General features: G+C 58.4%; 732 protein-coding genes, 18 tRNA genes, 1 other RNA gene, 1 pseudogene, 1 riboswitch and 1 other annotated feature (1 of these 754 only partly in view). Of the genes and pseudogenes, 323 read left to right on the forward strand and 429 right to left on the reverse strand.

All coding sequences use genetic code 11. From position 1 onward, the window contains the following. From C1Y43_RS00780 to C1Y43_RS00800, 5 genes are all read left to right on the forward strand, one after another. Positions 1-1,423: the 3' portion of a glycerol-3-phosphate dehydrogenase/oxidase gene (locus tag C1Y43_RS00780; RefSeq protein WP_104186661.1), read on the forward strand. Its footprint begins 332 nt before the window's first position; 1,423 of the gene's 1,755 nt are visible here — the last part of the coding sequence; its start codon lies beyond the left edge, outside the window; the stop codon is at positions 1,421-1,423. Then, a complete protein-coding gene (locus tag C1Y43_RS00785; protein ID WP_021506060.1) occupies positions 1,407-2,246 on the forward strand; it encodes a class I fructose-bisphosphate aldolase in 840 nt (279 codons plus the stop codon). The genes C1Y43_RS00780 and C1Y43_RS00785 overlap by 17 nt, the downstream gene beginning before the upstream one ends. A 58-nt stretch (positions 2,247-2,304) precedes the next feature. After that, a complete protein-coding gene (locus C1Y43_RS00790) occupies positions 2,305-3,792 on the forward strand; it encodes an FGGY-family carbohydrate kinase (protein WP_104186663.1) in 1,488 nt (495 codons plus the stop codon). A gap of 95 nt (positions 3,793-3,887) precedes the next feature. After that, positions 3,888-4,370: an antitoxin Xre/MbcA/ParS toxin-binding domain-containing protein gene (locus tag C1Y43_RS00795; RefSeq protein ID WP_021506062.1), complete on the forward strand. Its 483-nt coding sequence runs from the start codon at positions 3,888-3,890 to the stop codon at positions 4,368-4,370. Beyond that, the gene (locus tag C1Y43_RS00800; protein WP_104186664.1) at positions 4,370-4,876 is read left to right on the forward strand and encodes an RES family NAD+ phosphorylase; all 507 of its coding nucleotides are present in this window, start codon (positions 4,370-4,372) and stop codon (positions 4,874-4,876) included. Before C1Y43_RS00795 ends, C1Y43_RS00800 begins: the two co-directional genes overlap by 1 nt. A 5-nt stretch (positions 4,877-4,881) precedes the next feature. Here the strand turns inward: C1Y43_RS00800 and C1Y43_RS00805 are convergent, their stop codons facing one another. Further along, entirely contained in the window at positions 4,882-5,124 is a 243-nt protein-coding gene (locus C1Y43_RS00805; protein ID WP_369974293.1) for a hypothetical protein, read from the reverse strand. 248 nt (positions 5,125-5,372) lie between these two features. On the opposite strand from C1Y43_RS00805, the gene hpxO reads away from it, so the two are divergent. Beyond that, on the forward strand, positions 5,373-6,530 hold the full coding sequence (hpxO, locus tag C1Y43_RS00810; RefSeq protein WP_058780578.1) for an FAD-dependent urate hydroxylase HpxO: 1,158 nt from the start codon (positions 5,373-5,375) through the stop codon (positions 6,528-6,530). A 51-nt stretch (positions 6,531-6,581) separates the two neighbouring features. Here the strand turns inward: hpxO and dcp are convergent, their stop codons facing one another. The 3 genes from dcp to C1Y43_RS23545 all read right to left on the reverse strand — a co-directional run bounded on the left by dcp (position 6,582) and on the right by C1Y43_RS23545 (position 10,349). Continuing rightward, the gene (gene dcp / locus C1Y43_RS00815; RefSeq protein WP_104186666.1) at positions 6,582-8,633 is read right to left on the reverse strand and encodes a peptidyl-dipeptidase Dcp; all 2,052 of its coding nucleotides are present in this window, start codon (positions 8,631-8,633) and stop codon (positions 6,582-6,584) included. A 50-nt stretch (positions 8,634-8,683) separates the two neighbouring features. Continuing rightward, positions 8,684-10,042: a guanine deaminase gene (guaD, locus tag C1Y43_RS00820; protein ID WP_104186668.1), complete on the reverse strand. Its 1,359-nt coding sequence runs from the start codon at positions 10,040-10,042 to the stop codon at positions 8,684-8,686. 124 nt (positions 10,043-10,166) lie between these two features. After that, positions 10,167-10,349 (reverse strand): hypothetical protein, encoded by a 183-nt coding sequence (locus tag C1Y43_RS23545; RefSeq protein ID WP_146068635.1) that lies wholly within the window; start codon positions 10,347-10,349, stop codon positions 10,167-10,169. Positions 10,350-10,415: 66 nt separating this feature from the next. Here C1Y43_RS23545 and ydfG point away from each other — a divergent pair, with 66 nt between their 5' ends. Beyond that, complete coding sequence (gene ydfG / locus C1Y43_RS00825; RefSeq protein ID WP_058774694.1) at positions 10,416-11,162, forward strand: bifunctional NADP-dependent 3-hydroxy acid dehydrogenase/3-hydroxypropionate dehydrogenase YdfG; 747 nt, start codon at positions 10,416-10,418, stop codon at positions 11,160-11,162. Positions 11,163-11,207: 45 nt separating this feature from the next. Here the strand turns inward: ydfG and C1Y43_RS00830 are convergent, their stop codons facing one another. Further along, positions 11,208-11,534: a YnfA family protein gene (locus tag C1Y43_RS00830; RefSeq protein WP_031279118.1), complete on the reverse strand. Its 327-nt coding sequence runs from the start codon at positions 11,532-11,534 to the stop codon at positions 11,208-11,210. A 133-nt stretch (positions 11,535-11,667) separates the two neighbouring features. Here C1Y43_RS00830 and C1Y43_RS00835 point away from each other — a divergent pair, with 133 nt between their 5' ends. Both C1Y43_RS00835 and C1Y43_RS00840 read left to right on the forward strand, forming a co-directional pair. Next, positions 11,668-12,003: a DUF1283 family protein gene (locus C1Y43_RS00835; protein ID WP_010618460.1), complete on the forward strand. Its 336-nt coding sequence runs from the start codon at positions 11,668-11,670 to the stop codon at positions 12,001-12,003. Between the two features lie 52 nt (positions 12,004-12,055). Continuing rightward, positions 12,056-12,352, forward strand: a complete 297-nt coding sequence (locus tag C1Y43_RS00840) for a DUF1161 domain-containing protein (protein WP_058769782.1) — start codon at positions 12,056-12,058, stop codon at positions 12,350-12,352. Between the two features lie 31 nt (positions 12,353-12,383). Here C1Y43_RS00840 and C1Y43_RS00845 read toward each other — a convergent pair whose 3' ends face one another. Together C1Y43_RS00845 and C1Y43_RS23550 are read right to left on the reverse strand one after the other, a co-directional pair. Beyond that, entirely contained in the window at positions 12,384-13,844 is a 1,461-nt protein-coding gene (locus C1Y43_RS00845; protein ID WP_058769781.1) for an MDR family MFS transporter, read from the reverse strand. A gap of 119 nt (positions 13,845-13,963) precedes the next feature. Then, the gene (locus tag C1Y43_RS23550; RefSeq protein ID WP_146068636.1) at positions 13,964-14,155 is read right to left on the reverse strand and encodes a hypothetical protein; all 192 of its coding nucleotides are present in this window, start codon (positions 14,153-14,155) and stop codon (positions 13,964-13,966) included. Positions 14,156-14,226: 71 nt separating this feature from the next. Here C1Y43_RS23550 and C1Y43_RS00850 point away from each other — a divergent pair, with 71 nt between their 5' ends. From C1Y43_RS00850 to osmV, 4 genes are read left to right on the forward strand one after another with little or no spacing between them, the layout of a single operon-like run. Continuing rightward, positions 14,227-14,943, forward strand: a complete 717-nt coding sequence (locus tag C1Y43_RS00850) for an ABC transporter permease (RefSeq protein WP_104186670.1) — start codon at positions 14,227-14,229, stop codon at positions 14,941-14,943. 16 nt (positions 14,944-14,959) lie between these two features. After that, entirely contained in the window at positions 14,960-15,886 is a 927-nt protein-coding gene (locus C1Y43_RS00855; protein WP_104186672.1) for a glycine betaine ABC transporter substrate-binding protein, read from the forward strand. 9 nt (positions 15,887-15,895) lie between these two features. After that, entirely contained in the window at positions 15,896-16,543 is a 648-nt protein-coding gene (gene osmW / locus C1Y43_RS00860; RefSeq protein WP_021506073.1) for an osmoprotectant ABC transporter permease OsmW, read from the forward strand. Further along, positions 16,543-17,679, forward strand: a complete 1,137-nt coding sequence (osmV, locus tag C1Y43_RS00865; protein ID WP_021506074.1) for an osmoprotectant ABC transporter ATP-binding protein OsmV — start codon at positions 16,543-16,545, stop codon at positions 17,677-17,679. Before osmW ends, osmV begins: the two co-directional genes overlap by 1 nt. Before the next feature lie 51 nt (positions 17,680-17,730). Here the strand turns inward: osmV and C1Y43_RS00870 are convergent, their stop codons facing one another. The 4 genes from C1Y43_RS00870 to C1Y43_RS00885 all read right to left on the reverse strand — a co-directional run bounded on the left by C1Y43_RS00870 (position 17,731) and on the right by C1Y43_RS00885 (position 22,344). Further along, positions 17,731-19,107, reverse strand: coding sequence for a nucleobase:cation symporter-2 family protein (locus C1Y43_RS00870; RefSeq protein ID WP_104186674.1), 1,377 nt, complete (start codon positions 19,105-19,107; stop codon positions 17,731-17,733). 180 nt (positions 19,108-19,287) lie between these two features. After that, the gene (gene bioD / locus C1Y43_RS00875; RefSeq protein WP_021506076.1) at positions 19,288-19,989 is read right to left on the reverse strand and encodes a dethiobiotin synthase; all 702 of its coding nucleotides are present in this window, start codon (positions 19,987-19,989) and stop codon (positions 19,288-19,290) included. A 105-nt stretch (positions 19,990-20,094) separates the two neighbouring features. Beyond that, positions 20,095-21,312, reverse strand: coding sequence for an ROK family transcriptional regulator (locus tag C1Y43_RS00880; protein ID WP_104186676.1), 1,218 nt, complete (start codon positions 21,310-21,312; stop codon positions 20,095-20,097). Between the two features lie 135 nt (positions 21,313-21,447). Then, positions 21,448-22,344, reverse strand: coding sequence for a LysR family transcriptional regulator (locus C1Y43_RS00885; protein WP_104186678.1), 897 nt, complete (start codon positions 22,342-22,344; stop codon positions 21,448-21,450). Between the two features lie 94 nt (positions 22,345-22,438). On the opposite strand from C1Y43_RS00885, the gene C1Y43_RS00890 reads away from it, so the two are divergent. The 3 genes from C1Y43_RS00890 (at position 22,439) to C1Y43_RS00900 (ending at position 25,626) form a co-directional block, all read left to right on the forward strand. After that, complete coding sequence (locus C1Y43_RS00890; RefSeq protein WP_104186680.1) at positions 22,439-23,695, forward strand: MFS transporter; 1,257 nt, start codon at positions 22,439-22,441, stop codon at positions 23,693-23,695. Positions 23,696-23,863: 168 nt separating this feature from the next. Next, positions 23,864-24,115: a hypothetical protein gene (locus C1Y43_RS00895; RefSeq protein ID WP_058758526.1), complete on the forward strand. Its 252-nt coding sequence runs from the start codon at positions 23,864-23,866 to the stop codon at positions 24,113-24,115. Between the two features lie 326 nt (positions 24,116-24,441). After that, entirely contained in the window at positions 24,442-25,626 is a 1,185-nt protein-coding gene (locus C1Y43_RS00900) for a sugar transporter (protein ID WP_031279126.1), read from the forward strand. 52 nt (positions 25,627-25,678) lie between these two features. Here the strand turns inward: C1Y43_RS00900 and rhaM are convergent, their stop codons facing one another. The 4 genes from rhaM to rhaB are packed head-to-tail and all read right to left on the reverse strand — an operon-like array spanning position 25,679 to position 29,558. Next, complete coding sequence (gene rhaM / locus C1Y43_RS00905) at positions 25,679-25,993, reverse strand: L-rhamnose mutarotase (protein ID WP_104186682.1); 315 nt, start codon at positions 25,991-25,993, stop codon at positions 25,679-25,681. Further along, positions 25,983-26,825 (reverse strand): rhamnulose-1-phosphate aldolase, encoded by an 843-nt coding sequence (gene rhaD / locus C1Y43_RS00910; RefSeq protein ID WP_088515799.1) that lies wholly within the window; start codon positions 26,823-26,825, stop codon positions 25,983-25,985. The genes rhaM and rhaD overlap by 11 nt, the downstream gene beginning before the upstream one ends. An 11-nt stretch (positions 26,826-26,836) precedes the next feature. Next, entirely contained in the window at positions 26,837-28,093 is a 1,257-nt protein-coding gene (locus C1Y43_RS00915; protein ID WP_104186683.1) for an L-rhamnose isomerase, read from the reverse strand. Continuing rightward, positions 28,077-29,558: a rhamnulokinase gene (gene rhaB / locus C1Y43_RS00920; protein ID WP_104186684.1), complete on the reverse strand. Its 1,482-nt coding sequence runs from the start codon at positions 29,556-29,558 to the stop codon at positions 28,077-28,079. Before rhaB ends, C1Y43_RS00915 begins: the two co-directional genes overlap by 17 nt. A gap of 289 nt (positions 29,559-29,847) precedes the next feature. Between rhaB and rhaS the strand changes: the two genes are divergently transcribed. After that, complete coding sequence (gene rhaS, locus C1Y43_RS00925; RefSeq protein ID WP_058769862.1) at positions 29,848-30,669, forward strand: HTH-type transcriptional activator RhaS; 822 nt, start codon at positions 29,848-29,850, stop codon at positions 30,667-30,669. A 13-nt stretch (positions 30,670-30,682) separates the two neighbouring features. Next, on the forward strand, positions 30,683-31,549 hold the full coding sequence (rhaR, locus tag C1Y43_RS00930) for an HTH-type transcriptional activator RhaR (protein ID WP_058758520.1): 867 nt from the start codon (positions 30,683-30,685) through the stop codon (positions 31,547-31,549). Positions 31,550-31,590: 41 nt separating this feature from the next. On the opposite strand, the gene rhaT is transcribed toward rhaR, so the two are convergent. Beyond that, positions 31,591-32,625 (reverse strand): L-rhamnose/proton symporter RhaT, encoded by a 1,035-nt coding sequence (rhaT, locus tag C1Y43_RS00935; protein ID WP_021506088.1) that lies wholly within the window; start codon positions 32,623-32,625, stop codon positions 31,591-31,593. A gap of 367 nt (positions 32,626-32,992) precedes the next feature. On the opposite strand from rhaT, the gene C1Y43_RS00940 reads away from it, so the two are divergent. The 3 genes from C1Y43_RS00940 to aldA all read left to right on the forward strand — a co-directional run bounded on the left by C1Y43_RS00940 (position 32,993) and on the right by aldA (position 35,025). Beyond that, positions 32,993-33,316 carry a hypothetical protein gene (locus C1Y43_RS00940; protein WP_058780589.1) on the forward strand — a complete coding sequence of 108 codons (324 nt, stop codon included), beginning with the start codon at positions 32,993-32,995 and terminating at the stop codon, positions 33,314-33,316. A gap of 14 nt (positions 33,317-33,330) precedes the next feature. After that, positions 33,331-33,429: a YoaK family small membrane protein gene (locus tag C1Y43_RS23555; RefSeq protein WP_021313714.1), complete on the forward strand. Its 99-nt coding sequence runs from the start codon at positions 33,331-33,333 to the stop codon at positions 33,427-33,429. Between the two features lie 159 nt (positions 33,430-33,588). Continuing rightward, positions 33,589-35,025, forward strand: a complete 1,437-nt coding sequence (gene aldA, locus C1Y43_RS00945; protein WP_104186686.1) for an aldehyde dehydrogenase — start codon at positions 33,589-33,591, stop codon at positions 35,023-35,025. Positions 35,026-35,063: 38 nt separating this feature from the next. Here the strand turns inward: aldA and C1Y43_RS00950 are convergent, their stop codons facing one another. Continuing rightward, complete coding sequence (locus tag C1Y43_RS00950) at positions 35,064-36,338, reverse strand: MFS transporter (RefSeq protein ID WP_104186687.1); 1,275 nt, start codon at positions 36,336-36,338, stop codon at positions 35,064-35,066. Further along, positions 36,335-37,756 (reverse strand): M20 family metallopeptidase, encoded by a 1,422-nt coding sequence (locus C1Y43_RS00955; protein ID WP_104186689.1) that lies wholly within the window; start codon positions 37,754-37,756, stop codon positions 36,335-36,337. The genes C1Y43_RS00950 and C1Y43_RS00955 overlap by 4 nt, the downstream gene beginning before the upstream one ends. Before the next feature lie 147 nt (positions 37,757-37,903). Between C1Y43_RS00955 and C1Y43_RS00960 the strand changes: the two genes are divergently transcribed. Continuing rightward, positions 37,904-38,818 carry a LysR family transcriptional regulator gene (locus C1Y43_RS00960; protein ID WP_104186690.1) on the forward strand — a complete coding sequence of 305 codons (915 nt, stop codon included), beginning with the start codon at positions 37,904-37,906 and terminating at the stop codon, positions 38,816-38,818. Here C1Y43_RS00960 and C1Y43_RS00965 read toward each other — a convergent pair. After that, positions 38,808-40,403, reverse strand: a complete 1,596-nt coding sequence (locus tag C1Y43_RS00965) for an ABC transporter substrate-binding protein (RefSeq protein ID WP_104186692.1) — start codon at positions 40,401-40,403, stop codon at positions 38,808-38,810. The two genes, C1Y43_RS00960 and C1Y43_RS00965, sit on opposite strands and share 11 nt — an antisense overlap. 114 nt (positions 40,404-40,517) lie before the next feature. On the opposite strand from C1Y43_RS00965, the gene pepT (C1Y43_RS00970) reads away from it, so the two are divergent. Next, complete coding sequence (gene pepT, locus C1Y43_RS00970; protein ID WP_104186693.1) at positions 40,518-41,744, forward strand: peptidase T; 1,227 nt, start codon at positions 40,518-40,520, stop codon at positions 41,742-41,744. Positions 41,745-41,807: 63 nt separating this feature from the next. Here the strand turns inward: pepT (C1Y43_RS00970) and C1Y43_RS00975 are convergent, their stop codons facing one another. Continuing rightward, a complete protein-coding gene (locus C1Y43_RS00975) occupies positions 41,808-42,587 on the reverse strand; it encodes a transporter substrate-binding domain-containing protein (protein WP_021506096.1) in 780 nt (259 codons plus the stop codon). 13 nt (positions 42,588-42,600) lie between these two features. Next, positions 42,601-43,767: a methionine aminotransferase gene (locus tag C1Y43_RS00980; protein ID WP_104186695.1), complete on the reverse strand. Its 1,167-nt coding sequence runs from the start codon at positions 43,765-43,767 to the stop codon at positions 42,601-42,603. A gap of 125 nt (positions 43,768-43,892) precedes the next feature. Between C1Y43_RS00980 and C1Y43_RS00985 the strand changes: the two genes are divergently transcribed. Next, positions 43,893-44,774 (forward strand): LysR substrate-binding domain-containing protein, encoded by an 882-nt coding sequence (locus C1Y43_RS00985; RefSeq protein WP_104186696.1) that lies wholly within the window; start codon positions 43,893-43,895, stop codon positions 44,772-44,774. On the opposite strand, the gene C1Y43_RS00990 is transcribed toward C1Y43_RS00985, so the two are convergent. Next, positions 44,732-46,408: a methyl-accepting chemotaxis protein gene (locus tag C1Y43_RS00990; RefSeq protein WP_104186698.1), complete on the reverse strand. Its 1,677-nt coding sequence runs from the start codon at positions 46,406-46,408 to the stop codon at positions 44,732-44,734. The genes C1Y43_RS00985 and C1Y43_RS00990 overlap by 43 nt on opposite strands. Before the next feature lie 212 nt (positions 46,409-46,620). Continuing rightward, positions 46,621-48,144 carry a carboxylesterase/lipase family protein gene (locus tag C1Y43_RS00995; protein ID WP_104186699.1) on the reverse strand — a complete coding sequence of 508 codons (1,524 nt, stop codon included), beginning with the start codon at positions 48,142-48,144 and terminating at the stop codon, positions 46,621-46,623. 191 nt (positions 48,145-48,335) lie between these two features. Between C1Y43_RS00995 and C1Y43_RS01000 the strand changes: the two genes are divergently transcribed. Further along, positions 48,336-48,770: a DoxX family protein gene (locus C1Y43_RS01000; protein WP_058769762.1), complete on the forward strand. Its 435-nt coding sequence runs from the start codon at positions 48,336-48,338 to the stop codon at positions 48,768-48,770. A gap of 68 nt (positions 48,771-48,838) precedes the next feature. On the opposite strand, the gene C1Y43_RS01005 is transcribed toward C1Y43_RS01000, so the two are convergent. Together C1Y43_RS01005 and C1Y43_RS01010 are read right to left on the reverse strand one after the other, a co-directional pair. Then, on the reverse strand, positions 48,839-50,179 hold the full coding sequence (locus tag C1Y43_RS01005; RefSeq protein WP_104186701.1) for a VOC family protein: 1,341 nt from the start codon (positions 50,177-50,179) through the stop codon (positions 48,839-48,841). A gap of 88 nt (positions 50,180-50,267) precedes the next feature. Then, positions 50,268-51,602, reverse strand: a complete 1,335-nt coding sequence (locus tag C1Y43_RS01010) for an aromatic acid/H+ symport family MFS transporter (protein WP_104186703.1) — start codon at positions 51,600-51,602, stop codon at positions 50,268-50,270. A 323-nt stretch (positions 51,603-51,925) separates the two neighbouring features. On the opposite strand from C1Y43_RS01010, the gene C1Y43_RS01015 reads away from it, so the two are divergent. Beyond that, on the forward strand, positions 51,926-52,846 hold the full coding sequence (locus C1Y43_RS01015) for a LysR substrate-binding domain-containing protein (RefSeq protein ID WP_021506104.1): 921 nt from the start codon (positions 51,926-51,928) through the stop codon (positions 52,844-52,846). Here the strand turns inward: C1Y43_RS01015 and smrA are convergent. Further along, on the reverse strand, positions 52,843-53,409 hold the full coding sequence (gene smrA / locus C1Y43_RS01020; protein ID WP_021506105.1) for a DNA endonuclease SmrA: 567 nt from the start codon (positions 53,407-53,409) through the stop codon (positions 52,843-52,845). The two genes, C1Y43_RS01015 and smrA, sit on opposite strands and share 4 nt — an antisense overlap. Before the next feature lie 297 nt (positions 53,410-53,706). Between smrA and C1Y43_RS01025 the strand changes: the two genes are divergently transcribed. Together C1Y43_RS01025 and uspE are read left to right on the forward strand one after the other, a co-directional pair. Continuing rightward, positions 53,707-54,459: an FNR family transcription factor gene (locus C1Y43_RS01025; RefSeq protein ID WP_031279133.1), complete on the forward strand. Its 753-nt coding sequence runs from the start codon at positions 53,707-53,709 to the stop codon at positions 54,457-54,459. Positions 54,460-54,578: 119 nt separating this feature from the next. Next, on the forward strand, positions 54,579-55,535 hold the full coding sequence (uspE, locus tag C1Y43_RS01030; protein WP_058769760.1) for a universal stress protein UspE: 957 nt from the start codon (positions 54,579-54,581) through the stop codon (positions 55,533-55,535). Between the two features lie 76 nt (positions 55,536-55,611). Here uspE and pntB read toward each other — a convergent pair whose 3' ends face one another. After that, the gene (gene pntB / locus C1Y43_RS01035) at positions 55,612-57,000 is read right to left on the reverse strand and encodes a Re/Si-specific NAD(P)(+) transhydrogenase subunit beta (RefSeq protein ID WP_104186706.1); all 1,389 of its coding nucleotides are present in this window, start codon (positions 56,998-57,000) and stop codon (positions 55,612-55,614) included. Between the two features lie 11 nt (positions 57,001-57,011). Beyond that, positions 57,012-58,544 (reverse strand): Re/Si-specific NAD(P)(+) transhydrogenase subunit alpha, encoded by a 1,533-nt coding sequence (gene pntA, locus C1Y43_RS01040; protein WP_104186707.1) that lies wholly within the window; start codon positions 58,542-58,544, stop codon positions 57,012-57,014. Positions 58,545-59,082: 538 nt separating this feature from the next. Between pntA and ydgH the strand changes: the two genes are divergently transcribed. Together ydgH and C1Y43_RS01050 are read left to right on the forward strand one after the other, a co-directional pair. Further along, a complete protein-coding gene (gene ydgH / locus C1Y43_RS01045; protein WP_021506110.1) occupies positions 59,083-60,039 on the forward strand; it encodes a DUF1471 family protein YdgH in 957 nt (318 codons plus the stop codon). Between the two features lie 206 nt (positions 60,040-60,245). Then, positions 60,246-61,637, forward strand: a complete 1,392-nt coding sequence (locus tag C1Y43_RS01050) for a basic amino acid/polyamine antiporter (RefSeq protein ID WP_021506111.1) — start codon at positions 60,246-60,248, stop codon at positions 61,635-61,637. On the opposite strand, the gene C1Y43_RS01055 is transcribed toward C1Y43_RS01050, so the two are convergent. Then, a complete protein-coding gene (locus tag C1Y43_RS01055; RefSeq protein WP_021506112.1) occupies positions 61,638-62,051 on the reverse strand; it encodes a hypothetical protein in 414 nt (137 codons plus the stop codon). A gap of 175 nt (positions 62,052-62,226) precedes the next feature. Here C1Y43_RS01055 and rstA point away from each other — a divergent pair, with 175 nt between their 5' ends. The 5 genes from rstA to C1Y43_RS01080 all read left to right on the forward strand — a co-directional run bounded on the left by rstA (position 62,227) and on the right by C1Y43_RS01080 (position 67,524). Further along, entirely contained in the window at positions 62,227-62,949 is a 723-nt protein-coding gene (gene rstA / locus C1Y43_RS01060; RefSeq protein WP_021506113.1) for a two-component system response regulator RstA, read from the forward strand. Then, entirely contained in the window at positions 62,949-64,259 is a 1,311-nt protein-coding gene (gene rstB, locus C1Y43_RS01065) for a two-component system sensor histidine kinase RstB (RefSeq protein WP_021506114.1), read from the forward strand. The genes rstA and rstB overlap by 1 nt, the downstream gene beginning before the upstream one ends. Positions 64,260-64,271: 12 nt before the next feature. Continuing rightward, complete coding sequence (locus tag C1Y43_RS01070; protein WP_104186709.1) at positions 64,272-65,759, forward strand: carboxypeptidase M32; 1,488 nt, start codon at positions 64,272-64,274, stop codon at positions 65,757-65,759. Between the two features lie 203 nt (positions 65,760-65,962). Next, positions 65,963-66,439, forward strand: a complete 477-nt coding sequence (gene asr, locus C1Y43_RS01075) for an acid resistance repetitive basic protein Asr (protein WP_071813568.1) — start codon at positions 65,963-65,965, stop codon at positions 66,437-66,439. A gap of 278 nt (positions 66,440-66,717) precedes the next feature. Then, entirely contained in the window at positions 66,718-67,524 is an 807-nt protein-coding gene (locus C1Y43_RS01080; RefSeq protein WP_104186710.1) for a serine protease, read from the forward strand. 1 nt (position 67,525) lies between these two features. Here C1Y43_RS01080 and hrpA read toward each other — a convergent pair whose 3' ends face one another. Next, on the reverse strand, positions 67,526-71,422 hold the full coding sequence (gene hrpA, locus C1Y43_RS01085; RefSeq protein ID WP_104186711.1) for an ATP-dependent RNA helicase HrpA: 3,897 nt from the start codon (positions 71,420-71,422) through the stop codon (positions 67,526-67,528). A gap of 254 nt (positions 71,423-71,676) precedes the next feature. On the opposite strand from hrpA, the gene azoR reads away from it, so the two are divergent. After that, a complete protein-coding gene (gene azoR / locus C1Y43_RS01090) occupies positions 71,677-72,276 on the forward strand; it encodes an FMN-dependent NADH-azoreductase (RefSeq protein WP_104186713.1) in 600 nt (199 codons plus the stop codon). A 78-nt stretch (positions 72,277-72,354) separates the two neighbouring features. Here the strand turns inward: azoR and C1Y43_RS01095 are convergent, their stop codons facing one another. The 3 genes from C1Y43_RS01095 to C1Y43_RS01105 are packed head-to-tail and all read right to left on the reverse strand — an operon-like array spanning position 72,355 to position 75,490. Next, on the reverse strand, positions 72,355-72,675 hold the full coding sequence (locus tag C1Y43_RS01095; RefSeq protein ID WP_021506121.1) for a YdbL family protein: 321 nt from the start codon (positions 72,673-72,675) through the stop codon (positions 72,355-72,357). Between the two features lie 11 nt (positions 72,676-72,686). Further along, positions 72,687-72,875: a YnbE family lipoprotein gene (locus C1Y43_RS01100; protein WP_010618431.1), complete on the reverse strand. Its 189-nt coding sequence runs from the start codon at positions 72,873-72,875 to the stop codon at positions 72,687-72,689. Further along, positions 72,872-75,490: a YdbH family protein gene (locus tag C1Y43_RS01105; protein ID WP_104186714.1), complete on the reverse strand. Its 2,619-nt coding sequence runs from the start codon at positions 75,488-75,490 to the stop codon at positions 72,872-72,874. Before C1Y43_RS01105 ends, C1Y43_RS01100 begins: the two co-directional genes overlap by 4 nt. A 165-nt stretch (positions 75,491-75,655) precedes the next feature. On the opposite strand from C1Y43_RS01105, the gene C1Y43_RS01110 reads away from it, so the two are divergent. Further along, positions 75,656-76,648 (forward strand): 2-hydroxyacid dehydrogenase, encoded by a 993-nt coding sequence (locus C1Y43_RS01110; protein ID WP_088515817.1) that lies wholly within the window; start codon positions 75,656-75,658, stop codon positions 76,646-76,648. Positions 76,649-76,663: 15 nt separating this feature from the next. Here C1Y43_RS01110 and C1Y43_RS01115 read toward each other — a convergent pair whose 3' ends face one another. After that, positions 76,664-76,936 carry a DUF333 domain-containing protein gene (locus C1Y43_RS01115; RefSeq protein ID WP_021506124.1) on the reverse strand — a complete coding sequence of 91 codons (273 nt, stop codon included), beginning with the start codon at positions 76,934-76,936 and terminating at the stop codon, positions 76,664-76,666. A gap of 189 nt (positions 76,937-77,125) precedes the next feature. Here C1Y43_RS01115 and C1Y43_RS01120 point away from each other — a divergent pair, with 189 nt between their 5' ends. After that, positions 77,126-77,782: an MgtC/SapB family protein gene (locus C1Y43_RS01120; RefSeq protein ID WP_021506125.1), complete on the forward strand. Its 657-nt coding sequence runs from the start codon at positions 77,126-77,128 to the stop codon at positions 77,780-77,782. A gap of 77 nt (positions 77,783-77,859) precedes the next feature. Here the strand turns inward: C1Y43_RS01120 and C1Y43_RS01125 are convergent, their stop codons facing one another. Then, positions 77,860-78,060 (reverse strand): DUF2767 family protein, encoded by a 201-nt coding sequence (locus C1Y43_RS01125; RefSeq protein WP_010618426.1) that lies wholly within the window; start codon positions 78,058-78,060, stop codon positions 77,860-77,862. 146 nt (positions 78,061-78,206) lie between these two features. Further along, positions 78,207-78,572 carry an anti-adapter protein IraP gene (iraP, locus tag C1Y43_RS01130; RefSeq protein ID WP_010618425.1) on the reverse strand — a complete coding sequence of 122 codons (366 nt, stop codon included), beginning with the start codon at positions 78,570-78,572 and terminating at the stop codon, positions 78,207-78,209. 325 nt (positions 78,573-78,897) lie between these two features. Here iraP and ttcA point away from each other — a divergent pair, with 325 nt between their 5' ends. Continuing rightward, positions 78,898-79,833, forward strand: a complete 936-nt coding sequence (gene ttcA, locus C1Y43_RS01135) for a tRNA 2-thiocytidine(32) synthetase TtcA (RefSeq protein WP_104186716.1) — start codon at positions 78,898-78,900, stop codon at positions 79,831-79,833. 53 nt (positions 79,834-79,886) lie between these two features. Here the strand turns inward: ttcA and C1Y43_RS23875 are convergent, their stop codons facing one another. The 3 genes from C1Y43_RS23875 to C1Y43_RS01150 form a co-directional block, all read right to left on the reverse strand. Continuing rightward, entirely contained in the window at positions 79,887-80,033 is a 147-nt protein-coding gene (locus C1Y43_RS23875) for a hypothetical protein (protein WP_021506127.1), read from the reverse strand. Between the two features lie 308 nt (positions 80,034-80,341). Further along, positions 80,342-81,325, reverse strand: coding sequence for a zinc transporter ZntB (gene zntB / locus C1Y43_RS01145; protein ID WP_021506128.1), 984 nt, complete (start codon positions 81,323-81,325; stop codon positions 80,342-80,344). Positions 81,326-81,453: 128 nt separating this feature from the next. Further along, on the reverse strand, positions 81,454-83,073 hold the full coding sequence (locus tag C1Y43_RS01150) for an ABC transporter substrate-binding protein (protein ID WP_021506129.1): 1,620 nt from the start codon (positions 83,071-83,073) through the stop codon (positions 81,454-81,456). A 188-nt stretch (positions 83,074-83,261) separates the two neighbouring features. On the opposite strand from C1Y43_RS01150, the gene mpaA reads away from it, so the two are divergent. Further along, positions 83,262-83,975 (forward strand): murein tripeptide amidase MpaA, encoded by a 714-nt coding sequence (gene mpaA, locus C1Y43_RS01155; RefSeq protein ID WP_104186717.1) that lies wholly within the window; start codon positions 83,262-83,264, stop codon positions 83,973-83,975. On the opposite strand, the gene ycjG is transcribed toward mpaA, so the two are convergent. Next, positions 83,944-84,930 (reverse strand): L-Ala-D/L-Glu epimerase, encoded by a 987-nt coding sequence (gene ycjG, locus C1Y43_RS01160; protein WP_021506131.1) that lies wholly within the window; start codon positions 84,928-84,930, stop codon positions 83,944-83,946. The genes mpaA and ycjG overlap by 32 nt on opposite strands. A gap of 151 nt (positions 84,931-85,081) precedes the next feature. Between ycjG and tpx the strand changes: the two genes are divergently transcribed. Next, the gene (gene tpx, locus C1Y43_RS01165) at positions 85,082-85,585 is read left to right on the forward strand and encodes a thiol peroxidase (RefSeq protein ID WP_058780606.1); all 504 of its coding nucleotides are present in this window, start codon (positions 85,082-85,084) and stop codon (positions 85,583-85,585) included. Positions 85,586-85,643: 58 nt separating this feature from the next. Here the strand turns inward: tpx and tyrR are convergent, their stop codons facing one another. The 7 genes from tyrR to pspA form a co-directional block, all read right to left on the reverse strand. Continuing rightward, positions 85,644-87,209, reverse strand: coding sequence for a transcriptional regulator TyrR (gene tyrR, locus C1Y43_RS01170; RefSeq protein ID WP_021506133.1), 1,566 nt, complete (start codon positions 87,207-87,209; stop codon positions 85,644-85,646). A gap of 213 nt (positions 87,210-87,422) precedes the next feature. Beyond that, on the reverse strand, positions 87,423-88,496 hold the full coding sequence (locus C1Y43_RS01175; RefSeq protein WP_104186719.1) for a YcjF family protein: 1,074 nt from the start codon (positions 88,494-88,496) through the stop codon (positions 87,423-87,425). Continuing rightward, positions 88,493-89,890 (reverse strand): YcjX family protein, encoded by a 1,398-nt coding sequence (locus tag C1Y43_RS01180; protein WP_058774727.1) that lies wholly within the window; start codon positions 89,888-89,890, stop codon positions 88,493-88,495. Before C1Y43_RS01180 ends, C1Y43_RS01175 begins: the two co-directional genes overlap by 4 nt. Then, positions 89,871-90,119 (reverse strand): phage shock protein PspD, encoded by a 249-nt coding sequence (gene pspD / locus C1Y43_RS01185; RefSeq protein ID WP_058769747.1) that lies wholly within the window; start codon positions 90,117-90,119, stop codon positions 89,871-89,873. Before pspD ends, C1Y43_RS01180 begins: the two co-directional genes overlap by 20 nt. Positions 90,120-90,167: 48 nt before the next feature. Further along, positions 90,168-90,515 (reverse strand): envelope stress response membrane protein PspC, encoded by a 348-nt coding sequence (gene pspC / locus C1Y43_RS01190; RefSeq protein ID WP_058758492.1) that lies wholly within the window; start codon positions 90,513-90,515, stop codon positions 90,168-90,170. Then, a complete protein-coding gene (gene pspB, locus C1Y43_RS01195; RefSeq protein ID WP_058769745.1) occupies positions 90,512-90,736 on the reverse strand; it encodes an envelope stress response membrane protein PspB in 225 nt (74 codons plus the stop codon). The genes pspC and pspB overlap by 4 nt, the downstream gene beginning before the upstream one ends. Positions 90,737-90,793: 57 nt before the next feature. After that, entirely contained in the window at positions 90,794-91,459 is a 666-nt protein-coding gene (gene pspA / locus C1Y43_RS01200) for a phage shock protein PspA (protein WP_058758491.1), read from the reverse strand. A gap of 156 nt (positions 91,460-91,615) precedes the next feature. On the opposite strand from pspA, the gene pspF reads away from it, so the two are divergent. Both pspF and leuA read left to right on the forward strand, forming a co-directional pair. Beyond that, positions 91,616-92,611 carry a phage shock protein operon transcriptional activator gene (pspF, locus tag C1Y43_RS01205; RefSeq protein WP_058769744.1) on the forward strand — a complete coding sequence of 332 codons (996 nt, stop codon included), beginning with the start codon at positions 91,616-91,618 and terminating at the stop codon, positions 92,609-92,611. Positions 92,612-92,730: 119 nt separating this feature from the next. Then, a complete protein-coding gene (leuA, locus tag C1Y43_RS01210; protein ID WP_104186720.1) occupies positions 92,731-94,416 on the forward strand; it encodes a 2-isopropylmalate synthase in 1,686 nt (561 codons plus the stop codon). Here the strand turns inward: leuA and C1Y43_RS01215 are convergent. Both C1Y43_RS01215 and C1Y43_RS01220 read right to left on the reverse strand, forming a co-directional pair. Next, positions 94,367-95,149 carry a helix-turn-helix transcriptional regulator gene (locus C1Y43_RS01215; protein WP_104186722.1) on the reverse strand — a complete coding sequence of 261 codons (783 nt, stop codon included), beginning with the start codon at positions 95,147-95,149 and terminating at the stop codon, positions 94,367-94,369. The genes leuA and C1Y43_RS01215 overlap by 50 nt on opposite strands. Next, positions 95,150-96,013, reverse strand: a complete 864-nt coding sequence (locus C1Y43_RS01220) for an NAD(P)-dependent oxidoreductase (protein ID WP_104186724.1) — start codon at positions 96,011-96,013, stop codon at positions 95,150-95,152. Positions 96,014-96,228: 215 nt separating this feature from the next. Here C1Y43_RS01220 and pqqU point away from each other — a divergent pair, with 215 nt between their 5' ends. Further along, complete coding sequence (pqqU, locus tag C1Y43_RS01225; RefSeq protein ID WP_199189132.1) at positions 96,229-98,352, forward strand: TonB-dependent receptor PqqU; 2,124 nt, start codon at positions 96,229-96,231, stop codon at positions 98,350-98,352. Between the two features lie 35 nt (positions 98,353-98,387). Here the strand turns inward: pqqU and C1Y43_RS01230 are convergent, their stop codons facing one another. The 4 genes from C1Y43_RS01230 to C1Y43_RS01245 all read right to left on the reverse strand — a co-directional run bounded on the left by C1Y43_RS01230 (position 98,388) and on the right by C1Y43_RS01245 (position 100,750). Beyond that, complete coding sequence (locus C1Y43_RS01230; RefSeq protein ID WP_021506145.1) at positions 98,388-98,867, reverse strand: DM13 domain-containing protein; 480 nt, start codon at positions 98,865-98,867, stop codon at positions 98,388-98,390. 243 nt (positions 98,868-99,110) lie between these two features. Then, entirely contained in the window at positions 99,111-99,665 is a 555-nt protein-coding gene (locus C1Y43_RS01235) for an isochorismatase family protein (RefSeq protein WP_058758482.1), read from the reverse strand. A gap of 16 nt (positions 99,666-99,681) precedes the next feature. Further along, the gene (locus tag C1Y43_RS01240) at positions 99,682-100,107 is read right to left on the reverse strand and encodes a MarR family winged helix-turn-helix transcriptional regulator (protein ID WP_104186727.1); all 426 of its coding nucleotides are present in this window, start codon (positions 100,105-100,107) and stop codon (positions 99,682-99,684) included. Positions 100,108-100,204: 97 nt separating this feature from the next. Further along, complete coding sequence (locus C1Y43_RS01245) at positions 100,205-100,750, reverse strand: helix-turn-helix domain-containing protein (protein ID WP_104186729.1); 546 nt, start codon at positions 100,748-100,750, stop codon at positions 100,205-100,207. A 97-nt stretch (positions 100,751-100,847) separates the two neighbouring features. Between C1Y43_RS01245 and C1Y43_RS01250 the strand changes: the two genes are divergently transcribed. The 4 genes from C1Y43_RS01250 to C1Y43_RS01265 all read left to right on the forward strand — a co-directional run bounded on the left by C1Y43_RS01250 (position 100,848) and on the right by C1Y43_RS01265 (position 108,843). Next, positions 100,848-102,026: a benzoate/H(+) symporter BenE family transporter gene (locus C1Y43_RS01250; protein WP_021506148.1), complete on the forward strand. Its 1,179-nt coding sequence runs from the start codon at positions 100,848-100,850 to the stop codon at positions 102,024-102,026. Between the two features lie 153 nt (positions 102,027-102,179). Further along, positions 102,180-103,499, forward strand: coding sequence for an SrfA family protein (locus tag C1Y43_RS01255; protein ID WP_104186731.1), 1,320 nt, complete (start codon positions 102,180-102,182; stop codon positions 103,497-103,499). 2 nt (positions 103,500-103,501) lie between these two features. Next, complete coding sequence (locus C1Y43_RS01260; protein ID WP_104186733.1) at positions 103,502-106,474, forward strand: virulence factor SrfB; 2,973 nt, start codon at positions 103,502-103,504, stop codon at positions 106,472-106,474. Continuing rightward, complete coding sequence (locus tag C1Y43_RS01265) at positions 106,471-108,843, forward strand: virulence factor SrfC family protein (protein ID WP_104186735.1); 2,373 nt, start codon at positions 106,471-106,473, stop codon at positions 108,841-108,843. The genes C1Y43_RS01260 and C1Y43_RS01265 overlap by 4 nt, the downstream gene beginning before the upstream one ends. On the opposite strand, the gene C1Y43_RS01270 is transcribed toward C1Y43_RS01265, so the two are convergent. The 3 genes from C1Y43_RS01270 to C1Y43_RS01280 all read right to left on the reverse strand — a co-directional run bounded on the left by C1Y43_RS01270 (position 108,844) and on the right by C1Y43_RS01280 (position 109,988). Then, on the reverse strand, positions 108,844-109,113 hold the full coding sequence (locus C1Y43_RS01270; RefSeq protein WP_021506152.1) for a barstar family protein: 270 nt from the start codon (positions 109,111-109,113) through the stop codon (positions 108,844-108,846). It lies immediately after the preceding gene. 2 nt (positions 109,114-109,115) lie between these two features. Beyond that, entirely contained in the window at positions 109,116-109,550 is a 435-nt protein-coding gene (locus tag C1Y43_RS01275) for a ribonuclease domain-containing protein (RefSeq protein WP_021506153.1), read from the reverse strand. A gap of 87 nt (positions 109,551-109,637) precedes the next feature. After that, positions 109,638-109,988, reverse strand: coding sequence for a helix-turn-helix domain-containing protein (locus tag C1Y43_RS01280; RefSeq protein ID WP_021506154.1), 351 nt, complete (start codon positions 109,986-109,988; stop codon positions 109,638-109,640). Between the two features lie 292 nt (positions 109,989-110,280). On the opposite strand from C1Y43_RS01280, the gene C1Y43_RS01285 reads away from it, so the two are divergent. Both C1Y43_RS01285 and oqxB read left to right on the forward strand, forming a co-directional pair. Continuing rightward, entirely contained in the window at positions 110,281-111,435 is a 1,155-nt protein-coding gene (locus C1Y43_RS01285) for an efflux RND transporter periplasmic adaptor subunit (RefSeq protein WP_031279145.1), read from the forward strand. An 18-nt stretch (positions 111,436-111,453) separates the two neighbouring features. Next, positions 111,454-114,609, forward strand: a complete 3,156-nt coding sequence (gene oqxB / locus C1Y43_RS01290; protein ID WP_058758475.1) for a multidrug efflux RND transporter permease subunit OqxB — start codon at positions 111,454-111,456, stop codon at positions 114,607-114,609. A gap of 192 nt (positions 114,610-114,801) precedes the next feature. On the opposite strand, the gene C1Y43_RS01295 is transcribed toward oqxB, so the two are convergent. Continuing rightward, a complete protein-coding gene (locus C1Y43_RS01295) occupies positions 114,802-115,287 on the reverse strand; it encodes an Rrf2 family transcriptional regulator (protein WP_031279147.1) in 486 nt (161 codons plus the stop codon). Between the two features lie 520 nt (positions 115,288-115,807). Between C1Y43_RS01295 and C1Y43_RS23560 the strand changes: the two genes are divergently transcribed. Continuing rightward, positions 115,808-116,020 carry a hypothetical protein gene (locus C1Y43_RS23560; RefSeq protein WP_088515833.1) on the forward strand — a complete coding sequence of 71 codons (213 nt, stop codon included), beginning with the start codon at positions 115,808-115,810 and terminating at the stop codon, positions 116,018-116,020. A 45-nt stretch (positions 116,021-116,065) separates the two neighbouring features. Here the strand turns inward: C1Y43_RS23560 and C1Y43_RS01300 are convergent, their stop codons facing one another. After that, positions 116,066-117,253, reverse strand: coding sequence for an MFS transporter (locus tag C1Y43_RS01300; protein ID WP_104186737.1), 1,188 nt, complete (start codon positions 117,251-117,253; stop codon positions 116,066-116,068). A gap of 210 nt (positions 117,254-117,463) precedes the next feature. On the opposite strand from C1Y43_RS01300, the gene tus reads away from it, so the two are divergent. Next, positions 117,464-118,390 (forward strand): DNA replication terminus site-binding protein, encoded by a 927-nt coding sequence (gene tus / locus C1Y43_RS01305; RefSeq protein ID WP_104186739.1) that lies wholly within the window; start codon positions 117,464-117,466, stop codon positions 118,388-118,390. Positions 118,391-118,438: 48 nt separating this feature from the next. Here tus and fumC read toward each other — a convergent pair whose 3' ends face one another. Further along, positions 118,439-119,836 (reverse strand): class II fumarate hydratase, encoded by a 1,398-nt coding sequence (gene fumC / locus C1Y43_RS01310; protein ID WP_058758471.1) that lies wholly within the window; start codon positions 119,834-119,836, stop codon positions 118,439-118,441. Positions 119,837-120,033: 197 nt separating this feature from the next. Between fumC and manA the strand changes: the two genes are divergently transcribed. The 7 genes from manA to C1Y43_RS01345 all read left to right on the forward strand — a co-directional run bounded on the left by manA (position 120,034) and on the right by C1Y43_RS01345 (position 126,914). Then, positions 120,034-121,209, forward strand: coding sequence for a mannose-6-phosphate isomerase (gene manA, locus C1Y43_RS01315; RefSeq protein WP_104186741.1), 1,176 nt, complete (start codon positions 120,034-120,036; stop codon positions 121,207-121,209). A gap of 129 nt (positions 121,210-121,338) precedes the next feature. After that, a complete protein-coding gene (locus C1Y43_RS01320; protein ID WP_058769727.1) occupies positions 121,339-122,838 on the forward strand; it encodes a YdgA family protein in 1,500 nt (499 codons plus the stop codon). Between the two features lie 133 nt (positions 122,839-122,971). Continuing rightward, the gene (locus tag C1Y43_RS01325; RefSeq protein WP_031279149.1) at positions 122,972-123,535 is read left to right on the forward strand and encodes a fasciclin domain-containing protein; all 564 of its coding nucleotides are present in this window, start codon (positions 122,972-122,974) and stop codon (positions 123,533-123,535) included. A 43-nt stretch (positions 123,536-123,578) separates the two neighbouring features. Continuing rightward, positions 123,579-124,133 carry a sigma-70 family RNA polymerase sigma factor gene (locus C1Y43_RS01330; protein WP_021506166.1) on the forward strand — a complete coding sequence of 185 codons (555 nt, stop codon included), beginning with the start codon at positions 123,579-123,581 and terminating at the stop codon, positions 124,131-124,133. Then, positions 124,130-124,777, forward strand: coding sequence for an anti-sigma factor domain-containing protein (locus C1Y43_RS01335; RefSeq protein WP_104186743.1), 648 nt, complete (start codon positions 124,130-124,132; stop codon positions 124,775-124,777). Before C1Y43_RS01330 ends, C1Y43_RS01335 begins: the two co-directional genes overlap by 4 nt. A 392-nt stretch (positions 124,778-125,169) precedes the next feature. Beyond that, positions 125,170-126,624 (forward strand): methyl-accepting chemotaxis protein, encoded by a 1,455-nt coding sequence (locus tag C1Y43_RS01340; protein ID WP_233209788.1) that lies wholly within the window; start codon positions 125,170-125,172, stop codon positions 126,622-126,624. 53 nt (positions 126,625-126,677) lie between these two features. Continuing rightward, positions 126,678-126,914 (forward strand): hypothetical protein, encoded by a 237-nt coding sequence (locus C1Y43_RS01345; protein WP_021506169.1) that lies wholly within the window; start codon positions 126,678-126,680, stop codon positions 126,912-126,914. Between the two features lie 80 nt (positions 126,915-126,994). Here C1Y43_RS01345 and C1Y43_RS01355 read toward each other — a convergent pair whose 3' ends face one another. Beyond that, on the reverse strand, positions 126,995-128,185 hold the full coding sequence (locus C1Y43_RS01355; protein ID WP_104186745.1) for a glycosyltransferase: 1,191 nt from the start codon (positions 128,183-128,185) through the stop codon (positions 126,995-126,997). Positions 128,186-128,587: 402 nt separating this feature from the next. Next, positions 128,588-129,613, reverse strand: a complete 1,026-nt coding sequence (gene malI, locus C1Y43_RS01360; RefSeq protein ID WP_031279152.1) for a Mal regulon transcriptional regulator MalI — start codon at positions 129,611-129,613, stop codon at positions 128,588-128,590. Between the two features lie 177 nt (positions 129,614-129,790). Between malI and malX the strand changes: the two genes are divergently transcribed. From malX to add, 3 genes are all read left to right on the forward strand, one after another. Further along, on the forward strand, positions 129,791-131,377 hold the full coding sequence (malX, locus tag C1Y43_RS01365) for a maltose/glucose-specific PTS transporter subunit IIBC (RefSeq protein ID WP_104186747.1): 1,587 nt from the start codon (positions 129,791-129,793) through the stop codon (positions 131,375-131,377). Between the two features lie 2 nt (positions 131,378-131,379). Further along, positions 131,380-132,555 carry a MalY/PatB family protein gene (locus C1Y43_RS01370; protein WP_104186749.1) on the forward strand — a complete coding sequence of 392 codons (1,176 nt, stop codon included), beginning with the start codon at positions 131,380-131,382 and terminating at the stop codon, positions 132,553-132,555. Between the two features lie 118 nt (positions 132,556-132,673). Continuing rightward, the gene (gene add / locus C1Y43_RS01375; protein ID WP_104186751.1) at positions 132,674-133,672 is read left to right on the forward strand and encodes an adenosine deaminase; all 999 of its coding nucleotides are present in this window, start codon (positions 132,674-132,676) and stop codon (positions 133,670-133,672) included. A 62-nt stretch (positions 133,673-133,734) separates the two neighbouring features. On the opposite strand, the gene C1Y43_RS01380 is transcribed toward add, so the two are convergent. The 5 genes from C1Y43_RS01380 to C1Y43_RS01405 form a co-directional block, all read right to left on the reverse strand. Further along, positions 133,735-134,775 (reverse strand): oxidoreductase, encoded by a 1,041-nt coding sequence (locus C1Y43_RS01380; RefSeq protein ID WP_021506175.1) that lies wholly within the window; start codon positions 134,773-134,775, stop codon positions 133,735-133,737. 77 nt (positions 134,776-134,852) lie between these two features. Further along, the gene (araC, locus tag C1Y43_RS01385; protein ID WP_021506176.1) at positions 134,853-135,770 is read right to left on the reverse strand and encodes an arabinose operon transcriptional regulator AraC; all 918 of its coding nucleotides are present in this window, start codon (positions 135,768-135,770) and stop codon (positions 134,853-134,855) included. A gap of 57 nt (positions 135,771-135,827) precedes the next feature. Beyond that, positions 135,828-136,814 carry an L-arabinose ABC transporter permease AraH gene (araH, locus tag C1Y43_RS01390; RefSeq protein ID WP_021506177.1) on the reverse strand — a complete coding sequence of 329 codons (987 nt, stop codon included), beginning with the start codon at positions 136,812-136,814 and terminating at the stop codon, positions 135,828-135,830. A gap of 17 nt (positions 136,815-136,831) precedes the next feature. Beyond that, the gene (araG, locus tag C1Y43_RS01395; RefSeq protein WP_104186753.1) at positions 136,832-138,352 is read right to left on the reverse strand and encodes an L-arabinose ABC transporter ATP-binding protein AraG; all 1,521 of its coding nucleotides are present in this window, start codon (positions 138,350-138,352) and stop codon (positions 136,832-136,834) included. Between the two features lie 174 nt (positions 138,353-138,526). Then, complete coding sequence (locus tag C1Y43_RS01405) at positions 138,527-139,510, reverse strand: arabinose ABC transporter substrate-binding protein (RefSeq protein ID WP_021506179.1); 984 nt, start codon at positions 139,508-139,510, stop codon at positions 138,527-138,529. A gap of 366 nt (positions 139,511-139,876) precedes the next feature. On the opposite strand from C1Y43_RS01405, the gene C1Y43_RS01410 reads away from it, so the two are divergent. Further along, positions 139,877-141,562: a ribulokinase gene (locus C1Y43_RS01410; protein WP_104186754.1), complete on the forward strand. Its 1,686-nt coding sequence runs from the start codon at positions 139,877-139,879 to the stop codon at positions 141,560-141,562. A gap of 11 nt (positions 141,563-141,573) precedes the next feature. Further along, positions 141,574-143,064, forward strand: coding sequence for an L-arabinose isomerase (gene araA / locus C1Y43_RS01415; protein ID WP_104186756.1), 1,491 nt, complete (start codon positions 141,574-141,576; stop codon positions 143,062-143,064). Between the two features lie 472 nt (positions 143,065-143,536). On the opposite strand, the gene yjfF is transcribed toward araA, so the two are convergent. The 4 genes from yjfF to ytfQ are packed head-to-tail and all read right to left on the reverse strand — an operon-like array spanning position 143,537 to position 148,060. Then, complete coding sequence (yjfF, locus tag C1Y43_RS01420; protein WP_021506182.1) at positions 143,537-144,523, reverse strand: galactofuranose ABC transporter, permease protein YjfF; 987 nt, start codon at positions 144,521-144,523, stop codon at positions 143,537-143,539. Beyond that, positions 144,520-145,536, reverse strand: coding sequence for a galactofuranose ABC transporter, ATP-binding protein YtfT (gene ytfT, locus C1Y43_RS01425; protein ID WP_104186758.1), 1,017 nt, complete (start codon positions 145,534-145,536; stop codon positions 144,520-144,522). The genes yjfF and ytfT overlap by 4 nt, the downstream gene beginning before the upstream one ends. After that, positions 145,529-147,049, reverse strand: coding sequence for a sugar ABC transporter ATP-binding protein (locus C1Y43_RS01430; RefSeq protein WP_058774750.1), 1,521 nt, complete (start codon positions 147,047-147,049; stop codon positions 145,529-145,531). Before C1Y43_RS01430 ends, ytfT begins: the two co-directional genes overlap by 8 nt. Before the next feature lie 54 nt (positions 147,050-147,103). Beyond that, positions 147,104-148,060, reverse strand: coding sequence for a galactofuranose ABC transporter, galactofuranose-binding protein YtfQ (gene ytfQ, locus C1Y43_RS01435; protein WP_021506185.1), 957 nt, complete (start codon positions 148,058-148,060; stop codon positions 147,104-147,106). A gap of 674 nt (positions 148,061-148,734) precedes the next feature. Between ytfQ and ydgT the strand changes: the two genes are divergently transcribed. The 9 genes from ydgT (at position 148,735) to nth (ending at position 156,217) form a co-directional block, all read left to right on the forward strand. Beyond that, positions 148,735-148,950 carry a transcription modulator YdgT gene (gene ydgT, locus C1Y43_RS01440; RefSeq protein ID WP_010618950.1) on the forward strand — a complete coding sequence of 72 codons (216 nt, stop codon included), beginning with the start codon at positions 148,735-148,737 and terminating at the stop codon, positions 148,948-148,950. A 110-nt stretch (positions 148,951-149,060) separates the two neighbouring features. Next, positions 149,061-149,504, forward strand: coding sequence for a DUF2569 domain-containing protein (locus C1Y43_RS01445; protein WP_058758460.1), 444 nt, complete (start codon positions 149,061-149,063; stop codon positions 149,502-149,504). A 123-nt stretch (positions 149,505-149,627) separates the two neighbouring features. Further along, positions 149,628-150,209, forward strand: coding sequence for an electron transport complex subunit RsxA (gene rsxA / locus C1Y43_RS01455; protein WP_010618951.1), 582 nt, complete (start codon positions 149,628-149,630; stop codon positions 150,207-150,209). Position 150,210: 1 nt separating this feature from the next. Beyond that, positions 150,211-150,789: an electron transport complex subunit RsxB gene (gene rsxB / locus C1Y43_RS01460; RefSeq protein WP_021506189.1), complete on the forward strand. Its 579-nt coding sequence runs from the start codon at positions 150,211-150,213 to the stop codon at positions 150,787-150,789. Then, positions 150,782-153,196, forward strand: a complete 2,415-nt coding sequence (rsxC, locus tag C1Y43_RS01465; RefSeq protein ID WP_104186761.1) for an electron transport complex subunit RsxC — start codon at positions 150,782-150,784, stop codon at positions 153,194-153,196. Before rsxB ends, rsxC begins: the two co-directional genes overlap by 8 nt. After that, complete coding sequence (gene rsxD, locus C1Y43_RS01470) at positions 153,197-154,255, forward strand: electron transport complex subunit RsxD (protein ID WP_058769716.1); 1,059 nt, start codon at positions 153,197-153,199, stop codon at positions 154,253-154,255. It begins immediately after the preceding gene. 2 nt (positions 154,256-154,257) lie between these two features. Next, complete coding sequence (gene rsxG / locus C1Y43_RS01475) at positions 154,258-154,890, forward strand: electron transport complex subunit RsxG (protein WP_104186762.1); 633 nt, start codon at positions 154,258-154,260, stop codon at positions 154,888-154,890. Next, positions 154,887-155,588, forward strand: coding sequence for an electron transport complex subunit E (locus C1Y43_RS01480; RefSeq protein WP_058757701.1), 702 nt, complete (start codon positions 154,887-154,889; stop codon positions 155,586-155,588). Before rsxG ends, C1Y43_RS01480 begins: the two co-directional genes overlap by 4 nt. Then, a complete protein-coding gene (gene nth / locus C1Y43_RS01485; protein ID WP_021506194.1) occupies positions 155,585-156,217 on the forward strand; it encodes an endonuclease III in 633 nt (210 codons plus the stop codon). The genes C1Y43_RS01480 and nth overlap by 4 nt, the downstream gene beginning before the upstream one ends. A gap of 45 nt (positions 156,218-156,262) precedes the next feature. Here nth and C1Y43_RS01490 read toward each other — a convergent pair whose 3' ends face one another. Continuing rightward, complete coding sequence (locus C1Y43_RS01490; protein ID WP_104186764.1) at positions 156,263-156,949, reverse strand: CTP synthase; 687 nt, start codon at positions 156,947-156,949, stop codon at positions 156,263-156,265. A 664-nt stretch (positions 156,950-157,613) separates the two neighbouring features. Here C1Y43_RS01490 and dtpA point away from each other — a divergent pair. The 3 genes from dtpA (at position 157,614) to gstA (ending at position 160,828) form a co-directional block, all read left to right on the forward strand. Then, a complete protein-coding gene (dtpA, locus tag C1Y43_RS01495) occupies positions 157,614-159,119 on the forward strand; it encodes a dipeptide/tripeptide permease DtpA (RefSeq protein WP_058757699.1) in 1,506 nt (501 codons plus the stop codon). Positions 159,120-159,240: 121 nt separating this feature from the next. Then, positions 159,241-160,149: a LysR family transcriptional regulator gene (locus tag C1Y43_RS01500; RefSeq protein WP_058776276.1), complete on the forward strand. Its 909-nt coding sequence runs from the start codon at positions 159,241-159,243 to the stop codon at positions 160,147-160,149. 73 nt (positions 160,150-160,222) lie between these two features. Beyond that, positions 160,223-160,828 (forward strand): glutathione transferase GstA, encoded by a 606-nt coding sequence (gene gstA, locus C1Y43_RS01505; RefSeq protein WP_181444756.1) that lies wholly within the window; start codon positions 160,223-160,225, stop codon positions 160,826-160,828. Positions 160,829-160,871: 43 nt separating this feature from the next. Here gstA and pdxY read toward each other — a convergent pair whose 3' ends face one another. From pdxY to anmK, 5 genes are all read right to left on the reverse strand, one after another. Continuing rightward, entirely contained in the window at positions 160,872-161,732 is an 861-nt protein-coding gene (gene pdxY / locus C1Y43_RS01510; protein WP_058776274.1) for a pyridoxal kinase PdxY, read from the reverse strand. 53 nt (positions 161,733-161,785) lie between these two features. Continuing rightward, positions 161,786-163,060 carry a tyrosine--tRNA ligase gene (gene tyrS / locus C1Y43_RS01515; RefSeq protein ID WP_059011053.1) on the reverse strand — a complete coding sequence of 425 codons (1,275 nt, stop codon included), beginning with the start codon at positions 163,058-163,060 and terminating at the stop codon, positions 161,786-161,788. A gap of 139 nt (positions 163,061-163,199) precedes the next feature. Next, positions 163,200-163,856 (reverse strand): pyridoxamine 5'-phosphate oxidase, encoded by a 657-nt coding sequence (gene pdxH / locus C1Y43_RS01520; protein WP_058769709.1) that lies wholly within the window; start codon positions 163,854-163,856, stop codon positions 163,200-163,202. 20 nt (positions 163,857-163,876) lie between these two features. Next, a complete protein-coding gene (locus C1Y43_RS01525) occupies positions 163,877-164,206 on the reverse strand; it encodes an MliC family protein (RefSeq protein WP_021506202.1) in 330 nt (109 codons plus the stop codon). Positions 164,207-164,215: 9 nt separating this feature from the next. Then, positions 164,216-165,337, reverse strand: coding sequence for an anhydro-N-acetylmuramic acid kinase (gene anmK / locus C1Y43_RS01530; protein ID WP_104186767.1), 1,122 nt, complete (start codon positions 165,335-165,337; stop codon positions 164,216-164,218). Between the two features lie 285 nt (positions 165,338-165,622). Here anmK and slyB point away from each other — a divergent pair, with 285 nt between their 5' ends. Beyond that, entirely contained in the window at positions 165,623-166,090 is a 468-nt protein-coding gene (slyB, locus tag C1Y43_RS01535; protein WP_021506204.1) for an outer membrane lipoprotein SlyB, read from the forward strand. Between the two features lie 41 nt (positions 166,091-166,131). On the opposite strand, the gene slyA is transcribed toward slyB, so the two are convergent. Further along, the gene (gene slyA / locus C1Y43_RS01540) at positions 166,132-166,569 is read right to left on the reverse strand and encodes a transcriptional regulator SlyA (protein WP_010618966.1); all 438 of its coding nucleotides are present in this window, start codon (positions 166,567-166,569) and stop codon (positions 166,132-166,134) included. Between the two features lie 150 nt (positions 166,570-166,719). On the opposite strand from slyA, the gene C1Y43_RS01545 reads away from it, so the two are divergent. From C1Y43_RS01545 to C1Y43_RS01555, 3 genes are read left to right on the forward strand one after another with little or no spacing between them, the layout of a single operon-like run. Continuing rightward, positions 166,720-166,956 carry a DUF1656 domain-containing protein gene (locus C1Y43_RS01545; protein WP_021506205.1) on the forward strand — a complete coding sequence of 79 codons (237 nt, stop codon included), beginning with the start codon at positions 166,720-166,722 and terminating at the stop codon, positions 166,954-166,956. A 6-nt stretch (positions 166,957-166,962) separates the two neighbouring features. Beyond that, positions 166,963-167,820, forward strand: coding sequence for an HlyD family secretion protein (locus C1Y43_RS01550; protein ID WP_104186769.1), 858 nt, complete (start codon positions 166,963-166,965; stop codon positions 167,818-167,820). 7 nt (positions 167,821-167,827) lie between these two features. After that, positions 167,828-169,828: an FUSC family protein gene (locus tag C1Y43_RS01555; RefSeq protein WP_104186771.1), complete on the forward strand. Its 2,001-nt coding sequence runs from the start codon at positions 167,828-167,830 to the stop codon at positions 169,826-169,828. Here the strand turns inward: C1Y43_RS01555 and C1Y43_RS01560 are convergent, their stop codons facing one another. The 4 genes from C1Y43_RS01560 to C1Y43_RS01575 form a co-directional block, all read right to left on the reverse strand. After that, positions 169,829-170,296 carry a hypothetical protein gene (locus C1Y43_RS01560; protein ID WP_021506208.1) on the reverse strand — a complete coding sequence of 156 codons (468 nt, stop codon included), beginning with the start codon at positions 170,294-170,296 and terminating at the stop codon, positions 169,829-169,831. Positions 170,297-170,421: 125 nt separating this feature from the next. Beyond that, positions 170,422-170,940, reverse strand: coding sequence for a superoxide dismutase family protein (sodC, locus tag C1Y43_RS01565; RefSeq protein WP_021506209.1), 519 nt, complete (start codon positions 170,938-170,940; stop codon positions 170,422-170,424). Positions 170,941-171,021: 81 nt separating this feature from the next. Then, complete coding sequence (locus tag C1Y43_RS01570; RefSeq protein WP_021506210.1) at positions 171,022-171,918, reverse strand: aldo/keto reductase family oxidoreductase; 897 nt, start codon at positions 171,916-171,918, stop codon at positions 171,022-171,024. Between the two features lie 65 nt (positions 171,919-171,983). Then, the gene (locus C1Y43_RS01575; protein WP_021506211.1) at positions 171,984-172,223 is read right to left on the reverse strand and encodes a DUF1289 domain-containing protein; all 240 of its coding nucleotides are present in this window, start codon (positions 172,221-172,223) and stop codon (positions 171,984-171,986) included. Between the two features lie 220 nt (positions 172,224-172,443). Between C1Y43_RS01575 and eptA the strand changes: the two genes are divergently transcribed. The 5 genes from eptA (at position 172,444) to rnt (ending at position 177,150) form a co-directional block, all read left to right on the forward strand. Continuing rightward, entirely contained in the window at positions 172,444-174,081 is a 1,638-nt protein-coding gene (eptA, locus tag C1Y43_RS01580; RefSeq protein ID WP_104186773.1) for a phosphoethanolamine transferase EptA, read from the forward strand. A 39-nt stretch (positions 174,082-174,120) separates the two neighbouring features. Continuing rightward, the gene (locus C1Y43_RS01585; protein WP_031279165.1) at positions 174,121-174,717 is read left to right on the forward strand and encodes a TetR/AcrR family transcriptional regulator; all 597 of its coding nucleotides are present in this window, start codon (positions 174,121-174,123) and stop codon (positions 174,715-174,717) included. Between the two features lie 49 nt (positions 174,718-174,766). Further along, a complete protein-coding gene (locus tag C1Y43_RS01590) occupies positions 174,767-175,864 on the forward strand; it encodes an alkene reductase (protein WP_104186775.1) in 1,098 nt (365 codons plus the stop codon). A gap of 101 nt (positions 175,865-175,965) precedes the next feature. After that, positions 175,966-176,373 carry a lactoylglutathione lyase gene (gloA, locus tag C1Y43_RS01595; RefSeq protein WP_021314698.1) on the forward strand — a complete coding sequence of 136 codons (408 nt, stop codon included), beginning with the start codon at positions 175,966-175,968 and terminating at the stop codon, positions 176,371-176,373. A gap of 108 nt (positions 176,374-176,481) precedes the next feature. Next, complete coding sequence (gene rnt, locus C1Y43_RS01600) at positions 176,482-177,150, forward strand: ribonuclease T (RefSeq protein WP_021506216.1); 669 nt, start codon at positions 176,482-176,484, stop codon at positions 177,148-177,150. 53 nt (positions 177,151-177,203) lie between these two features. Here rnt and C1Y43_RS01605 read toward each other — a convergent pair whose 3' ends face one another. Then, positions 177,204-177,536 (reverse strand): Grx4 family monothiol glutaredoxin, encoded by a 333-nt coding sequence (locus C1Y43_RS01605; RefSeq protein ID WP_021506217.1) that lies wholly within the window; start codon positions 177,534-177,536, stop codon positions 177,204-177,206. A gap of 366 nt (positions 177,537-177,902) precedes the next feature. Between C1Y43_RS01605 and C1Y43_RS01610 the strand changes: the two genes are divergently transcribed. Then, a complete protein-coding gene (locus C1Y43_RS01610; RefSeq protein ID WP_058757687.1) occupies positions 177,903-178,694 on the forward strand; it encodes a C40 family peptidase in 792 nt (263 codons plus the stop codon). Between the two features lie 56 nt (positions 178,695-178,750). Here C1Y43_RS01610 and C1Y43_RS01615 read toward each other — a convergent pair whose 3' ends face one another. After that, positions 178,751-178,840: a YnhF family membrane protein gene (locus tag C1Y43_RS01615; RefSeq protein WP_021506219.1), complete on the reverse strand. Its 90-nt coding sequence runs from the start codon at positions 178,838-178,840 to the stop codon at positions 178,751-178,753. Positions 178,841-179,113: 273 nt separating this feature from the next. Between C1Y43_RS01615 and purR the strand changes: the two genes are divergently transcribed. Further along, entirely contained in the window at positions 179,114-180,139 is a 1,026-nt protein-coding gene (purR, locus tag C1Y43_RS01620; protein WP_021506220.1) for an HTH-type transcriptional repressor PurR, read from the forward strand. On the opposite strand, the gene punR is transcribed toward purR, so the two are convergent. Continuing rightward, the gene (punR, locus tag C1Y43_RS01625) at positions 180,136-181,047 is read right to left on the reverse strand and encodes a DNA-binding transcriptional activator PunR (RefSeq protein WP_059011034.1); all 912 of its coding nucleotides are present in this window, start codon (positions 181,045-181,047) and stop codon (positions 180,136-180,138) included. The two genes, purR and punR, sit on opposite strands and share 4 nt — an antisense overlap. Positions 181,048-181,156: 109 nt before the next feature. Here punR and punC point away from each other — a divergent pair, with 109 nt between their 5' ends. Beyond that, entirely contained in the window at positions 181,157-182,359 is a 1,203-nt protein-coding gene (gene punC, locus C1Y43_RS01630) for a purine nucleoside transporter PunC (RefSeq protein ID WP_104186777.1), read from the forward strand. Between the two features lie 310 nt (positions 182,360-182,669). After that, a complete protein-coding gene (cfa, locus tag C1Y43_RS01635; RefSeq protein WP_088515859.1) occupies positions 182,670-183,818 on the forward strand; it encodes a cyclopropane fatty acyl phospholipid synthase in 1,149 nt (382 codons plus the stop codon). Positions 183,819-183,866: 48 nt separating this feature from the next. Here cfa and C1Y43_RS01640 read toward each other — a convergent pair whose 3' ends face one another. Beyond that, complete coding sequence (locus C1Y43_RS01640; RefSeq protein ID WP_021506224.1) at positions 183,867-184,520, reverse strand: riboflavin synthase; 654 nt, start codon at positions 184,518-184,520, stop codon at positions 183,867-183,869. Between the two features lie 198 nt (positions 184,521-184,718). Here C1Y43_RS01640 and C1Y43_RS01645 point away from each other — a divergent pair, with 198 nt between their 5' ends. The 6 genes from C1Y43_RS01645 (at position 184,719) to C1Y43_RS01670 (ending at position 188,790) form a co-directional block, all read left to right on the forward strand. Beyond that, a complete protein-coding gene (locus C1Y43_RS01645) occupies positions 184,719-186,092 on the forward strand; it encodes an MATE family efflux transporter (RefSeq protein ID WP_104186779.1) in 1,374 nt (457 codons plus the stop codon). Between the two features lie 153 nt (positions 186,093-186,245). Continuing rightward, positions 186,246-186,322: transfer RNA gene (locus tag C1Y43_RS01650), tRNA-Val, on the forward strand. Positions 186,323-186,325: 3 nt separating this feature from the next. Further along, positions 186,326-186,402 (forward strand) — tRNA-Val (locus C1Y43_RS01655). Between the two features lie 12 nt (positions 186,403-186,414). Then, positions 186,415-186,491: transfer RNA gene (locus C1Y43_RS01660), tRNA-Val, on the forward strand. Between the two features lie 344 nt (positions 186,492-186,835). Next, positions 186,836-188,248 carry a pyruvate kinase PykF gene (gene pykF / locus C1Y43_RS01665; RefSeq protein ID WP_021506226.1) on the forward strand — a complete coding sequence of 471 codons (1,413 nt, stop codon included), beginning with the start codon at positions 186,836-186,838 and terminating at the stop codon, positions 188,246-188,248. 305 nt (positions 188,249-188,553) lie between these two features. Beyond that, complete coding sequence (locus C1Y43_RS01670) at positions 188,554-188,790, forward strand: major outer membrane lipoprotein (protein ID WP_007374746.1); 237 nt, start codon at positions 188,554-188,556, stop codon at positions 188,788-188,790. Between the two features lie 75 nt (positions 188,791-188,865). Here the strand turns inward: C1Y43_RS01670 and C1Y43_RS01675 are convergent, their stop codons facing one another. The 7 genes from C1Y43_RS01675 to sufA form a co-directional block, all read right to left on the reverse strand. Further along, positions 188,866-189,903, reverse strand: a complete 1,038-nt coding sequence (locus tag C1Y43_RS01675) for a L,D-transpeptidase family protein (RefSeq protein ID WP_058757683.1) — start codon at positions 189,901-189,903, stop codon at positions 188,866-188,868. 62 nt (positions 189,904-189,965) lie between these two features. Beyond that, complete coding sequence (sufE, locus tag C1Y43_RS01680) at positions 189,966-190,382, reverse strand: cysteine desulfuration protein SufE (protein ID WP_021506228.1); 417 nt, start codon at positions 190,380-190,382, stop codon at positions 189,966-189,968. Positions 190,383-190,402: 20 nt separating this feature from the next. Beyond that, positions 190,403-191,626, reverse strand: coding sequence for a cysteine desulfurase SufS (gene sufS, locus C1Y43_RS01685; protein WP_021506229.1), 1,224 nt, complete (start codon positions 191,624-191,626; stop codon positions 190,403-190,405). Further along, positions 191,623-192,900 (reverse strand): Fe-S cluster assembly protein SufD, encoded by a 1,278-nt coding sequence (gene sufD / locus C1Y43_RS01690; protein WP_104186781.1) that lies wholly within the window; start codon positions 192,898-192,900, stop codon positions 191,623-191,625. The genes sufS and sufD overlap by 4 nt, the downstream gene beginning before the upstream one ends. Further along, the gene (sufC, locus tag C1Y43_RS01695; protein ID WP_021506231.1) at positions 192,875-193,621 is read right to left on the reverse strand and encodes a Fe-S cluster assembly ATPase SufC; all 747 of its coding nucleotides are present in this window, start codon (positions 193,619-193,621) and stop codon (positions 192,875-192,877) included. The genes sufD and sufC overlap by 26 nt, the downstream gene beginning before the upstream one ends. A gap of 39 nt (positions 193,622-193,660) precedes the next feature. Continuing rightward, positions 193,661-195,154 (reverse strand): Fe-S cluster assembly protein SufB, encoded by a 1,494-nt coding sequence (sufB, locus tag C1Y43_RS01700; protein ID WP_021506232.1) that lies wholly within the window; start codon positions 195,152-195,154, stop codon positions 193,661-193,663. Positions 195,155-195,161: 7 nt separating this feature from the next. Continuing rightward, positions 195,162-195,536: a Fe-S cluster assembly scaffold SufA gene (gene sufA / locus C1Y43_RS01705; protein ID WP_010616252.1), complete on the reverse strand. Its 375-nt coding sequence runs from the start codon at positions 195,534-195,536 to the stop codon at positions 195,162-195,164. A 390-nt stretch (positions 195,537-195,926) separates the two neighbouring features. Between sufA and C1Y43_RS01710 the strand changes: the two genes are divergently transcribed. Continuing rightward, positions 195,927-196,331 carry a hypothetical protein gene (locus C1Y43_RS01710; protein ID WP_021506233.1) on the forward strand — a complete coding sequence of 135 codons (405 nt, stop codon included), beginning with the start codon at positions 195,927-195,929 and terminating at the stop codon, positions 196,329-196,331. Between the two features lie 30 nt (positions 196,332-196,361). Here the strand turns inward: C1Y43_RS01710 and C1Y43_RS01715 are convergent, their stop codons facing one another. Beyond that, on the reverse strand, positions 196,362-199,415 hold the full coding sequence (locus C1Y43_RS01715) for an FAD-binding and (Fe-S)-binding domain-containing protein (RefSeq protein ID WP_104186783.1): 3,054 nt from the start codon (positions 199,413-199,415) through the stop codon (positions 196,362-196,364). Between the two features lie 204 nt (positions 199,416-199,619). Between C1Y43_RS01715 and ydiK the strand changes: the two genes are divergently transcribed. Next, positions 199,620-200,732: an AI-2E family transporter YdiK gene (gene ydiK, locus C1Y43_RS01720; protein WP_010616248.1), complete on the forward strand. Its 1,113-nt coding sequence runs from the start codon at positions 199,620-199,622 to the stop codon at positions 200,730-200,732. A 330-nt stretch (positions 200,733-201,062) separates the two neighbouring features. Continuing rightward, positions 201,063-201,170: antisense sRNA RprA (gene rprA, locus C1Y43_RS01725), an RNA gene on the forward strand. 140 nt (positions 201,171-201,310) lie between these two features. Here the strand turns inward: rprA and ppsA are convergent. Further along, positions 201,311-203,698, reverse strand: a complete 2,388-nt coding sequence (gene ppsA, locus C1Y43_RS01730) for a phosphoenolpyruvate synthase (protein WP_058757679.1) — start codon at positions 203,696-203,698, stop codon at positions 201,311-201,313. Between the two features lie 447 nt (positions 203,699-204,145). Between ppsA and C1Y43_RS01735 the strand changes: the two genes are divergently transcribed. Then, positions 204,146-204,973 carry a pyruvate, water dikinase regulatory protein gene (locus C1Y43_RS01735; protein WP_021506237.1) on the forward strand — a complete coding sequence of 276 codons (828 nt, stop codon included), beginning with the start codon at positions 204,146-204,148 and terminating at the stop codon, positions 204,971-204,973. Positions 204,974-205,122: 149 nt separating this feature from the next. Further along, entirely contained in the window at positions 205,123-206,169 is a 1,047-nt protein-coding gene (locus C1Y43_RS01740) for a 3-deoxy-7-phosphoheptulonate synthase (protein WP_058769694.1), read from the forward strand. Positions 206,170-206,175: 6 nt separating this feature from the next. Here the strand turns inward: C1Y43_RS01740 and C1Y43_RS01745 are convergent, their stop codons facing one another. From C1Y43_RS01745 to C1Y43_RS01810, 15 genes are all read right to left on the reverse strand, one after another. Then, entirely contained in the window at positions 206,176-207,615 is a 1,440-nt protein-coding gene (locus C1Y43_RS01745) for a YdiU family protein (RefSeq protein WP_104186785.1), read from the reverse strand. 97 nt (positions 207,616-207,712) lie between these two features. After that, entirely contained in the window at positions 207,713-208,456 is a 744-nt protein-coding gene (locus tag C1Y43_RS01750) for an EAL domain-containing protein (protein WP_021506240.1), read from the reverse strand. A gap of 316 nt (positions 208,457-208,772) precedes the next feature. Further along, positions 208,773-209,231, reverse strand: a complete 459-nt coding sequence (locus C1Y43_RS01755; protein WP_021506241.1) for an NlpC/P60 family protein — start codon at positions 209,229-209,231, stop codon at positions 208,773-208,775. Between the two features lie 64 nt (positions 209,232-209,295). Further along, positions 209,296-210,042: a vitamin B12 ABC transporter ATP-binding protein BtuD gene (gene btuD, locus C1Y43_RS01760; RefSeq protein ID WP_104186786.1), complete on the reverse strand. Its 747-nt coding sequence runs from the start codon at positions 210,040-210,042 to the stop codon at positions 209,296-209,298. Continuing rightward, on the reverse strand, positions 210,042-210,587 hold the full coding sequence (locus C1Y43_RS01765) for a glutathione peroxidase (protein ID WP_058769691.1): 546 nt from the start codon (positions 210,585-210,587) through the stop codon (positions 210,042-210,044). The genes btuD and C1Y43_RS01765 overlap by 1 nt, the downstream gene beginning before the upstream one ends. Before the next feature lie 39 nt (positions 210,588-210,626). Continuing rightward, on the reverse strand, positions 210,627-211,610 hold the full coding sequence (btuC, locus tag C1Y43_RS01770; RefSeq protein ID WP_104186788.1) for a vitamin B12 ABC transporter permease BtuC: 984 nt from the start codon (positions 211,608-211,610) through the stop codon (positions 210,627-210,629). Between the two features lie 133 nt (positions 211,611-211,743). After that, entirely contained in the window at positions 211,744-212,046 is a 303-nt protein-coding gene (ihfA, locus tag C1Y43_RS01775; protein ID WP_021506246.1) for an integration host factor subunit alpha, read from the reverse strand. Between the two features lie 4 nt (positions 212,047-212,050). After that, on the reverse strand, positions 212,051-214,438 hold the full coding sequence (pheT, locus tag C1Y43_RS01780; protein WP_104186790.1) for a phenylalanine--tRNA ligase subunit beta: 2,388 nt from the start codon (positions 214,436-214,438) through the stop codon (positions 212,051-212,053). A 14-nt stretch (positions 214,439-214,452) separates the two neighbouring features. Beyond that, positions 214,453-215,436, reverse strand: coding sequence for a phenylalanine--tRNA ligase subunit alpha (pheS, locus tag C1Y43_RS01785; protein WP_021506248.1), 984 nt, complete (start codon positions 215,434-215,436; stop codon positions 214,453-214,455). 71 nt (positions 215,437-215,507) lie between these two features. Further along, positions 215,508-215,633, reverse strand: a sequence feature (Phe leader region). Further along, positions 215,584-215,628, reverse strand: coding sequence for a pheST operon leader peptide PheM (gene pheM, locus C1Y43_RS23565; RefSeq protein ID WP_121626058.1), 45 nt, complete (start codon positions 215,626-215,628; stop codon positions 215,584-215,586). (Overlaps the previous feature by 45 nt.) A 115-nt stretch (positions 215,634-215,748) precedes the next feature. Then, positions 215,749-216,105, reverse strand: a complete 357-nt coding sequence (gene rplT, locus C1Y43_RS01790) for a 50S ribosomal protein L20 (protein WP_010616241.1) — start codon at positions 216,103-216,105, stop codon at positions 215,749-215,751. A 168-nt stretch (positions 216,106-216,273) separates the two neighbouring features. Further along, complete coding sequence (gene rpmI / locus C1Y43_RS01795; RefSeq protein WP_006118955.1) at positions 216,274-216,471, reverse strand: 50S ribosomal protein L35; 198 nt, start codon at positions 216,469-216,471, stop codon at positions 216,274-216,276. A gap of 99 nt (positions 216,472-216,570) precedes the next feature. Beyond that, positions 216,571-217,113: a translation initiation factor IF-3 gene (infC, locus tag C1Y43_RS01800; protein WP_058757673.1), complete on the reverse strand. Its 543-nt coding sequence runs from the start codon at positions 217,111-217,113 to the stop codon at positions 216,571-216,573. Between the two features lie 4 nt (positions 217,114-217,117). Continuing rightward, a complete protein-coding gene (gene thrS, locus C1Y43_RS01805) occupies positions 217,118-219,046 on the reverse strand; it encodes a threonine--tRNA ligase (RefSeq protein WP_104186792.1) in 1,929 nt (642 codons plus the stop codon). A 246-nt stretch (positions 219,047-219,292) separates the two neighbouring features. Beyond that, positions 219,293-220,054: a YdiY family protein gene (locus tag C1Y43_RS01810; protein WP_031279185.1), complete on the reverse strand. Its 762-nt coding sequence runs from the start codon at positions 220,052-220,054 to the stop codon at positions 219,293-219,295. Positions 220,055-220,386: 332 nt separating this feature from the next. Here C1Y43_RS01810 and ghoS point away from each other — a divergent pair, with 332 nt between their 5' ends. Both ghoS and C1Y43_RS01820 read left to right on the forward strand, forming a co-directional pair. Next, entirely contained in the window at positions 220,387-220,677 is a 291-nt protein-coding gene (gene ghoS / locus C1Y43_RS01815) for a type V toxin-antitoxin system endoribonuclease antitoxin GhoS (protein WP_058757672.1), read from the forward strand. A 90-nt stretch (positions 220,678-220,767) separates the two neighbouring features. After that, a complete protein-coding gene (locus C1Y43_RS01820; RefSeq protein WP_104186794.1) occupies positions 220,768-221,661 on the forward strand; it encodes a fructosamine kinase family protein in 894 nt (297 codons plus the stop codon). Between the two features lie 4 nt (positions 221,662-221,665). On the opposite strand, the gene C1Y43_RS01825 is transcribed toward C1Y43_RS01820, so the two are convergent. After that, on the reverse strand, positions 221,666-222,202 hold the full coding sequence (locus C1Y43_RS01825; protein ID WP_058776249.1) for a YniB family protein: 537 nt from the start codon (positions 222,200-222,202) through the stop codon (positions 221,666-221,668). A gap of 144 nt (positions 222,203-222,346) precedes the next feature. On the opposite strand from C1Y43_RS01825, the gene hxpB reads away from it, so the two are divergent. The 4 genes from hxpB (at position 222,347) to C1Y43_RS01845 (ending at position 225,964) form a co-directional block, all read left to right on the forward strand. After that, the gene (hxpB, locus tag C1Y43_RS01830) at positions 222,347-223,015 is read left to right on the forward strand and encodes a hexitol phosphatase HxpB (RefSeq protein ID WP_058757670.1); all 669 of its coding nucleotides are present in this window, start codon (positions 222,347-222,349) and stop codon (positions 223,013-223,015) included. A gap of 201 nt (positions 223,016-223,216) precedes the next feature. Then, positions 223,217-223,804, forward strand: a complete 588-nt coding sequence (locus tag C1Y43_RS01835) for a metal-dependent hydrolase (RefSeq protein ID WP_104186796.1) — start codon at positions 223,217-223,219, stop codon at positions 223,802-223,804. Between the two features lie 186 nt (positions 223,805-223,990). After that, positions 223,991-225,382: an L-cystine transporter gene (locus tag C1Y43_RS01840; protein WP_021506257.1), complete on the forward strand. Its 1,392-nt coding sequence runs from the start codon at positions 223,991-223,993 to the stop codon at positions 225,380-225,382. A gap of 195 nt (positions 225,383-225,577) precedes the next feature. Next, positions 225,578-225,964 (forward strand): DUF6515 family protein, encoded by a 387-nt coding sequence (locus C1Y43_RS01845; protein ID WP_031279187.1) that lies wholly within the window; start codon positions 225,578-225,580, stop codon positions 225,962-225,964. A gap of 54 nt (positions 225,965-226,018) precedes the next feature. Here the strand turns inward: C1Y43_RS01845 and osmE are convergent, their stop codons facing one another. Beyond that, entirely contained in the window at positions 226,019-226,354 is a 336-nt protein-coding gene (gene osmE / locus C1Y43_RS01850) for an osmotically-inducible lipoprotein OsmE (protein WP_021506259.1), read from the reverse strand. A gap of 192 nt (positions 226,355-226,546) precedes the next feature. Between osmE and C1Y43_RS01855 the strand changes: the two genes are divergently transcribed. From C1Y43_RS01855 to cho, 3 genes are all read left to right on the forward strand, one after another. Next, positions 226,547-227,737 carry a multidrug effflux MFS transporter gene (locus C1Y43_RS01855; RefSeq protein WP_104186798.1) on the forward strand — a complete coding sequence of 397 codons (1,191 nt, stop codon included), beginning with the start codon at positions 226,547-226,549 and terminating at the stop codon, positions 227,735-227,737. A gap of 117 nt (positions 227,738-227,854) precedes the next feature. Next, a complete protein-coding gene (gene nadE / locus C1Y43_RS01860) occupies positions 227,855-228,682 on the forward strand; it encodes an ammonia-dependent NAD(+) synthetase (protein ID WP_021506261.1) in 828 nt (275 codons plus the stop codon). A gap of 111 nt (positions 228,683-228,793) precedes the next feature. After that, positions 228,794-229,654: an excinuclease Cho gene (gene cho / locus C1Y43_RS01865; RefSeq protein ID WP_104186800.1), complete on the forward strand. Its 861-nt coding sequence runs from the start codon at positions 228,794-228,796 to the stop codon at positions 229,652-229,654. 78 nt (positions 229,655-229,732) lie between these two features. Here cho and spy read toward each other — a convergent pair whose 3' ends face one another. From spy to C1Y43_RS01895, 6 genes are all read right to left on the reverse strand, one after another. Next, entirely contained in the window at positions 229,733-230,227 is a 495-nt protein-coding gene (spy, locus tag C1Y43_RS01870; RefSeq protein WP_021506263.1) for an ATP-independent periplasmic protein-refolding chaperone Spy, read from the reverse strand. Positions 230,228-230,548: 321 nt separating this feature from the next. Next, complete coding sequence (astE, locus tag C1Y43_RS01875; RefSeq protein ID WP_104186802.1) at positions 230,549-231,544, reverse strand: succinylglutamate desuccinylase; 996 nt, start codon at positions 231,542-231,544, stop codon at positions 230,549-230,551. A 45-nt stretch (positions 231,545-231,589) separates the two neighbouring features. Next, positions 231,590-232,918, reverse strand: a complete 1,329-nt coding sequence (gene astB / locus C1Y43_RS01880) for an N-succinylarginine dihydrolase (RefSeq protein ID WP_104186804.1) — start codon at positions 232,916-232,918, stop codon at positions 231,590-231,592. After that, positions 232,915-234,384, reverse strand: coding sequence for a succinylglutamate-semialdehyde dehydrogenase (astD, locus tag C1Y43_RS01885; RefSeq protein ID WP_104186806.1), 1,470 nt, complete (start codon positions 234,382-234,384; stop codon positions 232,915-232,917). Before astD ends, astB begins: the two co-directional genes overlap by 4 nt. After that, positions 234,381-235,412 (reverse strand): arginine N-succinyltransferase, encoded by a 1,032-nt coding sequence (astA, locus tag C1Y43_RS01890; RefSeq protein WP_021506267.1) that lies wholly within the window; start codon positions 235,410-235,412, stop codon positions 234,381-234,383. The genes astD and astA overlap by 4 nt, the downstream gene beginning before the upstream one ends. Continuing rightward, positions 235,409-236,629: an aspartate aminotransferase family protein gene (locus C1Y43_RS01895; protein ID WP_058757664.1), complete on the reverse strand. Its 1,221-nt coding sequence runs from the start codon at positions 236,627-236,629 to the stop codon at positions 235,409-235,411. Before C1Y43_RS01895 ends, astA begins: the two co-directional genes overlap by 4 nt. 870 nt (positions 236,630-237,499) lie before the next feature. On the opposite strand from C1Y43_RS01895, the gene C1Y43_RS01900 reads away from it, so the two are divergent. Next, positions 237,500-238,588: a porin gene (locus tag C1Y43_RS01900; RefSeq protein WP_031279188.1), complete on the forward strand. Its 1,089-nt coding sequence runs from the start codon at positions 237,500-237,502 to the stop codon at positions 238,586-238,588. A 93-nt stretch (positions 238,589-238,681) separates the two neighbouring features. Here C1Y43_RS01900 and C1Y43_RS01905 read toward each other — a convergent pair whose 3' ends face one another. From C1Y43_RS01905 to otsB, 16 genes are all read right to left on the reverse strand, one after another. Further along, positions 238,682-240,121: a YchO/YchP family invasin gene (locus C1Y43_RS01905; RefSeq protein ID WP_104186807.1), complete on the reverse strand. Its 1,440-nt coding sequence runs from the start codon at positions 240,119-240,121 to the stop codon at positions 238,682-238,684. Between the two features lie 220 nt (positions 240,122-240,341). Beyond that, a complete protein-coding gene (gene cheZ, locus C1Y43_RS01910) occupies positions 240,342-240,983 on the reverse strand; it encodes a protein phosphatase CheZ (RefSeq protein ID WP_058757663.1) in 642 nt (213 codons plus the stop codon). 9 nt (positions 240,984-240,992) lie between these two features. Beyond that, on the reverse strand, positions 240,993-241,382 hold the full coding sequence (gene cheY / locus C1Y43_RS01915) for a chemotaxis response regulator CheY (RefSeq protein WP_021506272.1): 390 nt from the start codon (positions 241,380-241,382) through the stop codon (positions 240,993-240,995). Between the two features lie 39 nt (positions 241,383-241,421). Next, positions 241,422-242,471, reverse strand: a complete 1,050-nt coding sequence (locus C1Y43_RS01920) for a chemotaxis response regulator protein-glutamate methylesterase (protein WP_021506273.1) — start codon at positions 242,469-242,471, stop codon at positions 241,422-241,424. Continuing rightward, positions 242,468-243,343, reverse strand: a complete 876-nt coding sequence (cheR, locus tag C1Y43_RS01925) for a protein-glutamate O-methyltransferase CheR (RefSeq protein WP_031279190.1) — start codon at positions 243,341-243,343, stop codon at positions 242,468-242,470. The genes C1Y43_RS01920 and cheR overlap by 4 nt, the downstream gene beginning before the upstream one ends. A gap of 104 nt (positions 243,344-243,447) precedes the next feature. Beyond that, on the reverse strand, positions 243,448-245,127 hold the full coding sequence (locus tag C1Y43_RS01930) for a methyl-accepting chemotaxis protein (RefSeq protein ID WP_058769680.1): 1,680 nt from the start codon (positions 245,125-245,127) through the stop codon (positions 243,448-243,450). A 153-nt stretch (positions 245,128-245,280) separates the two neighbouring features. After that, positions 245,281-246,942 (reverse strand): methyl-accepting chemotaxis protein, encoded by a 1,662-nt coding sequence (locus C1Y43_RS01935; protein WP_104186809.1) that lies wholly within the window; start codon positions 246,940-246,942, stop codon positions 245,281-245,283. 172 nt (positions 246,943-247,114) lie between these two features. Beyond that, the gene (locus C1Y43_RS01940; RefSeq protein WP_104186810.1) at positions 247,115-248,788 is read right to left on the reverse strand and encodes a methyl-accepting chemotaxis protein; all 1,674 of its coding nucleotides are present in this window, start codon (positions 248,786-248,788) and stop codon (positions 247,115-247,117) included. A 172-nt stretch (positions 248,789-248,960) separates the two neighbouring features. Then, the gene (gene cheW, locus C1Y43_RS01945; RefSeq protein WP_021506278.1) at positions 248,961-249,458 is read right to left on the reverse strand and encodes a chemotaxis protein CheW; all 498 of its coding nucleotides are present in this window, start codon (positions 249,456-249,458) and stop codon (positions 248,961-248,963) included. 22 nt (positions 249,459-249,480) lie between these two features. Further along, complete coding sequence (cheA, locus tag C1Y43_RS01950; RefSeq protein WP_168714941.1) at positions 249,481-251,472, reverse strand: chemotaxis protein CheA; 1,992 nt, start codon at positions 251,470-251,472, stop codon at positions 249,481-249,483. A gap of 10 nt (positions 251,473-251,482) precedes the next feature. Next, positions 251,483-252,514 carry a flagellar motor protein MotB gene (gene motB, locus C1Y43_RS01955; protein ID WP_021506280.1) on the reverse strand — a complete coding sequence of 344 codons (1,032 nt, stop codon included), beginning with the start codon at positions 252,512-252,514 and terminating at the stop codon, positions 251,483-251,485. Next, positions 252,511-253,398 (reverse strand): flagellar motor stator protein MotA, encoded by an 888-nt coding sequence (gene motA, locus C1Y43_RS01960; protein ID WP_021506281.1) that lies wholly within the window; start codon positions 253,396-253,398, stop codon positions 252,511-252,513. The genes motB and motA overlap by 4 nt, the downstream gene beginning before the upstream one ends. Positions 253,399-253,531: 133 nt before the next feature. Further along, on the reverse strand, positions 253,532-254,110 hold the full coding sequence (flhC, locus tag C1Y43_RS01965) for a flagellar transcriptional regulator FlhC (protein ID WP_021506282.1): 579 nt from the start codon (positions 254,108-254,110) through the stop codon (positions 253,532-253,534). Continuing rightward, positions 254,110-254,460 (reverse strand): flagellar transcriptional regulator FlhD, encoded by a 351-nt coding sequence (flhD, locus tag C1Y43_RS01970; RefSeq protein WP_058769677.1) that lies wholly within the window; start codon positions 254,458-254,460, stop codon positions 254,110-254,112. Before flhD ends, flhC begins: the two co-directional genes overlap by 1 nt. 1,028 nt (positions 254,461-255,488) lie before the next feature. Then, positions 255,489-256,925, reverse strand: coding sequence for an alpha,alpha-trehalose-phosphate synthase (gene otsA / locus C1Y43_RS01975; RefSeq protein WP_021506284.1), 1,437 nt, complete (start codon positions 256,923-256,925; stop codon positions 255,489-255,491). Continuing rightward, positions 256,922-257,710 carry a trehalose-phosphatase gene (gene otsB, locus C1Y43_RS01980; protein ID WP_021506285.1) on the reverse strand — a complete coding sequence of 263 codons (789 nt, stop codon included), beginning with the start codon at positions 257,708-257,710 and terminating at the stop codon, positions 256,922-256,924. Before otsB ends, otsA begins: the two co-directional genes overlap by 4 nt. 358 nt (positions 257,711-258,068) lie before the next feature. On the opposite strand from otsB, the gene umuD reads away from it, so the two are divergent. Then, on the forward strand, positions 258,069-258,500 hold the full coding sequence (umuD, locus tag C1Y43_RS01985; protein ID WP_021506286.1) for a translesion error-prone DNA polymerase V autoproteolytic subunit: 432 nt from the start codon (positions 258,069-258,071) through the stop codon (positions 258,498-258,500). Here umuD and C1Y43_RS01990 read toward each other — a convergent pair. After that, a complete protein-coding gene (locus tag C1Y43_RS01990) occupies positions 258,497-259,402 on the reverse strand; it encodes a LysR family transcriptional regulator (RefSeq protein WP_058769675.1) in 906 nt (301 codons plus the stop codon). The two genes, umuD and C1Y43_RS01990, sit on opposite strands and share 4 nt — an antisense overlap. Positions 259,403-259,537: 135 nt before the next feature. Between C1Y43_RS01990 and C1Y43_RS01995 the strand changes: the two genes are divergently transcribed. Continuing rightward, positions 259,538-260,311: a DeoR/GlpR family DNA-binding transcription regulator gene (locus C1Y43_RS01995; protein WP_104187126.1), complete on the forward strand. Its 774-nt coding sequence runs from the start codon at positions 259,538-259,540 to the stop codon at positions 260,309-260,311. A gap of 105 nt (positions 260,312-260,416) precedes the next feature. Here the strand turns inward: C1Y43_RS01995 and C1Y43_RS02000 are convergent, their stop codons facing one another. After that, positions 260,417-261,070 carry a hypothetical protein gene (locus C1Y43_RS02000; RefSeq protein WP_199189133.1) on the reverse strand — a complete coding sequence of 218 codons (654 nt, stop codon included), beginning with the start codon at positions 261,068-261,070 and terminating at the stop codon, positions 260,417-260,419. 374 nt (positions 261,071-261,444) lie between these two features. Between C1Y43_RS02000 and C1Y43_RS02005 the strand changes: the two genes are divergently transcribed. Further along, the gene (locus C1Y43_RS02005) at positions 261,445-261,735 is read left to right on the forward strand and encodes a hypothetical protein (protein ID WP_031279201.1); all 291 of its coding nucleotides are present in this window, start codon (positions 261,445-261,447) and stop codon (positions 261,733-261,735) included. A 147-nt stretch (positions 261,736-261,882) separates the two neighbouring features. Here the strand turns inward: C1Y43_RS02005 and C1Y43_RS24225 are convergent, their stop codons facing one another. Continuing rightward, complete coding sequence (locus C1Y43_RS24225) at positions 261,883-262,011, reverse strand: hypothetical protein (RefSeq protein WP_021506291.1); 129 nt, start codon at positions 262,009-262,011, stop codon at positions 261,883-261,885. 444 nt (positions 262,012-262,455) lie between these two features. Here C1Y43_RS24225 and blaOXA point away from each other — a divergent pair, with 444 nt between their 5' ends. From blaOXA to C1Y43_RS02025, 3 genes and pseudogenes are all read left to right on the forward strand, one after another. Next, positions 262,456-263,259 carry a class D beta-lactamase gene (gene blaOXA / locus C1Y43_RS02010; protein WP_104186812.1) on the forward strand — a complete coding sequence of 268 codons (804 nt, stop codon included), beginning with the start codon at positions 262,456-262,458 and terminating at the stop codon, positions 263,257-263,259. Positions 263,260-263,470: 211 nt separating this feature from the next. After that, positions 263,471-263,566 (forward strand): annotated as a pseudogene (locus C1Y43_RS24035) (glutathione transferase GstA); the annotation flags it as partial. A gap of 179 nt (positions 263,567-263,745) precedes the next feature. Beyond that, the gene (locus C1Y43_RS02025) at positions 263,746-264,222 is read left to right on the forward strand and encodes a glutathione peroxidase (protein ID WP_104186813.1); all 477 of its coding nucleotides are present in this window, start codon (positions 263,746-263,748) and stop codon (positions 264,220-264,222) included. A gap of 87 nt (positions 264,223-264,309) precedes the next feature. Here the strand turns inward: C1Y43_RS02025 and C1Y43_RS02030 are convergent, their stop codons facing one another. Continuing rightward, on the reverse strand, positions 264,310-264,840 hold the full coding sequence (locus tag C1Y43_RS02030) for a GNAT family N-acetyltransferase (RefSeq protein ID WP_104186815.1): 531 nt from the start codon (positions 264,838-264,840) through the stop codon (positions 264,310-264,312). Between the two features lie 192 nt (positions 264,841-265,032). Further along, the gene (locus tag C1Y43_RS02035; protein WP_104186817.1) at positions 265,033-265,359 is read right to left on the reverse strand and encodes a helix-turn-helix domain-containing protein; all 327 of its coding nucleotides are present in this window, start codon (positions 265,357-265,359) and stop codon (positions 265,033-265,035) included. 205 nt (positions 265,360-265,564) lie between these two features. On the opposite strand from C1Y43_RS02035, the gene C1Y43_RS02040 reads away from it, so the two are divergent. Beyond that, positions 265,565-266,344 (forward strand): SDR family oxidoreductase, encoded by a 780-nt coding sequence (locus tag C1Y43_RS02040; protein WP_104186819.1) that lies wholly within the window; start codon positions 265,565-265,567, stop codon positions 266,342-266,344. Between the two features lie 265 nt (positions 266,345-266,609). Here C1Y43_RS02040 and C1Y43_RS02045 read toward each other — a convergent pair whose 3' ends face one another. After that, positions 266,610-267,212: a helix-turn-helix transcriptional regulator gene (locus tag C1Y43_RS02045; RefSeq protein WP_059010376.1), complete on the reverse strand. Its 603-nt coding sequence runs from the start codon at positions 267,210-267,212 to the stop codon at positions 266,610-266,612. A 43-nt stretch (positions 267,213-267,255) separates the two neighbouring features. On the opposite strand from C1Y43_RS02045, the gene C1Y43_RS02050 reads away from it, so the two are divergent. After that, positions 267,256-267,942, forward strand: coding sequence for a B3/4 domain-containing protein (locus C1Y43_RS02050; RefSeq protein WP_104186821.1), 687 nt, complete (start codon positions 267,256-267,258; stop codon positions 267,940-267,942). A gap of 29 nt (positions 267,943-267,971) precedes the next feature. Further along, complete coding sequence (locus tag C1Y43_RS02055) at positions 267,972-268,865, forward strand: dihydrodipicolinate synthase family protein (RefSeq protein ID WP_104186823.1); 894 nt, start codon at positions 267,972-267,974, stop codon at positions 268,863-268,865. Positions 268,866-269,006: 141 nt separating this feature from the next. Here the strand turns inward: C1Y43_RS02055 and C1Y43_RS02060 are convergent, their stop codons facing one another. Continuing rightward, positions 269,007-269,726, reverse strand: a complete 720-nt coding sequence (locus tag C1Y43_RS02060) for a type 1 glutamine amidotransferase (RefSeq protein ID WP_104186825.1) — start codon at positions 269,724-269,726, stop codon at positions 269,007-269,009. A 118-nt stretch (positions 269,727-269,844) separates the two neighbouring features. Here C1Y43_RS02060 and C1Y43_RS02065 point away from each other — a divergent pair, with 118 nt between their 5' ends. Then, positions 269,845-270,618, forward strand: coding sequence for a helix-turn-helix transcriptional regulator (locus C1Y43_RS02065; protein WP_104186827.1), 774 nt, complete (start codon positions 269,845-269,847; stop codon positions 270,616-270,618). Between the two features lie 285 nt (positions 270,619-270,903). Here the strand turns inward: C1Y43_RS02065 and C1Y43_RS02070 are convergent, their stop codons facing one another. After that, complete coding sequence (locus C1Y43_RS02070; RefSeq protein WP_146068637.1) at positions 270,904-272,265, reverse strand: esterase-like activity of phytase family protein; 1,362 nt, start codon at positions 272,263-272,265, stop codon at positions 270,904-270,906. Positions 272,266-272,552: 287 nt separating this feature from the next. Between C1Y43_RS02070 and C1Y43_RS02075 the strand changes: the two genes are divergently transcribed. The 6 genes from C1Y43_RS02075 to C1Y43_RS24230 all read left to right on the forward strand — a co-directional run bounded on the left by C1Y43_RS02075 (position 272,553) and on the right by C1Y43_RS24230 (position 275,688). Then, a complete protein-coding gene (locus C1Y43_RS02075) occupies positions 272,553-273,134 on the forward strand; it encodes a LuxR C-terminal-related transcriptional regulator (protein WP_104186831.1) in 582 nt (193 codons plus the stop codon). Between the two features lie 228 nt (positions 273,135-273,362). Continuing rightward, a complete protein-coding gene (locus tag C1Y43_RS02080) occupies positions 273,363-273,875 on the forward strand; it encodes a GNAT family N-acetyltransferase (RefSeq protein ID WP_021506315.1) in 513 nt (170 codons plus the stop codon). Positions 273,876-274,150: 275 nt separating this feature from the next. Beyond that, complete coding sequence (locus C1Y43_RS02085; RefSeq protein WP_021506316.1) at positions 274,151-274,318, forward strand: general stress protein; 168 nt, start codon at positions 274,151-274,153, stop codon at positions 274,316-274,318. A gap of 186 nt (positions 274,319-274,504) precedes the next feature. Continuing rightward, positions 274,505-274,702 (forward strand): hypothetical protein, encoded by a 198-nt coding sequence (locus C1Y43_RS02090; RefSeq protein ID WP_031279223.1) that lies wholly within the window; start codon positions 274,505-274,507, stop codon positions 274,700-274,702. Further along, positions 274,702-275,487 carry a hypothetical protein gene (locus tag C1Y43_RS02095; protein ID WP_058776510.1) on the forward strand — a complete coding sequence of 262 codons (786 nt, stop codon included), beginning with the start codon at positions 274,702-274,704 and terminating at the stop codon, positions 275,485-275,487. Before C1Y43_RS02090 ends, C1Y43_RS02095 begins: the two co-directional genes overlap by 1 nt. 78 nt (positions 275,488-275,565) lie before the next feature. After that, the gene (locus C1Y43_RS24230; RefSeq protein ID WP_255412066.1) at positions 275,566-275,688 is read left to right on the forward strand and encodes a hypothetical protein; all 123 of its coding nucleotides are present in this window, start codon (positions 275,566-275,568) and stop codon (positions 275,686-275,688) included. Positions 275,689-275,735: 47 nt separating this feature from the next. Here the strand turns inward: C1Y43_RS24230 and C1Y43_RS02100 are convergent, their stop codons facing one another. Beyond that, on the reverse strand, positions 275,736-278,087 hold the full coding sequence (locus C1Y43_RS02100) for a phosphoketolase (protein WP_104186833.1): 2,352 nt from the start codon (positions 278,085-278,087) through the stop codon (positions 275,736-275,738). 281 nt (positions 278,088-278,368) lie between these two features. On the opposite strand from C1Y43_RS02100, the gene C1Y43_RS02105 reads away from it, so the two are divergent. Together C1Y43_RS02105 and C1Y43_RS02110 are read left to right on the forward strand one after the other, a co-directional pair. Beyond that, positions 278,369-278,668, forward strand: coding sequence for a hypothetical protein (locus C1Y43_RS02105; RefSeq protein ID WP_021506321.1), 300 nt, complete (start codon positions 278,369-278,371; stop codon positions 278,666-278,668). 193 nt (positions 278,669-278,861) lie between these two features. Beyond that, on the forward strand, positions 278,862-279,062 hold the full coding sequence (locus C1Y43_RS02110; RefSeq protein ID WP_104186835.1) for a hypothetical protein: 201 nt from the start codon (positions 278,862-278,864) through the stop codon (positions 279,060-279,062). A 31-nt stretch (positions 279,063-279,093) separates the two neighbouring features. Here the strand turns inward: C1Y43_RS02110 and C1Y43_RS02115 are convergent, their stop codons facing one another. The 6 genes from C1Y43_RS02115 to C1Y43_RS02140 all read right to left on the reverse strand — a co-directional run bounded on the left by C1Y43_RS02115 (position 279,094) and on the right by C1Y43_RS02140 (position 282,033). Further along, a complete protein-coding gene (locus tag C1Y43_RS02115; RefSeq protein WP_058757637.1) occupies positions 279,094-279,360 on the reverse strand; it encodes a biofilm development regulator YmgB/AriR family protein in 267 nt (88 codons plus the stop codon). Between the two features lie 53 nt (positions 279,361-279,413). After that, a complete protein-coding gene (locus tag C1Y43_RS02120; RefSeq protein WP_021506324.1) occupies positions 279,414-279,704 on the reverse strand; it encodes a hypothetical protein in 291 nt (96 codons plus the stop codon). Between the two features lie 164 nt (positions 279,705-279,868). Next, a complete protein-coding gene (gene ycgZ / locus C1Y43_RS02125) occupies positions 279,869-280,114 on the reverse strand; it encodes a regulatory protein YcgZ (RefSeq protein ID WP_021506325.1) in 246 nt (81 codons plus the stop codon). Between the two features lie 476 nt (positions 280,115-280,590). After that, positions 280,591-280,776, reverse strand: a complete 186-nt coding sequence (locus tag C1Y43_RS02130) for a general stress protein (RefSeq protein ID WP_071813571.1) — start codon at positions 280,774-280,776, stop codon at positions 280,591-280,593. 276 nt (positions 280,777-281,052) lie between these two features. After that, positions 281,053-281,514 (reverse strand): DUF421 domain-containing protein, encoded by a 462-nt coding sequence (locus tag C1Y43_RS02135; protein ID WP_021506327.1) that lies wholly within the window; start codon positions 281,512-281,514, stop codon positions 281,053-281,055. A gap of 12 nt (positions 281,515-281,526) precedes the next feature. Further along, positions 281,527-282,033, reverse strand: a complete 507-nt coding sequence (locus tag C1Y43_RS02140) for a hypothetical protein (RefSeq protein ID WP_104186837.1) — start codon at positions 282,031-282,033, stop codon at positions 281,527-281,529. 232 nt (positions 282,034-282,265) lie between these two features. Between C1Y43_RS02140 and C1Y43_RS02145 the strand changes: the two genes are divergently transcribed. From C1Y43_RS02145 to dcuR, 10 genes are all read left to right on the forward strand, one after another. Further along, complete coding sequence (locus tag C1Y43_RS02145; protein WP_104186838.1) at positions 282,266-282,757, forward strand: nicotinamide-nucleotide amidohydrolase family protein; 492 nt, start codon at positions 282,266-282,268, stop codon at positions 282,755-282,757. A 317-nt stretch (positions 282,758-283,074) separates the two neighbouring features. After that, a complete protein-coding gene (locus tag C1Y43_RS02150) occupies positions 283,075-283,242 on the forward strand; it encodes a general stress protein (RefSeq protein ID WP_021506330.1) in 168 nt (55 codons plus the stop codon). A 157-nt stretch (positions 283,243-283,399) separates the two neighbouring features. Next, entirely contained in the window at positions 283,400-283,873 is a 474-nt protein-coding gene (locus C1Y43_RS02155) for a ferritin-like domain-containing protein (RefSeq protein WP_021506331.1), read from the forward strand. 27 nt (positions 283,874-283,900) lie between these two features. Then, positions 283,901-284,416, forward strand: coding sequence for a ferritin-like domain-containing protein (locus C1Y43_RS02160; RefSeq protein ID WP_021506332.1), 516 nt, complete (start codon positions 283,901-283,903; stop codon positions 284,414-284,416). 36 nt (positions 284,417-284,452) lie between these two features. Then, on the forward strand, positions 284,453-285,322 hold the full coding sequence (locus C1Y43_RS02165; protein WP_058757631.1) for a manganese catalase family protein: 870 nt from the start codon (positions 284,453-284,455) through the stop codon (positions 285,320-285,322). Between the two features lie 225 nt (positions 285,323-285,547). After that, entirely contained in the window at positions 285,548-286,816 is a 1,269-nt protein-coding gene (umuC, locus tag C1Y43_RS02170; RefSeq protein WP_104186840.1) for a translesion error-prone DNA polymerase V subunit UmuC, read from the forward strand. A gap of 388 nt (positions 286,817-287,204) precedes the next feature. Continuing rightward, positions 287,205-287,630 carry a hypothetical protein gene (locus tag C1Y43_RS02175; RefSeq protein ID WP_233209789.1) on the forward strand — a complete coding sequence of 142 codons (426 nt, stop codon included), beginning with the start codon at positions 287,205-287,207 and terminating at the stop codon, positions 287,628-287,630. Positions 287,631-287,976: 346 nt separating this feature from the next. Next, entirely contained in the window at positions 287,977-288,513 is a 537-nt protein-coding gene (gene msrA / locus C1Y43_RS02180; RefSeq protein WP_021506337.1) for a peptide-methionine (S)-S-oxide reductase MsrA, read from the forward strand. A gap of 114 nt (positions 288,514-288,627) precedes the next feature. Further along, positions 288,628-290,262 (forward strand): sensor histidine kinase, encoded by a 1,635-nt coding sequence (locus C1Y43_RS02185; RefSeq protein ID WP_058781845.1) that lies wholly within the window; start codon positions 288,628-288,630, stop codon positions 290,260-290,262. After that, positions 290,255-290,974: a two-component system response regulator DcuR gene (dcuR, locus tag C1Y43_RS02190; RefSeq protein ID WP_021506339.1), complete on the forward strand. Its 720-nt coding sequence runs from the start codon at positions 290,255-290,257 to the stop codon at positions 290,972-290,974. The genes C1Y43_RS02185 and dcuR overlap by 8 nt, the downstream gene beginning before the upstream one ends. Here dcuR and C1Y43_RS02195 read toward each other — a convergent pair. Both C1Y43_RS02195 and C1Y43_RS02200 read right to left on the reverse strand, forming a co-directional pair. Continuing rightward, entirely contained in the window at positions 290,968-291,933 is a 966-nt protein-coding gene (locus C1Y43_RS02195; protein WP_104186842.1) for an FAD:protein FMN transferase, read from the reverse strand. The two genes, dcuR and C1Y43_RS02195, sit on opposite strands and share 7 nt — an antisense overlap. Before the next feature lie 50 nt (positions 291,934-291,983). Next, entirely contained in the window at positions 291,984-294,764 is a 2,781-nt protein-coding gene (locus C1Y43_RS02200) for a flavocytochrome c (RefSeq protein WP_104186843.1), read from the reverse strand. A 605-nt stretch (positions 294,765-295,369) separates the two neighbouring features. On the opposite strand from C1Y43_RS02200, the gene C1Y43_RS02205 reads away from it, so the two are divergent. Together C1Y43_RS02205 and fumA are read left to right on the forward strand one after the other, a co-directional pair. Beyond that, positions 295,370-296,881: an anion permease gene (locus C1Y43_RS02205; RefSeq protein ID WP_058769656.1), complete on the forward strand. Its 1,512-nt coding sequence runs from the start codon at positions 295,370-295,372 to the stop codon at positions 296,879-296,881. A 164-nt stretch (positions 296,882-297,045) separates the two neighbouring features. After that, a complete protein-coding gene (gene fumA / locus C1Y43_RS02210) occupies positions 297,046-298,689 on the forward strand; it encodes a class I fumarate hydratase FumA (RefSeq protein ID WP_058769655.1) in 1,644 nt (547 codons plus the stop codon). A gap of 71 nt (positions 298,690-298,760) precedes the next feature. On the opposite strand, the gene C1Y43_RS23880 is transcribed toward fumA, so the two are convergent. Together C1Y43_RS23880 and C1Y43_RS02215 are read right to left on the reverse strand one after the other, a co-directional pair. Beyond that, positions 298,761-298,925 carry a hypothetical protein gene (locus C1Y43_RS23880; protein WP_021506344.1) on the reverse strand — a complete coding sequence of 55 codons (165 nt, stop codon included), beginning with the start codon at positions 298,923-298,925 and terminating at the stop codon, positions 298,761-298,763. Positions 298,926-299,092: 167 nt separating this feature from the next. Beyond that, a complete protein-coding gene (locus tag C1Y43_RS02215; RefSeq protein ID WP_021506345.1) occupies positions 299,093-300,613 on the reverse strand; it encodes an aldehyde dehydrogenase family protein in 1,521 nt (506 codons plus the stop codon). A gap of 272 nt (positions 300,614-300,885) precedes the next feature. Between C1Y43_RS02215 and C1Y43_RS02220 the strand changes: the two genes are divergently transcribed. Next, positions 300,886-301,449: a class I SAM-dependent methyltransferase gene (locus C1Y43_RS02220; protein WP_021506346.1), complete on the forward strand. Its 564-nt coding sequence runs from the start codon at positions 300,886-300,888 to the stop codon at positions 301,447-301,449. Here the strand turns inward: C1Y43_RS02220 and C1Y43_RS02225 are convergent. Continuing rightward, a complete protein-coding gene (locus C1Y43_RS02225) occupies positions 301,437-302,150 on the reverse strand; it encodes a glutamine amidotransferase (RefSeq protein WP_104186845.1) in 714 nt (237 codons plus the stop codon). The two genes, C1Y43_RS02220 and C1Y43_RS02225, sit on opposite strands and share 13 nt — an antisense overlap. 186 nt (positions 302,151-302,336) lie before the next feature. On the opposite strand from C1Y43_RS02225, the gene C1Y43_RS02230 reads away from it, so the two are divergent. Both C1Y43_RS02230 and C1Y43_RS02235 read left to right on the forward strand, forming a co-directional pair. Continuing rightward, on the forward strand, positions 302,337-303,221 hold the full coding sequence (locus C1Y43_RS02230; RefSeq protein ID WP_104187132.1) for a DMT family transporter: 885 nt from the start codon (positions 302,337-302,339) through the stop codon (positions 303,219-303,221). A gap of 46 nt (positions 303,222-303,267) precedes the next feature. Further along, complete coding sequence (locus C1Y43_RS02235; protein ID WP_104186846.1) at positions 303,268-304,629, forward strand: CoA transferase; 1,362 nt, start codon at positions 303,268-303,270, stop codon at positions 304,627-304,629. 4 nt (positions 304,630-304,633) lie between these two features. Here the strand turns inward: C1Y43_RS02235 and C1Y43_RS02240 are convergent, their stop codons facing one another. Genes C1Y43_RS02240 through ghrA form a run of 3 tightly spaced genes read right to left on the reverse strand, consistent with a single transcriptional unit; the run spans position 304,634 to position 306,914 of the window. After that, positions 304,634-305,191: a molecular chaperone gene (locus C1Y43_RS02240; RefSeq protein WP_021506350.1), complete on the reverse strand. Its 558-nt coding sequence runs from the start codon at positions 305,189-305,191 to the stop codon at positions 304,634-304,636. Between the two features lie 27 nt (positions 305,192-305,218). Further along, positions 305,219-305,956 (reverse strand): phosphatase, encoded by a 738-nt coding sequence (locus tag C1Y43_RS02245; RefSeq protein ID WP_021506351.1) that lies wholly within the window; start codon positions 305,954-305,956, stop codon positions 305,219-305,221. A 19-nt stretch (positions 305,957-305,975) separates the two neighbouring features. After that, a complete protein-coding gene (gene ghrA / locus C1Y43_RS02250) occupies positions 305,976-306,914 on the reverse strand; it encodes a glyoxylate/hydroxypyruvate reductase GhrA (protein ID WP_104186848.1) in 939 nt (312 codons plus the stop codon). 205 nt (positions 306,915-307,119) lie between these two features. On the opposite strand from ghrA, the gene treA reads away from it, so the two are divergent. Continuing rightward, positions 307,120-308,796 carry an alpha,alpha-trehalase TreA gene (gene treA, locus C1Y43_RS02255; protein ID WP_104186849.1) on the forward strand — a complete coding sequence of 559 codons (1,677 nt, stop codon included), beginning with the start codon at positions 307,120-307,122 and terminating at the stop codon, positions 308,794-308,796. Positions 308,797-309,039: 243 nt separating this feature from the next. Beyond that, a complete protein-coding gene (locus tag C1Y43_RS02260) occupies positions 309,040-311,136 on the forward strand; it encodes a TonB-dependent siderophore receptor (protein WP_104186851.1) in 2,097 nt (698 codons plus the stop codon). Between the two features lie 62 nt (positions 311,137-311,198). Here the strand turns inward: C1Y43_RS02260 and C1Y43_RS02265 are convergent, their stop codons facing one another. Beyond that, on the reverse strand, positions 311,199-311,447 hold the full coding sequence (locus C1Y43_RS02265) for a GlsB/YeaQ/YmgE family stress response membrane protein (RefSeq protein WP_021506355.1): 249 nt from the start codon (positions 311,445-311,447) through the stop codon (positions 311,199-311,201). A 184-nt stretch (positions 311,448-311,631) separates the two neighbouring features. On the opposite strand from C1Y43_RS02265, the gene C1Y43_RS02270 reads away from it, so the two are divergent. Next, positions 311,632-312,366 (forward strand): flagellar brake protein, encoded by a 735-nt coding sequence (locus tag C1Y43_RS02270; RefSeq protein WP_058757616.1) that lies wholly within the window; start codon positions 311,632-311,634, stop codon positions 312,364-312,366. An 89-nt stretch (positions 312,367-312,455) separates the two neighbouring features. Then, on the forward strand, positions 312,456-313,583 hold the full coding sequence (locus C1Y43_RS02275) for a mechanosensitive ion channel family protein (protein ID WP_088517699.1): 1,128 nt from the start codon (positions 312,456-312,458) through the stop codon (positions 313,581-313,583). Positions 313,584-313,598: 15 nt separating this feature from the next. On the opposite strand, the gene emtA is transcribed toward C1Y43_RS02275, so the two are convergent. After that, entirely contained in the window at positions 313,599-314,228 is a 630-nt protein-coding gene (emtA, locus tag C1Y43_RS02280) for a membrane-bound lytic murein transglycosylase EmtA (RefSeq protein WP_072208615.1), read from the reverse strand. 163 nt (positions 314,229-314,391) lie between these two features. Here emtA and ldcA point away from each other — a divergent pair, with 163 nt between their 5' ends. Next, positions 314,392-315,315 carry a muramoyltetrapeptide carboxypeptidase gene (ldcA, locus tag C1Y43_RS02285; protein ID WP_058776494.1) on the forward strand — a complete coding sequence of 308 codons (924 nt, stop codon included), beginning with the start codon at positions 314,392-314,394 and terminating at the stop codon, positions 315,313-315,315. 23 nt (positions 315,316-315,338) lie between these two features. Then, complete coding sequence (locus C1Y43_RS02290) at positions 315,339-316,001, forward strand: MBL fold metallo-hydrolase (protein ID WP_021506360.1); 663 nt, start codon at positions 315,339-315,341, stop codon at positions 315,999-316,001. On the opposite strand, the gene C1Y43_RS02295 is transcribed toward C1Y43_RS02290, so the two are convergent. Together C1Y43_RS02295 and C1Y43_RS02300 are read right to left on the reverse strand one after the other, a co-directional pair. Then, entirely contained in the window at positions 316,002-316,415 is a 414-nt protein-coding gene (locus tag C1Y43_RS02295) for a GNAT family N-acetyltransferase (RefSeq protein WP_058757613.1), read from the reverse strand. Between the two features lie 21 nt (positions 316,416-316,436). After that, positions 316,437-316,820 (reverse strand): hypothetical protein, encoded by a 384-nt coding sequence (locus C1Y43_RS02300; protein ID WP_058780734.1) that lies wholly within the window; start codon positions 316,818-316,820, stop codon positions 316,437-316,439. A gap of 219 nt (positions 316,821-317,039) precedes the next feature. Between C1Y43_RS02300 and C1Y43_RS02305 the strand changes: the two genes are divergently transcribed. Next, the gene (locus tag C1Y43_RS02305) at positions 317,040-317,396 is read left to right on the forward strand and encodes a DUF4186 domain-containing protein (RefSeq protein ID WP_010617204.1); all 357 of its coding nucleotides are present in this window, start codon (positions 317,040-317,042) and stop codon (positions 317,394-317,396) included. A gap of 18 nt (positions 317,397-317,414) precedes the next feature. On the opposite strand, the gene C1Y43_RS02310 is transcribed toward C1Y43_RS02305, so the two are convergent. Next, the gene (locus C1Y43_RS02310) at positions 317,415-317,594 is read right to left on the reverse strand and encodes a hypothetical protein (RefSeq protein ID WP_031279245.1); all 180 of its coding nucleotides are present in this window, start codon (positions 317,592-317,594) and stop codon (positions 317,415-317,417) included. A gap of 203 nt (positions 317,595-317,797) precedes the next feature. Here C1Y43_RS02310 and C1Y43_RS02315 point away from each other — a divergent pair, with 203 nt between their 5' ends. Both C1Y43_RS02315 and C1Y43_RS02320 read left to right on the forward strand, forming a co-directional pair. After that, positions 317,798-318,127, forward strand: a complete 330-nt coding sequence (locus C1Y43_RS02315) for a hypothetical protein (RefSeq protein WP_104186853.1) — start codon at positions 317,798-317,800, stop codon at positions 318,125-318,127. Between the two features lie 61 nt (positions 318,128-318,188). After that, entirely contained in the window at positions 318,189-318,737 is a 549-nt protein-coding gene (locus tag C1Y43_RS02320; RefSeq protein ID WP_104187134.1) for a hypothetical protein, read from the forward strand. Positions 318,738-318,761: 24 nt separating this feature from the next. On the opposite strand, the gene C1Y43_RS02325 is transcribed toward C1Y43_RS02320, so the two are convergent. Next, the gene (locus C1Y43_RS02325; RefSeq protein ID WP_021506367.1) at positions 318,762-318,968 is read right to left on the reverse strand and encodes a DUF2767 family protein; all 207 of its coding nucleotides are present in this window, start codon (positions 318,966-318,968) and stop codon (positions 318,762-318,764) included. A gap of 180 nt (positions 318,969-319,148) precedes the next feature. Here C1Y43_RS02325 and C1Y43_RS02330 point away from each other — a divergent pair, with 180 nt between their 5' ends. Continuing rightward, on the forward strand, positions 319,149-319,397 hold the full coding sequence (locus C1Y43_RS02330) for a DUF883 family protein (protein WP_021506368.1): 249 nt from the start codon (positions 319,149-319,151) through the stop codon (positions 319,395-319,397). 34 nt (positions 319,398-319,431) lie between these two features. Here the strand turns inward: C1Y43_RS02330 and C1Y43_RS23570 are convergent, their stop codons facing one another. Both C1Y43_RS23570 and C1Y43_RS02335 read right to left on the reverse strand, forming a co-directional pair. Beyond that, positions 319,432-319,629 carry a hypothetical protein gene (locus C1Y43_RS23570; RefSeq protein WP_146068638.1) on the reverse strand — a complete coding sequence of 66 codons (198 nt, stop codon included), beginning with the start codon at positions 319,627-319,629 and terminating at the stop codon, positions 319,432-319,434. A 100-nt stretch (positions 319,630-319,729) separates the two neighbouring features. Continuing rightward, on the reverse strand, positions 319,730-319,927 hold the full coding sequence (locus C1Y43_RS02335; RefSeq protein WP_021506369.1) for a DUF6404 family protein: 198 nt from the start codon (positions 319,925-319,927) through the stop codon (positions 319,730-319,732). 268 nt (positions 319,928-320,195) lie between these two features. Between C1Y43_RS02335 and C1Y43_RS02340 the strand changes: the two genes are divergently transcribed. The 3 genes from C1Y43_RS02340 (at position 320,196) to C1Y43_RS02350 (ending at position 322,151) form a co-directional block, all read left to right on the forward strand. Next, complete coding sequence (locus C1Y43_RS02340; RefSeq protein ID WP_058757609.1) at positions 320,196-320,378, forward strand: type II toxin-antitoxin system HicA family toxin; 183 nt, start codon at positions 320,196-320,198, stop codon at positions 320,376-320,378. Between the two features lie 39 nt (positions 320,379-320,417). Further along, entirely contained in the window at positions 320,418-320,810 is a 393-nt protein-coding gene (locus C1Y43_RS02345; RefSeq protein ID WP_022548759.1) for a type II toxin-antitoxin system HicB family antitoxin, read from the forward strand. An 84-nt stretch (positions 320,811-320,894) separates the two neighbouring features. Continuing rightward, the gene (locus C1Y43_RS02350) at positions 320,895-322,151 is read left to right on the forward strand and encodes a mechanosensitive ion channel family protein (RefSeq protein WP_021506372.1); all 1,257 of its coding nucleotides are present in this window, start codon (positions 320,895-320,897) and stop codon (positions 322,149-322,151) included. 121 nt (positions 322,152-322,272) lie between these two features. Here C1Y43_RS02350 and icd read toward each other — a convergent pair whose 3' ends face one another. Next, entirely contained in the window at positions 322,273-323,523 is a 1,251-nt protein-coding gene (icd, locus tag C1Y43_RS02355) for an NADP-dependent isocitrate dehydrogenase (RefSeq protein WP_010617214.1), read from the reverse strand. Between the two features lie 131 nt (positions 323,524-323,654). Here icd and rluE point away from each other — a divergent pair, with 131 nt between their 5' ends. The 8 genes from rluE to C1Y43_RS02395 all read left to right on the forward strand — a co-directional run bounded on the left by rluE (position 323,655) and on the right by C1Y43_RS02395 (position 331,541). After that, positions 323,655-324,293, forward strand: coding sequence for a 23S rRNA pseudouridine(2457) synthase RluE (gene rluE / locus C1Y43_RS02360; RefSeq protein ID WP_211077180.1), 639 nt, complete (start codon positions 323,655-323,657; stop codon positions 324,291-324,293). A 44-nt stretch (positions 324,294-324,337) separates the two neighbouring features. Continuing rightward, positions 324,338-324,811, forward strand: a complete 474-nt coding sequence (locus tag C1Y43_RS02365; protein WP_104186857.1) for an NUDIX domain-containing protein — start codon at positions 324,338-324,340, stop codon at positions 324,809-324,811. 41 nt (positions 324,812-324,852) lie between these two features. Further along, complete coding sequence (mnmA, locus tag C1Y43_RS02370) at positions 324,853-325,965, forward strand: tRNA 2-thiouridine(34) synthase MnmA (RefSeq protein WP_104186858.1); 1,113 nt, start codon at positions 324,853-324,855, stop codon at positions 325,963-325,965. Positions 325,966-325,999: 34 nt separating this feature from the next. After that, a complete protein-coding gene (hflD, locus tag C1Y43_RS02375) occupies positions 326,000-326,641 on the forward strand; it encodes a high frequency lysogenization protein HflD (RefSeq protein WP_021506376.1) in 642 nt (213 codons plus the stop codon). A gap of 44 nt (positions 326,642-326,685) precedes the next feature. After that, entirely contained in the window at positions 326,686-328,056 is a 1,371-nt protein-coding gene (gene purB, locus C1Y43_RS02380) for an adenylosuccinate lyase (protein ID WP_104186860.1), read from the forward strand. Positions 328,057-328,229: 173 nt separating this feature from the next. Then, positions 328,230-328,898 (forward strand): two-component system response regulator PhoP, encoded by a 669-nt coding sequence (gene phoP / locus C1Y43_RS02385; RefSeq protein ID WP_010617222.1) that lies wholly within the window; start codon positions 328,230-328,232, stop codon positions 328,896-328,898. A gap of 3 nt (positions 328,899-328,901) precedes the next feature. Beyond that, positions 328,902-330,362, forward strand: a complete 1,461-nt coding sequence (gene phoQ, locus C1Y43_RS02390) for a two-component system sensor histidine kinase PhoQ (protein ID WP_021506378.1) — start codon at positions 328,902-328,904, stop codon at positions 330,360-330,362. 57 nt (positions 330,363-330,419) lie between these two features. Further along, a complete protein-coding gene (locus C1Y43_RS02395) occupies positions 330,420-331,541 on the forward strand; it encodes a cupin domain-containing protein (RefSeq protein ID WP_104186862.1) in 1,122 nt (373 codons plus the stop codon). 300 nt (positions 331,542-331,841) lie between these two features. Here the strand turns inward: C1Y43_RS02395 and pepT (C1Y43_RS02400) are convergent, their stop codons facing one another. Further along, positions 331,842-333,068, reverse strand: a complete 1,227-nt coding sequence (gene pepT, locus C1Y43_RS02400) for a peptidase T (RefSeq protein ID WP_021506380.1) — start codon at positions 333,066-333,068, stop codon at positions 331,842-331,844. A gap of 300 nt (positions 333,069-333,368) precedes the next feature. Between pepT (C1Y43_RS02400) and potA the strand changes: the two genes are divergently transcribed. The 4 genes from potA to potD are packed head-to-tail and all read left to right on the forward strand — an operon-like array spanning position 333,369 to position 337,152. Next, entirely contained in the window at positions 333,369-334,484 is a 1,116-nt protein-coding gene (gene potA, locus C1Y43_RS02405) for a spermidine/putrescine ABC transporter ATP-binding protein PotA (RefSeq protein WP_104186863.1), read from the forward strand. Further along, positions 334,477-335,328 carry a spermidine/putrescine ABC transporter permease PotB gene (gene potB, locus C1Y43_RS02410; RefSeq protein ID WP_104186865.1) on the forward strand — a complete coding sequence of 284 codons (852 nt, stop codon included), beginning with the start codon at positions 334,477-334,479 and terminating at the stop codon, positions 335,326-335,328. The genes potA and potB overlap by 8 nt, the downstream gene beginning before the upstream one ends. Continuing rightward, a complete protein-coding gene (gene potC, locus C1Y43_RS02415; protein WP_088517712.1) occupies positions 335,325-336,098 on the forward strand; it encodes a spermidine/putrescine ABC transporter permease PotC in 774 nt (257 codons plus the stop codon). The genes potB and potC overlap by 4 nt, the downstream gene beginning before the upstream one ends. 10 nt (positions 336,099-336,108) lie before the next feature. After that, on the forward strand, positions 336,109-337,152 hold the full coding sequence (potD, locus tag C1Y43_RS02420; RefSeq protein ID WP_088517713.1) for a spermidine/putrescine ABC transporter substrate-binding protein PotD: 1,044 nt from the start codon (positions 336,109-336,111) through the stop codon (positions 337,150-337,152). A 222-nt stretch (positions 337,153-337,374) separates the two neighbouring features. Here potD and cobB read toward each other — a convergent pair whose 3' ends face one another. From cobB to lolC, 4 genes are all read right to left on the reverse strand, one after another. Continuing rightward, on the reverse strand, positions 337,375-338,208 hold the full coding sequence (gene cobB, locus C1Y43_RS02425; RefSeq protein ID WP_010617227.1) for a Sir2 family NAD+-dependent deacetylase: 834 nt from the start codon (positions 338,206-338,208) through the stop codon (positions 337,375-337,377). A gap of 147 nt (positions 338,209-338,355) precedes the next feature. Next, complete coding sequence (gene lolE, locus C1Y43_RS02430; RefSeq protein ID WP_021506385.1) at positions 338,356-339,600, reverse strand: lipoprotein-releasing ABC transporter permease subunit LolE; 1,245 nt, start codon at positions 339,598-339,600, stop codon at positions 338,356-338,358. Then, entirely contained in the window at positions 339,600-340,301 is a 702-nt protein-coding gene (lolD, locus tag C1Y43_RS02435; RefSeq protein ID WP_021506386.1) for a lipoprotein-releasing ABC transporter ATP-binding protein LolD, read from the reverse strand. The genes lolE and lolD overlap by 1 nt, the downstream gene beginning before the upstream one ends. Beyond that, positions 340,294-341,493 (reverse strand): lipoprotein-releasing ABC transporter permease subunit LolC, encoded by a 1,200-nt coding sequence (gene lolC / locus C1Y43_RS02440; RefSeq protein ID WP_021506387.1) that lies wholly within the window; start codon positions 341,491-341,493, stop codon positions 340,294-340,296. Before lolC ends, lolD begins: the two co-directional genes overlap by 8 nt. 248 nt (positions 341,494-341,741) lie before the next feature. Here lolC and C1Y43_RS02445 point away from each other — a divergent pair, with 248 nt between their 5' ends. Both C1Y43_RS02445 and mfd read left to right on the forward strand, forming a co-directional pair. Further along, complete coding sequence (locus C1Y43_RS02445) at positions 341,742-341,951, forward strand: hypothetical protein (RefSeq protein WP_021506388.1); 210 nt, start codon at positions 341,742-341,744, stop codon at positions 341,949-341,951. A gap of 186 nt (positions 341,952-342,137) precedes the next feature. Continuing rightward, complete coding sequence (mfd, locus tag C1Y43_RS02450; RefSeq protein ID WP_104186867.1) at positions 342,138-345,581, forward strand: transcription-repair coupling factor; 3,444 nt, start codon at positions 342,138-342,140, stop codon at positions 345,579-345,581. Positions 345,582-345,707: 126 nt separating this feature from the next. Here the strand turns inward: mfd and C1Y43_RS02455 are convergent, their stop codons facing one another. From C1Y43_RS02455 to yceD, 22 genes are all read right to left on the reverse strand, one after another. Beyond that, complete coding sequence (locus C1Y43_RS02455) at positions 345,708-346,250, reverse strand: glycine zipper 2TM domain-containing protein (protein WP_031279257.1); 543 nt, start codon at positions 346,248-346,250, stop codon at positions 345,708-345,710. Positions 346,251-346,544: 294 nt separating this feature from the next. Further along, positions 346,545-347,849 (reverse strand): NAD(P)/FAD-dependent oxidoreductase, encoded by a 1,305-nt coding sequence (locus C1Y43_RS02460; protein WP_031279261.1) that lies wholly within the window; start codon positions 347,847-347,849, stop codon positions 346,545-346,547. 212 nt (positions 347,850-348,061) lie between these two features. After that, positions 348,062-348,604, reverse strand: a complete 543-nt coding sequence (gene ycfP / locus C1Y43_RS02465) for an alpha/beta hydrolase YcfP (RefSeq protein WP_021506392.1) — start codon at positions 348,602-348,604, stop codon at positions 348,062-348,064. Between the two features lie 39 nt (positions 348,605-348,643). After that, positions 348,644-349,687 (reverse strand): beta-N-acetylhexosaminidase, encoded by a 1,044-nt coding sequence (nagZ, locus tag C1Y43_RS02470; protein ID WP_104186868.1) that lies wholly within the window; start codon positions 349,685-349,687, stop codon positions 348,644-348,646. A gap of 15 nt (positions 349,688-349,702) precedes the next feature. Beyond that, positions 349,703-350,518: a thiamine kinase gene (gene thiK, locus C1Y43_RS02475; RefSeq protein WP_104186870.1), complete on the reverse strand. Its 816-nt coding sequence runs from the start codon at positions 350,516-350,518 to the stop codon at positions 349,703-349,705. Then, complete coding sequence (gene lpoB / locus C1Y43_RS02480) at positions 350,505-351,101, reverse strand: penicillin-binding protein activator LpoB (protein WP_021506395.1); 597 nt, start codon at positions 351,099-351,101, stop codon at positions 350,505-350,507. Before lpoB ends, thiK begins: the two co-directional genes overlap by 14 nt. Before the next feature lie 10 nt (positions 351,102-351,111). After that, entirely contained in the window at positions 351,112-351,477 is a 366-nt protein-coding gene (locus C1Y43_RS02485) for a YcfL family protein (RefSeq protein WP_021506396.1), read from the reverse strand. A gap of 18 nt (positions 351,478-351,495) precedes the next feature. Beyond that, positions 351,496-351,846: a purine nucleoside phosphoramidase gene (hinT, locus tag C1Y43_RS02490; protein WP_058759480.1), complete on the reverse strand. Its 351-nt coding sequence runs from the start codon at positions 351,844-351,846 to the stop codon at positions 351,496-351,498. Between the two features lie 333 nt (positions 351,847-352,179). Next, positions 352,180-353,613: a PTS glucose transporter subunit IIBC gene (ptsG, locus tag C1Y43_RS02495; protein ID WP_021506398.1), complete on the reverse strand. Its 1,434-nt coding sequence runs from the start codon at positions 353,611-353,613 to the stop codon at positions 352,180-352,182. Positions 353,614-353,899: 286 nt separating this feature from the next. Beyond that, positions 353,900-354,691 carry a metal-dependent hydrolase gene (locus C1Y43_RS02500; RefSeq protein ID WP_104186872.1) on the reverse strand — a complete coding sequence of 264 codons (792 nt, stop codon included), beginning with the start codon at positions 354,689-354,691 and terminating at the stop codon, positions 353,900-353,902. 17 nt (positions 354,692-354,708) lie between these two features. Then, positions 354,709-355,698, reverse strand: a complete 990-nt coding sequence (gene holB, locus C1Y43_RS02505) for a DNA polymerase III subunit delta' (RefSeq protein WP_058769631.1) — start codon at positions 355,696-355,698, stop codon at positions 354,709-354,711. Beyond that, positions 355,695-356,330 carry a dTMP kinase gene (gene tmk, locus C1Y43_RS02510; protein WP_104186874.1) on the reverse strand — a complete coding sequence of 212 codons (636 nt, stop codon included), beginning with the start codon at positions 356,328-356,330 and terminating at the stop codon, positions 355,695-355,697. Before tmk ends, holB begins: the two co-directional genes overlap by 4 nt. Further along, a complete protein-coding gene (mltG, locus tag C1Y43_RS02515) occupies positions 356,320-357,339 on the reverse strand; it encodes an endolytic transglycosylase MltG (RefSeq protein ID WP_104186875.1) in 1,020 nt (339 codons plus the stop codon). Before mltG ends, tmk begins: the two co-directional genes overlap by 11 nt. Further along, the gene (gene pabC / locus C1Y43_RS02520; protein WP_104186877.1) at positions 357,336-358,148 is read right to left on the reverse strand and encodes an aminodeoxychorismate lyase; all 813 of its coding nucleotides are present in this window, start codon (positions 358,146-358,148) and stop codon (positions 357,336-357,338) included. Before pabC ends, mltG begins: the two co-directional genes overlap by 4 nt. A 123-nt stretch (positions 358,149-358,271) precedes the next feature. Continuing rightward, a complete protein-coding gene (fabF, locus tag C1Y43_RS02525; RefSeq protein WP_031279267.1) occupies positions 358,272-359,513 on the reverse strand; it encodes a beta-ketoacyl-ACP synthase II in 1,242 nt (413 codons plus the stop codon). Between the two features lie 85 nt (positions 359,514-359,598). After that, a complete protein-coding gene (gene acpP / locus C1Y43_RS02530) occupies positions 359,599-359,835 on the reverse strand; it encodes an acyl carrier protein (RefSeq protein WP_010617251.1) in 237 nt (78 codons plus the stop codon). Between the two features lie 153 nt (positions 359,836-359,988). After that, the gene (gene fabG / locus C1Y43_RS02535) at positions 359,989-360,723 is read right to left on the reverse strand and encodes a 3-oxoacyl-ACP reductase FabG (RefSeq protein WP_104186878.1); all 735 of its coding nucleotides are present in this window, start codon (positions 360,721-360,723) and stop codon (positions 359,989-359,991) included. Between the two features lie 10 nt (positions 360,724-360,733). Next, complete coding sequence (gene fabD / locus C1Y43_RS02540; protein ID WP_104186880.1) at positions 360,734-361,666, reverse strand: ACP S-malonyltransferase; 933 nt, start codon at positions 361,664-361,666, stop codon at positions 360,734-360,736. Positions 361,667-361,682: 16 nt separating this feature from the next. Next, the gene (locus C1Y43_RS02545) at positions 361,683-362,636 is read right to left on the reverse strand and encodes a beta-ketoacyl-ACP synthase III (protein ID WP_104186882.1); all 954 of its coding nucleotides are present in this window, start codon (positions 362,634-362,636) and stop codon (positions 361,683-361,685) included. Next, positions 362,637-363,677: a phosphate acyltransferase PlsX gene (gene plsX / locus C1Y43_RS02550; RefSeq protein ID WP_104186884.1), complete on the reverse strand. Its 1,041-nt coding sequence runs from the start codon at positions 363,675-363,677 to the stop codon at positions 362,637-362,639. 27 nt (positions 363,678-363,704) lie between these two features. Further along, complete coding sequence (rpmF, locus tag C1Y43_RS02555) at positions 363,705-363,875, reverse strand: 50S ribosomal protein L32 (RefSeq protein WP_016192161.1); 171 nt, start codon at positions 363,873-363,875, stop codon at positions 363,705-363,707. Positions 363,876-363,889: 14 nt separating this feature from the next. Continuing rightward, entirely contained in the window at positions 363,890-364,411 is a 522-nt protein-coding gene (gene yceD, locus C1Y43_RS02560) for a 23S rRNA accumulation protein YceD (RefSeq protein ID WP_058759469.1), read from the reverse strand. Positions 364,412-364,554: 143 nt separating this feature from the next. On the opposite strand from yceD, the gene C1Y43_RS02565 reads away from it, so the two are divergent. Then, entirely contained in the window at positions 364,555-365,136 is a 582-nt protein-coding gene (locus C1Y43_RS02565) for a nucleoside triphosphate pyrophosphatase (protein ID WP_199189136.1), read from the forward strand. A 10-nt stretch (positions 365,137-365,146) separates the two neighbouring features. Here the strand turns inward: C1Y43_RS02565 and rluC are convergent, their stop codons facing one another. After that, positions 365,147-366,106 carry a 23S rRNA pseudouridine(955/2504/2580) synthase RluC gene (gene rluC / locus C1Y43_RS02570; protein ID WP_104186888.1) on the reverse strand — a complete coding sequence of 320 codons (960 nt, stop codon included), beginning with the start codon at positions 366,104-366,106 and terminating at the stop codon, positions 365,147-365,149. A 573-nt stretch (positions 366,107-366,679) separates the two neighbouring features. Here rluC and rne point away from each other — a divergent pair. Continuing rightward, the gene (gene rne, locus C1Y43_RS02575; RefSeq protein ID WP_104186889.1) at positions 366,680-369,970 is read left to right on the forward strand and encodes a ribonuclease E; all 3,291 of its coding nucleotides are present in this window, start codon (positions 366,680-366,682) and stop codon (positions 369,968-369,970) included. Positions 369,971-370,150: 180 nt separating this feature from the next. Here rne and flgL read toward each other — a convergent pair whose 3' ends face one another. The 11 genes from flgL to flgB form a co-directional block, all read right to left on the reverse strand. Then, a complete protein-coding gene (gene flgL / locus C1Y43_RS02580) occupies positions 370,151-371,116 on the reverse strand; it encodes a flagellar hook-associated protein FlgL (RefSeq protein WP_058775424.1) in 966 nt (321 codons plus the stop codon). 17 nt (positions 371,117-371,133) lie between these two features. Continuing rightward, positions 371,134-372,777: a flagellar hook-associated protein FlgK gene (gene flgK, locus C1Y43_RS02585; RefSeq protein WP_021506414.1), complete on the reverse strand. Its 1,644-nt coding sequence runs from the start codon at positions 372,775-372,777 to the stop codon at positions 371,134-371,136. Positions 372,778-372,893: 116 nt separating this feature from the next. Further along, a complete protein-coding gene (gene flgJ / locus C1Y43_RS02590) occupies positions 372,894-373,835 on the reverse strand; it encodes a flagellar assembly peptidoglycan hydrolase FlgJ (RefSeq protein WP_021506415.1) in 942 nt (313 codons plus the stop codon). Beyond that, entirely contained in the window at positions 373,835-374,884 is a 1,050-nt protein-coding gene (locus C1Y43_RS02595; RefSeq protein ID WP_230201060.1) for a flagellar basal body P-ring protein FlgI, read from the reverse strand. Before C1Y43_RS02595 ends, flgJ begins: the two co-directional genes overlap by 1 nt. A gap of 69 nt (positions 374,885-374,953) precedes the next feature. Then, entirely contained in the window at positions 374,954-375,664 is a 711-nt protein-coding gene (locus tag C1Y43_RS02600) for a flagellar basal body L-ring protein FlgH (RefSeq protein ID WP_021506417.1), read from the reverse strand. A 62-nt stretch (positions 375,665-375,726) separates the two neighbouring features. Further along, on the reverse strand, positions 375,727-376,509 hold the full coding sequence (gene flgG / locus C1Y43_RS02605) for a flagellar basal-body rod protein FlgG (protein ID WP_021506418.1): 783 nt from the start codon (positions 376,507-376,509) through the stop codon (positions 375,727-375,729). A 17-nt stretch (positions 376,510-376,526) separates the two neighbouring features. After that, a complete protein-coding gene (locus C1Y43_RS02610; protein WP_058759464.1) occupies positions 376,527-377,285 on the reverse strand; it encodes a flagellar basal body rod protein FlgF in 759 nt (252 codons plus the stop codon). Positions 377,286-377,305: 20 nt separating this feature from the next. Next, positions 377,306-378,508: a flagellar hook protein FlgE gene (gene flgE, locus C1Y43_RS02615; RefSeq protein WP_021506420.1), complete on the reverse strand. Its 1,203-nt coding sequence runs from the start codon at positions 378,506-378,508 to the stop codon at positions 377,306-377,308. A 25-nt stretch (positions 378,509-378,533) separates the two neighbouring features. Next, positions 378,534-379,208, reverse strand: a complete 675-nt coding sequence (gene flgD, locus C1Y43_RS02620; RefSeq protein ID WP_021506421.1) for a flagellar hook assembly protein FlgD — start codon at positions 379,206-379,208, stop codon at positions 378,534-378,536. A 12-nt stretch (positions 379,209-379,220) separates the two neighbouring features. Continuing rightward, positions 379,221-379,625, reverse strand: a complete 405-nt coding sequence (gene flgC, locus C1Y43_RS02625) for a flagellar basal body rod protein FlgC (RefSeq protein ID WP_021506422.1) — start codon at positions 379,623-379,625, stop codon at positions 379,221-379,223. 2 nt (positions 379,626-379,627) lie between these two features. Then, a complete protein-coding gene (flgB, locus tag C1Y43_RS02630) occupies positions 379,628-380,041 on the reverse strand; it encodes a flagellar basal body rod protein FlgB (protein WP_021506423.1) in 414 nt (137 codons plus the stop codon). Positions 380,042-380,195: 154 nt separating this feature from the next. Here flgB and flgA point away from each other — a divergent pair, with 154 nt between their 5' ends. From flgA to flgN, 3 genes are all read left to right on the forward strand, one after another. Beyond that, positions 380,196-380,855, forward strand: a complete 660-nt coding sequence (flgA, locus tag C1Y43_RS02635) for a flagellar basal body P-ring formation chaperone FlgA (RefSeq protein ID WP_104186891.1) — start codon at positions 380,196-380,198, stop codon at positions 380,853-380,855. Between the two features lie 106 nt (positions 380,856-380,961). Beyond that, on the forward strand, positions 380,962-381,264 hold the full coding sequence (gene flgM / locus C1Y43_RS02640; RefSeq protein WP_104186892.1) for a flagellar biosynthesis anti-sigma factor FlgM: 303 nt from the start codon (positions 380,962-380,964) through the stop codon (positions 381,262-381,264). A gap of 5 nt (positions 381,265-381,269) precedes the next feature. Then, positions 381,270-381,701 carry a flagellar export chaperone FlgN gene (gene flgN, locus C1Y43_RS02645; protein ID WP_058769621.1) on the forward strand — a complete coding sequence of 144 codons (432 nt, stop codon included), beginning with the start codon at positions 381,270-381,272 and terminating at the stop codon, positions 381,699-381,701. Positions 381,702-381,767: 66 nt separating this feature from the next. Here flgN and murJ read toward each other — a convergent pair whose 3' ends face one another. The 4 genes from murJ to rimJ all read right to left on the reverse strand — a co-directional run bounded on the left by murJ (position 381,768) and on the right by rimJ (position 385,603). Then, positions 381,768-383,306, reverse strand: coding sequence for a murein biosynthesis integral membrane protein MurJ (gene murJ, locus C1Y43_RS02650; protein WP_058759461.1), 1,539 nt, complete (start codon positions 383,304-383,306; stop codon positions 381,768-381,770). Between the two features lie 121 nt (positions 383,307-383,427). Beyond that, positions 383,428-384,348: a Gfo/Idh/MocA family protein gene (locus C1Y43_RS02655; RefSeq protein WP_104186893.1), complete on the reverse strand. Its 921-nt coding sequence runs from the start codon at positions 384,346-384,348 to the stop codon at positions 383,428-383,430. Between the two features lies 1 nt (position 384,349). After that, entirely contained in the window at positions 384,350-384,994 is a 645-nt protein-coding gene (locus C1Y43_RS02660) for a DUF480 domain-containing protein (RefSeq protein ID WP_104186894.1), read from the reverse strand. Between the two features lie 15 nt (positions 384,995-385,009). Then, entirely contained in the window at positions 385,010-385,603 is a 594-nt protein-coding gene (gene rimJ / locus C1Y43_RS02665; RefSeq protein ID WP_021506430.1) for a ribosomal protein S5-alanine N-acetyltransferase, read from the reverse strand. 244 nt (positions 385,604-385,847) lie between these two features. Here rimJ and mdtH point away from each other — a divergent pair, with 244 nt between their 5' ends. From mdtH to C1Y43_RS02715, 10 genes are all read left to right on the forward strand, one after another. Then, positions 385,848-387,050: a multidrug efflux MFS transporter MdtH gene (gene mdtH / locus C1Y43_RS02670; protein WP_104186896.1), complete on the forward strand. Its 1,203-nt coding sequence runs from the start codon at positions 385,848-385,850 to the stop codon at positions 387,048-387,050. Positions 387,051-387,139: 89 nt separating this feature from the next. After that, positions 387,140-387,787, forward strand: a complete 648-nt coding sequence (grxB, locus tag C1Y43_RS02675; RefSeq protein ID WP_021506432.1) for a glutaredoxin 2 — start codon at positions 387,140-387,142, stop codon at positions 387,785-387,787. Between the two features lie 115 nt (positions 387,788-387,902). Then, positions 387,903-388,466 carry a lipoprotein gene (locus C1Y43_RS02680; RefSeq protein ID WP_021506433.1) on the forward strand — a complete coding sequence of 188 codons (564 nt, stop codon included), beginning with the start codon at positions 387,903-387,905 and terminating at the stop codon, positions 388,464-388,466. A 218-nt stretch (positions 388,467-388,684) separates the two neighbouring features. Then, the gene (gene pyrC, locus C1Y43_RS02685) at positions 388,685-389,731 is read left to right on the forward strand and encodes a dihydroorotase (protein ID WP_058759457.1); all 1,047 of its coding nucleotides are present in this window, start codon (positions 388,685-388,687) and stop codon (positions 389,729-389,731) included. A gap of 68 nt (positions 389,732-389,799) precedes the next feature. Then, positions 389,800-390,045: a DNA damage-inducible protein I gene (gene dinI / locus C1Y43_RS02690; RefSeq protein ID WP_021506435.1), complete on the forward strand. Its 246-nt coding sequence runs from the start codon at positions 389,800-389,802 to the stop codon at positions 390,043-390,045. Between the two features lie 144 nt (positions 390,046-390,189). After that, complete coding sequence (locus tag C1Y43_RS02695; RefSeq protein ID WP_010617279.1) at positions 390,190-390,459, forward strand: hypothetical protein; 270 nt, start codon at positions 390,190-390,192, stop codon at positions 390,457-390,459. Between the two features lie 287 nt (positions 390,460-390,746). Continuing rightward, positions 390,747-391,001 carry a biofilm formation regulator BssS gene (gene bssS / locus C1Y43_RS02700; RefSeq protein WP_021506436.1) on the forward strand — a complete coding sequence of 85 codons (255 nt, stop codon included), beginning with the start codon at positions 390,747-390,749 and terminating at the stop codon, positions 390,999-391,001. Positions 391,002-391,107: 106 nt separating this feature from the next. Further along, on the forward strand, positions 391,108-392,223 hold the full coding sequence (gene solA, locus C1Y43_RS02705) for an N-methyl-L-tryptophan oxidase (RefSeq protein ID WP_104186897.1): 1,116 nt from the start codon (positions 391,108-391,110) through the stop codon (positions 392,221-392,223). 284 nt (positions 392,224-392,507) lie between these two features. After that, complete coding sequence (locus tag C1Y43_RS02710; protein ID WP_104186899.1) at positions 392,508-393,080, forward strand: cytochrome b; 573 nt, start codon at positions 392,508-392,510, stop codon at positions 393,078-393,080. A gap of 1 nt (position 393,081) precedes the next feature. After that, positions 393,082-393,657 (forward strand): YceI family protein, encoded by a 576-nt coding sequence (locus tag C1Y43_RS02715; protein ID WP_104186901.1) that lies wholly within the window; start codon positions 393,082-393,084, stop codon positions 393,655-393,657. 44 nt (positions 393,658-393,701) lie between these two features. Here the strand turns inward: C1Y43_RS02715 and C1Y43_RS02720 are convergent, their stop codons facing one another. Further along, on the reverse strand, positions 393,702-394,757 hold the full coding sequence (locus C1Y43_RS02720; protein WP_104186902.1) for a rhodanese-related sulfurtransferase: 1,056 nt from the start codon (positions 394,755-394,757) through the stop codon (positions 393,702-393,704). A gap of 267 nt (positions 394,758-395,024) precedes the next feature. Here C1Y43_RS02720 and C1Y43_RS02725 point away from each other — a divergent pair, with 267 nt between their 5' ends. The 3 genes from C1Y43_RS02725 (at position 395,025) to C1Y43_RS02735 (ending at position 397,293) form a co-directional block, all read left to right on the forward strand. Next, positions 395,025-395,948 carry a Kdo(2)-lipid IV(A) acyltransferase gene (locus C1Y43_RS02725; protein ID WP_021506441.1) on the forward strand — a complete coding sequence of 308 codons (924 nt, stop codon included), beginning with the start codon at positions 395,025-395,027 and terminating at the stop codon, positions 395,946-395,948. Between the two features lie 558 nt (positions 395,949-396,506). Then, positions 396,507-396,773: a hypothetical protein gene (locus tag C1Y43_RS02730; RefSeq protein WP_021506442.1), complete on the forward strand. Its 267-nt coding sequence runs from the start codon at positions 396,507-396,509 to the stop codon at positions 396,771-396,773. Between the two features lie 121 nt (positions 396,774-396,894). Further along, complete coding sequence (locus tag C1Y43_RS02735; protein ID WP_021506443.1) at positions 396,895-397,293, forward strand: MysB family protein; 399 nt, start codon at positions 396,895-396,897, stop codon at positions 397,291-397,293. Position 397,294: 1 nt separating this feature from the next. Here C1Y43_RS02735 and C1Y43_RS02740 read toward each other — a convergent pair whose 3' ends face one another. From C1Y43_RS02740 to C1Y43_RS02750, 3 genes are all read right to left on the reverse strand, one after another. Then, positions 397,295-397,534, reverse strand: coding sequence for a YceK/YidQ family lipoprotein (locus C1Y43_RS02740; RefSeq protein WP_021506444.1), 240 nt, complete (start codon positions 397,532-397,534; stop codon positions 397,295-397,297). Between the two features lie 227 nt (positions 397,535-397,761). Continuing rightward, entirely contained in the window at positions 397,762-400,314 is a 2,553-nt protein-coding gene (gene mdoH / locus C1Y43_RS02745; protein WP_031279289.1) for a glucans biosynthesis glucosyltransferase MdoH, read from the reverse strand. Beyond that, positions 400,307-401,842: a glucan biosynthesis protein G gene (locus C1Y43_RS02750; RefSeq protein WP_182688977.1), complete on the reverse strand. Its 1,536-nt coding sequence runs from the start codon at positions 401,840-401,842 to the stop codon at positions 400,307-400,309. The genes mdoH and C1Y43_RS02750 overlap by 8 nt, the downstream gene beginning before the upstream one ends. Positions 401,843-402,120: 278 nt before the next feature. Between C1Y43_RS02750 and mdoC the strand changes: the two genes are divergently transcribed. Further along, positions 402,121-403,266 (forward strand): glucans biosynthesis protein MdoC, encoded by a 1,146-nt coding sequence (mdoC, locus tag C1Y43_RS02755; protein ID WP_021506447.1) that lies wholly within the window; start codon positions 402,121-402,123, stop codon positions 403,264-403,266. Between the two features lie 40 nt (positions 403,267-403,306). On the opposite strand, the gene C1Y43_RS02760 is transcribed toward mdoC, so the two are convergent. After that, positions 403,307-404,767 (reverse strand): phosphatidylserine/phosphatidylglycerophosphate/cardiolipin synthase family protein, encoded by a 1,461-nt coding sequence (locus C1Y43_RS02760; RefSeq protein ID WP_021506448.1) that lies wholly within the window; start codon positions 404,765-404,767, stop codon positions 403,307-403,309. A 152-nt stretch (positions 404,768-404,919) separates the two neighbouring features. Here C1Y43_RS02760 and C1Y43_RS02765 point away from each other — a divergent pair, with 152 nt between their 5' ends. Then, complete coding sequence (locus C1Y43_RS02765) at positions 404,920-406,059, forward strand: hypothetical protein (protein WP_031279291.1); 1,140 nt, start codon at positions 404,920-404,922, stop codon at positions 406,057-406,059. Here C1Y43_RS02765 and C1Y43_RS23885 read toward each other — a convergent pair. The 23 genes from C1Y43_RS23885 to C1Y43_RS02875 form a co-directional block, all read right to left on the reverse strand. After that, positions 406,056-406,232, reverse strand: a complete 177-nt coding sequence (locus C1Y43_RS23885; protein ID WP_021506450.1) for a hypothetical protein — start codon at positions 406,230-406,232, stop codon at positions 406,056-406,058. The genes C1Y43_RS02765 and C1Y43_RS23885 overlap by 4 nt on opposite strands. Before the next feature lie 313 nt (positions 406,233-406,545). After that, the gene (locus C1Y43_RS02770; RefSeq protein ID WP_031279293.1) at positions 406,546-408,747 is read right to left on the reverse strand and encodes a TonB-dependent siderophore receptor; all 2,202 of its coding nucleotides are present in this window, start codon (positions 408,745-408,747) and stop codon (positions 406,546-406,548) included. Between the two features lie 169 nt (positions 408,748-408,916). Continuing rightward, entirely contained in the window at positions 408,917-410,149 is a 1,233-nt protein-coding gene (locus C1Y43_RS02775; protein ID WP_058759684.1) for a beta-ketoacyl-ACP synthase, read from the reverse strand. Beyond that, complete coding sequence (locus tag C1Y43_RS02780) at positions 410,149-410,880, reverse strand: 3-ketoacyl-ACP reductase FabG2 (RefSeq protein ID WP_104186904.1); 732 nt, start codon at positions 410,878-410,880, stop codon at positions 410,149-410,151. Before C1Y43_RS02780 ends, C1Y43_RS02775 begins: the two co-directional genes overlap by 1 nt. Next, positions 410,880-411,353, reverse strand: a complete 474-nt coding sequence (locus C1Y43_RS02785) for a hotdog family protein (protein WP_021506454.1) — start codon at positions 411,351-411,353, stop codon at positions 410,880-410,882. The genes C1Y43_RS02780 and C1Y43_RS02785 overlap by 1 nt, the downstream gene beginning before the upstream one ends. Next, complete coding sequence (locus tag C1Y43_RS02790) at positions 411,346-412,503, reverse strand: beta-ketoacyl-[acyl-carrier-protein] synthase family protein (protein ID WP_104186905.1); 1,158 nt, start codon at positions 412,501-412,503, stop codon at positions 411,346-411,348. The genes C1Y43_RS02785 and C1Y43_RS02790 overlap by 8 nt, the downstream gene beginning before the upstream one ends. Beyond that, complete coding sequence (locus tag C1Y43_RS02795) at positions 412,500-413,075, reverse strand: DUF3261 domain-containing protein (RefSeq protein WP_058769605.1); 576 nt, start codon at positions 413,073-413,075, stop codon at positions 412,500-412,502. The genes C1Y43_RS02790 and C1Y43_RS02795 overlap by 4 nt, the downstream gene beginning before the upstream one ends. After that, positions 413,072-415,393, reverse strand: a complete 2,322-nt coding sequence (locus C1Y43_RS02800; protein ID WP_104186907.1) for an MMPL family transporter — start codon at positions 415,391-415,393, stop codon at positions 413,072-413,074. Before C1Y43_RS02800 ends, C1Y43_RS02795 begins: the two co-directional genes overlap by 4 nt. Next, a complete protein-coding gene (locus tag C1Y43_RS02805; RefSeq protein WP_104186908.1) occupies positions 415,359-415,970 on the reverse strand; it encodes an outer membrane lipoprotein carrier protein LolA in 612 nt (203 codons plus the stop codon). Before C1Y43_RS02805 ends, C1Y43_RS02800 begins: the two co-directional genes overlap by 35 nt. Further along, positions 415,967-416,383, reverse strand: a complete 417-nt coding sequence (locus C1Y43_RS02810) for a thioesterase family protein (RefSeq protein ID WP_021508257.1) — start codon at positions 416,381-416,383, stop codon at positions 415,967-415,969. The genes C1Y43_RS02805 and C1Y43_RS02810 overlap by 4 nt, the downstream gene beginning before the upstream one ends. Beyond that, the gene (locus tag C1Y43_RS02815; RefSeq protein ID WP_104186910.1) at positions 416,376-418,070 is read right to left on the reverse strand and encodes a glycosyltransferase; all 1,695 of its coding nucleotides are present in this window, start codon (positions 418,068-418,070) and stop codon (positions 416,376-416,378) included. Before C1Y43_RS02815 ends, C1Y43_RS02810 begins: the two co-directional genes overlap by 8 nt. After that, positions 418,064-418,411, reverse strand: a complete 348-nt coding sequence (locus C1Y43_RS02820; protein WP_058759692.1) for a hydroxymyristoyl-ACP dehydratase — start codon at positions 418,409-418,411, stop codon at positions 418,064-418,066. The genes C1Y43_RS02815 and C1Y43_RS02820 overlap by 7 nt, the downstream gene beginning before the upstream one ends. After that, positions 418,398-419,726, reverse strand: coding sequence for an AMP-binding protein (locus tag C1Y43_RS02825; RefSeq protein WP_104186911.1), 1,329 nt, complete (start codon positions 419,724-419,726; stop codon positions 418,398-418,400). The genes C1Y43_RS02820 and C1Y43_RS02825 overlap by 14 nt, the downstream gene beginning before the upstream one ends. Next, positions 419,723-420,283, reverse strand: coding sequence for a hypothetical protein (locus tag C1Y43_RS02830; RefSeq protein ID WP_104186913.1), 561 nt, complete (start codon positions 420,281-420,283; stop codon positions 419,723-419,725). The genes C1Y43_RS02825 and C1Y43_RS02830 overlap by 4 nt, the downstream gene beginning before the upstream one ends. Positions 420,284-420,291: 8 nt before the next feature. Further along, complete coding sequence (locus C1Y43_RS02835) at positions 420,292-420,543, reverse strand: acyl carrier protein (protein ID WP_021508262.1); 252 nt, start codon at positions 420,541-420,543, stop codon at positions 420,292-420,294. 11 nt (positions 420,544-420,554) lie between these two features. After that, positions 420,555-420,812 carry a phosphopantetheine-binding protein gene (locus tag C1Y43_RS02840; protein WP_021508263.1) on the reverse strand — a complete coding sequence of 86 codons (258 nt, stop codon included), beginning with the start codon at positions 420,810-420,812 and terminating at the stop codon, positions 420,555-420,557. 3 nt (positions 420,813-420,815) lie between these two features. Beyond that, on the reverse strand, positions 420,816-421,616 hold the full coding sequence (locus C1Y43_RS02845; protein ID WP_104186915.1) for a 1-acyl-sn-glycerol-3-phosphate acyltransferase: 801 nt from the start codon (positions 421,614-421,616) through the stop codon (positions 420,816-420,818). Then, positions 421,606-422,337, reverse strand: coding sequence for a beta-ketoacyl synthase chain length factor (locus C1Y43_RS02850; protein ID WP_104186917.1), 732 nt, complete (start codon positions 422,335-422,337; stop codon positions 421,606-421,608). Before C1Y43_RS02850 ends, C1Y43_RS02845 begins: the two co-directional genes overlap by 11 nt. Positions 422,338-422,530: 193 nt before the next feature. After that, positions 422,531-422,920 (reverse strand): hypothetical protein, encoded by a 390-nt coding sequence (locus tag C1Y43_RS02855; protein ID WP_369974295.1) that lies wholly within the window; start codon positions 422,918-422,920, stop codon positions 422,531-422,533. Between the two features lie 236 nt (positions 422,921-423,156). Continuing rightward, the gene (locus C1Y43_RS02860) at positions 423,157-424,527 is read right to left on the reverse strand and encodes an efflux transporter outer membrane subunit (RefSeq protein WP_104186920.1); all 1,371 of its coding nucleotides are present in this window, start codon (positions 424,525-424,527) and stop codon (positions 423,157-423,159) included. Continuing rightward, on the reverse strand, positions 424,524-425,615 hold the full coding sequence (locus C1Y43_RS02865; RefSeq protein ID WP_104186921.1) for an HlyD family secretion protein: 1,092 nt from the start codon (positions 425,613-425,615) through the stop codon (positions 424,524-424,526). Before C1Y43_RS02865 ends, C1Y43_RS02860 begins: the two co-directional genes overlap by 4 nt. Further along, the gene (locus C1Y43_RS02870; RefSeq protein ID WP_104186923.1) at positions 425,612-427,297 is read right to left on the reverse strand and encodes an MFS transporter; all 1,686 of its coding nucleotides are present in this window, start codon (positions 427,295-427,297) and stop codon (positions 425,612-425,614) included. The genes C1Y43_RS02865 and C1Y43_RS02870 overlap by 4 nt, the downstream gene beginning before the upstream one ends. 2 nt (positions 427,298-427,299) lie before the next feature. Further along, positions 427,300-427,731: a MarR family winged helix-turn-helix transcriptional regulator gene (locus C1Y43_RS02875; protein ID WP_058769594.1), complete on the reverse strand. Its 432-nt coding sequence runs from the start codon at positions 427,729-427,731 to the stop codon at positions 427,300-427,302. Positions 427,732-428,209: 478 nt separating this feature from the next. On the opposite strand from C1Y43_RS02875, the gene C1Y43_RS02880 reads away from it, so the two are divergent. Both C1Y43_RS02880 and C1Y43_RS02885 read left to right on the forward strand, forming a co-directional pair. Then, positions 428,210-428,467, forward strand: coding sequence for a biofilm/acid-resistance regulator YmgB/AriR (locus tag C1Y43_RS02880; RefSeq protein WP_021508271.1), 258 nt, complete (start codon positions 428,210-428,212; stop codon positions 428,465-428,467). A 151-nt stretch (positions 428,468-428,618) separates the two neighbouring features. Continuing rightward, positions 428,619-430,118 (forward strand): SulP family inorganic anion transporter, encoded by a 1,500-nt coding sequence (locus C1Y43_RS02885; protein WP_104186925.1) that lies wholly within the window; start codon positions 428,619-428,621, stop codon positions 430,116-430,118. A gap of 41 nt (positions 430,119-430,159) precedes the next feature. Here the strand turns inward: C1Y43_RS02885 and rclA are convergent, their stop codons facing one another. Further along, on the reverse strand, positions 430,160-431,485 hold the full coding sequence (gene rclA, locus C1Y43_RS02890) for a reactive chlorine resistance oxidoreductase RclA (RefSeq protein WP_104186927.1): 1,326 nt from the start codon (positions 431,483-431,485) through the stop codon (positions 430,160-430,162). A 138-nt stretch (positions 431,486-431,623) separates the two neighbouring features. On the opposite strand from rclA, the gene C1Y43_RS02895 reads away from it, so the two are divergent. Together C1Y43_RS02895 and C1Y43_RS23890 are read left to right on the forward strand one after the other, a co-directional pair. Beyond that, on the forward strand, positions 431,624-432,487 hold the full coding sequence (locus C1Y43_RS02895) for a helix-turn-helix domain-containing protein (protein ID WP_104186929.1): 864 nt from the start codon (positions 431,624-431,626) through the stop codon (positions 432,485-432,487). Positions 432,488-432,597: 110 nt separating this feature from the next. Beyond that, positions 432,598-432,768, forward strand: coding sequence for a hypothetical protein (locus C1Y43_RS23890; RefSeq protein WP_058769590.1), 171 nt, complete (start codon positions 432,598-432,600; stop codon positions 432,766-432,768). Positions 432,769-432,880: 112 nt separating this feature from the next. Here C1Y43_RS23890 and C1Y43_RS02900 read toward each other — a convergent pair. The 6 genes from C1Y43_RS02900 to uvrY form a co-directional block, all read right to left on the reverse strand. Further along, positions 432,881-432,966: transfer RNA gene (locus C1Y43_RS02900), tRNA-Leu, on the reverse strand. An 11-nt stretch (positions 432,967-432,977) separates the two neighbouring features. Then, positions 432,978-433,051, reverse strand: a tRNA-Cys gene (locus C1Y43_RS02905). A gap of 43 nt (positions 433,052-433,094) precedes the next feature. Next, positions 433,095-433,170: transfer RNA gene (locus tag C1Y43_RS02910), tRNA-Gly, on the reverse strand. A 151-nt stretch (positions 433,171-433,321) separates the two neighbouring features. Then, entirely contained in the window at positions 433,322-433,870 is a 549-nt protein-coding gene (gene pgsA / locus C1Y43_RS02915; RefSeq protein ID WP_021508275.1) for a CDP-diacylglycerol--glycerol-3-phosphate 3-phosphatidyltransferase, read from the reverse strand. 68 nt (positions 433,871-433,938) lie between these two features. Then, positions 433,939-435,771: an excinuclease ABC subunit UvrC gene (gene uvrC / locus C1Y43_RS02920; protein WP_104186931.1), complete on the reverse strand. Its 1,833-nt coding sequence runs from the start codon at positions 435,769-435,771 to the stop codon at positions 433,939-433,941. Further along, positions 435,764-436,423 carry a UvrY/SirA/GacA family response regulator transcription factor gene (uvrY, locus tag C1Y43_RS02925; RefSeq protein WP_021508277.1) on the reverse strand — a complete coding sequence of 220 codons (660 nt, stop codon included), beginning with the start codon at positions 436,421-436,423 and terminating at the stop codon, positions 435,764-435,766. The genes uvrC and uvrY overlap by 8 nt, the downstream gene beginning before the upstream one ends. Positions 436,424-436,856: 433 nt before the next feature. On the opposite strand from uvrY, the gene C1Y43_RS02930 reads away from it, so the two are divergent. Then, positions 436,857-437,084, forward strand: coding sequence for a DUF2594 family protein (locus tag C1Y43_RS02930; protein WP_010616664.1), 228 nt, complete (start codon positions 436,857-436,859; stop codon positions 437,082-437,084). 31 nt (positions 437,085-437,115) lie between these two features. Here the strand turns inward: C1Y43_RS02930 and C1Y43_RS02935 are convergent, their stop codons facing one another. Beyond that, positions 437,116-437,727 (reverse strand): acyl-homoserine-lactone synthase, encoded by a 612-nt coding sequence (locus C1Y43_RS02935; RefSeq protein ID WP_031279842.1) that lies wholly within the window; start codon positions 437,725-437,727, stop codon positions 437,116-437,118. A 124-nt stretch (positions 437,728-437,851) separates the two neighbouring features. After that, the gene (gene sdiA, locus C1Y43_RS02940; protein ID WP_021508278.1) at positions 437,852-438,574 is read right to left on the reverse strand and encodes a transcriptional regulator SdiA; all 723 of its coding nucleotides are present in this window, start codon (positions 438,572-438,574) and stop codon (positions 437,852-437,854) included. 539 nt (positions 438,575-439,113) lie between these two features. Here sdiA and C1Y43_RS02945 point away from each other — a divergent pair. Then, positions 439,114-439,788 (forward strand): DUF4396 domain-containing protein, encoded by a 675-nt coding sequence (locus C1Y43_RS02945; protein WP_059008910.1) that lies wholly within the window; start codon positions 439,114-439,116, stop codon positions 439,786-439,788. Position 439,789: 1 nt separating this feature from the next. On the opposite strand, the gene C1Y43_RS02950 is transcribed toward C1Y43_RS02945, so the two are convergent. After that, positions 439,790-440,488 (reverse strand): extensin family protein, encoded by a 699-nt coding sequence (locus C1Y43_RS02950; RefSeq protein WP_104186933.1) that lies wholly within the window; start codon positions 440,486-440,488, stop codon positions 439,790-439,792. Positions 440,489-440,774: 286 nt separating this feature from the next. Here C1Y43_RS02950 and cycA point away from each other — a divergent pair, with 286 nt between their 5' ends. Then, positions 440,775-442,166 (forward strand): D-serine/D-alanine/glycine transporter, encoded by a 1,392-nt coding sequence (gene cycA, locus C1Y43_RS02955; RefSeq protein ID WP_104186935.1) that lies wholly within the window; start codon positions 440,775-440,777, stop codon positions 442,164-442,166. Positions 442,167-442,207: 41 nt separating this feature from the next. Here the strand turns inward: cycA and C1Y43_RS02960 are convergent, their stop codons facing one another. Together C1Y43_RS02960 and rutR are read right to left on the reverse strand one after the other, a co-directional pair. Further along, a complete protein-coding gene (locus C1Y43_RS02960) occupies positions 442,208-443,182 on the reverse strand; it encodes a metal-dependent hydrolase (protein ID WP_104186937.1) in 975 nt (324 codons plus the stop codon). Positions 443,183-443,207: 25 nt separating this feature from the next. Further along, positions 443,208-443,843, reverse strand: a complete 636-nt coding sequence (gene rutR / locus C1Y43_RS02965; RefSeq protein ID WP_031279844.1) for an HTH-type transcriptional regulator RutR — start codon at positions 443,841-443,843, stop codon at positions 443,208-443,210. Positions 443,844-444,151: 308 nt separating this feature from the next. Between rutR and rutA the strand changes: the two genes are divergently transcribed. The 6 genes from rutA to rutG are packed head-to-tail and all read left to right on the forward strand — an operon-like array spanning position 444,152 to position 449,098. After that, entirely contained in the window at positions 444,152-445,243 is a 1,092-nt protein-coding gene (rutA, locus tag C1Y43_RS02970) for a pyrimidine utilization protein A (protein WP_104186939.1), read from the forward strand. Next, positions 445,243-445,953, forward strand: a complete 711-nt coding sequence (rutB, locus tag C1Y43_RS02975) for a pyrimidine utilization protein B (RefSeq protein ID WP_104092790.1) — start codon at positions 445,243-445,245, stop codon at positions 445,951-445,953. The genes rutA and rutB overlap by 1 nt, the downstream gene beginning before the upstream one ends. 42 nt (positions 445,954-445,995) lie before the next feature. Further along, positions 445,996-446,391: a pyrimidine utilization protein C gene (gene rutC, locus C1Y43_RS02980; RefSeq protein ID WP_021508286.1), complete on the forward strand. Its 396-nt coding sequence runs from the start codon at positions 445,996-445,998 to the stop codon at positions 446,389-446,391. Further along, on the forward strand, positions 446,391-447,191 hold the full coding sequence (gene rutD, locus C1Y43_RS02985; RefSeq protein ID WP_104186940.1) for a pyrimidine utilization protein D: 801 nt from the start codon (positions 446,391-446,393) through the stop codon (positions 447,189-447,191). The genes rutC and rutD overlap by 1 nt, the downstream gene beginning before the upstream one ends. 14 nt (positions 447,192-447,205) lie before the next feature. Next, positions 447,206-447,727 (forward strand): NADH-dependent FMN reductase RutF, encoded by a 522-nt coding sequence (rutF, locus tag C1Y43_RS02990; RefSeq protein WP_058769583.1) that lies wholly within the window; start codon positions 447,206-447,208, stop codon positions 447,725-447,727. Between the two features lie 45 nt (positions 447,728-447,772). Next, a complete protein-coding gene (gene rutG, locus C1Y43_RS02995) occupies positions 447,773-449,098 on the forward strand; it encodes a pyrimidine utilization transport protein G (protein ID WP_058769582.1) in 1,326 nt (441 codons plus the stop codon). Here the strand turns inward: rutG and C1Y43_RS03000 are convergent. Next, positions 449,095-450,009 carry a DMT family transporter gene (locus C1Y43_RS03000; protein WP_104092788.1) on the reverse strand — a complete coding sequence of 305 codons (915 nt, stop codon included), beginning with the start codon at positions 450,007-450,009 and terminating at the stop codon, positions 449,095-449,097. The genes rutG and C1Y43_RS03000 overlap by 4 nt on opposite strands. A 110-nt stretch (positions 450,010-450,119) precedes the next feature. Next, the gene (locus tag C1Y43_RS03005; protein WP_010616548.1) at positions 450,120-450,284 is read right to left on the reverse strand and encodes a general stress protein; all 165 of its coding nucleotides are present in this window, start codon (positions 450,282-450,284) and stop codon (positions 450,120-450,122) included. Positions 450,285-450,596: 312 nt separating this feature from the next. On the opposite strand from C1Y43_RS03005, the gene wrbA reads away from it, so the two are divergent. Genes wrbA through C1Y43_RS03020 form a run of 3 tightly spaced genes read left to right on the forward strand, consistent with a single transcriptional unit; the run spans position 450,597 to position 452,873 of the window. Continuing rightward, positions 450,597-451,196, forward strand: a complete 600-nt coding sequence (gene wrbA / locus C1Y43_RS03010) for an NAD(P)H:quinone oxidoreductase (RefSeq protein WP_104186942.1) — start codon at positions 450,597-450,599, stop codon at positions 451,194-451,196. 20 nt (positions 451,197-451,216) lie between these two features. Then, the gene (locus tag C1Y43_RS03015; protein WP_021508292.1) at positions 451,217-451,447 is read left to right on the forward strand and encodes a YccJ family protein; all 231 of its coding nucleotides are present in this window, start codon (positions 451,217-451,219) and stop codon (positions 451,445-451,447) included. Positions 451,448-451,499: 52 nt separating this feature from the next. Further along, a complete protein-coding gene (locus tag C1Y43_RS03020; protein WP_104186944.1) occupies positions 451,500-452,873 on the forward strand; it encodes an NAD-dependent succinate-semialdehyde dehydrogenase in 1,374 nt (457 codons plus the stop codon). 119 nt (positions 452,874-452,992) lie between these two features. Here the strand turns inward: C1Y43_RS03020 and agp are convergent, their stop codons facing one another. From agp to C1Y43_RS03035, 3 genes are all read right to left on the reverse strand, one after another. Beyond that, a complete protein-coding gene (gene agp, locus C1Y43_RS03025) occupies positions 452,993-454,615 on the reverse strand; it encodes a bifunctional glucose-1-phosphatase/inositol phosphatase (protein WP_199189134.1) in 1,623 nt (540 codons plus the stop codon). Positions 454,616-454,871: 256 nt separating this feature from the next. Continuing rightward, a tRNA-Ser gene (locus C1Y43_RS03030) sits at positions 454,872-454,959 on the reverse strand. Positions 454,960-454,998: 39 nt separating this feature from the next. Continuing rightward, a tRNA-Ser gene (locus C1Y43_RS03035) sits at positions 454,999-455,086 on the reverse strand. 223 nt (positions 455,087-455,309) lie between these two features. Between C1Y43_RS03035 and yccA the strand changes: the two genes are divergently transcribed. Continuing rightward, on the forward strand, positions 455,310-455,966 hold the full coding sequence (yccA, locus tag C1Y43_RS03040) for an FtsH protease modulator YccA (protein ID WP_021508295.1): 657 nt from the start codon (positions 455,310-455,312) through the stop codon (positions 455,964-455,966). A gap of 100 nt (positions 455,967-456,066) precedes the next feature. After that, a complete protein-coding gene (gene tusE, locus C1Y43_RS03045; RefSeq protein ID WP_104186948.1) occupies positions 456,067-456,393 on the forward strand; it encodes a sulfurtransferase TusE in 327 nt (108 codons plus the stop codon). On the opposite strand, the gene yccX is transcribed toward tusE, so the two are convergent. Then, the gene (yccX, locus tag C1Y43_RS03050) at positions 456,394-456,672 is read right to left on the reverse strand and encodes an acylphosphatase (RefSeq protein ID WP_104186950.1); all 279 of its coding nucleotides are present in this window, start codon (positions 456,670-456,672) and stop codon (positions 456,394-456,396) included. It abuts the gene before it with no gap. An 82-nt stretch (positions 456,673-456,754) separates the two neighbouring features. Between yccX and rlmI the strand changes: the two genes are divergently transcribed. Together rlmI and hspQ are read left to right on the forward strand one after the other, a co-directional pair. After that, entirely contained in the window at positions 456,755-457,945 is a 1,191-nt protein-coding gene (gene rlmI, locus C1Y43_RS03055; protein ID WP_031279846.1) for a 23S rRNA (cytosine(1962)-C(5))-methyltransferase RlmI, read from the forward strand. A gap of 59 nt (positions 457,946-458,004) precedes the next feature. Continuing rightward, positions 458,005-458,322 carry a heat shock protein HspQ gene (hspQ, locus tag C1Y43_RS03060; RefSeq protein WP_021508298.1) on the forward strand — a complete coding sequence of 106 codons (318 nt, stop codon included), beginning with the start codon at positions 458,005-458,007 and terminating at the stop codon, positions 458,320-458,322. A 31-nt stretch (positions 458,323-458,353) separates the two neighbouring features. On the opposite strand, the gene C1Y43_RS03065 is transcribed toward hspQ, so the two are convergent. Next, the gene (locus C1Y43_RS03065; RefSeq protein ID WP_104186952.1) at positions 458,354-458,767 is read right to left on the reverse strand and encodes a CoA-binding protein; all 414 of its coding nucleotides are present in this window, start codon (positions 458,765-458,767) and stop codon (positions 458,354-458,356) included. Between the two features lie 174 nt (positions 458,768-458,941). Between C1Y43_RS03065 and C1Y43_RS03070 the strand changes: the two genes are divergently transcribed. Further along, positions 458,942-459,568, forward strand: coding sequence for a DUF2057 family protein (locus C1Y43_RS03070; protein ID WP_104092785.1), 627 nt, complete (start codon positions 458,942-458,944; stop codon positions 459,566-459,568). A 68-nt stretch (positions 459,569-459,636) separates the two neighbouring features. After that, a complete protein-coding gene (locus C1Y43_RS03075) occupies positions 459,637-460,098 on the forward strand; it encodes a methylglyoxal synthase (protein WP_104186954.1) in 462 nt (153 codons plus the stop codon). Between the two features lie 4 nt (positions 460,099-460,102). Here C1Y43_RS03075 and helD read toward each other — a convergent pair whose 3' ends face one another. Continuing rightward, positions 460,103-462,157, reverse strand: coding sequence for a DNA helicase IV (gene helD, locus C1Y43_RS03080; RefSeq protein WP_104186956.1), 2,055 nt, complete (start codon positions 462,155-462,157; stop codon positions 460,103-460,105). A gap of 123 nt (positions 462,158-462,280) precedes the next feature. Here helD and C1Y43_RS03085 point away from each other — a divergent pair, with 123 nt between their 5' ends. Both C1Y43_RS03085 and yccS read left to right on the forward strand, forming a co-directional pair. Further along, positions 462,281-462,724, forward strand: coding sequence for a YccF domain-containing protein (locus C1Y43_RS03085; RefSeq protein ID WP_104186958.1), 444 nt, complete (start codon positions 462,281-462,283; stop codon positions 462,722-462,724). An 8-nt stretch (positions 462,725-462,732) separates the two neighbouring features. After that, positions 462,733-464,871, forward strand: a complete 2,139-nt coding sequence (gene yccS / locus C1Y43_RS03090; RefSeq protein ID WP_104186959.1) for a YccS family putative transporter — start codon at positions 462,733-462,735, stop codon at positions 464,869-464,871. On the opposite strand, the gene C1Y43_RS03095 is transcribed toward yccS, so the two are convergent. Further along, positions 464,868-465,497, reverse strand: a complete 630-nt coding sequence (locus C1Y43_RS03095) for a TfoX/Sxy family DNA transformation protein (RefSeq protein ID WP_058775389.1) — start codon at positions 465,495-465,497, stop codon at positions 464,868-464,870. The genes yccS and C1Y43_RS03095 overlap by 4 nt on opposite strands. 224 nt (positions 465,498-465,721) lie before the next feature. Between C1Y43_RS03095 and sulA the strand changes: the two genes are divergently transcribed. Both sulA and ompA read left to right on the forward strand, forming a co-directional pair. Continuing rightward, a complete protein-coding gene (sulA, locus tag C1Y43_RS03100) occupies positions 465,722-466,213 on the forward strand; it encodes an SOS-induced cell division inhibitor SulA (protein WP_104186961.1) in 492 nt (163 codons plus the stop codon). Between the two features lie 348 nt (positions 466,214-466,561). Next, positions 466,562-467,632, forward strand: a complete 1,071-nt coding sequence (gene ompA, locus C1Y43_RS03105; protein ID WP_058759727.1) for a porin OmpA — start codon at positions 466,562-466,564, stop codon at positions 467,630-467,632. 68 nt (positions 467,633-467,700) lie between these two features. On the opposite strand, the gene matP is transcribed toward ompA, so the two are convergent. Then, positions 467,701-468,168 carry a macrodomain Ter protein MatP gene (gene matP / locus C1Y43_RS03110; RefSeq protein ID WP_021508308.1) on the reverse strand — a complete coding sequence of 156 codons (468 nt, stop codon included), beginning with the start codon at positions 468,166-468,168 and terminating at the stop codon, positions 467,701-467,703. A gap of 53 nt (positions 468,169-468,221) precedes the next feature. Here matP and C1Y43_RS03115 point away from each other — a divergent pair, with 53 nt between their 5' ends. Next, the gene (locus C1Y43_RS03115; protein WP_104186963.1) at positions 468,222-470,084 is read left to right on the forward strand and encodes a Lon protease family protein; all 1,863 of its coding nucleotides are present in this window, start codon (positions 468,222-468,224) and stop codon (positions 470,082-470,084) included. A 67-nt stretch (positions 470,085-470,151) separates the two neighbouring features. Continuing rightward, positions 470,152-470,670 carry a bifunctional 3-hydroxydecanoyl-ACP dehydratase/trans-2-decenoyl-ACP isomerase gene (fabA, locus tag C1Y43_RS03120; RefSeq protein WP_010616565.1) on the forward strand — a complete coding sequence of 173 codons (519 nt, stop codon included), beginning with the start codon at positions 470,152-470,154 and terminating at the stop codon, positions 470,668-470,670. 66 nt (positions 470,671-470,736) lie between these two features. Here fabA and rmf read toward each other — a convergent pair whose 3' ends face one another. From rmf to rlmKL, 6 genes are all read right to left on the reverse strand, one after another. Continuing rightward, positions 470,737-470,904 (reverse strand): ribosome modulation factor, encoded by a 168-nt coding sequence (gene rmf / locus C1Y43_RS03125; RefSeq protein WP_013508548.1) that lies wholly within the window; start codon positions 470,902-470,904, stop codon positions 470,737-470,739. Positions 470,905-471,171: 267 nt separating this feature from the next. Continuing rightward, positions 471,172-471,738, reverse strand: coding sequence for a membrane integrity-associated transporter subunit PqiC (gene pqiC, locus C1Y43_RS03130; protein WP_021508310.1), 567 nt, complete (start codon positions 471,736-471,738; stop codon positions 471,172-471,174). After that, a complete protein-coding gene (gene pqiB / locus C1Y43_RS03135) occupies positions 471,735-473,378 on the reverse strand; it encodes an intermembrane transport protein PqiB (RefSeq protein WP_021508311.1) in 1,644 nt (547 codons plus the stop codon). The genes pqiC and pqiB overlap by 4 nt, the downstream gene beginning before the upstream one ends. After that, a complete protein-coding gene (gene pqiA, locus C1Y43_RS03140) occupies positions 473,350-474,633 on the reverse strand; it encodes a membrane integrity-associated transporter subunit PqiA (RefSeq protein WP_021508312.1) in 1,284 nt (427 codons plus the stop codon). The genes pqiB and pqiA overlap by 29 nt, the downstream gene beginning before the upstream one ends. Before the next feature lie 16 nt (positions 474,634-474,649). Then, positions 474,650-476,557, reverse strand: a complete 1,908-nt coding sequence (locus tag C1Y43_RS03145; protein ID WP_104186964.1) for an ABC transporter ATP-binding protein — start codon at positions 476,555-476,557, stop codon at positions 474,650-474,652. A 5-nt stretch (positions 476,558-476,562) separates the two neighbouring features. After that, positions 476,563-478,680, reverse strand: coding sequence for a bifunctional 23S rRNA (guanine(2069)-N(7))-methyltransferase RlmK/23S rRNA (guanine(2445)-N(2))-methyltransferase RlmL (gene rlmKL, locus C1Y43_RS03150; RefSeq protein ID WP_058769855.1), 2,118 nt, complete (start codon positions 478,678-478,680; stop codon positions 476,563-476,565). 96 nt (positions 478,681-478,776) lie between these two features. Here rlmKL and C1Y43_RS03155 point away from each other — a divergent pair, with 96 nt between their 5' ends. Further along, positions 478,777-479,886, forward strand: coding sequence for a YcbX family protein (locus C1Y43_RS03155; protein ID WP_104186966.1), 1,110 nt, complete (start codon positions 478,777-478,779; stop codon positions 479,884-479,886). A 3-nt stretch (positions 479,887-479,889) separates the two neighbouring features. Here C1Y43_RS03155 and C1Y43_RS03160 read toward each other — a convergent pair whose 3' ends face one another. The 5 genes from C1Y43_RS03160 to C1Y43_RS03180 form a co-directional block, all read right to left on the reverse strand. Continuing rightward, on the reverse strand, positions 479,890-480,432 hold the full coding sequence (locus tag C1Y43_RS03160) for a cell division protein ZapC (RefSeq protein WP_058759732.1): 543 nt from the start codon (positions 480,430-480,432) through the stop codon (positions 479,890-479,892). A 150-nt stretch (positions 480,433-480,582) separates the two neighbouring features. Next, positions 480,583-481,593: a quinone-dependent dihydroorotate dehydrogenase gene (gene pyrD, locus C1Y43_RS03165; protein WP_021508317.1), complete on the reverse strand. Its 1,011-nt coding sequence runs from the start codon at positions 481,591-481,593 to the stop codon at positions 480,583-480,585. 120 nt (positions 481,594-481,713) lie between these two features. Then, positions 481,714-482,718, reverse strand: coding sequence for a glycosyltransferase family A protein (locus tag C1Y43_RS03170; RefSeq protein WP_058780800.1), 1,005 nt, complete (start codon positions 482,716-482,718; stop codon positions 481,714-481,716). Continuing rightward, the gene (locus C1Y43_RS03175; RefSeq protein WP_021508319.1) at positions 482,715-484,232 is read right to left on the reverse strand and encodes a lipopolysaccharide biosynthesis protein; all 1,518 of its coding nucleotides are present in this window, start codon (positions 484,230-484,232) and stop codon (positions 482,715-482,717) included. Before C1Y43_RS03175 ends, C1Y43_RS03170 begins: the two co-directional genes overlap by 4 nt. A gap of 102 nt (positions 484,233-484,334) precedes the next feature. Further along, positions 484,335-485,129: a hypothetical protein gene (locus C1Y43_RS03180; protein ID WP_146068639.1), complete on the reverse strand. Its 795-nt coding sequence runs from the start codon at positions 485,127-485,129 to the stop codon at positions 484,335-484,337. Positions 485,130-485,860: 731 nt separating this feature from the next. Here C1Y43_RS03180 and ssuE point away from each other — a divergent pair. From ssuE to ssuB, 5 genes are read left to right on the forward strand one after another with little or no spacing between them, the layout of a single operon-like run. After that, complete coding sequence (gene ssuE / locus C1Y43_RS03185; RefSeq protein WP_021508321.1) at positions 485,861-486,412, forward strand: NADPH-dependent FMN reductase; 552 nt, start codon at positions 485,861-485,863, stop codon at positions 486,410-486,412. Between the two features lie 10 nt (positions 486,413-486,422). Next, on the forward strand, positions 486,423-487,382 hold the full coding sequence (locus tag C1Y43_RS03190) for a sulfonate ABC transporter substrate-binding protein (RefSeq protein WP_104186969.1): 960 nt from the start codon (positions 486,423-486,425) through the stop codon (positions 487,380-487,382). Positions 487,383-487,393: 11 nt separating this feature from the next. Beyond that, positions 487,394-488,539 carry an FMNH2-dependent alkanesulfonate monooxygenase gene (ssuD, locus tag C1Y43_RS03195; protein WP_058775379.1) on the forward strand — a complete coding sequence of 382 codons (1,146 nt, stop codon included), beginning with the start codon at positions 487,394-487,396 and terminating at the stop codon, positions 488,537-488,539. 10 nt (positions 488,540-488,549) lie between these two features. Continuing rightward, positions 488,550-489,341 carry an aliphatic sulfonate ABC transporter permease SsuC gene (gene ssuC, locus C1Y43_RS03200; protein ID WP_104186971.1) on the forward strand — a complete coding sequence of 264 codons (792 nt, stop codon included), beginning with the start codon at positions 488,550-488,552 and terminating at the stop codon, positions 489,339-489,341. Then, the gene (gene ssuB / locus C1Y43_RS03205) at positions 489,338-490,129 is read left to right on the forward strand and encodes an aliphatic sulfonates ABC transporter ATP-binding protein (RefSeq protein WP_021508325.1); all 792 of its coding nucleotides are present in this window, start codon (positions 489,338-489,340) and stop codon (positions 490,127-490,129) included. The genes ssuC and ssuB overlap by 4 nt, the downstream gene beginning before the upstream one ends. A 118-nt stretch (positions 490,130-490,247) precedes the next feature. Here the strand turns inward: ssuB and pepN are convergent, their stop codons facing one another. Then, complete coding sequence (gene pepN, locus C1Y43_RS03210; RefSeq protein ID WP_104186973.1) at positions 490,248-492,863, reverse strand: aminopeptidase N; 2,616 nt, start codon at positions 492,861-492,863, stop codon at positions 490,248-490,250. Between the two features lie 245 nt (positions 492,864-493,108). Between pepN and pncB the strand changes: the two genes are divergently transcribed. The 4 genes from pncB to C1Y43_RS03230 all read left to right on the forward strand — a co-directional run bounded on the left by pncB (position 493,109) and on the right by C1Y43_RS03230 (position 498,692). Beyond that, positions 493,109-494,314 carry a nicotinate phosphoribosyltransferase gene (gene pncB, locus C1Y43_RS03215; RefSeq protein WP_166718395.1) on the forward strand — a complete coding sequence of 402 codons (1,206 nt, stop codon included), beginning with the start codon at positions 493,109-493,111 and terminating at the stop codon, positions 494,312-494,314. A 155-nt stretch (positions 494,315-494,469) separates the two neighbouring features. Continuing rightward, complete coding sequence (asnS, locus tag C1Y43_RS03220; protein ID WP_104186976.1) at positions 494,470-495,870, forward strand: asparagine--tRNA ligase; 1,401 nt, start codon at positions 494,470-494,472, stop codon at positions 495,868-495,870. Between the two features lie 300 nt (positions 495,871-496,170). After that, positions 496,171-497,301, forward strand: a complete 1,131-nt coding sequence (ompC, locus tag C1Y43_RS03225; RefSeq protein WP_104186977.1) for a porin OmpC — start codon at positions 496,171-496,173, stop codon at positions 497,299-497,301. 200 nt (positions 497,302-497,501) lie between these two features. Then, entirely contained in the window at positions 497,502-498,692 is a 1,191-nt protein-coding gene (locus C1Y43_RS03230) for an amino acid aminotransferase (RefSeq protein WP_021508330.1), read from the forward strand. Between the two features lie 32 nt (positions 498,693-498,724). Here C1Y43_RS03230 and C1Y43_RS03235 read toward each other — a convergent pair whose 3' ends face one another. The 7 genes from C1Y43_RS03235 to cmoM all read right to left on the reverse strand — a co-directional run bounded on the left by C1Y43_RS03235 (position 498,725) and on the right by cmoM (position 509,366). Further along, positions 498,725-499,354: an MBL fold metallo-hydrolase gene (locus tag C1Y43_RS03235; RefSeq protein ID WP_058780806.1), complete on the reverse strand. Its 630-nt coding sequence runs from the start codon at positions 499,352-499,354 to the stop codon at positions 498,725-498,727. Between the two features lie 36 nt (positions 499,355-499,390). Next, positions 499,391-499,942, reverse strand: coding sequence for a YcbK family protein (locus tag C1Y43_RS03240; protein WP_031279855.1), 552 nt, complete (start codon positions 499,940-499,942; stop codon positions 499,391-499,393). 188 nt (positions 499,943-500,130) lie between these two features. Next, positions 500,131-501,933, reverse strand: a complete 1,803-nt coding sequence (gene ldtD, locus C1Y43_RS03245) for a L,D-transpeptidase (protein ID WP_104186979.1) — start codon at positions 501,931-501,933, stop codon at positions 500,131-500,133. A gap of 156 nt (positions 501,934-502,089) precedes the next feature. Next, entirely contained in the window at positions 502,090-506,556 is a 4,467-nt protein-coding gene (gene mukB / locus C1Y43_RS03250; RefSeq protein WP_104186980.1) for a chromosome partition protein MukB, read from the reverse strand. Beyond that, positions 506,553-507,281 carry a chromosome partition protein MukE gene (gene mukE, locus C1Y43_RS03255; protein ID WP_031279857.1) on the reverse strand — a complete coding sequence of 243 codons (729 nt, stop codon included), beginning with the start codon at positions 507,279-507,281 and terminating at the stop codon, positions 506,553-506,555. The genes mukB and mukE overlap by 4 nt, the downstream gene beginning before the upstream one ends. Then, positions 507,262-508,584 (reverse strand): chromosome partition protein MukF, encoded by a 1,323-nt coding sequence (gene mukF / locus C1Y43_RS03260; protein ID WP_058757757.1) that lies wholly within the window; start codon positions 508,582-508,584, stop codon positions 507,262-507,264. The genes mukE and mukF overlap by 20 nt, the downstream gene beginning before the upstream one ends. A gap of 11 nt (positions 508,585-508,595) precedes the next feature. Next, positions 508,596-509,366, reverse strand: coding sequence for a tRNA uridine 5-oxyacetic acid(34) methyltransferase CmoM (cmoM, locus tag C1Y43_RS03265; RefSeq protein ID WP_104186981.1), 771 nt, complete (start codon positions 509,364-509,366; stop codon positions 508,596-508,598). Positions 509,367-509,490: 124 nt separating this feature from the next. On the opposite strand from cmoM, the gene elyC reads away from it, so the two are divergent. Further along, the gene (gene elyC / locus C1Y43_RS03270) at positions 509,491-510,276 is read left to right on the forward strand and encodes an envelope biogenesis factor ElyC (RefSeq protein WP_104186983.1); all 786 of its coding nucleotides are present in this window, start codon (positions 509,491-509,493) and stop codon (positions 510,274-510,276) included. On the opposite strand, the gene C1Y43_RS03275 is transcribed toward elyC, so the two are convergent. The 12 genes from C1Y43_RS03275 to serC all read right to left on the reverse strand — a co-directional run bounded on the left by C1Y43_RS03275 (position 510,256) and on the right by serC (position 524,249). Next, positions 510,256-511,149, reverse strand: coding sequence for a YcbJ family phosphotransferase (locus C1Y43_RS03275; RefSeq protein ID WP_104186985.1), 894 nt, complete (start codon positions 511,147-511,149; stop codon positions 510,256-510,258). The genes elyC and C1Y43_RS03275 overlap by 21 nt on opposite strands. A 109-nt stretch (positions 511,150-511,258) precedes the next feature. After that, complete coding sequence (gene kdsB / locus C1Y43_RS03280; RefSeq protein WP_104186987.1) at positions 511,259-512,008, reverse strand: 3-deoxy-manno-octulosonate cytidylyltransferase; 750 nt, start codon at positions 512,006-512,008, stop codon at positions 511,259-511,261. Beyond that, the gene (locus tag C1Y43_RS03285; RefSeq protein ID WP_010618270.1) at positions 512,005-512,187 is read right to left on the reverse strand and encodes a Trm112 family protein; all 183 of its coding nucleotides are present in this window, start codon (positions 512,185-512,187) and stop codon (positions 512,005-512,007) included. Before C1Y43_RS03285 ends, kdsB begins: the two co-directional genes overlap by 4 nt. Before the next feature lie 78 nt (positions 512,188-512,265). Then, on the reverse strand, positions 512,266-513,483 hold the full coding sequence (locus tag C1Y43_RS03290; protein WP_104186989.1) for a winged helix-turn-helix domain-containing protein: 1,218 nt from the start codon (positions 513,481-513,483) through the stop codon (positions 512,266-512,268). 20 nt (positions 513,484-513,503) lie between these two features. Then, positions 513,504-514,505: a tetraacyldisaccharide 4'-kinase gene (gene lpxK / locus C1Y43_RS03295; RefSeq protein WP_104186991.1), complete on the reverse strand. Its 1,002-nt coding sequence runs from the start codon at positions 514,503-514,505 to the stop codon at positions 513,504-513,506. Further along, entirely contained in the window at positions 514,502-516,250 is a 1,749-nt protein-coding gene (gene msbA, locus C1Y43_RS03300; RefSeq protein ID WP_021508343.1) for a lipid A ABC transporter ATP-binding protein/permease MsbA, read from the reverse strand. The genes lpxK and msbA overlap by 4 nt, the downstream gene beginning before the upstream one ends. A gap of 34 nt (positions 516,251-516,284) precedes the next feature. Beyond that, on the reverse strand, positions 516,285-518,513 hold the full coding sequence (locus tag C1Y43_RS03305; RefSeq protein WP_233209790.1) for a DNA internalization-related competence protein ComEC/Rec2: 2,229 nt from the start codon (positions 518,511-518,513) through the stop codon (positions 516,285-516,287). Between the two features lie 232 nt (positions 518,514-518,745). After that, positions 518,746-519,030 carry an integration host factor subunit beta gene (ihfB, locus tag C1Y43_RS03310; protein WP_010618275.1) on the reverse strand — a complete coding sequence of 95 codons (285 nt, stop codon included), beginning with the start codon at positions 519,028-519,030 and terminating at the stop codon, positions 518,746-518,748. Positions 519,031-519,116: 86 nt separating this feature from the next. Then, a complete protein-coding gene (gene rpsA / locus C1Y43_RS03315) occupies positions 519,117-520,790 on the reverse strand; it encodes a 30S ribosomal protein S1 (RefSeq protein WP_021508345.1) in 1,674 nt (557 codons plus the stop codon). Positions 520,791-520,912: 122 nt separating this feature from the next. Continuing rightward, positions 520,913-521,593: a (d)CMP kinase gene (cmk, locus tag C1Y43_RS03320; protein ID WP_021508346.1), complete on the reverse strand. Its 681-nt coding sequence runs from the start codon at positions 521,591-521,593 to the stop codon at positions 520,913-520,915. Positions 521,594-521,791: 198 nt separating this feature from the next. Continuing rightward, on the reverse strand, positions 521,792-523,078 hold the full coding sequence (gene aroA / locus C1Y43_RS03325; RefSeq protein WP_104186995.1) for a 3-phosphoshikimate 1-carboxyvinyltransferase: 1,287 nt from the start codon (positions 523,076-523,078) through the stop codon (positions 521,792-521,794). Between the two features lie 85 nt (positions 523,079-523,163). Beyond that, the gene (gene serC, locus C1Y43_RS03330; RefSeq protein ID WP_021508348.1) at positions 523,164-524,249 is read right to left on the reverse strand and encodes a 3-phosphoserine/phosphohydroxythreonine transaminase; all 1,086 of its coding nucleotides are present in this window, start codon (positions 524,247-524,249) and stop codon (positions 523,164-523,166) included. A 311-nt stretch (positions 524,250-524,560) separates the two neighbouring features. Here serC and ycaO point away from each other — a divergent pair, with 311 nt between their 5' ends. From ycaO to pflA, 4 genes are all read left to right on the forward strand, one after another. Continuing rightward, positions 524,561-526,324, forward strand: coding sequence for a 30S ribosomal protein S12 methylthiotransferase accessory factor YcaO (gene ycaO, locus C1Y43_RS03335; protein ID WP_104186997.1), 1,764 nt, complete (start codon positions 524,561-524,563; stop codon positions 526,322-526,324). Between the two features lie 353 nt (positions 526,325-526,677). After that, positions 526,678-527,538: a formate transporter FocA gene (gene focA, locus C1Y43_RS03340; RefSeq protein WP_021508350.1), complete on the forward strand. Its 861-nt coding sequence runs from the start codon at positions 526,678-526,680 to the stop codon at positions 527,536-527,538. Positions 527,539-527,607: 69 nt separating this feature from the next. Continuing rightward, positions 527,608-529,890, forward strand: a complete 2,283-nt coding sequence (gene pflB / locus C1Y43_RS03345; protein WP_058769544.1) for a formate C-acetyltransferase — start codon at positions 527,608-527,610, stop codon at positions 529,888-529,890. A gap of 163 nt (positions 529,891-530,053) precedes the next feature. Then, positions 530,054-530,794 (forward strand): pyruvate formate lyase 1-activating protein, encoded by a 741-nt coding sequence (gene pflA, locus C1Y43_RS03350; protein ID WP_021508352.1) that lies wholly within the window; start codon positions 530,054-530,056, stop codon positions 530,792-530,794. Between the two features lie 99 nt (positions 530,795-530,893). Here the strand turns inward: pflA and C1Y43_RS03355 are convergent, their stop codons facing one another. The 6 genes from C1Y43_RS03355 to lrp form a co-directional block, all read right to left on the reverse strand. Then, positions 530,894-532,045 carry an MFS transporter gene (locus C1Y43_RS03355; RefSeq protein ID WP_058769542.1) on the reverse strand — a complete coding sequence of 384 codons (1,152 nt, stop codon included), beginning with the start codon at positions 532,043-532,045 and terminating at the stop codon, positions 530,894-530,896. Between the two features lie 313 nt (positions 532,046-532,358). Beyond that, positions 532,359-533,651, reverse strand: coding sequence for a serine--tRNA ligase (serS, locus tag C1Y43_RS03360; RefSeq protein ID WP_104186998.1), 1,293 nt, complete (start codon positions 533,649-533,651; stop codon positions 532,359-532,361). A gap of 97 nt (positions 533,652-533,748) precedes the next feature. Then, complete coding sequence (locus C1Y43_RS03365; protein ID WP_021508355.1) at positions 533,749-535,095, reverse strand: replication-associated recombination protein A; 1,347 nt, start codon at positions 535,093-535,095, stop codon at positions 533,749-533,751. A gap of 7 nt (positions 535,096-535,102) precedes the next feature. Next, positions 535,103-535,714 (reverse strand): outer membrane lipoprotein chaperone LolA, encoded by a 612-nt coding sequence (gene lolA, locus C1Y43_RS03370; protein WP_010618286.1) that lies wholly within the window; start codon positions 535,712-535,714, stop codon positions 535,103-535,105. 173 nt (positions 535,715-535,887) lie between these two features. Continuing rightward, positions 535,888-539,307 carry a DNA translocase FtsK 4TM domain-containing protein gene (locus tag C1Y43_RS03375; protein ID WP_104187000.1) on the reverse strand — a complete coding sequence of 1,140 codons (3,420 nt, stop codon included), beginning with the start codon at positions 539,305-539,307 and terminating at the stop codon, positions 535,888-535,890. 119 nt (positions 539,308-539,426) lie between these two features. Then, on the reverse strand, positions 539,427-539,921 hold the full coding sequence (lrp, locus tag C1Y43_RS03380; RefSeq protein ID WP_006118610.1) for a leucine-responsive transcriptional regulator Lrp: 495 nt from the start codon (positions 539,919-539,921) through the stop codon (positions 539,427-539,429). A 521-nt stretch (positions 539,922-540,442) separates the two neighbouring features. Between lrp and trxB the strand changes: the two genes are divergently transcribed. From trxB to infA, 5 genes are all read left to right on the forward strand, one after another. Continuing rightward, positions 540,443-541,408, forward strand: a complete 966-nt coding sequence (gene trxB, locus C1Y43_RS03385) for a thioredoxin-disulfide reductase (protein ID WP_058775366.1) — start codon at positions 540,443-540,445, stop codon at positions 541,406-541,408. Between the two features lie 145 nt (positions 541,409-541,553). Next, entirely contained in the window at positions 541,554-543,326 is a 1,773-nt protein-coding gene (gene cydD, locus C1Y43_RS03390) for a cysteine/glutathione ABC transporter permease/ATP-binding protein CydD (protein WP_104187001.1), read from the forward strand. Then, a complete protein-coding gene (gene cydC, locus C1Y43_RS03395) occupies positions 543,326-545,056 on the forward strand; it encodes a cysteine/glutathione ABC transporter ATP-binding protein/permease CydC (RefSeq protein WP_104187003.1) in 1,731 nt (576 codons plus the stop codon). The genes cydD and cydC overlap by 1 nt, the downstream gene beginning before the upstream one ends. 32 nt (positions 545,057-545,088) lie before the next feature. Then, positions 545,089-545,781, forward strand: a complete 693-nt coding sequence (gene aat / locus C1Y43_RS03400; RefSeq protein WP_031279861.1) for a leucyl/phenylalanyl-tRNA--protein transferase — start codon at positions 545,089-545,091, stop codon at positions 545,779-545,781. 346 nt (positions 545,782-546,127) lie between these two features. Next, positions 546,128-546,346, forward strand: coding sequence for a translation initiation factor IF-1 (gene infA / locus C1Y43_RS03405; RefSeq protein WP_002211347.1), 219 nt, complete (start codon positions 546,128-546,130; stop codon positions 546,344-546,346). 93 nt (positions 546,347-546,439) lie between these two features. Here the strand turns inward: infA and clpA are convergent, their stop codons facing one another. Next, entirely contained in the window at positions 546,440-548,719 is a 2,280-nt protein-coding gene (gene clpA, locus C1Y43_RS03410; RefSeq protein ID WP_021508362.1) for an ATP-dependent Clp protease ATP-binding subunit ClpA, read from the reverse strand. Positions 548,720-548,774: 55 nt separating this feature from the next. Continuing rightward, entirely contained in the window at positions 548,775-549,095 is a 321-nt protein-coding gene (clpS, locus tag C1Y43_RS03415; protein ID WP_021508363.1) for an ATP-dependent Clp protease adapter ClpS, read from the reverse strand. A gap of 323 nt (positions 549,096-549,418) precedes the next feature. Between clpS and cspD the strand changes: the two genes are divergently transcribed. Beyond that, on the forward strand, positions 549,419-549,640 hold the full coding sequence (gene cspD, locus C1Y43_RS03420; RefSeq protein WP_058757774.1) for a cold shock-like protein CspD: 222 nt from the start codon (positions 549,419-549,421) through the stop codon (positions 549,638-549,640). 90 nt (positions 549,641-549,730) lie between these two features. On the opposite strand, the gene C1Y43_RS03425 is transcribed toward cspD, so the two are convergent. Then, positions 549,731-551,371, reverse strand: a complete 1,641-nt coding sequence (locus C1Y43_RS03425; RefSeq protein WP_104187005.1) for an ATP-dependent endonuclease — start codon at positions 551,369-551,371, stop codon at positions 549,731-549,733. Positions 551,372-551,505: 134 nt separating this feature from the next. Here C1Y43_RS03425 and C1Y43_RS03430 point away from each other — a divergent pair, with 134 nt between their 5' ends. From C1Y43_RS03430 to ltaE, 3 genes are all read left to right on the forward strand, one after another. Beyond that, positions 551,506-552,405, forward strand: coding sequence for a lysine exporter LysO family protein (locus C1Y43_RS03430; RefSeq protein WP_021508365.1), 900 nt, complete (start codon positions 551,506-551,508; stop codon positions 552,403-552,405). Between the two features lie 109 nt (positions 552,406-552,514). Further along, on the forward strand, positions 552,515-554,236 hold the full coding sequence (gene poxB / locus C1Y43_RS03435) for a ubiquinone-dependent pyruvate dehydrogenase (protein ID WP_021508366.1): 1,722 nt from the start codon (positions 552,515-552,517) through the stop codon (positions 554,234-554,236). Between the two features lie 69 nt (positions 554,237-554,305). Further along, complete coding sequence (gene ltaE, locus C1Y43_RS03440; protein WP_021508367.1) at positions 554,306-555,307, forward strand: low-specificity L-threonine aldolase; 1,002 nt, start codon at positions 554,306-554,308, stop codon at positions 555,305-555,307. Positions 555,308-555,322: 15 nt separating this feature from the next. On the opposite strand, the gene C1Y43_RS03445 is transcribed toward ltaE, so the two are convergent. After that, positions 555,323-556,147 (reverse strand): N-acetylmuramoyl-L-alanine amidase, encoded by an 825-nt coding sequence (locus C1Y43_RS03445; protein WP_104187007.1) that lies wholly within the window; start codon positions 556,145-556,147, stop codon positions 555,323-555,325. Further along, positions 556,147-556,467: a heavy metal-binding domain-containing protein gene (locus C1Y43_RS03450; RefSeq protein WP_058757780.1), complete on the reverse strand. Its 321-nt coding sequence runs from the start codon at positions 556,465-556,467 to the stop codon at positions 556,147-556,149. Before C1Y43_RS03450 ends, C1Y43_RS03445 begins: the two co-directional genes overlap by 1 nt. A 108-nt stretch (positions 556,468-556,575) precedes the next feature. Here C1Y43_RS03450 and C1Y43_RS03455 point away from each other — a divergent pair, with 108 nt between their 5' ends. The 6 genes from C1Y43_RS03455 (at position 556,576) to C1Y43_RS03480 (ending at position 561,108) form a co-directional block, all read left to right on the forward strand. Next, positions 556,576-557,115: a lipoprotein gene (locus C1Y43_RS03455; RefSeq protein WP_021508370.1), complete on the forward strand. Its 540-nt coding sequence runs from the start codon at positions 556,576-556,578 to the stop codon at positions 557,113-557,115. Positions 557,116-557,354: 239 nt separating this feature from the next. After that, positions 557,355-558,083: an arginine ABC transporter ATP-binding protein ArtP gene (gene artP, locus C1Y43_RS03460; protein ID WP_058757781.1), complete on the forward strand. Its 729-nt coding sequence runs from the start codon at positions 557,355-557,357 to the stop codon at positions 558,081-558,083. Positions 558,084-558,098: 15 nt separating this feature from the next. After that, the gene (gene artJ / locus C1Y43_RS03465; protein ID WP_021508372.1) at positions 558,099-558,830 is read left to right on the forward strand and encodes an arginine ABC transporter substrate-binding protein; all 732 of its coding nucleotides are present in this window, start codon (positions 558,099-558,101) and stop codon (positions 558,828-558,830) included. Between the two features lie 6 nt (positions 558,831-558,836). After that, complete coding sequence (gene artQ / locus C1Y43_RS03470) at positions 558,837-559,550, forward strand: arginine ABC transporter permease ArtQ (RefSeq protein ID WP_021508373.1); 714 nt, start codon at positions 558,837-558,839, stop codon at positions 559,548-559,550. Between the two features lie 3 nt (positions 559,551-559,553). Then, the gene (gene artM / locus C1Y43_RS03475; protein WP_021508374.1) at positions 559,554-560,222 is read left to right on the forward strand and encodes an arginine ABC transporter permease ArtM; all 669 of its coding nucleotides are present in this window, start codon (positions 559,554-559,556) and stop codon (positions 560,220-560,222) included. A 154-nt stretch (positions 560,223-560,376) separates the two neighbouring features. After that, the gene (locus tag C1Y43_RS03480) at positions 560,377-561,108 is read left to right on the forward strand and encodes an arginine ABC transporter substrate-binding protein (protein WP_104187008.1); all 732 of its coding nucleotides are present in this window, start codon (positions 560,377-560,379) and stop codon (positions 561,106-561,108) included. Between the two features lie 63 nt (positions 561,109-561,171). Here the strand turns inward: C1Y43_RS03480 and rlmC are convergent, their stop codons facing one another. From rlmC to C1Y43_RS03530, 10 genes are all read right to left on the reverse strand, one after another. Continuing rightward, positions 561,172-562,308, reverse strand: coding sequence for a 23S rRNA (uracil(747)-C(5))-methyltransferase RlmC (rlmC, locus tag C1Y43_RS03485; protein WP_104187010.1), 1,137 nt, complete (start codon positions 562,306-562,308; stop codon positions 561,172-561,174). 48 nt (positions 562,309-562,356) lie between these two features. After that, on the reverse strand, positions 562,357-562,821 hold the full coding sequence (locus tag C1Y43_RS03490; protein WP_104092757.1) for a YbjO family protein: 465 nt from the start codon (positions 562,819-562,821) through the stop codon (positions 562,357-562,359). 66 nt (positions 562,822-562,887) lie between these two features. Beyond that, the gene (potI, locus tag C1Y43_RS03495) at positions 562,888-563,733 is read right to left on the reverse strand and encodes a putrescine ABC transporter permease PotI (protein WP_058757786.1); all 846 of its coding nucleotides are present in this window, start codon (positions 563,731-563,733) and stop codon (positions 562,888-562,890) included. Continuing rightward, the gene (gene potH, locus C1Y43_RS03500; protein WP_021508379.1) at positions 563,730-564,686 is read right to left on the reverse strand and encodes a putrescine ABC transporter permease PotH; all 957 of its coding nucleotides are present in this window, start codon (positions 564,684-564,686) and stop codon (positions 563,730-563,732) included. Before potH ends, potI begins: the two co-directional genes overlap by 4 nt. Before the next feature lie 9 nt (positions 564,687-564,695). Continuing rightward, positions 564,696-565,829, reverse strand: a complete 1,134-nt coding sequence (gene potG / locus C1Y43_RS03505; RefSeq protein ID WP_021508380.1) for a putrescine ABC transporter ATP-binding subunit PotG — start codon at positions 565,827-565,829, stop codon at positions 564,696-564,698. A gap of 119 nt (positions 565,830-565,948) precedes the next feature. Next, the gene (gene potF / locus C1Y43_RS03510; protein ID WP_104187011.1) at positions 565,949-567,058 is read right to left on the reverse strand and encodes a spermidine/putrescine ABC transporter substrate-binding protein PotF; all 1,110 of its coding nucleotides are present in this window, start codon (positions 567,056-567,058) and stop codon (positions 565,949-565,951) included. Between the two features lie 372 nt (positions 567,059-567,430). Continuing rightward, on the reverse strand, positions 567,431-567,910 hold the full coding sequence (locus tag C1Y43_RS03515) for a YbjN domain-containing protein (RefSeq protein ID WP_021508382.1): 480 nt from the start codon (positions 567,908-567,910) through the stop codon (positions 567,431-567,433). Between the two features lie 87 nt (positions 567,911-567,997). Continuing rightward, a complete protein-coding gene (gene rimK / locus C1Y43_RS03520) occupies positions 567,998-568,900 on the reverse strand; it encodes a 30S ribosomal protein S6--L-glutamate ligase (protein ID WP_021508383.1) in 903 nt (300 codons plus the stop codon). A 17-nt stretch (positions 568,901-568,917) separates the two neighbouring features. Continuing rightward, entirely contained in the window at positions 568,918-569,640 is a 723-nt protein-coding gene (gene nfsA, locus C1Y43_RS03525; RefSeq protein ID WP_058757789.1) for an oxygen-insensitive NADPH nitroreductase, read from the reverse strand. Positions 569,641-569,652: 12 nt separating this feature from the next. Beyond that, positions 569,653-569,904, reverse strand: a complete 252-nt coding sequence (locus C1Y43_RS03530) for a DUF1418 family protein (RefSeq protein ID WP_059008991.1) — start codon at positions 569,902-569,904, stop codon at positions 569,653-569,655. A gap of 208 nt (positions 569,905-570,112) precedes the next feature. Here C1Y43_RS03530 and C1Y43_RS03535 point away from each other — a divergent pair, with 208 nt between their 5' ends. Next, entirely contained in the window at positions 570,113-570,376 is a 264-nt protein-coding gene (locus C1Y43_RS03535; RefSeq protein ID WP_010618314.1) for a GrxA family glutaredoxin, read from the forward strand. A 33-nt stretch (positions 570,377-570,409) separates the two neighbouring features. On the opposite strand, the gene ybjM is transcribed toward C1Y43_RS03535, so the two are convergent. Then, positions 570,410-570,781, reverse strand: a complete 372-nt coding sequence (gene ybjM / locus C1Y43_RS03540) for an inner membrane protein YbjM (RefSeq protein ID WP_104187013.1) — start codon at positions 570,779-570,781, stop codon at positions 570,410-570,412. A 260-nt stretch (positions 570,782-571,041) separates the two neighbouring features. Between ybjM and C1Y43_RS03545 the strand changes: the two genes are divergently transcribed. The 3 genes from C1Y43_RS03545 (at position 571,042) to ybjG (ending at position 574,279) form a co-directional block, all read left to right on the forward strand. Continuing rightward, positions 571,042-572,730, forward strand: coding sequence for an aspartate:alanine antiporter (locus C1Y43_RS03545; RefSeq protein ID WP_021508387.1), 1,689 nt, complete (start codon positions 571,042-571,044; stop codon positions 572,728-572,730). Between the two features lie 201 nt (positions 572,731-572,931). Continuing rightward, entirely contained in the window at positions 572,932-573,687 is a 756-nt protein-coding gene (locus tag C1Y43_RS03550; protein ID WP_104187014.1) for a phosphatase PAP2 family protein, read from the forward strand. Continuing rightward, positions 573,674-574,279, forward strand: a complete 606-nt coding sequence (gene ybjG / locus C1Y43_RS03555) for an undecaprenyl-diphosphate phosphatase (RefSeq protein ID WP_021508389.1) — start codon at positions 573,674-573,676, stop codon at positions 574,277-574,279. Before C1Y43_RS03550 ends, ybjG begins: the two co-directional genes overlap by 14 nt. A 48-nt stretch (positions 574,280-574,327) precedes the next feature. Here ybjG and C1Y43_RS03560 read toward each other — a convergent pair whose 3' ends face one another. After that, a complete protein-coding gene (locus C1Y43_RS03560) occupies positions 574,328-575,533 on the reverse strand; it encodes a serine hydrolase (protein WP_104187016.1) in 1,206 nt (401 codons plus the stop codon). A gap of 274 nt (positions 575,534-575,807) precedes the next feature. On the opposite strand from C1Y43_RS03560, the gene C1Y43_RS03565 reads away from it, so the two are divergent. Further along, the gene (locus tag C1Y43_RS03565) at positions 575,808-576,464 is read left to right on the forward strand and encodes an HAD family phosphatase (protein WP_021508391.1); all 657 of its coding nucleotides are present in this window, start codon (positions 575,808-575,810) and stop codon (positions 576,462-576,464) included. A gap of 1 nt (position 576,465) precedes the next feature. Here C1Y43_RS03565 and C1Y43_RS03570 read toward each other — a convergent pair whose 3' ends face one another. Together C1Y43_RS03570 and C1Y43_RS03575 are read right to left on the reverse strand one after the other, a co-directional pair. Further along, positions 576,466-577,599, reverse strand: coding sequence for a PQQ-dependent sugar dehydrogenase (locus C1Y43_RS03570; protein ID WP_021508392.1), 1,134 nt, complete (start codon positions 577,597-577,599; stop codon positions 576,466-576,468). A gap of 113 nt (positions 577,600-577,712) precedes the next feature. Then, positions 577,713-578,348: a carbonic anhydrase gene (locus tag C1Y43_RS03575; protein ID WP_021508393.1), complete on the reverse strand. Its 636-nt coding sequence runs from the start codon at positions 578,346-578,348 to the stop codon at positions 577,713-577,715. A gap of 296 nt (positions 578,349-578,644) precedes the next feature. On the opposite strand from C1Y43_RS03575, the gene C1Y43_RS03580 reads away from it, so the two are divergent. The 3 genes from C1Y43_RS03580 to rimO all read left to right on the forward strand — a co-directional run bounded on the left by C1Y43_RS03580 (position 578,645) and on the right by rimO (position 580,796). Then, on the forward strand, positions 578,645-578,905 hold the full coding sequence (locus C1Y43_RS03580) for a type II toxin-antitoxin system RelE/ParE family toxin (RefSeq protein ID WP_031279864.1): 261 nt from the start codon (positions 578,645-578,647) through the stop codon (positions 578,903-578,905). Between the two features lie 73 nt (positions 578,906-578,978). Beyond that, the gene (locus C1Y43_RS03585) at positions 578,979-579,344 is read left to right on the forward strand and encodes a helix-turn-helix domain-containing protein (protein ID WP_021508395.1); all 366 of its coding nucleotides are present in this window, start codon (positions 578,979-578,981) and stop codon (positions 579,342-579,344) included. Positions 579,345-579,470: 126 nt separating this feature from the next. Beyond that, complete coding sequence (gene rimO, locus C1Y43_RS03590) at positions 579,471-580,796, forward strand: 30S ribosomal protein S12 methylthiotransferase RimO (protein WP_104187018.1); 1,326 nt, start codon at positions 579,471-579,473, stop codon at positions 580,794-580,796. Here the strand turns inward: rimO and C1Y43_RS03595 are convergent. Next, positions 580,793-581,242, reverse strand: a complete 450-nt coding sequence (locus tag C1Y43_RS03595; RefSeq protein ID WP_021508397.1) for a DUF4385 domain-containing protein — start codon at positions 581,240-581,242, stop codon at positions 580,793-580,795. The two genes, rimO and C1Y43_RS03595, sit on opposite strands and share 4 nt — an antisense overlap. A 116-nt stretch (positions 581,243-581,358) precedes the next feature. On the opposite strand from C1Y43_RS03595, the gene C1Y43_RS03600 reads away from it, so the two are divergent. Next, a complete protein-coding gene (locus C1Y43_RS03600) occupies positions 581,359-583,026 on the forward strand; it encodes a methyl-accepting chemotaxis protein (protein WP_104187019.1) in 1,668 nt (555 codons plus the stop codon). A 127-nt stretch (positions 583,027-583,153) separates the two neighbouring features. Here C1Y43_RS03600 and gsiD read toward each other — a convergent pair whose 3' ends face one another. The 5 genes from gsiD to C1Y43_RS03625 all read right to left on the reverse strand — a co-directional run bounded on the left by gsiD (position 583,154) and on the right by C1Y43_RS03625 (position 589,465). Further along, positions 583,154-584,059 carry a glutathione ABC transporter permease GsiD gene (gene gsiD, locus C1Y43_RS03605; protein WP_058757796.1) on the reverse strand — a complete coding sequence of 302 codons (906 nt, stop codon included), beginning with the start codon at positions 584,057-584,059 and terminating at the stop codon, positions 583,154-583,156. A gap of 10 nt (positions 584,060-584,069) precedes the next feature. After that, positions 584,070-584,990: a glutathione ABC transporter permease GsiC gene (gene gsiC / locus C1Y43_RS03610; RefSeq protein ID WP_058769519.1), complete on the reverse strand. Its 921-nt coding sequence runs from the start codon at positions 584,988-584,990 to the stop codon at positions 584,070-584,072. 49 nt (positions 584,991-585,039) lie between these two features. Beyond that, the gene (gene gsiB, locus C1Y43_RS03615) at positions 585,040-586,575 is read right to left on the reverse strand and encodes a glutathione ABC transporter substrate-binding protein GsiB (protein WP_104187021.1); all 1,536 of its coding nucleotides are present in this window, start codon (positions 586,573-586,575) and stop codon (positions 585,040-585,042) included. Positions 586,576-586,639: 64 nt separating this feature from the next. Next, positions 586,640-588,496, reverse strand: coding sequence for a glutathione ABC transporter ATP-binding protein GsiA (gene gsiA / locus C1Y43_RS03620; protein ID WP_104187022.1), 1,857 nt, complete (start codon positions 588,494-588,496; stop codon positions 586,640-586,642). Between the two features lie 9 nt (positions 588,497-588,505). Beyond that, a complete protein-coding gene (locus tag C1Y43_RS03625; RefSeq protein ID WP_058769516.1) occupies positions 588,506-589,465 on the reverse strand; it encodes an isoaspartyl peptidase/L-asparaginase family protein in 960 nt (319 codons plus the stop codon). 321 nt (positions 589,466-589,786) lie between these two features. On the opposite strand from C1Y43_RS03625, the gene C1Y43_RS03630 reads away from it, so the two are divergent. The 4 genes from C1Y43_RS03630 to moeB all read left to right on the forward strand — a co-directional run bounded on the left by C1Y43_RS03630 (position 589,787) and on the right by moeB (position 593,091). Then, positions 589,787-590,620 carry an RNase A-like domain-containing protein gene (locus tag C1Y43_RS03630; RefSeq protein WP_104187024.1) on the forward strand — a complete coding sequence of 278 codons (834 nt, stop codon included), beginning with the start codon at positions 589,787-589,789 and terminating at the stop codon, positions 590,618-590,620. Further along, positions 590,620-590,925: a contact-dependent growth inhibition system immunity protein gene (locus tag C1Y43_RS03635; protein WP_021508405.1), complete on the forward strand. Its 306-nt coding sequence runs from the start codon at positions 590,620-590,622 to the stop codon at positions 590,923-590,925. The genes C1Y43_RS03630 and C1Y43_RS03635 overlap by 1 nt, the downstream gene beginning before the upstream one ends. Positions 590,926-591,094: 169 nt before the next feature. After that, complete coding sequence (moeA, locus tag C1Y43_RS03640) at positions 591,095-592,330, forward strand: molybdopterin molybdotransferase MoeA (RefSeq protein WP_276557053.1); 1,236 nt, start codon at positions 591,095-591,097, stop codon at positions 592,328-592,330. Then, on the forward strand, positions 592,330-593,091 hold the full coding sequence (moeB, locus tag C1Y43_RS03645) for a molybdopterin-synthase adenylyltransferase MoeB (protein ID WP_104187027.1): 762 nt from the start codon (positions 592,330-592,332) through the stop codon (positions 593,089-593,091). The genes moeA and moeB overlap by 1 nt, the downstream gene beginning before the upstream one ends. Before the next feature lie 100 nt (positions 593,092-593,191). Here moeB and C1Y43_RS03650 read toward each other — a convergent pair whose 3' ends face one another. From C1Y43_RS03650 to mntR, 8 genes are all read right to left on the reverse strand, one after another. Continuing rightward, positions 593,192-594,784: an ABC-F family ATPase gene (locus C1Y43_RS03650; protein WP_104187028.1), complete on the reverse strand. Its 1,593-nt coding sequence runs from the start codon at positions 594,782-594,784 to the stop codon at positions 593,192-593,194. Between the two features lie 258 nt (positions 594,785-595,042). After that, a complete protein-coding gene (locus C1Y43_RS03655) occupies positions 595,043-595,444 on the reverse strand; it encodes an H-NS family nucleoid-associated regulatory protein (RefSeq protein ID WP_021508409.1) in 402 nt (133 codons plus the stop codon). 428 nt (positions 595,445-595,872) lie between these two features. Continuing rightward, a complete protein-coding gene (locus C1Y43_RS03660; RefSeq protein WP_104187030.1) occupies positions 595,873-597,351 on the reverse strand; it encodes a sugar porter family MFS transporter in 1,479 nt (492 codons plus the stop codon). A gap of 243 nt (positions 597,352-597,594) precedes the next feature. Next, positions 597,595-599,124 carry an efflux transporter outer membrane subunit gene (locus C1Y43_RS03665; RefSeq protein ID WP_021508411.1) on the reverse strand — a complete coding sequence of 510 codons (1,530 nt, stop codon included), beginning with the start codon at positions 599,122-599,124 and terminating at the stop codon, positions 597,595-597,597. A 1-nt stretch (position 599,125) separates the two neighbouring features. Continuing rightward, positions 599,126-600,694 (reverse strand): DHA2 family efflux MFS transporter permease subunit, encoded by a 1,569-nt coding sequence (locus C1Y43_RS03670; protein ID WP_058757803.1) that lies wholly within the window; start codon positions 600,692-600,694, stop codon positions 599,126-599,128. Continuing rightward, positions 600,691-601,818, reverse strand: a complete 1,128-nt coding sequence (locus C1Y43_RS03675) for an HlyD family secretion protein (protein ID WP_021508413.1) — start codon at positions 601,816-601,818, stop codon at positions 600,691-600,693. The genes C1Y43_RS03670 and C1Y43_RS03675 overlap by 4 nt, the downstream gene beginning before the upstream one ends. A gap of 182 nt (positions 601,819-602,000) precedes the next feature. Then, positions 602,001-603,110 (reverse strand): SLC13 family permease, encoded by a 1,110-nt coding sequence (locus C1Y43_RS03680; protein ID WP_058769512.1) that lies wholly within the window; start codon positions 603,108-603,110, stop codon positions 602,001-602,003. A gap of 21 nt (positions 603,111-603,131) precedes the next feature. After that, on the reverse strand, positions 603,132-603,590 hold the full coding sequence (gene mntR, locus C1Y43_RS03685; RefSeq protein ID WP_021508415.1) for a manganese-binding transcriptional regulator MntR: 459 nt from the start codon (positions 603,588-603,590) through the stop codon (positions 603,132-603,134). A gap of 264 nt (positions 603,591-603,854) precedes the next feature. Between mntR and C1Y43_RS03690 the strand changes: the two genes are divergently transcribed. After that, a complete protein-coding gene (locus C1Y43_RS03690) occupies positions 603,855-604,049 on the forward strand; it encodes a hypothetical protein (protein ID WP_021508417.1) in 195 nt (64 codons plus the stop codon). Between the two features lie 146 nt (positions 604,050-604,195). Here C1Y43_RS03690 and ompX read toward each other — a convergent pair whose 3' ends face one another. Beyond that, positions 604,196-604,708 carry an outer membrane protein OmpX gene (gene ompX / locus C1Y43_RS03695; RefSeq protein ID WP_031279869.1) on the reverse strand — a complete coding sequence of 171 codons (513 nt, stop codon included), beginning with the start codon at positions 604,706-604,708 and terminating at the stop codon, positions 604,196-604,198. A 502-nt stretch (positions 604,709-605,210) separates the two neighbouring features. On the opposite strand from ompX, the gene rhtA reads away from it, so the two are divergent. The 5 genes from rhtA (at position 605,211) to glnQ (ending at position 609,440) form a co-directional block, all read left to right on the forward strand. Next, entirely contained in the window at positions 605,211-606,119 is a 909-nt protein-coding gene (gene rhtA, locus C1Y43_RS03700; protein ID WP_031279870.1) for a threonine/homoserine exporter RhtA, read from the forward strand. Between the two features lie 294 nt (positions 606,120-606,413). After that, positions 606,414-606,917 carry a DNA starvation/stationary phase protection protein Dps gene (dps, locus tag C1Y43_RS03705; protein ID WP_021508421.1) on the forward strand — a complete coding sequence of 168 codons (504 nt, stop codon included), beginning with the start codon at positions 606,414-606,416 and terminating at the stop codon, positions 606,915-606,917. Positions 606,918-607,228: 311 nt separating this feature from the next. After that, positions 607,229-607,975, forward strand: coding sequence for a glutamine ABC transporter substrate-binding protein GlnH (glnH, locus tag C1Y43_RS03710; RefSeq protein ID WP_021508422.1), 747 nt, complete (start codon positions 607,229-607,231; stop codon positions 607,973-607,975). A gap of 86 nt (positions 607,976-608,061) precedes the next feature. Continuing rightward, positions 608,062-608,721: a glutamine ABC transporter permease GlnP gene (glnP, locus tag C1Y43_RS03715; RefSeq protein WP_021508423.1), complete on the forward strand. Its 660-nt coding sequence runs from the start codon at positions 608,062-608,064 to the stop codon at positions 608,719-608,721. Next, a complete protein-coding gene (glnQ, locus tag C1Y43_RS03720) occupies positions 608,718-609,440 on the forward strand; it encodes a glutamine ABC transporter ATP-binding protein GlnQ (RefSeq protein WP_021508424.1) in 723 nt (240 codons plus the stop codon). Before glnP ends, glnQ begins: the two co-directional genes overlap by 4 nt. A 66-nt stretch (positions 609,441-609,506) precedes the next feature. On the opposite strand, the gene rlmF is transcribed toward glnQ, so the two are convergent. After that, positions 609,507-610,433, reverse strand: coding sequence for a 23S rRNA (adenine(1618)-N(6))-methyltransferase RlmF (gene rlmF / locus C1Y43_RS03725; RefSeq protein WP_021508425.1), 927 nt, complete (start codon positions 610,431-610,433; stop codon positions 609,507-609,509). 179 nt (positions 610,434-610,612) lie between these two features. Between rlmF and C1Y43_RS03730 the strand changes: the two genes are divergently transcribed. Then, positions 610,613-611,242: a flavin reductase family protein gene (locus tag C1Y43_RS03730; RefSeq protein ID WP_104187031.1), complete on the forward strand. Its 630-nt coding sequence runs from the start codon at positions 610,613-610,615 to the stop codon at positions 611,240-611,242. Positions 611,243-611,275: 33 nt separating this feature from the next. Here the strand turns inward: C1Y43_RS03730 and hutH (C1Y43_RS03735) are convergent, their stop codons facing one another. From hutH (C1Y43_RS03735) to hutI, 7 genes are all read right to left on the reverse strand, one after another. Further along, a complete protein-coding gene (gene hutH / locus C1Y43_RS03735) occupies positions 611,276-612,760 on the reverse strand; it encodes a histidine ammonia-lyase (protein ID WP_104187032.1) in 1,485 nt (494 codons plus the stop codon). Beyond that, entirely contained in the window at positions 612,757-613,557 is an 801-nt protein-coding gene (locus tag C1Y43_RS03740; RefSeq protein ID WP_021508428.1) for an ABC transporter ATP-binding protein, read from the reverse strand. The genes hutH (C1Y43_RS03735) and C1Y43_RS03740 overlap by 4 nt, the downstream gene beginning before the upstream one ends. 1 nt (position 613,558) lies before the next feature. Next, on the reverse strand, positions 613,559-614,287 hold the full coding sequence (locus C1Y43_RS03745) for an ABC transporter permease (RefSeq protein WP_104187034.1): 729 nt from the start codon (positions 614,285-614,287) through the stop codon (positions 613,559-613,561). An 11-nt stretch (positions 614,288-614,298) separates the two neighbouring features. Then, positions 614,299-615,018, reverse strand: coding sequence for an ABC transporter permease (locus C1Y43_RS03750; RefSeq protein WP_031279871.1), 720 nt, complete (start codon positions 615,016-615,018; stop codon positions 614,299-614,301). 12 nt (positions 615,019-615,030) lie between these two features. Further along, positions 615,031-615,882: a transporter substrate-binding domain-containing protein gene (locus tag C1Y43_RS03755; protein WP_021508431.1), complete on the reverse strand. Its 852-nt coding sequence runs from the start codon at positions 615,880-615,882 to the stop codon at positions 615,031-615,033. Positions 615,883-616,230: 348 nt separating this feature from the next. Then, on the reverse strand, positions 616,231-617,022 hold the full coding sequence (hutG, locus tag C1Y43_RS03760) for an N-formylglutamate deformylase (protein ID WP_104187035.1): 792 nt from the start codon (positions 617,020-617,022) through the stop codon (positions 616,231-616,233). Then, a complete protein-coding gene (hutI, locus tag C1Y43_RS03765; protein ID WP_104092738.1) occupies positions 617,019-618,233 on the reverse strand; it encodes an imidazolonepropionase in 1,215 nt (404 codons plus the stop codon). Before hutI ends, hutG begins: the two co-directional genes overlap by 4 nt. A gap of 84 nt (positions 618,234-618,317) precedes the next feature. Here hutI and C1Y43_RS03770 point away from each other — a divergent pair, with 84 nt between their 5' ends. Both C1Y43_RS03770 and C1Y43_RS03775 read left to right on the forward strand, forming a co-directional pair. Then, the gene (locus tag C1Y43_RS03770) at positions 618,318-619,673 is read left to right on the forward strand and encodes a formimidoylglutamate deiminase (protein ID WP_104187037.1); all 1,356 of its coding nucleotides are present in this window, start codon (positions 618,318-618,320) and stop codon (positions 619,671-619,673) included. Further along, the gene (locus tag C1Y43_RS03775) at positions 619,670-620,209 is read left to right on the forward strand and encodes a HutD family protein (protein WP_104187038.1); all 540 of its coding nucleotides are present in this window, start codon (positions 619,670-619,672) and stop codon (positions 620,207-620,209) included. The genes C1Y43_RS03770 and C1Y43_RS03775 overlap by 4 nt, the downstream gene beginning before the upstream one ends. Here the strand turns inward: C1Y43_RS03775 and hutC are convergent. Next, on the reverse strand, positions 620,193-620,948 hold the full coding sequence (gene hutC / locus C1Y43_RS03780; protein ID WP_021508436.1) for a histidine utilization repressor: 756 nt from the start codon (positions 620,946-620,948) through the stop codon (positions 620,193-620,195). The genes C1Y43_RS03775 and hutC overlap by 17 nt on opposite strands. A 319-nt stretch (positions 620,949-621,267) precedes the next feature. Between hutC and hutH (C1Y43_RS03785) the strand changes: the two genes are divergently transcribed. The 3 genes from hutH (C1Y43_RS03785) to C1Y43_RS03795 all read left to right on the forward strand — a co-directional run bounded on the left by hutH (C1Y43_RS03785) (position 621,268) and on the right by C1Y43_RS03795 (position 625,957). Beyond that, positions 621,268-622,821, forward strand: a complete 1,554-nt coding sequence (gene hutH, locus C1Y43_RS03785) for a histidine ammonia-lyase (RefSeq protein WP_104187040.1) — start codon at positions 621,268-621,270, stop codon at positions 622,819-622,821. Positions 622,822-622,831: 10 nt separating this feature from the next. Then, a complete protein-coding gene (gene hutU / locus C1Y43_RS03790) occupies positions 622,832-624,517 on the forward strand; it encodes a urocanate hydratase (protein WP_104092735.1) in 1,686 nt (561 codons plus the stop codon). A gap of 282 nt (positions 624,518-624,799) precedes the next feature. After that, positions 624,800-625,957, forward strand: coding sequence for a M20 aminoacylase family protein (locus tag C1Y43_RS03795; protein ID WP_021508439.1), 1,158 nt, complete (start codon positions 624,800-624,802; stop codon positions 625,955-625,957). A 113-nt stretch (positions 625,958-626,070) separates the two neighbouring features. Here the strand turns inward: C1Y43_RS03795 and ybiB are convergent, their stop codons facing one another. The 3 genes from ybiB to C1Y43_RS03810 all read right to left on the reverse strand — a co-directional run bounded on the left by ybiB (position 626,071) and on the right by C1Y43_RS03810 (position 630,198). Beyond that, on the reverse strand, positions 626,071-627,039 hold the full coding sequence (ybiB, locus tag C1Y43_RS03800) for a DNA-binding protein YbiB (protein WP_104187042.1): 969 nt from the start codon (positions 627,037-627,039) through the stop codon (positions 626,071-626,073). A 72-nt stretch (positions 627,040-627,111) separates the two neighbouring features. Further along, entirely contained in the window at positions 627,112-629,247 is a 2,136-nt protein-coding gene (gene dinG, locus C1Y43_RS03805; protein ID WP_104187044.1) for an ATP-dependent DNA helicase DinG, read from the reverse strand. A gap of 54 nt (positions 629,248-629,301) precedes the next feature. Beyond that, positions 629,302-630,198, reverse strand: coding sequence for a LysR family transcriptional regulator (locus C1Y43_RS03810; RefSeq protein WP_104187046.1), 897 nt, complete (start codon positions 630,196-630,198; stop codon positions 629,302-629,304). 128 nt (positions 630,199-630,326) lie between these two features. Here C1Y43_RS03810 and C1Y43_RS03815 point away from each other — a divergent pair, with 128 nt between their 5' ends. Further along, positions 630,327-631,412, forward strand: a complete 1,086-nt coding sequence (locus C1Y43_RS03815) for an iron-containing alcohol dehydrogenase family protein (RefSeq protein WP_104187048.1) — start codon at positions 630,327-630,329, stop codon at positions 631,410-631,412. Between the two features lie 181 nt (positions 631,413-631,593). Here C1Y43_RS03815 and C1Y43_RS03820 read toward each other — a convergent pair whose 3' ends face one another. The 7 genes from C1Y43_RS03820 to argH are packed head-to-tail and all read right to left on the reverse strand — an operon-like array spanning position 631,594 to position 638,609. Beyond that, positions 631,594-632,955 carry an MmgE/PrpD family protein gene (locus tag C1Y43_RS03820; RefSeq protein ID WP_104187050.1) on the reverse strand — a complete coding sequence of 454 codons (1,362 nt, stop codon included), beginning with the start codon at positions 632,953-632,955 and terminating at the stop codon, positions 631,594-631,596. After that, positions 632,939-633,826 carry a polysaccharide deacetylase gene (locus C1Y43_RS03825; protein WP_104187052.1) on the reverse strand — a complete coding sequence of 296 codons (888 nt, stop codon included), beginning with the start codon at positions 633,824-633,826 and terminating at the stop codon, positions 632,939-632,941. The genes C1Y43_RS03820 and C1Y43_RS03825 overlap by 17 nt, the downstream gene beginning before the upstream one ends. Then, on the reverse strand, positions 633,819-634,664 hold the full coding sequence (locus C1Y43_RS03830) for a polysaccharide deacetylase (RefSeq protein WP_104187054.1): 846 nt from the start codon (positions 634,662-634,664) through the stop codon (positions 633,819-633,821). The genes C1Y43_RS03825 and C1Y43_RS03830 overlap by 8 nt, the downstream gene beginning before the upstream one ends. A gap of 11 nt (positions 634,665-634,675) precedes the next feature. After that, positions 634,676-635,497, reverse strand: a complete 822-nt coding sequence (locus C1Y43_RS03835) for an ABC transporter substrate-binding protein (RefSeq protein ID WP_021508447.1) — start codon at positions 635,495-635,497, stop codon at positions 634,676-634,678. Between the two features lie 18 nt (positions 635,498-635,515). Continuing rightward, positions 635,516-636,280 carry an amino acid ABC transporter ATP-binding protein gene (locus C1Y43_RS03840; RefSeq protein ID WP_021508448.1) on the reverse strand — a complete coding sequence of 255 codons (765 nt, stop codon included), beginning with the start codon at positions 636,278-636,280 and terminating at the stop codon, positions 635,516-635,518. A 13-nt stretch (positions 636,281-636,293) separates the two neighbouring features. Continuing rightward, positions 636,294-637,172 carry an amino acid ABC transporter permease gene (locus tag C1Y43_RS03845; RefSeq protein ID WP_021508449.1) on the reverse strand — a complete coding sequence of 293 codons (879 nt, stop codon included), beginning with the start codon at positions 637,170-637,172 and terminating at the stop codon, positions 636,294-636,296. 9 nt (positions 637,173-637,181) lie between these two features. Then, positions 637,182-638,609, reverse strand: a complete 1,428-nt coding sequence (argH, locus tag C1Y43_RS03850; RefSeq protein ID WP_058769494.1) for an argininosuccinate lyase — start codon at positions 638,607-638,609, stop codon at positions 637,182-637,184. Positions 638,610-638,765: 156 nt separating this feature from the next. Here argH and C1Y43_RS03855 point away from each other — a divergent pair, with 156 nt between their 5' ends. After that, positions 638,766-639,737 (forward strand): LysR family transcriptional regulator, encoded by a 972-nt coding sequence (locus C1Y43_RS03855; RefSeq protein WP_021508451.1) that lies wholly within the window; start codon positions 638,766-638,768, stop codon positions 639,735-639,737. Between the two features lie 144 nt (positions 639,738-639,881). Here the strand turns inward: C1Y43_RS03855 and C1Y43_RS03860 are convergent, their stop codons facing one another. Further along, a complete protein-coding gene (locus tag C1Y43_RS03860) occupies positions 639,882-640,400 on the reverse strand; it encodes a GNAT family N-acetyltransferase (protein WP_021508452.1) in 519 nt (172 codons plus the stop codon). Further along, entirely contained in the window at positions 640,397-640,960 is a 564-nt protein-coding gene (locus C1Y43_RS03865; protein ID WP_058757823.1) for a helix-turn-helix domain-containing protein, read from the reverse strand. The genes C1Y43_RS03860 and C1Y43_RS03865 overlap by 4 nt, the downstream gene beginning before the upstream one ends. Positions 640,961-641,112: 152 nt before the next feature. On the opposite strand from C1Y43_RS03865, the gene C1Y43_RS03870 reads away from it, so the two are divergent. Beyond that, positions 641,113-641,847, forward strand: a complete 735-nt coding sequence (locus tag C1Y43_RS03870) for a MerR family transcriptional regulator (protein WP_031279872.1) — start codon at positions 641,113-641,115, stop codon at positions 641,845-641,847. Positions 641,848-642,014: 167 nt separating this feature from the next. On the opposite strand, the gene C1Y43_RS03875 is transcribed toward C1Y43_RS03870, so the two are convergent. From C1Y43_RS03875 to C1Y43_RS03890, 4 genes are read right to left on the reverse strand one after another with little or no spacing between them, the layout of a single operon-like run. Continuing rightward, entirely contained in the window at positions 642,015-642,746 is a 732-nt protein-coding gene (locus C1Y43_RS03875; RefSeq protein WP_058757824.1) for an ABC transporter permease, read from the reverse strand. Continuing rightward, a complete protein-coding gene (locus tag C1Y43_RS03880; RefSeq protein ID WP_104187056.1) occupies positions 642,746-643,681 on the reverse strand; it encodes an ABC transporter ATP-binding protein in 936 nt (311 codons plus the stop codon). The genes C1Y43_RS03875 and C1Y43_RS03880 overlap by 1 nt, the downstream gene beginning before the upstream one ends. Then, the gene (locus tag C1Y43_RS03885; RefSeq protein ID WP_104187057.1) at positions 643,674-644,840 is read right to left on the reverse strand and encodes an ABC transporter permease; all 1,167 of its coding nucleotides are present in this window, start codon (positions 644,838-644,840) and stop codon (positions 643,674-643,676) included. Before C1Y43_RS03885 ends, C1Y43_RS03880 begins: the two co-directional genes overlap by 8 nt. Positions 644,841-644,843: 3 nt before the next feature. Further along, entirely contained in the window at positions 644,844-645,752 is a 909-nt protein-coding gene (locus C1Y43_RS03890) for an ABC transporter substrate-binding protein (protein ID WP_104187059.1), read from the reverse strand. 217 nt (positions 645,753-645,969) lie between these two features. Between C1Y43_RS03890 and C1Y43_RS03895 the strand changes: the two genes are divergently transcribed. Then, entirely contained in the window at positions 645,970-647,436 is a 1,467-nt protein-coding gene (locus C1Y43_RS03895) for an MFS transporter (RefSeq protein WP_104187061.1), read from the forward strand. A gap of 31 nt (positions 647,437-647,467) precedes the next feature. Here C1Y43_RS03895 and idi read toward each other — a convergent pair whose 3' ends face one another. Together idi and C1Y43_RS03905 are read right to left on the reverse strand one after the other, a co-directional pair. After that, positions 647,468-648,001, reverse strand: coding sequence for an isopentenyl-diphosphate Delta-isomerase (idi, locus tag C1Y43_RS03900; protein ID WP_021508461.1), 534 nt, complete (start codon positions 647,999-648,001; stop codon positions 647,468-647,470). Positions 648,002-648,194: 193 nt separating this feature from the next. Further along, a complete protein-coding gene (locus C1Y43_RS03905; protein ID WP_104187063.1) occupies positions 648,195-650,090 on the reverse strand; it encodes a methyl-accepting chemotaxis protein in 1,896 nt (631 codons plus the stop codon). Between the two features lie 397 nt (positions 650,091-650,487). On the opposite strand from C1Y43_RS03905, the gene C1Y43_RS03910 reads away from it, so the two are divergent. After that, a complete protein-coding gene (locus C1Y43_RS03910) occupies positions 650,488-651,900 on the forward strand; it encodes a hypothetical protein (protein ID WP_104187064.1) in 1,413 nt (470 codons plus the stop codon). A gap of 43 nt (positions 651,901-651,943) precedes the next feature. After that, complete coding sequence (locus C1Y43_RS03915) at positions 651,944-652,516, forward strand: hypothetical protein (RefSeq protein WP_104187066.1); 573 nt, start codon at positions 651,944-651,946, stop codon at positions 652,514-652,516. 158 nt (positions 652,517-652,674) lie between these two features. Here C1Y43_RS03915 and C1Y43_RS03920 read toward each other — a convergent pair whose 3' ends face one another. Continuing rightward, positions 652,675-653,409 (reverse strand): sulfite exporter TauE/SafE family protein, encoded by a 735-nt coding sequence (locus C1Y43_RS03920; RefSeq protein ID WP_104187068.1) that lies wholly within the window; start codon positions 653,407-653,409, stop codon positions 652,675-652,677. A gap of 100 nt (positions 653,410-653,509) precedes the next feature. On the opposite strand from C1Y43_RS03920, the gene C1Y43_RS03925 reads away from it, so the two are divergent. Next, entirely contained in the window at positions 653,510-654,403 is an 894-nt protein-coding gene (locus C1Y43_RS03925; RefSeq protein ID WP_104187070.1) for a LysR substrate-binding domain-containing protein, read from the forward strand. A 51-nt stretch (positions 654,404-654,454) separates the two neighbouring features. On the opposite strand, the gene C1Y43_RS03930 is transcribed toward C1Y43_RS03925, so the two are convergent. Then, the gene (locus C1Y43_RS03930) at positions 654,455-655,564 is read right to left on the reverse strand and encodes a suppressor of fused domain protein (protein ID WP_104187072.1); all 1,110 of its coding nucleotides are present in this window, start codon (positions 655,562-655,564) and stop codon (positions 654,455-654,457) included. 226 nt (positions 655,565-655,790) lie between these two features. Here C1Y43_RS03930 and C1Y43_RS03935 point away from each other — a divergent pair, with 226 nt between their 5' ends. Next, positions 655,791-656,084, forward strand: a complete 294-nt coding sequence (locus C1Y43_RS03935; RefSeq protein WP_021508469.1) for a hypothetical protein — start codon at positions 655,791-655,793, stop codon at positions 656,082-656,084. Here the strand turns inward: C1Y43_RS03935 and C1Y43_RS03940 are convergent. Together C1Y43_RS03940 and bglX are read right to left on the reverse strand one after the other, a co-directional pair. Then, on the reverse strand, positions 656,075-656,953 hold the full coding sequence (locus tag C1Y43_RS03940; RefSeq protein ID WP_058775313.1) for an oxygenase MpaB family protein: 879 nt from the start codon (positions 656,951-656,953) through the stop codon (positions 656,075-656,077). The genes C1Y43_RS03935 and C1Y43_RS03940 overlap by 10 nt on opposite strands. Before the next feature lie 181 nt (positions 656,954-657,134). Then, entirely contained in the window at positions 657,135-659,432 is a 2,298-nt protein-coding gene (gene bglX, locus C1Y43_RS03945; protein WP_104187074.1) for a beta-glucosidase BglX, read from the reverse strand. Between the two features lie 155 nt (positions 659,433-659,587). On the opposite strand from bglX, the gene dld reads away from it, so the two are divergent. Further along, complete coding sequence (dld, locus tag C1Y43_RS03950) at positions 659,588-661,297, forward strand: D-lactate dehydrogenase (RefSeq protein ID WP_104187076.1); 1,710 nt, start codon at positions 659,588-659,590, stop codon at positions 661,295-661,297. A 162-nt stretch (positions 661,298-661,459) separates the two neighbouring features. On the opposite strand, the gene C1Y43_RS03955 is transcribed toward dld, so the two are convergent. From C1Y43_RS03955 to C1Y43_RS03965, 3 genes are all read right to left on the reverse strand, one after another. Further along, positions 661,460-663,904 carry a DUF3772 domain-containing protein gene (locus C1Y43_RS03955; protein WP_104187078.1) on the reverse strand — a complete coding sequence of 815 codons (2,445 nt, stop codon included), beginning with the start codon at positions 663,902-663,904 and terminating at the stop codon, positions 661,460-661,462. A gap of 224 nt (positions 663,905-664,128) precedes the next feature. Continuing rightward, a complete protein-coding gene (pbpG, locus tag C1Y43_RS03960; RefSeq protein WP_104187136.1) occupies positions 664,129-665,067 on the reverse strand; it encodes a D-alanyl-D-alanine endopeptidase in 939 nt (312 codons plus the stop codon). A gap of 224 nt (positions 665,068-665,291) precedes the next feature. Beyond that, positions 665,292-665,879 carry a Yip1 family protein gene (locus C1Y43_RS03965; protein ID WP_021508475.1) on the reverse strand — a complete coding sequence of 196 codons (588 nt, stop codon included), beginning with the start codon at positions 665,877-665,879 and terminating at the stop codon, positions 665,292-665,294. 164 nt (positions 665,880-666,043) lie between these two features. Here C1Y43_RS03965 and C1Y43_RS03970 point away from each other — a divergent pair, with 164 nt between their 5' ends. Beyond that, complete coding sequence (locus tag C1Y43_RS03970) at positions 666,044-666,619, forward strand: DedA family protein (protein ID WP_104187080.1); 576 nt, start codon at positions 666,044-666,046, stop codon at positions 666,617-666,619. Here C1Y43_RS03970 and C1Y43_RS03975 read toward each other — a convergent pair. Then, positions 666,616-667,395 (reverse strand): SDR family oxidoreductase, encoded by a 780-nt coding sequence (locus C1Y43_RS03975; RefSeq protein ID WP_058769478.1) that lies wholly within the window; start codon positions 667,393-667,395, stop codon positions 666,616-666,618. The genes C1Y43_RS03970 and C1Y43_RS03975 overlap by 4 nt on opposite strands. A 118-nt stretch (positions 667,396-667,513) precedes the next feature. Here C1Y43_RS03975 and C1Y43_RS03980 point away from each other — a divergent pair, with 118 nt between their 5' ends. Further along, positions 667,514-669,328, forward strand: coding sequence for a glycoside hydrolase family 15 protein (locus C1Y43_RS03980; protein ID WP_058781285.1), 1,815 nt, complete (start codon positions 667,514-667,516; stop codon positions 669,326-669,328). Positions 669,329-669,527: 199 nt separating this feature from the next. Continuing rightward, positions 669,528-670,640, forward strand: a complete 1,113-nt coding sequence (locus tag C1Y43_RS03985; protein ID WP_058775308.1) for a L,D-transpeptidase family protein — start codon at positions 669,528-669,530, stop codon at positions 670,638-670,640. A gap of 98 nt (positions 670,641-670,738) precedes the next feature. Here the strand turns inward: C1Y43_RS03985 and C1Y43_RS03990 are convergent, their stop codons facing one another. Continuing rightward, positions 670,739-671,764, reverse strand: a complete 1,026-nt coding sequence (locus C1Y43_RS03990) for a transporter (RefSeq protein ID WP_021508480.1) — start codon at positions 671,762-671,764, stop codon at positions 670,739-670,741. Between the two features lie 166 nt (positions 671,765-671,930). Between C1Y43_RS03990 and C1Y43_RS03995 the strand changes: the two genes are divergently transcribed. Beyond that, the gene (locus C1Y43_RS03995) at positions 671,931-673,538 is read left to right on the forward strand and encodes an inorganic phosphate transporter (protein WP_104187082.1); all 1,608 of its coding nucleotides are present in this window, start codon (positions 671,931-671,933) and stop codon (positions 673,536-673,538) included. Here the strand turns inward: C1Y43_RS03995 and C1Y43_RS04000 are convergent. The 4 genes from C1Y43_RS04000 to C1Y43_RS04015 form a co-directional block, all read right to left on the reverse strand. Then, the gene (locus C1Y43_RS04000; RefSeq protein WP_104187084.1) at positions 673,522-674,721 is read right to left on the reverse strand and encodes an MFS transporter; all 1,200 of its coding nucleotides are present in this window, start codon (positions 674,719-674,721) and stop codon (positions 673,522-673,524) included. The genes C1Y43_RS03995 and C1Y43_RS04000 overlap by 17 nt on opposite strands. Before the next feature lie 174 nt (positions 674,722-674,895). Next, the gene (gene dusC, locus C1Y43_RS04005; RefSeq protein WP_031279875.1) at positions 674,896-675,858 is read right to left on the reverse strand and encodes a tRNA dihydrouridine(16) synthase DusC; all 963 of its coding nucleotides are present in this window, start codon (positions 675,856-675,858) and stop codon (positions 674,896-674,898) included. Between the two features lie 4 nt (positions 675,859-675,862). Continuing rightward, positions 675,863-677,269 (reverse strand): ATP-dependent RNA helicase RhlE, encoded by a 1,407-nt coding sequence (rhlE, locus tag C1Y43_RS04010; RefSeq protein WP_021508484.1) that lies wholly within the window; start codon positions 677,267-677,269, stop codon positions 675,863-675,865. A 239-nt stretch (positions 677,270-677,508) separates the two neighbouring features. Further along, a complete protein-coding gene (locus C1Y43_RS04015) occupies positions 677,509-677,901 on the reverse strand; it encodes a YbhQ family protein (protein ID WP_021508485.1) in 393 nt (130 codons plus the stop codon). Between the two features lie 176 nt (positions 677,902-678,077). Between C1Y43_RS04015 and C1Y43_RS04020 the strand changes: the two genes are divergently transcribed. From C1Y43_RS04020 to C1Y43_RS04030, 3 genes are read left to right on the forward strand one after another with little or no spacing between them, the layout of a single operon-like run. Next, entirely contained in the window at positions 678,078-678,839 is a 762-nt protein-coding gene (locus tag C1Y43_RS04020; RefSeq protein WP_021508486.1) for an endonuclease/exonuclease/phosphatase family protein, read from the forward strand. Next, positions 678,836-680,080, forward strand: coding sequence for a cardiolipin synthase ClsB (clsB, locus tag C1Y43_RS04025; RefSeq protein ID WP_104187086.1), 1,245 nt, complete (start codon positions 678,836-678,838; stop codon positions 680,078-680,080). The genes C1Y43_RS04020 and clsB overlap by 4 nt, the downstream gene beginning before the upstream one ends. Continuing rightward, positions 680,080-681,045 (forward strand): lysylphosphatidylglycerol synthase domain-containing protein, encoded by a 966-nt coding sequence (locus C1Y43_RS04030; protein WP_058757844.1) that lies wholly within the window; start codon positions 680,080-680,082, stop codon positions 681,043-681,045. The genes clsB and C1Y43_RS04030 overlap by 1 nt, the downstream gene beginning before the upstream one ends. Before the next feature lie 136 nt (positions 681,046-681,181). Here the strand turns inward: C1Y43_RS04030 and C1Y43_RS04035 are convergent, their stop codons facing one another. The 7 genes from C1Y43_RS04035 to moaA form a co-directional block, all read right to left on the reverse strand. Then, positions 681,182-681,889: a Bax inhibitor-1/YccA family protein gene (locus C1Y43_RS04035; protein WP_104187088.1), complete on the reverse strand. Its 708-nt coding sequence runs from the start codon at positions 681,887-681,889 to the stop codon at positions 681,182-681,184. A gap of 57 nt (positions 681,890-681,946) precedes the next feature. Beyond that, a complete protein-coding gene (locus C1Y43_RS04040; protein ID WP_104187090.1) occupies positions 681,947-683,041 on the reverse strand; it encodes a DUF1615 domain-containing protein in 1,095 nt (364 codons plus the stop codon). Between the two features lie 82 nt (positions 683,042-683,123). Then, positions 683,124-683,576 carry a molybdopterin synthase catalytic subunit MoaE gene (moaE, locus tag C1Y43_RS04045; protein WP_021508491.1) on the reverse strand — a complete coding sequence of 151 codons (453 nt, stop codon included), beginning with the start codon at positions 683,574-683,576 and terminating at the stop codon, positions 683,124-683,126. Positions 683,577-683,578: 2 nt separating this feature from the next. Beyond that, a complete protein-coding gene (moaD, locus tag C1Y43_RS04050; RefSeq protein WP_021508492.1) occupies positions 683,579-683,824 on the reverse strand; it encodes a molybdopterin synthase sulfur carrier subunit in 246 nt (81 codons plus the stop codon). Further along, positions 683,817-684,302, reverse strand: coding sequence for a cyclic pyranopterin monophosphate synthase MoaC (gene moaC, locus C1Y43_RS04055; RefSeq protein WP_104187092.1), 486 nt, complete (start codon positions 684,300-684,302; stop codon positions 683,817-683,819). Before moaC ends, moaD begins: the two co-directional genes overlap by 8 nt. Positions 684,303-684,304: 2 nt before the next feature. Further along, a complete protein-coding gene (gene moaB / locus C1Y43_RS04060; protein WP_021508494.1) occupies positions 684,305-684,820 on the reverse strand; it encodes a molybdenum cofactor biosynthesis protein B in 516 nt (171 codons plus the stop codon). Between the two features lie 17 nt (positions 684,821-684,837). Beyond that, positions 684,838-685,824, reverse strand: coding sequence for a GTP 3',8-cyclase MoaA (moaA, locus tag C1Y43_RS04065; protein ID WP_104187138.1), 987 nt, complete (start codon positions 685,822-685,824; stop codon positions 684,838-684,840). After that, positions 685,813-685,949: riboswitch (molybdenum cofactor riboswitch) on the reverse strand. (Overlaps the previous gene by 12 nt.) A gap of 195 nt (positions 685,950-686,144) precedes the next feature. Here moaA and yvcK point away from each other — a divergent pair. Beyond that, positions 686,145-687,047 (forward strand): uridine diphosphate-N-acetylglucosamine-binding protein YvcK, encoded by a 903-nt coding sequence (yvcK, locus tag C1Y43_RS04070; protein WP_021508496.1) that lies wholly within the window; start codon positions 686,145-686,147, stop codon positions 687,045-687,047. Between the two features lie 30 nt (positions 687,048-687,077). Here yvcK and uvrB read toward each other — a convergent pair whose 3' ends face one another. Beyond that, a complete protein-coding gene (gene uvrB, locus C1Y43_RS04075; protein WP_021508497.1) occupies positions 687,078-689,099 on the reverse strand; it encodes an excinuclease ABC subunit UvrB in 2,022 nt (673 codons plus the stop codon). A 918-nt stretch (positions 689,100-690,017) separates the two neighbouring features. On the opposite strand from uvrB, the gene C1Y43_RS04080 reads away from it, so the two are divergent. After that, positions 690,018-690,734, forward strand: a complete 717-nt coding sequence (locus tag C1Y43_RS04080; protein ID WP_021508499.1) for an ABC transporter ATP-binding protein — start codon at positions 690,018-690,020, stop codon at positions 690,732-690,734. A gap of 42 nt (positions 690,735-690,776) precedes the next feature. Here the strand turns inward: C1Y43_RS04080 and bioD (C1Y43_RS04085) are convergent, their stop codons facing one another. Genes bioD (C1Y43_RS04085) through bioB form a run of 4 tightly spaced genes read right to left on the reverse strand, consistent with a single transcriptional unit; the run spans position 690,777 to position 694,364 of the window. Continuing rightward, on the reverse strand, positions 690,777-691,448 hold the full coding sequence (bioD, locus tag C1Y43_RS04085) for a dethiobiotin synthase (protein WP_104187094.1): 672 nt from the start codon (positions 691,446-691,448) through the stop codon (positions 690,777-690,779). After that, a complete protein-coding gene (gene bioC, locus C1Y43_RS04090; RefSeq protein ID WP_058781278.1) occupies positions 691,445-692,200 on the reverse strand; it encodes a malonyl-ACP O-methyltransferase BioC in 756 nt (251 codons plus the stop codon). Before bioC ends, bioD (C1Y43_RS04085) begins: the two co-directional genes overlap by 4 nt. Next, the gene (gene bioF, locus C1Y43_RS04095) at positions 692,181-693,332 is read right to left on the reverse strand and encodes an 8-amino-7-oxononanoate synthase (RefSeq protein WP_058775299.1); all 1,152 of its coding nucleotides are present in this window, start codon (positions 693,330-693,332) and stop codon (positions 692,181-692,183) included. The genes bioC and bioF overlap by 20 nt, the downstream gene beginning before the upstream one ends. Further along, positions 693,333-694,364, reverse strand: coding sequence for a biotin synthase BioB (gene bioB, locus C1Y43_RS04100; RefSeq protein WP_058757850.1), 1,032 nt, complete (start codon positions 694,362-694,364; stop codon positions 693,333-693,335). An 87-nt stretch (positions 694,365-694,451) separates the two neighbouring features. On the opposite strand from bioB, the gene bioA reads away from it, so the two are divergent. Further along, a complete protein-coding gene (gene bioA / locus C1Y43_RS04105) occupies positions 694,452-695,744 on the forward strand; it encodes an adenosylmethionine--8-amino-7-oxononanoate transaminase (RefSeq protein ID WP_104187096.1) in 1,293 nt (430 codons plus the stop codon). A gap of 67 nt (positions 695,745-695,811) precedes the next feature. Then, entirely contained in the window at positions 695,812-696,288 is a 477-nt protein-coding gene (locus C1Y43_RS04110; protein ID WP_058781275.1) for a kinase inhibitor, read from the forward strand. A 78-nt stretch (positions 696,289-696,366) separates the two neighbouring features. Here C1Y43_RS04110 and pgl read toward each other — a convergent pair whose 3' ends face one another. Continuing rightward, complete coding sequence (gene pgl / locus C1Y43_RS04115; RefSeq protein WP_104187098.1) at positions 696,367-697,362, reverse strand: 6-phosphogluconolactonase; 996 nt, start codon at positions 697,360-697,362, stop codon at positions 696,367-696,369. Positions 697,363-697,510: 148 nt separating this feature from the next. Here pgl and C1Y43_RS04120 point away from each other — a divergent pair, with 148 nt between their 5' ends. Beyond that, positions 697,511-698,329, forward strand: a complete 819-nt coding sequence (locus C1Y43_RS04120) for a pyridoxal phosphatase (protein WP_058757854.1) — start codon at positions 697,511-697,513, stop codon at positions 698,327-698,329. Between the two features lie 107 nt (positions 698,330-698,436). Here the strand turns inward: C1Y43_RS04120 and modC are convergent, their stop codons facing one another. The 4 genes from modC to C1Y43_RS04140 all read right to left on the reverse strand — a co-directional run bounded on the left by modC (position 698,437) and on the right by C1Y43_RS04140 (position 701,243). Beyond that, entirely contained in the window at positions 698,437-699,495 is a 1,059-nt protein-coding gene (modC, locus tag C1Y43_RS04125) for a molybdenum ABC transporter ATP-binding protein ModC (protein ID WP_104092707.1), read from the reverse strand. Next, on the reverse strand, positions 699,495-700,187 hold the full coding sequence (modB, locus tag C1Y43_RS04130; protein WP_021508509.1) for a molybdate ABC transporter permease subunit: 693 nt from the start codon (positions 700,185-700,187) through the stop codon (positions 699,495-699,497). The genes modC and modB overlap by 1 nt, the downstream gene beginning before the upstream one ends. Beyond that, on the reverse strand, positions 700,184-700,957 hold the full coding sequence (gene modA, locus C1Y43_RS04135) for a molybdate ABC transporter substrate-binding protein (RefSeq protein WP_104187099.1): 774 nt from the start codon (positions 700,955-700,957) through the stop codon (positions 700,184-700,186). The genes modB and modA overlap by 4 nt, the downstream gene beginning before the upstream one ends. Positions 700,958-701,084: 127 nt before the next feature. Beyond that, the gene (locus C1Y43_RS04140) at positions 701,085-701,243 is read right to left on the reverse strand and encodes an AcrZ family multidrug efflux pump-associated protein (protein ID WP_021508511.1); all 159 of its coding nucleotides are present in this window, start codon (positions 701,241-701,243) and stop codon (positions 701,085-701,087) included. Between the two features lie 117 nt (positions 701,244-701,360). On the opposite strand from C1Y43_RS04140, the gene modE reads away from it, so the two are divergent. From modE to gpmA, 6 genes are all read left to right on the forward strand, one after another. Continuing rightward, on the forward strand, positions 701,361-702,143 hold the full coding sequence (gene modE, locus C1Y43_RS04145; protein WP_104187100.1) for a molybdenum-dependent transcriptional regulator: 783 nt from the start codon (positions 701,361-701,363) through the stop codon (positions 702,141-702,143). 76 nt (positions 702,144-702,219) lie between these two features. Beyond that, positions 702,220-703,692 carry a molybdate ABC transporter ATP-binding protein ModF gene (gene modF / locus C1Y43_RS04150; RefSeq protein WP_104187140.1) on the forward strand — a complete coding sequence of 491 codons (1,473 nt, stop codon included), beginning with the start codon at positions 702,220-702,222 and terminating at the stop codon, positions 703,690-703,692. 262 nt (positions 703,693-703,954) lie between these two features. Beyond that, positions 703,955-704,998 carry a galactose-1-phosphate uridylyltransferase gene (gene galT / locus C1Y43_RS04155; RefSeq protein WP_104187102.1) on the forward strand — a complete coding sequence of 348 codons (1,044 nt, stop codon included), beginning with the start codon at positions 703,955-703,957 and terminating at the stop codon, positions 704,996-704,998. Then, entirely contained in the window at positions 704,999-706,147 is a 1,149-nt protein-coding gene (gene galK, locus C1Y43_RS04160) for a galactokinase (protein ID WP_058781271.1), read from the forward strand. Further along, positions 706,141-707,175 carry a galactose-1-epimerase gene (galM, locus tag C1Y43_RS04165; RefSeq protein ID WP_058757860.1) on the forward strand — a complete coding sequence of 345 codons (1,035 nt, stop codon included), beginning with the start codon at positions 706,141-706,143 and terminating at the stop codon, positions 707,173-707,175. Before galK ends, galM begins: the two co-directional genes overlap by 7 nt. 152 nt (positions 707,176-707,327) lie before the next feature. Further along, the gene (gpmA, locus tag C1Y43_RS04170) at positions 707,328-708,080 is read left to right on the forward strand and encodes a 2,3-diphosphoglycerate-dependent phosphoglycerate mutase (protein ID WP_010616013.1); all 753 of its coding nucleotides are present in this window, start codon (positions 707,328-707,330) and stop codon (positions 708,078-708,080) included. Between the two features lie 63 nt (positions 708,081-708,143). Here gpmA and aroG read toward each other — a convergent pair whose 3' ends face one another. Next, complete coding sequence (gene aroG / locus C1Y43_RS04175; RefSeq protein ID WP_021508517.1) at positions 708,144-709,196, reverse strand: 3-deoxy-7-phosphoheptulonate synthase AroG; 1,053 nt, start codon at positions 709,194-709,196, stop codon at positions 708,144-708,146. Between the two features lie 297 nt (positions 709,197-709,493). Here aroG and C1Y43_RS04180 point away from each other — a divergent pair, with 297 nt between their 5' ends. The 4 genes from C1Y43_RS04180 (at position 709,494) to zitB (ending at position 714,531) form a co-directional block, all read left to right on the forward strand. Beyond that, complete coding sequence (locus tag C1Y43_RS04180; RefSeq protein WP_088516301.1) at positions 709,494-709,850, forward strand: YbgS-like family protein; 357 nt, start codon at positions 709,494-709,496, stop codon at positions 709,848-709,850. 103 nt (positions 709,851-709,953) lie between these two features. Then, a complete protein-coding gene (locus tag C1Y43_RS04185) occupies positions 709,954-710,538 on the forward strand; it encodes a response regulator transcription factor (RefSeq protein WP_021508519.1) in 585 nt (194 codons plus the stop codon). Continuing rightward, positions 710,520-713,600 (forward strand): ATP-binding protein, encoded by a 3,081-nt coding sequence (locus C1Y43_RS04190; RefSeq protein ID WP_166718397.1) that lies wholly within the window; start codon positions 710,520-710,522, stop codon positions 713,598-713,600. Before C1Y43_RS04185 ends, C1Y43_RS04190 begins: the two co-directional genes overlap by 19 nt. Further along, positions 713,575-714,531, forward strand: coding sequence for a CDF family zinc transporter ZitB (gene zitB, locus C1Y43_RS04195; protein ID WP_104187104.1), 957 nt, complete (start codon positions 713,575-713,577; stop codon positions 714,529-714,531). Before C1Y43_RS04190 ends, zitB begins: the two co-directional genes overlap by 26 nt. Here the strand turns inward: zitB and pnuC are convergent. The 3 genes from pnuC to C1Y43_RS04210 all read right to left on the reverse strand — a co-directional run bounded on the left by pnuC (position 714,528) and on the right by C1Y43_RS04210 (position 716,976). Beyond that, positions 714,528-715,247, reverse strand: coding sequence for a nicotinamide riboside transporter PnuC (pnuC, locus tag C1Y43_RS04200; protein ID WP_021508522.1), 720 nt, complete (start codon positions 715,245-715,247; stop codon positions 714,528-714,530). The two genes, zitB and pnuC, sit on opposite strands and share 4 nt — an antisense overlap. A 25-nt stretch (positions 715,248-715,272) precedes the next feature. Then, positions 715,273-716,334, reverse strand: coding sequence for a quinolinate synthase NadA (nadA, locus tag C1Y43_RS04205; RefSeq protein ID WP_031279878.1), 1,062 nt, complete (start codon positions 716,332-716,334; stop codon positions 715,273-715,275). A 126-nt stretch (positions 716,335-716,460) separates the two neighbouring features. After that, positions 716,461-716,976 carry a methylated-DNA--[protein]-cysteine S-methyltransferase gene (locus C1Y43_RS04210; RefSeq protein WP_021508524.1) on the reverse strand — a complete coding sequence of 172 codons (516 nt, stop codon included), beginning with the start codon at positions 716,974-716,976 and terminating at the stop codon, positions 716,461-716,463. 158 nt (positions 716,977-717,134) lie between these two features. Here C1Y43_RS04210 and C1Y43_RS04215 point away from each other — a divergent pair, with 158 nt between their 5' ends. Continuing rightward, entirely contained in the window at positions 717,135-718,595 is a 1,461-nt protein-coding gene (locus C1Y43_RS04215) for an AlkA N-terminal domain-containing protein (protein ID WP_104187143.1), read from the forward strand. Between the two features lie 495 nt (positions 718,596-719,090). Here the strand turns inward: C1Y43_RS04215 and C1Y43_RS04220 are convergent. From C1Y43_RS04220 to sdhC, 22 genes are all read right to left on the reverse strand, one after another. Next, a tRNA-Lys gene (locus C1Y43_RS04220) sits at positions 719,091-719,166 on the reverse strand. 32 nt (positions 719,167-719,198) lie between these two features. Further along, a tRNA-Lys gene (locus tag C1Y43_RS04225) sits at positions 719,199-719,274 on the reverse strand. Positions 719,275-719,324: 50 nt separating this feature from the next. Then, positions 719,325-719,400 (reverse strand) — tRNA-Lys (locus C1Y43_RS04230). A 166-nt stretch (positions 719,401-719,566) separates the two neighbouring features. Beyond that, positions 719,567-720,358 carry a cell division protein CpoB gene (gene cpoB / locus C1Y43_RS04235; protein ID WP_058757869.1) on the reverse strand — a complete coding sequence of 264 codons (792 nt, stop codon included), beginning with the start codon at positions 720,356-720,358 and terminating at the stop codon, positions 719,567-719,569. Positions 720,359-720,367: 9 nt separating this feature from the next. After that, positions 720,368-720,886, reverse strand: a complete 519-nt coding sequence (gene pal, locus C1Y43_RS04240; protein WP_021508527.1) for a peptidoglycan-associated lipoprotein Pal — start codon at positions 720,884-720,886, stop codon at positions 720,368-720,370. 64 nt (positions 720,887-720,950) lie between these two features. Then, positions 720,951-722,246 carry a Tol-Pal system beta propeller repeat protein TolB gene (tolB, locus tag C1Y43_RS04245; protein ID WP_021508528.1) on the reverse strand — a complete coding sequence of 432 codons (1,296 nt, stop codon included), beginning with the start codon at positions 722,244-722,246 and terminating at the stop codon, positions 720,951-720,953. 117 nt (positions 722,247-722,363) lie between these two features. Then, positions 722,364-723,626: a cell envelope integrity protein TolA gene (gene tolA, locus C1Y43_RS04250; RefSeq protein WP_104187105.1), complete on the reverse strand. Its 1,263-nt coding sequence runs from the start codon at positions 723,624-723,626 to the stop codon at positions 722,364-722,366. A gap of 25 nt (positions 723,627-723,651) precedes the next feature. Then, complete coding sequence (tolR, locus tag C1Y43_RS04255; RefSeq protein WP_021508530.1) at positions 723,652-724,080, reverse strand: colicin uptake protein TolR; 429 nt, start codon at positions 724,078-724,080, stop codon at positions 723,652-723,654. Between the two features lie 13 nt (positions 724,081-724,093). Continuing rightward, the gene (gene tolQ / locus C1Y43_RS04260; RefSeq protein WP_010616001.1) at positions 724,094-724,780 is read right to left on the reverse strand and encodes a Tol-Pal system protein TolQ; all 687 of its coding nucleotides are present in this window, start codon (positions 724,778-724,780) and stop codon (positions 724,094-724,096) included. Beyond that, on the reverse strand, positions 724,777-725,199 hold the full coding sequence (gene ybgC / locus C1Y43_RS04265) for a tol-pal system-associated acyl-CoA thioesterase (protein WP_168714917.1): 423 nt from the start codon (positions 725,197-725,199) through the stop codon (positions 724,777-724,779). Before ybgC ends, tolQ begins: the two co-directional genes overlap by 4 nt. A 177-nt stretch (positions 725,200-725,376) precedes the next feature. Continuing rightward, positions 725,377-725,670 (reverse strand): cyd operon protein YbgE, encoded by a 294-nt coding sequence (gene ybgE, locus C1Y43_RS04270; RefSeq protein ID WP_058775290.1) that lies wholly within the window; start codon positions 725,668-725,670, stop codon positions 725,377-725,379. Beyond that, positions 725,670-725,783: a cytochrome bd-I oxidase subunit CydX gene (cydX, locus tag C1Y43_RS04275; RefSeq protein WP_010615998.1), complete on the reverse strand. Its 114-nt coding sequence runs from the start codon at positions 725,781-725,783 to the stop codon at positions 725,670-725,672. Before cydX ends, ybgE begins: the two co-directional genes overlap by 1 nt. Positions 725,784-725,798: 15 nt before the next feature. Beyond that, positions 725,799-726,938, reverse strand: a complete 1,140-nt coding sequence (cydB, locus tag C1Y43_RS04280; RefSeq protein ID WP_021508533.1) for a cytochrome d ubiquinol oxidase subunit II — start codon at positions 726,936-726,938, stop codon at positions 725,799-725,801. Positions 726,939-726,949: 11 nt separating this feature from the next. Next, a complete protein-coding gene (cydA, locus tag C1Y43_RS04285; RefSeq protein ID WP_058757874.1) occupies positions 726,950-728,521 on the reverse strand; it encodes a cytochrome ubiquinol oxidase subunit I in 1,572 nt (523 codons plus the stop codon). 675 nt (positions 728,522-729,196) lie between these two features. Beyond that, positions 729,197-730,072 (reverse strand): succinate--CoA ligase subunit alpha, encoded by an 876-nt coding sequence (sucD, locus tag C1Y43_RS04290; RefSeq protein ID WP_021508535.1) that lies wholly within the window; start codon positions 730,070-730,072, stop codon positions 729,197-729,199. After that, the gene (gene sucC, locus C1Y43_RS04295; RefSeq protein ID WP_006118458.1) at positions 730,072-731,238 is read right to left on the reverse strand and encodes an ADP-forming succinate--CoA ligase subunit beta; all 1,167 of its coding nucleotides are present in this window, start codon (positions 731,236-731,238) and stop codon (positions 730,072-730,074) included. The genes sucD and sucC overlap by 1 nt, the downstream gene beginning before the upstream one ends. A gap of 70 nt (positions 731,239-731,308) precedes the next feature. Continuing rightward, entirely contained in the window at positions 731,309-732,523 is a 1,215-nt protein-coding gene (gene odhB, locus C1Y43_RS04300; protein ID WP_021508536.1) for a 2-oxoglutarate dehydrogenase complex dihydrolipoyllysine-residue succinyltransferase, read from the reverse strand. 15 nt (positions 732,524-732,538) lie between these two features. Continuing rightward, a complete protein-coding gene (gene sucA, locus C1Y43_RS04305) occupies positions 732,539-735,346 on the reverse strand; it encodes a 2-oxoglutarate dehydrogenase E1 component (protein WP_104187107.1) in 2,808 nt (935 codons plus the stop codon). Positions 735,347-735,552: 206 nt separating this feature from the next. Further along, the gene (locus C1Y43_RS04310) at positions 735,553-736,269 is read right to left on the reverse strand and encodes a succinate dehydrogenase iron-sulfur subunit (protein ID WP_021508538.1); all 717 of its coding nucleotides are present in this window, start codon (positions 736,267-736,269) and stop codon (positions 735,553-735,555) included. 14 nt (positions 736,270-736,283) lie between these two features. Beyond that, complete coding sequence (gene sdhA, locus C1Y43_RS04315; protein ID WP_021508539.1) at positions 736,284-738,050, reverse strand: succinate dehydrogenase flavoprotein subunit; 1,767 nt, start codon at positions 738,048-738,050, stop codon at positions 736,284-736,286. After that, positions 738,051-738,398: a succinate dehydrogenase membrane anchor subunit gene (gene sdhD / locus C1Y43_RS04320; RefSeq protein WP_021508540.1), complete on the reverse strand. Its 348-nt coding sequence runs from the start codon at positions 738,396-738,398 to the stop codon at positions 738,051-738,053. Beyond that, the gene (gene sdhC / locus C1Y43_RS04325; protein ID WP_021508541.1) at positions 738,392-738,781 is read right to left on the reverse strand and encodes a succinate dehydrogenase cytochrome b556 subunit; all 390 of its coding nucleotides are present in this window, start codon (positions 738,779-738,781) and stop codon (positions 738,392-738,394) included. The genes sdhD and sdhC overlap by 7 nt, the downstream gene beginning before the upstream one ends. 755 nt (positions 738,782-739,536) lie before the next feature. Between sdhC and C1Y43_RS04330 the strand changes: the two genes are divergently transcribed. Beyond that, positions 739,537-740,820 (forward strand): citrate synthase, encoded by a 1,284-nt coding sequence (locus C1Y43_RS04330; protein ID WP_021508542.1) that lies wholly within the window; start codon positions 739,537-739,539, stop codon positions 740,818-740,820. 350 nt (positions 740,821-741,170) lie between these two features. Here C1Y43_RS04330 and nei read toward each other — a convergent pair whose 3' ends face one another. From nei to C1Y43_RS04385, 11 genes are all read right to left on the reverse strand, one after another. Next, positions 741,171-741,959: an endonuclease VIII gene (gene nei / locus C1Y43_RS04335; RefSeq protein WP_058769449.1), complete on the reverse strand. Its 789-nt coding sequence runs from the start codon at positions 741,957-741,959 to the stop codon at positions 741,171-741,173. 12 nt (positions 741,960-741,971) lie between these two features. Continuing rightward, positions 741,972-742,619, reverse strand: coding sequence for a pyroglutamyl-peptidase I (pcp, locus tag C1Y43_RS04340; RefSeq protein WP_058775288.1), 648 nt, complete (start codon positions 742,617-742,619; stop codon positions 741,972-741,974). A 7-nt stretch (positions 742,620-742,626) separates the two neighbouring features. Continuing rightward, the gene (locus C1Y43_RS04345) at positions 742,627-743,643 is read right to left on the reverse strand and encodes a DUF979 domain-containing protein (protein WP_104187109.1); all 1,017 of its coding nucleotides are present in this window, start codon (positions 743,641-743,643) and stop codon (positions 742,627-742,629) included. Beyond that, positions 743,643-744,371, reverse strand: coding sequence for a DUF969 domain-containing protein (locus tag C1Y43_RS04350; protein ID WP_021508546.1), 729 nt, complete (start codon positions 744,369-744,371; stop codon positions 743,643-743,645). The genes C1Y43_RS04345 and C1Y43_RS04350 overlap by 1 nt, the downstream gene beginning before the upstream one ends. Positions 744,372-744,428: 57 nt before the next feature. Continuing rightward, positions 744,429-745,166, reverse strand: coding sequence for a 5-oxoprolinase subunit PxpA (gene pxpA / locus C1Y43_RS04355; protein ID WP_104092698.1), 738 nt, complete (start codon positions 745,164-745,166; stop codon positions 744,429-744,431). Further along, the gene (gene pxpC / locus C1Y43_RS04360) at positions 745,150-746,088 is read right to left on the reverse strand and encodes a 5-oxoprolinase subunit PxpC (protein WP_058757884.1); all 939 of its coding nucleotides are present in this window, start codon (positions 746,086-746,088) and stop codon (positions 745,150-745,152) included. Before pxpC ends, pxpA begins: the two co-directional genes overlap by 17 nt. Next, complete coding sequence (gene pxpB, locus C1Y43_RS04365) at positions 746,082-746,738, reverse strand: 5-oxoprolinase subunit PxpB (protein ID WP_058757885.1); 657 nt, start codon at positions 746,736-746,738, stop codon at positions 746,082-746,084. The genes pxpC and pxpB overlap by 7 nt, the downstream gene beginning before the upstream one ends. Before the next feature lie 160 nt (positions 746,739-746,898). Further along, a complete protein-coding gene (locus C1Y43_RS04370) occupies positions 746,899-747,642 on the reverse strand; it encodes a type 2 GTP cyclohydrolase I (protein ID WP_104187111.1) in 744 nt (247 codons plus the stop codon). Between the two features lie 18 nt (positions 747,643-747,660). Continuing rightward, positions 747,661-749,088: a deoxyribodipyrimidine photo-lyase gene (gene phrB / locus C1Y43_RS04375; RefSeq protein ID WP_104187113.1), complete on the reverse strand. Its 1,428-nt coding sequence runs from the start codon at positions 749,086-749,088 to the stop codon at positions 747,661-747,663. Positions 749,089-749,100: 12 nt separating this feature from the next. Then, positions 749,101-750,057 carry a 2-thiouracil desulfurase family protein gene (locus tag C1Y43_RS04380; protein ID WP_058757888.1) on the reverse strand — a complete coding sequence of 319 codons (957 nt, stop codon included), beginning with the start codon at positions 750,055-750,057 and terminating at the stop codon, positions 749,101-749,103. A 151-nt stretch (positions 750,058-750,208) separates the two neighbouring features. Beyond that, positions 750,209-750,409 (reverse strand): YbfA family protein, encoded by a 201-nt coding sequence (locus C1Y43_RS04385; protein WP_031279882.1) that lies wholly within the window; start codon positions 750,407-750,409, stop codon positions 750,209-750,211. 246 nt (positions 750,410-750,655) lie between these two features. Between C1Y43_RS04385 and kdpE the strand changes: the two genes are divergently transcribed. Beyond that, on the forward strand, positions 750,656-751,330 hold the full coding sequence (kdpE, locus tag C1Y43_RS04390) for a two-component system response regulator KdpE (RefSeq protein WP_021508554.1): 675 nt from the start codon (positions 750,656-750,658) through the stop codon (positions 751,328-751,330). Positions 751,331-751,372: 42 nt separating this feature from the next. Here kdpE and pgm read toward each other — a convergent pair whose 3' ends face one another. Continuing rightward, a complete protein-coding gene (gene pgm / locus C1Y43_RS04395; RefSeq protein ID WP_104187115.1) occupies positions 751,373-753,013 on the reverse strand; it encodes a phosphoglucomutase (alpha-D-glucose-1,6-bisphosphate-dependent) in 1,641 nt (546 codons plus the stop codon). Positions 753,014-753,038: 25 nt separating this feature from the next. After that, complete coding sequence (gene seqA, locus C1Y43_RS04400) at positions 753,039-753,578, reverse strand: replication initiation negative regulator SeqA (RefSeq protein WP_010616121.1); 540 nt, start codon at positions 753,576-753,578, stop codon at positions 753,039-753,041. A gap of 248 nt (positions 753,579-753,826) precedes the next feature. Between seqA and ybfF the strand changes: the two genes are divergently transcribed. The 4 genes from ybfF (at position 753,827) to fur (ending at position 756,506) form a co-directional block, all read left to right on the forward strand. Further along, complete coding sequence (gene ybfF / locus C1Y43_RS04405) at positions 753,827-754,591, forward strand: esterase (protein ID WP_021508556.1); 765 nt, start codon at positions 753,827-753,829, stop codon at positions 754,589-754,591. A gap of 169 nt (positions 754,592-754,760) precedes the next feature. Next, on the forward strand, positions 754,761-755,036 hold the full coding sequence (ybfE, locus tag C1Y43_RS04410) for a LexA regulated protein (protein ID WP_010616122.1): 276 nt from the start codon (positions 754,761-754,763) through the stop codon (positions 755,034-755,036). Between the two features lie 137 nt (positions 755,037-755,173). After that, positions 755,174-755,704: a flavodoxin FldA gene (gene fldA / locus C1Y43_RS04415; protein WP_021508557.1), complete on the forward strand. Its 531-nt coding sequence runs from the start codon at positions 755,174-755,176 to the stop codon at positions 755,702-755,704. Between the two features lie 352 nt (positions 755,705-756,056). Beyond that, entirely contained in the window at positions 756,057-756,506 is a 450-nt protein-coding gene (gene fur, locus C1Y43_RS04420; protein ID WP_021508558.1) for a ferric iron uptake transcriptional regulator, read from the forward strand. 61 nt (positions 756,507-756,567) lie between these two features. Here the strand turns inward: fur and C1Y43_RS04425 are convergent, their stop codons facing one another. The 3 genes from C1Y43_RS04425 to nagE all read right to left on the reverse strand — a co-directional run bounded on the left by C1Y43_RS04425 (position 756,568) and on the right by nagE (position 761,052). Continuing rightward, positions 756,568-756,963 carry a hypothetical protein gene (locus C1Y43_RS04425; RefSeq protein WP_021508559.1) on the reverse strand — a complete coding sequence of 132 codons (396 nt, stop codon included), beginning with the start codon at positions 756,961-756,963 and terminating at the stop codon, positions 756,568-756,570. Positions 756,964-757,199: 236 nt separating this feature from the next. Continuing rightward, positions 757,200-758,867, reverse strand: a complete 1,668-nt coding sequence (glnS, locus tag C1Y43_RS04430) for a glutamine--tRNA ligase (RefSeq protein ID WP_058757889.1) — start codon at positions 758,865-758,867, stop codon at positions 757,200-757,202. A gap of 151 nt (positions 758,868-759,018) precedes the next feature. Next, entirely contained in the window at positions 759,019-761,052 is a 2,034-nt protein-coding gene (nagE, locus tag C1Y43_RS04435) for an N-acetylglucosamine-specific PTS transporter subunit IIBC (protein WP_031279883.1), read from the reverse strand. 343 nt (positions 761,053-761,395) lie between these two features. On the opposite strand from nagE, the gene nagB reads away from it, so the two are divergent. The 12 genes from nagB (at position 761,396) to C1Y43_RS04495 (ending at position 768,313) form a co-directional block, all read left to right on the forward strand. Beyond that, complete coding sequence (nagB, locus tag C1Y43_RS04440) at positions 761,396-762,196, forward strand: glucosamine-6-phosphate deaminase (RefSeq protein WP_104187117.1); 801 nt, start codon at positions 761,396-761,398, stop codon at positions 762,194-762,196. A gap of 58 nt (positions 762,197-762,254) precedes the next feature. Further along, entirely contained in the window at positions 762,255-763,403 is a 1,149-nt protein-coding gene (gene nagA / locus C1Y43_RS04445) for an N-acetylglucosamine-6-phosphate deacetylase (RefSeq protein WP_104187145.1), read from the forward strand. 7 nt (positions 763,404-763,410) lie between these two features. Continuing rightward, on the forward strand, positions 763,411-764,631 hold the full coding sequence (locus C1Y43_RS04450; RefSeq protein ID WP_021508564.1) for an N-acetylglucosamine repressor: 1,221 nt from the start codon (positions 763,411-763,413) through the stop codon (positions 764,629-764,631). Between the two features lie 41 nt (positions 764,632-764,672). After that, complete coding sequence (locus tag C1Y43_RS04455; protein ID WP_021508565.1) at positions 764,673-765,425, forward strand: HAD-IIA family hydrolase; 753 nt, start codon at positions 764,673-764,675, stop codon at positions 765,423-765,425. A gap of 339 nt (positions 765,426-765,764) precedes the next feature. Continuing rightward, positions 765,765-767,432, forward strand: a complete 1,668-nt coding sequence (gene asnB, locus C1Y43_RS04460; RefSeq protein WP_021508566.1) for an asparagine synthase B — start codon at positions 765,765-765,767, stop codon at positions 767,430-767,432. Between the two features lie 216 nt (positions 767,433-767,648). After that, positions 767,649-767,725, forward strand: a tRNA-Met gene (locus C1Y43_RS04465). A gap of 7 nt (positions 767,726-767,732) precedes the next feature. After that, positions 767,733-767,817: transfer RNA gene (locus C1Y43_RS04470), tRNA-Leu, on the forward strand. 21 nt (positions 767,818-767,838) lie between these two features. Continuing rightward, a tRNA-Gln gene (locus tag C1Y43_RS04475) sits at positions 767,839-767,913 on the forward strand. Positions 767,914-767,947: 34 nt separating this feature from the next. Beyond that, positions 767,948-768,022: transfer RNA gene (locus tag C1Y43_RS04480), tRNA-Gln, on the forward strand. Between the two features lie 29 nt (positions 768,023-768,051). Next, positions 768,052-768,128 (forward strand) — tRNA-Met (locus C1Y43_RS04485). Positions 768,129-768,135: 7 nt separating this feature from the next. Beyond that, positions 768,136-768,210: transfer RNA gene (locus C1Y43_RS04490), tRNA-Gln, on the forward strand. A gap of 28 nt (positions 768,211-768,238) precedes the next feature. Further along, positions 768,239-768,313: transfer RNA gene (locus C1Y43_RS04495), tRNA-Gln, on the forward strand. 106 nt (positions 768,314-768,419) lie between these two features. Here C1Y43_RS04495 and ubiF read toward each other — a convergent pair. Then, positions 768,420-769,592 carry a 3-demethoxyubiquinol 3-hydroxylase gene (gene ubiF, locus C1Y43_RS04500; RefSeq protein ID WP_058781258.1) on the reverse strand — a complete coding sequence of 391 codons (1,173 nt, stop codon included), beginning with the start codon at positions 769,590-769,592 and terminating at the stop codon, positions 768,420-768,422. Positions 769,593-770,080 lie beyond the last annotated feature (488 nt).

Below are 770,080 nucleotides of genomic sequence, written 5' to 3' on the forward strand. Positions count from 1 at the left end.
CGGTGGACTGGTTAACGCCACGCGACGTTTCCTGCGCCTGAGCGATAAGCCCACCCGGCGCGGCGCGCTGCTGATCAAAACCGGCCTGAGCCTGTACGACCTCTACACGCGACAGTATGGCGCTATGCCGCGCCACCAGCTGCGTAACGAAGCCGCCACGCGCGATCGCTGGCCTGGCTTCGCGCCCTGGGTGAAATACAGCGCCAGCTACTACGATGCGTGGATCAGCGCGCCGGAGCGACTCGGGTTTGAGCTGATTGAAGATGCGGAACGCGCCTGCCCGGAGGCGCTGGCGCTCAATTATCTGCGGGTGGTCAGCGCCAGCGACGAGACGGTGCTGCTGGAAGATACGCTGAGCGGTGAGCGCTTTAGCCTGCAGCCGCACGTGCTGGTCAATGCCGGCGGCGCGTGGATCGACCAGCTGAATCAGCAGCTGGCCGTGCATTCGCAGCCGACCAGACTGATAGGCGGCACCAAAGGGTCGCATCTGATCCTCGATCATCCCCAGCTGTTACAGATGCTGGACGGTGAAATGGTCTATTTCGAAAACCAGGAAGGCCGGGTGTGCATCATGTTTCCCTGGTTTGGCAAAGTGCTGGTGGGCTCCACCGATATCCGCGTTGATGACCCTGATAGCGTGGTATGCGAAGCCGAAGAGCAGGCTTACATCCTTGAGTCGCTGCGCTTTGTGTTTCCTGACATTGTGGTGCCAGCATCCGCGGTGGTTTACACCTTCTGCGGCGTGCGCCCGCTGCCGGCCAGCGAGGCCAAAGTTAATGGTCAGATTTCGCGTAACCATTCGCTGGTGCTGCTGCCGCCAGACCACGCGCGCGCCTGGAGCACGCTGTGTCTGGTCGGCGGTAAATGGACTACCTTCCGCCGCTTCGGGGAAGAGGCCGCCGACCGCGTGTTGCGCCTGCTGGGAGAAAAGCGTCGCGTCTCCAGCAGCGACCTGCCGATTGGCGGCGGCCGGGATTTTCCGGCGCCGTCCGCCCAGCCCGCCTGGCTCAGTGCGCTGGCGCAGCAATATGACATTCCGCTGGCGCGCGTGACGCAACTGGCGAAACGCTACGGCAGCCGGGCCCTGCCGCTGCTGCAGCAGATTCAGCAGCACGGCGAACAGCCGCTGCAGCATCATGCCGGTTACAGTGCCACCGAACTGCGCTATCTGATTGAGCATGAACAGGTGTGCCAGCTGGAAGATGTGCTGGTGCGCCGCACGTCGCTGGCTATCTGCGGTGAATTAACGCCGCCGCTCATGCAGGAAATTTCGCAGCTGCTGGCCGACTCGCTCGGCTGGCAGGACAGCCAGCGCGCTGAACATCTGCAGCACACCGCAATCAGCCTGGCGCAGCGCCATGGGCTGCACGCGCTCGCATCCGCGTTTTCACAGGAGGAAGTTCAGGATGTCACTCACCCCTAAAGTTCGCCTCAACCGGTTATTTCACCACGGCAAGTGCCTGGATGTGGCGATCGACCATGGCATCGCCAACGAGCCCGATTTTCTGCTGGGGCTGGAAGATATTGAAAGCGTGATGCGCAACCTGATTGCCGCACAGCCGGATGCGATCCAGGTCAATTATGGTCAGGCCGATCTGCTGCAGCGCGTTGCCGGGCGCAAACCGGCGCTGGTGATGCGCACCGACGTCGGCAATGCCTATAACGCGGCGCGCCACCGCGAGATGTGGGCGGTACTGCATAATCCGGAGGCACCGATTCTTGCCGCGCTGCAGATGGATGCCGCCGCGGTGGTGGTCAATCTCTACCAGATCCCGGATGAACCGGGCATTTTTCGCATGTGCGTGGAGAACATTGGCCGCCTGCGCCATGCCTGCGATCGCTATGCCATGCCGCTAATGGTGGAGCCGCTGGTGATGGCCCCCGCCGGCCAGGGCGCGGCGTACGGCTCGCTCGGTGACGTCAGACAAATCGTGCCGCTGGTGCGTCTGGCGCGGGAGCTGGGCGCCGACATCATTAAAGCCGACCCCACGGACAACGTAGAGGATTTCCATCGCGTGGTGGAGGCGGCGCGCTGTCCGACGCTGGTGCGCGGCGGCGGCAAAGGGGAACTGGGCGCGGTGCTGGCGAAAAGCGCCGCGCTGATGGCGCAGGGTGCCAGCGGCATGGTGTATGGCCGCAACGTTTATCAACATGATAATCCATCACGCGTGGTCAGCGCGCTGATGGCGATTATTCATCAGGGTGTCAGCGGCGCGGATGCGCTGGACATCTACCAGCAGGGTTAAGCGTGACCTGCACCGGCGCTTAAGCGGTGCGCCGTCTTCGCCTGAAACGGAGTCGGATATGAGCCAGATTCTCGGCATCGATGCCGGAAATACCATGATCAAAGCGGTACTGTTTGACCTGAGCGGCCGCGTGCTGTCGGTAGCGGAGTGCGCAGGCGAAACGCATCAGCCGCAGGAAGGCTTTGCTGAACGGCCAGTTGAAGATATCTGGCGCGGCGTCAGCAACGCGGTGAGTCGCTGCCTGCAGCAAGCCGGCACGCGTGGCAGCGAAGTGATTGCCGTCGGGGCCGCCGGTCACGGCAACGGGTTGTATGCGCTGGATCGTCAGCAGCGCCCGCTGTTTGGCATCCAGTCGATTGATCATCGCGCCAGCGCCACGGTACAGGCGCTGGAATCCAGCGGTGCGGCGCAGCAGATTTACGCGCTGTCGTTGCAAAAACCGTGGCCCGCCGCCACGCCGGTGCTGATCAGCTGGATGCGTCAGCATCAGCCGGAACGCTGGGCGCAGATCGGCCATCTGCTGTGTGCCAAAGATGTCATCGCTCATTTTCTGTGCGGCAACGTCAGCGCGGACTATTCGGATGCCGCCGGTGCCGGGCTGATTGATTATCGCCAGCGCAGCTACAGTCGTGAATTGCTGGCGTTATATGGCATTGAAGAGGCGCTCGCCCTGCTGCCACCGCTGCGTGAATCCTGCGAGGTTACCGGCGTGGTCTCGGCCCGGGCGGCACAGCTCACCGGTTTACCCGCTGGCATCCCGGTGGTGGCCGGCATGTTTGACGTGGTTGCCAGCGCGGTCGGCTCGGGCGTAGTGAACTGCGGTGAGGCCTCCATTGTCGCCGGTACCTGGAGCATCAATCAGGTGGTGGTCGACAAACCTGATTATCTGCGCCCGGTGTTTATGAATTCGATCATCGAACGCGACCGCTACATGGCGATCGAGGCCAGCGCCACTTCTGCCGCCAATCTTGACTGGTTCCTGCGTGAATTTGATGATGGCCGCGCCGGCCAGGGCGCGGCGCGCAGCAGCGACAGCGTGGCACAGGTCAGGCCTGACGCGCAGCTGCCGCTGTATCACCCTTACCTCTATTCAGGGCGGAAAGCCGAACCCGCCAAAGCTGGCTTTTACGGCCTCGGCGGCTGGCATACGCGCGCTGACATGCTGTTTGCCCTGTTTGAAGGCGTGACCTTTGCCCACCGGGCGCACATTGACCGGCTGCGCGCGGCCGGCATTACGGTCAACCAGGCCACGCTCTCCGGCGGCGCGACGCGCAGCAGTGTCTGGCCGCAAATGTTTGCGGATGTGCTGGGGATGCCGATTCGCGTCGCAACCTGCCACGAAACCGGGGCGCTGGGTGCGGCTCTGTGTGCGGGCGTGGGCGTGGGTCAGTGGCCGAATCTGGCTGCCGCCGTGCAACAGGCGGTTACCCTTGCGCCGGAGGCGCTGCAGCCCCGCGCGGCGCGCTTCGCGTTCCATGACACCCGCTACCGGCTGTTTAAAAAACTTGAGCTGGCGATGAGCGACATCTGGCGCACCGCCAGTTAATGGCGGTGCGGCGTGAACAAACCATGACACCGGCGGGCAAATGCTGTACACTTGATGCATAAAAATGTTCACATGAACATTATCAGGAGGTTGTGATGTCCACCGCATCGGCTTTTAATCCCACCAGCGGATCGCGCATCTTTGATCCGTCGCTGATTCAGCACGCCCGCCCCTCTTTTATGGATCAGATGGGGCTGCCGCGTAACCGGCTTAAGGCGCATAAGTTGATCACCGACGGCATGGATGTCGGCATTGTCGAACGCGCCGCCACGATTCTGAAAGCGACGCCGATCGACATCGCGCAAATGGTCTCAATTGACCGCAATACCTACCGGCGCCGCGAGAAGTCCGGATCGCAGCTCTCAGTCGAACAGGGCGCGCGCATCTATCAGGTATTTGAAGTGCTGGATGCGGTGATCCAGCTGTTCGCTGGCGATCCGGAAGTGGCGATGCACTGGATGTATCAGCCTGCGCTGGCGCTCGACAACGCGCAGCCGATTAACATGCTCAGTACGCCCGCCGGCTGCGACGCGGTGCTGACGCTGATTGGCCGCCTGGAGCACGGAGTGATTGTCTGATGACACGACGGAAGGATCCGGCCACACCCGTCAGGGTGTTCTATCGTATTGTCAAAGCGGAGTACGCCAGCCAGGCGTTTAACGGTGCTGGCGCAGAAAAATGGGGTGGCCGCTGGAATCCGCCCGGGATGAAAGCGGTTTACCTCAGCAGCTCAAAAGCGCTGGCAACGCTGGAACTGGTGGTGCACGCCGGGAAAACGCTGCTGGAGCAAAGCCGCTTTGTGGTGTTTACCGTGGCGGTACCGGAGTCCGACATCATCGCCCTCGACAGCAGTAAACTGCCGGCTGGCTGGGAAAAATATCAGCAGCAGGAGGAGACGCAGGCCATCGGCGCGGCGTTTCTCGATCCGCACAACGGCTTTCCCCTGCTGATGACGGTGCCCAGCATCCTCACCGGCGAAGATAATGCGCTGTTTAACCCCGATCACCCGGCCGCGGCCGCGCTGATTGCCACAGCGACCTCCGCTCCCTTCGCCATCGATCGCCGCATCAAAGACGATCCGTAAACGGTCTAGCGGCACTGGCTGGCACAGTTTTGTACGCAAATCTGCGCCAGCGAGCCACAGCCGCCGCCGTTGTCATTCTTGCACTGCGATTGCTGCACGTAACAGTTCTGCTGACAGGAAGAGACATCACACTTCGCTGCTACCGGCGTGAGCTGCGGCAAATCCCCTTTTCTCTCCGGCTGCCACGGCGTTTGCGCCGCTGCGCTCAGGCTGCCCAGCAGCCATAACATCATTATCCACTTCATCATTCAGTCCTCGCAGGATGGATGTAGAGAGTATGAACGCTGGCCGGATGATTGCCAGCGTGAAACCTTTGGTTCACCTTCCGCCTGATGATGCCCTGTTGAGGTGCAGCATCTGCGCCCATTGCTGAAGCAGTGTCTGACCCAACCAAAATATAAGTCATTATTTTCAATGCTTTAATTCAGCATCACTCTGGCCCTGCAAGATGGTACAAAAGTTGCAGGGCTTAGGGTGCACAGTAAAGGAGACGGTAATGAAAGCGATTGTGATTGGAGCGGGTATCGGCGGCATGAGCGCGGCGCTGGCGCTGGAAAAAGCGGGTTTCAGCACCGCAGTGTATGAAGCGGTGAAAGAGATGAAACCGGTCGGCGCGGCCATCTCTATCTGGCCTAACGGCGTGAAGTGCCTCAATGCGCTGGGTCTCAAGGCACAGCTGCGCGCGCTCGGCGGCAATATGGCGTTTATGGCTTACAACGATGGCCACAGCGGCAGCACCCTGACCCGCTTCAGTTTGTCACCGCTAGTGCAGCAGGTCGGCGAGTATCCTTATCCGGTCGCACGCGCAGAGTTACAGGCGCTGCTGATCGACAGCTACGGCCGCGAACGCATCCGCTTTGGCAAACGCGTTGTGCGGGTGGAGCAGCATGCCAGCGGCGTGACCGCCTGGTTTGATGACGGCAGCCAGGCTGAAGGGGATTTTATGGTGGCCGCCGACGGCACCCACTCGGTGATTCGCCATCACGTGCTGGGCGAACACGTCGAGCGCCGCTACGCAGGCTACGTTAACTGGAATGGCCTGGTCACCATCGATGAGAGCATCGCGCCCGCCGATCAGTGGACCACGTTTGTCGGCGAGGGCAAGCGCGTCTCGCTGATGCCGGTGAGCGGTAACCGCTTCTACTTTTTCTTTGATGTCCCGCTGCCGAAAGGGCTGGCGCAGGATCGCGCAACGGTGAAAGACGATCTGCGCGGCTATTTTGCCGGCTGGGCCGAACCGGTCCAGCGGCTGATCGCCAGCATTGACGCACAAACCACCAATCGCGTGGAGATTCATGATATCGAACCCTTCAGCCGCTTTGTCAGAGGGCGTGTGGCGCTGCTGGGGGATGCGGCACACAGCACCACGCCGGATATTGGCCAGGGCGGCTGTGCGGCCATGGAAGATGCGGTGGTACTGGCGCAAACCCTGACTGCACATTCGCTGGGCATTGAGGACGGCCTGCTGCGCTATGAGGCGCGGCGCGTCGAGCGCACCCGTGATTTGGTGCTGAAAGCGCGCAAGCGTTGTGATGTCACCCACGCCAAAGATGCGGCGGTCACCGCGGAATGGTATGCCGGACTGAAAGAGGAAACCGGCGAGCGCGTGCTGGCCGGCATGTGTGACACCATTGAAGGCGGTCCGCTGGGATAAGCGTGCAGGCCAGCCAGCTGCACCGCTGGCTGGCCCTTCGGTTACGGCGCGTTACGCCTCGTCGAGGCCGCGGTGTTTCAGCATCGGCCCGATGTCCGGCGCTTTACCGCGCCAGGCCAGCCACAGATGCTGCAGATCGCTGCTGTTACCGCGCGACAAAATCTGCTCACGGAAGCGCTGACCATTTTCGCGCGTCAGACCGCCCCGCTCGACAAACGCCTGATAACCATCGTCGGCCAGCATCTGCGTCCAGATATAGGCGTAATACCCGGCCGCATAGCCGCCACCCCAGATATGACGGAAGTAGCTGGAGCGATAGCGCGGCGGCACGGCACTCAGGGCAATATTCTCCGCCGCCAGCGCCTGCTGCTCAAAATGGCTGACATCCTGCGGTTTATCGTGCGGTGACAGCGAGTGCCACTGCAAATCAAGCAATGCCGCCGCCAGCAGTTCGGTCATGTCATAGCCTTTGTTGAATTTCGCGGCGCGCACCATTTTGTCGCGCAGCGCGGCGGGCATCGCTTCACCGGTCTGATAATGACGTGCATAGTGGGCAAACACCTGATCCTGACTGGCCCAGTGTTCGTTGATTTGCGACGGAAATTCGACAAAATCTCGCGGCGTGGCGGTGCCGGACAGGCTGGCATAGCGCTGGGTGGCGAACAGGCCGTGCAGCGTGTGGCCAAACTCATGGAACAGCGTGATCACCTCATCCCAGCTGAGCAGTGCCGGCTGACCGGGCTGCGGCTTGCTGTAATTGCAGACGTTGTAAATCACCGGCCGGCTTTCCAGCAGCGTCGACTGGTCGACGAAATTGCCCATCCATGCGCCACCGCTCTTGTTATCCCGCGTGAAGAAATCGGTGTAGAACAGCGCTAACGGGGCATCGTCGGCATCAAAAATCTCATAAACATTGACGTCCGGATGGTAGACCGGCAGATCGTGGCGCTGTTCAAATCGAATGCCATACAGCTGGCTGGCACACCAGAACACGCCCTTTTCCAGTACAGTGTTGAGCTCAAAATAGGGGCGGATTTGCCCTTCGTCCAGCGCGTATTGCGCGGTGCGTACCTGCTCCGCGTAGTAATTCCAGTCCCAGGCGCGCAGCGGGAAGCTGTGGTTTTGGTCGGCGATCAGCTGCTGAATATCCGCCGCTTCTCGCCCGGCGCGCGCCGTCGCGGCGGGCACGATGTTGCGCATAAAGGACTGGGCGGCTTCCGGCGTTTTCGCCATCTGATCCTGCAGGCTCCATGCTGCGAAGCTGTCGAAGCCCAGCAGACTGGCCTGCTGCGCACGCAGTTGCGCCATGCGCGACACGATGGCGCGCGTGTCGTTGTCGTCACCCTGCTCGCTGCGCGTCAGCGCCTGCTGAAACAGCGCTTCGCGCGTGGCGCGCACCGTCAGCGACTGCAGCACCGGCTGCTGGGTGGTATTTTGCAGAGGGATTAGCCATGCGTCGTGCAGCCCGCGCGCCTCAGCGGCGTCCTTCGCCTGTGCCAGCGCCGCCGGCGACAGGCCGTCCAGCGCCGCCGCGCTGCTGACGGTATAAGCGGCGGCGTTAGTTGCCGCCAGCAGCCGGTTACCGAAACGCGTGCCCAGACTGGCCAGCTCCTGATTACAGGCGCGCAGTTGCGCTTTATCGCTCTCACTCAGGCTGGCGCCGGCCAGCTGGAAGCGCTGCCAGGTGACTTCCACCAGACGCATCGCTTCGGCATCCGGGCACTGCGAACCGCGCTGCTGATACACGCTGTCGAGCCGCGCAAACAGCGCCGGGTTAAGGTAGATTTCGTCATTGAGCGCCGTCAGCTGCGGGGTGATCAGCTCGTCAACCTGCTGGAGCCGCTCGCTGGTATTGGCTGAGGTCATCGCGGCAAAAACGGGGTACACCCGGTTTAGCAGACTACCGCTGCGCTCCAGCGCTTCATAGGTGTTAGCAAAGGTTACCGGCTCGGGGTTGCTGGCGATGGCCGCCACTTCCTGGCGCTTTTCGGCAATTCCGGCTTCCAGCGCCGGCAGGAAATGCGCTTCGTCGATCAGATCAAACGGCGGTGTCTGGTACGGCAACGGGCTGACGTTAAAAAACGGATTGGCACGTGAAGTCATTATCGCTCCTGATAATCAGCAACGCCGCAGCCACCTGCGGCGGGATGCTTTTATCCTGGCAGTTTCGTCGCCTGGCAACAACCTTGCGCGTGCGTATGGCTTTCCCGCTGCCACACGCACTTACCGTTGACCCAGGTTTGCGCGATGTTACGGTCATCACCCAGCGTCATCAGGACAAACAAACGCTGATGGATATCGTCGCTGTTGGCCATGCGCAGCTGCTGCAGCGGTGATACGGCAGGATCGATCACCACAAAATCCGCCTCTTTACCGGGGTTGAAGTTGCCGATTTTGTCATCAAGATCCAGCGCATGGGCGCCGCCCAGCGTAGCGTGGTAAATCGCTTCTGCGGCGCTGAGTTTGTACTGCTGCAGCTGCCCCACCTTATAGGCTTCACCCAGCGTCTGCAGCATATTGAAGGTGGTGCCGGCGCCGACATCGGTGCCCATGCCCATGCGCACGCGCTGCTGCCAGCGGCGTTTAAGATTGAACAGCCCGCTGCCGAGGAACAGGTTGGAGGTCGGACAGAAGGCCATCGCCGAGTCGGTGTCGTGCAGGCACTGCCATTCGCGATCCTCCAGATGCAGGCAGTGGGCAAATACGCTGCGTTTGCCGGTGAGCTGATGCTGGTGATACACATCAAGATAGCCATCATGGGCGGGAAACAGCGTTTTTACCCAGGCGATCTCCTGCTGATTTTCGCTGAGATGGGTATGCAGCCAGGTATCGGGAAACTCGTTTTTCAGCTGCTGCACTTTCTCCAGCAACTGCGGCGATGAGGTCGGCGCAAAGCGCGGCGTCAGCGCATAACCGAGACGCCCGCGCTGGTGCCAGCGCTGAATCAGCTCACGCGTCTGCTGATAACTTTGCGCCGGCGTTTCGGTCAGTTCCGGCGGTGCGTGGCGATCCATCATTACCTTGCCGGCAATCAGTCGCATCTCCAGCTGTTCGGCGGCGCTGAACAGCGCGTCTACCGATTGCGGATGCACCGTACCAAACACCAGCGCAGTCGTGGTGCCGTTGGCCAGCAGCTGTTGCAGGAAAAACGCTGACATGCGCGCCGCGTGTGCCGCACAGTGGTACTGGCTCTCGACCGGAAAAGTGTACTGATTGAGCCACTCCAGCAGCTGTTCACCGAATGCGCCGATCATTTCGGTCTGCGGATAGTGAATATGGGTATCCACAAACCCCGGCAGGATCAACTTGCCGCGCAGATCGATCACCTGCGTTGATTCCAGGTGTTGATGTGCCGACTGCCAGCGCTCCAGACTCACCACTTTGCCGTCGCGCAGCGTCAGCAGACCGTCTTCGAGGTAGCGTGCCTGGTCGGCGAGGCCATCGGGCTGGTCGGCCAGCGCGGGGAAATCAAAAAAACTGGCGCGCAGGCGGGTTACAACAGAGTCAGACATGACGCTTCCTTCAGGGTGTAATGCAGGTTTCAGATAGATATAGCAAAGATATTGCAAACCGCATGCCAGGCAAGCCCATCCAACAATCACTTTAAATTCAGATAAATACACAATTTCAGCGCGATTATCGTCGCAAAAATTGCAGGCAATCGTATGCGTAACCGATTGCCTGTTCGTGGTATTGCCCTTGCGCATTACGCTGGCGTTTTACGCCGGGAAAAGGTGCCTGATTGGGCACGCTCATGGTGCAGGACTGCACCGCAAACGTGCAGGAAAGATTCTGCAACACGCCGCCCACGCTTTTCATGAGCGCCGCTGCGGGGTTAATGCTAAGGTGTGGCAGAGAACCTGAAATCGTATAAGGAACAGTGAGATGATTATTTTTGTTACCGGTGCGACCGCCGGTTTTGGTCAAAGTATCACCCGCCGCTTCATTGCTACAGGTCACAAAGTGATCGCCAGCGGACGCCGTGCTGAGCGTTTACAGGAATTAAAACAGGAACTGGGCGACAACCTGTATACCGTGCAGCTGGATGTGCGTAATCGCGCGGCTATCGAAGAAGCCATCGCTGCCCTGCCCGCCGAATGGCGTGATATCGATGTGCTGGTTAACAATGCCGGGCTGGCGCTGGGCGTCGAACCGGCGCATAAAGCCAGTGTTGAAGACTGGGAAAATATGATCGACACCAACAACAAAGGGCTGGTGTATATGACGCGCGCCGTGCTGCCTGCCATGGTAGAGCGCAACGTCGGTCACATCGTCAACATTGGCTCGATAGCCGGCAGCTGGCCGTACGCCGGCGGCAACGTGTACGGGGCAACCAAGGCGTTTGTGCGCCAGTTCAGCCTCAACCTGCGCACCGACCTGCACGGCACCGCGCTGCGCGTCACCGATATCGAGCCTGGCCTGGTGGGCGGTACCGAGTTTTCGAACGTGCGCTTCAAAGGTGACGATGGCCGCGCGGATGCGGTGTATGAAGGCACCACCGCGCTGACGGCGGAAGACGTGACGGAAGCGGTCTATTGGGTGACCACGCTGCCGAAGCACGTCAACATCAACACGCTGGAAATCATGCCGGTGACGCAAACCACCGCCGGACTGAAGGTGTTCAAAGAATAAGCAAGTTTAGCGTGGCGGCCCGTCGGGTCGCCCTGCGCGGCCGGTTCAGGCCTTGCCCCAGCCGATAACGATAATCAGCATGCCGCTGAACGCCACCAGCGCACCGACCCAATCCCACGCACTCAGTTTGACGCCATCGACCAGCCGCAGCCAGATCAGCGCCGTTAACACATACACGCCGCCATAAGCCGCATACACCCGGCCGCTAGCTGCCGGATGCAGGGTCAGCAGCCAGACAAATAGCGCCAGGCTGGCTGCGGCCGGTAACAATAGCCAGGCGCTCATGCCGCGCTTCAGCCACAGCCACGGCAGAAAACAGCCGGTGATCTCGGCAATCGCAGTGATAAAAAACAGCAGCGCGGTTTTCACCAGCATACAAAGTCTCTCTGATCGTTAAACAAACCGCTCACCGCTGGTGAGCAAAGAAGCAGCGATGATATACTGGCAGACAGTGTTGTGACAGCCGCCCTGCGCGCTGTGCTGGAGTTAACGAAAGGAAATGACGATGAAAAAACTGTTTTCCGCCCTGCTGGCTACCACGCTGACCGCCAGCGTATTGCTGACTGCGCCGCTGGCTGTCGCTAAGACGGATCGCCTGATTATTGAAGATGGCAACAACGCGGCCAGCAACGAGGCGGCGCGTCAGAGCAAAGAGCAGTGGAACGATACGCGCAACCTGCGTAACAAGGTAAATACCCGCGTGGAGAAAGAGTTCGACAAGGCAGACCGGGCCTTTGATACCCGCGACGCCTGCGAAAAAAGCTACAACGTTAATGCGTACTGGGAACCGAACACCCTGCGCTGCCTCGATCGCCGCACCGGCCGTCCGCTGGCGCCGTAACGCGCGTCAGCTGCTATAGTTTTCACGGGAATGACGCAACAAGGAGTGAGTGATGAAAAAACGTAATGCAGTTGTGTTGCTAATGGCGCTGGCGTTACCGCTGGCGGTGCAGGCGTCCTGCGAAAGCGTGCGCGCCGACATCAGCAAAAAGATCATCAACAATGGCGTGGCGGAATCGGATTTTACGCTGGATATCGTGCCGAACGATCAGGTTGATCAGGCAGGCGGTCAGGTCGTTGGCCACTGTGAAAACGACACGCAGAAAATCGTTTACAAGAAAAACGGTCGCGATGCGGATAGCAGCGTGCCGGACAGCGCGGGCAGCTCGCAGGATGCTCCCGCACAGTAATCCCTTCGGGCGGCTGGTCGGCCGCCCTGCTTTATTCCGCTTCCGGCCGCTGACGCGGCATCAGCCACGCAATCCACAACGTCAGCAGCGCAATCAGCAATGCCACCACAAATACCCAGTGCAGCGAACTGGCAATCTGTCCGGTCCAAAAGTGTAACTGTTCCTGCGGCAGCGCCTGACGGCTCTCCGGTGCCATAATTTTCTGCATCGGATCGCTGGCCTGCGGCAGCCGCAGCGACAGGTTGAGATTGAGCACCGCGCCCATTATCGCCGTGCCGATGGCCGATCCCAGCATGCGGCTGAACATGATTGAGGCGGTGCAGATGCCGCGAATTTCATAGTGCGCATGATTTTGTACCGAAACCAGAAAGGTGGTGCTGGTCATGCCCATCCCGGTGCCAATAACAAACGCCGTCAGCCCGGCCTGCATGATGCTGCTGTCGGCGCGCAGCAGCAGTAACAGCGCGCTGCCGGCAATCAGTAAAAACGCGCCGAGCTGCGCGGTAAAACGATACGAGGTGATCAGCATCAGGCGCCCGCTGAGCGTACTGGCCAGCGGCCAGCCAATTGACATCATCGCCAGCGCGCTGCCCGCCTGCAGCGGCGTGCCGCCAGTAATGCCCTGAATCCACGTCGGCAGAAACGCGCTGATGCCCATCATGGTGGCCCCGATAATCAGGTTCCCGGCATTACCGGCCACAATCAGGCGGCTGCGCCACAGCGCCAGCGGAAACAGCGGCGCATCGGCCCGCTGCTCGTGATGTTTCAGCCGCCAGCCGGCCAGCAGCGCCAGCGCCAGGAACGGCACCAGCCAGAAACCCAGCGCTTCCGCCTGTAACAGCGCCACCAGCAGTGCGGTGACGCTGATCATCAACCAGCAGCTGCCGGTCAGATTCAGCGTTGCGCCCTGATGCTGTTCGCGCGCCGGCAAAAAACGCGCCAGCAGCAGCATGGAGAGCAGACCAATCGGCACGTTTACCCAGAAAATCACCGACCAGTTAAAGTGCTGAACCAGCCAGGCACCGCTGAGCGGACCGATGACGGCCGCGACGCCCCAGACGCTGGAGAGCCAGCCCTGCACGCTGGCGCGCTCGCGCGGCGAGTAAATGTCCGCCACGATGGTGGTGGTCAGCGGCATGATCGCCCCGGCCCCCAGGCCCTGAAAGGCACGAAACACAATCAGCCACGTCATGCTATGGGCAAAACCGCACAGCACCGAGCCCAGCAAAAACAGCGTTACGCCGATGAAAAATAATCGTTTGCGGCCCCAGATATCCGCCAGTCTGCCGTACAACGGGACGCTTACCGCCTGCGTCAGCAGATAAATAGAAAACACCCAGCCAAACTGCGCGAAACCGCCAAGATCGGCAATGATGGTTGGCATGGCCGTGGCCACAATGGTGACCTCAATGGCAGCCATAAACATCGCCAGCATGCAGGCAATCAGAATCCAGTGGCGATGTTCCGTTTGTAATTGTGCGCTTTCAGTCATACGTCTCCCTTTTTCTTACAAGGCTAGTCGAAATTTCGCCGACTCAGTTTCCTCTGTGTGCGCCTGCTTGTGACAATGTCACCTATCTTGATGAAAATTTTTTATTGTCGAACGACACCTTATTTCATGCGGGTTTCGCTTAGTTTTACTGCTTTTGTATCTACCTGATTTTGCCGTGAAAACTGGCAATGATCATTAAGCGTTGCTATAGCTCTAAAGGCAGTTTCTGGTTTTTCACTGTGAAAAAGCCGGGAAACAGTCATTTTAACTGCAATTTGACAGCGTGCTGGATTTTCGTCTGTGTATGGCATCGCATAACGCCGGTACGCTGAAAATAATGTCATAAAATCAATCGATTTTTTCAATCAGGGAGACGCACGCTATGCACAATGCATCGCTCGCCCGACGTGCCGGGCTGGCACTGCTCGCCATCGTGGTGGTGATAGCCCTGCTGGTGTGGGGATTAGGGCTGGATACGCTGCGCGACCGCAAGGTGGATTTACTTTACCTTGGGCAGCAACACCTGTACTTGGTGTTCTGGTCGATGTTATGCGCTTTACTGGTTGGCATCCCGAGCGGGATTTTGCTCAGCCGTCCCTTCGCCCGTCGCTGGGCTGAATATGTGATGCAAATCTTCAACGTCGGTAACACGCTGCCGCCGCTGGCCGTGCTGGCGCTGGCGATGGTGATTGTCGGCATTGGCGATCGCCCGGCGCTGATCGCCTTGTTCCTCGCCTCGCTGCTGCCAATTGTGCGCAACACCTATGCCGGTCTGAGCGCGGTGCCGCCGTCGCTGATTGAAGCTGCCAACGGTATCGGCATGACCAAACTGCAGCGGCTGCGCCGGGTTGAACTGCCGAATGCGCTGCCGCTGATCCTCGCCGGGGTACGAATCGCGACCGCGATTAACGTCGGCACCGCGCCGCTGGCCTTTCTAATTGGTGCCAGCAGCTATGGTGAGCTGATTTTCCCTGGTATTTATCTCAACGACTTCCCGACGCTGATCCTCGGCGCAGTGGCCACCGCCCTGTTTGCCCTGATCCTCGACATGCTGCTGGCAGCATTGGGACGCGTCCTCAGCCCGCACTCTGCGGCTTAACCCGGAGCATGTAATCATGGCCACTGCTAATCTGCTGGCGCGCTGGGTCAAACGCACCGCGCTGGCCCTGACCGCCACCTTAACCCTCAGTCACGGCGCGCTCGCCGCCGCGCCCATCGTGATGGCGACCAAAAGTTTTACCGAGCAGCATATCCTGTCTGCCATGACGGTGATGTGGCTGCAAAAGAAAGGTTTTCAGGTCATCCCGAAAACCAACATCGCCACCACCATCGGGCGTAACGCGATGATCAACAAGCAGATTGATATGACGTGGGAATATACCGGCACCTCGCTGATTATTTTCAACCATATCAATAAGCCAATGTCGTCTGAAGAGGCGTACAAAACCGTTAAACAGCTGGACGCGAAGCTGGGACTGGTGTGGCTCAATCCTGCCCCGATGAATAATACCTACGCGTTTGCCATGCAGCGCCAGCGCGCTGAGGCGGAAGGCATCAACACCATGTCGCAGCTGGTGGCGAAGCTGGAACAGGTGCGCAACACCGATCCGGATCATAACTGGAAACTCGGTCTCGATCTGGAATTTGCCGGCCGCTCGGATGGTCTGAAACCGCTGCAGAAAGCTTACAACATGCCGCTGGATCGCCCGCAGATACGTCAGATGGACCCCGGCCTGGTGTATAACGCGGTGCGCGACGGCTTTGTTGACGCCGGACTGATTTACACCACCGATGGCCGGGTAAAAGGCTTTGATTTGAAAGTACTGGAGGATGATAAGCACTTCTTCCCAAGTTACAACGTCACGCCGGTAGTGCGTCAGGATGTGCTGGAAAGCCATCCTGGCCTTGAGGCCGCGCTGAATGCGCTGTCGCCGCTGATCACCGATGAAGCCATCACCGAGATGAACAAGCGTGTCGATATCGATCACCAGTCGCCGCAGCAGGTGGCGCGTGATTTCCTCAAATCCAAAAACATGCTGTAAGGAGGCGCAATGGATACCCTGCATTACATCATGGATAACTGGAACACGCTGCTGGCGCTGACCTGGCAGCACACCTGGCTGGTGCTGGTGGCGGTAGGTTTTGCCATCCTCGTCGGCGTGCCGCTTGGCATTCTGATTGTCCGCTTCAAATGGCTGGCAACACCGGTGCTGGGCATCGCCACCATCGTGCTGACCATCCCGACCATTGCGCTATTTGGCCTGATGATTCCGCTGTTTTCACTGATCGGTCAGGGGATTGGCGCCCTGCCGGCGATTACCGCGGTGTTTCTCTATTCACTGCTGCCGATTGTGCGTAATACCCATACCGCGCTGGAAAATCTGCCGCCCGGGCTGCGCGAAGCCGGTCGCGGTATCGGCATGACCTTCTGGCAACGCCTGCGCTGGGTGGAAATACCAATGGCGCTGCCGGTGATTTTTGGCGGTATCCGTACCGCCGTGGTGATGAACGTCGGCGTGATGGCGATTGCGGCGGTGATCGGTGCCGGCGGCCTGGGCCTGCAACTGCTGGACGGCATCAGCGGCAGCGATGTGCGTATGCTGATAGCCGGCGCACTGATGATCTGTTTACTGGCGATTATTCTTGACTGGCTGCTGCACCGTCTGCAGTCGGCGCTGACTCCTAAGGGGATTCGATAATGATAAAACTGGAAAACCTGACGAAAACCTTTACGCAAAAAAACGGCACCACGTTCAATGCCGTTGACAACGTCAGCCTGGAAGTGCCTGCCGGGGAGATGTGTGTGCTGCTGGGCCCGTCCGGCTGCGGCAAAACCACCACGCTGAAGATGATTAACCGTTTGATCCCCGCCAGCAGCGGGCGGATTTTAATTAATGGCGAAGACACCAGCGGCCAGGATACCGTCACGCTGCGCCGTAACATCGGCTATGTGATTCAGCAGATTGGTCTGTTCCCGAACATGACCATTGAAGAGAACATTACCGTGGTGCCGCGCATGCTGGGCTGGGACAAAAAACGCTGTCGGGAACGGGCGACGGAGCTGATGAGCATGGTGGCGCTTGACCCGACGAAGTTTCTGCATCGCTACCCGCGTGAGATGTCGGGCGGCCAGCAGCAGCGCATCGGCGTGATCCGCGCGCTGGCGGCGGATCCACCGGTATTGCTGATGGATGAACCGTTCGGTGCCGTCGACCCGATTAACCGCGAGGTGATTCAGAACGAGTTCCTTGATATGCAGCGCCAGCTGAAGAAAACCGTGATGCTGGTGAGCCATGATATTGATGAGGCACTGAAGCTCGGTGACCGCATCGCGGTGTTTGGCCAGGGCAAAATCGTGCAGTGTGCCAGCCCGGACGAACTGCTGGCGCAGCCGGCCAACGAATTTGTCGGCTCGTTCGTCGGTCAGGACCGTACGCTGAAACGTCTGCTGCTGGTGCAGGCGGGCGACGTCACCGATCAGCAGCCGACCATCACCGTGCAGCGCAGTACCCCGCTGCAGGAGGCGTTCGCGACCATGGACGACAACGACATGCGTTCGGTCACGGTGGTCGACGAAGATGGCAAACCGCTGGGCTTTGTCAAACGTCGTGAAGCGCGCGGCGCCACCGGCCGCTGCGAGGAGATGCTGCACACCTTTAAGGTCACCGGCAAAGCGGAGGAGAACCTGCGCGTGGTGCTGTCGAAGCTGTATGAACACAACACGGTATGGATGCCGATTGTCGATGAGGAAGGTCGCTACAGCGGCGAAATTTCGCAGGATTACATCGCGGATTACCTCAGCTCCGGCCGCACGCGCCGTCGTCTCAACCCGTAACCCCGACCGAACCGCGCCACGGAGGGCGCGATTCTGAAGGTAAATTGTGCGTCAGTTGCTCTCTTCAACCGCGCCGACCGCCGCAACCGTTTTAGCTTCATTAGGCAGCACCACGTTCAGCAGCATAGCGAGAATCCCGCCGGTAGTGACTGCATGACCAAACAGATTGCTAACCAGCGGCGGGAACTGTTTCAGCACGTCCGGAACCGCTTCCACCCCGAGGCCAATGCCAAATGCCACCGCCACAATCAGCATCTCACGCCGCCCCAGTGGTGCCTGCGTCATCACGCGAATACCGGCGGCAACCACACTGCCAAACATCACCAGCGTTGCCCCGCCCAGCACCGGCGGCGGAATCTGCTGTAGCAGGTTGCCGACCAGCGGGAAGATGCCCAGCAGCACCAGCATCAGGCCAATCACCATCCCCACGTAGCGACTGGCGACGCCGGTCATCTGAATCACCCCGTTGTTCTGCGCAAAGGTGGTATTGGGAAACGCCGAGAACAGTGCCGCCAGCAGGCAGCTGAGGCCATCGGCCAGAATCCCGCCCTGCAGCCGGCGCTGAAACCCGTCGCCTTCCAGCGGCTGGCGTGAAATCAGACAGTTGGCGGTCAGATCGCCCACCGCCTCAATCACGCAGATCACCGAGACCAGCGCGATTGGTACAAACAGCGTCCAGCTAAAATCAAAGCCAAAATGCAGCAGCGAAGGCAGCACCAGCCAGTGCGTCTCCGCCATCGGCTTCAGCGGCAGATGACCGCTCAGCGCCGCCGCGATGCAGCCCGCACCAATGCCGGCGACCACCGCCACCAGCCGCGCCCAGCGCGAGTGGGAGCGGTTAAGCACGATAATCACCAGCAGGGTCAGCGCCCCCAGCGCCAGATTACCCGGCGCGCCAAAATCGCGGGCGTTATGCCCGCCCGCCCAGTCGGTAATACTGACTTTTATCAGGCTGATACCAATCAAGGTGATCACCGTACCGGTCACCACCGGGGTCAGCACTTTTCGCAGCGGTGTGATGCAGCGGCTAATCAGCATCGGAATCAGCGCCGCCACCAGGTTGCAGCCAAAGATCATGGCGAGGATCGCCTGCGGTGAACCGCCCTGCGCTTTCACCGTCATCCCCGCCGAGAGAATGACGCCGAGAAAGGCGAAGCTGGTGCCCTGCAGACAGATCATGCCTGCGCCAATGCCGCAGAAACGGCGCGCCTGCAGAAAGGTGCCGAGTCCGGAAACCAGCAGCGACATGCTGATGAGATACGGGATCCAGGCTTGTAACCCCAGTACGGAACCGATAATCAGCGGCGGCGTGATGATACCGACCACGCTGGCCAGCACGTGCTGCAGGGCGGCAAAGAACGCCGGTGCAGGACCGATGCGGGCATCCAGCCCGTACAACAAACCTTTCTCTTCTTCTGGGTGCGACATAGCAGGGCTCCGGCAAACGATTTATCAGTTTGCCTGATGCATGAAACGCGCCAGGGCGACAGCGGAAAGGGAAAATTCAGGACAGATGGTTGAATATAAACAGGTTTACGGCATAAAAAAAAAGCAGCCGCTCCTGAAACTCCGGATTCAGCTGCATACGATATGCCGCATTTTGTTTCATCAGGCGGCGGGCTTTGCACTCTCGCTGTGCAGCGCATCACCCCCGAGTAACGTAATATCCAGATAACCACTCAAATCACGCTGTTCGGCGCGCGGCAGATAAGGCAATTCGCCCAACAGCGGCGCGTTCAGCTTATCGCGCAGAACATCAATGATTTCAGCATAGTGCGCCAGTCCGGGATTGATGCGATTGGCGACCCAGCCCGCCAGCGTCAGGCCATCGGCGGCAATCGCTTCGGCGGTCAGTAAAGCGTGGCTAATGCAACCCTCTTTAATGCCCACCACCAGCACCACCGGCAGTTGCGCCTGCTGCACCCACTGCGACAGCGGCCGTAAGTCGTTCATCAGGCTGCGCCAGCCGCCCGTGCCTTCCACTACCACGCGTGCAGCGCGATCCTGTAAGCCAGCCAGTCCGCGATTGAGTAACGGATAATCGATGCGCTGCGCCGGGCTGGTGCTGATTTCATCCTCTTCCAGCGTCACGGGATTGACGTCGCTGTAGTTCAGCGTGAGGCCGGATGCCTGCTGCAGCAGTACGGCATCTTTATTACGGAGCCCTTCCGGCGTGTGCTGCGCGCTTTTGGCAACCGGCTTGTAGCCAGCGGCACACAGATTCGCTTTGGCAAAGCACTGTAACAGTGCGCGGGAAACCACGGTCTTACCCACCGCGGTGTCGGTACCGGTGACAAAAATCGTTTTCACCTTTCTCCTCCTTCATTAAAGCGATGTGTAACCTGCAAAGGAGGCAGTTTAAGGATTTGTCCCAGGCGAGAGCTTGCGTTAGCGCAAACTTAAGGCGGGCTGGCGTTAGCCCTGCAACAGTTTTATCAGTAAATGGCCGCTATAGAGCGCGTCTTTGATCAGCGCCGCGCCGCCCAGCGTGCCGGGATCGTTAAAGGCCGCGGGCGTCAGCTGAATAGCGTGACTGTACGCCGGCAGGGCCTGCTGGCGAATAGTGCTGCTGACTGCCGGGAACAGCACGTCCGCCGCCTGGTTAAGCGGTGAACCGATAAGAATTTGTTGAGGATTAAAGATGTTGACCATCATCGCCAGCATGCGCCCGATATGATGACCGACGCCGGCAATGACGTCCCGCGCCAGCCGGTCGCCCTGCTGCGCAGCAGCACACAACGAGGCCAGCGTCAGCGGCTGCTGGTGCAGCTGGCTGTCCGGCTGCGACGATAAGCGCTGTGCCGCCAGCTGCAGCAGGCTGCCGGTGCTGGCCACCGTTTCCAGGCAGCCATGGTTGCCGCAGTAACACTGCTGGCCGTAAGGATCGATCTGCGTATGACCGATCTCCACCAGCGCGCGTCCGCTTTTGTGCAGCAGCTGGCCAGCGCTGATCACCCCGGCGCCCACCGTTTCGTCAATAACAATCTGAATCACGTCCTGCGCACCCCGTGAGGCACCAAACAGCGCCTCTGCCAGCGTCCATGCGGAGATATCGTGCTGGACGAATACCGGCAGCCCGGTGCGCTGCGCCAGGGTTTCGCCCAGCGGCATATCCTGTACGTCATAGCCCGGCATACGGTGCACCACGCCGGAGGCGGCGTTGATCAGTCCCGGCAGGGTAATGGCGATAGCGGTCAGACGCTCAAGTTTTTGCTGATGGCGAATAAAAAAGGCGTTGACCAGCTCCTGCAGCGTCTGCAGTAGCGGCGTGTCGGCGCTGGCGGGCAGCGGCAGGCGATCTTCCTGTAGCGCGCGGCTGCTGAGATCGCGCAGCGTCAGGGTGATGAACCCCGGCTGAAGGCGAACAGCCAGATAGTGCCAGGCAAGGGTATCGAGGATCAGCCCTATCGCCGGCCGTCCGCGACTGCCTGGCTCCTGAAACTCGGTCTCCTGCACCAGATGCGCATCCAGCATTTCGCGCACAATTTTGGTGATGCTGGCCGGGGCCAGCTGGGCACGTTTCGACAGCTCAATCCGCGAAATCGGACCGTAATGGTCAATCAGACGATACACTGCACCGGCATTGGTCTGTTTTATTTGGTCAATATGGCCAGGCTGACTGTCCAGATTCACGCCCTGCTCCCGGATATTTTCGCGCTTCTAAATAAACAGCAGCTATGGTGATGCAGATTGGCGCGCAGCGTCAAATATTTGATTAGAAATGTGATTTATCGCACACAAAGAACGCGGTTTTCTGTACCCGCGGGTTCATTCCTCGGCATTGTGCAGCAGCAGCGCCATCATATTGCTCATCTGCGCACTCGGCTGGCGCAATGCTGACCACACCAGCCACACCTCAGAAATGGCATCGCTTTCCTGTAGCGGAATCCAGGCGACTTCCGCCAGTCGCGCGCGGGCAAACGAGGCGGGTAAAATCGACACGCCAAGGCCGGTTGCCACCAGGCCGAGTATCGTCATGGCTTCACCCACTTCCTGGGTAATGTAAGGTTTGATTTGGTAGCGATGCAGCAGCGCCAGAATTTCACCGTACAGGGCCGTGCCGCCCTGCGCATCAAAGAAAACAAAGGGTTCGCTGGCTAACGACCGGATGCTAATCGACGTGGTCTGTGCCAGCGGATGCGCGTAGTGCACCACCGCGCACAGCGGTTCACGCAGCAACAGGCGGTGCTGAAGATCCTCCGGCAGCGGCGTATTGCGCATGACGCCCAGATCGAGTCGCCCCTCGTGCAGCGGCGCCAGCTGCTGCCGCGTGTTGTACTCCTGCATCTGAATATGCACGTCCGGCCAGCGCTGCCGATAGTGATACAGCGCATCCGACACCAGTCCGGTAAACGGCGCCGAGGAGGTAAAGCCAATACGCAACTCTCCCTGCTGACCGTGATGAATGCGCGCCGCGCGCCCGGCCGCCTGTTCCACCTGCAATAAAACCGCGCGCGCATCCTGTAAAAACGACTGGCCAGCCGGCGTGAGCTGTACGCTGCGATTAGTGCGGGTGAACAGCTGCGCATCCAGCGCCTGTTCCAGTTGCAGAATCTGCTGACTGAGCGGCGGCTGAGAAATGTGCAGCCGCTGCGCGGCGCGGCCAAAGTGCAGCTCTTCCGCAACGGCAATAAAGTAGCGCAGATGGCGCAGCTCAATCATCATATCTTAAACGTCTCATTTGAGATTATTAATATATTGTACAACCTATTCAGCCTTTCCTACAGTATTCAGACATTTGCTGAATTGAGGATGTACTGTGAGTCGCTCTTCCCAGGCTGTGACGCTTGATGAGGACAGCTTGTCCACGAAGCCTGTTACCGCCGATACCGCTACTGAATGGATTGAACGTGGAACGCCGCAGTTTATGCGCGTGACGCTGGCGCTGTTCTCTGCCGGTCTTGCCACTTTCGCCCTGCTCTATTGCGTACAACCGATTCTGCCGGTGCTGTCACAGCAGTTTGGCGTGACGCCTGCCGAAAGCAGTATTTCGCTGTCGCTCTCCACCGGGCTGATGGCGCTGGGCCTGCTGTTCACCGGCCCGCTGTCAGATGCGATTGGGCGTAAATCGGTGATGGTGACCGCGCTGATGCTGGCGGCGATTTGTACGCTGATCTCCGCCACCATGAGCAGCTGGCAGGGGATTCTGCTGATGCGCGCGCTGACCGGTCTGTCGCTCAGTGGCGTCGCGGCGGTGGGCATGACTTACCTGAGCGAAGAGATGCACCCGCGGGTCATCGCCTTCTCCATGGGGCTGTACATCAGCGGTAACTCGATTGGCGGCATGAGCGGTCGTTTACTCTCCGGTGTACTGACCGACTTTTTCTCGTGGCGTATTGCCATTGGCGTCATTGGCTGCTGTGCGCTGGCTGGCGCGCTGATGTTCTGGAAAATTCTGCCCGCGTCGCGCCATTTTCGCCCTGCCTCGCTGCGGCCACGCAGTCTGCTGATCAACTTCCGCCTGCACTGGCGCGACAAAGGGTTGCCGCTGCTGTTTGCCGAAGGCTTTCTGCTGATGGGCGCGTTTGTCACGCTGTTTAACTACATCGGCTACCGTTTACTGAGCTCGCCGTGGTCACTGAGCCAGGCGGTGGTCGGGCTGCTGTCCGTGGTGTATCTCACCGGTTCGTGGAGCTCGCCGAAAGCCGGCGCGATGACCAGCCGCTTTGGTCGCGGTCCGGTGATGACGGGCGCCACGGCGATCATGCTGGCCGGTCTGCTGCTGACCGCCTTTAATTCGCTGTGGCTGATTCTGCCGGGCATGATGCTGTTCACTGCCGGCTTCTTTGCCGCCCATTCGGTGGCCAGCGGCTGGATTGGACCGCGCGCGCGCCGGGCGAAAGGCCAGGCATCATCACTTTACCTGTTCAGCTACTACGTGGGCTCCAGCGTGGCCGGCACCCTCGGCGGCGTATTCTGGCACCGCTACGGCTGGCCGGGCGTGACCCTGTTTATCAGCGCCCTGCTGGTGCTGGCACTGCTGGTTGGCCTGCGTTTACAGGGCCGCAAACTGTAATACCCTTCATCGTTAGCGCGGGACCTCAGCGTCCCGCCTGCTCCGCTGGATTCGAATAATCAGGCATTCGCGCCGTACCACTTAAAACAAAATAGCAATTCATCGCTATAATTCGTTCTATTCCAATAATACATAGACTTATTTTTTACACAGCAATGAGGTAGTCAGATGGAGCTTTACTATTATGTCGATAAGCATGCCGGTTATAACGACAATCATGTGGTGCATGCGAAGGGCTGTCCGTTCCTGCCATCCGACGGCGGTCGTCGTTTTCTCGGTACTTTTTACACGCCCGGGGCCGCAATCCAGCAGGCGCGTAAATTTTACGCCACTGCGTTGGGCTGCGAACACTGCTGCCCGGTGGGCGTAAAAAAAAATCCGAACCACAACTTTAGCGTGGCACTAAAGCATATGGCGTGACTCTGATAATCCTGGTCTGAACCGCACCCGTCTACACGATACCCGCACTCAGCACGGCTAAGCGATTTTTCTATTACAGAAACACCTGACTTAGCCTGTGCTGGTACGGCAGACTCGCGGGCCGGCAGCACGCTGGCGCAGCAGCTCCCCATAACCGCAGGCTATTTACCACGCTCAGCGCGATAAGAAATATTCAGTGATAAAACCCGGGTTAACGGTTTTCATCGGCTGACTAATGCTCCACAATAGCGGAAATTTGTGATCGAGGTCACTTTACCGGGTGCGTTCCTGCCCCCCTCACTCGTCGTTTAGCCGATTTGAATTCAATGCAATCAACAACCGTTTCCCGTAAAACAGCCTGGCTGCGCGTGGTGCTGCTGGCTATCGCTGCTTTTGTCTTCAATACCACCGAATTTGTGCCGGTTGGCCTGCTGTCGGACATCGCCAGCAGCTTTGCAATGAAAACCGCTGATGTCGGTATCATGCTGACCATCTATGCCTGGGTCGTGGCGCTGTTATCGCTGCCGTTAATGCTGCTGACGCGCAACGTCGAGCGCCGCCTGCTGCTGGCCATCCTGTTTATTCTGTTTGTTGCCAGCCACCTTTTATCGGCCGTGGCGTGGGATTTCACGTCGCTGGTGCTGTCGCGCATTGGTATTGCGCTGGCGCATGCGGTGTTCTGGTCGATCACCGCCTCGCTGGCGATTCGCGTTGCGCCGGCCGGCAAGAAAACCCAGGCGTTAAGTATGCTGGCCACGGGCACGGCGCTGGCGATGGTGCTGGGCGTACCGATTGGTCGTATTGTGGGTCAGTATCTGGGCTGGCGTACCACCTTTGGTATGATCGGCCTGTCAGCACTGGTACTGCTGATTATGCTGGTGCGGATACTGCCGCGCCTGCCGAGTGAGCACACCGGTTCACTCAGCAGCGTGCCGATGCTGTTTCGCCGCCCGGCGCTGGTGGCGATGTACATTCTGGTCACCGTCGTGGTGACCGCGCACTACACCGCTTACAGCTATATCGAGCCGTTTATGCAGGTAGTGGCCAGTGCCGATGAGAACTTCACCACCCTGTTACTGCTGCTGTTCGGCTCAGCCGGCATTCTGGGCAGCATTCTGTTCAGCACGCTGGGCAATAAATTCCCGTCCGCGCTGCTGATCGCCGCCATTGCGCTGATTACCCTGTGTATGGGTCTGCTGGTGTTTGCTGCGGTACGCCCGGCAGCGATTACCGTGCTGTGTATTATCTGGGGAATGGCAATGATGATGATCGGCCTGGCGATGCAGGTGCGCGTGCTATCGCTGGCACCGGACGCCACCGACGTCGCCATGTCGCTGTTTTCCGGTATTTATAACATCGGTATTGGCGCAGGCGCGCTACTCGGTAACCAGGTCAGTCTGCATCTGCAGATGGCAGACGTGGGCAACGTGGGCGCTATCATTGGCCTGGCGGGACTGTTCTGGTGTATCGCCATTTTCCGCCGTTATCCGCAGCTGCGCTCCAACGGCTAATGCGTTTCACAGGCAGCGGCGCCCCTGGCGGCACCGCTGCTGACATGGCCGGCTAAGGCAGGAAAAACATCGGCTGCAGGGCTTTGCTCACCGGGCTGTCGTCGGGATTTGATGGCATCAGGTCACGCATTGACGCCCACCAGCGCTGACACACCTCAGTTTGCGCTACAGCCTGCCAGCGCGCTTCGGATTCAATCTCGACGCTGGCAAACAGCAGGTTGCGTTCAGCATCCAGCCAGATCGCGTAGTTATGCGCGCCATGCGCTTTCAGCGTCCGTTCCAGCTCCGGCCAGATTGGCGTGTGACGGCGCTGATACTCCGCATGGCAGTGCGCATAGACCTGCATGACGAACGCTTTACGCAACATCACTGCGCTCCGCCTGCAGCGCCGCCGGCCACGGCTTCACGTTAAAGCGCTCGCCCAGCGCAATCAGCTGTTCGGTGGTGATGCTCTGACGAATGCCGCCCATCGACAGCGCCATGACCACCACCTGCGATGACTTCTCAGCGGTATCGATCAGACCAAAGGTTTCGTCGAGCGTCGGTCCGGCGCCAAAGATTCCGTGGAAAGGCCACATCACCAGGCTATGGCTGGCCATCGCTTCTGCCGTCGCCTGACCAATGCCATCGGTACCCGGTACCATCCAGGGCAAAATGCCGACGCCATCGGGGAACACCACCAGGCACTCGGTGCTGCCCTCCCACAGCAGGCGGGTAAAGCGCGCCGCATCCAGATCCACCACATAGCTGAGCGCCATAAAGTGGGTGGCGTGACAGTGCATAATCACCCGGTCCGCGCCGTGGCTCAGTGCCTTGCGTACGCTGTGTGACTGAAAGTGCGCCGCCAGCTCGGACGTTGGCAGCCCTCCGTTGCTGAGCCCCCAGTGAATTTTGTACGACAGCCCTTTGTCATCCACCTGCAGCAGCACCAGACTGTCTGCCGGATCGAGCTGCACGTTGCGAAAGAACTTCCCGGAGCCGGTCACCAGGAACCAGTCGTTGGCCAGCGCGGGGGCCGGCTTGCTCAGTTCAATACAGCGCGGTGCCGGATAAAAATCGCTGGCATACGCGCTGACCTCTTCCGGCAACAGACGCAGACTGACGTTGCCGCCGTTACGTTCATCCCAGCCTTTCAGCCACATGTCACTGGTGGCTTTAACCATGTCGCGCACAAACCACGCGGAGAGAATTGTTTGCATGAATCGATTCCTTAACGTTGACGCAGCACGTGTTGTTCGTAGTGACGGACTTCGCTCAGCCAGCTGGCATCGGCTGGCACATCGTGGCGCAGGCACCACGCTTCCCATACCGCCTGCCACGGCAGCGACTTCTGCTCTTCAAGCAGCGCCAGCCGGGCGGTGAAATCCCCATCACGCTCCCGCTGACGCAGCTGTTCGCCCGGCTCCAGCAGCGCCCGCAACAGGGCTTTTTGGGTATTGCGCGTGCCGATCACCCAGGCGGCAATGCGGTTGATCGAGGCATCGAAGAAGTCGAGACCGATGTGCACCCTGTCGAACAACTTTTGACGGGCGATCTCACTGGCAATCGCCTGGGTTTCATCATCCAGCAGCACCACGTGATCGCTGTCCCAGCGGACCGGACGGCTGACGTGCAACAGCAGGCGCGGCACAAACAGCATGGCGCTGGAGATTTTGTCGGAGATCACTTCGGTAGGATGGAAGTGGCCGGCATCCAGCGTCAGCGCGGTCTGGCGGCTGGTGGCGTAACCGAGGCAGAACTCACTGGAACCCACGGTGTAACTCTCCGCGCCAATGCCAAACAGTTTGCTTTCCACTGCATCAATGTGGTGCTGCGGATTCAGCGGTTCGCGGATGATCTCATCCAGCGCGCTGGCGAGACGCTGGCGCGGCGCGAGGCGATCGACGGTGAGATCTTTCATGCCGTCCGGCACCCAGATATTCATGACTGACGGCGTGCCCAGCTGCTCGCCAAACCAGGCGGAAATACGGCGGCTGGCGGTGCAGTGGTCGATCCAGAACTGGCGAATGCCCGGATCGGCATGCGACAGCGTAAACCCGTCTGCGCTGAGCGCATGAGAAAAACAGGTTGGGTTAAAATCCAGCCCCAGCTTTTTGCTTTTCGCCCATTCCAGCCAGTTGCTGAAGTGCTGCGGTTCAATCGCATCACGTTCCACCGGGCGGTCGCTCTCGAGGTAGATGGCATGCAGGTTGAGGCGTATGGCGCCGGGAATCAGCGACATCGCTTTGTCGAGATCGGCACGCAGTTCAACCGCGTTGCGCGCCCGCCCCGGATAGTTGCCGGTCGCCTGAATGCCGCCGGTGAGCGCCCCCTGCGGATTCTCAAACCCACGTACATCGTCGCCCTGCCAGCAGTGCATCGACACCGGAATGGTATCCAGTTGTGCCATCACCTGTTCCACATCCACCCCAATGGCGGCGTAGCGTTGTCTGGCCAGTTCAAAGGCCTGTTCAATCAGCTTTGTCATATGCAAGTTCCTTAGCAGGTAGGCTCAGCGCCGCAAAGCGAGCCTGATGGGCCGCAAAGACGCTGTGATTCAGCGGGATAAATTTTTCTAACGGGAAATTGTGGCGAATGCAGCGGCGTAAATCGGCCACGTCGCGCAACTCACCCAGCGCGATCAGCTGGCAGCCGATGTTGCCCAGCGTCGAGGCTTCCACCGGGCCGGCAAACACCGGCAGCTGGCAGGCATCGGCGCACAGCTGGTTAAGCAGCGGATTCTGGCAGCCGCCACCGACGATATGTAACTGACGCAGCGCAGTGCCGCGCAGGTGGCTAAGCTCCTGCAGCGTCTGCGAATAGAGCAGTGCCAGGCTGTCAAAGATGGTGCGCGCCAGCGCCGCCGGGCTGTGCGGCACGGGCATCGCCTGTTCGGCGCAGGCGTTCTGAATCTCCTGCACCATACTGGCCGGATTGATGAAGCGGTGATGATTAGGGTGAATCAGGGCGCGGCAGGCCGGTTCCCGCGCGGCGTTGTCGATCAGCGCAGTGAGATCGCTGATGTGCAGTTCGCTGCACACCCGCTGCAACAGCCACAGGCCCATGATGTTTTTCAGCACCCGATAACCTTCCGCACCGCCTTCATTGGTCAGATTAGCCTGCAGCGCCGCCTCGCTGACACAGGGCTGCAGGCTTTCGATGCCGATCAGCGACCAGGTGCCGGAGCTGAGGTAGGCAGTATCGTCCTGCTCCAGCGGCGTGGCCAGCACCGCGCTGGCGGTATCATGGGTGGCGACGGCGATCACCGGAATGTGCTGGCCGCTGGCGTTGCGCCAGTAACCGACGGTGTTGCCCGGTGCACGCGGCGTGCCGAACCAGCTGGCGTCGGCGCCCGCCCAGGCCAGCAGCTCGCGATCCCATTCGCCGCTGTGAATGTTGAGCAGTTGGGTGGTGGTGGCGTTGGTGTATTCCCAGTTGAGTTCACCGGTCAGGCGATGGTGCAGATAATCCGGAATCATCAGCGCGTGCTTTACCTGCACCTGCCAGTCCGGCTGCTGCAGATACAGTGCGCGCAGCTGATACAGCGTGTTGAACGGCAGAAACTGAATGCCGGTGCGCTGATAGAGCGCCGGTTTCCCGAGTTCACGCATCGCCTGGGCCATCAGGCCGTCGGTGCGTTTATCACGGTAGCTGACCGCTTCGCCTACCCGCTCGCCGTGCGCGTCCAGCAACACCAGATCCACGCCCCAGGTATCAATACCAAGGCTGTCCGGCACAATGCCCTCCTCATCCAGCTGCTGCAGTCCGGCGCGGATCTCCTGCTCCAGCCGGTCCAAATCCCAGCAGTCATAATCGCCGCGCTGCACGCGCGGGTTGGCGAAACGCCGCACTTCGCGCAGGCTGAGCTGCTTACGGTCAGCCTGCCAGCTGGCCAGCATGACGCGGCCACTGGATGCGCCTAAATCGATGGCAACAATATTACGCAGACTCATGGCGAGTACTCCCTGTGAAGACATGGCGACAGAGTAGAAATCCTGCGCCGCAGACACCTTCCCGCGAGTGCCAGCGGGTCATCACCGCTGGCAGGTTTGCAAAGGTGTTCGTGAGTGAGCTCACAGAACCGCATAACGGCAGAGTTGTGAGCCTTGCCGCAATTCCATCAATCACTTAGGCGATCTTGAATAATTGGCGATTTTCCTGCGCTGCCCGGTGCAAAATTCAAGGTAAGGTGGCAGGCGGCTGCGTAGACTCGGTTACGGTTTTGTTAACTGAGGGCGCATGATGACGGTATTACACAGTGCTGATTTCTTTCCGGCCGGCGATTACACGATAGCCATTGAGCCACGTGTGCCGCAGTCGGCGTTTCCGGAGCATCACCATGATTTTCATGAAATTGTGCTGGTGGAACAGGGCTCGGGCATCCACGTATTTAATGGTCAGCCGCAGGCACTCAGCGCCGGCTGCGTCTGTTTTGTACGCGATCACGATCGCCATCTGTACGAGCAAACCGACAATCTGTGCCTGACGAATGTGCTGTATCGCAGTCCGGCGGCGTTCCGCTTTCTGTCCGGCCTGCAGGCGCTGCTGCCGCGCGAACAGGACGGCCAGTACGTTTCACACTGGCGGATTAACCATAAAGTGATGGCGCAGGCGCTGCAGCTGGTGACGCAGATGAAGCAGCCGGCCAGCTGGTCGCTGGAACGTCAGGCGCAGCAGGAACAGCACTTTTTGCAGCTGCTGGTGCTGCTGCGCGAGGCGGCGCACAACGATCAGGCGCAGGATCAGGATGCCCGCCTGCACCGCTTGCTGGACTGGCTGAATGCGCACTACAGTGAGGAGATTGCGTGGGAAGCGCTGGCCGATCGCTTCTGTTTGTCGCTGCGTACCCTGCATCGCCAGATGAAGCAGCAGACCGGCAGCACGCCGCAGCGCTATCTCAATCGGCTGCGTTTATTGCAGGCGCGGCACCTGTTGCGCCACAGCGAGATGCGCATCACGGACATCGCCTATCAGTGTGGGTTTGGTGACAGTAATCACTTCTCCACCCTGTTCCGGCGGGAATTTGGCTGCGCGCCGCGCATGGCGCGCCAGCAGATGGGGTAACCGGAGGGCTGACATGCCGCTGTTACTGACGCGCGAGGATTACTTCCCGGCCAGCAATTTGCCCATAGCCGTGGCAGAACGCATGCCGCAGCCCTCTTTCCCACCGCACCGGCATGAGTTCAGCGAGATCGTGATTGTCTGGCGCGGTAATGGCCTGCATATCCTCAACGATCGGCCGTGGCTGATCACCTGTGGCGATGTGTTTTACATTCGCGACAGTGATTGCCACAGCTTTGATAGCGTCAACGATCTGGCGCTCGACAATATTCTCTACTGCCGCGATCGCTTCAGCCTGGCGCTCGACTGGCAGCAGCTGCTGCCGCCACAGGATGAAGAGACACCCGCCAGCTGGCGTCTGACCACGCGCGGCATGGCGCTGGCGCGCGGCGTCATCAGCCAGCTGGAGCGCGAAAGTCGCAAAAGCGATTCGCTATCGATTCAGCTGTCGGAAGCGCTGTTTTTGCAGCTGGCACTGATATTGCGCCGTCACGGCTATGCCGCCGATCGCCCGTGGGTGCTGCCGGAGGGCGAACAGCTCGATCTGCTGATGTCGGCGCTGCTCGGCGATATCAGCCGCCCCTTCGATCTGCCCCATTTCTGCCAGCAAAATCAGCTCAGCGAACGGTCGCTGAAACAGCTGTTCCGTCAGCAAACCGGCATGACCATCGGCCACTACCTGCGTCAGCTGCAGCTGTGTCAGGCAAAATATCTGTTGCGCACGCAGGCATGTCTGATTAGCGAAGTGGCGGCACGCTGCGGGTTTGATGACAGCAACTACTTTTCCGTGGTGTTTACGCGCGAAACCGGGTTAACACCCAGCGCGTGGCGTCAGCGTTTTTTGTCGCCGCGCGAACCGATGGCAGACAAAGAAAAAGCCTGACGCGCGCAGAGACGCGTCAGGCGGTGCGGAGTTAAGCGTTATCAGGCGGCCATACCGAGACCGACAATGTTTGCCGCGATAATGATTACCACGCAGCCAATCGACAACACGCTCACCGGTCGACGCCCCACCGATTTCCACTCCTTCAGCACCAGTCCCACCAGGCCGCCGCACAGCACATACAGGCTCATGTGCAGCATCCAGCTTACGAAGTCGTACTGCGGAGGAATTTTTGCGTGGCCCCAGGCATAAAAGAAGAACTGCAGATACCACATGGTTCCCCCCAGCACGGCGAAGGCGATGTTGGCGATCAGCAGCGGTTTTGCCACGGAAAAGTCGCGGCGCAGCGAAAGCTCCGGCTTCACCGCCAGGCGGATAAAGCAGTACGCGAGGTTGATCAGCGCGCCACCGCCCATAATCACCACGTAACTCGGCAACGCCACATACAGCGGATTGATGCCCAGACTGGCAGCGGCTTCATGCATCGGCTTCGCCGCATCCATGGCAAATGACATGCCGGCAGAGAAGATGCCGCACAGCACCGCCAGCACCAGGCCTTTCTTCAGGTTAAAATCTTCGGCGTTGATCCCCAGCGCCCGCTCCTTTAGCAGTCCGGCACGTGACACAATCGCCACACCCAGCAGCGCAACCAGCACGCCCAGCAGCGTCATCCGGCCACCGGCGGAGCTGAACAGTTCAACGAATCGGCCCTGCAACAGCGGCGTCATCAGCGTCCCCACCACCAGCGTAATGCCAATGGCGATGCCAATCCCCATCGACATCCCCAGATAGCGCATGGTGAGGCCATAGTTGATGTTGCCGATGCCCCACATGGCACCGAACAGAAACACCGGCAGCAGCTGCGATAAACTGAAACTGCTGTAGTACGCCCAGAAGTTTGGTAACAGCGCGGCACTGACTGCCCAGGGCAGAATCAGCCACGACATCACGCCGCCGACCGACCACATGGTTTCCCATGACCACTTTTTAACCTGTTTAAACGGAGCATAAAAACAGGCGGCGCTGGCGGCACCCACCAGATGCCAGAAGATACCTGCAAGAATGGCACTGTTCATTGTTATTCCTTCGTAAGGTTGAGGCCAGACGGAAACACCTGCGGTTTCCGATTAGTGGCAGTCTATGGCGCACTGCGTGGACTCAGCCTTTGGATGGTTGCCGTAAAGCCAGGCTGACTGGCAAAATCGGGGGGGTATGCAACATAAGGATCACAAATTCGCATTTGCTGCCGTTATGCCGGATGCGTTCTTTAAGTTGCTTATTATTCGGCATATTTTTGATTTATGTTGTGTTGATCGGCACAGTTTTTCCTCTGTTGCCAGCGCGCCGCTTAACATGGCACTCACACAAAGCTGCGCGAAGCACTTCCCCCGACGGGGTTAAATCCGTATAACGTGGGAAAAATCATCGGAACCAGGGATTGAGATGAAGAGCAAACGGTTAACGCTGGTGCTGTCGCAGGCGGTGAGCCGCGTGATGCTGGATGACATCCGCGCCATCGTGCCGCCCGAGGCGCTGAATGTGTTCATTAATGGCTTAGATACTACTCACTACGCCACGCTGGACTGCGTGCAGAGCGAAGAGAACTGCGCGCTGCTGGCGTCAGCCATTGTGGTGTGGCGTCAGCTCGGCCATGTGCATCAGATTCAGTATCAGAAAGGCGAACATCTGCGTCAGGTCGATGACGCGACACAATTTCAGCTATTCAGTATGATGAAAACCCACCGCGCGCTAATCCAGCTCGCCTAACGCTCAGGATGCATATGAAAATCGGTCTGCTGTTCCCCATCGCCATTATTGTTGCCGGTGTCAGTTTTCTGGTCTGGTTTATTGCCAGCGGCGCCATGATGCCCGGTTCCTGAAACGGTCCACTGACGCAGAATGCTGCGTCGGTCGCGTGATTCTTGCCGCTATTGCCAGCGCCCTGCCGGTGCTGGCAGTGATAAAAAGGTCGCCAGCGTTCATCTGCTTCACTCTTCCTTCACATCAGTTTAACAAAACCGAGCGTGGAGCCCCTGCACATGACCCTTCATCATCAACACTACATTAATGGCGCGTTTGTCGAGGCGCATAACGATAGCTGGATTGAAGTGATTAACCCGGCGACGGAGACCCTGCTGTCACGCGTGCCCCAGGGCAGCAAACAGCAGGCGGCGGCAGCCATTGCCGCCGCAGAAGCCGCTCAGCCCGGCTGGGAAGCGTTACCGGCGGTGACGCGCGGCGACTGGCTGCACCGCATCGCCACGGCAATTCGCCAGCGCGAGCCTGAGCTGAGCGCCACCCTCGTCGCGGAGGGCGGCAAAACCCAGGCGCTGGCGCAAACCGAAGTGCTGTTTACCGCTGACTACCTCGACTACATGGCGGAATGGGCGCGACGCTACGAAGGGGAAATCGTCAACAGCGATCGCCCAAACGAAAACATCTTTGTGTTTAAGAAAGCGATTGGTGTGACCACCGGTATTCTGCCGTGGAATTTTCCCTTCTTCCTGATTGCGCGCAAAGCGGCACCGGCGCTGATCACCGGCAACACTATCGTGCTGAAGCCGAGTGAGATCACCCCGAACAACGCCGCCCTGTTCGCCGCCATTATCGACGACATCGGCCTGCCGCCCGGGGTAATTAACATCGTTTACGGCTATGGCCCGGAGGTGGGACAGGAACTGGCCGCCAATCCTAAAGTCGGGTTAGTGAGCCTGACCGGCAGCGTCAACGCCGGCATCGCCACCATGGCCGCGGCGGCGCCGAATGTGACAAAAGTGTCGCTGGAGTTGGGCGGTAAAGCACCGGCAATTGTCATGGACGACGCCGACCTCGATCTGGCCGTCAGGGCTATCGTCAGTTCGCGCATTATTAACAGCGGTCAGGTGTGTAACTGCGCCGAGCGCGTGTATGTGCAAGACGGCATTTACGATCGCTTTATCAGCGCCCTGACCGGGGCGATGCAGCAGGTGAAATTTGGCGATCCGGCGCAGCAGGCCGATGTGGATATGGGGCCGCTGATTAGCGCAGCCGCGTGCGACCGCGTCGGGCAAAAGGTCGCCAGCGCCGTTGCGCAGGGCGGCAAGGTGGTGCTGGGCGGCAAACGCGCCGGTGAACGCGGCTTTTATTTTGAACCGACCATCATCACCGGGGTACGTCAGGAGATGGCGATCATGCGTGAGGAAATTTTTGGCCCGGTGCTGCCGGTGATGCGCTTTAACACGCTGGATGAAGCCATCGCGCTGGCTAACGACTGCGACTATGGCCTGACCTCATCGCTGTATACCCGCGATCTGAACACCGCGATGATCGCGCTGCGCCGGCTGAAATTCGGGGAAACCTACATTAATCGCGAAAATTTTGAAGCGATGCAGGGATTCCATGCCGGCTGGCGCAAATCCGGCATCGGCGGTGCCGATGGCCGCCACGGGCTGGAGGAGTATCTGCAAACGCACGTCGCCTATCTGCAGTTTGCCTGATGCGTAAACACCGGTGCGCAGCGCGCACCGGTTGCCACTTAGCGTATCCGTTTCTGACTGCGCAGCAGCGCTACCCCGCTACAGAGCGACATCGCCATCAGGTAGTAGCCCGGCGCCAGACTGGTGCCGGTGGCACTGATCAGCAGCGTGCAAATCAGCGGGGCAAAACCGCCAAATACCGTAACCGCAATGTTATAGCTGATGGCCATGCCGCTGGCGCGCGTACCAATCGGAAACAGATCCGCCATCACCGAGGGCACGGTAGAAAAATAGATCGATTTCAGCAGCGCCATCCAGCACACCAGCACAATCAGCGTGGCCGGCGTGGTGTGATTGACCACCAGCCGGAAAGCCGGATAGATGGTGACCATCAGCAGTATGAGCGATCCCCACATCAGCGGCAGGCGGCCAATGCGCTCCGCCCACCATCCCATCAGCGGCGTCACTACCGTCAGAATCACCCCGGCCAGCAGCGTGGCGGTGAAGGCCACCGAGCCCGGCAGATGCAGGTTCTTGGTTGCGTAGGTCGGCACGTAGTTGAGCATGTAGTTGACCGCCGTGGAGATCACCATCAGGCCAATCGCCAGCAGCATCAGCGCTTTTTGCCGGCCAAACAGCCGCTTCAGCGGGGCCGCTTCCGGCGTCTGCGCGGCAAAGCTGGCGGGCTCGTGCACGTGACGGCGGATATACAGCCCGAGCGGGCCAATCAGCAGGCCGAAGGCAAACGGAATACGCCAGCCCCATGCCTGAATCTGGCCTTCGCTCAGGATCTGCGTCAGACCGAGACCAAACGCCGAGGCCATCAGCGTGCTGGCACCCTGAGTGGCGAACTGCCAGCTGGCGATAAAGGCTTTGCGCTCGGGAAAATGCTCGACCAGAAACGCCGTAGAGCTGCCAAATTCGCCACCGGCAGAGAAGCCCTGCACCAGGCGCGCCAGCAGGATCAGCAGCGGTGCGAGCAGGCCGATGCTGTCGTAGCCCGGCATAAAAGTAATGATGGCTCCGCCAAGCATCATCAGATTGATTGACAGCAACAGCGCTTTTTTACGCCCGTGGCGATCGGCATAGTTGCCCAGCACCACCGCGCCCAGCGGGCGAATCAGAAAGGAGACGCCGAAGCTGCCAAAGGTCAGCAGCAGCGAGACCGACGCATCGCTGGTGGGAAAGAAGGCGTGGGCGATATAGCTGGCGAAAAAGCCATACACCGCAATGTCGAACCACTCCAGCGCATTACCGATGCAGGTCGCAAACAGCGTTTTGTGCAGGTTTGGCTTCACCCCGCTCAGCGGCGCGCTATGGCTGAGGCTGCTCATGCGCCACCTCCCGCATAAGCGCGGTGTTGCGCCAGCCATTCCGTGCCCTGCTCGCCCAGCTCCCACAGCAGCTGCGTCATGATCTGCAGCCCTTCGCGGGCAATCGATTTCAGCATGTGCTCATTCACGCCATGCTGACCACAGGCGGGATACGAATGCGGCACCCACAGCGTTGGCAGGCCCAGAATCTCCGCGAACACCTCATTTGGCAGCGATCCCCCAAGGTTGGGCAACAGCGCCGGTTTTTTGCCGCTGGTTGCCGCCATGCTGTTCAGCACCCAGTGCACCAGCGGATCGTCAGGATCGAGACGCGTGGCGGGTGAACCGCGCAAAAATTCAACCTCAACATCATGGAAGCCGTGCTGCGCCAGATGCGCGCTGACGTGCTGCGCCAGCCGCTGCCAGTCGGTACCGACCACAAAACGCAGCTGGCACACCGCCGTCGCGCTGCCGGGAATGGCATTCATCGGGCGCGCCGGATTACCGGTGAGAAACGACAGCACTTCCAGCGTGTTCCAGCCGTACAGGCGTTCGGCAGGCGTCAGGCCTGGCTCGCCCCAGTTGGTGTCAATCGCGGGATCGCCTGGCATGCCCCCCACTTCGATATCGCTGAGAATGGCGCGCACCTGCGGCGTTAACGAATCAGGTCGCAGCGCCTCAACCTGCAGCACGCCCTGGGCGTCCACCAGCGTGGCGATGGCGCTGGCCAGCCGGGTGCCGGGATTGCTTAGCAGTCCGCCCCAGTTGCCGGAGTGATAAGCATTGTCACGCGCGTTGATGGTCAGGCGGAAATTTATCGCACCGCGCGAACCGAGGAACAGCGTCGGCCGCACGGCGTTGAGCCGCGGCCCGTCGGAGGCAATGAACAGGTCAGCCTGCAACAGTTCCGCCTGCTGCTGACACAGCTGCGCCAGCCCCGGTGAGCTGATCTCTTCGCCCATCTCAAACAGCCATTTGCAGTTAAAGCCGAGACGGCCGCCGCGCGCCTGGTACACCTGCTCCAGCGCCGCAAGATTGACGCAGTGTTGACCTTTGTTGTCGGCGCTGCCACGCCCGTACCAGCGATCACCCTCTTCGGTCAGCTGCCACGGCGACAGCCCGCTGCGCCAGTTTTCGTCATCGCCGAATACCACATCACCGTGCCCGTAGCTCAGCAAGGTCGGTAAGGCGGGATCTTCCATGCGCACCGCCACGAGGAATGGCCGGCCGGCGGCGTGTGGGTTATCGATGAGCTGTAGCGTGAAGCCCAGCGCCTGCAGTTGCGGCGCAATCTCCTGCTGCAAATAGTCCTGTAGCGCCGCATCGCGATCGTCGCGCTGGCTCTCGGTGCGCCACGCCACGCGGCGCGCCAGGATACGTTGAAATTCCCCGCTGTCGAAATATGCGGTGGCCTGCTGAACCGCCTGTTGTGCTGTCATGTTTGCCCTGCCTGTTATAGGTCTGCTGTTTTTTCATCTTTGCGGAAAGGCAGCTTTGCCACAATTATCAATTTATCGAGTAAGATTTGCCTTTAAAGCAAAGCTGCGTTGCCCGATTTCGAGGCAGGCACAGACGGAGGCCATGGCATGTTAAGCACGGAAATGCGTTATTTTCTCGCGGTAGCCGATTGCGGTTCGCTCAGCGCGGCCAGCGCCCAGCTGTTTGTGGCGGTCTCTGCCATCAGCCGCCAGATCCAGCGGCTGGAGCAGCAGCTGGGCGTGACGCTGTTTGCGCGTCATGCGCGCGGCATGGTGCTGACCGAGGCCGGCGAGATTTTTGCCCATCACGTGCGCAAAAATTTGCTGGATATGGAGTATGCGCTGGCGGAGATCAAAGGCCTGAAGGCGGTGCGGCGCACGCTGATTCGTGTCGCCTGTACCGACGGGCTGGCGTTTACCCTGCTGCCCCGGCTGATTGCCGCCTTTCGCCGCGATCATCCCGGCGTGCTGTTTGACGTCCGGGTGGCTAGCGCGCAGGGCGTGGCTGAACTGCTGCGCAGCGGCGAGTGCGACGTGGCATTGCAGTTTAGCCTGCACGCGGAACGTGCGGTTGAGGTGGTGGGCTCATGGCCGGCGCCGGTGTTGCTGGTGGTGCATGACAGCCATCCGCTGGCGGGCGTGCCGCAGGTGGCGCTGGCCGATCTTAGCCACTATCCGCTGGCGCTACCGCAGCAAAACACCACGGTACGCCAGCTGTTTGAGCTGGCCAGCCACATGAGTGGCCACCTGATTGAACCGGTGCTGACCTGCGACAACTTCTCCACCCTGTTCCATTTTTTACTGCGCACGCCGCTGGCGGTGACCATTTGCAGCAGTTTTACCCTGGCGGAGGAAGCGCAGCAGCAGGGTCTGGTGATGCGCGCGGTCAATATCGATCAGCTGAGCCAGCGTACGCTGCAGCTGCAGACGCAGTCAGGGCGACCCCGCAGCGCCGCCCTGACTCTGTTTCTGACCTTTCTGCAACAGCAGCTCAGCGCGCTGTCCGCTGCGATTAAGGCGTGATATCCACCGGATAGAAGATGTGCTTGCCGAACGGATCCACCTGGTAGCCGCTGACCGATTTACGCACCGGCTCGAAAATCGTTGAGTGCGCAATCATGACTGCCGGCATCTGGTCATGCATCATCTGCTGCGCCTCGCGGTACAGCGCCACGCGCTTGTCGTGATTTTGCTCGGCGCGCGCCTGGGTGATGATTTTCTCAAACGGCGCATAGCACCATTTGGACGAGTTGGAGCCGCCGTTCGCCGAGGTGCAGCTGTACAATGGCCCGAAGAAGTTATCCGGATCGCCGGTGGCGGTGGTCCAGCCCATCAGCGCTGCCTGATGCTCGCCGCCCTTGACGCGCTTCAGGTATTCGCCCCACTCATAGCTGACGATGTTGGCTTTGATGCCCACTTTTGCCCAGTCGGCCTGAATCATCTCAGCCATGCGGCGGGCGTTGGGATTATACGGCCGCTGGACCGGCATCGCCCACAGCGAAATTTCGGTGCCCGGCTGAATGCCGGCCTGCTGCAGCAGCGCTTTGGCCTGTTGCGGATCGTAGGCGTAATCCTGCAGATCTTTATCAGCACTCCACACATCCGGCGGCAGAATATTCTTCGCCACCGTGCCGGTACCTTTGAAGATGGCATCAATGATCGCCTGCTTATTGATGGCCATCGCCAGCGCCTGGCGCACTTTCACGTTATCCAGCGGGGCTTTGGTGGTGTTGAACGACAGGAAACCGGTGTTGAGGCCAGATTTCTGTTCCAGCGTGATGTTCGGGTTGTGGCGCATGTTGTCGAGATCGGCCGGATTAGGGAACGGCATCACCTGGCACTCGTTTTTCTCCAGTTTGGCATAGCGCACCGAGGCGTCCGGGGTGATGGAAAACACCAGACGATCGATTTTAGCCTTGCCCTGCCAGTACTGCGGGAAGGCTTTGTAGAGAATGCGGGAATCTTTTTGATACTGCACCAGCTCAAACGGTCCGGTGCCAATCGGCTGCATGTCGACCTTTTCCGGCGTACCGGCTTTCAGCATCTGGTCGGCATATTCCGCCGAGTGAATCGAGGCGAAATACCACGCCAGATCGGCGAGAAACGGCGCTTCGGCATGGGCCAGCGTAATCCGCACCGTCAGATCATCCACCTTATCGATACGGGTGATCAGTTTTGCCAGCTCGAGGCTTTCAAAGTTGGCATAGTTACCGCCCGAAACGGTGTGATACGGGTTTTTCGTATCGAGCTGGCGCATAAACGAGAAGATCACGTCATCGGCGTTGAGATCGCGCGACGGCGTAAACAGTTTATTGCTCTGGAACTTAATCCCTTTGCGCAGATGGAAGGTATACACCTTGCCGTCCGGGCTGATCTCCCAGCGCTCCGCCAGGCTGGGCACCAGCTCGGTGGTGCCCGGTTTGAAATCCACCAGGCGGTTAAAAATCGGCACGGCGCTGGCGTCCACGCTGGTACCGGAGGTGTAGAGCTGCGGATTGAAGTTCTCCGGCGAGCCTTCAGAACAGTAAACCAGCGTCTTCGCCGAGACGCCGCCTGCAACCGCTAACCCCAGTGCGCTAAGCGCCAGTTTTCCCATCATCTTTTTCATCGTCTTCTCGCTTTTTATTGACTTCCATGAGCCAGCATCGGTATTTATTTCATAAATAACATGATTTAGCCGTCTGGCGTATCTCCAGTGGCGCAAAGCTAATAAGGAATTGTGATGACAGACCAACTTGCCCGTCAGCTGACCCAGCGTTTTTACCGTTATCTGGCAGTCTCCAGCCAGAGCGATGCCAAATCCAGCACGCTGCCCAGTACGCCGTCGCAACACGCCATGGCGGAACTGCTGGCGCAGGAGCTGCGCGATCTCGGTCTGCAGGATGTGGTGATTGATCAGCATGCCACGGTGACCGCCGTGAAACCGGGCAACCGGCCTGGCGCGCCGCGCGTGGGCTTTATCACCCATATTGATACCGTGGATGTCGGGCTATCCCCGGATATCCATCCGCAAACCCTGCGCTTTGAGGGCGCGGATCTGTGTCTGAATGCGCAGCAGGACATCTGGCTGCGGGTGGCGGAGCATCCGGAAATCCTGCCGTATGTCGGTCAGGAGATTGTGTTCAGCGACGGCACCAGCGTGCTGGGGGCCGACAACAAAGCGGCAGTCAGCGTGGTGATGACGCTGGTGGAGAACCTGCGTGGCGAGCACGGTGATGTGGTGGTGGCGTTTGTGCCGGATGAAGAGATCGGCCTGCGCGGCGCCAAGGCGCTGGACCTGGAGACGCGCTTTAACGTCGATTTCGCCTGGACCATCGACTGCTGCGAGCTGGGCGAAGTGGTGTATGAATGCTTCAACGGCGCCTCCGCTGAAATTACCTTCACCGGTGTGCCGGCGCATCCCATGTCGGGCAAAGGCGTGCTGGTGAATCCGCTGCTGATGGCGCACGACTTCATCGCCCGCTTCGACCGGCTTGCCACGCCTGAGCATACCGCCGGGCGCGAAGGTTATATCTGGTTCAATGATATGCAGGCCAATGCCAGCCAGGCGGTATTGAAAGCGTCGATTCGCGATTTCGATTTAAAGGAGTTTGATGCGAAGAAGCAGCAGCTGGTGGAAGTCGCCGATCAGATCGCCGCGCACTATCCGACTGGTCACGTCGCGCTGAAAATCAATGATATCTATAGCAACATCAGTAACGCGATAGGTGAGGACCGGCGGGCAATCGATCTGATTTTTGCTGCGCTGCAGCAGGTGGGTGTGGAACCTAAAGTGATTCCGATGCGCGGCGGCACCGATGGGTCTGCGCTGTCGGCCAAAGGGTTACTGACGCCGAATTTCTTCACCGGCGCGCACAATTTCCATTCGCGCTTTGAATTCCTGCCGATCCCGTCATTTGTGAAGTCGTATCAGGTGGCGGAAGCGCTGTGTTATCTGGCAGCCCGATAAGCGCGGTTGCAGAGAAATGTTGAAACTGCCTGACCGGCGACTGCCGGTCAGGCTGACACCCGCTTATTTGCTGACGCTGACGTCAATGCCCGGGAAGAATTTCGCCGCCAGTTTAGTGACGGTGCCGTCGGCCTGGACTTTGGCGATGGCCGCATCCAGTTCACCTTTCAGCTTGCTATCACCTTTGCGCAGACCGAAACCAATGCCGGAACCGAGAATGGTGTCGTCTTCCACCGGCTTACCGGCGAAGGCGAAACCTTTGCCCTGCGGCTTATCGAGGAAACCAGACTGACCGGCGGCGGACATCACCAGCGTACCGTCAAGACGGCCAGCGACCATGTCGTTGTACACCTGGTTCTGATCCTGATACGACGTCACCGTCACGCCCTGGGATTCCCAGTGCTTTTTAGCGTAGGTTTCCTGGATTGAGCCCTGCAGCACGCCGATGTTTTTTCCTTTCAGCGACGCCGCCGTCGGCTCGAGTTTCTCGCCCTGCTTCACAATCAGCATGGTAGGAATGCGGTAGATCGGGTTGGTGAAATCGATACTTTTCGCCCGCGCCTCGGTGATGTTCATCGCCGAGTTAATCGCATCAAATTTTTTCGCCTGCAGCGCCGGGATCAGCGCATCAAAGCTGCTCTCAACCCATTTGCAGTCAAAATGGCCGACCTGGCAGATGGCTTTGCCCAGTTCGATGTCAAAACCCTCCAGCTCGCCCTGCGCGTTGCGGCTTTCAAACGGTGGATATTGTGATTCCAGACCGTAGCGCAGGCTCTCCTGCGCCAGCGCCTGCACGGAAGTGATCATGCCCAGTGCGATAAACAGTGCGTTCAGTTTTTTCATTATTTTCCCCTAATTACCCTTTAACCCGGCACAGCGCCTGCGCGCCGGCTTCGAGCGTTGCGTCGTCTTTAGCAAAAGAAAGGCGGATTAATTTATTGTCAGTGCCATCCATATAAAACGCCGACAGCGGAATGGTGGCCACACCGTGATCGACGATGAGACGTTTTACCATTTCACTGTCGCTTTCGTCACTGAAATGTCCGTAGCTGGCCAACATAAAGAACGAACCGGCGCTCGGTAACAGCCTGAACGGTGAATCCTGCAGCAGCGTCTGCAGCCGGTCGCGCTTCGCCTGATAAAACGACGACAGCTGCAGATAGTTTTGCGGGTTCTGCAGATACTGCGCGAAGCCAACCTGCATCGGCGTATCGGCGGCGTACATCATGAACTGATGCACCTTGACGATCTCCGCCATCAGCGCAGCAGGCGCCAGCGCATAGCCGACGCGCCAGCCGGTGACGTGGAAGGTTTTGCCGAAGGAGGACACCACCACGCTACGCTGTGCCAGTTCCGCGTGCGTGGCCATGCCGCAGTGCGTCTGGCCGTCAAACACGATGTGTTCGTAGACTTCATCAGACAATACCACGATGTCGGTATTACGCGTCAGGGCCGCCAGCTGGTCGAGATCGGCGGCATTCAGTACCTGTCCGCTCGGGTTATGTGGCGTATTGATGATAATCATGCGCGTACGCGGCGTGATCGCGGCACGCAGTTCGTCCCAGTCAATCGCAAAATCCGGCACCTGCAGCTTGAGGCCGATCGGCGTCGCACCCTGCAACCGCACCACCGGCGCGTAGCTATCAAAGGCCGGCTCAAAGAAGATCACTTCATCACCCGGATGCACCAGCGCCGAAATCGCCATGTAGATGCCCTGACTGGCACTGCCGGTGATCAGGACTTCGCTGGCGGCATCGTACGGCTGGCCATACAGGCGGTGCACCTTCTCCGCCAGCGCTTCGCGCAGCGCCGGTAAACCGGTCATCGCGGCATACTGATTATGGCCGTCGCGCATCGCCTGGCTGACCAGCTCAACCAGGTGCGGGTCACACGGGAAATTGGGCGCGCCCTGGGACAGATTAACGGCCTGATGCTGTGCGGACAGCTGGCCGATCACGCTAAAAATGGTGGTGCCGACGTCCGGCTGTTTGGAGGAGAGCTTCACGCTGCTGTTCAGGGTCATCATTGCTCCACATGTTGCATAACCACGTATCGGAAGTAGATTTCTATTCAACGGCGCGACGCTTGAGTCGACAAGCGAATTGTTGTCATAATAGCCATGATAAAAAATCATAGCTTGAGGCCGTTATGTCCCGCTCTGCTCTGCCGCTCAACGCCATTCATGCCTTTCTGGTCACTGCCCGTCATCTCAACCTGACGCGCGCCGCCAGCGAACTGTGCATCACTCAGGGCGCGGTGAGCCGCAAAATTGCGGCGCTGGAGAGCTGGCTGGGATTTGCCCTGTTTGAACGCCACGCGCGCGGTCTGCATCTCACCGATCAGGGCGCGGCGCTGCTGCCGGAGCTGCAACAGGGATTCAATCTGCTGATAAATGCCACAGAGAAAGCCAGCCGCAGCAATGCCTCGATTCGGCTTAAAGCCCCGACCTGCGCCATGCGCTGGCTGGTGCCGCGTCTGGTGGCGCTGGAGCAGCAGCGGCCAGACATTCACGTGGCGCTGACCACCACGCTCGATCACGCGTCGCAGCTGGAAAACTTTGATGCGGCAATTGTATTCGGCACGCCGCCTGCCGGTGCCATTCCGCTGTTTGCCGAGCGCCTGACGCCGGTGCTGGCCAGCAGCGTGCCGGCACCGCGCCATGTCAGCGAACTGGCCAAATTCACCTTCCTGCACCCGACCGGCGATACGCGCGACTGGCAGCTGTGGCTGTCCGCCCAGGCGGAGCAGCTGCCGATGGCGCGCAATCAGCATTTCGCCACCATGGATTTGGCGATCAGCGCGGCGATTCAGGGATTTGGCGTGACGGTGGCGGATATTACGCTGGTGGAGAATGATTTAGCGAATGGGCGGTTAATCGCCCCGTTTGCCGCGAGTGTGGCAACCGGGGCGAGCTACAGCCTGTTACAGCGGGCGGAAAAAGATGCGCCACCGTTTTTGCCGCAGCTGGTGGCGTGGTTGTGTCAGCCTCAGAATGAAACCCACTCTTCACTGCTGGCGGGTTTACCCTGAGCGCCTGCGGCGGCAGATAACACCGGCCGGCGCAGCGCAGGCGCGGCAGCGGATGCTGCGGCCTGCGCGCGCGGCGCGCTGTCGGACAGACGGAACTTCGCCACCGACGCCTGCAGCTCTTCGGTCTGACGCTCCAGCGCGCTGGCCGCCGCTGACACCTGCTCCACCAGCGACGCGTTCTGCTGGGTGACGCTGTCCATTTCGGTGACGGCGGTACCGACCTGCGAAATCCCTTTGCTCTGCTCTTCCGACGCGGCAGCGATGTGCTTCATGATCTCGTTCACATCCTGCACCGACTTCAGAATGTCATGCATGGTGCTGCCAGCGCTGCTGACCAGCTCCGAGCCCTTTTCAACGCGTGATACCGAATCTTCAATCAGCGTGGCGATCTCTTTTGCGGCGCCGGCGCTGCGTTGCGCCAGGTTGCGCACTTCGCTGGCCACCACGGCAAAGCCGCGCCCCTGCTCACCGGCACGCGCCGCTTCGACTGCCGCGTTGAGCGCCAGGATGTTGGTCTGGAAGGCGATGCCGTTGATCACGCTTGTGATTTCGGCAATCTTTTTCGAACTGCCGGAAATGCCCTGCATGGTGGTCACCACTTCGCCAACCAGACGGCCGCCCTGCTGCGCGGTGCCGGTGGCGGTCTCCGCCAGCGCGCTGGCCTGACGTGCGTTGTCGGCGTTGAATTTCACCGTGGCGGTCAGTTGCTCCATGCTGGCTGCGGTCTGTTCCAGCGCGGCCGCCTGCTCTTCGGTGCGCGATGAAAGATCGTTATTGCCGGCTGAAATTTCTGCTGCGCCGCGGTAGATGTTCTCCGTGCCGCTGCGGATGGCGCTGACCGCTTCACGCAGGCTGTCCTGCATTGCCCGTAGCAGTGGCACCAGTTTGCCGACGCAGTTGCGGCCAAATTCTTCCACCGGCTGGCTGAGATCGCCCTGCGCAATCACGGTAAAATGGTTACGGATGCGATCCAGTGGTTTCACCAGCATCGTCACCAGGTAACGGTCAGTGAACAGCAGAATCAATAAGCCGAACACCACCGCCGACACAATAATCACTTTGGTCATGCTGGTAAGCGTGTCCACGGTCACGCGGGTCTCATCCAGCTTGCTGCTGGCGGCCTGATTAAACGCTTCTGCGCTGGCACCAAACGCCCGGCTCAGCGGCGGCGTGACATTGTTGGCCTGCGCGCGCCATGCATCCAGTGAAGCCTGCTGCGCCAGCGCCACCTGTGGCGCGATACCCTCATCCAGCAGTTTCTGCCAGCTGCTGATCACCTTGTTCACCGTCTCACTGTCCATCGGACCCGGCGCCATGGCTTTGAACTGGGTTAACTGCTGTTTCATGTTATCCAGTGCCTGCTGCACCGGCGCGAACGCTTCTGCGGTCGGCGCGTTACCGGCGGTTCGGCCTTCCATTACCCGCGACAGACGCGTGACCACGCGGAAATATTGATCGTTGCCTTTGCTGAGCACCGTCATCTGGTTTACCAGCTGACGATCAATCTCGTTACCCTCGCCGAGCGCATTCAGCGAGTGGACGCTGAACAGCCCTACGCCACACCATAACAGGCAGAAAAGCCCGAGAATGGTCAGCATAACGGCGCGAATCGTGAAGTTTTTTAACATACCCATACATAATCCCCTGGTGTGAACGCTGGCAGCCCGGATAAAACAGGGCTTAGGGTATTTATCGGCAGCGAACCGGGAAAAGATAAATGTTTTGTAAGCTAATTAATTGCAGGATGAGGTGCCGCGCGGAGCGGCTGAGCAGTCGTAAAATCAGGCAGATAGCGGCCAATTTGCCTTAAAAAAACATTGATGTTTTTACATGATTAGCAGGCTTATTAAAGTTTAACGTGGCTGCGCATCATCAGGCGGAACAGACGCAGACGGCCGCGCATAAATCGCGTCTTCAGCACCGATTCCGCTTTACCGTCGTGACCAAAAGCAAGAGTCAAATCTTCCCCCGGCCGCCACACCGGCCAGTCGGGTTCTCCGTCGAGCCGCAGCCGATGGCTGAACTCACTGGCATCCCGTGCAAAGGTTACCCACCAGGCGCTGACGCGGCCGGCAAAGGCGATATCGCTGGCGCTGTAATGCCAGTCACCCGGCGGCGGCAGCGTCGCGAGCGTATTGAAGACATAAGGAATTTCGTTGCCGTGCCAGGTGCCGTGCGGGTAGAGGTGACGCGCGTTTTCTGACACATAATCAAACCAGTAACGCCACGCAGGCATGCCGATGCTGTGCTGCGACTGTGCCACCAGCAGCGGCATGACGGTAAACGCCATGTCGCGCGCCACCGCGCGCCCCAGCAGGCTGTCATCATGGATATCGTACAGCCACTTCAGCAGGCGATAACTCAGGCGACTTTTGCTGCGCAGCTGCTGTAACACGCTGCGGGCATCCACGCCGAAGTAGTCGAGCACGCTGGCTTCGTCGCTGTTGCTGCCAATCATCAACGGCACGCGATGCTGTTTACCCGCCATAAAGGTGTCGAGCATCGGTCTGGGTAGCACCGCATCGCCGCTGATGGCCACCGGCCCCAGCGCCAGCGGTCGCTCCAGCGGCCAGAAACTGTCGGCCGGCAGTGCGCGCAGCTGTTCCGCACTGGCATCCGCGGCCAGATTGAAATGCGCTGCCACCTGCAGGCCGGTTTGCTGCGCCTGCTTATGCGGCACGTCCGGCAGGCTGTAGGCACTTTGCACGATGCCCTTATGAAACAGCCCTTCGGCCAGCGGCGAGCAGCACAGCGACAGCACGCTGCGCGCGCCGGACGATTCGCCAAACAGCGTGACGTTATGGCGATCGCCGCCAAACGCCGGGATGTTGCGCTGAATCCACTGCAGCGCGGCAATCTGATCCAGCAGCGCAAAATTATTGACCACCTTGCCCGGCGGATACTGGGCGTCGAGCGCCGGATGCGCGAAAAAGCCGAAATGGCCAAGGCGGTAATTGAGTGTCACCACCACCACGCCCTGCGCCGCCAGCGCTTTGCCGCGATAGGGATCAAGGCTGCCGGCGCCGATGCTGAAGCCACCGCCGTGCAGCCATACCATCACCGGTAACGGCGTAGCGGGTTCGACATCCGGCGTCCAGACATTCAGATAGAGGCAATCTTCGCTGAAGCGGCCCGGATCGCCGCCGCCGGCCGCCACGCAGTAGTCACGATTTTGCCAGCTGGCATCGCCCCACGCGGTGGCATCGCGCAGCGTTTGCCACGGTACCACCGGCTGCGGCGGACGCCAGCGCAGTGCGCCAACCGGCGGCGCTGCATAAGGTATTCCTTTAAAGGTAAACAGTTCATCATCCATCAGGCCTCTGAGTTCACCTTCTGCCGTCATGATCCTCAGACGTCGTTCATTTTTCATTGCGGGTTCCTGGTAAAGCCTGATTCCATTATTTGCAGGCCTCAGTGGAATGTCTATGTTCTGCAAGCATTTGCAGATTAAGCCGAATAAGCGACCGATTCATTGAACAACTTCATCAAATTTTTTGGTTAACTGCAGCGGCGCATTCTGTTTTATGGTTGCAAGTTAACCTGGCGTGACGGAGAGACGCGATGTTTGCTGGCATCAATCAACTGTTCACCCGGATGAGCGATCACCCGGATTTCGGTAAATTGCTGTTACGCTTAACCTTCGGCGGACTGTTGCTGTTTCATGGCGAGTTTAAGGCGATTCATGGCGTCGGCTGGATCGCCCATCTGCTCAGCGTCAAAGGCATGCCAGGTTTCATCGCTTACGGTGCTTACATCGGGGAAATTGTGGCACCCATTATGGTCATCGTTGGCCTGCTGACGCGCCCGGCGGCCTTTATCATTGCCGTTAACATGGTAGTCGCAACGCTGCTGGTGAAAATGGGCGCACTCTGGCATCGCACCGATGTCGGCGCCTGGTCGCTGGAAACGGAAGCGCTTTACCTGCTGGGCGCGCTGGCCATCCTGTTCCTGGGTGCCGGAAAATATACGCTGGTGCGCGACGCACGCCTGCAATAATCATTAGAAAGAAAACCAGCCGGCCTGTAAAAGTGATCCTGTCACTTTTCAGGCCGCTTTTTTACGCCCTACTCCTGCACGCCGCAGCGCGCCAGACTGCGCTGTTGCATCTGCTGATACAGCACCATCTCATCCTGCACGGCGGCACCGAGCGCGGCTTCAAAATCGGCACGACTGGCATTGCCGGCGCTGCGTGCCTGAGTCTGGTTGCCCAGATTAGACTGGAAAATCCCGGCCGCGCTCACCGGCAGAAAATCTTCGTAGACAATCGGTTCCGCCTGTAAACGTCCGGCGGCCAGCAGCTGCGCCACGGTTTCCCCGGCGCGCGGCGGCTGATGCTCGCCCTGCGGCGTCAGACGGTAGCGGAACCACGCCAGCTCCTGCTCGCGCAGCGTCTGTTCATCATCAGGAAAATCACGAAACACCGCGCTGAGGTGCTGCTGATGCTGCTGGTTATCGCTGCCGGTACCGGCCTGCGCCAGCAGCCGGTCGTACAGCGCGCGGCCTTTAGGCGTAAGCGCCGCGCCGCGCTGCTCAATTTCACCAAAGCGCGCGGTATGGGTGCCAGGCGTGCCATCATTAAAATGCACCGCCTCTTCCAGCGCTTTGAAGCTGGTCTGGCGCAGCAGAATCGGCACCGCGCGCGGCGGCGGCCCCTCAATCAGGATTTTCGGTTCGATGCCGCGCGAAGGCATCAGGGCCTGCACGCGATCGATGTCCAGCGTGCGTGGCGTCAGGTGATTGATGTGGCAGCCGCGGAAGCACACGACGTCGGCAATCAGGCGATGCTGCTGGCTCAGCGCGCGGTAGGTGGCGCTGTCTACCGTGGTGTGCGCATGCCAGCGAAAGGTTTCCAGCGCCTCCTGAACAAAGCGGGCGGCATCGGCAGCATTGAGACCGCCCTGCTGCTGATGCTGCGCGATCAGTGCCCGGCAGCCAGGCGTGAAGATGTCGCGCGCCGCCAGGATAGCCGCGGCTTTGTCGCGCAGTGCGGCATCGTCGATCAGATCCAGCCGCAGCAGCGAGGTGAAAACGCGGAAGGGATTGCGCCGCAGCGCGCTGTCGCTGACCGGGCGAAAGGCAGTAGAGTGCACCGGCACGCCCGCCTGTGACAGATCGTAATAGCCCACCGGCTCCATCCCCATCACGGCAAACATCTGCCGCAGCGTGCTGAGCTCTGCGGCAGTGCCGACGCGAATAGCACCGTGACGCTCCACGCCAAGCCGGCTCAGCTCATCGGCGGCGGCCAGACGGTTTTTCAGCGCCGGCTGCGCTTCTAAGGTGCGTTCGTTAACGGCGGTAACCAGCTGCGTCAGGGTACCATACTGCGGCACCTCCTGCTGGTACATGGCCGACATGGCCTGAGAGAACAGCGTGCGGATGGCATCGCGGGTGAGAAAGTTATCCATGGTCATCACCTTGGGCTAAAGGATTGCTGCTACTGTAGATCAACCCTTTAGCGGCGGGTAACATTTTCGCGGAACTGTGATCGCCCTGTCACTCGGTGGCGCGCGGCTGGTCACCAAAGCGACATTTCAGTACCAGCATCAGCGTGGTCAGCGCCGCCGGCAACGCCAGCAGCAGAAAGATCTCGCTAAACGACCAGCCGAGGGACAGCAGCTCAGCGCCGACGAAGGCGCTGATGATCGCGCCGATGCGGCCAACGCCATGCATCCAGCTGGAGCCGGTCGCGCGGGCATGAGTGGGATAGTAACTGGCCGAGAGTGCATTCATGCCGGTGTTGGCACCGTTAAAACAGAAGCCGCTGCAGAAGGCGATGGCGCTCATCAACCCGACCTGCGCCGGGGAAAACCCGAGCGCCACGATGGCGATGCCGCCGCAAAAGTAAATAATGGCCAGCGCCAGATTGGCGTTGATGCGGTCCATCAGCCAGCCGGCAAACAGTGAGCCAACGGTGCCGCCCGCCTGATACATGGCGGTGACGATAGCCGCTTCGGTGACAGACATGCCCAGCGTGTTGATCAGCGATGGCAGCCAGCTGCCAATCAGGTAGACCAGAAACAGCCCCATAAAGTAGCCGCCCCACAGCATCAGGCTGCCAAACAGATAGCGGGGTGAGACGACGGTGGCCACTGCACCGTGGCGCGCGGCCAGCGGTTCACTGCTTTGAAAATGGCTGTCAGGCCGGACGCTGCCCGGCAGCATGCGCGCCAGAATAGCGTGAATGCGCGCAGCGGGCGCGCGCTGGCTGATGAGAAAGCGCACCGACTCCGGCAGGCCGCGCAGCAGAAACGGCAGCACCAGCAGCGGCAGCACGCCGCCCATCAGCATCACCGAATGCCAGTCATAGCGCGGCAGCAGCCACGAGGCGGCAAAACCGCCGGAGGCCGCGCCAAAGGTGAAGCCGCAGAACACCACGGTGATAATAAACGAGCGACGCCGCTCGGGCGCGTATTCGGCCACCAGCGTGCCGACGTTGGGCATCGCCGCTCCCAGTCCCAGACCGGTGAGGAAGCGGAACAGCATCATCTGTTCGATGTTTTGCGCCATGGCGGTCGCCAGCGTCCAGAGGCCAAAAAACAGCACGCTGAGCAGAATCATCACGCGGCGGCCGTAGCGATCGGCCAGCGGTCCAGCCACCATGGCACCCAGCGCCAGCCCAATTAGCGCCGCGCTGATCACCATCCCCAACTGATGATTGGTCACGCCCCAGCTGGCTTTCAGCGTCGGCGCGATAAAGCCCATCAGCGCGATATCCATGCCATCCAGCGCCACCACGACAAAACACAGCGCAATTAAACGCTTCTGCCAGCTGCTTAACGCGCTCTGGTTGATGAGCTGGCGGACGTCAATGGCTTCAGCGCTGGTCACGGTACCACTCCTGCAGGATTATCACGAATAGGTCATCAGTTTTGGTAAAAAAAACGGCGCTTATGATAGCGCATCGTTAACAATAACGGGCAGGATTTTTAAGTGAAATTGAGAATTATTCAACATTTTACCCGCTAAGCTACTGATAACGCTGAGTACAGAAACGCGCCTGGATACCCGGTTATTTATAAAGCCAACCAATACAGCCACTTACTAAAACTTCTCACACTGACTGTTTTTGTTAATATAATTTTGCAGGTAAGTTAACAGAATCTCGGTCAGCCACTTGCCGCTGACCACTCTGACTCATTACGCTGGCGTTTATGGACAAAAATCATCTCTTTAATCAGCGCATTCGTCTGCGCCATTTACACACCTTTGTGGCAGTCGCGCAACAGGGCACGCTGGGCCGCGCGGCGGAAACCCTCAATCTGAGTCAGCCGGCGCTGTCTAAGACGCTGAATGAGCTGGAGGAACTGGCGGGTGCACGTCTGTTTGAGCGCGGTCGCCTCGGTGCTCAGCTGACGACACTGGGAGAACAGTTCCTGACCCACGCGGTGAAAGTACTGGATGCGCTTAACCACGCCGGACAAAGTTTCAACTCGCCGGTTTCCGGACGCCCGATCGTGATCCGCCTTGGCGCCCTCACCACCGCCGCCATGGGGATGCTGCCGCAGATCCTGGATCGCTTCCATGAACAGCAGCCGAACACCACGGTACAGGTAGCCACGCTGCACAATAATGTGCTGCTGGCTGGCCTGCGCGCCGGGGAGTTTGATATTGGCATTGGCCGTATGGCGGACAGCGAAATGATGACCGGCCTGACCTACGAATTGCTGTTTCTCGAATCGCTCAAGCTGGTGGTGCGACCGGAGCACCCGCTGTTAAGTGACAATGTCACACTTTCCCGCGCTATGCAGTGGCCGGTAGTGATTTCGCCTGAAGGCACCGCGCCGCGCCGCATTGCCCAGCACATGCTGGACGAACAAGGCTGCTCGCTGCCGGGCAACTGTGTCGAAACCTCTTCCACCTCGCTGGCCCGCCAGCTGGCGCTGCGTTATGACTATGTGTGGTTTGTGCCATCCGGCGCGGTGAAGGAAGATTTAAGTCACAATGCGCTCAGCGCGCTACCCATCGCATCGCCCGGCCCCGGCGAGCCGGTGGGCATTATTACCCGCAGCGGCCACTCGCTCTCGTTAAGCGCGGAAGTGCTGATGGCCACCATCCGCAAATTTCACAGTTAACGGCTGCGTTTGGCGTGGCGTTCGCGATTGTCGAGGCGCGCGCGATCGGTTTTGCGCAGCCCGACATAGACTGCGCCGCTGCCGCCGTGCTGCGGTTGCGCGCTGCAGAAGGTCTGAACGTCGTCAAATTGCCGCAGCCAGCGTGCCACGTAGCTGCGGACAATATTGGCGTGCGCTTCATCATCCCGCCCTTTGCCATGAATAATCAGCAGATTGCGCAGGCCCTGTTTGCGCGCTTCCAGCATAAAGCTAAACAGCGATTGCCGGCAGGTCTCTACCGGCTGGCGTAACAGATTAAGACTGGCGTCCAGCGTATATTTGCCCAGCCGCAGCTTGTCGAGCACGCCCTGCTGAATGCCATCGGCTTTATATTCCAGCGGCGTGTCGCGCGGGATAATCTCAAGGAAGCCGCGCGTCAGGAAGTTTTCCGGTGCGTCGTCATGCGGCTGCTGGCGCGGCGCTTTGGTAGACGGCGCGCGCAGCCACTGGGTGTTGGCGCAATCTTTTAACGGGGTTACATCACCCATGGCATCGCGGAAAAGGTCTTCATCATCAAGGTTCATGGTGTTTTCCTCACGCCTGGTGGTGAATCGGGCGCAACATGCCACCCGAAAGCAAAATAGTAGCAAAGGTTATCGGCTATCACATCCGTCACTTTCTGCGCGGGATCGGGTTGTGTCCGGATGTAAATATGGAAAGAAAACGTTCCAGATCAAAAACCGGCTTGTAATTTGCAGACATCAAAGCCGCGAATACCCAGCATTTGTGCGGTTTTGATCATTATTACTGCTCGGATGAGTTCACATGACAAAGAAAAATGTTAAAATTGACGACAGTCAATAATCATCGAGCGTACCTATATGATCCCGGAAAAACGCAGCATTCGACGTATTCAGTCTGGCGGTTGTGCCATCCACTGTCAGGATTGCAGTATCAGCCAGTTGTGTATTCCCTTCACGCTGAACGAACATGAACTGGATCAGCTGGACAATATTATTGAACGCAAAAAGCCGATTCAGAAAGGCCAGACGCTGTTCAAAGCCGGTGATGAACTGAAATCCCTTTATGCTATCCGCTCCGGCACCATTAAAAGTTACACCATTACCGAACAGGGTGATGAACAGATCACCGGTTTCCATCTGGCGGGCGATCTGGTGGGCTTTGACGCCATCGTCAGCGCGCACCATCCGAGCTTCGCTCAGGCGCTGGAAACGGCCATGGTATGTGAAATTCCGTTTGAAACCCTCGACGATCTGTCCGGTAAAATGCCGGCGCTGCGTCAGCAGATGATGCGTCTGATGAGCGGCGAGATCAAAGGCGATCAGGATATGATCCTGCTGTTATCGAAAAAGAACGCGGAAGAGCGTCTGGCGGCGTTTATCTGGAACCTGTCGCGCCGCTTCGGCCAGCGCGGTTTCTCACAGCGTGAATTCCGCCTGACCATGACGCGCGGCGACATCGGTAACTATCTGGGACTCACCGTCGAAACCATCAGCCGTCTGCTGGGACGTTTCCAGAAAAGCGGCATGCTGGCGGTGAAAGGCAAATATATCACCATCGAAAACCATGCGCTGCTGGCTGAACTGGCCGGCCAGACCGATCAGGCAGCGTAACCGCCTGCCGGGTCGATAAATGTTATTTTATTGATCCGGCAACAACTTTTCCGCTTCTGCCCTGCGCCATCTTAGGCTATCTTTAATCCAACTTCGCTTTGGTTTGAGGAGAGTGCCTTATGTCCCGGTATCAGCATATTCTGGTGGCGATTGATGCTCAGCAGGACGACCAGCCGGCGCTGCGGCGTGCGGTTTATCTCAATCAACGTATCGGCGGAAAAATCAAAGCCTTCCTGCCTATCTACGACTTCTCCTACGAAATGACCACCCTGCTGTCGCCCGACGAGCGCGTCAACATGCGCAAAGGGGTGATTAGCCAGCGTACCGAATGGATCCGCGAACAGGCGCAGGCCTATCTGGAAGCCGGCGTGGATATCGAGATCAAAGTGGTGTGGCATAACCGGCCGTACGAAGCCATCATTCAGGAAGTGCTGGCGCATCAGCATGATTTGGTCCTGAAGATGGCGCACCAGCACGATCGTCTGGAAGCAGTGATTTTCACCCCCACCGACTGGCACCTGCTGCGTAAGTGCCCGTGCCCGGTATGGATGGTCAAAGACCAGCCGTGGCCGGAAGGCGGCAAAGCGGTGGTGGCGGTAAATCTTGCCAGCGAGGAACCGCATCATGATGAGCTCAATCAAAAACTGATCCGCGAGACCACGCAGCTGGCTGAAATGGTGAATCACACCGAAGTGCATCTGGTGGGCGCTTATCCTGTCACGCCGATTAACATTGCCATCGAACTGCCGGATTTTGATCCCAGCGTCTATAACGATGCCATTCGCGGCCAGCACCTGGTGGCGATGAAAGCGCTGCGCCAGAAATTCTCCATCGGCGAGGAGTTTACCCACGTGGCGAAGGGCCTGCCGGAAGAAGTCATCCCTGATATCGCTTCGCATCTCGATGCCGGGATTGTGGTGCTGGGCACCATCGGTCGTACCGGTCTGTCAGCTGCGTTTCTCGGCAATACCGCTGAACAGGTGATCGATCATCTGCGTTGTGATTTGCTGGCGATTAAGCCGGATGATTTCAAATCGCCGATTGACCTCGACGATGAGGAAGATGAAGAGGATTAAATAACGCAGGGCGGCCATCCTGTGCCGCCCCGGTTTGAGCTTGTCAGGGCGGTGACATCACCGCCCTTTTCTGTTCCTACAGCGCGCGCAGAATGCCTTCGACGCTGGCTTTGGCATCGCCAAACAGCATTTGGGTGTTCTCTTTAAAGAACAGCGGGTTCTGCACCCCGGCATAGCCGGTGTTCATCGAGCGTTTGAACACGATGACGTTTTGCGCTTTCCACACTTCCAGCACCGGCATACCGGCAATCGGGCTGCGCGGATCGTCCTGGGCCGCCGGGTTGACGGTGTCGTTGGCGCCGATAACCAGCACGGTGTCGGTATCGCTGAAATCATCGTTGATCTCATCCATCTCCAGCACCACATCGTACGGCACTTTGGCTTCCGCCAGCAGCACGTTCATGTGCCCCGGCAAACGACCGGCGACCGGGTGAATACCGAAACGCACCTTAATACCGCGCGCGCGCAGCTTCTCGGTGATCTCTGCCACCGGATACTGCGCCTGAGCGACCGCCATACCGTAGCCCGGCGTGATGATCACCGAGGTCGAGTTTTTCAGCAGTTCTGCCGTCTCTTCCGCGTTGATTTCACGGTGTTCGCCCGCTTCTTCGCCCGCGTCGGCACCGCTCACGTCAGTGCCGAACCCGCCGGCAATCACGCTGATAAAGGAACGGTTCATCGCTTTACACATAATGTACGACAGGATGGCACCGGAGGAGCCCACCAGCGCACCGGTGACGATCAGCAGGTCATTGCTCAGCATAAAGCCCGCCGCCGCCGCCGCCCAGCCCGAATAGGAGTTGAGCATCGAGACCACCACCGGCATATCCGCACCGCCAATCGACGCCACCAGATGCCAGCCGAACACCAGCGCAATCACCGTCATCAGCAGCAGCGCAACGACCTGTGCAGCGGTGCTGTCGGTACGCACAAACCACAGCATCAGCAGGAATGAGACCACCAGCGCCGCCAGGTTCATTTTATGGCGATGCGGCAGCATCAGCGCTTTTGAGGAGATCTTGCCGCGCAGTTTGCCAAATGCCACCACCGAGCCGGTGAAGGTCACCGCACCGATAAAGATGCCGAGGAACACTTCGGTCAGATGGATATTTTCCATCACTGCCGACAGTCCTGGCGCGTGGTCAAGGTAGCTGTTGAACCCGACCAGCACCGCCGCCAGACCGACAAAGCTGTGCAAAATCGCCACCAGCTCCGGCATTTCGGTCATTTCGACTTTCTTCGCCAGACGCACGCCAATCGCACCGCCGATCACCATCGCCAGCAGAATCCACGCCACGTGGCCGCTGTGCGGACCAAAAATGGTGGCGAGCAGCGCCAGCGCCATGCCGCTGATACCAAAGATATTGCCCTGCTTTGAGGTCTCATGCTTCGAGAGCCCGGCCAGGCTGAAAATAAACAGAATTGCGGCAACAATGTATGCTGCAGTCACTAATCCGCCAGACATGTTGTTACCCCTTAATTCTTACGAAACATTTTCAGCATGCGCTGGGTGACGGTGAAACCACCGAAGATATTGATGCTGGCAATCAGGACGGCGATAAACGCCAGGAAGGTGACCCAGCCGCCATGGCCCATCTGCAGCACCGCGCCCACCACAATAATGCCGGAGATGGCGTTGGTGACGGACATTAACGGCGTATGCAGCGCGTGACTGACGTTCCACACCACGTAATACCCGACGACGCAGGCAAGCGCGAACACGGTGAAGTGCGACAGGAATTCCGCTGGTGCGACGTTGGCCAGGCAGCCGAACAGCACTACCGCCAGCGCCAGCAGCAGATATTTGCGCCACGGCGCAGCGGGCTTCTCTGCCGCTTTCACCTGCGGCTGTGCGGCAGGTTTTGCGGCCTGTGGCGCAGCAGAGACCTGAATCGGTGGCGCAGGCCAGGTCACTTCTCCGTCACGAATTACCGTGACGCCGCGCACCACGACATCGTCAAAATCAACCACGATCTCGCCGTTTTTCTCTTTACACAGCTGCTTCAGCAGGTTTACCAGGTTGGTGCCGTACAGCTGCGAGGACTGCGTTGGCAGCCGGCTCGGCAGATCGGTGTAGCCGATGATTTTGACGCCGTTGTCGCTCAGCGTGACGCGGTCGGCGACGGTCAGATCGCAGTTACCGCCGGTGGCTGCCGCGAGATCAACAATCACGCTGCCCGGCTTCATGCTGGCCACCATCTCTGCGGTGATCAGCTTCGGGGCCGGCTTGCCCGGGATCAGCGCGGTGGTGACGATAATGTCCACTTCCTGCGCCTGCGCCGCGAACAGCGCCATTTCCGCCTTGATAAAGGCCTCGGACATCACTTTGGCGTAACCGTCGCCGCTGCCCGCTTCCTCTTGAAAGTCGAGTTCAAGGAACTCGGCACCCATACTCTGCACCTGCTCCTTCACTTCCGGACGGGTGTCGAAGGCGCGCACGATGGCACCGAGGCTGCCCGCCGCGCCAATCGCCGCCAGACCTGCCACGCCAGCCCCGATGACCATCACTTTGGCCGGTGGCACTTTACCGGCGGCGGTGATTTGCCCGGTGAAGAAGCGGCCAAACTCATGGGCTGCTTCGACAATGGCACGGTAACCGGCGATGTTCGCCATCGAGCTGAGCGCATCCAGCGACTGCGCGCGTGAAATACGCGGTACGGAATCCATCGCCATTACGGTGATGTTGCGTGCGGCTAATTTCTCCAGCAGCGCCGGGTTCTGTGCTGGCCAGATAAAGCTCACCAGCGTACTGCCCGCGCGCATCAGGGCGATCTCGCTGTCGTCTGGCGCGTTCACCTTCAGCACGATGTCGGACTGCCAGACATCCTGCGGATGACTGATGCTGGCACCGGCGGCGATAAAACTGTCATCATCAAAGCTGGCGCGCAACCCGGCGCCCTGCTCAACGGTGACGCTGAATCCCAGCTTGATGAGCTGCTCAACGGTCTTTGGCGTCGCTGCGACGCGGGACTCATTGGCTAACCGCTCTTTGGGTATCCCAATTAACATACTGTTTCCTTTCCATGATTAAAGGATGAGGTTCTGTAAGGGGCACATGCTTAAAAGCCGAAACGCTGTTTCAGCTTTTTATGAGCGAAATGCACTATGTAACAAAGTCTTTATAACCTACTGAAAATGCCCAGGACGATCTAGCGCCATAACGCACACTTATGACATTCACACAGATATTCAGATGCCAGCGATGAATACCGCGGGATGCCACCAGGTTTGCGGCATTATGGAAAATAATCTGCTGTGCCTAATCGTGTCATGACGAATTAACTGTTTTTAAAAACCTATATTTAACAATGCTTTAACTATTATGGTACTAAGCGATACCGGTTAAAGCGGTAAGCTGACCAAAAAAAAGCCATAACAGCGAAAGATGACAGGCCGATGAATAAAATGCTGGGATTGTCAATGTTATGCGCATAAATTGGCTGAGACAGGCCGATTATTACATGCAATAATCAGCGGCTAATCTGTTATACATCAAGAGTCCAGCACGTTTTCGTACTCAATTTGCGTAAGGCGAAGGATCATTTTTATGAAGCTGAAGAACACCATTCTGGCGTCGACCCTGTTATCACTGCTGGCAGCCAATGCGTTTGCTGCCAAAGAGTTAACGCCAGAACAAGCGGCCGCGTTAAAACCATTCGAACGCATCAATATTAGCGGCCGTTTTAATGCAATTGGCGATGCAACAGACGCCGTGTCTAAAGCCGCCGACGCCAAAGGCGCGGACTCTTTCTACGTGCAGGGCATCAACGACAGCAACGGTAACGGTGGCAACTGGCGCGTTACCGCCGATCTGTACAAAGCCAATGCAGCGAAAGTGGAACAAAGCACGCAATACCGGATGTTCAACGGCGTGAAAGAGCTGCCGAAGGCCGAAGCGTATCGCCTTGAGCCGTTTGACACCGTCTCCGTCAGCGGCTTCTTCTCCAGCCAGCCGGACGTGAACGAAGCCATCGCCAAAGCGGCAAAAAACAAAGGCGCGGCCTCCTTCTTTATTGTGCGTCAGGTGGATGCTAACAACGGTGGCAACCAGTACGTGACCGCCTACGTGTATAAAGCCGATGCCAAAGCGCGCGTGGTGCAGGATACGTCTGACTCCATTCCTGCTGATTCAGAAGCCGGTAAAGCAGCCCTGGCTGCGGGCGGCGCAGCGGCGAAGAAAGTGGCGATCCCTGGCGTTGCTTCCTCAGATACGCCAAGCACCAGCGTGGGTCGTTTCTTTGAAACCCAAAGCTCTACCGGTCAGCGTTATACTGTGACGCAGCCGGATGGCCGCAGCGTGCAGGAAGTCAATGCGATCACTGCCGCACAGATGCAGCCGTTTGACACCATCTCCTTCTCCGATCATTTCGGCACGCCAACCGAGATCTCAGAAGCCGTGGGCAAACGCGCCATCGCTAAAGGCGCGAAGTACTATCACATTACGCGCCAGTGGCAGAACCAGAGCGGCGGCAACCTGACCGTCACCGCTGACCTGTTTAAATAATCCCCGCGCAGGGCGGCGCCCGTCGCCCTGCCGTTTGCATAATCCGTGTGCAAATCTGCATAGTCTTGCATTGCCTTCACCGTTCGCTCTCCGTAAAATCTGCCGCCTGTTTTCAGGGTATTCCGTTTTAAACGGGACTGATTGCCACGTTACACTCTGGCTGAACAACTACTACCCAGCACACTCTGCTGCTCAGGAATGGCGTTTTGGATAAAAAATTAGGTCTTAGCGCGCTCACTGCGCTGGTGCTCAGCTCGATGCTCGGCGCGGGCGTCTTTAGCCTGCCACAAAATATGGCGGCGGTTGCCGGTCCGGCAGCGCTGCTGATCGGCTGGCTGATCACCGGTGTCGGTATCCTCTTTCTGTCGCTGGCGATGTTGCTGCTGACGCGTCTGCGCCCGGAACTGGATGGCGGCATCTTCACCTACGCGCGCGCCGGCTTCGGCGAGCTGACCGGCTTCTGCTCGGCATGGGGGTACTGGCTGTGTGCGGTGATTGCCAACGTCTCGTATCTGGTGATTGTGTTTTCAGCGCTGAGCTTCTTTACCGATACGCCGGATCGCATCGTGTTTGGCGATGGCAACACCTGGCAGGCGATGCTTGGCGCTTCCGTGCTGCTGTGGCTGGTGCACTGGCTGGTGCTGCGCGGCGTACAGACGGCGGCCAGCATCAACCTGCTGGCGACGCTGGGCAAACTGGTGCCGCTGTTGCTGTTCGTGGTGCTGGCGCTGCTGGCGTTTAATTACGATCGCTTCCGTTTTGACTTTGACGGCGCAGCGCTCGGTCAGCCGCTGTGGCAGCAGGTCAAACAGACCATGCTGATTACTCTGTGGGTATTTATTGGCGTGGAAGGCGCGGTGGTAGTTTCTGCCCGCGCGCGCCACAAGAAAGATGTCGGGCGCGCCACCCTGCTGGCGGTGCTGGCCGCGCTGCTGGTCTATCTGCTGGTGACGCTGCTGTCGCTTGGCGTGGTGCCGCGTGCGGAACTGGCGCAGATGCGCAATCCGTCGATGGCCGGTCTGATGGAACGGCTGCTGGGTCACTGGGGCGATGCGGTGATTGCGGTTGGCCTGATTATTTCGGTATGCGGGGCCTATCTCAGCTGGACCATTATGGCGGCAGAAGTCCCGTTCCTCGCCGCGCAGCAGGGCGCGTTTCCGCGCAGCATTGCCCGGCAGAACCGTCATAACGCGCCGGCGGCGTCGCTGTGGCTGACTAACGGCAGCGTGCAGGTGTGCCTGATTCTGATTGCGGTTACCGGCGCGGATTACAACACGCTGCTGACTATCGCCTCAGAAATGATCCTCGTGCCCTATCTGCTGGTCGGTCTGTATCTGGTCAAAGTGGTACGCGGTCAGCACAAACCGCTGGCCCTGTTGACCGGTCTCGGTGCCAGCGCCTATGGGCTGTGGCTGCTGTACGCCTCGGGGCCGCTGCATCTGCTGTTGTCGGTGGTGCTTTACGCGCCGGGTCTTCTGCTGTTCCTGTATGCACGACGCGGTGGCCGCGGCGATCAACCGCTGTTTGCGCTGGAGCGCATCGCCATCGTGCTGTTAATTGCCGCCTCACTGCCCGCGCTGTGGCAGCTGACGCGCTAATCAGTGCGGTTGTAAGGGAATGGAAACGCACAGCAGATCGTTCTGCTGTGTCAGATTGAGCGGCTTGCGGTATTCCAGATGGATGGCGTCAAGCTGCTCAGCGGACAGCGGATAAGGCAGCTGAATATCGAAGCGGCTGATGTGCTGCTGTTCGGCCAGGGTAATCAGTCGGGCGATGTTAATTTCGTCGCTGACCTGGGTTGAAATGATTTGTAATGCTAATTCTTTCAGATGGTCGTCGCTGGCCTGTAAACTGTGCCCGGACTTGCGCGTCACCATGCCAAAAATTGGCATCACGCCGTAAATGGCATCGACAAAGCTCCAGCGTTTTTTGCAGGAAGCGGAAAGGAAGTCACTGTAGTTGAAGCAGATGCGGTCACTGTATCCGGCTGAAGCCAGCTCTTTATCAGACACCCTCGCACTCCTCCTGTTTTCAGTACGATTCCGAACCTTGCGCCAGAACGCGCCGGTAATAATGGCACATTTCACGGTGTACATACCAGTAAGACAAGGATAATTCGTGCGGTAGCGTAGAGCTCAGGACCAGGAAAAGCTATGCTGCTGACATTCTCAGCCATGACAGAGCATTATGAACAAAATTGTCTATGTGGAAGATGAGCCGGAAGTCGGCGAACTGATTGCGGCTTATCTTGGCCGCCACGATATTGAGGTACTGGTTGAGACGCGCGGCGATCGCGCGGAAGCAACCATTCTCGCCGCCGATCCGGATCTGGTGTTACTGGATATCATGCTGCCGGGCAAAGATGGCATGACGCTGTGCCGCGATTTGCGTGCGCACTGGCAGGGGCCGATTGTGCTGCTGACCTCGCTCGACAGCGACATGAACCACATTCTGGCGCTGGAGATGGGCGCCAATGACTATATTCTGAAAACCACGCCGCCGGCGGTGCTGCTGGCGCGTCTGCGCCTGCATCTGCGCCAGGCCCACGTGGCCAAACCGGAAGCCGCACCTGCCGTGCAGAGCTCGCAAAAGGTGCTGCGGTTTGGTTCGCTCACCATTGATGCGCTCAACCGCCAGGTGATCCTGTTCGACGAACCCATCACCCTTTCGACCGCCGATTTTGACCTGCTGTGGGAGCTGGCGAGCCACGCCGGAGAAATTCTCGACCGTGACGCGCTGCTGAAAACTCTGCGCGGCGTGAGCTATGACGGCATGGATCGCAGCATCGACGTCGCCATTTCACGCCTGCGCAAGAAACTGTACGACAGCGCCACCGAGCCGTTCCGCATCAAAACCATCCGTAACAAAGGCTATCTGTTCGCGCCGCAGGCCTGGGATACCCGCTCCTGATGAGAAAGCTCTTCATTCAGTTCTATCTGCTGCTGTTCGTCTGCTTCCTGGTGATGACGCTGCTGGTGGGTCTGGTGTACAAATTCACCGCCGAGCGCGCCGGACGCCAGTCGATGAACGACCTGATGGCCAGCTCGCTGTTTCTGATGCGCAGCGAACTGCGTGAGATCCCGCCGCGCGACTGGAATAAAACCATCCGCAACCTCGATCTCGATTTATCCTTTGAGCTGCACATCGAACCGATGAGCAAATATCAGCTGGACGAAGCCGACATGAAGCGGCTGCGCGCCGGTGAGATCGTCGCCCTCGACGATCAGTACACCTTCCTGCAGCACATCCCGCGCAGCCACTATGTGCTGTCGGTCGGACCGATTCCTTACCTGTTTTATCTGCACCAGATGCGCATCCTTGATATCGCCCTGCTGGCGTTTATTGGCATGTCGCTGGCGCTGCCGGTGTTCATCTGGCTGCGCCCGCACTGGCAGGAGATGCAGCGGCTGGAGAAAGCGGCTCAGCGCTTTGGTCGCGGCGAGCTTGACGTGCGCACTCATTTTGAAAACACCTCCAGCCTGCACAGCCTTGGCGTGGCGTTCAACCAGATGGCAGACAACATCAATACGCTGGTGGCGAGTAAAAAACAGCTGATTGACGGTATCGCGCACGAACTGCGCACGCCGCTGGTCCGGTTGCGATACCGGCTGGAGATGAGTGAAAACCTCAGCGCGGCAGAATCCGCGGCGCTGAACCGTGACGTCGGCCAGCTGGAGAGCCTGATTGAGGAGCTGCTGACCTATGCGCGCCTCGACCGGCCGCGCGTTGACCTCAATCTGCAATCTTTCGATCTGGCCCAGTGGCTGCGCGTGCACATCGCTGACGTGCAGACCATGAATCCGCAGACGCACATTACGCTGGATATTCCGCAGCTGGAAAACATTGGCGCGGCAGATACGCGCCTGATGGAGCGGGTGCTGGATAACCTCGTGAATAACGCCCTGCGCTATGCGCAGCAGCGGCTGCGTGTCAGCCTGTGGTTTGACGGCGCCATCGGCAATCTGCAGGTTGAAGATGATGGTCCGGGCATTCCGCCGGATGAACGCCAGCGGGTATTCGAGCCTTTCGTACGGCTCGATCCCAGCCGCGATCGCGCCACCGGCGGCTGCGGCCTCGGTCTGGCGATTGTGCACTCTATTGCGCAGGCGCTGCAGGGCCAGGTCTCGATTGAGAGCAGTCCGCTGGGCGGCGCCTGCGTACGCTTCTGCTGGCCGGTTGATCTCCCCCTGCGCGACGTAACGCCGCGCTTACCTTCATAAGGAGCTTGTTACATGACTGCAGCTTATCAGGAACTTAGCCGCACTTTTCAGCGCCTGGCGCGTTTTGGCCATCTGGGCGCGATTGCCGGCGTGGATATGCAAACCACCATGCCGCCGGGCGGCAGCCAGGCGCGTGGAGAAGCGATGGCAGAGCTGAGCGTATTTATGCACGAGCTGCTGACCGACAAGCGCCTCGGTGGGCTGTTTGACGCCGCCGGGCAGGAGTCGCTGAACGATGTGGAACAGGCCAATCTGGGCGAAATGCAGCGCGCGTGGCGCCAGGCAACGCTGCTGCCGGCCTCGCTGGTGGAAGCCAAATCGCTGGCCGGCTCGCGCTGTGAACACGCGTGGCGCAGTCAGCGTCCGGCCAATGACTGGCAGGGCTTCAGCGCTAACCTGAAAGAAGTGGTGAGGCTGAGCCGCGAAGAGGCTCAGCTGCGCGCCGATGCGCTCGGCGTATCACGCTACGATGCGCTGCTGGATGTGTTTGAGCCAGGCATGACCAGCGCGCAGCTCGACAGCACTTTTGGCGATCTGAAAAGCTGGCTGCCGGATCTGCTGCAAAAAGCGGTAGCCCGCCAGCAGGCAACGCCGATTGCCCAGCCGGTCGGCCCCTTCGCCATCGAATCACAAAAGCAGCTCGGCCTGAGCGTGATGGCAACGTTAGGGTTTGATTTTAATCACGGCCGGCTGGACGTGAGCGCGCACCCGTTCTGCGGCGGCGTACCGGAAGATGTGCGTATCACCACACGCTACAACGAAAACGATTTTCTCAGCGCGCTGATGGGCGTGATCCACGAAACCGGCCATGCGCGCTATGAACAGAATCTGCCACAGCAGTGGCGCGGACAGCCGGTAGCGCTGGCGCGCTCGACCGCGATGCATGAATCGCAGAGCCTGTTTATGGAGATGCAGCTGGGGCGCAGTCATGCCTTCCTGCAGCATATTCATCCCCAGGTGGTGGCGCTGATGGGCGACCAGCCGGCGCTGGAGCGCAACAACTTTATTCGGCTGACCCAGCGCGTGAAGCCGGGTTTCATTCGTGTCGATGCCGATGAGCTGAGCTATCCGGCCCATGTGATTTTACGTTACGAAATCGAGCGGGCGCTGATTGAAGGCGAGATTGAAGTCGAGGATATTCCGGCGCTGTGGGATGAAAAAATGCAGCAGTCGCTGGGTATCGATACGCGCGGCAACTACCGCGACGGCTGCATGCAGGATATTCACTGGACCGACGGCGCCTTCGGCTACTTCCCGACCTACACACTGGGCGCGATGTACGCCGCTCAGCTGTTCCAGGCGGTAAAACGCGCCATTCCACAGGTGGACGAATTGATTCAGCAGGGCGAACTGCAACCGGTGTTTGACTGGCTGCAGCAGAACATCTGGCAGCACGGCAGCCGCTTCCCGACGCAGCAGCTGCTGATCAATGCCACTGGCGAAGCGCTCAATCCACACTATTTCCGTCAGCATCTGGAACAGCGTTATCTCTCTGCCTGATCCGTGCGGCGGCCTGCCCGGCCGCCGTTTTTTGCGCGGAGAGTGATCCGCAACTATTCCCGCCCTGCCCGGTTTTCCTGCTTTGTACAATCCGTTACACGCCGATACCATTCCCTCACTGAAGGCGCGAATTGTTTTACATATAGTGCATTCACCGGCCCCGCAGTGGGCTACACATGAAAAAATAGTTCGAGGGTTTTGCAATGAAAAAATTATTTGCGCTGGTGATCGCCGCTGCTATGGGTCTGTCTTCTGTAGCCTTCGCTGCTGAGACAACAACTGCTGCTCCTGCTGCTGCTGCAACTACCGCTGCACCGGCTAAGCACAAAGCTGTTCACCACAAAAAAGCCGCTGCTCAGAAAGCGCAGGCTGCCAAAAAGCACAAGAAAGTAGAGAAGAAAGCACCAGCGGCTCAGAAAGCGCAGGCGGCTAAAAAGCACCACAAGAAAGCCACCAAACCAGCTGCTCAGAAAGCCCAGGCCGCTAAAAAGCACCACAAGAAAGCCACCAAGCCAGCGGCTCAGAAAGCCCAGGCTGCTAAAAAACACCACAAGGCCACCAAGCCAGCTGCACAGAAAGCTCAGGCGGCTAAAAAGCACCACAAAAAAGTAACCAAACCAGCTGCTCAGAAAGCTCAGGCTGCTAAAAAGCACCACAAAGCGAAAAAAGCTGCTAAATAAGGTTGCCTTGCGCGCCAACACCGCATTAATGATTGAAAACACCCGGTTCTGCCGGGTGTTTATTTACTGGAGTAGCGAAAAATGGTGCGTCGCTATCGCTTCGAAATTATCCTGATTGTCATGATTCTGTGCGGCATTATTGCGGCCAGCTTTTTTATCTAGTCGTTGTAGCGTGCTGATTACTCCAATATTTCTCCCTTTTTTACCGCTCACCGACTATAGTTATCGCTCAAGCGTGATGACCATAACCTCTATTTATTCTCGCCATTGAGAGAACTATGCGCCTGGCTATCCTGTTATTTGTAGGTCTTTTTAGCTTTAACCTCACAGCACATGCCGATGATGAAGACGGCCCCAGCCCGGAAGAGATTAAGACCCTGTTCTTCGGCAAAGATCATCGTAAAGCCATTACCGACGTCAGTGCGGCGCCGTGGGATGCCATTGGTCAGTTAGAGACGGAAAGCGGCAATCTGTGCAGTGCCACGTTGATTTCGGCCCATCTGGCACTGACGGCCGGACACTGCTTACTGACGCCCCCGGGCAAATTCGACAAGCCGGTCGCACTGCGCTTTATGGCGGGTGCCAAAGGCTGGCGCTACGAAATTCATGATATCGACGCGCGCGTGGAGCCTTCGCTGGCGCGGCGTCTGCAGGCGGATGGTGAAGGCTGGATCGTGCCGCCAGACGCGGCACCTTACGATTACGGCCTGGTGATTCTGCACAATCCGCCGTCCGGTATCGTGCCGATTCCGCTGTTTGACGGTTCGCGCAGCGATTTAACCGCCGCGCTGAAAACCACCCGCCGCAAAGTGACACAGGCCGGTTATCCCGCTGACCATCTGGATACACTCTACTCGCACAGCGATTGCCTGATCACCGGCTGGGCGCAGCGTGCCGTGCTGTCGCACCAGTGCGACACCCTGCCGGGCGACAGCGGTTCACCGCTGCTGCTGAAGCGCGACGGCGAGTGGCAGCTGATTGCGGTACAGAGCTCGGCACCGGCACCGGCCGATCGCTATCGCGCCGATAACCGCGCCATTGCCGTTACATCCTTTAAAGACAAGCTGGAAGCGCTGGCGCAATAAGTCAGCCCAGCTGCTCCATCGCCTGCAGAATACGTTTGTCGGAGATGGGATACGGCGTGCCCAGCTGCTGCGCAAAATAACTGATGCGCAGCTCCTCCAGCATCCAGCGAATCGCCTGTACCTCTTCATCGTCCTGACGCTGCGGCGGCAGCTTGTTACGCCAGCTTTGCCACGCCTGCTCTACCGCCTGCACTTTCAGCATCCGCGCCCGATCGCTGTGCGGATCGACCGGCAGCTTCTCCAGCCGGCGCTCAATACCGTGCAGATAGCGCAGTGTGTCACCCAGCCGCTGATAGCCGTTGCCGGTGACAAAACCGCGATACACCAGGCCGCTCAGCTGCGTTTTGATATCCGCCAGCGCCAGTGCCAGCGTCATATCCACCCGCCCCTTGAGGAACTTGTTGATGTTGAACACGCTGGTAAGAATCTGCTCGACCTGGCTGGCGATGGTCACCACCGTGTCGTTCAGTTCAGCGCGTACTTTATCGCGCAGCTGCTCGAAGTTTTCCTGCTGCCAAGCCGGCCCACCGGCGTCCGCCATCAGCTTATCCACGCCGCAGGCGATACAGTCATCAATCAGCTCCAGTACTTTGCCGTACGGATTGAAATAGAGTCCGAGCTTGGCTTTGTTTGGCAGCTTCTCGTGCAGATACTTGATCGGCGAAGGAATGTTCAGCAGCAATAACCGCCGCTGGCCACGCCACATCATCTTCTGCTGCTCGCGTTCACTGTCAAACAGGCGAATCGCGACGCTGTCTTTTTCATCCACCAGCGCCGGCCAGGCTTTGACCTGATAATTGCCGCGCTTCTGCTCGTAGCTTTGCGGCAGATCGCCGAAGCTCCACAGATGCAGCCCGCGCTGTTCCAGCCCGTCATCCGCCACGTTGGACAGCGTTTCCTGTACCTTGCCCTTCAGCACCTGCTTCAGCTGATGCAGGTCTTTGCCTTCCTGCAGCTTCCGGTTGTGCTCATCCACCACGCGGAAGGTCATTTTCAGGTGATCGGGCACCTGATCCCACTGCCAGACGTCGCGCTCAATGGTGACGCCAGACATGCGGCGGAACTCACGCTCCAGCGCATCCAGCAGCGGCTGCTCCAGCGCCGTCACGCGGCCAAGAAAGGCCTCGGCGTAATTGGGTGCCGGCACAAAGTTGCGTCGCACCGGCTTGGGCAGCGACTTGATTAGCGCGATGATCAGCTCGCGGCGCACGCCGGGGATCTGCCACTCGAAACCGGCTTCGTCGACCTGGTTGAGCAGCGGCAGCGGGATGTGCACCGTCACACCATCCGCATCGGCCCCCGGTTCGAACTGGTAGCTGAGCTTCAGTTTCAGGTTGCCCTGATGCCAGAAGTTCGGGTAATCCAGCTGGCTGACCTTCTCCGCGCCGTCTTTGATCAGCATTTGCTTATCAAAGCTCAGCAGATCCGGATTGTCCTTACTGGCCTGTTTCCACCAGCTGTCAAAATGCCGCGCTGAGACCACCTCGCTGCCAATGCGGCGATCGTAAAACGCAAACAGCGTCTCGTCATCGACTAAAATGTCGCGCCGCCGCGATTTGTGCTCCAGATCCTCGATTTCATTGCGCAGTTTCAGGTTGTTGCGGAAGAAGGCGTGACGCGTCTGCCAGTCGCCTTCCACCAGCGCATGACGGATAAACAGCTCCCGGCTGAGTTGCGGATCGATGCGGCTGTAATTGACCTTACGCGCCTGCACAATCGGCAGCCCGTACAGCGTAACTTTCTCGGTGGCCATGACTGCGCCCTGCGCTTTCTCCCAGTGCGGTTCACTGTAGCTGCGCTTCAGCAGATGCTGGGCCAGCGGTTCGATCCACTCCGGATCGATGCGCGCCGCAACGCGGCCCCACAGGCGGCTGGTTTCCACCAGTTCCGCCACCACGGTCCATTTAGGCGGCTTCTTAAACAGGCCGGAACCGGGGAAAATAGCGAAACGCGCGTTGCGTGCGCCGGTAAACTCCTGCTTTTCCGCATCTTTCTGACCGATGTGCGACAGCAAACCGGTGAGCAGCGCGCAGTGTACTTCACGGTACGGTGCCGGCTCGCTGTTGAGCGGCATGCCCAGTTCCCGCACCACCTGACGCAGCTGGGTGTAGATGTCCTGCCATTCGCGCACGCGCAGGTAATTGAGATAATCGCTTTTACACTGGCGGCGGAACTGATTGCCGGACAGCGCTTTCTGCTGTTCCTGCAGGTAGTTCCACAGATTAACGAAAGCGAGAAAGTCTGACTCTTTGTCGGCAAAACGCCGGTGTTTCTCGTCAGATGCCTGCTGTTTCTCCACCGGACGCTCGCGCGGATCCTGAATCGACAGCGCAGCGGCAATAATCATCACTTCGCGCACGCAGCCAAATTTCTGCGCTTCCAGCACCATGCGCGCCAGCCGCGGATCGACCGGCAGCTGCGCCAGGCTGCGCCCGGATGGCGTCAGTTTGTACGCACCTTCGTCGCTCAGGGTAATCGCGCCGAGCTCCTCCAGCAGGCGCACGCCGTCCTGAATATTGCGCTTATCCGGCGCTTCGACGAACGGGAATGCGGCGATGTCGCCCAGTCCAAGTGCCGTCATCTGCAAAATCACCGACGCCAGGTTGGTACGCAGAATTTCCGGGTCAGTAAACGCCGGGCGGCTGAGGAAATCATCCTCCGAATAGAGGCGAATACAGATCCCTTCCGACACGCGGCCGCAGCGCCCTTTGCGCTGGTTAGCCGACGCCTGCGAGATCGGCTCGATCGGCAGACGCTGCACTTTGGTGCGGTAGCTGTAACGGCTGATGCGCGCGGTGCCCGGATCGATGACATATTTAATGCCCGGCACGGTGAGCGAGGTCTCAGCGACGTTGGTCGCCAGCACAATGCGGCGGCCGCTGTGCGCCTGGAACACCCGGTTCTGTTCGGCGTTGGACAGGCGCGCATAGAGCGGCAGAATCTCGGTGTGCGGTAAATCGCGCTTCATCAGCGCATCGGCGGTATCGCGAATTTCGCGCTCGCCGCTCATGAAGATCAGGATATCGCCGCGCCCTTCGCTGCTCAGTTCGTCAACCGCATCGAAAATTGCCTGCAGCTGATCGCGTTCGGTGTCTTCGGCATCTTCCACCACCGGACGATAGCGCACATCGACCGGATACGTGCGGCCCGAAACCTCGATTACCGGGGCATTATTGAAGTGGCGCGAGAAGCGCTGCGGATCGATGGTCGCGGAGGTGATGATCACTTTCAGATCGGGGCGACGCGGCAGCAGTTCGCGCAGGTAACCCAGCAGGAAATCGATGTTCAGACTGCGTTCGTGCGCTTCATCGATGATGATGGTGTCATACTGCAGCAGCAGACGATCCTGCTGAATTTCCGCCAGCAGAATACCGTCGGTCATCAGTTTGACCTGAGTGGTTTCGCTGACCTGATCGTTAAACCGCACCTTGTAACCGACGGTGCCGCCGGGCGTGGTTTCCAGCTCTTCGGCAATGCGGTTCGCCACGGTGCGTGCCGCCAGACGACGCGGCTGCGTATGCCCAATCAGCCCTTTCACACCGCGCCCGAGCGCCAGACAGATCTTTGGCAACTGGGTGGTTTTACCTGAGCCGGTCTCACCGGCGACAATCACTACCTGATGATCGCGAATCGCGTCGGCGATGTCCTGCTGCTTCTGGCTGACCGGCAGATTGTCCGGAAACGTAATGCGCGGCGTCGCGGCGGCGCGCTGCGCCACGCGCTGTTCTGCCGCGGCGAACACCGGCTCCAGCTCAGCCATAATTTCCTGCTGCGCCGCGGGATTTTTCACTTTTGCCGCCCCGTGCAGACGTCGCTGCAGCGCTTTGCGGTCGCGCAGCATCAGGTTATCGAGCCGCGACCAGAGGGGGGCCAGAGATGACGTAACGGATGATGACATAGTGATGAATTACCTGTTGTTGCAGTGAGCCGGCACTTACGGCTCGGCGCCGGGCAGAATTTTCCGGCGGATTCAATCGATTAATGCCCGCCATCTTAGCACAGATTGGAACATCTCACCTGACCGGACGTGCCACCTTATTCAATAATTTCGAACATAGGCCTCGAAATATTGCGCTTTTACCTGCCGGACGAACTCCGTAGAGTGTAACGCATTGAGCGGTAAGCCAACCGCGTAACGTACAGGAAAATACCATGAGCAAAGTTTTAGTTCTGAAATCAAGCATCCTTGCCGGTTATTCACAGTCTAACCAGCTGGCAGACTTCTACGCTGATGAAGCCCGCGCCAAAGGCGACGAAGTCACGGTACGCGATCTGGCTGCCCAGCCGATTCCGATACTGGACGGTGAACTGGTTGGCGCCCTGCGTCCTTCAGACGCGCCGCTGTCGCCACGTCAGCAGGACGCGCTGGCCCTGTCCGATGAACTGATTGCTGAACTGCAGGCGCACGATACCGTGGTTATCGCCGCTCCGATGTACAACTTCAACATTCCTACTCAGTTGAAAAACTACTTTGACCTGATTGCCCGTGCCGGCGTCACCTTCCGCTACACCGAAGCAGGCCCGGAAGGTCTGGTGAAAGGCAAACGTGCGGTGATCCTCTCCAGCCGTGGCGGCATTCACAAAGACACCCCGACTGATCTGCTGACCCCGTACGTGAAACTGTTCCTCGGCTTCATCGGCATCACCGACGTTGACTTCGTGTTCGCCGAAGGCATTGCCTACGGTCCGGAAGTGGCAACCAAAGCCGCCAGCGATGCCAAAGACGCCATCAAACAGATTGTTGCTGCGTAATCATCATTAAAACGATGCTATCTGTCTTGCCGGGCCTGAGTGCCCGGCTTTTTTATGCCTGCGCAATCGTGGAAGCGGCTATTTCTGCACCCACTGGCCATTAATCCCGCGCACATATTCGCCGCTGCCGGCACGGTTAACCAGCTTCTCGCCGGCGATGCGCGCCACCTCGGCGGTGGTGAGATTGTTCTGCTGCGCCACGCGCTGATACTGCTGGCTGCGGCCGTCATTGATGCGCTTAACCAGTGCCAGCGTCTCGTCATCCTGCTGACGAGCGGCGATGTAACCGCTCAGCGTTTCGCCCACACGCCCCTGCTGGCGCGCCTGATCCAGCGTCAGCGCCCAGGCCGACGGCACCAGCAAAAACGCCAGCAACAGCGCTATCCCCTTGCGTTTCATCGGGCCTCTCCTCAAAACAGTCCGCTCTGATTCTTCAGCAGCGCTTCGACGTCTTTATCCACCTTGATGTGGATTTCATGTTCGATTTTTACGTTCATGTTGATGGTGATTGGCTCTTTGGGTGCGGCGACTTCGATGCGCGGCACACAGCCCAGCAGCGGCAGTCCCGCTGTCAGCACCAGTAATGCCCTCAGGCTCATGGTTTCGGGTCCTTGTTGGATGGCAGGGTGGCGTTTTGCTCCACCCAGGATTGCAAATTATCGCCAAAGCGCAGGCTGCGCCACAGCTGGAACAGGTTTTCCTGATGCCGGTAATTAAGATTGACGGACTGGCGGCGGTTACTGAACTGGCTGGTGCCTTTCACCTCGCTTTGCAGAATCAGGTTACCGAAGTTATCCAGATCCAGCGTCGCCCACGAACGGGCAATCTCCATGTAGCGCAGCCAGTCCATCGCCGCCCCGGCGGCCACGTTATTGCTGACAATCGCATCCGCCATGTCTTTATCCATGCGGAACGTCAGCGGGCCGCTGTTGGCGATCCAGCCCTTTTCAATCAGCCAGTGCGGATTGTTCACCCACAGCGGCAATTCGCCATTCACTTTACCTGACATGGCAAACTGCTTCGGTTTGAGCGCCGTCACCAGCCGGCTGAGATCAATGTCACGCAGCGAAATCCGCGCCGGCTGATGCTGCGGTAAACGCAATGCTGGCATGCTGACGTGCCCGCCGAGCAGATCGAGATTAACGTTGCTGAGCGTCAGCGGCTGGCGCTCCTGCCACGGATAGTGGCCCTGCAGATCCGCGGTAATGTTCTGCAGCGCAAACTGGTTTTTCACTTCGGCGATGCGCAGCGACACCGGCCCGCGGCGCCCCAGCTGCCACTGATGATCTTTCAGGCGGAACGGCAGGGTAAAATCGATGCCGTTGATTTCGCTGTCCGGCATCCACACGCTGCCCTGTTTCACCGCCCAGAACCCGCCCGCCTCAAACCCCTGGCCGCTGGCGGCGGAAAAGGCCATCTGCGCGCGCAGCTCGCCAGACTGGATACGCATCTTCAGATCGCTGCTCAGCAGCGGCTGAAATACGCTGAGCGACTGTGCCGGCCACCAGGCTTCGCCGCGCAGCCGCTCGCCGTCCCAGCGGCCATGCACGCGCAGCGGTCCGATGTCTTCCGCGGTGAGCTGACCGCGCCACAGAAAATGCCCTGGATCGCGGCCTTTGGCATCGAAACGCAGTTCGGACGGCGGCAGCCAGCCACCGTAGCTGAAGCGGGTCTGGCCGGAACGCAGCGCAAACCCGCCGTTAAACGCCGGCTGTGCCACATCGCGCTGCCAGCGCACCGGCGCGGTCAGCGTCAGGCGCGGCTTATCCACCTGCACCATGCCGTACGCCAGCTGATCGAACCCGGTGTTCAGCGTATCGAGGCTGATCAGGGTGTCGTGCCAGCTGCCGGTGCCCTTCACATCCCATTTGGCGCTAAGCGGCGCCATCACGCCTTCGCCCCAGTAACGCCAGTTCCAGCGTCCGCTGTCTGGCCAGAAGTCGCTGGCGCGCCCGTCGAGATGCAGCCTGAAGCGGCCGAAACTGGGGTCGTGCGCGTTGAGAATTGCCTGTAACCGGCCGTTGATGCCGCGCGAGGCCACGCTGACGCCGGCCAGCGGCCAGCGCGCTTCATCCACTTCCAGCGTCGAGAGTAAGCGTCCGCGCAGGCGCAGCAGTGCGCCCGGCTGCAGGCTGAGCTGCGGATCGCTGAGCATGCCATGTAATTGTCCGGGGATGGTGCCGTACAGCTGCAGGTCGGCAAACTTGCTTTCGCCGGTTAACTGGAACGGCAGTGCGCTGTCAGTCAGGCTCAGCTTGCCCGGCCCAACGCTCAGTACCAGGTTGCCTTTACCGCCGCGTCCGGCGGTCAGTAAATTGAAGCGGCCGCGGATCTGCGTCTGTTCCAGCCCCTGCTGCCAGTCATCCAGCGTCAGCGCCACGCCGCCCGACAGCGGTTGCGACCCGAACGGCCAGCGCCAGTGACCGGCAGTGATGCGGATTTGCTGCGCATCGACCTGCCACGGCAGCTGTAACAACGGCTGTGGTTCCTGTTGCTGGCGCACCACCAGTTCGCCCTGCTGCTGCTGCCAGTTAAGCGTCAGCGCCAGCGGCTGCGGCCACTGCATCAGGTTAAGCGCACCGCTGAGCTCACCCGCCACCGGCAGGCCATCGGCAAACGTTGGCAGCGTCAGATTGCCATGCAGTTCGACCGGTTGCGGCAGTATGGGATGGCTGAGCTGCAGCTGATCAATGTGCAGCTGCTGCCCCTGCAGGCGCGCGGCGATGCGCAGGTTGTCGCCCTGATAACGCAGTTGCTGAAGGTCTTTGTCTAAGGTCAGATCGAAGCGGCCGGCATATTGCTGCCATGGCAAAATACTGAGCTGTTGCAGATGGATATCCGCGCCGGGCAGCATCTGCTGCCACTCTGCGAGGCTGCGCGGCGCATCGCGCGTGGCACTGTGCGGCAGTGCCTGCAGACAATCGCTGTTGAGCGCCACCTCGCGCGCATCAAGCTGCCAGCGCTGTTGCGTCCGGCCAAGCCCCACGTCGGCGACCTGCGCCAGCAGGCAGTCACCGGCCAGATAGCGCACATCAGGAAACACCAGCCGGCCCTGCTGCCAGTGCGGCGCGCCGTGTAGCTCGACGCGGGTATTTTCCGGCAGCCAGATACCCGCCAGCCGCGGCAGCCAGTGCGTCAGCGTCAGCAGCAATCCCAGCAGCAGCAGTATCAGCGCCAGTAGCGCAGCAAGTAGTCGACGGAGGCCCCGCGTCATGGCTGTTAACGTTCCTGTTCTTTACCCAATCCTGACAGAGATGATGGCATGTTACGCCCGGCAAATGAAGGCGTTACCGCTTTAGTCTGGCTGAAGAACAGCAAAATGACGCGGAAAACGTTATCCTGATGTGATACCGACGTAGCATTTTTCAGGAGCGAAACAATGAAAGTTGCGGTTTACAGCACCAAGCATTACGACCAGAAATACCTCGAGCACGTTAACGAAGGCTACGGATTTGAGCTGCAGTTTTTTGACTTCCTACTGAGCGAAACCACGGCGAAAAACGCCGCTGGCTGTGACGCGGTCTGTATCTTCGTTAACGATGACGGGAGCAAAGCGGTGCTGGCGGAGCTGGCGGCGCTGGGCGTGAAATATATCGCGCTGCGCTGTGCTGGTTTCAATAACGTCGACCTCGACGCCGCCGCCGCGCTGGGACTGCAGGTGGTGCGCGTGCCCGCTTACTCGCCGGAAGCGGTAGCGGAACACGCGGTAGGTCTGATGATGACGCTCAACCGCCGTATTCACCGCGCTTACCAGCGCACGCGCGATGCCAACTTCTCGCTGGACGGCCTGACCGGTTTCAACATGCATAACAAAACCGCTGGCGTGGTCGGCACCGGCAAGATTGGTGTGGCGACGATGCGCATCCTGAAAGGTTTTGGCATGCGTCTGCTGGCGTACGATCCGTATCCAAGTGACGCCGCGCTGGCGCTCGGGGCAGAATATGTTGATTTGAAAACGCTACTGGCGGAGTCCGATGTCATCACCCTGCACTGTCCGCTGACGCCGGAAAACCACCATCTGCTCAACGCGCAGGCCTTCAGCCAGATGAAAGATGGCGTGATGATTATCAATACCAGCCGCGGTGGGCTGATTGATTCACAGGCGGCGATTGAAGCGCTGAAACAGCAGAAAATCGGCTCGCTCGGCATGGACGTGTATGAGAACGAACGCGACCTGTTTTTTGAAGACAAGTCGAATGACGTGATTCAGGACGACGTGTTCCGCCGCCTGTCGGCCTGTCACAACGTGTTGTTTACCGGCCATCAGGCCTTTCTCACCGCCGAAGCGCTGACGGCGATTTCAGAAACCACGCTCAGCAATTTACAGCAGCTGGCGCGCGGGGAAACCTGTTCAAATCAGGTTAAGGCGTAAGGTTCTGCGCCTGCGTTAGCGGGCGCAGGCACCGCCGATCAGCGCCTGTTCGTCGCAGCGCCGACCGTTAGCCAGCTGACACATCCCGATGCGTGAACCGTCTAACTGACGCGAGAACGCCAGCGTGCCGCCTGCGCTGTTGCAGTTGGCTTCTGCCATGGACGACATCACGACGTGCGGCTGCACGTGCGCGGCGGTGGCCTGTTGCGGCGGTTCATTGTCGCTGTTGCTGCTGCAGGCAGAGAGTAACAGCGCTGCGCCGGCCAGCAGTAAAGTTGCGGCTTTCATCGGTCGGGCTCCGGGAGTGTGAGCGGAAAAGTCGCACCAGCATATGTCAGCAGCGGTGCGCGATCGATAGGCGACACAGCTTTTTACAAAATTTAATATCGTCGTTGGCAAGCAGAATTATCCTGATTGCAGCGTTATCCCTCTTTTCTCTGCCTGTTCATACGAAACATCAATCAATAAGGAGGAAGGATGTTAGCCGACATGCTCATCCGCATCGCGTTAGCCGGAATACTGGGCGGACTGATTGGCCTGGAGCGCCAGATGCGCGCTAAAGAAGCGGGCCTGCGCACTCACATTCTGGTCGGGATTGGCAGCGCCATGTTCATGCTGGTGTCAAAATATGGCTTTGCCGATATGCTGACTAACGATCATGTGGCGCTGGATCCCAGCCGTATTGCGGCGCAGGTGGTCAGCGGCATGGGCTTCCTTGGCGCTGGCACCATCATCATACAAAAGCAGATTGTGAAAGGCCTGACGACCGCCGCTGGCCTGTGGGTGACCGCCGCGATTGGCCTGGTGATCGGTAGCGGCATGTACGAAATCGGTATTTACGGCACGGTGCTGGCGCTGGTGGTACTGGAAACGTTCCGCCGTATCAGCCACTGGCTGATTGGCCGCCATCACACCCTCATCGTCCATCTCAAAGCCAAAAGCGTACCGCTGGTGTTGCTGGTACTGCAGCGCGAAAATTTGCGCTATGGCCACATCGCTGTGGTCAATCGTAACGAAGAGAGCGGGCTGTGCGAGCTGAGCGTTGAGGTGACATTGTCACGCAGATTTCCGATGCACAGCATTTATGACAAAGTGATGGAAATCAAAGGCGTGCAGTCGCTGGAAATGGTTTGACTGCGCTGGCGCTTGCGGGTTAACCGCTACGGTGGATGGAAGATAAAAAGCCCGGCGCTGAAGGCCGGGCGGCTGGGTTAGCAGGGTTTGAGTTGTCCAATCGCCATTTCAACGGCGCGATTGGGCGCGCCGGTTAATTCCCGATAGCGCAGTTGCAGATTACGCAACTCGCTGGCCAGCACCTCTTTTTCGGTAGCGGCACCGCGCTGCGCCAGTTCCAGATAGCATTGCCCCACCAGCCGGCACGCCTCCTCAAACACCATATCGTACGTTTGCATTGTTCCTCTCCTCACCTTTAAAAACTAAAAAAAGCGCTGAATCCATCCTGTCAGCGCAGTGAGAAGAAATCTTTACCCAGATCAATAAATATGCAGTTACCGCTGGCAAAATGTGCGCAATGGTAGCCGACTGCGGCGCTGCGCGATTAGGACGGATCCTTTTTGTCGTCATCGCTGGCGCTGCTCACACCAGTAATACCTTCCAGCGCCTGCTGGTTGATGACATCATCGGCGCTGTCAACCGCACGCGAAATCGTCAACAGATCCTGAAACTCGCTCAGCAGAATAGCGGCGTCCGACTTAAGCATATCGTCAGCCTCGGCTGACTCAATCACCATGTTGATGGCTTTGTTGGCGCTTTCAATAACTTCAGTGACACCGCCTTTCTTACTGACGGCCAGTACCAGCGCACCGATCAGCAGCGACTGGGCCTCAACGCGCGCGGTCAACTGCTTGGTGGTGGCATCAATTTGTGAAATCTTCGCCAGCATGCTTAACACAACATTTTTCATCGCTTATTCCTCCCTGGGGAAGCTGGCAGTGTACCGCTTGCAAAATCCGCGACAAACTAAAAATTTTGAATAGCGCAACAGGTCTCTGACCACGATCGCGCGACGCACAGAGCGTATCACCGGCAAACCCATAAATCGTGCTGGAATTTGGCGCTGTAATCCGTACCATACGCCACAGACTTTTCCTGCTGACTGCGGTCAGCCGGCACCCATAAAGGCCAGCGCAGCGACCCGCAGCGTGCGCGGACACGGTTAATGCAGGCCTGGCGAGGGCCGCATCAACGCGACATCCGCAGCTGACCAGCGATCACCGAGACCGAAATTCATGTCTGAACATCAAGAAGTTAATAAAAAAGAGCAGTACAACCTGAACAAACTGCAGAAGCGCCTGCGCCGTAACGTCGGTGAAGCGATTGCGGATTTCAACATGATTGAGGAAGGCGATCGCATCATGGTGTGCCTGTCCGGCGGTAAAGACAGCTACACCATGCTGGAAATTCTGCGTAACCTGCAGCAGAGCGCGCCGGTCAACTTTTCGCTGGTGGCGGTGAATCTTGACCAGAAACAGCCGGGATTCCCGGCACACGTGCTGCCGGCTTATCTCGACACGCTGGGCGTGGAGTATCAGATCGTCAACGAAGACACTTACTCCATCGTTAAAGAAAAAATTCCGGAAGGCAAAACCACCTGCTCGCTCTGTTCACGCCTGCGTCGCGGTATTCTTTACCGTACCGCTACTGAACTGGGCTGCACCAAGATTGCCTTAGGTCACCACCGCGATGACATCCTGCAGACGCTGTTCCTCAACATGTTTTACGGCGGCAAGATGAAAGGCATGCCGCCAAAACTGATGAGCGACGACGGTAAACATATCGTGATTCGCCCGCTGGCCTACTGCCGCGAAAAAGATATCGTGCGGTTTGCCGAAGCGCGCCAGTACCCTATCATTCCGTGCAACCTGTGTGGTTCACAGCCGAACCTGCAGCGCCAGGTGGTTGCCGATATGCTGCGTGACTGGGACAAGCGCTATCCGGGCCGCATTGAAACCATGTTCAGCGCCATGCAGAACATCGTGCCATCACATATGGCTGATATTAATCTGTTTGATTTTAAAGGCATTAAGCATGGTGATACGGTGGTTGACGGCGGGGACATTGGTTTCGATCGCGAATCGCTGCCAGCGCAGCCGGTCGGCTGGCAGGCTGACGAGGACGATCAGCCGGACCTGAGCGCTCGCCTCGACGTGCTGGAAATTAAATAACGCGGTGACTTTGCAGCATAAAGGCGCGTCGCTCCGGCAACGCGCCTTTTTTATTAGCGGTGCGGCGGAGGATCGCTAATCGGCGGAAATTCAGGATCGTGCGGCGGCTCAGGCTCGGGGATCGGCTGCGGTTGCGGCACGGGTTCGGGAATCGGTGGCGGATCGGTCGGGATAGGTTCGCTGGCGTGAATCATGCGCATGCCGTTCTCCTGTTCGCTGAATGTCTGTTAAGCATAGGAAAGGATGCGGCAGCAAGCCAAACGGCAAAAAAAAAGCCGGCGGATAAGCCGGCGTCGTACGAATCAAATGTGCTATGCAGTAATTCAAAAAAAGGAAGTAAGACAATATGGAGCGCAACGCCCATCGCTTGACGTTGCATTCACCTGCGGGAGAGAGTTTGCCCCGGTTGGGCTATGCGCTTATTGATGTCGATCAGGTTTTTTCCGCTTTTCTCCCCTACACCGCCACAATTACCCGTTCATGACCTGCAGATAACTCCGTAGTAACATCACAGCCAGTTGCGGCGTTTCAGCCACAGCGCGACCCCCAGCACCATCACCAGTAACAACCCGCAGAACATGGTAAAGCCGTGCGGCCAGCTGCCACCGGGAATGCCTCCGAGATTGACGCCAAACAGCCCGGTGAGAAACGTGGCAGGCAGGAAAATCATCGCCATCAGCGACATGGTGTAAGTGCGCCGGTTCATGGATTCCGCCAGCAGCGAGGCCACTTCATCCGCCAGAATACCGGTACGCGCCACACCCGCATTGAGGTCATCCAGCCCGCGCCCCAGCCGGTCCGCAACATCCTGCATGCGGCGGCGATCGTCATCGCTCATCCACGGCAGTTTCTCGCTTGCCAGCCGCGCATAGACATCACGCTGCGGCGCCATATAGCGGCGCATCACGATCAGCTGTTTACGCAGCAGCGCCAGTTCACCGCGCGCCGGGACCTGCTGATCCATTAGCGCATCTTCCAGCGCGATAATTTTATCGTGCATCTCTTCAATGAATTCGCTGGCGTGATCGGTGAGCGCATCGCAGACGTCCACCAGCCAGCTGCCGCCGTCCACCGGGCCGTTGCCGTTTTGCAGATCGGTCAGCACTTCATCAATGGCATACACTTTGCGACGGCGGGTAGAAACAATCAGCTTGTCATTGATAAATACCCGCATCGCCACCAGCTGGTCCGGGCGCGAATCGGCGTTATGATTCACGCTGCGCAGCACAATCATAAAGCCGTCACCGAGGCGCGTCACGCGCGGTCGCATGCTGTCACCGGCCAGCGCATCCCGCACCGCATCGGGGATCAGCGGCGTGTGCTGCAACCAGTCGGCGCTTTGCCGCTGGGTGTAGTTCAGGTGCAGCCAGCAGTGACGCTCGCAGTTGATGACATCTTTATCTTCAATGGCGATAACGCCACCCTTGCCGTCGAACTGGCAGGCGACAATCGCATCCGACACCTGCAGCGCTTTTCCTTCAATGACGTTCACGTACTCGCCTCACTAACAAAAACAATACGATACAGTCTAGCGCGGCGCGGGACAGTTGCAATTACCAGGGTGTGAGTAAAAATGACAGCGCAACCGGGTCGTTCACCGCCCTCCGTGGCGGTTCAGCGTCAGTGCTTCTCAATCCACAATTCCCGGCTGTAGGCAACGTCTTCCGGATTGGTGATGGGATAGCCCTTAACCCACGGCTTGATCAGCCGCCCGTTGGTGTACTGGTAGATCGGCGCAATCGGTGCCTGGTCAGCGATGATCTGCTCGGCTTTGTTGTAATCGGCATTACGCGCCGCCACGCTGGTTTCATTGCTGGCCTTACTCAACACCGCATCATATTCCGCGTTGCTGAAGCGGGAAATATTGCCGCTGTGGCTGGCGGTCAGCAGGCTGAGGAAGGTCGACGGCTCATTGTAATCGCCCACCCAGGAAGCGCGGATCACATCGAAATTACCGCTGTTGCGGCTGTCGATATAGGTTTTCCACTCCTGGTTCTGCAATGTCACGTCAACGCCGAGATTCTTTTTCCACATCGAGGCCACCGCAATCGCAATCTTCTGGTGACTTTCAGAGGTGTTATACAGCAGCGTCAGGTGCAGCGGTTTAGCCGGGCCGTAACCGGCGGCGGTCAGCAGGGCTTTGGCCTGCGCATTCAGTTCCTGCTGGCTGTGCTGCTGCAGATAGCTCTGCTGCGGCGTGAAGCCGGCAGTGACGTCTGGTGTGAAGTGCCATGCCGGTTTCTCGCCGGTGCCCAGCACTTTTTCCGCGATAATGCGGCGGTCAATGCTCCATGACAGCGCCTTACGCACCCGCACATCCGCCGTCGGCCCTTTCTGCGTATTAAACGCGTAATAGTAGGTGCCAAGCTGATCCGGCGTATACACCTGCCCCGGCAGCTCTTTTTTCAGCAGGCCGTACATATTTTTCGGGAAGGATTCCGTGATATCGATATCCCCGGCGCGGTAACGCTTGGTGGCGCTGGATTCTTCATTGATGGGAATAAAGGTCACTTTCGTCAGTACCGAATGGGCGTTATCCCAGTAGTGCGGGTTACGCACCAGCACAATCTTTTCGTTAACTACGCGCTCCTGCAATTGATAAGCGCCGTTGCCCACCAGTTTACCCGGCGCAGTCCAGCCATCGCCGTTTTGCGCGATGACCTTTTGCGGCACCGGGAACATCGCCACGTTAGCCACCATGCTGGGGAACCACGGCAGTGGACGTGACAATGTCACCTTCAGATGCGTCTCATCGGTCGCCACGACGCCCAGCTTGTCCGGGCTCATCTGCCCTTTGGTGATGGCTTCAGCATTCTCAATGCCGCTCAGCGCGGCAAACCAGGCGAAAGGCGAGCTATTTTTGGGATCGACCAGACGTTGCCAGCTGTAGACAAAATCCTGTGCGGTCACCGGTTCACCGCTGGACCAGCGCGCATCTTTGCGCAGCGTAAACAGCCAGGTTTTGTTGTCGTTGCTGCTCCAGCTCTGCGCAACGCCCGGCACGATTTTGCCCTGCGCGTCCTGGTTAGTCAGCCCTTCAAACAGATCGCGTAGCACCTGAATCTCCGGCAGACCGACCGCTTTGAGCGGATCAAGCGAGGCCGGTTCATCTTTGATATGGCGCACGATTTCCTGGCTGCTGGCCAGTTGCGCCCCGGCAGGCACACTGGCGGCATAGGCGGATGAGAGAGCGCTGCTGATGATGAGCGCGGCCAGCGTGGTGCGGAAAGTTAGTTTCATCACGACTCCTTGACCCGAAAAAAGGGCGACGGCCAAACCAATGCGTCGCCAGCAACTTTTCGCACTTTATCGCAAATCGCTGATTGATAAATAGCTATTTCCCCGTCTGCTGTTTACCGTTATGTTGAGGCTGGATGGCAGCTCACAATTTTTGCGGCTGAACGCGATGCATGACAGAGAGGAAGGTTATGTCGACACACCACCCGCGCCCGCTGCGCGGTAAGCTGGACGCCGTCTGGCAACAGTATGGACAATCGGTGCTGGGTGCGCCGCTGCTGTGGTTTCCAGCACCGGCGGCCGACGAGGACAGCGGACTGATTATCGCCGGCACCCACGGCGATGAAAACGCGGCGGTGGCCACGCTCTCTGCCGCCATGCGCACGCTGCCGGACACGCTGCGGCGTCATCATGTGATTCTGGCGGTCAATCCGGACGGCTGCCAGCTCGGGCTGCGCGCCAATGTCAACGGTGTCGATCTCAACCGCAACTTCCCAGCCGCCAACTGGCAAGCGGGCGATACCGTCTATCGCTGGAACAGCGTGGCCGACGCGCGCGATGTGCTGCTCTCAACCGGAAACGCGCCGGCGTCAGAGCCGGAAACCGCCGCACTGTGCCAGCTGATTCATCGTATCCGGCCGCGCTGGGTCGTCTCCTGGCACGAACCGCTGGCCTGTATTGACGATCCGCACCACAGCCAGCTGGCCAGCTGGCTGGCGGAACAAACCGGTCTGCCGGTGGTGAGCAGCGTCGGCTACGCCACACCGGGCTCGTTTGGCAGCTGGTGCGCCGATCTCAGTCTGCCCTGCATCACCGCCGAAATGCCCGCCACCTCGGTGGACGAAGCCACCGAGGTGTATCTCGATGCGATGATCAACCTGCTGCGCTGGCAGCCGTCGTCTTAAGCACGCCGTGCGAGAAGTGCAGCGACGGTTCCACATCGGCCGCCAGCCACGTCGGACCGTCGAGGTCAGCAAACGTAGCCTGCGGCGTTAACGGTAGCGCGGCGCGAATGGCGCGCGAGGTACACAACATACAGCCCAGCATGATGGCAAATCCCTGCGCGCGCGCGGCCGTGGCCAGCGCCAGCGCTTCGGTCAGCCCACCGGTTTTATCCAGTTTGATATTCACCATGTCATAGCGCCCGTGCAGGGCTGCCAGACTGTCGCGCGTGTGGCAGCTCTCATCCGCACAGATCGGTAGCGGATGGATAAAATGGGCCAGCGCCGCATCCTGCGCGGCAGGCAGCGGCTGCTCCAGCATCGCCACCTGCAAATCCGCCAGCAGCTGGCAGCGCGCCGCCAGCCCTTCTGCCTGCCAGGATTCATTGGCATCGACGATCAGCGTGGCGTCCGGCACCGCACTGCGGATCGCCACCAGCCGTTCGCTGATCAGATGGTTATCCAGCTTAATTTTCAGCAGGCGCGCGCCGTGCTGCCACAGCGCCAGCGCGCTGCTGGCCATCGCTTCTGGCGTATCGATGCTGACGGTATGCGCCGTGACGATCTCCTGTGCCGGCACCGCCTCACACAGCGCCGCCAGGCTGGTGCGCTGCTGCTGGCGCTCCAGATCCCACAGCGCGCAATCAATCGCGTTGCGCGCGGCACCGGCCGGCAACGCCTGTTGCAGCGCCGCCCGCGTCATGCCGTTTTGTAACGCACCGAGCTGTGAAGCAATCTGCTGCAGCACCGAAGCCTCACTTTCGCCATAGCGCGCATAGGGCGTGGCCTCGCCAATCCCTTTGAGGCCATCCTGCTCAATCTCCACCACCACCACGTGCGCCTCGGTGCGGCTGCCGCGCGAAATCACAAACGGCGAGTGCAGCGGCCAGGCTTCCGGATAACTTTTCACTGTTCTCATACTGACTCCTCAAATCCATGACGTCATAACGTGCTGGTGCAGCTCCACGTTGAATTAGGCTCGTAAACCCTTAAAATTTATGTCATAAACAAACGCTATACCTGTTCTGGTGGGGTTAACGCCAGATTTTTCATCGTTAAAAGGAAATTGTATGTCGCAGAATGTTCACTTTCAGGGCAATCCGGTGCCGGTTGCCGGCCACTTCCCGCAGGCTGGCGAGCAGGCAAAACCGTTCAACCTGGTAGCGAAAGATCTCAGTGATGTGTCCCTTTCTCAGTATGCAGGCAAACGCAAAGTTCTGAACATTTTCCCAAGCATTGATACCGGCGTGTGCGCCGCGTCGGTGCGCAAATTCAACGAGCGTTCTGGCGAAGCTGACAACACCGTGGTGCTGTGCATCTCTGCCGATCTGCCGTTTGCGCAGTCGCGCTTCTGCGGCGCCGAGAACGTTAACAACGTAGTGACGCTGTCTACGCTGCGCGGTGCAGAATTTATTGAAAATTACGGCGTCGCGATCGCCGATGGCCCGCTGAAAGGCCTGACCGCCCGCGCGGTGGTGGTGCTGGATGAGAACGACAAGGTGCTGTACAGCGAGCTGGTGAATGAAATCACCGAAGAGCCGAACTATGAAGCGGCACTGGCAGCGCTGAAGTAAGGTCACTGCTGATAAAAAAGCCGTCTGTCACAGACGGCTTGTTGATGCAGAACGCGGATTATTCGCCTTCGCTGCGTTTCTGGCCGAGGCCATATTCGCGCAGCTTGTTGGCGATCGCGGTGTGTGACACCCCAAGGCGTTTCGCCAGTTTACGCGTGCTGGGATACGACAGATAGAGACGAGTCAGCACGGAACGCTCGAAACGGCTGGTGATTTCATCCAGCGACCCTTCCATTGCCTCTTCGCCCAGCGACACATCCAGCGCCTGCTCCGGCAGCACGATATCCTGCGGACGCAGTTCATAACCTTCCAGCTGCGTGAGCGCGCGATACAGCGCATTTTTCAACTGGCGCACGTTGCCCGGCCAGTTATAGCGCGTCAGGAACGGCGTCAGCTGCGGTGACAAACGTGGGCGCGGCAGCCCCTGCTCATCGGCGAAGCGCGCCACAAACATTTCGGTGAGCGGCAGAATATCCAGCGGACGTTCGCGCAGCGGCGGCAGATTCAGCGTCAGCACGTTCAGACGATAGAACAGGTCTTCGCGGAACTCGCCGCGCTGCACCAGCTCAATCAGGTTCTTTTGCGTGGCGCAGATCACGCGCACATCCACGTGCACTTCATGATCCTCGCCGACGCGGCGGAAGGTGCCATCGTTCAGGAAGCGCAGCAGTTTAGTCTGCATGCGCGGCGACATCTCGCCGATTTCATCCAGCAGCACCGAGCCGCCGTTCGCCTGCTCAAAGAAGCCCTTCTTCCCTTCCAGCGCGTTGGGATACGCGCCCGCCGCGTGACCAAACAACTCGCTCTCAGCGACGTCATCCGGGATCGATCCGCAGTTGAGCGCCAGGAACGGTTTTTTACCGCGTGCGCTGCGCAGATGGCAGGCGCGCGCCAGCATATCTTTACCGGTGCCGGTGTCGCCGACAATCAGCAGCGGCGCATCGTGCATCGCCAGCTTGCGCGCCTGGTCGATCACCTGACGCATTTTCGGCGTCACCGCCACGATGTGATCGAATTCGGAATCATCGGTAACGCTGAGGTTCTGCAACTGCCGCCCCATGCGTGCGGTGGATTTCAGGGTGATCATCGCGCCTACCGGCTGGTCGTTCTGCTCATCTTCCTGCGCCAGATAGATCGGGCGCGCTTCCATGAGGAAATCACGCCCCTGGATCACCACATGCTGCGCCTGCGCGTCAACACGTTCACTCTCCAGCCAGCGCTGGAAATTAAAGCCGGCAATCAGCGTGCCGGCGTTCTGATTACGGATCTTCTGTTCGTCGAGGTTAAACAGGTTCTGCGCCGCCGGATTCGCCAGTTCGACTTTACCTTTCAGGTCGAGGGAGAACACCGGCTCGGGCATCGCCACCAGCAGCGCGCTCAGCGCGCGATGTTCACGTTCAGACGGCATGAAAGACACGGTGCGAACGTCTGTCACGCCCGGTGTACGGCGAATCTCCGCCATCAGGTTGCTGAATGCGTCAAATTCCAGTGCAGAAAAGTTGAGGTAGATGCGGCCCAGCGAGGCAATTTCAATGCCGCGCAGGTCAATATTACGGGCAACCAGCAGGTCGAGTAGCTCGCGCGCCAGACCGATACGGTCCTGGCAGAAAACTTCCAAACGCATTGCGATGAGCCTTAGTCAGGTTTTGATTTTAGAGATAATACGCTAACTTGCAGCGCCTCAGAAGGGTTCTGTCATGAAAAGTTGACACTCTGATGCAGGTGACGAAGAGAAGTGTAGCGGAACAACCAACAATAATCCCGCCAGAAAACACCCTGAGCACAGATAATTTTACCTTTCACGCCATCGGCAGCGTGAAAGGCAGACAAGGTGAGATTATTTAGCAGCCTGACCTGCTTTATCACCGCTTTTGGCCAGCGATTCTTTAAGCTGTCCCACCAGTTCACGGCGGAAATCGCCGAGCCGCGGTTTGTCCTCCACCAGCCACGGCAGCGGACGGCATAATTCCATGGCTTTGATCCCCAGTCGGGCGGTGAGCAGCCCGGCACCGATGCCCTGCGCCGCACGCGCCGAGAGACGGGCGGCGATGTCCTGCGACATCCAGTCCATACCAACTTCGCGCACCAGCTCTGACGCCCCGGCAAACGCCATATTCAGTAATACCAGCCGGAACAGCCGGATGCGACTGAAGTAGCCGAGCTCAATGCCGTAGATGGCCGCGATGCGGTTCACCAGCCGCAGGTTACGCCAGGCGATAAACGCCATGTCCACCAGCGCCAGCGGGCTGACGGCAATCATCAGCGTCGATTCTGCCGCGTGGCGGCTGATTTCGCGCCGCGCCTGCCGGTCCAGCACCGGCTGCACCAGCTGGGCATACAGCGTGACAATTTCGCGGTCGTTATGGGTTTCGTGCAACGCCGCATGCCAGCGCTGCAGTGCCGGATGCGCCTGATCCAACTGCGCCTGGCGCGCCAGCTTTTCACAGAACGCCCGGCCTTTGCCGATACCGTGGCTGGCCAGGAGTTCACGGCCCACGTCCCGCTCTTCCGCCCGCTGACGCAGACGATACAGCCGACGCCATTCGCCAATCAGCGCGCCCGCGCCGGCGGCGACAATCAGCCCACCGGCCACGCCGCTGCCCAGCGCAAACCAGTCGCGCGTCAGCCAGGCATCGTGCAGCCACTGGGCGCCCTGCGCCACCACGCTAATGCCAAAGATACCCAGCCCGACGCCCACCATTTTGCGCCACAGGCTGCGCTTTGGCCGCAGCGCGGCTTCCACCACTTTCTCGCCGGCGCCCTCTTCCAGCGGCTCCGCGTCAGGCGTCACCAGAAACCCCTGTTGCGCGTCGCTGCTAAAGGTGTGCGCCGCGCGCAGGGTCGGCTCCACAGGCTCCTGCAACGGGCGGGCAAAATCTATCCGTGGTTTGAGTGGCGTTTCATCGCTCATCGCAATTTATCTCCCAGTAAAAATTCCAGCGCAGCATCCATGCGGATATGCGGCAACGGCCGATCGACATCCAGCTGCTGCGGCCGGAACTGTTCAAACTGAAACCCCTGCTGCTGCCAGAAGCTGTTGCCCGGCAGGCGCGGCGGTACTTCGCCCGGGTAAAAGGTCAGCGGTTCGCCGTCGGCAAGGCGATGACCGCGCAGCGCCGGTAATTTTTCTCCGCGATGATCCACCAGCCCGCTCTCGGTCGCCTGTACCGACGCCAGCCCCAGACAATCCATGCTGATGCCTTCAAACGCGGCGTTCTGCCACGCGTCCTGTACCAGCTGCTGCAGCAGCGACACCATATTGGCGTGCTGATCGGCGGTAATGTGATCGGCCTTGGTGGCGGCAAACAGCAACTTATCGATGACCGGCGAGAACAGACGGCGGAACAGCGTGCGCTGACCATAGTGAAAACTTTGCATCAGCTGGGTCAGCGCCAGCCGCATATCATTGAACGCCTGCGGTCCACTGTTGAGCGGCTGCAGGCAATCGACCAGCACGATCTGACGATCGAAGCGCAGGAAGTGATTTTTATAAAACCCTTTCACCACATGCTGACAGTAGTAGTGAAAACGCTGCTGCAGCATGGCGAAATTGCTGCCGGCCGGTGCCTGCAGCAGCTTACCGGCCTGCTGATCATCGACGTTGGGCCACGGGAAAAACTGCAGTGCCGGCGCGCCAGCCATGTCACCCGGCAACACAAAACGTCCCGGCTGGATGAAGTGCAATCCTTCGGTTTTGCACTGATGCAGGTAGTCGGTCCAGGCCGCGGCGATCTCCGCCAGGCGGTTTTCATCGGCGGGCGCGAACGGGTCGAGATCGGCGCTCAGGCTGTGCCAGCGCGCGGCCCACTGCTGACGATCGCCCTGCAGCAGGCCGACCATCTGGCGTGACCAGCTGAGATAATCCTGCGCCAGCATCGGCAGATCGAGCAGCCACTCGCCGGGATAATCGACAATTTCGAGGTAAAGGGTGGCGGTATCTTTGAAATGACGCAGCAGAGACTGATCCGGCCGGTAGCGCAGCGCCAGGCGCATCTCGCTGACGCCGCGCGTCGGGGTTGGCCACATCGGCGGTGTGCCGTACAGCTGGGCCAGCCCTTCGTCATAGGTAAAGCGCGGCGTACCCAGCTCACGCTGGGGCACGCGCTTCACGCCCAGCAGCCGCTCTTCGCGCACCACGGAAAACAGCGGCAGACGCGCGCCGCTGTGGACATTGAGCAGCTGGTTAACCAGCGAGGTGATAAAGGCGGTTTTGCCGCTGCGGCTCAGGCCGGTGACGGCGAGGCGCAGATGACGATCCACGCCACGGTTCATCAGCCCCATCAACTCATTTTGCAGTCTTTTCATCGCTCTCCCTGATGAAACGTGCCGACAGGCGGTTAAACGCCTTGCTCAGCAACGGTTCCAGGGCGGCCGCCAGCAACAGGCGCAGCGGACGGCGCGCCACCGATTTCACTGCCCAGCCGGCCAGGCCGCCGGGCGCATAAGTTACTGCACTGATGATGATGAATTTTCCCGCCGACTTCAACGCAGGCGTTGCGCGCCGGCGCAGAGCAGTAAAACGTTGCGTATGCATAGCGCCTCTCTTAGAGCAGCGGACCCGCTGACGGGCCCGCGACAGGGATTAAATCTGGCGGAAACGGCTGCGTACGCTGAAGGTTTCTGAGGTCACGTAACGCTCGATATCGCGTACGTTACGCTCATCCGCGGTAAGGGTGTTCTCCAGCTCATCCAGCAGTTCGCGCGCCGTTGGTGTGCGCTCAGAGGGTGCGTCCAGCGGTTTTTCATCCAGCACGTAGCCGAGGATAAAATAGGCGGTCACGGTGATCATAAACAGACCGAAAAACAGCGACAGCACCACAATCACACGCAGCAGCCGCACCGGAATATCCAGGTACTCGGCCAGCCCGGCACACACGCCGCGCACTTTGCCCTGCTGCGGAATACGCCACAGTTTGCGTCCGTTCATCATGGCTGCCTCCAGTTCGGGTGTTCGGCATCGAGAATCGCTTCCAGCGCTTCGACCCGGTCACGCATGCGGCGCGCTTCCTGCGTCAGCTGCTGCAGGCGCTGCAGGTCACCGGACGAAAGCGCCCCGCCGTTGCGTTTGTTGCTGTAGTGCAGCCATAACCAGATCGGTGCCACAAACAGCACGAAGATCGTTAACGGTATGGCCAGAAATAGTGCGCTCATTGACTCTCCTTTTTCAGTACACCCGGCAATCCGGGCCCGTTAGCAGGCCCGGGGCGATCACTCGCTGCGGTTCATTTTGGCTTTCAGCGCAGCCAGCTGCTGGCTGATTTCGTCATCGGCTTTCAGATCGGCAAACTGCTGGTCCAGCGTTTTGCTTTTACCGAAGCGCTGGCTTTCCGCTTCTGCTTCCATGTGATCGATGCGGCGCTCAAAAGATTCGAAGCGTGCCATTGCCTCATCCAGCTTGCCGCTGTCGAGCTGACGACGCACATCGCGTGACGATGAAGCCGCCTGATGACGCAGCGTCAGGGCCTGCTGGCGGGCGCGGGTTTCGCTGAGTTTTTTCTCCAGCTCGCCAATCTCGCCTTTCATGCGATCCAGCGTCTCTTCAACGTGGCTGGCTTCCTGCTGCAGCGCAGCGATCAGGTCGGTCAGCTTCTGTTTCTCAATCAGCGCCGAACGGGCTAAGTCTTCTTTCTCTTTACTCAGCGCCAGCTCAGCTTTTTCCTGCCATTCCGCCTGCTGAATTTCGGCCTGCTCAATACGGCGCAGCAACTGTTTCTTTTCTGCCAGCGCGCGGGCCGAGGTGGAACGCACCTCCACCAGCGTGTCTTCCATTTCCTGAATCATCAGGCGTACCAGTTTCTGCGGATCTTCGGCACGCTCCAGCAGCGAGTTGATGTTAGCGTTCACGATATCGGCGAAACGAGAAAAAATACCCATAATGATGTTCCTCTGGTTGTCATGTCTTTACGCTCATGACTAATACAAGATGCGTGCCAGTTTTTAATGTGCTGAATTTACTGGGTTTGACTGTTTTACACGCGCGGCGCAATCCGTTAAGGTAGTGAAATTAATTAATCAGTGGTGAATTTCATCATGGCAAACGGTAAAGACAATCTGCTGGGCGAGTCGAATAACTTTTTAGAGGTGCTGGAACAGGTATCGAAACTGGCGCCGCTGGAGAAACCGGTGCTGGTGACTGGCGAACGCGGTACCGGTAAAGAGCTGATTGCCAGCCGCCTGCACTACCTCTCCGACCGCTGGCAGGGGCCGTTTATTTCGCTCAACTGCGCCGCGCTGAATGAAAACCTGCTGGATTCCGAGCTGTTCGGCCATGAAGCCGGTGCCTTTACCGGCGCCCAGAAGCGCCACCTTGGCCGCTTTGAGCGCGCCGATGGTGGCACGCTGTTTCTGGATGAGCTTGCCACTGCGCCAATGCTGGTGCAGGAGAAACTGCTGCGCGTGATTGAGTATGGCCAGCTGGAACGCGTTGGCGGCAATCAGTCGCTGCAGGTTAACGTGCGGCTGGTGTGCGCCACCAACGAGGATCTGCCAGCATTGGCCGCCGCCGGCCGTTTTCGCGCCGACCTGCTCGATCGCCTGGCGTTCGATGTTGTCCAGCTGCCGCCGCTGCGCGAGCGCCGCAGCGATATCCTGGTGATGGCCGAGCATTTTGCCATTCAGATGTGCCGCGAGCTGGGCCTGGCGCTGTTTCCCGGCTTTAGCGAGCGCGCTCAGCTCACCCTGTTGCAGCACAGCTGGCCGGGCAACGTGCGTGAACTGAAAAACGTGGTGGAGCGCTCGGTGTACCGTCATCACAGCACCGAACAGGCGCTCGACACCATCATCATCAATCCGTTTGCGCCACGCAGTGCTCCTGCGGTAACCGAAGCGGAAGCAGAACAGCGTGAAAATGCCCTGCCGGCGCTGCCGCTGGATTTACGCCAGTGGCAAAACCAGCAGGAGTGCGCCCTGGTCGAAGCCAGTCTGCAACAGGCGCGATACAACCAGCGCCGCGCCGCTGAACTGTTGCGCGTCACTTATCATCAGCTGCGCGCGATGATGAAAAAACACGGGATTGAAGCACAGTAGGGTTTAACTGACGGGTATCGCTGCGGCAGCTGTCAGTTTTGCACGCCGGGTTGTCAGCTATGCGTGAGCCGCGTCCGGCAGGTTACTGCAGACTACAGGCAGACCTCAAGGAGACCCTCATGCTGACTCAACCTGCTGAAAAATATCGCCCGTGGCCTGTCATCAATCTGGCGGATCGCCAGTGGCCGTCACGCCAGATCACCCGCACGCCACGCTGGCTCTCAACCGATTTGCGCGATGGCAATCAGGCGCTGGCTACGCCGATGGACAGCGCGCGCAAATTAGCATTCTGGCAACTGCTGCTGCGCTGCGGCTTTAAAGAGATTGAAGTGGCGTTTCCCGCCGCCTCGCAAACCGATTATGACTTTGTGCGCCTGCTGATTGAACAGCAGCACATCCCTCACGACGTCACTATTCAGGTATTAACCCAGGCGCGCGGCGATTTAATCGATCGCACCTTTGCAGCGCTGCGTGACGCGCCGCAGGCGATTGTCCATCTGTATAACGCCACCGCCCCGCTGTTCCGTGAGCGCGTATTTCGTCAGAGCAAAGCTGAAATCGTCGAGCTGGCCTGCGCCGCCGCGCGGCAAATCCGCGCACGCTGTGCGGCGCAGCCCGCCACGCGCTGGACCTTTCAGTACTCGCCGGAAACTTTCTGCTTTACCGAGCCGGAGTTTGCGCTGGAAATCTGTGAAGCGGTCGCCGCCATCTGGCAGCCGGGACCGCAGCGGCCGATGATCATCAACCTGCCCGCCACGGTGGAAGTCAACACGCCCAACGTCTATGCCGACCAGATCGAGTATTTCTGTCGCCACTTCAGCCAGCGCTCGCAGGTGGCCATCAGCGTGCATCCGCATAACGATCGCGGTACCGGCATCGCCTGCGCCGAGCTGGCGCTGCTGGCCGGGGCCGATCGCGTTGAGGGCTGCCTGTTTGGTAACGGCGAGCGCACCGGCAATGTCGATCTGGTGACGCTGGCGCTGAACCTGTATACCCAGGGCGTGTCGCCTGAGCTGGACTTTAGCGACATGCACGCGGTGCTGGAAGTGGTGACGCGCTGTAACCAGCTGCCGGTGCATCCGCGCCATCCTTACGCCGGGGAACTGGTGTTTACCGCCTTCTCCGGCTCGCATCAGGATGCGATTCGCAAAGGCTTTGCCGAACGCAGTGCGCGTCACGAAGCGATCTGGCAGATGCCTTATCTGCCGCTCGATCCGCTGGACATCGGCTGCAGCTATGAAGCGGTGATCCGCGTGAATAGCCAGTCCGGCAAAGGCGGTGCCGCCTGGCTGCTGGAGCAAAATCACGGGTTGCAACTGCCGCGCGGGCTGCAGCAGGATTTCAGCCGCTGCGTGCAGCAGCAGACCGATGCTCACGGCCAGGAGATGACGCACCACGCGCTGTGGCAGCTGTTCTGTCATCAGTACGGCCTGCAGCAGCCGCTGTGCCGCCTGCTGCAGGCGGAGAGCCATAGCGATGATCAGGGCGAGACGCGGATCAAAGCGCACCTGCAGCACGGCGCGCGGCAACTGACGCTGGAAGGTCGCGGCAACGGGCTGCTGTCAGCGGCGGTGGCCGCGCTGCGCCAGCGCTACGATCTGGCGGTAACCATTGAGGATTATCATGAACACACGCTGGGCAAACGCAGCGACAGCCGTTCGGTGTGCTACATCAGCTGCGTTACGCCACGCGGCGAACGCGCCTGGGGCGTGGGTATTGATAATGACGTGACGCGCGCCTCGCTGCAGGCATTGCTTAACGCGGCGGGCGCTTTTCTGCCGCCGGAAAGTAGTTCGCCGGCGTAACGCCCAGCACGCGGCGGAACATGGCGCTGAAGGCGCTCGGGCTGTCATAGCCGAGATCGAGCGCCACGGCCAGCACCGTATCGCCCTGTGCCAGCCGGGTCAGCGCGACGCTCAGCCGGGCACGCCGCAGCCAGTCGCTAAACTGCAAACCGGTTTCGCGACTGAAATGGCGCGCCAGTGTCCGCTCCGCCACACACAGCTGCGCCGCCGCGCGCGCCAGCGTCCAGCTCTCGCCCGGCGTCCGCTGAATCTGCTGGCACAGCGCCAGCAACCGGTCGCTGTGCGGCAGTGGCAGGCCAAACGGCAGCACATCCATCACGCGAATTTCATCGAGAATCAGCTCGTAAATGCGCTCGGCGCGACTGCCAGACGCGTAATGCTCCGGCAGCGTGAGCGCGCTGACAATCAGCTCCCGCAGCAGCGGCGATATCTGCACCACCTGACAGCTGGCGGGCAGATCGGCGCGCGCCAGCGGATCGACAAACAGCGTGCGCGCCGCCACGCTGCCAACGATGTGCAGCGCATGACGCGTGCCGGCCGGCAGCCACACGCCGCGGCTCGGCGGCACAATCCAGCTGCCGTGTTGCGTTTCCACTTTCACCACGCCGCTCAGGGTATGGATCAGCTGCGCGCAGTGGTGATAGTGCCACGGCTCCGCATCGCCGTGCGCGTAATCATGCGCATACGGCACCAGCGGACGCTGCGCGAAGTCAAAGTCGAGCCGCTTGCTCATTTAGCGTTTCAGGTACTGATAAACCGCCGCCAGATCCTGCTCGCCGTAACCGGCATCGACCGCCTGCTGCCAGACATCGACGATGTTTTCCAGCGCCGGCAGAGAAGCGTCGCCGGCGGCGTCCAGCGCCAGCCGGGCATCTTTCAGCGCCCAGACCAGATGCATCTGCGGCGTAAAATCGCCGCTGGCAATCATGCCGAGTTTCATTTTGGCGTACGGCGCGGCCAGCGGACCGCCCTCCAGCACCTGCCAGAGATCGTCGGTAGTGAAACCGAACTGCTCTGCCAGCCGGGTGCTTTCGGCGAGGCTCTGCATCAGGCCAATCAGCCAGCTATTCACCACCAGCTTCATGCGCGAGCTGGCGCCGGCGGCACCCAGCCACTGCGTTCCTTTACCAATCGCGGCAAACACCTGCTCCGCCGCCTGGGCGCGCTGCCGGTCGCCGCTGGCCATCACCAGAATCTGCGCGTTCTCCGCCGGTGCTTTGGTACCGGAAACCGGCGCATCAATAAACACCACGTCCGGCCGTGCGGCGACCAGCCCGGCGATCAGCGCGTCGGTTTCTTCCACGCCGATGGTGCCCATCTGCGCCACGGTTGCGCCCTGCTGCAGCGCGTTTTTCACCTGGTTTAGCGTGGCGCGCGTGGTAGCGCCGTCCGCCAGCATGGCAATCACCACCTCTGCGCCTTCCACGGCCTGCGCGGCGCTGTCGCTCAGCGTCAGGCCTGCGGCCACCAAATCTTCCCCTTTGGCACGCGTGCGGTTCCAGCCGCGCACGGTAAAGCCCTTCTTCAACAGATTGGCGGCAAATGCGTGCCCCATCGCGCCTAATCCCAGTACCGCCACTACAGGTTGCTGACTCATGTTTTCTCCTTCTTCTTACCGCAGGCAAAACGATCACACTGACAGAAATTGGGGCTGACAGCCAGGCCAGAGGTGCGGTGAAAGGACATTTTTCACGCCACACTTAACAGGGTTCTGCCCTACTATTAACGCTTTTCAAACCCGCGCTAAAACGATTAACATACGCGCGATAAATGTCCCGATTGGTTCATTTCACGTCTTTTACGGTTATTAAAATGAAAATTGCTCTTTTGCGACAGGCGCCGTTGCTGATGCTGCCTGCACTCCTGCCGCTGCCGCTATTAGCGGCGGACAATGCCAGCAATACCCTGGTGGTGAGCGCCGCGCCTGCGGCCAGTGGACTCTCTGAGCTGGATACCCCGGCGGCGGTCAGCGTCGTCAGCGGCGACGATATGCGCCACGCCGCACCGCGCGTTAACCTGTCTGAAAACCTCACCAGCGTGCCGGGTCTGCAAATCCAGAACCGGCAGAATTATGCGCAGGACCTGCAGATTTCGGTGCGCGGCTTTGGCTCGCGTTCCACCTTCGGCGTGCGTGGCATCAGAATGTACGTCGATGGCATTCCGGCCAGCATGCCGGATGGCCAGGGGCAAACCTCGAATATCGATATCGGTTCCATCGATCGCGTGGAAGTGCTGCGCGGCCCTTTCTCTGCGCTGTACGGTAACGCATCGGGCGGCGTGATCAATGTGGAAACCCAGCGCGGCCAGCAGCCGACCACGCTGGAAGCCAGCAGCTGGTACGGCAGCTACGGCAGCTGGCGCAACAGCGTGAAAGCGAGCGGTGCCACCGGTGATGGCAGCCATGCCGGCGATGTTGACTATACGGTGTCGGCTTCGCGCTTCACCACGCACGGCTATCGTGACCACAGCGCCGCGCAGAAAAACCTCGGCAATGCCAGGCTTGGCGTGCGCATTGACGATGTCAGCACCCTGACGCTGCTGTTCAACAGCGTTCACGTTGAGGCGCAGGATCCGGGCGGCCTGACGCCGGATCAGTGGCGTGATAATCCGCGCCAGGTGGCCAGCAACGTCACGCTGTACAACGCGCGTAAAACCGTCGACCAGACCCAGGCGGGCCTGCACTACCAGCGCCAGATGAGCGACAACGACGATCTCAGCGTGATGCTCTATGCCGGTGAGCGCGAAACCACCCAGTATCAGTCCATCCCGCTGGCGACCCAGCTGAAAGCCGGCTATCCCGGTGGTGTCATTTCACTGGCGCGCCACTACCAGGGCATTGATACGCGCTGGACGCACCGCGCGACGCTGTTGACGCTGCCGGTGACCCTGACCGGCGGCCTTGACTATGAAACCATGAGCGAGAAGCGCAAAGGCTATCAGAACTTCACCCGCAGTGACGGCGCCACCGACTACGGCGTGCAGGGTGATCTGCGCCGCAACGAGCGCAACCTGATGTGGAACCTCGATCCCTATCTGCAGACCGCGTGGCAGCTGAGCGATCGCTGGTCGCTGGACGCCGGCGTGCGCTTCAGCACGGTCAATTTCGATGCTAACGACTATTACGTGACCGCCAGCGACCCGGATGACAGCGGCAATCGCCGCTATCACCGCTGGCTGCCTGCGGCCTCGCTCAAATACGCGATTGATGATGGCTGGAACGCCTATGTTTCCGCCGGTCGCGGCTTTGAAACGCCGACGCTCAATGAACTCTCCTACCGCGCGGCGGATCAGGCCGGGCTCAATCTCAACCTGCAGCCGGCCACCAGCAATACCGTTGAGCTCGGCAGCAAAAAACGCCTCGGCAACGGCCTGCTGACCGCTGCGCTGTTTCAGACCGATACCAAAAACGAGATCGTGTCAGACAGCAGTTACGAAGGCCGCACCAGCTACAAAAACGCCGGTGAGACGCGCCGCCGTGGCCTGGAACTCGGGCTCGATCAGCAGTTTGGCTATGACTGGCACCTGAAAGCCGCGTGGACACTGCTCGACGCGCGCTACCGCAGTAACGCCTGCGGCAGCGACAGCTGTGACGGCAAGCGCATCCCCGGTATTGCACGCAATATGGCCTACGCCGGACTGGCCTACGCGCCGGAGCAAGGCTGGTATGCCGGCGGCGACCTGCGCTACCTGAGCGACATTGCAGCCAACGACCAGAATGATGTCAAAGCGCCGGCGTATACGGTGGTGGGACTGAACAGCGGCTATAAATGGCTGGTGCAGAACTGGACGCTGGATCTGTTTGGTCGCATGGATAATCTGCTCGATCGCCACTATATCGGCTCGGTCATCGTTAATGAGAGCAATGGCCGGTATTACGAACCCGCACCGGGGCGTAATTACAGCGTCGGCCTGACGCTGAGCTACGCTTTCCAGTAATCTAAAGCGGGCACCGGCGCACGTCGGTGCCTTATTCAGGTGCGATAACGCGCTGAGCCGACAAATTTCGAAAATTGCTCACTCCAGATTTGCACGGCACAATATTCCTGCGGATCGATACCTTCCGGCAGCGATTTAATAAAATCACCAAAATTATTTAAATCGCCAATTAACGCCGACTGATGTTTTATTTGCAGAAATGAGTGCTGATCAAACGCCTGAGTTTTGGTGAGGTAAATTTTATAGTGTGGCCCGGGGGCAATTTCCCCCTCAAAGGCGATGACATTTTCATTGAGATAGACTTTACCGCTGGCCCAGTAAAGCGCATCACTGCCCGGCTGATGGCGATCAAACTCGCCGCTATATAGCGCCTGCTGTTTCGCCAGATCAACCTCCTTTTGCGTGGCATTCACTTCCGCGGTAATTAACGGTGACAACACCAGACCTAAGGTAATACCGGTGCCCAGAAAAAACAGGCTGGCGATGAGATAAAGCACGTTTAATTTTTTTAGCATCCCTACCTCCCTGCAGCAGAATATCGCTGTATTTCTCTACCCGATCCTGCTGCTCTCTGGTGTTAATAAAACGTAAAGTCAGGCTAAATATTGGTTATCGTGTTGCTGTGCATACTGTGACAGTAACCAGCGCTGTTACAACCAACTCTCAACGGCGGCAGGGAAAGCGAGGCGCAGCAGAATAACCAGTGGCAGCGAGCGGCAAAGATAAGGGCCGGCAGTACCAGCCCTGGAGGGAAAAGATCAGTTCAGCAGCGCGAGGATTTCGTCAGTGGTGCCGGTTTCGCCGAGGCGCGGGAAGATGCGCTCAATGCTGTTGTGGTGGGTTTCAGCGTTCAGGCAGCTCATCGCATCAGTCGCCAGCGTGACGTTGTAGCCCAGCTCGTACGCCTGACGCGCCGTGGATTCCACGCCGATACTGGTGGCAATCCCGCACACCACCACCTGCGTTACGCCACGCTGCTGCAGCTGCTGATGCAGATCGGTATTGTGGAACGCGCCCCAGGTTTTTTTCGTTACGCTGATATCGCCCGGCTGCGGTGTCATTTCCGGCACCAGCACCGCCCAGTCTGCCGGCAGAGCAGCATCGTGGCGCGGCTGCTGATTGCGGCCCGGGGCGCCGCCCGCCACGTTCACCAGCACCACCGGCAGCTGTTTCGCGCGAAACGCCTGCGTCAGCTGCGTGGCGCGTGCAATCACTTCATCCGGATGGCGCGGCGTAACCGGCAGGCGGACGATGCCGTGCTGCAGGTCGATGACAATCAGGGCGGTTTGGGCATCTAACGTGGTGACAGCCATGGTGAGTCCTCTCAAATTAGTGGTCAGCGAGTCGTTGCAGTAAGGGAATGGCGGCCAGCAGCGTTTGCTGCTCCTGCGGACTGAGCAGGCTGCTGATACTGTACAGCAGCCAGTCGTCACGCTGGGCGCGATTGCTGGCGATGAGCTGCAGGCAGGCAGCGGTAGGCTGATAACGGGTTTTGCGGCCATCCTGAGCATCGGCCACGCCCTGTACCAGGCCCAGCGTCTGCAGGCTGGCGACCGTGGCACTCATCGACTGGCTGCGCACCCCTTCGCGCGCGGCCAGCTCGGTCACCGTCATTGCGCCGTCGCGCACCAGATAACCCAGCACGGAAACCTGCGGCCAGGTGAGATCGCCCGGCGGGGCCGATTCACGCAGGCGGCGCATCAGTTTGCCATTAATGCTGCGTAACGCGGCAGCGGCGCTAATCAGCTCGCTCATCGCCCTTTTCCTTTACTGATGAGACCGCAGTATATAAATACGCAGGTAAACTGTGTAGTTTGCCTTCGTATCAATTTGTAATTGCGCATCCCGCCGCTCAGCTGCGCTGCAAATAGTGTATCAGGCTATGAAAGCGCAACGCGCTGGCCAGCGGATTGCGGTAGCTGTGCGGCTGATCGGCGGCGAACTGGCTGGCCTCGCCGGCCTGCAGGCGACGCCAGCTGCCCGCCATGCCCAGCAACAGCTCACCTTCCACCACCACCACCTGCTCAATCACCCCGCTTTCGTGCGCTGATGAATCGCTTTGCGCGCCCGCCGCCAGCGTCACTTCCAGCAGATCGAAGCGCAAACGCGCGTCATACGGCAGCAGCGGCTTCACCTGCATTTGTGCATTGGGCTGGCTGAAGGTCGCCACATCGCCCGACGGCTGCGCCCCGCTCTGCACAAAAAAAGAGAACGGCACATTAAAGCCGGTGGCGATTTTCCATAGCGTGGCGATCGTTGGACTCGACTCGCCGCGCTCAATCTGACCGAGCATGGCTTTACTCACGCCGGTGCGCGCCGCCGCCAGCGTCAGGCTCCAGCCATTGGCCTGACGCAGCTGCTTCAGCGCCTGGCTGAGATGTTGATGCAGATTTTCCATGAATTCTCCTGAAAAGCGGGCGCGCAGTGTACCACTTGTGCGCGCCATACCGCGCGTGCCACAATGTGCGTTATAACGCACAACAGGATGTGATTCCATGACCACTGCGACTGTTCGTCCGGCTTTTTCCTTTCCAATGTTGATTTCCGGCCTGATCGCCGTGCTGGTCGGCTACAGCAGCACCGCGGCGCTGATCTTCCAGGCGGCGCAGGCCGCAGGCGCCTCACCGGCGCAGATTGGCGGCTGGCTGTCGATGCTGGGCGTGGGCATGGGACTGGCGTCACTCGGCCTGTCGCTGTGGACGCGGATGCCGGTGCTCGCCGCCTGGTCGACGCCAGGTGCCGCGCTGCTGGCCACCAGCGTGCACGGCCTGACGCTGAATGAAGTGGTTGGGGTGTTTGTCGCTACCAATCTGCTGATTGTGCTGAGCGGCGTGACCGGCCTGTTTGCCCGGCTGATGAACCACATTCCCCAGTCGCTGGCGGCCGCGATGCTGGCGGGGATTCTGCTGCGATTTGGCATCGGCACTTTCAGCGGCTTACAGGATCATTTTGCCCTGTGCGGCAGCATGTGTCTGGTGTGGCTGCTGGGCCGCCGCTGGCTGCCGCGTTATGCCATTCTGCTGGCGCTGGTGACAGGTGTACTGGTGGCGCTGGGTCAGCGCGCCATCCACTTTCCGCCTCATGCGCTAACGCTGAGCGTGCCGGAATTTATCATGCCGCACTTTAATCCTGCCGCGCTGATTGGCGTCGGCTTGCCCTACTTCCTGGTGACCATGGCGTCGCAGAATGCGCCCGGTATTGCCACGCTGCAGGCGCATGGCTACCGGCCGCCGGTCTCCGCGCTCACCGGCTGGACCGGCCTGATCGCGCTGCTGCTGTCGCCGTTCGGCGGCTTCTCGGTGTGTATTGCGGCGATCACCGCCGCGATCTGCATGGGCGATGATGTCGATCCGGACCCGGCGCGCCGCTGGGTGGCTTCCGCGCTGGCGGGCGTGTTCTATCTGCTGACCGGCTTTACCGGCGCGCTGATCGCCGTGATGCTCAGCGCATTGCCGCCGGTGCTGATCGCCACGCTGGCCGGTCTGGCACTGCTGGCCACGCTGGCGGGCAGTCTGCAGCGCGCGCTGGCGGAACCGGCGCAGCGCGACAGCGCCATCGTGGCATTTCTGATCACCGCCAGCGGCATCTCCCTGCTCGGCGTCGGCTCGGCGTTCTGGGGCCTGATCGGGGGCGTCCTTACCCATTTGCTGCTCAGCCCGCGCCGGAACGGTTAACATTTCACCACCCCGCGTACCGTGGGGGGAATAACGCCCTGTTTCCCCCCCTTTTTCCCCCGTTTGATTGCGGCGCATTTGGCTTAAGATCACTACCATCGCCCATCACACCCGATGTTTGGCTTCAGATAACCACCGATAAGGGCCCAACGAGTGGCAAAAACTTTTCTGCGCAGCGGCAATCTCGACGCGTTACTGGCTCTGGGGGAGAACGGCCAGCCGGTCTGGGCTTCTGCCCTGCAAATTCGCGAAACATTACGTTTGCGCCGCCAGACGACTCTGGCCAACTGCCTCGCGATCCCGCAGGCCAACGAGCGCGGTGACCGCCTTGACTGGTACGCGCCATTCAGCGGCAAAGTGAAATCCTGGCTGGCGGCCAGCGATCGCGAAAAGCGTCAGGCGCTGGATCAGCTCACCCTTAATCAGCAGGATTTGCAGGCGCTCAGCCTGCGCGCCCGGGATGCCGACAATCCGGCGATGCGCCTGTTTGGGGCGCTGCTGGCAAAGACGCTGCAGTTTCCCGATCAGCAATACGTCTATCTGGTGGATGGCAAGCCGGTGATCACCTTCTGGGGCTTTGTCGACCCGCAGGCGCGCACGCGTGATGATGCGCTGGCCTGCCTGCGCGACAGCCTTGATGAAGAACTGCCGCCGCTGGTGGTGCCCGCGCCGGAGCCAGAAAGGGCTGCCGCGCCTGAACCGGTTGCGGCCCCCGTTGTGGCGGAGCCCGAGCCGGAACGGCTGGCGGAACCCGAACCACAGGCCGCACCCGAACCCGCACCGCTGAGCGTGGTCGCCGACGCGCCCGCGCGGAATAAATCCGCACTGCGCCCGCTGCTGCTGGTGCTGCCTCTGGCTGCCGCCGCAGCGGGCGTGGCCTTCTGGTTACACGACGCGCCGGTCCAGCCGGCAGAAACCGAAACCGCGCCTGTGGTCAGCGCCGCGCCCGCGCTGGCCCCGGCGATGCTGGCGAAAGCACAGACGCTGGCCGCCACGCTGCCGCACAGCAGTGCGACGGTGACGCCTGCGCCGGCACCGGCTACCCCACCGGCACCGCCGGAGGTCGTAGCGGAACATACCGAACCGGCCAAAGCGGACGATCTGGTGATGACGGCCGATGACGCGCGCCTCGGCTCGGTGAAATTTATCAATGGTACCTGGCGCGTGACGCTGCGTCAGACCAATCTGCCGACCGGCAAGCCGCCGAGCCTGCGCTATCAGATCCGCAACGGTAAAGGCAGCGCAGTGATTACCCAGGGCGACAATATTCGCTGTAAAGCCGATGTCACCGCCGCCATGACCAGCGCCGGCACCATGGTAGTGCGCAGCCGCTATACTGCCAGCTGCAGCGATAAATCACGCTATCGCATGCCGGAGCTGTTGTGCAAAGCCGGTGATGGCATTGCCAGCTGTACGGCGCAGTATGGCGCCGATCAGGTGTTCCCGTTGACGATTAAGCGTGAGAGTAAGTAACCATGTTGGCTCCCCTGATTGATGACAAACAGAAAATCACGCTGATCGAAGACAGCGGTGTGCAGTTTCTTGATTTTGGTCTGCGCCTGCCCGCGCTACAGGCGCGGCGGCAGTTTGTGCGCCAGACCGCCAACGGCCCGCTGCTGCGCCTCAACGTTGATGGCAACAGCGGCAAGTTTCTGCTCTATCCGCAGGATGGCGGTGCCGCTGAGGTAGTGCGCCCGGAGACCGATATCGCGCTGGCCGATTCCCTGACGCTGCTGGCCGGGCAGTGGCTGCCGCTGCCGGTGCTGCGCTGTTCCAGCGGCCGTCGTTTTATCGGTGGCCCGGATAACTGGGCGCGTCTGCGCCTTGCGCCGCTCAGCCAGCCCGACGCGGCGGGTAATACCCATCGCATCACCCTCGCCTTTGATACGCGCCTGGTGGCCGACGCGGACGGCGGTGAGCAGCTGGGGTTGAGCAAAGCCGATGCGCAGAACGGCGTCAGCTTTGCGCTGGCGTGGCACAACTATGAACTGGGCGAGTTCCTCGACCTTACCTGGGTTGACGGCTGGCTGCGCGAGACGTTCAGCCAGCAGGTGTATGCGCTGGAATCACGCCGCGAGCAGGAAGTGAACCAGGCGCTGCGCGAATTTGAATATCAGGCGCACTATCTCAACGTGCTGGAACTGCTGGGCGAACAGCTCGATCTGGCAGAAATCACTATCCAGGCGGCCTCACCGCAAACGCCGGCGGTCAACGTGGATATCATTCTCGACGTCGGCAACTCGCACACCTGCGGCATTCTGGTGGAAGATCACCCCGAAGAGAGCAACGGCCTGCGCCAGACCTATGAGCTGCAGCTGCGCGATCTGTCGCAGCCGCACCAGGTCTACAACGAGCTGTTCGACAGCCGACTGGAGTTTGCCGAAACGCACTTTGGCAAAGCCAACTTCTCGCTGGAGAGCGGCCGCGAAAACGCGTTTATGTGGCCCTCGCTGACCCGCGTCGGTCGCGAAGCCAGTCGTCTCGCGCTGCAGCGCGCCGGCACCGAGGGCAGCACCGGCCTCTCCAGCCCGCGCCGCTACTTATGGGACGAAGCGCGTTATCAGCCAGGCTGGCGCTTCAACGCCAGCGGCGGCAGCGACGAGCCGCAGGCCACTGCGCTGCCGTTTACGCTGTTGCTCAACGATGAGGGGCAGCCGCTGCATGCCCTGCCGGAAGATGACCGCCTGCCGGTGTTTTCTGCCAGCTACAGCCGCAGCTCGCTGATGACCTTTATGCTGTGTGAGCTGCTGGCGCAGGCCATGATGCAGATGAACAGCGTGGCCCAGCGCCAGCGTATGCCGCAAAGCCAGGCGCCGCGCCAGCTGCGTCATGTGATCCTGACGCTGCCGTCAGCCATGCCGAAGCCGGAGCGGGAAATTTTCCGTCGCCGCATGCAGGAAGCCATCGCGCTGGTGTGGAAAGCCGAAGGCTGGCATCCGGCCGACGCCGCGTTTGACGCCGCCAGCCAGGCGCACAGCCTGCGGCCGGTGCCGGATGTGCAGATGGAGTGGGATGAAGCCACCTGCGGTCAGATGGTGTGGCTGTTCAACGAAACCCAGGTGAACTTTGCCGGTCGGGCGGAAGATTTCTTCAGTAGCATGGCGCGTCCGGATCGCCCGCGCGAAGCGGATGAGCTGCCGGGCAAAAGCCTGCGCATCGCCTCGATTGATATCGGCGGCGGCACCACCGACCTCGCCATCACCCAGTATCGTCTGGATGATGGTCAGGGCAACAACGTGAAAATCACCCCGCGCCTGCTGTTCCGGGAAGGGTTTAAAGTGGCCGGCGATGACATTCTGCTGGACGTGATTCAGCTGTGGATCCTGCCCGCGCTACAGCAGAGTCTGCAAAAAGCCGGCCTGGCGCTGGCGGAACCGCTGATGAACAAGCTGTTTGGACACGACAGCCGCATGGACGGTCAGGCCACGCTGCGCCAGCAGGTCACCCTGCAGCTGTTTATTCCGCTGGCGCAGGCGGTGCTGGAGCGCTATGAAAACTGGAATCCACTCGACAGCCACAGCGAAATTAACGCGCTGTTTGGCGAGCTGGTGCCGCAGAAGCCAGCCAGCAGCGTGCTGGCGTTTGTCAACGGAGAGATTCAGCGCACGCTCGGCGGCGATAGCCGTTTCGATCTGCTTGACGTGCCGCTGGTGGTGAGCATGGCGCAGTTGCATGCTGAGTTCCTGCAGCACCGGATGGCGATCATCCCGGCGCTGCGCGCCATGTGCGAAGTGGTTTCCCTCTATCAGTGCGATGTGCTGCTGCTGACCGGTCGCCCGTCGCGCTTCCCCGGCATTCAGGCGCTGGTGCGTCATTTGCAGCCGCTGCCGGGTAGCCGCATTTTATCGCTGGAGGGGTATCACACCAGCGACTGGTATCCGTTCAACAAACAGGGACGCATTGATAACCCGAAATCCACCGCGGCGGTCGGTGCCATGCTGTGTCTGCTGGCACTCGATCTGCGTCTCAGCAGCTTCTGGTTCCGCGCCGGCGATTTTGAACCCTACTCGACCATTCGCTATCTTGGCGTGCTGGATGAAAACGCCACGCTGAGCGATGACAATCTGTGCTACAGCGAGATTGATCTCGACAGCCACAGCTTCGCGCTGGACCGTAAAAGCAGCTTCCGCATTCGCGGTAACGTCTGCCTCGGTTTCCGCCAGCTGGAGAACGACCGCTGGCCGGCGACACCGCTCTACAGCCTGAGCATTACCGATCCGCAGCTGGCGCGCCAGCTAGCGGGCGAAAGCGTGCTGCGCATCAGGCTGGCGGTACAACCGGGCCCGGATAACCTCGGCCCGGAGCGGCTGGTACTGAGCGAGGCGCGCATGGACGATGGCACGCGCGTGCCGCTGGAGCAACTGAGTCTGAAACTGAATACGCTGTCGGCCACCGGCAACGCCAATGCGCAATACTGGATCGACAGCGGGAGCGTGTGTAAACGATGAGAACTGCCAAAAAAGCCACGCCGGCGACACCTGCTAAACGCCTGGGTCTGCTGCAGGAGACGGTTGACGGCGCGCTGAACTGGGTGGAGAGCCACCAGGCGCACTCGCCGCGTCTGGCGCTGGAAGCCGATACGCTGCGGCTCCAGCTGCGGCGCGCCCGCGTTGAAAGCCACGCGCTGGCGCGACAGCTGGCGCGGCCGGTCACCCTGGCGCTGTTTGGTCAGTCGCAGGCGGGTAAAGCCTGGCTGCTGAGTGAAATGGTCGGCGACGCGCAGGGCCAGCTGATCGCCCGTCTCGGCGACAAAACCCTGAACTATTTTCAGCACATCAATCCCGGCAATCTCGATTTTGCCATCGCCACCCGTTTCAGCCATCAGCGTGAAGCGCAGTCTGGTGCGTGGCCGCTGGAGATGACGCTGCTGAGCGAAGCCGAGCTGATTCGTCTGATGCTGGCCGGCGCCAGCGCGGGCACCCAGCCGGACAGCGCGGCGATTGATGCCGCGCTGCAGCGCCTGCAGCGCCATCGCCAGAGCGAGATGCAGCCCGGCCTCGACAGCGACGCGCTGGTGACGCTGTGGGCGTGGCATCGCCGCCAGCCCGACCACGCCGAGGTGCTGGACCGCCATTTCTGGCCGCAGGCGATTGAGCTGGCACCGTGGCTCAACGTGGACGACCGCGTGCAGCTGTTTGCGCTGCTGTGGCCGCAGCGTCCGGCGCTGAATGAAACCCTGCGCAGCCTGCTGCATCTGCGCCATCAGCTGCGGCACGCGCCGCGCGTGCTGGCGCCGCTCAGCCTGCTGGTGGATGACGCCTCGCTGCCCGCTGAAAAGCTCATCGGCCATGACGCCGACCTGAACGAATTGATTGAAGTGTGTCCGGTTGTCGCCAACCGCGTGGGCAAACCGCAGTCGGTACCGCTCGGCTGGCTGGCGCTGCTGACGCTGGAAATCACCCTGCCGCTCAGTTCGACGCCGCGTCAGGCGCTGTATGACGAAGCCGATATGCTGGAACTGCCCGCGCCGGGCACGCCCGCCGACCGCGATCAGCAGGATGAGCGCGCAAGGCTGCAGGCGCGTGATGCGCTGCGCGCCAGTCTGCTGGAGCAGAAACGTGCCCTGCTGCCGGGCTTCTATGCCGCCCGTCAGGGCATCGATTTAATGCTGATTTGTACCGCCGCCAGCCAGCGTCAGGATGCGGATCTCGCCGCCAGCGCGCTGCGCGAGTGGCAACTGCAACAGAGCGCGACGGCCAGCGCAGACAAGCCGCGCCTGATTTGGGCGATTACGCCGCACGATGCGCGCTATCAGCAGTCGCAAATCAACGTCGATGAAGCGGTACAGCGGCAGATTGGTCAGCCTGGCCAGAGCTGGGGTTCCATGCTGGCGCGCGATCGCGCCGGCGTCGACCGCATGAGCAGTTGGCTGCAGGATGAGATGCAGCCGGAGGCACGGCGCGACCGGCTGGCGCTACAGCTCAGCACGCTGCAGCAGAAACTGGTGGAGCGTCTGCAGCCGTGGACCGAAGCCAGCGCCACGCCGGAACAGGCCGCGCGGAAACAGGCCATCGCCGATACGCTGCTGAAGTGTTTACAGCATCGCACCGGCCTGCATGGCGAGCTGCTTGAGCGTCTGCAGCCGTCGCGCGAAGCGGTGCGCCAGCTGTGGCTGAGTCAGAGCCACGGCAGCACGCCGTCCACCGGCGGTCAGCCGGCCGCGGTGGAGCAGAGCTATTTTGGTATTGGTTTTGAGTTTGACCTGTTTAACGATGAGCCGGTAACCACCGCCGAACCGCGCAGCAGCAGCGGCCAGCGCGATCAGCAGTTTCCTCAGCAGGTGTTCGCGCTGTGGCTGGCGCACCTGCGTCAGCTGCCGGAGAGCCAGAGCCTGCTGGCGCTGCTCAACGTTGATAAGCCAACGCTGGAACTGCTGGTGGAGGAGCTGATTACCGCCAGCTTCCGTCTGCAGGTGCTGAGCAAACTGCAAAGCGCGCTCAACGAAACAGAGACGCAGGTCAGTGCCCATGAAGCGCGCACCGATCGCCAGGTGTCGCGTGCCATGACGGTGCTGGGTGACTTTGTCGCCTGGCTCGGCTTCCTGCAGCGGGATGAACGTGAACGGCCGCAGAGTCGCGTCAATCGCGGCAGCCCGATTTTCGCCCGCCCGCCGGCGCCCAGCGTCAGCTTTTCGTCAGGCCAGCGTCTGACGCGGCTGTCTGCCGCGCCGGCTAACCACACCGCCTATTACATTTATGACTGGCTGGTGGGGTTAAATTCGCTGATCGTCGAGAATAACGGCTACACCGGCGGCGGCGATTTGCCGGCCAGCGCACGCCAGACGCTGGCGATTATGCTGCTGCCGCTGCACGCGTAGTCAGTGAGTAATCAGGCGCAGCTCGCCCGCCAGCTGCTGCGCCGCCTCTTCCAGCAGCGCCAGCACCGGGGCAAACTCCGCACTGGCGCTGACCTCGGCGACATGCTGCAGATGCAGCGTTGCCGGCAGCGCCATGCCGCCGGTTAGCCAGTCCCACAGCGCATCCAGATTGTAGCCAAAGCATTCACCGCAGCCGCTCTGTTCGACCAGCGCCTGATAAAAGGCCTGGCGCGTGCCCAGCGTGCGAAAATCAAAATGGAGTGTCAGCATAGTCAGGGTACCGGCGTGAAGCTGCGATAGTGATCGGTAGTGAGAAAGATCAGCCCATCAGAAGAGTAAAGCAGACGATCGGCATCGCGGTGGCCGCAGTCGTAATTGACGTCCGCTTCATACCACTGCCGTCCCGCCTGCATCGGCAGCCGCCGTTCGCGGTTACTGAAGCGATCGCCGCCAATCGCCCGTCCTGGCAACACCTCACACAGGTTACCCTGCGCCGGGTTCCAGCCCTGACGACGTGCCGCGCTTTTGGTGAGATAAAAATCAGGCAAACGGTGGTGCTGCTGGAGCCAGCGCGCCACGCGATGTGCATCGGTCAGTTGCGCAATATCCGTCTGTTTTTCTGGTGCAGTACCGCTCAGATGGGGCTTCAGCCCGATCCAGCAAACCACCAGCGCAAACAGTAATCCAATCCAGAGTTTTTTCGACATAGTGACATCCTGAAAAGCAGGACGCCGATAATAGCAGGTTTCAGGCGGGGAAAAACGCGGGCCAGCATGGCTGGCCCTGGCGGAGGTTTACTGCTGCATCGCGCTCGGGGTGTGCGCGGCGTGACGACGCCATGCGCCCGGAGCCACGCCATACTGGCGCTTGAAGCTGCGGTTAAACGACTGCTGTGAATCGAACCCCAGCGAAATGGCCACGTTAAGGATCGGTTCGTTGGTGGTGGTCAGGCGGTCGGCCGATTTTTTCAGCTTCTTAGCCCGGATGTACTCACCCAGCGGATAGCCGGTGTGCTCTTTGAACATACGCTGCAGGTGCCACTTCGAATAGCCGGCGCGCCCCGCTACGGTGTCCAGATCCAGACGTGCTTCAATGTTGTTATCAATCCAGTCGATCAGATCGTGAATAAAAGCGTCGCTCATCATCCCATTCTCTCCCGTCGCCATGGCGAACAGTATCAGTATCAGTTGCAATTACACTTTAAGGGTGACTGACTATCGCACTTAATGCAAGTTTTATTATTGCATTAAATGCCGCACTCGCCGTAGGGGCTTTCGCTACCTGTTACGAATTGATCAAAACCGCACATAAAGTGTATCAGATATTCTTGCAGATGCAGTTCGCCCAAGCCTACACTCCTGTGGTTTTAATGCAATCTTAAAAGTTGCAGATTTTTCGTACGTCTCCTTTCTTTTTCACCAACGCGGAATAACAACAATGCATCTGCAAACATATGGGGTTCGTCGGGCCGTAAGCCTGTCAGGAGTGATGTTGCTGGGAAGCCTGCTGGCCGGTTGTGATCGCGGTGTGGCGCAAAATGCGCCGCCGCCTCCGCCCGAAGTGAGTGTCGCGCAGGTGGTGCAACAAAAAGTCAGCCAGTGGGATAGCTTCAATGGCCGCATTGAAGCGGTGCAGAGCGTGCAGCTGCGTCCGCGCGTCTCGGGCTACATCGATCAGGTTAACTATCGCGAAGGCGATGAGGTGAAGAAAGGTCAGGTGCTGTTTACCATTGATGACCGCACCTACCGCGCCACGCTGGAGCAGGCGCAGGCCGAACTGGCCAGCGCGCGTAGCCAGGCGGCGCTGGCCCGCAGCGAGTCGGCCCGTACCGACAAGCTGATCGGCACCCAGGTGGTGTCGCGCGAAGAGTGGGAACAGCGGCGTTCGACCGCCAGTCAGGCGCAGGCCAGCGTGCTGGCCGCCCAGGCGGCAGTCGATATGGCGCAGCTGAACCTCGACTTTACCCGCGTCACCGCGCCAATTGATGGTCGCGCCAGTCGGGCGATGATCACCACCGGTAACCTGGTGACCGCCGGCGACAGCGCCAGCGTTCTCACCACGCTGGTTTCGCAGGACCGCATGTACGTCTACTTTGACGTCGACGAAGCGATTTATCTGCAGTACCAGGCGATGGCGCGTCAGGGCCAGAACCGCGGTTCGCTGCCGGTAGAGATTGCGCTGACCGGCGAACAGGGCTATCCGCACCGCGGCACCGTTGATTTTCTCGATAACCAGCTGACCGCCAGCACCGGCACCATTCGCATGCGCGCCACGCTCGACAATCAGCAGCGTCAGTTTACCCCAGGCCTGTTTGCCCGCGTGCGGCTGCCGGGCAGCGCAGAATTTAACGCGCTGCTGGTCGACGACCGCGCGGTGCTGACCGACCAGGATCGTAAATACGTTTACGTGGTTGATGCGCAGGGCAAAGCCGAACGCCGCGATGTTCAGCTGGGCGATCTGGCTAACGGCCTGCGTATTGTGCAGCAGGGTCTGAAGCCAGGCGACAAGGTGATTGTCAACGGTCTGCAGAAAGTGTTCATGCCCGGTATGCCGGTAAAAGCGCAGCCGGTGGCCATGCGCTCCGCTCAATAATAATCGAGACTGCCCGTTATGGATTTCTCCCGCTTTTTTATCGACCGACCGATTTTCGCCGCGGTCCTGTCGATTTTGATATTTACCACCGGACTGATCGCCATTCCGCTGTTGCCGATCAGTGAATACCCCAACGTGGTACCACCCAGCGTGCAGGTGCGCGCAGAATATCCCGGTGCCAACCCCAAAGTGATTGCTGATTCGGTGGCAACGCCGCTGGAAGAAGCGATCAACGGGGTGGAAAACATGATGTACATGAAGTCGGTGGCCGGCTCAGATGGCGTGCTGGTTACCACCGTGACCTTCCGCCCGGGGACCGATCCCGATCAGGCGCAGGTCCAGGTGCAAAACCGCGTGGCACAGGCTGAAGCGCGTCTGCCGGAAGAGGTGCGTCAGCTCGGCCTGACCACCCAGAAGCAGTCACCTACCCTGACGCTGGTGGTGCATCTGTTCTCGCCCCACGGCAAGTACGATTCGCTCTATCTGCGTAACTACGCCACGCTGAAGGTGAAAGATGAGCTGGCGCGTCTGCCGGGCGTCGGCCAGATTCAGATCTTCGGTGCCGGTGACTACGCGATGCGCGTCTGGCTCGACCCGAATAAAGTGGCGGCGCGCGGCATGACCGCCGGCGACGTGGTCAGCGCCATGCAGGAGCAGAACGTGCAGGTTTCTGCCGGGCAGCTGGGCGCAGAGCCGACGAAGAAAGAGAGCGATTTCCTGCTGTCGATCAACACCCAGGGGCGGCTGGAAGATGAGGCGCAGTTTGGCAACATCATCCTGAAAACCGCCGATGACGGCACGCTGGTGCGCCTGCGTGACGTGGCGCGCATCGAGATGGGCTCCGGCAGCTATGCCCTGCGTTCGCAGCTGAACAACAAGGATGCGGTTGGTATCGGTATCTTCCAGTCGCCGGGTGCAAACGCCATCGACCTGTCGAATGCGGTACGCGCCAAGATGGCCGAGCTGGCAACGCGCTTCCCGGATGACGTGCAGTGGGCCGCGCCTTATGACCCGACGGTTTTCGTGCGTGATTCGATCCGCGCCGTGGTCCAGACGCTGTTCGAAGCCATCGTGCTGGTGGTGCTGGTGGTGATTCTGTTCCTGCAGACGTGGCGCGCCTCGATCATCCCGCTGCTGGCCGTGCCGGTGTCGGTGGTCGGTACCTTCAGCGTGCTCTATCTGCTGGGCTTTTCGCTCAATACCCTGAGTCTGTTCGGGCTGGTGCTGGCGATTGGGATCGTGGTCGATGACGCCATCGTGGTGGTGGAGAACGTCGAGCGTAACATTGAACAGGGCTTAACACCGGTGGCGGCGGCTCACCAGGCGATGCGCGAGGTCTCCGGGCCGATTATCGCCATCGCGCTGGTGCTGTGTGCAGTATTTGTGCCGATGGCCTTCCTCTCGGGCGTAACCGGTCAGTTCTATAAACAGTTTGCCGTGACCATTGCCATTTCGACGGTGATTTCGGCGATTAACTCGCTGACGCTCTCTCCGGCGCTGGCGGCGAAACTGCTGAAGGCGCACGGTGCGCCGAAGGACCTGCCGACGCGCCTGATCGATCGTCTGCTGGGCTGGGTGTTCCGGCCGTTTAACCGCTTCTTCCAGCGCAGCTCAGACGGCTATGAATCGATGGTCGGCAAAACCCTGCGCCGGCGCGGTGCGGTGTTTGGCGTATACGTGCTACTGCTGGCCGGTGCCGGCTTCATGTTCCACACCGTGCCAGGCGGCTTTATTCCGACCCAGGATAAGCTGTACCTGATTGGTGGCGTGAAGATGCCGGAAGGCTCATCGCTGGCGCGTACCGATGAAGTGATTCGTAAGATGAGCGAAATCGGCATGAACACCGAAGGCGTGGCCTACTCCGTCGCCTTCCCCGGCCTGAATGCGCTGCAGTTCACCAATACGCCGAATACCGGCACGGTGTTCTTCGGTCTGAAACCATTCAGCGAGCGCAGCCGCACTGCGGCGGAAATTAATGCTGAGATCAACGCGAAAATTTCCAAAATTCAGCAGGGCTTCGGTTTCTCCATCATGCCACCGCCGATCCTCGGTCTGGGCCAGGGATCGGGCTATTCGCTGTATGTGCAGGACCGTGCGGGCCTGGGCTATGGTGCACTGCAAACCGCGATTAATACCCTGTCCGGTGCGGTGATGCAGACGCCTGGCATGATGTTCCCGATCTCCTCCTATCAGGCCAACGTGCCGCAGCTGGATGTGCAGGTCGATCGCGACAAAGCCAAAGCACAGGGGGTATCGCTGACCGATCTGTTCACGACGCTGCAGGTGTATCTGGGTTCGTCTTACGTCAACGACTTCAACAAGTTTGGTCGTACCTGGCGTGTGATGGCGCAGGCTGACGGGGATTTCCGCGACAGCGTGCAGGATATCGCGAACCTGCGCACCCGTAACGATCGCGGTGAGATGGTGCCGATTGGCAGCATGGTGAACATCACCACCACCTACGGTCCGGACCCGGTGATTCGCTATAACGGCTATCCGGCGGCCGACCTGATTGGCGATGCCGATCCGCGCGTGCTCTCTTCCGCGCAGGCGATGGAGAAACTCGAGGCGATGTCCAGCCAGGTGCTGCCGAACGGCATGAATATCGAATGGACCGACCTGAGCTATCAACAGGCAACCCAGGGCAACACCGCGTTTATCGTGTTCCCGGTGGCGGTGCTGCTGGCGTTCCTGGTACTGGCGGCGCTGTATGAGAGCTGGACGCTGCCGCTGGCAGTGATCCTGATCGTACCGGTGACGATGCTCTCCGCACTGGTTGGCGTGTGGCTGACCGGCGGCGATAACAACGTGTTTGTCCAGGTCGGTCTGGTGGTGCTGATGGGGCTGGCATGTAAGAACGCCATCCTGATCGTCGAGTTTGCCCGCGAACTGGAGATGCAGGGCAAAGGGATTGTGGAGTCGGCGCTGGAAGCCTGTCGCCTGCGTCTGCGCCCCATCGTCATGACCTCCATCGCCTTTATCGCCGGCACCGTGCCGCTGATTCTGGGCGAAGGTGCGGGCGCCGAAGTGCGTGGCGTCACCGGCATCACCGTGTTCTCGGGCATGCTGGGGGTTACGCTGTTTGGCCTGTTCCTGACGCCGGTGTTCTACGTGACGCTGCGTAAGCTGGTGACGCGCAAACAGCAGCCGGCGGTGGAAACGCAGACGGTGTAAACGCTAAGGAGTAAAACCCCTCCGGGCCATCGTGCCCGGATTTTTTTTGCCTGTCGCGGCATGACGATGTTACACAGCAACAGTGCGCCTCTGCGCCAGAGCACAGCAGCCGGATTTCACAGGATTTACAGGGGTAGATTGTGCGTACAGAAGCGGAATGGAAAAGTGCGCATCAGCGATGCGCACGGGAGGTTAGCGGTCTTTTTTGCAGAGTTCGGCGATTTCGAGGTCAGGCAGCGGTTCGCAGTTGCTGGTATCGTGCTTTTTCAGCTCGTTAAGGGCATCGGCGACGGTGCGGGTTTCCAGCACTTTAAGCGACGCCTCTTCCGCTTGCTCCGCGATCGATTTGAAGTACCAGCACAGGTTGGCGCTGACCAGGCAGCGCGGTGCGACATCGGGGCGCGACGCCCACAGTTTTTTGTCTTCAATCACTGAAGTGTAGATATCGCGCAGCGTGATCTCAGCGGCCGGACGACCCAGATGGATCGAGCCGGTACGGCCAAGCGTCGAGACAATGATGCCATCGCGCGTTAACGGAACCATGAGTTTCCGAATGAAACTGGGGTTCGCTTCAAGACCGTACGCCAGAATGGCACTGGTCGAGCGTTTCCCCAATTGCTCCGCCATCGCTACGCTCAAAACCATCTGCAAAGCTGTCGGGAAGCGGTAATCTAGCATTTCTGTTTCCTGAGTTGCGGCCTATTTTCTTGTTTTTATACCGCGGCAGTGAATAATCAATGAGCAATAAATATAACAAACACTGTTGCTTTTTAGAATACCGAAAATGCTTTCCGCCCGTGACTAACCTGCGCTATTACCCGCCTTGATATCGAATTAAAGTATTGAATTTAGATAAAAATATTTCAACATGACCTGCCGCTGACCGCTTTAGCACTCTGAGCCTTGCGCAACAATATGCGCGACGTGTCACTTTTTTGCCCCCACCGCTGTAGCTGCGGGCTGATGAAGGACGTTGTGACAAAGGGACGATTATTTCTGCACGGGTGTCGCGCCGTGTGCGCAACCGACCTTCAGACAAGCCATTGTTTCTGTGTAAGAAACAAAAACACACCGGCGAAGGGGCTACGTCAGGGTCGATTAACCGGTTTCTGAAAGGAATAATATTGATCAGGGTCATGATTCCCTTGCTATTTTTTGCACAAAATGCGCGCCGTTACTATTTTCGAGGCGCGAAATAATGTCTGTATTATCCCCGGTCGTCGGCGCGTTATTGCTGACCGTTCTCCCGCTGACGGTGGGCATCATCACGGCGGCAACCAGCTGCCTGAACGCGCCAACCTTATGGCAATGCGTACGAATGGCACCCCTGCCTTTCGTTGTCTCGGCTGGCTGCACTCTGCTGTTAAGCGCGTTGTGTTGCCTGCTGCAATATCTGACGGATCGCCACTAAAGCGCAGCAGCGGCCATCTCTGCCCGTTAGCCGTCAGTGGCGATTTCACCCTGCGGATTCCGGAGCGCCTGCCGGCAATTTCCGCTTCAGCACCACCACCAAAAGCACGTTGATGAGCGCCAGCCCGCATAACAGCCACAGCGTAGCCTGCGCGCCGGAATGCTGGAAAATATAGCCGCCAATCAGCGGCGTGAGCGCCTGACCAATCAGCGCCGGTCGCGCCATGCGGCCAACCACAATGGCGTACTCTTCCGGTTTTACCATCGCCAGCGGCAACGTACCGCGCACGATAGCCCGCAAGCCATTTCCTGCACCGTACAGCACCATACTCACCAGCGCCCACGCGGGATAACAGGCCAGCAGCAGTAATCCCAGCGCCACCAGTCCGACCGAGAAGAAAGTGGTCCAGATGGGATGGCCGCGTTTGAACGCCATATCGACAATGCGCGACGCCACCTGGCACGGCCCCAGCAGCGTGCTGATCGCCAGCGCGGCGCTCAGCGAATGCCCGCTCGCCTGCAGCAGAGTAATCAACTGCACCGATATCGCCGTCATGATCACCGACGCGAGGGTAAAGATGCTGCACAGCAGCCAGAACAGCGTGGGGGCCAGCGAATTCTGTGCGGTATGCTGTTGCGTGGCTTTTGGTATGGATGGCGTGCGCGGCGCCGGTAGCGCATACAGGTAAGCCGGCAGCACCGCCAGGCACAGCAGCGCGGCAATGGCCAGACAGGCGCCGCGCCACTCCAGCCAGTGGATCAGCAACGCGATGCCGGGCCACACCAGTGAGGTACAGAATCCTGAGATCAGCGTAATACCGGTAATCGCGCCACGCGCCTGGCCGCCATATAAGGTGCCCAGCGTGGCGAACAGCGCGTCATACAGGCCCATCGCCATGCCCGCGCCGATAATCAGCCAGGCGAACAGAAATAGCGGCAAATTGTGGCTCAGCGCCATGATAACCAGCCCTAGCGCCATCAGCGCCCCGCTCGCCGCCAGCAGCCGGCGACCCTGTGCGCGGGCAATCAGCCGGCCGCACAGCGGTGCCAGCAGGCCGGAGACCAGAATGCCGAGCGAAAGTGCGCCATACACCCACTGCTGCGACCAGCCGGTTTCCGCGATGATCGGGTTAGCCATCACGGCCATCAGATAAAACGATCCGCCCCATGACAGGATCTGCACGGCGCCGAGCGTGACGATAGCGGGCGCGCCCGGTTTTGGCTGATACTCCACAGCTAATATCCGTTAACAGGTAAATCACGGTTATAGCATGTTCATCCGGCAGGAAAAATGCCCGCGCGTCCTGTTGAGCCGAATTCCACGCCGGGGTTTCAGCGACTGGATGGATAAACCCTATTATAGTATGTTGTAACTAGAATGCCTGCTTGCTCGCCGCGTCATTCAGTGCCACCCTTAGGTATGTTGTAACTATGGAGAACCGCGATGGCTCGCTATGATTTGGTGGCTGATTTACACGAATGCGTGAATACGCTGGAGCGCGAACTTACTGCACTGCGGGCGTCGGTTGAACAGCAGCCGCTGTTGCTGGCGCGCGTATTCAGCCTGCCGGATATCGAGAAAGGCAAAGAGCATGATGAAATCAACCGCATCGCGGTGACCCAGCATCTCGGTAAACGCGCGCGCGAACTGGCCCTCGCCCACTATTGTCGCCTGTTTATGCAGCATCAGTCGGAAAAACTCAGCACCAAAGCGGCGGTGCGTCTGCCTGGCGCCCTCTGCATTGAGGCGGATGAGGCGGCCAGCCAGCGACTGGAGCAGCAGGTCACGACCATCAACACCCTTAAACAGCGGCTGGAGCAATTGATCACCGTCGACTCCGGCCTGCCGAGCGAGGCGCGTTTTGAGTTTGTGCACCAGCATCTGCGTGGCCTGATCACGCTCAACGCCTACCGCAGCGTCACGCTACTGCAGGCGCCGGATACGCTGCGTTTTGGCTGGGCGAATAAAAACATCATCAAGAAGGTGACGCGCGAGGCTATCGTCGGGCAGCTGGAGCGCAGCCTGAAGGCGAACCGCGCGCAGGCACCGTGGACGCGCGAACAGTGGGCAGAGAAAGTGCAGCAGGAGCTGGAGCGGGTGCGGTCATTGCCGGACGGCGCGCAACTGAAGATCAAGCGGCCGGTTAAAGTGCAACCTATCGCGCGGCTGTGGCGCGCCAGCGAGAAAAAACAGCTGCAGCTGGCCTGCCCTTCGCCGCTGCTGGTGTTGTGCCGCGATCGTACGCAGGTGCCGACGCTGGGTGAACTGCTGGATTACGATGCTGAAAACATCGCGCACCGTTACAAGCCGCTGGCGCAGCCGCTGCATCTGATCATCCCGCGGCTGCATTTATGGAGTGACCGTCTGTAAGGCAAAAAAACAGCGCGACAGGTCGCGCTGTAGTGTCCGGCAGTAAAGCTATTGCTTCATGCTGCCAACCATCTCTTCCGGCCGCACCCATTCGTCAAACTGCGCTTCGGTCAGGTAGCCGAGCTTCAGCGCCGAGGCTTTCAGCGTCAGCCCCTGCTTGTGCGCCTGCTTGGCAATTTCCGCCGCTTTGTCATAGCCGATATGAGTATTCAGCGCGGTAACCAGCATCAGCGACTCGTTGAGCAGCTGATCGATGCGCTCGCGGTTGGGCTCAATGCCCACCGCGCAATGGTGATTGAAGCTGTCCATGCCGTCGGCCAGCAGCCGTACCGACTGCAGGAAGTTGTGGATCACCATTGGCCGGTAGACGTTGAGTTCGAAGTTACCGGATGCACCGCCCATGTTCACCGCCACGTCATTGCCCATCACCTGGCAGCACAGCATGGTCAGCGCTTCACACTGGGTAGGATTGACTTTGCCTGGCATGATCGAGCTGCCGGGCTCATTTTCCGGGATGCTGATTTCACCGATACCGCAACGCGGACCGGACGACAGCCAGCGCACGTCGTTAGCGATTTTCATCAGCGAGGCGGCCAGGCCTTTCAGCGCGCCGTGCGCATGCACCAGCGCGTCGCAGGTCGCCAGCGCTTCAAACTTGTTGGGCGCGGTGACAAAAGGTTGCTGCGTCAGGTCGGCCAGCGCTTTCGCCACGCGCACCGCATATTCCGGATGGGTATTCAGGCCGGTACCGACCGCCGTGCCGCCCAGCGCCAGCTCGGCGACGTGCGGAATACTGTGTTCGATGTGCTTCAGATTGTGCTCCAGCATGGCAACCCAGCCGGAAATCTCCTGGCCGAGCGTCAGCGGTGTGGCGTCCTGCAGGTGGGTACGACCAATTTTAACGATGTCTTTAAACGCGGCGGACTTCTCGCTCAGGGTGTTTTTCAGCACCTCAATTTGCGGGATCAGCTGTTCGCGCAGCGCAATCACCGCGGCAACGTGCATCGCCGTCGGGAACACATCGTTGGAGCTCTGGCTCTTGTTAACATCATCATTCGGATGCACTTTGCGCGACATGCCGCGCTCGCCGCCCAGCAGTTCGCTGGCGCGGTTCGCCAGCACTTCATTCATGTTCATGTTGGTCTGGGTGCCGGAGCCGGTCTGCCAGATGGCCAGCGGGAACTCGTCGCTGTGCTGGTCGGCCAGCACCTCGTCAGCGGCGTCGATAATCGCCCCGGCCCGTTCAGCCGGCAGCAGCCCCAGATCGCGGTTAACCTGGGCGGCGGCGCGCTTGGTCAGCGCCAGCGCATGCACCAGCGCCACGGGCATCTTCTCGGTGGAGATGCGGAAGTGCTCCAGCGAACGCTGCGTTTGTGCGCCCCACAACTTATCTGCCGGAACTTCGATCGGACCCATTGAATCTTTTTCAATGCGGTTGGCTGCCATGACTACGTCTCCTTAGCTCAGATTTTGAGGTTTCCGCCTAAGTCGTCTTCCCGCGACGCCTTAGAGCGAGCAAGATTGTCACATACAAGAAATTAACATTATGCGAGCCCATCGCGTTTATTGCACTTGTTCGTGTATTTTCTATGGCACTTTCTGCTTTAATACGCTTATTTACTTACCGTTATTAAGGGTAAACGATGCAAAAATTGAACAATTCGCTGCAAAATTATGCATGGGGCAGCAAAACCGCGCTGACCGAACTCTACGGCATCGAAAACCCGCAGGGATTGCCGATGGCGGAATTATGGATGGGCGCGCACCCCAAAAGCCCCTCTACCGTTGAAGTGAATGGCGTCACCCGTTCGCTGCGTGACGTGATCAATGACGATCAGGTCGCGACGCTGGGCGCTGCGGTAGCGCAGCGTTTCGGTGAGCTGCCGTTTCTGTTTAAAGTGCTGTGCGCCGATCAGCCGTTATCGATTCAGGTGCATCCCAGTAAAACTGCCGCTGAAGCCGGTTTCGCGCGTGAAAACGCGGCGGGCATTCCGCTCAGCGCCGCCGAGCGCAACTATAAAGATGCTAACCACAAGCCCGAGCTGGTCTATGCCCTGACGCCGTTCCAGGCGATGAACGGCTTTCGCGAACTGCCGGAGATTGTCTCGCTGCTGGAGCCGGTCGCGGGCGCGCATCCGCAGATCGCCCATTTCCTCGAAAACGCCAGCGAAGCCGCGCTGGCTAAACTGTTCGCTACCCTGCTGTCGCTGAAAGACGAGAGCAAAACCCGCGCGCTCGGCGTGCTGAAATCCGCGCTGAACGCGCGCGAAGGCGAACCGTGGCAGACCATCAAAACCATCGCCAGCGACTATCCGGACGATAATGGCCTGTTCTCACCGCTGCTGCTGAATGTCATCACCCTGCAACCGGGTGAGGCGATGTTCCTGTTCGCCGAAACGCCGCATGCCTATCTGAAAGGCGTGGCGCTGGAAGTGATGGCCAATTCGGATAACGTGCTGCGCGCCGGCCTGACGCCGAAATTCATTGATATTCCGGAACTGCTGGCCAACCTGAAGTTCGAGGCCAAACCGGCGGCGACGCTGCTCACGCAGCCGCAGACGCAGGGCGACAGCCTGAACTTCCCGATTCCGGTAGAGGATTTTGCCTTCGCCATCCATACGCTCTCGGCCACGCCGCAAACGCTGGCACAGCACAGTGCCGCCCTGCTGTTCTGCATTGAAGGCCAGGCGGTGATTGAAAAGGCCGGACAGCAGCTGGTACTGCAACCGGGCGAATCCTGCTTTGTCGCAGCCAGCGAGTCGCCGGTGAGCGCGGCGGGGACCGGTCGTCTGGCGCGGGTGTACAACGCGCTGACGTGAGGCGGCTGACGCCTGCAGCATTAACTGCTATTATTTCAAACTATTAATTAAAAAACGCCTGCGGGCGTTTTTCTTCACCCGTCGCGCGGCCCAACGGTATGCGCACGCAAGGATAAGGACGACTCAGCGATGAAAAAGACCAAGGTTGCCGTAGGTGTGATTGTGGCGCTCGGCGTAATCTGGACTGGCGCAGCGTGGTTTACCGGTAAACAGCTGGAAAGCCACATGGATGAGATGCTGCAAAATGCCAACAGCCAGATCAACGCGTACGCGCCGAATAGCCGTCTGACGCTCAGCTATCAGGATTACCAGCGTGGCGTATTCAGCAGCAAAACCAAACTGGTGATTCAGGCCAGTTCGCAGACCGAAGACAATCCGCTGCTGAAGCCGGGTCAAAGCATCGTGCTCAACGAAACCATCGACCACGGTCCTTTCCCGTTTGCTCAGCTGAAACGCGGCAACCTGATCCCCAGCATGGCCTCGGTGCACACCGAACTGGAAAACACCGATGCGGTGAAGAAACTGTTTGAACTGACTCAGGGCAAATCGCTGGTTAATGCCGATACCCGCGTTGGTTACAGCGGCGCGACCGATACCGCGCTGCACCTGCTGCCGGTGGATTACAGCAATGCGCAGACCGGTGATCGCCTCGCCACCAACGGCGGCACGCTCAACGTCAGCGCGGACAGCAAAGGCGACAAAGTGAGTCTGCAGGGCGACTTCTCCAGCATCGCCGTCACCAGCAAAAACCAGCTGCAGCAGCCGGTGCTGTTTACCCTTAATGGTCTGAAGCTGGGCGGTGACACCCACCTGAGTCCGGAAGGCGTGCGCGTCGGCGACCAGACCATCACGCTGGATAAGCTCGATGCCAGCATTAACGGTCAGGAAGGCCTGACGCTGGAGAAGCTGGACGGGAAGTCCTCGTTCGACAACAAAGACGGTAAGATTGGCGGCCAGATTGATTATCAGGTTGATAGCATCAGCCTGCAGAAACAGCCGTTCGGCGAAGCCAAACTGGCGATGAAATTTGCGCAGTTTGATGCTCAGGCGGTGAAAACCTTCTCTGACCAGTACAATGCGCAGATGCAGGATCTGCTGAACCAGCCTGGCGTGGTGGACGATCCTATCCGCTACCAGGCCAGCGTGCAGACCATTCTGAGAAATAACCTGCCGACCCTGCTGAAAGGTTCACCGACCGTGAGCGTGGCACCGCTGAGCTGGAAAAATGACAAAGGCGAGAGCACGTTCAACCTTAACGTCGGTTTTAACGATCCGGCGACCGTCACCGGTGAACCGCAGAGTCTGGGTGCCGCCGTGGATCGCGTGCTGAAAACGCTCGACGGCAAGCTGAGCATCAATATGCCGATGGCGACCGAAGTGATGCGTCACGTCGGGCTGGCGGAAGGTTATCAGGGTGATGACGCGCAGAAGCTGGCCGATCAGCAGGTGAAAGGCCTGGCGGCGATGGGCCAGATGTTCCGCCTGACGCAGCAGCAGGACGATAACATCACCACCAGCCTGCAATACGCTAACGGTCAGGTCACCATGAATGGCGACAAAATGACGCTGGAGCAGTTCCTGTCGCGCTACATGTTAGGCGCGCCAACCAGCGAAGGCATGCCAGAGTAATCCCCGCGGCAGCCCGCTCCGGGCTGCCGTTTTCCCCCGGCAAAAAAATTTCACCCTTTTCTGCATCCGTTCAGCCGCACCGTACGTATATCCCTTTGTGAGCACCCTTCTGCTCCTTCAATGAGGATATATGATGAAAAAGTTAATCAGTTATGCCGTCCTGTCTGCCGCCCTGCTTGGCGCGAACGCTGCGATGGCGGCCATGCACGCCGATTCGGTGATGGTAGGCGGCGCGGCAATGTATCCACAAAAAAACATTATTGAAAACGCCCTGAACTCGAAGGACCACACTACGCTGGTCGCCGCCGTTAAAGCCGCGGGTCTGGTCGATACCTTACAGGGCAAAGGCCCGTTTACGGTGTTTGCGCCGACTAACGCCGCCTTTGCCAAACTGCCTGCCGGCACCGTTGATGCACTTCTCAAACCGGAAAACAAAGCCAAACTCACCAGCGTGCTGACCTACCATGTGGTCGCCGGTAAATATGATATGAAAGCGCTGGAGCAAAAAATTAAACAGGGTGGCGGTAAAGCCGAATTGAAAACGGTGAATGGTCAGCCGCTGTGGATTATGAGCAACGGGCCACACAATATTCAGCTGAAAGATGGTCAGGGTAATGTGGCAAATATCAGCACTTATGATGTAAACCAGAAAAATGGCGTCATTGACGTTATTGATACCGTCTTAATGCCTGAATAACTGTCTATACTCGGTAAGGTTAAACAAACCGGCCAGGAGTATTATGGACGCCTCTCAGGCTGAGCAACAAATAGCCTTAATACAGGCGGTCGCGAAGCGCGATCGCCTGGCTTTTGAACAGCTGTACCGGCTGACTTCCCCGCATCTGTTTGCGGTAGCGCTGCGCATGTTACGCCAGCGGGCGTGGGCGGAAGAGATTCTGCACGAATGCTACATCACGGTCTGGCACAACGCCGCGTCATTTAACAGCGCGCTCAGTTCTCCCCTGACCTGGATGACGCACATTGTACGCAACCGTTGTATTGACTGGCTGCGCAGCGGCTATGCCAGACAATTCCATGCAGATGAAGCCTGGCTCGACGATTTAAGCAGCACGCCGGGTGACGTCAGTCTGGATGAGCAGCACGATCGCGAGGTTGCCCGCCTGCACCACTGTCTGCAGCATTTGAGCAGTGAACAGCGCCAGTCGATCGCGCTGGCCTATTATCAGGGCTTATCACATAGCGACATTGCCGGGTGGCTGCAGCAGCCGGTCGGCTCGGTTAAAAGCTGGATTCGACGTGGCCTGGACCATCTGCGGGAGTGTGTTGGACGATGAGTGACAAGGTGCAGCGGGATGACGCCCTGGCGGCGGAGTACGCCCTCGGCACGCTGCGCGGCAGCGCGCGATTGCGCTTTCAGCGCAGACTGCAGGCCGAGCCGGTGCTGGCGGCGCAGGTCGCCCGCTGGCAGACGCTGCTGGCGGGTCTCGACCAGGTTCAGCCGCCCGTCACACCGCCGGAAAGGCTGTGGAAAAAAATTGCCCTTTCCCTGCCGCCCGACAAGCGCGTCGCGCCCGCACGCCGGACGCTGCCGTGGCTGGCTGCCGCCTGCGTCGCGCTGGGCTTCGCGCTGTCGGCTTACTGGCTGCGCGAGCCGGTGATGACACCGCTGGCGGTGCTGACCGATGCGCAACACAGTCAGCAATGGGTGGTGAGCGCCAGCCGCCGGCAGGACGTGATTAGTCTGGCGCCGCTGCAGGTCAGCGCGGTCAGGGCGGATCAGAGTCTGGAACTGTGGCTGATTCCGCCTGGCCGGGCGCCAGTTTCACTCGGTCTGGTCACCGGAAGTGCGCCGCAGCAGTATCCGATTGAGAAACAGCAGTCGCTGGTTAAGGCTACGCTGGCGATCAGTCTCGAGCCGCACGGCGGTTCGCCAACCGGACGTCCAACGGGTCCGGTGCTTTACAGTGTGAATTTATAATCGGTGATGGTCACGGGTGAAATTAGCGTTAACGCGGCAGCGTTTATTATTTGTTGACGCCCAGCGTGTTGCAGGCGGAGTGCTGTTAATCATTACGGCGTGACTTAAGCTAAATTAACGGGCACAGAACGCTCAATTTCAGCAAACGGCAAAAACAATGAATGTTTATTTATCCGCCGGCGAGCCTGACTGCCGCGGCCCGGCGAAATAACCCTTTTATAAATTAATCTGGCGTGTCTTCGGGAAAGAAATATTTTATCGACGATTCATTTTCTTTTTCAGAATTCCCTGCCATGCTTAAAACGCTAAACCATAGTACGCGATATTATCGCGAACAATAAATAATAACGCTCGACACCATTGTGTCTTAAACGACACCGGGGAAACTCACCATGCAATTTCTTAAAAACTTCACCATTCGCCGGGTTGTGCAGTGCATCCTGGTCGCGGCGCTGCTGATTGTGGCGCTGGCCGGGATCTATGGCAGCACAGTGCTGCGCGACATGCATCAGCGCGAACTGCATAACGCCACACTGACCAGCCAGCTGCTGTTTCTCAATCGCGCCAGTTTAGTGATGGCATCGGGAACCACGGCGGCAAAAGCGGCCGTAGCGGCCGATGCCCCGGTCGATAGCGACTGGGCGCCGCTGCGTACCGCCCTCACCGCATCGCCGGCTGACTTTGCGCTGCCTGCGGCTGAGCGCCTGCAGTTGCTGCAGCGCGACATCGCAGCGAATAACCATGCCGACCAGTCCGATCGCCAGCGTCTGCAAATGGCCTTTGGCATTGCTGCACTGCTGATGCTCGCGCTGCTGCTGTTCTGTGACCGTTTTCTGGTCACGCATCTTGTACGGCCGCTGGGGGCGCTGCGGGAACATTTCCGCGGCATTGCCGCTGGCGATCTTACGCGGGAACCGCAGGATTTTGGCCGCAACTGTGTGGGTCAGCTGATTCCGCTGGTCAGGCTGATGCAGCAGAGCCTGCTGACCACGGTGCGCGCCGTGCATGACAACACCGACGTGCTGCGCAAAGAGTCTGCGGATATCGCCAGCGGCAACGCCGATCTGTCCGACCGCACCACCCGCCAGGCGGCTGCGCTCGAGCAGACCTCGGCCAGCATGGAGCAGCTTAGCGCCACCGTAGAGAAAAATGCCCACAGCGCCGGCGAAGCGCGCGAGCTGGCTGAGGATGCGGCGCGCACCACGCGCGACGGCGAAGCGCTGGTGAAAAGCGTGTCAGCGATGATGGCCGATATCGCCGCCGAAGCCGATAAAATCCGTCAGTTCACCGCCACGGTTAACAGCATCGCGTTTCAGACCAATATTCTGGCACTGAACGCGGCTGTTGAAGCCGCCCGCGCCGGCGAGCAGGGACGCGGCTTTGCCGTGGTGGCAGCTGAAGTGCGCATGCTGGCACAACGCAGCGCCAGCGCCGCGAAGGAGATCGAAGGGCTGATTAATGGCACCGTGACGCGCGTTGGCGAGGGCGCGCAGACCGCGCAGCGCGCCGGCGCCATCATGGACAGCGCCACGCAAAGCGTTTCCGCAGTCACCTCGCTAATAGGCCAGATTGCGCTGGCGTCAGACGAACAGAGCAAAGGCATTGCCCAGGTTACGCTGGCCGTGACCGATCTGGATCGCGTTACCCAGCAGAATGCCGCCCTGGTGAAAGAGATTGCCGCCTCGGCCGGCAGCCTGAATGGCCGTACCGGAACGCTGGCTGCGGTGATCAGTCATTTTAACTTTTCTGACAGCCCGCAGCACAGCGCGCTGCTGGCCGGTCAGCGCCCCGTTTCAGCCATTGACAGCTTCGCGACAGAAAAGCTTGCCGTCTCTGACCCGGCATAGCTCGCAGCCGATAACCATACCGCCAGGGACAGGCCACAGAAAGAGAAGAACTTATGAGCCATCAATCATTGCAGCACATCGTTCCGGTTCAGACTGATGTGCGTGACTTACGCATCGCCACGGGCATGACCCAACTGCACGCGGCTGAACGCTTCGACCTCAGCCTGCGGGTCTGGCAGATGAAGGAGTCCGCAGCAAAACCGTCGCCGCTCAGTCAGGGAGAATATGAGTTTTTGCTGCTGCTGGCAGGAAAACATCCCTATTTTAGTCTGACGGCCAGAGCCCGCTAATGCCGTGCGCGCTGGCCGTTGCGTCAGCGCCACCGGCGATAACCGGGGATCCGCTTCCTCCACCCGGCGTGATTAATGCGTCAAATCTCTTTAGCGCTGACGCCCGGGGCACGATTCACCTGTGCTGTCTGCTGATAAAAGGCGTCGAGACGGGCGCGAAAGCGCGCCGGATCGTGCTGGTCTTTAATTCTTTGCAGCGCCCGCGCCGAGCGGGTGCTGATCGCCTCGCGCTGCGCCATCATCTGCGTGATGATCTGTTTGAGCTGCGCAATAATTCTGGCCCTGATCGCCTGTTTCTCCTGCGCTGAACCGATAGCGATTTCAAACATATCATTCAACGGACAATCAATAAGCCAGCCGGCCGAAGCCGGGTTTATTTCCGGCAGTGCGCGTACATTGGTGGTAATAACCGGACAGCCGCACGCCTGCATTTCCAGCACTGAAAAGCCGTAGGTATCCTGCCAGGTCGGTAATAATCCCACATCGGTCTGTTCGAGCATTTTCATCAGCCGATCATTTTGCAAAAATGTTTCATGCCTGAAGATTGCCTGCTGATTAATCAGGTCTTCAATCCGCTGATGAAATTGCGCGTCATCCTGCTGCGCGCCGTGCGCGATATTATAGCGATGCTTCAGGTTGCCCGTTAAATTCACCTGCACGCTGTCGGGTTGAATGATGCCTTCTGCCAGCAACTCGCTAAAGGCCAGCACCACTTCCGCACCACCTTTACGATAAAACTCATTGCCGACAAAGCTGAACGTCAGCTTCGCCTGATTCACCGGCCTGACCCGATCACAGATAATTGCCTGTGGCGGATGCAGGGTGTGCAGTTTGGGCAAAATGGCTGCAGCCTGCTGCGGAAACGCCTGTAACAGCTTGATTTGAATTTTTTTCGTCGCGTCGGAGATAGCCAGCAGCGCCGTACACTGCGGTGCCGCGATCAGTTTGAGTTGTTTCTGCAATTGTGGATTATGCAGTTTGGCCATGCCCGGCACCGGCAGCACGCGCGGAATTTCGGTTTCAAATGTCGCCATCCAGCGTTTTTTTGTGCAGGCCACTTCATTAAAAAGATGGATGATTTGCGCATCGTCCGGCACCGAGAACGGTAGCGGCGCGAAAATAAACAACTTATTGGCTTTGCGGATTTTCTGTCTGACGGCGTTACGATAAAACCAGATATTTTTATATTTCAGATTGAGATAATGGTGTGAATCGTTGACGATGATATTTCTCTTTTCCGGATAACCTTTCCCGTTTACGATTATTTTCATACGTGCCCCAGCACAGGAAAAATAAGCATAGCTCGCAGTATATTCCTCGCCTGTCACAAATCCAGTGAGCAAGTAAACCCGCGCTAAACAATAAGAAAATACACATTTTGTGACAGGTAATAACATCAGCCAGCCTGAATAAAATACAGGCGCGGCCGGTAAAGAATATTAATCAATACAAAATTCGCGTAATTCAGAAAAATGGCTAACGCGTTGATTTTTATTTAACGCTGACCATATTATGACAATTTCGTGTCAGGATTTGATGCCGAAGTTTAATCTTTATTTTCTGCTGGCCCGCCATGCATAAGCAAAACGATGATCACAGGCCGGCTGAAAATCGGCAAGCAGCGGTAACAGAAACGCGGCGAGTAATGATCTGACGCCGGGCGGGCGACAGGCTTAACGGCCCTGCACCAGCTGCGGCGGCACGATTAACGTCTGCACATCGGCCTGTGGCTGCGCCAGGCGCTGTAATATGCGTTCTGCCGCGCGCCGCCCGACGATGCGCGCTTCACTGCTGACAAACGTCAATGCCGGATCGTTCAGCTCAGGCTGCGGATCGTCGTTGAAGCCGACCAGCGCCAGCTGCTGGGTGTAGTAACTGTCCACGGCATCTTCCCCGAGGGTGCGGCCGCTGCGCAGCGCGCCGAAATAGCAGCCGAGCGTGGTGCTGGCATTGTGGGCCAGAATAGCAGTAATACGCGGATGCTGATGCAGCAGCGCCTGCGTCAGCGCGGAGACACTCTGCTGGCGATCGTCACATTCAATAATCCAGTCCGGGCGAAACGGCAAACCATACTGCAGCAGCGTGGCGCAATAGCCGCCGATACGTTCGGCGCGCGTCAGTGACGAACCCAGACCGCCCACCCAGGCTATGCGCTGATGTCCCTGTTTGATCAGATACTCGGTGGCCATCCGCGCCGCCTGGCTGTTATCCGGACGCAGCGAATCGACCTTTTCCAGACTGCTGGCGCGCGCGGCGCAGATCAGTGCAATATTTTGCTCCTGCGCCTGCAGCCGCAGCGATTCCGCCTGCGCCACCGCACCGCCCAGCACAATGCCATCGGCGCCCTGCGCCGCCAGCGAATCAAAACAGCGCTGCAGATGCTGGCCGTGCTGACCACTCTGCGTCAGCACCAGCACTTTGCCCTGCTGCTCCAGCACCTCACTCAGTCCCGCCGTCATTGCCGCATAAAAGGGCTGGCTGAGATCGCGCACGATCAGGCCAATCACCCCGCTCTCACCGCCGCGCAGCATGGAGGCCGAGCGGTTACGCACATAGCCGAGTTGCTCAATCGCCTGATTCACCCGCGCGGCGGTGGCGGGTGAAATACGCCCTTTGCCGGACAGCACCAGCGATACCGTGCTGACCGATACGCCAGCGGCCTGCGCGACATCATGGATGGTGATTTTTTGCTGGGACATAGTGTGACGCTATTCGTTGCCGGAAAATTTAAAGAGGTAAAACGTTACACTGATTCACATAAAAATAAAGCCTGATGCTCGTCACGCTTTGTGATTATCACCACAAAAAGCCGTGATAAAACGTTTTATCATCCCCCACCACTTTACCCGCTTGTTACTTTTTAGCCAGGAGAGACTATGCCTCACAGCCAACCCAAAATGTCGCTCTGGGAATTTTTCCAGAGCCTGGGGAAAACCTTCATGCTACCCGTGGCGCTGCTGTCGTTTTGCGGCATCATGCTGAGCATCGGCAGTTCACTCAGCAGCCATGATGTACTGACGTTGATCCCGCTGCTCGACCAGCCGTTCCTGCAATACCTGTTTATCTGGATGGCGAAAATCGGCTCCTTTGCCTTTAGCTATTTGCCGGTGATGTTTGCCATCGCCATCCCGCTGGGCATGGCGCGGGAAAACAAAGGCGTGGCGGCATTTGCCGGCTTCGTCGGCTTTGCGGTGCTCAATCTCAGCGTTAACTTCTGGCTGAACATCAACGGGATTCTGCCGACTACCGATGCGGCGGTGCTGAAAGCCAATAACGTGCAGAACATTCTCGGCATTCAGTCCATCGACACCGGTATTCTCGGCGCGGTGATTGTCGGCATTGTGGTGTTCTGGCTGCACGAGCGTTTCCACAATATTCGCCTGCCGGATGCGCTGGCATTCTTCGGCGGCACGCGCTTTGTGCCGATTATCACCACCGTGGTGATGGGCCTGCTGGGGCTGGTAGTACCGCTGATCTGGCCATTCTTTGCGCGCGCGATCACCGGTCTTGGCTGGATGATCAACAGCGCAGGCGAATTCGGCCCGATGATCTTCGGCACCGGTGAACGTCTGCTGCTGCCGTTTGGCCTGCAGCATATTCTGGTGGCGATTATTCGCTTCACCGATGCCGGTGGCACCATGGAGGTGTGTGGTCACAGCGTCAGCGGCGCGCTGACCATCTTCCAGGCGCAGCTGGCGTGTCCGGAAACTCACGGGTTCGCGGAAAGCGCCACCCGCTTTCTGTCGCAGGGTAAAATGCCGGCATTCCTTGGCGGCCTGCCAGGGGCAGCGCTGGCTATTTACCACTGCGCACGCCCGGAAAACCGTCACAAAATTAAAGGCCTGCTGATTTCAGGCGTGGTTGCCTGCGTGGTTGGCGGCACTACTGAACCGATCGAATTCCTGTTCCTGTTTGTCGCACCGGTGCTGTACCTGATCCACGCGCTGCTGACCGGTCTCGGCTTCACCGTGATGGCGATGCTTGGCGTGACCATCGGTAATACCGACGGTAACGTGATCGACTTCTTTGTGTTTGGCGTGCTGCACGGCCTTTCTACCAAATGGTACTGGGTGCCGGTGATTGCCGCCGTATGGTTTGTGGGTTACTACGCCATCTTCCGTTTCGCCATCACCCGCTTCAATATCAAAACACCAGGCCGCGAAGCAGAAACCAGCCGCGTTGAGCAGCAGGTCAGCCGCGCCGGCGTGGGCAAATCCGGCTACAACACGCCAGCGATTCTCGCGGCGCTGGGTGGCGTTGACAACATCACCTCGCTGGATAACTGCCTGACGCGCCTGCGCCTGTCGGTGGCCGACATGAGCAAGGTCGACGATGCCGCGCTGAAAGCCAACGGCGCCATCGGCGTGGTGCACCTCAATCAGACCAATCTGCAGGTAGTCATTGGCCCGCAGGTGCAGTCGGTCAAAGATGAAATGGCCCATCTGATGAGCGCGACGGTGTAAACATGCAGGCGTTTAATTTTAATCGGGTGGTGGATCGCCACGGCAGCTGGTGCACGCAGTGGGACTTTGTCGCCGACCGCTTTGGCGTGGCCGATCTGCTGCCCTTCACCATCTCGGACATGGATTTTGCCACCGCTCCCTGCATCATTGACGCGTTGCAGCAGCGGCTGAATCACGGCGTGCTGGGCTACAGCCGCTGGCAGCACGAGGATTTCCTCTCCGCCCTGCAGCACTGGATGCATAGCCGCTTTGCCAGCGAGATCGCGGCAGAGTCGCTGGTGTATGGCCCGTCGGTGATTTATATGGTGGCGCAGCTGCTGCGCCACTGGACGCAGGCGGAGGATGAAGTGCTGATTCATACGCCCGCCTATGATGCGTTTTACCAGACAATCATCGGGAATCAGCGCAGGGTGCTGGAACTGCCGTTGCAGCGCACTGGCGACACATGGCGCTGTGATATGGCTCAGCTGGAAACCCTGCTGGCGCGGCCGCGCTGTAAGGTGATGTTACTGTGCAGCCCGCACAATCCCACCGGCAAAGTGTGGCAGCGCGCAGAGCTGCAGCAGATGGCGGCACTGTGCGAACGGCATGGCGTGAGCGTGATCAGCGACGAAATCCATATGGATATGGTGCTGAGCGAGGCGCGCCACACGCCGTGGTGCGAGGTGGCACAAGGCCGCTGGGCGCTGTTTACCTCGGCCTCGAAGAGCTTCAATATTCCGGCGCTGACCGGCGCCTGGGGTATTATCCCGGACGCGGACGACCGCCAGGCGTGGTTTCACGCGCTGAAGCAGCAGGACGGGCTGTCGTCACCGGCAGTGATGGCGCTGGCTGCCACCATTGCCGCCTACCGTCACGGCGCACCCTGGCTCGACGCGCTGCGCGATTATCTGCGTGCCAATATGCAGCACATTGCGCAACGGCTCAACGCGGCGTTTGCCGGGCTTAACTGGCAACCGCCGCAGGCCACTTATCTGGCATGGATTGACACCGCGCCGCTGGCGATTGATGACGTCGCGCTGCAGCAGCGGCTGATCCAGCAGCATAAGGTGGCGATTATGCCAGGCAGCACTTACGGCAGCGCCAGCCGCAGCTATCTGCGTCTCAACGCTGGCTGCCCGCGCAGCAAGCTGGATGACGGGCTGGACCGGCTGATTGCCGCACTGCAATCGTTCTGAACCACAGCGGATGCTGATTAATTCAGCATCCGCTGCCCGCTTTGCGCAAATCACTGGCGCGGTTGCGCAAGATGTTTTTATAATGGTCTGCACTTTACGTTAATTCAGCGAGTGCGACATGATTGATGCGAAACTTCCCCTCACCGACCTTCACCGCCACCTCGATGGCAATATCCGCGCCCAGACCATCCTTGATTTAGGTCGTCAGTTCAATCTTGCGCTGCCCGCCGATACGCTGGATACGCTGCGTCCACACGTGCAGGTGACCGCCAACCAGCCGGACCTGGTGAGCTTCCTGCAGAAGCTTGACTGGGGCGTCAAAGTGCTGGGCGATCTCGACGCCTGCCGCCGCATTGCGCTGGAAAACGTCGCTGACGCCGCGCAGGCCGGTATCCATTACGCTGAGCTGCGCTTCTCACCGGGCTACATGGCGATGAACCATCACCTGCCGATTGCTGGCGTGGTGGAAGCGGTGATTGATGGCGTGCGCGCGGGCGTGCAGCAGTACGGCGTTGATGTGAAGCTGATTGGCATCATGAGCCGCACCTTCGGCGAAGAAGCCTGCCTGCGCGAGCTGGAAGGTCTGCTGGCACACCGCGACGGCATCACCGCGGTCGATCTGGCCGGTGACGAACTGGGCTTCCCGGGCAGCGAATTCCTTAGCCATTTTAACCGCGCCCGCGATGCCGGATTCCGCATCACCGTGCATGCCGGTGAAGCCGCCGGACCGGAGAGCATCTGGCAGGCGATCCGCGAGCTGGGCGCTGAGCGCATCGGTCACGGTGTCAAAGCGATTGAAGACCGCGCGCTGATGGATTTCCTCGCCGAACAGCGCATTGGCATTGAATCCTGCCTGACGTCGAACATTCAGACCAGTACCGTAGCCTCGCTGGCCAGCCATCCGCTGAAGGCGTTCCTGCAGCATGGCATTCTGGCAACCATCAACACTGACGATCCGGCGGTACAGGGCATTGAGCTGGCGCATGAATATGAGGTCGCTGCACCGCAGGCGGGCCTGAGCGCCACCGAGATCCGTCAGGCGCAGGAAAATGGTATTGCCATCGCCTTTTTAACCGAGGCGGAGAAAGCCGCGCTGCGCCAGCGCGTGGCGGCATAAGCCATAAAAAAGGAGCGCAGATTGCGCTCCTTGTTGATCGGCTGGCGATAACGCCGCCCGGTTTACTTCAGGGACAGGGTCTGGCGTTTCTCCGCCGACTGCAGGCCAAGCTCAATCAGCTCCATCACCTGAATCGCCTCTTCCGCCGTAACCGGGTTAGCACCGTTACCGGCAATGGCGTCGCGGATCGCCGCATAATAGGCCGGATAGTTCCCCGGCAGCGTCAGCAGCTCTTTCTCCACCATCACGTCGCCCTCGGCCAGCGTCAGCGTGCCGTTGCGCATGTCGTAGCCCCACTCTTCACGCGGCGGACGTTCACCCGCTTTCAGACGATCCTCCTGCGGATCGAGCCCGTACTTAACGTAGCTGCCGCGCGTGCCGTGCACCACAAAACGCGCCGATTCCGCCGCCACCAGCATGCTGGCGTGCAGCACCACGCGCCGGGTGGGATAAGTCAGCACCGCGTGGAAGTAATCGGTGGTTTGCGCGCCGGGACGCAGTTCAGCCATGTCGACGTTGATCGCCACCGGCGGTCCAAACAGCTGCAACGCCTGGTCCAGCACGTGCGGTCCAAGGTCGAACCAGATCCCGCTGCCCGGGCCTTTCATTTCGCGCCAGCGCTGACGCACTTCCGGACGGAAGCGGTCAAAGTGCGACTCCAGATAGCGCACCTCGCCCAGCGTGCCGTCGTTCAGCAGCGTTTTCAGCGTCAGGAAATCGCTGTCCCAGCGGCGGTTGTGGAACACTGAAAGCAGCAGCCCTTTGGCTTTGGCCAGCTGGTCGAGCTCACGCGCCTGTGACAGTGTCACGGTGAACGGTTTGTCGACTACCACATGCTTGCCGGCATTGAGTGCCGCTTTGGCGAGCGGGAAATGGGTGTCGTTCGGGGTAGGAATTACAATCAGGTGCAGCGTCGGGTCATCCAGCAGTGCCTGAGGATCGGCCACCACCTGCACCGACGGCCAGTCAGCGTGCACTTTACTGGCATCGCTGCTGGAGATCGCGGCCAGCTCAACGTCTGGCGTACCGGCGATCAGCGGCGCATGGAAGGTTTTGCTGGCAAATCCGTAGCCAATCAGGCCGACACGTAGTTTATCGCTCATTCTCATTCCTCTTGTTCGTGACCTGACTGATTTAAGACGAATCAGTCAGTAAGAACAAGGCGGAATCACCTGAAAGCTCAGGAGATCGCACTCCGTGCCGGTTGCCAACTCTCCTGGGCCACCAGTGCGTCGTGCGCATCCTGACTGCGGCGGCGGAAATCGCTCGGACTGACGCCCACCCGCTTGCGGAACACGCGCGAGAAGTAGAGCTGGTCGTCGTAGCCGACCTCGCGCCCCACCGAGGCGATCGGTTCCTGAGTGGTTTGCAGCAGCAGCTTGGCGCGGATCACCCGCTGATCTTCGCGCCAGCGCAACAGGTTGATTCCCATCTGCTCGCGGAACAGGTGGGCCAGACGCGACGGCGACAGACAGACGTGGCGCGCCACTTCCTCGATTTTCACCTCGCTGGCCAGATGATTGGTGACGTACTGGCAGGCTTCAATCACGCGCGGATCGCGAATTTGCTGATGGCTGCGCGGATCCTCTTCTACCGCACGCAGCAGCAGGCGTTCCAGCAGATTCATCGCCAGCTCTTCGGCGAAGCGGCGTCCGGAATTATGCGTCTGTTCGATGCTGGCAAACAGGCGGTCAAATTCGGCGCGCAGCGCATCCGGCAACCGCAGCCGGCCAACGCCCTGGTTCTGATCCTGCCACTGCAGCCAGTCGGTCCAGTAGGCGCGCGGACGGAAATAGACCCAGCGATGATGCCAGCACGGACTGTCCGGCGCGCGGCCATAATAGTGCGGCGTTTTCGGCTGAAACAGCAGCAGGTCGCCCGGCTCGCAGTCAAACGCTGACGCTCCGTCAAACACCCGTCCCTGACCTTTGATGGTCAGATTGAGGATGTAACCTTTCATGCCGTGCGGGCGATCGATAAAAAAATCGAGCTGATCGCCGGCGTTGATCGGCGTCAGCCCGGCCACCAGCCAGGCGTTAAACGGATAGCCCGGCAGTAAAGGATTTTGCTGTTCACTCGGCGCTTCGCGGTGGTACATAAGGATCTCCCGGTTCGCGTGACGTTGGGGCGCAGCGTTGCGGCTGCGCCCGCGGGATCAGGCGGTTCTGCTTTTCTGTTTGTAACGGTCAAAGATCACCGCCGCTAACAGTATCAAACCGCGCACCACATACTGTGAGAATGGCGAGATATTCAATAAATTCATCGCATTCTCGACGGTACCCAGAATCAACACCCCGGCGACCACGTAGGAAATCTTGCCGATACCGCCCTTCAGCGACACGCCACCCAGCACGCAGGCGGAGATAACGATGAGCTCATAGCCGAGCGAGGTCATCGGCTGACCGCTGGTCATGCGCGAAGCCAGGATAATGCCGGCGGCTGCTGATACCAGCCCGGAAAGGATAAAGATGATGATGCGCGTGCGCACCACCGGCACCCCGGCCAGCCGCGCCGCTTCCTCGTTGCCACCAATCGCCAGCGTGTTGCGGCCAAAGGTGGTTTTGTTCAGCAGGAAACCAAACACGATCATGGTGGCGATGGTCAGCCAGATCGGTGCCGGCACGCCCAGCCAGTTGGCGTAGCCGAGGGTGAAAAAGCGCTCATCCTCAATCCCCACCGCTTTACCGTCGGAGAAGATATAGGCCAGGCCGCGCACAATCTGCATGGTCGCCAGCGTGGTGATCAGCGCGTTAATTTTGAGGCGCGCAATCACGAAGCCGTTAACGAAACCGGTGGCCATACCGAGCAGCAGGCCGGCGGCGACGCCGATCCACAGGCTTTCGGTCATGTTGATTACCACGGCGGTGACGACGCCAGCGCAGGCAATCACCGACGCCACCGACAGGTCGAAATCGCCGGAGGCGAGGCAGAACAGCATGCCGCACGCCACCATGCCGGACATCGACATCGCCAGGCCCAGCCCTTTCATGTTGATAAAGGTGCCAAAATTAGGCACGAAGATGGCGCAGACGATAAACAGCAGCGCAAACACCACCAGCATGCCGAAGTTGTCCCAGATGCGCCCGAGCTGCAGGCCACTGCGCTGCACCGGTGGCGTATTGGACGTGGTAGATGAAGCCATTTTTACTCTCCTTTACCTCAGGCCACGGCGGCCGCTTGAGTGGTTTTCGGCATGGCCAGGCTCAGCGTCAGCTGCTCCGTGGCGGCGTCGTGGGGCAGTTCACCGGCAATCTCACCTTCGCGCATCACCACGATGCGGTCGGCCAGTCCCATCACTTCGGGCAGATCGCTGGAAGCAAACAGCACCGCGATCCCTTTGTTCGCCAGCTGATAAATCAGGTTATAGATTTCATGTTTGGCGCCGACATCAATGCCGCGCGTCGGTTCGTCGAGCAGGATCACGTTCATCTCCTCCGACAGCCAGCGGCCCAGAATTGCCTTCTGCTGGTTGCCACCGGACAGATTCATGATCAGCTGATGCGCACCCGGCGTTTTGATGTTCAGCGAGCGAATGTGGTGGTCCGCGTTTTTCGCTTCCCAGCCCGGCTTGATCAGACAGCCGGCACTCAGGTTGTGGCGGCGCGCGCTGATATTGATGTTCTCGCGCACCGAGTGCACCGGGATGATGCCTTCGGCTTTGCGATCTTCCGGGCACAGCATGATGCCGGCGCGGATGGCATCAATCGGTTCGCGGATGTTGAGCTGCTTACCGTCCAGCGTGACCGTGCCTGCGCGCAGCCGGGTGGCACCAAACAGCCCTTTCATCAGTTCGCTGCGGCCGGCACCGACCAGTCCAAACAGACCGACAATTTCTCCGGCGCGCACCGTCAGCGATATCGGCATCCGCACGCCTTTCGCTTCCACCTTGTCCAGCTGCAGACGCACGGGGCCCAGCTCACGTGGCGCGTAGCCATAGATATCTCCGAGGTTGCGTCCGACCATCGCCTCCACCAGATCGTCATGGTGGGTATTGGCCATGTCCGTGAAGGTGCGCACGTAGCGCCCATCCTTAAACACGGTAATGGCATCGCTTAGCGCGAAAATTTCTTCCATGCGATGCGACACGTACAGCACCACCCGGCCCTGCTCGCGCAGCTGGCGAATTACGCGGAACAGATGCTCAATTTCGCGCGCCGACAGCGAACTGGTCGGCTCATCAAAGGCGATGATGCGCGCGTTGCGCGCCAGCGCTTTGGCGATTTCGACCATCTGCCACTGACCGAGCGACAGGTATTTCAGCGGCATGTCGGGGTCGATATCCATGCCAAGATTTTTCAGCTGCAGACCGGCTTCGTAGCGCAGCAGCTTGCGGTTAACCAGCCCGCGCTTGTGCGGCAGCTGGCCAAGATAGATGTTCTCCGCCACGCTCATTTCCGGTACCAGATGCAGCTCCTGGTAAATGATCGCCACGCCGGCATCCAGCGCCTCAACGGTATTGCTGAAGCTTTTCGCTGCGCCTTTGATGCGGATTTCGCCGCCGCTAGGCTGATAGCTGCCGCTGAGGATTTTCAGCAGCGTGGATTTGCCCGCGCCGTTTTCTCCCATCAGCGCGTGCACTTCACCGGCGCGGCACTGAAAAGAGATATCCTGCAGCGCTTTCACGCCAGGGAAGGTTTTGCTGATGCCATGAAATGACAGAAATGCTGGATCCGTGTTCATGGGAACTCCTGAGCCTCCATGTTTCACACCGTAGCGGCGTTGGCTGCGCACATTTACCCCGGTCACTGACCTCAGTAAGCTCCCGGGGATAAACGTGCCTGCCGCCTTGCTAAAGCACGAACTATGCCGGCTGCCTGTTAATTAACATCACATTGAGGACGGCTTAAAACCGACTTACATCAGCCCTTTCTTCGCCAGCTCGGTTTTGAAGTTGTCGCGGGTGATCAGCACCACGTCGGTCACTTCGGTGAATTTCGCTGGCTCCTGGCCTTTGGTCACCCAGTTGTAGAGCATTTCGCTGCTCTTATAGCCGTGCACGTCCGGGCTCGGCAGCAGGGAACCGTAGAAGCCGGTTGGCGCGCCCTTCGACAGCTCGCTTACCGCGTCCACGCCGTTGATACCGATGCCGATCACGTCCGGCGCCTTGAAGCCCTGGCCTTCGGTTGCGCGCACGCCGCCCAGCACGGTGTTATCGTTCATGCCGACAATCAGCCAGTGCTTCACTTCCGGATGCTGCACCAGCAGCGAGTTACCGGCGTCAAACGCGCCCGGGATATCGTTGGATTTGGTCGGCACCTGATAAATCTGCTTCTCCGGGAAGCCGGCGGCTTTCAGCGCGGCCATCGAGCCACCGGTGCGGCGGCGCGCGGTATCCAGTTCGTTAGCAGTAATCGCCATCACGGCGGTTTGCTTCACATCCCAGCCGCGTTTCTGCATCTCTTTGTACAGCTCCTGGCCCTGACGCTCGCCGATTTTGGTCGCTGCCATCATCACCAGCGGTACGGTATCCATTGGCTTGCCTTTGGCGGTGACAAACTGGTCATCCACGGCAATCACTTTCAGGTCATAGCTGCGTGCTTTGGCGACGATGGCTGAGCCCAGCTTGGGATCCGGGGTACAGATGACAAAGCCTTTGGCGCCGCTCGCCGCCAGGCTATCGATAGCGTTCAGGGTTTTTTCACCGTCCGGCACGGCAATTTTGATCACTTCAAAGCCGAGATCTTTGCCGGCCTTATCGGCGAATTTCCACTCGGTCTGGAACCAGGGTTCCTCCGGCTGTTTGACGAGAAAACCGAGCTTCATGGTCTCGGCGATAGCGGATTGTGACATAAGCGCGGCGAGGCCTGCGGCCGCCAGTGCTTTAGTGAATTTATGCATGATGCTCTCCGGCACAATGGTGTTTTATCGCTGTTATCAACGAATCGGTGTAAACGCTACCAATCAGATTTCACGTTCGGGTACAGCGCAAAATCAGCGCGTTAGCTCAAAGGTTGTACAAAGGCTGTGCAAACGCTGGGCTAGTTGTAGCGGGAAAAGCGCGGAAAAATGTAGAGCGGTATCACATCCCAAAACGATGACTAAATCCTCCATATATTCAGCAAAATTAACCGGACATTAACTTTTGCTGTCGATCACACAACCCCGCCGATGACAGAAAAGTGCATATTCTCAGCCGCTGATGACTAACCGCCGCCCGCTCCCCATTCCAGGATAGAGCGAGACAACTCACACAGGAGAATCCCGATGAGCGCGGGTGCCATAACAATTGGGCTGGATTTCGGCAGTGACTCGGTACGAGCGCTGGCCGTGGAGTGCCACAGCGGTAAAGAGCTGGAAAAGGCGGTGGTCAACTATCCGCGCTGGGCAAAGGGTGAATTCTGCGATGCCCATGCCAACCGCTTTCGTCATCATCCTCAGGATTATATTGATGCGCTGGAACAGGCGATCGTCAGCGTGGTGCAGGCGTTAAGTCCGGCGCAGCGCGCCGCGGTGGTGGGTATTGGCGTCGATTCTACCGGCTCGACGCCGGCCCCCATCGATCGCGACGGCAACGTCCTCGCGCTGCGTCCGGAATTCGCCAGCAATCCCAACGCTATGTTTGTGCTGTGGAAAGATCACACCGCCATTGAAGAAGCCGAAGAGATCAACCGCCTGTGCCGCAGCGGCCAGTTCACCGACTATACCCGCTACATCGGCGGCGTTTACTCCTCCGAATGGTTCTGGGCCAAAATTTTGCACGTATCGCGTGCCGATGCCGCGGTGCGAGAGGCGGCGGTGTCGTGGGTAGAGCTGTGCGACTGGGTGCCCGCGCTGCTGAGCGGCACCACCGCACCGGCCGAACTGCGGCGCGGACGCTGCGCCGCCGGGCACAAATCATTGTGGCATCCGGAGTGGCAGGGTTTACCGCCGGCGGCGTTCTTTCGCGCGCTCGACCCCATGCTGGTGGAACAGCTCGATTCGCCGCTGTTCAGCGATACTTTTACCGCCGATGTGCCGGTCGGCACGCTGTCGGGCGAATGGGCGCAGCGCCTTGGGCTGTCAGAACAGGTGGTGCTGTCCGGTGGCGCCTTTGACTGCCACATGGGCGCGGTTGGCGCTGGCGCACAGCCGTTCACGCTGGTGAAAGTCATCGGCACCTCGACCTGCGACATCCTGATCGCCGATAGCGAACAGGTGGGCGATCGCGCGATCAAAGGCATCTGCGGTCAGGTCGACGGCAGCGTAATGCCGGGCGCCATCGGCTGTGAAGCCGGACAATCGGCGTTCGGCGACATCTATGCCTGGTTCAGTCGCCTGCTCGGCTGGCCTTTGCAGCAGGCGGCGCAGCGCCATCCTGAATTACAGCCGCAGCTGGCCGCGCTGCAGCAGGATTTGATCCGCCAGCTGACCGACGCCTGGGCGGCAAATCCGCAACTCGATCACCTGCCGGTGGTGCTGGACTGGTTTAACGGTCGCCGCACGCCGGACGCCAACCAGCGCCTGAAAGGCGTGATTACCGACCTCAACCTCGGCACCGATGCGCCGGCGCTGTTCGGTGGCCTGATTGCCGCCACCGCCTTTGGCGCACGCGCCATCATGGAGTGCTTCGAGCAGCAGCAGATTCCGGTGCAGAACATCCTGACGCTCGGCGGCATTGCGCGCAAATCCCCTGCCATCATGCAGGCCTGCTGCGATGTGATGAACCGGCCGCTGGACATTGTCGCTTCCGATGAGTGCTGCGCGCTGGGCGCGGCGATTTTTGCCGCCGTTGCCGCCGGCGTTTACCCCGATGTGCCGGCGGCGCAGCAGGTGATGGCCAGTCCGATTGCCGTCACCCTGCAGCCGGACAGCCAGCGCGTGGCGACTTATCAGCAGCTTTATCAACGTTATCAACACTGGTGCCAGGCGGCTGAACCGCAGTACGCCGCGCGCGCCGCATCCGCTAAGTAAAGGAGCGAGGAATGGAACAGAAAGTCTGGTTTGTGATTGGTACACAGCATCTCTACGGAGCGGAAACCCTGCGCCAGGTTGAGCAGCATGCGCGCCAGGTGATGGACGGCCTCAACCAGGCCGGTACGCTGCCGGTGCCGCTTGAGCTGAAGCCGCTGGTGAAATCACCGGATGAAGCGCTGGCGCTGTGCCGCGAGGCCAATCACGACAGCCAGTGCGTCGGTATCATTACCTGGCTGCATACCTTTTCGCCGGCAAAAATGTGGATTGGCGGACTGAGTATTTTGCATAAGCCGCTGCTGCAGTTTCACACCCAGTTCAATGCGGAAATTCCGTGGGACAGCATGGACATGGACTTCATGAACCTGAACCAGACCGCGCACGGCGGCCGTGAGTTCGGCTTCATTGGCGCGCGCATGGGTCTGCAGCACAGCGTAGTGACCGGTCACTGGCAGGATAAAACCAGCCAGCAGCGTATCGCGCGCTGGATCAATGCCGCGCTGGCGAAGCAGGCCAGCCAGCAGCTGAAAGTGGCGCGCTTCGGTGACAATATGCGCGAAGTGGCGGTCACCGAAGGCGATAAAGTGGCAGCGCAGATCCAGTTTGGCTATGCGGTTAACGGCTGGGGCGTCGGCGATCTGGTTGAGGTGGTAAACAGCGTCAGCGATGGTGATGTCAACGCGCTGGTCGACGAATATGAGAGCCAGTATCTGTTCAGCGCAGCGGCGTCGGTAAACGGCGACAAGCGGCAGAATGTGCTGGATGCCGCACGCATCGAACTGGGCCTGAAGCGCTTCCTCGATAGCGAAGGCTGTAAAGCCTTTACCACCAATTTCCAGACGCTGCACGGTATGACCCAGTTGCCCGGTCTGGCGGTTCAGCGCCTGATGGCTCAGGGCTACGGTTTCGCTGGTGAAGGCGACTGGAAAACCGCCGCGCTGCTGCACATCCTGAAAGTGCAGGCCGGCACGCGCGCCGGCGGCACCTCGTTTATGGAGGATTACACCTACCACTTCGCGCCGGGCAACGAGCTGGTACTGGGCTCGCACATGCTGGAAGTGTGCCCGTCGATCGCCAAAGAGCAGAAGCCGCTGATTGATGTGCAGTTCCTCGGCATTGGCGGTAAAGCCGATCCGGCGCGTCTGATTTTCTCGACGCCGGCGGGCCGCGCGGTGAACGCCAGCGTCATCGACATGGGCGATCGCTTCCGTCTGCTGGTCAACGTGGTCGATACCATTGAACAGCCGCAGGCGCTGCCGAAGCTGCCGGTGGCACGTGCGCTGTGGCGCGCGCAGCCGTCGCTGGCCACCGCTTCTGAAGCGTGGATCCTGGCGGGCGGCGCACACCATACGGTGTTCAGCCAGGCGCTGGATGTAGAGGATATGTACCTGTACGGCGAACTGCACGGCATTGAAGTGCTGGTGATTGATGACGAGACGCGCCTGCCGGCCTTCAAAGATGCGCTGCGCTGGAACGATGCGTACTACCGCCTGAAACGTTAATAGCCTGAAATGTTGAAGCAAGCCGCGAGGGTATCGCGGCTTTTTTTATGGCGAAACTGCGGTCCAGTCAACAACGGCAGGCGTTACGTAAAGCCGGCGTGAATACCTCCCTGTCGCCCCGGCCGCCTTGATCTCCTTAATGCAGGTTGGTTGCGCTTTTACCGGAGCCGAATTTGCATCAGCCATTAAGCGTCGTACTGACTACAGCAATGACAGTCCCACTTGCCCCATCAAGACCAGCCCGAATAGCAAAGCGTCCGCGCCAGGGATGGCGCGGCCGATCGGCATGGATGCGGGGTTTCTTTGCGATCGGGCTAGCCTTTGTGGGGCCTGGCACCCAATTAACAGCAACCCCACCAAACTTTCACGACTCTGAGCGCTAAAACAGCAACCCCACCCAACATCCACGAATCTGTGCATAAAAAAAGGTGCGCCAGTTTGCGCACCTTTTAACACACACATGCGATGACGACTAAGACGTTAAACGCTTAACCGGCGCGTTCTGCTGGCGGTCCCACATCACTGTCAGCAGACGCTGCAGCGCAATGAAGGCAAACAGCAGAATACCGATGGCGATTTTGGTCCACCAGGAACTCAGCGTGCCGTCGAAGTTAATCCATGTCTGAATCAACCCCTGAATCAGCACCCCGAACAGCGTGCCCAGCACCGTACCGACGCCCCCCGACAGCAGCGTACCGCCAATCACCACCGAAGCAATGGCATCCAGCTCGACGCCCAGCCCGGCCAGCGCGTAGCCGGCCGAGGTGTAAATGGAAAATACGATGCCTGCCAGCGTCGCCAGCGTGGTCGACAGCATATAAATCTTAATCGTGGTGGCACGCGTCGACACGCCCATCAGCTGAGCCGATGTCAGATTGCCGCCAATGGCATACACCTGATTACCGAAGCGCGTACGGTGCGCCAGCAGAATGCCCCCCGCCACCACCACCAGCATAATCACCGCCAGCAGGCTGAGACGTCCGCCGCCCGGAATTTTCCACGCCAGGCTCGACAGCGTGGTATACAGCGGATGATCGATAGGAATCGAGTTCTCCGACACCAGATAGCTGCAGCCGCGCAGGAAAAACATCCCGGCGAGCGTGATGATAAAGGCCGGGATTTTTAATGCATCAATCAGCCAGCCCATCATGGCACCAAACAGCGCGCCTGCCGCCAGAATCAGCGCAAAGGCCAGCAGCGGGTCGACATGGTAGTCGCCGATGATGCGCGCCAGAAACACGCCGGTGAAGGCGATCACCGCGCCAACGGACAGATCGATGCCGCCGGACAAAATCACAAACGTCATGCCGACGGCGATGATGCCGAGAAACGCATTATCAGTGAGGATGTTGCAAATCACCCGCGTTGAGGCAAAGCCGGGAAACTGGCTGAGGCAGAACAGGTAACCCGCGACAAACACCAGCAGGGTAATCATTAACGGCAAATGACGCTTGATCATGGTTTACGTCTCCCCTTCAGCATGGCGATAAAGCGCGGCGACTGCAGCAGCAGTACGCACATCACCACCACCGCTTTCACCACCTGGTTCAGCTCCGGCGGAAAACCTGATAGCAGTATTCCGGTATTCATTGACTGGATAATCAGCGCGCCAACCAGCGACAGCACCAGGTTAAAACGCCCGCCCATCAGCGAGGCGCCACCAATCACCACCGCCAGAATGGCGTCCAGCTCCAGCCACAACCCGGCATTATTGGCATCGGCACCGCGAATATCGGCGGCGACAATCAGCCCGGCTACCGCCGCGCACACGCCGCTGATGGCATAGGTGGACATCACCACCAGCCAGCCGGTCACCCCGGCATTGCGCGCCGCGCGCAGGTTGATACCTACCGCTTCGATGAACAGGCCAAGCGCGGTTTTGCGCGTCAGCAGCCACACCGCCACGGCCACCAGCAGGGTAATCCACACCGGTACCGGCAGCAGCCACAGCGAACCGCTGCCAAACCACGCGAGGCTGTCACTGTTAAAGGTGACGATCTGTCCCCGGGTAATCAGCTGCGCGATGCCGCGCCCGGCCACCATCAGAATCAGCGTGGCGACAAACGGCTGAATCTTCAGCAGCGCCACCAGCACGCCGTTCCACAGGCCGCACAGCAGCCCGGTGCCGAGCGTGGCCAGAATAATAAAACTCAGGCTGTGCCCCGCCACCGTCAGCGTCGCCGCCGTCGCGCCGGCAATCGCCATTACCGCGCCCACCGACAAATCGATCCCGCCGGTGGCGATCACCAGCGTCATACCAATCGCCAGCAGCGCCACCGGCGCGGCGCGGTTGAGAATGTCAATCGGGCTGCCGAATAACCGCCCGTCCTGAATGTGAATAGCAAAAAAGTTATTCGCCACCAGGCTGTCGATCAGCAGCACCAGAATCAGCGCGACGATCTGCGGCATGCCCGGCGGCAGCTTCGGCTTCCGCCGTTCCGGTTTTTCGTGTGTCATAGGCGATTCAAGCATGTTGTGCTCCTCCGTCCGCGATGGCGTTGACGATCGACGCCACCGACAGCTGCTCCAGCGGAATTTCGGCGACCTGCTTCAGATCGCGCATAATCAGCACGCGATCGGCATAGCCCACCAGCTCTTCCAGTTCAGAGGAGATGACCAGCAGCGCCAGTCCGTCGGCGCACAGGGATTCAATCAGCCGAATGATCTCGGCGTGGGCACCCACGTCGATACCGCGCGTCGGCTCATCCAGAATCAGAAACTGTGGTTTAGTCACCAGCCAGCGTGACAGCAGCACCTTCTGCTGGTTGCCACCCGACAGCAGCTCCACCGGCTGGTCGGCATGCGGCGTACGAATACCCAGGCTCTTGATAAAACGCTCGGCTATCGCCTGCTGCTCACGACGTTTGATCGGCCGCAGCCAGCCACGCTGCGCCTGCAGCGCCAGAATGATGTTTTCCCGCACCGAGGCCGCGCCGATGATACCGTCAGTTTTACGATCTTCCGGGCAGAAGCCCATGCCGAGACGCGAGGCTTTGGCCGGCGTGCGGATATGCTGTACTTTGCCTTTGATGGTGGCGGTACCGCGATCGGCGCGGCGGATGCCAAACAGCACCTCGGCGGTCTCGGTGCGCCCGGAGCCGAGCAGCCCGGCCAGCCCCACCACTTCGCCCGGCCGTACCTGCAGGCTGAACGGTTCAATGGTGCCTTTCTTGCCGTAATCCTCAAACGACACCACCGGCTGATTGCTGCGTAACGTGCTGCCCTGACGCTGCAGTGCGGTTTCCAGCAGCTCTCGCCCCAGCATCAGCTTGATCAGCTCAATCTGCGGCAGCGTAGCGGTGTCCCGCGTGGCGATAAACTGGCCGTTGCGCAGTACGGTAATCCGGTCGGTAATACGGTACACCTGGTCGAGAAAGTGGGTGACGAAAATCAGACTCATGCCTTTGGCTTTCAGCTGCGCCATCAGGGTAAACAGCATCTCCACTTCGCTGGCATCAAGGCTGGCAGTTGGTTCATCCAGAATCAGTACCTGCGCGGAGAGATCGACTGCGCGGCAGATCGCAATGATCTGCTGCATCGCCACCGAGTAGTGGCCGAGCGGACGCGTCACATCCAGCGCGAAGCCGTAGTTGCGCATCAGCGCATCGGCGTCGCGCACCATGCGCTTGCGATCGATCATGCCGAAGCGGCGCGGCTCGCGGCCAATGTAGAGGTTATCCGCCACCGACATATTCGGCAGCAGATTCACTTCTTGATAAACGGTGCCAATGCCCATCTGCTGCGCATCGGCGGTACTGTGCGGTGCAATCACCGCGCCGTTGAGGGTAATGGTGCCGGCATCCCGCGTGTAGACGCCGGTCAGCACTTTAATCAGGGTCGATTTCCCCGCGCCGTTCTCACCCAGCAGCGCCATAATTTCGCCCTTGCGGATGCTGAACGACACGTTATCCAGCGCTTTGACGCCGGGAAAGCCTTTGCTGATGCCGTTGAGGCTCAGCAGGGGTGTTTCATCGTAGCTGCTCATCAGATTCTGCCTCGCTTACGTCATAAAAACCGCCCCGAAGGGCGGTTGCGGGGATCAGTAACCCATGCCTTTTTTCTTATCCAGCTCCGCCTGAGCGTCAGCCGGTAAGAACAGTTTTGATTCGGTTTTGATGATCTTCGGCGGCAGCGTGCCGTCTTTTTTGAATTTCTCCAGCGCGTCAAACGCCGGGCCGGCCATGTCCGGCGTCAGCTCAACGTTGGCGTTGGCCTCGCCGGCCAGCATCGCTTTGTAGATATCCGGTACACCATCAATCGAACCGGTGAGAATGTCTTTGCCCGGCTTCAGGCCGGCTTCTTTAATTGCCTGGATGGCGCCGATCGCCATGTCGTCGTTATGGGCATACACCATGCAGATGTTTTTGCCATTGTTCTCGGCTTTGATAAAGCTCTCCATCACCTCTTTACCCTTACTGCGGGTAAAGTCACCGGACTGCGAGCGAATCACTTTGATGTTGTTGTGGCCGGCGATGGCTTCGGCAAAGCCTTTCTTACGGTCGATCGCCACGCTGGCACCGACGGTACCCTGCAGTTCCACCACGTTACACTGCTTGTCACCGACGGTTTTCACCAGCCAGTCACCAATCAGTTTGCCTTCCAGCACGTTGTCGGCCGTCACCACCGCCATGTACAGCGATTTATCTTTCACCACGATGGCGCGGTCCAGCAGGAACACCGGGATTTTGGCGTCTTTGGCCTCTTCCAGCACCGGTTCCCAGCCGGTTTGCACCACTGGCGCGATAAAAATGGCGTCAACGCCCTGAGCGATAAACGAGCGCACCGCTTTGATCTGGTTCTCCTGCTTCTGCTGACCATCGGCAATTTTCAGGGTGATACCGCGCTTTTGCGCTTCACTTTTTGCCACGTTGGTTTCGGCCGAACGCCAGCCGGATTCAGAACCGACCTGCGAGAAGCCCACCGTCATGTCGGCAGCCAGAACCGATGTGCTGAGTGCGGCGCTGACCATGGTGGTCAAGAGTAAACGTTTCCACATAATTTTCATTCCTCTGAAGGGAGTGTGCTGTAGGGGTACAAACGCGCTTCAAGCCTGGCGCAATTGCGCTAAAACAAGCGCGACACACCTCACAAAACAGAATGAATTAAAGGGGTTACGCGTATCAGCGTGTCAGACAGCTGACTCAGCTTATGGACAAAACGCCTGAACTTTATGTCAGCGGAGGTTAAATAACTGTAATAAACAGAAGCGGTTATGACCGCAGGCACTGGAAACGATTACAACGGGCACGTAAAGAATGGTTATTCATGCGCGCGGCAGGCAATGTTCTGTTTTGTGATAGTTCGCACACTTGCGATTTGACGTTTCATCACAGCTGCACCCTTGTGCGTCACCCGTTACAGATAAATCGCTTTTTAGCGTCTGCTGCGTTTCAAAATAAGCGCAACAAAAGTGCGAAAAATAGCGTCTGGAATACCGCTTAAGGCAGCTGTTAAATTTTCTCACCAGCCCCCGGTTAACGGGGCCAAAAACGCGCCTGACGCGCAGGAAAATGCGCGTTAAAAAAGATAAAAGCGTAAAAAAGTCCCTTTTGATGAGCGAATTAGCGCACGTTGTCTGAATTTTGAATTTTTTTAACCGCGGTGTCTGGACTCTGGCCGCGTGCTCCCTATACTTGAGCACTTCCCCGTTCTCTATCTTTTATGGCAATCATGACTGCGCTCGATTACCTGCTGAAATTTCGTAAAGTGAATAATCTTGAGAGTCTGGAAAAACTCTACGATCACCTCAATTATTCGCTCACTGATGATAACGAGATCATCAATATGTACCGCGCCGCCGATCACCGCCGTGCTGAACTCGCCTCAGGTGGCCGTCTGTATGACCTCGGCTGTGTGCCGAAATCCGTCTGGCGTTACGTGGTGTAAAGCGCGCTTATCTCTGTTTCTGCCCCTGGTGCGCTGTCCGAATCGGGCGTGACCCGTTTGGACATGGTACGCTCTGCCTCGTCTTTTTTGCTTACATCAGGATGAATAACATGTCCGAATCGGTAAACCCGCCGCGTATTGCCGGCTGGCTGCTGCTGCCGCTGGCCTGGCTGATTATGACGATGCTGACCAGCGCGCTGGTGGTGGCGCTCTATCTGCGGCCGCTGTTTGACACGGAACTGCGCACCACGCTGTTTTCTCACGCCAGTATTTTAATGACGCAGTGGCTGGTGTCTTTACTCACCGCCGCCGCGGTGTGGCTGTACAGCATCTGGGTGTGCTGGATCTTTTGTCAGCGCTCGCGCCGTCTGCCACGTCACTACATTCTCTGGCTGCTGATGACCGTATTGCTGGCGCTGAAAACCTTCGCTTTTACGCCGGTGGCCGATGGGAAAGCGATCCAGACGCTGCTGCTGGCCCTGCTCTCGGCGGCAGTCTTTGTGCCCTACTTCAAACGCTCACAGCGGGTCAAACAGACCTTTATTCAGCCCTGATGACGCTCTTTTCGTCAGGAATTTAATTCTGAGTGCTCTCAGCCAGCGCACGAATCGCGCAAAGGTTGAGATGCACCTCTCAATTCCGGATAATAAACGCCTTTCGGCTTCCCAGGTTAAAAAATGACCGATTACTTACTGCTCTTTATTGGCACAGTGCTGGTGAACAACTTCGTGTTGGTCAAATTCCTCGGCCTTTGCCCTTTTATGGGCGTGTCAAAAAAACTGGAAACGGCCATTGGCATGGGACTTGCCACCACGTTCGTCATTACGCTGGCGTCGATTTGCGCCTGGCTGGTGAATCACCTGATTTTGCTGCCGCTCGATCTGGTGTACCTGCGTACCATGGCCTATATCCTGGTGATTGCGGTAGTGGTGCAGTTCACCGAAATGGTGGTGCGTAAAACCAGCCCGTCGCTGTATCGCCTGCTCGGTATCTTTTTGCCGCTGATCACCACCAACTGCGCGGTGCTGGGCGTGCCGCTGCTGAGCGTCAACCTCAACCACACGTTCCTGCAGGCGGCGCTGTACGGCTTCAGTGCGTCACTCGGCTTTTCGCTGGTGATGGTGCTGTTCGCTGGCATGCGTGAACGTCTGGTGCTGGCCAACGTGCCGGCACCGTTCAAAGGAAACTCCATTGCCCTGATCACCGCTGGCCTGATGGCGCTGGCGTTCATGGGCTTTACCGGTCTGGTGAAATTCTGATATGACCGCGATTTGGATTGCTATTGCTGTTCTGGCGGCGCTGGCACTGGTGTTTGGTGCCCTGCTGGGCTACGCCTCGCGCCGCTTTGAAGTAGAAGAAGACCCGATTGTTGAGCAGATCGATGCGATTCTGCCGCAGAGCCAGTGCGGCCAGTGTGGCTATCCCGGCTGCCGTCCGTACGCCGATGCGGTGGGCAATAACGGTGAAGCCATTAATAAATGTGCGCCGGGCGGCGAACAGACCATGCTGAAGCTGGCCGAACTGCTCAACGTTGAACCGCAGCCGCTGGACGGCGGCGCGGAGGTGCTGACGCCGGTTCGCACCGTGGCGTGGATTGACGAAGCCAACTGCATTGGCTGCACCAAATGTATTCAGGCCTGCCCGGTTGACGCCATCGTCGGTGCCACGCGCGCCATGCACACCGTGCTGAGCGATGTCTGCACCGGCTGCGACCTGTGCGTCGCGCCCTGTCCCACCGACTGTATTGAGATGCGCCCGGTTGCCACCACCACGGCCAACTGGAAGTGGGATCTCGACACCATACCTGTACGGGTGATCCCGGTAGAACATCATGCTTAATCTGTTATCGCTGCTGCGCAAAGAGAAGCTGTGGGATTTCGAAGGCGGGATTCACCCGCCGGAAATGAAAACCCAGTCCAGCGGCACGCCGCTCAGCCAGCTCCCGCTGCCTGAACAGTTCATTATTCCGTTGAAACAGCATATCGGCCACGAAGGCGAAATCTGTGTGGCGCCGGGCGATAAGGTGCTGCGCGGCCAGCCGCTGACCTTTGGCAGCGGCCGGATGCTGCCGGTGCACGCGCCCACTTCCGGCACCATTGAAGCCATCGCGCCACACATGACCGCGCACCCGTCCGGCCTGTCCGAGCTGTGCGTTTTCCTGCGCGCCGATGGCGAAGACCGCTGGATGCCGCTCGATCCGCAGCCGGACTATCGCGCGCTGGGTCGGGACGCGGTGGTGAAACGCATCCACGAAGCCGGTATTGCAGGCCTCGGCGGCGCGGGCTTCCCGACCGCCACCAAACTGCGTGGCGGATTGCGCGGCGTCAATACGCTGATCATCAACGCCGCCGAGTGCGAACCTTACATCACGGCGGACGATCGCCTGATGCAGGATTGTGCGGCGGAAGTGCTGGAGGGCTGCCGCATCCTCGCCTGGGTGCTGCAGGCGGAGCGCGTGCTGATTGGCATTGAAGACAATAAGCCGGAGGCGATTGCCGCGCTGAAACAGGCGCTGGCCGGTGACCGCGAGTTGCAGCTGCGGGTGATCCCAACCAAGTACCCTTCTGGCGGTGCCAAACAGCTGACCAAAATTCTCACCGGGCGGGAAGTGCCGCACGGCGGACGCTCCACCGACATTGGCGTGCTGATGCAGAACGTCGGCACCGCCTGGGCGGTGAAGCGCGCCATTGTCGATGGCGAACCGATTACGGAGCGCGTGGTGACGCTGACCGGCGAGGCCATTGCCCGGCCGCGTAATGTCTGGGGTCGTCTCGGTACCCCGGTAAGCCATCTGTTGCAACAGGTCGGTTTCACGCCGGGCGCGCGCCAGATGGTGATCATGGGCGGGCCGCTGATGGGCTTTACCCTGCCGTCCCTCAACGTGCCGGTGGTGAAGATCACCAACTGTATTCTGGCACCGTCGGCCAGCGAGATGGGGCAACCGCAGGAAGAACAGTCCTGCATCCGCTGCAGCGCCTGCGCTGACGCCTGCCCGGCAAAACTGCTGCCGCAGCAGCTGTACTGGTACAGCCAGGGTGGCGATCATGACAAAGCGCGCGCCCATCACATTGATGACTGCATTGAGTGCGGTGCCTGTGCATATGTCTGTCCCAGCAATATTCCGCTGGTGCAGTATTACCGCCAGGAAAAAGCCGAACTGCGCGCCATCGATCTGGAGGCCAAACGCACCGCCGAAGCCAAAGCACGCTTTGAAGCGCGTCAGGCACGCCTTGAGCGGGAAAAACTGGCGCGGGAAGCGCGCCACGAGCAGGCCAAACAGCGCGTAGCGCGCAGCGATAAAGCCGAGCTGGAAGCGGCAACCGGGCGCGTGAAAGCGCGTCAGGCGAAGACGCCGGAACAGGAAGCCGCCGAACGCGAAGCGCGCCATGCGCAGGCGCTGGCGCAGCAGGCTGAGAAGCAGGCTGAAACCGAACCGCTCAGCCGCCAGGCCATTGACCCGCGCAAGGCCGCCGTGGAAGCCGCCATTGCGCGTGCTAAAGCGAAAAAAGTGGCCGCGCCGGCACAGCCAGCCGCTGACACCACGACCGCAGAAAGCGATCCGCGCAAAGCGGCAGTTGAAGCCGCTATTGCGCGTGCCAAAGCGAAGAAAGCTGCCGCCGCGCAGGCATCGACGGCTGCTGAGCCGGCAGCCGAAGCGCCAGCAGCTGAAGTCGATCCGCGCAAAGCCGCAGTCGAAGCCGCTATTGCGCGTGCTAAAGCGAAGAAAGCTGCCGCAGCGCAGACTCCGGCCGATGCTGAGCCGGCAGCCGAAGCGCCAGCAGCTGAGGTCGATCCGCGCAAAGCCGCAGTCGAAGCGGCTATTGCGCGTGCCAAAGCGAAGAAAGCTGCGGCCGCGCAGACGCCGGCTGATGCTGAGCCGGCAGCGGAAACGCCAGCGGCTGAGGTCGATCCGCGCAAAGCCGCAGTCGAGGCGGCTATTGCGCGTGCCAAAGCGAAGAAAGCCGCGGCCGCGCAGACGCCGGCTGATGCTGAGCCGGCAACGGAAACACCGGTGGCTGAGGTCGATCCGCGCAAAGCGGCGGTTGAAGCGGCGATTGCCCGTGCCAAAGCGAAGAAAGCCGCGGCCGCAGCGCAGCAGACAGCCGACGCGCCCGCCGCATCCCCTGAAGTGGAGGCCGCTGCCTCTCCTGACTCCGCCGACCCACGCAAAGCGGCGATTGCCGCAGCGGTCGCCCGTGCCAAAGCGCGTAAAGCGCAGCAGCAGCCTTCGACGACTGAGGACTAAATGGCTTTTCGTATTGCAAGTTCGCCTTATACCCATAACCGCCGCAGCACCGGCAACATCATGCTGCTGGTGGTGCTGGCCGCGCTGCCCGGCATGGCGGCACAATGGTATTTCTTCGGCATCGGTTTCCTGATTCAGGTGCTGCTGGCGGTCGCTACCGCATGGATCACTGAGGGCGCGATTCTGCGCCTGCGTCACGCGCCGGTAGTGCCGACGCTGGCGGATAACTCTGCCCTGCTGACGGCGTTGCTGCTGGGCATCAGCCTGCCGCCGCTGGCGCCGTGGTGGCTGGTGGTGCTCGGTACCGTATTTGCCGTGGTTATCGCCAAGCAACTGTACGGCGGCCTCGGCCAGAACCCGTTCAATCCGGCCATGGTCGGTTATGTGGTACTGCTGATCTCCTTCCCGGTGCAGATGACCAGCTGGCTGCCGCCGGACGTACTGCAGGCCATTAAACCTGGCCTGATGGACTCACTCAGTATGATTTTTACCGGCCACACGCTGGCCGGTGACACCATGCAGCAGTTGCAGCTGGGAGTGGATGGCGTGAGCCAGGCCACGCCGCTCGATACCTTTAAAACCGGCCTGCGCGCCGGACACAGCGCCGAACAGCTGCTGGCCCAGCCGATTTACGGCGGCGTACTGGCCGGCCTCGGCTGGCAGTGGGTCAATCTCGGCTATCTGCTCGGCGGCATGCTGCTGCTGGCGAAGAACGCCATCCGCTGGCATATCCCGTTCAGCTTCCTGCTGTCGCTGGCGCTGTGCGCCACGCTCGGCTGGCTGTTCGCGCCGCAGTCGCTGAACTCGCCGCTGGTGCATCTGTTCTCCGGGGCGACCATGCTCGGTGCGTTCTTTATTGCCACCGATCCGGTCACCGCTTCTACCACCAACCGTGGCCGGCTGATTTACGGTGCGCTGATTGGCCTGCTGGTGTGGCTGATTCGCAGCTTCGGTGGCTATCCGGATGGCGTCGCCTTCGCGGTGCTGCTCGCTAACATCTGCGTGCCGCTGATTGACTACTACACGCAGCCGCGCGTGTATGGACATCGCAGGGACTGATGATGATCGAAACCATTCGTAAAAACGCGTTCACGCTGGGCATGTTTGCCGTGATCACCACCGGCGTGACGGCGGTGGTCAACTATGTCACCAAACCGACGGTCGATCACCAGACCGCGCTGCAGCAGAAAAACCTGCTCGACCAGGTGGTGCCCACCGATTTGTACGACAACAGTATTCAGCAGGAGTGTCTGCTGGTGACCGATGCCCGCGCGCTCGGCAACGACAAACCGCATCATCTGTATGTGGCGCGCAAAGGGGATCAACCGGTGGCCGCCGCACTTGAGACCACCGCCCCTGACGGCTATTCTGGCGCGATACAGATGCTGGTCGGCGCCGATTTCCATGGCAAAGTGCTGGGCGTACGCGTGATTGAACATCATGAGACGCCGGGACTTGGTGATAAAATCGAGCTGCGAATTTCCGACTGGATCAACAGTTTTAACGGCAAAGTGGTGCACGGTGCCGACGATAAAGCCTTTGCGGTGAAAAAAGACGGTGGCGAATTTGACCAGTTTACCGGCGCTACTATCACGCCGCGCGCGGTGGTCAACGCCACCAAACGCACGGCGCTGCTGATTGAAACGCTGCCAGCGAAGCTCGCTTCGCTGCCTGAATGTGGAGATGCACCATGAGTGAAGCGAAAAATTTACTGATTGGCGGACTGTGGAAGAATAACTCGGCGCTGGTGCAGCTACTGGGGCTCTGTCCGCTGCTGGCGGTGACCTCAACCGCCACTAACGCACTGGGCCTTGGACTGGCAACCACGCTGGTACTGACCATCACCAACAGTGCGATTTCCGCTTCGCGCCGCTGGGTGCCGGGTGAAATTCGTATTCCGATCTACGTGATGATCATCGCCTCGGTGGTGAGCTGCGTGCAGATGCTGATCAACGCCTATGCCTATGGCCTGTATCAGTCGCTGGGCATCTTTATCCCGCTGATCGTCACCAACTGCATTGTGGTGGGACGTGCGGAAGCGGTGGCATCGAAAAGCAGCATTCCCCTTTCCGCGCTGGATGGCTTTGCCATCGGTATGGGCGCTACCTGCGCCATGGTGACGCTGGGTTCGATTCGTGAACTGATTGGTAACGGCACGCTGTTCAATGGCGCTGACCAGCTGCTGGGGCCGTGGGCTAAAGCGCTACGCATTGAAGTGGTGCATTTTGATTCACCGATGCTGCTGGCGATGCTGCCGCCGGGTGCGTTTATCGGCCTCGGTATGCTGCTGGCCGGCAAATACCTGATCGATCAGAAAATGAAGCAGCGCGCCGCACGTCAGCTGGACGCTGCTGCTGCCGCGCCGCAGGGCGAAACCGGGAAGGCTGTGTGAATAAGGATAAACGCCTGCAGATCCTCACGCGACTGCGTGACGCCAATCCCCATCCGACCACCGAACTGAATTTCAGCTCACCGTTTGAGCTGCTGATCGCTGTGCTGTTGTCGGCACAGGCAACCGATGTCAGCGTCAACAAAGCCACCGCCCGACTCTATCCGGTGGCCAATACGCCAGCGGCAATGCTGGCGCTCGGCGTGGAAGGCGTTAAAGAGTACATCAAGACCATTGGCCTGTTTAACAGCAAAGCGGAAAACGTCATCAAAACCTGCCGCATTCTGCTGGAGCAGCACGGCGGTGTGGTGCCGGAAGACCGCGCGGCACTGGAAGCCCTGCCCGGCGTCGGGCGTAAAACCGCCAACGTGGTGCTCAATACCGCTTTTGGCTGGCCCACCATTGCCGTGGATACCCACATTTTCCGCGTCAGCAATCGCACCCGCTTTGCGCCGGGTAAAAACGTTGAGGAAGTGGAGCAGAAGCTGCTCAAGGTGGTGCCGGCCGACTTTAAGGTTGACTGCCATCACTGGCTGATTCTGCACGGTCGCTACACCTGCGTGGCGCGTAAACCGCGCTGCGGCTCCTGCCTGATTGAAGATTTGTGTGAGTTCACGGAAAAGACCGACTGATCGGTAACGGCGCGACGCTGCGCGCCGTAGATCGCTTATTAACCGTTATCGCGCCGCCTGCAGCCACGCCACGACCAGCGGTGACAGCCGGTTTTGTAACGCGGCGCGTTCAGACTGGAACAGCGTGGCGACAAAGAACGGATGATCGGTCAGCTCTACCCCGCGCACATCCCCCTCCAGATCCCATGAGGTAATACGCAGATTGCGCGTGGCCAGCGCCTCGCTGAACTCAGCGTTAACGCCAAAGTTGCAGTGATAGCCTTCGTTACTCTGCAGCGCGCCGTAGGCCTGAGCAATACGCGAACCCGGCTCAAACGTGACCTCACCGCGCTGCTCGACCAGCGAGCAGGCCAGTGGCGCAATCACCCAACGCGCGTCAGGGTCGGTCTCGGCATGGCCAGCATCCTCCCAGCCCAGCACGTTGCGCGCGTATTCCACCACCGCATATTGAAAGCCGGCGCACGAGCCTAAAAAGGGTTTACCGCTTTCGCGCGCCCAGCGAATGACGTCGAACACGCCGGCATCATTCAGGAAGGGACTGCCAGGCACTACCCAGACGGCATCATAGTCGTGCAGACGCGGCAGATCGATTTCCGGCGTCGCGATCCAGTCAGCGGTTACGTTAAGTGAGAGAGAGGTTGCGGCAAGCTGAACAGCGGGAGGAATAGCCTGGTGCGCGACAGCACTGGCACGGTAATCGCCCACGAGAGCGACACGAACGGACTGCTTCATGATGAGTTCCTTGCAGGGAAAAAACGAGGTTACAGCAATTTATTCAGGCTGTCTAAGGGCTGGCGATCGGCTATCCCTCCTCCCCCTGCCTGGCGCAACAAGTCACTGCCGCCGGGGGTGCTGCAGAGCTTATACGATGAAAGCCGCGATTAAGTGGTGAAATTGTCGGCAAACGGGAGAGCGGCAATCGTTTTCTTTTTTTACATTTCTAATTAATTGATAATTTTGTGCGCAGGATCAACAAATTAGCCTGCAGCGAACTGTCAGCCGCTTATTGTGCTCAACAATCAGACAATTGCGCTTACTTCTTCGGCAAAAATCAGGGGAATCATCCAGCTTAATGGGCTGGATAATATTATGTCCTGCCCGGAGCAGGAAAAGCAGTTTATCTCAGGAAAATCCATCAACCGATCTGCAACAAGAACAATTATCCTGCTATAATGTCACGCAGTGATATTTAACACTGATTTACAAGTTATTACCCTGGTTATAACCCTGCCTGTAACAAGTATTTCAGCGTGCAGAAAATGCTTGCCCTGTTGGCCTGATTCAGCCAAATTAGGCGCCGTTTTTCCTTTCTAATAACAATGTTGCGCGGGATTACCCAGCCCGACGCAGACTTAATTCCTGTTGTAAAACAGGCGATGTATAAACTGAGGTATACGTGTCAACTGCAAACAAACACACTGATGAGGCGGTAAGCCTTAACGCCTTCCGTCAGCCGAAAGCGTTCTATTTGATCTTTTCCATCGAACTGTGGGAGCGTTTTGGCTACTACGGTCTGCAAGCCATCATGGCGGTCTATCTGGTGAAACAGCTGGGGATGTCCGAAGCGGACTCCATCACCCTGTTCACCTCGTTCAGCGCACTGGTTTACGGCCTGGTTGCCATTGGCGGCTGGCTGGGTGACAAAGTGCTCGGCACCAAACGCGTGATTATTCTCGGCGTCATTGTGCTGGCGCTGGGCTATGCGATGATTGCCTTCTCCGGTCATGACACCACCATGGTGTATGTCGGCATGGCGACCATTGCCGTGGGTAGCGGGCTGTTTAAGGCTAACCCTTCTTCACTGCTGTCGACCTGCTACGAGAAAGACGATCCGCGCATCGACGGTGCCTTCACAATGTTCTACATGTCGATCAACATCGGTTCGCTGTTCTCCATGATGCTGACTCCGTGGCTGGCGGCCAAATATGGCTGGGGCGCGGCGTTTTCGCTGTCGGTGGTGGGCCTGGTGATCACCCTGCTGAACTTCCTGTTCTGCCAGCGCCTGGTGAAGAATTACGGCTCCAAACCAGACTTTGCGCCGCTGCAGGTCGGTAAGCTGCTGATGACCCTTGTCGGCGTGGTTGCACTGATCGCGCTGGCCACCTGGCTGCTGCATCATCAGAGCATTGCCCGCATGACGCTGGGCGTGATCGCCATCGGTATCGTGCTGGTGTTTGCCAAAGAAGCCTTTGCGCTGCACGGTGCGGCACGCCGCAAAATGATCGTTGCATTCCTGCTGATGGTCGAAGCCATTGTGTTCTTCGTGCTGTACATGCAGATGCCAACCTCGCTGAACTTCTTCGCCATCCGTAACGTTGAGCACGCGATTCTCGGTATCACCTTTGAGCCGGAACAGTTCCAGGCGCTCAATCCGTTCTGGATCATGGTGGCCAGCCCGATTCTGGCGGCAGTTTATAACAAGCTTGGCGATAAGCTGCCGATGCCGCACAAGTTTGCCATTGGCATGGTGCTGTGCTCTGCAGCGTTCCTGGTGCTGCCGTTTGGCGCGAAATTCGCGAACCAGGCAGGTATCGTTTCGGTGAACTGGCTGATTCTGAGCTACGCGCTGCAGAGTATCGGTGAGCTGATGATCTCCGGTCTCGGCCTGGCGATGGTGGCGCAGCTGGTGCCACAGCGTCTGATGGGCTTCATTATGGGCTCCTGGTTCCTCACCACCGCTGGCGCCGCGATGATTGCCGGTAAGGTAGCGAACCTGATGGCGGTGCCGGAAAACGTCACCGATCCACACGCCTCACTGGCCGTGTATAGCCAGGTGTTCCAGCAGATTGGTATCGCCACTGGCGTAATCGCGCTGCTGATGCTGATTACCGCCCCGCTGCTCAACCGCATGACGCAGGATGACGCGCAGGCAGAACTGAAGCGCGCCAGCGCTAACCAGTAATCGTTTCTGAGCCGGGCTAAGCCCGGCTTTTTTTATCCCCTTCACAACCCCCGCTTTCCGCTGTAGTTTAAGCAACACGCTTTTTATGCTCGCCTTGCACGGCTGAGATCGGGAATGGCTCATGGACAGATTTGACGAGCTGCAGGTGTTTGTTGCGGTGATTCAGCAGGGCAGCCTGGCTGGCGCGGCGCGCGTATTGCAGCGTTCGCCGCCGGTCATTACCCGCACGCTGAATGCGCTGGAAGCACGTTTCGGCACCACCCTGATTGAACGCACCACGCGCCAGCTGGCTCCCACCGAGAGCGGCTGGCAGCTGTTTGAGCAGGCGCAGCGCTTGCTTAACGATTACCAGAGCGCGCTCGACAGCGCCCACCACAGCGGACTGCACGGCCTGCTGCGCATTACCGCCCCGGTGATGTGTGGCCGTCGCCACGTGATGCCGCTGGTCAATGCCTTTCTGCAACAGCATCCGGAAATGCAAATCGAACTGATTCTAAGCGACAGCTATCAGGACCTGATTGAAAACGGGCTGGATATTGCGGTGCGCATTGGCGAGCTGCAGGATTCGTCGATGGTGGCGCGCAACGTCGGCAGCGTACGCTCGATGCTGGTCGCCAGCCCGGACTACCTTCGCCAGGCCGGAATCCCAGCCCATCCGGCTGAGCTCAGCATGCATGCGCTGGTGGCAGGCGTGCGCCATACCCGTGAGTGGCGCTTCGCGCACGACCTGCGTGTGCGCATCACCCCACGCCTGCGCGTCAATGATATCGCCAGCCAGCTGGATGCATTGCGCAGTGGCCAGGGCATTGGCCGTCTGTTGTCTTATCAGGTGATAGATGAACTGCAGGCTGGCACGCTGATCCGCCTGCTGAGCGAGTGGGAGCCGGCACCGCTGCCGGTGCATCTGGTGGCGCAGCGGGTGAAAAACATGGCGCCCAAAGTACGCTGTTTCTGGGATTTCGCGCTCACGGCACTGCCGCCGCGACTGCAGGCGGCCGCTGAATTTCCCGCGCCCGCCCGCAATTCCTGATCGCTGTCACTGGTAAAAATTTCTGGCAGTTTTATGCTGCTGACATCACAACAACTCATCAGGAGAGGCCATGATGAAACTCTATTGTAAGCCCGGTGCCTGTTCGCTCTCGCCGCATATCGTTGCGCGCGAATGCGGGCTGGATTTTACGCAGGTCAATGTCGATCTGCAGAAGAAAGTCACCGAGCGCGGAGAAGATTACTGGCAGATAAACCCCAAAGGACAGGTTCCCGCGCTGCAGTTTGATGACGGCAGCATACTGACGGAAGGCGTGGCGATTGTGCAGTATCTGGCGGATCTCAAGCCGGATCGCAACCTGCTGGCACCGACCGGCAGCCTGACGCGCTATCACACGCTGGAGTGGCTGAGCTACATCAGCAGCGAATTGCACAAAACCTTTTCCCCGCTGTTCCGTCCGGATACGCCGGAAGAGTACAAAGCCATAGTGCGTGCACAGCTGGAGCAGAAATTTCAGCGCGTTAACGACGCGCTGCAGGATAAACAGTGGCTGATGGGGTTACGCTTTACCGTCGCCGATGTCTATCTGTTTGTGGTTACGCGCTGGGCAAAAGCCATCAAACTGAATCTCGAAGGTTTGAGCGCGCTGGAGGCATGGTTTGCGCGGGTGGACGCACGGCCGGCGGTTCAGGCCGCACTGAAGGCTGAAGGTCTGGTCTGACGCTACAGGCCGGCGTGCTGGCCGGCCTGTTAATTAGCAGCGATTACAGCTGTTCTGCCGCAAAGTGCTGCGTGGGTTGCGCAATCGCATCCTGCGCCGCCACCAGTTGCAGTTCATACTCGCCCATCTCGTGGGTTTTCAGCATCACTTCATATACTGCCGCCGTCACATGTTCCAGCGCATCCTGCAGCGATTTGCCGTGCAGCAGGTCAACCAGCAGCAGACCACTGGTCAGATCGCCAACCCCCACCGGCTGACGCACACCAAAATCCACCAGCGGACGGCTGATGTGCCAGCACTGATCGGCGGTGACCAGCAGCATTTCAAAGCGATCGCTACGGCGTCCGGCGCGCGCCAGATGTTTCACCAGCACTACGCGCGGCCCCTGCGCAATCAATGCGCGGGCGGCTACCACCGCCTGTTCCACGTTAGCGACCGTCTGGCCACTGAGCATCTCCAGCTCCAGCAGGTTCGGCGCGATAAGATCGCTGGCCGGCATCGCCTGCTTGCAGTGAAACTCCGCCACGCCGGGCGCGACGATACAGCCTTTTTCCGGATGGCCCATCACCGGGTCACAGAAATACCAGGCGTCAGGATTCGCCGCCTTCACCATACGCACGATTTCCAGGATCTGTTCGCCCTGCTCCGCCGAGCCGAGATAGCCGCTCAGCACCGCATCGCAGGTTTTCAGACGATCGATGGCGGCGATCCCGCTGACGATATCGGTCAGATGGGTGGCGGGCATGACGGTGCCGGTCCAGTGACCATACTGGGTGTGATTGGAAAACTGCACGGTGTTTAACGGCCAGACATTGGCGCCCATGCGTCGCATCGGGAATTCGGCCGCGCTGTTACCGGCGTGGCCATAAACCACGTGAGACTGGATTGCGAGGATATTTTTCATTATTGCCCTGTACTGCTTGCCATAAAAAAGGGCCGGAGACCGGCCCTTGCACCTTACTGCCAGCTAATCAGGCAGTAGTGTTTTTTGCCGCGACGCAGCAGCGTGTAACGACCAAACAGTTTGTCGCTGTCGCTGAAACGATACTCGGCATCAGACTGTTTCTCACCGTTGACAGACACCGCGTTGGAGCCAATCATGGTGCGCGCCTGGCCGCGTGACGGCACCAGTTCCGCCGCCACCAGCGCCTGTTGCAGATCGTCGTCCGCCTTCAGGCTAATGGTCGGCATACCATCCTGCGCCAGCTGCTCAAAGTCCGCTTCGGTCATGTCGCTCAAGCTGCCGGAGAACAGGCTGTCGGTGATGCGCTTCGCCGCGCTCAGACCGCTTTCGCCGTGCACCAGACGCGTCACCTGCTCTGCCAGCACATACTGCGCGCGCGGCGCTTTGCCACTGGTTTTGTCTTCTTCTTCCAGCGCATTGATCTCTTCAATGCTCATGAAGGTGAAGAACTTCAGGAAGCGATAGACGTCCGCGTCGGCGGTGTTGATCCAGAACTGGTAGAACTTGTACGGACTGGTTTTCTTCGCATCCAGCCATACCGCGCCACCTTCGGTTTTACCAAATTTGGTGCCGTCCGACTTGGTGATCAGTGGCACAGTAAGTCCCCACGCCTGCTGCTGATGCAGACGACGCGTCAGATCGATGCCGGAGGTGATGTTCCCCCACTGGTCGGAGCCGCCAATCTGCAGCACCACGTCGTAGCGCTTGTTCAGTTCGGCAAAGTCGTAACCCTGCAGCAGGTTGTATGAAAACTCGGTGTAGGAGATGCCCTGATCTTCACGGTTCAGGCGCATTTTCACCGCTTCACGGTTAATCATCTGGTTGACCGAGAAGTGCTTACCGATATCGCGCAGGAAGGTCAGCACGTTCATGCCGCCAAACCAGTCATAGTTGTTGGCCGCGATGGCGCTGTTGTCGCCGCAGTCAAAATCGAGGAAAGGCGCAACCTGTTTGCGGATCTTCTCTACCCACTCGTTAACGGTTTCCGTGGTATTGAGTTTACGTTCGGCCGCTTTAAAGCTGGGATCGCCAATCAGGCCGGTGGCACCGCCGACCAGGGCCACCGGCTTGTGGCCGGCATCCTGGAAACGTTTCAGGCACAGCAGCGGCACCAGATGGCCCAAGTGCAAGCTATCAGCGGTGGGATCAAAGCCGCAATAGAGTGCAATTGGCCCTTGCGCCAGCCGCTCTGCTAACGCTTCCTCGTCCGTTACCTGGGCTACTAAGCCTCTCTCTTGCAATTGTTGTATCAGGTTACTGCTGGTCATCACTGACTCCAAATTGATCAGACTGCACCTATGCTGGTACACAGCTGTCCGCTGACGTGCGGATACGAAAAAAATGAGGGCTATAGCATAAAGCGCTGACGAGCCGTGCGCCAGCGCTGAAAGGGGATAAAACGCAGTTTTACGGTGCTAAACGGTCGATTGTCCAGCCGCTGCCATCACGCTGATAAAGGAAGCGGTCATGCAGGCGATGTTCGCCGCCCTGCCAGAACTCCATGGTGTGGAATCTGACGCGGAATCCGCCCCAGAAACTCGGCAGCGGCACTTCCCCCTGCTGAAACTTCTGCTTCAGCTCAAGAAATTTGCCCTCGAGCACGCCGCGCGCGGAAATCCGGCTCGACTGTTTCGATACCCAGGCGCCAATCTGGCTGTCTCGCGGACGGCTGTGGAAGTACTTCAGCACTTCCAGCGGCGACAGTTTCTCCACTTCGCCCAGCACCATCACCTGACGCTCAAGGAAGTGCCAGGGGAAATGCAGTGAAATGCGCGGATTGTCCGCCAGCTGCAGCGCTTTACGGCTGCCGAGGTTGGTGTAAAACACCATGCCCTGCTCATCGTAGTGTTTAAGCAGGACGATGCGCTGATAGGGCTGGCCGCTGCTGTCCACCGTCGCCACCGTCATGGCGGTGGGATCGGGTAGCTGCGCGGCGCACGCCTGCTGCAGCCACTGTTCAAACAGCGCCAGAGGAGTATCTGGCAAATCTTTGCGCCGCAGCCCGCCGCGCGTGTACTCCCGACGCAGGTGGGCAATTTGTTGCAAGCTGTCACTGTCGCTCATGCTGGTATCCCGGTTCTCTCTTATTGTGCGGAGGCATCCGCGTTCTGCAGTTCACAATCATTAATCACGATTTTATCGTTGCGTTCAACAAAGGCGCCATTGCCTTTTGACCAGAAAACGTAGGTCCCATCGCTGTAGCGCGCGCCGGAGGCAGACACCGTCTGGGTCAGCGTGAGTGGTTTGCCGTCCAGAATAAAGCTCACCTGCTGCTTCGCGTTGTCCAGAGTGACCGTCAGCGGCAGCGTGCCACACTGGTAATGTAACGTCTCTGGCGCGGGTGCAGGCTTATGCCAGATACCACAGCCGCTGAGTAAGGTCAGGGTGCCAGCCAGCACGATCATCTTCTTCATGTTTGCTCCTTAACGTATTGCATGGGGATTGGCGGGATAGATGGCACCCAGCACGCTCATTTCGCGCGCGCCGGTTACCGCCGGCAGATTGCCCGGCAGCCCGGACAGGGTGCGGAACGCCAGCCAGGCAAAGGCCAGCGCCTCCATATCATCACCGCTGATACCGGCCTGATCGGTGGTGCCCACCTCGGTGCCAGACAGATGCGCGGCCAGCCGCGCCATCAGCAGCGGATTGCGACTGCCGCCGCCGCACACCAGCAGACGATCGCAGCCATCGTTGAGCTGTACCTGATGGGCGATAGTCAGCGTGGTCAGCTCGCACAGCGTTGCCTGCACATCCTGCGGGGCCAGCGCCGGGAAGCGCTGCAGCTGCTGTTCCACCCAGCCCAGGTTAAAGTATTCCCGACCGGTGCTTTTGGGTGGCGGCAGAGCAAACCACGGATCGCCGAGCATCTGCTCCAGCAGCGCGGGCACGACCTGGCCACTGCGCGCCCAGCCGGCATCTTTATCAAACGGCAGGCCTTTGTGGCGCCAGATCCACGCATCCATCAGCATATTGCCCGGTCCGGTATCAAAGCCGCGCACCGGCTGACCGGGGATCAGCAGCGACAGATTGGCGATGCCGCCAATATTCAACACCATGCGCCGTTCAACGCTGTCCATCAGCAACGCCTGGTGAAAAGCCGGTACCAGCGGTGCGCCCTGGCCGCCCAGCGCCATGTCGCGGCGGCGAAAATCACCCACCACCGTGACGCCGGTCGCGGCAGCGATCTGGTTATTGTCGCCAATTTGCAGCGTATTCGGTGCTGCCGACTGCGGCTCGTGCCACACCGTCTGGCCGTGGCAGCCAATCGCCATGATATCGCTGGCCTCCAGCGCCTGCTGCTGCATCAGCGTCAGTACGGCTTCCGCAAATAGCTGGCCGAGCCGGGTATCAAGCTGACCGAGCTGCGACAGCGTCAGCGTCTGTCCCTGACAAATCGCCAGCACCTGCTGACGCAGCGCCAGCGGGATGGGATGGCAGTAGCTGGCCTGTTGCGCCACCATATGCTGGTCGATCGCGGCCAGCACGACGTCTACGCCGTCCAGGCTGGTGCCGGACATCACGCCGATATAGCGTCCTGATTTCATAGCGCTTCCTTACCCGTTTGCGGGCCTGCAATGCATCTGTGTTTAGCCTGGCAAATTACCGGGGCTAATTCTATGATAAATTTCCGCTTTTCAACTGCGCTGCGACACGCATTCCGGCAGCAAACTATTTTCATCCGGCAATTGAATTTTTGTTGATGGGCGGTGGTCTATGCTTCGGCCCAGCCGCATATTGTTCGGACATCGCGTCAATTGACCATTTTCTGACTTATACTGTTGCAGTACAGGACGAGAATATGGCGTTTTTTTGCATTAAGGAGCTTTCTCATGATTAAGCGTTTCGTAGCCGTAGCCCTGGCGGGTATCACGCTGGCTGGCTGTGTTAATAACGATACCCTTTCCGGCGATGTGTACAGCGCCAGCGAAGCCAAGCAGGTTCAAAGTGTCTCATACGGTACGCTGGTATCTGTGCGTCCGGTAAAAATTCAGGGCGGCGATGACAGTAATGTGATCGGTGCTATTGGTGGTGCGGTGCTGGGTGGTTTCCTCGGTAACACCATCGGGGGCGGCGCGGGGCGCAGTCTGGCAACAGCCGGCGGTGCGGTACTGGGCGGCGTAGCCGGTCAGGGCGTGCAGGGTGCGCTCAACAAATCTGACGGCGTAGAGCTGGAGATCCGTAAGGATGACGGCAATACCATTATGGTGGTGCAGAAGCAGTCCGCCAGCCGTTACTCGGTCGGCCAGCGCGTGGTGATGGCCTCCAACGGCAGCCAGGTCACCGTCTCTCCGCGCTAAGCGCACAGATAAAAAAAACCGACGCCAGTGCGTCGGTTTTTTTATTTCTCGCGGTTCTGCAACTCGAGAATGTTTTTTTCCAGCCGGGCAATCAGCGTCACCATCTGATTGATCTCTTCCAGGCTGATGCCGGAGAGGATGTCGTCACGCGTCGCGTCTATCACGTTTTCGACCTGCTCAATGATCGGTTCAGCCTGACGGGTCAGCTTGATGCGCTTGGCGCGGCGATCGTTAGCGCAGGTGGCGCGGGTGATGAGCCCCTTCTCTTCCAGCTGATCCAGCGTACGCACCAGCGACGGCTGCTCAATACCAATGGCTTTCGCCAGCTGAATCTGCGACTGCTCTGGCGGGAGTTGATGAATATTGTGCAACGTCACCCAGTGGGTTTGTGTCAACTCAAGCGGCTTCAGACGCTGGTCGATCAACGCGCGCCAGATGCGCACCAGGCGAGACAGATCTGTTCCAAGCGGCGTATCCATTTCATCTCCTTATAATTAGCTTGCTAGCTATCAAGCCAGATTTTACACTATTCTGCGAGTTTACAGGACAAATTACAAATCCCGGGCCAGACAGCACGCCCGCTGTCTACACTTGATTTAACCGTGCCCGGGTAAAAAGGATGATGCCACGTGTCAATCTTCGCGCTCACCGCGACGGCGCCGCTGACCGATCTGGTGTTCGGTGCCTCACTGTTCTTCCCGCCGCTGTTCAAAGCGGTGCTGCTGGGCTTCTTTTTCTGGCTGCTGATTCATCCGCTGCTGCGCGGCTGGATCTACTCCGGCGATGTCTGGCACCCCACCTTAATGGATCTCTCACTGTTTGTTCTGTGCGTGAGCGGCGCACTGTGGATACTGAGCCTCGGATAAATCACCATGAAATTCAACCCCTTTAAGTACTTTTCTACCCTTGTGGTGTTTACCCTGGCGCTGCTCGCAGGCTGGTGGATGTGGAACTACTACATGCAGGCCCCGTGGACGCGCGATGGCAAAGTGCGCGCTGAACTGGTGGACGTGACGCCCGAGGTCTCCGGCCGTATCAGCACGCTGGCCGTGCGCGACAATCAGTTCGTGCATAAAGGCGAGGTGCTGCTGACGCTGGATCCGGTGCCGTGGCAGATTGCGCTGACCAATGCGCAGGCCCAGCTGGCGAAGGCGCAGGCCGACCTCGCCAAAGCGCAGCATGAGGCGGATCGCCGTGCCAGCCTGCCGCGTAACGTGATCTCCGCTGAAGATATGGACGCGGCGCGCCTCAACGCGAATGCGGCGGCCGCCACAGCGAAAGCCGCACAGGCGATGCTCGATCAGGCGCGCTGGAACCTGCAGCAAACCACGGTGACGGCATCGACCGACGGCTGGGTCAGTAACCTGACGCTGCGTGCCGGCAATTACGCGACCGCCGGTACGCCACTGTTCGCGCTGGTCGACAGCCACTCTTACTATGTGATGGGCTATTTCGAAGAGACCAAACTGCGCCATATCCAGCCCGGCGCGGCGGCGCAAATCGTGCTGTATAGCAACGGCGCACGACTGCAGGGCCAGGTGGAGAGTATCGGGCGGGCCATTTACGATCAAAGCATCGCCAGCGACGGCGGTCTGGTGCCCGATATCAAACCCAACGTGCCCTGGGTCAGGCTGGCGCAGCGCGTTCCGGTGCGTATCCGGCTAAACGCGGTACCGGATAATGTGCCGCTGGTGGCCGGTACCACCTGCACCATCTCTGTCGCGCACTGAGGCCGGCATGAATCTGCAGTGGCTGGCCTGGCACAATCTGCCGTGGATAAAGGCAAGCGGCGGCGAGTGGCGCTATGCGTTGCGTAACGCTATCGCGATGTGTCTGGCGCTCACCCTGGCGTATGCGCTGCAGCTGGATCAGCCTTACTGGGCCATGACGTCCGCCGCAGTGGTGAGTTTCCCCACCGTTGGCGGCGCCATCAGCAAAAGCCTGGGACGCATCGTCGGCAGCCTGCTCGGTGCCAGCGCCGCGCTGCTGATTGCCGGCCATACGCTCAACGAACCGTGGCTGTTTGCCTTTTTCATGGCCGGCTGGCTGGCGCTCTGCACCTGGGTCGCCAGCCATTTTCAAAACAATGTGGCCTACGCCTTTTCACTGGCCGGTTACACCGCCGCGATTATCGCCTTCAGCAGCGTCAACGTTAGCGACGTCAGCCAGTTGTGGGACATCACCCAGGCGCGCGTGTGCGAAGTGATCGTCGGGATTCTCTGTGCTGGGCTGATGATGATGATCCTGCCCAGCACCTCGGACGGCAGCGCGCTGATGCTATCGCTGCGCCAGATGCACACCCGCCTGCTTGACCACGCGGTGCTGCTGTTGCAGCAGAGCAGCACGGAAAATGTGCGCACCGCCCACGAAACGGTGATCAGCCAAATCCTTACCATGAATCTGCTGCGCATTCAGGCCTTCTGGAGCCACTATCGCTTCCGCCGGCAAAATAACGTGCTTAACTACGTGCTGCATCAGCAGCTGCGCCTGACCAGCGTGCTCTCCAGCCTGCGGCGCATGCTGCTTAACTGGCCCGACGCGCCGCCGGCGCTGTACAGCGCAATGCAACAGCTGCTGCACGAACTGGCGCAGCCGCAGTGTGATAAATACCGGCTGGCGCAGATTCTGCGCAGCATCACGCCGGACGTGCACGGTGATTTCCGCCAGCGTGCTTTTGTCCAGCGGCTGCGCTACTTCTGCTGGGTATGGCTGAATGTGGAGCGCTGGATTCGCCTGATTGAGCGCGCCGACGCTGACACCCGTTTCCAGCCGCCGTACGCGCCGGCACTGGCCCGTGCCAGTGACAGTGCCGAAGCTGGCTGGAGTGCGCTGCGCACGTTTAGTGTGATCATGCTGGGCTGCGCGTTCTGGATCGGGACCCAGTGGGACGCTGGCGCCGCCGCGCTGACGCTTACCGCTATTGCCTGCGTGCTCTACTCGTCATCGCCTTCGCCCGGCGGCAGCGTGTCGCTGCTGCTGAAAACGCTGCTGTGGCTGTCGCTGTTCAGCTTTGTGCTGCAGTTTGGTCTGATGGTGCAAATCAGCGCGCTGTGGCAGTTTTTGCTGCTGCTGTTCCCGCTGCTGCTGACGCTGCAACTGTTTAAGCTGCAACAGAAGCAACGCGCCGCGCTCTGGGGCCAGTTTATTGTGTTTATGGGATCGTTTATCGCGGTAAGTAATCCGCCAGACTGGGATTTCCAGAGCTTCCTTAACGATAACCTGGCAAAAGTGTGTGGCGTCCTGCTGGCGTGGCTGGCGTTTCAGGTGTTACAGCCGGGTTCTGATGCGCGCCGCAGCCGGCGCCATATCCGGGTGCTGCGCCACGCTTTTCTCGATCAGCTACGTCGCCAGCCGCGTCTGAGTGAAAGCCGGTTTGAATCGCAGATTTATCATCACATCAGCCAGCTGAGCCACAGCCGTGATGAGCAGGCGCGCCTGTGGCTGCTGCGCTGGGGCGTGGTGCTGCTGAACTGTTCGCACATTGTCTGGCAGCTGCGCGCCTGGCAACCCCGCTCACCGGCGCTGGCGCAGCTGCGCGACAGCAGTCTGCAGGACTTGCAGCGCATTATGAGTTTGCGCGGTGTGCGTCACGACTCGCTGCAGACCGCGCTGGATACGCTGCAGCAGGCCATTGATCAGCTTCAGGGGCAGCCGGAGAGCGACGCGAATACCCTGGCGGGTATTTTGTGGCGCCTGCGCTGTTCGCTGGCGCAGCTGCGTCAGGCGGTGCCGGATTGATCATTCACAGTACTGGGTAAACTGCCGATCAAAGTCATCGTGCAGCTGCTGCAGGGTCTTCTGCCCTTCAAAGCGGGTTTTATCCTGCTCGGACATCGGTTCGATCACCAGCGCTTTCTCGTCCGACGAGTAGATAAAGCGCCGCGCCAGCGTGCTGCCGGTAAAACTGGTGCCCTGAATGCCGCCGCACACCACGGTGATGCTGTGACGGCGGATTTCGGTATGGGTGAAATTGGTTTCGGTGGCGCTGCGCAGGACGTTCTGACAGCCTTTGGCTTGCAGCCGCTGCAGGGTATGCTGCGTCAGCCATTCGCGGCCGCGGGCAATATTTTCACAACTGGCGCGCAGCGGATTGGTATCTATATCTCGCTGCAGCTGACGGCTGGCCTCCAGTCGCAGCTGGGTATCATTCGGGCGATCGCAGCCCACCAGCGCTAAACACAACAGCAAAATCCCACGCGTTTTCATGCCTGCCCCTGAGCGGTTCCGTTCCTGAATCAACATCATAGGATGGAATGTTGCTGCTGAGTAGCAGGAAAATGGGTCAGAATTTTTCTGCGCGGCGGCGGGTCAGGCCCGTCGCCGCCCGGTACTCAGATCACGCCGCAGGCCAGACGTGCCCCGCCACCGCCAAGCGGTTGCGGATGGTCAGCATGGTTATCGCCGCCGACGTGCACCATCAACGCTTTGCCTTTGATCTCGCTCAGCGATTTCAGACGGGGCGCCACCACGGGATAGCTGGCTTTGCCGTCGTCGGTGACATACAGCGCGGGCAAATCGCCGAGGTGACCGTCAGCGTACGGACCGAGGTGCTTGCCGCTGTTGTGCGGATCGAGGTGACCGCCCGCCGCGCCGGCCGCCACGGTTTTGCCGGCGGATTCGCCGGGCTCACAGCTGCCTTTGGCGTGGACGTGGAAGCCGTGAATGCCGGGTTTCAGCCCGCTCAGCGCCGGCGCGAACTGCAGACCATACGGGGTTTCGCTGATGGTCACCTTACCGATCGACTCACCGATACCCTGCGCCGTCACCTGATGCAGCGTCACGTCTTCTGACGCCGCGTGTGCACCGGCAGCACACACCAGCGTCAGCACGGCCATAATGGTTTTTTTCATAACGTCTCCTTACGGTTCAGATTCCCTCTAAGCCTGGACTGCTTTTGCCCAGGCTGCCGTAGTTTGACGCAGATTTACGCTTCAGGGCACATCGTAGCCGAGCGCCGCCTTGCGAATACGGAACCACTGCTGGCGATCCAGCGTCAGTTCACAGGCTTTCACTGCGTCGCTCACGCGCGCGGTTTTACCGGAACCGATAATCGGCAGCGGACGACTGGGCAGCTTCATTACCCAGGCATACACCACCTGCTCGATATTGCTGGCACCGATCTCCTGACGCACCTGTTCCAGCTCATCGCGCAGCGGCTGGTAGTGCGGATCGTTAAACAGGCGGCCGCCACCGAGGCACGACCACGCCATCGGGCGCATACGCGTCTGCTGGCACTGGTCGAGCGTGCCGTCGAGCAGCGCCGACTGCTCCAGCGGTGAGATTTCCAGCTGATTGGTGACCAGGCTAAACGGCAGACGGGATTGCAGCAGCGTGAACTGCGCAGCGGTAAAGTTGGACACGCCAAAATAACGCACCTTGCCACTCTGATGCAGCTGCAGGAAGGCGTCGGCGATTTCATCCGCATCCATTAACGGATCCGGACGGTGAATCAACAGCAGATCGAGATAATCGGTGGCAAAGTGGCGCAGCGAGTTTTCCGCACTGTGCAGGATGTGGCTGGCTTCGGTGATGTAGTGACCGATTTTATGCTCGGGTTTCGCGCGGGTAGCAATGCCGCACTTGGTGACGATTTGCAGTTGCTGACGCAGCTGCGGTGCCAGGCGCAGCGCTTCGCCGAACGCGGCTTCACAGCGATAGTCGCCATAGATGTCGGCGTGGTCAACGGTGGTGATGCCCAATGCCAGATGATGCTCAATAAACTGCACCAGCTGCTGCGGCGTCATGCCCCACTCCATCAGCCGCCAGTAACCGGCGATCAGCGGCGAAAAAGCGGGTCCCTGTGGGGCAATAGCGTGCGGTTGTAACATGGTTAAACTCCCTTCTGCGCAATAGCGAAAGCGCGAGTATAACCAAATGCGCAGGTCGCGTTTTCTTAAAACAGCTCCGGTTGCTGTGGATCAGGATTTTCATCCACTTTTTGCTGACGCTGCAGGCGCAACAGGCGCTGACGACACAGGCGCAGCACCTCGCGTTTTTGCGCATCGCTGAATTTCATCCAGTTGAAGCGCTCCTCCCGGCTGCGCAGACAGCCACGGCAATAACCGCGCGCATCGCTCTGGCAGATACCGCGACAGGGGCTCGGAACCGGAAAAAACTCTAATTGCTCAGCCACATCACCTCCGCAATGAACCTATCCACTCTTATTGATAACAGCTTAGTGACATAGTGCAAGGCATAAACCGTTATTACTGGTACTGTACACGGCGACAACCACGCCAGCTTCCGACACCGTGGCAATAGTCAGGGAATCAATCAGGTAAGGAGACGCGGTTAAGGTTTTCCTCATCTTCAATTCATACGATTGTCATATTCCGTTATTCCGATGAGTCTCCATGAAACTGATCTCTAAGTTACAGTGTCACGACAACAGTTTTAATTTACTGGCCGCGTTGTTCTTTGCTTTTGTTCTCAATGCCCTGTTTTTATTGCGCGCGTGGGAAATTATTCCCTACACCCGCGTGCACGATTACCTGTTCGCCGCCAGCATGCCGGTGGTGCTGGTTGCGGCGTTTTATCTGATCTTCTCGCTGCTGGCCTGGCCGTGGATACGCAAACCGCTGCTGATTGTGCTGATTCTCGCCAGCGCCGCCGCCAACTACTTTATGCACAGCTTTGGTACGGTCATCGACACCAACATGATTGAAAACGTGTTTGAGTCGAATGCGCAGGAAACCGGCGCGCTGATGAGCCGCAACTATGTTATCTGGATGCTGCTGATGGGCATTCTTCCGGTCGCGCTGGTGTGCAGCGTCCGTATCAGCAATCGCCAGCGCTGGTGGTGGAACCTGCTGCAGCGCCTCGCCAGTGCGCTCGGTGCCGTACTGGTGATTCTGCTGATGGCCGTGCTGTTCTACAAAGACTACGCTTCGCTGATCCGCAATAACAAAGGCCTGGTGAAGATGATCACCCCTGCCAATATTGTCAGTGGCACCGGCCATTATGTTGATCAGCGTTATCTGCAGGGCAGCCAGGCGCTGGTAAAGATTGGCGAAGATGCGAAGAAAGGACCGCTAATCACCGCCGAGCCGAAGAAGACGCTGGTGGTGCTGGTGGTGGGCGAAACTGCGCGCGCGGAGAACTTCTCCCTCGGCGGCTATGCGCGCGACACCAACCCACAGCTGAAAAAGCAGCAGGTGATTTATTATCCCAACGCCAGCTCCTGCGGCACGGAAACCGCCATTTCGGTGCCGTGCATGTTCTCGAATATGCCGCGCGAGCACTATGACGCGAACCTCGCCCATCATCAGGAAGGCGTACTGGATGTGCTGGCCCATGCCGGAGTCAGCGTGCTGTGGCGCGAAAACGACGGCGGCTGCAAAGGTGCCTGCGACCGCGTGCCGCATACCGATATGACGCAGTGGCAGCTGCCACAGTACTGCCACGATGGCTTCTGCCTCGATGACGTCTTGCTGCATCGCTTTGATAACTATGTCGACAGCCTGCACAATGACGGCATCATCGTACTGCACCAGATGGGCAGCCACGGTCCGGCTTACTTTAAGCGCTATCCGGCCGCGTTCCAGCGCTTTACGCCCACCTGCGACAGCAATCAGATTCAGGATTGCGATCACCAGGCGCTGGTCAACACCTACGATAACTCGCTGCTGTATACCGACGATATGCTGAGTCGCACCATCGATAAGCTGAAGGGCCTGAGCGATCGCTTTAACGTGGCACTGGTGTACCTGTCCGACCATGGCGAATCGCTGGGCGAACACGGCATGTACCTGCACGGTGCGCCGTACCTGTTTGCGCCGTCGCAGCAGACGCACATCCCGCTGCTGCTGTGGATGTCGCCGGGCTACGCCGCGGCGTATCATATTGATCAGGCCTGTCTGCGCCAGCAGGCGGCAGAGACAGCGGTGTCGCAGGATAATCTGTTCCACACGGTGCTCGGCCTGTTCAACATCCAGACGCAGCAGTATCAGCCGCAGCTGGATATGATCAAATCGTGCCAGAATCGCGCCTGAGGATTGCATTAGACCGACTGGTCTAATACTCTGCCTGCCATGAACAAGACAGTGCAACGCAACGAAACCCGTGAACATCTGCTCGCCACCGGCGAGCAGGTCTGCCTGCAGCGCGGTTTCACCGGCATGGGATTGAGCGAAATGCTGGCGCTGGCGGAAGTGCCGAAAGGCTCGTTTTACCACTACTTCCGCTCGAAAGAAGCGTTCGGTGTGGCGCTGCTGGAGCGCTATTTCGTCAACTATCAGCAGCAGGTTGAACAGCAGCTGACCCAGCCCGGCGTTACTGCACGCGAACGCTTACTGCAGCATTTTCGCTACGCGGAACGGCTGTTTATTGAGCAGGGTCACATCGTCGGCTGTCTGGGCGTTAAGCTTTCCGGCGAAGTGTGCGATCTGTCAGAGCCGATGCGCGATGCGCTGCAGCGCGGTGCCACGGCCATTACGGCGGCTTACGCACGCTGTCTGACGGAGGTCGCAGCCGAACAGCCGCTGCCCTATGGGCAAAGCCCGCAGCAGCTGGCGCAACGCTGTTATCTGCTGTGGCTGGGTGCCAGCCTGCAGAGCAAGATTTCACGTGAGCCCGGGCCGATTAGCCTGGCGCTCGACACCATCGAACAGTGGCTTAATCACCGCTGATTTTTAAAAACGGCAATTTCTAGACGACCGGTCTATTACAGGAGTCATCATGGCGAGTAAACAGCTGTTCACCCCGCTGAAAGTGGGCGCGATTACCGTACCTAACCGTGTATTTATGGCGCCGCTGACGCGTCTGCGCAGCATTGAACCGGGCGATATTCCTACCCCGCTGATGGCGGAGTATTATCAGCAGCGCGCCAGCGCGGGTCTGATCATTACCGAAGCCACCCAGGTTTCGTTCCAGGCGAAAGGCTACGCCGGTGCGCCGGGTTTACACACCGCAGAGCAAATTGCTGCGTGGAAAATGATTAACGAAGGCATTCACGCCGCGCACGGTCACAGCGCCGTTCAGCTGTGGCACACCGGCCGCATCTCGCATAATAGCGTGCAGCCGGATGGCAAAGCGCCGGTCGCACCGTCCGCGATCGCCGCAGGCACCCGCACCTCGCTGCGCGCCGCCGACGGCAGCGTGTATCGCGAAGATACCTCCATGCCGCGTGAACTGAGCGTGGCAGAGATTCAGCAGATCGTTAATGATTTCGGCCAGGCGGCAGCCAATGCGCGCGACGCCGATTTTGATCTGCTGGAACTGCACTCTGCGCACGGCTATCTGATGCATCAGTTCCTCGCACCGGGTTCTAACCAGCGTACCGATGAATACGGCGGTTCGATTGAGAAGCGCGGCCGTTTCGCGCTGGAAGTGGTCGATGCGGCAATTGCTAACTGGTCAGCCGATCGCATCGGTATCCGTATCTCGCCAATCGGTGCCTTCCAGAATCTGGAAAACGGTCCGGATGAAGAAGAAGCGGCACTGTGGTACATCAGCGAACTGGGCAAGCGCGGCCTCGCCTACCTGCACCTGTCTGAGCCTGACTGGGCGGGCGGTAAGCCTTACACCGATGAGTTCCGCCAGAAAGTGCGTGCCGCCTTCCCGGGCGTGATTATCGGTGCCGGTGCCTACACCGTGGAAAAAGCGGACGACCTGATTGCGCGTGGCCTGATTGACGCGGTGGCTTTTGGCCGTGACTTCATCGCCAACCCGGATCTGGTAGCACGCCTGCAGCAGGATGCACCGCTTAACCCGCAGCGCCCGGAGAGCTTCTACGGCGGCGGCGCGGAAGGTTACACCGACTACCCGACACTGTAAGTCAAACGCGGCCGCAGCGGATGTGCGGCCGCGTGCTTTCTTCAGGGCATTCCCTCGCTATACTAAGCGGGTTCCCTGATGACTTTTGAAAAGAGGATGTTATGCGTTTACTTCACACTATGTTACGCGTTGGCGATCTGCAGCGCTCCATCGATTTTTACACCCGCGTGCTGGGCATGCGCGTGCTGCGTCAGAGCGAAAACACCGAATACAAATACACCCTGGCTTTCGTGGGTTACACCGAAGAGAGCGAAGGTGCGGTCATTGAGCTGACCTACAACTGGGGCGTGGATAAATACGACCTCGGCAATGCCTACGGCCACATCGCGCTGGGCGTGGATGATGTCGCGGCGACCTGCGACCGCATCCGTCAGGCGGGCGGTAACGTCACGCGTGAAGCCGGCCCGGTAAAAGGCGGCAGCACCATCATCGCTTTCGTGGAAGATCCGGACGGCTACAAAATCGAGCTGATCGAAAACAAACACGCCGGTCACGGCCTCGGCAACTAATGCCGTTAGTCAGCCTGCTAATTTGCGGGCTGACTTCCCTCTCCTGCTGCACCCTGCGCCGATTTTTGCCATAATGCGCGCTGCCCCATTTCCTGCAATGAGATCCTGATGTCTGAATCGAACGCCTTAAACGCTCTCCATCAACGCTTCCGTGGTTTTTATCCTGTGGTGATTGACGTTGAAACCGCCGGTTTCAATGCGCAAACCGATGCGCTGCTGGAAATCGCCGCCACTACGTTAAAAATGGATGAGGATGGCTGGCTGCACCGCGATGAAACCCTGCATTTCCACGTGGAGCCGTTCGAAGGGGCGATTCTCAATCCCGAAGCGCTGGCGTTTACCGGTATCGACCCCAGCAATCCGCTGCGCGGCGCGGTGAGTGAATATGAGGCGCTGCACGCCATTTTCAAAATGGTGCGTAAAGGCACCAAAGACAGCGGCTGTAACCGGGCGATTATCGTGGCGCACAATGCCACCTTTGATCATAATTTTCTGATGGCGGCAGCAGAGCGCACCGGCATGAAGCGTAACCCGTTCCACCCGTTCGCCACCTTTGACACCGCCGCGCTGAGCGGGCTGGTGCTGGGACAAACGGTGCTGGCGAAGGCCTGTAAAGCGGCGGGGATAGATTTTGACAGCACTCAGGCGCACTCGGCGCTGTATGATACCGAACAGACCGCCACGCTGTTTTGCGAACTGGTGAATCGCTGGAAACGCCTCGGCGGCTGGCCGCTGGCGGTGAGTGAAGAGCCGGCCGAAGACGATGCCTCCGCCTGAGGCCCGTCAGACCGCAGCCAAAAAAAAGGCCGACACTGCTGTCGGCCTTTTTCTTATTCTGCTTCTTTGTGCTTCTCAGCGGTCTCTTTGATCAGCGGTTGCAGTTCGCCGCGCTGGAACATCTCAACGATGATGTCACAGCCGCCGACCAGCTCGCCATCCACCCACAGCTGCGGGAAAGTTGGCCAGTTGGCGTATTTCGGTAACTCAGCGCGGATATCCGGATTTTGCAGAATGTCTACGTACGCAAAGCGCTCACCACAGGCAGACAGCGCCTGTACCGCCTGCGCAGAGAAACCGCAGCTTGGCAGTTTCGGCGAACCTTTCATGTACAGCAGGATCGGATTTTCTGCGATCTGGCGCTGAATTTTTTCAACAGTACTCATTTTTGCCTTCCTTAATCCTTCACTTCGTGTTTGTTTATTGTAGCGACTTCGCCCCGCGACTGAAAACGGGATTTTGCCTTAGCCGGCGCATATCGCCATGTTTGTTAAGTTCGCGCGCCACGAATAACATTTTCGTATCATTAATAAGCATTAATCAATTAATAATTAGCAATAATTCCGCTGGGTTAAACAGCTGAAATCGCTCATTTTTGCCCCACTTTCAGTACCGTGACAGATTAATGGAAAAAGACCTTACCTTTTGCAAAAAAAGTGGATTAGAATTGCCCCGGTGCTGATCGTCGATCAGATTTTTCTAACTTTACTGCGGTCTGGCTTCCTGCCGACGGCTTAACCTGTAACCGGACTATGCGTTTACTGATTACGCTTTTCATACTGGCTTTTGCCCAACTGTTCTTTAATGTGGCGGCGGCTTCTCCGCATGCGCCGGTTAATGCCAGTTTGCAGAAAGCGGAGAAAAAGAACGCGCGTGAAGATGAGCGTCGCAAACGACGCCCGGTGAAAACCACCAGCAAAAAGTCACGCCTGACGTCGGTACAGAAGTTCAGGCTGAAAAAACAGCAGAAAAGCGAAACGGTACTTCAGCACACCACCCAGCGCAAATCCTCACTTAAGCTCAGTGCGAAAAAATATGGTCATCAGCGGCTGGCGAAAAAATCGCGTGACGTTGCCGTTGATGATGAAGTGCAGCAGCTGAGCGGCATTAAAATGAGCAAGGCCCACCGCCTGCGCTATCAAAAAGCACGTGAAACCGCGATGACGAAACTGATGGGCCAGCTGGGTAAACCGTATCAGTGGGGAGGCACCTCACCGCACACCGGTTTCGACTGCAGTGGTTTAGTGTGGTACGCCTACAAAGACCTGGTGAAGTTTAAATTTCCCCGCACCGCCAATGAGATGTATCACCTGCGCGACGCCGCGCCGATCAAGCGCGAGATGCTGGAGAAAGGCGATCTGGTGTTCTTCCGCATCAACAACCGCGGCACCGCCGACCATGTCGGGGTTTATCTGGGCAATGGTAAATTCATTCAGTCTCCGCGCACCGGTAAGGACATTCAGATTAGCGCGCTGGGCGAGGATTACTGGCAGAAGCATTACGTTGGCGCACGCCGTATGATGACGCCGAAAACCGTGCGCTAACCTCAGCGTTGCGCAACAAAAAAGCCGGTGGCTGTTCAGCAGCACCGGCTTTTTTATTAATGCAGAATGGCGGTAAAGCTAAAGGCAATAATCATCAGCAGAGCAGCGGCGGTGGTGGTCAATGCCAGTTTTAAATCGGTACTCATCACAACTCCTTAGTCACACAGTTTGCATGGTTAAATAATTTTCGCACAGTGATGGGCAAAAATCTCGTGTTATCCGCCCCGGCTTGCTAGAATCGCCGCCTTTCGTTGCGCAACAGATTTAGCGCATGCTGCATTGACAGCCTGCTGAAGGATGTTTCCCTGCCCGATTAAGCAGATTAGCCCTGATATTCAGGGCGCAAAACCATTAGCAGACGCAAACGTTTAACAATATACTTATCAGTAAGTTGCGATAAGCCCAGGAGTACCATTTTCATGGCAACCATTAAAGATGTGGCGAAACGCGCCGGGGTCTCAACCACCACGGTTTCGCATGTCATCAACAAAACGCGTTTTGTCGCGGAAGAGACGCGTAACGCCGTATGGGAAGCGATTAAAGCGCTGCACTATTCACCGAGCGCGGTGGCCCGCAGCCTGAAGGTGAATCACACCAAGACGCTGGGCCTGCTGGCAACCTCCAGCGAAGCGCCCTACTTCGCCGAAATTATTGAAGCCGTGGAGAATCACTGCTTTGAGCGTGGTTACACGCTGATTCTTGGCAACGCGCATAACGATCTGCAAAAACAGCGTGCCTATTTGTCAATGATGGCGCAAAAGCGCGTCGATGGCCTGCTGGTCATGTGCTCCGAATATCCCGACGATCTGCTGCAGATGCTGGAAGAGAACCGCAATATCCCGATGGTGGTCATGGACTGGGGCGAATCGCGCGGGGACTTTACCGATACCGTGCAGGACAATGCGTTCCACGGCGGTTACCTCGCCGGGCGTTACCTGATTGAGCGCGGCCATCGCGACATCGGTGCCATCCCCGGCCAGATGGAGCGCAACACCGGTGGTGGCCGTCATGCGGGTTTTCTGCAGGCGATGCAGGAAGCGGGCATCAGCGTCCGTCCCGAGTGGATTGTGCAGGGTGACTTCGAACCGGAGTCAGGTTATCAGGCGATGCAGCAGATTCTGAACCAGAAACAGCGCCCGACGGCGGTGTTCTGCGGCGGCGATATCATGGCGATGGGCGCGATTTGCGCGGCCGACGAGATGGGACTGCGCGTGCCGCAGGATATTTCGGTAATTGGCTATGACAATGTGCGCAACGCGCGCTACTTCACCCCGGCGCTGACAACCGTGCACCAGCCGAAAGCCCAACTGGGGGAAAAGGCACTGGAGATGCTGCTGGACCGCATCACCAGCAAACGCGAAGAACCGCAAACCATTGAAGTGCAGCCCACGCTGATTGAGCGTCGCTCCGTGGCCGATGGCCCGTTCCGCGATTACCGCCGTTAAGCCGCCTTCTCGCTGAGCCACTCGTGGTTCAGCGTCTCCGCATCGCCCAGATATTCCAGCAACCACGCCAGCGCCGGTGACGCACGCTGCTCAGACCAGCTGACGCAACACGGGCTGTCAGGAAACGGCTGCGGCAACGCCAGCTCCACCAGCGCGCCGCTGTCCAGCAGCGGGCGCGCCAGGTGCCCCGGCACCATGCCCACGCACAATCCGGCCTGCAGGCAATCCAGCCCGGTTTCCCACTCCGGCACCACCAGACGCCGCTGGTTATCCAGCGTCCATGTCATGCGGCGCGGCAGCGCGCGCGACGTATCTTCCAGCACCAGCGACGGCCAGGCGCGCAGGGTTTCGTCGTCCAGCTGCGGACTGTGGGCCAGCGCATGCTGCGGACTCACCACGCAGCGCCAGTTGAGCGCGCCCATATCCTGAAAGGCGAAGCGGCCGCCGACCGGAATAGCCTGGGTGGCACCAATCGCCACATCGACACGACCATCAGCCAGCGCGTCCCACACGCCGTTAAATACTTCGTAGCTGATGATCAGCTCCATATCGGGGAAATGGCGGTAAAAATCCTTTACCAGCTGGCGGGTACGCTGCGGTTTGACGATGCAATCTACCGCGATGCTGAGCTGACCGCGCCAGCCGTTAGCCAGCTGCTGACATTGACGGCGCGTGGCCAGCATTTTTTTGATAACAGAACGCCCTTCACGCACAAAATGCTCGCCTGCTGCCGTCAGCACCACTTCGCGATGCTGCCGCTCAAACAGCGGTACCGCCAGCCAGCCTTCCAGCTGGCGCACGGTATAGCTGATGGCAGAGGGCACGCGGTGCAGCTCCTGCGCCGCCGCGCTAAAACTGCCGGTGCGCGCTACCGCGTCCACCACTTCAAGCGCATATTCCGACCACATAATTTTCCCTTCAAAAATTTTAACAGCACCCTGCAAATATTAGCGTTTCACAAAGCCCGCCGCACCCTTTTACACTCCCCGCCGTTCAACCTGCCGAATGAGAAAAACCATGCTGTCATCCAAAGGATTTCTGCCTTACCTTGCCGTGCTGAGCATGCTCGGCTTCCTGGCCACCGATATGTATTTACCCGCCTTCGGCGCCATGCAGCGCGACTTTGCTTCCGCACCGGGCACCATCAGCGCCAGCCTGAGCTTGTTTCTGGGCGGCTTTGCCTGTGCGCAGGTGCTGTGGGGTGTGCTGTCGGACCGCTTCGGCCGTAAGCCGATTTTACTGGCGGGCCTGAGCCTGTTTGCGCTGAGCTGTCTTGCCATGCTGTGGGTGACTAACGTCTGGCTGATGCTGGTGCTGCGCTTTGTGCAGGCGGTAGGCGTGTGCGCCGCAGCAGTGAGCTGGCAGGCGCTGGTGGTTGACCGCTATCCGCAGGCCAAAGCCAACAAAGTGTTTGCCACGATTATGCCGCTGGTGGCGCTGTCACCGGCGCTGGCGCCGCTGCTGGGTGCCTGGCTGATGGCCCATTTTCACTGGCGCGCCATCTTCCTCGCGCTCACGCTGGTGACGCTGGTGCTGCTGTTCGGCACGCTGAAGCTGACCAGCGCGCCGCGTGCGCGCCACGACAGCACGCCGCAGCCGGGCTGGCTGACGCTGCTGGCGACGCGTATTTACAGCGGTAACGTACTGATTTATGCCGCCTGCTCCGCCAGTTTCTTCGCCTGGCTGACCGGCTCGCCGTTCATCCTCGCCGCCGCAGGTCTGAGCCCGGCGGACATTGGCCTGAGCTATATTCCGCAGACCATCGCCTTCCTGCTGGGCGGATTTGGCTGTCGCGCCCTGCTGAATCGCTTTCAGGGTGCGCAGCTGCTGCCGTGGTTGCTGATGATTTACAGCCTGAGCATTCTGGGCCTGTTTGCGGTGGCGCTGATGACCACGCCGCCGCTGGTGGCTCTGCTGCTGCCGTTCTGCGGCATGGCGCTGGCCAATGGCGCGATTTACCCGATTGTGGTGTCCAGCGCCCTCGCCCCGTTCCCGCAGGCCACCGGCAAAGCGGCCGGCCTGCAGAATCTGCTGCAGCTGGGCTTATGCTTCCTCGCCAGCCTGATTGTTTCCGCCGGTCTGCAGCAGGCGCTGTTACATACCACGCTGGTCATGGTGGCCACGGTGATCCTCGCCTGGGCCGGTTTCCTGTGGCAGCGTAGCGCCAGCGCACAAAGTGATATTGCTCACGCTTCCCGTCCCTGCGAAGATAATTGCTAAGGCAACGATTATCGTTAGCAAACTAACGATAAGCCATTGAATACTGACCTGCGTGAGCATATACTCAGTGGGTCAGCATTTCTGCAACAAATCAATAACATAATGAGCGTATTTTTTAGCGACACTGTCGCTGGGATGGCGTCTGCACGATATTCACCTCCGGAGTTGTGGCAGACATTTCTATTCAGATTCATACCTCTGTAATACGTCGGCTATCTGGCGCACGGATTTTCCGTGAGTTCTCTCACAGGCCTGAGGAATTTGACTATTCTTTTTCTCAGGTTCAAATCGGAAAGGTGATGGAGAAGCTATGAGTTCATCGTGTATAGAAGAAGTGAGCCTTGAAGAAAACCAATGGTTTCGTATCGCCCATGAATTACTGGAGCGGGCGGACATTCACATCAACGGCACACGCCCCTGGGATATTCAGGTCAGACATGCGGATTTTTTCAAACGGGTCCTGCAGGAGGGATCGCTGGGCCTCGGTGAAAGCTACATGGACGGCTGGTGGGAGTGTGAACGTCTGGATATGTTCTTCCACCGCGTGCTGAAACATCATCTGGATAAGCAGTTACCGCACCATTTTAAAGATACGCTGCGCATTGCTGCGGCGCGCCTCACCAATCTGCAGTCAAAGAAACGCGCCTGGATTGTTGGTAAAGAGCACTACGATCTTGGCAACGACCTGTTTTCATTGATGCTCGATCCATTTATGCAGTACTCCTGCGGCTACTGGAAAAGCGCGGAAACGCTGGAGCAGGCACAGCAGGACAAGCTGGATATGATCTGCCGCAAGCTGCAGCTTGAGCCGGGCATGACGCTACTGGATATCGGCTGCGGCTGGGGCGGACTGGCGGAATTCGCCGCGCGTCATTACGGGGTGAAAGTGCATGGCGTGACTATCTCTGCCGAGCAGCAGAAAATGGCGCAGCAGCGCTGTGCCGGTCTGGATGTGACCATTCTGCTGCAGGATTACCGTGATTTGAACCAGCAGTTTGACCGCATCGTGTCGGTGGGCATGTTCGAACACGTCGGGCCGAAAAACTATGCCACCTACTTCGATGTGGTTGATCGTAACCTGAAACCGGAAGGCCTGTTTTTGCTGCACACCATTGGGGCGATCAGAACCGACATGAACGTCGATCCGTGGATCGATAAATACATTTTCCCCAACGGCTGTTTACCGTCGGTACGGCAGATTGCCGATGCCAGCGAATCTCACTTCATCATGGAAGACTGGCACAACTTTGGCGCGGATTATGACACCACGCTGATGGCCTGGTACGAGCGATTCCAGGCGGCATGGCCGCAGCTGGCGGAGAAGTATGGCGAGCGTTTCAAACGGATGTTCAGCTATTACCTCAACGCCTGCGCCGGTGCGTTTCGCGCGCGCGATATTCAGCTGTGGCAGGTAGTTTTCAGCCGCGGCGCCGAAGGCGGTTTGCGCGTGGCGCGTTGATTTCCAAGCCAGGATAAAAGGCGCTTACCGCGCCTTTTTTATTCGCGATTACTCCGCGTCCGGCAGCGTTTGTGCCACCAGCGCAGCCGCGGCATCACGCTGCGCCAGCACACGTTCGACGGTGTCGACAATCGCCTGGGTATGCGGATCGATTTCGATATTGACCCGGTGCCCCAGCTTCTTCGCGCCCAGCGTGGTGCGCTCGAGCGTTTCCGGGATCAGATGCACGCAGAACTTACTTTTGGTGACATCACCGACTGTCAGGCTGATACCATCGATGCCGACGAATCCTTTATGCAGAATATATTTGATCTGCTCAGCGTCCTGTAATTTAAACCACACTTCGCGGTTATTCTCTGACTGGATAATTTTACAGATTTCGGCGGTGGTCATAATATGGCCGGACATCAGGTGTCCGCCAATTTCATCGCTGAATTTCGCGGCGCGCTCAATATTCACGATGTCACCAACCTGTAATTCACCGAGGTTGGTGATGCGCAGCGTCTCTTTGATGAGATCGAAGCTGACGCGATCGCCGTCAATGGCGGTCACCGTCAGGCAGCACCCGTTGTGCGCTACCGAGGCGCCCAGCGCCAGGCCGGGCAGCAGCTCAGCAGGCAAGCGCACGGTGTGGGTGCGGAACAACTCTTTTTCTTCAATGGCGACAATTTCTGCCGTGCCCTGCACAATTCCGGTAAACATAATTTCAGCCTCTGCGAAGTTTGTGGCAGTTTATCACAGCTTGCGCCGCAAGGTTTAATTTGCCGGCGCGCAAACTTTACACAAATGGCGCAACCAAATGCGATCAATGTTTGGCGGAAGTGCGGGCTACCGCTACACTAGGTCGCGCATTCTTTGGGGATTTCGCCCCGCTCTCTTCTTAAATTACGCAGGTGATACGTGCAGAAGTATTTAACAGAAGCGCGTCAATTGCTGGCCCTCGCGATCCCGGTCATTCTTGCTCAGGTGGCACAGACCGCGATGGGATTTGTGGATACCATAATGGCCGGTGCGGTGAGCGCCACGGATATGGCCGCCGTTGCTGTCGGCACCTCTATCTGGCTTCCCGCCATTTTGTTTGGTCATGGTCTGCTGCTGGCATTGACGCCAACCGTTGCGCAACTCAACGGATCCGGGCGACGCGAACGCATCGCAGAACAGGTGCGCCAGGGTTACTGGCTGGCGGCGGGCGTGGCGCTGCTGATTATGGTGGTGCTGTGGAACGCCGGCTACCTGATTCACACCATGCATGACATTGATCCTCAGCTGGCGGCCAAAGCAGAAGGTTATCTGCACGCGCTGCTGTGGGGCGCACCGGGCTACCTGTTTTTCCAGGTGGCACGTAATCAGTGTGAAGGGCTGTCGAAGACCAAGCCGGCGATGCTGCTGGGTTTCCTCGGCCTGCTGACCAACATTCCACTGAACTATGTGTTTATTTACGGCCATTTCGGTATGCCTGCGCTGGGCGGCGTGGGCTGTGGCGTCGCCACCGCGTCGGTTTACTGGGTGATGTATCTGGTGATGCGCTTCTGGCTGAAGCGCATGCCGGCCATGCGCGATATCCGCATGCATAGCCGCTGGTCGCCAGCGTCGCGCGCCATTCTGACGCGCCTGTTCACGCTGGGATTACCGGTCGCGCTGGCGCTGTTCTTCGAGGTCACGCTGTTTGCCGTGGTGGCGCTGCTGGTATCGCCGCTCGGCATTGTGAAAGTCGCTGGTCATCAGATCGCGCTCAACTTTAGCTCGCTGATGTTTGTGCTGCCGCTGTCGCTCGGCGTCGCCACTACCATTCGCGTCGGCTACCGTCTGGGCCAGGGCTCGGCCGAACAGGCCCGCATCGCCGCGTGGACCGGTCAGGGCGTGGGTATCACCATGGCGGCGATCACCGCGCTGTTTACCGTGACCTTCCGCCACGATATTGCCGCGCTCTATACCGCTAACCCGGAAGTGATTACCCTGGCGGCGCAGCTGATGCTGCTGGCGGCCATCTACCAGTTCTCAGATTCGATTCAGGTGATCGGCAGCGGTATCCTGCGCGGCTATAAGGACACGCGCTCGATCTTCTTTATTACCCTGATCGCCTACTGGGTGCTGGGGCTGCCGGTGGGTTACGTGCTGGCGCTGACCGACTGGGTGGTGGCACCGCTGGGGCCGGCCGGTTTCTGGTGCGGATTTATCGTCGGTCTGACGTCGGCGGCGGTGATGATGATCTGGCGCATCCGCCGTCTGCAGCGTTTACCGGCGCAGGTGATTCTGGCACGCGCCGCGCGCTAAGTGGCTGAGCGGGCGTTTATTTGGCCCGCAATGGCGAAAAAAACGACGCATAGCACAGTTGCTGGTCAGTCGTCAGGAAAAATCACTTTTCCGCTTGCCAGCATCACGGCCTGCCGTTAATATTCGTCCCCGCTGTCGCCCTGACAGCGTGTTGCGCTCTTAGCTCAGTTGGTTAGAGCACCACCTTGACATGGTGGGGGTCGATGGTTCGAGTCCATTAGAGCGCACCAAGTGCGTCCGTAGCTCAGTTGGTTAGAGCACCACCTTGACATGGTGGGGGTCGGTGGTTCGAGTCCACTCGGACGCACCAGATTTCTGAAATGCGCTCTTAGCTCAGTTGGTTAGAGCACCACCTTGACATGGTGGGGGTCGATGGTTCGAGTCCATTAGAGCGCACCACTTTTGCTGTTATCTCCCTTGCGCAACTCGTCTTTCCTTGATCTGAGTCGGTTTTCTCCCTCTGCTTTTATATTGGTTTTCGCATACTTAGCGACTATACTATGCCGCGTTGTTCCACCTGAAAGGTTTCAGCGCTAACGTGCCTATGCCAGCCACTTACATCATTTGCGCAACGCCGTCGCTACGGTCTCTCCGCCCGGCGCATAACTTCTCTGCACGCTTAGCCGTCGTCACCTATTCTTACTTCTGTGTCAAACGTACCAACACCAAACAGATTTTTACTTCGGTGCCAGGCGCATCGAACCCCGACCTTTATCATCCATCACAACTTACAGAAATCTGACATGAAAAAGACCAAGATCGTTTGTACTATCGGTCCGAAAACCGAATCCGAAGAGATGCTGACTCAACTGCTGGAAGCGGGCATGAACGTCATGCGCCTGAACTTCTCTCACGGGGATTATGCCGAACATGGTCAGCGCATCACCAACATGCGTGCCGTCATGGAAAAAACCGGTCGCCAGGCCGCGATTCTGCTGGACACCAAAGGCCCGGAAATCCGTACCATGAAACTGGACGGTGGCAATGATGTGTCCCTGAAAGCTGGCCAGACCTTCACCTTCACCACCGATCAGTCAGTGATTGGTAACAGCGAGCGCGTTGCCGTTACTTACGCCGGTTTCACCGAAGACCTGAAAATTGGTAACACCGTGCTGGTCGACGATGGTCTGATCGGGATGGAAGTCACCGAAGTCACCGAAAACACCGTGGTGTGTAAAGTGCTGAACAATGGCGACCTTGGCGAAAACAAAGGCGTCAACCTGCCAGGCGTGTCCATTCAGCTGCCGGCACTGGCGGAAAAAGACAAGCGCGATCTGATCTTCGGCTGCGAGCAAGGCGTGGATTTTGTTGCGGCTTCCTTCATCCGTAAACGTTCTGACGTGCTGGAAATCCGTGAGCATCTGAAAGCCCACGGCGGTGAGCACATTCAGATCATCTCCAAGATCGAAAACCAGGAAGGCCTGAACAACTTCGATGAGATCCTGGAAGCCTCTGACGGCATCATGGTCGCGCGTGGTGACCTCGGTGTGGAAATCCCGGTTGAAGAAGTGATCTTCGCGCAGAAGATGATGATCAAGAAGTGTAATAAAGCGCGCAAAGTGGTGATCACCGCGACGCAGATGCTGGATTCGATGATCAAGAACCCGCGCCCTACCCGTGCTGAAGCCGGCGACGTGGCCAACGCCATCCTCGACGGTACCGACGCGGTGATGCTGTCCGGTGAGAGCGCCAAGGGTAAATACCCGCTGGAGTCGGTCACCATCATGGCGACCATCTGCGAGCGTACCGATCGCGTGATGAAATCGCGCATCGATTCCCTGCAGGATTCGCGCAAGCTGCGTATCACTGAAGCAGTGTGCCGTGGCGCCGTTGAGACCGCTGAGAAACTGGAAGCGCCGGTGATTGTGGTGGCGACCGAAGGCGGTAAGTCGGCTAAATCCGTGCGTAAATACTTCCCGGATGCCACCATTCTGGCCCTGACCACTAACCAGACCACCGCGCGTCAGCTGATCCTCAGCAAAGGGATTGAAACGCGTCTGGTGAGCGAAATCGCCTCGACCGATGATTTCTACCGCATCGGCAAAGAGATGGCGCTGCAGAGCGGCTACGCGCAGAAAGGCGATGTCGTGGTGATGGTTTCGGGTGCGCTGGTACCCAGCGGAACCACCAACACCGCGTCGGTGCACGTACTCTGATCGAGCCGGTGATGTTTATTTAAAAGAGCGCCTTTCGGGGCGCTTTTTTTATTCCGCGCCTGAGACAGAAAGCGGAAAATTCCAATCGATAATAACTATTCAATATCCCGCAGAATTAAGGTTAATCCGATTAAATCTCTCTGTTTTCGCTAAATATTTTCATCATGTTCTGCGAAACGCTGCTTCTTTGAGCGAACGATCAAATTTAAGCATGTTCTCATCAAAAATTTATTCTCAACTTAAAAAGCTTTGTGTAATACTTGTAACGCTACATGGAGATTAACTCAATCTAGAGGGTATAAATAATGAATCGTACTAAACTGGTACTGGGCGCGGTAATCCTGGGTTCAACTCTGCTGGCTGGTTGCTCAAGCAACGCTAAAATCGACCAGCTGTCTTCAGACGTTCAGACTCTGAACGCTAAAGTTGACCAGCTGAGCAACGACGTGAACGCAATCCGTTCTGACGTTCAGGCTGCTAAAGACGACGCAGCTCGCGCTAACCAGCGTCTGGACAACCAGGCTCACTCTTACCGTAAGTAAGAGTTCTGGTTTGAAAAATGGTGCCCTTGTGGCACCATTTTTTTTGTCCGGATTCTGCCGTCCGCTGGCCCTGAATCACGGTGTCGCAGCGGCTTCGCCCTGCGCCTGACTGATGGTGGCTTGCGCACCGCCTGTTGCCCCCTGCTGCGTCTGCAGCACTGCCGGCAGCGGCGTCGCCTCACTCACCGGTTCCCCACTGCTCACCAGTACCGGCATGCCTGAACGACGTTCAATCGCCGCCTTAATCAGCGCACTGTCGCTCTTCGCACTCTTTATAAAGGCTTTCAGCGGCGCGCTCAGCGCAATTGGCATGGTCTGCGGATCGTCCTGTTCATTACGCGACAGCGGCTGGTGTACCTCGATGTAGCGTTTGCCGTCGGGTTCGATGGCATATTTGATCGGCTGGTTAATCACCTGTACACGTGTACCCTGCGGCACGCTATTGAACAGCGCTTCGATATCGTCCGGCCGCAAACGAATACAGCCGGAGCTGACGCGCATCCCGATGCCGAAGTCGGCGTTGGTGCCGTGAATCAGATACTGGCCGCTGCCGCGCGCCAGACGCAGCGCAAACAGCCCCATCGGGTTATCCGGCCCGGCAGGCACCATCGCGGGCAGCGTGATGCCCTCTTTGGCGTAGCGTTTGCGGATATTGACGGTGGGCGTCCAGGTGGGGTTAGGGATTTTCTGGCTGATACTCGTCACCATGCTCGGCGTGGCGGCACCCAACTGGCCGATGCCGATCGGATAAACCACGACGCGATTTTCCCCTTTGGGATAGTAGTAGAGACGCAGTTCGGCCAGGTTGATCACGATGCCTTCGCGCGGCGCATCCGGCAGCAGCATCTGCAGCGGCACGGTAAGCTGCGTTCCGGCTTTCGGTAGCCAGGGGTCGACGCCCGGGTTGGCTTCCAGCATGCCAAGCATGCCTATCTTATAACGCGCGGCAATGCTCTCCAGTGGCCGTTTGTCGTCCGGGACGGTGGTCAGGGTGTTTTCGCCAATCAAACGGCTATCAGCGGCTGGCAGGGGGTATTCCGTAGCAAACGCAGGTGCAGACAGTCCGAAACAGGACAACAGCAATGCACCGGCTAAACGAAGCGCAGGTTTCATGCAATTTTCTCTTTGTCGGATGGAACAGACCCCGGTCATGGCCGGGGTCTGGAGAGTGTAACTTAGCTGAGAGACTGTGCGTTATGCCGGATCGCGCGAATCATCGCTTCCAGCCCCTGCGAACGCGAAGGGGTGAGGTGTTGCGTCAGGGCCAGTTCGCCGAACCAGTGGGCGACATCCAGTGCCAGAATCTCTGGCGCTTTCAGCCCCTGATACAGGCTAAATACCACGGCAATCAAGCCTTTAACGATGGCGGCATCGCTGTCACCTTCAAAAGCAATGGTGCCGTCAGCCTGTGGAGTCATGCGAATCCATACCTGACTCTGACAGCCGGAAATGACGTACTGCGGCTGATGCAAGCTTTCAGAGGATTCTGGTAATTTTGCCCCGAGTTCAATGATGTAGAGGTACTTCTCTTCCCAGTTGGCGCAACGATTGAAGTTGCGCACCAGTTTCTCTTTTTCTGGCAGGTTTGCCATGCATAACTCCTGAAATCTACTCAACCGCCCAGCAGACGATGAATGCGCGTCAGACCAGCCGCCAGGCGATCGGCTTCCTCTTCGCTGTTGTAGAGCGCGAAAGAGGCGCGACACATCGCGGGCACCGCATAATGACGCATCAGCGGCATGGCACAGTGGTGGCCGGTGCGGATAGCAATGCCGTACTGGTCGAGGAAGCTGCCAACGTCAAACGCGTGGTGCTTACCGAGGTTAAACGCCACCACGCCGCTGCGCTCGGCCGGGCCGTAGATAACCAGGTCCGGCACCGACGCCAGCTTGTCCAGCGCGTAACGCATCAGCTGGCTCTCGCGCTGATGGATCGTCTCCAGACCGAGTTCGCTGATCCACGTCAGCGCCGCGCCGAGACCGATAATGCCGCCGGTGTTCGGCGTGCCGGCCTCAAAGCGCCACGGTGCGCCATTCCAGGTGGTACCGGTGGGCAGCATGACCTGATCGATCATCGAACCGCCGCCTTCCCACGGTGGCATGATCTCCTGCAGCGCCTTACGCGCGTACAGCACGCCAATCCCGGTCGGCCCATAGATTTTATGGCCGGAGAACACGTAGAAATCGCAGCCGATATCCTGCACGTCAACGGGGTGGTGCATCACAGCCTGGGCACCGTCCACCAGCGTCACCACGCCCGCGGCTTTCGCCTGCGCCACGATGGCTTTCACCGGGTTAACCGTGCCGAGCACGTTGGAAACGTGCGTCACGGCAAGCAGGCGCGTACGGCTGTCGATCAGCCCCGCCAGCTGTTCCAGCGCCAGCTCGCCGTTGTCGTTAAGCGGCAGCACACGGATTTCCGCGCCGGTGCGCTGGGCCACCATCTGCCATGGCACGATGTTGGCGTGATGCTCCATCTCAGTGACAATCAGGTTATCGCCCGGCTGCAGCTGACTGCCGCCCCAGCTGTTAGCCACCAGATTGATGCCTTCGGTGGTGCCTTTCACGAAGATAATCTCTTCCGGCGCGGCGGCATGCAGAAAACGCGCCGCCTGGGCGCGCACGTTTTCCATATCGCTGGTCGCCTGCGCGCTCAGCGAGTGAATGCCACGGTGCACGGCCGCATAGCCGTGCTGATAGAAGTGACTTTCCGCGTTGATCACCGCGAGCGGGCGCTGTGCGCTGGCCGCGCTGTCAAGGTAGGCCAGCGGATGTCCGTTGACCTCACGACTCAGAATCGGAAACTCCGCTCTGACTCGTTCGAGATCGAAACTCATGACTCAACTCCCGGGAAACGATCGGTAATACGTTGCAGCACCACCTGACGCAGCGCGTCATCTTCCAGCGCTTCCGTCAGTTCAGCGGCGAAAGCATGGATGATCATCTGCTGCGCCGCGTCTTCGGCGATGCCGCGCGAGCGCAGATAGAACATCTGCTCGTCGTCGATGCGACCGATAGTCGCGCCGTGGCTGCACTTAACGTCATCGGCGTAGATTTCCAGCTGCGGCTTGGTGTCCACTTCCGCCAGGCGGCCGAGCAACAGGTTGTTGTTGGTCATCTGGCCGTCAGTTTTCAGCGCGTGCTGTGCCACTTTGATGTGGCCGTTAAACACCGAGCGCCCTTTGTCACGCGAAATGGTTTTGTGCAGCTGGCGACTCAGGCAGTGGCCTTTGTTGTGCTCCAGATAGCTGCGCGTATCCGCCACTTCGCTGCCAACCGGCAGCACCAGGCTGTTCAGCGACAGCTGGGTGTTCTCACCGTTCAGCTGCACGCTGGTGTTGTGACGCGACAAACCGGCACCCAGCAGGAAGCTGGTGCTGCTCACCTGCGCGTCACGGCCAATCACGATGTCGTTGTGCGCAAAGTGATAGCTGCTGCTCTCTTCAAACGCCAGCTTGGTATGCTTCAGCTGCGCATTGTCGCCCACCGCAAAGGTAAAGCGCGCGCCGGTGAAGTGGGCGCGGGCGTTCAGCGTCACGTAATGCTCGATTACCTGCGCTTCCGTGCCGGACTCCAGCTCCAGATGGTGACGATGATGCACCGTATTCAGCGCATCCGCCTGGCCGCTGGTAATGTGCAGCAGATAGAGCGGCTGCGCCGCAGCTTTGCCGCGCGGCAGACGAATCGAGGTCACCTCTTCCGCCAGACTTTCCGTCAGGTGCAGGAACACCTCCGGCTGTACTGCGGCCGGTAACGGACGTCGCTCAGCGGCACGGCTGTGCTGCACGTCAAACAGACCGGTATCACGCGCGCTCAGCTCAGGCTGGAAGCGACCATCGACGAACACCAGGCAAATCGCGTCCAGCGGCAGCGCCAGCGCAGCCACCTGCTCAGCGCTCACGCCTGGCGCTTCCGCCTGCACAAACTGCTGAGCCAGCAGGCTGTCCAGCGCGGTGTATTTCCAGTTTTCATGCTTGCGCGTCGGCAGGCCGACACGCATCAGTTGCTGCCAGTGCTGCTGTGCCTGCAGCGAACGCTGTTCGCCGCGTGACTCAAACAGGTGATGCCACTGCTGCAGCGCGTTATCACTCCTGGTCGGTAAGCCAGCCATAGCCTTGCTCCTCCAGCTGTTTCACCAGCGTAAAGTCGCCAGACTTCACGATTTTGCCCTGATACAGCACGTGCACGTGATCTGGCTTGATGTAATCCAGGATGCGCTGGTAGTGCGTTACGATGATGAATGAGCGCTTGCCGTCGCGCAGGCTGTTCACGCCTTCTGCAACAATTTTCAGCGCATCGATATCCAGACCGGAGTCGGTTTCATCGAGGATGCACAGCTCAGGCTCCAGCGCCGCCATCTGCAGGATGTCGTTACGCTTCTTCTCACCGCCGGAGAAACCGACGTTGACGGAACGGGTCAGCAGATCTTCCGGCATCTTCAGCAGCTTGATCTTGTCTTCGATGAAGTCCTGGAAGTCGAAACGGTCCAGCTCTTCCTGCTCACGGTATTTACGCACCGCATTGACTGAGGTCTGCAGGAAAAACTGGTTGCTGACGCCCGGGATCTCGACAGGGTACTGAAACGCCATGAAGATGCCTTCACCGGCACGCTCTTCCGGCTCCAGCTCCAGCAGGTCTTTGCCTTTAAAGGTCACGGAACCGCCGGTGATTTCATAATCTTCACGACCGGCCAGCGTGGCAGACAGGGTGCTCTTACCCGAGCCGTTCGGGCCCATAATGGCATGCACTTCGCCCGGCTTAACCTCGAGGTTCAGACCGCGCAAAATCTCTTTGTCTTCAACGCTAACCTGTAAATCTTTAATGCTTAACATACTCTTTCCTTCACATTGCTTCCGGCAACGCGTGTGGCATCAGCCGACACTGTGCTCAAGGCTGATCGCTAACAGTTTTTGCGCTTCCACGGCGAATTCCAGTGGCAGCTCGGAGAAAACGTCTTTACAGAAGCCGTTGACGATCATCGAGATCGCATCTTCTTCGCTAATGCCGCGCTGCAGGCAGTAGAACATCTGATCTTCACCGATGCGCGACGTCGTGGCTTCGTGCTCAAGCTGCGCGCTGTTGTTGCGCGTTTCCACATACGGGAAGGTGTGCGCACCGCAGTCCGGCCCAATCAGCATCGAGTCACACTGGGTGAAGTTACGCGCGTTAGTCGCGGTCGGCATGATTTTCACCAGGCCGCGGTAGGTGTTCTGGCTCTTACCGGCTGAGATACCTTTCGAGATGATGGTCGATTTGGTGTTTTTACCAATGTGAATCATCTTGGTACCGGTATCGGCCTGCTGGCGACCGCTGGTCAGCGCGACGGAATAGAATTCGCCCACTGAGTAATCACCGCGCAGGATGCAGCTCGGGTATTTCCAGGTGATAGCTGAGCCGGTCTCGGACTGCGTCCACGACATCTTGCTGTGCTCGCCTTCACACAGCGCACGCTTGGTCACGAAGTTGAGGATACCGCCCTCGCCTTCACCGCCCGGGAACCAGTTCTGCACCGTGGAGTATTTCACTTCGGCGTTTTTGTGGATAATCACTTCGACGACCGCTGCGTGCAGCTGGTAGGTGTCGCGCACCGGCGCTGAACAGCCTTCGATGTAGCTGACGTAGCTGTCTTCATCAGCAATCAGAATGGTACGTTCGAACTGGCCGGTTTTCGCCGCGTTGATGCGGAAATAAGTCGACAGCTCCATCGGGCAACGCACGCCTTTCGGGATGTAGACGAAGGTACCGTCGGACGCCACCGCCGAGTTAAGCGCAGCAAAGAAGTTATCGTTGTGCGGCACCACGGTGCCAAGATACTTCTGTACCAGCTCCGGATGATCGTGGATCGCTTCACCGAAGGAGCAGAAAATAATGCCCTGCTCAGCCAGCTTGTCACGATAAGTGGTCGACACGGACACCGAGTCGAAAATGGCGTCCACCGCCACTTCTCTGCCTTCACGCACCGGCACGCCCAGCTGGTTAAACGCGTCTTCCACTTCTTTGGTCAGGTAATCGCTGGAGGCGACGCTGCCGGACGTCTGGGTGGCACCCGGTTCAGAGGCACAGCTGTCATCGCAATTGCCGCAGGACGGCGCGGAATAGTAGCTGTAATCCTGATAATCGAGTTTGTCGTAGTGCGCTTTCAGCCAGTGTGGCTCTTCCATCTCCAGCCAGGCGCGAAACGCCTTGAGACGGAACTCCAGCATCCACTCGGGTTCGTTACGTTTGGCCGAAATGGCACGCACCACATCTTCATTGATGCCGTGTGCCAGTTCGTCGGTTTGCAGCTGGGTGAAGAAGCCTTCTTTATAGTTCAGGCTGCCTTCCCAGGTTTGTACATCGTCAGATGCTTCGCTGTGTCGTGACATATTTCACTTACTCGACGCCAAAGCTTTCACCGCACCCGCAGGCGTGCTGAGCTTTAGGGTTGTTGAATTTAAAAATCTGGTTCAGGCCTTCGCGGACATAATCCAGCTCGGTACCGTCAACAAACGGCATCGCCTGAAGCGGCACAAACAGTTTTGCGCCATATTGCTCGAACTGCAGGTCGTCATCGGCAGGCGCTTTCACCAGATCCATAACGTACCCAAAACCGGCACAGCCGGACTGTTTCACACCCAGTTTCAGGCCCTTAACTTCCGGGTCCTGTTCCACCAGGCTGAGAATCTGTTTCGCTGCCGACTCGGTCAGCGTGAGCCCTTTCCAGACGAATTCGTCAGGTGAAAAAGACGCTGCATTTACTGATGACATAGTGCTACCTCGTAAGTCTGGGCCTTTTCAGGCTATCCCCCTATGGTAGTGATATCAGATATCACTTCAACCTCTTGTTTTGCAGGGATAATCATCTCGTGCTGTTTTTTACTGCTGCTTTATTAAGCATAGTCCCTTCCCACCAGCTTGTGCGCGCCATTCCCGCGCGCGCCGTCAGAACGTAACCTGTTCATAAGCCGTAAATTTTCCAGTTCGCTTTTTACGTTTATGCTCTGATTGATAGGTTACGCCTTTGCTGAATGTAAAGAGATTGTTATTGCCGATTTTTGTAACAGGCAAAGGAAATCAATAAAATTTCACGGCGGGAATTGCATTCCTGGCGCGGTTTAATATGATAATGATTATCATTAACCTACTTTGGGTGGCGACATGACGCTTTCCGTCTCAGCCTGGTTACAACACAAAATCGACGAATATAAGTTTTCGGTCCGTGATATCACCGTCGACTTCTATCTGGCTCAGGCAAAGCTCAACCGCACCGATTGTTCCATTGAACAACTGCGTCGTTTTAACGATACCTGTCTCGACATGGCCGAAATCTGCCAGCTGAACGGCGACGATCACAGCTACCTGCACGCGATGGGCAAGCTGCACCACCGCTTAGTACAGGAGATGGGCAATGCCGATCGCGATCGCCTGTTCCGTATTCAGGCTTACCAGCTGGCGCGCCTGTCGCTGACCCGTTTGTGTCATCAACTGGCGCTCAGCGGCGACTGGGACCAGGCGACCCGCCTGCAAAGTGATTTCGTCCGCCACGCAGGCTGGATATTCTAATCCAGCTTTGTGACGGCTCCTACAATTTGTTTACATCAATTCCAGCAAAGCCTGTAGCGGATGGCGCATACCGTTGCCCTCGGCGCGTTTCACCTGGCTGCGGCAGGAGAAGCCGGTCGCCAGACAGCGCTGACGCGGCAGCTTCTGCAGTTGCGGATGCCACGACAGTTCATAAATGCCCAGCGAGTTCGCCAGGTTTTTACTCTCGTGACCATAAGTGCCAGCCATGCCACAGCAGCCCACATTGATGTTCTCCAGCTTCGCGCCAAAACGGGCAAAAATAGCCTGCCACTGATTGGGCGTTGACGGCAGCGCCGTGACCTCGGTGCAGTGGGCAAACAGATACCAGGCTTCGCCGCTGGCGATCTGCACCTCGCGCCCGGCCAGCACGCCGTGCAGCCATTCATGCACCAGCTGCACACTGAACGTGCCGCGCTGCTCACCCAGCACCTGCTGATATTCGTCGCGATAGCACAATACCGTGGCCGGATCGACACCGACCATCGGCACACCGAGCTGCGCCACACGGTTGAGGAACTCAGCGGTTTTGCCGGCGGTGCGGGCAAAGCGCTGCAGAAAACCTTTCACGTGCTGCGCTTTCCCGTTAGGTGAGAACGGCAGCAGCACCGGCCGGTATCCGAGTTTTTCAATCAGCCGGATGAAATCGGTCACCAGCTGCGCTTCGTAATAGCTGGTAAACGGATCCTGCACCACCAGTACGTGCTGTTCGCGCTGGGCCGCATCCATGGCTTCCAGCTGCTCAAGCGTGACCCGCATCGCCGGGTGGCCGCTCAGCTGCTGCTTCAGGCTCGGCGAGGAGAGCAGCGGCAGATCCACCATGCCGATGTGGCGCTGGCTTAGGTCGCGCATCCACGGCTGTTTCAGGAAGAAGTTGAACACCCGCGGTGCTTTCGCCATCAGCGGCGCATAGCTTTCAACCGACGCCACCAGATGGTCGCTGACCGGGCGCAGATAGCGGGTGTGATAAAGCTGCAGGAAGCGCGAGCGGAAGTTCGGCACATCGATTTTAATCGGGCACTGCGTCGAACAGGCTTTACACGCCAGGCAGCCGGACATCGCCTCTTTCACTTCATGCGAGAAGTCATATTCGCCCTGCTTCGCATGCCACGAATTGCGCGTGCGCTGAATCAGACTGCGCAGGCTGGCGCCCTGTGCTGGCAAGGCCTGCTCCAGCTTAAGCGGGTCAACGCCCTGCTCCGCCAGCAGGCGCAGCCACTCACGTGTTAGCGTGGCGCGTCCTTTTGGCGAATGGATACGATTGCGGGTGATTTTCATCGACGGGCACATCGGGCTGCGCACGTCAAAGTTGAAGCACAGTCCGTTGCCGTTACACTCCATCGCGCCGCGCCAGTCATTGCGTACCGTCAGCGGAATCTGGCGATCCCAGCTGCCGCGCGTGGCGGCATCGACCTGCATCATGGGCTCGTCGTTACCCAGCGGCGTACAGATTTTGCCGGGGTTGAGACGGTTATCCGGATCGAACGCCGCTTTGATGCGACGCAGCTCATTAAACAGCGTTTCGCCAAAGAACGCCGGACTGTACTGGGCACGGAAGCCTTTGCCGTGCTCGCCCCACAGCAGACCGCCGTAGCGCGCGGTAAGCGCCACCACTTCGTCCGAGATCTGCTTCATCAGCCTCTCCTGCTGCGGATCGCACATGTCCAGCGCCGGACGCACGTGCAGCACGCCGGCATCCACGTGACCAAACATGCCATAGCTCAGGCCGTGGCTGTCGAGCAGCGCACGAAAATCCACAATGTAATCCGCCAGATGCTCCGGCGGCACGGCGGTGTCTTCCACGAACGGAATCGGTTTGGCGCGCCCTTTGGCGTTGCCAAGCAGACCTACCGCTTTTTTACGCATGTTATAGATGCGCTCAATGCCCGCCAGATCATCACACAGCTGATAGCCCATCACGCCACCCTGCTGCTGCGCCATCAGCTCATCCAGCCGCGCGCACAGCGTGGTCACCTGCTGCGCAATCAGCGCCGCATCGTCGCCGGCAAACTCGACAATATTCAGGCCGAGCATCTCTTTGCCTGGCACATCGGTGATCAGCTCGCTGACCGAATGCCAGACAATATCCTCGCGCGCCAGGTTCAGCACTTTCGAATCCACCGTCTCCACCGACAGGGCCTGCGCCTCGACCATAAAAGGCGCATTGCGCAGTGCGGAATCGAATGAATCGTACTTAATGTTCACCAGCCGGCGCACTTTGGGAATGGGTGTGATATCCAGCCGGGCTTCGGTGATAAAGGCCAGCGTACCTTCGGCGCCGCACAACAGGCGCGTCAGGTCGAAAGTTTGCAAATCATCACTGAACACATGGCGCAGGTCATAACCGGTGAGGAAGCGGTTCAGTTTGGGGAATTTTGCCAGAATCAGTTCACGCTGCTCGCGGCAGCGGTTAAGCACTGCTTTATAGATGCGCCCTTCAGCGGTCGGCGTCGTGGCCAGCTGTTCCGCCAGCGCGGTGGGCATGGCGCGCGTATCAAGAATTTCGCCGCCCAGCAGCACGGCACGCAGGCCCTCGACGTGATCGGAGGTTTTGCCATACACCAGCGAGCCCTGACCGGAGGCATCGGTATTGATCATGCCGCCCAGCGTGGCGCGGTTACTGGTCGACAGCTCCGGAGAGAAGAAAAAGCCGTACGGCCTGAGCCAGGCGTTGAGCTGGTCCTTCACCACGCCGGCTTCTACCCGCACCCAGCCCTGCTCGGTGTTGATCTCGAGGATGCGGTTCATGTAGCGCGACATGTCGACCACAATGCCCTGATTGAGCGACTGCCCGTTAGTACCGGTTCCGCCGCCGCGCGGGGTAAACACCAGGCTATTGAAACGTGGCTCACCAGCCAGTCGGGCGATCAGCGCCACGTCCGCCGTTGAACGCGGAAACAGCGCCGCATCGGGCAGGAGCTGATAGATGCTGTTATCGGTGGAGAGCGTTAGGCGGTCGGCATAGCTGGTCGCGGTGTCGCCGGTAAAACCTTGTTCTTTCAGCGACTGCAGGAATGTCAGCACCAGTTGAACGAGGCCTGGCGCCTGAGAAATCTGTGGGATCATTATTTCGTGACCGGGATGTTGTAAACGTTTGCGTGGTTAATTTTTTTCAGCTCTTGGTTGTATCACATTTTTTTGCCGCCCGCTGTTTTTTCAGGAAAACGGCCGCGTCGCGCTGCTTTTTCTGTTTAATTTTCAGGAAATAGATCATCATTGTGAAGGCGCCGCGGAGCGCCCTCCTGAAGGATTACTGAGGTCTGTGTTGTGATGAAAAGCCTGCAACGCGGTATGGATCTACCGCAAATGTTGTTCTCGCTGATGTTTATTTTGCTGATGATCATTGCCTGTCTGTGGGTGGTGCAGCCGTTCATTCTCGGCTTCGCCTGGGCCAGCATGGTGGTGATTGCCACCTGGCCGCTAATGATTCGTCTGCAGCAACTGCTGTGGGGTCGCCGTTCGCTGGCGGTGATCGCCATGACGATTCTGCTGTTGCTACTGTTTATTATTCCTATCGCGCTGCTGGTCAGCAGCCTGATTGATAACAGCGCGCCGGTCATCGCCTGGGCGACCCAGCGCCATCTGGTGCTGCCGGATCTCGCCTGGCTGCGCGATATTCCCTATGCCGGACGCAAACTCTATTCCAGCTACCATAAACTGATCGACGGCGGCGGCGCGGCGATCATGAGCCAGGTCCAGCCTTATATTGGCCGCACCACCGGCTTCTTTGTCGCCCAGGCCGGACATTTTGGCCGTTTCATGCTGCACCTTGCCCTGATGCTGTTGTTCAGCGTGCTGCTGTACTGGCGCGGTGAGCAGGTTGGTCTCGGCATCCGTCACTTTGCCTACCGCATGGGCGGACGGCGCGGTGACGCCGCCGTGCTGCTGGCCGGTCAGGCGATCCGCGCCGTGGCGCTCGGCGTGGTGGTGACCGCGCTGGTGCAGGGCGTGCTGGGCGGCATCGGCCTGGCGATTTCCGGCATTCCGTATGCCACGCTGCTGACCGTATTAATGATTCTTACCTGCCTGGTGCAGCTTGGACCGTTGATTGTGCTGGTGCCGGCAATTATCTGGCTCTACTGGAGCGGCGACACCACCTGGGGCACGGTGCTGTTAGTGTGGAGCTGCGTGGTCGGCACGCTGGATAACGTGCTGCGTCCGATGCTGATTCGCATGGGCGCCGATTTACCGATGATTCTGATACTTTCCGGCGTCATCGGCGGGCTGATCGCCTTCGGTATGATTGGACTGTTTATCGGTCCGGTCGTACTGGCGGTCTCTTACCGGCTGGTTTCGGTGTGGATGCATGAAGCGCCGGCACCGGATGACGATCCGGAAACGGCCATCGAAGCACTGGCCGAACACGAAGAGCCGCAGCCGTAACGCGCTTCCGGCGCATAACCGGGCGCCCAGCCCGGTTTGCTTATCCCCTTTTCCCGCACCGCACCCAACGCGATTTGCATTAGTCAGCCGTGGTTAACACTCATTAATCCGTACCACTTAATTTCGCGGCACAATAATTTTTTCCATTAGTGATTTTTAAGAAAAAACGCACTTTTCAGCGTTTAAGCCCGATCGCACCGATAAAATGATTATTTTTCGCACTGATTCCTGGGCCGAATGGGTCATAAAACGTAATGAAAGATTATCAGCTTTAAACTAATAAGAGGATTCTTAAAGACGCCAGCGGCGGCGGTGAATAACATGTTCACTATGTTTTAAATCAAGCCACTGATTTTTAAACAACCTTTTTCCCCTGAGTAAAGTGAAGAATTGCTGTGTGTAGTCTTTGCCCATCCCCTGTGATGGGCTTTTTTTTGCCTGCAATTCAGCGATAAACAGCGCGGTCCGGCGGCGAACGCCGTCAGCGCTGGGTTTATGGCAATCTTAAGTGATGAAAAGTGGAATGGGATATGGGACAGGTGCCCGACGGTTGCCGGGCACCAGGCAGGTATAACAGATTACGCTTTGGCCGCGTCCAGCTCAGCCAGGCTCAGCCAGGTTTCCACCACGGTATCCGGATTGAGCGACAGGCTGTCGATGCCCTGCTCCATCAGCCAGGCAGCAAAGTCCTGATGATCTGAAGGCCCCTGGCCGCAGATGCCGACGTATTTGCCCTGCTTCTTCGCTGCCTGAATCGACATCGACAGCAGTGCCTTCACCGCATCGTTACGCTCATCAAACAGCGCCGACACCACGCCGGAGTCGCGATCCAGCCCCAGCGCCAGCTGCGTCATGTCGTTGGAGCCGATAGAGAAGCCGTCAAAGTGCTGCAGGAACTGTTCTGCCAGCAGCGCGTTGGACGGGATCTCGCACATCATGATCACCTTCAGTCCGTTCTCGCCGCGTTTCAGGCCCTGCTTCGCCAGTTCGGCCACCACGGCCTCGGCCTGATCGACGGTGCGTACAAACGGCACCATGATCTCAACGTTGGTCAGCCCCATGTCGTTGCGCACGCGCTTCACGGCTTCACACTCCAGCGCAAAGCAGTCGCGGAAGCTGTCCGCCACGTAGCGTCCGGCGCCGCGGAAGCCCAGCATCGGGTTTTCCTCTTCCGGCTCGTAACGCTCGCCGCCGACCAGGTTGGCATACTCATTGGTTTTGAAATCCGACAACCGCACAATGACGCGCTTCGGCGCGAAGGCCGCACCCAGCGTGGCGATCCCTTCGGTCAGCCGCGCGATGTAGAATTCCACCGGATCGTCAAAGCCTTTCATCATCTGACCAATCTGCGCCTGCAGTTCCGGCGTCTGCTGATCAAACTCCAGCAGGGCTTTCGGGTGCACGCCGATCATGCGGTTGATGATGAACTCCAGCCGCGCCAGACCAACGCCTTCATTTGGCAGGCAGGCAAAATCAAACGCGCGATCCGGGTTACCGACGTTCATCATAATTTTCAGCGGCAGATCCGGCATGGTATCAACCTGCGAACTGGTGACTTCAAAGTCCAGAAGATCGTTATACACATAGCCGGTATCGCCTTCGGCGCAGGACACCGTGACCTTATGACCGTCCTTCAGGTGCTCGGTGGCGTCACCACAGCCCACCACTGCCGGAATGCCTAGCTCGCGCGCAATGATTGCCGCGTGACAGGTCCGCCCGCCGCGGTTGGTGACGATCGCCGACGCCTTCTTCATGATCGGTTCCCAGTCCGGGTCGGTCATGTCGGTGACCAGCACATCGCCTTTTTCGATGCGGTGCATCTCGCTGATGTCGTGAATCACCTTCACTTCACCCGCACCGATGCGATGGCCGATGGCCCGGCCTTCCACCAGCACGCTACCTTTGCCCTGCAGGCTGTAGCGTTCCATCACCTGTCCGTTGGAACGCACCGTTTCCGGCCGCGCCTGCACGATGAACAGTTTGCCGGTGTGGCCATCTTTGGCCCACTCAATATCCATCGGACGCTTATAGTGCTGCTCAATCAGCACCGCCTGGCGCGCCAGCGCCTGCACTTCGTCATCGGTCAGGCTAAAGCGGTCTCGCTGTTCCTGTTCCACGTCCTCAATGCGCACCTGTTCGCCGTGCTCCTGCGAATCGGCATACACCATGCGGATCTTCTTCGAGCCCAGGGTTCGGCGCACAATTGCCGGGCGATTAGCGGCCAGCGTCGGTTTGTGCACGTAAAACTCATCCGGGTTGACCGCGCCCTGCACCACCATTTCGCCAAGACCGAACGCCGAGGTGATAAACACCACCTGGTCGAAGCCGGATTCGGTATCAATGGTGAACATCACGCCGGAGGAGGCGAGATCGGAACGTACCATGCGCTGCACACCGGCTGAGAGCGCCACGCCACGGTGGTCGTAGCCCTGGTGCACGCGGTATGAAATGGCGCGATCGTTAAACAGCGAGGCGAATACGTGCTTCACGGCCACCAGCACCGCGTCGAAGCCCTGCACGTTAAGGAAAGTTTCCTGCTGGCCGGCAAACGAGGCATCGGGCATATCCTCGGCGGTGGCCGAAGAGCGCACCGCAAAGGAGGCTTCGGCGTCATCAGCAGAAAGTTGTTCATAGGCGCTGCGGATCGCCGCTTCCAGCTCTGGCTGGAAAGGCGTATCCACCACCCATTGACGAATCTGTTTGCCGGCCTGCGCCAGCGCTGCAACATCATCAATATCCGTGTTGTCCAGCAATGCATAAATACGCTGGTTCAGTCCGCTTTGGTCGAGAAACTGATTAAAAGCGTAAGATGTCGTCGCGTAGCCGTTTGGCACGGATACCCCGAGCGACGACAAATTGGTAATCATTTCTCCCAGGGAAGCATTCTTGCCCCCTACCCGATCAACATCATGCATGCCAAGCTGGTTGTACCAGAGCACTAGCGACTGTTGGTCTTGATTGGACATTGAGATTATCCTTTTAAATGATTGGAGCACATGGAACATTTTGCTATTCGCCAAATCAGCCTGGCACAATCAATTAATAAAGACTAAGTGTTGAATCGTTAAAGCAGAAAATCAGCGTTAAAATCGGATTACTCCCCGAAAAGCGCCTTGTTGCGCAACGCAGCTATTTTTTCCAACCTATTGGCAATGCGATATTTTTCACTTTTTCATGAGGTTAGACGCGTTTTTTGTTGCGCAACGCTTGCCGTTTTTATTTTGCGCCCGCGCGGGCAAAAGCGAGAAATTAGCGCTGAACAACCCGGCTTTTCATCTATGATGGGTAATCAGCGCAGCGTAAAAATAGATTATTCGCCGGCCAGATATGGATATTTCATTTTACCCTTAGTGAAAATGAAATATTTTAGGCGATAATGTTACGCAAAAGTAAACAAAAGCATGAGGTCAACCATGAGCACTGAACGCAGCGTATTCTATATCTCTGACGGCACCGCCATCACCGCGGAAGTGCTGGGCCACGCGGTGCTGTCACAGTTTCCGGTGAATACCAACAGCGTGACGCTGCCGTTCGTGGAGAATGTGCAGCGCGCCCAGGCGGTGAAAGCCCAGATCAATGCGCTCTACCAGCAGAGCGGCGTGCGCCCACTGGTGTTTTTCTCAATTGTCACGCCAGAGGTGCGCGATATCATTCTGGAGAGCGAAGGTTTCTGCCAGGACATCGTGCAGGCGCTGGTGGCACCGCTGCAGAGCGAACTGGGCGTGGCCTCGATGCCGGTGGCGCACCGCACCCACGGCCTGACCGCCAGTAACTTAGGCAAATACGATGCCCGTATCGCCGCGATTGATTACACCCTGGCGCACGATGACGGTATTTCGCTGCGCGGGCTGGAAGATGCGCAGGTGATTCTGCTGGGGGTATCGCGCTGCGGCAAAACCCCGACCAGCCTGTATCTGGCGATGCAGTTTGGTGTACGCGCGGCTAACTATCCGTTCATCGCTGATGACATGGATAACCTAAAGCTGCCGCCTGCGCTGCGCGCCCATCAGCACAAGCTGTTTGGCCTGACCATCGATCCGGAACGGCTGGCGGCGATTCGTCAGGAGCGCGCTGAAAATACCCGCTATGCGTCAATGCGTCAGTGCCGGCTGGAGGTCGGTGAAGTGGAAGCGCTGTTCCGCACCCATCAGATTCGCTATCTCAACAGCACCAATTACTCTGTCGAAGAGATCGCCACCAAAATCCTCGACATCATGGGCCTGCGCCGCAGCATGTACTGACCTCACCTGCCAGGTTGTAAAGCCTGGCTGCCGTCAGTAATGAATAGCCTTTTGATTTAGCTGGTTGAATTCACGGGCTAATGGTTTATTGTGATCATCATCACTTCCCGGTATTTCACCGCTGCGAAGAACAGATTTTGAGAATCCCAATGAACAAAACTGATGAACTGCGCACCGCGCGCATCGGCACGCTGCTGACGCCGGCCGCGCTGGCGCAACAACACCCCATTTCGGCGGCGATTGCCGCTAACGTTACCGCCGCGCGTCAGCGCATCGCGCGCATCCTGACCGGTGAAGATCCACGCCTGCTGGTGATTATCGGCCCCTGCTCGCTGCACGATCCCAGGGCCGCGCTGGAGTACGCAGAACGTCTCAATCTGCTGCGTGAACAGCACAAGGACCGGCTGGAAATCGTGATGCGCGCCTACTTTGAGAAGCCGCGCACCGTGGTCGGCTGGAAAGGCCTGATTTCCGATCCGGATCTCGATGGCAGCTTCGACGTCAACCGCGGCATCGCTATCGCGCGCCAGCTGCTGCTGGATATCAACGCCATCGGCATGCCAACCGCCACGGAATTTCTCGATATGGTGATCGGCCAGTTTATTGCCGACCTGATCAGCTGGGGCGCGATTGGCGCGCGCACCACCGAGAGCCAGATTCACCGTGAAATGGCCTCGGCGCTCTCCTGCCCGGTGGGCTTCAAGAATGGCACCGACGGCAACGTGCAGATCGCGGTTGATGCGATTCGTGCCGCGCGCGTCAGCCATATGTTCCTGTCACCCGACAAAACCGGGCAGATGACGATTTATCAGACCAGCGGCAATCCGCACGGTCACGTGATCCTGCGCGGCGGGCGTCAGCCGAACTACCACGCTGAAGATGTCGCCGCTGCGGCAGCCAACCTGCGCGACTTCAACCTGCCGGAACAGCTGGTGATCGACTTCAGCCACGGCAACTGCCTGAAGCAGCATCGCCGCCAGCGCGATGTGGCGCAGGACGTGGCGGCACAGATCCGGGCCGGTTCGCGGGCAGTGGCGGGAGTGATGATTGAGAGTTTCCTGCAGGAGGGAAATCAGAAAGTGGTGAGCGGCCAGCCGCTGACCTACGGCCAGTCGATTACCGATCCGTGCCTCGGCTGGGATGACAGCGCGGAGGTGCTGGCGCTGCTGGCGGCTGCCGTGGACAGCCGCTTCTGATGCCTGCTAGCTGGAGCAGCTTACCTCCAGCGTTTTTCCCCACTCCGGCGGCCGCTGGCGCAGTTCCGGGCTGATGGCCGCCTCGTTAAACGGCTGCTGCAGCGCCAGATGTAATCTGGCCAGCGCCGCCGTTTCCCCCTGCTCAACCTCATCGATTACCTGCTGGGCCAGATAGTTGCGCAACACCAGCGCCGGGTTAGCCGCTTTCATGACTGCCTGACGCTGCGCATCGCTGACGCCATCCTGCAGCAGGCGCTGGCGATAGCCGTGATACCAGCGGTCGAAGGCGTCACGGTCGATAAACTCATCGCGCAGCGGTGAACGCGTCTCTGCCTGCTGCGTCTCGCTCAGCAGGCGGAACGTCAGGGTGTAATCGCTGTGCTCTGCCGTCATCAGCGCCAGCAGGTCAGTGAGGATGGCGTTATCCCCCGCATCGGCGGTCAGCAACCCGAGCTTCGCGCGCATTTTCTCGCCCCACACCCGCATCAGCTCGCTCTCGTAATGGCTGAGCGCCTGTTTCAACTGCTCAGTGCTCAGCAAGCCGGACAGCGCGTGCGCCAGGCGGTTAAGATTCCACAAGCCGATCATCGGCTGGTTGCTGAAGGCGTAGCGCCCCTGATAATCGCTGTGATTACAGATGAAATCCGCATCGTAGTCATCAAGGAAACCGTAAGGCCCGTAATCGAGCGTCAGGCCGAGGATCGACATATTATCGGTGTTCATCACGCCATGCGCGAAGCCGACGCTCTGCCACTGGGCAATCAGGCTGGCGGTGCGTTTGACGATATCGGTAAACCACAACAGGTAGCGATCGGCCTCCTGCTCCAGCTGCGGCCAGTGATGATGAATCGCGTAGTCCGCCAGCTGGCGCACTTTCTCCGGCTCGCCGCCGTAATAGAAATGCTCGAAGTGACCAAAGCGCAGATGGCTGTCGGCGATGCGCATCAGCATCGCGCCGCGCTCGCGGGTTTCACGCTGGACCGGTTCGTCGCCAATGGCCAGCGCCAGCGCGCGCGTGGTCGGGATGCCAAGATGGTGCAGCGCTTCCGAGGCGAGAAACTCGCGCACGCTGGAACGGATCACCGCGCGGCCATCGCCCATGCGTGAATAGGGGGTCAGGCCCGCGCCTTTCAGATGCCAGTCAAGTTTGCGGCCGTCGGCCAGTTGCTGTTCGCCAAGCAGCAGACCACGTCCGTCGCCCAGCTGGCCAGCCCACACGCCAAACTGGTGCCCGCTGTAGACCTGCGCCAGCGGCGACATGCCGGGAAGTAACGCTGCGCCATACCACACGGCGTGGCCTTTGCCAGCAAACAGCGCGGCATCCAGGCCCATCTCCTGCGCCAGCGCGGCATTGTGATAACACAGCCGCCCGCCGGCAAGCGGCGTTGGGTCCAGCGCGGTGTAGAATCCCGGCAACGTCTGCTGCCAGCTATTAATAAATTGCATCGACACTCCGGAAGGTGCGCAACGGTGCGCCACCCGCATTGCGTTTAAAGATAAAGCGTAGTCTACCGTCGGGGTGACGGAGAAGACAGATGAAAGGTTACTGCTGTGAAGGCGTGGTGAGCGTGACGTGCGGATAGATGAGATCGCTTAACCGTTCCGCTTTAACCACCGGGAACAGACTGCCCTGCAGCTGTGCGCCGCTCAGGGAACTGACTTTCTCCAGCAGGGCATTATCGTCAACGCCACAAATAATTATTTGCGGGGCGTAAGCGGAAAAATTATCGATAACAGTCTGAATAAATGGCGTAAATGAGGCACGTTTCGCCAGCGCATGAATAAACGCTTTGTCCATTTTTAACACGCTAAACAGATTTTCGTATACTGCCGTAGCCGGGGCTTTTCCTGCCCCAAATTGAGAAAGCGATAAGCGAAATTCCTGTTGCAGGCGTGCTAACAGCGGCTGCTTTTTACCAGCCGATAATTGCGGAAACGTTTCACTGATATCCAAAACAATAAAGGGAAGTTGTTTAAATTTCCTTAAGAGAAACTCACTGGCCAATAGCGTCGTGGCCATAGATTCATCAATACGAACCAGCGCGATAATTTGATGTAACTCAAAAAAGTCACGGTACTTTTCCAGCAGCACTAACTGGCTCTGCAGCAAACGTAATTGCTGGGCATCGTCAAGCTGCGGCAACAGCAAGTCCTGCGGCAGCGTAATCGGCGCACTGTCGTGAACAAACTGGGTGACCAGCTCAACCGCAGTCAGCTGGCCCGCCAGAGAATAGGCAGGATAAAACCAGGTTTCCGACTGATAGTCGGCAGATAAATGGACTTTCATTTTTTACAGCCAGATGCAGTGGCAATTGGCGCATCGTATATCAATGAAAACGGTCAGGCAATAGGACCAAACGTTAGAAGAGACGCCGTTTTCTGTCTAATTACCGACTTTTCTGCATCAAATAATACTTAAGCCAAATGATCCAGGTTAATGTCCATACTGATTAAATTCACTGACGTCTATTTTTAGTCGCAAACCCGATTGCGGTAAAGTGCCATTTTAAATGAGAGTTATATCTGGCGGAAAAAAACAAATAAATCGGATCAAAACCCATCTGTTTATTACGCCTTTTTTTAACACTAATGGGTTAAGCGGATTAGATGCGACGCGCCTGCCAGAATACTTTGCGCCAGTAAACATTATCCAGCGAGGAGCGGATCACGCCCTGGCTGGTGGAAGCGTGAATGAAGGTATTGTCGGTGTCATAGATGCCTACGTGCAGGCCATTTTCGCCGCTGCCGGTTTTGAAAAATACCAGGTCGCCGGGCAGCAGATCGCTTTTATCGATGCGCGTGCCAATATCGGTCTGATCAATCGTTGAGCGCGGCAGCTGCAGGTCAAAGCGGTCACGAAAGGTCAGGTAGACAAAGCCAGAGCAATCCACGCCACCACGGCTTAATCCGCCATAGCGATAAGGTGTACCGCGCCAGCGGCTGAGCTGATCGTTAAGTTGCGCAATTACGGTGATGGAGTCAGACAGACGGCCATTGGGCGGCGGCGCATGATGGCTACAGCCCGCCAGCAGCAACACGAGGAGAAACAGGGTCAGCCGCATCAGAATAGTCCTTAAAAACGTCGTCCGGCTGACACTGTAGCGACAAAGCGGCGCGGCGCGCAAGTCAGGGAAGATAAAGCAGCGGCCCCTGTGGCGTCTCCAGCTGCACGAATTCGGCCTGATAAAGCGGTGCCAGTCGCTCGGCGGTCAGCACCTCACGGGCCCCGCCCTGACTGACTACGCGGCCCTGATGCATCAGCCAGACGCGATCGGCATGGCGCAGACTGTGGTTGAGATCGTGTCCGCTGGCGACAATGGCGATGCCGGCCTCGCTGAGCTGCAACAGCAGCTTATCCACCGCGCGCTGCTGTGCGATGTCAAGCGCGGTGAGCGGCTCATCCAGAATCAGTAACGCACCGCGCGGATTAATTGCCGGATGGATCTGCAGCACCACCGCCGCCAGGCGCACCCGCTGCCACTCACCGCCGGAGAGCTGCGCCAGCGGACGCGTCAGCTTATCCTGCAAGCCAAGCTGCAGCAGCAGGTCAGTGAGCGTCGCCTGCGCGTTGACGCCGCCCGGCGGGCTGTGCAGCCGCAGATAGTGCCACACCGGCAGCGCCGCAGGCGCCGGCTGCTGCTGGGGGAGCCAGGCGCGCTGCTGCGCCAGTGCGGCACCCGACCAGTTTCGCAGCGGCTGGCCGGCCAGCGTCAGCTGCCCTTCGGCGTCGAGCAGGCCAGCGAGCGCGGTCAGCAGCGTGCTCTTCCCGGCGCCGTTAGGGCCGACCACGTGCACGCGCTCACCGCGGCAGAGCGTCAGCTCCCCCGCGCTCAGCCGTCCGGGCACGTGCAGGTCGTGGCACTGCAGCAGCATTACGCCGCCAGCGCCTGCTCAATGCGCTTCAGAATGATCGGATCGTCCGGCGTCATGTCCGGCGAGAAGCGCGCGATCACCTCACCCTGTTTGTTGATGAGGAACTTTTCGAAATTCCACAGGATATCGCCCGGCGCTTTCGGCGCGCGGCCTTTGCTCTCCATGCGCTCAAGGAAACCGCTGCCTGCCGGGCGTTCGGCTTCCGGCTGCGCAGCGACCAGCTGACGGTACAGCGGATGACGCTGCTCGCCGTTAACCTCCGTTTTGTCGAACAGCGGGAAGGTTACGCCGTACGTGGTGCTGCAGAAGGTTTTGATCTCTTCGTTGCTGCCCGGTTCCTGCTCGAGAAACTGATTGCAGGGGAAGCCCAGCACGCTGAAATCTTTGTCCTGCCAGGCCTTCTGCAGCGACTCCAGCTGTTCATACTGCGGCGTCAGGCCGCATTTTGATGCTACGTTAACCACCAGCAGCACCTTGCCCTGATACTGTGCCAGCGTGGTTTTTTCACCGTCCAGCGTAACCAGTTCTGTCTGATAAAGGCTCATCGTCGATTCCCGTTGTTGATTGCACTGTGCCAGCCGCAGCTAGCGCGAAGACTTCACTAATAACATGATAAACAGCGGCGCGCCGAGCGTGGCAGTGACCACCCCAATTGGCAGCTCGGCCGAGGTAAGCACCAGACGTGCCAGAATGTCCGCCGCCAGCAGTACCGCCGCGCCCGCCAGCGCCGCGGCCGGCAGCAGGTAGCGATGATCGCTCAGACCGCTGAGGCGCAGCAGATGGGGGATAACCAGTCCGACAAATCCAATCGCACCGGCCATCGCCACGCTGACGCCCACCAGCCAGCCCATCGCCAGCACCAGCAGATTGCGCCACAGCAGCAGTGGCAGGCCGAGCTGCCGCGCCGACACCTCCCCCAGCGCCAGCAGATTAAGCGTTCGGGCGCTGGCCAGCAGCGCCAGCGTCACCGGCAGCAGCGCCAGCATCATCCAGCCGTAGCGCCAGTCGATACCGCTAAAGCCGCCCATCATCCAGTACATCATCTGGCGCAGATCGAGGCTGGTGCTAAAGTACACCGCCCACGTCATGATGGCGCTACAGATAATGCCGAGCGCCACGCCGGTCAGCAGCAGACGGCTGGCCGACAGCTGGCGATGGGCAAAATGCAGCAGGATCAGCGTGATCAGCAGCGCGCCCGCCATCGCTGCCAGCGCCAGGCTCCACAGTGCGCCGTTACCCAGCAGCACCGCCAGCACCAGGCCAATGCCGGCACCGTTCGATACGCCCAGCAACCCGGGCTCCGCCAGCGGATTGTTGAACAGCGCCTGCATCACCACACCGCAGACTGCCAGCGCCGCCCCCACCAGCAGCACCGCCAGGGTGCGCGGCAGGCGCAGCTGCCAGACGAACAGATCGCCGCTGGCAGAAAACCATTGCAGCGGAGATATCCAGCTGTCGCCCGTGCACAGACTGAGCACCAGCAGCAGCAGCACTGCGGCAGTAAGCGCGCCGAGCCAGCGCCGGCTGCGGCGGTCGGCCTGTTGGGCCAGCTGATCCAGCAGAGTCATAAGTAAGATTGGCTGAGAAAACAGAGATTTGATTGTAGAGAGATTACGCTAAAAAGAAAGCCGCGCCTGCAGCGTGCTGCCGGGATTGCGCGCATAAAAAAGGCCGCTGAGCGGCCTTTTTGTCATACTGAAATCAGTCAGCATCCTTGGGTGACGCGTTCTCCACGCGACTTTTCAACTTCTGCCCCGGACGGAATGTCACCACGCGGCGGGCGGTGATTGGAATATCTTCCCCCGTCTTCGGGTTACGGCCCGGACGCTGGTTTTTGTCACGCAGATCAAAATTACCAAATCCGGACAGTTTTACCTGTTCTCCGTTTTCCAACGCGCGGCGAACTTCTTCGAAAAAAAGCTCTACCAACTCTTTGGCATCGCGTTTGCTCAACCCGAGTTTTTCAAACAGGTACTCTGACATTTCAGCTTTTGTAAGCGCCATAGGTTCAATCCCTCAAGGTTGCCTGGAATCGCTCTTTTAATGCTGCAACGCATTTGGCAACGGTCGCAGCAATCTCCTCTTCTTCGAGTGTCCGGCTGGTATCCTGCAAAATCAGGCTAATCGCGAGGCTCTTTTCACCCTCGTTTACGCCCTTACCACGGTACACGTCAAACAAGTTTACGCCAACTACCTGATTTACGCCAACTTTCTTACACTCCGCGATGATATCTGCTGCGGGCACATTTTCAGCCACTACCACAGCGATGTCACGGCGGTTTGCCGGGAAGCGTGAGATCTCGCGCGCGTCAGGCAGGACGCGGTCTGCGACCTTATTCCAAAGCAGTTCAAACACTAAGGTGCGGCCGTTAAGATCCAGCTTACGTTCCAGCTCCGGATGAACCACCCCGATAAATCCGATTCGTTCGTCGGCTAAATAAATGCCTGCACTCTGTCCCGGATGCAGCGCCGGATTGGCTTCTGCACGGAACGAAATCGCGTCGGGTTTACCGGTCAAATCCAGCAGCGACTCTAAATCGCCTTTCAAATCATAGAAGTCAACCGTCTGGCGCGCCAGATCCCAGTGCTCTTCGTAGCGGTTACCGCTCAGCACGCCCGCCAGCATAAGATCCTGACGGATGCCGAGATCGGCCTGCGTATCAGGCACAAAGCGTAAACCGCTCTCAAACAGGCGCACGCGGCTCTGCTGACGGTTCTGGTTATACACCACGGCGCCGAGCAGACCGGTCCACAGCGACAGGCGCATCGCCGACATATCGCTGGAAATCGGGCTGGGCAGAATCAACGCTTCTTCGCCCGGATGCAGCAGCTGCTGCACTTTCGGATCGACAAAGCTGTAGGTAATCGCTTCCTGATAGCCTTTATCCACCAGCAGGTTTTTGGCACGCTTCAGAGACAGATCGGCTTCACGGTGCTGGGTCATCAGCAGGCTGGCTTTCACCGGCACATCCGGAATGTTGTTGTAGCCGTATACGCGCGCCACTTCTTCGACCAGGTCTTCTTCGATGGCCATATCGAAGCGCCAGCTCGGGGCGACGGCCTGCCATTCGCCGTTGCCGACGGTGACGTCACAGCCGAGACGGGTCAGGATATCGGTCACCTGCTCATCCGCAATGACGTGGCCAATCAGGCGGTCCAGCTTCTCACGGCGCAGCGTAATGGTGGCGCGCGCCGGCAGTTTGCTGGCATCGGTCTGATCGATAACCGGGCCGGCTTCGCCGCCGCAAATCGCCAGCAGCAGCTGAGTGGCGCGCTCCAGCGCCTTATGCTGCAGCGCCGGATCGACACCGCGCTCGTAGCGGTGGGAAGCATCGGTATGCAGACCATGACGACGCGCACGACCGGTGATCGCCAGCGGATCGAAGAACGCGCACTCAAACAATACATTCTGCGTCGCTTCGTTGACGCCGGAGTGCTCACCGCCGAAGATGCCACCCATCGCCAGCGCTTTGTGGTGGTCCGCAATCACCAGCGTATCGCTGTGGAGGGTCGCTTCGCTGCCGTCGAGCAGCGTCAGGGTTTCCCCCTCTTTCGCCATGCGCACCACGATACCGCCGTCAATGCGGTCGAGATCGAAGGCGTGCATCGGCTGGCCGAGCTCCAGCAGCACGTAGTTAGTGATATCCACCACCGGATCGATCGAGCGGATACCGCAGCGGCGCAGTTTTTCGCGCATCCACAGCGGCGTTTCTGCTTTCACGTTTACGCCTTTTACCACGCGGCCGAGGTAGCGCGGGCAGGCATCGGTGGCGTCAACGCGAATCGGGAAGGTGTCGCTAATGGTGGCTTTAACCGGCTCGATGACCGGCGCCTGCAGCGGCAGGCCATTGATCACCGCCACGTCACGCGCGATACCGATGATACCCAGGCAGTCGGCACGGTTTGGCGTCACGCTGATTTCGATGGTGTTGTCATCCAGCTGCAGGTACTGGCGAATATCAGTGCCCACCGGCGCATCGGCTGGCAGCTCGATAATACCGTTGTGATCGTCAGAAATACCCAGCTCGGAGAATGAGCACAGCATGCCTTCTGACGGCTCACCGCGCAGTTTTGCCGCTTTGATTTTGAAATCGCCCGGCAGCACGGCACCAACGGTCGCCACGGCCACTTTCAGGCCCTGACGGCAGTTTGGCGCGCCGCAGACGATATCCAGCAGGCGATCGCCACCCACGTTGATTTTGGTGACGCGCAGTTTGTCGGCGTTCGGGTGCTGGCCGCACTCCACCACTTCACCCACTACGACGCCATGAAACGCGCCTGCCACCGGGTCGACGCCGTCGACTTCCAGACCGGCCATGGTGATTTGCTCAGACAGCGCGGCGCTGTCCAGGGCTGGATTTACCCATTCGCGTAACCAGAGTTCACTGAATTTCATTGGATAACCTGCCCTTATTTAAATTGTTTGAGGAAACGTAAATCGTTTTCGAAGAAGGCGCGCAGATCGGTCACACCGTAGCGCAGCATGGTCAGACGCTCCATGCCCATACCGAAGGCGAAGCCGGAGTAGATTTCCGGATCGATGCCCACGTTGCGCAGTACGTTCGGATGCACCATGCCGCAGCCCAGCACTTCCAGCCATTTGCCGTTTTTACCCATCACATCCACTTCCGCTGACGGTTCGGTGAATGGGAAATAGGACGGGCGGAAGCGAATCTGCAGGTTCTCTTCGAAGAAGTTGTTCAGGAAGTCATGCAGCGTGCCTTTCAGATTGGTGAAGCTGATGTCTTTATCGACAATCAGACCTTCCATCTGATGGAACATCGGGGTGTGCGTCTGATCGTAATCGTTACGGTAAACGCGGCCCGGCGCGATGATACGAATCGGCGGCTGCTGATTTTTCATGGTGCGGATCTGCACGCCGGAGGTCTGGGTGCGCAGCAGGCGCGTGGCATCGAACCAGAAGGTGTCGTGATCGGCGCGCGCCGGGTGATGCCCCGGAATATTCAGCGCATCAAAGTTGTGATAATCGTCTTCAATTTCCGGACCGGTCGCCACCGCGAAACCCAACTCGCCGAAAAAGGTTTCGATACGATCGATGGTGCGGGTCACCGGATGCAGACCGCCGTTCTCGATACGGCGTCCTGGCAGCGATACGTCGATAGTCTCTGCCGCCAGGCGGGCATTCAGCGCCGCGCTTTCCAGCGTATCTTTACGCGCGTTAAGTCGATCCTGTACCTGCTGTTTGGCATCGTTGATGACCGCACCGGCCGCCGGGCGCTCTTCCGCCGGCAGTTCACGCAGGGTGGTCATTTGCAGCGTCAGGTGCCCTTTTTTACCCAGAAATTCGACGCGCACGGCGTCCAGGGCGGCGATATCCGACGCCTCGTCGATGGCGGCCGTGGCACGGGCCACCAGGTCTGCGAGTTGGGACATGATTTCCTCTTCTTCCAGCCGGGCTGGTCAGTTCTCGTTGGGATCGTGCGATCCGATTAAGTGTCGCCGGAAACAAAAAAGCCTCCACGAGGGAGGCTTTCAGCGCGATTTTTCGTTTCTTTTCTTATGCGCAAAAGCCCCTGACGATCAGGCGCTAAAGTAAAAAAAGAAACGGAAAATAGCAGCGTGCATGCTTGCGTTACCTTGTCTTGATAGAAACCGCACTATTGAAATGCCCTGCGGCTAAAATGTCAATCATTTGCGTGGGTTGCAGGCAATAAAAAAGGGAGCAAGCTCCCTTTTTTACCTGACTTACGCCAGAGCTGATTTTGCTTTTTCAACCAGTGCAGTGAATGCCACTTTGTCGAATACAGCGATGTCAGCGAGGATTTTACGGTCGATTTCAATGGACGCTTTTTTCAGGCCATTGATGAAACGGCTGTAAGAGATACCGTTCTGACGCGCCGCAGCGTTGATACGTGCGATCCACAGCTGACGGAACTGACGCTTACGCTGACGACGGTCGCGGTAAGCATACTGACCAGCTTTGATAACAGCCTGGAAGGCAACGCGGTAAACACGTGAACGTGCACCATAGTAGCCTTTAGCTTGTTTTAAGATTTTCTTGTGACGTGCGCGAGCAATTACACCACGTTTTACGCGAGCCATGTGAGCTCTCCTATATCATATTCTGTGATTTCCCCATCATCTTTCGTGCTGCAGTGGCGTTAGCTGCCTTCATTCATCCCAGTCACTTACTGATGTAAGCGCCAGGATTCATTCCGTTGCCGCCTGACTGCAACCCGAAATCTATCGGGGAATTAAAAAAGGGTTAACTTATGCGTACGGCAGGCAGGCAACAACCAGACCCAGATCGCCTTTAGACACCATGCCTTTTGGACGCAGGTGACGTTTACGCTTAGTAGACTTTTTAGTCAGAATATGACGCAGGTTTGCGTGCTTACGCTTGAAGCCGCCAGAAGCGGTCTTCTTGAAGCGCTTTGCGGCGCCACGTACAGTTTTAATCTTTGGCATTTTTACAAATATCCACTTCGCATTGTTAATAAAATGAACCAGACAGGCGAATAAAAATCCGCGCAGCGCGAACGCTACGCGGCATTATTACTTGAAAGCCTACTGTTTCTTCTTAGGTGCGAGCACCATAATCATCTGGCGGCCTTCGATCTTCGTCGGGAAGGATTCGACCACTGCCAGTTCATTCAGATCTTCTTTCACGCGGTTAAGCACTTCCATACCGATCTGTTGGTGCGCCATCTCACGACCACGGAAACGCAGCGTGATTTTGGCTTTATCGCCCTCTTCCAGAAAACGAATCAGGCTGCGGAGTTTTACCTGATAGTCGCCTTCATCGGTACCAGGACGGAATTTGATTTCCTTAACCTGGATAACTTTTTGCTTCTTCTTCTGTTCCTTAGAAGATTTGCTCTTTTCATAAAGGAACTTGCCGTAATCCATAATGCGGCAAACCGGCGGTTCGGCGTTCGGGCTAATTTCAACTAAATCTACGCCAGCTTCTTCTGCTTTCTCAATCGCTTCGCGCAGTGAGACAATGCCAAGTTGCTCGCCGTCTACGCCAGTTAAGCGCACTTCGGTGGCACGGATTTCGCCGTTGATACGGTTCGGACGCGTCGGTTGTACTCGTTTTCCGCCTTTAATAACCTTATTCCTCTAATTGGTGAAGATGTCGGCTGCGAATCTCTTGTTGCAGCTTCTCAACAAACACATCTACGTCCATGCTCCCGAGGTCTTTACCACGGCGGGTGCGCACGGCAACCTTGCCTGCTTCCACCTCTTTCTCACCGCAGACCAGCATGTAAGGGACGCGACGTAATGTGTGCTCGCGGATTTTAAAGCCTATCTTCTCGTTTCTCAAGTCTGCTTTGACACGAATGCCAGCATTCTGCAATTTCTTCGTCAATTCACTGACATATTCTGCCTGGCCGTCGGTGATATTCATCACCACTGCCTGTACCGGCGCCAGCCAGCTCGGGAAGAAACCGGCGAACTCTTCGGTCAGAATCCCGATAAAGCGCTCCATCGACCCCAGAATCGCACGGTGAATCATCACTGGCGTCTGACGATCGTTGGTTTCGCCCACGTAGGTGGCGTCCAGACGTTTCGGCAGGGAGAAGTCTAGCTGAACGGTGCCGCACTGCCAGGCGCGGTCGAGACAATCGTGCAGCGTAAACTCAATTTTCGGGCCGTAGAAGGCGCCTTCACCCGGCTGATATTCGAACGGAATGTTGTTCTCTTTCAGCGCTTCGGCGAGGTCCACTTCGGCACGATCCCACATCTCATCGCTGCCAATACGCTTCTCAGGGCGCGTCGACAGTTTCACCACGATTTTTTCAAAACCGAAGGTGCTGTACATGTCATAGACCATGCGGATGCAGCTGTTCACTTCATCACGCACCTGATCTTCAGTACAGAAGATGTGGGCGTCATCCTGGGTAAAGCCGCGCACGCGCATCAGACCGTGCAGCGCACCTGACGGTTCGTTACGGTGACAGCTACCGAACTCCGCCATACGCAGCGGCAGGTCGCGGTACGATTTCAGACCCTGGTTAAAGATCTGCACGTGACCCGGACAGTTCATCGGTTTGATGCAGTATTCACGGTTCTCGGAAGAGGTGGTGAACATCGCTTCTTTGTAGTTGTCCCAGTGCCCGGTTTTTTCCCACAGCACGCGGTCCATCATGAACGGACCTTTCACTTCTTGGTAGTCGTACTCTTTCAGCTTGGTGCGCACAAACACTTCCAGCTCGCGGAAGATGGTCCAGCCGTCATTGTGCCAGAATACCATACCCGGTGCTTCTTCCTGCATATGGTAGAGATCGAGCTGCTTACCGATTTTACGGTGATCGCGCTTCGCGGCCTCTTCCAGGCGCTGCAGATACGCCGCCAGCTGTTTCTTGTCTGCCCAGGCCGTACCGTAAATACGCTGCAGCATTTTGTTGTCGCTGTTGCCGCGCCAGTAGGCTCCGGAGATTTTCTGCAGTTTAAAATGATGGCAGAAACGCATATTCGGCACGTGTGGACCGCGGCACATGTCGATGTATTCTTCATGGTGATACAGGCCAGGACGATCGTCATGGCTGATGTTTTCGTCAAGAATAGTGGTTTTGTAGCTTTCGCCCCGCGCGGCAAACACGTCACGCGCTTCCTGCCAGCTCACCTTCTTCTTCACGACGTCGTAATTGGTCTCAGCCAGCTGGTGCATGCGCTTTTCCAGCAGCTCAAGATCTTCCTGTGTCAGCGTATGGTCGAGATCGACATCATAATAGAAGCCGTTATCGATAACCGGACCGATGGCCATTTTGGTATTCGGCCACAGCTGTTTGATCGCATGTCCTAACAGGTGCGCACAGGAGTGACGAATAATTTCCAGACCGGCGTCATCTTTCGCGGTGATGATAGCGACCTGCGCATCGCTGGTGATCGGATCAACCGCATCCACCAGTTCGCCATTGACGCGACCGGCAATGCAGGCTTTCGCCAGACCCGGACCGATATCCAGCGCAATGTCCATCACGCTGACCGGACGGTCAAATACGCGCTGGCTGCCATCAGGAAGAGTAATTACTGGCATTTCATATCCTTAATTGCAGTGGTAAGCCACACGAAAGCCTACATGCAACACTGAGTTTTGTTTGGTTTACCTGGCGCGATGTCAGACCCACACTGTCGGAATGACGCCAGGCGCGTAAAGCGGCAACGATGATAACAGCTTTCCGCAGTGAGCAAAACCCGCGAAGAAATGCGCTAAGCCAAAGAGAGATCAAAAAAAAACGCCGCGCGGCACAGGCCGGGCGACGGTGTAACAATGCGCTCTGGTTTACATCGCGTAAGAGAGCTGGACCGTGGTTTTGGTGTCGGTACGGTCTGGCGCAGATTCTGGCGGATTGTTATTCCAGGTGACGTTGTAGCCCAGTTTCAGCGCGAAGTGGTCGTTGATCGCCACCTGCAGTGCGGTTTCGGAGTTCAGCGTGGTGTCTTCACCAAAGCTGCTCAGCACCGACACACCCTGGATAAATTTGGTGGTGTCAGTCAGCTGCCACTGATAGCTCAGCGCGCCGTAGCCCAGTGCTTTGGTTTCGTGGCCGCCATCGTGGAAGTCATCGTAACGTACACCCGGACCGAATTCAGCACGCAGCGAGTGCACCGGACCGTTGAGGATCTGACGACCGTAACCGGCGGTCAGAACATCGCGTGAATCATAACCGTTCAGGCGGTCGCTCAGCCAGCTCGCCTGACCGAACAGGTAGTCAGCGCTGTTGAGGTTGTAACGGCTACGGCCACCGATGTTATAGGTTTCCGACGAGCGCTCATCGTTGGATGAGGTATTCGCGGCGTTACCCCACAGGCTGTACGCCGTTGAGGTCTGATACCAGGTCATGCTGGTTGACGCGGTCAGCGATGAGCTGGTGGTGTTACCGGTCTGTGCCAGGTAACCGGCTGACGCGGTGCCTTCAAACGGTTTTTTTGCCGTAGAAGGGTCATCCATTGAGGTGAAGACAGCGTTATCTGCAAAGGCCTGGTGACAAAATGCTCCGGCGGAGAGCAACAAAACAGCGGACAGCTTATTGAAGGCTTTCATTAAAAGGTAACCCGTACGACAGTTGAAAAAGAGATGAGTCTGGAGAATTTTCCCGGGCAATCAATGCAATTTACGGTAAGTTTTGTAAAAAAGTATGAAAGCACCAGAATCGCCAGGTTTTGCGCTGGCACCGCGTGTGGATTGGGAATCTTCCCATTTCCGGCGCGCATTATAGGCGGCAAATAACCAAATAACAGCTTAAATGCTACAAGAATTTTCTGCCGCCCCTGACAGGACTTTAAGCTGAGCGCCGCCGGGTGATTGTGCAGAATTCGCTCTATCGCAGGCGCTGGTCTACGCTGAAATCTGTTCGATAACAATGAGGTGAAAAGATGAGCGATCATGATCTCAAGCGTTACGTTGTCACCTTCCGTTATCAGGAAAGGGGTCTTGGCGATCTGCAGGCGCTGAATAGCGCGATGGTTAACGGTGGTTACAGCACCACGTTACACGATGCGGACGGCCATCCGCACGAGCTGGGCACCAACAGCTTTGGCATTGTGAGTGCGCTGGAGGAGCAGGCGCTGGCGGAACACGCCGCCGGGCTGGCGGCAGTGGCACTCGATCAGCAGCCGGACGCTGATGTCACCACGCTGGAAGCGTTTCTTAAAGCGCAAGCCTGACGCAATCCGCAATTTGCGCATTGCCGCTGGAGTTGTGCAAGTTTTGCGCGTTACAATCGACCTTACGCAGCGAATAAAGAGGATTACCCGATGTGGTCAGCCATTAGTCGTCTGTTAAGCGAGTACGCCGGCGATGCCGAAATCACCGAACGTCATGAGTTGCCCGGTGGCGATATTCATCCGGCGTGGCGCCTGCGCTACGGTGAGCTGGATGTGTTCGTCAAATGCAACACGCGCGACATGCTGACGCTGTTCAGCTGGGAAGCCGACCAGCTTGATCTGCTGGCGCGTACCCACACGGTGCGCGTGCCGAAGGTCTACGGCGTCGGTAACGATCGTGACACCAGCTTTCTGCTACTGGAATACATTCCCCCGCAGCCACTCAACGCCCAAAGCGCATTCCAGCTCGGCCAGCAGCTGGCCCATCTGCACCAGTGGAGCGAGCAACCGCAGTTTGGTCTCGACTTCGACAACAACATTACCACCACGCCGCAACCCAACAGCTGGTTACGCAAATGGTCGGTGTTTTTCGCCGAACAGCGCATCGGCTGGCAGCTGCAGCTGGCGGCGGAGAAAGGCGTGCATTACGGTGACATGGAGTTGATCGTGGATTGCGTGCAGCGCAGCCTCGCTAATCACCATCCGCAACCGTCGTTACTGCATGGTGATTTGTGGCCAGCCAACTGCGCCGGCAGCGCAAGCGGCCCGTGGCTGTTCGATCCCGCCTGCTACTGGGGCGATCGCGAATGCGACCTGGCGATGCTCAGCTACTACGCCGATCTGCCGCGCCAGATTTACGAAGGGTATCATGCGGTGTGGCCGCTGCCGGAAGGCTTCTCGCAGCGTCAGCCGGTGTATCAGCTCTACTATCTGCTCAACCGCGCCAACGTCTTTGGCGGCAACTGGGCCGGCGAAGCGCAGTTCGCTATCGGCCAGTTGCTGGAGGAGGATGCGCTGGGCCAGCGCCAGGTCAGACCGGCCTGACGCCTTACAGCATGCCGAGCAGTTTCAACACGAAGTAACCGGCCACGGCGATGATCACCGGCAGAATATACAGCGGAAAAATCTGCAGCAAAATGGTGTGGCGCGGCACATGGATTTTCTCTTCCAGCTGCGCCCGCGTGCGCCCTTCGCTGCCCTTTGCCTGTTCCAGAATCATCTGGTCTTCAATGCCTTCTTTAATATGGCGCGCCTGACGCCCCATGCGTGCGCCCGAGGCCTGCAAAGCGATGCCCACGAATATCAGGATATAGATCAGCCAGAAGCCAATATTGGCCCCGCCGTTAAATTCCGGCACCGGCGAATTGTTCCAGAACACATTGAGAAACGGCGTGTTGAATTTAATCATATCCACCATCACATGCACGAAGTCGAGCATCACGGCGTCGATGCCGGGCTGCTTTTCGCTGTGTTTAAACATGAAGCCTAAGATGGAGATAAGGGTGGATAACAGCGCCGGAATAAAAATCACCCAGCCAGCCACTCGCTTGAGGATGGCGATGCGGCCAGCCTGTTGATACGTCATGGTGTCTTCCCTTCACAAACAGTAGTTTTGCCCTAAGTCTACCTGCACTACAGCAAATTTTCCTGAAAAATGCGTAACCTGCCGTAAGTCGGTTTTCGCCGCCGCCCATGTTAAGGTAGGGCAAACTGTCAATGGAGCTGTTGTATGACCTATCGTCGCCCTGTGCTGGCCGCTATTTTTGATATGGATGGCTTACTGATTGATTCTGAACCGCTATGGGATCGCGCCGAGCTGGAGGTGTTTGCCAGCCTGAATGTGGATATTAGCCGCCGCCACGAGCTGCCGGATACGCTCGGCCTGCGCATCGATCAAACCGTACGCATGTGGTACGAGGCGCTGCCGTGGAACGGACCGGATCAGGCCGAAGTCACTCAGCGTATTATTGCCCGTGCGCTGGCGCTGGTCGAAGAGACGCGGCCGCTGTTGCCCGGCGTTGAGCAGGCGCTGCAGCTGTGTCAGCAACAGGGACTGGCGATTGCGCTGGCCTCGGCGTCTCCGCTGGCGATGCTGGAACGCGTGCTGGAGATGTTCAATCTGCGTCACTACTTTAGCGCCCTCGCTTCGGCTGAAGCGCTGCCTTACAGCAAACCGCATCCGCAGGTGTATCTGGATGCTGCGGCAAAGCTGGGGGTTGATCCGCTCAACTGCGTGGCACTGGAAGACTCGTTCAACGGCATGATCGCCAGTAAAGCCGCGCGCATGCGTTCCATTGTGGTGCCTGCCGCCGAACATCGCCACGATGCGCGCTGGGCACTGGCCAATGTGCAACTGGAAAACCTGACGCAGCTGCAGGCGGAACATCTGTTTAACTGATCGCTGTGCATCGCGCGTTACGCCTGGCTGATGGTTCGCCCGGTTGCCAGGCGCAAAAGTAAGCCAGACCGTTAATTTCCCGCGCTTTTTTCAGGCGCGGGCCAGTAAAAAATTCACTCTTCGTTACAGCGTCACCGTTCTCATTTACTGGATAAATCCCTATACTGGATGCATCGACAGTTTTTGCAGCCAGGTTCCATCATGACGGCCGAAGGCCATATCATTTTTGCCATCGCCAGTGCGATATTTGCCAAACGCGCCGAACTGACGCCGGTGATGACCAGTGCCGACTGGTGGCATCTGGTGCCGGCTGCGCTGCTGACTTGCCTGCTGCCGGATATCGATCACCCTAAATCGGTGCTGGGCCAGCGGCTAAAGTGGCTGTCGCAGCCAATAGCCCGCGCTTTTGGCCATCGCGGCTTTACCCATAGCCTGCTGGCGGTGGCGGTCAGCCTGTGGTTGTTTCAGATTAACGTGCCGGCCGACTGGTTCCTGCCAGCGGATGTCCTGCAGGGCATGACGCTCGGCTATCTCAGCCACATTGTCGCCGATATGCTGACGCCCGCCGGCGTGCCGCTGCTGTGGCCGTGCCGCTGGCGCTTTCGCCTGCCTATCCTCAACAGCCAGCAAGGCAACCAGCTGGAGCGCGCGCTGTGCCTCGCACTCGTAGGTTATGCGCTGTGGTTCCCGCCCGGTATGCCGTCGTTTGGCGCTAACGGCTGGCCGGAGCAGCTGTTCAATAATCTGCAGAACGGCATTGGCCGGCTGGTGAACGGCAGTACGCGCTGAAGTGTTTTTCCTTCTGCCAGCGATTGCTTAAATAATCGCCTTAAATTCCATTTAGTTATAACCAAGACGATTTAGATATATTGTTCCCGCAGGACCAACTGGTACCATGCCGCGACAGTTACAGAGGATCCCTCTGCTATTTTCGGTTACGCGGCGCGATCGCGTGGCGACCTTCAGGAGTTAACAATGAATATTCCTCTGATCATCAATATCGTGGCATTTGTCGCGCTGCTGATTGCGTTAAACCGCGTCGGCAACCAGAGCTGGAGCCTGTCGAAGCGCGTGCTGACCGGCCTGGTGCTGGGGGTGATCTTTGGCCTGGCACTGCAGGCCATTTATGGCGAAAACAGCCCGGTGGTGAAAGAGTCGATTGGCTGGTTCAACATCGTCGGCAACGGCTATGTTCAGCTGCTGCAGATGATTGTCATGCCACTGGTATTTGCCTCAATCCTCAGTGCGGTGGCGCGGCTGCATAACGCCTCGTCGCTGGGCAAAATCAGCGTGCTGACCATCGGCGTGCTGCTGTTTACCACCGCCATTTCCGCACTGGTGGGCGTGCTGGTGACCGGCCTGTTCCACCTCAGCGCGGAAGGACTGGTACAGGGCGCGCAGGAAACCGCGCGTCTGAGCGCCATCCAGAGCAACTACGTTGGTAAAGTCGCGGATCTCAGTACGCCGCAGCTGCTGCTCTCCTTTATCCCGAAAAACCCGTTTGCCGATCTGGCCGGTGCCAATCCAACGTCGATCATCAGCGTAGTGATTTTCGCTGCTTTCCTCGGCGTGGCGGCGCTGCAGCTGCTGAAAGATGACAAAGCTAAAGGCGAGCGCGTGCTGGTGGCGATTGATACCCTGCAATCCTGGGTGATGAAGCTGGTCCGTCTGATCATGAAGCTGACGCCGTACGGCGTGCTGGCGCTGATGACCAAAGTGGTTGCCGGTTCCAATCTGCAGGACATCATCAAGCTGGGCGGTTTTGTGGTGGCCTCGTATCTCGGCCTCGCGATCATGTTTGGCGTTCACGCGCTGCTGCTGTCGATCAACGGTATCAACCCGCTGCGCTTCTTCCGTAAAGTCTGGCCGGTGATTACCTTTGCCTTCACCAGCCGTTCCAGTGCCGCCAGTATTCCGCTGAACGTGGAGACACAGACGCGTCGTCTGGGCGTACCGGAATCCATCGCCAGCTTCTCGGCCTCATTTGGCGCGACCATCGGCCAGAACGGCTGTGCCGGCCTCTATCCCACCATGCTGGCGGTGATGGTAGCGCCGACCGTGGGTATCAACCCGTTTGACCCGGTATGGATCGCCACGCTGGTCGGTATTGTCACGCTGAGCTCAGCCGGTGTGGCGGGCGTCGGTGGCGGCGCGACCTTTGCCGCGCTGATCGTCCTGCCGGCGATGGGCCTGCCGGTCACGCTGGTGGCATTGCTGATCTCCATCGAACCGCTGATTGATATGGGCCGTACCGCGCTCAACGTTAACGGCTCGATGACCGCCGGTTCACTGACCAGCCGCTGGCTGGGTATGACCGACAAAAAAGTGCTGGAGAGCGACGAACACGCGGAACTGGCGCACCGCTAATTAACCCGTTTTCCCGTAACGGCAGGCCGCAAAGCCTGCCGTTTTTTTTGCCGTTTTCTGCACTTTTTCCGCAATCATGGCGCTAACGTCAGGAAAGCGTTAAGCGTGGTAAACGAAGGCAAAATCGACGGTTTTTTGCTTGAGTTTGCGCGCTGAAAGGCGAATGCTGCGGGGAGTTACCGCAGGAGAACCGTCATGAGAAACGTTATCGCCTCAATGCTGGCGTTAACCCTGATAGCGCCAACCGTAAGTTTTGCTCATCCGTATGGCTGGGGTCCTGGACCCGGCCCGCACTGGGGTGGTCCGGGACCCCGCTGGGGCCATCCCGGACCGCTGCGTTTTCTGCCGGAGGCCGCGACTGCCGTGCTGATTGGCGGACTGACCTACTACCTGCTGAACGGTAGCTACTACCAGCGGCAGGGCGACACCTACGTGGTGGTCCAGCCACCGGATGGCCCACCGGCCAGCGCCATGCGCGTTCTGGATTATAACGGCAAACGCTATTACGTGCAGGATGGTCACTACTATCAGCGCGAGATCAGCGGCAGCTACATTGAGGTGCCGCGGCCGTATGGGCTGTAAGCGCACAAAGAAAAACGGCCCGTCTCAGACGGGCCGTTTGTTATTCTGCTGCCGTTACTGCGCGGCTTGCGGATCGGTATCGTAATCCTTACAGCTCTGGAAGCCGTAGTTCATGACGCGACCGGTGTCGTTATAGCTCACAAAATAAGTTTGCTGTTTGCCATCACGCTCACCAATCACGTAGGTCTGGCAGGTACCCCGTGCGTGAACCATGGTGATCTCGGTTGACGCCGGTCCGGCAATCTGGCGCACCTGTTCACGCGTCATGCCTTTTTTCACATCCTTCACCACAGGCTTAGTCACGTAGCTTTCCGCACGATCGTAAGTTGTACAACCAGACAGGGCTGCCAGCGTCATAGCGGCAGCGATACATCCCAGCACTTTATTCATCTTGTTGTTCCTCATACTTTATCCATGTCCCACTAAGCCTGGAACATAATTCCAGATTTATCAACTCAATGGCGGTGCTTTCGGTCAGTTCTGAAGCGTCAGGATTACGTAAAGATACTGTTTTGCCGTCACCGGCTCCGTATAATCGCGGCGCAAGATACATCTTAAAGCCAAAAATAACACAGAGGATCAATGACACCTGCACACCCTAACCGGCTGGTTTATGCCATCACGCTCGGCCTGCTCGCCGCGCTCGGGCCGCTTTGTATCGATCTCTATCTGCCCGCCCTGCCTGAACTGGCGCGCGACCTCGGTAGCGAAACCGCTACTGCCCAGCTAAGTCTGACCGCCGGTCTGCTGGGGCTGGGCGCCGGACAGCTGCTGTTTGGTCCGATGAGCGATAAGTTTGGCCGTATTCGTCCGCTGCTGCTGTCGCTGGCGCTGCTGTTCATCGCCTCAATTGGCTGTGCGCTGGCGAAGGATATTCACGCTCTGCTGGTGGCGCGCCTGTTTGAAGGGCTGGCCGGTGCCGGCGGCGCGGTGCTGTCGCGTGCCATTGCCCGCGATATGTATAGCGGCCATGAGCTGACGCGCTTTTTTGCCCTGCTGATGCTGGTGAATGGCCTGGCGCCGATTGGTGCGCCGGTGCTGGGCGGTGCGCTGATGACGGTGCTGAACTGGCGCGGCATCTTTGTAGTGCTGGGCGCGATTGCCGTGCTGCTGATTCTGCTGGCGCGCTGGAAGCTGCACGAAACCCTGCCCGCCGAACGCCGCAGCCAGGGATCGATCTTCTCCGCCTGGGCGGCGCTCGGCCAGGTCATCACCCACCGACCATTCATGGGCTTCTGCCTGACGCAGGGCTTCATGATGTCCGGTATGTTTGCTTACATCGGCGCCTCGCCGTTTGTGCTGCAGCAGATTTACGGCCTGTCGCCGCAGGCGTTCAGCCTGTGTTTTGCGGCGAACGGCATTGGCCTGGTGATTGCCTCGCAAACCAGCGCCCGGCTCTGTCCGCTGTGGGGCGAATACCGCGTGCTGAAAGGCGGTCTGACGCTGGCGTTTATTGCCTCCAGTTGCCTGCTGCTGGCCGGCCTGAGCGGCGCGCCGCTGCCGCTGGTGCTGGTAGCGCTGTTCTTTACCATCGCCAGTAACGGCGTAATCGCCACCACCGCGTCATCGCTGGCGATGCAGAGCCAGGGCCACCGCGCCGGCAGCGCCTCGGCGGTAATCGGTGTTGCGATGTTCTCGCTCGGCGCGCTCAGCGTACCGATCACCGGCCTTGGCGGCACCTCGGTAATCAGCATGACGGCCACCATCTTTGGCTGCTTTATGCTGGCCATCGTGATGTTCATGCTGCTGGCGCAGAAACCAAAAAGCGCCTGAATTGCCAACAGAAACACCGGACAACAAGCCGTTCGGCTTGTTGTTTTTCTGCGGAGGCGTTAGCTTTAGCACATGATTCGCATTGTGCCGTCAGGCTACCGACTTGAGGAGAGGTTCATGTCACTGCAGCAGGAAATCATTCAGGCCCTGGGTGTTAAACCGGTTATCGACCCGCAGCAGGAGATCCGCGTCAGCGTCGATTTTCTGAAGTCCTATCTGAAAGCCCATCCGTTTATCAAAACCCTGGTGCTCGGCATCAGCGGCGGTCAGGACTCAACGCTGACCGGCAAGCTGGCGCAGACTGCCATTACTGAACTGCGTGAAGAGACCGGCGATCACGACTACAGCTTTATCGCCGTGCGCCTGCCGTATGGCGTGCAGGCTGACGAGCAGGATTGTCAGGATGCGCTGGCATTCATCCAGCCGGATCGCACGCTGGTGGTCAATATCAAAGAAGCGGTACTGGCCAGCGAGCGCGCACTGCAGGAGGCGGGCATTGCCCTGTCGGATTTTGTGCGCGGCAACGAGAAAGCGCGCGAACGCATGAAAGCCCAGTACAGCATTGCCGGTATGACCAAAGGCGTCGTGGTCGGCACCGATCACGCCGCAGAAGCAGTGACCGGCTTCTTTACCAAGTACGGCGACGGCGGCAGCGACATCAACCCGATTTTCCGCCTCAACAAGGGCCAGGGCAAACAGCTGCTGAAAGCGCTCGGCTGCCCGGAACACCTCTATCTCAAGCACCCCACCGCCGATCTGGAGGACGATCGTCCCGGTCTGCAGGATGAAGTGGCGCTGGGCGTGACCTATCAGCAGATTGATGATTTCCTCGAAGGCAAAACCATCGACGCCGACGCGGCGAAAATCATTGAAGGCTGGTACACCAAAACCGAGCATAAACGTCGTCCGCCGATCACCGTGTTCGACGACTTCTGGAAGAAGTAATCCCTGTGGCTTCCCGCTCCCCCGGCGGGAAGCCTGCCTCTTCACACCCCCGCTGGCGGGAAAACGCGCACGCTGATATACTGTATGCACAACCAGTAAGCGGAGCGTTCTTTGGTCAGACGAGCAAACCGCCATCGCCTCGAATTTGATGCGGCGGCTATCTATCAATATCCCGAACATCTGCGTCAGTGGCTGGAAGGCTTGCCTAATCAGCCGGGCGTTTACACTTTCCACGGTGATAACGACAACCTGCCGCTGTACATCGGCAAGAGTATCAACCTGCGCAGCCGGGTGATGGCCCATTTTCGCACGGCGGATGAAGCCAGCATGCTGCGCCAGGCGCGACGCGTCAGCTGGATCCCCACCGCCGGGGACGTGGGCGCACAGCTGCTCGAAGCGCAGATGATCAAAACACAGCAGCCGCTGTTCAATAAGCGCCTGCGCAAAAACCGCCAGCTGTGCTCGCTGCAGCTGGGCGACGGCGCACCGCAGGTGGTGTACGCGCGCGATCTCGATTTCTCCTCCTCGCCTGACCTGTACGGGCTATTCCGCAGCCGCTTTGCCGCCTTAGAGAAGCTGAAAAGCCTCGCCGACGAGCTGCGCCTGTGCCACGGCCTGCTGGGATTAGAGCGCCTGCAGCCGGGGCGCGGCTGTTTCCGCGCGGCGCTTAAACGCTGTGCCGGTGCCTGCTGCGGGGCGGAACCGCTGGCGGCGCATCAGGAGCGCCTGCTGGCAGGGCTGGAGCAGCTGCGCGTGGTGTGCTGGCCGTGGCGGGGCCCGGTGGGTATGGTGGAGCGCGGGACGGAGATGACGCAGATTCACGTCATCGATCACTGGTTCTGGCTGGGATCGGTCAGCAGTGAGCAGGAAGCGCGTCAGCTGCAACGTGCGCGTCACGGCTTCGACCATGACGGCTACAAAATTCTCTGCCGACCGCTGCTGTCCGGCGTTTATCCGCTGATTGAGCTGTAACGCAAAACCGCCGACGCTGCCCAAAGCACAGTGTGCCATGGACAACGTCGGCGGTCTCAAACCGGTGAGCTAAACGGCTTATTCGCCATCAGCCGGCGGTGGCGGCATTTTACCGTCATGCGGGCCTTTTTCTGTCAGACGTTTCTCAAAGTTGGCGTTGTACTGCTTCTTCTGGTCTGGCGTCAGCACGTTATAGATCTTGTTCTGGGTTTCCAGCATCTTCAGCGCATGCTCTTTCGCATTGGCGCTCATTTTGTCTGCCTGCGCTTCTGCTTTGGCACGGTCAAAGGTGTCGGATGCGATGATGCTGTGGTTAGCACGACGCTCTTCCAGCGATGGACGCTTCATGTCTTTATGGCTGTCACGCAGGATGTCGCGAATCTGGGTTTTCTGCGCGTCGGTCAGGTTGAGGTCTTTGAACATCATGTCCATGCCGTGGTGGCGCATCGGCTTGTGCATCGGTTTTTCACTGCCCGCTGGCGGCGGCGTCAGGTTGTCAGCCGCAGCATGGACGATATTGGCGGCGCCGAAAGCCATTGCGGTAGCCAGAAACAGGGAGGTCAGTTTACGCATAATATTGTCCTTACTTTTCAGTTTAATGACGACAGCCTGTGTCGCGTCTTCGGAAACAAGCATACGACGCTGAACGTCAACTACTCAGAGGCTGAGTAAAGCCCTGCAAGCATAAAAGACAGATATCGGGCAATCATGGAGAGATTGCGAAGAAATGCGTGAGGAATTGCAAAAGAGTATGACGATCAAGGGGAAAGCGCAGGAATTAAGGAGGAGTGTAATGGCTTTGTCGGTTTTGCGGAAGGGAAAATGTCGTTAATTTGCTCACCCGTGACCTCTCCCGCCACAGGGAGAGGAAGGATTGCCGGGTAAAGCTTTCGATTACAACTCCAGCGCCTGGGTCTGCTCACTCTCCTCCACCAGCATCAGCCCGGCGCGCAGGCCCGGTGCCACGTTGGGATTGGGGAACAGCACATATTCACGCGCCTGCTGCACGTAATAGCGCCGCTCACCCTCTTCCGCCAGCAGCGTGCCCTGCGGGAAAGCCGTGAAGTTGAGAGTTTCCGGGCCCATATGCAGAACAAACTGCTCGCCGTGCCGGGTGATTTGCTGTGCCACGCGATAATGGCGCGGCGTCTCGCGCACCGGCGGCAGCGCCTCACCGTACAGCAGCGCCGCCAGCGCACGCTGCACGCCGCTGAACTGAGTGAGATCGTTCTCGCCAAAGGGCAGCGCCTTTCCCAGCTCCAGCGTACAGCTGGCTGCCGCGTAGTGTTCACAGCTGAAGTGGGTGAAGGTGCCGCCCGGCGCACGGTGAAACACCAGCGCCTCCAGCTCGGCCGCTGCCAGCCAGTGTAAAAAATCCGCTGGCCACGGCTGGCTGTTGAGCGGCATCACGCCAAAGCGCGTATGCCACGAACCGCGAATCGCGGTGTGCAAATCGAGATGCCAGCGAATCTCGTGATCGAGACACTCGCACCAGAAGTTCTCCAGCGCCTGCTCCAGCTGGAGCGCGCGCTGCGCCTCCGGCACGTCGGCCACCTGTTGCCAGCGGCCACCGAACAGCCGGTTGATATCATAATGCTGGTAGCGTTTGCCGCTGCGCAGCGCCGCCGGGTTGCCGAGGATCACCAGCAGGCGCACGGCCAGCGGTTTTTCCCCCTGCAGCAGCGGCGTCAGCAACAGATTGAGGATCTCCACCGGGGCGGTCTCGTTGCCGTGAATCCCGGCAGAGAGAACCAGCGCCTGCTGCGTGGGCGTATGCGGTGTCAGGGATAGTATGCCCTCATCATGCCACTGCCAGTGCAGGTGGGCGTTACTGCCCTGCCACTGCGCGGGCGGCCTGCCTGACAGGGTTTGCTGTAAAAAGTCCTGCATGTTCACTCCTTTCTGACACAGGGGGCAACACATTTGCCCCCGGCGTTAACGCTGAAACGCGTAGACACTGCCTAAGTCTAGCAGCTGTGTCAGCTCGTCCAGCGCGCTTCGCCCTTCGCTCAGCAGCTGCGGATCGGCCAGATCGGCCTGCGTCAGGCGGTCGCGATAGTGACGATCCACCCAGTCATTCAGACGCGTAAACAGGCGATCGTTCATCAGCACCGCCGGATTGACGGCCTGACGCTCCGCCTCGGTTAACACCACGCGCAGACGCAGGCAGGCCGGTCCGCCGCCGTTGCACATGCTCTCACGCAGATCGAACACCTGCAGCGCGCGAATCGGGCCGCCGCTCTCCACCAGTTCGCTCAAATAGCGCCACACGCCGGGATGCTGGCGCGACTCTTCCGGCAGCACCAGCCGCATGCCGCCGTCCGGATGCTGCAGCAGCTGGCTGTTAAACAGATAGGTGTTCACCGCATCGGCCACTGACACCCGATCGCGCGGTACCACAATCGGCTGGAAGCCCGGCACCTGAGCCGCCAGCTGTTGCAGCAGCTGGGGCTGGTCGACAAACGCCTCTTCGTGGCAGAAAAACACCTGCTGATTGCTGACGGCGATTACATCATTGTGGAACACCCCCTGATCGATCACCGCCGGATTTTGCTGAGCAAACAGCGTGCGCGCGTCATCCAGCTGATGCAGTCTCGCCACCGCCGCGCTGGCTTCACGCGTCTGCCGCGCCGGATAGCGCGCCGGTGCGCTGCCCTGCTGCTGGCCGTCGCGACCGTAGACAAACAGCTGAACGCCGGGCGCGCCATAGTCAGCGCCGAAGCGGTTATGGTTGGCTGCGCCTTCGTCACCAAACAGCGCCACCTGCGGCAGCGCGTCGTGTACGCTGAAGTGGCGGCCATCGCGAAAGATGGCGCGGAGCAGATCGGCGGTTTCCGGCGCTTCAATCGCCCGGTGGAACTTATTGTTGAGGTTGGCAACGGTAAAATGCACTTTGCCGTCGGCGCTGTCGGCCGATGGCGAAACCGTGGCCGCATTGGCCACCCACATCGCCGACGCCGAACTGGCCGCTGACAGCAGCTGCGGTGCCTGCTGCGCCGCTTTGGCCAGTACCTGCGCATCGCTGCCGCTGAATCCCAGCTGGCGCAGCAGCGGCAGATTAGGCCGCTCGTGCGGAGGGATAACCCCCTGCACATAGCCCATGTCGGCCAGCGCCTTCATTTTCAGCAGCCCCTGTTTGGCCGCCAGCCGCGGATTGGAGGGCTGCAGCTGATTGCGCGTGGAGGCTTCGTTGCCAAATGACAGGCCAGCGTAGTGGTGCGTCAGGCCGACCAGACCATCAAAGTTTGCTTCAAACGCCTTCATGATGTCGCTCCTGAAGCAGCAAAATCGAGCCCTGGCGACAGGCTGCCTGGCAGCGCCAGGCTGCTGCTCTCCAGCGAGGCCATCGGCCAGGCGCAGTAATCCGCCGCGTACCAGGCGCTGGCACGGTGATTACCGGAGGCGCCCACGCCGCCAAACGGTGCCGAACTGGCGGCGCCGGTCAGCGGTTTATTCCAGTTCACGATGCCGGCGCGCGCTTCCAGCAGCAGCTGATCAAACTGGTCACGCTGTGGTGACACCAGCCCGCACGACAATCCGTAGCGCGTGTCGTTTGCGAGGCCAATCGCCTGCGCGTAATGGTCGTAGCGGATGACCTGCAGCAGCGGTCCGAACACCTCTTCGTCAGGCAGTCCGGCGACGCCGGTCATGTCGATGATGCCGGGCGTGATAATCGCGCTGTCGCGATCCGGCCAGTGCATCGCCAGCAGCACCTTGCCACCCAGCTCAACCCGCTGCTGCCAGGCGGCGAAGATCTGCCCGGCGGCGGCGGGCGAAATCACGCTGCCCATAAATGGCTGCGGTTCGGCATCCCACGCTGCCGGTTTGAGGCGCGCACTCACCTCGACCAGGCGCTGCAGGAAGGCATCGCCTGCCGCACCGCGTTTCACCAGCAAACGACGCGCGCAGGTGCAGCGCTGGCCGGCGGTAATGAACGCCGACTGAATAGCGATATGCACCGCGCCATCAATGTCGGCCGGATCTTCTACAATCAGCGCATTGTTGCCGCCCATCTCCAGCGCCAGCATTTTCTCCGGCTGTCCGGCGAACTGGCGATGCAGGTGATAGCCGGTGGCCGCGCTACCGGTAAACAGCAGGCCGTCAATCTGCTCCGCCTGCGCCAGCGCCTGGCCGGTATCACGTCCGCCCTGTAACAGCGCCAGCGTACCCGCCGGCAGGCCCGCTTCCTGCCACAGCTGCACGGTTTTCTCTGCGGTGGCGGGGGTCAGTTCGCTCGGTTTAAACAACACGCAGTTGCCCGCCAGCAGCGCCGGCACGATATGTCCGTTCGGCAGATGGCCGGGGAAGTTATACGGGCCGAACACCGCCAGCACGCCGTGCGGCCGGTGGCGCAGTGAACTCTCACCTTCGGCCTTTTCGCCGGTGCGTGTGTGATAAGCCTTAATCGAAATGGCCACTTTATTGATCATCGCCTGCACTTCGGTCAGCGTTTCCCAGCGCGGTTTGCCGGTCTCACGTGCGATGATTGCCGCAAGCTCGGTTTTATCCCGCTCCAGCAGACGGGCAAAATCCTCTACCCGCGCCTGGCGGGCAGCAAACGGCAGGCGTGCCCATGCCGGGAACGCCGCGCGTGCCGCCTCACAGGCCGCCGCCACCTGCGCCGCAGAGGCAGCGTTGCCCTGCCATAAGATCTCGCCGCTCACCGGATTGTGTTTACTCAGCGTCTCCGCGCTGCCCGGCTGCCATTCACCGTTGATAAAATGCGTCATGCGTTATTCTCCTCGCGACCCAGGGTAACCACCCGCAGCGAATCGCCATAGTCGCAGCGCAGCGCGGTGCGCTGCTGCTGATTAATCAGAACCTGACCGGATGCGACATCGACCGGCAGCAGCGCCACGCGGAACTGCTGATAGTCGCAGTTCGCCACCAGGCACAGCGGCCAGTGCGCCTCAGCTTCGCCTTCGCTGGCGGTCAGCACTTTGCTCTTGCGGATGGCGCGGATGCGGTCGATCTCACACTCCAGCGTCGGGCCGCCGTCAAAGATGTCGATATAGTTGAGATAGCGGAAACCCTCGGCTTCCAGCACCGCGCGCGCCGGCGCGGTTTTCGGGTGGACTTCACCAATCACCTGCTGTGCCGCTTCCGACAGATAGTGGATATACAGCGGATGCTTGGGCATCAGTTCTGCGATAAAAGCTTTTTGCCCGGTGCCGCTGAGAAAATCGGCCTGGCGAAACTCCATCGAGAAGAAACGGCTGCCCACGCTGTCCCAGAATGGCGAATGTCCCTGCTCGTCGCTGACGCCGCGCATCTCCGCAACCACGTGCTTCATGAAGCGCTCGCGGAAGTTCGCCATAAATAAAAAGCGCGACTTGGACAGCAGATGGCCGTTTTTACCGTCGCGGTAGTCAGGATCGAGGAACAGCGTGCACAGTTCGCTGCTGCCGGTGTGATCGTTACTCAGCGATAAGGTCGGCAAACTGGCGTAGACGTTCAGCTCTTTCGAGGCGTGTACTTGAGTACCGACGCGGAAGTTGTACCAGGGATCCTGCAAACCTACCGCCACTTCAATGGCGCAGATGCCGACGGCGCGATTGTCACTGCTATCCGCCAGCACAAACACGTAGCCCTGTTCAGCGCGCGGCAGCGCGTCCTGCCAGGTTTGCAGCGAGCGCTCAATGCGCGCCTTCAGCGTCTCGCTGTCAGCGGGCAGCGAGGTCAGACCGCCGCCGGTTTTCCCCGCCAGCGCCAGCAGCTGCGGCAGATCGTCACGTTCGACGGGGCGGATCACCATCATGATGTGGCTCCTTTGAGCACGCGTGCGCAGGCGCGTTCGAAGCGCGCCAGCCCTTCTTTTACTTCACGCTCGCTGATGTTCAGCGCCGGGGCAAAGCGCACCACGCTGGCACCGGCGATCAGAACCATCACGCCCTCTTCCGCCGCCGTCAGGTTGAACTGTTTGGCTTTACCGGCAAAATCGTCATTCAGTACCGCGCCAATCAGCAGGCCCAGGCCGCGAATCTCTTTAAACACCGGCAGCCGCTGGTTGATCTCCTGCAGCGCCGTGACAAACCACTGGTGCCGCTCGGCGACGCCAGCCATAAACTCAGGCTGATTGATCAGCTCCAGCACTTTACCGGCCACCGCACCGGCCAGCGGGTTGCCGCCGTAGGTGGTGCCGTGCGTGCCGACGCCCATCACCTGCGCCAGATCTTCACGCGTCAGCATCGCACCGATGGGGAAGCCGCCGCCCAGCGCCTTGGCGGTGCTCAGCACATCAGGCGTGACGCCGTAATGCATATAGGCATACAGCGAGCCGGTACGGCCGACGCCGCTCTGCACTTCATCAAAAATCAGCAGCGCCTGATGGCGGTCGCACAGTTCGCGCAGTCCGCGCAGGAACGCCGGATCGGCCGGTAATACACCGCCCTCGCCCTGAATCGGCTCGACGATGACCGCGCAGGTCTGGTCATTAATTAAGGCCGCCGCCGAGGCCAGGTCGTTAAAGGTGGCATGCTGAATGGCTGGCGGTAACGGGGCGAAATCGCGCGAATAGGCGGGCTGGCCGCCGGCTGAAACGGTGAACAGGGTGCGGCCGTGGAAGGCATTGGTGAAGGCGACGATACCGTTTTTTTCGGCACCGAAACGGTCGTGCGCCACTTTACGCGCCAGCTTCAGCGCGGCCTCGTTGGCTTCCGCCCCGGAGTTACAGAAGAACACGCGGTCGGCAAAGGTGGCATCAATCAGCTGCTTCGCCAGGCGCAGAATCGGTTCGTTGGTGTAGCCGTTGCCGGTGTGCCACAGTTTACCGGCCTGCTCGGTCAGTGCCTGCTGCAGCGCGGGATGGGCATGGCCAAGCGCGTTCACCGCGATGCCACCGGCAAAATCGATGTACTCTTTGCCCTGCTGATCCCACAGCGTAGAACCTTCGGCACGCACCGGCACAAAAGCCGCAGGGGCATAAACCGGCATCATCCATTGATCGAAATCGTGACGTGAAACCTGCAGTGACATAGCCATTTCTCCTGCCTCACTTCGGGTGAAGCTTTTGTTTTAAAATTGTTAAAAGTTGCTGAGTTGCAGCTCGACTATAGAGTGCAGTTAACGTGCCAGCCAGAGGAAAAAATGCATAAATCAGGTTCGGTAACGAAATATCAATAAGTTACACCCTTTCGCCATGCACATTTAATGCATAAAAAGTGAATAACCATCCGATGACAGCAGCACCGCAGTAATTTGTTTAGCGGATTTATGCATTCGCAAAATGAAATATTGCTTTTGTGATCGCACAGCGGATATTTCGCCAAAATGAGGCGTCGGCTGCGCCATTTTGGGGCGCGCTGCGCTTAGCGGGTGCAAGTGACAGCCCGGTTCAGGCATCGGCGTGGTGCATGTCGGCCGCTTATTAGTAACAACTGATTAACTTATTTTGGCTACCCTGTGCCAGACTGTCCGGTAATTAAACGTATTAAAGATCGGGATATTATTTAGCCTGAAATAAACCGACACAGTGCGTCAATGCGGATAATTTACGGGGTGACTATCAGCCTGCTTTGATTCATAAGCATTGAACTTTAAGGCATAGGCTTGTGCTATTTAAGGCAATAAAGCGCTATTTTTATTAAGTCATACCCCTCTTACTTTAATCATTAATTATCAATAATATAAATATTAATCGTCGATTAAACACTCACTTAATCATGATAAGTAAAAGCGATTCCCATTTCCGAATAATGGAATTGGCGTATAAAAATCGCACAAAAAGCCAATAAGAAATTATTTGTTACAACTATTGCACTACTGATCTTCATCCTTTTGTGTCATTTTCTTGTCACCCCACCAGGGGCTTAAAAAATTAAAAAATAACACAGGGTAAAAATATAAATGATGAAGCGCACTTTACTGGCAGCAGTCATGCCATTGCTGCTGGGATTTTCTGTGGCTCAGGCCGCTGAAATCTATAATAAGGATGGTAACAAGCTGGATCTGGTCGGCAAAATTAACGTGTCGCACCTGTTCTCCGATGACACCACCAATGATGGTGATACCTCATCGTATGTCCGTATCGGTTTTAAGGGCGAAACCAAAATTACCGATCAGCTGACCGGCTACGGTTTCTGGCAATCGCAGTTCAGCCTGCGTAACACGGAAGGTGCCGATGCGCAGGCCGGTAACAAAACCCGTCTCGGCTATGCGGGTCTGAAGTTTGCGCAGTTTGGTTCGATCGACTATGGCCGTAACTATGGTCTGATTTATGACGTGCTGGGCTATACCGATATGCTGCCTTTCTTCGGCGGTGATTCCGGTTATGTCGATGCTTTCCTGTCCGGTCGCTCCACCGGCGTGCTGACCTGGCGTAACAAAGATTTCTTCGGTCTGGTTAAAGGCTGGAACGTTGCAGCGCAGTACGAAGGGAAAAACGAGCGCAGCGACAGCGCGGCAACGCCAAACCTGGCGGTACGTCGCTCTAACGGTGATGGTTTCGCCCTTTCCACCTCGTATGATACCGACTTTGGCCTGAGCGCGGTGGCCGCCTATGCCAGCCTCAATCGCGTCAGTGCGCAAAACCTTGCCACCTACGGCAGAGGTGAGAAAGCCGAACACTGGGAAACCGGGGTGAAATATGATGCTAACCAGCTCTATCTGGCGACCATCTACGGCGAATCCCACAACGCTACGCCAATCGGTAACAGCGGGTTCGCCAACAAAGCGGTGAACTTTGAAGCCGTGGCGCAGTATCAGTTCCTGAACGGTTTCCGTCCGTCGCTGGGCTACGTGAGCTCAAAGGGCAAAAATATTGAAAACGTCGGCGACGCCTGGCTGTTCAAATACGCGTCCGTGGGTGCCACCTACTACTTCAACAAGAACATGTCGGTCTACAGCGAATACCGCATCAACCTGCTGAAAGATGACAACGCGCTGCGCCTGAAAACCGACGATATTACCGCGGTCGGTCTGGTGTACCAGTTCTGATGATGATTTACCCTCATGGCATCCCGGCAAGTGTCGGCTGAGGATGCAGCAAAGGGCAGCTCCGGCTGCCCTTTTTCTTTGGTGCCGCGCTGATTATGGCGCCAGCAGGTCGAAGCGGTTTTCGCCCCCCTGCTCCAGCATCACCGGCGGCTGCACCTGCAGCGTAATCCAGTTGGAAGTCACGCGATTTTGCTTGCTGTCCTCCAGCGTCACCGACAGGCGATAACTGTTGTTCGCCTCAGGCGACGCATCCCACGCCGGCATAATGATACTCCAGCCCTGTGGATCGTTGGGATCGGCACCCGGCGTCAGGCTCAGCGCCTGCGTATCGCCCTGCCAGCTGACTTTACTGATTGGATGAGCACTGCGGATCTGCAGTTTCAGCGGCAAACTCTCGCCCGCATTGAGCTGCCACGGCGGCGTGGCGAGGAATACCGACAGGGTTTTACGCTGGCGGAACTCCAGCACCGGCGTATTGCTGCGCGTGACCAAATCATAGCGACTACCGCGCAGCGAACGCGCGGCGGCGACGTTATCCGGATTGAGCTGCTGACTGAGCGCCACGCCAAAGCGGTAGTTGAGACGTAAGCCGAGCTGATCCTGGCTCTCGCCTTCATTACTGGTTTTGTGGCTGGCCGATACGGTGACCAGCGGCACTGGCGTGTAGGAGACGCCCAGCGTCAGCGCTGAAGGATTGTGGTAGCTGTTGCCGGAATTAAACAGATCGACATTGTTGCCGAGATACTGCTGCCAGCTGACCGACACGCCCAGCTGGCGGTAAAACGGCAGATAGCCCTGGGTGGTGACATCATACCCGCGCGCCAGCCGCTGCTGCTGGAACGGGTTGCGATTGCGCCAGCCGGACAGCGGCGTGTAGTAGTTGGCGGATAAGCGCAGGTAGTCGCTCCAGGCCTCGGTGCCCAGCGAAGCGCGCTGCAAGCCGCTGTCAAACAGCCGATCAACGAAGCCGTTATAGCCCAGCAGCCAGCTGCCGGCCACCCAGCGCTGTCCCAGCCCGGCATTGCCCACCAGCCCGTCATCGGTCTGGTGTACGCCCAGCTGGCTGAACGTGAGGTAATTGTAGCGATCGGCCCACGGCGTCAGCAGCGAAGCCCCACTGCCGCTGAAGTTACCTTCCATATCGACGTTAACATCGATCTGTGCCTGGCCATAAGGCGACAGCAGCGACTGCCCTTCATCCGCCACCCGGGTGGCAACCTCATCACGAAAATGGTTAAACGCCCAGATACCGGCCTGCTGACCCAGCGTGGTATCGCTGTCGCTGTTCTGGCTGGCCTCGCCGATGCTTTTGGCAATGCCCGCCAGCTTTTTACTGAACGCCGACGTATCGTCCTGATAGCCCAGCGCCGGTAATTCATCAGCAATTTTCTGGAAACGTGCCGGATCGGCAAACGGTGTTGCGGAGACGTCGCTGTTGTCAGTGAAGGCCTGCGCAGGCGCAACGGCCGCCAGTACAGGGGCCCCGAAGGCTACAGCAGCGAAAATTTTGCGGGTCAGAACCAATGGCAGCATAGCAAAAGAGTAGTCGTTTCAGTTTAGAATTTGAAGTAGCTCACAAAACTGTACGAGGTTACCTTAACATATCCTCGCGCCAACGTAGGACTTGTCTTGCTATGTTTCAGAATTTACGCCACCCGCGGGCATGCAGGGCGATCAGACGGGAAAACACGTCGTGCGTTCCCCTCTCCCGGGCGGGAGAGGGTTCGGATGCGGGTTGAACACCCGATCAGCATTAAAAACCTAAACTGTCCAGCAGGTCGTCAACCTGGTCCTGGCTGGAAACCACACCTGGCGCGTTAGCATGGATCTGCGGACCGTTCAGCAGGCTGTTGCCCTCTTTACGTGCCGCCGCATTGGCTTCCGGCATGTTCTCCAGCAGTACCATCAGCAGCTGACGTTCAATCTCCTGGATCACATCCATCATGCGCTTGATTACCTGACCGGTCAGGTCCTGGAAATCCTGCGCCATCATGATTTCCAGCAGCTGCTTGTTGGTGTACGCCGTGTGAGACGGAACGTCGTCAAGGAACTGGCGCGTATCCGAAACCAACTCGCGTGCATCCGCCAGCTCGATCGGGTTTTCAAACCAGGCATCCCAGCGGCCTTTCAGCTGGGTGGCGCCGGCTTCCATCTGGTCCTGGTGTGGCTGCGCCGCTTCCACACAGTTCAGCGCACGTTCCGCTGCCTGTGCGGTCATCTGCACCACATAATCCAGACGGTCACGCGCGTCCGGAATCGCTTCTGCCGCTTCGGCAATGGCCTGATCCAGCCCCAGTTCGCGCAGGCTGTCACGCAGCATACGTGTCAGAGAGCCAATCCGGGCAATAATCTCGTGTGCCGAAGCTTCTTCAGTTGGTTTCGGAAGGTCGCTCATCACATCTCCTTACATACCCAGTTTTTCGAAGATTTTGCCCAACTTCTCTTCCAGCGTGGCGGCGGTGAAAGGCTTCACCACGTAACCGCTGGCACCGGCCTGCGCGGCGGCGATGATGTTCTCTTTCTTGGCTTCGGCGGTCACCATCAGCACCGGCAGTTTGCCCAGCGTGGCGTCGGCACGAATGGTCTGCAGCAGTTCCAGACCGTCCATGTTCGGCATGTTCCAGTCAGAGATAACGAAATCGAAGCCGCCTGCACGCAGTTTGGTCAGGGCGTCGACGCCATCCTCGGCCTCTTCCACGTTATTGAATCCCAGCTCTTTCAGCAGGTTACGGACGATACGACGCATCGTGTTGAAGTCGTCCACTACCAAAAAGCGCATGTTTTTATCAGCCATATCTACTCCTGTGTTGTCTTGTCCGGCAGGACCGGCTCGTTAAATTCGCAATGCCTGTCCGGCGCTAATTTTGGCCAGCATATGCTGGCTGATGTGGCCCAGATCGACCACTTCACTGGTGCCGCCCATCGCTATCGCTTCGCGCGGCATACCAAATACCACACAGCTGGCTTCATCCTGGGCGATGGTCCACGCGCCGGCGCGGTGCATTTCCAGCATCCCGGCCGCGCCGTCGTTGCCCATGCCGGTCAGAATGACCCCCACTGCATTTCGCCCGGCGTTGACCGCAACCGAGCGGAACAGGACGTCCACCGACGGTTTATGGCGGTTCACCGGCGGTCCGTCGTTCAGTTTCACCACGTAGTTGGCACCGCTGCGCGCCAGCTCCATGTGCATCGCGCCCGGCGCGATATAGGCGTGGCCGGGCAAAATACGCTCGCCGTCTTCCGCCTCTTTTACGGTGATCTGGCACAGCTTGTTCAGCCGCTCGGCAAACGAGCGGGTAAAACCGGGCGGCATGTGCTGCGTAATCAGCAGCGCCGGACTGGTGGCCGGCAGCGGCTGCAGCACATGGCGAATCGCCTCGGTGCCGCCGGTTGAAGAGCCGATAGCAATCAGCTTTTCACTGCTCAGCAGCGGTCCCGCTTTCAGCATCACCGGCTGCGGCGTGGCGGCACGCGCATGCAGTTTGGCGCGCGCGGCGGCGCGAATCTTGTCGGCGATCATCTGGCTGTAGGCCAGCATGCCTTCACGGATGCCGAGCTGCGGCTTGGTGACGAAATCCACCGCGCCTAACTCCAGCGCACGCAGCGTCACTTCCGATCCTTTACCGGTCAGCGACGAAACCATCACCACCGGCATCGGCCGCAGGCGCATCAGTTTTTCGAGGAAGTCGAGGCCATCCATACGCGGCATTTCGACATCCAGCGTCAGCACCTGCGGGTTGTACTGTTTGATCAAATCCCGCGCTACCAGCGGGTCCGGCGCCGTCGCGACCATCTCCATATCGGGATGGCTGTTGATGATCTCCGTCATCAACTGGCGCATCAGCGCGGAATCATCCACGCACATCACGGTGATTTTGCTCATCGTCTTTCCTTGGTCAGTCCATAGACAGTCTGTCCACGCAGCCAGAACTCTTTACTGATCTGACTGAAGTTTTCCGAATGCCCGGCAAACAGCAGACCGCCCGGCTTCAGCAGGGGGACAAAACGGCGCAGAATTTGTTCCTGCGTCTCTTTATCGAAATAGATCATCACGTTACGACAGAAAATCGCGTCGAACGGCCCCGGCAACGCCCAGTCGTGCGCCAGTAAATTGAGCTGCGCATAGTTCACCATGTTGGCCAGCTCGCTGCGCACGCGCACCATGCCGGCGTGCGGGCCGGTGCCGCGCAGGAAGAAGCGCTGCAGCTGCGACTGCGATAAGGTGCGCAGCTCCTCCTGGCGATAAACGCCCGCTACCGCTTTCTCCAGCACCTGGGTATCAATATCACTGGCGTGGACGGAAAATTTCCCCGGTCCGGTGCCCAGCGTTTCTGCCAGCGTCATGGCAATCGAGTACGGCTCTTCACCGGTTGAAGCGGCGGTGCTCCACACGCTGTAGTTGCCGCTGCGTTTGCGCGCATGCTCTGCCAGAATCGGGAAGTGGTGCGCCTCACGGAAAAATGAGGTCAGGTTGGTGGTCAGTGCGTTAATAAACGCCTGCCACTCGGCACTGTTCGGGTCCTGCTCCAGCAGCGCCAGATAGCGACCAAAATCATCAATATTCAGCATGCGCAGCCGACGTACCAGACGGTTGTACACCATCTCGCGTTTGTGGTCGGCCAGCACGATGCCCGCACGCTGATAGATCAGCTGGCTGATACGACGAAAATGTGTATCGGAAAGCGGCAGGCGCTGCACCATTTGTGAGAGCAGCGTCGTGGCTTCATTTTGATCCAATAACGTCGATTTCTTCATTTCGGGTCACCCGGCAACAAACTGATTAAATTGTGATACTGCGGTTGCTACTGTGCTGCCAGTGCACACCATTCACACGGGCCGCCCTGCGGCGGCCACAAGGGTTAAAAGGTTTCCCAGTTATCGTCAGCGCCACGAGCTCCTGCCGCTTGCGCCAGCGCCTGCGGTGCAGACGGACGCGCAATTTTTGGCGCTGTAGTTACGTTAACGGCCTGGGCGACAAATTCTTTACCAATATTGAACACCGCCACCGACTGTTTCAGTCGGCTGGCCTGATCTTCCAGCGCCGCCGCCGCCGTCGCGGACTCTTCCACCAGCGCGGCGTTCTGCTGGGTGACGCGGTCCATCTCGTTCACCGCCAGGCCAACCTGGTCGATACCGCGGCTCTGCTCATCGGAAGCCGAGGCGATTTCGCCCATGATGTCGGTCACGCGGGTCACCGCGTTGACGATCTCGCTCATGGTTTCGCCCGCGCTCTCTACCAGCACCGAACCGGTATTGACGCGGCTGACCGAATCTTCAATCAGGCCTTTGATCTCCTTCGCCGCCTGCGCGCTGCGCTGGGCCAGACTGCGCACCTCGCCCGCGACCACGGCGAAACCACGCCCCTGCTCACCGGCGCGTGCCGCTTCCACCGCGGCGTTCAGCGCGAGGATATTGGTCTGGAAGGCGATACCGTCAATCACGCTGGTGATATCGGCAATCTTCTTCGAACTGCCGGCGATGTCCTTCATGGTGCTGACCACGCCATCGACCACTTTGCCGCCCTGCTGCGCCGTTTCGGACGCGTTCAGCGCCAGCTGCGACGCCTGACGGGCGTTTTCCGCGTTCTGCTTCACGGTGGCGGTCAGCTGCTCCATGCTGGCCGCGGTCTGCTCCAGCGATGCGGCCTGCTGTTCGGTACGCGAAGAGAGATCGTTGTTGCCCATGGCGATTTCGCTGGCGCCGGTGTAGATGGCGTCAGAACCGTCGCGCACGATGCGTACGGTGCGCGCCAGCTCCTGCTGCATGTGCTGCAGCGAACTGAGCAGGTCGCCCATTTCGTTACGTACGCTGAGATCGACCGGCTGCGTCAGATCGCCGCGCGCAATATGGCGGATGTGCTCAATGCTCTGCTGCAGCGGACGGATCAGCGCAGTACGCATACCGCTCCACACCAGCGCAATCACCAGCAGCGTCACCAGCAGCGTGCCAACTACCAGCATAATCGCGTGTTGGTAAGCGCTCTCGTTGGCGTCAATGCCCTGTTTTGCCAGCACAATGTTGTAGGCGAGCCAGGCGTTGTAATCCTTTTCAAATTTGTCCTGAAAACCCTGCGTTGGCTGATCGACAAAGCCTTTAAAGTTACCGGCACTGAGAAAATCAATCAGCTCGGCCAGCGCCCCGCGAAACGCGTTGTAGTTGGCCTGCAGCGTCAGCACGTTCTCCGCGCTTTTGCCCTTTTCCGACAGGTTAGCGTTGAACTCGGCAAAGCTCTGATCGGCGGTTTTCAGCTCCGTATTGGCCAGCGCCACCAGATCTTTTACTGTGGCACCGGAGCCGGCCTGCTGACTGTCCAGCAGATAGCGGATACCGGCACGGTTCAGCGTGTTACGCGCCTGTACCAGCGAAACCCATGAGGTGCCCATCGCCCGCTGCAGGGTGCTAAGACGTTGGTTGTACGCAAAATTATCTTTATCGGCTTTCACCGTTGAAAAAAACATTCCTCCGGAAAACAGCTGCAGTAAGGCAAATAACGCCAGCACGCACAGCAGGCCGGATACCACTCGAACACGACTAAACATAAACACCTCATTAATTGGCGGATCGCTGGTGTTATCGGCGCGCAGGCGCGGATCTTTATGTGAGGTGAAAGGGGTAAGACCAGCAGCAAACCGGGGAAGGGCCAGCCACGTGACCCTCTCCCGCTGCGGGAGAGGGGACGATTCAGGCAATGATTAAAACGTTTCCCAGTTTCCTTCACTCACCGGGGCCGTAGCGGCTTTACGCACCGCCGGCGGTGTCGTGGTCAGGGGGGGACGCACAGGGGCCGCTGCCGACGCGCGCGGAATGCGGAACACCGCCACCGACTGGCTCAGGCGGCTGGCCTGCTCCTCCAGCGAGGCCGCGGCGGCGGCCGACTCTTCTACCAGCGAGGCGTTCTGCTGCGTGACGCGGTCCATCTCGGTCACCGCCTGGCCCACCTGGTCGATGCCACGGCTCTGCTCATCCGAGGCCGAAGCGATTTCGCCCATGATGTCAGTCACGCGCGTCACCGCACCGACGATATCCTGCATGGTGTCACCCGCGGTACCGACCAGCTGCGAACCGGCATTAACCCGGCTGACCGAATCGTCAATCAGTCCTTTGATCTCCTTCGCCGCCTGCGCGCTGCGCTGCGCCAGGTTACGCACCTCGCCCGCTACCACGGCAAAACCACGGCCCTGCTCCCCGGCGCGCGCCGCTTCGACCGCCGCGTTAAGCGCCAGGATGTTGGTCTGGAAGGCAATGCCGTCGATCACGCTGGTGATATCCGCGATCTTCTTCGAACTGCCGGCGATGTCATGCATGGTGCGCACCACGCCTTCGACCACGTCGCCACCTTTGCGTGCGGTCTCCGACGCGCTGAGCGCCAGCTGCGAGGCCTGCCGGGCGTTCTCGGCGTTCTGCTTCACCGTGGCGGTGAGCTGCTCCATGCTGGCCGCGGTCTGTTCCAGTGATGCCGCCTGCTCCTCGGTGCGTGCCGAGAGATCGTTGTTACCGGCGGAGATTTCGCTGGCGCCGGTAAAGATGGCGTCCGAGCCGTCGCGTACGTTGCCGACGGTGTGCACCAGCGACTGCTGCATTTCATGCAGACTGCTGGCCAGCTGGCTCATTTCGTTACGCCCTTCAACGGTGATGGCCTGCGTCAGATCGCCTGCGGCAATATGGCGAATGTGGCCGAGCAACTGATGCAGCGGCTGAATCAGCACCGTGCGCAGGCCAAACCAGCAGGCGACGATTACCGCGATCACCATCACGGCGACAATCGCCAGCAGCCACATCATGGTGTGGAAGGCACGCTGGTTCTGCGCCACGCCCTCAGCGGCTAAAGCACTCTGCGCGCTGCGCCACTCTTCATAGGTGGCTTTCATTTTGACCTGTTTGGCTTCGATGTTCTGATCGAACATGCCCTGCAGATCGTTGGCTTTCAGCCGGGCCAGCATCGCCTTCAGGCCGTTATTGAACGCGGCATAATCCGTTTCCAGCCGGTCGCGCAGCGCATCAGACAGTCCCGGCGTCGCTGGCAAATCGTAATAACGCTGATAGTGACCGGCCGCGGTGTCGAGCTGTTTCTCCGTCTGCGCGATCAGTGCATTAAGCTGACCGCCGTTGGTCTGTGATGCCATGCTGCCCTGCATGCGCAGCATGGCGCGGTTGAGCACGGTACGGGTTTGATTGAGTTCAATCCAGGCATCGGACATGGCAGCGACGTTATTACTTGACGTTTGTGCCACAGCAAACGCCTCTTTATCTTTTTGTAATGCCGACCAGAACAGCCCGCCGGACAGTAATTGCATAGCACCGAACACCAGCAGGACGGCGATCAGGCTGGTGACGACGTTGATTCGTTTTAACATGGTGTCTCCAAAAAGGGGGTTACGCCCTGTTTATCGACCGCTGCGCTGAATATTTGAGAGGGTTTACCGGACTTTACGAGGGATAATGCTGAATTAAAGCTTTTTTACAGCGTTTTATAAGTAAAGAAAGCAGCTGATGCGGGAGCGGCGCGTTGTCCGCTCCCGTTTCAGCTTAGAACGTTTCCCAGTTGGCGTCGCTGACCGGCGCGGTCAGCGCTTTGCGTGGCACGCTGGCCTGCGGCGGGGCGATTTGCGGATGGCGCACACCCGTGCTGCTGACAGGCTGAGCGCCACGTGGAATGCGGAACACCGCCACCGACTGGCTGAGACGGCTGGCCTGCTCCTCCAGCGAGGCCGCCGCCGCCGCCGACTCTTCCACCAGCGAGGCGTTTTGCTGCGTGACGCGGTCCATCTCGGTCACCGCCTGGCCGACCTGATCGATACCGCGACTCTGCTCGTCCGATGCCGAAGCGATCTCGCCCATGATGTCAGTGACGCGCGTCACCGCATTGACGATTTCGCCCATGGTATTGCCCGCCGTGCCGACCAGCTGTGAGCCGCTGTCAACGCGACGCACCGAGTCTTCAATCAGCCCTTTGATCTCCTTCGCCGCCTGCGCGCTGCGCTGGGCAAGGTTGCGCACTTCACCGGCCACCACCGCGAAGCCGCGGCCCTGTTCCCCGGCGCGCGCCGCTTCGACTGCGGCGTTGAGCGCGAGGATGTTGGTCTGGAAAGCGATACCGTCAATCACGCTGGTAATGTCGGCAATCTTCTTCGAACTGCCGGCGATATCGTGCATGGTGCGCACCACGCCTTCGACCACTTCTCCGCCTTTCTGCGCGGTTTCCGATGCACTGAGCGCCAGCTGCGAGGCCTGCCGCGCGTTCTCGGCGTTCTGCTTCACCGTGGCGGTGAGCTGCTCCATGCTGGCCGCAGTCTGCTCCAGCGACGCCGCCTGCTGTTCGGTACGCGCCGAGAGATCGTTATTGCCGGCGGAGATTTCGCTGGCGCCGGTAAAAATGGCGTCCGAGCCGTTGCGCACGTTGCTGACGGTGCGCACCAGCGCCTGCTGCATCTCCTGCAGCTTGCTCGCCAGCTGGCTCATTTCATTACGTCCTTCGACGGTGATGGTCTGGGTTAAATCGCCCTGCGCAATGTGTTCAATGTGCTGGATGCTGTCGTTGAGCGGCTTAATCAGCACCTTACGCAGGCCGAACCAGCACAGCACGATCACGCCCACCACCAGCGCCAGTACCAGCCCCAGCAACCACATCATGTGCTCGTAAGCGGCGCTGTTCGCCGCCACGCCGGCCGCCGTCAGACGATCCTGATCGGCGCGCCATTGGGTGTAGTTTTCCAGAAAGGCACTTTGCGTCGGGGCCACCGGTACTTTTCCGGCTGCGGCGGTATCGTTGTGCTGCAGTACCTGCTGCATCTCAGCCAGTGCGCTGGCGTAAGCTTTATAGGTCTGTTCCAGCTGCTGATTGAGCTGCAGATTCTGGCCCGGCGTGTCCGGCGTGTTTTTAAACAGCGTGAATTTGTCCTGCGCCGTCTGCTGGAACGTCCTGCTCTGCCCGAACAGCGTACTGATGTCAGCTTCGGTGCCGGTCAGTTTACTGGTGGCAATACGCAGCTGGATACGCGTCAGGATCACGCGGCTTTGGTTAAGGCTCATGTAAGCATCATTGATGGCGGCAATGTTTTTGCTCGCCAGCTGAGAGGTATTGAAACTTTTTTTGTCGTCACTCAGCGCTTTGAAAAACAGCGAGCCGGAAGCCAGCTGCAGTACGCCAAACACCAACAACACCAGCAACAGGCTGGTCACAACGCGGATTTTCGTAAACATAGTTTGCCCTGGGAAATGAAGAAAAATCGTGCAATACAGTTATCGACCTGGCGGCGGGAATATTGAGCGAGGGCAGGAAATATTTGTGGTCTTTGCTATTGATTTATAAAGGTTTAATAAAGGATGTAATAGTCACGGGCCGCATCAGCGACCCGTGACTCTCTGCGAACGATTATGCGCTACGCAGCGTATCCACCAGCGCCATCTCTTCACTGCTCAGCAGTTTTTCGATGTCGACCAGAATCAGCATACGCTCGCCCAGGGCGCCGAGACCGGTGAGGTACTCGGTCGACATGGTGACGGCAAATTCCGGTGCCGGACGGATCTGATCCTGCGTCAGCGACAGCACGTCAGACACGCCATCCACCACGATGCCGACCACGCGATGCTCAAGATTCAGCACGATCACCACGGTGTTTTCGTTGTACTCCACGTCCGGCTGCGAGAACTTCACGCGCAGGTCGATAATCGGCACAATCACGCCACGCAGGTTAGTTACGCCCTTGATGAACTCCGGCGTGTTAGCGATACGCGTTACCTGATCGTAACCACGAATCTCCTGCACTTTAAGGATATCGATGCCGTACTCTTCGTCACCGAGGGTGAAAACCAGGAACTCCTGGCCGACGGTTTCGCCGGCGATTTTCGTCACGGTTGCCATGTCAGTCATTTTTTTACCCTTTCGTTATCTGTTACGCTGCGGCACCGGCCACACGCTTCTCACGGTTCAATGATTGCAGTGCCGATACGTCGACAATCAGCGCAACGCTGCCATCGCCGAGGATGGTGGCGGCGGAAATGCCCGGCACTTTGCGGTAGTTGCTTTCCAGGTTCTTCACCACCACCTGATGCTGACCAATCAGCTGATCGACCAGCAGCGCATAGCGACGTCCTGCGCTCTGCAGGATCACCACGATGCCCTGCGTGGCGTCGGTTTTGGCGTTCTGCACGTCAAACACGTTCCACAGCTCAACCAGCGGCAGGTACTCGCCGCGCACTTCCAGTACGCGCTCGCCACCGGCCAGCGGTTTCAGCTCTTCAGCCGTGGGCTGCAGTGACTCCATCACCGCGTTCAGCGGCAGGATGAACACTTCGTCCGCCACGCGCACCGACATCCCGTCGAGGATCGCCAGCGTCAGCGGCAGCAGAATGCGAATGGTGGTGCCTTTGCCCTGCTTCGAGGAGATTTCGACGTGACCGCCCATCTCCTGGATATTACGTTTCACCACGTCCATGCCGACGCCGCGGCCTGATACGTCGGTCACCTGTTCGGCGGTCGAGAAGCCTGGCGCGAAGATCAGCATGCCGACTTCTTCATCGCTCATGCTGTCGCTGACCGGCAGGCCGGATGAGAGCGCTTTCGCCAGGATACGTTCACGGTTGAGGCCGGCACCGTCATCGATCACTTCGATACAGATGTTGCCGCCCTGGTGTTCCGCGGACAGCGTCAGATTGCCGACCGCCGTTTTGCTGGCGGCCAGCCGTTTTTCCGGGGTTTCGATGCCGTGGTCGAGGCTGTTACGCACCAGGTGCGTTAACGGATCGATGATGCGTTCGATCAGGCTCTTATCCAGTTCGGTTGAGCTGCCGAGCAGCGTCAGTTCAACCTCTTTGCCCAGCTTGCTGGCCAGATCGCGCACCAGACGCGGGAAGCGGCTGAACACGTACTCCATCGGCATCATACGAATCGACATCACCGATTCCTGCAGGTCGCGGGCGTTACGCTCCAGCTGACCCATGCTGTTGAGCAGGTCACCATGTGCCACCGGATCCAGCGCACCGGAGCGCTGCGCCAGCATCGACTGGGTAATCACCAGCTCGCCGACCAGGTTGATCAGCTGGTCAACTTTTTCCACCGCCACGCGAATACTGCTGGATTCGCTGCTTTTGGCGGGCGCGGCAGCACGCTTGCTCTCACGCTTCACCGCCGGGGTAATGTCGGTGACGGTCGCCGTTTGCTGCACCGGCGCTGCGGCTTCGGCCTCTGCGACTGGCGCGGCGGCAACGGCGGCGGGTGCGGCGTCCTGCGGGAACTGAATCTGCGCTTCATCAATCACGAAACACAGCACCGCCACGATATCGTCTTTGCCGACACCGTCGATGGTGGCTTCCAGCGAGCTGGCGCCTTTCACCACATCGGTCAGGGTGCCGAGGTTGCCCAGCTCTTCCAGCAGCAGATCCGGCTCTTTCTCTTTCAGATTGATCAGCTGCAGGCGCAGGCCGCTGCTGGCGGGCGCGGCAGGTGCTGCCACGTCGGCGAGCGCCACCACCGGTGCGGCGGCTTGCGGGGCTATTCCTTTGGCTTCCAGCGCCAGCTGGCGCAGGGCTTCACAGATGTAGTTAAAGCTTTCTGCGTTTGGCTCCTGCGCGGTTTTATAGGCATCGAGCTGTTCCTGCATAATATCTTTGGTTTCCAAAAACAGGTTGATGATGTCGGTGCTGAGCTGCATTTCGCCACGGCGCGCACCATCCAGAATGTTTTCCAGGATGTGGGTGGTTTCCTGTAAAACCGTAAAGCCAAACGTACCGGCTCCGCCCTTAATGGAGTGGGCGGCGCGGAAGATGGCATTCAACTGCTCGGAATCGGGCTCCTGGGGATCCAGTCCCAACAGGTGTTGCTCCATATCCGCTAACAGCTCATCGGCTTCATCAAAAAACGTCTGGTAAAAATCGCTGATGTCCATGCTCACGGGATCACCTCGGCTGTGAGGGTTGGTCTGGTGTCACCGCGCTGGCGGCGGGCGGTGCCGCTGCCGGCGGATTCGCCGCGGCTGCCGGTGTGGCCGGTGCTGCGGTAGAACCCGTGGGGGCAGTTGGCGCCGCCGGACCAGCCGGTGCGGTAATGCTAGGTAAAATCTGCGCCGGGTCACTCACCTGAACGGCATCGCTCTCGGCATTCTCTTTTTCAATCGCCGCTTCGGTGTCATGGTTCAACACCAGCAGGCTGATACGACGGTTCACCGCGTCGTTGGCGCCGCGGTTTTTCAGTTTCATGGTGTCGGCCATGCCGACCACGCGCAGCATTTTGCCGCCGTCCAGCCCGCCCGCCACCAGCTCACGGCGTGAGGCATTGGCACGATCCGCCGACAGTTCCCAGTTGCTGTAGCCGCGATCGCCGCTGGCGTACTGGAAGTCATCGGTATGGCCGGACAAACTGATTTTGTTAGGAATATCATTCAGCAGCGGCGCAATGGCGCGCAGGATATCGCGCATGTACGGCTCCACTTCGGCGCTGCCGGTTTTAAACATCGGGCGGTTCTGGCTATCGATAATCTGAATGCGCAGCCCCTCTTCCACCATGTTGATGATCAGATGCGGACGCAGCGCTTTCAGGCGTGGATCGGCCTCAATCAGCTGGTCGAGTTTTTCACGCAGCCGGTTCAGGCGAATGTCATCCAGCTGGCGCTTTTGCGCATCCATATCGACCTGTTTTTGCACTTCGCCTTTCTTCTGCGTCGGATCATCGCCGCCGCCGGGAATCGGACTTTCGCTGTCGCTGCTACGCTGACCGCCGGTCAGGGCGACCTTGAGCGGCGTTTTAAAATATTCGGCAATCTGCACCAGCTCCTGCGGATTGGCGATCGAGATCAGCCACATCACCATGAAGAACGCCATCATCGCCGTCATAAAGTCGGCATAGGCAATCTTCCATGAGCCATGGCTGCCTTCATGCTTTTTATGTTTGCGCCGTTTGACCAGCACAATCGGGCGATTACCGTGCTTCATGAAGGCGTATCCGAAGTCTGCTTAGCCGGGTTTTTCGCGTTACGCACGTGCTCTTCCAGCTCGGTAAAGGACGGACGCTCGGTGGAATACAGGGTTTTACGACCAAACTCGACGGCGATCTGCGGCGCATAACCGTTCAGGCTGGAGAGCAGCGTGACTTTGACGCACTGCATCATCTTGGTGGTTTCCGCGCACTTCTGGCGCAGCACGGAAGCCAGCGGCGAAATAAAGCCGTAAGCCAGCAGAATACCGAGGAAGGTTCCCACCATGGCATGCGCAATCAGCGCGCCCAGTTCTGCCGCCGGGCGGTCCGCGGAAGCCAGCGCGTGCACCACGCCCATTACCGCGGCGACGATACCAAACGCCGGCAGGCCATCACCGACTGCCGCTAAGCTTTGTGCTGGTACTTCGCACTCGTGTTCATAGGTTTCGATCTCTTCATCCATCAGGGCTTCGATCTCGAAAGCATTCATATTTCCGCTCACCATCAGACGTAAATAGTCGGTAATAAAATCCACTAAAGGTTTATCGGACAAAATACGCGGATAGTTAGCGAAAATTTCGCTCTGGCTGGGATCTTCAATATCGCGTTCCAGCGACAGCATGCCCTGCTGACGTGATTTCGCCATCAGGCGATACAGCAGCGCCATTAAATCCATGTATACGGCTTTGTTATATTTTGAGCCGCGCATTAACAAAGGCAGCGCTTTTAGCGTCTTTTTAATCGATTTGCCGTTGTTGCCCACCAGAAACGCACCAATGCCGGCGCCGCCAATAATCAGCAACTCCGACGGCTGGTAAAGCGCGCCCAGATGGCCACCTACCATCATGTAACCGCCCAGCACGGAACCGAGGACTACGATATAACCCACAATAATCAGCACAAAAACATCCTTACGTCCGTAACGTGTTGGTGGAAGTTAAGCCAGAGAGCCGCAGGTGTTATTCACAGGGTGTGGGCAAAAAAAAAGCAGCGGTATTAACCGCTGCTGGATGCTTTCCACGATGCGAACAAACTTAAACGGCGCGTTTAACCTGTTCATCCAGCAGTTGTGGAAAGGTATCGGCAGAATCTGCAGAAAGTTTACGTCTTTTTACGGCACGTGATGGCGGCTGGCACAGGCTGCAAACAAAGCTGCCCGGCGGCTGATGCGCGTGGTTGATGAAGCTTCCGCCACAGCATTTACAGTCAGACAATTCCAGCATGCCACTTTCAACAAATCGCACCAGGGTCCAGGCGCGGGTCAGCGCCAACAGCGGGCCCTCGTCCGATTGCGGACACTGCTCAAGATACAGGCGATACGCTTTGATAACCGCCTCTACGCCACTGCTCAGCCGGGTTTTCAGCAGAAACTGCCAGGCGTTGCAGAACATCGACGCATGAATATTTTGTTCCCAGGTCATGAACCAGTCGGTAGAGAATGGCAGCATGCCTTTCGGTGGTGGGGCACCACGCAGCTCTTTGTACAGTTTAATCAGGCGACCGCGGCTCAGCTGGGTTTCACTTTCCAGCATCTGCAGTCGTGCGCCCAATGTAATCAGCTCCATTGCCAGCTGAATATCACGCGCTTCCTGAACGATACTTTTTTCGGTCATTATACCGCCCTCTTTTTAGCAGAGGCATCGTCTTTCGATGCGCTGCGCAATAAACGGCTGGATAATAAAATACCGGTGTGGATTTGCTGCAAATCATCCACACGTGATTCCTGCGTTAAACGGTTAATAAGATTGTGATCGGTAAAGCGGAACTGGCAAACCAGTTGATTGGTTTCCGCTAATTTTACCATCTCAGGTAAAGTCAATTGCTGCAATGCATCCGCCATTGGCTCATCGATACCTAAACGAAACATTGCTGAAGCTTTTTCCTGGTTTATCAAACGCTGTGCAAGCAATAAATATGACAGATTGATGTCATATATGTGTTTTAGTAATTCTGATGTACCCATTTTTTTCCATCCTGATAGACGCGACATATATACGGCCACAGAATTAAGTGTTCTATGGTTCGGGTTGCTGGTTGGTAAATCTAAAGATGGCAAAAAATAATCAGGCATAAGCCAACGCGTACTGAACTGTTTCACTTCCCACCGGGATATTGATCAGTAGTAGTCAAAACTCCAGGCCAATCTTTTCTTGAGTTGTAACCATCTTCCGTGACGTCTGCTTACAGTTTTTTAAGACTAATCCGAAAACAAGGCAAATCTATATCGTCTGATTTCGACATACAACGTGATTGGTATGAAATTTTAGATAAAGTGTGATCTACGTCACACTTTTAAGGCAAATTTTTCAAGTGAAGCTTCAGTAATGCTTTTCTGTTGTTCTTTTTTTGAGCGATTTTGAAACGTTTCGCTAATATTTCACAGGAAAAGTCTGAATTTTGAAGTGTGTCGCAGATCGCCGCCATGGGACGATCTTTTATCTGCTGCGTTGGCTTTAGGCAAAGACAAGCCCCCGAAATAAACCAAAAAGGCAGCATAAAACACCAAAAATGGCTGTAATTATTCGCTTTTAAATTAATCACTTACAGGGAATATTGCCATGCAGGACTAATGGCGCTGTGCTAGCGAAGCGTGAAGAGTGGATGCAGCGCGCTTGTGGTGTGTAAAGAGTTTGTAGGGAGGGTTTAGCGAGTCACAAGGGATGTAACAGCACGTTACATTAGCAATATGAATGAATTGACTAACTAACACACTGATGTATTAGAACTATCGGCCTGGCCAGCCAAATCTTTAGGGTCGGAAGAAAAAATTCAGCGTTTCAGTGATTAACTGACTTAATTTTAACCAATTCGTGCGTTTTTTGGTGCCGGGTCAGCGGGTTAGCGCTTAACAAAATGAAATCGATTTCATCCGGTGAGGGTATCGCGTGAAAACGCTACGCAGCATGGTCCTGCCTGCGTCGTCTGACGGATACCTCTCCCGCGTACGGGAGAGGCATTGCCTGAGGGGAAAATCGCGCCTTGCGGGGCTAATTACGCCAGCTTCTGAAACGTCGCGACCTTGTTATCGCTACCGTGGCTGGCGCTGCGTGCCGGCAGCGTGTTCAGATCGTTCAGGAAGCTTTCCCGCCAGTGCGAAATGTCCTGCTTACGCAGTACGGCCATCATGTCGTTATAGCGCGAGATACGCTCGGTGCGCGGCATGGTCAGTGCGCGGTCCAGCGCCGCCGCCACATCATCACGATCGTACGGGTTGACGATTAGCGCAGAAGTCAGCTCGTTGGCCGCTCCGGCAAAGCGCGACAGCACCAGCACGCCCGGATCGTCCGGATCCTGCGCCGCGACATACTCTTTCGCCACCAGGTTCATGCCGTCACGCAGCGGCGTAACCAGCCCCACGTCGGTCAGGCGGAAAATCTTCATCAGCAGACGGCGGTCAAAATGCTGGTTGAGATAATAGAGCGGCGTCCAGCCCAGCGTGCCGTATTTACCGTTAATGCGCCCCGCTTCCGTCTCCAGCTGGTGACGAATATCCTGATAGGCCTGCACGTCGCCGCGCGAGGTCGGCGCAATCTGTGAGTAGCGGATTTTGCCGCGGTGCTGCGGGAAGTTTTCCAGCAGCGCTTCATAGGCAAGGAAACGCTCCGGCAAGCCTTTGGAATAGTCGAGACGCTCACAGGCGATAATATTCTGCAAATCGCCCAGCTCACGCTTCATCGCGGCCATCTTCGGTGGCAGCGGCCCTTCCGCCATCTCTTTAATGCTGTCCGGCTCGATACCGATGGGGTAAACCTCGGTCATAAAGGTGTTGCCAAAGGCGCGATGCTTCTTCTCGCCTTTATTCTGCAGCTGCGTCAGCTGGCTCAGGCTGTCGAGAAACGCCACGCGATCGGATTCTGTCTGGAAACCCAGCAGATCGTATTCACACAGCATTTCCAGCAGTTCCTGATGCGGCGGCAGCGCATTGAAAATTTCCGGCGTCGGGAACGGGATATGCAGAAAGAATCCGATTCGGTTATTGATGCCCTGTTTACGCAGTTCAGCGGCAAACGGCAGCAGGTGGTAATCGTGGATCCACAGGATATCGTCCGGCTTGATCAGCGGTTTCAGCCGCTGCGCCAGCAGGGTATTCACGCGGCAGTAGCCTTCCCAGGCTTCACGCTGATACTGCACCAGATCGAGGCGATAGTGGAACGCGGGCCAGATCACCGTATTCGAAAACTGGCAGTAGTACTGATCGTAATCGTTTTGATTGAGGGGGAATGAGGCATAGGTAATGCCGTCTTGTTCGATCTGGGTAAGTTCCTCATCTTCTTCACCGGAAAACTCACTGATCTCTCCGTTCCAGCCAAACCACAATCCTCCGGTGGTCTGCAGCGCATCCAGAATGCCGACGGCGAGACCGCCTGCGTTGGTTTTGCTTCCATCAGGAATAGCGATACGGTTAGATACGACGACTAAACGACTCATAACCTAAACTCCTTACCGACGTTGTCATGTTCTAGTTGTAATAATAGTTGTTCCAGCCAGTGCCAGACCGCTGCCACATCGGGCAGACGATAGCGCGCCTGGCTTGGACCTTCACCGACCTTGACCGAGATGCCGTGCATGGCATTGACTGCAAGAAAGCCTTTCTCATCGGTCAGATCGTCGCCCACAAATACCGGAATGCGACCGGTAAATGGCGCTTCCTGCATAAATTCGCGTACCGCAGCACCTTTATCGATGCCCTGCGGTTTCAGTTCCACCACACATTTACCTGGCTGCAGCGCCAGCGCCGGAAAGCGGGTTACCGCCTCTTCGGCCAGCTGCATGATGGCGTTTTCATATTCTGGCGCGTTGCGGTAGTGCAGCGCAAAGGCCATGCCTTTCACTTCCAGCAGCGTACCGGGCCACTGGTCAAGCGTCTGCTGCAGTTCAACCTGCAGCGTTTGCGCCACCTCATCGGGCAGCGACTGACGATGCAGATGTCCGCTGGCATCGCGGCGCTCAGCGCCATGCACGCCCGCTGCCGGGGCTTCCAGCGGCGCGACCAGCTCATCCAGCTGGCTGATCGGACGGCCGGAAACCAGCGCCAGCGCGCCGTGACTTAAATTAGAAATTTGTTGCAGATGCTGGCGCACCGATGCGGGGATGGAAACCGATTCGGGCTGCGACTGAAGCGCGGCCAGCGTGCCGTCAACATCAAAAAAGAAGGCGTAAAGTCCGCCACTTAGCGACGGCAGGGTGCTGTTCTCATTAACCGCAGGGGTCACGTCTCCTCCTGTATCTGAACGTAAACGGGCAGTCTGTTCGCAGGCAGGCAGGAAGTGAGGAGGTTTTTCCGTAAACACGGGAATCGAAAGGGTAACGCTCCAGAACTAAACGAAATTTTCATCAACACTGCAACCGCACTACAAACATCGGCAACATTAAGTGTAGACAACAATTGAAGTTTCGCCAGACGGGCGCACAGAGTGCTTAGCGAAGAGTGCACTTTTCAGCGGTTTGCGCGGCAAAAAACTGAATTCTGCTGTTTTTCATACGCTTCGCTTTTTTTACCGCGGGCAGACTTGATCATAGCAAAAATCGCCTGATACTGTATATAAAAACAGTATCTATGGAATGTTCGCTATGACGCGTTTCTTTTTGCCACAGCTTTCACCGCCTTCGCGCTCCCGCCCGCTATTCCTTGACGCGGTGCACGGCGGTTTCCCCTCGCCCGCTCAGGACTACATTGAGCGCCAGATTGATCTCAATGAGCTGCTGGTGACCCGCCCCAGCGCCACCTATTTTGTACGCGTCGAAGGCGACTCAATGCGCGATGCCAATATCCGCGAAGGTGACCTGCTGGTGGTCGACAGCTCACTCAATGCCCGGCACGACGACATCGTGATCGCCGCCATCAACGGCGAGTTCACCGTCAAGCGGCTGCAGACGCATCCCTGCGTACAGCTGATGCCGATGAATCCGCGCTATCAGCCCATCCGGCTGCGTGAAGAGGAGGAGCTGGAAATTTTTGGCGTGGTGACGTTTATTATTTACGCCGCACGCGTCCAGCGTTAGCGCATCGTTTCGGCGCGGATCATCTCAATCAGCCGGCGTAAACCCGGGTGCAGCTGGCGACGGTCGGGGTAATACATCACCAGCGGTTCGTCTTCACTGCACCAGTCCGTCAGCACGCGCACCAGCTGCCCGCTCGCCAGCTGCGCCTGTACATAGCGCTCCGGGCAGTAGCCGAGACCGTAACCGCCGGCGACCGCATCAATAATCATGTCGCTCTCATTGAGCGTCAGCGTGCCCGGCACATCGACCTCATACGCCACCTTGCCCTGCGCCAGCGGCCACTTATACAGCGTGCCATTGCCAAGGCGCATGCGAATACAGCGATGGTTGCGCAGATCGTCCGGATGCTGCAGCGGCGGCGCGTCGCGCAGGTAATCGGGTGACGCCACCACGATCCAGCGCAGTTTGGGCGTCAGCGGCATGGCGATCATATCTTTCGGTACGCTGGCGCCGTAGCGGATCCCGGCGTCATAGCCGCTGCCGATGATATCCACCAGATTGTTATCCACCGTAATTTCCAGACTGAGCTCCGGATAGGTCGCCATAAAGCGCGCCAGGATCGGCCGAAACAGCAGCTGCCCGGCATCACGCGGGATGTTCAGCCGCAGTCGGCCGCTGGGTGATTCGCGGTACAGGTGCAGATCGTTCAGCGCCAGCTCAATCTGCGCAAAGCCGGTTTCCAGATGGCGCAAAAAAGCGGCACCGGCGTCCGTCGGCACCACCGCCCGGCTGGTGCGGTTGAGCAGGCGCACGCCAAGACGCGCTTCAAGACTGCGCAACGTGTGGCTGATGGCCGACGTGGTGACCCCCAGTTCCAGCGCGGCGAGGCGGAAGCTCTTGCGCCGGCAAATCAGCAGAAAAACATTCAGATCGGCCAGTTCATTACGTTGCAGGGCGGGCATTTTCGTATCTCCTGACTCATTGCCACGTTGAATCTGATTCAACTTCAGATGAGCTATCATAGCGAAGCTGCCGTACCGGATGCTATGCACGCGTGGCATGGCAGGCAAAACGTCACTTTTAACCCCGAGCTCATCATGCTGCCCGAAGACCGAAAAGATGCTATTTATCGCTACCTGTTTGCGAAACGATCGGCCACCATTCACGAACTGGCCACGCTGATGGCGGTGTCGGCGATGACCATCCGCCGCGATATTAAATTCCTGCAGGATGCCGGCCTGGTGGTCGGCATACACGGCGGCGCCAGGTTGCCTGCCGTGGTCCATCAGGCATTGCCGTATGTGGATAAGGCACAGCTGAACGTGCACGCCAAACAAAGCCTTGGCCGTTATGCCGCATCGCTGGTACAGGATGGCCAGGTGGTCTACCTCGATGCCGGTACCACCAGCTATGAAATTGCGCGTGCGTTAGGCGATCAGGCAAGTCTCACCGTGCTGACTAACGACTTTACGATTGCCGCCTGGCTGATGCGTCACAGCCACATCACGCTATTTCATACGGGTGGCAAAGTCGATAAACGGCATATTGCCAGCGTGGGTGCCATGGCGGCGACCGCCCTTGCCGCGTTCAATATTGATCTGGCCTTCCTCAGCGCCAGCGCGTGGGATGTCACGCACGGCCTCTCTACACCCGACGAAGACACCTTGCTGGTGAATCAGGCAGTGCTGGCCGCCTCAGTGCAGCGTTATCTGGTGGCTGACAGCAGCAAATATGGTCGTTACAGCGTGTATTCCGTGTGTAAGCTACAGCAGCTGGACGGTGTGATCACCGATGACGATTGCCCCTGTGCTGCCGTTGAAGAGATGAAACAGCGTGATATTCGTCTGCACCGGGTAAATCGCCGCGGCTGAGCGGCTCTTTGCGCATCCCGGTAAAGGCCATTAATTAAAATGGAGGCGCGAACGCCTCCGGTGGCTACAGGGAAATCACATCGACTATCTCTTGCAGGGCACGGTTTACGGCGTAGGGGCGACTTTAGGATTGGAGCTGAACCAGCCGCGGCGATCCTGCCAGTTGCCATATTCATCCACAATCGCCCCTTTACTATTGGCCATCAGGAAATGATAGCTCTCCAGTTTTTTCAGCGACAGCGTTTCGCCCTGATGCTGAATGACGACATGGTGGCTTTGCACCGGACCAAAACTTTTCGGCGTCGGCGGAATATCCGCTGATGCGGCGCCAATTTCTGAGAAGTTATATACCCAGCCATCGAGAACGCGCCATGATTCATGTTTTGCCGGACGTGCCGGCGGCGCGCTAATCGGCATGTGTCGATGCTCCGGAATCATCTGGTTCGGCAGCAGATACATGGTCATAGCGTAATAACCGTAATCCAGATTATTGACCCAGGTGATGCTGGCCAGGCCAACATGCTGATAATCGCCCAGCCCGAAATCATTGACCCACAGCTGCTGGCGCATGGCCGGCGTCAGCGTATGACCATAAGAGGCGAGCAGTTGCGCTATTGCATCTTTCGCCACCTCTTTCTGGAAGACGCCATTTTTATAGAAATCTTTATTGGTATAAACGTGATGCGGCTGAGCCGCAACGGATGCGGTGGCATTGAGCGCCAGTAAGGCCGCAGCGAACGCCAGAGCAGGTTTTGTCATAATTCACCTCCTGTTTATGACAGCCATGTTGATGCAAATAAAAATTTCACCGGCCGGTAAAACGCAAAGGTGGCCAGCGCGGAGAACAGAGTTGCAGATGGCGATGCGGAGGGGAAATTCATTTAGAGAATCGGATCTATCTAATTATCAGATACGGCTGTGCTTTTTTGTGATTATTAACAAATAATTACAGGCTATTCTGCCCGGTAAAGCATCCAGCTGCTGACGGGCACAATTTATCTGCTGCTAAAGAAATTCTTAAAATGTTGGTTGCGCTCGCAATTGTGACAGGCGCGCGGCCAATTGTGTTTGACCTGCTTTTCACATCAATGCACACTGGCGGGCGTGAAAAACGGCAGATGAAGAGCCAAGAGATGTTGCAGAATTATAGTCAGCGCGTCCATTTCTATTACTGCATTCTGGTTGCGTTAAAACTCTATGTGAACAGCAAGAAATCCGGCGGCGTACGCGGGAAAAATAACTTTTTGCTGAAGTGGTTACGCAACGCGCAAAACAACACCATCTTTCATCCTGATATCACCAGTGAAATTGAATGGCTGCGCGGCAAAATTATCAGCGCCGGACCGGATGCCGATTTAGAACCGATGCTGCAATACGTTTACGAGACAGCAAAACGCGCCGAAACGCTGCGTCTCGGGCCGTAATCGCACGGGCTGCGCATTGCATTACCCCTGTCTGCAGGCAAAAAAAAGGGGGCAACGCGCCCCCAACCACTACAAAAATTTCATCCCTGACGCCCTGGTGCGGATTCCCTTCCGGCTGGCGCTAATTCTCTTCGCACTGGCTACGCGTTACAGGGTTAGCACCAGCACGCTGATCAATAACCAGCAGCCCGCGCAAAATGCGCCCGCCGCCACCCAGGTTAACGCCCGGGTATTTAAATGACAGACATCGCGTTGCCAACGTTTAACCGGCTGCATAACCACTCCTGAAAATACATTCTCATTATGCCCGGCAGAGGATTGCCGTGAACTGCGGATAAGCTTGTCACGTATTAATATCCCTGACCATCGGATGTGCTTACCGGTTATGTAGGCGCAGGACTACAATCCATTAATTACCGCTTATATCACCGTCGAGACGAAAAATGCCGCAGGTATGCAGACCGCAATAGTGTCGTTTCGGACCGCTTGTCTCGCGGAAATGCGGTTTCGCATCGTTTAGTTTTCCTAAAAAACAGGCGCAGATTAAATCGTTTTTATTTACCCCTGCTCAGGGTTATTGATAAGCACACCGGACGCGATAATTTGCAGATGATAAAGGGATGTGGCGTGACCAGTCTCTTTATGCACAGCCTGACCGCGTTCAGTACCCTTTCTCAGGGTGTAAATTACGTTAGCATTTAACTTTGGATTCAATCATCAATGAAAACCCGTCTGGCCGTTATGGCCTCTGTTGCTGCGATATTATTTTCACAGCAGGCATTCGCCAAAAACCTGTGCACCCTGATTGTTGACGCTGAATCAGGCAAAGTCCTGCTGGAGAGTGGCAACGACTGCAGTAGAGAAGTCACACCCGCATCCACCTTTAAAATAGCCATTAGCCTGATGGGATTTGATGCCGGCGTGCTGAAAAATGAAAAGGAACCCGCCTGGGATTACCAACAAGGATACCCGGACTGGGGCGGTAAAAACTGGATGAATAAAATCGATCCCACGGCGTGGCTAAAATCTTCGGTCTTCTGGTATTCGCAGCAGGTTGTAAAAAAAATCGGACAGCATCGCTTTGAAGACTATGTAAAGGCGTTTGCTTATGGAAACGAAGATGTTTCCGCCGTTGACGTCAGCGCCCCCGGTCAGAATGGGGTGTGGGTTATGTCATCCCTGCAGATTTCACCGGTTCAGCAGATTGGCTTTTTAAGGAAAGTCGTTAACCGTGAGCTGCACGTAAACAAGCATGCCTATGACATGACAGATAATATTACCCGCTACGACGTCAGCGTTAAGGGCTGGACGGTGCACGGCAAAACAGGAACCGGCTCACCGGGGAAAAATAATCAATACGATCCGCACCATGCCTATGGCTGGTATGTCGGCTGGGCGACCAAAGGCAGGAAAAAAATTGTTTTTGCCAAACTGATTCAGGATGAACAGGTGTTAACGCCGAATGCTGGCCTGAGAGCACGTGACGAAGTGTTGAAGCAGATGTCGGCGGTCATTGCGCCGTGATGGCATAACACACGGAGTCCACGGATTTTCATTAACCTCCCGGTTTTCATGCGGCTGACAGATTGCGCCGAGGTCCTTCATTATGAAACTGACGGTTAGCCAGCCGATGAAGTGTCCTCCGGACCGCCGCTTATCTTTCTTTACGCAGCGTCGTCAGCAGTGACTGCGCAGCAACAGAAGACTGACCGGATGGCGAACACACCAGTCCAAACTCACGCTGAATCGCTGGCCTGCGCTACTGGCGTATATGGCACGGATCAATGCGCGCCAAGCTGTGCAGGCGGCGTTGCTGGCAGAGGCATCTTAGTGAGACTGGCAGGCAGAGTTTTGTGCCGGCGATCAGGCTCTGTCTGTAAGGTTAGATGTCAGTGTTATTGTGACAACGGCGCGCAGAAAGTTATGCTGTGCGCGCCAGGCTACGAAGCCCGCTATTGGGCCCGCGTGGCAACATCAACATCGAACCTGTGCTGTTTTGAGGACACTGACATGACCCCTTTTTATCAGTTTTCGGCCACCAGCCTGACCGGTCAACCTATCTCTATGGCCGACTACGCTGGCAAGGTGGTTCTGGTGGTGAATACCGCCAGTTATTGCGGCTTCACGTCCCAGTACGCCGGCCTTGAAGCGCTCTATCAGAAATATGCCGCGCAGGGTCTGGTGGTGCTTGGCTATCCCTGCAATCAATTCGGTAAGCAGGAACCGGGAAACGCTGATGACATCTCACAAACCTGTCATGTTAATTACGGGGTAAGCTTCCCGATGTTCGGCAAAGTCGAGGTTAACGGCAGCGCAGCGCACCCGATATTTCGCTATCTGAAAGCGGAACTACCCGGCGTGCTGGGCGGACGGATTAAGTGGAATTTCACCAAGTTTCTCATCGGACGCGACGGCCAGCCGCTGAAACGCTTTGCACCGATCACGCCCCCGGAGAAAATAGAAGCCGCGATACTCGCTGCACTTTAAGGTGGAGCGTTACCGGATTCGCAGCATTAATTTTAGAGCACAGCGGAAATTGATGGTATCCGGCGGGAGACAGTGTGCCCCGCATATTTATTTGTTATTCCACTTGTCCTGAGTCAAGGTGAAAAGCAAGCTTGGGGGCGCACTTTTCACATCATGAATTTCTCGTAAGTACTGCAATCCTGCCCTGGTCAGAACTTTTTGCGAGGCCAGATGATTTGCCCGTACTACAGCAGATATTTCAGCCAACTTTATTTCATCAAAACCATAGTCGACCGTATACTTAGCAAACTCTGTCGCCAGCCCTTTTCCCCATGCCTCTGTAGAGAAGCGATATCCAAGGTTATTGATTGATAAATCGGCATAGCTCCTGATGCTGAGTCCGCCAAAACCAATGACTCTCCCCGGATTGTCCGTCAGCGCGATAGCCCAATTACCGAAACCGTACGTTTCCCAGTGCTGAAGCCAGCGAGCCAACACCTGACGTGCATAATCAATATCGGGATACGGACCTGCGGGATTGAAGGTATTTGTAGCAGGGTCGCCATAAATTCTGAAAAGATCATCAGCGTCAGATTCAATTACCGTTCGTAGATGAAGTCGTGTCGTATCTGCCTGCAAAGAAACCTCCTGAACTTACCGTTTATAAACCACGTTTTCTTACTATTTTATCGCGGGGCAATCCCGGGTTCATAACAGGGACGTTAAATTTAATTTTATGAAATTCTCAGTCACTACGAATAAAAGCACGCTTTATACCTTAAACACCAGCCTGAACAGGTTAAATTTGATCAGAATCAGCGTCCTGGCCGGTTAAGTCGGGCGTTTTTCCGCCCATTTCAGCATGGCATCAAGAGCAGGACAAAGTGCCTGTCCCCATTCAGTGAGTCGATATTCCACTTTTGGTGGCACCTGAGGATACACCATCCGCGACACTATACCGTCGGCTTCCAGCTGTCTCAGTTGTTGCGCCAGCATCTTCTGCGAAATACCGGGAATTAATTTTTCAAAATCTGAATAGCGCTGTACTTTGCCGTCGAACAGATGAAAAAGAATGATTAATTTCCAGCGCCCTTCCAGCAGTTGAATAACCTGCTCCACTCCGCTTGCGGCTGATTCCGGACTGTATAACTTACTCATCATTCAGTAACTCACTTTTTTGTGCGTACTTGTCAATTTAACAGTCTATGTGGAATATGACCGTACTGTAAACAAAGGGAGTACAGGTCTATGTCATTCACATTACCGCTCGCTATTTATGATGACTTCGCGCTCAGCAAGGGTGGCGATATTGCCAGCATTACTGATTATTGTACTGCCACTTCAACAGACCGGAGATTCTCCAATGCCATGTGATCTCGATTTCCACGGTAAACGCATATTGGTCACTGCGGGTACCAAAGGTGTGGGTAAAGCGGTAGTTGGGCTATTCAAACAGCTGGGTGCAACAGTATTAACAACCGCACGCCACGCATCCGCAGAATGTAGGGCAGACGCCTTCGTAACGGCAGACCTGACCACGGTTAAAGGGTGTAACTCAGTCGCGGAAGCCGTTCAGACACATCTGGGAGGCGTCGACATCATTGTTCATGTGGCCGGCGGTTCTACTGCACCCGGTGGTGGCTTTGCAGCATTGGGTGAAGAGGAGTGGCAACAGGAGCTCAATCTTAATCTGTTGCCCGCGGTACGTTTAGATCGTGCGCTGTTGCCTGCCATGCTGCAGCAGGGGAGCGGAGTGATCATCCATGTCACTTCTATCCAGCGAGAACTGCCCTTACCAGAATCAACCACGGGTTATGCAGCAGCGAAAGCGGCGCTGTCAGCCTACAGTAAAAGCCTGTCGAAAGAGGTTGCGTCGCAGGGGGTTCGGGTGGTTCGCGTAGCACCCGGCTGGATCGAAACCGAAGCTTCAGTGGCCATGGCGGAACGGCTGGCGCAGCAGGCAGGAACAGATTACGAAGGTGGTAAGCAGATCATCATGAAGGCACTTGGCGGTATTCCGCTGGGACGCCCTTCCCAACCCATTGAGGTAGCTAATCTCATTGTCTTCCTCGCATCATCTTATGCTGCCGCGATCACCGGTACTGAATTTGTCATTGATGGCGGTACTATTCCAACGGTGTAGTCAGATATCCTCATCGATCCATTCGGGTAGCGATCCGGATATTTTATATACCTTAATAAGGCGCCAGCGGCTATTAGATCAAGCCATGTGCGATATCGACCTGGCCGCTGTGTGATATTCCCCGACTCTTTGTCGCTAATATTCGCTCCTCGCTCATGGCGAATACACAGTCCGCCTGGTGGCAGAAACGGACATGAATAGCGAAAACAAAGGATGATTATTTGCGCACAAATCAGGGCTTCTTTGGCCGTCCATTGAAAAACGTTTATGACGCTTTTTCATTCACCGTCATGATAAAGTTCAGCGTGTTTTCTCCCTGGTTTGCGTAGAAATGTGGAACATCGGTTTTGGCTGTAACGGAAAATCCCGCCGTTACCTGAAATACGCTCTCTTTCACGCCAAGCGTGAGGGTTCCGGATTTTACGTGCAGTAGCTCCAGCGTGCCTGAGGTATGCCCGGGTGATTCAAACTTTTCGCCTGGCCGCATTTCCCACAGCCACAGCTCAAGCATATCGGGTCCACCTGAGCCGGCCAGCAGCCTGGCGCTTCCCCCTTTGTCTCCTGTCCAGAGTTCGGGGATGTCCGTATCAGCGATGATGTGCACATCAGGCCTGGCGCTGACATCAACAAAATCCGCCACGGACACGCCCATGGCAGCAGCAAGCCGACATAGCAGCGCAATGCTGGGGTTAGCCTTACACCCTTCTATTTCTACCAGCATCCCCTTACTGACACTGGCTTTGCGGGATAGCTCATCGAGAGAAATTTTTCTTTGTTTACGAAACTGCTTAATCCGCAGGGATACGGCTTCGTTAACCGTGTTGACATCTGCGCCGGCAAAGGTCACTAAATTGACTTTTTTGGTCATTGGTCGATATTATGAAATAAAATGGTCATTACAGGATTATCGCGTGTTAATCGTATCTGCGTCAATTTCCCCTGAAGTCTATCAAATCGCCCCCGGTTTTCGGGCGCTCAGCATCAGTGTACAGGCAGCGCCTGTCGTGAATCCGCACGTCGGGGTAACGGCACTGAAGGCGGCCTGTGAGGCGGTGCTGTCAGATTCCCCCAACTGGGCTGAATCCCATCTGGCCGCATGGGCGGATGTGTTTCAGAAATTTGGTGCCAAACCCAAACGCACGCCCTGTTCTGCTGAGGCGCTACGCAAACGCGTGCTTCGCGATGGCACCCTGCCCGCGCTCGATCCGGTCGTTGATCTTTATAACGCTGTCAGTCTGCGTTATGCCGTGCCCGTAGGGGGAGAAAATATTGCCGCGTACCGGGGTGCACCTCGCCTGAAGGTGGCAACAGGCACGGAACCCTTTGATACCATGAAAGAAGGGGTTATGGCGGTGGAATATCCTGCGCCTGGCGAAGTCGTCTGGTGTGATGATGCCGGCGTAACCTGCCGTCGCTGGAACTGGCGGCAGGGAATCAGGACTCGCTTAAGCGTTGAAGCGCAACACATGTGGTTTATTCTGGAAAGTCTGCCGCAGATGCCGCCCGATCAGCTGCATGAAGCTGGAAAGATGCTGACCGACGGCCTTGAAGAAATGATGCCCGGACGGCAGTGTAACGTCACCCTCATCGGCGAGTAACACCTTTAACTCAGTTCTGGAGACTCTGCATGTTCACCGGCTTGTCTGCTTTCCCGTTAACGCCTGTCACCGCGCGTGGTGTCGATGAACAGGGATTCACGAAGATCCTGGCTCGCCTGACGGCAGCCCGTGTCGATTCTTTGGGTGTTCTGGGTTCAACCGGCAGCTATGCTTACCTGAGCAGGGAACAGCGCAAACGCAGCGCAACGCTGGCCCGTCAGGTTGCCGGGGAGATTCCCGTGATGGTTTGCGTGGGTGCTATCAGTACCGATGCCGTACTGCATCTGGCTGAAGATGCGCAGTCCGCAGGCGCTGCTGCGCTGCTGCTGCCGGCGATGAGTTACCAGCCGCTGCGTAATGAAGAGGTGTATGCCCTCTTTGAGACGGTTACCCGCCATGCTTCAGTACCGGTTTGTGTTTATGACAACCCCGGCACCACGCATTTCCGCTTTACTGACGAACTGCTCGGGCAGCTGTCGTCACTGAAAGGGATTCGCTCAATTAAAATTCCGGGAGTACCGGATACCCCCATCGCTGCAGCTGAACGCGTCGCTGCACTGCGACAACATCTTCGTCCTGGCGTGACCCTGGGTATTAGTGGTGATGCCAGTGCCGGGCTGGGGCTGAACGCCGGTTGCGAAGTCTGGTATTCCGTTTGTGGCGGTATCTTCCCGGAAACCGCCAAACAAATTACGCAGGCCGCAGCCATTAACGATGCTGAACGCGTTACTGCCTTAACTCACCGCCTGCAACCTTTATGGGATCTGTTCCGTAAGCATGGCGGAAGTCTCCGCGTGATCGCAGCGGCAGCAGGCATACTGGGGCTGACCGAAGCCGACTGTCTGCCTCGTCCCCTGTTACCCTTATCGGCCGCAGAGGTGGCAGATGTAGCAGCAGTGATGGCCGCTCTGGACCTGAAGTAACGCGCCGGCGGAATCGGTCCTGCGCCAGGCCGTTGATAGAAAGTAGGGTTTGAAGGGTGCACAAAAGGTCATGGTGCCTGCATGTATCAGCTTCTGATAAAGAATGCCCGGAGATAAACATCACCGGGCATAAAGCGGTGTTTACGCTGATTTGTAACGCGCTTCGAGCTTATCCATGAAGCCAAAAAGTACCTGATTCATTTCGCTGTAATCGTGCGCACGAAGTTCTTCTGGCGTATGAACAAAGCGATACTCTGCGGCTCGGCTCAGGTCTTGTTGCGAATGAGCGATTAGCCGTTCTACAACATCCAGCGTCAGTTCCATGTGGCACTGAAAACCAAAGACGCGATCTGAATAGGAAACGATCTGGCGGGGACAGCCTTCGCTGTAGGCGATGATTTTTGCATCCGCGGTCAGGCCCGGCATGTCGTTATGCCAGTGACCGACCTCAAGCGACTTCGCAAAGTGAGAAAACAACGCATCCTCGCGAGCCTCTTCAGTTAGCGTGATCGGGAACTTACCAATCTCTTTTTCAGGGCTGTGAACAAACGGCGCGCCCAGCGCCTCACCGATCAGCTGTGAGCCAAGGCAGATACCGATAACGGCTTTACCGGTTTTAACAGCAGCAGCAATCAGCGCCTGCTCGCCTTTCGCATCGAAGTGCGGACACTCTCTCTGGGTCGTGGACGGGTCCTGCGGACCGCCCATCACGATCAGGAAATCAATACCTTCGGCGTCCACGGGTAGCTCATCGCCTGCGTATACACGCGAGTAAGTCACATTATGACCTTGATTTCTGGCCCATGTTTCATAAGCCCCTGGCGCTTCAAAACTTTCATGTACGATAAAGTGTACCCGCATGAGGATAGGCTCCTGTTATACCTGTGATAATCTGACTGATAAACGACACACTCATCCAGTGAGTTGGTACACCGGATGGTTTCGAGGCAGCATCATAGTTGCAGGACCCTAATCTGAAATGCCAGGTAGTATAGATAAAGCGCCAAGACATGAAGCATCCACTGGCTGGTCCGGCACAGCGATTAGCTATCAGCGAGGAGAAACCGATCCTCCTCATCATCACCTTGAAGGGCAACTCCTCTATGCAACCAGAGGCGTTATGCTGGTCGAAACGGAAAACAACCGCTGGGTTATCCCCCCTCAGCGTGCATTGTGGCTACCGCCTCTGCAGATACATAGTTACAATCTGCTGTCTCACACAGATCTCAGGGCCGTCTATTTCAGTGGCAGCCTTATCGCGGAATGTACAAATTTTGCGAAGAGTGACCAGGTGCATGTCATTACGGCTACGCCACTGGTGAAAGAACTGATAACCGGTCTGTTCAGTGATAACTACAACAGACCGAGCCAGCGGAAAATGGCTCTGTTGCTTCTGGAAATACTCAGCGAAGCGCCTTCTCTGACTGCGGAACTTCCAATGCCACGTGATGAGCGATTATTCTCTGCGGCCAGAGAACTTGTGGTAAATCATCGCTGGGAAATACCACTGAGCGATCTGGCTTTTATCGCGTCAATGTCTGAACGTACCTTTTCGCGATTGTTTATTAAGGATACGGGTTTTAGTTTCAGAACCTGGAAGCAAAGAGCAAGAATTTATGCTTCGTTAGATCTCCTTGCGAATAACATCCCTATCAAACAGGTCGCTTACAAGCTTGGTTTTTCATGTCCGGCTGCCTATACCGCTGCTTTTCGTTCCATCCTGAATGCAACGCCGCGCGATTATTTGCTTTAATCTATGAATCAATGCCTGCTTCTCACTCCAGACAGACATTTTCCTGTGAGTCAGTCTGCCTTATCCCAGGAACTGACGCTGCCGTTTCAGGCCATTTAATGGCTGTGCGCTGTGTCAGGGTAAATTTATCAGGCGATGTCTCTTAATCACCTGAGCAATAGCCACCCTGAGTTTCCACATCCTGTTAAACCCGGGTCCACGATGCCCCCCGATGAAGCAAGGGGGGTCATTCAGCCATTAGCATTTTCGTGCTGGCACCGGTGTCCAGCGCCAGCACGGCAGCCTCTACGGTTGCAGCGGTTCCGCCAGCGTTATGATAAATAACTCGCTATCCGAGTCGGCTTTGTCCAGCGGCTTCACGCTGATGGTGGTGGCAACCGGCTTATCATCTACCGTCAGCTTCCCCTGGTCGTTGACCCGATAATCCTTGCGCTTCTTACCTTCCACCGGATTTTGCAGCACCATTTTCACGCCGAAGTCATTGTCATTGATGACCGCCAGCGTGTTGCTGTCGATCAGTGCCAGCCCTTCGGCCTTCTCCTGCTGCCAGCCGAGTTGACGCAGATCCACCACCCGCGTTTTCGTTGCCAGCACGATGCCGCGCTGCGCCAGCGTTTTTGCGTCGTCAAACTCTGGGTAGTCACCGGCCTTATCGAATGTGGCCAGATCGGTGGCCTGACTGAGATCCACCTTATAGATAAGGTTACGCATCGCGTCGTCTTTGTCGCTGCCCTGCTCAATCAGCAGGATGTGCTGATTATCGATCGCCACGATATCGCCAATTTTCGCGTCGCTGTTTTTACTGTACGCCTCGCTGTCGATAGGGTAACCATACATCGCGGTTTTACCGGTGGCCGGATCGAAGCTCACCAGGCGGGTAAAGCGTGCCTGCTTTTTACTTTTCCCGTTGATATCCAGCGTACTCTGCACCGCGGCGATGATGCGTCCATCCGGCATGCGCGTGATCCCTTCAAAGCCACGATTTGGCTGGCGCCATTTAAGAACGTTCGGCAGACCACCCGCGATCGATTTTTCCCCTTCCATGGCCTGCGGCCCGTGAATCGCCAGGATCCTGCCCTGCTTATCAACGTTAATCAGGAACGGACCATACTCATCGCACAGCCAGTATCCGCCCTTCCCGTCCAGCGTAATGCCTTCCGTATCCAGACCCCGGTTATCGCCCTGCAGCACGTGCAACTTATCGCTTAGCGCGATTTCATTGGTTGACCCGATGACGCCATTCTGCAGCGGCAAGCCGTTAATATTGCCCTTTGCGTCGTGCAGCGGTCGGGCGTCCGTCGCCTGCGCTTTGCCGTTCTTCACCTGGATATTCATCAGCAGCGGCGCGAAGTCCGGCGTGACGAAAATTTTCGACTCCTGTTTACCCATGTCAGGCGAGTCGGCATTCGGTCCGCGATCGGTGACGGTCACAAAGTTGAGCGTATCTCCCTGCCTGCCGGTAAACAGCAAACCGGAACCGATGCCTACCGGCAAACCCTCCGGAAACGCGCTGGCGAACGCACCGCTGTAGCTGACGCGCGTCCCCTCAGGAAAAGTGACGCTATAGTGTTCGGTTGGCGGCTGCGCCGCCAGCGTGGATAACGAGAGGGTACAACCGAGAATCAGGGGAAGCGTTTTTCTTTTCATATTATTCATGTCCATACAGAGGAGCTGACACCCTAAAGACTAAAAATGACAGGAAAATGAAATGGCAGAGCAACAGTGGCGGCTGACCTCATCCCGGGCAATCTCCCCGGTTCGCAACCGCAGCGGTTTTGCTTCATTCATCAGGAACCGGCTTTCCTGTTGTCCTCCTGCAGCTCAGCCCTGCCAGACATTTCTCAGCCTTTTCCTACAACCTGACGCAGGCCGTCTGATATCGGCTCAGCGCGGTTTCCGTTCAAATGGGTTAACCGCGAGCACAGGAGGAAACAATGCTGAACATCTTCACTATGGATAGCGACCGCTGGATTACGGAAGGTCTGCGCCTCTATTTTTCCGGGCAGATGATAAGCTGCCTGACGCTCACCTCGCCGGATGACCCGATCCCCACCGGACGCGGGCGTAACGTGGTAATCAGCGAGCTGCATTTTGCCAGTAAAAACCTGGAAGAGACGCTGCGTAGCCTGCTGCTGATGCAGCTCAAAACACCGGGCGTCGAGCTGGTGATTCTCACCGACATCAGCGATGAAGCCGTGCTGAATTACGTGGCCCGCCACCTGAAGAAAGCGCTGATCCTGAGTAAAAAATGCCCGCTGGCGACGCTGGTCAGTGCAGTGCTGACGCCGGAAAACGTTGCCACCGTCGCCGCACCGCACGGCAACGCCGATGTGCTGACCGAGCGCGAGTTCACGTTGCTGCGCTGGCTGGCGGGTCCGCGCCGCATGACTGAGATCGGGCATGCGCTGCACCTCAGCAATAAGACCATCAGCCACTACAAGAACACCATCTCACGCAAGCTGGGCTGTAAAAACCACATGGATTTTTACCACCGCCTCACCAGCTACGGCTTTTAATTCGCGCCACCCGCCTCAATTCAGGGTGTTCATCCCGCTGGACATCCTGCGCCTGCCTCCTTTCCTGTTAAAAAATCAAGACATTCAGCCAACTTCCTTACCGCAAAAGGGATGACACCCGGTTTGATTCGCGCATAATGACGGGTCACCTGTACGGGCAGGATGCCCGCTGACACCCCCACTCTGCCGTAACGCAGGATAAAACATAAAAACTGAAGGAAGACTGGCATGGAATTCACCATACGCAACGCGCAGCCTGATGATGCCGAACTGCTGCATCAGCTGGGGCGCATGACCTACAGCGCCCACTTCAAACATATGTGGGTCTCCGAAGCCGAGCTGGATGAATTCATCGATAAAGAGTACGGCCTGGCCGAACTGCGCAGCAGCCTGGTGGCCCCCAACGAAAGCTGGCTGATTGCCGAAACCAACAAACCCATCGGCTTTGCCAAAGTCACCTGGAATACGCCGGTACCGGACTCCGGCATGAGCGGTGCCCAGCTGAATAAGCTCTACCTCAATCCGCAGGAAACCGGTAAAAACTATGGCCGGCGCATGTTTGAAAGCATTATCCACGCCGCGCGCGATAAGCAGGAAGGCTATCTGTGGCTGGAAGTGATGGGCGAGAACGTGCGCGCACGCAAATTTTATGAAGCCTTTGGCATGCAGCACATCAAAGACATTCCTTTTATTACTGCTTCGCAGCAGAGCATCCTGCAGATTTTAGGCATGGTTATTTAGCGTGGCTCACGGCGCCGGGTCAGCTGTCTGGCCCGGCCGGTTGGGTGCACTGGAGTGTTTCATTTTATTACTTCACCGCCGCAAAAAGTTTAAATAAGCGCAGCGCCAGCGCAGAATTATTGTTATTTCAACAAACTAAGACAAAAAATAAAAACGCGCTTTTTATGCGCCGTCACGCTTGCAGAAATAGCACCAGCGATTAGTATTAAATACGCAACACGCACATGACAGCGCAACAACGTCATGTTATTTATTACTCATGAAGAGGATATATTATGACTCAGCATCGAGGCGGTTCAGGTAATTTTGCAGAAGATAAACAGAAAGCATCAGAAGCCGGTAAAAAAGGCGGACAGCACAGCGGCGGCAACTTTAAAAACGACCGCGAAAAAGCGTCCGAAGCCGGTAAAAAAGGCGGTCAGAGCAGCAATCGCGGCTCGTGATTAGCCGGCCAGCACAGGATGAGGCGGCCATGGCGCAGGGAGCGCGCCGTTACCCCCCGGATTATTGTCTTACCCTGCGCTGACTTTCCTCACGTTTAACAGATAACTCTGAAACCGCCTGAATCTGGCAGAAAACGTTATATGATCAATTAACTATTTATTGCCTTACAGGAACAGCCTGACGTGATATTGCGCTATTTTACCTCTCTTTTTTCCAGTCCGGAATCATTACTGCAGGTGATGAGCCGCCAGGATATTCGTGAATCCATTCAGGAAGGTGACCGGATTATTATTGACGAAGACGGTAACGCTTCGGTTAATCCCCTCAGTCCGCAGGTACAGCAGGACTTCGCCGATCATATTAAGCGCTTAAAGGATATCTGATGGGAACCGCGATATTTATGGTGCTGATGGTCTGCGGCTACTGGTACACCAGTCGCGATATGTCCAGCCGCCTGAAAATAAAACGCTCCTTTGGCTGGGACGTCTATTTTCTCATTGCGCTGTACGGCTGCATTTTTGTCGTTCAGGGCGTGGTCGCCACCGGCCTGGTCTGGCTGCTACTGCTGGCGGCATCGGCCATCAATAACAGCCTGGCGCTGTCTGCCGATCTCCATGCGCGCTGGCACGTCGATTTCATGACCTGGAGTTTTCTCGGCATTCAGGCACCGGTGGTGATCATGCTGGCGTTTGCCGTGCTGTTTTGTGTGTATCGTTCCAATTCCGGCAGCGCGCGGCTGACCGCCGGCAGTCGCAAAGAGCTATATCAGCGCCTGTCCCGCTCTAACGGTATTGAACAACTGCTGCTGCACTGCATGGAAGAAGGCGAACTGGCATGGGTCACGCTGAAATCGCGCCGTATCTACATCGGCATGATTCACGCTGCCACCTTTGAATATCCCAGCACCGCCAATATCGTGCTGATTCCGATGCTCAGCGGCTACCGCGATTCGCGCACGCTGAATCTGGCGATTGAGCATAACTACAGTCGCTGGTATCACCAGCACGAGATTAGCTTTGTCTCCAAACCCAAAAGCGCGCTGGAGTTCCGTAAGGTGCTGATGGTCGACCAGATTGAAAGCCTGTCGCTGTTCGATCCGGCCAGCGCCAGCGCACTGGCTATGGGGAAACATCAGCATACAGAGAAGCGGCAGAATGTTCCGGGCTGAGCCGCGCAGCCACCCTTTACATCCGCGCAGCTGGCAACGGTGGCGCGGGTTCACATGGTAACCGTTAAGGAGTATAAAATGACCGATCGTCCCGTTCACGGCGACCAGCCGGATTACGATCCGCGTAAAAACAGCCCCGACCAGAAGCCGAAAGATGACGAAACCAGCGCGCCTGAATCCGGGGATAAACAGGCCGAATAAACCATAAACCGCCTTTTCAGGCGGTTTTTTTTCGCGCCCGGGTCGGGTTAGCCCGGCCACAGCCAGTTACGTACTTCCGGCACGTCTTCACCGTATTCGCGCACATAGCGATGGTGCTCCGCGAGGCGCTGCTGCAGGTCGTCGAGCAATTCAGGATGGCGATCGGCCAGGCCCGGCACATGCAAAATCGCCGCCTGCGCCAGATGATAGCGGTCCAGCTCGTTGAGCACCGTCATATCAAACGGCGTGGTGGTGGTGCCCTCTTCGTTGAAGCCGTGCACGTGGAAATTAGCGTGATTGCTGCGCTGATAGGTCAGACGATGAATCAGGCTGGGATAGCCATGAAAGGCGAAAATTACCGGTTTGTCGCGGGTAAACAGCGCATCGAAATCCTCTTCCGACTTGCCGTGCGGGTGTTGCTGCTGCGTCTGCAGCGCCAGCAGATCCACCACGTTGACCACGCGAATGCGCAGCGCGGGCAGGTAGTTTCGCAGCAGATCCACCGCCGCCAGCGTCTCCATGGTGGGCACATCGCCGGCGCAGGCCATCACCACATCCGGCTCGCCGTCATCGCTCGCCCAGCGCCATTCGCCCATACCCGCCTCGCAGTGGGCAATGGCGCTGTCGATATCCAGCCACTGCGGTGACGGCTGCTTGCCGGCGACAATCACGTTGATGCGATCCCAGGTGCGCAGACAGTGATCGCCCACCCACAGCAGGGTGTTCGCATCCGGCGGCAGATAGATGCGCACGATATCCGCCTTTTTATTCGCCACGTGATCGATAAAACCGGGATCCTGATGGCTGTAACCGTTGTGATCCTGGCGCCAGACGTGTGAAGACAATAGATAGTTGAGCGAGGAGATCGGCTGGCGCCAGCCCAGTTTGCGCGTCACCTTCAGCCATTTGGCGTGCTGGTTAAACATCGAGTCGACAATATGGATAAAAGCTTCATAACAGTTGAACAGCCCGTGTCGTCCGGTGAGCAGATAGCCCTCCAGCCAGCCCTGACATTGATGCTCGCTGAGAATTTCCATTACCCGGCCGTCACGTGCCAGCTGCTCATCATACGGTTCGATGTCCGCCATCCAGCTGCGGCTGGTGACATCAAAGACCGGCGTCAGGCGATTCGAGGCGGTCTCATCTGGCCCGAACAGCCGGAAGTTATCGGCGTTGCGCTGAAAAATCGCGCTGAGGTAGTGGCCGAACTGTTTAGTGGCTTCGCCGCGCTGGCTGCCCGGCGCGCCGGTGTCGAGCGCAAACTCGCGGATGTCCGGCGTGTTGAGCGTGCGTCGCAGCCGGCCGCCGTTGGCATAGGGCGAGGCGCTCATGCGTTTATCCCCCTGCGGCGCCAGCGCACGCAGTTCCGGCCTGAGCTTACCCGCCTCGTCAAACAGATCCTCCGGCTGATAGCTGCGCAGCCACTGCTCTAACACCTGCCGATGCGACGCGTCTTCGCGACACGCCGCCACCGGCACCTGATGCGCACGCCAGAAATCTTCCACCTTTTTACCGTCCACCTCTTTCGGACCGGTCCAGCCCTTCGGGCTGCGCAGCACAATCATCGGCCAGCGCGGGAGCGCCTGCTCAGCCTGGCCGCTGCGCGCCTGCTGCTGATAAGCGGCAATTTTATCAAACGCGTTATCCAGCGCTGCCGCCATCTGCTGATGCATGTCTGCCGGCTCGTGCCCGCAGACAAACAGCGGCTCATAACCGTAACCGCTGAATAGCTGCTGCAGATCGTCATCACTGCTGCGCCCCAGCAGCGTCGGGTTGGCAATTTTGTAGCCGTTCAGATGCAGAATGGGTAGCACCGCACCATCACGCTGCGGATTGAGGAATTTGATGCCGTGCCAGCTGGCGGCAAGCGGCCCGGTTTCGGCTTCGCCGTCACCAATCACGCAGGGTACGATCAGCTGCGGATGATCGAAAACCGCGCCAAACGCGTGCGACAGTGAATAGCCCAGCTCGCCGCCTTCATTAATCGAGCCCGGCGTTTCTGGTGCCGCATGGCTGGGAATGCCGCCAGGAAATGAAAACTGCTTAAACAGGCGCTGCATACCTGCAGCATCTTCACTGATGTGCGGATAGATCTCGCTGTAGCTGCCTTCAAGCCAGCTGTTCGCCACCATGCCCGGACCGCCGTGCCCCGGGCCGCAGACGTACAGCAGATCCACCTCGCGCTGGCGGATGATGCGGTTGAGGTGCGCATAGATAAAGTTAAGGCCGGGCGTCGTGCCCCAGTGGCCAAGCAGTCGTGGCTTGATATGCCCGGGCTGCAACGGTTCGCGTAACAGCGGGTTGGTCATCAGGTAGATTTGCCCGACGGACAGATAATTGGCGGCGCGCCAGTAGCGATCGATCAGCGCCAGTTCATCGGCGGCACTCGGATTGGTCATGCCTCTTCTCCTTTGGTTAGCCATCAGTTAACCCTAATAGAGGATAGGCGATGCTGCGAGCCAGACGGTATTTCTGCACTGTTGCTATTAACCGCTGCGCTTATTCAATCTTTCACGAAAATATAAGCGCAGCGGTAAAAGCTGTACACGTAAATATTTTTTTCATTTTGTGCACTATTTAATGGGTCGTGACCCGCAAAACTGGCGCTTTTTCACTTTTGGTCTATTGTGCCTTTTACAGGTAATACCAGTAGAAAATAGAAAAATAAAAGGATCCTAAAATGGACTATAAAATGTTCGCTAACCGACTGCAGCAGTGGCCGCAGTTACATTTTACGGCGATTGAACTGCAGCAACGCGAGATGGCCTGCGAGATCTACGCCACGGCGGCTGAGCACCAGACCATGAGCCAGCTGTTTATTTGTCGCGTCAGTGATGAAAAAAATGCGCAGGAATTAATCAGGCAGTATCGCAGCTGGCTGCATAAATTTAATCTCGGTCGCAGCAGGCGCGATAATTCCCGCCCGCCGCGCAGCGTGTCGGTGAATGTTCCGGGCGCAATAAGCGCAGCGCTAAAATAGAGTTATCGGCATGCTTAACCATTTTTTAGTTGCATGAATCTGCTACAGCAGCGTATTACTATTCGCGCAGCGTGATAACACCTGGCAATCTGTCTGACGAATAACCTGTGCCATTTTCACTGACAGCAGAAAAAGGTGTTGGGTTGTTATCACTTGTGTAACACTGTACGGATATACAAGTCCCGGAGGTGACGTGAAACAAGTTAACCGTCCTGCACCGGATCTATATGCGCTGATAGGCAGCGCGGTGACGGAATTTATCAGGGAAGGTAGCGTGTTCAGGATACATGACGTGACGCAGGTGCTGCATACGATGAAAGCAGACGCGCGTGATGAGGATTTCCGGCATCGCTGCGATGCCGCAATAAGGCTATTAGCAGATCTTATGCACTGAACCGATCCCCGCCTGCGCGGGGACCTCTGCGTCAGGCGTCGTCTGGCGTATAACCCACCACAATTTCCAGCGTTCTGCGCAGCACACTTGCCTGCGCTTCATCCTGTGTCGCTTCCAGCGCCATAATCAGACAAAGAATGATGGATTTGTTACTGACGCGGCCTTCGCTGGCCAGCACGCTACGAATGATATCATTCAGTACCGCGGCTTCTTCACTCAATGCCACTCCGGCATCGCGAAAATGCGCCGCCAGTTCCGTGTCCGGCAGCGCAGAATAGAGAGAGTGATTCTCCGACATCGTTCTTTTCCCGTACTGTGAGCAATACAGTCAGATTATAATTTAACGGTCAGTTAATGCTTGCGGCTGCCGCCAGCCTGACCGTTGTGGCCAAACAGTGGATGCACGTTATCGCGATCCGGTTGTTCGCCACGCCGCTTTTGTCCAGCCGTCATGCTCGACCGGACTTCATCGATTGCCGTGCGAATCGCAGCCGCCTGCGCATCATCGCTGGCCTGCTGCTGCATAATGTGGAGCTCATCCAGCAACGCCTGGGTGGTGACTGGCCCGGAACGCTGCAGCAGCGTTAACGCCGCTTCGCCGATGATCTCATCAATAAGAGTCTGATGTTCGCTTCTGTTCATATCATAATAAATCTCTGCATGCTGCCTGCCCCAACCGGGAACGCGACAGAAAAACAGCGCCGCTATCCCACGGCGCGATACAGCCCGTCACAAGTCATACATGCAGTGATACGTTATCAGAATGGCGTTTTCGTGTGTACAACCTGGACGCTTTCGCTTCGCTCTCAGCTTTCGCGCTCAAACAGCAGGCCAATCAGCTGGTGATAGTGGTGCTCTTCTTCCGTAGTAGAAGCAAGCTCCAGACGACGCAGCAGTTTAGTACACAGCGATTTACGGTTCAGATTACGGCCTTCACGCAGGATTTCGACCACGACCTGGCCCAGCGTCTCCTGCTGCGAAGGCAGCGTGGCTTTGCTAAAATAGTTGGCAATCGCCTCGACTGAGTTCGGAGTGTATCCGTTCTGGCGCATAAGTGACTCCCGTTAACATTAAGTTGTCAGAAAAATGTTCTGGCTAAGTTGTACAAGTTTTTCAAAATCTGTACAAGAGGATAAACAACTGAATGGAGGATTTTTGTTGCAAAAAGTGCTACCGAAAAGTTATTAACTCGCGCTCAAAGTGAAATTTCTTAACATCGCCGCTGCCCGATCAGGTCCACACTAATAATGAGTCGCTGGCTTATTACGTCATTATCAGTGCTACCGAATCTGCCTGTCGCTTATTTCCTCTCGCGCTAATAACCGTTACTGGTGGTTGCAGCCGTTGCGCTTAATGGGCACTGCCGCATCTCATTCTTTAGTACCCTGCGGCGCGGCCGCTGATAATATAAAATGCGTGCGGCGCAATGGTTCACTCCCTGAATTGCGCCGCTGCGTTAGCGATATTAAGACTGCCTGCATGGCAGCTTAAGGATTACGCTGACTGCATTTACCTTAAAGAAGGCGGTTTAAGCTTCCGCCGCTGCGGTTTTGCCGCGGCGACTCACTTTTCCACCGCGCCTGCCCGCTTCTACTGCCCTTTCCGGACAGTTTTTAAAATTCCCGCTGCTGACGCTGCCGCCTTTTTTACCCGCTTCGCGAGCACGTTCGGTATTTTCTGCAAAATTACCTGCACCACCACGTCGTTGTGTCATATGTCACCCCATTGATTAAAATAATTAAGCAGTTAAACGACAGAATATCTCCACACAGAAACAATATGGATGGGATTGGAGATAAAACAACATTTAATATGCATATTTGCGCTGACAAAAAGCCATGCGCAAATGGTTATTTTCACCGCTGCGCTTATAGCGGGTTGCTTGTAAAGATTTTTTTCTCAAACTTGTACAAAATAATTTTAGTGGTATAAAATCAATTAATTAACAAAAGTGTGACCTCCATCACAAACAGGTATTGAGAGATTGTTGCTATTTTTCAGTTTTATCTGAATTTTCCGGGATGATGGAAATATGACCGCTCACTTCCAGCACCGCGTATTTAATTTGATCGATGCGTTCCAGCCCCTGCCCTGAACGGGCGGCTTCGAGGATATCTTCCCGACTGATGCCCGACATTTTTAGCCGCTGCGTTAATATCCGGCCATGCTCTACCAGAATCAGCGGCCCACCCTCCGCCATTTGTTCAAATAGCGGGAAGCGCGCTTTGAGTTTGCCCAGCACGATATCGATGGTGATTAAGGTAATGATGGTGAGGCTGGCACCGGTAACGGAAAAGTCATCACCCAGCAATGCCTGCTGTGTGGCTTCGCTAATAATCAGCAGCAGAATCAAATCGAATGAGGTCATTTGCAGCAGCGTGCGTCGACCAGCAATTTTAAATACCACCATTAACAACAGATAAATGGCGGCTGCGCGTAATACCGTTTCCATAACGTTCTCCTTTTACGGGTAAATCCACTGCGATACCTTTACCGGTACCTGATGATTGACGTGCACACTCAGCGCCACCCGCCCCGCCGCCTGCGGCTGAATCCCCAGCCAGATCACATGACCTTCTGCCGCCTCGCCGGCGTAAGTCAGCTGCAGCGTGTTATCCCGCGTAATGGCCTGTTGTGGCTGTGGCTGTAGCGTCTGGATCTGCAAATCGTCTAACGCGCCGCTGCCCAGCGTGACGGTGAAACGTTCGCCGCTCTGCGGTGCCACGCGAATCCGCAGGTTCATATTGCTGTCGATGCGACCAAAACGTTCATAGCGCAGGCTGACGGAACCATCAGCCGACTGCGCCTGCCCGTCACTTAATATGCCTTTGGAAAACAGCCCGCAGGCACCCAGGATCACAATCACTATCAGCACGTATTCACCGATACGCTGTATAACGCTCTCCCTGCGTTGCCAGCGCATATCCTCCTGTACCGGATAATCACGGCTGGCTAACTCATCTTTCTTCATGGCGTTATTCCTCTTACAGTTAATTAGCTGACATCTTATCGCTACGGTTATTTCCTCTTCGTCCTGAATTTTAAGCTTAGCGGTAAACGCCGGGATCCTCGGTAACAGTTTAATTCGGCTAAGCAGCGGTGCAGAAATTACGCCTATAATTCGGATGCCCGCCGCTGGCAATGCCTGTGAGCAGCGCCAGAGACGGCATTTATTAATTTCACTCTGACAAGGAATACAGAATATGGATGAAGAACTGGTTAATTTAGCGACCGAAGTGGGTAATAAATTACTGGCCGCCGGCCTGAGCGTCACTACCGCCGAATCCTGCACCTCTGGCTGGGTCGGTTCCGCGCTGGCAGCCGCCAGCGATAGTAGCCGCTTTTACAGCAGCGGCTTTATTACTTACACCAATCAGGCGAAGCAGCGCGTGCTGGGCGTCAGTGCGGAGACGCTGGCGCGTGACACCGCCGTCAGTGAAGCCGCGGTACGGGAGATGGCCTGCGGCGCGAAAAAACTCTCCGGGGATACGCTGGCTATTGCCGTCAGTGGCTATGCCGGCCCGGACGGCGGTGAGGACGGCACGCCAGCCGGCACCGTGTGGTTTGCATGGTGCCTGCCAGATGGCAGCGTGCACACCAGCCGGCAGTGGTTTTCAGGTGAAGGTGAAGAAGTGGTGCGCAAAGCAACCCTTTTTAGTCTGGCGGAATTGAACCGTCTGCTCGACGCTATTTAGCGCCGCTTCGCCGTTCAATGATTAAACGTAAATAAATAAGCCGGGCGGATAAAATTCCCATCGGAGGAAAATGTGTTGAGCATAAATAATCATCAGGCAGGTTAAAAGCGAGACCGTAATATTGGCCGGCTCGCTAAAAATAGCGTGGTTATTTTACACCACAATCTCCAGCCTTCTCATCAATATAGCGTTAGCGAGGCGTGAAAAATATAGCCGTCGCGCTTGTCAGTGAGGCAGCCTGCATTAGTATTAAGTGTGCAAAACATGCATGGCGGCAGATGCGTCATGTTATTTATTACTCATCACGAGGTAATAGTATGACAGAGCATAGAGGCGGTTCAGGTAATTTCGCAGAAGACAAAGAGAAAGCATCTGAAGCGGGTAAAAAAGGCGGACAAAACAGCGGCGGTAATTTCAAAAACGACCGTGAGAAAGCGTCCGAAGCCGGCAAAAAAGGCGGACAGAATAGCCATCGCGATTCCTGATGCGCTGTAACGCAGAGTAAGGAATGTCTCGGAGCAGGGAATGCTCCGTCATCAACAGGATGACAGGGATTCATTGCTTCGTTTCATTCCCTCTCTTAATCGCGTTATCACTTAATGGCTTCAGCCTCCCGTTAATCACCGATTCGGAGAATATTCCATGAAAGTTAAATCGCTACTCGATCTTTTTATTCACGATCTTTCGGACGTTTACAGCGCGGAGAAACAGATCACCCGTGCGTTACCCAAACTGGTCCGGGCAGCCTCCGATGAAAGTTTAAAAAACGCTTTTCAGCAACATCTGGAAGAGACCCAGGGACAAATTGAGCGCCTTGATCAGGTTGTAGAGAGCCACGATGAGCTGCGCATCATGCGTATGAAGTGCCATGCACTGGAAGGCCTGGTAGAAGAAGCGCAGGAGCTGATTGAATCCACCGAAGCCGGCCCGGTGCGCGATGCTGGCCTGATCGGCGCGGCGCAGAAGGTTGAGCACTATGAAATCGCCACTTACGGCACGCTGGTGGCGATGGCGAAAAAGCTGGAGCTGAACCAGGCCGCAGAGCTGCTGGCCGCCACATTAGCCGAAGAAAAATCCACCGATGAAAAACTCACGGATATCGCGGAAAAGCAGTAACGCGACTGCCGTACAACGGAGGTAGATATGACGACCACATCCGCACTTTCGCATTATCACGACTGGCTGCGCGACGCTCACGCCATGGAAAAACAGGCCGAAACCATGCTCGAGCAGATGGCAAAACGCCTGGAAAACTACCCGCAGCTGCGTGCCCGCATTGAGCAGCACATCGAAGAAACCCGCCAGCAGCAGTCTTTGCTGGAATCCATTCTCGACCGTCACGGCATTTCCCACTCCAGCGTGAAAGACGTTATGGGGAAAATGGCCGCCATGGGCCAGGCCTTTGGCGGTACCTTCGCGGAAGACGAAGTGGTGAAAGGCGCTATCAGCGGCTACGTGTTCGAGAATGCCGAGATTGGCAGCTACACCAGCCTGATCAGCGCCGCCACGCGTGCCGGGGATCAGGAGAGCGTGGCCATTCTCAAACAGATCTGTGAGCAGGAGATCGCGATGGCGGACTGGATGTTAACGCACATGCCTGAACTGACCGATCAGTTCCTGCTGCGCAGCGAAGACCCGGACGCGAAAGCGAAACGCTGATTTTCTCTTTTCGTAAGAGACTTTTTGAGGTGAGCTATGTTTCGACACGTTAAGAAACTGCAGTACACGGTGCGCGTTAGTGCACCGAACCCGGGCCTGGCCAATCTGCTGCTAGAGCAGTTTGGCGGTCCACAGGGCGAACTGGCTGCGGCCATGCGCTATTTTACCCAGGGCCTGGGCGATGAGGATTTAGGACGCCGCGACCTGCTGATGGATATCGCTACCGAGGAGCTCAGCCATCTTGAGATTATCGGCTCGCTGGTTGGCATGCTCAATAAAGGCGCCAAAGGCAAGCTGGCCGAAGGCACTGAAGAGGAAGGCGAACTGTATCGCTCAATCACGGGTGCCGGTAACGATAGCCATCTGACTTCGATTCTTTATGGCGGTGGTCCGCCGCTGACCAACTCCGGCGGCGTGCCATGGACCGCGGCTTACGTGGATACTATCGGAGAAGTGACGGCCGATCTGCGTTCAAATATCGCCGCCGAAGCGCGCGCCAAAATCATCTATGAACGCCTGATCAACGTCACTGACGATGTCGGCGTAAAGGATGCGTTAGGCTTCCTGATGACGCGTGAAGCCGCGCACCAGCTTTCATTTGAGAAAGCGCTGTACTCCATTCGCGACAACTTCCCACCGGGCAAGCTGCCGCCAATTGAGCAGTATGCGCACAACTACTACAACATGTCGGAAGGTGATGACGTGCGTGGTAGCTGGAACTCCGATGACAACTTCGATTATGTGGCCGATCCGCAACCGGCGGTGGATGGCGGCGATGGTCTGCCTTCTGTGACGCTGTCGCCGGATGAGCAGCGCGACATTGACGCGCTGGCCGCACGCACTGCGTCCGATCCGCTGATCGATCCGATCACCGGCGCGGAAGCGGGCAGCAAGAAGGCGCCCTGACGTTCAGTCAGGCCAGGCAGTGACACGTTTTTTTCTCGCGCAGTAACTGGCCCCTGGCCCACGGCGTTTCCCTGACGGGAACGCCGTTTTTTTCGTGCGGTTGTCTGTAACCACCCTGTTCTTTTCCCCACCAGCAACCTGGCCAGACAGATTGATTTCTGCTTCTCATTTTTCCTGCATCTGACCTATACTGTTTTTATATACAGTATTCTCAGGGTGCCGATGATGTATGCATTGGTCGACGTAAACTCTTTCTACGCCAGCTGCGAAACCGTGTTTCGCCCGGATCTGCGCGGCAGGCCGATCGTGGTGCTGTCAAACAATGATGGCTGCATTATCTCGCTGAGCCGCGAAGCGAAGGCGCTCGGCATCAAAATGGGTGCGCCCTGGTTTAAACATCGCGACGAGCTGATGCGTCATCAGGTGGTGGTGTTTTCATCTAACTATGCGCTGTACGGCGATATGTCGGCGCGCGTGATGGAGACGCTCGACCGGCTGGCACCGCGCGTGGATGTCTACTCGATTGACGAGGCATTTCTTGATGTCAGCGGAATTGAAGGCTACACCTCGCTGACGCGCTTTGGACAGCAGGTACGTGACTGCCTGTGGAAAGAGACGCACCTGAAAGTGGGCGTCGGCATCGCGCCAACGAAAACCCTCGCCAAGCTGGCTAACTGGGCGGCCAAACGCTGGACCAAAGCCGAAAACGTCATGGACCTCTCTGATCCGGCGCGCCAGCGCGGCCTGATGCAGCGGGTGGGCGTAGAGGAAGTGTGGGGCGTCGGCCGCCGTTTATCGAACAAGCTGAACCTGATGGGCATTCAAACCGCCCTGCAGCTGGCGGAGACGCCCACAGCGCTGATCCGCAAGCATTTTGGCGTGGTGCTGGAGCGCACCGTGCGCGAGCTGCGCGGCGAACCGTGCCTGGCGTTTGAAGAGGTGATTCCGCACCGGCAAAATATCCTCTGCTCGCGCTCGTTTGGCGATCGCATTACCGATTATCAGGATATGCGCGAAGCCATCGCCAGCTATGCGGCACGCGCAGCGGAGAAACTGCGCAGCGAGCGCCAGTATTGCCGCTACATCGGCACCTTTATCCGCACCAGCCCGCACGATCCGCATCAGCCCTACTATGCCAATGCCGCCAGCCAGACGCTGATTACCCCTACCGCCGACAGCCGCGACATTATTCAGGCCACGCTCAACTGTCTGGATCGCATCTGGATCCCCGGCAAGCGCTACCTGAAAGGCGGCGTAATGCTGGGCGACTTTTTCAGCGACGGGGTGGCGCAGCTTGATCTGTTTGCTGACTATCAGCCGCGCCGTAACAGCGATCAGCTGATGGCGCTGATGGATAAGATCAACGCCCACCAGCGCGGTGCCTTGTGGTTTGCCGGTCAGGGCATTCAGAAACCCTGGGCGATGAAACGCGACATGCTGTCTCCGGCTTACACCACGCGTATTAGTGACGTGCCGCGCGTGAAGGCAAAGTGACTTAACCTCTCTCCCGCGGCAACCCTGAACCTGTCACGCTGCGCGGAATAATCGCAAGGCGGCGGGAGAGAAAATTGATAATTCACACCAATCGATACGCGATTAATGATGAAATTAATTTACAGATAATTAATCAATATCGGGCGCTAGCGAATACAGCACTTAATGCTTAAACTTCACTACCCTGAATAGCCGGCGCTATTTTTAAATTACTGAAAATTTATTGCCGGCGCATAACCACAAAAACAAACCCATATCAAAAGGTTAGCCGCAATTGAAATTGCCACATCAGCAAAATGAGATAAAGCGCACCATTATAATATTGCGCAACCATTAATGCCGTGATATTTAAATCTGGACTTTACAATAAACTTACAAAGAGGGAAAAATGAAAATTAACCTTATGGGTTTGATGGTGATGCTCGTTATCCTGTTAAATGGATGTTCGTCGACGGGGGGTGAGGATAAATACAGCGCGACCTACGTTCAGTCACACATTAAAGAAGGGAAAACCACCAAGGCGGAAGTGCAGCAGCTTTATGGTGTCCCGGATGATAATCAAAAATCCTCTCAGGGCACCACCTGGATTTACGAGAAAAATGCGGATTACAGCAGCGCCTCTTCGCTGCTGGGCTACATCCCGGGAGCGGGAGCCGTATCCGGCGCGTTAGGTATGGCAAACTCAGCAAGTGAAGTATCCTCTACGGCAGGCAAAATGGCAGATAAACGTAGTGGAAATACCGAAATACACGGTAATAGACTCTATATCACTTTTAATAATAGCGATATTGTAGATTACTGGAGTATCCGTTAATCCGCACCGACAGAAAGCCATTTAACTGATGCGGCTCAGCTGAGCCGCATTATTCTATTTAAACAAGAATATTATCTGCTTCGTATCATCCGGGCTATTACGCGCAAATAAACCACGACATCTCACCGCTGAATAACGTTTTATCGCGCAGGTAAAAGCGCCGCTGGCAGATCAACTGGCGTGTGCATCAATGCTGCACCCGTGCGGCGCAAATCGTCTGCGCGCAATGGCAAGGCGCTACGGGCTAAGCCGCGCCAAGTTGCGCCAGAAATGTTAACAGAAAGCGGCTTGAATTCAGCGTGCTGAACCCCCACTCTAACGCTTTCGCCCTGACAGGAGTAAAACAATGGCAACCGAATATGCGATTATCGCGGGTGGCTGTTTCTGGTGCACCGAAGCAGTATTCAAAGATGTGATTGGCGTCGAGTCAGTCGAAAGTGGTTACACCGGCGGTGAACGTCCTAATCCCACCTACGAGCAGGTGTGCAGCGGTGCGACCGGCCACGCCGAAGCGATTCGCGTAGGCTTCGATCCGGAGAAAGTGAGCTACGGCGATCTGCTGGACATCAGCTTTGCCACCCACGATCCTACCCAGCTGAACCGTCAGGGTAATGATGTCGGCACCCAGTACCGTTCGGCGATTTTCCCGGCTAACGCGGAACAGGAAGCCGAAGCGATTGCGGCAATTGCCCGCGCGCAGGAAGATCACAGCGTGCCGGTGGTGACCACCATCGAGCCGCTGAAAGCCTGGTACCCGGCAGAAGATTATCATCAGGATTACTGGGACGGTGCCGGCCAGCGCAACGGTTACTGCCTGGCGGTGATCCCGCCGAAGCTGCAGAAACTGCGTAAAAGCTTCGCTAACCGGGTGAAACAGGGATAACCCGCCCGCTCTCCCCCACGGAAGGTCGTCATCGCTGACGGCCTTCCTGCATTTAGCGCGACCCGCTGCGGATTATCCGTCATAATAGCCCCCCGTTTTCCGCAGAGCACGATCATGACCTCTCCACAGCAAGCCACGCCGGCGCGCAGGCGACCGATGAAGCTCAACACCCTGGTGACGCTAATGCTCAGCGCGGTGATTGTGCTGGTGCTGCTGAGCGTACACATGTTTTATTTCTTCCAGATTGGGGCCGCGACGCGCAGCCAGCTGGAGGATAAAGCCATGGCGGTAGCGCGCACGCTGGCGAAATCACCCGAAATTCAGCAGGCGCTGCGCCTGCCGCCCGACCGGGCCGCTATCCAGCCCATCGCCAAAGCGGTGGAAGAGAGCAACCATCTGCTGTTTATCAGCATCACCAACATGGATGGCATCCGCTACTCGCACCGTAATCCGGAGCTGGTGGGCAAACACTTTATCGGCCCGGACATCGAACCGGCGCTGCGCGGCAACGAGAATGTCTCCGTGAATCAGGGCTCGCTGGCCAAATCACTGCGCGTGTTTACCCCGGTGTACGACGCCCAGCAGCGGCAGATTGGCGTGGTGGCTATCGGCATCTCGCTGGAGGCGGTCACCGACCAGATCAACCAGAGTCGCTGGAGCATTCTGTGGACCATTCTGATCGGCACTTTTGCCGGCGCGGTTGGCACCTTCATTCTGGTGCGCGTGCTGAAGCGTATCCTGTTCGGCCTCGAGCCATACGAAATTTCCACCCTGTTTGAGCAGCGCCAGGCGATCCTTAACTCCGTCAAGGAAGGCGTGGTGGCGATGGACGATCAGGGCGAGGTGACGCTGGTCAATCAGACGGCGCGCCAGCTGCTGAGCGATAAAATGGGCAGCAGCGTGGTGAGTACCGCGCGCATTTATGATGCCTCGGTGATCGACCAGCATCTGCAGGAAGTGCTCAACGGCGGTCGCGCACGGCGCGATGAGGAGCTCAACGTCAATGGCCGACTGCTGCTGAGCAACACCGTGCCGGTGCGCAGTCAGGGACGCATTATCGGCGCGGTCTGCACCTTCAGGGACAAGACCGAAATCAGCCAGCTGATGCAGCGTCTGACCGGCATGGTAAACTATGTTGATGCCCTGCGTGAGCGCTCGCACGAGTTCATGAATAAGCTGCATGTGATCCTTGGCCTGCTGCACATGAAAAATTATGCGCAGGTAGAAGCCTATATTCTGAAGACCGCTAATAACTATCAGACGGAAATCGGCTTCCTGCTGGAGAAGATCAAATCACCGGTGATTGCCGGTTTTCTGCTCAGCAAAATTAACCGCGCCTCTGATTGCGGCCATCGCCTGACCATCAGCGATGCCAGTTACCTGCCGGACAGCGGCAACGAGCAGCAAATGGCGGCGCTGATCACCGTGGTCGGCAACCTGGTGGAGAATGCGCTGGATGCGATGAGCGAGCAGACCGAGGGCGAAATCCACGTCATGCTGCATTATCAGAACGGCTGGCTGACCTGTGAAGTGAGCGATGACGGACCGGGCATTGCGCCGCAGCATCTGGCAACCGTGTTCGACAAGGGCTTCTCCACCAAAGGCGAGGATCGCGGGGTCGGCCTGTTCCTGCTGAAACAGCAGACGGAGCACCTCGGCGGCAGCGTCAGCGTGGAGTCCGAGCCCGGCGTGTTCACCCAATTTTTAGTTCAACTTCCGTGGGATGGAGGAACCAAACCGCATGATTAACGTGTTAGTGGTCGACGATGACGCCATGGTGGCCGAGCTGAACCGCAGCTTTATCGGCCAGGTGCCGGGCTTTCACTGCGTGGGTACCGCCGCGACGCTGCAGCAGGCGCGCGAGTTCCTGTTTAATAGCGAAACGCCGATCGACCTGGTGCTGCTGGATATCTATATGCAGCAGGAGAACGGGCTCGATCTGCTGCCGGAGCTGCGCCAGGCGCAGAGTTCAGTAGAAGTGATCATCATTTCGTCAGCGGCCGACGCGGAGAACATCAAAACCTCGCTGCACTACGGTGTGGTCGACTACCTGATCAAACCGTTCCAGTTCCCGCGTTTTGAAGAGGCGCTGACCGGCTGGCGGCAGAAAAAATCGCTGATGGACAATCAGCACTACTATCAGCAATCGGACCTCGATCTGCTGATGCACGGCAGCCCGGCCACCCAGCACGACAACAAACGGCTGCCGAAAGGCTTAACGCCGCAGACGCTGCGCACGCTGTGTCAGTGGATTGACGCCCATCCCGGCCATGAGTTTTCCACCGACGAGCTGGCGGCAGAGGTGAACATTTCGCGCGTTTCGTGTCGCAAATACCTGATCTGGCTGGCGCAGATTAATATTCTGTTCACCAGCATTCACTACGGTGCCACCGGCCGCCCGGTGTATCGCTATCGCCTGCAGCCGGAGTACCATTCGCTGCTGCAGCAGTACTGTCAGTGACGCAGCTGCCAGCTGAAATCCAGCTGGCTGAAGCGGAAATGGCGCGCCGGCGAGCAGATAATCTGCCGATCGCGGGTGACAAACACCGCGTCGATGTCAGGCTGGCCGGCGAGATACGCCAGCCCCTGCTCTACGCCCATGCCGTACAGCAGCGTGGTATAGATATCGCCATCCAGCGAGCGATCGGCAATCACCGTCACGCTCAATAACGCATTGTCCAGCGGATAGCCGGTGCGCGGATCAAAGATGTGATGCCAGCAGCGGCCGTCGCGTTCAAAGTAGCGCTCATAAATCCCGGACGTCACCACCGATTTGCCCTGCACCTGCAGCGTACCCAGCAGTTCATCGTCCCGGCCAAACGGTTTCTTGAGCCCGATGCCCCAGCCCTGCGGCTGATGCGGCGGGCTGCCGAGCGTCTGCACATTGCCACCGAGATTAATCAGCGCCTGCGCAACACCCTGCTGACGCAGAAACGCCTGCACCATATCAGCGATGTAGCCTTTCGCAATGGCGCCCAGATCGATCTCCATGCCCGGCAGCGGCAGAAACACCGAGTGCTGTTCAGCATCCAGCACCACCTGATGCGGATCGGTCAGGCGCAGCAGCGTCTCAATCTCCGCTGCGGGCGGCACTTCACGCCCCTGAAAACCAATCTTCCAGCGTTTCACCACCGGACCGATGGTGAAGTTAAACGCGCTGTCCGGCAGGATGCTCACCGCGTGCGCCACGCTAATCAGCGCAAAAACCGGCGCGCTCACCACCACCGGATGGCGTCCGGCTGCCTGATTAATGGCCATCACTTCAGATTCGGCGCGGTTGACGGTAAACAGGTTTTCCTGCTGTTTGATCAGGCGAAAGACCTGGCTGGCCAGCGTGGGATTGTCTTCGAACAGTTTGAGCAGAATGGGCGAACCCATGAGGACGGCAGAATAGGAATGGACGCCAGCGTCGCTTGTCATTGTGGCCCCGCAAGAGAACGATGCCCGCAGGGCGCGGGCATCGTGATAGCTTAGTTACCTAACGCCAGTTTAGCGGCATTACGGCCCGCTTTGATACCAAAGATAATGATATCGGCGACGGCGTTACCGCCGATGCGGTTCGCACCGTGGATGCCGCCGACCACTTCACCCGCCGCCCAGGCACCAGGAATCACCTGTTTCTGCGCGTCAAGCACCGCGGTCTCGGTGTTGATGGTCACGCCGCCCATGGTGTGGTGCACGCCCGGTGCGATACGAATCGCGAAGAACGGACCCTGATTGAGCGGATGACGCAGCGCGGTGGCACGGCCAAAGTCTTCATCTTTCTGGTTAATCACAAACTCATTGTAACGGCCCAGCGTGCTTTGCAGCGTTTCCTGATCCATGTTGAGTTTCACCGCCAGCTCGTGTGGCGTTGGCGCGCTAATCACAAAGCCTTTGGCGATGTATTCGTCCGCCGCTTTGTTGTTGGCACGTACCTGCTCATTGAACACGATCCACGCGCTTTTTTCCGGCAGCGCGATAATCTCGGCAGAAACTTTGTCACGGGTTTCCATTTCATTGTAGAAACGCTTACCGGCCTGGCTGACCAGAATCGCCCCGCCGCCGCGCATCGCTTCGGAAATCAGGTACGAGGTGGTCTGCTCAACGGTTGGGTGAATCTGGATTTCGCCCATGTCTACAGTCTCGGCGCCAATTTTCTGCAGCATGGCGATACCGCTACCGGTGGCGCCTTTGTGGTTGGTGGTGACGAAACCATCCAGCTCCGGACGGTATTTCACCACCATCTCACGGTTGGCACTGAAGCCCCCGGTGGCCACAATCACGCTTTTCGCATTCAGGATGCGGCTGTCGTTGTACTCATCGACCACTTTCACGCCGGTCACCGCACCATTTTCAAACAGGATCTCGGCCACCGAGGTTTCCAGCAGCACTTCGATGTTGCGCTGGTTAACGTTTTTCACCAGGCCGCTAATCAGGAAGCCGCCCACCGCCGAGCGATCTTCCGGACGGTGCGTACGGTCAATGCTCATGCCGCCGGTGATGGTGATATCACTCAGCTCAATGTCTTTCGCCGCCAGCCACTCAATGGCTTCTGGCGCACGCTCAACGAACTCACGCAGCAGCACCGGGTTGTTTTTGAATTTGCCGCCTTTCAGCGTTTCCTCGTAGAACAGCTCTTTGCTGTCTTCGATGCCTTTCAGTTTCTGATAACGGGTTTCCGCGGCATTCATCCCCACCGACGCTTTGATGGTGTTACCACCAATGGTAGGCATCTTCTCAATGATCACCACGCGCGCGCCGTCATCGTGCGCCTGAATCGCCGCCGCCAGACCGGCCCCGCCGGTACCAACCACCACCACATCGTAATTGACCGGCGCATTCGGGTTGCCGCCCTCTTCAATCACATACTCTTTGCTGGAGGTGGTCAGCGCGCGCGATACCGCTTTCTTCAGCGCCTCACTCTGCGTGGTAGCACCGGTGATGGCATCGACGTGCGGGCTGTTCGCCACCAGAATACGTTCACGCAGGCTTTCAAAGGTGCTGGTGAAATCGACGTCGAGGTTAGGATCCGGCACCAGCGAGATGTCGGTGATACGGTCGGTGTCAAGCGTTACGTTGATTTTCAGCTTCAGCGCTTCGGCTTCCACTTTCGCCTGGTAAACGCCGGCTTTGTACTTACGATGGCCATCGCTGACGTCACGGATCATCGCATCCACCAGCGAGAAGCGCCACAGCGGTTCCGGAATGGTCAGCGCTTCGCGTTTGGTGCTGTCGATGTACAGATCCATGTGCTCGTTTTTGATGATGCGATCGGCCCAGTCCGGATAGGCAATACAGGCTTTACCAATCGCCACCAGATCGAAGCCCGAGGCCAGCGCCAGTTCGGCATCCTCTTTGTTCACCACGCCGCCAACGCCAATCACCGGCACTTTCGCCAGCGTCGCCGAGCGCTGTTCAATGTATTTGCTGATTAACGGCGTCGGATCCTGGGTGTCGACAATCGACGGACGCAGCAGCTGGCCGACGGAGAAGTGCACGTAATCCAGCCCGCGCGCCGCCAGTTTTTCCAGCAGGTACAGCGTGTCGTCCCAGCGGATACCGGGCACTTCCAGCTCTTCCGGCGAGAAGCGATAGCCGATGATGAAATCCGCTGCGGCGAAGCGCTCCGCCATTTTGTGGGTGATTTCCAGCACTTCCAGCGGGAAGCGCGCGCGGTTGTCGCGGCTGCCGCCCCATTTGTCGTCGCGCTGGTTAGAGTTAGGCGAGTAGAACTGCTGAATCAGGTAGGTGTTAGCGCCGTGGATCTCCACGCCGTCGAAGCCGGCTTTGATGGCGCGGTTCACCGCATCACCAAACTTAGTGATCATCACCTCCACTTCTTCCGCCGTCAGCGCCTGCGGGGTGCTGGCACCTTCACGCGGCGCGGCGATAGCGCTGGGCGCGACCGGAGTTTTCCCGCCGATCAGCGCGGGCTCAACCATGCGGCCGCCGTGGTAAATCTGCAGAATGGCTTTAGAACCCTGGGACTTGATGGCGTGCGCGATTCTGGCCAGGCCAGGGATTTTGTTGTCGCTGTCGATGCCGATAGCGCCCGGGAACGCCGGACCGCGGTTATCGATAAAGGCGCACTCGACGATCACGGTGCCGATGCTGCCGGCACGCACGCGATAATACTCAACGAGATCGCTGGTCACGCCGCCGTCGTAATAGCCGGTACAGGTGGTCATCGGGGCCATCACCAGGCGGTTTTTCAGCACCGCCCCTTTCGGTAATGTCAGCGGATTAAGAATCGGGGTGAGCGTATTCATGATGAGCAACTCCAGAATTAAGAAATCGTGTATTCAATTCTTTGGCAGTTCGGAGGTCTTTATAATTAATTTAAGTGGTCCGACTTCATGGTATAAATATACCATTTTATTTAGTTACATAACCCAGAATGTTAGTTATATAAGTTTTACGCGTGAAAATACTTTTTATTGCTCATTGCTGAAATCCGCGCTCCGCTAAGTTTTAACCAATACTTGACAAAAATCAACTTTTTCCTTACATTTAAAACAAATGACGTAATATCAAAGAGATAAAAAGCACCTTTCGCCCGATTCTGGCGGTATTTTTGCCGTTCCGTTCACTTTTAACACATATTTTACACCTGTTGGTTCATTTATTACGGCGCAAAACGTTAAAACAAAAAACCCGCTAATAATTTTATTGATCCAGATCAAAATAGATATTTTAATTAATCGCATCATAGCGTCATTCAATTGATAATTCGCGAAGCAAAATTGCAATTACGAAGATTCATGTAAAAGACACTTTAAAACGTCCCGGTTGATCTGCTACAAGCGTTTCGTAACTAAAAAAATCAACCCGACCGGGCCGTCAATCGCATTCCCATAACTTGCAGACCAAAACTATGAATACACAAACAACCCAGAGTGAACCCCTAAAGGCGCCACCTGCCGCACCGGGGAAAAAGAACCGGCTAGTCATGTTGTGCCTGCCGATCGTGGTTGCCGTGCTGTTGCTGCTGGTGCCCACCCCTGCCGGGCTGGAGCCGTACGCGTGGCACTTCTTCGCCATCTTCGTCGGGGTGATTGTCGGCCTGATCTTCGAACCGCTGCCGGGCGCGGTCATCGGCCTGACCGGTGTGGTGATCATCGCGCTGTTCAGCCAGTACGTGCTGTTCAGCCCGGCAGAACTGGCCGATCCGAAGTTCAAAACGGCCGGACAGGCGTTTAAATGGGCGGTGAGCGGCTTCGGCAACTCCACCGTGTGGCTGATTTTCGGCGCCTTCATGTTTGCCGCCGGCTACGATAAAACCCAGTTCGGTCGCCGCCTGGCGCTGATTCTGGTGAAATATCTCGGCCGTCGCAGCCTGACGCTCGGCTATGCCATCACCTTTGCCGACCTGCTGCTGGCACCGTTTACGCCATCCAACACCGCGCGCAGCGGCGGGACGATCTATCCCATCATTGCCAACCTGCCGCCGCTGTACGGTTCTAAACCTAACGACCCAAGCGCACGCAAAATTGGTTCTTACCTGATGTGGGTTGCTATCACCGCCGCCTGTATCACCAGCTCAATGTTCCTCTCCGCGCTGGCCCCTAACCTGCTGGCGCTGGCGCTGGTAAAAAGCGTAGTTGGCTTTGATATCTCGTGGGGCATGTGGTTCCTCGCCTTCCTGCCGCTGGGTATCCTGCTGATTCTCACCATGCCGCTGCTGGCTTACTGGCTCTATCCACCAGAAGTAAAAGTGAATGACGAAGTGCCACGCTGGGCTAAAGCCGAGCTGGAGAAACTGGGTCCGCTGTCGCGCAATGAAATTCTGCTGCTGGTGTTCGTAGTCGCTGCGCTGATGATGTGGATCTTCGCCACTGCGTGGATTGAACCGGCGATGGCCGCCCTGCTGGTTATCGTGCTAATGCTGTGGACCGGCGTACTGAACTGGAACGACATCACCAGCAACAAAGCCGCCTGGAACACCTTTGCCTGGTTTGCCACGCTGGTCGCGCTGGCTGATGGTCTGGCGCGCGTGGGCTTCATCGCCTGGCTGGGTAAAGAGGGTGCGCTGCTGCTGCACGGCTACGACCCGCAGGTTTCCGCAGTGGTACTGCTGGTGGCCTTCTACCTGCTGCACTATCTGTTCGCCAGCACCACGGCGCACACCACCGCCCTGCTGCCTGCCATGCTGACCATTGCCGCCTCGATTCCGGGCATCAACATGCCGGTGTTCTGCCTGATGATGTGTACCTCACTGGGTGTGATGGGCATTATCACCCCGTACGGCACGGGCCCAAGCCCGATTTACTACGGTAGCGGCTACCTGCCAACCAAAGACTACTGGCGTCTCGGTACCATCTTTGGTGCCCTGTTCCTGGTGGCGCTGATGGTCATTGCCTATCCGTGGATGGTGATGATGTTCTGATGATGTTGCTTTGATGTTAAAAACGCAGCCGCGTAACAACGTTAAAGTGGTATGATACTCGCCAGTCAGCTCTTGCCGCGGACTGGCGAGAGAAAATCGAATAACAGATCGCCTAATTTGTCGCCCGTCATGCTGGCGGGCAACACGAAGCTAAGTGAGCCAACATGTCGAACAAACCCTTCTACTACCAGAATCCCTTTCCTCTCGCCAAAGATGATACCGAGTACTATCTGCTGAGCCGCGACCATGTTTCGGTGGCCAACTTTGACGGCGAAGAGGTCCTGAAAGTCGACCCGAAAGCGCTGACGCTGCTGGCGCAGCAGGCGTTCCACGATGCCTCTTTTATGCTGCGCGCCTCACATCAGCAGCAGGTGGCGTCGATTCTGGCGGACGATGAAGCCAGCCAGAACGACAAATACGTGGCGCTGCAGTTCCTGCGCAACTCGGAAATCGCCGCCAAGGGCGTGCTGCCGACCTGCCAGGACACCGGTACTGCCATCATCATGGGTAAAAAAGGCCAGCGCGTCTGGACCGGCGGTGGCGATGAAGCTGCGCTGTCTCAGGGCGTTTACAACACCTTTATCGAAGATAACCTGCGCTACTCGCAGAATGCGCCGCTCGATATGTACAAAGAGGTCAACACCGGCACCAACCTGCCGGCGCAGATCGATCTCTACAGCGTTGACGGCGACGAATACAAATTCCTGTGCATCGCCAAAGGTGGCGGTTCTGCTAACAAAACCTATCTGTATCAGGAAACCAAAGCGCTGATCACACCAGCGAAGCTGAAAAACTACCTGATCGATAAAATGATGTCGCTCGGCACGGCGGCCTGTCCGCCGTACCACATTGCATTTGTCATCGGCGGCACTTCCGCTGAAAGCACGCTGAAAACCGTGAAGCTGGCGTCAACCCACTATTACGATTCGCTGCCGACCGAAGGTAACGAACACGGTCAGGCGTTCCGCGACGTGCAGCTGGAACAGGAACTGCTGGAAGCCTCGCAGAAACTCGGCCTCGGCGCGCAGTTTGGCGGTAAGTATTTTGCTCACGATATCCGCGTGGTGCGTCTGCCGCGTCACGGCGCATCCTGCCCGGTGGGCATGGGCGTTTCCTGCTCGGCTGACCGCAACATCAAAGCCAAAATTAACCGCGAAGGCATCTGGATCGAGAAGCTGGAAGACAATCCGGGTCGCTATATCCCGGAAGCGCTGCGTCAGCAGGGCGAAGGCGAAGTGGTCAGCGTCGATCTCAATCGCCCGATGAGCGAGATCCTCGCCCAGCTCTCCGCTTACCCGGTGGCAACGCGTCTGTCGCTGAACGGCACCATCATCGTGGCGCGTGATATTGCGCACGCCAAACTGAAAGAGCGCATCGACAACGGCGAAGGTCTGCCGCAGTACATCAAAGATCACCCGGTGTACTATGCGGGCCCGGCGAAAACGCCGGAAGGTTACGCGTCCGGTTCACTCGGTCCGACCACCGCCGGCCGCATGGACTCCTACGTCGATCTGCTGCAGGCTAACGGCGGCAGCATGGTGATGCTGGCCAAAGGTAACCGCAGCCAGCAGGTCACCGATGCCTGCCATAAACACGGCGGCTTCTATCTGGGCAGTATTGGCGGCCCGGCGGCGGTGCTGGCGCAGCAAAGCATTAAGAGTCTGGAGTGCGTGGAGTATGCCGAACTGGGCATGGAAGCGATCTGGAAAATTGAAGTGGAGAACTTCCCGGCGTTCATCCTGGTGGATGACAAAGGCAATGACTTCTTCCAGCAGATCCACAACCAGTGTGCTGCCTGCGTGAAATAAGCCGGCCTGCAATAAAAAAATCCGCGGCGTAAAAGCTGCGGATTTTTTTTGTCTGCCAGCCCCTGCGGCGCTCACACACCGCGCAGCTGCACGTCCAGCAACAGATCGGCATCGTCGTCGTTCTGGCCAATCACGTAGATCGCCTGGCGACCCGGCAGATTTACAGTAATGATATTCTCTTCGACCGCATCCAGCACTTCGTCGTGCTGCTCCTGAAAGTGGTACAGGGTGTTCATCTTCTCTCCTTAAAAACGGTGCGTTACTGTATAAACTCACGCCTCTTAATATCGACAAGACGCGTCTTAATAACAGGGGGAATAATCTGTTTTTTCTGTCAGCACTGTGACAGAGCTGTGTGACGTTGCCATGAAGGCGGCAGCGGCGCGCACCGCTGCCGGTTAAATCAGAAAAAGCCGAGAGGTTGCGTACTGTAGCTGACCAGCAAATTTTTGGTCTGCTGATAGTGATCGAGCATCATTTTGTGGGTTTCACGGCCAATACCGGATTTTTTATAGCCGCCAAACGCGGCGTGCGCCGGATAGAGGTGATAGCAGTTGGTCCAGACGCGACCGGCTTTGATCGCGCGACCTACGCGGTAAGCACGGTTAATATCGCGCGTCCACACGCCCGCACCGAGGCCATAAATCGAATCGTTGGCGATGGCAATCGCTTCCGCTTCATCTTTAAAGGTCAGCACGCCGACCACCGGTCCGAAAATCTCCTCCTGGAAGACGCGCATGCTGTTATCGCCTTTCAGCAGCGTCGGCTGAATGTAGTAACCGCTGGCAAACGCCTCACCGATTTTCTCCACCCCGCCGCCGTGCAGCACCTGCGCGCCCTCCTGCTGCGCAATCTCCAGGTAAGAGAGAATTTTGTCGAACTGCTGCTGCGAGGCCTGCGCGCCGATCATGGTCTCGGTATCGAGCGGATCGCCACGCTTAATGGTCTGGATGCGCTTCATCACCGCCGCCATAAACGGCTCAAAAATCGACTCCTGAACCAGCGCGCGTGACGGACAGGTACAGACTTCGCCCTGATTGAGGAAGCCCAGCACCACGCCTTCGGCCGCTTTTTCGATGAAGCTCTCCTCCGCCTGCATGATATCTTCGAAGAAAATGTTGGGCGACTTGCCGCCCAGCTCGACGGTGGACGGGATCAGGCTTTTGGCCGCCAGCTCAAGAATGTGGCCGCCGGTGGCGGTCGATCCGGTAAAGGCGATCTTGGCGATACCCGGATGCGAAGCCAGCGCCTCGCCGGCCTCTTTGCCGTAGCCGTGCACCACGTTAATCACGCCCGGCGGCACCAGGTCTTTAATCAGCTCCATCAACAGGGTAATGGAGAGCGGCGTCTGTTCAGCGGGCTTCAGCACCACGCAGTTACCGGCACCGAGCGCCGGCGCCAGTTTCCACGCCGCCATCAGCAGCGGAAAGTTCCACGGAATAATTTGTCCGACAACCCCAAGCGGCTCGTGAAAGTGGTAGGCAGCGGTGAACTCGTCGATTTCTGCCGCAGTACCTTCCTGGGCGCGCACGCAGCCGGCAAAGTAGCGGAAGTGGTCAACCGCCAGCGGCAAATCAGCCGCCAGGGTTTCACGCACCGGCTTACCGTTATCCCAGGTTTCATTGACCGCAATGGCTTCCAGATTGGCTTCCAGCCGGTCGGCAATTTTCAGCAGCAGCAGCGAACGCGCCTGCGGCGAGGTTTTGCCCCATGCGTCCGCAGCGGCCTGTGCGGCGGCCACGGCGTTGTCGATATCCTGTTTATCCGAGCGCGGGAATTCGCCGATGGTCGAGCCGTTGATCGGCGTGGTGTTAACAAAATAGTTACCGTTCACCGGCGGAACAAATTCGCCGTTGATGAAGTTGCCATAACGCGATTGCAGGTGGATGAGAGAACCGGTTTCTCCCGGAGCAGCGTAACGCATGGTGTTTCTCCTTGCGGGACAGAGTGGCGATTAACAACATTTAAACTTGTTATTAACATTGAGCGAACAATGCCAGCCTGTCAGATCGCTCAGCGGGAAACTGTGACCGCATCGAAGGAAAAGAGGGCATTAAGAAACTGCCCTGCCGTCACGCCATAACCTGCGCCTGTCGCAGACAGATAATTCCGAGTTTGCCCATAAGCGTGATGAAAAGCGGAACATGTGCGATTTGTGCGGTCAATATGAAGCAGACCCGTGAACAGGAGAACAAGATGCTGGCTTCAGCCCTGATGGTAATGCGTGCCAAAGCGAACTTCGTTCAGCAATTTATCCGCAATCCGCGCAAAATGGGCAGCATCACGCCCTCTTCAGCCGCCCTGTGTCGCGCCATGTGTGAAACGGTCAACTGGGAGCACAGCCTGCGCATTGCCGAGCTGGGCGCCGGCGACGGCGTGCTGACCCGTCATCTGCTGGCACATATGGCACCGCAGGCGCAGCTGGATGTGTTTGAAATCAGTCCCGAACTGGTAAAAGGGTTACGCCGCTGGAACGATGCGCGCATGCAGGTGCGCGCCTGCTCCGCAGAGTATTTGTCCGGGGAGTACGACGTGATTTTTTCCGGCCTGCCGCTGCTGTCACTGCCGCCCGCAACGCGCGACGCCATTCTCAGCGCGGTGCATGAAGGACTGGGACCGCGCGGCGTGTTTGTCCAGTTTCAGTACACCTCGCTGACCCAGCCCAGCCTGTCACGCTACTTCACCTGGCAGCGCCAGCGGGTGCTGAAAAATATGCCACCCGCCTGGGTTTATCGCTGCACGCGGCATTACGCGCCCTGAGCCTGCGCCTGCGGGCGCGTTTGCTGCCAGAAACGCTGCAGCAGCTCGCGCGCCCAGTCTTCGCCTGACAGCTGCGCGCCATCATCGCTGACGCCGGAAGGCAGACAGGCGGTCATGATGTTATGGTCGAACTCCGGATGGAACTGCACTGACAGCGCCTGCGGCGAATAGCGCAGGATCTGGCAACCATCCAGCGCTGAACGCGCCAGCACCTGTGCCTGCGGCGGCGGTACCAGCACCGACTGCCGGTGCGACAACCACGCCGGGAAGGCCTCCGGCAACTGTGCCAGCCACGGATCGCGGTGCGGGGTGCGCGTCAGGGTTTTCAGCCCGCGCTCCCAGCCTTTCGGGTTATCGCCCACTTTACCGCCCAGCGCATAGGCCATCAGCTGATGACCATAGCAAACGCCGAGCAGCGGCAGTTGCGCGTCGATGGCCGCACGAATCCAGGCGGCGGTGCGCTCGCTCCAGTCGGCGTGATCGGTCACCATCGCCCACGAACCGCTGAAAATCGCACCGCTGATGCCAGAGAAAGCCGGCAGCTCTTCCCCGAGATGCGGCCGCACAATGACATAATCATCCGGCTGTAGCGCCAGGGCTTCAATAAACCACTGCGGTTGTTCACCAATTTTTGCCACCACCTGCGGCGGCGGCGTTTCGAGTTGAATCAGAGCAAGGGGTAAGGTGCGGGTCTGTGTCATGCCGAATACGGTCCTCAAATGATCGTGTTTCGGACATCCACTCTGACAGTAAATTTGCCATCTGTCCTGGATTTTTCGGCATAAGCTAATGCCATTACGAAAAAAAGCGTCGCCCGCGTGCGCCAACCGATCGCCTTCGTGCCATCATTAGACGGTGACAACATCGATAAAACAAAGGACAGCAGCGTGGCGGTGCGGCATTTTTTTCTGGTTCTGATGGTAGTTTGCATCTGGGCCTTCAATAACGTGGCGGTGAAGTGGGGATTGCTGGAGCTTCCGCCGCTGTTTCTCACCTGGATGCGCTTTGTGGTGGTGGCCATCGTGCTGGTGCCGTTTTGCCGCATCACGCGCGCCCAGCTGCCGTGGCTGCTGACGCTGGCGTTTACCTTTGGCTTCATGCACTTTTCGCTGCTGTTTGTCGGCATGCGCTATACCGATGCCGGCACCGGCGCCATTGTGGTCCAGCTGGGTACGCCGATTGCCATGCTGCTGGCGATGGTGGTGCTGAAGGAGAAACTGCGGCTGGTGCAGCTGTGCGGTATCGCCATCTCGCTGGCCGGGGTGGTGGTGCTCTCCGGCAGCCCGACAATTCCGGCGTGGTGGGTGCTGTGTATTCTGCTGTGCAGCGCCACTGGCTGGGCGGTGAGCAACATGATTGTGAAAAAGTCACCGCCGATTAAACCGCTGACGCTCACCGGCTGGATCTCTTTCCTTGCGGTGCCGATTGTCGGCGCGGCCTCGTGGCTGACCGAATCGCAGCAGTTTACCGCGCTGAGTCAGGCCGGCTGGCGCGGCTGGTTTGGCATCCTGTACAGCGCCCTCGCCTCGTCGATTGTCGCCTACACGCTGTGGTACGCGCTGCTGAAAAAATATAACGTCAACCTGATCATGCCCTACTCGCTGCTGACGCCGGTGCTGGCGGTACTGATGGGCGTGCTGGTGCTGGGTGACAGCATGAACAGCTTCAAAATCCTTGGAGCCTCGCTGGTGGTGCTGGGGACGGCGATTGCGGTGATTAACCTGCGTAACCTGCGCATGCATGCCCGCTTTCCGCGCCTGCGCCGCCGCTAATCCACTCTGCTATGCTTGAAGCTCGCGTGTTTTCCGGAGGTTTAGCATGGATTCTCAACGCGCTGCCGCATTGTGGCAGCAACTGTGGCAGGGATTGCGGGGTGCGGAACACGCGCCGACGATCCACTTTCTTCAGACCGACAGCTTCCCCTCGGCTTTTGCCGTTAGCGAACTCGCCGCCACCAGCATCGGCCTCGCCAGCCAGGCGCTGAGCGATCTGCTGGGGCGTCCGGCCCCGGTCAGCGTCAACGTCCGGCTGGCCTCGCGCTGGTTTCAGCACAGCCTGACGCCGCTGAACCGTCCAGCAGCCGCCCAGTGGGATGCGCTGGCCGGTGACTATCCGTGCGAGGATGGCTGGATCCGCCTGCACACCAACGCACCGCATCATCGCGCCGCCATGGCACGCGTGCTGGGCGAGCACGCCGATCGGTCATCGCTGGCGGCGGGGGTGGCACGCTGGCAGGGACACGCGCTGGAGCAGGCCGTGGTCGACGCCGGCGGCTGTGCCGCCTGGATGCGCAGCGCACAGCAGTGGCAGCAGCACGCGCAGGGGCTGGCGGTAAGCGAAGAAGCGCTGATTGCCCAACGGGCAACCGGCGAAGCGCCCACGCCGGGCTGGGCGCTGCTGCCGGCGCGGCCGCTGCTGGGCGTGCGGGTGCTGGATCTGACGCGCATCATTGCCGGACCGGTAGCGACCCGCTTTCTGGCCAGCCTCGGCGCGCAGGTACTGCGCATCGATCCGCCCGACTGGCGTGAACCGACGCTGGAAGAGGAGATCAACTGCGGCAAACGCTGCGCGCAGCTGGATATCAAAACCCGCGCCGGGCGCGATCGGCTGATTACGCTGCTACAGCATGCGGATGTGCTGGTGCACGGCTACCGCGCGGACGCACTGGAAAAGCTGGGGCTGGATGCGGAGAGCCGTCAGCGGCTGGCGCCGGGGCTGGTGGATGTCAGCCTCAACGCCTGGGGCTGGCACGGGCCGTGGCGCAACCGGCGCGGTTTTGACAGCCTGGTGCAGATGGCCTGCGGCATCGCCGAACAGGGTATGCGCTGGCAGGCAGGCGTTAAACCGACGCCGCTGCCGGTGCAGGTGCTGGATCACGCCACCGGCTATATGATGGCGGCCGCGGTGCTGGAAGGATTACGCCAGCGCCGAATCAACGGCACCGGCTGGCAGGCGCGTTTGTCGCTGGCGCGTACCGCGCTGTTGCTTCAGCAACACGGCGCAGCGCCACAAGGCGAACAGCGTGGCATTACGCCGCAGCCGCACGATGCGCTGAGCGCGCTGGAGATCAATCGCTGGGGAATTGGCGAGCGCCTGCGCGCCGCGGCTTATCTGCCCGGTACGCCGATGCTGTGCGCGGCACCGGCGCAGCTGCCCGGCAGCAGCCATCCCTGCTGGTGACGACTCAGGCGTCGTCGCCCTCTTCACGCAGTTCGTCATACATCGCCTGAATCGCCTCACGGCTCAGCGCCGCCAGCGTGCGATAAAACGCGGTGGTGGCGTGGGCTTCCACTTTACCGAGGAAGGCGCCGCACCACGGCAGCAGGTAGTCATCGAACAGCGCCAGCTGGGCCGCCGCCTCATCTTCCGCAGACTGATCTTCCAGCCAGGAGGCCGCCAGCAGCAGCACGCCGAAGTGATCGGCCGGCGACTCGCTCAGTGGCATACCGCGTGAGGTTAAAAACGCCCGCACCTCGGCTTCCTGCGGTCCGTTCGGCCACTGTGAGGCGTACGGCGGTACGCTGCAGTCGCTGCCGACGAACAGCGCGTTGTAATCCGCCGCCAGCGCCTGCGGATCGCTATTCTGCTGCAGCCGGGTCAGCAGTTCATCCTGCTCCAGCGGCCACTGATCTTTCAGTTTGCCTTCGCGCAGCAGGGTGAACAGCGGCACCAGCAGCGGGTCCTGCGGCTGGCGATTAAACAGCGAGCCGATGACGCGGCAGAGAATGGAAAACTCATTCATGCAACAGAATTCCTTGAGGCAAAAAAGTTAAAAGTCGGCAAATTCCGCAATGTGTTTGCCGGTGCGCTGTTCGAGAAAGTCGAGCAGGCGACGCGGCGTGACATTTAACACGCGATCCTGCGGAAAATCCACTTCGCGCGTAATACGCAGGCAGTGTTCGAAATCACCGAGCGTAAAGGCGGTGTGCGAATCGGAGCCAAACGCCAGCCGGCCACCTGCGTCACGCACCGCTTCCGCAATCGCGCGGCAGTTAGGTTCACTGCCCGGACGCGAATGGGTAAACGACGAGTTGTTGATCTCCAGCGCCACATCGTAGTGCGCGGCGGCTTCCGCGATGGCGCGAATATCCACCGGGAATTTAGGGTTGCCCGGATGGCTGATGATGTGCACCAGTCCGCTGGCCATGGTGGCGATCATCGCTTCGGTGTGGTGAGCCTTGTCGCGCGGCGCATAGACCGGCTCATGGAAGCCAGCGACGATCAAATCCAGCGCATCCAGCATCGGCCCGCTGCAATCAATCTCACCCTGCTGATTTTTGATGTTGGCTTCAATGCCGCGCAGCACGCCGACGCCGTCAATCACGCGCGGCCAGATGCGCATATTGACAAAATGCCAGTAGTGCGGCGCATCGGCCATGTCCGGACCGTGATCGGTAATGGCGAACAGCTTCAGGCCGTTCTGTTTCGCCTGCGCGACGTAATCGTGCAGCGTGCTGTACGCATGGGTGCTGGCCACGGTATGCATATGTAAATCGACGGGATACATCCTCTTCTCCTCTGCTGAATTAATAGCCACGCTGGCGATCGACCAGACCGCGCGGCTGTTGGCCCTGCTCCAGTGCCGTGATGGCACCGGCGATATAGTCCATCGCCTCATGCGGCAAGGTGGTGGCGGCATTATGCGGGGTAATCATGACACGCGGATGAGACCACAGCGGACTCGCGGCCGGCAGCGGTTCCACCTGGAATACGTCCAGCGCGGCGGCGGCCAGCTGACCGCTCTCCAGCGCCGCCAGCAGATCGGCCTCTACCACGTGCGCACCGCGCGCGAGGTTAAGGAAACGGGCGCCGCGCGGTAGCGCGCTAAGAAACGCGCTATCGATCAGGTTGCTGGTTTCCGGCGTGGCGGGCAGCAAATCAATTAATACCTGACTGTCAGTGAGAAAATCCGCCAGCTGGTCGCGGCCGTGAAAGGTGGTGACACCGGCAATCTGCTTCGGCGAGCGGCTCCAGCAGCGCAGCGGGAAGCCCCACTGGCGCAGGCTCTCCAGCACGCTGCGGCCAAGCACGCCGGCCCCCAGCACGCCAATGGTAAAAGTAGCACGTTCGCGGTCCGGCAGCGGCTGCCATAGCGCCTGTCGCTGCTGCTGGTGATAGTCGGCGAAGCGGCGGAACCAGCCCAGCACGCACCAGTTCGCATACTCCTGCATCTGGCGTGCCATGCCGGTGTCTTCCAGCCGGTAGAGCGGCACCGCGTCAGCCAGCATCTCAGGGTGCGTGCGCAGCTGCCGCAAAATTTCGTCCACGCCGGCCCCCATGGCGAATACGCCACGCAGCGCCCGTCCCGCCAGCATCTCCACCGGCGGCGATCGCACAATGGCGTAGTCGGCGGGGGCACTGTCGCCCGGCTGCCACTGGCGGATGCGCACAGCTGGCAGTCGCTGGCGCATGCCGTCCAGCCACGGCTGCGGATTCAGCGACGGGTGATACCAGATGATCTCCATACTGCTCTCCTTTTTTCTTTCAGCCTCAGTCAAATAGCGGCGCAGGGCAAGTAAAAACCCGCGCGGCACCGCAATTTTCCGGCGATTAATCGCGAAGGCTTCACATTTCCGCCGCTGCAAAAGGCTAAGCGGCGCGTTAACGTCTAAAGTTGTTCGGGTGGTCAATGCGTTAGCGCACCACCTTTTCGGACAAGGAGAAAAACCGATGATAAAAAATGTAGTGTTTACGCCTGCGCGTCTTACCCTATTGCTCAGCGCGGCGCTGCTGAGCGCGTCTGCTGTGCACGCTGAGGATAACAGCCGCATGCTCAGCGCCCAGCCGCAGCCGCCGGATGTGCGACTCGGCCCACTATTCAGTGCCGTGCAGCAGGCCAGATTTTATCCGGACCAGAAAACCTTTGCCGATGCGGTCCCCAAATATGACCCGGCGTCGATTCTCGCCGACTGGCAGATGCAGAAAAATCAGCGTAATTTCGATCTCAGACGCTTCGTGGACACCAACTTCATCCTGCCCAAAGCGCAGGATAAATACGTGCCGCCCGCCGGCCAGAGCCTGCGCGCGCACATCAATGGCCTGTGGCCGGTGCTGACGCGCAGCACGCCAACGGCCAGCCAGTACGATTCGCTGCTGCCACTGCCGAAACCGTACGTGGTGCCGGGCGGGCGTTTCCGCGAAGTCTATTACTGGGACAGCTACTTCACCATGCTCGGGCTGGCAGAGAGCGGCCACTGGGATCGGGTGCAGGATATGGTGGACAACTTCGCCAGCGAGCTGGACAAGTACGGCCACATCCCTAACGGTAACCGCAGCTATTATCTCAGCCGCTCGCAGCCGCCGTTCTTCAGCCTGATGGTGGATTTGCTGGCCAGCCACAAGGGAGACGACGTCTACCGCCAGTATCTGCCACAGCTGCAAAAAGAGTATGACTACTGGATGGCGGACAGCGACAAGGTGGCTGCCGGCCAGGCGAGCAAGCGCGTGGTGAAGCTGAGCGACGGCACCCTGCTCAATCGCTACTGGGATGACCGTGACGTGCCGCGCACCGAATCCTGGCTGGACGATGTCAACACCGCGAAAAAAGCGCCTGAGCGCAATAAACAGCAGGTGTATCGCGATCTGCGCGCGGGCGCCGCCTCGGGCTGGGACTTCAGCTCACGCTGGTTCACCGATGCGCACAATCTGGCCTCGATTCGCACCACCCAGCTGGCCCCGGTGGACCTCAACAGCCTGCTGTTCCACCTGGAGCAGACGCTGGCGAAAGCCGCGAAGCTGGCAAAGCAGAATGACAAAGCGCAGCAGTTTGCGGCGGATGCTGAGAAGCGCCAGGCGGCGATCAATCGTTACCTGTGGGATGACAAACAGGGCTGGTATGCCGACTACGATGTCCAGAAAAAGCAGGTGCACAATCAGCTCACCGCCGCCACGCTGTTCCCGCTGTATATGCAGCTGGCGGGCGACAAACAGGCGGAACGCACCGCCGCCGCCGTGGAAAAACAGCTGCTGAAACCGGGCGGGCTGGTCACCACGACGGTAAACAACGGCCAGCAGTGGGATGCGCCTAACGGCTGGGCCCCGCTGCAGTGGGTAGCGGTCGAAGGTCTGGAGCACTACAAGCAGAACCAGCTGGCGCAGCAGATCGGTCAGCGCTTCCTGCAAAATGTGCAGCAAACTTACGATCGCGAGCACAAGCTGGTCGAGAAGTATGTGGTCGACGGCGCCCAGCTGGGCGGTGGTGGTGGCGGCGAGTATCCGCTGCAGGACGGCTTTGGCTGGACCAACGGCGTAACGCTGAAGCTGCTGGATAAGTATTGTCCGAAAGATAAAACCTGTAACAGCACGCGCGACATCCCCTCAATGCCGACGCTAAACTCGGCGAAATAACCCTGACGTCAGGTGCGCCGCCGTGCGCACCTGCTTCTCAGGCCCGATGCCACAGCCAGGCGATGACCACGCCCGGCGCTGCAGCATCCCCTGCGCATCACACTTTTCCATTACTTATCTTTTACATCTTGAAACACCCCTTACTAAAAGATAATAATTCTCAATCTTAAAATGACTCTTTTTCTCATCGTTAACCGCCGCGCTGGTGTGGTGCGGCTTTTATTCTCTGCCAAAGGAATCATTATGACCGCGCTTTTCCCCCTTAACCGTGGCCGGCTGCTGTGCGCGCTGGCGCTGGCGTTTCCGGCACTCGGCGTAGCCGAACCCTCTCTGGTGGTCACCGCACAGCCGCAGGAGAGCGCCACCTCGCCCACGGCGGACTATCTCGCCACCCGCAGCGGCGCCACGAAAAGCGATCGTCCACTCCTCACCACGCCGCAGTCCATTTCCGTGGTGACGCGTCAGCAGATTGACGATCAGGGCGCGCAGGATCTGAACCAGGCGCTGGGCTATACCCCGGGGGTTTTCACCAACTTTGGTGGCGCGGCCACGCGTTACGACACCATTTCGCTGCGCGGTTTCCACGGCGGTGATGTCGACAACACCTTCCTTGACGGTCTGCGCGTGATGAGCGACGGCGGCAGCTTCAACATCCTGCAGGTGGATAACTGGTTCCTTGACCGCATCGACGTAATTAAAGGCCCCTCTTCTGCCCTTTATGGCCAGACGGTGCCGGGCGGGCTGGTGAACATGGTCACGAAGCGGCCGCAGTTTGCTTCACAGGGCCATTTACGCTTCGCCACCGGCAGCAATGCCAGTAACAACGCCGCCTTTGATTACACCGACGCGATTAACGATCAATGGGCGTACCGCCTGACCGGCATCATGCGCAACAGCGATACCCAGTACGACCACACGCGCGAAGAGAAATACGCGCTGTCACCCCAGCTGCTGTGGCAGCCGGATGAAGACACCAGCCTGCTGCTGCGTGCTTATCTGCAAAAAGATCCCTCAGGCGGCTATCACGGCTCGGTGCCGGCGGAAGGCACGCTGTACAGCCACAATGGCCGCTGGCTGAGCGACGGCTTCTATGAGGGCGACAGCGCGCTGGATCAGTTCAAACGTCATGAGCAGATTTACGGCTACGACTTTTCGCACCGTTTCGATGAGGTATGGTCGGTGCACAGCACCGGCAGCTACAGCCATTCCAACGTGGCGCTCGACCAGGTGTACCAGATTGGCTGGAACAGCGACAATCCGGACCTGCTCAACCGCTACTACTCCGGTGAGCGCTCTTCGCTCAGCGCGTGGGCGACCGATAACCAGCTGCAGGCGGAGTTTGCCAGCGGTGCGCTGCAGCATCGCGTCACGCTCGGCGCGGAGTATCACCGCTACAAAAATGATCTGAGCGACGCCAGCGGCGCTGCCTCACCGCTGAATGCCTGGAGCGGCGAGGCCATCGGCAGCCAGCCGGATTACCTCTGGACAGCGCAGACGCGCCGCTACTATCAGAGCGGCCTCTATCTGCAGGATGAGATGGCGTGGCAGCGCTGGCATCTGGATCTGTCTGGTCGCTATGACCGCATCGTGTCAGAGAATGGCAATAGTCGTCGCCAGGACGATCACGTCAGCGGCCGCGCCGCGCTGCTGTACGCCTTTGACAACGGCGTGTCGCCATACGTCAGCTGGAGCCAGGCGATTACCCCGGCTTCGCTGACCGATCCCGACGGGAATCAGCTGAAACCGACCACCTCAGAACAGTATGAAGCCGGGGTGAAATACCAGCCGAACGGCACGCGCGATCTCTACAGCGTGGCCCTGTACGATCTGACGCAGAACGATGTGGCCAACCGTAACGTGCAGGACGGCACCTACACCCCGTCCGGCAAAGTGCATGCACAGGGCATTGAACTGGAGGCGCGCAGCCAGCTGACCGAACGGTTCAGCACCGTCGCCGGTTATACGCTCAACCATCTGCGCTTTAAGGATTCCGTGGACGGCAACGATGGCCATACGCCGTACGTCACGCCAAATAGCATGGCGTCGCTGTGGGGGCATTATCAGTTTGATTACGGCCTGAGCGCGGGTGCCGGGGTGCGCTATATTGGCCGCCAGTGGGCCGATAACGAAAACACCACCCGTTTGCCGTCGGTGACCCTGTTTGACGCCTCACTGCGCGCCGACCTGGGTGCGTGGCAGCCGGATCTGAAAGGTGCCTGGCTGCAGCTGAATGCCCGCAATCTGACGGATAAAAAGTATCTGGCAGCCTGCTACGGCACCGGTTACTGCTATCGCGGCGCGGAGCGGACGCTGACCGCCACAATCGGCTACGATTTCTGACGACATAAAAAAATCCGCAGCCCCGGACGGGACTGCGGATCTTGTTGAATCGTGATTTGGCGTCAGCTGCGGACTTTACGGTAGATCCACAGCACCACAATGGCACCGATCACCGCGACCACGAAGCTGCCAAAGTTGAAGCCGTCGACCCGGCCAAAGCCGAACAGGGTACTGATCCAGCCGCCCACCACCGCACCGACAATCCCGAGTACTACGGTCAAAATAAATCCGCCGCCATCTTTACCTGGCATGATCCATTTAGCGATAATCCCGGCAATCAGACCAAAAATAATCCATGAAAGAATACCCATTTGCTGCTCCTTACGTTATGAATCAAGGTGTTCATCGCGCTAAGTATAGCCGGGAATTTTTTCTCTGCTACATCAACATCATGATGAATTCGTTCACGCCGGCTAAAGCTTTTACCGCCCCGGTCGATAACCGACGAAGAGCAGTGGCACTCGTAAAATAGCAATCGGACAGGTGGAGCAGGACGTGAAAGACGCCGATAAAGAACAATATCTCAAGCGCGGTACGCTGGCGGTGTTGAACGTGATGAAGGATTTGTTGCGTTATCAAACCCTGCTGATGGTCAATTTCTCCCGTGGTCAGTTCATCAGCCGGCTGCTGGCCGCGGATGAAGATCGGGTGATTTTTGATCTCGGCAGCAACGCGCTGGACAATGATTTGGCACTGCAGGGCGGCGAAGTGAATATTGCGGCCGAAACCCACGGTGCCAAAGTGGAGTTTGGGCTGCAGGGATTAACCCGCATCGATTATGACGGCCTGCCCGCCTTTGCCGCCGCGCTGCCCGACCTGGTGTGGCAGATTCAGCGCCGGGAATTCTTTCGCGTCAACGCGCCGCTCGAACCAGTATTCTACTGCCACAGCCAGTGGCCGGACGGCAGCACCGCGCGCTTTCGCCTGCAGGATCTGTCGCTCGGCGGCGTCGGCGTGTTGCTGGATGAGGCGCTGCCGGAAGGTCTTAACCGTGGCGATACCTTCAAAAAGCTGCGCGTTGAGTTGGGCGAATATGGCCAGTTCGAAGTGACCGCACAGCTGCTGCACATCGGCGAGCGCAGCACCGTGACCAGCAAGAACGAAACCCGCATCACGCCGCGACTCAGCTTCCGTTTTACCGCCATCGAACCAGTGCAGGAGCGTCAGCTGCAGCAGGTGATTTTTGCGTTGGAACGGCTGGCGCGCGACAAGGCCAATCGCTTCCAGTAAACCGCCGGCGTCCCGCGCGACGCCAGCGTAGTCTATGCTTTCTCCTTGCACATTCTTTTCACCGGCTCCCAGCAAGGAGATTCTCCCCAATGGAAAACTGGCTTTCTGCCCATCGTTTACAACTTATCTTTCTCAATCAAAACTTCTGGATTAATAGCGCCATCATCGTGTTCGGCACGCTGATTGTTTACTGGCTGCTGCGCACCGTCATCCGCTTTGTCTCTAACCGTATCGCCCACTATAGCGAACAGCGCCACGTGCGTTTCACCGGCATTCTGGTGGAGATTCTGCGCAGCACCAGTCAGCTGCTGCTGCTGATCTTCTCGCTGCTGATCACGCTGAAATTTGTCGATCTGCCGGACAGCTGGAGCGTCGCCATCGCCCACGGCTGGTTCCTGGCGCTGATTCTGCAGCTCACGCTGTGGATCGACGGCGGCATTCGCCTGTGGCTGCACTCGTTGCTGCGCGATCCGCTGCACGTGCGCAATCCGGTCACCACGGTGATCCTCGGCATTCTGCTGCGCGTCGTGGTGTGGGTGATGATGCTGCTGGCGATCCTCTCCAATATGGGGATCAATATCACCGCGCTGGTGGCCAGCCTTGGCGTCGGCGGTATCGCCATCGCGCTGGCGATTCAGACGGTGCTGAGCGATGTGTTCGCTTCGCTGGCGATTGGCTTCGATAAGCCCTTTGAGCACGGCGACTTTATTGTGTTCGGCGACATCGCTGGCTCCATTGAGCACATTGGCCTGAAAACCACCCGGCTGCGCAGTCTCGGCGGCGAACAGATTGTCTGCTCCAACACTATTCTGCTGCAGCAAACCATCCACAACTACAAACGCATGCAGCAGCGGCGCATCGTGTTTAAGTTCGGGATTAATTACGGCACGCCGGCGGAGAAAGTGCGGCAGATTGGCGGCATGGTGCAACGCATCATTGAAGGCGTGCCGGACACGCGTTTTGATCGCGCCCATTTCCTGTCGTTTGACGAATCGCAGCTGACGTTTGAGGTGGTCTATTTCGTGCTGAGCGCCGATTACAACAAATACATGGACATTCAGCAGGAGATTAACCTGCAACTGATGGCGCAGCTGGAGCAGAAACAGATTCGTTTCGCCTTCCCGATGCGCCGCGTGGAGTTCACCGGCGGCGTGCTGCCGCGCATTAACCTCAGCGATGCCTCAAATGAGGCTGCGGCAGAGCGCGCACAGCACTGAGTCCCCCCAGCGGCATTAGCCGATGGTGCGATAGGCGGTGGTGACTTTCCACAGGTAGCGCGGCGCCTGGGCGGCCGGATGCTTGTTCTGCACGTGCTGGTAGAACTCATCCGGCGTCATGGCGTTGATCATTGCAATGGCGCGATCGCGGTCGCGCGAGAAGGTGCGCAGCAGCGCGCCGGCGCCGTTGGCATAGGAAACAATGGTGGCATAGCGCAGCGTCAGCGGATCGCGAATGCCCGCCAGCGCGGAATCCTGCAGAATCCGGATATAGGCCGCGCCGATATCAATATTTTTCGCCGGGTCGCGCAGCTCGGAGTTACTCGGCTGGCCGTGGCGTCCCTGTGCGCGATACACCTCGCGTCCGGCGGTGGCGGCTTTGATCTGCATCAGCCCGACCGCATTAGAACGGCTTACCACGGTTGGGTTGCCCCCGGATTCGACACTAATAATGGCGCTGATCAGCTTTTCATCAACGCCATAATGACTGGCGGCATCTTCGGTAAACAGTGACCATGCATCATTCACTTTCGACGGCGGCGCCTGGGTTAATGGCGTATTTCTCTCCGGCGTCACCGGTTTTTCCGGCTCGCTGGCACAGCCAGCCAGCAGCAAAGCAGACAGCATAAGTAGTCGAATTTTCACTGATTTTTGGTTCCGCTATAAGATTGGCGCAAGCTATCATAACCATGACGGTAAAAGGTAAAATTACCGTTTATCCTAAATACGTAAAAAACCTTGTGCTACCGTGACTTCGGTAACGCATTTCGTCATCATCGGCAGGCCAACAGACAGCAGGATGGAAGTTATGCTCGCCCCTCGTTCAATACGCCTCATCGCCCCTTCCGGTTATTGCCACAATCAGGACGCCGCCCGGCGCGCGGTGGAGCGCCTGCAGGCGGAAGGACATCAGTTGCAAAACCCGGAAGCCATTACGCGCCGCTGGCAGCGTTTTGCCGGTGATGACGCGCAGCGCCTGCAGGATGTGAATGCGCTGGCGTCGCTGGCGTCGCTGCCGGATATCGTACTGGCGGTGCGCGGCGGCTATGGTGCCTCACGCCTGCTCGATCACCTCGACTATGTGGCGCTGCAGCGTCGCCTGCTTAATCAGCCTGTCGCGCTGTGCGGCCACAGTGATTTCACCGCTATTCAGCTGGCACTGCTGGCGCAAACCGGGCTGATCACCTTCAGCGGACCGATGCTGGCCGGCAATTTTGGCGCGGAGGCTTTATCTGAATTTACCGTCAGCCACTTTTGGCAGGCGCTAACATCTCCTACAGTCAATCTGGCGTGGCACAGCGCCAGTCCGGATCGCGGCCGCTGGCAGGGCACGCTGTGGGGCGGCAATCTGGCGATGATCTGCTCCCTGATTGGCACGCCGTGGCTGCCGCAGATTGAAGACGGCATTCTGGTGATCGAGGATGTGAATGAGCATCCGTTCCGCATTGAGCGTATGCTGATTCAGCTGCAGCAGAGCGGTATTCTGGCGCGACAGCGAGCCATTGTCACCGGCAGCTTCACCAGCACCGCCCTGTCCGATTACGACAACGGCTTTGATTTCGCCACGGTGTGGCAGCGGTTGCGTGATGAGTACCAGATTGCGGTAATCAGCGATCTGCCGTTTGGCCATGATGCCGATACCGTGACGCTGCCGCTCGGCGCCAGCGCCACGCTTGAGATTGACCAGGGCGCCGCGCGGTTAGCCTTTACCGGCCATCCGACGTTGCGCTGACGTGTTGCCGCAGGAGACCGCTATTGAAGCCGCTGTACGAAGACTTGTGGATCTCCACGCCGGAATTTCCCGCCGAAGAGACGGCAAATGATTTAATGATGCACGGGTTTATGCTGCGCCATCCGCGCGGCAACCTGTTGATTGGCCGCGTTGAGCAGCTGCTGGATCATGAAGTGCTCGCGGACGCGGGCGGCGTGATTCGCCACTATTTTACCCACTGGCACGAAGCCGCGCCGGGCGCGCGGGCCATTCAGCAGCGCTTCAATAGTGCGCTGTATTGCCACAGCCGATCGCTCGGCCCGGTGAGCCTGGTGATTGAGCCGGACGAAACCTTCACGCATCAGGACGTGCACTTTGGCGACTTTCACCTGCTGCCCACGCCGGGCCACACGCCGGGCAGCTGCAGCTACCTGTATCACTCACCGCTCGGCCAGACCTACCTGTTTGTCGGCGACACCCTGACGCGGGATTACCATCGCTGGATTAGCGTGCTGGTGCCGGACAGTAATCCTGCGGAGCTGCAGCAGTCGCTGGAGCTGTACCGCTCGCTGCGTCCGGATGTGGTGCTGATGAGCACCACGCGCGGGCATCTCTCCTGGGCGAAGGTCGATTTACAGAGCTGGCTGGCCGCGATTGATGAAGCGGAACAGTCGCCGCTGGACCTGCGCCAGCAGCCACTGCTGTGATTACAGCGTCTTGCTCAGATAGTGACGCTGATGTTCGCGCGGGTAGTGATCAAGGCTAAAACGTAGCGTATAGCCAAGCTTTTCATAAAACGGCCGCGCCTGAAAGCTGGCGGTATCCACCTGCGCGTAACGGCAGCCGCGTGCGCGGGCTTCCTGTTCGGCAGCCTGAATCAGCTGGCTGCCGGCGCCCTGCCCGCGTAACCCATCGCTGACCCACAGCATATCAATGCGTAACCAGTTGCCATAGGTTGAACCCGTCAGCCCCGCTAGCTTTTTCCCGGCGCCGTCTTTGATGAACACACCGATGGCTTTCATCTCATTGATGTCAATAAAGCGGCTGTTGAAGGCGTTCAGGCCGAGGCGCATTTCATCCAGATCCTGATGCGTGACGCTATCCGTAACGCTTAATTGCATGGTCGGCTCCTTGTGGCGGCATTATGAAGAGGGGTGCTGGCGGTCGTCGTAGCGCTCCAGCGACAGAATATCAGCATCGCGTTTTTCCGTACGGTTGCAGGGCAACAGCTTATCGCTGTCGGCGTAGACGAAAAAGGTTTCGCCGCTGTTTTTATTCACGATCAACTGATCGCCATTGCGGAAACGGGTAATGGCGACCTTATCGCCGTCCTGCAGATGCGTGCGCTGCTGCCCGGCGGCAATCTGGAAATGCCGGGTTGGCCACATCAGCGTGCTTAGCCCGTAAGCGGCACGCGATACCGTCATGGTGGGGCGGCCCGGGCAGGTGATCTGGAATTCGCTTTCGCTCCACGCGGGGGCAATCTGGCAGGCCATCAGGAGCGCGGCAAGGGTTATCGCCTTCATGGGGGGTTCTCCACTGAGGTTAGATCATGATTTTACAGGAATTTAATTGGCCAGAGGGTAACATACAACCGCCGCCGGTGCGGTAATCTGCGACCGCGGGTCAGCCAGTGCGGGCAGGAAGAACGCCTCCACATCACTGATTTTGTGAGGTTTTATGCGATCGGGATATCTTTGTAACGAGTTAAGTAAAATGCGCTAAGATCGCGTCAGGAGGATGTTATGCGAGATGAACAGGCATTATTCGCGCGGCTGGCGCAATCGCCGTTTCGCCGCCGCTTCCATTTAGGCGCGAAAGAGCGACAGTACTGTATTGAGAAAGGCCCGGCGGTGATCGATCAACACGCGGCCGATTTTATCCAGCAAAGACTGGCCGCAGCCGAACCAAAGAATGATGGCAAACAGACGCCAATGCGCGGCCATCCGGTGTTTATCGCCCAGCACGCCACGGCAACCTGCTGCCGCGGCTGTCTGGCAAAATGGCATGGCATTGCTGCGCATCAGCCGTTAACGGCAGAGCAGCAGCAATATATGGTGCGGGTGATTCACCGCTGGCTGGTGGGTGAAATAAATGGTTAAGACCGGGATGGGATGGAGCTACTCTGCCGCGACCTGCGCGGCCACCAGCATCAGCGCCAGTCCGGCATCGTCTGGATCGAAACGCTGCATAACTTCATGGATCGCCGTCACGCAGTTCATCACCTGCTGTTTTTTGTCGGCGTCTAACTTATCAATCGCGTGCTGAAGAATCATTAAACTGGCTTCTTCTTCTCTCATGGATTTACCCTTGTTTTGCTTACCTGGTGCGCAACGCTGGCAAGAATAACGTTTATCTGCTAGCAAAGTCACCCCTTTACATGCTTACCGCTTAACGATTAAACAAATGGCAAATGGGCAGTGGCGTCAGACATGCTATGATCGGATCAGTGGCGCGCATCGTCAGGCCAGCATAAATCAGGGAATGCACCAGGAACAGGACCATGTTAAGACTCAGTTTTCTACTCACACTTATCCTGCTGGCTGGCTGCAGCTCCACGCCGAAAGGCGTCGATTGCCCCGGCGAGGTCGCAACGCTCTATGGTCAGTCGCTGGGCCACACCGAAGGGCGCATTTTCGATTTAGTGAATTCGTTTTCGGTGGCGCGCGATGGCGTAACGCTGAGCAGCGGCGCACTGCACTCCACCGACCGTTTCCGCTATGTCCCTTCTGCCGTGACGCCGGAAGGCTTTTATGCACAGCGGCTCAGCGACCAGCAGTTCCGCCTGATCAACCCGGCGCGTAACACCATGATTACCTGGACGTGTCCATAAGCCGTGCGTGGCGCGCGCAGATGGTTTATTGTCAGCGTTTGTCATGCTGCGGACCTGCATTATGGAAAAGAGTCTGGACAATAACGGTTATATCGATTTCCCCTTTCCGGCCACCCGAGACGCGGATGGCTCGGTCAACCCGTGCGGTTTTGACCTGACGCTGGAAACCGATCGCATTGATGAGATCGCCGCCGGTAAACATTCTGAAAATTTGCGTCGTCTGCTGGAAGAGGTCAATCTGCAGGATGGCCTGTTTATGACGCTGGCCTGTGACTGGCAGCAGCGCGCAGACGGCGTGTGCGGCTTTCTCGATGTGGCGTTCCGCCCCACGCTGGACTGTAGCAGCGAAGAGACACAGAGTCTCGATCAGTTCTTTGAGATGTATCTGCGCCGCCAGGAGCAGCAGCACAGCATGCCGCGCGACGCGCTGGTCAACTATGCGCGCGCGGTGCTGGACTGGAACTGGTCGCCGCTGCAGCAGCGCCATCGTCGCTATGAGAAGGTCACCATTCGCTATTACTGCCAGCAGGCGGACGATGCCGAATGGTGTTTTGATCATCTGCGCCACTTCCTGGTGAGCTGGTACCCGGCGTATCGCGGCCAGCAGTGAGGGCGTCCGCGTGACGCCCTGCGCTCAAGGCCGTACCAGACGAATCGCGTGCTCCAGCATACGCTGTTCATCGCGTTCGTCGTGGGCGCGATCGTGGCGCGTACGCTGCAGCAAACGGGCAATCTCCTCCCGTCTGGTTTCATGACCGCACTCAGAAAGGACAATCACCGCATCGCCAATCACCCGGCAAACTTCATCGTAATCGTCTTCATTCAGGATATCGCGTTTCATTTCTCCTCCGTTCAGTGGGCGCTGCGTGAGGTTCGTGCAGCTTAACGTGGTCCTTACCAGGTATGGACAGCAATGCCGATTCCTGCAAACCACTGTTACATCCTGAAAAGCCACCAGGTTGCTGGTCTGCACTTCTCTGTCTACGCTGAAAGAGACATTCACCACTCTCAGGGAGTCAATATGACCGATAAAGCGGAAGCAAAATTGAATGAAGCGGCGGGTGCCGTACAGGAAAAATTTGGCGAGTTCACCGGTTCACGCCGTCATCAGGCACGCGGTGCCGCGCGACGCTATCCGGCGCAGGCCAGTTATGCGGTGCAGGATGCAGCAGACTGCGTGGTGAGATCGGTACGCGACAACCCGGCGACCGGACTGGCCGTTGCCGCCAGCATCGGCGTGATTGTCGGTTTCCTGCTGGGCCGTAAATAATCCCCGGCGATCGGGGCCCGTGCGGCCCCGATACTCAATGCCGCTGCGGCACGCCGTCCCGTCGTTCCTGAATATGTTCATCCGGCGTCTCGGCGACATCTGCCGTACTGCTGTGCCCGGCAAGGTGGCGCCCATGCTGCCCCGCTATCACCACAGGCCCCATCGGTAATTGTGCACTGGCCGCCAGTGATAGCAGCAAAAAAAACCATCCCGTCAGTAACGTTCTTCCCATCCTGCCCGCCTTACACGCTGATTAGTGAGCGCTCAGCTTGCCGGATGGCATGCAAATTAGCGTCAGCGCGACGCAAAGCTATGTCGGCAGTTGTGAATAATCAGGCCTGTGCGCGCCGCGCTTTATAACGCGCCACCATGGTCATTAATGCCTGATAAATCAAACCGGCATACAGGCTCATGACAATCATCATGCCCGGCGTTTTGCCCTGTGCCTGCCAGGATACAAACCACATGAAAATGCCCCACAGCAGGGAAAAAATCAGCCAGCCTTTTACAAACTTGATCACACCTTGCATAGCACCTCCGGATTGATGAAGGCTGAAGATAGCGGTTCAGCCCGCAAATGGCACGCGCGCCAGTGCCGGGATGTTAACTGTTTCAAAGTTTTACGCAAACCACTATCGCAGCGGGAAAAAGCCGTGGAAAACAGCACGCAGAACGCAGCATCAACGGGTGCCTGTCATGGCCGTCCCGGTTAGTTTGGCCATGACCCGCCGATGTGATGGCAGAGACCGCCTTGCATCAGTGTGTATTGTGTGTATAATTTCACCTACAGGAAGTCCGATGAAGAGCGCGACGCTGATTAAACTGCTGCAAAAGAATGGCTGGAAGCTGGAGCGCATACGCGGCAGTCATCATCAGTTCTCACATCCGGATTTTGCTCATCTGATCACCGTGCCGCATCCGCAGAAGGATATGAAGACAGGCACGCTGATGCAGATTCTGAAAGACGCCAGGCTGGATTGATCCATGCTGGTTTTATTCCGCTTGCTCAGAGGTGACATGATGCTGTTTCCCGCTTTGGTAGAGATTGACGCTGACGGCTCGGCCAGTGGTTATTTCCCGGATGTCACCGGCTGTTATTTTGCCGGTGATACGCCCGAGCAAACGCTGCAGGATGCGCAATCTGCGCTGCATGCCCACTTTGAACTGATGGCGGAGAAAGGCTTGTTGATTCCGGAGCCGGCGCAGCACTGGCAGCAGGAATTTAGCCAGCCCGGCGTGTGGATCTACGTTGATATTGATGTCACCCGCTATCTGGGCAAATCCGAGCGCATCAATATCACTATGCCGCATCTGCTGATTGAGAAGATCGATAAGATGGTCAGTAATAACGCGCGCTACAGCAGCCGCAGCCATTTTCTTGCCGAGGCGGCACGCAAAGCGCTGGTCTCGTAGCAACACTATTGCGCACGCGTCGCTTATCGTCCGTGGCCGCTTTATGTTTGAATTCCCGCCTCAACCGGCCGGCATGTGGTTAAAATGAATTACTTACGCGACATACAAACGTTTATTGAAGGCAACACGGTGCTCTCCGCCACCTTCAGCCTGCTGCTGTTACTGGTTGCCGGCATGGTCACCCATCTGATCTGCAAGTTCTTCGTGGTAAAAGTGGTGCGCCGCGTGTTCTTTAGCACGCATAAAAACCAGGTGCCGCTGGATAAAGACGTCCGGCTCTCAGAAAAGCTGTCGAATTTTATTCCGGTGATCACCGTCTATTACCTGCTGCAGTTTATGCCGGACCTGCCCGAGCATCTGCTGATCGCGGTGAAAACCATCTGCGGCATTCTGTTTTTTGTATATCTGTCGCTGTTCTTTAACGAAGTGCTGGAGATCGTTAATAACTCCTATTCGCGTAAGTCGAAGCGTAAGAACCACTCGATAAAAGGCTATATCCAGATCGGTAAGATCCTGGTGCACATCATTTCCGCCATCATGATTCTGGCTATCATGTCGAACAAATCGCCGGTGATTATCATCTCCAGTCTGGGTGCGGTCGCGGCGGTATTGATGTTAGTGTTTCAGCACACCCTGCTGTCGCTGGTGGCCAATATTCAGGTGTCATCGAACGATGTGCTGCAGCTCGGCGACTGGATTGAAATGCCGGATAACGGCATCAGCGGTGAAGTGATTGATATCGCTCTGCATACCATTACCATCCGCAACTGGGACAATACGCTGTCGCGGATCCCGACCAAAAATTTCCTGACCGAAACCTACACCAACTGGCAGGCGATGTTCTCCTCCGGCGCGCGGCGTATCATGCGCAGCTTTCATCTCGACCAGACCTCGATTCGCTTTCTCGATCAGCAAATGGTGCAGCAGATGAGCCAGATTCGCGGCGTCAGTGAGCAGCTTTCAATCCTGATGGATGGCCGCGATAGCAGCGTGGTCGGTGACCGCTGGTTTGCCGAAAACGGCATCACCAACCTCACGGTGTTCCGTCACTATCTCACCGCCTGGCTGGCGCAGCGCGACGATATTAAAAAAGATATGTATATCGTGGTGCGCGCGATGAAACCCTCACCGGAGGGATTGCCGGTAGAGGTTTATTGCTTTACCTCCTCGGTGCTGTGGGTTGATTACGAGAATTCCCAGTCGGCGATATTTGAATTCATCTACGCCATCGTCGGTCAGTTTTCGCTGCGGATTTACCAGCATCCGGCCGGCAATGATTTCTGGCGTTTGTCGCAGGCGCGCGATAGCCAGATCGGTCAGTTACAGCCTCCGGCGGAATAAAGCCACGCATCGCACGGTCGTCATGCATGGCAAACCGGCGGTGACAGAAGTCCTTCCCGCTGCCAGCATAAAAAAAGGGAGCCCTGCGGCTCCCTTTCATGTTGCATTTGCTCAGGGCAAATTACATGTTCGCGATGATCGCGTCACCAAACTCAGAACATTTCAGCAGCTTAGCGCCGTCCATCAGACGCTCAAAGTCGTAGGTCACGGTTTTGGCAGCGATTGCGCCTTCCATGCCTTTAACAATCAGGTCAGCCGCTTCGAACCACTCCAGGTGACGCAGCATCATTTCTGCAGACAGGATCACGGAACCTGGGTTCACTTTATCCTGGCCCGCATACTTCGGTGCAGTACCATGGGTAGCTTCGAACAGTGCGCACTCGTCACCGATGTTGGCGCCCGGTGCGATACCAATGCCGCCTACCTGTGCCGCCAGGGCATCAGAAATGTAGTCACCGTTCAGGTTCATACAGGCGATAACGTCATACTCGGCTGGACGCAGCAGGATCTGCTGCAGGAAGGCGTCGGCGATCACATCTTTAACGATGATCTCTTTACCGGTGTTCGGGTTTTTGAACTTCATCCACGGACCGCCATCGATCAGCTCGCCGCCGAACTCTTCTTTCACCAGCTGGTAGCCCCAGTCTTTGAAAGAGCCTTCGGTGAACTTCATGATGTTGCCTTTGTGCACCAGCGTCAGGGAATCACGGTCATTGGTGATGGTGTATTCAACCGCGGCACGCACCAGACGTTTCGTGCCCTCTTCTGAACACGGCTTCACGCCAATACCACACTGCTGCGGGAAGCGAATTTTCTTCACGCCCATCTCTTCACGCAGGAATTTGATCACTTTGTCCGCTTCCGGCGTACCGGCTTTCCACTCGATACCGGCATAGATATCTTCGGAGTTTTCGCGGAAGATCACCATGTCGGTATCTTCAGGACGTTTAACCGGGCTTGGCGTACCTTTGTAGTAACGTACCGGACGCAGACACACGTACAGGTCCAGTTCCTGGCGCAGTGCCACGTTCAGGGAACGAATACCGCCACCTACCGGGGTAGTCAGTGGGCCTTTAATGGCCACGCGGTACTCTTTGATTAAATCGAGGGTTTCCTGCGGCAGCCAGACATCCTGGCCATAGAGTTCGACGGATTTTTCGCCGGTGTAAATTTCCATCCAGGAAATTTTTCGCTCGCCGTTGTAGGCTTTCTTCACAGCGGCATCAACCACTTTCAGCATCACCGGGGAAACGTCAACCCCAATACCGTCACCTTCAATGTAGGGGATGATCGGGTTATTCGGGACATTCAGTTTGCCCTGATCCAGGGTGATTTTTTGACCTTCCGCCGGAACAACTACTTTGCTTTCCATTAACCTCTCCTTCGAGCGATTTTTTGTTAATGATTTGTAAGATGCGCGTCAATACTACTTGAATATTTCCGCCACGCCAATCACCGCAGTTTCGCGCTATAATGCGCCGATTGTTACCAACTGCAAAGCCCATGCGAAAAACTTCTCAACGAATTCACCAGCATAAGCGCCCTGCTGCCCCGGCGCGCCAGCCCGCGCGGCGTGACACGCGGCCAAAAGGTCCGCGTCGCGTCATACTCTTTAACAAACCTTTCGATGTTCTGCCGCAGTTCAGCGATGAGGCTGGCCGCCGCACGCTGAAAGATTTTGTGCCGGTGAGCGAGGTGTATGCCGCAGGCCGTCTCGACCGCGACAGCGAAGGGTTGATGATTCTGACCAACGATGGCGCACTGCAGGCGCAGCTGACGCAGCCGGGCAAGCGCACCGGCAAAATCTATTACGTTCAGGTGGAAGGCGTACCGCAGGAATCAGATTTATCCCGCCTGCGCAGTGGCATCACCCTCAACGATGGCCCAACGTTGCCGGCGGGCGCAGAAGTGGTGCCTGAACCCGCGTGGCTGTGGCCGCGCATCCCGCCGATTCGCGAGCGCAAAGCTATCCCCACCTGCTGGCTGAAAATCACGCTGTATGAAGGGCGCAATCGCCAGGTCCGAAGGATGACGGCGCACATTGGCTTTCCGACATTACGCCTGGTCCGTTTTGCCATGGGTGAGTACCAGCTGCAGGATTTGGCACCGGGCGAATGGCGCGACATCAGCGACCGGACGTAATTTATACATTTCGATAACGTCAGGTTAACTATTTGGGAGGAACGATGTTTAAACCTCATGTAACCGTCGCCTGTATGGTGCACACGCAGGGCAAATTACTGGTGGTGGAAGAGCGCGTCGACGGCCGCGTTACCTGGAATCAGCCGGCCGGCCATCTTGAGGCCGATGAAACGCTGCTGGAAGCCGCGCAACGTGAGCTGTACGAAGAGACCGGCATCAGCGCGCAGCCCGACTATTTTCTCGGCGTGCAGCAGTGGATCGCCCCGGACCATACACCTTTTGTGCGTTTTCTGTTTGGCCTCGATCTGCCTGCCACCGTGACCACCACGCCACACGACAGCGATATTGACTGCTGCTGGTGGCTGTCGCCCGCGCAGATTCTCAGCGCAGAGACGCTGCGTTCGCCGCTGGTGGCCGAAAGCGTGCGGCTGTGGCAGCAGGGGGCCCGCTATCCGCTGCAGCTGATAGCCCCGTATCAGTGGCCGTTTCATGAGGGTGCGCACAACGCTTCCGCGTGATAGAATGCGCCGCCTGTTTTTATCGTAATCAAGAGTGCGTCATGTCTGACAACAGCCAGAAAAAAGTGATCGTCGGGATGTCCGGCGGCGTCGATTCTTCCGTTTCCGCCTGGTTACTGCAGCAGCAGGGCTATCAGGTTGAAGGCCTGTTCATGAAGAACTGGGAGGAAGACGATGGCGAGGAGTATTGCACCGCTGCTGACGATCTGGCTGACGCACAGGCCGTGTGTGACAAGCTCGGCATCAAACTGCACAAAATCAATTTCGCCGCTGAGTACTGGGACAACGTGTTCGAGCACTTTCTGGAAGAGTATAAGGCCGGACGCACGCCAAACCCGGATATTCTTTGTAACAAAGAGATCAAGTTCAAAGCGTTTCTCGAATTCGCTGCAGACGATCTCGGCGCAGACTACATTGCCACCGGCCACTATGTGCGCCGTGCCGATGTCAACGGCACCAGTCAGCTGCTGCGCGGTCTCGACGGCAACAAAGATCAGAGCTATTTCCTCTACACGCTCAGCCACCAGCAGATTGCACAGAGCCTGTTCCCGGTCGGCGAACTGGAGAAGCCTGAGGTGCGCCGCATCGCCGAACAGCTCGATCTGATTACGGCGAAGAAAAAAGACTCCACCGGTATTTGCTTTATCGGCGAGCGTAAATTCCGCGACTTCCTCGGTCGTTACCTGCCGGCCCAGCCGGGCGTCATCGAAACCGTTGACGGTGAAGTGGTCGGTGAACACCAGGGGCTGATGTATCACACCCTGGGTCAGCGTAAAGGGCTGGGCATCGGCGGACGCAAAGAGAGCAATGACGATCCGTGGTATGTGGTCGACAAAGATGTCGCGCGCAATACGCTGATTGTGGCACAGGGCGGCGATCATCCGCGCCTGATGTCGGTGGGCCTGATAGCACAGCAGCTGCACTGGGTCGATCGCCAGCCAGTAACCACTGCGCTACGCTGCACGGTGAAAACCCGCTATCGTCAGAGCGACATTCCCTGCGAGATCATTCCGCACGGCGACGATCGCATTGAAGTGCGTTTCGATGAGCCGGTCGCGGCCGTCACTCCGGGCCAGTCCGCGGTATTTTACCTCGGTGACGTGTGCCTTGGTGGCGGTATTATTGAACAGCGCCTGCCGCTGACAGAGGCCTGAGTCGGCACTGCCGACGCGTCTACAGGAGTGAAGCGTGGCTAAAAACTATTATGAGATAACGCTGGCGCTGGCCGGCGTTTGCCAGGCAGCCCATCTGGTGCAGCAGCTGGCACACCAGGGGCACTGCAACAACGCGGCGCTGCAGGTGTCGCTGCGCAGCCTGCTGGATTTAAATCCAGGCTCAACGCTGGCGGTGTTTGGCAACGATGAAGCCAACCTGCGCCCCGGGCTGGAAGCGCTGATGGCGGTGCTGAACAGCGGCAGCCGGCAGGGTGCCAGCGCCGACCTGACGCGTTATACCCTGAGCCTGATGGTGCTGGAGCGTAAACTGCACGGTAACAAAACCGCGCTAAACACCCTGGCGCAGCGCATCGGCCAGCTTGATCGTCAGCTGGCGCATTACGAACTGGAATCAGACACCATCACCAGCGCCATGGCCGGCATTTACGTCGATGTGATCAGCCCGCTCGGCCCGCGCATTCAGGTGACCGGCTCACCGCAGGTGCTGCAGAATTCGCAGGTGCAGAGTAAAGTTCGCGCTGCGCTGCTGGCCGGTATCCGCGCGGCGGTGCTGTGGCAGCAGGTCGGCGGCGGTCGTCTGCAGCTGATGTTTGCGCGCCAGCGTCTGCTGCGCGAAGCGAAAACCCTTTTATCCCGGCTGGGTCCGGCGTATTAAGCGCCGCCCTGCCCTATATCGTTAACGATTCAGGAGTTGCACTGATGGAATTATCCTCTCTGACCGCCGTCTCACCTGTCGATGGTCGTTACGGCGATAAAGTCAGCCCGCTGCGTGCGATTTTCAGCGAGTACGGTTTGCTGAAATTCCGCGTTGAGGTTGAAGTTCGCTGGTTACAAAAACTGGCCGCGACCGCAGAGATCAAGGAAGTTCCTGCATTTGATGCCGACGCAAACGCTTTCCTTGATGCAATTGTCGCCGGTTTCAGCGAAGAAGATGCGGCGCGCATCAAAACCATTGAACGCACCACCAACCATGACGTGAAAGCCGTCGAATACTTTCTGAAAGAGAAAGTAGCCAACGTGCCGGCGCTGCACGCGGTGTCTGAGTTTATCCATTTCGCCTGCACCTCCGAAGATATCAATAACCTGTCACACGCGCTGATGCTGGAAACCGCACGCCGCGACGTGATCGTGCCGTTCTGGAACCAGATCATTATCGCCGTGAAGGGCCTGGCGCAGGAGTATCGCGACATTCCGCTGCTGTCGCGCACCCACGGTCAGCCGGCAACGCCGTCCACCATGGGCAAAGAGATGGCCAACGTGGCCTACCGCATGGAACGCCAGCTGCGTCAGCTGAGCAAGGTGGAAGTGCTGGGCAAAATCAACGGCGCGGTGGGCAACTACAATGCGCACATCGCCGCGTATCCGGAAGTGGACTGGCATCAGCTGAGCGAGCAGTTTGTGACCTCGCTGGGTATCAGCTGGAACCCGTACACCACGCAGATCGAGCCGCATGACTACATCGCCGAGCTGTTTGACTGCATCGCGCGCTTCAATACCATCCTGATTGATTTTGACCGCGACATCTGGGGTTACATCGCCCTGAACCATTTCAAACAGAAAACCATTGCTGGCGAAATTGGCTCTTCAACCATGCCGCACAAGGTTAACCCTATCGACTTCGAAAACTCCGAAGGGAATCTGGGGCTGGCCAATGCGGTGATGCAGCACCTGGCCAGCAAACTGCCGGTATCACGCTGGCAGCGCGATCTGACCGATTCTACCGTGCTGCGTAACCTCGGCGTCGGCGTCGGCTATGCCTTGATCGCCTATCAGGCCACGCTGAAAGGTATCTCCAAGCTGGAAGTGAACCGCGATCGCCTGCTGGGCGAGCTGGATCACAACTGGGAAGTCCTGGCTGAGCCGATCCAGACCGTGATGCGCCGCTACGGCATTGAAAAGCCGTACGAGAAGCTGAAAGAGCTGACGCGCGGCAAGCGCGTTGACGCGGCCGGTATGCAGGCATTTATCGACAGCCTCGAGCTGCCGGAAGCAGAGAAAGTGCGCCTGAAGCAGATGACGCCAGCCAACTACCTCGGCCGCGCGATTCAGATGGTTGACGACCTGAAGTAATTCCTTGCTCTGAAAACTCAGGCTATGGCAAGTTGGTGTTACCTCAGTCACGCACGTCACGTGGTGGCTGAGGTTCCCCTGCCAGTGCATCACAGCGGAGTGTTAATCTGCGGTTTAGCTGGCGTAGCGTATACTTTTCGCCATCATCACTGAGTTGAAGGTAAGGAAATTCTATGCGTGTTCTGGTTGTGGAAGATAATGCCCTGCTGCGCCATCACCTCGCAGTCCAGTTACGTGACATGGGTCATCAGGTGGATGCCGCCGAAGACGCCAAAGAAGCCGACTATTTCCTGCAGGAACACATTCCCGATATCGCGCTGGTCGATCTCGGCCTGCCCGACGAAGACGGCATGTCGCTGATTCGCCGCTGGCGTGGCGATGCCATTCGTCAGCCAATTCTGGTGCTGACCGCGCGCGAAGGCTGGCAGGCGAAAGTTGAAGCGCTGGAAGCCGGTGCCGATGACTACGTGACCAAGCCATTCCACATTGAAGAGGTCGCCGCCCGCTTACAGGCGCTGATGCGCCGCAACAGCGGGCACGCCTCGCAAATTATCTCCATGCCGCCGTTCCAGGTTGACCTGTCGCGCCGCGAGCTTACGGTGAATGACGCGCCGGTCAAGCTGACCGCGTTTGAGTACACCATTGTTGAAACACTGATCCGCAATGCCGGTAAAGTGGTCAGCAAAGACTCGCTGATGCTGCAGCTGTATCCCGATGCGGAACTGCGCGAAAGCCACACCATTGATGTACTGATGGGCCGGCTGCGCAAAAAAATTCTCGCGCTGCACCCGACCGAAGTGATCAACACCGTACGTGGCCAGGGATACCGCTTTGATCTCTGATTTATGAAGCTGCTCCGCCGTCAGCGCCCTTTCTCCTTACGCGCGCGTTTCCTGCTGGCGACGGCGGCGATCGTGCTGTTTTTGTCGCTGTCGTATGGCATGGTGGCGGTTATTGGCTACGTCGTCAGCTTTGATAAAAATACCTATCGCGTGATGCGCGGCGAGAGCAATCTGTTCTTTACCCTCGCGCAGTGGAAAGACAACAAGCTCACCATCGCCCAGCCGGAACGCATGACGCTCAATTTCCCGACGCTGGTGTTCATCTATGACGAGCGCGGTAAGCTGCTGTGGCAGCAGCGCGACGTGCCGGAAATCCGCAAAAACATTCGCCGCGACTGGCTGATGAAGCCAGACTTTTACGAGATCGATACCAGCAATCGCACCAGTATGGCGGCGATGGGTAACAATCCGCAGGCACAGCAGCGGCTGCACGCGCTGGACAGTGACAGCAACGACACCTTCACCCACTCGGTGGCGGTCAACCGCTACGACGCGACCACCAATCTCCCGGCGCTGACCATTGTGGTGGTGGACTCGATCCCGCAGGAGCTGCAGCACTCAGACGTGGTGTGGTCGTGGTTTAGCTATGTGCTGGCGGCCAATCTGCTGCTGGTGATTCCGCTGCTGTGGCTGGCGGCACACTGGAGCCTGCGTCCGATTGGCCACCTGACTTCGCAGGTGCGCGAGCTGGAAACCGGTCACCGGGAAAATCTCGACGACAACCCGCCGCAGGAGCTGCGCAGCCTGGTGCGCAATCTCAATCTGTTGCTCACCAACGAACGGCAGCGCTACACGCGCTATCGCACCACGCTGTCGGATTTGACGCACAGCCTGAAAACGCCGCTGGCGGTGCTGCAAAGTACGCTGCGCTCGCTGCGCGGTGGCAAAGAGCTGACCATCGAACAGGCTGAGCCGGTCATGCTCGAGCAGATCAGCCGCATCTCGCAGCAGATTGGCTATTACCTGCATCGCGCCAGCATGCAGGCGGATCACAACCCGCTACAGCGCGATCTGCATTCGGTCTCGGCCCTGCTGGATAGCCTGTGTTCCGCGCTCAATAAGGTGTATCAGCGCAAGGGCGTTGAGATCACGCTGGATATTTCGCCGGAGCTGACCTTTATCGGCGATCAAAATGACTTTATGGAAGTGCTGGGCAACGTGCTGGATAACGCCTGCAAATACTGCCTCGAATTTATTGAGGTCAGCGCGCGCCAGACGGAAAACGCGCTGCATCTGTTCATTGACGACGATGGCCCCGGCATTCCCGAAAGCAAGCGCGATCTGATCTTTGTGCGCGGCCAGCGTGCCGATACGCTGCGTCCCGGTCAGGGACTGGGACTGGCGGTAGTGCGCGATATTCTCGAGCAGTATGCCGGTCAGGTAATCGCCACGACCAGCCCGCTCGGCGGCGCCCGCATGGAGGTGATTTTTCAGCGGCAGGAAGTTGAACATCACCGCGAGTAGAACCGGACGCGGGCTGTTATACTTGGCAGCAATTATGGCCCTAACCGGAATCCTCGCATGGACTATCAGCTCGACATCAACTGGCCCGACTTTATTCAGCGCTACTGGCAAAAACGCCCGGTGGTGCTGAAACGGGGTTTCAAAAACTTCATTGATCCGATTTCTCCGGATGAGCTGGCCGGTCTGGCAATGGAAAACGAGGTGGACAGCCGCCTCGTCAGCCACAACAACGGCAAATGGCAGGTCAGCCATGGTCCGTTTGAAAGCTACGATCATTTGGGTGAAAGCAACTGGTCGCTGCTGGTCCAGGCGGTGAACCACTGGCATGAACCTTCTGCTGCGCTGATGCGCCCGTTCCGCTTTCTGCCCGACTGGCGTATCGACGACCTGATGATCTCGTTCGCAGTGCCGGGCGGCGGCGTAGGCCCGCACTTTGATCAATACGATGTGTTTATTATTCAGGGCACTGGCCGCCGTCGCTGGCGCGTAGGCGAAAAAGTGCCGATGAAACAGCACTGCCCACATCCGGATCTGCTGCAGGTTGAACCGTTCGACGCCATCATCGATGAAGAGCTGGAACCAGGCGACATTCTGTATATTCCACCGGGTTTCCCGCATGAAGGCTATTCGCTGGAGAACGCGCTCAACTATTCAGTCGGCTTCCGCGCACCTAACGGACGCGAGCTAATCAGCGGCTTTGCGGATTACATGCTGGCGCATGAGCTGGGCAGCTACCGCTTCAGCGATCCGGATGTGCCGGCGCGTGACTGCCCATCGCGGATTCTGCCGTCGGAAGTAGAAGGGATCCGCAAAGTGATGCTGGATGTGATTAATCAGCCGGAGCAGTTTAACCAGTGGTTTGGCGAATTTATTTCCCAGTCGCGTCACGAGCTGGATGTGGCTCCGCCGGAACCGCCGTATCAGCCGGATGAGATTTATGACGCGCTGCAGCAGGGTGATGCGCTGACGCGCCTCGGCGGCCTGCGCGTGCTGACGCTGGGCGACGCGGTGTACGTCAACGGTGAGCGCGTTGAGTGCGCGCATCCGTCGGTACTGGCTGCGCTGGCACACAAACACGTATTGACGCTGGAAGATTTCGGCGATGCGCTGGATGACCCTTCGCTGCTGGCTCAGCTGGCGGCACTGGTGAACAGCGGGTACTGGTTTTTTGCTGATTGAGTTGATCAGGTCCTCTGCGCCCGTTTCCCTCACCCCGGCCCTCTCCCGCCCGCGGGAGAGGGAGAAAACCGTGCGACGATTGCAGTAAAGCGCCGGCGGCGGCATGGGCAAATGAAGAGCCTGATTCTCGCTCGAACGGTCCTCTCTCCCGCCCGCGGGAGAGGGAGAAAACCGTGCTCGCCTTGCGACAAGATGGGTAAAGCAGTGATTAAGGCAATAAACAAAACCTGATACCCGCTCGATCGGTCCCCTCTCCCGCAGGCGGGAGAGGGTTAGGGTGAGGGCAAGCCCCTCTCCGCCCTACTTCTTCTCCGCCGCGAGCGCGGCCAGGCGCACGATCACCTCAACCGACTTCGCCATCACATTCAGCGACGCAAACTCATGTTTACCGTGGTAATTGTAGCCGCCGGTAAACAGATTCGGACACGGCAGTCCTTTCCATGACAGCGCCGATCCGTCCGTGCCGCCGCGAATCGGCTTCACGTTCGGTTCGATACCGCAGTCGCGCATCGCCTGCAGCGCCAGCTCAATGATGTGCGGATGCGGTTCCACCTTCTCCCGCATATTGCGATAGCTGTCGCTGATCTCCACCTTGATGGAGCACTCAGCCTGCAGGCCTTTACTGACGCGGCGGCCAATCTCCTGCAGCAGCTGCTTACGCTGTTCGTAGCTGTCGGCATCAAAATCGCGAATCAGGTACATCAGCTCGGCGTGCTCTACCGATCCCTTAATAGTGTGCAGGTGGAAAAAGCCTTCATAGCCGTCGGTAAACTGCGGCTTCTCTTTGGCCGGCAGCTCGGCGTGGAAGCGCATCGCCAGGTCCAGCGCGTTCACCATCACGTTTTTCGCACTGCCGGGATGCACATTGTTACCGGTGATTTTGACCAGCGCCGTCGCGGCATTAAAGTTCTCGAACTCAAACTCGCCGAGATCGCTGCCGTCAACCGTATAAGCCCAGTCAGCCGCAAACCCCTCAACGTCGAAGTGCGACGTGCCGCGACCGATCTCTTCATCCGGAGTAAAGGCCACGCGAATGGCGCCGTGCGGCACATCCCCTTTGGCCAGCTCGGCCATTGCCGTCATGATCTCAGCGATACCGGCTTTATCATCAGCGCCCAGCAGCGTTTTACCGTCGGTGGTGATCAGCGTATGCCCGGTCAGCTTGTGCAGCACCGGGAACATCACCGGCGAGAGCACTTCATCCCCGTTGCCCAGCGCGATGTCACCGCCACGATAGTTTTCAATGATCTGCGGATTGACATTTTTCGCGGTGAAATCCGGCGAGGTATCCATGTGGGAAATAAAACCGATCACCGGCGTCGGCCAGTCGACGTTTGCCGGCAGAGTGCCCATCACACAGCAATGATCGCTTAAGGTGACGTCCACAAAACCCAGCGCAATAAGCTCTTCCTGTAACTGACGCGCCAGCGTCCACTGCCCTTCGCTGCTCGGCACCTGCCGCGCCTGAGGTTTTGCCTGGGTTTCTACTGCCACATAACTGAGAAAACGCTCAAGTAATTGATCCATCTGTCATCCCTCTTAAGAACCTGCATTATTATCATGGGGCCTGATTATCGCCATGTTGCGTCAAATCATTATCCTTCAGGTTAGCCCTCTCAGCCCAATCGTGCGCTGAAATTCGCCCTGCCAGCCACCCGTCCGGCTGGCCCGATGAGCATACTCCAGCAATTTGCAGACTTTTCAAGGTTATTCCGTGTCTGAACATGGCAATGGCGCATTTTTCAGGTATTATCGCGCCCTTCATCACGGCAAGCTGTCGCCGGCGGCTATGCTGTAACCTGATTCTCATCAGACTGAGTGACTAAAATGACGCAAACACGCGCGCAGCAGGCGCTGGTTACGCTTTCTGGCATCAGTAAAGCTTTCGATGGCAAAACCATCATCCCGGATTTCGACCTGACCATCGGTCATGGCGAATTTATCACCCTGCTTGGCCCCTCCGGCTGCGGTAAGACCACGATTCTGCGCCTGATCGCCGGGCTGGAAAACGCCGACAGCGGACGTATCCATCTGGATGAGAGCGACATCACTGAAACGCCCGCCGAGCATCGCCATATCAATACCGTGTTTCAGAGTTACGCGCTGTTTCCGCACATGTCGGTGTTTGAAAACGTCGCGTTTGGCCTGCGCATGCAGAAAACCCCGGCGGCAGAGCTGACGCAGCGCGTCAACGAGGCGCTGGCGATGGTGCAGCTGGAAAGCTTTGCCGCGCGCCGGCCGCACCAGCTCTCCGGCGGCCAGCAGCAGCGCGTGGCGATTGCGCGCGCAGTGGTCAACCGGCCCAAAGTGCTGCTGCTTGATGAGTCGCTCTCCGCGCTGGATTACAAACTGCGCCGCCAGATGCAAAACGAGCTAAAAGCGCTGCAGCGCAAGCTGGGCATCACGTTTGTGTTTGTCACGCACGATCAGGAAGAAGCGCTGAGCATGTCTGACCGCATTGTGGTGATGCGCGACGGGCGCATCGAGCAGGACGGCACGCCGCGCGAGATCTACGAAGAGCCCGCGAACCTGTTTGTGGCGCGCTTCATTGGCGAAATCAACGTGTTTGATGCAGAAGTGATCGGCAGCACGCACGCGCCGCAGGTACGGGCGCGCGTCGAAGGCCGTGAGTGCGATATTCACTGCCCGTTCCCGGTCAAACCCGGCGACCGGCTGCATGTGCTGCTGCGGCCGGAAGATTTGCGCGTCGAGGAGATTGATCACGACAGCCGCAGCGAAAACCTGATCGGCTACGTGCGTGAGCGCAACTATAAAGGCATGACGCTGGAATCCACCGTTGAGCTGGAGAACGGCAAGCTGCTCACCGTCAGCGAGTTCTTTAATGAGGACGATCCGGATTTTGACCACTCGCTGAACCAGAAAATGGCGGTCAGCTGGGTGCCAAACTGGGAGGTGGTGCTGCCGTATGAAACGGATGCGTAATCGTCTGCAGAAAGCCATTGTGGCGCTGATCGTCGGCTGGCTGACGCTGTTCGTGTTGCTGCCGAATCTGATGATCTTCGTCACCAGTTTTCTGACGCGCGACGACGCGCACTTTGTCAGCATGGTGTTCACCCTGAACAACTATGGCCGGCTCCTCGATCCGCTGTATGCCGACGTGCTGCTGCACTCACTCAACATGGCCTGCATCGCCACGCTGTGCTGCCTGCTGCTCGGCTACCCTTTTGCCTGGTGCCTGACCAGACTACCAGCGCGTATGCGCCCGCTGATGCTGTTTCTGCTGATTGTGCCGTTCTGGACCAACTCTCTGATTCGCATTTATGGTCTGAAAATTTTTCTCAGCACGCGCGGCTGGCTCAATGAATTTCTGCTGTGGCTCGGCGTCATCGACAAGCCGTTTCGCATCATGTTTACCCCGGAAGCGGTGATCCTCGGACTGATCTATATTCTGCTGCCATTTATGGTGCTGCCGCTCTACTCCAGCCTTGAGAAGCTGGACAAATCCTGCCTGGAAGCGGCGCGCGATCTTGGCGCCAGCAGGCTACAGACCTTCATCCGTATCATTTTGCCGCTGACCCTGCCCGGTATCGTTGCCGGCGCGCTACTGGTATTTATCCCGGCGATGGGGCTGTTCTACGTAGCGGATTTAATGGGCGGAGCAAAGAATCTGTTGATTGGTAACGTAATCAAAAGCCAGTTCCTCAATATTCGTGACTGGCCGTTTGGTGCCGCCACCAGCATTGTCATGACGCTGCTGATGGGGCTGATGCTGCTGGTTTACTGGCGCGCAGCGCGTCTGCTGAATCACAAGGCGGAATTGCAATGATGGCGCGCGGATTACGCTACGGCTTCATGGCCGTGATTTATGCCTGGTTCTACATTCCGATCATCATCCTGATCGTCAACTCCTTCAATGCCTCGCGCTTCGGCATCAACTGGCAGGGCTTCAGCACCCAGTGGTATCGCCTGCTGGTCAATAACGACAGTCTGATTCAGGCGGCGCAGCATTCGCTGATCATGGGCGTGCTGTCGGCCAGCTGCGCGACGCTAATCGGCTCGCTCACCGCCGTGGCGCTGTACCGCTACCGTTTTCGCGGCAAGCCGTTTGTCAGCGGTATGCTATTTGTGGTGATGATGTCGCCGGATATCGTGATGGCGATTTCGCTGCTGGTGCTGTTTATGCTGCTGGGGATTTCGCTCGGCTTCTGGTCGCTGCTGTTTTCCCACATCACTTTCTGCCTGCCGTTTGTGGTGATTACCGTCTATTCGCGCCTGAAAGGCTTTGACGTGCGCATGCTGGAGGCGGCAAAAGATCTCGGCGCCAGCGAAGTGACTATTCTGCGCAAGATTTTGCTGCCGCTGGCGCTGCCGGCAGTGGCCGCGGGCTGGCTGCTGAGTTTCACCCTGTCGATGGATGATGTGGTGGTGTCGTCATTTGTCACCGGTCCCGGCTTCGAAATTTTGCCGCTGAAAATTTATTCCATGGTGAAAGTGGGCGTGTCGCCGGAGGTGAACGCGCTGGCTACCATTTTGATGCTGCTGTCGCTGCTGCTGGTGGCAGCCAGTCAGCTGTTGCTGCGTGATAAAACCAAATAGAGGATAACCGATGAAAAAGTGGTCTCACTGGCTGGCGGCTGGGGCGCTGGCACTGGGTATGCAAAGCGCTCAGGCGGATGACAACAACACGCTTTACTTCTATAACTGGACCGAATATGTGCCGCCCGGGCTGCTGGAGCAGTTCACCAAAGAGACCGGCATCAAAGTGATTTATTCCACCTATGAATCCAATGAAAGCATGTACGCCAAGCTGAAAACCTGGAAAGCAGGCGCTTACGATCTGGTGGTGCCGTCGACCTACTTCATCGCCAAAATGCGCAACGAGGGCATGCTGCAGAAGATCGACAAGTCACAGCTGAGCAACTTCCGCAACCTCGATCCCGACCTGCTGAACAAGCCGTTTGATCCGAACAACGACTATTCCATTCCCTATATCTGGGGCGCAACGGCGATTGGCGTGAATACCGACGAGGTGGATGCGAAAACCCTGACCCAATGGGCCGATCTGTGGAAACCACAGTATAAGCAGAGCCTGCTGCTGACCGATGACGCGCGTGAAGTGTTCCAGATGGCGCTGCGCAAGCTCGGCTACTCCGGTAATACGCAGGATCCAAAACAGATTGAAGCCGCCTATGAAGAGCTGAAAAAGCTGATGCCGAACGTGCTGGCGTTCAACTCGGATAATCCCGGCAATCCGTTTATGGAAGGCGAAGTCAACGTCGGCATGATCTGGAATGGCTCCGCCTGGGTGGCGCGCCAGGCTGGCACGCCGCTGCAGATTATCTGGCCGAAAGAGGGCGGGATTTTCTGGATGGATAACCTGGCGATCCCGGCGAATGCGAAAAATAAAGCGGGCGCGCTGAAGCTGATTAACTTCCTGCTGCGCCCGGATGTGGCGGCTAAAGTGGCAGAAACCATCGGTTATCCGACGCCCAACCTGGCGGCAAGAAAGCTGCTGCCGCCCGAGGTGGCCAGCGATCCGTCACTCTATCCGCCGGCTGAAGTGATCAAAAACGGCGAGTGGCAGAACGATGTCGGTGCCGCCAGCGTGCAGTACGAAACGCTGTTCCAGAAGCTGAAAGCGGGACGGTGAGGTTCTGAGGTGGAGGTTGTGCAGCCTGGCCCTCACCCTGCCCTCTCCCAGAGGGAGAGGGTTCATTTGTGCAGGATTCGGCATTGGGAGAGGGTTCATTCATGCTGGATTCGGCCTGTGGGAAAGACCGTACTGGATTCAGCCTGAGTTTCAGTCCGGCGCGTTTTTCCCCTTCTCCCGCCGGGAGAAGGCCGGGATGAGGGGAAACGCGCAGTACGCTGACTATTTATACAAGCCGCGCAAAAAAGTATGCACGAATTCGGGCACCACTTCGCTGGCTAAGCCGTAATGCGCTTCAGCGAATTCGTTACCGACCTGACTGGGGGCCAGATTCAGCTCCACGGTGTGCGCCCCCTGCAGTTTCGCCTCGTGCACAAAGCCTGCCGCCGGATAGACGTGGCCTGAGGTACCAATGGCAATAAACAGATCGGCCTGTTCCAGCGCCTGATAAATCTCCTCCATGCCGAGCGGCATTTCACCAAACCACACCACGTGTGGACGCAGCCGCGACGGGAACTGGCAGCAGGTACAGCGATCGTCCGGACCGACGTCCTCTGTCCACGCCAGCACCTGACCGCTGTGCTCACAGCGCACCTTCAGTAACTCACCGTGCATATGCAGCACGCGCTGGCTACCGGCGCGCTCGTGCAGGTTATCGATATTCTGCGTAACCAGCAGGAAATTATCGCCCAGCACCTGCTCCAGTTCGGCCAGCGCTTTGTGCGCCGCGTTAGGCTGGATTTCTGGCTGCTGCAGCTGACGCCGGCGCGCGTTGTAGAACCCCTGCACCAGCGCCGGATCGCGGCGAAAGCCTTCGGGCGTCGCCACATCTTCCACGCGATGCTCTTCCCACAGGCCATCTTCCGCGCGGAAGGTGCGGATGCCGGATTCTGCCGAAATTCCGGCACCGGTCAGCACCACCACGTGCGGCTGCGGATGGGCGGCAAGTTCGACCTGACGATCGCGCTCAAAGATGCGCTGGCGAAAGCGCTGATGCACTTTGCGGCGGTTCTTTTTGTAGCGGGCGAGTCGAAGGCGGCGGCGCGGTTGGCGCATAAAGGCTCCTTAATCTGCGGCGCTGAACGCCGCGCTGCGGGTGTTTTCCGGGTTACTCAGACCCGATAATAGCGGCTGGGTATGACGGCTGCATGCCGCAGACGCTGAAAATGTGCGCAGCCGCGAAGGCGGCTGCGTGTTTTGTCTTTACTGACCGCTCAGCACGCGGGCAGGATCGATGCGGCTGGCACGCCGCGCCGGATACCAGCTGGCAATCAGGCTCAGGCCAATCGCCGTTGCCAGCACGATGGCCACATCCAGCCAGTGCAGCTCGGACGGCAGAAAGTCGATAAAATAGATATCGCCCGCCAGCAGCTGATGCCCGGTAAGGTGCTCCACTACGCGCATTACCGGCGTCAGATTGAGCGCCACCAGCACGCCGACCACCACACCGCTGACGCTGCCCAGCAGCCCGGCCAGCAGGCCATACCAGATAAAGATGGCACGAATCAGGCCGTCTTTCGCCCCCAGCGTGCGCAGTACGGCGATATCGCTGCTCTTGTCCTTCACCGCCATCACCAGCGTCGACACGATATTAAAGCAGGCCACGCCAATCACCAGCACCATCGCCAGATACATGATGGCGCGAATCATCTGGATATCGCGATACATATAGCCGTAAGTGCCAATCCAACTGCGGATGGTGACATAGGAGTGGGTGGCTTCGCCGGCATCGCGCACCAGCTTCTGTGCCTGGAACGGATCGCTCATCTTCAGCGCAATGCCGCTGACGCTGTCGCCCAGATCCAGATACTTTTGCGCATCGGCCAGCGGCACCAGCGCCAGACTGTGATCCAGCATGCCGCTCAGCTGCAGAATACCGCTCACCTGCAGACGAATGCGTTTTGGCTGCAGCAGTTTGTTCTCGCCATCATTATTCGGGATCATGATGGTGATCCAGTCGCCCTGCTTTACGTTGAGCGATTTGGCGATGCCGCCGCCCAGAATGATCTGCTGCCTGCCGGCGCTGAACTGCGACCAGGCATCGCCGCTGACAAAACGCGGCAGCGCGCTGAGGCGCGGCTCCTGCTGCGGATCAACGCCCTTCACCTGCAGCGCCTGCAGCTTCGCACCGCTCTCAATCAATCCGGTAAAGTTAACGTAAGGCGCCGCCGCGGCGATGCCTGGCACCTGTTCGATGGGCGCAATCATCGGCTGCCAGTTGCGAAATGGCTGGTTAACCGCCTCAATTTCGCCGTGCGGTACCACGGCCAGAATGCGGTTGTTGAGCTCCCGCTCGAAACCGTTCATCGCGCTCAGCCCGATGATCAGCACCGCCACGCCAAGCGCAATGCCGATGGTCGAGATGATGGAGATCAGCGACACCATGCCGCCGCGCCGCCGGCCGCGGCTGAAGCGCAGCCCGAGCAGCAGGGATAAAGAGGACGCCATCAGATCGCTCCCAGCGTCAGGTGATCGCTCAGCTGGCCGTCGCGCATTTCCATCTGACGGCTCAGGCGCTTCGCCAGGTTGAGGTCATGCGTCACCACCAGAAACGCGGTGCCCTGCTGCACGTTGAGCTCGCCGAGCAGTTCAAAAATGGCATCGGCGTTGCGCGCATCGAGATTACCGGTGGGCTCATCGGCCATCACCAGCCGCGGCCGGTTCACCAGCGCCCTGGCAATCGCCACGCGCTGACGCTCACCGCCCGACAGCTCAGAAGGCCGGTGCGCCGCGCGCTTTTCCAGACCAACCGCCGCCAGCATCTCGCGTGCGCGCGCTTCCGCTTCGGCTTTGCCGGTTTTGCCAATCAACAGCGGCATGGCTACGTTCTCCAGCGCGCTGAAGTCCGGCAGCAAATGGTGAAACTGATAAATGAAGCCGAGTTCCCGGTTGCGCAACTCTGCTTTGGCCGCCGACGACATGGCGTTAAGCGATTTCCCGTCAAACACCACGTCACCGGAGGTCGGTGCATCCAGCCCGCCCAGCAGGTGCAGTAAGGTACTTTTGCCGGAGCCGGAGCTGCCGACGATGGCCGTCAGTTCGCCCGGCTGCAGGCTAAAAGCCACATTGCGCAGCACATCGGTCTGCACGCTGCCTTCCTGATAGCGTTTGCACAGGTCACGACACTGCAACAAAGGGGTATTACTCATAACGTAAAGCCTCAGCGGGTTGAACGGCGGCAGCGCGCCATGACGGATAGAGGGTAGAGAGCAGCGCCACGGCCATCGAGACCAGCGCAATAGTGATCACCTGCCAGACATTGATATCTACCGGCAGCGCGGCGCCATCAAGGAACAGGCCGATCACCGGCATTAAATTGTTGAGCTGGCTGGCCAGCAGCACGCCCAGCAGCGTACCGAGCAGCGCGCCGATAATACCGGCGCTGGCGCCCTGCACCATAAATACCGCGACGATTTGCCGCCGCGTTAAGCCCTGGGTTTGCAGGATCGCCACTTCCGCCTGCTTCTCCATGATCAGCAGGCCCAGCGAGGTAATGATATTGAAGGCGGCCACGGCAATGATCAGGCTGAGCAGCAGCCCCATCATGTTTTTCTCCATGCGCACCGCCTGGAACAGGTCGCCCTTGCGTTCGCGCCAGTCTTTCCACGTCAGCCCCTGCGGCAGCGGCTGCTGGCTGAGCGCATCGACATTCAGCGGCTTATCCAGCCACAGGCGCCAGCCGGTAATGTTGCCGAGCGGATAGCGCATCACGCGCGAGGCATCCTGCTGGTTCACCAGAATCTGATAGCCATCGACTTCGCTATTGGCTGCGTAGGTACCGGCAACGGTAAAGATGCGCTGGCTCGGCACGCGCCCCACTGGGGTAAACTGACTGACCGATGGCACCATCAGGCGCAGCTGATCGCCGCGCTTCACGCCCAGCTGCGAGGCCAGCAGTTCACCGAGAATGACTTTATACTGGCCCGGCTGCAGCACGCTCTGCTGGGTGTTGACCAGATAAGGCGTCAGCGGATCCGGTTCGTCAGGATTGATGCCCAGCATCACGCCCACCGACACGTTGCGCGCACTCTGCAACACCACATCTGCGGTGGTTAGCGGCGCAATACGCGTCACGCCCTGCAGTTTGAGATCCTGTGCGCGCATCTGCTGCGGATTGATGCTGCCGGTGTCGCTGGTCACCAGCGCCTGCGGCATCAGGCCGAGAATGTTGCCTTCCAGCTCGCGCTCAAAGCCGTTCATCACCGACAGCACCGTCACCAGTGCCAGCACGCCGAGCGTGATACCAATAGTCGAGAGCCAGGAGACGAAACGACCGAAACGGTCTGAAGCACGTCCACGCATGTAGCGCAAACCGATGAATAACGCGACTGGTTGATACATGAGATCCGTCTTGGCCGTTGCCCAAAATTAAGTAGAGCGATGATAAAGGAGCCGTCTGCTTTATGAAACCTCTAACCCGCTGAGTCAGTTGCAAAGTTGCGTCAAAATGCGTCCTGCTGCGCGACAATGCACAAAATTACGACAAAATAGTGACGCTATTAGTACGATTATTCATCAGCAGGTGGGTTAGACTTAGCTTGCAGTACCGGTTTTCGCATCACAGTAAGCGCAGTACGGAGGTTCTTACCATGAGCAGGTTTCCTAAAGGCAGTATCGTTAAACATAAATCTGGCGAGATCAAAGGCGAAGTGGTCAATGTCTTTGAGCAGGGAGACGCGCTAACCGGTTATTATGTGAAGTGGGACGATGGCAACAACAGCTACCATGTCGAGCGCGAGCTGTCATGGGCCAATGTGGATCGTCCACGCATGCACTACACACAGCAATCCAGTAAATAACGTGACGCGGCCAGGTCGCCATCAATGACGACCTGGCAACTGGCCATACTGGCGGCCCTTCAGGGTGCCGCTGATGTAAGGTGCGCATTCATGCGCCCTGACATAAACTCAGAAAGGAGAGATGATCCTCACGGCGGAATGTGGAATGATGACGCCCTGGAAACTGAGGAGAGAATGTCGGACCTTATGTCGGAACAGCGTCGTTATACCCTGCCTGCAAAAGCAGGCGACCATCGTCAGCTCGGCCAGCTGGTCGGCGCCGCGCAGGCGGTTGAGTGTGCCAGCATCACCGAACGCCACCACGGTCCGGTGCTGATGATTACCCCGGATATGCAATCGGCCCTGCGACTGCAGGAGGAGATCAGACAGTTTACCGATCTGCCGGTCACCAATCTTGCTGACTGGGAAACGCTGCCCTACGACAGCTTCTCGCCCCATCAGGACATTATCTCCGCCCGTCTCTCCACCCTGTACCAGCTGCCCACCCTGACGCGCGGCATGCTGATTCTGCCGGTTAACACGCTGATGCAGCGCGTTTGCCCGCACAGCTTCCTGCACGGCCATGCGCTGGTGATGCAGCAGGGCCAGAAGCTGTCGCGCGATGCGCTGCGCGACCAGCTGGAGCAGGCCGGTTATCGCCATGTCGATCAGGTGATGGAGCATGGCGAGTACGCGACGCGCGGCGCGTTGCTCGACCTGTTCCCGATGGGCAGCGATCAGCCTTACCGCATCGATTTCTTTGATGATGAGATCGACAGCCTGCGCCTGTTTGACGTCGACTCACAGCGCACGCTGGAGGCGGTGAGCGCCATCAACCTGCTGCCGGCGCATGAATTTCCCACCGACAAAGCGGCCATTGAGCTGTTCCGCAGCCGCTGGCGTGAAACCTTCGACGTGCGGCGCGAACCCGAGCACGTCTATCAGCAGGTGAGCAAAGGCACGCTGCCGGCCGGGATTGAGTACTGGCAGCCGCTGTTTTTCGAGCAGGAACTGCCTACCCTGTTTAGCTATCTGCCCGCCAGCACGCTGGTGCTGAACAGCGGCGATCTGCACGCCAGCGCTGAACGTTTCTGGCAGGATGCTAACGCACGCTATGAAAATCGTCGCATCGATCCTATGCGCCCGCTGCTGGAACCGGCCACGCTGTGGCTGCGCCCGGATGCGCTGCTGAGCGAGCTGAAAAACTGGCCGCGCATGCAGCTCAGCGCTGAAACGCTGCCGGAGAAAGCCGCGAACAGTAATCTGGGCTATCAGCCATTGCCGGAGCTGACGGTGCAGGCGCAGGCCAAAGCGCCGCTCGATCTGCTGCGTCAGTTCCTCGAACAGTTTACCGGTCAGGTGATTTTCTCAGTAGAAAGCGAAGGTCGCCGCGAGAGCCTGCAGGAGCTGCTGTCCCGCATCAAACTGCGCCCGCAGCCGATCGATCGCTTCGAGCAGGCCGATGGGCAGCCTTACAGCCTGATGATTGGCGCCAGCGAGCGCGGCTTTATCGACACCCAGCGCCAGCGCGCGCTGATTTGCGAAAGCGACCTGCTGGGTGAGCGCGTCAGCCGCCGCCGTCAGGACAATCGCCGCACCATCAATCCGGACGTACTGATTCGCAACCTCGCCGAGCTGCACCCGGGGCAGCCGGTGGTGCATCTTGAACACGGCGTGGGCCGCTACATCGGCCTGACCACGCTGGAAGCCGGCGGTATCGTGGCTGAGTATCTGATGCTCTCCTATGCCGGCGATGCCAAACTTTACGTCCCGGTGTCATCGCTGCATCTGATCAGCCGTTACGCCGGCGGTGCCGATGAAAATGCGCCGCTGCACAAACTGGGCAGCGATGCCTGGTCACGCGCGCGCCAGAAAGCGGCGGAGAAAGTCCGTGACGTGGCCGCTGAGCTGCTGGATATCTATGCCCAGCGCGCGGCCAAGGCCGGCTTTGCCTTTAAGCACGACCGCGAGCAGTATCAGCTGTTCTGCGAAGGTTTCCCGTTTGAAACCACGCCGGATCAGGCGCAGGCAATTAACGCCGTGCTCAGCGATATGTGCCAGCCGCTGGCCATGGACCGCCTGGTGTGCGGCGATGTTGGCTTTGGTAAAACCGAAGTGGCGATGCGCGCTGCCTTCCTTGCGGTGGAGAACGGCAAACAGGTGGCGGTGCTGGTGCCAACTACCCTGCTGGCGCAGCAGCATTACGACAACTTCCGCGACCGCTTCGCCAACTGGCCGGTGCGCATTGAGATGCTGTCGCGCTTCCGCAGCGCCAAAGAGCAGGCGCAGGTGCTGGAGCAGGCCAGCGAGGGCAAAATTGATATTCTGATCGGCACCCACAAGCTGCTGATGAGCGATCTGAAGTGGCGCGATCTCGGTTTGCTGATCGTCGATGAAGAGCATCGCTTCGGCGTGCGTCACAAAGAGCGCATCAAAGCGATGCGCGCTGACGTCGATATTCTGACGCTCACCGCAACGCCGATTCCGCGTACTCTGAACATGGCGATGAGCGGCATGCGCGATCTGTCGATTATCGCCACGCCACCGGCGCGCCGTCTGGCGGTGAAAACCTTCGTGCGCGAGTATGACAGCCTGGTGGTGCGCGAAGCGATCCTGCGTGAAGTGCTGCGCGGCGGCCAGGTTTACTATCTCTACAACGACGTCGAGAACATCGAGAAAGCAGCGCAGCGGCTGGCCGAGCTGGTGCCGGAAGCGCGCATCGCCATCGGCCACGGTCAGATGCGCGAGCGCGATCTGGAACGGGTGATGAACGATTTCCACCACCAGCGTTTCAACGTGCTGGTGTGCACCACCATCATCGAAACCGGGATCGATGTGCCGAGCGCCAATACCATCATCATTGAGCGCGCCGACCATTTCGGTCTGGCGCAGCTGCATCAGCTGCGTGGCCGCGTCGGCCGTTCGCACCATCAGGCCTATGCCTGGCTGCTGACGCCGCACCCGAAAGCGATGACCACCGATGCCCAGAAGCGACTGGAAGCGATTGCCTCGCTGGAAGATCTGGGCGCTGGCTTTGCGCTGGCGACGCACGATCTGGAGATTCGCGGTGCCGGTGAACTGCTGGGTGAAGATCAGAGCGGTCAGATGGAGACCATTGGCTTCACGCTCTACATGGAGCTGCTGGAAAACGCGGTGGATGCACTCAAGGCCGGACGTGAACCGTCGCTGGAAGATCTCACCAGCAATCAGACCGAGATTGAGCTGCGCATGCCTGCCCTGCTGCCGGATGATTTTATTCCGGACGTCAATACGCGCCTGTCGCTGTATAAACGCATCGCCAGTGCGGCCGATGAACAGGAGCTGGCCGAGCTGAAAATTGAGATGATTGACCGCTTCGGCAAGCTGCCCGACGCCGCGCGCAACCTGCTGGATATCGCCGCGCTGCGCCTGGTGGCGCGCCAGCTGGGGCTGCGTAAAATCGAAGCCAGCGAAAAAGGCGGCTTCTTTGAGTTCGCGCCGCAGAATCAGGTCGATCCCGGCTGGCTGATCGGCCTGCTGCAGAAAGATGCGAAGCAGTGGAAGCTGGATGGCCCGACACGACTGAAATTCACCCGCGATCTGAGCGAACGCAAAACGCGCATGGAATGGGTGCAGAATTTCGTCGCCGAGCTGGCGAAGAACCGGGTTTAATCGCCCAGCCGTTACGCAGCAGCGCTATGCGACGCGCTGCTGCCTACGGTGCTGTAGCCAGAGCATAAAAAAAAGCGCCTTGCGGCGCTTTTTTTGTTACTGCTGCTGTGAAGTAGCTTTGCCCAATCAGGCCTGATTCGAATTCAGGATCAGCTGACCATTACGGTCGAGCGGGATGCGGGTGCCAGGGTCATTCTCCATGCGGATTTTGCCCTGCTGGTCGCCTATTTTATAGGTCACGTCATAACCCAGCATTTTTTCCTGTTTATCGTACACGGTTTTGCAGCGCTGCTCGCTGGTGGTGTAAGTGTCACGATCCTGCAGCGCACCCTGCACCTGGTTACCGCCGTAGCCGCCTGCCAGCGCACCGGCTACGGTCGCGATATCCCGGCCGCGGCCACCGCCGAACTGGTGACCAATCACCCCACCGGCCACGGCACCCAGTACGGAACCGGCGATGCGGTTCTCATCCTGCACCGGACGACGGTGCGTGAGGGTAACGTTGCGGCACTCCTGACGCGGTTGCTTAATGCTCTCTTTGATTGGCGTTGCCGAAAGGACCTGAGCATACTGCGGGCCACGATCAAACACATCCATGCTGGCGACGGCGGCCACGCCCAACGCTGCTGCTACGCCGATTCCAATACCCGCTAACATTGATTTATTCACAGGAATGTCCTCCTGAAGTTGTTACCGCGCATTCCTGCCGCAACCCGATCCCGGGTTACCGAGGCATAACCGGCGTGCGCGCCGCGCCGTGTTCGTTGGCATAAGTTTTACAGATGGTCCGAAAATGCAACATCAGATTAATGGAGGAAACGCAGCGGAAAGCCAGCAGGACCAGCTTTTAGGAGAGTTCTGAGCGGCAGTGTCATTGCGCCGTAACCTGGCGCTGATTGAACGGCAATCAGCCGGTTACGGCAGCCGGGCACGCAGCGGGCGGGGATGACCGCCCGCCAGCCATCAATGCAGTTTGAGACGCGGACGCAGCACGCGGTTGAGGCTGCCGACCAGCATCATCAGACCGGTCTTGAAGTATCCATGGAGCGCAATCTGGTGCATACGGTACAAGGAGATGTAGACAAAACGCGCAATACGCCCTTCCACCATCATCGAACCGCGCATCAGGTTCCCCATCAGGCTGCCGACGGTACTGAAGCGGGACAGCGACACCAGCGAGCCGTGATCTTTATACACGTAGGCTTTGAGCGGCTTGCCTTTGCGCTGGGCGAGGATGTTTTCCAGTGCTCGCGACGCCATCTGGTGCGCCGACTGCGCGCGCGGCGGCACGAATCCGCCGCCTGGCAGCGCGCAGGAGGCGCAGTCGCCGATGGCGTAAATATCGTCGTCCAGCGTAGTCTGCAGCGTCTCTTTGACCACCAGTTGATTAATGCGGTTGGTCTCCAGCCCGCCAATCTCTTTCATGAAGTCTGGCGCTTTAATACCCGCCGCCCACACCATCAGATCGGCTTCGATGAATTCGCCCCCTTTGGTATTCAGACCGTTGGCTGCTGCGCTGGTGACCATGGTTTGCGTCAGTACGCGCACGCCAAGCTTGCTCAGCTCCTGATGCGCCGCTGCGGAGATGCGCGGCGGCAGCGCAGGCAGAATACGCTCGCCGGCTTCCACCAGCGTAACGTTGAGCGCGCTGCTGTCGAGACCTTTATAGCCGTAGCTGTGCAGTTGTTTCACTGCGTTATACAGTTCTGCCGACAGCTCGACGCCGGTCGCGCCGCCGCCGACAATGGCGATATTGACTTTCTGCAGCTGCCCTTCGCTGGCAGAGAAGCGCAGGAACAGGTTGAGCATCTCATTATGGAACCGACGCGCCTGATGCGGGTTGTCGAGGAAGATGCAGTGATCTTTCACGCCTGGCGTGCCGAAATCGTTCGAGGTGCTGCCCAGCGCCATCACCAGACGGTCATACGCCAGTTCGCGCTGCGGTACCAGTAGCCCACCCTCCGCGTCGCGGATCTCCGCCAGTTCAATGGTTTTTGTGTCGCGATTAATTTGCGTCAGCGAACCCAGCTGGAACTGGAAACCGTGGTTGCGCGCATGCGCCAGATAGCTGAGCGCATCAATCCCTTCATCCATCGAACCGGTCGCCACTTCATGCAGCAGCGGTTTCCACAGATGGCTGTGGTTACGATCGACCAGGATGATCTCCGCCTTTTTTTTGCGGCCGAGTTTATGGCCGAGCTGTGTTGCCAGCTCCAGCCCTCCGGCACCGCCACCGACGATGACGATTTTTTCCATGCTTGTAGTCAATGAAGACCCCCTCAAAGTTGTAAACCAAAAGTTAATTAATGGTTATATAAAACCTTAATAAACATAGGGTTGGCGACATTTAATCGCGAGCTGAGGGCAGAATAGCACGGCATAATCATCCGGACATAAGAAAATTGATGTACATCAATCTTTGCACTGCATTATCAGAATGTTACACGTTTTGTGCGCCGCATCACACGGCGCAGCAGCACTCAGGCAAGGGTTTTGAACGCTTTGATGCGTTGCAGATGCGGGGCAATATTTTTGAATTTGTGGCTGGCCTCCTCGTCCCACACGATCTCGTAGTACGGGTGCAATGCGGCCGCGCTGCGCTGATTATCCAGCGCTTCATCGTGACGTGACAAAATGGTCAGGCAGCGGTCGCGGTTCTTTTCACGGAAGTTGCTGACGCATTTGGTGGCGATATCAAGATACTCTTCCGGCCGGTCGATCTTGCCTTCCATGTTTTCATCGGGAAACAGGTTGGGATTGAATATCGCCTGGCGCATGCCGCAAAGGAAGCCGATGCGTTCCGCCCAGTAGCCGCCCAGGCCGACGCCACAAATCAACGGATGCGCATCGCTGCCCTGCTGGAGCAGTTTGTCGCACTCTTTCAGCAGAAACTGCATATCGTGTTTCGGATGGCGGGTGCTGTAGCTAATAAGTCTGACGTCCGGGTCAATAAACTGCAGCTGCAGCACCTTTTCATGGTTGCCCGGACTGTTGGAATCAAAACCGTGCAGATAGATGATCATGATTATCCTCAGCGTGGAGTGAGATCCGGGCAGCGGCGATTATCTGCCCGACGCTTTGTGCGCCAGCCAGCGATCCTGCAGGTCACTGAGCTGACGCTGATTTTGCCGCCAGCGCTCGCTGGCCTGCAAACTCTGACGGTCAAAACGTCCCTGATGGTATAACTGCGTGACGCGCGTCGCCTGGATCGGCGTCAAATTATCCAGCACGCTCACCGCGCCAGCACGCTGATTGCACACCAGGATCATATCGCAGCCGGCATTCAGCGACTGCTGAGCCCGTTCCGCATAGCTGCCCATCACCGCCGCGCCCTCCATCGACAGATCGTCTGAGAAGATCACCCCGTTGAAGCCCAGCTCCTGCCGCAGCACCGTTTGCAGCCAGTAAGGCGAACCACTGGCCGGCAGCGGGTCCACTTCAGTATAGATAACATGCGCGGGCATCACCGCATCCAGCAGCTGCTCATCAATCAGCTGCTGGAAGATTGCCATGTCGTGCTGGCGCAGCGTGGCCGCATCGCGCGTGTCGCGCGGCGTCTCTTTGTGCGAATCCGCGCTGACCGCGCCGTGGCCCGGGAAGTGCTTGCCGGTGGTTTTCATGCCGGCTTCGTGCATGCCGTGGATAAACTGGCGCGCCATCTGCAGCGCAATCACCGGATCGGCGTGGAAAGCGCGATCGCCGATGGCCGCGCTGATGTGGCCGATATCCAGCACCGGCGCAAAGCTGATATCGATATCCATGGCGATCATTTCCGCCGCCATTTGCCAGCCGGCCTGCTGCGCCAGCTCGCCGGCGCGCGCCATGTCATGCAGCGCGGCGAAGGATTGCATCGCCGGCAGCTGAGTAAAACCGTCGCGGAAGCGCTGCACGCGCCCGCCTTCCTGATCGACCGCCACCAGCAGCCGGTTGCGCGACGCCGCGCGAATCTGGCGCACCAGCTCCGCCAGCTGCGCAACATCATGGAAGTTGCGGGCGAACAGGATCAGTCCGCCTGTCAGCGGATGTTGCAGAATTTCGCGCTCTTCGGCGTCCAGCTCGTAGCCTTCGACGTCCAGCATCAGCGGTCCGGGCGTTGTCATCGTCATGTTTCGGTTCCTGAATTAAAGATCCTGCCAGCTGGCTTGCGCCAGCCGTTGCAATGTTTGGTCATGGCTCTGCTCGGCGCGCAGCTGATACCAGCTGGCCATCAGCAGCTGCAGCCAAGGCTGCCAGCGCCGGCTTTGACGCCGCAGCGCCGTTGCCGACAGCCGCGCCTCGGCGGCATAGTCGGTTATCCAGTGATCGTGTTGTACACCATCCACCGCGCCGACAGCGGCCAGCTCCAGCGCCACGTCGCCATCCGCAGCATATTCCCAGTCAATTAAACGCAGGCCATCCGGCGTGGCAATCAGATTGCCGGGATGGACGTCCATGTGCAGCGGTGCCAGCCGCAGCGGCGACGGTTCACCGCGCTGCAGCAACTGGTTTAAGCGCCGCTGCCAGCGCCAGTGCCGCTGCTGACACAGCTGCCAGTAGCGCTGCAGCAACGGCGCCAGCCGTAAGCGATAACCGGTCAGCGGCTGGTGATGCAGGCGCAGCAGCAGCGTCAGCACCGCTGCGCGCTGCGCGCTGAACTGATCCGGCGACAGCACCTCACCGGGCAGCCAGCGCTGCAGCAGCCACGGCGCCTGCCACGCCAGCGGCTGCGGCGCCAGCGCCGTGGCACGCAGCTGACGCAGGATGCGGTATTCGCGCTGGCGATTGACAAACGGGATGGGCTGTGGCGGCGTCCGGCGCGCCAGCAGATCGCCCTGCTCGCTGCGTACCTGCACGCTGTTACCGCTCAGTCCTGGCAGCGCGAAAAAATGACCGGCAGCTTGCGCCGTCGGCCATTGTTGCTGAACCAGATGCTGCAGCCGGGGATCAGGGTTGTGCAACGCCGTTGCCCGACCAGATGATTTCGCCGGTCTGCACCAGCATCAGCTGCATCTGCAGCGCAGGGGCTTTCACATCGCCCTGCGCGTTGCTGTACAGCACATACTGCGCGTTGACGATGCGCGCCAGGCCAATCGCTTTGCTGCGCGAGTTGAGGCTATCCTCTGGCGACAGGCCGAGCGTTTGCTTCGCCTGATTAAGCTGATCGTTTGAGACCAGGCTGAACTTGCCGTTATTCGCCAGCGCGTTCTCAATCGCTGCCGTGGCTTTTTCCGTTTGCAGCGAGCCGTTGGTGCTGTTTTTGATGCGATCCACCAGCAGCACGCTGCCCGGATTGACGCCCGCCGACTGCACCATATTGGCGACTAACGGCTGGACGCTGGCGTTCCAGTTGATGGTTTTCAGCTTCGGCGGCTGCGGCACAGTTTGCGGCGGCGGCACCGGCTGCGCGGGCGGTTGCTCTGGCTGGGTTGGTGTGGTCGGCTGCGTCGGTTCAACCGGCGCCGGGGTTTGTTGTTTCACCACACAACCGGTGAGCATCAGCGCAAACAGTAGCGCGCCGGAACGTTGTACACTGCGAATCACAGGTTACTCCTCAAAGATAAAGATAGAGACGCACCTTGCTGGCGGTCGGGTTACCCATTTGCGAGGCCACTTCTACGCTGCCGTGCGCCGGTACGGTTTGAGTCTGCGCCGGCTCCTGCGGCTCAATCTCCAGCCCTTTGTCATCGTACCAGTAGAAACGATAGTGCACGGTGACCGGCGTTTCACGCAGATTTTGCAGCACGCTGGCGGCGCGCTGCTGGCCGTCGCGGCTGGTCAGCGCGGGCTCATCGGTGATGATGCCCGCCGACAGTACGGCAGACTCCATCACCAGCGACTGGGAGGTGTTGATCATCGGCTTATCGCTGCTGCAGCCCACCAGGGTCAGCAACAGCAAGCCGCTCAGCCATTGACGCATCACAAGGTCCGCCTGAGGTTAGATGGCCAGCATCGGGCCCAGCGGCTGTCCGCCGACCAGGTGCATATGAATGTGGTAAACCTCCTGCCCACCGTGACGGTTGCAGTTGATGATCAGGCGATAGCCATCCCCGGCGATGCCTTCATCACGGGCAATTTTTGCGGCGGCGGTGACCATGCGGCCCAGCGCCTGCTCATGCGCCGCCTGCACATCGTTGGCAGTCGGAATCAGTACGTTGGGGACAATCAGTATATGGGTAGGCGCTTTGGGCGCGATATCGCGGAAGGCGGTGACCAGTTCGTCCTGATAAACCACGTCGGCGGGAATTTCGCGACGAATGATTTTACTGAAAATGGTTTCTTCAGCCATGGTGCAGTTCCTTAAGCCTGAGTTCAGTCAGGCAGTATGCGTGAGGAATTCCGTTTCTTTCAACCTCAGGACCACTTTTCTTCATTAAATGGCTGCCTTTGCATCACTTTTTCACGCTGGCGCGGCGCGGCCGGCGGTGTCTGGCGGCAGTAAAATAAAAAACCCCTCGGATGAGGGGTTTTGTCGCACCGAAGTTGCAGTGCGGTGAAGCGGCGGCAGAGGAGTAAAGCGTCCCGCGACAGGGATGTCGCGGGCCGAGCCCCAGGGATGGTGTTGGCGTCTTTACGATCTGACGCCGCTTCACCGCACCGGCCCGGCCTGCCGTCATGTCACTTACATACTGCGGATATAATCATCCATCTCGGTTTTCAGGTTATCGGACTTGGTGCCGAAAATCGCCTGCACACCGGAACCGGCCACCACCACACCACGCGCGCCGAGGTTTTTCAGTTCAGCCTGATCCACCTTCGCTACGTCCGCCACGCTGACGCGCAGACGGGTAATACAGGCATCAAGGTTAGTAATGTTCTCTTTGCCACCGAACGCCGTGACCAGCTTGCCCGCCATTTCACTGCCGGTCGCGCTGCTCTGCTCCATCGCCGTGTCTTCACGACCCGGGGTTTTCAGATTCAGTTTTGCGATCAGCACGCGGAACACGGTGTAGTACACCAGACCGTAGATGATACCGACAATCGGGAACAGCCAGATTTTGCTGCTGTTGCCGCTCAGCACGATGAAGTCGATCAGACCGTGTGAGAAGCTGGTGCCATCACGCATGCCCAGCAGAATACAGATTGGGAACGCCAGGCCCGCCAGGATGGCATGGATCACGTACAGGATCGGTGCCACGAACATGAACGAGAACTCGATCGGTTCGGTGATACCGGTCAGGAACGAGGTCAGCGCGGCGGATATCATGATGCCGCCCACTTTGGCGCGGTTTTCAGGTTTAGCAGAATGCCAGATGGCGATAGCCGCAGCCGGCAGGCCGTACATTTTGAACAGGAAGCCGCCAGACAGTTTACCGGCAGTCGGGTCACCCGCCATGTAGCGCGGAATGTCACCGTGGAAGACCTGACCAGCGGCGTTGGTGAATTCACCAATCTGCATCTGGAAAGGAACGTTCCAGATGTGATGCAGACCAAACGGTACCAGCGCACGCTCAACAACACCGTAAATACCGAACGCCACCACCGGGTTCTGATAGGCCGCCCACTGGGAGAAGTCCTGAATCGCGGTACCAATAGGTGGCCAGATGAAGGACAGCACCACACCGGTGAAAATCGCGGTCAGACCGGAAATGATTGGCACAAAGCGCTTACCGGCGAAGAAGCCGAGGTATTCCGGCAGCTTGATACGGTAGAAGCGGTTGAACATGTAGGCCGCAATCGAACCGGCAATAATGCCGCCCAGCACCCCGGTATCGGCGAGGTGTTTGGCTTCGATCTCGGCTGCCGGCAGATGCAGCACCAGCGGCGCGACCACAGCCAGGGTTTTCACCATAATGCCGTAGGCGACCACGGCGGCCAGCGCCGACACGCCGTCGTTATTGGTAAAGCCTAGTGCCACACCGATCGCAAAGATCAGCGGCATGTTAGCAAACACCGAACCACCCGCTTCGGCCATCACGTGGGAAACCACTTCCGGCAGCCAGCTGAAGTTAGCAGAACCAACACCTAACAAAATACCGGCAATCGGCAGAACCGATACCGGCAACATCAGCGATTTACCTACCTTTTGCAGGTTCGCAAATGCGTTCTTGAACATAGAAGCTCCTGAGTATGAGTGCATTTTTTAGCGCAGTGCGCATGGCAAAGGGGGAGGATCCTTAGCCGGGGTGACGCTGAGCGTCTTTTGATTTATTACGAAGGGTAAAATAAATGACGACACGTTACTTTGACGGCTATCACGTTTCACCAAACACAGCGCTGAAATTTCAGTCATTTCTTACTGACTTGCTGCTATAAACAGCAATAAATCACTGCCTGCGCCGCGAAACACGCAGCGCAGATGAGTGATTTCAGATTAATTACAGAGTTTGAAATAAAGCGCGTTAGCCGCCGAGTCGGCTCATCGGCACCTTAAACAGGCGGGAGAAGTTTTCCGTGGTGGCGGCCGCAAGGGTCTCAAGATCGACGCCCTTCACCACGGCCATATACTCAGCTACGTCGCGGGTGAAGGCCGGCTGGTTTTCTTTGCCGCGATGCGGTACTGGCGCCAGATAGGGTGAATCGGTTTCAACCAGAATGCGATCCAGCGGTACATAGCGCGCTGCTTCGCGAATCTGTTCGGCGTTGCGGAAGGTCACAATGCCGGAGAAGGAGATGTAGAACCCTAGATCCAGCAGCTGCGCTGCCGTCTCTTTGTCTTCGGTGAAACAGTGCAGCACGCCGCCGCACCGCTCTGCCTGCTCTTCACGCAGAATGGCCAGCGTGTCTTCGCGCGCATCGCGGGTGTGCACAATAATCGGCTTGTCCAGCGCAATGCCGGTGCGGATGTGCTCACGGAACGAGGCCTGCTGCTGCGCTTTGGTCTCCTGCTGGTAAAAATAATCCAGCCCGGTTTCGCCCAGCGCAATCACCTGCTCTTCCGCTGCCAGACGGCGAAACTCTTCCACGTCATACGGCGTTTCCTGATTGAGCGGATGCACGCCGCAGGCCAGCGCGATGTTGTCACGATCGCCGACCAGCTGTTTGATTTTGTAGTAATCCGGCAGCGTGGTGGCAATCGCCAGCATAAATTTCACATCCCGCGCCGCCGCTTTGGCAATCACGTCATCCAGATCGCGGTGCTGGGTTTCATAATCAAGGCCATCAAGATGGCAGTGCGAATCAACAATAAACATAAATTTCTCTTTTACCCTTAGCCGACCGTCGCGGGAGACAGCAAACGTCCCCAGGCAAGCAGACGGTCGGTCAGAATCAGTTCACGATTAAGCGCCGCCACGTGCAGCAGCTGCTCGCGACACTGCAGCCACTGCTGCACGCTGGCATTCAGCGCGCTGCTGCTGAACTGCTGCGCCAGCTGCGTCACCACGTCCGGGCGATCGCCATTACTCAGCCAGTTGCTGGCGCCCTGCTGCACCTTCATCGCATCCACCAGTAGCGAAAGCAGCCAGCCGAGGCGAACCGCCACATCGTCGCTGTTGAGCGCCGGCAACAGCTGCAGGATATCGCCGCTCAGTGCGCTGTTCAGGCTGTCGCACAGCGTTTGCCGTGCCTGCCAGCGGTCCGGCTGTAACAAGGCCAGCGCCGCAGCAGGTGCCCCGTTGCTCAGACGCAGCGCCGCGCGCAGTATCGCTTCCGGCTGCGGCTGCTGTTTCTGCAGCCATTGCAGGCTGTGCGTCTCTTCCGGCGGCGAAAGATGCCATGTCATGCAGCGGCTGCGCAGCGTGGCCAGCAGTCGCGACGGCTCGCGCACGCTGAGGAAAAACCAGCAGTTGGCGGGCGGCTCTTCCAGCGTTTTCAGTAGCGCGTTGGCGGCGGCTTCGGTCAGTTGCGTTGCATCCGGCAGCCAGACAATTTTCGCGCCACCCTGCTGGGCAAAATGGTACAGCTTTTCACTGACGTCGCGAACCGCATCAATGCCGAGTGAGGCTTTCCCCTTTTCCGCTTCCAGCCGATACCAGTCCGGATGGGTGTGTGCCTGCATCAGCTGGCAGCCGTGACACTGGCCGCAGCTTTTCAGTCCCTGCGGCTGCTGACACATCAGCCAGCGGCTGACGCCCCACACCAGCGCATCGTCGCCCATGCCGTCGATGGCCTGAATCAGCAGCGCATGATGTGCCTGTCCACTCTGATGGCGGGCAATGATCTGTCGGTATGGCTGGTTCAGCCACGGATACCAGTTCATGCCGCCTGACCCGCCAGCCACTGACGCAGCACGGTTTTGAGTGACGCTGTCACATTATCAATCGGCTGTGTCGCATCGATGGTTTTGATGGTCGGATCGGCAGCGGCCAGCGCCTGATAGCGTTCGCGTGTGCGGGTAAAAAAGTTCAGCGACTCCTGCTCAATGCGATCCAGTTCGCCGCGCGCCCGGGCACGCTGCAGGCCAATCTCCGGCGTGACGTCGAGATAGAGCGTCAGGTCGGGACGAAAATCGCCCAGCACCGCATCGCGCAGCGTGGTCATCAGCTGGGTGTCGAGCCCGCGACCACCGCCCTGATAAGCCTGCGACGAAAGATCGTGACGATCGCCCACCACCCAGGCACCGCGTGCCAGCGCCGGTTTAATGACGTTTTCTACCAGCTGCACCCGCGCGGCATACAGCATCAGCAGCTCGGCTTTATCACTCACCTGTTCGCCATCAATGCCCTGCTTCACCAGCACGCGCAGCTGTTCGGCCAAAGGCGTGCCGCCCGGCTCACGGGTAAAGACCACGTCTTCAATGCCCTGCTCATGCAGGACCGCAACCACCGCCTCACGCGCGGTGGTTTTGCCCGCGCCTTCCAGCCCTTCGATGACGATAAACTTACTTTTCATTTTTTTCCTTCATCGCCAGCCGGTAAACCTGCACGGCTTTATTATGACTGGCCAGATTGGTGGTAAAGGTGTGACCGCCTTTGCCATCCGCGACGAAATAGAGGTAATTGGTCTTCTCCGGATGGGCCGCCGCTTCCAGCGAGGCGCGCCCCGGCATGGCAATCGGTCCCGGCGGCAGGCCGCTGATGGTATAGGTATTGTACGCGGTCGGCGTCTCAAGATCCTTGCGCGTCAGCGTACCGGTATAACTGTCGCCCATTCCGTAGATCACCGTGGGATCGGTCTGCAGTTTCATACCGGTGCGCAGGCGATTGATGAATACCGAGGCAACGCGCGCGCGCTCTTCGCTGACGCCGGTCTCTTTTTCGATAATCGACGCCATGGTGACCATCTGCTGCGGCGTTTTATACGGCAGACTGGCCATCCGCCCCTGCCAGATCTCATCCACCAGCTTGTTCATGCGCGTGTGCGCCCGCTCCAGCAGTGCCACATCGCTGGTGTTGGCAGTATACAGATAGGTATCCGGATAGAAACCGCCTTCCAGCTGGCTGACATCAAGCTTAAGCGCGGCCGCAACGCTGGCAAATTCATCATCCGGCAGCGTGTGTTTAAGGTATGGCGCTTTACGCAGCTCAGCCAGCCACTCTTTCAGCCGGGAACCCTCGACAAAGCGCAGCGGAAATTGCGCCTCTTTGCCGCTGGCCAGCAACTGCAGTAGCTGGCGCACCGTCATGCCGGTCTCAAGGCGATACGTCCCGGCTTTGAAGTTAGCCAGATCGGGCTCCAGCTTCAGCAACGGGCCAAACCAGATGCTTTGCAGAATGATGTGCTGGCTCTCCAGCTGCGCTTCCAGCACCACGCGACCGCTGCCGGCCGGCAGGGTATACAGGGTTTCCTGGTGAATGGTTAATGGCGTCGCGGCAAAGCGTTTAATCTGCCAGTAGCTAAATGCGGCAGCCAGGCCAGCGATGACTACGGCGCCGGCAACTATTTTTTTCATTCGGGTCATGATGCTTCCATCGTCTGGCAACTGGCGAGCAGTTGCTGGTACAGCGTACGTGCGGCAAAGGTGACGTCGTCTATTTGCCGCACGGGTAATACTGGCATCAGCGCGTTACAGATTACCACTTCATCGGCGCTTAACACCGCCGTTCGGCTGGCCTCCACCTGCTGGCAGTCGTGACCGGCCTGGGCCAGCTGCGCCAGCAGATAACGACGCATGATGCCATCAACGCCCGCCTGCGCGAGGCGCGGCGTGAAAATGACCTCACCGCTGCGCCAGAATAAATTGGCCGCACAGCATTCCACTACCGTCCCGGCGGTGTCAAGCACCAGCGCTTCGTCAGCGTCGCACGCGTCCAGCTGCTGGCGAATCAGCACCTGCTCCAGCCGGTTGAGGTGTTTGATGCCGGCCAGCAGCGGGTTCTGCGCCAGCCGCACCGGGCTGGTCACCAGCCGCGCGCCCTGCTGCTGCAGCGTGGCGTAGTGCTGTGGCCAGGGGGCGAGCGCGATGATACGCGTGGGTTGCGTGCAGCCGGCGCGACTGTAGCCGCGTCCGCCCGCGCCGGGCGTCAGGATCACTTTGAGCACCGCTTCGCGCTGGCCCGCCGCCGCGCGGCGCATCTCTTCCGCCAGTAAGGCGCGATCCGGCGCGGCCATCAGCAAACGCTGGCAGCCGTCCTGCAGACGCTGCAGATGCGCCTCCAGCAGCTGGATACGGCCCTCTCTGACTGCCGCCGTGGTGAAACAGCCGTCACCAAACTGCACCGCGCGATCGCGGGCAGAAAGGGTGTCCTGTGCCACTCCGTTAATCCACATGCGCTTCTCCTCTGCCGCTGGCGTCAGCGTTGAATAGCACTGTGGCGCGTAACATTCCACGCCACTGCGTGACAAAATATAAAAAAGGCCCGCATTGCGGGCCTCTGTTCGGCTGGATAGCGCTTATACCTTGCGGAAGATCAGCGAGCCGTTGGTGCCGCCGAATCCAAAGGAGTTACACAGCGTGTACTCCAGTCCGCTGACCTGGCGCGCCGTGTGCGGCACGAAGTCCAGATCACAACCTTCGTCAGGATTGTCGAGGTTGATGGTTGGCGGAACCGCCTGGTCGCGCAGCGCCAGAATCGAATAAATCGCTTCTACCGCGCCCGCCGCACCCAGCAGGTGACCGGTCATCGACTTGGTCGAGCTGACCATCACACTGTGCGCTGACGCACCAAACACTGACTTCACCGCTTGCGCTTCTGCTTTGTCACCGGCCGGCGTTGAGGTGCCGTGCGCGTTAACATAGCCAATCTGCGCCGGATCCAGCTGCGCGTCACGCAGCGCGTTAACCATCGCTGCGGCTGCACCTGAACCGTCTTCCGGTGGTGATGTCATGTGGTAAGCGTCGCTGCTCATGCCGAAACCAACGATTTCCGCATAAATCTTCGCACCGCGTTTTTTCGCGTGTTCGTACTCTTCCAGCACCACGATACCGGCACCGTCGCCCAGCACGAAACCGTCACGATCTTTATCCCACGGACGGCTCGCCGCCTGCGGATTATCGTTACGGGTAGAGAGCGCACGCGCCGCGCCGAAACCGCCCACGCCCAGTGGCGTACTGGCTTTTTCAGCACCGCCGGCCAGCATCACATCCGCGTCGTTGTACGCGATGATACGGGCAGCGTGACCAATATTGTGCACGCCAGACGTACAGGCGGTCGCAATCGAGATGCTCGGGCCTTTCAGGCCGTACATAATGGTCAGGTGGCCAGCGACCATGTTAACGATGGTTGAAGGCACAAAGAATGGGCTGATTTTGCGCGGACCGCCATTGACCAGCGAGGTATGGTTATCTTCGATCAAACCCAAACCGCCGATGCCGGAACCGATAGCCGCACCGATGCGTCCGGCATTCTCGTCGGTTACGACCAGACCGGAGTCCGCCATAGCCTGAATACCGGCCACAATGCCGTACTGGATGAAGTCATCCATCTTGCGTTGATCTTTGCGCGAGATGTATTCATCGCAGTTAAAATCTTTCACCAGACCCGCAAAACGCGTTGCGTAGGCACTGGTATCAAAATGGTCGATCAGGTTAATGCCGCTCTGACCGGCAAGGAGAGCACGCCAGGTAGACTCTACGGTATTGCCGACAGGAGACAACATGCCAAGACCGGTCACAACTACACGACGCTTAGACACGTTCGTCCTCCAGGGAGGGAAATAATGACGCTATGTGGGGCAAACATAAAACTCAGGCGGTCGAATGACCGCCTGAAGATATTCATTAACCTTTATGGTTATTGATATAGTCGATCGCTGCCTGAACGGTAGTGATTTTCTCAGCTTCTTCGTCTGGAATTTCAGTATCAAACTCTTCTTCCAGAGCCATTACCAGCTCAACGGTGTCAAGAGAATCTGCACCCAGGTCTTCAACGAAAGAAGCGCCGTTAACCACTTCGTCTTCTTTAACGCCCAGCTGCTCAGCTACGATTTTCTTAACGCGTTGTTCGATATCGCTCATACTATTTAATTTCCTATCAAAACTCGCTTTCGCGATGGTTTTCGTAGTGTATAAAATGTTGAAAAAGATGCAACAAAATCCCGGCTGGTCGAACCACGATTTTGCGTTATTCTGCGGTGTTTACCGCAGATAATGCAAATGATTTCGTGATTATCAGACCATGTACATGCCGCCATTGACGTGCAGCGTCTCACCCGTGATGTAGGCGGCTTCGTCAGAGGCTAAGAATGCAACAGCATTGGCAATCTCCTGCGGGTCGCCTAAACGACCTGCCGGCACTTCTGCCAGAATGCCCGAGCGCTGATCTTCGTTCAGTGCACGCGTCATGTCCGTCTCAATAAAGCCCGGAGCCACGACGTTTACGGTAATGCCACGTGACGCAACTTCTCGCGCCAGTGATTTGCTAAAGCCAATCAAACCTGCTTTTGCTGCAGCATAGTTTGCCTGACCCGCGTTACCCATGGTTCCAACTACCGAACCGATGGTAATGATACGGCCCACGCGCTTTTTCATCATGGCACGCATGACCGCCTTCGACAGGCGGAACACCGATGTCAGGTTGGTATCGAGGATATCCGCCCACTCATCGTCTTTCATGCGCATCAGCAGATTGTCACGCGTAATGCCTGCATTATTGACCAAAATGTCAACTTCGCCAAATTCGGCGCGAACTTTCTCGAGCACGCTCTCAATAGAGGCCACATCGGTCACGTTCAGCAGCAGACCTTTGCCCTTGTCGCCGAGGTAAGCACTGATGGCTTCCGCGCCGCTTTCGCTGGTGGCAGTACCCACCACTTTTGCACCGCGTGCCGCCAGCGTTTCCGCGATGGCACGTCCGATACCGCGGCTGGCGCCGGTCACCAGCGCTACTTTACCTTCAAAGCTCATGATTTTCCTCTTATTCCTGGCCAAGCGCCGCAGCCAGTGACGACGGATCGTTCACCGCTGCAGCCGTCAGGCTGTCCACAATTCGTTTGGTCAGGCCGGTCAGCACTTTACCCGGACCGATTTCCAGCAGTTCAGTCACGCCCTGTGCAGCAATAAACTCAACCGCCTCAGTCCAGCGCACCGGGCTGTACAGCTGACGCACCAGCGCGCTGCGAATCGCCGCGGCGTCGCTTTCGCACTTAACGTCAACGTTATTGACCATCGGTACCGACGGCGCATTGAAGGTCACGCTTTCCAGCGCCACCGCCAGCTTATCCGCCGCAGGTTTCATCAGTGCGCAGTGTGACGGCACGCTGACCGGCAGCGGCAGCGCGCGCTTGGCGCCGGCCGCTTTACAGGCGGCACCAGCACGTTCAACCGCTTCTTTATTGCCGGCGATAACCACCTGACCCGGCGAGTTGAAGTTGACCGGCGAAACCACCTGGCCCTGCGCGCTTTCTTCACAGGCTTTGCGAATTGCCGCGTCGTCGAGACCGATAATCGCCTGCATGGCGCCCGTGCCTTCCGGCACCGCTTCCTGCATCAGTTTGCCGCGCAGTTCTACCAGCTTGATGGCGTCAGCAAAATTCAGCACGCCCGCACACACCAGCGCAGAGTATTCACCGAGGCTGTGTCCGGCCATCAGCGCGGGCTGCGCGCCATTTTTGCTCTGCCAGACGCGATAAATCGCGACCGAGGCTGCCAGCAGCGCCGGCTGGGTCTGCCAGGTTTTGTTCAGCTCTTCAGCCGGGCCCTGCTGGACCAGCTGCCATAAGTCGTAACCCAGCGCGTCAGAAGCTTCACGGAAAGTGGCTTCAACCTGTGGATTTTCCGCTGCCAGATCGGCCAGCATGCCGACGGTCTGCGATCCCTGTCCCGGGAAAACAAAAGCAATTTGCGTCATCTTGCGTTCCTGTCAATCAAAAGCGAACCAGCGCCGAGCCCCAGGTGAAACCGCCACCAAAGGCCTCGAGCAAAATCAGGTGTCCGGGCTTAATGCGGCCATCACGTACCGCTTCGTCCAGCGCGCTTGGCACCGACGCTGCCGAGGTGTTGCCGTGTCGATCCAGCGTCACCACCACTTTATCCATGCCCATGCCGAGCTTTTTGGCGGTGGCGCTGATGATGCGCAGGTTGGCCTGATGCGGCACCAGCCAGTCAAGCTGTTCACGATCGAGATTATTCGCCTGCAGCGTTTCATCGACGATATGCGCCAACTCAGTGACCGCGACCTTAAACACTTCGTTGCCGGCCATGGTGAGGTAAGCCGGCTCATCCTGATGCGCGCGATCCTGGTACGGCAGCGTCAGCAGCTTACCGTAGCGGCCATCGGCATGCAGATGTGTGGAGAGAATGCCCGCTTCTTCGCTTGCGCCGAGCACCACGGCACCCGCGCCATCACCAAACAGGATGATGGTGCCGCGATCCTCAGGATCGAGGGTGCGTGCCAGCACATCCGCGCCGATTACCAGCGCGTGCTTCACCGCACCGTTTTTGATGTATTGATCGGCCACGCTTAGTGCATAGGTAAAACCGGCACAGGCGGCTGCGAGATCGAAGGCGGCGCAGTCGTTGATTTCCAGCATCTGCTGAATCATGCACGCTGAGCTCGGGAAGGCGTGGCTGGACGAGGTGGTTGCCACGATGATCAGGCCAACGTCGCTGGCTTCCACGCCCGCCATTTCCAGCGCACGCTGGGCAGCGGTGAAGCCCATGCTGGCTACCGTTTCATCCGGTGCCGCAATGCGACGTTCACGAATACCGGTCCGGGTGACAATCCACTCGTCCGAAGTCTCCACCATTTTTTCCAGGTCCGCGTTGCTGCGAACCTGCTCAGGCAAATAGCTGCCCGTACCGATAATTTTGGTAAACATCTACGCTTTGTCACTCCTGGCTAATACAGCGTCAAGGCGCGCGGCAATTCTCTCGGGAACTTGCTTGCGCACCGCCTGCTCTGCCTGTTCTATCGCCACGGCAAACGCGCGTTGATTCGCCGCGCCGTGGCTCTTGATCACTGTCCCGCGCAATCCTAACAGACAAGCGCCATTGTACTGGTCGGGGTTGAGATGACCGAAACGTTTAGCCAGACGCTTTTGGATCCAGCGTCCCAGCCATTTCAGCCACCAGGCCCGTTTTTTTCCTTCACCTGACGATTTGAGCAGAGAAAGAAACATTCTTACCACGCCTTCCATGGTCTTCAACGTGACATTACCCACGAAGCCATCACAGACCAGCACATCCGTCTTGCCGGTGAGGAGATCGTTCCCCTCAAGGTAACCAATATAGTTGATCTGCGGCGAGGCCCGCAGCACCGACGATGCGGCGCGGATCGTCTCCAGCCCCTTCGTCTCTTCCTGACCAATGTTGAGCAGCGCGACGCGCGGCTGGCTGATTTCCAGCACTTCTTCCGCCATCACCGAACCCATCACTGCAAACTGCACCAGCATTTCACTGTCGGAATCGACGTTAGCGCCCAGATCCAGCACCACCGTCTTGCCGTGCTGCTGATGCGGCAGCACGGTCATCAAGGCCGGACGCTCAATGCCATCCAGCGGCTTCAGTAATAATTTTGCCAGGCCCATCAGCGCACCGGTATTGCCGGCACTGACGCACGCCTGCGCTTTCCCCTCTTTCACCAGTTCTAACGCCACGCGCATGGAACTGCCGCGGCTGTTACGAATCGCCTGCGAGGGTTTGGCATCACTTGCAATAACCGATTCGGCAGGGATTACCTGCACACGCCCCAGTAACGAGGAATCCGCTTTGGCAAGAAATGACGAGATGATGTCGGGATCGCCGACCAGAAGAAGAACCAGCTGCGAATGAGAGGCCAGTGCCTGCAAGGCTGCAGGCACTGTCACGCAGGGACCGAAGTCCCCGCCCATGGCATCAACTGCCAGGGTCAAACGTGTCAAGGTATCGCCTTGCGTAACCGCAAAGAATTACTTGGTGATAACCTTGCGACCGCGGTAGTAACCATCCGCAGTGATATGGTGACGCAGATGAGTTTCACCAGAAACTTTATCTACTGACAGAGTGGTAGTGGTCAGCGCATCGTGCGAACGACGCATACCACGCTTAGAACGGGTTGGTTTATTCTGTTGTACGGCCATGGACCTTACTCCTATTACTTACGCTTTAAACTGGCTAATACGGCAAATGGGTTTGGTTTTTCCGCCTCTTCAGGCAGCTGGCCAAAGACCATGTCCGCGTCGGACACTTCACAGTGTTCAGAATCATGCACCGGAACGACCGGCAGCGCGAGGATGAGTTCATCTTCGATCACCGCCAGCAGGTCGATTTCACCGAAATCGTTGACATCGACCGGCTCGTAGGCTTCCGGCAGTGCCTCGGCCTGCTCATCAGAAGAGACAGGACTGAAGCAATAGCTTACGTGCACAGCATGCGGGAACGGTTGGTTGCAGCGTTGACATAACAACGTTACCTGCACATCGGCTGTTCCTTGCAGAACCGCGAGGCGCTGGTTGTCAACCGCAAACGACATGGCACATTCCACATCACTGTCCACACTCACGACCGTTTCGGCCAGGCGCGCCACCAATTCAGGTGCGTAAACACCGTGATAATCCAGGCGTTTTTGCGCGGCGCGGACCGGATCGAGCGTCAGGGGTAATTTTACCTTTTGCATAGGGCGCGCATATTAACTTTGTAACGTCATAGAGTCAAAGAAAAAGGCCGGTTTACAGCATCTTTCACCCGTTAGTCGCATCCAGTGCGGCGCATAGTTTAAAATGCCTGTCATCTTTACGCTATCACTTCTGCAAAAAAATGATGACACCGCTGGTTTTAGCCTCAACCTCTCCGTTTCGTCAGGCGCTGCTGCGCAAGCTCGGCCTGCCATTTATCACTGCCGCCCCTGAAAGCGATGAAACGCCGCTGCCGGGAGAAGCCGCGCCGCAGCTGGTGCAGCGTCTGGCCATCGCCAAAGCGCAGGCGCTGGCCGCGCGCTATCCTGCGCACTGGATCATTGGGTCCGATCAGGTCTGTGTACTGGATGGCCACATCGCCGGCAAGCCGCATACCGCAGAGAACGCCTGCCAGCAGCTGGCGCTGGCGAGCGGTAAAGCCATCACCTTTTATACCGGCCTGGCGCTGATTCACCCCGCCAGCGCGCAGCAGCATGTGCTGTGTGAACCCTTTACCGTGCATTTTCGGCAACTGAGCGCGGCAGAGATCGCGCGCTACGTCGAGCTGGAGCAGCCGCTGCAGTGCGCCGGCAGTTTCAAAAGTGAGGGACTGGGGATTTGTCTGTTCGAACGGCTGGAGGGGCGCGATCCCAATAGCCTGATTGGCTTACCGCTGATCGCGCTGAATGGCCTGTTAAGGCAGGCGGGCATCAATCCGCTGGGCTGATGCCACGCTGTCAGGCTTTTTTCTGCTGGCGCAACTGGGACAGGCAGTGCTTCAGTGCCTTATCCAGCGGCGCTTCCATACGCAGACTTTCGCCGGTGTTGGGATGGGTAAACGTCAGCGCGGCAGCATGCAGGAACAGCCGCGCCAGACCGGTTAGTGCCAGCTGGCGATCGAATTCGCGATCGCCATAGCGATCGTCAAAGGCAATCGGGTGCCCGCCATGCAGGGTATGCACGCGAATCTGATGCGTACGTCCGGTCACCGGACTGGCTTTAACTAATGTCGCCAGGCCAAAACGTTCTTCAACTTTAAAGCGCGTTTCTGACGGCTTGCCCTCCGCGCTGACCCGCACCACGCGCTCGCCGCTTTGCAGAATGTTTTTCAGCAGCGGTGCCTGCACCACTTTCAGATGCGATGGCCAGTCGCCGCGCACCAGCGCCAGATAATCCTTCTGCATGCCCTTCTCACGCAACTGCTCGTGCAGCGAACGCAGCGCCGAGCGCTTCTTCGCCACCAGCAAAATGCCAGACGTGTCACGATCGAGACGGTGCACCAGTTCAAGGAAACGCGCCTCCGGGCGCAGCGCGCGCAGCCCTTCAATCACGCCGAAGCTCAGCCCGCTGCCGCCGTGCACCGCGGTGCCGGACGGTTTGTTCAGCACCAGCAGATAATCGTCTTCATACAGAATGCATGACTCCAGCGCCGCTACTTTATCCAGTTTGGGCGACACCGCCTGCTCTTCACGCTCGGCCACGCGCACCGGCGGCACGCGCACTTCGTCGCCGTCTTCCAGCTTATATTCAGGTTTTACGCGCTTCTTATTAACCCGCACCTCGCCTTTGCGCAGAATGCGGTAAATCATGCTTTTCGGCACCCCTTTCAGCTGAGTGCGCAAAAAGTTATCAATACGTTGACCGGCATTTTCAGCCGTGATGGCGACAAACTGTACGCCGGGATTCTCTGTTTTCATGGCGGCGATTCTAAATAGTGTCCCCGGATAGCGCCACCCCTTTTTCTGTGCTTAACTCTGACTTTATCGCCGCGTTAAGCGGCCAGAATGCTGGCTTTTTCAACGATGCGATGATTACCCCTGCAAATGAACAGGTTAAGGATGAACAAACTTCACAGCTCGGTAAAAGTCGCCTTGCTATAAGTTGCTAAGCAATGGAATAATGCAGAGGTTTCTGTCCTGGAAAGAGTCAGGCAGGAAAAAGAGCGAAATTAAGGTATTTTGCCGGATGAAACGGACACGCAGCAATGGCGTAAGACGTGATGTTTAATCAGGCACTTAGCGGGCTGCGGGTTGCGGCCTGGACGACAGACTGGGATGTGTGGATTTTTGAATACTCTGTAGCACTTCCACCTTCAGGCGCTGGTTTTCCTTATGAAAAACAGGCCACCGACAAGATTTGCGCCCCTTTAGCCGCCGACAACCGTGAGGTTGACGTCAGTGCATGCAGACACGGGGCCATCGGTTGATTCTCGTCCAGGGTAACGATGCCCGCAGCTTTATCACTCATGTGAGAATAACGAGTAAGTCACGATGAAAAGAATGTTAATCAACGCAACTCAGCAGGAGGAGTTGCGCGTTGCCCTTGTTGACGGACAACGTCTGTACGATCTGGATATCGAAAGCCCCGGACACGAGCAGAAAAAAGCCAACATCTACAAAGGTAAAATCACCCGTATTGAACCCAGCCTCGAAGCTGCGTTTGTTGATTACGGTGCCGAGCGTCACGGTTTCCTCCCTCTGAAAGAAATTTCCCGCGAATACTTCCCTGCTAATTACAACGCGCATGGCCGTCCGAACATCAAAGATGTGCTGCGTGAAGGCCAGGAAGTGATCGTACAAATCGATAAAGAGGAGCGCGGTAATAAAGGGGCAGCACTGACCACCTTTATTTCGCTGGCCGGTAGCTATCTGGTGCTGATGCCCAACAACCCGCGCGCTGGCGGCATTTCCCGCCGTATCGAAGGTGACGACCGTACCGAGCTGAAAGAGGCGCTGTCAGCGCTGGAGCTGCCGGACGGCATGGGCCTGATCGTGCGTACCGCTGGCGTCGGCAAATCTGCCGAATCACTGCAGTGGGATCTCAGCTTCCGTCTGAAGCACTGGGAAGCCATCAAAAAAGCCGCAGACAGCCGCCCGGCACCGTTCCTGATTCATCAGGAAAGTAACGTGATTGTCCGCGCCTTCCGCGACTACCTGCGTCAGGATATCGGTGAAATCCTTATCGATAACCCGAAAGTGCTGGAGCTGGCGCGTCAGCACATCGCCGCGCTCGGTCGTCCGGACTTCAGCAGCAAAATCAAACTGTACACCGGTGAAATTCCGCTGTTCAGCCATTACCAGATCGAATCGCAGATTGAATCGGCGTTCCAGCGCGAAGTGCGTCTGCCGTCCGGCGGTTCTATCGTTATCGACAGCACCGAAGCGTTGACCGCCATCGATATCAACTCCGCCCGCGCGACACGCGGTGGCGATATCGAAGAGACCGCCTTCAACACTAACCTGGAAGCCGCCGACGAGATTGCCCGTCAGCTGCGTCTGCGCGACCTCGGTGGTCTGATTGTTATCGACTTCATCGATATGACGCCGGTGCGCCATCAGCGCGCCGTGGAAAACCGTCTGCGTGAAGCGGTACGTCAGGATCGGGCGCGTATCCAGATCAGCCACATTTCACGCTTTGGTCTGCTGGAGATGTCGCGTCAGCGCCTCAGCCCGTCACTGGGTGAGTCCAGCCATCACGTCTGCCCGCGCTGTAGCGGTACCGGCACCATTCGTGATAACGAATCGCTGTCGCTGTCGATCCTGCGTCTGATTGAAGAAGAAGCGCTGAAAGACAACACCAAAGAAGTGCACGCCATTGTGCCGGTTCAGGTGGCCTCTTACCTGCTGAACGAAAAACGTGAAGCGGTCAGTGCGATTGAGAAACGTCAGGGCGGCGTGCGTGCCATTATCGTGCCAAACGATCAGATGGAAACGCCGCACTACTCGGTGCTGCGCGTGCGCAAAGGTGAAGAGACGCAAACCCTCTCCTATCACCTGCCGAAACTGCATGAAGCTGAGATGGCGCTGCCTTCGGAAGAAGAGCACGCTGAGCGTCGTCGTCCGGAGCAGCCAGCACTGGCCGCCTTCGTGATGCCGGATGCACCACCGGCTCCGGTTGAAGTGAGCGAAGAGAGCCAGCCGGCAGCGGTTGACGTCAAAGCCAAACCGGCGGTCGCAGCACCCGCGGCGGTCAGCACCGGTTTTGTTGCGCGCCTGCTGGGTGGCCTGAAAAAACTGTTTGCTGGTGATGCCCCCGCCGCGGCCCCTGCTGAAGAGAAGACCGAAGCGAAAACGGCTGACGGTGAGAATACGCAGCAGCGTGGTGAGCGTCGTAACAACCGTCGCAACAACAACAATCGCCGCGAGCGCACGCCGCGTAACGGTGAGCATGCGCAGAACCGTGAAGGCCGTGAGCCACGTGAAGCGCGCGAGCCGCGTGAACCCCGTGAGCCTCGTGAAGCCCGCGAGCCACGCGATCAGGATAACCGCCGTAACAAGCGTCAGAATGACGCGCGTGGCGAGCGTCCGGCGCTGACTGAAGAGCAACTGCAGCAGCGTGATGAGCAGCAGCAACAGCGTCGCGAACAGCGTGCTGAGCGTCAGCGTCGTCGTCAGGAAGAAAAGCGTGCGCAGCAGGAACCGCAAGTTGCTGAGCAGGTGCCTGTTGTTGATAGCGTTGATGACAGCGTTGCGCAGGAAGACGAACGCGTTCAGGTTATGCCACGTCGCAAACAGCGCCAGCTCAGTCAGCGCGTGCGCGTAGGTGACAACGCTGAGGCGATCCCTGCTGAGCTGCCTGCCGCCGCCGTTACTGAAGCGGTGCAGGAAAACAGCCAGCGCGCCCAGCTGAAAGAGCAAGTTGAAACCGCTCAGGATGAGCAGGATGACAGCGAGAACCGTGACGGGGCCAACATGCCGCGCCGTTCACGTCGCTCACCGCGTCATCTGCGCGTCAGCGGTCAGCGTCGTCGTCGCTATCGTGACGAGCGTTACCCTACGCAGTCTGCGATGCCGCTGGAAACAGCAGCTGCCTCACCAGAGATGGCGTCAGGCAAAGTGTGGATCACCTATCCGGTCACGCAGACTCACGAGCACTTCACCTCTAACCAGGCGCTGAACGAAATGCCAGACTATGGCTATCAGGATGCCGCCCCGGCGGAAGAACTGCCTGTGGCTGTCGAAGCCGCTGCCGTGGCACAGCCAGAAACGCCAGCGCCAGAAGTGGTGCATCAGGCTGAGCCGCAGGCGCACACTGAGGTGCCGGTGGTGAATACTGATGACCTGACGCCAGTGGCGGCACCGGTTGATCACCAGCCAGCAGTGATTTCCGCAGCCGATGAAGCAGTTGCACAGGAAACCGCAGCAGAAGCGCAACCGGCTGTTACGCCTGCCGAAGAGACGCCGCCAGTGGTTACCGAAGTGGTTACCGAAGCGGTTAGCGCAGCGGAACAGGCTCCGATCGAGGTGTCACCCGCGGTTGAAGCGCAGGTAGAAGAAGTGCTGTCCGCGCCGGTAGCGGCCGAAGCACCTGTCGCGCCGGTCACCGAACCGCACGCACCGGTTGCCGCCCGTGATACCGGGGTCAGCCATGCTGAGACCCGCTTCAAGCATCACGCTACGGCACCGATGACCAAAGCACCGGCACCAGCATGGGAACCTGAGCCCGTGCGTCACAGTGACTGGGTCCGTCCGGCCTTCAACTTCGAAGGACGCGGTTCAGCCGGCGGTCATAGCGCCACGCATCAGGCTACCGCACCGGCTACCCGTCCGGAAAGCGCGTAAACCTCTGCTGTAGAGCCTACCGTCTCCAAACCCCGGCTGGTCCGGGGTTTTTTATTGCCCGCATTCTCCCCTCCCACCTGACTGAACACTCTGAATAAAAGCCAAAAAAAATCCCACGGCCCTCGCAGGCAGTGGGAAAAACTAAGCGTACCCGGTTTAAGTACGCTCAAACAGTCAGGTTTATTTATTCATCTGGAACAGCGACATCTTCGACATATCGCTAAAGGTGGTGTACGACGCCTGCAGCAGCTGCTGCTGCATGGTGTAGGTAGAAATGGCTTCGGTGTAATCGACGTTAACCAGCGTGCTCATCTGATCTTTCAGCGTCACCTTGCGGTCGTCACCTTTTGCATCCAGCGTATCCAGTTCGTCCAGCTGGGTACCAATCTCAGAACGCACCGCCAGCACGTTGTTCAGCGAGTTGCTGAAGCCACGGTTGGCCTTGTCCATCGCCGCGCTGAAGGTCTGTTTAGTGGCATCGTCAGCGTCATTCTGCGGCACTTTCAGCGCTGCAATGGCGTCATCCAGCATATCGAACAGGTTAGTCTGGCTGGGGCTGCCATCCGGCTCCGGCTTGGCGTTGCTGGTCAGCTGGTCAAAAATTGAATTACCGGTATGGCCCACCGTCATGGTGCGTTCGCTGTCGACTTTCTGAGTGATCGCGTCGCTGCCACCGCTATAGATGATTTTACCGCTGGCATCTTCAGTGAACGGCGGCTTGTCGGACGCATAGCCGGCAAACAGGTAGCGGCCGTTCCCGTCTTTGCTGTTGGCCAGGTTGAGCAGCTGCGAGCGAATGCCCTCCAGCTGGGTAGCATAAGACGCGCGGTCATCGTCACTCAGCGAGCCGTTACCGGCGCTGATCAGCGTGGACTGCGCCGACTGAATCGCCGTCGTGACATCACTCAGCGTGCTCTCTTCCAGCGACAGGCCCTGATTCGCGAACGAACGCGCCAGCGCGAACTGGCTGTCGCGCGCCTGCGTCTGCGACAGCACCACGGCGCGCGAAGCGGCGATCGGATCGTCAGACGGATTGGTCACGCGGCGACCGGTTGACAATTGTTCACCCGCTTTCAGCCAGGAGGATTGCGCGTCAGTGACGCCGCGCACCTGCTGGTCGAAAATCATATTGGTACTGAGTCTCATCGGTCAGGCCTCCCGTATTAACCGCGAATGCTCATCAGAGCATCGAAAATGGTATTGGCGGTTTGCAGTACCTGCGCGTTCGCCATGTAAAATTGCTGATATTTGCTCAGGTTGGCGTACTCTTCGTCGAGGTTTACGCCAGAAACCGACTGCTGACGTTCGGTCAGCTGCGTCACCACGCCCTTCTGGGTGGTGGCGGCGGTTTCGAGGTTTTTGGTTTTGTTGCCGACGGTGCTCACCAGGCTGGCATAACCCTGCGCCAGCGTGGCGTTACCGTTAATCAGTTTGGCATCCTGCAGGTCCAGCAGCTTTTGCGCGTTACGGTTATCGCTGGCGCCACCCGCAGCCGAAGCTGCCGCGATCTGCGATTCACTGGTGATAGCCACTGACATGCCGCTAATCACATCCTGCACCGGTTTGACCAGGAAGCTGTCTTTGGCGTTAGCCGTTCCATTTACCGTTAATGACAGTCCGTCAAAGCTCATGGTGGTATTGCCGGCACCGTCGCTGCCCATGGTCGGCGTCACTTTCACGTTGTCGGAAAGACGCGTCACCGACCAGTTGCTGCCGTCATAGCTCACGCTGTAGTTAGAGGCTTTCATCGCCCCGGTGTCGGTCCAGCTGGCGCTGACGGTAGCGGCAGAGGTGTTTTTGCTGTTGGTCACCACTGTCGGGCTACCAATATTGAAGAAGTTGATGCCGGTGTTGCCTTTGCTGTCATAGCCCTGGCTGTGCACCTGGTTGAAGCTGGTGGTGAATGCCGCTGCCAGCTGCCCGAGCTGGTTCTGCGCGTTGTCCAGATCCTGGGTACGGAACGCCAGCAGGCCCCCGAGCGAACCGGTGGTCAGCGTTTTTTCCGGGATCTCAACGTTACCGGCCTGCTTATCGACATAGCCCACGGTAATGCGCGACGCATCGCTGCTGGAAGGCATGGCGATCAGCGAGGTGGTTTTGCTGCCATTGACCAGCGTGGTGTTGCCCATCGAGACGATGTAATTACCGTCCTGCTGCGAAACGTTTACGCCGACCAGGCCATTCAGGTTATTGACCAGCTGATCGCGCTGATCGAGCAGATCGTTAGGCGCAGAGCCGCCGCCGGTGGTCAGCTTGGCGATCTGCGTGTTGAGATCGGCAATCTGGCTGGAATAGGTGTTGATCTGCTCGACGCTGGCTTTGATGTCCGTATTGACGCTGTTTTGCATGCTGGTCAGATACTGTGCGGTAGTCTGGAACTGGTTTACCAGTCCCTGCGCATAGCTCAGCATAGACTGACGCGCAGAAGGATCGTCTGCGTTACTCACCACGTTCTGCACGTTAGTGAAAAAGCTCTGAATCGAGTCAGACAGGCTGGTGGTCGACGTCGACAACAGATCATCAATATTCGAAATCTGGTTGTACTGTGAATTGACCGCGCTGTAGTTGGCACTGTTACCGCGCAACTGGGCGGTAATAAACTCATCGTATTCACGCTGCACGCCGGTCACATTGACGCCGTTGCCATAATAGTTGCTGCCCTGCAGCGTACTGTTGGCCTGCGACAGCAAAATCGTCTGGCGCGAATAACCGGCCACGGTGTAATTACTGATGTTGTTACTGGTGGTGCTTAATGCGGCCTGTGCGGCGCTCAGCCCGCTCATCGCGGAGTTAATTATGCTGGACATCTCGGTTCCTTTTTCCCGTTAACCGGGCTGGCAGTCATCAGTGCGATTGCGCGGGCCACAACGCCCGCGGCATGTGAAGGTTATCGGCGTGCTTAAGCGAAACTTGAGCGGAAAAATCAGAACAGATCGGTGAAATCCTGGCTGTAAGCCTTAACCACTTTTTCGCCCATGTTTTTGAATTGCTGGATCATTCCTACCAGTTTCTGCGCATATTTCGGGTCAGTCGCGTAGCCGGCCGCCTGCAGCGCGCGCGCACCCTGCTCGGCGCTCGGTGCGTTCGCTACTGCCGCATAGCGCGGGTTACTGGAAATCAACCGGACGTAGTCGCTGAGCGCTTCAAAATAGGAGCCATAAACGCGGAAGGTGGCGCGCACTTTCTTCGCTTCACCGCCCTCGTATTCTGTGGTCATGATGTCGGTGGTTTCGCCCTTCCAGTCGCCGCTGGCTTTAATCCCGAACACGTTGTAGCTCGGCTTACCGTCGCGCGTCAGGATCTGCCGCTGGCCCCAGCCGGACTCCAGTGCCGCCTGCGCCAGGATCAGATGGTGAGGAATGCCGCTCTGCTGGCTGGCCACTTTCGCCGGCTGCGCCAGCTGGGCGATAAACTCATTGCTGTCACCGGGCAGGCTGGCCGGCGAGACCGGCAGACGCGGCACCGCTTTGCGCACCATCTGCTCCAGCTGCGTGGGCGCCATGCTGCTATAGATGAAGCTGTTATCCAGTTTCATCGGCACGGTACCGGCGCTTTCGTCCGGTGCCTGCGCCGGCTGCATCTGTTTGACAATGGTGTCGGCCAGACCCAGCCCGCGCTTGCCGATTTCCTGCGCAATCTGCTGATCGTAAAGCGAGGTGTAAAGCCGCGTCTGATCGTTGCTCAGCATGCCATCCTGCGGCAGCGCTTCACGCATGCTCTTCAGCATCATCTGCACGAACATCCCTTCGACCTGCTTCGCCACCTGCAGCGCTTTGCCTTTCGGGTCCACGGCAGCCTGGCGTTTCAGTTCGTTCAGCGAGCGGCTGTCATACGCCGCGTTCATCAGCGATTGCGTATCGGTCATCAGATAATTTCCAGCTTCGCGCGCAGGCAGCCCGCGCTCTCCATCGATTGCAGAATCGACATCAGCTCAATCGGTGTCGCACCCAGCGCATTCAGCGCCCGCACTACGTTGTTCAGGTTGGCACTGGCGTTAACCCGCTGCAGCGCGCCACCGCTCTGACGCAGATCGATCTGCGTTTGCGTGGTGGCAACCGTCTGACCACCGGCAAACGGCGTATCCGGCTGGCTGACGTTCTGCTGCTGGTTAACCGTGACCGACAGGTTGCCCTGCGCCACCGCACAGGTGTTGAGCGTCACTTCGCGATTCATCACCACCGAACCGGTGCGCGAGTTAATGATCACTTTGGCGTCTTCCAGCGGCACCGACACGTCGATGTTCTGGATCTCCGCCAGCAGACGTACCTGCGAGCTGTTATTCGGCGACACGCGGATTTGCACGGTACGGGCGTCCAGCGGCAGCGCTGACCCCACGCCACGGCTGTTGATGGCATCAGCAATGCGCTGCGCCATGGTGAAATCTTCGTTGTTAAGCTGCAGGTTGATGGTGTTCTGGCTGCCGAAGTTGCTCTGCAGCTCACGTTCCACAGTGGCGCCACCGGTAATGCGGCCGCCGTTGAGCTGGTTAACCTGTACGCTGCTGCCGCCGGCCGAGGCGCCCGCCCCGCCGACCAGAATGTTACCCTGCGCCAGCGCGTAAACCTGGTTATCGACGCCCTTCAGCGGCGTCATCAGCAGCGTACCGCCGCGCAAGCTTTTGGCGTTACCCAGAGAGGACACCACCACGTCAACCGTCTGTCCCTGACGGGCAAACGACGGCAGTTTGGCGGTGACCATCACCGCCGCCACGTTTTTCAGCTGCATGTTGGTGCCGGCAGGCACGGTGATGCCCAGCTGCGACAGCATGTTACTCACCGTTTGCGTGGTGAACGGCGTCTGGGTGGTCTGGTCACCGGTGCCATCAAGGCCAACCACCAGACCGTAACCAATCAGCTGGTTATCGCGTACGCCCTGCACGCTGGTGAGATCGCGGATGCGATCGGCCTGCGCCATCAGGCTGCTGATGCCGAGCAACAGGCCCAGGCCCAAACGCAGCAGTGTAGTGTTTTTCATCATGACCTCTTACATCGGCGAGACGTTCAGGAAGAAGCGCTGGAACCAGCCCATGGTCTGCGCCTCATTGATATAACCGTTACCGACGTACTCAATACGTGCATCGGCGACCTGCGTTGACAACACCGCGTTGCTGGCGCTGATGGTGCGCGGGTTCACTACGCCAGAGAAGCGAATAAATTCGGTGCCCTGGTTGATTTCAATCTGTTTCTCGCCGACCACGCGCAGGTTGCCGTTCGACAGCACCTGGTTAACGGTGACGGTGATGGTGCCGGTAAAGGTGTTGTTGGCGGTCGCGCCACCTTTGCCAGCGAAATCGTTTTTGCCGTTGGCATCGAGCGCGGCTTTTTCGCCGCCGGCGCCCACCAGTCCGGCCAGGCCGGTTGGGATGGCGCTCAGGCCAAAGCTGTTGCTGCCGTCGCGGCTGGCATTGGCTGAAGAGCTTTTGCTGGCGCTGACGTTTTCCTGCAGCGTGATGGTCAGGGTGTCACCAATGTTACGTGGACGACGATCCTCAAACAGCGGCTGATAGCCGTAGTTGAGCGGCGCCACGCCCTGAAAAATGGAACCGTTCACCACCGGCGGTGCGGATGGCGTCGGCTCAGCCGTCGTCGCACCCTGTACCAGTGGCGTGCGCGGCACCAGCGCACAACCGTTAAGGGTCAGTAGCAGCGTGGCTACTAACCAATGCCCAGGCTTGAGAATCACTTGCTTCGCCACGGAGTTCTGACCTTTTTCATGTTCTTAATCGGGCCAGACGCGCTGGCCCAACGATCCCGGCATTACAGCTGGGTTAACTTCTGCAGCATCTGATCGGAGGTGCTGATCGCTTTGCTGTTGATCTCATAAGCGCGCTGCGTCTGGATCATGGTCACCAGCTCTTCCGCCACGTTGACGTTGGAGGTTTCCACGTAACCCTGATACAGCAGACCGGCCCCGTTCTGGCCCGGCGTGCTTTCAGTTGGTGCGCCAGAAGCCTGGGTTTCCTGATAAAGGTTTTCCCCGACGCTATCCAGTCCGGCATCGTTCATGAAGGTGCTGAGCGTCAGCTGGCCAACCTGCGCCGGCTGCGTCTGCCCCTGCTGTGTCACCGTCACCACGCCGTCACGCGCAATGGTGATGCTGGTGGCGTTCGCCGGAATAGTGATGCCTGGTTGCACCGGGAAACCGGCGTTGGTCACCAGCTGGCCGTTCTGGTCCACCTGGAACGAGCCGTCGCGGGTATACGCAGAGGTGCCGTCCGGCATCTGCACCTGGAAATAGCCCTGACCATTAATCGCCACATCTTTTGAGTTGCTGGTCTGCGACAGGTTGCCCTGGTTGTGCAGACGTTCGGTGGTCACCGGACGCACACCGGTACCGATCTGCAGGCCCGACGGCAGCGTGGTCTGTTCTGACGACTGCGCACCCGGCTGACGCAGGGTCTGGTACATCAGGTCTTCGAACACCGCGCGTGAACGCTTAAAGCCGTTGGTGCTGACGTTCGCCAGGTTGTTGGCGATGACGTCCATGTTGGTCTGCTGTGCGTCAAGACCGGTTTTCGCGATCCATAAAGAACGAATCATTGTGTTTTCCTTAAGCCTTAGCTGCTCATATTGAGCAGCTGATTAGCCCGCTGTTCGTTTTCATCGACGTTGGAGATCACTTTCATCTGCATCTCGAAACGTCGGGCGTTGGCGATCATGTCGACCATGGTTTCCACGGGCTTCACGTTGCTGCCCTCCAGCACGCCCGGCATCACCTGCACGGTCGCGTCATTCGGCAGCGCCGCGCCGCGCTGTGCCTGAGTGGCGGCGCTGGGACGGAACATGCCGTCATCACCGCGCGTCAGTTCCTGGCCTGTGGCACGTACCAGCTTCAGCCGTCCGAGCTGCACCGTGGCGTTCGGCGCGTCACCGGCGTTAAGCGCAGTGATGGAGCCGTCGGCGGCAATGGTCAGTTGCGCGCCCTGCGGCACGGCAATCGGACCGCCATCGCCCATCACGGGATTGCCCTGAATGGTCAGCTGGCCGGTCGGGCTGATCTGCATGTTACCGTTGCGGGTATAAGCTTCGCTGCCGTCAGCGGTACGCACCGCCAGCCAGCCATCCTGCTGCACCGCCACATCGAGCGGACGCTCGGTGTAATCGAGCGAGCCCTGCGACATATCGGCACCCGGTGTGGAAGCGGCGACCAGCGTACGTGTTGGCAGCGACCAGCCGTTGACCGGCACCGCGCGCAGCGCATTGAGCTGAGCGCGAAAGCCCGGCGTCGAGGCGTTGGCGAGGTTGCTGGCGGTGACAGACTGTTGCTCCATCGTCTGACTGGCCGCGCCCATCGCGGTATATATTGCGTGATCCATAAAGCAATCCCGTTAGCGTATTAACGAAGGTTGACCAGGGTGTTAAGAATCTGGTCCTGCGTTTTGATGGTCTGGCTGTTGGCCTGATAGTTACGCTGGGCAACGATCATATTCACCAGCTCTTTACTCAGGTCGACGTTGGACGCTTCCAGCGCGCCGGAGGTCAGGTTGCCGTAGGTACCGGTGCCTGCCAGACCGACTGCCGCCTGGCCCGAGGAGTTGGTTGCCGACCAGACGTTATCGCCCTCGGACTTCAGCCCTTCCGGGTTAGAGAAACTCGCCAGCACAATCTGACCCAGCAGCTGGGTTTTCTGGTTGGAGTAAGTCCCGGTGATGGTGCCGTCATCGTTGATGGTGTAGCTGGTCAGATCGCCCGGCGCATAGCCATCCTGGGTTGGGTTACCGAAGTTGGTTTTGCCGGTGTTCTGCTGCAGGCTGCCGAGCACGCTGAGGCTGACGGCCTGGTTGGCCGCAGCACCGTTGGCACCCTGAATGGTCAGCGCCACGGTGCTGGCCGAGGTCAGGTTACCGCTGGTATCGAATACCATGTTGAAGTTACCGGCAGCCTGACCGGTGGTGGAATCAATCGCGTGCACCGTCCAGTTGTTGTCGGCCGTTTTGACGTAGTACAGATCCAGCGCGTGGTCGTTACCCTGCGAGTCGTACACGGTCACGGTGCTTTTGGCGTTGTAAGTATCCACGTTGGTTGCCGTGAACGCACCGCCGGTTGGCACCGCATCGGTTGAGTTCAGGTTGGATACCATGGTGGCGGTAGTGGTAGCGCGCGCCGACATCTGGGTGGTCGGAATGCTCAGCGCCACCGGGTTGGCACCGGCCTGAATGGTTGGCGGGGTGCCGTTAGCCGGATAGCCGGTCACGGTCAGGCCCTGGGTATTCACCAGGTTACGGTTTTCGTCCAGCGTGAACTGGCCGTTGCGCGAATAGAACACGCCGCCGCTGGCGTCGGTCAGACGGAAGAAACCGTTGCCGCTCAGCGCCACGTCCAGCCCACGGCTGGTAGAGGTGGTGGTGCCGTCGTTAAAGTTCTGAATCACCGCTGCGACTTTGGTACCCATACCAACGTTCGAACCGGCGAACATATCGGCAAACGCGATGGTGCTGGATTTAAAGCCGGCCGTCGCCGAGTTGGCGATGTTGTTACCAATAACGTCGAGGTTGCTGGAGGCAGCGCCCAGGCCGCTCACCGCTTGTGAAAATGACATGCTATTTCTCCTGCTAAGAGGTTAGTCAGAGAATCTGACGAATTTCATCGAGGGTCGCGGAGCCCATGGTGCCGAGATCCAGTTTTGCGGTGTTATTCACGGTGCTGACGCCGTTGACATAGGCGTAGTTCAGCGGCTGTGCCACCAGTTGGGTGCTGCCATTGCTGGCGGCGAGTGAAACCGTATATTTGCCGTCCGGTGCGGCGCTGCCATCGTCCATCTTGCCGTCCCACGAGAAGGTGTGAACGCCGGCGCTGAGACCGCCGAGGTCGATGGAGCGCACTACGCTGCCGTTGCCATCTTTGATGGTGACGCTGGTGGCAGTCGACGCGGTGCCCAGCTCCACGCCAAACGGCGTGCTGGTGCCGCTGCCGACCAGCACCTGGCTGCCCTTCACCATCACGCCATGGCCGATCAGCGTTGAGCTCTGCAGCGACTGGCTGGTGCTGATCTGACCGGAGATCGATCCCAGCGTGGTATTGAGTTTTTCAATGCCGCTCAGGGTGTTGATCTGCGTCAGCTGGGTTGTCAGCTGACTGTTGTCCATCGGGTTAGTCGGGTCCTGATTTTTCAGCTGCGTCACCAGCATGTTCAGGAACTGGTTTTGCAGATCCTGCGCGCTGTTGCCGCTGCCGGTGCTGCTGCTGGAGCTGAGGACCGTGGGGTCGAGGTTGTCTTTAATCCCTACTGCAAGGCTCATAATGCGTCTCCGTTACTGACCCATGGTGAGGGTTTTCATCATCATTGACTTCACCGTGTTCAGCACTTCGACGTTGGCCTGATAGCTGCGCGACGCGGACATGGTGTTAACGGTTTCGGCGACCACGTCGACGTTAGGCATTTTGACGTAGCCTTTCTGGTCAGCCAGCGGATTACCCGGGTCATACACCAGTTTGGCGGGCGTCGGGTCGTTCACGACACCGGCTACTTTGACGCCGCCGGTGGCCGCGCCCTGAGCGGCATCGGTCTGGAAAATCACCTGCTTCGCCACGTACGGCTGGCCGTCCGGCCCGGTGACGCTGTCGGCGTTGGCCAGGTTACTGGCGCTGACGTTGAGCCGCTGTGACTGTGCAGTCATCGCAGAACCGGCGATATCAAAGATATTCAGCAATGCCATGATTATTGCCCCTGCAGAACGCTCATCATGCCTTTGATCTGGCTACTGATGAGGGTGAGATCGGTTTGGTATTTCAGGCTGTTATCCGCAAACTGCGTACGCTCGCGATCCATATCCACGGTGTTACCATCCGCGGCAGGCTGATCGGGAATGCGGTACAGCAGATCCAGTGCGGGCTGTGAGTTGGTCTGCGCTTCAATGTGACGTGATGACGTGACATTGAGCGCCAGGCTGCTGCCTTCGGCACGGCCGTTCTGCATCACCTTGCTCAGCTGGCTGGCAAAGTCGATATCCCGCGCCTGGTAGCCAGGGGTATCGGCGTTGGCAATGTTAGACGCCAGAATCTCCTGGCGCTGCGCCCGCAGGTTTAATGCTTCTGTACCAAATCGCAGCGCGGCATCGAGTTTGTCGAGCATGCTTCCTCCGCGAATGAGAATTTCGAGCTGACAGCTTAATGGGACAAAAGCAAGGGCTATCGTCTGAATAGCAGCAAAAATCGTGGCTATTTTTCACCTTGAATTTTTGGTGCGCGGAGTAGACTCAATGCCATCTTTTCGACAGGAGGCGTTGATGCGTACAACTTCTTCCCTGCTGGCCCTGCTGTGGCTGGCCTTCGCGACGCCCGGCTATGCCGCCGATCTCAGCGCGCAGCTGACTCAGTTCTTTCAGGCGCGCGATCCGCAGCACGCCGCCGGTATGACCGTGGTGGTCCGCACGCCGCAGACGCAGTGGCCCGCCTGCGACACACCGCAGCTGCTGCTGCCGGGTAACAGTCGCCAGTGGGGCAATCTGAGCATTGCCGCCAGCTGCGGCCAGAATCGTCGCTATCTGCAGGTGCAGGTGCAGGTGACCGGCGAGTATCTGGTGGCCAATCGTCAGCTGGCACGCGGCAGCAACGTCAGCGCCAGTGATTTCCGCCTGGAGAGTGGCCGGCTGGACACGCTGCCGGCGCGCGCGCTGCTCAGCAGCAGCAATCTGGTGGACGCCATTGCCCTGCGTGACATTGCGCCAGGCCAGCCGGTGACGGCCACCATGCTGCGCCAGCCGTGGCGGGTGAAAGCCGGTCAGAATGTGATGGTAATTGCCAGCGGCAACGGCTTTAATGCCAGCAGTGAAGGTCGTGCGTTAAACAATGCCAGCGCGGCGCAGACGGTGCGCGTGCGCATGAGCAATGGCCAGGTGGTAAGCGGTCGTGTCAGCGAGGATGGGAATATTCTGATATCGCTATAAAGCGTTAAAGAACGCTGTTGTTCTGCCGATAGAGATATCAACAATGATATTACCCTATGCTGACTCAGTTGGCTGATCCCCAACTGACCCTAACAGGAGCCACACCATGAGTATCGACAGAACGCAGCCTTTAAAACCGGTGAGCACTGTACAAACCCGTGACAGCAGCGACAACCAGGCAAAAGTGCGTCAGAACAGCGCACCGGCCACCAGCACCAGCCAGAATGGTGCGGAAGTGACGCTGAGTCCCGCTCAGGCGCAGCTGATGCAGCCGGGCAGCAAAGATATTAACACAGCGCGCGTAGAGCAGCTGAAGACCGCCATTCGTAATGGTGAACTGAAAATGGATACCGGTAAGATCGCCGATGCGCTGATCGCCGATACCAGGGCGTTTTTAGAGGGTAAATAGTCCCGATGGATAATCTGCTGACCACCTTAGATAAAATGCAGGATGTGCTGAGTTCGCTTAACGTCGTGATGGATGAAGAGCAGCAGCAACTTTCTGCCGGACGGATTAATGGCAACCTGCTGCAGCGCATTACAGAAGATAAAAGCGCGCTGCTGACGACGTTGAATTATCTGGACGAGATGCGCCGCAAAACCGAGCTGTCGCTGGGTACCAAAGCGCCTTATCGTGGTCACAGTGATATCGCACGCCGCTGGCACAGCATTCAGCAACATACCCAGCGTCTGCGCGACGCCAATCAGCACAATGGCATGCTGTTGCAGCATCAGATGACCTTTACCGAACAGGCGCTGTCGGTGCTGAAACCGCATCAGACCCAGTCATTTTACGGCCCGGACGGTCGTGGTTTAGGCCAGACCACGCTGAGCCGCAAAGGCTAAACGCAGCCGTGCTGCGGGTCTGCTGAATCAGGGTCGCCACGCCAGGCGACCCTTTTTTATTGTGGCTCACACCGCCGTGCGGCGGGCAAAATCGCGCGGGCGGAAGCCCAGTAAACCGAGCATCACGAAGTAAGCGCCGCCGCCAATGGCGCAAACCGCCGCCAGCCGCAGTAGCCGCCACCACATCTGCCCCTCTTCCCACGCCGGCATCACCTGCAGAATGCCCAGCAGCGCAGCAGCCATCACCGCGACGGCGACCAGCAGACGCAGCAGGAAACCGTGCCAGCCCGGCTGCGGCTGAAAGATTTGCTGTTTGCGCAGCTGCCAGTAGAGCAGCGCCGCATTCAGGCAGGCCGCCAGACCAATCGACAGCGACAGACCGGCGTGCTTCAGCGGGCCAATAAACGCCAGGTTCATCAGCTGGGTCATGATCAAGGTGGCGATAGCAATCTTTACCGGCGTTTTGATGTCCTGCCGCGAATAAAAGCCCGGCGCCAGCACTTTCACCACGATCAGCCCCATCAGCCCAACCGAATAGGCAATCAGCGCGCGCTGGGTCATCGCCGCATCAAAAGCGGTAAATTTGCCGTACTGGAACAGCGCCACGGTGAGCGGACCGGAAAGAATGCCCAGCGCAACCGCGCTCGGCAGCGCCAGCAGGAAGCACAGACGCAGGCCCCAGTCCATCAGACGGGAATATTCATCGTGGTTGCCGCTGGCAAAACTCTTCGCCAGCGACGGCAGCAGGATGGTGCCGAGCGCCACGCCCAGCACGCCAGAGGGAAACTCCATCAGACGATCGGCGTAGTACATCCACGACACCGAGCCGGAGACCAGAAACGAGGCGAAAATGGTATTGATGATCAGCGAGATCTGGCTCACCGATACGCCGAGAATCGCCGGGCCCATCTGGCGCATCACCCGCCACACGCCGGCATCGCGCAGGTTGACGCGCGGCAGTACCAGCATGCCAATCTTTTTCAGGTGCGGCAGTTGATAAAACAGCTGCAGCAGCCCGCCCACGACCACTGCCCACGCCAGCGCCATCACCGGCGGATGGAAGTGCGGCGCGGCAAACAGCGCAAAGCCGATCATGCTGATATTCAGCAGCGTGGGCGCGAACGCCGGGACGGAGAAGCGGTTCCAGGTATTAAGAATCGCCCCGGCCAGCGACGCCAGCGAGATCAGCAGAATATAAGGAAAGGTGACGCGCAGCAGCGAACTGGTTAAGGCGAACTTGTCGGCGGTATCGGCAAAACCCGGCGCCGTCACCACAATCACCCAGGGCGCAGCGACCATGCCCAGCACTGTCACCACTGCCAGCACCAGCGTCAGCAGGCCTGATACATAGGCAACAAACACCCGCGTGGCGTCTTCGCCCTGCTTGCTTTTATATTCGGCAAGAATTGGCACAAAGGCCTGTGAAAAGGCGCCTTCGGCGAAAATACGGCGCAGCAGATTGGGCAGTTTGAACGCCACGAAAAAGGCATCGGTGGCCATGCCAGCCCCGAAAACGCGCGCCACAATGGCGTCGCGGGCAAAGCCCAGCACGCGGGAAAACAGGGTCATCGAACTGACCGCAGCCAGCGATTTCAGCAAATTCATAATGAGTGGCGCATCCTGAAAAGTGTCGGATAAATGAGCAACTTAGCGCGGACATCCTGCGATGTCCGGCGATAGTCTACTGCTGCGGTGGGAAATGACCAGCATTGAGTGTTACAAGTGATTATTCCTGTACGGCGTCGCGCCACAGTTTTTCCACCAGACGCTGCGCCGCCAGCGCCTGTTCACCGCTGGTTTCAGGCATCGTCTGATTTTCCACGCACTGGATAAAATGGTGTGCCGCACCGCTGAAGCCACGCTGGGTCAGATGACTTTGCCACGCCGGCGGGACATCACTGCGCAGGCCGCTAAGCGTCTCTTCACGCCAGTCGCGCATCTCATTAATTTCGATGTAACGCCCGTCGCAGATGGCGCTGACCACTTCACGCTGCGTGCCCGCGCGGCGATGCATACTGGTGGTAATTTGCAGCGATCCGGCTGAGAAATGGTGCTCACCGTAGAGCATTGCGCCGTCATCATGGGTGTCGATATGGCCGAGCTCCAGCCTGAGCTTGCCGCCGGCCAGCCACAGCGCGGTATCGACCACGTGCAGATAATCATCCAGCAGGGTAAAGCGCAGGTCGTGCGGGCCGACGCTGTCTGCCCGGTGTTTCTCAATGCGCAGCGAGGACGCGCCCGGCAGCTGCGCTTTCAGCTGCTGGTAGCGCGGTGCAAAGCGCCGGTTGAAGGCCACCATCAGTTTGCGTTTGCGCTTTTCCGCCAGCGCCACCAGCGTCTCCGCCTGCTGCAGCGTTTCGGCCAGCGGCTTATCGACACAAACCTCTTTACCGGCCAGCAGCAGCGCCTGCACCACTTCAAAATGGCTGGCGGTGCTGCTGTGCACAAACACCGCATCGCTGGCCGCCGCCAGCGCATCCAGCTGACTAAAATAAGGAATACGGTAACTGTCGCAGATCGGCTGCGCCCGCGCCTGGCTGGGCGAGAACGCGCCCACCAGCTGCCAGCCGCTGGCCTGCGCCAGCACCGGCAGCCAGGCTTTCTGCGCGATACCGCCAAGCCCCACCACACCAATACGCAGCGTCATTTCACGCCTCCCGCTGCAGCAGTTGCTGCAGCTGAGCATCAAGGCGCGTCACCTGCGCTTCCAGCTGAGCAACGCGCACGGCCAGATCGTCGGGTTCAGGCGACGCTGTGTGGCTCGCGGGTAGCTCATCCACCACCTCGCCACCAAACAGGTGCATATAGCGGCTTTCACGCTTGCCCGGCTCGCGTGCCAGACGCACCACCATGGGGCCGTCGTCGCGCGTTGTCAGCCCCTCCAGCGTGCGTTCCACCTCGGCCATGTCCTGAAACTCATGCAGACGACCACTGCGGGTACGCAGTTCACCCGGCGTCTGCGCGCCACGCAGGAACAGCAGCGTCAGCACCGCCACTTCGGCGGCATTCAGCTGCAGATTGCCAAACGCCGAGTTGCAGAAACGCTGTTCATATTTGCTGACGCGCTGACCGAAACCGCTGTTAGCGGTGACCAGATGCTTTTTCACCAACTCATCGAGCTGTGCCTGCACCTCGCTTTCGCTCAGGTTCATTACCGGCTCACGGTTAGATTTCTGATTACAGGCGGTGACCACGCCATTGAGGGATAACGGATATTGATCCGGCGTGGTGACCTGCTTCTCCAGCAGGCAGCCGATCACGCGCAATGCCTGCGCGGAGAGAGCCATCTTCATTACGTGTTCCTTTTATTATTGTCCGCGACGATCCGGGTTCCATTCGCGCCAGGTAAGCGCCGTCAGCACATGATCCTGCCAGCGGCCATCAATCAGTAAATAGTCTTTGGCGTAGCCCTCTTTTTCAAAGCCGAGGCGCGCCAGCAAATCACCGCTGCGCTGATTGTGCGGCATATAGTTGGCCATGATGCGATGAATGCGCTGCTGGCGTTGCATGTAGCGAATCGCCGCCTGCAGCGCCTCAAACATCATGCCCTGCCCCTGCCACTTCTCTCCCAGCGAGTAGCCGAGATAGCAGGCATGAAACGATCCGCGCAGCACATTGCTGAAGTTGGCGACGCCGCGCACTTCATGCTCTTCCGGGTCCATCAGCACAAAATAGAACGCGGAGCCCTGTTTATGCATGTCGGCAATTAAACCCAGGCGCGCCTGCCAGCCAGAGGGATAACAGTGGCTCTCATCGCGCACCGGTTCCCAGGGTTTAAGAAAGGCGCGGTTTTCGGCGTAGTAATCCGCCAGACGCCAGGCATCGCGTTCATGTACTAAACGCACCACCAGACGATCGGTGGTAAGCCGCACGCGCGGGCCAGCAGAGCGATAGCCAAACATCATGACTCCTGAAATCCATAACGAAAGAAAGATGTACGCCAGCGGCGTTACTTCTCACTATAACCGTCACCCCGGCTGCGGTAAAACCCCGCGCATCGCTCACGGCAATTGATTCCGATTAAGGATTAATTTCTCTTCAGGCTGGATAAAAAAATATCATCCTGAAAACGCTATTTTTCCCGCCGGAGCAGGCAGAAAATAGACCAACTGGTCACTTTTCCTTCTCACTTGCTCAGGATTCAGCATGTCACGGGTTGCGCGGGCACGACGCCTTGGAAAAACGTTTCTGTTAGTCGATAACATGCTGGTGGTAATGGGATTCTTTGTGGTGTTTCCCCTGATCTCCATTCACTTTGTGGAACAGCTTGGCTGGGCCGCGCTGCTGGTGGGCATTGCGCTCGGCCTGCGTCAGCTGGTGCAGCAGGGGCTTGGCATCTTCGGTGGGGCGATTGCAGACCGTTTTGGCGCACGCCCGCTGATCGTTACCGGCATGCTGATGCGCGCTGCCGGTTTCGCCTGCATGGCGCTGGCGCATCAGCCGTGGCTGCTGTGGCTGGCCTGCCTGCTGTCCGGACTGGGCGGCACGCTGTTCGATCCGCCACGCAGCGCGCTGGTGGTGAAACTGGTGCGGGCACGCGAGCGCGGACGCTTCTTTTCGCTGCTGATGATGCAGGACAGCGCCGGCGCGGTGCTGGGCGCGCTGATTGGCAGCTGGCTGCTGGCGTGGGATTTCCGTCTGGTGTGCTGGGTCGGTGCGGCGGTGTTTGTCGTCGCCGCCATCTTTAACGCCATGTGGCTGCCAGCATGGCGCATCTCTACGGAGCGTATCGCCATGCGCGAGGGAATGCAGCGCGTGTGGCGCGACCGCCGTTTCCGCCTGTATGTCTTTACCCTGACCGGCTATTACATTCTCGCCGTGCAGGTGATGCTGATGCTGCCGGTCATGGTCAATCAGGTGGCGGGCGCACCGGCGGCGGTGAAGTGGATGTACGCGATTGAAGCGCTGCTGTCACTCAGCCTGCTCTATCCGCTGGCGCGCTGGAGTGAAAAGCGCTTCCGCCTCGAGACGCGCCTGATGGCCGGGCTGTTTCTGATGACCTTCAGCCTGCTGCCGGTTGGCATGACCGATTCGCTGCCGTCGCTGTTTTTGCTGATCGCCGTCTTCTATCTCGGATCGATCATCGCTGAACCGGCGCGTGAAACCCTGAGTGCCTCCCTGGCCAGCGCCCGGGCACGCGGCAGCTACATGGGGTTCAGCCGGCTCGGCCTGGCGATTGGCGGGCTGATTGGCTACTCCGGTGGCGGCTGGATGTTCGATATGGGCCAGCAGTTGGCCCTGCCGGAGCTGCCGTGGATGCTGCTCAGCACCGTCGGTATGATCACGCTGCTGGCGCTGTGGTGGCAGTTCCAGCCGCGCCAGGTGGCACCGGCGATCTTCAGCAGCTAGTTTGCCGGTTCAGGCGTTCTCTTCCATACTTCCCGCACGTCCGGAAAAAGGGTGACCTCCGTCACCCTGAGAATCACAGGAGAAACGGGATGAAACTTTACATCTACGATCACTGCCCTTTCTGCGTCAAAGCACGCATGATATTTGGCCTGAAAAACCTGCCGGTTGAGCTGATTGTGATGCTCAATGATGATGAAGCAACGCCGAAAAAGCTGATTGGCCAGAAAATGGCACCGATTCTGCAAAAAGCCGATGGCAGTGCGATGCCGGAGAGCATGGATATCGTGCGCTTTGTCGATAATCAGGATCGCCAGCCGCTGCTGACCGGCAAGCAAAATCCCGCCATCGCCGACTGGCTGCGACGGGTCAATGGCTACATCAACAAGCTGCTGCTGCCGCGCATCGCTGAGGCCGCGTTTGCTGAATTTGCCACCCCCGAAGCGCGTGATTACTTCCGCGAAAAGAAACAGGCCAGCCTCGGTGACTTTGCCGAACTGCGTAAGCATGCCCCGGGTTTCATCAAAAATATCAGTGATGATCTGCGCCAGCTGGATAAATTGATCGTCAAACCCAATGCGGTGAACGGCGAGTTGTCTGAGGATGACATTCATCTGTTTCCGCTGCTGCGCTCGCTGACGCTGGTTTCCGGTATCGAATGGCCGAGCCGTGTCGCCGACTACCGCGATAATATGGCGAAACAGACGCAGGTGAATCTGCTGTCGTCGATTGCGGCCTGATGGCGCTGTGATGAGAAGCGCGCGGCTGCGTTTCTCATCTCTCTCCTGGTGACACCTGGCCCTGAATCAGGCAGGCTTAAGGCTGTTTGGCCGTATCAACCAGGAAGAAGAAATGATGAAAAAGGCGTTTCCCGGGCTGTTTGCCCTGTTTTTTGCCGTGCTGCTCAGCGGCTGTAACCAATTGACGCAATACACCATCAGCGAGCAGGAAGTGAATCAGGCGCTGCAAAAGCGCAACAACTACGAGAAAGACATCGGCGTGTCCGGGCTGGTGAATGCCCATATTGTACTGACCGACCTGAGCAGCCAGATTGGCCGTGAAGAACCCGGCAAAGTGACGCTGTCTGGTAAAGCCAACATCAACGTCAGCTCGCTGTTTGGTCCGCAGCAGGCCGAAATGCAGCTGAAGATGAAAGCGCAACCGGTGTATAACGCGCAGCAGGGCGCCATCTATCTGCAGGACCTCGAAATCGTCGACGCGCAGGTGCAACCTGAGAAGATGGCGTCGATCATGAAAACCCTTACGCCGTATCTGAACGAATCCCTCAAGCGCTATTTCAATGAAAAACCCGCCTACGTGCTGAGCGCCGACCGCAGCAAAGGTGAGGCGCTGGCGAAGAAACTGGCTAAAGGGCTGGAAGTGAAGCCTGGCCAGCTGGTGATTCCGTTTACCGATTAACGTTGCAAGCGGCCGTTCTCAGTGGCGGCCCTGCATAGCGTGGCAGGATGCCGGCATTATTCTGCCCGCGCCTGCCACGCTGCTACGCAATTTGCCGCGCCTGCGGTTATTTCTCTGCCGCACTGCAAAATCCCGTGCAAACGGTTGCCCGCCCCCTTATGATTAGTCCCCGGCCTAAACGAGCCATTTCGTTTTCACCTCAGCCGGAGCCTTTTTGAATGACAGCCCAACCCCAGCAAATCACGATTCGCCGCCCTGACGACTGGCACATCCACCTGCGCGATGGCGCGATGCTCAATGCAGTGCTGCCCTATACCAGCGCGGTGAATGGTCGTGCGATTGTCATGCCAAATCTGGTTCCGCCGGTCACCAGCGTTGCGGCTGCCGAAGCGTATCGCGCACGCATCATGGCGGCGCTGCCTGCTGGGCATCACTTCACGCCGCTGATGACCTGTTACCTCACCGATTCGCTCGATGCGGACGAAATCGAACGCGGCTTCCGCAGCGGTATTTTTACGGCGGCAAAACTCTATCCGGCACACGCCACCACCAACTCCAGCCATGGCGTCACCAACATTGCTTCAATTGCCAGCGTGCTGGAGCGCATGCAGGAAATCGGTATGCCGATGCTGGTGCACGGCGAAGTCACCGATGCGCACATTGATATCTTTGATCGTGAAGCGCGCTTCATCGAAACCGTGCTGCAGCCGCTGCGCCAGCAGTTCCCGGGCCTGAAAGTGGTGATGGAACACATCACCACGAAGGAAGCTGCGGAATATGTAGCCGCCGGTAACGAACTGCTTGGCGCGACTATTACGCCACAGCATCTGATGTTCAACCGCAACCACATGCTGGTGGGCGGCGTGCGCCCGCATCTCTACTGTCTGCCCATTCTGAAGCGCAACATTCATCAGGAAGCGCTGCGTAACCTGGTGGCAAGCGGCAACCGTCGTGTCTTCCTGGGCACCGACACGGCACCGCACCTGCGCCATCTGAAAGAAGCCAGCTGCGGCTGTGCTGGCGTATTTAATGCGCCGACGTCGCTGCCCGCTTATCTGACCGTGTTTGAAGAGCTTGGCGCACTGGAGCATTTTGAAGCCTTCTGCTCTGAGAACGGCCCCAGGTTCTACGGCCTGCCGCTCAACGACGGTACCCTGACGCTGGTGCGTGAGCCGTGGACGGTGCAGGAGAGCATCACGGTCGCTGACGATACGCTGGTTCCGTTCCTCGCCGGTGAAACCCTTAACTGGCGCATCAAAGAATAATCATCTGCCGCTTGCCTTCGGGAATTTTATACTGTACAAATAACCAGTATATTATCCCGGAGGCGTTTATGCGTGTTGAAATTACCGTAGCAAAGACTCAGCCCCTTCCCGCCGGTGCACTGGATGCACTGAGCGCTGAACTCACTCGCCGTATCTCCCGCGATTTTCCCGACGACAATCATCACGTCAAAGTGCGCTATGCCGGTGGTAACCAGCTCAGCGTGTTTGGCGGCTGTAAAGAATCACGCGACCGCATCAGCGATATTTTGCAGGAAACCTGGGAAAGCGCTGACGACTGGTTTATTACCGATTAACCGCCACTGTGCCGTTTTTGCCGGGCCCGCCGCCCGGCTTTTTTGTTTTTATTTCCCGCTCGCCAGAAAAACCCGCGCCAGCTAGACTCTGATTAAACGATGTCCTATTCTTGCCTCGTCGTGCTTACAGGAGGTGTGTTGCACATGACTACTGAAAAACCAGAAGAGGCGATGACGTTTGGGGAATTACTGGCCTTCATTGCTGAACAGCAACGCCGTTTGACCGTGCTGGAAAATGCCTTTGCTACGCTGACCTTCTGTCTGGACGATCGCGCCAGCCAGCTGCTGGCTCACAATCTGACGCTCGAAGCGCAAAACCAAAATCATGACGCTCAGTTACAGCAGCATTTTGCCCGGCTGGCGGACGAGATCCATCGACGCAAAGGGCAGTTGCCTGCCGAGTCGCAGGGATAATTTCAGATTTTTACCCTGGCGTTCAGCCCGTTAAAGTTTTAATGCTGAGATGCCGATAATCGGTATGACGACACGTTGCGCTGCGACAATAAATACCCAGCTGCGTAAGACGTTTATTTATTCGTTGAAAACCGGCTTTTGGCTGCTTTTATTTTGCTGTGTTTTTAGTCACCACACTTTTTAACTACTGTACTGTTAATTCCATGTTATAATTATCTCGCTAGTGCAAGATACAGACGCATTGAACCTCGAAAGCACTTCGTTTAACGAGTAATAAGGAGGTTATAATGGACAGAAGTAAAGACGTCATCCAGACCCATCCGCTGGTGGGATGGGATATCAGCACCGTTGACAGCTATGACGCCATGATGATCCGCCTGCACTCGCTATCATCGCAGGACCAGAAAGAAGAAGAAGCTGACGTGGGCCCAACATACTGGCTGACAACTGACGTAGCCAGACAGTTTATCTCTATCCTCGAAGCTGGCATTGCAAAGATCGAGTCCACTGAGCAATACCTACGCGATAATCGCAAGCACTAATCATCACCATCGCGTGAAAAGGCACCCTACAGGGTGCCTTTTTCATGGGCGCACTCTTTTGATATGCTATTGAAAAAAATCGCCGTTTTGCAGGAGTGATGTCGTCATGGTTTATGATCTGATTGTGGTGGGAAGTGGTTCCGTCGGAGCTGCCGCGGGTTTCTACGCAACCCAGGCGGGCCTGTCGGTGCTGATGATCGACAGCGCGCACCCGCCCCACAGCCAGGGGACGCATCACGGCGAAACCCGCCTGATTCGTCACGCTTACGGCGAAGGTGAACGCTACGTGCCGCTGGTGCTGCGCGCCCAGACGCTGTGGGATGAGCTGGAGCGCCAGAGCGGCGAACGCATCATGCACCGCAGTGGCATTCTTAATCTGGCGCCGGCCAGCTCGGATTTCATTCACAACGCGATCGACAGCGCTAACCGCTGGCAGTTGGCGGTGCAGGTGTTACAGGCCGATGAGGTGCGTAAACGCTGGCCGCAGCTTAGCGTTCCGGACGGCTACGTAGGTGTATTTGAGCCCAACTCTGGCTTCCTGAAATGCGAACAGGCGGTACGCAGCTGGGTACAACTGGCGGAACAGGCCGGCTGCGCGCAGCTGTTTAACTGCCCGGTCAGCGCGATTGGCCGCGAGGGCGATCTGCAGCAGGTCACCACCAGCGATGGCATATTCCGCGCGCGCAAGCTGCTGATCAGCGCCGGCACCTGGGTCAGTCAGCTGGTGGACAATCTGCCCGTTACGCCGGTGCGCAAGGTGTTTGCCTGGTATCAGGCCGATGGGCGCTACAGCGAAAATAACCAGTTCCCCGGCTTTACGGTAGAGATGCCGGATGGCAGCCATTTCTACGGCTTCCCGGCAGACAATAATGCCCTGAAAGTGGGACGCCACGATGGCGGTCAGCCGATGCAGACGCCAGCGGACCGCAAACCGTTCGGCAGCATCGCCGCTGACGGTAACGAAGCCTTTAGCTTCCTGCGCCAGTTTCTGCCAGGCGTAGGTGTGTGCCTGCATGGCGAAGCCTGCAGCTATGACAATACGCCGGATGAAGACTTTATTATCGATACCCTGCCCGGCGAGCCTGACCGACTGATTATCACCGGCCTGAGCGGCCACGGGTTTAAATTCGCCAGCGTGCTGGGTGAACTGGCCAGCGAGTTTGCGCAGAATAAACCGTTCTCCTTTGACCTCACGCCCTTCTCACTTACGCGTTTTGCCTGATGTTGTTGCTGCCGGTGCGGAGCGCACTGGCAGTTATTGACCTTTCCTGACACAGATTTACTTTCCGCCCGCAGTTATGGCGCATTTGGTGTAGCAATAGCCATTGCCGCCAGGGCTAAAACGGCTATTTGCTTATCTATTCAGAATTATTGAATTACACCGCCAGCCTTTCGCCATATATATCGAACCCGTAAATTCAAAGTTATAGAAAAGTAAGGACGATTGATTTTCTATTTCAGGTTGTAGATTCTCATTACCACTTATTTCCTGATAACGGCTTAACTATGTGGCGTAATTCTCCACGGCATTACGGTGCGTTAACCATTGCGTTGCACTGGCTGATGGCGCTGACGATTTACGGTATGTTCGCGCTGGGTTTATGGATGGTCGGACTTGGCTATTACGACGGCTGGTATCACAGCGCCCCTGAGATTCACAAAGGCATCGGCATCTTACTGTTTGCTGCTCTGATGCTGCGCCTGTGCTGGCGCGTGATATCGCCACCGCCGGCACCGCTCACCAGTTACTCGCCGCACGTACGCCGTGCCGCCCATGCGGCGCACTGGCTGCTGTATGGCCTGCTGCTGGTGTTGCTGATCAGCGGCTATCTGATCTCTACCGCAGACGGCAAGCCGGTCTCAGTGTTTGGCTGGTTTGAGGTACCGGCACTGTTTACCGGCGCGGGTGAGCAGGCCGATGTCGCCGGTGAGGTCCATTTATGGCTGGCGTGGGCTCTGGTGCTATTGTCTGCCCTGCACGCCCTGGCCGCGCTGAAACACCATTTTGTCGATCGCGACATGACGCTGAAACGGATGCTCGGTTACCGCATCCCCTTAACCTCTGAAAAGGAAAAGTAATATGATCAGGAAAACCCTGCTGGCGCTCAGCGCCGCTGCCCTCTTTTCGACCAGCCTGAGTGCCAGCGCGGCTGAGTATAAGTTTGATAAAGAGGGTCAGCACGCGTTTGTCCAGTTCCGCATTCAGCATCTTGGCTACAGCTGGCTGTACGGCAGCTTTAAAGATTTTGATGGCAGCTTTACCTTTGATGAAGCCAATCCGGCCGCGGACAAGGTCAACGTGACCATCAATACCAACAGCCTCGATACCAACCATGCCGAGCGCGACAAGCATTTGCGCAGCGCGGATTTCCTCAATACCGGCAAATTCCCGCAGGCCAGCTTCAGCTCGACTGAGGTTAAAAAACAGGGCAAGGAGTATAAGATCACCGGCAACCTGACGCTCAACGGCGTAACGAAGCCGATCACGCTGGATGCGCAGCTGATTGGGGAAGGCAAGGATCCGTGGGGCGGTTATCGCGCCGGCTTTGCCGCCAGCGGCGAAATCGTGCTGAAAGAGTTCAACATCAGCAAAGATCTCGGTCCGGCCTCGCAAAAAGCCGAGCTGATCATTTCAGTCGAAGGTGTGCGTCAGTAATCAGCAGTACAGCCTGGCGGGCAATGCGCCAGGCTGTTAAGCCGTTACTTTTTGTCTGGCGCGGGGATCGCCATGGTCATGTTGAGTAAACCGCGCGATTTATTGAACACTTTGTTGCCATTTTCACGGCCAGCGCGGCGCGCGCGCTGCTCTTCCGGCGCCAGTTTCGCCTCTTCCATGCACAGCGGGCTGCAGCAGTTCTGATATTTTTCCGCACAGCTCGGGCACTGAATAAACAGCAGATGGCAGCCGTCATTGACGCAGTTGGTGTGGCTGTCGCACGGCGCACCACACTGGTGGCAGCTGGAGAGAATATCGTCAGAGATACGCTCGCCCATACGCTCGTCAAACACGAAGTTTTTGCCTTTGAAGCGCACCGGTAAACCCTGCTCGCGCGCGCGACGGGTATATTCGATGATGCCCCCTTCAATGTGGTAAACATCATCAAAACCGTTGTGCTTCATCCACGCACTGGCTTTTTCACAGCGGATGCCGCCAGTACAGTACATGACGATTTTTTTGTCTTTCTGCGCCTGCAGCATATCCACCGCCATCGGCAGCTGATCGCGGAACGTATCGGCTGGCACTTCCAGCGCGTTGTCGAAGTGGCCCACTTCGTATTCGTAGTGGTTACGCATATCCACAAACACCGCATCCGGATCGTCGAGCATGGCGTTGACTTCGGCCGCTTTGAGATAGTTACCGACGTTACTGGCGTCGAAGCTACCGTCTTCAATACCGTCAGCCACGATGCGATCGCGCACTTTCAGGCGCAGCACCCAGAACGATTTGCCGTCGTCATCCAGCGCGATGTTCATGCGCAGATTGTCGAGCGCCGGGTCAAAGGCATAGAGCATCGCCTTCATCGCCTCATAGCGACTGGCCGGCACGCTGATTTGCGCATTAATCCCTTCCTGCGCCACGTAGACGCGGCCGAATACCTTCAGCTGGGTTAAGGCAACATAGAGACGGTCGCGGAATGCCTGTGGATCGGCGATCTGGAAGTATTTATAAAAAGAGACTGTGGTACGCGGCTCGGTTTCGGCCAGCATACGTTCTTTCAGCTCTTTATTGGAAACGAGGTTGTGTAACACTGGCATGGTGAACACCTGTTAGCAATCAGAGAAATTTAGCGCGCATATGATACCTGAATTGAGCGTGATGCAAAGCCTCTGGTGCAATTCTCCTGCCGTCAGCCACAATCGACGGGGTTCTGCGTTATGCTCGCCAATATCTGCGCAGAAATGCTGTTCGCCGTGCGCTGACGCACGGATGGTTGATTTCAGTCAGAGAGAAAAAATGGCATAATCCCGGCCAATTACAGAAACCGGACTCTCTGGTACACGACGCAGGACATTGATATTTCCATGACGCAACTTCCGCAATTTACCCGCGAACTCCTTCATCCACGCTACTGGCTGACCTGGCTGGGCATCGGTTTCCTCTATGTGCTGGTGCTGTTGCCCTACCCGCTGCTGTACGTGACTGGCTGCGGGCTGGGACGCCTTGCCATGCGTTTTATGAAGCGTCGTGTTCAGGTCGCGCAACGCAATCTGGCGCTGTGCTTCCCGGATATGCCGACCAGCGAACGTGAAGCCATGGTGAAGCACAATTTCGAATCGGTGGGAATGGGGCTGATTGAGACCGGCATGGCGTGGTTCTGGCCGGACTGGCGTATTCGTAAATGGGTCAGCACCAGCGGCCTGGAGCACGTTACCGAGGCGCTGGCACAAAAGCGCGGCATCCTGCTGATTGGCATGCACTTCCTGACGCTGGAACTGGGTGCGCGCGTGTTTGGCATGTACAACCCGGGCATTGGCGTGTATCGCCCTAACGACAACAAGTTACTGGACTGGCTGCAAACCTGGGGACGCATGCGTTCCAATAAAAGCATGCTGGATCGCAAAGATCTGAAAGGCATGATCCGCGCCATGAAGAACAACGACATCATCTGGTATGCGCCCGATCACGACTACGGCCCGCGCAGCAGTGTATTCGCCCCGTTCTTTGCCGTTCAGGAAGCCGCGACCACCACCGGCACGCATATGCTGATTCGTCTGGCTAATCCGAGCGTGGTGCCGTTTCTGGCACGCCGCCTGCCGCACGGCCGCGGCTACGAACTGAAAATGATGCCGGATATCCGCCACAAATTCTCACTGGAGAGTGAACTGGATACCGCTATCGTGATGAATAAAGTGGTGGAAGAGACGGTGCTGCTGGCGCCTGAGCAGTATATGTGGCTGCATCGCCGCTTTAAAACCCGGCCCGAAGGGCAGCCTTCACGCTATTAATCGGTTGCGGGGTATTATCAATGCCCTGCGTTATTTACCGCACATTTGCCTTAATTCACGTGATTCTTTGCGCAGTGGCGCGCTAAAAAAGGCCCAGCCTGAACTGCTATGCCTTCCACACGGCGACACTTACATCAACGACACCCTTTACGCCACCCGCTGCTATCTTGCGCATTAATCACAGTTTTTTGCTGCTACGCCAACGCGTTCTCCCTCGCCCGCCGCTGCTTTTCAGTGCCTGAGTTTGTAAGGCAACACGCGTAAAATATGGCGGGTGCGGATCTGATTTTGATGACTTCCAGGCCTTTTCCTATTTAATTTTACTCAGGCTTGCCGTCTTGTTTACTTATCTAATAAATTTTACTGATTAAACAAGTATTTGTCTGAAAGTTAACCGCCATATTCTTTTTTGATTAAAAATTCATCTTTAATATATCTTTATGGAATTGGTTAGCCCGATCGAATCCAGTTAGTTTCGACCCTGACAGTTAGCTCGTTAACTGCGCGTTTAAAAATATAAAAAGATTACACACAGCGAATATATTCAGGACACATAATATGAATAAAGGTATCTACTACTACGTGACGATCAGTACCGATCAGGAGGGTTACCATCTGCTGCATCGGAAAGAGTGTAAACGTCTGCCGGTTAAGGAGGATATGGTGTTCATCGGTACGCTCTATAATTTAAATCAGGCTTTGGCCACCGCACGAATTAATTTTAAAAAGGTGAAACCCTGTATTAAATGCTGCATCCGTTATTCTGCACCCGTGTTACGCGAGTCGGTACGACCGGTTCTGCACTTTCCGCAAAAAATGATGTAACCGGCGCGGGTGGATGACTTTTTACGCATCCACCCCGTCATTGTTCTCTCCCGCCCTGACAGCCGCCAATTTTCGTCTATTCTTCTGTGAAATCCCTTTTTGCACTGACAAGGAGTTGCAGATGAGCCTGTATAGTACGTTAGAAGAAGCCATTGAAGCCGCACGCGAAGAGTTTCTCGCCAGCCAGCCTGAGCTGGAGCAGGATGACGCCAGTGTCAGCCAGTTTGCGCTGCAGAAGTACGTAATGCAGGATGGCGACATTATGTGGCAGGCGGAGTTTTTCGCTGATGAAGACGGCCAGGGCGAATGCCTGCCAATTTGCAGCGGTGAAGCGGCGCAGGCGGTGTTCGACGGTAATTTCGATGAAATTGAGCTGCGCCAGGAGTGGCAGTCGGAAAATACCCTGCACGAATGGGACGAAGGCGAATTTCAGCTGGAGCCGCCGCGCGACCTGGAAGAAGGCGAAGCAGCGGCCGAAGAGTGGGAAGACGACGACAGTCCGTCAGACAACTGGGCGTAAGTTACTCGTACGGGCCGTGCTGTGCGTCAACCGGCAGTAGCAGCGTGTCCATCACCAGCGACAGCGGCAGATCGAGAATGGTCAGCACGCGCCACGGCCCGTCACGCACATCCCACTGCACGCCCGGATAATACTGGTTACCGTGCCCCTGTCCGGGTACGGTCCGGCTGATAATGCTGCCACAGCCCGTGAGCAGTAAAATGGCGGCGCACAGCGCAATTAACTTCAGGCAATATTTCACTGCATTTACTCACCCTGAACTGACACCCCTGATTCTGATGTGCGTCAGTGACTGTTTAAATGTGCTCAGGAACGCTGGCACGTGTCATCGCGCCATTTTAGCTGCGGGTACAGCTAAACCGCTATGTCTTTATGCGTAAAGATTGTGTGAGGCGCGTTAAGCACTCCGCTGAAGCGCAGGCATAAAAAAAGCGGCATCGCTGCCGCTTTTTCATCACCGTTAGCCTGTCAGGCGCGCTGAGGCAGCGCCTGCGGGTTAAGCGTGAGTTTCTGATAACTCTCTACCCACTGATGATATTTATCCGCACTTTCCCACAAGCGCGTGTGCACGCGCGCCAGCACCACCGGATCGCTGATCAGCTGCAGACGCTGTTCGCGATTCAGTTTTTCCGGCGCATCGCTCAATGCCTGATCGACGCGGCGATCGCGTGCGTGATCCAGCAGTGCACTCTGCTTATGGCGCGATGTCGCCATCGCCGTCGCCAGCGCGTTGAACGCCGGATTGAACAGCGCATGCATGAAGCCATGCTTCAGCGCACGTTCCCGGTTCAGCTGCAGATAGTGATCGGTGTCGACCAGCTCTTTCGGCGGCTCATACTCTTCCGGGATCAGGAACAGCCTGGCGCGCTTACTCTTCAGCCCGACCGTGGCGCGACTCGACATCACCGAGACAAACGGCGACAGAATCAGCGAGAAGACGATTGGCGCCAGCCACCACAGGAAGTTGAGATCGAGCACGCCCATCCCGACGGCCCAGACAATGCCCAGCAGCATCTGTGAACCATGGCGACGGAACGCTTCGCTCCACGGCGTGGCGTCATCGTCACGCTGCGGCGAGTTCCACACCACTTCCCAGCCGAGGAAGGCGCTGACCACAAACACGGTGTGGAACAGCATGCGCACCGGTGCCAGCAGCACCGAGAACAGCATCTCAAGCAGCAGCGACAGGAACAGGCGGAATGCGCCACCGTACGGTTTCGCCCCTTTAAACCAGATCAGCACCACGCTGAGCAGTTTTGGCAGGAACAGCAGCACCAGCGTGGTGGAGAACAGCGCAATCGCCAAATCCGGACGCCACTGCGGCCACACCGGGAACAGCTGACGCGGCTGCAGGAAGTAGGTCGGTTCCATCAGCGTATGCACCACCTGCAGGGCGGTCGACAACGCAAGGAACATAAACCACAGCGGCGCCGACAGGTAGGACATCACGCCGGTCAGGAACACCGCGCGGTGCACCGGGTGCATGCCTTTTACCAGGAACAGGCGGAAGTTCATCAGGTTGCCGTGGCACCAGCGACGGTCACGCTTCAGCTCATCCAGCAGGTTCGGCGGCAGCTCTTCATAAGAACCCGGCAGATCGTAGGCGATCCACACGCCCCAGCCGGCACGACGCATCAGCGCCGCTTCCACGAAGTCATGTGACAGGATCGAACCGGCGAAGGAGCCTTCACCCGGCAGCGGTGCCAGCGCACAGTGTTCAATAAACGGCTGCACGCGAATGATGGCGTTGTGCCCCCAGTAGTGCGATTCGCCCAGCTGCCAGAAGTGCAGACCGGCGGTAAACAGCGGCCCGTAAACGCGGGTGGCGAACTGCTGACAGCGCGCATACAGCGTATCCATGCCTGACGCTTTCGGCGACGACTGGATAATACCGGCGTTCGGGTTCGCTTCCATCATGCGCACCAGACCGGTGAGACACTCACCGCTCATCACGCTGTCAGCGTCCAGCACCACCATGTAGCTGTAGTTGCTGCCCCAGCGACGGCAGAAGTCATCGATGTTGCCGCTTTTACGCTTCACGCGGCGGCGACGACGGCGATAGAAGATCTTGCCTGCCCCACCGACATCCCGCACCAGCTCCATCCACGCTTTTTGCTCGGCGATGGCGATGTCGGCATCGTAGCTGTCGCTCAGGATGTAAACGTCGAAATGCTCCGCGTTACCGGTGCGTTTCACCGACTCCCAGGTGGCGCGCAGACCGGCGAACACGCGTTCCACGTCTTCGTTACAGATTGGCATGATCAGCGCGGTGCGATGTTCCGGATTGAGCGGCTCATCCCCGGTGGTCGAGTACGAGATGCTGTACTTATCGCGGCCGATCAGCAACTGCAGGAAGCCCATCAGCGCGGTCCAGAAACCAGCCGATACCCAGCAGAACAGGATGGCAAACAGGAACAGGATGCCGGTCTGCAGAATATACGGCAGGATCAGCTCCACCGACTGCAGCCAGTTCTGGTTAAACAGCTCGACCGGATCGAGCAGCGTCCAGCCCTGATACGGCAGAATGGTTTTCATGTACCAGGTGGCGACCACGGTCTGCAGAATGGTCAGAATCAGCAGCACGTAGCGACGCATGGAACCCACGTGGCGCCATTTGTCTTCCGCTTTCTGCTCTTCCACCGTGGCATAGCGTGGATTGCCTTTCTGCCCGCGCAGGGAATCCCAGGCGCGCGCAATCGGGTTAGTCCGCCAGGCTTCAGGGAACATCAGCGAACGCTTCACCGGCGGCATCGCCTTCAGCGTGGTGCGGTCGAGATAATCTTTACTGAGCTGCTGGCCATCGGCGAGCGAATCCGGCCACGCCATGGATACGCGCGACGAGACCGATTTCAGCGGCGCATCGTCCGGCCGTTCGCTGGCGGCGATATCCTGCCCCAGCGCGCTGTGAATGGCATGAAACGCCTGCGCATTCTGCAGCGTGGCGCTGAGCGTGGCGCGTGCTGCCGCATCAAGCGGCAGCGCCTCCACGTAAGATTGAGGTAAATAAGTCGATTTATTCATTGGCAGGTAACTGATAGCTCCAGGTTTCCGTCAATGTCTTGTCGCCGCTCACCAGCGCCGCACGCATTTCGGTCGGCTGCTTGTTGTCTTTCACGCGCAGACGCAGCACCAGACGCCAGCCTTTGGTGACCGGGTTGTAGCGTACGCTCTGCTCGACCACGTCGGCGTTGTTACCGACGCTGACCTGCGGCGCCACCTGGGTGTTTTCCGGCAGCTTGCTCATCGCTTTACCGACAAAGTCCACGGTAAAGGCGATGGAACCATCCGGCTGACGCACCAGGTTAGACTGCTTCACATCGCCCGCAGAACGCAGCGTGTCTTTCACCCAGGCCACATCGTCCTGATGCAGCTGGTTTTCATCACGCGTAAAGTGCAGACGATATTTGAAATTCATCTCTTTGCCTGGCTCTGGCAGGCTCTCCGGCGTCCAGAAGGCCACGATGTTATCGTTGGTTTCATCTGCCGTCGGGATTTCCACCAGCTCTACGCGGCCTTTGCCCCAGTCGCCCTGCGGCTCAACCCAGCCGCTTGGACGCAGATCATAGCGGTCGTCCAGGTCCTGGTAATGGCTGAAGTCACGGCCACGCTGCAGCAGACCGAAGCCTTTCGGGTTTTCGATGGTAAAGGTGCTGACCGCCAGGTGTTTCGGGTTATTGAGCGGACGCCAGATCCACTCGCCATTTCCGGCGTGAATCGACAGGCCGTTCGAATCATGCAGCTCCTGACGGAAGTTGCTGACCGGCGACGGCTGGTTAGCGCCAAACAGGAACATACTGGTGAGTGGGGCTACGCCGAGTTTGCCGACGTTGTCACGCAGATACACTTTAGACTGCACGTCCACGGTGGACTCTTTGCCCGGCTGGATCACAAAGCGATAGGCACCGGCGGCGCGCGGAGAATCCAGCAGCGCATAAATCACCAGCTGTTTATCCTGCGGCTTCGGCCGCTCAATCCAGAACTCTTTAAAGCGCGGGAACTCCTCACCGGAAGGCAGCGCGGTATCAATCGCCAGACCACGCGCCGACAGGCCATACACCTGGCCTTCGCCAATCACGCGGAAATAGCTGGCACCCAGGAAGCTGGTGATCTCATCGTCTTTACCCTTTTTATTTAAAGGATACAGCACTTTGAAACCGGCAAAACCAAGATTTTTCACCGCATCGGCATCGTGTTTCACGTTGCCGAAATTGAAGTAGTCAGGGTTATATTTGATTTCACGTACCGAAGACGCGGTGACTTCATTGATTTTCACCGGCGTGTCGAAATACATGCCCTGATGATAGAACTCGAGCTTAAACGGCGTGCGCAGTTTGCCCCAGTATGCTTTGTCGTGGTTAAACTGGATCTGCTGATAGTCAGCAAACTTCATTTCACGAAACTGAGAGGGTAAATTGCTTTTTGGCGCTTCAAAACCTTTCCCTGCCAGCGCCTTAGCTTGCTTTGCCACATCATCAATGTTGAACGCCCAGCTATTGTTGGCGTACAACGCCAGCAGAACTGCTGCGCCTACCCAGCGCATCTTCACCAGCCCGCCATTATTCTTCACTTTAGTCAGCACATCCCCCCCTTTCGTGTGCTTAGATCAAACCCATTTATCTTAAAGGATTATTCGGTTTTCCGACAGCTTATGTAAAAGATTGTTCCCCTGATTCGTAAGCCGAAAGTGTACTTTTCGGATAATTAAACCCGGAAGATTAAGAAACAGATTCACCTGATAGTATACGCTGTTTACAGCCGGTAGAATTTCGTCCGGCATAATCCGGTTTCAGGGTGAAACCGGCAAGTAAACTGACAAACCGGAAGCTTATGAGTTCAGCCAAACCCGAACGTGAATATTTCCTCGACTCGATTCGAGCGTATTTAATGCTGCTGGGCGTGCCTTTCCACGTCTCGCTGATTTACTCGACCCAACGCTGGTCGGTTAACAGCCAGGACGCCTCACTGTGGCTGACGGTGCTGAATGATTTTATTCACGCCTTCCGCATGCAGGTGTTCTTTGTTATTTCAGGTTATTTCTCGTATATGCTCTATCTGCGCTATCAGCCCAACCGCTGGCTGAAGGTGCGGCTGGAGCGCGTCGGCATTCCGCTGTTAACTGCGGTGCCGCTCATTACCCTGCCACAGTTTTTTATGCTGAAAAATCTCACCAGCAAAGTCGGCGACTGGGCAAACTTCTCGCTTTATGACAAGTACAACGCGCTGATGTGGGATCTGATTTCGCACCTGTGGTTTTTACTGGTACTGGTGATTCTCACCGCGTTTGGCATGCTGAGCTTCCGCTGGCTGCGCGATCAGCAGCGCCGCATCGATTATCAGCAGGTTGGCTGGGGCAAGCTGACGCTGGCCCTGCTGGCCTATGCGCTGGTGTGGTGCGCCTTCCGCCGGCTGATTTTCCACTTTGCTCCCGCGCTGTTAATGGATGGCCTGTTCAGCATTGCGGTTATGCAGTCGCTGTTCTTCCTGCCGTTCTTTATGCTGGGTGCGCTGAGCTGGAAACATCAGGCGCTGAAAGCGCTGTTTGTGCGTTTTAATCCGGTGATGTGCTTTGGTGCCATTGCGGTGTTTATCGCGTACAGCCTGAATCAGCGCTACAGCAGCGGTGAAGGCTGGCTGTACGAGCTTGATGCCATCATTTCTACGCTGATGGGCTTGTGTATGCTGAACGTCTGCTTTAGCTTCGGCCACAAGCTGCTGAACAGCCACTCGCCGCGCATCATGTATCTGGTGAACGCGTCGCTGTTTATTTATCTGGTGCACCATCCGCTGACCATCCTGTACGGCATCTACGTTACGCCACACATCAGCAGTAATACGCTGGGCTTCTTTGTCGGCCTGCTGATGGTGTTTGGCGTTGCCTTTGCCCTGTACGAGATTCATCTGCGTATCCCGCTGCTGCGCTTTTTGTTCTCCGGCAAGCCGCAGCGCAAACCAGAGACCTCCGCGCAGACGTAACGGCGTACTTACCCGCCGGGCTGCGCGCGTTGCAGCCCGGCTATAGCAGCCACTCCACCGGCAGACGCCATACCAGCCGCACCAGCAAACGCTGCAACAGCGTGCACTGCGGCTCGTGCTTATGCACCACTTCCCGCGCTTCGCCGCTGTACTCCACCCAGTTAACGCGGCCCCACTTATCCAGTCGCAGTGCCCAGGCGCGGTCGCGCATGCCGCTGCTGAAGCGCTGATGGGTCTGCTGCGCCAGCGCTTCGCTCTCAATCACCAGCCCCATCTCCGTATTCAGCACCGCCGAACGCGGATCGAAATTAAACGAGCCAATAAACACTTTGCGGTTATCGACGGTGAAAGTCTTGGCGTGCAGGCTGGAGCCGGAATTCCCGGTCAGGCCGCGATCGTGCGGGGCATCCGCGGCATTGGCCTGCGGCTTCAGTTCGTAGAGCGCAATGCCGTGACGCAGCAGCTTCTTGCGCCAGCGCGCATAGCCGGCGTGAACCACGGTGACATCATTGGCGGCCAGCGAGTTAGTTAAGATGGCGATCTTAACGCCCCGCCGCTTCAGCGCCAGCAGCTGCGCCACGCCGGCCCGGGTCGGGACAAAATAGGCCGAGATGATATCGAACTGCTGCTGCGGCGTGCCGATCACCTCCAGCATGCGCTGCGGCAGCAAAGAGGAGCGCTTCGCTTTGCCCAGCCCTTTGCGCGGATCGTCACTTAACAGCCGCGTGTGTGCCCAGGTCATGCTCAGCGAGCCCTGCTCCAGCTGGCTGACAAACGAGGATTTCTCCAGCCGCGCCAGATAGCGCTGCACCGCCTCGCTCTGCTGCCACTCCGGCGGTAAACGCACCGCTTCATGCGGCGGTGCGCCGGTGTCCACGACGCTGCGCAATGGCGATACCGCTTTGCTGTGCCAGTAGCGGGCGAAATCTTCCGCCACTTCATCTACCGCCGGCCCCAGCGCAAGCACGTCGAGATCGGTAAACAGCGGCTCATTGCCGGTGCCAAAATATTCGTCGCCGATGTTACGGCCACCCACCAGCGTTACCGCGCCGTCCACGGTCAGGCTTTTGTTGTGCATCCGGCGATTCAGGCGGGCGAAGTCGGTCAGATAGCCCAGCGCGCGCAGGGTTCGAAACGAAAAGGGATTAAACAGCCGCACGGCGATATTCGGATGCCGATCGAGTTCAGCCAGCGTTTCATCCAGCCCGGGCGTATTGTTGTCATCCAGCAGCAGGCGCACCTGCACGCCGCGCTCCGCCGCATCCAGCAGCGCGCTGAACAGCAGGCGTCCGGACATGTCGTTGTGCCAGATGTAATACTGAACGTCGATGGTGTGCTGCGCCATGCCCATCAGCAGATAGCGTGCCGCAAATGCATCCAGCCCATCGTTCAGCGGATGAATGCCGCTCAGTCCCGGATGACGGGCACATTGCTGTTGCGCATGTTCTCTCAGCCCGTCGCCCGGCCGTTCGCGTGAGGAACGCAGTGCCGCTTCGCTCATACTCAATCCCTGCTTACCCTGAAGCTGTTATTGTTGGTATCACCGCACGTAAAGGCAATCAGAGCCGTCTACTTCCGCGTCAGGTGCGGCGTTAATTTAGTCTAGACTTAGCCAGGCGTTCTGCATCCGGCGTTCTTCGTGAGGAGAAGATCATGACTCAGCTATCCCCGCGCCATCAGCCCCGGCTATTTCGCAGCTTTTTTCAGGGCAGCTTCCCCTGCTCTACCGCCTGCCGCAGCGGCGGGCGACGACTGGATATGGTCATCAGCAGCGGCCACGACATGCTGCTGGAGAAAGATTACGCCGCGCTGGCGCAGGAAGGATTGCGCACCGCGCGCGACGGCGCCCGCTGGCACCTGATTGAGGCCACGCCAGGTGAATACGACTGGCGCACCTTTCTGCCGATGATTCACGCGGCGGCGCGCCATGATTTACAAATCATCTGGGAGCTGGCGCACTTTGGCTACCCCGATCATCTCGATATCTGGAAGCCGGCGTTTGTGGAGCACTTTGGCCGCTTCGCGCGCGCCATGGCTGAGCTGATGCGGGATGAGGGCGTGGAGCAGCCGTTCTTTACGCCTATCAATCAGATATCCTTCTGGTCCTGGGCCGGCGCCGATGTCTCGTGGCTCGATCCCTACGCCAGCGCGCGAGGTCGCGAACTGAAACGTCAGCTGGTGCGCGCCTCGCTGACGGCCATGCACGCCATTCGCGACGTCTATCCGGACGCCCGCTTCGTGCTGACCGACCCGCTGGTGCAGATCGCCGCCGATCCGCATAACCCCGACAGCAAACCCTATGCCGACAGCCAGCATCAGGCGCAGTTTGAAGCCTGGGACTGGCTGGCGGGACGCGATGCGCCGGAGCTGGGTGGTCAGCCCGATTTTCTCGACATCCTGGGGCTGAACTATTATCCCGACAACCACTGGTTCTTCTCCGGCGACACCATTCCGCCCGACCACCCGCAGCGTCAGCCACTGCACCGGCTGCTGATGCAGTGCTGGCAGCGTTATCAGCGCCCGCTGCTGCTGGCGGAAACCGGCGCGGAAGGCGACGCGCGCGCGACCTGGCTGCGGCATGTCAGTGAGGAAGCGCGGCTGGCCTTAGCGCAGGGCGTGGCGCTGGAAGGCATTTCGCTCTATCCGGTGGTGGAGTATCCGGCGTGGGCTGACGATCGGCGCTCGCCTGGCGCGCTGTTTGGTCTGGGCGATCCCAATGGCAATCGCACCCTGCACGAAGCGCTGGCGCTGGAGTTACGCAGTCAGCAGATTAAATGGCGCACCCAGGATTAAGAGTGCTGCACCGGGCTGGCGGTTTTGGGCGGGCAGGTTTGTACATCCAGTGACGGATCGGCTGGATGGCGCACGTCCGTCAGCCAGGTCATGGTGAAAAGGAACACTACGCCGATCAGGCAGGCGGAAAGCAGTCCAATGATGGCGATCAGTTTGTCATCCCGGGATTCCATCGACATCTCCTTGCGGGCGTCCGTAGTCGGTTGCTGGCCTCAGCTCATCCATAATGTAAGCATCAGGACGAAGATTATAAGGGTAACCGAGGTCACTGCAAGTACCACAATGGCGAAGTGCGCATCATCCAGCGGTTGCCGTAAAGGTTCGTCGTGATCGTCAGGTGGCGCGGGTGAACTCATGATGACTCAACAGGAAAGAGGCGTTTTTCAGCGGGATTGCCGCACAGAGTGTAATGGAATAGCGGCCAACGTACAGCACTATTTCTGTCGGAAAAGACCACGGAGCGTCACTACGCCCCGTGGTGGCCGCTTAGAAATCGTAGCTCATGCTGATTTTCAGCGTGCGCGGGTCGCCCTGCGCGAGATAGGTGCCGGTGTCATCAACGTTTGACCAGTACTTCTCATTGGTGACGTTTTCGACCGCCACGCGCCACACCAGATCGTTCTGATTCACCTTCATGCGGTAACGCATACCAAGATCCAGCGTGGTATAGCTGTCCAGCTTGAGGGTGTTGGCCGAGTTGGCATACTGAGAGCCGCTGTGGTTGAGCAGCGCCGTGGCCGTCAGCCCCTCCACCGGCTTGATGTCATACTCCGCGCCCAGCACGTAGGTGTAGCGCGGCACGCCAATCGCCTGTTTGCCATCGTAAGTGCCGCCGGCGGTTTTCTTCATCACCGGATCGATCCAGGTGGCGCTGGCGTTGAGGCGCAGGCCCAGCACCGGCTCACCAAACACGTTGGCTTCCACGCCGCGATGGCGCTGCTCGCCATCCATGACGTAGACATTGTCACTGTTGATCAGGCCGGACGGTTTCTGGATTTCAAACAGCCCCAGCGAGCCGCCGATGCGGCCGAAATCCGTTTTCACACCGATCTCATTCTGCTTCGAGTGCGCCACGCCGGTCACGGTGCCATAGTTGACGGCGTCTTTGGGGGCCACTTCACCAGGCTGCAGCGCTTCCGTATGGTTCGCGTACAGCGCCACTTCTTTCCACGGCTTGTAAACCACGCCGTACGTTGGCATCCAGCGGTCGTTGGTGAAGCGTGAATCAACGCTTTCCGCGCCGGTGTTGTAGTTATAGCTGCGCACCACCACTTTCTGATGGCGAGCACCGACGGTCACCAGCAGCGTATCGTCCAGTAATCCGAGCGTATCGCTCAGCAGATAGCCCTGGGTGCGGGTGCGCGAAGTGGTAAGCGGATCGGAGAACTTGCCGCCGGCGAAGGTGGCCGCCGGTTCAGCCACGTCGCCGCTGTGGTAGATATTAAATGGCGTGCCCACCAGCGACATGTCGTAGGCATTTTTCGCATTGGTGGTCAGCGCCGAGTAACCTACGTTGACTTTATGACTGACGAAACCGGTGTGGAACTCACCGCGCAGCCCCACCATGCCGCTCATGTTGTCCTGAATACGGTTGGAGTAGAAGCTGCTGATGGTGCCGTCACCGTTGCTGTTGGTAATGGTCGGCGCGCCGTAGTTGCCGGTTTCATGAGCGTGCTGTGCGCCGAGACCGGCATAGGCCGTCCAGCTGTCGGTAATATCGTATTCTGCTTTGGCGATACCGAATTCAGATTCCATATCGCTGTACACCCATTTCTGGCTGTAGTTGTGCGAATTTGACGGCACCGCCGGGATCACGCCGGCGCTGGCGAATTTCACGCCCTGTAAGCCGTCATGGAAGGTTTTCTTCTGATAGCCAACGTCCAGCGAGGTGCGTAGCCGATCGCCGCGATAATCAAGACCGACCGAGGCCGCCGTGGTGCGTTTTTTCTCGCCGTCAACGCCGGTTTCGCCCTCGCGATGCACGGCGTTAACCCGCACGCCAAACTGATTGTTATCGCCAAAGCGACGCCCCACGTCCAGCGTTCCGCCAACCTGAGACGAGGAGGTGTAATCGAGGCCAACGCGATTGATCGGCGTATCTTCGGCATGTTTCGGCTCGAGGTTGATCATACCGCCGACGCCGGAACTGGCTGCGCCGTTAACCAGACTGTTGGCGCCTTTGAAGATCTCCACGCGATCGATCAGCGAAGCGTCCATCACCTGGCGCGGCACCACGCCCGGCAGACCGCCGAAAGTCATATCATCGCCGTCGAGAGTGAACCCCCGAATGCGGTAAGTTTCAGCGAAATTGCCGTAACCTTTGACGTTCTGCACGCCCGCATCGTTGCGCACCACATCGGCGATGGTTTGCGCCTGCTGGTCCTGAATCATTTTTGCCGTATAGCCGATGACGTTGAACGGCACGTCCATGGCGTTTTGCTCGCCCAGCATGCCGAGGCGACCGCCGTGGGCAATCTGGCCGTCGAGAAAGGCCGGTACTAAGTCGTTGCCGCCGGGTTTGAATTCACTCTGCGGCGTGGCGGTGACGGTCAGCGTCTGCTGTTCGTTAGCGCCCTGAGGTGCGTTACTGGTGTTAGTGGTAGCAGCCATCACTGGCAAACAACCGGCGCTGACCAGCATGGCCAGCAGCGTCGGTTTCATTCCGGGATTGAAAGGCGTTCTGCGCATGGTTATCCCCTGATGTAAATTATACTGAGAATCATTATTATTGCGGTTTGCGATTATGCGCAGCGTACAGCTAAATGCAAGCGAAATCCGGCGGTGTATCACCGCCAGAGGCATCATCGGGGAGGAAGATTCCCGCCGGGCGACGGGAATGAGGGGTAAACGGAGAGACTCAGGCGTCGCGCCAGCGTTTAAACACCAGTGAGGTGTTGATACCGCCAAAAGCAAAGTTGTTTGACTGGACGTAATCGGTCTGTAGCTGCCGGGGCGCGCCAGTGATGTAATCCAGCTCACCGCATTCGGCGGCGGGCTGCGTCAGATTCAGCGTGGGCGCAAACCAGCCCTCACGCATCATCTCAATACTCATCCACGCTTCCAGCGCGCCGCAGGCACCCAGCGTGTGACCGAAGTAGCTTTTCAGCGAAGAGATGGGCGTACGATTGCCAAAAATCGCTGCCGTCGCCTGGCTTTCGGCAATATCGCCGCGATCGGTGGCGGTACCGTGTGCGTTAATGTAACCAATCTGCGCTGCCGTCACCCCTGCACTGTCCAGCGCGCGCTGAATACAAATCTGCATGGTTTCACGCTGCGGCTGAGTGATATGGGCCGCGTCACAGTTAGTGTGAAAACCGACCAGCTCCGCATAGATGGTCGCGCCGCGCGCCTGCGCATGTGCCAGCGATTCCAGAATCAGCGTGCCCGCCCCTTCGCCAATCACCAGACCGTCGCGCTGTTGATCGAACGGTGCCGGCGAGGTGTGCGGCGCGTCGTTACGCTGGCTGGTGGCAAACAGCGTATCGAACACGGCGGCTTCCGAGGGGCACAGCTCCTCTGCCCCGCCCGCGACCATCACGGTCTGATAGCCATGGCGAATGGCTTCCCACGCGTAGCCAATCGCCTGGCTGCCGGAAGTGCAGGCGCTGGACGTGGGGATCACGCGACCGCGCAGACCAAAAAACAGTCCGGCGTTGACTGCCGTGGTGTGCGGCATCATCTGCACATAGGTGGTACCGGTGATGTTGTTGGTGTGCTTTTCCGTCAGCATGGTGGCGAACTCGCTCACCGGACCGGTGCTGCCGGTCGAAGACCCATAGGCGATGCCGGTTTCACCACTGGTCAGCACCGGATGGTCAATCAGGCCGGCCTGCTCCAGCGCCAGCTCGGTGGCACGCGTCGCCAGCAGTGAGACGCGGCCCATGGCGCGGATGCGTTTACGCGTGTAGTGCGGCGGCAGCGTGAAGTCGTCGATCGGCGCGCCCAGCAGCGTGTGCAGGCCATCATAGACTTGCCACTCCGGCATTTTACGTACCGCATTCTGGCCCTGTTTAATGCGCTGCGCCACCGCGCTCCAGCTCTCACCGAAAGCGGTGACGCCGCCCATACCGGTAACCACTACCCGCTGCATCACAACATCCCTCCGTTGATGGAAATCACCTGACGCGTAACGTAGCCAGCGATATCCGACATCAGATAGCTGGCCAGGCCAGCGACTTCTTCTGCCGCGCCCATACGTTTCATCGGAATGATTTTCAGCGCTTCGTCGATTACCTGTGGCTCAAGATCGGTCATGCCGGTATCGATCAAACCTGGCGCGATACAGTTAACGGTGATTTTGCGTTTCGCCAGTTCAATCGCCAGCGCTTTCGTGGCGCCGATGATACCGGCCTTGGCCGCGCTGTAGTTGACCTGCCCGCGGTTGCCCATCATACCGGATACCGAAGAGAGGGTAATGATGCGTCCGCCCTGGCGCAGGCCGATCATCGGCATGACGCAGGGATGAATCACGTTGTAGAAGCTGTCGAGGTTAGTGTGGATCACGCTGTCCCATTCGTCTTCGGTGAGCGCCGGAAAAGCACCGTCGCGGGTAATGCCCGCATTGCTGATCACACCATAATAAGCAGCGTGCGCGGCGATATCCTGCTCCAGCGCGTTACGCGTGGCTTCCCGCTGTGCCACGTCAAACTGCAGCGTGCGGCCGCGGCCGCCTGCGGCAACGATCTGCGCCAGCGTCTGCTGCGCACCGGCGGCGTCGCGGTGGTAATGCACCACAATATCAAATCCGTCGGCGGCCAGACGTAAAGCCATGGCACGGCCAATACCTTTACTGGCCCCGGTTACTAATACGCTGCGGGTCATCACTCGGTTCCTTGTTGCGCTAATCGGGTTAATTCGTCGTCGTCGGGCTGGTAGGTGTTCAGTCGTCCGCTGGCCAGCAGGCTGGTGCCGCAGCGGATCTCGCCCTCAAAACTGCCCAGCTTGTCATCGCGCATCAGCAGGTGCATCTCAATCTGCAACGCACTGTGTGCCGCGAAGGTGGACGCACTGGCGCGATAGCCGCGCCCGCCCAGCAGCATGCCGGGGCGGATGTCACTGGCACCGCGCTGGCGGGCATGAAAGCCGGACCAGACGCCCACGGTCTGCGCCATGATCTCGACGCCAAACCACGCCGGCAGCTCGCCCTGCGGCGTGAGAAACGGTGCCAGCACGCCGTGCGGGCTCACCGTGACTGCACAGACAACGCTGTCTGGCGTGACGTCAAGCACGCGCTCAAGCAGCAGCAGCGGCGCGCGGTGCGGCAGGTAATCGCCCACCGGCAAAAAATCATTCATGCGAATATCCTACAATCAGGCAGGTATTGTTCCCGCCAAAGGCAAAGGAGTTGGAGGCAATCACCGGGCGCGCCAGCGGCTGTGCCACCGTCAGCAGTCCACAGGGCGGCAGCGTACTATCCTGCGTCGCGTGCGAAAAATCCTGCGGCGGTAGCGACAACTGTTGCTGGATAATCAGGGCCGCCAGCGCGGCTTCGGTGGCGCCTGCTGCGCCCAGCGTGTGGCCGGTGAGGTGCTTAGTGGAACTGCACGGCACGGCATCGCCAAACAGACGGTGAATCACCGCCGCTTCAACCTGATCGTTCAGCGGCGTGGCGGTACCGTGCAGATTGATATAGCCCACCTCGTGCGGCTGCAAACCGGCCTGCTGCAGCGCCATGCGCATGGCGGCTTCCGCGCCCACGCCCTGCGGATGCGGCGCTGACATGTGCCAGGCATCTGACGATTCACCGCAGCCCAGCAGCGCCAGCGGCTGTGGCTCGCGCGTCAGCAGCAGCAGCGCCGCTGCTTCGCCAATCGAAATACCGTCGCGCCCGGCGCTGAACGGTGCGCAGTGATGTTCCGACAGCGAATCGAGGCTGGCAAAGCCGTTAATCGGCATGCGGCTGAGCGAGTCCGCACCGCCCACCAGCGCTACGTCGGCCAGACCGGCAGCAATCAGCCGCGCCCCGCTAATGATGGCGCGCGCGCTGGAGGAGCAGGCAGTAGAAATCGTGTACGCCGGGCCATCCAGCTGCAGATAGTGCGCCAGAAAGCGCGACGGATCGCCCAGTTCCTGCATCCGGTAGTCATAACCGGCATGACCGCCGTCCGTCTGCCGATCGCCCTCATCCACGCCGGAAGTACTGGTGCCCAGCACGATGGCCACGCGGGCGCGACCATAGCGCGTAATCGCCTCATCCAATGCTGGCTGGCACTGCTGCAGCGCCGCCAGCAGCAATCGATTGTTGCGCGTATCATGCGCCGCCAGTTCAGCCGGTACCGGCGGCAGCGCGCCCGGCACTTCACCCAGCCAGCAGCGCTTGCCCTGCGCTAACCAGCCGTCACGCGGCTGCATGCCGGGCGCTGTGCCCTGCTGTAGCTGGGCGGCAATCTGCGCCAGGCTGCTGCCCAGCGCATTGACCATGCCAAAAGCCGACAGGTAAATCATGAGGAGGCGTCCAGATGCTGGATGTGAATCTGATAGCCAAAGGCGCGCTGATCAACGCTAATCGGCTCACGCTGTTCCCCGCGCTGCAGATAATGAATCAGGCTGATCAGCTGGCCGGAAGCATCGCGCAATTCGCGCCGATCGCCCACATCGCGTAGCGTCCAGCCGGACGGCAATTGCGGCTGCCACGCGCTGACCGGCCAGTAGCTCAGCATAATATCGGCCAGCACCTGGCTGGCTGGCGGCAGGTCGGGCAGCGCCATCATCTGCTGGGTATGAATCCCCTGTTGATCGTAAGTGACGCGGAATAGCCGGATGCCAAGCGACGACAGCCCGGCCAGCGAGATCTGCTGCGCATCCGCGCTGAGCAGCACCAGCAATGACTGGGTTTTGCCCTTCACGCGGCCGGTCAGCAACTGCTGCTGCTGAAAGCCGGGCGAGATGCCCGGTGCCGGCAGCGTGACGCGCACGCCAGGTTTGAGCCAGGCCGTGGGCCGGCTGGACTCGTCATGGTGAGACGCACATCCGCTCAGCAGCAGGCTGAGCGCCAGCAGTAACGCACCCATTCTCATCGTGATTTCCTTTTTCCGCCCGCCAGCGCCAGCGGCGCCAGTAAAAATGCACAAAAAATTCCGCTGCACAGCACGGTACCAAAGCTGCTGATAGCGCTGGTACTGCTGAATACCAGCATGCCCAGCGTCAGCAGCGTGGTCATCATCGCCAGCGTCACCGCCAGCATCGACGTCAGCGGCGTGCCGCGTGGATTACTGAAAAACAGCGTGTAATTGATGCCAATGCCCAGCACCAGAATCAGCGCCAGCAGCGCAAACAGATTCAGACTGGCCCCCAGCCAGCCGAGCGTGGCAAGCGCGGCCGCCAGCGACAGCCATGACGGCAGCGCGCTGCGCAGCCCGGCTTTGAGGCCAAGGCGCAGGGTGTAGCTGACGGTGATCAGTAGCAGCGCCAGCGCCAGCAGGCCGCTTAGCAGCGTGCGCCAGAAGCCAAACAGCTCATCGTAACGGGCTTTGCGGTCGACCCAGCTCACGCCTGCCTGCCCTGTCGCCAGCTTTTGCAGCGCCGCACTGTTGGTCACGCCGCTCACCGGGACCAGCACGCTGCTGCGTCCGTCAGGCAGCGACAGCCACAGCAGCCGCCAGCCTTCACTCAGCGGACTCGCCAGCCACGCCTGCACGCTGACCGGCATCGGCTGCAGACTGGCCTGCGCCAGATGGATACCGGCCTGTTGCAGACGCGCCATGATGGTCGGGGCCGCCTGCTGTAACAGCGCGACATCATGCTGCTGCTGTTCCAGCGTGCTGAGCGGCAGCAGGCGATAGCTCGCCAGCCAGCCCTGCTGCTGCGCGCGCTGCAGTTCGGGCGCCAGCGCATTAAGCCGCTGCAACACCTGCTGCTCGTTATCACCCCAGACGACAAACCAGGTTTGATCGGCCTGCTGCCCGGTGAGCTGCGCCAGTTGGCGATCCTGCGCCAGCAGCTGCGCCGGCGCGCTCTGCAGATGGGCAATATTATCGTCGACGCGCAGCTGTAAGATGCCGCTCAGCGCGTATAGGGCCACCAGCAGCGGTAACCCGACGCGCAGCCCGCGCTGGCGGCGCCACGCGGCCAGCCAGCGCGCCAGCCACACCATCATCGGCACCGGTCGCACCGGCAGGCCGCGCACCAGCCACGGATAGAAACAGATCACCGTCAGGCACGAGGCGCTCAGGCCGCTGGCGGCAAATACCGCCAGCTGGCGCAGCCCGGGAAACGGTGCCAGCAACATCAGCAGCCAGGCGATCGCCGTGGTGCCCAGCGCCAGCAGCAGCGTACCGCGCACTTTATGCAGACTCTGCCACGGTGTGGCGTGCTCACCGTGCACCATGCGTTCCGTCAGGTAGTACAGCGTATAATCGGCCGAGATGCCGACAATACTGAGACTCATCACCAGCGTGGTGAGATGCAGCTCACCAAAAAACAGCAGCGTGAATACGGTGCCGGCCATCGCCCCGATGGCTACCGACAGCACGCTCAGCGCCAGCGGCCGCAGTGAGCGAAACACCAGCCACACCAGCAACAGCAAACCGCCCAGCGTCACGCTGCCCAGCGTGGCAACATCATGCTGCGCGCGCTGGCTGGCATCGTCGCTGAACAGCACCGTGCCGCGCGTCAGCAGCTGCGCCTGCGGCCAGCGCTGTTTCAACTGCTGCTCAAGCTGATGCAGCGCGCTGACCAGCTGATGGCTCTGCGCCATGCTGAAGGCGTTATGTACCAGTTCGCCGTGCAGAAAATACCAGCGGCGCTGCTGCGCATCGCTGACCGTCAGCCAGCCGTTGTGCAGCACCATTTTGCTGGCGTTCTGCTGCAGCGCCAGCTGCGCGCCACGTACCAGCAGCAGCGGGTCACCGGCAAGCTCTTTGCTGCTCACCCCGGCAAACGCCGAAAACAGCTGCGCCAGAATCCAGTCGGCCTGCGCGCCGCCGCCGTGCTGCAGTCGCGCACGCGTCAGCGGATCGATCAGCCCGTTGCGATGCTGATAAGCAAAGCTTCCCCAGCGCTGCAGCTGATCATCATCCAGCGCGCCGCTGACCTCACTGAGCATCGGCAGTGCCCGGAGCTGCGCCTGCCACCACGCAGCGGCGGCTTCACCGTCCGCACCGGGCGCACTCACCAGCCACACCAGCTGGCGGTCGAGCCGCTGCATAAAGCCCTGCTGAATCTCTGCCGGTGCCTGGCCAAGATTCTGCTGCGGCAGCAGAGCCAGCACGCTGCTGTTAATGTGGCTGCGCGGCAGTAACCAGGCCAGCGCCAGCATCAGCAGCAGACAGACGGCCAGCCAGGCGCGCGCGGCAAAAATCTCACTGCGCTGCGGCAAAACGGGCTCGCTCTTCATCAGTCAGTTGGCCGGGCTGCGTACGGGTATCGCTCAGAGTGATTTCCGTTTTATCGCCCTGGCGGTCATCCAGCGTAATGCGGTTGAGATACGCCGCGCCCTGCAGATCGATGCGGTTGAAGATCTTATTCAGCGGTGCCGCTTTCGGCGTCAGGCTCAGCTGCCAGCCGTCGCCACCGTCATCGCGGAAATCGAGCACAAAATTCTCGCGCAGTACCTGCTCATCCGCCTGGAACAGCGCGCGCAGCAGATGGTTAAACTGGAACATTTGCGGATTGCTGTCTGCGGTGATCACCTGCGGCGGCTGGCCGCTCATGCTTTGCACCATGCGGTGATCATCCAGAATCAGCGTCATCGGGAACGGTGTCGCCTGGTGCCACCACAGCCCCTGCTGCTGAGCAATCAACAGCTGGCCGCGCGACACCAGCGGCTGCGCCATGCCAGCGATGCTGCGCACCTGAATAAAGCTGGCGCGAATCACCGGCTGGCTGGCAAAGCGCTGCTGTAGCTGTTCCAGCGTCACCGCGCTGGCGCTGGCGCTGAGCAGCGTCAGCAGCAGGCAGACCAGACGAATCATGATGACACCCCCAAACGCTGCAGCAGAATATCCGGCGAGACAAAGCACATCTCCTGCGTGCTGGCGCTGACCGCCACCTGCAGCGTGTGCGCTTTGGTGGTCACCTGCCCGGCAGCGTTACGGATGACATAATCGATGCGCAGCCGGTTTTCATATTCGCTGATGCTGGCTTCAACACGAATGGCCTCTTCACAGCGCAGCGGCAGGCGGTATTTAACCCGGGTATCGACCACCGGCCAGACGTAGCCGCTGGCACTCATCTCTGCATAGCTGTAGTTGATACTGCGCAGCAGCGCTTCACGCGCCACTTCGAAGTAGCGGAAATAGTTGCCGTGCCACACCACGCCCATCGGATCGCAGTCATGAAACGAGACCACCCGTTCAATCTCCGCGCGCCAGCTTGCGTCACGCATCGCGTTGCTCCTCTTCGGGCAGAGCCCAGAAATCGTAAAAGTTAAACCAGTCCAGCGGTGCCAGCAGGGCATGATGCTGCAGGCGCGCAGCGTAGCGATCGACCGCCGCCTGCAGCGCCTGCTGTCGACCATTGCGCGGCAGCGGTAAAGGATCGGCAAAGGCCTCGCAGTGCACGCGCAGTTTGCCCTGCTGGCGCAGCGCGAACATCAGCAGCACCGGACAGCGCAGCGCCGCCGCCAGCACAAACGGTCCCTGCGGGAACGGTGCCGGTTGGCCCATGAATTCACTCCACACCACGCGCCGTTCGCCGCCGCGCTGACGCTGCACGGCGGTGCGGTCGCCAACAATGGCCACCCACTCACCGGCATCCAGCTTTTGCTGCAGTAAAATTGCGGTGTCCGGGCCGATATCACTGACCGGCAGCAGATTGACGCCCGCCTGCGGCGCAATGCTCTCCAGCACTGCGCGGAAGCGCTGGGCGTTGTCGGTGAACACCAGCGCGTTGATCACCAGACCGCTGACCTGCTTCGCCATCGCCCGGCAGGCTTCGATATCGCCCAGATGCGAGGCGAGAATCAGCTGACCTTTGCCTTCAGCGGCGCGAATCACCGTTTCCGCACCGGGCGCGAAGTCGATATCGCGTCCCCATTTCAGGTCACCGCGCCAGCTGGCGACTTTATCCAGCATGCTGTTGCCAAAACGCAGGAAGTGGCGATAGCTGCTGAGCGGCCGCGGCAGCGCAATCTGCTGTTGATGCGCCACGGCCTGTACGCGCGTCAGCCACTGCTGCGACGCCGCCCGCGCCGCGCGACCGCTGAGCCAGTACACCGCCACCACCGGCCACAGCAGCAGAATAAACGGCAGGCGGCCGGCACGCTGGTACAGCCACAGCATAAAGCGCAGCCCCCACTGGCCGCGGCGCTCTGGCGTCGCTGCCCAGTGCGCCTGCTGACGCCGGCGGGATAGCAGCTGCGGGATGCGTGGCAGCATGCCAAAGAACAGGCGGGTGTGCATCCACGAGATACGCAGGTTGTCATGCAGCGCGTCAAAGTGTGAGACGCCGCTCGGCGGATAGGTCACGCGCGTGCGGATAAACCGGCTCGGCGTGCCCTGCCAGTAGAGGCGCACCATGATCTCGGTGTCAAAATCCATGCGCTGGCCAATAGCGCGGCGATCGCACAGCTCAAGCGACGCTGCCAGCGGATAGACGCGGAAACCGCACATGCTGTCTTTCAGCGAAAACGACAGCGTTTCCACCCATACCCAGAAATGGGTGATGTAGCGTCCATAGAGCCGGGATTTCGGGATTGAGGCATCGTACTGCGGCTGGCCGGAGATCAGGCAGTGCGGATAGCGTTCGGCCTCTGCCAGCATGCGCGGTGTGTCCTCCACCTGATGCTGTCCGTCGGCGTCCAGCTGCAGCGCATGACTAAAGCCCGCGGCCGCGGCGGCGCGCAGTCCGGCAATCACCGCCGCTCCCTTACCCTGGTTGTGCGGCAGCGTCAGCACCCGGAGCTGCGGCGCATCCAGCGCAGCGATATGCTGTTTGGTCCGGGCATCGCTGCCGTCGTCGACCACGATCACCGGCAGGTTGAACGGGGCCAGCCGCGCCAGCACCGACGCCAGCATGGCACCGTGGTTGTAGCAGGGAATCAGCACGCAGGGCGCAAAAGAGGCACTCAGCACAGGCGAATCTTCCCGCTGCTGGCGACCTCAGCCTGCGCACCGCGCAGCAGCGCGTAGCGAAAACTCAGCAGCGACTTTTCCGGCAGCCACTGCAACTGCAGCTCCAGCTGCGCATCCGGCGGCACCGGCTGCTGGAATTTGATGTTTTCAATCGAGGCAAAGCTCTTACCCGGCGCCAGGCGCGTCAGGCCGTAGTGCAGTACCCAGTCAAGCTGCGCCACTCCTGGCAGAATCGGCAGCGTCGGGAAGTGGCCGCGAAACCACAGCAGGTCGGCAGCCGCCAGCAGGCGCAGGGTGAGCGTGCCATCCTGCTGTTGCGCGTCTAATTCAACCGGTAACATCAAACAATTCCTCTATCTGCGGCCATGCGCGCTTGCTCTGCGCGGTGACCGGAATCGCCGTCACCACCCGCCAGTAGCGCGGCATGGCGACCGGCTCCAGCCAGGGTTGCAGCGCGCGTTTCCATTGTTGTTTACGCTGGTGCAGCGTGGCGGCGTCTGGCAGCTGGGGCAGCGCCAGCACCACCGCGATGGCATGGCGGCCGTGACGCTGAATCGCCAGCGCGGCGGCATCTTCCACACCAGGCAGCGCCAGCAGGCGACGCTCTACTTCGCTCAGCGACACGCGCTTGTCTTCAATTTTCACCACCCGATCCTGGCGCCCTGCCAGCTGAAACCGGCCCGACGGCTGCTGCACGATACGATCGTCCAGCGCACAGCCCGCGCGGCTCTCCAGTAGTTCTGAGAAGACCTGCCAGCGCTGCGGCGCGATCTCGCGCAGCGAGACGTGGGGGAAACACTGCCACAGCGCAGCGTCATCGCTGGCCCGGCGCCACGCGATCACCCCGGTTTCGGTACTGCCATAAATTTCATCCACCGCGCAGTCCAGCGTTTGCTGCGCGCGTTGCGCATCCGCGCCCGGCAGCGCGCCGCCCGCGGAGACAATCAGTGCACAGGGCGGCGCCACCAGCGCAGTATCCAGCCGGCGCAAAAACGCCGGACTGCTGATAAAGGCGTAGCGGCGATCGGCACGCTGATCCGCCAGTTGCTCACCATAAAAAATTTGCTGCGCGGCGAACGGCAGGCCGAGCGCCATCGGCAGAATAATGCGAAAACTCAGGCCATACAGATGCTGATGGCTTACCGAGGCAATGACGTGACACGCCTGCAGACGCGTGCCCCACAGATCGGCCAGCCACTGAGCTTCCAGATCCATAGCGCGCAGTGATTTGACCACGCGACGCGGCGTTCCGGTTGAGCCGGAGGTGAACAGCACCAGACTCGCCTGCGCCGCTATCTCTGGCAGCGCGCCCTGCGCCAGCGCGCCGTCCCAGCGTAGCTGTGGCAGGGTGACCGCCAGCGGCATATCGCTGATCACGCCATCAAGACTGTCGTGCATCTCTTCCAGCTGCGCTGCGCGGCAGTGGCCGGGGATGACCGGCGTTTTGCCGGCGTACCAGCTCGCCAGCAGCGCCACGGTAAAGTGGTAACTGTTGTCAAAGCACAGCGCCCAGCGTGCGCCAGGCTGCGCCTGTAGCTGATGGGTTAAGCCCAGCACCTGCTGCCGCATCTGCGCCAGCGTATGCTGCTGTTGCCCCTGCCAGGCGACGAGACGATCGGCACCTTGCAGCCAGTCGCGAATCGCCACGGCCTTCATGCGTGTTTCCACATGCGCTGACGCAGCAGCCATTCGCCGCCCATCAGCGCGCCCATCAGCACATAGCTGATGCACCCGTTCCAGAGTGTCCATAGCCGGATATGACTCAGCAGGCAGGTGGTCAGTGCCACGCTGCCGTTGAAAATAAAAAACCCGCACCACACCTGCGTCACGCGTCGGGTATAACGGACGGCACGCGGCGGCAGCTGAGGTTCACGCAGGCGCGCCAGGCGCTCTACCAGCGGCATCGGGCTGAACAGCGACGCGGCGAACAGCAGAAGCAACAGGCCATTCACCACCACCGGATACCACAGCAGCAGATGCTGCGCCCGCAACACGATACTGGCGAGAGACAGCAGGCAGCCGATCAGCGCCAGCAGCAGCAGCGTGCGGTTCAGCGCGCCCTGTGCCTGACGCAGACTCCAGATGCGCGCCGCAAATACCAGCGCCAGCAGCACCAGCACGCCGCGCCACTGCGGGTGAGTCAGCGCCAGCCATACCAGCAATGGCCAGGCGATCAGCGCCAGCGCGTTCAGCAGCTGCAACAGCCTGTGCATGGCGTTTATCAGGCCTGGTCGCGCATCAGCTGGTCGACGGCGTCAACCACGTCCTGTACGGTGCGCACCGCGCGGAAGGCTTCTGGCTTGATCTTACGCCCGGTGCGTTTTTGCAGATGCACCACCATGTCAACCGCATCAATACTGTCGAGTTCGAGATCTTCATACAGGCGAGCGTCCGGGCGGATCTCGTCCGGATCAATTTCGAACAGCGTAGTCAGCAGCGTCGCCACTTCCTGGTAAATATCTTGTTTATTCATGTCGACGGTTCTCAGGCTTGCTGTTGTTCAACAAAAGCGGCCAGCGTGGCCACGGAAAAAAAGTGCGCCCGCAGCGTTTCGCTCTCGGCGGAGAGCTGCACGCCGAAGCGGTTTTTCACCGCCAGTCCCAGCTCCAGCGCATCGATCGAGTCGAGCCCCAGCCCTTCGCCAAACAGCGGTGCGTCGCTATCGATATCATCCGGACTGATATCTTCCAGATTCAGCGTGTCGATAATCATGGTTTTAATGTCGTCAATCAGTGCTTGCATAACTTACTTTGTCTCTTCAGGCACCAGCGCCTGTTGCAGATAACGCGTCAAACGGCGCGCGGCCAGCGGCTGCGCATCCTCATCCGCTTCGTGAAAGGCGTGGCTGGCAATACGCGATTGTACGCGTACCGTAAAAACCGGTTTAACCAGCGGAATCTGATACCAGCGGCTTTGCTTGTCGAGCATACGCTGGGTACAGGTGATATGAATCACGCGCAGATCGCATCCGGCGCGCACCGCAATATTTGCCGCACCGCGCTGCAGTTGCAGCGGCTGGCCGTAGCGGGTGCGCGTCCCTTCGGGGAAAATCAGAATGGTATCGCCGCGTGCCAGCCGCTGCTGGCTATCCGGCAGTAGCGTCTCCGCCTCGCTGTTAATCAGGTAATCGGCTGATTTAATAACGCCGCGGAAGAAAATGTTGTGCTGCAGGTCGGCCTTCACCAGGCAATCCATCTCGGGTAACAGCGAGGCGATCATCACGTAATCGATCAGCGACGGATGGTTAGCGACAATCAGGCAGCCGCGATCCTGACGCAGCGCTTCTGCGCCCAGCATCTGATAGTCATACACGCCGACAAAACGGCAGAAGCGCAGAAAGCAGCGAAAGCTCCACGCAATGCTGCGGCGCGCGATCTGCCGCCGGCGCAGACCGTCACGCTGAATCAGCAGCAGCAGGTTGAACCAGATCAGCGACAGCAACAGACCGCCAATGCTGAACAGGCTAAAGCAAAGCGCGGTCATCACCAGCCGCCAGTAATAGTAGCCACCGCGCCGCTGGCGCATCGGCATAGCGTTATCCGCCATGAGCACGCTCCCAGCGCCACTGATGACGCTCGCCGGCCAGGGTGAAATCCGCCGTTTCGCTCAGCATCGCATGCAGAAACTGCAGGCTCTGCGGCAGCGCATCGGGCTGAGCGCGGGCGGCGGTCGCCGTACAGCGCCACGCTTCGCCGGCGCGCAGCAGCAGCGCAACCGCGTAGGGTGCATTAAAGGTATCGATCTCCGGCAGCCACGGACGGTAGTAGTCGGGCACCAGCCCGTCAAAATCCACCAGCAGCACCTGCTGGTAACCGGCCTGATGCAGCGTGGTAACCTCAAGCAGGCCCTGCTGGAAGCTGTCGATGCCAGCAGAAATTGACGATGACACCAATGGCTGACGTGCGGCGATGGTCAGGCTGCCGACCGCCGAGTTGTGCACGGACATCGCGAAGTCGGTGGGGGATAGCGGCTGGCCGTCCGCGAGCGTACGCAGAATACGCAGATTGCGTTCCAGTTCGCCATGGCGGCTGGTAAATACCACGGCGTCAACCGACTGTCGGGCCAGCAGCGCAAGGCCGCACTCAACGGCGGCACGGCTGCCGGGGCTGAGACGACGGGCAGTCATCATCGGTAAAAACTGAGGTTTGGCGATAGCCAGGCAGGCATCCAGTACCGGCGCGTGTTGCGCCCAGCGCTGCCAGTCGTCGGCGCTGCTGTGGCCCGGCGCGATGGCATGCCAGTCAACAAGGGAGTAAGCGAGTTTCATACCTGCATTCTTTCTTCAGCCTCAGGGATGGTCAGATTTTCGCTGCGCGGCATCCCTTCCCTGCTCTCTATTCCAGTCATCCGCCTCACGCGGATGTCGCCGAGTTCTCAGGCGGACATCGGGTCCGCCTGTTTCTATTTCGGCAGCGTGCCGGCTAACTTTACGATTAACTGTTAGCGGCGCGCGTGATGACTTATTTTACCGCCTGCACCGCCAGACGGGTCTGGATGCCCTGGTTCAGGTTCTGAATCCAGCGGTTGTAGTTACGGTGAATCTGGCCACTGCCTGCTTTCAGATTGGTGCTGCTGACGTAATCAATGCGGTAGCTGTTAGCAGTGTAGGTGATACGGATATTCGCCGTGTGGCCGCGTTCTGCCAGCAGACCATTCATCACGCCCGGACCCGCCGGTGAGATCACCCAGTGATTGGCCGCGCCAGCTTCCACAATAGCGCGCTGCATCTGCTGATCGCTGTAGCTCTGTGCGACCGTCTGGCTGACGTTCTGGATCGGTGCCGTGCGCGATGCACAGCCGGTGATTAATACCGCTGCAACCAACAGTACCAGCGTGGCTTTTTTATTCATCATTTCCTTTTCTTCCCCTGTCATGGCAAGCCGCGCAACCACGCGGCCGTGCAGGCAATAACCCCTGCATAGTTCCGTTCAGACTGTGTAAAGCGCCGCGGATAATACCACTAATTGTAAAGACAAGTAAAAAAAAGCATGAACCACTTAAGTTCGGGCTGGTGCTGTTGTGAAAGCGGGGTGAACGGGCTTTAGACGTCATTTATGACCGCAGCCAGGCGGCTGCGGCGTGATGATCAACCCTGCCAGCCGCCACCAAGTGCGCGGTAGAGATCGATTTGCGCCAGCAGCAGCGTGTTTTTCACCGCCACAATATTCAGCTGGGTGCTGAACAGCGTGCGCTGCGCATCAAGCTCATCGAGATAGGACGCATAGCCATTCTGATAACGGTTGCGCGCAATCCGCCACGCCTCGGCAACGTAGCGTTCCTGCGCCTGCAGTTCCGTCAGCTGCTGCTGGCTGCGCGTGATGGCATCCAGTGCGTTATCCACCTCGGCAAAGGCGTTGCGCACCACCCTTTCGTAGCCGTACAGCGCCTGGTTGCGCGACGCCATCGCCACATCCACCTGCGCGGTCAGGGCTTCGCGGTTGAGCAGCGGTGCCAGCACGCTGCCGCCGATGCTCCACAGGCGGAACGGATTATCCAGCAGATCGTGTAGCTGGCTGCTCTGCAGCGTGCCGGACGCCGTCAGGTTGAGCGATGGCAGCAGCTGTGCCTGTGCCGCCGCCAGCGACGCATCGCTCGCCAGTAGCAGGCGCTGCGCCTGGACAATGTCAGGCCGGCGATTCAGCAGCTGCGACGGCAGCAGCGCCGGCAGTGCGTGGGGTCGCAGCTGGTCGAACTGGCTGCTGCGCGCGATCTGGCGCGGATTCATGCCGACCAGAATGCTGAGCGCGTTCTCCTGCTGGGCGATCTGATGCTGCAGCTGAGGAATTTGCGCTTTCGCCGTCTGATACTCCGACGCCGCCTGCATCCATTCCAGCCGCGAGGTATAGCCGGTTTCGAACTGACGCTGCGCCAGGTTCAGCGAGTTCTGCCGCGTTTCCAGCGTGGCCTTGGTGACGCGCAGCTGCTCGTCGAGCGCGCACAGGCTGAGGTAACCGGACGCGACCGAACTGGCCACCGTCAATTCAGCCGCCGAGGCCGCCGCGCGCTGCGCCGCCAGCGTGGCTTCTGCCGCGCGAATGCTGTTGCTGCGGCTGCCCCATAAATCGACCTCATAATTGGCCTGCAGCAGTCCCTGAAATACTGCACTTTCGTACGGCTGGCCGGTTGCCGCCGACAGCGCACGCTGATGGGTTGCCGCCACGCCCGCCGACAGCGTCGGGAAATTATCGCCCTGCGCAGCGCGCAGCTCGGCGCGATACTGATCGACGCGCGACCGGGCAATGAGAATATCGCTGTTGTGCTGCAGCGCCTGGTTCACCAGCCAGTTGAGGCGATCATCACCAAAGCTGCGCCACCACTGCGCTTCCGGCGCGGCGGCGGGCCCGACCTGCTGGCGCCAGCCGGGCGGAATCGGCAGCGACGACGGGGCCTGCTCCACTTCGCGGGCGCAGCCGGTCAGCAGCAGCGCGATGAGCACCGCGAGTAACGGCCGCTTCATAACGCATCCCGGTGTGGTTCGGCGGCGGTATCAATGTCGACTTCCACCGACATCCCCGGCCGCAGCTGCTGCAGTTCATCACCAAGAATTTTGATGCGCACCGGGATACGCTGGGCGATTTTCACGAAGTTACCGGTGGCGTTATCTGGCGAGATAGCGCTGAACTCAGATCCGGCGGCGGGCGAGATAAACTCAACGCGGCCGTCAAAGCGCTTGCCGTCCAGCGCATCAACGCGGATCGACACCGGCAGGCCGGGGCGCACGCGCGCCAGCTGGGTTTCCTTCAGGTTGGCGATCACCCATTTATTATCCGGCACCACCGAGGTCAGCCGCGTGCCGGCAGTAACGTAGGTGCCTTTGCGCACCGACAGCTGACCGAGCTGGCCGCTGTCCGGCGCGATAATGCGCGTATTGTCCAGATCGATATTGGCCAGCTCCAGTGCCGCCTGCGCGCTGGCTACGTCGCCGGCCAGCGCCGCGCGGTTGACGATGGTGGTTTGCAGATTCTGCTGCGAGACCGCCACCTGCGCCGCCGCCTGGCGCAGCTGGGCCTGAGCCTGCGCATTGGCTGCGCGCGCGGCGTCACGCTCGCGTACCGACAGCGAGCCATCCGCCGCCAGATTTTCCACCCGCTTCAAATCCAGACTGCTTTTCAGCGCCTGCGCTTTGGCATTCTCCAGCGCGGCTTTATTGCTGGCGATAGTGGCCTCCGCACTCTTCTGCTGCTGCTGGTTGTTATTATGCGCGGCAATCTTCATCGCCAGCTGTGCCTGCGCCTGATGCACGCGCTGGCGATAGATACGATCGTCAATGGTCATCAGCAGCTGTCCTTTGCGCACCGGCTGCAAATCAACTACCTCAACGTTCGTCAGGTAGCCGCTGACCTGCGGGCTAATAAAGGTCACCTGGCCGCGCACATAGGCGTTTTCCGTTGACTGGATAGTGCTGGTAAAGGGCCATAGCTGCCAGGCGTATAAAATCACCAGCACGCCCACGATGGCGATACCGCTCCCGGCGGCGATAGAGAGAATGCGTCGGCGGTTGGTGCGCTCGCGCTCCGCAGCCTGTAGATCGTCCTGTTGACTCATGGGGTCTCCGTTCGGTTTGCTGGCGCAGCCTGCTGCTGTTGCTCAGTCAGATTATGTCGCGCCTGGCGCCAGTTAAGATAACGCAGCCGCGTCAGGCGCCACAGCACCCACATCAGCGTTATCATTGCCAGCGCGGCGGTCAGTAAATAGGTATCGTTATAAGCCAGCACGTTGGCCTGCAGCGTGGCCACGGTTTGCAGCTGACTGCTGCTCTGCGCGCTGAGCAGGCCGCTGTCCGCCAGCTGGCTGCGAAACAGCGCGCTGTACTGGCTGAGGCGATCCACCACATTGGGATCGAGCAGCGACAGCTGATCGCCCAGCAGGCTGGAGTGATATTTTTCACGCCACGTCTGGAAGGTGCCGAGAATGGCGGAGCCAATCAGCCCGCCAAGATTCTGGCTCATGCCAAACAGCACGACAAAACTCACCAGATTTTTCGGCTGAGTCACCACGCCGCCGATGCCAAGCAGCATCGCTGGCCCAAGGAAAAAAGCACTGCTGAAACCGAGCAGAAACTGGCTGAAGTAGAGATTGCTGGCGCGCGTTACCGGGCTGGATTGCGCATCCATCAGCGAGGCGACAATCATTACGGCCAGCGAGACCACGATTGGCCAGCTCAGATGGTTGGGTTTGATGGTCAGCGCGCTGGCAATCATGCCGCAGATCACGCCCGCAATGATCGCCAGCGCCAGCCCGCGCATCTGATCGTTGAGCAGGCCCAGCTGCTGCAGAAAGCCCACCGCGCCGGTATTCTGCTCGGCCAGCACGATGCGCATCATGATCATCACGATGCCGAGCCGCACGATCATGCCATTGCTCAGCCAGCGGGTGTTAATCAGCGGGTTAGCGCGGTTATGCTCCAGCACCACCGCCGCGACAATCAGCACCAGCGCCAGCGCCAGACAGACACCAAGCCAGGGTGTGCTGAACCACCACTCAATGCGCCCGAGTGACAGCACGCCACACAATAACGCCATGCCCGGTGCCAGCAGCATAAAGGTGACGAAATCGAGCTTTTCGAACGCTTTGATACGGTCGCCCGGCGGCAGCTTGACCACCAGCACGCAGCCCAGCGCAATCATCGCCAGGCCCAGCTCAAACAGATAGAGGCCGCGCCACTCCTCCAGCTGCAGCAGCTCGCTGGAGAACAGCCGCGCCAGCGGAATCGCCAGCTGTGAGGCGGTGATACCAATCACCAGCGCTTTGAGACGGTGCTTCGCCGGCCAGGCCTGGATCTGATAATAGATGCCCAGCGAGCTGAGCGCCGCGCCCACCATGCCGTGTGCGGTACGCACGATAATCGCCGAGCTGAGATCGTTAGCGAGGATGTGAAAAAACGCCACGATGACGTACAGCACCAGAAAAGCTTCGGTAAACAGCCGCAGACCAAACTGCTGGCGGAACTTCACCAGCAACAGATTAATGGAGATATTGCCCATCACGTAGACCGCCGGCAGCCAGGCGATTTCGTTGCTGTACGCGGCGAAGGTGCCCTGCAGATTGGTGAGGTTGGCGGTCACCAGCGCATTACTCAGCGCGCCGGTAATGGAGATCAGCAGGCCGATCAGACCAAACGCGATGCGTTTCGATGGCGCATGCAGCGGTGTCGAGGGCGATCCCGGCAGCATCGGCTTTTCGTGCGGCAGCCATTCGCGAGGCGCATACGGGTTACGTTTCGCCACGGCTATACGTTTCCTAAGCGTTCAAGCAGCTGCTGCAACACGTTTTCGGTCACTGCCAGCGCGGCGGGATCGATATCGGCCAGCAGCTGGGCGCGCAGCGCATCCGCTTGCGTTTTCACCGTAGCGAACGCCTCGCCGCCCTGCTCGGTTAACACCAGCAGGCGCTTGCGACGATCTTCCTTTGGCTGCACCCGTGCCAGCAGCTGCTGTTTCACCAGCCGATCGACCAGCGGCACTACACTGGCTTCCTCCAGCCCCAATAGCTGTGCCAGCGCCTTTTGCGTCGGCGGTTCACTGGCGGTCGCCACGCTGGCAATTGCCAGCCAGCTACTCATACTCAAACCGCTCTCTTTCAGGCGGCGATCAACCGCCAGCCGCCACGCATGGGCAGTAAGATGCAACAGACGGGAGAACGGTTGTGGATGGTCAGTCAAAGCGTAGCGGCCTAATGGTTAGAGTTCTAACTAAATGGGAAGGTTATTATAAGCTAAGCGACGTGCGAATGAAAAGTTTGCTTACATCAGCAAATTTAGTCGTGCTGCGTGCAGATTACCAGTTTCACTTAAGTCGCGGAAAGGCCCGGTCAGGTCGTGTGTACAGCTTGCCTGTATAACTTTTTTCGGCAAAATACTCTATAATATTGAGTAAATTAGCCTGATAAGCACGAAATGCACAAGCCGCCGCTTGTACAGATTAGGGGTTACTGTATAACTTTAGCCGCCATGAATCGGTTAACGATTCGGTAACGAATGATGCAGTTGCGTCGCCTCTGAAGGTGTTGTGGATTTCCACCTTCAGAGGTGTCTTTTTGTGTTGGGTGGTGAGTCAGGTTTTTCGCGCCTGTCCGCGCGGAAATATTTCATCCTGGTTGTGCTGGCCGCTGGGCCATCAGCCAATCTTAAGGGCTTACACATGCAAAATGCCGTCAATAGCAGCGATGCCATCGCTGACAATTTCAAACAGGCCGTTAACAGTGAAACCAATGAGATGGAAGTCTTAGGCCATCTGATTGCTGAAATCCTGCACAGCGGTATGCCGGTGACCAATAAGGCCATTATTGCCGCCCTGATTGGCCGGCTGGAGCAGGAAGCCGATGTCGTCCAGCTGGATGTCTACCGTCACCTGCTGGAACTGGTGGTTCACCAGACCCCGGATGATTTTTCGCTGTAGCCGCAGCGGATTCCAGGGATGGAATCAACCTTATCGCCCCGTTTTACTGGCGCCTCGCGTCATCCCCCGGTAACATCGCCAGCGTTAACTTTTCCATTAAATATTGCTATGCCGTGACGGCATGCGCATCCAATAAAAGAGCCTGCAACAGATGAGTCAAACTGCCGATCGCCCCGCTGCCACAGCGAGCGACATCACGGTCGCACGTGTGCTGCGTTCCCCCTCTCTTTTCACCCGCGAGTGCCTGGCCGGGGTGATTACCGCCCTGGCGCTGATACCGGAAGTGATTTCGTTTTCCGTGATTGCCGGCGTCGACCCTAAAGTCAGCCTTGTCGCTTCGGTGGTGCTGTGCCTGACGCTGTCGATTCTGGGAGGACGGCCAGCAATGGTCACCGCGGCGGCCGGTTCCGTCGCGCTGGTGATCGGACCAATGGTGCACGCGCATGGCGTGGAGTACATTCTGCCGGCAGTGATCCTCGGCGGTATGATTCAAATCATTTTCGGCCTTGCCGGGCTGTCGCGCATGATGCGCTATATTCCGCGCTCGGTGATGATCGGCTTCGTTAACGCGCTGGGTATACTGATTTTCTTTGCGCAGGTGCCGCACGTCTGGGGCCAGTCCGGCCTGGTGTGGCTGCTGTTCGCCGCCACGCTGGCCATCGTGCTGCTGCTGCCCAAAGTGCTTAAAAGCGTGCCTTCGCCGCTGGTGGCTATCGTGGCTGTCACCGCTGTCGCGCTGCTGCTGGGCTATCGCGTGCCCAACGTCGGCGATGAAGGGCCAATGCGCGCCGGCCTGCCGGATTTCAATACCCTACTGGTGCCGCTTAATCTGCACACGCTGCAGATTGTCTGGCCCACCGCGCTGTCGGTCGCCTTCGTCGGCCTGATGGAATCCCTGCTGACCGCCAAACTGGTGGATGACATGACCGATACGCCTTCCGGCAAGCGGCGTGAATCCTGGGCGCTGGGCGTCGGCAATATTCTGGCAGGGTTTTACGGCGGTATCGCCGGCTGCGCGATGATCGGCCAGACCATTGTCAACGTTGAGCTGGGCAAGGCGCGTACCCGGGTGTCCACCGTGGCCGCAGCGCTGGTGCTGCTGTTGCTGGTCACCGGTCTGAGCCAGATCATGGCGCAGATTCCGATGGTGGTGCTGGCGGGCATTATGATGGTGGTCGCGGTAAAAACCGTGAACTGGCACAGCCTGCAGCCGGCCACGCTGAAACGCATGCCGTGGTCGGAAACGCTGGTGATGGTGCTGACCGTCGCCGTCACGGTGTGGACCGGTAACCTCGCGCTTGGCGTGCTGGTGGGCGTGATGCTGGCCATGATGCTGTTTGCCCGCCGCATCGCTCACGTGATCCATGCCGAACGTCAGCTGAGTGACGATGGCGAGCAGGTGCACTACACGGTACGTGGCCCGCTGTTTTTCGCCAGCAGCAACGATCTGTTTGAGCATTTTGACTACAGCCACGATCCGCAGCGCGTCACCATCGATTTGACCCACGCGCAGATTTGGGATGCCTCCAGCGTGGCGGCGCTCGACGCCATTGAGTACCGCTACCAGCGGCACGGCGCCAGCGTCACCTTCACCGGCCTGGATAACCGCAGCAGCGATTTCCGCGATCGCCTCAGCGGCAATCTCGGCTAGATGTGCGATAGGGACGCCCGGTGCGGGCGTCCTGTTCGGCATTATTTTACCAGGGCAAACAGATCATTGAGCGATTCGCTCATGGTTGGGTGGGTAAAAATCTGGTCACGCAGCACGCTATACGGCAGCCCGGCATCCATTACCGTTTTCACGATGTTAATGACTTCATGCGAGTCCGCTGCCAGCAGCGCCACGCCGAGAATCTGCTGGCTGCCATTATCAACCACGGCTTTGAGCATGCCACGGGTATCGTCAACAACGCGCGCACGCGGAATCGCGGCGACCGGCAGTGTCACCACCTGAATATCCCGCCCCTGCGCGCGCGCCTGCGCTTCAGTCAAACCAATGCGTGATAACACAGGCGTCATAAACACGGAATATGGGATGTTAACGCGGTCTTCGGTGGTGCGCGTACCCTTACCCAGCAACTGATCGTAAACGATGCGGAAATCATCAAGCGAAATATAAGTAAACTGTGGTCCGCCGGTCACATCGCCCAGCGCCCAGATATGATCCACGGAAGTTTTAAGCTGTTTATCGACGCGCACCGCACCGCGCGCATCGGTCACCACTCCCGCGTTTTCCAGTTTCAGTGCCTTCGTCGCCGGGCGACGGCCCGTGGCGACCAGCAGCACATCGACTTCACGATCGCCCTGTGCGGTATGCAGCGTCACGCTGTCGTGACCGCTGGTCACACGCTGTAATGCAGTGTTGAGCTCGATCTTAACGCCCTGCTCCTGCAGGATCCCGGCTATCGCCGCACTGATATCATCATCTTCCCGCGCCAGAAATTGCGGTGCACTTTCAAACAACGTCACTTCGCTGCCAAAACCGGCAAACATGGAAGCAAACTCAACGCCAATATAACCGCCGCCGAGGATCCCCAGCCGCTGCGGCAGTTGCGTTAAATTCAGGATACCGCTGCTGTCAACCACGCGCGGTCCGGCAACTAAGCCTTCCAGTGCGGGAAACACCGCTTCGGCACCGCTATTGATAAAAATACGCTCAGCATGAATCTGGCTGACCTGCTGCGAAGAGGTGATTTTCAGCGTGTGGGCATCCACAAATTCCGCCTCACCATCAATGATATCGACCTGCGCAATGGCGGCCAGGTTGAGGTAATTCTTCTCACGCAACAATTCCACTACTGCAGCTTTGCGCTGCATGGCATCGCTGAAACTGGCATGATGTTGCACATCGTGTACCAGTGCTTTCGTTGGGATACAGCCAACATTGATGCAGGTGCCACCATACATTACGCGGGATTTTTCGATGATCGCGACACGCCATCCGGCGCGCCCCAGTGCCGCCGCCAGCGTTTTACCTGCTTTACCAAATCCGATGATTGCTGCCTGATAATGGTTCATGATGTTCTCCATAAGCGTCAAAAATAGTCATCACCCAAAGCTTACGGTTTGCTGCCGCGCCGTATTTCGCCGCAACGCTGGTATTTTTGTCTTTGCGTCTGAATCAAGCGGGCAGTTCAGGGAAAAGGGAAAAAACAAATGGATCCATTGAGTCAACTGCTGCTGCTGCATAACCCGCAGGGCAGCATAGATAAGAACTGCGTGCTGAGTGGTGAGTGGCAACTGCCGCACAGCGCCGGGCACCTGTGCGCAGTGCGCTGGCATACGGTCACAGGTGGCCCGGTCATGCTGGATATGCCCGTCACTGCGGGTGTCAAACTCCCTGCTGGCAGCGTCATATTTCTGCCGCAAAACGCCGCGCATCGTATTTATCAGCGCCATACGCAGCCAACCCAACTGGTATGCGGCCTGCTGGAACTGCCCGCGTCGGCGCATGCTTTCCTCACCGCCCTGCCCGAAGTGCTAATGCTGGCACCCGCCCCCACAAGCAGCGATGGGCGCTGGCTGGCTGCGGTGCTGCCGTTCATCACCCAGAGTACTGACGCACTGCCAGCTGCTGGTGATGCCGCACTTCGCAGCCAGCAGATTGGCAGCCTGTTCACACTGGCGGTGCGTCATGGGCTTTCAACTCACGCAGCGCAACCTGGCTTACTCTCCCTCGCTCTGCATCCACGGCTTGGTCCTTTAATCACCCAGCTGTGCGCCGCGCCGGAAAGACCGTGGACGGTAGAAGCCATGGCTCAGCAAGTGTTTATGTCCCGCGCCTCATTCGCGCTGCTGTTCCGCCAGCTCAGCGCTACCACGCCGCTGGCCGTGCTCACCTCCCTTCGTCTGCAACTGGCCGCTCAGCGACTGGCGCGCGAAACAGCCCCGTTAATCAACATCGCTCTGGCCGTCGGCTACGCCAGCGAATCATCCTTTCACAAAGCGTTTGTCCGTGAGTTTGGCTGCACACCGGGAGAATACCGACGTCGTGTTGAAACGCTGGCGCAGGACTGCTAAGAGTAAGGAAGAAAACTGTACGCGCTTCGCTTGCGTAAAGGCGGATTCGTGGCTTTGCTTATTTCTCAGTGCGTTAACGATTACGCGGTTCGTAACAGGAGGAGAGCAAGATGAGTGGTTTGATGAAAGCAGCCTTAGCGGCACTGACATTGGTTACCCTGGCCGGCTGTATGCAACACAGCGATGCGGTGGGCAGTGACGGACGTCCACATGCGCCCAGCAAGCAGTCAGTACCTGGCGCCAGCGAAGGCGAAGGCCCGGTCGGCCAGCCACAGGATTGAGATTAATGGGACAGACGTTATGTCCCGTTTTTATTTTTCAGGCACAAAAAAACCGCCCTTGGGCGGTCACGACATTGCTACTTATTGCTTTGATTTTATTCGGTATTAAATATGGTGCCCGGGGCGGGACTTGAACCCGCACGACCATAAGCCGAGGGATTTTAAATCCCTTGTGTCTACCGATTTCACCACCCGGGCAGGGTGTAAACTGGAGGCGCGTCCCGGAGTCGAACCGAGGTGGACGGATTTGCAATCCGCTGCATGGCCACTCTGCCAACGCGCCTTTTAATCTGAGGTGCAAGCCGTCTGCGACGTATTGCAATATCTGGAGCGGGAAACGAGACTCGAACTCGCGACCCCGACCTTGGCAAGGTCGTGCTCTACCAACTGAGCTATTCCCGCATTTGCTTATGCTTCACCGAACTTGCTGATTTTACTCAGCTTCTTGCAGCCTTGCTGCCGTTCGATGCGATGCATTCTACTTATCTGACGCAACGAGTCAATAGAATTATCCACACACTGCGTCCGTTTGCTGCTTTTTAAATCGCATCGATCAGCTATCGAGCAAATCGCCGCGTGCCGCGCTTAAATACTGGAACATTGACCAGAAAGTCAGCACCGCTGCGATGTACAACGCCACCACGCCAACGCCGACTACGGTCGCGTCCGGACGCCACAGCAGCGCTACCAGCGAGAGCATCTGCGCCGTGGTCTTCACTTTGCCAATCCACGATACCGCCACGCTGCTGCGCTTGCCAATCTCCGCCATCCACTCACGTAAGGCCGAGATAATGATTTCACGCGCGATCATGGTGGCGGCCGGCAGCGTGATCCACCAGGCGTGGAAATACTCGGCGACCAGCACCAGCGCCATCGCCACCATCACTTTGTCAGCGACCGGATCGAGAAAGGCTCCAAAACGTGTTGTCTGCTTCCAGCGACGCGCGAGGAAGCCATCAAACCAGTCAGTGACCGCAGCAATGACAAACAGCAGCGCCGTCGCGAAGGGAGCCCAGTGAAATGGCAGATAGAACGCCAGCACGAAGAACGGGATCAGAACAACTCGAAACAGGGTAAGACATGTCGGAATGTTAAATTGCATATGCCAGTAACTGTCTGGTGTGAGTAGGATTTAACGTATGTTCCTACATTGCCCACCCTGTTTCAATGTTAGTGTTTCAGCGAGTAGTAGATTTTTTCCGCCAGGGCGAAGGAGATACCCGGTACTTTAGCGATCTCATCGACGCTGGCATTCATCAGCGGTTGCAGGCCGCCCATGTACTTCAGCAGCTGCTGACGCCGTTTGGGTCCGACGCCTTCGATGCTCTCCAGCGCGCTGGTGTTCTTCACTTTGGCGCGTTTTTTCCGGTGGCCCGAAATTGCATGATTGTGAGCGTCGTCACGAATGTGCTGGATAACATGCAGCGCCGGCGAGTCCGGCGGCAGTGAAACGCCCTCGCCTTCCGCCGCAAAGAACAGCGTTTCCAGGCCGGCTTTACGGTCGCTGCCTTTTGCCACGCCGAGCAGAATCGGCCGGTTTTTATCCCATGGCACATCCAGTTCCGCAAACACCTGCTGCGCCTGCGCCAGCTGCCCTTTACCGCCATCGATCAGGATCACATCCGGGATCTTTTCCGGTTCCAGCGCCTTGCCGTAACGACGGCGCAGCACCTGATTCATCGCCGCGTAGTCATCACCGGGGGTGATTCCTTCAATGTTGTAGCGGCGATAGTCAGCGCGCAGCGGGCCGTCACGGTTGAACACCACGCAGGACGCGATGGTCTGTTCGCCCAAGGTGTGGCTGATGTCGAAACACTCCATGCGGTTAATCTGCTCCAGTTTGAGGAACGTCGCCAGCGCCGCCAGACGCTGCTGGATAGTCGAGTGCTGCGCCAGCCGCGTCGTCAGCGCCGTAGCGGCATTGGTGCGCGCCAGCTTCAGGTAGCGCGCGCGGTCGCCGCGCGGTTTGCTCTGAATGCTGACCTTGCGCCCGGCCAGTTCGCTCAGCGATGCGGCCAGCAGTTCCCGCTCAGGCAGAGTGAAGTCCAGCAGGATGTCAGCCGGTAAGGTGCGCGCTTCGCTGCCCTGCAGATAAAACTGTCCGACAAACGTCTGCACCACTTCGGTGAGTTCCGTGTCTGCGGGCACTTTCGGGAAATAGCTGCGGCTGCCCAGCACTTTGCCCTGCCGGATAAACAGCACGTGCAGACAGGCCATGCCGGCGTCATAGGCCACGCCCATCACGTCGAGATCATCGCCCTGATTGGAGACGAACTGTTTCTCCGTAATCCGCCGCACCGCCTGAATCTGGTCCCGCAGGCGCGCCGCCTCTTCGAAGCGCAGGCCCACGCTGGCCTGCTCCATACGCTGCACCAGCTGATTAATTACCTGATCGTCTTTACCGGCCAGAAACAGCCGCACATAGTCGGTTTGCTGCGCATATTCTTCTTCGCTCACCAGGCCGGCGACGCAGGGGCCGAGGCAACGGCCAATCTGATACTGCAGGCACGGGCGCGAGCGGTTGCGGTAGACGCTGTTCTCGCACTGGCGAATCGGAAACACCTTTTGCAGCAGCGCCAAAGTTTCACGCACCGCATAGCCGTTGGGAAACGGACCAAAGTATTCACCTTTGGCGTGTTTGGCACCGCGGTGCATCGCCAGGCGCGGATGCGGATCGCCGCTAAGGAAAATATAGGGGTACGACTTATCGTCGCGCAGCAGCACGTTGTAGCGCGGCTGATACAACTTGATGTAGTTGTGCTCCAGCAGCAGCGCTTCGGTCTCCGTATGGGTGACCGTGACATCAATATTATGGATGTTGCTGACCAGCACTTCGGTCTTACGGCTCCCCACCTGCGTGCGGAAATAGCTGCTCAGGCGTTTTTTGAGGTCTTTGGCTTTACCAACATAGATCACCGTGCCTGTCGCGTCATACATGCGGTAGACGCCGGGCTGACTGGTCACGGTGCTGAGAAAGGCTTTTGGATTGAAAACGTCACTCACTACTGATTAACGGCTCCGCATTGAACAGGCCATGGCGTATGGCCAGATGCGTTAACTCTACGTCACCACTGATGTTCAACTTGCTGAACATCCGATAGCGATAGCTATTAACGGTTTTCGGGCTCAGGTTAAGCTGCTCGGAAATCTCCGTCACCTTTTGCCCTCGGGTAATCATCAGCATAATCTGCAATTCCCTTTCCGACAAACAACTGAACGGTGATTCGGCGCGCTGCGGCTCAATCTGGCTCAGCGCCATCTGCTGAGCGATATCAGAGGCGATGTAACGCTGACCAGCGTGCACCGAGCGAATGGCGCTGACCACTTCCTGCGGCGCCGCCCCTTTGCTGAGATAACCTGCCGCACCGGCCTGCATGACTTTCGCTGGCAGGGGATTTTCGGTGTGGATAGTCAGCATGATGATGCGGATATCCGGATTGAAGCGCACGATTTTGCGCGTCGCCTCCAGTCCGCCAATGCCGGGCATGTTCATGTCCATCAGCACCACATCCACAGGATGTGTGCGGCACCATTTTACCGCATCCTCACCACAGGCCACTTCCCCGGCAATCACCAGTCCCTTCATATCTTCCAGTATGCGACGAATACCGGCGCGTACCAGTTCATGGTCATCAACAAGAAGCAGGCTGATCAACGGGACGTACTCCGCAGGTTAGTGGGGGAAAATATATTTCAGGGGCGTTATCTTACCGGGTTTCGCGTGGAAAGAACATCAGGGGCGCCAGATAAATCTCAAAACCAATGACCCATGTCAAATAGCAGGCAGCGGTGATTGTTTTTTTTAGCTGATGCAATACCATAATGGAATAAAATTGTTAAAATGTGACTAATATCATTAAGTTATAATTTATAACCCGCCTTCGCTTCTTTCCGTCGGCAGCACCTAAAAATAATCTTTCCGTGGAAGTTTTTTGCGCACAAAAAATAACGAACGGCGCAATTAATTAACCGTCTGCGCGCGGGTCGATGATGTGGCCTAAATTCTTCCATCAAGCGTATGATATACTCTGTTTTTTATGCACGGGAAGAATGTGTGCGCACAAGGTCATTCCACAAAGGAGATAATGATGAGTGATGAAGATTTCGTAACATCGCGCGATACCCAGGCGCTGGCGGATGAAGTCGCCTGCCTGAAAATGATGGTGACGCTGATCCTGAAAGGCATGGGCCAGGCTGATGCCGGTAAAGTGATCATCAACATGGAGCGCTACGTCCAGTCCGCGCTGGCTGATAAACCGCAGGCCGAGGTGTTCAGCAACACTATTCGCCAGATTAAAACCGCCTACCGTCAGTAAGCGGCGTGCCCTGCGCATCCTGCGCGGGGCGTTAGCTGTGTGACTGCCAGTTGACCGACACGCCCAGCGAGGGCAGCACTTCTTCCGGACTGAAGCGACGCGTGCCGCGATACTTCTCCGCCAGCGCCGGCTGCTGCACCGGAATACGAATGGCAAACAGATTGTCTTCTGACTGAATCAGTCCCGGCGAGAGCGGCTCGTACACCACCTGATGCTGTTCAAACATCTTCTCCAGCATCGGCGTGGCCGAACTGATCAAATACTCCATCCCGCTCAGCTCTGCCAGCTGTACCGAATGCCATAAGATGTTCAGCGGCAGTTCGGCATCCACTTCAAGGCGGGCCGAATAGCGCGACATTTCCCACACTTTTTGCTGGTCAAAAGGCAGCACCATGCCCTCCGGCACTTCCGGCTCGTGCCACGGTAACAGACGTGCGCAGCCACAAATGCCCTGACGCGCAGTCCAGGCAATCAGCCAGGTGACATCGGAACGATCGAAGCGATCGTACTCCTGTCCCGGCGTGCTGAGTCGCGGCGGAATTGACCAGCCCTCGCCACGCGCAAAGACGCTGTAACGATAGGTGCCCAACTCGGCCAGCAAAGAGGACGGCATATCCTTTAGCTGTGTTTGAATTATTTTCATCATGCGCCCCTGACATCCCCATGTTTGCAATGATTTATTAAGCGCCAGCCTGGCGGAGTTTCCGGCGCAGGGTAGACAACTGACTGCGGCTTAGGAACTACTAAAATTAGTAGTTGCCTTTTCGCTATATCAGGCCGATGGCTGCGGCATAACAGGCAATCTGCGTTTTATTGGAAACATTAAAACGCTTTTGCATATTCTTTTGGTGAAAATTTACCGTGTGTTCAGAAATAGCCAGAATAAGGGAAATTTCGGCTGAGGTTTTCCCCTCCGCTGTCCATTTCAATATTTCCAGCTCGCGCTGACTAAAATCATTCGATAACACCACCATTGAGCCGTCATTCAGACGGTCCAGCACACGCAAACTCAGTTCCGCCAGGAAGTGCAGTTGCACCTCCAGCTCAACGCGTCTGTGCTGGGTCTGGCTGGGTTGTTGCGATGCTATAGATAATATACCAATGGCACGATTTAGCGCCATTGCCGAGCATGAAAAGCCACTTACCAGCCCTGCTGCATTGGCTTCTGCCCATAAATTGCCTGCGCCGGTAAATAAATCACGCGTCCACTCCACGCCGCGACCGGGCTGCTGGCAGAGCATTAACACCGGATCCACCGCATAGTAATTTTCACTCTCGTAGCGTTTCACCCAGCTCTGCGGATAGGTGCTAAAGAGAAAAATACGCGGTCGGGTAAAAGGCACCGGATGCTGAACCAAAAAGGCAAAAGCATCAAATCCAAGGGCCTCAACATGTTTTTGCAGCAGCGATTTCAATTGCAGCACTTCGGAAAGCGCCTGAAATTCTTTTTCAGTTTCGCCTCGCCAGACGAAATAATTATCGATGGTCATTATTGCCCTGGCGCTGTTTCACGCCTTATTCATAACAGGATATCTGTGCCGATTAATGTAAAAAATAAATTAACCAGAGAAAAAATATTGATTGAAACCAGAGCGGCATTGCGGGCAAAAAGTGATAACTACCTTGTTGTCAATATGTTACCCAAATGAGAAATTAAACTATGATGCGTTTGCCAGCGGCACCATCAGGATGATAAGTCGTGCGAATCAGAATAAGATTTTTCTGAAGAATTTTCAATCGTCCTGTTGATTAAACGCCAGACTTCGCAGATAAAACATTCGCCTCATCATTAATCGCTATTATCTTTGCCATTCCCCTTTTTTATACCGCCCGTCATAATCTTCCTGCTGATTAAGTCCGCAGCGCGGCTTAATTCCAGTTATTTCTGCAGTGTTTCCCTGCTTTGCACCTGTGGCAGACATTTCCGGCACCGTCTTTTCCAGCTACGCTTTAGCAGAGGCGCAAGGTGGCAGGCACCAGCATAGCTCCGCAGGCTGGCGCGATTTCAGCAAACTGAGTGGGACTGACTATGTTAAACCAGCTGGCATTACCCTTTCTGGTCGTGGGCATGTGTACCGCCCTGATGATCGCTAAAGATCTGTTGCGTCACCCGCATCCGCTGGCGGTCATGAATATCATCTGGCCGCTCACCGGGCTGTACATGCCGTTTTTCGGCTGGCTGGCATGGTGGTATCTCGGGCGTAAACCGTCACGTCAGCGAAAACTGGCGCTGCTGCTGCCATCCGGATTAACCGGTTATGCCAGCTGGCAAACCATTTTTATTTCCACCTCGCTCTCTGCCGCCGCCTGTATATTCGGCGACATCATCACCCTGCCAATAGTCACTCTGCTCAAGCATTTTGCAATTAGCCCCGCGCTGTGGTTACAGGCGGTTATTTGCGTGATGATTTCGTTACTGGCGGGATTATTTTTTCAGTTTCTGGCCATTCGCCAGCGGGAACAACTTTCTATTGTCCGTACGTTATTATTAGCGCTGAAAACAGAAACCTTTCCGCTGCTGATTTATCAAACGGGAATCTTTATCTTTATGACGCTGGCCCTAAAATATGTGCTTAATCAACAGCTCAATCCCCTGCTCAGCGCCTTCTGGTTTATGTTACAGCTGGCGATGCTCACCGGATTTATTTTCTCCTGGCCGGCAAATCATTTCCTCATCAAACGCGGATTAAACCCGGCGGTGTAGTTTAGCGACAAAAGCCTGCGCCGCGCATGCCAAGGTGGAAATGGCTGGCATGCGCCGCATTGTAATCCGGCCCCAGCGCATTACCGAAGCTGGCACAGCCGTTGCGCCATAACGCGTGCAAACCGGCAGCGGCCTGCGGCGGTTGCTGCCAGTTTTTGCCTACCTGTAGCCAGCGCCCATCCGCCAGCTGAAACCCCGTGATGTCCCACGCCTCCGCCGTCGCATGTTCACTGCGGCGTCCTTCCTGGCGGTGATAAATATTGCGGCAGGCGTAACTGCCAACATGCGCGATGCGGCGCAGCGGCGAGGTAATGCCGGCCTGCTGCAGCGCCGCATTGCTGCGTGTGACATACAGCGTGCTGGCCACCGCCATCGGACAGCTGGCAAGAAAACTGCTGCTCAGCGTGACCTCACCGAAGCGGCTGATGCGCAGCGGTTGATCAATCGGACAATCGCCCTTCAGCGGCGGCACCTCACGGAAACTGACTCTGCCCTGCGCGCTGGCCGCGCGCATCACCGCCAGACACGCGGCCGGATCGCTGCTCAGCCGCTGCAGCTTATAGCGCGTCATCCAGCCCGGCGGATCGGTAACCTGGAGCGGTATAAACGGATTCCACTGTGGCGGCAGATGCGTTTTCAGCCAGGGTAAACTCCACCAGCCGCACAGGGCCAGCAGCACTATCGCGAGCAATGCGCGCACGCTGCCTCACTTTTTCCGGGTTCATCGAAATGACAAGTGTAGAACCCTGCGCAGCGCTGCGTGGTGCAAGCGGCTCATTTGCAGAACATTTACGCAAAATGACGGCACGGCGCGCCATGTAAATATTTACTGACACGGTAAAGCACGCAAAAGGGCACAAAGGTTTAAAAACCATTACCGAGAGTGGCCGCCTTTCCTCTATCTTATGCCCTCTTGCCCTGTGCAACAGCACGTTATTCAACAGCCAGCAGAGCTGACACAACATCAAGACAGGAAAGATATTTTTATGGTTGATCAATCTAAAGCGGCGCCCGTTGAGGCCGAACAGCCGGAAAAACTCCGGCGCAACCTGCATAATCGTCACATCCAGCTTATCGCCATCGGCGGTGCCATTGGCACCGGTCTGTTCATGGGCTCCGGTAAAACCATCAGCCTGGCGGGTCCGTCGATCATCTTCGTTTATATGATCATCGGTTTTATGCTGTTCTTTGTGATGCGCGCCATGGGTGAGCTGCTGCTCTCCAACCTTGAGTACAAATCCTTCAGCGACTTTGCCGCCGATCTGCTCGGTCCGTGGGCCGGTTATTTCACCGGCTGGACTTACTGGTTCTGCTGGGTGGTGACCGGCATCGCCGACGTGGTGGCGATCAGCGCTTATTTCCAGCTGTGGTTCCCGGACTTCTCGATCTGGATGAGCGCGCTGCTGTGCGTGTTTGTTTTCCTTGCCCTGAACATCGCCACGGTGAAACTGTTTGGCGAGATGGAGTTCTGGTTCGCCATTATCAAAATCGTCGCCATCGTGGCGTTAATCATCACCGGTATTGTGCTGGTTAGCCTGCACTACCCTTCGCCGAACGGAAGCCACGCGGCGCTGAGCAATATCTGGGATCACGGCGGCATGTTCCCGAAAGGGCTGAGCGGTTTCTTTGCCGGCTTCCAGATTGCGGTGTTTGCCTTTGTCGGCATTGAACTGGTGGGTACGGCGGCGGCGGAGACCAAAGATCCGCATAAAGTTCTGCCGCGCGCCATCAACGCGATCCCGCTGCGCATCATCATGTTTTACGTGCTGGCGCTGCTGGTGATCATGGCGGTGACGCCGTGGAACCAGGTCATGCCGGATCGCAGTCCGTTCGTTGAAATGTTTGTGCTGATTGGCCTGCCGGCCGCTGCCAGCATCGTTAACTTTGTGGTGCTGACCTCCGCGGCCTCCTCAGCCAACAGCGGCATCTTCTCCACCAGTCGCATGCTGTATGGCCTCGCGGAACAGGGCGTGGCGCATAAAGCGTTTGGCCGCCTTTCAGCGCGCGCGGTGCCGACCACCGGCCTGTTCTTCTCCTGCCTGTGTCTGCTGGCTGGCGTGGCGTTGATCTATCTGATTCCGGATGTGATGACGGTCTTCACCATGGTGACCACGGTCTCGGCGATTCTGTTTATGTTTGTCTGGACCATTATCCTGTGCAGCTACCTGGCCTACCGCAAACAGCATCCGCAGCGTCATGCGGCGTCACGCTTCAAAATGCCACTCGGCAAGCTGATGTGCTGGGTGTGCATGGCTTTCTTTGCCTTTGTGCTGGTGCTGCTGACACTGCAGGAAGATACGCGCCAGGCGCTGATGGTGACGCCACTGTGGTTTGTGGTGCTGACCATGGGCTGGCTGCTACGCCGGCGTAAAGCCTGATCCACCTAAACGAAAAGGCCCGGTTATGCGGGCCTTTTTCGTTATAAGCGTTCTGTGAATTTGTGCCACGCCTGCGCCAGCGACGGCCGCAGCGAATCTTCCCGCTGTGGTGCTGCTGCCGGCGCTGCGGCGGGACCGAGATTAAAGGTAAAGGTGTAATCCGGCTCTTCCCCCATGCGCAAATCCACGATCAGCGTGTCGTTGCCCTGCTGGCGCATGGCATAAAATCCATGGCTGAACCACGCAACGCGTTCGGCGTGCCACTGGCCTTTAAACGGGGCAAAAAGCGCGGGATGGCGATCGTACCAGCGGATCTGTAAGGGACGATCGGGCGACAGCAGCGACCACCATGCTTCCCCGTAGCGCTGCGGCGTGATAATTACCGTGCGCCACACCAGCGTGTTGAACGCGGTGGGCGTCACCAGCAGTTGCTGCGGCTGCACGGCCTGCTGCGTCAGCTGGTGCTCAATATGTCGGGTAGCAACACTTTGCGCCACCATGCTCCAGCCCAGGTACAGCGTGCTGATGAGCAATCCGGCCTGATTCCAGCGCAGCCCGCACGCATCCCGCCGCCACAGTGCGACGATCAGGGCGAACAGCAGCGGCAGCGTATAGAGCGGATCGATGATGAACATGCTGCCGATGGCGAACGGGTAATCGGTCAGCGGCAGCCCGAGCTGCGTGCCGTACACCGTGGTCAGGTCCAGCAGCGGATGCGTGATCAATGCCAGCCAGATGGCGAGGCACCAGGCGCGCCAGTGCTGCCGGCTGCGCGTCGCGCCGGCCACCAGCCAGCCGGGTAACGGTGCCACCAGCGTCAGCCACAGCAGCGCGTGGCTCTCGGTGCGGTGCAGCGTCATGTTGCGAATGGCATCGCCGTGGTCGATAAACACGTCGAGGTCCGGCAGCGTGCCCGCGACCGCCCCCGCCAGTGCCGCCTGCCACAGCGGCACGCGTTTGCCCATTACGGCCACGGTCACCGCCGCGCCCAGCGTTAGTTGTGATAGCGAATCCATGCACTCTCCTGGTCAGCCTTTGGGATCAGCGCACGCGGATCCCTTCAATGATCATGCGCTGAACGTTATCCAGCGTCTGGGCAAAAAATTCCGCATCGTTTAGCGTCTGGCCGGTGATGGCTTCCACCTGGGACGCGAAATCAGCGTAGTGCTGCGTAGTCGCCCACAGCAGAAAGAACAGATGCTGCGGCTGCACGCCGGCAATACGCCCTTCGGCGATCCACTGTTCGATAATCGCCGCTTTGTCATCCACCAGCGCTTTTAAATCCCCCGCCAGTTCGCCCTTCAGCAGCGGCGCGCCCTGCAGCATCTCCAGACAGAACAGGCGCGATGCCTGCGGGTGGTCACGCGACACTTCCAGCTTGAGACGAATATAGTTGCGGATGGCCACCAGCGGATCCTGGTCATGACGCAGCGCACGCAGCGGCGCCAGCCACACATCAAGAATCTCTTTCAGTACCGCCACATACAGCACTTCTTTTGACGGATAGTAGTAAAGCAGGTTGGTTTTTGAGACGTCCGCGCGCTCAGCCACTTTATCCAGACTGGTGCCGTGAATGCCAAACTGCGAGAAGAAGGCCAATGCCGCTTCCAGAATAGCTGCCCGTTTCGCCGCAACGGCCCGCGATCGGCGTCCTGGCTTTTTTTCATCGCTTTTCACACTGTTACCTCTTCCATCCTGCGAAATCGCATCATAACAAACGCCCTGTTTCCTGCCTAATGCTGTGCCCTGCACCTTTTTCGCTCAGGTGACGCATGAAAAACGTGCAATTTGTTTTGACCAGATGGTCTGTTTTGGACCAGTCACTCAGGATTCACCACATCGCTAATTTTAACTGATTGTTATGTATCACTTTTAAAATTGTGGCACAGGCTTTGCAATTTTGTGATCGAGCGCCGCCCGCAGGATGCGTGCAGGAAGCAACGCAGCGCGTGAAGCAATCCATGTTCAATGCAGAGAGGTTTCACATGAAAATTGGCGTTTTCGTTCCGATTGGCAACAATGGCTGGCTCATCTCCACGCATGCCCCGCAATACAAGCCGACCTTTGAGCTCAACAAAGCGATTGTGCTCAAGGCTGAGCACTATCACTTCGACTTTGCCCTGTCGATGATTAAGCTGCGCGGCTTCGGCGGCAAAACCGAATTCTGGGACCACAACCTGGAGTCCTTCACCCTGATGGCCGGGCTGGCCGCGGTGACCTCACGCATTGAAATCTACGCCACCGCCGCCACCCTGACGCTGCCGCCCGCCATCGTGGCGCGCATGGCCGCCACCATCGACTCCATCTCCGGCGGCCGCTTCGGCGTCAATCTGGTGACCGGCTGGCAGAAGCCAGAGTATGAGCAGATGGGGCTGTGGCCGGGCGATGAATATTTTGCCAGCCGCTACAACTACCTGACGGAGTACGTCACGGTGCTGCGCGACCTGTGGGGCACTGGCCAGAGCGACTTCAAAGGTGAGTTCTTCACCATGAACGACTGTCGCGTCAGTCCGCAGCCGCAGAAGCCGATGAAGGTGATTTGCGCCGGTCAAAGTGATGCCGGCATGGCCTTTTCGGCGCAATACGCTGATTACAACTTCTGCTTCGGCAAGGGCATCAATACCCCGACCGCCTTTGCACCCACTGCCGCACGCATGAAACAGGCCGCGGACAAAACCGGGCGCGACGTCGGTTCCTACGTGCTGTTTATGATTATCGCCGCCGAAAGCGACGAAGCCGCGCGCGCCAAATGGGAACACTACAAAGCCGGTGCTGACGAGGAAGCCCTCGCCTGGCTCACCACGCAGAGCCAGCAGGACACCAAATCCGGCAGCGACACCAATGTGCGCCAGATGGCGGATCCGACCTCTGCCGTCAACATCAATATGGGCACGCTGGTCGGTTCTTATGCCAGCGTGGCACGCATGCTGGATGAAGTGGCGCTGGTGGAAGGCACCGAAGGCGTGCTGCTGACCTTTGATGATTTCCTGCAGGGCATTGAAGATTTTGGTGAACGTATCCAGCCGCTGATGGCGTGCCGCCGCGCGCTGATTAACGCCCACAAGGAGGTTGCATAATGAATACCGTCGTTTGTGCCCACAGCAGCAGCCAGCCTGCAGTGACTCTGCCGGCGCGCCCGGAAGCCATCGCCCTGCCGCCGGCGCAAAGCGCGCTCATTGTGGTGGATATGCAGAACGCCTACGCCAGCCAGGGAGGCTATCTTGATCTGGCCGGGTTTGATGTCTCCACCACTCAGCCGGTTATCGCCCGGATTCATCAGGCGGTCACCGCCGCCCGCGCGGCAGGGATGCAGATCATCTGGTTCCAGAACGGCTGGGATAATCAGTATGTCGAAGCCGGTGACGCCGGTTCGCCCAATTTCCATAAATCCAACGCGCTGAAAACCATGCGCCAGCGGCCGGAGCTGCACGGCACGCTGCTGGCAAAAGGCGGCTGGGATTATGCGCTGGTGGATGAGCTGGTGCCGCAAGCCGGCGATATCGTGCTGCCCAAACCGCGCTACAGCGGCTTTTTCAACACGCCGCTCGACAGCATGCTGCGCAGCCGCGGTATTCGTCATCTGGTGTTTACCGGCATTGCCACCAACGTCTGCGTGGAATCGACGCTGCGCGATGGCTTTTTCCTCGAGTATTTCGGCGTGGTGCTGGCCGATGCCACCCATCAGGCTGGACCGTCGTTTGCTCAGCAGGCGGCACTGTTCAACATTGAAACCTTTTTTGGCTGGGTCAGCGATACCGACACCTTCTGCGAGGCGCTGAAGTCGTAACCGCCGTTTCACCTGCACGCTTAATAATAAGGACTCTGAGTCATGCCTAAAACAGTGATTATTCCTCCCGGCACCACGACGCCGATCGCTCCGTTTGTACCCGGCACCTTAGCCGATGGCGTGGTGTACGTTTCCGGTACGCTGCCGTTCGATGCCGACAACAACGTGGTGCACGTCGGGGATGCGGCGGCGCAAACCCGCCACGTGCTGGAAACCATCAAAAAAGTGATCGAGACCGCCGGTGGCAGCCTGCAGGACGTCACTTTCAACTCGATTTTCATCACCGACTGGAGCAACTACGCGGCGGTAAACCAGGTGTATGCCGACTATTTCCCCGGCGACAAACCGGCGCGCTTCTGTATTCAGTGCGGTCTGGTGAAACCCGATGCGCTGATTGAAATCGCCAGCGTGGCACACATTGGCCGGCAGGAGGCGTAATGCATCTGGACATTCAGGGATTAAGCGCGCCCGACGCGCAGACGCTGGTACTGTCGTCCGGGCTGGGCGGCGTGGCCGCTTTCTGGCAACCGCAGCTGGCGGCACTGACGCTGCACTATCGCGTGGTGACCTACGATCAGCGCGGCACCGGTCGCAGCCCCGATACGCTGCCGGAAGGTTACAGCATGGCGATGATGGCGGCGGAACTGGCCGACGCGCTGGCGGAGCACGGCATCGAACAGTATGACATCGTGGGCCATGCGCTTGGCGGGTTGATTGGCCTGCAGCTGGCGCTCGATTATCCGCAGCGCGTGGGACGCGTGGTGGTGATCAACGGCTGGCTGGCGCTGGATGCCCACACCGAGCGCTGCTTCCAGGTGCGCCAGGATCTGCTGCTCAACGTTGGTGTGGAAGCGTTTGTGCGCGCGCAGCCGCTGTTTCTTTATCCGGCCGAATGGCTGGCACGCCATCAGTCACGCATCAGCGCGGAGGATGTGCATCACGTGGCGCATTTCCAGGGCATGGAGAACCTGCTGCGGCGTCTGCACGCGCTGAAATCGGCCGATTTCCGTCCGCACGCCTCGCGAATCACCCAGCCGGTGCTGGCGATATGCAGTCAGGATGACCTGCTGGTGCCGTGGAGCTGCTCGCCACAGCTGGCGCAGGCGCTGCCCAACGGCAGCCTGATTGAGATGCCGTGGGGCGGCCATGCCATGAGCGTGACCGATGCCGACAACTTCAATGCGCTGCTGCTGCGCTGGCTGGCGGACACCGCCACGCCGGCTCGCCGCGCCAGCTAATCACGGAGCCGATGATGAGCGTACATGAACTGCCCCTGCTGCCCGAAGTGAGCCAGCAGGCTTTCCGCGATGCCATGTCCGGCCTGGGCGCGGCGGTCAATATCATCACCACCGACGGTCCCGCCGGACGCGCCGGTTTTACCGCCACCGCGGTGTGCAGCGTCAGTGATACGCCGCCGACGCTGCTGGTTTGCCTCAATCGCAACGCGTCGGTGTGGCCCCTCTTCCGCGATAATGGCGTGCTGTGCGTGAACACGCTGGCCGCCGGGCAGGAGTCATTGTCGACGCTGTTTGGCGGCAAAACCCCGATGACCGAACGTTTCGCCGCCGCCCGCTGGCACACGCAGCGCAGCGGCGCACCGCTGCTGCAGGGGGCACTGATGGCGTTCGACTGCACTATCACGCAGGTCGTCAGCGTGGCGACACACGACATTCTGTTTTGCAACGTGATGGCGCTGGAGCGCCATGATGCCCAGCCCGGTCTGATGTGGTTTGACCGTCGCTACCATGCCCTTTCACGGCAGGACGCCCGCTAACGCCGCACCGTGCGGCCCGGTTCGACCACTACCCTGGAGAAGACGATGGCGAGTTCCTGGTTCCCCCGCTGGCAGAAAAAGTCAGCCATGAGCGATAACGGGCTGATTGCCCCCGACGAGACTCTGCCGCTTGGGCAGACGTTCGTGCTGGGCCTGCAGCATGCGGTAGCAATGTTTGGCGCAACGGTGCTGATGCCGCTGCTGATGGGGCTGGACCCCAACCTGGCGATTCTGGTTTCCGGTATCGGCACCCTGCTGTTCTTTATCATTACCGGTGGTCGCGTGCCGAGTTATCTCGGATCGAGCGCCGCGTTTGTCGGCGTGGTGATCGCCATTACCGGCTTCAACGGTCAGGGGCTCAATCCCAACCTGGCGCTGGCGCTGGGCGGCGTTATTGCCTGCGGCGCGCTCTACACGCTGATTGGCCTGGTGGTGATGAAAGTCGGTACCGGCTGGATTGAACGGCTGATGCCACCGGTGGTAACCGGCGCGGTAGTGATGGCCATCGGCCTTAACCTGGCACCGATTGCGGTGCACAGCGTCTCCGCCTCGATGTTTGATAGCTGGATGGCGGTGATGACGGTGCTGTGCATCGGGCTGGTGGCGGTGTTCACCCGCGGCATGGTGCAGCGGCTGCTGATTCTGGTCGGACTGATTGTCGCCTGGGCGCTGTACGCTCTGCTGACCAACGTGATGGGCTTCGGCAAGCCGGTGGATTTCAGCCGCGTGGCCAGCGCCGCGTGGTTTGGTCTGCCGCACACCACCGCGCCAGTATTTGATATGCAGGCAATCGTGATGATCGCACCGGTGGCGATTATTCTGGTGGCAGAGAACCTCGGCCATATTAAAGCGGTGGCGGGCATGACCGGGCGTAATCTCGATCCGTGGATGGGACGCGCGTTCGTCGGCGACGGCCTGGCAACCATGCTGTCTGGTTCCATCGGCGGCAGCGGCGTCACCACCTATGCCGAAAACATTGGCGTGATGGCGGTGACCAAAGTCTACTCCACGCTGGCGTTTGTCGCTGCGGCGCTGATTGCGCTGGTGCTGGGCTTTTCGCCTAAGTTCGGCGCGCTCATCCACACCATTCCCGGCCCGGTGATTGGCGGCGCTTCAATTGTGGTGTTTGGCTTAATCGCCGTGGCGGGCGCGCGCATCTGGGTGCAGAACCACGTCGATTTTAGCCAGAACAGCAATCTGATTATGGTGGCCACCACGCTGGTGCTCGGCGCCGGGGATTTTGCGCTGAAGATCGGCAGCTTTACCCTCGGCGGCATCGGCACGGCCACCTTCGGTGCCATCATCCTCAACGCAATTCTGCAGCGACGCGGTGCCGCGCTGACCCAGCCGGCGGCGCGCCCGCAGCCTTAAGGCTTCTGCGGTGCCTGCTCCGGCACCGCTTTTTTGCGCCGCAGGCGCAGTTCACTGACAATCACCCCGCAGACAATCAGTGCGCCGCCCAGCAGCGCCGCGGCCGGTAACCGTTCGCCGGCAATGCGTCCGACCACACCGGCCCACACCGGCTCGCCGGCATAAATCACTGTGGCGCGCGTCGGCGAGACGCTGCGCTGCGCCCAGTTCATGGTGACCTGAATCAGCGCGCTGGCCGCGCCGAGGCCCAGCGCGCTAAACAGCAGCGGTGCCGATAGCGTGGGTAAAGATTCGCCGTTGGGCAGCATCAGCACGAAGGCGCAGGCCGAAGCCACCAGCAGCTGTACCAGCGTCACGCGGCGCACATCGACCTGCCCGGCGTAGCGGCTGATAAGAATGATCTCGGCGGCAATGGCGAGGGTGCTGAGCAGCGTGGCGATCTCACCGGCATTCAGCGTCAGGCTGCCATCCTGCGGACCCGCCACCAGCACCAGACCGGTGAACGCCAGCAAAATGCCCAGCCACGCCATCAGGCCCGGCGGCCGGCGCAGAAACAGCCACTGCAACAGCGGCACCACCGGCACGTAAAGCGCCGTCAGAAACGCCGACTGGCTGCTGGAAATGGTTTGCATACCCCAGGTTTGCAATCCGTAACCACCGGCAATCGCCACGCCAATCAGCGCACCCGCTTTGATTTCCAGCCAGGTAATGTGACGCAAATAGCGGCGAAAGAAAAAGGCCAGCAGCAGCGAGGCGGTAGCAAAACGCAGCCCGACAAAAAAGAACGGCCCCGAGTGCGCCATGGCGCGATGCACCACCAGAAAGGTGCCACCCCAGACCATCGTGATAAAAATAAGTACCAGCTCCTGGCGCGTAATACGCAGGCTGAGGCGGGAAATAGAAGCAGACATAACGCACCAGAATAGAGGACTGGCGCACATTTTTGCTGATTAGCCGGGCAAATTGCAATCATTGTAACCGCCGGGCGTACCCGGCGGCCGAGGATACCGTCACAGACGCACTATTTTTTCGCGCGGCTGCGTCCCCCCTTTTCACCTGCTTCGGCAGCACGCTGCGGATCATTTCTGAAATTCCCGCCGCTGTTTTTACCGCCTTTTCGACCCGCTTCCGCGGCCCTTTCGCGATCTTCCGCGAAGTTGCCTGATCCTCCACGATGTTGAGCCATCATTTCCTCCAGGTATTGAGCATAGGTGGTGAAGACATTTCACTGCGCTAACAGTGTCAGGTCAGGTGCGCACTATCTCGCCACACCCGCTTAAAGCATAGCCAATGGATGCGCACAATCAGGCACATATTCATACTTTGCAACAGATAAACCGCTTAACATCGTTTTTATGGCGAGATATTCAGCTGAAAAACAAACGGTTAGCGGCAGAAGTCGTAGCGCAATCTCCGTGACTGTTCAATGGCTGACCAGCATAGCGCGCAGCCTCTTCTATACTTCTTTCTGTTCCTTACACCACAGGATGAAAACACGATGGCAAAAATTCTGGTGCTTTATTACTCCATGTACGGACATATCGAAACCATGGCTAACGCGGTGGCAGACGGTGCGAAGAGCGTGAGCGGTGCCGAAGTCACCATTCTGCGCGTGCCGGAAAGTATGGATGCCGAACGATTTTCTCAGGTCGGCGGGAAGGTTAATCAGCCGGCGGCGGAAGCCAAACCGGACGACCTGCCGCAGTACGATGCCATCATCGTCGGCACCCCGACGCGCTTCGGCAACATGTCCGGTCAGATGCGTAATTTCTGGGACCGCACCGGCGGCCTGTGGGCCTCTGGCGCGCTGTACGGCAAGATTGCCAGCGTGTTTGCGTCTACCGGCACCGGCGGCGGTCAGGAGCAGACTATCACCTCGGTGTGGACCACCCTGGCACATCACGGCATGGTGATTGTGCCCATCGGCTACGGCACCAAAGAGTTGTTTGATATTTCGCAGGTGCGTGGCGGTACGCCGTATGGCGCAACCACGCTGGCGGGCGGTGACGGATCGCGCCAGCCCTCTGCGGAAGAACTGGAAATTGCCCGTTATCAGGGCCAATACGTCGCCGGTCTGGCGGTAAAACTGAAAGGATAAATTCCCAACAGGAGAGAGTTATGGCAACAGAACAGTTTAAAGCTCACCACGTGGGCGAATGGGCGACCTTACGTCACACCTCACCGGAAATCGCTGAAGCAATTTTCGAAGTGGCGAATTATGACGAACGGCTTGCCGAAGAGATCTGGCGCCAGCAAGGCAGCGATGAGGTGTTATTCCGCGCGTTTGAGAAAACCGACCAGGACGTCCTGACGTGGGACGATAAGCCGGTCGAACGTAAAAACATCTGAAGCACAGGCGGGCATGTCCCGCCTTCTCATTTTTAGCCGTCAGGGAGCCTTTATGTCAGCCTATCAAAGCATTAATCCGGCCAACAATCAGCTGCTGAAAACCTGGCCATCACACGATGACAGCTACACGCAGCAGGCGCTGCACACCGCCGATGCGCTCTACCATTCGCCGTGGAGCAAAGGCGACATTCAGCCGCGTCTGCAGGTGCTGCAGCGTCTGGCAGAATTGATTGAGCAGCGCAGCGAAGAACTGGCCATCATCGCCAGCAAAGAGATGGGTAAGCTGATTGGCCAGAGCCGCGGCGAAGTGAAAATCTGCGCCAGCATCGCGCGCTATTATGCCGAACACGCGGCAAGGCTGTTGCAGGCACAGCCCTATCCCAGCGATGTCGGTGATGCCTGGCTCGAATACCATCCGATTGGCGTGGTGGTGGCCGTCGAGCCGTGGAATTTCCCGTATTATCAGCTGATGCGCGTGCTGGCACCGAACCTGGCACTGGGCAATCCGGTGCTGGCGAAACATGCCAACATTGTGCCGCACTGTGCCGACGTGTTTGAAAAGCTGGTGCTGGAAGCCGGTGCGCCGCAGGGCGCGTGGACCAATCTGTTTATCTCTAACCAGCAGGTGGCCGATCTGATTGCCGATCCGCGCGTGCAGGGCGTGGCGCTCACCGGTTCAGAGCGCGCCGGCAGCGCGGTGGCTGAGCAGGCCGGTAAGCACCTGAAAAAATCCACGCTCGAGCTGGGTGGTAACGATGTGTTTGTGGTGCTGGACGATGCCGACATTGATGAAGCGGTGCGCCAGGGGGCGCAGGCGCGGCTCAGCAACTGCGGTCAGGTATGTACTGCGGCCAAGCGCTTTATTCTGCATGAAAAGATTGCCGAAAGCTTTATGGCTAAATTTAGCGCGGCGCTGCAATCCGCGACTCCCGGCGATCCGTTAGATGAAAAAACCACGCTGGGGCCGCTGTCGTCACAGGATGCACGTGACCGGCTGGTGAAACAGGTGGACGAGGCGGTGGCGCATGGCGCACGCGTGGAGTGTGGCGGACGCGTAATCGACGGCGTCGGCTGCTACTACCAGCCAACCATCCTGACCGGCCTGACGCCGGATAACCCGGCTTACTATCAGGAGTTTTTCGGCCCGGTGGCGCAGGTGTATGTGGTGGCGGACGACCGTGCTGCCGTGGCGCTGGCTAACGATTCGCACTACGGTTTGGGCGGTTCCGTGTGGACGCGGGACATTGCGCGCGGGCGCAACATGGCTTCGCAGATTGAGACCGGCATGGTGTTTATCAATTCGCAGAGCGATACCGCGGCTGAGCTGCCGTTCGGCGGCGTGAAGCGTTCCGGCTATGGCCGTGAACTGTCCGATCTCGGACTGAAGGAGTTTGCTAACCAGAAACTGGTCGTAGTAGCCGGTTAAGCGGCATGAAACCACCGTTGAGCTGAACGGTGGTTTTATTCGATTGACTGCGGTGCGCGTTAATGCGCTGCCGGTAACAATACAGCAGGGTCGCCGTGCATAGCGACCCTGCTGGCGTTTTAGTTGCTGGCCGCTGCCGGCTGTTGCGCGGGTTTCGCGTCCGCCTCCGGCTTCGCCGGCGCTGCCTCAGCCTGCGCTTTCTGCGCCGCTGCGGCATCGGCTTTCGCCTTCTCCTCTGCGGCCTTCTGAGCGCTGGCCTTCTCAGCTTTGGCTTTGTCGTCCGCCACTTTTTGCGCCGCGGCCTTATCCGCCTTCACTTTTTCCTCAGCGGCTTTGGCGTCAGCGGCTTTCTGCGCTGCAGCTTTATCAGCCGCGGCTTTGTCAGCCGCCGCTTTATCTGCGCTGGCCTGATCCGCTTTGGCCTGTGCGTCATCGCTGGCTGCCGGCGCGGCAGCAGGCTGTGCGGCCGGTGCCGGTGCGGCTGGCTGCAGCGGTGTACCCTGCAGCGCGTTGTTTAGCGCGCTGGTGAACTGATCCCAGCTGCAGTAGCCGTTGGCGTCAGTGTCACACCCCGCCAGCTGCAGCGTAACGCGCTTCGGTGGGTTCTTCAGGCTCAGCACATCAGCATTACGCAGCTGATCCGCAGTCTGATAGACATACTCCACTTTCAGCAGATCTTTATTGTTCTTCACATCGTGCCAGCGTTCAAACACCACCTGGCCGCCAATCGGGGTTTTCTCGTCGTTACCCGGCAGCTCGTATGGCTTAACCTGCAGCGCGCTCAGCAATGACGCGATATTCGAATCGTGTCCGACCATCAGCGTGACTTTTGGCGCGGTGGCTTTATCCTGATCGACCAATTGACTGCGGATGTAATCCACCAGCGGGGCGGCAACGTCACGCGCCACTTCCGGCGCGGTAAACAGCGCATCCTGATAGCCATTCTTGATCGCCGCCAGCTCTTTCCACTGTTCCGGCGTTTTGATTTGTCCCCAGGCAACCTGATCCGCCGGGAAACCTTCGTAATATTGCAGCGTGAAGGCGTCGACCAGCGAGTTACCCACTTTCAGCGGGCCATTGACGCCGGGCTCTTTGCCATTTTCCGCGCTAAAGGTGTTGTCGCCGCTGCTCAGGTCGCACTGTTTCTTGCCGTTACAGGCCGGGGCTGATTTGTAATCGACGATTTTTTCCAGCCGCTGGAAGGCCGGCTTCAGCGCCAGCTTCTCATTAGCTGCGGTCATCGCCGCCAGCGCTTTCTTGTTAAACGCTTCGCTGCCATCGGTGATTACCGGATTGAAGATCGGGTCCATGGTGCCCATCGCATCCTGATGGGTGACAGCGATATCGCAGCCCGGGAAAGCACCGGTGACGAAATACTGCGCCGTCGCGACGGTACGCTGCAGGCTGTTGGCATAGACAAAGATGTTGCTGCTGTCCGGACAGGTGCCGTTCTGTACCAGCCCCTGCTGGGTCAGCCACTGACGGGTGTAGTTACCCATGTAGACTTCCAGCACGCCGCCTTTGGTGGTCAGTTCACCGCCGGGCACATCCCACTGCGGCCAGCTTTTTTTCGTCGCCTGCTCCAGCACGCTGCCGTTGTTGGCCAGCGGAGCACGCAGGTTGTGACGACTCAGCATCAGGACCTGCTGCAGTTGCATGTCGCCATCCGCGGCGTAAGCGCTCATACCCATCGGCAGCGCCGCGATCACTGACAGCGCGCAAAGACTCAGTTTCTTGATCATTGTGCCTATTCCATAATTCATCAGGGAAACACTCTGGCATTCAAGCGATTAGCTCGCCAAAGAGCGAATTACCGCACAGTGTAACCCAGCTTGCCTGAGAAAATCGCCAGATGTTTGCAAAAACCGTGCATCGACTATAGCAGTAAACGCGCTGGCCGTCGGGTTACGGCAGCAGATTGAAAAGCTTCAGGATGTTTTTCAGAAGGATGGAAAGCAGAAAAGCGAAAAGCCCGCATCGCTGCGGGCTTCTCTTATATGGCGGAGGAACAGAGATTCGAACTCTGGGATGGTTTCCCATCGGCGGTTTTCAAGACCGCTGCCTTAAGCCACTCGGCCATCCCTCCTGAAATCTTTTTGTCACCTCACACTGCGAGAGTGTGAAGTGGCGGAGGAGGAGAGATTCGAACTCTCGGATGGTTTCCCATCGGCGGTTTTCAAGACCGCTGCCTTAAGCCGCTCGGCCACCCCTCCGCAATGAGGCGCACTATAAACATCCCCCCGAACGATGTAAAGCATCCAGTGATTCGTTCGCCTGAAAAACAGTCAAAAATGATTTTTTTGCCGTCTTAATCGTCATTCTGCTCAGTGAAACAGCAATTTATCGCGTAAAGATGGGTAAAACGCCTTTTCTGTCCTCTGACCGTTGCGTATTCTCAGGCCATATTTGGTGTTCTCTCTCTAACAGGAGCGCATGATGGACAGAATAATTAGCTCGTCACAGCAGCAGTCGCTACTCAGCACCCATAAAGTGCTGCGCAATACTTATTTCTTACTTGGCCTGACGCTGGCGTTTTCCGCCGTCACCGCCACGCTCAGTACCGTCTACGCCCTGCCCTCGCCGGGACTGATTCTGATGCTGGTGGGCTTTTACGGGCTGATGTTTCTGACCTATCGCCTGGCGAACAGCCCGGCGGGTATTCTGGCCGCGTTTGCCTTTACCGGCTTCCTCGGTTACTGCCTCGGTCCGATTCTCAGCTCGTTCCTCACCGCCGGTATGGGTGATGTTATCGCCATGGCGCTGGGCGGTACCGCGCTGGTGTTCTTCTGCTGTTCCGCCTATGTCCTGACCACGCGTCGCGACATGTCTTTCCTTGGCGGCATGATGATGGCCGGCTTTGTGGTGCTGCTGGTGGCCGTGGTTGCCAATATCTTCCTGCAGCTGCCCGCGCTGCACCTGGCGATCAGCGCCCTGTTTATTCTGTTCTCTGCCGGTGCCATTTTGTGGGAAACCAGCAACATCATTCAGGGCGGTGAAACCAACTACATTCGCGCCACCGTCAGCCTGTATGTCTCGCTGTACAACATCTTTGTCAGCCTGCTGAGCCTGCTGGGCTTCGCCAACCGCGACTAAGACGTAAAGCACGCACCGTTAAACCCCGCTCCGGCGGGGTTTTTGCTTTTTATCTGCCGCCGCCTTTACAATAGGCGCGCTGACGATATGAGGAAACAACGTGATTTTTGCCGGTAAAAAGATTGCCACTGACGCGGAAGGCTATCTGAAAAATAGCGCCGACTGGAGTGAAGCGCTGGCGCAGGCCATCGCCCAGCAGGAAGCGATTGAGATGAGTGAAGCGCACTGGGAAGTGGTGCACTTTGTGCGTGATTTTTATCAGCAGTTTAATACCTCGCCGGCGGTGCGCATGCTGGTCAAAGCCATGGCGCAAAAATATGGCGAAGAGAAAGGCAACAGCCGCTATCTGTTTCGCCTGTTCCCGGAAGGTCCGGCCAAACAGGCCACAAAAATCGCCGGCCTGCCAAAACCGGCGAAGTGTCTGTGATCACCCGGTAGTAAACCGCGTCGGCCGCTCCGCCAGCTGATGCGGCTCCACCAGCACCTTATCGACCCGGGCACTGGGCGGTCCGCCCGCCTTCAGCCATGCAATCAGTGACTCCACCTGCTGCGCTTCTCCCGCCGCCAGCACCTCCACACTGCCATCGGCCAGATTATGCGCATAGCCGGTGACGCCCAGCGCTTTCGCCTGCGCCTGGGTGTAATAACGAAAACCCACGCCCTGCACTCTGCCGTGAACCCAGATTTTATAACCTGTCGTCGCCATGGCGATCTCCCCTTTGTGCGTTGCATTTTGCCGCCATCCACCGGAAAATGGCGCCTCATTTTTTCAGGTAAGCATAGCAAACATGACCGTTCGATTGATTCTCGCTAAGGGACGTGAAAAATCCCTGCTCCGCCGCCATCCGTGGGTGTTCTCCGGCGCCGTTGCCCGTATGGAAGGTAAAGCCCAGTCGGGTGAAACCATTGATATCTGTGACAGCAACGGCAAATGGCTGGCCCGCGCCGCCTACTCTCCCCAGTCACAAATTCGCGCGCGCGTCTGGAGCTGGCAGCAGGATGAGTCAATCGACATCGCCTTCTTTGTGCGCACGCTGCAGAAAGCCCAGCAGTGGCGCGACTGGCTGGCACAGCGCGACGGGCTGGACAGCTATCGCCTGATTGCCGGCGAGTCCGATGGACTGCCGGGCGTCACAATTGATCGCTTCGGTAACTTCCTCGTGCTGCAACTGCTGTCGGCCGGGGCGGAGTATCAGCGCCCGGCTCTCGTCTCGGCGCTGCAGCAGTGCTATCCCGACTGCGCCATCTACGACCGCTCTGACGTGGCGGTGCGCAAGAAAGAGGGACTGGAGCTGGCGCAGGGTCCGGTAAGCGGTGAACTGCCGCCTGCGCTGCTACCGATTACTGAGCACGGTATGCAGCTGCTGGTGGATATTCAGGGCGGTCACAAGACCGGTTATTACCTCGATCAGCGCGACAGCCGTTTTGCCACCCGTCGTTACGCAGAAAATGCCCGTGTGCTTAACTGCTTCTCCTACACCGGCGGCTTTGCGGTCTCTGCTCTGCTCGGCGGCTGCCGGGAAGTGATCAGCGTGGATACCTCGCAGGACGCCCTTGACGTAGCAAAACAGAACGTGGCGCTTAACGGGCTGGATGTCTCACGCGCGCAGTTCCTGCGTGACGATGTGTTCAAACTGCTGCGTCGCTACCGCGACAGCGGCGAGAAGTTCGACATGATCGTCATGGATCCGCCGAAATTCGTTGAGAATAAAAACCAGCTGATGGGTGCCTGCCGCGGCTATAAAGACATCAACATGCTGGCGATGCAGCTGCTGAATCCGGGCGGCATTCTGCTGACCTTCTCCTGTTCCGGGCTGATGGCCACCGAGCTGTTCCAGAAAATTATCGCCGATGCCGCTGTTGATGCCGGTCGTGATGTACAATTTATAGAGCAGTTCCGTCAGGCAGCCGACCATCCGGTGATCGCCAGCTATCCTGAAGGGCTTTATCTGAAAGGCTTTGCCTGTCGCGTACTGTGACTTGAAAACGCTGTCCCTGCCCCCATATCGGTGGCAGGGCAAAGTTTTGGGAGGTCACAATGATTGCCAGTAAATTTGGAATTGGACAGCAGGTCCGGCACCGTCTCTCCGGGGTGCTCGGCGTGATTGTGGATGTCGACCCGGAGTATTCGCTGGACGATCCGCAGCTGGATGAGGTTGGCGCAACGGAATCGCTGCGTGCGGCCCCCTGGTATCACGTGGTGATGGAAGATGAGGAAGGCGAACAGGTGCATACCTATATCGCTGAGATTCAGCTGGCCGGCGAAACCTCGTTCGAACATCCGGAACAGCCATCCATGGATGAGCTGGCCGCCTCGATCCGCCAGCAGCTGCAGGCGCCCAGCCTGCGGCATTAATCGTGCGGCGACCCGGAGTCGCCGTTTTTATTTACCGCGTCACGCCCAGCCGCGGAATCTCCATCTTCGGACAGCGATCCATAATCACCGTTAGCCCGGCGTCACGCGCCAGCACCGCCGCCTGCTCATTGATCACGCCCAGCTGCAGCCACAGGGTTTTGGCTCCGATAGCAATCGCTTCCTGCGCCACGCCCCATGCCGCTTCGGAATTGCGGAACACATCCACCATGTCTATCTTGCCCGGGATCTCCGCCAGCGTGCCATACACGGGCTGGCCCAGCAGCTGCTGTCCCGCCAGCTTCGGGCTCACCGGCACCACGTCATAACCCTGATCGAGCAGGTATTTCATTACGCCATAGCTGGCACGCTCAGTGCGATCGCTGGCACCGACCAGCGCGATGCGTTGGGTTTGCGTCAGGACATCGCGAATCGTTTGATCGTTCATGTTTTTCTCCTTGTTCACTCGCCTGAGTGTAGATGCCATTGCGCGCTAAAGTGCAAGCGCAGCGCACGAAAAGTTTGCGCGGCGACACGAATAAATATGTTAAAATGTAAATTAACTGCCATAATGTAATAATTTGCTACACATCGCCCATTTTCCCCTGTTCCGGGAGTTGAAATGAAGCTGTCTCTGGCTGTTACGGGTTTGCTGTTGCTGCTCGTATCGGCAACCTGCCATGCCATCACCCTGAAGCTCGATCCGCAGATCGACCTGCTGGTGCTGGATGGGCGCAAAATCTCAGGTTCGCTGCTGAAAGGCGCGGACAGCCTTGAGCTGGAGCGCGGTCAGCATCAGTTTCTGTTTCGCGTGGATAAACCCTGCGCCGATGCCACCCACTTCCGCTCAGAACTGATGATCGTCACCTTCACCGCCGACGCCCATTCCGTAGCGATTCGCCTGCCGGCGCTGAATAATCGCCGCGAACGCAGCCTGTTTGATAAATCGTTAAACTTTCAGCTGATTGATGAGCGTGGTAATGAAATAGCCAGCATTCGCGATCGGTTGCCGGGTGAGAGCAGCGGCAATGTTGAACAGGCGATGATCAATTACAACCGTACGGCGCAGGCGGCCAGCGTGCCGCGCTTTGCGCTGCAGGCGGCCAGCGTACCGGACGCCAGTCTCAGTCTGGATATGGTATGGCAGGACGCCAGTAATATGCCCGCGCTGCAACGCTGGCTGCAGCGTGTTGATGCCGCCACGCGGCAGCGTTTTATCAGTTGGGTGAAAACCCTACGCGCAAGTTGATAGCAGCTGAACGCCAGGGGTAAACTCGTGCATTCACTACGTTTGCACGCGCCGAAACAGGAAGCCCCATGGAGCAGACCGTTCGTACCCTGAAAGTTCAGAAACACATCGCCCTCGTTGCCCACGACCACTGCAAAGCCTCGCTGCTGGACTGGGTAAGAATCAATCAAAATGCGCTGCAACCTCACGTGCTATACGCCACCGGCACCACCGGCAACCTGATCAATCGTCACACCGGACTGGATGTAAATGCCATGCTCAGCGGGCCGATGGGCGGCGATCAGCAGGTCGGCGCGCTGATTGCTGAAGGTAAAATTGATGTGCTGTTCTTCTTCTGGGATCCGCTCAATGCAGTACCGCATGATCCGGACGTCAAAGCGCTGCTGCGCCTCGCCACCGTATGGAATATCCCGGTGGCGACCAACCGCGCCACCGCTGATTTCATTATCCATTCGCCGATGTTTGCCAGCGAAGTGACCATCCAGATCCCCGATTATCAGCGCTACCTGACGGAACGCCTGAAAGCCTGATGGCTCAGGCCTTCCGGCTCTGCGCAACGCCCAGTTCGCGCAGGTGTTCGACAAACACGGAAGGCCGCTCTTTATCAAACATCAGCCATACCTGCTGACGCGCACGCGTGATGGCCACGTAGGCCAGGCGCCGCTCTTCGGCATGTGGAAAATCCTCCGGCTGCGGTAGCAGTCCTTCTTCCATGATCGACTCGCGCGCCTGCGCCGGGAAACCGTCACGCCCTTCGTGCAGCCCCAGCACGATGACAAAATCCGCCTGCTGACCTTTACTGGCGTGGATGGTCATGAAGTCGATACGCAGTTTCGGCCAGCGGGTTTTGGCTTTATCCAGCATGGCCGGACGCAGATGATGGTAACGCGCCAGCAGCAGCACGCGCTCGTCCGGCTTCGCGTAACCGCTCAGCTTGTCGAGCAGCGCTTCCAGTTGCTCCTGCGGCAGCAGCGTAATGGATTTCTTGTTCCCTTTGCTCAGGCTGTTGAGCGGCTTGCGCAGCTGATGCGGATTCTGCTGCACAAAGCGGTTGGCAATGTCACCGATGCGATCGTTGAAACGGTAGGTGGTATCCAGCACGCAGCGGTCGCCTTCGCCAAAATAGTGATGAAACGCGGTGGTCAGGCTCATCTCCGCGCCGCTAAAGCGATAGATCGCCTGCCAGTCATCGCCGACCGCAAACAAACTGGTACGCTGATTTTGCTGGCGCAGCGCGCTGAGCAGCGCCGCCCGCTGCGGGGAAATATCCTGGAATTCATCCACCAGAATGTGCTTCCACGGGCTGATAAAGCGGCCCTTCTCCAGCACAGCGATCGCCTGATGGATCAGCCCGGAGAAATCCACCGCGCCCTCGGCTTTCAGTGCGCTTTTCCATGCTTTCAGCAGCGGTGCCATCAGCCTGACGCGCTTCGTGAAATTGTCGCGCAGCGGTTCCGGCACATCGGCAATCATCGCCGCCTGCGCGCCGCCGTGCATGCGCATCAGGCCGAGCCAGCGCTCCAGCCGCACGGCAAGACGCTGCGCCAGCTTGTCATCCTGCCAGAACGGACCTTCCGGCACGTCCCACGCCAGCTCTTCCTGCAACCACTGTCGCCAGCCGCTGGCCTGCGCCTTTTTGCTGTTGCACTGCTCGCGCCAGTTTTCAATCAGCAACTGACGCCGTGCGCTGCTGTCACTTTCCAGCCGGCTGATGACCGGCTGCTTATTGCTGCCTTCACGAATGATGTGCAGCGCCAGCGCGTGGAACGTACGCGCCTGAATCGCGCTCTCACCCAGCCGCGTCTGGATCCGATCGTTCATCTCTTCCGCCGCCTGGCGACCAAAAGCCAGCAGCAGGATTTGCTCCGGCTGCGCCAGTTTGCGCTGTAACAGCCAGCCGGCGCGCGCCACCAGCACCGAGGTTTTACCGCTGCCCGCGCCAGCCAGCACCAGCAGCGCGTCTTCACCGTTGACCACCGCCTCACACTGCGATGGATTGAGCGGCGTGGTTTCAACGGTGGAGAAGAAGGCGTGATTATCGCTGATCACCCGCGCGCTCCACTCGCGGTTGCGCTGCCGAATCGCGCTCTCGCCCTGCTCAAGCCACTGCTGGCAAAAGCGCCACAGCGCACGGCAGTTATCAAACTCCTCAAGCCGTGCCAGCGGCAGCGGTAAGGCGGAAAACTGGCGCGTGATGGTCTCTTTTACCGCAGCCAGCTCGCTGCGCTTCAGCCAGCGATCCTGGCCGGTAAACGCGACGATCTCCTGCTGCAGCGCACTCAGCACCTGCGCGCTGATTTCGCTCATCTCGAGGCTCCACTGCTGCCACGCCTGCTGCAGGTAATGATAAAAACGCTGGGTTTCCTGCCACTCGGTGCCGTGCAACCGCACCACTTTCTCTTCCGGTAACAAAAACTCCAGCTCGCCCCACACCAGGCCGCGTTTGCAGGTGATACCAATTAGCTGATTAAACGGGATCAGGTACTCGTGGCGATCGCCGCTGACTTCCACACCGGCAGCCAGCAATCGCACCCGGTTATAGGGATGCTGTGCCAGCCGTTTGCCCATGGATGTTGCCTTTAGTTCCATCTCCGCACCGTCATGTGGAATTCAATTATCGCGCAGTTTACCTGTCAGACCCTTAGCGCTCCAGCCTTAAAACACGCTAAACTGGGCGACACATATTGCGGATTGCAAAAGGAAAATCGCGTTATGCGCACCGTGCTTAATATTCTGAATTTTGTTCTTGGCGGCTTTATCACCACCTTCGGCTGGCTGCTGGCCACGCTGATCAGCATCGTGCTGATCTTTACCCTGCCGCTGACCCGCTCCTGCTGGGAGATCACCAAACTGTCCCTGCTGCCGTTTGGCAACGAAGCGGTTCACGTTGACGTGCTGCGCCCGGAGAGCAAAAGCCACGTGCTGAACGCCGGTGGTACCTTCCTCAACCTGTTCTGGCTGATTTTCTTTGGCTGGTGGCTGTGCCTGATGCACATCTCGACCGGCATCCTGCAGTGTCTGAGCATCATCGGTATTCCGACCGGCATTGCCCACTTCAAAATCGCCGCTATCGCGCTGTGGCCGGTAGGTCGTCGCGTGGTGTCAGTGGAAGAAGCGCAGGCGGCGCGTGAAGCCAACGCGCGGCGCCGCTACTGAGGCTGAAGATGATGCCTGACGCTTTGCCCGGCTGGCGCCGTTATCTGTTCAACAGCAGCCTGCGCTACCTGCTGCGCATCTTCTTCGCGCTGGCCGGCTGTGCCGCCGTTCCCTGGTGGCTGCAGCAGATTGAGTGGACCATTCCGCTGACGCTCGGCGTCGTGGCGGCGGCGCTGGCCGATCTTGACGATCGCTGGACCGGCCGCGTGCGCAACCTGCTCATCACGCTGGTGTGCTTCTGCATCGCCTCGGTCTCGGTTGAGCTGCTGTTTCCGCACCCGTGGCTGTTTGCTATCGGCCTTGCGCTCTCCAGCTGGGGATTTATTCTACTGGGCGCGCTGGGGCAGCGCTACGCCACCATTGCGTTTGGTGCCCTGCTGATCGCGGTGTACACCATGCTGGGCATTGGCCTGTTTCCGCAGTGGTGGATGCAGCCGGCGCTGCTGCTGATTGGCGCGCTGTGGTACAACCTGCTGACCTTTATCGGCCACCTGATGTTTCCGGTGCGCCCGGTGCAGGAGCAGCTGGCCGCCAGCTTTTCCCAGCTGGCGCGCTATCTGGAAGTCAAGGCCAATCTGTTTGATCCCGACGGCGGTGAGCAGGATGACGCGGCGCTGATCGCCACCGCGATGGTCAATAGTCAGCTGGTGGCGCAGCTCAACCTGACGAAAACCACCATTCAGAGCCGTTTACGCGGCGACCGCGGCTCGCGCAGCACGCGGCGCAGCCTGCATTACTATTTTGTGGCGCAGGATATTCACGAGCGCGCCAGCTCGTCGCATCTGCAATATCACCTGTTGCGCGATGACTGGCGCTACAACGAGGTGCTGTTTCGCTTTCAGCGGCTGCTGAACATGCAGGCGCAGGCCTGTCGCCAGCTGGCAGAGAATATCGTGCTGCGCCAGCCGTGGCACCACGATAGTCACTTTGCGCGTAGCTTTGAACGGCTGGAGACCGCCCTCCAGCGCCTGCAACATAACGATCCGCAGGCGACGCACATTCGTCCGCTGTTCTGGTTGCTGCGCAACTTACGCGCCATTGATGCGCAGCTGGCGTCGATCGAATCAGAGCAGCGGCTGGCAGAACCGCTGACGCAGAGCGATCACCATCTGTCGCGTGAAGGCTTGAGTGGCTGGGCGGATATCCGGCTGCGCCTCAGTCGACATCTGAGTCCGACCTCGGCGTTGTTCCGCCACGCGGTGCGCATGTCGCTGGTGCTATGCGTGGGGTACGCCTTCATTCAGCTTACCGGCCTGCATCGCGGCTACTGGATCCTGCTGACCAGCCTGTTTGTCTGCCAGCCTAACTACAACGCCACACGGCGGCGGCTGGCGCTGCGCATTGGCGGAACCCTGGCCGGTATTGCGATTGGCCTGCCGGTGCTGTGGCTGGTGCCCTCTATCGAGGGCCAGTTGGTTTTGATTGTGCTGAGCGGCGTGCTGTTTTTCGCCTTCCGCCAGATTCAGTACGCGCAGGCGACGCTGTTCATCACCCTGCTGGTGTTGCTGTGCTTCAATCTGCTGGGTGAAGGCTTTGATGTCGCCCTGCCGCGCGTGGTGGATACCTTGCTCGGCTGTGGCCTGGCCTGGCTGGCGGTGGCGTTTGTCTGGCCTGACTGGCGTTTCCGTCAGCTGACGACGGTTGCCGATCGCACGCTGAATGCCAACTGTCGTTATCTTGATGCCATCCTGGAACAGTATCATCAGGGTAAAGATAACCGTCTCGCCTACCGCGTGGCGCGCCGTGACGCGCACAACGCCGATGCGGAACTGGCGTCCGTGGTGTCCAATATCAGCGGCGAACTGAAGCAACAGCCGCCGCTGCGCGAGAATGCGTTCCGTCTGATGTGCCTCAACCACTCGTTCCTCAGCTACATCTCGGCGCTGGGCGCGCACCGGGAGCAGCTGACGCAGGGCGAACTGCTGACGCTTTTAGATGACGCGGTATGCTTCGTCGAGGATGTGCTGCAGATCGAACGCGTCAGCGAAGCGCAGGCGGAAACGATGCAGCAGGCACTGATGCAGCGCCTGAGCGCGCTGAAAACCAGTGAGGAGGCGCAGGCACCGCTGGTGTTGCAGCAGCTGGGGCTGCTGGTTGCGCTGCTGCCGGAAATTGCCCGTCTGCGCCGCACCCTCGCTGCCGCTTAAGGCAACAGGCTCTCCGCCGCGGCGTGCTGGCGGAGCGTTTCCTGATACCAGGCGCTTAACTCTTCACGTACCGCCGCCGGCAAAGCGGCCTGGTGATGGCCGGAAATGGCGCCTTCCAGCGCCAGCAGCGTTTTCAGGCCGATATCTTTATTCACCGCCCGCAACTTCAGCCAGCTCTGACGCGAGCCCATTTCATACAGTAAGCGAACAGAATTGATCCCGACTTTGTGCAGCATCAGCTCCATGCGCAGGCTGAGATTGGGCAGATCTTTCAGCCTGAGCAAGACAAGTCTGTTCGCCGCCTCGGCGCGCGCCGCAGACAGCGAACTGGCCGATAAGCGCAGCAGCTGATCGGCGTCCTGCCAGAGCTGTTTATCCACTTTGTAGTAGCTGAGCGTCACCGGCATGCCGCGCTTGCGATATATCAACGGTTCCAGCGGGCGCTGTGCGGCATAGTGCTGCAGCGCCTCGCTGGCGCGCAGATAGAGCGCATCCTCATTGATGTAAGCAAACACCACCTTTTCGACCGCCAGCGCGTAACCACCAAACTGGGTGCGCGATTCAATTTTTCCCAATGCCGCTAACTGGGCTTTGGACTGCTCAACCACCGGATTATTTTTCTTCATAACGTCCCCTTTTCCTCATTCCTTGCGCGGGAAATTTCCTATAAAAAGCTCAGAGATTCATCTGGTTAGAAGATAGAAAAAACGATTTAGCTGTTCAATGAATAAAAGCGGCAACGCGCGGTTCTTGTGCGGAATTTGCGAGGCATTTTCAGAAATTGAGGTTGATCTTTATCCAGGAACTCATTACTGTATATTCATACAGTTCATTACTGAGTGATTAAAATATGCGTACTCAATACTCTGGCCCTGCTGATCGTGCTCACCGTTTCGCTGCGACGGGCTTAACGCAACCTTCTCTGGGTGGTATTACTGAACTGCGTTATAGCGAGCAGCCCTGCATCATGCCGCTGCTGTTACTGCCGGTCCTCAAGCAGCTGAGCACGCAGTCACGCTGGCAGCTGTGGCTGACGCCAGCGCACAAACTGAACCGCAGCTGGATGCAGCAGTCAGGATTACCGCTGGAAAAGAGTATGCATATTACGGAATCCGAGCGTTTAAGCACGGTTGAGAGCATGGTGAAAGCGTTGCGCACCGGCAACTACAGCGTGGTACTCGCCTGGATTCCTTATGAATTGAGCAATGAAGAGCGCCTGGAACTTGAGCAGGCAGCCGCCGAAGGCGAAGCGCTGGGATTGATTATGCGTCCTCAGGGGCGGGATCTTGCTCTGTCCAGACAGCCAAACAGCGCAAAAATTCCCTCTGATTTGTTTCATTAAGTAAAACTAAGATTTTTCTCACGCTATTTTTTCACAAAGTTGCGGCTAAGCCACTGATTCTTTTCCCGCCAGCTATGACAATGGCTTAGCCGCATTTTTCTTTTCTGGTAGCGAAAATTTTGCCATGTCATTTGTTAAAATGTGTGTATAAATCCCTGTTTTTTTATCCGCTGACGTCACATCATACTTGTAAGTTTCCAATCTCGTTGTAGACTTTACCTCGCCAGGGTGCTCAATAACCTCCGTTTTTTCGGTAGAGTCATAAGCGAGCGTTTAGACCCGGCGAAGGATTACAACCAAGAGCAACCTTTTTGCTCATTGCCTATTTGGATGATAACGAGGCGCAAAATGAAAAAGACAGCTATCGCAATTGCAGTGGCACTGGCTGGCTTCGCTACCGTAGCGCAGGCCGCTCCTAAAGATGACACCTGGTATACCGGTGCTAAACTGGGCTGGTCTCAGTATCACGATACTGGTTACTACGGTAACGGTTACGAAAACAACGACGGTCCAACTCACGAATCTCAGCTGGGCGCAGGTGCTTTCCTGGGCTACCAGGCTAACCCATACCTGGGCTTCGAGCTGGGCTACGACTGGCTGGGCCGTATGCCGAACAAAGGCAACGTGACCAATGGCGCATTCAAAGCACAGGGCGTTCAGCTGGCAGCTAAACTGAGCTACCCAATTGCTGACGATCTGGACGTGTACACCCGTCTGGGCGGCATGGTATGGCGTGCTGATTCAACTCAGACCAACCCAGACAACGGCCGCATCAGCAACCACGACACCGGCGTTTCTCCGCTGGCTGCTGTTGGTGTTGAATACGCACTGACCAAAAACTGGGCGACTCGCCTGGACTACCAGTGGGTTAACAACATCGGTGACGCAGGTACCGTTGGTGCGCGTCCAGACAACAGCATGCTGAGCGTCGGCGTTTCTTACCGTTTCGGTCAGGACGAAGCTGCTGCACCAGTTGTTGCCCCAGCGCCAGCTCCGGCTCCGGTTGTTGAAACCAAGCGTTTCACTCTGAAGTCTGACGTGCTGTTCACCTTCAACAAATCTACCCTGAAGCCAGAAGGCCAGCAGGCTCTGGATCAGCTGTACAGCCAGCTGAGCTCAATGGATCCGAAAGACGGTTCTGTTGTGGTTCTGGGCTTCACCGACCGCATCGGTTCAGACCAGTACAACCAGAAACTGTCTGAGAAACGTGCTCAGTCTGTTGTCGACTACCTGGTATCTAAAGGTATCCCGGCTAACAAGATCTCTGCACGTGGCATGGGTGAATCTAACCCAGTTACTGGCAACACCTGTGACAGCGTGAAAGGCCGCAATGCCCTGATCGACTGCCTGGCGCCAGACCGTCGCGTAGAAATCGACGTGAAAGGTATCAAAGACGTTGTAACTCAGCCACAGGCTTAAGTTATCGCGCAATAAAAAACCCCGCTTCGGCGGGGTTTTTTTTGGCTTTTTATCACACGCATTTTTTGCTATTCGTTATCCGCGCCGCCTTTACCCAGAATCGCCTGCAGATCCTGCTTCAGCGTCGACATCTGACTGGCATACTTCTCTTTGCGTTCTGCATCTTCGATCAGCTGAACAATGGTCTCTGACAGGGTGCTGTTACGACGCTGCGCCAGACCGGCCAGACGCTGCCACACCAGATACTCCAGATCGATCGATTTTTTCCGCGTGTGCTGATGCTCTGCGTTGAAATGACGTTTACGCCGCGCGCGTATGGTCTGCTTAAGACGGTTTTCCAGCTCCGGATGGATATGCTTTGCGATCCAGTCACCGACCTCAACCGGGTTATTCTCCATCGCCAGCAACGTCTCTACCGCCGCCTGCGCAGCGCTCAGCTCAATATGCCGGGTGATCAGCTCACCTTCCCGATGCTTTTTCACCAGGTATTTCCACTTCCATCCACTTTCAAGATTTTCGAGTTGCTGGTATTTCATCGGAATCTCATCGTGATCACGTAACAAACTAAGAATAACAGCTTTTTTCCCGGATGCAGCAAGGAAAAACATGTTGCGGCCATCACAGTTCAGGCCGGAAGTGCGCCGTGCTTAACCGGGTTGAATCCTGTATAATCGCGCTTTTCCTGAACCAGACTAATGCGAATATTTTGACCAGCACTCAACTTACGTGGCAAGCCCTGCAGCCGGATAGCTCACGCTACCAATCACTTTTCTCAACCGTCTCTCTGGAAGATAGCGATACGCTTGCCGCGGTTCAGCCGCGTCTGCTGAATGCGCTGGCGCATTTACATCATCAAACGCTGGGCTTTCCGCTGCTGCTGTTACGCAGCCAGGAAAACAGTGACTATCTGGCGTGGATTGCCGAAGCAGCGCAGCGCTTTCAGCCTGACGAGGACGCGCTGTACGGCGGTGATTACCATGTGATGGGCGACAACGTCAGCCTGCAACCGCCTGTCGATGCCAGCCGTCCCTTCACCAGCACCGGTGGCGTGCATTACGCCGACTGGATTGAGTCCGAGCAGCTGTTTGGCTGCGTGCGTCAGTATAAAGATCGCGTACAGCTGGAGCCCGGTCTGCTGCATCAGGCTAACGGTGGCACGCTGATTCTGTCGATCAATACCCTGCTGGCGCAGCCGCTGCTGTGGCTACGCCTGCGCAAAGTGATCGAACTGGGCCGCTTCGACTGGTACTCACCGGACGAGCACCGTCCCCTGCCGGTGACCATTCCCCCACTGCCGCTGCAGCTGCGTCTGATTTTATGTGGCGATCGCGAGGCGCTGGCCAGCTTCCAGGAGCTGGACGTTGAAGTGCACGAAATGGCGCTCTACAGCGAGTTCGAAGAGAATCTGCAGCTGGTCGATGAGGATGACATGGCCAACTGGTGCCGCTGGACGCTATGCCAGGCGGAACGGGCCGGTCTTACGCCACCCGAAGCTGATTTCTGGCCGCTGCTGATCCAGGAAGCGGTGCGTCTGACCGGCGATCAGGACACGCTGCCGCTGTGCCCGCGCTGGCTGCGCCGTCAGTTGCAGGAAGCCGCGCTGCACGGTGAGACGCTGAATGGCGAGGCGCTGAAAGAGGCGCTGGAAGCACGCCAGTGGCGCGAAAGTTTCCTCGCCGACCGGATGCGCGATGAGATCCTGTTAAATCAGATCATGATCGAAACAGAAGGCGAAGTGGTCGGTCAGATCAACGGCCTGTCGGTGATTGAATTCCCTGGTCATCCACGTCCGTGGGGCGAGCCATCACGCATCACCTGTGTTGTGCACCCGGGCGATGGCGAATTTACCGACGTGGAGCGCAAAGCGGAGCTTGGCGGCAACATCCACGCCAAAGGCATGATGATCATGCAGGCATATCTGATTTCGGAGCTGGAGCTGGAACAGCAGCTGCCCTTCTCGGCATCGCTGGTGTTTGAGCAGTCTTACTCCGAAGTCGATGGTGACAGCGCCTCGCTGGCCGAGCTGTGTGTACTGATCAGCGCGCTGGCAAACCAGCCGCTGAACCAGCAGATTGCCGTTACCGGTTCGGTGGACCAGTTTGGTAACGTGCAGCCGGTGGGTGGTCTGAATGAGAAAATCGAAGGCTTCTTCCACATCTGCCAGTCGCGTGAGCTGACCGGCAAACAGGGCGTGATTCTGCCTGCCAGCAACGTGCGCCATCTCAGCCTCAGCGACGACGTGGTAGAAGCGGTGCAGCAGGGCCAGTTCCATATCTGGGCGATTGAGCGCGTTGACGAAGCGCTGCCGCTGTTAACCGGTATTGCCTGGCAGAGCGAAAGCGGCGACTCGCTGCTGAGCACCATTCAGGAGCGCATTACTCAGCTCAATCAGCAGGAAAACCGACCGCGGCCCTGGCCATTACGCTGGCTCAACTGGTTCAACCACAGCTGATTACATTGCCCAGCGTACAACTGTTCGCTAATATTCGGGCTTCACTAAAAGAAGGCATATTGAGAACATGGTAGATAAACGCGAATCCTATAGCAAAGAAGACCTGATTGCCTCTGGTCGCGGCGAACTGTTTGGCGAGAATGGCCCACCGCTTCCGTCTGACAACATGTTGATGATGGACCGCGTGGTCAAAATGACCGAAGACGGCGGCAAATTTGATAAAGGTTATGTGGAAGCCGAACTGGATATCCGCCCTGACCTGTGGTTCTTTGATTGCCACTTTAAAGGCGATCCGGTGATGCCAGGCTGTCTGGGTCTGGATGCTATGTGGCAGCTGGTTGGCTTCTATCTCGGCTGGCTGGGTGCGGAAGGTAAAGGCCGTGCGCTGGGTGTGGGTGAAGTGAAATTCACCGGCCAGGTTCTGCCGACGGCGAAGCTGGTTACTTACAAAATTCACTTCAAACGCGTCATCAACCGCAAGCTGGTGATGGGCGTGGCCGATGGCGAAGTGTTCGTCGACGGTAACCTGATTTACACCGCGACTGACCTGAAAGTGGGCCTGTTTAAAGACACTTCAGCGTTCTGACCCGCCAACAAAAACCTCCGCACGCAGCGGAGGTTTTTTTTCCTGTTTACAGACATCCGACGGTGCCTAAGCCACCGCCGACCTGTCCTCCATGGCTTGTCGCCAACCTCCCAACCAGTGAGACCGGGCATCGATCATTTGATAAGGGCATATCTCTTTTGAGCGGCCGGTAATGCCTGCCTGATAGCCTCGTGAATGTGCTCGTTCCAGGCGGTCTCTCTTCTGTCTCTTCATACCTCGTTTCCCTCATTTCAGGTCTGGTGGAATCTGGTGGAAAGAAAGAGTGGTGAATTAATGTTCAACCACAGTAATGTTCTAACCTGTGGTGGGTGAAAGGTCAATGCGCAAAATTCACGCCAATGTCATCAATTTGCCGTGAAATCGACACAAATCCCTCAGTGCCGCTGCCATATCTGGCTGATTCCGCAATAAAAAAGTCCCTGATTTGCGCGCCGTCACATAACGGCAAATCAGGGACTTAGCATAAGCATCGAACAAATCCTAATTTAGCGTCACCACGCTGTTAGCAATTTGCTGTGCCGTTTGCTGCCAGCCGAGCGCCAGCGTGCGCACCAGCGCATCGTAGCCATCTTCGGTCTGCGGCAGCGTCAGATTAAAGCCATGTTTGATAAGCCGGCCTTGATGTTGCAACAGCCATTCACCGCTTACTACCACCTTGCCGTCATAGCGGCCGTGGAAGCCGGTGACGTGCACGCTGAGCGTATCGTGCGTGTCACCCAGCGGCTGACTGGCCACCAGCCGGCCGGGCAACGCCTGGCCGAGGTTACTCACCAGTGTCTGCTGCAGCTGCTGGTCGAGCGGACTGGCCCACAGATTATTGGCGGCAATCACGTACTTCACGTCGCTGGTTTGATAAACCAGCCCGTTGCCGGCGAGATAATCCGGCACGCTCACCTGTTCAACCCAAATCATCGGCTGGCTGGCGGAGGCGTCACTGCTGACGCGCGCCATATTGCTGCCCGCAGGCAGCTGGTAATAAGTAGTGTCAATGGTGCTGCTGCAGCCCGCCAGCAGCAGCACAGCACCGATAATCAGCCCTTTTTTCACTGTTTCGCCCTCTTTGGCTGCGGATCCTGACCCGGTTTGGCTTCAAATACCAGCGCGTTGCTCTTACTGTTGAGCGTTTTCAGCACCGGCTGCAATTCGCGCAGCACCTGGTCAAGGCGCTGCATATCGCCCACCAGTTTGTTATACGCTGGCGATCCCGGCTGCAGCCCCTTCATGCTTCGATTAAGCTCGCGCAGGGTTTGCTGCATATCGGCCGGCAGCGTTTTCATCGCCGGGTTGGCGGTGATCTGATTGAGGTTATCCAGCGTTTTCTGCAGCTGCTGCAGGGTGCGCTGGCTCTCTTTCAGCGTGCCGGTGGCCTGGTTGATCATCGGGTTAAGCGGCAGCGCGTTGATCTTATCCAGCGCCGCCATCAGTTTCTGCTGAATCTGGCTCAGACCGCCGCTTACGGTCGGAATCACTTCCAGCCCCGCCACTTCGTTCGGTCCTTTGTAAGCCGGTGCATTGTCATAGAAGTCGAGATCGACAAACAGCGCACCGGACAGCAGGTTGCCGGTTTTCAGCGTGGCGCGCAGGCCGCGTTTCTTACCATCCTGCAGATGCTGTTCAAGATTGAAGTCGCCACCCAGACGGCTGATAAAGCGGTCCGGCTCGATGCGGATCAGCACCGGCACGCGGTAATCAGTGTTCAGCGCCTGATTCACGCCCGGGATCATGTAAGGCACCTGAGCCACGGTACCAAGACGAATGCCGCGGAACTCTACCGGAGCGCCGACCTGCAGACCACGAATCGAGTCGCTGAAGAACATCAGGAAATCAGTGTGTTTGGTGTACAGCGAATCCTGAATACTGCGCTGGTCATCATACAGATGGTAATCGTCCTGGTTTTTTGCCAGCTCGCCGAGTTCCCAGCCGTCCGGCACGTCAAAGCTCACACCACCGCTAAACAGAGTCGTCAGCGAGCCCATTTCGACGCGCATGCCGGAAGCGGACATATCCACCGCAATGCCGCTGTCTTTCCAGAAGCGCACGTTGGTGGTAATCAGCCGATCGTAAGGCGCGGCGATGAACAGCTGATAGGTCATCATGCGCTTGTCGGTATCAAAGGTGCTGGTTTCCACCGTACCGACGCGATAGCCGCGGAACAGCACCGGATCGCCCGGATTAAGCTGGCCGGCTTTTTTGCTATCGAGGATGACGCGAATACCTTTGGCATCCGGCGGTGCCAGCGGCGGTGCGTCGAGCAGCTGGTAGTGCTCTGGCTTATCCCCTTTGGCGCCCGGCTGCAGTTCAATGTAGGCGCCGGAGAGCAGCGTACCGAGGCCCGTCACCCCTTCCCGGCCAATCTGCGGCTTCACCACCCAAAACACGCTGTCTTTATGCAGCAGTTTTTCCATGCCGGCATTCAGGCGCGCGGTGATCTCCACATGGTGCAGATCGTCCGTCAGCACCGCGCTTTCGACGGTGCCTACGTCGACGCTGCGGCTTTTAATGGTAGTTTTACCGGCAACAATGCCTTCGGCGTTTTCGGTGATCAGTGTGACCTGCGGTCCCTGATGGCTGAAGTGATAAAACAGAATCCATCCGCCGATTAACAGCGTGACGATAGGTACGATCCACACCGGCGACCAGCGTTTAATCTGGTCGACGTTAGCAATGCCGTGTTGGTTGTCCGTCAAGACGCGGCTCCTTACGTTCAGTTTCCTGTAGGCGATCCCAAATCAGGCGCGGATCAAACGTCATGGCGGCGAACATAGTCAGGATCACCACCAGCGCAAACAATAGCGCGCCTGGCGCAGGGTAAACACTCATCAGCTGGCCCATGCGCACCAGCGCAGACAGCACAGCGATCACAAACACATCAATCATTGACCAGCGGCCAACAAACTCCACCACCTCATAAATCAGGTGCATCTTCTCACTGTCGCGCCGGCCGCGGCCGCTGGCGTGCCAGCACAGCCAGCCAATCGCCACCATCTTCAGCGAAGGCACCATAATACTGGCGATAAAAATCACCAGCGCGACCGGCCAGGAGCCATCGCTCCACAGCAAAATGACGCCGGCCATAATGTTGGACGGATACTGCGAGCCGAGCGTTTCGGTCACCATGATCGGCATAATATTCGACGGGATATACAGCATCACCGAGGTGATCAGCAGCGCCAGCGTCCACTGCAGGCTGTGCTGCCTGCGCGGCGCGGCGCTCACGCCGCAGCGCGGACAGGTTTTCTCAGCAGCCGGGAGAATCGCGGTGCAGCACGGACAGCTGCGCAACCCCTGCTTCAGTCCGCTGATGCCCGCCTGCGGCGTTTGCGCCAGCGGCGGCAGCGGATCGATGCGCTGCCAGACCCAGCGGCGATCGACGCACTGAAACGCGCGCAGCTGCAGCAGACAAAACAGGCACCACGGCCAGAAACTGCTGCCAAGGCCAATTTCACCGTAGGCCATCAGTTTGACGAAGCTGACCAGCACACCGGCCATGAAAATTTCTGCCATACCCCAGCTGCGCAATTGAAACAGAATGCGTGCCAGCCCGAGTCGCAGGCTGTGCGGCAGGCGCACCGGATTCACCAGCAGCAGAATGGCGATCATGCAGAAAGCCGGAATACCCTGCACAAACAGCAGGAACAGCGTGGCGAGGCTGCGATAATCCTCGCGATCCATCACCTGCGGGATAGCCATCAGCGAGATCTGGCTGCTGAGACCGGCCACATGCATGCTGATAAACGGAAACAGATTGGCCAGCAGCAGCATAAACAGCGCCGCCAGCGCATAGCCGGTAGGACGTTTACGCGGTTCGTGCCAGTTAGCCACCAGCGTGGTGTGACAGCGCGGACAGCGCGCACGGCTGCCCACCGGTACGGCGGGCAGTTTTACGGTTAAATCACACTGCGGACAGAGCATCCAGTGCTGCGTCTGATGCGTGGCACACATGCTGACTCCCTCTGCGTTATGCGCCGTTTTTCAGCGCTTCCAGCTCTTCCCACCGTTCAAAGGTGGTTTCCAGCTCCTGCTCCGCCTGCGCCAGCGCATCCAGCACCGGCTGCGTTTTGTCGTGCGGCTGGCTGAAGAAGTCCGGATGACTCATCTGCGCCTGCAGCTCACCGATACGCGTCTCCAGCTGCTCCAGCTTTTGCGGCAGCTGTTCCAGTTCACGCGTCAGGTTATAGCTTAGCTTGCCTGCGCTGCGTTTGGGGGCGTCGGCTTTTTCTGCCGGTTTAGCCGCTGCGCTTTTGACCGGTGCAGCTTTGGTCTGCTTGTAAGCGGCGCGCTGCTGCTGCGCATCATGGTAGCCACCGACTAAGGTACCGATCTCGCCGTTGCCTTCAAAGATCCAGCATTCGGTCACGGTGTTATCCACAAACTGACGATCGTGGCTCACCAGCAGTACGGTGCCCTGATAGCCATCCACCAGCTCTTCCAGCAGCTCGAGCGTTTCGACGTCGAGGTCGTTGGTCGGTTCGTCAAGAATCAACAGGTTACTGGGCTTGAGGAACAGACGCGCCAGCAGCAGGCGGTTACGCTCGCCGCCGGACAGCGCACGCACCGGCGTCATGGCGCGTTTCGGGTGGAACAGGAAGTCCTGCAGATAGCCGAGCACGTGGCGCGGCTTGCCGTTGACCATCACTTCCTGTTTGCCTTCCGCCAGGTTATCCATCACAGTTTTATCCGGATCGAGCTCCGCGCGATGCTGATCGAAGTAGGCGATTTCCAGTTTGGTGCCGCAGTGCACGCGACCGGCATCTGCCTTCAGCTGGCCGAGCATCAGGCGCAGCAGCGTGGTTTTACCGCAGCCGTTCGGGCCAATCAGGGCGATTTTGTCGCCGCGCTGCACCTGGGTAGAGAAATCCTTCACCAGCGTTTTGCCGTCAACGCCGTAATCCACGTTTTCCAGCTCAAAGACGATTTTGCCGGAACGCGCCGCTTCACCGACCTGCATATTGGCTTTGCCCATCACGTCACGCCGTTCGGAGCGTTCACGACGCAGCGCTTTCAGCGCGCGCACGCGGCCTTCGTTACGGGTGCGACGCGCTTTGATGCCCTGGCGAATCCACACTTCTTCCTGCGCCAGCTTGCGGTCGAATTCGGCGTTTTGCATCTCTTCAACGCGCAGCGCTTCCTCTTTGCCGAGCAGGAACTGATCGTAATCGCCCGGCCACGACACCAGCTTGCCGCGATCGAGGTCGACGATGCGCGTCGCCATATTGCGGATAAACGAGCGGTCGTGCGAAATAAACACGATGCTGCCGTTGAAGGTTTTCAGGAAGCTTTCCAGCCAGTCGATGGTTTCAATATCGAGGTGGTTAGTCGGTTCGTCGAGCATCAGCACGCGCGGGTTGCTGACCAGCGCACGGCCCAGCGCGGCTTTACGCAGCCAGCCACCGGAGAGTGACGACAGCTCGGTGTCCGGCTGCAGCCCGATTTGCTGCAGCACATCGTTGATGCGGCTGTCGAGCTGCCACAGGTTGTGATGGTCGAGAATCGTCTGCAGTCGCCCCATTTCGTTGAGGTTTTTCTCGCTCGGATCTTCCATCACCAGGTGCGATATGGCGTGGTAAGCCTTAAGGTGTTCAGCCTGCTCGGCCACGCCTTCGGCAACGAAGTCGTACACCGAACCGGTGATATTGCGTGGCGGATCCTGTTGCAGCCGCGCAACCACCAAATCCTGCTCATAAATAATGCGGCCGTCATCCAGCGGCTGTTCGCCGTTGATGATTTTCATCAGCGTCGATTTACCGGCGCCGTTGCGCCCAACCAGACAGACGCGCTCGCCCTCTTCAATATGCAGTTCGGTGTTATCCAACAGCGGCGCATCGCTGAACGACAGGTAAGCGCCATGGATACTGATCAGTGACATAAAACTTATTCCTTACCGGCGTGGCTTACCAGCCAGCAGTTGTGAATTTGACGGTTGCGCGCAAAGTCCTGCGACAGCGTTTTTTGCGTAATTTCCTGCGCCTGCAGACCCAGACGCTGCAAGCCGTCCAGATCCATTTTGAAGCCGCGCTTGTTATTGGAGAACATAATGGTGCCGCCGCGACGCAGCATGCGCTTCAGGTTCTGCAGCAGCATCAGGTGGTCGCGCTGCACATCGAAGTCATCTTCCATGCGTTTGGAGTTGGAGAAGGTCGGCGGATCGATAAAGATCAGATCGAACTGCTCATCGCTTTCGCGCAGCCAGCTCAGGCAGTCCGCCTGCATCAGGCGATGCTGGCGCCCGGTTAATCCGTTCAGGCGCAGGTTACGTTCGGCCCACTCCAGATAGGTGCGCGACATATCGACCGTGGTGGTGGATTTGGCGCCGCCCAGCCCGGCGTGCACGCTGGCGCTACCGGTATAGGAGAACAGGTTAAGGAAATCTTTCCCCTGGCTCATCTGGCCCAGCATCTGGCGCGCGATACGGTGGTCGAGGAACAGGCCGGTATCGAGATAATCCGTCAGGTTCACCAGCAGCCGCGCGTTAAACTCCTGCACTTCAAAGAATTCGCCCTTCTCGCTCAGCTTCTGGTACTGGTTTTTGCCCTTCTGCCGTTCGCGGGTTTTCAGCACCAGGCGATTGGCCGGTATCTCCAGTACGCTCAGCGTGGCACCGATCACGTCAAACAGGCGCTGACGCGCTTTGGTCGCATCCACGGTTTTCGGCGGCGCGTACTCCTGAACCACCACCCAGTCGGCGTAGCGATCGACCGCCACGTTATACTCCGGCAGATCGGCGTCATACAGGCGGTAGCAGTCAATATTCGACTGGCGCGCCCACTTGTCCAGTTTTTTGCTGTTCTTACGCAGGCGGTTAGCAAAGTCTTCTGCAATCTGTGCGCCGCCTTCGGCGCTGTTCTCCGCCAGCTGGTAGTTCTTCTGTACGCACTCCAGCGGACCGTTTTTCGCTTTAAACTGGCGATCGGCGCGCAGCTGCAGGCAGCTGAGCAGCTCTGGTGAGGCGCTGAACAGCGACAAATTCCAGCCACCAAACTGCTGTTTCATGATGCGGCCCAGCTGGCTGTGCAGCGCAATCAGCGCCGGCTCGCTCTCCAGACGCTCACCGTATGGCGGGTTACTCAGTACCGTACCGCGCATCGCTTCGCCCGCCAGCGGATTTTTCAGCTGCAGCACATCCTGCTGCGCAAAGGTGAACAGATCGAACACGCCGGCGCGGCGCGCGTTGGCACGTGCCCACTCCAGCACGCGACCATCATTATCATAGCCAAAGAAGCGTGACGTGGTGGCGGCCGTGCCGGCGCGCGCACGCTGCAGCGCGTCGCTGCGCACTTCCTGCCACAGTGCATTGTTGTGGCGTTTCCAGCGGCTGAAGCCCCAGTGCGAACGCAGCAGGCCCGGCGCGCGATCGCAGGCGATCAGCGCCGCTTCAATCAGCAGCGTACCGGAGCCGCACATCGGATCGACCAGCGGCGTGCCGTTCTGCCAGCCGGAGCGCATCACAATCGCCGCCGCCAGGTTCTCTTTCAGCGGTGCCTGGCCGGTTTGCTGACGATAGCCGCGCTGGTGCAGTGCAGTGCCGCTCAGATCCAGCGCGATGCTAACGCGATCTTTGTTCAGCCACGCGTTGATGCGGATGCCCGGCTGCTCGCGATCGACACTCGGCCGCTCCAGATTCTGCCGGGTAAAGCTATCGACAATCGCATCTTTGATGCGCAGCGCACCAAACTGACTGTTGCGAATCACCTCATTGGTGCCGCTGAAGTGGATGGCGAACGTGGTGTTGCTGTCAAACAGCTCGCTCCACGGGATGCTTTGCGCGCCGACGTAGAGATCGAGATCGCTCCAGACGCCGAATTCTCCCAGCGGCAGCAAAATACGTGAAGCCAGACGGCTCCACAGCAGGCTTTGGTACATTACGCGGTCGTCGGCTCGGAAGTGGACGCCGCCCTGCACCACCTGCAAATCCTGCGCACCCAGCGCGTCCAGCTCAGTTTTCAACAGCTCTTCGAGCCCACGCGCCGTACTGGCAAACAGAGAATTCATATCGTCACTTTTACTCTTGCTAAAATTGTTGCGCATTATAGCGAATCAGCGTCCTATGTCATAAAGTTAGCTTCTTTTTGTCTGTACGGAGTTGTGATGATTACCCTGTCTCGCCTGTATATTCACCCGGTTAAATCGATGCGTGGTTTGCAGCTGTCACACGCGCAGGTGCTGGAAAGCGGTCTGGCCTTCGATCGCATCTTTATGGTGACCGAAGCGGACGGGACCTTTATTACCGCCCGCCAGTTTCCGGAGATGGTGCGTTTCACGCCCGCCCTGCTGCCCGACGGGCTATTCATCACCGCGCCGGACGGCAGCCAGGCGCTGATCCGCTTCAGCGATTTCAGCGCCCAGCCGGCACCGACGGAAGTGTGGGGCAACCAGTTCACCGCCCGTATTGCGCCTGACACCATCAACCAGTGGCTGAGCGGCTTTTTCCCGCGCCCGGTGCAGCTGCGCTGGGTTGGCACTGAGCCGTCTCGCCGGGTAAAACGCTTCGACCAGGTCCCGCTGGGGTTCGCCGACGGCTTCCCTTATCTGCTGGTCAACATGGCGTCGCTGCAGGATCTGCAGCAGCGCTGTCCGGCCAGCGTGCGGCTGGAACAGTTCCGCCCCAATCTGATCGTCAGCGGCGCCAGCGCCTGGGACGAGGACAGCTGGAAACGTATTAAGATCGGCGAGATCACCTTCGAGATGCCGAAGCCGTGCAGCCGCTGCGTGTTTACCACCATCGGCACCGAAAGCGGCCGCAAGCATCCGCAGGGCGAACCGCTCGCCACGCTGCAGCGCTTTCGCAGCGCGCAGGACGGCAGCGGTGATATCGATTTCGGCCTGAATTTGATTGCGCTTAACAGCGGTATCGTGCGCGTCGGCGATACGGTTGAAGTGCTGGAACGGCAGACGCCGCGCGCTTACGGTGCCGGTGAGGTGGTGGAAACGCTGCAGGCCGCCAGCAGCGCGCCGGCCGCCGTGACCATTGGCTATCAGGGTCAGCAGTTTGCCGGCGATAATCAGCAGGTATTACTGGAACAGCTGGAGATGCAGGGCTTTCGCATTCCCTATTCGTGTCGTGCCGGAATCTGCGGCAGCTGCAAAATGACGCTGGTGTCGGGTGACGTGAAGGCGCTGAAGCAGAGCGCGGTGCGCAGCGACGGCACCATTCTCAGCTGCAGCTGTATTCCGAACGGAGATATCGAACTGGCGTAAGCGCTACACCGCGCGGGCGAAGGGCGCGCTGCTCTCCTGCAACTGCGGCTGCAGGCGATCGTTCATGATCTTGATGGCATCGCCGAGCTGCATCCCTTTGCCCGCCACCGTCAGCGCACTCTGCGCCAGCAGACAGAGCGCGGCATTCTCGCCGCTTTCAACCACCAGCAGCTGTGCCTGTTCGCCGCTGTCGGCCAGCGTTACCGCCACCATATCGCCCGCGACGGGCTGCCAGCTGTGCGCATGGCTGGTGAAGTGCCAGCTTTTCGGCATCAGCGGCTTAAGGAAACGGCTGGCCACCAGCGCATTCAGCACCAGCTCGGCGCGCTGATCGCTTTTTAAACCGCTCTGGCGACAGCGCTCTTCAAAAGTAAAATAAAGCGCAGCATCATCAACGCAAAAACCGCTGTCATTAAAGGCATCGGGCGTCAGCATTTTGCGCGAGAAGCGCGAGCGAAATAACATTCCATCGGCCAGATCCAGCATCATCCGGTCATGCTCTGCGTCAAAATACCAACGCCAGTTGTCATCGGGTTTGATTTTCATGGGGTGCCCTGTGGATTTACGCTGCGCTAAACGGCGCTGAAATTTAAAATATTGCTTTAAGGAAAAAGCTGAAAATTGTACGAACAGGACAAAATATAAACGAGCCGGAGGGAGAAATAAACCCCCCGGCCAGGGAAAGTGAGAAATGTCTTAGAGATGGGTCACGATATCTTTAATTAAACCCGGACCTTTATAAATAAAGCCAGAGTATATCTGCACCAGCGTTGCGCCAGCCGCCATTTTTTCCCGTGCCGCGACCAGCGAATCAATGCCGCCGACGCCAATAATAGGCAGACGTCCCTGCAGCTCCTGCGCCAGACGGCGAATCACCTCGGTGCTGCGCGACTGTACCGGACGGCCACTTAATCCCCCCGCTTCGTCGGCATATTTTAACCCGCTCACCAGCGAACGATCGAGCGTGGTATTGGTGGCGATCACGCCGTCTATTTCGTGACGCACTAAACTGTCGGCAACCTGGATCAATTCTTCTTCAGAAAGATCCGGCGCGATCTTCACCGCCACCGGCACATATTTCAGATGGCTTTCCTGCAGCGCCCGCTGTTTTAATTTAATCGCCGACAGCAGATCGTCCAGCGCTTCGCCATATTGCAGCGAACGTAATCCGGGGGTATTCGGTGAGGAAATATTGATGGCAATATAACCGGCGTGCGCATACACCTTTTCCATGCAGGTCAGATAATCGTCTTTGCCCTGCTCTACCGGCGTGTCTTTATTTTTACCAATATTGATGCCGAGCACGCCTTTAAAGCGCGCCTTTTTCACATTCTCTACCAGGTGATCAACGCCGAGATTATTAAACCCCATGCGGTTGATGATACCTTCCGCCGCCACCAGCCGGAACATGCGGGGTTTGTCATTGCCCGGCTGCGCGCGTGGCGTCACCGTGCCCACTTCGACAAAGCCAAAGCCCATGGCGCCAAAGGCATCAATGCACTCCGCGTTCTTATCCAGACCCGCAGCCAGACCCAGCGCGTTCGGAAAGGTCAGCCCCATACAGGTCACCGGGCGTGACGGCAGCGACTGACGAATCAGCCCTTCCAGCGGCGTGCCGCTGATGAAGCGTAACTGTTGAAAGGTGAGTTCGTGCGCGCGCTCTGGATCGAGCTTAAACAGCGCCGGCCGGACGATAGGATATAGCATGCACTCTCCTGAATGGCGGAAGCTTCGTGAAAGTCGGGTGCACGGGAATTTGTGCGCCAGAATGGTAAGGTGCTCTGGCGCAAAAGTAAATTACTCTGGGATGCAACAATTTGATCGGTATCAGCGTCGGGCGGAATAGCGTCCGAGACGATCGCGGCAGGCTTGTAAGCCGCTGTAAATCGCCGGGCAATACCACAGTAATTTCAGACGCGCGTTGTGCTGTAACACTTTACGCACCAGCTGATTCACCTGCGGCTGCCACTCGGCGGGCACCGTCATGTGATTTTTGCGGATTTGCGTCAGGCAGCCGTGCATCACCGTCTGGTAATAATCATCCAGCAGCGCTTCATCGTGCGGCAGTTGCTGCTGCTGCAGGAACTGCTCACTGCCGGCGCGGGCGATAAAGTAATTTTTCACCCATGAGAAGTCGCGCGTGCTCTGCGACAGTGAACTCAGCATAAAGCGTTTGTAGTAGTAGCTCTGGCTGGTGCAGTACAGCGCCCGCGCCTGCAGGTAGAGGGCGAACATAAAAGGCGCGTCTTCATGGTTCTGGATCGGCAGAAACTGCAGATCGAGCTGGTCAATCAGGCGACGCGAAATGATGCTGCTCCAGATCACCCGATGCGCCGACTGATGCTGAATCAGCGTGCGCAGCGTGGCGCTGCCGCCCGGCAGCAGGCCGCTGACGTGGCGCTGATGGATGGTCTGATAATGGCGCTGCGGCGCTGGCAGGTCGAAAAACATTTTCGCGCCAAAGCAGAACAGATCAATCTCCGGGTGACGGGCCTGCACGCGGCGGAAATCGGCGAACAGTTCAGTCGAGACGAAGTCGTCGGCATCCATAAAATAGACGAAATCGCCGCTGGCTGCGGCCAGCCCCTTCATGCGCGCGGCACTGACGCCGCCGCGTCCACCACTCAGCAGCGTCACCTGCGGATGCTGCGCAGCAAACGCCGTCAACCAGGCAACGCTGTCATCGCTTGAGCCATCATCAATAATGATGATCTCTTCCGGCGGCGATGACTGGCGAAGCAGCGACCCCAGGGTTTCCGGCAGCCAGGGCGCGCAGTTCCAGTTAGGGATAATTACCGAAACCGTCGGCGTGCGGCGTGATGTCATGCTCATCCTCTTTCCTCTGCGTTAACAAGCGGCGCGCGCAGGCGTTTTAGCACCAGGCTATGTAACAGACAGCACACGCCAAGGTTAAAGGCCCCGATCAGCCCCAGCCACAGCAGGTTGATCCAGCGATTCTGGTTCCACTCAATCGGCAGCAGCGTGCTGAGCCAGGCAATCAGCGCCGACACCGCCCAAATCAGCGCTACGTCGCGCGTCAGCCAGCTGAAATGGATGCCCGGCGCAAAGCGGCGATGCACCAGCCACGCCCAGCCAACTAAATAGAAGATGTTCTGCCCCAGCCACAGCCAGCCGGTGCCCAGCGCCCCGTAATGGACGGCACACCAGATGTTGAGCGGCACCAGCACGACGGCAAAACAGGTGAATCCCTGCATGTGCAGTTTCAGATTGCCGTTAACGTATTGCAGGTGATACAGCAGGCCGCAGATCGCCTGGATGCCGCTGCCGAGCGCATAGAGGCTAAGCACAAACGCCATCTCTTCGACAATTTGCGGTTTCTGCGTCCACGCCCACAGTAGCGGTCCGGCATAGCAGGCAATGGTGATGCTGAGCGGGGCCATAAAAATTGCCACCGCCTGGGTGGTATAGCGATAGAGCTTCAGCGATTCGGCATCGCCCTGCTGACGGGTTTTCATGCCGGTCATGCGCGGCACAATCGCCTGCATAATCGGACTGCTCAGCAGCAGGATACCGGTCGCGGCCGTGGCGACCACGGTGAACGAGCCGTATTCACTCAGTGGCAGGGTTTTTGACAGCACCAGCCGGTCAATCTGCGAAATAAAGGTCCACACGGCACTGGAGAAGGCGGCGCTCAGCGCAAAGCGGATAAAGGGTTTGAGCACGCCTTTCAGATCGTCGCGCTTCTCTTTGCGCGCTGCGCGGGGCACCAGCTGACAGGATTTCCAGATACAGCAGGCGGCTTCGGCAATCGAGACCAGCAATTGCCAGATAAAGAAGGTCAGCAGCGGATTCGGGAACAGCTGGATCACCAGTACCGCGCCAAAAGTACGCAGCGTGGTAATGATCAGGTTCACGCCGTTGAGCCAGACCTGATGCTCAAAACCGACAATCACGCTGCGATACGGGCTGGTACGCCAGCGAATCGCGGCGGTGATCACCATGATCGCCACGGCAACTACCACATCACTGGCGGGCAAGTGCTGCGCATCCAGCCAGTGCGTGGCAATCCATGGCGTCGCCAGCCAGCCGAGCACCACCAGCACCAGGGTGGAGAACAGAAAGAAGCGGGTCAGCGTGGCAAACAGCGCCGGAAACCAGACAAATTCTGCCTGATTTGCCCGGTAGCGTGCCGCCTCGCGCATCAGCGTGGTGGAAACGCCCGCGTCGAGCAGCTGCAGCCAGGTCAGCAATATAGAAAAGAAGCCCACGAGACCGTAAGCTTCCATACCTAAATGCTGAATATACAGGGGAACTACTAAAATACCTGACAGCGTCAGATAGATCTGGCCAACATAGTTGGCAATCGCGTTACGTTTGATAGACATAAAAACTCTGGCGTCTGGGTATTTTTCTCAGTGTTAACAGCGTGACACAAAAATACCTCAGCGCCCACGGGAGTAATTCTTAAAATTAACGCTGGCGCTATCTCAGCGGCTTTTTCTCATTTTCATCAGTGAGAAATAGAGGTCGGGCTGTTTCAGTAACAGTTTTTCCATTGTGCTCTGCGGTGAAAACTGATCGGCAAAGTAGCGCACCGCGTGCCGCACATTATTAGAGAACTGCGTTTCAGCGTTTAATTCCTGCTGTACCAGCTGTAATAACCCGCTGCGTAAATAACTCTGGCGATAGCGGTTTCGCTCCGGAATAAAGTGTGACAAACGGGTGACCTTTTCATATTCCGTCATAAATTGCTGATAGCTGGGCGGTGGATTAACCGTGGTGACCTCATGCTCTGCGCGGGCATCCAGCAGCCATACCGTTTGCGTATTTAACAGGCCGGCCAGCATCACATCCTGAATGCGTACCAGCGGAGCGGCATTTTTCACCAGCGCGGCGCGCAGGATGACCGCATAGTTATTCTGCTGCCACAGGCGCTGCGCCTGCAGCTGCTGAAACAGCTGCAGCGACGGCTGCAGGCCGCTGCTCAGTGCGCGCGGTGCCAGTGAAACCAGCATGCAGTTGAGCTCCGGGCGCTGGTGGCTGAGCGTTGCCACTTCCTGCAACAGTGCAGCAGAGGGCGCAAAGCCGTCGGCGGCAAACAGTAAGAACGCGTCGTCGCTGACGCTCTCCGCCGCTGGCTGTGGCACAGCGGTAAACTGGCTGTGCGCGGCATCCGGCTGCAGCAGATAACACAATAGTGGATTAACGTTATCAGCCGCGACGCGCGCGGGCTGAGCGGCAACCGGCTCAGCCGGGTGCACTAACAGAGCAGACCTTCCCATATTCCTCTCCCTAAAAATAATACTGAATAATGGCCAGACAAAAATCCGCCCAATTAAGGCGCAAATAAGGCAGTGACTTTTTTTTAGCGTAAGAAAACTCAATCAATTATAAACAGCCCGCCGACGGCATGACTATTGGCCCTTGCCAGACTGGCTGATAATTTACCGTTTATTGTTAAGCGCAACTGAAGCAATCCCGGCCAGAGTGCTGAAGTAATACGTAATATCGGTAACAGGAAACGCGTTAAACGGTGCGATTTTAATAAAACGCCACGCTTTGACACACTTACTCGCTAATTTGAGACCAGCTTAAAATGGAACATTCTAAACAGCCACTACGAAAAATCCTGGTGCCCGCTTTAAACTTACGTCAGCGTTTGTTTGCTACTCCTTAAATTACCTCATCTATTTCTTCTTAAGCCTGACGACAATGGCGCGCCCGGCGATATGTGTCGACGGTTACACCTCTGATTTAACCAGGCAACAGCGCTTTTAATCATTCTGACCTTGCCCGTGACGGAAGCCGCTAATGAAAACCCGGCAATCTGCGGGTGCAATTCAGATTAACCTTAGAGGCGCTTTTCCCTTCCTTTATAAGAGGGCGCTATTCCCGCCTGACGGCTATCCATTGCCGGATAAATCATTTACGCCTCGCCGCCTGCTCTGTCAGGATTGAATGCATCAGTTCTCAATAATTGCTAATCAATAACTTTCAGTTATAAGGAGTGACCATGCGGGTTATTACGCTGGCGGGGAGTCCGCGTTTTCCTTCACGTTCTACGGCGCTGCTGAGTGTGTGCCAGCGGGCGCTGGAAGCGCGTGGCGTTGAGGTGATTCCGTGGAATATTCACAACTTTCAGCCGGAAGATTTGCTGTATGCGCGCTTTGACTCACCGGCACTGACCGCGCTGAAAGCGGATTTAGCGCTCGCGGAGGGGCTGATCGTCGCCACACCGATTTATAAAGCCTCTTTCTCAGGTGCGCTGAAAACCCTGCTCGACCTGCTGCCAGAGCGGGCGCTGGAACATAAAGTGGTGTTGCCGCTGGCGAGCGGCGGCAGCGTGGCGCACATGCTGGCCGTTGACTACGCGCTGAAACCGGTGCTGAACGCGCTGAAAGCGCAGGAAGTTCTGCACGGCGTGTTCGCCAGTGATACGCAGATCACCCATTACGACCGCCAGCCTGAGCTGGATGCGCTGCTGAGCGAGCGCATTGATGAGGCGCTGGAAACCTTCTGGCAGGCGCTGCACCGTCGTCATCAACCCTATGCTCAGGCTGTATAAAGGAACTGCGATGAAAAGGATGTTAACCCGCTGGCTGCTGCCGACCGTTACCGCGCTGTTTGCCCTGACCCTCACGGCTCAGGCTGCCGAAGCGCCAGCACAATTCCGTATCGGCTATCAGAAAGGATCGGTCAGCATGGTGCTGGCCAAATCGCATCGGCTGCTGGAGCAGCGCTTCCCGACCACCAACATTCAGTGGTTCGAGTTTCCGGCCGGTCCGCAAATGCTTGAGGCACTGAATGTGGGCAGCATAGACCTGGGCAGCACCGGTGATATCCCGCCGCTGTTTGCTCAGGCCGCCGGGGCGGATTTGCTGTATGTCGGCTCGGAGCCACCGAAGCCGCAGGCTGAAGTGATTCTGGTGCCGAAGGACAGTCCCATCCACAGCGTGGCGCAACTGAAAGGTCATAAAGTGGCGTTCCAGAAAGGCTCCAGTTCACACAATCTGCTGCTGCGCGCGCTGGAACAGGCCGGCCTGAGCTTTAACGATATTCAGCCGATTTATCTGACGCCAGCCGATGCGCGCGCCGCGTTTCAGCAGGGCGATGTTGACGCCTGGGCGATCTGGGATCCCTACTATTCCGCTGCGCTGCTGCAGGGCAACGTCCGTGTGCTGGTGGACGGCAGTAAGCTGAACCAGACCGGTTCGTTCTACCTCGCCACGCGCAGCTTTGCTACCGATCACGGTGACTTCGTGCAGCAGGTGCTGCACACCTTTAGCGAAGCCGATGCGCTGACGCGCAGCCAGCGCCAGCAAAGTATCGATCTGCTGGCACAGGCGATGGGCCTGCCGAAGCCGGTGATCGCCAGCTACCTTGACCATCGTCCTCCGACCACCATTACGCCGGTCAGCGCACATACGGCGCAGGCCCAACAGCAAACTGCCGATCTGTTTTATGCCAACCATTTAATGCCGGTCAAAGTCACCATTGCCGATCGCATCTGGCAGCCACAGCCGGCCCGGCCATAAGGAAATTTATCATGAGCGTATCCGTATTCTGGTTTCTTCCCACCCACGGCGACGGCCACTACCTCGGTACCGCCGAAGGTGCGCGCCCGGTGGACCACGGTTATCTGCAACAGGTGGCGCAGGCCGCCGATCGCCTCGGTTTTGGTGGCGTGCTGATCCCCACCGGCCGGTCGTGTGAAGATGCGTGGCTGGTGGCCGCATCCCTGATTCCGGTGACGCAGCGCCTGCGGTTTCTGGTGGCGCTGCGCCCGGGGGTGATTTCCCCGACGCAGGCCGCACGGCAGGCCGCTACGCTCGATCGTCTCTCCAACGGTCGCGCACTGTTTAACCTCGTCACCGGCGGCGATCCGGAAGAGTTGGCGGGCGACGGTGTTTTCCTCGATCACCGCGAGCGTTATGCCGAATCCGCGGAGTTCACCCGCGTCTGGCGCCGGGTCAGCGAGGGTGAAACGGTTGATTACGAAGGCAAGTACGTCAAAGTGCGCGGTGCACGATTGATGTTTAAAGCGGTGCAGCAGCCACGTCCACCGCTGTGGTTCGGCGGCTCTTCAGATGCGGCGCAGGATCTGGCCGCGGAGCAGGTGGATGTCTATCTGACCTGGGGCGAACCGCCGGCGCTGGTCAAAGAGAAGATTGAACAGGTGCGCGCCAAAGCGGCGGCGCAGGGGCGCACGGTGCGCTTCGGCATTCGTCTGCACGTGATTGTGCGTGAAACCAATGAGGAAGCATGGCAGGCGGCAGACAGGCTCATCGCCCATCTTGACGATGCCACCATTGCTAAAGCGCAGGCGGCTTTTGCCCGCACCGATTCCGTCGGTCAGCAGCGCATGGCCGCGCTGCACGGCGGACGGCGCGATCGGCTGGAGATCAGCCCGAATCTGTGGGCCGGCGTCGGTCTGGTACGCGGCGGTGCCGGGACTGCACTGGTGGGCGACGGTCCGACGGTCGCGGCGCGTATGCAGGAGTATCAGGATCTCGGCATCGAGACCTTCATTCTGTCTGGCTATCCGCATCTGGAAGAGGCCTATCGCGTGGGCGAGTTGCTGTTCCCGCATCTCGACCTGGCCGTGCCGGAAATCCCGCAACCCCGCGTGGTGCAGGCGCACGGTGAAGCGGTCGCCAATGATTTCACCCCGCAAAAAGTCGCGCAGAGTTAAGGAGTCGCATATGGCAAAGGTCAAGAAACAGCTGAGCAATGCCCTGCTGCCGTGGGCGCTGCCGTTGCTGCTGGTGGTGGTGTGGCAGATTGCCTCACAGGCCGGCTGGCTGTCGACGCGCATCCTGCCCTCGCCGGAGAATATTGTCATCACCTTCTGGCATCTCGCGGCCAGCGGTGAGTTGTGGCAACACCTCGCCATCAGCGGTTGGCGAGCGGCAATCGGCTTTGCCATTGGCGGTTCGATTGGCCTGATTCTCGGGCTGATTACCGGCACGTCGCGCACCGGCGAACGGTTGCTGGATACCTCGGTGCAGATGCTGCGTAACGTGCCGCACCTGGCGCTGATCCCGCTGGTGATTCTGTGGTTCGGCATCGACGAGTCAGCCAAAATTTTTCTTGTGGCGCTCGGCACCCTGTTCCCTATCTACCTCAATACCTATCACGGCATACGGAATATTGACCGCGGCCTGGTGGAGATGGCGCGCAGCTATGGTCTCTCCGGCTGGAGCCTGTTTATTCAGGTGATTTTGCCGGGCGCGTTGCCGTCAATCATGGTTGGCGTGCGCTTTGCCCTCGGTCTGATGTGGCTGACGCTGATCGTGGCCGAAACCATCTCGGCCAATTCCGGTATTGGCTATCTGGCAATGAACGCCCGTGAGTTTCTGCAAACCGATGTGGTGGTGGTCGCCATCATTCTCTATGCCCTGCTGGGCAAACTGGCCGACGTGACGGCACAGCTGCTGGAGCGTGTCTGGCTGCGCTGGCATCCGGCTTACCAATTGAAGGAGGAGAACGCATGAGCAACGCAACGCTAAGTCCGGCGCGCCTGAACCGCGGTACCCCGGTGGGCGTCAATGGCGTCACCAAGCAGTATGGCAATCGCACCATCCTGAATCATATCGATTTACATATTCCGGCCGGCCAGTTTGTCGCGGTGGTCGGCCGCAGCGGCTGCGGTAAAAGTACCCTGCTGCGCCTGCTGGCCGGGCTGGAATCCACCACGCACGGTGAACTGCTGGCGGGCAACGCGCCGCTGGCCGAGGCGCGCGAAGATACCCGCCTGATGTTTCAGGATGCGCGTCTGCTGCCGTGGAAGAAAGTGATCGATAACGTTGGCCTCGGTCTGAAAGGCCGCGAGTGGCGCAGCGCCGCGCTGGAAGCGCTGGCGGCGGTCGGTCTGGCCGATCGTGCACATGAGTGGCCGGCGGCGCTTTCCGGCGGACAGAAACAGCGGGTGGCCCTGGCGCGGGCGCTGATTCATCGTCCCGGCCTGCTGCTGCTCGATGAACCGCTCGGCGCACTTGATGCGCTGACGCGCATTGAAATGCAGGGCCTGATTGAGTCGCTGTGGCAGCAGCATAATTTTACCGTGCTGCTGGTGACGCACGATGTCAGCGAAGCGGTGGCGATGGCCGATCGCGTATTGCTGATTGAAGAGGGTCAGATCGGGCTGGATTTGGCGGTGGATTTACCGCGTCCGCGCCGCAAAGGATCGGCGCGCCTCGCCGAGCTGGAGGCCGAGGTGCTGGATCGGGTGATGAAGCGGGGAACCTCAGAGCAGCCCCTGCAGTTCGCGCAGCAGCGCTGAAGGAACAGGTGCGCATAAATGCGCACCCTACGGGGTCGTGCATCGTTGCCATTAATGGTAATGAAACACGTACCGTGCGTAATCCGTGTAGGGTCGCCATTCATGGCGACCTGAGTGATTACGCGTTCAGCGCTTTGGTGATCTTCTCGTACAGATCGCCGGACAGATTCTCCAGCCCCTGCAGCGTTTCCAGCGCCTTGCGCATCAGCGCCTGACGTTCGGCATCATAACGCTTCAGACGAATCAGCGGCTCAATCATGCGCGCTGCCACCTGCGGGTTGCGGCGGTTGAGATCGGTCAGCATCTCCACCAGGAATTGGTAGCCGCTGCCATCTTTGGCGTGGAAGGCTGCCGGATTGGCCGAGGCAAACGCGCCAATCAGTGAACGGATGCGGTTCGGGTTACCCATGGTGAACGAGCGATGCGTCAGCAAGCTACGTACCTTGCTCAGCACGTCAGCCGCCGGGCTGGTGGCCTGCAACATAAACCACTTATCCATCACCAGACCATCCTGATGCCAGCGCTCGTCGTACGCCGCCAGCAGCGCATCACGGCACGGCAACTGCGCCGCCACCGCCGCTGACAGCGCGGCCAGCGCATCGGTCATGTTGCTTGCTTTGTCGTACTGCGCCTGCACCAGTTTGCTGGCCTGCTCCGCGTCCGCAAACGCCAGATAACTCAGGCAGACATTCTTCAGCGCGCGCTTGCCGATCTCGGCATGCTCGACTTTGTAGTCGCTGCTCTGGTTGGCGAGATACACCGCATAGAATTCATCGCTCAGCTCATTCGCCAGCGTGCGCACCAGCGCCGCGCGCACTGCGGCAATCGCCAGCGGGTCGATCACTTCGAACAGCTCGGCGATCTCGTTCTCTGACGGCAGCGTCAGGATCAGCGCCATCAGCGCCGGATCGCCCTGCTCATCCAGCAGCACCGCGCGGAAAGCATCGGCGACGTGCAGCGGCAGCGACAGCGGCTGGCCCTGCTGATGGCGCGCCACGTTGAGGCGGATATACGTCGCCAGCAGGCTTTGCGCGGCATCCCAGCGCGAGAAGTCGTTGCGCGCGTGGCGCATCAGGAAAGTCAGCTGCGCATCGCTCCATTTATAGTCGAGCTTCACCGGTGCGGAGAATTCCCGCAGCAGCGACGGCACCGGCTGGAAATAGACGTTGTCGAAAATGAAGGTCTGGAACTCGTCGGTGACGTTCAGCACGTGATGAACCGGATGACCGTTGTGCTGCAACGGAATGACCTTGCCTTCGCCGTCATACAGTTCGATATCCAGCGGAATGTGCAGCGGCAGCTTCTCCTTTTGATCGGCGGTCGGGGGCGTGTGCTGCGTGACGTGCAGCGTGTACTGCTCCAGCTCCGGGTTGTAGTCATCACGCACCGTCAGCACCGGCGTGCCCGACTGACTGTACCAGCGGCGGAACTGTGACAAATCGACGTTGGAGGCATCTTCCATCGCCTGCACGAAATCATCACAGGTGGCGGCGCTGCCATCGTGACGCTCGAAATAGAGCTGCATCCCCTGCTGGAACTGCTCTTCACCCAGCAGCGTGTGCAGCATGCGAATCACTTCAGAACCCTTCTCATACACCGTCAGGGTGTAGAAGTTGTTCATTTCGATCACCTGATCCGGACGGATCGGATGGGCCATCGGGCTGGCATCCTCGGCGAACTGCGCGCCGCGCATCACGCGCACATTATCAATACGGTTGACCGCGCGCGAGCCGAGATCGGAGCTGAACTCCTGATCGCGGAAGACCGTCAGACCTTCTTTCAGGCTGAGCTGGAACCAGTCGCGGCAGGTGACGCGGTTGCCGGTCCAGTTGTGGAAATATTCGTGACCAATCACGGCTTCAATACCGAGATAGTCTTTGTCGGTGGCGGTTTCCGCTTTGGCCAGCACGTATTTGGAGTTGAAGACGTTGAGGCCTTTATTCTCCATCGCGCCCATGTTGAAGAAATCCACCGCGACGATCATAAAGATATCGAGGTCATATTCGAGGCCGAACCGCTCTTCGTCCCACTTCATGCTGGCTTTGAGCGAGGTCATCGCCCAGTCCGCACGGTCGAGGTTGCCGCGATCGACAAAAATTTCCAGCGCCACGTTACGGCCGGAACGGGTGGTAAAGCTGTCACGCAGCACATCGAAATCGCCGGCGACCAGCGCAAACAGGTAGCAGGGTTTCGGGAACGGATCCTGCCATTTCACCCAGTGACGACCATCCTCGTGCTGACCGCTCTCCAGCTTGTTACCGTTGGACAGCAGGTACGGATAGCTAGCCGCGTCGGCGATCAGGGTGGTGGTGAAGCGCGCCAGCACGTCCGGGCGATCGAGATACCAGGTGATATGCCGGAAGCCTTCGGCTTCACACTGGGTGCAGAGCGCCTCGCCGGATTTATACAGCCCTTCCAGCGCGGTGTTTTTATCCGGATGGATTTCATTAATGATGGTCAGGGTAAAGTTGTCCGGCAGCTGGCTGATGATCAGTGCGCCCTGCTCTTCGCGGTAGTGCGGCCACGGATTGCCATCCACCGCCAGCGACAGCAGCGTCAGCGCCTCACCGTCCAGACGCAGTTCAGCCTGCTGCGCGCCAAGGCGTTTTACCTGACTGACGGCGGTGACGCGCGTGGTCGCCGCATCAAGATCAAACGTCAGGTCGATATCGGTGATGGTGTAGTCCGGCGCCCGGTAGTCGTGGCGATATTTAATTTGCGGCTGTTGCGTCATAAATCCTTCTCGCATCGTTAATATATTCAACCCTCAGAGTCTAAGCGGGTTGCGCCCGGGTTGCCACGCACAAAGCGTGCGTTGCGCCAAAAGTCTACAATTCATTAACAATGGCACAAATGACCCTCGACCTGTCACCTGCAATTATGGTGTGATCGCGGTGATTACTGTTTTATACTCCTGCGTCTTTATGACTTTGTTGAATACCGGGCTCTGCTCCGCGGAAGAGGATGCTGAAACGCACCATGACTGGACACGCTTCCCCGATTTTGACCACGCTGCTTGATACCGATGCCTATAAGCTTCACATGCAGCAGGCCGTTTATCATCGTTACTACGATGTCCCGGTAACGGCAGAATTTCGCTGCCGCAGCGATGAGCAGCTCGGCCAGTATGCCGACGCCATCCGCACGCACATTACTGCCATGCAATCTCTGGCGCTGAGCGATGACGAATATCGTTACCTCAGCAGCTTACCGTTTTTCCAGCAGGATTATCTCGACTGGCTGCGCCAGTTCCGCTTCGATGCCTCGCAGGTTGAGGTGCGCGACGATCACGGACATCTGCGCATTCAGATTCGCGGCCCGTGGCGTGAAGTGATTCTGTGGGAAGTGCCGCTGCTGGCGCTGATCAGCGAAGTGGTACACCGTCACCGGACGCCGGAAAGCGGCGCGGAACAGGCGGTGGCGCATCTGCAGCAGAAGCTGGTGCACTTCCGTGAGCAGGTAGGCGATCTCGATATGTCGCGCTTCCAGCTGATGGACTTTGGCACACGCCGTCGTTATTCGCGCGCGGTGCAGGAAGCAATTGTCAGCACGCTGAAAAACGAATTCCCGTGGCTGCTGGGCACCAGTAACTACGATCTGGCGCGCCGGTTGCAGCTTAACCCGGTCGGAACCCAGGCACATGAATGGTTCCAGGCGCATCAGCAGATCAGCCCGGTACTGGCCAACAGCCAGCGCGCGGCATTGCAGTCGTGGCTGGATGAGTACGATAACCAGCTCGGCATTGCCCTGACCGACTGCATCACGATGGACGCCTTCCTGCGTGATTTCGGCCCCGGTTTTGCCCATCGCTATCAGGGCCTGCGCCATGATTCGGGCGATCCGGTGGAGTGGGGAGAAAAAGCCATTGCGCATTATCAGCGGCTGAATATTGATCCGCTCAGCAAAACGCTGGTGTTCTCCGACAATCTCAACCTCGATAAAGCACTGGCGCTGTATCGTCATTTCGGTCAGCGCGCGAACGTGGTATTTGGCATCGGCACCCGCCTCACCTGCGATATTCCCGGCGTCACGCCTTTGAATATCGTGATCAAACTGGTGAGCTGCAACGGTAAACCGGTGGCCAAACTCTCCGACAGTCCCGGTAAAACCATCTGCCAGGATAAAGCCTTCGTGCGCGCCCTGCGCAAAGCCTTCGAGCTGCCGCTGGTCAAACGCGCCAGCTAATCGGCCTGAGCAGGGTGCCTGCGCCCTGCTCTGCGCCAGAAAATCTCTTTATTCTCCGGCAATTTTGCTTGTTTCCTGGTGGCTCGCAAGTAACATAGCTAAACCCCGGAATGGGGCTTATTTCACTCCATCTTCATTTATATAGAGAGATTTTTATGAGCGTAGTGCCTGTAGCGGATGTACTGCACGGCCGTGTCGCGGTTGACAGTGAAGTCACCGTACGTGGTTGGGTACGTACCCGAAGAGATTCCAAAGCCGGTCTTTCCTTCATCGCCGTTTATGACGGTTCCTGCTTTAATCCCGTTCAGGCCGTCGTCAATAATTCTCTGAATAATTATCAGGATGAAGTGCTGCGTCTGACCACCGGCTGTTCGGTGATCGTCACCGGTAAAGTGGTGGAGTCACCGGGTGAAGGCCAGGCATTCGAACTGCAGGCGACCCAGGTTGAAGTCACCGGCTGGGTGGACGACCCGGATACCTATCCGATGGCGGCTAAACGTCACAGCATTGAATACCTGCGAGAAGTGGCGCACCTGCGTCCGCGCACTAATATTGTCGGTGCCGTGGCGCGCGTACGTCATACGCTGGCGCAGGCGCTGCATCGCTTCTTCCATGAAAACGGCTATTTCTGGGTCTCCACGCCGCTGATCACCGCCTCTGACACTGAAGGTGCTGGCGAGATGTTCCGCGTCTCAACGCTGGATCTGGAAAACCTGCCGCGCGACCCGCAGGGCAAAGTCGATTTCGATAAAGACTTCTTTGGTAAAGAGGCTTTCCTGACCGTTTCCGGCCAGCTGAACGCCGAGACCTACGCCTGTGCGCTGTCCAAAGTGTATACCTTTGGCCCGACGTTCCGTGCCGAGAACTCGAATACCAGCCGTCACTTAGCGGAATTCTGGATGCTGGAACCGGAAGTGGCGTTCGCTACGCTGGACGATGCGGCTGCCCTGGCGGAAGCGATGCTGAAGTATGTGTTTAAAGCGGTACTGGAAGAGCGTGCTGATGATATGGCGTTCTTCGCCGAGCGCGTGGATAAAGAAGCCATCGCCCGTCTGGAGCGCTTCATCAACATGGATTTCGCCCAGGTAGACTACACCGACGCCGTCGACATTCTGCTGAAAAGCGGCCAGAGCTTCGAGAACCCGGTGTCATGGGGCGTCGATCTCTCTTCAGAACACGAGCGTTATCTGGCGGAGAAACACTTTAAAGCGCCGGTGGTGGTGAAGAACTACCCGAAAGATATCAAAGCGTTCTACATGCGTATGAACGACGACGGTAAAACCGTGGCGGCGATGGACGTGCTGGCGCCGGGCATCGGTGAAATCATCGGCGGTTCCCAGCGTGAAGAGCGTCTTGATGTGCTGGACGCGCGCCTCGCTGAAATGGGCCTGAATAAGGAAGATTACTGGTGGTATCGTGACCTGCGTCGCTATGGCACCGTGCCACATGCCGGCTTCGGTTTAGGTTTCGAACGTTTGATCGCCTATGTCACTGGCGTACAAAATGTAAGAGACGTTATCCCGTTCCCACGCACGCCACGTAACGCGAATTTCTAAGATTTAAGATTAAATATAAGAAATTCATATATATATTGAGGTCGGCCCTGCCGGCCTTTTTTTATTTTTGTAAATTTTGAGTTCTCTCACAAAGTTCCCGATATTTTACAAATTGTAATACAATTTTGCTTTTTGATACGTAATTACGAGAATTGAATCATTTTCGGGCTAGAATTAGCAACCCCGTGATGGAAAGATGCGTGCAGACACAGGAGACATCAAACTTCTTTCAAGGTTCCCGTAAAGGTTTCTTGACGGCAGTGGCAGATGTCCAAATAACTCCAATGAGGGTAATAAATAATGATGAAGCGCAACATTCTTGCAGTGGTTATCCCTGCTCTGTTAGCTGCCGGCGCAGCAAACGCAGCAGAAATCTATAACAAAGACGGCAACAAACTGGACCTCTACGGTAAAGTTGATGCGCGCCATCAGTTCTCTGATGACTCAAGCTCAGACGGCGACAAATCTTACGTTCGTTTCGGCTTCAAGGGTGAAACTCAGATTACCGACCAGCTGACCGGTTACGGCCAGTGGGAATACAACGTACAGGCTAACGTTGCTGAATCACAGGGCACTTCTGGTTCTAAAACTCGTGTTGGCTTCGCCGGTCTGAAATTTGCTGATGCAGGCTCCTTCGACTACGGCCGTAACTACGGCGTTCTGTACGACGCAATGTCCTACACTGACCAGCTGCCAGTATTCGGTGACGATACCCTGTATCAGGACAACGACAACTTCATGGCCGGTCGTTCTAACGGCCTGGCGACTTACCGTAACAGCAACTTCTTCGGTCTGGTTGACGGTCTGGCATTCGCTGTTCAGTATCAGGGCAAAAACGAAGGTCGCGGTCCACGTTATGACAACGGTGACGGCTGGGGTACCTCTCTGTCCTATGACACTGGTATGGGCATCAGCGCAGTGGGTGCATACTTCTCTTCAGATCGTACCAATCAGCAGCAGCTGGATGGCAACGGTGAGAAAGCAGATGCATACGGTTTCGGTCTGAAATACGACGCCAACAACGTCTACCTGGCTGCCTTCTATGGTGAGTCTCGTAACCTGACTCAATATGGCAATAACAACGACGGCACTGGCGCTACCGGCCCTGACTTCAACTTCGCTGCCAACAAAGCGCAGGCTTTCGAAGTGGTTGCTCAGTACCAGTTCGACTTCGGTCTGCGTCCATCCATCGCTTACCTGCAGTCTAAAGGCAAGGACCTGAACGGCGCGACTGGCCACGGTTCAACCTTCGCTGGCGGCGATGCTGACCTGGTTAAATATATCGAAATCGGTACCTACTACTACTTCAACAAAAACATGTCCACCTACGTTGACTACAAAATCAACCTGCTGGACGACAACGACTTCACCCGCGCTACCGGTACTTCTACCGACGACGTGGTTGGCGTTGGCCTGGTTTACCAGTTCTAATCTGCCGATTCGAACTGCGTAACACCTCAGAAACGGAGCCTTCGGGCTCCGTTTTGCATTTCAGTGATCGGGCTCCCGATTAGCGCCATTACTTTATACGCCACAGTTATTTCTTTTTTATGTCAGCGGTTGGCAAGCGTTGCGTCTGACGTTAACCTGATAGCTCATTTTGCTAAAGTTCACCCTAACGGAACTGACTCATGTTTGAATCAATCTCTGCCGCACCAGCCGATCCTATTCTGGGACTGGCTGACCTGTTTCGCGCCGACGACCGCCCGAATAAAATCAATCTTGGCATTGGTGTTTATAAAGATGAAACCGGCAAAACGCCGGTGCTGACCAGTGTGAAAAAAGCTGAGCAGTATCTACTGGAGAACGAGACCACCAAAAACTACCTCAGCATTGATGGTCTGGCTGATTTCGCGCGCTGCACGCAGGAACTGCTGTTTGGCAAAGAGAACGCGCTGATTAGCGCTGGCCGCGCCTGCACCGCGCAGACGCCGGGCGGCACCGGTGCGCTGCGCGTCGCCGCGGATTTCCTCGCTACGCAAACCAACGTCAAACGCGTCTGGGTGAGCAATCCCAGCTGGCCGAACCACAAAAACGTGTTCAACGCCGCTGGTCTGGAAGTGTGTGATTACCAGTATTACGATGCGGCGACCCACAGCCTCGACTTCGACGGCATGCTGGCCTCGCTGCAGGAAGCGCAGGCGGGCGACGTGGTGCTGTTCCACGGCTGCTGCCATAACCCGACCGGTATCGATCCTACCGCTGACCAGTGGCAACAGCTGGCGCAGCTGTCGCTGGAGAAAGGCTGGCTGCCGCTGTTCGATTTCGCCTACCAGGGCTTCGCACGCGGTCTGGATGAAGATGCTGAAGGCCTGCGCATTTTCGCCGCATCCCATCAGGAACTGATCGTCGCCAGCTCCTACTCGAAAAACTTTGGTCTGTACAACGAGCGTGTCGGTGCGCTGACGCTGGTAGCGGCAACGGCCGACGTGGCGAAGACAGCATTCAGCCAGGTGAAATACAGCATCCGCGCCAACTACTCTAACCCGCCGTCGCACGGTGCTGCCGTGGTCGCCACCATTCTCGGTAACGACGCGCTGCGTACCATCTGGGTGCAGGAACTGACCGACATGCGTCAGCGCATTCAGCGCATGCGTCAGCTGTTTGTGAATACCCTGGCGGAGAAAGGCGCACAGCGCGATTTCAGCTTCATCATCAAACAGAACGGCATGTTCTCGTTCAGCGGTCTGACCAAAGATCAGGTGGTGCGTCTGCGTGAAGAGTTTGGCGTGTATGCGGTGAATTCTGGTCGCGTTAACGTGGCAGGCATGACGCCGGATAATATGTCGGCGCTGTGTGAAGCGATAGTCGCCGTGCTGTGACCAACGAAAAATGGGCCTGATGGCCCATTTTTTTATTGCAGGAAAGGATTACTGACGCGCTCGTGGCCGAGGGTGGAAATCGGGCCATGGCCAGGGACAAACGTCACATCATCACCCAGCGGCAGAAGTTTATCCCGGATGGCCGCGATTAAATCGCTGTGGCTGCCCTGCGGAAAATCGGTGCGCCCGACGCCACCGTTAAAAATCACATCACCGGAGATCAGCAGACGTCCAGCACGGTCAAAGAACACGATATGGCCAGGCGTATGCCCCGGACAGTGCAGCACTTCCAGCGTCACGTTGCCCAGCTTTACCGTTTCACCCTCTTCCAGCCAGCGATCTGGCGTCAGCGGCGCGCACTCCGGCAAACCAAACATCCGGCTTTGAGTGGGCAGGTTATCCAGCCAGAAGGCATCTGCTGGCTGCGGCCCGACGATCGGCACCTGATAGTGCTGCGCCAGTTCGGCAGCAGCACCGACGTGATCGAGATGGCCGTGGGTCAGCAGGATTTGCGACGGCGTTAAGCCTCGCTCCGCCAGCACGGCAATAATGGTTTCGGCATCGCCGCCGGGATCAACCAGCGCAGCCTGTTGCGTCTCGTCATCCCAGATAACGGAACAGTTCTGTGAAAAGGCGGTGACCGGAATAATCAGGTAATTCATAGCGCTCCATGACCGACACACGCAGCGCTGCCGGTATCAGGACCAGTGCCTTGCAGGCCCGGTATCAATGTGTACGAAGTTGCTGCGCGGGTAATATCCTACACCACCGGCGCGCATAGATAACGCCGCTTTGCGAACATTGCTCAGAGAAATGCCCTCAATGTGGAAATCCATCGCCTGCCCTTTGGTGTGATAGCTGTGTTTAGCCACGCCAGGGCCCGATTCACGCAGCATATTATTGGTCGCCAGCGTACGGTAGCCGGAGATCAGCTGCACCGGTTTGCGCGTGTTGAGCAGCGTCTGCAAACGATAGAGCTGGTCAAACAGATGCGGATCGATGTGTTTAACCTGATTGGCGCGGTAATCGCGGAAGAAGTGGTTTAAGCGAGCTAACTCATCCTTGTCATAACTCTTACCGTTAAAAAACTCAGTTTTGAGGGTTTCACCGGTATGCATGTTACTGAGCGTTAATACCCGGGGGCGGGAGGTGGAAACTGACGCCAGCGCTGCACCTGGCAGCAGTGACAATCCAGCCGCTGCGCCACCCAGCAGCAATAAACGACGACGTTGAGAATCAAAATTAGCCATGAAGCGGGGTTACCTAATCTAAAACGATAAAAATATGTGCAAAAAGTACACAAGGCCGAACAGTAACCGCAGCCTGGTGAGCAGTCAACCCGCAATCTGTCACAGAATGCGCAAAACCGGTCTGAAATCAATTTTCCAGACCGGTTTTGCCATTTTCTTTGAGGGAAGGATAACAGGGAAATCAACGCTTAGAGCAGCAGCTGCCCCGCTTTGGTCAGCACCTGGCTGCCGGAGCGCGCCGGGTTATCATAATTGTAAATATCTGTACGATACTGCGGCTGGCCGTCGTCCGCCACCCAGGCCGTAAGGTAGTAGAGATTGACCGGAATACGATGGCGAATCGGCACGTAGCGCGTATCGCCCTGCTTCAGCGTGTCAGAGATACGGCTGTCGTTCCAGCCCGCGTCCTGCAACAGCAGATCGGCCAGTTCAGAAGCTTTGTTGACGCGCACGCAGCCGGAGCTGAGCGCGCGGATATCACGCTGGAACAGGCCATGGTTCGGCGTGTCGTGCAGATAAATTGCGTCTGAACTCGGCATGTTGAATTTATAGCGGCCCAGCGAGTTGCTGGCACCCGGCGCCTGACGAATGCGATACGGGAAACTGGCGGCGGACACCATGTGCCAGTCAATCATCGACGGATCGATCACTTCCGCATCAGCGCTCCAGCCCGACAGCAGCGTGTAGCCGTGCTTATACAGATAGCTCGGATCCTGCTTCACCTTCGGCACGATATCCTGGCGCACCAGCGTGGTGGGCACGTTCCACGGTGGATTGAGCACCACATTATTGAGCGCGCTGCGCATTAGCGGCGTTTTGCGGTCCGGACGACCGACAATCACCCGCGAGGACAGAATGGTATTGCCGTTGTTGTAGTAGGTCAGGGAATAGTTGGGAATATTCACCATGATGCCGTTGTGCATGTCATCCGGCAGCAGACGCAGACGCTGAATATTCAGCGCCAGCAGCGCCGCACGCATCTGCGGGGAAACATTCAGCCACTCGCGGGTACGCGGGCCGATGGCACCGTCGTCTGCCAGTCCCTGCCAGTGCTGGAAGCGTTTTACCCCCTCCACCAGCGTGTTGTCGTAAACATTATTGCTGGCAGCCGGGGTGACCGTGCTGATGTTGCCGCTGGCCTGCGGAACCTGCGCCGGCAGATCGCTGACGCTGGTGGCCGACGGACTGACGGCCACGGGCTGATCGCTCTGACTCACCGGCTGCGGCGCCGTCGGGACGGCATCGTCGGCTGGCGTGGGCGTCGCGCTGTGCGTGCCGGTCAGCATCCCGGTGCGCTGCAAAATCTCACGCAGCGCCGGCACATCATCGCTGATCTGCCCCGGGCGCAGCGTGCCCTTATCGCGCAGCTGCGGCCACGGCCGGTTATCGGTCAGCAACGCTTTTAACGCGCTGTGCATCGGTGCGTACTGCGGATGCTGCGGTTGCAGCGACACCACAAAGGCGCGGCTGCCTCCGCCGTTCACCGCGTTCTGCCACTGATTGATGGCGGAGAGTGACGGCATGGTCAGCTTGTACGGCACATTGCTGTACAGCCAGGTTTCGCCCTGGGTCGGTACGTTAGCGACAAACTGCAGATAGCCAAGCATGGCGTCGCTCAGCACCACGTCCCGCGCGAAGCCTTTGATATCCGGATTAGTGAGCAACTCTACCCAGCGGGTAAACTGCGGCTGTACGCCGGAGAGCGCCACTTCTGCCAGCTGCTGCTGGAAAGCCTGCACGGCGTCGCGATCCTGCCACAGCGGCGCCATGTTGCGTGCCGCATAGATGCCGGCGAGGCCGGGCAGATAAAAGGGTCGTTCGCTGGGGCTAAATGCCTGCTGAATTTGCTGCTGGCTGGCAGCCACTGACAGCGTGCTGTGCGGCAGCGCGCCGACGTCTGCCGCCTGGCTGATAGCCAGCGGTGCCGCCATCAGTGAAAAACTGAGTGCTATTGCAGCACGATTAACTCTGCTCTTCTTGTTCAGCAACATCCCTGCCCCCTTCTTACCAAAGACACAGCATCCTGAAAACGCCGTGTACCGCCTGTACTCTTATGGTTGAGTATAAAATAAAAAACGGCATCCGCCTCGCAGGGCCGATGCCGTTTACAGATTAACCGCAGCCTGAATTTTTAACCAGATTTGCTGCTAGCTATTTTCAGTGGCCACGCCTGCGCCGGGATTTTCCTGTTTCACCGGCGTCGGATCGGCGGAGAAACCGCGCAGTCCGACCACGTGCACATGCTCCGTATTGTTAAAGACTTTACGTACCAGCTTATAAGTGGTGCCTTTTTCCGGACTGATATTCTCCGGCGCGGCGATCACCAACTGCATTTCCAGACGCTCGCACAGTTCGAACAGCGTGGCGATGGAGCGCGCATCAAGACGCGCGGCTTCATCGAGGAACAGCAGGCGGCACGGTGAAATATCTTTACCGCGCAGACGCCGTGACTCCTCTTCCCAGCTCTGCACCACCATCACCAGAATCGACATACCGGTACCGATCGCTTCACCGGTCGACAGCGCCCCGCTTTCGGCGCGCAGCCAGCCGTCTGAGCCGCGGTTCACTTCCACTTCCATCTCAAGGTAGTTGCGGTAGTCGAGCAGCTCTTCACCGATGGTCTGCGCCGTGCGCTGGCCCATATCAATCTGCGGATTGAGACGCTGATACAGCTTCGCCAGCGCTTCCGAGAACGTGAGGCGATTGCTGGTAAACAGATCCTGATGCTGTTCATGCTCTTCCGACAGCGTATCCAGCAGCATGGCGTGCGTTTCGCGTACGTTGACGTTCAGCCGCACGCTGCGCACCTGGCCAAAGCTCACCGCCTGCAAGCCCTGGTTCAGCTGACGGATGCGGTTCTGCTCGCGCTGAATGGTTTTGCGGATGATATTGGCCGCGCTGCGCGAACTGATCGCCAGCGTCTGCTCACGCGCCGTCAGCTCTTCGGTCAGACGGTTCAGCTCAATCTCCATCTGCTCGATAGCTTCAACCGGATCGTCGGTACGAATGATGTCCTGACGGATACGTTCACGCAGATGCTGATAGACGGCGATAAAGAACTGAATCTTGCGCTCCGGCCGTTTTGGATCCTCCGACATGCGCAGCACATCGCGCAGGTGTTCATTATCCGCGACCGCCAGGCGCAGCGCACCGAGCGCCTTATCCGACATTGAGCGCAGCTCGTCGCCGCTCAGGTAAGCCAGTTCGCGGCGATGCAGACGGCGCTCGACGCCGTTCTCTTTCACCAGGCGCAGCACGGTGCACCAGCCCGCTTTGGCGCTGACAACCTGCTCACGCATCAGATGATAATCGCGCTCCAGCTTGCGCAGTTTCTTCTGCAGGCTATCCATTTCGGCTTCGCAGAAGGTGAGCTGTTTCTCCAGCTGATTGCGACGCGCACGGTTGTGGCTGAGCGCCGTGTAGAGTTCGTCACGCCGGCTGCGCGCGCGCTCCTCGGCGCTGGCATCGGCGTGCACGCCAATATCCTGCATCTCCTGCTGCAACTCTTTCAGCATGTCGCGCTTGGCGTCGTACGAACTCTTCAGCGATGCCAGCACCTGGGAATACTGCGTCAGCTGCGCCTGATGTTCGCGCAGGCGTTCGCGCGCGCGGCTGCGTTCGCCTTCTGCCTGCTCCAGACGCTGGCGCAGTTTTTCGTTGAGATCGCTGTTACCGGTCAGCATGCCAGCCGAATCTTCATAGCTGAAGTGCGCGCGGCGCTGCACCACTTCGGTCAGGGCAAATGCCTGCTGACGCGCTTCGCGCTGCTGCTGCTGCGCCTGCTGATAATCACGCGTCAGCTGTTCGTGCTGCTGCGGATCGCTCTGCAGCACCGCCACCAGCGGCTCCAGTTTGCTGAGTTTCGCGCCGTGCTGATGCAGGAAGCGCGCGGCTTCCTGGGCTTCTTCCACCCGCTCACGAATCTCTTCGCAGCGGTCGGCCAGCGAGTCGTCAAGCAACAGGTTAACGCGCGGCAGCAGGCGGTTGAGCTGCGCCACACCCTCTTTTGCCTGCTCGAACTGGGCACGCTGCTGCTGATTGTCATTCTCGTGCTGCGCCAGCGCACGCTCCAGCTCGCCACGACGGCTGTTGAGCTGACGCATCTGCGCTTCCGGATCTTCGTCGAAGGCCACCGCCAGGTGGCTGCCGATAAAGCGGCTAAACGATTGATGCAGACGCTGGGTTTTCTGCACGTCAAATGACAGCGTGGCAAAACGTTCGGCCAGCTGGTCGCGCTCATTGTTCAACAGCTCCAGCTGATTTTCCCGCGCCGCGCGACCAAACAGCGGCACTTTCGGGAAGCGCGAATAACGCCACTGGCGCTCCGCCACTTTGACAACGACCGCATTTTCCAGCTCGTCGACGCTAAAGACGCTGTCATCAAACGACTGCGGATCGCCTTCGATCAGATAGAGATCTTCCGGACACTCTTCAAGGCCGTCGAGCATCTCGCGCACCAGCGACAGGTCCGGTACCACAATGGCGTGACGCGATGGGCCATACAGCGCGGAGAAGTACGGCGCATCATCCAGCGTCACGTCATCGTAAATTTCTGACAGCAGCACGCCGCCAAACCGCTCCGCCAGCTGGGTCAGGCGCGCATCTTCCGCGCCGCCCGGCTGGCTGAGTCGCGCAATCTGCTGCTCAACTTCACGCTTGCACGCCGCCACTTCATCACGCTCAACGGTGGTTTCACGCTCGCGCTCCAGCAGCTGCTGCATATATTCGGTGATCTGCTGGCTGCTGTTCAGCGTCTGGCCGGTCTGCTCGCTCAGCTGGGTGAGAATCTCCTGCGCCGCCAGCCAGTGCGGTGCCCGCGCGGTCAGCGCAGTGATGCGCTCGCGCAGCTGCTCCAGCTCCTGGCGCATCAGCATGCGGCGTTCACCGGCGTCGGCCACGCTTTCGTTCAGCTGCTCTATCTGCGCTTCCAGTTCACGCTGCAGGCCTTCCAGCGCGTCAGCGTCATAATGCTGGCCCTGACGTTTACAGAAGTCGGCCAGCAGACGTTCGGCGTCATGCTGCTCGCGCAGGCGGGTTTCCAGTTCGTTGAGACGCAGACGCAGCGAAGAGAGCTGTTCGGCATGATGGCGCTGGTTAGCGGCATCGCGCAGCAATTCGCGCCCGACCTGCCACGCATCCTGCCGGCTTACCTCGCCAGCAATACTGGTGACCAGCGCCAGCGCCTGTTCAAACTGGCTGTGCGCCGCTTCCGCCACGCTCAGCTTCTGCTCCAGGCGCAGCAGCCGTTCGGTGGCCTCTTCTTCGCGCGCCTGGAAGGTTTCCTGCCACTCTGCGGCGTTGTCGATGGTGAGGTCCGGCAGCTGGCACTGCGCCCGCGCTTTTTCCAGCGCCTGCAACGCCTGCTGATACTGGATGGCGCGGGTTTGCTGCACATCAAGCGCCTGCTGAAAATCGGCCAGCTGGCTTTTCAGCTCGTCGACTTCAATTTCCGCCGCTTCAGCGCGCGCTTCGTTCTCTTCCTGCACCTCACGCGCTTCGGCCACCACTTCATTCTGCTCTTCGAGACGATAAGTCAGCTCTTCCAGATCGGCGTCGTAACGCGCGATCTTCTCCTGCTGACGCATCGCCGTCTGGACCAGATTAAGGTGATCGCTCGCCGCCTGATAATCGGTTTCCAGATCGCTCTCTGCGCCGTTGTGCTCAGAGAGTTCGCGCGCCATTTCGATGTGACGATACTGTTCCGATGCCAGCTGATTGCGACTGGTGAACAGCTCGTTACGCAGCTGCAGCGCACCGTCAAGATGGATGCGACGCTCGTTGGCGTGGCGCATGTAGTCGGCAGAAACGTAGCTGGTGGCTTCAGAGATCAGATGCTTAAACAGATCGCGGTCCGACTGCGTGACGCGAATTGCTTCCAGCGTCATGCGGTTTTCGCGCAGCGCCGCTTCCATATCCTGGAACGCTTTACGCACGCCGCCGTTTTCCGGCAGCAGGTAGTCGCGCAGCGAGCGGGTAATGGCGCTGGAGATACCGCCATACAGCGAGGCTTCGATCAGACGGTAGAATTTGCTGCGATCGCCGGCGGTGCGCAGGCGACGCGGCACTACGCCGAGCTCAAACATCATGGCGTGGTAGTCCGTGACCGAGCTGAACTGGCGGAACTGCACGCCCTCCTGCGCTTCCACCCGCTCCTTCACTTCTGCCAGCGGCAGCACGCGCGCCTGACGGCTGCCAAGAATTTCGGTCAGCATATCGGTTGGTAGCGTATCGGTCGGCAGGCCGTGAATACTGAACGGCTTGATGTCGACTTTCTTATCGCGTCCGGCTACCTGCTGCAGGCGCACGCCAGCCACCACGCGCTGATGGCGCGAGTTGACCACGTCCAGCACCGCATAGCAGACGCCCGCGCGCAGTTTGCCGTGCAGGCCCTTATCGCGCGAGCCGGACGTGGCACCGGCTTCGGTGGTGTTACGGAAATGCAGCAGGGTTAAGTCCGGGATCAGTGCCGTAACAAACGCCGCCATGGTGGTCGATTTACCGGCACCGTTACCGCCGGACAGCGTGGTGACCAGCTCATCCAGATCAAAGGTGCGGGCAAAGAAACCGTTCCAGTTGATCAGCGTGAGCGATCGAAATTTACCGCGTTCAATCATGCCTGTTCATCCTCCGCGCGCTCGCTCGCGTCGTGTTCGCTGTCATTTTCTGCCTCGTCGCTCTCACTGGCGACCGGTGCGTTCTCCAGCGTCATCGCTTCGCCATCACGTATCAGGCGCAGCTGCGCTTCACGTGCGTCGTCACCGCTGCGCACATCCGCACCAAAGCGGAAGACGGACTCCATAATGCGGAACTTGCTGCTGTCGTTGCCCATAAACCACACCATGCCGAGACGGCGCAGACGGCTGAGCGACGCACGCATCTTCTCCTGCAGTTTGGCGCGATCCAGGTCCGACCCGGTGGAACGCTGGTTAACCAGCTTCAGCAACCTGCTTTCATCCGCCAGCGACAGCAGCTCGTCGTACAGCTCCTGCTGGGTGAAAATGCCCTCGTTGGCCAGCCGCTCCGGGCTCAGGTAGAGATAGCAGAGAATTTTACCCACCATCATGTCGAGCTCGGACAGCACCGAGCGCGGGATCAGCGTGGTTGAGCGCGGACGCAGATAGAAAAACCCTTCCGGCGCGCGGATCAGCTCAACGTTGTAGCGCGCATAAAACTCTTCTAAGAACGGCTGGTAATCCATCAGAAAAGCGTGATTATCCAGCTCTTCAATACCAATGTGGCGGCCGGCGCGTAACTGGCTATCAAGCGCGGGAAAAATCGGGTTTGCCAGTGCCAGCGCCAGTTTGACCGGCATCACTTGTTCAATATTTGTCGATGACATGTGCCTGCACCTTGGCTCCGTAATCATTGATGGTCTGCCATTCCGCAGGCAGACCGGCTAAATCGGCTTCGGCCACGCCGAGTCGCACCGCCTGATCGATGACGATGCGTGCGAGGTCGAAGTGGCGCGCGCGGGGATACTGCGCCAGATAGTCACGCATCACCGTGGCGAGATGCAGCGGCTTCTGCTGCTGCTTATAAATCTGCAGCGCTTCTTCAATCATCGCCGCCAGCTGCTCGCGGATTTCGTTAAACTCTTCGTACTCCATCTCCGGCGGCAGCTCGCCCATCACCTCGTCGTTACGCAGCGTCATCTCTTCATCGCGCATGTCATACAGACGGTCGGCATTGGCGTAGGTCAGCGCCCACGGCTGATCGAAATAGTTCTGCACCGACTGGCGTAAACGCTGCGCGAACACGCGGTTTTTATCCATGTCGATGGCGGTACGAATAAATTTGTGCACGTGGCGGTCGTAACCGATCCACAGATCGATAGCCTGCTGGCCCCAGCTGATAATGCGATCAAGCTTGTTTTGCAGGTCAAACACCAGCTTGTCGACAAAGCCCAGATCCGGGCTGCTCAGCGTGGCGTCCTGAATCCGCAGCAGGTTAGCCTGCAGCTTGTCGCCTGCCGCTTCCAGCGTATCCTGCAGTTCACGCAGCGTGCCGGAGGTCTCCGACAGCAGCAGCTCACAGCTGGAGATGGCCGCGCGCCAGTCTTTATTCAGCAGATCGGCGATATCGCTTTTTACCGCCTGCTGCTGTTCATCCATCAGGCGCTGCGTCATGTCGATGCTGTCGAAGATTTCCGCGACCGAATATTTCAGCGGCGCAAAGACGTTGCGATGCCAGTGAAACTCGTCGCCATCTTCCTCGGCGGCGTCGGCGGCGCGCTTCAGCTCCTGCGCGACAATCGACAGCTGCATCGACAGGCGCAGCGTGGAAAATTCGCGCTGGCGAATGTAATAGTCGGTGATGCCGATCGCCAGTGGCGTCAGACGATAGATGGCGTGACCTTCGGTCAGCTCGCTGGTAAAGCGGTTAAGCAGGCGCTGACGCACCATGTCGTTGATGGCGTTGTTGGCACGGACCTGAACGGTTTCGTGGGTTTGTTCAAACGCTTTGCTGACGTGACGAAAGGCGTCAATCAGCTCACCTTCACTCATCTCGCCGTCCATGCGCTCCCCGTTGAGGGTGGCGATGGCCAGCAAAAACGCCAGACGTTCTACCGGCAGCGCAAGGGAAAAGTCATTCTTGCGCGCCCATGCCACCAGTTCGGGGACCGTCTGGGAAAATTCGCTCATAGTTGATCCTTCTACCTGGGTTTGCGCGCAGTCACGTGGATATAGCGCCCTAAGCTCAAAAAGGGCTCCTGACGACAGTAGCGCCGTTCCATCTCAATAATTTCCTCAACGCTCTTCCCGGCGCCGGGCTGCGGCTTCATGTAGTCACTGAACACGCGGATACCGGCACGCTGCTCGGTGATAAATCCGCACTGCGTCAGCCAGCGCTGTACATCGTCAGGATCGCGGGGGAAATCCGGTGACAGCGTGCGTTTTTTGCGCTTGTTCATGTTGGCGCGCAGATAGCCGAAATTGCCGAGCGTCAGGGTGCGGAACGTCAGGCCGTGCGCGTTATAAAACATCAGCGACAGCACACCACCGGGTTTCAGCGTATGCCACAGCGCCTGCAGCACCGCCAGCGGATCCGCTACCCACTCAAGCACAGCGTGAAACAATACCAGATCCACCGGCTTATCCAAATGTTCGCCAACCTGCTGCGCGCTAATTTGTTTGAATTGCATGTTGTGGCTCACACCTGCGCTGTGCGCATGGGCGGCGGCCAGCTTAAGCATCTCGCCCGACAGGTCGCACAGCAGTACCTGATGTCCCTGCGCAGCAAGACCGCTGGAGATCTGACCGACACCACCACCGGCATCCAGCACCGCCAGCGGGCCAGCGGGCAGCGTCGGCAGAATGGCGTTCAGCTCATCCCAGATGATCGCCTGACGCACCTGGCCTTTACGGGTGCCATAAATATTTTGCGAGAATTTATCCGCCAGATCGTCAAAGTTACGATCCTGCATGGTGATGGCTCCGCTTTGCTGCATTCAACTTGTGCTATTTTGTCACAGGCTCGACAAGAATGAACCTTTCATGCCGCAGTAACTGTCTGGCTGCTGTTTTTTCGGACAAAAGGAGACGTTTTCGATGTTTTTTGCCTTAAAAAAATGGATTGGCGCGATGCTACTGCCTTTGCCATTGCTGTTAACGCTTATGGCGGCAGGACTTTTACTGCTCTGGTTCAGCCGCTGGCAAAAAAGCGGCAAAATCCTTATCTCATTGAGCTGGCTGATGCTGTTACTGCTGAGCCTGCAACCGGTGGCCGATCGGCTGCTGGCCCCGCTGGAAAACCAGTATGCCACGTGGAATGGCAGCGAGCCGGTGGACTATATCGTGGTGCTGGGCGGGGGTTACACCTATAACCGGCAGTGGGCACCAAGCTCCAACCTGCTGAACAACAGCCTGCCGCGCGTGACCGAAGGCGTTCGCCAGTGGCGACGCTATCCTCAGGCCAAAATGATCTTCACCGGTGCCGCTGCGGGCTACAATCCGCGCAGTAACGCCAGCGTTGCCGCTGAGGTGGCGCGCAGCCTTGGCGTGCCCGACGATGCCATCATCGTGCTGGATCAGCCGCATGACACCGGCGAAGAAGCGCTGGCGGTGAAGCAGACCATCGGGCAGCATCCGTTTCTGCTGGTGACGTCTGCCAACCATCTGCCACGCGCCATGCACTTTTTCCAGAGCGCCGGCCTGAATCCGCTACCGGCACCGGCTAACCAGCTGGCGATCACCTCACCGATCAGCGTCTGGGATCGCACACTGCCCTCGCCGCTGTGGCTCAGCCATAGCCAGCGCGCGGTGTACGAAACGCTGGGGCTGATCTGGCAGCGGCTGCGCGGCAGTGGCGAACCTTCAGCCGAGCCAGGGGAGTAGCTGTGCGCGGGCATGGTCAAAGCGCGGCCGGTCAAACTGGCCGCTGCTGACCAGCGTGTCAACGCAATCCCACAGCTGGTAGAGCCAGCGGCGCCAGACGAAACCCTCATCCACCGGCGCACGCTGTAAATAGTGCTGCAGCAGCGATGCTTCAGCACCGTTTTCCGCCAGGCGCATCAGCTCATACTCACGCGGTGCCCACAAAATGGTGCCCGGCTGGGTCATCGCCACCAGCTGATCGCTGTGCGGGTTTTTCAGCATACTGGCGAGACGCAGATTGCCGTGCATCAGCACACACGGGTCGTCAAAGCCGGCAAACAGCTGCGCCAGCTGTTCGCGACTGCGAAACAGAATCTGGCGATCGGCGTGGGTAAATCCAGGGGGCGACAGATAGCCCAGCGTGGACCACAGCACTTCCACCCGCTGGCGATACCATGCCGGCCAGCGATTTTCCTGCACGCTGTCAACGCTGCCGACCAGGCCATGGCTGTCAATGCGGTGCCACGCCAGCAGCCCTTCGACAATCTGTTCACACAGCTGCTCCCAGCGCGCTGCCGTGCGCGCCGGCGCTTCGGCCGATACGCCATTTAAGCGCGCCAGCAGCAGCATTTCATGCGCCGGCGGTTGCTGACTCAAAACCAGGCCGTACACCGTGGGCAGCGTAATCAGCCCTTCATGCGCCAGCATGGTGAGTTTTTTCGCTTCGAGCGCGGCGCGTCCCTGATGACGAAAATATTTGGCCACCAGCGGCATCGGCTTACCGTGGTCATCATAGAGGGCGTAAAGACGCGATTGTGCCTGTTCGCTGATGGTTTCCAGCCGGCTGACGCCTTCGCCCAGCACCAGCGCCAGTTCTGCACGGAGTTGTTCCATGGAAGAGTCCTCCGGAGTTAACTCATTGCACCATCCTGGAGGTCATGACGGCGCGAAACTTAGCGCCAGATCAAACTTTGCGGCCAGCCGGGTCGCTGGCCGCTGACGATTATACCTGCATCGCTTCTCGCACGCGCAGCAGATCGTCAGGCGTATCCACACCGACGCTCGGCACGGTGGCCGCTACCGCCACGTGGATCTTTTCGCCGTACCACAGCACGCGCAGCTGCTCCAGCAACTCGATCTGCTCCAGCGCACAGGGTTGCCATGCCACATAGCGACGGATGAAACCGGCGCGATAGGCATAGATACCGATGTGGCGCAGCAGCGTGTCGCCAATCTGCTCACGCGACTGCGCGTAACGTTCGCGATCCCACGGAATGGTCGCACGTGAAAAATAGAGCGCATAGCCGCTGGCATCAGTGACCACTTTTACCGCGTTGGGATTGAACGCCTCTTCTGCCTCGTGAATCGGTACCGCCAGCGTGGCCATGCCGGCATCCGCCTGGGCCAGATTGTCCGCAACCTGACGCACAATCTCGGCCGGAATCATTGGCTCGTCGCCCTGCACGTTCACGATGATGGTATCGTCAGCAAACTGATACTTTTCAATCACCTCGGCCAGACGCTCGGTACCAGATTGGTGGTCGGCGCGCGTCATGCAGACTTCCCCGCCGGCAGCGGTCACCGCCGCCGCCACGTCAGGATGATCGGTGGCCACAATCACCCGCTCGGCGCCGGACTCGCGTGCACGTTCCATCACGTGCACCACCATCGGTTTACCGTGAATATCCAGCAGCGGTTTGCCCGGCAGGCGCGTGGAGGCGTAGCGTGCCGGAATAATCGCCACGAAACTCATGGATGAATCTCTTCAACGGACAGGGTGCGCGCTTCTACTTCCAGCAATACCGGAATACCGTCACGCACCGGGAACGCCAGGCCGTCGGGTTTGCAGATCAACTCCTGCTGCTCTTTGTTGTAATACAGTTTTCCGTTGCAGACCGGACAGGCCACAATCTCAAGTAAACGGTGATCCATACTTTTCTCCTTTCAGGACCGATACGTCAGAGGATTAGCATACCATAGCGCAATCAGGGACGGCGCGCCGCCATCGGCTTATATGCTGACGTGCCAGCGCGTGGACCAGGCGGCCCGCAGCTCATCAGGCGCGTTTTCCAGCACCACTTCGCTGGCGCCCTGCCAGGCGGCGAAGCGGTTAATGGCTTTATGCACATCGGCGAGAAACTGCTGGCTCATCCGCACGCCGGGCTCCAGCCAGAAGGCTCGCAGAATCAGGCGCTGCGCCTGGCGATCCATTTTGGCATCGACGCGCCCTTTCAGTACGCCGCGGTGCAGCAGCGGCAGGACAAAGTAGCCGTATTTACGTTTGTGCTCCGGCGTATAGCACTCGATGCGGTAATCAAAATTAAACAACTCAAGCGCGCGGCGGCGATCCCATACCACCGGATCAAACGGTGACAGCAGCGCGCTGTGCGTGGCGGCCTGCGGCTGCGCAAGTTGCGGCAGCAGTGTATGGTGCAGCCACATCTCACCCAGTTGCTCAACCTCGACGCGCTGAATCACTCCCTGCTCAGCGGCCTGCGCCAGCCAGAGTGCGATGGGCGCACGTTTCAGCCGGTAGTAATCGGCCAGCCAGCTGGCGCGGAAAATGCCGAGGCTGCGCGCGCTGTGCTCCAGCATCTGCATCACCGCCTCGTTCTCGCTCAGCGCATGCTGCTCGTCGCGCCAGTGCGGCATCACCCGGCTACGCAGATCGTAGACGCGCTGGAAGTTACGGCGCCCGACAACCATCAGTTCACCGGCGCTAAACAGGTTCTCCAGATGTCGCTTGTGCGGCTTCCACGCCCACCAGCCGGGTTTGGTGTGCTTGTCGCTGGCAAAATCAGCGGCGCGAACCGGACCGGTGGCGGCGATATGTTGCAGCAGATCGGCGATCTCCTGCTGATGCTGATCCACCCATTGCTGATTGTATTTCCAGCCCAGGCGCTGCGGTGCCAGCATGCGGTGACGCAGCAGCGGATAATCTTCAAAAGGGATAAAACAGGCTTCATGCGCCCAGTATTCAAACAGTGCGCCCGCCGCCAGCGTTTGCTCCAGCCACTCAGCAGGAAAAGCGCCCAGCCGGCTGAACAGCACCAGATACGGACTGCGCGCGACCACATTAATCGTATCGATTTGCAGCAGCGACATCTGCCGCACACAGGCGTGAATATCGGCAAAACGCGCCTGACGGCGCGGCGGGCGTAGCAGGCCCTGGGCAGAGAGGTGCAGGTTGCGGGCGGTTTGCAGAGAGAGGGAATGCGTGCTGGTCATTACGTCGTCCCTTTGAATGGTTAGCGCGACCGGGCGTCGCGCGCAGCCGTACAGAGTTGAGTCAGATCGGCCAGCAATGCGGCCAGCGGCGCGCCCGCCAGATGCGCATCCACCGGCAGATACCACCAGTTAGCGCGGGCAAAATGGCGGCATTTGACCGCGTCTTTTTCCGTCATCAGCAGGCACTGTGCATCCTGAGTCAGGCTGCGTAACTCTTCTTCGCTATAAGCGTGGTGATCGGCAAAGGCAATCTCTGCTACCGGCTGCAAGCCCTGCTGCTGCAGCGTAGTGAAGAAACGCGGCGGATGACCGATGCCGGCCATCGCGACAATTGGCGGCAGCTGCGTCAGCGCAGCCTGTTCGCCGGTCAGCAGATTGACCGCCAGACCCGGCTGCAGCGTCATGGCGATCTCGCCAGCCTGTGCGCTGCCCCCGTTGACCACCACGGCATCAACCTGCTCCAGCCGCGATGCGCGTTCACGCATCGGTCCGGCCGGTAACCACCAGCCGTTGCCAAAGCGACGCACGCCATCCACCACCACGATTTCGCGATCGCGCTCTAGCGCATAGTGCTGCAGGCCATCATCCGTCACAATCACATCCAGCGGATGCGCCGCCAGCAGGGCCTCAATTGCCTGCCGGCGCTGCGGTGCCACTGCCACCGGCACCTGAGTGCGCTGGGCGATCAGCACCGGTTCATCACCAGCCTGTTCCGTCGCGCTATCCTGATTGACCAGCAGCGGATAGCGTTCCGCTTTACCACCGTAACCGCGCGACACCACACCCGGACGCAGCCCCTGCTGTTGCAGCGCCTGCACCAGCCAAATCACCAGCGGTGTTTTACCGTTGCCGCCCGCGGTCAGGTTGCCAACGACAATGACCGGACAGGGCGCGCGCCAGCGGGTACGCCAGCCGCGCTGATAGCTTAGGCGAATCAGCCAGGTGATAGCGCCATACAGCAGACTCAGCGGCCACAACAGCAGCCACAGCGGCGAGCGTCCGCTCCAGATACGTTCAATCATTGACCGAACTGCAGTTTGTGCAGCTGCGCGTAAGCGCCTTTCTGCGCCAGCAGCACCTCATGGGTACCGCGTTCCACGATTCGCCCATCCTCGACCACCACGATTTCGTCGGCCTTTTCAATGGTGGAGAGACGGTGCGCAATCACCAGCGACGTGCGGTTCTTCTGCAGCTCGTCCAGCGCCGACTGGATGGCACGCTCGGATTCGGTATCCAGCGCCGAAGTGGCTTCGTCGAGAATCAAAATCGGGCAGTCACGCAGCAGCGCACGAGCAATGGCGATACGCTGACGCTGGCCGCCAGACAGTAGCACGCCATTTTCACCAATGACCGTATCAAGACCGTTATCCATCTTGTTGATGAAGTCCATAGCGTGCGCCATGGTCGCCGCCTGCTCGATTTGCTCGCGGGTATATTCACCGTTGCGCGCATAAGCGATGTTATTGGCGATGGTGTCGTTGAACAGATGGACATTTTGCGAGACCAGCGCCACCTGATTACGCAGCGAGCGCAGGGTATATTCCCGCAGGTCGTGACCATCCAGCAGAATCTCGCCCTCGTTGATATCGTAAAAACGCGTCAGCAGACTGGCCATGGTGGATTTACCCGAGCCGGAACGGCCCACCAGCGCCACGGTTTTACCCGCGGGCAGCGTGAGATTAATATCACGCAGCGCCGGAATGTCGCGGCCCGGATAGGTAAAGGTCACGTTGCGGAATTCAACATCCCCTTTTGCACGCGTGATTTCGCGCTTGCCGTTGTCGATCTCCTGCTCGCTATCCAGAATAGTGAACAGCGTTTGACAGGCCGCCATGCCGCGCTGGAACTGGGCGTTGACGTTGGTCAGCGATTTCAGCGGACGCATCAGAGCGATCATCGATGAAAACACCACGGTAATGGTACCGGCAGTCAGGGTATCCATCACGCTCGGGAAGCTGGCGGCATACAGCACAAAAGCCAGCGCCAACGATGCGATCAGCTGGATCACCGGATCGGAAATCGAAGAGGCCGAAACCAGTTTCATCCCCTGCTGGCGCATTTTATTGCTCACCTGCGAGAAACGCTCGGCTTCCACTTCCTGTCCGCCAAAAATCAGCACTTCTTTGTGCCCTTTCAGCATCTGCTCAGCACTGGTGGTTACCTGCCCCATGGTGTTCTGCATATTTTTACTGATGCTGCGGAAGCGCTTGGATACGGTGCGGATGGCAAAAGAGACCAGCGGCGCCAGCAGGATCAGAATCAGTGACAGCTGCCAGCTGTAGTAGAACATCATGATGAACAGGCCAATGATCGATGCGCCTTCGCGTACCACCGTCACCAGCGCGCTGGAGGAGGAAGAGGCCACCTGTTCAGAATCGTAGGTAATCCGCGACAGCAGCGTACCGGTAGACTGCTGGTCAAAGAATGCAACCGGCATGCCCATCATGTGGCCGAACAGGCGACGGCGCATGTTCATCACCACATTGCCGGAGACCCATGAGATGCAGTAACTGGAGATATAACTGGTTACGCCGCGGATCAGCATCAGGCCGATAACCGCCAGCGGCATCCACAGCAGAACGGATTTGTCGGCTTTGCCGAAACCATCATCCAGTAAAGGTTTCAACAGGGAGAGCATTAGGGTGTCGCCTGCCGCATTGAGTATCAGCGCCACGGCGGACACAATCAGGCCAGCCTTGTGCGGTGCAATCATCGGCCAGAGTCGGCGAAATGTCTGCCACGTTGAGAGGTCTTTGTCTTGATGCATTATTTATTCACGCTGTTTGAAATAGCCGCTCATTCTACCTGGAATCGCGTTTGACGCCAAACCACTGATGATACCAGCGGGGGATTATTTGCTCTCTTAACCCCTTAATCTGCCAGCGACCCTGCCGTATCGCGATGTGAATCTGGCCTGATTGCGCAGTGTCATACCAGCGATAGCCCTGCTCACGGTAACGCTGGACCACGGCGACGGCGGGCATACGCCAGGCGTTATAGCGCGCCAGCGAAGCCAGCGCCGCCTGCCCGGCAACACTCCGTAACAGTAAAGGGCCAGAGGAGCTCCGGCTGCCATGATGGGGCACCTGGATAACAGTGGACTGTAAGCCGCCCTTTTCCAGGGCGACCAGCTTGCGCTCCGCCTCCAGCTCGATATCCCCGGTCAGTAACAGGCTGAACTGACCATCATCCACACGCACCACGCAGGAGTCGTTATTTTGCCCGGCGGTCTGCGCGCGCGGCGGCCATAGCGCGTGAAAGTGCAAACGCCCCCACTGCCACTGCTGGCCGCGATAGCACGGCAGATGCCCGGGCTCGCCGAGCGCGCTGCGTACCCGCAGACCAGGCTGCGCCTGTTGCAGCGCGGCTAATCCACCACGGTGATCGAGATGCTTGTGGCTCAGGATCACTCCTCGCAGTTGGCGCCCGGTGTAGTGCAGCCAGGGTAACAAAACCCGCACGCCTGCATTGTCCTCTGCCCAGCCGGGTCCGCTGTCATACAGCATCACCTCATCTCCCTGGCTGATCGCCACCGCCAGACCATGTCCGACATCGATCATGTCAATCTGCCAGTCGTCCTGCTGAGCATTGCTGCGCCAGAACCACAGCGAGAGCAACAGCGCGCAGCAGGGCATCAGCGCCTTCGCAAGCAAGCCGCTGCGCCACAGCGCCAGCCCGGCCCAGAGCAGCAGCACCGCCGGCAGCGTATCGCTCCAGCGCCACCAGCCGGCGGGCAGCCACGCCAGCCCCTGCATCACCAGGCTGACCGACAGATCGGCCAGCTGCCATAGCGGAACGGCGATTGCAGGCAGCGGCAACAGCATCGCCAGCAGAATCAGCGGCACGGTAATCAGCGACACCACCGGCACCGCCAGCAGGTTGGCCACTAGCGCGCTCAGGCTGAGCCCGTGGAACAGAAAGATCTGCAGCGGCGCCATCAGAATCATCATGCCCAATTGCAGGTGCAGCAGTCGCAGCATGAGCCAGCGACGCGGCTGACGGAAACGTGGCGGCAGAGGAAACCACTGAAACCACAGTATCAGCATCGCCACGGCCAGCGCCGACAGCCAGAAGCTTTCTGACAGCACCGTCAGCGGATCAAGCCATAACAAACTCCCTACGCAGAGCGTCCACACCTGCCAGTTGCTCAGCTGCCAGCCAGCTATACGCGTCGCCAGCCACAGCGTTAACGCCAGCATCGCGCGCTGTGCCGGAGGATGACTGCCGGAGATCCAGCAATAGGCTGCCGCTGTTAACCCGCTGATCAGCAGCGGCATCAGATAGCCGATTTGCCTGGCAGGTAACACTAACTGGATGACGCGCGCCAGTAGCCAGCCTACGCTGGCCGCCAGCGTGATATGCATGCCGGAGATGGCCATCAGGTGCGCGGTACCGGTTTCGCGCAGCAAGGCTCGCTGGGCCGGGGTCATCGCATCACGCACGCCAAAGGCCAGTGCCTGTATTATTGCGGGCTGCGTTAACCCGGTGAAACGCGCCAGGTGATGATCGATAAACCGCGTCCGCCAGCTGCAGCGCAGAGACTCAGCCTGCTGGCTGACAATACGCCCCTGCAGCGCGCTGTGGTTAGCAATGGCAAAACGCTGCAGATCAAATTCGCCCTCGTTGAGCCGGGCGTGCACCGCGCGTAGCCGCAGCTGCATCTGCCAGCGCTGTCCCGCACACCAGGCGACCTCATCGCTGACATTACGCAGCGTGACAAACAACGGTGGAAAGACGTAGCGGTCACCTGCCCGGATTACCTGCGCCGTGAGCTGGTTCTTCGCGGGATTCACTGCAGTTATCTGAAGCGTGGCCGCCACCGGTGCCATGGTCAGTTGCTCGAGGGTATCGACCGTCTGACGCGCCTCGATCAGTGCCCAGCTCAACAGCAGCAAGCCCAGTCCGGCGTAGCGCAAAAGCATTACTGATGTACACGCCAGCAACAGTGCGCTTATTAACAGCAGCACAATGGTGCTGTAAGCAGGGATGTGCGGCAGCATACCCAGCGGCAGCGCCGCGAGGAGCATCATTCTGGCTACCACTATTATTGTCACGCGCACGCCCTCTTCTGTCATTGCCGCGGATTGTGCGCGCTGGCAGAGGCAAAAGCATGTGGCTAAATGTCGATTTCAGAGAGGGATTACGCGCAGTTTATGGTGGTTGCAGGAAATGAACAGCAACATGGAAGCAGGATCGCAAACCTGAATGCGAGGCAAAAAAAAACGACACCTGCAGGTGTCGTTTTTATCGTTCGGTAACGGCTTAGCCGTAGATATTTGCACGGTCACGCAATTCTTTGCCTGGCTTGAAGTGGGGAACGTATTTACCTTCCAGTTCCACTTTGTCACCCGTTTTCGGGTTACGACCAGTGCGCGGTGCGCGGTAGTGCAAAGAAAAGCTGCCGAATCCCCGGATTTCAATGCGCTCGCCCTGGGCCAGCGTAGTGGCCATGTGCTCGAGCATCTCTTTGACCGCATCCTCAACGACTTTCGCCGGGATATGAGTATGCTGGCCAGCAAGTCTTTCAATCAGTTCTGACTTGGTCATGTAACCTCCGGTTAATCCCTGTTTGGAAAGGTATGACAGCTTTTACCGAAACCGGACGATTTTCATCGTCCGGTGCTTCGGGTCGATTACTCGCCTTTAGCCGCTTTGAACGCTTCAGCCATTGCGTTAGAGAAGTTGCCATCTTCCTGTTTGGTGTTAACAGTGTTGATAGCTTCTTTCTCGTCAGCCTGGTCTTTAGCACGAACAGACAGGCTCACAACGCGGTTCTTACGGTCAACGCCGGTGAATTTCGCTTCAACGTCGTCACCTACGCTCAGAACCTGAGTGGCGTCTTCGATGCGGTCCAGAGAAGCTTCAGAAGCGCGCAGGTAACCTTCTACGCCGTCAGCTAATTCTACTGTAGCACCTTTAGCGTCAACTGCAGTGACTTTACCCGTCACGATTGCGCCTTTCTTGTTCAGGGTGATGTAGTTGTTGAATGGATCTTCAGCCAGCTGCTTCACGCCCAGAGAAATACGCTCACGCTCTGCGTCAACCTGCAGTACAACGGCAGCGATTTCGTCGCCTTTCTTGTACTCACGAACGGCTTCTTCGCCAGTCGCGTTCCAGGAGATGTCAGACAGGTGAACCAGACCGTCGATGCCACCGTCCAGGCCGATGAAGATACCGAAGTCAGTGATTGACTTGATTTTACCTTCAACGCGATCGCCTTTGTTGTGGGTCTCTGCGAACTGCTGCCATGGGTTAGATTTGCACTGCTTCAGACCCAGGGAGATACGACGACGCTCTTCGTCGATGTCCAGAACCATAACTTCAACCACATCACCTACGTTGACAACTTTAGATGGGTGGATGTTTTTGTTGGTCCAGTCCATTTCAGACACGTGTACCAGGCCTTCAACGCCTTCTTCGATTTCAACGAAGCAGCCGTAGTCAGTCAGGTTGGTCACGCGACCGGTCAGTTTGGTACCTTCCGGATAACGCTTAGCGATAGCAACCCATGGATCTTCGCCCAGCTGTTTCAGGCCCAGAGATACACGAGTACGCTCGCGGTCGAACTTCAGCACTTTAACAGTGATTTCGTCGCCCACGTTGACGATTTCGCTTGGATGCTTAACGCGCTTCCACGCCATATCGGTGATGTGCAGCAGGCCGTCAACGCCACCCAGGTCAACGAATGCGCCGTAATCAGTGAGGTTCTTAACGATACCTTTGACTTCCATGCCTTCCTGCAGGTTTTCCAGCAGCTGATCGCGCTCAGCGCTGTTTTCAGATTCGATAACCGCGCGGCGAGAAACCACGACGTTGTTACGCTTCTGATCAAGCTTGATTACTTTGAATTCAAGCTCTTTGCCTTCCAGGTGCAGGGTGTCGCGGACCGGACGAACGTCAACCAGTGAACCTGGCAGGAACGCACGAATACCGTTCAGCTCAACTGTGAAGCCACCTTTAACTTTGCCGTTGATAACACCGGTAACAGTTTCAGCGTCTTCGTAAGCTTTTTCCAGCGTGATCCAAGCTTCGTGACGTTTAGCTTTCTCACGGGACAGCAGGGTTTCACCGAAGCCGTCTTCTACTGCATCCAGAGCAACGTCAACTTCGTCGCCCACCTGGATTTCCAGTTCGCCGGCTGCGTTCTTGAACTGTTCTGCAGGGATAGCAGATTCAGATTTCAGACCCGCATCAACCAGCACGACGTCTTTGTCGATAGCAACAACGACGCCACGAACGATGGAACCCGGACGGGTTTCGATTTCTTTCAGGGACTCTTCAAAGAGTTGAGCAAAAGATTCAGTCATATTGATAATCTTAGGATTCTTCAATTTAACGTCCACCTGACGTCATTGTCGGATGGGGTTGTTTCACATGCCCTGCACCGCTTCCCTGGCACAGGGTTACTACAATTCGTTCGCCGAAAAGATTAAATGCCCAGCTTCTGGCGGGCATAATCTAGTGCCTTTTCAATCACTTGCTCAATAGTCATGCTGGTTGAATCCAGCACCAGAGCATCAGCGGCTGGCACTAAAGGCGCGATGGCGCGGTTACGATCGCGGTCGTCGCGTTCCTTTATCTCGGATAAAAGGCGATCAAAGTTAACACTAAAGCCCTTTTCCTGCAACTGTAGCATACGGCGATGCGCACGCTCTTCGGAGCTGGCATCGAGGAAAATTTTAACGGGCGCGTCCGGGAAAACCACGGTGCCCATATCACGTCCATCGGCGATTAAACCCGGCTCCTCGCGGAAAGCACGCTGTCGGCGCAGCAAGGCTTCACGCACGCGCGGAAATGCCGCCACGCGCGACGCCGTATTGCTCACTTCCTGGGTGCGGATTTCGCCGGTGACATCCTCACCTTCCAGCACTACCTGCATTTCACCGTCTACCGACAGAAAGCGCACGTCAAGGTGCGCTGCCATTGGCACCAGCGCTTCTTCGGACTCGATATCCACCTGATGATGCAGCGCGGCCAGAGCCAGTACGCGATAAATAGCCCCTGAATCCAGCAGGTGCCACTGCAACGACTCCGCCATCGCTTTACATAAAGTCCCTTTACCCGCGCCGCTTGGGCCATCAATGGTAATTACCGGGGCGATTGCCGTCATTGTTCTCTCCTGTTGCTGCGTGCTGATGATCAGCCTTCTTGGCTGTCTGGATTGCGCGGCATTATACGCTGCCCGCGTCCGCTTGGTTACCCTTTAGCGTAGACAGCGCCAGAAATTTCGACAGTTTCAGAACAATTTCCCGCCAGTGAGGCCAGCAGAGGGTACAGAAGCCCGACACAGCGGTGCCGGGCTGGGGGATTAGGATGCGTGGCTGATTTTTGCCAGCTGCTGGAAGTAATCCGGGAAGGTTTTTGCCGTGCAGCCGGGATCGAGAATGGTTACCGGCGTGTCGGACAGCGCAACCAGCGAGAAACACATCGCCATACGGTGATCGTTGTACGTGCCGATATCGGCGTGCTGTAACTGCGCAGGCGGTGTGACGCGAATAAAATCGTGCCCCTCTTCCACTTCCGCACCAACTTTACGCAACTCGGTCGCCATGGCCGTCAGGCGATCGGTCTCCTTTACGCGCCAGTTATAGATGTTGCGCATCAGCGTGGTGCCTTCGGCAAACAGCGCGGTGGTAGCGATTGTCATTGCCGCATCCGGAATATGGTTCATGTCCATATCAATGGCATTCAGCGCACCGCGCGTGCAGGCAATATAATCGTCGCCCCACTCGATCACCGCTCCCATCTTCTCCAGCACATCGGCAAAACGGATATCGCCCTGCACACTGTTGCGGCCAATCCCGGTAACGCGCACCGTGCCGCCTCTGATTGCCGCAGCGGCAAGGAAATAGGACGCTGACGACGCATCGCCTTCCACCAGATAATCACCTGGCGACTGATACTGCTGCTGACCTTTCACCACAAAGCGCTGGTAGTGCTGATTATCAACGTCCACGCCAAAGCAACGCATCAGGTGCAGGGTGATATCAATGTAGGGTTTGGAAACCAGCTCGCCTTTGATGGTGATCGTGGTGTCGTTCTGTGCCAGCGGCGCGGTCATCAGCAGCGCCGTCAGGAACTGGCTGGAAACGCTGCCATCGACACTGACTTCGCCGCCGGTAAATCCGCCGTTCAGACGCAGCGGCGGATAGTCGGTTTGTTCGAGGTAATCAATGCGCGCGCCGCCCTGCCGTAACGCATCGACCAGATGGCCGATCGGACGCTCTTTCATGCGCGGTTCGCCGGTCAGCACCACCGACTGCTCGCCGAGGCACAGTGCGGCCGCCAGCGGACGCATCGCGGTTCCGGCATTGCCCAGGAACAATTCCAGCGGCTGTTCGGCACGCAGCGGTCCACCATTGCCGACCACTTCACACACGGTGCGATCGGCTGACAGGGTATAGCTGACGCCCAGCGCCTGCAGCGCATTAAGCATGTGTTTAACATCATCGCTGTCGAGCAGGTTGGTCAGGCGCGTGGTGCCGTTCGCCAGCGCGGCCAGTAACAGGGCGCGGTTTGATACGCTTTTTGAACCCGGTAAGTTTACCGTGCCGTCAACGCGGGCAATCGGCTGTAAAGTCAGGGAGTCCTGCATGTGAAACCAAATCTCCAGAAATACGAGACCCTGTCCAGTGACAGGGTCTGATGCCAGCCGGGCAGGCTGGCACTAAAGTAGATAATTAACCGTGACGACGTTCGAAGTCGACCATGAATTCGGTCAGCGCTTTAACGCCTTCCAGCGGCATCGCATTGTAGATCGAGGCACGCATACCGCCAACCACACGGTGCCCCTTCAGCGCATGCAGGCCCGCCTTCAGTGATTCTTCAAGGAACACCTTATCCAGCGCAGCATCGGCCAGTTGGAAAGGCACGTTCATCCGGGAACGGTTTTCACTGGCGACGTCGTTACGGTAGAAGCTGCTGCTATCAATCACGCCGTACAGCAGATCGGCTTTCGCCTGATTAACCTTGTCCATCTCTGCTACACCGCCCTTCTCTTTCAGCCATTTAAACACCAGGCCGGAGAGGTACCAGGCAAACGTCGGCGGCGTGTTGAACATCGAATCGTTTTCGGCCAGCACTTTGTAGTCGAGAATGGAGGGCACCCAGCGCTGCGCTTTGCCCAGCAGGTCATCACGCACTACCACCAGCGTCAGGCCAGCGGGACCGATGTTCTTCTGCGCGCCGGCATAAATCACGCCGTAGCGGCTGATGTCGAGCGGGCGGGACAGGATGGTGGAAGAGAGATCGGCCACCACCACTTTATCGCCGAAGTCTGGCTCTTCATCGATGGCAATACCGTCGATGGTTTCATTCGGGCAGAAATGCACATAAGCAGCATCATCGCTGAGCTGCCATTCACGCATCGGTAACAGTGCGCGTTTACCCTCACGGGTGGTTTTGATGTCAATGGCGTTCGGCGAGCAGAATTTTTCTGCTTCTTTAATAGCGCTGTGCGCCCAGTAGCCGCCGTCGATGTAATCCGCGCGGCTGGCATCGCCCAGCAGATTACCGGGGATTGCCGCGAACTGCGCACGCGCGCCGCCATGGCAGAATAATACTTTGTAGTTGGCCGGGATTTTCAGCAGATCGCGAAAATCCTGCTCCGCCGCTTCCGCGACTTCAATAAACTCTTTGCTGCGGTGACTGATTTCCATCACCGAGGTGCCTAAGCCATGCCAGTTTGTCAGTTCTTGTTCTGCACGACGAAGCACTTCCACCGGCAGCATTGCCGGTCCGGAGCTAAAATTATAAACCTGCGCCATTTCCCCTCACCATTGTCATATCGAACGGTTATGAATACCCCATCGGTTTTATCATTGCCTCCGGATGGCTGCAATCATTTATCCGGCAGCGATCACATTTCCAGAGCCCGCTCCACCGCAGCTTATGTCATAAATGTAATAAGCCACGGAATTTTGTGAGGCAGTCCGGTGAAGTAAAATCAGACAGCTGCCAGAGCGCGAAAAAGCCGTAACAATGCGTTGAGAAATTTGGCGGAGCAATAGCGAAGCAGGCGCAAAACCCGTATTATTGCGCGCTTTACGCCCAACCATCGACTTGAGAGAGCGCCACCATGACGCAAACGTTTATTCCAGGTAAAGACGCCGCACTGGAAGACTCCATCGCACGCTTCCAGCAGAAACTGCAGGATCTGGGTTTCAACATTGAAGAAGCTTCCTGGCTGAACCCGGTGCCGCACGTCTGGTCAGTGCACATTCGCGACCGCGACTGCCCGCTCTGTTTTACTAACGGTAAAGGCGCCAGTAAAAAAGCGGCGCTGGCCTCAGCGCTGGGCGAATATTTTGAGCGCCTCTCAACCAACTACTTCTTTGCCGATTTCTGGCTGGGCGAAACCATCGCTAACGGCGACTTCGTGCACTACCCGAACGAGAAATGGTTCCCGCTGACCGACGATGACAGCCTGCCGGAAGGTATTCTGGATGCACGCCTGCGTAAGTTTTACGATCCGGAACAGAGCCTGAGCGCGTCCGACCTGGTGGATCTGCAGTCTGGTAATGCCGCTCGCGGTATTTGCGGCCTGCCATTTACCCGCCAGTCCGATCAGCAAACTGTTTACATTCCGATGAACATCATCGGCAACCTGTATGTGTCTAACGGCATGTCCGCTGGCAACACCGCCAATGAAGCGCGCGTACAGGGCTTATCCGAAGTGTTTGAGCGCCATATTAAAAACCGCATTATCGCGGAATCCATCAGCCTGCCGGAAATTCCTGAAGCGGTAATGCAGCGCTATCCTGGCGTGGTGGAGGCTATCAATCGTCTTGAAGCGGAAGGTTTCCCGATTTTCTCCTATGACGCTTCGCTGGGCGGCAACTATCCGGTGATCTGTGTGGTGCTGTTCAACCCGGCTAACGGCACCTGCTTTGCCTCTTTTGGCGCCCATCCGGACTTTGGTGTCGCGCTGGAACGTACCGTCACAGAACTGCTGCAGGGCCGCGGCCTGAAAGATCTCGACGTGTTTACCCCGCCCACCTTCGATGATGAAGAAGTGGCTGAACACGCTAACCTTGAAACCCACTTCATTGATTCCAGCGGTCTGATCTCCTGGGATATGTTCAAAGACGATGCCGACTATCCCTTTGTCGACTGGAGCTTTGCCGGCACGACCCATGAAGAGTTCGATACGCTGATGGCGATCTTCCGTGCGGAAGATAAAGAAGTGTATATCGCCGACTACGAACATCTGGACGTTTACGCCTGCCGCATTATCGTACCGGGCATGTCTGATATTTACCCTGCCGAAGACCTGCTGCTGGCGAATAACAACATGGGAGCATCACTGCGTGAAACGCTGTTGTCCCTGCCGGCAACCCAGTGGCAACCCGAGGAGTATCTGGCTCTGATCGAACAGCTGGATGAAGAAGGTCATGATGACTTCACCCGCGTGCGTGAACTGCTGGGGCTGGCGACCGGCAAAGACAACGGCTGGTTCACGCTGCGTATTGGCGAGCTGAAAGCGATGCTGGCGCTGGCCGGTGGCGATCTGGATCAGGCGTTGATCTGGACGGAATGGACCATGGAATTCAACCAGTCGATCTTCAGCCCTGAGCGTGCCAACTACTATCGCTGCCTGCAGACTCTGCTGCTGCTGGCGATGGAAGAAGATCGCGATCCGCTGCAGTATCATCGCGCGTTTGTGCGCATGTATGGCGAAGCCGCCGTTGACGCCGCTTCGGCTGCCATCAGCGGTGAGGCACCATTCTACGGTCTGCAGGTGGTTGACCGCGATCTGCACGCGTTCCCGGCGCATCAGGCACTGCTGGCCGCGTATGAAAAATTACAGGCGGCAAAACGTCGTTACTGGTCTGCGAAATAAATCGGCGCATTTTGTCTGTGACGAAATAGCCTGAAAATTAACGGGCACTGGCAGTATCCAGTGCCCTTTTTTTATGCCGCTGAAAATTCATCGGGCGCAGAAAATAATAAATAACAATTCACTATCATTGATAAACAGTATTTAACAAAACAGCCCTTAAGCCTGCCGCACCTTCAACTTATTTTGCATAAATTAAAAATTATTTATTGAATAAATTTCAATATCTTAATTGATTTTCTGGTCGTTTTGCGGCTTTGCTTAACCCTGCCGTTTCGGCAAATATGATCCACATCAACTCCTGACCTATACTCCTTTGTTAGTATCTTTACAGACAATTTCTGGAGAGCGTTAGTGTGAAAGCTGACAACCCTTTTAATTCATTATTACCGGCGGCGATGGCAAAAGTCGCAGAAGATGCCGGTGTCTATAAAGCGACGAAACATCCCTTAACCACCTTCTTTCTGGCTATCACTGCTGGCGTCTTTATTTCCATTGCCTTTGTGTTTTATATCACCGCCACCACCGGCAGCGGCACTATGCCGTACGGCATGGCTAAATTAATCGGTGGCATCTGCTTCTCACTGGGTTTGATGCTGGTAGTGGTCTGCGGCGCTGATTTGTTTACTTCAACGGTGCTGATCGTGGTGGCAAAAGCCAGCGGACGCATTACCTGGCTGCAACTGGGTCGTCACTGGCTCAATGTCTACGTTGGCAACCTGTGCGGCGCGCTGTTTTTTGTGGCGCTGATTTGGCTGGCCGGTGAGCATATGGTCGCAAATGGTGCCTGGGGATTGAATGTCTTACAGACCGCCGACCACAAAATGCATCATACGTTTATCGAAGCGGTAAGCCTCGGTACACTGGCTAACCTGATGGTGTGTCTGGCGGTGTGGATGAGCTACTCCGGCCGCAGCCTGCTCGACAAAATGGTGGCGATGATTTTACCGGTTGCGATGTTCGTAGCCAGCGGCTTTGAGCACAGCATCGCCAATATGTTCCTGATCCCGATGGCCATTATGATTCGCGATTTTGCCAGCCCGGAATTCTGGCAGATGACCGGTGCCAGCGCGGCGCAATTTCCTGCACTGGGCATTGGCGATTTTATTGTTAATAACCTGATTCCCGTAACCATCGGCAACATCATTGGCGGCGGTCTGTTAGTCGGGTTGACCTATTGGGTTATCTATCTGCGCGACGGTGAGTCCGCGCACTGAGTCATTAAGTACGGGCGTGCTGAGCAGCGCGCCATACGTTACAGTCTCCCTAAATAAGGCAGGTATATCATGTCCGAACTGAATGAAAAAATGGCGTCAGCCTGGGAAGGATTTAGCGCCGGTGAATGGCAGAACAGCGTCAACGTCCGTGACTTCATCCAAAAAAACTACACGCCGTATGAAGGTGACGAAGCATTCCTCGCCGGCGCGACGCCAGCCACTACCAAACTGTGGGACAGCGTGCTGGAAGGCATCAAAATTGAAAACCGTACCCATGCACCGGTTGATTTCGACACTGATTTAGCGTCTACCATCACCTCACATGATGCGGGCTATATTAACAAATCGCTGGAAACCATCGTTGGTCTGCAGACTGAAGCCCCGCTGAAACGCGCCATTATCCCGTTTGGCGGCATTAAAATGGTGGAAGGCTCCTGTAAAGTTTACGGCCGCGAGCTGGACCCGGCGCTGAAGAAAGTTTTCACCGATTACCGCAAAACCCACAACCAGGGCGTGTTTGACGTTTACACCCCGGATATCCTGCGCTGCCGTAAATCCGGCGTGCTGACCGGTCTGCCAGATGCGTATGGCCGCGGTCGTATTATCGGTGACTACCGTCGCGTCGCGCTGTACGGCATCGACTTCCTGATGAAAGACAAAGTGGCTCAGTTCAACTCACTGCAGAGTGACATGGAAAATGGCGTTGATCTCGAAGCCACCATTCGCCTGCGTGAAGAGATTTCTGAACAGCACCGCGCACTGGGCCAGATCAAAGAGATGGCAGCCAAATATGGCTTTGATATCTCTCTGCCAGCCACCACCGCGCAGGAAGCAGTACAGTGGACCTACTTCGGTTACCTCGCAGCAGTGAAATCACAGAACGGTGCCGCGATGTCGTTTGGTCGCGTGTCCACCTTCCTTGACGTTTACATCGAGCGCGATATCAAAGCCGGTAAACTGAGCGAGGAGCAGGCACAGGAGCTGATTGACCATCTGGTGATGAAACTGCGTATGGTGCGCTTCCTGCGTACGCCGGAATACGATGAACTGTTCTCTGGCGACCCAATCTGGGCCACTGAATCACTGGCTGGTATGGGCGTTGACGGTCGTACGCTGGTGACGAAAAGCACCTTCCGCTTCCTGAACACGCTGTACACCATGGGTCCATCACCGGAACCAAACATGACCATCCTGTGGTCTGAGAAGCTGCCGGTTAACTTCAAAAAATATGCGGCAAAAGTCTCCATCGACACCTCATCGCTGCAGTATGAGAACGATGACCTGATGCGTCCGGACTTTGACAATGATGACTACGCCATCGCCTGCTGCGTGAGCCCGATGATTGTCGGTAAACAAATGCAGTTCTTCGGCGCACGTGCCAACCTGGCAAAAACACTGCTGTACGCAATCAACGGCGGTGTGGACGAGAAGCTGAAAATGCAGGTCGGCCCGAAAGAAGCGCCAATCACTGACGATGTGCTGGATTATGACACCGTGATGGCGCGTCTGGACCACTTCATGGACTGGCTGGCAAAACAGTACGTCACGTCACTCAACATCATCCACTACATGCATGATAAGTACAGTTATGAAGCCGCGCTGATGGCGCTGCACGATCGTGACGTTTACCGTACCATGGCGTGTGGTATCGCGGGCCTGTCTGTCGCCGCGGACTCACTTTCAGCGATTAAATATGCCAAAGTGAAACCGGTACGTGACGCCGATGGTCTGGCAGTGGACTTCGAAATTGAAGGTGAATATCCGCAGTTCGGTAACAATGACCCGCGCGTGGATGATCTGGCCTGTGACCTGGTTGAACGTTTCATGAAGAAAATTCAGAAACTGCAGACCTACCGTAATGCGGTGCCAACGCAGTCGGTACTGACCATCACCTCCAACGTGGTATACGGTAAGAAAACCGGTAACACCCCGGATGGTCGCCGCTCCGGTGCGCCATTTGGACCAGGTGCCAACCCAATGCATGGCCGTGACCAGAAAGGTGCTGTCGCTTCACTGACTTCCGTGGCCAAACTGCCATTTGCCTACGCCAAAGACGGTATCTCTTATACCTTCTCTATCGTACCGAATGCGCTGGGCAAAGATGATAACGTGCGTAAAACCAACCTTGCTGGCCTGATGGATGGTTACTTCCATCACGAAGCCAGTATCGAGGGCGGCCAGCACCTGAACGTTAACGTCATGAACCGTGAAATGCTGCTGGATGCCATGGAGCACCCTGAGAAATATCCACAGCTGACCATCCGCGTTTCCGGTTATGCCGTACGTTTCAACTCGCTGACGAAAGAGCAGCAGCAGGATGTGATTACCCGTACCTTTACTCAGTCGCTGTAATCCTCCTCACTGTAATCGAAAGGCTCCTGCGGGAGCCTTTTCTCCACAAGCCAGTTTCGCCAGTCTGCTTTTGCAGGCAGTCTGGCAAAACCGACTTACATCCTCAGAGCACAACACAGATTGTGCCGCCTGCGCGCCAGGCTGAACCGGAGAATACATCGCAATGTCAACCATCGGTCGTATCCACTCGTTTGAATCCTGCGGCACCGTTGACGGTCCCGGCATCCGTTTTATCACCTTCTTCCAGGGCTGCCTGATGCGCTGCCTGTACTGCCACAACCGCGATACCTGGGACACTCACGGCGGTAAGGAAATCACCGTCGATGAGCTGATGAGGGATGTGCTGTCGTATCGCCACTTTATGAATGCGTCTGGTGGCGGCGTGACGGCATCCGGCGGTGAAGCCATTCTGCAGGCTGAATTTGTGCGCGACTGGTTTCGCGCCTGCCAGGCCGAGGGCATCCATACCTGCCTCGACACCAACGGCTTTGTGCGCCGTTACGATCCGGTGATCGATGAACTGCTTGATGCAACTGACCTGGTGATGCTCGACCTCAAGCAGATCAACGATGATATCCATGAGATTCTGGTCGGCGTGTCAAACCACCGCACGCTGGATTTCGCCCGCTATCTGCAAAAGCGCGGTAAAAGGACCTGGATTCGCTATGTGGTGGTGCCGGGTTATTCGGACGATGACGATTCGGTGCATCGCCTCGGTGAATTTACTAAAGGCATGAGTAACATTGAGAAGATCGAGCTGCTGCCTTATCACGAACTCGGCAAGCATAAATGGATTGCGATGGGTGAAGAGTACAAGCTGGAAGGCGTGAAGCCGCCAACGAAAGAGACCATGGAGCGGGTGAAAAATATTCTTGCCGGTTACGGCCACAACGTCATGTATTAAGACGGTTGGCCTGCAGCTGAAGCTTCGCCGGCAAGAAACAGAGGGGTTACCGCCGGGACATTTGCGACAGGTTGCGAATGTCCCGTTTAAGCACTGCCATCAGGCATGCGCCACCGGTGTTGCATGCTGATCGGCTTTACGCAGCAGCATCACCAGATAGACCAGCGCCACCACCGCAATCATCACAAACAGCAGGCGATCGGAATAGTTCTGCATCAGCATCGCGGTCATCCCCGGCCCGACCAGACTGCCAACGGTATAACTGAACAGCAGCGCCTGATTCATCGCCACCAGTTCATGATGCGCCACCGTTTCACACGCCCAGGACATGGCCACCGGATAAAGCGTAAAGCCAGCCAGCCCCAGCACAAACAGTGCCGGTGCCATTGCCGTTCCGCTCAGCATAGCAATCGCACCCAGAATCACCACGAACACCTGCACGCGCAGCACCATCAGGCGACCAAAGCGGTCGGCAAGACGTCCTACCGGCCACTGACCGACAATCCCGGCACTGACCAGCAGCGCCATCCAGTAACCTACGGTGGCATCGCTCATGCCCTGATGCGAAAGATAAAGCGGCATCAGGCCGTAGAGCGAACCGAGCACGATACCGGAGATAATGCAGCCGTTGATACCCAAACGCGAACTGCGGCGGCGCAGCATGCTCCAGATACGCCCGGTTGAGGCTTCTTCAGTAGCCGCACCGGCGTTGACCTGCACAAACACCACGGGCAGCACGGCACAGACGATCAGCGCGCTCACCCAGGGAATGACGTGCAGCAGTTCTGTCGAGACACGGCTCACCAGCAGCTGACCGGCAACGGTGCCAAGATAGTAGATGATCATGTAAGCGGCCAGCAGCTGACCGCGATTGCGCACGGTACCGCTGCACAATAGTGCACTCTCAACCACCACCCAAATCAGTGCACAGCCTACGCCCGCGGTGAAGCGCAGCAGCGTCCAGCTGTAAAAGCCGTCCAGCAGCACCATGCCCATGGTTGCCAGCGCAAACAGTACGCTGGCAAGGTAAAAGCAGCGATTAAAGCCATAGCGATTAATCAACCAGCCCGCCAGCAAGGTGCCCAGTAAGTTGCCGGTGTAATAAGCAGAGCTCGCCATGCCCACCTGCCAGGTCGGCAGTTGATCGTGAGTGAGCCACAGCGGCACCAGCGTATTAAGCACAGCAATAGACACCGTCATTAGCATTAAGCCGCAAAGCAGCAGCAGGACGGGGCGCGACCAGGTTGACATAGGGAATAAAACCAAAAGAAATGAACAGATTTGCGCGCAGTTTGCCATTGACGATGGCAAAGTCAATGTGCAAAAAAACAGCGCCGCACATTTTGCTGCTGAACAATTTATTATTTTTATCTTCAGCGGGTTACAGGGCTTGAGAAAGGTCTTATATCTGAATCTATCTACATGAATTTATACATTTTTGATGGTTTGACGCGCAGCCATTACGATAACGTTTATTTCTGATTAATTCCGGTTAAAAAATAATGGCTGATGCGCTTAAGAAATAAAAAACCCGGCCTGAGCCGGGTTTGTGCATGAGTGCAAATTAGCCGATATATTCCAGCCCGCCCATATACGGGCGCAGCACGTCCGGCACCGCAATGCGACCATCCGCCTGCTGATAGTTTTCCAGCACGGCTACCAGCGTACGACCCACCGCCAGGCCTGAACCATTCAGCGTGTGCACCAGACGCGGTTTTTTGTCCGTTTTGCTGCGGCAGCGAGCCTGCATGCGGCGCGCCTGGAAATCCCACATATTCGAGCAGGAGGAGATTTCACGGTAGGTGTCCTGCGCCGGCAGCCAGACTTCCAGGTCATAGGTTTTGGCTGAGCCGAAGCCCATGTCACCCGTGCACAGCAGCACTTTACGGTACGGCAGGTTCAGCAGCTGCAGGACTTTCTCTGCATGGCCGACCAGCTCTTCCAGCGCTTCCATAGAGGTTTCCGGTGCGACGATCTGCACCATCTCCACTTTGTCGAACTGGTGCATACGGATCAAACCGCGCGTATCGCGTCCGTAAGAACCGGCTTCGGAACGGAAGCAAGGCGTGTGGGCAGTGAGTTTGATCGGCAGAGATTCCTCTTCAACGATCTCATCGCGCACCAGGTTAGTCAGCGGCACTTCGGCGGTCGGGATCAGCGCATAGTTGCTGCTGCCTGCTTCTTCGCCCAGCGGTTTGGTATGGAACAGATCCTCACCAAATTTTGGTAACTGACCGGTACCGTACAGCGTCTCGTGGTTCACCAGATACGGCACGTAGGTTTCCAGATAACCGTGCTGCTGGCTGTGCAGATCGATCATGAACTGGCTCAGCGCACGATGGAGACGGGCAATCTGGCCCTGCATCACGATAAAGCGTGAACCGGTCAGTTTCACCGCCGAGGCGAAATCCAGCCCTTTAACCGCTTCACCCAGCTCAACATGGTCTTTCACCGGGAAATCGAACTGGCGCGGCTGGCCCCAGCGGCTCACTTCCTGGTTTTCGCTATCATCTTTACCCAGCGGCACTTCATCGGCCGGCAGGTTAGGCAGCGCAAGCGCAAAGTCACGAATTTCGTTCTGCAGGGTATCCAGCTCTGCTTTCGCCGCATCCAGGCGTTCGCCCAGCGCGTTCACTTCCTGACGCAGCGGCTCGATATCTTCCCCACGTGCTTTGGCCTGACCGATGGATTTGGAGCGGGAGTTACGCTCAGCCTGCAGGTTTTCAGTTTCTACCTGCAACACCTTACGACGCTCTTCGAGGGAGCGCAGCGTATCCACATCCAGTTTAAATCCCCGGCGTGCCAGTTTTTCTGCGACTGCGTCTGGCTCATTACGCAGCAGATTGGGATCGAGCATGCTTATCCTGTGTAATAAAAGGTTGATTGAACGAATGGAGGGATGCATTCCACCGGAATGCATTGAAATCCTTGCTCACCTTACCGTAACGCGTTTATCAGCGGTAGCGTTTTATCGGGCTATTTTGATCCTGTTCAGCAAGCCAGGCGAGTTTTTCACCGATCTTGCTTTCAAGGCCACGATTGGTGGGTTGATAGTAGCGCGTCTGCGCCATTTCCGGCGGGAAAAACACCTCGCCGGCCGCATAGGCATTGGGTTCGTCATGCGCGTAACGGTACTCTTTGCCGAGGCCCATTTCTTTCATCAGCTTCGTCGGTGCATTGCGCAGATGTTCCGGCACATCGTAATCCGGGAACTCACGTGCATCACGCATCGCCGCTTTGAAGGCGGTATAAACAGCATTGCTTTTTGGCGCGCAGGCCAGATAAACAATTGCCTGGGCAATTGCACGTTCCCCTTCCGCAGGCCCGACGCGGGTAAAACAATCCCATGCGGCAATTGCTACCTGCATGGCGCGCGGATCGGCATTACCGACATCTTCCGAAGCAATCGCCAGCAGCCGCCGCGCCACGTACAGCGGATCGCCACCGGCAGTGATGATGCGCGCGTACCAGTAAAGCGCCGCATCCGGGGCTGAACCACGAACCGATTTGTGCAGTGCCGAGATGAGATCGTAAAAGCGGTCGCCTTTGTTATCGAAACGCGCCGCGCGTTCACCCGACACTTCATTCAGCAGCTGTGGCGTTAGCTCCCGCTGTCCCTGCGCATTGAGCTCAGCCATATCGGCCATCATTTCCAGCGTATTCAGTGCGCGTCGTGCATCACCATTGACCAGTTCAGCGATCATGCGCCGGGTATTGTCCGGTAACAGAATATCGCTGTCGCCGTAGCCGCGCGTTTTATCCTGCATCGCCTGATCCAGCACCTGTTCAATATCTGCGCTGGTCAGCGATTTAAGCAGATAAACGCGGGCGCGCGACAGCAGTGCCGAGTTCAGTTCAAAGGAGGGATTTTCCGTGGTTGCGCCAATGAAGGTGATGGTGCCATCTTCAATGTGTGGCAGAAACGCATCCTGCTGGCTCTTATTGAAGCGATGCACCTCATCAACAAACAGAATAGTGCGACGCCCCACCTGGCGATTCTGCCGCGCGCGCTCAATGGCCTCGCGAATCTCTTTAACGCCGGAAGTCACCGCTGAAATGCGTTCGACGTCGGCTTTGCCGTAATGCGCGATGATCTCCGCCAGCGTGGTTTTACCGGTACCCGGCGGTCCCCATAAGATCATGGAGTGCAGCTGACCCGCCTCAATAGCGCGCGGCAACGGCTTACCGGCCGCGAGCAGATGCTGCTGACCAATATATTGCTGCAGCGTCGCTGGCCGCATACGCGCAGCCAGCGGTCTGAACTCATTTGACGGTGCAAAATCCAGCGACAGGTTACTCACCCTCACCTCACTGACGTTGATCGTCCACCGTTACGCCTTTTGGCGGCGTAAAGGTGAATTTATCCGGGCTGATAGCGCCGTTTTTCTGGCTCTTCAGCTGATAGCTGCTGCGCTGTCCATCCTGCTCGATCGCGCTGAATTGATTGATGGTGCCTGCGGAAGTGACATTGATGGTGAACTGTTTCAGGTTGCCATCGCTGCTTTTAGGCGTCAGCTCAAAATTATCACCCTGCTGCTTAATGTTGTACTGCTGCCAGTCAGAGGGCTGGTTACGCGCAATCAGCATAAACGGCGTGTTGCTGGTGGCATTCTGCAGCAGGCTAACGCTCGCCTGTTCCACAAAAGGATTATAGAACCACAGATTTTTACCGTCGGAGATAATCACGCTTTCGTCCGGTGCAGTCATGTGCCAGTTAAACAGGCTCGGACGTTTTACCCACAGTTCGCCTTCGCCGTCCTGCACATTTGCGCCGCTGCCGTCAGTCACCTTCTGACTGAAGCTGGCATGGAAGCTGTTCACTTTATTAAGGCGCTGCTGCAGATCGCTGGAAGCATCCGCCAGGGCAGAAGAAGCAACAAAACCGGCCAGCAGGCCACAGGCAATAACGCGAAATTTCATCTGATACGATTCCTTATTCATGGTTTCCTGACACTTACTGCATTAACCGTAGTCGCCGCTCCGTCAGTACGACAGGAGAAAAAGCCGAAAGCTCCCAATGATATGGGGATCGGACCACAGATAAACAACGGGCCAGTTTACACTGGCCCGGCATAACACTGCGGAGAAAAGTCTTACATTTCGTGAGGTGGCGGTGACAGCACTTCACGGTTACCGTTGTGGCCTGGCTCCGAGACAATGCCCTGCGCCTCCATCTGTTCGATAATCCGCGCCGCGCGGTTGTAGCCAATACGGAACTGGCGCTGCACGCCGGAGATCGACGCGCGGCGTTTCTCCACCACGAACGCCACCGCCTGGTCAAACAGCGGATCCAGCTCTTCATCGCCGTCCAGGCCGCCACCACCGCTTTCACTCTCTTCACCGGCGGTAATGCTGTCGATGTACTGCGGTCGCCCACGCGCTTTCCAGTCCTGCACCACCGCATGCACTTCCTGGTCACGCACAAAGGCGCCGTGAACACGTACCGGCATGGAGGAGTTAGGTGGCATGTAGAGCATGTCACCCATACCCAGCAGGGATTCCGCACCGCCCTGATCGAGAATGGTACGCGAGTCAATTTTACTGGACACGGTAAAGGCGATGCGCGTCGGAATGTTGGCCTTAATCAGGCCGGTAATCACATCCACCGACGGACGCTGGGTAGCCAGCACCAGGTGAATACCTGCCGCACGGGCTTTCTGGGCCAGGCGCGCGATCAGCTCTTCGACCTTCTTGCCCACCGCCATCATCAGGTCAGCGAACTCATCAACCAGCACCACAATGTACGGCAGTTTTTCCAGCACCGGCGGCGTGGTGTCCATGCTGTCGCCCGGCTTCCAGAACGGGTCCGGAATTGGCCGGCCCATTGCGGCAGCCTGCTCGATCTTCTCGTTATAGCCGGCCAGATTACGCACGCCCAGCGCAGACATCAGCTTATAGCGGCGCTCCATCTCGACCACACTCCAGCGCAGCGCGTTGGCCGCGTCTTTCATGTCGGTGACCACTTCCGTCAGCAGATGTGGAATGCCCTCATACACTGACAGCTCGAGCATTTTCGGGTCGATCATGATAAAGCGCACTTCTTCCGGCGTGGCTTTATACAGCATGCTGATGATCATGGTGTTGACGCCAACCGACTTACCTGAACCGGTGGTACCGGCCACCAGCAGGTGCGGCATCTTCGCCAGATCGGCCACCACGGGCTGACCAGAAATATCTTTACCCAGCACCACCGACAGCGGCGAAGGGTTGTCGCGGAACTTATCGCAGTCCAGCACCTCACGCAGATAGACGGTCTGACGATGTTTATTGGGGAGTTCGAGGCCGACATAAGGCTTGCCCGGAATCACCTCAACCACACGCACCGCAACGGCAGAGAGCGAACGTGCCAGGTCACGCGACAGGTTAGAAATACGTGCGGCCTTGACGCCCGGTGCCAGATCCAGTTCAAAGCGGGTGATTACCGGCCCCGGAGAGATGCCCACCACTTCGGCTTTCACGCGGTAATCCGCCAGACGCGCTTCAACCAGACGCGCGGTCTGTTCCAGTGCGAACATATCCACCGGCTCCTCTTCCGCCGGCGGCGACGTCAGCAGATCCAGCGTCGGCAGCGGCGTGGAAGGTTTCTCCAGCGGCTGTTCGTGACGTACCAGGAAGGGGTGGAACAGGCTGTCCTGCGCAGGGGCGGCAGGCTTCGGCGTTTCAGCCGGCGCGGCGTAAACCTCGTCGTCTGGCGTTGACCACGGGCTGGTTTCCTCACTCAGCGATGCGGGTACCGCCGGCTCAGGTGCCGCTGGCTGCTGCCACTGGGCCGGAGCGTCCGGCTCTGGCGTGGCGGCTATGGTAAATAGCGGTTCGCTCGGCGTGTCATCAACCAGATCTTTCATCGGAGAGAAATCAAACGCGGCTGAGGTATCCAGATTAAATACCGGCGCGCGCTCCTGCTCAGGCTGGCTGTAACGCTGTTGCTGCTGCTGAGCAAACTGCTGCGCCAGCTGGGCCTGCTGCAGCGCCTCTTCATCTTCTTCCTCTGCCGGCTGCTGCTGCCAGCTGTCACCGTAGCGCTGCTGCTGCTGCGAATGGAACGCTTCGCGCAGCTGGGCTTCCTGCAGCGCAGCGTTATCATCATCGTGCGGCTGTGGCACTTGCCAGCTGGCGCTGATTTCCGGCTGCTGCTGGTCGGCCTCTTCACGTGCCTTCTCTTCTGCCATGCGTTGCGATGGCAGTTTGATACCGTACGAGGCCAGCTCACGCCGGGTTGGCAGCTTAACTTTGTTAGGACGCGGCAGTTCCGGGCCAATACCCTGTTTCACCTGCGGGTTGTAATCGCGCTCCGGCACCACATCAAAAGCTGGCGTGTAAGCCGCAGAGCGGGCAGCAGCAGCGGCCGTCGCTGAACCGAGTGCGGCAGCGGCTGCCGTATTCAGCGGTGTGGCGGCCTGATCGGCACTCTGCCAGTTACCCATGCGCGGGCCATCATCTTCTTCAGCGAGCGAGAAGGCGTCGGCGGCCGGTGATGCAGGCACTTCGAAGCGATATAACGGGGGAGCCGCTGGCGCAGGTTCTGCAGGCGGAATAGCTGGCGCCGCAGGCGCGCTGGCAACGGATGCCGATGCCGGAGCAGCTGCAGCCAGCTGTGACGGCGCAGGTTGTGGAGCTACGTTTACCGCCGGTGCGGATGGCTCAGGTGCAGCGACGGACGGCACCTGACGTGCGGCGTCACTGGTGGCGGCCAGCGCAGCCGCGGTAGCCGCACTGGCTTTCGCCAGCAGGGGATCGTCGCTGGCGACTTCAGCCACAGGTTCCGCTACCTGTCGGGGCTTAGCCAGCAGCACATCATCTTCGTCGTCCTGAGCCGGCGCAGCGCGCAGTGGCGGAACCGCGTCGTCGGGGTGCGCCTCGTCGTAGTCGTCTTCTTCCTGCCAGGGTTCATCATGGCGCGAGCGGTTGCTGGCAAAGGTCAGCACGCCCATCACCACGCTGCCGATCTTCTCGGCAATCGCCAGCCAGGACCAGCCGGTATAAAGCGTGATACCCGCCGCCCAGACGCACAGCAGCGTCAGCGTGCCACCGGCACCGCTGAACCACGGCGCCATCGCATTGCTCACCAGGCTGCCAATTACGCCGCCAGAGGCAAAATACCAGATATCGTCCACGTTCAGCGCAGCCAGTCCGCAGGTGGTCACCACCAGCGCCAGCACGCCAATCAGCCGCAGGCCCACCGCAAAATAGTCGATGTAATCCTGGCGATCGCGCTGACGGAAAGTGATCCAGCACAGACCAATAATCACTGGCGGAATGGCGTAGGCCATCACACCAAAAATAAACAGCAGGGTATCGGCCAGCCATGCGCCCACGCTGCCGCCCAGATTGTGGATCGGCTCGTGCCAGGCGGTTTGTGACCAGCTGGGATCGGAGGGATTAAAGCTAACCAGCGACACCATCAGATAGATGGCAAACAAGGCCACCAGGATGAGCAACGCTTCCAGCAGCCGACGTCCGCTGCTCAGTGGTTGTAATGAAACGTCTTTATCTTCTGTATATTCCTGGCTCAAGAGAACTCTCCAGGTGCCTGTAAATTAAGAAGGCAACAGCGCCAGGCTTGCCTGACGCTGGTCCTGTATGAATTCACAGGAGTGTACCGAAATCCTGCAAGCTTTGCACCTGCCCTGCGTTACCGGGTCTTAATCACCAGACGATTGCTCTGTTTGACCTCTTCCATCACCACGTAGGTACGGGTGTCGTTGACGCCCGGCAGGCGCAGCAAGGTCTCACCCAGCAGTTTACGGTAGGCGGACATATCCGGCACGCGGGTTTTCAACAGGTAGTCAAAGTCACCGGAAACGAGGTGACATTCTTGAGTTTCCTCAAGTTTTTGTACGGCGGCGTTAAATTGTTCAAACACATCCGGCGCGCCGCGATTCAGAGTAATCTCAACGAATACCAGCAGTGAAGCATCGAGATAGTGCGGGTTCAGCTGCGCGGTGTAGCCCAGAATGAAACCCTGGCGTTCCAGGCGACGTACGCGTTCAAGACAAGGTGTTGGCGAGAGGCCGACACGTTTTGAAAGCTCAACGTTGGAAATACGACCGTCTTTCTGCAGTTCATTCAGAATATTTCTGTCGATCCGATCCAGATCTTTTCCGGGGCGTTTCTTGTTGTCTACCATTATTATTGTCTCTCTTAATTCCTTCCCTTTACCTGCCAAACCCTGAAAACGTTCAATGTTCAGGGCCTTACTGAAGTGAAGTCTTTAAGCCTGTGCAGTAACGCGACCATCCGTATGACGCATGCTGTCTGTCCACATCATGCGTCATTACCAATGTCAGGCTGAGTTTATTTGGCGAAATTGCGCAAAACAGAGCTGAAATTCTGTTTCGAACCGCTAAATTTTCTCTGCTTCTGACAATGTTTTCGCAAAAGCGCAGGCGATTGTCAAAGTAAAACATCCAAATTCAGTACAAGATGCCAGACAGCGTACTGGGTTGCTGTTTTTAAATGAGAATTTTTATACAGCTGCACCACAAATTGCCGAGCAATGCCCCCTTTTGGCGCAGCGCGCGTGCAGAATTGCCATTCATCGTCTACGCCGCTTGCAGTGATTGTTAACAAAATTGCTGAAACCTTTTTTTGCGACAGTAATTTCCCTACAATCGAAAACTATGTTGTCAGACACACACTGAGGAACGCATGAGTACGGCCAAACACAGTAAGCTGCTCATTCTGGGCTCCGGCCCTGCCGGTTACACCGCAGCGGTTTATGCCGCCCGCGCTAACCTGAACCCGGTTTTGATTACCGGACTGGAAAAAGGCGGCCAGCTCACCACCACGACTGAAGTCGAAAACTGGCCGGGCGACCCGCACGATCTGACCGGCCCTGCGCTGATGGAACGCATGCAGGAGCATGCTGAGAAGTTCAACACCGAAATCATCTTTGACCATATTCACACGGTTGATTTACAGAACCGTCCGTTCCGCCTGACCGGCGACAGCGGCGAATACACGGCGGATGCGCTGATCATCGCCACCGGTGCTTCAGCGCGCTACCTCGGCCTGCCGTCAGAAGAGGCATTCAAAGGCAAAGGGGTTTCGGCCTGCGCCACCTGTGATGGTTTCTTCTATCGTAACCAAAAAGTCGCGGTTATCGGCGGCGGTAACACCGCCGTTGAAGAGGCCCTCTATCTGGCGAACATCGCTTCCGAAGTGCACCTGATTCACCGTCGTGACAGCTTCCGCGCTGAGAAAATCCTGATCGACCGTCTGATGGAGAAAGTGCGTAACGGCAACATCGTGCTTCACACTGACCGCGCGCTGGACGAGGTGGTAGGCGATCAGATGGGCGTCACCGGGTTGAAACTCTCGTCAACCAAAGGTGAAGCCCCGCTCTCGCTGGAAGTGGCGGGCCTGTTTGTCGCCATCGGTCATAGCCCGAATACGGCGATTTTCGATGGCCAGCTGGATCTGGAAAACGGCTATATCAAAGTGCAGTCCGGCCTGCAGGGCAACGCCACGCAGACCAGCGTGCCGGGCGTGTTCGCTGCCGGTGACGTAATGGACCACATCTATCGTCAGGCCATTACCTCTGCCGGTACCGGCTGTATGGCCGCGCTGGATGCGGAACGTTATCTGGATGGTCTGGTTAAAAACGATAAGTAAGTTGTTAATTATCTGATCATAATTGCACTGAGGCGGCCACTTTTGGTCGCCTTTTTTATCGCCTGCGTGCTACAGTTCTGCCACCCGTCTGTCCGGCATTTAGCGTCGGATTTTGCCTCTCGTCACGGTGATCAAACGGCTTCGCATGAACAAATCACGGCAACACGAACTGCTGCGCTGGTTACGCCAGCAACGTCATCATGGCGCACGCAGCCTGCGACTGGCCTCGCTGGCAGGTTTTGCTGCGGCGTTAATTCTCATCGCCCAGGCCTGGCTACTGGCCTCCCTGCTGCAAAAACTGCTGGTGGAACAGCAACCCCGCGCTGAACTGGTGAGTGATTTCCTGTTACTACTGCTGTGCTTCGCACTGCGCGCCGCGCTGCACTACGGTCGTGAGATGGCCGGCTTCAGGGCCGGCGTGGCGATTCGCCGTGCGCTGCGGCAACAGGTGCTGGACCGGCTGAACGCGCTCGGTCCGGCCTGGATTCAGGGCAAACCGGCCGGGAGCTGGGCGACGCTGCTGCTGGAACAAATTGAAGAGATGCAGGAGTATTACGCGCGCTATCTGCCGCAGATGTCGCTGGCGGTTTTTGTGCCCTGCGCCATCCTGATCGCCATTTTCCCGATTAACTGGGCCGCCGGACTGATTCTGCTGGCGACCGCACCGCTGATTCCGCTGTTTATGGCGCTGGTCGGCATGGGAGCGGCCGATGCCAATCGGCGTAATTTTCTCGCGCTGGCGCGTCTGAGCGGCGATTTCTATGACCGGCTGCGCGGACGCGAAACGCTGCGCCTGTTTCACCGCGCGGACGCTGAGCAGCAGGCGATTGCCGCCACTACGCAGGATTTTCGTCAGCGCACCATGGAAGTGCTGCGCCTCGCCTTTCTCTCCTCTGCGGTGCTGGAGTTTTTCGCCTCGCTGGCGATTGCCGTGGTCGCGGTCTATTTCGGCTTCTCGTACCTGGGTGAACTCAATTTTGGCCACTACGACACCGGCGTGACGCTGTTCGCCGGTTTCCTCGCGCTGATTCTTGCCCCCGAATTTTTCCAGCCGCTGCGCGATCTTGGCACCTTTTACCATGCCAAAGCGCAGGCGGTGGGCGGCGCAGACGCGCTGGATACCTTCCTGCGCGAAACGCCCCAGCGCGCGCCGCAGGCGGCCACGCAGACGCTGGATGCTGACGCGCCACTCTCCCTACGGGCGCAGGATCTGGTGATCATGACCGCCAACGGCGAGGCGCTGTCACAGCCGCTGAATTTCAGCCTTACTCCCGGTCAGCGCGTGGCGCTGGTCGGACAAAGCGGGGCCGGAAAAAGTGCGCTGATGAATGTCCTGCTCGGTTTTCTGCCCTATCAGGGTTCACTGTGCATTAACGGCCAGGAACTGCGCGACATCAGCCGCAGCAGCTGGCAGCAGCAGCTGGCCTGGGTAGGACAAAATCCGCAGCTGCCGGCGGCGACGCTGCGTGACAATCTCCAGCTCACTGACACGCCGGTGGACGAGGCCACGCTGACCGCCGTGCTGCAGCGCGCTGGCGTCAGCGAATTTTTATCGCGTCTGCCGCAGGGGCTGGATACGCCAGTTGGCGATGGCGGCATCGGCCTGTCCGTTGGGCAGGCACAGCGCATCGCCGTTGCGCGGGCGCTGCTGAAACCGGCTCGCCTGCTGCTGCTGGACGAACCGGGATCCGGGCTCGACAGCCAGAGCGAGCAGCACGTGATGGGCGCACTACAGCAGGCCGCACAGCAGCAAACTACGTTAATGATTACCCATCAGCTGCACGCTCTCGACCAGTGGGATGAAGTGTGGGTGATGCAGGCCGGACAACTGGTGCAGCAGGGCCACTGGCAACAGCTGATCGCAGAAGCCGGCCCGCTGCGCGAGCTGGCGCAGCATCGTCAGAAGGAGATTGCCTGATGCGCACGTTACTGCCTTTCCTGCGCCTGTATCGCCGCCATCCGTGGCGTTTAGGTCTTGGCGTGGTGCTGGCGATTGTCACGCTGCTCGCCAGCATCGGCTTGCTGACGCTGTCCGGCTGGTTTCTTGCTGCCTCCTCGCTGGCTGGCGTCGCCGGCCTGTACAGCTTCAATTACATGCTGCCCGCAGCCGGCGTGCGTGGCGCGGCAATCACCCGCACCGCCGCGCGCTATTTTGAACGGCTGGTCAGCCATGACGCCACTTTCCGCGTGCTGCAACATCTGCGCGTCTTTACCTTCAGCCGGCTGATGGCGCTGGCACCGGCGCAGCTGGCGCGCTTTCGTCACGGCGAACTGCTGAACCGCTTTGTCAGCGATGTCGATACTCTCGACCATCTCTATTTACGCGTTATTTCTCCACTGCTGGGTGCGGCGGTGGTGATTGTGGTGGTGACCTGTGGCCTGGCGCTACTCGATATGCGACTGGCGCTGCTGCTCGGGGCGATCATGCTGCTGACGCTGCTACTGATGCCGCCGCTGTTCTGGCGACTTGGTGCGCACACCGGCGAACAGATTGCCCGTCGGCAGGCCAGCTGGCGACTGCAACTGACCAGCTGGCTTAGCGGTCTGGCTGAGTTGCAAATTTATGGCGCGGCGGCGCTGTGGCGTCAGCGGCTGGATCAGGAAGAACGTGCGTGGCAGCAGGCGCAGCAGCGGCAACACCGGCTGCAGGCACTGGCGCAGAGCCTGCTTACGTTGATCGCCGGCAGTACCGTTACGCTGCTGCTGTGGCTGGCCGCCAGCGGCGTCGGCGCCAATAGCACGCCGGGTGCACTGATTGCCCTGTTTGTGTTTTGCGCGCTGGCCGCGTTTGAAGCGCTGGCACCGGTAGCCGGCGCATTTCTGCCACTGGCGCAGGTGACGCACGCGGCGCAGCGCGTGCAGGAGATCATCGATCAACCGCCAGCGATTCACTTCCCGACACAACCGGTTGCGACGCCGCGCGGCCTCAGCCTGACGCTGGAACAGATCGATTTCAGCTATCCGCAGCGGCCAGAAGCGGTGCTGCACAACTTCTCCCTGACGTTAGCAGCCGGTGAACATCTGGCGCTGCTGGGCCCGACCGGCTGCGGAAAATCCAGCCTGCTGGCGCTGATCACGCGCGGCTGGGAAGCTCAGCGCGGCACGATTCGCCTGAACGGGATTGATCTGGCGGCGTGGGACGAAGCCAGCCTGCGTCAACGCATCAGCGTTGTCACGCAGCGCGTCCATCTGTTCAGCCAGACGCTGCGCGCTAACCTGCTGCTGGCAGCACCACAGGCCAGCGATGCACAGCTGATTGACGTATTGCAGCGGGTTGGGCTGGCGCATCTGGCGCAGCAAAGTGAAGGGCTGAATGCGTGGATGGGAGAAGGCGGCCGACCGCTGTCCGGCGGTGAACTGCGCCGGCTGGCGATTGCCCGTGCGCTGCTGCACGATGGCGACCTGTGGCTGCTGGATGAGCCGACCGAAGGTCTGGATGCCGCGACCGAGCAGCAGATTCTCACGTTGCTACAGCAGGTTAGCCAGGGAAAAACGCTGATCATGGTGACGCATCGCCTGAGCGGACTGGAAAAAATGGATCGCATCTGTGTGCTTGACGGTGGGCAGATTATCGAATCCGGCAGCCATGACGAATTAATCTCAAAAGCTGGACGCTACTGGCGTTTCCAGCAGCGCTTTGCGCTATAGTCTATGCGTTTAGCCTGAGGGTGACCGACGCCATGAGACTGGTACAACTTTCCCGGGATTCGCTCAATTTCCCGCCGCCGGAGATGGCGCTGCGTGAACCAAACGGCCTGCTGGCCATGGGCGGCGATCTCTCCCCTGCCCGCCTGATGAATGCCTATCAGCGCGGTATTTTTCCGTGGTTTTCGCCCGGCGATCCAATTTTATGGTGGTCGCCAGATCCACGCGCGGTCCTGCTGCCGGAGTCGTTTCATCTCAGCCGCAGCATGGCGCGCTTCCATCGCCGTTCGCCCTATCGCGTCACCATGAATCACGCCTTTGCTCAGGTGGTGGAAGGTTGCGCCAGCGGGCGTCAGGAAGGCACCTGGATCACCTTTGAAGTGAAACGCGCCTGGCTGCGCCTGTATGAGCTGGGTCATGCGCACTCAATTGAGGTCTGGCAGGATCAACGCCTGGTTGGCGGCATGTATGGCCTGGCGCTCGGACAGATTTTTTGCGGCGAGTCGATGTTCAGCCGGGCGGAAAACGCCTCCAAAACCGCGCTGTGGGTTTTCTCACAGCATTTTATTGCGCATCAGGGACGGCTGATTGATTGTCAGGTGCTGAATCCGCATACCGCCTCGCTGGGCGCAGTTGAAATTCCGCGCGTCGATTATCTGCAATACGTGCAAACGCTGGCGTGGCAACCGGTGCAGGCCGGCTGCTGGCAAACACAAACCCTTTTTTGACTGTCCCCGCAGATGTTTTGCACACAATTCCCGACAAAAGTGATACAATAAGCGAGTTTGGTATGTCGTCCGCGCTTCGCTGTGGCGAGCCGGAATTGCCAGGCTGGGAATCTCACCCTGTTCCCGAAGCTGTTTCAGTTGCGCACCCGATGCCGATTGCTGCAGATTCTTAGCCCGCTAATCCCCCGCAGACGTCAAAAACACCCGAATTTATCCGTAATGCACGCGCAGCGGCGCGACGCACGGCGAAGCGTTGGCAAAAACAGCCAACGTTTCTTTACATAAATCATGGAATTCGGCATTATCTTGCCGGTTCAACAGTTTGGTAGTTCACCCAGAGGATTCGATGGCCAAAGAAGACAATATTGAAATGCAAGGTACCGTACTGGATACGTTACCTAACACCATGTTCCGCGTAGAGCTTGAAAACGGGCACGTGGTTACCGCTCATATCTCCGGTAAAATGCGTAAAAACTACATCCGCATCCTGACGGGCGACAAAGTGACTGTCGAGTTGACCCCGTACGACCTGAGCAAAGGCCGCATTGTCTTCCGTAGTCGCTAAGTTGTTGCACTCGCCTCGCGTTTGCTGATGTAAACTAAGCGCGAAAAAAAAGGCCGGATTTTAATCCGGCCTTTTTCTTATCTGCGCACCCGCTTAATGCACGGTGCCCTCGGTTTTGCGTTTTTCCGCACTCATGAAGTGGTAGGTGAGCTGGTTTTTCTCTTTATCCAGTCCAACCGATACCGATCCGCCATCTACCAGTGAGCCAAACAGCAGCTCGTTAGCCAGCGGTTTCTTCAGGTTTTCCTGCACAGTACGCGCCATCGGACGCGCGCCCATCGCTTTGTCGTAACCTTTTTCGGCCAGCCAGTCGCGCGCATCATCGCTGACTTCCAGCGACACACCTTTCGCATCCAGCTGTGCCTGCAGCTCAACAATAAATTTATCCACCACCTGATGGATCACCTGAGTATCGAGGTGACGGAACCAGATAATGTTGTCGAGACGGTTACGGAACTCCGGCGTAAAGATCTTTTTGATCTCTTCCATCGCGTCGGTGCTGTTGTCCTGCTGAATCAGGCCGATGGATTTACGCTCGGTCTCGCGCACCCCGGCGTTGGTGGTCATCACCAGCACCACGTTGCGGAAGTCCGCTTTGCGGCCGTTGTTATCGGTCAGCATCCCGTTGTCCATCACCTGCAGCAGCAGGTTGAAGACATCCGGATGGGCTTTCTCGATCTCATCCAGCAGCACCACCGCGTGCGGATGCTTGATCACCGCATCGGTCAGCAGACCGCCCTGATCAAAGCCGACGTAGCCCGGAGGCGCACCAATCAAACGACTGACGGTGTGACGCTCCATATACTCGGACATATCAAAGCGCAGCAGTTCAATGCCCAGCGCCTTCGCCAGCTGCACGGTGACCTCGGTTTTACCGACCCCGGTCGGACCCGCAAACAGGAACGACCCGACTGGCTTACGCTCCTGCCCCAGACCCGCGCGGCTCATCTTGATGGCTTCAGTCAGCGCTTCAATCGCGTTGTCCTGACCAAACACCAGCATTTTCAGACGGTCGCCGAGATTTTTCAGCGTATCGCGATCGGTGGCCGAAACGCTCTGCTCCGGAATACGCGCGATGCGCGCCACCACGGATTCGATGTCCGACACGTTGACGGTTTTCTTGCGCTTGCTGACCGGCACCAGACGCGCACGCGCGCCAGCCTCATCGATCACGTCAATCGCCTTGTCCGGCAGATGACGGTCATTGATGTATTTCACCGCCAGCTCAACCGCCGCACGTACCGCTTTGGCGGTGTAGCGCACATCGTGATGCGCTTCGTACTTCGGCTTCAGCCCGTTAAGAATTTGTACCGTCTCTTCAACCGATGGCTCAGTGATATCAATTTTCTGGAAACGGCGCGCCAGCGCACGATCCTTCTCAAAGATATTGCTGAACTCCTGATAGGTCGTGGAACCCATCACGCGGATTTTACCGCTGGAAAGCAGCGGCTTGATCAGGTTCGCCGCATCCACCTGGCCGCCCGATGCCGCACCGGCACCGATAATGGTGTGGATCTCGTCGATGAACAGAATGCTGTTGTTATCCTGTTCCAGTTGTTTCAGCAGCGCTTTAAAACGTTTTTCAAAATCACCGCGGTATTTGGTACCGGCCAGCAGCGAACCGATATCCAGCGAGTAGATGGTGCACTCTTTCATCACTTCCGGCACGTCGCCCTGCACAATGCGCCAGGCGAGCCCTTCCGCAATCGCAGTTTTACCGACGCCCGATTCGCCCACCAGCAGCGGGTTATTCTTACGACGACGGCACAGCACCTGAATGGCCCGTTCCAGCTCTTTATCGCGGCCGATCAGCGGGTCAATTCCGCCGACGCGAGCAAGCTGATTAAGATTGGTGGTGAAGTTTTCCATACGTTCCTCCCCGCCTGCTTGCTCTTCGTTAACCGGATTTTCCGCGCTGTTCTGCGGCTGGCCCGGTTCGTCTTTACGCGTACCATGGGAGATGAAGTTCACCACATCAAGGCGGCTCACTTCGTGTTTGCGCAGCAGGTAAGCCGCTTGCGACTCCTGCTCGCTGAAGATGGCGACCAGCACGTTCGCACCGGAAACTTCACTGCGACCGGATGACTGGACATGGAAGACCGCACGCTGCAGCACACGCTGGAAGCTGAGCGTCGGCTGAGTGTCGCGCTCCTCTTCGCTGGCAGGCAGCACCGGCGTGGTTTGTTCGATGAAGGCTTCGAGTTCCTGACGCAGAGCCGCAATATCCACCGTACAGGCTTCCAGTGCCTCTCTGGCCGACGGGTTGCTGAGCAGCGCCAGCAACAGATGTTCGACGGTCATAAACTCGTGACGGTGCTCGCGCGCTCTGGCGAAAGCCATGTTTAAACTGAGTTCCAGTTCTTGATTGAGCATTTGGCACCTCCCCCAATTATCGCTCTGACGGACTGAATCCTATATGGAGACAGCTTCAGGCTTTTTCCAGCGTACACAGCAACGGATGTTGATTTTCCCGCGCGTAATTGTTCACCTGGGCGACTTTGGTCTCCGCCACTTCTGCAGTGAATACACCACAGATTGCCTTTCCATGGTAGTGAACTTTCAGCATCAGTTGCGTTGCACGTTCAACATCATAAGAAAAGAACTTTTGCAGAACGTCAATAACAAATTCCATAGGTGTATAATCGTCATTATTCAGAATGACTTTATACATTGAAGGCGGCTTTAACCCTTCGCGTACTTTGTCTTCGGCCAGATGTTCAAAGTTAAGCCAGTCGTTTGTGTTTGCCATAATGTTCCGTTGAAATTCTGCGTTACGGTAGCGCACATTTCTGTGCTCTCACCTCAAGTTTAACACGCCTGTCAAGCCGCTTTTCCTGTGGCAAAAATCGGTCCTGAAAGCGCATGCGCGACCTGTATCACAAAATTTGCAATAGCGTTAACTGCCTCAAATTTTGATGAATTTCTCCCCGTGCGCCAGGGCCGTTTGCTTGACGATAAGGTCCGTTTCTCTACATTCTACTTACACAAGCTGATTGAGTTTTAAACAAACTCGACTCACAGCTTCAATGACCTCACCTACTTATCAAAATGTCTTGCGAGGGAAGTAAAAGCATGGAGACGGGTACTGTTAAATGGTTCAACAACGCCAAAGGCTTCGGCTTTATCTGTCCGATTGGCGGCGGCGACGATATCTTCGCACACTACTCCACGATTCAGATGGAGGGATACAGAACGCTGAAAGCGGGCCAGCACGTTCAGTTCGATGTCCATGAAGGGCCGAAAGGCAACCATGCCAGTCTGATTGTGCCCTGTGAAGCATCGTCACTCTCCTGACGGGCGCGCGTCTGCTCTCATTCTGACCACTCCCGAAAAAAAATGCCAGCCACAGACGCTGGCATTTTTCTTTGGCGTCCCGCGGCAGTTTTACTCTGCCCGACCGCGCGCCAGCCACATCACGCGGCCAAACAGCTGATCGAGCAACGGCGGAATCGCCTGCGGCCCGCGTTCGGCCGCTGCCATCGCCACCGCAATCGCCAGTTCCGGCTTCGAGCTGTGATGAATGGCTTTGGTAATAATACGCCGCGCGTTCATCGGCACGTTTAACGGCAGGTGCGCCATCTGGTGATAGACATCACTAAAGCCCTGCTTATAAAGGAAGTGTTCGATGTCGGGCGCCGGGAACTGCGTGAGATGGTCGCTCTCCTGCTCATGCGGCTGTAGCTGGCTGCGCGCAGTGGCGGCATATTTTTTCCCGGCCTCGTCGCCGTCAGTCAGCACGTGCCAGGCAATGCCCATGCGGCGCGCATATTTCAGCAGCGGCTTAAGCCCGGACTGCGCAAACTCAATCACCTTCACGCCTTCCGCGGCAAAATGGTAGCCGCGCTGCCGCGCCAGCTCATTGATGATCCACACTTCGGTTTCACCCTCAACCAGCAACCAGCAGCGGGCAAACAGCGCCGACGGACGGTTAACGCGGATGTGAAAGCCGATACGGCGCGCCTCTTCGGCACTTAATCCTTCCGGCCCGATACGCCACGCCGCCACGCGATCGGGCTCGCGCACCAGTCGGCAGATTTGCTCCAGCGCCACCTGTGACAGCAGCTCGCCGGAGTTAGTAGTGGCGATTTTTTGCAGCGGCATCAGCGCCAGCAGATTCCACGCCACCGACAGCATGATGGGATGCAGCCGCGTTTCCGGATCCTCCACCAGCAGCAAGGGGCGCGCGCCTGCGGGCAGCGCATCGTTGCCGTGCGCCTGCAGCAGGAGCGAGAACATGCGCAGCAGAATCACCTGGCGACTGCGCGATTCGGTACCGGCGATCAGCTGATTGAGCTGATCGAGCGAACGCCAGCCCTGACTGCCGTCACGCAGCTCCGGCGCAACCCGCGCGGCGCCCGTGTCCGGTTGCTGTACCAGAAAATAGTGCGCCATCAGCTGCTGCATGGTGTGCAATCCCTGGCGCAACAGCTCGTCGCTCAGGGTTTGCGGCCGCGCCACCAGATCGCGCGTCAGGCTATGCATCTCCTGCGCCAGCGCGCTCAGCGTATCAGCGCGCCGCTGCGTGTCATTGTCACTATGGCGCGACCTCCGGCCAAAGCGCGCATCACGCAGGCGCAGCACCGGATAGTACGCGCGCAATTGCGCCAGCGCGGCGTCGGTGCCCGCCAGCGGCAGCACCTCGCCACGCGCGTCAATAAAGCGCCAGCGGGTTTTGGCTTCGCTGCCCTGGCGCGTCGCCAGCGTACTGAAGCGCAGGTAGCGCCCCGCGTCATCCTGCTGCCAGAACGGCGCAAACAGCACTTCATGCTCATCGCCCTGCGCGCGAAAGCGAAACACCAGCTGCAACTTATGCCGCCGGGCTTCCACCTCACCGGGCGGAAAATGGAAGTCCTGTTCGGTGAACCTATAGGGCTCAGCGGCCGGTGCCAGCAGCAGCGTTAGCGCATCCAGCAAACTGGATTTACCCCACGCGTTTTCCCCAATCAGCAGGTTGGTGTCGGTCAGCGGCAGCGACAACCGGTTAATGCCGCGAAAGCCGTGTATATCGATATGTTCCAGAATCATCGCGCAGTCCCTCCGTGCTTTGCCAGAGCATGGTCCGCCGCGCTGCGTTGGTCAAGTCGGCAGCGGGAGAAAAGGTTTACACTTCAGGCATTTTCCATTAGCGTGGCGTCTCGCAAAAAAGGACGTCATTTTTCATGTATACCGGACTGCTTATCATTCTGGTGCCGCTGATGGTGGGCTATTTGCTGCCGTGGCATCAGCCTGCGCTGTTGCAGCGCGTTAACCGCCTGCTGAGTTTGCTGATTTACGCCATTCTGTTTTTTATGGGTACCAGCCTCGCCTTTCTCGACAATCTCGGCACCAACTTGCTGATCGTGTTTAAAACCGCGCTGATTGCCGCGGGCGCCATCCTGAGCTGCTCGCTGCTGGCGCTGTGGCTGCTGGACCGCCGCTGGCCGTGGCGTCAGCAGCATCGCCAGCAGAATCTGCCGTCGCGCTGGCACATGGTGCTGGAGTCACTCAAGCTGTGTGTGGCGGTGCTGGCCGGTTTCCTGCTGGGATTAACCCAATGGGCGCCGCTGCGCCATGCCTCCACCCTGAGCGAAATTGCGCTGGTGGTGCTGCTGTTCCTGGTTGGCGTGCAGCTGCGCGGCAGCGGCATGACGCTGCGCCAGATAACCCTGAACCGGCGCGGCATGACGGTAGCGCTGGTATCCCTGTGCGGCTCGCTGGGCGGCGGCGTGCTGGCGGCGTGGCTGCTCGGCGTTTCGCTGTCAACCGGACTGGCGCTGGCCAGCGGCTTCGGCTGGTATTCGCTGTCCGGCATTCTGATGACCGAAGCGTACGGCCCGGTGATCGGCAGCGCCGCCTTCTTTAACGATCTGCTGCGCGAGCTGGCTGCGGTGTTGCTGATTCCGGTGCTGGTCAACCGCTACCGCAGTATGGCACTCGGGCTAAGCGGTGCCACGTCGATGGATTTCACCCTGCCGATTCTGCAGCGTGCCGGCGGAATGGAGATTGTGCCTGCGGCCATCGTGCACGGTTTTATCATGAACCTGCTGGCGCCGATCCTCATCGCCCTGTTTTCCGCCTGACGCGCAGCGCATTTTTTCACGCCCGCTGCGCTGCGGCTTCGTCTACGCTTTCTCTCTGACACGTTTTTTGCCATCCGACTGGATGGCCAACACCAGAAAGGAGCGAACGATGAAGCAAACTGTGGCGGCCCTGCTGGCCAAAACGCTGGAGAGCGCCGGCGTAAAACGCATTTGGGGCGTAACCGGTGACTCCCTCAACGGACTGAACGACAGCCTCAACCGCATGGGCACCATTGAATGGATGCCAACGCGCCATGAAGAAGTGGCCGCTTTTGCCGCCGGGGCGGAAGCACAAATCAGCGGTGAGCTGGCGGTGTGCGCCGGCTCCTGCGGCCCTGGCAACCTGCATCTGATCAACGGCCTGTTTGACTGCCATCGCAACCATGTTCCGGTGCTGGCAATTGCCGCGCACATTCCTTCCAGCGAAATCGGCAGCGGCTATTTTCAGGAAACCCATCCGCAGGAGTTATTCCGCGAGTGCAGCCATTACTGCGAGCTGGTCTCCAATCCGGAACAGCTGCCGCAGGTGCTCGGCATTGCGATGCGTAAAGCCATCCTCAATCGCGGCGTGTCGGTGATTGTGCTGCCGGGTGACGTGGCGCTGCAGGCGGCGCCGGAGAATGCGCGCAGCGAATGGTATCCGCCGCAGCTGCCGCAGGTGGTGCCGTCGGTCAGTGAACTGACGCGCCTCGCAGAGACGCTCAATGAAGCGAAAAATATCACCCTGATGTGCGGCAGCGGCTGCGCCGGTGCCCATGCGGAAGTGGTAAAGCTGGCCGAAACGCTGAAAGCACCGGTGGTGCACGCCATGCGCGGCAAAGAGCACCTTGAGTACGATAACCCGTACGACGTCGGCATGACCGGGCTGATCGGCTTCTCATCCGGCTATCACGCCATGATGAATGCCGACACGCTGGTGCTGCTCGGCACCCAGTTCCCTTATCGCCCGTTCTACCCGGCGGACGCGCGCATTATTCAGATTGATATCAATCCGGCCAGCCTCGGCGCGCACAGTCACGTTGATATGGCGCTGGTGGGCGACATCAAAGCCACGCTACAGGCGCTGCAGCCGCAGCTCACCAGCCACAGCGACCGTCATCACCTCGATCGCGCACTGGAGCACTACGCGGATGCGCGCAAAGGGCTGGACGATCTGGCGACCGCCAACGATAAGCAGGCGATTCACCCGCAGTATCTGGCCCAGCAGATCAGCCACTACGCGGCCGATGATGCCATCTTTACCTGTGATGTCGGCACGCCAACGGTGTGGGCGGCGCGCTATCTGAAAATGAACGGCAAGCGCCGTCTGCTCGGCTCGTTTAACCACGGTTCAATGGCCAACGCCATGCCGCAGGCGCTGGGTGCACAGGCCATCGATAAACAGCGTCAGGTGGTTGCGCTGTGCGGCGATGGCGGCTTCAGCATGCTGATGGGCGATTTCATCTCGCTGGCGCAGCTTAAGCTGCCGGTGAAGCTGGTGATCTTTAATAACAGCGTGCTGGGCTTTGTGGCGATGGAGATGAAAGCCGGCGGCTATCTCACCGACGGCACCGATCTGGAGAACCCGGACTTCGCCGCCATCGCCACCGCCTGCGGCATCAAAGGGATTCGCGTGGAGAAAGCCTCGGAGCTGGATGGCGCGCTGCAACAGGCGTTCGCCCACGACGGTCCGGTGCTGGTGGACGTGATCACCGCCAAGGAAGAGTTGTCGATGCCACCGCAAATCAAAGCCGAGCAGGCTAAAGGTTTCAGCCTGTACATGCTGCGCGCGATCCTGAATGGCCGCGGTGATGAAATCGTCGAGCTGGCGAAAACCAACTGGCTGCGGTAAAACGAAGAGACTTGCCGGATTAATCATCATGCGGGCGTTTAGCCCGCTTTTTTATGTCAGGAGAACAACGTGATCGATTTACGCAGTGATACCGTGACCCGCCCGAGTGCCGCGATGCTGGATGCGATGATGGCGGCCGAAACCGGCGATGATGTCTATCGCGATGATCCCACCGTCAATGCGCTGGAGGCTGAAGCGGCGCGCCTGAGCGGTAAAGCGGCTGCGCTGTTCTTCCCTACCGGCACCCAGGCCAACCTGGTGGCGCTGCTGTGCCACTGCCAGCGCGGCGATGAGTACATCGTCGGCCAGCAGGCGCACAACTACAAATATGAGGCTGGCGGCGCCGCGGTGCTCGGCAGCATCCAGCCGCAGCCGATCCTCGCGGCTGCCGACGGCACGCTGCCGCTGCACGACGTGGCGGCCGCCATTAAGCCGGACGACATGCATTTTGCCCGCACCCGCCTGCTGAGCCTGGAAAATACCCATCACGGCAAAGTACTGCCGCTGAGCTACCTTGAACAGGCGTGGCAATTTACCCGCGAGCGCCAGCTGGCGCTGCACATTGACGGCGCGCGCATCTTTAATGCCGTGGTGGCGCAGGGCGTGCAGCTGATCGATATCGCCCGCTACTGCGATAGCCTGACCATCTGCCTGTCGAAAGGACTGGGCACGCCGGTCGGCTCCCTGCTGTGTGGTGATGAAGCTTATATTGAGCAGGCGCGGCGCTGGCGCAAAATGACCGGCGGCGGCATGCGCCAGGCCGGCATTCTGGCGGCAGCCGGTCTCTACGCGCTGCAGCACAACGTGGCGCGTCTGCAGGAGGATCATGACAACGCCGCGTGGCTCGGTGCGCAGCTCAGCGCTATTGGTGTGGAAGTGGTGAGCCAGCACACTAACATGCTGTTCGTGAAAGTGCCGGCGGAGCAGGTCGCACCGCTACAGCGCTGGATGCAGGCGGGCGACGTGCTGCTCAGCGTAGGTCCGCAGACCCGCATCGTTACCCATCTGGATGTCAGCCGCCAGCAATTACAGCAGCTGGTGGCGCGCTGGCAGGCCTTTCTCCAGCCGTAACGCCGCAACGCGCGGCTACTGTGCCGCGCCGTATTTCGCCAGCAGCGCACGGGCGATGGCCAGCGTCTCGGCATCGGCTTCGCCACGGTAATCACGCGGGCGGAAATGCATCTGGAACGCCGCAATCAGTTTGCGCTGCATCTGCGGCGTTTGCGCAGCGGCAACGTCATAACCATAGCGCTGCAGCGCAGTCAGCAGCGCTGCGCACTCCACCGGCGCATCCGGCGGCTGGTTAGCCAGATAGCGCTGTACCGTGGCGGCATCCGGCCACGCTCCCAGCCCCTGCCGGGCCAGCTGTTGCCACGGAAACAGCGGACCGGGATCCTGCTTGCGCTGCGGCGCGATATCACTGTGCCCGACAATATTTTCCGGACTGATGCCGTAACGCTGGCTGATATCGCGCACCAGTGCGATCAGGGCCGTGATTTGCGCGGCGGTGAACGGCTGCCACTGCCGGCCGGTCAGCGTGCGGCGATAGCCGTCATTGACGATTTCGATGCCAATTGAGGTGTCATTAATGCGCGTTGCACCGCGCCAGAAGCTCGGTCCGGCATGCCACGCCAGCTGGTTTTCAGGCACCAGTTGCCAGATCACCCCGGCGCCGTTTTTCTGCGGCGGCTGCTGCGGAATCAGATAGTGCGCGCTGACGTTGCGGTCCGTCAGGGTCGCCAGCGACGAGGGAAAGTCCTCCGCCGTGTAGTGGATTACCACCACTTTGATGCGCGGTCTGGCCCCCTGCGCCGGGTGCGCGCTATCGACCCAATAGCCGTTGCGCGCTTCCAGCGTCGACTGGCAGGCGCTGAGCAGCAGCGCCATCGCCAGCAGTAACACCGCACGCATTAGCGCACGATCACCGCAGTACCGGTAACGCTCACCATCAGCATGCTGCTGTCTTTGCCCACGGTTTCGTAGTCAATATCAATGCCAACCACTGCATTGGCGCCCAGCGCTTTCGCCTGTTCTTCCAGCTCTTCAAAGGCGATCTGCCGCGCTTTGCGCAGCTCTTTCTCATAGGCACCGGAGCGGCCGCCGACGATATCGCGGATGCCGGCAAAGAAGTCGCGGAAAATGTTGGCACCGAGAATCGCTTCGCCGGTCACAACGCCGCAATATTCAGTGATGCTGTGCCCTTCCAGGGTTGGCGTAGTCGAAAATTTCATCGTTCTCTCCTGTGGTGATTCATGAGGCGATAGCTCGTACGGCGTAAAAGCACGGCTATACTCTATGCTAAAAATGGCGCTTTGCCAGTGAACAATAAGGAAATCGAGATGAGAAACAAAGCCTTTGCGCTGCTTGTTCCCGCTGCATTGCTGCTGAGTGCCTGTACCACCGTTGAGCCGGTGATCAAGGACAACGGGCCGCGTACCGCACCCTGCGTTGACGGCGGTCCGGACAGCGTGGCGCAGCAGTTCTACGATTTACGTGTCAGCCAGCCAACCCAGGGATTGCCGGACAGCACCACGCTGGCAAAATATCGCCCGTACCTGAGCGACAACCTGTATCAGAAACTGCTGCATGCCAGCAGCCAGAGCAACCCACCGGCAGCGTGGCGGCAGGGCGATCTGTTCTCCAGCCTGGCACAGGGACCCACCGCCGCTGACGTGGCCAGCGCCTCCAGCATTCCTAACCGCGACGCGCGTAACATCCCGCTGCGCGTGACGCTGAGCCGCGGCGATAAAAGCTGGCGCGATGAAGTGCTGATGATCCACGAAGGCACCTGCTGGGTGGTTGATGATGTGCGCTACGTCGGCGACTGGCCACACGCCGGTGGCGGCTCGCTCAGCCAGCTGCTGGAAGAGAAAAAATAGTCGCGCATTTTTTCCGCACTCAGCCGCAACCATTAGCGCGCCGCACCATTGCGGCGCCGCTAAGCTTCCGCGCAACAGCCGACGCTTACCCGTCAGCCCCTTTCCCCGCTGCCCTGCCCGATTTTGTGCTACGCTTTTGCTGTTTAATTGCTCTTTAATAAATTTTAACCCACCTCAATTGCATAACTATTCTGGTGACGTTAAGATTTGCGACACTAATTGCTATTCATTTTTTGCGCATGAGTATTCAACTAAACGCCATCAACTGTTTTTACGGCGCCCATCAGGCGCTGTTCGATATCAACCTGGCCTGCCCGCAGGGCGAAACGCTGGTGTTGCTCGGCCCGAGTGGCGCGGGTAAAAGTTCACTCCTGCGCGTGCTCAACCTGCTGGAGCTGCCGCGTTCCGGTAGCCTGCAGATTGCCGGCAACCACTTCGATTTCAGCCAGACGCCGTCCGACAACGCGATTCGCGAACTGCGCCAGAATGTCGGCATGGTGTTCCAGCAGTACAACCTGTGGCCGCACCTCAGCGTGATGCAGAACCTGATCGAAGCACCCTGTCGTGTGCTCGGGCTCAGCAAAGATGCGGCACGCGCGCGCGCCGATAAACTACTGGAACGCCTGCGCCTGACGCCGTACGCCGATCGTTTTCCCCTGCACCTTTCCGGTGGCCAGCAGCAGCGCGTGGCAATTGCGCGCGCGCTGATGATGGAGCCGCAGGTGTTGCTGTTTGATGAACCGACCGCCGCGCTCGACCCGGAGATCACGGCGCAGATCGTCAGCATCATTCGTGAGCTGGCGCAGACGCAGATCACGCAGGTGATTGTCACCCACGAAGTTGAGGTGGCGCGCAAAACCGCCAGCCAGGTGGTGTACATGGAGAACGGTCGCATCATTGAACAGGGCGATGCCAGCCACTTTACACAGCCGCAAACCGAGGCGTTTGCTCATTATCTTTCGCACTAAGTCAGGATGCTTCTAATGAAAAAAGTTGTACTTGCTGCACTGCTTGCCAGCCTGAGCCTGAGCGCTTCTGCCGCGCAAACCCTGCGTTTCGCGACCGAGGCGTCTTATCCGCCGTTTGAATTTGTCGACTCCGACAACAAAATCCAGGGCTTTGACGTCGATCTGGCCAATGCGCTGTGCAAAGAGATCGATGCGACCTGCACCTTTACCAACCAGGCCTTCGACAGCCTGATCCCCAGCCTGAAATTCCGCCGTTTTGACGCGGTGATGGCCGGCATGGATATCACGCCAGAGCGTGAAAAGCAGGTGCTGTTCACCAAACCTTACTACGACAACTCTGCGACCTTCATCGCGCAGAAAGGCAAGCTGGCGGACGTTGCGGCGCTGAAAGGCAAGCGTGTGGGCGTACAGAACGGCACCACGCACCAGAAATACCTCTCTGACAAGCACAGCGACATCACTATCGTGCCTTACGACAGCTACCAGAATGCGGTGCTCGACCTGAAGAATGGCCGTATTGATGCGGTGTTCGGGGATACCGCCGTGGTTAACGAGTGGCTGAAGCAGAACGCCAACCTCGCCGCGCTGGGTGAGAAAGTGACCGACAAAGCCTACTTCGGCACCGGCCTCGGCATCGCCGTGCGTCAGGGCAACAGCGAACTGCAGCAGAAGTTCAACGGCGCGCTGGATAAGATCAAAGCCGACGGCACCTACAAAACCATCTACAACAAATGGTTTCAGCAGTAATTTCTGATGAATGAAATGATTCCACTCGCAAGCGCCGCCGGCATGACCGTCGGCCTTGCCGTTTGTGCCCTGATCGCCGGCCTCGCGCTGGCGATGATTTTTGCTGGCTGGGAATCGCTGCGCTGGAAACCGCTGGCGTGGATCGGTACCGGGCTGGTGACGCTGATTCGCGGCCTGCCGGAAATTCTGGTGGTGCTGTTTATCTATTTCGGTGCCTCGCAGCTGCTGCTGACGCTGTCGGACGGCTTCCAGCTCAATCTGGGCCTGTTCACCCTGCCGGTGCAGATGCAGATTGAGAACTTTGATGTCAGCCCGTTCCTGTGCGGCGTGATTGCGCTGGCGATGCTCTATTCGGCTTACGCCTCTCAGACGCTGCGCGGTGCGCTGAAAGCGGTGCCGTCCGGCCAGTGGGAATCAGGCCAGGCGCTGGGCATGAAAAAGTCAGCGATTTTCTTCCGCCTGATTATGCCGCAGATGTGGCGCCATGCGCTGCCCGGACTCGGCAATCAGTGGCTGGTGCTGCTCAAGGATACGGCGCTGGTGTCGCTGATTAGCGTCAACGATCTTATGCTGCAGACCAAAAGCATTGCGACGCGCACCCAGGAGCCGTTTACCTGGTATCTGGTGGCTGCCGCGATCTATTTAGTGATTACGCTATTCAGTCAGGCGGTGCTGCGCCGTATTGAATCACGTACCACGCGTTTCGAGCGGGGGGCCTGACGCATGCTGGCGTATTTACCTGAGCTACTGAAAGGCCTGCATACCAGCCTGACGCTGACGGCCGCCTCGCTGGTCGCCGCGCTGCTGCTGGCGCTGCTGTGCACCATTGTGCTGGCGCTGAAGCTGCCGCTGCTCAACTGGCTGGTCAAAGGCTATATCACCCTGTTTACCGGCACGCCGCTGCTGGTGCAGATTTTCCTGATCTATTACGGTCCCGGCCAGTTCCCCAGCATTCAGAACGTGCCGTGGCTCTGGCATTTACTGTCGCAGCCGTGGCTGTGTGCCATGCTGGCGCTGTCGCTCAATAGCGCAGCCTACACCACACAGCTGTTCTACGGCGCGGTGCGCGCCATACCGGCCGGGCAGTGGCAGTCCTGCGCCGCGCTGGGCATGCGCCGCCGCGATACGCTGCGTATTCTGCTGCCGTACGCGTTTAAGCGCGCCCTCTCCTCTTACTCCAACGAAGTGGTGCTGGTGTTCAAGAGTACTTCGCTGGCCTATACCATTACGCTGATGGAAGTGATGGGCCACGGCCAGCTGCTGTATGGCCGCACCTACGACGTCACCGTGTATGCTGCCGCCGGTCTGATTTATCTGGTGGTTAACGGCCTGCTGACGCTGCTGATGCGCCTGGTTGAGAAGCGCGCGCTGGCATTTGAGCGCCGCAACTGATTGTCTGACGCGGCGCGAAGGAAAGCGCCGCGCCCTTCCTCACTGTATTTGATCATAGCGAAATAAATTTTTAATCATATTTATTGCATACAAATGCATTAACTGGCATCGTGTAAATCGTTTCGCCTCTGGCATGGTTTACAGGAGCCTTATAATGAAAAAATGGATTGTTGCGGCAGTGATGGCAACGCTGGCAATGAATACTTATGCGGCAGAGAAAATTCGTTTTGCTGCCTCAGCCACCTATCCCCCGTTTGAATCTCTCGATCAGAATAACCAGATTGTCGGTTTTGATATCGACCTCGCCAAAGCGCTGTGTCAGCAGATGCAGGCCGAGTGCACTTTCACCAACAATGCCTTTGATAGCCTGATTCCTTCGCTGAAATTCCGTCGCTATGACGCGGTCATTTCCGGCATGGATATCACCGCCGAGCGCAGTAAGCAGGTCGATTTCACCCAGCCCTACTACGCCAATTCGGCGATTGTCATCGCCCATAAAGGTGAATATAGCGACTTTAGCCAGCTGAAAGGCAAACGCATCGGCGTGGAAAACGGCACCACCCATCAAAAATACCTGCTGGAGAAGCATCCGGAAGTGATTGCGGTGGCCTACGACAGCTACCAGAACGCGATCCTCGACCTGAAAAATGGCCGGCTCAACGGCGTATTTGGTGACAGCGCAGTCGTCAATCAGTGGCTGAAGGCCAATGCGGATTTGAGCGCGGTCGGCGAGCATATTACCGACAGCGACTACTTCGGCACCGGGCTCGGCATTGCGGTGCGCAAGGGCAACAGCGCGCTGCTGCAACAGCTGAACAGCGCGCTGGCGGCGCTGAAAGCCAACGGTCGCTGGCAGCAGATCAATCAGAAGTGGTTCCCGGAATAAGCATTATGGAGTTGCGTGGCGCCGGGCCTGCCAGGTTCTGCACGTCCTCAGCGCAGCCGGGCGCTACGCGATTCCACCCTTACGACGCAGTAACGTCAGCACCTCGAAATGTGCGGTGTGCGGGAACATATCGAACAGCTGAACGCGGCTGATGTCATAGTCGGCCAGGCGGGCAATGTCCTGCGCCATGCTGGCGGGATTGCAGCTGGAATACAGGATGTAGTCCGGCGCCATGCGGCTTAGCCAGGCGCACAGTTCTGCACCAATACCGCGACGTGGCGGATTGACCAGCACCAGCTGCGGCACGCTCGTATGCCCGGTGGCAAACTGCGTGGAATCCAGCGCGGCAAAACTCACCTGCTCTAACCCCAGCTGCTGCGCCGACTGCTGCGCGCAGGCGATGGCTTCCGCACTGATTTCGATGCCGGTCAGCTGCATCTGCGGCGTGGCGCAGTGCAGGCCAAAGCCGCCAACGCCACAGAACAGATCCCACATGCTGTGCACTGGCAGTTCCGCCACCCAGTCGCGTGCCGTTGCGTACAGCGCAGCCGCCACCTGCGGGTTAGTCTGGAAGAAACTTTGCGGACGGATATACAGCGGCACGTCGTTGAAGCGTTCCGGCAGCGCCTGCTCAGGCGTCAGCGCCATCTCCTCCTCGCCCTCCAGTATCGCCATGTGCACCGGCTGAATATTGGCGGAGATCACCTGCAGCTGCGGCAGCTGCTGTTGCAGCCACGGCAGCGCGGCGCGCAGCTGCGCCAGTTTGCTGTGCGAGCGCAGGACAAAACGCAGCATCATGCCGCCCTGGGTACTCTCCGTCAGCAGCAAAAACTTCAGCTCGCCGCGTTTGCGCGCCACGTTGTACGGCGTCAGACCGGCACGGGCGATAAAGGGTTTCAGCACGTCGAATACCGCCGCGAAGCTGGCGGGATAGAGCGGACAGGCGCAGAGATCCACCGGCTCGCCGTCACGCGCCACCATGCCGAACAGCGGTTTTTCCACGCTGCCGCTCACCACCATCTTGGCTTTATTGCGAAACCCCTGCTGCGCCGAGGTGATCGGCGGCCGCCAGTCGGCGACCGGCATGCCGTCCAGCAGCTGCGTCAGTTGTGTCTGCTTGTCGCTCAGCTGTTGCGGATAGGGTTTTTCCAGCCACTGACATGAGCGACAGCGACCGGCCTGATAAAGCGCGCAATGCATGGAAAGGCCTGTATTGAGAATCGGGAGCAAAAACGGGGGCCGATTGTATCACCGGCCGCGGAAAAATGCGCGACTGCTGGCCGGCACAAACAGCAGCAGCAGCACCAGCACATCCGGCAGTTTCTGCAGCAGCGTGTGGTGGATAATCTGCGCGTTATTCTCGCCGGGAATGCTGAAAATCTCCGGATAGATCCAGCCCACCGACGCCATCAGCATGTACAGCAGCACCACGATTTGTGTGACCACGTAGCCCCAGCGCCCGGCATTACTGCCGCGCATCAGGGTAAAGGCACAGCGCAGTTCAAACAGGAAAATCAGCTGGCTGGCGATAAAAATTAGCGTGGAGTCCCACGCCTGCGCGCTGCGGTGCACGAAATTGGCGATTTCGTCATAGCCCAGCTCATTGGCCAGCATCAGCACGCTGATACAGCGCGTGGCGATAATGGCGCTGCCGGCAATGGTCACCGGCACGGGCGTGGAGGTTAACACCAGGTTTTTCAACGTTTCCGACATTGCGCGCGCTCCATAAGAAAAGGCTGACAGAGTCAGCCTTGCTTATATTGGCAAATGTTGCGTCACTCAGCCACGTTTTGCTTTCTGAATATCGCGCAATCGCTGTTTTTCTTCGTGCGCCATAAAGCGCCAGGCAATAAAGCCGACCAGCCCGACCACAAACAGAATCAGCGAGGCCAGCGCGTTGATCTCCGGATTGACGCCGCGGCGCACCGTGGCAAAGATCGCCATCGGCAGCGTGGTAGCGCCCGGCCCGGTGACGAAGCTGGCGATCACCAGGTCGTCCAGCGACAGAGTAAACGCCAGCAGCCAGCCGGTAATGATCGCCGGGGCAATCATCGGCACGGTAATCACGAAGAACACCTTCAGCGGCGTAGCGCCGAGGTCCATCGCCGCTTCTTCAATTGAGCGATCCAGCTCGCGCAGCCGCGAGTTGATCACCACCGCCACGTAGGCGGTACAGAACGTGACGTGCGCCAGCCAGATGGTCAGCATGCCGCGATCGCCCGGCCAGCCAAAGGTGTTGCCCATCGCCACGAACAGCAGCAGCAACGACAGACCGGTGATCACGTCGGGCATCACCAGCGGCGCGGTGAGCATGAAAGCAAAGCCGCTGTGGCCGCGAAAACGCCCGAAGCGCACGATAATCACCGCCGCCATGGTGCCGAGCACTACTGCCATGGTGGCCGACAGCGCCGCGATGGTCAGGCTCAGGCCAACCGCATCCAGCATCGCATCATCCTGGAACAGCACGCGATACCAGTGAAACGAGAAGCTCTCCCATACCGTCACCAGCTGCGAGCTGTTGAAGGAGTAAACCACCAGCAGCAGCATCGGCGCGTACAGGAACAGGAAGCACAGCGCCAGAATCGCGGTGCGCCACGGAGAGCGGATTACCGGTAGCTGATTCATCCCTTCTCCCCCATTTCACGGTTTTGATGTTTGTGGAACCAGACGATAGGCAGAATCAGGATCAGCAGGATGATCACCGCCAGCGCCGAGGCCACCGGCCAGTCGCGGTTGTTGAAGAACTCCTGCCACAAAATGCGCCCAATCATGATGCTGTCCGGTCCGCCGAGCAGTTCCGGGATCACGTACTCGCCCACCGCCGGAATAAATACCAGCATTGAGCCAGCAATAATGCCGCCTTTGGTCAGCGGCACGATGACGCTGAAGAAGGTTTTCAGCGGCCGCGCGCCGAGGTCCAGCGACGCTTCCACCAGCGAATAATCAATGCGCGTCAGCGCGGTGTAGATCGGCAGCACCATAAATGGCAGGTAGCAGTAAACGATACCGATATACACCGCCGTGTTGGTATACAGGATGATCAGCGGATGATCGATCACGCCAAGCCACATCAGGAAGCGGTTGAGGATCCCGTTGTTGTTCAGCAGTCCCATCCACGCATAGACGCGCACCAGGAACGAGGTCCACGACGGCAGGATCACCAGCAGCAGCAGGATGGTGCGCATAGAGGGCTTGCTGTGCGCCACCGCCCACGCCAGCGGATAACCGATCAGCAGACAGATCACCGTTGAGATCGCCGCCACCTTCAGCGAGGTGAGATAAGCTTCGGCGTACAGCGGATCGTCCGTCAGCGTCAGGTAGTTGCCCAGATTGAGCACCAGGTTGAGCTGGTCGTCCGCCCAGGTCACCAAATCGGTGTACGGCGGAATGGCGCGCGCAATATCGGCGAAACTGATCTTCAGCACGATGAGGAACGGCAGCATAAACAGCAGGATTAGCCACAGATAAGGCAGCGCGATCACCAGCTTGCGACCGTGCTGCATTTTCATGCGCGTGCCCCAGCGCTGCAGCGGTGTGCCCGCCACCTCCGGCTCGCTGCGTTGAGAAATCTGGCTCATAGCGCCTCCTTAAACCGTCAGGACCACACAGCTGTCGGCATCCCAGCACAGGCGCACTTCATCGCCCCAGGTGGGCGCGCCTTTCCGGTAGCGATGCGCATTCTGCAGCTGGGCGCTGATCATCTGGCCGCTGCGCAGCCGTACGTGGTAAATCGACAGATCGCCGAGATAGGCGATGTGCACCACTTCGCCGACGGCAAAGTTGCAGCCGTCGGCCGGCACCTCGTCGCACAGCATGACTTTTTCCGGCCGCAGCGCCACGTGCACCGGCACGTTGTCGACAATCGACACATCGGTCTGCACCTTGAGCGGATGCATCAGCCCCGGACTGTCGATCACCACGCCCTCGTCGCGGCGTTCGCGCAGCAGGCCATCAAACACATTCACCGAGCCGATGAATTCGGCGCTGTAGCGGCTGGTCGGGTGCTCGTAAATCTCTTCCGGCTCGCCGATCTGCACAAATTTACCGCGGTTCATGATGGCGATGCGGCCCGCCATGGTCATGGCTTCTTCCTGATCGTGGGTCACCATCACGCAGGTAGCGCCTACACGCTCCAGAATATCCACCACTTCGTGCTGCATGCGGTCACGCAGTTTTTTATCCAGCGCGCCCATCGGTTCGTCGAGCAGCAGAAGCTTGGGACGTTTCGCCAGGCTACGCGCCAGCGCCACGCGCTGACGCTGGCCGCCAGAAAGCTGGTGCGGCTTACGTTTGGCGTACTCTTCCATATGCACCAGCGCCAGCATCTCTGCCACCCGGCTGCTGATTTCGCCTTTCGGCAGTTTGTCCTGCTTCAGGCCAAAAGCGATGTTCTGTTCCACCGTCATGTGCGGAAACAGCGCGTACGACTGGAACATCATGTTAATGGGCCGCTGATACGGCGGCACATGGGACAGATCCTGACCATCCAGCACAATCTGACCGCTGCTGGGAATTTCAAAGCCGGCCAGCATCCGCAGCAGCGTGGACTTGCCACAGCCGGAAGCGCCCAGCAGTGCGAAAATTTCGCCTTTGTAAATGGTCAGGCTGACATCATCCACGGCGTGCTGGCCGTCAAACGATTTCGTCAGGTTGCGGATTTCCAGCAGCGGCGTTAACGCCTTAGCCGTTTTATTTTGGGGGCGGGGAATCGCGTCGTTCACTCACATGTCTCCGGCGCTAAGCGGGATAGCGCGGCACAGCCAGCCGCTAAATGACACAACAGAGGCCAGCACCGCGCCTCTGTTGTCGTTTACCGATAAGGGAATCCGTTCAGAACGAATTACTTACCACTTTTTACTTTAGTCCATGCACGGGTACGCGCACGATCCAGTTTCGGATCCTGGACCTTGAGCACAAACAGTTTGGCCATCGCTTCCGGCGTCGGGAAGATACCCGGATTGTTGCGCACATCCGCATTGATCAGCGGCAGCGACGCTTTGTTGCCGTTGGCGTAGTTCATCTTGTTGGAGACGTCGGCAATCACTTTCGGATCCATGATGTAGTTCAGCCACTGATAAGCCGCATCCAGATTTTTCGCGTCTTTTGGAATGGCCATCATGTCGAAGAATGCCAGCGCGCCCTCTTTCGGTACGCTGTAACCGAGATGGACACCGTTGTTGGCTTTCACCGCGCGATCTTTTGCCTGCAGAATATCGCCAGACCAGCCGATGGCGACGCAGATGTTGCCGTTGGCGAGGTCATTGATGTACTGCGAAGAGTGGAAGTAGCGGATATTCGGCCGCAGCTTCAGCAGCAGATCGGTCGCCGCACCGGTGTAATCTTTCGCGTCAGAGCTGTTCGGATCTTTGCCGAGGTAGTTCAGCACGGTGGCAAAAATCTCTTCTGGCGCATCGAGGAACGAAACGCCGCAGCTCTTCAGTTTTTCCAGGTTTTCCGGCTTCAGCACCAGATCCCAGCTGTTCACCGGCGCATCGGCGCCCAGTGCCGCTTTGACTTTATCGATGTTATAGCCAATACCGGTGGTGCCCCACAGGTAAGGAATGGCGTATTTGTTACCCGGATCGTGCTGGGCCACTTTCGCCATCAGATCGGGATCGAGATTTTTATAGTTAGGCAGCTTGCTCTTATCCAGCTCCTGGAACACACCAGACTGCAGCTGACGTGCGAGGAAGCTCGACGACGGTACCACCACGTCATAGCCGGTACTGCCAGCCATCAGTTTGCCTTCCAGCACTTCGTTGGAGTCAAACACGTCGTAGACCACTTTGATGCCGGTCTGCTTTTCAAAATTGGGCACGGTGTCGGCCGAAATATAATCGGACCAGTTATAAACGTGCAGCGTTTTATCCTCTGCCTGAGCGCCCACGGCCGCAGCCATCAGCACACCTGCAACCACACCTGACAACCATTTTTTTGACTGGTTGATCATGTTTTTCTTCCTCCTGAGCGGGTCATCACAACGCTGCATACACGCGATCCGGTCGTTGCGTTGTCTGTTAAATTACAGCCACACAATGAATCAATATTCAGCGGGAGTTTAATAGCAAAAACCTATAGCTGCGCCGTAGTTGCACGTATCAGACAGCCCCGCAAGAATAGCCCCCCTGATTCCTGCGTGCCAGATCCCAGCTTAAAAAACGCCTTTTTGCGATAAGTTATGCATGTTTCTGCTATGCACTCTGGCACTAGCGGCATAAAGCACGACTAATATCTGGCAATAAAGGGCAAAATGCAGAATAAAAAGTGGTGGGCCTGAAATGAAAACTGCCGCAAAAAGCGGCAGTTAGCAGGAGGGGAAAAATCAGTGCAGCATGCTGTGGCTGCTGACGCTCGGCGGACGCTCCTCGTCTTCGCCCATCATCAGCAGATGATTGGCGAACGCTTCCATGATCACCATCGAAATCCCCTCTTCGCTCTGCTTCATGAAGTGGGTGAACTGACCAAAGGTGATGCCGGCGCTTACGCTGATTGACTGGCAGACGATCAGCTTCGGCAGGTTGTCATCCTGTATATCGATAAAGGCTTTCACCGTGAGCGAACTGGCATTGATTTGCGACAGTTCACCAACCAGCGGGATCAGCGCGGTGGGCTTTACTTCTGCCAGCGCCGAGAAGAGGATAACGTTATCCACCAGGTCGATTTTCGCGTCAAACACCCCGTCAAAATTCTGCATATGCGGCAGATGCAAAGCCTGGCAGGCATCGCATTCGAACCAGGTGATATTTTGTTGATCCAGCCAGCGACGCAGCATGTCGATGTCAGGAACGACCAGTGAATCCATCGTTGTATCCTGTGGGGTGAATAAATAAGCGCCTTAGCTTACGGAAAAATAGTCGCAGATGCCACGAAAACCGCGCAAAAGCGCGGTTCAGCCCCCGGTTTTCGGACGATAACCGGGACAGGCGTGCTGCTCTATCCAGCGGATCATCATGGCGGCAATGTCTAAACCGGTGCTGCCTTCGATGCCCTCCAGCCCTGGAGAAGCATTGACCTCCATCACCAGCGGACCCCGGTTGGCGCGCAGAATATCCACGCCCGCCACGGCTAATCCCAGCGTCGTGGCCGCTTTGACCGCGATCTCGCGCTCCTGATCGGTAATGGTGACGGCGCGGGCGCTGCCGCCACGGTGCAGATTAGAGCGGAAATCGCCCTCTTTCGCTTCCCGCTCAATCGCCGCCACCACTTCGTCACCAATCACCAGGCAGCGGATGTCGCGCCCGCGCGCCTCTTTAATGAACTCCTGCACCAGAATATGCGCATTGAGACCGCGAAACGCATCGATCACGCTTTCTGCCGCCTGGCGGGTTTCCGCCAGCACCACGCCGATCCCCTGCGTCCCCTCCACCAGTTTCACCACCAGCGGCGCGCCGCCGACCATGGCGATCACATCCTGCGTATCATCCGGCGACGAGGCAAAGCCGGTAACCGGCATGTCGATGCCCTCGCGCGCCAGCAGCTGCAGCGAGCGCAGCTTGTCGCGTGCGCGGGTAATGGCCACTGACTCGTTGAGCGGATAGCTGCCGAGCATCTCAAACTGGCGCAGCACCGCCGTACCGTAAAAGGTGGTGGCGGTGCCAATGCGCGGGATCACCGCGTCAAAATGGCCGAGCGCCTCACCGCGATAGTGCACCGCCGGCGAGTCGGAGTTGATATTCATGTAGCAGGAGAGCGGATCGATCATCTGCACCTGATGGCCACGCGCTTCCGCGGCTTCACGCAGGCGTTTACAGGAATAGAGCGCGCCGTCACGGGTGAGAATGGCCATCTTCATTGCAGCAGTCCCTGTACTTAGCGCGTTGCCCAGCCCTGCTGATGCAGGTAGTCCAGCATGAACGGTCGCGTTTCTTTAATGATCAAACGCTGAATCAGTTCGCTCCAGGTTTCCGAGCGCTGATTGCTGTCGCGCTGCTGATAGTAAGCGGTGATCTGCTGGTCATATTGCGCCAGCACTGCTTTATCCAGCGGCTGGTAGCGGTTTTCATGCACCAGCATCGCCTGCGGCATGCGCGGCTTGACGTCCGGTGACGCGTCGGGATGGCCGATGCAGAAGCCAAACAGCGGCAGCACAAACTTCGGCAGCCCCAGCAGCTCCGTCACCTGCGCGATGCTGTTGCGAATGCCGCCAATAAACACGCCGCCTAAACCGAGCGATTCCGCAGCGACCATGGCGTTCTGCGCCATCAGCGCGGTATCGACACAACCCAGCAGCAGCTGTTCGGCTCGGCCCAGCTGAGCCTCAGGGCAGATTTGCTGGTGGCGGTTGAAGTCGGCGCAGAACACCCAAAACTCCGCTGCGGCGCTGACCCATGGCTGGCCGCCTGTGAGCTGCACCAGCTGCTCGCGCAGGGCGCGGTCGGTGATACGCACAATGGAGGAACATTGTAAAAAACTGGAGGTCGAGGCCGCCTGCGCCGCAGCGATAATCGCGCTGCGCTGGGCGTCATCAATCCCCTGCTCAGTAAAGGCGCGAATGGAACGGTGGCTGCAAAGCAAATCAATAGTCGGCGTCATAATCCTCTCCGGTTACTTCTTTTTGTCGGTGTGATTGAACAACTGCGGTGCCATCGCCTTTGCGGTGCGCCACATCATCAGCCACGCTGCCGGCAGCATCAGCGCAATGCCGAGGAAAAACAGCAGCGTTGCCAGCGGTTTTTTCGCCATGAATGCCGGTGCCGCCAGCCAGTCGTTGACCAGCAGCAGCGCGCCAATCACTGCCAGCACGCCCAGCGCTTCCAGCAGTAGCACGGGTTTAGGCAACGTCGCCAGATTACGCATGGTTCAGGGCTCCTCAGTGTTCATCTGTTTCTGCTGCAGGTGATACCCGAATACTGTAGTACGGCATTGTGACCGGGTATAGACAGCGCGCATTAGAGTAACAGGCAATTTCTGCTTTTCTTAAGCAGGATGGGCGGGCATGATGTGACGCATTATTCACGCTGTGATGTGAGACAAGTCACAAAACAGCAGCGGAAGGAGAGAAGCAATGATTGCAGTGATTTTTGGCCGTTCCAGCTGCCCATACTGCGTACGAGCAAAAGAGTTAGCCACGAAGTTAACCAGCGAGCGCGACGATTTTAATTATCAGTACGTCGATATCCAGGCGACCGGCATCACCAAAGCCGACCTGGAAGCGCGTGCCGGTAAACCGGTTTCTACCGTGCCGCAGATCTTCCTCGACGACCAGCACATCGGTGGTTACACCGAATTTGCTGCGTGGACCAAAGAAAACCTCGGCATCGAAGCCTGACCTGACGGGCCTGCGGGCCCGTCTTCGCTTCACTCAGCTGGTGCGCATCGCCAGCATAATGCGCAACAGGCGCACCAGCAGCGCACCGCACCCCGCCCAGAATAGAGCACTCAGGCTCCACGCCGTCACCAGCAGCAAGCTGTGCGTCATCGGCATCACCAGCCACACCCACATCATGCCCAGCAGCGTCCCGCCCAGCGCGATCCACAGGGTGCCGATCAGCGGACTGTCCGGCTGCAGCAGCGCCATCACGATGCCCGGCAGCAGAAACAGCAGCAGTTCCGGCTGTCCACGCACCGCCTGCGTCGCGGCGGCGGACCAAAAATGATGTGCAAAAATAAACACCAGCGTATAAATCATCACGCCCAGAACCGATGCTGGCCAGCGATTATTGCGCTGCAACATACCTCTCCTCAACTTTGACGTTAACAATATTGAAACTTTTAACTGCCCTGATGCGCTTACGTGGAAATAAAAAGAAACAGCTGAAGGCAGAAGGAATGAAAACTGCTGATAGCTGAGGGTGTTAATTATGATTAGAATGGCGCCGCTTTATGTGGGTCACAGATTAAGAACATTCGGTGACCGGGCCGTGCGCTGCCGTCACAAGATAGCGAAAAAATCCCCTCCCATCAACCCGTTACAGGTAAATAAGAAGTTAAACCGTGAATATTAACGTCGCAGAATTGTTAAGCGGAAATGACGTTCTGTTATTATTTGTCGTATTAGCCCTCGGCCTGTGCCTGGGTAAATTACGCCTTGGCTCCGTACAACTCGGTAATTCTATTGGTGTGCTGGTGGTTTCGCTGATTCTGGGTCAGCAACACTTCGCGATAAATACTGACGCCTTAAGTCTGGGCTTTATGCTGTTTATTTTTTGTGTCGGGGTGGAAGCCGGTCCCAACTTTTTCTCCATCTTTTTCCGCGACGGTAAGAACTATTTCTTTCTGGCAATCGTCATGGTGGTCAGCGCTCTGCTGATTGCGCTGACGCTCGGCAAACTGTTTGGCTGGGATATCGGCCTCACCGCCGGCATGCTGGCCGGCTCGATGACCTCAACGCCGGTGCTGGTGGGCGCAGGCGATACGCTGCGGCAAAGCATCAGCGACACGCAGCTGCTGGGTCGCATGCAGGATAACCTCAGCCTAGGTTACGCCCTCACCTATCTGATTGGGCTGGTCAGCCTGATTTTCGGCGCACGCTACCTGCCGCGCCTGCAGCATCAGGATTTGCCGACCTGCGCCCAGCAAATCGCGCGCGAGCGCGGTCTGGATGCGGACAGCCAGCGTAAAGTGTTCCTGCCGGTAATTCGTGCTTATCGCGTTGGTCCGGAGCTGGTTGAGTGGAGCGGCGGCAAAAACCTGCGCGAGCTGGGGATTCACCGTCAGACCGGCTGCTACATTGAGCGCCTGCGGCGTAACGGCATTCTCGCCAGCCCGGACGGTGATGCCGTGCTGCAGCTCGGCGACGAGATTTCCCTGGTGGGCTATCCGGATGCGCATGCGCGTCTCGACGCCAGTTTCCGTAATGGTAAAGAGGTGTTCGATCGCGATCTGCTCGACATGCGCATCGTCACCGAAGAGATCGTGGTGAAAAACCACAACGCGGTGAATAAACGCCTGAGCCATTTAAAACTGACCGATCACGGCTGCTTCCTTAACCGGGTAATTCGCAGCCAGATTGAGATGCCGATCGACGACAGCATTATGCTTAACAAAGGTGATGTGCTGCAGGTGAGCGGCGAAGCGCGCCGGGTGAAAAGCCTGGCCGATCGCATCGGCTTCATTGCTATTCACAGCCAGATGACCGATCTGCTGGCGTTCTGCGCCTTCTTTATCATCGGCCTGATGATCGGCATGATCACCTTCCAGTTCAGCAACTTCAGCTTTGGCCTGGGCAACGCCGCCGGGCTGCTGTTCGCCGGCATCATGCTCGGCTTCCTGCGCGCCAACCACCCGACGTTCGGCTACATCCCGCAGGGCGCACTGACCATGGTGAAAGAGTTTGGCCTGATGGTGTTTATGGCCGGGGTTGGCCTGAGCGCCGGCAGCGGGCTGCAGCACGGTCTCGGCAGTGCGGGCGCGCTGATGCTGCTGAGCGGCCTGCTGGTGAGTCTGTTACCGGTGGTGATTTGCTATCTGTTCGGCGCTTATGTGCTGCGCATGAACCGCGCGCTGCTGTTTGGTGCCATCATGGGCGCGCGCACCTGCGCACCGGCCATGGAGATCATCAGCGATACCGCGCGCAGCAGCATTCCGGCGCTCGGCTATGCCGGCACCTACGCCATTGCCAACGTCTTGCTGACGCTGGCGGGGACGCTGATCGTCATCATCTGGCCGCTTTTGCCTGTTTAAAAATATTTTTACACGCGTCAGAACTAATCGGACGCGATGCAGTCTGAATAAGTGCCACTGCTTTTCTTTGAAATCCCCAAATTGAGGAGCCCGTTAGCCTTCTGCTAGCGGGTTTTTTTATGCCTGCCGCGCGCGCCCTTAAGGTTTCCCTAAGCGTGATTTGCCACCCTGTGACTCTGGTTTCGCTATTTGCAAATATTCATGCAACTTTCATCAAAGTTAAACACTCCAACAACCCGCAGTGAGATTCGGAGCGCGGCTATTTATTCTCTGTCCGCGCGCTTCTACGCTATCAACCTTATTTTGCTGGCAATTCTGGCGCTGGCGTTTCTGTGGTGGTCGCGCCACGAAAGCCTCGACATCGCCATCAGCCAGCGCTGGTTTGATCCGCTCACCCGGCGTTTTCCGTGGCAACACAACCGCTGGCTGGATCTGATTAACCATCGGCTGATGAAGGATGTGATTATCGCTGGCGCGGTGCTGCTGTTACTGCGCGGCCTGCAACAGCGTGACGCCCGGCGCGTGCTGGTGGCCCTGCTGTTTGGCATGGGGCCGCTGGTGGTGGGCATGCTGAAGGCGCACAGCGCGCACTCCTGTCCGTGGGATCTGGCGCTGTTCGGTGGCAATGCCGCGAGCTTTCCGCTGCTGGCGGCGGTGCCGGCCAACAGTGGCCCGGGCCAGTGCTTTCCGGGCGGCCATGCTTCCAGCGGCTTTGCGTTGATGGCGCTGTTTTTTTTGTGGTGGCCGGAGCGTCCACGCCGCGCGCTGCTGGCGCAGGCAATGGGTATCGCCTGTGGCCTGCTGATGGGCTATGGCCAGGTGATGCGTGGTGCGCACTTTTTCTCCCACAATTTGTGGGCGGGCTGGTGGGTGTGGCTCAGCCAGCTGCTGATTTTTGCCGCAATTTCTTTTTGGGTAAACAAGACGAGGACGAGGAAACGTGATGGAAGCTCTTAACCACACCCTCTTTTTATGGATTAACGCCACGCCGGATTCACCCGCGTGGCTGCTCAGCCTGGCGACCTTTATCGCCAAAGATGTGATTGCTATTGTACCGTTGCTGATTGTCGCCCTGTGGCTGTGGGGACCGCGCGATCAGCTGCAGTCGCAGCGCGCGCTGGTGCTGAAAACCGGCATGGCGCTGATTTATGCGCTGAGCATCTCCTGGTGCGTGGGCCAGCTGCTGCCACACCCGCGCCCGTTCGCCATTGGCTTCGGTCATCAGTTCCTGTCACACGCCGCTGATGACTCCTATCCCAGCGATCACGGCACCACAATTTTTACCTTCGCACTGGCGTTTATTTTCTGGCACCGTCTGTGGTCCGGGGTGGTTTTGCTGGCGATTGGCAGCGCCATTGCCTGGTCACGCGTGTATCTCGGCGTGCACTGGCCGCTGGATATGCTGGGCGGTTTTCTGGTGGGGTTGCTTGGCTGTCTGGCTTCGCATCTGGCGTGGCAGCTGTACGGTCAGCGCATGCTGGCGCTGACGCATCAACTCTACCGCGCCCTGTTCGCGATGCCGATTAAAAAAGGCTGGGTGCGCGGATAAACTGCGCCGGCAGGCGGGTTAGCCACGGGCTGACCCGCCGCCCTGAGATTAACTGAACCACTTACCGAACCAGCCGTTGAATTTCATCATAATGAAATCCCAGATACGGCCAATAAAGCCGGCTTCCGGTACATCCTCCATCGCCACCAGCGGACGCTGTTCAATGGTTTTGCCATCCAGCTGGAAATCGATAGTACCCACTACCTGATTCTTTTTCAGCGGCGCTTCCAGCTGCGGTGTGTTGAGGGTAAAGCTGGCCTTGAGATTTTTCATCTGCCCTTTCGGGATAGTGATCGCCGCATCCTTCGCCACGCCGAGGCTGACCTGGCTGTTTTCGCCAAACCACACGCGCTGCTGGGCAAACGGTTTATCCGCTTTAATCGGCGTAACGGTTTCATAGAAACGGAAGCCCCACGTCAGCAGCTTCTCACTCTCGCGGAAGCGGATTGCATCGGTCTGCGCGCCCAGTACCACCGAAATCAGACGCATATCGCCGTCCACCGCTGAAGCCACCAGATTGTTGCCCGCCCCCGAGGTATGCCCGGTTTTGATGCCGTCAACCTTGAGGTTGCTGCTCCACAGCAGCCGGTTGCGGTTCATCTGTTTGATATTATTAAAGGTAAATTCTTTTTCGCTGTTCAGCGCATACTCTTCCGGCACATCACCAATCAGGCGCTGGCCGATGATCGCCATGTCGCGTGCGGTGCTGTACTGGCCTTCGGCGTCCAGACCGTGCACCGTCATGAAGTGGGTGTTTTGCAGGCCAAAGGCTTTAACGTAATTGTTCATCAGGCCAATAAAGGCATCCTGACTGCCGGCGACATAGTCCGCCAGCGCGATACAGGCATCATTCCCCGACTGGATCACCACGCCCTTATTCAGTTCCGAGACCGGGATGCGGTCGCCCGGCTTGAGGAACATCAGCGACGACCCGCGCAGTTTCGGATTGCCGGTGGCCCAGGCATCCTGGCCGATGGTCACCATGTCGTTACTGGTGATTTTGCCGGATTTCAGCGCCTGGCCGACCACGTAGCTGGTCATCATTTTGGTCAGACTGGCGGGATCAAGACGCTGGTCGGCATTGGACTCTGCCAGCACTTTGCCGCTGCTGTAGTCCATCAGAATCCAGGCCTTTGCCTCAATCTGCGGTGCCGCCGGTGCCTGCTCGGCCTGAGTGGTGACAGGGACGAAAAGCAACAATAATGAACTGGCCGCCAGTGGCCGCCAGACTGAAGTCAGGGATGTTTTTCTCATGAGCGTGACCCAATTGTCCTTGTAAAATCACGGATTTGTGCAGGTAAGACATGTCTTACCAAACGCTAACGGTTCACGCCGGTGAAAAAAACCGCCAGACCGTAAAGTTTTTTAGAGTTTGTTAGAGTAACCCTGGCATTAAGGCCGCTGCGCTGCCAGTGCGCGGGCGTCAGGGCAGAGGAAAAATTGCGAGAAATTCCGAATTTTCGCAGAACAGTTAAGCCAGTCACAAAATTCCGCTAACCTGATGCCAGTCAGCCCGAGGAGAATCATGATGGACTTAGCCGTTTTCGATCTGGATGAAACCCTGATTTGTGAAGACAGCACCAGCCTCTGGCTGCGCTGGCTGGTTTCGCAGGGGTTTGCACCGGAAGAGATCATTCGTCAGGAGCAGGCGCTGATGGCGCAATACCACGCCGGCAGCCTGTCGATTGAAGAGTACATGCGCACCACGCTCTCACCGCTCACCGGCATGGCGACGCTCACCGTCGCAGGCTGGGTGCGGCGCTTTATTCATCGCGATATCCTGCCGCGCGTCTTTCCCGCCGCGCGCGAACGCATTCAGTGGCATCAGCAGCGTGGCGACACGGTAATGATTATTACCGCCAGCGGCGATCACCTCGCCGTGCCGATTGCGGAACGGCTGGGCGTACACGGCGCGCTGGCGATTGGCGTGGAAGTGGTCGATGAACGCTACAGCGGTGAGATTTACGGCACCGCCACTTACCGTGAAGGCAAAGTTTCACGACTCAGCGACTGGCGAGCGCTGCAGCAGGATCGACGCTTTGAGCGCACCTGGGCGTACAGCGATTCGATGAACGATCTGCCGCTGCTGTCGCATGCCGATCATGCATGGGTGATTAACCCGGATGCGCTGCTGCAGCAGGAAGCGCAGCAGCGCGGCTGGCAGGTGTGTAACTGGGTGCGCTGATTTAACCCCGCGCGGCGCTGGCGGCATCCGCCAGCCCGACTTTCAGCAGCTTGCCATTGGCCTCATCGGTCAGCACATACAGATAACCATCCGGACCCTGGCGAACATCGCGGATGCGTTCGCCACGGTCACCCAGCAGCCGCTGCGCCTCTTCAACCTTCTCGCCGTTAACGCGCAGACGGATCAGACTTTTATCTTTCAGCGCACCGATAAACAGCGAGTTTTTCCACTGGGGAAAGCGCGCGCTATTGTAAAACGCCATGCCGCTGATGGCCGGCGATTGCTGCCAGTAAAACAGCGGCTGCTCAGTGCCGGCAACGGCGCTGCCCTGCGCTTCCGGCACTTTCTGCCCGCTGTAATCAATGCCATACGTCGCCAGCGGCCAGCCGTAATTTTTGCCCTTCGCCGCCAGATTCACCTCATCGCCGCCACGTGGGCCGTGTTCACTCTCCCACATCTGCTGCGTCCACGGATTAAGCGCCAGCCCCTGCGGATTGCGCACGCCGTAAGACCAGATCTCCGCGCGTGCGCCCTGACGATGGTTAAACGGATTATCCGCCGGCACCTTGCCGTCCTGCGTCAGGCGGACAATTTTGCCCGACAGTTTGTCCAGCTGCTGCGCGCTGCGGCTGGCAAAGTTATCGCCGAACGCGATGTACAGATAGCCCTGGCGATCAAACGCCAGCCGCGTGCCGATGTTGGCACCGCCGGACAGTTTCGGCGTTTGCTCCAGCACCACCTTAAAATCCTGCAGCTGACGGAGATCCGCGCTGAGCGTGCCGTAACCCACTACGCCGCCCGCACGGCCGGTGTCATCGGCGGTGGTATAACTGAGCCACACCCGACGGCTTTGCGCGAAGTCCGGCGCCAGCACCACATCCAGCAGACCGCCCTGGCGGTTGGCCCACACGTCGGGTACGCCACTAATCGGCTGCGATAGCCCCCGGCCCGGCTGCCAGCTGCGCAGCTGTCCGGAACGTTCGGTAATCAGCAGGGTTTGCTGGTCGGGCAGAAACGCCACCGACCACGGATGATCGAGCTTGTCCTGTAACACCTGCACCTGGACATCGGCCGCCAGCGCGGTAAAGGAACCGCTGAGCGCGCCAGCCAGCAGCGCAACACGCCATAAACGCATGGGATTCTCCTTTTCACAGTCTGCCGTTAAGGGTAGTCAGCCAGTAAGAAAGGATGTGCAGGATTTACAAAACATTAAGCCCGGCGCAGTGGCCGGGCGGATAGCAGGCAAGATTATTCGAAGCAGGTTTCCGGGTTTTCCGACAGTGAAATGAAGGATTCACCGCCTTTGGTCAGGGCAATAATGCCGCCGCTTTCAATATCATAAACCCAGCCGTGCAGGCGCAGCTTGCCTTTACGCAGCGCGACCGAAACGGAAGGATGCGTTTTGATATTGTTGAGCTGGGCAATCACGTTCTCTTTCACCATTTCGTTGAGGCGTTTCTCAACCGATTCGTAGTTGCGCTCTTCCACCACCGCTTTTGCCGCATTGGCGTAGTGCAGCCAGTGATCAACCGCCGGCATGCTCTCGAGATCGGCGTTGGACGCAATCGCGTTCATCGCACCACAGTTGGAGTGACCACAAATAATAATCTCGGTTACGCCCAGCGCGACCACCGCATACTCAATGGTTGCCGACACGCCACCCGGCTCCGGACCAAACGGCGGGACGATATTACCGGCGTTACGGATCACAAACAGCTGGCCCGGCTCCGACTGAGTCACCAGCTCTGGCACCAGACGGCTATCCGAACAGGAGATGAATAAAGCTTTAGGATTCTGGTTGGACGCCAGACTCTTGAAAAGATCCTTCCTTTCAGGAAACACATTCTGTTGAAAATTCAGAAAACCTTTGACGATCTCTTGCATTTGTCTGCTCTCACATTATCCACTTCAGCCCCGGCAGAGAGAAACTCACCGCTGGCGCGCTTTAAAATTCTGTAATGTCGATAATAACTTACAATTACCAACCCGATATTTAAGCAAAATCGACCCGCTTGCACAACCCGGATGTCCGCCATGCTCACTAAGCGTACACCAAACAAAATGTTGCGCCAGGTAACCGCCCTGCCCTGACATATAAGATTATTAGATTGACAATATTAGATTTACTCTTTATTTTCTAATTATCCCTTGCAGGGATGGCAGGTGAAAAGAGGTGCATTGTGGTTGAAGTATCCTGGTCTAAACGTGCCCTGAAACACCTGATGAAGATCGACAAACGCTATCAAAAAAGCATCTTTGAAAAGACATCCCAGCTGATCGCCTTTCCGGCCGTCGCCCTGGACATCAGGAAGCTGCAGCAGAGTGATAATCGTTACCGTCTGCGGGTGGGCGATTATCGGGTTATCTTTGCGTTGATAGAGGGAGAGCCTGTCGTTCTTGAGATTGTAGAAGTTGCACGCAGAACCTCTCATACTTACTGATACTCTGCGGGGGAAACCCCGCAGCTATGCACCTGATGACATTGGCCGCGACCTGACGCTACCCGGATAACGTATGTCAAAACAGTATATTTATGATGAAGCAGGCGAACCGCAATTCGTGGTTCTGCCTGTCGCGGAGTATGAAAAGCTGCTTTCAGATGCGGAAAGCAACTGGACAACCCTCGCGATTGAAGCGGATGAACATGATGATGAAACCGTGCCGCATGACGTGGTTGGCATTATGCTCAGCCAGGATATCAGTCTGCAGGCGGCCTGGCGTGTTTACCGTAACCTCTCGCAGCAGTATGTTGCCGAACAATTAGGGACCACGCAAAGTGCAATTTCCCAACTGGAACGCAAAGAGAGTAAACCACAGAAAAAAACGCGCGAGCGCTTAGCCCGACTCTACAGCTGCCGTCCGGAACAATTATTGCTGTAATTCCCCCGGCCACCGTTTGCGTGGCCTTTTTCTCTGATTTCGACAGCGCTTCCCTATACATTTTCCCCGTCAACCTCTGTACAATCGCGCTCCTGTCCACCTTAATTATGATGAATTTTTATCCTTATGAGCCATGTCAAAAATCCGCCGCGTGTAGGCTTCGTCTCTCTCGGCTGCCCAAAAAACCTCGTCGACTCTGAACGCATCCTGACGGAGCTGCGGACAGAAGGCTACGACGTGGTGCCACGCTACGATGATGCGGAGATCGTCATCGTTAACACCTGTGGATTTATTGACAGTGCCGTACAGGAATCACTGGAAGCGATTGGTGAAGCGCTGAACGAGAACGGCAAAGTAATCGTCACCGGCTGCCTCGGCGCCAAAGTGGATCAGATCCGCGAAGTGCATCCGAAAGTGCTGGAGATCACCGGCCCGCACAGCTACGAGCAGGTGCTGTCGCACGTGCACACTTACGTGCCAAAACCCGAGCACAACCCGTTCCTCAGCCTGGTGCCGGAACAGGGCGTGAAACTGACGCCGCGCCACTACGCTTACCTGAAAATTTCCGAAGGCTGTAACCATCGCTGCACCTTCTGCATCATCCCGTCAATGCGTGGCGATCTGGACAGCCGTCCGATTGGCGCGGTACTTGATGAAGCTAAACGTCTGGTGGAAGCCGGCGTAAAAGAGCTGCTGGTGATCTCGCAGGACACCTCCGCGTACGGCGTCGATGTTAAACACCGCACCGGTTTCTGGAACGGTTCGCCGGTGAAAACCAGCATGGTCAGCCTGTGTGAGCAGCTGGCGAAACTCGGCGTCTGGGTGCGTCTGCACTACGTTTATCCGTATCCGCACGTGGATGATGTGATCCCGCTGATGGCCGAAGGCAAAATCCTGCCTTACCTCGATATTCCACTGCAGCACGCCAGTCCGCGTATCCTGAAGCTGATGAAGCGTCCGGGCGCGGTTGAGCGCACGCTGGAGCGCATCAAACGCTGGCGTGAAATCTGTCCGGAGCTGACGCTGCGTTCCACCTTCATCGTGGGTTTCCCGGGCGAAACCGAAGAAGATTTCCAGATGCTGCTCGACTTCCTGCGTGAAGCGCGCCTCGATCGCGTTGGCTGCTTCCAGTACAGCCCGGTTGAAGGCGCCACGGCTAACCAGCTGCCGGATCAGGTACCGGACGACGTCAAGCAGGCGCGTTTTGACCGCTTCATGCAACTGCAACAGCAGATCTCCGCAGAGCGTCTGCAGGAGAAAATCGGTCGCGAGATTCTGGTGATCATCGATGAAGTGGATGAAGAAGGCGCGGTCGGCCGCAGCATGGCCGACGCCCCGGAAATCGACGGTGCGGTGTACCTGAATGGCGATCGCCAGGTGAAGGTCGGCGAGGTGGTGCGGGTCAAAGTCGAACACGCCGACGAATACGACCTGTGGGGCTCGCGCGTTTAACCGTACTTTTGCTGGTGCGCTTTTTTGCGCGCCAGATAATCGTTATCGGCGCGCAGCCGGTCCCAGCACGCTTTGAACACGGCCGCCGCAGCGGCCTTTTCTTTCTCTACCGTACGCGGCAGCTCTTTGCCGTCGGCACCGTATTTCCGTCCGCCCTGATGATTGCTGTAGCGGCGCGCGCGGGTGTACCCCATCTGAATAAATTTGCGCGCCATATCCATACCGACAAAATCATCCTGCGCGCGATACGCCTCGAACAGCTGCATGATTTTTTCTGATGACTGCTGCGCCAGCTCGACGGTGCGAAAGCGCCAGTGCGGCAGAATTTCGCTCTTATAAGGTTCCACCATCAGCACCCCCTGCTCGCCGCGCCCGACCTGATACAGCTCCGGATGCTGACGGAAGTCGAGCTGTTTAAAATCCTGCTGGTAATTGAAGGGTTTCATCCCCTGGCCTCCTGTCCGTAACCATTACTGCGGTGAATTATTTCGCTGCCGCACTTTAGTGATGCTTTTTTCCACCGATAACATAACTACCGGCTCATTTGCTAAGAGATGCTCACATGTTCAACAAGATGAAAATTGTGACCGCCATTGTGGTTATTCTGGTGGTATTCACAGCCATGCAGGCCATATCCGGCTCGCTCTTTTTCTCCTCGCTGCGCGCGGGACAACATAATTTCACCGCCAGCAATCAGTTGTCTCATCAGCAGCGCGAGCTGGGCGACGGCTGGCAAACGCTGGTGAAAACCCGCGTCACCATCAACCGCGTGGCGATCCGTATTCTGAAAAATCAGACCGACGAGCAGTCGCTGGCGGCGATCAACAAGCTGCTGCTGGCAGCCGGTGCCTCGCTGGAAGCGGCGCAGCAGCACTTCAATCAGTATAGAAGCTATCCGCGCATCGACGGCCAGAGTGCGTCGACCGCCGATCTGATCGACAATAAATTCAAAGCGTTTGCCGCGCTGCTGCAGCAGTCCGCCGTGTTTCTGAAAGCCAATAACTACGCGGCCTACGGCAACCTCGATGCGCAGCAGGCGCAGGATGAACTGGAACAGGCTTATCAGCAGTGGCGCGATGAAAACATGCAGCTGATCAATCAGCGCAGCCTGCAAAATGACAGCAACTATCAGCAGGTGCTGCTCATGATTGCCGTCATCGCGCTGGTGGTGGTGCTGATGGTGGCGGCGGTATGGACGCTGGTACGCCGCGTGCTGCTGGCACCGATGCAGCAGGTGCAGCAGCAGATCGAGCGCTTTGCCGAAGGCGATTTGTCAGCCAGCCTGCAGGTGGCAGGCCGCAGTGAAATGGCGGCCATTGCCGCCAGCCTGAATCATATGCAGCAGGCGCTGCTTGGTACCATTAATAACGTGCGCGACAGCGCGGATGCCATTTTTGGCAGCGCCAGTGCCATCGCCAACGGTAATAATGATCTCTCGGCGCGGACCGAACAGCAGGCTGCCTCACTGGAAGAGACCGCCGCCAGCATGGAACAGCTGACCGCGACCGTGAAGCAGAACGCTGACAACGCGCGTCAGGCCACGCAGCTGGCGAAAACCGCGTCGGACACCGCCGATAAAGGCGGTAACGTGGTGGAAGGCGTGGTGAAAACCATGCGCGACATTGCGGACAGCTCGAAGAAAATCGCCGACATTACCAGCGTCATCGACGGTATCGCTTTCCAGACCAACATTCTGGCGCTTAACGCCGCGGTAGAAGCGGCGCGTGCCGGTGAGCAGGGGCGCGGTTTTGCGGTGGTGGCGGGCGAAGTGCGCAACCTGGCCCAGCGCAGCGCGCAGGCGGCGAAAGAGATCAAACTGCTGATTGAAAACTCCGTGCAGCGCGTGGACCTCGGTTCGCAGCAGGTCAGCAGCGCTGGCGATACCATGCAGGAGATTGTCAGCGCGGTGACGCGCGTCACCGATATCATGGGCGAGATTGCCTCTGCCTCCGATGAGCAGAGCCGCGGTATCGACCAGATTGGCCAGGCGGTGAATGAGATGGATCGCGTGACGCAGCAGAACGCCACGCTGGTGCAGGAATCGGCCAGCGCCTCGGCATCGCTGGAGCAGCAGGCCAGCCGGCTGTCATCAGCGGTGGCACGGTTCAACACTGGCGCACGCCCGACCGCTGCGGTAACCGAGCGGATGGTGAAACCGGTGGTGCCCGCCCCGACCCGCGCCCTGCCCGCGGCGGTGAGCCACGGTAACGATAACTGGGAAACGTTTTGATGCGCTGAAGTGTTAATAAAATCAATGACCTGAATAAGGGTCATGCGCCAGGCATTGCACTTATCGTAGCGGCGCAATTTATTGCGCGATGAATCGCACCGCTACAACTGCAATGCGGTGTTCACCCTCAGCTCTTCAGTTTCGGGTCCAGCGCGTCGCGCAGACCGTCGCCCAGCAGGTTGAACGCCAGCACGGTGAGAAAAATCGCCAGGCTGGGGAAGATCGCCACGTGCGGTGCAATCACCATATCGGCGCGCGCTTCGTTGAGCATCGCGCCCCACTCCGGCGTCGGCGGCTGTGCGCCCAGGCCGAGAAAAGACAGGCTGGCGGCGGTGATGATCGAGGTACCGATACGCATGGTGAAATAAACCACAATCGACGACACCGTACCGGGCAAAATGTGACGCATGATAATGGTCCAGTCGGAGGCACCAATACTGCGCGCCGACTCGATATAGGTCTGATGTTTCAGCACCAGCGTATTGCCACGCACCAGACGGGCAAATGCCGGAATACTAAAAATCGCCACTGCCACAATCACGTTGCTCATGCCACTGCCCATGATCGCCACCACCGCGATCGCCAGCAGAATGCCGGGAAACGCAAACAACACATCGCAGATGCGCATGGTGATGCGATCCCACCAGCCTTCGTAATAGCCCGCCAGCAGCCCCAGCACGGTGCCGATCACCGTGCCAATCGCCACCGAGAAGAAGCCGGCGATCAGCGAAATGCGCGTCCCGACCAGCACCCGACTGAAGATATCGCGTCCAAGTGAATCGACGCCAAACAAATGCATCCACGACGGACCTTCGTTGAGCCGGTCGTAGTCAAAATAGTTTTCGGCATCAAACGGGGCGATCCACGGGGCGATAAACGCCACCACAATCAGCAGCAGCACAAATGCGCCCGCCAGCAGCGCCACATGCTGACGGCGAAAGCGCCGCCAGAATTCACGCCACGGCGTGCGAACCCGGTTTTCCGTCATCAGCGGCAGGGATTTCAGTGCCGCCTCGCGTCGCCAGTTCTTCAATTGCGACTCCTTACCTGTAGCGAATAGCCGGGTTGATCGCCGCGTAAAGCATATCGACGATCAGGTTAATCAGAATGAACTCCAGCGAGAACAGCAGCACCTCGGCCTGAATCACCGGGTAATCGCGCATCTCCACCGAATCCACCAGCAGACGGCCCAGTCCGGGCCAGTTAAACACCACTTCCACCACAATCGAGCCGCCGAGCAGAAAGCCGAACTGCAGCCCCATCATGGTGACCACCGGAATCATGGCATTGCGCAGCCCGTGTTTGACCACCACCAGCGATTCGCGCACCCCTTTGGCACGCGCGGTGCGCATATAATCTTCCTGCATCACCTCAACGAACGAAGCGCGGGTAAAGCGCGCCATCACCGCGGCCACGGCGGCACCGAGCGTAATTGACGGCAGAATGTAGTGCTGCCAGCTGTCGGCGCCCACCGTTGGCAACCAGCCGAGCTCGACCGAAAAGACCTGCATCAGCAGCATGCCCAGCGCAAACGCCGGGAAGGAGATGCCGGAAACCGCCAGCGTCATGCCGATGCGGTCCGGCCAGCGATTGCGCCATACCGCCGAAACGATGCCGATCGCCATGCCAAACAGTACCGCCCACACCATGCTGCTCAGCGTCAGCCACAGCGTAGGAAAAAAGCGCGCGGCAATTTCGGCAGAGACCGGCCGCTTTGACACCATCGACTGACCAAAATCACCCTGTAAAGCATTGAGGATAAAGTGCCAGAACTGCTGAATCAGCGGCTGATCGAGCCCCAGCTCCTGACGCACCAGCGCCACCACTGAGGCATCCGCTTCCGGTCCGGCAATCAGGCGCGCCGGGTCGCCCGGCAGCAGATGCACGAACAGGAACACCAGCACTGCGACAATCAGCAGCGTGGGAATCAGCCCGAGCAGGCGTTTAAGAAAATAGTTGAGCATGCGAAATCCCGCGCAGCATCGGCCAGCCCCGTAAGGCTGGCCGCGTCTGTTACTTCAGATCCGCCTCATCAAAATTGAATGAGGTATCGGGCATGACGTAAAAACCGGTCAGGTTTTTATTGTTCGCAGACAGCAGCTGCTCCACCACCAGCGGAATCCACGGGTGATCGTTCCAGATGCGGTCCTGCGCGTCTTTATACAGTCTGGCTTTCTGGTCGCGATCGGTGGTCTTCAGCGCATCCGCCAGGTCTTTATCCACCTGCGGGTTGCTGTAGAACGCGGTGTTGAAGATCGCCGGTGGCCACGAGCTGGTGGCGAACAGCGGCGTCAGCGCCCAGTCGGCTTCGCCGGTGGAGGCTGACCAGCCGGTGTAGAACATGCGCACCCCGCTCTCTTTCTGCCCTTTACTCTCTACTTCCGCCGCGCGCTGGCCGGCATCCATCGCCGTGACTTTTACCTTCACGCCTACCTGCGCCAGCTGCTGCTGGGTGAACTGCAGCACTTTCTGCGCGGTGCTGTGGTTATGCGATGACCACAGCGTGGTTTCGAAACCGTTCGGGTAGCCCGCTTCCTTCAGCAACTCGCGCGCTTTGGCCGGATCGTATTTGATGGCCGGATAGCTCTGGGCAAAATCAATGCGCGGCGGCACGATGCCGGTGGCTGGCGTGGCGTAACCGGCAAAGGCCACTTTCGCCAGCGCCTGGCGATTGATGGCGTACTCCAGCGCTTCGCGCACTTTCGGGTTATCGAACGGCTTTTGTGTCACGTTGAGGCTGATGTAACGCTGCATGATCGATGGTGTGGTCACCACATCCAGCTTGCTATTGCCCTGCAACAGTTTGGCCTGCTCTAACGGCACCGGGAAGGCAAAGCTGGCCTCGCCGGTTTGCAGCATCGCCGCGCGGGTGTTGTTATCCACTACCGGACGCCAGGTAATGCTGTCGAGCTTCGGATAGCCCGGCTTCCAGTAGCCCGACCATTTCTTCACTTTGACAAAGTCGGTCTGGTTCCAGGTGTCAAAGACGTAAGGTCCGGTGCCTACCGGATGGAAACCGATGTCCTTGCCATATTTTTTCAGCGCGGTTGGCGAGATCATCACCGCAGCCGGGTGCGCCAGATTGTTGATAAACGCTGAGAACGGCTGCTTCAGGGTAATTTTCACCGTGGACGGATCGACCACTTCGGTAGTGGCGATATATTTAAACAGGTTATAGCGCTTGAGATGGTTGTCCGGATTGCTGGCGCGGTCGAGGTTGACCTTCACCGCTTCGGCATTGAAATCCGTGCCATCCTGGAATTTCACGCCCGGACGCAGTTTGATGGTGTAAGTCAGCCCATCGCTGCTGGCCTGATAGCTTTCGGCCAGCACGTTGACCAGCTTCATGTCTTTATCGAAGCCGAACAGGCCCTGATAGAAAGACTTGGCCACCGCCTGCGACAGCGTGTCGTTGGCGTCGTACGGATCCAGCGTGGTGAAGGTCGACGCCACGGCAATCACCGCATCTTTGGCCGCCCAGGCGGGCAGCGCCAGCGCCGAACTCAACAACCCGGCAGTGATGACCCCTTTTCGCATGATATGGTGCATCGTTATCGTTCTCCTGTAGTCCCTGTCTTGCGCGCCCTGCACAGAGGGCGCGGTTGGTTGCTGCTCAGGCGCCGCTAATGGCATGGCGGGCGACAAAATGGCCCGGCGCCACTTCCAGTAACGGTGCCACTTCCGGCTCATCACCCAGCGGGCGAATCGGGCTGGGGATCTCATCGACCATCAGCGCCCGCTCGCGGTGCCGATGCGCCGGATCGGCCACCGGCACCGCGGCCATCAGTTTTCTGGTATAAGGATGGCGCGGCTGTTCGAATACCGCCTGACGCGGCCCCATCTCCACAATCTGTCCGAGATACATCACCGCCACGCGATGGCTGATGCGCTCCACCACCGCCATGTCGTGGGAAATAAACAGGAAGGCGATGCCAAATTCACGCTGTAAATCCAGCATCAGATTGATGATCTGCGCCTGAATCGACACATCCAGCGCGGAGACGGACTCGTCGGCGATCACCACTTTAGGATTGAGCGCCAGCGCGCGTGCGATGCAGATACGCTGGCGCTGACCGCCAGAAAACTCGTGCGGGTAGCGCTGCGCGTGTTCGGGTAGCAGACCGACGCGTTCCAGCAGCCAGGCGACGCGTTTCTCTGCCTGCGCGCGCCCCATGCTGCGATGCACCAGCAGCGGCTCCATAATTGAAAAGCCGACGGTAAGGCGCGGATCGAGCGACGCATACGGATCCTGAAAGATAAACTGAATATCGCGGCGCAGCGTGGCCAGCGCCCTGCCCTGCAGTGCATCAATGCGCTGGCCGTCAAAGGTGATGCTGCCGCCCTGGCTGGCGACCAGCCGCAGCAGCGAGCGTCCGGTGGTGGATTTGCCGCAGCCGGACTCGCCCACCAGCGCGAGGGTTTCGCCTGCATAAAGATCGAAACTGACTTTTTCCACCGCGTGGACGCGACGCTTCACCCGATTGAGCAGCCCGCCGCGAATATCAAAGCGAGTAACCAGATCGCGCACCTGTAAAATCGGCGGACGATCGTGACGCACGGTATCCTGCGGCGTGCTGGCTTCTTCGCGGCCGTTGGTATGCAGTAGCGGAAACTTCGCCGGCAGCGGCTGGCCGCTCATCGCCCCGAGCTTTGGCACGGCCGCCAGCAGCGCGCGGGTATACGGCTGCTGCGGCGCGTCGAAAAGCTGCTGCACTGGCGCGCGTTCAACCACATCGCCGCGATACATCACCTGCACGCGATCGGCCATCTCCGCCACCACGCCCATATCATGGGTAATAAAGATGACGCCCATCTGCATCTCTTTTTGCAGCACGCGAATCAGCTGCAGAATCTGCGCCTGGATGGTGACATCCAGCGCGGTGGTCGGCTCATCGGCAATCAGCAGCGCCGGCTTGCACGACAGCGCCATGGCGATCATCACGCGCTGGCGCATACCGCCAGAGAGCTGATGCGGATAGCGCGACAGCACATTGTGCGCTTCCGGAATGCGCACCAGATCCAGCATGCGTCGCGCTTCGGCCTGCGCCTGCTGGTGACTTTTCCCCTGATGCAAACGAATAGATTCGGCGATCTGTTCACCGACGGTGAACACCGGGTTGAGCGACGTCATCGGCTCCTGAAAGATCATCGCCATGTCCGCACCGCGCACCCGGCGCATCTGGCTGGCGGACGCCCGCATCACATCCAGCACCTCGCCGTTGCGCCGCCGCAGCAGGATTTCACCGCTGACCGCGCCGCCGGCCTGTGCAATCAGACGCATCAGCGCCAGCGACGTCACCGATTTGCCCGAGCCCGATTCGCCCACCAGCGCCAGCGTTTCTCCACGGTGCAGATCGAGTGAAAGCTGCCGCACGGCGTCCGTCACGCGCCCTTCATGCTCAAAGCGCACGCAGAGGTCGCGTACCGCCAGCACCTGCTGCGGCGCAAACTGCTGCTGTAGATCCGTCATGCCTGCTCCTTAGCTGTCGCGGTAAATCGCCACCTCAACCTCGCCGCCCACATAAGCGAATCCGCGATACATGCCTTCGCTATTAAACGGCAGCGCCACGTTGCCGTGGGCATCAACGGCTATCAGCCCGCCGCTACCCTCCAGCTCCTGCACTTTGTCATGAATCACGCTGGCGGTGGCCTGTTGCAGCGAACGACCGCCATATTCCATCTGCGCTGAGACATCGTAAGCCGCCAGCGTACGAATAAACACTTCGCCGGTACCGGTACAGGAGACTGCCACGGTGGCGTTGTTGGCATAGCAGCCGGCGCCCGCCAGCGGTGAATCGCCGACGCGGCCCGCCTGCTTGTTGGTCATGCCGCCGGTGGAGGTGGCGGCCGCCAGATTCCCCTGCAAATCGAGCGCCACCGCGCCCACGGTGCCAAATTTGCGATCCGGGTCCAGTGGATCGCTCCCCTGCGCCGCGCCATCATGATCCAGCAGCATTTGTTCGCTGCCCAGCGCGCGCTGCAGTTGCTCCCAGCGTTCTGGCGTCGAGAAGAAATCAGGCTCGACCGGCGTCAGCCCCTGTTGCGCGGCAAAGGCTTCCGCCCCACTGCCAATGAAGAGCACGTGCGGACTGGCTTCCAGCACTTTACGCGCGGCAAGAATCGGATTGCGGATCCGGCTGACGCCAGCGACGGCGCCGATATCCAGCGTACGGCCATCCATCAGGCTGGCATCCAGTTCATGGGTGCCCTGATGGGTGAACACGGCCCCTCTGCCGGCATTGAACAGCGGACACTCTTCCAGCAGCCGCACCGCTTCGGTCACGGCATCCAGCGCGCTACCGCCGCTGGCCAGAATCTGCTGGCCGGCGCTGACAATCGCGGCCAGTTGCTGACGATAGTGCTGCTCTTTTTCGGCGCTCATTGCCGCACGCGTAATCGCGCCGGCGCCGCCGTGAATTGCGATAACTGCTTTAGCCATAACCGTTACCCTGTCAAGGAATCAGAGCCAAAAACACTGATTTAGAATGGTTTTCATCTTTTTTTGGCAATTTTCGACTATAGAAAGCCCCTCCCTGCTTGTAAAGCAGAAAGTGTATCAGCGGTCATAACCTTTTAATGTGGATTATGCTTTTTTGTGAATTAAGGGAGAAAACGCACCAGCTTTAATATTATGGCTGGCGCGCTTACGTCTGGCACCGGCAAGGCAGTGAACAACCTCTTTGCCCTTACTTTTTATGTGGCTTCAGTGCCGGTTAAAAATCGGGTAAGTTAAAGGCCCATTCATGAAAAGGAATATTCAGTGGAAGATGAAAAAGGGGTAAGGATTGCACTCTCCCCGGTGCAGTTGGCTGCCGTCCTTTCAGATCGCAGCGTCAGCGAGGGTGAAACGACCAGCAACCGCATTTTTGGAGGGCTCGGGCTCGCTGGCGGGGTGATTGAGCTTTTTGGTGCTGGCGCACTGTGCGTCGTGCCTGAGCCCACCTTGCTGACCAAAGCTGGCTGCGTCTTTGTCGGCACTCACAGTCTCGACACGCTTCAGGCCAGCCTGCGCCAGGTATGGACTGGCAAACAGGTCGCTACCGACACGTTTAATTCGGCCGTGGCACTCGCAGAATCGCTCGGCGCTGACCGTCAGACCGCCATGAATGTCGGCCTGACGGTAGATATCGCCATTCCAATGGCATTTGCCTTTGCAGCCGGAGCAGAGCGCGTCATCGCGGTGCGTGCCGGGCGGGTCAAAATCGCCGAGCATGAGTCGCTTTCAGGGCGAGCACCCGGTGGGCACACGATTGAGCGACATATCGGCAAAACGCCGGATGAGCTGCGGGAGAGGCTTCGTAACCGGCCTCGTCTCGATGAGGCCAGTAGCTTTAAGTCTCTGAGCGAGGCGGAAGCACTGATCAGTAAGGTGCTGGCAGATAATAAGCATCAAATTCAGATGTGGGTGAAAAATATCCCTCCAGGCTTGCAAGCCCGTATGCGCCTGAGTCGGCGTTTTTCACATCCGGTTGGTATAGTCGTGAGTAAAGGGCGTGAAGAGGTTGAGACCTGCTACGCCGTTCGCGTCATACTGGATTTTAAGCCCTACAACGGCAAACCTTACTTTATCATTACCGCTTTCCCGGAGTTATGATGGACCGTATCAGTATCAGTGAACTGGATAATTTTATTGGCATCTGGTTTGGGCAGGATTATGACTTGTTTGAGCCGGGTGATGAGATCGAGCCCAAAATCGAGGCGTATATCAGAGAAGCGCATAAAGGAAACCTGCACGCCATGCTGGCAGACATCGAGCTGTTTCTGGCAGAGTGCGATGACGTCGAATCTGATTTCCGTGACCGCTATAAAAGAGAGTTTGTTCCGGCCAACTGGGATACCACTGCGGGCGCGTTTCTGTCACTGGTGCATAAGAAAGTATCTGCCGCACTCACATCATAACTTCAGCACGGTTGTTAACATGACTATCACTCTCAGTCTGAACAAATCATGTTCGCCGGCGGATTCGTCACCGCGCACTAATTTCCATTCCCTTTGATCTCGCATGTGACTCAGCCGACAACAGCCACCATAATAGGCAGCATTCGCCTTTAACCCTACAGAGATGGACATGGAACCTTTTACCGCCGGACTGATTTCCCTTGAAGACGCGCAGCAGAAAATGCTGCAGCAGCTGCAACCGATTAGCGATTGCCTGAGTGTCGCGCTGGCCGATGCCGCCGGGCGCATTACCGCGAAGCCGGTGATTTCGCCGCTGGACGTGCCGCCGTTCGATAACTCCGCGATGGACGGCTACGCGCTGCGCCTGAGCGACCTGTCCGCTGACCGCGTGCTGCCGGTAGCGGGCAAAGCGTTTGCCGGCGCCTCGTTTGATGGCGAGTGGCCAGCCGGCAGCGTGATTCGCATCATGACTGGCGCACCAGTCCCCGCCGGCTGCGACGCCGTGGTGATGCAGGAGCAAACCGAACCGCGTGACGGCGGCATTGTTATCACCGCGCCAGTGCGTGCCGGGCAAAATATTCGCCGCATCGGGGAAGATATTCAGGCCGGTAAGCAGGTACTGGATGCCGGCGTGCGGCTCGGTGCCGCCGAGCTGCCGCTGCTGGCGTCGCTGGGTATTGCGGAGGTCAGCGTGCTGCGTAAGCTGCGCGTGGCCATTTTCTCCACCGGTGACGAACTGCAGGCGGTCGGCCAGCCGCTGGCTGAGGGCCAGATTTATGACACCAACCGCTTCACCGTGGCGCTGATGCTGCGCAAACTTGGCTGCGAGGTGATCGACCTTGGCGTGATCGCTGATGATCCCGCGAAGCTGCGCCAGGCCTTCAGCGAAGCCGATCGCCAGGCCGATGTGGTGATCAGCACCGGCGGCGTTTCAGTGGGCGAGGCGGATTTCACCAAAGCGATGCTCGAAGAGCTGGGCGCGATTACCTTCTGGAAACTGGCGATCAAACCCGGCAAGCCGTTTGCCTTTGGCCGTCTGGCCAACAGCTGGTTCTGCGGGTTGCCTGGCAATCCGGTGTCGGCGGCCGTGACCTTCTATCAGCTGGTGCAGCCGCTGCTGGCCACGCTGACCGGCCAGACCACGCGCATCATGCCGCTGCGCCAGCGCGCGCGCGCAACGCAGCGTCTGAAGAAAGCGCCGGGCCGGCTCGATTTTCAGCGCGGCATCCTCAGTCGCGGCGATGATGGCGTACTGGAAGTGCGCAGCACCGGTGCGCAGGGCTCGCACGTGTTCAGTTCCTTTGCGCTGGCCGACTGCTTTATTGTGCTGGAGCGCGATCGCGGTGACGTTGAGCCGGGCGAATGGGTTGATGTCGAGGCCTTCAACAGCCTGCTGGAGGGCTAATGCACACAGAGCTGAGCGATGAAGAGATGCTGCGCTACAACCGGCAGATTGTGCTGCGCGGCTTCGATTTCGACGGCCAGGAACGGCTAAAAGCCTCACGGGTGCTTATCGTTGGCCTGGGCGGACTGGGCTGTGCCGCCGCGCCCTATCTTGCCGCCGCCGGCGTCGGCCATCTGACGCTGCTGGATTTCGATCGCGTCAGCCTGAGTAATCTGCAACGCCAGATCCTGCACAACGATGCGCGCATCGGCATGGCAAAAGTCGCCTCGGCCCGTCAGCAGCTGGCGGCACTCAATCCGCACTGCACGCTGGAGCCGATCGATGCGCAGCTGGATGAAGCCGCGCTCGGCGAACTGATCGCGCGTCACGATGCGGTGCTGGACTGCAGCGACAATGTCACCACGCGCGAACAGGTGAACCGCGGATGTTTTCAGCATCGGGTGCCGCTGATCTCCGGCGCCGCCATCCGCATGGAAGGCCAGCTCAGCGTGTTTACCTGGCAGCCCGGCGAGCCCTGCTACCGCTGCATCAGCCGCCTGTTCGGCGAGCAGACGCTGAGCTGTGTCGAAGCCGGCGTAATGGCTCCGCTGGTCGGCGTGGTAGGTGCGATGCAGGCGATGGAAACGCTGAAGGTGCTGAGCGCCTTTGGCCAGCCGGCCAGCACGCGACTGCTGATGTACGATGCGATGAGCGCCGAGTTTCGTAGCCTGAAAGTGGCGCAGGATGCGCAATGTGAAGTGTGTGGCCAGCGTGAGGAATAACGTCAGGGCGTGACATAAGCGTCAGGTATTGCTGAGCGGCGCAATTTATCAGGCGATAAGTTGCGCCGCTGATGAGGGCGGCTGCTAAACGGCTACGCCGTTAGACGATGCCCTGGCTGCGCAGGTAATCTTCGTAGTTGCCGGTGAAGTCAACGATGCGATCGCCTTTCATCTCGATCACGCGCGTCGCCAGCGAGCTGACGAACTCACGGTCGTGCGAGACGAAAATCAGCGTGCCTTCGTACATCTCCAGCGCCATGTTCAGTGACTCGATCGACTCCATATCCAGGTGGTTGGTCGGTTCGTCCATCACCAGGATGTTTGGCTTCTGCATCATCAGCTTGCCAAACAGCATGCGGCCCTTCTCACCACCGGACAGCACTTTCGCTGGCTTCTTGATGTCGTCGTGGCTGAACAGCAGACGACCAAGAATACTGCGCACCGCCTGTTCGTCGTCGCCTTCCTGCTTCCACTGGCTCATCCAGTCGAACACGCTCAGGTCGTCAGCAAAATCTTCGGCGTGATCCTGCGCGTAGTAACCAATGCGCGCATTCTCCGACCATTTCACCGTGCCGCTATCCGGCTGCAGTTCGCCGACCAGCGTTTTCAGCAGCGTGGATTTACCAATACCGTTGGCGCCGAGGATGGCCAGTTTCTCACCCACTTCCAGCAGCAGGTTAAGATTTTTAAACAGCGGGCCGTTATCAAATCCTTTGCTCAGCGCTTCCACTTCCAGCGCATTACGGAACAGCTTTTTATCCTGCTCGAAACGAATATACGGGTTCTGACGGCTGGAGGCTTTTACCTCATCCAGTTTGATTTTATCAATCTGCTTCGCGCGCGAAGTGGCCTGACGCGATTTTGAGGCGTTGGCGCTAAAGCGGCTAACGAAGGATTGCAGATCGGCAATTTGCGCTTTCTTCTTGGCGTTATCCGCTAATAAACGCTCGCGCGCCTGGGTCGCCGCAGTCATATATTCGTCATAATTACCCGGATAAACGCGCAGCTCGCCGTAATCGAGATCCGCCATGTGCGTGCACACCATATTCAGGAAGTGACGGTCATGCGAAATGATGATCATGGTGCTGTCACGTTCGTTCAGCACCTGTTCCAGCCAGCGGATGGTATCAATATCCAGGTTGTTGGTTGGTTCATCGAGTAACAAAATATCCGGGTTGGCAAATAACGCCTGCGCCAGCAGCACACGCAATTTCCAGCCTGGGGCAATTTCACTCATCGGACCGTAATGCTGCTCCACCGGAATGCCCACGCCGAGTAATAATTCCCCGGCGCGCGATTCTGCACTGTAACCGTCCATTTCACCGTAGGCGACCTCAAGGTCGGCGACTTTATAGCCTTCCTCTTCGCTCATTTCCGGCAAGGCATATATGCGATCGCGCTCCTGCTTCACCGCCCACAATTCCTGGTGACCCATAATCACGGTATCCAGCACGCTATATTGCTCGAAAGCAAACTGATCCTGGCGAAGCTTACCGATGCGCTCATTGGGGTCGAGGGAAACATTTCCGTTAGTCGGAACCAGGTCGCCGCCCAGTATTTTCATGAAGGTCGATTTACCGCTGCCGTTCGCACCGATTAAACCGTAACGATTACCGCCGCCAAATTTAACGGAGATATTCTCAAACAGTGGCTTACTGCCGAACTGCATAGTGATATTGCTGGAAACTAACACGGCATTGACCTTTGTTACGCAGTGGAGGAAAAAACAGCGGGCATTATGCCAGAAGCGGCCTGGATGAGCCACCTCTGCACCCGGATACGCAGAGGCAAGGCGGAGAACACCTTGTTGCCAGAGGTAAAATAATTGCGACCGCGCCGGACAGGTTATCCACGGCGCGGGAAATGAGCCGCCGCCCGTGCCCGGAGCGAGGCCAATAAAAAAGCCGGAGACGCTGACGCCCCCGGCTCCCGCTTACAAGGATTGTGCAGATTATTTGATCAGGAAGCTGTCGAGGCTTTTACCTGCATCCAGCGCTTTTTTAATCGCAGCTGGGGTACGGCCCTGACCGGTCCATGATTTCTCTTCACCGTTTTCGTCGGTGTAAGAATATTTCGCCGGACGCGGCGCACGCTTGGCGCGTTTTTTACCGGTTTCCAGTGCACCCAGTAATTCGTTCGGGTCGATACCGTCTGCCAGCAGCATTTCGCGGTATTTAGACAGCTTCTCTTCTTTTTCGCGGTTCTGCGCTTCTTCCGCTTCAACTTCGTCGCGGCGCTCAGTTACCACGACGGTTAATTTTTCCAGAATTTCTTCCAGATCGCTCAGTGGTAGTTCACGAGCCTGTGCACGTAATGTGCGAATGTTGTTCAGAACTTTAAATGCGTCACTCATCACAATGTCCTTGCTTAAGGGGGTTAAATAAACTGTAGTGGCAAGATTACCCAATTCAAATAAAAAAATAAATTAATTTTGCAGACCGGATTAATCCGAATGGATTAGCCTATTCCAGTCAGGCGCGTTTAAACCCAATGTGCGGCGTGAATTAACGGTGAATTAACATCAGCGGTTCAGTACCACCGGCTGGACTGGAATCGATTTCATTGCTTATTCACGCGTAGGAAACAAGCGCTTAGCACTTATTGTGCGCTGAGGCAGTAGTCAGCATAAAGGTAAAAAAACATTAATAGTGTAAGTAAAATCCGTTTTTAACGCGGATGGCATTAGCGTCACAGATGCGAGCAATATCTCATTTTGCCATTAAATAAATAAAAAAAGGCCGGTTGTTAACCGGCCATCATGCAAAAATCGTATGTCTGTGGTTATCCGCTTTTCTTCACTGCCGGTCGCAATAGCTGGAGCACCGGCGCATCAGACAGCCGGTCGTGCAAATAATGTTCAATCTGCTCCAGCGAACGATGGCGTGTTTCCGGTACCCAGCGAATAACAAAAATCGCGCCGCCTATGCCAATCAGCGCGAAAATAAAGAACGCGCCGGATAAGCCAACCGACGCCAGCAGAACCGGGAACAGCAGAGAAATAAGAAAATTGGCGATCCACAACGCAAATACCGCGCCGCCCATAAAAATACCGCGTAACCGTGTGGGGAAAATTTCTGACAGCAGCAGCCAGGTCACCGGCGATAACGCGCCCTGCTGGAAACTCAGAAACATCAGCATACCCAGCAGCACCATATAACTGCGTAAGATATCCGGCTGACCGTTAACTGTTTCCGGCATCAGGTAACTGACGGTGCCAATAAACACCAGACAGGCGGTACAACCAAACTGACCTATCATCGTCATGGTGCGGCGACCGATGCGCCCCAGCAGCCAGATCCCCACAAAGGTCATTAATACCGAGACCGCGCCATTGGCAATGGTGGCAAACAGCGCAGCGTCATTGCTCATCCCCACCGCTTTCAGCATAGTCGGCGCGTAGTACATGATGGTATTTACGCCGGTCAGTTGCTGGATGGCGGCAATACCGATACCGATCAGGAACAGTTTGATCAGCCACGGCTGGCGCAGTTCCCGCAGACGCGGACGCTGCTGTTGCTCGTCCGACAGCGTCTCTTCGATCTCCATCATCTCCCACTCAACGTCTTCGCGCGCGCGGGTGCGTTCCAGCACCTTGCGCGCCTCAGCGAGACGGCCTTTCATGGCATACCAGCGCGGCGTGTCCGGCATAAACATCATCCCGAACCACAGCAGCACCGCCGGCAGCGTGGCGACCGCCAGCATCCAGCGCCAGGTCGTGTCGCCCCCCCAGGCTGCGTTAAAGCCGGCGTTCGACATATAGGCCAGCATCTGGCCGGAAACGATCATCAGCTCCTGCATGGTCACCAGCTGACCCCGTTTGTTGGCTGGTGCCATTTCGGCGATATACACCGGTACGGTGGCGGACGCACCGCCCACGGCCACGCCAAGGACCAGGCGGAAGAAAATCATCCAGCTGACATCAGGTGCCAGTGCGGTACCCAGCGCGCCGAGTGCAAAAATAATCGCCAGTACCAGAATAATTTTTCTCCGCCCGACCGCGGCGGCAAAGTGACCGGAAGCCAGTGCGCCAAACGCCGCGCCGAACAGCAGACTGCTGGTCACCAGCCCGGTGGTAAATGGGGTGAGATGCAGATCGTCGCCCATGAATAACAGTGCGCCGGAGATCACGCCGGTATCGTAGCCAAACAGCAAACCACCGAGGGTGGCAATCAGCGCAATGACTTTCACAAAAGGCTCGGTGCGCGTGCTACTGTTTGGCCCTGATGCCGGATTGGGCGTCATCCAGGTTTCGCGGGACATAACCAACTCCTTTCCTGAGATAAGAAGCCTTAAAATAGATTATTTCCACCACAATGAATAAATATGAAATTTAAATTTTGCGCCACGGGTCATTATCTTTGCCTTTAATTGAGATAATGATCACACAACCTGATTCAGGGCGCAGAGAAGTCAGTGCAAATTTTGCACAACAAACAGAAGGGAGAATATTTATTTCAAGGAAGGCGCTGACCGCACGCCGTGAATGCGGTCAGCGATGGCAGATTAATTGACTGCGGTGGCCGGACCAAAGACGTCATAGTCCGGCAGCGTCACCTGCTGATACGGCTCCCAGCCGCCGCCCAGCGCTTTATACAGCGCTACCAGGTCCAGCGCGCTTTGCATGCGCGCCTGCGTCGATTGCGCCTGCGACTGCGCCAGCTGGCGCTGGGCATCCAGCACCTCAAGGAAGGTGGAGATGCCCTGTTTGTAACTGTCACTGGCGAGGTCAAAGGCGCGCTGCAGTGCGCCGGTAGTCTCATCCAGCGCGGTAACCTGTTGCTGATCGGCGCGGTAGCTGACCAGCGCATTTTCCACATCCTGCAGCGCCGTCAGTACCGTCTGGCGATAATCGAGCGCCGCGCTTGCCTGCTGCGCACGCGCCAGTTTCACGCTGGAAACCAGACGTCCGCCCTGAAAAATCGGGATCGACAGCGCCGGGCCGACGCTGAAGAAGTGGCTGCTCCAGTCGTCAAGGTAGCTGGCATCGGTGTTGCGCACGCCCAGCTGCCCGGTGAGCGACAGGCTGGGGAACAGGTTCGCGACCGATACGCCGATATTGGCGGTCTGCGCATGCAGATTCGCTTCAGCCTGGCGGATGTCCGGACGACGGCGCGCCAGCGTCGATGGAATGCCCACCGCCACCAGCTTCGGCAACGCCGGCAGCGCTTTGCTGCTCATCAGTTCGTTATCCAGCGCGCCCGGCGTTTTGCCCAGCAGCACTGCCAGCCCGTTCATCGCCTGACGTTCCTGGGCCTGATATTGTGGCAGCTGCGCGTTGAGGGAGGCCAGCTGCGCACGGGCATTCTCAACGTCGGTGAGCGGCGCCAGACCGTTACGCTGCTGGCTTTGCGTCAGCTCCCAGGTTTGCTGCGCCACGTTAATCTGCTGTTGCAGCGTCGCCAGCACCGCCTGCGCGCCGCGCAGCTGCAGATACGCGCGCGCGACCTCGGCTTCCAGCGACACCAGCGCATCGTTACGCTGCTCGATCGCCGCCTGCTGCTGCGCGTCCGCCATCTCCATCTGGCGTCGTACTTTGCCCCATAAATCCAGTTCCCAGCTGGCGTCAAAGCTGCCCTGATACAGCGTGACCGAATGGGTCAGACCGTTGAGCTGATCCGCCACGTCATCATCCACCTGATCGTACACCCCGTTGGATTTCAGCATGCCTTTCAGGCCGAGCTGCTGACGCGTCACTTTGGCCGAGCCGTTAAGCGACGGGAACAGCCCGCCACGCGCCTGCGCCAGCTGTTCGCGCGCACCGGCGATGCGCAGCACCGACTGTTGCAGCGTCAGGTTGCCAGCGATGGCGCGCTCAATCAGGCTATCGAGCTGCGGGTCGTTAAAGCTTTTCCACCACGAAGGATTGGTCGCGGACGCCAGCGGTTTTGAAGCTTCCTGAGAGGGCAAATCACGGTAGCTACCGGGCGTATGCGCCTGCGGCGGCTGATAATCGGGCCCGACGGCACAACCCGCCAGCAGCATGGACAGCGCCAGCAGCGTCAGCGACGGCGTAACGCGCGAAGAGGTGATCATGTTAATGTGCTCCTGCACTGCCTTCGCTCTTGATCGGCGAAAGCAACCAACAAAAAGGAATCAATAGCACGGCGACAATACTCAGGCCCATGAACACGTCGATGTAAGCCAGAATACGCGCCTGGGCAATCATCTCCTGATAGAGCTGACCGCTGGCCAGCGTCAGCGGATCGCCCACCGCACTGGTAAAGTCACGAATCGCCTGCGCCCAGTGCTGCAGCGTGAGGTTGAACTGCTCATTGAGCGGCGACATGTTGTGCACCATGTGGGCCGATCGCACCTGTTCACGTTCGGTGATGCCGGCAGTGGCCAGCGAGATGCCGATCGAACCGGCCACGTTACGGAACATGGTGAACAGCGCGGAGGCATCCGCATTCAGGCGCTGCGGCACGGTGATAAAGGCAATGGTGGTGAGCGGCACAAACAGGAAGCCGAGGCCAATCGACTGCGCGCTGCGCATCAGCACCAGCGTGGTGAAATCCACGTTGGGCGTCAGGGTGCTGGAATAGAAGAAGGCCAGCGCCAGACAGGTAAAGCCAAAGGCGATGATGTAGCGCGTCTGCACAATCGGCATCAGCTTCAGCACCAGCGGGATGGTGAGCACGATCAGGACCGCGCCGGGCGACAGCACCAGCCCGGACCAGGTGGCGGTATAACCGAGATCCTGCTGCGCCAGCTGCGGTAACACCACCGAGCTGCCATAAAGAATCATCGCCATGCCCGCCATCAGCAGACCGGCCACCCAGAAGTTGCGATCCTTCATCACCGTGATATCCACCACTGGCTTGCGTGCATACAGCAGCCAGTAAACCGCACCGACGATGCCGACGGCCGCCAGCATGGCAAACAGGCGAATGAAGTGTGAAGCGAACCAGTCTTCATCTTCACCGCGATCAAGGAACACCTGCAAACAGCCGAGACCCAGGGTGATCAGGCTGATACCGATATAGTCGATTTTCAGCCGGCCCTTCGCCCACTTGCGCTCCCACGGCGGATCTTCCAGCAGCTGATAGATCGCCAGCACCGTGAGGATCCCCACCGGAATATTAATAAAGAACACCCAGCGCCAGCTGTAGTTGTCGGTGATCCAGCCACCGAGCGTCGGGCCAATGACCGGCGCGACGATAATGGCAATCGATGACAGGCCAAAAGCCTTACCGCGATCTTCCGGCTTGAAGTAATCCAGCAGCACCGACTGCTGCACCGGTTGCAGCCCGCCGCCGAAGAAGCCCTGCAGTACGCGGAAAAGAATGATTTGCCACAGCTCGGTGGCAATGCCGCACAGGAAGGAGCAGATAGTAAACATCACGATGCAGATCAGGAAGAACTGCTTGCGCCCAAACAGGCGGCTGAAAAAGGCCGATATCGGCAACACAATGCCGTTGGCAACCAGATAGGAGGTCAGTACCCAGGTGGATTCATCGTAGCTGGATGACAGCGACCCGGCGATGTGCGGCAGCGCGACGTTAACGATGGTGGTGTCCAGAATTTCCATGAACACCGCCAGCGTTACCGTGATGGCAACCAGCCAGGGATTGCTGGCCGGACGCCAGCTTTCGCTCGCACTCATTCCACCGTCACCTTCGGTTCAACCGACAGGCCAAGCGGCAGCGGATGATTCGGGTCGAGTCCTTTATCAATCACAATTTTCACCGGCACGCGTTGCACAATCTTCACGTAGTTACCGGTGGCGTTCTCGGCCGGGAAGGTAGAGAAGCGCGAGCCGGAGCCCATCTGTACGCTGTCGACGTGCCCTTCCAGCTTCATGTCCGGCCAGGCATCAACGCCAATCTCCACTTTATCGCCCGGATTCATGCGCGCCAGCTGCGACTCTTTGAAGTTGGCGGTGATCCAGATATCCGGCGATACCAGCGAAAACAGCGCGCTGCCGGCCTGTACCAGCGTACCGGGCTGCACGTTGCGTTTAGTGACGAAACCGTCATACGGCGCGCGGACTTCGGTGTAAGAGAGGTTAAGCTCGGCAGTGTTGAGCTGAGCCCGGGCTTGCTCGACCTGCTGCTGCCGCGCTTCAACATTGGTTTCCTGCTGGCGAATCTGCAACTGCACCTGCGAGGCCACTTCGACCTGCGCTTTGGCGCTTTGCAGCTGCGCTTCAGCCGAGCGTAACTGCGCGGCGGCGGTATCGATATTGCGCTGCGAGGTCGCGCGCGGGTCAACCCCGCGCTGACGACGGTAATCCGCCTGCGCATTGAGTAAATTGGCCTGCGCCCGCGCCTGGTCGGCCAGCGCCTGATCGCGCTGCGCCGGATATTGCACCCGTGCCAGCGCCAGCTGCGCCTGCGCCTGATGCAGCTGCGCCTGCGCCAGACCGAGCTGTGCTTTGGCCTGATCGCGCTGTGCGGCGTTATCACGCGGGTCGATCAGCACCAGCAGATCGCCCTTCTTCACCCGCTGGTTATCTTTTACCAGCAGCTGCACCACGTAGCCCGACGCTTTGGGCGCGATGGTCACGGCATCGCCTTCGGTGAACGCATCGTCGGTGGTTTCAATATTGCGCGTGCTAAACCAGAACCAGAATCCCACCAGCAGCATAATCACCACCACAATCGCCAGAATGATCAGCGGCTTTTTGCCGGGGCGTTTACGGGGTGATTGCTCGTTATCCTGACTGGAATCTGACGTGTTGTTGTCTTTTTGCTCATCGGCGGATGGCGGATTGTGGTTTTCACTCATAATTTGTCATCACTGGCTGGTAATCCCGATCCCCGGGCGAAACGGTCAACTTAACCTTAGATGGGAAATTGACAAATGCCAGTGTAACTTTACATAAGCTAACATCCGACGCATTTTCTGCCACATCACTTAACGCGCTGATAAATCAGCGCGTCTTGCAAAGGCGGACAGGTTGGTCAGGGTTAACGCAGCAGCTGTAACAACAGCCAGCCGCACAGCATCGACCAGGCAAGCATCGGCAGGGAAAACAGATGGAAACGCCACCACACTTTGGCGTCCTGTGCCATGCGCAGCGCAATCAGGTTGGCCAGCGATCCCGGCAGCAGGCCAAAGCCGCCGATATTCACCGCCCAGGCCAGCACCTCGGAAGGCGGGACTTTTTGTAACAGCAGAATGGTGGCCGGCACGTTGCTGATCACCTGCGACAGGCCAATCGCCAGCAGATAGATACCGCCCTCGCCCAGCTGACCGATGGCGGCAAAATGCGGCTGCAGAATCGGCAGGTGCATCAGTAAAAAGACATCAATGAACATCGCCACGAACACCAGCAGCAGGCTCCAGTCGATGGTCGCCAGCACCTGACGCGCCATCAGCAGAAAACAGCCCGCCACCAGCAGCAGCGCCCAGCCGGTGAGTTTCAGCTCCAGCGCGACGATAAACACCACGTACAGCAGCACGCTGACGATAAACAGCGGTTTCTGCCACTGCTGATTGCCCGGTGCATCATGCTTCTCAATGCTGCGCGCCGGGAAGCTAAACCACGTCAGCACCACCAGCGTCAGCATCAGCATCGCCGCCAGCGGTGCCATCTGACCGATGAAACCGGCCACGCTGAGCGTGCCGTGGCTCCACAGCAGGATATTTTGCGGGTTGCCGACCGGCGTCAGCAACGAGCCGGCATTGACCGCCAGCGCTTCAAAGATGATCAGCCTTGAGATGGGCAGGCGCGAGAACTTGCGCAGCGTCAGCGTGAGCGGCACCAGGATAAACAGCGCCACATCATTGGTCAGGAAGGTCGAGAGCAGCGCCGCCGCACACACCATAAACAGCGCCAGCGTGCGTTCGTGCTGGAAGCCCTGCGCCAGCCGCGCACCGAGCACATCAAAATAGCCGCTGTTTTCCAGCCCTTTTGTCAGCATCAGCAAACCGGTGAGCGTCATGATGGTGTGCCAGTCAACGGCGGCGGGCAGCTGCGGCCAGCGGTAATCCGCCAGCGGCAACAGAATCACGCCCAACAGCAACAGTAAATGCAAAACGCGGTCACGCATTAAGGAACGAAGCACGATGGGCATGATGGCAGAAGGCCTTGTAAGTTAGCGATTCTCGTAAAATTTCTGGAACACGGCGAGGGTTTCATCACTGACGTGATGCTCGAGCCCTTCGGAATCCCGGCGGGCGGTTTCCGGGCTGACGCCCAGCGCCAGCAGAAAGGTTTCAACGATGTGATGGCGCACGCGGCTGGCTTCAGCCAGCTTCTCGCCTTCCGGGGTGAGGAACACGCCGCGATACGGCACCTGCTCAACCAGACCGGTGGTACTGAGACGCTTCAGCATTTTGGCCACGGTCGGCTGCGAAACGCCCAGGCGTGCCGCCATGTCGACCTGGCGCGCCTCGCCAAATTCACGAATTAAATCAGAGATTAACTCAACGTAATCATCAATCAGCTCACGGCGATGCGCTTCGCGTACCTGGCGAAATCCTTCGACATGCTCCTCAATATCTTTCAGCGGCCCCTGGGGCATGTGGGTGGCGCTTTTCGCACGACGACTCATTCAGCTTCCTCTTTATTATCTGCCGCACTTTACCTGCGGTGCGGGCTGGCTGCGCTCATTGTAAACCAGGCACAAATAAGCACAAATTTTTCCTGAATAGTGTTGGCTAAAGAGTATAGCCAGTGCTATCTTTGTACATGTTGTAAGCGAATAGCCTACAAAGGAGGCAACGATGAACGAACCCTGGCTGTTGCTGCTCCTTTTCCTGCTGTTTATTGCAGGGCTGTGCTTACTGTTGAGTTACCCGTTTTCCAGGAGGTAAAGATGAGCACGATGAAAAGCTGCCTCGACTGCGGCAAATGCTTCCAGACCGTACAAAGCAAACCGGCTTTTGAGCTGAAGTCGCTGTTGTGTCTGTTTAGCCGCTCGCCTTTTGCCCTGCGCCTGATGCTGCTTGAGAAACTGACCGGCAAAAAAATCGCCGCGCAGCCCTGCCCGAATCTGATCTGGCGCGGCTGAGTTTCCTCAGGGCTTCACAGTCTGACCCGCTGCCTGCAGCGGGTTTTATTTTGCCTGCGAAAAACGCCCTTCACGGCAGCGTTTGCAGGCATAAAAAAACGGCCCGTAAAGGGCCGTTTCTGTGCAACTCTGGTCTAAGCAAAAACTTAGAAGCTGTAACCTACGCCAGCAATCCAGGTGCCCACGTCGACGTTACGGATGCGGCTCTGCTCGTAGCCCACGTCCAGAGCAACGTTCTGGATTGGGTTGAACTGCATACCTGCGCCGTAAGAGAAGCCTACGTCGCTGCTGTCGGTTTTAGACTGACCGGCAGTCTGGTTCTGCTGGTATTTGCCGTAGCCGATACCTACTACGCCGTAGATGCTGGCCCAGTCGTTCAGACGGTAAGCCGGACCACCGGTGATGCCGTAGTACTGACCTTTGTTGTACACGCCATCTTCAGTGCGATCTTTTTCGGTGTAGGTGAAAGAACCGATCCAACCCAGTGGGTTAGAACCGTCTTCGTAGCGGTATTTCAGGTTGAAGCCGTTAGCTTTGTTAGCAACGCCCTGATAGTCGCTCTGCGCGTAGCCGGCAGAAACGGTGCTCTGTGCCATGGCGGAACCAGCGGAAACTGCCAGTACACAAGCCAGTGCTGAAAGACATGCAATTTTTTTCATAACCACCTCAAATGTGAATATACTTCTCTCCTGACAACGCTAAAAATATAACAAAACTTAGCAAGAAACTCTGCCCGCATTTTGTTGTCTAACAGATTGTTTGGTGTAACAGAAAGTTAATGAACTTTCCTATGTCATTCATTTTTCTTATAAAAAGCATCATCTTTCTGCAATAATCCTGCGCACAGAAAATTATCGGTTTAAGTAAATTCCTAAACTAACCTGACATTTCTTTACGGAAATGGCCCTGAATATGGCGTTTTTTCAGCCAGTCGCTGGTGCATTTTTTCCACCGTCGCGCTTTATTCGCCGAAATTTCGCCCGAAAAGAGGTGTGAATGAGGCGTCACTGACGCCAGATGATGCGAGGCGGCCGCGCCCGATAAAAAAGCGGCGACAGAAACCCCGCATCATTGCCTCAGCCGCCTCCTTATTTCCCGCCGATTGCTTTACACTGGCTGCCCGTTGCCTGGTTATTCATCATCACAGGAATTGATCACAGGATGTCTGCACCTCTTTCCCACCCCAAACTAGCGCCGGTAGTGCTGCCGGTTGCCGTATTACTGATCGCCATGCTGTCGCTGCAGGGCGGCGCATCGCTGGCGAAATCGCTGTTTCCCACCGTCGGTGCGCCTGGCATTACCGCGCTGCGTCTGGGACTGGGCACGCTCATCCTGTGCGCGATTTTCAAACCCTGGCGCCTGCGCTTCAGTGCAAAGCAGCGCAAACCGCTGCTGATGTATGGACTGGCGCTGGGCTGCATGAATTACCTGTTCTATCTCTCGATCCGCACCGTGCCGCTGGGCGTAGCGGTGGGGCTGGAGTTTCTTGGCCCGCTGACGCTGGCGCTGGCCGGCGCACGCCGTCCGCTGGATTTTCTCTGGGTGCTGCTGGCGGTCACCGGCCTGTGGTTCCTGCTGCCGATTGGCCATGGCCTGAGCCATATTGATCCCACCGGCGCGCTGCTGGCCGTGGGTGCCGGCGCCTGCTGGGCGGTGTATATTCTGGCGGGCCAGCGGGCAGGCGCCGAACACGGCCCGGCCACGGTGGCAATGGGCTCGCTGATCGCCTCAGTGATTTTTGTGCCGCTCGGTCTGACCTTTGCCGCGCCCGGTATCTGGCAGTGGGAAATTCTGCCGCTGGCGTTGCTCATCGCCCTGCTCTCCAGCGCCATTCCTTACTCGCTGGAAATGATGGCGCTGACGCGTCTGCCGGCGCGCATTTTCGGCACGCTGATGAGTCTGGAACCGGCGATGGCGGCGCTCTCCGGCATGTTGTTCCTCGGCGAGCTGCTGACGCTGCAGCAATGGCTGGCGCTGCTGGCGATTATCGCGGCGTCTGCCGGCTCGACGCTCACCATGAAACAGAAAGCGGCACATATAAATGAAGTGGATATCAACACGCCGCAATAAGCCGTACCGGTCAGCCGGTTATTTAACCGGCTGTATATAGACACATTCTCATTATCATTTCTTAAATAGCCGCACGGTAAGCAGTTATTATTTTGCAACATGATAGAAAAATAATTAACATATGAAATAAGGTATTGATTTTTATGCATTTTAATAAAACTGTTATTTTCACGACGTAACATTAAGCTTTAGCTATTCCTGTCATTGATTTAATCAATCCTGCAGAGTGAAAAACTGCTGCTATACTTATTCCCGTGCTTGATTAGGACAACCATCAATAAGAGGACATTAATGATGAGTACCGCAAAACTGGTTAAAACAAAATCTTCCGATCTGATTTATACCCGCAATGACGTGGCTGATAGCGAGAAGAAAGCTACCATCGAGGTGCTCAACCGTCTGGTCGTGGAATTTATTGACCTGTCGCTGATCACCAAGCAGGCGCACTGGAACATGCGTGGCGCGAACTTCATTGGCGTACATGAAATGCTGGATGGCTTCCGTACCGCGATTACCGATCACCAGGACACCATTGCAGAACGTGTGGTACAGCTGGGCGGCGTTGCGCTGGGCACCACGCAGGTGGTTAACGACAAGTCACCGCTGAAAAGCTATCCGCTGAATATTCACAGCGTACAGGATCACCTGAAAGCGCTGGCCGATCGTTACGCCGTCGTCGCTAACGACACGCGTAAAGCCATCAGTGAAGTGAAAGACGAAGATACGGCTGATATCTTTACTGCCGCATCGCGTGACCTTGATAAATTCCTGTGGTTTATCGAATCAAATATCGAGTAATGCTCAAACAGGCGGGTTATCCCGCCTTTTTTATGCCTGCTACCCGCCCGGCTTTTTTGACGCCGTTAACAATTCCTTAATCCTTTCTTTCCCTTATTATCACTCTGATGCACACTGTGCCTGCACCACCACAGCACAATGCACCATTTTGGTGATTCATTCTGGTGCAAACTTTTTCCGACGTGCAGAATCGTGTCAGCCTGCCCCGGCATTCTGTTGATTTTCGCGTTTGAGAAAAGTTGGCATAATTTTTTCATATGATGAGCCGTACATCAGGCCACCAGGCCTGACGGGTAATAAGGAAAAAAATGATGAAGTCGTTGATTAAAGTCTCCGTGGCCGCGCTGGCGCTGGCCTTCTCGCTTTCCTCCACTGCAGCAGACAAAAAACTGGTAGTCGCTACCGACACCGCCTTCGTTCCGTTTGAATTTAAACAGGGCGACAAGTACGTCGGCTTTGATATCGACCTGTGGGACGCTATCGCTAAACAGCTGAAGCTGGATTACACCCTGAAGCCGATGGATTTCAGCGGCATCATTCCGGCGCTGCAAACCAAAAACGTTGACCTGGCGCTGGCCGGCATCACCATTACCGAAGAACGTAAAAAAGCCATCGAATTCTCTGACGGCTACTACAAAAGCGGCCTGCTGGTGATGGTGCGTAACAACGAAAACGACATCAAAGGCATCGACGATCTGAACGGTAAAGTGGTGGCTGTGAAAAGCGGCACCGGTTCGGTGGATTACGCCAAAGCGCATATCAAAACCAAAGATCTGCGCCAGTTCCCAAACATCGATAACGCGTACATGGAGTTAGGCACCAACCGTGCTGACGCCGTGCTGCACGACACGCCAAACATCCTGTACTTCATCCACACCGCTGGCAAAGGCCGTTTCAAAGCCGTCGGTGACTCCATCGAAGCGCAGCAGTATGGCATCGCTTTCCCGAAAGGCAGCGACGACCTGCGTGAGAAAGTGAATGGCGCGCTGAAAACCCTGCACGACAACGGTACCTACAACACTATCTATAAAAAATGGTTCGGCAGCGAACCTAAATAATTCAGGCCTGACGCCTTTTTATCAGCAGGGAGCTTTGTTCTCCCTGCTTTTTACATTTCCACTGCAACAGATTCTGGAGTCACACCATGGAGTTTGACTGGAGCGTCATCTGGCCCGCCTTACCGATCCTGATCGAAGGCGCCAAAATGACCCTGCTTATCTCGATCCTCGGCCTGATTGGCGGCCTGGTTATCGGCCTCGTGGCCGGTTTCGCCCGCGCCTATGGCGGCTGGATCACCAACAACATCGCGTTAGTGTTCATTGAACTGATTCGCGGCACGCCGATCGTGGTGCAGGTGATGTTCATCTACTTCGCCCTGCCGATGGCCTTCCCGGACCTGCGCATCGACCCGTTCACCGCCGCCGTCGTGACCATCATGATCAACTCCGGTGCTTATATTGCGGAGATTACCCGCGGTGCGGTGCTGTCGATCAACAAAGGTTTCCGTGAAGCCGGCCTGGCGCTTGGCCTGTCGCGCCGCGAAACGCTGCGCTACGTGATCATGCCGCTGGCGCTGCGCCGCATGCTGCCGCCGCTGGGTAACCAGTGGATCGTCAGCATCAAAGACACCTCGCTGTTCATCGTGATTGGCGTGGCAGAACTGACCCGTCAGGGCCAGGAGATCATCGCCGGTAACTTCCGCGCGCTGGAGATCTGGAGTGCCGTTGCCATCATTTACCTGGTTATTACGCTGGTGTTGAGCTTTGTGCTGCGCCGTATTGAGAAAAGGGTGAAAATCCTGTGATTGAATTTAAAAACGTCTCGAAAAACTTCGGCCAGACTCAGGTACTGCACGACATCAACCTGAAAATTAATCAGGGTGAAGTGGTGGTAATCATCGGGCCGTCCGGCTCCGGTAAATCTACCCTGCTGCGCTGCATCAACAAGCTGGAAGAGATCAGCAGCGGCGAACTGATTGTCGATGGCATGAAAGTTAACGATCCGAAAGTGGATGAACGCCTGATCCGTCAGGAAGCCGGTATGGTGTTCCAGCAGTTCCATCTGTTCCCGCAGATGAGCGCGCTGGACAACGTAGCCTTTGGACCGATCCGCGTGCGCGGGGCGAAGAAAGACGCCGCACACAAACTGGCGCGTGAGCTGCTGGGCAAGGTCGGCCTCGCCGAGCGCGCGCACCACTTCCCTTCTGAGCTGTCCGGCGGCCAGCAGCAGCGCGTGGCGATTGCCCGTGCGCTGGCGGTGAAGCCGAAGATGATGCTATTCGATGAGCCTACCTCGGCACTCGATCCCGAGCTGCGTCACGAAGTGCTGAAAGTGATGCAGGATCTGGCGGAAGAAGGCATGACCATGGTGATCGTGACCCATGAAGTGGGCTTCGCACAGAAAGTGGCGTCGCGCCTGATCTTTATCGACAAAGGTACCATCGCGGAAGATGGCAATCCGGACGATCTGATCACTAACCCGCCGAGCGACCGTCTGCGTGAGTTCCTGCAGCACGTTTCTTAATACGGCGTAAAAACAACAAAGCCGCTGCGGATCCCCGTAGCGGCTTTTTTTTTACCTGAGCAGCGCTTAGCGTGCCAGCCGCTGCGCGCGCGTGGCGGGCGGTAAAAATGTCCAGGCGATAAAGCGGCTCTGCTTCTGGCCCTGCGCCATGTCGACGATGCGTACCTGATAAGCGTCCTGCGCCTTCAGCCGATCGCGCAGCTCGGGCAGATGCTCTTTGCGTGACACCAGCGAGGTAAACCAGACGATGCGATCGCCTAACGCGACGCTTTCATCGATCATCCGGCCGATAAACGCGCGCTCACCGCCGTCGCACCACAGCTCGTTATGCTGACCGCCGAAATTAAGCGGCGCCTGCCTGCTCAGGCCGAGATTGCGCACTTTACGCTGGCTGCCGGCCGCCGCATCGGCCGCCGAGGCGTGGAACGGCGGATTACACAGTACCGCGTGATAGCGTTCATTCTTGTGCACCACGCCAGCAAAAATCGCACTCTCCTGCTTCTGACGGCGCAGGCGAATGGCGCGCTGCAGGCCGGGATTGCTGGCCACAATCTGACTGGCGGCGTTAACGGCGTCCGCGCTGATGTCGGTGCCGGTAAAGCGCCAGCCATACTCCGCGTGACCGATCAGCGGATAGATGCAGTTGGCACCGCAGCCAATATCCATCACGTCGAGATCGCGCGGCAGCACGCCACCGTTATCGCTGGCCAGCAGATCCGCCAGCGCATGGATATAGTCAGCGCGGCCCGGCACCGGCGGCGTCAGATAGCCTTCCGGCAGCTGCCAGTTCAGGTTATAAAACAGTTTCAGCAGCGCCTGATTCAGCAGCAGCACCGCGTGCGGATCGGCGAAATCGACCGACAGCTCACCGTAACCATTGGGGCGCACTTTGTCCGCCAGCGGCGGATGCGCGGCAGTCAGGGCAGCAAAATCATAACGGCCCTGATGGCGGTTACGCGGATGAAAGAGCGCGGTAGCGGCAGGCTTGTTCATAGATTCTCCGGACATTAATGCGCGCGTAAGATACGCTGGATGGCGGCAGCGCACAATCCGCCAGGAAAATTTAGTGCAACGAATTTAAATCTATTCTCCCTAAAACTGCATCCGCAATACTGCGTCCAGTCGCCAGCGCCGCCGGAACACGCAGTATCCAGGACGAATCAGGAGCGCAAATGCGTCAACGTTACACTTATCAGCCACGCAGTGGACACGGTCTGCCTCACGATCCGCTCAACGCCATCGTCGGCCCGCGCCCGATTGGCTGGGTCAGCTCGCAAAGCGCCAGCGGCCAGCGCAATCTGGCGCCCTATAGTTTCTTTAACTGTTTTAACTACCATCCGCCAATCATTGGTTTTGCCAGCAGCGGCTGGAAAGACAGCGTGCAGAATATCAGTGAAACCGGCGAGTTCGTCTGGAACCTGGCGACGCGTCCACTGGCAGAAGCCATGAATGAGAGCTCCGCCTCGGTGCCGTCCGATCACGACGAGTTTGCCCTCGCCGGCCTGACGCCGCTGGCCGCTTCCCACGTTAACGTCAGCATGGTGGCAGAAAGCCCGGTCAACTTTGAGTGTCGCCTGACGCAGCTGATTCGCCTGCAGGATGCACAGGGGGGCGAGCTGGAGAGCTGGCTGGTACTGGGCGAAGCGGTGGCGATTCACATCGATGAAGCGCTGCTGGAGAACGGCATCTATCAGACCGCCAAAGCGCAGCCGATTCTGCGCGCCGGCGGTCCTTCCGCCTATTACGCGATCAGCGAAGATCAGCGTTTTGATCTGGTGCGCCCGGACGCGCGCCGCGGTTAAATCAGGACACTGGCGGCGCGACACATTGCGCCGCTAGCAGGCCAGCGTCTGTAACACCTTCACCGCCCGGGCTATCTCCGGTGCCAGCCAGCGATCCTCCTGCCAGGTAGCAACCTCAGCGCGCAGCGCGCGTAGCGCCCGGCCCGTGCCGCTGGCCAGCTGCGCCTCACCGTGAAAATCCAGCGCCTGCGCCGCCAGCAGGTACTCAATCGCCAGCACCTGCCAGAGGTTATTCAGCAGTCTGAGCAGCTTGAGCGCCGCGCCGGTACCGAGGCTGAGGTGATCCTCCTGCAGTCCCGAGGTGACGTAATTGTCCAGCACCGCCGGCTGCGCCAGCTGACGATTCTCCGCGCACAGGGAAGCCGCCACGTATTGCGCGATCATCATGCCGGAGTTAACGCCCGGCTGCGCCACCAGAAACGGCGGCAGCCCGCTGACCAGCGGATTGACCAGCCGGTCCAGCCGGCGTTCGGCAATACTGCCGATCTCCGCCATGGCAATCGCCAGCAGATCGGCCGCCATGGCAACCGACTCGCCGTGCGGATTGGCCTGCGACACCACGCGCCAGTTGTCCGGCGTGCCCAGCACCAGCGGATTATCGGTGCAGGCATTCAGCTCAATCTCAACCTGACGCGCCGCGTGAGCGAACTGATCGCGGCTGGCGCCGTGCACCTGCGGCATCGAACGCAGGCTGAGCGCATCCTGGGTGCGTATGCCGCAGCTCGCCGCCAGCAGCGGGCTTTCACTCAGCAGCGCACGCAGACGCTGACCGCTGTGCTGCATGCCGGGGCTGGCTTTCAGCGCAATCACCTCGGCGTCAAAGGCCGCCAGCTGACCACGCAGCGCTTCGAAGCTCATCGCACCGGTGACATCCGCACAATCCAGCAGCCGCGCCGCATCGTCCAGCGCCAGACAGCTCAGCCCGGTCATGCACGGCGTACCGTTGACCAGGCTCAGGCCCTCTTTGGCACCGGGGCGATACGGCTGTAAACCGGCCAGCCGCAGCGCCTGCTCCGCCGGCATCACCTGTTGCTGGTACTCAACGTCGCCCACGCCAATCAGCGCCAGCCCGATATGCGCCATGTGGGTGAGATAACCGACTGAGCCCTGCGACGGCACCTGCGGCGTGATCTGCTGATTGAGCAGCGCCAGCAGATGCTGCACCAGCGCCACCGAAACGCCGGATTTGCCGTGGCTGTAGTTGGCGATGGCCGCACACAGAATGGCGCGCGTCTGCTCGCGCGTCAGCAGCGGACCGACGCCGCAGGCGTGGCTCAGCAACGTATTGCGTGACAGCTGGCTGAGCTGGTCTTCCGGCAGCGTGATGTTACACAGCGCCCCCAGCCCGGTGTTGATGCCATAGGCAATCTGGCCGCTGGCAACGATCTGTTCGACGATCTCGCGACCGCGCGCAATGCGCTGCCAGGCGGCGGCGCTCAGCGTCAGTTCGGCGTTATGTCGCGCTACCTGTACCAGCGCCTGCCAGGTCAGCGGCGCATCGCCCCAGACGACGGTCATACTGGCTGCTCCGCGTGATGGCTCTGATGGCTGGAGATGAACTGCTTAAAGCGCGATGAACCGCTGGCGCCAAACATCGCTTCCGGCGTGCCCTCGCAATCGATGTTGCCCTGATGCATAAACACCACGCGATTAGAGACGTTGCGCGCGAAGCCCATCTCGTGCGTCACCACCAGCATGGTGCGCCCCTCTTCCGCCAGGCTGCGCATCACCTTCAGCACCTCGCCGACCAGTTCCGGGTCGAGCGCCGAGGTTGGCTCATCAAACAGCATCACTTCCGGATCCATCGCCAGCGCGCGGGCAATCGCCACGCGCTGCTGCTGGCCGCCGGAGAGCTGCGCCGGATAAAAATCCTTGCGGTTAAGCAGCCCGACGCGATCCAGCAACTGTTCTGCCTGGGCGATACAACTCTTTTTATCGCGCTTCAGCACATAGTGCGGACCTTCAATCACGTTCTGCAGCACCGTCATGTGCGACCACAGATTGAAGCTTTGAAACACCATGCCCAGCCGCGAGCGCAGGCGTTCGATCTGCTTAGGATTCGCCGCCAGCTGATGGCCGCGCGCGTGGCGCTTCATTTCAATGGTTTCGCCGCCGACGCTCACCACGCCGGCATCCGGCGTTTCCAGCAGATTGATGCAGCGCAGCAAGGTACTTTTGCCCGAGCCGCTGGCACCGAGAATTGAAATAACATCGCCCTGATGCGCCTGCAGCGAGATGCCTTTGAGCACCTCCATAGCGCCAAAGGATTTATGGATATCAGTGGCGGACAAGGTGACTGGTGAAGTGGAATGCATATTACTCTCCGGCAAGCGGTTTAACGGCGGGCAGCGGCTTTTTTTCAGCGCGGTGCACCGGGGTCAGACGGCGCTCTAACAGCGCGTACAGCTGGACGATAATAAAGTTAAGAATCAGGTAGATCGCCGCAGCGCAGACAAACACTTCCATGGTGCGATAGGTACGCTGGATGATCTGCTGCGCCACGCCGGTGACATCCCATACCGTGACCAGGCTGGCGAGCGCGGTGGATTTCACCAGCAGAATCGCCTCGGTGGAGTACGCCGGCAGCGCATAGCGCAGCATGATCGGCGCGATGATGCGGCGCAGCAGCAGCCAGCGTGACATGCCGCAGGCCAGCCCGGCTTCGACCTGACCTGCCGGCACCGCCAGCAGCGCACCGCGCAGGATCTCAGCGGTGTAAGCGGCGGTACACAGCGACAGCGCCAGCACCGCGCAGATAAACGGCTCGCGCAGAAACGGCCAGACGAAGCTGTGGCGAATCACGCCAAACTGGCCGAGCCCGTAGTAGATGAGAAACAGCTGAATCAGCAGCGGCGAGCCGCGAAACACCAGAATATAGCCGCGCGCAAAACCGCTCAGCAGCCGCCAGTGGCTCATGCGCAGCGCCAGAATGCCCAGCGCCAGCAGCCCGCCGCAGACAAAGGCGCTGATAAACAGCCCGAGCGTCACCGGCAGCGCCGCGCTCAGCTTAAGAAAAGTGTCGGCAAGAAAAGCGAAGTCGATCATGCTGCTGCTCCTTAGTGCTGTGCCGCAGTGCGACTTTGCCATGCGCGGCCGAGGCGCGATTCCGCGCGGCGAAACGCATGGTTCGACAGCAGTGTCAGCAGCAGATAGCAGCCACCGCCAATCAGGTAAAAGGTGAAGTAATCGCGCGTTGACCCGGCCGCCACCTGGCTGGCGCGCATCAGCTCGACGATGCCGGTCACTGACACCAGCGCCGAATCTTTCAGGCTCATCTGCCAGACGTTGGACATACCCGGCAGCGCGTAGCGCACAATCTGCGGGACGAGGATGCGCTGGGCGATACGCCAGCGCGGCATCCCGATGGCTACCGCCGCTTCGACTTCGCCCTTCGCCAGCGCCAGGCGCGCAGCGCGATACACTTCACCCTGATAGGATCCGGAGATGAGCCCGATAGCCAGCGCGCCAATCAGGAACGGCGGCGCTTCAATAAAGCCGTCAGCACCAAACAGCTGGCCGACCAGCGTGATCAACCCCGATCCACCGAAGTAGAACAGGTAGATCACCAGCAGTTCCGGGATGCCGCGAAACACCACCGAATAGCTTTCACCCAGCCAGCGCAGCCAGCGCTGGTGCGAGAGTTTCGCCGCAGCCACGCCGGAACCGACCACGGCGCCAATCATCAGCGCCGCCAGCGACAGCAGCAGCGTGGTACCGGCGGCGCTCAGAATCAGGCGACCCCAGCCATCTGCACCAAAACTCAGCAGGCTCATCATCTTTCACCTCACTTACGGCGTTACGTCAGTTTTAAACCACTTCTCGCTCAGCTTTTTCACCGTGCCGTCCGCCAGCGCAGCGTGAATGGCGGCATCGAGTTTGGCCTTCAGGTCGTTATCAGCCATGCGCACGCCCATCGCTTCGCCTTCCCCCCAGATCGGACCGCCCAGCTGCGGGCCGCTGAACGTCAGGTTGCTGTTCTCTTTACGCGCCAGCATCGACTGCGCGAAGGTCACGTCATCAAACACCGCATCAATGCGGCCCGCCTGCAGATCGAGAATTGCATCCGCCGAAGCGGTGTATTCGCGCACGTCGGCCACATCTTTGAAGTATTTATCGATAAACGGCGTATACACGGTGCCGGACGCAATACCGATGGTTTTGCCCTTGAGCGCCGCCTTCAGCGGGGCGATGGCCGCATTGATGGCCGCCTCGTCGTCGTGCAGTTTGATGATGTTCTTATCGGCCGGCAGCAGCGGGTTATCTTTGCTGGTGATGAAGGTCGCCGGCGTTGACGCGTACGGCGTGGTGAAGTTGACCACTTTTTTCCGGTCCGGCGTAATCACAATCGCATCCATGATGACGTCATATTTCCCGGCGTTCAGTCCGGCAATCATCCCGTCCCAGTTCTGCACCACCAGCTTGCACTGAATGCTCATGCGCTTGCACAGATCTTCCATCAGTTCAGGTTCGAAGCCGCCCAGCTTGCCGCCCGGCAGCGTCAGGTTCCACGGCTCATAGCTGCCTTCAGTGGCGATGGTGATGGATTTCCACTCTTTAGCCTCGGCAGACACGCCGGCCAGCATCAGGCTGGCAAACAGCGTGGTAAGGCAAAAACGGCGAAACGGGGCACGGTGTGTCATACGTCTTCTCCTGGTGGTTAACAAATCTGGCTGTCTCTGTTGGCTGATACAGCGCAAATGACATTTCATGTATATACAAGTTAGCTTGCGGCAGATCATTGTCGGCATAAGCTTTTTGTGAGCCAGCCAGAATAAATAGTCATCATTGCCGCGCGGTCTTTACTTGTACATACAAGCTAGCAAGGGCTGTGCCAGATCGGCAAAGATGGTAAACGGAGGGGATCGGCGTCAGGCGGACCGCGTCGTGCACACTTTCAGGGCAGGGATTGCACAGCATTGGGGAGTGAGGCAGCGGTTGTACATCCGCCACATGAGAAACGGGGTCACCGTGATGGCGACCCGCATCAATTAAACGGATTTGCCCGCCTGCAGAAACGCCTGTAGCAGCGGCTTCAGCACGTGCTGCAACCGCGTGGCGCGATCCTGCTGCCAGGCAAACGGCGGCGCCTCATCCATGTAATTCAGCTGCGCCAGCTCCAGCTGCACCGCCTGCACGCCCTGCGCTGGCTGGCCGTAAGCGCGCGTGATATAGCCGCCTTTAAAGCGTCCGTTCACCACCCAGCTGTAGTCGCTTTGCGCGGCGCACACCTGCTCAATCGCCGCGATGCTGGCCGCCGAACAGCTGGCGCCATCGTTGGTGCCGATGTTCAGATCCGGCAGCTGGCCGTCGAACAGGCGCGGAATCACCGAAGCGATGGAGTGCGCATCAAACAGCAGCGCATAGCCATGTTCGGCTTTTAACCGCGCCAGCTCCTGCTGAATCTGCTGATGATAGGGTTGCCAGATAGTCTCCAGATAGCGCTGACGCGCCGCGCTGTCCGGCGTCATGCCGGGTTTGAAGGTCGGCGTGCCATCAAACAGCGTCTCCGGATAGAGCCCGGTGGTGGCCGTGCTGTACAGCGGCTGGTTGTCCGGCGGACGGTTGAGATCGATCACGAAGCGCGAGTAGTGACCGATCAGCACGCTGGCACCGAGGTCGCGCACAAAGTCGTACAGCAGCGGAATATGCCAGTCGGTATCCGGCAGGCCGCGCGCGGCCTCGCTCAGCCCGGCGTCAACCTCCGGCGTCAGTTGGGTACCGGCATGCGGAATACTGACCAGCAGCGGCAGCTTACCGGCGGTGAAATGAAAAGGGATCATTGCGCTTCTCCACGATAGATAACCTGGCACGGCAGTTCGCCGCCCAGCCAGTAAACCAGCTCAGCCGGGCGAGCCAGCGGCCAGTGGACAAAATTGGCTACCTTGCCTGGCTCCAGCGAGCCGTGCGTGGCCTGCAGGCCAAGCGCCTTCGCGCCCCACAGCGTGACGCCGGCCAGCGCTTCCTCCGGCGTCAGGCCAAACAGCGTACAGCCCATGTTCAGCATCAGCCGCAGCGACAGCGCCGGTGACGTGCCCGGATTGGCATCGCTGGCCAGCGCCATCGGCACGCCGTGCTGGCGGAACAGTTCGACCGGCGGACGCTGCGTCTCGCGCAGCAGATAGAACGCTCCGGGCAGCAGTACCGCCACCGTGCCATGCTCCGCCATCGCGCGCGCATCCTGTTCGGTGGCATATTCGAGGTGATCGGCAGAGAGCGCGCCATAGCGCGCCGCCAGTGCGGCACCGCCGAGTGCCGACAACTGTTCAGCGTGCAGCTTCACCGGCAGGCCGAGCGCTTTGGCGGCATCAAATACCGCGCTCACCTGCTGCGGTGACAGCGCCAGGTGTTCGCAAAACGCGTCGACCGCATCCGCCAGCCCCTCCGCTTTCACCCGCGGCAACAGGCGCTGGCAGATAATATCAATCCAGCCCTGCGGGTTATCCCTGAACTCTGGCGGGAAGCCGTGCGCTGCCAGGCAGGTGGCCTGCACATCGGCAGGCACCGACTGCGCCAGCTCGCGGATAGCGCGCAGCAGAGTGAGCTCGCTCTCCTCGTCCAGCCCGTAGCCGGATTTAATCTCCACCGTGGTAACGCCTTCGGCCAGCAGGCGATCGAGCCGCCAGCGCGCCGACGCCACCAGCTGCTGCTGGCTGGCCGCGCGCGTGGCACGCACCGTCGACAGGATGCCGCCGCCCTGCGCGGCGATCTCCGCGTAGCTCACGCCGTTGAGCCGCTGTTCGAACTCCTGGCTGCGATCGCCGCCAAACACCAGATGCGTGTGGCAATCCACCAGACCGGGCGTAATGATGCCGCCGTCAAACTGCTGCTGCCGGCGCGGGGCAAAGTCCGGTAACGCACTGCGCGGGCCGACCCACACCAGCTCGCCGTTATCCACCGCCACGGCGCCATCCTCAATCAGGTTATAGCGACCGTCACGCATGGTGACCACATCGGCCCCCAGCCACAGGCTGTCGATCTGTTTACTTGCCATCCCACTCCCCTTTTGTCTGGCGATTTACACTGCGCCTCAAAGTATGTATATGTATATACAACTTTCCGCCATTGAGGATCAACCATGGCAGTTTATTTTGCCCCACGCGCACGGCTGGCCGACGGCTGGCAGGAAAACGTGCTGATCGCAACCGACGATCAGGGATTTATTCGCGCCCTTACCGCCGACAGTACGCCCGGTGACGCCGTGCGCCTGGCCGGCCCGGTGATTCCGGCGATGGCCAACCTGCATTCCCATGCCTTCCAGCGCGCCATGGCCGGGCTGGCGGAAGTGGCAGGCGATCCGCAGGACAGCTTCTGGACGTGGCGCGATCTGATGTACCGCATGGTGCAGCGCCTGTCGCCTGAGCAGGTCGGTGCCATCGCCACCCACCTCTACATTGATATGCTCAAGGGCGGCTACAGCCAGGTGGCGGAATTTCACTATCTGCATCACGATCCGCACGGCCAGCCCTATGCCGACGATGCGATGCTGCAACAGCTGATGCAGGCAGCACACACCGCCGGTATCGGCCAGACGCTGCTGCCGGTGCTGTACAGCTACAGCGGCTTCGGTGCGCAGCCAGCCAGCGACGGTCAGCGACGCTTTATTCAGCACACCGATGCCTATCTGCAACAGCAGCAGCGCGTCGCGCAGTGGAGCGCGCAGCAGCCGCTGATCAACCACGGCCTGTGTTTCCACTCGCTGCGCGCGGTGAGCAAAGCCCAGATGCATGAGGTGCTGGCCGCCAGCGCTGCGCATCTGCCGGTACACATTCACGTTGCTGAGCAGGAAAAAGAGGTTAATGACAGTCTGGCATGGAGCGGCGAACGGCCGGTGGCGTGGCTGTATAATCGCTTTGCCGTTGATGCGCGCTGGTGCCTGATTCATGCCACCCATCTCGATCAGCAGGAGATGGCGCGCATGGCGGACAGCGGTGCCATTGCCGGGCTGTGTCCCACCACCGAAGCCAATCTCGGCGACGGCATCTTCCCGGCGGTGGAGTACATCGGGCGCGGCGGGCGCTGGGGCATTGGCTCCGACAGCCACGTTTCGCTCAGTGCGCTCGAGGAGCTGCGCTGGCTGGAGTATGGCCAGCGACTGCGCGATCGTCGCCGCAACCGCATCACGCTAACCGATCAACCCTCGGTCGGCGATCTGCTGTGGCAGCAGGCGGCGCAGGGCGGCGCGCAGGCCTGTGGCATTGCCAGCGGTGAGCTGGCGGTGGGCAAACGCGCCGACTGGCTGGTGCTGGAGGAGGATGCGCTGCTGGCCAGCGTCAGCTCCGCCGCGCTGCTCAATCGCTGGCTGTTTGCCGGCAGCAGCCAGCAGATTCGTGACGTGTTTGTTGCCGGACAGCCGGTGATTCAGCAAGGCCACCACGCGGCAGAAGAAGCGGCCGCCGCTGGCTTTGCCCGGGCAATGCGGGCGCTGCAATGATCGCGCGCTTTGACTACGCGCAGCTGCCGGTCAGCCGCTGGCGCAACGGCGGCGGGGAAACGCGCGAAATTATCAGCTATCCGCCGGGCGCAGCAGAGTTCGGCTGGCGCGCCAGCATCGCCACCATCGACGCCGACGGGCCGTTCTCGCCCTTCCCCGGCGTCGATCGGGTGATCACTTTGCTGCACGGCGATAGCGTGCTGCTGCGCTGTGAACAGGCCGAACAGACGTTGCTGCCCCATCAGCCGTGGGCCTTTCCCGGCGAATGGGCGATAGAGGCGCAGGTCAGCGGCAGCTGTCATGACTTCAACATCATGACGCGGCGCGACGCCTGGCACGCGGCGGTGAGCGTGGAGCAGCAGACGGTCAGCAGCCTGCATGGCGTGGCGTATGTGCTGGCCGGTACATGGCGCAGCAGTGCGGGCGAGACGCTGCAGGCGCAGCAGGGAATGTGGTGGCTGCAGGAGCAGCAGCAGCTGGTGCCGCAAACGGCAGAGGCCAGACTGCTGTTTATCGCGCTTAGCCGTGTCCCCTGAAGCGGCCCAGCAATTTGTAGCGTGAGCCTGGATAGAGCAGGCGCGCATAGGTGACGATTTTGTTGTCGCTCCACGTCTGGCGACGGATAAGCAGGCATGGCTCGTGCTCGTCCAGCGCCAGATGCTTACGCTGGCGCAAATCCGGCAGTACCGCTTCAACAATATGCTCACCGGCGGTCAGCGGGGCGACGCGCATCAGATAGGTGTACGGCGTCAGGCTGTGGTAATCCTGGCTGAGGTAGTCAGGCGCGACCAGCGGATTGACCAGACGATCTTCCAGCTGCACTGGCAGCTCATTTTCGTAGTGCACGATCAGCGAATGATACAGCGTCTGGCCGGTGGAGAGTCCCAGCACCGCCGCCTGTTCCGGATCGGCCTTCATCTGACCTATCGAGAGAATTTTGCAGCTGTGCGTATGGCCGCGCTGGGCAATTTCATCGGCGATGTTATGCACTTCCAGCATTGCGGTGTAGCCCTTCATCTCCGCGACAAAGGTCCCGACGCCCTGCATGCGCACCAGAAACCCTTCGCTGGTGAGTTCCCGCAGCGCGCGGTTGATGGTCATGCGGCTGACGCCCAGTTCATTGACCAGCTCGCTCTCCGACGGCACCCGCTGATTGGCTTTCCAGTGACCTTCGCGGATCTGGCTGACGATTGCCTGCTTAACGCGCTGGTAAATGGGCGCGGGTTCATCCCCCATCGCTGCCGCCAGCTGTGCGATTGCCGTTTGCTCCGCCATTTCCTGTTCCTTTTCCGAATGATGTGTGAAGTTTACTGTCTCGCCGCCTAAATGTATATACATCCAATGGTGCATACCCTGCCCGCGTGGTGCAGCCGCCGCCCGCTTTTGGTGCAGCGCACCAGGCTGGAGGTTGCCGCACCCGCATTGCGGCACGTTTCACAGAATACGATCAATCTGGCACAGCGCTTGCTACTTGTATAGACAAGATTAGACACTTATGCTTCACTCACAACACTTATAGCGCCTCTGGCGGATGCCATCGCAACTTGCGCTCCGCCACAACGTGGCAGATAACTTGTATAGACAGGAGTAGACTATGTCAGGTTCGGTTCAGGCAATTCGCCTCGTTCCCGGTGAAGTGGACCTCGCCACCTTACGCCGTATTTATCAGGATAAGGTGACGCTGCAGCTGGCAGAGGAAGCGCGGGCGGATATTGACCGCGCACGTGAAACCGTCGAGGCCATCGTCGCCTCGGGCAAGGTGGTGTACGGCATCAACACCGGCTTCGGCAAGCTGGCGCAGACGCAGATCCCCGCCGAACGCCTGGCGGAACTGCAGCGTAACCTGGTGCTGTCACACAGCGTCGGCCTCGGCGATCTGCTGCCGGATAACGTCACCCGCCTGGTGGTCGCCAGCAAAATCATCAGCCTGGCACGCGGCCACTCGGGCATCCGCATGGAACTGATTGACGCGCTGCTGGCGCTGTTCAACGCCGGCGTGATGCCGTGCATCCCGGCGAAGGGATCGGTTGGCGCGTCCGGCGATCTGGCGCCGCTGGCGCATCTCTCCCTGATGCTGCTCGGTGAAGGCCAGGTACGCATTGACGGCCAGCTGGTGCCCGCCAGCGAAGGCCTGGCCCGCGTCGGCCTGCAGCCGATTGTGCTGGGGCCAAAAGAGGGTCTGGCGTTGCTCAACGGCACCCAGGTCTCTACCGCGCTGGCGCTGCGTGGGCTGTTTGAAGCCGAAAATCTGTTTGCCGCCGGGCTGATGGCCGGCGCGCTGTCGCTGGAAGCGATCAAAGGCTCGGTTAAACCGTTTGATGCGCGCATCCATCAGGCGCGCGGCCAGCACGGGCAGATTGCCGTCGCCGCTGCGGTGGCGACGCTGCTCGAAGGCAGCGAAATTCTCAGTTCGCACAGCAACTGCGGACGCGTGCAGGATCCCTATTCGATCCGCTGCGTACCGCAGGTGATGGGCGCCTGTCTCGATAACCTCAGCCACGCCGCGCGCGTGCTGCAGATTGAAGCCAACGCCGCTTCTGACAACCCGCTGGTCTTCAGCGACAGCGGCGACGTGATCTCCGGCGGTAACTTCCACGCCGAGCCGGTAGCCTTTGCCGCCGACATCATCGCGCTGGCGATTGCCGAAGTCGGTGCCATCTCCGAACGCCGCCTGGCGCTGCTGCTCGACACCGGTCTCTCCGGCCTGCCGCCCTTCCTGGTGCGCGACGGCGGTGTGAACTCGGGCTTCATGATTGCGCAGGTTACCGCTGCCGCGCTGGCCTCGGAGAACAAATCGCTGGCGCACCCGGGCAGCGTCGACAGCCTGCCGACCTCAGCCAATCAGGAAGATCACGTGTCGATGGCCACCTACGCGGCACGCCGCCTGGGCGAGATGTGCTTCAACACTGCTGCCGTGGTCGGCATTGAAGCGATGGCAGCGGCGCAGGGCATCGACTTCCACCGCCCGCTGCAAAGCTCTGCCGCGATCGAACAGGAGATGAGCCGCATTCGTGCGCAGGTCGCCTTCCTCGATCAGGACCGTTTACTGGCGCCGGACATTGATGCCATGCGCCTGTGGGCCAGCAGTTATGTCTGGCCTGAAACCCTTACTGCGCTGCTGCCAAGCCAGCGTTCTACTGCTAATTAAGGAACCGATGATGAGCGAAACTTTGACTCAGGCTGTTGCCCGTGAAATCCGTGCGCCGCGCGGTAATGAACTGCACTGCGCCAACTGGCTGATTGAAGCGGCATACCGCATGATTCAGAACAACCTCGATCCTGACGTGGCCGAACGCCCGGAGGATCTGGTGGTGTATGGCGGAATCGGCAAAGCCGCGCGCAACTGGGCGTGCTTTGAGCAGATTCTGCGCTCGCTGCGCGCGCTGCAGCCGGAAGAGACGCTGCTGATTCAGTCCGGCAAGCCGGTCGGTGTGTTCCGCACCCATGCCGATGCGCCGCGCGTACTGCTGGCCAACTCCAACCTGGTGCCACACTGGGCGACATGGGATCACTTCCACGAACTGGATAAGGCCGGGCTGATGATGTATGGCCAGATGACCGCTGGTTCATGGATCTATATCGGCGCGCAGGGCATCGTGCAGGGTACCTTTGAAACCTTCGCTGAAGCCGGTCGCCAGCACTACAACAGTGACCTGACGGGCCGCTGGATCCTCACCGCCGGTCTGGGCGGCATGGGCGGCGCGCAGCCGCTGGCGGGCGTGCTGGCCGGTGCCTGCGTGCTGGCGATCGAGTGCCAGGAGTCGCGCATCGATTTTCGTCTGCGCACCCGCTACCTCGACCATAAAGCCTACAGCCTGGATGAGGCGCTGGCGCTGATCAAAGACGCCACCGAAGCCGGCCAGGCGATCTCCGTGGGCCTGCTGGGCAACGCGGCCGAGCTGGTCCCGGAACTGGTGCAGCGCGCGAAAGCGGGCGGCATGAAGCCTGACATCGTGACCGATCAGACCTCCGCGCACGACCCGATCAACGGCTATCTGCCGGTGGGCTGGGACGTGGCACGCTGGGAAGCCGAGCGCGTCAGCAATCCGAAAGCGGTAGAGAAAGCGGCACGCGCTTCCATGGCGCAGCACGTGCAGGCGATGCTCGACTTCCACCACATGGGTGTGCCGACCGTGGATTACGGCAACAATATTCGTCAGGTGGCGCTGGATGAAGGGGTGAAAAACGCCTTTGATTTCCCGGGCTTCGTGCCGGCGTATATTCGTCCGCTGTTCTGCGAGGGCAAAGGCCCGTTCCGCTGGGTGGCGCTGTCTGGCGATGCGGAAGATATCTATAAAACCGACGCCAAACTGAAAGAGCTGTTCCCGGAACACAAAAACCTGCACCGCTGGCTGGATATGGCGCAGGAGCGCATCGCCTTCCAGGGCCTGCCGGCGCGTATTTGCTGGCTGGGGCTGGGCGAGCGTCATAAAGCCGCGCTGGCATTCAATGAGATGGTGCGCAACGGCGAGCTGAAAGCGCCGATCGTGATTGGTCGTGACCACCTCGACTGCGGCTCGGTGGCGTCACCTAACCGTGAAACCGAGGCGATGAAGGATGGCTCGGATGCGGTGTCAGACTGGCCGCTGCTGAACGCGCTGCTGAACACCGCCGGCGGGGCCACCTGGGTGAGCCTGCACCACGGCGGCGGCGTCGGAATGGGCTTCTCGCAGCATTCCGGGGTGGTGATCGTCTGTGACGGTACGGCTGAAGCGGATGCGCGCCTTGGTCGCGTACTGTGGAACGACCCGGCCACCGGCGTGATGCGTCATGCCGATGCGGGCTACGAGCTGGCGCAGTCCTGCGCAGAGCAGCACGGTCTCAATTTGCCGATGCTGAAGTAGTTCCAGGTGCGCATCAATGCGCACCCTACGGGATGTTACCCCGGCTAAACAATAACGTCGTGTTGGCCTGTTAAGCCGTAACATTGTTCCAAAAGAGTGCATTGTGTAGGGTCGGCATTCATGCCGACCTTGCCCCCCATCCGCTTATGCCAATCCGCTATAGCCTATAGCCAAATTATTCCTTTCCACGATAGACGCCCCCCCACGCTTACCACTACAGTGGACACTTAACTTCCCGCGTCGGAGATTGCGCAGCTGACGCTGCTGATGGAGCCTTACCTTATGAGCCTGCCTGCTGTCCTGCTGGAAAACGCCCTCACCTGGCGTCGTCAGTTACATCAACACCCTGAACTGGGTTACCAGGAGCAGCAGACCAGCGAGCTGGTGGCCCAGGTGCTGACCGATGCCGGACTGCAGGTGTTTCGCGGCCTCGCCGGCACTGGCGTGATCGGCACGCTGGAAAACGGTCCCGGTCCGGTCATCGGGCTGCGCGCCGATATGGATGCCCTGCCGATCACCGAAAAAGGCGAGCCGCAGTGGAAATCGAGCCGGCCTGGCGTGATGCACGCCTGTGGTCACGATGGCCACACCGCGATACTGCTGGCCGCAGCCTGTCAGCTGGCCGCCACGCGCAATTTCAAAGGTACGGTACATTTCCTGTTTCAGCCGGCCGAAGAGAATCTTGGTGGTGCGCGCAAAATGGTGGAGGAAGGTCTGTTTCAGCGCTTCCCGATGGATGCCGTGTACGCGATGCACAACTGGCCGGGATTGCCGGTGGGATCGCTGGCGGTAAATCCGGGCGCGATGATGGCATCGCTGGATTCGTTTGAGATTACGCTGCACGGCAAAAGCTGCCACGCGGCGATGCCAGAAAGCGGTGCCGACCCGATGGTGGTCGCCGCCGAGCTGATTCTGGCGCTGCAAACCATCCCGTCGCGCCGCCTGTCACCGCTGGCGTCGGCGGTGGTCAGCGTCACCCAGATTCACGGTGGAGAGGCCATTAACGTCATTCCGGAGCAGATCACGCTGCGCGGTACGGTGCGATGTCTGCAGACCGACGTGCGCAATCGCGTGCGCGGTCTGATTGAAGATTTTGTTACCACCCTGCCGCGCCCGTTTGGCGTCAGCGGCGAGATTCACTGGTATCCCGGCTATCCGGTTACCGCCAACCATGTCGCCCCGGCGGAGCAGGTGCGTGACGTGGCGTGCCAGCTGCTGGGTGAACAGCAGGTGCACTGGCAGGTTAACCCGTCGATGGCGTCTGAAGATTTCGCCTGCATGCTGGAAGCCTGTCCCGGCGCCTATTTCTGGCTCGGCGCTGACGGTGCCACGCCTTCAGCCCCGCTACACAATGCCAACTATGATTTTAACGATGCGCTGCTGCCGATTGGTATTACCTTCTGGCAGCAACTGGTGGAGAGCGTACTGATTAAACGCTGATGCCGCTGCTCAGCAAGCCATTTCAGCGGCGCAGGCATGCCCCCCTGCGCAACCGCTGCGGTGACCGCCGTTACCGCCCAGGTTTTTCGTGAATGGCCAGCCGGGCAGCCCGGTTAAATTCCCGTCTGCTGTAACCGCGTTTCGGCATCGGCCATCGTTGCGGCTTCGCCGGTCGCCACCAGACAGCACGCCAGCTGCAGGCGCAGCGCCTGCGGCACCGCGCGTTCACCGGCCAGCACCTGACGAATCCACGCTGCGGTATCCTTGGCGCTTTTGCTCTCGGCCAGCGCCAGCGCGATCTCCGGCTGCCGCTCGACCCACACTTCCGCCTCTGCGCCGGCACCGCGAATATAATTAATCGCCGGGCAGCGCTGCGGATTGGCATAGACCTCACCTTCAGTGCCGTTCAGCAGAATTGCTGGTGCATCGATATCCTGGAAGAATTTACCCACGCGCGGCACATATTCCGGATGCGACACGCTCGCCAGCCGCAGCGCGGCGCGTTCGGCAAACGGCGTCGCCAGCTTGGCCAGCGTGTGCGCGCTGTTGCGCACGCCCATGCGCCAGCGCAGCGCCAGCTGTTTAGCCATTGGCGCACATAAATTATCGATGGTGATGAACGCCAGCTCGCCAGCGTCGAGTTTCGCCTGCGCCTGCTGCGCGCTGGTCACCGGCGCAATATCCAGCGCCGCCAGCACCGCTTCGCTGGTTACGCGGGTTGGGTCGTCGCTGACGCCGTGCAGCAACACCGGAAAACCGAGCTTCACCAGCAGCAGCGCCAGCAGCGGCGTCAGGTTGCCCTGGCGACGCGCGCCGTTATAACTGGGGATGACGATGGGCATCGGACGCTGTGCCGGGGCCTGCAGCCGCATCATGCGCTGCTGCATCGCGTGGTAGAAGCCGCGCATCTCCGCTTCCCCTTCGCCTTTGATGCGCAGTGCAATCAGCACGCCACCCAGTTCGAGATCCGGCACCTCGTCCGCCAGCATCGCGCTGTAAAGCGCCACGGCAGTGTCAAAGTCGATATCGCGTGCGTGATTCTTGCCGCGGCCAATCTCTTTAATGATCTTATTCAGTTCCATCACACTTTCCCGCTTCCAGGGCGCGCCGTCACCCGGCGGCCAACAATCGTGCATCCGGCTGTTGCCGCATACTCAGGATTTCTTGCTGCGCTTCGCCGGTTTGTCCGCTTCCGGCACCGGCGGTTGTTCAATCGGAAACACCGGCAGCGCGGCCAGCAGGCGGCTGCCGTAGGTTTTGCTCAGCAGCCGGCGATCGTAAATGACGATTTCACCAAAACACTGATGGCTGCGGATCAGACGCCCGACCTGCTGGATCAGCGTAAACGATGCGCTGGGTAAACTTTGTACTTCAAACGGGTAGCGTTTGAGGCTCTTCAGCCACTCCCCTTCGGTCAAAATTACCGGACTGTCTACCGGCGGAAAAGCAATTTTATGGATGTGCACCTGCGACAACAGATCGCCTTTCAAATCGAGCCCTTCGGCAAAAGATTGCAGGCCAACCAGAATGCTGCTTTGTCCGGCGGTCACCCGTTGCCGGTGAAGTTCCACCAGCCGTGAACGCGGCTGATCGCCCTGCACCAGCATCGACAGACGCAACTCCGGCACCAGGCTGACAAACTGCTGCATCGCCCGTCCGCTGGCAAACAGCACCAGCACGCCTTTGTGCTGCTGCGCCTGCATTTGCTGGCGGAAGAAGCGCGCCATCTCAGCAATGTGCTCCGCTTCATTGGCCAGCAGCGGCTCATAGCGCATTTGCGGGATGATCAGCTTACCCTGATCGACATGATTAAACGGCGAGTCGAGTGCCACAAAGCGGTCGCCGGCCTTTTGGTTCAGGCCGGACATCTCCTGCAGGCGATTAAAGCTGTTCAGCGAACGCAGGGTAGCCGAGGTCACCACCACGTGCGGAATTTTGCGCCACAGCAGCTTTTCCAGCTGGTCGCTGACGCGAATCCCGGCGCAGTGAAACAGCAGATGCGCCTGGCCGTCACGAATTTCACGCGTCACCCATTTCGACACTGGCGCGTTGGACGCTTTTTCCATCGCCGCCAGCCGCCACAGTTTGCTGATGGATTCAAACCAGCCGAAGTGGCGATTGAGCTGCAGGATGGCTTTGTGCAGCCGCATGATATCGGCCTTGCCGGTCTGTTCGCCCAGCTCGTTGAGCAGCCCTTCGCTCAGGCCACGCAGCGCATCACTCAGCTTAAACAGCCGCGCGCACAGGGTCAGCAGTTCTGGCGGCAGCTCACCGAGCACAAAGCGAAACTCGCCAGGCTGATTGTCGCGCGGCAGCAGAGGATTGAGCGCGTTGCACAGCGTCTGCAGCTGCTCGCGCATCTCATCACAGTGTTCTTTCAGACGCTCGGGATTGCTCAGCGGCGGCGGGGATTTCGGCCGGAACTGCGCCATGATGGTCTCCACCAGCCGCACAAACAGATCGAGCTGCAGGCTGCTCCAGCCCGGCGTGATCTCCGCGCTCATCTCCAGCGCATCCCGCGCCACTTCCGGCAGATGGTGCCCTTCATCCAGTACCAGCATCAGGTGTTTGGCCGGCGGCAGCACCGACTCATTCTCCATCGCCGCCATCACCAGCGCATGGTTTGCCACCACCACATCGGCCTGTTCGATTTCGCGTCGCGCCACAAAGAACGGACATTCGCGATACCAGCGGCAGTGGTGTGCCAGGCAGTTTGCTTTATCAGTGGAGAGGCGCTGCCACAGGCTGTCATCAATCGCCACGTCGCTGTGATCGCGCAGGCCATCCCACTTATAGCTGCTGAGGTCTTTCTCCAGCCGCGCGCAGAATTTCTGCTCCTCTTTCGAACCGGTCACCGCCTGTTCGTCGAGATACAGCAACAGATCACCCTGCTGATCGTCCGTGGCTGCCAGTGCGGTCAGGTTGCGCGGACAGACATAGCGTCCGCGACCAAAAGCCGCGGTGAAGGTGAGGTCAGGAATGATTTTCTTTAATAGCGGCAGATCTTTGCTGAAGATCTGATCCTGCAGCGCCACGTTGGCGGTGCTGATGACTAAACGTTTCTCTTCGGCGCGGCTGACCGCAATGCCGGGAATCAGGTAGGACAGGGTTTTGCCGACGCCGGTGGGCGCCTCAATGGCCAGATGGCGCCCCTCGTCACCGGCCAGACTCTTCGCCACTTCGGCGATCATCTGGCGCTGCGGCGCGCGTGGGATAAAGTCAGGAACCTGCTGCTGCAGCGCCTTATACCATTGCGCAATCTGGCTTTTTATCGCTGCTGTCAGGGCCATAGTGAATACTGTTGGTTAAACCGGCCTGTATTTTTACACAGTATTGCCACAGCGTCAGCTTTCACGCTCAGTTTTTCGCGCTGGATTCAGAATTTCGCGCATCGCACGGATCAGCGGCTCGCGCGCGCGGCCGCGCCGGAAGGCGAACGAAAACGGCGCGCGAAAGTGAAAATGGTGGGGCAGCAGGCGCAGCAACTGGCCCTGCTGCTCGCGACTGCGCGCGTAATGCTCGGGCAAAAAGCCAATATAGCGCCCGGAGAGAATCAGCGTCAGCTGCGCTTCAATGCTCTCTACCGAGGCGGTGCTATGGCGGAAACCGCGCTTGTTCAGCTCCTGCTGGTTCCAGTAGCGCCGCGTTACCATGCCGGTCTGCTGCACGCGACGCACATCCGCATCGCCCTGCGCCAGCGCATGCTGCGGACTGCAGTACAGCCACTGCTGCTCCTCGTACAGCGGCAGCGTCACCAGATTGCTGGCGCGCAGCGGAAAGTGTCCGATGGCCAGGTCGAGCCGATCTTCCAGCACCTGCTGCTGCAGTTCGTTGGGCTCGCACACGCTGAGGGTGAGAAACACCGCCGGAAAGCGCTGATTAAAACGGGCGATAACCGCCGGCAGATCCAGCGTGCTGTCGGTGACGGTGGCGTCGACCACGCCGAGCGCAAACGTGCCGCCCTGCGCGCTTTTCAGCGTCTCCACCTGCAACTGCCAGCCGCTCAGGGTCGCCAGCATTTCCCGGGTATAGGCGTAGAACTGTTCGCCTTTGCTGGTCAGCGCAAAGCCCGCGCGGCCGCGCTGGCACAGAATAAAGCCCAGCTGGCTTTCCAGTTCACTCATGTAGGCGCTGATGGCCGGTGTGGTCATGTTCAGCGCCTGCTGCGCACGCGAATAGCCCTGGTTTTCCACCACGCTGGCGAACACCTGCAGCAGTTTCAGATTGGGTAAGGTTGGCACCGCACTTCCTTCAGGGATTGCTGACAATAGTTAACGAATCGCTGAAGTGATTATCGGCTGACAGGGATTTTTTCTGCAAGCCGCTTTGGCGATGATGCAGCCATTCCCTGAAAAAGAGAGCTTTCGCTATGTCGCAACAAAATTTGCTGTTCCCGGCGCGCGTGCTGCGTGGTGCGGGTGTGATTAACCAGCTGGGGGCTATCTGCGCCGGGCTGGGCCAGCGCGCACTGCTGATTGGCGGCCAGCGCGCGATGCAGGCGGTGGCGACGCAGGTGAAGCTGCAACTCGACGCCGCTGGCGTCACGCTGCTGGCACCGGTGTGGTTTGGTGGCGAAACCTCGCTTAACCATATCGAACGGCTGGCGGCGTTAGCGGTTGAACAACAGGCAGAAGTGCTGATCGGTGCGGGCGGCGGCAAGGCGCTGGACACGGTTAAAGCGGTGGGCGCACAGCTCGGGCTGCCGGTGATAACCGTCCCGACGATTGCCGCCACCTGCGCTGCGGTGACCCCGCTGACCATTCGCTACGACGATAACGGCAACTTCTTTGATATTTTCCCGCTGCCACAGGCGCCGGCGGCAGTGCTCATCGACAGTGAGTTGCTGGCAGCCGCCCCTGCCCGCTGGCTGGCCGCGGGTCTCGGCGATACGCTGGCTAAATGGTATGAGTTCCGCGCGGTAAGCACGCGCCATCCGGCGCGCACCGGCAATGCGCTGTCATCGCTGGCGCACAGCCAGATCTGCTATGAGGTGATCGCAGAGCACGGTCCGGCGGCTTACGCAGCGGTGCTGCGCGGCGAGAGCGGCACCTCGCTTGATCAGGTGCTGGACGCGATTTTTACCTGGGCCGGTCTGACCTCGCTGATGAGCAATGGTGCCCACGCCGCCGCTGCGCATGCCATTTATGAAGGTTTCACCTTCTGCGACAAAACGCGCGAGTTTGGTCACGGCCTGCTGGTGGGTTACGGCAATTTGTGCCTGCTGGCGCTGGAGGATCGCAGCGACGAAGAGCTGGTGGATGAGATGCGCCTGGCGCGCGACTGCGGCGTACCGTTGACGCTGGCCGAGATTGCCGCGCTGGATGAGAGCGAGCTGGCGTTGATTATACGTGAATCTGTCCACGCGCCGGATATGGCCAACATGGCCGAAGCGGTGACCGAAGCGCGGTTGCGGGCGGCGATGGCGCGGATTGAAGGGCTGGCGGAACGGGTTTGATTGCGGTCGCAATGGATGTGATAAATCCCAGGTCACCGTAAACGGCAAATCCCAGGTCACCGTAAACGGCGACCCTACGGGCCAGCGCGCGCTTTTGTAGGGTGCGCATTTATGCGCACCGTCATCATCAGGTCGCGCTGGCCTGACCGAGCGGCATTACACCATGGCTGGCGCCCCACTTTTACCGGGTCGCCAGCATCGCCGCGACTTGCCGCACATCCGCCACGTTATCCAGCGTCAGACACAGCGTTTCCAGCTGCTGCACCTGTGCCGCCGGCAAGACGCGCGCGGCGAGGCTGCGGTATTTGGCGTGCAGCGCCGTGTCGCTCAGCGGATTCGCCGGCGATCCGGACGGCACTGCGACGTGCTGCTGCCACTGCTGGCCCTGCACTGTCTCCAGCCGGACCCACGGCTCATCATCGCGCCCCTGCTGGTCGTCAATCTCCAGCTCAATACGCGCCATCAGCGCGGCAGCTTCCGCACTCAGGCGACGGCTGTCCTCATAACTCGCCAGCTCCGCGGAGCCGAACAGCGCACGCGCCGTCAGCGCATACGGCAGGCTCATTTGCGCGGCGGCGAGGCTGGTGAGTTCACGCGTGCCGCACATCTCCAGCAGGAACGGATTGAGCCCAACCACAATGCGCGCGATGTCCCCGGTCGCCACCGCATGCTGCCGCAACAGCTGATCCAGCGCATCGATCGCCGCATGCGTGCCGCGACAGGCGGCGTACGGCTTGATGGAACAGCGCGCCAGCTTCCATACTTCGCCCAGCTTCGCCGTGAGCGCGGCAGGCTGCTGGGTTTCACTCGCCAGCGTTTGCAGAAAGCCGCCCCAGCGCGCCTCAAATACCGCGGCAGGTCCGCTGATGCCGCGCTGTGCCAGCAGCGCCGCCTGTACGCCCCCTTCCGCCGCGCGCGCCGCGTGCAGCTTTTTGGTGTGTGAGCCATCATGAATAAAGCCCCACAGGCCACCACTGAAGCTGGCAGCGATGCCCAGCGCCGAGGCACACTGCGCGGCCGGCAGCCGCAGCAAACAACTGACGGCGGCAGCCGCGCCAAAAACGCCACAGCTGGCAGTTGAGTGCCAGCCCGCACCGTTGTGCGCCGCATACCCCCCGCAGGCTTCCAGCACGCGACGGCCGATGTCATAACCGACGACCATTGCGGTGAGAAATGCCCGTCCGTCGACCGGCTGCGTCGCCAGCGGCAGTGCCGCCAGCAGCGCCGGTAACACCACGGCACCGGAGTGATCGCAGCCGCCGGTGTCGTCCAGTTCATACATGTGCGCCGCCACGCCGTTGAGCCACGCCGCCTGGCGCGGGGAAGCTTGCTGCGCAGAGCCCCACAGCTGCGCCACGGCGCTGCCGCCCTCTTCGGCCACCAGCGCCCGGCATTCGCGCCAGATCGGGCTGTCACAGCCCGCCAGCGCCGCGCCGAGCGTATCCAGCAGATGGCGCTTCGCCTGCGCTACCAGCGCTTCCGGCAGCTGGGCAAAGCGGGTGGCCGCGATGAAGTCCGCCAGCCGATCAAGCGTGGTGTCCATGTTCGCCTCCGCTGACCCGGGCAAACACCTCTGCCGGATGATCGAGATCGTTATCCGGCTGCGTCTGCCAGTGCGCGGCCACCTCGCCGGCAGTAGCGATCCACACATCATGCTGCTGCAGCGTCTCCAGCAGCTGACGCAGCAGGTAAATGCGCCCGGCGGTGCCGATAATTTCCGGGTGCAGCCGCAACAGGTAGCACAGGCCGAAACGGTGAAAACCGTGGAAATCCTGCGTCAGGTTAGCCAGCGTTTCGCCATAGGGCGCGATGCGCGACTGTCCGGGCGGAATCGCCGGGCTGAGGTTGAAGGCAAAATAGGGCGCATCCTCCAGCGTGTAGTGCATGGGCAGCTCCACCAGCCGGGTGCCGGGGTGAAAATAGGGTAAATCATCACCGCGCCAGCTGGAGGACCAGCGGATGCCATGCGTTGCCAGCGCCGCAGCAAGGCCCGGTTTCCACTGGCCAGCCGGCGTGCGAAACCCTGCAATCGGCTGGCCGGTCAATTGCGCCAGTCGCTCGCAGCCGCACGTTACGCTGGCAATCTGCTGCGCCAGCGTCAGCGCCGAGAAGTCTTCGTGTCGCTCACCGCTGCAGGCGATCTCATGCCCGGCGGCGACAATACGCTGCAGCACCTGCGGCTGCTCTTCGGCGACGATGGCCGGCAAGCACCAGCTGGCCAGCAGCTGTTTTTCCGCCAGCAGATCCAGCAGGCGATCAACGCCGCGCAGCGTGCCATAGCGCCACACCGACAGGGTTTTATCGCGCCCGGCAACCGCAGGGGCCTGCGTCAGGATGCCGTGAATATCGTGATAGTCGATGGTAATGATGGCCGCCGATTGTTTGCCCGACGGCCAGCGTGAATGTTCAGTCATGTTGCTGCTCCTGCAAATACCACGCGGCTACCGCATCACAGCGCGCAAACCACACATCGTCGCGCGCCGTCATGTGTGCAAACAGCTGCTCCAGCAACAGCAAACGGCCAGGCTGCCCGGAAATTTTCGGGTGGAACAGCGTGGTCAGGCACAGTCCTTCGGCCATCGCGCCGTCAAATTCGCGCTGCCAGTTGTCACCGGTGTGCGCATAGCTGGCGATGCGGTCGCCGCCCTGTGGAAAATCCGGCTGGCGCGTGTAGGCCAGCGAGGCGTAATCATCCATCTCCCATTTGCCGGGAATCTCCACCAGCGGCGTATGCCCGGCGACGGCAATGCTGTACGGCCGATCGTCACCACGCATGCTGCTGGAGTAAATCACCCCGGCTTCCCGCAGAATCTGCGGCGTTTCGGCGTGCCAGTCGCCGGAAGGAGTACGAAAACCGCAGGCGCGGATACCAAGATGTTGCTGAAAGATGGCGGCAGAGCGCGCCATCACGGCGCGCTGTTCATCTGGCGTAATCGCCCAGAACGATTCGTGGCGATAACCGTGATAGGCCACTTCGTGGCCCTGTTCGATAATCGCCTGGCACTGCCGCGGCCACTGCTCCACCACCCACGCCGGCACAAAAAACGTAGCCGGCAGTTGGAAGGCGCGCAGCAGATCCAGCAGCCGACCGAGCGCGCGAAACGGCCCGTAGGCGCCAAAGGTGAAATACTCTGGTGTTGACCACAGGCTGCCATTGAGCATGGCATCGCCAGTGGGACCATCAAGATCAAACGCCAGCGCCATACAGCCACGCTTGCCCTGCGGCCAGCGCACTGCGCCCGGTTTTTGCATACGCCCGCTCCTTAGCCCTGATTCACCGTGGCTTCGGCAATGCCGTTGTCGCTCAGGCCCCATTTGCTGAGGATTTTCTGGTAGCTGCCATCGGCAATCATGGCATTAATGGCTGCCTGAATCGCCGTGGTCAGCTCACCGGCATCTTTACCCAGCGCCATGCCGGTGTACTGGAAGGAGAAGGCTTTATCCAGCGGCTTAAAGGTGCCTTTTTCCAGGTTCATGATGTACGGCAGGGTTTCGCTGCCCTGTACCGCGCCATCCAGACGACGCTGACGCAGCTGCGTGCGCGCATCGGCGGTGCCTTCCGCGCCCACCACGATAATCGCGGGTTTACCGGCCGCTTCGCAGTGCGCTTTTGACCAGGTAGCAATCTCCTGCGGGAAAGTGGTGCGGCGACTGGTACCTACTTTTTTGCCGCACAGATCGGTGGCGCTGTTGATGTCGCTGCGCGCCGCCAGGGTGTAGAACTGCGGACCGGTTTTGAAGTAGTCGATAAAGTTAACCACCTTCTGCCGCTCTTTGGTGTCGGTCATACCGGACATCACCAGATCGACGCGTTTGGTCACCACCGCGTTCACCATCTGTTCAAACGCGATCTCCTGCCAGTTAACCTTCACGCCCAGCTTCTCGCCAATTGCCTGGCCCAGCTCATAATCGACGCCGCTCAGCTGATTGGTGGCCGGATCTTTAAAATCCATCGGCGGGTAGTTCGGCATGATGGCGACGGTCAGCCCTTTCTCTTTGATACTGGCCGGTACGGCAATCTCCGCCCAGGCAGAGGATTGCAGCAGCAGCGCGGCACTGATGGCACTCAATAACAATTTTTTCATCTATTCACCCCGGTCACGTTAAAGAAGAATCGCGTTGATAAAGTTTTTCATCCGTGGGTTTTGCGGGTTCAGCAGAATCTCTTCCGGTGCGCCCTGCTCAATAATGCGTCCCTCATCCATAAACACCACCTGGTTGGCGACCTCACGCGCAAAGCCCATTTCGTGGGTCACCACCAGCATGGTGGTGCCTTCTTTTGCCAGCTGGCGCATCACCGCCAGCACTTCACCGACCATCTCCGGATCGAGCGCCGAGGTCGGTTCATCAAACAGCATCAGTTTGGGTTTCATCGCCAGCGCGCGGGCAATCGCCACGCGCTGCTGCTGACCGCCGGAGAGTGACTGCGGATAGTCGTGCGCTTTGTGCGCCAGTCCGACGCGATCCAGCAGCGCCATCGCCTCTTCGCTGGCCTCGCGTTTCGGGCGCAGCAGCACGCGACACGGCCCCTCGATGATGTTCTCCAGCGCGGTCTTGTGCGGAAACAGGTTGAAGCGCTGAAATACCATGCCGGTCTGCAGCCGCTGGCGCGCAATCTGTTTGTCACTCAGCGGATGCAGCTTGTTGCCGGCAATGCGATAGCCCGCCAGTTCGTTGTCGACCCAGATGCCGCCCTGATCCACTTTCTCCAGCTGGTTGATACAGCGCAGAAAGGTGCTCTTACCGGAACCCGACGGGCCGAGAATGCACATCACCTCGCCGTAGTTCACTTCCAGGCTGACGTCCTTCAGCGCGTGGAACTGATCGAAATATTTGTTCACCTTGACGGCGCGCACGATGTTTCTCATCTCTCACTCCCGGTTACTGGCGACGACGATGGCCGCGTGAGAAGTAGCGTTCCAGCTGGCTCTGTCCGAACGACAGCAGCGTCACGATAATCAGGTACCAGATGCCCGCCACAAACAGCAGCTCCATCACGCGCGCGTTGGCGAAGTAGATGGTTTGCGCGTTGTACAGCAGCTCGGAGTACTGAATCATGCTGGCCAGACTGGTGGTTTTGATCATGCTGATGAACTCATTGCCGACCGGCGGCAGAATCACCCGCATCGCCTGCGGCAGAATGATGCGCTGCAGCGCCTGCAAACGCGGCATGCCGATGGCTTTGGCGGCTTCATACTGACCGGTATCCACCGATAACAGCCCGGCGCGTACCACTTCTGAGGTGTACGCGCCCTGATTGATGCTCAGGCCAAGCAGCGCGGCGAGAAACGGCGTCATCACCGTGACGGTTTGCACGCTGAACAGACCGGGAATGCTGATGGTGGGAAACACCAGCGCCAGGTTGAACCACAGCAGCAGTTGCAGAATCAGCGGCGTGCCGCGAAAGATCCACGCATAGCCCACCGCGATATAGTGCAGCACCGGATTGGGCGACATGTACATGATGGCGGTGATGACGCCAAACAGGATGCCCAGCGCCATCGCCAGCACCGACATAATCAGCGTGTTAACCACGCCGTTAAGAATTGCCTGCGCGGTAAAGAACTGGCCGACGAACGACCACTCAATATTGCCGTGCGCAAAGGCGTTAACCAGCAGCGCCAGCAGCACGAGGATCACTGCCGATGCGGTGATGCGGCCATAATAGCGGCGCGGCACCACCTGATAGCGATCGAGATCGTAATGGGGCTGGACGCGGCCATTGTTGACCGATGGTTCAACCGGTGTGGTGTGTGACATAGGCTCTCCTCAGGCGCGCGGTCCGGCGTAATCATCGGCCCAGCGCTGCTGGTCCTGCATCAGGGTTTGCAGACGGGCCAGCTGCTCGCGCACCCGTGCCGGTGCGGTGCCGCCGTAGCCGCTGCGGGCTGCCAGCGCCGCTTCCAGCGTTAATGCCTGACGCACCTCGGGCGTGAGCCGTGTATCGACGCCGTGCAGCTGCGCATCGCTGAGATCGGCCAGGCCGCAGTTTTCGCGTTCACACAGCTGCACCAGCTGGCCGGTAATCTCGTGCGCCTCGCGGAACGGCACGCCGCGCATTGCCAGCCAGTCGGCCACTTCGGTCGCCAGCGTAAAGCCATCCGGCGCCTGCTCGCGCATCACCTCAGTATTGAATTTCAGCGTCGCCATCATGCCGGCCATGGCAGGCAGCACCATCAGCAGCGTGTCGACCGCATCAATCACGTTACGTTTGTCGTCGCTGAGATCGCGGTTGTAAGAGAGCGGCATGGCTTTCATGGTGGTCAGCAGCGCCATCAGGTTACCGACCAGCCGGCCGCTGCGGCCGCGCGTCAGCTCGGCAATGTCCGGATTTTTCTTCTGTGGCATGATCGAACTGCCGGTGGCGTAACTGTCGTGCAGCTCCACCCAGCGGAACTGCCGTGACGCCCACAGGCACACCTCTTCACACAGCCGGGACAGGTTGATGCCGATCATGCTGGTGACGAACAGGAATTCCGCGGCGTAGTCGCGGCTGGCGACTGCATCGATCGAGTTTTCGCACGGTGCCAGATAAGCGAGATCGGCAGCGGCCAGCTGTGGCTGACGCGCAATTGCCGAACCGGCCATCGCCGCTGCGCCCAGCGGACAGCGTGCGCTGCGGCGATCCCAGTCCTGCATACGCTCGATGTCACGCGCGAAGGATTGGGCATGCGCCAGCAGCTGATGGCCAAACACAATCGGCTGCGCCTGCTGCAGATGGGTGAAGCCGGGCGCGACGCTGTCGGTGTGTTGCGCGGCCTGCGTCACCAGCGCCTGCTGCAGCTGCAACAGCGCGCTCACCAGCTTGCGGCCGTTATCCCGCAGGTAGAGACGCAGATCGTTGACGGTCTGATCGTTGCGTGAACGGCCGGCACGCAGCTTGCCGCCCAGCGCGCCGAGGCGTTCTGTCAGCGCGCGTTCGATGAAGGTATGCACGTCTTCATCGGCGGCAATCGGCTGCAGCTGGCCAGCGCGATAATCGGCGTCCAGCGCGTCAATCGCCGCCAGCATGGTATCCAGCTCGTCAGCACTCAATAGCCCGGCACGCGCCAGCTCGCGCGCATGGGCGCGGCAACCGGCGAGGTCGTACGGCGCCAGCGCAAAGTAATAATCCGGGCTACGCGACAGCGCGGTTAAACTGGCTGCCGGAGCCGCTTTAAAACGTGCGCCCCATAACAGTTCGGCATTCTCAGACATGCTATTTCCCTCACAAATCAGCCGCAGCAATATGAAAAAGTTTGGATTCAGCCGGCAGCGATAATAAAAACTTATTTTATTGCCACGCTGGCAAATAGGTGGTATTTCAGATTCACTGTACTTTCACCGCAATTATTCCGGAGTTGAATAGCAAAAATGGAAAGTAAAGTTTCCCAGTCTGGAAACAATGCGAATAATCGCGGCGATAATGCGGTTCTGGCGCTGAGTAATATCGACTTAAAATTGCTGCGGGTATTTAAATGCGTAGTGGAAGCCGGCGGATTAACCGCTGCCAGTCACGAATTAAATATTGGCCTGGCGGCGATCAGTAAACAGGTTTCTGACCTGGAGATTCGGCTAGGCATGACGCTGTGCAGCCGCGGCCGTGAAGGTTTTGAGCTGACGCAGTACGGCATCAATGTTTATCAGGCCACGCTGGAGCTGTTCGTATCGCTCAACCTGTTTCGCGAGCGGCTGCACAATAGTCGCAACGAGCTGCTGGGCGACATCGCGATTTGCGTGGTGGATAACACCATTAGCGATCCGCACTCACCGGTCACCAGTGCGGTGCAACAGTTGCACCAGAAAGCGCCAAAGGTGCAGATTCGTCTGCAGACCGCACAGCTGGATGATATTGAACGCGGCATAAGCGAAGGGCGTTTTCATTGCGGCATTGCGCCCGTGTATGAAATGAAAAATGAGTTTGATTACTTCGAACTTTATAAAGAATACGCAAAATTATATTGCGCTGCGTCACATCCTCTCTATTGCGGATCTTGCGATAAAAATATTTCGGTGGATGTATTACGTCAGCAGAAAATTATTAATCATTTATATGTTACCCCACGCGATGAACGCCGCCTGATTCCGGTGCAGGAGAGCGGTGTGCAGGCGGTGCAGGTGGAATCGGTGGCGATGCTGATTTTAACCGGTCACTTTATTGGATATTTACCGGAACATTATGCCGCTCCGTTTATTGCCCGCGGACAATTGTGTGAGCTGGGCGATGACACGCTGCGGCGCGAAACCGCATTTTGTCTGGTGATGAAGAAAGGCCGGAAAATAAATCCGATCATCCGGCTGTTTATGCAGGCGCTGGGGTTGAGCGATGCGGCGGCGGCGCACTGATTTGGTGCGTGTGACCGGGTTTCTGCTGGTACGGGATGGGAAAGTGCGTGCTGATGCCCTCACCCCGGCCCTCTCCCACCGGGAGAGGGAGACGCAGCCTGCGGACAAGGGAGAGGCGGCGTCCGGTAACAGCAACCAGAACGCTTACGTCAGCCGCTTATACATCACCGTGGTAGCATCCAGCTCGCCGGCCGTGGATTCGGCATAGTACGGAATCGAACCCGCCACCTGCCAGCCGAGCGACAGATAGAGCGCGCTGGCAACATCGCCGCTGCGCGTATCCAGCACCAGCAGCGTTTTCCCCTGCTGCTGCGCCAGCTGTTCGGCACGTAACATCAGACGGCGCGCAATACCCTGACGTCGCGCACGCGGATGCACCAGCAGCTTGCTGATCTCCGCGCGATGGCGGCCGTTGGGCATACTGCTGAAGCCCAGCATCACCGTGGCTACTATCTCGCCCGCTTGCCAGGCCACCAGCAGCTGGTTATCGCCGCTCGCCAGGCTGTAAATTTTGTCCTGCCAGAAACGCGCCATCACTGCGCGATCGTCCGCGTCAATGAAGCCGACGCTGGCACCGTCTGCCACGCAGCCGTGCAGCACCTCACACAGTGACGCCAGCAGCGGCTGCGCCTGGGTGGCGCTGAGAGAGTCGATTTCAATCATGGTTTGCACACCACCAGAATGTAGCGCGCGCCGCCTTCGGCATGCGCCTGAAAAGAGGAACGTCCGCTGAGGTGGAAGCGCAGGCAATCGCCGGCCTGAAGCGTCCAGCTCTGCGTCTCCATGGTGAGGGTCAGCTCGCCCGACTGCAGCCAGATATGCTGTTCCAGCCCCTGTACCGGCGGCGCATCATAATCAATGCGCGCGCCAGGACGCAGCACGCCCTCCACCAGCTCCGCTTTAAACTGACTGGCCGGCGGCGAGACGTTGCGCCGCTGGAAGCCGCTGAGCGTGTCCTGCCAGACCGGCTGCTGCTCCGCTTTCAGCAGCAGCGCCGCTTCTTCTTCTACTTCGCTGAGCAGTCGCGACATGGTTAAACCGTAGGCCACGCACAAGCGATTAAGCAAAGCGGCGGTAGGGCTGGTCTCGGCGCGCTCAATGCGCGACAATGATGCCCGGCTAATGCCGGTTGCCAGAGCCAGTTCATCCAGCGACCAGCCGCGCTGCAGGCGTAATTCCGCCAGACGTGCCGCAAGCCGATCTTCCGTATTTAGAGCAGACATCTTTAACCTCTCATTTTCGGGAAATAAATCTCACATAAGAGATAAAGCCCGAAATCGTGCAGTGGGTCAAGTTGTACAATAAAATAATCATTGTACAAGCTCACTCTGGCGGTTAAGGTGTTGTTATGCAGGTCAGAATTTTAGAGGATGCCATGGCCTTATACAGTATCGGTGATGTTGCCGAGCGCTGTGGAATTAACCCGGTAACCCTGCGCGCCTGGCAGCGTCGTTATGGATTGTTAAAGCCGCAGCGCACTGAGGGTGGTCATCGACAATTTGATGATGAAGATGTTCAGCGGATCGAAGAGATCAAACGCTGGATAGAGAGCGGTGTGCCTGTTGGCAAAGTCAAAGCCCTGCTTGAAGGAGAGACCTTCAACGTGCATGACGGCTGGACGGCGCTGCAGGAAGAGCTGATGAGCGTGCTGCGCCACGTGCGCGCCTCCAAACTGCGCACCAAAATCGCCACCATTGGCCGTGAACACCCGGTCGATGCGCTGATTGACCACGTTTTTGTACCGGTACGCCAGCGTCTCGGGCTGGATCAAAATACCGCCCGCACCATGTGCAGTCTGCTGGACGGCGCGCTGATTGATTATGTCGCGTTCTGTCTGGCAGGCGCGCGTAAAAAAGCCGGCAAAGATGCCTTAATGATTGGCTGGGGCGTAGAAGATCGCACCCGCATCTGGCTGGAAGCCTGGCGCTTAGCGCAGCAGGGCTGGCGCATTGATGTGCTGGCAGAACCACTGGATATGCCGCGTCCGGAGCTGTTTCCCGGCCAGCATCTGTTTATCTGGACCGGTAAAAAGCCGACGCGCCGCCAGCTGGAGCAGTTCGAACACTGGCAGGCTCAGGGCTTCTCGATTCACGTCCACGAGCCCACCTGAAAAATCGCACATGCGGCCTTTGCCTTACCGCATGTGCGCGTTATCATGCCGCACTTCATGACTTTTCTCAGGTTTACCTATGAACTGGAATAAAATTCTCATTGGCACCCTGTTTGCCATCATGGCGATTGGCGGCATGGGCGGCATGATGCTGGTTGGCTACAGCCTTATTCTGCATACCCACTGAGTGCGTGCTGCAACCGCTCCAGCAGCCGGTCGCAGATCAGCGCCAGCAGCGCCACCAGCAGCGCGCCCTGAATCACATAAGCGGTATTGAAGCCGCTCAGACCGATAATCACCGGCGAACCCAGACTCTCCGCTCCGACGGTTGAGGCGATGGTCGCGGTGCCGATGTTGATCATCACAGAGGTGCGCACGCCTGCCATAATCACCGGTGCCGCCAGCGCCAGCTCTATCTGCCACAGACGCCGCCACGGTCCCATTCCCAGACCGACGGCGATCTCACGGCTGCTGGCCGGCACGCTGTCCAGTCCTGCCAGCGTGCCCTGCAGAATCGGCAACAGCCCATACAGAAACAGCGCCATCACCGCCGGCGCAGCGCCAAAGCCCATGACCGGCACGGCAATCGCCAGCACCGCCACCGGCGGAAAGGTCTGACCGGCAGCCGCCAGCGTCTCCAGCAGCGGGCGGAACGCCCTGCCGCCGTGACGGGTAGCGAAGACCGCACAGCCAACGCCCACCACAATCGCCAGCGCGCTGCCGCTGATCACCAGCAGCAGATGGGCCAGCGCCAGCTGCCAGAAACTCTCCTGCTGGTACAGCGGACGCTCCAGCTGTGGAAACCAGTGCGCAAACAGCGGCGCACTGTGCGGTAACCCCCACAGCAACAGTAGAAATACCCCCAGCAGCCAGTAGAGCGGATCGCGCAGCACTCGCATCAGCCCGCCTCCTGCTGTTGCAGCAAATCGCTAAAGTGCAGCACGCCCAGCGGCTGCTGATGCTGATCGACAACCGGTAATTTGTCGGTGCGGCGCGCAATAAACTGCGACAGCGCCTCGCGCAGCGTCAGCCCGGCAGCGATCGGTTCCGCCTCCAGCCACTCACCGCGCCGTGCCGCACTACCGGCCCGTCCCAGCGCCAGCAGACGCACGCCCAGCTCGCTGCGGCCAAAGAACTGGCGCGCGAAATCACTGGCAGGCTGCGTCAGCAGGTCAATCGGCCGTCCCTGCTGCACAATCTCTCCGCCGTCCATCAGCACCAGCTGATCGGCGAGAGTTAACGCTTCGTCGATATCGTGCGTCACCAGCACCACAGTGCGCCCCGACAGCTGCTGAATGCGCAGCATCTCCTGCTGCAGCGCCTGCCGGTTGACCGGATCGAGCGCGCCGAACGGTTCATCCATCAGCAGCAGTTCCGGGTCGGCCGCCAGCGCGCGCGCCACACCAACACGCTGCTGCTGGCCGCCGGAGAGCTGGTGCGGATAGCGCGACGCCAGCTGACTGTCGAGATTGAGCAACGCCAGTAGCTCCTCAACCCGTGCGGCAATTTTTTCCCGCGGCCAGCCGAGCAGCGACGGCACGGTGGCGATATTTTTGGCCACATTCCAGTGTGGAAACAGGCCGATGGACTGAATGGCATAGCCAATGCGCCGCCGCAGCGCGCGTGCATCCATCTGCTCGATCGGCTCACCGGCAAAACGGATTTCGCCGCTGTCATGCTCAACCAGCCGGTTAATCATCTTCAGCGTGGTGGATTTACCCGAGCCTGACGTGCCGATCAGCACGGTAAAACTGCCCTTCTCAATCTTCAGCGACAGGTTGCGAATCGCCTCTTTACCGGCGAACGCTTTGCTCACCTGATGAAATTCAATCATGTCCTCTCTCCAGCAGCGCCGACAGCAATCGCAGCAGCGCATCGAATATCACCGCCAGCGCCACCACCGGAATCACGCCCAGCAGCACCAGATCCAGCGCGCTGCTCAGCAGTCCCTGAAACACAATGGCGCCGAAACCGCCGGCTCCAATCAGTGCGGCGACTACCGCCAGCCCGACGGTTTGCACCACCACCACGCGCAGTCCGGAGAGCCACACCGGCAGCGCCAGCGGCAGCTCGGCGTGCCAGAACTGCTGCCAGCTACTCATGCCCATGCCGCGCGCGGTTTCACGCACCTCCTGCGGCACCTGCTGCAGCCCCGCAACCACGCTGCGCACCAGCGGCAGCAGTGCATACAGCACCAGCGCAATCAGCGCCGGCGCGACGCCAATCCCGCTGATACCGAGGCGCGCCAGCTGCGGAAAATGCGCCGCCAGCCCGGCCAGCGGTGCAATCAGCAGGCCAAACAGCGCCACGGACGGCACGGTCTGGATCAGATTCAGCACGCTGAAGGCGGCATGTTGCCAGCGGGTGCGACGCGCGATGGCGAGTCCCAGCGGCAGACCAATCAGTAAGGTGGGCAGCAGCGTGCCGCCCAGCAGCAGCAGATGCTGGCTGAAAGCGGCGTTAAAGACAGCGGTGCGATTGCTGTACTCTTTCAGCAGCGACAGCGCGTCCAGCTGACCACTCAGCAGCAGTATCAGCGGCGGCAGCCACAGTTGCAGATTAAGCAGAATACGCAGCGGCGTCTGCTGGCTAAGCTGGCGAATCGCTTCGGCTGCCAGCAGCAGCGCTAATCCTGCCGCACACCATAGGCCGCTGCCCAGCGCGGTGCGCGCCAGCGGGCTGCCGCTGCGGGCCAGCTCACTGGCGGCGTGGCCGCCGATGCCAATCAGCAGGGCGAACAGTAGCTCCGCGCCCAGCAGCTGCGCCAGCGCCGCACCGCGTCCCGGCGGCCACCACAATCCCAGCCATAGCCATAACAGCGGCAGCAGCAGCAGCCAGCCCGCCGTTACCTGCCATAGCATCAGCGGCTGTCCGGAGACCAGCCGGTTGGCCGCATAGCTCAGCAGCGGTAGCGCTCCCAGCGCCAGCGTGATCAGCAGCGTCAGCACCAGCAGCACCGGCTGCTGGCGCGGTCGGTTTATCCGTGACAGCACCGCTTACAGCAACTTATTCTGCTGCAGCCACTGCTGCGCCACCTGGCTGGCGTCCTGACCGTCAACGGCGATTTGCGCGTTGAGCTGCTGCAGGGTTTTCTCATCCAGCTTGCTGAATACCGGCTGCAGCCAGTCGGCAATCTGCGGGTACTGTTTCAGCACGCTGGCGCGGATCACCGGCGCGGGCGCGTAAATCGGCTGTACGCCCTTCGGGTCGCTCAGGGTTTGCAGGCCGAGCGCCGCGACCGGGCCGTCGGTACCGTAAGCCATCGCCGCATTGACGCCGGACGTTTGCTGGGCGGCCGCTTTGATGGTAACGGCGGTGTCCCCGCCAGCCAGCGACAGCAGCTGTGACTGGCCCAGCTTGAAGTTGTAGGCTTTCTCAAACGCCGGCAGCGCATCGCTGCGCTCGATGAACTCCGCCGACGCCGCCAGCTTAAAGGTGCCGCCTTTTTTCAGGTAAGCGCTGAGATCGTCGAGTGATTGCAGGTTATTCTGCTGCGCGACATCGCCGCGCACCGCAATGGTCCAGGTGTTGTTAGCCGGTGCTGGCGTCAGCCATACCAGATGATTTTTCTCTGCATCGAGCTTTTTCACCTTCTCATAGCCCTGCTGCGCGTTTTTCCACGCCGCGTCCTTCTCATCATTGAAGAAGAACGCCCCGTTGCCGGTATATTCCGGATAGATATCCAGCTCACCGGCGGTGATTGCGCCGCGCACCACCTGCGTGGTACCGAGCTGGATTTTATTCACGGTTTTTACCCCATGCTGGTTCAGCACCTGCAGAATAATGTTGCCGAGCAGCGAACCTTCAGTATCAATTTTGGAACCTACCTTGACCGGGTCCGCTGCCTGCACGGCCCCGACACTCATCGCGAATGCGATCATCCCCAATAAACCCTGCTTAATCATGGCGCTTTCCTCAGCATTATTTTCTTTCAGTGATTATCAAGCGTAGCCTGGCGAAACGGGATGGGTGCGGTCAAGCGGCGCAATTCGTTCTTTTTCTGCTATCCGTTGCCGGTTTTATAGAACGCTTTGGTTGCACTTATAACCAAATAGAATTTTTCGCATCCGTGGCGCGGCTTATGCTCATAGCCCCACTCTTTACAATAAATCACACAACATCATGTCTGACTTAACTTCTTCGGCGCACGTGGCGCTGGCAGGGAATACGCCGCAGGGCGAGACGCAGTGGATTCGCAGTGCAGCCGACGTGACGCGGCTGGTCAACAACAGTAATGCCTCGCGCAGCAATGCGCGCATCGTCATCGCCATTGCGCTGGGCGGGGTTTTTCTCGATGCCTACGATCTCGGTGCGCTGGCCTTCGGTATTAAAGATGTCACGCGCGAATTCAATCTGACGCCCGCCGGCACCGGCATGGTGGCGTCGGCTATCACCTTTGGCGCGATTGTTGGCGCGCTGATCGGTGGCTATCTCACCGATAAAATTGGCCGCTATCGGGTCTTCATGGCCGATATGTTCTTCTTCGTGGTGGCGGCACTGGCCTGTGCCTTTGCGCCGAACGAGTACGTGCTGGCGGCGGCGCGCTTTGTGATGGGGCTCGGCGTCGGCATCGATCTGCCGGTGGCGATGGCGTTTCTGGCGGAGTTTTCCCGACTGCGCGGTCAGGGCAATAAGGCCGCCAGCGTCGCGATGTGGTGTCCCACCTGGTACGCGGCGATCAGCATCTCCTATCTGCTGGTGCTGCTGCTGTATGCGGTGCTGCCAGAGAGCCATACTGACTGGCTGTGGCGGCTGATCCTCGGCTTTGGCGCGGTACCGGCGCTGTTGATCATCGCCATCCGCAGTCGTTACATGAGCGAATCACCGATCTGGGCAGCAAATCAGGGCAACCTGCAGGGTGCAGCGGCAATCCTGCGGCGGTCATATAACATCAACGCGGAGGTCGCGCAGGATGCCGATCTCACTGCCGCACAGCCAGTACGTAAAGCCAGCTGGCGCAACTATGGCGCGCTGCTGCAAGGCGTTTACCGCCGCCGTACGCTGCTGGCAACGATAACCTCGATTGCCTCGTCGTTCGCCTATAACGCCGTGGCCTTTGGCCTGCCGGTGATCATCTCCAGCTTCCTCGCGCAGTCGATGCTGACCACCATTCTGGTCTCGCTGGCGCTTAACCTGCTGTTTGCCTTTGTCGGGGGGCTGCTGGCGGTACGGCTGGTGCCGCGGCTGGGCGCATGGAAGATGTCGGTAGCCGGTTACACCTGCCAGTGTGCGGCGCTGCTGGGCCTGGCGCTGATTGGTCGCCCGGCCGGCGGCGAGGAAGCGGCCCTGGCGATTGCCATGCTGGCGCTGTTCCTGTTCGGTCAGGGATTTGGTCCGGGTTCGCATACCATGACGTTTGCCTCGCTGAGCTATCCGGCTTCGCTGCGTGGCGTGGGCGTCGGCTTTAATCAGACGCTGATGCGCGCCAGTTCGACGGTATCCCTGTTTGTGTTTCCGCTGCTGGTCGCGGCGTTCGGCACCGGCGTGTTCTGGGTGATCCTGCTCGCACCGCTGGCCGGATTACTGGCGCTGCTGGCGATTCGCTGGGAACCGTCAGGCTATGACGTCGATGCGGAAGATTTTCAGTAAGCGGATAACGCCTCAGCGATGAGGCGTTGGCTCAGGCGGTGAGGCGGAAATCGCCCAGCGTGTTGGGGATGCGCGGAAAAGTGTGCAGGAACCACGGCGTGAATTTTGCCGGATTGTCGCGCATCTCCTGCTGAATCTGGTCGACTGAGCGGTAACACCAGTCGTCAGCCTCATCAAGGTTGAGCACCGGCACTTCGTCACTGATGGCGAAAAACACGTGACCGTACTCATGTTCGATCAGGCCGTTGCTGAGCGGCAGGTTATAGCTCAGTTCAAACACCGGCGTTAACGCCAGATCCAGTCCCATCTCTTCACGCAGGCGGCGCTCAGCCGCATCGCGCGTCGGCTCCTGCGGGTAGGGATGGCTGCAGCAGGTATTGCTCCACAAACCGCCGCAGTGATACTTGCTTTGCGCCCGGCGCTGCAGCAACAGTTCATGGCGCGAATTGAACACGTAAACCGTTACCGCACGATGCAGCAATCCTTTCTCATGCACTTCCAGCTTTTCCATCTTGCCGGTGGGACGATCGAGGTGGTCAACGAGGATAACTTCAATGGCGGGCATGACAACTCCTTCGGAAAAATCCCCACTATTGTACACAATAGCGGAAGCGGCAGCGGAGAAAATCGCGCACATTCCGTGCGCTGGCGCGATAAGCAGTAAGCTTAGCAGCCAGCGGATAATTCTGGAGAATAAGGCAGGAAAAAGCGTGACAGCGGCGCAAAAAACGCGCCGCTGTGCTCTCTGACGGGATGAATTACAGTTTGAAGCCGTGCACCACCTGCTCAAGCTGCACGCTCTGCTCTTCCATGGCGCGCGCCCCTGCCGAGACCTGCTCCACCAGCGCCGCGTTCTGCTGGGTGCTGCCGTCGAGCTGGGTAATCGCCACGTTCACCTGTTCGATCCCCATGCTCTGCTCACGGCTGGCGGACATGATTTCGCTCATCAGCGTTGTAACGCTGCTGACGCCCTGCATCAGCTCGTCCATGGTTTGTCCGGCCTGCTCCACCAGCTGGCTGCCGGTGTCGATATTAGCTACCGACTCTTCAATCAGCTTCTTGATTTCGCGCGCAGAGTTAGCAGAACGCTGCGCCAGATTGCGTACCTCCGAAGCCACCACGGCAAACCCGCGGCCCTGTTCACCGGCGCGTGCCGCTTCTACCGCCGCGTTGAGCGCCAGAATGTTGGTCTGGAAGGCGATGCTGTCGATGACGCTGATGATATCCACCACCTTACGCGAGGAGTGATGGATTTCACCCATGGTGCTGACCACCTGACGCACCACTTCACTGCCGCGCGCCGCGACCTGGGACGCGCCATCTGCCAGCTGGTTAGCGTGCGTGGCATTGTCGGCGTTCTGACGCACCGTGCCGGTCAGCTCTTCCATCGACGCGGCGGTTTGCACAATGGAACTCGCCTGCGATTCAGTCCGCGCCGAGAGATCGGCGTTGCCGCTGGCGATTTCACGTGAAGCCGCGGTAATCGCCAGTGCGCTGTCGCCCACCTGGCGCATCAGCCCCTGCAAATGGGCGATGAACTGGTTAAAGCTTTGCGCCACAGCGTTGAATTCCGGGCTATTGCTGGCCGGCAGACGCTGCGTCAGATCCGCACCACCGGTCGACAGCGCTTCGATGTTTTGATGCAGCAGATTCAGGCGTTTCATCATCGCGCGGACAAAGCCAAGCAGCACCAGCAGCAGCAGAATCGCCAGCGGGATCTGGACCAGGCCGAGACGGGTCAGCATGCTGTGCGTCTGCGCATCCAGCAGCGCGGACGGCACGTCGCTGGCCAGATACCATGGGCTGCCGGGAATGGCCTGCAGGAACAGCGTGTGCTCGCCATCTTCTCCGCTGAAGGTGGTTTGCGACGGCTGAGAACCGGCCTGTGCCAGCAGCCCTTTCAGCGCCGCCGCCATTGGCAGCTGGGTATCAGCCAGATTTTCCAGCTTCGGCGTACCCTCCAGCAGCGCGGCATTGCCGACCACTTTGCCGTCCGCTTCGACAATCAGTACGCGGCCATGAATCGCCTCACCCATCTGCTGCGCCAGCTGGTTGAAAAAGCCGAGCGTGACGTCAATGGTTGAGACGCCCCAGACAGTGCCGTTACGGTAAATCGCCATCGCACAGTTGGTGCGCGGCTGCGGGCTGGCGGCATCCTGATAAGCCTTCGCCCACGCGCACTGGCCTTTTTCTGCGGCCATGCCATCTTTGTACCACGGCTGCTCCCAGTATTTGTCGGCAGCATCGGAGTTCCAGTAGGTGTTGACCTGCAGCTGGTTGCTGGCGTTACGCGCAAAGAACGAGCTGTCTTTCTCTTTCGCCGGATCGCGCCGGTTGGGTAACGGCCAGATACCGCCGCCGAACACGTTGCTGTCCTGATACTGGTTAACCAGCGCCGGCAGCAGCGTATCAATGGCGGCGCTGTCCATCACGCCCGCCGCTTCGGTAATGGCACGCTGCTGCGCCTGCACGCGGTTCATCTGCTCGACGATACGCCCGGCGAGACCATCCACCTCATAGCGCACCAGCCGGCTTTCGTTTTGGCTAAGCTGCGGTGCGATGAACTGGTTAATCACCAGGACGGTGACCAGCATAAGAACAACGAAGAATGCGACTAAAGTCGCGGTAAAACGGGATTGTGTGGTTTTTAACATCGGTGTGCCCTTACCCTGGTGTGGCGAGTTGCCTGATCGAGGTTAACGGCTTGTTACAGAGGAACTTGAGGTGCGCCAGATCACAAAATGGTTAACTGATTGAATAGCGTGACCATAAGAGCGCTTATTGTCACCGGCCTTACCCTGCCCCCTTTCTGACCGCTCTGGTGTTAACTTCCGTGCCAGTCGCTACGCCGGGCTTTCGGCCTTCAGTTCGCCGTCCGGAATCGTCCTGAAAGGGAATATGGCGCAAGCGCTGGTTCCTTTGTGTTGTGCTAACAGCGGACGTACTCGCCCCACGTATAGTGCATTTCTAAGCTGCCCACGCACAGAGCCTAAAAATTTGCTGCAAGATGCCGATACCTGAACTTCTTAATCAATATATGAAGGACCATATATGTACTTCGTACGCTCTTTAATTCGTCCGCTTTCTTTGCTGTCTCTCCTGCCGTTTTCTTGCGTCCAGGCTGCAGATATGCCCGAATTAACAGGTGTCATCACGAATCCCTTTTCCGTTACCCGCATCCACGATCGGGTAAATTTCATGGTGTCGTTAAACTTCAATAACGGAAAAACGGCGCAACAATGGCGGTCGATTGATTGCAAACAGGGCAAAGCACAGCTCCTGTATAAGGATCTGTTAAATGATAAGGGCTTTACCATCGCTCGTTATTACGGTAACAGCTATCTCCGGTATGCGCCTGCACAGGATGATCAGCAAATTACCGCAGACGATATCCACAAGGTGTGCAAACTCCCCATAAAAGAGGCTCGGTGGGAAAAGTTATCAGCCACGTCTGAAATCGGCACCACCAAACTGGTCGATGTGAATAGCATTCAACATACTGGCGATATTTTATCGGTTCGTCTGGGATATGATTACGCAGCTATCATCTGGGAACCGCCTTACGATGCGCCGCTGGGATTAAAAACAGAACACTACCTGTACAACTGTAAAACCCATCAGGGTGCTGTAATTGCTGCCATGAATTTCGACAGCGAGGGGCGCGTTACAGATTCACTCATCACTGCTGATCTTGTTCGCCGCAAAAGTAGCTTCAAAATTGATACTCAGATGACACAACGTTTCGATCAGCTCTGCCAGTTACCCGCAGGAAAAAAGTTTACCGCTGAAGGACATTTTGTGTCCGCTGCGAATAAGCCAGCATCCACGTTGATGGGGCCATTAATGCCAGACCTGAGTAAAAATAATTCGCAGTGGCTGGATAAGTATTCTCTTTCTGCTGAAATTGAACGGCAGGCACAATCACTGATTAACCCCTGGGCGCTGCCACGCTTCAAACAAATCCGTTATACCGAAGTAAGCACGCTCGGTAAGGTTGAAGTGCAGCTGGATGCACAGCCAAATGGTTATGTACGTAAGCTGGAAGATTACGGTATCTGGAAGGTGCAACGTTTGACGCTGGCTAATCAGTTGCAGCTTAAGTTCACCATGTCCATCAGCACAGGCGCATCACTCCTTAATAAGTTGCAGACGGATCTGCGTTTTCCGCTAGTAACGGGTCAACAATATCAGGCGCAATGGGAGAGTATTGACTCCGATAAAAAAATTACGTCTTCAGGGTTACGCTGCAAGGTAACCTCGATGGGAGACGCAAAGAGCATTGCGGATGAATTTAGCGGCAAATATCTCTTAGTCGAGTGTCAGCAAACTGATTCAGGACAAGTGGGTAGCCGTGTCAGACTCGCCTGGCTGCAGGATCTCAATGTGTTCGTGACCGTTGCTATGCAGGTAGGTGATAAGCCGGAAAGCCTGGTGAAACTGGAAAATGTAAGTGTAATACGTTAATCAGCAGGCAGGCACACAGCATTTATTATTTATGGTATCTGAAATGAGTGAATTTAAAGATTTTGAGCTTGTAAAGGAATCACTGTTAGAGTTTATTAAAAAAAAGGAAGTAAAAGCCAGATTTGCCCATGTCGTGGCCAATGAGTACAACGACTGGGAAAAATGGTTTCAAATTGAGTTTGAATATTTCCTTTTGAATGAGAAGGGTTTTCACACCAGAAGGGAGTTGAAGGCGAAATCTGATCAAAGAAGCAAACTCAATCGTTTTTACATGTTTGTCGATTTGATTTTCAGAAAACCTAATACTGCAAAGGATCAGTACATCTACCTTGAATTTAAGCGGGCAATAAAAGCGACAACATTAGTCAAAGGAATGTTGCACGACATATCCAAAGTGAATTCGATCGTTAAATCACACTACATTGAGACTGAAATTAAGCAGCGTTCATTTTGGTGTGTGGGTTTTTATCACTCTTTCCATAAATTGACGGTTGACCGTGCACAGGAAGAGATCAAGCAATACTCCAAAAGCTTTCACGAACCGGTGTATCTATGCTCGTGCCGGGGCGCATCGCATTATGATGAATGCCCAAAAATCGGCGTAGTCATCATCTGACAGGTCTGTTTCCAGCGTACCTGAACCTTGCATAACTGACTCATCACAGCATCGCGCGAAAAGTATCCGTTGCCTATTGCAACTATGACTTCTCGTTGCGATGCCGATGGGGCTGACCCGTTACGTTTAAATTATTTCAAGGGTGATAAAGATTAATTTCATGGTGCTCCTGACCAGGCATTAACGATTAATCCTGCGCCGGAAATAAACAGAATGGCGTCTATCAGCACGGCAAATTGTGTGACTGACAGTCTCTGGACTATCACCTTCGTGCTCAGGGTGCCCAGCATAATGCCACTGCCCACTAACAAACCGGTGAGTACAACCTGCATTGAGAGCGCCTGCTGGAAGGCGAACGTACTGACCTTGCTGAAATATAACAGCAAGGCACTCGATGCTTCCGTGCCAATAAATGCGCCACGACTCAATCCATAGGCGGTAAAAATCAGCACGCTCACCGGTCCGGTGGAAAGAACCAGTCCGGTCAGAAAACCCACCACGCCACCACAAAGCCCTAACTGCTTTATCGAGAGTGTCCAGTGACTGTTTTTCAGGTTGCGTCTGACCAAAATCATCACCCAGAAAAACAGACCCAGCGCACCATCAATGATCCAGGCGGGTAAAGAGAGCAGCACATGTGCGCCTAACGACGCAGCTGGCACGCCAGGAAGGCTATAGGCCAGAGTGGCGCGCCAGTCGATTTCACGCCACCAGACCGCGATGCGCGAGAGATTTCCCAGGATTGCGGCGATAGCCATGACCGGCATCGCCACTCTGGGGCCGAAATTGCTGACCATCAGCGGTAGTAGCAGTAACGAAGAACCGGTGCCGATGATGCCACTCAGCGCTCCGGAGAGGATCGCGATCAGCGTCACAAAGAGATAATCACCCACTGACTTTCCTCATTTTCAACGGCAAAGCACGCATCTTAATGAGGGAGATTGGATCATAATATCGATAAATATTGCCCACTCCTGATACTAAAAGTCACAGATGAAAAAACGCAACCTGCCGCCGTTGAATGCATTGCGGCTGTTCGAAACGGCCGCGCACGCCAACAGCCTGAGTGACGCGGCTGAGGAATTAGGGATGACCCACGGTGCCGTTAGCCGCCAGATCAAATTGCTTGAAGAGTGGCTGGGGCAACCGTTATTTGAACGCCAGGGACAGCGCAGCGTGGCGGCGGAACATGCCCGGGCTTTTGCCGCAGAGATCAGCACCGCTTTTGACATCATCAGCGATGCTGCGGTGCGCTTTGGCAAAACACCCAACACCCGCACGATACGCGTCAATGCGCAAACCACCTTTGCGATGCACTGGTTGATCCCGCGCCTGCCGGCATTCCATAGCCAATATCCTGACATTGAAATCTCGGTATCCACCTCAAACAGTTCGGAGGTGAAAGGGCTATCTGGCTTTGACGTATTGATTCGCCGGGATGCGCTGAACAAACCTGAATGGCGTTACTTTGAGAAGAAAGCGTTATTTGAGGAAAAGCTCACCCTGATTGCCGCGCCGAAACTGTTAGCCAGAAAAGCGCTGAACACCCCTGCAGACCTGGCGGCTCACGTTGTCGTGTTATCCAGTACGCGGTCAGGCGAGTGGGAACGGTGGATGAAGCAGGCTGGCGTCGGGGAGGTGCGCCCGGAACGTTTTCAGCGATTCGAACACAATTATATCAGCCTGCAGGCGATTATTGATGGCGTCGGTGTGGGTATCGGTGGAATACAAATGCTGGGACATGATCTGCAGGGCAACCGGCTTGTCACCCCGTTAGCTATTGAGGCGAAGGGGAGCCGCTACGTGGCGTTAATTGCGCCTGATGTGGACAAATCATCCTCGCTAAACCGCTTTGTCGCATGGCTGGAACGGGAAGCATGCGCTTAATACCCGCCTGGTCGCTGCCAGAGGGGTATGTCGGGGCTTTTTCGGCAGGCACTACGGTGCGGACTCCACCACTTCCTGGCGCGGACGGAACACGTGATCGCTGCCCTGCGCCAGCAAACGCTGCAGCAGCTGCTGGCCGCCGCGATCGTCCGCCTGGGCAAACAGCCGCTCGGCTTCGGTGATCGGCGTCGCCCACAGCAGATTTGGCCGATCGCCGTCGCGCTTCGGCAACCGCAGTTGCGCGTTTTCGCCCGCCAGTCCGTTGGCCAGCAGGAAGCTTTCAAAGCCGACCGGCGCGACTTCCGACGCCAGCGTGTGACCTTCGCCAATCCACGTCAGCCGCGCCCACGGCAGATGAGCAAACTCCGCCAGCGCGCTGGCCATCTGTACCGCGTTGGCCTCGGTCATCACTTCGCCGTCCACCGCCATCGCCAGCTCTACACGCCGGTACTGCGGTGCCAGCTCATCAAACAGATAATCCACCTGCGGCATCGGCCGGATACTCATGCCGAGCGTGAAGAAATACCACACGCCGTTATGCCAGTGCTGCGAAATCGCCATCGGCGGCCAGTTGCCCTGATCGATGGCGTAATATTTTACCGACTCACCAAACTGCGCCTGGTAACGCTGCAGCAGCTCGCTCTGCACGCGATCCCACTGCTGGCCATCGTGCCAGTCACGCCAGAAATGACGCTGCTGTTCGGCGCGCGCGTAGTAATCGTTGGTGGAGGCTGAACCGAGCGGCGCGGTGAGACGGTTCTCTTTGATGCAGCCCGCCGAGAAGCTGACCTGCTTGTCCTGATACAGGCTCCAGCCGGGGATTACCGCCAGCAGCTGGCCGTAATACCACAGCGCGGCACCGTCGTCGCTGGGCTCCCACAGAATCTGCAGGCCGGCCGGATCGAGCATCGGCTCCGCTTCCAGCGTGCGGCAATAGCTGGCGCTGAGCAGCGGCGCAATACCCTGCTCCATCGCTTCGCGATCTTCCTGCGCCGGTGCCGGCAGCAGATTGCGCAACCAGCAGCCGCGCACGGCGTACTGACTGCGGAACAGGTCGTTCGGCCAGATATAAAAATAGGCGGTACGCGCATCCTGTTCGACGATGGCGGTTAAAGTGTATTGCTGATTCGGCACCTCAGCAATCAGAGGTTGGTGTGTCATAACGCCTCGACAATGCCTGGAGGGATCCATTTTCCCCGAGAATAGAGCAGGATCGGCACTCGCGCCATGTGACACAAGGGTAAAACTCTCAAAGTGCGCCAGGCCATCGTTCAGCCCGGCTTAAGAATGGTGGGGGCAGCGGCGGCGAAGCTTCAGATTTTTTTGCGATTCTTTTACCGCTTCGCATGCTATTGTCAGCGCACTCTTCTGTTGCGGAGCTGTCGTCATGGTGCTGCAAACCCTCGATCTCAATCTGCGCGAAATCGTGATTCTCGCCCTGCTGCTGTGGCTGTTTGTCCGCTATACGTGGGTGATGGCAGCCCTGACGCTGAACGTCGGTGCCATCGCGCTGCTGGTGCTGCTGCCGCTGGATATCTACTACACGCTGGTGCCGCTGGCGCTACTGGGCGTTGGCCTGGGCATGCTGCTGCATCACTATCAGCAGCGCCAGCTCCTGCTGAAACGCGAGGCGCGCACGCCGCGCAGCTACACCAGCAAGCAGGATGAATTTCACCTGTAACGCGGATCGCGCCCCATGCGCTGCATGGCACGCGCCCAGGCGCCACGCTGGATTGACCAGCGCAACAGGGCGGCAATCAACGCGATCTGCTTATCAATCCGCCATTGCGCCACTGGCCCGATCGGCTGTTGCATCAGCTGTTGCGCCCAGTCCGGCAGCAGACCACAGCCAGCCCGCAGCATGACGCGCATCGCCGGTTTCGCCTGCCAGCTGGGTGCTGGCGCATTAAGCAGCAGCTGCATCACTTCGTGAGTGCGCGCATCGTAAACCAGCTCTGCCCGCATCGCCTGTAAATAGGCCTCAACCGCCTCTACGCTTTTCGGGACCTGCTGCGCACCAAGCGCTTCCGCTACCCGCGCCGCTTCGGCGTAATAACGATCGCGATCGGCGAGGCTGAGCTGCGGATTTTTGTAACGCAGATGCGCGGCCAGGAAGCGGCTGGTTTCTGCAACGTGCACCCAGGTAAGCAGATGCGGATCGCTGGCGGCATAAGGTTTGCCGGTGTTATCGATGCCGGTGACGCGCAGATGGATGCGTTTGACCCGCTCAATCAGGGTATGCGCATCGGCGGTGTTGCCGAAGGTGGTGACCGCGATGAACTGGCTGGTGCGCCGCAGCCGGCCGAGCATGTCCTGGCGGAAACTGGAGTGATCCCACACGCCCGCCAGCGCCGCCGGATGCAGCATCTGTAGCATCAGCGCGCTGATGCCGCCGCACAGCATCGCGGGAAAGTCGCCGTGCACCTGCCAGATGATGTGGTCAGGGCCGAACAGGCCGGGATCGCCCGGCGGTTGAGAGATGTCAAATTCGTTGAGCGACAGGCCGTTAAGGCGAAAGACCTGCTGTTCAATGCGGTGGCGGAGATTCATTTGTTCGTTCTTGCGCTAATGACCTTTCCCTCACCCCAGCCCTCTCCCGCGCGCGGGAGAGGGGGCAGTCCGCTGAAGCTGGCAGGTCAGAGGATAATATCCGCTAAAAGTCGGTTTGATCGGTTCCCTCTCCCGCCGGGAGAGGGTTAGGGTGAGGGAAACCAGGATAACAAACCCTCAATTACAAATAATCGAACTGCGCATCCTGGGTTCTGACTGAATCCAGACCGATCATCACGTTGAATGTGCCCGGCTCGGCGACGTGCTGCATCTTCTGATTCCAGAACTTCAGCGCATCGACATCAATCTTAAAGCGCACGGTCTGCGACTCGCCGGCCTTCAGCATAATGCGCTGGAAGCCGCGCAGCTCCTGCACCGGACGGCTGATACTGGCGACCGGATCGTTCAGGTACAGCTGCACCACCGTGGCACCATCGCGTTTGCCGGTATTCGTCACCGTCACGCTGGCTTCGACCGTGCCGTTACGCGGCATGGTCGGGGCAGACATCTTCACCGGCGACACGCTGAACTGGGTATAGCTCAAACCATAACCAAACGGATAGAGCGGACCGTTGACCGCGTCGTAGTAGTGCGAGGTGTACTTGTTCGGCTTCTCGAAATTGTACGGACGGCCGGTTGGCAAATGATTGTAATAAATCGGAATCTGCCCGACCGAGCGCGGGAATGACACCGGCAGTTTGCCCGATGGGTTGTAATCACCGAACAGCACATCGGCGATGGCGTTACCGCCCTCGGTACCGCTGAACCAGGTCTCCAGCATCGCATCCGCCATGCGGTCTTCATTCACCAGCGCCAGCGGACGGCCATTCATCAGCACAATCACCAGCGGTTTCCCGGTGGCTTTCAGGGCCGCCAGCAGCTTCTGCTGGCTCGGCGGGATCACCAGGTCGCTGCGGCTCGACGCTTCATGCGCCATGCCCTGCGCCTCGCCCACGGCCGCCACTACCACGTCCGCTTTTTTCGCCTGTGCGACCGCTTCGTCAATCAGCTGCTGTGGCGAACGGGCATCGACGCTGACCGCCTGCTCATACAGGTTGAGGAAGTTCTGGATACCTTTGTTATCAGAGATATTGGCCCCTTTGGCATACAGCACGGTGCCTTTGCCGGCCATGGCGCTGCGCATGCCCTGCAGCAGCGAGACAGATTGCTTCGCCACACCCGCAGCCGACCAGCTGCCCATGATATCGCGCTGGCTATCGGCCAGCGGTCCCACCAGCGCCACGGTGGCCTCTTTCTTCAGCGGCAGGGTTTCATGCCAGTTTTTCAGCAGCACCATACTGCGGCGCGCCACGTCGCGCGCTTCCGCCCGGTGCAGGCGGCTTTCCGCATTGGTGTCCTGCGGATCGCTGCCTTTCGGACCGAGATGGCTGTACGGGTCGTTGAACAGGCCCATGTCATATTTAACGTTGAGCACGTGACGGGCCGCATCATCGATTTCCGCCATGCTCACCGCGCCGCTTTTCACCAGCCCCGGCAGGTATTTGCTGTAATACTCGTCGCTCATACTCATATCGATGCCGGATTTCAGCGCAATACGCACGGCATCCTGCGGATCGCTGGCGACGCCGTGTTTGATTAACTCTTTGATGGCACCGTGATCGCTGATGGTGATGCCTTTGAATTTCCAGTCGTTGCGCAGAATATCTTTCAGCAACCAGCTGTCGGCGGTGGCCGGCGTGCCGTTCAGCGAGTTGAGCGCCACCATCACGCCGCCGCTGCCGGCATCCAGCGAAGCTTTATACGGCGGCAGATAATCCTGGAACAGGCGCTGCGGACTCATGTCGACGGTGTTGTAATCACGACCGCCTTCTACTGCACCGTAAGCTGCAAAGTGCTTAACGCTGGTCATGATGGCGTAGCGGTCGGCGGCACTCTTGCCCTGCATGGCTTTGACCATCGCACTGCCCATCTGCGAAGTGAGATAGGTATCCTCGCCAAACCCTTCAGAGCCGCGGCCCCAGCGCGGTTCGCGCGACACATCCACCATCGGCGCCCAGGTCATGTTGAGGCCGTCGTCTGCCGCTTCATAGGCTGAAATGCGTCCCACTTCGCTAACGGCTTGCAGATCCCAGCTGGCGGCGAGGCCAAGCGGAATCGGAAAAATAGTGCGCTGGCCGTGCACCACGTCATAGGCAAAGAACAGCGGCACCTTCAGGCGGCTGAGCTGCATGACCTGATCCTGCATGGCGCGGATATCCGGACGCGTTACCGTGTTGAAAATCGCCCCGACCTGGCCGTGCTGAATCATGTCGCGAATCGCCTCTTTTGGCGTATCCGGACCGACGCTGATCAGGCGCATCTGCCCGATCTTTTCATCCAGCGTCATTTTGCTCAGCAGCTGATTAACAAAGGCGTCGCGCGCCTGTTCCGTCATTGGATGGGGGCCGAACAGGTCGTCCGCAAACGCGGGTTGCACGGCAAGGGAAACAGCGAGGCTAACAGAGTAAATCCATTTCATCAGGTCGGGTTCTCTTAAGTAACTGCGCAATATCGAAATAACCGGGGCAGTGTGCCACAAGATGAGGATAGCAGGTAGCCGCCATTGTCACACTGCGCCCCCGCGGCCGACGCGTGCTACAGTAGAAACGCCACGTTAACGACAAGGATAGGCTAATGAATAACAACACCTCACACCCTGCCCTGCTGTCCGAGCTGCGCCGTCTGGTCGGCGCATCACAGCTGCTGACCGACGCGGAGCAGACCGCGCGCTATCGTAAGGGTTTCCGTTCCGGCGAGGGCGATGCGCTGGCGGTGGTTTTCCCCGGCTCGCTGCTGGAGCTATGGCGCGTGCTGCAGGCGCTGGTACAGGCCGATGCCATCGTGCTGATGCAGGCCGCCAATACCGGCCTGACCGAAGGTTCAACGCCCAACGGCAACGATTACGATCGCCCGGTGGTGATCATCAGTACCCTGCGTCTCGACAAACTGCAGCTGATCGACGGCGGCAGGCAGATTCTCGCCTTCCCCGGCAGCACGCTGTATCAGCTGGAGAAAACCCTTAAACCGCTCGGGCGCGAGCCGCACTCGGTGATTGGCTCCTCGTGCATCGGCGCCTCGGTGCTGGGCGGCATCTGCAATAACTCCGGCGGCTCGCTGATCAAACGCGGCCCGGCCTACAGCGAAATGGCGCTGTTTGCGCAGGTGGACGCCGACGGCAATCTCCGGCTGGTCAACCATCTGGGCATCGACCTCGGTCATTCGCCGGAAGAGATTCTCGGCCGGCTGGACGACGAGCGCTGGCAGCCTGATGATGTGCGCTGGGATGCGCGTCATGCGTCCGACCACGAATACGCCGAGCGGGTGCGGGACATTCATGCCGATACGCCGGCGCGTTTCAACGCCGACCAGCGGCGCCTGTTTGAGGCGTCAGGCTGCGCCGGCAAACTGGCGGTGTTTGCCGTGCGGCTCGACACCTTCCCCACCGAGCCGAAGCAGCAGGTGTTTTACATTGGCACCAACGACCCGGCGACGCTCGGCGAGCTGCGTCGCCACATGCTGGCGGAGTTTACCCATTTACCGGTCGCCGGTGAGTACATGCACCGCGATATTTTCGACATCGCCGAGGTCTACGGCAAAGACACCTTTGTGATGATTGATAAACTCGGCACCGATAAGATGCCGCTGTTTTTCACCCTCAAAGGCCGGGTGGATGCCTGGCTCAGCAAGCTGAGCTTCGTTAAGCCGCACCTGACCGATCGCCTGCTGCAATGCATCAGCCGCTGGTTCCCGGCGCACCTGCCGAAGCGCCTGAAGCAGTATCGTGACAAATACGAGCACCACCTGATGCTGAAGATGTCCGGCGACGGCGTGGCCGAGGCGCAGACGTATCTGCAGGAGTATTTCCGCGAAGGCGGCGGTGAGTTCTTTGCCTGCGACGCCAAAGAGGGCGCGCACGCCTTTCTGCATCGTTTTGCCGCAGCCGGTGCCGCCGTGCGCTATCACGCGGTGCACGCTGACGAAGTGGAGGATATTCTGGCGCTGGACATTGCGCTGCGCCGCAACGATCAGGAGTGGTTTGAGCGCCTGCCGCCGGAGTTTGATAACGATCTGATTCATCGCCTTTACTACGGCCACTTCTTCTGCCACGTGTTCCATCAGGATTACATTGTGAAGAAAGGCGTAGATGCCCATGCGCTGAAGGAGAAGATGCTGGCGATCCTCGCGGCGCGCGGCGCGGAGTATCCGGCAGAGCATAACGTTGGCCATCTGTATGCGGCCAAACCGCAGCTGCAGGCGTTTTACCGCCAGCTCGATCCGACCAATACCTTTAACCCGGGCATCGGGAAAACCAGTAAGCAAAAAGGCTGGGCGGTGAAAGCCTGAAGGGATTAACGCTGTCCCGGTGGCCATAAATGGCCACCCTACAACCGTCGGGTCGGCATTGATGCCGCCCCCGAATTCACCATCACGTTCCACAGACGTGTAGGGTCGGCATTCATGCCGACCTGGATTCACCACCGCGTGCAATTATGACCCAAACCGTTGTTACGGTATGGGATCGGATTGCTCCTGTGCCGTCGCCGGCAGCGCGCGGCGTTCAATAATCATGGTCTGTGGCGTCGACAGCACGATGCCCTCTTTGCGCAGGCGCGTCAGGATATCGAACAGCAGATCGCTTTTCGCACCGGAAATCTGGCGCTGGCTGGCGACGTTGCCGGTCACGCTCAGCACAATACCGGCCGGCGTCAAATCTTTAAACGAAACCGACGGCTCCGGCGTTTCGAGAATACGCTCGTTCTCGCGATAGACGTCCAGCAACAGTTCGCGCACCTGCACCGGATCGATATCCAGCGGGAAGGTCAGCTGAATCGTCACCACGCCCTGCGCATTGCCCATGGTGGCGTTACGCACGTTCTGCGAAATCAGCTGCGAGTTCGGCACGATCACCGTGGATTTATCGCCCAGCTGAATCTCAGTCGCACGCACGTTAATACGGCGAATATCCCCTTCGATGCCGCTGATGCTCACCAGATCGCCGACCTTCACCGGACGCTCGGTCAGCAGGATCAGACCGGAGATAAAGTTCTTCACGATCTCCTGTAAGCCGAAACCGATACCCACCGACAGGGCGCTGACGATCCATGCCAGCTTGTTCCACTGCAGCCCCATAATCGACAGCGTCAGCAGGATAATCAGCACGTAGCCGATATTGCTGAACAGCGTCACCAGCGACACGCGCATGCCGATATCCATGGTGGTCTTCGGCAGGAACTCTTTGTCCAGCCAGCGCCGCACCGAGCGCAGCACGTAGATACCCACCACCAGACACAGAATGGCGTTCACCATGTGCGCCGGCACAATGTTGAGCGACTCCAGCCCTTTGCCACCCCAGAACTCAATGACTTTCTGGATCAGCTCAATCGGCGTGGACGAGGCAAACGTGCCGTTGAGCAGCGCCAGCGCGACAAACGCCACCAGCAGGGTTTTCCCCACGGCGCTGAGCAGCGTTGCCGCCTGCTGCAGATAGCGCTCGTCAATATTCAGTGAGGTCTGCAACCGCTTGCCGGTCGCGTTGTTGGTGGAGAACAGGCTTTCACAACCGTCGTTGATCAGATGACTGAGGAAGTAGAACGAGCCAAACAAGATGCCGCACCAGATCACTTCATAGCTGAGAAAGCGCGCCAGCGTGACGTAGCCGACAATCAGCGAAACCAGAATCGCCACGGCGGTGACCGTCAGCGCCAGCTGCACCAGGCCGACGACTGTGGGACGCGCTTCCGGCGGATTGCCGGCCTGCGCCATGCGACGACGCACGCGATTGGTACGCATGCTGATCGCCAGCCCGGTGCAGCCAATCAGCAGCGCCGTCAGGCCGTTGGCAAAAATGGTGGTGTTCAGGCTGGTGCCGACCGTGTAGTTAAACGACTCGGCGGTCTGGAAGATAAACACCAGCGCGGCGGTAATCGGCGGGAACGGCTTCAACGCCAGCGCCACTTCACTGGAGATGCTCGGCAGACGCCAGCTCGGGCGGCGCGTTGACAGAAATGCGCGGCCGAGACCGGCGATCAGTCCGCAGTAAACGCTGAGCTGCACCAGACGGCTGATAAAATCCTGCACGTCGCTGGACACTTCATCGCGGCGCACAAACGCCAGCGAGAGAAAGTTAAAGGTCAGCACCACGGCCGCCAGCGTAGTCAGCGCAATCGCCGCCGCGAGGAAGCTGCGGCGCAGCCGCCCTTCCGGCAGTTTGTGAATGCTGACCCACGCCAGAAACTCTTCGCTGTAACGCCGGCCCAGCGTCATCACCAGCAGTGCCGCCAGCAGCCAGCCGACCGTGCCCACGCGCCAGCCCGGCTCCCACGACAGCGCGGCGGTATCCTGCAGCTCGCTGATAAAGTCGCCAATTTTTTCGCCATCCAGGTCCTGACGGCTGAACAGCGGTGACCAGAAGCGCGGTCCTAAAATACTGCCGGAGTTGAGCGCCAGCTGGCTTTTCAGCTGATCGCGCCGCAGGTTGACGATCTGCGAGGACAGTACCAGCGCCCCGTTTTTGATGCCGTCGGCCTGCTTGATCTGATCATCCAGCTTGCCCTTCTGATTCTCCAGCGCGGCGCGTTTGCGCGTCACTTCCGGCGTCTCTTTCACGCCGCTGTCCGCCTTCGGCGCCGGGCCGAGCACCGCCAGCTGCGCATCCAGCTGCTGACGCTGCGGAATCAGCGCCTGGCCGAGGGTTTCCGCATTACCTGACAGCTCCAGCGCCATCTCATTGAGCTGGTTGAGCTGGTTTTCATTGGTATCGCCAGACACCTGGCCCTTAATTTTGTCGAGGATCTTCTGCATCTTCGGCAGTTCAACCGCCGGATTGACCTTCGGTGCCGCGTCTTCTTCCTGCTGCGCGGGCGCGGCGTTGTCATCCGCATAGCTGAGCGCCGGCGTGAATAACACCAGCAGCAGCAGGAACGGGGTAAACAGAGAACGAAACTTGAACATATGAGTGAGATTCCAGCGCAATAACAGCCTATAAACGCAAGGTTGACCGTGAATGGTCGCCAGTGTAGGACTTTGCCGTCAGGGAAACTATAGGAATGGTGGCGTAAAACATTGGTGCTAACGATAAGAAATTTTGTTCATTTATGCGCCGTTGACCGTCAGTCACGCGCCACCACAACACACGGCGCACTCCTTTGCGCCGCTACGCTGAGTAACGGGTTGCGCTACTCCACGTCCGCACTGCTGGCAAGCTGCGACGCTTTCTGCTTTTTGTACGCCAGCGCGGCCGCCGGCACCGGCGCCGCCTTGCCGGTTTCCAGCCAGTCGCGCAGGCGGTTGGCATCGGCAAAGTGGGTATATTTGCCAAACGCATCCAGCACCACCAGCGCCACCGGGCGGTTATTAATCATGGTACGCATTATCAGGCAGTGACCGGCCTCGTCGGTGTAACCGGTTTTGGTCAGCTGAATGCGCCAGTCATTTTTGTACACCAGATGGTTAGTGTTGCGGAACGGCAGCGCGTAGCTGGGGTGTTTAAACACCGCCGTCTCCTCTTTGGTGGTGCTCAGCTGACCAATCAGCGGATACTGGCGCGTGGCCCTGAGCAGCTTCACCAGATCTTCCGCACTGGAGACGTTGTGCAGCGACAAACCGGTCGGCTCCACATAGTGGGTGTGCGTCATGCCGAGCGCGCGCGCTTTGGCGTTCATGGCGCGGATAAAGGCATCGTAACCGCCGGGATAGTGATGCGCCAGGCTGGCCGCTGCGCGGTTTTCCGAGGACATCAGCGCCAGCAGCAGCATGTTGCGGCGGCTGATTTCACTGTTGAGCTTCACGCGCGAGAATACGCCGCGCATTTCGGGCGTCTGGCTGATATCGACCGACAGCATTTCGTCCATCGGCAGTCGGGCATCCAGTACCACCATCGCGGTCATCACTTTGGTGATCGACGCAATAGGCCGCACCCGGTCCGGATGGCTGGAAAACAGCACTTTATTATTATCGAGATCGACAATCAGCGCGCTGCCGGAGGCGATTTGCGGCTGGGCAATCGGCGCCAGATCGGACAGTTTTGCTGCGGCGGCGAGCGCCGGAGTCATCACAGCTGGCGCGGCGACAAACAGCGCCAGCGACAGCAAAGAAATACGCATTTTTACAGACATCGTGTCAAAAAAATCCGGTGAGGAGGTTTGCGCTGTGTTGTAACACAGGCCGCCGGCGTCAGGCCTGATGCGACGCGGGCTGGCTGCGCTATCATACGCGCTCATCTGCGAAATTTCTTAGAGAGATTGTTTCCGGGCGTTAAAAAAGGCGGGCATAACAGTCGCTGCCAGGCGCAGCGGGATCAGTCAGGTCGCCATAGCTGACGACCTGACCCTTATCACGGTCAGAACAAGCGTGGTCCGTAACCCCACAGAATCACCGTCAGCGCCAGCAGCACCTCAAACACCAGCACGCCAATCGCCAGCGTCGAGCCGGAGAAGCGCAGGCTCTCTTCACGGTCAATGTTAAGGAATACCGGGATGCCGACGTACAGCAGATAGCCGGTGTACATCAGCGCTAACGCTCCGGCCAGTACGCACAGCCACACCAGCGGATAGAGCGCCACCAGCCCGCTGATGAACAGCGGCGTTGCCACATATCCGGCAAACACGGTGCAGCGCTGGATGCTGGGACGCTGCGGATAGTCGCGCGCCATCCAGTGAATGACGCGGCCCATCACCGCCACACCGCCTAAGATGATCAGGTAAAACAGAATGCCGAGACCAATACCGGTCAGCATGTTGAGTTGCACGAACTGCCCTTCGCCCAGGTTCCAGCCCAATTGCGTGGTGCCGATAAAGGCGCAGATCACCGGGATTGCCGCCATCAGCAGAACGTGATGGGTGTAGTGGTGCGAAACGCTCTCGTTTTCCTGCTTGATATCACGCATCTCCTGATTGGGATGCGCCAGAAGACCCCAGACATGATTCATACAATCACTCCTCTGATGCGACGGGCTGCCCCAGCGATCAGGCTGTCCAATGCAGGCAGCTTCAGTTCAAGTATAATCGGCGCGGCTGTTTTTGCGGCCAGCGGCACAAAAAAAGCCGCAGCCAGCTAGACTGTTAGCTGTATCGCTTACCCAGGGAGGAGCAATTGCACATCGATATCAATGGATTAATCACCCAGTACGGTTACCTGGCGCTGCTGATTGGCTGCATTGCCGAAGGGGAAACCTTTACCCTGCTGGGCGGCGTCGCGGCGCACGAGGGTCTGCTGCACTTCAGCGGCGTGGTGCTGGCGGCGATGGGCGGCGGCATTATTGGCGATCAGCTGCTGTTCTGGCTTGGCCGCCGCTATGGCACGCGCATTCTGCGGCGCTTCCGCAAACATCAGGACACCATTAAAAAAGCTAACCGGCTGATTCAGAAGCACCCCAGCCTGTTTGTGATTGGCGTGCGCTTCATGTACGGCTTTCGCCTGATTGGACCGATTATTATTGGCACCAGCCGTCTTAAGCCGCTGCGCTTTTTCGTGCTTAACGTCATTGGCGCCGCGCTGTGGGCGCTGATTTTTGTCACCCTCGGCTACTTCGCCGGTCAAATCATCACGCCGTGGCTGCACAAGCTTGATCAGCACCTCAAGCACTTCATCTGGCTGGCGGCGGCAATTGTGTTCGGCATCGTGCTGCGCTTTGTGATTCGCCGCTGGAACCGCCGCCGCGCCGGTTAACTGTGGTAACCCTTGAACTGCGGGTTGGCCAGCATGAAGCCGCCGTCGACCACGAATGACTGCCCGGTGGTGTAAGTGGCCCATTCCGAGCACAGCCACGCCACCAGACTGGCGATTTCGCGCGTATCGCCAGGGCGGCCAATCGGGATTTCCGGCATGCGCCGGCTGTGCGCCTCGCTGTTGCTCATGTCGTTCATCGGCGTAGCGATGGCGCCCGGCGCCACGGCATTCACCAGAATGTGATGCGGCAGCAGGCTCAGCGCCATCGATTTGGTCAGCCCGCCAAGCGCATGTTTGGCTGCGGTGTAAGCGGCGGCATCCGGCAGCGGCGTATGCTCATGCACCGAGGTGATGTTAATGATGCGCCCGCCGTCGCCCTGATCGACCATATGCCGTGCGGCAATCTGGCCGCAGACAAAGGCGCCGTCAACGTCAACGGTAAAGACTTTACGCCAGTCCTCAAAGCTCACATCGAGAAAATCGGCTTTGGTCATCACGCCGGCATTGTTCACCAGCACATCAATGCGACCCAGCGAGTTGATCAGCTGCGCCAGCTGCTGCCCGCCAGCCTGCGGATCGGACAGATCGAGCTGCCGCACCTGGGCCAGCTGGCCTTTGCTCTCCACCAGCCGCGCGGTCTCCTGCGCGCCCTCTTCATCCGAGCGCCAGGTAATGCCGACGGTGTAGCCGGCCTCAGCCAGCATCACGGCGCAGCTGCGTCCAATCCCCGAATCTGAAGCGGTCACTACGGCGACTTTCTGTTTGCCCAGTGTCATAACGTTCTCCTGCCTGATGGGTGTCTTCACAGTATAGAAGTTATCGTTCTGTGCCACGTCGCAGCCGATTCTGCCGTTTCGTCTATAGTTAACAATCGGATAGCGTTCAGGAGGCAGGATGAGCAAGATTAAACGCAGAATTGACGACCACGGCGTCATCGGTGATTTACGCACCTGTGCCCTGATCGCGAACGACGGCACCATTGATTATCTCTGCTGGCCCGAACTCGATAGCCCCTCCGTGTTTGCCGCCCTGCTCGACAGCGACGAAGCCGGCCTGTTTTCGCTGGCACCGCAGTGGCAAAACGCGCGCCAGCAGCAGCTCTACCTGCCCGATACCAACATTCTGCAAACCCGCTGGCTTGATGAAGCCGGCGTGGCGGAAATTACCGATTACATGCCGATCTGCGACGAGCGTAGCAAAGTGCCGCGCCTGGTGCGGCGGGTAAAAATGATCCGCGGCACCGCCACCTTTGATCTGCGCTGCGCGCCGCGTCACGACTATGCCCGTGCGGAAACGCGCACGGAGACGCGCCCTGGCGGTATCGCCTTTGTCGCCGAAGGCCAGCCGTCGCTGCGCCTGAGCGCCACGGTGGTGATGACGCGCGAACCGGACAGCGCGGTGGCGCAGTTTACCCTGCAGGCCGGTGAGCACGCCGAATTTGTGTTTGGCAACGATGACGATCCGCAGGTGCAGCATATCGCGACCGAGCGCTGCTTTCGCGATACCGTGGATTACTGGCGGCGCTGGAGCAGTCACAGCTCCTATCGCGGCCGCTGGCGCGAGATGGTGACGCGCTCGGCGCTGGCGCTCAAGCTGCTCACCTCGCACCAGCACGGCTCGATTGCGGCTGCCGCCACCTTTGGCCTGCCGGAAGAGCTGGGCGGCGAGCGTAACTGGGATTACCGCGCCTCGTGGATCCGCGATGCCTCGTTCAGCATGTACGCGCTGATGCGGCTCGGCTATGTGGAAGAAGCGCGTGACTTCACCCATTGGGTCGGCCGCTGCGTTGAGCACAGCCACGACGATACGCCACATTTGCAGGTGATGTACCGTCTCGACAGCGGCACCGAGCTGCACGAAACCGAACTGCTCAACCTCTCCGGTTACGCCAACTCGCGCCCGGTGCGTATCGGCAATGATGCCTGGCGCCAGACGCAGCTGGATATTTATGGCGAGCTGATGGATGCGGTCTACCTTGCCAACAAATACGGCGAAGCCATCTCGCAGCGCGGCTGGCGCCATGTGTCCAGCATGATTGACTACGTCTGCGTTAACTGGAACCAGCCGGACGCCGGTATCTGGGAGATGCGCGGCGAGCCGGAGCACTTTCTGCATTCGCGCCTGATGTGCTGGGTGGCGCTGGACCGCGCACTGCGGCTGGGCATGAAGCGTTCGCTGCCGATGCCATACGATCGCTGGGACCGGGTGCGCAGCGAGATCCGCGACGACATCTGGCAGAACTTCTGGAACGATGAACTCGGCCACTTCACCGCCACGCGCGGCGGTAAATACCTGGATGCGTCGATGCTGCTGATGCCGCTGGTGCGCTTTGTCAGCTCGACCGATCCGGAGTGGATCGCCACGCTGGATGCGATTAAAACCCATCTGGTGAGCGACGGTTTAGTGCGGCGTTATAACATCAGTGAGACGCCCGCCGATGCGTTGACCGGTGGCGAGGGCGCGTTTGCCGCCTGTTCGTTCTGGTATGTGGAGTGTCTGGCGCGCGCCGGGCGGGTGCATGAGGCACATTTCGAGTTTGAAAAGCTGCTGAGCTACGCCAATCCGCTGGGATTGTACGCCGAGGAGTTTACCGCGCACGGCAACGCGCTGGGCAACATGCCGCAGGCGCTGACCCATCTGGCGTTGATCAGTGCCGCGTTTTTCCTTAACCGTAAACTGAGCGGCGAAGTGACGCTGTGGCAACCGTAAGAAAATTCACATTTTGGGCGGCGTGGCAAAGAGAATAGTCTGTGAAACGCGGTGTTTTGCGTAAAGTATCTTCAACCAGCGAAAATCCTGATTCCCATCATTGCGCCTATGCACATATAATGCGCAGCGGGTTATTCTGACCCTGATGGGTTCGACACACTGACAAGCCATGAAAATGGCCATAACGACTTGTAAAAACATGAAAAAAAGCATTCGCGCGTTCGCTTCACTCGCCCTCGTACTGGCGGCGTTCAGCCAGTCGGCCTTTGCAGTCGTCTATCCGCTGCCTCCAGCGAATAGCCGCCTGATTGGCGAAAATATTGAAATCACCGTGCCAGACGACAGCAAACTGCCGCTGGAAGCGTTTGCGGCGCAGTACCAGATGGGCCTCAGCAACATGCTGGAAGCCAATCCGGGCGTGGACGTTTACCTGCCAAAAGCAGGCACTAAAATGGTGATCCCGCAGCAGCTGATTCTGCCTGACGCACCGCGTGAAGGCATCGTGATCAACAGCGCCGAGATGCGTCTGTATTACTACCCGAAAGGCACCAAAACTGTCGTGGTGCTGCCGATCGGTATCGGCGAGCTGGGTAAAGATACGCCGGTTAACTGGACCACCGCGGTTGAGCGCAAGAAGAATGGCCCAACCTGGACGCCAACCAAAGCGATGCACGCAGAGTACGCGGCGCGCGGCGAGAGCATCCCGGCCGTGTTCCCGGCAGGGCCGGATAACCCGATGGGCCTGTACGCGCTGTACATTGGCCGTCTGTATGCGATTCACGGCACCAACGCCAACTTTGGTATCGGCCTGCGCGTGAGCCACGGCTGCGTGCGTCTGCGTGCGGACGACATCAAATGGCTGTTCGACAACGTGCCAGTGGGTACGCGCGTCCAGTTCATTGACCAGCCGGTAAAAGCCACCGTTGAGCCAGACGGTTCGCGCTACATCGAGGTTCACAACCCGCTGTCGACCACCGAAGAGCAGTTCAACTCACGTGAACTGGTGCCAATCAGCCTGACGTCCGCCGTGACCAAAGTGGTGGCCGATGCCAGCACCAATCAGGATGCCGTGAACAACGCCATCCAGGCACGTACCGGTATGCCGACCAAAATCAACGGTCAGCCGGGCGAAGCCCAGCCTGCGCCGGTGATGGTGCAGGAGTCTTCTGACGCGATGCCGAAAGAAGAGCCGATGACGCCGCAGGGTGCCACCGCCGTCGCGCCACAGGCCGATGCGCAGCAGCCCGCTGAAGCCGCCCCGGTTGAGCAGGCCGCGCCGGCACAGCCTGCCAGCAACGGCAACAGCCTGTAAGGGTTTGCTGTCGATGATCAAGCCAGCCGCAGGGCTGGCTTTTTTATTGCCCGATCGCCGGGATCATGGTGCGGTTGTGTCGCGGCGCAGTTGCGCGCTCAATCGTGTGGTCGGCGTAACGCCAGCCAGCCCGCCACCAGAGTAAACACCAGCACCACCAGCACTAACAGCAGAAAGCCGTGCGGATTGTTCGCCAGCGGAATGCCGCCCACGTTCATGCCAAAAAAACCGGCTACGATATTGATGGGCAGCGCCAGCACGGTGATTGAGGTGAGCAAAAATAGCGTTCGGTTGCTCTGCTCCATCAGGCGGGCAGCAATCTCCTCCTGCAGCAGGCGAATGCGCTCCATCAGGCTGGCAAGATCGTTAAGCGCCACGCTGAACTCCTCGGTGAAAATGCGCAGCTCACTGAGCGGTTCCCGGTTGAGCCAGTTTGGCGGCCGGTTAAGCAGGCGAAACAGCGCGGCCGGCTCCGGCGCCAGCAGCCGCTGGACGCGCAGCAGCATGCGGCGCAGATGGCCCAGCTCGCTGCGGTTGGCTTTGATCGCCGCGCTCAGCAGCCGCTCTTCTATCGCATCCACCGCCTGGCTGGAGCGCCGCACCACCTGCTCCAGCTGCGCTTCCTGTTCGCCGAGCAGCCACAGCAGCATCGCATCCGGCGCGCTGAAGCACAGCCGATCAATCTGCTGATGCATACGTTCAATCATGCCAACCGGGCGATAGCGCGCGCTGACCATCACCTGCGGCCGGCACCAGATCCACAGCGTCGCATTTTGCGTGCTGCGCTCCTCTTTACTGAAGGTGACGTCATTCAGCACCGCCAGCAGCGCATCGTTTTGCTGCGCCAGTCGGGTGCGCGGCGAGGCCGAATGAATCTCATCGAAAAAATCGTCATCTACGCTGAAGTGGTCCTGAACCCAGCGCTCGGCGCGGGCATGATTCAGGTTAATGTGCAGCCAGAGAAAGCAGCCGTCGGGTAAGGTGTGCCGCGCCAGCTGCGCGGCCTCGCGCGCGTTGAGGCGCTGTGGCGGCGCATCCGGGTTGAACAGGTAACCGTGAATCAGTCCGGCGACTTCGTTGTTGAAGTCGGGCAGCGAGGCAAGCGGCAGGACAGGCTGGAGCATAGCGGCGTGAAGATCCCAGAGCGGTCAGATCCACAGCCTGCGACAGGTCTGTTACAGCATGATGACAGCCCGCGCTGGCATCATCATTCTGTCATACAAAACCCGTATCACACTGCAGTTAACGGGTGCCATTCGTGCATCGTTAATTCACCCCGGGGGGTGTGCTATGGCTGAAAACAGTTTACCTGCATCATCGTCCGACCGCGGACGGCCCAATCTGCACCCGCGCAGCGGTCGCGCGTCGCGCGTGCTCTTTCTGCTGCTGCTGGTGGCCGGGCTGGTGTTCACCGGTATCAATCTGTTCAACGACGTGGAAGAGACCGGCGCGGTCGTCACCAGCTATACGCCGTTTCTGCTGCTTGGCGTGGCGCTGCTGATTGCGCTCGGCTTCGAGTTTGTTAACGGCTTTCACGATACCGCCAATGCCGTCGCCACGGTGATCTACACCCACTCGCTGTCGCCGGGCGTGGCGGTGATGTGGTCCGGCTTGTGTAACTTTCTCGGCGTGCTGCTCTCCAGCGGCGTGGTGGCGTTTGGCATTATTTCGCTGCTGCCGGTGGAGCTGATTCTACAGGCGGGCAGCGGTCACGGTTTCGCCATGGTGTATGCGCTGCTGTGCTCGGCCATTGTCTGGAACCTCGGCACCTGGTATTTCGGCCTGCCCTCTTCCTCCTCGCACACGCTGATCGGCTCGATTATCGGCGTAGGCGTGGCGAATGCGCTGCTGCACGGCCGCAGCGGCACCAGCGGCGTCGACTGGGATCAGGCGGTTAAAGTCGGTTACGCCCTGCTGCTGTCGCCGGTGATTGGCTTCATCTGCGCCGCCGTGCTGCTGCTAGCCATGAAGGCATTAGTACACAATCGCCAGCTGTATCAGGCGCCGGAAGGCAATCAGCCGCCGCCAGCGTGGATTCGTGGCCTGCTGATCCTCACCTGTACCGGCGTTTCGTTTGCCCACGGCTCGAACGACGGTCAGAAAGGCATGGGGCTGATTATGCTGATCCTGGTTGGCACCATGCCGATCGCCTATGCGCTCAACCGCTCGCTGCCGCCGGAGCAAATTCCGCGCGTGGCGGCGTTAACCCAGGTGACCGAACAGCAACTGCTGACGCTGCAGCCACCGCCCGCCGCAATGCCGGCAGCGCGTGAGGTGCTGACGGAATATGTACGCACCAGCCAGAACCGGCCGCAGGTGCTGCCGGCGCTCGGCATGATGCTCGGCGATATCGGCGAACAGATTCGCCAGTACGGTTCGGTAGAAAATATTCCGGCGCAGGCAGTCACCAACACGCGCAACGATATGTATCTCGCCTCGGAAACCATCAAGCATCTGCAATCGGCCAACGTCGCGCTGCCGGAAGAGACCGCGCGCAACCTGACGGCGGTGAAGCACGAGCTGGACGCGGCTACGCGCTTTATCCCGATGTGGGTCAAAGTGGTGGTGGCGATTGCGCTGGGTCTCGGCACCATGGTCGGCTGGCGCCGGATTGTGGTTACGGTGGGTGAGCGCATCGGCAAAACCCATCTCACCTATGCGCAGGGTGCCAGTGCGGAGCTGGTGGCGATGGCCACCATTGGCGCAGCCGATGCCTTTGGTTTGCCGGTGTCGACCACCCATGTGCTGTCGTCCGGCGTGGCCGGTACCATGGCGGCCAACCGATCCGGCCTGCAGCTCGCCACCCTGCGTAATCTGGCGCTGGCGTGGGTGCTGACGCTGCCGGTATCGGTGCTGCTGTCAGGGCTGCTGTATGCGCTGTTTATTCATCTGGCCTGATAGGCTCTGAAGACTGCTGGTGCAGGCGCAGCGTAATCAGGAACGCGCCCAGCACCATCAGTGCTGCCGCCAGATACACCGACTGCATCCCCCAGTGGCCGATTAACAACCCCGCCACTGGTCCGGTCAACCCCAGCCCCAAATCGAGAAACGCCGAATAGGTACCGAGCGCCGATCCCTGATCCTGCTGCTGTACCCGCTTCACCGCTTCCACGCCCAGCGCCGGGAACACCAGCGAGAAACCGCCGCCGGTGAGGAAGGCGCCAATATCCACCAGCCAGCTGCTGTCCGCCTGCCAGATCAGCAGCAGACCGGCGCCCTCCAGCACGAAGGAGATCAGCGAGACCTGCAGCCCGCCGAAGCGCGTGATATAGCGCCCGCACGCCAGCCGCACCAGCACGAAGCCGAGGCTGAACAGCGTCAGCGCGAACGCCGCGCCGCTCCAGTCGCGACTGGCGAAATAAAGGGTAATGAAGGTGGAGATCACGCCAAAGCCGATGGTGCCAAATCCCAGCGCCAGGCCAAACAGCCAGACGCGGCTGACCACGCGATGAAACGGAATGCGCACGCCGGCGCTGACGCTGACTGCCGGTTTGCCCGAGGCCATCCAGAAGCCGATCGCCCCCATCAGCACGACCAGACCGGCAAAGCCGCTGATGCCAAAAATCTGATTCAGCAGCACGCCCAGCGGCGCACCAATCGCCATGGCAAAGTAAGTCGCCACGCCGTTCCACGAAATGACCCGCGCGGTTTGCCGCGGGCCGACAATGTTCATGCCCCACAGCGTCGAGCCGGTACTGCTGAAGCTTTCCCCGACGCCGAGAAACAGCCGCCCCAGCGCCAGCAGCGTCAGGCTCAGCAGCGGCGCACCGCTGCACAGCGCGGCAATGATCGACAGCACGCCGCTCATGCCGCAGCACACCAGCCCCATCATCACCACACGTTTCGGGCCGTAGCGATCGGCCAGCCGGCCAGAGTGCGGGCGACTGAGCAGCGTAGCGAAATATTGCAGACTGATGATCAGCCCGGCGATAAACGAGCTGAAGCCCAGCTGGTTATGCACAAACCCCGGCAGCACCGCCAGCGGCAACCCGACGGACAGGTAGCAAAAGAAGGTGAAAACGATGACGGAGAGGATGCGTTTATTTAACTGAGCATTACTCAGTACAGCGGCGTCAGACATGGAAGATGGCGTCAGAAACGTGGTGAAAGCGAAGGTTCACTATACCGGTTAGCAGACTAAGGATCGCGGCTTTTTTTGTTATAAAACATGGCGGCAGCGCACGCTTTCACCGGGTGATCGCTGGCTTGCCCGTTAACGCGGCGGGCCTGACGGTTCAGGTACCACCGCTCAGGTTCAGATGCAGGACACCTGGGCCATGCGTGCGGCATGGCGTTCGATGGCGCTGGCAATCTCGGCGGAGACACGCAGCGTGCGGATCTCGCTGAACAGGCCGTCGGCCTCATGGTAGGCTTTGCGCAGATAGCCCAGCCATTGCTTGATGCGCGCAACGTGATAGTTGCCGGTATCACCCTGCTTTTCCAGCTGGGTGTAGCGCAGCAGCAGCTCAACCACCTGCGACCACGGCATCGGGGCTTCGTTGTATTTCACCACGCGCCCCAGGTTAGGCACATTGAGCGCGCCGCGCCCGAGCATGACCGCGTCGCAGCCGGTAATGCGCAGGCAATCCTGCGCATCCTGCCAGTTCCAGATTTCGCCGTTGGCGATCACCGGAATTGTCAGACGCTGGCGAATCTCACCAATCGCCTGCCAGTTGATGCTCTCTGCGCGATAGCCGTCCTCTTTGGTCCGGCCATGCACCACCAGCTCGCTGGCACCGGCCTGCTGCACCGCATCGGCGATCTCGAAACGCCGCGCGCCCGAGTCCCAGCCGAGCCGCACTTTCACCGTGACCGGCAGATGAGCGGGCACCGCCTCGCGCATCGCTCTGGCACCGCGATAGATCAGCTCCGGATCTTTCAGCAGCGTCGCACCGCCGCCGCTGCCGTTCACCAGCTTCGACGGGCAGCCGCAGTTGAGGTCAACGCCCCACGAGCCCAGCTCCACCGCGCGTGCGGCGTTTTCTGCCAGCCATTCAGGATACTGGCCCAGCAGCTGCATGCGCACGCGCGTGCCGGAGGGCGTCCGGCTGTGATGGTGCAGTTCCGGACACAAACGGTAGAAGGATTTTACCGGCAGCAGCTGATCGACCACGCGTAAAAACTCAGTGACGCAAAGGTCATAGTCATTCACACCGGAGAGCAGTTCACGTACCAGCGAATCCAGTACGCCTTCCATGGGCGCCAGTAAAACCCGCATACCGTTACGCGTTCCCGTTGCTCTTCGCTGCCGGACGACGTGAGCGCGCCGGTTTACCCGCGTTGCCTGCCGCCGGGCCGTTATTGCCCGGACGACGCGGTGCACGCGCCTCGCCCTGTGGACGCGCGCCGCCGTTACCGGCGCTGGCACGCTGACCATTGCCGCCGCTGCGGCTGCGCGGTGCGTCAGCCCCCTGCCCCGGCGCGCGGCCCTGGCCACGTCCACGCGGCTGCTGCTGACGGCCATTCTGAATCGGCTCCGCCTTGATGCTCGGATCCGGCTCAAAGCCCGGCAGCGCAATGCGCGGAATTTCCCGCTTCAGCAGGCGCTCGATATCACGCAGCAGCTTGTGCTCGTCAACGCACACCAGCGACAGCGCAGCACCGGTGGCCGCGGCACGACCGGTACGGCCAATGCGGTGCACGTAATCTTCCGCCACGTTCGGCAGCTCGTAGTTGACCACGTGCGGCAGCTCTTCGATATCCAGACCGCGTGCGGCAATATCCGTCGCCACCAGCACGCGAATGCCGCCGGTTTTGAAGTCGGCCAGCGCACGGGTACGCGCGCCCTGACTCTTGTTGCCGTGGATCGCGGCGGCAGTGATGCCATCTTTATTGAGCTGCTCAGCAAGGTGGTTAGCACCGTGCTTGGTGCGGGTGAACACCAGCACCTGCTGCCAGTTGTCGCGACCAATCATCAGCGACAGCAGTTCCCGTTTGCGCTTCTTATCGACAAAATGCACCTGCTGCGACACCTGCTCGGAAGCGGTGTTGCGGCGTGCCACTTCTACCTGTTCCGGGTTGGTGAGCAGTTTTTCCGCCAGCGCTTTGATCTCGTCCGAGAAGGTGGCAGAGAACAGCAGGTTCTGCCGTTTGGCTGGCAGTTTTGCCAGCACGCGGCGAATGTCGTGGATAAAGCCCATGTCGAGCATACGATCCGCTTCATCCAGCACCAGGATTTCCACCTGCGACAGATCGACCGCGTTCTGGTGCGCCAGATCGAGCAAACGCCCCGGCGTGGCGATCAGTACATCGACGCCGCCGCGCAGTTTCATCATCTGCGGATTAATGCTGACGCCGCCGAACACCACCAGCGAACGCATATTGAGGTACTGGCTGTATTCACGTACGTTTTCGCCAACCTGCGCCGCCAGTTCACGGGTGGGAGTGAGGATCAGCGCACGTACCGGACGGCGACCGCGCGCCGCTGCCGGTTTTTCTGACAGACGCTGCAGCAGAGGCAGCGTGAAACCGGCGGTTTTACCCGTGCCGGTCTGGGCGCTCGCCAGCAGGTCACGACCGGCCAGCACCACGGGAATCGCCTGACGCTGGATTGGCGTCGGTTCACGGTAGCCCTGTTCTGCTACCGCACGCAAAATATCGGCATTCAAGCCGAGAGAGTCAAAAGACATGCAGGTGTATTACTCCGAACCGCCCTGATCGCGCTGCGCGATGTAGTTTTCAGGGGGGATATGACGCAGCCTCAAGGCCTGCGTGTGAAAAGGGCACAAACTACCATGCGTAAGAGCGGCAGTGTAGCAGCTTTCCGCAAGAACCGCGACCAGCAAAACGTGAGGGTAATGGGCCGCTGCGCGGTAGCGCATAAAAAAGGAGCCGCAGTGGGCTCCTCTTTTCTTGCTGGCACGTCCGCTTAGCTGCGTTTTTTCTGCACGCGCTGCGGTGGCTCTTTGGCCAGCAGCGACACCAGCGCCGGGCCAACCAGCATCACCACGCCCAGACAACCAATCAGCAGATTGTTGTGGATGAAGCGTGAAATCAGGAACAGCGTCAGCATCGCCGCGCCGAAGTAGTATGTCGTCGTTACTTCTTCCAGAGAGTCACCAAAGCGGCGCAAACGGGCACTACGCTGCAGGGCCAGCATGGTGATGAACACCAGCGCATAAGCTGCCACCAGGGTACTGCTCACTTCGACCAGTGCCTTATGTTTCCAGCCCCATACCAGCGCCGCGATCACCAGCAGGTGGGTCGCAATATGCAGGCAGGTTTGACCGGTAACAATCTGAACACGATTAGACCATTTCATTCTCTTCTCCTGGCAGACCCAACAGGTCGCCCAAGTGTATCTGACCACAGCCAGACGGATTTCCTCAATGTAAAGCAAATTTCGGATAACACCCTAATTTTCTGTCTCCAGCACCACCCATTTGTGACAAAGACTACACTTTGTTCTGTTGATGATGAAAAGGAGCGCGTCGCAGTATGCCACAAAACACGCAAGGATCTTCATTTAAAGTCCTGACGATCAATACCCATAAGGGGTTCACCAGCTTTAACCGTCGCTTTATCCTGCCGGAACTGCGCGACGCAGTGCGCGCGACCTCGGCGGATATCGTCTTTTTACAGGAGGTGATGGGCACGCACGCCATCCACTCCGCACACATTGAAAACTGGCCGGAAAATTCGCACTACGAATACCTTGCCGACACCATGTGGCACGACTTCGCTTACGGCCGCAACGCGGTCTATCCCGAGGGCCATCATGGCAACGCGATACTGTCACGCTTTCCGATCACCGAATACCAAAACCGCGATATTTCTGTCGCCGGCAGTGAGAAACGCGGCATGTTGCACTGCCAGATCAGCCTGCCGGATCGGCCGGAACCGATTCACACGTTGTGCGTGCACCTCGGCCTGAAAGAGAAGCACCGTCTGGCGCAGATGCGCATGATGTGTGAACTGATTGAGTCGCTGCCACCGGATGCGCCCCTGGTGGTGGCCGGTGATTTTAATGACTGGCAGGTACGCGCTAATCGATTTTTACAGCGCGGAGCCGGTCTGCAGGAGGTGTTTAGCATGAAAAACGGTCGCCCGGCGCGCACCTTCCCGGCGCGCTTTCCGCTGCTGCGTCTCGATCGCATCTATATCCGTAATGCGTCGGTGAGCCAGCCGTGGGCGCTGCCGGTGAAACCCTGGTCACATCTGTCCGATCATGCCCCGCTGGCCGTGGAGATCTTTCTATGAATTTCAGCTGGCGCGAAGGTAACCAGCTGCGGCTGCTGGAGAATGGCGATCAATTCTTTCCACGCGTCTCCGGCGCGATTCAGCGCGCCCAGCGTACGCTGCTGCTGGAGACGTTTATCCTGTTTGAAGATGAGGTCGGTAAGGCGCTGCACCGCGATCTGCTGGCCGCCGCGCAGCGCGGTGTTAAGGTGGAAGTGATGGTGGATGGCTACGGCTCGCCGGATCTTTCCAGCCAGTACATTAACAGCCTGACCGAAGCAGGCGTGCGCTTTATCTATTACGATCCGCGCCCGCTGGTGATGGGCATGCGCACCAACGTGTTCCGCCGTCTGCATCGCAAAATTGTGGTAATTGATGAGGAGATTGCGTTTGTTGGCGGTATTAATTTCTCCGCCGAGCACAACACCGATTACGGGCCGGAAGCCAAGCAGGATTACGCCGTGGAGGTGAAAGGACCGGTGGTGCTGGATATCGCGCGCTATGTACAGCAGGCGATCGGCAGCGAACAGGTAACGCGCCGCTGGTGGGGCGCGCGCTCCCAGCGCCTGGCGGTGAACGCCCTGCCCGGTGATGCGCAGGTGCTGTTTGTCTACCGCGATAACGATGAGCACCGCGACGACATCGAACAGCACTATCTCGATATGCTGCGCAAGGCGAAGCAGGATTTGATTATCGCCAACGCCTACTTCTTCCCCGGCTATCGCCTGCTGCGGGAAATGCGCAGTGCGGCTCAGCGCGGTGTGCGCGTGCGGCTGATTGTGCAGGGTGAACCGGACATGCCGATTGTCAAAGTCGGCGCCGAGCTGCTGTACAACTATCTGGTGGATGCTGGCGTTGAAGTGTACGAATACTGCCGCCGCCCGCTGCATGGCAAAGTGGCGGTGCAGGATCAGCAGTGGTCAACGGTCGGTTCCAGCAACCTCGACCCGCTCAGCCTGTCGCTGAATCTCGAAGCCAACCTGATCATCCACGACCACGCCTTCAACCAGACGCTGCGCGATAACCTTGAGCAGCTGCTGGCTGCGGACTGCGTGCGCGTCGATGAAGACAAGCTGCCGCCGCGCACCTGGTGGCAGCTGACCAAAAGCGTCGTCGTGTTCCATTTCCTGCGCCATTTCCCGGCCATCGCCGGCTGGCTGCCTGCCCATACGCCCCACTTGTCTCAGGTCGATCCGCCGGTGCAGCCGGAAATGGAAACCCAGGACCGGGTTGAAGCCGATAACGAAGGAGCGAAACCCTGATGAGCAAAAAGAACCCGCGCTGGCAGTTAGCGAAAAAAATCCTTACCTGGCTGTTCTTCATTGCGGTGATCGTGCTGCTGGTGGTTTACGCACGCAAGGTGAACTGGGAGGACGTGTACAAGGTCATCGTCGGCTATAACCGCTACGTGGTGCTGAGCGCCGCCGCGTTAGTGGTGGTGAGCTACCTCACCTACGGTCTGTACGATTTGATTGGCCGCGCCTACTGCGGGCATAAGCTGGCGAAACGTCAGGTGATGCTGGTGTCATTCATCTGTTACGCCTTTAACCTGACGCTGAGCACCTGGGTGGGCGGTGTGGCGATGCGCTATCGCCTCTATTCGCGCCTCGGCCTGCCCGGCGGCACCATCACGCGCATCTTTTCACTGAGTATTGCCACTAACTGGCTCGGCTACATTTTGCTTGGCGGCGTAGTGTTTGTCTCCGGCATGGTGCCGATTCCGCCCGGCTGGTTCATCGGCGAAGGCACGCTACGGGTGATTGGTGCGGTACTGCTGGCGATGGTGGCGGTTTATCTGTGGGCCTGTGCTTTCGCGAAGAAGCGCCGCTGGACGGTGAAGGGCCAGCATCTGCAACTGCCCTCGCTGCGCATGGCGCTGTTTCAGTTTGCCGTTTCCTGCGCCAACTGGATGGTGATGGGCACCATTATCTGGCTGCTGCTGGCGCGTGAAGTGGATTATCCCATCGTGCTGGGCGTGCTGTTGATCAGCAGTATTGCCGGGGTGATTATTCATATTCCGGCGGGCATTGGCGTGCTGGAAGCGGTGTTCCTCGCGCTGCTCAGCGGCCAGCATGCCTCGCACGGTGAGATTATCGCCGCGCTGCTGGCTTATCGCGTGCTCTATTTTATTCTGCCGCTGCTGCTGGCACTGGTGCTGTATCTGTGGCTGGAGAGCCGCGCGAAGCATTTACGGCAGAAGAATGAGCGCAAGATGGCGGCGCGATAAGGCGTGCCAGGTGGAGGCTGAATAACGCGTAATACATTGCGCCGCTGCGGAGAAGGTGAAACGGGCTGATAAGTACAGACCGTTCACCTCGCCGTAGCGGCGCGATTATTTTCACAGCCTTAATGGCTGGTTACTCTTAGCGACGGTTCCCGAAAATCCGCAGCAGCATCAGGAACAGGTTGATGAAATCGAGATACAGCGTCAGCGCGCCCATGATGGAGAAGCGGCGCAGATTCTCTTTATCGTTAACATCAATGCCCTCACCGATGGCTTTCAGCTTCTGCGTGTCATAAGCCGTCAGGCCCACAAACACCACCACGCCGATATAGGTAATCGCCCACATCAGCGCCGGGCTTTTCAGCCAGAAATTCACCAGCGACGCCAGCAGAATGCCGATCAGCGCCATAAACAGCAGGCTGCCGAAGCGGCTCAGGTCGCGTTTGGTGGTGTAGCCGTAAAAGCTCATGGCACCAAACATGCCCGCGGTAACGAAGAAGGTACTGGTGATCGACGAGTAGGTATAAACAAGGAAAATACTCGCCATTGTCAGCCCGGTCAGCGCGGAATAGAGCATAAACAGCCCGGTCGCCACGGCGCCGCTCATGCGCTGCACCATGCCGGAAAGCACGAACACCAGCGCCAGCTGCGCGATAATCAGGCCGAAGAAGGTGATGCGATTGGCAAACACCAGCTCCATGACGGCAGGGGTGCGCGCAGCAAACCACGACACAAACGCCGTCAGCAGTAAGCCGCAGGTCATCCAGCCATACACCTGCGCCATATAGGTTTGCAGCCCGGTCGACGCCTGCTGCACGATTGAACCATTACGTGGATATCGATCCATGATGCACCTCTTTAAAAGTTACTGATAACGTCAGTGTGAAGTGTACACCACCGATCGTCAACGGCGCGTCATACACTGCTGATATCGCCCGTCAACCCGCTGGGCAAACCACGCGGTGGTGAGATTACGGGTAATTTTCGGGCTCTCCAGCTTAATGCCCGGCAGCACTTCGCGCGGCAGACGTTTTCCCGCCATCTTATCGGCGAGGATAAAGGTCTGTTTCCACAGCGTGCTGTCGCTGAAGCTTTCGCTGTCGCCCTTCTCCAGATCGCGGCGAATTTCCCGCGGGCTCATGTCCAGCTGTTTCGCCAGCGTGCGCACCGCCAGTTCGGTGGCGCTCGCCTGTTCGCTGCCGTAGCGGATCAGGTCGCCGTCCAGCGCCAGTTTGATGCCGCTGGCACGCGCCACCGCAGCCTGGAACGCGGCGTTGCGGCTGGCGTACCAGCCGGCGTTGAAGTCAGCAAAGCGATACAGCGGCTGGCTGTAATCCACCGGATAACCCAGCAGGTGCAGCGTGCCGAAGTAGATACCGCCGCGTCGGCTGAACACTTCGCGCCGGATCGAGCCGTCAATCGGGTACGGATAGCCCTGCGCGTGCGCTTCGGCAAAGGCAATGCTGACCTGCATCGGCCCGCCGGTGTGGATTGGGTTGAGATTACCGAACAGCTTCTGCCCCATCGGCACCATATCGATAAAGTCATCGAAAATGGCGCTCAGCTCTTTCTCGCTGTGCACCTTATCGAGACGTGCCGCGTAGCTCTCGCCGTTAGAGGATTTGATCAGTAACGCGGTGCGCACCAGAAACGCCGGCACGTGCACGCTGGCGGCGCGGCGGTCAATCTCCGCCCAGGCGATTTTTGGCAGACCCGGCACGGTGGCATCGGCGCTGAAGTTAGATTCCTGATCGGTCACGGCGATCACCGCGCAAATGTTGCTGGCGCTGGCGTCGATGTGCTGCACGCGCAGCGCGGTATAGATGTCGTCGGCCCAGGCCGATTTTTGCGTGACGTGGGCGGGCAGCAATTGCTGAATTTGCGCTTTCACGTCAGCGGGCTGGCGGGCCGGCAGCTGCGGCTCCTTTTTGGTGCTGCATCCGGCCAGCACCAGCGCAGCCAGCAGCGCTGCGCCTCGTAATATCGTGGTGGTGTTCATCCTGCTCCCTGATAAGCCAGCAAAAACCGTACCTTACCGTTTTCGTGGTCTGGCGGCTATCAGCGCGGGCGGATTTTGCGCGCTAGTTCCAGCGTTCAGCGGCCTGATGATCGCTATCGCGGGCATCGACCCAGCGATCGCCCTGCGCGGTGGCTTCGCGCTTCCAGAACGGCGCGCGGGTTTTCAGGTAATCCATAATAAATTCACTGGCGGCAAAGGCGCTGCCGCGATGGGCGCTGCTGACGCCAACGAACACGATCTCATCACCGGGGAACAGTTCGCCTACGCGATGAATCACCGTTACCTGCTGCAGCGCCCAGCGCTGACGCGCATCCGCCACAATCTCCGCCAGCGCTTTTTCCGTCATACCCGGATAGTGCTCCAGCGTTAGTGCAGCCACGCTGTCGCCAAGATTGTGGTTGCGGACTTTGCCGGTGAAGGTGACGACCGCGCCGTCGCTGTCATGCGCTGCCAGCAGCGCATACTCGTCGCCAACGTTAAACGGCGCGCTGCCGACGCGAATTCGGGTTGTCATGCTCAGCCTCCGGTAACCGGCGGGAAGAACGCCACTTCATCGCCGGCGCGCAGCGGATGGTTCATCGGCACCAGCGTCTGATTCACCGCCGCCAGCAGCTTGCCGGACTCCAGCGCCAGCGCCCAGCGATCGCTTTTCTGCGCCAGCGCAGCGCGCAGCGTGGCGACGTCAGCATACTCTGCCGCCAGATCCAGCGCGGCGGTGCCGGTCAGTTCGCGCACCTGGGCAAAAAACAGCACCTTAATCATGGCGCACCGCCTGGAAATCACCGGATTTACCGCCGCTTTTGCTCAGCAGCCGCAGCTGGTCGATGACGATATCTTTCTGCACCGCTTTGCACATGTCGTAGATGGTCAGCGCCGCGACCGACGCGGCGGTCAGCGCTTCCATTTCCACGCCGGTTTTGCCGCTCAGGCGACAGCGCGAGGTAATGCGAACGCGGCTGTGCTCCGGCTCAGCCACCAGCGTTACCTCGACTTTGCTCAGCATCAGCGGATGGCACAGCGGAATCAGTTCCCAGGTGCGCTTCGCCGCCTGAATACCGGCAATGCGTGCGGTGGCGAAAACATCGCCTTTGTCATGGCTGCCGTCGAGGATCATTTGCAGCGTGGCCGGCTGCATCAGCACCAGGACTTCCGCCTGCGCTTCTCGCACGGTGTCAGTTTTGCCGGAGACGTCCACCATGTGGGCTTCGCCGGCCGCATTGATATGGGTTAACGAGGACATGCTTATAACTTCTTCAAATGTGAGACAAAATTACACGGACGCGTACGCGCATCCAGCTGGGCTTCAATGATCCGCTCCCATGCGCTGCGGCAGGCACCGGTTGAGCCCGGCACGGCAAACAGCAGCGTCTGGTTGGCCAGACCGGCCACCGCGCGTGATTGCAGCGTCGCGCTGCCGATCTCCTCGTAGGAGATCATGCGAAACAGTTCGCCAAAGCCGTCAATTTCGCGATCCAGCAGCGGCAACAGCGCTTCCGGCGTACTGTTTTTACTGTTAAAGCCGGTGCCGCCGTTAATCAGCACCACCTGCACATCTTCACTGGCAATCCAGCGCGACAGCGTGGCGCGGATGCGATAACGGTTGTCCGGGACGATGGCGTGATCGACCACCTGATGCCCGGCTTCGGTCAGCGCCTCACGCAGATAGTCGCCAGAGCTGTCACTGCTGGCGTCGCGGCTGTCAGAGACGGTCATCACCGCCGCATTTAAGGCGACAAAATCGCCGGAAGGTTTACCCATGGCCGTAACTCCTGTGTTTAGCCACCAATGAAGGAGAGGTTCTGCGTGATGCCGGTATTGCCCTGATGCAGGAAATGCGTCTGCTTTTTCTGCCCGAGGCTGTGGGCGATGCGCGCCTGCAGCTCGGCCTGCTGATCGTCGGAGGCCAGCAGATCGCGCAGCGGCACGCCGCCGTCGCCAAACAGGCACAGATGCAGGTTACCGATCGCCGATACGCGCAGGCGATTACAGCTGGCGCAGAAATCTTTTTCATACGGCATGATCAGGCCAACTTCACCCTGATAATCCGGATGGCGGAACACCTGGGCCGGGCCATCGCTGCGGCCGCGCGGCTGGCGCTGCCAGCCCTGCATGATCAGCTGATCGCGAATCACCTCGCCGGACACATGATGACGGCGGAACAGATCGCCGCCCTCGCCGGTTTCCATCAGCTCGATAAAGCGCAGCTGAATCGGCCGGGTGCGGATCCACGCCAGAAAGGTCTCCAGGCTGTGGCTGTTGACGTCGCGCATCAGCACGCTGTTGACTTTAACGGTGCTGAAACCGGCATCAAAGGCCGCATCAATCCCCGCCATGACTTCGTGAAACTTGTTCTGCCCGGTGATGGCGTGAAACTGCCGTGCGTCGAGGCTGTCGACGCTGACATTGATATGGGTGAGGCCTGCCGCACGCCAGGCGCCGACGTCGCGCGCCATGCGGTAGCCATTGGTGGTCATGGCGATCTGGCGGATTGCCGCGTTGTCGCGCACGGCGGCAATGATATCGGTGAAGTCGCGCCGCATCGAGGGTTCGCCGCCGGTCAGGCGCACTTTTTCGGTGCCCGCTGCCGCAAAGGCACGCGTCACGCGACGAATCTCATCCAGCGAGAGAAAACTTTTGTTGTGCACGCCGTTCGGCTGGTAGCCGTCGGGCAGGCAGTAGGTACAACGGAAGTTACACACATCCGTGACCGACAGGCGCAGATAATAAAAGCTGCGCGCATAGGCATCTGTAAATTGTGGCACCTGAACACCTTTCCAAAGTACGGGAGATGCAGTCATTTCTTTCTGCACCCTGGCAGCTCGCGGCTGCGGCCAGGCATCCATATCACACGACTTAGGAACGCAAGGCTTGGGAGTCTGTTGTCATTATGGACAACACGGTTAAAGCAAATGGTAGCGCGATTTGACGCTCGCATCCATCGGCATTTATCGCTATATATATTGATACATAACGTTATTTCACCGCATTTTCGCGACAGGATACGGTAAAATGCGCGACAGATATTGATACACATCAGTTGAACGCCGTCTGCACCTCACGTGCGGCGTTTTTAAGGAGCAGCATGAATCGTACCCTGGCAGATTTAGATCGCGTGGTGGCACTCGGCGGCGGCCACGGCCTTGGCCGCGTGATGTCGGCGCTGGCGCCGCTGGGCTCACGCCTGACCGGCATCGTCACCACCACCGACAACGGTGGATCCACCGGCCGCATACGCCGTTCAGAAGGCGGCATTGCCTGGGGCGACATGCGCAACTGCATTAATCAGCTGATCACCGAACCCAGCGTGGCCTCTGCCATGTTCGAGTATCGCTTTACCGGCAACGGCGAACTGGCCGGGCATAATCTGGGCAATCTGATCCTGAAAGCGCTCGATCACCTCAGCGTGCGTCCGCTGGAAGCCATCAACATTATCCGCAACCTGCTGAAGGTGGATGCGTTTCTGATTCCGATGTCGGAGCAGCCGGTGGACCTGGTCGCGCAGGATAGCGAAGGCAATATGGTGTACGGTGAAACGGCGATTGACGAAATGAAGCAGGCGCCGGAAGAGCTGATGCTGCACCCTAATGTGGTGCCGACGCGTGAAGCGCTGGACGCCGTCGCCGAGGCCGATTTGATCCTGATTGGTCCCGGCAGCTTTTACACCAGCCTGATGCCGATTCTGCTGATGGAGGAGATGGCACGCGCGCTGCGCCGGACGCCTGCCACCATGGTGTTCATCGGTAATCTCGGGCGCGAACTGAGCCCGGCGGCGGCCAGCCTGACGGTCGCCGACAAGCTGGCGATGATGGAAAAAGCCATTGGCAAACGGGTGATTGACGCTGTAGTGGTCGGCCCGTCAGCAGACACGCGCGGCGTCACTGAGCGGTTGATCGTGCGCGAACCGCTGGAAGCCGCCGATATCCGCTATCGTCACGACCGCCAGCTGCTGCGCCGCGCGCTGGAGCATGCCATTCAGGCGGTTTAGCCGGCGCGCAACGCGACCGCCGGCTTCAGATTAAGAGGCGGCGATAAACAGTTCACGCAGCTCGTGCAGCTGGTCGCGCACCCGCGCGGCCTCTTCGAACTCCAGGTTCTGCGCGTGCTGCTGCATCTGCCCTTCCAGCTCGTGGATCTTCTTCTGCATGGCCTGTGGCGTGAGCGCCAGATAGCTGGCCTCAGCCTCGGCGGCAGTGCGTGAAGCCGTTTTACCTTTGCCGCGCGTTTTCACCACGTTTTTGCCCAGCTCAAGAATATCGGTGATTTTCTTGTTCAGGCCCTGCGGCACAATGCCCCGCTCTTCGTTATAACGCTGCTGCTTCTCGCGGCGGCGCTCGGTCTCTTCCATCGCCCGCGCCATCGACGGCGTGATCTTATCTGCGTAGAGAATCGCTCTGCCGTTGACGTTACGCGCCGCGCGTCCGATGGTCTGAATCAGCGAGCGCTCGGAGCGCAGGAAGCCCTCTTTATCGGCGTCAAGAATCGCCACCAGCGACACTTCCGGCATATCCAGCCCTTCGCGCAGCAGGTTAATCCCCACCAGCACGTCAAACTCCCCGAGACGTAGATCGCGAATGATCTCCATACGCTCAACGGTATCAATGTCGGAGTGCAGATAACGCACCTTCTCGCCGTGCTCTTCAAGATACTCGGTGAGGTCTTCGGCCATACGCTTGGTCAGCGTAGTGACCAGCACGCGCTCGTTGATTTCGACGCGCTTGCGGATCTCCGACAGCAGATCGTCGACCTGGGTCGCCACCGGACGCACCTCAAGAATCGGATCGAGCAGACCGGTAGGCCGCACCACCTGATCGATGACGTCGCCGCCCGATTTCTCCAGCTCGTAGTTACCAGGCGTGGCCGAGACGTAAATGGTCTGCGGTGCCAGCGCTTCAAACTCTTCAAAGCGCAGCGGACGGTTATCCAGCGCCGACGGCAGGCGGAAACCGTACTCCACCAGCGTCTCTTTACGCGCGCGGTCACCGCGATACATGCCGCCAATCTGCGGAATAGTCACGTGGGATTCATCGACCACCAGCAGGCCATCCGCCGGCAGGTAATCAAACAGCGTCGGCGGCGGCTCACCCGGTCCGCGTCCGGAGAGATAGCGCGAATAGTTTTCAATGCCCGAGCAGTAGCCGAGTTCGTTCATCATTTCGAGGTCGAACTGGGTACGCTGGGTGATGCGCTGCTCTTCCAGCAGTTTGTTGTTCTCCAGCAGCACTTTGCGCCGCACCGCCAGCTCATCCTTGATCTCTTCCATCGCCTGCAGAATACGCTCGCGCGGCGTCACGTAGTGCGTCTTCGGGTAGATGGTGAAACGCGGAATCACCGAGATCACCTGGCCGGTCAGCGGGTCGAACAGCGACAGGCGCTCAACCTCTTCATCAAACAGTTCAACGCGCAGACCAATGTCATCGGATTCCGCCGGGAAGATATCGATCACTTCGCCGCGCACGCGGAAGGTGCCGCGCTGGAAAACCTGATCGTTGCGGGTGTACTGCAGTTCGGCGAGGCGGCGCAGGATGCTGCGCTGGTCGATGATCATGCCGCGCGTCAGATGCAGCATCATTTTCAGGTAGAGATCGGGATCGCCCAGGCCGTAGATGGCAGAAACCGATGCCACCACAATCACGTCGCGGCGCTCCAGCATCGCTTTAGTGGCAGAGAGACGCATCTGCTCGATGTGCTCGTTTACCGCCGCATCTTTCTCAATGAAGGTATCCGAACTGGGCACGTAGGCTTCCGGCTGATAGTAGTCGTAGTAGGAGACGAAGAACTCGACCGCGTTATCCGGGAAGAACTCTTTCATCTCGCCATACAGCTGTGCCGCCAGCGTTTTATTCGGTGCCATTACCATGGTCGGCCGGTTGAGATCGGCAATGACGTTGGCGATGGTAAAAGTTTTTCCTGAACCGGTAACCCCCAGCAGCGTCTGGTGCGCCAGTCCATCCTCCAGCCCTTCTTCAAGGCGACGAATCGCCTCAGGCTGATCGCCTGAAGGTTTGAAAGCGGAGTTGAGTTTAAAGGCTTTACTCATGGTATTACGGTTCCTGCTGAAGAAGTCGGCGGGCAGGCTGGTAATTCTACTCTGCTATGGCGATTTTGCCAGAAAAAAATACTGGATATAATTACAGATATGCTGCACGATGATGGGGAGATGTCGCGATTCGCTTCAGCGTAATTTATGCGGTAATCCGGAAGCGTTTGTTGCGCAAGGTTATCCCCAGACGAGCAACGCTTTTAACAATTGTCAATAGAGCGTCATTAAATTGCAGTCTGATGACAAGCCAGACAATTCTCAGGCTTGCTTTTAAATAACCTGCTGATTTAAAAAGGATTGACTCAAAAGCCCAGTTTCGCAGCATTATGTATGCAACCCGCGTATTTCCTCGCTTGCGCCCGGTTTTCAGTCGCTAATGCACAAGGTTATCCACAGGAATAGTGGATAACTGAATCCAGCCCCACGTCCATCGGCTGTGTATAATTTTCCCCTCGCTTATCCTGCCGTGCGAAAAAATTTTTTTTGCGATTATTTTTCCATCATCCCGTGCGGCTTTAACTATTCTTTTGGCGTACCCCATCGTGCCGTAACGGGAAAAAGCCCAGCGTTAAGGCCACTTATTTCTTCAGTCCCTGCCTTATGACAGCACAGATGCACCAGAAACGTTAAGCAGTCAGCACCGTCAAAGTGCACGCGAGTTATTACTGCGGGCAATTGTTAAGCTTTGCTCATCAATTATGACGAGTTTCGCTGCCTTTTACCCCGGTTGAGGCTGCTTTGGCGGATCTGGCCTGGTAATTGCAGTGAATTAACGGTGGAGTGACGAGTCCATGCCGGCAGGATGAACAAGCGCCGCCGGCGACAGCAGTGTCCCAATAGCCATTGTGCATGACTGTATGCCAGACGACACAGAGCGGGAGCATTCAGGCGAATAATCTGGAAGGAGAATGTCAGATGCTGAGTTTACGTTCGGTGAATCAATTTTACGGTCAGAACCATATTTTATGGGATGTGGATCTCGATCTGCCGCCAGGCACCTGCACCGGCGTGCTGGGCAGCCCGGGGATGGGCAAAACCACGCTGGTGAACTGTATTATGGGTCGCCTGCCCATTAATAGTGGATCGATGACCTGGCAGGAAGACGGCGCGCCGCCGGAAAACCTGCTGCTGCAGCCCGCTGAGCAACGCGCGCGCATGGGCATCGGCTACGTACCACAGGGACGCCACATCTTTTCCCAGATGAGCGTGGAAGATAACCTGCTGATTGCGCTGATGGCGGCACAGGACGATCGCAGCCGCGCCATTCCCGAGATGGTGTTCGATCTGTTTCCGGCGCTCTACTCGCTGCGTCATCAGCGCAGTGGCGAACTGCCGATGGATCAGCAGCAGCAGCTGGCCCTGGCGCGCGCGCTGGTGCTGCAGCCGAAACTGCTGATCCTCGATGAACCCACCGAAGGCATGTCGCCGTGGCTGGAGGAGGAGATGGGGAATCTGATTCGCCGCCTGAACCGCGACTATGGCCTGACGATTCTGCTGCTGGAACAGCATGTGTCGTTCATTCGCCGCGTGGCAGACTATTTTCTGCTGCTGCATCGTGGCCGCAACGTGGCGCAGGGCAGCGTGGCGCAGCTGGATGATGTAACGGTGAGTAAGTGGCTAACGGCCACCTAGCGTCGGTAGCCTGCGGCGCAGAGTGCTGCGCCGCCGCGCCATTTACTCTGGCAGGGTAAGGTAACGGCCACAGTCGGCCTGCTGCGCCGCGCTGCTCAGCCACGGAATCTCACCGAGGAACGGGGCCGCAATGCGCTGTTGTAGCGTCGCCAGATATTCCGCATGTCGCTTACCCGGCGGCTGGATGTCATTGGCAATCCAGCCGGCAAGGCGCAACCCGCGCGCTTTCACCGCTTCCGCCGTCAGCATGGCGTGGTTGATGCAGCCGAGCTTCACGCCGACCACCAGAATCACCGGCAGCTGCTCGGCGGCGACCCAGTCGGCGTAGGTTTGCGTTGCGGACAGAGGCGTGAACCAGCCGCCCGCACCTTCCACCAGCACCCATTCAGCCTGCTGCTCCAGCGCGCGTAAGCCAGCGGAGAGCTGCGCAAATTCAATCGGTCTGCCCTCTTGTGCGCTGACGATATGCGGCGACGTCGGTTCGATGAACGCCAGCGGGTTTACCTGCTCATAGCTCAGCGCCAGGCTGCTGTAGCGCTGCAGCGCCAGCGCGTCGCTGTTGCGCACGCCGTCGGGCGTGACCTCGCAGCCGGAGGCCACCGGTTTGTAGCCAGCCGTGCGTAATCCCGCGGCGCTGGCCGCCTGCAACAGGGCGCCGCTGGCGACCGTTTTGCCCACTTCGGTATCAGTTCCGGTAATAAACCAGCGTGTCATTTTTGTAAAACTCCATACATCAGGTGATAACTGAGACGATAGCCGTGCGCATCCTGCGGCCAGTGCTGCTCCAGCTGCGCCAGCTGCGGGCGCGTCAGCAGGGCCGCGTGTCGCCCATCGTGCAGATGCGTTGCGCCGATGCCTTTCAGCGAGCGCATGGCACTGAGCGCGCTGGGGAAGTGCAGCGTGACGATCTGCGTCTGGCTGCGCAGCGGCAGGCCCGCGGTCGCCAGGGCAAAGGCATCGCCGCTGAGGAAGCGATTGGCGTGACGCCGACCATCGATCTGCGCCCACGCCTGGTGCACCTCCTGCAGCGAGCCGTCGAGCAGCGTCGAGAACAGCACGCTGCCGCCCGGGCGCGTCACGCGCAGAAACTGCTGCAGCGCGGTGCGCAGATCGCTGCTCCACTGCACCGCCAGGTTGCTCCAGACGCCGTCGACGCTGTTATCCGCCAGCGGTAACTGGTCGATATCGCCCTGTAAATAGTCGTGCGCCGAGTGCTGTTCGCGCGCCGCCTGCAGCATCGCCGGTGACAGATCCAGCGCGCAGACCTGGCGACCGCGATCGCGCCAGTAGCGGCTGAACCAGCCGGTGCCGCAGCCGGCATCCAGCAGCTGCGGGCCAAATCCGGCCGGCGCCAGCGCCAGCAGCGCCTCGCCGCTCTGGCGCTGCAGCTGAGCATGCTGTTCGTAGTGCGCGGCCGCCCGGCCAAACGCCTGCGCCACCGCCTGTTTATTCACCTGCAGCGTCATACAGTGCCTCCAGCAACGCGTCGATATCTTCGGGATGATGCGCGGCGGTGAGCGTAATGCGCAGGCGCGCGGTACCCGGCGGCACCGTCGGTGGCCGAATAGCGCTCACCCAGCAACCGGCCTGCGCCAGCCGCTGCGCCAGCGCCAGCGCGGCACGGTTTTCGCCGACGATCAGCGGCTGAATGGCGCTGTCAGAGGCCATCAGCTGCCACGGCAACTGCGCCGCGCCCGCGCGAAAGCGGGCAATATTTTGCTGCAACCGCGCGCGCAGCGCGTCGCCCTGCTGGATCTGCTGCAGCGCCGCCAGCAGCGCACAGCACTGCGCCGGCGGCATGGCGGTGGAATAGATTAAATGGCGCGAGAACTGCTCGACGTAATCTGCGGTGGCGTCATCACACAGCAGCGCGGCGCCGCTGACGCCAAAGCCTTTACCAAAGGTCACCACCAGCAGTTCCGGTTTCACCTGCTGCTGCCAGCAGCTGCCGCGCCCCTGCTCACCGGTGACGCCAATGCCGTGCGCATCGTCCACCAGCAGCCAGCCGCCCGCGCGCCGGGTTTCGGCGGCAAGTTCAGCCAGCGGCGCACTGTCGCCATCCATGCTGAATACGCCCTCGGTCACCACCAGCGTGCCGCCTTCCGCACGCGTCGCCAGCAGCTTCGCCAGGCTGGCCGGCTGGTTGTGGGCAAAACGGCGCAGCGTTGCCGGACTGTGGCTGGCGGCATCCAGCAGCGAGGCGTGCGCCAGTTTGTCAGCGATAATGCGATCCGACTTTTGCGCCAGCAGATGGATCACTGCCTGGTTGGCGGCAAAGCCGGAGATAAACAGCAGCGCGCGCGGGTAGCCGAGCCAGGACGCCAGCTGCTGCTCCAGCTGCGCATGGTGGCGGCTGTAGCCGGTGACGTGGCCGGAAGCGCCGGCACCGACGCCTGCCTCGCGCACGCCCTGCTGCCAGGCGGCCATCACCGCCGGATGCTGGCTCAGGCCGAGGTAATCATTACTGGAGAAGTGGCGATAGCGCTGCCCGTCGAGGGTAATTTCACGCACGCTGTTGTGCTCAATGCGCCGCCGCTGCCGCCAGCCGTCGGCGGCACGCTGCGCCGTCAGCGCCTGCGCAATACGTTCAGACCACATTTACACGGCCGCGTTATAGAACTGCGCGCTGTCGGCGTGCAGCAACTGCTCGCTGAGCTGATGCTGCTGTTCGTTATCGCCCGCAGTCGTTGCGGTGTGCTCCGGATTCAGGCCCAGCTTGCGGAACAGGATCAGATCTTTGTCCTCTTCCGGGTTCGGCGTGGTCAGCAGCTTGCAGCCGTAGAAAATCGAGTTGGCACCCGCCATGAAGCACATCGCCTGGGTCTGTTCGCTCATCTGCTCGCGACCGGCCGACAGACGCACGTGCGAGGTCGGCATCATGATGCGCGCCACGGCAATGGTGCGGATAAAGTCGAACGGCTCGACGTCATCGTTATCCGCCAGCGGCGTGCCTTTGACTTTCACCAGCATGTTAATCGGCACGCTCTCCGGCGGCGTGGGCAGGTTGGCCAGCTGCACCAGCAATCCGGCGCGGTCGTTGACCGTTTCGCCCAGCCCGACAATGCCGCCTGAACACACTTTGATGCCGGCGTTGCGCACTTTATCCAGCGTATCAAGACGCTCCTGATAGGTACGGGTGGTGATGATGCTGCCGTAAAACTCCGGCGAGGTGTCGAGGTTATGGTTGTAAAAATCGAGCCCGGCGCTGGCCAGCCGCTGCGCCTGATCGTGGTCAAGCGTTCCCAGCGTCATGCAGGTTTCCATGCCCATGGCTTTCACGCCCTGCACCATCTGCTCAAGGTACGGCATGTCGCGCTCGTGCGGGTTTTTCCACGCCGCGCCCATGCAGAAGCGGCTGGAGCCGGCTGCTTTGGCCTTGCGCGCCGATTCCAGCACCGCTTCCACCTCCATCAGGCGCTCGGTTTCCAGCCCGGTTTTGTAACGCGCGCTCTGCGGACAGTATTTACAGTCTTCCGGACAGGCGCCGGTTTTGATCGACAGCAGCGTGCTGACCTGCACCTGACGCGGGTCGAAGTGCTGGCGGTGCACCTGCTGTGCTTCAAACATCAGCTCGAGAAAAGGTTTATCAAATAGCGCCTGAGCCTGAGCCAGTGTCCAGCGATTAGCCATTGCTTACTCCAAAAAAGGGGGTTCATCCTGACGATTAACGTGGTTATACTTGTAAACTAAATCTTTTCAAAATGGTTTACAAGACAGATGTTCACACAGGACGACCTCCGCTTTGACCGCCAGCATATCTGGCATCCTTACACCTCAATGCGCGATCCGCTGCCGTGCTACCCGGTGGTGGCCGCGCACGGCTGCACGCTGCAGCTGGCCGATGGACGTGAGCTGGTCGACGGCATGTCTTCGTGGTGGGCAGCGATCCACGGCTATAACCATCCGCGCCTCAATCAGGCGTTGCAGCAGCAGATGGCGCAGATGTCACACGTGATGTTCGGCGGCATCACCCATCCGCCAGCCGTGGAGCTGAGCCGCCAGCTGATCGCCATGACGCCCGAGGCGCTGGAGTGCGTGTTCCTCGCCGATTCCGGCTCGATCGCCGTCGAAGTGTCGATGAAAATGGCGCTGCAGTACTGGCTGGGTCGCGGAGAGACGCGGCAGAAATTCCTCACGCTGCAGCGCGGTTATCACGGCGATACGTTTGCCGCCATGTCGGTCTGCGATCCGGAAAACTCGATGCACAGCCTGTGGCGCGGCTACCTGCCCGAGCATCTGTTCGCCCGCGCGCCGCAGTGTGGCTTTGACGATGACTGGGATGACAACGATATTGCCGATTTCGCCCGGCTGGCCGAACAGCACCATCGCAGCATTGCCGCGGTAATTCTGGAACCTATCGTACAGGGTGCCGGCGGCATGCGCTTTTACCATCCACGCTATCTGCAACAGGTGCGGGCGCTGTGCGATCGCTACGGTTTGTTGCTGATCGCCGATGAGATCGCCACCGGCTTCGGCCGCAGCGGCAAGCTGTTTGCCTGCGAACACGCCGGCATCACGCCGGACATTTTGTGTCTCGGCAAGGCGCTGACCGGCGGCACCCTGACGCTTTCCGCCACCCTGACCACGCGCGACGTCGCCGATACCATCAGCCGCAGCGCGGCGGGCTGCTTTATGCATGGTCCGACCTTTATGGGCAATCCGCTGGCCTGTGCAGTGGCAGTCGAAAGCCTGAAGCTGATCAACGAAGGGCACTGGCCGGCGCAGGTGGCGGCGATTGAGCAGCAGCTGCGAACGGAACTGCTGCCGCTGCGCGACCATCCGCTGGTGGCGGATGCGCGCGTGCTGGGGGCGATTGGCGTGATTGAGACTCATCAGCCGGTGAACATGGCGGCGCTGCAGCAGTTCTTCGTGGAACGCGGCGTATGGATTCGCCCGTTCGGTAAGCTGATTTACCTGATGCCACCTTATCTGATTTCTGCCGCACAGCTGACGCAGCTGACGGCGGCGCTAAGCGCTGCACTGGCGGTGGACGGCCACTTTCAGCCCTGACACCGCTGGCACTCGCCGCCATTTTCCACCATCATGGAGAGCAGTACACAACAGGAAAGGAGAGATCATGCGCGTAGTGAGCCAGGATTTTAACGATGGCGATAAAATGCCCGAGCGCCACGTGTTTAACGGCATGGGTTACCAGGGCGATAATCTGTCGCCGCACCTGGCATGGGATGAAGTGCCGGCCGGCACCAAAAGCTTTGTGGTGACCTGCTACGATCCTGATGCCCCGACCGGCTCCGGCTGGTGGCACTGGGTGGTCGCCAATATTCCGGCTGAGGTGACCGTGCTGTCACAGGGCGCCGGTTCCGGCGTGGCGGAACTGCCGGAGGGTGCCATTCAGACGCGCACCGATTTCGGCCAGAGCGGTTACGGTGGCGCAGCGCCGCCGCAGGGCGAATCGCATCGCTACATCTTTACGGTGCATGCGCTGGACGTGGAGAAAATTGAGGTGGACGAAGGTGCCAGCGGCGCGATGGTCGGCTTCAACGTGCACTTCCATGCGCTGGCCAGCGCGTCGATCACGGTGAAATACGCCTGATTGCATAAGGTGCGCATCGCTGCGCACCCTGGCAGAGGTCGCCGTAGATGGCGACCCTGCATGACCGAAGCGCGTTCCTCAGTCCAGCGCGTGAATCACTACCCACATCGGGCCCTGACCCACGGCGTAACGCGCCAGCGGTTGCAGCAGGCCACGATCGCCGATGCGATAGACTTCAATGTGATGCGATTTCTGCCCCGCCGCCACCAGATACTGACCGCTGCCATCAATGTTAAAGCCACGCGGCTGAGTTTCGGTCGGCTGATAACCTTCAATCGTCAGTACCGAGCCGTCCTCACTGATACTGAACACGGTCAGCGTGCTGCTGGTGCGGTCACAGGCATACAGGAAGCGACCGTCCGGGGTGATATGGATATCCGCTGCCCAGCGCGTATCGCTGAAGCCCGGCGGCATGATATCAAGACTCTGCACGCGCTCGACCTGGCCGTTAACATTGTTCAGCGCCCAGATGTCGACGGTGCTGTCCAGTTCGTTAACCACATAGCCATAGGCGCCGTTCGGGTGGAACGCCATATGACGCGGGCCGGCGCCCTCTACGGTGGTCACCTGCGGCTGCGTGCGCGGTGCCAGCGTGCCGTCCGCCTGCAGCTGATACAGGCAGATGCGATCCTGTTTCAGCGCTGGTACAAACAGCGTCTGGTTGCTGAGGTCGATATTCGCCGAATGGCAGCCCTCCAGCCCGTTAATCACCTGCAGCGGTGCCTGCGGCAGGCCGTCGCTGCCAATCGGACTGATGCTGACGCAGGCATCGTTATAGGAGCCGCAGAACAGATAGTTGCCCTGGCGGTCGGTAGAAATGTGAGTCGGGCTGCCCGGCAGCGGCGCTTCACCGGCCAGGCTCAACGTACCGTCGGCCGCAATGCGGTACGCCAGTACGCGAAAATTCGGACGCACGCCGACATAGAGAAAATCTTTCTTCGGGCTCACCACCATCGGCTGCACCTGGCCGGCCACATCCGTGACCTGCAATAACGTCAGTGCGCCATCTTCCTGCATCTGCCAGGCGTGGATCTGCTGGCTCTCGGGACTGGCGGTATACACGACTTGTTTCATGCGTTTTCCTTATTCGCTGCCTGATGAAAAACAGTAACTGTAGCGCGTTTCACCGCCGCGCGCTGGGCTGATTTGTGCCCTGCTTTTTGTCTCAGAGCCGCTGGCGGGTGTAGACTTAATGCTTTGCTAACTCCGGACGGAAAGTGTAATGAGCTACCGCGTAATCGCCCTTGACCTCGACGGCACCCTGCTAACCCCAAACAAAACCATCCTGCCAGAATCCCTTGAAGCCTTAGCCCGCGCGCAACAGGCTGGCGTTCAGGTGCTGATCGTCACCGGTCGCCATCACTGCGCGATTCACCCGTTTTATCAGGCGCTGCAGCTGACAACGCCCGCCATCTGCTGTAACGGCACGTATCTGTACGATTACCAGGCGCAACGGGTGCTGGCTGCCGATCCGCTGGAGAAAAGTCAGGCGGCGCGAGTGATTGAGATGCTCGATCAGGAGAATATTCACGGTCTGCTGTATGTCGATGATGCGATGCTGTACCAGGAAGCGACCGGCCATGTGACGCGCACCCTCAACTGGGCGCAGTCGCTGCCGGAAGCGCAGCGCCCGCTGTTTGTGCAGGTGCCGAGTCTGGCGCAGGCGGCGCACGACGCGCAGTCGATCTGGAAATTTGCCCTGTCGCATCCGGATACCCGCGCGCTGCAGCAGTTTGCCGAGCGCACCGAACGCGAGCTGGGTCTGGCGTGTGAATGGTCGTGGCACGATCAGGTCGACATCGCCCAGGCCGGCAACAGCAAAGGCAAACGCCTGGCGCAGTGGGTGGCGAGCCAGGGGCTGAGCATGCAGGACGTGCTGGCGTTTGGCGACAATTACAACGATCTCAGCATGCTGGAGCAGGCCGGGCTGGGCGTGGCGATGGGTAATGCCGATGACGCCATCAAAGCACGCGCGCGCAAAGTGATCGGCACCAACCTTGAGCCGGGCATTGCGCAGGTGATCTACCAGGAAGTGCTGTAATGCCAGGCTGGTCGCGGCATAAGGCATCAGTCAGGTTGACCGGAAAAAAGCGCGAAAAAACGCGCTGATCCGCAGACCGGACGTACCGCGCTGTCGTCCGGTTTGTGTTACGCGGTAATCGACACGCTCTTGATTTGCGCATACAGCCACTGATCGGGCCGGATATTCAGCTCGTCGCGCGCCCACGGTGAAATGCGCGCCCACAGCTCGCTGACGCCGATGCGCAGTTTCACTTCGACCTGGTCGTCCAGCTCCAGCAATTCCACCACCTGCGCCGGTAAGATGTTGCGGATCGAGGTATTTTGCGGCGGCTGCAGCGCCAGCGACACGTCCGCCGAGGCGATACGGATGCGCAGTACGCTTTTCACCGGCTGATTCACCCGGCTGACCCAGATGTGCTGATCGCCAAGCGACAGCGCGGTCATCGGGTAATCCGGATGCTGCTCCAGCACCTGCACGCGCAGTACGCTGCTGCGCTCGGCCGGCGGCAGCCACGGTCGCATCGCGCTGCTGCCCCACACTTTTTCCAGCGCGCCGAAGGCTTTGACGTTACCGTTATCCAGCACCAGTACCTGATTCGCCAGCTGGACAATCTCCTCCAGGCTGTGGCTCACGTACAGCAGCGGAATCTCCACCTGCTTCGCCAGCTTCTGCAAATAGGGCATCAGCTCGCGCTTGCGTGGCAGATCGAGCGACGCCAGCGGTTCGTCCATCAGCAGGATATCCGGCGCGCTCAGCAGCGCCCGGCCCATCGCCACGCGCTGCTTTTCGCCACCCGACAGCGAGGCCGGATAGCGATCCAGCAGCGCATCCAGTCCCAGCAGCGTCACCAGCGCCCCGAACTGCGCCTTCATTTTAGGCGCCATGCCATACTGCAGATTGCCGCGCACGCGATAATGGGGAAACAGGCGCGCATCCTGAAACACGTAGCCGATGCGGCGTTTTTCCGGCGGCAGATTGATACCGCTGTCGCGGTCAAACAACAGACGATCGTTAAGCGCAATCTGGCCGCTCTGCGGCTGCGTCAGACCGCTGATGGCATTGATTAATGAGGTTTTTCCTGCACCGGACACGCCAAAGATCGCGGTGATGCCGCTGGCCGGAATCTCCACATCGACGTTGAGCTGATGCTCACCGAGCTGTTGCGCAATGTTGATTTTCAGCATCAGGCCGCTCCCAGCCGCTTGCGGCCCCAGCGCGCCAGCAGCTCTGAGGCCACCAGCGACAGCAGCGCCAGCGCAATCGCCACCGCGCACAGCCGCGCCGCAGTGCCTTCCGCGCCGGGCGTTTCAATCAGGGTAAACATGGCTGACGGGATGGTGCGGGTTTCGCCGGGAATGTTGGAGACAAAGGTAATGGTGGCACCAAACTCACCGAGCGAGCGGGCAAACGCCAGCACGGTGCCCACGATGATGCCCGGAAAAGTCAGCGGCAGCGTGATGGTGAAAAACACCCGCCAGCGGCCCGCGCCTAAGGTCCGCGCCGCCTGCTCCAGCCGGCTGTCTACCGCTTCCAGTGCCAGACGAATGGCGCGCACCATCAGCGGAAACGCCATCACCGCCGAGGCCAGCACCGCACCGCGCCAGCTGAAGGCGAAGGTGATACCGAACCAGTCATACAGCCAGCTGCCAATCAGGCCGCGCCGGCCCAGCGTCAGCAGCAGCAAATAGCCCACCACCACCGGCGGCAGCACCAGCGGCAGGTGAATCAGGCTATCGAGCAGGGTTTTGCCAGGAAAGCGACAGCGCGCCAGAATCCAGGCCATCAGGATGCCAAACGGCAGGCTGCACAGCACCGCCACGCAGGAAACTTTCAGGCTGAGGAACACGGCCTGCCATTCGGGATCGCTCAGTATCATCTCTTCGGCGTAAATCCATACTGTTTAAATACGGCAGCGGCATCCGGCCCCTGCAGATAGTCATAGAAGGCCTGCACCGCTGCGTTCTGGTGATCGCTGACCACCGCCATCGGGTACTCTACGGGTTTGTGACTCGCTTCGGGGAAGCGTCCGACCACCTGCACCTTATCACTGGCTACCGCGTCGGAACCGTACACGATGCCATACGGCGTTTCGCGGCGTTCCACCAGCGCCAGCGCGGCACGCACGTTGTTAGCCGGTGCGAGCCGTGAAGCCAGCGTGTCCCACGCGCCCAGCTTTTGCAGCGCTTCTTTGGCATAAATACCTGCCGGCACGTGATCCGGATCGCCCACCGCCAGGCGCTCGCCCTTAAGCAGGTTCTGCCATGGGGTCTGCGCATTGATGGTCACCGGCTGCGCGTTAGCGCTTTTTGCCGCCACCAGCACCAGATCGTTGCCCAGCAGCGTGTAGCGCGTACTGCCGATCACGCTGTTTTTCGCCACCGCATCGTCCATCCACTGCTGATCGGCAGAGATAAACAGATCCGCCGGGGCGCCCTGCTCGATTTGCCGCGCCAGCGTCGACGAGGAAGCGAACGAGGATACCACTTCAACGCCGCTTTTTTGCTGATATTGCGTGGCAATCTGCTGCATCGCATTAGTCAGCGAGGCCGCAGCGAACACAGTAATTTTCTCCGCCGCCAGCGCCTGACCCGACAGCGACACGGTGACCACGGCCGCCGCCGCCCAGTGATAAAGCATATTTTGCATAGAGAGCTCCAGGTTACGTTATATAGTTGATAATACAACGCGAGCCTGAAAGCTGTCATGAGCTTTATATCGGCAAAAACGGCGGGAAGTTAAGGGCAAAACGCCCGCAGCGTGCGGGCGTTAAAAATTAGTGGTGTGAGCTATTGGCGGGACGGTCGTCGCGGCGGCCAAATTTAGAGATGACGTTAAAGACTTCACCCAGGCCGTAAATCAGACCCAGCATAATCGCCATCACGATGGGCACCATGATGATGGCGACCGCCAGGCTTTTTAACAGTTCCAGCATGGAAACCTCGCGCAAAGAGTAAAAAAGTGATTGTAACGGCTGGAGAAAAAAAGGCACTGCCCTTTTCGTGCTTTTACTTTAGGCCTTACAATTGGCGCATTCACCTAAGGAGCTGACATGCAGGCAGAACTCTCTCTTCACATCCGTCTTCAGCAGAAACTGTTTGCCGATCCGCGCCGTATTGAGCTGCTCAGGCGCGTGCAGGAAACCGGCTCCATCAGCCAGGGCGCCAGACTGGCGGGCATCAGCTATAAAAGCGCCTGGGACGCCATCAATGAGATGAATCAGCTGGCGGATCAGACGCTGGTCGAACGCGCGACCGGCGGCAAAGGCGGCGGTGGTGCGCGGCTGACGCGCTACGGCGAGCGATTGATTCAGCTGTTTCAATTGATGGAGCAGATCCAGCAAAAAGCCTTTGACGTGCTGCAAAACGACAGCCTGCCGCTCGACAGCCTGCTGGCGGCGATCGCCCGCTTTTCCCTGCAAACCAGCGCGCGCAACCAGCTATTTGGCACGGTGCAGGCGCGCGATCGTCAGCAGGTGCAGCAGCATGTTGAGATACTGCTGAACGACGGCGTGACGCGCCTGCAGGTGGCTCTGACCGAACGCAGCGCGGAGCGGCTACAGCTCGACAGCGGTAAAGAGGTGCTGGTGCTGATCAAAGCGCCGTGGATCCGCCTGACGCCTGACGCCGCAGAGGGCGATAATCAGCTGCCGGGCCTTGTCCACACCATCGAACCCGGCGAAACGCAGAGTGAAGTGCTGATTGCGCTGGCGGGCGGTGAAATGCTGTGCGCCACCGTTCCCAGCCAGGCACTTCACCAGCATAATCTGCAGCCCGGCAGCGCCGTGACCGCCTGTTTTAATGCCGAACACGCCATCATCGCCACACTGCTCTGATCTGGCCGCCATGATTTGACTTCATTTCGCTGGCTCGCTACAACTGAGCGACTTGATGCAGAAAACGGAACAAATCATGGCCTCATTGCAAATTTCGCAAGGCATATTTCACCTGAGCGATAGCCGTACCCTGACCCTGCCGGACTTAACCCTGCACAGCGGCGAAAGCTGGGCCTTTGTCGGTGCAAACGGCAGCGGTAAATCCTCGCTGGCGCGCGCGCTGTCCGGCGAGCTGACGGCGGCAAAGGGCGAGCTGCGGCAGGATTTTCAGCGCCGCACCCGTCTGTCACTGGAGCAGCTGCAACAGCTGGTGACGCAGGAGTGGGAGCGCAACAACACCGATCTGCTGAGTGAAGGCGAAGATGACACCGGCCGCACCGCGCTGGAGATCATTCAGGATGAAGTAAAGGATGAGGCGCGGGCGCAGGCGCTGGCCCAGCAGTTCGGCATCAGCGCTCTACTGACTCGCCGCTTCAAATACCTTTCTACCGGCGAAACGCGCAAAACGCTGCTGTGTCAGGCGCTGATGGCGCAGCCGGATTTGCTAATCCTCGACGAACCTTTTGATGGTCTGGATGTGGCATCGCGCGCCAGTCTTGCCGATACGCTGCATCAGCTGCATCGCGACGGCTACACCGTGGTGCTGGTGCTGAACCGCTTTGACGACATCCCGGATTTTGTCCAGCAGGTCGGCGTGCTGGCGGAGTGCACGCTGACACACGTGGGCGCGCGCCAGGCGATTCTCGCCGAAGCGCTGGTGGCGCAGCTGGCGCACAGCGAACGCCTGCAGGGCATGGCACTGCCGGAGCCGGATCAGCCGGATCAGCTGCCGCAGCTGGCAGCAGATGCGCCACGCGTTATTCTGCGCAACGGCGTGGTGTCGTATAACGATCACGCGGTGATCGACGGCCTGAACTGGCAGGTCAATCCCGGCGAGCACTGGCAGATCATCGGCCCCAACGGCGCGGGTAAATCGACCCTGCTTAGCCTGGTCACCGGCGATCATCCGCAGGGCTACAGCAATGATTTAACGCTGTTTGGTATTCGGCGCGGCAGCGGTGAAACCATCTGGGACATCAAGCAGCATATCGGTTACGTCAGCAGCAGCCTGCATCTGGATTACCGCGTCAGCTGTAATGTGCGTACGGTGATCCTTTCAGGCTTTTTTGATTCGATCGGTCTGTATCAGGCGGTATCGGATCGGCAGAAAGCGCTGGCGCGCCAGTGGCTGGCGCTGCTTGGCATGGACAATGCGCTGGCCGATGCGCCGTTTCATAGCCTGTCGTGGGGCCAGCAGCGGCTGGTGCTGATTGCGCGCGCGCTGGTGAAGCACCCGACGCTGTTAATCCTGGATGAGCCACTGCAGGGGCTCGATCCCATTAACCGCCAGCTGGTGCGCCGCTTTGTGGATGTGCTGATCGGCGAAGGCCGTACCCAGCTGATGTTTGTGTCCCACCACGCCGAAGACGCGCCGCAGTGCATCACCCACCGCCTGAGTTTTGTAAAACAGGGCGCGGGCTATGTCTATCAGCAGGAGGCGTTGCGTTAGTTTTCATTGATGAGCGGGTCGCCATCCATGGCGGCCCGGCGATAACAGTACGCACCTGACAGATTTCCTTCCCTAAAAATGTAACCGCTACCACTAGCCTGCCGCATTATTCAGCAAACGCTGCGCATAAACCCACAAAATGAGAATCGTCACCTTGTGTAAACGATACCATTTATCCAGACTGGATCACGCTTTCAGCGCCACCGTTATGCTACGTTGAAGGCAGTGATTTTCTTCTGTTTGCCGATTACCAGGACTTGTTATGCAAAAATTTAACCCGGTCGATCATCCGCATCGCCGCTATAACCCGTTGAGCGATCAATGGGTGCTGGTGTCACCGCATCGCGCCAAACGTCCGTGGCAGGGTGCGCAGGAGACGCCAGCGCTGGAGCAACTGCCCGCACACGATCCGGACTGCTTCCTGTGCGCCGGTAATACCCGTATCACCGGCGACAAAAATCCCGATTACAAAAGCACTTACGTGTTCACCAATGACTTCGCCGCGCTGATGACCGATACGCCGGACGCGCCGCAGAGCGATGATGTGCTGATGCGCTGTGAAGGCGCGCGCGGTACCAGCCGGGTGATCTGCTTCTCGCCAGATCACAGCAAAACCCTGCCCGAACTGCCGCTGCACAACTTGCAGGACATCGTGCGTACCTGGCAGGAGCAGACCGCTGAACTCGGTCAGCACTATCCGTGGGTGCAGGTATTTGAAAACAAAGGCGCAGCCATGGGCTGCTCGAATCCGCATCCGCACGGTCAGGTGTGGGCCAACAGTTTTCTGCCGAATGAAGCGCAAAAAGAGGATGACAACCAGCGCCGCTACTTTGCCGATAAAGGTACGCCGCTGCTGGTGGATTACGTAGCGCGCGAACTGCAGGACGGCAGCCGTACCGTGGTCGAAACCGAACACTGGCTGGCGGTGGTGCCGTGGTGGGCGGCCTGGCCGTTTGAAACCCTGCTGTTGCCTAAAACGCACGTGAAACGCATTACCGATCTCAGCGAGGCGCAGCGCACCGATCTGGCGCTGGCGCTCAAGCAGCTCACCAGCCGTTACGACAATCTGTTCCAGTGCTCGTTCCCCTACTCGATGGGCTGGCACGGCGCGCCGTTTAACGGCGAAGCCAACGATCACTGGCAGCTGCACGCGCACTTCTATCCCCCGCTGCTGCGCTCCGCCACGGTACGAAAATTTATGGTTGGCTACGAGATGCTGGCCGAGACCCAACGTGATTTAACGGCGGAACAGGCAGCAGAACGTCTGCGCTCTGTCAGCGCTATCCATTTCCGCGAGGAACAATAAATGTCTTTAAAATCGATCACTCAACAGGTTTTCGCTGACACCTTCGGCTACGCGCCGAGTCACAGCATTCAGGCACCGGGCCGGGTGAACCTGATCGGCGAGCATACCGATTACAACGACGGCTTCGTGCTGCCCTGCGCTATCGATTATCAGACCGTGATTGCCTGCGCCCGCCGCGACGATCGCCAGGTGCGCGTGGTGGCGGTGGATTACGACAATCAGCAGGATAGCTTCTCGCTGGATGCGCCGATTGAGCCGCTCAGCGAACCGATGTGGGCCAATTACGTGCGCGGCGTGGTGAAACATCTGCAGCAGCGCGACGCCAGCTTTGGCGGCGTGGATATGGTGATCAGCGGCAACGTGCCGCAGGGTGCCGGTCTCAGCTCGTCCGCCTCGCTGGAAGTGGCGGTGGGCACCGTGTTCCAGCAGCTGTATCAGCTGAAGCTCGACGGCGCAGCGATTGCCGTTAACGGGCAGGAAGCGGAGAACCAGTTTGTTGGCTGCAACTGCGGCATCATGGATCAGCTGATTTCAGCGCTCGGCCAGCAGGATCACGCCATGCTGCTGGACTGCCGCACGCTGGGCACGCGCGCCGTATCCATGCCGGAGGATGTCGCGGTGGTGATCATCAACTCGAACTTCCGCCGTAATCTGGTGGGCAGCGAATACAATACCCGCCGCGAGCAGTGCGAAACCGGTGCGCGCTTCTTCAACAAAAAGGCGCTGCGCGACGTGACGCTGGAGGAGTTTGCGGCGGCAGAACAGCAGCTCGATCCGCTGGTGGCCAAACGCGTGCGTCACGTGATCACCGAAAACGCCCGGACGCTGGAAGCGGCGGACGCGCTGAGCAGCGGCGATCTGCAACGCATGGGTGAGCTGATGGCCGCCTCGCACGCCTCAATGCGCGACGATTTTGAGATCACCGTGCCGCCCATCGATCAGCTGGTGGAGATCGTCAAAGCGGAAATTGGCCCGCGCGGCGGCGTGCGTATGACCGGCGGCGGCTTCGGCGGCTGTATTGTCGCCCTGATGCCAACCGATCTGGTCGATCAGGTAAAAGCGGCGGTGGCGCAGCAGTACGAAGCGCAGACCGGCATCAAAGAGACCTTTTACGTGTGCAAAGCCTCAGCAGGAGCCGGCCAATGGTAAGCGACGTCAACTCTCATGCGCCGGACGGCCAGCCGTGGCGCATCACCGTTTTGCGCAACCGCAACGGCATGGTCGCCACCTTTATGGACTGGGGCGCCACCTGGCTGTCGGCGCGCGTGCCGATGCAGGACGGCAGCGTGCGCGAAGCGCTGCTCGGCTGCGCCACGCCGTCCGACTATCTGCATCAGGATGCTTATCTCGGTGCCACCATCGGGCGTTACGCGAACCGCATCGCCTTCGCTGAGCTGAAGCCGCTTAACCGGCTGCTGGCGGCCAATCAGGGTCCGCACCAGCTGCATGGCGGGCCGCAGGGTTTCGACAAGCGCCGCTGGCAGATCCTCAGCCAGAGCGACAGCGAAGTGCACTATCGTCTTGATTCGCCGGACGGCGACCAGGGCTATCCCGGCAATCTGATTGCCGATGTGATTTATCAGCTCGATGACGATAACTGCCTGTCGATTCGCTATGAAGCGCAGACCGATCAGGCCTGTCCGGTCAACCTGACCAACCATGCTTACTTCAACCTTGATGCGCATCATGGCGACGCGCGCCAGCATCGCTTACAACTGCAGGCCGATCGTTATCTGCCGGTGGACAGCGCAGGCATTCCCAATGCGCCGCTGAAAGCGGTGGACGGCACCAGCTTTGATTTCCGCCAGCCGAAACGCGTGGCGGATGAGTTCCTGGCCGACGACGATCAGCGCGCGGTGAAAGGTTACGATCACGCGTTTCTGCTCACCACCGCCGGTGACAGCAGCCAGCCTGCTGCGCAGCTGTGGTCAGCGGACGACAAACTTAGCGTGAGCGTGTTCACCGCCGCGCCGGCGCTGCAGTTCTACTCCGGCAACTATCTGGAGGGAACGCGCGCCCGTGAACAGGGCAGCTATACTGCTTTCCAGGGCATCGCTCTGGAGAGTGAGTTTTTACCGGATTCGCCCAACCATAGCGAGTGGCCGCAGCCTGATTGCTGGCTGCAGCCCGGCGACACATGGCACTCCGTGACGCGTTATCGCTTCACCCCGCACTAAGCGCCGGTTGAAAAACGCGCACTGCGGTGCCGACAGGCTTACGCCGTGCGCTGTTTTCCGCTATGGTATGGCGCTATCAGTGTGCCGCTGAAATCAGCGGCCGCAGCCGGTTTCTATCATCATCGAAACATTAAGCATTAAGGAGTAAAGCTATGGCCGTAACTAAGCTGGTTCTGGTGCGCCACGGCGAAAGCCAGTGGAATCAGGAAAACCGCTTCACCGGATGGTACGACGTGGATCTGTCCGACAAGGGTCGCACCGAAGCCAAAGCAGCCGGTCAGCTGCTGAAAAAAGAAGGTTTCGTGTTTGATTTTGCCTACACCTCAGTGCTGAAGCGTGCCATCCACACTCTGTGGAACGTGCTGGATGAGCTGGATCAGGCCTGGCTGCCGGTCGAAAAAACCTGGCGTCTGAACGAGCGTCACTACGGTGCGCTGCAGGGTCTGGACAAAGCGGAAACCGCCGCCAAATACGGCGACGATCAGGTGAAACAGTGGCGCCGCGGCTTTGCCGTTACGCCGCCGGAGCTGGATCGTAACGACGAGCGTTTCCCGGGCCACGACCCGCGCTACAAATCACTGACCGACGCGCAGCTGCCAACCACCGAAAGCCTGGCACTGACCATCGATCGCGTGATCCCATTCTGGAACGAAAGCATTCTGCCGCGCATCAAGAGCGGTGAGAAAGTGATCGTTGCCGCGCACGGTAACTCACTGCGCGCGCTGGTGAAATACCTCGATAACATGAGCGAAGATGAGATCCTCGAACTGAACATCCCAACCGGCGTACCGCTGGTGTATGAGTTCGATGAGAACTTCAAGCCAATCAAACATTACTATCTGGGTGATGCCGACGAGATCGCAGCGAAAGCCGCCGCCGTTGCTAACCAGGGTAAAGCGAAGTAAGTTCACGCTGAAACGCAAAAGGCCAGACGCGAGTCTGGCCTTTTTTTATGCCGTGCGCTGCCGTTAGCCGCGACGGGTTTTGATCGCCTGCGCCAGCTGACGCAGCGCTTTTTCCGTGTCGTCCCAGCCAATACAGGCGTCGGTGACGCTCTGGCCGTACACCAGCGGTTTACCGCTGTCGAGGCTCTGGTTGCCTTCCACCAGGTGGCTCTCAATCATCACGCCGGTAATCGCCTGCTCGCCGCCGGCAATCTGCTGCGCCACGTCTGCGGCCACCACCATCTGACGCTGGAACTGCTTGCTGCTGTTGGCGTGGCTGAAGTCGATCATCACCTGTGGACGCAGGCCCGCTTTTTCCAGCCCGGTTTTCACCGCCGCAACATGTTCCGCACTGTAGTTCGGCTCCTTGCCGCCGCGCAGAATGATGTGGCAATCTTCATTACCGCTGGTTTCGACAATCGCCGAATGACCATATTTGGTGACTGACAGGAAGCAGTGCGGCGCGCTGGCAGCACCGATGGCATCGATCGCCACTTTGATGGTGCCGTCGGTACCGTTTTTGAAGCCAACCGGACAGGAGAGCCCGGACGAGAGCTCGCGGTGCACCTGCGATTCGGTAGTACGCGCACCAATCGCGCCCCAGCTCATCAAATCCGCCATGTATTGCGGCGTGATCATGTCGAGGAACTCACCGGCAGCCGGCAGTCCGGTGTCGTTGATATCCACCAGCAGCTTACGCGCCAGGCGCAGGCCGTCGTTAATCTGGAAGCTACCGTCCATGTAAGGATCGTTGATCAGCCCTTTCCAGCCCACCGTGGTACGCGGTTTTTCAAAGTACACGCGCATCACCACTTCCAGCTCACCCTTCAGCTCCTCGCGCAACGTCAGCAGGCGAGCGGCATACTCTTTGGCTGCCTGCGTATCGTGGATGGAGCATGGCCCAATCACCACCAACAGGCGGTCATCTTCACCGTGCAGAATGCGGTGAATGGCCTGGCGGGCCTGGGCAACGGTTTGAGCAGCGTTATCGGTGGCGGGGAATTTTTCCAGCAGCGCAACAGGGGGCAGTAACTCTTTGATCTCTCTGATGCGTAAATCGTCGTTCTGGTAATCCATACTTATTCCATTCAAATTTCTGGCCCTGCGTACGCCGGGCGCAACCCGTCCAATGTATCCCTTCAGGCACCAGGTGTAAATTATGTCCTTTGTGCAAATGGCTCGCTCAGATTTGCATTTATTCGTTTCTGAACTAAGCTTTTTAAACGTAAGCACTGAGGAATGAGGTGCTTTCGCTATTTATATTCATGCCGAACACTCATGACGGAATTAAATTCCGTCGCGGCACGCTTTTTTCGTCAAACAGCACCAGCGGGTGTCACGCGGCAACTATCCATTTATTACAGGAGCATAATGATGAATAAGTTTGCATTGATTTTTCTGACGGCAGCGATGACTTTGGGCAGCGGCGCAGCACTGGCTGCGGATAACAACAACGGCCAGGCGAATGCGTCAGCAGAAGCCGGCGCAGCCGCGGGCGGCGCGAAAGAGAATCTGCCGCCAAATAATGTCGACAATAGCAACATTAATAATGGCAGCATGAACACCAACGGTGCCGCGACTTCTGGAACCAGCTCCGGCAATATGTCGGCCAGCCAGGAACACAAAAATACCATGTGTAAAGATGGTCGCTGCCCGGATATGAATAAGAAAGTTGAAACCAAGGAAGGCGGTGGTCACGTCAAACATAAAACTGACGGCACCACGCAGTAATCCACGCGGAGCGTGATGCAGGGCGAGCTTCGGCTCGCCCTGTTGTTTTTCCCCTGCCCTATTTCCGCTATGCTAACGCTATGAAATTCACAGGAACTGTTTCATGGCCGCGCTGCTGCTTATCGATGATCACCCTTTAGTTGAAGTCGCGCTGGAAGCGGCCTGCCTCAACGCCCCTATTCCATTACAGCTGTACGCCGCCGGTGACGAAGCCCAGGCGCGCCAGCTGCTGCAACAGCATCATATTGACCTGATTGTGCTGGATATCGGCCTGCCGGATAGCGATGGCTTGGAGCTGCTGCGCCGTCTGCGCGCGCGCCATCCGCAGTGTCCGGTGCTGATTTACTCGGCCCAGCAGAGCCGTCACACGCTGCTCAGCGCCGCCTCGCTCGGGGCGGCCGGCTATGTGGTGAAGAGTCAAAGCATGGCGCAGTTGCTGAGCGCGATTCTGGCGGTGCTGGGCGGCCAGCAGGCGTTTCCGCCGCTGCCGGAGCGCATTGCGCTACCGCTCACCGAGAAAGAGCAGCAGATTGTGGCGCTGCTGGTGCGCGGGCTGTCGAATATCCAGATTGGCGAACAGCTGCACATCAGCAATAAAACCGTCAGCACCCACAAAAAAAATATCCTTGAGAAGACCGGTGTGCAGTCGGTAGTCGAGCTGGCAGAACTGTGGAAAGCGCAGCAGTGAAACGCTGGCTGCTGCTGTTCGCTGTTTTTTTCAGTCTGCTGGCACGCGCCGGATTGCAGCCCGCCAGCAGCGTGATGCTGCCCGCCATGATGCCCGCGCCGCACGCCGAGCCGTGGCCGGGACCGGTGCTGCGCGTGGCGGTGCCGGCGCAAAACAGCGCGCCCTGGGCGATGCGCATCGGCGATCGCATCTGGGGCATTGATGCCGACTATCTCAGCGCCCTCAGCCAGCTGAGCGGCAGCGCATTCAGCCTGCACGGCTACCCTGACTTTGCCGCCCAGCTGGCGGCGCTACAGCGTGGCGACGTGGATATGGTGCTGAGCACCCGCCAGCGCGATCTGCCCGCCGACGTACTGACCAGCGAGAGCTGGTTCACCAGCCCGATGCGCATCTACCGCAATCGCGACAACCAGCGCGCGGTGATGTTCAACAGTGACAACGCTCAGCTGACCATCGCCGCCGACACGCTGGCGCAACTGCCGCAAACCTTTGCACATCGCCACCGCTGGCAGACGCTGCCCGGCAATTTACAGGCGCTGTATGCGCTGCTGAACCAGCAGAGTGACTATCTGGTGGCCGATGAAGCCAGCGCCGGTTTCCTGCTCAGCCAGCTGCAGCAGGGACAGATTTATCAAATCACCGCCGATCCCGGTGCCGGCGAGCTGTCGCTGCGCGCGCAGACACGCGATCCGGCGCTGATTGCCTGGCTCAACCGCCAGCTGCGTTTGCTGCCAGCGGAGTTCAGCAATCGCGTGCAGCAGCGCTGGAGTCCACCGCTGCTGCGCTATCAGGATACGCAAACCCTGATGCTGACGGGCGAAGAGAAACAGTGGCTGGCGCAGCAGGATGCCATCCCTTATGCCGCCGAGAGCGATAACGCGCCGTGGAGCTATCGCGATGCCAGCGGCAACGCGCGCGGCTTCGGTATTGACCTGCTTAACGCCCTGAGCCAGAGTACCGGCCTGCGTTTCACGCCGCGCTGGGTTAATAATCCGCAGCAGGCCGCCAGTCTGTTACAGCAGCAGCAGGTGATGCTCAACCTGTTACAGCCACTGTACGGGGACGATGCTAACCGCACCACGCTGCCAGTGTGGCGCGCCATCTGGGGCATTTACACGCTGTCCGACAGTCAGCCGATGGGCTGGTCCGCGCTGCACGCTCAGCGCGTCGGCGTGCTGCGGGGCGATCTGGCGCAGCGTCTGCTTCCGGCTGAGATCGCGCCCCAGCTGTTCGACGATCGCGCCCAGCTGTGGCAGGCCCTCAACACTGGCCAGATTGATGCAGTGGTGGATAACGTGCTGTCGGCGCGCTGGCGCATGGCCAGCCATGAGGGCAACCGCGTGCATCTCGCGTTTGTGGCCAGCGATATCGCCTGGCCGCTGGCGCCGCAGGTGAGCGCACAGCAGCCACAGCTGAGCGCCCTGCTCGACCATGCGCTGCAGCAGATTCCGGCAGATACGCTGAACCAGATGCGCGTCAGCTGGTCGCAGCCGCCGCAGCCCGGCACCACCATGACGATGCGCAATGTGCCGCTGCTGATTTTGATTGCGGCCGCCGTGATCATCCTGTTGTTGCTGGTATTGCTGCTGCGCCGTTATCTGCAGCAGCGGCGTGAGCGGTTACAGCGCGAGCAGGCAGAACGCGCCAATGCCGCTAAAAGTCAGTTTCTCGCCACCGCCAGCCACGAGCTGCGCACGCCGATGCAGGCGATTCTCGGTCTGCTGGAGCTGGAGCAGCAGCAGCATCCGAGCGCGCGGCTCGATCTGATGCACAGCAGCGCCCGGTCGCTGATGACGCTGCTGAACGACCTGCAGGATCATGCGCGTATCGAGAATCACAGCTTCCGCCTGACGCCGCGCCCGCTCGATCTCACGCTATGGCTACAGCAGCAACAGCAGTTTTATCACCCGCTGATGCGCGATGGCGGGCCACAGCTGCACGTGGCGGCGCTGACCCCGCTGCCGGCCAGCGTGATGCTCGACAGCGATCGCCTGCAGCAGGTGGTGAACAATCTGGTGGCCAATGCGCTGAAATTTACCCGCCACGGCGAAATCCGCCTGACGCTGGCGGTCACCGGGGATATCGCGCTGACGGTGAGCGACAGCGGCAGCGGCATTCCGCTCAGCGAGCAGGCGCAGCTGTTTGAACCGTGGTATCAGGCGCCGTCGGGCAAGCGCCATGCGGTGCAGGGCAGCGGCCTCGGACTGTTTATCTGTCGCGAGATTGTACAGCGCATGGGCGGCACGCTGTCGCTGGACTCCGCACCGCAGCAGGGCACCACGGTGAGCGTGCGCCTGCCGCTGGAACCCTGTGCGGCGACGGCGACAGATGACGCCACGCACTGGCCACACTATCCGCAGCTGCGCGTGGCGATTGTCGACGATCACCCGACTAATCTGCTGGTGATGCAGCAGCAGCTGGCGAGCTTTGGCATTACTGCGGCGGTGTTTGAGGATGGCCGCGAACTGCTGCGGGCCGATGCGCAGCAGCCGTTTGATGTGCTGTTTATCGACCAGATGATGCCGCGCCCGGATGGCCTGACGCTGCTGCGCATCCTGCGCCGCCGTCAGCGCCAGCGCGTGCAGCCTGCGCTGCGCATACTGTGCTCCGCCGACGTACAGCTGCTGAAACTGCCGCTGCAGGCGCACGAAGCGCAGCTGGTCAAGCCGGTGACTCTGCGGGATATTGCACCGCTGCTGGCGCAGGCGGTGCGCGATCCGTTGCAGGTGTTGCCGGACAGCCTGCAGATTCTGGCGCAGCACAATCCGGCTTTCATCCCGCGTATTTGCCATACCCTGCAGCGTACGCTGCAGCAGGATCATGATGCGCTGCTGCAGGCGAGCGCGGCCGCAGACTGGCCCCAGCTGGCGCGCGCGGCGCACCGCCTGAAAGGCAGCTGGCTGATGCTCGGCATTGACGACGTAGCCGCCCGCTGCCAGCAGCTGGCCGACGCGGCAAAACAGCATCAGCCTGACCCTGATAATCTCAATTTACTGATATCATTAACGAACAGGCTACTTAACCAACTGGAACGTTATGGCACACACTCATTCTCACAGTGAGCACGGCGGCAACCGCACGCGTCTCGCCGCCGCGTTTGGCGTCACCGCGCTGTTTATGGTTGCCGAGGTCATCGGCGGGCTGGTGTCCGGTTCGCTGGCGCTGCTGGCCGATGCCGGACATATGCTCACCGACGCCGCCGCGCTGCTGATGGCGCTGCTGGCCGTGCAGTTCGCCCGGCGCAAACCGAATGCGCGTCACACTTTTGGCTTACTGCGTCTGACCACGCTGGCAGCGTTTGTGAACGCCATCGCGCTGCTGGTGATTACCGTCCTGATCGTCTGGGAAGCGCTGCGCCGTTTTTACCAGCCCGAGCCGATTGAAGGCGGGCTGATGCTCGGCATCGCCATTGCCGGCCTGCTGGCGAATCTGCTGTCATTCTGGCTGCTGCACCGCGGCAGCGAAGAGAAGAATCTCAACGTGCGTGCTGCCGCGCTGCACGTGCTGGGCGATCTGCTGGGTTCGGTGGGCGCAATCGTGGCGGCGGTGATCATCATGCTGACCGGCTGGACGCCGATCGATCCGATTCTGTCGCTGCTGGTGGCGTTGCTGGTGGTGCGCAGCGGCTGGGCGCTGCTGCGCGAGAGCCTGCACGAATTGCTGGAAGGCGCACCGACGCATATCGACGTGGATAAGCTGGCGCGGGCGCTGACGCGTCACATTGATGAAGTGCGCAATGTGCATCATGTGCATGTGTGGCAGGTGGGCGAAAAGCCGGTACTGACGCTGCACGTACAGGTGATTCCGCCGTACGATCACGACGGCCTGCTGCGACGTATTCATCAGTATCTGCACCAGCATTATCAGATTGCCCATGCCACGGTGCAGATGGAGTATCAGCCCTGCATCGGCCCGGACTGCGAGTTATGCGAGGAGAGCGGCACGCAGCACGAGCACGCAGCGCTGGAAGGCCACGCGCATCACCACCACTAATGGGACAGCGCGCGCGAACCCTGTTCCCGTGCGCTCTGCATCCACAGACGCGTGCCGTTCAGCGCGATCAGCGTCAGGATGGCGTACTCCAGCGCCATGGCATACACGCCCTGACGCGCAAAGATCATCACGCTGATAACGTTGATCACCACCCACAGCAGCCAGTTCTCGACGTATTTGCGCGTCATCAGGATCATCGCCACAATCGACAGCACCATCATGCAGGAATCCCAGAACGGGAAGGCATCCGGCTGCAGCTGCGGCATCACCACGTTAAGGCCGAGCGACTGCATCAGACCCACCGCGGTGCGCGTGAGGAAAGCGAATACCGGGTCGATATAGCGCGTCATCAGCGCAATGGCGATCACGCAGGCGGCGCCCCAGCCGATGGCTTTCGGCAGCGGCAGCCAGCGGATTTTCAGCGCCGCTTCATGGCTGCTGGTCTGCCGGCTCCACGCGTACCAGCCGTACACGTTGGCAACAAAGAAGAACAGCTGCAGCAGCAGGCTGGCATACAGCTGAATCTGAAAGAAAATCACCGCAAACAGCGTGACGTTAATCAGACCAAACAGGTAGTTGATAATTTTTTCCTGGCTGGCGAGCCAGATACACAGCAGGCCGGCCAGCGTACCAATTGCCTCAATCCATGACAGATCGTAGCCGCCGACGCCAATCGGAATATGAACCAGAATATTGTGTGTGCTAAAGAAGTCCATCATCTGCACCTGTATGAAAACCGCCTCAGGCGTTCCCTTTCAGCGTAAGTTTGAGTTGTGCTGCAAAGTCTAGCATGCGGTTGAGCGGCAGCAACGCTGCCTTGCGCAGTGCCGCATCGACGTGAATTTCATGCTGTGCGCCGCCGTGCGCCAGCCCTTCAGCGATAGCCTGCAGGCCATTCATCGCCATCCACGGGCAGTGCGCGCAGCTGCGGCAGGTCGCCCCTTCGCCTGCGGTTGGCGCTTCCAGTAACTCTTTATCCGGTACCGCCTGCTGCATTTTGTAGAAGATGCCGCGATCGGTCGCCACAATCATCTGCGGATGCGGCAGCGTTTTGGCGGCCTGAATCAACTGGCTGGTGGAACCGACCGCATCGGCCAGTTCGACAATCGCCTGCGGTGACTCCGGGTGCACCAGCACCGCCGCGTCAGGATACAGCGCTTTCATGCGCTGCAGCGCCTGGGTTTTGAACTCATCATGCACGATGCAGGCGCCCTGCCAGCACAGCACATCGGCGCCGGTTTGCTGCGTGACGTAACGGCCCAGATGGCGGTCCGGTGCCCAGATGATTTTTTCACCGCGACTGTCGAGGTGTTCAATCAGCTCAACCGCAATGCTGGACGTCACCACCCAATCGGCACGTGCTTTTACCGCTGCCGACGTGTTGGCATACACCACCACGGTCCGATCCGGATGCGCATCGCAGAAGCGATTAAATTCGTCAATCGGGCAACCGAGGTCAAGCGAGCACTCCGCCTGCAGCGTGGGCATCAGCACGGTTTTTTCCGGGCTAAGGATTTTGGCGGTTTCGCCCATGAAACGGACGCCGGCCACCAGCAGCGTTTGCGCCGGATGCTGGCTGCCAAAGCGCGCCATCTCAAGGGAATCCGCCACGCAGCCGCCGGTCTCTTCGGCCAGCGCCTGAATTTCCGGATCGGTGTAGTAATGCGCTACCATCACCGCATCGCGTGCTTTGAGCAGGCGTTTAATTTCTTCGATGTAACCGGCTTTCTCCTGCGGGCTGAGGCGCGCCGGTTTCGGCGGGAAGGGATAAATGGCGCTTTCAGCATCAAACATTGCACTCATGACACGGCTCTCGTTTTATCGATTTAACAAAATCGCCCATCAGGACGATGATGCGGCATTAAATCCGCCATCGTGTTTTATATGCTAAACACAATAGCGGATTACACCGAGCCTGTCGTGTGATTTTTATGCGGGAAGTACCAGCTGCGCGCCGGCCTGCGCCTGTTGTGGGCTTTCCAGCTCAAGCAGAAACGCTTTTACCGCCAGGCCGCCTGCAAAGCCGGTGAGCTTACCGTTGCTGCCGATAACCCGATGACAGGGCGCCATGATCGACAACGGATTTTTACCGTTGGCAGCCCCGACGGCGCGTACCGCTTTCGGGTTGCCGATCTGCTCCGCGATTTGCAGATAGCTGCGAGTTTCACCAAACGGAATGGTGAGCAGCGCCTGCCAGACCTTTTTCTGAAACGCAGTGCCAACGGTGTCGTAAGGCATGTCAAACTGCTGACGCTCGCCGGCAAAGTACTGGCGCAGCTGGCGCTCAGCCTCACAGAGAATCGGATGCTGGTCGTTACGCGCGATCGGTTTCAGCGGCACACGCTGCGCACCTTCGTTTTCCCATAAAATGGCTGACAGACCGCGATCCGTGGCAATGAGCGTCAGTTCTCCGACGGGCGTGGTAATGATTTTAGCGTGATACATGTTGCACCTCCGACATGGGCTATGCGGATGATTATCGCACTTTTGCGCGGCGAAACTGGCTGTTTTCGGCCATGAGCATAAACTGGTTAACTGTCCGAAAGCAGCCAGTTTTCCATCCGCACCTGCGCGACGATGGTGTTTATTTGCCGGAGACAATGATGTTTGATCCTGAAATTGCCTATCAGGCGCTGACGGCGCGCGACAGCCGTTTCGACGGGGTATTTTTTGTCGGCGTGACCTCCACCGGTATTTACTGCCGTCCGATCTGTCCGGTGAAAGCGCCGATGCAGAAGAACTGCCTGTTTTTCACCAGTGCCGAAGCGGCTGAAAAGGCGCACTTTCGCCCCTGCCTGCGCTGTCGTCCCGAGCTGGCACCTGGTTCGGCACCGGTCGATAGCCATCATCGCATCGCCGACCGGCTGATTCGCCGTATCGAAGAAGGCTTACTGGAAGAACAGGAGACGCTGGCTGAGATCGCCAGCGAGTTTGACCTGAGTGAACGCCAGCTAAGACGGGTGATTCAGCAGGAGCTGGGCGTGTCGCCGCTTGAACTGCGGCAAACCCGGCGCATGCTGCTGGCGAAGCAGCTACTGACTGAAACCGCATTGCCGGTGACCGAAATTGCCTATGCCAGCGGTTTTCGCAGTCTGCGCCGTTTTAACGACGTGTTTCAGGCTCGCTATCGCATGACGCCATCGCGTCTGCGTAAGCAGATTCAGACGGAAGCCCTGAATGGTGAGCAGGAGAGCGCCGAACTGCGCCTCAGCTACCGGCCTCCTTATGACTGGGACGCCATCCTCGATTTCCTGCAACAGCGCGTGATGAAGCAAGTCGAGTGGGTCAGCGAGGGCGTTTATCATCGTACTGTGGCGCTCGGTCAGTGTCGTGGCTGGGTACGCATTAGCCATTTGCCGGAGAAGCAGGCGCTGAAGGTGCAATTTACCACCACGCTGACGCCGGTGCTGCCTGCCCTGCTGCGCCGCTTGCGCGATCTGTTTGATCTGGATGCCCAGCCACAGCGCATCAGCGAGCAGCTCAGCCAGGATCCGCTATTAGCTGCGAGTCTGGCACGCTATCCAGGTTTGCGCGTTCCTGGTGCGTTTGACGGCTTCGAGCTGGCGGTCCGCGCCATCCTCGGCCAGCAGGTGACGGTGAAAGCCGCGACGACGCTGAGCAGTCGCGTGGCGGAGCGTTTTGGCGCGCCCCTCACCACGCCGTGGCCTGCGCTCTCCCGCTTACCGCCAGAGGCCGAATCACTGGCTACTGCCACCCTGGATGATATTGCCAGCCTCGGCATTGTGAGCGCCCGCGCGCAGGCGATCCAGGCACTGGCCGCGGCCTGCGCCTCAGGAGCGCTGCGCTTCAATGGCGCGGTTAATCCGGACGTGGTGCAGCAGCAGTTGCTGGCGCTGAAGGGTGTCGGGCCATGGACAGCGAGTTATATCGCCATGCGCGCCCTGCGCTGGCCGGATGCCTTTCCGAAAGAGGACATAGCGATCCGCAATAATCTCGGCGGCGTGAGCGCAAAAGTCGCAGAGCAGATGTCGCAGGTGTGGCGCCCATGGCGCAGTTACGCGGTGCTGCATATCTGGAAGAGCCTGACGCCGGAAAAGCGGTAGTGAGATTTGGCATGATGTGGTTGCCAGAATAACTGTAATAGTGCTTTCAGCCAAAAGGTACGGAGCGGTTGCGTAAAGTCGCCGTAAATACATCCCTGTAGGCTCTGCCGGCGGTTTACTCGCCTCATCCCTGAGGCTCGCCCACTTTGTGGGCCAACGCTACGCGTTGTTCAAAAATGCTCCCGGCATTTTTGTCCATGCGCCGGAAGCTTTACTCCACCGCTCCGTACCCTTCGGCTTCATATTAACTCTCTGCGCCTTGCTGAAAGCGCTGCAAAACTAAAGCAGCTGAAATGCCTGACAGCCAGAAAAGGCGGGTGCGGAGGAGCGAAGCGTCCGAGCCATGGATGGCGAGGCCGATCCACAGGGATGTGAGGTTCCTTTGCGATCCGCCCCGCCTTATCTGGCCGGTGCACAATCTCAAAGCAACCCATCTAACACTGTAAAAAACGTAAAAAAGCAAAAAGGCGCCTTTAGGGCGCCTTTCTACATAACTGGTGGGTCGTGCAGGATTCGAACCTGCGACCAATTGATTAAAAGTCAACTGCTCTACCAACTGAGCTAACGACCCGCTCGGGAAGTGGCTTACAACTTTCGACTTGATGGTGGGTCGTGCAGGATTCGAACCTGCGACCAATTGATTAAAAGTCAACTGCTCTACCAACTGAGCTAACGACCCATCAAGGTTGTGAAGCAAACTGAAGTGACATCAAAACTGAATGGTTGAGATGGTGGGTCGTGCAGGATTCGAACCTGCGACCAATTGATTAAAAGTCAACTGCTCTACCAACTGAGCTAACGACCCATCTTCAGTGCTGCCGATACTTGTTAAGATATGTCCCGGCAACGGCGGCATATATTACTGATTTAGCGGGAGGGCGCAACCCTTATTTTCCGCTAAATGTCTCAACTGCTTACCTTTCATGCGGCAAGACCAGAAATCAGACGAAATCCGGTCTTAACTGCAGCAATTACATCGCAGCGAGCCGTTTTTGTGCCTGCTTAGCAGACTCAGAGTTAGGGAACTGTTTGATCACCTGCTGGTAGACCGCTTTCGCTTTCGCTGTATCGTTCTTCTCCTGCATGATCACCCCAACCTTAAACAGCGCTTCCGCCGCTTTTGGCGATTTCGGGTAGTTTTTAACTACAGTGGCAAAATAGTAGGCCGCATCGTCCTTTTTGCCTTTGTTGTAAAACAACTGACCCAGCCAGTAATTAGCATTCGGCTGATAGGTGGAGTCCGGATACTTCTTCACCCACGCCTGCAGCGCAGTTATCGCCTGGTCATACTGTTTCTTCTCAAGAATCAGCGCGACGGCAGCATTGTAATCGGTGTTGGCATCGCCGGTTTGTGCGGGTGCAGCGGCAGCCGTATTGCTGCTCCCCGCATCAGCGTTTCCCGCTGCGGCACCAGCTGCTGCATCCGCACCACCGCTGGCCTGCGCACCATTACTGCTGCTCAGACTGTCGATCTGCTGATAAAGCTGCTTCTGCCGCTCAATCACCTGATTAAGCTGATAACTGTTCTGCTGGATCTGCCCGCGCAGCGAATCGATATCGCTTTGGTTATCACTCATCTGCTGCTGCAACTGCTGCAGAAGCTGAGCCTGGGCATTGGAGATACGTTCAAGAGTGGTGACACGGTCTTCGACCGAGCCTGAGCCAACGCTACTGATTGACGCCTGGGCATTAGCGGCCCAGGGGGCCGCTACGCCAACCAGTAACGACAGACTCAACAGATGAAGTCTGAAGTTACTAATCATGTGATTCTCTTAGTAAACCAGTACGGCACGACGGTTTTTAGCGTAAGCCGCTTCGTCGTGGCCCAGTACAGCAGGTTTCTCTTTACCGTAAGATACGATAGACATCTGGTCAGCAGACACGCCTTTACCCTGCAGGTACATTTTAACGGCGTTAGCACGACGCTCGCCCAGGGCGATGTTGTACTCTGGGGTGCCGCGCTCATCCGCGTGACCTTCGATGGTCACTTTGTAAGATGGGTTGCTGCGCAGGAAAGCAGCGTGCTGATCCAGCATCTGAGCGTATTCAGACTGCACGTCATACTTGTCCAGACCGAAGTAAACGATGTTGTTCTGCTGCAGCTGCTGCATCTGCAGACGCGCCTGCTCGTCAGAAGACATGTTGCCGTTCTGGCCAGCGCCAGCGCCGTATGCACCGTCAGCACCCATACCGGTCTGATCGTTGTTGTTGTTTTTGTGAGAGCTACATGCAGCTACCGCGATAACCGGCAGAGCCAGCATCAAACCCTTCAGCACTTTGTTCAGTTGCATTTCTTTATCCTATTATTTTGTTTGCCATACATTTTACTCCCCCGCCAGGCGAGGGAGCGATGCATCACAGATACGGCGACCAGGCAGGGAATTTGACCTGTCCATCAGTTGCCGGAAGACGCGCTTTGAAACGCCCATCGGTTGAAACCAACTGCAACACGGAACCCATCCCCTGAGTAGAGCTATAGATTACCATCGTGCCGTTAGGAGCCAGACTTGGCGTCTCATCCAGGAACGTGTCCGTTATTGTCTGAACGGCTCCCGTTTCCAGATCCTGTTTGGCGACGTGCTGCGCGCCACCGGCGCTGCTGATCATCACCATCGTTTTACCGTCAGATGACACATCCGCATCCTGGTTCTGAGCCCCTTCCCAGGTAATGCGCTGTGGCGTTCCGCCGTTAACGTTAACTTTGTAAATCTGTGGCGCACCGGCCTGATCCGAAGTGTAAGCCAGCGTCTGGCTGTCCGGGAACCAGGTAGGTTCGGTGCTGTTGTAGCGGCCATCGGTCACCTGACGCGTCTGACCGGAGGCCAGATCCATCACGTACAGGTTCAGGCTACCGGTTTTCGACAGGGCGAAGGCCAGCTTAGAGCCGTCCGGCGAGAAGGCTGGCGCACCATTGTGACGCGGATAAGAAGCCACCTGACGGATAGCGCCGTTGGCCAGCGTCTGCACCACCAGCGCCGATTTACCGCTTTCGAAGGTCACGTAAGCCACTTTGCTGCCGTCTGGCGACCAGGCCGGTGACATCAGCGGCTGCGGCGAACGGTGTACCACAAACTGGTTGTAACCATCGTAGTCAGACACGCGCAGCTCGTACGGGAACTGACCGCCGTTGGTCTGCACCACATAGGCGATACGGGTACGGAACGCGCCTTTGATACCGGTCAGCTTCTCAAACACTTCATCGCTGGCGGTATGCGCTGCATAGCGCAGCCACTGTTTGGTGACTTTATAGGAGTTCTGCGCCAGCACGGTACCCGGTGCGCCACCGGTATCCACCAGCTGATAAGCCACCTGGTAGCTGCCATCGGCGTTCGGCGTAACCTGCCCGACTACCACGGCATCAATACCCAGTGCGCTCCAAGCGGCAGGCTGTACTTCCTGTGCGCTGGTCGGCTGCTGTGGCAGACGAGAGCGATCCAGCGGATTGAATTTACCGCTGTTACGTAAGTCTGCTGCGACGATGCCACCAATATCTTCGGGTGCAGCGCCCGGACCGGCCCACTGGAACGGCACCACACCAATTGGGCGTGCGGTATTCACGCCCTGCGTAATTTCAATGCGTACTTCCGCGTGCAGCATCGCTGCCCACAGCAGTACAAAAAAACCTAAGGTTACACGAAGTGCCTGCTTCATCTTATCTCCCTTATCTGAACCTGAGTTCATGATAATTCGCACAGTTCCTGAAAAAACACGAGTACTCATAGAGTACGGCAAGCTAACCTTAGTTCAACCTGCCGTACGTTACTGCATTTATTGCGGCTTGAAATCCAGCGGCGCGTTTTTGAACACTTCATATACCGCCTGACTTGGCGGTTTAGGGATACGAGCCTGTCGAGCCGCTGCGACAGCAGCCTGGCATAGGGCAGTATCACCACCCTGCGCTTTAACATCCGCTAACGTACCATCAGACATCATGACAATACGTAAAGTACAGGTGCGTCCCTTATAGCTTTCCCAATCGTAAAACTTACTTTTGATCGCAGCCTGAATTTGACCGGCATAGTTGCTAATGTCAGCACCCGATGCACCCGCTTTTTTCTGACTACCCTGGCCAGCTGGAGCACCACCAGCAGAGGAACCGCTTTTCGGCGCATTCTTACCGGAAGAGAGACCGCCTAACAGATCATCCACATCGCTCTCGTTCTTCGCCGCTTCGGCAGCCGCTTTCTTCTTCGCATCGGCGGCAGCTTTAGCTTTGGCCGCCGCATCCGCTTTGGCTTTGGCTGCTGCCTCAGCTTTCGCTTTGGCTTCGGCTTCGGCGGCCGCTTTCTCTTTCGCAGCTTCCGCAGCTTTCTCTTTGGCTTCCTGTGCAGCTTTGGCTTTCGCATCTGCCGCGGCCTGAGCTTTGGCTTCTGCCTCCGCTTTGGCTTTCGCTTCAGCTGCCGCTTTCGCCTGCTGCGCGGCTTTCTCTTTCGCTGCTTCGGCTGCGGCGGCTTTGGCCTGCTCTTCCGCTTTCTTCTTCGCGTCGGCTGCGGCCTGCTTCGCCTGCTCTTCCGCTTTGGCTTTCGCGTCCGCTGCGGCCTTCGCCTGAGCATCGGCCTGCGCTTTGGCATCGGCTTTGGCTTTCGCTGCGGCCGCTTCTGCGGCTTTCTGCTGCTCCTGCGCCTGCTTCGCTGCTGCTTCAGCCGCCTTCTGCTGCTCTGCCTGCTGCTTCGCCTGCTCTTTGGCTTCCTGCTGCGCCTGCAGACGCTCTTTTTCCAGCTCTTTCAGCCGCTGCTGTTCAGCGGCCTGCTTCTGCTGCAACTCTTCCGCCTGCTGCTGTGCCTGCTTCTGGCGCTGCTGCTCGGCGCGCTGACTGTCACTTTGCTGATTCTGCTGACGGTTATACTGTTCAACCACCGCGCCAGGATCGACCATCACCGCGTCGATATCACTGCCGCCACCGCCGCCGCTGGCTTCGATATGTTCGTTAAACGAGCTCCAAATCAGCAGGGCGATCAGCACGATGTGCAGAATCACCGAAATGATTATCGCGCGTTTTAACTTCTCGTTCTGCTCGGTTGCCTTCGACACTCTCGGTTCCCAAAAACGGTTCGCGTTAAATCGGCTGCGTCATCAAACCGACGGATTTCACGCCAGCCTGATGCAACAGGTTCAGCGCCTTGATGATTTCGTCGTAAGGCACATCTTTCGCCCCACCAATCAGGAAGACCGTCTTCGGATTGGCTTCAATACGGCGCTGCGCTTCGCTCACCACCTGCTCCGGCGGCAGCTGCGTCATACGATCGTGATCCACCACCAGGCTGTACTGCCCTACCCCGGCCACTTCCACGATCACCGGCGGATTATCGTCGCTGGAAACGGTTTTCGAATCGGTTGCGTCCGGCAGGTCCACTTCCACGCTCTGCGTAATAATCGGCGCGGTTGCCATAAAGATGAGCAGCAACACCAGCAGCACGTCCAGCAGCGGAACAATGTTGATTTCCGACTTAAGGTCGCGACGCCCGCGACCACGGGTTCTGGCCATCGTTAACCTCGACTTACTTGCTGTTGTCGGTAGAGAAAGCCTGACGATGCAGGATGGCCGTGAACTCTTCCATAAAGTTGTCGTAGCCCTGCTCCAGCTTGTTCACGCGCTGGTTCAGACGGTTATACGCCATAACGGCAGGAATGGCCGCGAACAGACCGATTGCGGTGGCGATCAGCGCTTCGGCGATACCGGGCGCAACCATTTGCAGCGTGGCCTGTTTCACCGCACCCAGTGCGATAAAGGCATGCATGATCCCCCACACCGTACCAAACAGACCGATATACGGACTGATGGAACCGACGGTGCCAAGGAATGGGATGTGATTTTCCAGCGCTTCCAGTTCACGGTTCATCGAGATGCGCATGGCGCGACCGGCCCCTTCGACCACCGCTTCCGGCGCATGGCTGTTAGCGCGGTGCAGGCGGGCAAACTCTTTGAAGCCAGAATAGAAAATCTGTTCGGACCCGCTCAGCTCGTCACGGCGCGCCTGGCTCTCCTGATAGAGACGCGACAGCTCGATACCGGACCAGAACTTGTCCTCGAACGCCTCGGCCTCACGCCCCGCCGCGTTAAGAATGCGGGTGCGCTGAATGATGATTGCCCAGGAGGCAATAGAAAAGCCGATCAAAATCAACATGATAAGTTTGACCAGAAGGCTTGCCTTCAGGAACAAATCAAGAACGTTCATGTCAGTCACTGCTTGAACTCCGCGACAATAGACTTGGGAAGCGCAATCGGCTTCATTAGATGTGGGTTGATGCAGGCAATCAGGACGTCTGCTTCATTGAGCACTTTGCCTTCAGCATTCACGATACGCTGCGAGAACGTCATGGTTGCGCGCGTCATTGCTGTCACTTCGCTCTGGATCTCCAGAAGGTCGTCGAGACGTGCCGCGGCAATAAAGTCCACCGTCATGCGCCGTACCACAAAAGCCACCTGCTCTTCCAACAGGGCCTGTTGATTGAAATGGTGCTGGCGCAACATCTCGGTACGTGCTCGTTCATAAAAAGCAAGATAGCTGGCGTGGTAAACCACACCACCGGCGTCAGTGTCTTCGTAATAGACCCGAACCGGCCAGCGAAACAGCGTTGTACTCACTCTACATCCCGGTCTCATTTTAAACGTTGCTACTATACGCAAGTGAGATCGGCTTGGGAATGGTCCGCCAGAGCCAGGAGAAAATAATTATCAGACGTTAACAACTGGAAGGATTTTTGGGAGATTTCCTGACCAACCGCTGACAAAAACTCACGTCAGCAGCGGTAAAACAGCCCTTGCGGGCTGAGACAGAACTTAATGATAGAACCAGTAAATTCCCAGCGCCAGCACGATCAGCGCCGGCAGCGGGGCAAACAGCGCCTGCCAGCGGGCTCGCTGTGGCCGGAAACCCGTGCCGTGAATCACGCCGCTGCACACCGCCCAGATTAACAATAATCCGTGCCAGATGGCGAGCTCACTGGTGCGTGCGGCAAAGCGCGCCGGCTGCCAGATGACGCATCCGGCCAGCCACAGCGCCAGAATCAGTGAAAGGGCCCGCAGCGGGCCCTTATCCATCAGACGATACAGCGTCTGTATCAGGCTGCGCATCAGAGCTTGTCGTCCTGCGCGCCGCCCTCTTCCACATGCTCGATCGCCAGTGCCGTGACCACGCCAAACGCACAGGCCAGCAAGGTGCCAAGAATCCAGGCAAAATACCACATGCTTAATCTCCTCAATCAGTACAGGGAGTGCGTATTGCGCTCAATGTGTTCTTTGGTGATGCGGCCATACATCTTGTAGTAGCACCAGCTGGTGTAAGCCAGAATAATCGGCACAAAGATGATGGCGGCCACGGTCATGATCTGCAGCGTCAGCAGGCTGGAGGTCGCGTCCCACATGGTCAGGCTGGTGCCTGGCACGGTGCTGGATGGCATGATGAACGGGAACAGCGCAATGCCAGCCGTCATAATGACGCACGCCAGCGTCAGCGAAGAGAAGATAAACGCCCATGCGCCCTTCTCCATGCGCGAACACAGGATCGTCAGCAGCGGCAGCAGCGCGCCGAGCAGCGGGAACAGCCACAGCACCGGCATCTGTTCAAAATTGACCAGCCAGGCCCCGGCTTCACGCACCACGTCTTTACCCAGCGGGTTAGACGCCGCGTGATGATCGATTGCGCTTTTCAGCACATAGCCATCAATGCCGTACTTCACCCACACGCCGGCCAGTACAAAGCCCACCAGCATCACCAGCGCGCTGATTTGCGCCGCGGTGCGGGAACGCAGGTGCAGTTCGCCGCTGGTGCGCATCTGCAGGTAAGTCGCACCCTGGGCCAGAATCATCGCGACGCTGATCACCCCAGCCAGCAGGCCAAACGGATTAAGCAGCTGGAAGAAATTACCGGTGTAGAACAGGCGCAGGTACTCATCAGCATGGAACGGCACACCCTGCAGCAGGTTACCGAACGCCACGCCAATCACCAGCGGCGGCACAAAGCTACCAATGAAGATGCCCCAGTCCCAGGCACCGCGCCAGCGCATATCTTCAATCTTCGACCGGTAATCAAAGCCGACCGGACGGAAGAACAGCGAGGCCAGCACCAGAATCATCGCCACGTAAAAACCGGAGAACGCGGCGGCATAGACCATTGGCCAGGCGGCGAACAGCGCCCCGCCGGCAGTGATCAGCCAGACCTGGTTACCGTCCCAGTGCGGCGCGATGCTGTTAATCATGATGCGACGCTCGGTATCGGTGCGACCGAGGATGCGGGTCAGCATTCCCACGCCCATATCGAAGCCGTCGGTGACGGCAAAACCGATCAGCAGAATGCCAATCAGCAGCCACCAGACAAAACGCAACACTTCATAGTCAAACATGGTCGCTCTCCTTATCCGCGCGCCGGTTGAGTCACAGCCTGCACTGTTTCATGGTGATAGCGGCCGGTTTTCAGGCTGCTTGGACCAAGGCGGGCAAATTTGAACATCAGATACATCTCCGCTACCAGGAACACGGTATACAGGCCGCAGATCAGGATCATCGAGAACAGCAGATCGCCGACGGTCAGCGACGAGTTAGCCACTGCGGTTGGCAGCACCTCACCAATCGCCCACGGCTGACGGCCATATTCAGCGACAAACCAGCCAGCTTCGACGGCAATCCACGGCAGTGGAATACCGTACAGCGCCGCTTTGAGCAGCCAGCGATTCTTACCGATGCGGTTACGAATCACGCTCCAGAACGACAGCGCAATGATGCCCAGCAGCAGCACGCCACACAGCACCATGATGCGGAAGGCGAAATAGAGCGGTGCCACGCGCGGAATGGAATCCTGCGTTGCCTGCTGGATTTGCGCTTCCGTGGCGTTCGCCACGTCCGGGGTATAACGCTTGAGCAGCAGACCGTAGCCGAGATCCTGTTTATGCGTCTCAAACTCACTGCGCACCGCCGGATCTTTACTGCCGGCACGCAGCTCGTTCAGCAGCGCATAGGCTTTCATACCGTTACGGATGCGCACTTCATGCTGCGCCAGCAGATCTTTCAGGCCGGTGACCGGCGTATCGACAGAACGGGTGGCGATCAGGCCGAGCAGATACGGGATCTGGATGGCGTACTTGTTCTCCTGCGTCGCCTGATCCGGCACGCCAAACAGCGTAAAGGCCGCTGGCGCCGGCTGGGTTTCCCATTCGGCTTCGATAGCGGCCAACTTGGTTTTCTGCACGTCGCCCATTTCATAGCCGGATTCGTCACCCAGCACGATGACCGATAGCACGGCAGCCATACCGAAGCTGGCAGCGATCGCAAAGGAGCGTTTAGCAAACGCGATGTCGCGCCCTTTCAGCAGATACCAGGCGCTGATGCCCAGAATGAACATCGCACCGGTGGTGTAGCCCGCGGCCACGGTATGCACAAATTTCACCTGCGCCACCGGGTTCAGCACCAGCTCGGAGAAGCTCACCATCTCCATACGCATGGTTTCGAAATTGAATTCGGAAGCGATCGGATTCTGCATCCAGCCGTTCGCCACCAGGATCCACAGCGCGGACATGTTCGAGCCGAGTGCCACCAGCCAGGTCACCGCCAGGTGCTGCACTTTACCGAGGCGATCCCAGCCGAAGAAGAACAGGCCGACAAAGGTGGATTCAAGGAAGAACGCCATCAGGCCTTCGATGGCCAGCGGCGCACCGAAGATATCGCCGACGTAGTGGGAGTAATAAGACCAGTTGGTACCGAACTGAAATTCCATGGTCAGGCCGGTGGCCACACCCAGCGCAAAGTTGATACCAAACAACTTGCCCCAGAATTTGGTCATATCTTTATAAATCTGTTTTCCCGACAGGACATAGACCGTTTCCATGATCGCCAGTAAAAACGCCATACCGAGCGTTAAGGGCACGAACAGGAAATGGTACATCGCCGTCAGGGCAAACTGTAAACGCGACAGCTCGACAATATCTAACATGATGACTCCTTGCTCCTCGCATGAACTCATCCTGCGAATAACAACCACAAACAGCGGGCAGTGCGATGCAGAATAAGGTCAGGAACGACTGATTATTGATTCCAGTTTTGTTACCGACAGCACAATGCGTACTGCGGCCCGAAGTGAGCGAGTAACAGTGGTGAAAATTCCCCGAAAAACCGATCGCTTCAGCCAGTTTCGAGCAGGAGTAAGATGAGGAGGCGACAGAATTGATATGACAACGCCTGGCACAAACTCCTGTAAATGATGAAAAAGACTGAATTGATGCAGCGCAATTTATACCGGTTGGGTTGCTTTTAGCCAGCGGTAAAGTTTGCTATATATCGCCTTTTATTGATCTGGATTAAGACAATAATTTTCCAGATATGTAGTGTTAGAGTTGTTGTTAATTAGTTGTCATAAATCGATAGCGCAATTAAGAAAACAATTACCTTTCCCGTAATTATTTAACCTCTTTGCCAGCCAGACGCCTGGACGCTGACGGGAAAAAGCACGCCTCTTTGCCCTTCTTTACTCAACGACAAAGTAAGCATAGCCGCAGAAAATGTTGCCGTTACGTTTTTACTGCAAATGTGTGAGGACGGCTAATGGCCGTGCATGACAGCCATAAAAAAAGCCACCCGCAGGTGGCTTTTTTCTTTCAGCAGCAAAATGTTATTTCGCTGGCAGTACCGCTTTCACCGCGTCGCCGATATCGGCCAGGCTGCGAACGGTTTTCACACCGGCCGCTTCCAGCGCAGCAAATTTCTCATCGGCGGTGCCTTTACCACCGGCAATGATGGCGCCGGCGTGACCCATACGCTTGCCTTTCGGCGCCGTTACGCCGGCGATATAGCCGACGACAGGCTTGGTCACATGCTCTTTGATGAACGCCGCGGCCTCTTCTTCAGCGCTGCCGCCGATCTCACCGATCATCACGATCGCTTCGGTCTGCGGATCGTCCTGGAACATTTTCAGGATGTCGATGAAGTTGGAGCCTGGGATCGGGTCACCGCCGATGCCCACACAGGTGGACTGGCCGTAGCCGATGTCGGTGGTCTGCTTAACCGCTTCATAGGTCAGCGTACCGGAACGTGACACGATACCGACGCGGCCTGGCTGGTGAATGTGGCCCGGCATAATACCGATCTTACATTCGCCTGGGGTGATCACACCCGGGCAGTTCGGGCCAATCATGCGCACGCCTGCTTCGTCCAGCTTCACTTTCACCGTCAGCATATCCAGCGTCGGGATACCTTCGGTGATGGTGATGATCAGTTTGATGCCCGCGTCGATCGCTTCCAGGATACCGTCTTTGCAGAACGGTGCCGGCACGTAGATCACGGTAGCGGTGGCGCCTGTGGCTTCTACTGCTTCGCGCACGGTGTTAAACACCGGCAGACCGAGATGGGTGGTGCCGCCTTTACCTGGCGTCACACCGCCAACCAGCTGCGTACCATAGGCCAGCGCCTGCTCAGAGTGGAACGTTCCCTGGCCACCGGTGAAACCCTGGCAAATGACTTTGGTGTTTTTGTCGATCAGAATGGACATTATTTACCCTCCGCAGCAGCGACAACACGCTGTGCTGCGTCTGTCAGGCTGGTTGCTGCAATGATGTTAAGACCGCTGTCCGCCAGTTTCTTCGCGCCCAGCTCGGCGTTGTTACCTTCCAGACGTACCACGACCGGTACGTTGACACCCACTTCAGCCACAGCACCGATGATGCCGTCTGCGATCAGATCGCAGCGCACGATACCGCCGAAGATGTTAACGAATACCGCTTTCACAGCATCGTCAGACAGGATGATTTTGAAGGCTTCGGTAACGCGCTCTTTGGTTGCGCCGCCGCCAACATCAAGGAAGTTTGCAGGCTGACCACCGTGGTGTTTCACGATGTCCATGGTGCCCATCGCCAGACCAGCGCCGTTGACCATACAGCCAATGTTGCCTTCCAGCGCGACGTAGTTCAGTTCCCACTGCGTCGCGTGGGCTTCACGTGGGTCTTCCTGGCTTGGGTCGCGCATTTCACGCAGCTCTGGCTGACGGAACAGGGCATTGCCATCGGCACCCAGTTTGCCATCCAGACAGATCAGGTCGCCCTGTTTGGTGATCACCAGCGGGTTGATCTCAACCATCGCCAGGTCGCGCTCCAGGAACATGGTCGCCAGACCCATGAAGATTTTGGTGAACTGGCTGACTTGCTTACCGGTCAGGCCCAGTTTGAATGCCAGCTCGCGGCCCTGGTATGGCTGCGGGCCGGTCAGCGGATCCAGCGCCATTTTGTGGATCAGGTGCGGGGTTTCTTCCGCCACTTTCTCGATTTCCACGCCGCCTTCGGTTGACGCCATGAAGATCACGCGACGGGTAGCACGGTCAACCACCGCACCCAGATACAGCTCCTGGTCGATGTCGGTCGCCGCTTCAACCAGGATCTGGTTTACCGGCTGGCCATTGGCGTCAGTCTGGTAGGTCACCAGACGTTTGCCCAGCCAGTTTTCAGCGAAAGCACGAATGTCTTCTTTACTGTTAACCACCTTCACACCGCCCGCTTTACCGCGGCCACCGGCATGAACCTGACATTTCACCACCCACGGACCCGCGCCAATTTTCGAGGCGGCTTCTTCGGCTTCACGTGGCGTGGTGCAGGCGTAGCCAGTCGGTGCTGGCATACCATACCGTGCAAACAGCTGCTTCGCCTGGTATTCGTGTAAGTTCATGATGTTCTATCCATTCAGATCTAAACAGGGTTAATTTGGGCGCGCCTCGTGCCAGCGCGCCCGGCGAAAATCAGACATCCAGCAGCAGACGCGCCGGATCTTCCAGCAGCTCTTTCACCGCGACCAGATAGCCGACAGATTCACGACCATCGATCAGACGGTGATCGTAGGAGAGCGCCAGATACATCATTGGAAGCACCACCACCTGACCATTCACCGCCATTGGGCGATCTTTGATGGCGTGCATCCCCAGAATCGCGCTCTGCGGCGGGTTGATGATCGGCGTAGACATCAGCGAACCGAACACACCACCGTTGGTGATGGTGAAGTTACCGCCGGTCAGTTCTTCCACCGTCAGCTTGCCGTCACGGCCTTTCACCGCCAGCTCTTTAATTTTCTTCTCGATGTCGGCCATGCTCAGCGCATCAACATCTTTCAGCACTGGCGTCACCAGACCACGCGGCGTTGAGACCGCGATGCTGACATCGAAATAGTTGTGGTACACCACATCGTCGCCGTCGATCGACGCGTTGACTTCCGGGAAGCGTTTCAGCGCTTCGACCACCGCTTTGATGTAGAAGGACATAAAGCCCAGACGCACGCCGTGACGCTTCTCGAAGGCATCGCCGTACTGCTTGCGCAGATCCATGATCGGCTTCATGTTGACTTCGTTGAAGGTGGTCAGCATTGCGGTGCTGTTTTTCGCTTCCAGCAGACGCTCGGCCACGCGCTTGCGCAGACGGGTCATTGGCACGCGCTTCTCGCTGCGGTTGGCAACTGCCTGCGGAGCCGCATCGGCTGCCGGTGCCGCTTTCGCGCCGTCGGCTTTCTTCGCCAGATGTTTTTCCACGTCTTCGCGCGTCAGACGGCCGCCAACACCGGTGCCTTTAATCTGGCTGGCGTCGAGGTTGTTTTCCGCAATCAGGCGGCGCACGGCCGGGCTGAGCGCGTCATTGCTCTCTTCTTCCAGAGATGCAGTCTGACGCTGTGCAGGCGTAGACTCCTTGCTTTCCACTTTCGCCGTGGTCTCTTTCCCGCCGCTGTTACCTTCCTTCAGACGGCCCAGAATCTGGCGCGATGTTACGGTGGCGCCTTCGTCTTCCAGCACCGCTTCCAGCACACCGTCAGCGGCGGCAGGCACTTCCAGTACCACTTTGTCAGTTTCGATCTCGACCAGCACTTCGTCGCGGGTCACAGAGTCGCCGGGTTTTTTATGCCAGGTGGCTACCGTGGCATCCGCTACGGATTCAGGCAAATCGGGAACGAGAATTTCTACGCTACTCATTTTCTTTCCTTTTAATTAACCAAGGTTCAGCGCGTCATTGACCAGGTCTTGCTGCTGTTGTTGATGTACGGACATATAGCCCACGGCCGGTGAAGCAGAAGCCGGACGGCCTGCGTAACGCAGTGACGCACCAAATGGAACCACTTCGCGGAAATGATGCTGACTGCAATACCATGCGCCCTGGTTCAGTGGCTCTTCCTGACACCAGACGAAATCCTGAACATGGGCGTAATTCTTCAGCGCTTCCTGCACCGCTTTGTGCGGGAACGGATAGAGCTGTTCGATACGCACGATGGCGACATCGGTCTGCTCGTTCTTACGACGCTGCTCCAGCAGATCGTAATAAACTTTACCGGAGCACAGCACTACGCGTTTCACCTGCTGCGGATCGAGGTCGTCGATCTCACCAATCGCCGGCTGGAAGCTGCCGTTGGCCAGCTCATCAAGGCTGGACACCGCCAGCGGATGACGCAGCAGCGACTTCGGCGACATCACGATCAGCGGACGGCGCATACCGCGCAGCGCCTGACGACGCAGCATGTGGTACACCTGCGCTGGCGTTGATGGCACGCAGACCTGCATGTTCTGCTCAGCACACAGCTGCAGATAGCGCTCGAGGCGCGCGGAGGAGTGCTCCGGACCCTGCCCTTCATAGCCGTGTGGCAGCAGCATCACCAGACCACACATGCGGCCCCATTTCTGCTCGCCGGAGCTGATGAACTGATCGATCACCACCTGAGCGCCGTTGGCGAAGTCACCGAACTGCGCTTCCCAGATGGTCAGCACGCGCGGCTCGGCGGTGGCGTAACCGTATTCGAACGCCAGTACCGCTTCTTCCGACAGCACCGAATCCCACACCTTGAACTGACCCTGACCGTTATGGATGTGGTGCAGCGGAGTGTAAGTCGAACCGTTCTGCTGGTTGTGAATCACCGCGTGACGGTGGAAGAAGGTGCCGCGGCCGGAGTCTTCACCCGACAGGCGCACCGGAATGCCTTCGTCCACCAGCGTGGCGTAAGCAAGGTTTTCCGCGCCGCCCCAGTCGAACAGCTTGTTGCCTTCCGCCATCTCTTTGCGGTCGTTGTAAATCTTGGCAACGCGCGACTGCACTTCCACCGCTTCCGGAATGCTGCTGATGCGGCGCGCCAGCTCCTGCAGACGTTTCATGTCCACGGTTTCCGGGTAGCTCTCATCCCACTCGTGGTTGAGGTACGGAGACCAAGTGAACGAGTGCAGGCTCATTGGACGCCATTCCGGCACCACGCACTCGCCTTCATCCAGCGCATCGCGGTACAGGTTTACCAGCTCGGTGGCATCTTCCTGCGTGGCCACGCCTTCGCTTTCCAGCTGATCGGCGTAGATTTTGCGCGGCGTCGGATGCTTTTTGATTTTCTGATACATCAGCGGCTGGGTTGCGCTTGGCTCGTCGGCTTCGTTATGGCCGTGACGGCGGTAGCACACCAGGTCGATGAACACATCGCGTTTGAAGGTGTTGCGATAATCCAGCGCCAGACGGGTAACAAACGCCACCGCCTCCGGATCGTCCGCGTTGACGTGGAAGATCGGTGCCAGCACCATTTTGCCGATGTCGGTGCAGTAAGGGGTAGAACGCGCATCTTTCGGATTCGAGGTGGTGAAGCCCACCTGGTTGTTAATCACGATGCGTACGGTGCCGCCCACTTCGTAACCGCGAGCCTGCGACATGTTCAGGGTTTCCTGCACCACGCCCTGGCCAATAACCGCGGCGTCACCGTGAATGGTGATCGGCAGGACTTTGTTGCTGCCCGGCTCCGCCAGACGATCCAGACGCGCACGCACCGAGCCCATGACTACCGGGCTTACAATTTCCAGATGCGACGGGTTGAACGCCAGCGCCAGGTGTACCAGGCCGCCTTCGGTTTCCACGTCTGACGAGAAGCCCATGTGGTACTTCACGTCACCGGTACCGAGGTGCTCTTTGTGCTTGCCGGAGAACTCGTCGAACAGATCCTGCGGTTTTTTACCCAGCACGTTGATCAGCACGTTGAGACGACCGCGGTGCGCCATGCCCAGCACCACTTCACGCGTGCCGCTCTTGCCGGCGTGGCGAATCATTTCGCGCAGCATCGGTACCAGCGCATCACCGCCTTCCAGCGAGAAGCGTTTGGCACCCGGGAATTTCGCGCCGAGGTATTTTTCCAGGCCCTCTGCCGCCGTCAGCTCTTTCAGGAAACCTTTTTTCTCGTCCGCGCTGAATGACGCATGGCCCACTACCGATTCCAGACGCTGCTGAATCCAGCGCTTCTCTTCGGTGTTGTTGATGTGCATGTACTCTGCACCAATCGAACCACAGTAGGTCTGCTGCAGTGCGGCATAAAGATCGGCCAGCTTCATGGTCTCTTTGCCAATGGCGAAAGAGCCTACGTTAAAGCTTTCCTGAAAATCGGCGTCGGTCAGATCGTGGAAGGCCGGCTCGAGATCCGCCACGCGCTCCTGCTTCCACAGGCCGAGCGGATCGAGGTTAGCGTGCTGATGGCCGCGGAAGCGGAACGCATTAATCAGCTGCAGCACTTTAACCTGTTTGGAATTAGCGGCCGGATCGGTGACTGTGGAGGTGTAACGGGTGGCGTCTTTCGCCAGGCGGCGGAAGTATTCACGCGTCGTGGAGTGAAACTGCTCAGGTTTCACGCCGGTGCCCGGCAGCTGCTGGAACATCGAGCGCCACACTTCATCAACAGAGTCAGGATCGGTCAGGAAATCCTCATAGAGTTGCTCTATGTAGGACTGGTTCGCGCCGGCCAGCCAGGAGGAGTCCAGCCAGGGTTTCATCGCGCTGTTCTGCATTGTGATCCCTTAAGCATTAATCTGCTTTTTTGAGGTTTCATTTGTTGCCGCTTACGCGGCTTGCCGTAGTGAGTTCAGCGATACGAACCTGTGCGCAACCGGCGCCTGGCCCGTAAGGGAACCTTTATAAGCGTGGTCAGTACCGCGCTTATAGAGGCTTCCGTAAACGATCGGGAACCTGGGTTCCCGATCGTGACTTCCGTTTGTTACGCCCCGCGCTGCAGCAGCATCGACTTAATGTGGCCGATGGCGCGCGTTGGGTTTAAGCCTTTCGGGCACACGCTCACACAGTTCATGATGCTGTGACAGCGGAAAACACTGAAAGCATCATTCAGATTGTCGAGGCGCGCATCGGTTTCGGTGTCGCGGCTGTCAATCAGGAAGCGGTACGCCGCCAGCAGGCCGGCCGGACCGATGAACTTGTCCGGATTCCACCAGAACGACGGGCACGATGTGGAGCAGCAGGCACAGAGAATACACTCGTACAGGCCGTCCAGGTGCTCACGCTGCGCAGGCGTTTGCAGATGCTCGCGCGCTGGCGGATTTTCCCCATTATTCAACAGGAAAGGCTTAATCTTCTCATACTGAGCATAGAATTGTCCCATGTCCACCACGAGGTCGCGGATTACCGGCAAACCGGGCAGCGGACGGATAACAATCTTCTTGCTGCCATTGCCCAGTGCGGAGACCGGCGTGATACACGCCAGGCCATTTTTACCGTTCATGTTGAGGCCATCGGAGCCGCACACGCCTTCACGGCAGGAGCGACGGAAGGCCAGCGTAGGATCCTTCTCTTTCAGACGGATCAGCGCGTCCAGCAGCATCATGTCGCGACCATCTTCCGCTTCGAGGGTATAATCCTGCATGCGCGGTTTGTCATCGACTTCCGGGTTGTAACGATAGATAGAAAATTCGAGTCTCATGATGATCTCCGCAATTAGTAAGTACGCGCTTTCGGCGGGAAGGCCGCACGCAGTTTCGGTTGCATGTTCACCTCACGGCGCGTCATGCTTTCCGTTTGCGGAACATAGAGGCTGTGGCACAGCCAGTTGGCATCATCACGCTCCGGATAGTCGAAGCGGCTGTGAGCGCCACGGCTTTCGGTGCGGAAGTTAGCCGCTACCGCGGTGGCGTAAGCGGTTTCCATCAGGTTATCCAGCTCAAGGCATTCGATACGCTGGGTGTTGAAGTCCGGTGAACGGTCATCGAGACGCGCGTTTTTCAGGCGCTCACGAATCTCTTTCAGCTCGGCCAGGCCTTCACGCATCGCATCCCCTTCACGGAATACCGAGAAGTTGTTCTGCATGCAGCGCTGCAGCGCCTTGCGGATTTCAACCGGGTCTTCACCGGTGGTGTTGTTTTCCCAGCGGTTGAAGCGGGCCATCGCCGCGTCGATTTCATCTTCGGTGGCGTCGCGCAGTTCGCCCTGCTCAGCGATGCACTCCATCAGGTGAACACCGGCCGCGCGGCCAAATACCACCAGGTCGAGCAGCGAGTTGCCGCCAAGACGGTTTGCGCCGTGTACCGATACGCAGGCAATTTCGCCTACCGCGAACAGGCCCGGAATCACTTCATCTTCGCCCTGCTCGTTAACGCGCAGCGCCTGACCGGTCACGCGGGTCGGCACGCCGCCCATCATGTAGTGGCAGGTCGGGATAACCGGAATCGGTTCTTTAATCGGGTCAACGTGAGCAAAGGTACGCGACAGCTCAAGGATGCCCGGCAGACGGGATTCCAGCACTTCAGCGCCCAGATGGTCGAGTTTCAGTTTGATGTGTGGACCCCATGGGCCGTCGCAGCCGCGACCTTCACGGATTTCCACCATCATTGAACGCGCCACCACATCACGGCCCGCCAGATCTTTGGCGTTTGGCGCGTAGCGCTCCATGAAACGCTCGCCATGCTTGTTCAGCAGATAGCCACCTTCACCACGGCAGCCTTCGGTCACCAGCACACCCGCCCCGGCGATGCCGGTTGGGTGGAACTGCCACATCTCCATATCCTGCATTGGCACGCCGGCACGCAGCGCCATGCCGACGCCGTCGCCGGTGTTGATGTGGGCGTTGGTGGTGGACTGATAGATACGGCCAGCACCGCCGGTCGCGAGGATAGTGGCTTTGGCTTTGAAGTAGACTGTTTCACCGGTTTCGATGCAGATGGCGGTACAGCCGACGATCGCACCGTCAGCGTTTTTCACCAGATCCAGTGCATACCACTCGGAGAAGATGGTGGTTTTGTTTTTCAGGTTCTGCTGATACAGCGTATGCAGCAGGGCGTGGCCGGTACGGTCGGCAGCAGCAGCGGTACGCGCCGCCTGCTCACCACCGAAGTTTTTCGACTGACCACCAAACGGACGCTGATAAACGCGGCCGTCATCAAGACGGGAGAATGGCAGGCCCATGTGCTCCAGCTCCAGAATCGCTTCCGGACCGGTTTTACACATATATTCGATTGCGTCCTGGTCACCGATGTAATCGGAGCCTTTGACGGTATCGTACATGTGCCATTCCCAGTTATCTTCGTGGGAGTTACCCAGTGCCACGGTAATCCCGCCCTGCGCCGATACGGTGTGGGAACGGGTTGGGAACACTTTGGATAACAGAGCACAGCTCTGGCCCGACTGGGAGATTTGCAGCGCGGCACGCATACCCGCACCACCTGCGCCGATCACCACGGCATCAAATTCTCTGACTGGCAAACTCATTTACACACCCCACACCACAACAGTTCCATAAATTGCATACGACAACAGCGCGACCACAATCACCAGTTGCAACACCAGACGCGTTGCCAGCGGTTTCACGTAGTCGGTCAAAACCTGCCACATGCCAATCCAGCCGTGGACCAGAATCGAGAACAGCGTCAGCAACGTGAACACTTTGGTAAAGGAGGAAGCGAAAAAGCCGCGCCAGACGTCATACGTCAGCGTGCCGGTCATCACGACAAAACCGAGGATGTAGAGAATGTAGAGCGTAATTAAGATTGCAGCAGCACGCAGTAACAGCCAGTCATGGATACCGTTGCGTCCTAATGCAGAAGCATTGCTTACCATACGAGGACTCCAGCCAGAATTGAGAGCACGACAGTGATAACAAAAACCGCTTGCGCGGTACGGGTTCCCACCTGCAGGGTTTCTGCCGTAAAACCGAAGTCGGCCAGCATGTGACGAATGCCGCTTGCTGCGTGATATGCCAGCGCGGTCAGAATGCCCCACATGATGAATTTGGCGAAGAAGCTATCCATGATGGATGCCGCTTGCTGGAAACCTTCCGGAGAAGAGAGGGAGAGACCCAGTAACCAGAGCAGAATTCCGAGAGCGACAAAGGTAATCACGCCGGAGACGCGGTGGAGAATGGACGATATTGCAGTAACGGGAAACCGGATCGTCGAGAGATCCAAGTTAACAGGTCTTTGTTTTTTCACGGTTTTGCCCACACAGCTCTTTTTTATTTTGCTTCCTCCGGTCCTGAGTTACAGAAGAGCACAGTGCGTGTTCGGACTGCAACCGCCACCAAAATAGCAACATCCAGTGTTAAATGAAGCGGGTAAAACGCTGGGTGGCTCCTGGTGTCAGGGTATTCCGGAGACCTGGCGGCAGTATAGGAGGATCACATTCTGATTACAATTCCCCTACAATCTCTTTGGTCACATTTAAGCTGAACAGTGATCCGCCTCACGTATTTCACAATTTATACATTTTTAATTATCTGATTTGACAATAGATCAACATTTCAGTTACAAACGAACGCACTAAAACCCTATGATGCATAAAAGTTATGGGGATACACTTTCCCCTAAGCTCAAGTTATGTAACATTGCCTTTACGAGCAACACAAACCGTCAGGTTATTGGTTACCAAGAAGTTATGTCGTGACAGGATCTTTAACATCCACGATGTGCAGCGCGTCATGCCCGGACACCACCGATTGGCTTTACACATTTCGCTCCGTAACCTTGCAGCATGAACGTTACCGCTGAGTGATGCTGTGAAGATTCTGTTTTAGCCTAAGTCGTGCGGGTTGCAACAAGGCAGTAAGCGTGCAAATGATGGGCGTTTACGCAAGTAAATGACCGCACTGCGCGCGCGCAGCCAGTGTAGCGGCGGCCCGAAAATATGGCGGGTAAACGCAACATGATGACTGTTCTGGTGTCTAAGATCCTTACCTACTAAGGCGCTATGGAGACGAAAAATGACAGATAAAAAAGTGACGCTAACCCTACAAGATAACAACTCCGTGGAACTGGATGTGATGCAAGGCACGCTGGGACAGGATGTTGTTGATGTCCGCGCCCTTGGCTCAAAAGGCCTGTTCACCTTCGACCCCGGTTTTACCTCTACGGCGTCCTGCGAATCAAAAATTACCTTTATTGATGGTGATGAAGGGATTTTGTTACATCGCGGTTTCCCTATCGATCAGCTGGCTACCCACTCAAACTATCTGGAAGTGTGCTACATCCTGCTGAACGGCGAAGCCCCTACTCAGGCGCAGTACGACGAGTTCCGCACTACCGTAACCCGTCACACCATGATTCACGAGCAGATCACCCGCCTGTTCCACGGCTTCCGTCGTGATTCACACCCGATGGCAGTGATGTGCGGCGTGACCGGCGCGCTGGCCGCCTTCTATCACGATTCATTAGACGTGAATATTGAACGTCACCGTGAAATCGCCGCCTTCCGCCTGCTGTCAAAAATGCCGACCATGGCCGCGATGTGTTACAAATACTCCATCGGCCAGCCGTTTGTGTATCCACGTAACGACCTCTCCTATGCCGGTAACTTCCTGCACATGATGTTTGCTACACCGTGTGAAGAGTACAAAGTGAACCCGGTGCTGGAACGCGCCATGGACCGTATTCTGATCCTGCACGCTGACCACGAACAGAACGCATCAACCTCTACCGTGCGTACCGCCGGTTCTTCCGGTGCGAACCCGTTTGCCTGTATCGCCGCCGGTATCGCCTCGCTGTGGGGACCTGCGCACGGTGGTGCCAACGAAGCCACGCTGCGTATGCTGGAAGAGATCAGCACCGTGGATCACATCCCGGAATTCGTGCGTCGCGCCAAAGATAAGAACGATTCGTTCCGTCTGATGGGCTTCGGTCACCGTGTGTATAAGAACTATGACCCGCGTGCGACCGTGATGCGTGAAACCTGTCATGAAGTGCTGAACGAGCTGGGCATGAAGGACGACCTGCTGGAAGTGGCGATGGAGCTGGAGCACATCGCGCTGAACGACCCGTACTTTATCGAGCGCAAACTCTATCCGAACGTCGATTTCTATTCCGGCATCATTCTGAAAGCGATGGGCATTCCGTCATCAATGTTTACCGTGATCTTCGCGATGGCGCGTACCGTTGGCTGGATTGCCCACTGGAAAGAGATGCACGACGAAGGCATGAAGATTGCCCGTCCACGTCAGCTCTACACTGGTTACACCGAGCGCGAATTCAGCTCGGCGCTGAAAAAATAACAATCAGGGCGGGTTATCCCGCCCTTTTCTTTTTTAGTACACGGCGAATGTTTGGGGCGCATCGTGCCAAGCCCTGCCTGGCTAAGCCCCGTTTCAGGCGTCCTCGCGCCGCTGACGCGGTACCTTCACATCCTTCGTCAGTCTGACGGACCGCCGTAGACGGGACATCCTGTCCCGGCTACGGCTTTCGCCCGCATCCATGCGGTCTCATCCTGACTTCCTCATGCTGTTCAGCGCTGCGGATTGCCTGTCCCGGGGCTTAGCCAGTCAGTGCATTAGCTCTGGTGCAGTTTGCCGCAAGTCGATGCGGGGATGGCCTGTCCCGCGCCTCTTCTATTGATGACCAAAACTCAATGCTGACAGCCCGGACACCAGTAAAACGGTCGTGATGACAGTACGCCCTTCTCAATGACGGTGCCGCAGCGCCGGCACTTTTTGCCCTGGCGGTGAAACACCTCGAAACGAAACGCCGCCTCTTCGTGATACTTCTTCATGCTGCCACGCATCTGATAAGACAAACGCGGCACCGCCAGCATGGCGTGGCTCAACGCATCCAGCTGCTGGTCGCTCAAATCCTGTGCACGATGCTGCGCCAGCAAACCGGCGTGCCACAAAATCTCGACGCGCAGATAGTTGCCGAGCCCGGCGAGAAATGCCTGATCCAGCAGCAAACCGCTGAACTGGCGGCGACGAAAACGCGGCGACAGCAGTCGCTCGCGCACCTCTTCCACCGTCAGCGTAGCGTCCAGTACGTCCGGTCCGACGCGTTGCAAAAACGGATGCGCGCCGAGCGTATCTGCGTTCAGCAGCTCAATATCCGAAGCGCTATACAGCAAAATTGCCCGGTCGGCATTACCCAGCCGCACGCGCAGCTGGCGCGAAGTATTGGGTTCAGTCCCGCTCGGCACCACACGCCACACGCCGTACAGCTGATTATGGCTGTACAGCGTCAGTCCGTTAGAGAAATGCGTCAGCAGTGCCTTGCCGCGCGTTTCAAAGGCGTCGATGGTTTCCCCCATCAGCGCCGGTTCGTAGGTCTTCAGCGCCGGAAAAGCAAACCACACCTCGGTCAGAGGTTTGCCCACCATTGCCGCTGCAAGTTGATCCGCCGCGCGGCGGATCTCCGGTCCCTCTGGCATAACCGCTCCTGATTAATGGGTTGCGCCGCCCACTTCGCGAATGTCTTTCTCAGTGCTGAGAATCACCTGCAGCGACGTTTCCAGCGCCTGAATCACACTGGCGGTCGACATACTTGGTGCGCCAGGATGCTGCGCCGCCTGCTGCGGCATATAAGGAATATGCACGAAACCGCCGCGTGCTGCGCTGCCTGTGGTCTGCAGCCAGTGCAGCAGGTGATACATGACGTTATTGCAGGTAAACGTCCCGGCGGTTTGCGACACCGAAGCCGGAATCCCCACTTCGCGCAGTGCCGCGACCATCGCTTTGATCGGCAGCGTAGAGAAATAGGCCGCCGGTCCCCCGGCGACAATCGGCTGATCGACCGGCTGCTGCTGGTCGTTATCCGGAATGCGCGCATCGTTCACATTAATCGCCACGCGCTCTACGCTGATATCGCTGCGCCCGCCAGCCTGGCCGACGCACAGCACGCGGTGCGGCTGCAGCTCTTCCAGCGCGGCGGTCAGCACCTGGCCGCAGCGGGCGAATACCACCGGCAGCTGGCGCACCACAATCCGCGCGCCGCCGAACTCCCGACCATCAAAGCTGCGTACCGCTTCCCACGACGGATTAATGCGCTCGCCGCCAAACGGCTCGAACGCCGTCATTAACACCGTTTTCATCGCAACCTCACAGGAACATCAGGAAATAAAGCAGGAAAATATTTACTACTAACAGTAGCACACCGGTTGGCACCTGAGCCTTGATCACCGCGTTACGATCCGGCAGCTCCAGTAAACGTGCCGGAACAATATTGAAGTTAGCAGCCATCGGTGTCATCAGCGTGCCGCAGTAGCCGCAGAACATGCCGATCGCTGCCATCACCGCCGGATTGCCGCCGTGCTGCAGCACCAGAATCGGAATACCGATGCCGGCGGTGACAATCGGGAACGCCGCAAACGCATTGCCCATCACCATGGTCAGCAGCGCCATGCCCAGCGCATACACCGCGACCGCAATCAGCCGGTTATCCACCGCCAGATAGTGTTCGGTCAGATGCGAAATCGCCGTGCCGACGCCGGCGCTGGTAAACAGCAGGCCGAGCGTGGCGAGAATCTGTGGCAAAATAAACGCCCAGCCAACCGCATCCAGCAAACGCCGCGTCTCTTGCATCGACTGCAGCGGCTTCTCATGGGTAAACTTCAGCGCAATCAGCCAGCCCAGCACGCAGCCAATCATCATCGAAAACAGCGTGACCAGCGTCGAATGATTGCCCGGGCCAAATACCTTCTCCTGCAGACCGGGAATATGATTGAACGCCAGCACGCCAATCACCGTCACCAGCGGGATCGCCAGCGCCGGCAGGAACAGCTTATTGCCGAGACGCTGCGCGCTCTGCTGCTTCTGTTCATCGCTGCGCTGATGATAGCGACCGAGGCGCACGCCGCCGAACCCGGCAATCAGCGCCATGATCACCACCGCCGCGCCCACGGCAATATGCAACCAGCGACGTCCCAGCTCCGCATCACCGGCCCACTGCCCCATCAGTTGATAAGCACCGTCGCCAATCAGGAAAATCACACCGTACAGCGCCCAGAATAAACCGGTGGTAAAACGGCGCGGGTTGGCGCTATCGCGCCATGACAGCAGCGCGACAATCAGCAGGATCGCCCCGGCCAGCCACATCAGATACTGTTGCTGAAACATCACTCACCTCCTTTTGCGCGCAGCGCCTGCTGGTTGAGCGCGCCCAGCTCACGCGACAGCTGACGGTCGAGCCGCACCAGTCGCGCAGCATGAATCAGGAACGCACACAGCGCCGTCGGAATGCCCCACAGCGCGATGTGCAACGGTTCGGTGCTGATGCCCGCTGACTCCTGCATAAAGTTGTGCATAAAAATGATCGCGCCGAAGGCCACGAAAATGTCTTCACCGAAGAACAGCCCGACGTTATCGGTAGCCGCCGACATGGCGCGCAGCCGCTGACGAATCTCCGGTGATACGCTGCCGTAACGGTTTTCAGTGGCACCTTCGGCCATCGGCGCCAGCAGCGGACGCACCATCTGCGGATGCCCGCCCAGGCTGGTCAGCCCCAGCGCCGCAGTCAGCTCACGCACGAACAGATAGACGATCAGTAAACGGCCGGCGGTGGCGGTTTTGATCCGGGCGATCCACGTCTGCGCACGCTCTTTTAAACCGTGGCGCTCCAGCAATCCGATGACCGCCAGCGGTAACAGCAGGATCAGCGGCAGATTACGGGTATTGAGAAAGCCGGAACCCAGCTTCTCCAGAATATCGCCGAGCGGCATATGCGCCGCCAGCCCGGTGACAAAACCGGCAACAATCACCACCAGCACCGGGTTGAAGCGCAGCACAAAGCCAAGCACAATCGCGGCAATGCCAAGTAACGGCCAGAGATTGACCACGTTATCCATGTTTTCCCCTCGTCAGAAATAAAAAGCCCGGCAACAGGCCGGGCTAACAGTCAATGATCAGGCGCTGGTGACAGCAATCTGATTTGTCGCAAAAGCGGCGCGCAGGGTGCGGGCGAATTCCAGCGCATGGGCGCCATCGCCGTGCAGACAGACCGTCTGCGCATTCACCGCCACCCATTCGCCGCTGACGCTGCGCACCTGACGCTGCTGCACCATGGTGAGCGTCTGCGCCAGCGCCTGCTCAGCCTCTTCGATTAATGCCCCCGGCTGGCTGCGCGGCACCAGCGCGCCACTGGCCAGATAGCCGCGGTCAGCAAACACTTCTTCGCGCGTGCGCAGACCATGATGCGCGGCGGCGGCAATTGAGGCGCTGCCCGCCAGACCAACCAGAATCAGCGCCGGATCGACAGCTTTCACCGCGCGCGCAATCGCATCCGCCAGCACTGCATCTGACGCCGCCTGGTTATATAGCATGCCGTGCGGCTTCACGTGCACCAGCTTCGCCCCTTCACTTTCGGCAAGGCTTTTCAGGGCACCAATCTGGTAGATCACCTGCGCGTAGACGGTTTCCGGCGGCAGCTGCATGGCGGTCCGGCCAAAATTTTCCCGGTCGGGAAAGCTCGGATGCGCACCAATCGCCACGCCGTTGGCGCTGGCCCAGCGCACCGACTGCAGCATAGTTTCGGCATCGCCGGCATGGAAACCGCAGGCGATGTTGGCCGAGCTCACCAGTTCCAGCAGGGCCCGATCGCTGGCACTGCCTTCACCGAGGTCGGCGTTAAGATCGATCTTCATGAGCAAGCCCCCAGGCTATCTGATCAAGCGAACGTTGCTGCTGCTGTTTGGCCAGCAGCGCCTCCTCCAGCGTGCAGCGGATGAAGTGAATCGGTTCTCCCAGACGAATCTGCGCCAGCTGATAGAGATCGGCTTCGATGACGCAGGCAATACGCGGATAGCCGCCGGTGGTTTGCGCATCGGCCATCAGCACAATCGGCTGACCGTTCGGCGGCACCTGCACCACACCCGGCACCAGGCCGTGCGACAGCAGTTCACGTGCGACACTGCGCTGGAGCGGACTGCCCTGCAGCCGGTAGCCCATGCGGTTACTTTGCGGGCTGAGCTGCCACGGGTTACGCCAGAATGCGTCCTGCGCGTCGTGGGTAAATTCGTTGTACTCCGGCCCCGGCAGTGCGCGGATGCGGTTGCCCCACAGCAGCTGCCGTACGCCAGCCTGATGGCTGAAGCGGCGCGTCGGCTTGCCCAGCGGCAGCTGATCGCCATCCTGCAGTTTACGTCCCTGCCAGCCGCCAAAGGCCGCTTTGAGATCGGTGCTGTGCGAGCCCAGCATGGCGTCGATGGCAAAACCGCCGTTCACCGCCAGATAGCTGCGCATACCGCGCGTAGGCATGGACAGACTCAGCACCTGGCCTTTTTTCACCGGCAGACGCCAGCCGGTCCACACCGGCTGGCCATCCAGTTCGGCGCTGCAGCTGGCACCGGTCAGCGCAAACCAGCCGTCGCGACGAAACTCCGCTTTGAACTGGCCGAGCACAATTTCCAGCACCGCGCTGTTTTCGGCGTTGCCGACCAGCATATTGGCCGTGCGCATTGAAGGCTCATCCAGTGCGCCGCTCAGGCTGATACCGTATTGCCGCCAGCCGTGGCGGCCGCGATCCTGCACCGAGGTCATTAATCCGGCACGCAAAATGTTTAACATACGCCCTCCCGTTGTGGCACGAAGCGGACGCTGTCGCCGGGACGCAGCAGCGTCGGCGGCTGCTGTTGTGGATCGAACAGGCTGAGCGGCGTGTGGCCAATCAGCTGCCAGCCACCGGGCGCGGCCAGCGGATAGATGCCGGTCTGGCTGCCGCCAATGCCCACCGAACCGCCAGGCACCACCAGCCGGGGCTCGGCGCGACGCGGCGTGTGCAGCCGCTCATCCAGCCCGCCGAGATAAGGGAAACCCGGCTGAAAGCCAATGAAATAGACCACGTAATCCGCGCTGCTGTGCAGTTCCACCACCTGTTGCGAGGTCAGCTCCGCCGCACGGGCGACCTCCGCCAGATCCGGTCCACCCGCGCCGCCATACACCACCGGAATCTCAACCTGACGCGGCTCGGCCAGCAGCACCTCGCTCTCTTCCCACCAGCGCTGCAAACGCTCAATTGCATCCAGCGCTTTCAGCTGCGGATCGCGCAGCAGCAGCGTCAGGTTATTCATGCCCGGAATCACTTCCGCGATCTGCTCATTCTGCTGCAGCCGCTGGCACAATCCCCAGATGCGCTGCTGGCTGACGAGCGAAACCGGCGGTTCCAGCTCCAGTACCACCGCCCGCTCACCCAGCAGATAACAACGTGCTCGTTGCAAAACCCACCTCCCGGTCATTAATAAAACGCGCCGTGACCGCAGTGACGGCGCGCCTGAGGGCATTCGCTTATGCGAAAAGTCAATAAGTTATGCGAAAGTGAAGGAGATGTGTCAACTGATTTGCGCCCGGCACGTGTTTCCGGGCGCATAAGCGAGGCGGTCAGGCGGGGTTGTCGATGTCGATAAAAGTCACATCCAGACCATGCTGGCTGGCGAGCCACTCACCGAGCGCTTTAATGCCGCCGCGTTCGGTGGCGTGATGGCCGGCAGCAAAGAAATGCAGCCCCTGTTCACGGGCGCTGTGGATGGTCTGCTCAGAAACTTCACCGCTGATAAAGGCGTCAACGCCAAAGGCGCCGGCCGCATCGATAAAGCCCTGGCCGCCACCGCTGCACCATGCCACCCGGCGAATCAGCGCCGGAGCATTATCACCGCAGTGCAGCGGCTGGCGTCCAAGGCGCGCCGCGATTTTTTCCGCCAGCGCCGGACCGCTTAGCGGCTCAGCCAGCTCGCCCCAGGGCACCAGCGGCTGAATTTCACCTTTGACGTCGATATCAAACAGCGTGGCCAGCTGGGCGTTGTTGCCCAACTGTGGGTGAGCATCGAGCGGCAGGTGCCAGCCGTACAGGTTGATGTCATTGGCCAGCAGCGTGCGCAGACGCTGGCGCTTCATCCCTTTAATTACCGGCGCTTCGCTCTTCCAGAAGTAGCCATGGTGCACCAGTATCGCATCGGCGTGGCGTTTTACCGCCTCATCCAGCAGCGCCTGACAGGCCGTCACGCCGGTGATTACACGGCGCACCTGCTCACGCCCCTCAACCTGCAAACCGTTGGGCGCATAGTCGCTGAAGGCACTGGTGTTGAGTTGCTGATTGACGATCTGTTCTAACTCGAAATTGTTCATAACGGCTCCGTGACTGCCTCAGGCTGCGCTGCGCGCGCGCTCAAAGGCGTCTAGTGTCTTTTTACGTGCCGCCTTATGTTCCACGATTGGCGCCGGATAATCGAGTTTCTTGTTATTTTTCTCCGCCCAGGCGTGCGGCTGATGGATGGCGCTGTCCGGCACGTCTTGCAGCTCCGGCAGCCACCGGCGGATAAACTCGCCCTGCTTATCAAAGCGCTCGCCCTGGGTCGTCGGGTTGAAGATGCGGAAGTAAGGCGCAGCGTCGGTGCCGGTCGACGCGGCCCACTGCCAGCCACCGTTGTTAGCCGCCAGATCGCCGTCAATCAGCTGCTGCATGAAATAGCGTTCACCCTCGCGCCAGTCAATCAGCAGATCTTTCACCAGAAAGCTGGCGGTGATCATGCGTAACCGGTTGTGCATCCAGCCCAGCGTATTGAGCTGGCGCATCGCTGCGTCAACAATCGGATAACCGGTTTTGCCCTGCTGCCAGGCGGTAAGGTGTTGCTCATTCTGTTGCCAGCTGACGTTGCGCGTCCAGTCGACAAACGGCTGATGCTTACACAGCGCCGGAAAGGCCACCATCAGGTGACGATAAAATTCGCGCCAGACCAGTTCATTCAGCCACACCAGCGCGCTGCCATTGTTCAGCGCCTGCGGATGCTCCTTCAGAATGCGATGCAGGCACTGACGCGGCGACAGCACACCAATCGCCAGATATGGCGACAGGCGGCTGGTACCGTCAATCGCCGGTATGTCGCGCTGCTGGTCATATTTTTCCACCCGCTGCTGGGCAAAATGGCGCAGCTGCTTTAGCGCCGCCTCTTCTCCGGCGGGAAACCAGGTTTCGTCGAATTCTTCCACAGGATAATCGAATGCCGCTATTTTTTTGCCGGCGGCCACGGGTGCCCCGGCGCGCGCTTTTGGTGCGTGATGGCACTCTGGCAGCCCCTGTTGCAGACGCCGGATAAACGCTTTGCTGAACGGCGTGAACACTTTGAACATGCTGTTGCTGCCGGTCTGTACGCTGCCCGGCGGTAACAGCAGGCTGTCATCGAATCCCTGGCACACTACGCCCTGCTGATCGAGCTGCTTCTCAACCGCAGCATCGCGCTGGCGCTCATTGATTTCATACTGATAGTTGTAAAACAGCGCATCCACCTTGTGCTGCTGGCAGAAGGTCGCCAGATAGTCGATCGACGCGGCGAAGTCATCGCACTGATGATAGTGCAGCTTGATACCGCGTTCTGCCAGCGACTGCTGCAGCAGGCACAGGTTTTGATAGATAAAAGCCGCCTGTTTGGGGGCCATGCTGTGTTGCTGCCACTGGCCGGGCGTGGCGATGAACAGCGCCAGCACCTCGGCCTGACTGTCGCGGCAGGCCGCGGCCAGTGCGCTGTTATCATTAATGCGCAAATCGTTACGCAGCCAGACTAAGTGAGTGCTCATAACGCTCCGTGTTTACTGGCCGTAGCGCAGACGCAGCGCTTCCGGGTAGGGATCGAAATAACGCTGCTGCGCCAGCCACGGGTGCGGGAACTCTGCCATGTAATGTTTCAGCATGGTGATGGGGGCCAGCAACGGCTGCACACCGCGACGGTAGCGGTCAATCAGCTGCGCCAGCTCCTGACGCTGCGGTGAACTCAGCTTCGGCCGGAAATACCCCTGTACATGCATCAGCACATTGGTGTGATTACGGCGCGACGCCTGGTGCGACATCAGGTGCATCAGACGATTACGGTATTCGAAGGCGTACGCATCCAGTGACTCCCACTGTTCCATCGCCGCGACAAACCGTCCCATCTCGCGGTACTCATCCTGCGCATGCGACAGCAGCAGTAATTTGTAGCGACTGTGGAAGGCAATCAGCTTATGGCGCGTCAGCCCGCTGCGCCACATTTCGTTGAACTCATGCAGCGCATAGACGCGCCCCATAAAGTTTTCGCGGATCGCATCATCGTGCAGGCGTCCATCCTCTTCCAGCGGCAGCCACGGCAGCTCTTTTTGCAGGAACGAGGTGAACACGCCGGTGCCGGCTTTGCGATTGTTGTTAGTGTCAGGCTCGTAGACGCGCACGCGCTCCAGTCCGCAGCTCGGCGATTTGGCACACAGGATGTAGCCGCACAGATGGTGCAGCGATTTAACGCGCTCCGCAGACCAGCGGGCCATGTCGTCGGTCAGCTCTTCCCCGCCGTCTTTACTGAAACACAGGTGGATCTGATCGTCGCTCTGTTTGACCAGCCGCAGCGCCGGGCGCGGCGTCGGCAGACCGATGGCCATTTCCGGGCAGACAGGTTCGAAGCGCACAAATGGCGCGAGCTCGTCAGTTGCAAAGGCAAAACGCTTGTGGCCGCCATCGAATCGGACGCTATCCCCGAGCAGGCAGGCACTGATACCTACAGGAATTTTCTCGCTCATACTTGTACAACCTCCAAAATCTTGTAGAGGTTTAAGTGTAGCTGAAATGCCGCGAGATAACAGCGGGACAATGCGTCTGTCGCACCACTTTAAGATAAAAAAACCCGGTGCCTCGAGCGAGGTCACCGGGTTATCACCGCGAAGCCGGGGGTTACCAGTAGATACCGCCTGCCGCTTCTGATTGCGCCAGCCAGACCGGTTTAGTACTGGTTTTGCACCACATGCGGTGCAGATAACTGTAGAAGCGCGCGCGATCCTGGCGGAACAGCATCACTGGCAGCGCCAGTACGCCAATCAATACCACCAGCACACGGCGCAGCACAATTTTGGCGAGTGGATATGCCTGATACATCAATGCCTCCTCGTGGTAAATTTTGCTATGAAATGTGATCTGCCTCAGATATTACGCCTGGTTGTGTAATTTTACTACTCATCCGACCACTATTTTGATCTTTTTTCAGTCATTTCCTGGCCGGAATGAAAGGAAGTTACATTTTTGTAAAATTTCGGATCACGGCGAGTTACTGAGATCGTGACGGACGCCGTCGCGGTTTATTGTTAAAGTAACGCGTTAACCTTATTTGCCGCAGGAGTCAGCGTGACGACCATCTTGATTGTCGAAGATGAAAAGGAGATTCGCCGTTTCGTGCGCCTGGCGCTGGAGAGCGAAGGCCTGAAGATTGTGGAAGCGGAGCAGCTGCAGCGCGGCCTGATTGAAGCGGCTACGCGCAAACCGGATTTGGTGATTCTCGATCTCGGTTTACCGGACGGCGATGGCAATGCCTTCATCCGCGAAGTGCGACAGTGGAGCAGCATGCCGGTGATTGTGCTGTCAGCGCGCAGCGATGAGCAGGATAAAATAGAGGCGCTGGATGCCGGCGCTGACGACTATCTCACCAAGCCGTTTGGTATCGGCGAACTGCTAGCGCGCGTGCGCGTGGCGCTGCGTCGTCATCAGCGCAGCCAGCCGGAACCGCTGGTGCAGTTTGGCGAAGTGAGCGTCGATCTCGCCGCGCGACGCGTGCTGCGCAGCGGTGAAGAGGTACATCTGACACCGACCGAATTTCGCCTGCTCAGCCTGCTGCTGAATAACGCCGGCAAAGTGCTGACCCAGCGCCAGTTGCTTAACCAGGTGTGGGGGCCCAACGCCGTGGAACACAGCCATTACCTGCGCATCTATATGGGACACCTGCGGCAAAAGCTGGAAGCCAACCCCACCCAGCCGACGCACCTGCTGACAGAAACCGGCATCGGCTATCGCTTCATGCCATAAAAAAAGGCCGCAAACGCGGCCTTCTTCATACAGGATGCCCTGTCAGGCGTTTTTCAGCACTTCGCTGACAATTTCTACCGCTTCTTTCTCGATCTGCTGGCGATGCTCAGCGCCGAGGAAGCTTTCACAATAGATTTTGTAGGCGTCTTCCGTGCCGGACGGACGTGCCGCGAACCAGCCGTTTTCTGTCATCACTTTCAGACCACCAATCGAGGCGCCGTTGCCCGGTGCCGCGGTCAGACGTGCGGTGATCGGGTCGCCCGCCAGCGTATCGGCGCTGACCATTTCAGGTGACAGCTTCGACAGTGCCGCTTTCTGCGCAGAAGTGGCAGGTGCCTGCAGACGGTTGTAGCTTGGCGCACCAAAACGCGCGGCCAGCTCATCATAGTGCTGCTGCGGGTTCTTACCGGTAACCGCAGTGATTTCCGCCGCCAGCAGACACAGGATGATGCCGTCTTTGTCTGTTGACCAGGCGGAGCCGTCGAAACGCAGGAACGAGGCGCCGGCGCTCTCTTCGCCGCCAAAGCCAAAGCTGCCGTCGAACAGACCATCCACGAACCATTTGAAGCCGACCGGGACTTCCACCAGCTTGCGACCAATGTCGTTCACCACGCGGTCAATCATCGCGCTGGAAACCAGCGTTTTACCAACGGCCACCTCTTTGCCCCAATGCGGACGGTGCTGGAACAGGTAGTTGATCGCTACCGCCAGATAGTGGTTCGGGTTCATCAGACCGGCGGGCGTGACGATACCGTGACGGTCGTAATCCGGATCGTTACCGAAGGCCAGATCAAACTTATCTTTATACGCCAGCAGACCGGCCATCGCGCACTCGGACGAACAGTCCATGCGCACCACGCCATCTTTATCCAGATGCATGAAGCGGAACGTCTGGTCGATGGCATCATTAACGATGGTCAGATCCAGCTGGTAGTGCTCAGCAATGCGCTGCCAGTAGGCCATGCCGGAACCGCCGAGCGGATCGACACCGATTTTCAGGCCGGCTTTCTGGATTGCCGGGAAGTCAATCACCTGCGCCAGACCTTCAACGTATGGCTGGATCAGATCCTGCTCAACGATGTGGCCACTGGCCCACGCCTGATCCAGCGCCAGACGCTTAACCTCTTTCAGCTCACCTTTGATCAGCTGATTCGCGCGGTCTTCCACCACTTTGGTGACGTTGGTGTCAGCCGGTCCACCGTTCGGCGGATTGTACTTGATGCCACCGTCTTCTGGCGGGTTATGCGACGGGGTAATCACGATACCGTCCGCCTGCGCGCCGCCGCGCTTGTTGTGCTCCAGAATGGCGTTGGAGATCGCCGGCGTCGGCGTATAGCCGTTGTCCTGCTGCACAATCACATCAACGCCGTTGGCGGCCAGCACTTCCAGCACTGACAGGATCGCCGGCTCAGACAGCGCATGGGTGTCTTTACCTACGTAGCACGGGCCGGTGATGCCGTTCTTTTTACGCTCTTCAGCGATCGCCTGCGCAATCGCCAGAATGTGTACTTCGTTGAAGCTATGACGTCCCGCGCTGCCGCGGTGGCCGGAGGTGCCAAATTTCACCGCATGGTCCGGGTTCGCCGCATCCGGCTTCAGGACGTAGTACTGCGAGGTTAATTGTGCAACGTTAATCAAATCGCTCTGCTGGGCAGGTTGCCCGGCACGGGGGTGATTGGCCATTGGCGCTTCTCCCTGACGCTTCGGTTTAAATGGTGCCGCAAACTTTCTCTGCCAGTTCCTGCGGGAACTGCATGGCAAGCATGATGTGTTCCACCATGCTGCATTTACGACCTGTATTGGTATTGGTGATCACCCAGTACGGCGTGCCGGGCACGTGCTTCGGCTTAGTATGGGTGCCATTTTGCAGCAGCGTGTGCTCGTCGCCCGCAAAGTAAACGCGGGTGCGGCCCTGCAGCGAGGCAGTGGCATCAGCAAAGGCTGCCGGATCAAGACGATAAAGCGTTGACAGGATCAGCATGAAGCGATTAACCGCCTTCTTCTGCTCCGCATACTCGTCAGACAGCAGCAGCTCACGCACGGCGCGCACGCGATCCTGAGGTCGCGCTTCGCTGCGTGCAGCCGGTGCTTCTTTTACCGCCGCATTCGCCGCTGGCGCAGCGGATGCGCTCTGGCCGGCAGTGAATTTCAGCATACGGCGCAAAATGTCCGAGGCGCTTTCACCAATGTGCTGCGTGTGGCTGGCAATATAACGGTAGAGTTCTTCGTCAACTTCAATCGTTTTCATCTTTTTCCGTGCGATTCTGGCAAATGGCAGAACCACGCTACTTTGCAAAGGCCTTAACAAAATCCGGTCGTGCAAAATGTGAGCGGGCTCTAACATAAGGATTATAAAGTTAAATCCGCGACAGCCGGTAGCGCTGGCATCGTTTACGGGCAAAAGTCGGAATATGCCCTAATGCCTGACCGCCTGGCGCCGGGACAGGTGAATCCATGATACCCTAAGCCCAGGTCTCAACCGAAAGAACTTTAGCCATGATTTTGAACGCCCGTCTGCAAACTGAACAATCTGCCCCTGATGCCCAGCCCATTCTGTTAATTCATGGCCTGTTTGGTAGCCTGGATAACCTCGGCGTACTGGCGCGCGGCGTGCGCGATGCACGGCCCACGCTGCAGGTGGATGTCCGTAACCACGGCCTGTCACCGCGCAGCGAAGAGATGCACTACGCTGCGCTGGCGCAGGATATGGTCGACACGCTGGATGCGCACCACATCGAACGGGTCGATGTTATCGGCCACTCAATGGGCGGCAAAATTGCCATGGCGCTGAGCGCCGTTGCGCCCGAACGGATTGGCAAAATGGTACTGATTGATATCGCGCCGGTGGATTACCAGACGCGACGCCACGATGAGATCTTCGCGGCAATCCGCGCGGTCAGTGCAGCTGGCGTCACGCGCCGCAGCGCTGCAGCCGACGTGATGCGTGAACACGTGCGCGAAGAAGGCGTGATTCAGTTCATTCTGAAATCTTTCCATGAAGGCGAATGGCGCTTTAACGTGCCGGTATTATGGGACAATTATCCGGTGCTCTCCGGCTGGCAGGAGGTACCCGCGTGGCCTCATCCGGCGCTGTTTATTCGCGGCGGTGATTCACCCTATCTGGACAATCAGCACCGTGATGCGCTGCTGCGCCAGTTCCCGCAGGCGCAGGCGCACATTATCAGCGGTGCCGGCCACTGGGTGCATGCCGAAAAACCCGATGCCGTACTGCGCGCGGTGCGCCGCTTTTTTAACCTGTAAAAGCAAAAGCTTGCTACGGGCGGTTTAGGGTTGGCGTCGCGCCGGGCGCTGGAGTATGATGTCGCGCTAAAAATTTGCCGCGGATGCTTTTTTCGCCGCGGTCGGGCCGATAAATGTTTAAATCGCGCAGCGCCTTTCCGCCGTTCGCGCCCACGCAGTTTCACAAACCATGGCAAAAGAACAGACAGATCGTACCACGCTCGATCTCTTCGCAGACGAGCGGCGTCCCGGTCGCCCTAAAACCAGTCCGCTGTCGCGTGATGAGCAGCTGCGCATTAATAAGCGCAACCAGCTGAAGCGCGACCGGGTGCGCGGCCTGCGCCGCGTTGAGCTGAAAATGTCCAGCGAAGCGGTCGACGCGCTTAATACGCTGGCCGAGCAGCAGAACATCAGCCGCAGTGAACTGATTGAACAAATGCTGCTGGCGCAGCTCAAACTGGCGTAACGTGCGCAGACCGCACGCTGGAACACAAACTCAGCGCTTTACACATTCCGCGCTTTTCGCCGGTCTGCTATCATTCGCATAACTGTGTCGTCTTCTGACTTACTTTCACAATCAGGATTTAAGAGGTTACTCACTCCATGGCAATCGTAGGCATTTTCTTCGGCAGCGATACCGGCAACACTGAAAACATTGCAAAAATGATCCAGAAACAACTGGGTAAAGATGTCGCCGAAGTGCATGACATTGCTAAGAGCACCAAAGAAGATCTCGAAGCATTCGATATTCTGCTGCTGGGTATTCCGACCTGGTACTACGGTGAAGCCCAGTGCGACTGGGATGACTTCTTCCCGACGCTGGAAGAGATTGATTTCAACGGTAAGCTGGTAGCGCTGTTTGGCTGCGGCGATCAGGAAGATTATGCCGAGTACTTCTGTGACGCGATGGGCACCATTCGCGACATCATTGAGCCAAACGGCGCAGTGATTGTGGGCCACTGGCCAACCGAAGGTTACCACTTCGAAGCCTCTAAAGGACTGGCAGACGACAAACACTTCCTCGGCCTCGCCATCGATGAAGATCGTCAGCCTGAACTGACTAACGAGCGCGTCGACAAATGGGTTAAGCAGATCTTTGACGAGCTGCAGCTGCAGGCGATCATCGAAGCCTGATGCTTTCCTGTCCGATGTGGGCGCTGGCTCACATCGGGCAATGGAATTACCTATAAAAATAATAGCTACGGTTTTTTAACTTTTTCCCTCAATTCTGTAGAATACCCGCAACGGTCATCTGCTTATTCCTCGGGCATCAGACTGAGACTGCGCGAAAAGGAACATCGATCTGCACGATCCCGCTGAGGTTCACGACATTTCTCCTTACAGCATCCGGGGAATTGTCCGCCGCAGCCGGTTTTCATTTCGCAGGCTGAGCTCTATAATGAGACGCAAATGAGAATGCGCGTTGACCACACATTCAAGGCCTTTGCGCCGTAAGTGACTAGCAAAGTAACAGGACAATATCCGCATGACTGACAACAACTCCGCATTGAAAAAGGCTGGCCTGAAAGTCACGCTGCCCAGACTGAAGATTCTGGAAGTGCTTCAGGGACCCGGACCCGAGTCCCATCATGTCAGTGCGGAAGATTTGTACAAACGCCTGATCGACATGGGCGAAGAGATTGGTCTGGCGACGGTATACCGTGTTCTGAACCAGTTTGACGACGCCGGCATCGTGACGCGTCATAACTTCGAAGGCGGGAAATCCGTATTCGAACTGACCCAGCAGCATCATCATGATCACCTGATTTGCCTCGACTGCGGCAAAGTGATCGAGTTTAGCGATGAATCTATCGAAACGCGTCAGCGTGAGATTGCAACACGCCACGGTATCAAACTCAGCAACCACAGCCTGTATCTGTACGGCCACTGTGCGCTGGGAGACTGCCGCGAAGACGAGACGCTCCACGATCAGTAATTGAATATGCTATGCAGTATAAAAAAACCGGTGCCAGGCACCGGTTTTTTTATGGCTGCGTTCAGGCGACCAGCGTTTCCTGCAAATAGCGCCAGCGCGGAACCGGCGTGCTGCAGTCCAGCACCGCCAGCGAAATGCGGGTCTGGTTGTTGCCGTTAAGCATTTGCAGTTCGTGATACTGAATGGTCACTTCCTGCTGCTGCTGGGAAATGATGGCATGCTCACTGGTGGCGATTCGCATCCCTTCCCGCTGCCCGTGCAGTTTGCGAAACAGGGTTTCAGTGTCATTGAGATCGAGCTGTTTGCCTTGCGGCGTCACCATTTTGAAGTCGGGATGAAAGTGCGACAGCAGCAGATCCATACTGTCATCGCTGCCTTCGGCCTGATTAAAAATACGTTCGATAAGCTGATGTAAAACCACCACGCTATGTTTGGCTTCCAGAGCGAGACTTGTCATTTTTCTTCCTTCGCTAACCCGCACAGCAACATTTAAGAGCGCATAGCCTACCTGAAAATAACGATTTCACACGGGTAAATTAGTTAATTTTATTAAAGTCAGATTAGTCGTAATCGCGCGTGATTACTGTTTTTTGTCTGGTTCAGCATAATCGATTCCCGTTTGCAGATAACGGGCAATAAAAAAGGGCGATTGCTCGCCCTTTGCTGATCATATCGTGCTATCAAGCAGTAAAATTATTCGCCGATTTTTGCCCAGGTATCACGCAGACCCACGGTGCGGTTGAACACCAGTTTCGACGGCTGCGAGTACACGCTGTCAGCGCAGAAGTAACCTTCGCGCTCAAACTGATACGGTGCCAGCGCGCTGGCGGCACGCAGACCCGGCTCAACGAAGCCCTGTTTGATCTCCAGCGAGTTCGGGTTGATGGTGGTGAGGAAATCCTCGGCCGCGCCCGGGTTTGGCACGCTGAACAGACGATCGTACAGGCGGAATTCGGCAGGCAGCGCGTGAATCGCCGATACCCAATGGATAACGCCTTTCACCTTGCGGCCATCGGCCGGATCTTTGCTCAGGGTGTCGACATCGCAGGTAGCGTAGATGCAGGTGATGTTGCCGGCTTCATCTTTCGCCACGCGCTCGGCACGAATGACATAAGCGTTGCGCAGACGAACTTCTTTACCCAGCACAAGACGTTTGTACTGCTTGTTGGCCTCTTCACGGAAGTCGGCGCGATCGATCCACACCTCACGGCTGAACGGCACCTCACGCGTGCCCATCTCCGGTTTGTTCGGGTGGTTCGGCATGCTGATGATTTCTTCATGCCCGGCCGGCAGGTTCTCGATCACCACTTTCAGCGGATCCAGCACCGCCATAGCGCGCGGCGCGTTCTCGTTGAGGTCGTCACGAATGCACGACTCCAGCGACGCCATCTCAACAATGTTGTCCTGCTTGGTCACACCGATACGGCGGCAGAATTCGCGGATTGACGCCGCGCTATAGCCACGACGGCGCAGACCGGATACGGTCAGCATGCGCGGATCGTCCCAGCCTTCAACAATCTTCTCGCTCACCAGCTGCGTCAGCTTACGCTTCGACATCACCGCATATTCCAGATTCAGGCGCGAAAACTCGTACTGACGCGGATGCACCGGAATAGTGATGTTATCCAGCACCCAGTCGTAGAGACGACGGTTGTCCTGAAACTCCAGCGTACACAGGGAATGGGTGATGCCTTCCAGCGCATCGGAGATGCAGTGGGTAAAGTCGTACATCGGATAGATGCACCACTTGTTGCCGGTCTGGTGGTGTTCGGCAAATTTAATGCGGTACAGCACCGGATCGCGCATCACAATAAAGCTGGATGCCATGTCGATTTTGGCACGCAGACAGGCTTTGCCCTCTTCGAAGCCGCCATCACGCATCTTCTGGAACAGCGCCAGGTTCTCTTCCACGCTGCGATCGCGATACGGGCTGTTTTTGCCCGGCGCGGTTAGCGTGCCGCGGTATTCACGGATCTGCTCTGGCGAAAGCTCATCAACGTAGGCCAGGCCTTTGTTGATCAGCTCAACCGCGTAGTTGAACAGTTGGTCAAAGTAGTCAGAGGAATAACGAATGTTGCCGCTCCACTCAAAGCCCAGCCATTGCACATCATTCTTGATCGATTCAACGAACTCCATATCCTCTTTGACCGGATTGGTGTCGTCGAAACGCAGGTTGCACTGCCCCTGATAATCTTGTGCGATACCAAAGTTCAGGCAGATCGATTTTGCATGGCCAATATGCAGGTAACCATTGGGCTCAGGCGGGAAACGGGTATGCACACTGTTGTGCTTACCGCTCGCCAAATCTTCGTCGATGATCTGACGAATAAAGTTCGTTGGGCGGGCTTCAGCCTCACTCATCTCAAAATCCTCAAAACAATAGCGGGTGATTTGTACCACGAAGTAACGGAGTATGATCCACAAAGCGCTGAAGGGAAACAACCGTTTGTTGGTCGTTTTAAAACAAAAAAGGCAGGAATTGCTTCCTGCCTTCAGTGACGATCAAAACGTGTTAATTTTTCACTTCATACAGCGGCGTAACGCCTGCCACCACGGTACCGCCTGCCAGCAGATTCAGACCAGCGAAATCATCGCTGTTGCTGACCACCACCGGGCTGATCATCGAACGCGCATTGGCGTTGAGGAAGTCCAGATCCATTTCGAGGATCGGCTGACCCGCTGTGACGGTTGCGCCCTCTTCCACCAGACGGGTAAACCCTTTACCTTCCAGCGCGACGGTATCGAGACCCATGTGCACGACAATCTCGACGCCATTTTCGGCTTCAAGGCAGAATGCATGGTTGGTGTTGAAGATTTTCACCACGGTGCCCGCCACCGGCGCGACGACAGTTTTATCGCTCGGTTTGATCGCCAGACCATCGCCTACCGCTTTGCTGGCGAAGGCTTCATCCGGCACGTTTTCCAGCGCCACCACTTCGCCACTGACCGGTGCCAGCAGCGTTGCAATCACCTTTTTCTCGCTGTTGCGCACGGCCTGGGGCTGAGCAGCCGCAGGCGCGGCGGTGGTTGCCGCAGCAGGTGCCGCTGCGCCGGCTACCGGACCTTTGCTCAGTACGGTTTTCATCGCGGTCGCAATGCTTTCGGCCTGCGTACCAACAATGATCTGCACGCTCTGCTTGTTAAGGCGGATCACGCCAGAAGCACCGAGGCGTTTAGCCACGCTTTCATTCACCTGCGCAGAGTCTTTCACATTCAGACGCAGACGGGTGATGCAGGCGTCGATGTTGGTCAGGTTGTCAGAACCGCCTATCGCACCGATATAGCGACGCGCCAGTGATTCGGTTTCGCTCTCACCGTTGCTGCTGTGATCAACGTTGACGTCGTAGCCATCTGTCTCATCACCGGCAGCCAGCTCGCGGCCCGGCGTCAGCAGGTTGAATTTCTGAATGGTGAAGCGGAACACCACATAGTAGATGACGAAGAACACCAGACCCTGCGGGATCAGCATCCACCAGTGCACAGCCAGCGGGTTACGCGTCGACAGCACCATGTCCACCAGACCGGCACTGAAACCGAAACCGGCAATCCAGTGCATGCTGGCAGCAATGAAGACCGAAATACCGGTCAGCACGGCATGGATGACATACAGCACCGGTGCCACGAACATGAAGGAGAATTCCAGTGGCTCGGTGATGCCGGTGAAGAAGGCGGCGAATGCCGCTGCCAGCATGATACCACCGACTTTCGCGCGGTTTTCCGGACGTGAGCAGTGATAGATTGCCAGCGCCGCACCCGGCAGACCGAACATCATGATCGGGAAGAAGCCCGCCTGATAGCGACCGGTGATACCCGGGATGCCGGTACCGTTGGCGATAGACTGCGCGCCGCCAAGGAATTTCGGAATGTCGTTGATACCCGCCACGTCGAACCAGAACACCGAGTTCAGCGCGTGGTGCAGGCCAACCGGAATCAGCAGACGGTTAAAGAAGGCGTACACGCCCGCACCGACCGAGCCCAGTTTCTGGATGTGCTCACCAAAGCTCACCAGACCGCCGAAAATAATCGGCCAGACGTACATCAGGATAAAGGCGACCACAATCATCAGGAAGGAGACCAGGATCGGCACCAGACGGCGACCGCTGAAGAACGACAGCGCCTTGGGCAGCTCAACGTGGCTGAAGCGGTTGTACACTTCCGCCGAGAGAATACCCACCAGGATGCCGACAAACTGGTTATTGATTTTACCGAAGGCGGCAGGAACCTGCTCCACCGGCATTTTCTGAATCATGGCCACCGCGGCGGGTGAACATAGGGTAGTAACCACGAGGAAACCTACAAAGCCGGTTAATGCCGCTGCACCGTCTTTATCTTTTGACATGCCGTAAGCCACACCGATGGCGAACAGCACGGACATGTTGTCGATGATGGCAGAACCCGATTTGATCAGCAGTGCTGCCAGCGCATTGCCTGCGCCCCAGCTGTCCGGATCGATCCAGTAACCTACCCCCATCAGGATTGCCGCTGCCGGCAGGGTCGCTACCGGCACCATAAGCGCGCGGCCGACCTTTTGCAGATATCCTAAAATACTCACCTTATTCTCCCCCTATGAGACTGGCGTTTTGCCGTGATGCGGGTTGATTTTATTATCCCGGCACCCGGTACCTTGATGACACACTTCACCACGAGGCGCAGTGTAAAGATAAATTAATTCGCCTCGCAAATTAAAACCAGTGTAACTGTGACTTTAATCACCAAAATGGACGTTTTTCACTGCGAAATGCTAGCCACCACCACAAACTTATTTTATGATGAAAAATATCAGGTCGCACTTTTCCAACGCCGCGAGCGCGCAAACGGGTTACCCTATAAGCAGCCAGCTGCAGCAGTAAACGCGACCCTAACTTTCCAATCTTAACTGAGGTGAAGACATGAGACTGATCCCTTTGGCCACACCGACCCAGGTGGGTAAATGGGCTGCACGCCATATCGTTAATCGCATCAATGCCTTTAAACCCAGCGCAGACCGTCCCTTTGTGCTGGGACTGCCAACCGGCGGTACGCCGCTGGAAGCCTACAAGCACCTGATCGAGATGCATAAAGCGGGCCAGGTTAGTTTCAAACACGTGATCACCTTCAATATGGATGAGTATGTCGGTCTGCCGAAAGAGCATCCGGAAAGCTATCACAGCTTTATGCACCGTAACTTTTTCGATCACGTTGATATTCAACCAGAAAATATCAATCTTCTAAATGGCAATGCCGAAGATATTGACGCAGAATGTCGCCAATACGAAGAGAAGATCCGCGCACTGGGTAAAATCCACCTGTTTATGGGCGGCGTCGGCAACGATGGCCACATTGCGTTCAACGAGCCGGCTTCTTCGCTCTCTTCCCGCACCCGCATTAAAACCCTGACGCACGACACCCGTGTGGCGAACTCGCGTTTCTTCGACGGCGATGTTGATCAGGTGCCTAAATATGCCCTGACCGTGGGCGTCGGCACGCTGCTGGATGCGGAAGAAGTGATGATTCTGGTGACCGGCCACGTCAAAGCCCAGGCGCTGCAGGCGGCGGTAGAAGGTAACGTCAACCACATGTGGACCATCAGCTGCCTGCAGCTGCACCCGAAAGCGGTGGTGGTGTGTGATGAGCCAGCCACCATGGAACTGAAAGTGAAAACCGTGAAATATTTCCGCGAAATGGAAGCGGAAAATATGAAGGGTGTGTAACAACACGTTGTAGAAAGCCTGCTGTTAAGCGCAGCAGGTTCAGCCGGGAGAAGAGATGATGTACGCATTAGTTAACGGCCGGATTTTTACCGGTCATGAAGTTCTGGACAATCACGCCGTGGTGATTGCCAATGGCATGATTGAGCGTGTCTGCCCGCGCGATGCGCTGGACGCCGCGATTCCACAACAAGATGTGGCTGGTGCGTTCATCGCTCCCGGATTTATCGACCTGCAGCTCAACGGCTGCGGCGGCGTGCAGTTCAACGATGACATCAATGCCCTGAGCGTGGAAACGCTGGAGATCATGCAGCGTGCCAATGAAAAATCCGGCTGCACCAGCTATTTACCGACGCTGATTACCAGCAGTGATGAACTGATGAAGCGCGCAATTGAAACCATGCGTGCTTACCTGGCGAAGCATCAGAATCAGGCGCTGGGCCTGCATCTGGAAGGTCCGTGGCTGAATAAAGAGAAGAAAGGCACTCACAATCCGCAGCTGATTCGTCTGCCGGATGCGGAGCTGGTGGATTTCCTGTGCGCCAACGCTGACGTCATCACCAAAGTTACGCTGGCGCCGGAAAATGCGGGCAGCGCGGTGATTCGCCAGCTGCGTGACGCCGGGATTATTGTGTCGTCCGGTCACTCCAATGCTACCTATGCCGAAGCCAAAGCGGGCATCAGCGCGGGCGTCACCTTTGCCACCCACCTGTATAACGCCATGAGCGCCTTTAGCGGGCGTGAGCCAGGTCTTATCGGTGCGCTGTTTGATTCGCCTGATGTATACTGCGGCATCATTGCAGACGGTTTACATGTCAATTACGCTAACGTGCGCAATGCAAAACGAATCAAAGGCGACAAACTGGTGCTGGTGACCGATGCCACCGCGCCGGCCGGTGCGTCGATTGATCAATTCATTTTTGCAGGTAAAACAATATACTATCGCGACGGCCTGTGCGTAGATGAGAACGGTACCCTGAGCGGATCTGCGCTGACGATGATTGAAGCGGTGCAGAATAGCGTGGAACATTGTGGTATCGCGCTGGACGAAGCGCTGCGCATGGCGACCCTGTATCCGGCAAGGGCAATGGGTGTGGAAAAGCAGTTTGGTACGGTGGAAGCAGGAAAAGTCGCCAACCTCACTGTCTTTACCCGCGATTTTCAAATCACTAAGACGTTCGTCAACGGAGACAACGTCCTCAGCGAGTAAGTACTGAATGACCACTGGCGGCCAGACTCAAATAGGAAATGTCGATCTTGTCAAACAACTTAACAGTGCAGCTGTTTACCGGCTGATTGATCAACAGGGGCCGATTTCGCGTATTCAGATTGCCGAACTCAGCCAGCTTGCGCCCGCCAGCGTCACCAAAATTACCCGTCAGCTTATCGAACGCGGCCTCATCAAAGAGGTGGAGCAACAGGCCTCCACCGGTGGGCGCCGCGCCATCTCTATCATCACCGAAACCCGCCATTTTCATACCATCGGCGTGCGCCTGGGGCGCAACGATGCCACGCTGACGCTGTTCGATCTCAGCGGAAAATCGCTGGCGCAGGAAGATTATCCGCTGCCGGAGCGCACCCAGGAGACGCTGGAGAACGCGCTGTTCAACGCCATCAGTGCCTTTATGAGCGCGCACCAGCGTAAAATTCATGAGCTGATCGCTATCGCGGTGATCCTGCCGGGGTTGGTCGACCCGATTAACGGCATCATTCGCTACATGCCGCACATTGCCGTCAGCCACTGGCCGCTGGTGGCGAGCCTGAAAAAACGCTTTAACGTCACCAGCTTTGTCGGCCACGATATCCGCAGCCTGGCGCTGGCTGAGCACTATTTCGGTGCAAGCCGCGACTGTGCAGACTCCATTCTGGTGCGTTTACACCGCGGAACCGGCGCCGGCATCATCGCGAACGGCCACATTTTTCTCGGCAGCAATGGCAACGTAGGTGAGATTGGCCACATTCAGGTCGATCCGCTCGGCGAACGCTGCCACTGTGGCAACTTTGGCTGCCTCGAAACCATCGCCGCCAACGGCGCGATTGAGAACCGCGTGCGCCACCTGCTCAATCAGGGTTATCCCAGCAGCCTGACGCTGGATGATTGCCAGATGCCACAAATCTGCCGCGCCGCCAATCAGGGCGACGCGCTGGCCTGCGAAGTGATCGAGTACGTTGGCCGCTATCTCGGCAAAGCGATCGCTATCGCCATTAACCTGTTTAACCCGCAAAAAGTGGTGCTGGCCGGCGAAATTACCGATGCCGATAAAGTGCTGTTCCCGGCGATTGAGGGCTGCATCAACACCCAGGCGTTGAACGCGTTTCGCAAAAATCTGCCCGTGGTGCGGTCAGAACTGGACCATCGTTCGGCAATTGGCGCTTTCGCGCTGGCAAAACGCGCTATGCTGAATGGCATTCTGCTGCAGCACCTGCTGGAAGAATAATAGAAAGCCTGCCGGCTGGCAGGCCCGACCGGAAGCCATCTATGACCATCAAAAGCGTAATCTGTGACATCGACGGCGTGTTGATGCACGACAATACCGCCGTGAAAGGCGCAAACGAATTCCTGCAGCGCATTCTGGAAAAAGAGATGCCGCTGGTGGTACTGACCAACTATCCGTCACAAACTGCGCAGGATCTGGCCAACCGCTTTGCCAACGCCGGCGTCGACATCCCGGATTCGGTGTTTTACACCTCCGCCATGGCCACCGCGGATTTCCTGCGTCGTCAGGAGGGCAAAAAAGCCTACGTGATTGGTGAAGGCGCGCTGATTCATGAACTGTATAAGGCCGGTTTTACCATCACTGACGTCAACCCGGATTTCGTCATCGTCGGCGAGACGCGATCGTTTAACTGGGAGATGATGCATAAAGCCGCCTTCTTTGTGGCTAACGGTGCGCGTTTTATCGCGACCAATCCCGATACCCACGCACGCGGCTTTGTGCCGGCCTGTGGCGCGCTCTGTGCCGGTATCGAAACCATCTCCGGCCGCAAACCGTTTTATGTCGGTAAGCCCAGCCCTTACATCATGCGCGCCGCACTGAATAAAATGCATGCGCATTCAGAAGAGACGGTGATTGTGGGCGATAACCTGCGCACCGATATTCTGGCTGGCTTCCAGGCCGGTCTGGAAACCATTCTGGTGCTGTCCGGCGTCTCTACGCTGAGCGATATCGACGCCATGCCGTTCCGTCCGGACTGGATCTACCCTTCCGTGGCTGATATCGACCTGTTCTGATTAGCGTCATGCTGTCTGCTTATGGCCCTGCTCGCCGTTACGGTGTGCAGGGCTTTTTTATGTGTCTGGCTTACCGCTGTGATTCAGCCGCTGACGCGATCTCATCGGTTGCGCACAAAACCATCACTTCAGACAATTCATTAGACACCACCTAATTTAATCGTTAATTTTTTGAATAAAATTCAACATTACTTCACGCCAACAATCTTTTTATCAGTATTTGGTGATTTCGCTTGCGTTACCACCATCAATTAGCGCATTTTCTTATACATCACGCAGCGCAGGCTGCCGGACAAACAAGTTAACAACATCGCCACAAGGTGAGATCAGGAGTCAGTTATGTGTTCGATTTTTGGTGTGCTGGATCTGAAGACCGATCCTGTTGAACTGCGCAAGAAAGCGCTGGAATGTTCCCGTCTGATGCGTCACCGTGGCCCGGACTGGTCAGGTGTCTTCGCTGATGAGAAAGCCATTCTGGTACACGAGCGCCTGTCCATCGTTGACGTGAACAACGGCGCCCAGCCGCTGTACAACGCGGATCACACCCACGTACTGGCTGTTAACGGCGAAATTTATAACCACCAGGCGCTGCGCGCGGAACTGAGCGATCGCTACGCCTTCCAGACCGGTTCAGACTGCGAAGTCATCCTCGCGCTGTATCAGGAAAAAGGCCTCGATTTCCTCGACGATCTGCAGGGCATGTTCGCCTTCATTCTGTGGGACAGCGTCAAACAGCAGTATCTGATTGGCCGCGATCACATCGGTATTATTCCGCTCTATATGGGCAACGATGAGCACGGCAACCTGTATGTTGCTTCTGAAATGAAAGCGCTGGTGCCGGTGTGCCGCAGCATCAAAGAATTCCCGCCGGGAAGCTACCTCTCCAGCACCGATGGCGAAATCCGTCGTTACTGGCAGCGTGACTGGATGGATTTTGCCGCCGTGGCGCAAAACACCACCGATGCCGCTGGCCTGAAGCACGCGCTGGAAGAGTCAGTGAAGAGTCACCTGATGTCAGACGTACCGTACGGCGTGCTGCTGTCCGGCGGACTCGACTCTTCCATCATCTCTGCGGTGACCAAGCGCTTTGCCGCCAAACGAGTGGAAGATCAGGACAAGAGCGATGCATGGTGGCCGCAGCTGCACTCGTTTGCCGTCGGTCTGGAAGGATCGCCGGATCTGAAAGCGGCGCAGGCGGTGGCCGATCACCTCGGTACCGTGCACCATGAAATTCACTTCACCGTGCAGGAAGGTCTGGATGCGATCCGCGATGTGATTTACCACATCGAAACCTACGATGTGACCACCATTCGTGCGTCGACGCCAATGTATCTGATGTCGCGTAAAATCAAAGCGATGGGCATCAAAATGGTGCTTTCCGGTGAAGGTGCGGATGAAGTGTTTGGTGGTTACCTCTACTTCCATAAAGCACCGAACGCTCAGGAGTTCCACGAAGAAAACGTGCGTAAGCTGCTGGCACTGCACATGTTTGACTGCGCGCGCGCTAACAAAGCGATGTCGGCGTGGGGCGTGGAAGCACGCGTGCCGTTCCTTGATAAGAAATTCCTTGATGTCGCGATGCGTATCAACCCGGAAGACAAAATGTGCGGCAGCAACGGCAAAATGGAAAAACACATTCTGCGTGAGTGTTTCTCCTCTTACCTGCCGGAGAGCGTGGCGTGGCGTCAGAAAGAGCAGTTCTCTGATGGCGTAGGCTACAGCTGGATTGACACGCTGAAAGAAGTGGCGGCGAAGCAGATTAGCGAGCAGCAGCTGGCGACCGCACATTTCCGCTTCCCGCACAACACGCCAACCTCGAAAGAAGCGTATCTGTATCGCGAAATCTTTGAGGAGCTGTTCCCACTGCCAAGCGCAGCAGAGTGCGTTCCGGGCGGTCCATCCGTGGCCTGTTCGTCAGCGAAAGCCATTGAGTGGGATGAAGCGTTTAAATCGATGGACGATCCGTCTGGCCGTGCGGTAGGCGTGCATCAGTCAGCGTACAAATAAGCATTTTCTTTATGCGTATAAGGGGCCCATTGTGGCCCCTTTTTCTTGCATCTGACGCGGATACGATCGAAAATTGCCGAATAAATCATCAGCCTGGTTACAAGCCAGACAAACAGGCGCGTTAAGGCAAAAAACGGCAAAAAATTTGTTGACGCTACAAAGCTCAATACGCATAATGCGCCCCGCAACGCCGATGAAGGTAACGCGAAAAAAGATGGCTACGTAGCTCAGTTGGTTAGAGCACATCACTCATAATGATGGGGTCACAGGTTCGATTCCCGTCGTAGCCACCATCTTTTTGCGGGAGTGGCGAAATTGGTAGACGCACCAGATTTAGGTTCTGGCGCCGCAAGGTGTGCGAGTTCAAGTCTCGCCTCCCGCACCATTTCAGTCTTCGGCAGCCGGATGGGGTATCGCCAAGCGGTAAGGCACCGGTTTTTGATACCGGCATTCCCTGGTTCGAATCCAGGTACCCCAGCCAATCCGATGCACTCTCGTGGATACGAGTCGACGAATGGGATATCGCCAAGCGGTAAGGCACCGGTTTTTGATACCGGCATTCCCTGGTTCGAATCCAGGTATCCCAGCCATCATCGGGTGCAGTAAAGCAGTACAATCTGGCTACGTAGCTCAGTCGGTTAGAGCACATCACTCATAATGATGGGGTCACAGGTTCGATTCCCGTCGTAGCCACCAAACAAATTGGGGTGTCGCCAAGCGGTAAGGCAGTGGATTCTGATTCCACCATTCCGGGGTTCGAATCCCTGCACCCCAGCCATACAAAGACAATTTGACCAAACACCTATTGGGGTGTCGCCAAGCGGTAAGGCACCGGATTCTGATTCCGGCATTCCGGGGTTCGAATCCCTGCACCCCAGCCAAATTGCACAACAGGCCCGCTTTTGCGGGCTTTGTTGTTTTTGTCGTTCCTGAATTTCACGCCTTATACAACAGATGGCGCCACCACGATTGCGGCGCCCGGTGTGTTTACAACCCCAGTGCGTAACGCAGCACCTGACGCTTGAGCACGCCAGCATTCTCTGCCGCAATCAGTCCAAGGTTACGCACCACACGCAGCGGCGGCAGCGCGTTGCTAAAGGCGAAGTAGAACAGATCCATACCACCCTGCATCAGCAAATTATCTTTGTAGCGCTGACGGTGATAACGCTGCAGAACCGGCAGCGATGACCAGCGCTGCGCCTGGCTGCGCGCGTCCACCAGCGTATCAATCAGCGCATCCACATCGCGGTAGCCGAGATTAACCCCCTGCCCGGCCAGCGGATTGATGGTGTGTGCAGCATCACCGACCAGCGCCAGGCCCGGCAGCACGTAGCGTGTGGCATGGCGGCGCACCAGCGGAAACGACGCCGCGTTCTTCACCTGGAAGCGGCCGACACGCGCCGGGAAGTTGGCCTGTACTTCTTTGGCCAGCTGGCTGAGCGGCAGATTTTGCAGCTGACGGATCCGCGCCGGCGCGTCGTACCACACCAGCGAAGCGTGGCGATCGAACAGCGGCAGAAACGCGCGCGGTCCGTCCGGCGTAAATTGCTGCCAGGTGGCATCGCCGGCCTCGTGTTCACACTCAACGCTGATTAGCATGCAGGATTGCGCATAGTTCCAGCCGCGCACGCCGATACCCGCCAGCTGGCGCACGCGCGAATTAGCACCATCGGCCCCCACCACCAACTGGCTATCCAGCGTGCTCCCGTCATCCAGCTGCAGCTGCCAGCCGCCGCTGTGCGCTTGCAGCGCCTGCAGTGAGGCCGGACACAGTAGCGTTACGCCATCCTGCTGCATCTGCTCCCACAGCGCGCGCTGCAGCACGCTGTTTTCCACCATATAGCCCAGCTCGGGAATGCCCAGTGCAGCCGCGTCAAAGGTGACGTGCGCGCTTTGCCACTCCCAGGTTTCCAGCTTGCGGTAGGGCGCGCTGCGCATCGCCTGGACACGCGGCCAGACATTGAGCTGGCGCAGCAGCGCCACCGATGACGCACCAATGGCGGAGATGCGTATATCCGGCGCCAGGCTGGCGTCAAACGCGGCCGGCTCGGCACGTTCAATCACCGCCACGCGAAACTGCTGCTGCGCCAGACCACAGGCCAGCGCGGCACCGACCATGCCGCCGCCCACTACCACCACATCAAACTGTGAATCCTGCATCGACTCTTATCCTTCTGATTGCCGTGACGCCTTGCGGCAGCACTCTATGTGGCAAAGTGTACCGGAAATTTACCGCACCAGCAGAAAAGCCCTGCTAATCTTGTGCTTCAGCCGTGCATGTTTAACGCACCTGTCGCGTGAAATATAACCGGGCATCATGCCCAAAATAATTCGTGCGCCGGGAAGGCGGCAAGCAAGGATCATCCCGGGAGCTTACATCAGTAAGTGACCGGGAGAGCCGCGCGCAGCCAACGCACCTGGCGTGTGAAATATAACCGGGCATCATGCCCTAAATAATTCGTATGCCGGGAAGGCGGCAAGCAAGGATCATCCCGGGAGCTTACATCAGTAAGTGACCGGGAGAGCCGCGCGCAGCCAACGCACCTGGCGTGTGAAATATAACCGGGCATCATGCCCTAAATAATTCGTATGCCGGGAAGGCGGCAAGCAAGGATCATCCCGGGAGCTTACATCAGTAAGTGACCGGG

Source organism: Pantoea sp. ICBG 828 (genome assembly GCF_002928355.1).
In the GTDB taxonomy this organism is placed as follows: Bacteria; Pseudomonadota; Gammaproteobacteria; order Enterobacterales; family Enterobacteriaceae; genus Pantoea; species Pantoea dispersa.

Coding starts and splice junctions, on each gene's coding strand:
- C1Y43_RS01105 (WP_104186714.1), bottom strand. CDS start 75,490: ATGACGCGGGGCCTCCGTCGACTACTTGCTGCGCTACTGGCGCTGATA.
- galT (WP_104187102.1), top strand. CDS start 703,955: ATGCAAAAATTTAACCCGGTCGATCATCCGCATCGCCGCTATAACCCG.
- cmk (WP_021508346.1), bottom strand. CDS start 521,593: ATGACGGCAATCGCCCCGGTAATTACCATTGATGGCCCAAGCGGCGCG.
- modB (WP_021508509.1), bottom strand. CDS start 700,187: ATGATACTGAGCGATCCCGAATGGCAGGCCGTGTTCCTCAGCCTGAAA.
- araH (WP_021506177.1), bottom strand. CDS start 136,814: ATGGCTTCATCTACCACGTCCAATACGCCACCGGTGCAGCGCAGTGGC.
- C1Y43_RS02500 (WP_104186872.1), bottom strand. CDS start 354,691: ATGTTTATTGTTGATTCGCACTGCCATCTTGATGGCCTTGATTATGAA.
- C1Y43_RS03980 (WP_058781285.1), top strand. CDS start 667,514: ATGAGCAAGATTAAACGCAGAATTGACGACCACGGCGTCATCGGTGAT.
- C1Y43_RS02735 (WP_021506443.1), top strand. CDS start 396,895: ATGAGCCTGTATAGTACGTTAGAAGAAGCCATTGAAGCCGCACGCGAA.
- C1Y43_RS02730 (WP_021506442.1), top strand. CDS start 396,507: ATGAATAAAGGTATCTACTACTACGTGACGATCAGTACCGATCAGGAG.
- hinT (WP_058759480.1), bottom strand. CDS start 351,846: ATGGCTGAAGAAACCATTTTCAGTAAAATCATTCGTCGCGAAATTCCC.
- C1Y43_RS03875 (WP_058757824.1), bottom strand. CDS start 642,746: ATGCGAGTGCTGCGCGATCCGCTCTACTGGCTGCTGGGGGTATTTCTA.
- C1Y43_RS03690 (WP_021508417.1), top strand. CDS start 603,855: ATGAGCACGATGAAAAGCTGCCTCGACTGCGGCAAATGCTTCCAGACC.
- C1Y43_RS01280 (WP_021506154.1), bottom strand. CDS start 109,988: ATGATGAGCGACGCTTTTATTCACGATCTGATCGACTGGATTGATAAC.
- C1Y43_RS01120 (WP_021506125.1), top strand. CDS start 77,126: ATGTTAGCCGACATGCTCATCCGCATCGCGTTAGCCGGAATACTGGGC.
- osmV (WP_021506074.1), top strand. CDS start 16,543: ATGATAAAACTGGAAAACCTGACGAAAACCTTTACGCAAAAAAACGGC.
- C1Y43_RS03240 (WP_031279855.1), bottom strand. CDS start 499,942: ATGGCTAATTTTGATTCTCAACGTCGTCGTTTATTGCTGCTGGGTGGC.
- C1Y43_RS02800 (WP_104186907.1), bottom strand. CDS start 415,393: ATGAAGAGCGAGCCCGTTTTGCCGCAGCGCAGTGAGATTTTTGCCGCG.
- potI (WP_058757786.1), bottom strand. CDS start 563,733: ATGAATCAGCTACCGGTAATCCGCTCTCCGTGGCGCACCGCGATTCTG.
- C1Y43_RS02115 (WP_058757637.1), bottom strand. CDS start 279,360: ATGTCGGAGAATCACTCTCTCTATTCTGCGCTGCCGGACACGGAACTG.
- btuD (WP_104186786.1), bottom strand. CDS start 210,042: ATGCTGCTGCAGTGCCACGACCTGCACGTGCCCGGACGGCTGAGCGCG.
- C1Y43_RS02765 (WP_031279291.1), top strand. CDS start 404,920: ATGACTCAGCTATCCCCGCGCCATCAGCCCCGGCTATTTCGCAGCTTT.
- C1Y43_RS02945 (WP_059008910.1), top strand. CDS start 439,114: ATGTTAAACCAGCTGGCATTACCCTTTCTGGTCGTGGGCATGTGTACC.
- rutG (WP_058769582.1), top strand. CDS start 447,773: ATGGCGAGTTCCTGGTTCCCCCGCTGGCAGAAAAAGTCAGCCATGAGC.
- rlmKL (WP_058769855.1), bottom strand. CDS start 478,680: ATGAATTCTCTGTTTGCCAGTACGGCGCGTGGGCTCGAAGAGCTGTTG.
- rlmI (WP_031279846.1), top strand. CDS start 456,755: ATGACCGTTCGATTGATTCTCGCTAAGGGACGTGAAAAATCCCTGCTC.
- C1Y43_RS01740 (WP_058769694.1), top strand. CDS start 205,123: ATGAACAAAACTGATGAACTGCGCACCGCGCGCATCGGCACGCTGCTG.
- mukF (WP_058757757.1), bottom strand. CDS start 508,584: ATGAGCGAATTTTCCCAGACGGTCCCCGAACTGGTGGCATGGGCGCGC.
- holB (WP_058769631.1), bottom strand. CDS start 355,698: ATGAACTGGTATCCGTGGCTGAACCAGCCATACCGACAGATCATTGCC.
- lolD (WP_021506386.1), bottom strand. CDS start 340,301: ATGAGTAATACCCCTTTGTTGCAGTGTCGTGACCTGTGCAAACGCTAT.
- rclA (WP_104186927.1), bottom strand. CDS start 431,485: ATGAACCATTATCAGGCAGCAATCATCGGATTTGGTAAAGCAGGTAAA.
- C1Y43_RS02205 (WP_058769656.1), top strand. CDS start 295,370: ATGAATACACAAACAACCCAGAGTGAACCCCTAAAGGCGCCACCTGCC.
- C1Y43_RS03940 (WP_058775313.1), bottom strand. CDS start 656,953: ATGAATCTCCGCCACCGCATTGAACAGCAGGTCTTTCGCCTTAACGGC.
- ydgH (WP_021506110.1), top strand. CDS start 59,083: ATGAAGCTGAAGAACACCATTCTGGCGTCGACCCTGTTATCACTGCTG.
- nfsA (WP_058757789.1), bottom strand. CDS start 569,640: ATGACGCCGACTATTGATTTGCTTTGCAGCCACCGTTCCATTCGCGCC.
- C1Y43_RS02085 (WP_021506316.1), top strand. CDS start 274,151: ATGACTCAGCATCGAGGCGGTTCAGGTAATTTTGCAGAAGATAAACAG.
- C1Y43_RS01605 (WP_021506217.1), bottom strand. CDS start 177,536: ATGAGTACTGTTGAAAAAATTCAGCGCCAGATCGCAGAAAATCCGATC.
- pgl (WP_104187098.1), bottom strand. CDS start 697,362: ATGAAACAAGTCGTGTATACCGCCAGTCCCGAGAGCCAGCAGATCCAC.
- C1Y43_RS01895 (WP_058757664.1), bottom strand. CDS start 236,629: ATGTCACTGCAGGTTTCACGTCACGATTTCGATCAATGGATGATGCCG.
- thrS (WP_104186792.1), bottom strand. CDS start 219,046: ATGCCAGTAATTACTCTTCCTGATGGCAGCCAGCGCGTATTTGACCGT.
- C1Y43_RS01555 (WP_104186771.1), top strand. CDS start 167,828: ATGAATCTGCAGTGGCTGGCCTGGCACAATCTGCCGTGGATAAAGGCA.
- asnB (WP_021508566.1), top strand. CDS start 765,765: ATGTGTTCGATTTTTGGTGTGCTGGATCTGAAGACCGATCCTGTTGAA.
- pxpA (WP_104092698.1), bottom strand. CDS start 745,166: ATGAAGATCGATCTTAACGCCGACCTCGGTGAAGGCAGTGCCAGCGAT.
- C1Y43_RS01125 (WP_010618426.1), bottom strand. CDS start 78,060: ATGCAAACGTACGATATGGTGTTTGAGGAGGCGTGCCGGCTGGTGGGG.
- dinI (WP_021506435.1), top strand. CDS start 389,800: ATGCGTGTTGAAATTACCGTAGCAAAGACTCAGCCCCTTCCCGCCGGT.
- C1Y43_RS04015 (WP_021508485.1), bottom strand. CDS start 677,901: ATGAAATGGTCTAATCGTGTTCAGATTGTTACCGGTCAAACCTGCCTG.
- C1Y43_RS01710 (WP_021506233.1), top strand. CDS start 195,927: ATGACGCTTTCCGTCTCAGCCTGGTTACAACACAAAATCGACGAATAT.
- C1Y43_RS01735 (WP_021506237.1), top strand. CDS start 204,146: ATGAGCACTGAACGCAGCGTATTCTATATCTCTGACGGCACCGCCATC.
- C1Y43_RS02770 (WP_031279293.1), bottom strand. CDS start 408,747: ATGCGCAGAACGCCTTTCAATCCCGGAATGAAACCGACGCTGCTGGCC.
- C1Y43_RS23555 (WP_021313714.1), top strand. CDS start 33,331: ATGAAAATCGGTCTGCTGTTCCCCATCGCCATTATTGTTGCCGGTGTC.
- C1Y43_RS00960 (WP_104186690.1), top strand. CDS start 37,904: ATGTTAAGCACGGAAATGCGTTATTTTCTCGCGGTAGCCGATTGCGGT.
- C1Y43_RS04120 (WP_058757854.1), top strand. CDS start 697,511: ATGAGCTACCGCGTAATCGCCCTTGACCTCGACGGCACCCTGCTAACC.
- hspQ (WP_021508298.1), top strand. CDS start 458,005: ATGATTGCCAGTAAATTTGGAATTGGACAGCAGGTCCGGCACCGTCTC.
- C1Y43_RS03655 (WP_021508409.1), bottom strand. CDS start 595,444: ATGAGTGACGCATTTAAAGTTCTGAACAACATTCGCACATTACGTGCA.
- C1Y43_RS02565 (WP_199189136.1), top strand. CDS start 364,555: ATGACACCGCTGGTTTTAGCCTCAACCTCTCCGTTTCGTCAGGCGCTG.
- clsB (WP_104187086.1), top strand. CDS start 678,836: ATGAATTTCAGCTGGCGCGAAGGTAACCAGCTGCGGCTGCTGGAGAAT.
- C1Y43_RS02310 (WP_031279245.1), bottom strand. CDS start 317,594: ATGAGAGAAGAAGAAGCCAGTTTAATGATTCTTCAGCACGCGATTGAT.
- ompX (WP_031279869.1), bottom strand. CDS start 604,708: ATGAAAAAAATTGCATGTCTTTCAGCACTGGCTTGTGTACTGGCAGTT.
- fumA (WP_058769655.1), top strand. CDS start 297,046: ATGTCGAACAAACCCTTCTACTACCAGAATCCCTTTCCTCTCGCCAAA.
- ytfT (WP_104186758.1), bottom strand. CDS start 145,536: ATGCTTGAATCGCCTATGACACACGAAAAACCGGAACGGCGGAAGCCG.
- hpxO (WP_058780578.1), top strand. CDS start 5,373: ATGAAAGCGATTGTGATTGGAGCGGGTATCGGCGGCATGAGCGCGGCG.
- serC (WP_021508348.1), bottom strand. CDS start 524,249: ATGGCGCAGGTTTATAATTTTAGCTCCGGACCGGCAATGCTGCCGGTG.
- C1Y43_RS03160 (WP_058759732.1), bottom strand. CDS start 480,432: ATGAAAATCAAACCCGATGACAACTGGCGTTGGTATTTTGACGCAGAG.
- fumC (WP_058758471.1), bottom strand. CDS start 119,836: ATGGCAGCCAACCGCATTGAAAAAGATTCAATGGGTCCGATCGAAGTT.
- araG (WP_104186753.1), bottom strand. CDS start 138,352: ATGAACACGGATCCAGCATTTCTGTCATTTCATGGCATCAGCAAAACC.
- C1Y43_RS02805 (WP_104186908.1), bottom strand. CDS start 415,970: ATGATTCGTCTGGTCTGCCTGCTGCTGACGCTGCTCAGCGCCAGCGCC.
- ycfP (WP_021506392.1), bottom strand. CDS start 348,604: ATGATCATCTATCTGCACGGTTTTGATTCCAACAGTCCGGGCAACCAT.
- cheR (WP_031279190.1), bottom strand. CDS start 243,343: ATGAAGAAATCGACGTTATTGGATCAAAATGAAGCCACGACGCTGCTC.
- C1Y43_RS03835 (WP_021508447.1), bottom strand. CDS start 635,497: ATGAAAAAATTGTTATTGAGTGCCATCAGTGCCGCGCTGCTGCTGCAA.
- C1Y43_RS03275 (WP_104186985.1), bottom strand. CDS start 511,149: ATGGAACAACTCCGTGCAGAACTGGCGCTGGTGCTGGGCGAAGGCGTC.
- clpA (WP_021508362.1), bottom strand. CDS start 548,719: ATGCTCAATCAAGAACTGGAACTCAGTTTAAACATGGCTTTCGCCAGA.
- C1Y43_RS03955 (WP_104187078.1), bottom strand. CDS start 663,904: ATGTTCAAGTTTCGTTCTCTGTTTACCCCGTTCCTGCTGCTGCTGGTG.
- rsxA (WP_010618951.1), top strand. CDS start 149,628: ATGACCGATTACTTACTGCTCTTTATTGGCACAGTGCTGGTGAACAAC.
- hutC (WP_021508436.1), bottom strand. CDS start 620,948: ATGGCGGAGCAAACGGCAATCGCACAGCTGGCGGCAGCGATGGGGGAT.
- C1Y43_RS02185 (WP_058781845.1), top strand. CDS start 288,628: ATGACCTCTCCACAGCAAGCCACGCCGGCGCGCAGGCGACCGATGAAG.
- C1Y43_RS02845 (WP_104186915.1), bottom strand. CDS start 421,616: ATGGCGGATAACGCTATGCCGATGCGCCAGCGGCGCGGTGGCTACTAT.
- C1Y43_RS01490 (WP_104186764.1), bottom strand. CDS start 156,949: ATGAAGCAGTCCGTTCGTGTCGCTCTCGTGGGCGATTACCGTGCCAGT.
- C1Y43_RS01905 (WP_104186807.1), bottom strand. CDS start 240,121: ATGCTGCCATTGGTTCTGACCCGCAAAATTTTCGCTGCTGTAGCCTTC.
- fabD (WP_104186880.1), bottom strand. CDS start 361,666: ATGACGCAAATTGCTTTTGTTTTCCCGGGACAGGGATCGCAGACCGTC.
- C1Y43_RS00895 (WP_058758526.1), top strand. CDS start 23,864: ATGGAGCTTTACTATTATGTCGATAAGCATGCCGGTTATAACGACAAT.
- moeA (WP_276557053.1), top strand. CDS start 591,095: ATGGAACCTTTTACCGCCGGACTGATTTCCCTTGAAGACGCGCAGCAG.
- C1Y43_RS03820 (WP_104187050.1), bottom strand. CDS start 632,955: ATGGACACCACGCTTGATCGGCTGGCGGACTTCATCGCGGCCACCCGC.
- phoP (WP_010617222.1), top strand. CDS start 328,230: ATGCGTGTTCTGGTTGTGGAAGATAATGCCCTGCTGCGCCATCACCTC.
- otsA (WP_021506284.1), bottom strand. CDS start 256,925: ATGAGTCGTTTAGTCGTCGTATCTAACCGTATCGCTATTCCTGATGGA.
- C1Y43_RS02790 (WP_104186905.1), bottom strand. CDS start 412,503: ATGATTTACCTGTCGGCTTTTGGCATGGTCAATGCGCTGGGCAGCAGC.
- C1Y43_RS01445 (WP_058758460.1), top strand. CDS start 149,061: ATGTCCGAATCGGTAAACCCGCCGCGTATTGCCGGCTGGCTGCTGCTG.
- C1Y43_RS03115 (WP_104186963.1), top strand. CDS start 468,222: ATGCAGCAAGGAAAAACATGTTGCGGCCATCACAGTTCAGGCCGGAAG.
- rlmC (WP_104187010.1), bottom strand. CDS start 562,308: ATGCATTGCGCGCTTTATCAGGCCGGTCGCTGTCGCTCATGTCAGTGG.
- pqqU (WP_199189132.1), top strand. CDS start 96,229: ATGAAAATTGCTCTTTTGCGACAGGCGCCGTTGCTGATGCTGCCTGCA.
- C1Y43_RS03990 (WP_021508480.1), bottom strand. CDS start 671,764: ATGCTCCAGCCTGTCCTGCCGCTTGCCTCGCTGCCCGACTTCAACAAC.
- iraP (WP_010618425.1), bottom strand. CDS start 78,572: ATGAAAAATGTTGTGTTAAGCATGCTGGCGAAGATTTCACAAATTGAT.
- C1Y43_RS00965 (WP_104186692.1), bottom strand. CDS start 40,403: ATGAAAAAGATGATGGGAAAACTGGCGCTTAGCGCACTGGGGTTAGCG.
- pgm (WP_104187115.1), bottom strand. CDS start 753,013: ATGGCCAATCACCCCCGTGCCGGGCAACCTGCCCAGCAGAGCGATTTG.
- murJ (WP_058759461.1), bottom strand. CDS start 383,306: ATGAATTTGCTGAAATCGCTGGCTGCGGTCAGTTCGATGACCCTGTTT.
- cydD (WP_104187001.1), top strand. CDS start 541,554: ATGAACAAATCACGGCAACACGAACTGCTGCGCTGGTTACGCCAGCAA.
- fabG (WP_104186878.1), bottom strand. CDS start 360,723: ATGAGCTTTGAAGGTAAAGTAGCGCTGGTGACCGGCGCCAGCCGCGGT.
- sodC (WP_021506209.1), bottom strand. CDS start 170,940: ATGAAAAAAACCATTATGGCCGTGCTGACGCTGGTGTGTGCTGCCGGT.
- C1Y43_RS02235 (WP_104186846.1), top strand. CDS start 303,268: ATGGATTCTCAACGCGCTGCCGCATTGTGGCAGCAACTGTGGCAGGGA.
- C1Y43_RS02320 (WP_104187134.1), top strand. CDS start 318,189: ATGGAAAAGAGTCTGGACAATAACGGTTATATCGATTTCCCCTTTCCG.
- treA (WP_104186849.1), top strand. CDS start 307,120: ATGATAAAAAATGTAGTGTTTACGCCTGCGCGTCTTACCCTATTGCTC.
- azoR (WP_104186713.1), top strand. CDS start 71,677: ATGAGCAAAGTTTTAGTTCTGAAATCAAGCATCCTTGCCGGTTATTCA.
- C1Y43_RS02810 (WP_021508257.1), bottom strand. CDS start 416,383: ATGCGTGACGCAAGCTGGCGCGCGGAGATTGAACGGGTGGTCTCGTTT.
- umuC (WP_104186840.1), top strand. CDS start 285,548: ATGTATGCATTGGTCGACGTAAACTCTTTCTACGCCAGCTGCGAAACC.
- C1Y43_RS03750 (WP_031279871.1), bottom strand. CDS start 615,018: ATGATGAGCCTGCTGAGTTTTGGTGCAGATGGCTGGGGTCGCCTGATT.
- ycjG (WP_021506131.1), bottom strand. CDS start 84,930: ATGAGAACAGTGAAAAGTTATCCGGAAGCCTGGCCGCTGCACTCGCCG.
- gstA (WP_181444756.1), top strand. CDS start 160,223: ATGAAACTCTATTGTAAGCCCGGTGCCTGTTCGCTCTCGCCGCATATC.
- C1Y43_RS02960 (WP_104186937.1), bottom strand. CDS start 443,182: ATGGATTCGCTATCACAACTAACGCTGGGCGCGGCGGTGACCGTGGCC.
- C1Y43_RS01250 (WP_021506148.1), top strand. CDS start 100,848: ATGACCACTGCGACTGTTCGTCCGGCTTTTTCCTTTCCAATGTTGATT.
- pspD (WP_058769747.1), bottom strand. CDS start 90,119: ATGCATACGCAACGTTTTACTGCTCTGCGCCGGCGCGCAACGCCTGCG.
- artP (WP_058757781.1), top strand. CDS start 557,355: ATGAGTATTCAACTAAACGCCATCAACTGTTTTTACGGCGCCCATCAG.
- C1Y43_RS01840 (WP_021506257.1), top strand. CDS start 223,991: ATGAATATTCCTCTGATCATCAATATCGTGGCATTTGTCGCGCTGCTG.
- mfd (WP_104186867.1), top strand. CDS start 342,138: ATGTCGGAACAGCGTCGTTATACCCTGCCTGCAAAAGCAGGCGACCAT.
- ssuD (WP_058775379.1), top strand. CDS start 487,394: ATGAGCGTATCCGTATTCTGGTTTCTTCCCACCCACGGCGACGGCCAC.
- ybfE (WP_010616122.1), top strand. CDS start 754,761: ATGGCAAAAGAACAGACAGATCGTACCACGCTCGATCTCTTCGCAGAC.
- rpsA (WP_021508345.1), bottom strand. CDS start 520,790: ATGACTGAATCTTTTGCTCAACTCTTTGAAGAGTCCCTGAAAGAAATC.
- C1Y43_RS01585 (WP_031279165.1), top strand. CDS start 174,121: ATGAACAAGACAGTGCAACGCAACGAAACCCGTGAACATCTGCTCGCC.
- pspB (WP_058769745.1), bottom strand. CDS start 90,736: ATGAGCGCACTATTTCTGGCCATACCGTTAACGATCTTCGTGCTGTTT.
- C1Y43_RS02930 (WP_010616664.1), top strand. CDS start 436,857: ATGAGTGATGAAGATTTCGTAACATCGCGCGATACCCAGGCGCTGGCG.
- araC (WP_021506176.1), bottom strand. CDS start 135,770: ATGTACCACCGCGAAGCGCCGAGTGAACAGCAAAATCCTTTACTGCCG.
- pbpG (WP_104187136.1), bottom strand. CDS start 665,067: ATGTCTGTAAAAATGCGTATTTCTTTGCTGTCGCTGGCGCTGTTTGTC.
- C1Y43_RS01355 (WP_104186745.1), bottom strand. CDS start 128,185: ATGAAAATAATCGTAAACGGGAAAGGTTATCCGGAAAAGAGAAATATC.
- C1Y43_RS03235 (WP_058780806.1), bottom strand. CDS start 499,354: ATGAATTACCTGATTATTCCGGTCACCGCCTTTTCACAGAACTGTTCC.
- lrp (WP_006118610.1), bottom strand. CDS start 539,921: ATGGTAGACAACAAGAAACGCCCCGGAAAAGATCTGGATCGGATCGAC.
- C1Y43_RS01230 (WP_021506145.1), bottom strand. CDS start 98,867: ATGCTAAAAAAATTAAACGTGCTTTATCTCATCGCCAGCCTGTTTTTT.
- C1Y43_RS01270 (WP_021506152.1), bottom strand. CDS start 109,113: ATGCTGACACTCCATTTTGATTTTCGCACGCTGGGCACGCGCCAGGCC.
- ybjG (WP_021508389.1), top strand. CDS start 573,674: ATGGAAGCTCTTAACCACACCCTCTTTTTATGGATTAACGCCACGCCG.
- bioA (WP_104187096.1), top strand. CDS start 694,452: ATGTTCACACAGGACGACCTCCGCTTTGACCGCCAGCATATCTGGCAT.
- C1Y43_RS00805 (WP_369974293.1), bottom strand. CDS start 5,124: ATGATGAAGTGGATAATGATGTTATGGCTGCTGGGCAGCCTGAGCGCA.
- flgJ (WP_021506415.1), bottom strand. CDS start 373,835: ATGACCGATACGCAATCGCTGATGAACGCGGCGTATGACAGCCGCTCG.
- osmW (WP_021506073.1), top strand. CDS start 15,896: ATGGATACCCTGCATTACATCATGGATAACTGGAACACGCTGCTGGCG.
- manA (WP_104186741.1), top strand. CDS start 120,034: ATGCAAAAATTGAACAATTCGCTGCAAAATTATGCATGGGGCAGCAAA.
- C1Y43_RS03910 (WP_104187064.1), top strand. CDS start 650,488: ATGTACTTCGTACGCTCTTTAATTCGTCCGCTTTCTTTGCTGTCTCTC.
- C1Y43_RS03770 (WP_104187037.1), top strand. CDS start 618,318: ATGGCAGTTTATTTTGCCCCACGCGCACGGCTGGCCGACGGCTGGCAG.
- tmk (WP_104186874.1), bottom strand. CDS start 356,330: ATGAAAAGTAAGTTTATCGTCATCGAAGGGCTGGAAGGCGCGGGCAAA.
- C1Y43_RS04035 (WP_104187088.1), bottom strand. CDS start 681,889: ATGGATCGATATCCACGTAATGGTTCAATCGTGCAGCAGGCGTCGACC.
- solA (WP_104186897.1), top strand. CDS start 391,108: ATGGTTTATGATCTGATTGTGGTGGGAAGTGGTTCCGTCGGAGCTGCC.
- C1Y43_RS02660 (WP_104186894.1), bottom strand. CDS start 384,994: ATGAAGATGGCTCTCTCCGCGCAGGCATTGCGCGTGATCGGCTGCCTG.
- C1Y43_RS01500 (WP_058776276.1), top strand. CDS start 159,241: ATGGACAGATTTGACGAGCTGCAGGTGTTTGTTGCGGTGATTCAGCAG.
- C1Y43_RS02195 (WP_104186842.1), bottom strand. CDS start 291,933: ATGACAAGCGACGCTGGCGTCCATTCCTATTCTGCCGTCCTCATGGGT.
- ssuB (WP_021508325.1), top strand. CDS start 489,338: ATGAGCAACGCAACGCTAAGTCCGGCGCGCCTGAACCGCGGTACCCCG.
- C1Y43_RS03895 (WP_104187061.1), top strand. CDS start 645,970: ATGTCTGACTTAACTTCTTCGGCGCACGTGGCGCTGGCAGGGAATACG.
- C1Y43_RS03005 (WP_010616548.1), bottom strand. CDS start 450,284: ATGGCTCAACATCGTGGAGGATCAGGCAACTTCGCGGAAGATCGCGAA.
- flgA (WP_104186891.1), top strand. CDS start 380,196: ATGCGTACAACTTCTTCCCTGCTGGCCCTGCTGTGGCTGGCCTTCGCG.
- C1Y43_RS03190 (WP_104186969.1), top strand. CDS start 486,423: ATGAAAAGGATGTTAACCCGCTGGCTGCTGCCGACCGTTACCGCGCTG.
- yvcK (WP_021508496.1), top strand. CDS start 686,145: ATGAATCGTACCCTGGCAGATTTAGATCGCGTGGTGGCACTCGGCGGC.
- purR (WP_021506220.1), top strand. CDS start 179,114: ATGGCAACCATTAAAGATGTGGCGAAACGCGCCGGGGTCTCAACCACC.
- C1Y43_RS02795 (WP_058769605.1), bottom strand. CDS start 413,075: ATGAGAATGGGTGCGTTACTGCTGGCGCTCAGCCTGCTGCTGAGCGGA.
- C1Y43_RS02055 (WP_104186823.1), top strand. CDS start 267,972: ATGTTCACCGGCTTGTCTGCTTTCCCGTTAACGCCTGTCACCGCGCGT.
- rpmF (WP_016192161.1), bottom strand. CDS start 363,875: ATGGCCGTACAACAGAATAAACCAACCCGTTCTAAGCGTGGTATGCGT.
- C1Y43_RS04180 (WP_088516301.1), top strand. CDS start 709,494: ATGAATAAGTTTGCATTGATTTTTCTGACGGCAGCGATGACTTTGGGC.
- pnuC (WP_021508522.1), bottom strand. CDS start 715,247: ATGGACTTCTTTAGCACACACAATATTCTGGTTCATATTCCGATTGGC.
- C1Y43_RS01215 (WP_104186722.1), bottom strand. CDS start 95,149: ATGAGCAAGCGGCTCGACTTTGACTTCGCGCAGCGTCCGCTGGTGCCG.
- sufC (WP_021506231.1), bottom strand. CDS start 193,621: ATGTTAAGCATTAAAGATTTACAGGTTAGCGTTGAAGACAAAGAGATT.
- C1Y43_RS03935 (WP_021508469.1), top strand. CDS start 655,791: ATGGTGCTGCAAACCCTCGATCTCAATCTGCGCGAAATCGTGATTCTC.
- C1Y43_RS04140 (WP_021508511.1), bottom strand. CDS start 701,243: ATGCTGGAACTGTTAAAAAGCCTGGCGGTCGCCATCATCATGGTGCCC.
- ydiK (WP_010616248.1), top strand. CDS start 199,620: ATGAAAAGCCTGCAACGCGGTATGGATCTACCGCAAATGTTGTTCTCG.
- C1Y43_RS02215 (WP_021506345.1), bottom strand. CDS start 300,613: ATGCGTTACGCTGCTCCGGGAGAAACCGGTTCTCTCATCCACCTGCAA.
- C1Y43_RS01240 (WP_104186727.1), bottom strand. CDS start 100,107: ATGAGCGAGCTGATTAGCGCCGCTGCCGCGTTACGCAGCATTAATGGC.
- purB (WP_104186860.1), top strand. CDS start 326,686: ATGGAATTATCCTCTCTGACCGCCGTCTCACCTGTCGATGGTCGTTAC.
- pyrD (WP_021508317.1), bottom strand. CDS start 481,593: ATGCTATATCCTATCGTCCGGCCGGCGCTGTTTAAGCTCGATCCAGAG.
- ybjM (WP_104187013.1), bottom strand. CDS start 570,781: ATGTTGCAGCGCAATAATCGCTGGCCAGCATCGGTTCTGGGCGTGATG.
- astE (WP_104186802.1), bottom strand. CDS start 231,544: ATGCAGGACTTTTTACAGCAAACCCTGTCAGGCAGGCCGCCCGCGCAG.
- modE (WP_104187100.1), top strand. CDS start 701,361: ATGCAGGCAGAACTCTCTCTTCACATCCGTCTTCAGCAGAAACTGTTT.
- flhC (WP_021506282.1), bottom strand. CDS start 254,110: ATGACCGAAAAAAGTATCGTTCAGGAAGCGCGTGATATTCAGCTGGCA.
- C1Y43_RS02885 (WP_104186925.1), top strand. CDS start 428,619: ATGAGTCAAACTGCCGATCGCCCCGCTGCCACAGCGAGCGACATCACG.
- rlmF (WP_021508425.1), bottom strand. CDS start 610,433: ATGAACAAGCCTGCCGCTACCGCGCTCTTTCATCCGCGTAACCGCCAT.
- ybgC (WP_168714917.1), bottom strand. CDS start 725,199: ATGAGACCGGGATGTAGAGTGAGTACAACGCTGTTTCGCTGGCCGGTT.
- glnH (WP_021508422.1), top strand. CDS start 607,229: ATGAAGTCGTTGATTAAAGTCTCCGTGGCCGCGCTGGCGCTGGCCTTC.
- pal (WP_021508527.1), bottom strand. CDS start 720,886: ATGCAACTGAACAAAGTGCTGAAGGGTTTGATGCTGGCTCTGCCGGTT.
- astB (WP_104186804.1), bottom strand. CDS start 232,918: ATGAAGGCGTTTGAAGCAAACTTTGATGGTCTGGTCGGCCTGACGCAC.
- C1Y43_RS00845 (WP_058769781.1), bottom strand. CDS start 13,844: ATGACTGAAAGCGCACAATTACAAACGGAACATCGCCACTGGATTCTG.
- C1Y43_RS03625 (WP_058769516.1), bottom strand. CDS start 589,465: ATGGCTAAAGCAGTTATCGCAATTCACGGCGGCGCCGGCGCGATTACG.
- C1Y43_RS01265 (WP_104186735.1), top strand. CDS start 106,471: ATGAGAACTGCCAAAAAAGCCACGCCGGCGACACCTGCTAAACGCCTG.
- C1Y43_RS04215 (WP_104187143.1), top strand. CDS start 717,135: ATGTTTGATCCTGAAATTGCCTATCAGGCGCTGACGGCGCGCGACAGC.
- umuD (WP_021506286.1), top strand. CDS start 258,069: ATGACGCGTTTCTTTTTGCCACAGCTTTCACCGCCTTCGCGCTCCCGC.
- rimO (WP_104187018.1), top strand. CDS start 579,471: ATGAGCCATGTCAAAAATCCGCCGCGTGTAGGCTTCGTCTCTCTCGGC.
- sdhA (WP_021508539.1), bottom strand. CDS start 738,050: ATGAGTTTGCCAGTCAGAGAATTTGATGCCGTGGTGATCGGCGCAGGT.
- C1Y43_RS00915 (WP_104186683.1), bottom strand. CDS start 28,093: ATGACAAAGCTGATTGAACAGGCCTTTGAACTGGCCAGACAACGCTAC.
- C1Y43_RS01920 (WP_021506273.1), bottom strand. CDS start 242,471: ATGAGCAAAATCACCGTGATGTGCGTGGATGATTCCGCGCTGATGCGC.
- C1Y43_RS00975 (WP_021506096.1), bottom strand. CDS start 42,587: ATGAAAAAACTGAACGCACTGTTTATCGCACTGGGCATGATCACTTCC.
- tyrR (WP_021506133.1), bottom strand. CDS start 87,209: ATGCGTTTGGAAGTTTTCTGCCAGGACCGTATCGGTCTGGCGCGCGAG.
- C1Y43_RS01180 (WP_058774727.1), bottom strand. CDS start 89,890: ATGAAAAGACTGCAAAATGAGTTGATGGGGCTGATGAACCGTGGCGTG.
- C1Y43_RS03845 (WP_021508449.1), bottom strand. CDS start 637,172: ATGTCACACACCACACCGGTTGAACCATCGGTCAACAATGGCCGCGTC.
- cspD (WP_058757774.1), top strand. CDS start 549,419: ATGGAGACGGGTACTGTTAAATGGTTCAACAACGCCAAAGGCTTCGGC.
- C1Y43_RS03020 (WP_104186944.1), top strand. CDS start 451,500: ATGTCAGCCTATCAAAGCATTAATCCGGCCAACAATCAGCTGCTGAAA.
- add (WP_104186751.1), top strand. CDS start 132,674: ATGATTGATGCGAAACTTCCCCTCACCGACCTTCACCGCCACCTCGAT.
- dusC (WP_031279875.1), bottom strand. CDS start 675,858: ATGCGGGTTTTACTGGCGCCCATGGAAGGCGTACTGGATTCGCTGGTA.
- C1Y43_RS03635 (WP_021508405.1), top strand. CDS start 590,620: ATGGACCGTATCAGTATCAGTGAACTGGATAATTTTATTGGCATCTGG.
- pcp (WP_058775288.1), bottom strand. CDS start 742,619: ATGAAAACGGTGTTAATGACGGCGTTCGAGCCGTTTGGCGGCGAGCGC.
- rhaD (WP_088515799.1), bottom strand. CDS start 26,825: ATGCAAACAATTCTCTCCGCGTGGTTTGTGCGCGACATGGTTAAAGCC.
- C1Y43_RS00870 (WP_104186674.1), bottom strand. CDS start 19,107: ATGTCGCACCCAGAAGAAGAGAAAGGTTTGTTGTACGGGCTGGATGCC.
- gloA (WP_021314698.1), top strand. CDS start 175,966: ATGCGTTTACTTCACACTATGTTACGCGTTGGCGATCTGCAGCGCTCC.
- flgC (WP_021506422.1), bottom strand. CDS start 379,625: ATGGCATTGCTGAATATCTTTGATATCGCCGGTTCTGCGATGACTGCA.
- C1Y43_RS01935 (WP_104186809.1), bottom strand. CDS start 246,942: ATGTTAAAACGAATCAACGTCGTCACCAGCCTGATCGCCGTCCTGCTG.
- btuC (WP_104186788.1), bottom strand. CDS start 211,610: ATGACTCTGCTGGATCAGCTGGCCCAACAGGCCGACCGCCGCAGCCGG.
- C1Y43_RS01115 (WP_021506124.1), bottom strand. CDS start 76,936: ATGAAAGCCGCAACTTTACTGCTGGCCGGCGCAGCGCTGTTACTCTCT.
- C1Y43_RS04350 (WP_021508546.1), bottom strand. CDS start 744,371: ATGGATAACGTGGTCAATCTCTGGCCGTTACTTGGCATTGCCGCGATT.
- cpoB (WP_058757869.1), bottom strand. CDS start 720,358: ATGATTAGTAACTTCAGACTTCATCTGTTGAGTCTGTCGTTACTGGTT.
- C1Y43_RS03230 (WP_021508330.1), top strand. CDS start 497,502: ATGTTTGAATCAATCTCTGCCGCACCAGCCGATCCTATTCTGGGACTG.
- C1Y43_RS02075 (WP_104186831.1), top strand. CDS start 272,553: ATGCTGAACATCTTCACTATGGATAGCGACCGCTGGATTACGGAAGGT.
- flgK (WP_021506414.1), bottom strand. CDS start 372,777: ATGTCCAGCATAATTAACTCCGCGATGAGCGGGCTGAGCGCCGCACAG.
- ssuE (WP_021508321.1), top strand. CDS start 485,861: ATGCGGGTTATTACGCTGGCGGGGAGTCCGCGTTTTCCTTCACGTTCT.
- matP (WP_021508308.1), bottom strand. CDS start 468,168: ATGAAATACCAGCAACTCGAAAATCTTGAAAGTGGATGGAAGTGGAAA.
- C1Y43_RS04310 (WP_021508538.1), bottom strand. CDS start 736,269: ATGAGACTCGAATTTTCTATCTATCGTTACAACCCGGAAGTCGATGAC.
- flgL (WP_058775424.1), bottom strand. CDS start 371,116: ATGAGACTCAGTACCAATATGATTTTCGACCAGCAGGTGCGCGGCGTC.
- C1Y43_RS03085 (WP_104186958.1), top strand. CDS start 462,281: ATGCGCACCGTGCTTAATATTCTGAATTTTGTTCTTGGCGGCTTTATC.
- cydB (WP_021508533.1), bottom strand. CDS start 726,938: ATGTTTGACTATGAAGTGTTGCGTTTTGTCTGGTGGCTGCTGATTGGC.
- C1Y43_RS03925 (WP_104187070.1), top strand. CDS start 653,510: ATGAAAAAACGCAACCTGCCGCCGTTGAATGCATTGCGGCTGTTCGAA.
- nadE (WP_021506261.1), top strand. CDS start 227,855: ATGTCACTGCAGCAGGAAATCATTCAGGCCCTGGGTGTTAAACCGGTT.
- smrA (WP_021506105.1), bottom strand. CDS start 53,409: ATGAACCTTGATGATGAAGACCTTTTCCGCGATGCCATGGGTGATGTA.
- ompA (WP_058759727.1), top strand. CDS start 466,562: ATGAAAAAGACAGCTATCGCAATTGCAGTGGCACTGGCTGGCTTCGCT.
- C1Y43_RS23890 (WP_058769590.1), top strand. CDS start 432,598: ATGAGTGGTTTGATGAAAGCAGCCTTAGCGGCACTGACATTGGTTACC.
- yccS (WP_104186959.1), top strand. CDS start 462,733: ATGATGCCTGACGCTTTGCCCGGCTGGCGCCGTTATCTGTTCAACAGC.
- C1Y43_RS04210 (WP_021508524.1), bottom strand. CDS start 716,976: ATGTATCACGCTAAAATCATTACCACGCCCGTCGGAGAACTGACGCTC.
- C1Y43_RS24225 (WP_021506291.1), bottom strand. CDS start 262,011: ATGCAGCCGGTTAAACGTTGGCAACGCGATGTCTGTCATTTAAATACC.
- modA (WP_104187099.1), bottom strand. CDS start 700,957: ATGCAAAATATGCTTTATCACTGGGCGGCGGCGGCCGTGGTCACCGTG.
- C1Y43_RS03675 (WP_021508413.1), bottom strand. CDS start 601,818: ATGAGTGAAAACCACAATCCGCCATCCGCCGATGAGCAAAAAGACAAC.
- C1Y43_RS24230 (WP_255412066.1), top strand. CDS start 275,566: ATGACCGATCGTCCCGTTCACGGCGACCAGCCGGATTACGATCCGCGT.
- C1Y43_RS02825 (WP_104186911.1), bottom strand. CDS start 419,726: ATGAAGGCCGTGGCGATTCGCGACTGGCTGCAAGGTGCCGATCGTCTC.
- C1Y43_RS02350 (WP_021506372.1), top strand. CDS start 320,895: ATGAATTACTTACGCGACATACAAACGTTTATTGAAGGCAACACGGTG.
- C1Y43_RS01015 (WP_021506104.1), top strand. CDS start 51,926: ATGGACAAAAATCATCTCTTTAATCAGCGCATTCGTCTGCGCCATTTA.
- uspE (WP_058769760.1), top strand. CDS start 54,579: ATGTCCCGGTATCAGCATATTCTGGTGGCGATTGATGCTCAGCAGGAC.
- pflA (WP_021508352.1), top strand. CDS start 530,054: ATGTCAACCATCGGTCGTATCCACTCGTTTGAATCCTGCGGCACCGTT.
- clpS (WP_021508363.1), bottom strand. CDS start 549,095: ATGGCAAACACAAACGACTGGCTTAACTTTGAACATCTGGCCGAAGAC.
- nagA (WP_104187145.1), top strand. CDS start 762,255: ATGTACGCATTAGTTAACGGCCGGATTTTTACCGGTCATGAAGTTCTG.
- C1Y43_RS01820 (WP_104186794.1), top strand. CDS start 220,768: ATGTGGTCAGCCATTAGTCGTCTGTTAAGCGAGTACGCCGGCGATGCC.
- oqxB (WP_058758475.1), top strand. CDS start 111,454: ATGGATTTCTCCCGCTTTTTTATCGACCGACCGATTTTCGCCGCGGTC.
- rhtA (WP_031279870.1), top strand. CDS start 605,211: ATGTCTGCACCTCTTTCCCACCCCAAACTAGCGCCGGTAGTGCTGCCG.
- ptsG (WP_021506398.1), bottom strand. CDS start 353,613: ATGTTCAAGAACGCATTTGCGAACCTGCAAAAGGTAGGTAAATCGCTG.
- C1Y43_RS02045 (WP_059010376.1), bottom strand. CDS start 267,212: ATGACCAAAAAAGTCAATTTAGTGACCTTTGCCGGCGCAGATGTCAAC.
- C1Y43_RS02035 (WP_104186817.1), bottom strand. CDS start 265,359: ATGAGTAAGTTATACAGTCCGGAATCAGCCGCAAGCGGAGTGGAGCAG.
- C1Y43_RS01560 (WP_021506208.1), bottom strand. CDS start 170,296: ATGAAAACGCGTGGGATTTTGCTGTTGTGTTTAGCGCTGGTGGGCTGC.
- C1Y43_RS00980 (WP_104186695.1), bottom strand. CDS start 43,767: ATGACCCTGAACAGCAGCGTGAAGCTCTCCTCCAAACAGCCGGACGTC.
- dps (WP_021508421.1), top strand. CDS start 606,414: ATGAGTACCGCAAAACTGGTTAAAACAAAATCTTCCGATCTGATTTAT.
- C1Y43_RS03795 (WP_021508439.1), top strand. CDS start 624,800: ATGAGCCTGCCTGCTGTCCTGCTGGAAAACGCCCTCACCTGGCGTCGT.
- C1Y43_RS03070 (WP_104092785.1), top strand. CDS start 458,942: ATGAAGCTGTCTCTGGCTGTTACGGGTTTGCTGTTGCTGCTCGTATCG.
- C1Y43_RS02225 (WP_104186845.1), bottom strand. CDS start 302,150: ATGACACAGACCCGCACCTTACCCCTTGCTCTGATTCAACTCGAAACG.
- astD (WP_104186806.1), bottom strand. CDS start 234,384: ATGACGCATTTTATCAACGGTGAATGGCAGCCGGGCAGCGCGGAGACG.
- moeB (WP_104187027.1), top strand. CDS start 592,330: ATGCACACAGAGCTGAGCGATGAAGAGATGCTGCGCTACAACCGGCAG.
- rne (WP_104186889.1), top strand. CDS start 366,680: ATGAAAAGAATGTTAATCAACGCAACTCAGCAGGAGGAGTTGCGCGTT.
- C1Y43_RS04370 (WP_104187111.1), bottom strand. CDS start 747,642: ATGAACAATTTCGAGTTAGAACAGATCGTCAATCAGCAACTCAACACC.
- C1Y43_RS03855 (WP_021508451.1), top strand. CDS start 638,766: ATGGAAAGTAAAGTTTCCCAGTCTGGAAACAATGCGAATAATCGCGGC.
- pntA (WP_104186707.1), bottom strand. CDS start 58,544: ATGTTAATTGGGATACCCAAAGAGCGGTTAGCCAATGAGTCCCGCGTC.
- C1Y43_RS02860 (WP_104186920.1), bottom strand. CDS start 424,527: ATGAAGCGGCCGTTACTCGCGGTGCTCATCGCGCTGCTGCTGACCGGC.
- C1Y43_RS02100 (WP_104186833.1), bottom strand. CDS start 278,087: ATGACCAATCCGAGTGCCGCCGATGAACTGGCGCTGATCGATCGCTAC.
- C1Y43_RS04110 (WP_058781275.1), top strand. CDS start 695,812: ATGCGCGTAGTGAGCCAGGATTTTAACGATGGCGATAAAATGCCCGAG.
- ttcA (WP_104186716.1), top strand. CDS start 78,898: ATGTCTGAACATCAAGAAGTTAATAAAAAAGAGCAGTACAACCTGAAC.
- C1Y43_RS03660 (WP_104187030.1), bottom strand. CDS start 597,351: ATGTCCCGCGAAACCTGGATGACGCCCAATCCGGCATCAGGGCCAAAC.
- C1Y43_RS02060 (WP_104186825.1), bottom strand. CDS start 269,726: ATGCGGGTACACTTTATCGTACATGAAAGTTTTGAAGCGCCAGGGGCT.
- mukB (WP_104186980.1), bottom strand. CDS start 506,556: ATGATTGAACGCGGTAAATTTCGATCGCTCACGCTGATCAACTGGAAC.
- punC (WP_104186777.1), top strand. CDS start 181,157: ATGCTGTCATCCAAAGGATTTCTGCCTTACCTTGCCGTGCTGAGCATG.
- pdxH (WP_058769709.1), bottom strand. CDS start 163,856: ATGAGCGACAGTGACAGCTTGCAACAAATTGCCCACCTGCGTCGGGAG.
- C1Y43_RS02070 (WP_146068637.1), bottom strand. CDS start 272,265: ATGAAAAGAAAAACGCTTCCCCTGATTCTCGGTTGTACCCTCTCGTTA.
- C1Y43_RS03870 (WP_031279872.1), top strand. CDS start 641,113: ATGGCCTTATACAGTATCGGTGATGTTGCCGAGCGCTGTGGAATTAAC.
- C1Y43_RS02300 (WP_058780734.1), bottom strand. CDS start 316,820: ATGAAGGCGATAACCCTTGCCGCGCTCCTGATGGCCTGCCAGATTGCC.
- C1Y43_RS02220 (WP_021506346.1), top strand. CDS start 300,886: ATGCTGGCTTCAGCCCTGATGGTAATGCGTGCCAAAGCGAACTTCGTT.
- C1Y43_RS03095 (WP_058775389.1), bottom strand. CDS start 465,497: ATGAAGAAAAATAATCCGGTGGTTGAGCAGTCCAAAGCCCAGTTAGCG.
- mpaA (WP_104186717.1), top strand. CDS start 83,262: ATGTCGACACACCACCCGCGCCCGCTGCGCGGTAAGCTGGACGCCGTC.
- cydA (WP_058757874.1), bottom strand. CDS start 728,521: ATGTTAGATATTGTCGAGCTGTCGCGTTTACAGTTTGCCCTGACGGCG.
- C1Y43_RS23880 (WP_021506344.1), bottom strand. CDS start 298,925: ATGAACACCCTGTACCACTTTCAGGAGCAGCACGACGAAGTGCTGGAT.
- acpP (WP_010617251.1), bottom strand. CDS start 359,835: ATGAGCGATATCGAACAACGCGTTAAGAAAATCGTAGCTGAGCAGCTG.
- pheT (WP_104186790.1), bottom strand. CDS start 214,438: ATGAAATTCAGTGAACTCTGGTTACGCGAATGGGTAAATCCAGCCCTG.
- potA (WP_104186863.1), top strand. CDS start 333,369: ATGACGCAAACACGCGCGCAGCAGGCGCTGGTTACGCTTTCTGGCATC.
- slyA (WP_010618966.1), bottom strand. CDS start 166,569: ATGGATACGCCGCTTGGAACAGATCTGTCTCGCCTGGTGCGCATCTGG.
- aroA (WP_104186995.1), bottom strand. CDS start 523,078: ATGCAGGACTCCCTGACTTTACAGCCGATTGCCCGCGTTGACGGCACG.
- C1Y43_RS02130 (WP_071813571.1), bottom strand. CDS start 280,776: ATGACACAACGACGTGGTGGTGCAGGTAATTTTGCAGAAAATACCGAA.
- C1Y43_RS02245 (WP_021506351.1), bottom strand. CDS start 305,956: ATGTATCCCGTCGATTTACATATGCATACCGTGGCCAGCACCCATGCG.
- idi (WP_021508461.1), bottom strand. CDS start 648,001: ATGCCCGCCATTGAAGTTATCCTCGTTGACCACCTCGATCGTCCCACC.
- rhlE (WP_021508484.1), bottom strand. CDS start 677,269: ATGTCTTTTGACTCTCTCGGCTTGAATGCCGATATTTTGCGTGCGGTA.
- C1Y43_RS01930 (WP_058769680.1), bottom strand. CDS start 245,127: ATGTTTAGTCGTGTTCGAGTGGTATCCGGCCTGCTGTGCGTGCTGGCG.
- C1Y43_RS01070 (WP_104186709.1), top strand. CDS start 64,272: ATGACTGCAGCTTATCAGGAACTTAGCCGCACTTTTCAGCGCCTGGCG.
- C1Y43_RS03965 (WP_021508475.1), bottom strand. CDS start 665,879: ATGAATCATGTCTGGGGTCTTCTGGCGCATCCCAATCAGGAGATGCGT.
- hrpA (WP_104186711.1), bottom strand. CDS start 71,422: ATGTCATCATCCGTTACGTCATCTCTGGCCCCCCTCTGGTCGCGGCTC.
- C1Y43_RS04345 (WP_104187109.1), bottom strand. CDS start 743,643: ATGTTTCAGCAACAGTATCTGATGTGGCTGGCCGGGGCGATCCTGCTG.
- moaB (WP_021508494.1), bottom strand. CDS start 684,820: ATGGGTAAACCTTCCGGCGATTTTGTCGCCTTAAATGCGGCGGTGATG.
- nagB (WP_104187117.1), top strand. CDS start 761,396: ATGAGACTGATCCCTTTGGCCACACCGACCCAGGTGGGTAAATGGGCT.
- motB (WP_021506280.1), bottom strand. CDS start 252,514: ATGAAGCACGGTAATCGCCCGATTGTGCTGGTCAAACGGCGCAAACAT.
- icd (WP_010617214.1), bottom strand. CDS start 323,523: ATGGAAAGCAAAGTAGTTGTTCCGGCGGAAGGTCAAAAAATCACCCTG.
- bioB (WP_058757850.1), bottom strand. CDS start 694,364: ATGGCTAATCGCTGGACACTGGCTCAGGCTCAGGCGCTATTTGATAAA.
- rsxB (WP_021506189.1), top strand. CDS start 150,211: ATGACCGCGATTTGGATTGCTATTGCTGTTCTGGCGGCGCTGGCACTG.
- C1Y43_RS01025 (WP_031279133.1), top strand. CDS start 53,707: ATGATCCCGGAAAAACGCAGCATTCGACGTATTCAGTCTGGCGGTTGT.
- pntB (WP_104186706.1), bottom strand. CDS start 57,000: ATGTCTGGCGGATTAGTGACTGCAGCATACATTGTTGCCGCAATTCTG.
- rsxG (WP_104186762.1), top strand. CDS start 154,258: ATGATCGAAACCATTCGTAAAAACGCGTTCACGCTGGGCATGTTTGCC.
- C1Y43_RS02345 (WP_022548759.1), top strand. CDS start 320,418: ATGCTGTTTCCCGCTTTGGTAGAGATTGACGCTGACGGCTCGGCCAGT.
- aat (WP_031279861.1), top strand. CDS start 545,089: ATGAGACTGGTACAACTTTCCCGGGATTCGCTCAATTTCCCGCCGCCG.
- potD (WP_088517713.1), top strand. CDS start 336,109: ATGAAAAAGTGGTCTCACTGGCTGGCGGCTGGGGCGCTGGCACTGGGT.
- ldcA (WP_058776494.1), top strand. CDS start 314,392: ATGCTCGCCCCTCGTTCAATACGCCTCATCGCCCCTTCCGGTTATTGC.
- eptA (WP_104186773.1), top strand. CDS start 172,444: ATGAAACTGATCTCTAAGTTACAGTGTCACGACAACAGTTTTAATTTA.
- leuA (WP_104186720.1), top strand. CDS start 92,731: ATGCTGACTCAACCTGCTGAAAAATATCGCCCGTGGCCTGTCATCAAT.
- rluC (WP_104186888.1), bottom strand. CDS start 366,106: ATGAAAACAGAGAATCCCGGCGTACAGTTTGTCGCCATCACGGCTGAA.
- C1Y43_RS01340 (WP_233209788.1), top strand. CDS start 125,170: ATGCAATTTCTTAAAAACTTCACCATTCGCCGGGTTGTGCAGTGCATC.
- C1Y43_RS01675 (WP_058757683.1), bottom strand. CDS start 189,903: ATGAAACCTGCGCTTCGTTTAGCCGGTGCATTGCTGTTGTCCTGTTTC.
- ppsA (WP_058757679.1), bottom strand. CDS start 203,698: ATGTCCAATCAAGACCAACAGTCGCTAGTGCTCTGGTACAACCAGCTT.
- C1Y43_RS02305 (WP_010617204.1), top strand. CDS start 317,040: ATGCGAGATGAACAGGCATTATTCGCGCGGCTGGCGCAATCGCCGTTT.
- C1Y43_RS01550 (WP_104186769.1), top strand. CDS start 166,963: ATGAAATTCAACCCCTTTAAGTACTTTTCTACCCTTGTGGTGTTTACC.
- pyrC (WP_058759457.1), top strand. CDS start 388,685: ATGACAGCCCAACCCCAGCAAATCACGATTCGCCGCCCTGACGACTGG.
- C1Y43_RS02895 (WP_104186929.1), top strand. CDS start 431,624: ATGGATCCATTGAGTCAACTGCTGCTGCTGCATAACCCGCAGGGCAGC.
- C1Y43_RS02315 (WP_104186853.1), top strand. CDS start 317,798: ATGTTAAGACTCAGTTTTCTACTCACACTTATCCTGCTGGCTGGCTGC.
- C1Y43_RS03975 (WP_058769478.1), bottom strand. CDS start 667,395: ATGACACTGGGCAAACAGAAAGTCGCCGTAGTGACCGCTTCAGATTCG.
- C1Y43_RS03455 (WP_021508370.1), top strand. CDS start 556,576: ATGAGAAACAAAGCCTTTGCGCTGCTTGTTCCCGCTGCATTGCTGCTG.
- flgG (WP_021506418.1), bottom strand. CDS start 376,509: ATGATTCGTTCTTTATGGATCGCGAAAACCGGTCTTGACGCACAGCAG.
- glnP (WP_021508423.1), top strand. CDS start 608,062: ATGGAGTTTGACTGGAGCGTCATCTGGCCCGCCTTACCGATCCTGATC.
- cfa (WP_088515859.1), top strand. CDS start 182,670: ATGAGTTCATCGTGTATAGAAGAAGTGAGCCTTGAAGAAAACCAATGG.
- rsxC (WP_104186761.1), top strand. CDS start 150,782: ATGCTTAATCTGTTATCGCTGCTGCGCAAAGAGAAGCTGTGGGATTTC.
- C1Y43_RS04385 (WP_031279882.1), bottom strand. CDS start 750,409: ATGTATCAGGCATATCCACTCGCCAAAATTGTGCTGCGCCGTGTGCTG.
- C1Y43_RS02935 (WP_031279842.1), bottom strand. CDS start 437,727: ATGAAAATAATTCAAACACAGCTAAAGGATATGCCGTCCTCTTTGCTG.
- sdhD (WP_021508540.1), bottom strand. CDS start 738,398: ATGGTAAGCAATGCTTCTGCATTAGGACGCAACGGTATCCATGACTGG.
- ycaO (WP_104186997.1), top strand. CDS start 524,561: ATGACGCAAACGTTTATTCCAGGTAAAGACGCCGCACTGGAAGACTCC.
- ybfF (WP_021508556.1), top strand. CDS start 753,827: ATGATTTTGAACGCCCGTCTGCAAACTGAACAATCTGCCCCTGATGCC.
- C1Y43_RS03305 (WP_233209790.1), bottom strand. CDS start 518,513: ATGATGCTCCTCGCGGCGCTGCCGCTGGGTATGCTGCCGCACATCCCT.
- msbA (WP_021508343.1), bottom strand. CDS start 516,250: ATGCATCAAGACAAAGACCTCTCAACGTGGCAGACATTTCGCCGACTC.
- ihfA (WP_021506246.1), bottom strand. CDS start 212,046: ATGGCGCTTACAAAAGCTGAAATGTCAGAGTACCTGTTTGAAAAACTC.
- C1Y43_RS00850 (WP_104186670.1), top strand. CDS start 14,227: ATGCACAATGCATCGCTCGCCCGACGTGCCGGGCTGGCACTGCTCGCC.
- pepN (WP_104186973.1), bottom strand. CDS start 492,863: ATGACGCAACAGCCGCAAATTAAATATCGCCACGACTACCGGGCGCCG.
- anmK (WP_104186767.1), bottom strand. CDS start 165,337: ATGAAATCAGGACGCTATATCGGCGTGATGTCCGGCACCAGCCTGGAC.
- ybgE (WP_058775290.1), bottom strand. CDS start 725,670: ATGCGCAGCCTGATACAGACGCTGTATCGTCTGATGGATAAGGGCCCG.
- cydX (WP_010615998.1), bottom strand. CDS start 725,783: ATGTGGTATTTTGCCTGGATTCTTGGCACCTTGCTGGCCTGTGCGTTT.
- C1Y43_RS03570 (WP_021508392.1), bottom strand. CDS start 577,599: ATGCGTTTATGGCGTGTTGCGCTGCTGGCTGGCGCGCTCAGCGGTTCC.
- grxB (WP_021506432.1), top strand. CDS start 387,140: ATGAAACTTTACATCTACGATCACTGCCCTTTCTGCGTCAAAGCACGC.
- C1Y43_RS03145 (WP_104186964.1), bottom strand. CDS start 476,557: ATGTCACTGATCAGTATCCATGGCGCTTACCTGTCGTTCAGCGATGCG.
- pspA (WP_058758491.1), bottom strand. CDS start 91,459: ATGGGTATTTTTTCTCGTTTCGCCGATATCGTGAACGCTAACATCAAC.
- C1Y43_RS04380 (WP_058757888.1), bottom strand. CDS start 750,057: ATGAGCGAGAAAATTCCTGTAGGTATCAGTGCCTGCCTGCTCGGGGAT.
- flhD (WP_058769677.1), bottom strand. CDS start 254,460: ATGGGTACATCAGAATTACTAAAACACATATATGACATCAATCTGTCA.
- sucA (WP_104187107.1), bottom strand. CDS start 735,346: ATGCAGAACAGCGCGATGAAACCCTGGCTGGACTCCTCCTGGCTGGCC.
- artJ (WP_021508372.1), top strand. CDS start 558,099: ATGAAAAAAGTTGTACTTGCTGCACTGCTTGCCAGCCTGAGCCTGAGC.
- araA (WP_104186756.1), top strand. CDS start 141,574: ATGGAACAGAAAGTCTGGTTTGTGATTGGTACACAGCATCTCTACGGA.
- C1Y43_RS03355 (WP_058769542.1), bottom strand. CDS start 532,045: ATGTCAACCTGGTCGCGCCCCGTCCTGCTGCTGCTTTGCGGCTTAATG.
- mntR (WP_021508415.1), bottom strand. CDS start 603,590: ATGAGTCGTCGTGCGAAAAGCGCCACCCACATGCCCCAGGGGCCGCTG.
- tolB (WP_021508528.1), bottom strand. CDS start 722,246: ATGAAGCAGGCACTTCGTGTAACCTTAGGTTTTTTTGTACTGCTGTGG.
- gsiC (WP_058769519.1), bottom strand. CDS start 584,990: ATGCTCAACTATTTTCTTAAACGCCTGCTCGGGCTGATTCCCACGCTG.
- pepT (WP_104186693.1), top strand. CDS start 40,518: ATGACAGACCAACTTGCCCGTCAGCTGACCCAGCGTTTTTACCGTTAT.
- cheY (WP_021506272.1), bottom strand. CDS start 241,382: ATGGCTGATAAAAACATGCGCTTTTTGGTAGTGGACGACTTCAACACG.
- pepT (WP_021506380.1), bottom strand. CDS start 333,068: ATGGATCAATTACTTGAGCGTTTTCTCAGTTATGTGGCAGTAGAAACC.
- C1Y43_RS03075 (WP_104186954.1), top strand. CDS start 459,637: ATGGAGCAGACCGTTCGTACCCTGAAAGTTCAGAAACACATCGCCCTC.
- C1Y43_RS01095 (WP_021506121.1), bottom strand. CDS start 72,675: ATGAAACGCAAGGGGATAGCGCTGTTGCTGGCGTTTTTGCTGGTGCCG.
- yccA (WP_021508295.1), top strand. CDS start 455,310: ATGGACAGAATAATTAGCTCGTCACAGCAGCAGTCGCTACTCAGCACC.
- C1Y43_RS03680 (WP_058769512.1), bottom strand. CDS start 603,110: ATGCCCATCGTGCTTCGTTCCTTAATGCGTGACCGCGTTTTGCATTTA.
- C1Y43_RS03480 (WP_104187008.1), top strand. CDS start 560,377: ATGAAAAAATGGATTGTTGCGGCAGTGATGGCAACGCTGGCAATGAAT.
- sufS (WP_021506229.1), bottom strand. CDS start 191,626: ATGAGTTTCGATCTCGAACGAGTCAGAGCGGAGTTTCCGATTCTGAGT.
- lolC (WP_021506387.1), bottom strand. CDS start 341,493: ATGTATCAACCAGTCGCGTTATTCATCGGTTTGCGCTACATGCGTGGA.
- artM (WP_021508374.1), top strand. CDS start 559,554: ATGCTGGCGTATTTACCTGAGCTACTGAAAGGCCTGCATACCAGCCTG.
- rimK (WP_021508383.1), bottom strand. CDS start 568,900: ATGAAGATGGCCATTCTCACCCGTGACGGCGCGCTCTATTCCTGTAAA.
- pqiA (WP_021508312.1), bottom strand. CDS start 474,633: ATGTGTGCCACGCATCAGACGCAGCACTGGATGCTCTGTCCGCAGTGT.
- C1Y43_RS03670 (WP_058757803.1), bottom strand. CDS start 600,694: ATGAGTGCGAGCGAAAGCTGGCGTCCGGCCAGCAATCCCTGGCTGGTT.
- cmoM (WP_104186981.1), bottom strand. CDS start 509,366: ATGCAGGATCGTAACTTTGACGATCTGGCGGATAAATTCTCGCAAAAT.
- C1Y43_RS03905 (WP_104187063.1), bottom strand. CDS start 650,090: ATGTTAAAAACCACACAATCCCGTTTTACCGCGACTTTAGTCGCATTC.
- nei (WP_058769449.1), bottom strand. CDS start 741,959: ATGCCAGAGGGACCGGAGATCCGCCGCGCGGCGGATCAACTTGCAGCG.
- ydfG (WP_058774694.1), top strand. CDS start 10,416: ATGATTATTTTTGTTACCGGTGCGACCGCCGGTTTTGGTCAAAGTATC.
- cheZ (WP_058757663.1), bottom strand. CDS start 240,983: ATGAGCGACCTTCCGAAACCAACTGAAGAAGCTTCGGCACACGAGATT.
- pdxY (WP_058776274.1), bottom strand. CDS start 161,732: ATGAAAAATATCCTCGCAATCCAGTCTCACGTGGTTTATGGCCACGCC.
- C1Y43_RS02780 (WP_104186904.1), bottom strand. CDS start 410,880: ATGACCCGCAGCGTATTAGTAACCGGGGCCAGTAAAGGTATTGGCCGT.
- cycA (WP_104186935.1), top strand. CDS start 440,775: ATGGTTGATCAATCTAAAGCGGCGCCCGTTGAGGCCGAACAGCCGGAA.
- lpxK (WP_104186991.1), bottom strand. CDS start 514,505: ATGATTGAACGTATCTGGAGCGGACGCTCGCCGCTGTGGCTGCTGTTG.
- rnt (WP_021506216.1), top strand. CDS start 176,482: ATGTCTGAATCGAACGCCTTAAACGCTCTCCATCAACGCTTCCGTGGT.
- hutI (WP_104092738.1), bottom strand. CDS start 618,233: ATGGCAAGTAAACAGATCGACAGCCTGTGGCTGGGGGCCGATGTGGTC.
- C1Y43_RS03880 (WP_104187056.1), bottom strand. CDS start 643,681: ATGATTGAATTTCATCAGGTGAGCAAAGCGTTCGCCGGTAAAGAGGCG.
- gsiA (WP_104187022.1), bottom strand. CDS start 588,496: ATGACGGATCTACAGCAGCAGTTTGCGCCGCAGCAGGTGCTGGCGGTA.
- C1Y43_RS02160 (WP_021506332.1), top strand. CDS start 283,901: ATGACGACCACATCCGCACTTTCGCATTATCACGACTGGCTGCGCGAC.
- yjfF (WP_021506182.1), bottom strand. CDS start 144,523: ATGATCAAGCGTCATTTGCCGTTAATGATTACCCTGCTGGTGTTTGTC.
- lolA (WP_010618286.1), bottom strand. CDS start 535,714: ATGAAATTTCGCGTTATTGCCTGTGGCCTGCTGGCCGGTTTTGTTGCT.
- ghoS (WP_058757672.1), top strand. CDS start 220,387: ATGAGCGATCATGATCTCAAGCGTTACGTTGTCACCTTCCGTTATCAG.
- phoQ (WP_021506378.1), top strand. CDS start 328,902: ATGAAGCTGCTCCGCCGTCAGCGCCCTTTCTCCTTACGCGCGCGTTTC.
- C1Y43_RS03565 (WP_021508391.1), top strand. CDS start 575,808: ATGGACTTAGCCGTTTTCGATCTGGATGAAACCCTGATTTGTGAAGAC.
- C1Y43_RS02835 (WP_021508262.1), bottom strand. CDS start 420,543: ATGAATAAACAAGATATTTACCAGGAAGTGGCGACGCTGCTGACTACG.
- C1Y43_RS03065 (WP_104186952.1), bottom strand. CDS start 458,767: ATGAACGATCAAACGATTCGCGATGTCCTGACGCAAACCCAACGCATC.
- C1Y43_RS04030 (WP_058757844.1), top strand. CDS start 680,080: ATGAGCAAAAAGAACCCGCGCTGGCAGTTAGCGAAAAAAATCCTTACC.
- zitB (WP_104187104.1), top strand. CDS start 713,575: ATGGCACACACTCATTCTCACAGTGAGCACGGCGGCAACCGCACGCGT.
- C1Y43_RS02325 (WP_021506367.1), bottom strand. CDS start 318,968: ATGAAACGCGATATCCTGAATGAAGACGATTACGATGAAGTTTGCCGG.
- artQ (WP_021508373.1), top strand. CDS start 558,837: ATGAATGAAATGATTCCACTCGCAAGCGCCGCCGGCATGACCGTCGGC.
- C1Y43_RS01175 (WP_104186719.1), bottom strand. CDS start 88,496: ATGAGCGATGAAACGCCACTCAAACCACGGATAGATTTTGCCCGCCCG.
- aldA (WP_104186686.1), top strand. CDS start 33,589: ATGACCCTTCATCATCAACACTACATTAATGGCGCGTTTGTCGAGGCG.
- C1Y43_RS01405 (WP_021506179.1), bottom strand. CDS start 139,510: ATGCATAAATTCACTAAAGCACTGGCGGCCGCAGGCCTCGCCGCGCTT.
- mltG (WP_104186875.1), bottom strand. CDS start 357,339: ATGACCCGAATGAAAAAAATAGTTGCCGGCGCCGTAGTCATCGCTGGC.
- bssS (WP_021506436.1), top strand. CDS start 390,747: ATGGACAGAAGTAAAGACGTCATCCAGACCCATCCGCTGGTGGGATGG.
- fabA (WP_010616565.1), top strand. CDS start 470,152: ATGGTAGATAAACGCGAATCCTATAGCAAAGAAGACCTGATTGCCTCT.
- argH (WP_058769494.1), bottom strand. CDS start 638,609: ATGTCTGAGAATGCCGAACTGTTATGGGGCGCACGTTTTAAAGCGGCT.
- rimJ (WP_021506430.1), bottom strand. CDS start 385,603: ATGTTTGGCTATCGCTCTGCTGGCCCGCGCGTGCGGCTTACCACCGAT.
- pabC (WP_104186877.1), bottom strand. CDS start 358,148: ATGTGGATTAACGGAGTGGCACAGGACACCCTTTCTGCCCGCGATCGC.
- C1Y43_RS03930 (WP_104187072.1), bottom strand. CDS start 655,564: ATGACACACCAACCTCTGATTGCTGAGGTGCCGAATCAGCAATACACT.
- C1Y43_RS02330 (WP_021506368.1), top strand. CDS start 319,149: ATGACCGATAAAGCGGAAGCAAAATTGAATGAAGCGGCGGGTGCCGTA.
- rhaB (WP_104186684.1), bottom strand. CDS start 29,558: ATGAGTCTGCGTAATATTGTTGCCATCGATTTAGGCGCATCCAGTGGC.
- blaOXA (WP_104186812.1), top strand. CDS start 262,456: ATGAAAACCCGTCTGGCCGTTATGGCCTCTGTTGCTGCGATATTATTT.
- C1Y43_RS02610 (WP_058759464.1), bottom strand. CDS start 377,285: ATGGATCACGCAATATATACCGCGATGGGCGCGGCCAGTCAGACGATG.
- C1Y43_RS03155 (WP_104186966.1), top strand. CDS start 478,777: ATGATTACCCTGTCTCGCCTGTATATTCACCCGGTTAAATCGATGCGT.
- helD (WP_104186956.1), bottom strand. CDS start 462,157: ATGGAACTAAAGGCAACATCCATGGGCAAACGGCTGGCACAGCATCCC.
- C1Y43_RS02720 (WP_104186902.1), bottom strand. CDS start 394,757: ATGCCAGTGTTACACAACCTCGTTTCCAATAAAGAGCTGAAAGAACGT.
- flgD (WP_021506421.1), bottom strand. CDS start 379,208: ATGAGCCTTGCAGTAGGGATTAAAGACAACCTCGACCCCACGGTCCTC.
- C1Y43_RS03815 (WP_104187048.1), top strand. CDS start 630,327: ATGTCGCAACAAAATTTGCTGTTCCCGGCGCGCGTGCTGCGTGGTGCG.
- C1Y43_RS01745 (WP_104186785.1), bottom strand. CDS start 207,615: ATGCAATTTATTAATAGCTGGCAGCAGACGTTGCCGGGATTCTACACC.
- C1Y43_RS02095 (WP_058776510.1), top strand. CDS start 274,702: ATGGGAACCGCGATATTTATGGTGCTGATGGTCTGCGGCTACTGGTAC.
- mukE (WP_031279857.1), bottom strand. CDS start 507,281: ATGTCATCGACAAATATTGAACAAGTGATGCCGGTCAAACTGGCGCTG.
- sdiA (WP_021508278.1), bottom strand. CDS start 438,574: ATGACCATCGATAATTATTTCGTCTGGCGAGGCGAAACTGAAAAAGAA.
- C1Y43_RS01900 (WP_031279188.1), top strand. CDS start 237,500: ATGATGAAGCGCACTTTACTGGCAGCAGTCATGCCATTGCTGCTGGGA.
- galM (WP_058757860.1), top strand. CDS start 706,141: ATGGTAAGCGACGTCAACTCTCATGCGCCGGACGGCCAGCCGTGGCGC.
- flgE (WP_021506420.1), bottom strand. CDS start 378,508: ATGTCATTTTCACAAGCGGTGAGCGGCCTGGGCGCTGCCTCCAGCAAC.
- C1Y43_RS23570 (WP_146068638.1), bottom strand. CDS start 319,629: ATGGGAAGAACGTTACTGACGGGATGGTTTTTTTTGCTGCTATCACTG.
- gpmA (WP_010616013.1), top strand. CDS start 707,328: ATGGCCGTAACTAAGCTGGTTCTGGTGCGCCACGGCGAAAGCCAGTGG.
- rutB (WP_104092790.1), top strand. CDS start 445,243: ATGAATACCGTCGTTTGTGCCCACAGCAGCAGCCAGCCTGCAGTGACT.
- tyrS (WP_059011053.1), bottom strand. CDS start 163,060: ATGACCAGCAGTAACCTGATACAACAATTGCAAGAGAGAGGCTTAGTA.
- sufA (WP_010616252.1), bottom strand. CDS start 195,536: ATGTCATCAGTAAATGCAGCGTCTTTTTCACCTGACGAATTCGTCTGG.
- yccX (WP_104186950.1), bottom strand. CDS start 456,672: ATGGCGACGACAGGTTATAAAATCTGGGTTCACGGCAGAGTGCAGGGC.
- pncB (WP_166718395.1), top strand. CDS start 493,109: ATGACTGGACACGCTTCCCCGATTTTGACCACGCTGCTTGATACCGAT.
- C1Y43_RS23875 (WP_021506127.1), bottom strand. CDS start 80,033: ATGCGCATGATTCACGCCAGCGAACCTATCCCGACCGATCCGCCACCG.
- C1Y43_RS03535 (WP_010618314.1), top strand. CDS start 570,113: ATGATTGCAGTGATTTTTGGCCGTTCCAGCTGCCCATACTGCGTACGA.
- C1Y43_RS02830 (WP_104186913.1), bottom strand. CDS start 420,283: ATGCACAGGCTGTTGCAGCTGCTGAACGCGCTGGCGCTGATCGCCTGG.
- rplT (WP_010616241.1), bottom strand. CDS start 216,105: ATGGCTCGCGTAAAACGTGGTGTAATTGCTCGCGCACGTCACAAGAAA.
- C1Y43_RS00990 (WP_104186698.1), bottom strand. CDS start 46,408: ATGGGTATGTTAAAAAACTTCACGATTCGCGCCGTTATGCTGACCATT.
- C1Y43_RS03840 (WP_021508448.1), bottom strand. CDS start 636,280: ATGAGAAACATCGTGCGCGCCGTCAAGGTGAACAAATATTTCGATCAG.
- C1Y43_RS03450 (WP_058757780.1), bottom strand. CDS start 556,467: ATGAAATTTTCGACTACGCCAACCCTGGAAGGGCACAGCATCACTGAA.
- cobB (WP_010617227.1), bottom strand. CDS start 338,208: ATGCGCCAACCGCGCCGCCGCCTTCGACTCGCCCGCTACAAAAAGAAC.
- C1Y43_RS02545 (WP_104186882.1), bottom strand. CDS start 362,636: ATGTTTACCAAAATTATCGGTACGGGCAGCTATTTGCCTGAGCAGGTT.
- C1Y43_RS23885 (WP_021506450.1), bottom strand. CDS start 406,232: ATGGAATCCCGGGATGACAAACTGATCGCCATCATTGGACTGCTTTCC.
- C1Y43_RS02155 (WP_021506331.1), top strand. CDS start 283,400: ATGAAAGTTAAATCGCTACTCGATCTTTTTATTCACGATCTTTCGGAC.
- C1Y43_RS01610 (WP_058757687.1), top strand. CDS start 177,903: ATGCGTTTACTGATTACGCTTTTCATACTGGCTTTTGCCCAACTGTTC.
- C1Y43_RS02785 (WP_021506454.1), bottom strand. CDS start 411,353: ATGAATGATTTTTTGCCGGTGGGCGATTACCTGCCGCACCGCGCGCCG.
- lolE (WP_021506385.1), bottom strand. CDS start 339,600: ATGGCGTCCTCTTTATCCCTGCTGCTCGGGCTGCGCTTCAGCCGCGGC.
- C1Y43_RS01320 (WP_058769727.1), top strand. CDS start 121,339: ATGAAAAAGACCAAGGTTGCCGTAGGTGTGATTGTGGCGCTCGGCGTA.
- C1Y43_RS02025 (WP_104186813.1), top strand. CDS start 263,746: ATGACCCCTTTTTATCAGTTTTCGGCCACCAGCCTGACCGGTCAACCT.
- C1Y43_RS02005 (WP_031279201.1), top strand. CDS start 261,445: ATGTTGCAGAATTATAGTCAGCGCGTCCATTTCTATTACTGCATTCTG.
- dinG (WP_104187044.1), bottom strand. CDS start 629,247: ATGGCCCTGACAGCAGCGATAAAAAGCCAGATTGCGCAATGGTATAAG.
- rutD (WP_104186940.1), top strand. CDS start 446,391: ATGCATCTGGACATTCAGGGATTAAGCGCGCCCGACGCGCAGACGCTG.
- C1Y43_RS23550 (WP_146068636.1), bottom strand. CDS start 14,155: ATGCCATACACAGACGAAAATCCAGCACGCTGTCAAATTGCAGTTAAA.
- C1Y43_RS01325 (WP_031279149.1), top strand. CDS start 122,972: ATGAAAAAGTTAATCAGTTATGCCGTCCTGTCTGCCGCCCTGCTTGGC.
- C1Y43_RS23560 (WP_088515833.1), top strand. CDS start 115,808: ATGTCTGTATTATCCCCGGTCGTCGGCGCGTTATTGCTGACCGTTCTC.
- C1Y43_RS03015 (WP_021508292.1), top strand. CDS start 451,217: ATGGCAACAGAACAGTTTAAAGCTCACCACGTGGGCGAATGGGCGACC.
- moaD (WP_021508492.1), bottom strand. CDS start 683,824: ATGATTAAGGTGCTGTTTTTTGCCCAGGTGCGCGAACTGACCGGCACC.
- sufE (WP_021506228.1), bottom strand. CDS start 190,382: ATGGCAAACCTGCCAGAAAAAGAGAAACTGGTGCGCAACTTCAATCGT.
- C1Y43_RS01245 (WP_104186729.1), bottom strand. CDS start 100,750: ATGGAAAATCTGCATCAACATCTCAGCCAGGCGCTGAAGCAGCTGCGT.
- C1Y43_RS03000 (WP_104092788.1), bottom strand. CDS start 450,009: ATGTCTGCTTCTATTTCCCGCCTCAGCCTGCGTATTACGCGCCAGGAG.
- nagZ (WP_104186868.1), bottom strand. CDS start 349,687: ATGACGATGACAACGCCCGGACCGCTGATGCTGGACGTCGAAGGCTAC.
- bioD (WP_104187094.1), bottom strand. CDS start 691,448: ATGACACGCTGGTTTATTACCGGAACTGATACCGAAGTGGGCAAAACG.
- C1Y43_RS01940 (WP_104186810.1), bottom strand. CDS start 248,788: ATGTTTACGAAAATCCGCGTTGTGACCAGCCTGTTGCTGGTGTTGTTG.
- C1Y43_RS01590 (WP_104186775.1), top strand. CDS start 174,767: ATGGCGAGTAAACAGCTGTTCACCCCGCTGAAAGTGGGCGCGATTACC.
- C1Y43_RS03560 (WP_104187016.1), bottom strand. CDS start 575,533: ATGAGAAAAACATCCCTGACTTCAGTCTGGCGGCCACTGGCGGCCAGT.
- C1Y43_RS03490 (WP_104092757.1), bottom strand. CDS start 562,821: ATGTCGGAAACGTTGAAAAACCTGGTGTTAACCTCCACGCCCGTGCCG.
- C1Y43_RS00840 (WP_058769782.1), top strand. CDS start 12,056: ATGAAAAAACGTAATGCAGTTGTGTTGCTAATGGCGCTGGCGTTACCG.
- C1Y43_RS02395 (WP_104186862.1), top strand. CDS start 330,420: ATGGACTATCAGCTCGACATCAACTGGCCCGACTTTATTCAGCGCTAC.
- glnS (WP_058757889.1), bottom strand. CDS start 758,867: ATGAGTGAGGCTGAAGCCCGCCCAACGAACTTTATTCGTCAGATCATC.
- ycgZ (WP_021506325.1), bottom strand. CDS start 280,114: ATGCGCCAGAACGGATACACTCCGAACTCAGTCGAGGCGATTGCCAAC.
- C1Y43_RS01765 (WP_058769691.1), bottom strand. CDS start 210,587: ATGAGCCTTTATCAGACAGAACTGGTTACGCTGGACGGTGAAAAAACC.
- C1Y43_RS03595 (WP_021508397.1), bottom strand. CDS start 581,242: ATGAAACCCTTCAATTACCAGCAGGATTTTAAACAGCTCGACTTCCGT.
- C1Y43_RS02485 (WP_021506396.1), bottom strand. CDS start 351,477: ATGCGTCAATGGCTGAGCGGCTTGCTGTTGCTGACCCTGGTGGGCTGC.
- C1Y43_RS03170 (WP_058780800.1), bottom strand. CDS start 482,718: ATGAGCATGACATCACGCCGCACGCCGACGGTTTCGGTAATTATCCCT.
- C1Y43_RS01430 (WP_058774750.1), bottom strand. CDS start 147,049: ATGAGCAGCTACGATGAAACACCCCTGCTGAGCCTCAACGGCATCAGC.
- C1Y43_RS02340 (WP_058757609.1), top strand. CDS start 320,196: ATGAAGAGCGCGACGCTGATTAAACTGCTGCAAAAGAATGGCTGGAAG.
- C1Y43_RS03775 (WP_104187038.1), top strand. CDS start 619,670: ATGATCGCGCGCTTTGACTACGCGCAGCTGCCGGTCAGCCGCTGGCGC.
- galK (WP_058781271.1), top strand. CDS start 704,999: ATGTCTTTAAAATCGATCACTCAACAGGTTTTCGCTGACACCTTCGGC.
- C1Y43_RS01000 (WP_058769762.1), top strand. CDS start 48,336: ATGTTTGCTGGCATCAATCAACTGTTCACCCGGATGAGCGATCACCCG.
- odhB (WP_021508536.1), bottom strand. CDS start 732,523: ATGAGTAGCGTAGAAATTCTCGTTCCCGATTTGCCTGAATCCGTAGCG.
- dld (WP_104187076.1), top strand. CDS start 659,588: ATGAATAACAACACCTCACACCCTGCCCTGCTGTCCGAGCTGCGCCGT.
- mdtH (WP_104186896.1), top strand. CDS start 385,848: ATGTCACGGGTTGCGCGGGCACGACGCCTTGGAAAAACGTTTCTGTTA.
- C1Y43_RS01640 (WP_021506224.1), bottom strand. CDS start 184,520: ATGTTTACCGGAATTGTGCAGGGCACGGCAGAAATTGTCGCCATTGAA.
- rstB (WP_021506114.1), top strand. CDS start 62,949: ATGAGAAAGCTCTTCATTCAGTTCTATCTGCTGCTGTTCGTCTGCTTC.
- nadA (WP_031279878.1), bottom strand. CDS start 716,334: ATGAGTGCAATGTTTGATGCTGAAAGCGCCATTTATCCCTTCCCGCCG.
- C1Y43_RS03445 (WP_104187007.1), bottom strand. CDS start 556,147: ATGCGTGCGGTGTTACTGCTGGCGATGGCGCTGCTGCTCAGCGCCTGC.
- pgsA (WP_021508275.1), bottom strand. CDS start 433,870: ATGCAATTTAACATTCCGACATGTCTTACCCTGTTTCGAGTTGTTCTG.
- hxpB (WP_058757670.1), top strand. CDS start 222,347: ATGACCTATCGTCGCCCTGTGCTGGCCGCTATTTTTGATATGGATGGC.
- ihfB (WP_010618275.1), bottom strand. CDS start 519,030: ATGACCAAGTCAGAACTGATTGAAAGACTTGCTGGCCAGCATACTCAT.
- C1Y43_RS00900 (WP_031279126.1), top strand. CDS start 24,442: ATGCAATCAACAACCGTTTCCCGTAAAACAGCCTGGCTGCGCGTGGTG.
- ytfQ (WP_021506185.1), bottom strand. CDS start 148,060: ATGTGGAAACGTTTACTCTTGACCACCATGGTCAGCGCCGCACTCAGC.
- C1Y43_RS02715 (WP_104186901.1), top strand. CDS start 393,082: ATGATCAGGAAAACCCTGCTGGCGCTCAGCGCCGCTGCCCTCTTTTCG.
- C1Y43_RS02080 (WP_021506315.1), top strand. CDS start 273,363: ATGGAATTCACCATACGCAACGCGCAGCCTGATGATGCCGAACTGCTG.
- C1Y43_RS02820 (WP_058759692.1), bottom strand. CDS start 418,411: ATGTTACCGGTTGAATTAGACGCGCAACAGCAGGATGGCACGCTCACC.
- modC (WP_104092707.1), bottom strand. CDS start 699,495: ATGCTGAAAATCAACATTGCGCAACAGCTCGGTGAGCATCAGCTCAAC.
- fldA (WP_021508557.1), top strand. CDS start 755,174: ATGGCAATCGTAGGCATTTTCTTCGGCAGCGATACCGGCAACACTGAA.
- C1Y43_RS01260 (WP_104186733.1), top strand. CDS start 103,502: ATGTTGGCTCCCCTGATTGATGACAAACAGAAAATCACGCTGATCGAA.
- C1Y43_RS02265 (WP_021506355.1), bottom strand. CDS start 311,447: ATGGGTATTCTTTCATGGATTATTTTTGGTCTGATTGCCGGGATTATC.
- C1Y43_RS02880 (WP_021508271.1), top strand. CDS start 428,210: ATGCAAAATGCCGTCAATAGCAGCGATGCCATCGCTGACAATTTCAAA.
- C1Y43_RS03585 (WP_021508395.1), top strand. CDS start 578,979: ATGTCAAAACAGTATATTTATGATGAAGCAGGCGAACCGCAATTCGTG.
- C1Y43_RS00855 (WP_104186672.1), top strand. CDS start 14,960: ATGGCCACTGCTAATCTGCTGGCGCGCTGGGTCAAACGCACCGCGCTG.
- C1Y43_RS01750 (WP_021506240.1), bottom strand. CDS start 208,456: ATGAAAGTCCATTTATCTGCCGACTATCAGTCGGAAACCTGGTTTTAT.
- pspC (WP_058758492.1), bottom strand. CDS start 90,515: ATGATGAACGGACGCAAACTGTGGCGTATTCCGCAGCAGGGCAAAGTG.
- sufD (WP_104186781.1), bottom strand. CDS start 192,900: ATGGCTGGCTTACCGACCAGGAGTGATAACGCGCTGCAGCAGTGGCAT.
- C1Y43_RS02065 (WP_104186827.1), top strand. CDS start 269,845: ATGCCAGGTAGTATAGATAAAGCGCCAAGACATGAAGCATCCACTGGC.
- poxB (WP_021508366.1), top strand. CDS start 552,515: ATGAAGCAAACTGTGGCGGCCCTGCTGGCCAAAACGCTGGAGAGCGCC.
- C1Y43_RS02865 (WP_104186921.1), bottom strand. CDS start 425,615: ATGAGTCAACAGGACGATCTACAGGCTGCGGAGCGCGAGCGCACCAAC.
- ssuC (WP_104186971.1), top strand. CDS start 488,550: ATGGCAAAGGTCAAGAAACAGCTGAGCAATGCCCTGCTGCCGTGGGCG.
- C1Y43_RS02000 (WP_199189133.1), bottom strand. CDS start 261,070: ATGACAAAACCTGCTCTGGCGTTCGCTGCGGCCTTACTGGCGCTCAAT.
- rhaS (WP_058769862.1), top strand. CDS start 29,848: ATGACGGTATTACACAGTGCTGATTTCTTTCCGGCCGGCGATTACACG.
- C1Y43_RS03575 (WP_021508393.1), bottom strand. CDS start 578,348: ATGCAAGAGATCGTCAAAGGTTTTCTGAATTTTCAACAGAATGTGTTT.
- C1Y43_RS03550 (WP_104187014.1), top strand. CDS start 572,932: ATGCAACTTTCATCAAAGTTAAACACTCCAACAACCCGCAGTGAGATT.
- C1Y43_RS02200 (WP_104186843.1), bottom strand. CDS start 294,764: ATGAATACGCTCACCCCGATTCTTAATCCGCTGACATTACCGAAAGGG.
- trxB (WP_058775366.1), top strand. CDS start 540,443: ATGAGTACGGCCAAACACAGTAAGCTGCTCATTCTGGGCTCCGGCCCT.
- C1Y43_RS23545 (WP_146068635.1), bottom strand. CDS start 10,349: ATGAAAAGCGTGGGCGGCGTGTTGCAGAATCTTTCCTGCACGTTTGCG.
- C1Y43_RS03825 (WP_104187052.1), bottom strand. CDS start 633,826: ATGACTGAACATTCACGCTGGCCGTCGGGCAAACAATCGGCGGCCATC.
- elyC (WP_104186983.1), top strand. CDS start 509,491: ATGTTTTTTGCCTTAAAAAAATGGATTGGCGCGATGCTACTGCCTTTG.
- C1Y43_RS02710 (WP_104186899.1), top strand. CDS start 392,508: ATGTGGCGTAATTCTCCACGGCATTACGGTGCGTTAACCATTGCGTTG.
- C1Y43_RS00795 (WP_021506062.1), top strand. CDS start 3,888: ATGTCCACCGCATCGGCTTTTAATCCCACCAGCGGATCGCGCATCTTT.
- C1Y43_RS03740 (WP_021508428.1), bottom strand. CDS start 613,557: ATGCATTCCACTTCACCAGTCACCTTGTCCGCCACTGATATCCATAAA.
- C1Y43_RS03180 (WP_146068639.1), bottom strand. CDS start 485,129: ATGGGAAGGTCTGCTCTGTTAGTGCACCCGGCTGAGCCGGTTGCCGCT.
- C1Y43_RS01570 (WP_021506210.1), bottom strand. CDS start 171,918: ATGTTACAACCGCACGCTATTGCCCCACAGGGACCCGCTTTTTCGCCG.
- C1Y43_RS03745 (WP_104187034.1), bottom strand. CDS start 614,287: ATGATCGACTTCGCTTTTCTTGCCGACACTTTTCTTAAGCTGAGCGCG.
- hutH (WP_104187032.1), bottom strand. CDS start 612,760: ATGACCGTCGTCTGGGGCGATGCGCCGCTGACCTGGCAGGCGCTGGTA.
- C1Y43_RS01615 (WP_021506219.1), bottom strand. CDS start 178,840: ATGAGTACCGATTTAAAACTGGCATTGACCACCACCGCCGCTGCTCTG.
- C1Y43_RS01110 (WP_088515817.1), top strand. CDS start 75,656: ATGAAAGTTGCGGTTTACAGCACCAAGCATTACGACCAGAAATACCTC.
- ubiF (WP_058781258.1), bottom strand. CDS start 769,592: ATGCAGGATTCACAGTTTGATGTGGTGGTAGTGGGCGGCGGCATGGTC.
- cheW (WP_021506278.1), bottom strand. CDS start 249,458: ATGACTGACATGGCAACCGTGACGAAAATCGCCGGCGAAACCGTCGGC.
- phrB (WP_104187113.1), bottom strand. CDS start 749,088: ATGAGCACTCACTTAGTCTGGCTGCGTAACGATTTGCGCATTAATGAT.
- rutF (WP_058769583.1), top strand. CDS start 447,206: ATGAGCGTACATGAACTGCCCCTGCTGCCCGAAGTGAGCCAGCAGGCT.
- C1Y43_RS01220 (WP_104186724.1), bottom strand. CDS start 96,013: ATGAGTCAGCAACCTGTAGTGGCGGTACTGGGATTAGGCGCGATGGGG.
- C1Y43_RS00885 (WP_104186678.1), bottom strand. CDS start 22,344: ATGATGATTGAGCTGCGCCATCTGCGCTACTTTATTGCCGTTGCGGAA.
- C1Y43_RS01345 (WP_021506169.1), top strand. CDS start 126,678: ATGAGCCATCAATCATTGCAGCACATCGTTCCGGTTCAGACTGATGTG.
- C1Y43_RS01480 (WP_058757701.1), top strand. CDS start 154,887: ATGAGTGAAGCGAAAAATTTACTGATTGGCGGACTGTGGAAGAATAAC.
- C1Y43_RS02295 (WP_058757613.1), bottom strand. CDS start 316,415: ATGCAATTAAGCGTTACGGATAGCGTCACGCATCAGGATCTGGATGAA.
- C1Y43_RS01380 (WP_021506175.1), bottom strand. CDS start 134,775: ATGAGCGATAAACTACGTGTCGGCCTGATTGGCTACGGATTTGCCAGC.
- C1Y43_RS04425 (WP_021508559.1), bottom strand. CDS start 756,963: ATGACAAGTCTCGCTCTGGAAGCCAAACATAGCGTGGTGGTTTTACAT.
- C1Y43_RS03730 (WP_104187031.1), top strand. CDS start 610,613: ATGCGTCAACGTTACACTTATCAGCCACGCAGTGGACACGGTCTGCCT.
- potF (WP_104187011.1), bottom strand. CDS start 567,058: ATGATCAACCAGTCAAAAAAATGGTTGTCAGGTGTGGTTGCAGGTGTG.
- C1Y43_RS02595 (WP_230201060.1), bottom strand. CDS start 374,884: ATGGCGCAGGCCGATCGCATCCGCGATCTCACCAGCGTGCAGGGCGTA.
- msrA (WP_021506337.1), top strand. CDS start 287,977: ATGGCAACCGAATATGCGATTATCGCGGGTGGCTGTTTCTGGTGCACC.
- tpx (WP_058780606.1), top strand. CDS start 85,082: ATGTCGCAGAATGTTCACTTTCAGGGCAATCCGGTGCCGGTTGCCGGC.
- punR (WP_059011034.1), bottom strand. CDS start 181,047: ATGTGGTCGGAATATGCGCTTGAAGTGGTGGACGCGGTAGCGCGCACC.
- rsxD (WP_058769716.1), top strand. CDS start 153,197: ATGGCTTTTCGTATTGCAAGTTCGCCTTATACCCATAACCGCCGCAGC.
- C1Y43_RS00835 (WP_010618460.1), top strand. CDS start 11,668: ATGAAAAAACTGTTTTCCGCCCTGCTGGCTACCACGCTGACCGCCAGC.
- cydC (WP_104187003.1), top strand. CDS start 543,326: ATGCGCACGTTACTGCCTTTCCTGCGCCTGTATCGCCGCCATCCGTGG.
- tolR (WP_021508530.1), bottom strand. CDS start 724,080: ATGGCCAGAACCCGTGGTCGCGGGCGTCGCGACCTTAAGTCGGAAATC.
- pxpC (WP_058757884.1), bottom strand. CDS start 746,088: ATGTTAAACATTTTGCGTGCCGGATTAATGACCTCGGTGCAGGATCGC.
- hutH (WP_104187040.1), top strand. CDS start 621,268: ATGTCAGGTTCGGTTCAGGCAATTCGCCTCGTTCCCGGTGAAGTGGAC.
- C1Y43_RS02260 (WP_104186851.1), top strand. CDS start 309,040: ATGACCGCGCTTTTCCCCCTTAACCGTGGCCGGCTGCTGTGCGCGCTG.
- bglX (WP_104187074.1), bottom strand. CDS start 659,432: ATGAAATGGATTTACTCTGTTAGCCTCGCTGTTTCCCTTGCCGTGCAA.
- asr (WP_071813568.1), top strand. CDS start 65,963: ATGAAAAAATTATTTGCGCTGGTGATCGCCGCTGCTATGGGTCTGTCT.
- hutU (WP_104092735.1), top strand. CDS start 622,832: ATGAGCGAAACTTTGACTCAGGCTGTTGCCCGTGAAATCCGTGCGCCG.
- pspF (WP_058769744.1), top strand. CDS start 91,616: ATGGCAAACGGTAAAGACAATCTGCTGGGCGAGTCGAATAACTTTTTA.
- C1Y43_RS04185 (WP_021508519.1), top strand. CDS start 709,954: ATGGCCGCGCTGCTGCTTATCGATGATCACCCTTTAGTTGAAGTCGCG.
- infA (WP_002211347.1), top strand. CDS start 546,128: ATGGCCAAAGAAGACAATATTGAAATGCAAGGTACCGTACTGGATACG.
- rutA (WP_104186939.1), top strand. CDS start 444,152: ATGAAAATTGGCGTTTTCGTTCCGATTGGCAACAATGGCTGGCTCATC.
- pheS (WP_021506248.1), bottom strand. CDS start 215,436: ATGTCCCAACTCGCAGACCTGGTGGCCCGTGCCACGGCCGCCATCGAC.
- ghrA (WP_104186848.1), bottom strand. CDS start 306,914: ATGGAGATCATCTGGTATCACCCGTCGCTGAATCCGCAGCCGTGGCTG.
- rluE (WP_211077180.1), top strand. CDS start 323,655: ATGCGAAAAACTTCTCAACGAATTCACCAGCATAAGCGCCCTGCTGCC.
- spy (WP_021506263.1), bottom strand. CDS start 230,227: ATGCGTAAACTGACCTCCCTGTTTCTGGCTACCGCAATGGCTTTCGGC.
- C1Y43_RS00985 (WP_104186696.1), top strand. CDS start 43,893: ATGTCCCGCTCTGCTCTGCCGCTCAACGCCATTCATGCCTTTCTGGTC.
- pflB (WP_058769544.1), top strand. CDS start 527,608: ATGTCCGAACTGAATGAAAAAATGGCGTCAGCCTGGGAAGGATTTAGC.
- C1Y43_RS01835 (WP_104186796.1), top strand. CDS start 223,217: ATGACGGCCGAAGGCCATATCATTTTTGCCATCGCCAGTGCGATATTT.
- C1Y43_RS04020 (WP_021508486.1), top strand. CDS start 678,078: ATGCCACAAAACACGCAAGGATCTTCATTTAAAGTCCTGACGATCAAT.
- tus (WP_104186739.1), top strand. CDS start 117,464: ATGGCTCGCTATGATTTGGTGGCTGATTTACACGAATGCGTGAATACG.
- C1Y43_RS02135 (WP_021506327.1), bottom strand. CDS start 281,514: ATGGAAACGGTATTACGCGCAGCCGCCATTTATCTGTTGTTAATGGTG.
- C1Y43_RS00955 (WP_104186689.1), bottom strand. CDS start 37,756: ATGACAGCACAACAGGCGGTTCAGCAGGCCACCGCATATTTCGACAGC.
- C1Y43_RS01275 (WP_021506153.1), bottom strand. CDS start 109,550: ATGTCGAAAAAACTCTGGATTGGATTACTGTTTGCGCTGGTGGTTTGC.
- flgM (WP_104186892.1), top strand. CDS start 380,962: ATGAGTATCGACAGAACGCAGCCTTTAAAACCGGTGAGCACTGTACAA.
- C1Y43_RS01525 (WP_021506202.1), bottom strand. CDS start 164,206: ATGAAGAAGATGATCGTGCTGGCTGGCACCCTGACCTTACTCAGCGGC.
- C1Y43_RS04330 (WP_021508542.1), top strand. CDS start 739,537: ATGACAGATAAAAAAGTGACGCTAACCCTACAAGATAACAACTCCGTG.
- C1Y43_RS01235 (WP_058758482.1), bottom strand. CDS start 99,665: ATGGCTGTCACCACGTTAGATGCCCAAACCGCCCTGATTGTCATCGAC.
- C1Y43_RS03995 (WP_104187082.1), top strand. CDS start 671,931: ATGGCTGAAAACAGTTTACCTGCATCATCGTCCGACCGCGGACGGCCC.
- C1Y43_RS04040 (WP_104187090.1), bottom strand. CDS start 683,041: ATGAACACCACCACGATATTACGAGGCGCAGCGCTGCTGGCTGCGCTG.
- potC (WP_088517712.1), top strand. CDS start 335,325: ATGATGGCGCGCGGATTACGCTACGGCTTCATGGCCGTGATTTATGCC.
- rmf (WP_013508548.1), bottom strand. CDS start 470,904: ATGAAGAGACAGAAGAGAGACCGCCTGGAACGAGCACATTCACGAGGC.
- C1Y43_RS03175 (WP_021508319.1), bottom strand. CDS start 484,232: ATGTCTATCAAACGTAACGCGATTGCCAACTATGTTGGCCAGATCTAT.
- C1Y43_RS00800 (WP_104186664.1), top strand. CDS start 4,370: ATGACACGACGGAAGGATCCGGCCACACCCGTCAGGGTGTTCTATCGT.
- C1Y43_RS01080 (WP_104186710.1), top strand. CDS start 66,718: ATGCGCCTGGCTATCCTGTTATTTGTAGGTCTTTTTAGCTTTAACCTC.
- C1Y43_RS00950 (WP_104186687.1), bottom strand. CDS start 36,338: ATGAGCAGCCTCAGCCATAGCGCGCCGCTGAGCGGGGTGAAGCCAAAC.
- C1Y43_RS00790 (WP_104186663.1), top strand. CDS start 2,305: ATGAGCCAGATTCTCGGCATCGATGCCGGAAATACCATGATCAAAGCG.
- C1Y43_RS02140 (WP_104186837.1), bottom strand. CDS start 282,033: ATGAAGAAAGATGAGTTAGCCAGCCGTGATTATCCGGTACAGGAGGAT.
- rstA (WP_021506113.1), top strand. CDS start 62,227: ATGAACAAAATTGTCTATGTGGAAGATGAGCCGGAAGTCGGCGAACTG.
- C1Y43_RS00995 (WP_104186699.1), bottom strand. CDS start 48,144: ATGAAAAATGAACGACGTCTGAGGATCATGACGGCAGAAGGTGAACTC.
- C1Y43_RS01855 (WP_104186798.1), top strand. CDS start 226,547: ATGACACCTGCACACCCTAACCGGCTGGTTTATGCCATCACGCTCGGC.
- C1Y43_RS03890 (WP_104187059.1), bottom strand. CDS start 645,752: ATGATTAAGCAGGGTTTATTGGGGATGATCGCATTCGCGATGAGTGTC.
- C1Y43_RS01295 (WP_031279147.1), bottom strand. CDS start 115,287: ATGCTAGATTACCGCTTCCCGACAGCTTTGCAGATGGTTTTGAGCGTA.
- C1Y43_RS01755 (WP_021506241.1), bottom strand. CDS start 209,231: ATGCGGCTGACCCTGTTTCTCCTCGTGTTGCTGCTGGCGGGCTGTAGC.
- flgB (WP_021506423.1), bottom strand. CDS start 380,041: ATGCTCGACAAACTCGATGCCGCGCTGCGATTTGGTACAGAAGCATTA.
- C1Y43_RS01825 (WP_058776249.1), bottom strand. CDS start 222,202: ATGACGTATCAACAGGCTGGCCGCATCGCCATCCTCAAGCGAGTGGCT.
- C1Y43_RS04455 (WP_021508565.1), top strand. CDS start 764,673: ATGACCATCAAAAGCGTAATCTGTGACATCGACGGCGTGTTGATGCAC.
- C1Y43_RS03915 (WP_104187066.1), top strand. CDS start 651,944: ATGAGTGAATTTAAAGATTTTGAGCTTGTAAAGGAATCACTGTTAGAG.
- sufB (WP_021506232.1), bottom strand. CDS start 195,154: ATGTCACGACACAGCGAAGCATCTGACGATGTACAAACCTGGGAAGGC.
- wrbA (WP_104186942.1), top strand. CDS start 450,597: ATGGCAAAAATTCTGGTGCTTTATTACTCCATGTACGGACATATCGAA.
- slyB (WP_021506204.1), top strand. CDS start 165,623: ATGATTAAGCGTTTCGTAGCCGTAGCCCTGGCGGGTATCACGCTGGCT.
- serS (WP_104186998.1), bottom strand. CDS start 533,651: ATGCTCGATCCCAATCTGCTGCGTAATGAGCCAGACGCAGTCGCAGAA.
- aroG (WP_021508517.1), bottom strand. CDS start 709,196: ATGGATTACCAGAACGACGATTTACGCATCAGAGAGATCAAAGAGTTA.
- rutC (WP_021508286.1), top strand. CDS start 445,996: ATGCCTAAAACAGTGATTATTCCTCCCGGCACCACGACGCCGATCGCT.
- rpmI (WP_006118955.1), bottom strand. CDS start 216,471: ATGCCAAAGATTAAAACTGTACGTGGCGCCGCAAAGCGCTTCAAGAAG.
- C1Y43_RS03865 (WP_058757823.1), bottom strand. CDS start 640,960: ATGTCTGCTCTAAATACGGAAGATCGGCTTGCGGCACGTCTGGCGGAA.
- hutG (WP_104187035.1), bottom strand. CDS start 617,022: ATGATCCCTTTTCATTTCACCGCCGGTAAGCTGCCGCTGCTGGTCAGT.
- C1Y43_RS01370 (WP_104186749.1), top strand. CDS start 131,380: ATGCAGGCGTTTAATTTTAATCGGGTGGTGGATCGCCACGGCAGCTGG.
- malX (WP_104186747.1), top strand. CDS start 129,791: ATGCCTCACAGCCAACCCAAAATGTCGCTCTGGGAATTTTTCCAGAGC.
- rhaM (WP_104186682.1), bottom strand. CDS start 25,993: ATGTTGCGTAAAGCGTTCGTCATGCAGGTCTATGCGCACTGCCATGCG.
- C1Y43_RS02335 (WP_021506369.1), bottom strand. CDS start 319,927: ATGCAAGGTGTGATCAAGTTTGTAAAAGGCTGGCTGATTTTTTCCCTG.
- C1Y43_RS01330 (WP_021506166.1), top strand. CDS start 123,579: ATGGACGCCTCTCAGGCTGAGCAACAAATAGCCTTAATACAGGCGGTC.
- bioF (WP_058775299.1), bottom strand. CDS start 693,332: ATGTGGTCTGAACGTATTGCGCAGGCGCTGACGGCGCAGCGTGCCGCC.
- mdoC (WP_021506447.1), top strand. CDS start 402,121: ATGAGTTCAGCCAAACCCGAACGTGAATATTTCCTCGACTCGATTCGA.
- rhaT (WP_021506088.1), bottom strand. CDS start 32,625: ATGAACAGTGCCATTCTTGCAGGTATCTTCTGGCATCTGGTGGGTGCC.
- ydgT (WP_010618950.1), top strand. CDS start 148,735: ATGACTGCGCTCGATTACCTGCTGAAATTTCGTAAAGTGAATAATCTT.
- C1Y43_RS03985 (WP_058775308.1), top strand. CDS start 669,528: ATGAAAAAAAGCATTCGCGCGTTCGCTTCACTCGCCCTCGTACTGGCG.
- mdoH (WP_031279289.1), bottom strand. CDS start 400,314: ATGAATAAATCGACTTATTTACCTCAATCTTACGTGGAGGCGCTGCCG.
- C1Y43_RS02145 (WP_104186838.1), top strand. CDS start 282,266: ATGGATGAAGAACTGGTTAATTTAGCGACCGAAGTGGGTAATAAATTA.
- asnS (WP_104186976.1), top strand. CDS start 494,470: ATGAGCGTAGTGCCTGTAGCGGATGTACTGCACGGCCGTGTCGCGGTT.
- C1Y43_RS01335 (WP_104186743.1), top strand. CDS start 124,130: ATGAGTGACAAGGTGCAGCGGGATGACGCCCTGGCGGCGGAGTACGCC.
- C1Y43_RS01100 (WP_010618431.1), bottom strand. CDS start 72,875: ATGAGCCTGAGGGCATTACTGGTGCTGACAGCGGGACTGCCGCTGCTG.
- C1Y43_RS03600 (WP_104187019.1), top strand. CDS start 581,359: ATGTTCAACAAGATGAAAATTGTGACCGCCATTGTGGTTATTCTGGTG.
- C1Y43_RS02150 (WP_021506330.1), top strand. CDS start 283,075: ATGACAGAGCATAGAGGCGGTTCAGGTAATTTCGCAGAAGACAAAGAG.
- C1Y43_RS02445 (WP_021506388.1), top strand. CDS start 341,742: ATGAGCAGGTTTCCTAAAGGCAGTATCGTTAAACATAAATCTGGCGAG.
- C1Y43_RS01810 (WP_031279185.1), bottom strand. CDS start 220,054: ATGAAAGCCTTCAATAAGCTGTCCGCTGTTTTGTTGCTCTCCGCCGGA.
- dcuR (WP_021506339.1), top strand. CDS start 290,255: ATGATTAACGTGTTAGTGGTCGACGATGACGCCATGGTGGCCGAGCTG.
- C1Y43_RS02105 (WP_021506321.1), top strand. CDS start 278,369: ATGGACTATAAAATGTTCGCTAACCGACTGCAGCAGTGGCCGCAGTTA.
- moaE (WP_021508491.1), bottom strand. CDS start 683,576: ATGACAACCCGAATTCGCGTCGGCAGCGCGCCGTTTAACGTTGGCGAC.
- C1Y43_RS02240 (WP_021506350.1), bottom strand. CDS start 305,191: ATGAATGAGTTTTCCATTCTCTGCCGCGTCATCGGCTCGCTGTTTAAT.
- C1Y43_RS03755 (WP_021508431.1), bottom strand. CDS start 615,882: ATGACACACCGTGCCCCGTTTCGCCGTTTTTGCCTTACCACGCTGTTT.
- C1Y43_RS03430 (WP_021508365.1), top strand. CDS start 551,506: ATGTATACCGGACTGCTTATCATTCTGGTGCCGCTGATGGTGGGCTAT.
- C1Y43_RS01715 (WP_104186783.1), bottom strand. CDS start 199,415: ATGATCCCACAGATTTCTCAGGCGCCAGGCCTCGTTCAACTGGTGCTG.
- C1Y43_RS02725 (WP_021506441.1), top strand. CDS start 395,025: ATGACGCAACTTCCGCAATTTACCCGCGAACTCCTTCATCCACGCTAC.
- C1Y43_RS01845 (WP_031279187.1), top strand. CDS start 225,578: ATGAGAAACGTTATCGCCTCAATGCTGGCGTTAACCCTGATAGCGCCA.
- C1Y43_RS04080 (WP_021508499.1), top strand. CDS start 690,018: ATGCTGAGTTTACGTTCGGTGAATCAATTTTACGGTCAGAACCATATT.
- C1Y43_RS03530 (WP_059008991.1), bottom strand. CDS start 569,904: ATGCGTAATCTGGCGACGTTGCCTAAACCCGTGCTACTGCTGGAAGCG.
- sucD (WP_021508535.1), bottom strand. CDS start 730,072: ATGTCCATTCTGATCGACAAAAACACCAAAGTCATTTGCCAGGGTTTC.
- flgN (WP_058769621.1), top strand. CDS start 381,270: ATGGATAATCTGCTGACCACCTTAGATAAAATGCAGGATGTGCTGAGT.
- ybiB (WP_104187042.1), bottom strand. CDS start 627,039: ATGGAACTGAATAAGATCATTAAAGAGATTGGCCGCGGCAAGAATCAC.
- C1Y43_RS02655 (WP_104186893.1), bottom strand. CDS start 384,348: ATGACGCTGCGTATTGGTGTGGTGGGGCTTGGCGGTATCGCGCAGAAA.
- astA (WP_021506267.1), bottom strand. CDS start 235,412: ATGATGGTGATCCGCCCCGTCGAACGTGACGATCTGCCGCAGCTGCTG.
- modF (WP_104187140.1), top strand. CDS start 702,220: ATGGCCTCATTGCAAATTTCGCAAGGCATATTTCACCTGAGCGATAGC.
- C1Y43_RS02680 (WP_021506433.1), top strand. CDS start 387,903: ATGAAAAAGGCGTTTCCCGGGCTGTTTGCCCTGTTTTTTGCCGTGCTG.
- C1Y43_RS00940 (WP_058780589.1), top strand. CDS start 32,993: ATGAAGAGCAAACGGTTAACGCTGGTGCTGTCGCAGGCGGTGAGCCGC.
- C1Y43_RS01410 (WP_104186754.1), top strand. CDS start 139,877: ATGAGCGCGGGTGCCATAACAATTGGGCTGGATTTCGGCAGTGACTCG.
- C1Y43_RS01150 (WP_021506129.1), bottom strand. CDS start 83,073: ATGAAACTAACTTTCCGCACCACGCTGGCCGCGCTCATCATCAGCAGC.
- C1Y43_RS02855 (WP_369974295.1), bottom strand. CDS start 422,920: ATGAATAAAAAAGCCACGCTGGTACTGTTGGTTGCAGCGGTATTAATC.
- ldtD (WP_104186979.1), bottom strand. CDS start 501,933: ATGTTGCTGAACAAGAAGAGCAGAGTTAATCGTGCTGCAATAGCACTC.
- sucC (WP_006118458.1), bottom strand. CDS start 731,238: ATGAACTTACACGAATACCAGGCGAAGCAGCTGTTTGCACGGTATGGT.
- C1Y43_RS03665 (WP_021508411.1), bottom strand. CDS start 599,124: ATGATCACCTCTTCGCGCGTTACGCCGTCGCTGACGCTGCTGGCGCTG.
- C1Y43_RS02275 (WP_088517699.1), top strand. CDS start 312,456: ATGGAAAACTGGCTTTCTGCCCATCGTTTACAACTTATCTTTCTCAAT.
- C1Y43_RS01670 (WP_007374746.1), top strand. CDS start 188,554: ATGAATCGTACTAAACTGGTACTGGGCGCGGTAATCCTGGGTTCAACT.
- C1Y43_RS01005 (WP_104186701.1), bottom strand. CDS start 50,179: ATGGATAACTTTCTCACCCGCGATGCCATCCGCACGCTGTTCTCTCAG.
- C1Y43_RS02840 (WP_021508263.1), bottom strand. CDS start 420,812: ATGCAAGCACTGATTGACGACATTAAAACCATGATTATCGACACGCTG.
- C1Y43_RS01995 (WP_104187126.1), top strand. CDS start 259,538: ATGCTGCCCGAAGACCGAAAAGATGCTATTTATCGCTACCTGTTTGCG.
- C1Y43_RS02850 (WP_104186917.1), bottom strand. CDS start 422,337: ATGAAACTCGCTTACTCCCTTGTTGACTGGCATGCCATCGCGCCGGGC.
- C1Y43_RS02040 (WP_104186819.1), top strand. CDS start 265,565: ATGCCATGTGATCTCGATTTCCACGGTAAACGCATATTGGTCACTGCG.
- C1Y43_RS02365 (WP_104186857.1), top strand. CDS start 324,338: ATGTTTAAACCTCATGTAACCGTCGCCTGTATGGTGCACACGCAGGGC.
- moaC (WP_104187092.1), bottom strand. CDS start 684,302: ATGTCCTCGTTAACCCATATCAATGCGGCCGGCGAAGCCCACATGGTG.
- C1Y43_RS02760 (WP_021506448.1), bottom strand. CDS start 404,767: ATGAGCGAAGCGGCACTGCGTTCCTCACGCGAACGGCCGGGCGACGGG.
- uvrB (WP_021508497.1), bottom strand. CDS start 689,099: ATGAGTAAAGCCTTTAAACTCAACTCCGCTTTCAAACCTTCAGGCGAT.
- agp (WP_199189134.1), bottom strand. CDS start 454,615: ATGATCAAGAAACTGAGTCTTTGCGCGCTGTCAGTGATCGCGGCGCTG.
- C1Y43_RS04450 (WP_021508564.1), top strand. CDS start 763,411: ATGACCACTGGCGGCCAGACTCAAATAGGAAATGTCGATCTTGTCAAA.
- gsiB (WP_104187021.1), bottom strand. CDS start 586,575: ATGCACCATATCATGCGAAAAGGGGTCATCACTGCCGGGTTGTTGAGT.
- C1Y43_RS01990 (WP_058769675.1), bottom strand. CDS start 259,402: ATGCCCGCCCTGCAACGTAATGAACTGGCCGATCTGAATGTTTTTCTG.
- seqA (WP_010616121.1), bottom strand. CDS start 753,578: ATGAAAACGATTGAAGTTGACGAAGAACTCTACCGTTATATTGCCAGC.
- osmE (WP_021506259.1), bottom strand. CDS start 226,354: ATGAATAAAGTGCTGGGATGTATCGCTGCCGCTATGACGCTGGCAGCC.
- guaD (WP_104186668.1), bottom strand. CDS start 10,042: ATGTCTGACTCTGTTGTAACCCGCCTGCGCGCCAGTTTTTTTGATTTC.
- C1Y43_RS00785 (WP_021506060.1), top strand. CDS start 1,407: ATGTCACTCACCCCTAAAGTTCGCCTCAACCGGTTATTTCACCACGGC.
- C1Y43_RS03830 (WP_104187054.1), bottom strand. CDS start 634,664: ATGCAAAAACCGGGCGCAGTGCGCTGGCCGCAGGGCAAGCGTGGCTGT.
- C1Y43_RS03425 (WP_104187005.1), bottom strand. CDS start 551,371: ATGATTCTGGAACATATCGATATACACGGCTTTCGCGGCATTAACCGG.
- C1Y43_RS02775 (WP_058759684.1), bottom strand. CDS start 410,149: ATGCAGCGGGTAGTGGTTACCGGTATGGGCGGCGTCACCGCTTTCGGT.
- C1Y43_RS03285 (WP_010618270.1), bottom strand. CDS start 512,187: ATGGATCACCGTTTACTTGAGATTGTGGCCTGTCCGGTCTGCAACGGA.
- ompC (WP_104186977.1), top strand. CDS start 496,171: ATGATGAAGCGCAACATTCTTGCAGTGGTTATCCCTGCTCTGTTAGCT.
- cheA (WP_168714941.1), bottom strand. CDS start 251,472: ATGGACATCAGCGATTTTTACCAGACGTTTTTTGATGAAGCCGATGAG.
- bioC (WP_058781278.1), bottom strand. CDS start 692,200: ATGACGCTGCAGGTGAATAAACAGGCGGTGGCGCAGGCGTTTGGCCGG.
- C1Y43_RS01285 (WP_031279145.1), top strand. CDS start 110,281: ATGCATCTGCAAACATATGGGGTTCGTCGGGCCGTAAGCCTGTCAGGA.
- rhaR (WP_058758520.1), top strand. CDS start 30,683: ATGCCGCTGTTACTGACGCGCGAGGATTACTTCCCGGCCAGCAATTTG.
- mnmA (WP_104186858.1), top strand. CDS start 324,853: ATGTCTGACAACAGCCAGAAAAAAGTGATCGTCGGGATGTCCGGCGGC.
- C1Y43_RS02120 (WP_021506324.1), bottom strand. CDS start 279,704: ATGAACAGAAGCGAACATCAGACTCTTATTGATGAGATCATCGGCGAA.
- C1Y43_RS03860 (WP_021508452.1), bottom strand. CDS start 640,400: ATGATTGAAATCGACTCTCTCAGCGCCACCCAGGCGCAGCCGCTGCTG.
- C1Y43_RS02695 (WP_010617279.1), top strand. CDS start 390,190: ATGACTACTGAAAAACCAGAAGAGGCGATGACGTTTGGGGAATTACTG.
- sulA (WP_104186961.1), top strand. CDS start 465,722: ATGCGTACTCAATACTCTGGCCCTGCTGATCGTGCTCACCGTTTCGCT.
- C1Y43_RS02175 (WP_233209789.1), top strand. CDS start 287,205: ATGAAAATTAACCTTATGGGTTTGATGGTGATGCTCGTTATCCTGTTA.
- C1Y43_RS02165 (WP_058757631.1), top strand. CDS start 284,453: ATGTTTCGACACGTTAAGAAACTGCAGTACACGGTGCGCGTTAGTGCA.
- fur (WP_021508558.1), top strand. CDS start 756,057: ATGACTGACAACAACTCCGCATTGAAAAAGGCTGGCCTGAAAGTCACG.
- C1Y43_RS03290 (WP_104186989.1), bottom strand. CDS start 513,483: ATGACCAGCACGCATTCCCTCTCTCTGCAAACCGCCCGCAACCTGCAC.
- potB (WP_104186865.1), top strand. CDS start 334,477: ATGCGTAATCGTCTGCAGAAAGCCATTGTGGCGCTGATCGTCGGCTGG.
- potH (WP_021508379.1), bottom strand. CDS start 564,686: ATGAGCCAGATTTCTCAACGCAGCGAGCCGGAGGTGGCGGGCACACCG.
- pykF (WP_021506226.1), top strand. CDS start 186,836: ATGAAAAAGACCAAGATCGTTTGTACTATCGGTCCGAAAACCGAATCC.
- malI (WP_031279152.1), bottom strand. CDS start 129,613: ATGTCCCAGCAAAAAATCACCATCCATGATGTCGCGCAGGCCGCTGGC.
- dcp (WP_104186666.1), bottom strand. CDS start 8,633: ATGACTTCACGTGCCAATCCGTTTTTTAACGTCAGCCCGTTGCCGTAC.
- C1Y43_RS03515 (WP_021508382.1), bottom strand. CDS start 567,910: ATGGATTCACTGGTCGTTCCTGACATCGACATGCTGCGTCGCTGGCTG.
- kdsB (WP_104186987.1), bottom strand. CDS start 512,008: ATGAGTTTCGTGGCGATTATTCCGGCACGCTACGCCTCCACGCGCCTG.
- C1Y43_RS04000 (WP_104187084.1), bottom strand. CDS start 674,721: ATGTCTGACGCCGCTGTACTGAGTAATGCTCAGTTAAATAAACGCATC.
- yceD (WP_058759469.1), bottom strand. CDS start 364,411: ATGCAAAAGGTAAAATTACCCCTGACGCTCGATCCGGTCCGCGCCGCG.